The organism is Gilliamella sp. LMG 34361 (genome assembly GCF_984569075.1).
Map to the genome: position 1 here is coordinate 1,148,993 of NZ_OZ474903.1, position 922,746 is coordinate 2,071,738.

The following is a 922,746-nucleotide window of genomic DNA, read 5'->3' on the forward strand; positions in this document are numbered from 1 at the left end:
ATTTTCGTACATAAAGAGTTGAGAGGATGGTTAATGCTTCGATGTTTAGATGGAGCATGGATCCAATTTTGGTTAAATCTTGAGTGCTTACACTGCCATAATGCCCAAAACCGGCATTATTGATCCAAGTTTCGATAAAGTAATTTCTTAATTCATTAAATAATGTGGTGATGAGTTCTATATTGGTTAAATCACAAACTTTGATAATAACTTCAATGTTTGGATTGATGGTCTCTATTTCTTGTTTTAATGATTCTAGGTTTTCTTTTCTTCTTGCGATAACGATAAGGTCTTTGTTTCTTTTGGCAAAGGCAATTGCTGTTGCGTAACCAATTCCTGAGCTGGCACCAGTAATGACCGTATATCTTTTTTCTGTATTGATAATTTCGCCTTCAGTTCCTCTTTCTGTTTCAGGTTTAATTTCCTTTTCCATTTTGCATCCTTTTATTTATCTTCTTATTAATAATGTTAGTCGCTTGTCTAAGATTGTAGAACAAAAGTCCGTTGATATGATACCAATTTTTATGAAGAGTTTTTCTTTTTTTAATTAACGATGTGTATTATATTTATTGATAAAATGATAATAAATAGTGTGATAATTTATATATTAACAACTGAGGGTTGATAATGTGGATTTAGTTAAGTGTATGGAAGCTTTCGTTGTAACGGTCAAAACGGGATCGTTCGCTCAAACATCTATTTCTTTAAATACTTCACCTCAAATGGTAGCAAAATATATCCTTTTTTTAGAGAATTATTTAGGGCTTAAATTGCTTAACAGAACGACAAGATCGCAAAATTTGACCGAGTTTGGTAAACAATATTATGAGCGATGCTTATTTATATTAAGTGAGATTAACAATACTAAAACGTTAGCACAAAAATATAGTAAGGAACCGAAAGGTCGTTTAAGGATTAGTGCTCCTGTTAGTTATGGTCAATTTAATTTGATTCCGGTTATCCGTGATTTTATGAAATGTTATCCGAAGGTGAATATCGATATTCAATTGAGCGATCGTTTTATTGATTTAGTTAAAGATGATTTTGATGTGGTGTTTCGTGTTGGTTCTTTAACTGATTCGGGTTTAATTGCGCGTAAACTTAATGATTTGCAACTTATTTTTGCTGCATCGCCAAGTTATTTAGCCTGTTATGGTATGCCATCGGAACCCGATGATTTGAAGAATCATCAGTGCTTAGTTTATCAATATGTCAATCCAGCTAAGAAAGATAATTTATGGCCTTTTAGGATAAATGGTGAGTTAGTTAATGTTCCTATTGCTGGAGCATTTAAATGTAATAATACCTCAGCATTGGCTGCGGCAGCAGTTGAAGGGTTGGGGATTACGATGTTACCAGATTCGGTACTGAGTGAATCAATTAAACAAAGTAAACTAATTCCAGTGTTGCAAAATTTTTTACCACCTGCCAGAGAGGTTCATCTGTTATATACTGCCGATAAACAGCGATTACCAAAACTTAACATTTTTATTGAGTTTATTGTTAATGCAATGACTTAATAATTTTGTAATATGCATATAAAAAAAGCGAGCTGACGATCGCTTTTTATTTATCTTTTATTCGATTATTTTATCGTTGCAAGTGTACTTACTTCTTTACCCAGCATGTTATTTAGATAAACTAAATCACTTGCAGTTAAGGTACCAACCGCATATTTTAACTGTAATAAACTTGTTAAATAGTTGTATTTAGCGTCAGATAAGTTTCGTTTTGAACTATATAGTTGTGTTGTTGCATTAAGTACGTCAACGATAGTACGAGTTCCTACTTGGTAACCAGAAGACGTTGCTTCTAACGAACTTTGTGCCGAAACTACAGCTTGTTGATATGCTTTAATCGCACTAATCGATGAAGAGATGTTGTTGTAAGATGATCGGATTTGGTTTATCACGCTACGATTAGTACTTTCAAGCTTCTCACTAAAACTAACAAAGTTGTGTTGTGCTTGTTGTACTTGTGATACTGTTGCGCCACCTGAAAACAGTGGTAAATTCACGCTGACGCCAATTCTGTTATCACCTGTGTATTTTTTGCCCGCAGTATGACGTTCGTAATTGGTGTTACCATAACTGTCGGTTTTATTTAAGTTGGTTGATGCATCTAAACTAGCTGTCGGCATGTAACCTGATTGCGCCATTTTGATTTGATCGCGAGCAATCTCTTGATTTAACTTCATTGTTAATAAATTGAGGTTTGTGGTTTCAGATTGTTTTAATAATGCGTTGATTTGCGTTGGTTGTTCAGTTCTGAAGGTTTTGGTGTCAACACTAGCAAGTTTAGAATAGAAACGTCCACTAACTTGGCGTAATGCTTCAAGTGCATTATTTAAGTCATTTAACGCGTTAACTTGTTGTGCCACAGTTAAATCGTAATTTGCTTGGGCATTTTGTACGTCAGTAATTGCAACTAAACCAACTTTGTGTTGTTGACGAGTTTGATCTAACTGGCGACCAATTGCTTTTTTCTGAGCATCAATGAAGCTTAATGCATCAAGTGCTTTTAGTACGTTAAAGTAGGCTACTGATGTATTTAATATTAATGTTTGGCCTTGATATTGATAAGAGATATCAGCAATGGTGGCTTGTTTTTTTGTGATATCTAGAGCTTTCCAATTGGAGAAGTTAAAGATACTTTGTGATACAGCTACTTGGTATAAGCTACCACTTTTAGTTTTAACTCCGCTATTGTCTCGACGTCCATGTGCTACACCATAAGAAGCACTAAGGCCAACTTGCGGAAGTAAGCTTGCACGAGAACCTGAAATCGCTGAGTAAGCTTTATCTTTTTCAGCTAATGAACTGCGCAGATCTGGGTTGGTTTCTTTTGCTTGCTCGTAAACCTGAACTAAGTTATCAGCAAATGCAGATTGACTTAATGCTAAGCCAATTAAAAAGGTTAAAGTTTTTTTCATCAATCTTCTCTTTAAAAGCAATAAAATAGAATAATATTTCCAATTGCATAATTTTAACAGATAATTAGCACATAGACATTATCCTTATTCGTGATTCGCACTTTTTATTAAAATTTAGCCTAAAATAGAGAACTTGATATGAAAAATAAACTTACCCCAATGCTTTTTAACAAGAAAGACGTTTTTAATTTAACTAAACGAATTTTATATAAAGGCTTTTTTTCGTTATTAGAATATCGCTTTCAATACCGTAAATTCGATGGTTCTGTCAGTGAAATGGTGACTCGTGAAATTTTGGAACGAGGTCATGCGGTGGTGCTTTTAGCTTATGATGATAAGCGTGATGAAGTGGTGCTTATTGAGCAAATTAGGATAGCTGCGATTGATACGCAAGATAGTCCTTGGATGTTAGAGTTGATAGCGGGAATGATGGATCATGAGAATGAATCGACCGAAGAAGTGGCAAGACGAGAAGCGAAGGAAGAAGCGGGTATTGTTGTTGGGCAATGTAAGCCGATTATTAGCTATCTTGCATCACCGGGTGGTTTAACCGAGCAATTGCACGTGTTGGTCGGCCAAGTTGATTCTTCGACCGCAAAAGGTGTACACGGTTTAGCCGAAGAAAACGAGGATATTAAGGTTCATGTGGTTAGTCGTGAGCAAGCATATAAGTGGGTTGAAGAAGGTGTAATCAATAATGCGGCATCAATTATTGCGTTGCAATGGTTACAACTCAATCATCTGACACTAAAAAATGAATGGAAATAAGCGATTTTTGTTAATTTAATAAAATTATTGCTTCCCAAACAATAGATTTTATTTTACAATTTAATATAACATCATGATTTAAAAATAAAAAATTGTGATGTTGATCACAATATCAATTCTATTGCTGACATGATTTCGTATATATAATAATTGAGGTAGATTTTGGAGTCACTTTTAACGCTTCAAATACTAAATCAGTATTGTGCAAAAATTCTGCATATTACTGATACACATCTATTTGAGAATGAGAATGGCGCTTTATTAGGCGTTAAGTCGAATGCAAGTTTTTTATCAGTTATTAATGAAATTAAGCGTAGTAATAAGAAGTATGATTTGATTGTCGCAACCGGCGATTTTGTGCAAGATGGGTCGAAGAAATCCTATGCACGATTTGCTGAGCAAATTAAGCAATTTAACACCCCTTGTGTTTGGTTGGCTGGTAATCATGACAATTTTAGTTATATGCAGGAAGTGTTTTCGAGTTATCAACTTGCTAAAAATAAGGTGGTAATGCTTGGTGATAATTGGTTGATCGTGCTTTTAAATAGTCAAGTTGTCGGTCAGGCTTATGGTTTGTTACCTGAATCTGAATTACAATTTCTTGAAAAGGCGTTGTTAGCTCATACCGATAAAAATGCGATGGTTTTTTTACATCATCATCCTATTGATTCAGGTTGTCATTGGTTAGATGAGCATATTTTGAAAAATAGGGATGAGCTTGAGAAGATCGTCCAAAAATTTCCTTCAATAAAAGGTCTTGGTTGGGGACATATTCATCAACAACAAGATCATGTTTGGCATAATTGTCAGGCCTTTTCAACACCGTCTACCTGTTTTCAATTCAAACCAAATTGTTATGATTTTCAGTTAGCTAATGATGATGCGCCCGGCTGGCGAGAAATTATTCTTAATGAAAATGGTTCAATAGTATCTAGCGTGTTTCGTATTGCAGATAATCAATTTTTACCAGATGTTTCGCAAAAAGGTTATTAACGTTTCTATTTTCAGTATTTGCTCAAATTTAATTGTCAATTCTGATTTTTGATTGATTAGAGTAGTGGTGCAAAGAAGTAAAACAGCCGTTCTACGATTCGTTGCCAGATTGGTCGTTTTTTCCAAGTTTCTGTGTCAACTTTATCCGATTGAGATAGGTATTGCGCTAGTAATATTGATAGTGATTTTGCAAACTGGGCATCATCAATTACAGTTGTGATTTCAAAATTGAGCCATAAACTTCGCATATCTAAGTTAACGGTGCCCACTAAACTCAGTTGGTTGTCGATTAATACGCTTTTGGTATGTAGTAAGTTGTCATTAAATTGATAAAGCTTAACGCCACCGTTTAATAATTCAGTAAAGAAGGCACGACTTGCCCATTTTACCATCAGCGAATCATTCTTTTTAGGTACGATGATGATTACTTCAACCCCTCGCTGTGCAGCAGTACATACTGCATGTAAAATATCGTCACTCGGTACTAAATAGGGTGTGGTGAATATAATCTGTTTTTGAGCTGAGTAGATGGCGGTTAATAGTACCTGATGTATCATGTTTTCGGTGTAACCGGGGCCAGATGCAATAAGTTGCATGATATGTTTCTTTTCTTCTGGCGGTTCAGCAAAATCGGTAATTTGAGGAAGGGATAGATATTTTCCTGTTTCTAGTTCCCAGTCACTGGCATATATCGCGCCCATAAGTGTGGTTACAGGGCCACACATTCTAATCATAATATCAACCCATTCACCAACATGTTTATTTTGTTTGAAGAATCGTGGATCAACAATGTTCATGCTGCCGGTATATGAGATGTAGTTGTCAATAATGGCGACTTTGCGATGTTGTCGAAGATCAAGTCGCCTGAACATAAATCTAAGTAGATTAACTTGTAATGCTTCGATAATGGTAATGCCAGCATCTCGCATTCTTTGGCTAGCTTTGGATCGAATAAAATGTCGGCTGCCAGCCGAGTCAATCATTAATCGACAAGTGACGCCTCGCTTCGTGGCTTGTATCAGTGCTTGTTCAACTTCATTAGCTTTACCACCTTCGTTCCAGATGTAAAAGACCATTTCGATGTTTGATTTGGCTTGGTTTATATCTTCAATCAATCGTTCAAAAATGGCATCGGTAGTGCTTAATAGTTCAATGTGATTACCTCTGATCCCATCGAGGCCTGTTTGATGTTTGCAGAGTTGAAAAATAGGTTTGCTAACTTGACTAACTTTAGTGGTAAATATGTCAGGAAAAGTACTTAGTTGATTAATAAATTTGGTAATAGTTGGGCGCATTTTTTGCGCACGCTTTGCTCTTTGTTGACCAAGGTGGGCTTCACCAAGTGCAAAATAGAGGATGACGCCAATAATAGGCAATATGTAGATGACTAACATCCATGCAATGACGTAAGTAGTTGGTCGCCTTTTAAAGACAATACGTAAAGTGGTCGATACAATGAGCAACCAGTAAACAAGAAATATTAATGAACTTACTAATGCATGAAATGAAGTAAATTGCATATTTATCAGCTATAACTTAAGTTTAGTTTACTAATAGGGTCTTTACTACAATCGAAATTTTGAAATATTTCTGGCAACGGTTTCGGGTTGTTGTGTTTATCAACCGATACATAAGTAAATGTGGCATCAGTAATACAAAAGCGTTCGGTTGCATTGTCAGTATCGGTTAGTTTTTTAATCCAAACTTCAATACCAATAGTAATCGATGTTTTACCGGTTTTTATACAATGTGCATAACAGCAAACCACATCCCCAACCATTGCTGGTTTGTAAAAGGTGATACTACTTGCATTAACGGTTACGACTCTTCTTTTGGCAATTTCTTTAGCCAATATGCCGCCCGCTAAGTCCATTTGTGACATTATCCATCCACCAAAGATATGACCATGAGGATTGGTGTCTGCTGGCATGGCTAAAGTTCGTAATACTAATTGTCCTTTTGGGTTATTTTCGTTTTGTGTCATGTTGAAAGTACTCCTAATTATATTATTTTATCCGTTATCAATAGTTTTATTCATATGTCGATAAATATAAATGCCCGAAATCAAAGACATGACTAATGATGCGCCGGGTAATATAAATACCTTAAAGATCCAGAAGAAATTATCTGCTACATAATATGTTGCAATTAGACTGAAAGTTCCACAGACAATAAAAAATACAATCCATATCACATTCAACTTATTCCAAGCCGTTATATCAAGCTGTATCTCTTTACCTAACATTTTTTGTAGTAGATTTTTTTTGAAACCAAATTGGCTGATAGATAACGCAGCAGCGAATAAGAAGTTTATGATGGTGACTTTCCATTTAATGATATTTTTATCTTGTGTATAAAGTGTTATTCCACCGAAAATCATGATCATCATATAAGATATGAGCTCAACTTTATCAATTTTTTTATACATAACAAGAATAATTAAAAAAGAGATAGTTGCCGAAACCATTAGTGCTTGTACGCCGACAAAAATATCGTAAATTGTTAAAAATATAAAAAAGACGATAAGCGGAATAAAATTTAAAAGCTGCTTCATTTATTTGTTAACCTGATAGATAAAATTAAGTGTTTTCGATAAGTAAAAAAGCCTATATAAATAGGCTTATTTTTTGGTATGAAGTTCTGGATGCGCTTTACAATTGCCTGATTTGCAATGACCATAAAGATATAAACTATGAAAGGTTAGTGTAACCCCGTATTGCTCTGCGATTTCTTTTTGGCGTTTGTTGATGATTTCGTCTCGAAATTCAAAAACCTCACCACAATCTAAACAGATTAGATGGTCATGATGTTTTTGGGAAGCAAGTTCAAAAACCGCTCTTCCTCCTTCAAAATTATGACGTGTCACAATACCCGCGTCATCAAATTGATTTAATACGCGATAAACTGTAGCAAGACCAATTTCTTCGCCCATATCAAGTAGCTTTTTATAAAGATCTTCGACAGTAATGTGCTGGCATGAAGGATCTCGCAATAATTCTAAAATTTTTAATCGCGGTAACGTAACCTTTAAGCCTGCACTTTTGAGTGCTGCATTATTATCTTTATCATGATTAGTCATATTACATTCCAATTTAGTTAATTAATTAGGCATATTATAAAAATATGAACGGAAAATAAAATAAATCACTTTAATAGATCAAATATTCATTTCGGCTTTTACTTGGTTTACCCAATTATTAATTCGTTCTTCTGTTAATTCTGGTTGACGATCTTCATCAATAGCTAAACCGACAAAATGGTTGTCGTCCACAAGGCTTTTAGATGCTTCAAAGCTGTAGCCTTCTGTAGACCAGTTACCAACAATTTTAGCGCCTTTTGGTTCAATAATATCGCGGATAGTTCCCATTGCATCACAAAAGTATTCAGCATAATCTTCTTGGTCACCACAGCCGAAAATTGCCACTGTTTTACCATTAAAATTAACTTGTTCTAAATTAGGAAAGAAATCATCCCAATCAGCTTGAGATTCACCATAATACCAAGTTGGAATACCAAAAAATAACAAGTCATATTTTTCGATATGTTCTTTTGTTGTTTTTGCGATGTCAAAAAGATCTGCTTTATCTGTACCTAAGATTTGTTGGATTTGTTTAGCTACATTTTCTGTATTACCGGTGTCACTACCAAAAAAAATTCCAACTTGTGCCATATTTTTACCTTTTTTGTTTTTGCTAAATATATCTTTTGAGTATATCACTGTCAGTAGTTATCAGCAATAATTCTCAATTACTATAAACATAAGTAATTATTTACTACACATTTTTTTTAACTTGCATTAAAATTAGCCACTATTTTATGGCAATCGACGTTTCGGAATTTATTTATGAACCTGCATGAGTATCAATCAAAACACCTTTTTAAACAATATAATTTGCCAGTACCTGAAGGTTACGTGTGTAATTCAATTGATGAAATCCAAGATATATTGGCTGAACTTTCTTCTCAAACTAATGCTTGGGTGGCAAAGTGCCAAGTACATGCGGGCGGTCGTGGTAAATCAGGTGGCGTAATTTGTACTAAAGATTTTAATGAAATTAAACTGTTTGCCGAAAAATGGTTAGGTCAATATTTAGTTACTTATCAAACAACTTCTAAAGGGCAACCCGTTAATAAGATTTTAATTGAAAAGGCCTCTCATATCGAAAAAGAGTTCTATTTAGGTGCCGTCGTTGATCGAAGCACAAAACGTATTGTGATCATGGCATCAACCGAAGGTGGTGTTGAAATTGAGAAGGTTGCTGAGCAATCACCACACTTAATTCATAAAATATCGCTTGATCCTTTAACTGGACCATGCGGCTATCAAGGTCGCCAGCTAGCTTTTAAACTTGGATTAACTGGTAAATTAGTCAATCAATTTGCTAAATTATTTGTTAATTTTGCTAATCTTTTTATAGAAAAAGATGCTTCATTGGCAGAAGTTAACCCTTTAGTTGTTACTGATACACAAGAACTTATCTGTTTAGATGCCAAGGTTGTGTTAGATGACAATGCTATGTTCAGACATCCTGATTTAGTTGTATTAAGAGATACGACACAGGAAGACGAACGCGAATCAATTGCCGCAAAACAAGGTATTAGTTATGTTTCTCTAGACGGTAATATTGGTTGTATGGTTAATGGGGCAGGCCTTGCTATGGCTACCATGGATATGATTAAACTATACGGTGGTGAACCAGCGAATTTCTTAGATGTTGGTGGTGGTACGACTAAAGAACGTGTTGCCGAAGCCTTCAAATTGATTCTTTCAGATAAAAATGTAAAAGCAATATTAGTCAATATTTTTGGTGGTATTGTTCGCTGCGATCTTATTGCTAATGGAATTATTGATGCAATTAAAGAAATAGGCCTGACTGTTCCTGTTGTTGTACGTCTTGAAGGTAATAATGCAGAACTAGCAAGAGACATTTTAGCTAAAAGCAAACTAAATGTTATTACCGCAAAAAATTTAGTCGATGCGGCACAGCAGATCGTTAATGTTGCACAATAATAGAATGGGTGGAGAATAATTACTATGTCAATTTTGATTAATAAAGATACGAAAGTGATTTGTCAGGGCTTTACTGGTAGCCAAGGTACATTCCATTCTGAACAAGCACTTGCTTATGGTACCAAATTAGTCGGTGGTGTGACGCCAGGCAAAGGTGATACGACCCATTTAGGTTTACCTGTTTTTAATACTGTTAAAGAAGCAGTTGATGCAACCGGTGCAACGGCAACTGTTATTTATGTTCCGGCTGCATTTGGTAAAGATTCAATTTTAGAAGCTATTGATGCGGGCATCAAACTGATCGTTTGTATTACAGAAGGCATTCCAACATTGGATATGCTTATTGTAAAAGAAAAACTAATCCAACATGATGTTGTTATGATTGGGCCAAATTGCCCGGGAATTATTGTGCCTGATGAATGTAAAATTGGTATCATGCCAGGACATATTCATTTAGCTGGTAAAATTGGTATTGTTTCTCGTTCTGGTACATTAACTTACGAAGCCGTTAAGCAGACAACTGATATTGGATTAGGTCAATCTGTTTGCGTCGGAATAGGTGGCGACCCTATTCCCGGTAGTGATTTCATTTCTATCTTAAAATTATTCCAGCAAGACCCCAAAACCGAAGCAATTGTTATGATTGGTGAAATTGGTGGTAGCGCAGAAGAGGAAGCAGCCAACTATATTAAAGATAATGTTACCAAACCTGTTGTTGCCTATATAGCTGGTGTTTCAGCACCAACAGGTAAACGTATGGGGCATGCAGGTGCTATCATTTCTGGTAATAAAGGTACTGCTGCAGAAAAAACTAAAGCATTACAAGCTGCAGGTATTACTGTGGTGAGTAGCTTAGCTCAAATTGGTGAAGCAATAAAAAAACACTTTTAAGTTTTATTTTTTTGACATTAATCAATTTTTATTCTTTAAATTATGTTGTACAATAACGATAAATAACGTTACAAAATTTGTGGGCATTTAAGGATAAGGGAGCGCTTTATGTTAGATATTGTAGAACTGTCACGCCTTCAGTTTGCACTCACAGCGATGTATCATTTTATTTTTGTACCATTAACGCTGGGTATGGCGTTTATGCTTGCAATTATGGAAACTGTGTACGTTGTTAGTGGTAAGCAAATCTGGAAAGATATGACTAAATTCTGGGGTAAACTATTCGGTATCAACTTCGCGGTTGGTGTTGCAACTGGTTTAACCATGGAATTTCAGTTTGGTACCAATTGGTCTTATTATTCGCATTATGTAGGTGATATTTTCGGTGCACCACTGGCAATAGAAGGATTAATGGCTTTTTTCTTAGAATCAACTATGGTCGGTTTATTCTTTTTTGGATGGGATAGATTAAGCCGTGGTAAGCACTTGATGGTCACTTGGTGTGTCGCTTTCGGTTCTAATCTCTCAGCGCTTTGGATTTTAGTTGCTAATGGATGGATGCAGTTCCCGGTCGGTTCTGACTTTAACCCGATTAACTCAAGAATGGAAATGCAAAGTTTTTTTGAGTTAATTACCAATACGGTCGCTCAATATAAATTTGTCCACACTGTAGCAGCGGGTTATCTAACTGGCGCTATTTTTGTGTTAAGCATTAGTTCATATTATTTACTTAAAAAACGTGATTTACCATTTGCTAAACGCTCTTTTGCAGTAGCTTCTGTATTTGGTTTTATTATGTCAATTGTTGTCGCTATTATGGGGGATGAAGCAGGTCACGAAATTACAACGGTACAACCTGTTAAATTAGCGGCAATTGAAGCTGAATGGGAGACTCAGCCAGCACCAGCATCATTCAATGTTATTGCATTTCCATCACAAAAGAAAAAAGAGAACTTGTTTGCCATTGAAATTCCTTATGTGATGGGAATTATGACAACGCGTTCATTTGATACTCAAGTAACTGGATTGAAAGATATTTTAGCTACTAATGAGACTCGAATTCGTAATGGTATTTTAGCTTATACTAACTTAGATAAAATTCAAAAAGGTGATAAAGATCCTGCGGTTTTAAAAGCATTTGAAGATAATAAAGTTGATTTAGGCTATGGTTATTTAGTTAAACGTTTTACTGATAAAGATAATCTAACTATTCCAGAAGCCACTGAAGAACATATCAAAGCCGCAACTGAAGATTCAATCCCATCTGTATGGCCTTTGTTTTGGGCTTTTAGAGGAATGGTTGGCTTTGGCTTATTAATGATCTTAGGTACTGGTCTTGCTTTATGGTCAACATACAAAAATAAAATTGGTGAAAAACGTTGGTTATGTCGTCTACTTCTTTTATCGTTACCATTCCCATGGCTTGCATGTGAGTGTGGTTGGTTTGTTGCCGAGTATGGTCGCCAACCATGGGCAATTCAAGATATTTTACCAACAGGCGTAGCTAATTCATCGTTACCTCCAGGTGAAGTCTTATTCACTATGGTTCTTATTTGTGGGCTTTATACAATGTTCTTAGTTGCTGAAATGTTCTTAATGTTTAAGTTTGCTCGATTAGGGCCAAGTTCTTTAGGTACTGGCAACTATCATTACGAAAAAACACAATCGATATCAGAATAAGGCATAGGGAGTATATACAATGATTGATTATGAAATTGTACGAGCCATCTGGTGGTTGCTGATTGGCGTTGTGTTAGTTGGCTTTGTTATCACCGATGGTTTTGATATGGGTGTTGGTATTTTATTACCATTTATTGGTAAAACTGATACTGAACGTCGTATTATGATAAATGCAATAGCGCCACACTGGGATGGCAATCAAGTTTGGTTAATTACTGGTGGTGCAGGTATTTTCGCTGCTTGGCCGATGGCTTATGCGGTCTCTTTTTCTGGCTTTTATTTCGCGATGATTTTAGTATTATGTGCGCTATTTTTTAGACCGATTGGTTTTGATTATCGTAGCAAATTAGAAAACTCTAAATGGCGTAATATGTGGGATATCGCAATCTTTTTAGGTAGCTTTGTTCCAGCGCTTGTTTTCGGTGTCGCATTTGGAAACTTGTTAGAAGGTGTTCCATTTAGATTTGATAATGGTTATCGTGCTTTTTATGATGGTTCATTCTTTGGTTTACTTAACCCATTTGCAATATTAACTGGTATTGTGAGCCTAATGTTAATCGTTGCTCATGGTGGTGCTTGGTTGCAAATGAAAACTGCTGGTGAACTTTATTTAAGAGCAAGAAAAGCAACTCAAGTAGCAAGTTTAATCATGTTAATTGCTTTTGTATTAGCTGGAGTTTGGGTTGCATTTGGTATTCATGGTTATGAAGTGACTAGCGCTATTGATACTAATGGTGTTTCAAATCCATTAAGTAAAACGGTATCGACTGATGTTTCATGGTTAAAAAATTATATGAACCATCCAATATTATGGATTGTACCGGTATTAGGTATATTATTACCTTTACTAACTATCTTACTTTCTAGTTTAAATAGAAATGGATTAGTGTTTTTATCTTCTACGCTAACCATTGCTTGTGTATTATTTACCTATGGTATTGCGACATTCCCATTTATTATTCCTTCAAGCATTATGCCAAATGCAAGTTTGACAATTTGGGACGCATCTTCTAGCCAATTAACACTTAATATTATGTTGGGTGTAGTAGTCATCTTTTTACCAATCATTCTGTTCTATACTATATGGAGTTACGTTAAAATGTTTGGTCGTTTAGATAAAAATCATATTGAAAATAATAAACATTCACTTTATTAAGGATTTAATATGTATTACTTTTTATGGTTTTTCGGATTAATTGCAATTTGTATGCTTGCTGTTGTTACAGGACTTTGGGTTGAAAGTAACGATAAAGAAACTAATCAATAGCTGCATCAAAATAAATAAAGGGGTGGCAATTTGTCACCTTTTTAATCTTAAATTTACATATTAGATAAATAATTCACAAATGATAATTGTTTTCATTTAACTATTTTTATATCATAGTGCAGCGAATTTTATAATCATATATAATGATGCAAATTTTTTGTGCAAATTATGAAATATGAAACAATTTAATTGGAATGCAAGAGTCTATTATGAAGACACAGATGCTGGTGGGGTAGTTTACCATGCTAGGTATCTTGCTTTTTTTGAACGCGCTAGAACAGAAATGCTAAGACAACTTGATATTAGTCAACAAAAGTTACTACAAGAAGGTATTGCATTTGTTGTTAAAAAGATGGATATTAGCTACAATTTTCCAGCACGTTTAGATGACATGCTAACTATCAGCACTAAAGTTGAGCAAATTCGCAAGGCGTCTATTATTTTTAAACAGACAATTTTAAACCAGAATAAGCAAATTATCAGCAACGCTGATGTAGTGATTGCTTGTGTCAATATGACTAAAATGAAGCCTTGTGCGCTTCCAAAGTCATTATTTTTGGAGTTTATTTAAGTGAATATTATTGATCTATTTTTACAAGCAGGATTTTTGGTACAAGGCGTTATGCTATTGTTACTTATATTTTCTGTTATGTCTTGGGCTTTTATTTTTCAACGTAGCAGCATTTTAAGCAAAGCTAAAAAACAAGTTGATCAATTTGACAATAGTTTTTGGTCTGCTGATGACTTAAATGTGCTTTTTGATAAAGCGAAATTCAATAAAGAAGAGATCTGTGGTACAGAACATATTTTCTATTCGGGATTCAAAGAGTTTTCTCGTTTATACCAAATCAATCCAAATATGCCAGAAGCAGCATTAGATGGGGCATCTCGTTCAATGCGTTTAGCGATGAATCGTGAATTAGATAATTTAGAATTGCATATACCTTTTTTAGGTACGGTAGGATCAATTAGCCCTTATATTGGATTATTTGGTACGGTTTGGGGAATTATGCATGCTTTTATTTCCCTTGGAGAAGTAAAGCAAGCAACACTGCAAATGGTTGCACCAGGTATTGCTGAAGCGTTAATTGCGACCGCAATTGGTTTATTTGCGGCGATTCCTGCTGTTCTGGCTTATAATCGATTATCATTGAGAGTAAGTAGAATGGAACAAAGTTATTTGAATTTTATTGATGAGTTTTCTTCAATTTTACAACGTCAAGCAGTAGCGGTTAGGAAATAATTATGAGCAGACGTTCACGTTATTCAACCAAATCAGAGATCAATATTGTACCTTTGTTAGATGTATTATTGGTATTAGTATTGATTTTTATGGCTACAGCACCAATAATAAGCCAGAGTGTTGAAGTTGATCTTCCAGAAGCAACAGAATCAAAAACTGTTTCCCCTTCTGAAAATAAGCCGATAATTATTGAAGTATCTGGTGTAGGGGTTTATGCAATTATCATTGATCAGACTCGACAATCGAATATACCTCAAGAGCAAATTGTTGCAGAAGTTAAGCAGCAAATGTCACTTAATGATAAAGCTGTTTTTTTAGTTGGTGGTGCGAAACAAGTTCCTTATGAAGAGATTATAAAGGCTCTAAATTTGCTTCAATCAGCAGGAGTTAAATCTGTTGGTTTGATGACTCAACCAATTTAAATAAATAATTATTAAAAATGTCAGCAATGTCTAATAAGTTAAACTCAAAATTAAGTTTACCAATCATCATTTCCATTATTTTACATGGCATGTTAATTATTGCCTTGGGATATAAGTTTGTAAGTGATACTGGTGAAAACTACGGCAGTATCAACGGTAACTCTATTGATGCCATCATGATTGATCCATCAGTTATGACAGAACAATATCAAAGACAATTGCAGGCACAAGCTAAGCAACAAGAAGCAGATCAAAAGCGCCAAGAGCAGCTAGACAAGCAAGTTAAAGAACTTGCTAAAAAAGCGGAAGCAGAAAAGGCCGCTGCTGAGAAGGCTGCCGCCGAAAAAGCCGCAGCAGAAAAAGCAGAAGCAGAAAGGTTAGCTGCCGAGAAGGCTACGACAGAGAAAGCCGCCGCGGAGAAAGCAGAAGCAGAGAGATTAGCTGCCGAGAAAGCGGCAGCAGAAAAGGCTGCTGCTGAAAAAGCCGCTGCCGAAAAAAAAGCAAAGCAGAAGGCTGAACAAGCTAAAAAAGATAAAGCCCTCAATGATCTTTTGGGTGGTCTTACCTCAGGTTCTCCAAGTTCGGGTGGTACAGCTAGCCGTAAAGGTGTATCCAATGGTGAGTTAGATAAATATAAATCATTAGTACAAAATGCAATAAGTAATAAATTTATCAATCCACCAAATGCTTATCGAGGTAAAACTTGTGAATTACAAATTCAGATAGCACCTGATGGATTATTGCTTAATGTTATCTCAAAAGGTGGTAATGCTGAATTATGTCGAGAAGCACTTGCTGCTACTAAATTGGCAGTTATACCTAAACCAGATAGTAATTTATATAATGAAGTAAAAACGATGAATATCGAATTCCAGCCAAAATAGATTATAACAATCTGATTTTATTATTTAATTTATTTTGTGTCGTTAATTAATAAATAAATATACCTCATCTTAATAATTGAATGTTGAAAATTTACTTATCATCCCAATATATTCTCTATTCATTCCGAATTAAGTTTTTATGTAAGAGAAGGAGCAGAATATGACAACAATTGTCAGTGTCCGTCGTGAAGGTCAAGTCGTTATTGGTGGCGATGGGCAAGTTACATTAGGTGAACGTATTATTATGAAGGGTAATGCTCGAAAAGTTCGCCGTCTGTACAACAATAAAGTAATAGCTGGATTTGCTGGCGGTACAGCAGATGCTTTCACACTATTTGAATTATTTGAACGGAAATTAGAAATGCATCAAGGTCATTTAACTAAAGCGGCAGTTGAACTAGCCAAAGATTGGCGAACTGATAGAATGCTGCGTAAGTTAGAGGCGTTACTTGCTGTTGCTGATGAAACCGCTTCATTGATTATTACTGGTACTGGTGATGTTATCCAACCAGAAGATGACCTGATTGCGATTGGATCTGGTGGACCTTATGCTCAGGCTGCTGCAAGAGCTTTATTAGATAATACTTCATTATCTGCACATGATATTGTACAAAAATCGCTTTCAATAGCTGGTGACATTTGTGTTTACACCAATAACTTCCAAACTATTGAAGAGCTAAATTACTAATTGAAACTGATTTAAGAGAAATACTATTATGTCTGAAATGACTCCTCGCGAAATTGTAAGCGAATTAAACCAACATATTATTGGACAAGATAAAGCAAAACGCTCTGTTGCTATTGCTTTACGTAATCGCTGGCGTCGTATGCAACTTGATGAAGCATTACGTCATGAAGTTACGCCAAAAAATATTCTTATGATCGGACCAACAGGGGTTGGTAAGACTGAAATCGCAAGACGATTAGCCAAATTGGCTCACGCTCCATTTATTAAAGTCGAAGCCACAAAATTTACTGAAGTTGGTTATGTAGGTAAAGAAGTTGATTCTATCATTCGAGATCTTACCGACTCTGCGGTTAAGATGATTCGCCAAGAAGCTATGGAAAAAAATCGTAATAGAGCGGAAGAATTAGCTGAAGAACGTATTTTAGATGTGCTTGTTCCTCCTGCAAAAGATGGTTGGGGACAAGTTGAAAACAATAATGATTCAACTGCTAGACAAGCATTTAGAAAAAAATTACGTGAAGGTGCACTTGACGATAAAGAAATTGAAATTGAAATAGCTGGCGTGAATATCGGTGTTGAAATTATGGCTCCACCGGGTATGGAAGAGATGACCAACCAATTACAGTCGATGTTTCAAAATTTAGGTGGTCAAAAAACTAAAGCACGTAAAATGAAGATCAAAGATGCCTTTAAACAGCTAATTGAAGAAGAAGCGGCTAAATTGGTTAATCCTGATGATCTTAAACACGAAGCCATCGAAGCGGTTGAACAAAATGGTATTGTGTTTATCGATGAGATAGACAAAGTGTGTAAACGTGGTAACTCCTCTGGACCCGATGTTTCACGTGAAGGTGTTCAGCGTGATTTATTACCACTTGTTGAAGGTTGTACCGTCTCAACTAAACATGGTTCAGTAAAAACTGATCATATCTTGTTTATTGCATCAGGTGCATTCCAAACCGCTAATCCATCAGATTTGATTCCTGAGTTGCAAGGACGTTTACCAATTCGAGTTGAATTACAAGCGTTAACTAGCGAAGATTTTGAACGAATTTTAACGGAACCTAATGCGTCATTAACCGTGCAATATAAAGCGTTAATGGCAACAGAAGGGGTTAATATCGACTTTACACCTGATGGAATTCGTAAAATTGCTGAATCAGCTTGGCAAGTTAATGAACAAAATGAGAATATTGGTGCTCGTCGTTTGCATACTGTACTTGAACGTTTAATGGAAGATGTCTCTTTCGAGGCTAGTGAATTAGGTGGTCAAACTATTACAATTGATGCTAAATACGTTAGCGATCATCTCGATAAACTTGTTGCAGATGAAGATTTGAGCAAGTTCATTTTATAATCAAATATACTATTTAAATAAAAAGGTGAGTTATTTAACTCACCTTTTTTATATCAATGAATTATTTTATTCGTGACTATTTTTTAAGAAATCCACCTAAAATATCAGCGGCTTTATGTTTACGCTTTGATTTATCTTTATCTTTATCTTTATCTTTATCTTTGGAATCATGATCTTCAAATTTATCACGTAGTTTGTCTAAACGCTGATGTATTTTATCACTAAATACATCAGAAATTATTTTAGCGATATCTAATTGATAATGTAAATTAGAAAATTGACCATATATGCGTAATGGTATGGTAACTTTTTGTAATTTCGCAATAGTTTCACTTTTACTATTCCAACCACCCAGTATTTTTATGTTTAAATTAACATCTAAATCGCGGCCAACCATCCCCACTCTTCCTGAACTATCTATAACATCTAAGGTTTCAGAATTTGCATTAAGTGAGTTAAGTTGAATATTACCTTGGTTTAAATAAGCATTGGTCGTAATCTTATGAAACTCAGTATATTTTTTATGATTTTCAGAATTTGCATCTTTATCGCCATACTTAGCTGCAGCATTTTCGATAATACTTTGGATGTTGATATTATTTAATTTCGCATTGGTAATGATGATATTTGCATTACCTTTTACGTTTTCTAATAATTTAGTTGTTGATAACGTATTGGTTTCTAATACTCCAGAAGCATTGAATATACCATCAAGATCATAAGCCATATCCATTTGGGTGAAAAATGAATTCAAATTGATATTGCTTATTTTGGTGTTTAGCTTAACTTGAGGCGCTTTTTGTTTACCATTTGCGGTACCTGTTGCTGTTATCTGTCCATTAGCAAAATTAAAACTAAGGTCTTTTAAAGTTGCAATGCCATCTTGGTTATCAACATCAATATTTAGATTACCAAGTGTGATTTTATCTGCTTTAACTTCTTTAATATTTATTTTTGCTTTTCCATCAAATGAATTAAGAGCACTTAATTCATTATTATTTGGTGCAACATTAGAAACAACCGGTGGAGTTTGTTGCGTGCTTGTGTTTTTATTTGATTTTTCATTTTTTTGAAGGAAAGGCGTTAAATCAAATTTATTCGAATCTAATTGCAAATTGACTGTAGGCTTGTTATCGAAGCGGGCATTAATTTTACTGGTAAAATCGTTATTATTAATTGAAAAAACCAAATTTTGACTATTTAACTCCATTGGTGTTTTTTGGTAATTAAATACACCAGTTGCACTACCTTTTATCTCTTTTTTTACATTAGCTATGCCGTTATAGGTGTAATCTAATTTTTTTAGATCAATCGTTGCTTTTTCAGGAAATTGCGTTAAATCGATATTGGCATTTAATGAGTAAAATAGGTCTTGTTGGTTTTTATTGATGTCTCCGTTTAATTCAATAGAAAGGTTTTTATCGTTATTTTTTTCTAATAACAGATTAATATTTCTGAAATTTATCAAATCATGATTATGCTGAAATGCGATAGTACTGTCAGCTATTTCAAATTTATTTAAACTGAATTTCCAATTAGATGGATTTTTTTTATCTTCCGTTGGTTTTTGCTCAGAAGTGTCTGTTATTGCTTGAGAATTATTTTTAGCATTTTCACCTTTACTTTCATCAGTAATGCTAATTATTGCTGATTTAATAAACACATTTTTAATGGCTAAATTTTTTGAAAATAGAGGCAGAAGCTCAACATCAAGCCTCATGTTGTCAGCAGTTAATAAAGGGGTTGTTGCACCTGTATCCGATAATTTAACTGAATCAGTTAATATACTAACTTGAGGCCAAATATGCCAACGCAGATCGCCCTCTATAGTTAGCTCGTAACCTGTTTTGTCTTTTATTGTTTGTGAGATGTAACTGCGAAAATTATTAGGATCAACAAATACAATAAGTGAAACGATACTGATGACAATGACCAAAATTAAGATAAATAGAGCAACCAATATTTTTTTTATCATATTAATGTCCTGTATTAAGGTTATGAACTAGTCTTTATCAATACGACTGGCGACAGCGCCATGTTGGTCTTTATACTTTGCATCTTGTCTTCTGTTATATGGTCTAGCTGCTGGGCCACTAAGTGTTTCAAAACTTAGTGCTCCAATGGTCATGCCAGGTCTAAGTGCTACTGGTATTTTTCCTGAATTGAAAAACTCTAAAACAATTTGTCCGTGCCAGCCTGGATCGATACGATGAGCAGTAACATGTACCATAAGTCCTAAGCGAGCTAATGATGAGCGGCCATCTAACCAACCGACCAAATCATCAGGGATAGTAACCGATTCAAGTGTTACCGCTAAAGCAAGTTCGCCAGGATGCAAATAAAAAGCATCACCCTCAGCTAATATCATCTCTTCACTCATAACGCGTTCAAGAACGGCTGCAACTTCTTCTTTTGGTCCACTTAAATCAATATAAGGAGTAGTATGCTCTCTAAAAGTACGAAATTGATTACCTAATCGAACATCAACTGTTGCTCCATTGATACAACTTAATGCAGGTTGTGGCGTGATTTTTAATTTACCACTATTTAAATATGCTTCAATATCACGATCACATAATCTCATAAGTTATCCTTCGTTCCGCTTTTTATCTTATTCTAACAGGTTCTTTTGTTGGCGTCGATGCTGGTAGATTAAGGTTTGATCACCCAAGCTCGACCATAGTGATTGTAATAACCCGCTTGTTTACCGGCTTTGTCGCCAATACCCAAATAAAGGTCAAAGTGATGGCCTTTAATTGCCCCGCCAACATCAAGTGCAACCATTAATCTCACTTCTCGTCTACCACGATATTGACCATCTTTATCAAGAAGTGGTACATCAACTAATATAACCGATCCGGTCGGAATTAATGACTTATCTGATGCAACTGATGCATTGGCTATTAATGGTACCGCCGCAGCGCCTTTTACTTCGGCATTGTATTGCGGTTTGAAAAACACAAATGATCGGTTTTGAATTAGTAGTTCTTTAACCTTATTTTCGCTTTTATTTTTAGCCCAATTTCTTATGGCTTGAATGGACATATCTTCCTTGTTTATTTCACCTTGTTCAACTAATAGACGCCCGATGCTGGAGTAACCATGACCATTTTTACCACCATAACAGAAAAAAACTAACGGATTGCCATCTTCAAAATCAATATAAGCACTACCTTGAACTTCCATGATAAAGTTATCCATTAATGAATTACTATAAGCGATTTCTAATCCTTTTCCTGCTAATGCACCGTTATAGATCTGTTCACGATTTGGCATACGACCTTTAGATTGGGTTGGCATTTTATAAATTGGATATTTAAATTTACCAGTTGGCCGGTGCCTTGCTTTAATGACAGGGGTGTAATAACCGGTTAAATGTACATTGCCATATCCATCTTTACCTGCCATTTCATAGCTTTTTAGTCCCACTTTGTGAAATTCTGCCGAGCTTAATGAACGATTAATCCAAGCGTCAACCGCTTTATAAATATGTTCATTTTTACGATACAAAGAAGGGGATGTGGTTTTTAATTTTTCAATCTGAACCGTATAATCTGAAATATTTACAGGAACAGTTAAACTTGGACGACTAATATTAAGGTCATACGGTAGTTTGCCATCTTTAAATTGTTTACTTTGTGAATTTGAATCATTCTGGCAGCCGGTAAGGAGTGACAGAATAAGTGCAAATGATAATAGATAAATACGAATTTGAAGTTTGTTTTCTTTCATAATTTATTGTAATTAGTTAGGTAATATGATTGGTTATGCTACACAATTCTATTATAAGAAACTACCAATAATTATTATATTGTCATAAAAAGTTTTCATGCAATTGAGCTTGCGATTTAAGACTATAGACTTTATAGTCCTTCATACCTTATAAAAAATCGAAAATTGTAAAAACGACAGGTAATCGACACGATGAACAGTACGTCTTCAAATAGTGATCTTAAGCGAAATCTCTCCAGTAGACATATTCAATTAATAGCAATTAGTGGTGCTATTGGTACGGGGTTATTTATGGGCTCAGGTAAGACAATCAGTCTTGCTGGACCATCTATTCTTTTTGTGTACATGATTATTGGGTTTGTTTTATTTTTTGTTATGCGAGCGATGGGCGAAATTTTATTGTCTAACTTGAATTATAAATCCTTCAGTGATTTTGCTAACGATTTATTAGGTCCTTGGGCAGGTTTTTTTACAGGTTGGACCTATTGGTTTTGTTGGGTTATTACAGGAATAGCTGATGTTGTGGCTATCGCCGGATATGCACAGCACTGGTTTCCTGAGTTGCAAGCGTGGATCCCGATGTTGCTTACGGTTATCGTTCTATTAACCTTGAATTTGTTGACGGTAAAAATGTTTGGTGAAACCGAGTTTTGGTTCTCGATGATTAAAATTGTCGCTATTTTAGCTTTAATTGCTATTGGCCTTGTTTTAGTTGTTACCGCCTATCATTCGGAACAAACCAATACTACGGCTGCTTTTTCTAATCTTTGGCAATATGGCGGTTTCTTCCCTCATGGCACTATGGGCTTTTTTGCAGGCTTCCAAATCGCAATTTTTGCCTTTGTTGGAATTGAGCTTGTTGGTACGACCGCTGCTGAAACATTAGATCCAAACAAAAATTTACCGCGGGCAATCAATTCAGTACCAGCACGGATTATCTTTTTCTATGTTTTTGCCTTGATTATTATCATGAGCGTAACACCATGGCAGTTTATTTCACCAACTAAAAGTCCATTTGTTGAACTCTTTACACTAATTGGTTTACCTGCTGCTGCAAGTATAATCAATTTTGTGGTATTGACGTCGGCCGCTTCTTCAGCAAATAGTGGTATTTATTCAACCAGTAGAATGTTGTTTGGTCTTGCTAAAAAACAAGATGCACCTGAACCATTTGGTAAATTATCAAGACGCTCCGTTCCTGCTAATGGCTTATTATTTTCGTGTACTTGCCTATTTGGTGGAGTAGTACTGATTTATTTAGTGCCTAATGTAATGGAAGCATTTACTATTGTTACGACTATTTCGGCTATTTTATTTATGTTTATTTGGTCGATGATTTTGATTTCTTACATCGCTTATCGTCGTAAAAAAGTTAAATTACATCAAGATTCGCAATTCAAAATGCCAGGTGGAGTTTTTATGTGTTATGTTTGTCTAGCTTTTTTTGCTTTTGTAATTGTACTATTAACGTTTGAAACCGATACATGCCAAGCGCTGATTGCAACGCCGCTATGGTTTGTTATTTTAGGTATTAGTTATTATATTCGTGCCTCAAAACGCCAATAACATCCATATTCAATCGGCAGGAGGATTTCCTGCCGGTTATCAACTCAAATATTCTTTCCCTGATATTTTATTTGACCAAATAAAACTCGCTACAATCCCCAAAGATAAAATGCCTAACACTACATAAAGGCTAACTGTTGGGCTAACACCATAACCAAATAGATGATAACTAGCATTCAAGGCCAATTTTGCTGCAATAAAAAGTAAGCTAATGACAGCTTTATTTAAGTGAACAAGATATTGTTGTATCGCTTCTAAAACAAAATACATGGTTCGTAGTCCCAAAATAGCAAAAATCATGGCACTATTGACAATCAATGGTTCTTGGCTAACGGCAATGACTGCAGGAACAGAATCAAAGGCAAACATCACTCAATACAATCACCATAGCACATAAAAATAGAGGCGTTGCATATCAGACACTTTTAGGCATTTTTATTAATCAGATCACTATTTTCTGGCTTAGCTAACTCAACGTTTAGTTGTGTTTGGGTTAATAAGAAGTGACGACCGACTATTTTACAGTAAAAAGGGAAAATACGTTTGGCGAGACGATAAGCAAAATATTCTGAATAATCTTTAATCTTTTCATCATAATCTTGATTTTTCAGCATCATAAATCCAGTTAAGGCAACTACAACAGAAAAAATCAGTTCCATCCAAGGTCCTAATGATAATAAACTTGTACCTATTACAACAAAAATAGCGCGGAAAATAATTGCACCAATCACACCCCAATAAAATAAGTGATGCCGATAATTGTTGGGAATGGCAAACCAAGAAAACAGTGCTATAATGGCAAATAAATTATCTACAGGCAGTACTTTTTCAAGTACATAATCTGTGATAAATAAACTCGCTCTTTCACCGCCATAATGAATATAGAGATAAAGTGCAGAACCCAAAGCAACAATAATCCAAAATAATGTCTATATTATTGCGCTATTTAAGCTAATGGGCTTATCGTCATGATGAGCGTATAAATCAATTATAATTACAGCTAAAGCCAGAATGATGAATCATAGCTTTGTTACCTATATTTAGTTATTTCTAGGAATAAATTAAAAAATATTACAATTAATAACAGACTGAACATAATTTTAAAAGTGGTTGAGTATATATTGATAGGCTTATCAAAAAAAGATATATTTGTTACCTTTATTTCACTAATATTATTTAATAATCATTTGAGCATATATTCATGACAAATATAAGGGTGTCTTTTTTATTCATTACTGCTTTTTTTTCAAGTTTATTGCAAGCACAATCAGTTGAACCATATATTTCATCTTTACCTAAGGGTAGTGATTTATCAATTTTGGTGCAAACTGTTGATGGCAGTCCTAAAACATTAGCCAAATATAAAAGCGATCAATTTAAACAACCAGCCAGCACGCAAAAGGTAATCACCGCATTAGCTGCACAGCTTGGACTGGGTAGTGATTTTCAGTTTGTTACTGGCATGTACGCTAATGGTTCAGTTAGTAACAAACAACTCAATGGCGATCTTGTTATTAAATTGAGCGGTGATCCTACTTTCAGCCGTGACAGATTAAAAAATATGGTTAGCGCCCTTCGGCAAAAAGGGGTAGAAAAGATTTCTGGTAATGTTATTTTAGACACTTCTATTTTTGCTAGTCATGATAAAGCAGAAGGATGGTCGTGGAATAATTTGACGGCTTGTTATAATGCGCCGGCATCGGCCGCGACAATCGATGATAACTGTTTTTACGCAACAATCTCACCTGGTAAGGTAGGGGGTAAAGCCTCTATTTCGGTTTCATCTAATATCCCTGTTATGGTTTCAGGCGATGTCAGAACTATTTCAGCGAGTAGTAAAGATGCAAATGACAAATATTGTGAGCTTGATGTTAGTGCTGATAAAAATCGTTACTATTTATCTGGATGTATTGCCTCTAACGCTGGCAAAATGCCATTAAAGTTTGCGGTGATGGATCCAACTGCGTACTTCTCAACCGCTTTAAAAAATGAACTCAAACAGCAAAAAGTAACTTATGGTGGACGGATTTTTGAAAGAAAACAAAAATCAACAGGTTCATTAACCTTACTTACCTCAAGTCAATCAGCACCGCTTTCTGAGTTATTAACAGTTATGCTTAAAAAATCAAATAACCTGTATGCAGATACCATTTTTAGAACATTAGGTGCTCGTTATTATAGTACTTCAGGTACATGGCGTAATGGTGGTGATGCGGTTAAACAAATCCTCCGTAAAAAAGCCAATATTGACTTAGAAAATTTAGTGATTGCTGATGGTTCGGGTTTATCACGTCTTAACCTAGTTAGTGCCAACAAACTAATGGAAATATTGCAATATATTTCAGCGCATAATAACCAACTTGCTTTCATTGAAAAATTACCGATTGCCGGTGTAGATGGTACGTTGCAAAATCGTAAAAGCTTTAGTCAAGCCCCTTTTAAAGAAGCAGTTAAAGCAAAAACTGGCTATATTCAAGGTAGCTACAATTTAGCTGGATTTATTCAAAAATCAGACGGACGTTATGTTGCCTTTGTACAATTATTATCAGGATACCGAGCTGATAGTACAGGCGAGCCTAAAAATGGGGCAATTATGAAGTTCGAATCTGAATTTTATAAGAATTTTATTAATTAGATTTTGCTAATTAATCCGTTGAGATTTTAGGGCGATGTTATTTATTATCATCGCCCTTAATTTTACGTTAGAAATTTTCAGCTAAAAAACCACCACTTTGATGCTTCCAAAGTTGAGCATAAAGCCCATCTTTACTAAGCAACTCTTGGTGAGTTCCTTGTTCAATAATTTTTCCTTGGTCTAACACAATTAATCTATCCATTGCTGCAATCGTCGATAATCGATGGGCGATAGCAATAACGGTTTTACCTTCCATTAAGGTATACAAGCTTTCTTGGATGGCCTGCTCTATTTCAGAATCAAGCGCGCTCGTCGCTTCATCTAATAACAGAATTGGGGCATTTTTTAGAATGACCCGAGCAATGGCAATACGTTGACGTTGTCCACCTGATAATTTTACCCCACGCTCACCAACAAAAGCATCATAGCCAGTTCTTCCATTTGCATCGACTAGGGTTTCAATAAAATTATCGGCATGGGCTTTTTTAGCGGCGATTATCATCTCTTGTTCAGTGGCATGATTGTTACCGTATAAAAGGTTATCTTTTACTGAACGGTGTAATAATGAGGTATCTTGGGTTACCATACCAATTTGAGCACGTAAGCTCTCTTGATTGACTTTGGTAATATCTTGACCATCAATAATAATCTGTCCATTTTGTAAATCATAAAAACGTAATAATAGATTGATTAAAGTTGATTTTCCTGCGCCAGATCTGCCGACTAAACCAATCTTTTCACCCGGTTTAATGGTCAAATTTAAGTTATCAATAATGGCATTTTTTAATTGCGCATCATAACTGAAATTTATCTGTTTAAACTCGATTTTGCCGTCGGTCACTTTAAGTGCTGGTGCATCAGGTTTATCAACCACGGTTTTAGCGACACAGAAGGTGTTAATACCATCTTTAACCACACCAATATTTTCAAATAGCGCTGCCATTTCCCACATAATCCAGTGTGAAAAACCATTTAATCTAAGCGCAACAGCGGTTGTGGTGGCAATAGCTCCAACACCAATTAAATTATTAGTCCATAACCATAACGATAAACCTGTTGTTCCAAGTACCAGAAAAATAGACAGTAAGTGATTAACAATTTCAAAACTACTGACTAAACGCATTTGCTTATTAACGGTAACCAAAAATTCATCCATCGATTCTTGTGCATATTTTGCTTCATTACCCGCATGAGAAAACAGTTTAACTGTCATGATATTTGTGTAAGCATCAGTTACTCGGCCTGTCATGGTTGAACGCGCATCAGCTTGCATACTTGCCACTTTACTTAATCGTGGAATAAAGTAATACATTGCAATACCATAAACAAAACACCAGATCATAAACGGAACTAAAAGCCGAAGATCTAACTGACCAATGATCGTAGCCATAGTGATAAACGAAATCAAAACATAGATAAAAATATCAGCAACTAAAAAGCAGGTATCTCTGATAGCAAGTGCAGTTTGCATGACTTTTGCCGATATTCTGCCGGCGAACTCATCTTGAAAAAAGCGCATGCTCTGATTTAGCACTAATCGATGCAGATTCCAACGCAGTCGCATTGGGAAGTTTCCAGCCAAACATTGATGTTTAATGATGGTTTGAAGCGCAATAATAATCGTACTAGCTAATATAATAACCGTAAATGCGATTAAGGTTGATTTTTCCTGTTGCCAAAATTGACTTGGTGAAACAGCCGCCAGCCAATCAACAACTTTACCCAGTGCTGCATATAAAAAGGCTTCAAAAGCACCAGCTAATGAGCTTAGTATGATTAATAATAGTAAGAAAGAGCGTGTGCCTTTCGTAGATTGCCAAATAAAGCTAAAAAAGCCTTTGGCCATTGGTTGTGGTTCATCTTTTGGATAAGGTGATACCAATTTTTCAAAAAATCGATACATAATAAACCTATTAGTTATAAGGTTACTCATTGATTTATCAAAGATATAAAAAAGTGAGTGTTATAAACGCTGAGTGCTATAAGCAAAATATGATATTTTTAAATTAAAAAAGACATCACTTCAATACCTATTAAATCAACATTGTGAAAAGTTAAAAAAGTTGAGGAAAGGGGTTTTTGAGCTTTCCTCAAGACAAATTATATATTCAATAGTATTCAATTACTAATAATTGTATTAAAAAACGTCTTTAATAATTTGTACTACTCGCCCAACAACATTATATTTTTCAAAATGGGTTTTAGGGACTTCAATTGTTGGGTATTGCTCATTATTACAGATCAAAATCCAATTCCCCAGTGATAGGCGTATTTTTCTTAATAGCGTAGAATTTTCGTATTCTAATAGGTAAATTGCACCATCAATTATTTCTTTTGTATCAGTGTTAATAATTAATCCATTATTATTTTCGATATCCGGTGCCATTAAATCACCTTTCGCCCAATAAATAATGAGTTTTTTGATATCTAGACCACGATGAGAAGCCCAACCTTCAACAATAGGGTAATTCATGACTGGTGGTGTTTCACGTACATAACGTTGATTTTGTGCTTCTTCCTTAGTTGGTAATTGTTTTTTATAAACCGGAATACGATAGATATTTTCATTATAAACTTCATTATTATCATCGTCTTTAGGATCTAACACTTCTAATTTATAACCAGTTGCTAGCCAATTAAATGACACATTGCATTTTTCGGCAATCACTTCTAATCGTGTTAGTGAAGGATAGGTTTTTCCCGATAAATAATCTCGAATTACCGTTTCAGACATATCACATTTTTTTGCAAAGGCTGAAACCGATAAGCCTTGCATTGACGTATGTAGCCTATCTTTAAAAGTTTTGACATTTTTATTTTTAATCATATTCATTTATGTCTCGTTTTTATTTTTTCATCCGTTTGATAATTATAGTGTATTTTTTATGAGTTTTATATATGAGTTTAAATGAATATTCCTAATTTTATTAACTTTTAATATGATTTTTTGCTAAAAATCGTTTTATTACAAGAAAAAATATTCTGTTTTCGTGTAAAAACAAAAACAAATGAGGGTTGTTAATAAAAATAATTGCTGTTTTTTCTGTTTTGTTTTCTGTTTTTTTCTGCGAAAATTGCGAGTAAATTTATAAATTATAAATTTTTTTTAATGTTAGTTTGATATTAATTAAATATCAATTATTCCATTTTGTGCACATATATTATATTTAATATATTGATTTATATTATTTAATGGGTGTTTTAAGGAGATTTTTCTATATTTACTAAAATACAAATAAAAACGTTGACTAAAACGAAAAAAAGTGGATAATAAGCAGCGTAAGGATTTTTCATTGTTTTCTTTCCTTATATTCCTTATATTTCATGTTGGCCCGTATATTTTATGCGGGTCTTTTTTTATCTAAAATTAACTTGTCATGAAATCCCACCATAAAAAGGGTATAATCAATCCCATTATTTAATAATCTATCTGTTCAATTAACTTGTTCAAATAGCGTTACATCATTAAATGAGGTTTTAATTATGTCATTTAGCATTCCACATCTTTTAGTTTTTCTTGCCGTAGTGGTTCTCATTTTCGGAACAAAAAAATTACGTAATCTAGGTTCCGATCTTGGTTCAGCGCTTAAAGGTTTTAAAAAAGCGATGAATGATGATGAAGTTGAAAATGATAATAAGCTTGATAAGCAATAATCCTATTTATTAATATGAAAACGCAATTTGATGTCGCTATTGTTGGGGGCGGATTAGTTGGTCTAGCAACCGCATGTGCACTTAGCCAATACAATTTAACAGTAGCAATTGTAGATACTAAGGTTAATGATTACCAAAATTTTGCTTTTGACAAAATAGCAATAAGAGCTTCTGCGATTAATAGTGCAAGTCAGCAATATTTTTCTCAAATTGGTATTTGGAACGATTTGTACGCCAGCAAACGCGTTCGCGCATTTAGTGAGATCGATGTTTGGGAAAAAAACGGTTTAGCTCATCTTACCGCACATGCTAAAGATTATGGTTATCCAAATCTTGGTTATATTATCGAAAATAATCTCATCTCTTACTATCTTTATCAACATGCCCAAACAAATCCTAATATCACTATTTTCAACTTAGCCGCTATAGATAATAATTGTAATCAAGATGATGCCTTTTTAACTTTAGCGGATAATACTCGGTTACAAGTCAAACTGATCATTGGAGCTGATGGTGCCCACTCTTGGCTGCGTAGGCATGAAAAAATTTCTCTGCTTGAACGTAATTACCTTCATCATGCGGTGATTACTACAGTTGAAACACAATATCCTCATGGGGCCTGTGCCAGACAGATTTTTTACCCCAACGGCATTGTTGCGTTTTTACCACTTTGGCAAACCAATAAAAGTTGTTTGGTCTGGTCGACTAAACCAGAACAAGCTGCAATTTTAACCTCGTTGACTGAATCTGAATTTTGCCAAGAATTGTTTAAATTAACGGGTGATAAGGTGGGGCAATGTAAATTAGTTAATCCAAGAATGGTGTTTCCATTAAAAGCGCGGTTTGCCAAACAATTTATCAAACATCGATTAGCACTAATTGGTGATGCTGCTCATACTATTCATCCATTAGCTGGACAAGGTGTTAATTTAGGTTTTCAAGATTCTGCATTGTTGGTAGCAACAATTAAAAATGTTTTTGATAAACAGAAAGATATCGGTTTGGTTGAAAATTTGAAATCATTTCAATTTACTCGTCGTAAAGATGCTTTAGTCATGTTGACTGCAATGCGGACTATTCAAGATATGTTTAATGGTGATAACGCCCTTAAAAAGATGGTAAGAACGGTTGGCATGAATACTATTAATAACTTTTCACCATTAAAGAAACACTTAATCAAATACGCCATGCAGATTTAATTTGTGGATTAATCCTGTAGCTTTCGCTACAGGTTAATTATTTAATCATCAACTTATTTAAACGCGACTTGATAAGATGTAGGTATATATGGAGATGATGGGATTCGTAATGGCCAATAAGGATCTTCCAATAAACCACGACCAATCGCGACTAAATCGGCATCACCTGTGCTTAGTACATAATCAGCAACATAAGGATCTTCTAGCATACCAACGGCGATGATCGGCAAATTAGTAACTTGTCTAATTGCTCGTGCTAAATAAACTTGGTACCCAGCATGGAATTGTGGCGAATGGTTTGGATCTAACAAACCATCACCACCGCCACTGACATCTAAAATATCGGCACCAGCTTGCGCAAAACGTTTGGCAATTTGGCAGCCATAATTAACATCATAACCATTAGCGCCATATTCTTGGGCGGAAAAACGAACAATCAGTGGCATATCATTTGGCATAACTGATTTTGCAGCTTTAATAACTTGTTCAGCGAATAATAATTTATCTTGACCATATTCATCGGTTCTTAAATTCGTTTTTGGTGAACAGAATTGGTGAATCAAATAACCATGAGCACCATGTAATTCAATGGCATCAAAACCGGCTTCCACGGCACGTTTGGTTGATTGTCTGAATTTTTCGATGATATCGATAATTTCATCTTTGGTTAATTCTCTTGGCATTTGGTATTGCCATTTTGGATTAGCTTCGACGTTGCCATCATAACGAATAGCGGAACAGGAAACGACATCAGGTTCACCTAACGCTTTTCGACCTGCATGGGCAATTTGAATTGCGATTTTACCATTTTGTTCGTGAACCGCATCGACAATACGTTTTAGCTTATCGCGTTGTTCATCATTCCATAATCCCAAACAATTTGGTGATATTCGCCCATTTGGTGCAACATTGGTCATTTCTAAAATAATCAAGCCTACCCCACCAACCGCGCGTGAAACATAATGAACAAAATGCCAATCATTAGCCAAACCGTCTTTTGCTTGATATTGACACATAGGCGGCATCACAATGCGGTTTTTGAGTGATAGATTTTTTACTTTAAATGGCGTATTAAGATAGGATATTTTTGCCATGAGTGACTCCTGTTTTCAATGATAGTGCAAATATTGATGGTGCAAATATTAACTGATAAATGATATATGGTGTTTAAAATCGGAAAATTAAATGGATAACCGTTAAAAAACCCCGTTCCTCAACTTTTTTGGTAATTAAGCTGTTTTAGTGTGGTGAGCTGATTTTAGATAATGTAACCAGCATAACAAACCTAATAATCCTAAGACTGTTCCAGAAATAATTATCGCGATCCAACCGTAGTTGCTATATAAATAAGTCGAAGCGATAGATCCCAACATGCCACCAATAAAATAACTTACCATATAACCAGTATTTATACGACTACGTGCTTCTGGGCGAATTTGATAAATGGCATTCATATTTGATACATGGGTAACTTGCACCGCAAAATCTAATAAAATCACCCCTAAAATTAAGGCTAAAAGTGAATACTCGGCAAGTGAAAGCGGTAGCCAAGAGGCTAGGAGTAAGATTAAGCCAATGGTGGTTGCTAAATAGCCTTTTCCTTGGTCTGATAATCTGCCAACTATAGGTGAACCTAGTGCACCAGCTGCGCCAGCCAAGCCGAATAATCCGATTATAAAATCGGAATAATGATAAGGCGTATTGCTTAATAAAAAAGCAAGTGGTGTCCATAGCAACGAAAATAGCGCAAAGGAGATAATTGCCAACAATGATCGAATACGTAGAACAGCTTCTTGTTTATATAACGAACCAATCGATAATAAAAGTTGGAAATAATTGATATTAATTGTGTTTTTATAAGTAGGTAGTGATAACCAAAGCAACAAAGTGACAATGGTCATAATCGTCGAGGCAATCCAATACACATAGTGCCAATCAGTCATAGACGAAACAAAACCAGCAAACGCTCGTCCTAATAAAATTCCAAGCAACATTCCACTCATTAACGTGCCGACAATTTTGCCTCGATGCTCGGGATTTGATAGTGTTGCCGCAAATGGAATGAGTACTTGGGCAACAGTTGAAAATAGACCTGTCATAGCCGTACCTAGCATCAGCATCCACAAACTTTGTGATATTGCGCTAATAATCAGACCACAAGTTGATAATATCATCAAGGTTAGTATTAATCGTTTCCTTTCGATTTTATCCCCCAGTGGAGTGATAAATAATAAACCTACAGCGTAACTAAATTGCGCAGCCATGATGATAAAACCAGCATGTTTAACCGCAATGTGTAAATCATCAGTTATTGAGTGCAATAGTGGTTGAGCATAATAATTACTTGCAACGGTTACCCCAATTGCAAATGCCATTAGGAATACTAACCATGCCGATAAACCTTGTGCCTGTTTGCTATTCATAATAAACAAGTTAGCTAATAAATGATGGGTAATTATATATCAAACGGTTATTAGATACTGATAAATTGTCATGATTAACGTAATTGATTTAATAAATTATATACAGGCGTGGCTAAGCCGATTTTCGCATTCTCTGAATTGAGCTTATACCAATAACCGTTTGACTCATCCAAGCACTTTGTGTTATTTGTTATCTTACAGTAAATGGGCACAATATCTAAATGAAAATGGCTAAAGGTATGTCGAAATGCAACTAATTGTCTGAGTTTACTGGTTTTAATACCATGGTTATCTAGCCAATCTGTTAAGGCGTGCTCGCTGGTAAATTGCGGTAAGCAGTATAATCCACCCCAAATACCAACTGGGGGCCTTTTTTCAAGCCAAATCATATTATCCTGTTCAAGCATTAGAAAATAAGCGGTTTTTTCAGGAATCGTTTTTTTCGGTTTTTTCGTTGGATATTGTTGCCAACTGTCAGTTTTATATGCTACACATAATTGATGCAAAGGACATAGACTACATTTAGGCTTAGAGCGAGTACAAACCATCGCGCCAATATCCATCATGGCTTGATTAAATTTTGCAATCTCATGTTTAGGTGTAACTTGCTCACTTAATTGCCAAAGTTGGTTCTCAACATTTTTATTGCCCGGCCATCCTTCGATAGCAAAAGAGCGGGTTAACACCCGCTTTACATTACCATCTAATATTGGATAATGTTGATTTTGCGACAGAGATAAAATGGCCCCAGCAGTTGAACGGCCAACTCCCGGTAAGGCAATAACATCATCAAATTTGGTGGGGAAGTTACCATTGAATTTATCGGCGATAACTTGTGCAGCTTTATGTAGATTGCGAGCTCGCGCATAATAACCAAGCCCTGTCCAAAGATGCAAAATATCATCAATTGGCGCTTTAGCTAAATCGGTAATTTTCGGAAACTGCTTAATAAAGCGCTTAAAGTATGGAATAACAGTCGTGACCTGTGTTTGCTGTAACATGACTTCTGATAACCAAACATGGTAAGAGCTTTTTTCAATTTGCCATGGTAGGGATTTTCTGCCGTACTGTTCATACCAGTTTAGTACGGCATTTGAAAAACGAATGCTAGCCATTACATAATAGCTGTAATTGAATCACTTGGATAACAGCCAAGCACTTTAGTGTATAAAGTGATTGTAGCTAATTCTTTAAGTGCGATTTGCATTTCGTAATCGTGAATATTGCCTTGTAAATCAATATAAAACATCTCTTCCCAAGGTGTGCCATGGATAGGCCGTGATTCAAGTTTGGTCATGACAATATTGTGATTACGTAAGACCGATAACGCATCAACCAAAGCACCAGCTTGCTGGCCAGTTTTCATTAATATTGTGGTTTTAGCTCGAATTTGATCAGACACTTCAATAGGTTCACGCGCTAACACAATAAAGCGGGTGATATTCTCTTTTTGATTAGCAAAATTGTGCTCAAGAACTTGTAAACCATATAATTCACCGCCATCTTTATTTCCCATAGCGGCAATATTAGGTTGATTTAATTTGGCAACAGTTTCCATGGCTGATGAAGTGCTATCACAGTAAACGATTTTCCAATGAGGATAATTTTCTAAGAAATTACTACATTGTTGGAATGGTTGTGGGTGACTATAAATAGTATCTATTTGCTCAAGTTTAGCGTTAGCAATAGCTAAAACGCAGTGATCAATCGGTAAGGATAGCTCGCCAATAATATGTAAATTGGTTTTTTGTAATAAATCATATACTTCATTGATAGATCCTGAACTAGAGTTCTCTATCGGTAACATCCCATAATCAACAACTTGCGATTCAACTTTTTCAAAAACATCTTTAAAGGTATTACAACTAGATTCTGTCAGCTGGTCAAAATGAGTACTAGCGTAACGACGAGCCGCTGAATGTGAATACGATCCTTTTGGTCCTAGAAAAGCTATTTTAGCTGAAGCGATAGCTCCTTGATTAAGTTTTTCTTGTAAAAACTTCTGTTGTAGTAGGACTGAATCTTCAATAATAATTTGATATAAGCGTCTAATTAATAGGTCATCAAGATGATATTGTTTACCTTGCTCGATTAATGCCTTTATCAAAGCGCGTTCACGCGCTAAATCGCGCAAAGGGATGTTTGCATTTATTTTAGCTTGAATAACTTCGGTTGAAATTTGGCGTCTTTCCGCGATGATTTCAATCAATTTATGATCGAGCTGGTTAATTTTGTCACGTAAAGGCAATAATGGATTGGTTGTCATACTTATTACTAGATTAAAAAAAGATGGGCCATATTATAGCAAGCAAAAAAATAAAGGCACTATCAAAGTGCCCTTTTATGAAATTATCAATTAATATTCTTCTTCAATGACTGCACTTTTTATACTGTCAAATGCACGGCGTGATTCGCCTTTATGTTGAAGTTTATTAAGTTGTTTTTCGAGTTTACCAACTAAATCATTAATTGCAGCATACATGTCACTGTGTTTAGCGGAAGCAACGAGTGGTGAGCCTTTGGTTGCAATGGTTGCATCAATAATAAATCCATCTGGCTCTTTAGATAAAATAAAGTGAGGGTTGATTAGTAGCGCTCTCCATTTATCTAATTTCGAAAACTTATCTTCAAGATAGCTACGAATTGCAGGGGTAATATCCATTTGTTTACTGGTAATACTTAAAGTCATAATTGACCTCCACTATGTTTACTTACAAATTGAGCTAATACAATTACTTTATTGATTACATTGACAAATTTTTTGCTTTTCGTCAATAGGTTATTTCATTTTGATTAAACTTTTTGTGACTTTTATCTAAAATAATTTATCACTATTAGTTATTAGGTGGTACAAAGCTGCTTTTAAACTATTTTTTATTATATACTGTGGTTTATTGAAGTTGGTTTAAAGTATAAGTTTAGTTATTTAATGAGGAAGATGTGAGTTATTTAGATAATGTTAAGATTGTTTTAGTCGAAACTTCTCATACTGGTAATATGGGGTCGGCAGCTCGGGCAATGAAAACCATGGGATTAACCAATCTCTGCTTAGTCAATCCAGTAATAAAACCAGATTCCCAATCGATTTCACTGGCAGCTGGCGCGAGTGATATTATTAAACAAGCACAAATTTTTTCTTCTCTGGAAGAGGCGGTTGCTGATTGTTCTTTGGTTATAGGTACCAGTGCGCGTCCTCGTAGTTTACAATGGCCCAATTTAACGCCGAAAGAGTGCGGTGATAAAATTATTGCTGAAGCTGCTTGCCATGCTCAAGTTGCTTTGGTTTTTGGTCGTGAACGAGTCGGATTAACTAACGATGAGTTACAAAAATGCCACTTCCATGTTGGTATTCCAGCTAATCCTGACTATAGTTCTTTAAATTTAGCGATGTCAGTTCAGGTTCTTAGTTACGAAATTCGCATGTCTATGTTGTCAACCCAAAACTCATCATTAAAGCTAGATCATCAAGATGTAATTGAGTATCCTAAAGATGAAGATATTGAGCGTTTTTATCAACATTTAGAGCAAACGTTATTACAGACGGGTTTTATTAACCCTAACCATCCAGGGCAAATTATGGGGCGATTACGAAGATTATTTACTCGGGCTCGTATTGAGCAACAAGAACTCAATATTTTACGGGGAATTTTAACGTCAGTCGACAAAAGGCAGTAAAAGTTATCCCCCTAGCTTATTGCTAATCTAGGGGATTGATACTTCTTGAATTAACTCTTTTTACGCCAAGTTGTGCCGTTAGCACTATCTTCTAAGATAATATTCATTTGGTTGAGTTTATCTCGAGCTTCATCAGCTAAAGCCCAATTTTTACTTGCGCGTGCATCATTGCGTTGTTTAATCAACGCTTCAATCAGCAGGGTATCCTCATCATCTTGATTGTTACCTTGTAAGAATTTAACGGGATCTTGTTCAAGTAAGCCAAGCACGGAAGACAAATATCGTAACTCAGCCGCAAGTTCATTAGCTAATGGCATATCATTTTCTGCTTTAGCTTTATTGATCTCTCTAGCCAAGTCAAATAAGGTTGAATAGGCTTCTGGTGTATTGAAATCATCATCCATCGCCTGACAAAATTGTCGATGATAATCACTATCTGGCGTGTTATGTGGATAGTTAGCATCGGTATCTCTCAAAGCGGTATAAAGTCTTTCTAACGCGGTACGAGCTTGTTTGAGGTTCTCTTCACTATAGTTAAGTTGACTACGATAATGACCTGACAATAAAAAGTAGCGCACGGTTTCGGCATCATAATGTTTTAATACGTCACGAATAGTGAAAAAATTATTTAGTGATTTGGACATTTTTTCTTGATCAATCATCACCATGCCTGAATGCATCCAATAATTTACATATTGACCATCATGCGCGCAAGTTGATTGGGCAATTTCATTTTCATGATGGGGGAACATTAAGTCAGAGCCACCACCGTGAATATCAAAATGATTACCTAATTGATGGCTATTCATTGCAGAGCATTCAATATGCCAACCAGGTCGGCCTTTACCCCATGGTGAATCCCAACTTGGTTCATTCGGTTTTGACATTTTCCAAAGCACAAAATCCATTGGATTACGTTTTACATCAACGATATCAACTCGAGCACCCGCTTGCAGCTGTTCTAAATTTTGGCGAGATAAAATACCGTAATTAGGATCACTATCTACCGAAAACATTACATCACCATTATCAGCAATATAAGCATGCTCTTTTTTTATCAATTCTTCTACTAACCCGATAATTTGTGACATATGATGTGTGGCACGTGGTTCAACATCAGGGCGTTTGATATTAAGTGCATCAAAATCGGCATACATCTCTTTTAACATGCGATCAGTTAATTCATCACAAGTTTCACCATTTTCAAGTGCACGTTTAATGATCTTGTCATCGACATCGGTGATGTTACGAACATAAGTAAGATTGTAACCTAAAAAACGTAAATAACGCGTAACGACATCAAATGCAACAAAAGTACGTCCATGACCAATGTGGCAAAGATCATAAATAGTAACACCACAAACATATAGTCCAACTTTATTGGGTGTAATTGGTTGAAATATTTCTTTTTCTCGAGTTAGTGTATTAAATATTTTTAGCATTATTATTAGTTGCTCATGTCAGATTGCAATTAGCGCTTAATATAACAAAAATCTGAGTATGGCGGAATGACTTATTCTAATCTTCAAGATTAAAAACAGTGCAAATGGCAATTTGATTTAGATGAATGGTGAATTAAATATAATTAACTATCAATATGAAAAGGTGAAATTTGATACAAAAAAATGACGAGTTATAAACTCGTCATTTTATTACGAAATGAATTTATTTGATTAGTCGGTAAAGGTAAATAAGTAAAATAGAACCAAGCACAGAAATAAACAAACTTGGAAAGTTAAAACCTGTCACACTACCCCAACCGAAGAAAGTACTGATATAACCACCAACTAATGCGCCAGCTACACCAAGTAGGATTGTTTTGATCACTCCAACTCGTCCTAATGGCATAAAAAACTTGGCGATCCATCCAGCAATTAATCCTAGAATAATCCAGCTTAAAATACCCATAATAATTTCCTTCGTATAATTAAGTTAAAAGTTACTTTACTTGTATAGCTTAAAATAACAATGTTGAATAGATATTAATAAAACGTAAAATTTACAACTTTAAAAAAATTGTTATCTAAATATGAAGAAAATGATTGTTGTTATGAACTGTGTGAAGCGATAGATGTATGATTTACAACTTCATACAAATACTAAGCGTAGTTTACAATTATTTTTTCAAATATTCTAGGGATTTTGTTTAATTGTAGATGTTGATGATAAATTAACAGGGCGATAATGCAATCGCCCCTAATATCTAACTATTCGAAAATCGTTTTATGTAAAATTTTTATCACATCTTCAGCGTCGTTACTTCTTGCTAGCAGACAAAGATTGTGGGTGCTGGCACCGTAACAACAAAGTCGAATAATAAAGTCATCTAATGCGCCAAACACTTCTTTAGCGATGCCTTTTGTTGTGGTTAGATTGTTACCGATTATGGCAATCAATGCTAAATCTTCTTCAACTTCAACATGACAAACCGTTGATAATTCGTCGAATAACGCTTTAGTTAGTAAGCTATTACCATTAGTACTTGTGCCAGTGGTATCAATGGTTAAAGCAATACTCACTTCTGATGTAGTAACTAAATCAACAGAAATATTGTGTTTAGCCAATATAGTAAATACGTTAGCCAAAAAACCTTGTGCATGTAGCATATTTAAACTAGTTAAGGTTAATAATGTCTGTTTACGACGAAGAGCTAACGCTCTAAAAGAAGGTAATGCAGATTTAATGCTATGTGCATTATAAACAATGGTTCCACCTTCTTGTGGTGCTTTACTTGAACCGACAAATACTGGAATATTGCTACGCACAGCTGGAACAAGTGTTGCAGGATGTAGAACTTTAGCTCCAAAGGTAGCCATTTCTGCTGCTTCAGCAAAAGATATTTCGTCAATACGTTTCGCACCAGAAGTGATGCGTGGGTCGGTAGTATAAATACCGGCAACATCGGTCCAGATGTCGATTTGTGTGGCGTTTAATGCTTCACCAAGTAAGGCTGCGGTATAATCACTACCACCGCGACCTAAAGTTGTGGTTTTGCCTGAACTTTCACTGCCAATAAATCCTTGAGTAACGACAATAGTTTTTGGATTTAATGATTTTAAATGTGCACAACAAAGTTGCTTAATTTCGTCAATTTTGGGAACTGCTTTACCAAATTTATCATCGGTTCGCATTACTTTTCGTACATCAAACCAAATGGCATTTTTTTGTTTTTCTTTTAATATTTCGACAAATAGTTTTGATGACATGATTTCGCCATGACTGACTAATTCATCGGTCAGAGCAGGAGATGTAGCTAAGCTTGCTGCTTCCGACAATGAAGCAATATTGGCAATTATTTGTTCAATTTCAGCGCGTAATGTTGGATTTTCAGGTAGATTTTCTAAAATGCTGTATTGAATGGATTGAATTTTAGCGATATGTTTAGCTCTAACATTGGCATCACGGCCTTCGGCTAAGGCTACCAGTAAATTTGTTATACCAGCAGAAGCAGATAATACAACGACTTTAACGTTAGGATTAGCTATAACAATATTGGCACTGTTAACCATTGCGGGATAATCAGCAACGCTAGTACCGCCAAATTTAGCAATTATAAATGATGTTTCCATGGATTCCTCATATTAAAAATTTTTATTTTTAACAGAGATAGAGCGGGCATGTCCTAATACAGCTAAAAATACATACCGTGAAGCGCTCCACCTGTTAGGGTGACAACCCAAGGGATTCAGCCCTTGCAGCCGATTCAATTGCTTTCTGGAATAACAATCGAACCTCGGCATTACACCCCCTTAATCATCTTTTTACGGCTCCAGCGCCTAAAATGATCTACCTGAGTAATGCGCCTCTTCTTTTTTTGTAATAACAAAATCAGTGTCATATAGGATTAACGATTTTGCTAAGTGTGTCAATAGGTTAATTATTAAAAAATTATTGGTTTGGTTTTAAATAAACTCTTTTTTATAAGCTTCGTTCGAATAATTCTATAATAGTTTGATATAGTTTTTTAACCGAACAATCTTTAGTTGGTGTGCTAAAAATCGTATCATCGCCAGCAATCGAACCTAAAATCCCTTCTGACTTACCGATTGAATCTAATAATCTCGCAATAAGTTGAGCCGCTCCGGGGCTGGTGCGAATAACGACCATTGAATTATTGTAATCAATATCTAATACCAAATTTTTTAATGGGCTACTCGTTGTGGGAACGCTCATTTCAGCAGGTAAACAATAAACCATTTCAGATTTTGCGTTGCGAGTTCTTACTGCGCCAAATTTGGTTAGCATTCTGGAAACTTTAGATTGATTGATATTATCAAATCCCAGTTCTTGTAAGGCCTGTACGATACCTATCTGAGAACTAAACTTTTCTTGTAAAAGCATTTCTTTAAAAGTTTTAGTGAGATCATTTTGTTTCATACTGTTCCTTTAAATTTAATTTATGACTAATGAAGCCGATTGAATGAATCAGTCATATTAATGGGTTAACTAAAATTGCATGATTTCAGTTAGCAATCTTGCAATTATTGGTAATTAGAGTGGTTCGCCTATCAATCTTACCATTTAAATAGTGAATACAATCTACATAATTATGCATGAAATTTGCATAAAATTAAAGATTAGATTTGCTGGTATTTTTAGGACGAAAAGCTTTGACGATGTGATCATGTGTTTCGACATAGGGGCCTTCTAACAAATCAATACAATATGGAATGCTTGCAAATATGCCAGTAATAAGTGTATTACCTTCGCTATCCTTAATTCCTTCAAGGGTTTCTTTAATTGATTTTGGTCGACCGGGTAAATTCAAAATTAAACACTGCTTACGAATAACTCCTACTTGTCTGGACAAAATTGCAGTAGGAACAAAATGTAAACTAATTTGCCGCATTTGTTCGCCAAAACCAGGCATTAGTCGATCTGCAATAGCTAAAGTTGCATCCGGTGTTACATCTCTTATTGCAGGACCCGTTCCGCCTGTAGTTAAAATTAGATTACATTGCAAATCATCAACCAATTGGCATAGCGTTTTTTCAATGATCGGTTGTTCATCTGGGATGATACGTTGTTCAGTAGTAAATGCTGTCTTCAATGCGGTTTGTAACCATGACAATAAAGCTGGAATACCTTCATCTTGATAAACGCCTTGTGATGCTCTATCTGACACTGAAACTAATCCAATTTTGATCATAACATTTATTCCTTAATTTATATTCATCTAAAATTCATAGTGTTAATAATTGGGTAAATAGTGAAATCATATATCCGACAGGCTAAACATGATATCATATTATATAAATAGTAAATTATGGAATTAGGATTCATTTATGTCATCAACGCCCGCACTAGAACTTATAGCGCTCAAGAAAAAATATAAAAATGGTGTAGAAGCATTAAAAGGAATTAACTTAACCGTACAAGCAGGGGATTTTTATGCTTTGCTTGGACCTAATGGAGCAGGTAAATCAACCACCATTGGTATTATTAGCTCTTTAGTTACTAAAACCTCAGGTCAAGTTAAAATCTTTGGATATGATTTAGACACTGATACGGTTAATGCGAAAAGACAATTAGGGCTTGTCCCTCAAGAGTTTAACTTTAATCAATTTGAAGAAGTAATTCAAATCGTTACTAATCAAGGTGGTTACTATGGATTACCACGCAAATTGGCCTTGCAACGAGCTGAAAAGTACCTGCGTATTTTAGATTTGTGGGATAAAAGGCATAGTCGAGCTAATATGTTATCAGGCGGAATGAAAAGACGGTTAATGATAGCGCGAGCACTTGTTCATGAACCAAAATTATTAATTCTGGATGAACCTACAGCAGGGGTTGATATAGAGTTACGTCGTTCCATGTGGGATTTTTTACGAGAAATTAATAAACAAGGCATTACCATTATATTAACGACGCATTATTTGGAAGAAGCTGAAATGCTCTGCCGTCACATCGGTATCATCCAGCATGGAGAATTAATCGCTAACTCATCAATGCGTGATCTGCTAGCAAAAAGTCAATCCGAAACAATCATTATTGATTATGTCCCAACAGCAACCCCAATTTCTCTTCAAGGTTATCATTATACCGATGTCGAATCGGGCATGTTAGAAGTCAGTGTTGATAAACAACATGGTTTAAATCAGTTATTTGAACAACTTAATCAACAAAACATAAAAGTAATTAGTGTTCGTAATAAAGCTAATCGATTAGAAGAATTATTTGTAGATTTGTTGCGCAATGATACCAAAGGAGCTATTGATGAATAATTTATATTGGATTGCCTTAAAAAGTATTTGGCGTAAGGAAGTTACTCGCTTTCTAAGAATTTGGATCCAAACATTGATTCCTCCGGTCATTACGATGTCACTATATTTTATTATTTTTGGTAATTTAATCGGCTCTCGAGTTGGTGATATGGAGGGCTTTAGTTATATGGCATTTATTGTACCAGGTTTAATTATGATGTCGGTCATTACCAATTCATATACTAATGTCTGTTCTTCATTTTTCAGCGCTAAATTTCAACGTAATATTGAAGAAATACTTGTTGCTCCGGTTCCGACTCATATTATTATTTGGGGATATGTTGGAGGAGGAGTCATGCGCGGTTTATTAACAGGTGTGTTGGTGACCGTTGTATCGTTATTTTTTGTAAGATACCAAGTTCATTCATGGCCTTTTGTCATTTTTACCTTATTACTAACATCTATTTTGTTTTCATTAGCAGGCTTATTAAATGCAGTTTTTGCAAAATCATTTGATGATATAAGTATTATTCCCACCTTTGTATTAACACCATTAACTTATTTAGGTGGTGTTTTTTATTCAATCACTATGTTACCTACTTTTTGGCAATGGGTTTCTAAACTTAATCCAATTGTTTACATGATTAATGGATTTCGTTATGGATTTTTAGGAATCAGTGATGTCTCTTTAGTGATTACTTTTTCAATGCTGTTACTATTTGTCAGCATCTTATATTTTATGGCATGGAGAGTAATTGAAAGTGGAAGAGGGCTTAGAAGTTAAACAAATAAAACTAAACCGCCGACAAATGTCGGCGGTAACGTAAGACTTATTTTGCACCAGCAACGGCTTCTTTTGCCATTTCAGTGATTTTAGCAAAATCACCTTTAGCAATTGCATCAGTAGGGATAAACCAAGTTCCACCTACGCAAAGTACATTATCAAGCGCTAAATAGTCACGATAGTTTTTCGGATTTACCCCACCAGTTGGGCAGAATTTCATATAACCACAAGGACCAGCAAACGCTTTTAACGCAGCAACACCACCATTAATTTCAGCCGGGAAGAATTTTAATGCAGTTAAGCCATATTCTTGTGCAGTTAATAATTCTGAAATAGTTGCAATACCCGGAATAACTGGTACAGGACCTTCAACTGCTGCTTTCAAAATAGAATCGGTAATACCTGGAGTGATGATAAATTCTACACCAGCTTCAGTTACTTGTTTAAGTTGTTCAACGGTAGTTACAGTGCCTGCACCGACCACAGCTTCAGGAACTTCTTTAATAATTTTCTTAATTGCGTCAAGTGCACAAGCTGTTCTTAAAGTCACTTCAAGCACTTTTACACCGCCAGCAATTAGTGCTTTAGCCAAAGGGACCGCATCTTCTAAACGCTCAATAACAATAACTGGTACTACTGGACCTAATGTTAAAATTTCTTCAGCGCTTTTTTTCCAATTTTTCATATGTCTTACCTATACTTTATTTACTACTATAGAGCAATAAGCCCTCAAATTATTGAGGGCTTTTTTTACTCATAAATACCTAATTTCTTCTCTAAATAGTGAATATTGGTGCCACCTTTTATGAAGCCTTTATCATTCAAGATTTCTAAATGAAGTTCGATGTTGGTTTTTATTCCATCAATTACCAGTTCTGCCAACGCATTCTTCATGCGAGCAATGGCGACTTCACGAGTTTCACCATAGGCGATTAATTTACCTATCATTGAATCATAATATGGTGGTACAGTGTAGCCAGCATATATATGTGATTCCCAACGAATACCAAATCCTCCCGGAGCATGGAAGCGAGTTATTTTGCCCGGAGAAGGCATAAAGGTTTTTGGATCTTCGGCATTAATTCGGCATTCAATTGCATGACCTTTAATCTTAATATCATTTTGATTAATTGATAAAGGTTGTCCTGCTGCAATCAGAATTTGTTCACGAATAAGATCAACACCGGTAACCATTTCAGTAACAGGGTGTTCTACTTGAATACGAGTATTCATTTCGATGAAATAGAATTCGCCATTTTCAAATAAAAATTCAAAAGTACCTGCACCACGATATCCGATTTCGATACATGCATTAACACAACGTTCGCCGATGAATTTACGCATTTTTGGTGTAATACCGACAGCTGGCGCTTCTTCAAGTACTTTTTGGTGACGTCTTTGCATTGAACAATCACGTTCACCCAAATAAACGGCGTGACCTTGCCCATCAGATAAAACCTGAATTTCGATATGACGTGGATTTTCAAGAAATTTTTCCATGTAAACCATGTCATTATTAAACGCGGTTTTTGCTTCAAGCTTAGTCATTTTGATTGATTGCTCAAGGTCTTTTTCTTCTCGAACAATACGCATTCCGCGACCACCGCCGCCGCCAGACGCTTTAATGATAACTGGATAACCAATTTTTTTCGCAATTTGCTTATTGGTGTCCATGTCGCTGCCAAGTGGACCATCCGAACCTGGAACACAAGGCACACCTGCTTTTTTCATCGCTTCAATGGCTGACACTTTGTCACCCATTAAGCGAATAGTATCTGGTTTTGGACCGATAAATATAAAGCCTGAACGTTCAACTTGTTCAGCAAAATCTGCATTTTCTGATAAAAATCCATATCCAGGATGAATAGCTGCAGCGCCGGTTACTTCGGCGGCAGAGATTAATGCAGGGATATTAAGATAACTTTTGGCAGAAGCTGCTGGACCTATACAAACGGTTTCATCTGCAAGTAAAACATGTTTGAGATCTTTATCTGCCGAAGAGTGAACAGCGACAGTTTTAATTCCAAGTTCTTTACATGCTCGCAAGATGCGAAGAGCGATTTCTCCGCGGTTAGCAATAAGAATTTTATCAAGCATATTCAATCTCTTAATCGTTTAAGTTAACAAATAATTCTGATTATTCAATAATGAATAGCGGTTGATCGAATTCAACTGGTTGACCATTTTCAACTAAAATAGCTTTAATAGTCCCTGCTTTTTCTGATTCAATTTGGTTCATCATTTTCATCGCTTCAACAATGCAAAGCACATCACCAACATTTACAGACTGACCGACTTCAACAAACGCTTTTGATTCAGGGCTTGGTGTGCGATAAAATGTACCAACCATTGGAGATTTTATTGTTGTACCACTATTGGTGTCTGAGATGACTTCTGCTTCAACTGTAGGAGTAACAACTACTGGAGTAGGCGTAGAAGTTGGTTGAGGGATTTGAATATTTTGCACAGGAGCTGAATAGGCAGGTGTCGACCGACTAATTCGAACCGATTCTTCACCTTCAGAAATTTCAAGTTCAGAAATACCTGATTCTTCAACTAATTCAATTAACTTTTTAATTTTGCGTATATCCATGAATTACACCGTGTTTATTTGATATAAATTGTTTTAATGTACCTTTAATATCTTAAAAGCAAGCTTTTAATTCGATACTAAATATTCGATACTAAAAATATAGTAACTCAACATTAACGCGGAAGGATACACTGTAATTCTTAATTTGTCATTATATATCTCCTTTCCAAACACATGCTATACTATTTTCTAGGTATTATTTTTAAATTGCGATACAATAATAAGCCTTAATTATTATTGAGGCTAGCTGTGGTTTTTATCCGCGAAATAATCTATTATTTGTCGGATAAAATTAAAATATATATTTTGTAGATGCCTAAGTTCGCTTCTAAATATTCAAATATATTTAAACAAGATTAATCCTAGGAAGAGTTTTTATTATGTTCAAAAAAGTTCGCGGCTTGTTTTCAAATGATTTATCGATTGATTTAGGTACAGCCAACACGCTTATTTATGTTAAAGGGCAAGGCATTGTGCTTAACGAACCTTCAGTTGTTGCCATTCGTCAAGATCGCTCAGGAACACCTAAAAGTGTTGCTGCAGTTGGCCATGCTGCGAAACAGATGCTAGGACGTACACCTGGTAATATTGCAGCGATTAGACCGATGAAAGATGGTGTGATTGCAGACTTTTCCGTTACTGAAAAAATGTTACAGTATTTTATTCGACAAGTTCATAGCCATAGTTTTTTAAGACCAAGTCCACGTGTATTGGTTTGTGTTCCAGTTGGCGCAACGCAAGTTGAACGTCGAGCTATTCGTGAGTCAGCATTAGGTGCCGGTGCCCGTGAAGTTTATTTAATTGAAGAACCGATGGCGGCGGCAATTGGTGCTGATTTACCTGTTTCTGCGCCAACCGGCTCAATGGTTGTTGATATTGGTGGTGGTACGACAGAAGTTGCCGTTATTTCGTTAAATGGTGTGGTATATTCTGCTTCTGCACGCATTGGTGGAGACCGTTTTGATGAAGCAATTATCAATTATGTTCGTCGAAATTACGGCGCATTAATTGGTGAAGCAACCTCGGAAAAAATTAAACACTTTATTGGTAGTGCTTATCCTGGTGATGAAGTTCTTGAAATTGAAGTGCGTGGTCGTAATTTAGCTGAAGGTGTACCGCGTAGCTTTACATTAAATTCAAATGAAATCTTAGAAGCATTACAAGAGCCATTAAGTGGTATTGTTAGTGCAGTTAAAGTTGCTCTTGAGCAATGCCCTCCAGAACTTGCTTCTGATATTTCGGAACATGGTATGGTATTAACTGGTGGTGGTGCGTTATTGCGTAATATTGATAAACTAATAGCTGCTGAGACAGGTATTCATGTCGTTGTTGCTGAAGACCCGCTTACTTGTGTAGCTCGTGGTGGTGGTAAAGCACTTGATATGGTAGATATGCATGGTGGTGATCTCTTTAGTGAAGAGTAACATGCGCAATATTTATGTACAATATTACTAATAAGTAACAAATATTCCATTTTTCCCGCCGACGTTGTCGGCGGAGTCATATCTTAAAATAGTTAAATTCTAGGTATATAACAGGTAAATATTGAACAATGAAATTAATTTTTTCTAAACGTTCGCCTCTGAGTGTTCAATTATTTATATCACTAGCACTCGCCTTGACGTTAATAGTGCTAGACATTAATTATCGTCCTTTTAAAGAAATTCGTTATTATTTAGATACTATAATTTCACCACTTTATTATGTTTCAAATGTACCAAAATCATCATTTGATTCACTCTATGAGATGTCGAAATCGCAAGAAGCATTAATTAAAGAAAATACAAAACTGCAAGAAAAATTAATGCAACAAAAAAATGATTTACTATTACTTGAATATTTAAAACATGAAAACTCACGCTTGAGAGGGTTATTAGATTCACCTTTAAGACACGATGAACATAAAATGGCTGCACAAGTATTATTAGCTGATACCGATCCTTATGTTTACCAAGTGGTAATTAATAAAGGTAAAAATGATGGAGTATATGTTGGTCAGCCAGTAGTAGATGAAAAAGGGATTGTTGGGCAAATTTATCAAACCGCTCAAGCGACCAGTCGAGCGATATTAGTTTGCGATTATCAGCATGCAATCCCTGTACAAGTACTAAGAAATGATATTTCCATGGTGGCTGTGGGTAATGGATGCAGTAACGATTTAACGCTTGATTTTTTACCTAATAATGTTGATATCAAAGTTGGTGATGTTTTAGTCACCTCTGGACTTGATGGCCGTTTCCCAGAAGGGTATCCAGTGGCTGTTGTAAGCTCAGTTAAACTTGATATTAGCGATTCCACTCCTATTATTTCTGCCACACCAACTGCAGATTTGAAACGATTACGTTATTTATTGTTATTATGGGGCGATCAAGGAGTAAAACATGAGGGGGAGTAATCGAATTAGTGTACTGGTTATTTGGTTAACATTGCTAATTGGCTTATGTGTACAAATCATACCTTGGTCGCCTGAATATAATATATTTAAGCCACATTTATTAATGTTAATTATGGCTTATTGGTTAATTGCGCTGCCGCACCGAATTGGTATGGGGGTGGCATTTTTATTAGGCATCGTTCTAGACCTATTTTCAGGATCGCTTTTAGGCATTCACGCTTTTATATTCTCATGCGTGGCTTATTTGCTAATATTTAAATTTCAATTGATTCGCAATTTAGCTTTATGGCAACAATCAATTATCATTTTTGCCGTTTCACTTTGTTATAATTTATTAGTATTTTTATTTCAAGTTAGCATTTATCATACCATAACGATTTCACCTTTAATTTTAGTATCTAGTTTAATTGATGGGTTATTATGGATAGTGATTTATTTATCCTTACGACTAATAAGACGGAACTTAGCTGTCAATTAATAAGGAATCATTATGTCTGTTGAATTATTAATGAATGTTACGCCATCTGAAACGCGGGTGGCATATATTGAAGATGGAATATTACAAGAAATCCACGTAGACCGCGAATCACGCCGTGGAATTGTGGGTAATATCTACAAAGGTAAAGTGATTCGAATCTTACCGGGTATGCAGGCGGCATTTGTAGACATCGGTCTTGAAAAAGCTGCGTTTTTGCACGCCTCGGACATCATGCCGCATACTGAGTGTGTATCAGATACCGAACAAGAACAGTTCCAAGTTAAAGACATTTCTGAATTAGTCCGCCAAGGTCAAGATTTAATGGTGCAAGTCGTCAAAGATCCTTTAGGGACTAAAGGTGCCAGACTGACTACAGATATAACATTACCATCACGCTATTTAGTATTAATGCCCGGCCCAAATTCTGCTCATGTTGCAACTTCCCAACGAATTGAATCGGAGGAAGAGCGTGAACGACTTAAAAGAATCGTTGAACAATATGTCACCGATGAAAGTGGTTTTATTGTCAGAACCGCAGCCGAAGGCGCAAATGCTCATGAACTTGAGCAAGATGCTAACTTTTTAAAACGGTTATGGGCAAAAATTCAAGAACGCATGGCGCGTCCTATTAGCAAATATTTAATTTATGGTGAACTTGCTTTATCTCAGCGTGTATTACGAGATTTTGTTGGTGACCCTATCGAACGGATTTTAGTTGACTCCAAACTTACTTATGATTTATTGATCGAGTTTACGCAGGAGTTTATGCCGGAAGTTACTAACAAACTATCCCATTATCGCGGTAATATCCCAATTTTCGATTTGTATGATATTGAAAACGAAATTCAACGCGCACTAGATCGTAAAGTTAAATTAAAATCGGGTGGCTATTTAATTATCGATCAAACCGAAGCCATGACAACCATTGATATTAATACTGGTGCATTTGTTGGTCATCGTAACTTAGAAGAAACTATTTTCAACACTAATATAGAAGCAACCATTGCAATTGCTCGCCAATTACGATTACGTAATTTAGGTGGCATTATCATTATCGATTTTATCGATATGCAAGAAGATATCCATCGCGAACGTGTATTGCAATCATTACAAGATTTTGTAGCTAAAGACCGAGCACGAACATCAGTGAATAATTTCTCTGGCTTAGGATTAGTTGAAATGACACGTAAGCGTACTCGTGAAAGTATTGGTCATATTCTTTGTGAAGAATGTCCATCTTGTAAAGGTCGTGGAATTGTTAAATCGGTTGAAACAGTTTGTAACGAAATACTCCGTGAAATCGTACGTATATACAAAGCTCATCGCTCAGAATACTTCTTGGTTTATGCCTCAGCGGCAGTGGCTAATGCATTAACTATTGACGAATCTCATGCCTTAGCTGAAGTTGAAGTGTTTGTTGGTAAACGTGTCGAAGTTAAAGTTGAACCGCTTTATATACAAGAACAATATGATGTAGTACTTATGTAATAAAAACTAATTAATTAAAAATAATAACTCTTTTTATATTTATCATCATTAGATTAAGGAATTTATGAACGTAGCTCAAGTAGGTGAACGGTTACTCAATCCAAATAACTTAAATCAACAAGATATAGCAAATTTGCTTGATATGCTTAGTTCAAGGCAAATTGATTTTGGTGATTTATACTTTTTATCAGGTTATTACGAAAGCTGGTCACTTGAAGATAGTATCATTAAAAATGCCTCTTTTCATCGTGATCAAGGTGTTGGCGTAAGGGCAATTATTGGTGAAAAAACTGGATTTGCCTATACCGACCAGCTTTCATTGGCTAGATTAGAACAAAGTGTACTTGCCGCAAACTCAATCACTAAACAGCAAACACCAGTTGCAGTTACGCCATTTAAATCGGCTAACAATATCATGATGTATCCTTCAATTAACCCGATAAACAGTTTTGCGCAGGACCAAAAAATTGCCTTATTACATCAAGTCGATAAGTTAGCACGCTCAATTGATCCAAGAGTGATTGAAGTATCAGCAAGTTTAACTGGTAGTTATGAAGATATTCTAATCGCAGGGACTGATGGCACCTTATGTGCTGATGTTCGACCTTTGGTTCGCTTATCGGTATCCGTCCTTGTTGAACAAGATGGTAAACGAGAACGAGGTGGCAGTGGTGGCGGTGGTCGTTTTGGTTATGATTACTTTTTAATGACGAATTCCAAAACAGGGGAAAGTCATGTAGATAGTTATACTCGAGATGCAGTGCGTCAAGCGTTAGTCTTACTCTCAGCTAAAGCAGCTCCAGCCGGCACCATGCCAGTTGTTCTAGGCGCAGGTTGGCCGGGAGTACTGCTGCATGAAGCAGTGGGGCATGGATTAGAAGGGGACTTCAATCGTAAAAATAGTTCAGTATTTTCAGGAAAAATTGGCGAACAAGTTACTTCAGAACTATGTACTATTGTTGATGATGGAACAATTGAAAATCGTCGTGGTTCACTCTCTATTGACGATGAAGGTACGCCAAGTCAAAAAACGGTATTAATTGAAAACGGCATTTTAAAAGGCTATATGTTTGACAAGCTTAATGCAAAATTAATGAATTGCCATTCGACTGGCAATGGTCGTCGTGAAGGATATGCTTGTTTACCAATGCCTAGGATGACTAATACCTATATGCTAGCGGGAACATCGACATTTGATGAGATCATTCAAAGTGTAGATTACGGGCTATATGCCCCTAACTTTGCCGGTGGGCAAGTTGATATAACTTCAGGTAAATTTGTCTTTTCAACCTCTGAAGCTTATTTAATTGAAAAAGGTAAAATTACTACACCGGTTAAAGGTGCAACACTCATTGGCTCGGGCATTGAAACCATGCAACAGATTTCAATGGTAGGGAATGATTTAGAATTAGATTCAGGTGTTGGCGTTTGTGGTAAAGCAGGGCAAAGCATCCCTGTTGGTGTTGGACAACCGACTTTAAAAGTGAATAATTTAACGGTAGGTGGTACTATTAGCCACTAATAATACATTAATGGGAAAGCTAAATGGATACAATCATTACACTTTATCAAGCATTTGTTCATATGGATATTGATACACTCTCGAACCCGAATGTGTTATGGATACTATATGGAATGCTATTTGTTATCATCTTATTAGAAAATGGAGTTTTACCTGCTGCCTTCTTACCAGGGGATAGTTTACTATTTCTAACAGGGGTATTAATTAGTCTTGATGTTTTTCATTTTGGTCTTATTAACTTAATTCTTATAGCTGGTGCGGCATTCGGTACTTGGCTTGGTTATGCCCAAGGTCGCTGGCTTGGTAATACCAAAATTGTGCAAAATTGGATGGCACATTTACCCGAAAAATATCATCGTAAATCAGAAGTGCTATTCCACAAATATGGCTTACAAGCGCTATTTATTGGTCGATTTATTGCATTTGTTCGCACATTATTACCAATGATGGCCGGATTATCCGGTTTACATAACCGTAAGTTCCATATCTATAATTGGATCAGCGCAACATTATGGATATTCTTAATCGTCACATTAGGTTATTTATTTGGATTATCACCGATCTTTAAAACCTATGAAAAACAGATCATGTCGTTATTGATGTTAATACCGGTATTTTTATTGGTGTTGGGTTTAATCTTTTCGATTTGGCTAGCGATAAAACGTTGGTTAAGTAATAAAAAGCAAGCAAAGTGAGTCTGTAAAAAAGTAAAAAGGTGAAATTAACCGATAAGCCGGGTTCTGTCGTGGACAATCATTCCTCTAGGCTAATGCTCACGCATTAGCTCAAGCAGTCTACCCGGATTCAACGCGGGCCGCGCCAATGAATCCCTATTTGACCTTGCTCCGAGTGGAGTTTACCGTGCCACAACTGTTACCAGTTGCGCGGTGCGCTCTTACCGCACCCTTTCACCCTTACCTGATCTTATTACTAAGCCATCGGCGGTATACTCTCTGTTGCACTAGTCGTGAATCTCAGCTCGCGCCAAAATCCCCCAGGCGTTACCTGGCACTCTGCCCTATGGAGCCCGGACTTTCCTCCCCTCTGTTTGTCTCCCTTTTGCAAAGGACTACAACAAAGCAGCGATTGTCTGGTTAATTTCGGCATAGAGTATAACCTAATCGTTATTTTTGTCTAGAACAGAATAGGATATATGGATGGAATCTGAACAAAAATAAACCATCTAAGTATAGATGGTTTAACGAGAAGAAATGCCATTAACCAAATAAATAAAATAGCACATCTAATTGATGTGCTTAAAAAATTAACTGCCGATCACCACTTCTTTTGTTTATTGTTTTGGGAATAGTTAAACCAAGTCACAACACCTTGTTTGATTACCACTTCTAAAGTACCTTCGACAATATCGTATTGCGTTTCGCCAAATATTGTGTTATTCGTTGAACTCTTTCTCAAATAGGTATAAGTCCATTTTGATTCATTTGCATTGAGAACGACCTTACTTGCGGGTTCACCAAAAATATGCAAAAGTTGGACTTCAGTAGTTGAACCTTCAACAATTTTATCTACCTTCTCATGACTAAGTGGTGTACCTTGCTCTAAAAAATTTTTTTGTGAACATGCAGATAATGCTAATATAGAAAACAAAAGCACCAAAATTTTACTAAGATTTTTCATGTGTTATTGCCTGTTAAATTATGAATAATATCAAGAGATGTCTAATCATAGCATAGGATCAACATTGATGAAAATAAACAAATCAAGCAAATAAAAAATGAACCAAATTAATAATAAAGATAAAAATAAAGGGAATATATAGAAACAAAACCAAAAGTTTCTATATGTTTCCATATGTTTGTTAATAGCATTGGCTCGATTATTATCATTCAACAATTTGTTGATGTAGTGTCTGAATTTTTTCGCAAAACGCGCTTAATTGGCTGTCTTGTTACTGAATTAATATAACGACTTGGCCAAATTTGCGAAGGTTTTAAATTAAGCGCCTCAGCGATAATTGATTCTCCTTTTGTCCAAGGTCTAACAAGTGCGTTACTAAGTGTAGAGGAACTTAGTCCAGATTGGCGAGATAATTCAGCAAGAGTGGTTCCTTTCTTTTTTAATGCGGCAATAATATCTGCTTTATGCCAGTCATTAGATTTAATATCCATTTTTTTCTTCCTTCTTAGTTTATAACCTTAAATATCTATGTTATGCTTCCTAGTTATCTAAACTAGTAAGTTAATAATTTAACTTTAAATACGAATGGTAAGCAGTTTCTTATTATTGTATCAAAGTTTCTTTAATTTCTATAACTTTTTTCTTGTTTCTTAAAAATAGGACTATTAGAATGAAAGAGTGGTTCTCACCAAAAGAACTATTAAACATTGCAGGGATGCCATCAACAACACAAGGTATAAATCGTAAAGCGAGATTAGAAAACTGGACTTCTCGTAAGCGTTCTGGTGTTCGTGGTAAAGCAATTGAATATCATATAAGTAGCTTATCAATAGATGTTAAAAAAGCGTTGTACCTAGAGGAAGAAAGTGCTACTTATGTTGTTTCGCCAATCGATCCACTGCAACTATGGATGACTGCATTTGAACAATTATCTACGGAAGAACAAGCAATTGTTAGTTCATGGTTGATGCGAAACGGTATCAAGGATTTTATTTCTTTTATTCAGAAAAAAGATAATTAGTGTTATTGTACAAGCTGATATATACTTTATCGTCAGAAAATTTTAGTAGCAATGGATTAATCAATGGAAAATCAGTTTCAATTAACAAATACTAAAGAGATTATTAATTTTTTAGCCCAACAATTTCCGAATTGTTTCACTATTGAAGGGGAGGCTAAGCCTTTAAAAATTGGTATCTTTCAAGATATTATTTCCCGCCTTGATAATAGTGAGTTATTGAGCAAAACCAAACTTCGTATCGCGCTTAGGGCCTATACTATGGGGTGGCGTTACCTATATTCCATAAAAGAGGGTGCAAATCGTGTCGACTTAGACGGTAACGCAACTGAGGTAATCACCAAAGAGCAGATGGAACATGCTCAGCAACAATTAAAAGAAAGTAAAGAACAAGCTAAACAAAGAGCTAAACTCAAACGTAAGGCGGCCTCTAAACCTTTTCGAAAACCTCGAGCTTTGAAAATAGGTGATTTTGTTAGAGTCATTGTAGGTAAAAGACCAGTAAAAGGACAAATTATCACAATCGAAAAAGAACAAATCAAAGTTAAAGTGGGAACAGGAATGGAACTAACGGTCAAACCTGAGCATATTATTAATCGATAGAGAATTTATATGAATAAGTTACTGAAAGGTTTTATTAAACTCGGTCTCCTTTTATGTATTGTTAGTACAACGGCTCAGGCTAAAGCACCGGTAACAGAACAAATTCCAGTTTTAAAACAAGATGAAGTCCATCAAGTTGTTGCTAAACGCGTAACTAACTTTTTTACTCAATCACATTATCGTGATTTTTCCTTAGATGGTGCATTCTCGGCTAAAATTTTTGATCGCTATTTCAAATTATTAGATGGTAGTAAAACCATCTTTCTACAAGATGATGTAAACAAATTTCGTATTCATCAAGAACAATTAGGTCAAGAACTAAGTGATGGTGATTTAAAAACAGCTTACGATATTTACAACCTGTTTCTCCAAAAACGTTATAACCGATATCAATATGCACTTGAAGTATTACAGCGTCCAATGGATTTTACGGCTAAAGATGAAATCAACTTCAAACGTGAAGATTTAGCATGGCCAACTACCGAAAAACAGCTTGATGATTATTGGGATAAACGGGTTAAATATGATGAACTAAATTTAGCATTAACTGGTAAAAACGAAAGTCAAATTCGTGAAGTGTTAACCAAACGTTATAAACGCGTCTTAAAAACAATTGTACAATCAAATAACGAAGATTGTTTCCAAGTCTTTATGAACGCATTTGCTCGCGAAATTGACCCGCATACAAGCTATTTAGCGCCACGTAAAAAACGCGATTTCGATTCTGAAATGAGTCTATCTTTTGAAGGAATAGGAGCCACACTTAGCCAACAAGATGACTATACTGTGATCATGTCATTTGTAACGGGTGGCCCAGCTGAAAAAAGCAAATTATTAGCAGTCGGCGATAAAATCATTGGGGTAGGGCAAAGCAATTCTCCTATTGAAGATGTAATTGGCTGGCGATTAGACGACATTGTTGACAAAATCCGCGGTCCTAAAAATACTGTAGTAAAATTAGAGATTTTACCCGCCGGTAACAACAGCAAACCAAAAGTTATTGAACTCAAACGTGACAAAATTCATTTTGAAGATCGTGAAGCAAAATTAAAAGTTATCAACAATAGCCGTGGTAAAGTTGGTATTATTGAAATACCAAGCTTTTATATAGGTTTAAGCAAAAAAGTTCAATCATTACTAGTAGAAGCCAACAGCGAAAAATTACAAGGTTTAGTTATTGATTTGCGCGATAATGGTGGTGGTTCATTAGCTGAAGTTATTGAGTTAACCGGATTATTTATTGACAATGGTCCAGTGGTACAAGTACGTGATAACCTTCAAAAAATCACTACCTATGACGACAAAAATAAAGGCATTGATTATACAGGCCCAATTGTTGTGATGATAAATCGTTATAGTGCTTCGGCATCAGAAATCTTCTCGGCAGCGATGCAAGATTATGGCCGCGCAGTAATAGTTGGTGAAACCACCTACGGTAAAGGAACTGTACAAACATCACGCGGTATCTCATATCCAGTTGATGCACGCTTACACCCAAGCTGGCCTGAACTTGGTGGTGCTCAATACACTGTCCAAAAATTCTATCGTATCAATGGTGGTAGTACCCAATTAAAAGGTGTTGATCCTGATATTGAAATGACCAAAAGCCAATATATTGATGAAACTGGTGAACGATTCTTAGATAATGCTATGCCGTGGGACAAAATTCGCTCGGCGGATTATTTAACTGTTGCCAACATCAAACCATTATTAGCCAACTTAAAATCGCAACATGAAGCGCGGATTGCTAACAATCCTGAATTCAATTATATCGAAGAAGATATCAAAGAATTTAATAGTAAAAAAGTTGATAAATATACTGTCTCATTAAACAAAAAAGCGCGTGAAACCGAACAAAAAACTAACGATGAACGTGATCTAAAACGTATGAACGAACGCTTAAGTCGTGCTGGTTTAGCGCCAATTGCAAATATAAAAGATCTACCTAAAGATTATAAACTGCCAGACCCATTTTTAGATGAATCGGTAGAAATCCTACTTGACTTAATACCAAATTATCCAAGTATTGAAGCAAGCAAAACTCTAAACGGATTTCTTTCTTTAGATAAACCAATAGAATAACAATAAAATCACAAGTAAGGAGTAAAAACTATGTGTACTGACTTAAAATATGCTTTAGTTGCAACTGTTCTAATCTTATCTGTATTTGTTACGTTTGGTACTATCGTTTTTATGAATTAAGACTTGATTAATTAAGTCCAGATAATTATAGTATGCACCCTGCTTTCAAAAAGCAGGGCTAAATTAAGGTGAGGTGTCCGAGTGGTTGAAGGAGCACGCCTGGAAAGTGTGTATACGGCAACGTATCAAGGGTTCGAATCCCTTCCTCACCGCCATAAATATTTATTCAGTCATCGAAGGAAAGAGCCATTAGGTTCTTTAGCATTGCCAACAAAATCTATTAATATGGTCTTGGCATTTACCTCAGCTTTAATGACCTGACGTGACGATTAATCTCTTCCTCTCCACGATCTTTCGGAGTTACTATGGAAAACTTACGCACTGTTCAGGATTATATACGCTGGACCACTTCACAACTTAGTCAATCGGATATCTTTTTAGGCCATGGCACCGATAACCCTATCGATGAAGCTAAACAACTTATTTTAGCTACCCTAGGCTTATCACTATTTATTCCTCCAGAGTTTTATGCTGCAAATCTGACTAGTGATGAAAAACAACAATTAAATGAGATCATTAACAAACGTATTAATGATCGCTTACCTACACCTTACCTAACTAATCAAGCTTGGTTCTGTGGTCATAGTTTTTACGTTGATGAACGGGTCTTAATCCCACGTTCTCCTATTGGTGAACTGATTAATAATCAGTTTAAAGATATAATTAGTCGTGAACCAAAAAATATTTTAGATCTCTGTACTGGTAGTGGGTGTATTGGTATTGCTTGTGCTTATGCATTTCCTGATGCTCAAGTTGATATTACCGATATTTCATTAGAAGCGTTAGATGTCGCTCAAACTAATATTGAATTGCATGATATGCAATATCAAGTTACACCAATTTTATCCGATCTATTTAATCAATTAGAGAATAAAAAATATGACCTAATTGTGACTAATCCTCCATATGTCGATGATGAAGATATGAATGATCTTCCCGACGAGTTTTTATATGAGCCAAAATTAGCACTTGAAGCAGGATTTGATGGATTAGACTTAGCAAAAAGAATTTTACACGATGCTTGTGACTATCTAACACCTGATGGTGTATTAGTCTGTGAAGTTGGTAATAGCTGGGTGTCTTTACAACAACAATATCCAGATGTACCCTTTAACTGGATCAGTTTTGAGCATGGTGGATTTGGCGTATTTGCAATTACGCAGGCTGACTTGAAGACTTATCAGCACTATTTTAAATAAATTAACTATAAAATAAAAAATTGGAATAAGAACTATGGCAGGAAATTCAATCGGTAAATTATTTAAAGTCACAACCTTTGGTGAATCACATGGTACTGCATTAGGTTGCATTGTTGATGGCGTGCCACCAGGGATGAATTTAAGCGAATCCGATATGCAACACGATCTTGATCGCCGTCGTCCTGGTTCATCTCGTTACACTACGCAACGTCGAGAAGCTGATCAAGTAAAAATCCTCTCCGGGGTATTTGAAGGTGTGACTACTGGTACTAGTATTGGATTATTAATTGAAAACACCGACCAACGTTCACAAGATTACAGCAAAATAAAAGATATTTTTAGACCGAGTCACGCCGATTATACCTATCAAAAAAAATATGGTATTCGGGATTATCGCGGTGGTGGTCGCTCATCGGCACGCGAAACAGCCATGCGTGTTGCGGCAGGTGCTATTGCTAAAAAATATTTACATGAAAAGTTAGGTATTACCATTCGTGGTTATTTAGCACAAATGGGTGATATCCAGTGCCAATTAAATGATTGGCAACAAGTTGATCAAAATCCTTTTTTCTGTCCAGATGAAAGTAAACTAGAGGCTCTTGATCAACTATTAAGACAGCTCAAAAAAGAGGGTGATTCAGTTGGCGCTAAAGTCTGCATTGTGGCTGAAAATGTTCCAGTAGGTTTAGGTGAGCCCGTTTTTGATAAGTTAGATGCTGATCTTGCCCATGCATTAATGAGCATTAATGCAGTAAAAGGGGTTGAAATTGGTGATGGTTTTGCTGCGGTTAATAAACGTGGTAGTGAAAATCGTGACGAAATAACCCCACAAGGATTTTTATCAAATCATGCTGGTGGTATTTTGGGGGGAATTAGCTCGGGTCAAACTATCATTAGCAGCATAGCATTAAAACCAACCCCAAGTATTGAAATTGCTGGACAATCAATTAATATTAATGGCGAAAGTGTCGAAGTTTCAACCCATGGTAGACATGATCCTTGTGTCGGTATTCGAGCAGTGCCTATTGCTGAAGCAATGGTCGCTATCGTATTAATGGATCATTATCTTCGCTATCGGGCCCAATGTAGTGATGTAAAATAATCATGAGTTACGAATTACTGGCTTTACTTTTTTTAATTGCGACGTTAGCAGGCTTTATTGATTCAATTGCTGGTGGCGGTGGACTATTAACGGTACCGGCACTACTGGCTGTAGGATTACCACCAGCTAGTGCGTTAGCTACTAATAAATTACAAAGTTGTGGCGGTTCTTTTTCTGCTAGTTTCTATTTTATTCGCCAGCGTATGGTTGATTTAAAACAGCAAAAATGGGCGATTGCTTGTGCATTCATTGGGTCCGCTCTTGGCACATTATCAGTCATGCATATACAAGCGGATTTCTTAAAATTATTATTACCAATATTAACCATCAGCGTAGGACTTTATTTTCTACTATCACCAACAATCGGAGATAGTGATCGTAATAGTCGGCTTTCGATTTTACAGTTTGCTTTGATTCCTGCGCTGGTTATCGGTTTTTATGATGGATTTTTTGGCCCCGGCGCCGGATCATTCTATGCGCTCGCATATATTACTCTGGCTGGATTTAATTTAACTAAAGCAACCGCCCATACCAAGGTACTTAACTTTACCTCTAATCTAGCAGGATTAATCTTCTTTATTGCTGGTGGCGAAGTGGTATGGTCAATTGGTTTAGTTATGTTAGTTGGCCAATTTATCGGCGCAAGATTAGGTGCAAAAATGGTTATAGCTAAAGGACGAAAATTAATAAGACCAATGTTAATCACCGTTTCAACCATTATGAGCATCAAATTAATCTATGAAAACTTCTTTTAATCATCGCTAATAAAATTTATAACCAGTTTTAGTAAAATCAATAAGCTAACAACCAAGAATTCATTAGCCAATTAAAAATCCCGTTCCCCAGAATTTTGAGGAACGGGGTTTTTGCATTTCCCAAATTCTATATTTTAAATCAATAATAAACCCTTTTTTTACGCAAAAAAATAATTTCATAAAAATCAATTAGTTGAAATTAACCGTAAAAAAAGGGTTTTTATATTAAAATTGTCATTTACCTTTATCTGAACTATGATTATATTATATTGGTTTCTAGTTTAACGCCGTATAGGTGGTTTAGAAAATTAACGAGCCGCAAACAATCACCTAATAACTGTTTAACGCCGTATAGGTGGTTTAGAAAAACACCCTAAAACGCCCTAAAACGCCCTAGAAGTTTAACGCCGTATAGGTGGTTTAGAAAACACTGTGACCGGGGCGCCGCCGATTTGTTGAGTTTAACGCCGTATAGGTGGTTTAGAAATAACGGGTTACAAAGAACTTATTTTGGTGGTTGTTTAACGCCGTATAGGTGGTTTAGAAACAGCAGGACAAAGTATTGTAGTTGATACGCATGTTTAACGCCGTATAGGTGGTTTAGAAAGATTGCTTTACCTACCCCGCCGAAAGCTTTACGTTTAACGCCGTATAGGTGGTTTAGAAATCTCATTTTTCTTGCTAGGTCGTCATCTTTTTGTTTAACGCCGTATAGGTGGTTTAGAAAACAGCTCGTTGAGCTTCAAATCTTGCTGCATTGTTTAACGCCGTATAGGTGGTTTAGAAATCTAAAATCACTCGCAAAGATAAAGGATTTTAGTTTAACGCCGTATAGGTGGTTTAGAAACCAGCTTAGGTTGGGGTTTACCTTATCAAGTCGTTTAACGCCGTATAGGTGGTTTAGAAAGTGAAATATGGGCGATGATTGCTCCAGAGTGGGTTTAACGCCGTATAGGTGGTTTAGAAATCCGTCAGTCCACCATATTTTTTAAAATTTGTGTTTAACGCCGTATAGGTGGTTTAGAAACACATCCACCAATTTTATTTTTAGTAATGACCGTTTAACGCCGTATAGGTGGTTTAGAAATACCAAAAATCTTATAGTCAATCGGTAATTTAGTTTAACGCCGTATAGGTGGTTTAGAAACGATGGCAGAGGATATTTCGAAAGACCTGCAAGTTTAACGCCGTATAGGTGGTTTAGAAAACAGATACACGCAATTTATTGAATAATTAACGGTTTAACGCCGTATAGGTGGTTTAGAAAAACTCAAAATATTTATCGTCTTTTTCAATTCCGTTTAACGCCGTATAGGTGGTTTAGAAAAAGTGCATTTAATATTGCAGTTCGCCCAGTTAGTTTAACGCCGCATAGACGATAAAACCATTTATTAAATCTCTTAAATAATTATTTAAAAAACTCGCTTTTTACCTGAAACAGTGTTAGTTTGTCATAATCTAAAAAATTGAATTTATTTTCTCATAATCATGGATTTGATTCATTCGTCTGATCTTAAAACGATTCTACATTCCAAGCGTGCAAATATCTATTATTTGGAGCATTGTCGAGTTTTAGTCAATGGTGGTCGAGTTGAATATGTGACCGATCAAGGGCAGCAGTCATTATATTGGAATATTCCTATAGCTAATACTAGCTGTATTTTACTTGGTACAGGTACTTCATTAACTCAAGCTGCGGTGCGTGAACTTTCTCGAGCAGGAGTTATGATTGGTTTTTGTGGGGGAGGGGGAGCGCCTCTATTTTCCTCGACAGAATCGGAATTTGCCTGCCAATTCTTTTCACCGCAAAGTGAATATCGTGCAACCGAATATCTGCAAAGTTGGTGTCAATTCTGGTTTGACGATAATCTCCGCCTACAAGCTGCGAAAAACCTTCAACAACAGCGACTCAAAATCATTCAGCAATGTTGGCCGAAATTTGATTGGCAAGTTGACGATAAGCAACTCACTACGCTATTAAACGATGCTAAAAAACAGTTCAATGATGCTACAACAAGTCAAGCATTGTTAGCTGCTGAAGGGCGCATCAGCAAACGCCTTTATGGCATGGCAAATCAACTTACTTTACAAGATGATAATTTTAAACGTGAGCAAGGTACACGTGGCAAACATTATGATCCTGCTAACCAATTTCTAGATCATGGTAATTATTTAGCTTATGGATTAGGTGCAACAGCTTGTTGGGTATTAGGCTTACCACATGGTTTGGCTATATTACATGGCAAAACCAGACGTGGGGGGTTAGTATTTGATGCTGCTGATATTATTAAAGATGGCATTGTGTTACCACAAGCTTTTATATCAGCTAAACAAGGTGATAGTGAAAAAGAGTTCCGACAGGCATGTATTTCTCAATTTGCACAGTTAGGTGCACTGGATATGATTATTGATACATTGAAGCAGATAGCAGATAGAACATGAATATTTTACTGGTTAGCCAATGCAAGAAAAATGCATTAACTCAGACACGTCGTATTATCGATCAGTTTGCTGAACGTTGTGGTGAACGAACTTGGCAAACGCCTATGACTGCCGATGGTTTACAGACACTGTATAAATTATTACGTAAAACAGCACGAAAAAATACTGCTTTTGCTTGTTACTGGATGCATGGAAAAAATCTAACCGATCTACTCTGGATTGTTGGCGATAAAAGTCAATTTAATCAACAAGGCCGAGTGCCAACTAATCGTACTAAGCGCAATATATTACGCAATGATAGTGAAAATAGTTGGCAATATGCCACATCTATCCAACTTATCGCAACCATTGCTGCGCTATTGCATGATTTGGGCAAAGCGACAGTCGGTTTTCAAGATAAATTACGTAAAAGTCGACCAGCAGGTGATCCGTATCGTCATGAGTGGATTTCATTACAGTTATTCTTATTGATGATTCGTGATTGTACCACTAATCAAGAGGTTTTAACCCGTTTAGCTAATTTTGCCGATTATCAACAACTTAAACCAGATTGGCATCATGATCTTACTAGCACAGAGAATAATGACCTCTCTCAATTACCATTATTAGCCCAATGGATTGGCTGGTTAATTGTGTCACACCATCGTATGCCGTTTTTAAAAACTTCGTTAGGTGGTGATAAAGATAAGAAGCTACTGAGAGATATGTTTCTATCTGGTCTAAAACTAAAAAGTTTTTTTAGCACTTTTACTGCTGTTGAAAACTGGGTTAGAAATAGTAATATTGAAGACAGCGCCGATTTTTGGCAACTTAAAAGTGATATAACCCTAAGCCAATCTTGGCTTAAAAAATTAAGTCGCTATGCAAGCAGGGCAATTCATCACACTCCTTTAATGCAACTAACCAGTGTTGATTCATTGTTATTACATCTATCACGATTAAGCCTTATGGTTGCTGACCATAACTATTCCAGAATATCAATCAATGATGAAGAAGCAGAAGAAGTTAAAGATATTCTTATCGCCAATACCAATAAAAGCCAGCACGCCAATCAACGATTAGATGATCATCTATTAGGTGTTGCTAATTTTGCCGCTCGTTTTGCTCGCTTGCTACCTAAAATCAACACTGAATTACCAGCAATTAATCAGCATAAACCATTTACGCAACGCACTACCATTAAACGCTTTCAATGGCAAAACCATGCTTTTGATTTAGCTAAAAGTTATCAACAATTAAGTGATGATAATGGCTTTTTTGGCGTCAATATGGCATCGACCGGCTGTGGTAAAACCTTAGCTAATGGGCGAATTATGTATGCATTATCAAATCCACAGCGTGGGGTACGATTTACGATTGCTTTAGGATTACGAGTATTAACCTTACAAACTGGTAAAGCATTACGAGAAAGATTGCATTTGACCGATGAACATTTGGCTATTTTGGTTGGTGGTCGGGCAACAAAGACCCTATTTGAGTTAGAAAATCAAGCGGAAATTGATAAAAATGAAAATGATAAAGATAAAGATAAAGATAAAGATAAAGAGATTAATCCCGAAACTCTTGGTTGTGAATCGACAGAATCATTAGTCGATGAATATATTGATGTGGCAGAGAGTGGTATTGCTGACTGTGAACTCGGTACCATTATCGAAAACAGTAAGGCCCGTCAGTTGATCTATGCGCCAATTGTGACATGTACTGTTGATCACTTAATGCAAGCTAGCGAATGTCTCAGAGGTGGCAAATATATTGCCCCTACCTTAAGGTTGCTTACCGCTGATTTAATCTTAGATGAACCGGATGATTTTGATCAGCGAGATTTACCAGCTTTGGCAAGGTTAGTTCATTTAGCCGGGCTTTATGGCAGTAAAGTGTTACTCTCATCAGCCACCTTAACGCCAGACCTTATTTCTGGTTTATTTGATGCTTATCAAGCCGGTCGCAAAATTTGGAATCAGAATACAGGAAGATCTAATCAGGGGATTATTTGTGGATGGTTTGATGAATATCAGCAGTCAGTCGAACAAATAGCTGATACTGTTAATTTTAAACATCATCATACGAAGTTTATCGAAAAAAGAATAGCGAAGTTGCAACAAGGGACAATTCGTCGTCGAGGACAAATTTTAGAATTATTAAATTACCCATTACAAAAAAAAGAAAATTCAGATCTAGGCTATGCTCTATTGGCGCAACAGTTATTAGATCAAGCTTATCATTTTCATTTACAGCACCATCAACAAGATCCGCAAACCAACAAAAAAATTAGTCTCGGTTTAATGCGCTTTGCGCACATTGATGATGTGATGACGCTCACTAAGCAAATCTACCAGCAAACTGAGTTACCGGCAAATGTTCAATTTCATCTGGTGGTTTATCATGCCAGACAACTGCTACTATTGCGCAGTCAATTAGAAGAGAAACTGGATAGAATTTTAAACCGTGGTGATGCTAATAAATTATTTGAACAACCTGAAATACGTGCAGCAATAAAAGACAGTGATAAACAACATCACATATTTATTGTCATCGGCACACCGGTTACTGAAGTTGGACGTGACCATGATTATGATTGGGCAATTGTTGAGCCATCTTCAATGCGTTCAATTATTCAGTTAGTGGGACGCGTTTGGCGGCATAGACCGGAAAAAATAGCCGAAAGTGCCAATGTGGCGATTCTAGGCAGTAATTTAGAAGCGATGAAAAACGGCAACAATTTAGGTGTTAATAGCGCTTGCTTTACTAAACCGGGGTTTGAACAAGAACCATTATTTTTGTTAAAAACACATAAGACTGAGCAACTGATAACGTCAGAACAATTAAAAAATATTAATGCAATTCCTCGTATTATAACTGATTCGCAAGCAGGCTTAACATTAGCAGAACTAGAACATAAGGTTATGGCAAATTTATTTCCAATCAATGCGCGCAAAAGTAATTATGTTACCAGTTATTGGCAAACTGATTTGGCACATCACCATTGTGTCCATCTACAGTTAATCTCGCCTTTCAGGCTGCAAGAGCAACCACAAGAGGAGTATATCTGCCAACTTGATGACAATGGCGAATACCGATTTAGTTATGCCGAAATCGCTTGGCAAACGCCAAATGAACTTTGTGGTGATCCACAAAACGAAAATTTTAAATATGATAATTGGCAATTTACCAATCCATTGATACAGCCATGGCTTACTAATACAGTTGAACAAGCGATTACTCAAATAGCGGAATATTTTCCAGATAAAAATCATTATCGGCTAGCTAATGAATTTTGTACTATTAATCTGAATAGCAAAACACGCTGGTGCTTTCATCCCTATTTTGGTTTTTATAAAGATAGAGGTTAAGAAGGTAGGAAATTATCAATGCTGAAATAAATTGTATACTTAATATTAGGTGTTTTTTTAACTATATTTATAGAAAATAATCAGCTGAGTTATGCGTGCTAGTAATGTTAGAGTAATTACTCTATACTTAACCGCACTGCCGAGAAGGTAGTTTAGAAATGTTAAATTTTAGTACAAAGCTATTATTTATATAACCGCCGAATAGGCGGTTTTCTTTTAATAAAAAAATAAATAAAAACAATTTGTTATTAATTTATTGCTCCTGTTACATTTTTTTAGTTAAAAATCTTTGTTGACACTTTTTTATTTTATGTCTATAGTTTGTTTATGTAATGAAATTTACATAAAAAAACCTTAGTTGGGCCAACAACTAAGGTTCGTAATTTTAACCACCGATATCGAAAGGAGATCAAAATAATGTTCGATAATAATTCTTTAAAATTAAGATGTCAAATTTCAATTGACAAATTTGAGTTAAATAAATTGCAAAAAATTGTAATTGACAATCAAGCTGCAAATGATGAACTTATTCTAAATTTAGCATCAAATTCTAATTATTCAATAAAAGATATTATGAAAATACTTAATATCTCAACTAGAAAAGAAGTTGAATTATTAATTAAAAATTTGCAGTTAAATAAAGAAAAATATCGTCATTTAAGCGCTAATAATGAGTTGAAATATAATAATGACGCACTTAATATTTTAAAGTTATATTTGATTTATAAAGTAGCATAAAAAAAAAGGCTTATACTAAAAAGTATAAGCCTTTTTTTGTTTCATTTTTACAAATATAAGGAGGGCCAATGAATAATATTTCTTGGCAAGATATAAGAAAGGTTATTGTCGACTTTCTTCAGCAACGGCTTGCTAATAACAGCAGTTATAAAAGTGAACTGACCAAATTAGAAAAAGCTACACAAGCAGGCGATCAAAAGGCTGTAAATGAATCTCAACAGAAGATATTAGAACTGAGTAAAAGATTTGATTTTGAAAATTGGATGGAAGATGCTGCAACGCGTAGATTGTTTTGGATATCCATTTGTCACCACTCTTCTAAAGCCATTCATTCTTCAAGTTTAGGTGATAACGTTAACAATTTTACAATTGTCAAACCAAATGAACAGCAATATGTATCTTCATCAACACCAACACATTTAGTAGCTGATAGTTCAGGAAATGCTGCCGGTCTAGATATATTTTCTCTATTGAATCAATGTATTAATGGCGATAAAACATTATTAGAATTAATTATTGACGATCATCCAGCTATATTAAAAGCGCTATCTGATGATGAGCAGAAAGCAGCAATCTATTTAGCCAATTTTAAAAAAGTTATCTTTAATGATTTTGAAAAACCAAAAGCTGACGAACTTAATAAGCAATTTTATTGGCCGAATAGTGAAGAGAGTTATTTGTCACAACAAGAAGATAATTATCGTTTGCTTGTTCCTCTGCATCCCACATCTTTGTGTAATGTAGTCTATCAAAAAGTACAAACCCGCTTTTCCGAAGAAAATAAAAAAGCTCGTGAACAACGGCGTTTGAAAGGAGTAGAACATCAACCTTATTTTACTTTCCATCACTTAGCAGTGGTAAAACTTGGGGGTAGTAATCCACAAGGGGTAAGTCAATTAACCAGTAATCAAGGCGGTCGTAATTTTTTATTACCTTCAATGCCACCTAAATTCGAGCGCTCTCAATTTCCGTCAATTGGTCAAAAAAAAGAAAGTGTATTTGACAATTCCTTACAGTATTTCTGCCGATTTGGTTTTCGTCTACTGTTCGATATGGTTGCTGCACCCAAAAATGTAGTTGAAGAGCGGGATAATCGAAAAGATGCCTTTGCGGTTATTTTAACTTTATTGCTTAAATTTGCTCGGAATATACAAACTTCCATGCCGGCAGGTTGGAGTCGTGATTATTCGTTGCTGATGTCACAAAAACTTTGGCTTGATCCTAATCGGGCCGAACTTGAAGATGAAGAAAACTTTAAACATCAGTATGAGCAAGGTAATTGGGTTGTTGAATTAGAAAAGGATTTTGCTTTTTGGATTAAAAATGCCTTAATAGAAAAATTCGACAATACTAAAAAACAATTCTCTGATGCTGAATCTCAAGAGTGGCGTCGCGAATTTCGCGAAGCAGTAAAAGCCAGTCAACGTAGGAAGGAGGGGATCTTCTAATGGCAGATTTAACATTCTATCTCTTTTTTGATCATGTCAAAATTCATAATGCCAATGCTATTTCTAGTCCATTAACTTATGGTTTTCCGGCTATCTCGGGCTTTTTAGGGGCGATTCATGCTTTAAATCGAAAAATTGAGTCGGATCATCCTATCTATCTGGATGGTGTATTAATCGCTTGTCATGATTGTGATGTACAAGTTTATCGACCTAATAATTATGCGGATTATACATTTCGTCTTACCCGCAATCCGTTAGCTAAAAATGGTGATACTCGTTCAATTATTGAAGAAGGTCGAGTTCATCTTGATGTCTCATTGCTAGTAGAGGTGAAAATAGACGATATGGAAACCTTATACAATACTGAGCAACAACAATCATTTATTAAGCAGATGAAGCAAAAACTTTATCAGCAACGTATTGCTGGTGGTCAGGTTATATCAATTGAAAATGTCTCATTACTTTCTTCAGATGAGTCAGATAAATCCTTATCAAAACTTTTATTACCAGCCTTTGTTTTAGTAGAAGCACAGCAAGAGTTACAGGAAATCACCGCCGAGCTACAACAAAAAGATCCGAATGCTACTGCACTTGACGCGTTAGTTGAAACTGCCATGTTGCATCATCATCCGCAAGAAAAAGAGCATTGGCAAACCACATCGGTCAAGCAGGGACGAGGTTGGTTAGTGCCGATACCTCTTGGTTATCAAGCTATTTCACCACTGTTTGAAGCAGGAACGGTTGAAAATGCCCGTAGTAATGAGCATCCAACACAATTTGTCGAATGTATTTATGGATTAGGCAAGTGGGTATTTCCACTAAGATTACAAGACAATTTATCACAAGCATTTTGGCGTTATAAATGCAGCGAACTGCAATCGAATGACGCAGATATTTATATTATTAATCAAGATTAATTAAACAAGTTTAGCATTGAAAAAAGGAATGAATTATGAGTAAAGATAAAATCACTACCGCATCAGTATTAGCCTTTGAACGTAGTTTTGATATTTCTGATGCCATTTTTGCCCAGCAAAAGAGCCATGATGATCAAAAATTAACACCAGTTTTATTATCTGAAAAATCTGTTCGCGGTACCATTTCGAATCGGCTTAAAAATGCTTTAGCAAATGATCCGGCTAAATTAGACGCTGAAATTCAAAAAGCTAATTTACAAACAGTGGATGTCGCAGCGCTTGATGCCGATAAAGATACCTTAGTGGTTAAATGGAGCTGTAAAGTGCTACCTTTTTTAGGTTCACCTTCAGTTTGTAATAATGTTGAATATCAAGAAGAGTTAACCAAAACAACTCAAAGCTATATCAAATCAGAAGGGTTACAAGCTCTTGCTAAACGTTATGCAATTAATATATTAAATGGTCGTTGGTTATGGCGTAATCGTATGGCTGCTGAACAAATCAGTATTGCCATTAGTCGTAAAAAAGATGACAAAATAGCAACGATTGAAGTGAGTGATGTTAAGCAATATCAATTAAATTCATTTGATTATGACGACAAATCGGTAAATGACCTTGCTGCTCTGATTGAAGCAGGATTATTAGGCAAAGAGTTCGTTATCTTTAATATTCAAGCTAAGTTAAAAATGGGATTGGGGCAAGAGGTCTATCCATCACAAGAATTGATTTTGGATACTGGCAAAGAAAAAAGTAAAGTCCTGTATGAAAAAAATGGTCAAGCAGCAATGCACTCGCAAAAAATCAGCAATGCCATTCGAACTATTGATACTTGGTATGCTGAAAAAGCCGAATTTCCGATTGCCATTGAACCTTATGGTGCAGTTACTACTATGGGACATGCTTTTAGACAACCTAAACAAAAAAAGGATTTTTATACCTTATTTGATAATTGGATACTCAAAGGGGAAAAACCAACGCTTGAACAACAACATTATGTTATCGCAGTTCTGATTCGTGGTGGTGTATTTGGTGCTAGTGCTAGTGGTAAGGAGTAATATTATGCTTACTCACTATTTTGAACTACGGGCAATTCCGCAACTGGAGATAACTGAAACAGAAGTGATTAATCAAGTTATGCAATCACTGCATCAGGTGTTAGTTAATCATCAAGGCAATATTGCAGTTAGCTTCCCTTGTTATAATGTACATCGTACCTTAGGTGGTATTATTCGGATATTTGGCGATGAAACGCATTTACAACCGTTTAAAGCTGCCTTGCAAGCAGTGGTTAGCGACTACACAATTGCCCTGCCAACTACCCCTATACCGACAAGCGTTAAAGGTTATTTACGCTTAATTCGCGTTAATCCTAAAGGACAAAGCGCTTTAAGGCGAGCCGAAAAACGTTTAACCGTACAGGGTAAATGGTCAACTGAAGTAAAAAATAAGATGCTTGAAAAATGGGGTAGCGTTCATTTGAACTATCCACACCTTCATTTTGCTAGCAAAAGCACTGGGCAACATTTTATTATGTGGCTGAAACAACAAAAATGTGCAACGGCTGTTGAAGGAACATTTAATAGTTACGGACTTAGCAAAACAGCTACCGTTCCTGATTTTTAATTGGAAATTAAGGGTATTATCACAATACCCTTAACTATTCCAGCTATTTAGCAATATAAACTATCAAAATTTTTGAGGAGCGCACTTTTTGAAGCTCAAAATCCTTCCTAAAAAACAATCTTTAGGTTTCTAAGTAAAAAAGTTGAGGAACGGGGTTTTTGAAACCTAAAAATCATGAAATTATAAGCTTTACGGCGATTAATAATAGGAAAGTACCAAAGTAATTAATCAGTTTATTTATTGTTAACCGTTGTGCAATTTGCACTCCAACTTTCGCCATAGGTATACTCGCTAGCATAATTGATATGACTGCTGGTAAGTAAATAAAACCCAAGCTATATTGTGGTAACGCTTTAATATTCCATCCTGCAATGATATAGCCAATACTACCGCCGAGCGCAACTGGTAAGGTAAATGCTGCAGACGTGCCAATAGCTTTTCGCATATCTACACCGCATTTTTTTAAGAAGGGAACCACTAACACACCTCCCCCCACCCCCACCAAGGCAGCAAATATGCCAATTAGCCCACCAATAATGATATAAACTACATTATGTAATGATGTGGTGTTTTTGGTGACATTTTCTGTTTTAAGAATGAATTTGCTACCTGTGTAGATAAGGAAAGCGATAAAAATCCATTTTAGCCAAACACCGGGAATATAAGGTGTCATATACGATCCGCCAATGGTTCCGATAATGCATCCTAATACCATTTTCCTTAAAATAGACCACTCAATATTATGATTTTTATTATGAACCCAACTGGAAGATAAGCTCGTACCAATAATGGTCGCGAGTGATGAGGCGACAGCGATATGGTTTATCCATTGCCCACCATGACCAAAGTGATCAAGTATCATTATTAATGCTGGCACAATTAAAGCTCCACCACCTATACCAAATATACCTGCTAGCAATCCAGCAAATGCGCCTACACTCAATAAGATTATAAATTCGACAATCATAGGGCTTCCTTGTGCTTTTAAATTTAGTACCAATCAATTTGTTTAAGCGGTTTGCATATCATAACCGTTTTTTTTAAGTGCGTAATCATCCATTTTAATAATGATACAAATATCAATAATTTTTTATAATGCCTATTTTCATTTTTTAGGATTTTAGGTTAAATGCTGACCGAAATTTTACGTGGAGCGATGATCTCAGCGAGTTTAATCATTGCTATTGGGGCACAAAATTTGTTTGTGCTCAAACAAGGATTATTGAAAAACCATATCTTTTTTGTGGCGGCCATCTGTTTCATTTGTGATTTTAGTTTGATGACAATTGGTATTTGGGGGGTAGGTTCTTTTATTGAACGTAATCCTTTAATTACCGACACCCTTGCTATTTTCGGTGCACTGTTTTTGCTTTGGTATGGGTTTAATGCATTTAAAAGTGCAGTGCGGGGCAATAGTAGTATGCAAGTGGATTCGGCAAAGCAGCAAAATAACTCCTTAGCTAAAGTGGTGTTATCGACGCTAGCGGTGACTTTACTTAATCCTCATGTTTATTTCGATACGGTGGTAATTGTTGGCGGAATTGCGGGTACACTATCGGTTGAGCAAAAATGGGCATTTTTAATCGGTGCAGTTTGTGTGTCGTTTATTTGGTTTTTTAGTATTGGTTATGGAGCTAGATTGCTTACACCACTATTTAAACAAAAACGAATGTGGATCATATTGGATTCAGTTGTTGGACTGGTGATGTTTTATATTGCTTACCGACTTATTTTTTATGTAATTTATGGTTAATAAATATGAGGTTTTTGGCGTCACATTTTTTTATTAATCTACTTTGTTTTTCTTCATTAACCATTCACATAATGTGATATCCATCACAATTATTAAACTTCTATGTTATACGATATTTAAATTGGTGCTAATTTATCAGTAATAATTTGGATTGTTACTGTAAACGGCGTATTTATAGCTGGCTAATCAGGCAAAACCTAAGCATTTTTTAGTAAAGTGTTTAGGTTTTTTTGTTTTAAATTTGCCGAAAATAAATTACGGCGGAATTGGTTTATCGCTTGTTAAAAGTTGATTGGATATGATTAGATAAGGAGTTCATATGACAAATAAGATCGTTAAATTGGCATTATTAATTAGTGCAACATTGGCTGCGGGTCAGGCGCTGGCTATTAAGCAAGCGGAGCTTAAAAGCTATCAATTAAAGAATATTGTGGTTGATAATCTGAAATTTAAGGACTTTGATCGGGATGGCAAATTATCTCCTTTTGAAGATTGGCGTTTGTCTCCTGAAGTGCGCGCCCAAGATTTACTGACAAAGTTGTCTTTAGAAGAAAAAGCCGGATTGATGATGCATGGTAATGCCAAAAGTATAGGTGATGAGCTTGGTCATGGTGATAAATATAATCTAGATGAAATTAAACAGCTAGTACTTGATGATAAGGTAAATAGTTTAATTACTCGTTTAGAAGTAAATCCTAAGAATTTCGCTGAGCAAAATAATCAATTACAACAAATTGCTGAGTCATCACGTTTGGGGATTCCTTTAACGATAAGTGTTGATCCTAGAAATACCTTCTTTTATGGCAATAAAGTGACAAGTAAAGCAGGTTTTAGCCAATGGCCCGGTACTCTAGGTATGGCCGCGATTGGTAATGAGCTTGCGATTAACGAGTATGGTAATATTATTCGACAAGAGTATCGTTCATTAGGCGTTACCCAAGCGTTATCTCCAATGGCTGATTTAGGAACTGAGCCACGTTGGTCTCGTTTTGAAGGAACATTTGGCGAAGATCCAATGTTAAGTAAAAAAATGGTTCGCGGTTATATATCAGGCGTACAAAATGGTAAGCTTGGTTTAAGCTCACAAAGTGTGGCTGCGGTAGTTAAGCATTGGGTGGGTTATGGTGCGGCCGAAAATGGGTTTGATAGCCATAGTTCTTATGGTAAATATGCACTTTATACGCAAAAAGACAGTTTAGAACAGCATATTATTCCATTTACTGGTGCATTCGAAGTTAATGTAGCAGCTGTTATGCCGACTTATTCCATTTTAAAAAATGCTGAGTTAAATGGTCACAAAATCGAGCAGGTTGGTGGTGGCTTTAATAGCTATTTATTGAAAGATTTGCTACGCGATACGTATAAATTTAATGGTGTGATTATTAGTGATTGGAATATCACTAAAGACTGTAATGAGATGTGTATCAATGGTAATCCGCCAGATGTGCCACTTAAAGCTGAAGGAATGTCTTGGGGGGTAGAAGATCTGACTGTTGAGCAACGCTTTATCAAAGCAATCCAAGCTGGGGTTCAACAATTTGGTGGTGTGAGTGATAGTTCGGTTATCGTGTCAGCCGTAAAAAATAATAAATTGGACGAAAAAGCAATTGATAGTGCTGTTTTAGCTATTTTGACGCAAAAATTTGCCTTAGGTCAATTTGAAAATCCTTATGCCGATCCAAATCAAGCCAGTCGTTTTGTAGGCAATAAGGATTTCCAGAAACTTGCCGATGAAGCACAATTTAACTCACTAGTATTGTTAGAAAATAAAGATAAAGTTCTACCATTGAAAACGAAAAGTAAAGTCTATTTATATGGTTTTGCTGATGACGCTAAAAATGCCCTTAAAGGCAAAGTCACCATTGTTGAAAAACTAGAACAAGCTGATGTGGTTGTCGCTCGTGTAAATGCGCCTTATGAACAAAATCATAAAAACTACTTTTTTGGCGCAAGATATCATGAAGGTTCTCTAGATTTTGCGGCAGATGATAAAGACATCAAATTCATCAATGAAACGAGCAAAAAGCATCCTGTTATTGTAACTGTCTATCTCGATAGACCAGCCGTTTTAACACAAGTTAAACAAAATGCTAATGCCCTGATTGCTAATTTTGGTGTTAAAGATGACGTACTTTTTAAACGATTATTCGATAGCAAACCTTACAAAGCTAAATTACCATTTGCATTACCAGACTCAATGGATAGTGTCTTAAAACAATCTTCTGATTTACCAAATGACATGAAAGCGCTTTATCCGTTAGGTTATGGTTTGACTCTTTAACGCTGTATTTGTTTTATTCAATGCTATTGCCTTAGGGCAATAGTAGCGAGTTGTAATCAACTCAATTTTTCCTATCAACTACACCCGCAATCAACCGTACCTTAAAAGAACAAAAATTTGGGAGAGGTTTAAATACTCAATATCCACCAGAATATTCTCCCGATGAAGAAATACTGGCAACCGAAGTGTTAAAGAAAAATAAAATTGTTATTGAAACCCAAGAGCATTCCGTCATGGAAGATCGCTATCGTTATACACTTCACTATAAAAATAAAGGGTGGCGAATCGACAAAAAAGAAGTCTATAGACGCAGAAACGATAAATGGGAAAAATATCCATTATAGTGGATTTAAATTAAGGCTTAATGATTTTAATTTGCAGTAAGTGCAGTATGTTTTTAAGTAGTAGTTTTAAATATAGTTCACTCTTAATATGCATCGACTCGATCATCCTTTATGATTTTACATAAAAATAGTAAACTTGACTACATGACTTATATGCCTAATAATCAAGTACATAAAAAATGAGTTATATTTATAATTAAAAAGGATGATATATGAAATTCTTTAAAAATTTATTTAGAAAAAATCAAGAGGTTGTTCGAACTGGAGAACGTCAAGAAAAACATTCATTTGAAGCACTTACCGAACAATATGTTGGACTTGCTTTTGAAAAACAAATGGATTTAGATGGTGTTATTGACAATAAGCCTTGGCAAATTGATATGGACAAACAGCAACTTATTTTTGGCAATGATGTATATTGTTCTTTTCAGCTATTAGGAACCTTTTCGCATTCGACTAAGACTTGGCTTTGGGCTTGGGCAAATGAACAATCGGATCTTCCTAAAGATGTCATTGAGCAGTCTCTTGAGCTTAAAAAATGTGGTGAACAGAACAATATTGATTTATTTAAATTTCCTAAATTTGATGCCACCCAAGACGATCTACATCTATTTGGAATTATCGCTAGTGGTATGTTTAATTCAAGTGGTTATTATGTTGCTGATTATGGTCAAGGCACACTTGTGTTAACTTTTAATAATGAACGTATTGACCAAATTCATCAAGAGAACAATACTCATTACCGCGTTGCTAGCGTAATCTCGCAATATATTGCCAATTTTGAAGTGAATCACTATGCTGCGATAAAATACTATTTGCTGGCTAAAGATTATCAAATAACGTTTGATGATGGTTTAAAGCTGATCGCAACCAAAGGTGAAAACCAAATTAGCGCAGAATTTGACGACTCATTGCGCTTACGTAAGCTTAATGCGTCATGTGATGATTCAGATTTTATCAAAACCAAAGAAGAAAACTAAATCAGTGCAGAATTTGGTGATTTATCGTGCATAATTAAACCAATGGCCAAAAGGAATTATTAGTAATAACACAGGTAAAACTCTATTAACAGGATATTAATCGGACATGAAATATAGAAAACGCTAGTTAAATTACATAAATGACTGATTAGATAAAAAAGAGAAAGTAGCCGAATATTTTATATTACACCATCAAAATACTCTTATAGGTATATATGTTCTGAGCAGTAATCGCCGGATACCCATCCGGCTCTTTCTAATATTAATCGTTAGCTGCATAACCGTATTCCCCCACTGTTTTTAGTATCCAGTCAAACATTTCATTGATCAAATCAGGTAGACCATTATTTCCTGCATTCATTTCCAACTTATCCTAACCGCAGCAACCGATGTGCCTAATAAACTAAGTAAGCATTATAATAAGTTTGATATCTTATAAAGCGAAAATTAAACCAGATTTAATAACGGAAACCCATCAATAGGTAACGATAGTAGATTTTATCTATCTTCATCTCTATGATTTTGAATAAAAAAAGTTAACTTGACTGTACAACTTACTTGCTTAATAATTGAGCGCATAAAGTGGGAAATGAATTATAATAAAAAGGGGTTAGGTTATTTCTCCTACTTAAACGCTGAAATAACAGGTAGCAAATTGACAACATCCTCTTAAAAATTTCACTGGATGAATTTATAAAAATTAAATTATTAAAAATATTGAGTAATATTTAAATCTAAAAATAAGGACGATATATGAAATTCTGGAAAGTATTATTATCAAAAAGCAAAGAACTTGACCAATTTGTTACTTCGCAAGCGAAACAAGAGCCCAATATTCAAAAATACTTAACTGATACTACAATTCGCAAAGTAATTTGTGTACCAGGAAAGTTATTAAATCTAGTTGTAAGTTAATATTGTTGGATAATTGAAATATAGGCGGTAATACCAATGAAAAACTATTTAGCTTTAGTGATGTTATTGACAATATCACTAACTGGTTATGGCGCTCATTTGCAGCATGAAGCAGAAGTTCCAGCTCAATTTAAAACACCCTTTTATATTAATAGCGATCCTTATGGCCGTTTGACTAGAGACATTAAAGCGTTACAACACGACAATAGCGTAATTCTACCTAATCTTAATGCTAAACAACATCAAGAAAAACATCCATTACAATCACTTATTGAACAATATGGAGGGATTGGTTTTGAAAAGCAAATTGATTTAGAAGATGTCATTGTCGATAAGCCTTGGGAAATTGACATGGATGAACTGAAACTTGTTTTTGGTGATGATTTACACTGTTCTTTTCAGCTATTAGGAACCTTTTCGCATTCGACCAAGACTTGGCTTTGGGCTTGGGCAAATGAACAATCGGATCTTCCTGAAGATGTTATTGAGCAGTCTCTTGAGCTTAAAAAATATGGTGAAGAAAATAATATTGATTTATTTAAAACGCCTAAATTTGATGCCACCGAAGACGATCCACATCTATTTGGACTTATTGCTAGTGGTATGTTTAAATCAAGTGGTTATTATATTGCTGATTTTGGTCAAGGTACACTTGTGTTAACTTTTAATAATGATTATATTGACCAAATTCATAAAGAGAACGACACCCATTACCGCGTTGCTAGCGTAATTCCACAATTAATTGCCGATTATGAAGTGAATCACTATGCTGCGATAAAACACTATTTGCTGGCTAAAGATTATCAAATAATATTTGATGATGGTTTAAAGCTAATCGCAACTAAAGGTGGAAAACAAATCACCGCGGAATTTGATAATTCATCGCGCATAATTGGACTAAAAAGCTAAAAGGGATTATTAGTGATAACACAGGTTAAACTCTATTTATCTATTGAGTATAAACTAAAAAAATTCTGTTTTTTAAATTATATAAATGACTGATTAGATAAAAAAAATAGCTGACCTATTACTATTTCTTATTAATTGGTCAGTTATATTATTTTAACGTCAACCGAAGAAACTATAGTATGTTTTGTTTGCAGTGGTTGATCGGAAATATCAAATTAACTTTAAAGTAATATTAAATTTAGCACCCAAGTGCTAGTATTGAATTTTAGACCTAAAAACTAATCAGAGAAAAAAATAAGGGTAACAATGATTGAAAGTATTATAAGCAGTATTGAGTTGATTACAGATCCCGGTATTTCGAGCGAAATAGATGCTTTTTTTCGAGATAAGAAAAGTGTTTTAGGTTATAAACTTTCAATAAAAGATAGTAAATATTTTTTAGAAGTTGAATTAAATCAACTTTCGAGATCAATGGCGAACGAGTTATTTATGTCTCTAATATCTTTTATTCAATATCATCGTTTTACTTATTATCAACGGAATTTATTAGATAACAGTATCATATATGAGTTAGTTACAGCAATTGATGATAGGAAGGGATTTTATTGTAAAGTTATATTTAAATAATAAATAGATATTGATTTTTATTACAGTAAATATCTGCCAGCTAGGGTATGCTATTTTACTGTTATTATCGTTGAGATGGGGCTGTTGCCCGATGAGAATATTGACAATCAGTTATTCAATGAGTTTTGCGATGATAAGCAGTAATCAGAAAAATGGAAAATTACCGTTGCTATAGGTATATTTAGAAGCTAGGTGTAGATAATTTTAGTTCATTGACATCATTTAGTTATCAAGACACGCCGATTAGATTTATCACTTATAATTTAAGTGCGTATATTGGTTGGAAAAGCTTGAAATTCGTCATAAAATAAACATAAAACCTCATAAATTCATGACTATATATTTTAAAACAATATTAATCGAAACCTCAACTTATTAATTATCACGCCTGTAACTCTCCCAATTGGTTAATTACTTCTCTGATAAGCTCGACCTTGGTTTAGTTTATTGCGATTAGTCTGTAAAAATAATTGAGGAGTCTATACCGTCTCGCTAATTTACCCGTGCATGGCGTCATAAGACGCAATATTAGTGCAATGAAGATGGACAGTGTATTGCGATTATCTACCCGGATGGTACTTAACCCAAGCCAACTGCTAACAGCATCATACGGAAAAAGTAGAGCTGTTTAGTTATGATACCACCGGCAATAAAATCAGTGAGAAACAATCTTTAGCACAGCTTGAAGCAAAAGTGAACCGTGGCAATCGGCTACTGTTTTTAGTGATAAACATTTTGAGTATGACCGTTTTGGTAATTTAATTGCCGAAAAGCGCGGTAAAAACCAAAGGACGCATTATGAGTATGATTGCCGACATCGTCTAATCAAGGTGATTAAACAAAGTGGTCAAACCATTACCTACAGCTATGACCCGTTTAACTGCCGTACCAGTAAATGGTAAAACCACGGAATTTATCTGGCAAGGTCATAAACTGATTGCCGAAGCCGATAATGACAAACACTGGCAAAGTTACTTCTATGAGCCGGACTCCTACCGTTCACTGGCCTTGGAACATTATTATAAACCACCACAAGAATATATAGATTCTGTGATGGCATTAGATTTAACGCTCAAGATTTTTTTGAATTTGTTAAAGAATCGAATCAAGTCAAGTTAAGATGAAAACTCAACCAAGTATAGTTCTAAGATTATAGTAAACAATAGAATTAAAGCTTAACTTTACATTTTGCTAAAATTTCAAAGGTAAAATAATGCAGTCTATAAAAATTGGAGGTTTTAGCTTTAAATCTATTTTTGTAGATGAAGTTATCGATAAAAAACGATGTTAATATGCTGTTCTTTTTAATTATTAGGCCATGAGTTGGTAATTAATTGGAATAAAACAAAAAAGAGAGCATATGCTATTTCATGCCGATTAAGTGATAAAAGATGTCTTTACGATATTGCGATAGCTACAACTAAAGCTACAACTAAATTTAGAATAATCAAAATGTAATCTGTAAAAAATATTGTCAACTACGGCAACGTTTTTTTATACGCATGTTAATATAATAATAAAAGGTTATTCTAAGCGTTAGATTATTTAACGCCGATTACTCTAAATAAAACTTATCCCTCAAGATATGCTATATGTGAGAAGTAGACATTTCAATTTTAGATTTTTGAAATAAAAAAATGGTGGGTCGTGAGCGATTCGAACGCTCGACAAACGGATTAAAAGTCCGCTGCTCTACCGACTGAGCTAACAACCCATAGAATAAAAAGTAAGTGGTGGGTGATACCGGGTTCGAACCAGTGACCCCCTCCTTGTAAGGGAGGTGCTCTCCCAACTGAGCTAATCACCCCAAGTATTTCTTTCGAAAACTTCACGGTAAGAATTGGTGGGTGATACCGGGTTCGAACCAGTGACCCCCTCCTTGTAAGGGAGGTGCTCTCCCAACTGAGCTAATCACCCTTACCGTGTGGATGTGCATTATAAGGCGTGTCTTATTTCAGTCAACCTTTTTTTTCACTTTTCCCAAAAATTAGCCTTATTCGGTGTAATTTTAGTCATTTTTTGGATGATGCTTCGCAAAAATAGATTTTATCGGTTTATTTCTTAATATTTGTGTTTAAGATTTCGCGATATTGTTTATCAACCTATGTAAATAGAATATGAAGGTTTTTAATAAAAGTCGGGTGGTAATTTATGTTGAGCCAACGCAATTGCGCTATCAAATAATAGAAACTAAAACGTATGGAGATGAGAATAAAGAGTTTATTGAGCTTGTTTACCAAGATTGGACTGATATTGACCGTTTTATTCAAAACTTAAAACAGCAAGCTCCTAGATTAACTGCGATTGAATTGAATTTAGGTGATGATTATATACAGTATCAGAAAATTGCGTATCCTGAGGTAAAATTAACGCCAACCGAATTAGTCACATATGTTGAAGCATCTTTATATAAACTCTTTCAACAGTTGGGCGATCAGCTTTTTTTTGATTTTGTGTCCATTTCACCTAAAACGTTGATGATTGCTGTCTGTGAGCGAGATACGGTTAATAATTGGTTAGAATTGCTCCAAAAATATGGTTTTAGTTTGTTGTTTGTGGGTAGTCATTTTGAAAGTAATTTATTTAACTTCTTACCATGGCGCAAGCAAAAAACAAAACAACACCAATTCCAGTTGCTTCTTTTTGCTGTTAGTTTGATTGGAGTGATGACTTGTTATTTTTTTTATCTTCTGATCAGTGCCCAGTCAGACTTAGATCAATATTCCCAACTATTATCCGATCAGCAAGCATCACAACAGCGGTTGATAGCTGAATTGTCAGGTTATATACCCCATCCGTCATTAAGCCAAAAACAGATCCAACAATCGCTACAGATGTTTTCAGAAAAACTACCGACAACGATTTGGTTGAATCTGTATGAATATGAATCTCAAAAAATAAAAATTACCGGTCGAAGTGTTAATTATGTAGATATTATCAATTTTAACCAGCAAGTTTCTTCGAATCATGATGTGAAGAACAGCCAAGTAAAAAATATCGAAAATAGTGATGATAGTTTGTTGTTTCAAATGGATATTGAGTTAAATGAATAATGATTTTTTAGAGAGACCAATTTGGCAACAATACTTAATTTGCATTTTGTTACCGTCAACACTGTTTTTTATTGGTTATCAATGTTTTATCAAAGATTTAAAGCTGCAGATTGATCAGCAAATGACTTTATATAAAGAAAAGCGAATTGAAACAGAATCCCTTCAAGCAAGAATTGAACGTTATCAAGCCGCTCAAAATAGTTCGCTAACGTTGATAACTGAGCATGAACTTGCTAAAGCCATTGAGCGTAATCATTTAAGCTTAACGTTGTTCAAATATGATCAAAATGATTCGGGAATTTATTGGGATGTCGAATTATATGGGCAGTTTGCTGATTTTATGCAATTTATTAGTGATTTTAATGACGATTTTTACTATTTGAATTTTCAAAACCTTTCTATTAGTAAGCAAGATGGTTATTTGCAAATTAGATTTAGTTTGTTGTTTAAAGAGGATTCACCATGAGACACCATTTATTCGCATGTGCATTGATGAGCTACTGTTTTACAATTTATGCTGATGATAGACGAGATCCATTTTTGCAAACAATTGAGCTTGGTTGTCAAGAACAAACCGATCTTTTGAATAAACAGATCCAAGCTTGGCAGTTTAGAGGGTCTATTCAACATGCTAATTATCAGCAAGTATGGCTTTTGCTCGATAGTGATTGGCTAGCGATTACCAATAATAATGTGCCGCATATTTTGTTTCCGTGGACGATTCAAGCAGTAATGAGCGATAAAATTCTATGGCAAGCAAATTTACCTGAGTATTGCAACCATAAGGTGTTATGGACAATGCCGTTAACTAAATAAGATAAGATTTTTATTTGAGGTTGTAATTAATGAATCAAACTAATCAACCTAATCAACCATTTCGTCAATTAGTTAGCCAATTGGCAAAAAATTCAAGGCAGCTATGTTTAATAATTTTGCTAATGATTTTTGTGATGTCATGTTTGGCAGATCCTATAGCTTTGGAAAAGAGTGAATCAGGAGAGCTTATTTCAATAAACTTTCATCAAACAGATATCGCGATTATTTTACAGGCATTGGCTGATAATAAGCAGATGAATTTGGTAATGATGGATGATATATCAGCTAAGCAAACCATTAAACTTCACAATGTCGATTGGCAAAAAGCATTAGAAGTTGTGTTAAATTCAGCAAATTTACAGGTCAAAATTGAAGACAATATTTTGTTTGTCTCTAAATCCATTGAGCCGGATGTGTTAGCGCAAAGAGAGTTGTTAGAGCAGAAAGGGCAGGAGTTAAACCAGCCGTTAAATTTATTAACAATTGCGATTAATCATGCCGATCCTAATAATTTAGTTGAAACCATTCAACAGCAAGGGTTGTTATCTGAGCGCGGAAAGGTGATGGTGGATAAGCGAACCAATTCCATACTTATTACCGACGTGACGAAACAATTTGCTGATATTAAAAAATTAATTAAAATCTTGGATCAACCTATTCCACAAGTTCATATTTCTGCCCATATTGTGACGATGAGTGATGAGAGTATGGAAGAGTTAGGGATTAAATGGGGATATTCAGGCAAATCTTCACAATTTTTTAATCAGCTAGATATTGACTTAGGTGTGACTCATCCGTCGTCTTCTGTCGGTTTTAATTTAGCTAAACTGTCGGGTGGTTTGTTAAATTTGGAGCTTTCCGCATTAGAATCGGAAAATCAGCTAGAAATTATTGCTAGCCCAAATTTGTTAACTGCAAATCAAAATATGGCGTCAATTAAGCAAGGAACGGAAATTCCTTACGAGGTGTCGAATGGTGGTAATAATTCGACATCCATTGAATTTAAACAAGCAGTGCTAGGTTTAGAAGTCACTCCGAAAATTGTTGCTGAAAATCAAATGATATTGGATCTATATATCACCCAAAACACTACCGGTCGATCAATCAAACGCCGTGATGGGGGGGAAGCATTAGCTATTGAAACACAAGAAATTAAAACTCAAGTAAAAGTTAAAAGTGGTGAAACTGTGGTATTGGGTGGAATTTTTCAGCAAGTAAATAGTAAAGGTAAGAAGAAAGTACCAGCTATTGCAGATGTGCCAATTATTGGTAATGCGTTTAAATATAATGATAAAAAATATCAAAAACGTGAACTAGTGATTTTTATTACTCCACAATTAGTTGAGTAAATATCGATGGAGTTGTATCATACGCTATCATATTTTATGGCTTTGTATTGAGCTAATTGACTCTTTGCAAACTATATCCACTTAAATCAAAAATTATTATTAAAGTTGAGAATATCATGTTTCATTTTGTCGCGTCTGATCTAGATGGTACTTTGTTAAATACTGAACATAGCTTATCACCATTCACTAAAAAAATTCTTCAAGCATTACGTGAAATGGGTATCCATTTTGCTTTTGCGACTGGTCGACATCATATCGATGTTACTCAAATGCGCGAAAATATGGAAATTGATGCTTTTATGATTACTTCAAATGGCGCAAGAATTCACGATAGTCGAGGTAATTTAGTGTTTAGTCGTAGTTTTGCGCCTAATACGGCTAGTGAGTTGGCGCAAATTTGTAAAGATAGTCCATATATTTATACGCATGTGTATCGTGGTGATGATTGGTTAATTAATAAACCAGATGCTTATTCGTTAAGCTTTTTCGTTGATACACAATTTAAATATCAATTTTTCGATCCGAGTAACTTTGAAACAAATGACATTGCGAAAATTTATTTTACAACCTCTGATGTTGGACACAATCATTATTTAGTGGAATTGAAACATAAAATTGAAAAGCAATTTGGTAATCGTGTTAGTATCGCGTTTTCAACACCAAATTGCCTTGAAGTTATGGCCGAAAATGTGACTAAAGGAAGTGCATTAAAATTAGTTGTTGAAAGCTTGGGGTATCAACTTAAAGACAGTATTGCTTTCGGCGATGGTATGAATGATTATGAGATGTTAAAAATGGCAGGTAAGGGTTGTATTATGAAAGAAGCAAGCCCTGAACTTAAGGCATTGCTTCCTGAGCTGGAAGTTATTGGTTCTAATGCTGATGATGCAGTATCCCACTATTTAGCTAATCTTCTACTTTAATTATTTTATTAATTATGATTGTTGATAAAGAATTAAATACGTTAGGTTTACGTTGCCCTGAGCCGATTATGCTTGTTCGTAAAGAAATTAGGGAATTATCTATTGGTCAAATATTACACGTTATTGCTGATGATTTGGCCACAACTCGTGATATTCCTAGCTTTTGTCGGCATATGGACCACGAATTAGTTAACTCACGGATTGAATCCATACCATTTGAGTATTGGATTAAAAAATCGCATTCATAAAGATGTATTTGGTCATCTTTAATTCTTATATAGGTAAGTCAATATTTTTAAAATGGTAACGAAGCGTGCGCCAATCATTAGGCGCAAGGTTATCGATCATTAAAAATAATACTCTTCGTTTACCATTTCGCCGTGATCTTAAATTGATAATCATTATATAACGTAAAAGTAGCGGTTTTCGCATTAAATACCAACGTTGTTTGTGCCAATAAATTTGGTATATGTTTTCAAATAGCGCAAATTCACCCTGAATGGTTTTGAAATAACAAATACTCCGCCACCATTCAATTATCAATATTAAAATTAAAATAAAGGTATAACTATTCAACTCGGTATGAGCTAATTGAACTAAGCAAGCAATAATCAAAATAACATAAAAGCAGGTCGCACTTAAATATTGTAATAACGAAGGGGTCAGTTTTGTGCTCCACATAGCAATATCATTCAAATTGTATAAATCACAATTATTTATTCGCTTCATCAGTTATATTTAGAAATATAAAAATATTGTGAGATAATGCACAAAATTATTTGAGAATTTACTGACTTTGAAAAACTGTCAATCAAACGTTTAACCTTTATTAAACTAATGTGGTATTTATTTTATAACTTATTCATCAAGTTTTGTGCAAAAGCTAAGATATAAAATAATTAGTAATGGGATATGAAAGTATAAGTGATATAAAAAGTAAATCTACTTTAAATTTAAGAGGTTAATAATTGTTTGATGGATTTTAATAATTTTAAAAAAATAGATTAAAGCCGCTTTTTATTTTGAGTCTTTTCGAGTAAGTAGTATACTCATCGGCTAAAAATGGATTGGAATCAATATATACAGTTTTATTATCTTACTTTGATTTAAAATCAATTGGATAGGAATGATTTGTGATAATATTAAAAATATTAAAATTTTGTCTTAAACTTTTCATCGGTTTAGTACTTATGGGTTTAGTGATTGGGATCGCCGGTTACAGCCATTATTCTAAAGATTTGCCAGATGTTGCGACACTAAAAGATGTTCGTTTACAAACACCAATGCAAGTATTAAGTAGAGAGGGTGAATTAATTGCTGTTTTTGGTGAACGTCACCGAATTCCACTAAAATATGATGAAATTCCACCAATTATTGTCAATGCGGTTATCGCTACCGAAGATGCACGTTTCCATGAACATTTCGGTATCGATCCAATTGGTATTGTGCGTGCTATGTATATCGGGTTGAAGGACAAAAACTTTTCACAAGGTGGTAGTACGATCACCCAGCAAGTGGCAAAAAACTTCTTCTTAACGCCAGAAAAGAGTATTTCTCGTAAAGTAAAAGAGATGATTATTGCAATCCGTATGGAGCGAGAATTATCTAAAGACGAGATAATGGCGTTATATCTAAATATGATTAACTTTGGTTCGCGTGCTTATGGCGTGGCTGCCGCGTCATATACTTTTTTTGGTAAAACGCCAGATCAGTTAACCATTGATGAAGCCGCATTACTTGCCGGTTTACCAAATGCGCCATCTGCCTATAATCCAATGTCGCATCCAGAAAAAGCGTTAACAAGACGTAATTGGGTTTTAGGACGTATGTTAGATCAAAATTATATTACTCAAGCTGAGTATAATGAAGCGATTAAAAAACCGCTAAACGCAAGTTATCATACGCCAAAAATTGAATTTTCGGCACCATATGTTGCTGAGATGGCAAGACAGTTTATGTACGATAAATTTGGTGAAAACGCCTATACCGATGGTTATAAAGTTTATACTACAATCTCTAAAACGGATCAGGTGGCAGCAACCGAAGCTGTACAAAAACATATTATTGATTATGATATGCGACACGGCTATCGTGGCCCTGAAAAAGTATTATGGCAACATAATGAGCCGCCATTGAGTGAGGAACAAATTCAAGAAGCTTTACATAAATATATTTGCTATAGCGGTATGTGTCCTGCTGTGGTTATAGAATCTTCAGATAAAAAAGCAAAAGCAGTATTATCCGATAAAAGTAATATTACCATTGCCTTTCAAGACATGAAATGGGCAAGAAAATTTATTACTGATAATCAACAAGGGGCTTCACCAAGAAAGGTAAATGATACTTTAAAACCAGGTCAGCTGATTTGGGTTAAAAAATCTGGTGAAAATTGGGCTTTAGCGCAGATTCCAGCCGTTAATGCTGCACTAGTTTCTCTTGATTCTAATAACGGAGCCATTAAAGCGATTGTTGGTGGTTATGATTTCAATTTAAGTAAATTTAATCGCGCAACACAAGCTTTACGTCAATTAGGTTCAAATATTAAACCATTTGTTTATACGGCGACTTTAGAGAAAGGTCTAACTATGGCAACACTACTTAATGATGCACCGATTGTGCGCACCACAGGTAGTGTAACTTGGCGTCCAAAAAATTCCCCACCGACTTACGCTGGTCCATTAAGAATGCGAATCGGTTTAGGGATGTCTAAAAACGTGATGATGGTGCGGGCACTACGTGCAATTGGTATTGACTATGCAGCTACTTATTTAGAGCGTTTTGGATTCCCAAAAGAGAATATCTCACACAATGAATCACTTGCTTTAGGTTCGGCTTCATTCACACCATTGCAGGTGGCCCGTGCTTATTCGGTGATTGTTAATGGTGGTTATTTAATTACTCCATATTTAATTGAAAAAATCGAATATGACAATGATAGTGGCGTAATTTATCAACACCAACCATTGGTTGCTTGTCAAAACTGTAAAGGTGAAGTAGTGAAATTTGATTCTGTTTCAGTCTCGTTAGATAACGTTGAGAACGAGTCGAATGAGACTGGTAATGAAGAGCCGGAAGCGGCGAATCTTAAATCAGAAGATAACTTAATTTTACCTGATATTGATAAAGACAGCAAAACTACTGATCTAACACCTAAATATGCACCACATACTGTTGATAGCGGTATTGCCTTTATTATGAAAGATGGATTACGTAGTATTGTCTTTGGTGGTTCGGATTGGCAAGGTACTGCTTGGCGTGTAAAAGCACTAGGTCGAAAAGACGTGGGAGGTAAAACCGGTACGACTAACCAATCGAAAGACGTTTGGTTTTCAGGATTCGGTGGTAATATTGTGACCTCGGTCTGGATGGGCTTTGATGACCATCGTCGCGCTCTAGGACGAGCTTTCCGTGCCGAAGCAGGGGCAGTTACAGCTAATCCTGTTTGGGTTGACTATATGAAAGTTGCTCTTAAAGATGTACCAGAGAAACAAGATGTAAAACCAGATAATGTTATTTCTGTCACTATCGATCAGCGAACCGGTATGTTACCAGGCTCAGGCGCGAGAACTATGTCGGAATACTTTATTAAAGGAACAGAGCCAACTACATATGGATCGCAAGAAGTTGGTACCAGCGTGACGGATTCACAAGGTAACACACAAGAACTATTCTAACTAAGGTTTTTTATATGAATGGTTCTATAAGAATTATTGGTGGTAAATGGCGCGGACGAAAGTTATCAGTACTCGACAAACAAGGTTTGCGTCCAACTACAGATAGAGTAAAGGAGACTCTATATAACTGGTTAATGCCAGTTATCCAAAGTAGTGTTTGTCTAGATTGTTTTTCTGGTAGTGGATCATTAGGTTTTGAAGCCGCATCACGCGGTGCTCAAAATGTCACATTATTAGAGAAAGACAAACAAGTTGCTAACCAGCTAAAGAAAAATAAGCAATTAATTGCATGCGATAATGTCGAAATTTATTCAACAGATACTTTTCAATGGCTTGATAAACCTGCCCAAAAGCAATTTGATATTGTGTTTATCGATCCGCCTTTTCATCATTCATTAGTCGAAAAGACGGTAAAACTTCTTGAAAATAACCATTGGTTAAGTTCATCAGCTTATGTTTATATTGAATCTGAGTTGGGACATGATTTATGCAGTTATATTCCATCAAATTGGTATTTACATCGAGAAAAAACAGCAGGGCAAGTTCATAGCTACCTATTTATAAGAGAAGAGAGATAATGTTCATATTTTTAGGTAAATTAATTTATTCATTCATCTGGTTATTTTTATTATTTAACCTTGTTCATCCTTTCCCTAAACCAGCAAACATTGTCGCTTACGTTGGATTAGCTGCTTTTGTCCTTACTCACGGATTACAAGCATGGATGCTACAATCAACGATGACCAACCAAGAAAAAGAGCAGGATAAATTTAAAGCACTTAGACTTTTTATTTTTGGTGTTTTTGAAACACTTAGCTGGAAGAACAAAAAATAACGGTTAAAAATGGTTGCCATAGACTAATATTTTTGTATAATGCTCTCCACTTCTTTCGAAGCAATCAATATGCGGGAATAGCTCAGTTGGTAGAGCGCAACCTTGCCAAGGTTGAGGTCGCGAGTTCGAACCTCGTTTCCCGCTCCATTTCTTATAAATGTTTCTAATAAAGCTTATATTTCTTTCAAATAAAGGAACTAATCAGCTAGTTAACTCTAATAATGACTATTAAAATCAATTTAAAGCATGTACTGGAATGTCTATACTTTTTCATACGATAAAATTAAAGGGTAACGGTTTATTAAATGTCATCGGTGTAAAATAATCTAATAATATCGAGATAGTTTATTTGCAATATCGACTCGTTCACTGACTGTTATTTGATATCGATGTTTTCCTATTTGTTTAATCTTTAAGTGAGCTTCTTTCATTAAACATCTGACCCTAAAATGACCAATAGCAATCTACTTCTGTTGACTCGTTGATGTAATGTGACTCGCGTCTTGTTAATAGGCTTATCCCTCATCTCATAGAATGATGAAATGGAAATAATAAATAACGTACAAACTAGTTGTAACGGGTATTGCTTACTTTATTGGTTTGTTAGCACATATCTTGGTATTCGTCCGAGATTAAGAGAGCTGTAGCTTTTTTTAGGGTCTTCTTTTCAAGTTCGAGTCGTTTAATCTTTTTTCCAACTCTGGTATCTGTAATTTTTCTGACATGATCGCTTTTGCTTTTAGAGTTACACCACTCAATTCACTATAAAGTTGTTTTACCGGACATTGGAAATGTGGTTTCATCAATACCCATGGCTACACAGACATCTGAAAAAGAAGCACTTGCTCCCACCTTTTTGAATTTGGGCATAGCGATGGTAGGCGACGGTATGTTGAAAGGGTTTATAGTTTGTAAAACAAATTGAATTGCAATTAAACTATTTTTAATAAATTATATATCTTATACTGATAACAATTTTAAATAAGAAGTATAATAAATCTAAACTAAAATTAGGTAGGATATATATGAAGTATCAGTTAATAATATTAGGGGCTCCAAATAAGTTCGAACAAGCTATTTTAGATTTACTCTTCAAGCAAATTGATGAGCTTGGCATGGATCGTAACATGTTACATATCCTTAAACGTGAAAAATTTAAGAATGAATATCATGCCAATTACCCTGCATATTGTTTATACATGGGTGATACTAATCAAAGAACAGATTTAGATATCCTAACTATATTAAAAAAAGATGCTACCTTAATCCTACCTATTGTTTCAAGTTTAACAAAGTTTGATGAAAGCATTCCTGAAATATTAAAAAATCAAAATGGTTTTCAGCTATCAAATGAACGAGGGATTCCAAGTTTGGTTAGTTGTATTTTGGAAGGGTTTAGCTTAATTAGAACCAGTCGAAGAGTTTTCATTAGTTATAAACGTTTAGAATCCAGCCATATTGCAATTCAACTTTATGAAGCTTTAGAGAAATCAGGATTTGACGTTTTTTTAGATACGCATAGTATTCGTCCAGGAGAGCCTTTTCAAGAAGAATTGTGGCATAGAATGACTGACTCCGATATTATTGTTTTATTAAATACTGATAACTTTTTAAAAAGTAACTGGACTAAACAAGAACTGGCTAAAGCCAATTCATTAAGTATTGGTATTATTCAAATTATTTGGCCTAATGCAAAATTAATACCAGAAGCACATATTTGTAAACCGATTAAATTGAAAGATAAGGACTTTGACGATTATATCCACAAGAAATTAGTAGACAGTGTAGTGGAAAACATTATATATTCTACTGAAGTTCTTAGAGCGAGAACTCTTGCTGCTCGTCAGGATAATTTAACGTCAGAATTTATTTCTTTTGCAATTCAAAGTAATGTTAAAGTAACACTCCATCCTGATAAATTTATTTCTATATATAAAAATAATGAAGAATATATAATTATCCCTACAATAGGTGTACCTCAGTCATTGAACTGCAATAATGCAGAAGATTTAATTTTAAGGATTAAACAAGAGAAGCCTAAAGGTATTTATTTACTTTATGATCATGTGAATATCAGAGATAAATGGTTATGTCATTTAGAATGGCTAAACCAATATTTACCTGTACAATCTCTTAGGTTATCTGAATCTTTGACAATTTTAGGAGGTAATGGTGAATAAAATTTTCCTTTCTGCCAGTATCCCTTTACCTGATAGAGACCCTAAATATATTGGAACCGCAGATATATCAGCAATAAGAGATGCTGTAAATGCATTGGCAAAAGTTGTTATTCCTAATGCAATTTTAGTTTGGGGAGGGCATCCTTCTATTACACCACTTATTCGAGTGATTTTGGAAAAACTTAAAACAGATGTTTCAAAGCATGTTGTTTTATATCAATCTGAATTTTTTAGCAAAATATTTCCTTCAGATAATGAACATATTGAATGTATAAAATTGATAAATGAAATTAAAGATAATAAAGATGAAAGTTTAGCACTAATGCGTAAAGAAATGATTGGGGGTAATGATTTCACTGCGGGAATTTTTATTGGGGGTATGGAAGGAGTTGAAGATGAGTTTAATCTTTTCAAACAATATCACCCTGATGCTTTACTTTTACCAGTGGCAACAACAGGAGCCGCTTCTTTATCAATTTATCAAGCATCGCCTGAAAACTATATGGAAGAGCTTAATACAGATTACGCATATATGGCATTATTTACGAAATTATTAAAAGGAAGAATTTAAATGGGTAAGAAAATTTTTATTTCTTATAAATATGGAGATACACAAGTAGCAAGACTTAATAACCAAAAAACAAAAGTAAGAGATTACGTTGATCTCCTACAAAAGCAATTAGAAAAACAAGGAGATCATATAAATAAAGGTGAAAATGATGATGAAAGTTTAGCTCATTTTAAAGATAAAACTATTCAGTCTGAGTTATCAGATAAAATTTATGATAGTACGGTAACGATAGTCCTGGTTTCTAAGGGAATGAACGAGCTGCGGTGTTCAGAAAAAGACCAATGGATACCTTGGGAAATTGCGTATTCTTTAAGATCTAAAACTCGTTCTGATAGAACTAGTAAAACTAATGCTATTCTTGCTATAAAGTTACCAGATGAAAATAATAGCTACGATTATGATCCTAAATTGTTTAATATCATCAAAAAAAACATGAATAACCTTGAGTATTCATATTTATTAGATAAACCTTATTTACCAGAATCTTATATTCTTTTTGCCGAATGGGGCTCTTTTTTTAAAAATATAAACTATTATATTGATGTATCTTTAGAAATTTGGCGAAATCGTGATAAATATCATATTAGTAAATCAATATAAGAACTAGATTATCAATATCACTACTTATAATATATTATTATAAGTAGTGATAAGTCTTAATTAAATCCAAATACAACCCATTTCATAATAAAAATAAGTATAGATAAAGCTAAATAGAATATACTAATAGAAGGTGAAATGCTACATTTCATTAATAAGCATAAACCTTTATTTACAGGCATAACTGCATATAAATCTTGAGCCGTTAGAGTATTTGTATGTAATTTAGAAATAAATTGATTATAGGAGTTTTGAAATGCTTTTTCTAACCCTAAATAATAAATATCTAATACAGCAAAGGTGACGATTAGAAATAAAGCCAGATATATATTCTACTTTACCTTTATCTGCAATCATCACTAAAACGGCTGATATATGCGTAATACACCATGTTTTACAAGCGGCACTATTTTAAGCCATTTTCTGTATAACATTTTGTATAATTGACAAATGTGCCTGCACAGAAACTGACTCTGATTCTATTTTGATAGAGGTATCTGTATTAACCATTTTATGATCTTCTTGGTGCCATAGCCATATTTACCCAATTTTCTAGCTTTCTTGAAATATCACCATAGGCATCATCTGAAAGAGGATCATAACACGGAACATGCTTCGACAATCTATCCCCATTGTCGAGTACGATTGTATCGAATGGGTTGTTCCCTTTTCTACAAGTACCAGTTCTTGGACATTTTATGTTATGAATATAAATACCAAAGATAGGTTTTCCTTTATTCCATGCTTTTTTTATTTCGTAATTCACCCAAGGTATTGTTGATGTATCTGAACCGACCAAAACAATAACACATTGTTTGTATTTCATGTTTTCATCAATCCATCGCTTAATTGACTTTTCACCACCTCGCTTTACCTTTTCCCAATCATTCGCATTAACTGGAGTATTACCCTCAAGCACACCTATATTTCTTATTTGTTGAACTCTCATCACATCATTATCGTAGTGAAAACTATAAAAAACAGGTTTTTTAGCCATATTTGCTCTCCATTACATATGTAAAAATATTATTAACTTTTTTGTAGCCATATTTTTAGTGGTACAAATGTATTATTATCTGTATAATGGACATAATATTCTTTTGGATTATATTCAGAGGTTATATAAGGATAGATATTTAAATACTCAGGACTTGTATAATTACTGTTATCTTTTTGTACAACTAATAATGCAATATTATCTCTATATTTTGCCGCATCACCTAGTCCTAACTCCCAGTTACACCATTTAGAATTAATTGCTTCTTCAGTTGCTAATAAGATAAATTTATCATTTTTCAGGATTTTTTCTTTAATTTTTTTAGCTGTTTCACCCGATGTAATTTTTGGCATTTCTTCATCTAACCAATCCACATACACTTCTACGCCAAACCCTTTAAGAAAGTTTATTGCTGCTAATAAATTTACTTTTAATTCATCGTGTTTATGGGATAAGAATATCGTAGTTTGAATAGCTTTAGTTTCTTCTCTGTAAAATCCAAGTATTCTTTTCGAAAATTTTACGCTATATTGAGTTTTGCTAAAACTTCTTAACTCACTTTCAGTTATTAATGTCATGCCATAATTCCCTTATACACTTTATTTATATCAAATAATTTTCTTATTAATAATTTTTTCAACCTTTTGTGGTGGAATATCCATAACTTTAGCAATGCTTTCAATTGCGACGCCTTTATCAAGAAGTAAAGCAACCATTGTTATTTCAAGTTTTTCTCGTCGCTCTTTCTCTAAATCTAATTTTTGTTTAGCAATCTTCTGCTCTTCTTTCCTAATCTGCTCAATCACCTGATAAGTAGGAACATATTTAAGGCTTTTTTCCAACTCATCCATTAAACCAATCGACCTAAAACTAGTATAAGACAAAGGGGAGATTATCAAATGGTCTACAAATTCTATATTTAAGATTTGTCCCACTTGGATTAATCGATCTGTGATATCTTTATCAGTTACGGAGGGTGACAATCTTCCTGATGGATGATTATGTACAGCAATCACTCGTGAAGCATTTTTCATGACAGCTACACGAAACACATTCATTGGCTCAACATCTACCGATTTATAAGACCCTAAGGCAATGAGTTCAATATATAGAATGTAACCCGCTAGATTCATACCAACAATCCAGAAATGTTCTTTTTCTTGGTCTATTTTGTTGTCACGTAATAGCACATTCTTCATGATATTATAGACATCATCCGTGCCTTCTATATAACGTTTATCGTTTTTAGCGAGTTTTATATCCATTATGAGGTACACTGTGTAAGAATGAGTTTGTTAATGTTATCAATATAACATAATTCCATAGAATAAAAAGTCATTGATAGTATAGCAATAACGGCTAATTATTAGCCTTATAGCCCCTAATTTGTAATACACGCTACCTTAATAAACGCCGAGCTAATAATGCTTGCATATCACGTCTGCCATCGGTAATTAAAAAAATAACGACCTGTTGGTCGATGATTTTGTAGATAAGCCGGTAGGATTTAAACAAGGTTTGACGATAATCACGATTGCCTAAATCTAGTAACTCTTTAGGAATACTGCCTTTTTCATTAAAATGGCTTAAACTCTCAGCAATTTTTAGCAGTTCATCCAATACGTAATCGGCATTTTCAGGGCAGTCATACTCTACTATATAGTCATAAATGGCTGCTAAGTTTGCCTATGCATCTTGCGTTAGGACGACTTTATACGTAAGCATTAAGCTATTTTCCTTTTATTTTTTAGACGGTTAATCACCTCATTTACATCGGTAATTTGTCCTGCCTCTACCTGTTTTTGACCTAATGCCAGAATTTTAAGTAATGCTAGTGTTTCTTGCGTTTCTTCATAGGAGGCAATATCTTGAATGACTGCTTTGGCCTCGCCATTTTGAGTGATAATTAATGGCTCTCTTGATCTAGTTAAATTGTTCATTACCCCGGCGGCGTTAGCTTTTAAGTAACTGATTGGTTTAATCTGCTGAGAATAGCGCATGTAAACCTCACATTATTAAGACTAAATAAAGTCTAAAAAAGGACTTAATCTAGTCTAAGTAGTTAAATAAAAAAAGCAATCTGAGTCTAAAAACAGCTACTAAAAACTATTGCATAACACCCAAAACAAGGACATAATTAAGGACAGAAAACATCAATGTACAGTTATGATATGTGTGTTTCCAATAGGTTAGCTCTTTTATTTGAGATATCTTTCCCGCTCCAAGTCTCCTTCTAAAGGTTTTGATTATAATTGATAATTTCTTGAAATTACAATGTTAATTGTATACTTACCTTTGTTAAAAACCATTATCGTGCGTTTCCTTATTCTCATTCATTTTTTGACATGAAAAAAATTTGAACAACAAACAAGAGAATATAGTGTGATGGAATGTCTACGCTTTTTTATACTTAACGGCTTATTAAAAGCTATCGGTGCCAAATATGATGAATGTAGCTGATTATTCTTATACCAATATGTATAAGCAGAAGAACGTTAGTATGAAAAAGTATGGACATTGCATTTAATTAAAGGGAATAAAATTATTAAATTATAAAAATAATTTTTATGAAATCAAATATAAAAAATATAAGATAATTAAAAAATAGCTTTACTGTTCTGCTATTGATGCTTGTATTTCTGATTAATAAAACGAATCACAAACTGATACGATAAAACCTATAAAATTAAAGTTGCATTTACTTGAGGGAGTGCCGTATGAACGTACCTATAAAATAGGTTTTAACGTTATTACCTTTCAAAGTAAAAGCGTTTTGGGAAGGTTATTTAAAAGATGAATTGGTCTTTAGTATTCCATTAAAGCCAGCTGATTGTAATGAATAATTATAATGTAACTAGATTTAATAATGAAACAGGGCATTTAACCCTGTTTTTTATATCGCTATTGTAACGCTTTGCCTTTGGTTTCTGGAATTAAGAATATAAAGGCTGCTGCGGATAATAGGTAAGCCCCTGACAATAATGCTAATGCATAACTGATTGAGTAGATCGTTGCTAAATAGGCAATAAGTACTTGCGATAAGCCTGCAATGCCACGACCGACGTTAAAGATGATGTTTTCAGCACTTGAGCGTGCATCGGTGGTGTAGTGTTCTGCTAGTAGTGCACCATACCCACCCATCATGCCGTTAACGAAAAAGCCAATCACTGAGCCAAAGATGATTAATATTGCGACTTCTTTTTGTTGAAAATAGAACCATATTGATATGGCTGATACTAATAAAAATACAATATAAGAAGGACGTCGACCGAATTTGTCACATAACCAACCAAATATTAATATGCCTAATGACATGCCGATAGTGGTTGATATAGTCCAAAGCATAGTGTTTTTGAAAGGTAGATGATATTCAGATGCAATCATATTTGGCATCCAAACCATTATTCCATAAAAGCCAAAGTTTTGGACTGCACAGGCAATAGTTAAGCCGATGGTGGTTGCGGTAATTCTTGGGTTTTTAAAGAGTTTGCTGATGGCAATTTTGTTTTTGTTTTGGTCTTTTAGATTTTGCCAAATTTCGGGTTCTTTTAGTCCTTTACGTGTCCATGCGACAAATAATGCGGGTAATACACCCATGGCAAATGCCCAACGCCATCCATGAACTTCGCCAATAAAATTAACGGTTAATGCAGCAAGAATGATACCGACTTGGAAACCAAGTGCCACAATTGAGGTTGCTCTTGAACGTTTATGTTTTGGCCAGCTTTCAGATACTAACGTCATGCCAATGCCAAATTCACCACCAAGACCTAATCCACTTAGAAAACGAAAAATAAGGAAGCATTCATAATTCGGTGATATCGCACAAAGCCCAGTAAATAACGAGAAGATTAAGATTGTCCATGAAAATACTCTAACTCGCCCATATTTGTCGGCAAGGATACCAAAAAAGATTCCGCCTAATACTGCCCCTAATAATGTGGCTGAGGTTAAAGTACCAAGATCGGCTTTGGTTAGGTTGAAACTAGTGGCAATTAGGCTGAAACAGACGCCTAAAATCATCATATCTAAGCCATCTAATGCATAACCTACGGTAGATGCAAATAGGGTGCGCTTTTGATAGGGTGTGGTTTGTTCACTTTGCACGTCAATGTTCATGTTTACCTCAAGTCATTTATAGTGGATCGGTATTTTTTATTTAACATATTTTTTATAAAACGAGGGAGGGGATTAAAGCGGGGGCAAGTATATACTTAAAAGTGAGAAAAATCCAAATGAAAAGGCGAAATTAGCGAGTTTTATTTTATTTTTTGTCGATTTGGCAAAATTATTCGACTAATCTTGATAAATATCTCATTTTTGAGACAAATTAGCCGACAATTTCGCCATTTCGCAGCTGTTTGTGACAGAGTTTTTTTAATCAATATACCAATAACCAAGATTAACGAATTCTAACAGGACATTTAGAGTTTGTTCGTCTTTTAATTGTTCGTAGTAAAGTACTTCCGATTCACATAACATGTCGATGGTTTCCATTGGTAATGGTATTTTTTTACCGTTGATGTAAGCCGTATCGGCTATTTTTACAATGCGAATACTTGGCACGCGTTTGAGTTCTTCGCCGTATTCTAAAGCTTCTTTAAGTTCATCTAAGTCGTAAAGGCAATCAGGGTCAATGGGAACGATGTTGGGTTCATGCATCGGTATGGTTATGTGTTTACCAAACCAATCATTGAATAGAGCGGGGTTTTTAATGAGGTCGATCATTTGTCCTTTTAACTTTTCAAGTTCATATGGTTGGATTCGATACGGATCGCTAGGTAACTTTAAGTCAGGGTCTTGATAGAAAATGCCATTAGGTAAGTTATCAATTACATAATCAGCAAAGCTACTAAGTAGTTCTTGTGATGTTTGGGTTCTAAAGCCAACAGAATAACTAAGCGATTCACCAATGGATACCCCATTATGTGGAAAGCCGATTGGAATATATAAAATATCACCAGCGGTGATTTCTTCATCGATAATCGGCCGATAGTCTTCTACATGCAGTAACGCTTTATGAGCACTAAATTGTTTGTAATTAGGATTACGATCGCCAACTTGCCAACGTCGGCAACCTTTGCCCTGAATAATGAATACATCGTAATTATCAATATGCGGCCCAACACCTGCACCACGAGTAGCGTAAGAGATCATAAGATCTTCAAATTGCCATAAGGGAAGGCATTTAAATGGTTCCACTAAGGTTGCAGCTTGTTCATGCCAATGGTCCACTGCTTGTACAAGAAGAGTCCAATTTTCCTCACCTAGATGGCTGAAATCAGTAAAAGGTCCGTAATTAGCATCCCATATCCCATTTTTGTTGGTAACGATTCGGCTTTCGAATATTTCTTCCATGGCAAGACCAGCCAGTTTTTCTGGGGAGATAGGGTCGATAAAGTTGCTAAAAGCATTACGTAAGATGACGGGTTTTTTTTGCCAATAATTGGCTAAAAAATCATCCCAATCGATGGATAATTTATTATTCATTGAACTCTCCTTGTAAATTAAATAATTGACAAAAGTTGGTTGTTGTTTGCTTTGCAATGGTGTCTAAAGAGACGCCTTTTAATGCGGCTAAGTAATTAGCTACTTCGCGAACATAAGCTGGTTGGTTTTCTTTTCCGCGATAAGGTACCGGTGCTAAATAAGGTGAGTCAGTTTCAATCAGCATGCGATCTAAAGGTATATATTTTGCTACTTCTCGTAAAGATTCGGCATTTTTAAATGTAATAATGCCGGAAAATGAGATATAAAAACCGATATCTAATAATGCTTTAGCAGTATCAATATCTTCAGTGAAGCAGTGCAATACACCACAATAGGCTTGCTGTTCTTTTAATAGTTTTAATGTGTCTTCTTTCGCATTGCGGGTGTGTACAATGATCGGTTTTTTTAATTGTTTGCCTAATTTTATGTGCTCGATAAAGTTGGCTTGTTGTAATTCAATGTTGTCTTTTTGATAGTAATAATCAAGTCCTGTTTCACCTAGGGCAATAACGTTGTCTTCTTGAGCAAGGCGAGCAAACCGGTCGGCATCATAGGGTTCATCATCCAAATTGAGTGGATGAATTCCACAAGAAAATGAGCATTGTTTTTGGTATGGCATTAACATGTTTTTCATAGATTCATAGCCAGAGAGTGTGGTTGCTACGCTTAAGCAATGTTTTACCTCGTTGTTTAATGCTTCTTGCAATACGATATCAAGCGATTTGTTAGTATAGTCCAAGCTGTCTAAATGACAGTGCGAATCAATTAGAAACATATTTTTCTCTTTTTAATTATCTCAATGATGTTCAAAATCACGAACTGGTTTTATGGTTGACCATGAGCGACAGCCTGGGCACAACCAGTAGAGGGTATTAACTGTAAATCCACATTTTTGGCAGCGGTAATTAGGAACGGATTTTATTTGTTCACCAACCATATTGCGAAGTAGTAATAAGCTCTCTTTGGCTTTTCCTTGTTCGGCATCAGCAACATGGTAATCCATTAAGCGATAGAATCCTTTTAGATTTGGGTGTTTTAGTAATTCACGATAAAGGTAATATTGCGCTGCATCAAGTCCATTGTCTTTTTCAATAATATCAGCAAGCATAAGTTCAGCAACATTTCCAGTGTCTTGTTTGACACAAATTTCAAGGAATTGTTTAAATAGTTGCGGTTGGTTGAGTTTTGCGTAACATGTTTTTAATAATGGTAACACCTCACCAATAAAGGCTTTGTCCTGATTTAATATTTGTTGTAAAGATTCAATTGCTTGTTCGGTTTTGTTTTGTGCAATAAATACTCGTCCAAGCATTAACGATGTGCGGGCGCAATTAACATCAGCAGCCGCTGATTTTTTTAATAAGTTGTAAGCTTGATCTAAATCATTATTAGCAATAGCGATGGTAGCTAGTTCACAATAAAATTGGGCAATTTCAATTTTAAATTTTACATTGCCGAGCTTGACCAATTTTGTGGCGGCGTTAATCGCATTGTTCCATTCGCTAGTTGATTGATAAATGATTAGTAATTGTTGTAAAGCATGTTGTTGAAACTCTTCTTCGTCGATTAACTGTAAAAACATCTCTTCTGCACGATCGTAAAAACCGGCTACCATGTAATCTCGCCCAAGCTGTTGAATGGCTAATAGACGTTGTTCAAAGGTTAAAGATGAACTTTCCATCAATGCTTGGTGAATACGTATTGCGCGGTCTACCTCGCCTCGTGAACGGAATAAGTTGCCCAAAGTAAGATGGGCTTCTAGCGTGCCGTCATCTTCTTTTAACATGTCAAGGAAGAGATCAACCGCTTTATCTTTTTGATTGGACAAAAGGAAGTTTAGACCATCAACATATTCCCGAGATAGTCGGTTAGATTCATTTAAATATTTTTGCCTGGCATTTCTATTACCCATATACCAGCCATATCCGGCGGCTATTGGAAGTAATAGAAATAACAATTCAAACATAATGACCTATTTTTTTAATTGGTTAAATTTTGACGATTATCTACATTATATTTTTTCTGCAATTTGTTTAGTTTACGTTTTGTCGATGAGTGTTGGAATTTAGATTTTAGGAAGTATATCCCTGTTAATATCCAACCAATTAAAAAACCAGAACCAAATAAAATAGCAAGCAGTACCGATAACCTAATTTCGATTTTAGCAATTAAATAGTTAAATGTGACTAATTGATTATTAGCTGAACCTATTGTTATCGATATGGCGAAAATGAGAATTATCAATAAAATTGATATTACTAATTTCATAATTTTAACCTTTTTATTTTATTAAAAATCTCTAATTAACTATAATTTTTTTACAAAACTTGTTATTTATAAAATCATCTGACTACTATATGCCATTTTCTAGCATAAAAACAGCAGATTAATGTAATTAACCAAGCAAGCATAATACCTAATAATAGATCATAAGCAGAATGCATGCCTAGTAATAATCGGCTTGTTTCAATTAGTGATGACCAAATCACAATGGCGGTAACAATTAAAAAATGTCGCCTAAAGCTGAGTAATGCTATCGCAAAAAATGCCCAAGTTGCTGCAAATAATGTATGTCCAGAAGGAAAAGCATAGCCGGTTTCATGTTGCCAATGCTTACTTAACCAAGATGGTATAGCCGTTGAATTAGCAAGTAGTTGTTCTATGTTGGCTTTTCGTTCTGCTCTTGTTTGTGAATAAAATTGTTTGTCGCTAAATTGATATTCTTTTGCTAACCATAATACGTATGGTCTAGATTCAGCTGTTTGTTGTTTGATAAGGCCTTTAATGATTTGCCCGCCTAACATTGCACTAATAAATATTAGCAATAATATTGAGATTGTTTTTTTGGTTTTATTGGCTAATAGTAAACAAAATAATAGAAACATCAGCCCCGATGTAATTATTGCCCAAGGAAAACTTGCTGTTTCAGTTAACCAAAAAAAATATTTAGATGTATTATTTATTGACGATGGTTGCCACTGCCAATTTACGACTATTACAGATAACGGTATAATTAGAAATAAAACTAATACCGCTATTGTTTTTTTTATTACTAACCCCATTTAAAAACTCAATTAAGCATAAAATTTGACTTATTTTAACATGGATGCATGATTAAAAAAATCTTATCTATGTTGTTATTAAACTTGGAGATAATAATGCAATTAAAACATGTTGCACAAGCCAAACTGCCAACACCATGGGGATGTTTTACCATTGTTGGTTTTGAAGAAATTGCAACAGGTAAGGATCATGTGGCATTAGTGTTTGGTGATATCAATAATCAAACCCCCATTTTGACACGTGTTCATTCAGAGTGTTTAACCGGCGATGCGTTATTTAGTTTGCGTTGTGATTGTGGTTTTCAGTTGGAAGCTGCGTTAAGGCAAATCGCTAAAGAAGGTAAAGGGATTTTAATTTATCATCGCCAAGAGGGGCGTAATATTGGGTTGTTAAATAAAATTAGAGCTTATGCCCTTCAAGATCAGGGTTTAGACACGGTTGAAGCAAATGAGCAATTAGGTTTTGCGCCAGATGAGCGTGATTTCACTTTATGTGCTGATATGTTGACGTTGTTGGGAGTGTCACAAATTCGTTTGTTAACCAATAACCCAGAGAAGATTAAAGTGCTTGAGCAAGCCGGGATTAAGGTAACCGAGCGCGTTCCTTTAGAAGTAGGGGAAAATCCAAATAATGAGTATTATTTAGCGACTAAGGCGAATAAATTAGGACATTTATTGCATTTGCATCATTGTAATCGCTAATTTTTTAAACTTGAATGGTTTAACTTAGCCAACCTCAGTAGTTTATATTGAGGTTGATTTTTATGTGTTAATTAAATTAATCTTTATCGCAACGAAGTACGCCACCATTGGCAATTTGGTCTTTAGAGACTTCGTGCATGATAATTTGTACGGCCTCTGGTTTGCAGTTGAGTGTTTGGACAATTGCATCGGTTACTCGTTTAGCCATTTCGCGTTTTTGTTCAATGGTTCGTCCTTCTAAAAAGTCTATAACTACATTGGGCATAAATATCTCCTAGTGATTAATAGTGGCAAGTTGTGCATCCGTTAGTGCAATGTCTTGATTATGACAAATTCCAATACCAGATTGGATGATTTTTTCAGCAATCACTTTGGCTTCTTCTAATGAGTGCATAGTATAGGTTCCGCATTGGTATTTGTTTAGTTCAGGAATTTCAGATTGTGATTTTACATTTAGTACATCATGCATAGATTTTAACCAAGCGTCAACCGCTAACGACTCATTAGGTTTACCAATTAAGCTCATATAAAATCCAGTACGGCATCCCATTGGTGAAATATCTATAATTTCAACTTTATTACTGTTTAAGTGATCACGCATAAAGCCGGCAAATAGATGTTCTAATGTATGAATACCTTTTTCAGGTAAAAGTGCTTTATTAGGGATGGTAAAGCGAAGATCAAATACGGTAATGTCATCCCCCTTAGGGGTTTTCATGATTTTAGCTATTCGCACAAAAGGTGCGTTCATTTTAGTATGATCGACTTTAAAACTGTCTAATAAAGGCATAGTATTCTCCTTAGTTTGTGATCAAGCTATTTTGATAAATTAGCTTGATTTATTCCACTATTTTTTATTCATTGATTTAATAACTCTATCATTTCTTGTTCGTCAATGATTTTTATTCCGAGTTCTTCTGCTTTGGTTAGCTTTGAACCTGGTGATTCACCGGCTATTACTAAGTCAGTTTTTTTAGAAACGCTACCAGTGACTTTAGCACCAAGTTTTTTTAATTTATCTTTTGCTTCGTCACGGGTTAATTGTGATAATGTTCCGGTTAAAACTACGGTTTTACCGCTAAATGGCGAGTCAATCGTTAATGGTTTTACTTCGACATCTGGCCAGTGTATACCGATTTCAGCACTGGTTAGTTGCTCAATGACATCGCGATTATGTGGTTCTTTAAAAAAGTCGGTAATACTTTCAGCAATCACCTCACCAACATCATTTACGGTTTGTAGCTGTTCTAATGAGGCATTTTCAATGGCTGATAAATTACCTAATTGATTAACGAGACTTTCGGCGGTAACTTCGCCAACATTTGGTATGCCAAGCGCAAAAATAAAGCGATTTAAGCTGGTGTTTTTTGATTCTTTCAAAGCATTAATTAAATTATTCGCTAATTTTTCGCCAACTTTGTCCAATGAGCATAGCATTGGTAACGTGAGTTTATAGAGATCAGCCGGCGTTTTGACATAATCTTTATCAACTAGTTGTTCAATTAGTTTATCACCTAAGCCATCAACATTCATTGCCCGGCGAGATACAAAGTGTTTTAAGGCTTCCTTGCGCTGGGCAGGACAAATCAAACCGCCGGCGCAACGGGAGATTGCTTCACCTTCATCACGAACAATCAGAGAACCACAAATAGGGCAATGAGTTGGGAAGATGATTTCTTTGCTGTCGGCTGGCCGTCGATTTTGAATAACCGCAACAATTTGTGGTATTACATCACCTGCACGCCGTACTGTTACATAATCACCTTCACGAATGCCTAAGCGTACAATTTCATCGCTGTTGTGTAAAGTCGCATTGCTAACAATAACACCAGCTACGGATACTGGCTCCAATCTTGCTACAGGTGTTATGGCTCCAGTTCGTCCAACTTGGAAATCGACTTTTTTAAGTTGTGTTATTTCCTCTTGTGCTGGGAATTTAAATGCGGTTGCCCAGCGAGGTGCACGGGCAACAAAACCAAGTTCATCTTGTTGAGCGATGCTGTTAACTTTGATAACGACACCATCAATATCAAAATCGAGTGACATTCGTTGCTCACCAATTTCATGAAAGTAGGTAAGCGCTTCTTGGACTCCTTGGCGAATTTGTACTTTGTCACTAACTGGCAAACCCCATGCTTTAAATTGCATTAAACGGTCATAGTGGTTATCTGGTAAAGTTGTGCCTTCATAAATACCCATGCCATAACAGAAAAAAGAGAGTGGTCTTTTGGCGGTAATTTTAGGATCTAATTGTCTTAATGAACCCGCTGCGGCATTACGGGGGTTAGCGAAAGTTCTTTCGTTGCGTTTTTCCGATTCAGCATTCAATTTGGCAAAACCTTTATGAGTCATAATGACTTCGCCTCGCACTTCTAATCGAGTAGGGATATTTTCACCTTGTAAAACTAAAGGAATAGTTTTTATCGTTCTAACGTTTGAGGTGATATCTTCACCTGTGGTACCATCACCACGAGTCGCGGCTCGAATAAATTGCCCATTTTCATATAATAAACTTACCGCTAATCCATCAAGTTTTAACTCGCAGCAGTATTCAACGGATTGACTGTTGCTAAGATGTAAGCGATCTTTTACTCTTTTATTAAAGGCGTTAAAACTCACTTCATCAAAAACATTATCAAGTGATAGCATTGGTAATTCATGTTTGACCGAGGCAAATTGTGATAATGCTACACCACCTACACGTTGTGTTGGTGAGTCGGGTGTAATTAGTTCAGGGTGATCGTGTTCTAAGCTGTTTAGTTGTTTTATTAACTTATCATATTCTACGTCAGGAATTTCTGGTGCATCAAGCACATAATAACAATATTCATGATGTCTTATAAGATTGCGTAGAGCCGTGATTTGTTCTTCTACATCTTGTTGAGATTCAGGTTGGTTTGCTAAGCGTTTATTTGGCATGATTTTTAACTCTTAATTAAAACAAAAGTTACAGAATTAGCAATAACATAGTACTTAACTAGATTTTGTACAATAGGTATTGTTAAAATTGTTTATAAAACGGTATAAGCTTGCTATTCCACTAACTTTAATTAGTAGAATAGTCTTTAAAAAAAAGAGTTATTAGGATTAAATTTCGTTACAAGCTTTCTTAATACGTTCTTTATAGCTATCAATTTTTTGTGGTGTCATCATGTGGTGTTCATCATCTAGTACTACACCATGCACATCATCAGCAATACGTTGTGCAGTTTGCAACATAAGTTTGAAGTTTTGTTGGTTATTACCATGAGTAGGTGCCACCATGAATATTGATATACCCGGGGTGGTAAATTCGTGCATGGTTTCAGGATCTAAGTAACCCGGACTGATCATGTTTGCTAGGCTAAAAAGTATTGGGCCATTGCCCGCAGGGTCAACATGACGGTGAAAAATTTGCATATCACCAAATTGGAATCCTGATTGGATGATGCTAGCTAAAAGTACATCACCTTGTAATGATTTGCCATTTATACCGGTTACATTTAAAACAATGATTTCAGTTTGACTGTTTTCACTGATATCAAATTTTTGATTGCTTTGACCTTTCGATTCTGATGGCGTTGTTTTTGAAGCCTTTTTTTGCGGCTCATCAGCAAAAATATCGTCTTGTAAATTAATAATTGGCTCTTTAGCCACTTCATTGTCAATTTCTTTTCTATCTTCATGTAGAAATAGATCTTTTTGAAGAGGTAAATGCTGTTCTTCTTTATCTTCTTCAATGACAATAGCTTCAACCGGATTATTACTCTCTTCTTGCTTATTTTTAGGTTTAAGTAAAATCACATCATCTTCTACATTGTAGATGTTTTTATCTTGCTGAGTATTTAATGTTGATTTATTTTTTTTGCCTGACTTGAATAAAGCAGAACGTTCCTTTTTATTGATCCAAAGCCCATGAATCAATAATGCAATAATGACTAAGGATGCAACAACAATTAGAACAATACGTAAATTATCCATGATACCCATCTCAGAATTAAATTAAATATAGAGTTAAATATAGAATTAAATATAGATTTAAAGTATTCAATAATATAATTGAAAAAAAAAGGATTAATAAATACTAGAATTAAATTTCTTTACTTTTTATTTGCAAACTAAGTCTTATATACTTACTTATTACACTACTAAAAATCAATTTACATATATTACTTTATTTCTGCGAATAATCATAATTATCAATCTATTTTTTTTATGATTCTCGTTTTGACTCCGATAACTTAGCAATTTTTTAGAACTCTGTGCTATTAAGGTGTTAAGATACTTACAATCTATGCATATTTTTTGTAAAATCACCGATCACTTTGAATAATATTCGTTGTTTTTTATTAAAAAAAATAATTATTAAGTTACCGAGGTCTTTTTCTATGAGATTTAATAAGCTATTACTTACGCTACCAATGGCATTATCTGGTCTATTGTTGTTAACAAGTTGTGATAATAATCAATCACAAAATGGTAAAGACCAATTACCGAAGGTAACTGTTTTTAAGGTCAAGCCTTTAGATTACACATTAAAAATAAGTTTGCCAGGGCGGGTTGTTGCCTCACAAATAGCAGAAATAAGGCCACAAGTTAGTGGAATTATTTTGAATCGTGAATTTGAAGAAAGTTCAAATGTTAAAGCGGGCCAATCACTTTATCAGATCGATCCTGCTATTTATCAAGCTAATTATGATAGTGCGGTAGCGAGTGTAGCAAGCGCAAAAGCGAATGCTAATATTGCGCAACTTACATTAAAGCGTTATGCAGGTTTATTAAACACTAAATCCATCAGTCAACAAGAATACGATAAAGCAGCCGCCGATGCTAAACAAGCTGAGGCAAGCGTTTTAGTTGCTCAAGCAGCAGAACATACAGCTAAAGTTAACTTAGATTATACAAAGGTATATTCGCCAATTGATGGTTATATTGGTAAATCAAGCGTGACGGAAGGTGCATTAGTATCAGCAGGGCAAGCTGCGCCACTTGCTTTAGTTCAACAACTTGATCCGATTTATGTTGATATGACTGAAGCAGCTACACGCTATAACAAATACCTTCAAGATGAAAATATTATTTATGAACCCGCTAAAGGTGATAATGTTGAACTCTTTTTTAATGACGGTTCCAAATATGCGCTACCTGGTAGTATTAAGTTTTCTGATATGACGGTTAATGAGACTACGGGTACTGTGACGTTACGTTCTCAATTTTCAAATAGTGAAGGTAAAATTTTACCGGGTATGTTTGTTAAACCTCAAATGACATTAGGTACGATTAAAAATGCGGTGTTAGTTCCGCAACAAGGCATTACTAGTAACCAAAAAGGTCAATATACAGCTAAAATTTTAAAATCAGATGGTACAGTTGAATATCGTCAAGATATTAAAGTTTATACGGGCGTAAGTGGTTATTGGGTTGTTACCAGTGGTATTGATATTGGCGAACAAGTGATTACTACAGGTTTACTTAATTTAACCGCAGTAGAAAGGGGGCAACAAGTGAAGGCGGAAGTGGTTGATAAGCCAGCTACTCTTTCTCAAGAGCAATTAGACAATATTATCAAAAGCAGCGTGAAATAAAACAGGGGTAGGTTTAATTATGGCTAAGTTTTTTATTGATAGACCTGTTTTTGCATGGGTAATTGCTATCATGATGATGCTGGGGGGAGCTTTATGTATTAAGCTACTTGCCGTAGAACAGTATCCTGATATAGCACCGCCTGCTGTGACTGTTTCTGCTGTTTACCCAGGTGCTGATGCGCAAACCATTGAAAACACTGTTACGCAATTAATTGAGCAAAACTTAACAGGTTTAGATAATTTGATTTATATGAAGTCAACCAGTAGTGCTCAGGGTGTGGTACAAACAACATTGACTTTTGCACCGGGTACAAGCCCAGATTTTGCTCAAGTACAAGTATTAAATAAAGTCGAAAGTATCAAATCACGTCTACCTGAAAGTGTGCAAAAAAATGGTGTGTCGGTTGCTAAAAATAATACCAACTTCCTAAAAGTTATTGGTTTCTATTCTACCAATCCTCAAAAAACACAAGCAGATATTGCTGATTTTATTTATTCAACGGTACAAGATCAGATACGACGTGTACAAGGGGTAGGTGATACTCAGTTATTTGGTTCTGAATATGCAATGCGTATTTGGTTAGATCCAAACAAACTTAATTATTTTAATCTATCTATTGAAGAAATTATTGCTGCCATTCAGGCACAAAATGCGCAGGTAACTGCTGGGCAACTTGGTGCTTTACCAGCAACTGAAGGACAAGAGCTTAATGCAACCATTACAGCTCAATCACGGTTAAAAACACCTGAGCAATTTCAGAATATTTTAGTTCGAGTTAACACAGATGGTTCAAACATCTTATTAAAAGATGTCGCCAAGGTTGAAATTGGCGCGGCTGATTATAACTTTCTTTCACGTTATGACGGTAAACCATCAGCTGGTTTAGGTATTTATTTGGCGACAGGGGCAAACCAACTTGATACATCAGCAAAAGTTGACCAAAAAATTCAAGAGTTATCACAGATTTTTCCTGAGGATATCAAATTTGCCTATCCTTATGATACAACTCCGTTCGTTAAATTATCGATTAATAACGTGGTACATACTTTAATTGAAGCAATCATTTTGGTTGTTATTGTTATGTATGTATTTTTACAAAATCTACGCTCTACACTTATTCCAACCATTACCGTACCAGTAGTATTGTTAGGAACGTTTGCGGTTTTATATATCTGTGGATTTACCATTAATACGCTATCAATGTTTGCAATGGTACTTGCTATCGGTCTTCTGGTCGATGATGCCATTGTAGTAATTGAGAACGTTGAACGTATTATGCATGATGAAGGGTTATCCCCGTATGATGCAACCGTTAAATCGATGGAACAAATCACTTCTGCATTAGTTGGTATTGCCGTAGTGCTTTCAGCGGTATTTGTACCAATGGCATTTTATGGCGGTGCAGCAGGGGGGATTTATCGTCAATTTTCAATCACAATTGTAACGTCGATGGGTTTATCCGTATTGATGGCAATTGTGTTAACGCCGGCACTTTGTGCGCAAATTTTAAAAGCACCATCGAAAAATAAGATCAAGAAAACTACAATTGGTGAAAAGTTAGAAAGTGTACCACCATTTAGTTGGCTTTCAGCTGGGACTAAGTGGTTCTTTAATAAGTTTAATAACTTATATAACAAAAGTTTGCATGCCTATGAAAAAGGTGTGATTAAATTTATTCGTTATCCAGTTATTTCATTTGTTTGCTATGTCTTGATTGTTGTTGGCTTAATCTTTGGCTTTAATCGCTTACCGACTGGTTTCTTACCAAATGAAGATCAGGGGGTATTGATTGTAATGGTTGAGTTACCTCCCGGCGCGACATTAGAACAAACCATGGGTGTATTGAACAAAACCTCCCAATTTTATATGAATGAAAAAGCTGATTCAGTGAAGGAGATCTTCACTGTTGCTGGTTTCAGTATGGTTGGTCGTGGACAAAACATGGGGCTTGGCTTTATTCGATTAAAAGATTGGGATGAACGTAAACGCCCAGATCAAAAAGTTGATGCATTAGTTGGTAGTGGTTGGGGATTTGCTTCAACTATCACTGAAGGTCGTGTCATTATTACCAATGTGCCAGCAGTACCGTCACTTGGTATGGCTAATGGTTTCTCTTATATGTTAAAAGATACCGCTGGTCTTGGACATGATGCCTTAATGGGAGCTTTTTTCCAACTATTGGGCCAAGCTGCACAAAATCCTAGCTTACAACAAGTTCGCCCAGGTAGTATGTTAGATGTTCCACAATATAAGATTAATGTGGATTTCGAAACTGCTCAAGCACTTGGTGTTGCAGTAAGTAGTGTTAATACTGTACTTTCAACCGCATTAGGTTCAGCTTATATCGATGACTTTGTTTATAACAACCGTGTTAAAAAGGTCTATTTACAATCTGATGCAGCTTATCGAATGTTACCTGATGATTTTAGTTTCTGGCATGTAAAAAATCAAAAAGGTGAAATGGTTCCTTATGATGCATTCGCTACCACGACGAAAAGTTATGGTTCACCATCATTAGTTCGTTATGATGGTGTAGCAGCGATGGGTATCAGTGGTTCAGCGGCACCTGGTATGAGTTCTGGTCAAGCTATGGCAATAATGGAAGAACTCTCTAAAAACTTACCAAAAGGATTCTCGTATGACTGGACAGATATTTCTTATCAAGAACGTCAAACAGGTTCGCAGACAACAACACTTTATATTATCTCCCTTATCGTTGTGTTCTTGTCATTAGCTGCATTATATGAAAGCTGGACTGTACCTATTTCGATCTTGTTTGTGATCCCGTTAGGTATTATTGGTACCGTATATGCAACTATGTTTAGAGGTCTTGATAACGATATTTACTTTATCGTTGGTCTATTAACCACGATGGGGCTATCGGCTAAGAATGCAATTTTGATCGTAGAATTTGCTAAAGATGCACTAGAAAAAGAAGGTAAATCATTAATTGATGCAACATTAGAAGCTTGTCGTTTACGTTTACGTCCAATCTTAATGACATCATTCGCCTTTATTCTAGGTGTGTATCCACTAGCGACAAGTAGTGGTGCAGGTTCTGTAAGTCAAAATGCGGTAGGTACTGGTGTAATCGGCGGTATGTTAACTGCAACATTCTTGGCAATATTTTATGTTCCATTATTTTTCTTGTTTATAACTAAATTATTTACTAAACATAAAAATAAAGTAGTATTGCCAACTAACTACACTGGCAAAACTGAAAAATAGTCGATGAATTGTTAATTGATATGAATTAAAAGCACCAATAATCTTGGTGCTTTTTTTTATGTAATTTTTAATAGAGTATTGTAGTGATAACTTAGTTTATACTTAGTTAAATTTTGAGTTGAGGAACGGGGTTTTTAAACTATATAAACAAGGTATAAAGAGATTATATTTCGATTATATTGGAATTTATCGACTTGATTTGATCAATTGTTGACTCACATGGGCATGCGTAATTGCTATGGCTAACGCATCAGCCGCATCTGCTTGTGGACTAGCAGGTAGTTTGAGTAATAACTTAACCATGTGTTGAACTTGCTTTTTGTCAGCTGCGCCTGTTCCAACTACACTTTGCTTTACTAAGCGCGCTGCATATTCAAAAACCGGTAAATCGTTATTTACCGCAGCCACAATAGCTGAACCACGTGCTTGACCTAATTTTAGTGCTGAATCGGCATTACGAGCCATAAAGACTTGTTCAATAGCAAACATATCGGGTTGAAATTGAAGAATGATTTCGCTAACGCCAGCATAGACACGTTTCAAACGCGTTGGCAAGTCATCGACTACAGTGCGAATACAACCACTGCCAAGATAGGTGAGTTGTCGTCCCGTTTGACGAATTACGCCGTAACCTGTCAAACGAGAGCCTGGGTCAATACCCAGAATAATAGTCATTAAAGTGCTGCTGCAACTTCGTCTGACACTTCTGCGTTATGATAAACTTCTTGAACATCATCACAATCTTCAAGCATATCAATAAGACGTAGTAGTTTTGGTGCAGACTCAATATCCAAATCGACTTTAGTTGCTGGAATCATTGAAACTTCTGCTGATTCAGCGGTTAAACCTGCCGCATCTAGTGCATCTTTAACTTCACCAAATGATTCTGGTGTTGTAAACACATCAATAGCGCCATCATCATAAGTCACAACATCATCAGCACCAGCTTCAAGAGCTGCATCCATGACTTGGTCTTCGTCAGTTCCAGTAGGATATGAGATCACCCCTTTTTTGGTGAATAAATAAGAAACTGAACCATCAGTACCTAGGTTTCCACCAGTTTTAGTAAAAGCGTGGCGAACTTCTGATACTGTACGGTTACGATTATCACTTAAGCATTCTACCATTACCGCAGTACCAGCTGGACCATAACCTTCATAGATGATAGTTTCCATGTTAGTATCATCTTCACCACCAACACCACGAGCAATTGCTCTGTTCATGGTATCTCGAGTCATGTTGTTAGATAATGCTTTGTCCATAGCAGCACGTAGACGAGGGTTAGACGCTGGATCGCCACCACCAAGTTTTGCTGCGGTTACAAGTTCGCGAATAATTTTGGTAAAGATTTTACCGCGCTTAGCATCTTGAGCTGCTTTGCGATGTTTGGTATTGGCCCATTTACTATGACCTGCCATAAAATTCTCCAGATTAAATAATTTAAAAATCGAGCTATTTTAACAAACTTTTAGCTAAAGTTCATTATCAATCTCTTTATTCCTTTTTTGTTGTTAATAATAAGGTTTTTATTATGATAATTTCAATAAACACTAATTAAGTTGATCGAGATCACAAGTTTATATTTTATCCATTGCAACAAATATATTTTCAATAGATTATATCGTTATCGAAACGTTTCGATGAAAAATTTCGTTATTATTCTGAGGATCAAATTATGTATAAAAGTAGGTTGTTCAACTCTGAAATAATTCAAATTTTATCCAAAATGGGACATACCGATCAAATCGCTATAGGTGATGCTGGTTTGCCAATCCCTGAAAATGTTAAAAGAATAGATCTGGCGCTTACTTTTGGTTTGCCATCATTTTTACAAGTTTTTGAATCTGTATCTGAATCTATGCAAATTGAAAAAGTCATTTTGGCCAAAGAGATCTTTGAGTATAATCCTGAAATACACAAAAAAATATTAGAACAAATTCAACAAATAGAGAAATTTCAAAAAAATAAAATTGATATCACCTATATCACTCATGAAATGCTAAAAATTCAAACCAACAAATGTAAAGCGGTAATTAGAACCGGTGAATGTTCACCATACGCGAATATTGTTCTACAGTCTGGTGTAATTTTTTAAAAATTAATTTAAAACAATGAGATGGTTATGAGCGATACTTTATTACAGCTTACTAATATACATAAATCCTTTCCTGGTGTTAAAGCACTTTCAGGGGCTAATCTGACTGTTAAAGCTGGTCAAGTGATGGCCTTGATTGGCGAAAATGGTGCGGGTAAATCGACGTTAATGAAGGTACTCACTGGGATATATAAGAAAGATGCTGGTGAAATTATTTATCTTGGCAATAAAGTTAATTTTAATGGGCCAAAATCTTCACAAATGGCGGGTATTGGCATTATTCATCAAGAATTGAATTTAATTCCGCAATTAACTATCGCTGAAAATATATTTTTAGGTCGGGAATTTAGTAATAAATTTGGCTGTATAAATTGGAAAAAGACTTATGCTGAAGCTGATAAATTATTAGCACAACTACATTTGGATTATAACAGTCGAAGATTGATTAGTGATTTGTCGATAGGTGAGCAGCAAATGGTCGAAATTGCCAAAGTACTTAGCTTTAACTCTAAAGTTATCATTATGGATGAACCAACCGATGCCCTTACCGATACCGAAACTGCCTCGTTATTTGAAGTCATTAACAAACTTAAAAAACAAAACTGTGGCATTGTCTATATTTCTCATCGTTTAAAAGAGATCTTTGAAATTTGCGATGAAGTAACGGTATTACGTGATGGTCAATTTGTCGGTGAAAAGAAAATTTCGGAACTAAGTGAAGATAGTTTAATCGAAATGATGGTAGGTCGTAAGCTTGACGAACAATATCCGCGCATAGAGATGGAACGAGGAAATGTCACTTTACAGGTTAATAACCTTATGGGTAATGGCGTAAACGATATTAGTTTTTCCCTTCATGCAGGTGAAATATTAGGTATCTCTGGCCTAATGGGCGCAGGAAGAACCGAACTGATGAAGATGATTTATGGAGCAAATCCCGCTAAATCAGGAACTATAATTTTAAATGGTAAACCGATTAAAACGCGTTCGCCAAAAGATGGATTAAAAAGCGGCATTGTTTATATCTCTGAAGATCGTAAAAGAGATGGATTAATTTTAGGTATGTCGGTTAAAGATAATATGACACTCAATGCACTTGGTTATTTTGTTAATCAATTTAACTATTTGAAATTAAAAGATGAACGAAAAGAAGTTGATGACTTTGTTAGATTATTCAATATTAAAACCCCAACAATTAATCAAACAATAGGCTTATTATCTGGTGGTAATCAGCAAAAAGTCGCTATAGCTAAAGGATTAATGACTCGTCCAAGCGTATTAATTCTTGATGAACCGACCCGGGGTGTTGATGTCGGTGCTAAGAAAGAGATTTATCAACTCATCAATCAATTTAAACAACAAGGATTAAGTGTCATCTTGGTATCATCGGACATGCCCGAAGTTCTTGGCATGAGTGATCGCATTTTGGTTATTTATGAGGGAAGAGTAACCGGAGATTTTACTATTAATGAAGCAACACAAGAAAAACTTATGGCTGCTGCCGTAGGAAAAAATACAGGAGAAATCTAATGCTGCAAAACAAAACGCTCAAACATGTATTAGTTGAGCAAAAGTCATTAATAACATTACTTGTATTAATCTTAATCGTTTCATGTTTAAGTGATAACTTCTTTACGTTAAATAACATTTTCAATATTTTGCAGCAAACTTCAATCAATGCAATTATCGCAGTTGGAATGACCTTAGTGATTTTGACTTCTGGTATAGATCTGGCTGTTGGCTCAATATTTGCATTAGCAGGAGCAATTACGGCATCGATGATTGGCGCGGATATTTCACCGTTTATTGCTATATGCGCTGCTTTAATTTTAAGTGCATTATTAGGTGCTTTTTCAGGTGTCATTATTGCGAAAGGTAAGCTTCAAGCTTTTATTGCAACATTAGTAATGATGTTAATCCTACGTGGTGCAACACAGGTATATACCAAAGGAAGTCCAATTTCTACAGGAACTAACGATAATTCGGAAATGTTTGAATGGATCGCATTTGGTCGAGTATTCGGTATTCCTGTGCCAATTATTATTATGATTATTGTGTTTGCCGCGGCTTGGTATTTGTTGAAATATACGCGTTTAGGTCGATATATTTATGCACTTGGTGGTAATGAATCAGCAACACAACTATCAGGTATCAATGTCGATAAGGTTAAAATTATTGTTTATGCGATGAGTGGTTTACTGTGTGCAGTTGCAAGTACAATTGAAGTTTCAAGATTGTCCTCAGCTCAGCCCACAGCTGGAACAGGTTATGAGATGGATGCAATTGCTGCTGTTGTTCTTGGTGGCACGAGCATGTCAGGTGGGCGCGGTAAAATTATCGGAACCCTTATTGGTGCATTAATTCTAGGTTTTTTGAATAATGGTTTAAATATGTTAGGGGTCGATGCTTATTATCAAATGATTGTCAAAGGTGGAGTTATATTACTTGCGGTTTTAGTTGATAAAAAAACTAATAAGTAATTTTTTCAATAAAAAGTAACTAGGAGAAGGTTATGAGATTAAATAAGTACATTGTTATATTAATAAGTTTTTTATTTGTGTTTCAAGCTTCGGCAAAAGAGAATATTGCTTTAGTAATATCAACTCTAAACAATCCATTTTTTGTTACTTTAAAAGAAGGGGCCGTAAAAAAAGCTAATGAACTCGGTTACGATTTAGTAGTGTTAGATTCACAAAATAATCCTGCCAAAGAATTGGCAAATGTTGAAGATACAATTGTTAAAGGTACTAAGATTATTTTAATTAATCCTACGGATTCAGAAGCTGTTGGTAACGCTGTTTTAGCAGCTAACAAAGCAAATATTCCTGTTATAACACTTGACCGTGGTTCTGTTAAAGGTGAGGTAGTTAGCCACATTGCATCGGATAATGTCGCTGGTGGTAAAATGGCAGGTGATTTCATTGTTAGTAAGCTAGGAAATCAAGCTAAAGTTATTCAATTACAAGGAATTATCGGTACTTCAGCTTCACGTGAAAGAGGTGAGGGATTTAATAAATCACAACAAGAAAATAATTTTACTATTTTAACTGCACAACCTGCCGATTTTGATAGAGCTAAAGGTATGAATGTTATGCAAAACCTATTGACTGCTTATCCTGCTGTTCAGGCTGTTTTTGCTGAAAATGATGAAATGGCATTAGGTGCAATGCGAGCGATTCAAACGTCTGGTCGTACTGACGTTATCGTTGTTGGGTTTGATGGCACCGATGATGGTATTAAATCTGTGGAACGTGGTAAATTAGCCGCAACCGTTGCTCAACAACCCGATAAAATTGGTGCAATTGGGATTGAAATTGCTGATAAAGTCATAAAAGGTGAAAAAGTCAGTACTAATATCCCTGTAGAGTTAAAATTAATTAGCAAATAGATTATTTTAGGACGCATAAAGCGTCCTATTTAATTAGGAATTAAATAAATGAAACGCAAAAAATTGATTGTATTAGGTAGTGTTAATGTTGATCATATTTTAACTGTTCCAATGTTCCCTAAACCCGGTGAAACATTATCAGGATCTAGCTATAAAATTTCTTTTGGTGGTAAGGGCGCAAATCAGGCTGTTGCAGCTGGTCGATTAGGCGCGAATATTCAGTTTATTGCAGCTGTAGGAAATGATGAACTAGGTAAAAAAATTAAACAGCAGCTTAAAAATGATAATATTAATACCTGTTCAGTAACTTGTATTGATGGTCAAAATACTGGAGTAGCTTTGATTTTAGTTAATGCTCAAGGTGAAAACCAAATTGCTATTCATGCTGGAGCAAATGCCCAAGTTACGTCAGAGTATTTACTTAAATTTAAAGACGATATTATCAATGCAGATGCCATTTTAATGCAACTTGAAACACCTTTGGCAACAATTGAGCAAGCTGCAAAATTAGCTAAACAAAATAATACTCTGGTAATATTAAATCCAGCACCCGCTCAAAAATTATCAGATGATCTACTTAAACATATTGATATTATTACTCCTAATGAAACTGAAGCTGAGTACCTAACTGGTATTAAAGTCTTAACTGAAAAAGATGCTGAGCAAGCGGCGATGATGTTGCATAAAAAGGGTATCGAAACCGTTATTATTACTTTAGGGAGCAAAGGTGCATGGGTAAGTTCTTCGCAGCGAGGTTCAATCATCGCTGGGTTTAAAGTTAAAGCCATCGATACTATTGGCGCTGGTGATACCTTTAATGGCATGCTTGTTACCGCATTATTAGAAGGTAAAACATTGGAACAAGCGGTTAAATATGCCCATGCAGCTGGAGCATTGTCGGTCACTAAATCGGGAGCTCAAACTGCAGTACCGTTTAGAAATGAAGTAGACGCGTTTGTTAATCAATAAATTGAAGGTAGATTTAACTTGGCAACTATGAAGGATATCGCTAATTTTGCGAAGGTATCAACATCAACGGTATCGCATGTTATTAATAATGATCGTTATGTTAGTCCTACGGTTCGTGAAAAAGTGGAATTAGCTATTGAACAACTAAATTATACGCCATCAGCAATTGCTCGGAGTTTGAAAAGTAATAGAACATTTACTATTGGTATGATAGTAACAACGAGTAATAATCCTTTTTTTTCTGAAGTTGTACTCGGCGTTGAACGTAGCTGCTATGAACTTGGTTATAATTTAATATTGTGCCATACCGAAGGGGACCATCAACGAATGTTAGATAATATAGAACATTTATTACAAAAACGTGTTGATGGTTTACTAGCAATGTGTACTGAAACTCAGTCAATTCCACAACAAATTTTCGCTAAGTACCCTAAACTTGCCATGGTCATGATGGACTGGACACCATTTAGTGGTATATGTGACACCATAAAGGATAATTCTTTGTATGGGGCGACCTTAGCGACAAATTATCTGATCGAACAAAATTATAAAAGGATTGCTTGTATTACTGGACCATCAAACAATACACAAGCTCAATTACGTTTACAAGGCTATAGAAATGCTTTGCAAGCGGCTAATATAGCTATTCTTGCTGGTTATGAAGCACATGGAGATTTTCAGTTTTCATCAGGGGGTGTTGCCATGCAGCAATTATTAGACTTACCTATACCTCCACAAGCGGTATTTTGTTTTAATGATGCCATGGCGATTGGTGCTTATCAGAGGTTATATCAAAATGGCCTTGAAGCAGGGAAGGATATAGCTATTATTGGTTATGATGATATTGAAATCGCGCAATACATGACGCCTTCGTTAACAACTATTCATCAACCTAAGGAAGAATTAGGACAACTAGCGGTTAAAACGTTATTAAATCGTATTCAAAATCCAACAGAGTTACCGCATATGCTAACGTTGACTCCTACATTAGTTAAACGATTTTCAGCTTAAATCAATTTAATAAAAAGGTAAAAAAGCGCCCTCTTAAAACTAAAATTGGCGCTTTGAAATTATACAGAAATATAGTTTTAGGCTAAGACTAACTCATTCCATATTGTTTTAATTTTTTGCGAAGAGTACCACGGTTGATACCAAGCATATTTGCTGCTCGAGTTTGATTGCCGCGAGTATATTGCATAACCATATCAAGGAATGGGTGTTCAACTTCAGCTAACACTAATTCGTATAGATCTGTCGGATCTTCACCATTTAATTGTGATAAATAGTTTTTTAAAGCTTGCTTTACTGAATCTCGCAAAGGCTTTTGTGTTATTTGGTCTTGAGAGTTTACAGTTGTAAATTTAAGTGCTGCAGCTGTAACGCGTTGTTCTGACATAGTATTTTTAACTCTTTTATTTGTTTCTAATTTGACTAAAAAATGCTTTTAGTGTTTTTACTTGCTCACTTGTATTGCTAAGTACACTAAATAAGCGCCTGAATTGATCACTATCAGCATAATTCTTGGTATACCAATTTACATGCTTTCTGGCAATCCGTAATCCTTTATATTCTCCATAAAATTGATAAAGATCTTCAAGGTGGGTTAACACTATTTGTTCGACTTCATCAACTGTTTTATTTTTTTTTAACTGTCCGTGTGCTAAATAGAATGCAATTTCTTCAAATATCCAAGGTCGCCCTTGTGCCGCTCGGCCGATCATTATACCATCAGCTTGCGTATATTTGAAAACATCTTTTGCTTGTTCTGGGGTACAAATATCACCATTGGCAATAACAGGAATAGTTACCTTTTCCTTCACTGCTTTAATGGAATCATATTCGACTTTTCCATTGAATAAGCATGCACGACTTCGCCCATGAATAGTAATAGCCTTTATGCCACAATCCTGCGCAATTTGTGCGATTTCAATGCAATTTCTATTATTTTTATCCCATCCAGTCCGAGTTTTTAGTGTTACTGGCACATCAACTGAACCAACAACTTTTTGCAAAATAGTTTTTATCAAATCTGGATACTGCATTAATGCAGAACCAGCTAATTTTTTATTCACTTTTTTAGCAGGGCATCCCATATTAATATCAATTAATTGAGCACCATGTTTAACATTAAATTCAGCTGCTCTAGCCATTTCATCTGGATCTGAGCCAACAATTTGAACTGCACGTATACCAACATCATTAGTTGAAATCATTCTTAACGTTGATTTATCTGTATGCCATACATCACAATTCGCTAAAAACATTTCAGAAACAGTCATGCCTGCGCCGAAGCGATGACATAAATTTCTAAATGGCTTATCGCTTATTCCTGCCATCGGCGCAGCAATTAAATTGTTTTTTAATGTAACTTTGCCGATGCTAAGCAAATTAAGGTCGGCTATATTACGCATTTTTCCTCGAAGTTAAAAGGGGGTAATGTTAAATTTTTATTTTTTTTTACCAGTGATCCGGCACCACTCTTCTTGTTCAATAACAGGATCAAGTTCAAATTGAGCTTGATATGCTTTGCATACACTTTGAGATTGATTAGCTAAAATACCAGATAATCCTAATTTTCCGTCAGTTTTAACTAATTTACTAATCTGAGGAGCAAGATCCTTTAAAGGGCCGGCTAATATGTTAGCGACTACAACATCAGCTTGTAAATTATCAGGAAGATCTTTTGCTAAATATAATTCAATTTTCTCACTAACATTATTTCGTTCAGCATTGTCGAGGCTTGCTTGGATCGCTTGAGGATCAATGTCGATGCCAATTACTCGCATAGCCCCTAATTTTAATGCTGCGATGGCTAAAATACCTGAACCACAACCATAGTCAATAACAATCTTATTGTTTAGATCAAGGCCATCGAGCCATGTTAAGCATAACGCTGTAGTAGGGTGCGTTCCAGTTCCAAATGCTAGGCCTGGATCTAACATCACGTTGACCGCATTAGGATCCGGAATGTCTCGCCAACTAGGACATATCCACAATCTTTTACCAAATTGCATTGGATGAAAGTTATCCATCCATTCTCTTTCCCAATCTTTATCCTCTAACTGTTCTATTTTATGAGAATATTGATCAAGATGTAATATTGCTTTTAATTCATCAACATCTATTTGAGCATCATAAAGCCCTACAACGTCAGTATTTCCCCAAAGTTTGGTTTCACCCGGCAGAGGTTCAAACACAGGGGTGTCATAAGTGTCTTGAAAAGTGACCGATACCGCACCTGATTCTTCTAGCTGTTCGCTGATTTGTTCGGCTAAATCATTGGTCGTGTTAATTCTGAGTTGAATCCAAGGCATAGTTTTTTCCTGTTTGGCCAAATAGATTGGCAATGATAAATACAACTAATCCGATCAGTAAAGACGGTATGATTGGATGCAAAGAATAGATTTTAATGTTATAAATTGCAAGAGTTGTATAACTTATTGCCCCAGTAAACATTGAACAAAGTGCTCCTGTAGCATTCGCTTTTTTCCAATATAACCCTAGTACTAATGGCCATAAAAATACTGCTTCAAGCCCACCAAATGCTAATAGGTTAAGCCATATAATCATTTCGGGTGGCTTCCATGCGGCTAAAATTAATAATCCACCGAAGAAATAGGTAATGGTAACCGATAATCGCGTTAGCATTTTATCGCTAAATTTGCTATTTGGTCTCATCGTTAGGAATAGATCTTTAATAATAACGGATGATACTTGGAGTAATTGGGCATTGATCGTTGACATTATTGCTGAGAGAGGTGCAGCCAAAAAGATCCCAGCAGCTAAAGGCGGCATAACTTTTATAATTAATGTCGGTACAATTTGATCTGGAATAGTTAAATCGCTGACTATGGCGCGGCCAAGCGCACCAGATAAATGCATGGTCAACATAATGATTGTCACAACTGCAGTTCCAATAAAAATCCCTTGGTGCACGGCTTTACTGTCTTTATACGCCATACAACGAACAGCTGTATGTGGTAAACCAACAACGCCAAAGCAGACTAAAACCCAGAATGAAGCCATAAAGGGGAAGTCCATAAAGTTGTTAGGACCTTGTGGTGTCAATAAGGCCGGATCAATTGTATATAAACGATCAATTATATTTGTAATCCCGCCACCAGCGTAAATAATGGCAACTAAAAGTAAAATAGCGCCTATAATCATAACTAAGCCTTGGAAGGCATCATTTAAAATACTAGCTCGAAATCCACCAAAAGCCGTATATATAACAGTACCAAATCCAAAGATAATCAATCCATCGTCATAGGGAATACCGACAGACGACTCTAATAAACGGGCTCCACCTACAAATTGTACTGTCATCGCACCGATAAAAGCAGTAATTAGAGCAATACTTGCAAACCATACAATCATTTTACTTTTATAGTGAGAATAGAGCATATCACTTAGCGTAATAGCATTATATTTACGCGCTAAAATAGCGAATTTTTTTCCTAAAATACCAAGTGAAAGTAGTACAGTAGGAACTTGGATCATGGATAAAAGCACCCAACCGAGGCCATATTTATAAGCGGCACCCGGCCCGCCAATAAATGAACTGGCACTAATATAAGTCGCAGCTAAAGTCATCGCCAATAAAAAACCGCCCATGGTACGATTACCAATAAAATAGTCAGTAAATTGGTTTACTTTTTTTCTTTTTGTATATGCATAAATCGATAACGCAAATACAAACATAAGATAAATAATAAGCGGAAGAATAATATCTAGTTGCACGTTTTAGAGACCTATTCTAATGGAATATTTTTGAATTGTTTTTTTACCACAATATAACATAACAAGATAAAACCAAACGGCACCATTATACATGAGAGTTCAAACCATAATGGTAAACCCATAAATCCAGTTTGATCTTTTACGGTATAAGCACTGATTACCCATGCAGCGAAGTAGATGAGAGTGAGTAATAATGATAGCTTTGCTTCTTTATTAGCCTGCTTGTAACGAGTATCCATATTAAATAAATGGTTAATTAATTTGGGGTGGCTTAGAGTAAAAGAAAGTGTTTAACTTAGCAAGTATATTGCAATTTATGCAATATAGTATTTTATATATATCAATTTTCGCAATTATAATTTTACGTTATAGTGCTAAAAACTTGATTATTTATAATTCAACTCATGGAGAGAATAATGTCCAACTATTTTAATACACTAAATTTACGCGAAAAATTAGAACAGCTAGGCCAGTGTCGTTTTATGGCGCGTGATGAATTTGCATCAGAAGCTAATTTTTTAAAAGGCAAAAAAATTGTCATCGTAGGTTGTGGTGCTCAAGGCCTTAACCAAGGGTTAAATATGCGTGATTCTGGTTTAGATATTGCTTACGCACTACGTAAAGAAGCTATTGTAGAAAAAAGAGCATCATGGAAAAAAGCTACTGAAAACGGTTTTAAAGTAGGGACTTATGAAGAATTAATTCCTACCGCTGATTTGGTTATCAACCTTACACCTGATAAACAACATTCTGCTGTAGTACAAGCTGTACAACCATTAATGAAAAAAGGTGCGGCATTAGGTTATTCACATGGTTTTAATATCGTTGAAGTTGGTGAAAAAATCCGTCCAGATATTACTGTTGTTATGGTTGCGCCAAAATGCCCAGGAACAGAAGTTCGTGAAGAATATAAACGTGGATTTGGTGTACCAACTTTGATTGCCGTCCATCCTGAAAATGATCCTAAAGGTGAAGGTTTAGCTATCGCTAAAGCATGGGCAGCTGCAACAGGTGGTCATCGAGCTGGCGTTTTACAATCTTCTTTTGTTGCTGAAGTTAAATCTGATCTTATGGGTGAACAAACAATACTATGTGGTATGTTACAAACCGGATCATTACTTTGCTTTGATAAACTTGTTGCTGATGGCGTTGATCCTGCATATGCATGTAAACTATTACAATTCGGTTGGGAAACGATCACTGAAGCATTAAAACAAGGTGGTATTACTCTAATGATGGATCGTTTATCAAATCCAGCTAAATTACGCGCTAACGCATTAGCGAAGGAATTGAAAGTGATCATGACCGATCTTTATCGTAAACATATGGATGATATCATTTCTGGCGAATTTTCATCAACTATGATGAAAGATTGGGCTAACGACGATGTTAATTTATTAAAATGGCGTAAAGAGACAGGGGAGACAGCATTCGAAAAAGCGGCTGAATATCAAGGTAAAATCGACGAACAAGCTTATTTTGATCAAGGTGTTGTTATGGTAGCAATGGTTAAAGCTGGTGTTGAACTTGCCTTTGAAACTATGCTTGAATCTGGCATTCTACCTGAATCAGCTTATTATGAATCATTACATGAGTTACCACTTATTGCAAATACCATTGCTCGTAAACGTTTGTATGAAATGAACGTGGTTATTTCTGATACTGCTGAATATGGTAACTATTTATTTGCTAATGCTGCTGTACCATTATTAAAAGAGAAATTTATGCCAATGTTACAAGCAGGTGATTTAGGCAAAGCAATCCCTGAAGGAAGTGTTGATAATGCGCAATTACGTGATGTTAATGAAGCTATTCGTCATCATCCAATTGAGATCGTTGGACGCAAACTTCGGAGTTATATGACTGATATGAAAAGAATCAATGTTGCAAGTTAATTGATCATAGGTTGTGAAAAAGGTGCTAATAGGCACCTTTTTTATGCCTAAAAATACCTTACCAACAAGCTTCATGATTATTAAATATTACATCGAAATTTGAATAGTATCTAAAAGGATTTGCGATTAAAAAATTGTCTATTTTAGAACAATCGAAATCGGCATAAATTCCCGTAAAATCTTTAAAAATTAAATAATTAAAATATAGTTATATTAACCTTTATTTATTTTGTATATTATTTATGATATATTTTATTTAATTTTAATTACAATTTGTAAGGATAAAATATCAATGAAAATGGCTTTTCGACCAGCTGATAGCTGGCGTTGGTATTTTGATGATGAATATGATAGCTTAATGCTTGAAATTTCACCAGAAATGTTATTTCGTTGTAATTATGCAAGCAAAATATTAATACCAGATGTATTTAATGAGTTTTCGTTCTCTGTGGATGACGCAACGGCTTACTATCTATTTTTTGAAAGTTGTCAATCTTTAGCTTTGAGTGACTGGCAAAAAATTGAATTATCAATTAATGCAATTGTAGCTTCAAATTTTTTAAAACCACAAATGCCTAAGAGCTGGTATTTTACTCAGCAACCTATGCTTTATAATCCAAAAGTTGCTGATATTGTGGAAGTGAACTTACAAGAAACAGGACAAAGAGTTTATTTATTGGTAGTAGAAGCTGGTGAAAACGCCTCGCTTTGCATTGTTGCCCAACCAACATTCGTTGCTATGAACAAAACCTTCTATTTTTCAGAAGCGATTAAAGTGATGAATGATAGATTAGCGTTAGCTAAACAATTTATAAAAACAGAAAAAAAGATGACTTTAGATGATAAACATACAGAATTAAAGGCTATTTCTTAATATTTATTTAAATTTAATCAGAAAAGAACTTGAAAAAATGCCGTATTACTCGTTTGATTTAAGATGTCAAATCCACAATTAATACAGTTAGCAGCCATGTTTTATCTTAACAATCAAATCGTAATTTCTAGAATAGGTATTGTTTAATGAGCTTAAAACTAGAAAAGGTTTTGTTGATGATGAGCCATCTAATATTCACTTTTTCAGCATTATATTAGCCTACCATCGGTTATTAAACTTAAGTTTTCGATTATAAAATTTGACAATAAAATGGCTGATTCAAATTGAAAATATGCATTTACCATAATGAATACTATTCAAATTAATAAGAGTTACCAGTAGTGTAATATCGTAAATCTCCGCTGTTATTAATTGTGTTGTTTTTTTACGCTTCTTTTACCGCATTTGTTATCCCATTAGCTCATCAATCGTTTAATCAGCGGCTTGAAAAGAGTATAGCTATATGGCTTTTACTCATTTTTGACAACCTGTTTTATAACTCATTAGTTTTTTAATCAAAATTTATTTTGATGGTATAGACTCCTCAATTATTTTCACAAAAAATTGAATAAACTTAACTCAGTTTTGAATACAATTTAGAATTAGCATGAATAAAAACAAAAAAGTGTTGATTTGAGGCGCGATATAAAAAGCCAATAATCCGCTTAAATAGTTTTTTATAAATCAAAAGCGTTCAATATGTAAAAAATTGAACGAATCATAGATATCTCACAAATTCATAATTCCAAAACTGAAAAAAGTTTTAATTTTTAAAGTTAATGAAGTTATTTTAATTGTTTATTTTGCCAATTCGATAGTGATATCACCTTTTGGGATACAACTACAGGTAAGAATATGTCTATCTTGACTAACCGCTGATTGAGTTAATGGTGTTACATTGCCTTTTTTTAATAACACCGCACAACGGCCACATACGCCAGCCCGACAGGAATTAGGAAGTGAGATATGATGTTGTTCAAGCTGTTCTAAAATCGTTTTCTGATTATTGCCGACGATTTCTTTATCTTCGAATGTAATTGTACAAGGTTGATAGCCTTTTATTGTTTCTTTAGGAAAGTTCGTTAAGTAATTTTTAGCTGGTTGGCGTTCAAGTACCTCAATTTTATCTCCAATAGACACATTGCCATGATTTCGAGCAATCATATTCATACCAAAATCGATTTTACCATCTAGATCAGACCTAAAATAACCTAAAGTTCTTAACGGTTCATTATTGGGTAATGCTATGGCTGAGTTGACATTGAATGTGGTTAATACACAACGAGTACAAGGTTTAATAATATCAAAAATAACGTTGCCTATTTTGATGGATTTCCAGCCATCTTCAGCAAAAGGAAGCGCACCCTCAATAATAATATTGCCACGGAATTGTTGAATATCTAATTTTTCTGGACATCGCTGTTCAAGGTAATTGAATGAAGCTAGATTTAATAATAAATAAGGATAACCATCTGCAAAGCTAACTGGTACATTAGGATGGCGTTTAGTTCTTCGATTCAGTTGTTTACCGATCCATCGTAGTTGTACGTCTTTTTGCAAAAATTGGCTAAAAAATTGATTAACTTTAATTGGTGCAATATGTGACGTAAAGTGATTTCCCCAAACTTCGGTTGCTTCGTTACTCAATGAGAACTCATCAAGATTAATCATTATTGATTCATTAATAGGTAACGAAACCTGAATTTGATTATCAATTATTGCTGTTTTGAGTTTTAAAAGGTCTGGATATTGCCTTGCTGTAATAAATGTTCCATCAGGTTCACTTATCATTAAAATACGGTCATATTCAAAACCACCATCAATACTCTTGGCATGCATCAAAGCAATTCCCTGCATTGATTTAATTGGGTAGATTAGGAGTTGTTTAACGGCAATCATATAGGCAAATATTGAATGAGTTTGACAAAATTATATATTTAATTATTCATAATTTATATATTTAAGCGTAACAAATTCACTAATGGGCAACGTTATAATCGTCGCTCAATAATATTTTGTATAGGATGGTATTCTGCTTTTATAAAAGAAGTATTATGTTCACAAGGGGTATCATCCTCAAGATAAGTGACTTCTTCAAGTTTTAGTAGTGCCTTGTTTTTTAATATCTTTAATGACTCTTCAATCTTTTCATCATCGACATTTACTGCCATAATGTTTTGGATGCGTTTTTTTACTTTTTTGCCAGTGATCTCTTCAATATAACCAAATTTTGATATCTCTAATTGACTAAATTCAAACTGATTAAATAAATGAGTCGGTATTAACGTAAATTCGATTGATACTGGAATATTATCAAAGAACATTAATCTAACAATTTTATAAACGAAATCTCTTCGCTTTAATTTAAGTAAATTGGCCACCTCTTCACTCGGAACAGGCACTATACTTGCTGAAAGTACTTTTCTATATCCTTTATAACCTTGTTTTTTAGCTTGATAATCGAAATGAGAAATAACATTAAATTTACCCGTTAAATTAATGTTTCGTTCGAATGAACCAACATGTAATCCCGAGTTTCTTACGCGGTAAACTAATCCTTCTTCTAATAAATGTCTTGTAGCTTCCCTGACGGTAGTACGAGTTACATCTAAAATCTTGGCAATATTAACTTCGGTATCAATTTTTTCACCGGTAGATAGGTTATTTTCTTCTATTAGTTTAGTAATGTAATTGATAACTTTTAATTGTTTAGTTGTTATGTTGCCACTCATTTTAATTCCTCAATTTTCTTCTTACACACCATTTTCATTCAAATAACCACAGATAGCAATATGTTGACTTTAAATTAAACATCATAGTAAGTTTGTTAAAAATATGTATATTCATAAAAAACTTATAAATTAAAGTGTGATTAACTTAACATTTTGAATATAAATATATATACATTATTTTTTAATAAAATATCATTTGTTTTTGTATTTATATGACTAGTCATATTTAATATGTGTATGTATTTTAAATTATAAGGAATTTTACTATGGATAAGAAAATATCATTTAGAGCTAAAATTCAAAGTTTTGGTGGATTTCTCACGGCTATGGTTATACCAAATATTGGCGCTTTCATGGCTTGGGGATTTATTACCGCTCTTTTTATTCCAGCTGGTTGGTTGCCCAACGAACAACTAGGCAGTTTAGTTAGCCCTATGATTACTTATATGTTACCCATGCTGGTAGGTTATACGGGTGGTGACATGGTTGGCGGAAAACGCGGCGCAATAATTGGTACTGTCGGTACCATGGGGATTGTAGTCGGTTCAGATATACCTATGTTATTAGGCGCAATGGCAATGGGACCTTTGGGCGGCTATTGCAGTAAGCAGCTTGATAAATTATTAGAAAATCGTTTACCTAATGGCTTTGAGAACATCATTCAGAATTTTGCATTAGGTTTTTTAGGAATGGGATTAGCTATTTTAGGCTATTACCTTATTGGCCCATTCATGTTATCTATCACCAATATTATTGCCGCAGCAATAGATGGATTATTGCAAACTGGCTACTTAGCTTCTCTCGCCTTACTAATTGAACCGACTAGGGTACTTTTCCTCAATAATGCTATTGATCAGGCAATATTTTATCAGTTAGGAATGAAAGATGCTTTAGTTAACGGATCATCAGTTTACTTTATGGTATTTGCAAGCCCTGGTCCAGGATTAGGTCTACTATTAGCTTTCTGTTTTTTTGGTAAAGGTATGAGTAAAAAATCTGCACCAGCAGCTACTATTATTCATTTCTTTGGTGGCATTCATGAAATGTATTTCCCATACGTTTATATGCGTCCACTGATGATTTTCCCGCTTATGCTGGGTTCAGCGGCAGGGATAATTGTTTTTTCACTTATGAATGCTGGATTAGTTGCAGGTGCGACACCAGGATCAATTTTTGCTTTTTTAGCACTCACACCGCCTGGCAAACACCTAGCAACAATATGTGGTATAGCTGCTGCGGCGATAGTTTCATTTATCGGCTGTAGTTTGTTACTTAAAATTAGTCCCATCACTGAAAAAGACGAAGATTTTTCTAATTCAAAACAAGAGGTCATTGATACTAAATTGGAAGGTAGCAACAAAGCTTATTTAAAAGCTAAAGCTGACATTCAATTATCAAAGCAATCTTATGGACAAGAACTTGATCTAAAAAATATTAAATTCATTGCTTTTGCTTGTGATGCCGGTGCTGGCTCAAGCGCTCTAGGTGCATCAAGATTTAAAAAACTACTTAAAGAAAATGGTGTTGATAAAGACATTATTGTTAAGCATTTTTCTATCGAAAATGTACCACAAGAAGCTGATCTTGTTGTTATTCAAGAACGTTTAGTTGAAAGAGCAAATAATAAGGTAAAGCAACCAATAATAAGCATTAAAAATTACATTGGTGATCCTAAATTAGACGAATTAATCAGCAAGATAAAAGAAGCGCTATCTTAATATTGCACGGTTTAATTGAAATAAGAATTTTATAACTTTCTTAACAAAGAGACAAAACATGAAAGCAGTAAAAATAACTGATATAAAAAAAACAGACATCATTGAACTTCCTGAACCTTCACTTAATGATGGGAACGCTGTCGTTAAAATTGAATATGGTGGTATCTGTGGTTCAGATACTCATTTCTATCTGGGAATGCACCCTTCATTGAAGCCGCCAACAAACTTTATTCAAGGTCATGAGGCGGTTGGAGTTATTACCAAAGTAAGCCCTAATAGTAAAGGATTTTCAATGGGTGATCATGTGGCAATTAATCCACTTTTTGGCTGTGGGGAATGTGTTAACTGTGTTAATGGACATCCTAATATCTGTCGTGTAAATCGCCGAGTAATGGGATTTAGATTAGATGGAACCTTAGCTCAATACATAACTATAGATCTTGATCATTTAGTCAAATTAGACAATAACATCGATCTTAAAATAGCCGCAACATTTGAACCTTTAGCGGTTGGTTACCATGCAGTTAAACTTCTAGAAAATATAAATTTAAATAATTATCCGGTCATCATTACTGGTGGTGGCACAATTGGTGTAGTGACTGGCTTGGTTTTAAAACATGTTCATAATCTAAAACCAATTATCATTGAAACAAATCAGACCCGAATTAAATTACTTAATGAACTTGGTTTCTCGGTAAAAAATAGTATCAGTGAAGTCGATATTTTAAATTCAAAAATTAGACCAATCATTTTTGAATGCTCAGGGGTTCGAAATGTTCTTGATGAAATTATTGAATCACAAAGAAAACCAGAATATTTAGTGCTAATTGCGCAATATGCTAAAGGAAATAGCGTAAATCTTCATGGATTACAATCATCAGAAATAACGATTATTTCCAGTCATATGTATACACCGCAAGACCTTATTAATACGGCAAAATTATTAAGTCGAAAAGAAATTCAAACCGACTTATCCCAAATTATTTATGAAAAAGTATTTCCATTAGAAGATGCCGATAAAGCCTTTCAACAGGCTATATCGGGAAATCTTGATGGCAAACTTAAAGTGCTTATCAAATGTTGAGCTTGATTATCGAATAAAACAAGTGAGGAAATAATGAATATTGAACAGTTAAAAATATCAGCTAAGCAAGCAAGACGTGATGTTGTCTCTATGATATACCGTTCTGGAGCAGGTCACCCAGGTGGGGCATTATCCATAACTGATATTATGACCTATCTTTATCAAAATGAAATTAATTTCAACCAAAGCCCTAGAGCTCGTCTTGTTATGAGTAAAGGGCATGCAGTAGCCATTCAGTACGCATTACTTAATCAATTAGGCTTTATCAAAGATGAAGAAATGAGTACTTTTCGTAATTTAAATTCTCGTCTGCAAGGGCATCCTAATATCAAAACTGTCCCACAACTTGACGCAAATACAGGTTTATTAGGCCAAGGTTTGTCAATTGCATTGGGAATGGCTGCCGCCAAAAAACTCAATAATGATGATAATAAAGTCTATGCAATCATTGGTGATGGTGAAATGCATGAAGGACAAATTTGGGAAGCACTACAACAAGCAGCTCATATGCAAATGGATAATTTAATTGCGGTTATTGATTACAACAAATTATCGTCTCATGACGAGGTGAATTCAGTATGTAGATTAGAGCCATTGGCTGACAAATTACGAGTTTTTGGTTGGCACGTAATTGAATTAACTGACGGTAATGATATGCAACAAGTTGTTGATGGTTTTGCTTTGACTCGTCATTATAAAGGAAAACCAATTGCTATTTTAGCGCACACTATTAAAGGGAAAGGAGTTAGTTTTATGGAAAATAATGGTGATTGGCATTCTAAAACACCGACTGATGCCGAATTTAAACAAGCTATGGAGGATTTACAATGACAGAAATGAAAGCACCTCGAGATGCAATTGGTAAAGCGTTAATTCAATTAGCAAAAAACAACTTCCCGATTACTGTTATTGATTGTGATTTAGCTAGTTCAACTCGTGCAGATCAGTTTGCAAAAAATTACCCAGAACGTTTTTTTGAAATGGGTATTGCTGAGGCTTCATCATTAAGTTTTGCCGCAGGGCAATCATTCGAAGGATTAATTCCGTTCTTTATCGATTTTGCTATTTTTGCAACCGGAACGGTATGGACACAGCTGCGACAATCTTGTTACGCAAATGCCAATATTAAAATAGTTGGAACTCACCCAGGTGTTGATGGTGGATTTGATGGCGCTTCTCATCATGCATTAGAAGATATTGCCTTAACAAGAGTTTTACCTAATCTAACCGTTTTATCGCCTGCTGATGCGGATGAAGTTTACCAAGCTTTTGAACAAGCGGCTAAAATCAAAGGTCCTGTTTACATTAGAGTTGCACGTGAACCAATGCCAGTTCGGGATAAAACAATCGTTCCTCGAGTCAATGATATTGAAGCAGTTATTGATGAAGGAAATGATTTTGCCATCATCTTCGAAGGGGCAAGTTATGAACAAGCTAATGACGGTTATCAAAAATTAACCTCACTTGGTCATAAAGGTAAGCTTGTGCATTTAGCGTGTATTAAACCATTTAATCAAGAAAAATTTAAATCCTTATGTCAACATGCTAATGTTCTCATAACAGTTGAAAATCATAGCATTAATGGCGGAGTTGGTGGATTAATTGCCGAGCAAAGTATGCAAAATGGTATTTTAAAACCGCTAATAAGAATTGGTGTATCTGATACGTTTACCGAATCAGGAAAAAGTAGTCAATTAAAAGATAAATATGGCATTAGTGGTCAAAATATTTGTGACCAATTTTTGCAGGCTATATCTTAAAATGAATAATGGTTACAAGTGAAAGCTTGTAACCATAATCAATAAAGTTAAGAAATTATTAATAAGTAATACAAGAATAAAGGTTAAAATATGTCTAAACAGTTACATCCTATTTTTGAGCAACATTGGCAGTTTAATAAAGAAAATTTGGATTGGAAAAGTGCGATTCAAATAGTTGGAAATTCATTAATCGAAAACAATATTATTGAACAAAGATATATCACATCCATAATTGATAATGTTAATGAAATCGGTGCTTACTTTATTATTGCAGATGGGTTTGCTTTACCTCATGCTCGTTGTGAAAATGGTGTGATTTGTGATGACACAAAATTTTCTTTACTAAAATGCACTCATCCGGTTGTTTTTCCTGACGGCGAAAAAATATCATTGCTGATTATGTTGGCGGCATCAGACAATAATAAGCATATTGATGCGATGTCTAAGCTTATCGAATGGCTAGATGAAGACGATCGACTTGATAATTTAATCAATGTTGATAATGTAGACGATTTTGAATGTTTATTATTTAAATAATCATAAAAAAACATCTAAATAGGTTCTTGGTAACTAATATCAACTATATAATAAAACGTTTTACCGTTTGGCGTGATAACTGATATTTCATCATCAATCTTATGACCGATCAAAGCTCTGGCAACAGGGCTATTGATGGATATCCAATTTTTCTTCGGATCGAATTCATCAGTACCGACGATTCGATAAATATGCAATTTTCCTGAATCATCTTCTAATTTAACCCAAGCGCCAAAAAACACTTTGCCTTCTTGACGCGGATCAGGATCGACAATTTTTAAGATCTCTAAGCGTTTAGTCAAGAATCGTACACGTCTATCAATTTCTCGTAGTCGTCTTTTTCCATAGATATATTCGGCATTCTCACTACGATCGCCAAGTGCGGCCGCATCAGAAACCGCTTGGGTTACTCTTGGTCTTTCTTCTTTCCATAAATATTTCAGTTCACGATCGAGTGCCAAGTAGCCTTCTCTTGTTATATAATTAGCTTTTTGCATGATGAATTTAAATTCCGTTAATCGACAAGATATACAGAGATACCATGATAAATAATCAAATTAGCCATATTATAGCGGGTGAATTAACCGTAAAACCAGAACAAGTTTTAGCTGCCATACAATTATTAGATGATGGTAGTACTGTCCCCTTTATTGCTCGCTATCGTAAAGAGGTAACCGGCGGATTGGATGATACCCAATTACGTACCTTAGATAGCCGTTTAAGTTATCTGCGAGAACTAGAGGATCGAAAACAGACGATTTTAAAATCAATTGAAGAACAAGGAAAATTAACTTCCGAATTAAGTCAAAAAATCACTCAAACACTTAGTAAAACCGAATTAGAAGATCTCTATCTCCCTTATAAACCAAAACGTCGTACACGCGGACAAATTGCAATCGAAGCGGGTCTTGAACCACTTGCTGATGATTTATGGCAACGCTCAGAACTCAATCCAGAAGCAGAAGCGGAAAAATATGTTAATCCAGAGAAAGGCATTTCTGATACTAAATCAGCATTAGATGGTGCGCGTTATATTCTAATGGAGCGTTTTGCCCAAGACGCCGCTTTACTGGCTAAAGTTCGTCATTACCTTTGGAACAATGCCCACCTTGTTTCTCAAGTTATTACCGGTAAAGAGGAAGAAGGGGCTAAATTTAGAGATTATTTTGCCCAAAGTGAACTTATTTCCAAAGTCCCATCACATCGAGCTTTAGCGATGTTCCGTGGTCGAAATGAAGGATTTTTACAACTATCATTAAATGCTGATCCACAGTTTGAAGAAGCACCTAAAGAGAGTTATTGCGAGCAGATTATTACTGAACATTTAGGCGTGCACTTTAACGATCAGCCAGCTGATAAGTGGCGAAAAGCAGTGATCAACTGGACATGGCGCATTAAAATCCTAATGCACATGGAAACTGAACTAATGACCACATTGCGAGAACGAGCCGAAGAAGAAGCTATTAATGTTTTTGCCGCTAATCTACACGATATGTTAATGGCGGCACCAGCCGGAATGAAGGTCACCATGGGTATGGATCCTGGTTTGCGAACTGGTGTTAAAATTGCCGTTGTAGATGCAACAGGAAAATTAGTCGCGACAGAAACTATCTATCCTCATACTGGTCAGGCGGATAAAGCCGCAATGGTTGTTGCAGCACTTTGTATAAAATATCAAGTGGAACTTGTTGCGATCGGTAATGGTACAGCTTCACGTGAGACTGAACGTTTTTATCTTGATGTCCAGAAAAAATACCCTGAAGTAAAAGGACAAAAAGTGATCGTTAGTGAAGCCGGGGCGTCAGTTTATTCTGCCTCAGAACTTGCGGCACAAGAATTTCCAGATCTAGATGTATCAATCCGTGGAGCGGTTTCTATTGCGCGTCGTTTACAAGACCCATTAGCTGAATTAGTTAAAATTGATCCAAAATCGATAGGTGTAGGTCAATATCAACATGATGTAAGTCAAACTCAACTCGCAAAAAAACTTGATGCTGTAGTTGAAGATGGGGTAAATGCGGTAGGGGTTAACTTAAATACTGCTTCTATGATGTTACTTGCTCGCATTGCTGGACTTAATAAAGTGATTGCCCAAAATATTGTCGATTGGCGTAACGAAAATGGTAAATTTGCTGATAGAAAACAATTATTAAAAGTACCACGATTAGGACCTAAAGCCTTTGAACAATGTGCCGGTTTTTTAAGAATTATGGAAGGTACTAACCCACTTGATGCATCGGCTGTTCATCCAGAAGCATATCCAGTTGTTGAACGAATTTTAACTAAAAATCATAAATCCTTAAAAGATATTCTAGGCGATTCAAATTATCTAAAATCCTTAAAAGCGATTGATTACGTTGATGATCATTTTGGTGTCCCGACTGTAACGGATATTATCAAAGAACTGGATAAACCAGGACGTGATCCAAGGCCCGAATTTAAAACCGCCCAATTTGCCGATAATATTGAAACAATGGAAGATTTAAAAATTGGCATGATCATGGAAGGTGTAGTAACCAATGTAACTAATTTTGGCGCTTTTGTGGATATTGGTGTACATCAAGATGGTTTAGTTCATATTTCAGCATTGTCCAATAAATTTGTTGATGACCCAAGAACTGTAGTAAAAGCTGGCGACATTGTGAAAGTGAAAGTGATAGAAGTTGATATTGCTCGAAAACGTATCGCTTTATCAATGCGTTTAGATGACTCGACCTTGGCAAAAGTGGATAATAAATCCGCAAATATGTCCTCTAATAATAAACATCAGCTAGCTACAACAAAAGCTAATAGTGCGATGGGTAACGCATTTGCCGCAGCATTTAAAAAAAATAAATAAATTAATATTTATACGAAAGGGGGGTTTTACCCCTTTTTTTAATAAAAAAGCGTAAATTGCAAAATTAAGACCAATATTGTCGATTGGCTATTCCTATTATTAAAATAAAAAATAATATCCTTTTTAAGTTTCCTTCTTAAGGATAATTAATATATAATTAAACTAATATGGATTGTAAATCAATTTGTATTTAGTATTTTTAGTCTTATCTTTTTAACTTTTCAAAATATTTATCTGATGTTCTTATTTTAATGTTTTTAGAATTTAGGATGTTACGATTTAAGTCTCAAGTAATTCTGTTCAAACTGTACCTTGGATGATTTTCAGTACTACGAATTTTTGTCGTCTTTGCACTGATGTTAACGGGTAGCAATTTTTTATTTTTTTATGAAAATTGTTAATTCAACAATGCTTCAAATCAATAATCTTATTCGAATTGGCGGAGAAGTTTATGTATAGAGGAGTAGCGATGAACAATTGTGAAGGTGTTACTAAAAGATTGTCTTTAATACTAATATTAAAACAGGTTTTATTCTTATCAGTGTTATTGTTTTCTTCAAATAACACGTTAGCAATTTTGTCATTATCCGTGACCACTCAAATGTATATTCATGGAAATGCTCCTGAAATACAGATGTCAGGAGAGTCAAAAGTACTAAATGGCATTCAATTAAAATTAAACGTCCCCAATAGTGATCCGCTCATTATTAATCCTGGAACATCTAATGAACTTTCTGTTGCATTTGATACTTCACCAAGTATGTTTTCATTTGATGTTGATTTTTCAGCTATGAATAATGATGATATTATTGATGTTGATGGTGATTATTTGGGAAGTAGCAATAATTTTAAAGTGGAGAGTGTAACCGCTGAATGGCGTGATAAAAATAATAATTTAATTGCTCCTGATTCAACAGCATCATTAGGTGGTAATATTTGTAAATCAGAAGGCTATAAAGGTGATTCAACACTAAAGCTTACTTTTAGTATTTCTGCTAAAACTCAGTATGGTACTCCCGCTGAATCTCAGCCTAAAGAAGTTTCAAAAACATTTACCGTAAAAGCTAACGATGGTATTTGTTATATTAGACCAGGGGTATTAGCCATACTTGCAAAAGGTGGTTGGAGCGAAACGGATAATTGGTTGTCGGGCGGTGCAGATACTATCAATCGTACAGATGCTTACAATCCAGATCAATTTGTTTTACATTCAGGATTTATAGCTTCAGCTACTGATTCAACTGGTCATCATTTCCCTTCTACTGCATTTCCTGAAGCTAGATTTAGAATTGTACCCGTCAATGCAATATCTAATTATACTTATACATTAGTTAAAAATCCTAATGGTGCTTTAATAAGTACTGCAAGGAGTTCAAATCCAGATTCAAAAAGTGAATTTAAATTTACTGACAATGCTCCTGCAAAAGATGATCAATTTATAATATTGGTAACGAATAATCAGACTAACGCTCAGTTTTATTATCGTTTTTCATTAAATCATTGGATGTATATATACCAACAACAGTTAAATTGGGTAGATTATAATACCGCTGAAAGGTTGTGCACTGCTAATAAAGACCGACTACCATCTAGAGCCGAATTAACCAATTCATTTTTAGCTACCGGTGTAACAAATAATGAAAATTGGTATATACCTCAAAACGGTTATAAAAGAGCAATTGGTGAAGGATTAATATCCGAGTGGGGAAAACTGTATCCATATGCGCCTAATGGTATCGATAATTCAGGAAAAGATATGATGGCAGATATAACGGATTCTTTAAAACACTTTGTTGCTTATGACTTTTATTTCACTTACGAATTGTCGCAATTAAAAGATAACAATGGTTGGACAAGGCGTTATAGTGTTGGTTCTGTTGAAGGTAATGTTATTGTAGAGCCAGATTCTGCTTATACTATGTGTGTTAGGTACTAATAATTTTGCGATATTTTATGTTTCATTACAAAATTGCTAATATTTTGTAATGAAACTTCTTTATGATCAGTTTTACTCAAATAAAATTATTACGTTAATATATTATTAATATTATAGATAAATGAAAAACATCATTTTTTTAAGCTAATAGATCTTTTAAGCTAGGTAATCATTGCCACTAGTCGCTTTGTTTATGATCTTTTTTCAAAATATTATAAATATACATTTGGTAAGGTAATATTCTGTAACCCGTAATATCGTAATTCAGCAGAAAATGTTTCAATTTGCGTTTGTGTTGCCGATGGCCATGTTTTGGCTATGCCATGTACACCGTGATTGTGGAAGGCATTGATTCTGACTTTAATTTGAGGATCGAGTGTTATTAAAAAATCTGCGAGTTGTTTAGCGTTATTTTGCAAGTCAGTGTGCTTAGGAATTACTAAAAACCGGACTTCATGCAGTTTTTCTATTTGGGCAAGATATTCAATGGTCTGTTTGACGCGATCATTATCCCGACCAGTAAGTTTTTTATGCACTTGAGTATCCCAAGCTTTCAGATCGATCATCGCACCATCCATTACTCTTTCAACTTTTTGCCAGCCAGTTTTTGCTAAGTAACCATTACTATCAATAAAACAAGTCAGGTGTTTTAAATCATCTGCTTGTTTTATTGCTTGAAATAATTTTTCAATAAAAGGTAATTGTAATGTTGCCTCACCACCGCTAATTGTAATGCCATTTAGAAAAGGTAAGTATTTACGAATTTCGAGTAGAATATCTTCAACATTGTAGTTATAGGTCATTGGTGTGGATTGATAACTACAGGTATTAATACAGGTATCACATTGCTGGCAATTTGAAGATCGCCAAATCACTTTGTTATTGATAAATGTTAACGCTTGATGTGGACAGGTAGTAACGCAATCACCACAATCCTTACAGTGTGAAATAGTGTAAGGATTATGGCAATTTAAGCATTTAAAATTACAGCCTTGTAAAAAAATGACTAACCGGTTTCCCGGTCCATCAACACAAGAAAAGGGTAACAGTTTATTAACGATTGCCCATGACTTGTTCATGACTAATTACTCGAGGCGTTCGGCAAAGGTAACTGTTATTTTCAGTATCTTCAGCCGCTTCACTACCTAAACATGTGGTATTAATTCGCGATCCTTGTTGTTTATATTTTTTGATATCTGATAATCTCACCATATAGCCGGTTACACGTACCAGATCATTGCCACTGATATTAGCGGTAAATTCACGGAAACCAAATTTAAAGGCTGCTTTGCAAATTTGTACTAAGGCTAATGGGTTATTTTTAATCGTTTCATCAATGGTTAAAATATCACTAATGCCAGAAGTATAATATTTATGGTGTTTGAATAATGCCATAATATGGGTTACTGGATCGGGTTCATGTCCATAAGGGATGCGTAAACCTGGGGTTGCGCCTCTATCAGAGCTAATACCTGATTGAGCATGTAACATTGCTTTACCTTTCCAAGCATGCTTAATTTTATGGTTATCAATAAAGTCGGCTAATTGTTGAGAAATAGTGGTGGCCAGTTGATTAGCATCTTCATCGACGCCATAACGCCCGGCTAAGTTGGATTTTTCTTGTAGAATATTGACTGCTTCAGCCATGGCATAAATACCGAACATTGGCGCGAATCGGGTTGCGTCAATTAATCCCTCTTTAACTAAAAAGCTATTTGCAAAGAAATTCGATTTTTCATAAAGAAATTCTGATCTTGCTTTGATTAAATTCAATTGCAATTGGCAATAATAAGGCAAGGTATTTTGTAAAAAATCGGTAATGTTGTTACTTTTTAATGCAACTTCTTTTAAATTGATTCTTGATAAAGTGCTACCACCACCAGCAACAGGAAGAGAGTTATAACAACTCACAACACCATAACCTTTTTCATCAAAATCTTTTTTAATCATCATATTATTAGCAATATGTGGTTTTGCTGTTTCACAAATATTTTCAATTGCGGTATTTAGTAAAGATTCAGGTGTGATATCTTCATCATAAATAAAAGTTAAATTAGGGGCAACCTGTTTAAGTTCGCGATCAACACGTAAAATAACCCGACAGATCACATTATCGGTAGGCCCAATATTGGCATGCATAAATGCATCAGGAAGATTGCGATCGAGCATAATCCAAAAACGTTTTAATCGTGGATAAAGTTCTTCTTCTGTCAAATCTCCAACATAAGGAAGTAACACTTGATCTAAACAGCCTAAATAAACTGGCATACCAGTGACCGAAGGTACGTGATGATAAGCAATGGTGAGCATATTTAGTGCATCATCAAAGGTTTTTGCTGGTTCAAGTTCTAAGTATTCAGATCCTTGTTTAAGAAATTTTGCATAATCAGGTAATACATAACGAGGTTTATACGGCGCATGTCCTTCGTACATATCACAGATTATCCGTTCATTGAGCGCATTTTGCGTTTCACTATCTAAATCAACATAGGGTAAATTATTTTCTGCGGCTAATGCGAGAAGGTTCGCTTTTTGTTTGGGTGACAAATTGGCATCGGTCACTATATCGTAACAATTTTTTTGAAATTCTGTCATGTTCATAAATACCTCTATATTACCTATATGCTGAAAGCAAAGATTAAATCTTTATGACTAATCATCTAGTTATTAGCACTGAGAATTATGATTATCAGTGCCATTAGTTTTTATATTTCTGTTTTAAAACGTGAAATTATTTTTCTAAAATAAAATTAGACGGTTGATAATCGGCTGCATTAATTGGTGAATGCGCTTCAAAATATTGTTTTACTGCGTCCGCATCTCGATAACCTGTATCGACATAAGTTGGTGAGTTGTTGACGATAGGGTAACCATCTCCACCAGCTGCTAAAAAGTCTAATGTTGCAATTCGATATGATTTTTGTAAATCAATTGGCGCATTATTAATTCTAATGTCGCTGATAGTATCGCCAGTTTTAGTTAGGCTAATATTTTTTAAATGAGTATAACCACCCGAACCCGGTTTTTTACCTAATGCAACCTTAAGATAATCAATTAATTCTCTGCCGGTTAATTCAAAGTAAACAACACTATTACCAAATGGTTCAACTTTCAAAATATCTCGATAAGTAATATCGCCTTCTATAAGTGAGTCACGAATCATACCACCAGACATAATACCAATATCGGCATTCGTCTTTTCAATAAAGGCACTAAGTAATAATTGCCCCATATTACTTTGTTGATATCTAACTACGTTACGGTCGCCCTCTAAACGGCCGGTTAACTCACCACTTTTAATGAGTAATTGTTGTTTACCTTGTTCTTGATAAGGTTTTAGTGTTTCCAACAGTTTTTTATCCTGTTCGATTTCACTGGTGTAATATTCAAGACGCTTGGTATCGTTACCGTTATCAACTTCTTTTTTCAAATTAATTGGAATTAACTGATAATTTTTGAGGGTAATTTTACCGTTTAAGAATACGAAGTCAGCACGACCAACATATTTTCCCCATTCATGAGCTTGAACAATCCACGTACCATTTTGTTGATCTGGAGCACAAGGTGTTCCCGGGACATATTCGGTAATACGTTTGTTAGGGCTAGCCATACATACTGGATTTTGAGAGTGACCACCCACAATCATATTCAACTCGCCTGGTTTTAATCCACGCGCTAGTGCAACATCACCTGGCGCCATTGAACCATGCTCACCATTTTCATAATGCCCCATATGCGTTACAGCAATAATCATATCTGGCCGTTCATTGCTTTTAATTTGACTAATGACTTTTTCAGCTTCAGGTAGCGTTTTACGAAATTCAACTCCATCAGTATTTTTAGGTGAAGCAAGGAAAATAGTATCATCAGTAGTTAAACCAAAAACAGCTACCTTAATGCCATTTAAATCAAATATTTTATAGGCATCAAAAACACGATTATCGGTATTTTTGAAGTAAGTATTTGCTGATAAAAATGGGAAATGAGCCCATTTTTGTTGTTCACGAATAATTGCTAACGGATGATCAAATTCGTGGTTACCTACTGCCATTGCATCATAGCCAATCTCGTTCATACCGACAAAATCGGGCTTTGCTTGTAACACATCGGATTCAGGAACACCAGTATTAATGTCACCGCCAGAAAGCAGAAGTAATTTTCCGCCTTTTTCTGCTACTTCTTTTCTTATTTGGTCAACAACTGTTTTTTGTGCGGCTAACCCATATTCACCAATATCATTTTGCCAAAAACGGCCATGATGATCGTTTGTATGTAAAATAGTAAAAGAGTAGGATTTATTTTTTTCCCAACTAGGTGCAGTAGACTGCTTGGTTGCAACTGCTGCAAATGAATTGACTGAAAACAGACCTAAAGCAATAAGTAGTGACAGTTTTAATTTAACTCGATACATGGCGTCTCCTAAATCCTTATTTATTATAGTTATTCCGTAATAACTTTGAAAATCAATTGTGGTTGTTTAGCACTATCACTAATTGTAATATTGTCATACAATTTTTGTTTAATTGCATCAATCTGATCACTATTTGCGTGAATAGTTAATAACGCTTCGCCCTCATCAACTTTATCACCTACTTTTTTATGTAAAACAATACCAACAGCAGGATCAATAACATCTTCTTTAGTTGCTCGTCCTGCTCCTAATTGCATCGCGGCAATACCAATTTGGTCAGCAATAATACGTGAGACATAACCTGATTTTTTTGCAGGTAGGTCGATTTGATAAGGGGCATTGGCTAATTTTTCAGGGTGATCAACCACTGAACTATCGCCACCTTGAGCTTCAATTAACGTTTTGAATTTATCAATTGCTTTACCATTTTTAATCACTTCTTGTAGTTTTTCTCTGGCTTCATCTAATGTCTTAGCTTTATTGGCTAACACTACCATTTGACTACCAAGCGTTAAAACGAGTTCGGTTAAGTCAGCAGGGCCATGACCATTTAATGTATCAATGGCTTCTTTAACTTCTAAGGCATTACCAATGGCATAACCTAACGGTTGTGACATGTCTGAGATAATCGCCATGGTTCGTCGGCCAATTTGGTTACCAATATTTACCATTTCATGCGCTAATTTTTCTGAGTCTTCCATGCTTTTCATTAAAGCGCCATCACCGGTTTTAACATCCAACACAATAGCATCAGCGCCAGCAGCCAGTTTTTTACTCATAATTGAGCTAGCAATAAGTGGAATAGAGTTAACCGTACCGGTTACATCACGTAATGAATACAGTTTTTTATCAGCAGGGGTTAAGTTGCCTGATTGACCAATAACCGCAACACCTTTTTGGTTAACTTGATCGATAAATTCTTGCTTACCTAATTCGATTTTAAAGCCCGGAACAGTTTCAAATTTATCTGTTGTTCCGCCAGTATGGCCTAATCCTCGACCTGACATTTTAGCAACTGGAACATCTAAAGCTGCAACTAATGGTGCTAGCACTAAAGTCGTTGTATCACCCACCCCACCGGTTGAATGTTTATCGACTTTAATACCTTTAATTGATGAAAGATCAACGGTATCGCCTGAATACATCATCGCACTAGTTAAATCAGCACACTCTTTTGACGTCATACCTTGATAATAAATTGCCATAAGCAAAGCACTGACTTGATAGTCAGGAATCGTACCATTAGTATAATTGGTAATAAAAAATTGAATTTCTTCGGTAGTTAATGCATGCCCATCACGTTTTTTTTCAATAATATCTACAAATCTCATTACACATCTCTCTTAATATCAATAAATCAAATTAGGATTATATTCTTCTCATCCAGAATTTGGATTGATGATGATCATAGTTAATTTTATCATCAATCGCTTTATTATTTTTTGTCTATGTTCTAAATAGTTGAAATTGTATTGCTCACAATTAATCTAAATCGCTTGGCGAAAATGACCATGGTAGCAATTCACCCACGGTAGTTTCTTGAATTTTGCCGTGCATGTTGGTTAAAATAACTGGCATATCTTTAGCACAAAACTCACTAATAACTTGACGACAAGCGCCACAAGGTGAGATAGGTCCCTCGGTATCACCAATTACAACTAATTTTTTGAATTTCGTTTTACCTTCTGATACCGCCTTAAAAATTGCAGTTCGTTCAGCACAGTTAGCAAGACCATAAGAGGCATTTTCAATATTGCACCCTAAAATGGCTTCATCATCTTCGGTGATTAATACCGCACCTACTTGAAATTTAGAATAGGGCACATAAGCCTTTGAGCGTGCTGTTTTAGCGAGTTCAATTAGTTTTTCAATTTTCATAATGATAATCCTTGTTGCGATCAATATATTATTGATTTTGTGAATTTGTAGGTGCTTGTAAATTTAGTTGATACACACCAAAACCTAACTTATCTTTTTCAACAAACTTAGTTCGGTATAATGAATGTGTTTCAATATAGGTTTTAGCTTCATCAGTTGGTGAAGATTCAAAACGAATATCCAAATTAGTTTGGCTGGTAATTGGCGCAATTCGCCAGTTATTATCAACAGTTACATTAACTTGTCCATGCTTTTTAGTGTGATTAGTTATGTAAGCTGAAAGAATAACTCTTAAATCATCAGGTGAATTAAATTTAACATTTTTACCACCGGTACCAGGAAATGCGCCGGTATAAGCACGATAGTTATTGGTAGCAATTAAAAATGCTTGATTTGGATCAATTGGTTTTTGTTGATAGGTTAAATTTACAATACGTTCTGATTCAGGGTTAATTAATTGACAACTACCATCGTATCGTGCTGGCTTAGTGATATCAATTTGATAATTTACTCCATCAATAGTATCGAAATTATAAGTCCTAAATTGATCCCAATTAATCAAATATTGTGGTTGTGCCGAATTGATATCAATTTGATTATAAACACCAGCCGAACATTCAAGCCACTCTTTGACCTCTTTTCCGGTAATCTTAACGGCAGATAAAATGTTAGGATAAAGATAGATATCAGCTGCATTTCTAAAGGTTAAATCACCTTTTTTCACATCCACATATGCAGTAGGATCATTTTTACGACCGCCAGCTTTAAATGGTGCAATCGCTGACAAAATGGGTAATCCATCTAGATCAGGATCACCTTGAACAAACTGTTTTACATAATCAATTTGGGCATCGCTAATAATCTGTAAAGCGGAGGTATCTTCGACTAAGGCTAAATAACTATTGATATCGGTTGATACCTTACCAATTGGTTTACCGACAAACTCGCGCGTACCTTCATGATCATCTTTTAACACTTTAACAATGTTTTGATCGGCATCAACCAACGCTTTTTTGTTTTTTACATCAAAGATAGGGCGAGCTTCTGATTTACCTGACACGACTTGCCAATTAGTCTTATTACCTTCAACAACTAAATCGACCACGCCTAAATGGCTACCCCATTGCCCAGGCATTACTGCTGGCACATGGTTAATATTTCCGGTATTAATATCGGTATTAGGCAATGATTTAAAATCCTCACTTGGGAATACGCCATGTGAATGACCAAACATAATCGCATTGATATCTTTAACTTGGCTTAAATAATAAACCGAATTTTCGGCTAACGCCTTATAAGGTTCGGCAGAAACACCGGAATGTGGAATTGCAACAATGATATTTGCCCCTTGTTTTTTCATTTCAGGAACTAATTTTTTGGCAGTCTCAGTAATATCTTTAACGATCACTTTACCTTCCAAATTAAGCTTATCCCATTGCATAATTTGTGGTGGTACAAAACCAATATAACCGATTTTGATAGTATGCGACTTACCGTCTCTATCTATTACCTGTTTATCTAAAATGATATATTGCCTAAAGAAAGGCTTATTGGTTTTCGCATCATAAACGTTGGCATTAACATAAGGAAAATTTGCCCCAGCCTGACTTTTTTGTAAAAAATCTAAGCCAAAATTAAATTCATGATTACCAATATTACCAACAACATAATCGAGCGTATTAAGCGCTTTATAAACCGGATGAATATCACCTTTGTTTAAACCTTTATTTAGTGCATAATCAGCCATTGGACTACCTTGAATTAAATCACCATTATCAACTAATACGCTATTTTTAACTTCTTTTCGTGCTTGATGAATTAAGTTGGCTGTTTTAGCTAAACCAAAGGTGTCAATTGATTTATCTTTAAAATAATCATAATTCATCATATTACCATGCAAATCGGTAGTTTCAATAATCCTTAAATCTACCGTTGCTGCTTGAAGTGTTCCAGAAATTAATAGGGTCAGCAGGCTTAATGTTAATCGGGTTTTATTCATATCAATCTCCTATTTTTCTGATACAGTTAATCATTAACATGTTGTGATAATAAAATTTGGTAGTGTTTTAATCGTTCAATAATAGCTGGGTGATACAGCTCATCGTTGATTGCTTGTTGCAAACATTGCCTATCATCGATGGTAAAAAAAGCCAAAACATGGTTTAATAAACGTGATTTTTCCTTGGGTTCAATAAATGCAGCATCAATGCCACAAAGTGTAATATCAAATAATTCTAATCGTGAAAAATGAAAAGCTTGCTTGGCTAGCTGATACTCTTTTTCAATATCGGTTCCAAAAATCCCAGCATCATCGGTATTAAGGGTGATTCTTATCCCTTTATCATAAAGTTGTCGAATTGGGTGATTATGAATATCGCCATGTAAATTAGTGACTAAAATACGGTTACTTGTAAGTGCAATTTCTAAAGTGATTTTGTTATCAACTAATTGATTAATCAACTTATCATCTTCAATCGCAGCTATACCATGTCCAATTCGATTAGCGCCATGCTTAAGCGCTTGAATAATACTATCTGAGCAATCAATTTCACCAGCATGGTAAGATTTTTTTAGGTTTAATTTAGATGCGAGTTGATGAGCCTTTTCAAAATCATCAAAATGCCCCGCTTTTTCATTACCAGCAATATTAAATCCGGTGATAAATGGGTGAGGGTTATTCTCAATAAATCGAAGTGTATCATATACCACATCAGCGCCAAGATGGCGTACGCCAATGACATGGTATCTTACTGTAATATCATGTTCTTTCTGAATATCAATAATCGCTTTATCCATTTGCGCAAGCGTTTGTTGAAATCGATTTTGATCCCAATTAATTTTACCTTTTTTTTCGGTTGCGCAAATATGATAAGGCGACAGGAACAGCTCACAGTAAATCAACCCTTGTTTAGCATTTCTGCTTAAAAAATCGTAGGTAATTAGGTAATAATCGTCAGGCTGTTTAACAAAATTAGAGACAGTATCATAAGTTTGGATAAATGAAACAAAATCGGATTCATCATAGTTATATCGACCATTTTTATACTCGGTCGCATCATATTCACCTAGTCGATAGCATAATGAATCAGGAAAAGTTAAATGATTTTTATCAGCTAGCTTTTTCGCCATAAAGGGAGTAATACTGCCTTCTATATGCTCATGAAGTATAACTTTTGGAATCATTTGCTTATTCATCGAGTTCTAATTTGTTTAAATATATGCTTATAGGGTACTTGTAAAGTATTCATCAATTAGCAAGACTATTGAAACAAATTTTACAAGCATTTTATTCTACCTTGATAAGACACTTATTTTCCATACATTTTGTGTGACTTATCGATTAGATTGATTGGCAATAATTAAGTAACAACTTAGCTGTTACTTGATTATTGCCTAATTAGTTAATTTGGTTTATCTACGCCATATTAACATAATGGTTAAGTTTCAAAAATATGGCTAGACCTTTAACTTGCCTCAAGTGAGGTATTAACTTTTTTAGCTTTATCACTGAGAGAATCATTCTGGAAAATTAAAACAAAAATAATCGCAAGCACTAATGAATAACCTGCAAAAATTAACCAAATTGTGCGCCAGTCGATAACATCATTGACGGTGTAATAATCCACAACAATACCACTGATGGTTGAGCCTAAATAAGCCCCTAAACCGTTCGTCATAATCATGAATAAACCTTGTGCACTGTTGCGGATATCAGGTGAAACTGTTTTATCAACATACATAGAACCCGAAATATTATAGAAGTCAAACGCACAACCATAAACGATCATGGATAGAAGAAGTAGTATGAAACCTACAGGTGATGGATCGCCAAAAGCAAATAGTCCAAAACGAGCAACCCAAGCCAGCATACTGATTAGCATGACATATTTAATACCAAATCTTTTCATAAAAAATGGTACAAATAAAATAAATACAACTTCTGACATTTGTGAAATAGAGAGTAACACAGAAGGGTATTGCACAACTAAACTGTCAGCGTACTCTGGAATATTTTTAAATGAGAGTAAAAATGGATTACCAAAGGTATTGGTAATTTGCAAAATACCACCAAGGAATACTGCAAAGATAAAAAAGATAGCAATTCTTGGCTGTTTAAATAATACGAATGCATCTAAACCTAAAGAGCTCGCAAGAGATTTTCTTTTTGACTCATCTTTAGCTATCACAATTAATGGTAATGTTAACGAGTATAGACTGAGTAAAATTGAACCGCCAGCCGCAATATAAAGTTGTACATTGCTTAATCCAACTTTTAAGAAGCTAACTAGCCACATAGCAACAATAAAACCGATAGTGCCAAAAATTCTGATACCAGGGAATTGTGATATAACTTCAAGCCCTTCTGATTCTAAACAGGAGTAAGAAATTGAGTTAGAAATTGCGATAGTCGGCATGAATGCTAGACAATGAAGCAAAATTATCACAATCATCATAAATGGTGTTGTAACAGATGCAGCAATAAATAGCGTTATAGCTCCAAATAAGTGACAAAGCATAAATAATCGATTAGCAGGAATCCATCTATCTGCCACAACACCTAGTAAGCCAGGCATAAATAAAGAAGCTATCCCCATAGTCCCATAAACTGAACCTACAGTCATGCCACTAAAATGCAAGGTCTCCATCATGTAAGAGCCTAAAGTTATAAGCCAGCTACCCCAGATAAAAAATTGCAAGAAAAATATAACTTTAAGTTTAAACTTAATATTCATTTCGATTCCTTATTAAATGAGCTCTTTTTTAACCTATTAGATAAAAATTAATGAATAAATAAAAATGCTATGACTATCAAAACGCTAGTTATAACGATAAACATATTCACTGTTAAAGTAGTTTAATAACAGCCAATGTGGAATTTTATAGTTTTTTAACCAAAAAAAATGGCAGAAATTCTGCCATTAATTTAATTCGAATTAAGTAATACCGACTCTAAAGCAACAGTAATCATCTCTTTAAAGCCAAGCTGACGCTCCTTAGAAGACATCGCTTCACCTTTTCGAATATGATCTGATACTGTACAAATCGCCAACGCTTTCGCGCCATATTCAGCAGCCACACCATAAATACCAGCGGCTTCCATTTCGACACCTAGAATATTGTATTTTTCCATAATATCGAAAAGATCAGGCTCGACGCTATAAAATAGATCAGCAGAAAAAAGATTACCCACTTTAACATTCACATTTAATTGTTTCGCTGCATTAACAGCATTACAAATTAAACCGAAATCAGCAATGGCGGCAAAATCATGATCTTTAAAACGTAACCGATTGACTTTTGAATCAGTGCAGGCACCCATGCCAATAACCACATCACCAAGATTGACATCGGGGCTGATGGCGCCACATGAACCGATACGAATGATGTTTTTAACACCATAAAATTTAATCAGTTCGGTTGTGTATATAGAACAAGATGGAATGCCCATACCATGCCCCATAACAGATATTTTCTTTCCTTTATAGTCACCGGTAAAACCTAGCATTCCTCTAACATTAGTTACTTCTTTAGCATTATCTAAAAAAGTTTCGGCAATAAACTTAGCTCGTAATGGATCGCCGGGCATCAAAACGGTTTGAGCAAAAGCATCATCGGTGGCATTAATATGTGGGGTAGACATTTAAATCTCCTGATTTATAACTAAAAAAATGTACTAAAATCACTATTTGCGAATAAATGATTCGCCATAATCCATAGGTGACAAATCAAAATAATCGGCAACACTTTGCCCAATATCAGCAAATGTTTTACGATGGCCTAATGATCCAGCTGGAACGCTATCGCCATAAACTAAAACTGGAATATGCTCACGAGTATGATCTGTACCAGACCAAGTTGGATCACAGCCATGATCGGCGCTGATAATTAAAAGATCACCTGGTTTAATAAGGGCTAACATCTCAGGCAAGCGACTATCAAAATATTCTAAAGCAGCAGCGTAACCAGCAACGTCACGTCGATGACCATATGATGAATCAAAATCTACAAAATTAGTAAAAACAATAGTATTATCTTTCGCTTGTTTGATTTCTTCTAATGAGGCATTGAATAACGCCTCAATACCTGTTGCTTTAACTTTTTTAGTAATACCTACTTGGGCGTAAATATCGGCAATTTTACCAATTGACACAACGCTACCGTGTTTTTCATCAACCAGTTTTTTAATCATTGTTGGTGCAGGTGGCTCAACAGCTAAATCATGACGGTTACCAGTACGGACAAATTCACCCGGTTTATTACCTAAAAATGGACGAGCAATAACGCGACCGATATTATAATCACCTTTATTAAGCTCATCACGCGCGATTTCGCAAACTTCATACAGCTTATCTAGACCGAAAGTCTCTTCATGGCAGGCAATTTGAAAAACAGAATCAGCAGAGGTATAAAAAATAGGTTTACCGCTCGACATATGCTCAAGGCCAAGTTCATCAAGAATCACGGTACCCGATGAATGGCAATTACCCAAATAGCCCGGTAAATTAGCACGTTTAACAATCTTATCTAATAATTCTTGAGGAAAGCTGTTAGTAGTATTGGTAAAGTAACCCCAATCGAATAATACCGGTACGCCGGCGATTTCCCAGTGACCAGATGGGGTATCTTTACCTGATGAAATCTCACTGGCATAACCATAAGCGCCAATAACTTCACCTTCGGTAGCCATTTCTTTAGGATATGAACCAGTAGATTCATAAGCGGCTTCGATCAAACCTAACTTTCCTAAATTAGGTAATTTCAATGGTCCTTGACGTCCATGATTTGCTTTACCTAAAGCGCAAGCCTCGGCAATATGACCTAAGGTATCCGAACCTTCATCGCCATATTTTTTTGCATCTTCAGCACCGCCGATCCCAAAGGAATCGAGGATCATAATAAAAACTCTTTTCATAATTTCCTCTAAATCTCAACTAAGTACAGCTAAAATCATAAATCATAAAGTTATTTAAAACCGTGATCGATAACTTATTTTTCGAATTTTATAAAATAATAATAACGTCTATCATAAGCTTGAGTAAAATAGATTATAACTAAATTTATAAAAAAGATCGCAGCTATAATACATGATAAAAAAAAACAAAAAAGAGATAGTACTTTATTTGTAGACTATTTGCCTAAACTTTTGACATTTTTATTAACAAATAAATAGTGACGATTAGTAAAAAATAATTTAATGCATAAAAGATCGTTTTGCATTGTGCTAATATAGCAAATTAATAAGCGACAATTGAATAAAGTGCCTTATCAAAAATTGATAAGGCTATTAATTTGCTACTTTTAAATGCGCTCGAAAAAACGCCAGTAAGATCGATTTAATTGAATTTAAAAGTAGTTTTATAAAAGGTAGTCATTAATGAACCAAAAAATTCCTAATACATTTGCTTTAGATGTTTACGCTAACCGAGTCGAAACAGTCGAAACCGTTGAACAACTAATGCAAGTTTGGAAAAACTACTCTAATAATCTTATGATTATTGGACAAGGCAGTAACACGCTATTTACCGAAAATTTTGCTGGCACAATTATCGTTAACCGAATTAAAGGGTTAACTATAACTGAAACCCCAACACACTGGCATTTAAAAGTGGGGGCGGGTGAATATTGGCATGATCTAGTTGCCAACACCATCAATCAAAATATTCCAGGTCTTGAAAACTTGGCTTTAATCCCCGGTTGTGTTGGTTCTGCGCCAATCCAAAATATTGGCGCATATGGGGTTGAATTTCAAAAAGTGGCAGATTATGTCGAATTACTGGAATTTGCAACCGGTAAAATTGTCAGCGTTACTGACGGCCAATATGGCTATCGTGAAAGCATCTTCAAACAAAAATATGCTGATGGTTATGCCGTTGTTTATGTTGGTCTCAAATTACCAAAACAGTGGGATCCAGTGCTAACTTATGGTGAATTACGAAATTTTGATCCAAAAACCGTTACGCCGAAAATGATCTTCGATAAAGTATGCGAAATCCGTCGAAGTAAACTGCCTGATCCTAGCGTTTTAGGCAATGGTGGAAGCTTTTTCAAAAATCCAGTAGTTGATAAAAAACTTGCTGATAAACTACTTGAAAAATACCCAACAATGCCTATATATCCACAAAGGGATGATCAAATAAAATTAGCTGCCGGTTGGTTAATTGATCAGTGTGGTCTAAAAGGTTATCAAATTGGTGGTGCAGCAGTGCATCAACAACAAGCTCTGGTTTTAGTCAATAAAGATAATGCGACAGCGCAAGATGTCGTTGCATTAGCGCGTTATATCATCAATGCAGTATTGCAAAAGTTCTCGGTGCACCTATCGCCTGAAATTCGATTTATGGGAGCGACAGGTGAAATTGACGTAGATAAATTTCTATAAATACGTTTTATATACAACAAAATTACATACAAACTTATGAAACATTCGTATTCATTTCCTATTTTATTAACGAGTTTATTATTTGTTACCATTGCCTTATCGGCACTTAATACTCAAGTGCCACTTTGGCTAGTTCGTGAAGAGTTTTCGCTTGGGCAAATAGGCTTAGTTGGCTCGAGCTACTTTACTGGTAACTTAGTAGGTACCATCATGGCAAATTGGTTTATTAGCCGGTTTAACGCCAGATTTACTTACACCTACAGTTGTATTATTTTTGCGATTGCGACTATTGGTTTAAGTTTCTCAATGGATTTTTACAGTTGGGCGATATGGCGATTTTTCATTGGAATAGCCTGTGCGGTTACTTGGGTTGTGATTGAAAGTTGCATCTTAGTTACTGGTACAGTGCGCACTCGCGGCAAAATGTTGGCGGTCTATCTCACTACCTACTACTTAGGCACCGTGTTAGGGCAAGCTCTGCTCCAGTATTTTCCGCAAAATGTACTCTATTTTGGCTTAGTGATTGCAATACTGATGGGGCTTGCCATCCTATTTATATTGCTAACTCATTACAAATTGCCGAAGAAGAAAAAAAGTAGTTTCAACATTATGCCAATGATAATGTATAAACCTTCTCGAGTCGGTTTAATTGGTTGTGCGATAGCAGGTATGTTAATTGGTTCACTGTATTCGTTAATGCCAGCCTACTATTCACATCTAGGCTACAACGATAACCAAGTCGCCAATTGGATGGTATTACTGATCCTCTCTGGTGTGATTGCCCAAATGCCGGCAAACTGGTGTGCAGATAGGTTTGGTCGTCGTATTGTATTGCTTGTTGAATCAATCTTCATGATGATTGCCTGTGGCTTGCTGATATTTAACGTCTATGGTGTATTAGCCATTATGTTGCTCGGCGCGACCATTTATACCATCTATCCCATCTCCATGGCGTGGGCTTGTTCGTGTGTTCGCAAACAAGAAATTGTATCGATGAATCAAGCCATGTTATTAACCAATACACTCGGTAGTTTAGTTGCTCCAGCGGTGATAGCCCTTATAATGGATACATTAAGTAATAGTTATTTATTTATCAGTTTTGCTATAATTTCACTCTATTTTGTTGTTTTATTATTGTTCAAAAAATGAGGGTTGAATGCGCAGTAACCAAAATCCATTGAAATTAATTAATATATTAGCTGATGGACAGTTCCACTCAGGTGAAGAACTTGCCAATCAATTTGGTATTACCCGAGCTGGTATCAACAAATATATCAAAGTACTACGAAATTGGGGTATCACCTTATCCTCTGTACAAGGTAAAGGTTATTGCTTAGCATCACCAATAGACTTACTCGATAAGGCCAAAATCGACAACGATTATGGTGCCGATAGTCATGTAGAAGTGCTGCCGATCATTGACTCAACTAACCAATATCTATTAGATAATATTGAAACATTACAAACTGGTGACAGTTGTGTTGCCGAGTTTCAATCAAAAGCGCGAGGTAGACGAGGGCGACAATGGTTTTCGCCATTTGGTAGTAACCTGTACTTTTCCATGTATTGGCGACTTGATCAAGGTATTGCGGCGGCAATGGGATTAAGCTTAGTTGTGGGTATTGTCATAGCCGATACATTACGACAAATTTCGGGTCAAGACATCAAAGTGAAATGGCCAAATGACCTCTATCTTAATGACCAAAAGCTTGCGGGTATATTGGTCGAACTCGCTGGTAAGACTGGTGACTGTGCGCATGTTGTTATTGGTGTGGGTATCAACTTAATGATGAGCAATCCCGATCCCAATATCGTCAATCAAAAATGGGCTAATTTGGGTAAAGTTGACCGCAATTTGCTGGTGGCAAAAGTGGCAAAAAACCTAAAAAACAAACTTCGTGACTTCGAAAAACATGGACTTACCCCATTTCTTAGTGACTGGCAACGACTCGACAATTTTGTTAATCGTCCAGTTAAATTATTAATTGGTGATACTGTCATCCGAGGAATTGCTAAAGGCATTAATGAGCAGGGTGGATTACTTTTAGAACAAAATGGCAAAATAAACGCATATATCGGCGGTGAAATTTCATTAAGAAGTGATGAATAAATGCTGATTGTCATAATTGACCCCATTTTAGCATAAATGGGGTCAGAATGAATAATTGCTTAATTCTTAATTCTTAATAACCTTAACGCATTAGCAGTAACAATTGCCGTGGTTCCTGAATCAGCCAACACTGCTAACCAAAGCCCTGTCACGCCAAATAAACTAGTGATTAAAAATATCAACTTAATTCCCAAGGCAATCGTAATATTTTGCTTAATATTTCGATTAGCAAAGCGAGTTAAGCGAATCAACATTGGTAAACTTAATAAGCTATTTTTAGTCAGCGCAGCATCCGCTGTTTCTAATGCGACATCCGTTCCACTGCCCATTGCAATCCCGACGGTGGCGGCTTTCATGGCAGGCGAATCATTAATTCCATCACCAACCATCGCAATAGAAGTATGACGACCAATCTCCTCGATTTTAGCTAACTTATCTACTGGTAACAACTCAGCACGGTAATCAATATCTAATTGCCCAGCAATTGCTTTTGCGGCGCGTTGATTATCGCCAGTTAACATTAAGGTTTGCAAACCAAGTTGCTTAAGTTCAGTGATAGCCGGTAAAGCATCACTACGCAGTACATCTTGCAAAGCAATAATCCCTAGCAACTGTTGACTGGTGGTAACGACTACAACCGTCTTACCACTATCTTCAAGCTGAGTAATCGTATGAGCATCCTCGGCATTAAGCGCAGTTGACACTGTCTCGATCTTATTTGGTGACACAACAAAATAGGTTTGCTGATTTAATTCACCTTGTATCCCAACACCAGCAATTGCTTTACGATTATTTGCTTCGGCAAACTCGATCGGCTGTTGCTTAACATAATCGACTAATGCTTTAGCTAAAGGATGGTGAGATCCGCTTTCAACCGCCGCAACAATAGCTAGTAGCTCCTCGTTTGAACAATGTCGATTAATCACGTCAGTTACTTGAGGTTTACCTTCGGTTAACGTTCCTGTCTTATCAAACGCTACCATCTTAATCGAGCCAATATGCTCAAGTGCCGCACCGCCCTTAATTAATACCCCATATTTAGCCGCGCTAGACAAAGCTGAGGTAATCACCGCTGGTGTTGATATCACTAACGCACAAGGACAACCAATTAACAACAACGTCAACCCTCGATATATCCAAGTATACCAATCAGCGCCGGTCAACAATGGTGGAATTAGGATCACTAAAAACGCAAATAATGTAATCGCCGGCGTATAATAACGGCTAAACTTATCGATAAACCGCTCTATTGGCGCTTTACGATCCTCGGCATCTTCAATCAGCTGTAAAATACGATCGACAGCATTTTGCCCCGATTCTGAAATCACCTTAAGTTGAATGGTATTATCGACTACTAACGACCCGGCTAAAATTTTATCGCCACTTAAGTAATTAACCGGAATGGACTCACCGGTTAGCGCACTTTCATCAATGCTAGCTTGTTCGCTAACCAAAATAACATCAGCCGGTAATCTCCCTCCGGATGAAATTTCGATAATATCATCTGGTTTTAAGGTATGACTGGCAACCGTCTTCCTTTTACCATCAATAATAATCACCGTCTCATCGGGCATTAACTCTGCCAGTGATGAAATACCTTTTTTCGCCTTACTGGTCGCAAAGCCTTCCAGCATCTCACCTATCATAAACAGAAAGATCACCATGGTCGCTTCCTCGGCTGCGCCAATAAACAGTGCACCCATTGCCGAAATACTCATTAGTGTTTCAATCGCAAACGGCGTACCACTACGGGTTAAAACAATGGCCTCTTTCAAAATTGGGATAATCCCAACTACAGCTGTCACAATAAACGCATATTCACCTGCGGTTTTATTCACCAACAAAATGAGATAACTAATCACAATCAATGCACCTAAAACCGCTAATGGAATAAATGCCTTTTTATCAAAACTATGCGAATGTTCATGGTGATGAGCCGGGCTCGACTCAAAAATCGGCGTATAGCCTAATTCAGTAACCTTATCTTCAATCATTTTGATTACTGCATCATCATGCTTAGGAACAAAAACGATTAACTTTTCGGTTGAAAATATGATTTTGGTTTGATTAATATTAGGTAGTGTCTTAACACCATTTTCGATTTTGTTTGCGCAATGGGCGCAATCCATACCTTGAATTTTCCAAGTTAACTTAACGCCTTGGCTACTCCGCTCTGGGTCTTCGGGGGGATCTTCAGTTTCACATTTTTGTGATGAACCGTGATCATGCCCATCACAACAAGCAGTCTGACTTGTTTCATTAGAATGATGTGTATTGTTTGTATGGTTATGAGCAATATTATGACAATCGCCATGACAATGTTCGTGATTATCGTGGTGAGTTTGTGTGGATTTGTTATTATATAACATAACGTTACCTATTTTTGTGGATGATTTTGATTGTACGCTCAAAAAAATAAAAAGAAATCTTTTTTAAACAAATTTTCAAAAAAGTTGAGGAACGAGGTTTTTCAAGCCAATATCATCCTAATGCCAACCGTTTTTTTAACTAAAAATAAAATCACTAAGAATCAAGTAGATATAAATTAATTAAAAAAGGTTTTTTAAGTAAAAAATGCACACCATGCCAAAGATCGATTAGATCTGGTTTACTGCCTTGTGGGTGGTTATTAAACAGTAAATTATAATTATATAATCGTTCGGGTTGTTTATTGTCGAGTGGATGGATAGTTATCAAATTCATGCAAAGTGCTTAATGGCGGTTTTTTATTGCAAAAATTCTATAAGTAACATACCATTGCAGGAAAATATAAAGATTAAGGAAATGATATGAAGAAAATTATGTTTTGCTTATTGTTTGTCCCCTTTTTTGTTTTTTGTAATTCAGTGAAAATTGGTGACTGGATAGTTGATACTGAAGAAGATCCTATTACTGATGAGAAATCAGCTAGAATATTCATACTTGATAGGACAAAATCGGATAGTGATAGTGCTGCGTTAGTATTTAATTGCAAATCAGTTAGTCTCACATCATTTGTTGTAGATGATTTACCAAAAGAAAGTGAGAGAGGCGATTCAACAAAAGTCATATTAAGAGTGGATAAAAATCCTCCCATGGAAATGAATTGGACTAAGGAAGAGCTAGGATATGAATTTTCTGATATTAATGAAGTTAGCAATTTGATAAAAAACGGGAAAAAGTTAATCATTAGAGCTAATTATAAAAAAACTAAGGATTTTATTTTCTCTCTAGCTGGTTTTGCAAAATCTTATAAAAAATTGCAAAAAAGTTGCCCTGCAAAATAATTAAAGCAAATTTCTATAATCAATTGAGCAAACCGCCTTAATGCGGTTTTTTATTGCCAAATTCTATAAATAACATATCATTATCAAAAAAGGAGATGGTATTAATAAGATATTAATAAGCTTGGGCTGTCTATTATTATTTGGCTGTGGTGATGATAAGGTGACAAAAGAATATCTTGTTGGTGACTGGAGATGTAATTGGCAGTCTTTCGAAAGGATGGATAGCGGACGAGAAGAAAGCTCTGGGAACGTTATAGATAAAAACGAATATATTACGACTTTTAACATAGTTGACGATAAGTTATATACAGTTTTGAATAATGGGAAATTACGATTATATGATATAGATAAAATATACGATAACCCTACGCATGAGTTTTTAAAAGAAGATGGGACATTTAGTGTCATAAAAAAGATTAGTGTAATAAAAAGTAGGAAAAAATTAGTAATGATAAATATCAATTTATGATAGCTTCAGATTTTACAACGCATTCAAATAAAACTAATCTAATAGATATTAAAAAGAAAGAGATTATTGTTTTCCCAAGGATAAAATAATTTTTATTAAATTAATTTAATTTAATCCTTAACTTAGACCCTGATTAGAGAACTTTTATAATGTTCCCCGTGTGTACAGGGATATATTGGGGGATTTATTTCATGACAAAAATTCAAAAGTGAGTTCCCTGCATACACAGGGATAAACCGGAAATCGGTTTCCAAGCAATGTTAATTGTGTATATAGTGTTCTAGTTTACTGCCGAGTATGTACTTTAGAAACCCCGCTTCCTCTACCTTGTTAACGATCAAAACGTTTACTGCCAAGTAGGCAGTCATTTCCAGCAAAAAAGTTGAGGAACGGGGTTTTTAACGTAATAGGGTAGCGGGTTTTTTAAGTCCCAAAAAATAGGCTGTAAATGAGCCTTGCTCCCAAGCCTATTTTAAATAAATTAATATTCTAAAGTTCGCGTAGTAGTTGATATTCTCTTATTGTTTTGATTAGTGCAATAGGATTCAGTCCAGTCGCCATTTTGGTTATATTTTGAATAAAAACAAGTTTCTACATCTTCGCCAAAAGTGAAGTTAGTTTTAGTAAGCAAAAGATGGCTTTTAATTTTAGATTGTGTCAACTGATTTTGATCGTTATAAAAAAAATAGTGTTCTGATGTAGTTCCTTGAGGTTCTGTTTCATTGAATGATCGTTCCGAGTAAAATTCTAATTTATTATCATCTCTATAGCTGAACTGTTGAATCAGTCTAAAGTTGGATTCATTATCGTCTAAGTTTGTCATTCTGCCATCGTCATCGAATTTAGCATTCGTGATCATTTCATTTTGATCATTCAATATCTCTATAATATTGTTATTTTCATCAAATTTTAATCGTCCATTTTCAATTGTTTTTTTATCATTGTTTGACTTATAATTAGCATTAGTATAGTCAACTTCTTTATTGATTTCATCTTCATCAATATATACTTTTGTAACAAAACCATCTGAATTAGCTTCTATAGTTATATTTGCTTTTAGATTATTTATATTATCACTGTAGATTATTTTTTGCTTTTTAATTGGGATGCTGTTAGGGATTATCTCAGGCCATAATAGGATGTTGTAGTTGTTAGAAAGTGCTATTAGCTTTTTTTCTTGTTCTTCTTCTTTTTGATCTTTACAAGAAAATAAAGCTAAACAAGCTGTGATAAGAACTAGTGTTTTTTTCATCGTTTCATCTCCTTTATTAAATATCATAAAGGATACTTTGCTTATTTTCAATGTCACTTTTGTTACCCTATTAGAGTAAGTATATCCTCCATAACCCTATGAGCAAGTGATCTTAATTCATTTAAGAGACTATACCTATAATTTTTAATATGTACTGAGATTTAGAACATAATGATTTGAAGCTTTGAGGCAAATTAGAATTAGTTAAACAACAAATCTCTGCAATGCCTGCTGACATTCAAGAAGAGCGTTATAAATAAGCAACAGAAATATTAAAAAACTTTGAAGTGACATTATCAGCTAACAAATCATGATTTGTTTAAAAGCTATTTTTTGTTGCGATAACGAAAATCCCAAGGAGCTATAGGATGTTTATCTTTCCATAATCCTTTTTTGTTTTGTTTAGCTTTTGATTCAAGTTTGACCATGTTTTTATTATTTGCAACACCTTTATAGCGATAAGCCCAAGCAAAGCCGCTTTCAACCATTTTAGCATTAATATTGATTTGATTTAGAAAAATTGTACCTAATGTACGTTGATAAATATCTTTTTTATTTTCTTTAACAAAAACATTTTTACCGGCTATTAACGATGCTAAGTATTTTCTTGCAGCATTACCATATGCTTGTCGACTTTCTGGTGCATCAATATCTAACAAGCGAACGCGAACTTTTTGTTTTTTCGGTGTTAAAATATCAACGGTATCGCCATCAATGACTTTAACAACCTTACCATTAAAGTCAGCTTGAACTTGGCTAATTACAATAAAAAAAAGAACAATTGCTAGAAAAAAATTTTTAAAAAAACGCATTATGGATGATTCTTAAAATAGTAAAATAAAAAATAAAAAATAAAAAATAAAAAATAAAAAATAAATACCCCCTGCTAAATCATCAGTCATTAACTGATATTAAGCAAGGGGGTTAAGAGATTAATGAATTAAAATTCAGAAGTGTCTTTAAATAAACCAACTTTAAGATCAGTTGCTTCGTAAATTAACTTACCATCTACATAAACTTCACCATCACCGATCCCCATGATTAGTTTACGATTAATAACACGTTTGAAATTAATTTTATAAGTAACTTTTTTATTATTTGGTAATATTTGACCCTTTAATTTTAATTCTCCAACCCCGAGTGCTCGACCTTTACCCTTCCCGCCGATCCAGCCTAAATAAAATCCAACTAACTGCCATAACGCATCTAGGCCAAGACAACCTGGCATTACTGGATCGTTTTTGAAATGACATTTAAAAAACCATAAATCAGGATTAATATCTAATTCAGCTTCAACATAGCCTTTACCAAAATTACCGCCGTCTTCATTCATTTCGATCACGCGGTCCATCATAAGCATCAAATCAGACGGTAATGGTGGCCCATCGTGACCAAATAATTCACTGTTACCTGATTTGATCAGATCTGCTTTATCATACGAAGATTTACGTTCAAATGTCATAAAAAAACCTTTTATTTTGTTGTCATTACATAATTGCTTATAAAATAATTATTATAAGCTCTGACGTTTTAAATAATTATTTTATAAATTGCATTAATGAAATTTTGGACTCAAGTTTATTGTGTATTGTTACTTTTTGCAATTTTTTTCCAGCGACTGAGCCAACCATCTGGTTTTCTATCTTGGATTAACATTGATTGCATTCGGGCATGAATTAATTTATAAAGACTAATATTATTTTCATCTTTATAAGCAATTCCGGTTAATAAATAGAGTGCATCGGCGACATGTTCAACAGTCCAAATCGAGAATTTATCATCGTTAATAGCATCAATGACTTCATCGCTTAGGCTCAGATGACGTTGATTGCTAGCAGGAATAATGACACCTTGTTGACCAGTTAAACCTTGGTGTTGGCAAACAGCAAAAAAGCCTTCAATTTTCTCATTTACGCCGCCAATAGATTGAACATGACCAAATTGGTCGACGGAACCTGTAACAGCTAATTGTTGATCAATAGGTTGATTAGATAAAGCACTAATTAGCGCACAAAGCCCGGCTAATGAAGCGCTATCGCCATCAATTTCACTATAAGATTGTTCAAATACTAAAGAGGTGGAAAATGGCAGTTGATGGTTAATTGCAAATTCCGACATTATAAATGCTTGCATAATCATCATTCCTTTAGAATGAATATTACCGGCAAGATCGGTTTTACGTTCAATATCAATTAATTCACCATCTCCAAAATGGACAAGACAGCTTAATCGTGTTGGCTCACCAATCGCCTTTGGATAGCCAGGGTACTCAATAACCGATAAGCCATTTATCTGTCCAACAACTTGCGACTTGGTATCAATCAAAATTTGATTGGTAAAAAACTCATCATGAAACCGTTCGGTTAAATAATTTTCTCGCCATGCTTTTTGTTCTAACGCTTTGCCAACCGCCAATGCATCAATATTCTCATTTTGTAGAAAATATGATGAATTTAACAGTAACGATTGTACCCACTCAATGCTAAGTGGTAAATAATACTGATCACCAGTATATCTTGTTGCATATTTATAGATTTTAGCAAAAGCAGAATGATCGATTTGGGGTAAAGCCATTCGCTTACTAATAAATTGTAAATAATTCATCCAATCATTGATTCGCGAAGATTCGGTTATATGCATTTCATTTTCAAATTCAGCGTAAATAGAGGATGAATAAAACTCAGGCTCAAAATCCTGTAGTTCAGCTAAAGATTGTCTGTCACCTACCAAAATGATGCGTAAATCTAATGGTATGCTTGGAATGGATAATGGTAACGGATGTGAATCATCAGCCGAAAACCATTCAAAGGTTCTTGACAAAACCATCTGTTTTAACTTAGCCCAAATTATAGGTTGAGCAAGTAGCGAGCGTAATCCTAAAATTAAAACACCACCATTGGCATGATGAACTAAACCTGCTTGTAACTTAATTGAGCTATTTTCAGGCTGTCTAACACAACCAAATAGTTTTTCCATGTCTACTATTGTTGCCGATAAACAACTATCTTGAACTGCAAAATTGTCTTGTTTGCTTTTAGCTTTGGTTAATGTGATTTTATTGTCGCTAAAATAATAGCTATAACCTAAATCGGAACTTGCCAGATTTATTTTTACAGACTGCTGCAATAAGTCGAAAAAAAGCTCACTTTCTGAGCCTTTTAACAGCATAAAGCGAGAACGATAATGCGCATTGTTATCTTTGCATAACAATGACACCGCAGCAGCAACGCGCGGTTGCCACGATAGTAAATTGGTTAATCCATCACTGTATAAATTTGTTTTAATGTCACTATTATTTACAATGTAATTTACGTCAGGTTGGACTTCTTGAGAGTTGAGTTGTTTGATTGCCAAAGTTAATATCTTTTCTATTAGCTATATTATTGGATTAAATTATAACAAGTATCGATTACAACGCCAACAAATAACCTAAATCTAAGTGCTAACAAATAAAAAAATTACAGAAAGAATTTTAAAAATCAGTTAAACTGTAAGGTAAATTTTAGTTAATTTTCTCTAGGTTATTACGACTAACAACAATTAAATATGCTCAAACTTAAAAATAATCATATTAAAGACGATAAAACCTCGCAGATAATTAGTTGGGGTCATTGGTTTACACTTTTTAATGTTTTAGTTGTTATTGTACTTGGAAGTCAATATTTGCTTATTGCTGACTGGCCCCAAACATTCATGGGGCGCTTTTATGCGATTATTAGTGGGATTGGGCATTTCAGCTTTCTCACATTCATTGTTTACTTGATTGTACTTTTCCCGTTGAGCTTTTTTATTCACTCTTCACGTTGGCAAAGGATCATTGCAACAATTGTTGCAACAGTTGGCATTAGCTTACTACTTATTGATGTTGAAGTGTTTTCGCATTTTAGAATGCATCTTAATTTATCCATATGGCAACTATTTACTGGGGATAAAACCTCTTTTTTAAATAGTGCATATATTTTAATTCCATTTATTCTTTTAATTGAGATATTGTTCGCTATTTGGAGCTGGAAAAAACTACGCAGCTTAAGTAAACGTAAACATTTTGCAAGGCCAGTAGTAATTGCTTTTATTCTATGTTTTGTCTCATCGCATTTAATTCATATTTGGGCTGATGCGAACTTCTATCGTCCAATTACTATGCAAAGGTCAAGTTTACCGCTTTCATATCCGTTAACTGCACGTCATTTTCTTGAGCGTTATGGCTTTATTGAAGAGAATGGTTACCGTAATCGAGCCATTCAAGAGGGTAATCCATTTGCGATTGCAATAGAATACCCACTCGATCGAATTTCATTCAATGAAAAGCCAGATAAACCCAATATTTTAATTATTGATATTGACGGTTGGAATAATCAATTATTAGTTAATCAAATGCCTTGGCTTAAAGGATTTGCTGGTCAGAATATACAGTTTACTAACCACTATGGCGCGAGTAATCAAGCCTACTTAAATAACTTCTCGTTATTTTATGGACTTGATCCTAATTATTATAATAGTATTCTTGCAGGGCATAAACCATCGGTATTATTTGAAACCGTAACTAAACAGCATTATAACGTTGGTCTATTTTCTGCTGATGGTTTTTCTCAGCCGCTTTATCGCTATGCATTACTGTCTAATTTCACCACACCTGATGGTAAAAAACAGTCCAATAAACAAACAACTGATAATTGGGTAGCATGGCATGATGAACAAAATAAACTCGAAAACCATGCTCCGTTATTCTCTGTTATCCAATATTCGCTTGGGACTAAAAACAAAAAAATGCCAATAGCTGAATTAGAGGCAGAAGCAAAAAAACTTGATCAATATTTAGAGTCTTTAATTGCTTACTTAATATTATCTAATGTTTATGAAAACACCATAATCATTATTACCGGTTCTAACGATTTAAAAATTGATGAAGCCAAAAAAGTCGCCTTACGAAATGATGAAGTCAGTTTTAATCGAGATGCCTTAAAAGTGCCATTAATTATTTCATGGCCGGGTAAAGAAGCCAAACAAATTAATAATATAACTTCACAAACAGACATTTTAAGAACATTAATGCAATATGCATTCAATGTCACTACCCCTGCAAAACAGTATAGCCAAGGTCAGAATTTATTTGACCAACAAGGTCGCGAATGGATTCTAGCGGGTAGTGAAAATCAGGTAGCGGCACTTTATGGTGATAAAACGGTTGTGATTGATGCATATGGACGATCTAAAATTTATGATTTAAATGGTAAACAATTAAAAGACGAAAAAATTAGCTTACCTATCTTTTTACAAATTGTTACTGAAAATCGTCGCTTTATCGTGGTAGATAATTAAACATTGCGTTAAAAAGGTGAAGATTACTTCACCTCTTTTCCCATCGCTTGTAGATCGGCATGATAAGATGAACGCACAAATGGCCCACAAGCAGCGTGGGTAAACCCCATTGCCAAAGCAGTCTGCTTTAGCTCATCAAATTCTTTTGGCGAAACATAACGCTCTACTGGTAAATGATACTTACTTGGCTGTAAATACTGACCTAAAGTTAACATAGTTACGCCATGACTACGCAAATCTCTCAAAACCTGAATAAGTTCTTCATTGGTTTCACCTAATCCGACCATTAATCCGGATTTTGTTGGAATTTCTGGGTGTTTTTGTTTAAATGCCTCAAGCAATCTTAACGATCCCTTATAACTCGCTCCAGGGCGTATTTTTTTATACAAACGAGGAATATTTTCTAAATTATGATTAAATACATCTGGTGGATTTTCACTTAAAACCGCAACGGCTTCATCAATACATCCCCGAAAATCGGGGGTTAAAGTTTCAACTTTGATATTTGGGCTCAATGATCGAATCTCTTGGGTACACGAGGCAAAATGACTGGCTCCGCCATCTTTCAAATCATCGCGATCAACAGAGGTGATCACAACATAACGCAACTTCATCTCTTGAATGGTTTGCGCAAGTTTATTAGGTTCAGCACGGTCTGGCGGTAAAGGGCGGCCGTGGGCAACATCACAGAAAGGGCATCGACGCGTACAGATATCACCTAATATCATAAAAGTTGCAGTACCATGATTAAAACACTCAGCCAAGTTAGGACATGACGCTTCTTCACAAACCGAATGTAAACCATGTTTACGTATAGTATTTTTGATATGTGCAATATTATCAGTATTTGCCGACAACTTGATTCTCATCCATTCTGGTTTTTTTAATGGTGCACTATCTTCTAAGGTAATAGAAGGAATAAGACGTGTTTTGTCTGCATCACGATATTTTGAACTGCGGGTTAGGTTTTGAGTATTTTGCATAGTTAACATTTTAATAGTTTGGTAACTGATTAATAAAATGGTCAGTTAATAATTGGTTAATCTCTTGGCGATCAATTTCTGCAATATAATGTTTCATTTGCGTCATTTGTAACCCAGCATAGCCACAAGGATTGATATAATTAAAAGGTGTCAGATCCATATCAATATTAAGGGCTAATCCATGTAAGGTGCAGCCATGCTTAATATGTAATCCAAGAGAGCAGATCTTTTGTTGATTAATATAAACGCCAGGGGCGTCTTGCTTTGAATATGCAGTAATTTCGTAGTGTTTCAATGTTTGAATAACACTATTTTCTAAATAATTGACGACATCACGAATACTCATTTTACGCCTTTTTAAATCAAATAAGATATACATAATTTGCTGTCCGGGCGCATGATAAGTAATTTGTCCACCTCTATCAGTTTGCACAACAGGGATATCAGTTTTAATGAGCAAATGTTCTGGTTTACCAACTTTGCCTTGGGTAAAAACCGGTGAGTGTTCAACTAACCAAATCTCATCAAGCGTTTGGTTATTACGCTGCTTAGTAAAATCATGCATAGCTTGATAAACTTGCAAATAAGGCATGGTTCTCAATTGTTTAATAATTACGTTTTTATTTGGCATGTACTTATCAGTGTTAATTTATCAACAAATTAACAACTATATAGCAGATTTTACTATAACTTGACAATCGCTAAGTATTCAAGGTATAACTCATAAGGTAATATTCTTTCCAATCTCACGAACTAAATTTGACTTATATCAAATAATTATCTTTATATTTAAATTAATAATTGAAATAGTTGATTAATTTAATAGGAATTAACATTCTTTTCCAGACAGTGGTTTGCTTTACTTTTTAATGGAAAATGGCAGACTGATATCAATAAAGCATCCGTAATGCAAAAGTTGGAGCTTGTAATTTTAGTTATGGCGTCTGTTATAGCTAAGGATAGCAAAAACTGCATTTTTTAAATAAAAAAGAGGTTTTTATATGTCGGACATGCAAATGAATGATATCGATCCAGTCGAAACGAAAGATTGGCTGGAAAGTTTAGATTCTATTATTCGAGAGGAAGGCGTCGAACGTGCGCAGTATATAATTGAGCAAATTGTTAATAAAGCCCGCGATGGCGGTGTTCCTTTACTTTTTGGTTCTTCAACCAGTAATTATATAAACACTATCCCAGTTGACGAACAACCTGCTTATCCTGGTAATTGGGAAATTGAAAGACGAATCCGTTCTATTGTTCGCTGGAATGCAATTATGATGGTGCTACGCGCTTCTAAAAAAGATTTAGAACTTGGCGGTCACATGGCATCATTTCAATCGGCAGCGACATTTTATGAAGTTTGTTTCAATCATTTTTTTCGTGCTCGCAATGAAAAAGATGGCGGTGATTTAATCTACTTCCAAGGTCATATTTCACCGGGTATTTACTCTCGTGCTTTTATTGAAGGTCGCTTAACCGAAGAACAACTTGATAACTTTAGACAAGAAGTTCATGGTAAAGGCTTATCATCTTATCCTCATCCTAAATTAATGCCGGAATTTTGGCAATTCCCAACCGTTTCAATGGGATTAGGTCCTATCAGCGCTATCTTCCAAGCTCGCTTTTTAAAATATTTGAACCATCGTGGTTTGAAAGATACTAGCGAACAAACCGTTTATGCTTTCTTAGGTGATGGTGAAATGGATGAGCCAGAAGCAAAAGGTGCAATCACCGTTGCAACACGTGAAAAACTTGATAATTTAGTCTTTGTTATCAACTGTAATTTACAACGCCTTGATGGCCCGGTAACCGGTAATGGCAAAATAGTTAATGAACTTGAAGGGGTATTTGCCGGTGCTGGTTGGAATGTAATAAAAGTGCTCTGGGGGGATCGCTGGGATCATTTATTGCAAAAAGATAAATCGGGTAAATTAATTCGTTTAATGAATGAAACCCTTGATGGCGATTATCAAACCTTCAAATCCAAAGACGGTGCTTATGTTCGTGAACATTTCTTCGGTAAATATCCGGAAACCGCTGAATTAGTCAAAGATATGTCTGATGCTGAAATTTTTAGACTTAATCGTGGTGGTCAAGACCCTGAAAAAATGTTTGCTGCCTTTGCCAGAGCAAAAGAGACCAAAGGTCGACCAACTGTTATTTTAGCTCACACCATTAAAGGTTATGGTATGGGTGAAGCTGCTGAAGCGAAAAACATAGCGCACCAAGTCAAAAAAATGAATATCGATGGTGTTCGTCATGTTCGTGACTTCTTTAATATTCCGGTGACTGATGAAGCACTTGAAAAATTGCCTTACATCAAATTTGAAGAACATACACCAGAATATAAATATATTCATGAACGTCGCCAAGCGTTACATGGTTATGTACCTTCAAGATTAACCAAATTCTCAGGAACGGTTTCGATTCCTCCGTTAAGCGAATTTGCCCCATTGCTTGAAGCCCAATCCAAAGAAATTTCAACCACTATCGCTTTTGTGCGGGCGCTTAACATCATGTTAAAGGATAAGGATTTAGCGCCACGATTAGTGCCAATTCTGGCTGATGAAGCGCGTACTTTTGGTATGGAAGGTCTATTTCGCCAAATTGGTATTTATAACCCACATGGTCAACAGTATACTCCACAAGATAAAGAACAGGTTGCTTACTATCGTGAAGACGAGAAAGGACAAATTCTGCAAGAAGGTATCAACGAATGTGGTGCAACGGCATCATGGCTAGCGGTGGCGACATCCTACAGTAATAATGATTTCCCTATGATTCCTTTCTACATTTATTACTCCATGTTTGGCTTCCAACGTGTTGGTGATTTAATGTGGGCGGCGGGCGATCAGCAAGCACGAGGCTTTATGATTGGAGGAACATCAGGCCGGACGACGTTAAATGGTGAAGGTTTACAACATCAAGATGGCCATAGCCATATTCAAGCGTTAACCATTCCTAACTGCTTATCATACGATCCAGCTTATGCTTATGAGGTGGCGGTTATTATGCAAGATGGCTTACGTCGTATGTATGGTGAACAAGAAAATGTTTACTATTACATTACAACACTTAATGAAAACTATGCCCAACCTGCAATGCCAGAAGGTGCGCAAGAGGGGATTTGTCGTGGTATCTATAAACTTGATACCGTAGAGGGGCAACAAGGGAAACCAACTGTACAATTATTAGGCTCGGGTTCAATGCTACGACATGTTCGTGAAGCGGCGGATATTTTGGCTAAAAACTATGGTGTCAGTTCAGACGTTTATAGTGTCACTTCATTTACTTTGCTTGCTCGAGATGGTCAAGATTGTGAACGTTACAACATGTTACATCCAAGCGAACCTGCTAAAGTGCCTTATGTTGCTCAAATAATGAATAACAACCCTGCTGTTGCTTCAACTGATTATATGAAACTTTATGCCGAACAAATTCGTGGATTTGTACCAGCAGAAAGCTACCGGGTGCTAGGCACTGATGGATTTGGTCGTAGTGATAGTCGGGAAAATTTACGTCATCATTTTGAAGTCGATGCATCTTATGTGGTGATTGCCGCATTAGGAGAACTAGCTAAACGTGGTGATATTCAAGCAAGTATTGTTGAAGACGCGATTAAAAAGTTCGAAATCAATGCAGACAAACTTAATCCACGTATTGCATAAGAGGTAAAAATAATGAGTATTGAAATAAAATTACCCGATATCGGAAGTGATGAAGTTGAAGTAACTGAAATTCTGGTTAAAGTCGGCGACAAAGTGGATGTAGATCAATCGTTATTGACCGTCGAAGGTGATAAAGCGTCGATGGAAATACCCGCACCACAAGCTGGGATTGTAAAGTCGATCATCGTAAAAATTGGCGATAAAGTGACAACCGGTGTGAGTATTATGCAATTTGACGAGATCGGTTCAAGTGCGTCAACAGATCAAACACCAACTGCTTCAACGCCAGTTCCTCCTCCAGTTTCTGCATCCGCGTCGAACAGTGGACAAATTGTCGATGTTAATGTCCCAGACATAGGTGGTGATGAAGTCGAAGTGACCGAAATTTTAGTTAAAGTCGGTGATTCAGTTTCGGTTAATGATTCACTTATTACGGTTGAAGGTGACAAAGCCTCGATGGAAGTACCGGCAACGATCGCCGGTACGGTAAAAAACATTGTTGTAAAAATTGGCGACAAAGTCAAAACTGGATCTAAAATAATGGAGTTTGAGACAGCGGCTAGCAGTGCGCCGACGAAAGCCGATTCAGCTCCTATGGTGGCTGAAAAAACGGTTGCTCCGGCTCCGATAGCCAATAATAATAGCAACAATAGTAACGCTTCGACACCAGTGTCAGCTACTAATGAATTTGTAGAAAATGATGCTTATGCCCATGCCACACCTTCAATCCGTCGATTAGCGCGCGAGTTTGGCATTAATCTTGCCAAAGTACAACCAACTGGCCCTAAACATCGTGTATTACGTGAAGATATCCAAAATTACGTAAAAAATGCGGTAAAACAATCCGAAAATGGTGGAACTGGTGGAGCATTACCAGGTTTATTACCTTGGCCGAAAGTCGATTTTAGTAAGTTTGGTGAAGTTGAATCCTTACCATTAACCAAGATCCAAAAAGTATCTGGTGCCAACTTACATCGTAACTGGGTAATGATTCCACATGTTACTGAGTTTGATGAGACTGATATCACTGAACTAGAAGCTTTTCGTAAGCAGCAAAATGCTGAGGCAGAAAAGAAAAAACTCGATCTCAAAATTACTCCGCTAGTGTTTATTATGAAGGCCGTAGCTAGTGCGTTAACTGCTTATCCGCGTTTTAATAGCTCGCTATCAGAAGATGCACAAACCCTTATCGTCAAAAAATATATCAACATTGGCGTAGCAGTTGACACGCCAAATGGCTTAGTTGTGCCAGTATTTAAAGATGTGAATAAAAAAGGAATTGTTGAACTTTCGCAAGAATTAGCGACAATCTCCAAAAAAGCGCGTGACGGTAAACTCACCGGTAGTGATATGCAAGGTGGTTGTTTCACTATTTCGAGCCTTGGAGGTATCGGCACAACTTCATTTACACCAATTGTTAATGCACCAGAAGTGGGTATTCTCGGTGTGTCTCGTTCAAGTATGAAGCCAGTTTGGAATGGTAAAGAATTTACACCGCGCTTAATGCTACCTTTGTCATTATCCTTTGATCATCGTGTGATTGATGGTGCAGATGGTGCACGCTTTTTAAGCCATATTGTTAATGTTCTATCCGACTTACGTCGACTAGTGATGTAGTGGAGGAAATTGATTATGAGTCAAGAAGTTAAAACACAACTCGTTGTATTAGGTGCCGGCCCTGCGGGATATTCCGCTGCCTTTCGCGCTGCCGATCTTGGGTTAGAGGTAACATTAGTCGAAAGGTATTCTACCTTAGGCGGTGTTTGCCTCAATGTGGGGTGCATTCCCTCTAAGGCATTACTTCATGTGGCTAAAGTGATGGATGAAGCAAAATCTCTCACTGAGCATGGGATCCATTTTGGTACACCAAAACTGGAACTCGACAAAGTTCGTGATTGGAAAGAAAAGGTAATCAACCAGCTTACCAACGGGCTTGCTGGCATGGCTAAAATGCGTAAAGTCAATGTGATACAAGGTGAAGCGCAATTTACTGGAAGTCACACAATGGAGGTGACATCGGCAAAAGGCATAACCAAAATTATCTTTGATAATGCGATAATTGCAGCTGGTTCAAGGCCAATAACCTTACCATTTATTCCTCATGACGATCCGCGTATATGGGATTCGACAGATGCGCTAGCATTAACTACTATCCCTAAAAAACTACTGTTAATGGGGGGCGGTATTATCGGCCTCGAAATGGGGACGGTATATCACGCATTGGGTTCACAAGTGGATGTCGTTGAAATGCTAGATCAGGTGATCCCCGCTGCCGATAAAGATGTGGTAAAAGTCTTTAGCAAACAAATCCAACAAAAGTTCACTTTACGTTTAGAAACTAAAGTGAGTAGTGTTGAAGCTAAACATGATGCCATCTACGTCACCATGGAAAAGAAAGATGGAACTATCGAAACGTATACTTACGATGCAGTGCTGGTGGCAATAGGGCGAGCCCCAAATGGCAAACTTATCAGCGCTGAAAAAGCGGGGGTTAATGTGACCGACCGCGGTTTTATTGAAGTAGATAAGCAAATGCGAACTAATGTACCTCATATTTATGCCATTGGCGATATTGTCGGGCAACCTATGCTGGCTCATAAAGGAGTACATGAAGGTCATGTTGCCGCCGAAGTGATAGCTGGTAAAAACCATTACTTCGATCCGAAAACCATACCATCAATAGCTTATACCGAACCGGAAGTTGCCTGGGTAGGGTTGACTGAAAAAGAAGCCAAGGCAAAAGGTATCGATTATGAGGTAGCTATATTCCCATGGGCGGCATCAGGTCGAGCAATTGCATCTGATTGTTCACAAGGGATGACTAAACTCATCTTCAATAAATCTGACAATCGTCTTCTTGGTGGGGCTGTAGTTGGAGCCAATGGTGGTGAACTACTTGGTGAAATTACTCTTGCCGTTGAAATGGGTTGTGATGCAGAAGATATTGCATTAACTATCCATGCTCATCCAACCTTACATGAATCAATTGGACTTGCCTCAGAAATTTATGAAGGCACGGTAACCGATTTGCCTAATCCAAAGGCAATTAAGAAGTAAGTATTATCTTGTTTAATCTTTATTTTCAACTTAATGCCGTTAGTTAACTAGTGGCATTTTTTTATAATTATTAAGAGTAACAAACCATCTAAAATGGTAATCAATAAAATTGCTATCTGTCAACCAGACTATCAAAATACTGGAGAAGTCTATAACCATCAGGGGCTATATATTGAGGGTAAATAAAGCATTATTGAGTAAAAATTTGCCATAGCAATACATCTTTTTAACGCCGTTACAAATAATAAGCGGTTATCCAATAAGGTCATGGCTTAATCATCTGACCATAAAAGTCTTATTTATTTTTGTAAAAATAATTGAGAAGTCTATACCGTCTGTGGATGTTTATTGAGGATAAATAGTGCATTATTGAATTGAAATTTAGTCTAAGAATATATTTTTTTACGCCAATGCAAATAATAAGGCGTTATCTTGCACTGCCATCTTTTCATCATCCAATTATATAAAGCTCATCCGGTTTTTTGTAAAAATAATTGAGAAGTCTATACCCTCTGCGGATGTTAATTAAGGATAAAGTAAGTATTGATTTAGACAAACAAAAAATCGTATTGCTTTTTATCGCTCATAATTTAGCAGCATAGTAGCGATATTGTTGAATCAATATTAATTATTAGAACTATTATTAACCAGTCATCAATCAATGTTATTTAATACATTGTCCAAATTGTCATACCAAAATTTGATAATTACCCTTCATTAAAAATAATTAATTTATGATTTAGCCATTTATTTTTTAATTTGGTATGCCAATAAATGATATTTATCACATTTTTAGAAATTAATGGGATTCCAATTTGACAGGTTGTGAGAGTGATCACAGATTCCCTTACTTTTAAGTATTATTTTTTGATTGTCAGTGAATCTCATCCATCCCTCTAATTGGAGATTGTAAATATGTCTAGAGTAAATCAAATTATTGATAAACTAGGTAAATTTGCCAATAAATTTAATAGTTTAAGATATATAATGGCAATTAAAGCAGCATTTATTACTTTAATGCCTGTGATAATCGTCGGCGCTTTTGCTGTGCTAATGTCGAATATTGTTTTTGATAAACAAAACGGATTAGCTTATTTTGATTATTTATCTTTTTTAGCGGTACTAAAGCCCATTGCTGGCAATTTAAATTATGCAACATTGAATTTTTTAACCATTGGCGCTGTGTTTTTAATCGCGATTGAATTAGGACGCATAAATGGTAATAAAACTTTGTTTCCTGGATTGTTGGCTATTATATGTTTTATTTCAGTACAACCAACATTTACAGAAGTTGTAGTTGAAGGCCAAAAATTTCAAGTAACTAATGTATTAGCACGGCAGTTTACTGATACTAAAAGCCTTTTTCTTGGTATGTTTATCGCTATTCTATCGGTAGAGATATACTCTAAATTATTGAAAGTAGATAAGCTAAGAGTAAAAATGCCAGATAGTGTTCCATCAAATGTCTCTGCTTCATTTTCAGCGCTTATTCCAGCAATAATTACTACTTCAGTGGTAGCCGCTTTTGGTTTTGTATTTTACAAATTAACCGGAATGTATTTGTATGATGCTATCTATATGGTTGTGCAACAGCCGCTTGAATCTATCATGCAAAGTCTGCCAGGATTATTGGTATTAATGTTTGTCGCACAAATATTTTGGGTTATAGGGATTCATGGTAATCAAATGATAAAACCAATTCGCGAACCCTTACTACTCGGTGCAATCATGGTTAACATGAGTGATTTCGAACAAGGTATTGAGCCAACCAATATTATTACTATGCCGTTTTGGGATGTTTACATGAGTATAGGTGGTTCAGGTTGTACGATTGGATTGTTGATTGCTATTTTTATTGCAATAAAACGCAAAGAAATGAGAGAAATAGCGAAATTATCATTAGGTCCTGGTATCTTCAATATCAATGAACCTGTAATTTTTGGTTTACCAATAATGTTAAATCCGATTTTAGCTATTCCATTTATTATTACACCGTTAATTACTGGCACAATAGGTTATATTGCAACAAGTATTGGTTTTGCAGGTAAAGCAGTAGTTATGGTGCCGTGGACTACGCCACCAATAATTAGTGCTTACTTATCAACAGCCGGATCCTTAGGTGCTGTCGTTACACAGATATTTTGTATTATTGTTGCTATTTTCATCTATTTACCTTTCCTAAAAATAGCGGCTAAACGTTCTGAAATTCAATCCTAAATTGAATCAATATTCAAGGAGTACAATAATGAGTAAATTAACAATGGATATCCCTAAAAACTTTATTTTAGGCGCTTCAACATCGGCATGGCAAACTGAAGGTTGGTGTGGTAAGAAGGAGAATCAAGATTCATATTTAGATATTTGGTATAAAAATGATCGTGATGTATGGCATGAAGGTTATGGTCCTGCAATTGCTACTGATTTAATTAATCGTTATCAAGAAGAAGTAGATCTAATGAAAACGATAGGACTTACACACTATCGAACATCAATTAACTGGTCGCGCTTTTTAACTGACTATGAAAATGCAATTGTTGATGAAGATTATGCTAAATATTATGACGATTTTTTAACAAAAATAGTCGAAAACGGTATTGTTCCAATGATCTGTTTAGAACATTACGAAGTTCCTGCCGAACTATTTAATAAATACGGTGGTTGGAATTCGAAACATGTAGTTGAACTATTTGTTAAATTCGCAGAAAAAGTTTTTGAACGTTATCACTCCATTGTTAAACGGTGGTTTGTCTTTAATGAACCAATTGTTATTCAAACACGAGTCTATCTTGATGCTGAACGCTGGCCTTATGAACAAAATACCAATAAATGGATGCAGTGGAACCACCATAAAAATTTAGCTACAGCCAAAGTTGTTGAGCTATTTCGTCGCAAACATTATCAAGGAAGCATTGGCACTATCTTAAATCCAGAAGTGACATATCCACGCTCTTCCTCTAAAGAAGATAAGCAAGCAGCAAAAATGTATGATCTTTTTTATAATCGCGTTTTTCTTGACCCGGCTTTTAATGGTCAATATCCTCAAGAACTTATTGATTTATTGGCTAAACATCAAGTTCAATGGGATTATACCGAACAAGAACTTGAAATCATTAAAAAATTTACAGTTGATGAAGTCGCTATTAATTTATATTTTCCTCATCGAGTCAAAGCTCCTACAACACAATGGCACAAAGATGCACCATTTCATCCCGCTTTTTATTACGAATCCTTTGCATTACCTGGAAGAAAAATGAATAAATCAAGAGGTTGGGAAATTTATCCTAAAATTGTTTATGATTTCGCAATGCGAGTGAAACAACAATATGACAATAAATCATGGTTTATCTGTGAAAATGGCATGGGTATTGAAGATGAAAAGCGATTTAAAAATAATCAAGGAATAATTCAAGACGATTATCGAATTGATTTTATTTCGAAGCATATCTATTGGACACTTAAAGCCATCAATGATGGGGCTAATTGTGGTGGTTATATGTTATGGGCATTTACAGATAATGTTTCACCAATGAATGCCTTCAAAAATCGTTATGGATTAATAGAAATTGATCTTGAACAAAATAGAAACAGAAGGTTGAAGAAATCAGCGTTATGGTTCAAAGAGTTAGTTAAAACAAGACAACTAACGGTAAATCTAGATGATGAAGATAAATAAGGAGTAAGAGATGAAACAAGTTATTTTTGCCTGTGCAGGTGGTATGTCAACCTCATTATTAGTCAATAAAATAAGAAAAGAAGCACTCGAACGCTCGTTAAATTTTGATTTTATAGCAATAAGTGAGCAACTATTATATCAACATCTTAACAGTGATAGTGATAAAATTATCGCGGTATTATTAGGACCTCAAATGAGATTTGCCTTAGATGAGAACAAAAAACAAACGGAAAAATATGGTATACCAATTGACATTATTGATCCAGTTGCTTATGGTACAATGAATGCAGGTAAAGTTTTAGATCAAATTTTACAAATGACCGAAGTATAATAATATTAATTAATACAAACATTAAAATATTAAAATTTAATGTTTGTATTTTAGTAGGAACGGGTGAATGTTAACGGACAATAATATATCGAATCAATACTCTAAAAAACAATATCAAGAAATTGCAGAACTATTATTGGATAAAATTAGAATGGATGAATATCCATTAGGCTCTAAATTACCACCAGAAAGAACTATTGCCGATGCCTGTGGAGTAAGTCGTACTATTGTTCGTGAAGCGTTAATCGCATTAGAAGTAAAAGGTTTTGTTTCGATTAAGCAAAGTTCTGGTATTTATGTTATTAATAAACCTGATTCAAATTATAGTCGAATACTCGGTCCTTTCGAACTACTACAGGCTAGTCAACTTATCGAGACTAATATTGCTTCTTTTGCTTCTCAGATGATAACCATAGCTAATATAGAAAGCCTAAAGAAAATTTTAGAGCAAGAATTGCATGCGACCATGAATAATGAATTCAATAACAATAATGATTTCAACTTCCATCTCAATATCGCTCAAGCAACCCAAAATCAGATGTTAGTCAATTCGCTTAATAATTTATGGGAACACAAACAGAACTCATTTAATTGGCAGCAACTTACTGAACATACTAATACTAAAGGCTATCGTCTAAAATGGTATGCTGATCATCAGCAAATCTTAGCTGCATTATGTCGTCGTGACAGTGTGGGGGCTTATAAAGCCATGTGGCAACATATTGAAAACGAAAAAAATATTTTAATGAATTTATCTGATAAAACATCTATTGATTTTGATGGCTATATTTTTTCATCAATCAATTTGCTTGAAAACTTTATCTAGAATTTTAATTAAAATTTCAAAATTGACAATCCAATTAAATCAATCCCTATAATAATGAAAAATATTATCGAGATTGTTTTAGAATATATCAAGCCTTAATTATCTCTATTTTGTTACCAAGGAATTAATTAAATGCTTTAGCTAATACACCTCTACCTTGATAATGATAAATCTTAGTTTGATAAGAGATAAAAGCGGATTCTCCTTTTTGTAAAGTTAATGACTGTGATTTAGTTGATAAACTAATTTTTCCATCAAGACATAACAGAATTTGTGCACTATCTACTCTTTCATTATGCAGGTTTTCATCACTTTTTATAATTTCAAACTTAAAGTCATTGACTGGTATCGGAAAATCAATTTTATTACCATTCACAATAGGTTTAGTTAATAGTTGATTCAAAGGTATGCTGTCAAAATCAGTATTGTTAATTAATTCTATACTATCAATATATTTATTTGTAAGGCCAGCTCTTAAAACATTGTCAGAATTCGCCATAATTTCAAGCCCAGTGCCAGACAGATAAGCATGTGGAGTTCGGGCGCATAAAAACATAGCTTGCCCTGGTTTGAGTTCAATGACATTTAAAAGCAACGGCATAAATAAACCAATATCATCAGGATAATCGTTAGCTAGTGTTTTAATGGTTAAATAGGGTTCTTCATTAAATGTACAAATTTTCATTAGTAGCTGTTTAACTAACGATGTTTTTGTTGGAAGAGATAATAAGTATTCAAAAAAATGTTTTAATAGTTCAGAATGACGATTATTTTTTAATTGTGATATTGGGTAAATTAAATCAGGAATCGCTATCTGATCAAAAAGCGTGATAATTTCATCAATTGAGCGAAATGAACGCATGGCTTTGAATGACGTTAATGCATAAATAAGTTCGGGTTTATGATTAGGATCTTTATAATTTCGATTTGGTGCATCAATCGCTATACCCAATTGGTTCTCTTTTTCAAAACCAACTTTTGCGTTTTCAATAGTCGGATGAACTTGAATAGATAAGGCTTTTTTAGCGGAAAGAATTTTAAATAAAAAAGGAAGTGAACCAAAATTTTGACAGGTTTTATTGCCTAACATTTGCAGTGGATTATCTTGGATTAACTTATCTAGTCTAACTTTACCATGTTTATTGTCAATCGCTATAGAACATCCCATTGGATGCGTTCCCATCCAAATTTCGGCCATTGGCTCTGGTGTAGGGTTTGGAATACCAAATAAATTAGTTATACCATCAATACTACCCCAATCATAGTGTTTAGTAGTATTGTCTAGTTTCCATATAGTTTGGCTCATATTTGCATCCTTCAAAAATTATTAGTAATATTTCCTGAGTATAATAATATAAAACTCATCGAAATGATAACTTACCATTCTTGATAAAAACAGCCAATTTAAGATATACATATTAAACTGGCTTAATCAGTAAATTATTTAAACTAATTAAAAGAAGTATTTAAACCTTACACGAGCACCATAACGGTCATCGGTGTTATCACCGTGTGATTTATTTCTATCAAGTAATGACCAATAAGTACCTAGGTAGATGTTAAAATTATCCATATCCATAACATTATCAATTAGATATGATGCATTAACCGTATGAATTTTATATTTACCTTTACTGTTTATATGACCATCTTTAACTCGATTATCGGGATTAAATTTTTTGATATCGTTATTAGCAAAATAGTAGCCTAAGCCCATTTTTTCCCAAACCATATCGGCACCAATTGTCATATCTTTTTCATCTTTAGCATTCATATAAGCAAAGCTGGTATTGACTCTTAGTCCTTTATTGGCTGCGTCCCAATCACCCTCACTGTTCCATGAAAAAGTTGCACCATAACCGGTTCTTTGCGACTGATCGTGGAACTTACCGTTAGCGTCATGATAGCCATAAGCGTTCTTTACTACATTTGTTTCGGCAGCAATAGCGGTTGAAACGCTTTCATTTTTCCAAGATAACACTGGACGTAAATAAACAACATTTTTCTTCTTATCAATTTCATAACCATGATAAGTCGATTTATTAAACATTTTTTCGCCATTATTGATTAACGTATTTAACTCAAAATTAGTATTATTAAATAGGGGTTTATTTAGTTGGATGCTACCACCATTTTTACTACGACCTCGGCCTTCTTTCATCATATAAATATAGCCAAAGCCATCTTAATACAAATCATTAGCCGTATTACCTGAATATTCAATAAAGGTATCTTGTCCAAGCGGGAACATATCATAAGCTTCATAACGCCCAATTTTAATATTCCACTCTTTTTTCTGGCCAAAATAAAATGCTGCATCATCAAGATTCATGTCACCACCTAAATCAGCTAATGGTTGCACGACAAATCCAGCAAAATTTTTGTCGTTAATTTCACGATAGCCGTCTAAACCAAGTAATATACGCCCATTTATATCCCAACGATCTTTGTCAGAAGGTTTATTTTTTTTATCAGCAGTCTCTCTTAATGAACTAAGTTGCTGTTTACTACTAGCGGCATCCACATTAAATTCGACATCTCCGTATAATTTTAACTGTCCTTGTGGAGTATCCCACTCAATGGCTGCATTCGCCATTGAACTTAACCCAATCAGACTACATATAAACATCTTCTTCATAAAATTAACTCCTAGAATAATATTTAACAACAGTTTTTATGTATGCGATAACAATATATAAAGTAAATATGGTGGTACAGTTTTAATGAAAGAGTTGTAGATTCGTGATGACATCGTTTATACGCGATGTTATATGCAGTTGCAGGATTTTAAAACGACTATAATCAAAATTTGTGACATATGTAACATTTTTTGTTGAATCGATTAATCATTTATCACCCATATGTTGTTATTAACTATTTTATTTTGCTTCATTATAGGTAAGTAGAAACTGTATTTTAAAGGCAATTGAGTATATAATGCCGAGCAAATTCATTTAATCATTTTCAAGTATATAGAGTTATGAAACCTTCGATTATCAGTAAATTGGAAACGTTGCAAGAGCGTTATGAAGAGGTTCAAGCATTACTATCTGATGCAGCGGTTATTGCCGATCAAAACCGATTTCGTGCCCTTTCAAAAGAATATGCACAGTTAACCGATGTGGTTAAGTGCTTTGCTAATTGGCAGCAAACACAAGAAGATATTGAAACTGCCAAAATGATGCTTGCTGATCCTGAAATGAGTGAAATGGCTCAAGAAGAATTAAATCAAGCATTGAGTCAAGTTGAACAGCAAGAAAAACAGTTACAGGTTCTTTTATTACCAAAAGATCCAAATGATGACTACAACTGTTTTGTTGAGGTTCGTGCTGGAACAGGTGGTGATGAGGCGGCCATCTTTGCCGGTGATTTAGCCAGAATGTATACTCGCTATGCTGAATCTCGTAATTGGCGTGTCGAAATCATGAGTTCAAATGATGGAGAACATGGCGGATACAAAGAAGTTATCATGCTAGTGAGTGGTGATGGTGTATATGGACAGTTAAAATTTGAATCTGGTGGCCACCGAGTTCAGCGTGTACCAGAGACTGAATCACAAGGACGAATTCACACATCGGCCTGTACTGTTGCTGTTTTACCAGAAATTCCAGAAGCTGAAATGCCAGAAATCAATCCTGCAGATTTGAAAATTGATACTTATCGATCATCAGGGGCAGGTGGTCAGCATGTTAATACTACTGATTCAGCAATTCGTATTACCCATCTTCCAACTGGAATTGTAGTTGAATGTCAGGATGAACGTTCACAGCACAAAAATAAAGCTAAGGCGATGTCGGTATTGGCTGCCCGTATTCAAGACGCAGAAATGCGTAAACGCCAACAAGAGGAAGCGTCAACCAGACGTAACTTATTAGGTTCAGGTGATCGTTCAGACCGTATCCGAACTTATAACTATCCACAAGGGCGAGTGACTGATCATCGTATCAATCTTACTATTTATCGCTTAGATGAAGTGATGGAAGGTAAATTAGATATGTTAATCGAACCAATTGTACAAGAATACCAAGCAGATCAGCTTGCAGCCTTATCGGAACAGGATGAATGACTTATTTAGAATGGCTTAAATTTGCATCGCAGACCTTAACCGAAAGCGAAAGCCCAAAGCGTGACGCCGAAATTTTATTAAGTTTCGTCACGCATAAAACGCGTACCTTTTTAATGGCTTTTAGTGAAACATTATTAACTGATGATGAACTCATTGCTCTAGATAGCAATTTAAAAAGACGTCGAGAAGGTGAGCCAATTGCCTATATTACAGGTGAAAAAGAATTTTGGTCATTAAAATTTAATGTCTCCAATTCGACTTTGATACCACGACCTGATACCGAAAAACTTGTCGAGCTTGGTTTAGAATATTTGCCTAAAGTACCTTGTGAAGTATTAGATTTGGGTACAGGAACGGGGGCGATTGCGATAGCCATGGCAACTGAGCGTCCGGATTGCTTATTTACGGCAATTGAAAAGAATAAAGATGCCTTGATATTAGCCCAACAAAACGCCAATCAAATCGGCGTCAATAACGTTTACTTCTTACAAGGTGATTGGTATAAACCGATTAAAAATCGGAAATTTTCAATGATTACCAGTAACCCGCCTTATATCGATCCAACTGATATTCATCTATCACAAGGTGACGTTCGTTATGAACCGCGCAGCGCTTTAGTTGCTGAAGATAATGGTCTTGCCGATATTAAAGTTATTGTCCAAGGTGCAACCAAACATTTAAACCAATATGGCTGGTTGCTTATCGAACACGGTTGGAAACAAGGCTTAGCAGTCCAAACGATTTTTAAACAACACGGATTTCAATTAGTCGAAACCATCACCGATTATAGTGGCAATGATAGAGTCACCCTTGGTCGTTGGTTTAAACCTTAACTAGGAATAAGTTTATGATTAAACAAAAAAAAGTAAAAGTCGGTAATATCACAGTTGCTAATGATTTACCGTTTGTCTTATTTGGTGGCATGAACGTGCTTGAATCACGTGATTTAGCTATGAAGATTTGTGAACATTATGTCACGGTTACCGATAAACTAAATATTCCTTATATTTTTAAAGCGTCTTTTGACAAAGCTAATCGTTCATCGGTTCACTCTTATCGCGGACCGGGTTTAGAGGAAGGAATGAAAATCTTCCAAGAATTAAAGCAACAGTTCGGTATAAAAATCATCACTGACGTGCATACCGAAGCGCAGTGCCAACCAGTTGCTGATGTGGTTGATGTTATTCAATTACCAGCTTTTTTAGCAAGACAAACTGATTTAGTTGTAGCAATGGCGAAAACTGGCGCAGTAATCAATGTCAAAAAACCACAATTTGTAAGCCCAGGTCAAATGGGGAATATTGTTGAAAAATTCGAAGAGGCAGGTAATGACCAAGTCATTCTTTGTGATCGTGGTAGCTGCTTTGGTTATGACAACCTAGTGGTTGATATGCTTGGCTTTAACGTAATGAAAAAAGTCAGCAATGGCTCACCAGTGATTTTTGATGTAACTCACGCATTACAATGTCGCGATCCTATGGGAGCTGCTTCAGGCGGTCGTCGTGGTCAAGTTACTGAATTAGCACGTTCAGGTATGGCGGTTGGTATTGCTGGATTATTTTTAGAATCACATCCTGAACCAAGTCATGCAAAATGTGATGGTCCATCCGCATTGCCATTAGCTAAACTTGAACCATTCTTAAAACAGATGAAAGCCATCGATGAACTCGTCAAAAGCTTTGAAGAGCTTGATACTGAAAACTAATTTTAGTTTAACTTATTAATTATTAAGAGAAATGTAATCCATTTCTCTTTTTTATTGTCTTTTTTATTCTGTGCTTTTTACATTATTATCTTCTTGCTAATTCCTTCCTAAATTTCATCATTCAAAAATTAAAAAATAGCTATCAATTAATTTGTTTAGTAAAAAAAGTGCGCTGAATTTCACAAAAAAAAACTAAATTTTCACTTTTTTGGTGATTTAGATCACGAATTTAGATTATTTAATTTGCGAACTAAAATATGTTTATGCATTATAAAAATGCATATTTATCCTCTTTCCACCTTAAATATGTTCCGTAAATGTTATTTAGATAGCAATCCAAAGTAGTAAATTCAGTTTGGATTATAAAAATCAATTAGATTTTAGGCAATTTAACGGTTATTTACACTGCCTAATCTTAGGGAAGCAACTATGAATCATAAAAAATTATTACCCTTTCGTTTAAGTCTTTTTAGCAAACTTTTTTTATCTATAACTGTTTTAACCAGTATATGCCCAGCACAAGCTGAGTATGTCAGTAATTTTGTCGATGATGCATCATTAACTGGAAACATATTTTTCTGGAATCGTGATCGGGAAAGAAAAAACCTTGACGAACATAAATACCAAAAAAACCTCAGACATTCATCATTTAATACCAATTTAGACTTTAGGTCAGGTTATATTGCCGATCGACTTGGTATTGAATTAGGTGGTTATGGCGCTTGGGAAGTCAGTAATGGCGGTAACGGGCATCCAAATGAGATTGGTTTTAGTGGTGCTAATACTCGTTGGAATGAAGATTGGAAAAAAGATGTCAGTGGATTGAGTTTTTATAAAGCTCAACTTAACTTTAAAATTGATGAACTCTTTTGGATCAAGGCTGGGTATATACAACCGTCTGGTCAAACATTATTAGCACCACATTGGAGTTTATTACCAGGTACTTATCGTGGAGCAGAAGTTGGCACCGTACTTGATTTTGATGCTGCTGGTGCTTTATCCATGTCCTATATGTGGACAGATAAATACAAAGCGCCTTGGTATAAACGCCTCTATGAATTCAAACGCTGGGGAAAAGGCAAAAAAATCGATTTTTTACACTCAGCCGGTATGAAATATGATTTTAAGAATGATCTTGTATTCGAAAGCGCCTTTGGCCAAGCTCAGAATTATATGAATCAATTTTTTGCGAAAGCTTCTTATAAAACAGACGTGTTAAATAATTCATTAACAATGAGTTATCAGTTTTATGGCGCTAAAGACCAATCTCATAAAGGTGCCAATGTTTATGATGGTTTAGCGTGGTTGCAAGCAGCGACTTTAGGTTACCAAGTTGGTCCTGTTGGTTTACGACTTGAAGGTGTGTCTGTAAAAGCAGAAGGTGAACAAGGGTTTTTCTTACAACGTATGACGCCTGATTATGCATCATCTAATGGACGATTAGATGTTTGGTGGAATTCTCGTTCTGACTTTAATGCCAATGGCGAAAAAGCCGCATTTTTTGAGGTGACATATGATTTAGGCCATCTAAATCATTATTTGACTGGTTGGAAAACCGGTGCATCTTATGCTTATGGTTGGGATGCCAAACCAGATTCAAAAGCAAAAAATCAAAAAAATCGTTTAGTAGAATCGGCTTATAATTTTGATTTAGGTTATACAATTCAAGATACATGGGCTAAAGATACTTCATTCCAATTACACTACACTAAATATAACAACCATGAAAATCATATCAACAGCTGGGGTGGTGGATATGGCAACATTTTTCAAGATGAACGTGATATTAAATTTATTGTCACAATTCCATTCACTGTATTTAATGCTAAACAAAAATAGGTAACCGATATGAAAAAGTTTAAATCAGCTATACTTGCTACTTCGATCACATCATTATTAACTCTAGGAGCCAGTCAATCAGTTAATGCTTCACAACAAATAGTTGATACGATGAGTTCACAACTGCGTTTAAATTATCAAATAGTCGATAATAATGCCGTTAATGATGGGGTAGATTGTGCAGCATTGGGCGCAGATTGGGCTTCTTGTAACAAAGTGACCCTAACGCTTAAAAACAACGGTCCAGCAATAACCAGTAAAGATTGGGCTATTTACTTCCATAATATTCGTATGATTTTAGCGGTAAATAATGATCAGTATAAAATTACTCATGTAACCGGTGATCTACATAAACTTGAACCAACCGACAAATTTACTAATATTCCCGCTAATTCTGCTGTTACGATTCCCATAATTGGTGAATATTGGCAAATTAGTGAGAGTGATGTTATGCCTCGCTGGTATGTGACTTCAACGGCAGCTAAACCAAAAGTCATTGAAAATACAAATACTGATTCTGATAATTTATCATCTTTTGTTGCACCATTAGGCGATCAATGGAAGATATCTCCAAACGATCATAATATTTTAATGACACCTAAAAGCCGTTATCAACGTAATAATGACATTAAAAAAATTGATGCTGATTTATTAAAAGGTCAAATTTTACCAACACCAGTTAAATTAACGGTTGGTAAAGAATCTATTACCCTAAATAAAAGTGGTGTTAATCTCATACTTAATGGCTTAGCAAAAACAAGCCAATTAGTGTTAGAAAATCACTTCAAACAATTAAATATTGCTGTGACAAAGCAAGGGTTTAAAGTCAATGCATCAATTGATAAAACTGCATTTGAAAAAGGTGTAAATGGCAGTTATAAGCTAGATATAACCCCACAAGGTGCAACTATCGTGGCATTTGATGAAAGTGGAATTTTTTATGCTGTAGAATCGATATTATCGTCAATAACAGTTAGTAAACCGCAAATTATTAACACGCTTTCAGTTGAAGATGCCCCTCGTTTTGATTATCGAGGTATGATGCTAGATACCGGTCGAAATTTCAAAAGCAAAAAAGCGGTATTACAGTTACTTGATATGATGTCGAAATATAAAATGAATAAATTTCATTTTCATTTAAGTGATGATGAAGGTTGGCGAATTGAGATCCCCGGCTTACCAGAACTCACTGATTTTGGTAGTAAACGTTGTCATGATTTAACTGAAAAACAGTGTCTATTACCACAACTTGGATCTGGGCCAAATAGTGATAATAATGGCAGTGGTTACTTTACTCGCGCAGATTATATCGAAATCGTTAAATATGCCAATGCGCGATTTATTGAAGTTATTCCAGAAATCGACATGCCAGCCCATGCCAGAGCTGCTATCATGTCAATGGAAGTGAGATATCAACGCTTAATGAAGCAAGGAAAAACCGAAGCTGCGAATGAATATCGATTACTTGATCCTACTGATACTTCGAATACTACTACGGTGCAATTCTACAATCGCCAAAGTTATCTAAATCCATGTTTAGATTCTTCGAAAAAATTTGCTGATAAAGTAATTAGCGAAATAGCCAAAATGCACGTTGAAGCTGGACAACCGATTTCAACATGGCATTTTGGTGGTGATGAGGCTAAAAATATTCACTTCGGCAACGGTTACCAAGATATTCATGCCGCGCAAAAAGAGGCGGGTAAAGGTTTAATCGATCAAAGTGTCGAAGATCATCCATGGGCAAAATCACAAGCGTGCCAAACTTTTGTTAGTAAAGGTGTTGTAGAAAATATCGAGCATTTGCCAAGTTATTTTGCTATTGAAGTAAGTAAAATCATCAAAAATAATGGTATTAATCGCATGCAAGCTTGGCAAGATGGCGTAAAATTTGCTTCCAACGCCAAAGCTTTTGCTACCGATGAAGTGGTGGTCAATTTTTGGGATAACTTATATTGGGGAGGATACGATTCAGTCAATGAGTTTGCCAATAAAGGCTACAAAGTGATAGTTTCAAATCCTGATTATGTCTATTTAGATATGCCTTATGAAGTTAATCCAAAAGAAAGTGGTTACTATTGGGCTTCACGCTTTAATGATGAACGCAAAATATTCAGTTTTGCACCGGATAATTTGCCACAAAATGCGGAAACCTCATTCGATCGTAATGGTGATGCATTTGCGGCTAAAGGTACTATGAATTGGCCGGGCGCCTATGGTTTATCAGCACAGATCTGGACGGAAAATATTCGCACCGACGATAAATTGGCCTACATGGCTTATCCTCGACTATTGAGTGTTGCCGAGCGTGCATGGCATAAAGCTGATTGGGAAACTAATTATCAAAAAGATCGCGAATTTGAAAAAGGTAAAACACAATATGTTGATCAGCAAAAACTGCTAAATGATTGGAATCAATTTGCTAATTTAATTGGCCAACGAGAATTAGCTAAATTAGATCTTGCTTCAATTAACTATCGCCTTCCTGTTCCTGGAGCGAAGATTGAAGATGGCAAATTAATTGCTAATGTTGTTTTTCCTGGCTTAACTATCGAATATTCAACCGATAAAGGCGAAAATTGGCAGGCTTACAATGGCCCGGTAGCGATAAATAACAACGCTTCGGTTTCGCTTCGTACAGTAACGGCTGATCATAAACGAACTAGTCGTGTTGAACAATTAAATTAAATGTTAACACTATTCTTATCCGTCTGGTGGCGGATAAGAATAGTCATAATTAACCGCTGATAATTTATTAATGAATGGTCTCGCTAACGTCATCTTCATCGAATTGGTCATCACTACCATCTTCAAAATAGGTTCCCCAGCCATCATAATTAACACCAAATTGGTTTGCTAGAGTTATAATTTCGGCAACTTGAGCATTAATTAACTCAGCATTTAATGGACTTTCAGTGATAATATCAAAACCAATAACAACATTGCCAGTATCATCAAAGACCTCATCAGGATCGGTTCCTTCGTAACCTAATTTATAGGCTTCAACTGCCATTTTTTCTGATTTATCAAAGTCTTGTGATGAAATATGATGTTCAATAATATATAGCGCATGAGGATCACTTCCATCTTCTAAAAGTTCTTGAATAATAGCTAGTGTGTCTTGCTGAGCAAGCTCAATTTGATCTTTCATAATATACCTTTTAGTTGTCGTGCAAATTGTGTGGTATATTACACGTTTAAAAATAATTTTCGAGAAAAAAGTGATCGTTGACTTACATTCGCACACAACTGCATCAGATGGAATTTTAACGCCAAGTGAACTGGTCAAAAGAGCTGTTGATAATCAAATCAATATGCTAGCGATTACCGATCACGATACTATCAAGGGCTTGCTAGAAGCGAAAGCGACCATAGAACGAGATAATTTGTCAGTTAAATTAATCTATGGTGTTGAAGTGTCAACAATGTGGAAGAATAATGAAATTCATATTGTTGGTTTGAATATCGACATTGAAAATTCTCACTTGCTTGAATTATTAACTGCACAAGAACAAAGTCGTATTGATAGAGCAATCAGTATTAGTGAAAAATTAGCTAAAGTGAGTATAGACAATGCTTATGAGCAAGCCCAACAATTTTCTAAAGGTGATATTGTATCTCGAGCTCATTTTGCCCGCTTTTTAGTCGCTAATAATTATGTTAAAGATATTAAACGTGCATTTAAAAAATATCTGGGTAAAAGTGGTTATGCCTACGTTCCTGCCAAATGGTGTAGTATTGCTGATGCGGTTAATGCGATACATGCAGCAGGTGGACAAGCGGTTTTAGCACACCCGACACGCTATGATTTGACCTTAACTAAACTAAAATTATTAATTAGTGAATTTAAATCATATGGTGGTGATGGTATTGAAGTTTCTCAGAGCCGCCAAACTCAAGATGATTTACAACGATTAGCAAAATTGGCTAATGAATTTGAATTACTTGCATCACAAGGTTCGGATTTCCACGATTTGCTTAATTACCTTGATCTTGGTAAAACTACGCCATTGCCTGGTAGTGTTACACCTATTTGGCATAACTGGATATAATAAATATATTAAACTAAAATAGTATCAATTAGCGCTATAAACCGTGATGAAAAAGCCCTTTCCTCACATTTTTTTAACCTGCTATCAATAAAGAAGAATATTATGAGCCAAACTTTTTATATTCATCCTGATAACCCACAAACAAGGTTATTAGATCAAGTCGTCAAAATATTAAATGATGGTGGCGTCATTGCATTTCCTACTGATTCAGGTTATTCGCTAGGTTGTTTACTTGATAATAAATATGGTTTGGATCGTATTTGTCAAATCCGTAATCTGGATAAACACCATAACTTTACCTTAATGTGCCGTGATTTATCTGAGCTTTCTTCTTATGCTTTTGTTGATAACACTACTTTTCGATTATTAAAAAATAATACCCCAGGTAAATATGTTTTTATCTTACAAGCGAGCAAGGAAGTACCACGACGTTTGATGAATGAAAAACGCAAAACGATTGGACTGCGTATTCCTGATAATAAAATTGATTTAGCGCTTCTTGAATTATTAGGACAACCTTTAATGACAACTACGCTTATTTTACCTAATGAAAATGAAGCTCAGTCTGATCCCGAAGAAATTGAAGATAAAATTGGTCACCAACTAGATGCTATCGTTCATGGTGGTTATATTAGTGAACAGCCAACAACAGTAATTGATTTAACTAACGATTATCCAGATATTATTCGTCAAGGTAGTGGTGATATCAGACCATTCGAGTAAACAAATTAATAATATATCAATGAGTTATTGAGTTAATAAATGATACCTGAGAAGGTAACAGTGAGGATTATATGAAACAAAATAGATCTGCATTTTCCAAAAAACAACGTGGAGCAGATAAACTAATTGAGCAAGAAAGTGATATCGCTCGTAAAAAAAATACCAAATTAACCCAGAATCGTAAAAGTTCACAACCAGATAATACTGAAAAATTACAAAAAGTATTAGCCAATTTAGGTAATGGTTCACGTCGTGAAATTGAAGCTATGATAGTGGCCGGAAAAATTAGTGTTGATGGCAAAATCGCGACTTTAGGTGATCGCGTAGATGTCAATGCTAGTCCAAAAATTCGTATCAATGGTCATTTAGTTCAGTTAAGAAGTAAAGAAAAAGAGGTTTGTCGTGTTCTAGCTTATTATAAACCTGAAGGCGAAATCTGTTCTCGAAATGATCCGCAAGGGCGAGCAACAGTGTTTGAGCGATTACCTCGCTTAAAAAATGCCCGCTGGATCAACATTGGTCGACTTGATATAAATACATCGGGTTTATTGCTATTCACAACGGATGGCGAACTAGCCAATCGCCTTATGCATCCAAGGCATGAAATTGAACGTGAGTATGCAGTTCGAGTATTTGGTAATATTACCGATCAACAACTTAACCAACTTCGCAAAGGCGTTCAGCTTGAAGATGGTCCCGCTGCATTTAACTCCATAAAACCACAAGGTGGTGATGGACTAAATCAATGGTTTAATGTCGTTATTACTGAAGGTCGCAATCGAGAAGTCCGTCGGATGTGGGAAGCAATTGATGTTCAAGTTAGCCGCTTGCTACGTATTCGTTACGGTAATATTACTTTACCGAAAGGCTTATCTCGTGGCACATGGATGGAATTAGGTATTGATTCTGTTAATTACCTACGTGAGTTAGTTGGCTTACCAGCTGAAATGAAAAGTTTTACAACAAAATCATCGTTTGACAAACGTATTGTTAGACCAAAGCGTATTAAACTCAATCAGTCTAGTCGAACTACTCGTCAAAAAGCGAATAAAAAACCAACACGAATATAAAATTTTGTTAACCCTTAAATAAAAATGATTATTTTATTTAAGGGTAACATCATCCCGCCAATTAATTTTAAACATTTACCAAAACCACTAATAGCATTTATTGTTAATAATTAATAACAAAACGTAAAAAAAGTAGCAATAAAAGTTAATAATTAGCTAAAAGTTTAGCATAAACTCAATCAACAGTTTTTTAATAAACTGATAAAAATAGCCATTTTTATATAAACATATCAAAAAAATGGATATGAAATACTTGAAATAACTAGTAGAAAAAAAGAAGTAAAGAAAGGAAGTTTATGCGCACGATTATTGCTATTTTTTGTATATTTTTATTAACGGCATGCCATACGCGAACAGCCGAAGATGCATTTAAGGAAGGTCGCTATATAGAAAGTATCAATCTTTTAGCTGCCAGTTTGGATGAAAAAGGGCCAGCAAAGTTTGATCAACAGGACGCTAAGCGCCTACAAACTATTGTTAGTAGTGTAATGCAGTTTTACGAAAAAGATCTAAATTACTTCCATCAATATGATTATCCACAAAAAATAGATGCATATAAGCATTTATTAACTATGAAAGAGATATTAAGTCATCGCTTTTATTCTGAGCACATCAGTTTTTTCAATGACAAATATGACACTAGGCAATTAAAGCAAACTCTTGCTAAAGAGTATTATGATTATGGTAATTACATCACTGGCACTGACAGTGAAAGTTATCGAACAAAAGCCGAATTATATAAAAATAGTTTGTCATACGACAATTATAAAAATGCCGCCACTTTATATAAAAATGCCAATACTAAATATATGCAAATGGCAGCCAAAAATTACTATGACCAAGGTAAACAATTCGAACAACAGGGAAATTATAAAGCTGCTGCTCAAGCCTTTAGTCAGGCTTCATCGATATACAAACCACTAGGTAAATATAAAGATAGTGACAAACTTGCGAAAGATAATGACAAAAAATATGCTACCCAGCAGGCTCAAGAGGCTTATCAACAAGCTAAACAACTGGCAATGAATGCGACAAAGCGTTATGAATATCGAGAAGTTGCCAAGTATTATGCGCAAGCAGCATCTATATATCGGCCATATGGGCAATATTTTGACGCGAGTTCATTAGCTGATACTTATGCTAAAAAAGGCATAATTAAAGTTTATTACTATGGTTCAAGTTTCACCGATGAAATAAGAGATAAATTAAGTGCAAATTATATTCAATTTGCCAATTACTCGAGTGGTGCAGAGATAGATATCCGAATTGACTTTAAAAGTGATTTTGTCGATCTAGATAAATCAGTAACCAATGAAACTAAGACTGAGCAAGTCTTTGATAAATATATTGAAGCAAAAGATAAAAACGGTCAGACAACTCAAATCAAAACTTACAAAGAGCAACGATATAATTTACAAACAGTAACTCATAGTAACAAATTAACCCTAACGGCTAGCATTGAGGTTCACGGTATCTATAGTTATAGCAAATCATTTAAAATTGAAGAAACCTCAGTTAAACATGACTATATTTATAGTGGTAATGTACCTGCCAAATTTCATAATCACAGTGATGGTCGCTTAAAATCGAAAGATGATTTATATACTCAAGCCAAAAGAGATTTATTATCCGAGCTAAACTCAAGATTAGACGATATTGCCAAAGATCTTTCTTACCTATAATGGACAATTTTTAATGATGCTGATAGTTATCATAAAAAAGCTGAGTTATTTAGAAAAACAGAAAGAATACAAAGTTGCGGCTGAGACATTTAGTCAAGCACCATCAGTATATCAACCACGAGGTAAATATAAAGACAGTGATAAACGCGCTTATGATAATGGTAAAAATACGCTACTTTAATGGCCGAAGCGGCCTATCAAGAGGTAAAAATGCTGGTAAAAAGCGCTAGCAAACGCATAGATTTTCGTATAGTTGGCAAAAATTATAGGCAAGCTGCAAACGTATATAGTTATTTTGGACGTTATAAAGATGCTGCTTCTTTATCGAACACCTATAAAGACAAAGGGGTAATATCAGTTTATTGCGATGCCTACGAATTATTGTCCTGATATAAGATCGACTTTTTCTGCTTATTATATCATCTTTGTTGGTTCTCCAAATTATGCCGATATCAACCTGATAAATGTAGAGATAAACGAGCGATTGAAAATGACGAAAAATATCGCACGAAACAATCTGCAGCTGCTTATCAACAAGCTCAATACATTTTAGAAAATGCCACCAAGCGATATGAATTTCTAGAAGTAGCGGAATACTTTATCAAAGCAGCAAATGTTTACCAACCATATGGCAAATATCGCGATGCTAGAGCATTAGCTGAAACTTACCAAAAAAGGAAATTGTTAAAGTTTACTATGATTCATCTTCACCTAAAACCAGTTAACCATATCAAACAAATAGTTAAAAATAAAATCTCTTCAATTTACTGTTTTAATTCTTCTGATTTAATAATATTCATTATAAATAATCTAATGACAATCTAAAGCAAAAATGCCAAATGAATTTCTGATTAGCAAATATTATTGTAGCCAATAATAAACAACATCCTTCAAAAAATATCTAGAGTCTTTTGCCAATAAGAAGGCTGCATAATGGAAAAAAATTTGAGAAAAATCTGATCTAAATTTAACTTCAATATTGTTTCTTATTTAAAGTTAATGCAATAAATTGTTAATCGCTGTTAAAGATATTTTTGTAAAGAAACAAAATATCTGATTAAAAAACTATCAAATTAAGCTAAAATAGCTTCCCATACATTACGTTAAGTAAAATAAAAATATGGATAGAGCAACTTATGGCAAATGATATAATTCTAAATCTAACAACCAATGAATATCTAGATTCTTTTACAAACGAGGAACTTTGGCAGCAAGCAGCCAAAGCAAAACTGGTAGAAATGTTAATAAAAACCAGTGATGAAGCTAAAGCTTATAAACAAAATCGTATTAAAAATAAAGGTAAAAACGCAATTTATGCTGCACATAACGCAATCTGCATCAGTGGTGAACGTGGGGCTGGTAAAACCGTATTTTTACGTAATGTAGAAAATTTTTGGCAAAAAAGATATGACAATAGAGAAATAGACGATATTTTCTTTTTAGAAATTATCGATCCCACCTTACTTTGCAATCATGATGAGTTTGCTAATGTTATTGTTGCTCAATTATATAATGCGGTCGAAAAAAGATTACAATCATATTCAACGGATCAATGCCAACGTAATGATTTTTATTCCTCTCTGCAAGAACTTGCCAATGCTCTAGGAAAAACAAAAGAATTTAATGATTACACCGGAATAGATAAAATACTTAAGTATAGCTCTGGTGTACAAATTCAACATAGCTTTCATAATTTTGTCGAAAAATGTATTGAGATATTACATTGTAAAGCAATTGTGATTCCAATCGATGATGTGGATATGTCTTTAGATAAAGCTTTTGAAGTATTGGATGACGTCCGTCGATTACTTAGCTGTCCTTATATTATCACTATTATCAGTGGTTCTCTTCACTTATATTCTCATATGATGAATGTCCATTTTCAGAAATTAGCTGCACCCAAAGAATTTATTGACACTGATACATTAAAACATGGACGTGAAACAGCTCAATCATTAGCTGAGGCTTATCTAACCAAAGTGTTCCCAAATCACCAACGGTTACCTTTACTACCTATTGATGATCTTTTACCTAAATTAAAAATTATTGAAAGAGTACAGGATAGTGGCATAACATTTTTTAAATACGAGAAAAATCTTCAGGGTTATTTCTACTATCTATGTAATGGGGAAGCTAGCAGTACAAAATGGCCCAAGCCACAAAATGCTCGAGAAGTCTCTCAGCTTATAAGATCATTACCACCTTCTATATTTAAAGATAAATCAGAGGAGTATTTATGGTCTACTTTTCAATCTTGGGCGGAACAAAAACAAGATGGTGTTGCTTATAGTAACTCTGTTAGTTATCAACAGGTAATAAATCACAATGTTGTAGGAGTATTTAGAATTGAACAATTATTAGCTTTTAGCCCAAAGCAACAGATTGACATAAAATTTTCCGGCAATAAAAAGAACTTTTTTAATGAACAGTCAGAGGCGATTAAAGAGCTATCTGGCAAAGGAGAAGAAAATAATAAAATTTTGAACAGCGTATTTAACGAAAATAGTTTAGTTATGCGAAGCATGCCTCCTTTAGAGTTTTTGGTTGGAAATCTTTTTTTAAACAATAAAACCATAGAAACTGACGAAAATAATATTTTAAAATTAATTTATACACATTGTGATTATTATGGAAAATTGAGTCAGCAAATTCATAATATCTATTTTAGCCGTGCTTTTGAAATATTGATTTTATCTATATTGCATGTTACTTCTATATTAGATGTTAATTTTGATAAGAAAGAAATCTACTGGGATAACAAATTGAAGGTTATCCTAAATTCTCCTCCTTTTTATTCAATTCATGCCATGAACCCAACTAAATTTGTAGATGATGAGGATATGTCTGATGGAGAAGACTTAAGAACAAACGGAAAGACTAGTAATGAAAATAATAATAACAACAGCAATAGCATTAATGAATTTGCTAATCAGATAGTCCATTGGTGTGAAGAGTATGAAGAAAAGTTAAAAGAATTACAAAATAAGAATTTGATTCCCTTATTGCATGCAGTATTTAATAAGGTTTTTACTCAATTACATATCATACGTAAAAAAAATTTCAAATTAAATGAAGATGAACATCTTTCCGATATTGTAAAACGTTTTGAATATTTAGTGATTAATGCTTTCGCAAGTTTTATGCAAGATGGAATAATTATTCATGCTAACCCTGCATTAAATGCCGCGGTAAATACGATTAGAGATAAATCAAAATTTAAAAGTTCTGACCGAATATTAACAAAAAATATAAAAGGGATAGTTGATTTCGATACTAAACAACCTGAAGAAAAAGGCGGCATTAGAGCACTACTATTATCAGCTATATGGAATCATCCTCTTTTTGGCAAAAATGAAGATAAAGACAAAAACACAATTAATCCGAAATTTAAAATAAGTAACGCAAATAAAATAATCAAAAGAAATAAATCTAATAGCAAAACAAGCAAATCAGATTCAAACCCAACTCCGTTTAAAAGTATCAAACAAACAATCCTTTCTGTTCAAAATTCTAAGACCTTTAACGACTCAAATATAAATATATGGATTGAAAAACAAGATATCAAGGAGTTGGAAAAATATCTTATTGAATTACAATCAGATGAGCAGTATGAACCTTATAAAGAAAACGAAGAAAGGATTTTAAATGAAAAATCGACAAAAGGATTTGTACGGCTTTTTAAATTAATTTATAACAAAATTCAATCTGAAAAAAATAAAAGAAATAACTAATGTTCACTTTTGATTTAAAATGGATTGTACCTGCTGTAATTTTAACTTCGGATCGGTTATTAAATTCAGAAATAAATTTACAACAAGGTGAAAAATTAAACGAAAAACTGCATACAATTTTAAAGCAGGCAATACATGATTATCAGCCTTATTATCGTCATCGCTTGCGTTCTGATGATATCGATTATGCTATTGAGGAGTGGCTTAACCATGATAAAGCTATAGATCCTATAAGTTGTTTGGATAAATTGGCAGACTATTTTCTAGAGTGGACAGGTGTCAGTTTTGAAGTAAAAAAACCGCTATTGGATTTGTGGTTAGCACTAGTGTCATTAATTGATCCTAATTGGATAATTGCTTCAGCTTATAAAAAACGTATAGAAAATAGAATATTGCAACCGAACCATGCCATTGCCAATATTTTATCAGATCAATGTCCGATTGCATTGGTAAAACCCCTCGGCAATAAAGTTTATGCAGATAATCATGTCCATTTAAATGGGCATGGAACCTCATCACTTTCAATGCAAAGTTTTGCGCTTTATTTAGAAAAAGAGCCTGAATATATTAAGTGGCCTAGTCGCGCTGAGTTTACTTTATATGAAAGTAATACATTAAATAAACAACATTTACCATTGTTAGTGAGAGCATGCAGTATATTATTGTTACGACAGATATTTTTTAATACTGGAATAAAAAATTCCAAGAGTAAAAAGGAATTCGTCAATTTTAACATAATAAATTTAAAAACTATTATATCTGAAAAAGCTTCAGTTATTAGTTTTTACAATAATACCCATGTTACATCTATACAAGAAATTATTGTGATAGCAAATGACCCAAAGCAATGTTCGAAAAATGGTTGGTTATTATTATGCCTAGGTTTTTTAATTCATGCTGATAATAACCAAAATAGCGATTATAGAAAAATTTTATCGATTTTTATTAAAAGTAGTCATATTTTAAGAAACTATATGACAGTATCGGGAGTTGGACTTAGTCAGTTTGTGAGTTTTTTTGGATTTTCGCTAAGAAAACCTGAAAAAATCTATAAAGGTGGTTATAAATTTGAGGATTTCGCGGTAAGTCATGACACAGCAAGTAATATTAAAAGAGAGTATAGAATATCCCCTAATGCTTTAATAAAAAAAGAAGGTGATAAACTCAGTTTATCGCTTGAATACTTAAAAAGACTTTCAAATCATTTCTTCCAATTGAGCAAACCTGAAAATCATCATTTTGTGGTTCATTTTACGCGTGGTTTTCCTGACAAAAAAAATACTAAAGATAGGTTATTAAAGGATTTTCGTGATAAATTGAATTTACAGGTAAATAAACTACATGATCTGATGAATTCAGTTGAATATCAAAAAGCAGAAATTAATATTGAAACTGGACTTTCCCCTAAAAAAGCCAAAGTTGATTTTAGAAAGTTAATCCGTGGATATGATATTGCAGGTAATGAAAATCAATTACCAATTGAGATATTTGCGCCAACTCTTCGAGTACTACGATCAGCATGTTATCAAGTAAATAGTCCTTTATATTTACCTTTCAAAAAACCATTTTTAACTGTTCATGCCGGCGAAGACTTTAGTCATGTTCTATCAGGTTTAAGAGCTATTGATGAGGCGGTTAATTTTTGTCAGTTTGATGAAGGGGATCGTATTGGACATGCTTTAGCTTTAGGAATAGATATTGAGCAATGGGCAAAGCAACAAAAACGAGCCTATTTGACGGTTGGTGAACATCTAGATAATTTAGTTTGGTGTTACTATCAAGCACAAAAACTTTGTGGAATCCTACCTGAAATTCAATCATCTTTCCCGATTCTGGAATACAAAATTAAGCATTGGTCTAACTACTTATATAATGATGAACACTATTCAATTAATGAGTTATACCAAGCTTGGCTACTTCGTCGAAATTGCCCTCGTCGATTAAATAATAATCAAGGTATAAGTGAAATTAAGCGAAAAGCACGTTTACCTGATTATGAATTTTTAATGAATCATCCTGAGAGTAAAGCTAAAAAATTATGGTTAAACTATCTTTATTCAAACTATCCATCAGACAACAAAAGACGGTTTAAAACTATTTCAGTTGATTTACAAATAGACAGCAATATAACTCCTCAATTTATTAATGAACCGCTAATAGATTCAATCTCGAAAGAAGAACTAAAACTCTATACAGCAATTCAAGATTTATTGATTGAACAGTACAGTAAGCAAGGAATTATCCTTGAAGCTTGTCCGACATCCAATCTTTATATTGGTCGAATCAGCCATTATCATGAACATCCTTTATTTCGTTGGCACCCACCAAATGGTAAATGGCTGCAAAATGGTGAAAGGTTTAATCTGTTTGGTATCAGAACGGGGCCTATCTCGGTGTGTATCAATACGGATGATTGTGCATTGATGCCTACAACCATTGCTAATGAACACGATGTGATGATGAAAACCGCAATCAAACATTTTGATATTGGTCAATGCCAAGCAGAAGAGTGGATTGAACGAATTCGTCAAAAAGGTGTAGATATTTTTGATTCAAATCATATTGATTGGAATAACATATTTGACCAATATTAAGTATCGTTAATATAGCGCATAATTTTAAATTAAGTTGATATGGCAACAAAAGACTCTAAATTAATTGACATATCGGTATAAACGAAGTTGGAGTTAATTCAAATTTCTTCTTCGTTATATAATCGCCAGAGTTTTTCTGCTCGTTGGATTATTTCGTAACGGACGTGTTCTGGCTCTAAGCACAGGCATTTATGTCCAAAACTCATTAATATACCGTAACTATAATCATCCTCAATAAAATCAAAGTTGACTAGGTATTTATTATCATTAAATGAATTTATATCTTTCTCATCACAATAATCTAAAATACGTTCTAAGATAGAGCCATCAATTAATAATTTTATTTTAAAGACCTTTTTTTTCATATCTCGTTTAAATAAAGAAACCATGTCGGGATACGATCTTTTAGTAAAATTAATGTCTGTTTTATGGACGTTAGACATTTTAGATAATTTGAATATGCGAAAATCATTTCTATTTAAACAATAACCTTTTAAGTACCACTCTTTTTCTTTAAATAGTAGTTGGTAAGGCTCAATTAATCGAGAAATCGTATCATTTTTAATTTTTACATAATCAAACGATAAAAGTAATTGTTGACTCAACGCCACTTTAATAATGGTTATTTTATTATTATTGTTTTGTTTTAAAAACCAAGGAGATAAATCCACAGCAAGTTGGCTTAGATCATTACCTAAATCATTAAGTTCTTGCTGAGATAAAAAACTTTTAATTTTTTCGTGAGTAAGGGATTTTTCATTGTCACTTAAAATTGGAGAAGATAATAAGTTCAGACCTTTTAAAAGAACAGTCACATCGTTTTTAGTAAATAGCCCTTTACTGATTTTATAATCTTTTAAAATACTGATCCCGCCCTGACTTCCTGCATATGTGATGATCGGAATTCCCGCACGTTCAATAACTTGTATATCTCGATAAATGGTTCGCAATGATACATCTAATTTTTCCGATAAAACTTTAGCGCTTATTCTATCTTTTTGAAGTAGTATCATAATAATTGTAATTATACGGTTAATTTTCATATTTTAATTTTTGAAATAATTGATTTTAAATTTTTAATATGACATACAGTTGTCAGGGTTACCTCATCATAATATAGATAATATAAGTTAAATATATTAATTTTTTAATATCTACTACAAAAAGGTGACCAAAATGTTTAAACCAAATAGCTTTATTATTTATGTTAAAAACATCAATATTAGTACCGATTTTTACACAAAAATACTTGAACAAAATCCTATTGAAACCTATCCAGGATTTGCCGTTTTTTTATTGAAAGACGATTTTATTTTAGGATTACAACAAGCCGATCAAATCACTCCTACAGCACCGAATTATTATGGCGGTTTTGAGCTCTCTTTTAGTGATGTAACAAAAGATAAGGTAGACGAAATTTATTCATTATGGAAAAAGTTGAACGTCAAAATAGAACTTGAACCTCAAATGCTTGATTTTGGATATACATGTGTTGGCAATGATCCAGACGGTCATCGCCTTAGAGTTTGTGCAACTGATACTTCAAAGTTTGAATAGAAGTGATTAAAGAAAATTATAAAAGCAATGATTATCTTTTTTCATGAAGGTTTACATTTAAACTAATTTTGGTGAAAGTAAGAATAGGAGCGATGGAACTTGCTCCTATATAAATATAATATTCTAAATTAAATACTATTAGCTATTTCATCTTGTTCTTCAAACCACATTTCAATGAAATCATCCTCCTTTGAAGACGTTTGATAAAGGGTACTTACAGTAATTACCGCAATGATAAAAAGTCCTGCTATAAAAGATAAAACGCCTATTTGCATCAATAATTCAGAATCGATTTTTTCAATTGGAAACATCATTGTTAAACAGATGCAAAACAAGAGTAATAAGCAACTTAAACAAGTTATGGTTGGATAGTAACCTTTTATGTTATCTTCTTTTATCGGTATATATGCCGTTTCATCGGATAATTGCATAATATTAATTGAATCTTTATTTTGCGTAGCAATAATTTGCCCTTTTTGCTCTTTTACTATACCTTCTGCAGCGAGTGATAATGCAAGCCATGCATGACTATAATCTAACTTACCTAAATTTATCTCCAATTGATAAAATTTACTCGGTTCAAGTTTTATTCCGCCATTTGGATCAAATAATGTAGCTTTAAAACTGTTTAAAGCAGGAGATGGTAAATGTAATGTCCATGCTTGGTTGATCTTTTCTCTTGGCACTTGTTCTGAAGCCAAAATATACTCTAAATCTCTATTGAAATTAGTTAAATTTGTATTAAGGGAGCGGAATAAATTTATTTTCAAAGAAGATTGACTTAATACTTTTTCGTCATTTGAAAACAATAGTGCACAACAATATTCAGTCACCTGTAATTGAGTTTCAGTATCAAATAATAGATTAATTAATAGTATATTTTGTGTTGAATTATCATCAATCCAATCATTAATCTTATCTATGGAGGGTATTATGTTGGAAAAGGTAATATTAGAATGATGAATATTTAGTTCATTGAGTTGGCTATAACTCATTAACGCATTGTTTATAACTTCTTGGTTTTGGTTAGTGTTTAAAAGAATGGTCACACTTGGAAGAATATCTAATTTAGATTTCATTGGTAATAAAATCTTATCAAACAAATAGAATAATGGAGAACTGTCATCTTCTCTTATAATTGAAATGGGTATTACTTTATCTGGATTTGTTGGAGAGTGTCCCTCAAATCTCATTATTTTTAAAGAGACATTATCAATACCTGTAATATAATGGTAATCAATTAAATTAATTGAATTTTGACACCAAATTTGCCAATTTATGCGCATATTTTTTAGACAACGATTAAATATTAACGCATCAACTTTTTCATAAAAAAAGAAGCTGTATAAAAAGCCCATCACACACAATCCAAATAATATTGACATAATAATAAAAAAAATGATGATTAGATTAAATTGAGAAAATACGGCATAGTTATCATTATGAACAATAAAAATAAAACAGATATAAGATAAAAAACTAATCACAAAAATCAATAAATAAATCCATTTTGAAAAATTATTCGGTATGGTTTTTTCTTCAATATTTGGTAACTGCCATTTCATTAGTCACACCCCACTTGTGTTAGTGTTGATATTAATACACAGCCACATGCGGCTTGACATCCTTCGATTACAACTTGGCGTTCATGCATTAGCCAAGTCGGATGTCCTTCAATAATGGGATTTATACCATGTCCTTTTTTCGGGCAAGATACACTATCACCCACTAAAGCAACAGGTTTACCATCAAAATCGGCTCCAGAAGCACTAATAACATTTCCACCATGCGAATGTGGATCACCTAATCGTATTACACCTTTCATAAATAAATTCCTTACTTATATTTTATTTACTTTCTTTAGCCCTAATTTTATGACGAATTTGCCTCAATCTTGATATAGTGCAAGTTTGAGATTACGTGAACTAGTTATTCACTCTATTCTTGCTATTACATCAACAATAGTTAACCTGCCACTTTTATCGGTTTGTTAATATTAAAATTATTTTTCAGCGCCAATTTCACAACGAATTTTGTCCCAACCTTGATATGGTTCCAGTTTAATATGGCGTGCATTAGTTATCCGCTCTATATAAGCGGGTTTATAATAAATTTCCCAGTATCGCCCAAATAGTTGGACCTCTGCTAGGTGTTCACCATCAAGGTATAAATTAATATTTGTTTTGGTGTTTATAACACCATTTAATGAATGAAAAGTTTGTTGAGTGTATCTAAACATTTGCCAAAAAACAGTATCGCCAAATACTACATTATCTTTTAGAATAAAATAGCCAGTATTGCCAGAAACGGTAATAGTATTAATAAACCCTCTCATATATTCATCAACATCCTTAAATTGCAGGGTTAATGGGCTCTGATCTACGCCAATAAAACGCTCTACTTGCTCACTGGGATAAGCTGCGAAATCGGTCACCTTGCCAACATAAAAAGTTTTACCACCATCAATTGAAAACGGCACCGCAGACATATCATCGGTTGGAATGGCAATATAGTCCTTACCCGGGTTGTAATAGTTAAATTTTGGTAGCCTATCGTGAGTAAAAAAGACTTTATTGATACGCGTATGAATATCTTTGGCTTGGTCATGGTACCAAATCAATCCTTCACAGTTTTCCCCTTGCAGCTCTAAATAACGCTCTGCATCAAAACGGTAAATAACCTGACGTTTTTCACTTAAATAGTAAAACGAAGCTGTATAATTAGGATTACTTGTTTTAATAGCATCTGGATAAATAATTTCGTAACCTTGCCTTGGTTCTGGCATGGGAATATCCAGCCCCGTTATTTCTTCATATTTTTCCGGTAAATTTGCCCCAAACTTGATAATAAAAGCCCATAAACCAGCAGGAATGATAATGCAACAGATGAGCAGTTTAATTAGTTTCTTGTACATGCGTTGCCTCCTCTGAAACGCCTAATAGCTGGCGTAGTTGGGTTTGTAATTTAATCAGTGGCGCATAACGGTTATAGACGGTTATCGGTTGTTTTAAACTAGGATCACACTGCCATCGCTGCCAGCCAGAATAATTGGCCGGCATAGCCGGCATAGTTTTAGGTTGATCCGCCCAGCGAAGTCCCATATATCTTATACTGTCTTCAAAAAGTTTCTCGCTGGTAGCTGAAATTACGACAGGACGTGTACCGTAAGGTTTGGGTGACCGGTAAATACCTCGGCTGTTATCTTTTAAGAAAAATTGATTATTCATAACCACAATGTTTTCTACGGTATGATAAGTAGGTCGATAACTTCCCATACCCTCATACGTCTCAATATGAATGGTACGGAAAGAGCGTCCGCCATCTAGGGAAACATCTATAGCAGAATAATCACTTAAAGGGACAAAGATATAATCTTCCGGCATATGGGCAAAGGGTTCGGTTAATACTTCTCCAGAGTGCCGAGCCAATTCATAATAGATCTGCTTTTGCTCATCAACAAAGTACATTCGCCCTTGGCAACCATAGCCAGTAAGTTGGATAAAGCGGTGGTCATCAAAACGAAATACAACTTGGGTAGGGGCAGTATATTTTACTTTATCTTCACCCGGTAAAGGAATAATTGCCAAAAAACAGAGCAAAAAAACGCTGTAACTTAACCAACAAAAAAGATGCCAACGTTTAACAAAAGCAAATAGAAATAATAGTAAACTCAGTAGTAAGTAACTAATCAACATCAGTAACTCCTTTTAAGTCAGGATCAGGCAACATCCATTGTGGTTTTTCGGTTAATTTTTGGTATTTTTCTTTAGCCAGCTCTAACTCTTTAGCTTGTTTAACTGCTTCATCGATCAATGCATCGTGGTAAAAATGATTCACTACCATACCGTCACCTGTTAACCTGCCACTTTTGTCGGTTTGTTAATATTAAAATTATTTTTCAGCACCAATTTCACAACGAATTTTGTCCCAACCTTGATATGGTTCCAGTTTAATATGGCGTGCATTAGTTAGGCGCTCTATATAAGCGGGTTTATAATAAATTTCCCAATATCGCCCAAATAGTTGGACTTCTTCTAGGTGTTCACCATCAAGGTATACATTAATATTTGCTTTGGTGTTTATAACACCATTTAATGAATGAAAAGTCTGTTGAGGGTATTTAAACATTTGCCAAAAGACAGTATCGCCAAACACTACATCATTTTTTAGAATAAAATAGCCGGTATTGCCAGAAATGGTAATGGTATTAATAAATCCTCTCATATATTCATCAACATCATTAAATTGCAGAGTTAATGGGCTATCATCTACGCCAATAAAACGCTCTACTTGCTCACTGGGATAAGCTGCAAAATCGGTCACCTTGCCAATATAAAAAGTTCTACCACCATCGATTGAAAACGGTACCGCCGACATATCATCGGTTGGAATGGCAATATAGTCCTTACCCGGGTTGTAATAGTTAAATTTTGGTAGCTTATCGTGAGTAAAGAAGACTTTATTGATACGCGTATGTATATTTTTGGCTTGGTCGTGGTACCAGATCAATCCTTCACAGTTTTCCCCTTGTAGCTCTAAATAACGCTCTGCATCAAAACGATAGATAACTTGACGTTTTTCACTTAAATAGTAAAATGAGCCTGTATCATGGCGGTCATTAGTTCGAATCACATCAGGGTAAATAATTTCATAACCCTGCCTTGGCTCTGGCATGGGAATATCTAGCCCGGTTGTTTCTTGATATCTTTCCGGTAAATCTGCCCCAAACTTGATAATAAAAGCCCATAAACCAGCAGGAATAAGTATGCAACAGATCAGCAGTTTAATTAGTTTCTTGTACATGCGTTGCCTCCTCTGAAACGCCTAATAGCTGGCGTAGTTGGGTTTGTAATTTAATCAGCGGCGCATAACGGTTATAGACGGTTATCGGTTGTTTTAAACTAGGATCACACTGCCATCGTTGCCAGCCAGAATAATTAGCCGGCATAGCCGGCATAGTTTTAGGTTGATCCGCCCAGCGAAGTCCCATATATCTTATACTGTCTTCAAAAAGTTTCTCGCTGGTAGCTGAAATTACGACCGGACGTGTACCGTAAGGTTTGGGTGACCGATAAATACCTCGGCTGTTATCTTTTAAGAAAAATTGATTATTCATAACCACAATGTTTTCTACGGTATGATAAGTAGGTCGATAACTTCCCATACCCTCATACGTCTCAATATGAATGGTACGGAAAGAGCGTCCGCCATCTAGGGAAACATCTATAGCAGAATAATCACTTAAAGGGACAAAGATATAATCTTCCGGCATATGGGCAAAGGGTTCGGTTAATACTTCTCCAGAGTGCCGAGCCAATTCATAATAGATCTGCTTTTGCTCATCAACAAAGTACATTCGCCCTTGGCAACCATAGCCAGTAAGTTGGATAAAGCGGTGGTCATCAAAACGAAATACAACTTGGGTAGGGGCAGTATATTTTACTTTATCTTCACCCGGTAAAGGAATAATTGCCAAAAAACAGAGCAAAAAAACGCTGTAACTTAACCAACAAAAAAGATGCCAACGTTTAACAAAAGTAAATAGAAATAATAGTAAACTCAGTAGTAAGTAACTAATCAACATCAGTAACTCCTTTTAAGTCAGGATCAGGCAACACCCATTGTGGTTTTTCGGTTAATTTTTGGTATTTTTCTTTAGCCAGCTTTAACTCTTTAGCTTTTTGAACTGCTTCATCGATCAATGCATCGTGGTAAAAATCATTCACTACCATACCATCACCTGTTAACCTGCCACTTTTGTCGGTTTGTTAATATTAAAATTATTTTTCAGCACCAATTTCACAACGAATTTTGTCCCAACCTTGATATGGTTCCAGTTTAATATGGCGGGCATTAGTTATCCGCTCTATATAAGCGGGTTTATAATAAATTTCCCAATATCGCCCAAATCGTTGAACTCCTTTCATGTTTTTACCTTTAAGGTATAAATTAATATTTGCTTTGGTGTTGATAACACCACTTAATGAATGAAAAGTCTGTTGAGGATATTTAAACATTGACCAAAAGACAGTATCGCCAAACACTACATTATCTTTTAGAATAAAATAGCCGGTATTGCCAGAAACAGTAATAGAATTAATAAAGCCTTCCATTGTCGATTTTTTAACATCGGTAAATTGCAGGGTTAATGGGCTATCATCTACGCCAATAAAACGCTCCACTTGCTCACTGGGATAAGCTGCGAAATCCGTTACATCGCCAATATAAAAAGTTTTACCGCCATCGATTGAAAACGGTACCGCAGACATATCATCGGTTGGAATGCCAATATAGTCCTTACCCGGGTTGTAATAGTTAAATTTTGGTAGTTTATCGTGAGTAAAAAAGACTTTATTGATGCGCGTATGAATATTTTTAGCTTGGTCATGGTACCAGATCAAGCCTTCACAGTTTTCTCCTTGTAGCTCTAAATAACGCTCTGCATCAAAACGGTAAATAACCTGACGTTTTTCACTTAAATAGTAAAACGAGCCTGTATCATAGGGGTCATTAGTCCGAATCGCATCAGGATAAATAATTTCGTAACCTTGCCTTGGCTCTGGCATGGGAATATCTAGCCCCGTTATTTTTTCATATCTTTCCGGTAAATTTGCCCCAAACTTGATAATAAAAGCCCATAAACCAGCAGGAATGATAATGCAACAGATGAGCAGTTTAATTAGTTTCTTGTACATGCGTTGCCTCCTCTGAAACGCCGAATAGCTGGCGTAGTTGGGTTTGTAATTTAATCAGCGGCGCATAACGGTTATAGACGGTTATCGGTTGTTTTAAACTAGGATCACACTGCCATCGCTGCCAGCCAGAATAATTGGCCGGCATGACTGGCATAGTTTTAGGTTGATCCGCCCAGCGAAGTCCCATATATCTTATACTGTCTTCAAAAAGTTTCTCGCTGATAGCTGAAATTACGACCGGACGCGTACCGTAAGGTTTGGGTGAACGGTAAATACCTCGGCTGTTATCTTTTAAGAAAAATTGATTATTCATAACCACAATGTTTTCTACGGTATGATAAGTAGGTTGATAACTTCCCATACCCTCATACGTCTCAATATGAATGGTACTGAAAGAGCGTCCGCCATCTAAGGAAACATCTATAGCCGAATAGTCACTTAAAGGGACAAAGATATAATCTTCTGGCATATGAGCAAAGGGTTCGGTTAATACATCTCCAGAGTGCCGAGCCAGTTCGTAATAGATCTGCTTTTGCTCATCAATATAGTACATTCGTCCTTGGCAACCATAGCCAGTAAGTTGGATAAAGCGGTGGTCATCAAAACGAAATACAACTTGGGTAGGGGCGGTATATTTAACTTTATCTTCACCCGGTAAAGGAATAATTGCAAAAAAACAGAGCAAAAAAACGCTGTAACTTAACCAACAAAAAAGATGCCAACGTTTAACAAAAGTAAATAGAAATAATAGTAAACTAACTAGTAAGTAACTAATCAACATCAGTGACTCCTTTTAAGTCAGGATCAGGAAGCATCCATTGAGGTGGTTCGGTTAATTTTTGGTATTTAGGTTTTTCTAATTCTTCTTCTATGTGTTTGTCTTTCTTATTTGGCTTGCTGTGATAAAAATTATTGACAACTAATTTTTCATCTTTTGGCATATGTTTATTTGGGTAGTTCATGGCTTTTTTTAAATCTTTAGGCAGGATGCCTTTATGAACATATTGAAAGTTTTCGGGATCGGTATTTTCAGGGTGGCGCCAGTCAGCCAACACCCGCCAACGGTTTAATAATGTTTGCTGTGTGGCACTGATATTTTCAACCGCGCCAATTGCTAAATCATAAGCCATGATTTTAGCAGGTGCTTCCAAACTATTGGTTATTCCCGAATGGTGAGAACTGGTATCCTCATCTTCGTCGACTATTTTACCTATATCGACCTCAATTTGTTGTTGTGGGTTACGATACATCACGAATATTTTATCTTTTTGAATAACATCGTATTTTGCGAATCCTATTCCTCTATCCCATTCAGGATGCTCGTCGAGCAATTTTATAATCAACAATCAATATTCCTTCTATAGCAAATGACGTAATATTGTCATTTTGTTGCAGTCCAATTCAGTTAATCTAGCCAATACATCACCTGTTAACCTGCCACTTTTGTCGGTTTGTTAATTTTAAAATTATTTTTCAGCACCAATTTCACAACGAATTTTGTCCCAACCTTGATATGGTTCCGGTTTAATATGGCGTGCATTAGTTATGCGCTCTATATAAGCGGGGTTATAATAAATTTGCCAATATGAACCAAATCGTTGGATTTCGATCATATTTTTACCTTTAAGGTATAAATTAATATTTGCTTTGGTGTTGATAACACCACTTAATGAATGAAAAGTCTGTTGAGGATATTTAAACATTGGCCAAAAGACAGTATCGCCAAACACTACATCATTTTTTAGGATAAAATAACCGGTATTGCCAGAGATAGTAATTTCATTTTTAAAATAACCTAAGCCTTTTTTAATATCTGAATCTAAAAACTCAAGAGTAAGTGGACTATCATCTACCCCAATAAAACGCTCAACTTGCTCGCTTGGATAAGCTGCAAAATCGGTCACCTTGCCAATATAAAAAGTTTTACCACCATCGATTGAAAACGGTACCGCCGACATATCATCGGTTGGAATGGCAATATAGTCCTTACCCGGGTTGTAATAGTTAAATTTTGGTAACTTATCGTGGGTAAAAAAGACTTTATTGATGCGCGTATGAATATTTTTGGCTTGGTCATGGTACCAAATCAATCCTTCACAGTTTTCCCCTTGTAGCTCTAAATAACGCTCTGCATCAAAACGATAGATAACCTGACGTTTTTCACTTAAATAGTAAAATGAGCCTGTATCATGGCGGTCATTAGTCCGAATCACATCAGGGTAAATAATTTCGTAACCCTGCCTTGGCTCTGGCATGGGAATATCTAGCCCGGTTGTTTCTTGATATCTTTCCGGTAAATCTGCCCCAAACTTGATAATAAAAGCCCATAAACCAGCAGGAATAAGAATGCAACAGATCAGCAGTTTAATTAGTTTCTTGTACATGCGTTGCCTCCTCTAAAACGCCTAATAGCTGGCGTAGTTGGGTTTGTAATTTAATCAGCGGCGCATAACGGTTATAGACGGTTATCGGTTGTTTTAAACTAGGATCACACTGCCATCGTTGCCAGCCAGAATAATTAGCCGGCATAGCCGGCATAGTTTTAGGTAGATCCGCCCAGCGAAGTCCTATATATCTTGTATTGCCTTCAAAAAATTTCTCACTAGTAGCTGAAATTACGACCGGACGTGTACCGTAAGGTTTGGGTGACCGGTAAATACCTCGGCTGTTATCTTTTAAGAAAAATTGATTATTCCTAACCACAATGTTTTCTACGGTATGATAAGTAGGTCGATAACTTCCCATACCCTCAATCGTCTCAATATGAATGGTACGGAAAGAGCGTCCGCCATCTAGGGAAACATCTATAGCAGAATAATCACTTAAAGGGACAAAGATATAATCTTCCGGCATATGGGCAAAGGGTTCGGTTAAAACTTTTGCAGAGTGCCGCGCCAATTCGTAATAGATCTGCTTTTGCTCATCAACATAGTACATTCGCCCTTGGCAACCATAGCCAGTAAGTTGGATAAAGCGGTGGTCATCAAAACGAAATACAACTTGGGTAGGGGCGGTATATTTTATTTTATCTTCACCCGGTAAAGGAATAATTGCCAAAAAACAGAGTAAAAAAACGCTGTAACTTATCCAACAAAAAAGATGCCAACGTTTAACAAAAGTAAATAGAAATAATAGTAAACTAACTAGTAAGTAACTAATCAGCATCAGTAACTCCTTTTAAGTCAGGATCAGGGAATACCCATTGTGGTTTTTCGGTTAATTTTTGGTATTTTTCTTTAGCCAGCTCTAACTCTTTAGCTTGTTTAACTGCTTCATCGATCAATGCATCGTGGTAAAAATGATTCACTACCATACCGTCACCTGTTAACCTGCCACTTTTGTCGGTTTGTTAATATTAAAATTATTTTTCAGCACCAATTTCACAACGAATTTTGTCCCAACCTTGATATGGTTCCAGCTTAATATGGCGCGCATTAATTATCCGCTCTATATAAGCGGGTTTATAATAAATTTCCCAATATCGCCCAAATCGTTGAACTCCTTTCATGTTTTTACCTTTAAGGTATAAATTAATATTTGCTTTGGTGTTGATAACACCACTTAATGAATGAAAAGTCTGTTGAGGATATTTAAACATTGGCCAAAAGACAGTATCGCCAAACACTACATCATTTTTTAGAATAAAATAGCCGGTATTGCCAGAAACGCTAATAGTATTAATAAACCCTCTCATATATTCATCAACATCCTTAAATTGCAGGGTTAATTGATTATCATCTACGCCAATAAAACGCTCAACTTGCTCACTGGGATAAGCTGCGAAATCTGTTACATCGCCAATATAAAAAGTCTTACCACCATCAATTGAAAACGGTACCGCCGACATATCATCGGTTGGAATGCCAATATAGTCCTTACCCGGGTTGTAATAGTTAAATTTTGGTAGTTTATCGTAGGTAAAAAAGACTTTATTGATACGTGTATGGATATTTTGGGCTTGGTCGTGGTACCAAATCAAGCCTTCACAGTTTTCCCCTTGCAACTCTAAATAACGCTCTGCATCAAAACGATAGATAATCTGACGTTTTTCACTTAAATAGTAAAATGAGCCTGTATCATGGCGGTCATTAGTCCGAATCACATCAGGGTAAATAATTTCGTAACCCTGCCTTGGCTCTGGCATGGGAATATCCAGCCCCGTTATTTCTTCATATTTTTCCGGTAAATTTGCACCAAACTTGATAATAAAAACCCACAAACCAGCAGGAATAAGAATGCAACAGATCAGCAGTTTAATTAGTTTCTTGTACATGCGTTGCCTCCTCTGAAACGCCTAATAGCTGGCGTAGTTGGGTTTGTAATTTAATCAGCGGCGCATAACGGTTATAGACGGTTATCGGTTGTTTTAAGCTAGGATCACACTGCCATCGCTGCCAGCCAGAATAATTGGCCGGCATGACCGGCATAGTTTTAGGTAGATCCGCCCAGCGAAGTCCCATATATCTTATACTGTCTTCAAAAAGTTTCTCACTGATAGCTGAAATTACGACTGGACGTGTACCGTAAGGTTTGGGTGAACGGTAAATACCTCGGCTGTTATCTTTTAAGAAAAATTGATTATTCATAACCACAATGTTTTCTACGGTATGATAAGTAGGTCGATAACTTCCCATACCCTCATACGTCTCAATATCAATGGTACGGAAAGAGCGTCCGCCATCTAGGGAAACATCTATAGCAGAATAATCACTTAAAGGGACAAAGATATAATCTTCTGGCATATGGGCAAAGGGTTCGGTTAATACTTCTGCAGAGTGCCGAGCCAATTCATAATAGATCTGCTTTTGCTCATCAACATAGTACATTCGCCCTCGGCAACCATAGCCAGTAAGTTGGATAAAGCGGTGGTCATCAAAACGAAATACAACTTGGGTAGGGGCGGTATATTTTACTTTATCTTCACCCGGTAAAGGAATAATTGCCCAAAAACAGAGCAAAAAAACGCTGTAACTTAACCAACAAAAAAGATGCCAACGTTTAACAAAAGTAAATAGAAATAATAGTAAACTCATTAGTAAGTAACTAATCAACATCAGTAACTCCTTTTAAGTCAGGATCAGGCAACATCCATTGTGGTTTTTCGGTTAATTTTTGGTATTTTTCTTTAGCCAGCTCTAACTCTTTAACTTTTTGAACAGATTGATCGGTCAATGCATCGTGGTAAAAATCATTCACTACCATACCATCATCTTTCGGCATATGTTTGCTAGGGTAGTTCATGGCTTTTTTTAACTTCTCAGGCAGTATACCCTTATGAACATATTGAAAAGTTTCAGGATCGGTATTTTCAGGGTGGCGCCAGTCAGCCAGCACCCGCCAACTGTTTAATAAGGTTTGCTGTGTGGCACTGATATTTTCAATCGCCCCAATTGCTAAATCATAAGCCATGATTTTAGCCGGCGCTTCCAAACTATTGGTTATTCCCGAATGGTGAGAACTGGTATCCTCTTTTTCGTCTACTTCTTTACCCACTTCGGCCTCAATTTGTTGTTGCGGTTTACGGTACTCAACGAATATTTTATCTTTCTCACCAACTTCGTATCTTGCGTACACTATTCCTCTATCCCATTCAGGATGCTCATCGAGCAATTTTATAATCAACAATCAATATTCCTTCTATAGCAAATGACGTAATATTGTCATTTTGTTGCAGTCCAATTCAGTTAATCTAGCCAATACATCACCTGTTAACCTGCCACTTTTGTCGCTTTGTTAATTTTAAAATTATTTTTCAGCGCCAATTTCACAACGAATTTTGTCCCAACCTTGATATGGTTCCAGTTTAATATGGCGTGCATTAGTTATCCGCTCTATATAAGCGGGTTTATAATAAATTTCCCAGTATCGCCCAAATAGTTGGACCTCTGCTAGGTGTTCACCATCAAGGTATAAATTAATATTTGTTTTGGTGTTTATAACACCATTTAATGAATGAAAAGTTTGTTGAGTGTATCTAAACATTTGCCAAAAAACAGTATCGCCAAATACTACATTATCTTTTAGAATAAAATAGCCAGTATTGCCAGAAACGGTAATAGTATTAATAAACCCTCTCATATATTCATCAACATCCTTAAATTGCAGGGTTAATGGGCTCTGATCTACGCCAATAAAACGCTCTACTTGCTCACTGGGATAAGCTGCGAAATCGGTCACCTTGCCAACATAAAAAGTTTTACCACCATCAATTGAAAACGGCACCGCAGACATATCATCGGTTGGAATGGCAATATAGTCCTTACCCGGGTTGTAATAGTTAAATTTTGGTAGCCTATCGTGAGTAAAAAAGACTTTATTGATACGCGTATGAATATCTTTGGCTTGGTCATGGTACCAAATCAATCCTTCACAGTTTTCCCCTTGCAGCTCTAAATAACGCTCTGCATCAAAACGGTAAATAACCTGACGTTTTTCACTTAAATAGTAAAACGAAGCTGTATAATTAGGATTACTTGTTTTAATAGCATCTGGATAAATAATTTCGTAACCTTCTCTTGGTTCTGGCATGGGAATATCCAGCCCCGTTATTTCTTCATATTTTTCCGGTAAATTTGCCCCAAACTTGATAATAAAAGCCCATAAACCAGCAGGAATGATAATGCAACAGATGAGCAGTTTAATTAGTTTCTTGTACATGCGTTGCCTCCTCTGAAACGCCTAATAGCTGGCGTAGTTGGGTTTGTAATTTAATCAGTGGCGCATAACGGTTATAGACGGTTATCGGTTGTTTTAAACTAGGATCACACTGCCATCGCTGCCAGCCAGAATAATTGGCCGGCATGACTGGCATAGTTTTAGGTTGATCCGCCCAGCGAAGTCCCATATATCTTATACTGTCTTCAAAAAGTTTCTCGCTGGTAGCTGAAATTACGACCGGACGCGTACCGTAAGGTTTGGGTGACCGGTAAATACCTCGATTTTTATCTTTTAAGAAAAATTGATTATTTATAACCACAATGTTTTCTACGGTATGATAAGTAGGTTGATAACTTCCCATACCCTCATACGTCTCAATATGAATGTTACTGAAAGAGCGTCCACCATCTAGGGAAAAATATATAGCAGAATAGTCATTTAAAGGGACAAAGATATAATCTTCCGGTATATGGGCAAAGGGTTCGGTTAATACTTCTGCAGAGTGCCGAGCTAATTCATAATAGATATGCTTTTGCTCATCAATATAGTACATTCGCCCTCGGCAACCATAGCCAGTAAGTTGGATAAAGCGGTGGTCATCAAAACGAAATACAACTTGGGTAGGGGCGGTATATTTTACTTTATCTTCACCCGGTAAAGGAATAATTGCCAAAAAACAGAGTAAAAAAATGCTGTAACTTAACCAACAAAAAAGATGCCAACGTTTAACAAAAGTAAATAGAAATAATAGTAAACTCAGTAGTAAGTAACTAATCAACATCAGTGACTCCTTTTAAGTCAGGATCAGGCAACATCCATTGAGGTGGTTTGGTTAATTTTTGGTATTTAGGTTTTTCTAATTCTTCTTCTATGTGTTTGTCTTTCTTATTTGGCTTGCTGTGATAAAAATTATTGACAACTAATTTTTCACCTTCTGGCATAAATTTGTATGGGTAGTTCATGGCACTTTTTATCTCTTTAGGCAGTATACCCTTATGAACATATTGAAAGGTTTCGGGATCGGTATTTTCAGGGTGGCGCCAGTCAGCCAACACCCGCCAACGGTTTAATAATGTTTGCTGTGTGGCACTGATATTTTCAACCGCGCCAATTGCTAAATCATAAGCCATGATTTTAGCAGGTGCTTCCAAACTATTGGTTATTCCCGAATGGTGGGAACTGGTATCCTCTTCTTCATCTACTTTTTTACCTACTTCGGTCTCAACTTCTTGTTGCGGTTTACGGTACATCACGAATATTTTATCTTCCTTACCAACTACGTAACTTGCGTACTCAATTCCTCTATCCCATTCAGGATGCTCGTCGAGCAATTTTTGTAATTGGAGCTCATCAGTGATAAAAGTCGATGAAGTATCGTTTTCATCTAATTTCTTTATTTTTTTTTCAGGAATATAATCAGGCCGATCAATGATTTCGGGACGTGATTGTATTTCTAATTTTTCAATAAATTGGTTATCCCTATTATAAATATCATTATAATGGATAGCTCGGCTTAACTTTGTTTTGCCACCAGGTTTATCTACTGTGTAGATCATGGTTTCCGGAACCGGTTCACCATTAATCAATCTGGTGGTCAATATATAAGGTGCAGTTCTTATGTCACCGGTTGCTAATGTATTACATTCTCTCAATGCTTGATTGTTAAAAATAGATATTGGTAGTTCTGGATATTCCTTTGAATATTTATCTATTTGATAATTTTCACAATCTGACTCTAATTGAGCCGAACTAATGTTTTGATAAATAAGTTCTGGATAATCACGTTTAATTTCTGCGTTAGATGGGATATAACGTACATAGATTGATTGACCTTCACTAACATAATAACCATAACTAAAAACTCCATCACGCCCTTTAAATAAAGGTTCCTGTATTAATTTGGTTAACTGTTCGGGAAGTAGCACAACCGTTAATTCAATTTCTTCTCCTTCATACTCTTCAGTTTCAACCCGTTGTTGATAATCCGTCACACTAATATAACTTGGGTAATCTTTTTCTTGTACTTCAATAAGAATCATTGGAATTTCTACTTTTTTATTTTTAGTGTTATTACCAACAATATGGCCATGACTAAAAATTCGTTGTTTAAGGTTTTGATGTTTACACTGTTTAAAAATATTATCCGGAATACCTTGCCACCCCATACCCTGAACATTCCATAACGACACCACATGATCATTGGGACTAAAGTATTGATAGACTTTGCCAAAATTATCGCGATAAAACAGCTCATAATCTTTGCCAAGCCTATCATACTGTTTTTGAGTTCCATCAGCTTGGGTATAAACTTCATTATCATCAACTACAGTATTAATTACACCGGTTTCAATTAATTTATCAAAATCAAAAAATTTTCGCCTTCGATCACCCTGTAAATTATATATTTGCTCAACAAAATTAATAAATGTCTGCTCACGCCCATATTGTGATTGAACACCCATAGCGAGATTTTTGGAGAGTATTTCCGCATAGGTTGGTTCAAAAGCATAGGGGGAGTGTGCCAAAATCACGCAATCAGCCGGTAGTGGTTCTTCATTATCATTGGCTAACATCAAATTGGCTAACATGGTAATAATGGTTCCTTGACTATGGGCAACTATATTAATTGGAATATCTTGCTTTTCGGTATCTTTTCTAATTTTTTTGATTAACTTCGCTAAACGATAAGCGGCAAAAACATAATAGATCCGATGTGGATTTTTATAGCTTCTTGCGCCATTTGGTGTAACTGCCTCACCGGCAATGCCTAAAAAACCCGCCATCCCTGGGCCATACATATCCGGTATGCAGGTGGTTGCATTGGCAAAAGGCCCTCCATTACGTCGATACAGGTAATCGATCCAGTTACCAAATTTGTCGCAATTGAGTTTATTAAGCTCTATATTTTCGGTTTTTAGGTGGTAGTCACGATCCATCCAATAGCTATCGTACGGTAATTCAGGATCTTTAATATTGTTATCCTGCAATCTTTTATAGTAGTCGAGTTGTTCTTGTTTATAGGTCTCTTCATCAACTGGTCTGTATCCCCAAGTAAAGGGAATAATAGGTGAATAACTTTTATGTTTAACTGTTTTCGGTTTTAACGGTGGTTTTATTTGCCCACCGATTTCTTGCCATTCTGACAACATCTGTATTCGTGGTGAAAAATCATCAGCACTTGTTTGCGCCCATTGCCACTTGTTAGGCTTTAAATCTTTACGCCCTAAGCGACGATTTAAACCTTCGCAAATCATTTTATCTTGATTTTCAAAAGCTTCGCCAACATCATTTACGCCATGGATTAATATGACAATACAGGGGAGTGGGCGTGATGCTTCTATATTACTTGTTAGCATGGCTCCCGATTCAGAAGGCAGTCCTATAGTACTAGCCGAGATATTGTTTCCTTTTAAGCTATCAAAATCAGGCATAACTTATTCCTTTTTTAATATTTCTATTTTTATCTGTTCTAATTCTGTCATTGGAATGATCTCTGTTTCGCCATTCTCATCGGTTATACCATCTTGTGAGCTTCCGTCATTAAAGTGGATACGATATGGTTGATTTTTTAGCACCTGTGAGGGTGAATCATTAAAGTGTAATTTGAATTTTCGAGCAAGGCTGCCTTTGTCAAATGATGGTACCGCTTCTTTTATACTTTCAGGGCCAGTGTAAGATAATACTGCCGTTTTTTGTAATATGCTGGTTGGTGCTATCATTTCGATAGTGCCATTTTTGATACGAATTCCGCCGCCACCACTAAGCAGCAGTAGTTCATTTTGGGCGTTAATGGTAATTTTACCGGCACAGCTAGTGATAAACATATTTTTTTGGGCAGTTAATTCCATTTCATCGGATTGGGCTTGAATTTGAATTCGTCCTGAAGCAGCAATAAGTTTTATTCCTAACTTATGAGCAAAAAGAGATATCATTTCCCCTGCTGCCATAGAGAGTTTTTTAAAAATATTGATGCTGGCATTGTTACCTGCGGTAGCAATAATATTTTCATTTGCAGCATGTTGAATGCTTCTGGGAGAAATTTGCGAAATTCCTTGCTCACCATGAATAACAACGGTTGATTCCTGTAATTGATTACTGGCATCGAATAATGCTTGCTGTTCGGTTATTTCGGCTAGTTCAGCGCCACTCACTTTGCCGCAACCGATCAAAGCTTGAGATATATCAATAGATTTTTCAATCTGTTTAATGGTACCTTCCATATCAAGCTGTTCACCAGTCGCTTTTTCTTGGCTTATTGTCGTAAGATAGACACCTTTACTGGCTCTTATTGCTCCAAACTCGTCTGTTCTTAGTTCAAACCCTTTGCCACGCCGTTGCTTTTTATTATTTACTAAATGCCCAATGTTAAGCTGAGTTTTACCGTATTCGGTGGCTAATTTAATGTGTTCTTGCTCACGCTTATCATCCATGCGCAGCTTATTATTAGCAGGTGTTCGGATAACATTACGGTGTTTGTTTTTGGTCGAAACGTGATCAGGATTGCTACTGTCATGCATTGCATGAGCAATGTAAGGTCTATCTGGATTGCCCGCAGTAAAACCGATCGCTACTTCCGTACCATCTATAAGCGGGAAGTGGAACCCATACGTATTACCAGCATAAGGTTTAGCGAGTCTAACCCATAAGCTTTCTTCACCTTTCTTCCATTCGGTTAAATCAAAATCGAATTTAACTCGATAACGTCCTTGGGTGTCAATATAACCATAGGTATCATTATCTGGACTGGTCACTCTAGCTGGCAAGGTGCCACTCACTTTTGGCCAAGCAATAGGAGCAGGGCGATAAGGTTTTAATTCTTCAAATGGTATCGCGGTAAAATGGGTTTTGTAAGATTCACTGCGGTCTGCATAACTCTGGGCCGATAGGATTATAATTCCTTTTTGAATATGACTAATAGGACTTTCATCAATGGTAATTATTTGTCCTGGCATTAATTGATAATCATTACACTCACCACGGATAATGATTTTATCACTGATGTAATATTCATGACGGATTTGCGCATACCAATCGCCACTTTCTATTGCGTTTCGACTCCCTTTTTGCTTATAGTGTTCACCATAGCGGTAATCATTGCCATAAGTAGTGGTGTCCTTAATTTGCGTATTGATATGAGATTTTAGATTACTTTTTGCGGTGCGATAATTATAATCATTAACTGAAACTTGTTGTGGTTTGGTTTTACTGCTAAATTGGATATTCCAAATACTGTTTTCTTGAACATCATTCATGCCACTTGGCGGTTTGAAAGGCAAATGCCCGGTATTATCAAATCCTTGTTCATAATCACTAATAACCATGACATCACAAGCGTGTTGTTGATGTGTTTCAAAACGAAACCATATCCCAACATCAGCCAAAATCCGCTGAATAAAAGCAAGGTCACTCTCTTGCCATTGAGTAATAAATTCACGAGCAGGATAGGCATTTTTCAGTTCCAAGCGATATCCAATACCGGTAAATCCATGGGAACGTAAAACCTCTTCGACAACATCAGTCACGCTTTTATTTTGATAGATAGCACATCGATGTTCATTGGCTAGTAGTGCTAAGCGTGAATTTAATATGACTTGATAACGAGCTTCGTCTTTACTAACTGATATTAAGCTAAATTCAGTAATAACCCCATATATTGTTCTATTTTGTGCCAGAGGGGTCAATGAACTGAGGTGAACAAGTTGTTTTATGGGATTTGGTGCATGAAAGGTAAGTGAGGCGGGTTGATTAAGTATTGAGTTAATATCGATTTGTTTATTGGTACTGGTGAATGTTATTTCGTAATGCCAGGGTTCATTCAATGACTCTTTGCCAATAATGGAGTAAATTGAGAGAGTGGTAAGTTCATCAAGATGATCAATTGACAGGCTATATTGATTAAGTTGGCTACTATTTGCTAATGAAGCAATTCCATTTATTAAGGAGTTTATCCTATCCATACTTGCCTCTTATGTTTACTTTTTACATAAAACCATGTGCATTTTTATAACTAAGATACGTTAAAACAGGCTGTTGTCAATGAGTTGACCGAATAAATCTGATTAATTTCTGTAAAAAAAATGGTTAATAATTGATAAAGCTTAGCTTTTTTTTTATCCATATTCTTATCCAGAGCATAAAAACATAGCTATAGGTCGCATTGTTAGAAAAAATCGGATCGATAAAAGTTTAGTTTTAAAAATTATTGCAATGTAAAATTGATTTTAATTTAGGATAATTACGGTTGTGTTGTGATGCCAAATATTAAATCGAAAAAAAAACGGGCATATTAATATATGTTTTAGCGAACAGTTAATAATGAAAAATCCCATCGTTTGATAACCAGCATACTGGTTACTTAAAAATAGAGAAAGATGCTTTTGCAAATGAGATAGTTTTGCGAAAAATCTCACCATGTTTTTATTATTTTGGGTGAGATTTTTATTTATAAAAGACGATTTATTTTTCCAGTCCTAATACCATTCGTCCATTTTTGGTTGCAACATTTACTACATTATCTAGATCCGTATAACGACAGCCAGTCACCAATAATTTAAGTTCTTCCCACATATTACCGGTTGAAAAAGGTAACATATAATCACTGACGTTATCAGTCCCAATTGCTACAGGTATCCCGGCGGCAGCAAGTTCATCGACTGGCGTTAATGAATTGCGGGTTGGGCCATGTTCTTCACGGCGTGGACTATCGATCCAAGCAAATGGGCAAGCAATTACCATCATTTTAGCTTCTTTCATTTTTTGGTAGAGTTTTTGACGATATTCCAAACTATGAGCGGTAATTGAAATACTATGAATAGCCACCACGCGACCATGCATTCCATGCTCAATAGTTTTATCGGTTAGCTGTTCAGTTTCAATCTCGTCAGATGAATTAAATTGATCAACGTGAACATGCACCATCTTGTCTAATGATTTACCGGTTTGCATTAATACATCTAAATGTTTAAGCCCCATTCCTTCACCATGGTCACGTTCATCACGACGAGGCAAACCACCAATAATATCGACTAAATCTGCACCTTTATCAAACCAATAACGTGCTTCGTTATCAATTACCCCTTTGAGGGTTTGGTTGACTAATTTAATGATAATATCACTTTTATAGGTTTCACGCGCTCGCAGCGCTCCTCGAATTGCTCGCTCTTCAGCAATCGGGTCGATATCGACAAACGACCCCATGGCAGTTACACCTTGTTCAATCATACGCTCAACCGCCATGCTAAAATGCCGGTAATAATCATCTTCCGTCATTGCTGCTTTCACTTTATCAAGCGTATCCCATTTTTCAATTAATGTCTGTTTTTGATAGACATCAAAGCTATCAACAGTGATTGTAAAAGCACGATCGGCATGCATATGTGAATTAACCCAACCACCGTTTTGCTTAATTTTATTCAATAAATATGCTTTTAAGCTTTGATCTCGACTGGTTGATAACATGGTTTTATTATCGGTCATAATGTGCCTCTACAATTTAGTTACTATTAAGATTTAAATCGACAAAAAAAATCCCCCAAATAGGAGGATCAATATAATTTACACTCATTATTGTTTAGGATTACAAAATTACAATTTGTCATAGAATATTTAACTTTAAGTTTCAATAAATTGCTGAGAATTCTAATGATTTTACTAATAAGATCAAGCACTTTAATTTAAAAAATATTTAAACAAATGAAATAGTTAAAGTATTATTTTTGAGATTTTTAGCCATAAAACTCATCGCAAATAGCCAACTTTTTTTAATGAGATAACTTAAACCTAGCTAACTAGTTATTTAATAATAACTAACCAGAGTCGCAAAAATGAGATTAAAAATCACCTGTAAAAATAATTGAGGAGTCTATACCACTTCAATATTTTGTTTGTTTTAAATTCATTTTTTTGCCAATTATGCTGAATTAAAACTAATAAATGTGTGAATTTCATAGTTGAAAAAACGGGATTGGCAGCAACTTCATTTTTTAATGAAAGGATAGAGGGGGGGCTTAGGATGATATTGAAGGATTTAAAGCAAGTTTATTCAAAGAACAACTTTTCAACCCTTTTATCTAATAAAGATACACCACCAATACTCAATAATATCGGTGGTGTATTATATTACATCTTCTCAACGGTTTTAATGCCAAGCATATCTAAGCCCGTTTTAAGGGTTTTCGCGGTTAAAGAGGCTAGTTTTAAACGACTAAGTTTCAACTCCTCATTTTCAGCCGCTAAAATAGGACAGTGCTCATAGAAGCTGGAAAATAAGGTCGCAATATCATACAAATATGCACAAAGTATATGTGGCGTCCCTTCAGCGGCAACGTTTGAAATCGTTTCATCAAATTGAATTAATCGTATCGCTAATGCTCGTTCTTTATCCGTTTCGAGATAGATATTACCACTTAAGCTATCTTCACTAATATTTGACTTTCTAAATACAGAAAGCACGCGAGTATAGGCATATTGCAAATAAGGCGCCGTATTGCCCTCAAATGACAACATATTATCCCAATCAAAAACATAATCGGTAGTACGATTTTTGGATAAATCGGCATATTTCACAGCGCCAATTGCCACTGCATCAACCACTTGCGCCAATTCTTGAGCTGAAAGATCAGGATTCTTACTTTTAATTAACGCCTCTGCACGCTCTGTTGCTTCATCCAGCAGATCATTTAATTTTACCGTATCGCCTGAACGTGTCTTAAATGGTTTACCATCTTTACCTAACATCATACCAAACATATGGTGCTCAAGCTTTAATGATTCTGGCACATATTTCGCTTTATGGACAATCGCCCAAACTTGTTCTAAATGTTGGTGTTGGCGTGAATCGGTATAATATAAAATACGCTCAGCATGTAAGGTCTCGTAACGATATTTGACACAGGCAATATCAGTTGTTGCATAGAGATAGCCGCCATCACGTTTTTGGATGATAACGCCCATAGGTTCGCCTTCTTTATTTTTATACTCATCCAAAAACACCACAATTGCACCGTCACTCTCAACAGCTAACTTTTTCTGTTTTAGATCGGCAACAATTCCTGGTAGCATGCTGTTATAAATGCTTTCACCCATAGTATCTTCAAGCGATAATGTCACATTAAGGCGTTTATAGGTGGCAATATTTTGTGTCATGGTTATATCAACTAATTTTCGCCACATATCGCGGCAATACTCATCACCACCTTGAAGTTTAACCACATAATTACGGGCTTTTTCGGCAAAGACTTCATCTTCATCGTAATGTTTTTTAGCGGCACGATAGAACGATTCTAAATCTGACAGTTCCATATCGTTGGCATGTTCATTTTGCATTTTTTCAAGATAAGCAATTAACATTCCAAATTGAGTACCCCAATCGCCAACATGGTTAGCTCGAACAACATTATGACCAAGGAAGCTTAATACTCGTACACTCGCATCTCCAATGATGGTAGAGCGTAAATGGCCAACGTGCATCTCTTTTGCAACGTTCGGCGCAGAATAATCAACCACAATAGTTTGTGGTTTGGCGGGTAAAGTGATATTCAATTTATCGTTACTTAACGCCACTTCGTTCTGTTCGGCAATCCAACTATCTTTTAAAAAGATATTGATAAAACCGGGGCCAGCAATTTCCACTTTATCGGCAATGTCATCAATATCCAGATGTTGCAAAACCTTTTCAGCTAATGCTCGTGGCGGCATAGCCAATTTTTTAGCGGTAGACATGATGCCATTAGCTTGGTAGTCACCAAATTGAACCTTAGCTGATTGCTTGATTAAAGCGTCACAGTTTTTATCGGCACCGGCCATAATCATTGCTTGTGAAACACGTTGCGTTAATAATTGTTGAATATTCACACTATACCTAATCGATAAGAAATAAATGGGGCATATCATACCGACAAACGCAACAATTGTCACTGATCGGCTGATATCTACATCGCACAATTATCTCGCTATCAACAGATCGACTGTTTACAATTCTACTCGCCCACTCTAAACTACCTATTGTTCTCAACGGGGTGCCCTAAAGGGCTGAGAGTGTCAGACTGACATAACTCGTCGAACCTGAACTGGATAATGCCAGCGGAGGGATTTGAGTTAATATATCTGCTCAAACCTTTTGTCTTTTACTTATAACTTTGGAGGCAAAATGTTTCGTAAAAACCTTTTACTATCTATTATTATTTCTTTTTCACTATTTAGCCAATTAGTTAGCGCCGAACTACCCACCTTAACGGTATATAGCTATAACTCATTTATGTCACAATGGGGGCCTGGAGAAGCTATTAAAAAAGGGTTTGAAGCGCAGTGTAACTGCCAGCTTGAAGTTGTCACATTAGGTGATGGCGTATCAGTTTTAAACCGTATTCGTCTTGAAGGTGACAAAACTAATGCTGATGTTATTTTAGGACTAGATAACAACTTATTAGAACAAGCAAAACAAGCAAATATCCTTATTCCACATCAAATCGCTAAACCAGACAACCTCAATACCAACTGGTGGGACGATAGTTTTATGCCTTATGATTTTGGTTATTTTGCCTTTATCTACAACAAAGACAAAGTCAAAAATCCTCCGCACTCATTACATGAACTGGTAGATAATCAAGCCGATTGGAAAATCATCTATCAAGATCCAAGAACCAGCACACCAGGACTTGGTTTACTATTTTGGATGAAAAAAGTGTATGGTGACAAAGCAGCAGATGCTTGGCAACAAATTGCTAAAAACACTGTGACTGTCACTAAAGGTTGGAGCGAAGCTTATGGTATGTTCTTAAAGGGTGAGGCCGATTTTGTGCTTAGCTACAGCACTTCACCTGTGGCGCATATTATTAATGAAAACAATCACCATTACGAAGCAGCTATTTTTGATGAAGGTCACTATCGCCAAGTTGAAGTGGCTGGCATCATCAAATACAGCCAAGAAATTGACCTAGCTCACCAATTCTTACGTTACTTACTCACACCAGAAGTGCAACGTCAATTTGCTGAAAAAAACGTAATGTATCCAATTATCAAAACTGATTTACCTAATGCTTTTGCGCAAATCAATTCAGTAAACAAATCGTTAGAATTTAAGCCAGAAGAGATCGAAAAACATCAAAAAGCATGGATTCGTGAATGGCAAACGGCAATCAGCAAATAGGCCAGTATCGCCAATGTTAAAATTCAAATCGTTTTTACCAGGAATCAGTGCTGCCAGCTTAATACTCATTGTATTAAGCTCGGCACTTATCGCTATTTGGCGATTTGCCTTACAATCAGGAAATGTTACGATCTATCTTGATAGCTACGTTCTGCATATTGTTTGGATCACCTTTTATCAAGCTATATTATCGACAATACTCTCACTTTTATCAGCCATTTTAATGGCTAAAGCGCTATCCTTAATTGATTTTAAAGGTAAACGATTATTAATAAAAATGATGCCGATGACCTTTATTTTGCCTGCCTTGGTGGTAGTGACAGGATTATTATCAGTATATGGCCAACAAGGTTTACTAGCATATGTTTGTCAACTACTACATATCCCGTTCCCATTTCATATTTATGGATTGCAAGGTATTTTATTGGCGCATATATTCTTGAATTTTCCTTATGCTTGTGCATTATTTTACAAAACACTAAACAGCGTTCCTATTGAACAAAAACAGCTAGCTGCGCAACTTAACTTCTCAACATTCACGTATTTCAAATTACTCGAATGGCCATTACTTCGTAGACAAATACTACCCATGACTGCACTTATTTTTATGCTCTGTTTTTCGAGTTTTGCCATTGTGCTTGCTCTCGGTGGTGGTCCAAAATATACCACGCTTGAAGTTGCAATATATCAAGCTGTGCGGGATTTTGATCTTCTACAAGCAGCATTACTTGCGTGTTTACAGTTGGTTTGCTGTGTGACTTTTATCGGTTTAATGCAAAAAATAAACAAAACGCAAAGCACGCTCAGTGTCAAATTTAGTCACGCCAACTATCGATTACCGACAGTAAATTGGCTAAAAGTTATTAGTGTAATAATTATCGTAATAGGGGAGTTATTTATACTCTTACCGCTGTTTTGTATACTCTTTCAAGGCATCTATTTTTTTAGAATTTCATTGCTAACATCAATGTTGCAACAAGCCTTACTTTCTTCAATCATTATTGCCACTGGTTCGGCTATGATTGCCATGTTACTAGGCTTATTATTGCTATGGACAAATAGTCGACTACTAATAAATCGACAACGACAATTAAGTAATCGACTTATGCTAATTGCTTCACTTATCTTGGCTATACCGAGCATGGTATTGGCGTCAGGATTATTTCTATTACTTTTTGGTTATAGTAACAATACGGCTTTCATCTGTTTATTAATCATGTTATGCAATGGATTAATGGCATTGCCTTTCATCCTCAAAAATCTAGCCATGCCAATGTATGACATCACAGCGCGCTATTGGCAACTAAGCCAATCTCTCAATATAAATGGGTTGATGCATTTTTATTTGGTTGATTTCAAGGGGTTAAAGAACCTTATGTTAATGAGTTTTGCTTTTGCCGCCATATTATCATTGGGTGATTTTGGGGTAATAGCATTATTTGGTGGGCAATCAGTTATCACCTTACCTTATTATTTATATCAACAGATATCGCATTATCATTATCAAGAAAGCGTAGTGACAGCTGCGATTTTATTACTTTTATCCTTTAGTTTATTGGTTGTGATGGATTATGATCGAACTTCAAAAAATTGAATATCAATATGACAACTTCAATATGCACTTTGCGTTAAATATTGCCGCTAAAGAGCGGGTTATTATTGTTGGTCCAAGTGGTGCAGGCAAAAGCACTTTACTGAGCTTAATTGCAGGATTTATCTTTCCTAACTCAGGACAAATCATCCTAAATCATCAAAACGTCACCACAACCTTACCGGGCAAACGCCCAGTATCAATGCTATTTCAACACAACAACCTTTTTAGCCATCTCACGGTTGAACAAAATATTGCCTTAGGCATAAAACCTGCATTAAAACTCAGTCAAACCGAACAAACCACCATTGGTGACATGCTTGTTCGTGTTGGGCTTGAAGGCTTTAACCAGCGCTATCCCGAACAACTATCAGGCGGGCAACGCCAACGAGTGGCATTAGCACGCTGCCTTATACAACATCGCCCAATATTATTATTAGACGAGCCTTTTTCCGCGCTAGATCAAGCATTACGTTTTGAAATGCTAGCACTTGTCAACCAAATCTGTACTGAATTTAATCTCACGCTAATGATGGTATCGCACTACTTAGATAACTCACTCAACCATTTTTCACGTTGCCTTGTTATCGAAAATGGCAACATCATCTTTAACGCAGCACCAAAACAACTTACTGAAAACAAGAGAATAACAAATTTATTGGGAATTAAAAGCTAGAATATTGACTTAAAAAAGTTGAGGAACGAGGTTTTTGAAGTGCAAAATCTCTTCTAAAAACGATCACAAAATTGTCAAAATCAAAAGTCTAATCTCTAAATTTCTAACGTTGAAAATGGTGATTTTTTATAGGTAAGGTAAAGGTGTCATTTTTTTATAAACAACAAATAACCGATCCTGTTTTCCATCTATCAGTATTCCTTAACAAAAGTTAACAATTAACCGTGAAAAAAGTGTTGCATCGTGTTTTTTCAGTCATTATACTTTTGCGCTGTTTAGTGTATATAAATAACGGCTAAACAGTTAATATAAAAATCAAATAAATCAAAAATTTAATCGACAAGGTAGTCAAAATGTATTGTAATTTTAAACAAGAAATTTGGCTAACCTATAATTTAGCTTCGCCAAAATTAAGTGCTTACCGTTCATTTTTCACGAACGTTTGTTTTTTATCGAGATTGCGTGAAATCCCAAGAATCTTATCGCGATCCTTATATCGATCCTTTTTATCTCGACAGATCATCGTTTTAGTGTTAATGGCTTTTTTGACAATTCCTTTTTCCAGCCATGCATTAACATCAAAAACGGTGAATGTTATCAATGGTAATGCGCCCTATTTTACCTTCGATGGAGGTCGCACCCGTATAACAGATGGTGACGATTTACTCGTGATAACTTTATCTAATGGGGATAAATATACTTCCGCAACAAATACTTCAAGTGAGACAAATCCGATCATTTTACCAAATGTGGGTCAGAGTTTTGCCGATATTGGTATGTTGATGCCAATTGATACTGATGATATCTTATTAGATTATCTTGTTCGTGCACCTTATCATTATTGGAATGATGATGATGGTGATGGTGATGGCCAAGATCCTGATCGAATCAGATCTTCAGGCAATTTGCACTTATCCATCGTTGATAAAAATGAACAATTTGTTGGGCGTAATGAAGTACTTAACATCTGTAAAGCGCCTTATGAATTAACCTTATCAGCTTCTACTGGAGGCGATTTAACAACATTTTATGGTGTGCCTAATTTAAGTCGTTTTAGACCGGGTCATGTCACTTATTATATTAGTCCTAAGATATCCTCACCAGTGATTTGTTTTGCTAAAGTTCACCCTGAACGTGATGAAGATTTTGCCGGTCCTTCTTCAATGTGGGACATGTTTGATGGGTTTCTTCCGCAGTCATTTAGTCCATCAGATTATGAGAAAAATTTCCCAACTACTGGTGCTAATAATATGTATTTTGATTTACAGATAGCCGGTGTTGCTGAGCCTTTAGAGTGGGAGGTAGTTTCACCTAATGCTGGTATTAAGGTGACGATGACCAACTCAACAAATAAAAGTGTTCATGTCACGCTAACAGGTCCTGCTGTTGAAGACCCTTCGCAACAGATTTCTGATAATCCAACTCGTTTAGATAAGCTATCTCTGCCTCAGGTATTTGAGTTAGTTGGTAAAGGTAAAGATAGTGACAATAATGATATCGAGTTAAAATATGGTTTTGTGTTAAAGCAATGGTTTGTCAACCGTGGTACTAGTGAATACTCTTATTCAAGTACATCATCATGGTGTACAAAAATTGGATATCGTATGCCTGCGGTTATGGATTTAACTAATGCGAATTGTCAGCATTCTAATCGTCCGGACTGTCGAGGTGCTGTCAGTGCGAAACCTCTGTCATCTAATCATTATTTTCAGCGTCACATTGGGGCAGGGTTCTTTACGGAATGGGGGGAAATGATCAAATACAATGAGGCCGGCTTTCGCAGACCGGGGAGTGGTCTTACTGGTTGGCATGAATATTGGACGGGTGATGTATTTAATCGTAATCATCAGTTTATAGTCGATTCGATTATTGGTTATCCGTCCTACAGCACTAGTTCTAGCTACCTCGGGCTTTGCGTCTATCCTTAGTACTTATTTCTTAGTCCTAGGGCTGTAGAGATAGGCATATGAAAAATAACGTTACGATGTTAAGGAATAAATGCTTTGCTAAGACAATGGCGCTAATGAAGTTGGCGTTAAAAAACGTATTTGTGGCGAGAACTAGTATTCCTTAACAAAAGTTAACAATTAACCGTGAAAAAAGTGTTGCATCGTGTTTTTTCAGTCATTATACTTTTGCGCTGTTTAGTGTATATAAATAACGGCTAAACAGTTAATATAAAAATCAAATAAATCAAAAATTTAACTGACAAGGTAGTCAAAATGTATTGTAATTTTAAACAAGAAATTTGGCTAACCTATAATTTAGCTTCGCCAAAATTAAGTGCTTACCGTTCATTTTTCACGAACGTTTGTTTTTTATCGAGATTGCGTGAAATCCCAAGAATCTTATCGCGATCCTTATATCGATCCTTTTTATCTCGACAGATCATCGTTTTAGTGTTAATGGCTTTTTTGACAATTCCTTTTTCCAGCCATGCATTAACATCAAAAACGGTGAATGTTATCAATGGTAATGCGCCCTATTTTACCTTCGATGGAGGTCGCACCCGTATAACAGATGGTGACGATTTACTCGTGATAACTTTATCTAATGGGGATAAATATACTTCCGCAACAAATACTTCAAGTGAGACAAATCCGATCATTTTACCAAATGTGGGTCAGAGTTTTGCTGATATTGGTATGTTGATGCCAATTGATACTGATGATATCATATTAAATCATCTTGTTCGCGCACCTTATCATTATTGGAATGATGATGATGGTGATGGTGATGGTCAAGATCCTGATCGAATCAGATCTTCAGGCAATTTGCACTTATCCATCATTGATAAAAATGAACAATTTGTTGGGCGTAATGAAGTACTTAATATCTGTAAAGCGCCTTATGAATTAACCTTATCAAGTGTTCATGGAGGCTATTTAACAACATTTTATGGTGTGCCTAATATAAGTCGTTTTAGATCGGGTCATGTCACTTATTATATTAGTCCTAAGATATCCTCACCAGTGATTTGTTTTGCTAAAGTTCACCCTGAACGTGATGAAGATTTTGCCGGTCCTTCTTCAATGTGGGACATGTTTGATGGGTTTCTTCCGCAGTCATTTAGTCCATTAGATTATGAGAAAAATTTCCCAACTACTGGTGCTAATAATATGTATTTTGATTTACAGATAGCCGGTGTTGCTGAGCCTTTAGAGTGGGAGGTAGTTTCACCTAATGCTGGTATTAAGGTGACGATGACCAACTCAACAAATAAAAGTGTTCATGTCACGCTAACAGGTCCTGCTGTTGAAGACCCTTCGCAACAGATTTCTGATAATCCAACTCGTTTAGATAAGCTATCTTTGCCTCAGGTATTTGAGTTAGTTGGTAAAGGTAAAGATAGTGACAATAATGATATCGAGTTAAAATATGGTTTTGTGTTAAAGCAATGGTTTGTCAACCGTGGTACTAGTGAATACTCTTATTCAAGTACATCATCATGGTGTACAAAAATTGGATATCGTATGCCTGCGGTTATGGATTTAACTAATGCGAATTGTCAGCATGCTAATCGTCCGAACTGTCGAGGTGCTGTCAGTGCGAAACCTCTGTCATCTAATCATTATTTTCAGCGTCACATTGGGGCAGGGTTCTTTACGGAATGGGGACATATGGTCAAATACAATGAGGCCGGCTTTCGCAGACCGGGGAGTGGTCATACTGGTTGGCCTGAATATTGGACGGGTGATGTATTTAATCGTAATCAGTTTATAGTCGATTCGATTATTGGTTATCCGTCCTACAGCACTAGTTCTAGCCACCTCGGGCTTTGCGTCTATCCTTAGTACTTATTTCTTAGTCCTAGGGCTGTAGAGATAGGCATATGAAAAATAACGCTACGATGTTAAGGAATAAATGCTTTGCTAAAGCAATGGCACTAATGAAGTTGGCGTTAAAAAGCGTATTTGTAACATATGAACTAGGCGCGCAAATTAAGGGTAGATTTATTTTTTGAGGAGCGTGGTTTTTGAAAAACAATTCTCCAAAATGTCAATTACTCTTAAATCGCACTGTTATTTTTGGGCACAAAAAAATCTCGCATATCAACTTGCTCATGTTCTAGCAACCAGATCTTTTTGTCAATCCCTCCCGCATAACCGGTTAAGTTACCATTTGCGCCTACTACACGATGACAAGGAATAATGATAGATAGTGGATTATGCCCTACAGCTCCACCCACTGCTTGGCTGGACATGTGGGGTTTATTTATTTTAGTACCGATTTGTTTGGCTATATCACCATAGGTGATCACTTTACCATAAGGAATTTTTACCAATATGTCCCAAACCATTAGCCTAAATTCGCTTCCTTGTGGCGCTAATGCGAGTTGTGTGATGGTAGGTTTCTTGCCAATAAAGTAATCATCTAACCATTTTTTAGTTTGGTTAAAAATCGCTAAATTGGCCATTTCTTTTTTGTTGGCGCCTAGCATTTGGCCAAAATATTTTTGACCTTCAATCCAGACACCAATTAACTTATTATGCTCACTTGCAAGCGTGATTTGCCCCATTGGTGAGGAATAGTGGCTGATATAAAACATGAAAAAATCCTTATTCCGGCGGTTATCGACAGCTTTATTATAATGGGTTTTTATACGGTGAATATGGGTATATTTAGACAAAAAGACTCACCTAAGTGAGTCTTTTTTGGTGTTATTTGGCAGCCTTACCTTTTTCAACATAACTCATGTCACCTAATGATTCAACAATGAATTTACCATCATCAGTGTAACGAATTTTAGTGACGCTTGCGTTACCAAGCCCGCCGGTGATTGGTTTGTCCATCATTTCTTCCACCATTGCCATAATTGCCATACCGTGAGAAACAACTAATACATTACCACCACCTTGTTCTTGAGCTGATTTTGCAATTGCTTTTAATGATGCTTGCATACGGGTTTTAACGGCGTTATAGTCTTCAGCCTCACCTGATTTTTCTACCGCTTTGATGGCATCCATCATTTTTTTAAGAGTGACTTTACCTTTAGCTAAATCTGCCATTAGAGCTTTGTCAGATTCATAACCTAGGTGTTGTGCTGCAGGGTTCCACATGTTTGGATCTAGATCACCTTCAAAATCACCAAAACAGGTTTCACGCAATCCTTCCATTTCGTTGATGTTTAATTTTGTGTCGCCTTTAGATTCAAGAACGATTCGAGCAGTTTGTCTTGCACGACCTGAATCACTTGAGTATACCGAAATAAAATCGATACCTTTTAAGCCACGACCAAGTTGTTCAGCAACTTCAATACCAGGTTTAGTTAGCGGGGTGTCTGACCATCCTTGAGCCCGATGTACGTTATTGAACATGGTTTTACCGTGACGAGTAAAATAAATATTTACATCGGCTGCAAATGATTGAGCAATTGAAGCAGCAAGAATAGCGGTTAAGCCAATAAGTTTAATGAGTTTTTTCATAGTTTCGTCCTTTTATAACAAGTTGAATCGATAATCAATAACGGTTTCTGCTGATAATGTTGGTGAACGTTGAGCTTTACCGTCTCTTAATTTAGGGGTAATGTCTTTACTGCTTATGGTTTTATAAGACCAACCATAACCAAATTTTGACAAAATTGAAAGATTTTTAAATGTGCCACTAGTTGGTTTAAAAATGTTAAATACGTTAATTTCACCATTTTTTAACGTTTCATGTTTATAGTTAAATTCACCGTAGTTTAGATATAAGCCAGAAGTGTTATCTTTAAAGAAATCATAACTCAATACGCTTGATAATACGATTTCGCCATCACGCATGTAGTCAGCACCGGCTGCGGCCATACCGTTATAACGGCCACGGTTATTTTTACCTAAATGCCGACCATAAAAACCGATAGCGTCTTTGCGATTAGCATCTGTATAGGCGATACCAAATTTGGCACTCCAATTGGTCTCTTTCCATTCGACGTCAGTTGCGTAATGCCATGCTGAATCATCAAAATCACGCACGTTAGCTTTCATTTTGTCATGATTTTTAAGGGCAGTACTACCGTAAATTTGTGAGCCGAAGGTGAGTTTATCCATCGGTTTATAAGCGAATTCGATAGCATGACGTTTGATGTAGTCCTTAGCCACGCCGTAAGAGTAATCGAGTTTTAGTGCTTTATCGTTATAAGCAATACCTGCAGTTTTGATATTATCGATTTCGTGCTTTCTATCTATGCTGTAAAAGTGTACTTTTTGCGATGATTCTCGTGGTAAGGCGCTGTCGATATAGGCTAATGATAACGCAAAGTTTGCGTATTTTAATACGCCACTATACCCTAAATAACTATAGCGAGTTAAATGTTGTGACGAACTCATGACACCCATATCTTTTAAACTATGCCAACCGACTTTACCATTAAAGTTGAGGTCTTTAGAATTGCCGAGTTTGACTTTAGCATAACGTTGGGTAAATTTGTTAAATCCATGGGCATTATGTTTATTTGGTTTTTTACCTGTGTTATAAAGTAAGTTACGTGTTGCAAAGTAGTCACTGGCTCCAAGTTTAATAACGTTGTCGTAAGTGAAATCGAATCCGAGGGTATCTAACAAATAACCAGATTTATAATTAAACGTAAATGCTTGACCCCATGCACTATGAACCTCTTTAGGCTGAGATGCATTTTCTTTTAAATACTTCCAATGATTTCGTGTTGAAAATTCAAATTTAGTGTTTTTGAAAAAGGTATTATCAAAAAAGCCATTTTCATTATTCACTGAATTTGATTCAGCCGCAACAGCGGAAAAGCACATGATATTGAGTAGTGCTAACGAGAGGTACTTTGTTTTCATTATTATTTCCTATCTTTTTAAAATTTCTTCCAAAAAAAACCTAAATACCACTCAAGCCATATCCGCTTGAACTAGTATTTAGGTTTTGCCTGCAAAAGCAGTAACAATCCTATTTGACTAATTCTATTGTCAATTATGTTTATTAATGTTTTATATTTATTATTTATTTAGTGATAGTTTTCCTTGATTTACATAGTCCATATTGCCAATTTCAACCACGCTATATTTACCGTTTTGGTAAACAATTTTGACCACAGTGGCATTGGATAATGGTTTATTTTTATTAGGATTATCAGTTAAATCAGAAATCATCGCTTGCATTGACATGCCCGATGAGATCGCCAATATATTTTTTTGGTGCTTATCTTGTGCAGTTTTTACTATGGTGTTTAGTGCATTTTGAGTGCGCTCTTTGACTTGCGTAAAATTCTCCGCTTCGTGTTTAAGGTCACTTTTCGCAATAGCATTAGTTAGGTTCGCCACAGGGATTTGCCCTTGTACATAACTTTTATAGAAGGTATCAACTGATTTGTAGCCAAGTAACTTCATTGAAGCGGTTACCATTTTCGCATTGGTTCCACCTTCAAATCCGCCATAAAAGACTTCACGTAAACCTTTTAGCTCTTGGATTTTGTAATCTTTAACGCCTTTTTGTTCTAACAATACTTGCATGGTTTCGCGTTGACGACCAGCATCACTGGTGTAATAAGCATCAAATTGAATGTGCTTATCTTTAAATCCTTCGCCTAAATAACGCGCAACTTCGATCCCTTTGTCGGTTAATGGGGAATCTGCCCAGCCTTGTACTAGATCATAGGTATTAAATAAGGTTTTACCGTGTCTAGCAAAATAAATAGTGATTGCATCATCACTATCATAAGTATTGTTTGGCTGATTGCTACATCCTGTTGATAGTATTACCAGTAGACTGGTGGTTAGTGCTGCTTTGATTGTTTTATTTTTCATCTTTAGCCTCGTATGGCGTTATTGTTATGACAAATACAGCCGCAGGTAAGGTAGGGTAAACCTTACCTACATCATCATGATTATTTTAATGTTGCCCCTTTGGATGAAATAACAGACTGATACCAATAGTAGCTTTTCTTTTTATAACGTTTTAATGTACCTGAACCGTCTTGGTTTAAATCCACATAGATGAAACCATAACGTTTAGTAACTTCCGCTTTTGAGGCACTAATGAGGTCAATTGGTCCCCAGCTGGTGTATCCCATCACTTCAACACCATCATTAATCGCTTCACGAATTTGTACTAGATGATCGTTCATATAATTAATACGATAATCATCATTAATGGTGCCATCAGCTTCGAGTTTATCTTTGGCACCTAAGCCGTTTTCAACAATAAACAGTGGTTTTTGAAAACGTTCATAAAGTAGATTTAATAGGTAACGAATGCCAATTGGATCGATCTGCCAGCCCCATTCAGACGCTTTTAGATGAGGATTTGGTACCATATCAAGAATATTCCCTTTTTGACGAAGTGAATCATCAGCCGTTCCACAACAACTCATATAGTAACTAAACGAGATAAAGTCGATGGTTTCTTTTAGATCTTCACGGTCTTGATCGGTTATCGTTAACTCGATGTTGTTCTCTTTAAAATAACGATTCATGTAGGTTGGATAGTAACCTCGAGCTTGTACATCACCAAAGAATAACCAACCATGATTTTCGCAATGTGTTGCCCAAACATCTTCTGGTTTAGGGGTAAGCGGGTAGGCGATAGCACCGAGTAACATGTTACCAATTTTGGCATTAGGAATAATTTGATGACACAATTTTACCGCGCGACTACTTGCGACTAATTGATGGTGAATCGCTTGGTAAATATCCGCTTTATTGCTGTTACGATCTAAACCAACACCGGTGAAAGGTTCGTGCAGTGACATATTAATTTCATTAAAGGTTAACCAATATTTCACTTTGTTTTTGTAGCGTTCAAATACGGTTTTAGCATAACGGGTAAAAAATTCGATGACTTTACGATTTCCCCAGCCGCCGTATTGGGTGACAAGGTAGTAGGGCATTTCGTAATGTGATAAGGTGACAAGTGGCGTAATGTTGTGTTTTAACATTTCGTCGAATAGTTTGTCATAAAAAGCGAGTCCTTTTTCATTTGGTTGTTCTTCATCTCCATTTGGGAAGATTCGAGTCCAAGCAATAGATGTTCTTAAACAGGTGAATCCCATTTCTGCAAACAGGGCAACATCTTCTGGGTAGCGGTGATAAAAGTCGATAGCTCGATCTTTAATGCCAGTAATGTCGACTTTATTACGATCGACGATGTCACCAAATAGACCATTAGGCGTGCAGTCAGATGTCGATAGGCCTTTGCCATCTTCACGATACGCACCTTCAACTTGGTTGGCGGCAATAGCGCCACCCCATAAAAAATCAGTTGGAAAAGTATTTGCCATGTTTTACTCCTTATTTGCATTTAACGCTAATAATAGTGCGTCACCTTGTTGAACATCATCTTGTTTAAATATGCACTCCACATCAAGATAGTCATCACTGTTAGTAATAATAATTGGGGTGCTGACTTCAAAACCTGCTTGTTTAATGGCTTCAATATCAAAGCTAACAAGTCGATCGCCTTTTTTCACTTTTTGACCAGCTTCAACATGGGCTTCAAAATGTTGACCATCTAATTTAACAGTGTCGATACCGATGTGGATGAGGATTTCTGCGCCCGACTCAGTTTGGAATCCAATAGCATGTTTGGTTCTAAATAGTGATACAACTTCACCATCTTCTGGTGCAACGGCTTCGCCAATGGTAGGTATAATTGCCGCACCTTTACCCATTAAGCCGCTAGCAAAAGTTGCGTCATTCACTTCTTTTAAATCAATGAGTTTACCGGTCATTGGGCTTGAAATAGTGATTGTTTTTAGTTGTTCGCTAATATTTGTTTGATTGTTGTTTGAGTCACAATTCTCAGTTTTGTTTTCATTAGTTTGTTTTTTGTCTTTTGGAATACCAAATAGATAAGTCACTAATGTAGCTACTATAAATGAAATAAGCGAACCAAATACTACTGCATAAAATTTCTCATTAATGCCTGTAGGTGGGATTAGTTGTAAAAATGAGAAGATACTAATAAAGCTGAATGAATAGATAACCGAATGGTAATAACCAACAATACCGCCACCAATCATTGCGGAAATACAGCCGATAATAAATGGCCGTTTCAATGGTAAGTTAATACCATAAATAGCTGGTTCAGTTACTCCAAAAATTCCTGATAATACTGATGAACTTGCTAATGTTTTAACTTGCGCATCTTTACTGCGTAACATAACCGCCAATACTGCGCCTACTTGAGCAAATACTGCTGGGAATAAAATTGGTATCATAAAATCTTCTTGATAAACTGAGATATTATTCATTGCAAATGGTACTAATCCCCAATGGATACCAAACACCACCATGACTTGCCAAAGAGCAGCTAAAATCATAGAAGCAATGACAGAATTAAGTTGATAAACATAGATGATACCGCTAGCAACAGTATCACTTAGGAATGATACAAGAGGACCAATGACAGCAAAGGTTAATGGAACGGTAATTATCAGACCAAATAAAGGTGCAATAAACTTTTTGAACGAGTCATGCATAATCTTGTTAAAGTTGCGTTCTAATAATGAATAAAACCATGCAGCTAAAATTATCGGAAAAACCGAAGAAGGGTAAGGGATTAATTTAATTGGAATGCTGAAAAATTCCGTCTGTAATTCAAAAGCATTGCCTAGCATACCAACTACACTAGGATGAACTAATGCGCCACCTAATGCCATACCTACATAAGGGTTACCACCGAATTTTTTAACCGCTGAAAAGCCTAAAATAATAGGTAAATAATAAAATGGTGCGTCAGCAATCGCATTTAAGAAATTAAATGTTGGTGAGCCGGCTTGAACAAGTTCCATGACTTGTAATATTGCCACTACTCCTTTAAAAATACCGCCAGCAACAAGTACCACCAGTGCAGGGATAAAGATACTTGAAACTAAATCAATCAGTTTTGAAACTATCCCTTTAGGTGTCGCAGGAGGAGCATCGTTTGTCGATTTTTCATTAAGATTAGTAATATCCATAATCGCATTAAATACGTCAGCAACGCTATTACCTATCACCACTTGAAATTGTCCACCACTTTGAACAACAGTGATGACACCTGTTTGTTTTTTTATTGTTTCTGCGTCTGCTTTTGATTCATCTTTTAATACAAATCGTAGTCTAGTAGCGCAGTGCACTAGACTATTGATGTTATTTTTACCACCTACGTGCTCAATTATTGATTCGGCAAGTTGTTTATTTTTCATAGCTTATCCTTATTTAAGCGCAAAAAAAAACCTAAATCCCAATAGATTCGGGATTTAGGTTTTGCTTGCATCGTTATAATTAACAAATGCAATAACAATCCAAAGATTCGGTATTAAATTAACATAAAATAAATTAACTTGTTGACTATTTGTTAGTTAATTTGTGACATATATCACATAATTATTTTTTTAATTCAGCTCTTAGTCTTTCAATATGAATTGTCAGATATAAACTTTCATCGTCAGATAATGGGTGTTGATACTGCTGAATTAAATGTAAATCTATCTGTTTAGTGCAAAGATAGGCTTGTTGATACTTTTCACGGATGATTTCGTACAAGGTGGTATCTTGTTGCACGGGTTTACCTTGACTTAAAATGCGATGAGCAAAAAACTTCAAATGTGTAACAAATCTTTGATAAGAAAGGCTGTTTTCGTCATATTCAAATCGAAAATGATATTTTACGATATTTAAAATTTCGCGCATGATTTTGGTCATATTGACGATATTGGGCATGGTGTCGTTAAGTTCAGCATTTACAATATGAAATGTAATAAAGCCAGCTTCATCTTCATGAAGCTGGACACCTAGGCGTTTTTTTATCACTTCTAAGGCATATAGACCGATTTCGTACTCTTTAGGATAGAATTTTTTTATCTCCCAAATGAAGTTATTGGGAATATCAAATCCTTGCTTATGCCTTTCAATGGCAAAATAGATATGATCAGTCAATGAAATATAGATACTATCTTGCAATTTACTGCCTAAATATTGTTTGGCATGATTGATAATAATATCGGATGTGGTATGAACTTCAATCGGGATCTCAGAAAGTAGTTCAGCAAATTTTGGTAGTATTTCTTGATTATGCAAAGAAAACTGTTTTTCGATAAGTTTAGGATCGACTTTGTCACCTTCCCGTTTTTTAAAGCCTATTCCACGGCCGGTAACAATCAATTCCTTCCCTTTGGCATCTAAAGTCACTACAACATTATTATTTAATATTTTATGAACTTTCATTAGATTCTGTCTAGATTTTAAGATTAAGTTATTATCTATCGCCAAATGAAAATGGAAAGCAGCAATATAAAGAAGTGTGACTAACTTCATAATTTTGAAAAAAATAAACTGATCATTTTCAAAAACACCTGTCAAAAAACAAACAAAAACCCGATAGGCAAGCCATATCGGGTTTGATTGAATAACTTAATTTATTATTGCGCAAGCAGTTTATTCATAGTTTGAATAAATTTGCTTGGATCAGTTAATGAACCTTTTTCAGCCAATAATGCTTGATCTAATAGTAACTCAACCCAATCACCAAATGCGGCTTCGTCTTGAGTGTCAGCTACACGTTTTACCAGTTGATGATCAGGATTAATTTCAAACGTATATTTGATTTCTGGCGCTTTTTGTCCCGCTGCGGCAAATAATTTTGCCATTTGAGTCGACATTTCATCAGCAGCAGTGGTTACTATCGCCGGCGTATCAGTTAAGCGATGGGTTAACTTAACTTCTTTAACTTTATCACCTAGTACTTTTTTAACACGTTCGATAAATGGTTCAAGTTCTTTTTCAACTTGTTTTTGCTCATCACTATTTTGATCAGCTAACTTCTCGATTGATTCATCAGATTTGCTGATAGATTGGAACTGTTTACCTTCAAATTCAGTTAGATTGCTCATCATCCACTCGTCAATACGATCAGAAAGCAATAATACCTCAATACCTTTTTTGCGGAATAACTCAAGGTGAGGGCTATTTTTCGCGGCGCCGTAGCTATCAGCTGTGATGTAGTAGATCTTCTCCTGACCTTCTTGCATTCGGCTTATGTAATCGTCTAACGATACCGTTTGTGCATCACTATCGCCTTGTGTGGTTGTAAAGCGTAATAATTTCATAATCGCTTCGCGATTAGCATAGTCTTCGCCAGTACCTTCTTTTAAAACTAAACCAAATTCACTCCAAAATTGTTGATATTGTTCTTTATCATCTTTAGCAAGTTTATCTAGCATTTGTAAAACACGTTTGGTACATGCGTTACGAAGGTTTTGCGTGACTTTGTTATCTTGTAAAATTTCGCGCGATACATTTAATGGTAAATCATTTGAATCAATTAAACCTTTGACAAAACGTAAATAATTAGGCATAAATTGTTCAGCATCGTCCATAATAAACACACGTTGTACATAGAGTTTTAAACCGTGTTTATTGTCACGATTCCACATATCCCATGGTGCTTTAGATGGGATATATAGCAAGCTGGTGTACTCTTGTTTGCCTTCTACACGGTTGTGACTCCAGCTTAGTGGATCGGCAAAATCGTGTGAAATATGTTTATAGAACTCTTTATATTCATCGTCACTTACCTCCGACTTGCTACGTGTCCAAAGTGCTTGTGCTTTGTTGACTTTTTCCCACTTAACTTCTTTGCTTTCTTCGTCAGTAGTTTGAACTTCAACTGGTAATGAGATGTGATCTGAATATTTGCTAATAATTGAACGTAAACGCCAATCATCTAAAAACTCTTTTTCATCTTCTTTTAAATGCAAGGTGATTTCAGTACCGCGCGTTTCTTTTTCCGCATCCGAAATAGTGTATTCACCTTCACCAGCTGATTCCCACATCACGGCTTCATCGGCATTAGCTGTCGCAGCACGAGTTTTGACTGTTACTTTATCGGCAACGATAAAAGCAGAATAGAATCCAACCCCAAATTGACCAATTAGCTGACTATCTTTAGCCTGATCACTACCAATTGATTCTAAAAAGGCTTTAGTACCTGATTTGGCAATCGTACCTAGATTTTCAATGACTTCGTCACGCGTCATTCCAATGCCATTATCAGCGATGGTTAATGTGCCAGCTTCTTTGTTGGTTGAAATACGAACACCAAGTTCAGCGTCACCCGCATATAAATTTGCGTTTTCAAGTGCTTTGAAACGAAGTTTGTCGGCCGCATCAGAAGCATTTGAAATCAGCTCTCTTAGAAAGATCTCTTTATTAGAATATAAAGAGTGAATCATTAAATGTAGAATTTGTTTAACTTCGGATTGAAATCCACGAGTTTCAGTACCTTGCTTACTCATTTACTAGTTCCTCTACTATATTTAGCAATTGAAAATAAAACCATGATCAAGTGCTGTACGTTTTAATTGATTACATAATGTTTTGATTGTATATGGGAATAAAAAAAAGAATTTCAAGAGAGGAGATGATGATAAACAATTGATTGTTGATTTTTTAGTTCATCATGTAAAAAAGCCCTGAAAGTTATCAGGGCTATCGATGGTTATTAAATTATCGAGTTTCTGGTAAGAATCCACAAACTAAAATTAGAATAACAGCAACTGGAATAACAACGCGAGTTAACACCGTCCACACGCCAAACCAGAATTTGCTTAAGTTAAGCTCTTTACGAATAACTTTTTGATTCATCATCCAAGCACCAAAGATAACTGTACCTAATCCTGTCACAGGTAACATTATCTTACTGGTTAGATAATCAAGTAGATCAAAAATACCTTTATCGAATAGTTTAACATCAGCCCATTCATTGAATGATAAAATACAAGCGATACCTAAAGCCCAAATTAATACACTACTGACAACAGTTGCGGTTTTACGACCCATGGGAGTTTTTTCTTCTAAAAGCTCTACAGTTGGCTCAAGTAGCGAAATTGACGAGGTTAACGCTGCAAAAGTTAGGAAGATAAAGAATAAACAACCTAAAATTGAGCCAGCAGCCATATTACCAAAGGCGATCGGTAACGTAACAAAGATAAGACCAGGTCCTGACCCTGCTTCTAATCCATTAGCAAATACTAATGGGAAGATCGCCATACCTGATAACATCGCAACGATTACGTCTAAAATAACCACCGTACGAGCAGTAGACAGTAAGTTCACATCTTTACCAAGGTAAGAACCATAAGCCATCATAATTCCCATACCTAATGACAAGCTAAAGAACGCATGGCCTAAAGCTGCTAAAATTGCCGTACCATTTAATGCAGACCAGTTTGGTGTAAATAAGAAATCAAACGCTTTGCCAAATGATGAACCACTTACGATCGCCGCATAAGCGACTAAGACTAATAATAAAACACCTAAACCAGGCATCATTACTTTACAAGCACGCTCTAAACCAGCACCTACGCCCATTGCAACGATGATGGTATTTGCTGCCATAAATACGGTATGCCAAATCAATAAGCTGGTTGTATTGCCAAGGAAGCTACTGAAGATTTGCCCAGTGGCTTCGCCATCAACACCATTAAATGTACCATTGATAGCTAAAAAGATATAATCTGTCGCCCAGCCACCAATTACACTATAAAATGAGAGAATTAAAAACGAGCCAAGTACGCCGATGATACCAACCCAGCGCCATGATTTTGAACGACCTTCTGATGCCGCAACATCTTCCATGGTATGTATTGGGTTTTTTTGTCCGCGACGGCCGATTAACCATTCTAAAACTAAAATTGGCAAGCCAATGACAAACATAAATAGTAAATAGGTCAGAACAAATGCTGAACCACCCATTTCACCAGCCATATATGGAAATTTCCATATATTACCTAAACCCACAGCAGAACCAGCAGCTGCAAGCATAAATCCCATGCGTGAGCTCCACTGTGAGTGACTTTTCTTCATAGTACCTGTACTCATGAATATATTTTCCCTAGAGTTTTTTGATTAAATATTTAATTTTTAGCATCAGCCGGAGCTGAACTATTTTTTATTAGATAAATAAAGCGCTAAATCATGCCATGAAATAAGTCTATAAACAAGAAGACATTATCATTAATAACGATAGCCAATAAAAAAATTAAATCGTTAAAGTTAGGTTTAATCGTGTTTTGAAGTGATTTACTGTAAAAAAAGAGCTATAAAAAAATTGAGGAACGGGGTTTTTAAAGCCAAAATCCTGCCAATAAATCGCTAACGTTAGTTATAACATCAGCTAGTTCCAATAATAAAAGTTTATTTTGGCAAATAAGTTTGGTGTATTTAATTTAGCGACATTCGCAACGTGCTGACAACAGAGTGAGGTTAGCATGACAAACAGGGATGTTTGGCAAGGCTGTGTTTTGTCAGGAATAAATCACAGCCGGTGCGTTAAGACCGAACGCAGGCGGAAGGCAGTCACGTAGTGACCAGTTGCGTGGTCGCCGCGGGAGATTGTAAAGAGGGTTCGCGCCAACCCTCTTAACTTGGACGTATTCACCGTATAGAAATAACCACAAAACAGCAAACGTCCGAAACTCAAAGAACTAAAAAAATTTGCGGAACGGGGTTTTTGAAACCTAAAAATCGCTCCAATAAATCGCTAACGTTAGTTATAACATCAGCTAGTTCCAATAATAAAAGTTTATTTTGGCAAATAAGTTTGGTGTATTTAATTTAGCGACATTAGCAACGTGCTGACAACTGAGAGAGGTTAGCATGGCAAACAGGGATGTTTGCCAAGGTTGTGCTTTGTCAGGAACAAATCACAACCGGTGCGTTAAAAGCGAACGAAGGCGGAAGGCAGTCACGCAGTGACCACTTGCGTGGTCGCCGCGGGAGATTGTAAAGAGGGTTCGTGCCAACCCTCTTAACTTGGACGTTATCGCCGTATAGAATTAGCCACCAAACAACAAAACGTCCGAAACTAAAACAACCAAAAATTTGAGGAACGGGGTTTTTGAAACTTAAATTTCTACTTATTGCTAACCCTTTTTTTAACTTAAAATAAAATGATTGAAAATCAATATATTAAAAAATCACTTAAAAAAAGGGTTTTTAATAGTAAAATTGCGCTTTGTCTTTTTGCCAACTGCATTTATAGTATATTGGATTCTAGGTTCACTGCCGTGTAGGTAGTTTAGAAATTTTGCGCCCTCTGTTTTTGGTACAATATGAAGTTCACTGCCGTGTAGGTAGTTTAGAAATAGACTGAGGAAAAAATCATCTAAACCAGTGAATTCACTGCCGTGTAGGTAGTTTAGAAACATCCAAGCTCGTCGCGCCCGTGCTTAACACAGTTCACTGCCGTATAGGTAGCTAAATAAAAATTCACACAAACCGCGTAATGGTTTTTTTATTGCTCAAATTTCTTTAATAACATACCATTATAAAAAAATTAAAAGAGATAGTATGAAAAGGATAATTTCAATTTTTTTAGTCGGAGTAGCTTTATTTGGCTGTAGCGAGAAGAAAGTCACAGAAGATATGCTTGTAGGGTCTTGGGAATGTACGTTAATCCAACAAGAAGCAGATTGGAAAAATGGTTTATTTCAGGATTATTCGACACCAGTTAATAGAGGAAAATCGTTAGTTGTATATATAAAGGAAAACGATACTCTATTTGTAGAGATGCCAGATGGTGAAACAAAAATGAAATTGAATTTCAAAAAATTAAATGGAAATTTTAGTAGTATATTAAATGTCATGAAAATAACTGGTTATAACAAACTCGAATATATAAGACGATGAGTTTAAATTTACTACGGAGACATCAAAGACGTTTGCTGACCCGAAAAATAATGTAAAGGAAAAAATGTTAACGCACTGTACAAAACTAGACTAATTCGGTATTCAACAATTTAATTTCTAAATCAAAACCTCTAATGAGGTTTTTTATTGTATGGCGAGTATGATGGAGTTCATTTATGATCAGTTATTCATCATTGAAAAATTTAATTCAAAAAATTAAAACATTGACAGATTTCTCATACTACTAACTATATTCCTTAACCGATATTTGCTCAAATAGTCTAAAAAAATATAATCAAAAAACCGATTCGCTTAAATTAGAAACTATAGCAGGTAGACATTATGTTATCGGTATAGCCACAGAAGATCTTGACGCAATCGTCGATATGAATTTCGAATTAGCTGATGACGTCGCTACTAATGATAAACTATAAGCCCGCATTGCGAGTTAAAATCGTTTAATATTGCTAATCATCAGCTCATCGCATATATTACATAAAATATTTACGTCTCTAAAAAGAATAGTCATGACACAAAATATCGATTTGAACGAAATAGATAAGTTTGCAAAACTTGCTTCGCAATGGTGGGATCCCAATGGTCAATGCAAACCATTGCATATTATTAATCCATTACGCGTGGATTATATAAAACAACAGTCTGGTGATCTAAATGGAAAACATGTATTAGATGTTGGCTGTGGCGGGGGGATTTTGGCAGAGAGTCTTGCTAAACTCGCGGCTAATGTAACTGCAATTGATCTTGCTGAAGAATCATTAGCAGTGGCAAAATTACATGCCGAGCAAAATGGTTTAAAAATAAACTACCAGAATCAAACCGTAGAGCAGCATGCTGATCAATTCCCAGCGCACTATGATGTTATTACCTGTATGGAAATGTTAGAACATGTTCCCGATCCGTTTTCAATTATTCATGCTTGTGCAAAATTACTTAAGCCTAATGGACAACTCTATTTATCGACCATTAACCGCAATCATAAAGCAAAATTAATGTTGATTTATGGTGCGGAATATATTGCACGCTTAGTGCCGAAAGGTACGCATGATTTTAATCGTTTTATTCGTCCTTCTGAATTAATGACTTGGGTTGAACAGGCTAATTTGGATGTCAAAGGGATAATTGGTATGGAGTATCATTTGCTCGGTAATCAATTTCGCTTAGGTAAAAACGTTGATGTCAATTACATCTTAATGGCACAAAAAAGCGATGGCGAGTAACAGAGATTAGTTTGCGCTATGTTTATCTGCTGAAATATAAATATAAAATTCTACTGGTCTTTTATATCGAATGTGAGTAGAATACATCGGCAATATTTTATCAACAATCCAACTCAATGGTGAATATTGTCATGTCTCGTATAGTTAAAGAAGCCCTCACGTTTGATGATGTTTTATTAGTTCCAGCCCATTCAACTGTTTTACCAAATACTGCTGATATTACAACTCAACTTACACAGACCATCAAATTAAACATTCCAATGCTATCTGCTGCAATGGATACCGTTACTGAAGCCGAGCTTGCTATTGCTTTAGCTCAAGAAGGTGGGATTGGTTTTATCCACAAAAATATGCCAATTGAAGTTCAAGCTGAGCATGTAAAACGCGTTAAAAAACACGAAAGTGGTATTGTGCAAGATCCAGTATCAGTTTTACCAACAGCGACTATAAAGCAAGTAATTGAACTTGCTAAAGAATATGGCTTTGCAGGATTCCCAGTTGTGACGCAATCACAAGAATTAGTCGGAATTATCACCGCTCGTGATGTCCGATTTGCAACTGATTTATCGCTTTCAGTGACAGCGGTAATGACACCGAAAGAACGTTTAGTCACCGTTAAAGAAGGTGAATCACGAGAAAGTGTGCTTAAAAAAATGCATGAACATCGTGTTGAAAAGGTTTTAGTGGTTGATGATAGATTCCACCTCAAAGGCATGATAACCGTTAAAGATTATAATAAAGCGGAACAAAAACCGAATGCATGTAAAGATGAAAAAGGCCGTTTACGTGTTGGTGCAGCAGTGGGTGCAGGTGCTGGTAACGAAGAGCGTATTGCAGCCTTGGTTGAAGCAGGGGTAGATGTTTTACTTATCGATTCATCACACGGCCATTCCGAAGGCGTACTTGAACGTATTCGTCAAGCAAGACAAGCTTACCCGAACCTACAAATTATTGGTGGTAATGTTGCCACCGGCGAAGGTGCTAAAGCACTAATCGATGCAGGTGTAAATGCGGTAAAAGTAGGTATAGGACCGGGCTCTATTTGTACTACTCGCATTGTAACAGGAGTAGGGGTACCACAAATTAGTGCAATTATGGATGCTGTTGAAGTGGCTGAACAACACAATATTCCTGTTATTGCTGATGGTGGGATTCGTTTCTCTGGCGATATTGCTAAAGCTATCGCGGCGGGAGCATCTTGCGTCATGGTTGGCTCAATGTTCGCAGGAACAGAAGAAGCACCGGGCGAAATCGAATTATTCCAAGGTCGTGCCTATAAATCTTATCGTGGTATGGGATCGTTAGGGGCAATGGCAAAAGGATCATCTGATCGCTACTTTCAAACTGATAATGCTGCTGATAAACTGGTACCAGAAGGGATTGAAGGTCGAATTGCATATAAAGGCTTATTAAAAGAAATTATCCATCAACAAATGGGTGGCTTACGTTCATGTATGGGATTAACCGGCTGTGGAACTATCGATGAACTTCGCACTAAATCGAAGTTTTATCGTATAACTGGTGCGGGTATGAAAGAGAGTCATGTTCATGATGTTCTTATCACCAAAGAGCCACCTAACTATCGAGCAGGTTAATAAATAGAAGTTTAAAAGGGATTAAATATAATCCCTTTTTTTAATTTTAGAAATTTCGCCAAAAAAATTAAGAAACCGGATTTTTGGAACATAAATTTCACTTATTTCCCCCCTTTTTGAACAACAAATAAAACCATTAAAAATCAAAACACTAAAAAATCTCTTAAAATTTTGAGTAGTACTTTTTTATTTAAATAGGTATTTATTAAAATTCTGTATTAATTTAATTGGTTAATGTTTGTTGTCGTTTTGCTTGCTTCAGCTCTTCTAACTTTTTTAGAACAGCATTTTCTGCTCGTAAATAAGCAATTTCTTCTTTTAATGCTTCAATTGTTTTTTCATCATCACTGGTTCAATACGGGTTTGCTTCATACAGGGTCTTCCTCTGGAACGATATTCAAGCCCTCGGAAGCCTTTTTTATGATATCTATCAAGCCAAACAAATAGAAGCCCGGGGGAACTTAAATTAAGCATAGCACTAGTGTGCCCGAGAGACCAATTATTTGTCCACATTAATTTTAGTGCTTGTAATCTTGCTTCGGCATCACGTAAATGGGTTGAAAGGCGTTACCACCATGAATCGCAACCACTTGGGACCAATATCGAATCTGACGAGCAGATATCGCCTATTTTTTAGATAGAATTTCCGATGATTCTCCTGATAAGAATTCATTAGCTATGATAATTTTTAAATCTCGATTATATTTTGACATAAAAAGACCCCCAGTAATTGGTTGTCCAACTATTGGGGGTCACTTCATCGTCAAGGTTTTTATTAATATTTTATATTATTGAAATAACATTAACTGCGCCATTTGTAATCTTTTTTATTACATATCTATTCATTAACTCACTTTTTTATTTTGTGTCATTATCTTTCGCGAGCCATTCTATGAAAGGCAAATTCAGTGCACTGCACTGAATAAAATTCGCACAAACTAAGCATTACAACAATTAACCTTTTCAATTACCTTATTGGTGATTTGAAATTTTATTTTAAGGATGAGTATATGAGTGAAAATTTAACTAATCATCAGAGTACGGCCAGTTCTGAAACTAATGCGAAATCACCTACTGATACAACGAAAGTAAGCGCTGACAATACAAAAAAGTGGACGTCAACTATTACTGGTAATAACGTATCGAATAACCCTCAAAGCGTGAAGCATTATGGCGAAGAAAATCAAAGCATTAGAAATGTTGGGTATCCGATAAGTCCAAAGGATGCTACTAATAAAGATTATGTTTTAATTAATGACATTGTTTCTGATCTAAGTTTAGATTCTAGAAATGTTTGCTATTCACAAAGTAAAAAAATCTTTGTGCCTAAAGGTATTTCAGTAAGATGCAATTTATTACCAACGGATGATGTAAGGAAATTTGTAGGGCAAGGAAATTTATTAACTAAAGATCCTTGGGGTTATGAACACGTTTTTAATATTGATAAAGCAATAAATGGCTCAAATTTTGGTGTTAAAAATATTATTCATCAAGCGGCTAGTAGAAAAGGCGTATCACCATGTTCGGTAGGCGTGGTTGGGGATTCAATATCTGACGGCGCTTGGGGTAAACAATCGTGGAGAGAAAATCCGAATTCTGGGGCTCCAGATTACAATTTATCTTCAACTAACTACAATCATTCGTATGCCGGTGGTAGTCATAGCTGGGCTGCTCATTTTGAACAATCGGCTAAATATATTGCCTCCAGATGGTCACCTTATGCATTTTTAAATCTATTCAATATTTCGTTAAATAGTATGAAACTAATCGATGGTTGGGCTTATAGAAATTTTGATTATGGTTTTTTTCAAAATTCAGCATACGGAAATACAGCGCCTGACTGCTTGCTTATCGCAATGGGATGGAATGATGTACCTAAGGATTTTAATCAATATTTAGATTCATTCGATGCGCTTATAAGGAAAGCATGGGGGTATGGTTGCGCGGTAGGTTGTGTGACAGTAAATCAAAATAATGAGCTAAGAAGCGCTTTCGAACAATCCCTTAAATCTACGATTTTTGAAAACTATCCTAAAGTTGAATATTACGATTTATCTGAATATTTATTTAAAAAAGCATCAAAAAGCATTACAGATAATAGCTTGTTTTATATAAAATCGGATGGTTCTTTTGATACGACACATCCTCAAGAATTTGGGCAAGCCGTAATGGGTGATGCGTTCTCTTATGAAATATTTAAAAATTCATATATACCTTCATTTTGCCCAGGAGAAAAATTGTTATCAAGCACTGCTCCAAAATTTTGGGATTGCGTAACGTTATCAAATAAACATATTCAATTTAACTTTGTAAAATCCTCAGGAAGTATTGGATTAAATCAATTTGGTTATGATGCTGTTGCATCGATTGGCGCCGGCTCTAATGTAACCCTCAACGTATTAGTTTTTTGTGAAAAAGCTAATACTACACTTACAGTGTTGGAAAGTGGTACTTTTAAATTTACAAACAAAAATAGATATCACAATATTTCAGTGTTTTCAAATACAGGAAAGAGTTTTGGTGATTCAACACGTGACAATTTAAGATATTTGTGTAAAAGAAAAAGGCTTGCCTCTGGTGTATTAAACGTAAGCAAGCCACTTACCACATATGTGTGTAAACTTGAATATGGGTTAAACCGGATTGAAATTATTTACGACGGTTCACCATCAGAAATAACATGCCCAATTTTGATTTTTGGCGATTATTCAACCCATGGAATTAAATTTGATAATATTCGTTTAGCAAAAAAAACATCCAGTCATGCTCCGTTTGTTGATAATGAAAATATCAATACGATAGGTAGTAACGTTTTTGATGGTTTTCCTTTTTCTAAATTACCTAATTGGTTTGCAGATAGTAGATTGTATGCAGGGTATATTTCTGTTAACGAACCGTTAAGTGATAAAACAGGTATTTTATTAAATTACGATTCTGTATTTAATGATGCGATTTGTATTTATCGCGATGGGGACATATTGAAAGTTGGTACAATGATTAATGAATCTTTAACACTTGAAAATACTCAACTTAAGGGCGCTGAAACGTTTAACATTTATTCTTATCAATCCGGATCAGAAACTCAAATAGTCATTAATTCTGGAAATGAAACAGTAATAAAAAAATATCCTATAAATGGAGGAGTAATTGGTGTTATTAATGATAATAGCTATAATAGGTTTTTTAATTTATCAGCACAATATCAGAAGCTGTAATTTACTATCTATTTGTAATTATATTTCACATACAGAAACATAATATAATTATAAATAGATTCTTGATTTATTATCGCTTTTTGCATCAATCAATGGTATTTTTTACGGTATTTGTTTTTCTAACTTTTTTCATTTTGTCTAATAATTGCTTTATTAATTGTTATAACTTAATCCTGCAAGGAAATTTAATGTGTTAATCAATTCAATATAATTATTAATATTGAAGCAATTATTAGACATTTTTGGTAATATAAATTCTCATTAAATTTCTTTTTTACCCGTCCATATTCTGCTTTTTGATCATTTTGAGTATTTTTGGTTAATTATTTTTGCTAATTATATAATCAGCTCTCGAAATTAAAGGTTTCTTTTTTATTCATATTATTTAAAGGGGAAATTCATTCTAATATGAACCGGTGTATTTTATCATGAGATTAAAAATAGTTAGTTTTATATATCATAAACTAAAATATTTTTATGTGAATTTGTGATATTAATATTGTGAAGTGGATCGCAAAAATTAGATATTTTGATATTAAAAATACAAACTTATTGCCGGAGGCCTTACCCCAACAGTTTTTTTAAGAAAATTGCAATTTCTTGTAAGGCTTGTAGAATAAGATTTTAAATTGGTACGCCCGGGTGGACTCGAACCACTGACCCCCACCATGTCAAGGTGATGCTCTAACCAACTGAGCTACGGGCGTATATTTTGAAAACACGCAAATATTAGCGGGCAAATAGTTTTGTTTCAAGTAAAATAATTAAAAATAGCTGTTTTTTTAATCTGTCGAGCTGAATTGATGATAAAATAAACAAAATCATTATTGAAAATTCGAATATTAGTCACATTTTTATAATTCTATTTTCACTAATTCATGTGTTTATTAGAGCTGGATTCTATTTTTATTATAATTTGTAAGTAGATGTAAATTCACTGTGGTTTGTTAGTTTTAAATTAGCTATACTCCACGTTTTCGTTAAGTTATTACTGGTTCAGGGTATTATGTCATTTAAAGATCAGATTGAAGATGTTCTGCATAATGTTTTTGGCTATAAATCATTTAGGAATCAACAAAAAGAAATTATTGAATCAGTGATTGACGGGCGTGATGTTTTAACTATTATTCCGACCGGTGGTGGTAAGTCCCTCTGTTACCAAATTCCGGCGGTAGTTTTGCCTGGTACGGCTTTGGTGATTTCTCCTCTTATTTCTTTAATGAAAGATCAGGTCGATCAGTTATTAGTGAATGGTATTCCTGCTGCGTTTTTAAATGCGACTCAAACAGGAATTGAACAGAAAAATGTTATTGAACAGTATTTAAGCCACTCGATTAAGTTGTTGTATATTTCACCTGAGCGGTTAGCATTGTCATCGTTTGGAGCTCTGCTTGAACAGCATCCCCCATCTTTAATTGCAATTGATGAAGCGCATTGTATTTCACAATGGGGGCATGATTTTAGACCTGATTATCGTCAATTGAATCAATTATCAAGGCGCTTTTCCAAAGTACCAATCATCGCTCTTACCGCCACTGCCGATAAGATGACGCAACAAGATATTCTTAACCAGCTTAATTTAGTCAATCCGTTGGTTGTCGTTCGCAGTTTTGACCGGCCGAATATTCGTTATACTGTGGTGGAAAAATTTAATCTTACTGAACAAGTAGTATCATTTATTGAGACGCAAAAAGGTAATAGTGGTATTGTTTATTGTTCTAGCCGCTCTAAAGTTGAAGATATGACAACAAGGCTTGTTGCACGAGGTTTTTCGGCTATTGCTTATCATGCCGGATTGTCTACAAATGAGCGGCAAAGCGCCCAGGAGAGTTTTTTAAAGGATAATACCCAAATTATTGTGGCAACAGTTGCTTTTGGTATGGGGATCAATAAGCCTAATGTGCGGTTTGTTGTTCATGCTGATTGCCCGCGTTCAATTGAAGCCTATTATCAAGAAACCGGTCGTGCTGGTCGTGATGGTGTACCCGCAGAAGCTATGTTGTTATTTAACAGCAAAGATTTAAATTGGTATCAACGTCAGATCGCCGAAAAGTATGATAATGATCAGAAGCAAGTAGAACTTCATAAAATTCAAGCCATGGAATCGTTTGCGCAATGTTTGACTTGTCGGCGCATTGTGTTGTTAAATTATTTTGGTGAACAACGTATGGAGCCTTGTAATAACTGCGATATTTGTCTTTATCCACCTGAGCAATATGATGCATTGATTGATGCGCAAAAGATTTTGTCTTGTGTATATCGAGTTGAGCAGCGTTATGGTGCTCAATATATTATCGATATTCTACGTGGTTCAGGGCGTTCGCAAATTAAAGATAATGGTCATGATAAATTGTCGGTCTATGGGATTGGTAAACAGCACTCTTCTGATTACTGGCATAGTGTGATTAGACAGTTAGTTTTTTTAGGGTATTTGCGACAAAATATTTCTACGTTTACTACTTTGCAGTTGACTGAAAATGCACGAGCAATATTAAAAGGCACGATGAAGTTAAAATTAACAAAACCACGATTAGAAATTGTTAAAAAGAGCCGCTTAAATCGTTATGCTCGGGCAATTAATTTAACCACTATTTTATCCTACGAAGAACGGATCTTATTTAATAATCTTAAGCGATTACGTAAACAGATTGCCGATATGGACGATATCCCTCCTTATATTGTATTTAGTGATGCTACTTTGCTTGAAATGGTGCAAACCATGCCAGAAAGTAAGAATCAACTGATTAATGTATCGGGTGTCGGTAAAATTAAATTGGAGAAATACGGTGATCTATTTTTAGATGAAATTAATAATTTTATGATTAAAGACATATAAGGCCGTGAGTTATGATTTTTTAATCGGTTTATTAATTAAAAAAGTTGAGGAACGGGGTTTTTGAACGAAAAATCCCAAGTTGATGAAGTTAATTATCACATGGTTTGTCAAACTCGTGTTTTTTTATAATAAGAGTTGTTTTTCAAAATATTTTTAATTAACAAGATGTTGTTTATTATTAACTCGATTATTGGCATCTTAAAGACTAATTTAACTGTTTATGGTATCATTAGTAAAACTTAATAGTAATAAGTAATGGTGATTATGAGTTATCAAGTTTTAGCGCGTAAATGGCGACCAAAATCATTTTGTGAGGTGGTGGGGCAACAACATGTTTTGAAGATTTTATCTAATGCCCTATCTCTTGGTCGAGTGCATCATGCTTATCTATTTTCTGGTACTCGAGGTGTAGGAAAGACGTCAATCGCTCGTTTGTTAGCTAAAGGCTTAAACTGTGATAGTGGTATTACGGCAACACCTTGTGGTGTTTGTGATAATTGTCGCGATATTGAGCAAGGTCGTTTCGTTGATTTGTTAGAAATCGATGCTGCTTCACGGACTAAAGTCGAAGACACACGTGAAATTCTAGATAATATTCAATATTTGCCAACCAAAGGGCGTTTTAAGGTTTATTTGATTGATGAAGTGCATATGTTGTCTCGTAACAGTTTTAATGCATTATTAAAAACCTTAGAAGAGCCACCGGAACACGTTAAATTTTTGTTGGCGACCACCGATCCTCAAAAATTACCTATCACTATTTTGTCTCGATGTTTACATTTGCATTTGAATGTGCTTGATAGGTCATTAATTGGTGGTCAGTTAAATCATATTTTGCAATTAGAGCAAATTGAGGGTGAGCCAAAAGCCATTCAGTTGTTAGCAAAAGCCGCTAATGGTAGTATGCGAGATGCATTAAGTTTGACCGATCAGGCTATTGCACTTGGTAATGGTAAAGTTGATACGGTTTCAGTCGCATCTATGCTTGGCACCCTAGATAAGGCAATCCCTTTTGCATTAGTTAACGCACTCTATCAAGGGGATGGTAATTCATTAATGCAACAAATTGAAGCGGCGGCAATGCAAGGAGCTGATTGGGATAACTTATTAGCGGAAAGTATCGCGTTGTTACACCAAATTGCATTATTGCAGGTGGTACCAACCGCTTTAGGCGATTATACAGATAGTGAGGAGCAGTTGCGTTTTTTAGCACAATATATGGCTCCAAATGATGTGCAATTATTCTATCAAATTTTATTAATGGGTCGCAAAGAACTTGCGTTTGTGCCGGATAAAAAGATGGGCGTTGAGATGAGCTTTTTACGTGCGTTAGCTTTTATGCCTAAAGATGAATATTTGACTACTGCTTCTACAGTTAAAGCGCCTGCAGGGGGGAAACCGACTGCCCCAAAGTCTAGTCCGTCAAAAGTTAAGTCTACACCAGCATTAGAAGCCTCTGCGATAACGTCGCCGATTTCTGCAATAAAAGACGCAACTTGTTCGTCAGTTGAATCAGCGACTCTACCACAATTATCAGTCAATAATAATGTTAATAAACAAGTCGATCAAAATAATAATGATGTACCACCTGTATCTAATCCTACCATGTCGCTGCCTGATGATGCTTCATCCATCACTAAAAATATCCTAGAGATGCGAATGCAGTTAATGAAAGGGGAACAAAATCCAAAAAAGCCTGAACAGGTTGGTATCAATCAACCATCAAGCAATATTGTTAACTCGATATTAAACAAGCAGGTTGCCAAATCAGAGGTTAATGCAGTAGCGGTTGATGCGGTCGAAGATGAAAAGGAAATTACTGCAGAAAATTATCAATGGCAGTCGACAGGGCTGATTGAATCTAAAAATGAGACAGTCATTGATGCTAAGTCAGTTAGGGAGTCCCTTAAAGTTGATAAAACGCCAGAGATGACCAAAAAATTGATTGAAGAAATGGTTGAAAAAGATGCTTGGAGTGCTGAAATTGAAAAATTGGAAATTGCGCCGTTAATTAAACAAATTGCGATTAATTCGTATCCTGAAATAGTTGATGATAATCGGGTTGTTTTGCATACCCGTTCGGCTGTTAGGCATCTAACTAAATCATCCGAAAATTGTACTAAGCTGCAAACCGCGATGTCGACTTATCGTCGAAAGCCACTTAAATTAGAGATTGAAATTGATGATAGTAACAATATTAGAACACCTTTAGAATTGCGAGAAGATTTATATCAACAAAAGCTTGAGCAAGCTAAACAGACAATTTATGAAGATCCTAAAGTTGACACGATTTGTCAATATTTTGATGCTAAGATTGATGAATTGAGTATTCGTCCTGTATAATTACAGACTAATTGTTTTTAAAGAGGAATTATTATGTTTCCAGGTGGAAAAGGTGGTTTGGGCAATTTGATGAAACAAGCTCAACAAATGCAAGCGAAAATGCAGCAAGCTCAGGAAGAGATTGCTAAATTAGAGGTTACCGGTGAGTCTGGCGCGGGCATCGTTAAGGTTACAGTTAATGGTGCACATAGTTGTAAACGAGTCGAAATAGATCCCTCTTTATTGACCGAAGATGATAAAGAGATGTTAGAAGATTTGATCGCTGCTGCTTACAATGATGCCACTCGTCGTTTGGAAGAAGCTCAAAAAGAGCGTATGGCTCAAGTTACTGGAGGCATGCAGTTACCACCCGGTTTTAAAATGCCATTCTAATATGAATAATTAACTCTACATTTTCAGATTCGCATTGCCGACTTGTGTCGGCACGTTTTTTATTAATTGCCTGTCTATTTATACAGTTTATCTTTATTAATTTTCTCCTATCAGGTAAACTACAGTTGTTTATTAATTCCCATTAATTTATTAAGGATATATTGTGATAGGTCGTTTACGTGGAATCATTATTGAAAAACAACCTCCAAAAGTATTGATTGAAGTTGGTGGTGTTGGCTATGAAGTTTTTATGCCAATGACCTGTTTTTATGAGTTACCTGATAATGGTAAAGAAGTGATTGTGTTAACTCATTTTGCCGTCCGAGAAGATGCTCAAGTATTATATGGTTTTAATCATGAACAAGAGCGAGAGTTGTTTCGTGAGTTAATTAAAGTTAATGGTGTTGGGCCAAAATTAGCGTTAGCGATTTTATCTGGAATGTCCGCTGGTCAATTTATTAGTGCGGTTGAACAAAGTGAGATTAAAACCCTAGTTAAATTACCAGGCGTTGGTACCAAAACGGCTGAACGATTGATTGTTGAGATGAAAGATCGTGTCAAAAGATTCAATGAAGAGTTAGTAAATGTGAACGCAACTCTAGAGACCGGCAGCGTTAAAAAATCAACAAATCAAATTGAAGGTGAAGCGGTTTCTGCACTTATTGCTCTTGGTTATAAACCACAAGAAGCGAGTCGTATTATTAGTAAAGTTATGAAGCCAGACATGGATTGTGAAATGCTAATACGTGAAGCATTAAAGTCAGCATTATAAAGAAAGTAAGGATCGATGATGATTGAAGCGGATCGTTTAATTGCACCACAGGCTCAAAAAGAAGAAGAGTCGCTAGATCGAGCTATTCGTCCTAAATATTTGGATGAATATATTGGTCAACCTCAAGTGCGTGAGCAGATGAAAATATTTATTCAAGCAGCTAAGCAACGCAGTGATGCACTTGATCATGTTCTAATTTTTGGTCCACCAGGCTTAGGTAAAACAACATTGGCCAATATTGTCGCTAATGAAATGAATGTAAATTTGCGCACAACTTCTGGTCCGGTGTTAGAAAAAGCAGGTGATTTGGCGGCAATGTTAACCAATTTAGAGCCAAATGATGTATTGTTTATTGATGAAATCCATCGTTTATCCCCCGTTGTTGAAGAAATCTTGTATCCTGCCATGGAAGATTATCAGCTAGATATTATGATTGGTGAAGGTCCTGCTGCACGCTCAATCAAAATCGATTTACCACCGTTTACGCTCATTGGCGCAACCACACGAGCTGGTTCATTAACATCGCCATTACGTGATCGTTTTGGAATTGTGCAACGCCTTGAGTTTTATCGGGTTGAGGATTTGGAATATATCGTAAGTCGTAGTGCAAAATTTTTAGGAATGGATCTTTCTAAAGAAGGAGCTTACTTAATTGCTAAACGTTCTCGAGGTACCCCTCGAATTGCTAATCGTTTATTACGACGGGTTAGAGATTATGCTGATGTGAAATCTAAAGGCGTTATTGATGAACGTATTGCCACTCAAGCTTTAGATATGTTAGATGTTGATAATGCGGGCTTTGATTATATGGATCGTAAGTTACTACTAGCTATTATCGAAAAATTTATGGGGGGGCCAGTTGGATTGGATAATATTGCAGCTGCAATAGGCGAAGAACGTGAAACTATTGAAGATGTGTTGGAGCCTTTTTTGATTCAACAGGGCTATATTCAAAGAACGCCAAGGGGACGAATTGCAACACCGCATGCTTATCGACACTTTGGTATTGTTCAAGATGATTAACTGCACTAATTGACATTCAGTTTTAATGACAGAATATTTAATAAAACACCGCCGATTGGCGGTGTTTTGCTTGTGTAGTATAAATTAACCAAGTTCTTTTTCAGTAAAAATACCACTAAATAAATCAGTACTAAGATAACGTTCACCTGAAGATGGTAAGATAACCACGATGGTTTTATTGGCATTTTCTGGTAATCGCGCTAAGCGATCTGCGGCAAATACTGCCGCACCGGATGAAATTCCCGCTAAAATGCCTTCTTTTTCCATTATTATACGTGCGGTTTCGATGGCTTCTTCGTTAGAGACTCTTTCGACCAAATCAATCAAGCTTAAATCCAAGTTATCAGGAATAAATCCGGCTCCAATACCTTGTATTTTATGTGGTCCTGGTTTGATAGGTTCACCGGACAGTGCCTGAGTGATAACAGGAGAAGTAGATGGTTCAACCGCGACAGCAGTAATGTTTTTACCTTGAGTATTTTTGATGTATTTTGTTACGCCAGTAAATGTTCCACCGGTCCCTACGCCAGCAACGAAGATGTCGACTTGCCCATCAGTATCAAGCCAGATTTCTGGTCCTGTGGTTTTTTCGTGTATTTCCGGATTGGCGGGATTACTGAATTGTTGAAGCATGATATTGTGTTTTGGATTGCTGGCGACGATCTCCTCAGCTTTTTCGATTGCGCCTTTCATCCCTTTGGCCGTTTCAGTTAATACTAGGTTAGCACCTAACGCTTTTAGAAGTTTGCGACGTTCAATACTCATGCTCTCAGGCATGGTTAAGGTTAATTTGTAACCACGAGCAGCAGCCACAGCAGCTAATGCAATACCCGTATTACCACTGGTTGGTTCAATAAGTTCAACATCAGAGGTGAGCAAACCTCTTTTTTCGGCATCCCAAATCATATTTGATGCAATACGACATTTTATGCTGAAGCTAGGATTACGAGATTCGACTTTGGCTAATATGTTACCTTTACCAAAATGTTTTAATCGAACTAGAGGTGTGTGGCCAATAGTTTGTGAATTATCATCAAATATCTTACTCATGCTTGGATCCTTTTATTGCTTAATGACAAATAGCATCATTTTGTTAGTGCTAATAAGTAATATCAATTATAAATGTAACGATGAAAGATGGAACTAATTAATAATTATAACAATATGCAATTTGGTAATAAGCAAAAAAATAATGAGAAAAATTACTGATATCAATGGTGATACATAGCTAATTTGAAAAACTTGCGAGTTGATAAATTCTATTTTCCAGTAATAATAAATCAAGGTTTTTCATTTAATATGGATTTCTTATTAAGTAAATTGGTCATATTTAAAAATTTGAATTTACACCGTCTCATGTTATGTCTTTTAATGACCATTAGGTTAATATAGATAACCCATAATTTATGACGAGAATATAAATATTTGTATTATTTTATTATGCTTCTATTACAACATAGGTAATTTTGAAGCGATAATCAAATTAAAATCGATTACTTATCTATCTGATTGAATAATTGAAACTAATAATTAGCGTTATGGTAACGTTTTAAGTTAATCAAGTATACAATTTTCTATGTCTAACTCAATCTTTTTTATAGCTTGTTCACAGCGGGATATGCGATTATCTAAGGTGGCTATTTTAGTGTGATCTATCGATTCTGTTGAAAGTTCAAATTCGTATTTCATTTCTTGTAGTCGTCGCAGATAATCTAAATGTCTAGAGTGTTTTTCAGCTAATGTTTCGTGAATAATATGCTCAGTGGTACGTTTACGTAAATGCCGAGTAGCAAGTTCACGAGTAAGTGCAGTGATTTGGTCAATTAACTTTTCAGACAAAAATTCGATTTGTGAGTGTTTATATGAGAGCGCTGCATCATTAAGCGCTCGGTAGGTTTGTTTTATTTTGTCAAGATAGAATTGATTGTTGGTTTCAATTTTGCTGGTGTAAAATAGATGCTCATCAAAATAATGTTCTTGATAAAATTGTTGATCAGATAGGCTGATTTGCTGTTCAAGTTCATTGATTTGATTTTTTAATTTTTCCAAAAATTTTTGCATGGATATATCAGTTGTTGTCATCTTGTCCAAAGTAATTATCTAAATGAATTTTAGATAAGTTTAAAAGTTTCATTAACGATTCAAAGGTTAATTTTTCATTAGGATTCCTATTTGGACTTAATACCTTCTTTTCAATTAGTTGTGATTTGATACGATTATAACTATCAACTAAGTTGAGAGGTAATGGTGATTGAGAGCGATAGCCTAACCATAAGATCCCTTGAATAGGTAAGCTTAAGGCAAATAAAATAGTAATGAGTGTAACCGCTAATTGTGCAGGTAAATAATATTGCCAAAGAATTAAGCCGATGATGATGGGCGGTAAAATTTTTTTTGTCATTTTGATGTAGTTAATCACTTTTAATTCCGGAAATGAATAGTATAGCGCCCTGTCTTTTGGGCAAATATCTATATATCTTTGTCCTGCCTTAAAAATTTTAACTAAGTTCATCTGGTTTGGATTCCTCGACATTCACATTTTATTGTCTTAAAATAGTACTATTCAAATTGGGGGCTCTCTTTATTTTATATCAAAATTCAAGATATCAGAAGTCGCCTTGTATAACACATTGATTATTTAATTATGTGTAGAGTTACCAAGTTTGATTGGTATAAATCTTTTTATTTAATTTATAGGAATTACTATGTCATCAAGTAATAATGCTCTTGTTCTGAATTGTGGAAGTTCATCTTTAAAATTCGCTATCATAAACCCTGAAAATGGCGATGAATTTTTATCTGGCTTAGCTGAATGTTTTCACCTTCCTGATGCCCGTATCAAATGGAAATTAGATGGTGAAAAGCAAGAAGCTTCTTTGGGTCCTGGCGCTGCGCATAGCGAAGCGATTAGATTTATCGTTAATAGTATTTTTCCACAAAAACCAGAATTATTAGACAGTATTAAATCAATTGGGCACCGTATTGTTCATGGCGGTGAAAAGTATACCCAATCAGTTGTGATTGATGATTCAGTTTTAAAAGGTATTGAAGAAGCATCAGCTTTTGCTCCTTTACATAATCCAGCTCATTTAATTGGTATTCGTGAGGCTTTTGCTGCATTTCCAAATTTAAAAAATAAAAATGTTGCCGTGTTTGATACCGCTTTCCATACTACAATGCCAAAAGAAGCCTATTTATATGCAATTCCTAACGAATTATATACTAAACACGGCGTTCGTCGTTATGGTGCTCATGGTACTAGCCATTATTATGTAAGTCGTGAAGCAGCAAAATTATTAAATAAACCTGTTGATCAAACCAATGTGATCACCTGTCATTTGGGTAATGGAGCTTCAATTACTGCTGTGAAGAACGGTAAATGCGTTGAAACTTCTATGGGCTTAACGCCACTTGAAGGCCTTGTTATGGGCACTCGTAGTGGTGATATCGATCCAGCTATTATGTTCTTCTTACATGACAATTTAAATATGTCAGTTGCTGATATTAATAATCTATTAAATAAAAAATCAGGTTTATTAGGCTTAACCGGTGTAAGTAGCGATTGTCGTTATGTAACAGATAATGCAGATAAAGATGAAAATGCGAAAAATGCTTTAGAAGTATTTGTTCATCGTTTAGTAAAATACATCGGTGGTTATGCAATGTTATTAGATGGCCGTTTAGATGCTATCGTGTTTACTGGTGGTATTGGTGAAAATGCTGAAGTAATTCGTCGCAAAACTTTAGAAAAATTAAGCATACTTGGTTTTGAGCTTGATCAAGAACGCAATTTAGCGGCACGTTTTGGTAACGGCGGTGTCATCACTAAAGATGGTTCAGCTATCGCAATGGTTATTCCAACTAACGAAGAACTTGTCATTGCACAAGATGCTGCACGCTTAACAGCTTAAGGATTTTGAAACCGCCGATAAGGCGGTTTGTTTTTGGATTTAACAAAGAATTAAGAGGAAACTTATTATGTCTCGTACCATTATGCTTATTCCAACTGGTACCAATGTTGGATTAACAGGTGTAAGTCTTGGTGTTATTCGAGCAATGGAACGTCAAGGTATTAACTTGAATGTATTTAAACCAGTTGCTCAACCAAGATCAGGAGGGGATGCACCTGATAATACAACGACTTTAGTTAGTAATAATACATCGATTCCTACTTTAAAACCTTTAAAAATGAGTCATGTTGAAAACTTATTAGGTTTAAATCAACAAGATGTGTTGATGGAAGAAATCGTTGCGCTTTACGCAGAAAATACTAAAGGTGCTGATGTTGTTTTAGTTGAAGGGATCGTACCGACCATTGATTATCCATTTGCTAATGAATTAAATAATAATATCGCGAAAACCTTAGGTGCAGAAATTATTTTTGTTGTCAATATGGGTAAAGATAACCCAGAACAGTTAAAAGATCGTATTGAAATTGCTCGTTCTAATTTTGGTGGCATCAAAAATGATAAAATTATTGGTGTAATTGTTAATAAAGTGAACGCACCAGTTGAAGAGCAAAATCTTGCACGTCCAGATGTGGTTGAAATTTATCATACGCCTAAATTTGATGGTAAGAAAATTACAATTAAGGATTTAAGTGAGCATAGTCCATTACCGGTACTTGGCTGCATTCCTTGGAATATCGATTTAAGTGCTTGTCGAACTTTTGACATTGCTAACCATTTAGAAGCTAAAATTATTAATGAAGGTGGCATCAAAAATCGTCGAATCAAACATGTTTCTTTCTGCTCTCGTAGCGTTCCCAATATCATTAATCACCTTCAACCAAACGCGTTATTAGTGACCTCTGCCGATCGTGCTGATGTTTTAGTCACTATTTGTTTAGCTGCAATGAATGGTGTTGCTATTGGTGGTGTTCTATTAACGGGTGGTTATGATATTGATGAAAAAATCTATAAATTATGTCAACCAGCTTTTGATACCGGTTTACCTGTATTTACTGTTAAAACTAATACCTTCCAAACTTCAATTAACTTACAACAATTCAATTTAGAAATTCCGGTCGATGATAAAGAGAGAATGGATAATACCCAAAACTTTGTTGCCGATCATATTGATGCGAATTGGATAAAATCATTGAACGAAGTAGTTAGTTCAGCTCGTCGCTTATCACCACCAGCATTCCGTTATCAATTAACTGAACTTGCACGTAATGCGAAAAAAGTAGTGGTGTTACCTGAAGGTGATGAACCTAGAACAATTAAAGCTGCTGCGATTTGTGCCGATCGTCAAATTGCTAAATGTGTGTTAATTGGAAATCCAGATGAAGTACGCAAAGTAGCGGCTTCTCAAGGTGTTACTTTAGGTGCGGGTGTTGAAATTGTCGATCCAGATCGCATTCGTGATAAATATGTACCGCGTTTAGTTGAATTACGTAAAAATAAAGGTATGACCGAAGTTATTGCGCGCGAACAATTAGCGGATAATGTGGTACTTGGTACAATGATGCTAGAAGCAAATGAAGTTGATGGTTTAGTCTCTGGTGCAGTCCATACCACGGCTAATACTATTCGTCCTCCACTACAATTAATCAAAACAGCACCAGGCAGTTCACTTGTGTCATCAGTGTTCTTTATGTTGATGCCAGACCAAGTTTATATCTATGGTGACTGTGCAATTAATCCAGATCCGAACGCCCAAGAACTTGCTGAAATCGCAATTCAATCAGCAGATACAGCTATTGCCTTTGGAATTGAACCACGTGTTGCGATGATCTCTTATTCAACAGGCAGTTCAGGTCAAGGCGCGGATGTTGAAAAAGTGAAAGAAGCAACTCGCATTGCTCAAGAAAAACGCCCAGATTTAATGATTGATGGACCGTTACAATATGATGCAGCAGTTATGCCTGATGTGGCTAAATCTAAAGCACCAAATTCTAAAGTTGCAGGTAAAGCGACAGTATTTATTTTCCCGGATTTAAATACTGGTAATACTACTTACAAAGCCGTACAACGTTCAGCTGATCTTGTTTCAATTGGGCCTATGTTACAAGGTATGCGTAAGCCTGTTAACGATCTATCTCGCGGCGCTTTAGTTGACGATATTGTTTATACTATTGCATTAACCGCTATTCAATCCGCACAAGAACAAAATACTGGTAAATAGTTAATTTATCTTCTAATTTATGAGAGGTTTTTTGATAACCTCTCATTTATATCTGTTCAACAAATCTTATCATTTATAAGTGGCGAAATCAGTTAAGGATGATGTAAGTTAAATATCTTTTAGCGCTGTTTCTTATTCAAATCCTATCTATGGTAAATTAATCTATTTTAACAAAAGCATCAAAATGGCTATGCCAATAATTAAAATATAAGGTAAATCAACTAATGAATTGGCTTAATGTCTATTCTATTTGAAAAGTGATATTAACACTATACACCTACAGATAGTTTTCATTACTAATGTTTGGTAAAATGTATGGGGAAAACATGAACGCAAATTAATTAATAAACTAAAAGTATTGGTGATTTTATTTAATTCAATAAATCATCAAGCTATTATCATTATCAATTTTGTATAATGTAAAAATATTTTTTTATCACAGCCCCTTTTTCTTCTTCTACTTAAAAAATCCACTACGTTTAAGCTAAATGTAGCTTGCGAAGTATTGTACCTTTGCATATGCTGACAACTGAGATCATACTTTATATATTTGGTAAAGCTATTTTTTTATGTTTAACAAATAATAGGCGATAAGTTAAAGTTGAACTATGGAAAAAGAAAGTCTCGTACTGATTACTGTGAGGAGAGACAAATAAATTTTTCTAAAAAATTGAACATTTGAGCAAAACGGGATGGCCATAAGGGGCCAAGTATCTGAACTGATAGAGTAATTGTTAAAGGTATCGTTAATACCTCTAACTCAGAAATTGCCTTCGAAATGAAAAAAACACCCAAGAATTAAATGTCCTAAACGGCGCGGAGCTAAAAATTATGCATTAAAAAAAGTTGAGGAACGGGGTTTTTGAATAAACACTTAGTTTCTAATATGCTTTGTTCAATGAGTTTATTTAATTCGATTTTTAATTTATAATATTCTGATAATATTATGTATTTTTATAAGAACGACAATTAAAAATTGCCGATATTAATTATCAATTATTACACCTCTTTTGTTTAGATTTTGAAAAAAATAATCTGATTTAAGTTTCTCTGATTTTGCGTCAAAATAATAATCAACCATTTTATCATCTGGACTAAATATATACATAAAATACCTGTCGTTAGATTCACCTTCTTGATAGCCAACAGCAATAAAATGATCTTCATCTAGCCAAAAAATGGCTTCTAAAAATTGGCTTATACCAAAAAAAGCACGATTCTTTTAGTTTTATTTTTATGATCGATTAAATAGATTTCTTGGCAATCCTCGTTGCCATAAAAAATATATTTATCAGATTGCGTTTCATGATAAATAGCTAAAAAACTGATATATTTTTGTTTATTTGGTGAATAGTCATACATTTGCGGTATGTAAACATCATCACTAGCATAATCAAACCTTTGGGTATAAATGCCCTGATCATTTTTATCAAATGGCCAAGAACTTGTATTTCCAGTATAAAAATTTGCTATATCTAAATGATAATAATCGAGCCAATTTTTAATTAAGGGTTTAATCTTCTCAATTGTGGTATTAGATATTTTTGTTTGATTTCTAAACGGATCTGATGCTTGATTTTGTTGCTGCAGATTAATCGATTTGAGTTTATCGGAAGCCATAGTTGATGATAAAGAGCTACTTAACCAAACAAAGACAGTTAAAAAAATAATAGATTTCATGTGGTAAACCGATCTTTTTTTGAATACGTAATTAATAATTATGTAATCTAATGTTAATTATTTAATTTAAGAAATCATAACTTTAAAATTATACTGTAGTTAAAATAACTTATATTTCGCTAATAATCGGTTGGATGTCGATTTTAAGTTATGCAACTCTATGTTATCCTAAACTCAACATTCGATCACAGGACGCTCCATATGATAAAAGATCCATTTTACGATCGTGAGGCGCAAAAGTATGACTCGCCGATCGCAAGCCGTGAACTGATTTTGGATTATCTAACCCAAGAAGCAAAACCAGCCAGCTTAGAGAAAATAGCTAATGCCGTATCAATCAAATCTGATGAGCAGAAAGAGGCTTTACATCGCAGATTGCGGGCAATGGAACGTGATGGTCAGGTAGTGTATACCCGGCGTAAATGCTATGCCTTGCCAGAAAAATTCGATATGGTTAAGGGTAGTGTGATTGCTCATCGTGATGGCTATGGTTTTCTGCGAGTTGAAGGTAAGCCGGAAGACTATTTCTTGTCACATGAGCAGATGAAAAAGGTTTTACAGGGCGATGTTATATTAGCACAACCAATTGGTAGCCAATACCGAGGTAAGACCGAAGCGCGCGTGGTGCGGATTTTAGAACCCCGCACTAATCAAATTGTTGGTCGTTATTTTATTGAGCAAGGCGTTGGCTTTGTGGTGCCGGATGACAGTCGATTGAACTTTGATATTTTAATCGCAGGTAAACCAAATCGCACCGTAAGAATGGGGTCGGTTGTGGTAGTTGAATTACAACAACGTCCTGAGCGACATCAAAAAGCGGTCGGCGTGATTAAGGAAGTACTTGGCGAAATTATGGGAACCAATTTAGCTATCGATATTTCATTACGTAATCATGAAATCCCTTATGAATTTCCTAAAGTGGTTGAAAAAGAGGCCAGCAAATTTAGTGAGCAAGTACCAGAAAGCGCCAAAAAAGGCCGTAAAGATCTACGCGAGTTGCCGCTAGTCACCATTGATGGTGAAGATGCGCGAGACTTTGATGATGCGGTCTATTGCCAAAAGAATCGCGGCGGTGGTTACCGTTTATGGGTGGCGATAGCTGATGTGAGTTATTATGTGCGACCAACTAAAGGGTTAGATAAAGAGGCTTGTTTGCGAGGGACTTCCGTTTATTTCCCATCGCGGGTGATCCCGATGTTGCCGGAAGTGTTATCCAATGGTCTTTGCTCACTCAATCCGCAAGTGGATCGTCTGTGTTTGGTGTGTGAAATGACGGTATCGAATAAAGGGCGTTTGACCGGTTATCAATTTTATGAAGCGGTTATGAATTCACATGCCCGATTAACTTATACCAAAGTAGCCAAAATTTTGGAGGGCGATAAAGAGCTGCGTGAACATTATCGTGAGTTGGTTCCCCATCTTGAAAATCTTTATGGGCTTTACAAAGTGTTAGATAATGCCCGAGTTGCTCGTGGCGCAATTGGTTTTGAGTCAGAAGAGCCAAAATTCATTTTTAATGCAGATAAACGTATTGAGAGTATTGAATTAGTGCAGCGTAATGAAGCACATAAAATTATTGAAGAGTGTATGATTTTAGCCAATGTTGCAGCAGCAAAATTGGTGATTAATGCTGAGATTCCGTCTTTATTTCGCGTGCATGATAGACCGGATGAAGATCGCATGAACAATTTACGCAGTATTTTAAGTGAACTCGGTTTATCACTTGGCGGTGGTGCAAATCCAACACCTAAAGATATTGCCAAATTAATGGTTGATGTTGAAGCAAGACCCGATCATGAGATGTTACAGACTGTAATTTTACGCTCAATGAAGCAAGCAATTTATGATCCCGAAAATCGTGGTCATTTTGGCCTAGCGCTTGACGAATATGCCCATTTTACCTCGCCAATTCGTCGTTATCCGGATTTGTTATTACATCGTGCCATTAAATGGGTACTGGCTAATGAACAACATAAAACCAGTAAAACTGGTGGACATCGTTATACCACTAGCGAAATGCTTTATTTTGGTGAACACTGCTCAATGACTGAACGTCGTGCGGATGAAGCCGTGCGTGATGTGGTTGATTGGCTAAAATGTGACTATATGCAAGATCATGTTGGTGAGGTATTCAATGGTACTATTTCGAGTGTGGTTAATTTCGGCTTTTTTGTCCGGTTAGATGATCTGTTTATTGATGGTTTAGTGCATGTTTCGTCGCTAGAAAATGATTATTATATTTATGACGCATCCCGTAATCGTCTAATTGGTGAGAATACTCGCTTTAGTTATCGTTTAGGTGATAAAGTTCAAGTAAAAGTCGATAATGTTAACCCAGAAGAGCGTAAAATTGATTTTTCTTTGGTCGGCAGTAATAATAAGCCACAACGCCAAGGTAAGACGGCAAGAGATAAAGCTAATAAAGCTGATATAAGTTTTGCTGCTGATTTACCAGTAAAACGCAAAGCTAAAATTCAAACAGATAGCAAAAAGAAAAAAGCGAACGCTAAAGTAGCAAATAAAGCAGAAGCTAAAGTAAAAAGTAAAAAGCGCACAAAAGCTAAAGCAAAATCTAAAGCGGCATCTAAGACTAAATCTAAATCAGCATCGACATCAATATCAAGTAATAAGAGAAAAAAGAGTAATTTATAGATGAGTGAAACAGTATACGGTATCCACGCCATTGAAGCATTGTTAACGCGTGCGCCAGAAAGAATTATTGAAGTTTTTATCGCTAAAGGTCGAGAAGATAAACGCTTGACAGCACTTGTTCAAGAATTAGAACAGTTAGGTTTAACAGTGAAAGTAACCAATAGACAATATCTAGATGAAAAATCAAAAAATGGTGTTCATCAAGGTATATTAGCGATGGTGAAACCAAGCCGTGGTTATCAAGAAAATGATATACCATTATTGATGGAACAACATCCCAATCCGGTTATCTTAATTTTAGATGGTGTGACCGACCCACATAATTTAGGTGCCTGCATTCGTACCGCTGATGCTGCTGGTGTCAATTTTATTATTGTGCCAAAGGATCGCTCTGCACCACTTAATTCGACAGCGCAGAAAGTCGCATGTGGTGCCGCTGAGAGTGTGCCAGTAGTTAGGGTAACCAATCTTGCTCGTACTATGCGAATGTTGCAAGATGAATATCAAGTCTGGATTGTGGGTACCGCTGGTGAAGCGACAAATACACTTTATCAAACCGATTTTTATAAAAGTTCGAAACCATTACCACTGGCTTTGGTGATGGGCGCAGAAGGTGAAGGTATGCGTCGATTAACCAAAGAGCATTGCGATGAGTTGGTGAGTATACCGATGGCAGGAATTGTCTCTTCGCTTAATGTGTCGGTTGCCACTGGTGTTTGCTTATTTGAAATTGTTAGACAAAGAAATAGATAGTTAGAGCTATAGCATGTTAGGATTTTTGAAAAAATTATTATCAAATACGAAAGAACAGAGAGCCCCAGCGCTTTCAGAGCGAGATTTGAATGGTCGTAATCATGTCGGTTACCCGACTATGCAATTATCTCGTGAGATTGATAGCTTAGTTAAATCGAAATATGCTCCACTTAAACGGATTATTAAAGTATATAAAGATACACTATTTTTTAAATGGGGACCAAGTATTATCAATAATACGTTGTCTGATGAACAGTTGGCTAATTTGTCAGGTCGCAACGTTCAAATGGTCTATTTATTGTTGTTCCGCGATATGTTAAGGCATATTTCAGGTTTTGCTAAGTTAAAACATTTTACCGAAGATTGGCCAGAACAATTTGCCCAAGAGCTATTAGTTAATTGTAAAATGCTTGGCGATAGTGATGATGTTGATGTGGCCAAAAAAGAGGCTTTATTTGCCAATACTGAGTTATTTGATGTTGATAATCCCATCGATCCTAAACATCCAGAAAACACAGAAATTCCCGATTGGACAACCCCTTTGGCTGAGTTGATTATGCTCAAACCTGAGATGATTTATCATTGCCATCGCCCGTTGATGGCGGCGATTTTGAAAAAGAAAAAATCAGCTCGCTAATAACTTTTATTAAAGTTAATTTAACTGTAAATGAGTCATTTTTATGATTCATTTACAGAGAATAATTCGCCACTTTTAATTTTTATCCCGCCTGAATAGTTCCCTCATTTTTCTATAATAAAACGGTACCTCGTATTTAATTACTTAATCAATAATTAATTTTTGCAATGATTTTTTGCAAAAATACCAACTAGGTCTGTCACTATCACTCACTTATACTGAATTTATGAAGTAAAAAGGTGAATGGTTATATGCGAACACGAACAATTGAAGTATTTAAAAAATTCATATCGGTTGATTATCCATTAACTATTGATGCATTGTCGGAAGAGTTTCAAATAAGTGCTCGTACAATGAGAAATGAAATTCAAGAAATTAACGATTTTCTTGAAAAAAAACAGTTGCCGCTTATTTCCTCAATTCGTAATAAAGGTTTTGTCATCAATGGCACTAATGAGCAAAAACAGTTAGTTCAAACTGCTTTACAAGCATTACCGGTTTCCCCCATTTTAAGTAAAGAAGAACGTCAATTTGATTTACTATTGTCGATTGCTTTTTCAGTTATACCAACCATTTTAAGCCATAAAGAGAATATCTATTACGTTTCTAAAAGTGTGTTAGACGAAGATATTCGTAAGCTTAAATTACGTTTAAAAAAATATGATATTGAATTGGTTAGTCAGCCTAAGTTAGGTATGCAATTAGTTGGATTAGAACGTTCAATTCGTTTAATGATGTATGAGGTGATTAACCAATATGCAAGTAATCTTGATTATAAAAAACCGTTAAATGAGCTAAGTTTAATTCAACAGCTGTTATTTAATTATATTCCGCAAACGTTGATTAATAAATTGTTTGAACTGGCAGATCAAACAATGAGTCAAGTTCATGATGAAATTTATAAACAGCAAATTGTTATTTTTACTGCAATTTGGGTCATCCGTAATCAACAACATCACCATCTCACTAAGATTCGATCCGATTTTAATCATAATGATACTGGCAATATTACCAAATTTATTCGGTTGGTTTGTCAACATGCTTCTTTACAAATTAGTCGTCAAGAACAGCAATATATTATTTATATGTTAGAAACCTTTAATACGAAGGATATTAATAATTCTATCGATTGGTTAAATGCGCAATTGTTAGCGATTAAATTGGTCAATTATGTTGAGGAAAAGACTCATATACCGTTTTCCATCAAGCAAGAGCAGTTATATGAAAATTTATGTAAGCATTTAGCAGGTTTAATTGCCCGGGTGAGCAATAATATCCACATTATTAATCCGTTATTGGATAATATTAAACAGAATTATGGTGCTATTTATTCGGCTATTTCACTATTTATACAAAATCTTGAGACTACCCTAAGTAATAAGGTGTCTGAAGATGAAGTCGCTTTTTTAACTATTCATTTTTCAGCTTTTGCCAGCGAGATTAATCAAGAGCGAAGTTACTATTTTAAAGCGGTGGTCATTTGCGATCATGGTATTGCGACGTCTAATCTTTTAGCCCAATCACTTAAAGAATTTTTTAATATTGAGATTTTAGCTATTTTGGGTCGTAACGATCAGCATTTATTGAAGCAACTTGATTTTGATTTGATTTTTTCGACTTTTCCATTATCACATTTTGAACATCCTGTTTTAGTGTTAGAACCAATATTAAAAGAAAAAAATCACCCTATTATTACTGACTTTTTAGCTAAACATCGTGATCACCAACGTATTGTTAATCACTGCACTAACGCCACTGATCTATTTTATTCCTTAGTTAATTTAATTGAAGAGAGCGGCGGTTTGGTATCGGCGCCCATTTATAACCAGTTGGAGAAGTGTTTGGCTATTAATAATCTTAAAATCAATAAAAGGAAAATCCAGCCTATGTTGAAAGATATTCTTACCGATGATGACATTATATTGCAACAAGCTTGCTCTAATTGGCAACAAGCTATCACTTTTGTTGCTCAACCTCTTTTGCATAAAAACTATATTTCAAAAAATTATGTCGATGCCATGATTAGTTCGCTTGAACAATATGGACCGTATATCGTTATCGGGAAAAATTTGGCTTTGGCGCATGCGCGTCCTGAAGATGGTGTCAATCAACTAGGACTTAGCGTGATGACCATGCGTGATCCTGTCGATTTTGGTAATCAAGATATGGGGCCAGTTAAGATCATATTTTGTTTGGCGGCTATCGATTCCTTTTCTCACCTCAATATTATGCGAAGTTTAATCGAACTGATTAATGATGAATGTAAGCTTGAACGCTTATTAATGTGTAATTGTGTTTCGCAATTTAAAGCGATTTTATTTAATGAACCAACCCCAGCTTTAACACAATAAGCTATAGGAGGATCCCCAATGAGTCAGTTATCTATTTTATTTGTTTGTGGTGCAGGTCTTGGTAGTAGTTTTGCAGCCCAAATGGCAACTGAAGATGTGCTAAAAGCTAAAGGTATTGATGCAAAATTAGATCATACTGATATTTCTTCTGCTGCGTCGATGAATGCCGATATTATTATTACCGCAGAAAATTTTCGCTCACAATTTGCCAAATTTAATATCAGTGACAATACCTCGATTGTATATCTCAAAAATATCGTTTCGAAGTCTGAAATAGATGAAAAGCTAAGTCCTGTCTTACAAAAGAAAGGGTTGCTTTAATAAGCAAATAGGAGAGCATTATGAATGTAATTAACTTCATTATTGATAATATTTTAACCCAAGCATCTATCACGATTAGCTTGATTGCAATGCTTGGACTTATTCTGCAAAAAAAATCGGTAGGGCAAACTATATCAGGAACACTTAAAACCTTACTTGGTTTTCAGGTACTTAATGCAGGTTCAAGTATTATCGTTGGTAGTTTGACCTATTTTGGCCAAATTTTTACTGCTGGTTTTGATATGCAAGGGATTATTCCTTCCATTGAAGCTATCAATGGTCAAGCTATGAATCAATTAGGTTTGGGTAGAGATATTGCCTTAACCTTTTTGATGATATTTATTTTTAATATTTTAATTGCCCGTTTTACTCGCTTTAAGTATATCTTTTTAACTGGTCAGGCGATTCTTTGGATGGCAACTATGACAACCGTGTTCGGTAATTTTGCTGGTCTTTCGGGGGTGAGCTTGATTTTAGTAGGTGGATTTATTGGCGCACTTTTCGCGGTCTTTATGCCCGCTATCGCACAACCTATTATTCGTAAAGTTACTGGTTCAAATGATATTGCACTTGGGCATTTTTGTACTATTGGTTATTTGTTTGAGGCGGGTGTTGCTTATGTTGTTGGTGAAAAAGGAGAAAATAAACGCTCAATCGAAGATATGAAATTACCAAAATCGTTTGAGTTTTTACAAGATACTTATTTGTCAGTTATGGTGGTGATGATTCCTTTATATATCATCACCGTACTTTTTGCTGGTGAAGAATATGCTTCGACACTATCTGGCGGTCAAAACTATCTCATTTATGCATTTACTCAAGCAATCATATTTGTGGTTGGCATTTATGTGTTATTAGCTGGGGTTAGGTTATTACTGGGTGAAATCGTGCCAGCTTTTAGAGGGATCGCCATGAAGATTGTTCCTAATGCGATACCTGCACTTGATTGCCCTGTGTTTTTCCCCTATAGCCCTAATGCCGTTATTCTTGGTTTTATTACCACAACTATTGGTACGGTTATTGCGATGTTAACTTTACCTTTCTTTGGCTTAGCAATGATTCTTCCTGGTATGCTGACTAACTTTTTTGCAGGTGGTACTGCTGGGATCTTTGGTAATGCTGTGGGTGGACGTCGCGGAGCTTTAATTGGTGGAATTGCCCATGGGATATTTATCACGCTATTACCCGCGTTGTTAGTAACTATCTTTAATCAAATGGGATTTGTTAATGCTACGGCAACTGATGTGGATACCGTTACGGTGGCCTTGCTTTATGCTTGGATTTTGAGCCCATTATTGAAGAATTTTTAATTAAGAGGTGACCATGTTTAACTTTTTTAAAAAGAATAAACCATCTGTTCAAATAGAAGCATCAACTCCAAGAGAGCTTACAGCTGATGAGATTGCTCAAATTGAACATCAGATTAATGAACTCAAACAACAGCTTACCCATACCGATGATGTTCAATTATTGGCCAGTTGTAATGAACAAATAGGAATACTGTATAACCAGTTAAGGCGTGTTGATTTGGCTATAGAGTATTTAGAAACCAGCATGCAACAAAAGAGATCAATTGGTGAAGGATATAAAATCCTAATGAGTTTGTATAACCATAAACGTGCCAAGGCAGCTAAATCAGGCTCTATTGCCGATATCGATTTTTGGATGAATAAAATGGATGAAATGCGCAATATTGCCAAATTAGCAACTATTGAACGAAATTAGAGGAAAACGTTATGTACACTACACTTAAATCGGTAACCGAATTAGCGACTAAACTTAATTTTACTGTTGGCGCATTTAATACACATAATTTAGAAATGCTACCCGATATGCTTCGAGCGGCGAAAGAGGTTGGCGCACCGATTATTATCCAAACAAGTGTTGATACCGCTCGTTATATTGGTTTTAAAGTCTTGGTCAATACCATAAAAGCCATCGCTGATGAAGAAATTGTCGATGCGGTTTTGCACCTTGATCATGCTAAAAATTTTGATGATATCAAACAGGCGATTGATAGTGGATTTACCTCGGTTATGTTTGACGGCTCATCCTTACCGTTTAAAGAGAATATACTAAAAACTCGATCTGTGGTTGAATATGCCCATGCTCGAGGTGTGTCGGTAGAAGGCGAGCTTGGTACTATAGGTGGCACCGAGGAGGGCATTCACGTTGAAGTTAACGATAAAGTTTACACTAGACCTAGTGATGCTTTGGTCTTTGTACAGGCCACAGGAATTGATGCTTTAGCGGTAGCAATCGGGACTAATCACGGTCAGTTTAAATCGAAAACTGAAGTCAACATTCCGTTACTTAAAGAAATTCATGCAATGGTTGATATTCCATTGGTTATTCATGGTGGTACCGGTGTGAAGGAGGAAGATTACCCTGAGCTGATTAACAACGGCATTCGTAAATTCAATGTCGGTACAGAGTTATTAGTTAATTGGACACAAGTTGCTAAAGATCAGTTTGCTCAAACAGAAGTTAATCAGTCACTAAGGCATAATGTGATTCCAGCAAATCAAGCTGTTAAGAATATTGTTAAACATAAAATGAGTTTGTTTCTTAATGTGAATAATCGTATTGGTGATCTTATATGAAAAAATATCTGATTTTACTTGCTGGTTGTCCTTGTACGGGAAAGACTTATCTGATCAATTTATTACAGCAACAATTCACTAATAGTTTGCTGTTAACACCTGACGAAGCAAAAGAGATGTATGCTGATTCAGTAGGTTTTAATTCTCTCGCTGAGAAAAATTCTCTTGAGCAAAAAGTTTGGCATTTTTATTATAGTGTATTGCAGCTGTACATGGATGCTGGCAAGAAGATCATTATTTCTGAATATCCATTTAGTAATAAGCAAAAAAATCAATTAAATGATTTTGCTAATCGCTACCACTATCAGATAATAACGATTCGTTTAGTAGCTAATTTTGATATTTTGTGGCAGCGCCGATATAAGCGTGATCGCTCTTTAGACCGTCATTTGTCGCATATTATGACGCACTATCATTATGGTGATCAATTAACCGATCGTAATGTAGCCGATGATTTGATAACTAAACAACAGTTTTATCAAATTTGCCATGATAGACAATATGATAAGTTTGCCTTAGGAATTTTGTTTGAAGTGAATGTAGATGACTTTGGCAAAGTGAACTATGCCGATTTATTGGATAAATTGAAAAGGATTATTGTCTAATGAAATAAGGTGTATAGATTAATTTTATTCATTAAGCGTAAATAATTTCAGGTAACTTGATGTCCCAAGGTTGGTTGTCTAACTTTAGGACTTTTTGGCAAGCAAAGGCTAATCCAATCGGTAAAATTTGCTGCTTTTGGTAGTGAGCTAATGTTCGATCATAATAGCCTCCGCCCATTCCAATTCGATAACCGCGTTCATCAAAAGCTACCAGTGGGGTGAAGATGATATCAAGTTGTTCTATCGCTATGCTATTAGTTTCATCTATTGCAGGTTCTAAAATGCCAAATTTATTTTTTATTAGTGGTATATTTGATGTGTAATTTAAAAAGAGTAGTTGGTGTTCACCAATTGGTACAGGTAAATAGACGGATTTGTTTTGTTGCCATAGATATTCAATAATTGGTTTAGTGTCGACTTCACCATCAAATGATAAGAATATTGCAATATGCTGTGCTTGGTTTACAGCTGGGTGGTTTTTGATTTTTTGATAGATGATAGCTTGCGCATTATTGCGTTGTGTTTGTGATAATTCACGTCTTTTTTGACGTATTATTTGCCGAATATCCATTAGTTTTGTTTTGAAAATGATAGGGAAGAAAGACTCCAAGATGCCGTTACGGGCGTAACCCTTGAACCCGAGGTTCAAGGTGAATAGCATGTTTTAATTTTTAGGTTTCCTAAATTAATTAGGCATACTCACCAATTAAAAATCACACCATTCTAAATTAAAGATTATCGGCTCAGGGGACTAACCCATATCGCGAACATCTCAGAGATAAATAATATAATACAAAATTTAAAAAATCATACAATAGTCTTTGTTGTTTATTTACATTTTATCTGACTAATTGTTGGTATTTAAGGCGGAATCAAGTAACTGCTGTAGCATTTTTAATCTATTTGCAAATTCGTCGCTTTTTTCTTTTTCTTTCGTTAGCTCGTAAGAGATATTTAGTGCGGCCGTCATGATCAATTGATCAGTACCAACCTGAGGTGATTTTTCGCGTAAATTTGTTAAGCGAGCATCTAAATCTTTTGCCGCATTTGTAAGTGCGTCAACTTCCTCGACTGGGCAATTAAACTTTAACGTTCGCCCAAAAATCTGAATAGTGACAGCTTGAGTTTCCATATTTAACCTACAGTTTTATAAATTTGTTAATTTTATCAATTATGTGTTTAGCGTTTAATCCAACCTCATCGCGCATTTCTTGCTGTGAGCCTTGAGGGATAAACATATCTGGCAATCCGATATTTAAAATATCACATTTTATTTTTTTCGATAACAAAAATTCATTGACGGCGCTTCCTGCTCCACCTTTGACGCTATTTTCTTCGATGGTGACAAGTATATTATGGCTTTGGCTAATGTGCAAAAGGACTTTTTCATCGAGCGGTTTTACAAAACGCATGTCAATCACTGTAGCATTTATTTGCTCAGCTACTTGTAAAGATTCAGGCAATAATGTGCCAAAATTAAGTAAAACAATATTTTTACCTTCACGACAGAGTTTGGACTGTCCTAGTGGTATGGCTTTTAGTGGCGTTAAGTGTGCGCCACAGCCTTCACCTCGAGGATAGCGAACTGCTATTGGTCCGTTATGTAAATAACCGGTATAGAGCATTTGACGGCATTCGTTTTCGTCACTTGGGGTCATGATAACTAAGTTTGGAATACAGCGTAAGAAGCTTAAATCGAACGCACCTTGGTGGGTTTCCCCGTCTGCCCCGACAATGCCTGCACGGTCGATAGCAAATAGAACCGGTAAGTTTTGGATAGCTATATCATGAATTACCTGATCATACGCACGTTGTAAGAAAGTCGAGTAGATGGCAACCACCGGTTTTAATTCGCTAATAGCAAAGCCTGCGGCTAATGTAACCGCATGCTGTTCAGCAATGGCGACATCAAAAAATTGGTCAGGAAATCGGTGAGCAAATTCGGTCATACCAGAACCTTCACTCATGGCTGGCGTGATTGCCATTAGGCGTTTGTCGTGCTCAGCTATTTCACACAACCAATCACCAAATATTTGGGAATAAGTTGGAGCGATTTTATTTGTGCTTGGTAATATTCCTTCATTGGGATTAAATTTAGGTACGCCATGCCATAAGGTTGGGTTTTGCTCAGCTGGAGCGTAACCTTTTCCTTTTTGGGTGATGACATGCAGTAATTGTGGCCCTTTTAGTTGTCGAACTTTTTGTAGAGTAGTAACTAATGTTTCAACATCATGTCCATCAATTGGACCTATGTAGTTGAAGCCTAATTCTTCGAATAAAATAGCTGGGGTGACAAGTCCCTTAAGATGCTCTTCAGTTTTTTTGAATAACTCTTTTAACGGTGGAATATTTGAAAGCACTTTTTTGCCACTTTCACGAAGTGAGGTATAGGCTTTACTTGATAATATTTGTGCTAGATGTTGATTAAGCGCACCAGTGTTTTCAGAAATGGACATATCGTTGTCATTTACGATAACCAACATATCAGGCTTAATGTGCCCGGCATGGTTCATTGCTTCAAAGGCCATGCCTGCGGTTAATGCGCCATCACCAATGATGGCGGCGACCTTTTGACCTGATTGTCTTTTTTGTTCAGCAAGGGCTATGCCAAGCGCAGCGCTGATTGAGGTTGATGAGTGTCCAGTGGTTAAGACGTCATATTCGCTTTCATTACGGTGAGGAAAAGGGTGTAATCCCCCTTTTTGGCGAATAGTTAGCATCTGATCGCGTCGACCAGTTAGAATTTTATGTGGGTAAGCTTGGTGACCTACGTCCCATATAATTTTGTCCAATGGTGTTTGATAGACGTAATGTAACGCTACCGTTAATTCGACTACCCCAAGGCCAGACGCTAAATGACCGCTAGATTGACTGACACTGTCTAATAAAAAATGGCGTAATTCCCGACTAATTGCTGGCAATTGCGCGAGCGGGTAGCGCCTAAGATCTGCAGGTGAATTGATTTGCTTTAATAGGGGAAATTTGTCTAAATTCATTTTTATCATCTAGTTATTTAGTTAACTATTTCGATTAATAATAAAACCAGCAAGGTCTTGTAATGGTTGGCTATTATAAGGTATTTGCATCAGACTATCGATAGCTTGTTGAGATAACTTGTGCGTCATCTCAATTGCATTTTGTAATCCAATCAATGCTGGATAAGTGCTTTTTTCCAGCGCAATATCGGAACCTTTTGGTTTACCCATCAGTTCTTGTTCACCAGTGACATCTAAAATATCATCTTGGATCTGAAATGCTAGTCCAATCGCTTGGGCATAGTTGTCTAATAGTTGATAATAAGGTTTAGCCTTGTCACCACTGGCATAGGCACCGAGTCGAACAGCAGCTAGAATTAAGGCACCAGTTTTATAGTTATGGATATTTTGTAAATGTTTAAGCGTAACTTTTTGGTGTTCTGCTTGTAAGTCAAGTGATTGGCCCAAACACATTCCAGCAAGGCCACTTGCACTTGCCAGTTCGGTAATCATATTGATTTTACTTTGGTTATCAATATGTTTATTTTCGCATAACAAGCTAAAAGCTAATGATTGTAAGGCATCACCAGCGAGGATAGCTTCTGCTTGGCCAAATCGTATATGGCAGGTTGGTTTTCCGCGTCTAAGGTTGTCATTATCCATTGCTGGTAAATCATCATGAATTAATGAATAGGTATGCATTGATTCGATGGCTGCGGCAATTGAATCAAGCTTAGTTAAAGAACAGTTGAACATTTGTCCGGTTAAATAGACCAGAATAGGGCGTATCCGCTTGCCACCAGCAAGCAGGCTGTAACTCATCGCCTGCTGCAAAGTAGAAGGTGCAAACTGCGAAATATATGTTGTTAAATAGTTATCGATGCGTTCTTGTAATGGTTTTAGGCTATTCATTATTATCAATAGAAAATTCAGATAATTGTGCATCACTATTCTCAGACAACAAAATTTGGATGCGTTGTTCAGCTTCATTGAGTTGTTTTTGACCAGAACGAGCTAATTTGATACCTTTTTCGAATTCATTTAGCGCTTCATCTAATGGCAAATCACCATTTTCAAGTTGAGTGACAATTGCTTCAAGTTGTTTGAGGGTTTCTTCGAAACTGACTTCATTATTTTTTGACATATCATACTCCTTCTTGTGTTAAATGAGTATACACGTATTTTTTATGATGGTGAATTAACGATTACTAATTTTAATAGCAGCAGGTTTTTGTTCGCCTTTTTCATTTTCACTTTCAAGTTCATCAACTGATAGTTGTGCGATATCAGGGTTAATCGGTTTTTTTACTTCAACCCCTAATTCTCTAAATCGTTCTATTTGACTAATGACGTTACCACGCCCTTTCGAAAGTTTGTTCATTGAGTTTTGATAAGTTTGTTGAGCTTTGTTCAAACAGTTACCTAGATTTTCCATATCTTCGACAAAACCGCGTACTTTATCATATAGTTTGCTGGCTCTATCAGCGATAAGTTCGGCATTACGATTTTGGTATTCAATACGCCATAAATTATGTATGGTTCGTAAGGCAACTTGTAATGTGGTTGGACTAACAATCATGATGTTACTTTTTAATGCATCATTAATTAATGACGGGTCTTGATCGATGGCGGATAAAAATGCTGGTTCGACAGGAATAAACATTAAAACGTAATCTAATGACCGAATGCCATTTAGTTTATGGTAGTCTTTTTGACTAAGTTGCTTTAAGTGATTACGCACTGCAATTAGATGGTCTGAAATGGCTCTGCTTTTGGTCTCTTCATTATCACTATTAAAATAACGTTCATAAGCAACTAAGGTAACTTTAGAGTCGATGACCACATCTCTACTTTGTGGTAAGTGAACAATAACATCGGGTTGCAAACGGCGATTATCTTCATTAGTGAGATTGACTTGGCTGTGATATTCATAACCTTGACGTAATCCGGAATTATCCAAAATTTGACTAAGAATGAACTCACCCCAATTACCTTGTATTTTGTTATTGCCTTTTAAGGCATTGGTTAAATTGGTGGCTTCTTTTGTCATTAGCTCGTTGAGCTGTTGTAAGTTGCGAATTTCGTGGGTTAGGGTATGGCGTTCTTTGGCTTCTTGTCCAAAGCTGTCTTGAACTTGCTTTTTAAAGCCTTCTAATTGTTGTTTAAGAGGTGAAAGTAAAAATTCTAAACTCAGTTTATTTCGTTGCTCAATTTTTTTGCCACTGTGTTCAAAAATTCGATTAGCTAAATTTTCAAACTGGGTGGTTAATCGTTGCTCGCTTTGTTCTAGAACGGTCTGTTTTTCATGAGCGGCATTGATGGTTTCTTCTAAACGAGTTTTTAGTTCACTAATTTTGATACTTTGGGCAACATTTTGTTGTTGGTATTGATTTAATTCTTGTTCTAACTGGGTAATTTGTGCTATTAAAGTCCGATTTTCTTGTCTTTTTTGATTGAGTTGTAAATCAAACAAGGTATGCATGTTATTTGCTTTAAATTGTACTTTTAGTAAGGCAATTAATAAAACAAAAGCGATAGTGGCAATAATTATAGCTGACCATTCACTTAAGCCTAGACTTCCTAACATCATTAAGCCCTATCAAAAGTAAATGAAATCACATCATCTAAATTCATGGCATCAAGTGCTAACATGATTAGACGATCAAGTCCAACGGCAACACCCGCACAATCAGGCAAACCAGATTCCATTGCTGCGATTAGCTCTATATCGATATTTTGTGGAGGCAAGTTTTGATTTGCGCGATCGATATTATTCTGTTCAAAACGCATCTTTTGTTCTTGTGGATTGGTTAGCTCTTTAAATCCATTAGCTAGCTCTACACCTTTGTAATAAAATTCAAAACGGCTTGCTACACGATGATCTTCAGAACTAATCGCCGCTAAAGCCGCTTGTGAGGCAGGAAAGTTATAAACAGCAATGGGTCTTTCTTGCCCAATATGTGGTTCGACTCCAAAACTAAATAGGCATTGTAATAAGGTGTCGCGATCATAATCGTCGGTATTAAGTTCGATATTAAGTTGTTTGATCGCCTCAACTAAGGTTGCATGATCAGCTTCTAATGGGTCAATGTTAAGATGACGTTGAAACGCCTTTTGGTAAGAGATACGTTCTACTGGTTCACAATCTAAGATGTTTTGCAGTAAATCATCAACTTCGTTGATCATTTGCATCATATCGAATTGGATACGATACCATTCAAGCATTGTAAATTCTGGGTTATGATAACGGCTCACTTCTTCATGATTACGAAAGCACTTACAGATCTGGTAAATAGGACCACTACCAGCAGCTAATAAACGCTTCATATGATATTCAGGACTGGTAATGATTGACATTTTTTGCCCCTGATGCTCATCAGTTTCACCAGGTTTTAAAAATAAAGTATGAAATGAACTAAGATGCACATCTGTTACTGCATATTGGCTTAAGGTTGGCGTTTCGACTTCTAATATACAGCGATCAGCGAAAAACTGTCTTACTTGAGAAATAATTTTAGCGCGTTTAAGTAAATTATTAATAGATGCAGTAGGTTGCCAAGTCATAAAAATATCCATGGATTTCGATTAATTACTAAAAGAAGAAATAGGGCATTAAGCCCTATTTCTTATTGCTGACGTCCATTTTGCCACAATGTGAACAAATTGTCGTACTTTTCTTGCTGATTCCAGATGTGACGATGAAGTGCAGAAAGAATAATTGGATCTTCTAAGATCGCTAATTGTTGTTCTTTACTGATTTTTTCTAGATCTACTTGTCGATAATGCTCAATAAGTTGCTTGCGCAATTGCTGATTTTTTGAGTTAGGTAAATGACGCGAAGTCGATAATGCACACGCTAATGCATTATAAATAGGATCGACAAGTGCCATCACAAAACCATGTTCAACAAAAGCTGCTTCGGTTCGAACTAAATAGTCGCCCGTTAGTTTTACTGCGCGTGACGGATGGGTTTCTTCAGGTGTTAAAAATAATCCCGCTTTTTTGGCTTTCATACCAATGCTTGATAAGCCAGAGACACGAATGACTAGCGGTGAAATTGTTAATGGGATTAATATTGCTATATACCAATAGGTGAATTGTGGATTTAACCAAATAATCACACACAACCAGACAATACCTAATAGCGATAATGGCCAACAGAAGTAAAATGATTCACCCCAAGTTAAAGCATCATCATTTCTTGCTGGTGACTTCCATTGAATTTTACTGCCAAGCCACGCTTTAACCACAAATTTGCTGTGGAAGATCATTCGGATTGGTGCAAGAATCATTGACCATACCATTTCGATCAGAATTGATAAAGTCAATTTGAATATTCCACCCACATCTTTTGCACCAGTTCGAGCGATAATAATGCCGTAACTAAATAGTTTAGGAGCAAAAAGTAATACCATTGTGGTTGATAGTAATTGAATAGCTAATTGTTCGTCCCACCTTGGCCATGTTGGATAGAATTGGTTAGGTTGGAAGAAGTATTGTGGCTCAGAAATATTGAACACCAATAATAAGAGTGTTGAGAAGACCAAGAAGATCAACCACAATAATGATGAAATGTAAGCCATTCCACTGGTTAAAAACATCACGCGGTGAGTTAAGGTAATTCCGCTTTTAAAGATTAATCGAAGATTAATCAAATTACCCATACACCAGCGATTATCACGTTTAAGATCTTCGATCATATTTCCTGGTAGCTCTTCATAACTACCATTCATATCATACGCAATCCATACGCCATAACCAGCACGACGCATTAAGGTTGCTTCAACCAAATCGTGTGAGAGTATATGAATGGGACCTTTACGTTTTTGTAAAGGAGATAAAATACAATGCTTGATAAATGGTTTTAAGCGAATCATAGCATTGTGGCCCCAATATTGAGCTTCACTTAATTGCCAGAAGTGAGTACCTGAACAAAAAATATCGCTGTATATTTGATTGGCAAATTGTTGGATACGACCATATAAAGTTGTCATTCTGACTGATTTAGGTGGTGATTGTAAAATCCCCGCTTTTGGATTCGTCTCCATCATGGCAATCATTTTTAAGATACAATCACCTGTCATAATACTATCGGCATCAAGGATCATCATGTATTCATATTGATGTCCCCAACGACGGCAAAAGTCATCAATATTACCGCTTTTACGTTTTACTCGGCGTTTACGGTGGCGGTAAAAGATATTACAACCGTTATCGGCTTTTTTCGCGTTAAATTCAGCCCACGCTTTTAATTCATTGACATAAAGATCAGGTTCGTTAGTATCACTAAGAATATAAAAATCACAATACTGTGCATGCCCTGTTTCAACTAGCGATTCGTAGGTTGCTTCTAATCCTGCAAATACGCGAGAAACATCTTCATTACAAATTGGCATGACTAATGCCGTGCGGTGTTTGGCGTCAATATGGTTAGCTGGATCATTCGGGATAGTAATTGTGTAGCGATCCTTTTTGAGCACGGCCAAAATTAGTCCCATAACGGCGGTCCAAAATCCAATTGAGATCCAACAAAATAAGATAGCAAATAAGACAATGATAAAGCCTTGTATAATATAAGGAATAATACTATAAATGGCAAGTTGCGGATTAATATTCCAATTTGCCATAAAATTAATTTTTTGCCAGCTTTGATAAGGTAATAATGTTGATAAGTAAGTCGTTCCATAATAAGTTTGTACGGCAATAAGTACAAACATAATTAAACGACGAAGTAGTGCGATGATATTAAGACCGTGCTTGGATTCGGGACTATAGCGTTCATTCCAAATTTGTGGTTGAACCGAAACACGCTCAACTTTAGGGTAAGTTGGTTGTTGTTTTCTTTCATCATTAAAATGATCAGTTTTACCAATTTGATTGAGTCGATATTTTAAAAATTCGACATCATCGCTCGGCATATCTTCCGATTCCTGACGCCAATTTTCGACGTCAGACAGGTTTTCGAAATAATCTTTTTTCATATTATTTGCTCATTATAATCATTGAGCAGGAAATTGTCCGCTCCAAGTTTCCGACAAGATCTCACCTGTGGTTGCTGATGCTAATTGAAGACGAATGTCAGTAGGTTTTTTATTATCTTCAACATTGAATCGCACAATCACTCGCCAACCTTTTGTTACTGAATTGTATTGTGAATCACAGCTAACAATGGAACCGTTGTTAATACTTGAAATAATTTTAACTGGTTTTTGCTCAGATAAGTTTGGACCAACAAAATCAATTACATATGCATTAGAACCATCAAGTTTACGAATCAAGTTGGCTTGTTTGATATCACCTAACGATAAGCGTGTGGTTTCAGCTCTTGCTTCATTTTTTGGGTAGCGTTGTTGTTCGTTGAGTGAATAATGTAATCGATATTTAACATCTAATACATCACCGGCTTTATATTGTTTTTCTGGCACCCAAAAGGTAACGATATTATCGTTGGTTTCGTCCGCTGTCGGGATTTCAACCAGTTCTACCCGGCCTTTGTGCCAATCATTCAATATTTCAACCCATACACTTGGACGTAATTCGTAATGATCGTCGAGATCTTGATAGTCATCAAAACCTTTATCTCGTTGTATTAAGCCAAATGCTTTAGGACTTTCCATGCTGTATGATGAAAAAGATAAGCGTTTAGGGTTGTTTAGAGGGCGCCAAATCCACTCATTTTTTGTCACGATAGACAGTCCATTTGAATCATGCATTGCTGGACGATAGTTTAACAATGGCGAAGGCTGGTTAGGGCCATATAAGAACATACTAGTAAGTGGAGCGACGCCCAGTTTTTTGACTGAATCACGGAAGAATACCTTCGCTTCCACAGTTACGGTAGTATCAATACTTGGGACCAATGTAATTTTATAAGCCCCAGTTACACTTTTAGAGTCAAGTAGCGCATAAATCACTAAGTGTTTTTGATTAGGTTCAGGGCGTTCAATCCAATACTCTTTAAATCGTGGAAACTCTTCGCCAGACATTTCGCCCGTATCAATCGCAAGTCCACGTGCGGAAAGACCATAACGCTGATCTTTGCCAACCGCGCGGAAGTAGCTACCACCTAGTGCGGTAAATATTTCGTCATCGGTTTTAGTTGGGTTATTAATTGGATAATGTACTTTGAATCCAGCAAAGCCAAGTTTTTTAGTATCTAAGTTTTCTAAGTGAACTGGACTTAAATCGAAGTAATCTGGATTAAATTTGATTTCATTAACTTGATTATTGACAATTTCATTAATTTTGACTGGTACGTCGAAATACATGCCTTCATGATAAAATTCAAGTTTGAAACGGCTTTTGCGATCATTCCAATATGCTTTGTCATGTTTAAAATAAATTTTTTGATAATCGGCAAATTGTAGTGATGACAATTCGCTAGGAATATTTTTTGATGGTTGGACGTAAGCTTTTTTTGATAGTTTTTCTGCTTTTGTTACGACATCGTTAAAGGTAAAAGCCCATGAAGAAAAACTCAAACAAGATAGCGATGCAATGCACACAATTTTGCAAGTTAATGTTTTACTAAATCGACTAATAGGAAATAAATTGGACATAAAAAGACTCACTTGAGTATTATCTAAAAATATTGATGTAATTGATAATATTGTCTTTAGGGCTGCTTAAACATTTTTCCATAAAGTCAGTTCTCATTTCTTGAAGGATACTTGGATTTTCATCAATCAAAAAGTGAGAGTAATTATCTTTAAGGATTTTTGCTTTTAAAGTGGCCAAATCTTGCACTGACATCTTAAACAAAGGCTGATATCGTATAGTTATATTATCGATATCATTAGTGTAAACGGCTTCAACAAAATCTGCTGACCATTGACAGTAGTTTTTAACATTACCTTCAGTCGGGTTAATTTTTTTCAACTCAATTTTATGTTCGGCTTGATTTTCCTCGATAACTTTTTTGAGTTGAATATCATATTTTAACTTGTAGTATTCGTTAAGATAAAAATTTAACACACAGGAAGACTGATTGCTGTCATCTTTACAGTTTAAGATACCGTGTTTAGTTATATAGCTGTCGAAGTGATTGTCTCCAACAAGTTGGAGTAATTGTTTTTTGGCATTTACAACAAATTGGTTATTTTGTTCCGATTGTTGTTTTAAAATCGTTAACTGATCGACTTCAATTTTGCCATCAGTTGAAGACATATTGTTTTTTACACAGCCTGCGGCAAGAATAGAGACAATGGCGCATGTAAGGATATTACTTATTTTCATATATCAAATTCCATGAACATATTCTTGAGTTGTAATTTCAGGATGAGCAACTTAACACTTTTTAGTGAAGTCATAGCGCGAAATTATATACTCTTATTCTTTTAAAAACACTAGATGATTACATTTATTTAATAAAAAACGCATTAATTATTCTTTTGTACGTTTATATTAATGTCGACATATTTTTCGAACATCGACAGTAAATTGTGAACCATCAGCTAAAGCAGGCTTAAATTTTCCTTTTGCCTTTAAAAAGGCAATAAGCTGCTCGGCATTCATATTGGAGTTAGAGCAAGTATGAAATCGGGCCTCTATACCAAATTTTTTATGGATAGCATCAAGTAAAGATGATTCGGTGTAATCATTTCCATCCATCATATCAAGTACTTCATGGCCGTGAATTGATATCATTTTTCCTCTCCAAGTAGCGGTTTAAACTAACTTTGTTTTTTATTTTTTTAAGCGGTGAAAGATAGCAGATATTATCAATAAAAAAAAGGGTTTAAATGTTAAAAATATCATTAATTTTTTTAACCCTGCTGATGATCAGGGTTAAAAATTGACAGTTATAAATTGATTAAACTGGCTAAAGAGTTTATGCGTTAGATGCAATCAATTTTACTATTATCGATTGGTTTTCCATTCTAACGTTATGAATTGCTATAGTGATGAGATCAGCAAGTTTGTATGCAGTTTCATCTTTGATTTTAATTATTCCTTCTTCCGGATCAGGAGCTATTTCATCACGGACGGAATGAATCATTGATAGCGGTAAAAAGCCAAGTGCACCAATATCAGTTAAACGCACTCGTGCACCACCACGATTGATATCCACTATTTCAGCAGTAAATGTTTGTCCTATTTTATCTAATAAATATTGGCTATAAAGGTTGTCAGCAATATCGCGCTCGGCCAAACGTAACTTTTTGCGTCTATCTGCCATGCCATCTAATTGCTCGTTGGCTGGCGGCGTTAATACTTGCGCCTTAAGCGAGGCTTTAAGTAAACGATGGTTTATCATGTCACCATATTTACGAATTGGTGATGTCCATGTTGCATAAGCTTTGAACCCTAAGCCAAAATGAGGTTCTGGCGTTAATGAAAAATCAGCAGGCGTTTGGAATTTTCGTAATCTTGTAGATAAAAAGTCATTATCCTCGATTAATCGACGTAATTTGATATATCCTTCAAATGAGATAAGTGATTCTTTATCAAAATCGGTGATGCCATTATCGGCTAATATTTTTAAGATTTGTTCAATGTATTTAGTGTCAAATCCTGAATGGATATTAAACACACCAGTACCTACTTTTTCTTTCAAATACATGGTTAGTGCTAAATTAGCAATAATCATCACTTCTTCAACGATGTTATTAGCGATACCGCGTGATTCTTTAATGATTGTTTTTACTTGGCGATTATCATCAAGAATGAATCGATAATCATTATTTGCTTTGAATACTAACGCATTTTTTTGTCGCCAATTTATACGTGCTTTTGCCAATTCTGATAGCAATTTAAGCTGTTCTTTAATCGTTGCATTATTGTTATTTAAGTCACTTCGACCAGCTAAGAAATCAGAAACATTGTTGTAAGAAAGTTTAGCTTTTGATTCAATCCACGCAGGTATAAAACTAATATCATCATTAGCAAATTGACCGTTATTATCAATGTTAATTTTACAAACGATGGTTGGTCTTTTTTGATTGGCTTTTAATGAACACAGATCTTCCGCCAACTGTTTAGGTAACATTGGAATATTAAAGTCTGGTAGATAGGTGGTAAAGTTACGAATTTTAGCAATATTGTCGATTTCACTATCTTGCCCAATATATGCAGTAGGATCGGCAATGGCGATCATTAGGTTATAGTTACCCATTTCATTTTGTGAAATGGTGATCGCATCGTCCATATCTTCAGTATTTTCACTATCAATCGTAAAAAATTGAACATTAGTTAAATCTTCTCGATTTTCTTGTTCATTTACTGAAATTATGAAGGATTCAGCTTGAGGTGCTTCATCTTCTAAATCATAACGAGCTAAGGTTTTAAGCCATAGTTGGTAATTCGAGTCAGAACTGGCGATAAATTTTGTTACCTCAGCAGAAAAATGATTCTTATCTTTTTCTAATGGATGTGATTGCAAAGTAGCAACAACCCAATCACCTTCTTTTAATTTTTGCTCAACTTGCGGATTAACTTTACAACGTATAGCAAAATTTGTCGGCATATTTTCCGGATAAATAGCCATCGCACGATCTAAGAAGCCGATTTTACCAATAAATTTACGTAAGCTACTTTCAATTAATATTTCTGGTTCAAATGACTCTTTATCATTGTTAGTTATGATAGTTCCAGAAACTTTATCACCATGACAAAGCTGTTTCATTTTAGAAATAGAAATAAAATAATTGGTCTTATTATCAACATCTAAAAAACCAAAACCTTTTTCATGAGCTCGGACGATACCTTCAACACGGGGTTTTTGTTCGTTTAATTCTTGTTTTAGTTTGGCGAGTAATGGGTTATTTTGAAACATAGTTCTTAATATTAATTGAAAAATTTGTTCTAAATTCTATCATAGTTATGCAATTTAGAGTTATTGAATTGTGTAAGAATGATGATGCAACAGTCTAAATGACAATAGATTATAGAGTGGCATAATGAAATTAAATTATAAAATACAGGGTGATAATCAACCAATTTTACTGATACATGGCCTATTTGGTAGCTTAGATAATTTAAATATGCTAGCGAAAGATCTGTCTAATAATTATCAAACAATTCAGGTTGATTTGCGTAACCATGGTCAATCACCATGGTCAAACGTGATGAATTATCAAGTGATGGCCGAGGATGTTGCCGAGTTATGTCATGATTTACAATTAAAAAATATCGTCTTGATTGGCCATTCAATGGGTGGAAAAGTTGCGTTGCAATTAAGCCAACTGATCCCTGTTTCTAAAATCTGTGCTATTGATATCGCGCCAGTTAAGTATAATGAAACAATGAATATACCAGTTATTAAAGCGTTAGCGCAATGTATCAATCAAAAATTAATTGATAAAAAACAGATTGTAGATGTTATGCAAGAACATGGCTTAACTACCCCAACTATTTTATTTTTGCTTAAATCATTTAAACATGGACATTGGCTGTTTAATGCCGATGTGATTATCAATCAATATGACCATATTTGTGATTGGCACACCATTTCACCTTGTGACATAGCGACTTTATTTATTCGTGGTGGAAATTCTAACTATATAAATGATAAAGATTATCCAGCTATATTTAGCCAATTCCCAAATACTCAAATAGATGTAATAGAAGGCGCTAGTCATAATGTTCATGCTGAAAGGACGCAACAAGTTTTACAACTTTTGTATACATGGTTAATCAATTGAACATTAGTAACCTTAAGGTTTAATCGATTTGTAATAGTGATTTTTGTTGGTTATTTAAAATGAATTGATACTTATCATTAAATAAAATAACATCTTCAATTACGACTTTAACTTTAGAAAATCAGCCATCGCTATTTTGTGTCATAATGGATAAGTTAAGTATCGGCGATGCAATAGCCCTTGCTTTAAGCGCCTAAATTATGCTACTTATTAAATCTTCAAATACTAACGTTACAACGATTGGTAATATAAAACGTTTTATGCCAAACAGATAAGGTGTCGCTATGGATATTAATCACATAATAAACGTTGCTGTTTAATCGTTTTATGATGAGGTGGGGTAATGCTGATAAAAACCATCTGACACGATGTATTATAAGATTGGCTATGAATTTGATATTGCCAATCATTTGGTATGATTTGATGTACAAAGTGAGGATAACTATCAAGTAAAGCAAACGCGATTTGCTCCGCTTTGAATTGTTTTTGGAAATAGTGGTGCTGACTAATAATTGCGGTTAAATAACCAATAAAACTCAGCATAATGATGGCAAACATCAAGCAAGACAACATAACTTCAACTAGACTAAAACCAGCTATATTTTCACTATTTACAACTTTATTATTCACAATCTACTATCTTTTTTTCAGGACAATAATCTAACCAATGACCCTTTTCAACGCTGAGTTGGTTATTTTCAAAATGGGTTAACATATAAAGATAATACTCATCAGTTTGTGTGCGTACTAGGGTATAGTTATCTACTTTTAATCGTGATTTTTTTATACACGCTTTTAATTGATATTTAGCATCAGATAAGCATTGCCACTCATCAGTCGGTAGTTGCCAAATTTGCTTGGTTGCCCAATTTAAACTTGAGCTTGCTTGATTAAACTGGCGGTAGTGTTGGATTTCAATCAAATAACTCTTTTTTAACGAATCAATCGTCGCCTGAAAACCAGTTAATAATGTTAGTCCGACGATAGTTAAGATGATTACCATCAACAGAGTGCTAAAGCCAGCGTTCGGTTTTCTAGTTTCATTAGAATGGATTTTCATTTTTGATAATGGTTACCGTTTGATATTTGATTTTTTTGTTTTTCTTTAATTGAGCACTAATGTCTATTTCAAAATGGTTATTTTGTTTTTTAATTGAAAATTGGGTTATTTTAATATCATGAGGATCGAATATCTTTTCCCAATTGCTACCTTCACAATTGATTGTTCCGACCTTATATTCCAAATTATTGTTATAAAATCGATAAACGAAGATATCGGATTTAGTTGGATTGAATCGATCATAAACCCAATCATTACGGATCTCACTATCATAACGGAATATATAGCAGTTTTTTGCTGGGTTGATTTCAATAGGTTGTTGATTCATTTTTTCTGGTTTATTCGCGATAAATCCAGCGCGTTTTAAATCTTTAGCGATACTAACAACTCCTTGATGAATATTCTTCTGTAAATGAATATTAAGGTTTTGCTCGAGCAAGATAGATTGTAATTTACTGTAAAATACCGTGATGCCAATAAAAATTAAGCTAGAAAAGGTAATGCTTAACAGCATTTCAAATAGCGAAAAGCCATTTTGTTTCAACATCGTGGTAATCCTGGCAAATAACTATTTTTTTTACAAAATCGAATTCGTCCACGATATGAAATGATAATTTGCGTGGTGCCAATGGCGTTATGTAATTCAAATGTCCCCGTTTGTGCCATGTTTTTTCTGCCCCAAAAGGAGATAACCTTTTTATTTGCTAAATCACTTAACTCAACGGAATTATTGGGTTTAATAAAATACGACGAGCCTTCTTGACAGGTGGGTGGTTTTTCGTCTTTACTAATGCTTAGACACCAAGGTGACAAAAAATAATATACGTGAATGTTCTCGTTGGCGTTATAAGCTTTGGTTTGAACTTCTTCCAAGAAGTAGGCTAATTGTTTAGTGGTGGCGGTGAGTTCATTACGTAGTTGTAACTCTTGCCAATGTTGAACGCCGATTGAAGCCAAAATAGCACCAATACAGATAACAAATAAAAGTTCTATCAAAGAAAACCCACTGTTTTGCATTATTTTTTGCTGTGAAATTTAATGAGGGTTTAACTTTATCTTCAAATAAAATAACTTTATTAAATTTTGTTCAGATTTTGTGAAAGATATTCCAAATTATTTATCTTTTTTGAAAATTTCAATGATACGATAAACCACTTAAAAATAACTGCATATTATATTATACTGTTTGCCTTATTAAATTTGCTAACGGACTTAAAGTTAAAGGAAACGAGAAATGCAACAATTACAAACTATTATTGAGGCAGCATTTGAACGTCGTGCTGAAATTACTCCTTCAAATGTTGATACAGTAACACGTGATGCAATTAATCAATGTATCGCTTTATTAGATAGCGGTAAAATGCGTGTCGCGGAAAAGATTAATGGTGATTGGGTGACTCATCAATGGTTAAAAAAAGCGGTGTTGCTCTCTTTCCGGATTAATGAAAACCAGCTTATTGATGGTGGCGCGACTAATTATTATGACAAAGTACCATTAAAATTTGCCGATTATGATCAAGCACGCTTCCAACAAGAGGGCTTCCGTGTTGTTCCATCTGCGATTGCGCGCAAAGGCGCTTACGTCGCTCGTAATACAGTGTTAATGCCATCTTACGTGAATATCGGTGCTTATGTTGATGAAGGTACGATGGTTGACACTTGGGTAACCGTTGGTTCATGTGCACAAATTGGTAAAAATGTTCATTTATCTGGTGGCGTTGGTATCGGAGGTGTTTTAGAACCATTACAAGCAAACCCAACTATTATTGAGGATAACTGCTTTATTGGTGCGCGTAGTGAAATCGTTGAAGGTGTGATTGTCGAAGAAGGTAGTGTGATCTCAATGGGTGTATTTATTGGTCAAAGTACTAAAATTTATGATCGTGCAACCGGTGAAGTTCATTACGGTCGTGTGCCTGCAGGTTCGGTTGTGGTGTCAGGTAACTTACCAACTAAAGATGGTAAATATAGCCTTTATTGTGCAGTAATTGTTAAAAAGGTAGATGCGAAAACTTTAGGTAAAGTTGGCATTAACGAATTACTTCGTACTATCGATTAATCTTAATTATAAAGCCGCCGTAGATATTATGGTGGCAACTTAAAAAGTTGTATAGAATAAGTCATATTTATAACGATTCGAAGAGGAAAATTTATGCCTTCTTTTGATATTGTATCAGAGATTCAAATGCCAGAGGTTAAAAACGGTGTCGACAATGCGACTCGTGAACTGGCAACTCGTTGGGACTTCAAAAATGTCGAAGCATCTTTTGAGCTCAATGAAAAAAATGAAACCATCAAAGCAACTAGCCAATCTGATTTCCAAGTCCAGCAGCTATTGGATATTTTACGTGATAAGCTTGCTAAACGTGGTATTGATGGTGGTGCGCTAGAAATTCCAGAAGAAATGGAACATAGCGGTAAGTTTTATAGTATTACTGTCAAACTAAAGCAAGGCATCGATAAAGAGTTAGCTAAAAAAATAGTTAAGCTTGTTAAAGACAGTAAAATCAAAGTGCAAGCTCAAGTACAAGGTGAGCAGGTTCGCGTTACTGGTAAGTCGCGTGATGATTTACAAGCGACCATGGCATTAGTGAAAAACGGTGAATTAGGGCAACCCTTCCAATTTACTAATTTTCGCGACTAACCATTTTCAATTCATTATTTTTGCCGACATGGTTTTAAAGACATTGGTCGGCATTTTTTTATCTATCTTGCCAAAAATCTGAAAAAAGTTGAGGAACGCACTTTTTGAGGTCTATTTTTTAAGAATAAATGCTTTTGTCTTTATATTTTGAGGTGTTATTTCTAAATAACGGGATTTTTTTAATTAAATACGTTATGCTATCCACTTGTCTATCCTCTTAAATATAAAAATAGTTATTATGATGAAAAAATTGGTTTTATTTTTCGTTTTTTTTATTTTTTCATGTCCTTCATTTGCACAAAATCCCAATAAAGAAGAAAAGAAAGCGTTTATTGATAATTTGATGTCAAAAATGTCGATTGAAGAAAAAGTGGGACAACTGCGATTAATTAGTGTGGGTGGTGATCTAACATTAGATAAAGTTCTTGATCAAATTGAAGCGGGCGAAATCGGTGGTATTTTTAATACCGTAGTTGAGCCAGATCTTTCAAGGATGCAGGAAAGAGCACTAAAGTCAGCAAATAAAATTCCTGTTTATTTTGGTTTTGATATTGTTCACGGTCATCGCACGGTATTTCCTATTAATTTAGGCATTGCTGCAACATGGGATCGTGATGCGATTGGTAAAGTAGCTGATGTCTCGTCTGATGAAGCAACTTCCGATGGACTCAATGTGACATGGGCGCCAATGGTCGATATTACTCGTGATCCAAGATGGGGACGAGTATCGGAAGGCTTTGGTGAAGATCCTTATTTAACATCGGAAGCAGGGCGGATTTTTGTTGAAAAGATGCAAAAACAGTCCCTTGAAGATAAAAAATCATTAGTGACAACCGTTAAGCACTTTGCGCTTTATGGTGCGGTTGAAGCGGGTCGTGAATATAACAGCACTGATATGAGTGAACGAAAAATGTTCCAAGAATATCTATTGCCGTATAAAGCAGCCGTTGATGCCGGTAGCCGAGCTGTTATGGTTGCACTTGTTAGTGTAAATGGTATTCCAGCTACTGCTAACCATTGGTTATTAACTGAGGTATTGCGTGACCAATGGCATTTTGATGGTGTAGTTGTGAGTGATCACGGTGCTATTCGTGAGTTGATTAATCATGGCGTAGCAAAAGATGCTAAAGATGCAGTTCGAATTGCAATCCAAGCTGGTATTGATATTAGTATGAACGATGAGTACTTTTTGCAATTTTTACCAGAATTAGTCAATGAAGGTGCAATTTCAGAAGATCAACTTAATCAAGCTTGTCGCCGAGTGTTAGAGCTTAAATATGATATGGGATTATTTAAAAACCCTCATCGTAATTTAGATCCTAATTTTGATATTGAAACCATGTTCGCCAACGATCGCTTACATCGAGCCGAAGCAAGAGATGTCGCTCGTCGTAGTATTGTATTGTTAAAAAATAAAAATAATATTTTACCATTAAGTAAAAATAAAAAAATTGCCGTGATCGGACCACTAGCTGATTCAAAACGCGATATTTTAGGTAGTTGGTCGGGTGCTGGCCGTGCTAATTTAGCAGTAACACCGTTAGAAGGAATTAAAAATGCGGTAAATAATCCAAAACTAGTTAGCTACGCTTGGGGAGCAAATATCTCGGATGATCCTAATCTTTATAAATTCTTAAATTTATATAAGGAGATCACTAAATTTGATAAAAGACCTCCTGAAAAGATGATTGCCGAAGCCGTTGCTCAAGCTAAAAAATCGGATGTTGTTGTCCTATTTGTGGGTGAAGCAGAAGGTATGGCACATGAATCATCAAGTCGAACCGATCTTAATTTGCAAGTTAGCCAAAAACGGTTAATTAAGGCATTAAAAGCCACCGGCAAACCACTGATTATCGCATTAATGAATGGGCGTCCACTTACAGTAAAAGAAGAATATCAACAAGCTGATGCTATGCTTGAAACTTGGTTCTTAGGTACTGAGGGTGGTAATGCTGTTGCTGATGTTCTATTTGGTGATTATAATCCATCAGGTAAATTACCGATGTCTTTCCCTGATAATGTAGGTCAAATTCCAGTTTATTATGGTCATTTAAATACAGGGCGACCTCATGGCACGATCAATATGGGTAAATATACCACCTCTTATTTTGACAGCCCGAACGAACCGTTATTTCCATTCGGTTATGGTTTGAGTTATACCAATTTTGCAATTGATTTTTCATTATCAAAAACCGAAATGTCACCAAATGGCGAAATTGAAGTTATTGCCAATGTGGAAAATATTGGCGACAAAGAAGGGACACAAGTTGTTCAGTTATATTTGCAAGACGTCACTGCCTCAATTAGTCGTCCAGTAAAAGAGTTAGTTGGATTTGAAACAATCTCACTCAAACCGCACGAAAAAGGCCAAGTAAAATTTGTTATCAAATATGACATGTTAAAATTCTGGAACGACAAAATGCAATATGTTGCCGAGCCTGGTAAGTTTAATGTGTTTGTCGGCGCCGACTCTACAACCAAAGAAAAACAAACATTTACTTTACTTGATAAATAAATATTCACCGTCGACTTTAGTCGACGGTTTTGTTATTTTTAATCCATATTACTCATATAACCAGAAGATTTGGTTATCATTTTTTGCTTATTTATCAACTATCATATTTATACCTTCCGTTTATTATTAAAAATTATTGATTTTACTGCGAAAAATTGAATCTTGTTTATAATCATAATTAAATTATAAAAGCAAGATTGTTTTAATATTAGAATATTACTTTAAACAATGGTGATAGGGGATAGAGATGTTGATAATCAGAAAAGGAATTTTATTTAGTGGTTTGTTCATGTTAGCTAGTGTATTTCAAACGCAGGCTAAAGAAGTTGAGGTCTCGATCTTGGCAACATCTGATGTGCATGGTCGAATGTTACCTTGGAATTATGGGACTGATAAGGAAGATTTGTCAGGATCTTATGCTCAAATATCTTCATTCTTAAAGGAGTATCGATCACAACATACCAACGTAATTATGGTTGATGCAGGCGATATTATTCAAGATAATCAAATTGAAAGATTCCATAATGAGACAAATCATCCTGCCATTGCAGCACTAAATGTTATGAATTACGACATTATGGTTTTAGGTAATCATGAATTTAATTTTGGTATGTCAATTGTGGATAAAATTACGTCCGAATTCAAAGGAAAATCCTTGGCGGCTAATATATTTTATAAAAAATCAGGTAAGCCTTATCTACCAGCCACAACGATTATTGAAAAGGAGGGCGTAAAAATAGGCTTTATTGGTGCGACTACGCCATTTGTTCCTGAATATGAGAGTAAGACCGGCTATGTAAATCAAATGGAATTTACGCAGCCAATACCTGAAATTAGAAAACAGATCGCAAATCTTAAACAGCAATCTGTTGATGCTATCATATTAGTTACCCACATGGGGCTAGATAATGAAAATAATAAAGCGGGTACCGGCGTTGCTGATGTTGCAAATCAATTACCTGAACTAGACGCAATTATCGCAGGGCATAATCATCAAAATATTAGTGAAAAAGTAATTAATAACGTTGTTATTACTGAACCGCATCGCTATGGTACGGTTGTATCTGTAGTCGATCTTAAATTTGATGTTGAAGGTGATAAAAGGAGATTAAAATTTAAAAAGTCTCAAACGCTACCAGTAAAAGATTATCGAGCTGATCCTGAAATCGTAAAAATCTATTCTCCTTATCATCAGCAACTTAGGGAAATTGCTAATCAAGTTATTGGTGAAACTGATAGCGATCTTGTTCCACAACAGATAATTAATGGTATACCGGCGGTTTATTTGGAAGAAAGTGGTTTAACAAATTTACTCAATACGGTGCAGCTTTATTATAGTGGTGCCGATGTGACTTCAGTTTTAGTTGATAATAAAAAAGCCATCTTAAATAAAGGGGCAATAGCTCGCAAAGATATTGCCAACAACTATCAATATACCGCAGGTGAGACTTCAATTTTTGAGGTAACAGGAAAGGATCTCAAAGATTATATGGAGTGGTCTGCTGCTTATTTTGCTCAAGTTAAATCGACTGACAAAACTTATCAATATGACTCTGTGCGCGGTGCATCTAAATATATGACTTATGATATGTTTGGAGGTGTCAAATATGTTATTGACCTTAGCGAACCAGTTGAGCACCGTATCAAAAACTTAACATTATTAAATGGTAAAGCAATTACTGATGATATGAAAATTAAACTTGGTATGAATGCTTATCGTTATGAAATGCTGGTAAAAAAAGGAGGTCCATTAGAAGGACGAAGAGTAGAGCCAATTTGGAATTCTCGGACTGTATTAGGTGATGAAGAAGGTACAATTCGTAACATGACCATTAAATACATTACTGACGTGAAGAAAGGTAAAATTACCGATGAGTCAAATCATAATTGGAAAGTGATCGGTATCCGCTCTAATCCATAGTAAGGAGTTATATGGCTTAATTTTACTATCGTTTTATTGAATGATATTTATATAACTATTTTATGATGAACAAAAAAATACGAGTCAATGACTCGTATTTAATTTATCTATTGAATTATTTGTTGAGTGCTTTTACTTTGAGAACTAGGCCCTCAACAGCAATGACTTCAACATGTTGCCCAGCTTCTAAATCTTGGTTACATTTTGCTGACCATGTGCCATCTTTGATTTTTATGCGACCAGAACCATTAACAATAGCATCGGTAACGATGGTTTTAATACCGATTAATTCTTGTTGAGGTTGATTTATTTCACCTTTACCTGTTTTGTCTTTACCATGTTTTTTTAACCATACCCACCAAAGGTAAGCAGATATTAAAGTAAAAATAGCAAACAAAATCCATAAAATAGGCCAAGATAAAGGTACAACCCAAGCAATTAAACCAACAATAATCGCTGCAATTCCACTCCAAAGCCCATATCCACCGGTTCCTAATAGCTCAATAATCAGCAAAATGCCGCCTAAAGCAATAAAAACCCAGTGAGGATTGTCATAAATAACCGTTAAAAAATCAGTCATTGGTTGTTACCTATTATTTATTAAAATATTTTATCTTTCTAACTAATTTAGGTAGGAAGATTTGATTCATTTAAACAGTTTACTTAGAATTTTTAATTAATTCAGTAATACCACCAATGCTACCCATTAGGCTAGAAGCATCAAGAGGCATCATCACGACTTTACTGTTATCTGAAGCACCGATTTGTTGTAACGCTTCAGTATATTTTTGAGCAACAAAGTAGTTGATCGCATTAATATTACCAGCTGCAATAGCGTCCGAAACCATTTGTGTTGCTTTAGCTTCCGCTTCGGCAGCACGTTCACGCGCTTCTGCTTGTAAAAATGCTGCTTGTTTTTCACCTTCTGCTTTTAATATTTCTGACTGTTTTTCACCTTCAGAACGTAAAATAGCGGCTTGACGAATACCTTCCGCTTCAAGAATTTCAGCACGTTTATTACGTTCAGCTTTCATCTGCGCATTCATGGCTGCGATCAGTTCTGCTGGCGGACGAACGTCACGAATTTCGATACGGGTAATTTTAATTCCCCAAGGACTAGTCGCATCATCAACAATGCTAAGCAGTTTAGAGTTGATATGATCACGTTGTGATAGCATCTCATCAAGCTCCATACTACCAAGTACTGTACGGATGTTTGTCATCATAAGATTAATTACGGCTCGTTCAAGTTGATTAACTTGGTAAGCCGCTCTTGCTGCTTCTTGTACTTGAATAAAGCAAACCGCATCAATTTGTACATTTGCGTTATCTTTAGAAATAACTTCTTGAGATGGGATATCAAGAACTTGTTCCATCATATTAATTTTACGACCAACACCATCCATAAAAGGAATAATAATGTTCAAACCAGGCTCAAGCGTATGAGTGTATTTACCAAAACGCTCGATGGTATATTGGTATCCTTGCGGAACAATGGTGATAGCTTTAAAAACAGTTACAACAGCCAGTAAAACAATTACAATGATTAAAATATAAAATATTGGCATAAATCAAAATCTCTAATTTTTATTAACAGTTTTAAGGTGTGGGCTATTTTAGTCGGTATTAGGTTATTTGACAAACTATAATTTTTTTAACTATATGAAATTAAAATAACTTTTTGTTATTCCTCTGTTTAAGTGCATAAAAAATAAGATCCTAATGGAATCGTTTGAATTATATAAATTAGGTAAAAATACAGCTAGATTTTATTTATCGAACATAAAATATTCACTTGACAACACACTAATGAACTAGTTTAATAGTACAACATGTTTTTTAAGCAGATATAATAATGATAAATCAGCAACCTTTATTAACTTATTGTCAACAAACTACCGTTTTGGGTTGGTGGCACGTCACTTTTTGCGGGTGATGTGATGATGTCTTATGTTCATAATACCCGCTCAGAGCGGGTTTTTTAGTTTAAAAAAGATAAAAAATAATTTATAAAAAGAGAGTCAACAATGAATAAGCCTACATTAACACAGATAATCAAAACCATTGGTTATTATCAGGATCCGACTCAGGTATTTTATCAACTTTGTGATAACAAAACGGCAACATTGTTGCTTGAATCGGCCGAAATTGATAATAAACAGGGCATAAAAAGCGTGATGATCGTTGATAGTGCTTTGACGATTTCGGCACTGAATAACGAAGTGATTTTTCAAGCGTTAACAAGTAACGGTCAAAAATTACTCCCTTTATTGCAACAAGCTTTTCCCGATAACGTTAGCAAAATCCAATTAGATGAAAATAATCTCAAATTAGTTTTTCCACCGATTGACAGTTTGCAAGATGAAGATTCTCGCTTAAAGTCCCTATCGATATTTGATGCCTTAAGAACCTTATTAAATATCGTCAATATTCCTCAAGATGCCAGTACTGATGCTGTTTTTGTTGGTGGATTATTTGCCTATGATTTGGTGACGGGTTTTGAGCATTTACCGATTTTACCAACCGAACAACGTTGTCAAGATTTTCGATTTTATCTGGCCGAAACGTTATTGGAAATTAATCACAAAGATCGCGTCTCATTATTAAAAGCAACCGCGTTTACTTCTTGTCCTGATGAAGTTAATCGTTTAAATCGGAGATTGGCTGAATTACAAAATAAGCTCAATCAACCATTGAACCCAATTAAAACGCAATCATTGGCTAATATAAATGTCTCTTGTAACAAGAGTGATGATGATTTCAATACCATGGTTAAGAAAATGCAAGATGCGATTCAACAAGGTGAGATCTTTCAAGCTGTTCCATCAAGACGTTTTTCATTACCTTGTCCAGCGCCATTATCCGCTTATCAAGTATTAAAAAATAACAATCCAAGCCCTTATATGTTTTATATGCAAGATGTAGATTTTGTTCTGTTTGGTGCTTCCCCCGAAAGTGCACTTAAATATAACAAAGCCAATAATCAAGTGGAAATTTATCCGATTGCAGGTACTCGTCCTCGTGGTTTAAGTGCCAATGGCGAAATTGATTATGATTTAGATAGTAGATTAGAGCTAGAAATGCGTACCGATAAAAAAGAACTAGCAGAACATTTAATGCTGGTTGATTTAGCCCGCAATGATTTAGCTCGAATTTGTCAGCCGGGAAGCCGATACACTAAAGAGTTATTAAAAGTGGATCGTTATTCCTATGTTATGCATTTGGTTTCGCGAATTGTTGGTCAGCTAAGGCAGGATCTTGATGCCTTGCATGCTTATCAAGCTACCATGAATATGGGGACATTAACTGGTGCGCCAAAAGTTAGAGCAATGCAGTTAATTGCTGAATCGGAAAAGATAAAACGAGGTAGTTATGGTGGGGCTGTTGGGTATTTTACTGCTAATGGTGATCTTGATACCTGTATTGTCATCCGCAGTGCCTATGTGGAAGATGGTATAGCAACCGTACAAGCTGGATGTGGGGTGGTTTTAGATTCAGAACCTCAAGCAGAATCGGACGAATCACGTAACAAAGCACGTGCTGTTGTTCGCGCGATTATGGCAGCACATAATGTAGAAGGTGTATTCTAATGGCTAATATCTTATTTATTGATAATGTTGATTCGTTTACTTATAACTTGGTTGATCAGTTACGGCATAATCAACATAATGTGACAATTTATCGCAACACTATTCCAGCCGATGTGATCATTGAAAAATTATCACAAATGCAAAATCCTATTTTAATGTTATCCCCAGGACCGGGAGCACCAAGTGAAGCAGGTTCAATGCCGGAACTACTCAAACGTTTAAAAGGAAAATTACCGATCATTGGTATCTGTCTTGGACATCAAGCGATTGTCGAATCTTATGGCGGTATGATTGTGCCGGCTGGTGATATCTTGCATGGTAAAGCCTCATTAATTGAACATGATTGTCAAGCGATGTTTAAAGGTTTACCAAATCCATTACCGGTAGCACGCTATCATTCATTAAAAGCTGAAAATATACCAAACACACTTACCGTTAATGCTATGTGTAATAATATCGTTATGGCGGTACGTAATGATGAAGATCGGGTTTGTGGTTTTCAATTTCATCCTGAATCGATTTTAACCATTCAAGGGGTAAAATTATTAGAGCAAACCATTGAATGGGCACTTAATCCAGTTCAAAAACAACCGCAAGCAAAACAAGAGGCAATTGTTGATAAGCAAGAATATAATATCCAACCGATTTTAAATAAATTGTATCTAGGACAAGTATTATCCCAAGAAGAGAGTAAAATACTGTTTAATCTCATAATTCAAGGTAAAATTGAACCAACAGTTCTGGCAACTGCAATTATTAGTATGAAAGTTCGTGGTGAAAAACCTGATGAAATTGCTGGTGCGGCGCAAGCCTTACTTGAAAATGCCGATGCTTTTGAAGTGCCTGATTATGATTTTACCGACATTGTCGGTACCGGTGGTGATGGTACTAACAGTATCAATATCTCAACAGCCAGTGCCTTTGTTACTGCGGCCTTAGGATATAAAGTGGCTAAACATGGTAATCGTGGTGTATCAAGCAAATCAGGATCATCAGATGTGTTATCCGCGTTAGGTATTAAACTAAATATGTCAGCGGAAGCATCGAGAAAAGCGCTTGATGAATTAGGGGTGTGCTTCTTGTTCGCTCAGCAGTATCATTCAGGCTTCCGTCATGCTGCACCAGTTCGTCAACAATTAAAAACACGAACAATTTTTAATGTTCTTGGGCCATTGATTAATCCATCTCGACCAAAACGTATTTTACTCGGTGTTTATCACCCTGATTTGATAAAACCGATTGCAGAAACATTAAAAATGTTGAACTATACCCATGCTTATGTGGTACATGGTGCAGGCATGGATGAAGTCGCGATTCATGGCGAAACCCAAGTTGCTGAAGTGAAAAATGGCGAAATTCGTTATTTCACCCTGACACCACAAGATTTTGGTTTACAACAATACACCTTAAAAGATATTGAAGGTGGTACGCCGGAAATGAATCGCGATTTATTGCTAGCGATTTTACAAGGACAGGGTAAACCCGCCCATGAAGCAGCGATTGCCGCAAATGTGGCGATGTTGATCAGTCTATTTGGTGAGTCAGATTTAAAACTAAATGCCCAACGCGCAATTGAATTGATGCATAGTGGCAAAGCCTATGAGCTATTACAGAAGTTAGCAGCAAGATAATAAGTGGAGAATAAAATGGCAATTGCAGCATTAACCGAAAATGTTGAAATGGCAACAGTGTTAAAAAAGATTATTGCAGATAAACAACTATGGCTGGCTGAACAGCAAGCTAAAAATCCACTGGCTAACTTTAAAAGCAAAGTTGTACCGAGTGATCGTGATTTTTACCAAGCGTTAACACAACCGAAGACGGTATTTATCTTAGAGTGTAAAAAAGCATCGCCATCAAAAGGTTTAATTCGTGAAGATTTTGATCCGGCAACGATTGCTAAAGTTTATAAAGATTATGCCTCGGCAATTTCAGTTTTAACCGATGAAAAATATTTTCAAGGTCGGTTTGAATTTTTACCAATGGTGCGTAATGAAGTTACTCAACCGGTACTTTGCAAAGATTTTATTATCGATGAATATCAAATTTACTTAGCGCGATATTATCAGGCAGATGCTATCTTATTAATGTTATCGGTGGTAAATGATAATGAGTATCGCCATCTTAGCCAAATTGCTCATCAACTTAATATGGGGGTTTTGACTGAAGCCAGTACGGAACAAGAAGTTGAGCGAGCCATTCATCTTGGCGCCAAAGTTATTGGTATTAATAATCGTAATCTTCGTGACCTGTCAGTAGATTTAAATCGAGTAAAAACATTATCTAAATCTATCCCTGCTGATCGAATTATTATCAGTGAATCGGGTATTTACACTCATAATCAAGTTAAAGATCTTAGCCATTATGCTAACGGTTTTTTGATTGGTAGCGCGTTAATGTCTGAGTCAAATCTAAATCTAGCTATTCGTAAGGTGATGCTAGGAGAAAATAAAGTCTGTGGTTTAACCAGAGCACAGGATGCTATCACCGTTTATCAAGCGGGAGCGGTTTATGGTGGATTAATTTTTGTGGCAAATTCACCAAGATATATCACAGCAACTAAGGCACGTAGTGTTATCGCAGCAGCTCCGCTCAATTGGGTCGGTGTATTTAAAAATAGTGATATTGAGGATGTTTGTGATATAGCTAAACAACTCTCACTTTATGCGGTGCAGTTGCATGGTCATGAGGATGATAATTATATTCAAACACTTCGCCAACAATTGCCAGCAGCCTGTCAAATCTGGAAAGCATTAAGTATCGGCGATAGTATTCCGAACCATGATAATCCATTAGTCTCTCGTTATATATTTGATAATGGCGCCGGTGGAACAGGTAAAAGTTTTAATTGGTCGCTATTACGTGGCAAAGATTTAAGTAACGTCATTTTAGCTGGTGGTATCAATCCGCAAAATGTTAGTGAAGCACTCGCTATCGATGTCATAGGTGTTGACATTAACTCGGGCGTTGAAGTTTCACCCGGAATTAAAGATAAACAAAAAATTACAGCAGTATTTGAACAAATTTAACTAATTATATTGAAGGAATGGTTATGTCTAAATTAAATCCTTATTTTGGCAAATTTGGCGGTCAATATGTACCGCAAATTTTAATGCCAGTGCTTGAACAACTTGAGGATGCTTTTATATCGGCGATACACGACCCGAGTTTCCAAAAAGAGTTTAATGATCTTTTGGTTAACTACGCAGGTCGTCCAACAGCCTTAACCCTATGTAAAAATCTCACTGCTGGTACCAAAACCAAACTTTATTTAAAACGAGAAGATTTAGTTCACGGCGGTGCGCATAAAACAAACCAAGTATTAGGCCAAGCGCTACTGGCTAAAAGAATGGGTAAAACCGAAATTATTGCCGAAACCGGTGCCGGTCAGCACGGTGTTGCTTCGGCGTTAGCTTGTGCATTATTAGGTTTAAAATGCCGCATCTATATGGGAGCAAAAGATGTTCAACGCCAAGCACCAAATGTATTTAGAATGCGACTTATGGGTGCTACTGTTATCCCAGTTGAAACGGGGTCAGCAACGTTAAAAGATGCTTGTAACGAAGCATTGCGCGATTGGTCTGGTAGTTATGAAACCGCGCATTATATGTTAGGAACAGCTGCTGGTCCGCACCCATTTCCGACTATAGTGCGTGAATTCCAACAAATGATTAGCCGTGAAGCAAAACAACAAATCATGGAAAAAGAAGGACGATTACCTGATGCCGTCATCGCCTGTGTTGGCGGTGGTTCAAACGCAATTGGTATGTTTGCTAATTTTATAGAGGATAAATCAGTCAGATTAATTGGTGTTGAGCCAGGTGGGCATGGCATTGAAAGTGGTGAACATGGTGCATCACTTAAACATGGTAAACTAGGCATTTACTTTGGTATGAAAACACCAATGATGCAAACCGATGAGGGGCAAATTGAAGAATCTTATTCGATTTCAGCTGGCCTTGACTTTCCAGCAGTTGGCCCACAACATGCTTATTTAGATAGTATTGGTCGAGCAGAATATGTCTCAGTAACTGATGACGAAGCCCTTGAAGCATTTCAAGCTTTATCACGTCATGAAGGGATCATCCCAGCTTTAGAATCATCACATGCATTAGCATATGCACTGAAAATGATTAAAGAAAATCCAAACAAAGAACAACTATTAATTGTCAATCTATCTGGTCGTGGTGATAAAGATATCTTTACGGTTTATGATGTATTAAAAGCAAAAGGAGAAATAGAATGAGTCGTTATCAAAAACTGTTTGACCGTTTAACAGTCGAAAAACGTGGTGCATTTGTTCCTTTTGTTCCAGTTGGCGATCCTAATCCTCAGCTTTCATACCAAATTATTCAAACGATGATCGACGCTGGGGCTGATGCGTTAGAATTAGGCATTCCTTTTTCTGACCCAATGGCGGATGGTCCAACAATTCAAAATGCTAATATTCGTGCTTTTAATGGTGGTATAACCGTTGAGAAATGCTTCGAAATCTTAACTAACATTCGAACTAGTAATCCAGATATTCCTATTGGATTATTAATCTATGCCAATTTAGTATTTAAAAATGGTATTGATAACTTTTATGATAAATGCGCCAAAGCTGGAGTGGATTCAGTGTTAATTGCCGATTTACCTGTTGAGTATGCGGAAGAATTTACCGGTGCTGCCGAACAACATGGTATTGCGCCAATATTCATCTGCCCACCTAATGCTGACGATGATGTGATCAAAAATATTGCTAAACATGGTGAGGGTTATACTTACTTAGTATCGCGAGCGGGGGTAACTGGTATAGAAAATCGAGCTAATAAACCGCTCACACATTTACTCGAAAAATTAACTGAATTTAAGGCTCCACCAGCAATTCAAGGATTTGGTATTTCAGAACCGGCTCAGGTCAGTGAAGCGATTAAATCGGGTGCCGCTGGCGCAATTGCCGGTTCAGCAACGGTCAAAATTATTGAAAATAACCTTAATAATCCAACCAAAATGTTGAGCGAACTAGCGAGTTTCGTTAAAACGATGAAAGCTGCAACGCAAAAATAATAACAGTAAAACTATCCGCTGATTATTCAGCGGAATTTATTACTTGAAAAAACAATAATTGTACTTATATTAATCATAACTTGAGATTAATTGTAATTAGTTGCGACACACAATTATAGCTGCTTAGTTTTCAATGACTTTAAACGATTTTGATAAATCTAGTAGGATTTTGAGTTGCATATTTTACAAAACATAGTATAATCTTCAGCCATCTATCGCGGGGTGGAGCAGCTTGGTAGCTCGTCGGGCTCATAACCCGAAGGTCGTTGGTTCAAATCCAGCCCCCGCAACCACTTAAATTTTCATTCATATTAATCTATCCCATTTTTATTGTCTGAAAGTTCAAATCAAGTGGCTTCATTATATTATGTTTTAAATGTAGCCTCGCTTGTCGGGGTTTTTTTATACATTATTATTTAAACGTGAGTTTAAAAGAAATGTTGGGCTTTATGCCCTTTTTTATTTTCTGCAGTGGAGGTTTGTTTGGCTAATTTAGAACAGCAATTAACCAATATCATCCAAGAGCCTGTTAATGCACTTGGTTTTGAGCTAGTTGGGATTGAATACATTCGAGGTCGTTACCCAGTTTTGCGCGTATATATTGATAGTGAAAATGGTATTACCGTTGATGATTGTGCTGATGTTAGTCGACAAATTAGTGCGGTACTTGATGTAGAAGACCCTATTAAAGATGCTTACAATCTTGAGGTTTCGTCACCGGGTATGGATCGGCCGTTGTTTACGCTTGAACATTATCAACGTTTTGTTGGTGAAGAAGTCACAATCAGTTTGCGTATTCCTCTTGCCAATCGTCGCAAGTGGAAAGGACAGATTAAAGCCATCGATAATGAAATGATTACTTTAATCGTCGATGGTAGTGATGAAGTGTTTGCCCTTAGCAATATCCAAAAGGCAAACATTGTACCTAATTTTAACCTTAAATAGAGTACGGGTGTAAAAGGATGAATAAAGAAATTTTAGCTGTTGTTGAAGCAGTATCTAATGAAAAAGCACTGACACGTGACAAAATTTTCGAAGCACTAGAAACTGCGTTAGCAACGGCCACTAAAAAGAAACATACTGTTGATATTGATGTTGTCGTAAAAATTGACCACAAAACAGGTGATTATGATACGTTTCGTCGTTGGTTAGTGGTTAATGAAGTGACTCAACCTACTAAAGAAATCACACTGGAAGCAGCACAGTTTGAAGATCCAGATGTAAAAGTTGGTGACTATGTTGAAGAACAAATTGAGTCAGTCGCTTTTGATCGCATCACAACGCAAACCGCTAAACAAGTTATCGTCCAAAAAGTACGCGAAGCTGAGCGTGCTATGGTGATTGACATGTTTAGAAACCGAATTGGTGATATCGTAACGGGTATTATTAAAAAGACCAATCGTGATAGTGTTATTCTTGATTTAGGTAATAATGCTGATGCGATGATGTCTCGCCATGATATGTTACCACGAGAAAACTTCCGTATTGGTGACCGTGTACGTGGCATTTTATATCTTGTTGAACAAGATAATAAACCAGCACAACTCTGTGTTAGCCGTTCAAATCCTGAAATGATGGAAGAACTATTTCGCATTGAAGTGCCAGAAATCGGTGAAGAGATGATCGATATCAAGGGTGTTGCTCGTGATCCGGGTTCTCGTGCTAAAATTGCCGTTAGCAGTAACGATCGCCGTATCGACCCAGTTGGCGCGTGTGTTGGTATGCGTGGCGCTCGCGTTCAAGCGGTTTCCAATGAGTTTGGCGGTGAACGTATTGATATTGTTTTATGGGACGATAACCCGGCGCAATATGTTATTAATGCCATGGCACCAGCTGATGTAGTATCTATTGTGGTTGATGAAGATAAACACACAATGGATGTTGCTGTTAATGCAGAAACCCTACCGCAAGCTATCGGTCGTAATGGCCAAAATATCCGCTTAGCATCGCAACTTACTGGTTGGACGTTAAACGTAATGAGTACTGAAGATTTACAAGAAAAACATCAAGCAGAATCTTTTGCAGCAATCAATAACCTAATGAAACATTTAGACATTGAAGAAGATCTTGCCCAGCTTTTAGTTGAAGAAGGCTTTACTTCATTAGAAGAGCTTGCGTATGTACCCGTTGATGAGTTACTTGAAGTTGAAGAGCTTGATGAAGAACTGGTAAATGCATTAAGAAATCGAGCAAAAGATGCATTAACAACTATTGCTCTTGCTCATAGCGGTGATAAACGACCTGCACAAGATCTGTTAGATCTACCAGGTATGACACAAGAATTAGCCTATCAATTAGCACAACAAGATATCGTCACTTTAGAAGATTTAGCTGAACAAGGTACAGATGATCTTGCAGATATTGAAGGTTTAACAAGCACACAAGCTGGCGATTTTATTATGGCTGCCCGTAATATTTGTTGGTTTGCAAATGAATAAATTGAGGGAAAGTAATACATGACCAAAGTATCAATCGAAACACTGGCTCAAGAAATAAAGACACCAGTGCAAACACTTTTGCAACAGTTTGCTGATGCGGGTATGAAAAAAAACGCATCTGACACTGTGACACAAAAGGAAAAAGAAGCTTTGCTTGCGCATTTAAAACCTCAGCAAGGTCCAACAAAATTAACTTTGCAACGTAAAACACATTCAACACTAAATGTGTCTAGCGGTGGTGGTAAAAGTAAAGAAATTAAAGTTGAAGTTCGTAAAAAACGTACTATCGTTAAGCAAGATCCAGCTGAATTAGAAAAAGCGCGTCTTGAAGCGGAACAAAAAGCGAGAGAAGAAGCTGAATTAAAAGCACGTAAAGAGGCCGAAGAAAAAGCTAAACAAGAGGCCCTAGAGCAAAAGAAACGCGAAGAAGCCGAAGCTGAAAAACGCAATCAAGAACAAAAGGCTAAAGTTGCTCAAGAGCAAACTGTTGATCCAAAAGTGAAAAAAGCACAAGAAGAAAAAGCACGCTTAGAAGCTGAAGCTAACGAAATCAAGCGTAAAGCGGAAGAAGAAAACCGTCGTAAACTTGAAGAAGAAGCTAAACGTATGGCGGAAGAAGCGCGTAAACTTGCAGAGCAATATAGTGACAGCGAAGAGACAGATAACAGTGACGATGACGATTATCACGTCACTACTTCTAAATACGCGCGTGCTGCTGAAGATGATACCGATCGTGAAGTGGAAGGCGGTCGTGGTCGTGGACGCGGTAATAAACAAACTAAACAGAAGAAATCAAGTAAGTTATCAGAAGGTAAAGCAGAGCGTGAGGAAGCACGAGCCGTTACTCGTGGTAATCACAAGAAGAAAGGCAAAAGTTCTTTACAACAAAGCTTCACTAAACCAGTTCAAGCTATCAATCGCGATGTGGTTATTGGTGAAACCATCACGGTTGCTGAACTAGCTAACAAAATGGCAGTAAAAGGTTCAGAAGTAATTAAAACCATGATGAAAATGGGGGCCATGGCAACCATCAATCAGGTTATCGATCAAGAAACAGCGCAACTTGTTGCTGAAGAAATGGGACACAAAGTGGTACTTCGTCGTGAAAACGAACTTGAAGAATCATTAATGAGCGACCGTGATACCGGTGCGGAAAAAGTATCTCGTGCGCCAGTTGTGACTATCATGGGACACGTTGACCATGGTAAAACCTCATTACTTGACTATATTCGTAAAGCAAAAGTGGCGTCAGGCGAAGCAGGTGGTATTACTCAACATATCGGTGCTTACCACGTTAAAACTGCTAGCGGTGAAATCACTTTCTTAGATACTCCGGGGCATGCCGCGTTTACCTCAATGCGTGCTCGTGGTGCTAAAGCCACCGATATCGTGGTATTAGTGGTTGCTGCTGATGATGGGGTGATGCCACAAACTATCGAAGCGATTCAACATGCGAAAGCCGCAAATGTGCCAATTGTTGTTGCGGTAAACAAAATTGATAAACCAGAAGCCGATCCAGAACGTGTTAAAGGTGAACTTGCTCAATATGGCGTAATGTCAGAAGATTGGGGTGGTGATACTCAGTTTGTTCATGTTTCAGCTAAAGCGGGTACCGGGATTGACCAACTACTTGAAGCAATTCTATTACAAGCTGAAGTCCTTGAACTTACTGCTTATGAATCAGGTATGGCGAGTGGAGTAGTTATCGAATCCTTCCTTGATAAAGGTCGTGGTCCTATTGCGACTGTACTGGTTCAATCAGGTACCTTACGTAAAGGTGATATCGTACTGTGTGGATTTGAATATGGCCGTATTCGTGCTATGCGTAACGAATTAGGTAAAGAAGTGACCGAAGCTGGTCCTTCAATTCCTGTTGAGATTTTAGGTCTTTCTGGCGTACCGTCAGCAGGTGATGAGGCCACTGTTGTTCGCGATGAAAAGAAAGCCCGTGAGGTTGCTTTATATCGTCAAGGTAAATTCCGTGATGTTAAACTTGCCCGTCAACAAAAAGCGAAACTGGAAAACATGTTTACTAACATGACGGAAGGTGACGTATCTGAACTTAATATCGTTCTTAAAGCTGACGTACAAGGTTCGGTTGAAGCGATTTGTGATTCATTACTTAAACTATCAACAGATGAAGTTAAAGTTAAAATCATTGGTTCAGGTGTTGGTGGTATTACTGAAACCGATGCTTCACTTGCAGCCGCATCTAACGCAATCATTTTAGGTTTTAACGTTCGTGCCGATGCGTCAGCGCGTAAAGTTGTCGAAACAGAAAACTTAGATCTCCGTTACTATTCGGTTATTTATGACCTAATTGATGAAGTAAAACAGGCCATGAGTGGTATGCTTGCTCCAGAATACAAGCAAGAAATTATTGGTCTTGCTGAAGTGCGTGATGTATTTAAATCACCTAAATTTGGTGCAATCGCTGGGTGTATGGTAACCGAAGGCGTGGTTAAACGTCATAACCCAATTCGTGTATTACGTGATAACGTGGTTATCTATGAAGGTGAACTTGAATCATTACGTCGCTTCAAAGATGACGTTAACGAAGTTCGTAACGGCATGGAGTGTGGTATTGGTGTTCGTAACTACAATGATGTTCGCGTTGGCGACTCTATCGAAGTTTTTGAAACTGTCGAAATCAAGCGTACTATTTAATTAATTCGTTAATTAATAAGTTAACATGTTATAAGCAAGGTTTTTTAAGCCTTGCTTAAGCATATTTTAAGGAAAATAGATATGGCAAAAGCATTTAATCGATCATCTCGCGTCGGGCATGAGTTACAAAAAGAGATTGCGATTATTTTACAGCGCGAAATCAAAGATCCACGTTTAGGCATGGTAACCGTTTCGGGTGTAGATATCTCTCGTGATCTCTCTTACGCAAAAGTGTTTGTAACATTTTTAAATGATGATGATCCGCAAGTTATCGAGCAAGGATTGAATGTCTTAAATGATGCAAAAGGGTATATTCGTACACTAATTGGTAAAGCAATGCGTTTGCGAATTATTCCTGAAATTAAATTCTTTTATGATGAATCGCTTGTCAAAGGTATGCAGATGTCTAGTTTAGTCTCTGATGTGATTAAACAAGACAACGAACGTCATAAAGATTAATAATTAAAAGCACTCAATTTTTGTAAAAAATATTGAGAAGTGTGATCCGTTTCAGATTAAATATTGATGATGAATATAAAAAAAACTCGCCGTGATGTTCACGGCGTTTTGTTATTAGACAAACCTCAAGGCATGACATCAAATGATGCCTTACAAAAAGTGAAAAGATTGTTTAACGCCAAAAAAGCAGGTCATACTGGTGCGCTCGATCCATTAGCAACCGGAATGTTGCCTATTTGTTTTGGTGAAGCAACCAAGTTTTCACAGTACTTATTAGATTCTGACAAACGTTATCGCGTGATCGCTAAATTGGGTCAACGAACTGATACATCTGATGCTGATGGTCAAGTAATTTGCACTAAACCTGTCAATATCACTCAGTCACAAATCGATGAGGTCTTAACTCATTTTCGAGGTGATATTTTACAAGTGCCAACTATGTTTTCAGCTTTAAAATATCAAGGTAAACCACTTTATGAATATGCCCGCCAAGGCATTGTTATAGAGCGCGAAGCAAGACCGATTACCGTTTATGAAAATCAGTTTATCCAATACGATTTAGCTAAGCATGAATTAACTTTAGAGGTCCATTGCTCAAAGGGAACCTATATCCGTACTATCATTGATGATTTAGGTGAATTACTTGGCTGTGGTGCACATGTGATCTATTTAAGGCGCTTGCAAGTATCAAATTATCCCATCGATAAAATGATTAGCCTAGATGAGTTACAAAATATCGGCGAAAAAGAACCATTACTTATGCCTGTTGATAGCCCATTACAAGCGAACGGAAAAGTGGTATTGAGTGAAAGCCAAGGCAAAGATATCTTATTAGGTAGAACCGTTACTGTCGAAAGCAATGTGACCGTTGAAACCTTAGTGAGAATTTATAAAGAGCAACAATTTATAGGTGCAGGTACTCAAATTTTTAATAAATTATCGCCAAAAAGATTGATTTCAGTCTCCTAACTAATAGGTTATCTAATATAAAAATAAGCGGTTAGTTAATAAAAAAAGTTTCGGTATCGATAATATGACATTGTGGTAATGATGCTATATCTTGTTTAAGAATATCACATAACAACTGTGCTGATTTACAACCCATTTGGTATAAAGGTTTATTGACTCTACTAAGCCGATCTAACTCATTATATTGAAGTTCATTACAATGGCTTATATAAGTAATCGAAAGTGGATGTAATTGTTGTGATTGGCTCTCTTTTGCTTGGTTTAATGCACCAAAAAGTGAGCGATAGTTTGATAAATAATTTTGTGCATGATTGCTGTTTGAATCAAAACAAGAGAGGCTACTCAAATCCTCAAAAATAATTGCTGTTGGTGGTTTGTTGCTTTGCAGTAATGTCTTAACGGCATCTCGTCCATGTTCATAGGTTAGGCAACCTTGAATAACATAATCAACATCAACGGGCATATTAATTCGTTGCAAAGCTAGTTGATAGCCCTGTAAAAAAAGTGAGGAGCTGGTATTTTTATCGCTATTAATAAAAATGGCGATCTTATTATGCCCCTTATCAATCAGATATTGAGTGGTTTGAAAACCGATTGTCAGATGATCGAAATGAACACATGAAAAGTTATTTTTAAAATGATTAACAAATACTATAGGTGGTAATGATTTTTTATAATTATACAACTGGCTTAAATAGGGCGCTTGATTGATAATAATAATGCCAATAAAACAATTTTGCTTAATATATTGGATTAAATAATAAATATCGTTGTTAACATGATAAGGAAATTGCCAATAAAATAATTCCAATCCAGCTTCATGTAAAACTTGCTCAATACCAAAATTGATTAGGCTTTTAGAGATAAGCTGATTATCAATAATTAATATTTTATTGCTTTTATGAACGGGTTGATAGTCTTTTAGATTTTTCGACATATCAACATTTAAAGCCTTGATAGCTTGATAAACAAGAAACTGAGTTTGTGGTGAAGTTAAGTTTGGCGTTCTTAATACTCTAGATACTGAAGCGATTGACACCTTCGCTTTTTTAGCAATGATTGATAATGAAGTTTTTGTCATAATCATAAATATAATTGAAAAATCAATAAAGTTACTTTAGCGAGGATTATTGAGGTTGTAATTAACAAAAATTCAATTTTTCGAGCAAAATTCCAAATTTTAGAAAATATCTTTTTTCCAAAATCTTTAATAATAAAGTGGTATAATTGCCACTAAATTTTTTAATTCGGGTTTATCATATGTCTACATGGAATATCGCCATTGTTGGTGCGACAGGACAAGTGGGTTCTGCGTTAATTGAGTTATTAAATAACTCAAAAACTATTGAAATTGAAAATCTCTATTTAGTCGGTAGCGACAATAGCGCTGGCGAAGTTGTGCGCTTTGCGGGTAAAAATTTGACTGTGATTGATAGTGAGCAAATGGACTGGAGTCAATGCCATTATGCCTTTTTTGTTGCCGACAGTAAAATCAGCGAAAAATATGCTCAAACAGCCGCACAAGCAGGTTGTATAGTTATCGATGCTAGTGGCTTTTTTGCTGATCAAGATCATATTCCATTAATTGTGCCTAGAGTAAATAATAGTGTATTGACTGAATATCGCAATGAAAACATCATTGCAGTCGCCAGTCCAACTGTATCTCAACTTTTGCGCTGTGTTGCGTCATTAACCGATATTCAGTTACTGACTAATCTACATGTGAGCAGCTTTATTCCTTCATCACTATATGGCAAACCAGGGGTTGATGAGCTTGCCGGTCAAAGTGCTCGGTTACTTAATGGTATGCCAGTTGATAACGAACTGTTTGACAATCAACTTGCTTTCAACTTATTACCGATTTCCCACGAGTCTAACCATCAAAGTTTAGGTGAACATTCTCAAATTAACCAAATTCGTAAAGTGTTAAGTAATTATGATTTACCAATCTCTATTGAATCAGTTATTGTGCCGGTATTTTATGGATTGGCTCAAGCGGTGAATGTTTCTAGTAGCTTACCTATTGAATTAGACATGGCTCGTTTTAGTGAATTTGGGGTAGAAGTAAAAAGTGAAGATTTACCAACCCCAGTTACTGAAGTAAACTCTGAAAATAACTTAACCATTAAGCTGGCTAATTTACGACACAGCTATGGCAACTATGAGCAAATTCAATTTTGGTCAGTGGCGGATAATATCCGTTATTTAGGAGGACTAATGTTAATCGAGACGCTTGAGATCCTGATTAATGACTACCTCTAAGATTGCGTTAGGTATCGAGTATGATGGCAGTGGCTATTTTGGTTGGCAACGACAACAGCTCGTTGACTCAATCCAACAAAGATTAGAGTCCGCTTTATCAGTTATCGCCAATGAAACCATAACGGTTTTTTGCGCCGGAAGAACCGATGCCGGCGTCCATGCTACTGGGCAAGTAATTCATTTCGAAACCACAGCTCAGCGCGCTCAAGGCGCGTGGACAATGGGAGTGAACTCGCATCTACCTGACAATATTGCTGTACGCTGGTCGAAAAGTGTGGATGACAGTTTTCATGCTAGATTTAGTGCAACAGCTCGGCGTTATCGATATGTGATTTATAACCATCGTTTTCGTCCGGCGATTTTAGCTAAAGGGGTATCACACTATTATCTACCATTGAATGAAATACTCATGCATCAAGCGGCACAATATTTATTAGGTGAAAATGATTTTTCATCGTTTAGAGCAGCGCAGTGTCAATCACGGACACCTTGGCGTAATATTCATCATATTGCCGTTACAAGACAGGGCGAATATGTTATTGTCGATATTAAAGCCAATGCCTTTGTTCACCATATGGTGCGTAATATTGTCGGGAGTTTGCTAGAGGTTGGTGCTGGCAATCAACCTCCGCAGTGGATCGATGAGCTATTAAAAGCTAAAGATCGTACTCAAGCAGCCGCAACGGCAAAACCAGAAGGTTTATATTTAGTTCAGGTGGACTATCCATTAGAATATCAAATCCCTAGTTGTGCTCTAGGACCATTATTTATACAGTAAGCCAATTAGCTAACGATTAAATTAATTTAAATAAAAAGATGAATGCAATGAATACTGATGATTCAAATAAAGAACTGAAAAATCAAGACGCAAAAAAGTCAAAAGTACAAAATATCAAATTGCCGCCTCACTCTATTGAGGCCGAGCAAGCTGTACTTGGCAGTTTAATGTTAGATAATCAGCGTTGGGATGTTGTTGCCGAAATGATTACTGACCGTGATTTTTATTCTCGTCATCATCAACTTATCTTTTCAGAAATGCATACTCTTGTCAGTCGTAGTACCCCGATTGATTTGATCACACTTTCCGAAAGCTTAGAAAGTAAAGACCTACTAGTTGATGTGGGCGGATTTGCTTATTTAGCTGAGCTATCAAAAAACACCCCTAGTGCAATTAACGTAGTGGCCTATACCGACATTATTCGCCAACAGGCGATATTGCGAGAACTGATTAGTGCTTCAAATGAAATAGCTGACAACTGTTACTCAACCGAAGGCCGAGATAGTACTGAAATTTTAGACTTAGCCGAAAGTAAAATCTTCCAAATTGCCGAAAGTCGAACTAAGCAAGGTGAAGGGCCTAAAAATATTACCGACGTGCTTGAAGCTACAGTAGCAAAAATTGAAGAACTATTCCAGCGCCCACATGATGGGGTGACTGGCGTATCGACAGGCTTCCTTGACCTAGACAAGAAAACAGCAGGTTTACAACGTTCAGATTTAATTATCATTGCGGCTCGTCCATCAATGGGTAAAACCACCTTTGCGATGAATCTCTGCGAAAACGCCGCCATGATGCAAGAAAAACCAGTTCTTATTTTTAGTCTAGAGATGCCATCTGAACAGATTATGATGCGTATGTTAGCGTCGTTGTCTCGCGTTGACCAAACTCGTATTCGTACTGGTCAATTACAAGATGATGATTGGGCTAGAATATCGAGCACTATGGGCTTACTGCTTGAGAAAAAAAATATCTATATCGATGACTCATCTGGATTAACACCTATGGAGCTACGTTCACGGGCAAGACGTATCTACCGTGAACATAAAGGTTTAAGTATGATCATGGTCGATTACTTACAGCTAATGCGTGTGCCAAATATATCAGAGAATCGAACACTTGAGATTGCGGAAATTTCACGTTCATTAAAAGCCTTAGCAAAAGAGTTACAAATTCCAGTCGTTGCCCTATCGCAGCTTAACCGTAGCTTAGAGCAACGTGCCGATAAACGGCCGGTTAACTCAGACTTACGTGAATCAGGATCTATTGAACAAGATGCTGACGTGATTATGTTTATCTATCGTGATGAAGTTTATAACGAAGCGTCGGAACATAAAGGTATTGCCGAAATCATTTTAGGTAAACAGCGTAATGGTCCAATAGGAAAAGTACGCTTAAAATTCCAAGGCCACTTCTCAAGGTTTGATAATTACGCTGATGCAGGTAAATATTTGGATGATGAATAATTAAGTCATAATAACTAGTGTAAATGTAGAATAACGCACAACATTTACACTAGCGCAATTAATGTCTTACTTTATGATTAATATAGACTCGATAAAACTGAGCCATAACAAAGATAAATGCCTGCAATATTACAATACAAGCACTAGTTGAGGCATCTAAATGAAAACTAATTAATGTACCGGTTACCGTCGAAAATGCTGATACAATCACCGCAATCATTAACATCTTCTCAAAACGTTTGGTTAATAAAAATGCAGTAATACCTGGGGCGATAAGCATTGCAATAACCAAGATAACACCCGCAGCTTTTAGTGAGCCAACAATGGTTAATGCTAAAATACCCAATAAGCCATAATGTAATAATTTAACTGGTAAACCAACAACTTTCGCTTGCACAGCATCAAAACAGTACAACATCATATCGCGGCGTTTAATAATAACTAAAATCGAAACAATGCTCGCAATGGCGATGATTTGTATTAATTCTTGATAACTTGTTCCTAATACGCTACCAAATAAAATATGATTCAAATGCTGCGATGTTTCAACTTTAGAAAATAGTACCAAACCAAAGGCAAACATCCCAGAAAAGACAATTCCCATTACGGTATCCTCTTTTATTCGACTATTTTCCTTAATGTATCCGGTAGCGACGGAACAAAATAATCCGGAAGTAAACGCACCTATTATCAGTGGGATACCTGCCAAATAAGCGAGTACAATTCCTGGTAATACGGCGTGAGAAATAGCATCACCCATCAATGACCAGCCTTTCAATACTAAAAAGCACGACAGTAGTGCACAAACAATCCCGGTAGCTAAAGCGGCCAAAATAGCCCGTTGAACAAAAGGAATGGTTAAGGGATGATAGATAAGTTCCCATAATACGGTCATACTGCTCCCCCTTGTTTTGCTTGTCTAATTCGGCGCCGGTTCGAAAGCAAACCTTGTTTAGGTGCAAATAAGAAAGCGGTTAAAAAGACTAATGTTTGTAGTGTCACTATCACGCCACCGGTTTCGCCATTTAAAAAGTAACTGATCCAAGCGCCAATGGCACTGGTTAGCGCGCCAATGATTACCGAAATAATTAACAACCGTGAAAACCTATCGGTAAGTAGGTAAGCGGTTGCGCCTGGGGTTACCACCATCGCAATAACTAAGATTGCCCCGACGGTTTGTAATGCTGCCACAGTACAGGCACTTAGAATGGTAAAAAATAGGATCTTTAACGCTAGTGGTCTTAAGCCGATGGAGCGTGCATGGGTTTCATCAAAAAATACCACTAACAGATCTTTCCAGAAAAAGAGAAGCAAAATAAACGAAACCAAAATAATGATTTGCACTTGCCACATATCACTATCATCAATTCCCAAAATGTTACCGAAAATAATGGTTTGAGCATTAATGGAGGTTGGGTTTAGGGAAATAATTAAAAGTCCAATAGCAAAAAAGGTTGAAAAGATAAACCCAATAATGGCATCTTCTTTTAAGCGAGTAAAAGCTCGTACAATCGTTATTGACAAGGCAGCTAACAATCCAGTAAAAAAAGCGCCGACCGAATAAGGCAAACCAAGTGCATAAGCGCCAGCCACACCCGGCACGACAGAGTGCGAAAGGGCATCGCCCATTAGTGACCAACCTTTTAACATTAAAAATGCCGATAAAAATGCACATGCGGCACCAACAATACTACTTACCCAAATGGCTTTTAACATAAAGCCATAGGTAAATGGTTCAAGAAGTAGTTCCATTAGTGTTGCCCTTTAGTTTCAATAACCGTTGGTTCGACAAGTAAATCCTGATGAGCAGAATTATCACTGCCTTCACCATAAAATACTGCGGCACGCTCATCATCGGTTAAAATTGACATCTTGCGAGGATCTTCATCTTGGTGCAATTGTTCGCCAGATAAACTTAAATAACGTAGTGCACCACCAAACGTTGTCATTAGATTTTGTGGTGTAAAGGTGGTTTGGGTTTCGCCAAAAGCTAACACTGTTTGGTTAATTAATACCACTTGATCACAAAATTCAGGCACACTACCTAAATTATGGGTGGAAACTAAAATCAAATGACCTTCATCTCGTAGATCTTTAAGCAGATCGATAATGGCATTTTCTGTTTTAACATCGACGCCGGTAAATGGCTCATCTAACAACAAAACCTTACCTTGTTGAGCCAAAGCTCGTGCTAAAAATACACGCTTTTTTTGACCGCCAGAAAGTTGACCAATCTGGCGGTGTTTAAAATCCAACATATTGACCCGTTCTAGCGCCAAATCGACTTGTCTTTTGTCCTCTTTGCTTGGTATTCGCAAAAAAGACATATGACCATAGCGTCCCATCATCACCACATCCGATACCAAAACCGGAAAATCCCAATCGACTTCCTCAGTTTGTGGAACATAGGCAATAATATTTTGCTTCAATGCCTGTTTTACCGAAATATTATTAAATGTCACCTGACCTTTAGTTGGTTTTATCATTCCCATAATGCTTTTAAATAGTGTCGATTTTCCACTACCATTAACGCCAACTAGTGCACAAATTGTGCCACCATTTAACCGAAAACTAGCATCATGAATCGCAGTGTGACCATTATTATAAGTCACAGTAATATCATCAACATTTAAGCAAATTTGCGTCATTATTTTTCGAATCCTTTAGCGATTGTTTCAACCGTTACTTTTAGTAAATCGATATAAGTTGGAACAGGGCCATCTTTGGTAGAGAGTGAATCGACATAAAGTACACCACCATATTTAGCACCAGTTTCTTTACTAACTTGCTTTGCGGGTTTATCAGAAATGGTACTCTCACTAAATAACACAGGGATATTATTAGTTCGGACTAAATCAATAAGATTTTTAACTTGCTTAGGTGTACCTTGTTGCTCGGCATTAATTGGCCATAGATATGCTTCTTTAAGATTATAATCACGGGCTAAATAACTAAATGCCCCCTCACTAGTGACTAACCAACGTTGTGATTCGGGGATCTTCGCTAAACGCTCACGTAGTGGAGCATCAAGTGCTTTAATTTTCGCCACATATTGTGCGGCATTCTTATTATAAATCTCAGCATTTTTCGGATCATATTTAACCAAAGCGGCACGAATATTTTCAACATAAGTCAAAGCAAGGGTTGGTGACATCCATGCATGTGGATTGGGATTACCTTTATAACTACCTTCTTGAATTGGCATTGGATCAATTCCTTCTGTGACTACAACTGAAGGGACATCCTTAATATCCTCAAAAAAACGTTTAAACCAAAGTTCCAAGTTTAAACCATTCCAAAGCACTAAATCAGCAGAAAGAGCTTTAGTAATATCTTGTGGAGTAGGATCGTACTCATGAATTTCAGCGCCTACTTTAGTAATTGATTCAACAACTGCTGCATCACCAGCTACATTTTGAGCAATATCTTGAATAACAGTAAATGTGGTAACCACTTTAAATTTTTTCTCATCAGCCGATGCTGAATTAGCTAACCCGGTCAAAATCAATAGCGAAGTTAAAATCGCATTTAATAACGTTTTACGGCTTTTAAAAAAATTGAATTTCATTGATGGATCCTTATTGTATACTATCTGCCTGAACTTAATCGGGAACAGAAAATAAACCATAGTTAAAACGATCAGAAATGATGAAATCCCTTTCTAGATCACTCCACAGTAATTAAAAATTTAAAATTACATTTTAAATGTTAATGAGAATTATTATCATTTAATTAATGAAAGTCAAATTATTTTTTATAACTAATTCTATTAATGTTAATAAAGATACAAAAAAGCGTAGATAGATAAATCTATTAGAATGATAGTTAATGTAGTGTTAAACTTAATGATAATTGAAAAAGTCACACGCTTAATTAATAGCGTGTGATTGAAATAACAGATTTAAATAAACTCATGTATTAGAAAGAATAGCGGTAGCCACCATTAACCTGTAATAAATCAAATTTATTACCCGGAGAACTTTCTAAATCCAAATAGATATTATGTTTTTGGTTGAAATTAGCATTTATGCCAACACCATTATTCCACCAATTACCTTTGAATGAGTGGCTTTCTTTATGGTTATTTAGTTTATAGTAGGTATCGCCATCAAACTCTCTAACGATACCGGTTTTAGCATAAATATTGATACTATTTTGATCTGAATTAAATTCATAGCCCAAAAGTGCTGATGCTCGGCCAATTAGTGAATTGTAATTACCTAATTTAACTTTAAGTCCATTCGATGCATTAATTGAATTACCATTTTGATGACTGTAAGAGAATTGTGTTTGTGGTTCGACATAAAAATCATTAATTTTGAATTTTTGACCTAATTCCATTGATAAGCCAAGCCCATTAGAATGCCCTGTACCTTGAATGCGATTATTAGCGGTATCTTTAACTTTAAAGTTATTTTTTTGCCGATCATATTTGACTACACTGTCAATATAAAAACCACTGTTATCTAAATAAGTTGCATATATCCCGGTGTTAAATGAACGTAATGAACCATCACCATTACGATAATCCGGATTGCCATAAGTTTGCCCGACAAAAGCCCCAATAACAAATGGTGAGCTTTCAGATAGTTGTTTATCTGCCCCAAATTGAAAACCATGGTAACTCATATCAAATTTGCTTAATTTACCGCCAGAAAACGAATCTAATTTACCAGTAAAACCTCGTAACCAAACATCCCCAAACTTACCACTAGTGCGCATATCACCTAAACGTTTTAAAAGGGTTTGAGTTTCAACATAATTCATTAAATAATTAGCATTAAGAAAACCAGCACTAGCCATAGCAGATGTAGTAATCGGCTTAGCAGTTAGCACATAATCTTTCCCATCTTTATTTAAACTATATTGATAACCACCAAGCTCAACATCATGATTAGTTTTAAATTCAGCGGTATTTGTTGCACTGTCATCGACTTCAACTAAAGTTAACTTTTCATTACCAGTAGTTTGTGCAGAACCATTATTGATTAAGTTTATCGTATGGGTGCCTTCAGCTGAGACAGTTCGATTAGTGTCAGATGATTTTGAGATAATAATTTTATCACTTTGTTGGGTGGCAATATCGGTGCGTAAATTAAACGTCGAAGCACCTTTTAAATTCTCAATTACTAGCTCACCAAAGTTATTACTTCTTGTAAAACTAGTGAAGGTTATATTTCCTTGACCTGATAGTTCAGTTAAATAAGAATCGTAACCCTCAAGTTCCCAAGAAGAACCTTTGGCGAGATTCATTTTTATAATTCCGGTGGTATCTTGACCAGGGTAGTCGGGATCATCTGGATCACCAAATGCTGAAACCTCACCGACAATTTTAGAGCCAGCAGCTAAATCTAGAATTACCTTACCACCATACTCAGTCCATATATCGCCTTTTATAATGGATTTATTTTTGATTTCTAATAATGCACCGCTATTAATAATAAGATTACCATTGATATAAGATTCACCATTTAATATCACATTTGAACCAGTTCCTGATAGAAGAATAGCATCAATATCACTATCTATATGTGTTTCATCATTAAATGTGATACTACTTCCTCCCATAATAAAAATAGTCTCATCGTCTTCGCTACTTTTAGATTTTAAATTTGCTTTTCCATTAACAGTCAAGTTGACATTTGTATCTAATAAAGAAATAGCATTCATTTTCTCGCCGTTCATTTTAATGTTAAGATCTCCATTAAATACAACAAATGATTCTCCTATTGGAGACCACGGTGAAAATGCGATAATACCTGAAATGTTTAAATTATCATCAAGATTACGTAAATCATCTCTGGACATAATTATGCTAACATCTTTTTCAAAAACAGTATTACTTCCAGAAGTTATATTTATTCCCGATGTAACATGATCTCTAAAAATCTCGAAATTATGTGTTTCCGGAATATTGACTTCATCAGTAAAAGTTTGTGTGCCTTGTAATTTTAAAGCGTTAACCGTTAATGGCATTGCTAGTGATAATAATGTAATTAATTTCTTCTTTTTCATCTCTTTCCTTTTCCTTTTCTATTTCCTTTTTTATATACTCTAAAACAGCCTAGCATATTGAAAGGTGTCACTAATATTAGTAATTATGGTTGCTGAATAATTATTAAAAAAATTTTTATGTTAATTTTTTAAATCATATTAGATTAAAAGTCACTTGAGTATTTAATTTACTGATTATTGAAAAATCACACGCTTAATTAATATGCGTGTGATTGATATAATAGATTTAAATAAAATCATAAATTAGAAAGAATAGCGGTAGCCACCATTAACCTGTAATAAATCAAATTTATTACCCGGAGAACTTTCTAAATCCAAATAGATATTATGTTTTTGGTTGAAATTAGCATTTATGCCAACACCATTATTCCACCAATTACCTTTAAATGAGTGGCTTTCTTTATGGTTATTTAGTTTATAGTAGGTATCGCCATCAAACTCTCTAACGATACCGGTTTTAGCATAGAAATTAATGCTATTTTTATCTAATTTATATTCATAGCCAAATAGAGCAGATGCTCGACCAAGTAATGAATTGTAGTTGCCTAATTTAACATTAAGCCCATTAGATGCATTAATCGTGTTACCATTTTGATGACTATATGATAACTGTGTTTGTGGTTCGACATAAAAATCATTAATTTTGAATTTTTGACCTAATTCCATTGATAAGCCAAGCCCATTAGAATGCCCTGTACCTTGAATGCGATTATTAGCGGTATCTTTAACTTTAAAGTGATTTTTTTGCCGATCATATTTGACTACACTGTCAATATAAAAACCATTGTTATCTAAATAAGTTGCATATATCCCGGTGTTAAATGAACGTAATGAACCATCACCATTACGATAATCCGGATTACCATAAGTTTGCCCGACAAAAGCCCCAATAACAAATGGTGAGCTTTCAGATAGTTGTTTATCTGCACCAAATTGAAAACCATGGTAACTCATATCAAATTTGCTTAATTTACCGCCAGAAAATGAATCTAATTTACCAGTAAAACCTCGCAACCAAACATCCCCAAACTTACCACTAGTGCGCATATCACCTAAACGTTTTAAAAGGGTTTGAGTTTCAACATAATTCATTAAATAATTAGCATTAAGAAAACCAGCACTAGCCATAGCAGATGAAGTAATCGGCTTAGCAGTTAGCACATAATCTTTCCCATCTTTATTTAAACTATATTGATAACCACCAAGCTCAACATCATGATTAGTTTTAAATTCAGCGGTGTTTGTCGCACTGTCATCGATTTCAACTAGAGTTAACTTTTCATTACCAGTAGTTTGTGCAGAACCATTATTGATTAAGTTTATCGTATGGGTGCCTTCAGCTGAGACAGTTCGATTAGTGTCAGATGATTTTGAGATAATAATTTTATCACTTTGTTGGGTGGCAATATCGGTGCGTAAATTAAACGTCGAAGCACCTTTTAAATTCTCAATTACTAGCTCACCAAAGTTATTACTTCTTGTAAAACTAGTGAAGGTTATATTTCCTTGACCTGATAGTTCAGTTAAATAAGAATCGTAACCCTCAAGTTCCCAAGAAGAACCTTTGGCGAGATTCATTTTTATAATTCCGGTGGTATCTTGACCAGGGTAGTCGGGATCATCTGGATCACCAAATGCTGAAACCTCACCGACAATTTTAGAACCATCAGCTAGGTCTAATATAACTGTACCACCAAATTCTGTGAATATATCGCCTTTTATTATCGATTTATTATTTATTTTTAAGGTTCCATTATTAGTAACAAAAATATCGCCACTAATATTTGATTCACCATTTAATGTTAAGTTTGATCCTAATATGGTAATTGCTCCACTTTCGTTATGAGCATCAACGGTTAAGGTTGTTTTTCCGTTAATAATAACCGTTGCATTAGCATCGTGTAAACCAATAGCATCAAAATACTCCCCTTTCATGTTAATATTGAGATCGCCATTAAAAACAGTAGATGAAGAAACCCCATTGGTCATAAAAGCTCGAAGACCATCAATTGTTATTCCATCATTGACTGATGAAAAACCATCTCTTGACATGTTTATTGTGACATTTTTTTCAAATACTGTATTACTCCCTGGTTCGATTTCTATATTTGAATATACAGAATCTCCATTTTTTTCTATATCATGCGTTACAGGAATATTTACTTCTTCAGTAAAAATTTGTGTGCCTTGTAATTTTAAAGCGTTAACCGTTAATGGCATTGCTAGGGATAATAATATAATTAATTTCTTTTTTTTCATCTCTTTTCCTTTTTCTTTTCTATTTCCTTTTTTATACTTTAAAACAGCCTAGCATATTGAAAGGTGTCACTAATATTAGTAATTATGATTGCTGAATAATAATTATTAAAAAAATTTTATGTTAATTTTTTAAATCATATTAGATTAAAAGTCACTTGAGTGTTTAATTTACTGATTACTGAAAAATCACACGCTTAATTAATATGCGTGTGATTGATATAATAGATTTAAATAAAATCATAAATTAGAAAGAATAGCGGTAGCCACCATTAACCTGTAATAAATCAAATTTATTACCCGGAGAACTTTCTAAATCCAAATAGATATTATGTTTTTGGTTGAAATTAGCATTTATGCCAACACCATTATTCCACCAATTACCTTTGAATGAGTAGCTTTCTTTATGGTTATTTAGTTTATAGTAGGTATCGCCATCAAACTCTCTAACGATACCGGTTTTAGCATAGAAATTAATGCTATTTTTATCTAATTTATATTCATAGCCAAATAGAGCAGATGCTCGACCAAGTAATGAATTGTAGTTGCCTAATTTAACATTAAGCCCATTAGATGCATTAATCGTGTTACCATTTTGATGACTATATGATAACTGTGTTTGTGGTTCGACATAAAAATCATTAATTTTAAATTTTTGACCTAATTCCATTGATAAGCCAAGCCCATTAGAATGCCCTGTACCTTGAATGCGATTATTAGCGGTATCTTTAACTTTAAAGTTATTTTTTTGCCGATCATATTTGACTACACTGTCAATATAAAAACCACTGTTATCTAAATAAGTTGCATATATCCCAGTGTTAAATGAACGTAATGACCCATCACCATTTTTATAATCAGGATTGCCATAAGTTTGCCCGACAAAAGCCCCAATAACAAATGGTGAGCTTTCAGATAGTTGTTTATCAGCCCCAAATTGAAAACCATGGTAACTCATATCAAATTTGCTTAATTTACCGCCAGAAAACGAATCTAATTTACCAGTAAAACCTCGTAACCAAACATCCCCAAATTTACCACTAGTGCGCATATCACCTAAGCGTTTTAAAAGGGTTTGAGTTTCAACATAATTCATTAAATAATTAGCATTAAGAAAACCAGCACTAGCCATAGCAGATGAAGTAATCGGCTTAGCAGTTAGCACATAATCTTTCCCATCTTTATTTAAACTATATTGATAACCACCAAGCTCAACATCATGATTAGTTTTAAATTCAGCGGTGTTTGTCGCACTGTCATCGATTTCAACTAGAGTTAACTTTTCATTACCAGTAGTTTGTGCAGAACCATTATTGATTAAGTTTATCGTATGGGTGCCTTCAGCTGAGACAGTTCGATTAGTGTCAGATGATTTTGAGATAATAATTTTATCACTTTGTTGAGTGGCAATATCGGTGCGTAAATTAAACGTCGAAGCACCTTTTAAATTCTCAATTACTAGCTCACCAAAGTTATTACTTCTTGTAAAACTAGTGAAGGTTATATTTCCTTGACCTGATAGTTCAGTTAAATAAGAATCGTAACCCTCAAGTTCCCAAGAAGAGCCTTTGGCGAGATTCATTTTTATAATTCCGGTGGTATCTTGACCAGGGTAGTCGGGATCATCAGGATCACCAAATGCTGAAACCTCACCGATAATTTTAGAGCCAGCAGCTAGGTCTAAAATAACTGTACCACCAAAATTTGTGAATATATCACCATTTATTATCGATTTATTATTTATTTTAACTGTTCCATTATCAATAGAATAAATATCACCGTTAATAAATGACTCACCATTTAATATTAAATTTCCTTTTGATACCACAATAGCCTCGGAATCATCAGGATCATCAACAGTTAAGGTTGTTCTCCCATTAATAACAACTGTTGAATTTTTATCGAATAAAGCAATAGCATCAATGTTTTCCCCTTTTACACTAATGTTGAGGTCACCATCAAAAACGGTAGATGACTGAGGACCTATATCATTCAAAGATCGAATACCATCAATGTTTACACCACTTTCGATATTATGAATATCGTCTCTTGATATATTTATTGTGACATTTTTTTTGAAAATGGTGTTACTGCCAGGAGTTATACTTATACCAGATATAACTTCAGTTCCAGAGCGTTCAAAATCATGAGTAATTGGAATATTGACTTCATCAGTAAAAGTTTGTGTGCCTTGTAATTTTAAAGCGTTAACCGTTAATGGCATTGCTAGTGATAATAATGTAATTAATTTCTTCTTTTTCATCTCTTTCCTTTTCCTTTTCTATTTCCTTTTTTATATACTCTAAAACAGCCTAGCATATTGAAAGGTGTCACTAATATTAGTAATTATGGTTGCTGAATAATTATTAAAAAAATTTTTATGTTAATTTTTTAAATCATATTAGATTAAAAGTCACTTGAGTATTTAATTTACTGATTATTGAAAAATCACACGCTTAATTAATATGCGTGTGATTGATATAATAGATTTAAATAAAATCATAAATTAGAAAGAATAGCGGTAGCCACCATTAACCTGTAATAAATCAAATTTATTACCCGGAGAACTTTCTAAATCCAAATAGATATTATGTTTTTGGTTGAAATTAGCATTTATGCCAACACCATTATTCCACCAATTACCTTTGAATGAGTGGCTTTCTTTATGGTTATTTAGTTTATAGTAGGTATCGCCATCAAACTCTCTAACGATACCGGTTTTAGCATAAATATTGATACTATTTTGATCTGAATTAAATTCATAGCCCAAAAGTGCTGATGCTCGGCCAATTAGTGAATTGTAGTTGCCTAATTTAACATTAAGCCCATTAGATGCATTAATCGTGTTACCATTTTGATGACTATATGATAACTGTGTTTGTGGTTCAACATAAAAATCATTAATTTTGAATTTTTGACCTAATTCCATTGATAAGCCAAGTCCATTAGAGTGTCCTGTACCTTGAATGCGATTATTAGCGGTATCTTTAACTTTAAAGTGATTTTTTTGCCGATCATATTTGACTACACTGTCAATATAAAAACCACTGTTATCTAAATAAGTTGCATATATCCCGGTGTTAAATGAACGTAATGACCCATCACCATTTTTATAATCAGGATTGCCATAAGTTTGCCCGACAAAAGCCCCAATAACCAAAGGTGAATTTTCAGATAGCTGTTTATCTGCACCAAATTGGAAACCATGGTAACTCATATCAAATTTGCTTAATTTACCGCCAGAAAACGAATCTAACTTACCAGTAAAACCTCGTAACCAAACATCCCCAAATTCACCACTAGTGCGCATATCACCTAAACGTTTTAAAAGGGTTTGAGTTTCAACATAGTTCATTAAATAATTGGCATTTAGAAATCCAGCACTGGCCATAGCTGATGAAGTAATTGGCTTAGCAGTTAGCACATAATCTTTCCCATCTTTATTTAAACTATATTGATAACCACCAAGCTCAACATCATGATTAGTTTTAAATTCAGCGGTGTTTGTTGCACTGTCATCGACTTCAACTAAAGTTAACTTTTCATTACCAGTAGTTTGTGCAGAACCATTATTGATTAAGTTTATCGTATGGATGCCTTCTGCTGAGACAGTTCGATTAGTGTCAGATGATTTTGAGATAATAATTTTATCACTTTGTTGGGTGGCAATATCAGTGCGTAAATTAAACGTCGAAGCCCCTTTTAAATTCTCAATTACTAGCTCACCAAAGTTATTACTTCTTGTAAAACTAGTGAAGGTTATATTTCCTTGACCTGATAGTTCAGTAATATAAGAGTAATCGCCTATAATTTCCCAAGAAGAGCCTTTGGCCAGATTCATCTTTATGATTCCTGTGGTATCTTGATTAGAATAATCAATATCATCAGAGGGATCAAATGCTATGGCATTGCCAACAATTTTAGATCCGGCAGCTAAATCAAGAATTATCTTTCCACCAAAATCAGCCCATATATCGCCTTTTATTATGGATTTATTTTTGATTTCTAATAATGCATCTCCATAAGATTCAATGTTACCATTTATGTATGAGTCACCATTAAATATTATATTTGTTCCTTCTCCAGCTAAGTAGATAGCATCAAAATTATTATCTATATGCGTTTCACCATTAAATACAAGTTTTCCGCCCGTTACGAAAATAGTCTCATCATCATCAGAATATCTACTATCAACGCTCAAGTTTGCTTTCCCATTAATTATTACGGTACTATTTTTATCAGCTAAATATATTGCGTACACATCTTCACCTTTCATCTTGATATTGAGATCTTGTTCAAAGATGGTAGTTGATGGTGCCGTTATAGTCGGTGATATTGATCCTTTAATTCCGCTAATAAGAAAATTATCATCTTCCGATAATTGATCTCTAGAGAGGTTAAGTGATACGTTTTTTTCAAAAATAGTATTACTTCCAGAAGTTATATTTATGCCAGATGTAATCTTATTCTCAAAAGTTTCAAAACTATGTGTTGTTGGAATATTGATTTCATCAGTGAAAGTTTGGCTGCCTTGTAAATTCAGAGCATTAACTGCTAGGGGGGTAGCTAGGGATAGTCCTATAAGTACTCTTTTCTTCATTGATTTGTTCCTTCTTTCCTTAATTAATAAAAAAGTCTAACATATAAACACTAACCGCTCAAAAAGTATTCGCCAACATTATTATAATTAATGATTGTTAGAAAATTTATATAGATACTTATATGAACAGTTAGGCAATTGTTATTTACGTTGGATAAAGGTATATGATGAGAGATAATCAATGACATTGTTAGAAATATCTATAATTTGACAACTTAAATAGGTAGGATTAATTATGAAACTACGTAAAGTGATGGTTATTGGGGTAGGTAATGTTGGTTCAACTACAGCTTATACATTGGTAAATCGTGGTTTTTGTGAAGAGATCGCATTAGTCGACCTTAATAAAGATCTAGCTTATGGTCATGCGCAAGATTTACTTGATGCCGCAGCCTATCGACAAAACATGATAAAGGTTAGCTTGCGCGAATCAACGGACTGTGCTGATATTGATATTGCTATTATTACTGTTACTTCGGGACTAGCGCAAAAAAGTAGGGCCGAAGAACTAGCTGGTACCTCTAAGATCATGGCTAGTATTGTTCCTAGCATGATGAACAATGGATTTAAAGGAATATTCCTGATTGCCACAAACCCATGTGATGCCATCACATATCAAGTCTGGAAATTATCTGGTTTACCTCGTCATCGGGTCATTGGCACTGGCGTTTGGCTCGATACTGTTCGCCTGCGTCGATTATTAGGTGAACAAATGGACATTGGCCCACAAAGTATTGATGCATTTATTGTTGGCGAGCATGGTGATTCGCAATTCCCAGTTTGGTCTCACTCATCAGTTTATGGTATCAACCTCAACGATTTAGAAAATAAAAGAATTGATTTTAATGACATCGGACTAAAAGCCAAAAACAAAGGCTTTGAAATTGCCAAATACAAACACTGCACTGAATACGGCATTGCCAGCACCATTACTGAAATATGCCAGCATATCTTCACAAATAGCCACCGAGCATTAGCATTGAGCTGTGTATTAGATGGTGAATATGGTTATAGGAATGTTGCCATTGGTGTCCCAGCGATCCTCGATCAACATGGTATTAAAAAAGTCATTGAACTTGATTTTAGTGATAACGAAAAAGAATTATTTACTAACAGTGTTAATATTGTGAAAGGGTATATTGAACATATTAATTTATAAACGTTTTAGAAAACGCAAAAAAATTGAGGAAAGGGGTTTTTTTAAGCTCCTTTCTCATACTTTGTCACTGTTAATCTTGTTTAATGGTTTTAAGTACATTATTCAATTTTTTAAATTCATACGAACTTAAAAAGTTGCGATGAGAGTTTTCAAGATAAGATGCTAATTTTTTATAAATCTTTAGATTTTCAAAAATAGGGTAACAAGTTAAATAATCGTCAAATGCGACAATATCTTCAGCATAGGCAAATTGTTGTTTAGTGAGTTTAGCTAAATAGCCGTTTAGATTAAATTCTGTACAATTAGGGTGTTGTTGCTTGCGTTGAAATTGGTTATCACTAAATTGATAAGTTATATTTGCGTTGGATTCTGCATGGTAAACATTATCGACCACATCAATCATATAAATTAGCGCATAATGATCTGCGATATGCACATTAAATAAATTGTCGAAAACTAAAGTAGAATAGTCAAATATATGATCTTCATGACCGGTATGTGCCGAAAGTATCAGTTCGTCTAAATACTCACCATCTTGATTAAATGCATTAAGTATATATAAATCCTCAAGAAAGCCTTCGCCTTCACTATCAAAAGTAAAATGATAAAGAACAAACCGAGTGTTATCTATTTCAAAACGACCAACAGCGGTTAAATCCTGCAAAGTAAAATAAAATTGTTCGTTATTGGATGGCTTGTCATAGTAACGATAGTCACCCTTATCAAAGTGAAAAAATTTGCTATCAACATATTGTCCTTTATCAAGATTATGGGTGTCAAAAGGTATAGTTAAAAGAGGCAAACTCTGATAAAAATCGTTAAAGTTCTCGAAATGCTGACGCTGATCATATTGCACCGGGTTGCCATTGGGCTCAGCATAGGAATAAAAACTGAATAACAGGCTGACGCTTAAAAGTAGTGTAAATTTTTTCATCTCATTTTTCCTTAAAAATCATCAGCGAGATATTGTACGCCGATTTGCTTCCTTATTTCAGTTAACATGTATCACGAGATTAAAGTATGCTCTAAACCTTTATTATCAATTTTTTGTTGTTGATAAAGCTTAGCAAACTCAAGCGCCTGGTAATACATCTGATTGTGTTTTATATTAATAAATTGTTTCTCACCTTGGCAAGGGTAATAGATGACTTGCTCACAAACAGAAAGATGATCGATTACCAATGCGCCATTTTCGCCTTGAATTTCGCTGGGAATGTAAGAATTTGATACCTTTGAATGCCAAATGATCATATCAAAATCTCTATATTTACATAACACGCTACCATGCGCATCCACACCCTATTCTAATAAACTTGATGTAGCATAAAACTGATTTGGTTTTCCCCACAACCTCAGTCCAAAATTAAGTGGGTATACCGCAATATCCATTAAAGAGTTATTTGAAAACTCAGGATTAAGGGTATTATACTGCAACTAGTTGATATTGGTTGGACTTCAATGTGGCATCGATAAACTTTTCAGTTATCCAATTAGTACCATTTATTGCAAGTTTAATCATTGTTCACCTTTGCTGATAAACTTTGAAAAACAAATTTATTAATTGCATCAAAAAAAAATGGTTATTTTCCTTTTTGATTATGTCTATTTTCGTGTAAAGTATTATAAATTAATATCTAATTATATTTAATTAAAGGAAGTAATACATGAAAAAAGTACTCATCTCTTTAATCTCACTTGCTTTACTATCCGGTTGTAAAGTTGAACTTGCTCCGACCATTAATTTAAGTGATGTCAACAGCGAAACTGCGAAAACTGTTCAATCAAAATTGATTGTTGAAGTTACTGCATGTAATTCTTATGGAGATTCAAGAAAAGAGTCATCCGATGTAGAAGAAGCTAAAGAAGCTATTGCTAATATGTTCCCTGAATCAAAATATATTGAATGTTATAAAGAAAAAATGGACTCAAAAGCATTATTTGAGATTCCTATCACCGTTGGTGGTAGAAGTTCAAGCGGTGATATTCAGATAAGAAATGGTGAATTTGGTGGAGGAATGATTATATCAGTTTCGGAAAACTTAAGAGATAAAATCAAGCAACAAGAAAAGAGTTCTTTTTCAACTTTCAAACCATCTATTAGCATCAATATCAAAAATGATTTAGATAAAAATCAGGATATAGTTGTACATGGCGTTTTAGCTGATGATAAGAATTATCTACCTTATTCATGGTATCAACTTATTGCAGGTCAATCACAAACATTCAAACTTTCAGATGTTTCAGTTTCGGCAGCTACAAAACATGGAAGTACATTAGTTTATGAAGATTTCGATAAACGATTTGAAATAAAGAAAGATTAAACGATGATTTAAAAACCCTTGAACGAGGGTTTTTACTTTACTAATGTTTATTAAAATTAATATGTAATGATGTTATTCAAATAATGAAGCAGTTAAATAGATATTCAGTCAGCTTTAGATCTTCGGATAAACTGACTTTAACAAAAACAGTTAAAAATTTCGTTTCTTAAATATCCTAAATAATAATCGGTCTCAAAAAGGTAATATCTCTCCTACACCGTCACAAGTTAAAAAGCAGATGGTTTATAACTTACCATGGATAAATATATTTTGGATTTTCATTATTTTAAAGATTTTCATTATTTTAAAAATATGCTGAATATTTAAGATGGCGTCATTAATTATTAAGCACAATATTTATTAGCTTTGAAACTAAATAGGTTAAGTTCATAAACATTAGGATGATATTCAAAAGTTGGTTAATAAATAATTAATTATTCTTTGTTAATTGGCGTAGTTAATGTTTTATAACAAATAGAATAATCAATAGATATTTATTTCAAAAAATTGAAGAAAAGGGTTTTTGAAGGTAATATTTCCCAATAAATAATCGAAGAAAGCCATAAAAATAAGCAAACTATGTAAAGGATCAAAAAAATTTATAAAGGAATAATTTCTGAAATCTCGAACAAATTATATGTTAATTAGAAATATATCTAATTTTTATAAATTCGATAATTTTCGCTTATTTTAGATGTTTTTTGCGATTTGTTCGCAGTTAGTTACTAAAAATGCGAATGATTATCTTTTAAAATGTCGCCATTTGTTGAAATACAACTGTATTTGATTGGAAGTATGATGTCTATATTTACGCTAGATCACCTTTCTTTGCGACGTGAGGCTGTTGTTAAACGTTTGTTACCTGACTCGTTACCTTTTCGTCGTAAGCTTTTAGCCATGGGGTTGACGCCCGGATGTAAGTTAACTGTTATGCGAATCGCACCACTGGGTGATCCAATTGAAATAAACCTTCGTGGTTTTTTGCTTTGTTTGCGCCGTCATGAGGCTGCTGCCATTGAAGTCGAGGTAGCTGCATGAAAATTGCCTTAATTGGTAACCCCAACTGTGGTAAAACCACCTTATTTAATTTATTAACGGGTTCAAAACAGCGTGTTGGTAATTGGCCAGGGGTGACGGTAGAGCACAAGTCTGGTACGTTTGATTATCAAAATCAACATTATGATATTGTGGATTTGCCGGGGACTTATTCGATCGAGCCAGATCCCACAGGCGTCGCACAAGATGAATTTATTACACGTCAGTTTTTGTTAACTGATAAGAATAGCCTGATAGTTAATGTTATTGATGCCACTAATTTGCAACGTAGTTTGTATTTAACTTTTCAGTTAATTGATATGCAAGTACCGATGATAATTGTGCTTAATATGGTTGACGCATTGCAAGCTATGGGTGAGAAGTTAAATATTACCAGATTAGCTAAAGTATTAGGTTGTCCGGTTGTGGCGATTTCATCGACACAAAAGATGGGATTAACTCAGTTTTATCAGCAAATCGAAATTAGCACTCAGGATTTAAAAGCCGCTACACCAACAATTGATACCTTAAGTTGGGATTCACAAGCCATTTTTAATCGTTACTTAACTGAGTTACCTGCGACAAGTGCGATTCATCAATTCAATCGTTGGCAATTGATAGAAGCATTGCTTAATGGTGCTGATTCTTCATTAGATTTAGTCGAAAACGAAAAGCTAGATACTTGTCGTCGTTTGTTATCGATCAATTTCGATAATCAAATAGATGTCGCTCTTGCTAGTGCGCGTTACGATACGATTGACGTTGTTTGCAAAATGGTGATCGATAAACCGCGAGAGGCGAGTATTAATATCACTGAGAAATTAGATAAATTGGCTTTAGGACGAATAACCGGTATTCCATTATTTTTATTGGCAATGTATGCCATGTTTTTAGTTGCGATTAATTTTGGTACGGTTTTTGTTGATTTTTTTGATGGCATATTTAGCACCATTTTTGTTGATGGTTTTGCTTATCTTTTAAATATGTTACATGCACCGACATGGTTGACGGTCATTTTAGCTGACGGACTAGGGAATGGTATCACGACAGTGTCGACATTTATTCCTGTGATTGCGGCGATGTTTTTTGTTTTGTCTTTTTTGGAAGATTCTGGTTATTTAGCTCGTGCAGCAATGATTGTTGATCGCTTTATGCGATGTATCGGCCTACCCGGTAAAGCTTTTGTGCCAATGTTAATGGGATTTGGGTGTGGTGTACCTGCAATTATGGGAACAAGAACATTAGATTGTCCACGTGATCGCATTTTATCTATTTGTTTAATTCCTTTTATGTCATGCAGTGCACGTTTACCGGTTTATGCGTTATTTGCTGTGATATTTTTTCCTAATTATGCTTCAGCTGTCGTTTTCATGTTGTATTTGCTAGGTATTTTTGTTGCGATGTTGACTGGATTTGTTCTGAAAAATACTTTACTAAAAGGCGAGTTAACACCATTTATTATGGAAATGCCAATCTATCGTATTCCCACTTTACGTAGTATGTTGCGAATAACTAGTCAACGTTTGAAGAGCTTTGTTTTACGAGCAGGGAAGGCAATTGTAGTGATGGTGACAGTACTGAGTGTATTAAACTCATGGAGTGTTGAAGGTTCTTTTAGTCATGAAAATTCCAATGATTCGGTGTTGTCAATTATCGGTAAGAAAGTTACTCCTGCATTTACTCCAATGGGAATCGATAAACAAAATTGGCCTGCGACTGTTGGTATATTTACTGGCATTTTTGCTAAAGAATCCGTTGTTGCAACGTTAAATTCGCTCTATTCGATGGATTATCATGAGAAGGAAAATTTTTCATTTTATGACGGGATTAAGTCAGCATTTGCCACTATTCCTGATCATCTTATTGATTTAGTCAGCTCAATTGGTGATCCTCTTGGATTATCTAGCGTCAATCAAGATGCAAAATGTGAGCAAAATGAATCGTCCGTTGATTTAAGTACGATATCTAAAATAAGCAGTTCATTTGTTACTCCAACTTCTGCTATTGCTTATCTTATTTTTATTTTGCTCTATACTCCTTGCGCAGCAGCATTAGGCACAATTTATCGTGAAGCAGGCCTAAAATGGATGATGTTTGTGGCAGTTTGGACATTTATTATGGGTTGGTTATGTGCAACAGTTTATTATCAATTTAGTCTATTAGGTCAATCGCCATCTGCACCATTTTGGTTAACAGGTATAGGACTATTTGTTATTCTGATGTTTATTGTTTTACGTAAACTAGGACGTTTGCCATGCTTTAATCAATATCATCTTCCTAAACCTAAGTCATATAATCAATCAGCTTGTTGTGAGTAGTGAGATACCTTAATTAATATGTTAATAACGTCAATTCGTGATTATGTTCAGTTAAAAGGGCGAGCCAATTTACAAGATGTGGGTCGTCACTTTCGTTTAGCTGAAAGCGCTGCTGAACCGATGCTTAATTTTTGGGTGAATAAAGGTGTGATTAAAGTAGTTGATAGTGATTTATTAACTTGTGCCGGTAAGCAGTGTTCGGCATGTATTTGTTGCAATTTACCTGCTTATCCGAATTACGTTTGGATTCAGTAATTTATCTTTTTTATCGTCTTAAATAATAAGTTGGCTGGGTTAAATTACTTTAGGGTATCAAATGTATTTATGTTTAACCTTTGATAAAACTCCGTCGCTTTTTATCAAATTTCTTGCCACCGTTTCTGCCTAGTTTACTTTTTTAAACAGTAAAAAGTTCAATATATTTTTTCATTGACTATTTTTTTCGAGATCTATGTCACAAAAATGAATTTATTTATACCCGAAAAATAACAAATGATATTAATATGAACTTATGTTCACTTGTGGGAGATGATGAAGGAGAAAATATGAAACCTATAGCAATTGGTGCAGATGATGCTGCATTTGAATTTAGAGATAGTATTGTGGCATATTTAAAACAACAAGGTATTGAAACGTTTGATTATAGTAGTGATAAGCAAGCGGTTAATTCGTTATATCCTGATGTGGCAAATGCAGTTGCTTATGCGATTAAAGATAAAAAACATGATAGGGGTATCTTAGTTTGCGGTACGGGTATTGGTATGGCAATCGCCGCAAATAAGGTACCTGGCATACGTGCAGCGCAATGCCATGATGTATTTTCAGCAGAACGAGCAAGAAAAAGTAATGATGCTCACATTATGACGATGGGCGCAAGAGTCATTGGTGTTGAATTGGCTAAAAAACTGGTTCAAGCGTGGCTGGAATCAGAATTTGAAGGTGGTCGATCTACCGAAAAAGTAGATCGTATTAATTATTACGATAATTTATATAGTAAGTAATGGGTGATCTATGTTTTACTTTCAAATTTAGCTTGTTTAAGTTTGCTGATCGTTAATTTAACTTTGTTTTTATGCTATTTTTGCTAAATATAACCTTAATTGAAACGACTTTATCCTGTCGTTTTATTGTTTAATAAATGTTATTATAACTGTGTTTGAAAAACATGTAGTAGAGGAATTAGAAGTATGAGTCAATTAGATGAATTTAAAAAATTAACTGTTGTGGTTGCCGATACTGGTGATATCGATTCGATTAAACAGTTTTCCCCAGAAGATGCAACAACTAATCCATCCCTTGTTTTAAAAGCTGCTCAACTTCCTCAATATCGTAATTTAATTGATTCAGCTGTTGAAACTGCGAAGAAACTTGGTGGCAGTAAAGAACAACAATTAGTTAATGCCTGTGATCAAGTTGCAGTGAATATCGGTGCTGAAATTCTAAAAACCGTTCCTGGTCGTATTTCAACCGAAGTCGATGCTAGATTGTCATTTGATATACAAGGTTGTATTGAAAAAGCGCGTAGAATTATTGAACTATATAAACAAAAAGGAATTGATAAATCGCGCATTTTAATTAAAATCGCTTCAACTTGGGAAGGAATTAAAGCCGCAGAGGTATTAGAGAAAGAAGGTATTAACTGTAATTTAACTTTATTGTTTTCATTTGCTCAAGCGCGAGCATGTGCTGAAGTAAATGCGTTTCTCATTTCGCCATTTGTTGGTCGTATTTATGATTGGTATCAGGCCAAGAAACCAATTGAACCGTATGTGGCAGATCAAGATCCGGGAGTAGTTTCAGTTCGTAATATTTATAACTATTATAAGCAGCATGGTTATAAAACCATTGTGATGGGCGCAAGTTTCCGTAAGGTTGACCAAATTTTAGCGTTGTCTGGTTGTGACCGTTTAACTATTTCACCTAATCTATTAGCACAAATGCAACAATCAAATTCGTCAGTTGAACGTAAATTAAATCCAAACCAATCTGTGGTTGAGCGTCCAGCATTGATGACGGAAGCTGAGTTTAGATGGCAACACAATAGTGATGCAATGGCAGTAGAAAAACTAGCCGAAGGTATTCGAGCCTTTGCAGTCGATCAGGGCAAACTTGAAGATATGATTGGCGCATTGCTTTAAATTATCAATAAAAGGGGAGATGGTTCCCCTTTTTAATTTGACCTGTTTTTATTCGTCTGCTAATTGCAGACTATCAATGAATTATTAATTTATTTTTTGGAGATTATTATCATGAATGCAACCACACTATCCCACCGCGAACTAGCAAATGCAATAAGAGCATTGAGTATGGATGGCGTGCAAAAAGCGAAATCAGGCCATCCAGGTGCGCCGATGGGGATGGCAGATATGGCTGAGGTGCTTTGGCGTGGATTTTTAAAACATAACCCGACCAATCCAAATTGGGCTGATCGCGATCGATTTATTTTATCTAATGGTCATGCATCAATGTTAATTTATAGCTTGTTACATTTGACTGGCTATAACGTGACGATTGATGACTTAAAGAATTTTCGTCAATTAAATTCTAAAACCGCAGGTCACCCTGAATTCGGTCATCTTCCTGGTATTGAAACTACCACAGGCCCACTTGGCCAAGGTATTGCTAATGCAGTCGGTATGGCAATTGCCGAAAGAACTTTAGCTGCTCAATTTAATAAATCCGGCCATACTATTGTTGATCACCATACTTACGTATTTATGGGTGATGGTTGTATGATGGAAGGCATTTCTCATGAAGTTTGTTCATTAGCCGGTACCCTTAAATTAGGCAAACTGATTGCTTTTTATGATGATAATGGTATTTCAATTGATGGTGAAGTCGAAGGTTGGTTTACCGATGATACTGCTAAACGTTTTGAAGCATATGGTTGGCATGTGATTCGTGGTATTGATGGACACGATGCGAAAGCATTAGCTCAAGCGGTTGAACAAGCACAAGCAGTGACTGATAAACCATCATTATTAATGTGTAAAACAGTTATCGGCTTTGGTTCTCCAAACAAAGCAGGAAGTCATGATTGCCATGGTGCGCCACTTGGTGATGCTGAAATTGAAGCAACTCGTAAAGCATTAGATTGGTCTTATCCTGCGTTTGACATTCCAAAAGAGTATTATGACGCGTGGGATGCAAGAGCTAAAGGTAAACAACGTGAAGACGAATGGAATGCTCGTTTTGATGCGTATGCTAAAGCTTATCCAGATTTAGCCAAAGAATTTAAACGCCGTATTAATGGTGATCTACCAAGCAATTGGCAACAAACAGCTAAAGATTTTGTTAATAAATTACAAGCTAATCCGGCAACTATTGCTACTCGTAAAGCCTCACAAAACGCGATTGAAGCTTTTGCGCCAGTGTTAACTGAATTCTTAGGTGGTTCTGCTGACTTAGCACCAAGTAATTTAACCATGTGGTCAGGCTCTAAAGAAATTTTAGCAAATCCAGCTGGTAACTATATCCACTATGGTGTACGTGAGTTTGGTATGTCAGCTATTATGAATGGTATTGCTCTACATGGTGGCTTTATTCCTTATGGCGCCACTTTCTTGATGTTTATGGAATATGCGCGTAATGCAGTCCGTATGGCAGCGTTAATGAAGATTCGTTCTTTATTTGTCTATACCCATGACTCAATTGGTTTAGGTGAAGATGGCCCAACGCATCAACCAGTAGAACAAATGGCAAGCTTACGTGTGACACCAAATGTAAGTACGTGGCGTCCTTGTGACCAAGTTGAATCAGCTATTGCTTGGCAATACGCGGTTGAACGTAAAGATGGTCCTACCGCACTTATCTTCTCAAGACAAAATCTTAAACAACAAGAACGTACTGAACAGCAATTAGCCAATGTTTATCGTGGTGGTTATATCTTAAATGATTGTAGTGGTACACCTGAACTTATCCTTATTGCTACCGGTTCAGAAGTTGAACTTGCCGTTGCTGCATATCATGAACTAACTGCAGCAGGTAGAAAAGTGAGAGTGGTTTCAATGCCATCAACCGATGCATTTGATAAACAAGATCAAGCCTATAAAGAATCAGTATTACCATCATCAGTAACGGCTCGTTTAGCTATTGAAGCAGGCATTAGTGACTTCTGGTATAAATATGTTGGTCTAAACGGTAAAATTATCGGTATGACAAGCTTCGGTGAATCAGGCCCAGCAGAACAACTGTTTGCTAAGTTTGGCTTTACTGTTAAGAATGTTGTGGAACAGGCGAAAAGTTTGTTGAAATAAACATCGACTTATATATAAAAAGCCACTTTTTTATTTGTGGCTTTTTTAAACATCATTTTACTATCCTCAAAGCATTAATATTAATTCATTGATAAACAATTATGTGCATCACATTTTCCTTCATAATTATTAAATATCATTGTGTTATTCTTAATAATGTCAGTAATTATCAATTAACCTAACATTTGGATTTTCTCGATTTATGTTACTATGGGTAAAACATTTGTTATATTGATTAACTATTGTTAATTACAAAAAATCGGCAGGAGTGATTTATGAGATGGGAAGAAAAGCGAGATTTAGTCAAAATTGCGACTTGGTATTACCAGTATGGTTGGACTCAAGCTCAAATAGCTCAAAAGATAGGTATTTCAAGGTCAATAATTTCTAAAAAATTACAGGATGCTAAAGATTTAGGTATTGTTGAGATTTTTATTAAAGATGAAACTGCATATACCGTTGAATTAGAGCAAAAACTTGAATCTAAATTTAAACTCGAAGAAGCGATTGTTGTTGCAACCCATGATCTGTCTTATGAAGAATCCTCTAATTGGTTAGCCAAAAAGGCTGCTTATGCACTGAATAAACGAATTTTGAAAGTTAATAAATTAGGTATTTCATGGGGAAAAACAATTAGAAAATTTGTTAATGAATTTCCTTATATTACGCATAAAGAGCTAGTTATTGTCCCCTTAATTGGTGGTATGGGGACAGAAGAAGTTGACTTGCACTCTAATCAAATTTGTTATGATCTTAAGAAAAAAATGCAGTGTACCTGTAAATATCTTTATGCACCGGCGTTAGTGGAAGATCAAACCATGAAATTAGATTTATCTAAAAATAAATATATAAATGAAGTTCTTAATGAAGGTAAAACTGTTGATATGGCCATCGTCGGTATTGCTAATCCTTATCATAACAGTACTATGCAAGAGATTGGCTATATTAATAGCAAAGATCTTGAGGAGTTTCGTTATTACGATGTCGTCGGCGATTGTAATTCACGCTTTTATACTTCTGACGGCGAAGAAGCTAACAGCCCGATGAATCAGAGAATTATAGGTTTAAGTTTAACTGATTTACGTGAAATTCCAACCGTGGTTGCCATCGTATCAGGTGAAAATAAAGAAAAAGCGGTGGTGGCGGCTTTAAATTCTAACATTATTGATATTGTCGTGATGACTGACAAAATGGCTGAATATATTTTAAATACCACTCTTTAACGAATTTAATATTTAAATTTTAGTTAGTAAGCCTCTTTATTTTTATAAAGAGGCTTTTTTATAGCCAAAATTTAAACGTAACAGACAAATGTTATTTAATGTGACAAAAGTCACATAATGATATTTTATTAATTGTGGTTAAAGTTTGTTATGTTATCTTTATGATAAATAGATATTAAATCTATTTAATATTGATTTTCATAAGGAGAAAACAAAAATTACCATCTATAAACAATTGTTACAAAGGGAAAAAAATGACAACCCAATTAGAGTAGGGGTTATCGGTGCCGGTCAAATGGGAACAGGAATGATAGCGCAAATAGCCACCATTCCGGGAATGTGTGTAACAGGAATTAGTGATATCAATTTAACAGCTGCACAGCAAGCCGCAAAAGACTATAAAGCGAGTGCAAATAAAAAAAATGATATTTTGGTTTCTAAAAACTTTAAAGAAGTTATTCAAGCAAAAGCGGTTGAAATTATCGTCGATGCTACAGGAGTACCGGAAGTAGGGGCAAAAATTGCCTTAGAAACATTATTAGCCAAAAAGCATCTAGTTCTGCTTAATGTTGAAATTGATATCACAATAGGTCCTTTGATGCACAAACTATTTAGTGCTGCCGATCTAATCTATAGCGGTTCCGATGGCGATGAGCCAGCAGCAACACTTGAGATGTATGAATTTGCTAAATCAATGGGCATGGAAGTTTTAGTCGTTGGTAAAGGTAAAAATAATAAATTAAAAATCGAAGCAAACCCTGATACAGCTCAAGCTGAAGCTGATTCAAAGCATATGTCATCTCACATGTTAGCCGCATTCCAAGATGGTACAAAAACAATGGCAGAAATGAATTTACTTTCTAATGCTATGGGATTTATCCCAGATGTCGTGGGCATGCATGGTGTTAAAGGTGACTTGGATTCGGTCCTTCAAGATTTAAACCTTAAAGAAAATGGCGGCGTTCTTAATAAATTTGGCGTGGTTGAATATGTTGATGGTTTAGCGCCGGGTATTTTTGTCATTGTTAAAGGACAAAATCCTAATGTGAGTAATGAATTAAATTACTTAATGAAAAAAGGTGATAGAGATCATCATATTTTATATCGTCCTTTCCACTTAGCTAGTCTTGAAACACCGCTAATCATTGCTAAGGCCATTTTAAATCACGATACCGCTATTGTTCCTTGCGGAGCTCCTGTCTCTGAAACGGTTGCTGTTGCTAAAAAGAATATTAAGTGTGGTGAAAAACTCGATGGCATCGGTGGTTTTTGTGTTCGAGGGGTAATTGAAACTCATGCGGATATGCGGAAAAACCAAAATATTCCTATTGGGCTTATCAGCGGTAATGTCGTTGCTAAACGAGATATACCAAATGGTAAGTTTTTAACTGAAGATGATGTTGTTTTAGATGAAACAACCACAGTTTGGCAATTACGCAAACTTCAAGATGAAGTCTTCGGTTAAAAATATAACCACTGCTGAATGATAGGAGTCAGCAGTGGTTAACGCAATGAGTTAAATTGTTGTTATCGGAGGTAAAAACATGAATATTGTCATTATCGCCAGTGTTATTTTGGTCTCGCAGTCTATATTGAGTTTAATGCAAATTAACTATTATCAGAGATATATGTACAACATCACACAACAATATTTGCATTCTAAACATCATCGACTTTATTCATCTATTGAGCGTAAATGGTTAGGCGCAACTGCGATTGTAGTTATGGTAATCGATGAAAACCAAATGGTTAAAGAATGCCAACTTTTGAAAGGAAAATCAGTCTTTGCCAAATTTAAACCGTTACCAAGATTCTATGGACATCATCTGTCACAAATTTTGATTAACTTAAAGGAAGAAAGTCAAACGAGAAAACTCTCGCTGGAAGAAAGAGCAATGATAAAAATGGCAAACCAAATTTCTGGGTGATTTAACTTATCAACACATTAAAAACTAATTCAAAGGAGATAATAATGGACTATATTGAGTGGTTTGGAACCCATTTTATTGGGTTATTTCAGGCTGGCGGACAAGTTTTTGTCGGATTTATGACTGGCATCGTGCCGCTATTGATTGTGTTATTAACATTTACTTATTCTTTAATCGCTTTTATTGGTGAACAACGAGTCACCAAAGCTATCCAATTTTCTGCTAAAAATAGGTTACTGCGTTACAGTTTAATGCCAATACTATCTGTTTTAATGTTGACTAACCCAATGGCTTATACTTTTGGTCGTTTTGTTAAAGAAGAACAAAAACCGGCTTTTTATGATTCGGTAGTCTCATTTTTGCACCCTGTTACCGGTTTGTTCCCTTATGCCAATGCCGGTGAGTTATTTGTATTTCTAGGAATTGCCAATGGTGTGATGGATGCTGGTTATAACATTTCAAGTCTTTCAGTACGCTACTTTTTGGCGGGCATTATCATTATTTTAATGCGTGGTGTTATCACTGAAATGATCACCAGATTCTTGATACGTAAAGAAAAACTGTAGGAGAGTGATGTTATGTATAAAACAATTTTTATCGAGAGAGGCCAAGGTGGCTGGGGAGCAGGTTTTTCTTTAACCCCAACGGCAGAAAAACATAAGATACTGTCTGTGACTGGCGGTGGTATTCATCCAGTTGCGCAAAAAATTGCTGAACTCTCCGGCGGTGAAGCGGTAGATGGTTTTAAAAATGCCATTCCCGAAAATGAAATTCTGTGCGCAATTATTGATTGTGGTGGAACAGCTAGAATTGGTGTTTATCCAATGAAAAAAATTCCTACTATTGATGTTATTCCATCAGCACCAACGGGTCCTTTAGCAAAACATATTACTGAATATGTTTTTGTTTCAGGCGTTAAACCGCAAAACATAAAACTATTAGAAGATCATAATGAACAATCAACAGCATCTGCGCAGAATGAACAACAGCAAACACAAACGGCTGAAGATCCAGTTTTGGATCGCGAAAAATTCAAAGAAAAATACGCACAAATAAAGAGTGAATATCGTCAAAATCAAAAAGAAGGCTTATTGATTAAATTATCCCGAGGTATTGGTAAAGCAATGGGAATCTTTTATCAAGCTGGTCGTGATTCGACGGATATGTTAATTAAAAATATTATTCCTTTTATGGCATTTATCAGCATGCTTATAGGTATTATTAATTACACCGGTATCGGTCATATTATCGCTACCACCTTGTCACCTTTAGCTGGTTCAATATGGGGGATGATGGTAATTGCGTTCATTTGTAGCTTACCATTTCTATCCCCAATCCTTGGACCAGGAGCGGTTATTGCTCAAGTTATTGGGGTCTTGATTGGTTCACAAATTGCAATTGGTGCAATACCTGTTGCTTATGCACTACCTGCGTTATTTGCGATTAATGCGCAGGCTGGATGTGACTTTATTCCGGTTGGCTTGTCTTTAGGAGAAGCCAAACCTAAAACCGTTCAGTTTGGCGTACCAGCAGTACTATATAGCCGTATGCTAACCGGAATATTAGCTGTGGTTGTTGCATGGGTAATGAGTTTTGGAATGTATTAAATATTAAAAGGATTAATTATGGCAAAGAGTACCATTACTGAAATTGGTTCTATTGTTTCAGAATTCAAAGAAGAAAAAGTGATTATTTTATTTGGTCCAATGGCAACACCTGATTTACGTGAAATTTGTGTGATACATGAATTTTGTAAAAAACCTAATCAAACATTGGTTGAGGGTAAAGAATTTATGTTAGGTAAACATAAATATATCATTAAACAAGTTGGTAGCGAAGCAAATAAAAACTTTGAAGAATTAGGGCATATTTCTATCTATTTTAAACAAAATGATGATGGCATTTTGCCTGGTGCAATAGAAGTTGAACCAGCTGCTTTTCCCGAATTAAATGTTGGTGATGATATTTGTTTTGAATTGTAATTATTAGAGATATTTAACATTTATAATTTTAATTATATTAAAAAATATAAGTTAAATATTAATGTTTCTTAAATAAGATAATCGCCAAACTTATAATGCCAATAAGTTTGGCGAAGCCTTTTGACCTTTTATTATCTTGAGGCTATTTTTAATATCATATCTTGCGGTAGTTTTTGAATGTAGACCATTCTAGTAATAAGTAAGAAGGCGGCTACAGCTAGTCCTAATATAATTCCTATCCAAAAACCAGCTGCGCCAATTGGCTTCATAACAAGATCGGTTAATCCTAAGATATATCCAACCGGTAATCCCACTCCCCAATAAGAAATTAGGGTAATAAAAAAGATGCTTTTAGTATCTTTATAACCACGTAATACATTACTTGCTACGACTTGCAAATAATCTGATGCTTGATAGATGGCAAGTAAAATAATAAGTTGTAGGCAAATAGCTATAACATCAATCTCATGGGTAAAGATGGTAATAATTGGTGATCTGAAAATGACCAAAGTTAATGCGATTACGACGGCTATCATAAACGATATTGCTAAGCTTATATAAGCAGTTTGTTTGGCTAATATCGGCTCATTTTTACCTAATAAGTAACCGACACGGATACTGGTTGCAACACCTAACGATAATGGTATGGCAAAAGTTAAACTGCTAATTGTAAAGATAATTTGGTGTGCAGCGACGGTTATTTGGCCAAGTGGCGCAATAAGTAACGCGACCACTGCAAACAAGCTCATTTCAAAAAAATAGGCTAATGCAAGAGGGGTACCTAGCACAACTATTTTCTTGATGATAGCGAAATCAATGAGTTTTGTTACTGGTGTTTTACGAATATCGCGCTGACTAGCTGCAGTTAAAGTATATATTCGGATTAAGCCAAACATCAGCCAGAAAATTATTGCTGCGGTTATACCACATCCCACACCACCAAAAGCTGGCAATCCTAATTTGCCATAAATTAGCACATAGTTAATCGGAATATTGGCTAGTAATGCAATGAATATAATAACCATAGCCGGTTTGGTATTAGATAAACCTTCGCATTGATTACGATAAACCAAAAATAATAAGAAGGCAGGTACTCCCCACATAATTGCGCGTAAGAATGAAACGGCTACATCAACCATTTCTGGATCGATAGGATGATCAGTTGAGCTTCTTAGACTAATTATTTTGTCGGAATTGTACAAAACTAGCATCATAATGATGGATAAAATTAATGCAATCACCACCCCTTGACGAGTCTGTTCGGCTACTTGTTCACGTTTGGCCGCACCATTTAAGTTAGAGATTATAGGGGTTAAAACCGTTAATAATCCTTGACCAAACAAAACAGTAGGCAACCAAATTGATACAGCAATGGCTACCCCCGAAAGAGCAGTTTTGCTGTAATTACCCGCCATAATGGTATCGACAAACGTGATTGCTGTTTGTGATATTTGGGCAATCATGACCGGTATAGCTAACGTGATTAGGTTTTTTATTTCATATCGATAATGTAGCTTCATTGGAAATATTTACTGTATTACAGTACCCCATAAATCATATTCATCTGAATGTTCAATGTTGACTTGAACAATATCGCCGACTTTAACATTTTCCTCTTCATTCAAGTAGACAACACCATCTATTTCTGGCGCGTCGGCCATGCTTCGTCCGATAGCACCTTCTTTATCCACTTCATCAATCAAAACAGATAATGTTTTACCAATTTTATTTTGTAGTTTTTGGGTCGAAATCGTTTGTTGTAATTGCATAAAACGATGGAAGCGTTCTTGTTTTATCGCTTCTGGTATCTGATCTGCTAATTGATTTGCCGCTGCACCTTCAATAGGACTATAAGGGAAGCAACCTACGCGATCTAATTGCGCTTTTTCTAAAAAGTCGAGTAATAACTCAAAATCTTGCTCAGTTTCGCCCGGATAACCAACAATAAAGGTTGAACGCAAAGTAATTTCCGGGCAAATTTCACGCCAATGATGAATTCGTTCCAAAGTTCTTTCAATTGAACCAGGACGTTTCATTGATTTTAAAACGGTAGGGCTGGCATGCTGTAATGGAACATCTAAATAAGGTAAGATTTTTCCATCAGCCATTAATGGAATCAAATTGTCGACACTAGGATAAGGATACATATAATGTAGTCGTACCCATATTCCAAGAGTAGATAACTGTTCACAAAGGGTATGAATATCAGTTTTTAACGGCATACCATTCCAAAAGTTGGTGCGATTGTTTATATCTATACCATAAGCAGAAGTATCTTGAGCAATAACCAAAAGCTCTTTCACACCACTATCAACCAAACGTTTTGCCTCATCAAGTACATTACCGATAGGGCGACTAACCATTTCTCCTCGTAAAGAAGGGATGATACAAAATGTACAACTGTGGTTACAACCTTCAGATATTTTTAAATAAGCATAATGTTTCGGGGTTAATTTAACCCCTTGTTGTGGCACTAGGCTAGTAAATGGATTATAGTTAGGTTTAGGTGCATATTTATTAACATGTTCAAGTACTACTTCGTAACTATGTGGTCCTGATATCTCAAGGACTTTAGGATGAACATTTCGAATTTGATCCTTTTTCGCACCAAGACAACCGGTCACAATCACTTTACCATTTTCGGTTAGCGCTTCACCGATGGCTTCTAATGATTCTTGCACCGCACTATCAATAAAGCCACAAGTATTAACAATAACTAAATCAGCATTGTCATAATTCGGTACAACTTGATAACCTTGAGTACGCAGTTCAGTTAAAATTCGCTCAGAGTCAACTAGATTTTTAGGACAACCAAGGCTCACAAATCCAATAGTAGGGAATGACATATTCATAGTAATTTTAGTAATTTCAAAATTTATTGAGGTATTTATCGAGAATCTAACGGTCTATCAATTTAGATTAAGACAATGGATGAGCATTTTAACACATTTAAATTGATCGAAATAAAAATTTTTAGTCAGTTGTAGTTAATATCGATTTAATCAAATTAAAGAAGCCTTTATATGAATAAAGGCTTGAATTTAATAGGAAGTTAATTTAGGATAAAAGAGGTTATTTTAATGCATTTATTACTTCATCTATTTGTCTATCTAGACTTTCAGCGCCGCCACCTGATAAATACCAAAGATCTGGTGTTAAATAGATAACTTCAGTTTTGCTTTTAGCTAACAATGTTGGATTAAAGTAACTATTTTTCATTGCTGATTGACCGATGGCTTTACTTCTATCAACTACATAAATAATATCTGGTTTAACTCTACTGATATAACTGTTATCAATAAAGGTTGGTTTCGGTTTACCATTTGTGGGTTTTGGGGCTAATGGTACAGCACGTTTTACTTTTAACACATCATGAATTAATGCTGCGCTTGAACTTCCATTAATTAGAATCATTTTACCGTCATTATGAATAGCTACAATTGCTTTTTTATGACTTGCTTTAGCAACAGCTTGAGCATTAGTAACTTTTACATCAAGTGATTGAATTAAATTTCTAGCTTTTTCTTCTGTACCTGTAATATTTGCTAAAACATTGATATGGTTTTTGGTTGATTCAAGGTAATTTTTTGCATCAACACTTAAATTAATTACCGGTGCAATTTTAGATAATTGTTCAGTTCGACTCGCTTGACGACCATCAATGATGATAAGTTGTGGCTTAGCTTGTTTGATTGCATCAATGTTTGGTTCTTTCATGTTACCTGTATCGGTGATTCTTGTACTCTTGTATTGTTCAAGATAAGAAGGAAGAACAGAAAGAGGTGTTCCTATAACAATCGAACCTTTACCTAATGCATCTAAAGTATCTAAAGCACCATAATTCATCACCACAATTTTATTAGGTGATTTTGGCACAACAACTGATTGTTTATTGTCTGGATTTACTGTAATTGATGATTGACAACCAGTCAAACCTAACATTAATGCTGCTAAAGTACTCAATAATAGTTTTTTTTTGGTATTCATAATTAGTTCCTATATGTTTGATGCAAATGATAACTATTATTGTTTAAGGTATTATAATTGTCTAGTAATAAATAATTTTCAGTAAAGATATTGATAATTATTCTCATATGATATATTGTTGCCTGCGGGTTGCTTTGCAAAATATCAATATAATTAATAGGGTTATATCAATGAGTACAAAGTTTAAGTTGGTTACACATGTCTTAAATACAAGTATTTTATTATCATTATCTGGTTTAGCCATGGCAGCTGATGATAAAAATACTGATACTATGGTGGTGACAGCATCAGGATTTTCTCAACAAATTAAGGAAGCTCCAGCAACAATTTCGGTGATCACGCCGGAAGAAATTAGCAAAAAACCTTATCGTGATGTTACCGATGCTCTGAAAGACATTCCTGGTGTCACAATAACTGGTGGCGGCGATTCGACCGATATTAGTATTCGTGGTATGGATGCTAAATATACATTATTATTAATTGATGGAAAAAAAGTTAGTACTCGTGAAACTAGACCAAATAGTGATAATTCTGGTTTCGAGCAAGGCTGGTTACCTCCATTAACCATTATTGAGCGTATAGAGGTTGTCCGTGGACCTATGTCTTCTCTATATGGTTCAGATGCTATGGGTGGGGTAGTTAATATCATTACTAAAAAAGTGTCCAACAAATGGCACGGTGGTTTAAGGGTTGAATCAATTGTGCCTTATCGTTCTGATGAGAAAAATACCTATGTAGGTAGTTTTTCAACGATGGGACCAATTATTGACGATATTCTCGGTATTCAATTATATGGCCAATACACAAATCGTCATGAAGATGAGTTTTTAAATGGTCATTCTGGACAGAAATTACGCAGCTTGAATGGTAAATTATCACTTAATGCTACAGATACTCAGACATTTGATCTTGATTTTGGCCGCTCTTTACAAAACAGTAATGCTTCAGGTGGTAAAACAAGACCAGTTAATCGCGGTGATTTCAATAGAGATAACCGCCGCAACTCTTTTGCTTTAACGCATAATGGTTTATTTGGCGATGTATCAACGACATCCTTTATTTCTCATGAAGGTAATAATAATCCAGAAAGAAAAATGAAAATTCGTAATACTAACGTTGACTCACGTATGACAATTCCTTTCTCGATTAATATGTTAACTGCTGGTGGAGCATATACTTATCAAGAACTTCATGATAAAGGTAATCAGTTAAACAAAACTCTAACAAAAATTGATCGTTGGAGTTATGCATTATTTGCTGAGGATGAAATAAGTATTTTTGATAACTGGAGTATAACGGCTGGTTTGCGTTATAACAAAGATGAAAATTATGGTAGAAACTGGAATCCAAGAGTTTATAGTGTCTGGAATATTGATGAGAACTTTACTTTAAAAGGTGGTTATTCAACTGGATTTGCTACACCGCAACTACGTCAAGTTGTCTCAGATTGGGGACAAGTTACAGGTGGATCTGGAACTGGTAATAAGGGAATGATAATGGGTAATCCTGATCTAAAACCTGAAAAAACGAATTCATTTGAAATTGGTGTTGGTTATACTAATGAATATGGTATTGATGCTTCTGCAACAGCTTTTTATACCAAATATAAGGATAAAATCCAATCTTATTATATTTGCCGTGGCAGTGCTGGATCAAGAAATTGCCAAATCAATGGTTATCGAGAAAAATTTGACTTTGTTCAAGGTCGTGAAAATGTAGATAAAGCTGATCTTAAAGGTTTAGAGCTATCATTTAAAACCCCATTATTTACTGATTTCTTGCTAAGCTCTAACTATTCTTGGACTAAGACAGAACAAAAAACTGGTAAAAATAAAGGTAAACCTTTAAATCGTACACCTAAGCAAAAATTCAATACCCAGCTTGATTGGAATCTAACCCAACAATTGGATTTATGGACTAAAGTTGCCTATTACGGCGTGGAAACAACTACGGATCGTAGTGGCAAAAAAATTGAATATCCAGGTTATACTTTCTGGGATGTGGGTGCATCTTTCCAAATAAATCAAAATGCTAAAATTTATGGTGGCGTTTATAACTTATTTGATAGAGATGTTTCTAACGATGACTTCGGTAAAACATTAGAAGGTCGTCGTTACTTTGTTGGTACAGAAATTAATTTCTAATATTTAAAACTCATCAGGTATCTTGTATTTTAGCTACTTGATGAGACTATAGCTTACAAAGCTATTTTTCAAAATTATTATTAACAATAATAAATATGATTCTTATAAAATTGTATGATAAATCAGAATCTATTTTATTTGAACCTTTCTAAAACACAATTTTTATCTTTGAATATTTCCAAATTAAAAAAATTTACAGCTTTATTTAGAAAATATAATTTTAAATAACAAGATATATATCACATCCAGTTAATTGTTTAGACGTTTAAAATATAATAACTGATCACATATCCATATAATTTTTATAGAAATTATATGATATTTATCCTGAAAGATTAATTAATCAGTTTCAAATTTTTTTATTATGCAAAAAAATTGAGGAACGGGGTTTTTGAGACTCAAAAATTAAGAAATTCTAATTTAATAACAGTATGATTTGTACAACTGTTTAATCTTTTGTTTTTTTGTTGTTCTTATGATCATTGCATACTCTTTTTAAATCCGCTTATTCATTTATATTTTTCTATTGTTATTTCAATTAATCAATTTTCTTATACTTATATAACATTTTATTCATCCCGACTTGATCAAAACAAAATAAGTATTCAACGATAAATATTTAGATCTTAGTCACAAAATTATCATAAAACCATTTTCGGAGTAAATTTATTGACTATAATTGAACAAAAGATAAATAATGAAACATTTGTTCGGAGGTTTTATGATCAGTATTATATTAGTGTCTCATAGCAAGAAGATAACCGATGGGTTAAAAGAGATGATTGAGGAAATGGTTGATTCAACAGGGGATGTGAAAATCTTTTCAGCTGGAGGTACACAAGATGGTCGTTTAGGAACAGACTCTGTCGCGATTTATAACATTATCAAAAAATCAAACCAACATAAAAATATTCTTATTTTTGCAGATATTGGTAGTGCAATTTTAAGTACAGAAACCGCAATTGATCTTATTGAAGATGAAGAATTAAAAAGTAAAGTCACATTAGTGGATGCACCATTAGTTGAAGGTGCTTTTGTTGCATCAATTCAAGCTATGGTTGATAACGATGTAGAAGGTATTTTAGCTGAGTTACAAAATATTTAGAGAGAGAATGGATATGAAATTTTTTCGAAGTTTTGTTGGTTATTGTATCGCGGGCATGATAGTAATGGCTGTTTGGTCACAATTAGGCACTTATGGCATTTTTGGTGGTTATCTTGCGGCGGTAATCATTATTGGGCCAATGTGGTATATGAATCATTACATTAATTTAACCGGTAACGAAGATGATGCTGCTTTCGTTGATATGGGATTAGCGATTGCTGTCTGCGGAATTATGAGAGATACCTTTATTCAGGGAGGTGATGCTTTTTCAACCTCTTTACCGACAATTTTATTAGTTGGTTGTGGCGCTGCTTTAGGTGGAATCACTGCAGCATTTATTGAAAAAGACATGGCCAAGAAAAAAGAGTTTGTTAATGAAAATCCTAGAGAGCCAGGACTTAGACGTTCTGATTTTGAAAAATTAAAAGAAGCCAAAGAGAAAATTTTACGCGCTAAAAGAATTAAAATTTTTCAAAAAAAGAGTTCAATCTAGGATTAAGGAGTGAATGATTATGACAATACAATTAGCTATTGCAACGTTAATCGGTGGTTTTATTTTCCCATTTGTTATTCGAATGGCTTGGGGACGAATGGTTGATAATTGGGGGCCAATCGGTGGGTGGATGGCCGCGGCATTTATTGTCGGTACAGTATGGTGTATCAATCATGGTATAGCAACACCTATGATTACTCAAAGTGGTACTGTTTGGGTAGATCAGGGGTTAGCCGCAGGTGTTGGTGTTTGGGTTGCTTCAGCATTAACCGGTGGCAGTAAGCGTAAATCAGTTAAAAATATCGTTGCTGCGGTTAGCGCAGGTATTGTAGGTGGATATGTTTTGTCACTTTTTCTTGTTTCTTAAGTAAAAGATAAAGATTTGAAGGATAGTAAGGAGTAACACAATGAAAAGATTAATTAATGATGGTTATGATGTGGTTGAAGAGCTGTTAGAAGGTTACTGTTTAGCACACAGTGATTATGTGGAGCTCAATAAAGATTGTAATCGAGTAATTGTGAGTAAAAAAATGAGCTCAGAACCAAGAGTAAGAATTATCGTTGGTGGTGGCTCAGGTCATGAACCAGCTTTTTTAGGCTATGTTGGTAAAGATTTTGCTGATGCTGCGGCCGTAGGGAATGTAAATACCTCGCCATCACCAGAATATTGTTATGAAGCCGTAAAAGCAGTCGATGCGGGTAAGGGATGCCTTTTTGTTTATGGAAATTATGCAGGCGATGTAATGAACTTTGATATGGGCGCAGAACTTGCTGCTGAAGATGGTATTCGCGTTGAAACAGTAACTACAACAGATGATATTTATTCATCAGAAAATATTAAAGATCGCCGCGGTGTTGCTGGAAATGTATTTGTTTTTAAAGTTGCCGGTAGTGCCGCTGCGAAAGGTTATGATTTAGATAAAGTGAAGGCACTTACCCAAAAAGCCAATACTAATACCTATTCAATAGGGGTGGCATTATCTTCATCAACACTTCCGGTTACAGGAGAACCAATTTTTGAAATGCATGATGGTGATATGGAAGTTGGTATGGGTATTCATGGCGAACCAGGGATCGAAAGAACTAAACTAGAAAAGGCAGATATTGTGGTTAGCCAATTAATCGATCATATTTTAGCTGATTCTAAACTAACATCGGGTGATGAAATTGAGTTGCTCATCAATGGACTCGGTGGTCTAGCGTTGATGGATCAATATATTTGTTATCGAAAAGCTCATCTTTTATTAGCAGAAAAAGGCATCAAAATTTATAAATCATTAGTTGGTAATTATGTTACGTCAATGGATATGGTTGGTATGTCTATTTCAGTTATAAAACTGGATGAAGAGCTTAAACAACTGTTGGATCATCCTTGTGATGCCCCTTATTTTAAAGTTGATTATTAAATACAAGGAGAATTGAGATGCGTGCCCTGATGCTAAATAAATCATATTTTATTGAGACTTTAAAAAAATTGGCTGCAATGGCTGAAGAAAATCGTGACCACTTAAGTAAGTTGGACTCAGATATCGGCGATGGTGATCATGGAATCAATTTGACCATCGGTTTTCGTGAGGTTGAAAAACAGTTACCTCAACTCTCTGAATCAGTAACTGATATAGCCGAATTAATGAAAAAAGTAGGTATGATTCTCTTAAGTAAAGTTGGAGGAGCATCAGGGCCATTATATGGAAGTTTTTTCATGAAAATGGCGACGCATATAATTGGAAAACAAGAAGTGACATTTAAAGAATTTTGTCAAATGTACCAAGATGGCGTTGAAGCTGTTCAAATGAGAGGAAAAGCTGAATTAAATGATAAAACGATGCTCGATGCTTTAATTCCTGGTCTTGCAATATTAAAAGATTATCAAGAAGGTGATGATCCTATAAATACTTTAGAAAATTGTGTAAATGAAATGAAGTTAGGTTCAGATAAAACTATTCCGCTAATGGCCAAAAAAGGTCGAGCGTTACGCTTAGGTGAACGTGCAGTTGGTCATCGAGATCCCGGCTCTGAATCGGCTTGGATGATTATGAATGTATTTTTAAAACAACTCAAAACGATATCCTAATTAATCGCTTTGCTATTTATTTAAATTAACGAGTTTTAAATAATATTTAGTTGATAATAGAAGGTTGAATATGAAAAAAATCTATATTGGTACAAGTTGGAAGATGAATAAAACTTTAGCTGAAGCGTTACTTTTTTGTGAACAGTTTAATACCTTTTATCCGAAAAATCTGAAAAGTCACATTCAACCATTTGTTATTCCTCCATTTACTTGTGTACGGGAAGTCACTGATTATATCAATAATCACAAGATTAACTGTTTAACTGGTGTGCAAAATATGCATTATTCTCAATCGGGGCCTTTCACTGGTGAAATTTCACCCAATATGGTTGCCGATACTGGTGCCACCATAGTTGAAATAGGGCATTCCGAACGGCGAGAATATTTTGCGGAGACAGATAGTTCTGTGAATAAAAAAGTCCATGCTGCTTTAAACTATAATTTAACCCCATTAATTTGTATAGGTGATAGTGCTCAAGAAAAATCCTGGGGTGTATCTGTCGAAACTGTGGTTAAACAAATGAAGATTGCTTTATCGGGTATTGATAAAAATCAGGTGATTAAGACAATTATTGCTTATGAACCAATATGGGCAATTGGTGAACAAGGGGTACCAGCAACCCCTGATGAAGCTGAGTATATCCATGCTAAATTACGTTCAGCATTGATTGAAATTTATGATATAGATACTGCTAATCAAGTAATTTTACTTTATGGGGGTAGTGTAAATCTAGAAAATTCAACATTATTAATTAACAAACCGAACATTGATGGATTATTTATTGGTCGTAGTGCATGGCAAGCTAAAGGTTTTTGTAATATATTATCTGTTATTAATCAGAAAATTTAAGGTAATAATAAAAGGCAAGCCTAATGGATATATTTGAAGATAAACAAGAGTCAGAACTACTTACTGAAATTGCCGTTGCATACTATGAATATGAACAAACTCAAGAAGAGATTGCCCAACGATTTGGTATTTCACGTATTAAAGTAGGTCGCCTGCTAAAAAAAGCGAGAGCAGAAGGCATTGTTGAAATTAATGTCAAATATCATCCAGTTTTTAGTTCGCGTATTGAACAGCAATTTGTTAATAATTTTGGTATCAAACGTGCATTGATTGCTTTAGATCATCAAGATGAAGATGAGCAACGACGACAAGTTGCTGCATTGGTATCTAACTATTTATCAAGCACCTTAAAAAATGGTATGACAGTAGCGGTTGGGCAAGGACGTAATGTCGCCGCTATTGCTAGCCATGTCGGTGTTTTTCCTGAAAAACAGTGCAAATTTATTTGTGGTATTGGCGGTACTCAGCGAGTCGGAGAAATCATTGACGCCGATCATATTAGTCGAAGTCTAGCACGAAAATTCAGTGCAAGTAGTGAAACTTTATATGCACCAGCTTATGTTGAAAATCGAGAACTAAAACGTGCGTTTATGCAAAATAGAGTTATTAAAGATACGATAGAACGCGCTTCAAAAGCTGATATTGCTTTAGTGGGTATTGGCGATATGAATGAAAACTGTTACATGGTGCAGTTAGGCTGGTTTACGCCACAGGAAGTTACTTTTGCAACTTTGAATCAAGGTGTAGTTGGTGATATAGCGGGGTATGGTTTCTTTGATATTAATGGCAATCCTGTTGACACAACCATGAATGATCGGGTAATTGGTTTAAGTATTGATGAATTACGTAATATTCCTTGTGTTATTGCCATTGCATCTGAAAATACTAAGGCGACAGCAATTTTAGGTGCGCTTCGTTCTGGTGTAATTGATATTATTGCTACCAGTGCTTCAAATGCCAGAACAGTGCTTAGCTTACAACAAAATAAAATTTAATTAAAATATAAGCTATTTGTGAACCCATTACAAATAGCTTATTTATTTGTGTTTTAAACTGATTATTACAATAAACGTTTAATAATCCTATCAACCCGAATTCGGCTTAAACGTTTAATTAATTTATGTACTTGTTTTGGATAGAATTGGCTAGCTTGAATTTGTTGGAAATGCGTGACTAAGGTCGTTTTTTCACGGATTGTAACAAGTTCTTGGTTAATCTGTTTTTGCAATTTATGTTTTGGATCGTGGACTAATATCGCATTTTCCAGATCTAGACGCCAAGCTCGAGGATTAAGGTTATTACCAGTAATCATCATCCATTCATCATCGACCCAAATCCCTTTTAAGTGATAGGTTTGATCCCCATCTTTCCATAATCGAATGATTAACTGTTCTTTATCTATATAAGTTTGTAGCCGTTCCACAAAACGTCTTAAGTTGATTTCATACAAATAAGGTAATCCACCCGAGATATTAAAAGGTTGATCTTCAGGAATATAAAAGTCGTTAGCAACTTTATCACCAATAATAATTTCAACTTGTTTATCTTTTCTTAGTAGGCGAATAATATCACGCACTAATATATTTGGTAGATTAAAATAAGGTGTACAAAATGTGATTTTTTGTTCAGTAATATTTATTAAATGGTGGATAATCTTATTGAGTTGATTATTACGCCCAAGCCCTACTATTGGTGATACGGATAGTGTATCGTTGTCAGTTTCTGCTCTATACTGGTAATTGGCATCGGTAAGATGTTGACGTAATGTTTTAATTTCTGGTTTGATTTGTTTACGTGTTTTATGTTCTTTAACATCTAAACGTTGCACGCCTTCAAGTGTCAAAAAGTTATTATTTACGTAACTAACCATGGTGTCGGATAGCGCTTTATTGGTTATAAAGTGATATCTGTCATAACGGTATTTATCAAGTTTGTGTAAATATACGTTGTTTATACTTGCACCACTATAAATTACGGTATCATCAATAATTAAGCCTTTTAAATGTAGTACACCGAGTACTTCTCGGCGATTGACTGGTACACCATAAATAGGTATATCAATATTTGGATGTTGTTGTTTTAGATCATAGTAATATCTTGCGTTCGTTTGAGTTTTATCTTCACCAATTCGTCCACGTTGAGCGCGATGCCAATCAACAAAAATCTTGATATCTAAATTTGGTCGTTCTGTTTTTGCTTGATAAAGCGCGTCAAGTACTTCACGGCCTGCTTCATCTTTTTCTAAATAAAGTGCAACAATATAGATGCGCTGTTGAGCTTTTTTGATATGTTCAAACAATGCAATTCTATAAGATTTTGGATCGTATACAATTTGGTATTGTTCAGCTTTTTGCTGAAGTTTTGCTATTTCATTTAGATGTTTTTGATGGTTATATTTTATAAATGGTATTCGCATGATTTAAATATCATTAAAACTGACACAAAGTGTAGAATATCATAAATTATGTCAGAAAATAACACTCCTGATTATCATCGGTTTGTCTATAGTCAAATCAATCTGTTTTTATTCAAATTATTGATGCTATTTTTAAGATTGTTCATTAACCCAAGTTTGAATAATTTTATAGCTTAATGCCAGTACAACCGGACCAATAAATAATCCCATAATACCAAAAGCCAGAATACCTCCAATTACTCCAAATAGAATAAGTAAGAAAGGTAGATCTGCACCTTTTTTAATTAAATATGCTCGCATTACGCTATCTAGTGTTGTTAATATGATGGCAACTACAATTAATACAATACCCGAAACCATATGCCCATCCCAAAATTGCCAAATGATACAGCCAATCATTACTATAACCGGTCCAATTTGTGCAACACAACAGATGAATAAAACTAAAGTTAGTATGCCAGGAAAAGGCATTTTAGTTATGATAAAGCTTAATCCACCAATTAAAGCTAATGTAATAGCAGTGACAACTACTCCTAATGCAACCGCACGTATTGATTGACCTGCTAAGGTAACAGTAGTTGTTCCGTATTGTTTAGATAAACGATTAGCTAAAAGATAGACATATTTAGTGATGCTTTCACCTTTAAGGAACAGTAGTAGGCTAAAAATAATCATGACACCAGCGTGAAAAATGAAAACACCAATATTAGTTACTTGTTCTAAAAGCCAGCCAATCATTATACCAATATAGGGTTGAATATCTGATATTAATTCTGAACCATCAGTTTTGATAATTTCAAGCCATTTTTGATGAAGTTCTTCACCAAACATTGGAATATTTATTAGCCAGTCAAAGGTAGGTAATTCTCTATGAGACAGTGTTCTAACCCATTCGATAAGGTAATGCCCATTTTGAGCCACACTACTAATGATAAGAATAAAAGGAATAACACAAACAAATGCTAGGATTAATGCCATCACTAAGAGTGACAACCAACGTTTATTAAAAAGTTTTTGTTGGATTTTTATCATTAACGGCCAAGTTGCAATAACGACCATCACAGCCCAAAAAAAGCCAAACAAAAATACTTCAATCACCCGATAAGTTACTATTATCAGTAAACCTATCAATAATAGGTTTAGAATCAACTTTAGTAAGTCATCAGTTTTTTTTTCTGCTGGCATTTTTACCTCATATTTTTTAATCTAGATAATGTTATTATACGCATTATGTTTTAAAAAGCATACGATGTCGTATCAAATAGACAATTTTCTTGGAGACATAAAATGAAAAAATTAATGCTATTAGCCTTGATGGGGATTGCGTTATCTGCTTGCGCAAATACGCAAAAAACACCACAAGTCGTGCAAAAATTAAATCAAATCGCGCCATATCCTGATGCTAAAATAGGCGCTACTCGTTATGTGATTCATCTTCCAACTTTAAAAGATGAAACTAATGCTAAAGTAGAAATATTTGTTGGTAAAAATATGAACGTTGATTGTAATGTGAATCATTTAGCAGGAGTAATTAAAGAAAAGGAACTTAAAGGTTGGGGATATTCTTATTACGAAGTTGATGAAGTCAAAGGTAATATTTCAACTATGATGGCTTGCCCTGACAGTGCCAGCAAAAATCAATTTGTGACCATCAATCATAATTTAGGTTTATTAAATTATAACAGTCAATTGCCATTGGTATTTTATGTACCAAATGATGTGACCGTTAAATATCGAATTTGGCAACCTGATTTAAAAGTTCTGCAAGCCAACGCCGAATAAAAAAAGTAAATTAATTGTTAATAACTAGCTAACTATGGGTTGATTGATTAAAATCTATTCACTCAACCCTTAATCTTAGAATATTTGATTTTTTAAGTAGACATCTGAAAAAAAAAAGGTATTTTATCCCTCGTAATGCAAGGTTAGCTCTACATGTTCATTAATTATATTAATGACTTGTGATTGCCTGATTACCTCGGTTTCACCATATTATTAGATTCAATAATAATGGTAAAATTTGGGGGTCCGTTGTATTTAACAATGGGCTTGTGTCTAACATGTAATATCCCTAACTAGAGGAGAAGTGGTGAGCATGTTTACTCAACGTAAAACAATTCTTTCAATCATCGCTGGTGTATCACTAGCATTATCTCAAACTGCTGTAGCTAAAGACCGTGTTGTGCATTTTTACAACTGGGCAGGTCAAATTGGTAATAGTACAATCTCTGATTTTGAAAAATCAACTGGTATCAAACTAGTTTATGATGTGTATGATTCCAATGAAGCGCTTGAAGGTAAACTAATGGCCGGTCATTCAGGTTTCGATGTGGTTTCTCCTTCAGACAGTTTTTTAGCTAGACAGATCAAAGCTGATATCTATCTACCATTAGATAAAAGTAAATTACCTAATTGGAACAACCTTGATCCTAATTTAATGAAGTTAATGGCTAACCATGATCCCGATAATAAGTATGCAATCCCATATGTATGGATGACTACAGGTATTGGTTATAACATTGATAAAGTTAAAGAACGTCTTGGTGAAAATGCCCCAGTTGATAGTTGGGATTTAGTTTTTAAACCTGAAAATATGGAAAAACTTAAAGATTGTGGTGTGGCATTCTTAGATGCTCCAACTGAAATCTTTGCTAGTGCTCTTCAATATTTAGGTAAAGATCCAAACAGCACTGATGCTAAAGATTATACAGAAGCTGCTTATGGTGTGTTGGCAAACGTCAGACCAAATATTCGTTATTTCCATTCATCTCAATATATTACTGACTTAGCAAATGGCGATATTTGTGTAATTTTAGGTTGGGCAGGCGATATTTTACAAGCTCGCGACAGAGCTAACGAAGCTAATAATGGTGTTCATATTAATTACAACATCCCGAAAGAAGGTGCACTGGTTTTCTTTGATACCCTTGCAATTCCAAAAGATGCAGCTAATCCTGATGAAGCACACGAGTTTTTAAACTTTATTTTGAAACCAGAAATTGCCGCTCAGGTGACCAATGATGTTAACTTTGCTAGTCCAAATAAAGTTGCTAACGATAAGTTTGTGAAACCTGAAGTGAGAAATGATCCAGCGGTTTATCCAAAACCAGAAGTGATGGAAAAATTATTCACTTTAACGGTGAAAGAACCCAAACTTGAGCGAGTGATCACTCGTACATGGACAAAATTGAAAACGGGTAAATAACCGTTTGAAAATGTCAACTAATTGACTTATACATTCTAGACGGGAGGGTTTTAAATCTTTCCGTCTCGTTTTTTTTGGCTTGTTGTTATGAGGAAAAAAGCGTGAACGATAAAACAACAAATCAGGTACAGCCTAAAAAAAAGATGATAACTCCATTATTGGAGATCAAAAATTTAACTAAAGTTTTTAATGATGATTATTATGCCGTTGATGATGTCAATTTAACCATTTATACCGGAGAGATTTTTGCCTTATTAGGCGCTTCGGGTAGTGGTAAATCAACATTATTGCGGATGCTTGCCGGTTTTGAACAACCGACTTCTGGACAAATTATTTTAGATGGTAAAGATTTATCACAAGTACCACCTTACAATCGTCCTATTAATATGATGTTTCAATCGTATGCTCTTTTTCCTCACATGACGGTTGAGCAAAATATTGCTTTTGGGTTAAAACAAGATAAATTAGATAAAAATGAAATTAAACACCGTGTTGAAGAGATGTTGGCGCTTGTGCATATGGAACAGTTTGGCAAACGTAAACCTCATCAACTATCAGGTGGTCAAAGACAACGCGTTGCTTTAGCTCGAAGTTTAGCGAAAAGACCAAAATTACTACTGTTAGATGAACCAATGGGCGCATTGGATAAACAACTTCGTGATCGAATGCAACTTGAAGTCGTCAGCATCTTAGAACAAGTTGGTGCAACCTGTGTAATGGTTACCCATGATCAGGAAGAAGCGATGACTATGGCAGGCCGTATTGCGATTATGAATAAAGGTCAGTTTGTGCAGATAGGTGAGCCTGAAGAGATCTATGAACATCCAAATAGCCGTTATAGTGCAGAGTTTATTGGTTCTGTAAATGTTTTTGACGGTATTTTACAAGAGACCTTAGAAGATGGATTAATTATCAGTTGTCCGATGATTAAACACCCATTAAAAGTCGATTACGATTCACCGGCGGTTGAAGGTGTGCCAATTCAAGTCGCATTAAGACCGGAAAAAATTAAACTTTGTGATGAAATTCCAGCCGATGGCTATAATGTTGCAACGGGTGAAGTGGTTGAAATTGCTTATTTAGGTGATCTGTCGATTTACCATGTTAAATTACAAAGTGGACAGATTATTATTGCTCAACTACAAAACGAACACCGTTATCGTAAAGGAATGCCAACTTGGGGGGATATTGTCAACTTAAGTTGGGAAATTGATAGCTGCGTTGTGCTAACCGAATAAACACAAGAGGATATATTGATGCGATCCATTTTATGGGGTTTGTTGTTAAATGCCTTAGTGTTACTTGGTGTTTATTTACGTTTTGTAACCATCAATGCATTTGACAATCTGTTTTTAGATGCGTTATTTACGTCAATGGTATTAAGTTTATTAGTATCATGTGTTGGCGCATATTTGGCACATTATAAACCATCTAAATTTGCTTATCGGTTGATTATAGCCGGCAGTATTTTATATATACCTGCTGGATTAGGTTTAGTGGCGATCTATTATGCTTATCGCAAGATGCGACTACAACGTGATGATTCTGATTTGATGACACTCTATGGCCGTCTATTAGTAATAGCTATTCCATATTGTTGGATGTTGTTGCTATTTTTATTACCGTTTTTGATTGTATTTCGAATCAGTTTTTCCGAAGTGGCGATAGCCGTACCACCTTATACTGAACTGCTAAGTTATGAAGATGGCCTAGTTAATATTGTTTTAAACTTTGGTAATTATTTTAATTTACTCGAAGATACTATTTATCTAGACTCGTATTTACAATCATTAAAAGTTGCTGCAATTTCCACATTGCTATGTATTTTGATCGGTTACCCTTTGGCTTGGGCTATTTCACAATGTAAACCGTCAACCAGAAATATTTTATTGTTATTAATCATTTTGCCATCATGGACTTCGTTTCTAATTCGGGTTTATGCTTGGATTGGAATTTTAAATCCTAATGGTCTATTAAATAATTTCTTAATGTGGTTAGGGGTTATAGATCAGCCATTAATCATAATGAAAACCTATCTGGCGGTTTATATCGGTATTGTCTATTCTTATTTACCATTTGTGGTATTACCAATTTATACCTCATTAAGTAAAGTAGACACAACGTTGATTGAAGCGGCGTTAGATCTTGGTTGTAAACCAATTAAAACCTTCTTCAAGATTATTGTACCGTTAACCAAAAATGGCGTTATTGCCGGAGGAATGTTGGTATTCATTCCGGCGGTAGGTGAATATGTTATCCCAGAATTATTAGGACCATCCGATGGTCTAATGATTGGTACACAGTTATGGACTGAATTCTTCAATAATCACGATTGGCCAGCCGCGTCAGCAGTGGCAACAGTAATGTTATTGATATTAATTGTGCCTATCTACTACTTTAATAAGTTCCAGAACCGAGAAATGGGAGGTAAATAAATGAATAATTTACCATTAGTCATGCGATCAGCATTGATTGTTTTTATTGCTGCATTATTCGGTTCAATAGTGCTATCGGTTTTGATCTCTGCATCAGGATTTGCGCTATTATCTAGTGCTAGCTTGTATGTCGGATGCTTGCTATTTAGCCTTATCTTAACAACCATTGTAACAATCGCGTTATTAGTGAGATGTTTAAAAGGATTGATTCTCTTAGTAGTATTTTCTTTTTTATATATCCCTATGATTATTCTGATTGTTTATTCGTTCAATAGTTCAAGGCTGGTAACAGTTTGGGCAGAATTTTCAACCAAATGGTATGTTGAGTTAATACATAATGACACTTTACTCAAAGCAGTAGGATTGAGTTTGACTATCGCGGCAGGTGCAGCCTCATTAGCGATTGTACTGGGTACTTTAGCTGCTTTTACTATCATTCGGTTTAGACGATTCCGTGGCTCTAACCTGTTCTCGTTTATGACTACTGCACCGTTAGTTATGCCTGATGTCATTACTGGTTTAGCCTTATTATTGCTATTTGTCGGAATGGGACAAGTGCTTGGTTGGCCAAAAGAACGCGGTGCAATGACTATTTGGATGGCGCATGCAACATTCTGTACCGCTTATGTAACGGTTGTTATTAGCGCAAGATTACGAGAGTTAGACAAGTCAATCGAAGAAGCGGCTTTAGATCTCGGTGCTAATCCATTAAAGGTATTTTTCATAATTACTTTACCAATGATTGCACCAGCACTGGTTTCTGGTTGGTTATTGGCATTTACTTTATCACTTGATGATGTGGTTATTGCTAATTTTGTTACCGGACCGGGGGCAATGACATTACCAAAACTGGTATTTTCTAAAGTTCGTTTAGGTGTCGATCCACAAGTTAATGCCTTAGCGACCATTATTTTACTAATTGTTGGTATTATCGGCTTTATTTCATGGCTTTGGATGCGTAACGCCGAAAAACGGCATTTAAGAGAGATTCGCATGCGATAATCTATATCTATTAATTATTGCCGCTTGTTGCGGCAATTTTTTTATCCTTATAAAATATACGTGTTTTTTTAGCCGTTTTATATTATAGTGTGCGCAGTCAGGTTACTGACAAAATTCTCAGGGCGGGGCGTAATTCCCCACCGGTGGTATAGCCCACGAGCGCTTAGTAAAATTCTATTTTATTAAGGACAGCAGATTTGGTGAGATTCCAAAGCCGACAGTTAAAGTCTGGATGAAAGAGAGTAGCTTATCTTTTCTATATTTGCGCTATAGCAAAATCACTATGGTCAAGCACTTGCCCTGATTCTGGTATTTAATATATTTAATGCTTAATAAATCTAATTTAGTTAATTAAAAATAAATATATTTAGTTTAATAAAACAGGATAGGTATCTACCATGAATCAGTTTAATTTAAATGAATTCGGAACCCCAATTGAGCGAGTAAACAAAGCAATCGCGTCAATCAAAGCTGGATCTGGGGTGTTAGTTTTGGATGATGAAGATCGTGAAAACGAAGGGGATATTATTTGGGCAGCCGAAACAATCACAACCGAGCAAATGGCACTAACTATTCGATATGGTAGTGGTATCGTTTGTTTATGTATGCCGCAATCCTATTGTGATAAATTGGAACTACCAATGATGGTTGCCAATAACACGAGTAAAAACCATACCGCTTTTACCATTACTATTGAAGCAGCAAAAGGTGTTACCACCGGTGTGTCAGCGGCGGATAGGGTCACTACAGTAAAAGCTGCGGTCGCCGACAACGCTAAACCAAGTGATTTGCATCATCCTGGACATGTCTTTCCATTAATTGCCAAAGAGGGTGGGGTATTAAACCGTCGGGGACACACCGAAGCCTCTGTGGATTTAGTGGCATTAGCGGGTTATAAACCAGCAGCAGTGATTTGTGAATTAACGAATGATGATGGATCAATGGCAAGAGCGCCACAAGTTGTTGCGTTTGCAAAACAGCATCAGCTACCGGTAGTCACCATTGAAGATATAGTGGCTTATCTTAAATCAAAATAATTCAAACCGACTATTAGCTGTCGGATTAATTATTCGACAGTAATTTCAGTTTTATTTAGTTTATTATTGGTAAATTGCTCTTATTTAGCATATCTTATACTTCTTTGATAATCGAGATTCTGGCGTATTTTATGTTACGACTAAGCTTTTTGTATATTCTAATGATTTTTGTCCTAACTGGTTGTCAGTCAAAATCTAACCTGTCAGAAAATGTGATTGTTCCAAACACCAAAACTGAAATATTTCATTCAAAATCAAATGGCGATTATAAAGTAACGATTTATACCCCTAATAAACCGACTCCTGACGGTGGTTGGCCAATTATTTATTTACTTGATGGTGACAGCTACTTTTTAACAACTAATGAGATAATTACCAATCAGGCTTGTGAACGTTGTGTTATTCAAGAAGGTATAATTGTCGCCATTGATTATTTTAATCAAACCCGTCGTGATCTTGATTTTCTCCCCAAACCTGAGAATTATGTTTTTGAAGTTTTACCTAATAGGCAAATTAATTTATCAGGTAGCTATGGTGGTGCTGACGCCTTTTATGATTTTTTAACCCAAGAGCTTAAACCGGAAATAGAAAAGCGCTATGTTATTAATCCTAACCAGCAAGCCATTTTTGGCCATTCCTATGGTGGATTATTTAATTTATACATTTTTTTAACTAAACCAGTGGTTTTTAATACTTATGTGATATCCAGCCCTTCTCTGTGGTTTAGTGATGGTTATATGTTTAGTGTATTAGCAAATTATTTAATTAATCAGCGACATGCTCTAAATAAACCCATTAATTTGTTGATCTCTGTGGGCGGTGCCGAACAATCTTTACTGCCTGTTGAGCAGACATTACCCGAACAGCAGCGAAAACTGCTATTAAAACACCGCCAGAATCGAAAAATGGTCGATTATGCAAAACAGTTATTTACTCGATTAAAACAAGCTAAACTTAATCAGCTCACCATAAGTTATAAAGTCTATCCTGAACAATCGCACAAAACAGCGGCTATTATTGCGCTACAAGATAGCATTCAATTAAATTTCAAAGTTAAATAAAAATTTATTTAATCCCAAATATCCCTAATTAACTTGAATATAAATGAATTTCATTTATATTACTTCGACTTAATTAATAATGATAATCATTATTAATAAAATATCAGGGATAATATATGAATACCAAATATAAATCGACTTACTTATTAGCAACACTCATCAGTTTTATTTGTCACAATACCTATGCAGATAATGGTGATTCATCAGTTCATAATGATAACGATGCCGATGAGGTTATGGTCGTCACCGCCTCTGAGCAGAGCAAACAAGCTTTAGGTGTTTCAATGATTACCCAAAAAGAATTAAGTAAAATGCCACCTAAAAATGATATTTCAGAAATCATTCGCACCATGCCTGGTGTCAGTTTGACCGGTAACTCTACTAGTGGTCAACGAGGTAATAATCGACAAATCGATATTCGCGGAATGGGACCAGAAAACACCTTAATTTTAGTTGATGGACGACCAGTAAAAAGCCGTATGTCAGTTCGCTATGGCTGGCGGGGTGAAAGAGATACTCGCGGTGATACCAATTGGGTACCTGCTGAAATTATCGAAAGGATTGATGTTTTGCGTGGTCCAGCCGCCGCTCGTTATGGTGATGGTGCTGCTGGTGGTGTCGTGAATATTATCACAAAACAGCCGACTAAAGAGTGGCATATTTCGTGGAATAGCTATTTAAATCTACCTTCACATAGAGAAGAAGGGGCAACCAAAAGGACCAATTTTTTATTAACTGGTGGCTTAACGGATAATTTAAGTATGCGTTTATATGGTAATCTCAACAAAACTGAGGCTGACGATTGGGATATCAACAAAAAACATCAAATTAATCCATCTTCGGTTAGTGCCGGGCGTGAAGGGGTGCGTAATAAAGATATCAATGGCATACTTCGTTGGGATATCACTGATAAACAGTCACTAGAATTTGAAACAAGTGTTAGTCGACAAGGTAATATTTACGCTGGGGATACCCAAAATAATAATCCTGATAAATTGGTTAGTCGATTTTATAATGACGAAACTAATAGAATGAATCGTCAAAATTACTCAGTTACTCATCGTGGTTATTGGGACAATGGCGTGAATACCATGTCTTATATCCAACTTGAAAAAACACATAATAGTCGTTTGAATGAAGGTTTAGCTGGCGGTACTGAAGGCCGCTTTAAAGATGATAATTTTTCAACGATTACATACAATAATTTTACTTTACATAATGAAACTAGTTTTCCGTTAACCATTGTGGTTCCACAAACCATGACTATTGGTGGTGAATATAATCATCAAAAGATGAAAGATCCCACTTCCAATACACAAACTATTACAGAAGGTGGCAGTATACCATGGATTAAAAATAAAGATCGCAGTGAAAACGCTTCAGCTAATCTTTGGGGCGTGTTTGTTGAGGATAACATCGAACTCACCCAAACTACCATGTTGACGCCAACGATACGCTATAATCATCAAAGCGAGTCAGGTAGTAACTGGAGTCCAGGGTTAAATTTATTTCAGGAAATAGGTGACTATTTTAGTTTAAAACTGGGTATTGCTAGAGCCTATAAAGCACCTAATTTATATCAAACTAACCCTAATTATCTGCTTTATAGTCGTGGACAGGGCTGTTATGGCGCGGGTGGTAGTTGTTACTTAATAGGTAACAAAAACTTAAAAGCTGAAACAAGTATAAATAAAGAAATTGGTTTAGAGTTTCATAATAATGCAGGTTTAATTGCAGGCTTAACTTATTTCCGTAATGATTATCATAATAAAATCGATTCTGGTACTAGCCCTATTGGGCAAGCAGAAGGTGGCCAAAATAAGTTTAAAAATTCGAATATTTTTCAGTGGCAAAATGTACCTAAATCGGTAATTGAAGGATTCGAAGGTAGTATAACTATTCCTGTTACATCAACCGTTAATTTTCGTAATAACTTAACTTGGATGTTGCAGTCAAAAAATAAAAAAAACGGTGATTATTTGTCAATCATCCCGAAATATACCTTAAACTCCTCAATAGATTGGCAAGCAACCGACAAATTTTCATTATTAACTGCTGTTACTTGGTATGGCAAACAACGACCGAGAAAATATGATTATTTGGGCGAAAAACTTACAGATAGTTCAACCAATCAACTCAGTCCTTATGCGCTTTTAAATTTAAGTGGGCAATATCAATTTAACAAGAATTTTACGTTCACAGTTGGTGTTGATAATTTATTTGATAAACGTCTGTTCAGAAAGGGTAACTCTTCTTCTTTAAAAAATCCTCAAAACGGTGTAATCAGTGTTCGAGGTGCTGGTGCTGCAACATATAACGAATCAGGTAGAACGCTATTTATTAATACTAACATCTCATTTTAAAGTATTATTTACAATGATCCACCGAAGTAATCGGCGGATTTATTCGCTTAACCTAAAACCTTTAAAGCACAAGTTTTAGTAATTTTTACACCATTTTCTAATGCTGATGTATCAAAAGTCATATCAGGATGATGAAGACCGGGTGTTAAATCGACACCTAATCCCCAAAAACCAGATTTTACATCTCTTTCACGTGGATAATTAAAGAAGTCTTCGCCACCTGGTGTGAAAATTGGTTCTTTCAATCCCTCTTTGCCAAGTACATCGATAATAGATTCAGCAATAATTTGCGTAACTTCATCATCAATTTCTGCAGCAGGGATTTCCTTCGATACTTTGATATCAGCTTTAGCACCGATAGATGCTACACTTAATTCAATCGCTTTAAGCGTTTTGGCTTTTAATTCATCCATAGCTAGGTTGGTGGGTGCGCGTAAATCCCAACAAACATAAGCCTCGGACGGAATAGCATTGGTTACGCCTGCATCACATATACAACGTGTTGCTTTGACGCTATATGTTAAACTAGGAGCTAGATGAATGGTATTTACTGCTTGAATCGCCATAGTTGCCGCATCTAAAGCGTTAACGCCTAAATGAGGTCTTGCCCCATGAGCTGGTATACCATGAATATTTACTTCAATTGTGGTTGAAGCGGAATAGAACATAGCGGCAGAAGCAAAACCTTTAGGGCATTCATCTTTAGGACGAACATGTAAACCGATGATCATATCAACATCATCAATTGCACCGCCCCCAATCATAGCTAATGCACCAGAACCTAACTCTTCAGCAGGTTGGAAGATCAACTTTAGTTTGCCTTTTTTGATATTCCCTTCTTTAATAAGCTCTTGGGCTGCGGTCAATAACATTGATGAATGGCCATCGTGACCACAGGTGTGTCTGGCACAATGTTGACCATCAATAATATGTCCTAAAGCGTCCATATCAGCGCGTAATGCCAGTACGGGGCCTGATTTACCACTATCATATTCAGCCACAATTCCGGTGGTATTATTAATATTACGCGTGACGTTATAACCGGCTTCTTCTAGTTTAGTGGCTATATAGTTTGATGTTTTAACTTCTTCAAACCCAAGTTCAGGAATTTGATGCAAATAGTGGTAGTGTTCAAGTACGTTCGACATAGATATCTCCTTTATCACACAATAAATCGCATAATGATCATAGCTATTAACGCATTAACAATACTATTAACCATTAATAGTGGCCAATATTTTTTAGGCACATCAGCAACTCCTAGTAGGCGCCCCATATATTGTAATTGTGAACCCATTAAGAAAATAGCTGGTGCTAAAATTGTGATATCCGTACCACTAAGAGTGCCAGTACTAATTAAATTTACTGCAACCCCAGTTCCAGCCGAGGCTGATAACCAAGCTGTCAATAAAACGGTAATTGCTTCACCCGGTAAACCAAATAGTCCCATGATCGGTGCAAATTTTTCACCAATTAATTGCATTAAGCCAAGTCTTTTTAATATTTCGGTAATAACAAATGCCATAATGATGTTAGGCATTAAATTGTTAATGGCAATATTAAAGCCCTTACGTGCACCAATGACAAAAATATCTAAAGGGTTGTTAGTCTGTTTTTGATTGCTTGAATTACTCATTGATAAAATCCTTTTTGTAAACTGAATTTAATACAAGGCGGACTAAAATTGCACCGACAAATTTCAATACGATCATAATGACAAGTGGCGTAAATATTGCGACAGACATTGAAGCGAATAGTGCTGAACCAATCGAAAAATAGTTATTTATTAACCCAGCACCTGAGTATTGCCATGCACTAATGATTACTAGATCTTTTTTAGTGATCTGTTTCTCATCATATAGTTCCTTGGTTAATACTGCTCCAGCATCGGTACTTTGTAAATCAGTAATTAATGCTAAACCCGTTTTACCCGGAACGCCTAGGATAGGTTTAAGTAGTGGAGTTAATAATTTATGAGCAGCACGGATGGTACCATAATGGGTAAAGATTTCTAAGACTCCTAATGCAAGCATAACAGTTGGGATTAATGACAGAGCGAAAATAAAGCCGGCTCTGGCGCTAACTCCACCCTCACCAACGAAGGTATTTTTCTCTGGATGGAGCATTGTGCCAAACTTACCACTTAAACTGGTAAAATCAAATGCCCCTAACCAAGCTTTTCCATCTACATTAAAAAATAGTCCGGAAAAAAACAGTATGGCCACAATAAGTGATACATAAGCTTTTATGCCGACTTTAAATTCATCGTCCGATTTTTTTGACATTGTCTATTCCTTTTGATTTATCTGACTTATTCTTTAATAAAAGTATTAAATAAGTTGTGTTTAAAGTACTTGAATTATTTTGCTTTCGAAAAGAATTAAAGCACTAAGCGAAGTATTCTATATTGATTTAATTGAAAAAAAACCCCTTTCAGCAAATTTTTTACAATTCAAATTGTCTATATTTATTAATTCATATTAATAATAAAGCTAAACTATCGTTGGTATTAAAGGCAGAATCAACCCAATAAAAGCTGATCATGTTGGGTAAGAAATATGAGTTAAAAGTACTATATTTATTTCTATTTTTAATGATTTTTTGAGAAAGTTATTTAAAAGCATGCAATTATCATCAACTCGGGCTTGCCATTTTTTAGTTGTCATTATAAAATTATTAATATATGGAAAGAAATATTAATGAAATATTAATGAAATATTATTAAGATAATTTAGAAATTATCGATATTTTATATAAGGTTGAATTGTTTCTCTGCATAAATATCATAATCTTTTGGTGGCAAACAAGCTAGTTTGCGAACCGTCTTTTGTTTTCATTAAGCAGATTAATGAAAAGACAAAATTAAGCAATAGAAATTGAAAATAAAAAAGTAATGAGGTCATTATGGACAGCAGGAATAAAGAGTGGGCATTTGTTGTTCTCACCTGCTTTTTTGAATTGTGTTGGGTATTTGGTTTTACTACTGCAAATCAATGGTGGCATTGGATTATTGTTATCCTTGTGATTGTTATTGATTTTACGTTTTTAACTAATGCATGTAAGACAATTCCTACTGGCACTGTGTATGCAATATTTTCTGGTGTTGGAGCGATTGGTTCATTAGTTATTGATATGGTTATATTTGGTAAAGAAATCAAACTTATTGAAATATTTTTTGTTGCATTAATTATTATTGGTGTTGTGCAACTTAAACGAGCCGATAGTTAATTAACTAAAATTTGGATCAAGATATGGGATGGTTATTTATTTTAACAGCTGCAATTTTCGAAGTTGTTGGTGCTATTGGTCTTAAGCTTTATTCGCAGCAAAAAAGCTGGTTTCGATTGATGTTATATTGGGGTGGTTTTTTGGTTTCGTTCACACTGTTTTATTTTTCACTCCAATATCTGGATTTAAGTATTGTTTACCCTGTCTGGGTAGGACTTGGAACTTCTGGCGCAGTATTGACTAATATGTTTATTTTTAAAGAACCGAAAAATTTTACTCGAATATTTGGTTTAAGTGTTATTGTTATTGGTATCATCGGGTTGCATGTTACTATGTAGAAAGAAAAGTGTGTTGAATTTAGTTATTATATTAATTTCAAACAAGAAGATGTTGCATTAGTCTATAAAGTTATATAAAATAATGCCACTTTCAAATGGGTTGTTAGCTCAGTCGGTAGAGCAGTTGACTCTTAATCAATTGGTCGCGGGTTCGATCCCCTCACAACCCACCATTCCTCAATTCATCAAAATTCAATAACGTTCAAAAAACCTTTATATAACAAGTTTTTTAACTAATTTACTGTTTATCTAAGTTCAAGTAGATTTAGTGAAATTCAAACTTTTATGTTATATATTATGTTATACGCTCAAATATAACTTAAATTCGTATAACATGGCCAAGATTATAAAACCTCTAAATGATACTCAAATCAAGTCAGTCAAGCCAAGGGAATGAGTCTTTATCAGGGAGTAATGCTTTAAAAACGGTTAATGGTTAGTTTTGCCATAAATACATATTTAAAACAGTCAACTAGACTGTTTTTTTATTGACTATTATTTAATAAATACTTTATATATATTTTGATAACACTAACAATACTAATAATAATTATATAATTTATTTATATGTATTTTTAAAGTGTTATTAAAAGAAAGTAATAACATAGAATTATGCTAGCAGGTCGGATTTCAAATCCGTGCTGATTTCCCAATGAGATCCTTTCCTTTGGCTGGCTAAATCCAAAAATGTGGTTATTCGAATAATAGCTTTTTATACGGTAATGGTATAATGAAAAGATTACGCTTAGGCTGATCCCCGAATATCCGTAACGCTAACGGACTGGCGTAATCATTTCATAAGTGATTGTTTAGGGGAACAATGGCATTACCAGAAAGACAACATTATTCATTAGATAAAGCAGTTAAGAAAATTAATTCCTATATTCCAGATAAAGAACATATTGATCTAGATGACTAGCTTCATTATGCTTTAATCGGTGAAATTGGGCTTTTTTATCCTGTATCGCATCCAATTGATTTAGGTAAGCAAGAAGTAATTGGGTTGTTCTTTTGTTACTGAAGAATATGATTTTGATTCAACGAATTAAATAGCTGAATGGATAAAAGATAAACTCAATAAAGAAATAGCAATAACTTTACTAACTATAGTGAAATTGATATCTACAATATTAGATTCATTAAAATGGAAAATGAAAATTTTCAAAGAATTGACTTATTATTGGAATTTATCAGTAGTTATTTAAGAATATCTTATGGTGATATTGATAAGTTAAAAAATGGACAAACAGTAAAAACTAATATTTTTCTAATGCCTCAAACAATAGAATAGAAAATGATAGTTTTCCAAATAATTTTGAGAAGGTTTTACCTCGTGTTCTCTTACCTGTTCAATTTGAATTTTCTATAAATGATGTCGTTATAACTAAAGAAGAATTGGATATATTCACCCAACAAATACAAGATGATAGTTTTACTATTGAAAATATTTCAAAATATTCTTTTTTTATTAAAAGAACTTTTATGCTCTAAAGCTCGTCAATGGAAGCAAGAGACAATTAGTCAAGAATTAGATAATACATTAAAAGGTATGAGTAAAAAGACGCCTAGAATCAATGTGGTCAATGTTAAACAAAAAATATAAATCATGATATAGCATTCTATTTTACTAAGGCTGAGTCTCAATAATGAGTGAATTATTGAAAATTGCCCCCCTTTCTTGATAACTTGTCTAGCATAATATATATTTATGTAGAGGATTTTTCCTCTTAAACTTTAAGGAGAACTATATGGCTCTTAAACCAGGTCCAAAACGAATTGTTCCATCAACAGGTAAACCAGATCAACGTCAACGAGATAACAAGGATACACCAGGAAATAGACCAGACGTAAAACCTAGTAAACCTAAAGGTAAATAAAAAGTTAGCTAACTAAATCAATAAAATTTGTTCCGCAAGCCAAACTATGATTCCGCGTGCGGAGCATTTCCGATAAAAATCTCAATAATTACCTCTTTAGTTAAACACAAACAAACTTATTGAGGTAAACAATGCAATTAAACACTCCAAAATACTATTTTCTTGACGAACTGGCGTTAATCTTAGGCTGTGCTAAGAATACATTACGCTATTATCCAAACTTTCCAAAAGGTTTGAAAGTAGGTAAACGTCGCGTCGTTTACGATATGGCTGAGGTTAAAACCTACTTAGAAAGCAACCGAGTACAGTAGGAGGCTTTCAATGTCATATTCAATCACACCTGAACAACACAAAGTCATTAGGGATAAATATGGTATCCAATATGATCGCCTTGTTCGTGAAAATGAGAGATACAAAATTACTAGTATCGCCCGTTCAACAGCATGGCAACTTGAGAAAGAGGGTAAATATCCATTAAGAAAATCTTTAGGTGCTAATTCATGCGGTTGGTCATTAGTGGAATAACTTCACTGGATCGATAATCCGCCAGTAGTTGAAAGGATAAATCAACCGATTAAACGCCGAGGGTTTGCTAATGGGAGCTACTAAGATAATAGTTAAACAAGATGAAGTAAGCATCATAAAATTTGATGGTATCAAAGTACGAATTATTACTTATTTGGGTGAACCTTGGTTTATAGCTTTTGATATTGCAAAATCATTGGAAATTACAAACTCAAGAAAAGCATTAATGTCATTAAATGAGTATGAACGCAATACTGTAACTTTAAGTTACGGAAATAGAGATAATCCAAATTATACCATAGTTTCAGAATCAGGATTTTATAAACTCATTTCACGAAGTAGAAAAGCGACTCAACAAGGAACATTTGCTTATCGATTTAGTAACTGGGTATTTGGTGAAGTTATTCCAACAATTCGCAAAACTGGTACTTATGGTGTGCCTTGGGCTTTCTTGAATGATCATGCTAAACGTGAAAAAGAATATCTTATTGAATCAAGCAAAAGAGGACGTAATTTAGAAGCTTGTAAAAAATGGAAAGCTAATTTGATAGCAGAAGAGCAAGCACTATGGAAAAAATATCAACCAGAATTGATTTAATAAAAAAGGCAACTTGTAACAGTTCCCCATATTCAATCACTAAAATCAATTAATTAAGGTAATATCAATGTCAATAGAACTAATCAAAAGCATTGAACTTTTGCCAAAGCGTAACGCGTTTAAAGCACGTTCTTATAATAACGCAGGGTTAAAAACATGGGTAGATTTGGAAGCGTTTGAAAGAATTTTAGTTATGCTTTTGGAGTGATTCCTCTTGATTGCAATTCTTTTCTTAAAACTCTCTTTATCCAAGTTGCTAAATTTGTATCGCCATCTTTTGCAGCTTCTTCTTCTAGTTGTTGCCTGAATTCTTCAGTTAACCGCATTTGGTATTGTGGTGATCTTTTTTCTTTTGGTGTTGACATGGTACTTACCCTATATTATTATAATTACATGGTAACGACCATTATAATGGTAACGACCAAAAAATCAATCCCTCAAAGTGGTGGAACACTATCGAGGGATCTAACCACAATAACATTAATCGAGGTAATGATTATGGCTAATAGTAATGATACCCTATGCCCTAAAAAAGGGCAATATGACCTACCTAACCTTTTATCCGTCTTGAATTTATATCAGGCTGATATCCAACCACAAAACTTATTACACGCAAAAGCACACTTAGAGGAACTTAGACAATCAATTTTATGGGGAATCGGTGCTATTGGTAATTTGTTATTTTGGGCTTCTGAATGTGAAGAATATGAGGAACAACAATTTAAAGACGATATACGCGATATTGGTTACTTGTTAGCACAATTAAAAAACGTTGCTTGCTTTGCTTCCAATCAAATTAATTTACTTGACGATAAACTTAATGATTAAGGAAGTTAACGATAATGAATAATAATCAAAAAATAACCGCAATTCACCATATCATCGTTGATTCAACTATGGCGATAGTAGCAGGTTTGTTTTTAATTGAGCAGATTAACAAAAATGATAGTCAGGTATTTATTCATGAGGGTATCAAGATTGATATTAATAAAGATTTAATAGTCTTAGGTTTAAATATCAATCTTAAGCAATGCTTAATTGAGGATTTTGGTGAAAGTAAGGGATTAAATCGCACTTATGGAATGTTAAAAGACATGTACACAGAAAGCGCAGATAAACCTATTTCATTAACTCTATTCGGGCAAGAATTGCTTTCATCATTGTTTATTGATTTAGCTGAAGATATCAAAGCTGAATCTAACGCGACAGTCCATTAAGGTGAAAGTAATGAAAATAAACGAAATTACAGCCGAAGCGATAGGCAAATGGGAATCAATCTTTAGTTAATTAGGTATTGAGGTGGGTAATGGTAAACATTACCCTAGCTCTATCTTTACCACCAAAGATAGATTCTGGTTTGATAATAAAAATGGTTACGGTACTTATTCCTGCAATCTATGTGGTAGCGGTGACGGTTTAGAACTTATCAAAACTATTATCATTATTTTTGTTGAACTGAATTTTTGCTATAAGTCACCACTAAATTTAACTAAAGAACTGGTTATTCAAGTTTTTGAATTTATTTCGCCAATGAAGCTCTCTATTAAACAAATACCGTTTCAACCTACAAACTTAATCACAGAAAGTGTTTATAATTTAATTGTTTTACCATGTTCATTATCATCTAGCTCATCAGGTGTTTAGTACATTTTTAATTAATGATATGTTGCGTTACACCTCAACACCATCTTAATAGATGTAATATAAACAATAACTGCATGCTTAATAATCTGTTGCAGTGGCACTTGATAGTAAGTAATAGATTTTATCGTAGTGGAAATATTCTGATTATAATCCAATGATTCTGGGTAGATGATAGCCAGCGTATGTTGGCTAAAACTTGTCGAAATGTCATCAGTCGCTATGTTTTTATCTAGGATAATAATATAGTGTATCTATTAAATTAATTGTGTTTTTGTCAGTGGTATTTTAATGAAAACATTATCGAGCTATATTAAATCATCAGATACTATTAGCATTTATCTGCTTGCTGAAGCGTTAGGTTGTGATAGATCTACTCTAGATGGCTGGATAAAAGATGAAACTCTTTCATTTCCTAAACCTACTTAACTAGGTAGAAACGAAATACATTTTATCTGTCAAGAGATTCAGTATTGGTTAAGTAAAAGACCGACATTCAACTGTTCTTATGACGGAAATGCAGTTAATTTTATCATAAACCATAATCAAATTGTTTCAGCAAATTCTGATGCAGATACCTTGATTAATAAACAACTAACCTTGAATGAAATACAAGTCCAGGTTAAATCAGACAAAGAAAATATTTTTTTAATCAATACTAATATTGTTATGCCATGTATTTCAATTGATGGTGTTGATTTGTTTTTTTCTAACAAGCTTTCAAGATATTTTTCTTCTGGTGAAAAATATTTTATTCTGCATTATTTTAATGATAAAGAACCGATATCTATATAAAAAAGACAATAAAATCCAGCTTAGCAAAAGCTAAAGTCCTACACGTTATAACTGTTTTAGACATTTTAAACTTTGTTTACTATATCATTTTTAGTTACTGCAAAAAATCAATTGTTATAATATTAACCAGTTCACTAAAAGCTCCTATTAGAGTTGACGAGAAGATATCTTTCATTATAGTTGCTGTTGATAAATCACTTGTTGATTTTTTTAATGTTCCTTTTTTACTATGTCCAAATATTAAAAACGTTTACCTTAATAAGAAATGATCGAGTTACGATATTATGAATTTTAACAATAAGTACAGCGTTATCTATAGATTTAATCTTGGACAGTTATATAACTAATCAATGAAATATTAGGGATTTTTAAGAAATGTTATAAATTATAACCATAACTACACTAGCACTATATGAAAGATTTTATTACTTTTTAGCAATTTATATTATTTGATATTAAAATAGATGAACATTAAAATTAATAGAGTATTCAAATTTGATAAAGCTGCTGTCGAAAAAAACAGCTAATTTGTTGATGTTAATCACCCAACATTAATAAAAGAGACTGCAAATTACTTATTTTTAGGTATAATAAACAGCAATAGCCGATGTTGGTTATATTTTATATATGGGCATTTAAACTAATCATTTATTAGTTGGTACCTTAACCACCATTAACCGTTGTAATATTCCATAAATCATAATCTATTTAACGCATTTTAATATCGCAATACTCTATAAAAATGTACCACAACGAGTCTATATCCTATTGATTAAAATTTTAACTTATTAAAGAGTAATCATATGAACGCATATCTACTACTTTTGGGGGCAATTATCTGTGAGGTCATTGCAACATCTTCCTTAAAACTATCTAATGGTTTTACCAACTTGGTTTTTTCGATTATCACCATAATCGGTTATAGTGCCTCTTTCTATATTTTATCGCTAGCCTTGAAAACTATACCAGTTGGTATAGCTTATGCAATTTGGTCAGGAATAGGGATTATTATCATAAGTCTAATCGCATGGGTTTTTTTAAAGCAGTCATTAGATCTTGCTGCATTAATTGGCATGGGATTTATTATTTTTGGAGTTGTAATAATCAATCTTTTCTCTAATGTTTCTGGTCATTAAAGGTCTAACTAACTAAATTTTCATTTATATAAATCAGTTAGGTAGTTTTTAAATAAAAAACCGGAGACGAGCTCCGGTTAAAGTCAGAAGAAAGATAAGTAAAAAATACCATTATCAAAAAATGGCTATATTTCGTTTGCATGTTGTTTTAAGTAGCTAGCAACACCATTTGGGTTTGCTTGCATACCTTGCTTTCCTTTTGTCCATTGTGCTGGACAAACTTCACCGTGTTCCTCATGGAATTGGAAGGCATCAACGATGCGAAGCATTTCATCAATATTACGGCCAATAGGTAAATCATTAATGGTTTCATGACGAACCACACCTGATTTATCAATAAAGAAAGAAGCACGCAGCGCGACGCCTGCTTCAGGATGCTCAACACCGTAATCTTGCATAATACTGTGTTTAATATCAGCTACGATTGGGAATTTTACTTCACCAATACCGCCTTTATCTTGTGGAGTATTACGCCATGCATTGTGAACATATTCAGAATCCATAGAGACACCAATTACTTCGACACCGCGTTTTTTGAACTCTTCTAGGCGGTGATCAAATGCAATAATTTCAGATGGACATACAAATGTAAAGTCCATAGGCCAGAAAAATATTACAGCATATTTACCTTTGATATGCTCAGCTAAATTAAAATTATTTACAATTTCACCAGAACCCAGCACCGCTGCTGAAGTAAAATCTGGTGCTTTACGAGTTACTAATGTCATAAAATGTCTCCTTGTATAACTTGTATTAATGCTTTAATAAATTACATTATAGCAATCTGTGACAATACGCCAAGTTGTTATCAGCGATTGATTTCATAAGTTTAATCTATCATAATTAAACTATTATTCGGTTTTAATTATCGTTTTATTGGGTTTTCCTTTATTTTTAGTATCACGATAACGTTGTTTTACTTTTTTCTTTTTGGTCTCTTCTCGTTTTTTAGCTACATTTTTTAGCTTAGCTTTTTGTGAAGGTTTCTTTTTAGTCACCGGTTTTGGTGCTTTGGTTTTTGGACGAAGTTCATCAATGGTTCTTAATTTGATTGGTTCACGAATATAACGTTCAATTTTCTGTAACAACTCATTATCGTGAGCTTCAACGAGCATAATGGCGGTGCCTTTTTTTCCTGCTCTGGCGGTGCGCCCAATTCGGTGTAAATATACATCGGCGGTTTTAGGCGCATCAAAATTAATGACATGGGTAATATCATCAATATCAATTCCTCTAGCAGCAACATCAGTGGCGACCAGTACGTTAACGCTGTTATTATTCATTCGTTTAATGGCTTCATTACGTTTGGCTTGAACCATTTCACCTTCTAAATAACAACTATGAATGCCAGCTTGATGGAGTAAAGATACCAATTCATGCACACGTTCACGTTTACGCACAAAGACAATGGCTTTTTTTACTTCTCCTTGTTTCAACAAGTGAGCTAATAATGCGACTTTGTGGTCCAGATCATCGGCACGATAATAAAATTGTAAAATCTTCTTTCGTTCTTTTCGGGAAGGGTCGGCATTAATTTCAACCGGTTCGTTAAGAATGCGGTTTGCAAAATTGTGTAAACCTTCACCTTCTAAAGTTGCTGAAAACAGTAAAGTTTGTTTTCGCCAACGAGTTTCAGCAGAAATGGTTTCAACATCTTGAGCAAATCCCATATCTAACATGCGATCTGCTTCATCTAAAATTAGCATTTCAACAGCACGACAATCGAAGTTTTCTTCTTTTATGTATTGTAACAAACGACCGGTCGTCGCAATGACGATATCTTGATTTTTACTGAAAACTTCGGCATGATTCATGTAAGCAACACCTCCTGTGATCGTTGCTATGTTTAGGTGTGTTGACTCGGTAAGTAATTTTGCTTGTTCTGCTACTTGCATAGCTAATTCACGAGTGGGTGTTAAGATTAAAATTCTTGGTGGCCCTGGTTTTCGACGCGGAAAATCAAGTAAATGCTGAACGGCAGGAATGAGAAATGCTAACGTTTTACCGGTTCCGGTCGGGGCTGAGCCTAAAACATCTTTGCCGTCTAATGCTACCGGGATAGTTTGTGCTTGTATTGCTGTAGGTTCATGAATGTCTTGCGCTTGCAGATTTACAATTAAAATATCATCTAAATCAGTAAAAGTTTGCGTTGTCATAGTGCTCTTCTAATCTATTATTTTGCTCCACATTATAACGGCAATCGCTATAACTACAATCTATATCCTAACTCAACTGATCTAGAATTCAACAAAAATAAAAATCGTTGTGAGGGTAAACGTTTATTCAATAAACCGCTTATTATGTTCAAGCTTATCATAGGTTATGGATTGTGGTAGAATTAAGTCTTTTATAAAATAGCGAATACTGCTCACTTTTTATATAAAGTGATGATCGAATTATAAATATGACAGAATCTTTTTCTAACGATAAATACCAGCAACAATTAAATAAAAAAATAATCAATCTAAAAACTATACTATCGGAATTTGCCTTGCCTGAATTAGTGACTTACCCTTCACCAATTAGTCATTATCGAATGCGTGTTGAATTTAGAATTTGGCATCATGGTGATGAGCTTTATCATATCATGTATGATAAAAGAACGAAGAAAAGAGTAAGAATTGATAGTTTTCCCATTGCTTCAAAATTAATTAATAGTGCAATGCAGGCAATTTTACCGTTAATACAATATAACGATAAATTACGTCATCAACTTTTTCAAATTGATTATTTATCAACGCTTAGTGGGCAGTTATTAATTACACTTTTGTATCATAAAAAATTAGATGAACAATGGATAATTGAAGCTCAGAAATTAAAGCAACAATTAGCTGAATTAGGTATTAAAACAAATTTGGTTGGTCGAGCTAGTAATCAAAAAATAGCTGTCAATGTTGATTATGTTGATGAGACTTTACCAATATTCGATAAGATTTTTAATTATCGACAAATAGAAAACAGTTTTACACAGCCTAATGCGGCTATTAATATAAAAATGTTGGAATGGGCTATTTCAGTCACTAAAAAGTCCGAGGGTGATTTGCTAGAATTTTATTGTGGAAACGGCAATTTTTCAATTGCGTTGGCTCAAAACTTTAGAAAGGTCTTAGCGACAGAAATTGCAAAAGCATCTGTATATTCAGCACAACATAATATCAAAATCAATAATATTGATAACCTGATCATTGTACGATTATCTGCTGAGGAGTTTACCAGCGCAATTAAGAAAGAGCGTGAATTTAATCGATTAAAGGGTATCAATTTAGATGATTATCATTGTCGAACAGTGTTAGTTGATCCACCTCGAGCGGGATTAGATGATAATACGATTAATATCATTCAAAGTTATGAGCGAATTGTCTATATTTCATGTAATCCACACACTTTAAAAGATAATTTGCAACAATTGACTAAAACGCATTATATTGAACATTTTGCAATGTTTGACCAATTTCCTTATACAGATCATGTTGAAACTGGTGTTGTTCTCTGTAAAAAATAATATCAATACTCAACAACGGTTAATTTTGCTAAAATAAAACCAGTTTTAAACTTAATTAACCGTTTTATCCAAATTATTTCATATTTTATTGTTTAAAAGGCAAAAAAAAACCCTAGATGGACTAGGGCTGCATTAAATTGCAAGGAATGGATGAAAGGAAATAAAACAATGAAACAATACTGTCTAGCCTCATGAATCATTGTGGTGCTACTATAACAAACCTAAACAGACGGATTAATGACTATGAAATTACAAAATGGTCACTGATGTGTCATGATGTCATTTGACTTTCTAATATATCCTATAACTGCATTATGCAATTTCGATAACCTGATAAAACATTAAGGAATATTCAATATGAAATTGTTAGTTGTTGAAGATGAACAAAAAACAGGTGAATATCTTCGCCAAGGTTTAGTTGAATCAGGATTTATTGTAGATCTTACTGATAATGGTCTCGATGGTTATCACCGGGCAATGACTGAAGAGTATGATTTAATTATTCTTGATGTAATGTTACCAGATATTGTTGGTTGGAAGATTGTCCAGTCTTTGCGTGAAGCAGGTAAAGATACTCAAATTATTTTGCTTACTGCAATGGGAAGTGTTGAAGATAAAGTGAAAGGACTTAATTTAGGTGCTGATGATTATATCGTCAAACCTTTTTCTTTTGCTGAATTGTTAGCAAGAATTAAATCCTTATTAAGACGAAATGTTCCACAAGTTAATAATTATCAATTAAGCATTGCCGATTTAGTTATGGATTTACCTAAACGAACAGTAATGCGAGGTGATAAAAGAATTGATTTAACTAATAAAGAGTTCTTATTACTTGAATATTTTTTACGTTATCCCGGCGAAGTATTACCAAGATCACTTATTGCTTCACAAGTATGGGATATGAATTTTGACAGCGATACTAATGTTATTGATGTGGCAATTAGGCGATTGAGGAACAAGATTGATGCTGATTTTGAGCCGAAATTGATTCATACAGTCCGAGGAATGGGATATAAATTAGATGTATTGGATGAAGCAGAGTAACATCATATCGTTTCGTATACCACTTATTGTATGCCTGCTAACCTGCGGGCTACTTTATTGTTTTAGCTATCTTATTGAACATACGTTTGAAAAAATTTCAATTCAACAAAATGTTTCGGAATTGAATTCTGTTATTACCTCAATTGAACGTGAACTTACTTATTATTCACCCGATGAAAATCGAGATGAATTTTTTCAAAACCTTTTACTTATTCTCACAGGTCATCATCATCTATTTGTTTATATTATTGATGATAAAGGAAAAATAGTGTATCGCACCCGCGGTCCTAATTTATCTATTGCGTTATCTCAAGAAGATTTTGAACGATTAATTACCGAAAATAGTACAGCAATTTGGAATATTGATAAGTCATCTTATCGTATCGGTGCATCTAGAGTTTTGTTGGATGAAAATCGTCAATATACTACGATTGTTGCTGTCGCGCGCGATTTGCAACTTGAGTTTATCAATCGATTAAGAAATGGTTTAGGATTACTTATTGCTATTTCCTGTGTGTTAGCATTGATCGGATCGTTAATCTCCATTTATTATACACAAAAGCCAATTAATCGATTAATTAAAAAAATTGAACGAATTAATATGAAAAGTTTAAATTATCGCATTTCAACAGCTTCTGTTCCTGTAAAATATGTGAGTTTAGTTAAAGCTTTTAATAATATGCTCCATCGAATGGAAGATGTCTTTGAGCGACAACGTAATTTTACCGCAGATATTGCTCATGAAATGCGAACGCCAATCACTAACTTAACAACACAAACCCAAATTGTGTTAAATAATGCCCGTTCTACAGAAGAGTATCGAGAAATCCTTTACTCTAATTTAGAAGAGTATGAAAAGATGTCACAAATGATTTCGGATATGCTTTTTTTAGCGCAGGCTGATAATCATCAACTTGTTCCAAATCTAATTGATATTGATCTACACTCAATGATTGGTTTTATGTGCGAATATTTCGAACCTTTAACTGATGAGAAAAATATTACCTTTGAGCTTGAAGGTAATTGTTCTCATATTCAGGGCGATAAAATGATGTTAGGTCGGGCAATAAGCAATATAATATCCAATGCGATTCGTTATACACCCGAAAATCAGTCAATTAAAATTAAATTGAGTCAATTAACACAAAAACGAATTCAGATTATTATATCTAATCCTGGTAATAAGATAGAAAGTCGTCATTTACCTCATCTTTTTGACCGTTTTTATCGAGTTGATGAATCGCGTCATCGAAATAATAAAGATAGTTCAGGGACAGGAATTGGTTTAGCTATTGTAAAATCGATTATCGATACACATAAAGGTCAGATTTATGTTGAATCAGATGATATCTCAACTCGATTTATTATTAATCTTCCGACAGCTATTTAATGTCATAATCACTTATTAAGAGATTAGCTGCCGCATATGCAGCTTTTTCTCTTAAATCCAGCGGTACTTGCTGATTTCCAACAATTTCGTTAAGCACTGTCATTACGGCGCCTAACGCATCATCAATATATCCTAAATCATTACTGCCAATTTGTGCATATCGTTCACGTATTAGCTCATTATATTTGTTCATTTTTTTATCCTATTGATTATTATTAAAACTTAGATGCAATTTTAAATAAATTCAGCTAATTGTTGATAAACTTCATTAGCAGATATTGATTGCATCATTTTATCTGTTGACATAATGCTATGCTGATTTTTACCATATCCACCGATTAGTTTTGGATCAGTTTTTCCAAATAAAGTAATATTAGGTCTATCTAATGCTGCTGTTAAATGGCTTAATCCAGTATCGACGGATACTACAGCTTTGGCACCGGCAATAACCGTTGCAATTTCATTAAGAGATAATTTAGGTAATACTTCAACATGTTTGAACCCTTGAGCTAAACGTAATGCACGTTCTTGTTCATGTGGAGCTCCCCATGGAAGTTTAACTTTTAGACCAGTAGGTTCAATTAGCTCAATCAAATTACGCCATGCCGATTCAGTCCAATGTTTTTCATCACGGGTAGTTGCATGTAGGAAAATTAAATATTTTTGGTTATCAGGTGGTAATGATGTTAAAAAATGATCAGCAATAGCATAGTCACCAATCGAATCTGGTTGTGAGTAGCTAAGGCTTTTAGCAAATAACATACGGACACGTTCAATGGCATGCATCTGTTTAGGAACATGATGTTTTACGTCATAAAACCAACTTGCAATTGGTTCTTTTATGCTTTGGCGATCCAAACCATGTTTGATACCTTTCGCTTTACGAGTGATTAAAAATGCACTTTTAATTAGCCCTTGAGCATCAATAATGCAATCATACTGTTGACGCTGTAAGTGTTCTATAAATTGATGGCGTTCTTGACGGATATTCTTAGCGAACCAGTTTTTTCGCCAACGTCTAATTGCAACCGGAATGACGTCATTTACTGCAAAATGCCAACTGGGAATTTGACAAAAGTTTTCTTCAACAACCCAATCAAATGTTATATCAGGTATGCAGTTAGCTGCATCAGTTAAAGCAGGTAAAGTATGCAATACATCACCCATAGATGAAGTTTTAACAATTAACACGCGCATAATTAACGGCTCTTTTCGCAGCGAACAATAAGTTTCATTAATGTTTCAAATACTAAATCTGGTTTTATATCAATAAGGCTTTGATGATATCCTTGTTCTGCATCACCTTTACGAACGCGATGATAGCCAGTGATTAAACGGATCACTTCAGCTTTATCGGATAGTGGCGGGGTAAAATCAGGACTACTTGGCCCATAAAGTGCCACTAAAGGTTTATCAAGCGCTGCTGCAACATGCATTAACCCAGAATCATTTGTGACTATGGCCTTACATGCAGAAATCACATTGATTGCCTGGTCTAATTTTGTTTTACCAGCCAGAATGATACATTGATCACCATGTACCATGTTGGCAATAATTTGTTCGCCAACCGGCTTATCTTTTTCTGAACCAAAGATAATAATTTTAGCATGCTGTTTTACGATTAAATCAGCTAACGCGGCATAGTGATAATCAGGCCAACGTTTGGCTGGACCAAATTCAGCACCAGGACAGAAACCGATTAAAGGCACGTCACTAGGAATATTAAACGTTGTTAATGCTTGATCTACTTCATCTTTTTCAACACTAAGCTTTGGCCACAAAATTGGTTGAGGCAGATCTTTAGCTGAATGAATATCTTGTTTAGGGTAGGCGAGAGCGACATAGCGTTCTACCATTAATGGAAAGGCTTGTTTATCCAGCACTCGTAAATCATTTAGTAAGCCATAACGCATCTCACCTTTCCAACCTGTACGTTTAGCAATTTTAGCAAAAAAAGGAATAAGTGCCGATTTAAATGAGTTAGGTAAGATGATTGCTTGGTCGTATTGATTATTGCGTAATTCCTTTCCTAACTGATAACGTTTGCTTAAAGCAAACTCACCATGACTAATAGGCATAGCAATTGATTGATTTACTTCAGGCATTTTATCTAATAAAGCACGGCACCAAGTTGGTGCCATCACATCAATTTCAATAGATGGATCTAACTGTTTTAATGTGCGATATAAGCTTTGTGACATCATCATGTCACCAACCCATGAAGGACCAATAATCAACGTTTTCATTGCGGTTCCTTTATTGTCGGTTTAACCATTGCATATATTCAGTTGTTCCTTGAGACACTGTTTTAAACTCAATTGGACAACCTGTTTTTCTGAATTTAGTCAGATCAGCTTGAGTAAAGCTTTGATAGCGTCCTTTTAAGTGTTCAGGGAATGGAATATAATCGATTTCGCCTTTGTGATGATAGTCTAATACTGCATCAGCGACCGATTGGAATGATTCAGCACGACCAGTTCCACAATTAAAAATGCCAGAAACTTTGTTTTTCCAGAACCATAAATTAACTTCAACCACATCGCCAACGTAAATGAAATCACGTTTAAAATTATCACTGCCAGCAAATAATTTAGGCTTTTCTCCTTTAATTATTTGTTCATTCAAGTGGTAAGCAACGCTAGCCATGCTACCTTTATGGTTTTCACGAGGTCCATAGACATTGAAATAACGAAAACCACAAATTTGTGAACTTGCATTAGGTAAAATTTCTCGTACGTACTGGTCGAATAAAAATTTTGAATAACCATATACATTCAAAGGTTTTTCATAAACTCTATCTTCAATAAAATTGTCACTACGTCCTCCATAAGTTGCGGCGGAAGAAGCGTATAAAAAAGGAATATCAAAATCTAAACAATAATGCAGCAAATCTTTTGAATAGTTGTAATTATTTTCCATCATAAATTTGCCATCCCATTCAGTAGTAGACGAACAAGCTCCTTGATGAAAAATAACTTCAATGTCGAGATTTTCACCGGAGACTATTGCTGAAATAAACTCATCTTTATCCATATAATCAGCAATATCTAAATCTGCTAAGTTGGCAAATTTAGTACCATCGGTTAAATCGTCTACTACTAAAATATCTTTTCGGCCTAAATCATTTAAATTTTTTACAATATTACTTCCAATAAAACCTGCACCGCCAGTAACAACTATCATAATGACACCTTTAACTAATAAAATTAATGGCACTATAATAACGATTTATTGGCAAATTTTCGAGTGCTCTTTTAGTTATCTTAATTTTGTTTGTTGTTACTTGATGATCATCAAATTTGATTTAGTGATATATATCTGTGATATGAATCATGCCAATAAATTGTTTTTTATTACCAATCACAGGTAAAACGGTTATTGGTCTAGGTTTATGTTGTTCCATTTTATGTAAAGCCTCAGATACATATTGGCTATGTTCAATAGTTATTGGTGTGGTTATCATTAACTCAGAAACTTGAATATCTAACAGATTAGAGTGATATTGTAATTGTCTACGAATATCCCCATCGGTAATTATGCCAAGTAATACATTGTTGTTATCAACTATCGCAACAGCTCCTATCCCCGAATTCGTCATAGCAAAAATAGCGTCAGAAATAGATTTTTCTGCAGTAATAGCAACATTTCTACTATGTTTTTCAACTAACTGTTGCACTGTCATTAAACGTATTTGGCCTAGATTTCCGCCTGGATGATAAAAAGCAAAATCTTGTGAGCTAAATTTCTTTGCATGCATCACTGATATTGCTAGTGCATCACTTAAGGCTAATTCAACCGTTGTACTTATTGTTGGTGCTAAATTGAGAGGGCATGCTTCTTGGTCTACATGGGCATCTAAATTGTAGGTGGCAAAGAGAGCTAAGGTTGATAATGGATTACCACAAATTGAGATTAACGGAATATTAATTTGTTTTATTGTCGGTAAAATATTCACAATTTCGGCTGTTTCTCCACTGTTTGAGAGGGCAATAATGGTGTCATCTTTAGTAATGCAACCTAAATCACCGTGAATAGCTTCGGCTGGATGTAGATAAAAAGATGGAGTACCTGTGCTCATAAATGTAGCTGAAAGTTTACGAGCAATATAACCAGGTTTTCCCATTCCTGTCACGATAACTCTTCCTTTGGTATGCAAAATTAATTCTACAGCATGGAAAAAAGTTTCATTAATTGAGTTAACAATTTCTTCTATTGCTGTAGCCTCTTGTTTTAGAACTTGTTTGGCTAGTTGTAACGTTTCATTTTTGCAAACTTGAAAACCTTCTGATTTTGTTGCCATATCCAAATTATCCTTATTTATAAATTAAATTAACTCTGATGGAGCTTGCATTAGTAGATATAGAAATTGTATGCATAAAACTGAAGATAATTTTATTGATTCACAAAAAACTAACTAAGAAAAAGTGAAAGTTTGATTCAGATCACATTTGTTAAACCTGGTTGTGAAAGTGTTAAAAGATTAACATTTTGTTGATTATTTTATTACTACAATGACGCCAACTTAATTGGGAAACTCGCTATGAAACAAGAACTACCAAGATATAAAAGAATTTTAGAGTACTTAGATGAATATGATGTTGCCAACATCAATTTACTATCTAATTTATTTTCCGTTTCTCATATGAGCATCAGACGGGACTTAAAACTTTTACAAGAAAAAGGATTAATAAAAGTATCGTATGGAGGTGAAATAAAAAGAAGTTTTTTAAATGGTACCCCCCTTTATGACATCAAACAGAATCGATTTTCTGAAGGGAAGAAAAGAGTAGGGAAAATAGCGGTAAGTTTATTACAACCAGGGATGGTAATTTTTATTGATGCAGGAACGACGATGCGTGAATTTGCCTTGAATATCAATGTTCCAATTACAGTAATTACTTTAGATTTACATGTGGCCTTGGAGTTATCTTCTCGGCCAGAAGTGAATACGATTATTTGTCCTGGTGAAATACAAACTACAAATGCCTCAGCTTATAACACTCAAGCCATGAAGTATCTTTCAGAACAGGTTATTGATTTAGCTTTTATTGGCGCAGATGGTTTTAATCTAGAAGATGGTGCATTGACTACAACACAGATTAAAGCTGACTGTAAATGGATGGCATTATCCAGATCTATTCAATCCGTCCTTTTGGTTGATAGCAGTAAATTGGGGCTTAGATGTCGTTTTAAAATCTGTGATTTAAATCGATTTAATTATCTTATAACTGAAAAGCAATTTCCTAGTAATTTTGAAAAACAATTAATAAAACAGGACATTAAATATATTTATTAACTGATGTAACTAATAGCTAGTTAATTTTGGTAGATGTATAAAAAGTTCATTTAGTGAGCTTAATTTTTGAGAGGAAGCAAAAATATGAAAGTTGCCGTTGTAGCTGATGATTTGACAGGTGCTAATGCTACCTGTGCTTTATTAAGCAAAAAAGGGTTTAATGCAATTACATGTTTAGAAAAATTTAATGAAGATCTTTCTAAATTTGATGTGATTTCGTTTGCAACTGATTCACGTTCAATACCTTATAAAGAAGCGTATTCACGGGTTGTCGATTGCATAAGCCAGTTTAGTAAATATCAACCTTTAATTAGTAAACGTATAGACTCAACGTTGCGAGGTAATCTAGGAGCAGAAGTTGATGCGGTTATTGACAATGATCCTAATCTAATGGCTTTAGTTGTTCCTGTGTATCCGTCTAGTGATCGAATTTGTGTTGGCGGATCTTTATTAGTTAATGGTGTGCCATTACAGAATACAGCAATGCGTAATGATCCTAAAAATCCGATGACGGAGTCTTCAATTTTAGAATTATTTCGTTGCCAATCTCGATATCCAGTCTCACATATTGCTCTTAAGGATGTTTTAGAAGGTAAAGATAGAATTGAGCAGCGTTTAAAACAAATATATCAACAAGGTGGTCGTATTGTCATATTTGATGCTACTACGGATACTGACATTAGTGTGATAGCGCAAGCAGCGAATAATGTTAATTTGCCTGTTTTTTGTGTTGATCCGGGGCCATTTACTGCCCAGTTTGCTGATCTACGTTATTCATCAGAACGAAAGATGGCCAACAAAGTGTTTGTCGCAATAGGCAGTGTGTCTGATCTTACTCAAAGACAAATAAGAAAATTGAAATATGACCGAAAAGTTTGGTTAGAAACGATATTGGTTGATGAATTGATAGAAATTTCTAAAGACATCAAGAAAGCTAAACCAATTGTAGATAAATTACTGGAAAAGGTTGATCAATTTGATGTGATCGGCATTGATACCGTTGAAATGCCAGAGCATGTTTGTGATTTAGCTAAGTTAGCTACTAACAATAATATGAGTATGAGTGAAATTAGTAATACCTTGAATCAAGCTATTGCCGAAATAACTGCTCAAGTCTTATTCCACCCTGAATCTATTATTAGAGGTATTTATACCAGTGGTGGAGATGTCACGGTAAATGTTGTAAATCGATTAGGAAGTAGTGGTTTCTTACTTAAAGATGAAGTTGAACCATTAACGGTTTATGGACACCTTGTCGGTGGGAAATGTGATGGTTATTCGATAGTAACGAAAGGTGGATTTGTCGGTAACGATAATACGTTAGTCCATTGTATCGATTATTTGAGTACCAAGATTTCATCACATGAAAGTTTGAAGCATTAATACCTTATAACTAGTTCAACTTAGATAAAACAACATAAGTTGAGCAAATTTTGAGTAATTTTAAAGGAGTAATAAATGAAACGTCGTTGTTTAATCGGAGTCCCTATGGGAGATCCTGCTGGTATAGGTCCTGAAATTGTCGTGAAAAGTATTGCAGCACCAGAAACCTATGAATATGGATGTGTACTGGTAACTGGCGATAAAAAGGTGTTAGCTGATGCGTGTAAGTTTTCAAAAGTAAACTTACAAATTAATGAAATTACCGATCTAACTCAAATACAAGATAAACCTAATGTATTGAATCTTATTCAGTGTGGCGAATTAAATTATGAAACGTTTAAAATTGGCCAAATTGAAGGACAATGTGGTCAAGCGGCATTCAATTATATTAAAGTTATCACTGAGCTTGCTATGGAAAAAAAACTTGATGCCATTGCAACAACACCTATCAATAAAGAATCCCTTAAAGCTGGTAATGTTAACTATATTGGTCATACCGAGATATTAGCAGATCTTACCGGTAGTCAAGACCCGCTTACTATGTTTCAAGTTCGAGATTTGAGGGTGTTTTTCTTAACTCGTCATTTAGCACTAGTCAAAGCCATTGAATCATTAACGCCAGAAAGAGTCTGTGATTATGCTATTCGTTGTAATGATGCATTGGTTAAATTGGGGATCAATAAACCTAGAATGACGGTTGCCGGTATTAATCCACATTGCGGAGAGCATGGCCTTTTTGGTCATGAGGATGATGATGTTCTATTACCCGGTATTGAAATGGCCCGTAAACAAGGGATTGAAATTAATGGTCCTAAACCGGCTGATAGTGTTTTCCATTTTGCTATGGGTGGCGGCTATGATGCTGTTTTATCTCCGTATCATGACCAAGGTCATATTGCAACGAAAATGGTGGATTTTCATCGTACCATTTCTATCACTAATGGAATGCCGATTCTTCGTACATCTGTTGACCATGGGACAGCAAATGATATTGCCGGAAAAGGAATCGCTAATCCAGTGAGTTTGATTGAGGCTATACGTTTAGCTGCGCTATACGCACCGAATTTCAAACGTTAATAAGTAGCTATTATTACTTATAACAATTTATTTTTCGGTAATGATTATGTCATTATCGAAGGAGGGTTTGCATATGTCTAAAAAAGAAAATAATAATAAATCACTTTATCCTTATGTCTTATTAAATGGCATTATTTTAGTGGTTGTCGGATTAATTGTTTTTTATCTAGGAAGTTTACATAGTATTGAGAAGAGCAGCTGGCGAATGGTTGCCGGCTTACTCGTTGCAATTACTTTGTTACTATTTATGATTTTAAAGACAAGAATTCAGGCATTTCCTGCATTGATTATATCCGCTTTAATTACTGGCTCACTGGGCGGTATGCCTGGTGAATTTATGATCGCAACGATTAGTAAAGGCTTTGGTAATACGCTCGGTAACATAGGGATCGTTATTGGTTTTGGCGTTATGATGGGGTCAGTTTTGCAGATGAGTGGTGCAGCACAAAAAATGGCTCAAGTTTTTATTAACCTTTTAGGAAAAGGCAGGGAAGAGTTAGCATTAGTCATTATCGGTTTATTAGTGAGTTTAGCTGTATTTTGTGATTCAGCATTTATCGTTCTATTACCATTAGTGAAAGCAATTTCACGTAGTACAGGTAAATCTGTGGTCGGACTTGGTTCAACATTGGCTATGGGGCTTGTTATTAGCCACAGTATGATTCCACCAGCGGTAGGACCATTTGGTGTAGTTTCACAATTTGGTATTGGCCTTGGTGAATATATGCTATGGGCAATGGTTGTGGCTATACCTATTACTATTGCTGGATTTATTTATACTCGCCATGTTGGTCGTAGTATTTATCAAATTCCAACTGAGGATGGTGAGAACTTTACCCGTGAACGTTTGACTGTTACTTCGCAAAATTTAGAGGATGATCAAAACTTACCAAGTGCATTAGCATCGTTTGCACCAATTGTGACTCCGATTATTTTGATATTAACCGCCACTTTAGTAAATGAAATGAAATGGGATAATTCTATTGCCATTATGTTAAAAACAATTGGACACCCAATTGTAGCTGTAGGCATTGGATTATTAATTGCAATCATGGCATTAACTAACTCATTTCCTAGAAAAGATGTTGTGCATCAAATGGAAAATTCAATTCGCTCTGCTGGTATTATATTGCTTGTTATTGGCGGTGGTGGCGCTTTAGGAATGGTGTTACGTGACTCAGGAACAGGTCAAATTATTGCTGAATATATTGTTAAAATTGGTGTGCCTGGTATTTTGTTACCATTGACGATTTCAACTTTGATTCGCTTAATTCAAGGTTCTGGTGTAGTTGCTATGATTACCGCAGCGAGTATTACTGCACCAATGATTGGCACCTTAGGTGTAAATCCAATTATGGCCGGGTTAGGGTGCTCAATTGGTTCTTTTATGTTTTCTCACTTCAATGATGCTTATTTTTGGGTAGTTAATCGTTCATTAGGGGTAACAGAAGTTAAAGAACAAATTAAAGTTTGGAGTATTACTTCAACGGTATTATGGGCCGCAGGAACAGTGACATTATTAATTGTTAATGCCATTTTCTTCTAAGAAAATAGGGGTAGTGTAAAGGAATATGCTTCCCCTAATCTTTTCTATAAATTAGTTATTATTAATTTTTGCGGTAACTAAAATATACCTTGCCAAACTGAGATAGGGTTCAGTTTGGCAAAACTGTTTTTCAATTTCTAATAATTGTTCAAAATGTGTTTCGGCTTTTGACTTATTGGTTAAATAGTCATGGAATATCCTAATTCCTGTTTTATTGGTGATCTCAAAATTTTGTTGGTTCAACCATTGATATACTTGATTTGGATCACGAGGATAATCGGGAGATAAGGTTTTCTTTTTACGTTTATTAAGACCGGCTTGAGTATATCCAAAATTACCTAAAGTCACTGTTTTAAATAATAGGCCGTGATAATTATAGAACATTAATGACAAATAACCATCTTGCTTAAGGTATTGTCTTAGCGACTGTATTATTTGGATTGGATCAGCTACCCATTCTAAAACGGCATGACAAATCACAATATCAAATTGTGTTTCAATAAATTGATTCAGATCTTGAATAGGGCAATGAATAAAATTTAAGCTTAGATTTTCTTGATCGGCTTGCTTTTTTGCTAATTCGAGCATTTGCTCAGAAATATCACAAACAGTAATATTATGACCTAATTTTGCTAATCGACAAGCAATCTGACCTTGTCCACCGCCTGCATCTAAAATAGTTAATGGTTTATTTGTTGGATAGCTAGCTAATATATTTTCTAGCTCTTGCCAAACGATAGCTTCGCGAATCTTGCCTTTGTTTGTGCCATAAATATTTTTAGCGAATTTATGGCTGATATCATCAAAATTACGATCGATTTTAGTCATAGTAGATAATTATTATTTTAATAATTTTTTATTTAATTTAGTCGCTTCTAAATTAATTTGGGCAATTTTTTCTGACATCAGTTGATAGCACTCTTCCATTAATGTTCTAGCATCTTCTTTACGTAGATTCTTAGTTTCAATTGGCGGAAGCATTTCAACGATCATATGGCCATTATTAAGGCGGTTAAGTTTTATATTATTGGTATCTGATACGCAAATCGGCACAATAGGAACGCCAGCGGCAATAGCAGCTTTAAAAGCACCAGTTTTAAATGGTAATAATCCTCGCCCACGACTTCGGGTACCTTCGGGGAACATCCATATTGATATTCCACGTTTTTTTATTTCGTTAACAACTAGGTTAATGGTATCTCGAGCTTTTGATTTATTATTACGATCAATCAAAATATTGCCAGTGAGGTAATAAAGTTGTCCAAAAAAGGGAATAAAAGCAAGGCTTTTTTTACCCACCGTAACGGTTTTTGGTTGTACAATATCAGCAGCTACCACCATATCATAATTGTTTTGGTGATTGGCGATAAATACACAGCTACCTAACTCTTCAATTCCAGGATATTTACGAGTATCAACTTTTACCCCTAATAATGGTTTAAAGAAAAAACTAAAAAGATGAGCAAATCTAGCCACATTTTTGGGATTGCGAGGATTGAATAAGCAAAATATAACCCCTAGTACACAAGTTATAATGCCAATAAATAACACAAAGATTAAACGAAAAAGAAAAACCATAATTTACCTCACAAGTTAACTTAGCGTATTATATACGTAATCTATATGAATATACAGTTTGTTAAATATCGCTTTAAAGGATGTTTATGCACGAATCAACTATCATTTGGAATGATAATCAAATTCCAATTTCCCGTTACTTTGATGATGTTTATTTTAATACTGACGGTGCAGTAGATGAAACTCGTTATGTTTTTATTGAAGGGAATTGTTTATATGATAGATTTTTACAACATCAGCAAGAGACGTTTACTATTGGTGAAACTGGTTTTGGTTCAGGTTTAAGTTTTTTAATTACTTGGCAAACGTTTAAACAATTTAGACAAAAAAATCCAAATAGTAATTTGAAAAAATTAAATTTTTTTAGTGTTGAAAAATATCCTCTATCTGCCAGCGAGATGTCAAAAATTCATAATAAAGTCATTAATCACAATGATGCATTATGGCCTCTAGCTAAGCAATTACAAGACTCTTTAAAAAGATCTGATGTTGATAGCTTAGAAGAAGCGAATTTGTTGATATGCTATGACGATATAAGCTGCTTTGCCGATTTCTTAGTTCAACAAAATAGTTTTATTGATGCATGGTTTTTTGATGGTTTTTCGCCAGCCAAAAATCCAGATATGTGGTCAGAATCATTATTTAAACAGTGCTATGATTTAACCAGTAAAGGCGGTTCTTTTGCTACGTTTACAGCGGCAGGTTTTGTTCGACGTAATTTAATTAATGCTGGTTTCAATATTAAAAAGCGTAAAGGATTTGGGTTAAAACGAGAAATGCTTATTGGCAGTAAATCTTAATTTAGTCCGCCAATATGGCGAACTAAATCGTATATCAAAATTAATTAAATTCAAATTGATAAATAAGATCTAATGTTTGAGCTAAACCAGAGGCTGCTTCCACATATAAATTAGGTAACAATCTATATCGCAAGGTAAAGGTTGCTAATGAGTCGAAAATGCCAACACCATATTTTAATTGTAGATTCGGCAAAATATAACCACTCACTACTACTTTTGAATTATTGCCTGCACCTTGAGTATCTAAAGTGAGGTTCTTAATTCCAAAAGCATCGCCGATATCACCAATATATTTTCCGGTTTTTGCTGTTCCAACTCCAATTAAAAACGCGGTCATCATATCATTATCACTCTGGTCGGAACTATCAAGCCCTTGTCCACGAATCAAATAAGAAAGGGCTTCTTGCTGCGACATGGCTGGATCAGAGAAAATTTCAATCTTCGGATCTTGTGTTGATCCTTTGACGCGAATTCCGGCGGTTATATTGCTATTATCCATAGAATCAGGATTTCGTATTGCTTCAATGTCTAATATGGCTTGATCGGTTGGACCTGAGAAAGTGATAACGCCTTTATTGATGATTAAGTCTTGGCCATAGGCATGGAATCGACCATTAGGAATTAGAATTTCACCATGTAAATCTAATCCTTTATTAGTTTGTGTTGCGATTAATTTTCCTTTTAATGATGCGTTTAAACCAAATGCATCTACTGTTACTTTATCACCAATATTAATTTCAATGTGACTATTAATTTTCATACCAAATTTTTGCACTTGAATTTGTTTATAATTCCTATCCAACATTACTTCATCTGGTGAAACATCAATACTTGAAGAAGGAAGTGAATCAACGGTAATTTTTCCTTTTGGAATCGAAACTTTACCAAGTACGGTTAGTTCATCTTGAGTTGCTTCTATCTTAATATCTGGAATAACTGACATGACAATCATTGGAGGTACAGTAACCTCCATAGCTGCACCATTGACATTTATATTAGCTTGCCACTTTTCAAAGTTATTCCAACTCGCTTGGCCATTAATATTAATATTTCCTGATTTAGTAGCTAATACGCCTTTTAAGGTTGATGATTTGCCATTAAATTTTATATCGACCATCGCAGATTTCAGATCAATTGGTAGTTGATAAGTTTTAATATCACTGTGTCTTAAATTAATAGCACCATTCAAGATGGGGTCCATTAATGAACCAGAAAATTTAATATTACCATTGATGGCTCCCTTGGCGTACTCGTCTTTATTTAATAATGGATTAATGATTGCTAATGCTAAGTTATCAATGTTGAGTTGACCACTTAACTCTTTTTTCGCGGTAGGATCTTTAATTAATACATCACCAGTTATTTTACCTAATTTATTTAAACTAAAACGCCAATCTAACTTAGCTTGTTGTTCATTAAATTCTGCATTGATATTAAATAAATCAAACGGAATTGGTAAGGTTTGATTAGTGATCATCTGTTTTACATAAACTTTATTGCTAGTTATATTTGCTTTAATGTATGGAATTTTGCTAGTGTCATTAAATTTAATAGTTGCTTTACCATTTATAAAACCATCAATTTTAGTTTCACCATCATTTGGAATGGATAACCTAGCTAGATCAATATCTTTTAAGGTAATTGATGTTTCGTTATTCGGTGCAATAGAGAATGATTTATCTAAACAAATACTTGAATTATTATTACGCCAACAATGAGCTCCAATAGTTGGGATTACGTTACTTATTTCATAAGAAAGACTGATAGGTTTTGCTAACTGCCAACGCGTATGATCACCTAACGTTAGTAAACTACGCGGTATACTTGCGGTCCATTTAGTATGTTCTTTATCAAGTTCTCCTGTTAATGACGTTACCATGGAAATAGGATCTCCATCAAAGTTGACGGTTAAATTGTGATGAGCTTCATTACCGGAAAGTTCGATATTTGCTTTTTTTATACTTTGAGTTGCAATATCAATATTTTGACCGACTAACTTTATTTGTCCACTGAGTTGATTGTTATATTGAACCTTACCAGAAAGGTTGGCTTTGGCTACCGAAATAGTTTCATAATTTAATCCATTAATATCTAAATTTGTATCAATAATCGGTGAAGTGCTATTTCCTGTCATTTTAATATTACCTATGACAGCACCATTGAGGTTATCTAATAATAATGATAGAGCATTTAAATTAAATTTGGCATTTAAATTGCCTTTATCCGTAGAGCCATTAATATCAATCTGGTTTTTGCCCCAAACAATTGCAAGATTATTGGCTGACAGAGCATGGTTAGAATCGATAAATAGATTGCCATTCGCTGAAAAGTTTGCCTGTTTAATATTGCCTTTTAATTGCATATCTGGAATATTCACTAGCCATGAATCATCATCGATTGTTCCAGTAGTTTTTAATTGTCCTGTTAAACGAATAGGATGGTTAGGTAACTCTTTGGTGAGATCAACCTTATTGAGTTTAACACTAGTATCCCATTTAAGTGCTTTTTGCCAATCTAATTGGCCAGAAATATTAATTTCACCCTGAGGTAAATTGATATTTGCATGCTTAAAGGATGCTGATTGGTTAGTTCCATCACCAATAATGTCAAGGCTCGTATCAGGTAAACTTTCACCTTTAATAGTCCCTTTGGCTGACATATTGTATTTTTCAACGCTTCCATCTAAAGTGATATCGAAATTATCAAATTGATATTGTGGTTTTCCTTCAATTGGCCATTGAATATGTTTTCCATCCACTTTTACCATTAATGGTAAATATTTTTCAATCAAATTAATGTGTCCATCAACATTAATTTGATTTAATCCGTTAATATTTGTATAAGTTGAGAGCTGGCCTAGTAATTTACCTGAAAACTGTCCGTTAAGATGATTATTTTCAGTATCCGCTTTTACTAGAGCAAAAATAGGCCAATCATCCCCTAAGGTAATCAGACCTGATACTGAAGCATGGCCACTGCCGTAGGGTGTTATAGTATCAGTTTCAACTTGTTTTACTATAATATGATTATTAATCATATCTGTTTTGATACTGATCTGATTAAAGTGATAATCTTGCCCACCAATATGTAATAACCAATTGTTTCCTGTCAAACTAGTAACATCAAAATCTAACGGAATACTAACTTGTGGTAGTGACTTAATTAATGGTTGATTAAATATTTGGTTAATTTTTTGATTTAACGCTATACCATCATTTGATGAAGTAGATTTATTCGTATTGTTATTATAATCAGCAAATATTGCATGGAGATCCATTGCAACCGACGGATATACATAAATCTTTTCATTAACCCATCTAGCTTTACCTTTGAAATCTGACATGCTAAATTGCATATCATTGACTTTTACGGTGACATTAGTAATATGGGTTTTCTTGAGATCAATTGGTAGTGGTGACTTGATTGTATTTCGTTTTTCAGGAATTGTTTTTTCGGTAGAACGTTTAAGTTGATCGGTATTAATGATAACGCTTACACCATCGGCATTAAATTGTTTAACACAAACTTTAGTCTGGATTAAACATGAACCAGTCAATTTAAATTTTGCATCTTTTACTTTAACATTGACGCCAGGTAGTTCAAGTGAAAGCCCTTGAACATGTAAATTATGAAAAGTACCATCTACTTGTTCTATTTTCAATTCGGGTAAAAATTTGTTGAGTACATAAGTTGTTAGTTTTACACCCAGGCTGGTATAGATCATCAAAATAATAAATGTAATAAGAAAAACAAAAATAGATAACACAGCAATGCTACGTTTTTTCCATTTTCGTATTCGCTTAATTTTTTTAGCCTTTTTTACACTATTTGGATTTTTTGCCATATTATAATTCGCTTCCCAAACCAATATATAGATGTATAGAGCCTTTATCTTTTCGGTCAAGAGGTGTTGCTAGATCGAATTTAATTGGACCAACTGGTGAAGCCCAACGAATACCTAAACCGGCACCAGTATAAAATTTAGTCTTATCGACTTTATCTATCGCTTCACCGGTATCAATAAATGCTGCTCCCCACCAAGAACCAGTAACATTATATTGATATTCAGCCGAACCAGTTATCAGCTTTGAAGCCCCTTTTAATTTGCCTTTTTTATCTTTTGGCGATATAGATTGATAGCTATATCCTCGAATACTGCGATCACCACCAGCAAAAAATCTAAAAGAGGGCGGAACCCGTTCAAAATTACTTGCTTGAATAATGCCGAAAGTACCTCGAGCTATAAAACGATGTGAATGGCTAATTGAACGAATCCAAGTTTGTTGAGTTTGAAAACGCACTAAATTAATATCTGATCCTAAAGCTCGAGCCGCGCCTTCAACCGAATAACGTTGAGAATCACCCCACATAGGTAATAAGTTACCGTCATTACGTATACGGGTGATACTAAGTGAAGGATAATATAAGAAAGTTTTGAAACTGTCGTCACCTTGCGTAAAGTCATCGCGTAATACATTAAAACCTAGCGCGGTTTGCCAACCGTCAAAGTTATCCCAATTACGAAGTACACCTAAAGTATAGGACCGTGAATCAGTATCGTTGTTATCGATTTTTTTATAACCGCTTTGGATGGTGTAATACTGTTCAATAGGAGCTTTTTTTAATGGTATTTTATAACTCATGGTAATAATTTGTTCCGGCGATGAGAGAGAAAGACTACTTTGAAAACTCTGGCCGCGACTATTAATCCAAGGTTTGCTCCAGCCAATTTTACCATGCACCCCATTATCGGTAGAAAACCCCAAACCTAAGTCCATAGCGTTTTTTTTACGAGGCGTTGTTACGACTTCGATGGGTAATGCTTTATCCTCTGTAAGATGAGGAAAATCTGGGGTAACCACTACAGAATTAAACCAATTGGTTGAACTAAGACGTCGGTTTAATAATGATAAATCTTCAGCGGAATATTTGTCACCTTCTTTAAACGGCACAATATTTTGGAGATAATCCTGACGGATTTTTGCATTTGGAAATTTCACTACACTAAACTTATAACGTTTACCTGTATCAAAGTCAATATTCCAAAAAGCTTGATGCTCAAATTGAGCAACGGCCAATTGATGTGTAGGCATATCTGCGTCAAAATACCCTTTTTTTAACGCTATATTTTGTAAACCTTTTTTAAAATTCTCATAAGTACCATGATTTAGCACATCGTCAATTTTGGGTAGCTGTGTTATTAATAGTTCTTGAAAATCTTTATCCTGTTTACCCTCACCATAAAGATTGATATTTAATTGTTTGATTTTAACAGGTTGACCAGGTAAGATCTTTACAACTAAAACTTTAGGATCGGTTTGATCATATTCAAAAGTAGGTGAGTAATAGCCTAAAGCACGAAGTGCTTTTTGGGTTTCACTTTCAAAATAATGTTTAAAGTTTGGGGTAGTATTAATTTTATCTGGCGAAATCAAAGAAAGGCGAGCGTCGACATTTTCTGCAAGTTCTCCTGATAACCCTTTTATTGATAACTTCATATTTGCATAAGTCGATGCAGCTGTTACCATTAAAAGTAAGCATAATGAGCGAGAAAATCGTGACACATACACCTCGATAATGTTTAAGATTCAAGTAATTTTACATGTCCAATATAAGGTAAATGGCGGTAATGTTGTGCGTAATCAATTCCATAGCCAACCACAAACTCATCAGGAATAGAAAATCCGATATATTTAACTGGTACTATTACTTCACGACGCGATGGTTTATCTAATAATGTACAAATTTCAATACTACGAGGATGACGTAATTTTAATATCGCCATCACTTTACTAAGTGTATTACCTGTATCAATAATATCTTCGACTATTAACACATCTTTATCACGGATATCTTCATCTAAATCTTTTAATATTTTGACATCTCGATTACTTACCACTGCGTTACCATAACTTGACGCTGTCATAAAATCGACTTCATGACCGACGGTAATTGCGCGGCTTAAATCAGCCATAAAAATAAACGAACCTCTTAATAAACCAATTAATATAAGTTCATTTTGACTATGTGCATAATCTTGGCTAATTTGTTGACCTAATTTATTTACTCGTGTTTGGATATCTTCTGCCGATATCATGGTTTCTAAAGTGTGTTTTTTCATTAATAATGCTCAGTGTACTTTTAAAAAAATCAGACAAGATTTTAGCAATTTTCACAGGTAAAAAGAATAACAAAACTAACTTTTTATTAATTAAATAAGAAATGATTTAAAGCATTGTATTTAAATATTAAATTGATCTTTAATTGTTTTAAGAATAGTTTGTTTTTTCTGCTTTTTTTGTTGACGACGTTTCTGAAAAAAAGTGCTTAACATTAAACTACACTCATCAGCCAACACAGCACTGGTGATTTGGGCATAATGATTGATTCCTGGTCTTGTAAGAATGTCAATATAAGAACCGGCAGCACCGGTTTTATAATCCCTTGCACCATAGACAACGCGTTGGATGCGGCTATGAATTATTGCACCGGCACACATAATGCAAGGTTCAAGGGTAACATACAAAGTTGTATTAACTAATCGGTAATTTTGTATGAATTGACCGGCTTGTTCAATTGCCATAATTTCCGCATGAGCAGTTGGATTATGATTAATTATTGATTGATTAAAACCTTCGCCAATGATTCGGTTATTTTCATCAACAATGACTGCTCCAACAGGGATCTCACCTAGTGACTCTGCGTGTTTGGCCAATTTTAATGCATGACGCATCCAAATTTCATCCGACATAGTCAATACTATAGGTTGTTCAAATTTAGCACATCACGCATATCATAAAGTCCTACTGGTTGCTTGGCAAGCCATAATGCTGCCCGCACTGCTCCATTTGCAAATGTCATTCGGCTAGAAGCTTTATGGCTGATTTCGACTCTTTCGCCAATGTCAGCAAATACAGCGGTATGATCACCAACGATATCACCAGCACGAATGGTTGCAAACCCAATAGCTCCTTTTGGCCTTTCACCTGTATGTCCTTCCCGACAATAAACAGCGCGATCATTTAAATTACAACCTAGAGTATCGGCAATCGCTTCACCCATAGCTAGTGCAGTTCCAGAAGGTGCATCAACTTTATGACGATGATGGGCTTCTATAATTTCGATATCGGTGTAATTACCCATAATTTTAGTCGCTTTTTCAAGTAACTTAAGTACTAAATTCACGCCAACACTAAAATTTGCGGCAAATACGATACCAATTTGCTTAGCGGCAGTTGCAATAGTTTGTTTGCCGGTTTCATCAAAACCGGTAGTACCGATAATCATCATTTTTTTATTTTCAATGCAAAAATTTAAATGAGCAAAAGTGCCTTCTGGACGAGTAAAATCGATTAGGACATCAAAATTGTCTTTCGCCTGTTGTAAATCATCAGCCACTTTTACTCCACAGGCTCCAATTCCAGCAAGTTCACCAGCATCACTACCAATTAATGATGATCCTTCTCTTTCAAAAGCAGCACCTAAAGTAACACCTTCAATTTGCGATACGGATTGAATGAGTTGTCTCCCCATTTTTCCACCAGCTCCAGCAATAGCGATACGAATCATATTTGTAGACATATAACTTTCCTTAACTTTCCATTGGATATTTATTAATAATTATTATAGCGGAAATCTTTTAAGTTATATACTTAAACAAAGTGATATACTTTTCAAATTGTTTATATTAAGGCTAATAGGAAATTAAAGTGCATAGTCGATGGTTTTTTGGTTGGAATATTGTAATTGCCGCGGCAGTTTTAACCTTACTTTCTAGTGGGCTGCGCATGAGTATGGGCGTGTTTTTTCTACCTATTGCTAATGATCTACATTTTAGTCGAAGTGCTTTATCAAGTATTATTGCTATAGGTATGCTTTTTTCTGGTATAGCCATGCCGATAGCGGGATATTTAGTGAGTAAATATAGTACACGATTTGTATTACTATTAGGTTCAATTATTATTATTATCTCAACTGTTTGGTCTGCTAATGTAAAAGACTATTGGAACTTTTTCTTTTCTTTTGGAATAGCTTTATCTTTTGGCACCTCATTTGTCGGTTCAGTCAGTTTTACCCCTATTGTTGTTCGTTGGTTTACCAAACATAGAGGCCTTGCACTATTTATTCTTTCTAGCGGGAGTATGGCTGGCATTGCAGTAATGTTACCTGTATTTGCTTATTTTATTCCGCTATATGGCTGGCAATTTACTTTAGTCGGATTTTCTCTGTTTTTTATGCTCTTAGCATTACCTATAGCTATTTTTATCATGAAGGATAATCATATTGAGGTAACTAAACCAGACGGTCGTCAAAATTTTAAAAACGATATAACCTTAAATCAGGTGTTAAAAACACGTCCTTTCTGGTTGCTTAGTTTTGGATTATTTACTTGTGGGTTTAGCATGAATTTACTTGGTACACATGGTGTACCTATGTTAGTCGATCACGGTTTTGATTCCATTACTAGTTCTTCTGGAATAGGTTTAATCGGATTAGTGGCAATTTTCAGTACATTGGTGCTAGGTTTTATTTCGGATATGGTACAACGAAAATTAGTATTAGCAATGATCTATTTAGTTCGAGGACTTGGTTTTATCGCATTAGTAATTGTCTCAACTAGGTGGCAACTCTATACCATCGCATTACTTGGCGGATTAGTTTGGGCTGGGGCTTTATCATTATCAAGTGCTATTAGTGCTGATATTTATGGTGTTAAAATTGTAGGGTTGCTTTCTGGATTAACATATCTTGGACATCAAATTGGGGCGATGATTGGTTCGTGGTTAGGTGGATGGGCATATGACAATTGGCATACTCATTATATTGCCTTTGGTGCAGCTAGTGTCCTACTCTTAATGGCAGCTTTTTGCTCTTGTTTTTTACCGAAAATAAATAATCATTGAATGAAATAAAAATGGACGCTAATGCGTCCATGTATACTTATAGAACTTTTAATAATTCCACATCGAAAATCAGTGCGCTATAAGGCGGGATAGACGCTCCAGCTCCTTGTGAACCATAGGCTAATTCTTGAGGAATATATAAACGCCACTTTGAACCTTCAGGCATTAATTGCAATGCTTCGACCCAACCACGAATCACACCATTAACAGGGAATTCAGCTGGTTGCCCACGTTCAACAGAACTATCGAACACCGTACCATCAATTAACTGTCCAGTATAATGAACTTGAACACGGTCGGTTGCCTTAGGAAGTACACCGTTACCTTGTTTAATGACTTCATATTGCAAACCAGATTCTGTCGATTTAATGCCATTTTTTTTGAGATTCTCAGCTAAAAAGTCTTTACCGGTTTGGGCAATTTTTTCAGCTTGTTTTGCTTTTTCTTTAGCCGCTTCTTCATGAACATGGCGAAGTGCATCATGTAGTTCCTGTAAAGGTAAAGCCGGTTGATTACCATTTAATACATCTTCCATAGCGAGTTTTAATGCATTTAGCTCTAAATTACGTAAGCCTGATTCTTTTAATTGTTGGCCAATTTGAAGACCAATTGCATAACTTGCTTTTTGCTCTATCGTATCTAATTTCATTTTTTACCTGTCATTTGTTGAGAATAGCTTTTCATTATAGAGCATTAACATTAGAGATAAGTAGTAAAATATTAATAGCTGTTAATTCTCATCAATATAATTATACTTTTTATCACATGATTCTCAATATTTTTGCTACTTTATCTAGCGCTTAGTTGAAATATCAGCGATAATAAGCATTATTATATATTTGAATGGATTAATTTAGATGCCGTTTCGTAAACTTATTCTGCTTGCAATTATGACTAGTATATCGCTGACTGGTTGTTCTCTTGCTGACCGCTTAGTTTATAGACCTGATATTAATCAAGGTAACTATGTATCGCCAGAAGCAATAGAATTATTACAAGTTGGTCAAACCAAAGATCAGGTTGTATTTATCATGGGTTCGCCAATGTTAACTTCCGCTTTTGGTGGTAATGTTTGGTACTATGTTTTCCGTCAACAGCCACAACATGGCAAAGTAAGCCAAATTAATTATGCTATTTATTTTAACGAAATGGGTGTTGTTACTGATATCAAGACTTCATCTTTAGAAGGCTCATTATCACTAGAAGAGATGAACCAACAAGGTATTTCAGATCCAATCAATATCAAATCTGATGATAGCGAATCAATTAATTCACAACCATCTAAAACACCTGAAGAGTCGCAATCAGAATAAAATCCTCAAAAAGACCTCGCAATTTTGCGAGGTCTTTCTTCTTTATCATTTAAGTCAATGTTTAAAACTAGGTCGACTGTCGTAACCTACATAAGGGATGATTACCAATGTAATTAAAATGCATAATAAGAAAAAAGAACTATTTATATAAAACCAATTAATATATATTTTCAATATTCAACAAATTTTTAATAGATTGAATAAAGTCTTTTTATCACAAAGACCGCAACTAAACTAAATGCATATTCTGCCTTATATTATAAACTGTTGTACAATAAAAAAATGGAAGTTAAAATAGCGCTTTATTTATCTATACCGAGGTAAGCTTGTATAAAAAATCCACATTAAACCGCTTTTCTATTGCTCCCATGCTCGATTGGACTGACAAACATTGTCGTTATTTTCATCGTATATTGACCAAACAAACCTTACTCTATACCGAAATGGTCACTACCGGCGCAATTTTGTATGGTAAAGGCGATTATCTTGCTTTTAATAGTCAGGAACAGCCGTTGAGTTTACAATTAGGTGGCAGTGATCCCATCGCATTGGCTAAATGCGCAAATTTAGCTGAGCAGCGAGGATATGCTGAGATTAATCTTAATGTGGGGTGTCCGTCGGATCGTGTTCAAAATGGTATGTTTGGTGCTTGTTTAATGGCTAAAGCTGATTTAGTGGCAAATTGTGTTGAAGCTATGCGACAAGAGGTCAATATACCTGTGACGGTAAAAACTCGCATTGGTATTGACAACCAAGATAGTTATGCATTTTTATGTGAATTTATTGAAAAAGTTATGCCATATACCACAACATTTATTGTGCATGCTCGCAAAGCATGGCTTTCCGGACTCAGTCCCAAAGAGAATCGAGAAGTGCCACCTCTTGATTATGAACGAGTTTATCAACTAAAGCATGATTATCCGCAGTTAACTATTGCCATAAATGGTGGCATTAAAACCATTGAAGAGATCAAACAGCATTTAAATTATGTTGATGGAGTGATGGTAGGGCGAGAAGCTTACCAAAATCCGATGCTCTTAACCCAAATTGATCAGCAAATCTTTGGCGATGATACGCCAATTATTGATTCGATTGCGGCAATACAAGCACTTTATCCTTATATTGAAACGCAACTTAGTCAAGGCGGACAGCTTAATCATATTATGCGACATACCCTAGGCATTTTTAATGGTAGAAAAGGGGCAAAACAGTGGCGACGTTACCTTAGTGAAAATGCACATAAATCAGGGGCAGGAATTGAAGTTGTTGAACAAGCGTTGACTTTCATTCAATAAAGATCGAGTTTTTATTTTTAATGCTCATAGCTCTGATTGAACATGATGGATAAATCAGTATATACTAGCGAACAATTTTACTTAGGGTTCATTTTCTGTGCGTTTAAATTCAAGCCAACAACAAGCAGTGGAGTATGTTTCGGGGCCTTGTCTGGTATTGGCTGGTGCGGGTTCGGGCAAAACTCGGGTAATCATTAATAAAATTGCTTACCTCATTCGAGTTAAAGAGTATTTACCTCGTCATATTGTTGCCGTGACTTTTACTAATAAAGCTGCGCGAGAAATGAAAGAACGTATTGCCCATTCGTTAAGCAAACAAGAGGCCAGAGGGCTGAAAATTTCAACTTTTCATACGTTAGGTTTAGACATTGTTCGTCGCGAATATAAACATCTGGGAATAAAATCTAATTTTTCACTATTTGATGATCATGATCAATTTGCTCTGCTTAAGGAACTCACTCAACAATGGTTTGAAGGTGACAAAGACCTTATTAATCAATTACGCGCTACCATATCAAATTGGAAGAATGATATTATTGATTCAACCATAGCGATGGCTCAAGCACAAACCAATAAAGAAAAATTATTTGCTCACTGTTATCAACTTTACGAAAAACAACTTAAAGCTTGTAGTATTTTAGATTTTGATGATCTGATTTTATTACCCACCTTGTTATTAAAAACCAATGAAGAAGTTAGAGAAAAATGGCAAAACCGTATTCGCTATCTACTCGTGGATGAATATCAAGATACCAATACCAGTCAATATGAATTTATTAAATTGTTGGTGGGAAGCCGAGCTAAATTTACGGTGGTTGGTGATGATGATCAGTCAATTTACTCCTGGCGAGGTGCCCGTCCCCAAAATTTAATCTTACTAAAACAGGACTTTCCGAAACTAGAAGTGATTAAACTGGAACAAAATTATCGTTCATCAGGAAGAATACTAAAAGTTGCCAATATTTTAATTGAAAACAACCCGCATATCTTTGAAAAAAAATTGTTTTCAGAGTTGGATTATGGTGAACATTTAAAAGTGATCTCTGCCGATAACGAAGAGCACGAAGCTGAAAAGGTGGTTAACGACCTAATCGGCCACCGCTTTGCCAATAATAGCCAATATGGTCAATATGCTATTTTATATCGCGGAAATCACCAATCTCGCTTAATTGAAAAACTGCTTATGCAATATCGAATTCCTTATCGAATTTCCGGAGGAACATCATTTTTTGCGCGCATTGAAATTAAAGATCTAATAGCCTATCTCCGTTTATTAACCAATCCAGATGATGATAACGCGTTCATCCGCATTATCAATACACCAAAACGTGAAATAGGGCCGGCAACTATCCAAAAATTAGGTGAATGGGCAAATCAGCGTGGAGTGAGCCTATATCATGCAAGCCATGATATAGGGTTAACGGAGTTACTCTCTGGCAAACGTTTAGAAACATTGCATACTTTTATTCACTGGTTCGATTCTCTTATTAAAAAATCACACACTGAACCAATCGACACTATACATGAACTACTACATGGTATGCACTATGAAAGTTGGATCTATGAAACGTCAACATCACCCACCGCGGGGCAGATGCGAATGCGAAACGTTGAACAATTAGTAACTTGGTTACAAGAAATGTTACAGGGTGATGAAATCGATGAAGCATTGACGCTAGAACAGGCTGTAGCCAGATTTACGTTACGTGATATGTTAGAACGAAATAAAACAGAAGAAGAGCTCGATCAGGTGCAACTAATGACCTTACATGCTTCAAAAGGTCTTGAATTTCCGTATGTTTATCTGGTTGGCATGTCGGAGGGGTTATTGCCGCATCAAACAAGTATCGATGAAGATAACATTGAAGAGGAGCGACGACTTGCTTATGTCGGTATCACTCGGGCTCAACAAGAGTTAACCTTTTCATTTAGCCGCCAAAGGAAACAATTTGGTGAAACCGTTTATGTTGAACCAAGTCGCTTTTTACTCGAACTACCACAAGATGATTTAGCTTGGCAAGATCAACGTAATGAATTATCACCCGAGAAAAAAATGCAACAAGGCCAAAGCCGCTTAGCTATGCTAAAAGCGCAAATCGCTAACGCCAAATAACTTATCGGCATATCAAAAACCATCAAGTGGTGATTAAATTACAAGACTAATCCATAATTCAAAAAAATTGAGGAACGGGGTTTTTGAGGTGATGAAAAGAATTAAATTTATCCTAAAAAAAGACTATCAAAGATATAAATATCAAATTCATTCTAATTTTTATTATTTCACCTAAATCCAATTTAATCCAATTTAATCCAAAATTCAAAAAAATTGAGGAACGGGGTTTTTGAGGTGATAAAAAGAATTAAATTTATCCTAAAAAAAGACTATCAAAGATATAAATATCAAATTCATTCTAATTTTTATTATTTCACCTAAATCCAATTTAATCCAAAATTCAAAAAAGTTGAAGAATAGGGTTTTTGTGAGGTAAAAAAAATAATTTCACATTTTATTAATTAATGTTGCATTTAAGTTTATGAACTTTTATCTCAACTTGATTATCTTGTTAAATTGACGATATTTTATCTATATAGATGAATAAACCATTAAAAAGCATTGACGGATCAAAATAGCTTTATATAATACACAACGTTTATTTAATAAATCCAATCTTTGTCTCCTTAGCTCAGCTGGATAGAGCAACGGCCTTCTAAGCCGTAGGTCACAGGTTCGAATCCTGTAGGGGACGCCATTAACAAGCTCAAGAAAATTAAAAAAAGTTCAAAAAACCTAGTGAATACTAGCCTAATCCTTAATTTACAGCTTATCTAAATTCAAACTTTTATGTTATATGCTCACATATAACTTAAAAACGTATAACATGGGAAAGACAGTAAAACCACTTAATGATACTCTAATCAAATCTTCCAAGCCTAAAGAAGATGATTACACGCTATCCGACGGTAATGGATTATATTTATTGATTAATAAGTTGATAAGGCGTTATCATCTGCATGTTTAAAATCATGAGTATAGGTTCGTCTTTCTCGTCGTTTTATCTTGATTGTATTTTCCTTTTTAGAGTAGTTTATCTTATCCTTTAAAAAAAATTACACGAATTAGTGTAATCTTATCCACATATTTCAAAAAAAACGTTAAATCACCATTTTTCACAAAAAAGCACTCAACAAGTGCTTTTTCTGTTTTCTCCCTAGGATAAAAAATGCGTTGATGCATTTTTAATTTGGTTCAAAATAGCCATTCTATTAATGATTTTTTCGGAAAAACTCGTTATAGTTTTCTTAGATTTTTTATAAAAATCCTATTAATAATTTTGTATAAATTTTATAAATATATTGATAGTTAGTATTCCTAAAATAGTATTTAAAATGTATAAATAAATCTTCGTTATTAATATAAATATAATATAAGGAAAATCATGAAAAAAGGATTATTAGTCATATTATCACTCTTATTTTCTTTTGCTGGGTATGCAAATCAATGCAGTAAATATTGGCATAAGGAAAATTATAAAAAAGCCTTTACTCCCTGTAAAAAAGTGGCTGAACAAGGTAATGCTGAAGCCCAATATTATTTAGCGTATATGTATGATGAAGGTTACGGTACAAAGCAGGATAAACAAAAAGCGTTTTATTGGTATACAAAATCGGCAGAACAAGATGATGCAGTCGCCCAAACCAGTTTAGGGTTTATGTATGATAATGGTGATGGCATAGAACAAGATAAGCAAAAAGCAATATATTGGTATACAAAAGCCGCAGAGCAAGGTAACTCCATTGCACAAAACAATTTAGGCGTTATGTATGATAAAGGAGAAGGCATAGAGTTAGATAAGCAAAAAGCGTTTTATTGGTGTACAAAATCGGCAGAACAAGGATTTGCTGAAGCACAACATAATTTAGCGGTTATGTATTATAAAGGAGCAGGTACAGAGCAGGATAAACAAAAGGCGTTTTATTGGTTAACAAAATCGGCAGAACAAGGTGATGCTAGCGACCAAAACAATTTAGGAAATATGTATGGTGAAGGAGAAGGCATAGAACAAGATAAGCAAAAGGCGTTTTATTGGTATACAAAATCGGCTGAACAAGGATTTGCCGAGGGACAACATAATTTAGCGGTTATGTATGATAAAGGTTATGGTACAAAACAGGATAAACAAAAAGCGTTTTATTGGTATACAAAATCGGCAGAACAAGGATTTGCTAACGCCCAATACAATTTAGCGATTATGTATTATAAAGGAGCAGGTATAGAGCAGGATAAACAAAAGACGTTTTATTGGTATACAAAATCGGCAGAACAAGGATTTGCTGATGCACAACATAATTTAGCGGTTATGTATTATTTAGGAGAAAGCACAGATCTAGATAACCAAAAGGCGTTTTATTGGTATACAAAAGCGGCAGAACAAGGATTAGCGAACGCTCAATATACTTTAGCGATTATGTATTATGAAGGAACACGTATAGAGCAGGATAACCAAAAGGCGTTTTATTGGTTTACAAAATCGGCAGAACAAGGTGATGCTGTTGCCCAATATTATTTAGGGAATATGTATTATAAAGGAGAAGGCATAGAGCTAGATAAGCGAAAGGCGTTTTATTGGTATACAAAAGCCACAGAACAAGGATTAGCTGAGGCACAACACAATTTAGCGGTTATGTATTATTTAGGAGAAGGCACAGAGCTAGATAACCAAAAGGCGTTTTATTGGTATACAAAATCGGCAGAACAAGGATTTGCTGATGCCCAATACAATTTAGCGTTTATGTATTATGAAGGTGAAGGTACACAGAGGGATAAAATTAAAGCTGCATATTGGTATACAAAATCGGCGGAACAAGGTGATGCTCAAGCACAATATCGTTTAGCGGTTATGCATGATAAAGGTGATGGTATTGAGCAAAATAGATCCTTAGCTAAAAAGTATTACCAACTAGCTTGTGAAGGGCATCTTGAAAAGGCTTGTAGTAAATTAAAGCAACTAACAGAATAATTAAATTATTCCAAAAAACACCTTAAATCACCATTTTTAACAACAAGCACTCAATGAGTGCTTTTTCTTTTTTTCCCACAGAACAATAATGCGTTGATGCATTTTTAATTTGGCTCAAAATAGCCATTCTATTAATGATTTTTTCTGAAAAACTCGTTATAGTTTCCTTGGATTTTTTATAAAAATTCTATTAATAATTCTGTATAAATTTTATAAATACATCGATAGTTAATATCCCTAAACTAACATTTAAAAATTATAAGTAAGTTTTCGTTGTTAATATTAATATAATATAAGGAAAATCATGAAAAAAGTATTATTAAACATATTATTTACTTCTTGTAAGGAAAAAGCAGAACAAGGTGATTCAGAAGCACAACACAATTTAGGGGTTATGTATAATAAAGGTGATGGCATAGAGCAAGATAAGCAAAAAGCGTTTTATTGGTTTACAAAAGCCGCGGAGCAGGGTTATGCTGAAACTCAATATAATTTAGGGATTATGTATGATGAAGGTGATGGCATAGAACAAGATAAGCAAAAAGCGTTTTATTGGTTTTCAAAAGCAGCAAAACAAGGATTATCTAAAGCCCAATATAATTTAGCAATTATGTATTATCAAGGTGAAGGCACAGCGCAAGATAAAGATAAAGCAGTATATTGGTTTACAAAATCGGCAGAACAAGATATTGCTATGGCCCAATATAATTTAGCGATTATATATGGTAAAGGTGATGACATAGAACAAGATAAAGTTAAAGCAGTATATTGGTGTACAAAAGCTGCTGAGCAAGGTTACCCCTATGCACAATATAATTTAGCAGTTATGTATGATAAAGGTGACGGCATAAAACAAGATAAGCAAAAGGCATTTTATTGGTATACAAAAGCGGCAGAACAAGATATTGCTATCGCCCAAAATAATTTAGCGTTTATGTATTATGAAGGTAATGGCTTAGAACAAGATAAGCAAAAGGCGGTATATTGGTTTACAAAAGCGGCGGAGCATGGTGATCCTGACGCCCAATACAATTTAGCGCTTATGTATGATAAAGGCGATGGTGTTAAGCAAAATAAATCTTTAGCTAAAAAGTATTACCAACTAGCTTATGAAGGGCATCATAAAGTGTTTGTAGTCAATTAAAGCAGCTAACAGAATAATTAAATTATTTCAAAAAACACCTTAAATCACCGTTTTTCACAACAAGCACTCGATGAGTGCTTTTTATGTTTCATCCAAGATTAAAAATGTGTTGATGCATTTTTAATTTGGATCAAAATAGCCTTCTATTCAACATCGCCTTCTTAAGTTGATTGTGTCGGTGTTTAGCTATATCAAGGCATTCAGTACAAAACATGTTGTAAAATCAAGGTATAACCGTATTGCGTCGTGCTATGGCACAAGTCATGAGATCATTATTATGAAAGCAAAATATACCGTAAACGGAATAAAAACCGTTCTAAAGAAGTTAATTCCGTTGCGATTACCATGTTTTACAGTGAAATTTTACTGTCGGTGTAAAAGCGAATGTTATTGTCGCTGATTTGACTTGTATAAAAGTGAGGTAAAAATAGAATTATCAGTGTGTATTATTACTAGAACTCTCGGCATGAAAAATAGTCGGATTTAGTAAGGCAACATAAAACAGCTTAGCTTGTTATGCCAGCTAAGCCAAATTAAAGCACCATTATCCTAAATCGTACTATTTCATTCAGATCGAGGAAAAATTTTTTATAATCAATTGGTTGCTGATTGAGCCATAAAGAATATCCTTACAATAATGCAGTTGTTTAAGCGACATTTAAGACAATTAAAACTTAATTTATCAAAAATGAGATATTCACCTGTATAAGTCAATTGAGCGACGTTTTTCAACTTAGGTTATTTATAATACCGATGACAGTGAATAAACAGGTATCTTTAATTTTATTGTATGAAAAAGTGTAGACCTTTTAATTTGATATCACAGGTTTATTATTTTATAAAGTTTTTGTCGTTTATTTCCCTAGCAATTTCCTCAACACAATGAGTAAAAACATTCAAAATCAAACCTAAAATTATATTTATAACCTATATAAAGACACTGATTAATCGCCCTCTACTGTAATTTCAACGCTTGCACACTTTGCACTAAATCGGCAAGTTGGGTGACAATTTGCGAGCCGGTATTCGCATCATCGCCACCTAAACTTTTATTGCGCATAAAGTCACTTTTTATTTGTTGCCAGCGTTTAGTCTCATCTTCCGTCATTACTCCACGAATTTCAGCCAGTTTCAGTAAGTTCTCTTCTGCACCATTGGTGAGTAGTTGTGCCTCACCGAGGTAGTGATCATCAATAATTTGATTGAGCTCTGCATCATTCATGACGGATGACACTTTCTCAGCAAGTTTATTCATATTTCGATAGCTTCCTTGTAGTCTAAACGCAGGTTCAGTTCGATATTTGTCGGATTGAGCTGCGCTTGCAATATATTGCTGATTAACGCTAAATACCACTTCACGAATTTTTAATAAATGACGAATTACTGCGACAATTTCACTTATTTCCGCTTGGCTATAGCTATAACTCATCTCATTGGTATTAAGTGGTTTGCCTTGCGCATGATCAATAAATTGATAGAGATCATTTAAATCACGTAAGGCTAGTGGTGATAATGTTGCATTAGAGGTTAAGCAGTTTTCAATATAACTGGTTGCAAATACTTCATCCATACCGCCGAGTACTTCACCTAAATTATAGATATCAGCCCGGTTGGCTAGCATGTCAGGTATTTTGAACACTTCACCAGATTCTGTGTAAGGGTTACCGGCCATTATTACACAGAATTTTTTACCTCTAAGGTCATAGGTTTTGGTTTTACCTTTCCAAACCCCTTCAATACGGCGAGAACCATCACATAATGAGATGAATTTCTGTAAAAATTCTGGATTGGTATGTTGAATATCATCAATGTAGAGCATAACGTTATTGCTCATTTCCAGTGCTAAATTGAGTTTTTCTAACTCCTGACGAGCGGTTGCATTTGGTGCTTGTTCAGGATCAAACGACAATACACTGTGACCTAATGCCGGCCCGTTAATTTTCATAAAAATTAAACCTAAACGATTAGCAACATATTCCATTAATGTGGTTTTACCATAGCCAGGTGGTGAAATGAGGAGTAATAATCCCATTAAATCACTGCGACGCGTTTCTCCTACACTACCAATTTGTTTGGCTAGATTGTCACCAATGATTGGTAAATAAACTTGATTTATCAGTTTATTACGAACAAATGAGCTGAGTGGTTTAGCTTTGAATTCATCAAGATGGAGTGCTTCACGTTGGTTTACTAATATTTCTTGACGTAAACTTTGGTAGTGTTGGAATTGTGGAATGACCACTTTATATTGATGACGCATACGGCTAAAGAAGTCATCTAAATTAATATTTAACACGCCTTGATTAATTGTTGGGTGTTCACCGAGTAAATCGGTAATCGATACTTCAAGCTCAACTTCACTGATTGTTAGGCTATCTGCATTATCCAATATATTTAAAATTATTGCTTCAGCAATATAATTGTTTAGTTTCCTATATTGAGGTAATGTACAAAGCCCTTTAAGCCAACTTTCGATTAGATTCCAACGTTCTGCTAATCTTTCATTAAGATTATTTTGCGATTGATAAAAATCACCCCACATATTAGATTGTTCAAGTTGATTTTTTAATCCATCAAATAATTGTTTGCTATATTTACTGAAAATAAATTGTTGTGGTATTTGAGCCAATACATAGCAAAGATATTCAGACGCTTGTTTAATATGGAATGGCTGATGAGCAATTGGATTAATATTGAAAAATTCCGTCAATTCGTGAGTGATTTCTGCTCGAAGATTAATCACACCTTCATCATGACCGAATAGCTTTTGGATATCCATACAAGTTTTCGCGCGTTCTGGCCAAAATTTGGCAATATCATTTTTTTGGTTATAGTGCCAATAAATAATGGCTAAGCTTCGTGCTAACGGATTGTAGCGTAGTAAACCAGCTGTTTCACCAAGAGGAATCAATTTTGTTAGAATTTTTGCCGCATCGTGGTCATGAATCCCTTTTTCATAACCTTCACGATAGCGCATTGTGGCAAAATCACGCACTGTTTTATTAAGCACTTCAGGTTGATTTAACTGATTAGCTAAATCGACATAAGTTAATCCACCCTCTTTTTGTAAAGCAGCAGTAATGATCGAATAGGCGAGATACTCTGCACGGTATACCGATGGCGATTCTGATTCTAAAGAAATCGTCCAAAAAGGCTTATAGGCTTCTAATTGCTCATCGATAATTTTTTCTTGAAACTCAGTTCCGGTTAATTGCATAAACAGATGCTGATCTTTAGGTACTATGGTTAAATCAAGCTCTTGGGTATTAACACTAAATTTATGTCGTGGACCTAGTTTAATGACATTTCCACCAGATTCAAATATTTCCGATTTATCTCGTAAGGATCGTATGGCTTGATCTTGGGCACTTTTAAATTTGGACTCAATATCATCGGCTTTAACATTATCAAAAAGTGCTCTTAATTTTTCGACAATTTCACGGATTTTTTGCGCCAATGGGTCAGCAACAAAGAAAGCGTTAAGTTCATTTTGATCGGCAAATTTAGCGGTTCTTCTTGGGATGCTGTCTAAAATACGTTGTGCAGCGGTTAGTAGGGCATCCGTCCGTCTGGTTCTATCCTCTAATAACGCTTGTTTATGTGTTTCGAATGATTCTAGAATTTCTTCACGTTTAGTTAGAATATCATTAAGAAATTCCTCACTTTCACTAAATTGGTTCTCAAGCTCTTCTAGTTGTAGTAAAAGACGAGATAGCTCATCATCACATTTTTCTGGCGTGGTTGCCATACTTAGGGCATTGGCAATGCTTTGACCAAATAATTTAAATTGGGCGCCAAATTGTGCAACCATTTCAACATTGGCTAAATTTTTTCGTTTTTGTTGGATCTTAGCCTTTGTTTGGTTGAGTTTTGCATAGACTTCGGCAATGGATTCGATGATTCTGGTTTGTAAAGTAACATCATCAAATTTTAGGGTTGCGATTAATTGTGAAAGCATATCCAAATCAGCAGACATGGTTTCTGTAATTTCTACCGAGTTGAGTAATTTCGCTACCGTATCTGCTTTGCTAAGCTGCTGCTCAATATTGTCAATTTTAACAATGAATGGTTCTAGCGCTTTATCACTTCCTAAAAATTCAGCCGTGGCTAATGAAACCTCACTCTGTCTAGTTTTTAGTTCATTTTCCATTTTATCGATTTGATCTAAATCGATATAACGATAAGTTCTTAACGTGACTAAACTGCCTAGTTGCATTTTTATTGCATTTAATGCATCAACAAATTCTTGGGTTTCTTGCCAACTATCAGGATAAAGTTTGGTTAATAAATCTTTCTGATTAGAGAGCGCCTCACGCATCGCGCTTTCAGATTGACGACGAATATTTTCGACCTTTTCATATTCATCAATAACCAATTCACTAGTTTGAATAATATTACGCAGAATAGGGGAGAAGGCTAAATGTTTATCGTCATTGAGCCAAAAGTAATTATCGAAAAGTCGTTTGGTATCTTCACTAAGTTTGCTATATAGCTGTGAAGAGACAGTTTGGTTATCGATTTCACGCGAAATAAAGTAAAGATCTGAAATTCCGCGAACCAGTTCAGCATTACCTATTTTGCCAAGGAAGCTGTTATTAGTTGGTTGCTGTGCGGCAAATTCATCACTATAAAAAGGTGTTTGCCAAACCTGCATTGGATGTACCCGAGTCGGTTCATCATTTTCACCTTCAAAGACCACCATTCGACCATCTTCAAAAACCGCATATCCATGTCCTAATATCGGATTATCCAGTTTTCGTTCGATCATATTATAATTAAATAATGCTAATCGACCATTAGTCGGATCATAGAAAATATATAACACATCTTCGCCATTTGGTGAACGGCGAATACGTCGAAAACGCATGCCTGACATCGAATGGTCAAAAGTTTTATAATCACCATTTTGCAAGTAATATCCACCAGGAAATATAATCCCGTGATCTTCAGGAAGTTGAATACATGCCTGTCCAATAAAGTCTATACGATGGACTTGTTGAGTTAAGGTGTTATAAACAAGATAACGCCAATTATCTTCACGGTAAGGTAGGACTTTTAATAGGATTAATGACCCTACTTTAGCATATTCTATTTTCGCATCATTAATTGATTGATTCTGATCAACAACTTCCTCTCGATAAATGCCTAAGCCATCATTGGTGTTATTTTCACATTTTATGGTTAAATCACCACCAATGGTTTCAACAAATACCGTATCAAGAACATTAACATGTGGAAATCGACCATTAACAATATTTTCACGGCTTGTTTCGATCCATTCAAAATCATAAGGAGGTGGTAATGCGATATCTCGTTCACCTCGGTTATCGATATATTCAATGGTTTTTTTGTCACTTGATATGGACCATCTAAAAACTCGGATATCACTGATTCGCTCACCAATTTGAAAACTAGCCAGTAGTTTTCCATCACGTTCAACAAGCTGGAGTAGTTGAGCATTTTTATAATAAGTATACAGCTCATTAAAATCTTGGATAAATCGATCTATATTTAAGAAAGTATTAGACAAATCAACTAGATCAGCCTCATAAGAGCCATCACGTTCTACTAATTGATAAAGGGAAAATACGTCCTCTATTTTGGTTCCTTTTTTTAATCCTAAATAGACCTTATAACCAAATAATAACCAGTCACCAAAACGAACAATATCCCGTGCGACACAATTATTTTCAGTTCTAATCCGAATACGACTAATGATGGACATGTCACTTTTACCAAACTCAGATAGCCTTTCTTGATTCAGTGCTTCCGTCTTTTGATTCAGTTCTTGTCCTAAAGAGGTTAAACGTTTATGAAGAATTTCATAAGCTCCGCCTTCCGCGACGGCTTTATCAATTGATGTTTGTTGCTGGTCTTGGATTTCTGACATGTTTTACTCGTTGAAATGATACTCAAATACTTAATGTTTTAGGTAGGTATTTAATCCCACCTAAAACCGATTGGCCGATGAATAAAGAACTATCGAGATAGTAACTTACTCATTCTCATTATTGGATGACAAAAATTGTTGTGCTAACGCTTTTAAATCAGTGTTTTGCAAAGTCTCTTTTATATTGATTTTTTTGTCTCCCGATAAGCGAGCTAGTACTGATTGTAATGCTGATTGCAGTACTGGACTTTGGTTAACGGTTCCTTCAATCGCTTTACCAACGCTGATAGCTTTCGAGAAGCTATTGAAGAAGTTATCATTACCACCGACAATTTCAATATTTGCCTTACTGAATGCCGCAGCAAGAACATCAGCTTGTTCTCTAGCGATTTCTTTGTTAGCCGCAATCGCAGCCATAGCTTGTTCAAAGCCTTTTTCAAGTGCTAAGCGGAACTCTTCATGATTTTGTGATTGTTCATTCATGCTACCCATTGCTTGGAACTTCTCAACTAACCCATTAGCTTCGGCAGTTAATTTTTCACGAATGACTAATGCTTCAGCAAGGCCTTGCTCTTTGGTTGACGTTGCTTTAGCAAAGGCAATTCGTTCATCACCACGAGCTTGAGCAGAAAGTTTTTCTTCCAGTACTTTTGCTTCAGTTAAACCTTGTTTTTCAATAGCATTGGCTTTGGCTTCAATTACTTTGGCTTCTGCAAAACCTTTTTCTTGATTACCTCTTGCTTCTGCTAATAATGTTTCAGCGGTAATATTGGCTTTAACTAAACCTTCTTTTTCAATAGCAATGGCTTTAGCTTCAATTACTTTGGCTTCTGCTAAACCTATTTCTTGATTACCTTTGGCTTCAGCTAATAATGTTTCAGCGGTAATATTGGCCTTAACTAAACCTTCTTTTTCTTCTGCTTCAGCAGCTGCTTTACGAACTTTGGCTTCAGCAAGACCAACTGCTGCTTCTTCGGCTTCGATACCTTGTGCCAGTTGTTTTTTCGCTTCGGCTTGTTTTGCCGCGGCTTCTAGTTCAGCTTGTGCCATAGTGCTAATTTCAATTGCACGGTGCTTTGATGATTGTTCATCTGCTTCAGCTTGTTTTACTTGTTTAACTAGCTCTTGTTCTGCTCTAGCTTCTGCTTCAATAATCGTAGTCTGTTTTTCTCGATCGGCTTTGGAAACTTCACGTACTTCTTTAATGTGTTCTTCTTCAACTGCAACTGTTTTTTCAACCGCTATACGTTCACGAATAACATTGGCTATCTGCTTCTTTTCTTCTTCTAGCACTTTGTCTTTTTCAATTCGTTGTAGCTCTACTTCACGTTCACGCGCTACAATTTCAAGTGAACGAGCGCGAGTTACCCGTTCTTCTTCAATCGCGATTGCTCTTAGGCGATTATTTTGGGCAACCTCAACTTCACGTAAGCGATTTTCCTCTCTTACTTCAATTTCTTGTTGAGTTTGAATTCTAGCTTGTTCCGCTTTTAAACGTTCTTCTTCTTGGACTTTCAATGTTTCAGCTGCTTCTCTAGCTCGAATTGTTTCAATTTCACGTTTTTGACGAGCTTCAGCGTCAGCTTGTTGTCTTTCAAGTTCAAGTTTGGCTTCGATTGTTTCCGTATCTTTTTTTTTAAGTGCCAACTCTAAGTCACGTTCACGTTTATTAGTTTCATCTTTATGGACAGCAGTGATGGCTGTAATTTTGTTGATACCTTCAGCATCAAAAATATTATCCGGATCAAGCGATTTAATTGGGGTTTGTTCTAAATAATCGATAGCAACATCTTCAAGAGCATAACCGTTAAGGTCTTTGCCAATTACATCAATGATTCGTTCACGGAAATTCAATCGATCTTCAAATAGTTTTGCCAGTTCAAATTGCTTTCCTACGGTTTTTAATGCTTCTGAAAATTTAGCACTAAATAATGTACTAACTGCTTGCTGATCTGATGCGCGATCAACACCGATTGATTTGGCAACTTTAAGAACATCTTCGGTAGTTTCATTAACGCGCAAATAGAAAGCGACACAAATATCAGCACGAAGGTTGTCTTGACAAATTAAACCATCTTTACCTCTTCGTTCAACATCAAAAGTGATCAACGAAATTTTCATGAACTCTTTTTTGTAGATGATTGGATAAACTAGCGCACCAGTAAAATGGACTTTAGGTTTTGACGTCATGTCATTAACGATAAGCGCTGTACCTTGGGGAACTTTTATGTAAAACGCTTTAAATAATACGAAGAATCCAACAATTAATAGGAATAAACTTCCAACAATTACCAAAAAGTATATTATAGTATCATTGTTTGTAAACATATTTTTTTCTTCTCCAAATTAACTTTTATTGTCCATTAAAATCTTTTAGGCTAATTATCTCATAACAATTAGTGTTTTCATCATAGTTGAGGATGACAGCTTTATCACCGCGATTAAATTGATAAGATTCATCACATCTTACTTCCAAAATAAGACCAGCACCGCCATCTTCACAGATAGCTTGTCCCTTAGTTTTGGTTACGGTACTTGAACGGATTTCGATAACTTCTCCTAATAATGATTTATGATTATGGGTAATCAACATCTTTTTAAATAGTGGTCGAATTGGTTTAATAATAAAGGCAGTCAAGTAGACGGCTAAGATGAATGCGATGATTAATAGTACTATGCCAGCTAAATAATAAAATAAGGTATGATCATACAATGGTAGGATTAATAGACGAAATGCGAAATAAGAAATTGACCATCCAATTAAAGAAATTAATGTAATAATGAGTGTCATTGGTACTTCATTGAAGCCAAATTTCATTAATAAACCACCGAATCCAGTCGGTGGAATATCACTATAGGTATCACTGAAACTAATATCAAAATCCAGACAGTCAATACTTAATAACCCTAATGCAGTAACAAACCAATATAAGATACAGATTGTTAACAATGCACTAAAGATAATCACGGGAAAAGAAAAAAATATTCCCAAAAATAGTTCCATTATATTCCCTTCATCTCGACAACGATGTTTTAACTAATTAATTATTTTATACTTGTTTTTTGATATTTTAACTTAAAAATATCAAAAAGCGAAAAAATTAATTTGTCTGTTTTTCTTTTAATCTAGCTAAAATTGAAGCCGCATTTTGGCTGCCAACTTTAATACCTGCCGCTTCTAATTTGCTATCAAGTGAGTCAGCATTTTCAGTTCCTGCTAATTCTTTTTTTGCTTCAAAAGTAGCTGCTGTTTTCTCTTGGCGTTTTTTGATCCTGTCTAATGAATCAAGTGCGGTATGTAATTTAGCTGTTGAACCACCATATCGATGTGCGACAGCGGATTGCGCTTTTTGGACACTTTCCGTCGCTTTAACGATATCAACTTGTTGCTTTAAATTGCGAATATTAATTTCAGATTGTGAGATAGTTTGTCGCAAATTTTTAACACTATCGGTAAAATAATCAGCCTGTTTTTTATTATTAGCATGTTGATTTTCAAGGACTGAAAGTTTTTCAGCAACTTCCAAAGCTAATTCTTCATTGTTATTTTCCAGTGCTTTAATTGCATATGCTTCATATTCAGTTATTTGAGCTTGTGTTGATGCAACTTGTTTTTCAGCTAATTTTTGTTCTGCTAAGATACTGGCCAATGATTCTTTCGCTTGTTTTAATTCTTCATCAGCATCTCGAATTTCTTGATCTAATATGCGTAATGCTTGAGAATCAACGATTGATTCACCAACTTCATTTATTCCACCGCGTAATGCTGTTACCAATTTTTTGAAGATAACCATAATTAACTCCTTTTAGGATTTTTACTTTATTTATTCAATATTGAAAAAATGTTCATAAGCTTCAGTCGCTTTGATCACATTGTCAGATAAAGTTTCAAGCTCATAAACAATATTGTTTAAGGTTGATGATGAACTCAGGGCACCATACATAATGTAATTAACTTCACCATCGCCAGTTTTTTCAATTGCTATAGTTGATAAAGCAAATAGTTTTCTAGCACATAAAATTTCTTCATTAAATGATGAAGGATTTTTAATTAGTGAAACTGGCCAAAGGAGTGCTTCAACGATTATTTGTTGATTTGAAACACTTAAAAAAAGTGGTAAATCGCCATAATCATGCATAATGATATGTAAACAGGCATCAATACCATCGATCATTTCAACGCTAGCGAAACCTTGTTTGACTAACTCTGTTTGATTTAATTCTTGGAAAAGATCATTAATTTTCCAGACATCTCTATTTTTCATTTCATTGTTTTCCTTCACATGGTAAAAAAAAGATTTATTCGCTATAGCTGGTTGGCGAAATACTTTTTCAATTTCAAGTAACTGATCAGTATTTTTAGGTAAAATCCAAACTTCTTTTTTTATCAAGCCTTGTTCTCTCAAGCGTTGTCGGTATTGCTGTTGATAAAATGCTGAACTTTTCGTTTCTTTACTTTTTTTCATGAAAATTTAGTTATTTTTTAAATTATTATGGAACTTATATTAACATGTTTTTATTACATGTTAATATCACATGTAATATTTTTTGTTAAAAATTTCTGATGATAAATTTACTTAATATTTAATAATAATTTAAATATTTTAAAAGTTATTTGTAGAAAGAGATAAAAAATAAATAACCCGCAAAATGAAGTGACCCCATAAAGTTGGACACTTTGATTAAGCGGCTCGTAAGGCCTGATTTCGATATTCAACCGGAGTCAGGCCTTTTAATTTGGCCTTAATCCGTATGGTGTTGTAATATTCTATATATTCTTCTATTTTTTCAATCAATTCATCTGCATCTTCAAAGCATTGTCCATGATACATTTCTGATTTTAATAGACCAAAAAAGTTTTCAGCTACCGCATTATCTAAACAATTTCCTTTTCTGGACATATGATGCCATTATTAGCTAGTAGCTTCTGATAATGGCAATTTCTATATTGCCAGCCTTGGTCACTATGTAGTAACGGTTTTTCATACTGTTTTAATCGTGATATCCCTTTTTGAAGCATATCTGTCACCAAGGTCAAACGTGCATTTTTAGCTACTTTATAAGCTATTACTTCTTGATTATATAAATCAATAATGGGGGATAGGTAAATTTTCTGTTCATTTACCTTAAATTCTGTGACATCCGTTACCCATTTTTCATTCGGTCTCGATGATTCAAAATCTCTTTTAAGATAATTAGCGGCTGTTTTACCTGCCTCTCCACGATAAGAACGATATTTTTTAGGTCTAACTGTCGATTTGAGATTAAGTTGACCCATTAATCGTTGTACTGTTTTATGATTGAGCTTAATTCCTTCATTTATCAACGCTAAATGAATTCGGCGATAACCATAACGCCCTTTATGTTCATGGTAAATCGATTCAATACGTTTTAACTCATTTTCATAAGCAGACGGGGTTTTCAACCTATTTAATAAAAAACACTTTTTGCCAGTGCTGATAGCAAATGTTTTAAAGAATACTGATATTTAAGAACTAAAACAACTAACGTTTTTTTGTTGACGTTTTGCTTGCTTCAGCTCTTCTAACTTTTTTAGAACAGCATTTTCTGCTCGTAGATAAGCAATTTCCTCTTTTAATGCTTCAATTGTTTTTTCATCATCACTGGTTCAATACGGGTTTGCTTCATACATGGTCTTCCTCTGGAACGATATTCAAGCCCTCGGAAGCCTTTTTTATGATATCTATCAAGCCAAACAAATAGAAGCCCGGGGGAACTTAAATTAAGCATAGCACTAGTGTGCCCGAGAGACCAATTATTTGTCCACATTAATTTTAGTGCTTGTAATCTTGCTTCGGCATGACGTAAATGAGGTGTTGGTTGAAAGGCGTTACCCCCATGAATCGCAACCACTTGGGACCAATATCGAATCTGACGAGCAGATATCGCATATTTTTTTGAAAGAATTTCCGATGATTCTCCTGATAAGAATTCATTAGCTATGATAATTTTTAAATCTCGATTATATTTTGACATAAAAAGCCCCCCAGTAATTGGTTGTCCAACTATTGGGGGTCACTTCAATTTGGGGTTTTAATAAAGGTTTTTTGTATTATCTTTAATGCTTTATTATTATTTATTTTCTTTTGGCGAATTAGCTATTTTGATATTAATTTAGAGTAAGACAATTATAATTTTCGATCTGTTTTATATAGTGATTTATTTGCAATATCTATTTTGAATATGCTTTTAAATTTTCCTAACAATGATAGAATCTATGACATACAGAGATAAAACAATTTAAAAAGGAATTAAATATGGCGTTAAATGGATGGGGAGTGTTTTTACTTACTTTGATTATTTATTGGTGGGTTTATTTCGCTGTTTTAGTTGTTGGTATATTTCTTTTATTCTCATCTCATAAATTTTTAAGAATTACTGGGATATTTTTTATAATTGTTCCTATATGTTGTTATCTCTTCATGTTTCTCTTCTTTATTTTTGCATCTAGATTTTCAGTTGGATAAAAAAGAGCATAACATAACCAAGATTATAATAATTAAATGGTTTATTGTTGATTAAAATTAAAGCATAGTTAAAAAGATTAAACTGATTTTGCTATATTCTCCTATTATTCAAAAAAATAAAATTAATCAATCGTCATGTAAGTTATGATAAACCATGATAAACAAATAACCCGCTAAAAAGCGGGTTATTTGTTTATTGCCATTATTTGATTTTAAAAATCAATATCTAAACCTAGTTGGAATATACGGCCAGGTGCAGTAAACATATCTAGGTATTTATGATCTGATGTACAATATAATTTATTATTACTTAGATAATCCCAATATTTTTGATCAGTAAGATTGTAGATCCCACCATTTAATTTTACATTTTTAGTAATATTGATATAACCAGTTAAATCAACAATACCATGACCAGCAATTCTAAAATAATCGTCTTTAGAATCTGGAATTGGATTACCTTCGTTGTTATAAGTTTCACGAGATGTCGCTTCGGTTTTTTTGCCTTTTTGTAGTGTTGTAGTAATAGCTACGCCATAAACTCTATTTGGATCATCCCATGCTAAACCTACAGTAGTTTTCATCGGCGCGATCGAATCCATTTCCACATATTTATCACCTAAATAGCTTGACTTAGATTTACCTTGGTTATAACCAATTGCAAATCTAGCGCTTAAGCCGTTAGCTGATTCAACCCAATTACCAATATTGAATTCACTGCTTAATTCAGCACCATAGATGTAGGCTTTGTCGCGGTTTTCAGATTGATAAACTAAACGATTACCAATTCCAACAAAATTTTTCCTATAGCGGGTATAGGCAATAAAGTTTTTATATTTGTTGTAAAACGCTGAAGATGAGAGGGTCACACCAGAAACCGGGTGGCCTTTTAAACCTAATTCAAAATTATCACTTGTTTCAGTTTTTAGATTCGAATCCCCAACTAATACATACATGTTGTTGTGTGCTAAGTAAGAACCATATAGTTGGTTCTGATTAGGCATCTGAGCTCCACGCTTATATTGTAAATAAGCGGTGAAGTCAGGGTTTATATCATACATAAATGACATTGAAGGTAACACTTTAAAATCGCTATTACCTTTATACTGTTTATCTAATTGATCGCTACTTAGTTTGGTTAATGACATATTTTCGAGGTTACGAGGTTTAGTATTTTGATAAACTGCTCTAACACCGGGAACTAAATAAAAATTATGACTATCATTAAAATTAAGGCTTATACGATCTTCAAAAAATCCGCCTAGCTGATAACTACGGCTATCGGCTTGTGGTTTACTATAGTCACCATCAGGAAATACTATGGCATGTTGTGACTTAGCTGATGAGAAGAATGGCGATTCATCTTCACTCCATTTACCATTTAAACCAGCACTAAATCTTTGGTTTTCATAATTTTTTACTAAAGTAGTAATAAAGTTATAAGCTTTAGTATTGTAATTAGTTTGGGTATTAAAATTGCCTCTAGTAGTATGACGAAGATCAGTATCGTCAAATACATTGGTACGTTGATAGTTTAACTGAGTTGTTAAGCTATCTATCCAACTGATATTAGTCGGTTTCCATTGATCTTTGAATGCCAAATTGAAACGATTATTTTTGCTTCTTTGATGATCATATGATTCGATTTTTTTACCGTATCTATCCCATGAATCATAGTGAGAATTTTTGGTTTTACTATTGTAATCGACAGTAGTATTGATTAAATGTTCGTCTGTCATTTGCCAACCAAAACCAGCTAAAATTGAGTTGGAGTGCCAATTTTCTGGGTAACTATTAATAGAATCAGCATGATTACGTGTTTGTTGTCCATCTCGGCGACTTAACACCACAATCCCATTTAGATAATCATCACCTCCAGCCATGGTCAAACCTTGATGATAACTTCTGTCTGAACTATCATAGTTATTTTGGAAACCAAAGTAGGTTGTTTTACCTGGATAAAGGTAGTAGCTAGCGGTTTTAGTTTGGAAGGAAACCGAACCACCTAAAGCATTATTGGCATTACTTACTGAGGTTGCACCAGATTCGATATCCACTTTATTGTACATATAAGTATCAATATAATCGCGACCAATTCCATAAGATCCAAATCCAGCACGACCAACCGAGTTAACCCGACCTTGAGCGATAGGTAAAGGCATACCATCAATGTCGATAGATACACGGTTCGCATCTAAACCACGAATATTGTAACCAGTAAAGCCACTACGGTCCCAACTACTTTTGCCACTTCCTGAGCCAGAAATATTACCGGGTGCCGAAATTAATGTTTGATAACGCATAATGCTACCAAAATTAGTCCCACCATCACGACGAATATCTTGCTCGGAAATTTCGGTATTCATTCCCGGTTTTTTGGTGGCTTCATGAGCGGTTACTGTAATAGTGTCAATATCTTTTTCATCATTATGCTTATCAGTAGCGAGAGCGGGTAACGCTAATGTTAAGCCTATTGCTAATGAACTTGTCTTTTTTAATTTTTTAAAATTCACCTTTAGGTCCTTTCATACTTATATTGCTTAATAACAAATCTATGCATTTATTGCTTCAATAAATAAAAATATTATTAAAATTATTCGACTACATTAGTCTGGGTAAAAGCTTTGGAATAGCAATTTTGTTGCTTCATCAACTCGTGGACCAATTCCAAATAAGTAACTATCATCAATAATAGTGATACGATTATTTTTAAATGCACTTGTTTCAGTAATACCTGGAATAGTATTAATTTTGTCTAATCCACCAAGTTGATCAATCGAATATTTATTTAGGATGATAACTTCTGGGTTAATAGCAATGATTGATTCAGCAGTATAGCTTTTGAAACTATTATGTTTTGCTAGATTCTCACCGCCAGCAATAGCAATTAGTGCATCAATGGTGGTGTTTTTGCCGGCTACCGAATTGGTGCCACCCATACTCATTAGTGATAGAACTTTCGTTTTTTGCGGGTGAGTTGCGATTTTAGTTTGAATATCGGCAAGATTGGTTTTAATTCTATTGATTAATAATTCACCTTCTTTTTGTTTATTCAATTTAGAGGCAATTTTACCAATATTTTCATATAACAGTTCAATAGTACCAGGCACACGCTGTAAGGCTAATACATCTACTTTAGATTCAGACACTTTTTCGATAACATTATCAGGCTCTACATCATTTAAAGTTATAAATAAGGTTGGTTTAAGTGATAATACGCCTTCAATATTTAATAATTTCCAATAGCCGATCTGTGGCAATTGCTTAACTTTTTCAGGGTAACTACTGGTTTTATCAACGCCGACAACATCATCACCAGCGCCTAATGCAAAGACAATTTCAGTCAAAGATCCACCAGCAATAACAATTCGTTGGTTTGCTGAACTAAGGTTGATAAGACTATTGATACTAAAAATTAGCAAAAATAGGCTAATCTTTTTTACAAACTTCTTCATGAGTTAATTTACCTACCATGGTTTTCCATTTAGATTGCGTAATATAGTGAAAATGAGAACCATTATCAACATAAAATACAGGTTTATTTGATAATAATTTGATGCAATCTAGATAAATATAAGAAGCTAAAGAAACTTTTTTTCAAATAAATAATAAATTTATAATCAATATATTGGCAAAATAATATACAGTTATTTTATAAAAATAGTCGCAATTTATATCTCAATAATTAGCTTTATGGTTAACATTAGGGATTAATCTATTAAATGATGGCTATTTATAACGAATCTTAAATCCTTTTTTAACTCGAAAAATAAACTTTAAACAAACACCTCCAAAGTTGGAGATGTTATTGTTGGTGTTTTGAATTAATAATCTATATCCAAACCTAACTGGAATGTTCGACCCGGCGCGGTAAACATGTTTAGATAGTTATGATCGGCGGTACTATACAATTTATTATTACTGAGATAATCCCAATATTTTTGATCAGTAAGATTATAGATTCCTCCACTTAATTTCATATTGTTGCTGATATTGATATAACCGGTTAAATCAACAATGCCATGGCCAGCTATTCGAAAATAATCGTCTTTGGAATTAGGGATTGGTTTACCTTGATTGCTATAAGTTTCGCGAGAAGTTGCTTTGGCTTTTTTTCCTTTTTGCAGTGTGGCAGTAAGCGCTACCCCATAAAATTTATTTGCATCATCCCATGCTATACCAACAACACTCTTCATAGGAGCAATGGAATCCATTTCAACGTATTTATCAGCTAAGTAGCTTGATTTTGATTTACCTTGGTTATAACCGATTGCCAATCTAGCACTCAAGCCGTTAGCCTGTTCAATCCATTTACCAATATTGAATTCACTGCTTAATTCTGCACCATAAATATATGCTTTATCCCGGTTTTCAGCTTGATAAACAATTCGGTTACCCATGCCAAAAAAATCTTTTTTATAACGAGTATAAGCAATGAAATTTTTATATTTATTGTAAAAAGCTGAAGATGAAAGAGTGACACCAGCAATTGGCTGTCCTTTCAAACCTAATTCAAAATTATCACTGGTTTCGGTTTTAAGGTTTGCGTCACCAACAAGTAAAGCTATACTACTATGGGCTAAATAAGAACCATATAGTTGATTCTGATTAGGCATCTGGGCCGCACGTTTGTACTGTAAATAAGCTGTAAAATCAGGATTGATATCATACATAAATGCCAGTGAAGGTAATATTTTGAAATCACTATTACTTTTATATTGTTTAGCTAATCGATGACTATCAATATTGGTTACTGACATATTATCAAGGTTACGGGGCTTAGTGTTTTGGTAGACGGCTCTTACTCCTGGCACTAAATAGAAATTATTACTATCATTAATACTAAAGCTGAAGCGATCTTCCAAGAAACCGCCTAATTGATAACTTTTGCTATCGGCTTGTGGTTTACTATATGGACCATCAGGCAGAATATTAATATCTTCTGATTCAACTGAGGTAAAAAATGGGGCTTCATCCTCACTCCACTTGCCATTTAAACCTGCACTAAATCTTTGGTTTTCATAGTTTTTCACTAAAGTAGTGATAAAGTTATAAGTTTTAGTATTATAGTTAGTTTGAGTGTTAAAATTACCTCTAGTTTTGTGGCGAAGGTCAGTACTATCATATACATTGGTTCGTTGATAATTTATTTGGGTGGTTAAACTGTCCATCCAACTGATATTAGTCGGTTTCCATTGATCTTTGAATGCCAGATTGAAGCGATTGTTTTTGCTTCTTTGCTGATCAAATGACTCAATTTTTTTACCATATTTATCCCAAGTATCATAATGTGAATTTTTGGTTTTATTATGGTAATCGACGGTGGTATTGATTAAATGTTCTTCGGTCATTTGCCAGCCAAAGCCAGCTAAAATCGAGTTAGAGTGCCAATTTTCAGGATAAGTATTTAATGAATCTCCATGATTACGAGTCTGTTGACCATCACGACGACTTAAAACCACAATACCATTTAGATAATCATCACCTGCCGCCATCGTTATACCTTGGTGATAACTTCTGTCTGAACTATCATAGTTATTTTGGAAACCAAAATAATTTGTTTTGCCTGGATAGAGGTAATAATTTGCGGTTTTAGTTTGGAATGAAACTGAGCCACCTAAAGCATTATTGGCGTTGCTTACGGGTGTGGCTCCCGATTGGATATCAACTTTATTATACATGTAGGTATCAATATAATCTCGGCCGATTCCATAAGAGCCAAAACCAGCACGACCAACACCATTAACTCTGCCCTGAGCAATAGGTAAGGGCATACCGTTAATATCAATTGATACTCGGTTGGCATTTAAACCACGAATGTTGTAACCAGTAAATCCACCTCGGTCCCAACTACTTTTTCCGCTACCCGAACCAGAAATACTCCCTGATGCGGAAATGAGCGGTTGGTAACGCATAATGCTACCAAAATTATCACCACCATCACGACGAATATCTTGCTCGGAAATTTCAGTCATTGTTCCTGGCTTTTTGTTGGTTTCCTGAGCTAATACTGTCATAGTATCAACATTTTTTTCATCCTTAGTTTGGTCAGTAGCGAGCGCGGGTAACGCTAATGCTAAGCCTATTATTAATGAGCTAGTTTTTTTTAAATAGTTAAAATTTATCATGTTAGTCCTTTTAAACATAATTTATTAAAAAATGCTCATCTCTTGCTTCAATTGATAAAAATATTATTAAAATAGAGAAATTACTTAATGAAGTTTTATTCAGGGTAAAAGCCGTTAAACAGTTTACTTACTACCTCAAAAACTCTCGGTCCAATTCCAAATAAATAGCTATCATCGATAATGACAATGCCATGGTTTTTATATGCATCTGTTTCGGTAATACCTGGAATGGTATTGATTTTGTCAAAGCCACCTAGCTCTTCGATTGAATGGGTAGTTAAAATAATAACTTCAGGATTTATAGCAATTAGTGATTCAGTAGTATAAGTTCTAACACTATTATGTGTCGCCAGATTCTCACCACCGGCGATGGTAATTAATGTATCGATAGTGGTGTTTTTTCCTGCTATGAAAATGTTTCCTCCCATATTCATGATGCATAAAACTTTGGTTTTTTGCCGACGAGTAGCAATTCTGTTTTGAATTTGCGAAAGATTAGTTTGGATTCGCTTAATCAATTCTTGTCCTTCCTTTGGTCTATTTAATTTAGCGGCAATTTTACTGATATTTTCATACAGCAAATCTACTGTACTTGGTACACGTTTCAGTGTTAAAACGTCGACTTTTGCTTGGGAAATTTGTTTCAGCACGTTAGCGATTTCCGCATCATCAAAACTAATAACTAAGGAGGGCGTAAGGGATAAAACCGATTCAATATTTAATAATTTTAAATTACCAATTTGTGGTAATTGGGTAACTTGTTTTGGAAATCGACTGGTACTATCCACCCCTACGATATCTTCTCCAGCACCAAGGGCAAAAACGATTTCTGTCAAAGCACCACCTGCAACAACAATTCTTTCATTTGCTGAGCTCAAATTGATTAGGCTATTTAGGCTAAAGAGCAACAAAAATAACCGCATTTTGTTTATGAAATTTTTATTTATCACTTGATTTATCGACCACAATTTTAAATCAGATAGAATAATATAATGAAAATGATTATCATTATCAATCATAAAAAGTAGAGTTATTGAATAATATTTATCATAAAACACACACAAGTTTAGGATGGAAATTGAACAGTTATTAAATAAATATTTAGTTCAAGATAAATAAACAGCAAAAAAATTAAAAAAATATTGATAAATGATAATAATTATTATTTAATTCACCGAGATTATTTTTATGAATGGATGTTATGAAATCATTTGATGTAAGTGCGTTTTACGCTTCAAATTCAGTTTTACCTTTTAAAGATCGTTGGGCAGTGATGCCATTACAAGCAAGCCTACCAGTACCACCGCAAGAACTAGAGCAGCAATGGAGTATCCTGCAAAATTCAGATTTGTCTGGAAAAAAACGACTGATCTACATACATATTCCTTTTTGTGATATTCATTGTCAATTTTGTGGATTTTATCAAAACCCATTAAAAAAATTTGATACCAAAACTTATATTGATTACTTATTACAAGAAATATCCCTCGAAATCAATAATAAGGCTATGCAATCGGCACCAATTCACGCTATTTATTTTGGTGGTGGAACACCTTCTGCATTGGCGTCTGGACAATTAGCACGAGTAATTAGTTATTTTAAACAACATGCCCCTTTAGCGCCTGATTGTGAGATTACCGTAGAAGGGCGAATTTCTGATTTTGATGATGAAAAAATTGATAGCTATATTGAGTCAGGGGCTAATCGTTTTTCGATAGGTATACAAACATTTAATACTCAAATAAGACAAAAATTAGGACGTCAGTCATCAGAAAAAGAGATTATTCAACGTTTCGAAAATATTGCTTCTCGAGATAGTGTTGCTCTAGTTTGTGATTTGATGTTTGGCTTACCTAACCAGACACCGGCTACTTGGCAAAGAGATTTAGAAATTGCTGATCAATTGCCACTTGATGGGGTTGATCTTTATTCTTTAAATCTCTTGCCGACAACCCCATTAGCTAAAGGGGTGGAGAATAATCGAATCGCGATCCCATCGGTTACTGATAAGTGCAATTTTTACCATCAAGGTGCTGAATATTTAGCTAAACAAGGTTGGACCCATTTAACTAATGCTCATTGGGCAAAAACGAGTCGCGAACGAAATTTATATAATTTTTTGATAAAACAAGGCTCACACTTTTTTGGATTTGGTTCTTGCGCCGGTGGAAAGCTAAACGGACAATCATATATGATCCATCGTGATCTGAATCAATATTATGCCTTATTAGATAAAGGTAAAAAACCGTTAATGATGTTAACCGGAAAACCGTTATTGGGTGACTGGTTGCATAAATTACAAACCGGTATAGAAAAAGGGCGAATAGATTTAACGCAACTAACCAATCAAGCTGAACTCTTTGATCCACTTATCAAACAATGGCATCAAGTCGGTTTACTGCAAAATGAAGATCGTTGTTTACGATTAACTTTATCAGGGCGTTTTTGGTCAAGTAATATTGTACAAGCATTGCAACAATTATTATTGCAACTTAATAATCCAGAACATATTGAATTACAACAGAAGATGTCTCAAGCTAGACAAGCTATGCAACAAGGTAATGGTATGCCTAAATCTCATCCACATATGCAAAACACCCAAGTAAAAACAAAAAATTAAAGGAAATTATTATGGCAGATAAACAAACCCTTTTAGATAACCTAGCAGCTTATATGCAATCTAATCCAGAAGAACTGTTAGAAAAAATCGCTCAAGATCATAAAGTTACACTAACACAAGTAATCCAAGCAATACCAGATGCTAAAATTGTTGATGGCAGCCATTTTGATGAAATTTGGCAAGAAGTAACCACTTGGGGAGATGTGTTATTTTTAGTTCATACTGGTGACGTTATTGCTGAAATTTCAGGTGAATTACCACCGGGAACGCATAGCCAAAAATACTTTAATTTACGTCACCAAAAAGGGTTAAGCGGTCATATCAAAGCAGAACATTGTCAATATATTGCATTTATCGAAAGAAAATTTATGAAAATGTCGACTGCTTCAATGATTTTCCTCAACCATTTAGGTCAGTCCATGTTTAAAATTTTCGTTGGCCGTGATGAAAAACATCAATTAAAAGCCGATCAGCTAGAAAAATTTAGAGCGTTAGCAAAAAAAATTAATTAATTTGATGAATAATAACATGAAAACAGTAATCATTTTTGGTGTTAGCGCCAAGTTAGGAACTGGTTATCAACTATCGCAATTAATCAAACAATGCCACCCAAAGTGGCGTTGTATTGCTTTAGTCCGCGATGCTGATTTTGCTAAACAATTAGCTCAACAAAATATTGAAACCTATGTAGGTGATGCAACCGACGTTGAATTAGTAAAGGAAATTGGTAAGCAAGCTGGTTGTGAAGCAACCATTATTTCAACTTTGGGTGGCGAAACCGGCAATTATATTGCGCAACGTAATATCATTGATTGTGCAGAACAAGTAGGAATCAAACAAATGGTATTGGTGACCTCACTTGGTTGTGGTGATTCATGGTCAACCTTATCCTTACGAGCTAAACAAGCATTTGGTAATGCGGTGCGCGAAAAATCTTTGGCTGAAGTTTGGTTACAAACGAGTACCTTGAATTATGTGATCTTAAGACCCGGCGGTTTACGCGATGGCGAACTAACCAATAACGGTCAATGCTATTTTGCTCAAGAAGTTCACGGTTTCGTATATCGTAAAGAATTAGCCAAAATAATCATGGATAAAATTGCAAATCAACAATTTGATAATCGTGCATATAGCGTTGTTGACCCAAGCCTTACGGTAAATTATTAATTAAATTTATGAGGTTAATCGGTGCGCAAATCTAGTCCACAAATATTGTTATTGGGATTATTCGCTTTATTGTTAATCTTAATAATCTATTCAGCAAACTCGGGAGCATTAAAATTATCCTTTACTCAATTAATGAGTATGTCATTTGATGATCCTCTATGGAATATTTGGTGCAATATCCGATTACCTAGAATTATACTCGCGGTAGTGGTTGGCATGGCATTAGCGAGTGCTGGCGCCGTTATGCAGGGATTATTCAGAAATCCTTTAGCCGATCCTGGTTTATTAGGTATTAGCAGTGGCGCAAGCCTTATGGTGGGTATAACAATCTTATTTCCTGCTGTTTTTCCGCCGATTATGATGCTTTATGGCAAAATGGTAGCGGCATTTGCCGGTAGTTTATTTATTTGTGTTTTGATCTATCTTTATAGTCTTAATGAGCAATGCAACCTTGCGAAAATGATTCTGTTAGGCGTGGCGATTAATGCCATCATTGGCGCAGTAATGGGCGGACTTAGTTACATCAGTGATGAGTCACAATTACGTCAACTTTCGTTATGGTCAATGGGGCACTTAGGTAAAGGTTCTTGGGATCTGGTATTCGTATCTATTTCTTTAATTTTTCCTGCACTATTTGGCGTCATCAAACTGGCTCATCAGCTCAACATATTACAACTTGGCGATGAAGATGCCCATTACTTAGGTATCAATGTTGAACGTATTAAACGTTATCTCTTATTACTTTGTGCCGTGTTAATTGGTACCTCAGTGGCGGTGAGTGGCATTATTGCTTTTGTTGGTTTAGTTGTTCCTCATATGATTCGTTTACAAATCGGTGCTAATCATAAATGGTTAATACCTGGTTCGGCACTTGGTGGCGCATGTTTGCTCTTATTAGCGGATACTTTAGCGAGAACATTGGTCGCGCCAACGGAAATCCCTGTTGGCCTTTTAACCAGTTTAATTGGTGGCCCGTATTTTCTTTGGCTTATTCTGAGACATAAATAACGCATGGAGATTTATTGTGTTAACCGCTAAAAATTTAACCTTTGGTTATGGCAGTCGCATGCTCATTAATGATGTATCTTTATCAATAAATGCCGGCGAAATTGTTATTATCATCGGTCCTAATGGCGCTGGTAAGTCGACCTTATTACGTCTATTAACTGGTTATCAAAAACCGCTATCAGGTGAGTGTTATTTACAAGGTCGTCCAGTATCACAGTGGCCACAAAAGCAATTGGCAAAAATAAGAACCGTAATGCTGCAACAAAGCCAACTTACTTTTCCATTTAAAGTAAAAGAAGTGATTGCAATGGGGCGAGCACCTTATGGGAAAATACATTTTGATCAATCAATTCATGAAGTGATGGTTCAAACCGATTGTTTGCAATTTGCCGACCGAGATTATCGAGGTTTATCCGGTGGCGAACAGCAAAGAGTTCAATTGGCTAGAGTTTTAGCCCAATTATGGCAGCCTGAACCGAATGAAAAATTACTGTTTTTAGATGAACCTACCTCAGCGCTTGATCTCTACCATCAACAACATACTTTACGCTTATTAAAGCAATTAGCAGTTAAGCAGCAATTGGCTGTGTGTTGTATATTACATGATCTGAATTTAGCTGCTTTATATGCTGACAAAATAATTCTGGTTAACCAAGGAAAAATTGTTGAACAAGGGTCGCCAACCGAGGTACTAACGGTTGAAAATATCCATCGATGGTATGGTGTTGAAATCGGTATTTTTAATCATCCACATCATACATCGATACCGCAAATTTATTTGAACCCTTAAAGATTAAAACAAGAAAATCATTGATGCGCTGCATTTTTGCTCAAAATCAGTATATAATTAAACAAACTTAACCAATGGGGCTGATGATGAGTAATGAAAATAGCAATAATTCTATTTTGGTTTCAGAGCTACTTGCAGCACAACCTGTTTTTAGTTGTCAATTGGATGGCAAAGGTAAAGCTAATCCTTTGAGTGAACAAACGGAAGTTTCAGTCAAACAACCTTATTGGATACATCTTGATTTTGCCAACAGTGAAACCATTAATTGGATTAATCAAACCAATCTTATTCCAGATCTTGTCAAAAATGAGTTAATCAAACCGAATCAATTTCCCAAAGAAATTCGTTGTGATTCCGGTATTTTAGTGGTGCTTAAAGGGGTTAACTTTACACCAAATGAGTTACCGGATCCGATTGTCACTTTCCGTTTTTATATTACGGATAATTTCATTATTTCGACTAGACACCAAAAAATTGATGCTATCATCAAACTAAAAGAAAATTTAGAAAAAGGAATTGGTCCGGTAGATGTCGCTGATTGGCTAATTCAACTCTCAGAATTAATTTGTGATCAGGTCAATTTATCTTTTGACAGTGTGCATAATAAAATTATTAAGTTGGAAGATTTATTACTCAATCAACGAATTTTTTCACATAAAGAAATCGGTCGAGTTCGTAAACAACTCTTCATATTAAGGCGTTTACTATCACCGCAACGTGATATTTTTGTCAAAATATCGACGGAAAGAATATCTTGGATTGATGAAAATGATCGTCAGCGATTACATGATATTTCAAATCAACAAAATCACTATGTCTCTGAAATTGATAGCTGCTTAATTAGGATCGGTTCAGTTATGGAACAAATTAATAGTATTCTGGCTGAATCCACTAATAAACGAATTTATTTAATGTCACTGTTCACCATTATCTTTACTCCAATAACTTTTATTACTAGCTTACTTGGTGTTAATTTAGCAGGTATTCCTTTCAATGAAAAAGAATGGTCTTTTGTTGGTTTAATATTACTATTGATTGTGATTAGTATAATTTCAGTAGTCTGGCTTAAGCTAAAGAAATGGTGGTAATAGAGTGATTTATTTTTCTAGATTGTTAAGGATTATTAATGAATAATTTATACATTTATTGATAAACAGAAGATTAACTCATTATATTATTGTAATATTCGCATTTTTTAATCAATAACTACCATGCAACTTAATCATTCATATCGTTTATTTATTGCCGAAAAACCTAGCTTAGCTAGAGCTATTGCTGATGTATTGCCGAAACCTCATCACAAAGGAAATGGGTTTATCAAAGCCAGTAACGGTGACGTCGTTAGTTGGTGTATTGGGCATTTATTAGAACAAGCAACACCAGAAGTATATGATGAACGTTATAAAAAATGGATTTTAAATGATTTACCTATTGTGCCTGAAAAATGGATAATAATACCTAAAAAAAGTACTGAAAAACAATTTAATACTTTAGTGGAATTAATTAAATCGGCTGCTCAAATTGTACATGCAGGTGACCCTGATAGAGAAGGTCAATTGTTGGTTGATGAAGTACTAAATTACTGTCAATTATCATCAGAAAAACGCAAAGCTATTCAACGTTGTTTAATTAGCGATTTGAATGCCAGCGCAGTTGAAAAATCATTGGAACAATTACGAAGTAATCAAGATTTTATCCCTTTATCCACATCAGCTCTGGCTAGAGCTCGAGCTGATTGGCTATATGGAATGAATATGAGCCGTGTTTGTACGCTTATGGGGCAACGTAGTGGTTATCGTGGTGTACTCTCAATTGGACGGGTACAAACCCCCATTTTGGGCCTAGTTGTTAGGCGTGATTTAGAGATAGCAAAATTTGTTCCTAAACCATTTTATGAAGTGTATGCTATTTTGCACACTAAAGATAACGAAACTTTTAAAGCAAAATGGCAACCAAGCGAAGCATGTGCACCTTATCAGGACGAAGAGGGCCGAGTATTAGTTAAAGGCTTAGCGGAAAATGTTTGTCGACGCATTAAAGATCAGACAGGTATCATTGATAAAGTTAGTAACAAAAAGAAAGAACTAGCGCCACCCATGCCATTTAATTTATCTGCGTTGCAAATAGAAATGGCTAAAAGAAATGGTTTAAGTGCGCAAGAGGTGCTTGATATTTGCCAATCGTTATATGAAAAACATAAGCTAATTACTTATCCCCGTTCTGATTGTCGTTTTCTGCCTAAAGATCATTTAAAACAAATTAATGGTGTAAAATCTGCTATTGAAAACAATTGTCCCGAGCTGCAAACTGCAATTAATAATGCTGATTTTGCTTTACGTTCTAAAGTTTGGAATGATAAAAAAGTAGAAGCGCATCACGCTATTATTCCAACTTTGCGTAAAGTGAAAACGGAAAGTTTATCCAATAACGAGCAAGCTGTATATCAGGTGATTGCTACCCAATATTTAGCACAATTTTATCCAGCTTATAAGTATGCTGAATTACAAATTGATGTTGATATCAGTGGCGGTAAATTTATTTCAAAAACTAATCAAATGCTGGATGAAGGTTGGAAGGTTCTATTCAGAAGTAAAAATTATCAAATAGAAAACGATGTTGATAATAGTGAGAATAATGGTTTATTAACTAAGTTAGTAAAAAAAGGCGAATTTGTTCAATGTATTGATACCGAGTTATTTAGCAAAGAAACTCAGCCTCCCAAGTATTTTACTGATGCGTCCTTATTGTCGGCTATGACCGGTATAGCAAGATTTGTTAAAGATCCTAACATAAAAAAAATATTACGCGAAACAGATGGATTAGGTACCGAGGCAACTAGAGCGGGTATCATTGAACTGTTATTTAAACGGCAATTCTTGATTCGACAAGGTAAATCAATTCGTTCAACAAAGATTGGTCAAAATTTGATATTATCATTACCAGAAAGTGTTTCAATGCCGGATATGACTGCTCATTGGGAGTTACAACTTGAGGAAATTAGTAAAAAGCAATTTAGTTACCAACAATTTATGTATCAATTAAATTCATCTTTATTTTTATTGGTTGATCAGTTAAAAAATTCAAGATTGAAAATTCAATCATAATCCTAATATACTTTATAGTGCAATAAATAGTAGATTGATTATTTATTGCCCTCTCTAAAAATAGATTATAAATTATAAATAGTTATTTTTTCTTATCATTATAATCTTCACTATCAATTTCTTGTGAGGTTGCATCTATTTCTCTATTTTCATCAAGTATTTTGGCAAATACCATATTTGCTCTAACTAAAAAAAGTCTATCCTTTAAAATTAAGCGATAAGTATTTAATCGTTTCAATGGTCCCTTAGCGAATTGAGTGCCAATGATAACTAGAATAAAAATTGTCAAAATAGAGATAATAACATTAACGATCCATGCTGATTTAAAAATAGTATGAAGATTATTCATTACCATAATAAAGGTAAATAGCCCCGCAGCAGCTGTTAGAATCACTTCTTTAATTAAGAAGGGTTTAAGTAAAATAATACTATTTTTTTTAATGCCAAAATATTGGGTTAATTGATCTAATTGAGTTAATTCAATAATATTATGAATATCAGCATTAACCACTGAAATAGCAATTTTTTCTTTATTCACATTACCTGTCTTATAAAAGCAGATTTTGTCCCAAATAAGCTTTTTTTTGATATTGTTTAAATAATCTTTTTGGTAACTTGGTTGTGCGATTTTTTCTAAAATATCGGTATATTTAATAATATTATCAAAGTAATTATTTGGTATATTTTTTTTATAAATAAAGCCAATAATTGAAAGAGTAAAGATAATAAATAAATTAAACCAATTATCTTGCAAAAGTTGTGAAATATTCATTCTAATTAACCAGTGTTTTTAACAATTAAATAATTGTAACTGATATTATGTAAAACGGGTATTAATTCTACAAAAAGTTATACTGGTAGTGGCGTTTTTAAGCAATTGCAATACTATTTTTAAGTAATCAGTTGACTTCTTAAGGTCAAAGGGGTATAACGTGCTCGCCTTTGAGCTTTTCTTATTTTTTTAACGATAAAAGGTGTTAAAAATGAGGGTTAAGAAAAGTTGAAATACAAAGTGATGAGTTCAATTTACAGGAGAAATATGGACACTCAATCGGGTCACCCCAAAATGTGGGGAGATAAATTCAAACACATCATTATCGGTTAATGAACCTGTCTAAATAGTAATTTTTTCAGTTCACGAGCCGAAATTGATAAAAACGGTAACGGTGAACGATATGCAATTTTCTACACGCTATCACACAAACTCAAAACATCATTGTGCTCATAAAGTACTTTTACGAGTATTGTATCTTACTGATAAACATTTAGAGCCACCTAGTTGTATCTAATTCTTAATTAAATTTATTTTTCAATAATTTTATTTCGTGCCAAGCATTAGCTTTAATGGCTAGTTATTGCTTTGCATTTAAATTTTGGTCAATTAAAACTTATTAATGCCTTGTTATGTTTAACTAAGGAATAGGTTTCTTTTGTCTAAAAAATATAGATAGGTACCAACTATGATTAAAAACAAATTTAAAGTAAAGACAGAAAATACTTTAACTATAAAAGCACTTGAGGAAGCTCAAAACAGTCTAGATAACATTTTATCTAAATTTCAATCAAGCCTTTCTGGTTTAACCCAAGAAAATGCCAAATCAAGATTGGAACAATATGGTAAAAATGAAGTAGCTCGGGAAAAAGTTCCTTCGGCTTTTGTTCAGTTGTTACTAGCATTCAAAAATCCATTTATTTTTGTCTTGTTGACATTAGCTATAGTTAGTTTTGTGACTGACTATTGGTTACCACTACAAAGTGGTGAAGAGACTGATCTAACAGGCATTATTATCATTTTAACCATGGTAACATTAAGTGGCTTACTCCGTTTTTGGCAGGAGTTTCGCTCAAATAGAGCTGCTGAGGCACTCAAATCGATGATTCGAACCACAGCTACAGTTCTACGTCGGCCAAATAAAAATATGCCAGCTGAACATATCGAAGTGCCTCTAAGTGATATTGTCCCCGGTGATATTGTATTGTTATCTGCTGGCGATATGATTCCAGCGGATATTCGTTTAATCGAATCAAGAGATCTATTTGTTAGCCAAGCAGTATTAACCGGTGAATCAATTCCAGTTGAGAAATACGATACTTTAGGTGCGGTATCGCAAAAAACAACTGAAGAGATCAATCCGGCCGATATTGATAAAGATAATGTTCTTGATGTAAATAACATCTGTTTTATGGGTACCAATGTAGTCAGTGGAACGGCAAAAGCGATTGTTGTAGCAACTGGTGCAGATACACATTTTGGTTCGTTAGCAAAATCCATTGTGGGCTCCAGAGCTGAAACCTCCTTTGATCGCGGCGTAAATAGCGTGAGTTGGTTATTGATTCGCTTCATGTTAGTAATGGTTCCGATTGTATTACTAATAAATGGTTTTACTAAAGGTGATTGGGGCGAAGCTGTTTTATTTGCATTAGCTGTAGCGGTTGGTTTAACGCCTGAAATGTTACCAATGATTGTTAGTGCCAACCTTGCAAAAGGTGCGGTAGGAATGGCAAAACGCAAAGTGGTGGTTAAACGGTTAAATGCGATACAAAATTTTGGTGCAATGGATATTTTATGTACTGATAAAACCGGTACCTTAACCCAAGATAAAATTATTTTAGAACATCACTTAGACATTAACGGCCAAGTTGATCCAGCTGTGTTACAACTAGCGTGGCTCAATAGTTACTATCAAAGCGGAATGAAAAACTTGATGGATAAAGCAATCATCCGTTTTGCTGAAGAAAAAACCAGTGTTAAAAAAGTCGGCGTTGGTCTTTATCGTAAGATAGATGAATTACCGTTTGATTTTGTTCGTCGTCGTTTATCTGTAGTTGTGCAAGGCAATGATGATAATCACTTAATGATCTGTAAAGGTGCAGTTGAAGAAATGCTATCTATTTCGGATTTCGTTTATGAAAATGGTGAATATTTACCGTTGGATGAAAATCGCAAACAAGCATTAATTGAACTGGCTCATAATTATAATAAAGACGGTTTTAGAGTATTAGCTGTTGGTGTCAAAGAGATTTCAGCAGAACAAACTAAAACGCAATACAATGTCCAAGATGAGAAAGCGTTGGCTATTCGTGGTTTCTTAACCTTCTTAGATCCACCAAAAGAGAGTGCTTATGAGGCTATTTCAGCATTAAGTGAACATGGTGTTGCGGTTAAAGTTTTAACTGGTGACAACGAAATTATCACTATTAAAGTGTGTCGTGAAGTTGGCTTAGAGCCTGATATTCCTTTATTAGGTACTGAAATTGAAACAATGGATGATGCAGAGCTAAAAGTAGAAATTGAACAACGTACTATTTTTGCTAAGTTAACTCCGTTACAAAAATCTCGCATAATTCGATTATTACAAGATAACGGTCATACAGTTGGTTTTTTAGGCGATGGTATTAATGATGCTCCAGCGTTACGCGATGCCGATGTTGGTATTTCGGTGGATACCGCAACGGATATTGCTAAAGAATCAGCCGATATTATTTTGCTGGAAAAAAGCTTAATGGTATTAGAAGAGGGGGTAATATGTGGTCGTGAAACCTTTGGTAATATCATGAAATACCTTAATATGACGGCAAGTTCTAATTTCGGTAATATCTTCTCTGTATTAGTGGCAAGCGCGTTTTTACCGTTTTTACCAATGCTTGCGATTCATCTGCTTATCCAAAATTTATTATATGATATTTCACAACTATCATTACCTTGGGATAAAATGGATGAAGAGTTTTTACAAAAACCACGTAAATGGGATGCACCAAATATTGGACGCTTTATGATCTGGATCGGCCCAACCTCTTCCATTTTTGACATAACAACTTATGCATTAATGTGGTTTGTCTTTGGCGCTAATAGTGTAGCAGCTGAATCGCTGTTCCATTCAGGTTGGTTTATCGAAGGATTGTTATCCCAAACCTTAGTGGTACATATGCTAAGAACACAAAAAATTCCATTTATTCAAAGCACAGCAGCATTCCCAGTGATTGTTATGACAATGCTAATAATGGCGGTAGGAATTTATATTCCATTCTCACCAATTGGCAGCTTAATTGGTCTTCAACCTTTACCTTGGTCCTATTTCCCATGGTTGGTTGCAACATTATTGAGTTACTGTGTTGTTGCCCAAATAATGAAAAAGATTTACATCAAACGCTTTGGACAATGGTTCTAAAATAATAAACTTGATGTAAGTAATGCTTACATCATTAACTAAAAGAATATAAATATTTAACTAATGTGTTATAGTGTTTAATTAAACATTATTGAAAACATCACGGATGATAATATTTATATAGCAACAAAACGCTTTAAATATCAATTTAAGGCGCATTTATATAACAACAAGAGGAGTAAAAAATGAAAACCCCACATAAAAATTTAATTACACTAATCAAAAACCGTAAGTTGAAAAAAGCACAAGAAAAAGTGAATAAATAACGATTTGCCTAATGATTTGTGTAAAATTGTAATAAAATTAAACCCCATAACTTGGGGTTTTTTCTCATATAATCAAGATCGACAACGCTTAATTTGATAAATTACGCCGAAGCTTTTTTCAAAATCTCATAAAGTTGATCTTTTAATTTTAGTTTTTGTTTTTTTAGATTCTCAATACTTTCTGAGGTATCAACAGCAATACCCGATTCGATGTTTTTAATTTTTTGATCAAGATCATTATGTTCATCAAATAATTTTTGGAAACGCAAATCTGATTTTTTAAATTTAGAAATTAAGTCACGATATTCTGGAAACATACAGCCCCCTTACAAGATTAGTTAAAATAATAGCAGTTATTGCTAATTCAGCTTACAATATTCTTAATTGTTTTAATAGCAATTTTTGAATAGGAGATGTCTATGAGTGAAAAGATTGTTATTGCAAAAAGTGAAGGTAATGATTTATACGTCCTTGCATCGTTGGCTAATCGCCATGGTTTAATTACCGGTGCAACTGGCACTGGTAAAACCGTAACCCTACAAAAGATGGCGGAAAAATTTTCACAAATTGGTGTACCAGTATTTCTTGCTGATGTAAAAGGTGATCTAACCGGCCTTGGCGAAAAAGGAGTATTATCGGAAAAATTACAATCACGATTAGAAAATATTGGGGTAACCGATTGGTTGTCTACGTCATCACCTTTGGCATTATGGGATGTGTTTGGCGAAAAAGGTATTCCAATTCGCAGTACTGTTTCCGATATTGGTCCGATATTATTAGGAAGACTATTAAATCTAAATGACATTCAATCAGGCGTTCTACAGTTAGTTTTTAAAATTGCTGATGATAATGGATTATTATTACTTGATTTTAAAGATTTAAGAACTTTTATTCAATTTATTGGGGATAATGCTAAAAAATTTACTACTCAATATGGCAACATCAGTTCATCAACCATAGGGGCTATTCAACGAGGATTACTTACTTTAGAACAGCAAGGCGCTGAGCTTTTTTTAGGTGAACCAATGTTTGATATCCATGATTTGATGCAAATTAATGCAGAAGGTCGTGGGGTTATCAACATTTTATCCGCTAATAAATTATATAATTCACCAAAATTATATTCAGTATTTTTATTATGGTTATTATCTGAATTATTTGAACATTTACCAGAAGTAGGTGATCTTGATAAACCTAAGCTCGTATTCTTTTTTGACGAAGCACATTTACTTTTTAATGATATCTCTCCTGCTTTGTTAGCTAAAATTGAGCAAGTTGTTCGTCTTATTCGTTCTAAAGGGATAGGTATCTATTTTGCTACCCAAAGTCCTACCGATATACCTGAAACCATCCTAGGACAATTAGGTAATCGCGTACAACATGCGTTACGTGCATTTACGCCTAAAGATCAAAAAGCGGTTAAAGTTGCTGCCCAAACTATGCGAGCTAACCCAAATTTTGATACTGAAAAAGCTATCATGGAACTTGGCGTTGGTGAGGCACTCATTTCATTTTTAGATGAGAAAGGGCGACCAAACATTGTTCAGCGCGGAATGATTATTGCACCAGGATCTAAAATGGGACCAATGGATATCGAAAAACAGTTAACTCTCATTCATCAATCTCGCTTTTATGATAAATATTCAAAAACCATTGATCGTGAATCAGCGTACGAAAAACTTAAACAAGGTTTTACTATCAATACAGAAAATAATCAAAGTTCAACAGAAGCTAATTCAGAACAAAATCAGTCTAATAAAGAAGAACATGGTGGTATTATGGACTTTTTAAGTTCACTTTTTTTTGGTAAAGCACTTTCAAAAGGTGGCCAAAATGACGGTATAGTTCAAACTATTGCTAAAAGTGCAACCAGACAGGTAGTTAATCAAATTGGAAGACAAATTACCCGAGGGATTTTGGGCGGTTTAAAAAAATAAGCTAGATTAGAAACAAATAAACTACAAAAAGGAGTTATAGATGTTAAAATTGTTTATTGAATGGTACAAAAAACGCTTTAGTGATCCACATGTGGTATCGCTAATGATTGTTATCATAGTCCTGTTTTTTATCATCTATTTCTTCAACAAAATTTTGCTGCCCATCTTAATTGCCATTGTTTTATCATACCTGCTTGATAGACCGGTCAATTATTTACAACGAAAAAAAGTTCCTCACACATTAGCTGTTGTTATCGTATTACTGCTGTTTATGTTTGTTGGTTTAACTGGAATTATGATTTTGTTACCTTTGATTTGGCAACAGGGTGTTAGCTTAATAACCAATATTCCAAATATGTTGAATTTTGTTAATAAATTTATAATGTCTTTACCAGAACATTATCCTGAGCTGATTGATGTTGGTTTATTTGATTCAATGCTTCAAGGTATAACTAGTAAAGTTATGCAAACAGGTAACTCATTATTGCAGTTTTCAATTAGCTCACTATTTAGTATAGTTTCTGTTGCGATAAACACGGTATTAGTCCCAATTATTATGTTTTTTTTATTGAAAGATAAATCGAAAATATGGGGATATTGCTCAAAGGTATTACCAAAAAATAGAACAATATTAAATAAAGTTGCTACAGAAATGGATCAACAAATATCTAATTACATAGTAGGTAATGTTGTGCATATTATTATTTTAACTGTTTGTGTATATATTCCTTTTTGGTATTTTGGCTTAGATTATGGACTTTTATTAGCGGTATTAGTTGGTCTTTCAGTACTTATTCCTTATATCGGCATTATTATTTCAAGTATACCTATAATATTAATTGCACTTTTTCAATGGGGTTTTACTGCTCAATTTGGGTATCTAATGTTCTTTTATATTCTTATTCAGGCATTAGATGGTAACCTATTGGTTCCTTATCTTTTCTCTGAAAAACTCAATCTCCATCCATTAGTTATTATTGTTGCTGTGATCATTTTTGGCGGATTATGGGGATTTTGGGGTGTGTTTTTTGCTATTCCTCTAGCAACATTAGTGAAAGCGATTATTAATGCTTGGCCGAATCTTGAAGAGATAAATAGTATAAAAAATGAAAAAAAAGCAGATTAGTTCAATAATCTGCTTTAATTAAGGGATTAACTATGGGTTTTAAGATATTCTAAAACCATAGTGTGATGATTGGTGGTTTTAAAATCATCAAAGACTTTTTCGATTTTACCATCTTTACCAATCAGAAAACTTATACGATGAATACCGTCATAAGTTTTTCCCATAAACTCTTTTTCACCCCAAACACCAAAAGCATCAGAGGTTTTATGGTCTTCATCTGAAAGCAGGGTAAAATTTAGCAATTCTTTATCGACGAAACGTGATAATTTTTCAGGTTTATCCGTACTAATACCAATAACAACTACATTATATTTCTCAAAATCATCAGCACTGTCACGTAAATTGCAAGCTTGTACTGTGCAACCAGGTGTCATCGCTTTAGGATAGAAATAGAGCAAAATTCGCTGACCTTCAAAATCTTTTGAACTAATTTGTTCGCCATCTTGGTCAGGTAGAGAAAATTGAGGTGCTTTTTCACCTTCTTTTAGTGGATTAACCATAAATTTATTACCTATGTTAATAGTTAAAATTTTAATTGCTATGGGTTTAATTTACTATATTTTACCAATTTAACTTATGTTTTTAAAAAAACGACTTGCTGCATCAATTGTATGATTGATTTCTTTATCTGTGTGCATAAGTGACATGAAACCTGCTTCGAAAGCTGAAGGTGCGAAGTAAATCCCCTCGGCTAACATATGATGATAGAATTTTTTGAATAATTCAATATCACAATTCATTACATCCTTATAACTGCTCACTTCTAGAGCAGTTGTAAAGAAGAATCCAAACATTCCACCAGCATGATTAACTACAAAAGGAACATTAAATCGCTTTGCCTCTGAAAATAGGCCATTAACTAATGTGACGGTTTTTTCTTCTAATTCTTGGTAAATACCAACATCTGTCAATTTTGTCAATGCAGCATAACCAGCTGCCATAGCAACAGGATTACCAGAAAGCGTTCCTGCTTGATAAATTGGTCCAATTGGTGCTAATTGTTGCATGATTTCTGCTCGACCACCAAAAGCTCCGACCGGCATACCACCGCCGATAATCTTACCTAAACAAGTCAAATCTGGAATAATATCATAATACTCTTGAGCTCCGCCTAACGCGACCCTAAAGCCAGTCATTACCTCATCAATAATTAATAAAGCACCATAATTATCACATAAACTTCTTAATCCTTGTAAGAATGACTTTTTAGCGGGAACACAATTCATATTGCCTGCGACGGGCTCAATAATAATCGCGGCTATCTCATCGGGAAACTGCTCAAATTGTTTTTTTACCGATTCTAAATCGTTATAATCACAGACTAAGGTATGTTTAACAAAATCTTGCGGTACCCCAGGAGAAGTCGGGTGACCAAAAGTAAGTGCTCCAGAACCCGCTTTAACTAATAAATAATCCGCATGTCCATGATAACAGCCTTCAAATTTGATTATTTTGTCACGACCGGTATAGCCGCGGGCAAGGCGTATTGCACTCATGGTTGCCTCAGTACCTGAATTTACCATGCGTAACATCTCTATAGATGGCATCAATTGGGTAACGAGGTTAGCCATTTTGGTTTCAATTTCGGTTGGTGCTCCATAGCTTAAACCTTTACGAACAGCATTAATCACAGCCTCTGCTACATCAGGGTCATTATGTCCTAAAATCATTGGTCCCCAAGAACCAACATAATCAATGTATGCTTTTTCATCAACATCATAGATATATGCACCATCAGCTTTCTCAATAAATAACGGCGTACCACCAACGCCATTAAAAGCTCGTACGGGAGAATTAACCCCTCCGGGCATAAAAGTTAATGCTTCGCGGTAAAGCTTTTTTGATTTAAATGTTTTAAGCATAGTTATCATCTTTTTAAAGAAATAGTTGTCGTATTTATTCATAAAATTAACTTAAATTCAAGCAAGCCATTACAAATTTAACTAATTAATGTTTTCATTTTGTATTTTCTTTTTTCAAGAGTATATAATATAAAAGTACTTATAGTAGGAGAATAAAATGAGCGATGCGTTACCAATTAACTTTACTGATGCTGCTGCAAATAAAGTAAAAAACCTAATAACGGAAGAAGAAAATCCAAATCTAAAATTAAGAGTCTATATAACAGGCGGTGGTTGTAGTGGATTCCAGTATGGTTTCACATTTGACGAAAAAGTAAATGAAGATGACCTTGAGATCGAAAAAAATGGTGTTTCACTTCTTATAGACCCGATGAGCCTACAGTATCTTGTAGGGGGCACAATAGATTATGTTGAAGGATTACAAGGTTCACGCTTCGTAGTTGATAACCCTAATGCAACAACGACCTGTGGTTGTGGATCATCTTTCAGCATCTAATAAATTCTAAGTCATCAATCTAAATTTTCATTATTATTCATATCAAAACCGAATTTTAAGGGAATTAATTAAAAATTCCCTTAAATGTGACAAACATTGAGCAATTAGACAATTATTTTAAATTTTCTATTGACGTAAAAATTAAGATCGGTAAAATGCACAGCATCCAAAACGCAGTTACCTTTCGGAACTAAGTTTTGAGCCCGGGTGGTGAAATCGGTAGACACAAGGGATTTAAAATCCCTCGGCCTTTTTGGCCGTGCGAGTTCAAGTCTCGCCCCGGGCACCATTTAAAACACTTCTCATGCGGGAATAGCTCAGTTGGTAGAGCGCAACCTTGCCAAGGTTGAGGTCGCGAGTTCGAACCTCGTTTCCCGCTCCAAATTTATATATTTTAAGACTTAATTTTTTATATATCCGTTTTATCAAACGATGACCATCAGGCTTATTGATGACGAATATATAACCAAAGTCAAACATTTGCGGTTAAGCTAAATTTTCAAGTTAAGCTTTTTTCATTGGTTCTTAAAATCCTAATACAAAGTCATCATTCGAAAAAACTGCAAATCTGGGATAAGTTTCTATAGGAGTATCTATAGGATCTTGTCCGAATAGTCTTGACTTTAAATTAGTACTGATATTGACGTTTTTAACATAAATAATAACACTATTTTGTTTAAACATTTTGATAATCAGTTTGCTAAAGCTATACACGTCTTCATCTAATTTTATAAAATAATTCGTCAATATAAATAGAGTCATCATAATGTTTAGACGTCTAAATTTGTTCGGAATAAATTTTTGAAAAATTAATATATCAATCTTGGTGTTTTAATATGTGAAAGAAATACCTTTTTTATCACGATAAATTCGATATAGCTAAATGTAAAATGATAATAAAGCCAAATATCTATTCTCAACTATATAATTATAAATAAGAATGCCGCCTTGAAAGTATAACTCATTTGCTTAATAATTGATCCCATATAACTGTAAATCGACCATGATACAAAGAATTTTGGCTCTTTTACTTATTTAATCTCTGAATTCGAAATTGACAACTTCTCTTAAAAAATTTTACAGATGAATTTATGAAAATAAAGTCTATGAAAAACTGTTACATTTTAATTTGAAAAGGATGATATATGAAATTTCTGAAAAAATTATTTGAGAAAAAATTAGACAAGATGAAGAACACAAACCACTACATCCACTTCAAGCACTTATTGAACAATTTGGTGGAGTTGCTTTTGAAAAGCAAATTGTTTTAGACGATATTGTTGACAATAAACCTTGGCAAATTGACATGGAAAAACAACAGATCGTTTTTGGAGATGATTTATATTTATCTTTTCAGTTATTAGGAACGTATTCGTATTCGACTAAAACTTGGCTTTGAGCATGGGCTAATGATAAATCAGATTTGCCTGAAAGCATTATTCAACAGGCTCTCGAACTAAAAAAATATGGTGAAGATAACGGTATTGAATTATTTACACATTGTAATCTTAACGCCGGCCAAGGAGATTTACATATAATGGGGCTCATTGCTAGTGGTATATTTAATGCTAGTGATTATTATATCGCTGACTATGGTGAAGGCTCACTTATGTTAACCTTTTCTGATGAACATATTGAGCAAACTTATCAAAAAAACAGCACTCATTTGCAAATTCTTTCTGTTTTTCAACAATTCATTTCAACTTATGAAATGAATCATTATTTTGGATTAAAACATTATTTACTAGCAAAAGATTATCAAGTGACTTTTGATGATGGTTTAAAGCTGATTGCGACAAAAGATCAATGTCAAATTAGCGCTGAATTCGATAATTTATTGCGCTTAATTGAACTCAATGGTTAAAAAAGAAAATAACTGAATCTATTATTATGACTAACAAATTAGTTATGTGATTTTAACGTCATTTGTAAAACCAATAATATATTCTGTTTTTACTACTCAGTAGTCGTTAATTAGTGATGTCAATTTAATATTTTAAAATTATATTAAAATCAAGCTTCAATTTTAGATTTCAGATCCAACTAGGGCGGTTAAACCCCGCTCTTTAAATATTCGTTCAGTTATAATTTAAAGGATTTTAACTAAGTAAAAATATTATACGCAATGAAACAATCCTATCTGTTTTCAACACTAAATTATATCTGCACTTTTTAGTTTTTTCCCTAAGTCTTAGTTGTCATTTTTCAGAACTATGGTTAACGTATTGTCAAATCGTATATGGTTAATTTAAAAAAATAATATTTCGAATGATTTGATATAGCTTTTAAGCTTATCAATTGCCTCTATAATTGACGTTTGTTCTCATCATTTTTAGTAAATTTAATTACTGCTTTATTGATTCTTTTCTCTCATAAGAAATACCTTAATCGTTTGAACATCAACTTGTTAAACAGGCAAGCAATTCAATTTAAGAAAATCTTGAAACTTTCCATTTTAGTGTTAACCATCTTATAATATAAACAAATCATTGATTAGAGTAATGCATTCATGAATATAAAACAACTTAAATACTTTCAGATACTCGCTAAAAATCAACACTATACTTACACTTCCGAATATTTTTCTATTAGTCAACCAAGTCTTAGTCATGCTATTGCTGAATTAGAGAAAGAGGTTGGTATTAAGTTATTTCAGAAGAAGGGGCGTAATGTAGAGTTGACCAAAGAAGGGGAACAGTATCTGCTCTATGTTAACCAAGCATTACAATCGTTAAATGAAGGTGAACAATTTATAAAAGAATTAACTAGCATATCGCATGGGCATATCCGATTAGCTTTTGTATATTCATTATGTATGGGATATGTACCAAAAATCATTAAAGCGTTTACAGGATTACCGGAATATAAAAATATTTCATTTTCTTTTTATGAAGATTTAAGTGCTAACATTGTGCAAGAACTTAAAAGTAAACGTTATGATATCGGGTTATGTTCCTATTTGTATGATGATCCAGAAATAGAATTCACTCGTTTAGCTAAACAAGAAATTGTCTTTATTATCTCAAATGACCACCCATTATCAAAACGCAAAAAACTGGATTTAAAAGATATAGCTAATGAACCGGTGATTTTATACACCGAACGCAGTGGAATGAAAGGTTATTTAGATAATATCATTAGTGAGTCAGGGGTTAAGTTGACCAATGTGATTAGTCATGTTGAAAGTGAAAATGCAATGATTGGTTTAGTCTCCATTAATTATGGTATAGGGATGATGATTAAAGTGCCTGTTCCAGAGCAAGCTAACGTCTCTTTAATACCAATGAATAAAAATCGCCAAAAACGTGAAATTTATGTGGCAACGGTTAAAAATAGACCACTGATGCCGGTAGCGCAAAAATTTTATCGATTTTTAACCCAATATTGTGGTGATAGTTTTTTTAATAATTAATTTTGTGCTATTATCTATTTGATTACTTGATAAATATGGTTTTTTATATAGATAAATTAAATATATCTTGTTTAGAAATTATTTAATTCCTATAGCCAGAATAACTTAATGAGAAAAAAATGACATCTTCAATTAATAAAATTAGTTTAAGCAATTCAGTATCAATTGAACAACTAGGTTTTGGTACTTTTAAAATTGCTTCTCAGCAAGAAGCTAATAAAGCTATTATGACTGCCTTAAACGATGGTTATCGTTCATTTGATACCGCGCAGCTATATAATAACGAAAAAATACTTGGCGAAGCTTTTGCTAATTCAGGTGTTGAAAGAAAAGAACTATTTTTAACGACTAAAGTAAGTAATCTCAATCAAGGTTATGAGCAAACGTTGCAATCTGTTGAACAATCTTTAAAAGATTTACGAACAGACTATCTAGACCTGTTCTTAGTCCATTGGCCATTAAAAAATCATTTTTTCGATACTTGGAAAGCGCTAGAAAAAATTTATGAAACAAAAATGGCTCGGGCAATTGGTGTTTGTAACTTTCATCAATCTCATTTTGAATTGTTAAAAACTCAAGCAAATATCAAGCCAATGATTAACCAAATTGAGATTCATCCTTATTTAGTACAAAAAGAGTTAATCGAATACTTAAATAAAGAACAAATTGCGATCGAGGCTTGGAGTCCGCTAGCTCGAGGTCGTGTTGTTGAAGATCCATTATTGATAGATATTGGCCAAAAATATCAAAAATCATCTTCACAAGTAACTTTACGTTGGCATGTTCAAAAAGATCTCATTGTCATTCCTAAATCGGTTAATCCTTTACGTATCGCTGAAAATATGCAAATTTTTGATTTTGAATTAACCGACAACGAAATGCAGCAAATTGATAGTTTAAATGAAGATTTTAGAACTGGGCCAAATCCTGATAATGTTTATCAGAAAAATGGTTTTTAAAATTTTAGATGTGTAATCTATAAAGAATTATTTTTTAGAATAATATTAATAGTGATATTCTATTTATTAATAATAGATTACATATTCTTTTCTCTCTTATTACTAAAATATCCTATCCTATAAATCATTTCTTATAACTAAATAACTAGTTAATCTAGTTAATTTCTTTTTTTTAGATATTGAAAGCTAAGATTACTTTTTATTTCAAATGTATCGTAAACAATAATTAATAATACCGCTTTTAATGTAAAAAAATATTTACACATATTTAATGCTTAACTTTTTGATATATTTATGATTTATAAAAGTTTTTAATTATGTGTAAATATCTGTTGCAATTGTGTATATTATGAATAACATATAAGTGTATTATGTTATTGATGTGAGATTATAAAAATGAATAAAACAATCTTTCTTGTTGGAGCGCGAGCGTCAGGAAAAACAACAATGGGGCGTTTACTTGCTGAAAAATTAAATTACTCATTTATTGATACTGATGTTTACTTATATGAAACCACCAAAAGGACAGTTGCTGAAATAGTTGAAAAAGAAGGATGGGAAGGTTTTAGAAAACAAGAAAGCCAAGTTTTAATAGATGTCACACAGCCGTGTCGAGTTATTGCAACAGGTGGTGGAATGATTCTAGCTGACCAAAATCGCTTACATATGCAAAAAATGGGTATTGTATTCTTCTTATCTGCTCCAGCAAAGATTCTTGCTGAACGATTAATGAAAGATCCCAATATGGCACAACGCCCTTCATTAACAGGATTATCAATTGTTGATGAGATGGAAAAAATACTTGAAGAGCGTCATCATCTTTATATGGATTGTGCAAGTCATGTAATAAATGTAGATTGTCTGGAGATGCAAATATTAGGGCAGTTTTTAGAAGTGCTCAATATCGACTAAAAAATTTGTGATTTTAATATTATTTGTTTATCGCCATTAAGATATTCTTCTCTATTTGCTTAATTCAAATATTATTATTTATTACAATCCATTATATATAAAAAATAATTAATAATACAATTTCTATTTTTCCTTTCCTTAAAACTCGTTTACGGCTAATATTAACTTAATTAGATTTATAAATTTTTTAAATTAATAATGGAGTATTAACTAATGAATAACTATAAGAGCAACTCCTGTTCGATAGCAGGGTCTATCTATGCTAATTACATTATTCAAAGTATCGCTTTAATCGTAATTATGCAATTTTCTGTCGAAATTTCAGCGCAACTTAACACTGATATAGTTGGTGTAGGTTATGTTGCTTCAGGAATAGGTGTAGGTAAAATATTGTTAATGTTTATTGGTGGAATACTCTCTGACAAATTTGGACGTAAACCATTTATCCTTATGGGTATGTGTTGTTACATAATCTTTTTTATTGGGATGCTTTTTTGTCATAATATAGATGTTGCATTCTTTTTGGCTATGTTTATTGGGGCAGGGAACTCATTTTTAGATACAGGTTCAATGCCAGCATTAACCGAATGCTTTCCGCGTTCCGCAGGTACAGCGAGTGTTTTAATTAAAGCATTTATCTCAATGGGTACATTAGTCTTACCATTTATTGTTACTCTATTCCATGCTTATGATTTATGGTATGGTTATGCTTTCCTTGGTTTTGTCGCTTGTATTGTTATAAATTTCTTATTTTTAACACCAAGAAAATTTCCTTCTAAAAATACGGTTATCTGTGGCAATGAAGGTCATAGTGACTATTTTATTGGCAAGCCAAATATTTTGTTTGAAGGATTTTTATTAATTATTATGGGCTTTACCACTACAGCTACTTTTATCATCATTTTACAGTGGTTACCAGCGATTGCCGAAAAAGGTATTGGAATGGATCCAATCGCCTCTAAACAATTGATTAGCTATTATAGTATTGCATCAATAATTTCCGTGTTTACTACTGCTTATATTGTTAAAAAATTCATAAAACCAATTTATTGTATTATTATTCTGCCATTACTATCAGCATTAATTTTATTAATGTTCCTCTTTAATCTTAATCCTACAATGAGCTTAATAGCGGCAATTGGCATGGGGTTGACAGCAGCCGGAGGCGTATTACAACTTACCTTGGTTGTTATGCAACAATTATTTCCTAATAATAAAGGGTTAGCAGTTGGAACCATGTATACTCTAAGTGGCTTATCATTTATTGTTATCCCGTTAGTAGTACCCGAATTAGCAGTAACAAATGTTAGTTACGCCATCTTAGTTGATTTTGTCATCGCATCAACAAGTGTAATATTAGGTTTAATTGTTTATTCACGTTTCAAAAAAGTTATTGATATGAAGAAAATTTAATAGCTATTTGCGTCGTAATTTTAAAAAGCATCTTATGTACAATAAGGTGCTTTACCATTCATAATAGTGTTACTGCAAATTAATCGGCATCAGCATTATTAACTTTATGGTTATTACCAAAACAAAATCAAGTTGGATTTTAATAGGTAGCTATCTTGTTTTGTCAGTAATCCTTGCGATAATTATTGATTTTATCTATCCTAATTTCAGCCATATTTATGGTTCACATGCGAAAATTGGTTCCTATTTTTTTATGCCTATCTTGTGGATAATATATGGGATATATATATACTTTCTAGGACTTAAACTAAATTATAAAAAAAGAATTTATTGCACCTTCTATAATTTCTAGTGGTACTAATTACATCAAAGTGAAAGATACTAAACACACTTTTTTGCCATTCCGATCCAATACGTTGGTTTATTATCTTTGATATTTGGTATTGTTATGCTATCGATACAAATCGTTTATCGATACCTATATTTATAATATTTTATTAAGAGATTACCTACGGAAGGGTGTTGAATGATTAACCACAAGTCTGATTGAGCATACTTGTGGCTTTTTGTTAGTTAATGATTGTTGCTTGTAATTAATAACACAATCTTATCTACGATTCGGTAGTTCAAAAATTTTATGATATCTAGCAATAATTACCAATGCTAAAACTGACCCTAATACAGCAATAAATGCATCTAATAAAATGATATTAGCGATACTGGTTTTTGAAATAATTCCAGTTATAACAGGTATAGAGAAAGTTGCTAAACTAGACGAGGTGAAGAAAATACCAAGAACTTTACCTTTACCTTCCGGATAAAATTCTGACATTGTTGTTAAAGCTAATTGAAGAACACCACCAGCAGCTGTAAATCCTAAGATAAAACCACCCGCCATACATAACATTGGTGAAGGGAATAAGAATAAAACGAACAGCATAATTGCTGATAAACAAGGATAAACAAACACAACATAAACAGGACGAATCCAGCTTTTAACTAATATTGAGGTTAAAATAACACTGGCTAATGTCCCAATAGCATAATAACTAATAGTTTGAGCTGATGCAGAAGGACTCATCATTGCAACCGATTCAGAGAATTTAGGTAACCATATTGATACTAAATAAAATGTCGCGGTTGATGTATAACCAATAATGATAAAACAAACACCTTCAATCCAAAAGTTAGCTTTTTGTTTTAATTCTGGTAATGGTTTTGTCTCTTGTTCTACGGATTCTTTTGCAATTTCTTCAGCTAGCGGTTGTTTATGATTTGGGAAAGGCATTTTTAATACAGCTAAAGCATTAAGGGCTAAAATAGCAACGCAGAAAAGGAATGACCAACCATAATAAGCATTAGAAACGATAATCATCGTCATCACAATCGGTAATACAAATTGTCCACCAGCAATAGCCGCTTTGGTTAAAATTGAAGCTGTACCTGTTGCCTTAGGAAATGATTCCATTAATGCAGGATAAGTACCAGCATCCAGTGTTGAGTTAGCAATACCACCTAAAACAGCAAATATAAATGCAACTTCTAGATTTGGACTAACCAAAATGCCAAGCAAAAATCCTATATAAAATAGACCTCCTAAAAATACGAAAGGTTTACGACCAAATTTATCAGATAATGCCCCCATAACAAACAAAACTATTAAGCGTCCAATTCCCAAACCTGAGATTACATAAGCAATCCCCTCACTATCAGTATTGAATTGATTAGCCAAATAATTCATATTTTGGGCGAGAATGATTGCCCCCATACCATGAACAAAATAGTTCATGTATAAGCATATGGAAGTAGGGATATATTTATTTTTCATAGTGCATCCTTTGTTAAATAATTTAATTTTGTATTTCCAATTATTAAAATCGGCTAATTTTCTTGATCACATTTTTTAGGTTACTGATAATTTACTTTTTAGTTAAACAATTAATAATTCATCTATATTTGGTTATTTTTAATTATAAATCATAATAATATATTTATTTTTGTTGCTTATTTTAATAATCATTACTAAATAATTTTAGTGACTATTTTATGTATTATGAATAAATTTATTAAAAAAATAAATTAAAATCACAAAATCTATAGATAAAATTATTTTATTGTTTTACATTATTAGTAACTTATTTTTATAATTTCAGATAATATTTTTAAAATTTCAGGAGAATTGTATGGCAATTGAACGTCCTATTGGGCTTGCTGCCTTGACGGTATTAGATGTATCTCCAGCAAACCAAGTCATTGTGGCAGCTGAAGCTGGTTATACCCATGTTGGTTTAAGACTTATTCCAGCTACACCTACTGAGCCTGTTTACGCAACTGTTGGTGACACTCCATTAATCAGAGAAGTAGAGAGGCGATTAAAAGAGACTGGTATCAAAGTTTTAGATATTGAAATTTTCCGACTTAAACCAGATACACGTGTCATCAATTTTTTACCTGTATTAGAAACGGGAGCCCGTTTAGGTGCTAGTCAAGTATTACTAGCAGGTAATGATCCTGATAAAAATCGTTTAGCCGATAATTTTGCGCGGTTATGTGAAATTGCGGCACCATTAGGTATCGCAATCAATATTGAACCGATGCCTTGGACTGATATTCCTACCGTCAATTCTGGTGTAGAACTACTTAAAGCCGCGAACCAAAATAACCAAGGTATGATTATTGATCCACTACATTTTGATCGAGGCGCTAATACACTGGAAGACTTGAAAAATGTACCTAAGGATTGCTGGCGTTATATGCAATTATGCGATGGAACTAAAGAAAAACCTAAAGATACCGAAGGATTACTTTACCAAGCAAGAAATTATCGATTATCACCGGGACGTGGTGGAATTGATTTAGTTTCATTATTGAAAGCTTTACCAGAAATGCCAATTTCAATTGAATGTTGTAATGATCAGTTTGCATTGAGTCATTCTCCAATTGAACGAGCAAAAATGTATTTAGAAGATACAAAACAATTACTTAAACAAGTAGCTGAACTTAATGATTAAAAATTGGAGAGAAGTATGAGAGCAAATATTGATGGTCACTTTTTGTTAATTGGATTAATGGCATATCCAATTCGACATAGCTTATCACCGAAAATGCAAAATATTATCTATTCTAAACTAGACGTTCCTTATGTCTATTTAGCTTTTGAAGTGACACAAGAAAAATTACCTGATGCTATAAAAGGTTTACGAGCACTAGGTTTACGTGGTAGTGCAGTATCAATGCCAAATAAGCAACTTGTATGTCAATATTTAGATAAATTAACGCCAGCTGTTGAGCTTATTGGCGCTTGTAACACCATTTCTAATGATGATGGTGTACTTACAGGGTATAACACCGATGGTATGGGATACATGCGTTCATTAAAAGAAGCGGATGTTGATATTATTGGAAAAAAAATGACATTACTTGGTGGTGGTGGCGCTGCAAGTGCTATTGCCGTACAAGCCGCTCTAGATGGTGTTAAAGAGATTTCTATTTTCAATCAACAAGACGAATGCTTTGATAAAATTGTAGAAATAGCTAAACGAATCAATGATAAAACAAATTGTAAAGCAACAGTCTATGACCTAGCAGATAAAGCCAAATTGCGTCAAGAAATCACTGAAAGTACAGTATTATGTAATGCAACAGGTGTTGGTATGAAGCCTTTAGAAGGACAAAGTTTAATCACCGATCCTAGTATGTTAAGAAAAGATCTTGTTGTAACCGATTGTATTTACAGTCCGCGTAAAACTAAATTACTTGAAATAGCTGAAGCACAAGGTTGTAAAATATTAAACGGTATTGGAATGATGTTATGGCAAGGTCATGCACAAATTAAAATTTGGACAGGACAAGATGCCCCAATTGATTATGTTAAAGAAAAAATGGGTTTTAATGACTAAAAAACTTAGTTAACTTATTAAAATTGCTATAAATAATAATATCAGCGTAAATTATCCTTTTAATAATTTTGATTAAGAGGATGAAAAGAAAATAAATTGGTGATCAGATGACAAAGATTACAGTAAAAGGTTTAGATATTGGTGTTGGAGCGCCTAAAATTATCGTTCCAATTGTAGGTAAAACAGAACAAGAATTAATAAATGAAGCTGAATTTTTAACTCAAATTGACTTTGATATAGTCGAATGGCGAGTAGATCATTTTCAAAATGTTGATGATTTCGAAAAAGTAAAACAAACAGCAAATAAAATACATTCAATCATTGGTCACAAACCAATTTTATTCACATTTCGTACGGCTAATGAAGGTGGTGTTTATCCAGCTTCGGTCGAGTTTTATATCAACCTCAATAAACAGATGCTTCAAAGTGGATTGATTGACCTTGTCGATATTGAAGTTTTCACTGGCGATAAATATGTTAAAGAAATTGTTGAGTTAGCTCATCAAAATAATATTTTAGTTATTGCTTCAAATCATGATTTTAACAAAACTCCGCCAAAAGATGAAATTGTCACAAGATTACGCAAAATGCAAGATCTTGGTGTAGATATTCCAAAAATTGCCGTAATGCCACGTTCAAGTGAGGATGTCATTAATTTACTTGCTGCAACTGCTGAAATGAAAGATAAATATGCACATAAACCCCTAATCACTATGTCAATGGCAGGAAAAGGGGCAATTAGTCGAGTTGCAGGGGAAACTTTTGGTTCTGACCTCACATTCGGTGCAGCAAAAAATGCATCTGCACCAGGTCAGCTTGATGTAAAAGAGCTAAGAAACATTTTAGAGATATTGCATCGAAGTTTAGCTTAAAAATTATGACTTTCTAATAAATAACTCAATTTAAATAAAGTTAAATTTAAGAAAGTCTAATATTTAAGCCGTTAAGTTGAAATGATTAATCGTTTTAATCGACGGTTAATATAAAGATAATATTAGGAGTTTATATGAATAACAATTGGTTAGGTTTAGAAGGTGATATTTGCGTTATCACGGGGGCGGTTGGTGGCATGGGCGCTGAAATTTGCCGAGAATTTGCTAAACAAAAAGCAAATTTGGTACTAATTGATCTTGATGGAAATAAATGCCAAGATTATGCTACTGAATTAGCTAAACAATACGGTATTAAAGCGATTGGCCTAGCTTGTAATACGACTGATGAAAATAGTGTCGATGATGCTGTTACCTTGGTTAAAAAACAATTCGGTCGCTGTGATGTATTGGTTAATACTGCGGCAATTTTAAAATTCTGTCCATTAGAAGATTTACCCCTTGATGAATGGCAACTGACCATTGATGTCAATATGACAGGTTACTTCCTAATGTCTCAACGTTTTGGTCGTATGATGATCGAACAAAAATCAGGTCGAATAGTACATATCTCAACTGTTGCTTCGCATACACCAGAAACTTACAGCGGTGCATATAGCCCAACAAAAGCTGCTATTTCAATGCTGTCAAAGCAAATTGCCGCTGAATGGGGACAATTTGGTATACGTAGTAACGCTGTTTGCCCTTGTTTTGTTAAAACACCATTATCGAAAAAATTCTATGAAGATAAAGAAGTAGAAGAAGGGCGTACGCGAATGATTGCAAGTCGTCGTATTGGTGAAACAATTGATATCGCTAATGCTGTTTTATATTTAGCCAGTAAACGTTCAGATTATTCTAATGGTACTGAATTAGTTGTTGACGGTGGTTATGAGATTATGTTGGGTGACTTAGTTCCAAGACCAGGCGGACGTCGTCAGTTTGCAATTAATTCACGTAAAACAAATAAAAGCTAAAATCGATCAATAAGTCTGTTTCTAGATTAAAATCAGATCGCACTTCAACCAAAATACCACTTAGATGTGGTATTTTTTATTTAAAAAATGAATTGAAAATATAATAAACATTCAAAATTTAAATAATAAATAAATGATAATTCCATTTAAAATCAATTTAATAATTAATTTATTGATAGTTATTATTTTTCGAATTTAAAATTTAATTATTTATAATAAAGTAATAAATAAAGCTAATTTAATACTGTATTTATATTGTTAAATTTATTTAATATATTGATTTATAATATTTATAAATTAAATCTAAAAAATAAAAATTTATAGAAAAAATAAATGAATAAATAAGAAAATAAAAAATATATTTATTGATAAATTGTGTATAATAGAGTTAATCGAATATCAATTTAAAATTAAAAGTAAGCACAACTTTATAGTTGTGTGATGATATGAGGGAGTAACATGAGCGATTTCTCTTCAATTTTTCAACCAATCACAATTAAACGAACCACGATTAAAAATCGAATTGTAATGCCGCCGATTGGTACTAACTTTGCAACCCTAAGTGGTGAATTTGTTGATGACCATATACAGTATTATGAACAACGAGCTAAGGGTGGTACTGGATTAATTATTCTTGAAAACGTGTGTATTGATTATCCATATGGCACTAATGGTACGACACAACTGCGCATTGATAATGATCAGTATATACCGGGATTGTTTCGATTTACTGAACGGATGCATAAACACGGAGCAACCGTTGCAGTACAAATTAATCATGCTGGTGCATCTGCTTATTTTGGTCGACTAAATGGTTTGCAGCCTATTTCAGCATCAAATATTCCATCTAAAACTGGGGGTAATGCCCCTAGGCCAATGTCAGTGGATGAAATATACTACGTCGTAAAACAATATGGTTTAGCAGCATCAAGAGTACAACGAGCTGGTTTTGATGCTGTAGAAATTCATGCAGGGCATTCCTACTTATTGAGTCAATTCTTATCGCCATTATTTAACAAACGTACTGATGAATTTGGTGGTAGCATAGAAAATCGTGCCAGAATTGTTCGTATGGTCATTGATGAAATTCGTAAACATGTTGGTCCAAATTTTCTAATCATGTTACGTTTTAGTGCTGATGACTTTATTGACGGTGGTAATACCCTAGAAGATACGCTAGAAATTTTAGAATACTTAAATGAAGGTGTTGATATTTTTGACGTATCAGCGGCTCAAAACGATACCTTATTTATGCAAATTGACCAAATGAACTTACCTGATGGTTGGCGATCATACATGGCTAAAGCGGTAAAAGACAAATTCAACAAACCAACCATTGCTTCAGGAAATTTCCGTGATCCAAAAATTATTGCTGATACCATAGCAAACGGCGTTGCCGATTTTGTTGTAATGGGACGAGGTTTAATTGCCGAACCTTATTGGGTTGAAAAAGTTAAAAATAACGAAATTGATACCTTAAGACGTTGTATTTCATGTAATATCGGATGTGCTGATCATCGAATTGCCAAATCTAAACCAATACGCTGTACAGTAAATCCTGATATTATCAGTTATGAAGATTATAAACGTTATCAAATAACCGCACCACTTAATGTTGTGGTTATAGGGGGCGGGACTGCTGGGCTTGAAGCTGCTGCCACCGCAGCTGAAGTTGGTTGTAACGTAACCCTATATGAAGAAAAATCATTTCTTGGTGGCTTATCATCCATTATTTCTCGTTTTCCTTATAAACGTCGTATAGCGGATCTTCCAAAATTTTTGATCAACCGTATTAACAAATTAGATAATGTCACAATCCATTTAAATACCAAAGCAACGCCAGAAATGGTGGCTAGTCATCACCCTGATCTGGTTGTTGCAGCCACAGGTGCTAAGGCTCTATTGCCTCCTATCAAAGGATTACATGAACAATTAGCAAAAGAGAAACGCAACGTCTTCTCAATTTTTGATCTTATGGACAATTTTGAATACTTTACTGATATTCCTGATAAAAAAATTGTCGTCATCGGAGGAGGGGCTGTTGGTTTAGATGTGGTTGAATATTTCTCTGAAAATAAAGCCAAAAGTACCACTATTGTTGAAATGCAGACGGCATTAGCAAAAGACTTAGATATGATTGGCCGTTTATCAATGATGAGAATGATTGATGATAATCACGTCAACGTAATGTTAGAAACTACATTACAAGAAGTTAAAGAAGACCGCTTTATTGTTTCTCGAAATGGTCAAATTGAAGAACTCGATTTCGACTATGGATTTGTCTGCTTAGGTTTAACCCCTGTGTCAGAATTTACTGAACAATTCCGACAACATGCCGATAAAAACCATTATCAATTCCAACAAATTGGTGATTGCAAACAAGCAAGAAAATTAATTGATGGAATGCGAGAAGGTCGTGATGTTATCGCTGCTATTCAATCTATAGAAAGAAGTCGAGCACATAATATTCGTGGTGTAGATGTTAACTATGCTATCTAGTTAAGTTATCTAACTATATTATCTAAGTAAGCTATGTGACTATAAAAGCTTCTAGCTTATTTATTCTTCAATAGAATAATCATTAAAAGGGAACCAGTAATGAGTTCCCTCCTATGTAATCTAATAGTAAACCTCACTCAAATTTTGATGTATCAGTGGCATAAACTCTTAGACGCGGACCATCAGGATCATTATTAATAAACGTATAACCTAAATCGAGTGTTTGATACTCAAATAAAATTTTTGATTTACATATTTTCAATATAATCAATAATCGAAAAAAAATAATAAAAAATTCTAAACTATTATTTATAATATACTTAAGTTAAATAGCTTTGAAGTTGAAATAAAAAAATTAAGGTAAAAAAATAACATTTTTGCTTCTAATTGCATTGTTATTATACAAGGTCTAATTAATATATATTTTAGCTACAAATAACCTATAAAACATTTGAATTAAATCATGATTAGTTATTAAAAGTGTTAATACATAAATAATCTAATTAATAATAAGGTTTACAGTAAAATGAAAAAAGTTATATCTATGTTTTTATTTTTAATAATTTTGCCTTTTGAAATTAGCATTGCCGAACAAAATAAATTATTACCAACAGAACCAAAATTCATTTTAGATAAAGATATGGTCATTTTGATTAGTCCAAGCGAAAACACTATAGAACATTTAAAAAATTCCATGGGAGACGGAGACGATTTTTATGTTATGGCCGATGATGTCAATTATTATAGATCGTTAATTTACGATTATTTATCAGACATACATCAACCCTATTTAATTAAGCATGATGATACAACTTTTTTTTATAAACAAAAAAATGGTGAAATACGACAAATACAAAATAACAATTCGAATTCGTTTTGGTGGGCGTTGTTATATAATCATGAAAATAGAAAATACAGAATTGTTGATCTTATTGATTTTAAAGAAGAGTATGAAAAATTTATAATTAACAATTAATTACAATTAGTTTATTAAATATAAACAACTTTTATAGCGATAAATTAGTATATAGCTTTACTTTAAATTAAGTAATATTTTGAGGTTATTTGTATTTTATTTAAATATTAAATTATAGATAATTATACACGACTTTCTAAGTCGTCTAGATTTTTTACAAATCAAAATCGATAGTTGTTCATCAAATCATTTTGTCACTCATTATTTTTAGTATTAAGATTAAAAAAGTTACAAACTTTAACTAAGATATTCAAAATGTTATGTTGGGAACATTAAAGAATGTGCTATTGGTATTTAACTAGAAGGATAAAACTGAAACGGATGACTTATATTAATTTATTAAAAATATTTATATTATCAATTGCAATTGTATTCTCATCTATTGTAGTTGCCAATATTGGTCGTGATGTTGAGAAAGAAAATAAAAAGAAAATATTAAAAGAAATTGTTACAACAGGTTTTGAAAAAATAAATCCAAATTATGAAGATTGGAACATTAAGCATTATATTGAAGTCGATGAGTATTTACAGTTTATAACTCCATTTGAGCAAGGAAATAAGTTGGCTAACTACTCTTTTCGCCAAGAACAAGTAATGCAATTATTAAAAAAGGCATTGGCTAAAACTGATGTACATTTAAAGCTCGAATTTGAGGGCTCTAGGCGATTAAAACCAGTACTAATTGGAATTCTCGGAACAGAACCAGAAGTAATTGAAAACCGAAATGATGCTATTATTCACCATTATAAGATTATTTTAACTGATGATAATAATAACATACTGGGAGAAACCGAAATATTTGTTACGATAAATGAGTCGAAAAATATAAAACAAGCCTATTTACGAACAGAACAAGAACTACTTGAGTATCTCGAATCTCGTAGTTCATTTCCCATGCCTTTGTTTGAAAAGATGGATAATCTTGGAACCTTTTCGGCTAAATCTACATATTTGAGCGGAAATTTTGTGTGGATTTATAAAAATGTGATGATAGTGGTGGAGATGTCGATGATGGAAGGAATTTCATTACAAATTGCTCATGCTTTTCAGCAAGAGCTTGAAAATCAAGTAGAATCAGAAATAAACTAATATTGTTCAATAATTATGGATATGCTATGCGTTTTTAGATTTTTAGGATATCTAATTTGAATTATTGCTAATTTTTTTACTAAATCTTATTTTTTTGATTACGATAATCTTTTTATCAATTTAAAGCTGAAAAATATAAATTTGAAATAACGACACTCAGTTCATCAAAAACGTTTTAGGATTTTATCAATACTAATTTATAAAAACAGATTATTTCATATGATTTGACTTAATTTTTGATATTATTTCAGCAAATTCTGGTTCATTATCCATATTTATTATTAATAGATATCCATGACAACCTACTTATTAAATTGAAAGCAGATTAGTAATCAAGGCAAAGCTATCTTTGATCATTTTATCATAGAGTGTTTTATCATCTTTATAGACAACACTGATATTAAGTAATCCTTCTAATATAACCATTAGTTGGTTAGTTATATGTTGTGGTTTTTGCGCTAATTGTTCACTGATGAGTTTTCGAATAAATTCCTTATGTTCAATCACTAACTGTTGTATTGCCTGATCACCTTGAATTTCCTCTTTTGCTCTAACAAATAAACATCCATTAAAGTCTTCTTGATTAAACCAAGCTAAATGCCATTTGAATATTTGAATAATTGCATCAGAATGATCGAGGTCTTTAATTGCAGTGATGAGTTCTTGTTGAAAACGTAAATTCCTTATCTTCAAAACCTCAAAAATTAAGTTATCTTTATTACCAAAATGTTTATATAGCGTTGTTTTAGAGCAACCTGATTGGTCTCGTATCTCATCAACTCCGACATTAGCAAACCCTTTTTGATAAAAGAGTTGTTCGGCGGTATCCGCTATTAATTTAGGTGTTTTTTTCATTTTTGATCCAAAGAGCTTGATATATGAACAGATCTGTACTAACATGAATGTGTACAGAGTTGTTCATTTTTGGTGTTGTACATATATTTTACTCATTTAATAGGATAAAAGAATAATGAAATCATTTTTTTTCAGCAAGGAAAAGTTACCGATAAAGCCTAAAAATATTGAATTATTGCAAAGCTTGATAGGCGGTTTTGTTAGTATATTGTTTCTTATTGGCCTAACTCAGTTTACTCGATACACTTATATCATGGCGCCATTTGGGGCTAGTTGTGTGATATTGTTTGCTGTATCTCAGTCTCCATTAGCGCAACCAAGAAATGTTATCTTTGGTCATTTGATATCAGCCTTTATTGGGCTAGTTTTTCTTAAACTATTCGGTAACGATATGATTGTTGCTGCGTCAGCCGTGGGGGTTGCAATTGTCACAATGCAATATTTTCGTTCTGTGCATCCACCAGCGGGGGCTAACCCATTAGTTATTTTACTAACAGCGGATAAAATAGATTATGATTTTACTTTTCTTTTATTTCCGGTGTTGTCTGGCGCAGTAATATTAGTTGCTATTGCTTATATAATTAATAATCTTTTCAACAAAACTCATTGGCCAATTTATTGGTTGGCACTGTTCAGTAGTAAAAAAGAGTCTTAATCTATTGTTAGTCAAGAGAAGGCTACTCAAATTTAAACAACTTAGTTTGTTGATCTAAGTAGGTAAGTAAATCTGGCATGCGATGTTTGCCTGCCATAGATTTAATGTCCTGTGCGGCTTTAGTTAACTCTATTCCTAATGACGTGACATATAACGGCTTATTACTTTGACCGCGTGTCACTTCTATCACATATTGGCTATTATCAGCAAAGGACTTTTTAGCAACACCAATAATCGGTATCTTTTTATCAAGGGCTTGATATAGATGACCACCTAAACCAAGCTTACCGTCATTTAAATGGACATAACCGTCAACAATAATCGCATCAATTGTATTGAGATTGACCTGAGACAATAACGCTAATATACAAGGTAATTCACGTTGATAGAACTGGCCTGATTGATATGGGGCAACATTTGATTGGTAATCAGTGATAACGGATTTTATCTCCTTAATACTATCAGTAAATTGCTCAAACAAAATACCGACCGTTTTCGCTTTATCATCTAAATAGTAAACATCTATTGCAAGTATCATTTTTTTAAATTCCTTTTTAGAGTAGAATAGCACTGCTCTCACATATATCTCTCTATTAAAAAACAATTAGTCGTTAATTTCAAATAAATAAAAATTTAGTTCCTGACACATCTTGTTAACTATTATTTATCCAATTACGCCAAAAACATTGGTCGTTTAAATTGGATTGACACTTGGAGGTAGGAATGTATTTACTCGAAATGGCACCAAAATTTTTAGTTGCACTTATTATTTTACTTATTTATGTCAAATTATCTGGTAAAAGCCAAATAGCGCCGATGTCGCAATTAGATCAAGTTGGTAGTATGGTTATTGGTGCGTTGGTAGGGGGAACGTTACTCAATGCTAATGTTTCAGCGTGGGAATCAGCTGGAGCCGTAGCGATTTGGGCGGGACTGCTTATTTTAGTTCGATTCATCAAATCTAAAAACTCAAAATTACGCGATGCCATCGACGGTGAACCGATACAACTGGTTAAAAATGGTCATCTACTCTCTGAAAATTTTATTAAAGCGAATCTACCGGTTAGAGATTTCGAAACATTGGTTAATATTCAAGGTATTTGTGCATTTAGTGAATTAAAACAAGTTTGGTACGAATTAAATGGCTCTTTAACCATTATCAAAAAAGGCGACAAAGATATCGCGGTATTGGTGATTGAAAATGGGGCAATTAGTCAGGATAATCTTGAACAATTACATAAAAGTGAAACTTGGCTTAAGCATGAAATTAAAAAACAAGGTTATAAAGATATCAACGAGATCTTTTGTGCTGAATGGTTTGACGATAAATTATTGGTTTACCCTTACGATGACGTTCGGAAGTCAAAATCCGAGAGTAAAAAATAATAACTAAAAATGCAACATAAAAGGAGAGGGGCGAAACTCTGTGCCCCTCTTATTGGAAACTTATTATCGAAGTTGGCTATCTTTACTGCCTCGTCGATTATATAACATGGCGGATTTTGTCAATTGCTTATCCACCTCTTGCTGACACGCCAAACAGTATTGGACGCCCGGTAGAGCAAGTTGTCTTGCTTTTGCAATAGCATCACCACATTCAACACAAAACTCGGCACTGGGCTTATCGTGTTTTAGTTGGCGTCTGGCAAGTTCAATAGCATCAATAATTGTGCTTTCAATTTGTTGGTTAACTGCATCATCAGATGCCCAGCCACTAGCCATTATTTCACCTCCTAAACAATTATATTCGATTAATAATATGGTGATTATTTGACCAGTTTCAAGTAATATAACCGCATAGCTAGCAAGCAAAAGTAAGTGTTGTGTTTTAAAATAAAGATCATTTCTATTAAAATCATTTAATTGGAGGTTTTTATGCAACAATATGAACAAGCAACATTTGCCGGTGGTTGTTTTTGGTGTATGGTAAAACCTTTCGACAAATATGAAGGAGTGATTAGTGTGATTTCTGGGTATACGGGAGGCCACACGGTAAATCCCACTTATCAACAAGTTTGCCAAGGCAACACTGGCCACACTGAAGCGGTGCAAATTACCTTTGATCCAACAGTGATCAGCTTTAAAAAATTACTCGATATTTTTTGGCAGCAGATTGATCCGACTGATTCTCAAGGACAATTTGCTGATCGGGGAGATTCTTATCGACCTGTGATTTTTTATCATAATAAATTTCAACAGCAGCAAGCAATCGCATCTAAACAAGCATTAGAAGAAAGTAAACGATTTAATCATCCCATTAATGTTGCTATAGAGCCAGCAACAACGTTCTATCCGGCAGAAGATTATCATCAAGATTACTATAAAAAACAACCCGAACATTATAACCGTTATTATCGCTTATCTGGACGAGCCAATTTTATTGCTGACAATTGGCAAGATAAGCCAGCAACAAAAAGTGAGTAAGTAATGCAAAGTTATCCGCAGTATAGCAGTAAACAAAAATGGATCCATTGGTCATCCACCTTGTTAATCGTGATTGTCACTTTACTGCTTTTAGCTAAAGTGACAATGTCGAATATTTTAGGCGGTATGCCAATTGTTTATTTATTGCATAAATCTTTGGGCGTTGTTGTTTTGCTATTAATGATATGGCGAATAATAGTAATTCGAGACCAAGGTGTACCAGATGTTTTACCTAAAGAGCAAAAACTGCAACGGATATTGTCAAAATCTACTCAAGGATTTATCTATCTGTTACTATTTATTGTGCCTTTATCGGGGTATTTAATGAGTGGGAGAGATCTTAATGTTTTTGGGTTAATATCGATTCCTGCTATTGATATGTCAAATAACCTACATCAAATGTTTCATTCAATGCATCTAATCAGTGCTTACGCTTTAGCAATAATGGTTATTATTCATATATTAGGAGCGTTGTATCATTATTTTTGGCTTAAAGATAAAGTACTGCAATCAATGTTGGGCAGTAACGATTAACATAAATTTAAAATTACTAATATTAATAGCATCTATAACGTAACGTGAGGCAGATAAATCATGAATAAATCACTGAAAGATAAGGCTATAGCAGCATTAACACCTATGCAATATCATGTTACTCAACAAAATGGCACTGAGCCCCCATTTGACAACCAATACAATGCCAACCATCGGGAAGGTATCTATGTCGATATCGTCTCAGGGGAACCTCTATTCACGTCATTAGATAAGTTTGATTCTGGCTGTGGTTGGCCCAGTTTTTCTAAACCGATTAATCAGCAACAAATTATAAAAAAAGAAGATAACAGTCACGGCATGAACCGGATAGAAGTGCGTTCATCAGAGGCTGACTCCCATCTTGGTCATGTATTCACTGATGGCCCTGCAGCGTTAGGTGGATTACGTTATTGTATTAATTCTGCTGCGCTAAAATTTATACCCAAAGAAGAACTTGAAGCAAAAGGCTATAGCGAATATTTAAAACTATTTGAGTAATTTGAACCTTCGCATCCTTTAATTAAAGGATGCGAACTAGCAAGATCTATAATTGAGCCTAAACGGAAATTTAGATTAAAATAGAGGATATATTGGCATATATATGCCAATATTTTACGTGGAACTTGAAACTATTGCTGATAATCTAGTTTTTTCTTTTAAATAAAATATAACTGATTAGCAAAAACACCATGCTAGTTAACATAGATCCTACAATAGGGTAAATGCCCATCACAATACTGGCTTGCGCAAAAAGATTGTCAGCAATGTAAAAAATGAAACCAAAACTAATACCGATAATCACCCTAACACCCATGGACACGCTACGTAATGGGCCAAAAATGAAAGACAAAGCTAACAATAGCATTACGGCAACCGAAATAGGTTTAATCAACTTCTTCCAAAATAATAAATCATAATATTTGGTATCTTGGCCTGAATTTTTCAGGTATTGTGAATATTGATAAAGTCCTGACGCTGACAAAGACTCGGGATCAAAAGCCACAATACTCAACTTATCCGGTGTAATATTAGTCTTCCACTGCATGGTAAGCGAATTTGTGCCAGTTACTTGTTGAGGATTGGTCAAATCATTCATCTCGATTTGTGACAACGTCCAAGCTCCGTTTTCAAACACGCCACTATTGGCATGTGTAATTGATAGCAACTTATTTTTATCGACACTGTAAATATTAATATTTGAGATAGAACTATCGTTATTAACATGATCAATATAAATATAATCATTACCATCTTTCGCCCACAAACTACCTTGCTGAGCTAATAAGGAATTGCCGTAAAGTTTCTCAGAACGCATATTGCGAGCGGTTTGTTCGCTGATTGGCGCGACCCATTCACCAATTGCCATTGTGATAAGCACTAACGGTAAAGCGGTTTTCATCACGGCTAAAGCGATTTTAAAACGGCTAAAGCCTGACGTTTCCATCACGATAAGTTCACTACGTGAAGCCAAAATTCCCAAACCGATTAAACCACCTAAAAGTGCCGCCATAGGGAAGAATACCTCTAAATCTTTAGGAACCATCAACAAGGAATAAAAACCAACTGACAGTGCATCATAATCAACTTTTATTTTTCTAAGTTGGTCGATGAACCGAATGATTCCTGACAAACTAATTAATAAAAATAAGCAAATGCCAATGGTATTTAAAATAGTCTTACCAATATAACGATCTAAAATCGAAAACATCGTTCTCCCCTTAAGACGCAATAAATTTTAAACGGAGTTTACGCATAAATAAGTTATCCCAACAGTTCAATATCAAAGCCAGCGCTAAATAACCCATATTAATCAGATAAAACCATAAAGCCGGATCTAATCGACCTTTACCAGCATTGGCTTTAACTGAACTTGAAAGTAAAAAATAGACCAAATAAAGCAGCAATGCTGGCAAAATTTGTGCAAGCCGACCTTGTCTTGGGTTAGAAACACTCAATGGAATCACTAAGAAAGCCATTAAAGGAACCGAAATAATCAACGTCAAGCGCCAGTAAAACTCAGCTTTAGCCTTAGCGCTTGGGTTTTCGTAGAGCTCAAGTAATCCTAATTGCTGAACATCAACTTTATCATCATCAACATTGGTATCTAACTCTTTCGGCTTAATAATACCTAAATAATTATGGAAATTGGAAATTCGAAAATCTTTCAATTGCGCCGTACCTTCATAACGGTTTGCATCTTCAAGCGTGATGATTTGGTTACCGTCTTTATCTTCTTCGGTTTTCCCTTTATTGGCAATGATGATAGAAGGGCGCTGAGTGTTTTTAGAATTGATCTGCGCGATGAATACACTATCCAACTTATTATGTTCTACATTACCAATATAAATTACCGAATTGCCATCGGGAGTTTGTTGAAATTGTCCGGCTAATAAGCCAGCTAAACTTGGATTAATCTTGGCATTTTCAACTAATTGATCTTGTTTTACGCTGGACCAAGGTCCAAACCAGAGGCAATTTAGAGCGGTTAATATACAGGTTATCAAACAAAGAAACACAACCACCTGATAATTAATTCTTCTTTTAACCCCACAAGCATGCATTGCCACCATTTCACTGTCCGAATAAAGTCGACCGAATGTAACAAGCACGCCTAAAAACAGACTTAATGGCAAAATAAGATCAGCCATATTCGATACACCCAACACCAAAAGCGGCATAATCAAATCACGAGGAATACTGCCATCAATTGCGTTGGATAAAATTCTGATTAATTTCTGAGAAAAGAAAATCAGCAATAAAATAAACAGTATTGCGCCTTGTGTTTTCATTGTCTCTTTAATTAAATATCGGCGAATTATCACTTTTTTACCTATCTATTCGTCTTATCAAATCGCACTATTATAATCTGATTTGCGTTGTTTCGTTATCTTTTTGTTGCTATCGTTTAATGAACCGATAAAATGTTACTATTCACATTCAATATCTTACAAGAGAACTCTATGCAATACGCAATCAAAAATAGCCTTGTTATAACTAAACAAAAAGAAGAATGTTTAGTTATTACTGTCCAATCAGGCAAAACACAATCTAATTTAATCAAAGAGATAGATAACGTAAATAATGGTTTGATTAGCCAATTGATAAAATCAGGTGATATTAGTGGTGAGTTAGGTAAAACCACATTTTTATATTCGTCGGCAAATTCTACCAAACAAAAAATATTAGTTGTAGGATGTGGTGAAGCGAAAAGTTTTGATATAAATGCCGCTAAAAAAGTGATTCAAGCTACAATTAAAGAGCTTGCTAGCAAAAAAGTTAACCACATATGTTGGGATCTTTTGACCTTAAATTCAGCAATAAGTGGTGAAATAGCTAAGCAATTACCACAAATTGTTAGTGAATTAACTTATTGTTTTGATGAGTTCAAATCAACAAAATCGGAACAACCGAGCCTACAAAAATTGACACTACTTTATGGCGACAAAAAGACAGTCAGTCAAGTTGAAGGCCAATTATCGCAAGGGCAAATTATTGCCAAAGCTATTAGTAGCACGAAAAATATAGCTAACATGCCATCGAATGTCTGTAATGCTAAATACTTAGCTGAACAGGGTAAAAGTTTAGGTCAACAACATACTAATTTAAAAGTCACCTGTTTTGGCGAAAAAGAATTAGCAAAACTCAACATGAATGCTTATTTAGCTGTAGGGCGAGGATCTGCTAATGAATCAATTATGACGGTGATTGAATACCATGGCGCTAAAGATAAAAAGGCCCAGCCTTATGTCTTAGTTGGTAAAGGATTAACCTTTGATTCAGGCGGTATATCTATTAAACCTTCTGCTGGTATGGACGAAATGAAGTATGATATGTGTGGTGCAGCAACCGTGTTTGGCGTAATGCAAGCAGTAGCCGAGCTCAAATTACCAATCAATGTCGTCGGTGTAATGGCTGGCTGTGAAAATATGCCTGATGGTAATGCTTATCGCCCAGGTGATATTTTAACGACCATGTCAGGTATTACTGTTGAAGTAATTAACACTGATGCTGAAGGCCGTTTAGTATTATGTGATACCTTAACCTATGTTGAACGCTTTAAACCAAAAACTGTCATTGATATTGCGACATTAACCGGCGCTTGTATTGTGGCTCTTGGTCATCATTACACAGGTGTAATGGGTAACAATCCACAATTGGTGGAACAACTTGTTAACTCATCAAATAAAGCCGGTGATAAAGCATGGTCTTTACCAATAGATAGTGATTTCCAAGAACAAATCAAATCGACTTGCGCTGATATTGTTAATGCTGGTGGTCGAGATGGCGGTACAATTACTGCTGCTTGTTTCTTATCACGCTTTACTGAAAAATATCAATGGGCACATCTTGATATAGCTGGTACAGCTTGGAAATCAGGTGCCAACAAAGGTGCAACTGGCCGACCAGTTGCGATGTTAATTCAATACTTACTTGATCAAAAATAAGTAGATAAACATCATGAAAAAAGTGATTTTCTATTTACTAGAAAACTCAACCCCAGCTAATGATGCTGGGGTATTATTTCAAGAAAAATTAGCCTGCGAAAAAATTGTCGAAGCATGGCACAGCAAACAGCGTGTGCTGGTTGCTTGCCAAGATCAAGCGCAAGCTGAGCGAATTGATGAATATTTATGGCAACTTGATACCGATGATTTTGTTCCACATAACCTTGCTGGTGAAGGATTAAAAGGTGGATCGCCAGTTGAAATCTGCTGGCCACAAAAGCGCAGTAGTGGTGCACGACATTTATTAATTAACCTACAACAACAATTTCCCGAATTTGCCGGTGTTTATCGTGATATTATCGATTTTGTTCCTGTCGACGAACAACAAAAATCGTTAGCAAGGGAAAGATATAAAGCTTATAAAGAAGCAGGTTTTAATCTCAAAACTATTCCAATTACATGTCGATGACCCAAGTATCAAAAATTGACTTTAACCAATTAGTTTATCGAAATATGATAAAGCTAGTTTTTAAAGTAAATTCAGGATAAATACTGCGATTATTTTCAAAATTACCTATTACGGCATTACCATTCTGTTTTTAATAAAAACTCAATTAAATAAGTTTTTTGCAATCTAGAAAGAAGAGGCCTGCCAACCCTCTTAACTCGGACGTAATCGCCGTATAGAAACAACCACAAAACAACAAAACGTCCGAAACTCAAAGAACTAAAAAATAAAGAACTAAAAAATTTTGAGGAAAGGGGTTTTTAAAGCCAAAATCCATCCAATAAATCGCTAACGTTAGTTATAACATCAGCTAGTTCCAATAATTAAAGTATATTTTTATCAATCAGTTTGATGCTTCTCATTTAGCGACATTGGCAATGTGCTGACAACTGAGTGAGGTTAGCATGGCAAACAGGGATGTTTGGCAAGGCTGTGTTTTGTCAGGAACAAATCACAGCCGGTGCGTTAAAAGCGAACGAAGGCAGAAGGCAGTCACATCGTGACCACTTGCGTGGTCGCCGCGGGAGATTGTAAAGAGGGTTCGCGCCAACCCTCTTAACTCGGACGTAATCACCGTATAGAAACAACCACAAAACAACAAAACGTCCGAAACTCAAACAACCAAAAAAATTTGAGGAACGGGTTTTTTGAAACTTAAATTCCTACTTATTGCTGACCCTTTTTTTTAACTTAAAATAAAGTATTTAAAAATCAATATGTTGAAAAATGGCTCAAAAAAAGGGTTTTTATTGGTAAAAATGGACTTTGCCTTTTTGCCAACAACATTTATAGTATATTGGATTCTAGTTCACTACCGTGTAGGTAGTTTAGAAAATAAATCAGATATCAGACGGTAAATTGATTGAGTTCACTACCGTGTAGGTAGTTTAGAAATGCCGATTGTCATAGTTATTAATAGAATGAGAGTTCACTACCGTGTAGGTAGTTTAGAAAAATCCGATGGATCGGGTTATTCGGGTTATATTGTTCACTACCGTGTAGGTAGTTTAGAAACCTGCTCTTCTTTTAAAAATGAGTGTTAAATGGTTCACTACCGTGTAGGTAGTTTAGAAAGTTGATTGGTTAAATGACTATTTCGAGATTGGGTTCACTACCGTGTAGGTAGTTTAGAAAAACTTGGAAAGTTTAAAAACACAAGTTCGTAAGTTCACTACCGTGTAGGTAGTTTAGAAAGTTATAGTGTTACCTTGACGTTGCGCAGCAGTGTTCACTACCGTGTAGGTAGTTTAGAAAATGCCGCTTTTTACCGTCACTACCCTTATCTCGTTCACTACCGTGTAGGTAGTTTAGAAACTTTGTGTCAGATATTAAGAGTAAATTTACAAGTTCACTACCGTGTAGGTAGTTTAGAAATACACGGCAGTGAACTGCCAGCAGTCCTGAAAGTTCACTACCGTGTAGGTAGTTTAGAAAAACAAAGCAAGTCAAAATTTTTTTGCAGTTTTGTTCACTACCGTGTAGGTAGTTTAGAAATACCAAGATATAGGTCAGGTTTTGGAAATTTAGTTCACTACCGTGTAGGTAGTTTAGAAAAAGAGACCGATTTAATATTTCAAAACATCATCGTTCACTACCGTGTAGGTAGTTTAGAAATAATTCATTTTGTAGTAAATTGATAAATGAAGGTTCACTACCGTGTAGGTAGTTAAAAACTCATACAAACCGCCTAGAGGCGGTTTTTTATTGCCCTTAATCCTTAAATAACATACCATTACCTAAAAAAGGAGATGGTATGAAAAATTTGTTCGCTATTTTAATAGTTTTTATAACTAGCATTAATTTTGCAAATGCAAAGATTCAAAATTACAACCCAGACGGCAAAGAAGAATATATTTTTGATGAAAACAATGCTAATGCAATTGTAAATAATGGTTATATGGAATTAAATAAAAGCCCAAAACAAAAAACATCAGTTAAATTACCTTATGATAAATATAAAGGAATGCGTTGTTACATTCAAAAAGAAATAAAAGGGGACTATCAAACCTATTACAAATTAGTTTTACAGAATGGAGAATCTTTTTATGCTTGGCGATACTCTAGTGAGGACAAAAATGCGGAGCATTCTTTAAATAAATTTATAACAAAATATGAAGTATATAAAAATCTTAAAGGCAAAATTTCAGAAATTTCTAATATAAAATTATCTAATACAATAAAAGTTGATAAGGTTCAAACTGAAGGAGATAAAATATTTAGCGTAACTCTATCTAATGGTGCTAAATATTTTGGAAATGGTTTAAAAGATGTACAGACGTTATTATTAAAAATTACAGATCAAAATGATAAAGATGAATTTTTGAATATATTAAATAAAGGCGATATATTGCTATCATATGATAAAATCGAAAACACATTTTTCTTAACAATGGATGTAAATTCACCACCTATTTCTATGTTTGTAAAAATCATAGATGGAAAAGAATTACTTTTAATAACACGGGTTTTGTACACAGGAGATGATTGGCTTTTTTCTAATAAATTTGTAATTTATCAAAATGATAAAAAATTCATAAAAAGTAATATTGATTTTAAACATGAAGTTAACTATGAAGTAAAAGAATATTATAATTTTATATCAGATAATAATTATGCGGATTATATAAAAAACCTTACTGATACAGATGACACTTTAATACGATTTTATGGTGAAAATAAAAATAGCGATAAGGCTATAGATTCCCAAAAGATTAATAGAATGAAAAAAGTTATTCGGTTGTATGAGATTTTAGAAAAATACTATGGGAATAATTAAGCTTATTAAGTTAAGGTTTTAGTTTTTCTATAAGCAATTCAGTATTCCCATACACACCAGAATAAAATACAAAACTATCACAAACCGCCACGAGGCGGTTTTTTATTGTTTGGAGAAAAGATGAAAATTATCCGCTCCCACAAAAAACGGTGCAACTTAGCACCTATTCTCGCCAACCGCCCGCCCAATTTACTACAGTTGAAAGCAGAAGCGGAAAAATATATTTTAAAAAAGTCGTACAAAATTAATCAACGACTAACAGTATTAGCTTTACTTTTTCTTCTAAATTTGAAGCGCAAATATTCATGAATTGGTTTGCTAATGTTCTGAAGAACAGATTTTTACCGTTTGACATTAAATTAGCGACTGAGTAGGAAACTTCTCAAACTATACGATGTCGATTTCTTCCAGAATCATTGCTCAATGTTAGTCGTCCCAATAGTTTACAATGGAACTACACTACAACGCATTCACTACCACAATGGTAGTTTAGAAATATATAAGTGGCGGAATAGGTAAAATCATGAAGTACACTACTTATATAGCGGTTTAAAATTGATTGCCTAGTGATAAATAAACTGACAACAAATTAAATTCTTCTATTTAAAAAATCCTTAAAGCAAATTACTCCCTCAAAAATTGAGAAGAGGAGAGAATTGCTTTTAATCCTATATAGCTTAGTCTTTCTGGTTAAAAATTGAATCTATATCAAATTAGGCTATAATGCCACTTTACTTAAATTTTGTTATTAATGATGAATATTGGTTTTATCGGTGCAGGTAAAGTGGGTTGTACTTTGGCTAAATATTTCAGCCAATGTGGTTTGCCAGTCGTTGGTTTTTATAGCCGTGATGCACATCAAGCACAAGCAGCAAGTGATTTTACGAATAGCAAAGCATATTTAACTTTATCTAGCTTAGTTGAGGTTTGTGATTGTCTATTTTTGACTGTGCCGGATAGTCAAATTAGCTCAGTTTGGCAAGTGGTTAGTCGATTGCCGATTGAGAATAAATTAATTGGTCATTGCAGTGGTTTGCTGACATCACAGTTATTTACTATCGACCATATTGTTCATCCTTTGGCCTTTTCGCTACATCCTTTATCGGCAATTTATGATCGTTTTACCTGCTACAAGGAGATGGCTAAGATATCATTCACTTTAGAAGCCAATAATCCCCTAACATTAGCTAAATTACAACCGATGTTGTCACCTTTGGTAAATGCGATAGCAATATTATCGGCAGAACATAAAGCGCTTTATCATGCTGCTTGTGTTATGCTAAGTAATCATGTCATCGCCTTAGCGCAAGTTGGCAGTGATATGTTGGCACAGTGTGGTTTAGATCCCCATTTTTGCCAACAAGCGTGGCATGATCTATTTTTAGCGAATGCCAAAAATATTTGTAATGTTGGTACTATAAATGCATTAACAGGTCCGGTTGAACGCAATGATGCAAATACTATAAAACAACATTTACTCAACTTACCTGCTGATATAAAACCTTTATACCAACAATTATCGACAATATTAGTTAATCTTAGTCGGCAAAAACATCCTAATAGGGACTATCATCAATTAGAACTGGAGCTGTTACCTTGAAAAATACAATTCTAACTTTACAACAACGCAAACAAAATCAACAAAAGATCACCATGTTAACTGCTTATGACTACACAACGGCAAAACTGATGGACGATAGCGGTGTAGATTGTTTATTAGTTGGTGATTCATTAGGAATGGTGATGCTAGGCTATGAAAGCACGGTTTCTGTCACCATGGAAGATATGATCCATCACTCTAAAGCAGTGGCAAAGGGCGCTAAAAACGCATTAGTTGTGACAGATTTACCGTTTATGTCTTACCATGCTTCTGTTTATGATGCTGTACATAATGCTGGTCGCTTGATTCAAGAAGGCAATGCACAGGTTGTAAAACTAGAAGGTGGGCGAGCATTTTGTGAACATATTAAGATGATCACTCAAGCATCAATTCCGGTTATTGCCCATATTGGTTTGATGCCACAATCAGTATTAGCATTAGGCGGTTACAAAGTACAAGGTAGAGATTACCAAGCGGCTAAAGATATAATTTTGGATGCATTAGCGGTTGAACAAGCTGGTGCTGCAGCTATTTTACTCGAATGTGTACCTGCTGATTTAGCTAAATTTATCACTGAACTTGTTAGCATACCAACGATCGGTATTGGTGCTGGTCATGGTTGTGATGGTCAAGTGTTAGTTTATCAAGATATGTTGTCAATGTATGATGGCGTATCATCTAAATTTGTTAAATCTTTTGCGCCAATCGGTGATCAAATGAAGCAAGCATTTGCCGATTATTGCCAAGAGGTAAAACAGCAACAATACCCAGCATCAATGCATGAGTTTGCCATTGACGGTGAGATTATGACTCAACTCAAATCTGAATTTTCAAAATAGCCAGAAAGGATAATAATTGTGAAAGTTGTAACAACAATTGATGAAGTTCGTCAGCAAGTTAAATCGTGGCGTAAAAACGGTGCAACCATTGGATTAGTGCCAACCATGGGGTATCTGCATGAAGGTCATCAGAGCTTAATGGCTGCGGCTAAACAAGATAATCAAAAAGTGATTGTTACCATTTTTGTCAATCCAATGCAGTTTGGCCCGAAAGAAGACTTAGCCAGTTATCCACGTGACTTAGAGCGCGACAAAAACGCCTGCCAACAAATGGGTGTTGATCTGATTTTTTGTCCATCAGCCAGTGAAATGTATGATGCCAATTTTAATAGCTATGTGAATGTTAATGGCCTAACTGATGCTCTTTGCGGCAAAAAGCGCCCCGGTCATTTTAAAGGCGTTTGTACTGTGGTTACTAAGTTATTTAATATCACGCAACCAGATCGAGCCTATTTTGGTCAAAAAGACGCTCAACAACTAGCGGTTATTCAACGTATGGTAAGCGATCTTAATGTTGACATCGAAATTATCGGTTGCCCAATTGTGCGTGAAAGTGATGGACTAGCTAAAAGTTCTCGCAATAGCTATTTATCGCAACAAGAACGCTTAGCTGCTATCTGTTTGTATCAATCAATCGAGTGTGCCCAGCAACTGATTCAAGCCGGTGAAAAATCAGTACAAACCATCTTAACCGCGATGCAGAATATTATAAATGCACAGCCGTTAGCTAAAATTGATTATATTGAATTTGTTGATTATGCAACATTAACTGCGGTTGATCGTTTAAATCAAGATAGTTTATGTGCTTTGGCGGTTTATATTGGTAAAACCAGATTGATTGATAACTTTATCTATCATCATTAGTCTTTACCATTCTAATCGTTCATAACGTTAAGACCACTTGCCAACAAGTGGTTTTTTTATACTAATTTTATTGTTATCTGATTTAAATTTGATTTGATCAAACACTTTATTCGTCTAACAATTTATTGTTATATCATTTTACGGTAGAATAACCACATTTTTATGCCTTGAATTAGGATTGATGCCTTTATTATGAAAAATACGACTTATAATCCACAAGAAATCGAACAACCTATCTATCAACATTGGGAAGAAAGTGGTTACTTTAAGCCTAATGGTGACAAATCTCAACCAAGTTATTGTATTGCTATTCCACCACCAAATGTAACTGGTAGTTTGCATATGGGACATGCTTTCCAACAAACTATTATGGATGCGCTAATTCGTTATCATCGTATGCAAGGTAATAACACGCTTTGGCAATCAGGTAGTGACCATGCCGGTATTGCAACGCAAATGGTGGTAGAACGTAAAATTGCTGCTGAAGAAAACAAAACTCGCCATGATTATGGTCGTGAGGCGTTTATTGAAAAAATTTGGCAATGGAAAGCTGAATCAGGTGGTAGCATCACTAAACAGATGCGACGTTTAGGTGATTCGGTTGATTGGGATCGCGAACGCTTTACTATGGATGAAGGTCTTTCAAATGCGGTTAAAGAAGTTTTTGTAAGACTTTATCAAGAAGACTTAATTTATCGTGGTAAACGCTTAGTTAACTGGGATCCAAAATTACGTACCGCAATTTCTGATCTTGAAGTAGAGAATCGTGAAGTAAAAGGTTCAATGTGGCATTTACGCTATCCATTAGCAGATGGTGTTAAAACTGCAGAAGGCAAAGATTATCTAGTTGTCGCAACAACTCGCCCTGAAACACTATTTGGTGATACCGGTGTGGCCGTTAATCCAGAAGATCCTCGTTATAAAGATCTAATCGGTAAATTTGTCATATTACCATTTGTTAATCGTCGAATTCCGATTGTTGGCGATGAACATGCGGATATGACAAAAGGTACTGGCTGTGTAAAAATTACTCCTGCGCATGACTTTAATGATTATGAAGTAGGACGTCGTCATCAATTACCAATGATTAACATCTTAACTTTTGATGGTGATATTCGTGCACAAGCAGAAGTGTTTGATACTAATGGTGAGCCAAGTACTGCACACGCAACCGATATTCCGGCACAATTCCAAAATTTAGAACGCTTTGCGGCGCGTAAATTAGTTGTTGCGCAGTGTGAAGCTCAAGGTATTTTAGAAAAAATCGAACCGCATGACTTAACTATCCCTTATGGCGATCGTGGTGGTGTGGTAATCGAACCTATGTTAACCGATCAATGGTATGTAAGAGCTAAAGTATTAGCGGAACCAGCTATTGCGGCGGTAAAAAATGGTGATATCCAATTCGTGCCTAAACAGTATGAAAATATGTATTTTTCATGGATGAATGATATTCAAGATTGGTGTATTTCGCGACAATTATGGTGGGGACACCGAATTCCAGCTTGGTATGATAATCAAGGCAACGTCTATGTTGGTCGTGATGAGGCTGAAGTTCGCCGTGATAATAATCTGGCAGCAGACATCGAATTGTCTCAAGATGACGATGTTCTTGATACATGGTTCTCATCAGCATTATGGACATTTTCAACTTTAGGTTGGCCAGAAAACACTGATGATTTAGCTACTTTCCATCCAACAAATGTGCTAGTGACTGGTTTTGATATTATCTTCTTCTGGGTTGCTCGAATGATTATGATGACCATGCATTTCATTAAAGATGAACATGGTAAACCACAAGTACCATTTAAAACGGTATATGTGACCGGGCTAATTCGCGATGAAGAAGGGCAAAAAATGTCGAAATCTAAAGGTAATGTTATCGATCCTTTAGATATGATTGATGGTATTTCACTTGCCGATTTATTAGAAAAACGTACTGGTAATATGATGCAGCCACAATTAGCGGAAAAGATTGCCAAACGTACCGAAAAACAGTTCCCAAATGGTATTGAAGCGCATGGTACTGATGCCTTACGTTTTACTTTAGCGGCGCTGGCATCAACTGGTCGTGATATCAATTGGGATTTAAAACGCTTAGAAGGTTATCGTAACTTCTGTAATAAACTATGGAATGCTAGCCGTTATGTATTGATGAATACCCAAGATCACGATTGTGGTTTTAAAGGTGGGGAGTTAGATTATTCATTAGCGGATAAATGGATCTTAGCGGAATTTAACCAAACTGTGAAAACCTATCGAGAAGCATTCGATACTTACCGTTTTGATTTAGCTGCTAATATCTTATATGAATTCACTTGGAATCAGTTCTGTGACTGGTATTTAGAGTTAACTAAATCAGTATTGGCAAATGGTGAACAGAATCAGCAACGTGCTGCTCGTCATACCTTAGTCACGGTACTTGAAGCCTTATTACGTTTGGCGCATCCAATCATTCCATTTATTACTGAAGCTATTTGGCAAAGTGTCAAACCATTAATGGCAATCAAAGCGGATACCATTATGTTACAACCAATGCCAGCATTTGATAGCCAATTAGTTGATGATAAAGCAGTTGCCGATATCAATTGGATTAAAGACGCTGTCATTGCGGTTCGTAATATCCGTGCTGAAATGAATATCGCACCAAGCAAACCATTACAGTTATTGATTAGAAAAGCATCACCAGCGGTTCATCGCGTAATTAGTGACAATGTCACCTTTATCGAATCATTAGCAAGATTATCAGAAATAGTCTTGTTAGATGAAGGTGAAGCAGGGCCATTATCAGTCACTAAATTGGTTGATGGCGCTGAACTTCTTATCCCAATGGCTGGGCTTATTAATAAAGAAGATGAGCTAGCTAGACTAGAAAAAGAGATCGCTCGCATTGATGGCGAAATTGCGCGTATTGATAATAAATTATCTAATGCTAGCTTTGTCGATAAAGCTCCCGCAGCAGTCGTTGCCAAAGAGAAAGAAAAACAACAAGGCTATATTGCTGATAAAGCCAAGTTGCAAGAGCAGTATGCAGCCATAAAAAGTCTTTAAAGATCATAATAAAAAGGCCTGACGCCGGTTGAATATCAAAATCAGGCCTTATAAGCCGCTTAATAAAAGTGTCCAACTTTATGGGGGCACTTCATTGAGAGGTTTTTTGAATGATTAAAACTTGTAACCGACACCTAACATTACTACCCATGGATCAAGATCATATTTTGCCGTAACTTTAGTATTACCTAAATGCGTTCTAGCTTTAGTTTGAATATCGATATAACCGATTTGCGCATTAATTAACCAATTTTCATCTATTGAATAATCAGTTCCCACTTGCGCTGCCCAGCCCCAAGAACTGTCCAAATCAAAACCATGAAAACCTGTTTTTTTAGCTTTACCACTCACTTTTTCATCAAAAAAGAAGGTGTAATTTATGCCAAGTCCAACATAAGGTTGAAACTCACAACTACTATCAAATGGATACCAAAGTGCACTCAATGTTGGTGGTAAATGTTTAATCTTGCCTAAATGAGCACCAGCTAATCCAGTAGCGTTGCCCCCACTAAGTTTCACTTGATGGCTAAAAGGTGTTGCACCTAATAATTCAACAGCGAGATTATCGGTAATCATATATTGAAAATTAAGTCCAAGCTGCGTGTCATTATCAGCTTTGGCTTTAAGATCACTTTTTGCGCCGCCAATTTTGACATGATTACTTTTATCTTGAGGATGAACATAAGCAGGACCGCCGCGGATAATAATTTGGTTGGCACTATGTGCCAAAGCGGCAGAGCTAGTTAATCCAAAGGTGAGTAGCATAACAATTGATGATACTCTCATTTTTGTCTCCTTATTATACTTATATAAACTGTTTGCAACATGTGCGGTTAATTAACATGCCGTTTTTAATATGAAGCAATAAAGGAATGAGGTACTAAAAGATATCGAGGATATTCTAGCACCATAATATTAGCAATGATACGGTGTTGTAAGGATTTACAGATGTAATAATTATAGGTTTATTGAGCAATTGATTAAGAGTCCATTAATCAATTTAACTCAAATTCGCTTTTGATGACGCCATAGCCATTTACCGCTAATAAGTCGATGATAAAAGAAGAAGCTTCGAACGATCCAATCTAAGAACATACCAAACCAAACTCCAATTACCCCATAGCCAAAATAGACTCCGAAAATATAACCAACCACAATACGACACATCCACATACTCCCTATGGCGACCCACATGGTATAACTGGCATCTTTAGCGCCTTTAAAGCCATATGGTAAAACAAAGGATGAAGCCCAAAAAGGGGTAAACAACGCATTAAACCAAAGCAAATGTTTGGAAATCTCGATAACTTCATGATCATTGGTATAAAGTGAACTTAAGAGCCCTGCAAACGGAATCGATACAAACGCTAAAAAGCAGAGTAATAAGCTAGTTAAATGAAAGATAAACTTAAGTTGCCTAGTTGGTTGATAGATTTGACCCATACCAATACGCTTACCAACTATAATTGTCGAGGTTGCGCCGAGGGTACCACCGGGTAAATTAAGTAACCCAGCAATTGAAAATGCAATAAAATTCGCGGCAATCGTTGATGTTCCCATACCTGCAACAAAGGTTTGCGTTAGTAATTTTCCGATATTAAACATTACCGATTCCACACTAGCAGGGATTCCGATACTTAAAATATCAATCAAAATTTTACCATTAAACGAATGAAAATAACTACGGAGAGGAATAAATAACGCTCGACTTGGCTTAATGGTTAATACCAATAAAATAAAAAACATCCCACAGTAACGAGATGTTGTTAAGCCAATGCCGGCCCCAATAAATCCAAAACCATGCCAACCAAAAGCGCCATAAATTAGCACATAACTAATCGACAGGTTCAAAATATTCATAATGATGTTTAAATACATCGGTAACTTAGTATTGCCAGCGCCACGCAGGGCACCACAGCCAACTAGAATAAACGCAAGGGCTGGGTAACCTAAAACGGTTAATCTTAGAAAGGTGAGAGTTAGTTCCTTAACTTCAAGATCAGCTTTACCAGCAATAATTTCGACAATCCAATATCCGGAAAACTCGACAAACAAAAACAGTAAAATCGAAATTATCACTAATAACGTAATGGACTGTCTTGCTGCCACTACGGCTTTTTTACGATTATGTCGCCCCAAACTAAATGCCACAACGACCGACGTTCCTAGCGCAACGGCCATAAAAAATGACATTACAATCATATTGAAGCTTTCCGCTAAACCAACTGCCGCCATTTCGGCCTTACCAATCCAACTTACTAAAAACGTACTAAAAATACCCATTAAAATGACTGACAAATTCTCAATCAAAATTGGCATTGCTAAAGGATATATTTCGCGCCAAAACAGCACATTATTAGAACGTCGCTTTTTATAAAGTTGAAGATTCTTCAATCGACTTAAAAAATCCAATTTATGACCTAAATTTTCATATAAAAATTGGGGTTATTATAGCGCTTTTATCTGACAAAAATGAAATTATGTTTTAAAAAAGCGAATAAAAAAATAAGTTAAAAAAAGTTGAGGAAAGGGGTTTTTTTGCTTCAAATTCATTTTTCATGGGTAAAATAACAGATTTTATAATTGTAGTGCAGATTTTTGTCGATATCGACATGTCATTAACACCAATATTTGCTTAAATCAGTTAAGTTTATTTACATGACAAATTTATAATTTTTTGAGTCTATATGATGGAAATAATGATTAATGTCTCTAGTAACCTTGGTTGAACCATTTTTCAAAAATGGTTCAGATTGCATTTTGTAATAATCTACTAACAGTTTCTAATTAATTTTAAATGTTTACATTAACTAGTATAAATTAAATAGAAACGATATTTATAATGCTCTTAATATCAGTAATTTTATTGCTAGAAATGCAATTATTATATCAATCTTAGATCTGTACTCTCTCTTTGCTACTAGTACTATATGGCTTAAAATATGGGTAATTAAACTGGTTAATTTTTGATCTAACATGGGGATTTTTTAACTTATGTTGTAACTCAATCACTATCTGATTGAAACTTTACCACAACAAGTACTTATAATTGATATCTTTATCCAGATACAAAAGGTCGTAATATACCTTTATCTTGGGGGGGGAAGTATTCAATAATAATATCTCCTCGAATGACCTAAGCTTCTTTTAATAAAACTTTTATAGTTAAATCATCTGTCTTGTTACTTTTACTTCATAATTGAGTTCAATTAATCAAGGTAATAGTTAGTCCATCGTTACAGCAATCATTTGAGTTACAAGCAGCTATTTTTTATAACTGGAAAATATGAAAAAATACTGATTTGCTATTTAAGCATAATGATTAGATGATACAATAGTTTCCAATTTTTATATTAGCCCACATTTTAGGAATTAAAATTGATGAATAAAGACATCCACCAGCAGCGAATATTAATTTTGGATTTTGGTTCACAAGTAACGCAATTAATTGCTCGAAGAGTTCGTGAAATCGGTGTGTATTGTGAACTGTGGCCGTGGGATGTTTCGGAAGAGAAAATTAAACAGTTTAATCCTAAAGGTATTATTCTTTCAGGTGGTCCGGAAAGTACTACCGAGCAAAATAGTCCTAGAGCACCTGAATATGTATTTAAAGCTGGCGTGCCTGTGTTAGGTATCTGCTACGGTATGCAAACTATGGCAATCCAAATAGGTCAAGGCGGGCAAGTTACTGCATCTAATCAACGTGAGTTTGGTTATGCTAAAGTTGATATTGTTGCAAAATCCAAATTAACTGAAGGTATTTTAGATAGCACAAATGATGCTGGTGTTAATCAACTCGATGTTTGGATGAGTCATGGTGACAAAGTCACTTCACTACCAGACTCGTTTACCGTAATAGGCCAAACAGAAACATGTCCATTTGCCATTATGGCAAATGATGAAAAACAGTTTTATGGTGTACAGTTTCATCCAGAGGTAACGCATACTATTAAAGGATTAGAGTTACTAAAACGTTTTGTAATTGATATTTGTCGGTGTGAAAAATTATGGACACCTTCTTCAATTATTACTGATGCAGTGGCACGTATTAAAGAGAAAGTTGGTCAAGATAAAGTATTGTTAGGTCTATCTGGTGGTGTTGATTCTTCGGTTACTGCACTATTATTACATCAAGCCATCGGCGATCAGCTAACCTGCGTTTTTGTGGATCATGGTTTATTACGTTTAAATGAAGCACAGCAAGTGATGGAGATGTTTGGTGATAAATTTGGATTAAATATTATCGCAGTTAATGCTGAAGATCGTTTTATGACCGCACTAGAAGGCGAAGCCGATCCAGAAGCTAAACGTAAAATCATTGGTCGTGAATTTGTTGCAGTTTTCGATGAAGAAGCCGCAAAACTGAAAGATGTAAAATGGCTTGCTCAAGGGACTATTTATCCCGATGTTATTGAATCCGCGGCCGCTGATACAGGTAAAGCACATGTCATTAAATCACATCACAATGTGGGTGGATTACCTGAAGATATGGAAATGGGCTTAGTTGAACCATTACGGGAGTTATTTAAAGACGAAGTGCGTAAAGTTGGTTTGGAACTTGGTTTACCTTACGATATGCTTTATCGTCATCCATTCCCTGGACCTGGTTTAGGTGTACGCGTATTAGGTGAAGTGAAAAAAGAGTACTGTGATTTATTAAGACAAGCCGATGCGATTTTTATCGAAGAACTCTACAAAGCTGATTTGTATCACAAAGTTAGCCAAGCATTTACCGTATTTTTACCAGTACGCTCGGTTGGCGTCATGGGTGATGGACGCCGCTATGATTGGGTTGTCTCACTGCGTGCCGTAGAAACCATCGACTTTATGACTGCCCACTGGGCGCATCTTCCATACGACTTTTTAGGAAGAGTATCAAACCGTATCATCAACGAAGTAAATGGCATATCACGAGTGGTTTATGATATCAGCGGAAAACCGCCAGCGACTATTGAGTGGGAGTAAAGCTCCCTTTCTATTATTAATATAAATCAATAATTAAAAAGTTGGTAATACTAATTGTATTACTAGCTTTTTTGTTTCTTTCAATCCTTAATCTCCCAGTAGAATCATTGAATTTTTTATAGTAAAGAATAATGGTAAAAATGAATTAGTTTTTAGGTGTAGATCAACTGTAACTATCACCTAAAATAGTACATAAAAAAGTAGGACATTCTCTATAATATTTTTAAAGTGGAATCATTAAGAGCAAATTGCATCATTTAGGTGCATTCATTTTAATAATAGATAAAGCATGCCCTTGTTATATTTACTTCGTATTTTAATAATTCAAATTATTTATTGAGATATTTTTAGCGACAATTTAATTTTATTTAAATTGGTCTGGATTTTGCATGGTAAATAAAAGGATATTTATTTACTATCTATAAGGAAAAAAGATGAAATATAAAATAATACTTTTCACAACTCTATTCTTAATGAGTACATTTTGTTTTGGCGAGACAAAACTTCCTCATGTTGTTATTTTGGCAACCGGTGGAACAATAGCCGGTTCTGCTGCAAGCAATACCGATACTGTTAGTTATAAAGCCGGGGAATTAGGTGTTCAAACATTAATTGATGCTGTTCCTGAATTAAAAGATATCGCTCAGATCGATGGTGAGCAAGTAGCTAATATCGGTAGCAACGATATGACCAGCGATATTATTTTAAAATTATCAAAACGTGTAAATGAATTATTAGCAAAAGATGATGTCGATGGTGTTGTAATTACCCATGGTACAGACACGCTTGAAGAAACAGCCTATTTTCTTCATTTAACGGTAAAAAGTAATAAACCCGTTGTATTGACTGCTGCTATGCGTCCCGCGACCGCTATCAGTGCCGATGGGCCAATGAATCTATTAGAAGCTGTGACATTGGCATCTACTCGAGAAGCTAAAGGGCGAGGTGTTATGGTTGTACTTAATGATAGAATAGGCTCAGCCCGATTTATAACAAAGACTAATGGCACAACTACAGATACCTTTAAAGCCGCAGAACAGGGATATTTAGGCGTTTTCATAGCTGCAAAACCACATTTTGAAACAAAGATTGATAAACTTCATACATTAAATTCTATTTTTGATCTTAGCGCTGTTAAAGAGTTACCCAAAGTGATTATTTTATATGGTTATCAGGATGATCCAGAGTATTTGTTTGATGCTGCGATCGAAAATCATGTTGATGGCATTGTATATGCTGGATCAGGTGCAGGCTCCACATCGGTTAGAAGTGAAAAAGGAATAAAAAAAGCCGAAGATGCTGGTATTATCGTTGTGCGTTCATCACGAACAGGTAGTGGTATAGTTCCTGTAAATAAACAACTACCTGGATTGGTTTCAGATTCTCTTAATACAGAAAAGGCCCGAATTTTACTCATGACAGCATTAACTAAAACTAAAGATCCTGAGTTAATTCAGCAATATTTTCATACTTATTAGTTAGAATAATTTTTGCCAATTCAAAGAGTTGCAAGTATCTATCTTGCAGCTTAATCCTGAACAAAAGCAATTAAAAATGTGCTTGAAGTTATTTTGTTTGCACAATATCAGTAATAGTAATTTTTAAAAATATAGATATCAATTTCACCATACCTAAATTACTTTTTTAACAATATTAAACTAAACTAAATCCTTAAAAAAACATTATTATTAAACAATTCTCCAACAGATTAACAGGGAAGTTTAATGATATTTTCAAGGATTAGATGTATTAAACGTTATTAAATATTTGCTTAAAGATTCTGTATTGATCGGTCTCTTCTTCATATTCTATTTTAGTATGGACATAACATAATTATGTAGTTTTATAAAATCGCCACTTGTTGATGTTTTATTTGCTATAGCGGTTACTGTTGAAATTATTTTCTTTCTCTCTCTCAATGCTGATAAAACAATTTGTTGTTAAAAGTCCACATTTGTTAACCCCTTATTTAGGATTAATTTTGGGGGTTAACATTTTCTTTTGTTTGGCTATTTATTTTATATGTTTATTTCGACCAATATAATAGTGGGGGATGGGATGGTTTAGGGTTTCTCGTTTGGGCTTTTTTGCCTGCGATTGATAGTTTTATGTGTTATATTATTTTAATAGTTATCAGAATGTTATATTTTTTATGTTGTTTTTTATTTGTTGAAAGGTCTAAATAACATTTTTCCTTGATTAACTGTCGTTTCTAGATAGTGCTTAAGTATATTATTTAGCAACCTAAAGCAAGATGAATAATTGATTATAAAGAAGTTAAATATTAATTTTATTAGCGTGTAATCATATTTAATTGGATGAGATTTTTATCGGTTAACAGCGACGTTAACTTAAATTTGTAAGGATTAATTATGCCAAAAATTATTAAATATTTATCTAAGGATAAATTATGGATCTCTCTTTTTTGGATTACTTATTTGGCATTTATAATTACTTATAATATTTTTTCATTAAAAAGCAAATTCTATATTAGTCATGTAGCTGCATATGCCCTTCAGATAATATTTTGTATAACAATACTTTTTGAAATTATTTTTTTCCTAATACAATTAATAAAATTATTTATTATCCCTCAGACTCATGTATTAACTTCTTTTTTAGGATTATTTTGTGGATTAGTTTTTTCTTTTGGCTGGTTTGGTATTTTAAATTTTTATATTAGATATTTTAATTATGGTTACAATGATTTAGGATTCATCCTTGCGACGTTTATTCCTACGCTCGGTTGCTTTTTAGGTTACATTATTTTAGTTTTGATTAAAATTTTAAGATGTTTATGTTGTTTTTTTCTTGTTAAACAATCCAATGATTCTTACTCATAAAGTAAAATATATTAAGAAAGCCTTTTAAAAAATTAGCTGCATTTTATTAAGTGTTCGTCAGTTATTTTAAGATGATTGAGTACTTTTTCTTATTTGTTATTTGTTAATTGCTTTTAATACGTCATTATTATCAATTTGAGATAAGACAGAATTACGTTGCTCATTTTATCGAGTATTTAAATTTAAAAATCTAAATTTTTTATATTTTAAAGCTCTTTTAGCGAAGATACTGAGAGTTTATTCAATCTTGACTTGATTTTTGTTTCAATCAGCGTTTATATATAACTGTAATAAGCAAATCGGCTTATTATTTTTAACATTTTACTGGAGGAGCTTATAATGGTACAAAAATTTGCTGCATACGGTAGTGATGTTTCAGCTGGCACTTATAAATGTGCTGATTGTGGCTATGTATATTCAAACCAAAGTAAAAAATCGTTACCCCCTTGTCCTGATCATAATAAAAAACCGCATAGTAAGAATGGTTGGTATGTGGTGAGTGGTCAAGGTGATTCAGTTAAAGATCCTCATCATACTAAAAAATAGTACTAGTTTTATGTTGTAACTTTGAAAGGTAACACTTAGTGTTACCTTTTTGCTAATTAGGAACCATCATTAAATTCTATTTTCGAATTTTTTGGATTTTGCCAATAAGTTTATTTTAAAATTGTGATCTTTATCATATCGAAAAATAAAAACAATATTTCATCCATTGCTAACACTACCTTTCGTTATTACCTATGGCTAATTGAGAAACAACTTGATTTATGGTAACAAAAAATTAGAGGTAATTAATTTTAGCCAAATATATATCTTTCACTACAAAGCAAATTTAGTCATTTTTTGGCAATTTAGCCATTCGAATAAACTGCCAAGAAGATCACAATTTCATTACTATTTGATGCCTATACTAAGTCTAATATGTACTTATGGAAATAAAATTGTTTATCCTTTAGGAGGTAATAATGAAAAAAAACATGAAAAAATTGGTTGTGTTAGGCATATTATCAGCATTGTGTTTACCAACAGGCGCAGCTTGGGCCAAAGATTATCAATTATCAGGAAAAAATGCTCAAGTTAAATTAGCTAAGGATGACAGTCAAAATAGTATTACATCACTAAATATTATCAATCCAGTGACTAATGATTCGGTAAAAATTGAAACGTTGTTTGAAATTGTTTTGGCATCCGGAGATAAGTTAACCGATAAAGATTTTTCACTGGATAAAGTGCAACAACAAGATACAGGCATGACATTAAATTACACTGGTCATGATATGTCGATTGAAACTGTCGTTAATCTAAATGATGATAAACATTTTGCGAGTTATGAATTAAGAATCACGCCTAAAAATAAAGCACTTTCAATGTCATCAGTATCATTAATGCCATTCCGTTCACAGGCACCATTTGTGTATGGTTCAGTGGTAAGTTCACCGATTATTAGTGATACTTTTTTTATCATTCCAGAAAATCCATTAACCAATACGGTTGCTTATGAAGGTGGTGTATCACAAAAAATTCCACAAGCTATTCCATTACAAGCTGAACATACTTTAAGTTATAAAACTTACATTGGTACTTATGAAAAAGGTCAGTTAAGACGTAACATTAACCAGTTCATTGATAGTGTTCGTCAACGTCCATATAGTCCTTATTTACACTATAATTCATGGCTTGATATAGGATTTTTTAATCCTTATACAGAAAAAGAAGCTTTATTGAGAATTGATCAATATGGTGAAGAGTTGGTAAAAAAACGTCAGGTAAAATTGGATGGATATTTATTTGACGATGGTTGGGATAATCTAAAAGGGAACTGGGGATTTAGTGCCAATTTCCCTAATGAATTTAATAATTTGAAAACAGCTTCTGATAAATATCAAACGGCACTCGGTATTTGGTTATCACCATGGGGCGGTTATAATAAACCACGTGATAAACGTGTTGCTAATGCGCCTGAATTTGGTTATGAAACTATGGACGGTAAATTAGCCTTGTCAGGGCCAAATTATTATACTAACTTCCATAAACGAATCCTCGAATTGATTAATAATCAAAACATAACCATGTTTAAACTTGATGGAACGGGTAATGCTGATAAGGTTATTGCTGGTAGTCAATTTACTAGTGATTTTGATGCTGCTATTCATTTAATTGAAGATATGCGCAGTGCTAACCCAAATCTCTACATCAATTTAACCACCGGTACTCAAGCAACGCCATCATGGTTATTCTATGCCGATTCAATATGGCGAGGAGGGGATGATGTTAACTACTATGGACCTGGTAGCAAAGTGCAACAGTGGTTAACTTATCGTGATGCCGAAACTTATCGTTCTATTGTTTTAAAAGGCCCGCTATTCCCGCTTAACTCCTTAATGTTGCATGGTATTGTCTATGCAAAACAGGCGAAAAATCTTGATAAAGAAAGTGAAACAGATTTTGCCGATCAGGTATGGAGCTACTTTGCAACAGGTACTCAATTGCAAGAGATGTATATTACACCTGAATTATTAACGACCCAAAATTGGGATACGCTAGCTACAGCCGCAAAATGGGCAAGAACTAATAAAGATGTTTTATTCGATAGCCATTGGATAGGTAAAGATCCGACAAAATTAGGTGTATATGGTTGGGCCGGTTGGAGTAAAGATAAAGCAATCATCACTTTACGTAATCCATCTGATAAACAGCAAGTTTACTATCTAGATTTACAAAATGATTTAGAATTACCAAATAATGCAACTGATCGTTTTCAAATTAAAATTGATTATGCTAGTAAGTTACATGCAAAGAAACCAACAACTATTTCGAAAACAGCAATGTTAACGCTTGAACCTTTTGAAACAGTTATCATGTCATTAACCCCACAATAACCTATAAAGTGCCTTACCATGACAAGGTAAAGCACTTAATTTTCAAGATTTTATTTGCAATTATGTTTACTATCAATAGATAAATTTAGTAAATAAATTTTGTCAAAAAATTCAACTTATCCTATATAACCTATATATTTAGGAATCTCAAAATTAAAGCTTAAAAATCCCCATATCTAGTTAAATTTTGGTTTAAAGATTATTAAATTCAGGAAAAATTTTTGCTGAGTAATTGGCATTAGTGATAAAAATAGTCAAAGTTGAAATGATTAATATTTGTTTAATTTCATTTAAATTTTTACAATAAATTGTTAAGTTGGCTTTTTTTATCAGAAATATTGTGTAAGATAGCAGATATTTTTATTAATCATTATTATTTAGACCATTAAATAAATTAAAATATTTAAGATAACAATAAAAATATAATTATTTATCAATAGTTTTGATTAGAAATAGAGTTATAAGGTATAGAGTAAGGAAAAATGATGAAAAAAGTTATTAAATTGACAGTGTTACTTTCAAGCCTTTTTATGTTTACGACCGTAAATGCAGCTACAGCCGATAAAAATACGGGAGTAAAGGTTACTAAAGCATTAGCAGATAGTGCAAAACGCTCATTGTTAGGAGAAAAAGGTAAATTTCCTATTCAAGTCGAGGCCGGTTATGAAGTTACCAATATTACCGCGAATATTAATAATGTGGTTTTCGAATATAAAATGCCTTCAGATAGCCAAAATACTCCTTTGAATGATTTTATGGAGAATATTAGATTAGGGCTTAATAGTCAATTTTGTGATAAACCTGATGTCGTAAATGTATTAAAAACTTATGACATTCGTTTTATTTTCCGTTTTCAATTTTCTGATGATCGTAATATTCCTACCACTTTATCAATCAAAGAAATCTGTGAGTTAGATTAGGTAAATATTAGTTTATTCGCTATTAGGTGAATTTTAGTAATGAATCGAAACATTGAGGTATTAATTTTGATTCATTACTAAGTTAACGACTTAATTAAATTTTTCTTCTTATTTTTTTCCATCCAAAACTGCTAGATTGATTAGGTTATAATTTATTAAGAATTACTTGCCGTTAGTTGAGCAGCGTTATCTAGTTGAAGTTTGTTTCTTAATAATATTTTTTCCAAAATAGACGTATATAATGGCATTCCACCCAACGCTTGCGCTATGAGTGTCGCACCTAAACAGGTAATAATCATCGGTAAAATAAGCTGATAATTATCAGACATTTCCATCACTAAAACGATACCCGTTAGCGGTGCCCTTACAGTAGCGGCAAATAAACCACCCATACCAATAATAGCGCAAGCACCAAGTTCAATATGATAATTTGGGTAAATTTGTTGCGCAATCACCCCAAAAGCGATCCCAACCGTTGTCCCTAAGGCTAAGGTAGGGGCAAATATGCCCCCTGGCGCACCGGAACTAAAGCATAAAACGGTAGTGATAAAGCGTAAACATAAAATAATCATCAATGTATTGATAGCGTAATTGCCAGAAACGGCATCGGGAATAAAATCAAAACCACTACCAGTTATTTCAGGGAGGATGAAGCTTATAACTCCAAATAACCCTGCCAAACAAAATCCAGTGATAACAAAGTAGTATTGATTAAATTGATAAAATTGTTTGAATCGCTCTTGTAAGGTCAATATGCACTTATTTGATAAAACACCAATAACGCCAAAAAAAGTCCCTAACAAGAGATAGAGCCATAAAGATTCAATAGGAACAGCATTAAAGTGGCCGATCTGAAAGACTGATTCCTGATTATATAAAAATTGATACATGATACTGGCCATAATCACGCCAACAAAAATGGCTTTTATTGAGGTCAAATTGTAGCGAAACTGTGGGCGCATCTCTTCAATAATAAACAGTATGCCTGCTAAAGGCGCATTGAATGCTGCAGTAATGCCTGCGGCGGCTCCGGTTGCTAAAAAAGTATGCCGATAAGCTTTATTTTTAACTTTGAGCAGATCGGATACCATGGCACCAATATTACCACCAAGTTGAACAGTAGGGCCTTCACGACCTAGCACCATACCAGAGCCCAAAGCACCGATACCACCAATAAATTTAACCGGTAGGACAGATCGCCAACGAACAGGGCGTAAATCAAGTAATGCACCTTCAATTTCTGGTATACCTGAACCGCCAGATTCAGGAGCAAAACGTTTGACTAAATAGTAAGCTAACCCGCCCATTGTTCCTGTGATAGCAAAGATTAACAGATAATTAATTATTTCATTGTCGATTAGATCAAATAATAATGTTTTACGCAGTGAGATAACCCAATTCACTGCATATTGAAATAATACGCCAACAATACCTGTGATAGTGCCGATAACACCGGCAACTATTAGTACGATTAGAGGGGCTTTATCCTGAAAACTACGTATTTTATGATAAAGTTGAATTCTTTTTTTGATAGCAGAATAACTAGGCACAATATTGACTGTAATTAGAACAATGAAGGCAAATTTTACGCCTGTTTAATCGAAAAAGATAGTTTCAAATTTGTACTAAAATACTTGCTACTAGGGCGATTATCTGATTAAAAACCTGCGATAATGCGCCATTAAGCAGTAATATAGCTGCGCGATTTTTTAATCCAAATAACTAAAAATATTGTTCGGCCAAAACTAAATAAACTGTAAGCCAGCCATAATCCATGATTTCCCCAAACTGGCACTGCAAAATATTGTGCTATCAACCAAAGCAATAACGCTAATAACATTGAATCACGGATGGATGAAGTGTAACTAATACCGGAAAAAACACCATAATAGATCAATCCACCCGCGGAAACGATAGGGAATATAATTAACCATGATTGATATTGCAGAGTTAGATTTATAATTTCCGTTTGATTAGTAAGTAGCTTGATAATTGAGGTGTCAAACGCCAACCAAATAGCAATTATTATAATTGGGCAAATAAAACAGGCTTGCAATGACCAGCGTAGAGTTTGGTTATAGAGATCCATATTTTGATTACCCTTCGCGCGACCACTAAATACACTTGATGCATTAGCAAAACCATCAAACAGATATGCCATCATATAATGGATCTGAAATAAGACGGCATTAGCGGCTAATACTTCGGTATCGAATGTTGAGCCAATCGAAATAAAATGATTGGTGACGATTAATAAACAGATAGTCCTTATCATTAGATTGGTATTGACTAAAATGACCCCTTTTAATGATTGCCATGACAAAATAGCTTTTAAGTCGGTTTTTTGATGCGTTTTCGGTAGATATCGATAGATGAACAAAATCCCGATTAAAGAACAACTTATTTGGGCGATTAACGTTGCGAATGCGACTCCTTTGATGTCCCAACGAAACCACCAGACAAAAAGCATCGCCATTATGATATTAAGTACATTGATGAAAACTTGCAAAAATAATACTGCTTTCACTTTAGAGATACCCATTAACCAACCAACTAACACATAATTGATAAGCACAAAAGGAGCTCCCCAAATTAATACGGAAAAATAGCTATCAGCATAGTGTTGAACTTCTTGATTAGGATTAATGATCTGCATTGAAGCAGAAAAAATGAACTTTTGAAAAATAATAAATACCAAACCTAAAAAAATCGCAATAAATAGGGGGCGAATAAGCGAAGATTTTAGTAATAATGCGTTATCCAAGGCTTGAGCTGCGAAACCTGTGGTACTGACTCTTAAAAAGCCAAATAACCAGTAAATGGTATTGAATATTACTGTTCCTATGGCAATGCCAGCAATAAAAGCAGGATTAGGTAAATGACCAACTAAAGCAGTATCAACTACGCCAAGCAGGGGAGTGGTGATAGTTGACAGTACAAAGGGAATCACTAATTTAAGATAATCAATAAACTGATACTGTTGATTTGATATTGATGCGTTTGCCATTTTTTAAAAACCTAAAACTGATTCGAGAAGTTGGATAGAGTAAGGGTTTTTGACTTGATTAAGTTTGTCTATACTATCAATATATTCAATGATCTCACCTTTATAAAAAAATGCCACTTTGTTACAAAGATAAGTAATGGTCGTTAGGTCATGGGTGATAAAAATACTGGTAAGATTTAATTGCTTTTGTAAATCGGCAAGTAGTGACAATATTTGGGTTTGTACTGAGATATCTAATGAACTCACAGCTTCATCAAATAAGATAAATTGCGTAGAACAGGCAATTGCTCTGGCAATGCAAACACGCTGTAATTGACCACCACTCATTTGGTGAGCAAAACGATTATAAAAAGAGCTGTCTAAACCGACTTGTTCTAATAAAGCGTTAATACGCAGCTTACGGTCATTTTTGGCTAGTTTTTCATAGATGTCAATCGGTTCAGCAATAATCTGGGCGGCAGTAAAATACGGATTGACTGAGGCATTATAATCTTGAAATACCGCACTGATATCTTTACGCATTGCTGACTTTTTCCAAGCCCGTTTAGCTATATCCTGACCATTAAAATAGATGTTACCACTATCAGGTTTTTCTAAACCTAAAATCAGTTTACCTAATGTGCTTTTACCACTACCACTTTCGCCAATAATGCCAAGACATTCACCTTGTTTTAGTTCGAATGAAACGCCATTGATGACGGTATTCTTATTTCGGCTAAACAGATTTTGATTCGGTTGTAAAAAAGATTTTTTTACATTTTCAACTTGTAATAACGGTGGCATTAAGTTGTCTCCGTGATCAAATTTGGATTATTGAAACCAATAATAGCATTGAACTTATTTAATAACTGTTTACGTGTGTCTATCAAGTAACGAGTATAGTCATGTTGAGGATGGTAAAAAATTTGTTCACGACTACCTGATTCCACAATCTTCCCTTTATTCATCACAATAATATCATCAGCAATATGATGAATCACACCTAAATCATGAGAGATAAAAATCACGGTTGTTTTCGAGTTCTGTTTTATTTCGGTAAACATTTTTAAAATATGAAATTGGCTAATTGAATCAAGTGCTGTAGTGGGTTCATCAGCAATGATGAGTTCTGGTTCAAGCATTAATGCCAAACCAATCATTATTCTCTGTAACATGCCACCACTTAATTGATGAGGATATTTTTTATAGATCTCTTGTGGATTATTAAGGCCAATATTTTCAATCATTTCTAACGCTTTTGTCATGGCTTGCTTTTTGTTAATATCTTGATGTGCTTGCAGTGTTTCAACTACTTGCTTGCCAATACAATATAGCGGATCGAAGGCACTCATAGGATGTTGTAATATTATCGAAATTACCTTACCACGTATCTGCTTTAAGGTCTGTTTATTCTGTTGTAATAGATCACCATTATTAGCTAAGGTTAGTTTAGCTTGGTGTGGCCTAAATAATATTTGACCTGACACATTAAAATAGGGCTCTAACAATCCGATAATGGCTTTACATGTTAAACTTTTGCCACTGCCACTTTCACCAACAATACCTAAACATGAATGACGATTAATTGTAAATGAGACATCATCTAATAGCTTGTTACCATTGTCGAGAGTAACCGTAAGTTTATTGACTTCTAATAGCGAGCTACTCATGCTTTTGGTCCTTAGGATCTAAAATATCTCTTAAACAATCACCTAACATATTAAATGCTGCAACGACAATTAAAATTGCAATACCAGGAAAGACCATCTGCATCGGATGTTGAGTCATGACATTTTTCGCTTCACTTAACATTAACCCCCACTCGGCAGTAGGTGCTTGAACACCTAATCCAATAAAGGATAGTGCTGAGATATTTAAGATCACCCAACCGGTATCTAAGGTTGCTAATATTACCAGCTCTGAAATAACATTAGGTAATAAATGACGGCAAATAATAAACGAATGTGGTGCGCCAATTGCACGTGAAAAAAGGATATAATTTTTTCGGCTATATTTTATGACTGAACTACGAATCATACGGCTATACCATGCCCATTTAACCACAATATTGGCGATAATGACGTTTTCAATACCTACACCTAACACACCAACAATCGCTAAAATCATAACTTGACTAGGAAATGACAGCATAATGTCACAAAGGCGCATGATGCATTCATCAAGTTTGCCTCGTTGATAACCTGAGATAAGGCCAATCAGACTACCAACTACGATAGTGATGATCATGGTAAGTAAGGATAAAAACAGCGTAGAACGGATACCATAAAGCAAACGCGATAAAATATCGCGACCAAGATGATCACAACCAAGCCAATGTTGACTAGACATGGCGGCATATTTACGCACAATACGAACTTTATTGGGATCATACGGTGCGATATAAGGTGCTAAAATACCTAATATAACAATTGTTGTGATGATGATTAAACAGATTAAAGCTGTTTTATTGTTAATTAGTTGTTTAGTTATATTCATACGGCACCACCATTATCTCGTAATCGTGGATCTAACCATTGATGAATGATATCAACAATAAAATTACAAACTACAAATAGAATAGCCATGATAAGAATATAAGCTTGAATGACCGGATAATCACGGTTCATGATAGCTGCTATACATAAACGCCCAAGTCCTGGCCACGAAAAGATATATTCGACGACAAAAGATCCAGCTATTAATTGCGGAATAGTCATACCTAAAGCCGTGATAGTAGTATGTAGAGAATTAACTAACACATGTTTAACAATTATCGTTGTTTCTTTTAAACCACGGCTACGAGCATAAAACACCGAATAATTATGCATATTTTCCAACATATTATTACGGATAAAACGAATATAAGTTGAGATATAGACAAATGATAAGGTTAAGGTAGGTAAAATGAGATTTTGCCATGTTCCGTAACCGTTGGTTGGCAGTAAATCTAAATAATTGGCAAATAGCCAAATAAAGAGTAAACCTAACCAATAACTAGGCATTGCAGTACCCAAGAAGATAATAATTCGAACAATATGATCAAACGCTGAGTTGGCAAAGATGGCACATAAAACACCTAAAATTAAACTGATGATAAGTGTTAATGTAAATGCCGACATCGCTAAAATTAATGTTGGAATTAAACTGCGGATCATCTCATCCCAAACGAGTCTATCTCGATGAATAAATGAACGACCAAAATCAAGATGTAAAACATCATATAGCCAAATAAAATAGCGTTCTAAAAAAGGTTTATTCAATCCCAATTCTTGACGCATACTTTCAATAGCATCTGGTGTTGGCATGATTTCGTTTAAGCGTAATGCAACTTCTGCAGGATCGGATGGAGCTAAATTAATAAGAAAAAAAGCGATAAAAGAGATACCGAATAATATCGGTATCATCATGGTTAAACGTTTAATAATATAATTTAACATTATTGGTCAATAATATTAGTTTATTAAAAATGCATTTTCTCAAATGGAATATCAAATTGAGAAGGGGCGAACTCAATTCCTTTTAGAGATTTAACCGCAATCGCACGATTACGCTCATAAGTCAGCGGAATATAAACCGCTTCATTATGCAAGGTTTCTAGCACATAACGGAATAGATCTTGTCGCTCTTTTTCATCAGTTGAAATTAATGCTTTACTAATACTCGCATCAATTTGTGGTTTTTCTTTCAAGCCTTGTTGCGCCATATAATCACCATAAACCGGTAATTTCATTCCTGACAAAAATGATTGCGGATCATATGGTGTTCCCCAAGAAATATCGAATACCATATCAAAATCACCCGCTTTTTGGCGATCACGATAACCTTGCTCTTCTTCACCATGAATATTAAGCTTTAATCCCACTTGCTCAAATTCGTCTTGCATATATTGTGCAATAGTTTTTTGAGAGGCAGTATTACTATCATAATAAAGAGTGATCTCAAACGTTTTACCATCTTTTTGGCGATAATCTTCACCTTTAACTTTTTGCCAGCCAGCTTTATCCAGTAGTGTTTCAGCTAATTTTGTATCGTATACATATGGTTTTAAACCAATGTTGGCATAAGGAATATTGGTTGCCATCAACGTATCCGCTGGAGCTTCGCTATTATTGAATATACCTTCTGAGATATCTTTCTTACTGATAATATGTTCAATAGCTTGGCGGACATTAACATCACTCAATTGGCTTCTCGTCGTATTCATTAAAACAATTCGACTGGAAACCGGTTTTGACATTAAGGTTTGAAACTTATCCATGCTAGAAAAACGCTCAAATGAATCCGCATCAACCATATTTTTACCATAAATCAGATCGATTTCACCTTTTTCAAGAGCCATTAGTCGACTTTGATTATCTGCGATTACTTTCATAGTCACTTTTTTCAGTAACGGTTTAGTACCCCAATAAGTTGGATTGGCATTAAATACTGCATACTGATCTTTCTTATGATCACCTAAAACATATGGGCCGGTACCAATATAAGATTTCACGCCATTTTTAGTTTCACCATCAATCATAGAATTTGGGGAAATAAATCGCATAGGGCGAGTGACGGCAATTTCAATCATGAACGGGTAGTAAGGCTCAGAAAGATTAACCTCAAGAGTATAATCATCTACCGCTTTGACTTCAGTTATTAAACGCACCATTTCTAACCAAGTATGACGAACTTTGTTAGATAACACGGCATCCCAATTCAGTTTGGCACTGTGCGCATCAAATTTTGCTCCATCACTGAATGTGACATCTTTTCTTAATTTGAAGGTGTAAGTTTTACCTTCGTTAGTGATAGTCCAGCTTTCTGCCAGCCATGGAGAAAAAGTTCCATCTTCATTATAGTGAACTAATGATTCATACAACATATTTTGTGCCCACATTTCACCTGAATATAAATGTGGATTTAAATCACGAATATCACGAAAATTTGCGAAAGTAATATCATCTTTGGCTAAACAATTAAGGCTAAAGCAACTTAAGACCAAGACGATAAGTAATTTTTTTAAATGAGGAAAGTTAAAAGACATACCTATTCCATAAAATAATTATATTTTGGGGTAGCAACAATACAATAAATGATAATGATAATCAATATTGACTACGCAAATCGCTTAAAATATAAGCAAAACACTATGAATAAATTTTAAGCGATGAATAACTCTAAACTTTATAGGGTTATTTACTAAAATGGTAGCATATATTAAATAACTAGCAATGAAAAGATAAAATAATCAGACAATTATTATCAAATTGCTTTATAATGTTTACGATTATTCATTTTTTCGATTATTTAGGAATCATTACATGTCATTTGACTCTCTTGGCTTAGATGCCAAGATTTTAAAAGCTATTGAAGAACAACACTATACCGATCCCACTCCTATCCAACAACAAGCTATTCCCGTAATACTGTCAGGTAAAGATTTAATGGCTAGTGCCCAAACCGGTACCGGTAAAACTGCTGGTTTTGGTTTACCCATATTGCAAAAATTGCATCAAATGCAATTAAAAAATTCAGCTAACTCAGAACCAAGGAAAGGTAAACGCCCTTTATATGCCTTAATTTTAGCACCAACACGTGAGCTAGCAGCGCAAATCGGTGAAAATATTCGTGATTATAGCCGTTATTTATCTATTCGTTCATTAGTAGTATTTGGTGGTGTTAGTATTAATTCTCAAATGATGAAACTTCGCGGTGGGGTGGATATTTTAATTGCCACTCCAGGACGATTATTAGATTTAGTGCACCAAAATGCTGTCGATCTTTCGCCGGTAAAAATTTTAGTTCTAGATGAGGCCGATCGTATGTTAGATATGGGCTTTATCCATGATATCCGCCGCGTGATTGCTAAATTACCGAAAAAACGCCAAAATTTACTTTTTTCTGCCACCTTTTCTGACGAGATAAAAGGATTAGCTAATACCATCTTAAATTCGCCTGAATCGATTGCTGTGGCGAAAACCAATAGTGCATCTGAGCAAATTACCCAATATGTGCATCGGGTGGATAAGCGCCGTAAGCGTGAATTGCTCTCTTATTTAATTGGCAAAAATCAATGGCAACAGGTGTTAATTTTTACTCGAACCAAGTATGGCGCTAATCACTTAGCAGAACAATTAACAAAAGATGGCATTAAAGCGTCGGCAATTCATGGTAATAAGAGTCAGGGCGCCAGAACGAAAGCGTTAGCTGATTTTAAGTCGGGACAAATACGAGCATTAGTTGCTACAGATATTGCCGCCAGAGGATTGGATATTGAGTTATTACCTTATGTTATTAATTATGAGCTGCCACAAGTAGCAGAAGATTATGTTCATCGAATTGGTCGAACAGGGCGAGCGCAAAATCAAGGTCAAGCTATATCGCTGGTTTGTATTGATGAACTTCCTCAATTAAAATCAATTGAGAAATTACTTAGAAAGCCGATTCCAGAAATTTTTACTCAAGGATTTGAAGTCGATCCTCGAATTAAAGCGGAGCCAGTCAAAAAAGCGCCAGCCAGACGAGCTCCGACAAAAAGAAGAAGTGCTGATAAATCTCGAACTTCTAAAAATCATCAGAATAGTATGAAGCAATCAAGCCATCATACACATTCTAAAACTAACTAAATTATTAAAAAGTAGAAGGATATTATTATGGCTAAGGTTAATCGCAGTCGTCGTTTAAGAAAAAAATTACATATTGAAGAATTTAAAGAGTTAGGTTTTACTGTAAGCTGGTCATTTGCCGAAGGTACCAATGAAGAAACTATCGATAACGTTGTCGATCAATTTATCGTTGAAGCAATACAAGCTAATGGTTTGGCCTACGAAGGAAGTGGTTATTTGACTTGGAAGGGGATTATTTGTACCCAAAAATTAGGTAACTGTACTGAAGAGGATCGTGACAATGTCACTAAATGGCTTGAGAGTCATGGTTTAAAAAATGTTAAAACCAGCGCTTTAATCGATATTTGGTGGGATGAATTAGATTTTTAATTTTTTATAACCAGCCAATAAAAAAATGGCCACTTATGTGGCTATTTTTATTGCTTTTTATGCACCTTTATTCGATGCCTTGACTTCGCAAGTAATCTTCATAGTTTCCGGTATAATCAATCACTTTTTCTGGCGTGATTTCAATAATACGGCTAGCCAGTGAGCTGACAAATTCGCGGTCATGCGATACAAAAAATAACGTTCCTTGATAAAGCTCTAATGCCATATTTAATGATTCGATCGATTCCATATCAAGGTGATTGGTAGGTTCATCCATGACAATGATATTTGGTCGTTGCATCATCAATTTGCCAAACAGCATACGGCCTTTTTCACCACCAGATAGAACTTTAACTTGCTTTTTAATATCATCTTGTGAGAACAATAATCGACCTAAAATACTTCGTACCGCTTGTTCATCATCATTAGGTTGTTTCCATTGACTCATCCATTCAAATACAGTTAAGTCCTGTTCAAACTCATATTCATGATCTTGCGCATAATAACCAATATTGGCATTTTCTGACCATTTAATATCACCTTGTTCTGGTGTTAATTCATTCATCAAGGTTTTAAGTAGGGTAGTTTTACCGATACCGTTAGTCCCTAAAATTGCTACTTTTTCGCCAACTTCGACCATGAGATTAAGATTTTTAAATAAAGGACCATTATCGAAACCTTTAGTGAGATTTTCCACCACTAGTGCATTACGAAACAGTTTTTTATCTTGCTCAAAGCGAATAAATGGATTTTGTCGGCTGGATGCTTTGACTTCTTCCAATTTTATTTTTTCAATTTGTCTCGCTCGTGACGTTGCTTGTTTTGATTTAGCAGCATTAGCACTAAAGCGACTGACGAAGGATTGTAATTCACTTATTTGAGCTTTCTTTTTTGCATTATCAGCTAATAAACGTTCTCTTGCTTGAGTAGCAGCAGTCATATAATCATCATAATTGCCAGGATAAATACGAAGTTCACCATAATCCATATCGGCCATATGGGTACAGACCATATTAAGGAAATGGCGATCATGCGAAATGATGATCATCGTGCTTTCACGTTCATTTAAGGTATCTTCCAACCAACGGATAGTATCAATATCTAAGTTATTGGTTGGTTCGTCGAGTAATAAAATATCCGGATTTGAAAATAGCGCTTGGGCTAATAATACCCGTAGTTTCCAACCTGGAGCAATTTCGCTCATTAGGCCATAATGTTGTTCAATAGGAATACCAACTCCAAGCAATAATTCACCAGCTCTGGCCTCCGCACTATAACCATCCATTTCGGCATATTGGGTCTCTAAATCAGCGACTTTAAAACCGTCTTCCTCACTCATTTCTGCTAACGAGTAAATGCGATCACGTTCTTGCTTGATTTGCCATAATTCTGTATGTCCCATAATTACAGTATCGAGAACAGTAAACTCCTCGAAAGCAAATTGATCTTGGCGTAATTTACCCAATCTTTCATGTGGATCAAGCGATACATTGCCTGAAGTTGGCACTAAATCGCCACCAATAATTTTCATAAAAGTTGATTTACCACTCCCATTGGCGCCAATTAATCCATAACGATTACCATTACCAAATTTGACGGAAATATTTTCAAATAGTGGCTTACTGCCGAATTGCATTGTGATATTGCTTGTTGTTAACACTAATAATTACTCTCGAATTGATTTGCAACTAAACCATAAAGCTCTTTATGAGATTTAAAGTAACTGGCAAAAATGTGATTTAGCTCACATTATGCCATAATAATGACCTTTTTAGCAGTTTAGTTGTTAATTTTGTACTTAAAAAGGTTTGTTCGGCAAAATTTTTTACCATTGGTAAACATTTGGTTTTAATTATTGTTTACATTGTTAAAACGAATTGTTACCATGCCTGACTTTTTATTTTCGGTACAAATTTGCGATGTATTACCTTATTTTTGTCACCATTGTTTGGTCGTTTTCATTTAGTTTTATTGCGGTTTATTTAAGTGGTCAAGTTGATACTTGGTTTGCGGTTGTCATGCGCGTTTTGTTGGCTTTTATTACCTTTATCCCTTTTTTACGTTTTAAAAATGTCTCTGTAAAGCAGATGTTGCTTTTGATGGGAGTAGGTGCATGCCAATTAGGAATTATGTACTTCTTTTATTACAACTCATTCCAATATATTTCGGTACCAGAGGTTTTATTATTTACCATTTCAACACCAATTTATGTCACTATTATTTATGATTTACTACAAGGGCATCGACTAAGACTTAATTATTTATTAACGGCCATTATAGCGGTAATTGGTGCGGCAATTATCCGTTATGACCACATCAGTCGTGATTTTATCATTGGCTTTTTATTAATTCAGGGTGCCAATGTCGTCTTTGCTTTAGGACAAGTCGGTTATAAACGTATTATGGAACTCTATCCATTACCGCAACATCAAGCTTTTGCCTGGGTCTATTTTGGGGCAATAGTTGTAGCAACTATTGGTTGGTTATTATTTGGTAATGCTGACAAACTGCCTACCACTCAATTACAGTGGGGGATTATTATTTGGTTAGGTATTGTGGCTTCAGGATTATGTTATTTCTTATGGAATTTAGGCGCGACTAAAGTCGATTCTGGTACATTGGCAATTATGAATAATTTGGTTATTCCGGCTGGTATTTTAGTTAATGTTGTTATTTGGCACCAATCAATAGATTGGGGTCGATTCACTATTGGTAGTGCAGTTATTGTTTTTGCCTTGATTTTACACCACAAATTCAAAAATTTTGCGGTGAAATAAGTTAATCTTAAGCAAAAGGTAACTGTAACATTATTGATAGAATTAACGGTGTTGTTATCGATGACAACGCCGTTGATATCAATAAGCTAGATGCGATAGGTCCTTGTAAAACCTCAAACTGTCTTGCCATCATATAGCAATTTATCGCAATCGATACGGAACTTAATAATACGATAACTTGTAGTTCTAAAAGAGGTAATCCTAACAATTTACCTAAAATATAAGTCGCAATTGGTAACACAAATAGCTTGATAATACAGATTGCTATAGTAATATGGAGATCATTACGAATTTTATATTCAGCCAGCCCCATACCTAATACGATTAATGATAGCGGTGCGGTCATATCACTGACCATTTTGGTCGATTTTTCGATAAATATAGGTAAAGGTATACCGATGTAATTAACCGCTATACCGACAAATATGCCGATGATGATTGGATTTTTCGATACATTTTTAAAGGCTTTAATAAACCCTTTGCTTGATAGTTTACCCATTTGCACAAATTCAATGGATACTGTTGCTAAAGTCCATAAAATTAAAGCATTAAATATTACTATAATGGCGACTATGGGAATCGCTTTTTCACCCAATAACATATTGATAATTGGAATACCAACAAATACCGTATTTGTGTAAATTCCACCCATAGCAAACATGGTACTTTCAGAACCATTAAGTTTAAAAAATTTAACCGCAATAAAGCAACTCAAGGCAAAAACAATAAATGAGCCACCAAAAAATACTAATAATAGATTAATATCGATTTCTGAATGTTCAGAAAAGTGGCTCATAATTTGAAAGAGCATAATAGGGAAAGCAATATAAAAAGTGAATTTAGTTACACTATCGGTTACCGTTTTTTGCCAACGGCCCATTTTTACAGCAATATAACCTAACAAAATTAAGATAAATAAAGGTAAGGTCGTTAAAAACTGCTGCCATAATGTGATTAAAAATTCCATCTTAATATATCTTTCTATACATGTTTTCTGGTGAAGTACCATTCTAATTCAGTTGAGCGATTAGAATCAAATTGATAGCCATCTAAATTAAAACTTTTAATATCATTACAATTATTAATGCTATTTTTTATAATAAATCGGCTCATTAATCCGCGCGCTTTTTTGGCGTAAAAGCTGATCACTTTATAGTCATCTTTGGTTTTATCTAAAAATATCGGTTGAATAATTTTGCCATTTAGGTGTTTAACTTGTATCGCTTTAAAGTATTCATTAGAGGCTAAATTAATTAAAGTTGGTTGAGATGATTTTGCTAACTCTTCATTGAGTTTATCGGTTAAGCTTTCTCCCCAAAATTGGTAAAGATTAGTATTGTCACCATTTTTTAACCGGATACCCATTTCTAAACGGTAAGGTTGAATTAAATCAAGTGGCCTTAATAATCCATACAATCCAGACAGAATACGTAAATGCGATTGCGCAAATTGCAAGTCACTAGCAGTAAAATCTTCAACATGTAGACCTTCGTATACATCGCCTTTAAACGCTAGGATCGCTTGTCTGGCATTTTGTAAATTAAAATCAGGATGCCAATTTTGAAATCTTTCATAATTGACTGCCGCAAGTTTGGGGCTGATAGACATTAATTTAGCTAAATCATCGCTAGTTAGCTTTTTACAAACAGTAATAAGTTGTTTTGTTGCCTCTAAACATTCGGGTAGGGTATGGGTTGTAGAGATTAATGGACTTTGATAGTCAAGGGTTTTGGCTGGAGAGATGATAGTTAGCATAAAGAGTGTTACCTATTGTGTTTTGTGCGAATAGGGTTTATTTTACCTGTAATCTTAGCAAATAAGGAGAATAAATATGAATAGTACCAAAAAAGAAATACATGATATTCGATCTTGGGCAAATATTCGTGAAACCTCTATTGAAATTGCCGAGGCTATTTTTGAACTCGCTAATGATGATGAAAAATTAGCAGAACAAATTTGGGAAGAGGGTAGCGATGAAGTCTTAAAACTTGCCTTTTCCAAAACTAAAGCAGACAAGCTCTTTTGGGGTGAACAAACCATTGAGCGCAAAAACGTATAATTTTTTATGAAACTAACATTTTTAGGAACGAGTGCTGGGTCACCAACAGCTGAACGCAATGTAAGTAGTATTATGCTTGATCTTCGGCAAGAAAGAGGGCGGTTATGGCTTTTTGATTGCGGTGAAGCGACTCAAATGCAAATGCAAAAGGCTAAATTTAGTCTGGCTAAATTGGAGATGATATTTTTGACGCATTTACATGGTGATCATCTGTTTGGTTTACCCGGTGTGTTGACTACCCGTTCTTTAATGCAAAAGCAATCGGCATTAACGTTAGTTGGACCTAAAGGTATTAAACAATTTATTCAAACAGTGATTGAAATTAGTTCTTCATGGCTTACTTACCCTTTAAATATTATTGAACTTGAACAAGATAGCTTAGTGTTTGAAGATAATAAATTTCGCGTCGACGCCAAATTATTACAACATCGAGTCCCTTGTTTTGGTTATCGTATTGTTGAAAAGGATCTTCCTGCAACGCTGGATATTGATAAATTAAAAAAAGATAACATCCAAATAGGTTCACATTATGCTCATTTAAAAGAAGGTTTAACCGTTACTTTAGAAGATGGAAGAACGATTAATGGTAAGGATTATAAGGGCGATATTAAACGAGGCAAAAAAGTAGCTATTTTGGGTGATACCATCCCTTGTCAAGCATCCATTGATTTAGCTGAAAACGTCGATTTATTAGTGCATGAGGCCACTCAAGAGCAAGCTCTTGAGGCAAAAGCCATTGAACGTGGGCACTCAACGACAATACACGCTGCCAATATAGCTAAGCAAGCTAATGCTAAAAGGTTAATCATAACGCATATTAGCCCTAGATATAGTATTCAAGATAATCAAAAACTGGTTAATGAAGCCAGGAGCATCTTTGCTAATACTGAAATTGCTACTGATTTTGCCACTTTTCAAGTTTAATCAATTACGCCGACATTGTCGGCTATTACTAGTCTAATCAAAGCTAAAACTATAACTAAAACATGACTTTTCTTGTATATTTTCACTAAAACAAGATGACCATATTTGTAAAAAATATTGAGGAGTCTATACCGTCTTAAAATGAAAATGATTCATTAATATCATTTAGTATCACTATTTACAGAAAATTTTTATTTATGATTGTAGTGGTTAGATAACTTTATAAATAAATTTTATTAAGTGATAAATGTAGGATGAAAAAGTAAGTTTTTGTAAAAAATATTGAGAAGTCTATACCGTCTTAATATAAAAATAATGAATTATTGTGCTTTAATAGCATTAAGCTGATTCGCCGACATTGCCGGCGAATGAACTTTTTATAAACAAAAATCTTTAATTAAATTTTCAATGGTTAATTTGGTCGGTTTTAAAAAATCCATTGAAATAAATTCATCAGGTTGATGAGCTTGCTCAATAGAGCCTGGTCCTAAAACGATGGTTGGGGCGATTTGATTTAAATATGGTGCTTCAGTACTGTAGTTAACGGTTTGCGCGGTGTGACCAACCAGTTTTTCGATATGATTTAATGCTGGATGATCTTTTTTACATTCATAGCCCGGTATTGGTGATACCTCATATTCGATGGAAACTCGATTAGGATATTGATCCATAACGGGTTGTAATGCTTCACAAAGGGCATTATAAAGTGAGTCAATATCGTTATCTGGTAAAACCCGAATATCAATAATCAATTCACAACAGCCACAAATACGATTAGCTGCATCACCACCATGAATAACACCAAGATTCATGGTTGGATAAGGTACGCTAAAGCCATCATTATGATATTGTTCTTTGAATTTTTGTTTCAAAATAAGTAATCTTTCAATCACTAAATGCATGATTTCGATAGCATTAATACCTTTGTCTGGATCACTTGAATGGCCTGACTTACCAATAACTTTAATTGAATTAGATATAAATCCTTTATGAGCACGAATAGGAATCAATGAGGTAGGTTCGCCGATAATCGTGCAGTCTGGTTGTAGTTGCGTTTGTTGGGCAAAAAATGAAGCGCCAGCCATTGATGTCTCTTCGTCTGCGGTCGCTAATACATAAATTGGTTTGGTTAATGTTTTAAGATCGATATCACGCAATGCATCTAATATAAATGCAAAAAATCCTTTCATATCTGCAGTGCCTAGCCCATAGAGCTTATTATTTTCTTCAGTTAACTTGAATGGATCTTTTGTCCATTGCCCATCATCAAATGGCACTGTATCACTATGACCACTTAATAATAGGCCGCCTTGAGTTTTATTGTCACTATTGGAATAGGTGGCTAACATGTTAAATTTATTACGAGTATTTGGTACAGGTTGAATGTCAATTGTAAAGCCTAAATCAGCAAACCATTGCGCTAATTTATCAATTAGTGGTTTATTGGAATAATCTAATTTTTCATTGGTTACATTACTGATAGTTGGCGTGGATATTAATTCATTATAAATTGTCAAAAAAGAAGGAAGAGCCATAAAATCACCTTTATTAAATAAGTCCGCTGGGAAAAATATATTTAATTACTATATTTCCTTACAGCACAGCTAGCAATAGTTTGTTGCTATTTTGTTAGACGGTTATTGATTAGCAACTAATTGTTTTATCTTTGAATATTTCGCTACTATTATAGTTAAAGATAGGCTAAATATTATTTGTCATTATTGATATAATAACTTATTTTAAAGCTACTCAAAGTAAAAAATTATTATCAATCACTAATAAGGAAATAGACAGTGAAGATTAAATCATTATGTTTTATTGGTTTACTCATGCCATTTTTCGCAAATGCCCAAAATCCATCATTTGATGATGATTTTAGTCATTTATTAAAAAGCTTTACCCAATGTGATAAGACTTTTTTTTCGGATTTAAATAAAAAAATATATCGTAATTATTTTCCAATCGTAAATTTACCAAATGGTTATAGCAAATTTGTCACTAAATCAAATAATAATCCTAAAAAAAGTAGACTTACATTTGATCCACCCATTATCTTTAATGGTTTAAAAATCGAAAGTTTTGATCAGTCCCAATATATTTACAATGAACATCTGAAGTACTATTTTTGGGGATTTAACACCGATAATACCTTTGAAGAGATTAAAAGTGCGTTACCATGGGTTGATTGGCAAATATCGGCTGATGGTACGCTTGATGTTGCCAATGCGTTATTTTATAAAGATGGTGTTTGGTCTGACAATAAACATGTATTAACCAATGACTCTCCAGTAAGAGGCACTGCTGAAAATTTATTGTTTCTTGAATATGATAGGTTTAGTGGCAAAGTCATGATTCAATGTTCAGTTCAAGGTGATATTCCATTAAAAGAATTAAGACGGTTTAGACCGGATTTATGATCTTTTTCAAAATAATCGTTTAACATTTATAAAATAGCTCCAAATTAATTTTATGTTGATTTGAAGTTTGATTTTTTCTATTAGCGCCATTCTATTTATTAAATCAATAAGATATATTAAATTAATAAGTTATTTATCTTAATCATTCATTATACACACTAGGCATATTTAATATTATAAATTACATTTTTTAGCTTTTACTGCGTTTGTATTGCGAGCTGATGTTATTTATAAAAGACATTTGTTATGATGATCATATTGAAAATAAATCGATTTCAACGGTTAAATTTTTCGTTAAGGTTTATTATAGATTTGTCACTTTAGAATAAGGTGTTATTCATGAAACAGATAAACAAAAAATGGATTGTTATTGCAGTTGTGGTTGTTGTTATTGGTTTTATTTTGTGGCAGCAATTTAAACCTGATGGCTATGGTGCCGATTTTACTAGTGGCAACGGACGTATTGAAGCGACTGAAATCAATATCTCTACCAAATTAGCCGGTAGAATTGAAAAGATTAATGTTGAAGAGGGCGATTTTGTCACTGCAGGCCAACCGCTAGTCATTATGCAAACTGATACGTTACAAGCGCAATTAAATGAAGCCCAAGCTCAACATCGACAAGCTATGAGTAATGAAGCGACATCAAAAGCACAAGTAGCTTTAAAAATGAGTGATAAAGTTGCTGCTTTAGCTGGTGTTACACAAAGAGAAAGTGACTTAGATATAGCCAATAAGCATTTACAACGTACTGCTGCACTTTATCAAAAAGGGGCGATTTCAGTACAACAATTTGATGATGATACGGCTAAAGTAAATAGTGCCAAAGCCGCATTAGATTCAGCTAAATCACAAGTTACCGCTGCTGATGCAGCGATTGAAGCTGCTCAAGCTGGCGTAGAAAGTGCTAAATCAGCGATAAATGTAGCGTTAGCGAATATTAATCAAATTCAAGCTGATATTAATGATAGTACCTTAACCGCTCCTGTTGATGGCCGTATTCAATATCGTATAGCCCAACCAGGTGAAGTGTTACCTTCTGGTGGTAAAGTGTTAAATCTGGTTAATCTGTCAGATGTTTATTTGACTTTCTTTTTACCAGAGACAGTTGCCGGCAAGGTTGGGATTGGCGATGAAGTTAGATTAGTGTTGGATGCTTTACCAAATAAAGCTATTTCAGCCAAAATTTCGTTTGTATCAAGTGTGGCACAATTTACGCCTAAAACAGTTGAAACCAAAGATGAACGTCAAAAGTTGATGTTTAGAGTTAAAGCACAATTAAGTCCAGAATTGTTAAGATGTTATATTACTTATGTTAAAACCGGTCTCCCTGGCGTTGCATGGGTTAGACTTGATCCTAATACGGAGTGGCCTTCAGGTTTATCTGATGTTGCAAAATGCCAAACAAAATAATTGGAGATAGCATATGTCAGAATCGGATGTAAAGGATTTGACGTTACTTGCTGAAGGTAAAACCATTGAAGATGCAGTTGTCAATGTCAGTAATGTAACATTACATTATAAAAAAACTTGTGCACTCAATGATGTCAGTATTGCCATCCCACCAAGATGTATGGTGGGATTGATCGGTCCCGATGGGGTGGGTAAATCGAGCCTATTGTCTTTGATCGCCGGCGCGCATGTTATCCAAGAGGGATTAGTTTACGTTTTAGATGGGGATATGAAAGATAAATCACATCGTCAAAACGTATGTACCCGTATTGCTTATATGCCACAAGGATTAGGTAAAAACCTTTATCCTACACTGTCAGTCGAAGAAAATTTACAATTTTTTGCCCGTCTATTTGGTAATGATGCCGCCGAAAGACGGCGACGTATTGATGAGTTAACTAAAAGCACTGGTTTATATCCTTTTCTATCTCGGCCTGCGGGTCGTCTTTCTGGCGGAATGAAACAAAAGGTAAGTTTATGTTCGGCTTTAATTCATGACCCCGATTTACTGATTCTTGATGAACCAACAACCGGCGTTGATCCGCTCTCTCGTGCACAATTTTGGCAACTCATTAATAAAATCCGTGAGCAACGTCCACAAATGAGTGTCATTGTTGCTACCGCGTATATGGATGAGGCACAAAACTTTGATTGGTTAGTGGCAATGTATGGCGGTAAGATCCTTGAAACTGGTACACCACAAGCACTGTTAACCAAAACAGCGAAAGATAATTTAGATGATGCTTTTATTCAATTAATGCCTGAAGATGCTAGAGAAGGTTATCAGGCCGTTGAAATCCCACCATTAGATTTAAATCAAGATTTAAAAGTAGCAATCGAAGCCAAAGGATTAACTAAGCAATTTGGCGATTTTATTGCGGTTGATCATGTTAATTTCTCTATAAAGCAAGGCGAGATTTTTGGCTTTTTAGGATCAAATGGTTGCGGTAAATCAACCACCATGAAGATGTTAACCGGTCTATTACCTATTTCATCAGGTGAAGCGTGGTTATTTGGTAAACCAGTTGATGCCAGTGATATTAATGTAAGACGCCATTTAGGTTATATGTCGCAGGCGTTCTCACTTTATAGTGAATTGACGGTTGAGCAAAACCTTGTGTTACATGCTCGTTTATTTGGTATTGAAGAAAGTAAAATACCGGCAAGAGTTGAGGAGTTAGTTAAGCGTTTTGGTCTGGAAAATGAATTGAAAAGTTTGCCAGATAGTCTACCGTTAGGCGTTAAGCAAAGACTTTCGTTATCGGTCGCTGTGGTTCACAACCCTGAAATACTTATTCTTGATGAACCTACTTCCGGTGTCGATCCGATTGCTCGTGATGACTTTTGGCGTTTAATTATTGAACTATCACGAAAAGATAAAGTTACCGTATTTATCACCACCCATTTTATGAATGAAGCGGCACGTTGTGATAGGATTTCGTTAATGCATGCTGGTAAGGTTTTAGCCAGCGATACGCCAGATAATATTATTCATTCTAAAGATGCGAAAACCCTTGAAGAGGCTTTTATTCGATATTTAGTTGATGCTGGTGCTGATGATACAAACAATGATGAAAAAGCTAGCGAAATGCCTAAAGCCGTAACTAATGATAATGAGCAAGTTAAAGTCAATGCACATCATCTACAAGGGTTCAGTCTAACTCGTTTGATTGGTTGTTTGTGGCGTGAAACACTTGAGTTATCCCGCGATCCATTGCGCGCTTTATTGGCACTGTTAGGTTCAGCGATATTAATGTTGGTGATGGGCTATGGTATCACGATGGATGTTGAGGATTTAAATTTTGCAGTTTTAGATCGTGATCAAACGATCACCAGTCAAAACTATATTACTAATCTATCTGGCTCCAAGCGTTATTTTATCGAGAAACCGCCAATCACAGATTATGATGATATGGATCATAGGATGAGAAGTAATGAGATAGCGTTGGCGATTGAAATTCCCCCTAATTTTGGCCGTGATATTCAACGTGGTGATCCAGTTAATATCGGTATCTGGATTGATGGCGCCATGCCATTACGTGCCGACACGATTAAAGGATATGTACAAGGTATGCACCTTGCGTGGTTAAGTGACAAAATCAAAACCACTACCGGCACCGCATCTAGCTCATTGGCAAATATTGAAACCCGCTATCGTTATAATCCGGATATTAAAAGTTTGCAAGCGATGGTGCCAGCGGTCATTCCTATTTTACTCTTAATGATTCCGTCAATGTTAGCCGCATTATCCGTAGTGCGTGAAAAAGAGATGGGATCAATAATTAACTTATATGTAACGCCTGTTACTCGAACTGAGTTTTTATTAGGTAAACAGGTTCCTTATATTGTTATTTCGATGCTTAGCTTTTTATTGCTGCTACTTATGGCGGTTACGATATTTGGTGTACCGATAAAAGGCAGTTTGCTAACTTTATGTTTAGCCGGATTAGCTTATTGTATTATTGCTACTGGTTTTGGTTTACTTGCATCGACAGTAACACGTAGCCAAATTGCGGTTATCTTTTTAACCTGTGTTGGTACTATGTTACCGGCGATACAATTTTCGGGGTTACTCAATCCTGTAGCATCATTAGAAGGGAGTGGGCGATATATTGGTGAAGTTTATCCAACAACCCATATGCTTATTATTGCCCGTGGTGTTTTCAATAAGGCATTAGGATTTTTTGATTTACATAACTCAATATTTACCTTACTGATTACTATTCCGATTATACTTGGCGCAAGTATATTCCTCCTCAAAAAACAAGAAGGATAGATATTATGCAAAGTTTTATTAATATTTATCGCTTAGGTATTAAAGAGTTATGGGGATTGATTCGTGATCCAATCATGTTATTGTTAATCGCCTACTGCTTTACGCTGGATATTTATACCGCCGCTACCGCAACTTCAGATTCACTTCATCATGCTTCAATTGCAGTGGTTGATGAAGATGATTCGCCTTTATCAAGGCAAATTATCGCAGCGCTTTATCCACCAATGTTTAATAAGCCAGTTAAATTAAATTCAATGGATGAAGTTGATCGCGGAATGGATACTGATAGTTATACTTTTGCATTAAATATACCACCTAATTTTCAACGTGATGTGTTAAATAACCAAAGTCCAGAAATTCAACTGAATATTGATGCAACCCGAATGGGGCAGGCTTTTGTAGGTAATGGTTATATTACGCAAATTGTCACCAGCGAAATAACTAAATACTTTAATCAAATTGATAAACCAACCAGTTTGCCAGTTAATATTGAGGTTCATGCGGCCTTTAACCCTAATTTAACCCGTTCTTGGTTTGGTTCTGTCATGGAGATTATCAATATTGTTACCACGTTGTCGATTATTTTAACCGGTGCGGCGTTAATGAAAGAGCGTGAGCATGGTACTATTGATCACTTGCTGTCAATGCCTGTGACACCATTTCAAATCATGATTTCTAAAGTTTGGTCTATGGGGCTGGTGGTACTTGTTTCGACTTGGGGTGCACTGTTAGTCGTTGTTCATGGTTGGTTAAATGTGCCAATTGAGGGCTCGATTACCTTATTTTTAATTGGTGCTGCTTTGCATTTATTCGTGACAACGTCACTCGGTATCTTTATGGCGACGGTGGCTAAATCAACCGCACAATTTGCGATGCTATTTATTTTGATTCTTCTACCGTTACAGATGCTTTCTGGTGGTAGTACGCCAAGAGAAAGTATGCCTGAAGTGGTGCAAAATATTATGTTATTTGCACCTACCACCCATTTTGTCGAATTAGGGCAAGCAATTTTATATCGAGGGGCTGGTTTAAGTGTGGTTTGGACCTCGTATGCGTGGTTATTAGGAATCGGTAGTGTGTTTTTCCTTATTGCACTGAAACGCTTTCGTAGCTCAATTGTTAATATGGGTTCTTAATTTTATGAATAATAAAAGTGCAAAAATTAACTTTATTTGTACTTAAAAATTTGAATTATTGAGGTTTTTTATGAAAAAAATTCGTTTATTAAAATATATCATTGCAATTTTAACTGTTATTACTATTCCTTTTGCACAGGCTCATGTTGTGATTTACAATGAAATTGATAATAAGGCGGCTGAATTTATAGCCACCTATAATCAAGAACATCATACTAATTTACATACAATTGAAGTAAGTAGAAAATATTACGCACCTAGATGCCTTTTACCATTAAAGGTAAAGTGGCATAAAATACACTTAGGCTTAAAAAATCTTCCTCACAGATATGGGCTTTCAATTTCTTGTGAAAAATCTATTTCTAGTAATCATAGAAAATGGAAAGTATATGTTGATGTAAGAAATGAACAAGGTAATTCAATTCAATCAATTGATTAAATTATTATCTTAGCGGTTAATCCGTTATCTATTTTACCAAAGGTAACTCATCCCAACGAGTCGTATATCGTTGGCTAAGTCGCTCTCGCTTGATTTGCCATGCTGCAGTTTGTCTGATACCACCTAAGTGAATAGTGTTTTTTCCCATTTTCTGATTAATGTAATCCATGGTTTTCATTAATTGTTCACTTTTGTGTTTTTCACTTGCTGATGTTTCAGCAGTAAATAAATCCGATTGACAATAATTATCTTTAGTTTTTAAATCAAGTAACATCACACCTGATTTCATAAATAAAAAACCCGGTTTATAAATGGATCGTAATCCTTTTTGGGCCGCATGAATAATAACTCTTGAATCATCGCTCGCCGATAATAATGGCACCACAACTGACGGATTATATTGAGGTAATTCTGGTCGAAATCGGTTGGTTTTTAAAAAGATCAATACGGCATTGACAACTGATTTTTGCTTTCTCAGTTTCTCTGCACCACGACTTGCATGTACTCGAATTGCTTCTTGTATATCAAATAGATCATTGGTTAAATGACCAAAACTACGTGATGTCATAATATTTTTTTTAGCGGTATGTAGATCATCTAATTCAATACAATTTATACCACGTAGCTCAAGTACGGTACGCTCAAGGACAACTGAAAAAGACTGTCTAATTTGTTTTAAATTTGTTTGGTGTAAATCCCAAGCGGTATGAATACCTAGTTCTTTTAATCTTTGCGCAATTCGCCAACCAACGCCCCATATATCTGCAACTGAGAATTGCTTTAAGATAGTTATTTTTTCTTCCTGAGCCGTCGGAAAACAATAAACACCTTGATGAATAGGGTGTTTTTTGGCGATATGATTAGCTAATTTTGCTAGGGTGCGAGTTGCGGCAATCCCGATACTGACAGGGATACCTGTATCACGTTTTACTATTACTTTTAAATTTTGACAATGATTTAAAGCATGGCTAAATCCGTTTAGATGAATGAAAGCTTCATCGATCGAATAGAGTTCGATATCCGCAGTATAATGGCGAACAGTATCAAATACTCGCTGACTCATATCACCATAAAGTTCATAATTAGAGCTTAATAAGGTAATTTTTTTTTGAATATGAGGGGGAATTTGGTAGGCCGGCATGCCCATAGCAACTAACGGTTTGAGTTCATTAGAGCGTGCTATTACACAACCATCATTATTTGAAAGAATACCAATTGGTTTTCCTTCTAATTTTGGATTAAATACCCGCTCACAAGATGCGTAAAAATTATTACAATCAATTAAGCCAATCATCAGAGTCCTCGCTTACGTAGGGAATGAATGGTATGTATTACCACTCCCCAAATATGCACGTCTTTGCCAGCTAATGAAATTGGTGGGTAAAGTTTATTGCCAGACAATAAATGATGTTCACCATTAATAAAACTTAAACATTTACAGGTTAATTCACCGTCCACAGCAGCAACAACAATATCATCTATTTTCGGTTGTAAAGAACGGTCGACAACAAGGAGATCACCACTATAAATGCCATAATCAATCATCGAGTCACCAATCGCTTTAATATAGTAAGTTGCACTAGGATGCTTCACTAAATGACTAGTTAGATCCAGTTTTGTTTCTAAATAATCATCAGCAGGAGATGGAAATCCAGCTCTTACTGGTGTATCAACTAAAGGTAAATAAGCAGTGAGCGAACTATTAGCTTGCCCAAGGACAACACAATATTTATTCAAGAAAAGACTCCGAAAAATTAATAAAAACGAATCGTGCCGGGTGATTCGTATTAAAAAAATTATATGTATAAATATACAGTATAAAATACTTAATTCAATAAAAACGAGTGTAAAAAAATAAAAATAGATGATTAAAAAAAGATAATTTGTTACTTTACAACTGACTAAAATTTAATTAGCATACGCGCCATTATAAATAGCAAAGGAGATTTTATTATGATTTGTTTAACAAACCGTTGCAGGCTGATCCGCCAATAATTAAGTAACTTTTTCTATCCTTACTTCAATTCACTTAGCTGATCTTACCCTGCCAATTAATTTATACCCATTGTTTAAAGATAACTTGATACCGTTCAAGTAAAACCAATTTTTGATAAATCGTATTGATAGTGATCATATTGTCACTGGATAAAATTAAACATTTCTTAACGATTAATGTTAAGTTGCGTATGCGTTTTATTTAATCGGTTCATTTAAAAATTTGTCTTTAAACAGTATTGAAAAAAATAATATTTATTTAAATGGATTGATATATGGACAATTCTATACAGGTGCTATCAGATAAAACGTGGTTAATAGCATCTAAAAATACCTGGATCGAAGGTTTAGCAATACAACAATTACTGACAACAGCTAATTTACCTAATATGGTTAAAGTAATGGGGATGCCCGATCTTCATCCCGGCAAAGGCTACCCAATAGGCGCAGCATATTTAAGTCGTGAAATAATTTATCCGGCATTAATTGGTAGCGATATCGGCTGTGGCATGGGATTTTGGCAAACTGACATTAACCTTGCCAAATTGAGTATTGATAAGCTAGAAAAGCAAATAGGGAATATTGATTTGCCTGATACTCGTCACAAATATAATTTAGGTACTATTGGTGGCGGTAATCATTTTGCTGAAATTCAAAAAGTCAGTAAGATTTTTGATGCAACATTATTTAATCAATACCAACTTAATGCCAAAAAACTGTTTTTATTAGTGCATAGTGGCTCAAGAGGTTTAGGACATGCTATTTTGCAAAATCAATTATCACGCTTTGGTTATCAAGGCTTAGCAGATGATAGTGATGATGCATTAAGTTATATTGAAAAACATGATAATGCGGTTGCTTTTGCAAGATTAAATCGTCAAGTTGTGGCGGAAAGATTAATGACAAATTTGAATACTCAAGGCCATGAAGTACTTAATGTTTGTCACAATTTTTTACAAAAAGTCACCATAGATAAACAGAGCTATTGGTTACACCGAAAAGGTGCATCGTCGGCAATGGATGAACTGGTGATTGTGCCTGGTTCACGAGGCGATTACAGCTATCTTGTCAAACCGATTCAACGAGATGATCTACTTATGTCATTAGCACATGGTGCTGGGCGTAAATGGCGTCGAGCTGACTGTAAAGGTAAGTTGGATAATCGCTATTCAATGCAAGAACTCAAACGGACTAAACTAGGTAGTCGTGTTATTTGTGAAGATAGTAGCCTTATTTTTGAAGAAGCGCCGCAAGCTTATAAATCAATTGATAGTGTAATTGAATCAATGCAGCGAGCTAATATTGTTACTGTCATTGCACAATTGACCCCAATATTGAACTATAAAACACAAGGAGGTCACTAGTGGCTTTGTTGTTTTTCTCTTCTGCTAGAGGGCCCGATGAGTGTAGTTTAGCAGTTGCTAAAGCGGTAACGCAATTTTTAAAAGAAGCTGAGCAACAGTCACTAATCACTGAAATTATCGAAAGCGTATTGGGTGATAAACCCAATACTTTTCGATCAGTATTACTATCGATCGAAGGTGTTGAATGTGACCAATTAATTCAACGTTGGTTAGGTACAATACAATGGATCTGTCAAAGTCCTTATCGCCCAAACCATAAGCGAAAAAATTGGTTTTTGGGCGTAACTTGTTTAGCAAACCCTATGGAGTTAAATGACAATACCATTGAATTTACCACTATGAAATCATCTGGAGCAGGTGGTCAACATGTTAATAAAACTGAATCAGCGGTACGAGCGACACATTTAGCAACAGGAATTAGTGTTAAAGTACAAACCGAACGTAGTCAACATGCAAATAAACGGTTAGCTAAATTGTTATTGGCACATAAATTAGCTCAATATGCAGCTGAACAAACTCAGCAGCAAAAAAATATCCGTCAACAATTTCACTATTCTATATTGAGAGGCAACAGCCAATTGGTCTTTTACGGTGAAAAGTTTCAGCAGAGAAAAGACTGAAAAAATAAATCCGTCGGTTCTATAACGGCGGATAATTTTGTTTAATTATTGTTTTAATTTAAGTTAATGCCTATAAATAATCTTAGGTATTAAATTACTATCGATAAGTGATATTCACTAATAAAAATAATCATGATTAATGTTGTTATTTATACGGCTAATGACTAATATTAATGATAACTAATTTTATAAATTATATTTTTTGAGGATAGGAATGAGGATATGATGAAATACAGTTTATTGTTTTTATCGGTGTTAAGTTGTTTAGCATCTTCTGCTTATGCGACTTCCGCGAAAGCTAATGTCGAAGAGCGTTGTCACGCATTGGCAAATTTGAAATTAGAGAATGCTAAAGTAGTAAGTAGCGAATTAATTGCCGATCGTTTTTCACCAAGTTCTAAATTGGCTGATACTTTAAGAGGCGCTAAAGCTAAAGAAATTGTCGATTTACCGCAGATTTGTCGCGTCGAATTATCCATTGAACCGGCTATTAATGTCGAAGTTTGGTTGCCGACTAATTGGAATCAACGATTACAAGCAATAGGTGGCGGTGGATATGCAGGATTTATACCATTTGATAAATTAGCCGTAGCTGCTAAAAATGGTTATGTTGCAGCTGCTACAGATACTGGACATACCGGTAATTTAGTTGAAGGCAAATTTGTCTTTAAAGATGGCAAATTACAGGCCGATTCGGTAACTGATTTTGCTTATCGCAGTGTACATGAGATGACTGTAAAAACCAAACAAGTCATCGCCTCATATTATGGTCAAGCTGCTAATTATGCATATTGGAATGGTTGTTCAACTGGTGGAAGACAAGGGCTAATGGAAGCACAAAGGTATCCGGCTGATTATGATGGTTTGTATATTGCAGCACCAGCAATCCATTGGGATAAATTTGTACCAGCAGAAATATGGCCTCAAATTGTTATGCAACAAGAGCTAGGTAAACCGATCGATAGTGATAAACTGGAAAAAGTTAGAAAAGCGATTATTGAACTGGCTGATGAAAAAGATGGTATTAAAGATGGCCTAGTTAGTGATCCAGCAGCAGTAGAAATCAGTGATGAATTGCTAAATAAAGCAGGACTTGATCAGGACGAAGTTCGCACATTAAGAAAAATTTGGCAAGGACCAACAGATCAAAATGGCAAATCTTTATGGTTTAGCATTGAACCGACTGCACCACTTGATGTTTTAGCTAGTAATAAAGGGCCTTTTCCTATTCCAGAGGATTATTTAAAGTATTGGATTAAACAAGATCCTAATTTTGACTGGAAAACATTAGGTTACAGCGGTTTTGATAACTATTTTAATGAATCAGTAGAGTTATTCCGTCCAATAATGGGAACTGATAATGCCGATTTGAGCCAATTTAAAAAATTGGGTGGCAAAATGATTATTTGGCATGGTTTGAATGATCGCCTGATCGCACCGAAAGGAACAATTCAATATTATAATAATGTATTGAAGATTATGGGCGGTAAAGATTCAGTCGATGATTTTGCAAAACTCTACCTCGCTCCTGGTGTTGACCATTGTAATGGTGGCGATGGCCCAGATAAAATTAATGGTTTTGAGTCGCTCGTTAATTGGGTTGAGAAAAAACAAGCGCCAAACAGATTAATTGCCCAAAAAGTTGAAAATGGCCAAGTCACCCTACAACGTCCTTTATGCCAATATCCACAAAAAACGATTTATCAAGGTAAAGGGGATACTAATAATCCTGAAAACTTTGTTTGTCAGTAATTTAATCACTAGCTAACCAATATATTTGGTTAGCTTTGTTTTTATCTTTTCAAAAATAACTATTCTAATAATGACTAATTTTGCCGTTTTCTCGCTCGACAAATCGCTTGATGATTCTCATCGGCCCACTGTATTAATGTATTCATTGGTTTAAGAAATGATATACCAAGTTCAGCTAGAGCGTACTCTACACGAGCTGGGACTTGTGCATAAACGGTTCGAGTGATATAACCATCTTTTTCTAGTCTTTTTAATGTCCGTGACAGCATTTGTCGTGATATATCGCCAATTTCTCTATGTAAAGAATTAAATCGCATCGCATTATGTTCTAATGATTTTAGAATTAACAGACTCCATTGATCGCCAATTCTATCGAGAACATCACGAATAGGACATGGATGGTCAAATTCAAATAGTTCACTTTTTGTCGTTTTAGTCATTGTCATAATTATCGTTATCTCGTTTGCCTAAACAGATTAAGTCACATTGAGCTGACCTAGTCATATTTATGTTACTTATTGTTTTATTTGATTTTTATTGTTACTATTCAAGCAGTCTATATTATAGACTAATAACGCATTATAGATAGAGTTTATCTAAATTAAAATAGAAATTGGAGTTGGTATGAATGTAATTAAAAAAAGCTTTGTTATTGGTATTTGTTTGTTGAGTTTTACTGGTATTGCCGTTGCAAAAGATCTAAAGCAAAGAAATCTCGCTCAAGAGGAAGAAAATCGTACACTGGTTATCAATTTTTATAATAACTTCTTTAATAAGCATCAAGTGGCTGAGGCAACTAAAACGCTGGCTGAAGATTATAAACAACATAATCCCTATGTCGCTAATGGTAGAGCTCCTGCGATTAAGTATTTCGAAGGCTTCTTTAAACAAAATCCGCAATCAAGTGCTACTATAATCCGTTCATCAGTAGAAGGCGATATTGTATGGTTACATGTCCATTCTAAAATCAATAATGATGATCTTGGTAAAGCGGTAGTTGATATATTCCGAGTTAAAGATGGAAAAATAGTGGAACATTGGGATGTGATCCAAAATGTACCAGAGCAGGCAGAAAATAATAATACGATGTTTTAATGATTGATTCGATAACTTATAAGCGCCTTAATGGCGCTTTTTTCGTTCTTTTTAATTTTTTTAACTTCAAATATTAAGTAAAAATTTATTTGTCATTTCTATTTACGATCCAGCTATTTGTATTTTATATAAAAATCGCTGTTTTTTTGTGCTTTTGATGGTGTCTTTTTTGAACTAGATCACAAAAATAAGCGTCTTAACATTGAATAATTCAATTTATCACTTTTCTATTAGTTTAAATGAATTTTTGATTTATTTAAAATAATCATGGTGTTAATCTTTTATATTGTCCTTTCAGCAACTTATTTTTGCTTCGATTTTATTATTATTTTGTGACTTGAATCACTCGCCGTATCAAACAGTGTGATATGTATCACGAATCGGTAAATTTTCATTATTTAATATAAAAATCAGCAAATAGCTTAATAAATAAGAAATTTGTAAGAAATTTATATTTTAGTTTTTTAGTAAAAACTCAATGTTAGGCAAAAATCGAAAAAAGGAGATTAGCAATGTTAAAAATTCGGACAGTATGTGGAAATGGTATTGGTAGTTCATTAATGGCGGCTAATCACGTAAAGAATATCTGTGCTACTTTGAATATCAAGGCTGATGTGGCGTCAATAGATTTTGCTAATGCCGAAGGTGAAAAAGCAGATCTATATGTGACCATTAAAGATTTAGCTAAACAATTTTCTGATCAATCAAAAGTTGTCATTATTCGTAGTTATGTCAATAAAAAGCAAATTGAGGAAGACATTAGTGAAAAATTACAGCAATTAGCTGAAATTTGATGTTTTTTCAAAGGAGATATTCTTATGCAATTATTACTTTCATTTTTAACGGAGATTTTTAGTCAACCAGCTTTTTTAATGGGAATTATTGCTTTTGTAGGACTAGTTTGTTTGCGCTCTCCATTAAATAAACTTTTGACAGGAACTTTAAAACCAATTTTAGGTTACTTAATGTTAAGTGCTGGTGCAGGTGTAATTATTAGCAACTTAAATCCATTGGGTAGCATTATTGAAGCTGGATTTGGTATTCGTGGTGTTATTCCTAATAATGAAGCAATAGTATCGGTAGCACAAAAAGTTTTAGGCGTTGAAACCATGAGTATTTTGTTGCTGGGCTTTATTATAAATTTAATTATTGCTCGGTTTACTAAATATAAATATATATTTTTAACTGGTCACCATTCATTCTTTCTTGCCTGCTTATTTTCAGCCGTTCTACGCGCAGCTAAATTTGATGGTTGGGAACTCATTATTATTGGTGGTTTTTTATTAGGTTCATGGTCAGCGATTTCACCTGCAATTGGTCAAAATTACACAAAACAAGTTACAGATGATGGCGGGATTGCCATGGGGCATTTTGGTTCGATTGGTTATTATTTATCTGCGTTTATTGCTAAAAGAGTCGGAGATAAAAATAATTCCTTTGCCGATACCGAAATATCTGAAAAATGGGGGTTTTTACGAGATACAACTGTAACAACGGGTATCGTAATGGTAATCATATATATGTTTTGTAGCTTAGTTGCCGGAAGTGAATATATGGCTACTATTACCGAACAAAGCCCAATCATCTTTTCTATTCTGAGTGGTTTACAATTCGCGGTTGGTGTGGCCATTGTTTATAACGGTGTTAGATTAATTCTTGGTGATCTTGTTCCTGCCTTCCAAGGTATAAGTCAAAAACTAATTCCTAATTCAATACCGGCAGTTGATTGTGCTGTATTTTTTACCTTTAGTCCTACCGCTGTTGTCGTTGGTTTTATTTGTTCATTTATCGGTGGATTAATTGGTATGTTTATTTTAGGTGGAATGGGGATGGCATTAATTATTCCAGGTATGGTGCCTCATTTCTTCTGTGGTGGTACCTCAGGTGTATTTGCGGATAAATTAGGTGGCAAACGAGGTTGTATTATCGCATCTTTTATTGGTGGAATATTATTAGCGTTCTTGCCTGCATTATTATTACCTACATTAGGCGATTTAGGTTTCCAAAACTCAACTTTTGCTGATTTTGATTTTGCAGTTTGGGGGATCATCATTGGTAAACTATTTAATATTTTCGGTCAAACTGCGATTTATGTTATCTGCTTAATTTTAATCATAGTTCTTTGTGCGCCATTCTTCTTCAAATCTATCAAAGTTGTTGGTGATTCCAGAAATGTAGACCAAGCATAATTTGAAACTTCATGGTCGAGTAATTTTATTCTCAACCATGAGTTACTCATTATTTGCAATTAATGAATCTTAGTAAAAACAATTTTTATAGTTAAATGAATAATTAAGGATTAATTATGGCAATACTGACAATTGGACTAGCTTGTTATGATCAGTTCTATTTTACAACTAGTTATCCAAAAGAGAACAGTAAATCATTTGCTTATGATTTTATTGAAAGCGGTGGTGGTCCGTGTGCAAATGCGGCTTATTTATTGGGGCTATGGGGAGAAGATATTTACCACTTAGGACATTTGCATGATGATATATACGGTAACAAAATTGTCTCTGAATTTAAACAAATTGGCGTGAAAACTGACCAAATTATTTTTTCAGATGAGATGATTACGCCACTTGCTGCTATTACCGTCAATAAAGAAAATGGCTCGCGAACTATTATTACGCGAAAATTAAATACTCCACCATCAATAACGACTACCGAAAAAAATAAATTAAATCAGTTTATTCGATATTTACAAGAAAATAAGCGTGATTTAGTTATTCTCATCGATGGTCATGAACCAGAATTAAGTGAATATGTCATTAAACAATTACCTAATGTCAAAGTTGTCATGGATGCTGGATCGTTACGAGATAGTAATCTCTATTTAGCCAAATATACGGATTATCTAGTTGCAAGTGAAAATTTTGCACTTGCTTATGCTCATGTAGATGAATTTACAAATAAAAAGTCATTAGAGAGTGCATTGAAAAAACTAACATCAATAGCTAGAGGTTCGGCTTTTATAACATTAGGCGAAAAGGGATGTGCTTATATGGAAGATAAAAAAGTTAAAGTTAGCCCAAGCTTTCTTTGTCAATCAATTGATACGACAGGTGCTGGAGACATATTTCATGGGGCATTTTCCTATGGGGTAAGTTATGGTTGGAACATTGAAGAGATTATTTCATTTGCAAGTTTAACCGCAGCAATTTCGATTGAACGTAAAGGTGTTCGTAAAGCAATGCCTAATTTATCTGAAGTCAATAAAGCGCAACGTAGATTTGAAAGAAATTTGACTGAATATTTTAAATAACTAATTAATAAATAAAGGATTAAGAGGTGGGTTATGTTAGTTTCAATGAAAGATATGCTAAATAATGCTTATCATGAACATTATGCTGTAGGACAATTTAATATCAATAATTTGGAATGGGTAGCTACAGTTTTAAAAACAGCAAAAGCGAATCGATCGCCAGCAATTCTTGGTGTATCAGGCGGTACAATTAAGCATATGTTGGGCTTTAATACTATCCATGCTATTGTCAAAAATGCAATGGATTATCTAGATATTGATGTACCTATTGCTTTACATTTGGATCATGGCCAAAGTTATGAATCTTGTTTTGCCGCAATTAATGCAGGATTCAGTTCAGTCATGTTTGATGGTTCGCATTTACCATTTGAAGAAAATCTCGAAATTACCAAACGTATAGTAGATTATGCGCACAAAAGAGGGGTTTCGGTAGAAGCTGAATTAGGGACTATTGCAGGAAGTGAAGATGGAATAGTTAATTCTCAAGTAATTTATGCAGATCCACATCAATGTTTAACCATGGTAAAAGAAACTAATGTTGATTGTTTAGCTGCAGCATTGGGCTCTACTCACGGTCTATATAAAGGAAAAGCTAAATTAGGATTTAATGAAATGCAGCATATTTCTAATTTAATAAAAATACCATTAGTGCTTCATGGTGGAACAGGAATTTGTGATGAAGATATGTTACATGCGATTTCTTTAGGGACAGCAAAAATTAATGTTAATACTGAAAATATGTATACGTGGTGTGTTGCTGTTGGAAAATTATTTGCTGAACAAAAAGATCATGACATTAATGACCCTCGTAAAGTGATTAATCATGGATTAAGTCCGGTAGCAGAAAAAATAACAGAACGAATGAAATTATTTGGATCAGTTAATCGATATTAATCGTTCCTTTTATTTAACGAAAAATAAAGCCATCTATCATGATGGCTTTTTTTATTAAAAATAATATTGGAAATTAAATAAATTTTATATTTTGCTGTTTATTTTTTGTTAAACCCAATATACTTGCCATCCCTCTCATATGGTAATGATAATCATTATCATTATTATTTGTGTGGTTAATTCAATTTAAAAATGTATTTTATAAAGGAATGAAATATGGATTATAAGAAGGTGAGTACCATAATGCTCTTTATAAGTTTTTCTCTTCAAGCTGCACCACAGTCTGAAGAGAATAAATTGTCTAACAATATAACAGCGCAACAAAAAAATAATAAAAGCAAAACGGTTAATGAAGATATTGATGATATCATGACCGTTATTGCTCGTTCCCCATCGCAAGATGAATTAAAAAAAATCAATAGTGTGATTGCTGGTCGTTCTACACTTTCTTCAGGCTTAATTGAACAAAAGCAAGCAGATAATGTCGCCGAATTACTTAATACCTTACCAGGTGTAAGTTCTGCTGGTTCGGTAAGGCCGGGTGGACAAACATTAAATATTTGGGGATTTGGTAAAGTTGAAGATGTCAAAATAATCGTTGATGGTGCTCAAAAAGGTTTCCAAAAATATCAACAAGGTTCGGTTTTTGTGGAACCAGAATTATTGAAACAAGTTGAAGTTAATAAAGGTCCACATGATGTCAAATTTGGCAATGGTGGATTTGGTGGTGTGGTTAAAATGGAAACGAAAGATGCCATTGATTTACTTGATCCAGATAAATATGTGGGAGGATTGCTTAAATATAGTTTTCATTCCAATAATCATCAAAATATGGAAACAGGCGCTGTCTATGGTCGTACTAAGAATAATTTCTTTGATGGTTTAGTTTACTATACCAAGCGAAATAGCGGTAATTTTAAACGGCCAGATGGATCAAGGTTTGTTTTTTCTGAGGATGATATGGATAGCTACATGGGTAAGTTGAATATTAGACCTAATGAAGAGCACACTTTTACGTTATCTGGTATTCACTCTAAACGTGATTCCTGGCAACCGTGGGCGGCAAAATATGTCGAAAAAATGACTCCACCTACAGCAGCACAGATAAAAAAATATGGTTATAAAGCAGCATGGTTAAGAAAATTGGTAAAAAGATACCAAACAGATGATTCAGCCCAATTTAAATGGAATTACCAACCAACTTATAATCCGCTCATTGATTTAACACTACATACTACCTACTCTAAAACTAAACAACATGATAAGCGTCCAGCTAAATATAATCCGGTTTCTTCGTTAGGAACCATGGGTAATGAAAGTTGGGTCAGTTATACCGATAAAACGATTGAATTGGAAAATGTAAGTTTAATTAATATTGGTGATGTGAAGAACGCATTAAAAATTGGCACACAAGCTCATTTACATGATCGTAATACATTAATGTATTATAAGGGTTATGAAAAAAAAACAAACTATCATCATGGTTATTTTCAACCAGCATATATGCCATCTGGTAAACAACAAACTTACAGTTTTTATGTACAAGATGAAATTTCGGTTAGCAATTTTGTTTTAACGCCTAGCCTACGATATGATTATGTAAGAAATCATGGCACAAAAAATTATGCATCCGCTTATAATGATCCTGATCCACGTTTTGGGCATGATTATTCTCCGGTGACATATAGTGGTTGGACGCCACGATTTGGTACTTATTGGCAAACAACCAATAATATTGGCTTTTTTGGTGACATCAGTTACGCATGGCAAGCACCAACCATAGATCAAACTTATGAAGTGCAATTTACGCCTAAAAATGGCGGAAGTGGTAAGATTAGTGCGACGAGCCGTAATTTAGATAAAGAACGCGATTTATCAATTCGAATTGGTAATATTTTAGATTTTAATAATTTAATATTGGAAAACGATAAAATACAGGTTCGTAGTACGCTATTTAGGCAACGTGTCACTAATGAAATATTTGTTACTCGTGGCTTTAATGGATCGATTTGTGGGCCAAATAAACCATGTCCTTTAGGCCAATCTAATTATCGAAATCTTCCGGGTAAATTAATTGTGAAAGGCTTTGAACTTGAAGCATATTATGATAGTAAATATTGGTTTTCAAGTGCGACATATTCTATACAGAAAGGGGAACGAGATACCGCACCTCAAGCACCTTGGATGCATAACAAAACCTATGTAGCGACTATTGCTCCTCGTACAGCCACGTTAACTGCCGGATTTAAAATACCAGAATGGAATATAAGAGCCGGATGGAATGCTCAATTTGTCAGAAAACAGGATCGAACCGGGCATGAAGATAGAAATCATGATGGTTTACCGGATCTTGGTGCTTATTCATTAGGACCTTCATCAGGGTATTCATTACATAACTTATTTGCTAGTTGGCAACCAACCTTTTTACCAAAAGCAGAAGTTAAAATATCTGTAGATAATTTATTTAACAAGGATTACAGACTCTATCTAGGTGAAAATACTTATGGTATGGCACGTAATGTTAAAGCCAGTTTTTCTTATCGATTCTGATAATTAAGATATCGTTGTTTGCGATATTGATTAATTGTTTTTTTATTCAAGACTCATAAAAGCCCTTATAAAGAAGGGCTTTGTTTTATATGTTTTATTATTCGTTAAGATAATTTTCAATAAAATCGAATTTACGAGCTACATAAATCATATCTTGAAATTGTTGTTGGGCTGGTTGATCCGTTTTTTCGATCCATGCCTTAACTATAGGGTTATCTTTAAACGTTGGGTCAGATGCGTAGGCATATAAATAGGTTTCAATGACCTTAATTTCTGTAAATTTTAAATCAACTAAATAATGATAAGCCGCCAATAATCGCTGAAATAATTGCGTTGAGTTTTCATTAGGTAATGAAATATGCTCACTTTGCATATTGGTAATTAATTCATTGATATAACTATTTTCATCAACATGATAAATTGTTCTGTTTAAAAATAGTACTTCGGCTAATTTATCAGCGGCATCTTGAGTTATTTTTGCCTTTTGTTCTGCCGTTAATCTTGAGTTGCTTTTAATTGTTTGCGGCCCATTTTTAATCGCTTTCTTGGCTTCAATTTCACTTCGTGATAGATTGACATCAGGGTCATATTTTATTACAGCTATAATCGCCGCTGTGTTAACTAGAATTTTAGTTGCATCTAACAAAGTAGATTTATTGTTTATCATTTCAACCATTTTAATTCTCAAATTTTTATATTAATGTTATAGATTATAAATCGTTTTTCATAGGTAAAAGATCTGCTTCACGCAATTTCAATTCCACATTATTCATAGTTTTAATATCATCATTAATATTTTGTCTATTAGGAAAATGATCAAATAAAACAATGACAGTACCAACATGGTTATTCTCTTTTATAATTGGTATTAATTGATCTTCTGGATAATCTTTATGTTGTAATGGACTAGGTATGTAAGCCATTAAAGATAAGTTTATACGTGGCGGAAAGATATAAATTGAACTAGGAATTTCTCTACTATTCATAGTAATAAAGTTATGGCTAAATTTTTGTGCTAATCCAGTTATAAACGATGCCATTTTATCAATAATTTGTTTACTTTCAGGTAAATCAAAAGAGAAACCAACGGAAGATTTACCCGCCTGAAAACCTCCGATAGCTTTGTTTCCGGAATAGGACATCAGATTACAATTAGATAATTTTTGACTATCGGCAAAAAGAAATAAAACACTGCCTCTTGTGTCGATTTGTTTACAAGCACGTGATAGTTTTTTTAATCCATATTCGGTAAATCCTTCAGGACTATAAATTAAAGCTTTGGGCTTACCTTTGGCTGTACTTCGATCTGGATACCAATGGGCATTGTCATCTATACAGTGTTGATAAATATTTAATATGTCATGTAGTTGTTGATTAAGATCGGTAAATACAATTTGCTGCTTTCTGGGAAGATGAATTTTAATATCAAATTGCGTCATGTTTATTTCCATGTAAACAACCTTATTTTTTATCTTTGATTTTTACAAATTAATCATAACATTATTTATCTTTAAAAATGAAAGTAGTTTTACTTATTATTTTTTTATCCAAATAAACTAAGTTTTGACGATTAAATCGGTCTAACTAGGTTAATTTGTCTGTTTCGAATTGAGTTTGTCGTAGTCAATATTGATGTTGCTAGCTTACTTTGAAATCTTCTACAAATAATAATTAACTTTTTAAATGAAAATATAATTCGATATTTTTGCTTTTATTTTGAAAATTTGAGAGCTTCGTCACAATAAAATTTGTTTCAAAAACTATACTAATAATACGTAGCGTAAAGTTACGAATATTGCAGTAAATAGAGAAAAATTATGGTTTCAAATCTTTTTAAGAATATTTTTCTTTGTATTGTATTTTGATAGTTGCATGATTTTTAGGAATAAAAAATTGGATGATTTATTCTTTCCTATAAAGTTAATTATCATGCTTAAAATTAAGGAGCTCTTTCTATGAAAAAAATATCTAAACTCTTTTTTGTGTGTTTTCTATTTTTTTTCACTTTCGGCGCACATGCTAAGCAATTTCATATAGGTGTTTCATTATTAACCCAACAACATCCTTTTTATATCTCATTAGCAGATGCTATAAAACAAAAAGCTCAACAGGAAAATGTTGATTTATCACTATCCATTGCTAGCCAAGATCTTAATAAGCAAATTTCAGACATTGAAGATTTTATTATTAAAAAAGTGGATTTAATTATTTTATCACCGGTTGATTCAAAAGGTGTACAAGCTGCGATTATGAAAGCTGAAAAGGCGAATATTCCAGTTATTACCGTTGATGTTCCTGCCGTTGGCGTCAAAGTAGTTAGTCATATTGCGACCAACAATTATGCTGGTGGTGTTACTGCCGGTGAGTTAATGGGGAAATTATTAAACGGTAAAGGAACGGTTGGTGTTATTGATTATCCTATGGTGCAATCAGTTGTTGATCGTGTTAATGGATTTAAAGAAGGATTGTCTAAAACTCCAGACGTCAAGATAGTGTCTATTCAAACCGGAATTACCCGTGCAGAAGCGCTTGTTGTTGCACAAAATATGTTACAAGCATACCCAGACTTAAATGGAATTTTTGGTTTCGGTGATGATGCTGCATTATCAGCGGTTATCGCGGCGAAATCTGTTAAAAATAATGATATAAAAATCATTGGCTTTGATGGTATGGATGAAGCAAGAAAAGCTGTAGATAAAGAAAAGACATTCGTAGCTGTAATTCAACAATATCCAAATAAATTAGGAGAAATCGCTGTAGCTACTGCAATTGACTATTTAAATGGTAAAAAAGTCGATGAAGTAATCCCAGTCACCCCTGGTGTATACACAGGAAAAGAATAATTCACAATAAGGGATAGGGTAATATCTATCCCTTCCACAAGGAATCAACTAATGAATAATATCATTTTATCTGTGGATTCTATTGCCAAAAATTTTGGTCCGATTCAAGCTTTGAAAAATGTTAGTTTAGACATCTACCAAGGTAGAGTTCATACGCTATTGGGCGAAAATGGCGCAGGAAAATCTACATTAATGAAAATTCTCGCCGGAATTTATCCGCCAAGTAGTGGAACAATTACCTATCAAGGCAATGTTATTACTATAAAGAATCCAACAGAATCAAGAAAGATAGGGATTGCTATTGTTTTCCAAGAATTGAGTTTAAGTAATAACCTAACGATTGCTCAGAATATTTATGCCAATAATGAACCAAATAAATACGGCATTATCTCTGATAATCAAATGATTAAAAATTGTAATGCATTATTTGCTGAGTATGGTATCAAATTGAATCCAGCACAAATCGTTGGAACCATGTCTATGGCGCAACGGCAATTGGTTGAAATTGCTAAAGCACTTAGTTATGACGCAAAAGTATTAATCATGGATGAACCGACTTCATCATTAAGTGATAATGAAGCAGAACTACTCTTCAATATAATAGAGAAGCTTAAACAGAAAGGTGTTGCAATTATATATATTTCGCACCGGATGGATGAGATCATGCGTATCTCTGATGATATTTCTGTTATGCGTGATGGCGAGTATATTGCCACCCATCAAAAAAACGAAACCACCATCGATGAGTTGATTGCTGAAATGGTTGGTCGTGAAGTACAAAATATTTATCCACCAAAATTACCCCATCAAATTCAAGATGATCCACCTTTATTAGAAGTTAGAAACTTAGATCATTCTAGAGAATTCAAGAATATTAGCTTTAAGGTGCATTCTGGTGAAGTAGTTGGCTTTTTTGGTTTAGTTGGTGCCGGTAGGTCAGAAGTGATGAAAGCGTTGTTTGGGGTAACTAAATACCAAGGTGAGATTTTTATTTCAGGTAAAAAAGTCAATATTAATTCACCAACTCAAGCCATTGAACATGGCCTTGCTTTCGTTACCGAAAATCGTAAAGAAGAAGGCTTGGTTTTGATGCATGATGTTCATTCAAATATTAATCATATTGCCTTTCAATATGAGCCATCTTTTATCATCAATAATAGAAAAGAATTATTAAATTCGACTAAATATATAAAAAAGATGGCTATTAAAACCAATAATCCATTCCAAGTAACCGGTAGTTTAAGTGGTGGTAACCAACAAAAAATCGTTATTGCCAAATGGTTAGTGAAGCCACCTAAAATTTTGATTTTAGACGAACCAACTCGGGGAATAGATATTGGTGCCAAATTGGAAATTTATAAATTAATAAGAGAACTATCATCAAAAGGTACTGCAATCATTATGATCTCATCAGAACTACCCGAGGTGATGTCTATCAGTGATCGTCTATTTGTTATGCGTAATAAAAAAATTGTAAAGGAATTTAATACTGAAGGGTTAACTCAACCAGAAGTAATGAATATAGCAACAGGAGCATCTGCATGAATACTAAAGAAAATACCTCGATGAATAATAGTAATTTTAAAGAATCTTTTTTTAAAGTATTCCGTCAATATGGGGGAATTGTTATCGGGCTAATTGCTTTATTCATTCTGTTTTCATTTATGAATAGTAACTTTTTAACGAGTACCAACATTATGAATATCGTCTTGCAAGTATCAATTATTGCGATTACTGCATTTGGTATGACATATGTATTGTTACTTGGTGATATCGATTTATCAGTTGGTTCAACTATAGCGTTAACAGGTACATTAGCGGCACTTGCTTTACTTTGGGGATTACCATTTTATCTTGCTATATCTATAGCCTTGCTACTTTCAATTGCTGTTGGTTTTATAAATGGTAGTTTAACGGCTCTTGCTGGTATTCCTTCGTTTATTGTTACTGTGGCAACCATGGGAATTTTCCGCGGAATTGCTTATATCATTACCGATGGTAAACCCGAGATGATTATGGATGATGTATTTCTTGAATTAGGTAATGGTGATATTTTTTCAATACCTAATCCAATATGGGTGCTATTAATATTGTTATTAGTCAATCATTTTATCTTATCTAAAACAACATTTGGTCGAAAAATTTATATTACTGGTGGCAACAAAGAAGCTGCCGTTTATTCAGGAATTAATGTTAAAAAATTAAAAATACAAGTATTCATGATAACTGCATTAATGGCAGGGATCAGTGGGTTATTGTTAGCATCAAGACTCTATTCAGGTCAACCAAGTACCGCGCAAGGATATGAATTAGATGCTATTGCTTCAGCTGTTTTAGGTGGAACAAGCTTAAATGGCGGTCACGGCACAATTATTGGAACAATGATAGGCGCTCTAATCATCGGTGTTATTAATAACGGCATGAACTTGATGAACATTCCTTATTTTTATCAACTAGTTGTTAAAGGATTAGTCATTCTATTAGCTGTATATATTGATGTTCGTAATAAGAAAAACAGAGTTTAAGTGGAGTTGAATTAATATGAAAAAAGTATTTACACTAGGTGAAATTGTTGTCGAAATTATGGCTAACCAAAAAGGGCAATTATTTACTCATGATGGACTATGGAAGGGCCCATTTGCCAGTGGTGCTCCAGCAATTTTTATCGATCAAGTGGCTAAATTAGATGAACCAGCAGCGATGATAAGTTGTGTTGGTAATGATGGCTTTGGTGAGTTAAACATAAAAAAACTTGCTGATGATGGTGTTGATATCTCTAATATTAAAGTTATGGATGACCAAACTACCGGAAGCGCATTTGTAACTTATCATGAGGATGGTAGTCGAGATTTTATTTTTAATATAAAAAATGCTGCTTGTGCTCTGATTAATGAAGACATGGTTAGTCAAAAGATTTTACAAGATTGTGATCATCTTCATATAATGGGATCTTCATTGTTTTCTAAACAAATTCTTGATACCGCTAAAAAGGCTATAGCAATAGTTAAACAAAATAAGGGTATTATTTCCTTTGATCCTAATATCCGCAAGGAAATGTTAAATCTGCCTGGCGTGAAAGAGGCGCTGTTAGCAATATTACAACAAACCGATATTTACCTACCAAGCGAAAGTGAAGTCACATTATTAGCCGATACGGATAATGAGAAACAAGCAATCGATTATTTTTTAAATAATGGTATATCGTCTATTGTTATAAAAAAAGGTGATAAAGGAGCGAGTTATTATTCAGCAAGTGAATCTTTTGATGTGCAACCTCATTTAGTTACCGAAATAGATCCGACTGGAGCCGGGGATTGCTTTGGTGGCGCATATGTTGCTTTAATTCATAAAGGTTTTACAGCCAAAAAAGCCTTAACTTATGCTAATGCTTGCGGTGCATTGGCGGTGACAAAACAAGGACCAATGCAAGGTACGTCAACATTAGAGCAGCTTGAAAAATTCCTACAAAAATAGTTTATTTCAATCATGATTAAGCCCCTAATAAGGGGCTTTTTAATTAACTTTTCAATAGAAAACAGTATATTATATTAATAATAATCAATAATTTTTATATATTGTTTTACGCCTTCAGCAATCAATAATATTGAAAGTAGCTATCAAAATTCCCATTTATTTAAGTGACATTGTCACTAATTTTAGGGCGAATCTTAACTAAAATTAGCTTACAATACCAAATAAAAAAATCTAACTAAATAATAGTTTATATCAAAGTATTCAAGGTATTACTGTTTCTAAGAAATCAATAATAAACTCCTTGTATTAATGATATTTTTAGTAAATATATTATTGAAATAAATTACTTAACTACTACTAACGCTCAGCTAGTCAAATAAGCATAACTGATATCATATTTATTTGCAGGAATTCTAAATTAATTTTAGTTTTTCATTGAGTTTTGATAGATAACGCTATCTTTATTAACACTAGATTGTTTAAATGAACAATTAGTTATCTGCTGATGATATTCTGCCATTGTTGAGTTAGAAAGAATGATTACATCAATTTGTTGAAGTGAAGCGAATCCAAAAGTATCATTTTCTTCAATTCGACTGGGGAGAAGCGCGATGCGACAATTAGCGTTGTTTAATAATAATTGATATCCTTCCATCAATTGACCATTAGATATGGCAATTTCATCATCGATTTTGATTGCCTCTATTTCAAATATAACAGTAGATAATTCATATTTAGTTAAGATCGTTTGCACATCTTTTTTATCAAAATTGGTATATTTTTGATTAAAAACTCCTCCAATTAATACTATTTCTCCTTGAATATAATCTTTTGCTAACATAGCAAAACTTAAATCATTTACAAACAAAGTGAGATTTTTCTTATTATATAAATATGGTATGAGTTTGCTAGTTATCCTGCCATTTAATAAACATATTGTATCACCATCATTAATGAATGATAAACATCGCATAATCAAACTAATATCTGAGTAAGAGTTATTGGCTTCATTGTTTGATTCTTGATGAGATTTATCAAAACTATCTTTTGGCTGTAAATATATAGCACCGCCGAAGGATCGCTTAAGATAACCTTGTTGTTCTAAATAATTTAAATCTTGTCGTATTGTGACAGCCGATACATTTAATAATTCAGATAATTCATCAACTTTAACTTCACCTTGTTTTCTAACTATTTCGGCAATATCCAATCGTCTTTTTAACAGTGAAGTATTTACTTTAGCCAATTTATTTACCTCTTTAAAAAATTATGTATTAATAATTTCTGCAAAAGCAGATGATGAAATACTTTTTCTAATAAAACTTAAATTTATGATCTATTGCTCATTACTAAATCAGCGATAATCCTTATTGTTAGCATTATAATCAATTGTTTATAATGATGTTTCTATAAAATAATATAAAACAGATTATCTTACTTATCTTACTTATCTTACTTATATTATTATGATATTAAATATATATTTAGCTTTATTATCTGCATTATTATTTTTTTATAAATGTTGAACTAATGTTAGTTAGGGGCAAATAAAAGTAGCTGCTTTATGATTAAAAAATTAACCAATATACAAATCCATAACAATACAATCATTATTGATGGCCATGACAGTAAAGTTCATATAGATGGAACTTGCTTAGAGGCAGCTCTGTTAACAGCTGATAATAATATTTTGTTATTTGTTACTTTTGATTGTCCATTTGAAGAAATTTTAGCTATTTATTTATTCGATTTACAACAAAATCGAATAATTGATAAAGCAATGATATACCAAAAGTATTATACAGGTTTTTTTCAGTGATTTAGTGATTGTTTCAGAAAAAAGGCTTTCTTTTGAATTTATGATCGAAGGCGGTTGGACCTTAGCGTTATTTGATAAACCCAAAAAATCGCTAAGTCATTTATTACCCATGTCAGTGGTGAAGCGTCCTTTTTCATTAACAAGATACTTTAGTCTAAAAAGAAATGTTTAATCCTAAACTAAAATTGTTAGCCTCCAGTTCTATGCCTATTTATAAATAAAAATCATGCTCTAATCTAATTTGTCTATTAACCATTTCGATGAGGACATCGAAATTATCCATTAGCATAAAATATATAATCTTTTAATAATATTGCTACGCTTTAAAAGATGATAGTACTTATTTGGTTAGGTTAATAAATTCAGTTAAGTTGATAATGGAGAGGATTAAATGCCAAGTATTACAATTTATACTTCAGAAAACCATAAGATTGAAAATGAAGCTTTTTCTGAATTTTCAATTTGTTTAAAACAGTTAACCCAAAAAGTGTTGAAAGCCAAAGATGATAATATACTCATAGCTTATTTAACAACTGATATCGGTTATGGAAGACCGATCTATTTTGAAGCCAAATTAAGAAAAGAAATTTTTCGTAGTGAAGAGGTGATGAAAACCTATTTACATCAGGTTGATTTATTAATTGAAGAAAAAATGGCTGTTAAAGCCAGAATTCGTTGTTTTATGTATGACGTCGACTATATATTTGCTAAAAATTAAAGGTTACTAACTATGAATAACGAATTTTCAAACAAAGAACTAGGAAATATTTTAGTTACAGCAATTAGTGATGGTTATTTGGAGGTTAACTTTGATTTACTGGTAAATATTGATGTTGCAGAATGTGAAAGAATCCAGCGAAATGCTCATCAAAAAAAACTAAATGCCGTGCATATCAATACATTTTTAGTTCAAAAACAAGGAATGAATATTCTAATTGATGCTGGTGCTGGTGGAGTAAAAGGGTGGGGAGGAGAATTAGTTAATAATTTAACTAAACTAGGTCTTAAAGCTACAGATATCGATGCTATCCTATTAACTCATGCTCATCCAGATCATATTGGCGGTTTGCTTACTTCAAATGGGGAGGTTGTTTTTCGAAATGCTAATTTATTGATTAGTGAAGATGAGTATAATTATTTGCAAGATGAAAAATCTTTTATAGCTGCTTCAGAACGTGTAAAAAATAATATTATTTTAGCTCGCAATGTTTGCAAACAGTATCAAGATAGATTGAGTTTCATTAATAAAAATCAGGTATTTCCTAATATATTTGCTATTCCTCTACCAGGCCATACACCAGGACATACGGGTTATAAAATTGTTGGTAGTAAGCAAAGTTTATTAATTTGGGGGGATATTGTCCATTTCCCATATATTCAATTATTAAAACCAAATGTCTCTATTGCTTTTGATTATGATCCGAAATTAGCAACAGAAACACGTTCCCAAGTGCTAAAAATGGTTTGTCGCGATAACATGCTTGTTGGTGGTATGCATTTTGGATCCAAAGGTTTCGGTTATATCAAAAAAAATCGAACAGGATATGAAATAGTTATAGATGATTGATTAAGTATGGTTATTTATCAAAAATGATTTTTTCATTGAATTAATAGGTTAAGTACTTTTATATTAACTGTAATGTGAATTAGCGTTATTTTATAAATTCATATCCATTGCAAGTTATATCTTTATCATATTTCTTAAACAAAAGTTATTATCAATAGCCTATATAGCTTAATCGAGGATCTTGAAAAACTGAAGTAATCATATTAATCAATTTGTTGATGTCAAAATAAGAATAGTTTGTGTGATGGACCAATTCGATTTTGAACTCATTAAATTGTTTGTCTAGCTTATGTAGTTTAATTTTGTTTTTTATCTCATTACTAATTGAACAACGTAATACTAATGCGATTCCTTTTCCTAATGCTATATTTGAAAAAAGTACAGGATAAGATCCACATTCAATTACTCGTTCTGGTTTAATATTACAGGCATTAAATAACATTTCGAAGTTTCGTTTTGATGTTGCGCATTGTTTACTACTGACCAAAAAAGTTTTGCCATCAAGATTAGCAATATTGGTAATTGTTGGGTGACTTTTATCTGTTGCTATAACGAGTTCAGATGCAAGTAGTATTTTAGTTGTATGTTTTTCGTTTGAAAAGCCAGAACCAATAATTACAACATCAAATTCATTTTTATCATAAGCATTGAGTAAACTCAGAGTATTGCCGATTGTAATATTAATATTTAATCCGAGTTCTTGCCCTAAATTAATTAAGGACGTAATGATATAAGGTGGTAGGCATTCAATTATTCCAACATTTATATTTGCATAATTTTCTTTGCTATTGGCGATATTTTTTTTGCAATCGTCCGCTAACTTTAAAATTTTGAGTGCATATTCATACAATATCAATCCTTGTTTAGTTGGAATGCATCCTCCAGTTTTTCTGTCCAACAAAAGGGTATCAAGATTGTTTTCAAGACTTTGTATTCTATGAGAAATACTCGATTGGACACGATTCAAACGCTCAGCAGCTAAGGTTATATTACCTGTTTCTACAACTGTTACGAACGCTTGAAGTTCACTTATTTTCATTTAACACCTTATGTTATAAATCAATTTGATATAGGGACTAATAGATAGTTTTTGGATTTGTGAATAATTTTCAAATAATTATATTTAAATAACAATGTTCGATTTAAGAATCATATTGTAGTCAAACTAATATGTACTGCATTTTCAGTTTAGAGCCAACACTATTACCGAATCAATTATCTAAAATTGGATATGATTAAGGCATCTATCTTTTCGATAAGGTATTCGGTTTTATTCATTGGTTTTCTTGTATTGTAATAAATATAATTTTTAGCAATAAATTCATTTAATTACTTTATAGCAAAATGGTTACACAATCAAATGACTGAACATGATTTTAGATCTTCTAAACAACGCATATCGTTTGTTAATGTTGTGTATCCAAATAGGCTAGTGATAATACGGCAATTCAATATAAATACTTATTAAAAAGATAAATTAATATGATAAACAACCATACACAAGAATTTGGTAGTTCAAGACGTTATTTTGCTACAGCAGCAATTTTAATCGGCGTCGGGATGTCGGCACTAGATGGTTCAATTGTGAATATTGCATTACCTTCTATTGTTAATGTATTAGATATTGAGGTGTCATCAAGTATTTGGATTGTTAATAGTTATCAGATCGCTAGTGCTGCAACTATGCTAATTTGTGCATCATTATCTTCAAGGGTTGGAGAAAAACTTTTTTTTAAATTAGGCATGTTGTTGTTTACGCTCTCATCTTTGGGTTGTGGTCTTTCGCCCAACTTCTCAATTCTTGTTGTTATGCGGATGATGCAAGGAATAAGTTATGCAATGATGATAAGTGTTGGGTTAGGTTTGTATCGAACTATTTTACCGGCAAATATGTTAGGAACAATATTAGGATTAAATGCAATGGTCTTTGCAGTAGGTACCGCCATTGGGCCTGCATTGGGAGGCTTTATTATTTCATATTTAACTTGGCCTTGGCTCTTTTATATCAACATTCCGCTAGGTATCCTCGCTATAACACTTTCTTTTGTTTTTTTAGGCAAAGATAGCGAAAAAGAAAAAGGATTTGATTGGTTAGGCGCTATAAGCTCGGCAACTGCATTAGGGTTAACCGTAATTGCGGTTGATCAAATAGGACATTGGGATAATAAAACCCTTATATCTTGTATTTTTGTTGCGATAATTTTATTTATCATATTCATTAAAGCTCAACAGCATACAAAATATCCATTATTGCCTTTAGATATATTTCATTCGAGGATATACAGTTTTGCTGTAATTTCTTCAATTTTAATTTTTATCGCTCAAGGGATAGCATTGGTCAGTTTACCATTTATATTACAACATACTTATGGTTACTCAGTACTTGAATCCGCATTTATGTTTACTCCATGGCCTGTAGCTGTAGCCTGCTGTGCACCACTAGCTGGAATACTTTCTAATCGTTTTAATCCAACTAAAATATCTTCAATTGGTGCAGTGCTTTTTTGTTTTGGGTTAAGTTCATTAGCTTTTTTATCTGAAACTGTATCTACAATTAATATACTATGGCGAGTCGCTATTTGTGGAGTTGGCTACGGTCTGTTTATTCCGCCAAATAATAGAGAAATGTTTATTAATGTTAAACATAATCGAACTGTTATTGCCTCAGGAATGTTGTCTACAGCCAGAACAACTGGTCAGTCAATTGGTGCTGCTATTGTTATGGTAATAATAATTTCATTAGAAGGTGATAAAGGAATAGATTTTAAACGATTTGTTTTTTATGCTTTTAGTTGTGCCAGTTTTATTGCCTTATTTTCATTTATTGCTAGTATTTCACGCATCCACAAAATAAAGTAATCAAACAATGAACACTATTATTTATTTCTAATCATTAGGTTAATAACAATAATACTTATTAGAGCCAATAAAAAGGCAATTAAATAATTAAAATAATCTGCAATTGTCATTGAAATTGAAGAACCGATTATTTCAGAGAATAATAAGCTGCTCTGAAAAATAGCATAATCTGTAGCGGTTTGTTTTCCTTGCTTGGCAAAAATCATCGTGATGGTATAAATACTAACATTAATCGTTCCTATACCAATACCTAAAATAGTCATCATAATGGTAGTCGTCATAGGATTAATATAATCAGGCATATAGTAAAGTAAACACCAAAACAGAATTAGGAAAAATAATAAACAAAAACCAAGTTTAAGCGTTTGATAAGGGTGTTTAGTTTTTAATAAATAGGCTGCAATGGCACAACCTAAAAGCATAGTTAAATAACCACCAATACCGGTATAGATACCAACATCACTCACAGAGAACCCATGATCCAGTAAAATAAATTTAGTTGTGGTTAAAATTACCGAACCAGCAAAAGGTATCATGATCGCAAGCAATAGCATATGGTAAGCATTTTTTCGTTTAAAAAAATTGTGGATTCTTGCTCGTGAATTGGATTGTGAATTGTGGGCTAAATTAGGCTCTGTCCATATAGTGAGTTGTATAATCGATACAAAAATAATCACAACCAACAGTAAGATACTATAGGTTTTTCCTAAATAATCATAACAAACTGTTACTCCAGCCCCACCAATAAGCATACCAGTTATATTGCCCATAACTTGAATACTATTTATCTGGCTAATCGTATTGTTTTGTGATAAATCAGCTGCCAGCCCATCAGTTGCAATATCGAGTGTTGCAGAAACGATACAAGATAAAATAATAACTAAAAGAAGATAAGTGGTCGTTTCTGATGTAAAAGGGGTGAAGGCGATGATGGTTATAAGTATTGCTAATAAACATTGCATTGGCAGTAACCAGCTTTTCCGATAGCCAATTTTAGCTATCCAGTGATTTTCAACAATAGGGGCCCATAAAAATTTAACGACCCATGGTAAACCAGCTAGCGGAATCATTGCTATAACAGCTAATGAAACACCTGAATCACGTAAGAGGATAGGGTAGGCGTCAAAAGCTAATCCGACGGGAATTCCTTGTACAATATAGAGCTGTGCAATAATAAATAAAAAATAGTTTTTTTGTTTATCTGCGGAGATGGTTTTATATTCCATGAGGTGTTTTATAAGCTTCTATAAATAAATATATTATAGATTCTATGCTCCAAAGAGTATTAGCTGATAAATGGTAGCTTTATTTTGTTGTAAACGCAAATGATATTTGTTATCGTTTATTTGTTTGGAGGATATATGCATTTGGATAAATTACCCAATAATAAAAAAAACAGTTCATTCATTGAGTTACAACATGGTTTAGCGGTATGTGTGAATAGTGCCGATGATCTAAATGCCATCGATATCAGTAAAGCATTTCCTAGTAGTGATAAATGTTTATGTTTTAATTGTCAGTTACAAGGTAAGTTGAGTTTGCAAGTTAAAGATAGGAAACTTGTTACCCATAAAGGGGATTTGACTTTCGGCTTTGCTGATGGTGAGACTTTTCATTTACAACATTCCAAGGATTTTTGCAATATTGAGGTTATGATAATGCCCGAATTACTGGATGTTTTGATTGGAGATATGGATTTTCAATTTTCTTATTTAAATGAAAAAGTTAATTTCTTTTTGCAGCATTATCAGATACAACAAAACAAAAATGTACTATCTTGTGCTCGACAACTATTTTATTTAATGCAAAACACTGATTGTAAAATCACCAATCGTCTATTGTTATATGCTCACGTATTAAAATACTTAAATTGGTATTTTAAGTCTTTTGATAATTATTTAGGGCATCAAGAATTTACCCAATGGGAGTATAAACAATTTAATGATGCTCGTAACTATTTAGTAAGTGATTTAACCAATCCTCCCACTATTAGTTGGTTAGCTAAACAAGTAGGTCTTAATCAGAGTAAGTTAAAAAAAGGTTTCAAGCAGATTTTTGGGAAAAGTATTTATGCTTATTTTTTGACAGAACGGATGTATAAAGCTAAACAGTTATTAACCGAATATAGTATTACTGAAACGGCAATTATGATGGGTTATAGCAATATTAGTCATTTTAGTTCAGCATTTAGAAAACAGTTTGGGGTATTACCTAAAGAGATACGCCGCCAATATTCTTCTAATCTTCTTGAATAGTGACGACATTGTTTATGGTTAAGCTATTATCTAACTTATTTAAAGTCTATTCTCTTCAAATAAATTATTGTTAATAGTTATAAATAAATCCAACACCTAAAGTTCGACCTCTACCCGGTGAACCAATTGTTGCATCTGGACCATCATGAGACAGCGCCGGAATATGATATCCCCATAAATCATAAGATTTATTTAATAGATTATCACCCCATACATAAAATTCAGCATTTTCAGTTTTAACGGCAATACGAGCGTCAAGTTTGTTATAAGCTTTTAAGCCAAATTTATTTTGCACATCAGCTTGGCGAGAACCAATATAGCGATCGGTGATTTGCGTTTCCAATGATATTCCTGACGCTAGATTAAGCGGTATAGAGTGCAGAATGGTTAAGTTAGCATTCCAATGAGAGGTATCCGGTACTTGGTTATGTTTTTTCACATGAGCTAAACTTTTGTTAGGCGTACCGACTATTTTTGCATTAGTGTAACCTATGCCGCCGATAAAGTCTAAGTTCCCTGGCGCTTTCCAAAAACCATCTAGTTCCACACCATAACTTTGAATATCATAATTTTCAACCACAGAGACAAATGTTGCTGGATTGTAAGCCATTAAATGTTCACGTTTAGTATCGTTATAAAATAATGCCGTATTTAATCCTACAGTATTATTTTCAGTCTTTAATCCAATTTCATAAGCGTTTACATACGCTGATTTATAAGCTTGATCCGAATGACCTGAAGTAGCGAAATCGGTACCTTCATCATTAAAACCACCAGTTTTATATCCTCGTGAATAAAGACCATATAAGGTTGCATAATCATTAAGTAAAAAGTTCAAACCTAGTCGGCCAGTGGTAAAATTATCGGTTATTTTTTGCTTATCAAAAGCCAAGGTTGGTTTATTTTTATTATTTTCAGCATAAATTGAGTTAGCTAGCCATTTTGCATGATAATTCTTCTTTTCGTAAGATTGACGAAGACCGGCTGTTAATTTGAGTTTTTCTGTAATAGGGTAGGTGACTTCACCGAACACACCGACATTATCTGTTTCAAATTGTCTTCTAATGTTAGCATTCAATGCATTACTTGGATAAAACACATCCATAACATCATAAGTATTTCTATGACGATCATTGGTATAGTAGTTTATACCTGCTACCCAAAATATTGGTGCTTCAGGTTTAGATGAAACTCTAAATTCTTGATTGAAAAGATTTTCTTTGGTTAAATAAGACCAATTAGATGGTGGTGACATACCGCTCAAATGGTGGTACAACCTACCTTCATAAATTGGTGATCTTTTGTCATTTTTACTATACGAATAACCGGTAATAGAACTCAATAAGCTATTATCCAACTCATGTTCCACTTTAAAATTGAAACGATAAATATTTTTATCATTCTTATCGCTGCTATTAGGAATGTTAATTTTTGGATGGTGACCGTAAGGACGCATAACATACATATCATCCATACCCATTGCATCTTCTAATTCAGTAATAAATGAGATAGATGTGAGTTCTGAAGCTTCCCATAACAATGAACCTCTAGCGATTTTATTTCTAAGAATACTCACTGGTTTATGATCATTAACATTTTCTAAAATACTATCTGCTTCATCATAACGCACAGCAAAACGGCCACTTAACTGATCGGTTAAAGGACCGCTGATGACACCTTCTGTTAATATTTGATGGTCTTGTCCAAATTCGGTTCTAAAAGTTGATTCAAAATAACGAGTTGGTTTTTTTGAAATAACATTGATGGCGCCAGCCTCACTATTTCTACCAAATAGTGTTCCTTGTGGACCTTTTAGTACTTCGACACGCTGAACATCAAGTAAATTTAAGGTCGTATTACTTCTTGACTGTGGCATCCCATCGACGTTAATACTAACCGAACTGTCATCGCCACTCATTGGTAATACCGAACCTACGCCACGCATCCGTATCGATTTCGCCGCTCCCATATTACTAATTACTTGCACACCAACGGTATCGTTTAAAGCTTTTTCTAAAGTTGTTTCCCGTCGGTCAACCAGTTTTTTATCGTCAACAATATTAACCGTAAACGGAATATCCTTGGCAGACTCTTTTACATGCCTAGCGGTAACTATTAATTGTTCTACTTGATCACTATCGTCTTTTTTTTCAACTGTATCTGCCATAGCATTGAACGATAAACAGAAAATACCGGCCATTAACCACGGTGAATTAATAATAATTTTTTTCGAAGATATGGGGAGATTAGTTACTCTATCAATAAAAGCTAATTTGTATCTCATATATTTTTTCCTAAAACTACATATAAAAAGCATTCTGATATGCTCTATAAAGGTATAAACACTCTTTGACATTCCATTTAATTCATAACAATAGATAAATTTAAATAAGAATAATTATCATTTATAAAGTAAAGGTTTTACTAAAAAAGTTCTCCCCAGATCAGGTTAAAAAAACCGTATCGGTTTTAAATTTGTTTAAATTTTATTTTTTTTTATTTAATAAATTAATTTTTAAGGAAAATATATTTGATACTCATTAAATATTTAATGATATTCAGAATATTATTTAATTAATTCGTATTAGGTAATATTGTTAAATAAGTGATTTTTATTCACTATAAATGGCGGCTAGTGAATAATTTTGCTAATTAAATTTGCAATCAAATTGGTCGGGGAATAATTTAGTTTGAGTTCTTGTGTTTTATCTGTCTATTTTTATGGAAATTAGAATATGGCCCGTCATTATTTTTAATTTTCTTGCAAATGAAGATAATTGTTAATATTTTGGCTTGATAAAAAAAGATGAAAATTCTAACTATAGGTAGCAAGAATATAATTTAATTAATCCATAATATATTCAATAAATTAGATATTGATATTTAGGTAGAATAGGAAAAATAGGCGATTAAAGACTAAAAAGAAAATAAACAAACTGTAATTAACTGAAAAGATTTATTGATAATAATAGTTTTTTTAAGTTATTTCTTTATTAATATAATTATCCATTATGATTAAAAGAGAACTATACTATATTGAAATCTCTAAATTTGTTAGATTTTTAAATTGATTTTTTCATAACACAAAATAGAAGGAAAAATTATGAACAAAGTAACAGCGGGAAGAGATGTACTTGGCGAATTTGCACCTAAGTTTGCTGAGCTTAATGATGATGTATTATTTGGTGAAGTTTGGTCTCGAGAAAAAGAGCTTTCAGCAAGAGACAGAAGTTTAGTCACAGTTACGGCATTACTTGCCAGTGGTATCTTAGATAGTTCTTTACAATTTCATTTACAGACCGCAAAAAATAACGGCATCACGAAGCAAGAAATAGCAGAAGTTTTAACTCATGTAGCATTTTACGTTGGTTGGCCTAAAGCTTGGGCTGCGTTTCGTTTAGCCAAAGATATTTGGAAAAATTAGTTTTAAGCAGTTTTTTATTAAAAATAATAAACCAAAAATAAATTCAAATAATACACACAAACTCACTTTTTTAGAAAAAATAGTACAGATTGGTATGTAATGAATACTATTCACATTTACACTATTGTTAACTTATAAAGTTAAAATAAGTGTTTATAATAGTTGAAAATCTTTACTATAAAATGACTTATTATCATTATATCAATTTACTTGCTTTTACATATATTACTAAGTAAGTAAATTGATTGACTGCTTAACTTTTAGAATTCATTAGATGTTCTTAAGGGACTTTTAAGGATTTCTACTAATTCGATGTATTCAGAATGTTTTTTCCTAGCCTTTGACTAATTATTCTTCGTAGTACCTTTATTCTTTATATAATATATTTAATATCTGCATCTATATTTGATTACTGACCTCTGATATGCCAGCCTCATGATAAACGTCTTGCATCAACTGATTTAAATATGGCTATGAAATATGTAAATAAGTGATCAAAATCAAAATATTTAATATTTCAATTAATAATCTAAATTTGCACAAAAAAACATCTTATTAACCTTTGGTAATAAAGGTTAAGCATATTGTTTAAAAAATGGCTCAATACAAATGTTATTTTCCTTAATTCATTTAATATCAATAAATTAAATGAATTTCTCATGATGAAAAAACAAATGTTTGATAGGTTTGACAATAAGTTTTCAATATGATAAAAGATCACTGTTGATAATGATTATCAATATCATTAATGGTCAGTTTTATCTGTATACAGATAAATAAAATTTTAAAAAAAGTAAAAAAATGGCTATTTAACAGAATATTATTGAATAAAAAGCGACAAATCAAACCTTTGAGGATGCTGTTTGGGAAGTTGGTGATAATTTAGAATTGACTAAAATACTTCAGCAAGCGTTTCACACTTATTTTCGACTGATTGGAATATACGGTTGTTTTGTTTTACTCAATAAAACGAACACACTAACAAACCAAAAATCGAAATTTTGGATTTGATACTAGCTGGTCATTAATATGCGCAATATGTGAATAACATTGTAACAGGGTTTGTATATGAAAAGTTTTAAGTCTAAATTAAGTTTATTTAGTTTGTGCATGATTAGTGGCTACAGTGCAGTTAGTATGGCAAATGAGATCAGCAATAAGACAGAAACACTACAACCTGAAGATATAATCATTGTCGTCGGCGAAAGAGTTGACCGCAGCGAGGTTGAAACCGGTTCAAGTGTTAACATTATTACCAGTAAAGAACTAGAGCGTCGTCCAGATCTTTACTCTTTAAATCAGGTATTAAAGGAAACACCTAATATCATAGATACAGGACTAGGAAACGAATTACCCACAATCCGCGGTATTGAAGGTTCGAACTCGCCTGGTTCTATGGCATTTTTCACCGGTGCGCGCCCTCGCTTTAACGTTTCAATCGATGGTCGTACTTCAAACTATAATGAATTGGCTTATGGTAATAAATCATTATGGGATATGAAGCAGATTGAAGTGTATCGCGGTCCGCAAAGCTATGCGCAGGGGCGTAATGCTATTGCCGGATCGGTGGTTATGCAAAGTAACGACCCGGTCAATGAATACGAAAGTGCAGTAAAGTTTGATTATGGTAATCAAAACCGTCGCCAGTACGCAGCGATGCTTTCTGGGCCTGTAGTTAAAGATGAATTATTATTACGCCTGAGTATGGATCGACAAGAGCGACAGTCATCTGAGCATCTTGCTGATTATTATCCGGCAGGTAACTCGCGTAAATTTAAAGCAACTACAGTTAGAGCAAAGCTTTATTGGTTACCATCAACTCTCCCTGATTTTTATAGTCGTTATACGTTTTCCCATATCGATTCACGAGCGCCACAGGGCGAGTTCAAGCCACGTAATAAGTCTGAAACTTACCGGGCAGTATTCCAAGTACGTTCAGCGAGTAATATTTGGGATATTGGTTATCAAATAAATGATGCTTTAGAATTTGAAAATAAAGTTATTTATTCAAACTATATTCAGGATCGTTATGCGCTTTCCTCCGGAGGACCAGCTCGGGTTGAAGGTCATGAAGTTCAGGTTGAGCCAATATTGAGATTCAATTCTGGAGATTATCGCGGTTTAGTCGGTTTGTTTTACTACAACTCTCCTCAAGATGAATCGGTGTTATTAATTAAGAAAAACAATTATCACGATAAAACTGAAACGAAGGCGATATATGGCGAAGTAACGTTTAACCCTCTAGCATATATTGAAGTAAATATGTCTGCTCGCTATGAACAAGAGGATCATAAACGTAACGGAGGAAAACTCTTTGTTGTGAACTACAAAAGTAAAGAAAAGGAATTCCTGCCTAAACTTGACGTAGCCTATCTTTTTAATGACGCTCATCGCATAGGTGTCAAGGTAGCACGCGGTTATAACCCAGGAGGTGCCGGAATCTCATTTATTCCACCTTTTGCAACATATGAATACGATACTGAATATGTGTGGAGTTATGAGTTGTATCATCGTTGGATTTCACCAAACAAGCGACTAAAACTTAGTACCAATCTATTTTATAATGACTATAAAAATTTACAGCTTCCTTATTATAATATTTTTGGTAGCCCAGTAATTGATAATGCCGATAAAGCAGTGACTTATGGTGTAGAGTTTAATCTTAATTGGCAAGCAACAAATGATTTAAATCTTTTTGCGGGCGTAGGGTTGCTGAAAACTAAAATTAAAGAATTTTCAGGGAATCCAAATTATAAAAATAATAAACTCAGCCGTTCTCCCGGTTATACATTCAATATAGGTAGTTATTATACATTGCCTGCGGGCTTTGAAATTGGAGCTAACTTAAATTACACCGACTCTTATTACTCATCCGTATCGAATAGTAAAGATTCAAAAACTAACGGATACTCACAGGCAAACGCGTATATAACCTATAACTTCAAACATGGCAATATAAAGCTCTATACCGAAAATGCATTTAACTCTGATAAAAAAACTAAAATTATTGATGGTGGGTATACAACTTATCAACAGCCACGTATGGTGGGGATTTCTACAGAGCTGAGATTTTAACAACGATAGTCGCTGTATAATTATCAATGTGATTTAAGGTTAAATTATATGAACAACTCAAATAATACTGGATTTCTCCTGTATTGATATAACTGACTAGATTCTATTAATGGGACCGTTATGCCTACTTTGCCAGTATAGTTCGCTTAGCAAAGCAAAAAACTTAAGCAAAGAAAAAATTTTCAGTAGTAAAAAGGTTAACTTATTGCAAGAGAAAGCAAAGGCATTCGAGGTTAATATGTTTAGTTGCGATAACCTAGAGATTGTTTCTTATTACATGATAGATATAGGCTAAGGATACACTTAATTATGAATCACACGGATATATTTCTGCCAGTAAAGAATAAAGTATCTCATTCAATATTTTTGGCATCAATTGCTCAGGTGCTTAAACTGAGTATCTGGTTAACGTTGATCTGGGTTTTACACCAATTGATGTTGGATGCTAGCGTCTTCCCGGGATTGCCGATTGTCTCTCTACTTGTTCTGAGTATTCTTTTTTATACGCTGAGAACTTATGCTCACGATAAGTCTCACTATGCGGCATTTGAACTAGAAAAAATATTACGAACCAGGCTTATCAAAAAGATCAATCAATTACCTATTGAAACGGTTAGAAACATGGGCAACGGAAATCTTGTCAAAACATTAATTGATGATATTAAAGAATTACATGCTTTTGTGGCTGATGCTCCGCCCTTAAAAGCCGAGGCATTCGTTACACCAATTTTTACCTTACTGGTTTTATTTATCTTTAATTGGGTCTTTGCAAGCATTGTATTTGCCATCACTTTAGTTACTTTTCTACTGCTGAGTTTTATCATGAAAAAAGCTAAGCTTTTAAAGGAAAGCTATAATAATGCAACTATTCAAATCAACAGTAAAATCATTGAATATATTCAGGGAATGAGTGCGGTAAGAACATTTGATGCCGGGGAGGGAGCATTCGGTCAATATCAAAAAGCACTGGAAAACTATAGCCAGGTGGTCTTTCATTGGTTGCAATCTATGCGATTGTCTACAAAAATTGCTCGCAGCCTTTTCTCCGCTATGCCGATGAGTATCATATTAGTTGTTGGATTGAGTTTAGCCCAACTAAATGACCAAATCTCATTTATCACGACGTTCTGTTTTTTATTGTTGGCGATCGGTATTGCAGAAAGTGTTCATCCAGTGATGAGTCTATTTCAGATATTACAAAAGTCAAAGGCAGCAATAGAAAGGATATTTGAAGTTGAAAATCTACCAATTTTAGCGGCGCCTTCCAACCCGCTATTACCTGATAATAATGAGATAATTTTCAAAAACGTTGGGTTTTCTTACCAGAATTCTGACACTGTTTTATCCAATATCAATATTAAAATTCCTGAAAATTCATTTACTGCTCTTATTGGTACATCTGGTTCTGGCAAGACGACGCTAACCAATCTCATTCCACGCTTTCTTGATGCAACCTCTGGAACGATAACTTTAGGTGGAGTTAATATAAAAGAGATTGAATACGCTGAACTTATGTCGAGAATCTCATTTGTTTTTCAGGATAACTTTTTATTCTCATGTTCGATCGCAGATAACATACGCTATGGGTTAGACGATATCTCTGATGAAGATGTTATTGAAGCCGCCAAAAAAGCTGAAATTCACGACTTCATTTTGACACTTCCTCAACAATATAACACTCTGGCAGGAGAAAGAGGGCAGTTATTATCCGGTGGTCAAAAACAGAGGATCACCATTGCCCGAGTTTTTTTACAAAATCGACCGATCGTTATTTTAGATGAACCGACGGCTTTTTCTGATGCCCGAAATGAGGCCTTGTTGTTAAAAGCCTTTAACCGTTTAATTGATAGAAATAAAACTGTCATTATGGTAACCCATCGCTTATCGACGATTGTCAATGCCGACCAAATAATATTATTGGATAAAGGGATGATTAAAACTCATGGGACACATAATGATTTAATCGAAAATTCTAGTGATTATAAATTGTTATGGCAAGAGTATAACAAAGCAAAAGATTGGTCGATTCCAGTCATTAATTTGGCTGATGGAGAAAAGTGATGAAAGAGTATATTAATACAGACACACGCACAACAAAATCATTGCTGAAAACGTATATTGGCTTAATCAATGCGGCTGGTAAGCAAAAGAAAATATTGATCCGCAGTCTGATTTATACTGTGATCTCCTCATGTCTGTTTGGCGTTTCGTTGGTTTTACTATATCCCTTATTTGCAGCACTAGAAGCCAAAAGTGTTACTGCAACAGTTACTCATTTAATTATTGTCGTTGTTCTATTGATAGGTAGTTTTATTTTTAAGGTGCTTTGTGAACGCTATGATGCGGATGGTTATTCGACGTTGGCAGTTACCGAGCTAAGGGAAAAATTAGGTAACAAGCTAAGACATATTTCCTTAGATTATTTAAGTCAGTTTAGATCTGGGGAAATAAATTACCTTATGATGCAAAGTGTCAATGAAGCGGCAGTATTTACATTTATGCTACTCAATATCATCATTACCGGCGTGGTTATACCACTATCAGCTGCAATAGCCTTGTTATTTTACAGTTGGCAACTTTCTTTGATGATGCTTTTGGTCTTTCCAATGGCAATTCCACTCTACCTGTGGCGTAGGAAGGCCTATCGCAGAGGTTTTAGCATTCTGGCAGAAGCTAATGCCAAATTAAAAGGGGAAGCTGTCGAGTTTGTACAAGGACTTGATGTATTGAAATCGACAGGCCAAACCGAAGAGAAGATGACAGAATTTATTAAGGTAACAACAGATGTGGCAAATATACTGCGTATTGGCACGAAAAAAGGCGAAAAACCTAACTTAATTATCACCATTGTAATTCAAGTTGGTTTGATCCTTATCATCTCGTTAGGTGCGTATTTGGTGAATGCTGCAACCATTTCTTACCTCTTATTAGCCAGCGTGTTATTAATCGTTGCTCGTTCCACGGATGTATTAAACTATTTTGTACAAATGTCATCAATGCTTGAATCATTAGTTATAGGGTACGAAAAATTGCAGGAACTGTTGAATGCACCGTCATTACCTGAAAAAAGGGTAGAGATTATGCCTGAGAACTATAATATTGAATTTGAACGAGTTAACTTTTCGTACCGAGGGCAAGACAAATATGTTCTTAAAGATATATCCATTCAGATCCCAGAAAAAGCATTAACCGCTTTGGTTGGTGCCAGTGGTTGCGGTAAGACTACAATAACCAAGCTTATTCTTCGGTTTGCTGATGTTAAGTCAGGCAGTATTAAAATCGGTGGTATTGATATTCGAGATATGTCTCAGAGTCAGTTAATGAGTCTAGTCTCTGTAGTATTTCAGGATGTTTATTTGTTCCAAGACACCATAATTAATAATATTAGAATGGCAAAATTATCCGCTAGTGACGAGGAGGTCATCGAAGTTTGTAAACAGGCAAATTGCCACGAATTTATCCAGAATTTCCGCGACGGTTATCAAACACAACTCAATGATATTGGCAAAAGTCTCTCTGGTGGGGAGAGGCAGCGTATCTCTATTGCCAGAGCCATTTTGAAAAATGCACCTATTCTTATCCTCGATGAGCCAACTGCCGCTCTCGATACTGAGAATGAACTGGCAGTGCAAAAGGTGATTAATAAGCTAGTGCAAGGGAAAACAGTATTAGTTATCGCTCATCGACTTTCTACTATCATCGGTGCTGAGCAAATTGTAGTAATTGATAAAGGCGAAATTGTGGAAAGTGGTACTCACCAGCAGTTATTGCAACAAGATGGAATTTATAAAGAGTTTTGGCATCTTCAGCAAAATTAAACTCATCTGTGGCATTAATGTGCTGTTACCCATAGCGAGTTACGAAGTGTAAACAGTCTGGAGCTCATAAAACGGTACATAACCGGTAAGTTGTTATGGGGAGCATGTTGGGGCATGGTCAGTAAGTACAACAATCATATTGTACATACTCTCTTCATTGCTCACCAACTCAGGTACCCGAAACGTCCCTAAGTGAGCCTTTAGAGAAATATCAACGGAATATTGTTACCCTTTTAGTATCTATATTAAAGTGTTTGAATAGGATTTTTTTCTTTTTCGATTAGTGCGTAAAGTACATGCTTAATCTGCTCACCAGGATTGCTAGCATTTTGTAAGATGAGTCCCTCCGTGAGGGCTATAAATATTTGAGCCAAAGATTCATTGGGTAAAGAGGGTTGTACTCCTTCTGATTTGAAAACAGAACATATGATTTCACCTAGCGATTCATTGTTTTCTCGTTGCAGTTGGTCGTAGTACTGTTTGAAGTTTTGATCTCTGCTAGCAATAAGCTGCATTTCTATGTCTAAAATAACACAAATAGTATTGTTTTTTATTTGATCAACATAGCTGTTTAATCCATTTATCGAGATGGTGTTATTTTCATTATTAATAGCAAGCGCTGATTTTAAGTTGAATCTTTCTTCTGATTTAAGTTTGTCTGTGAGTTGTAGTAACAAATCGTATTTATTTTTAAAATTTGAGAAGAAAGCACCTTTTGAGAAACCTGCTCCTTCACTTATCGAGTTGATACTTGTTTTGTCAAAACCAAATTTCATAATTTGTTCTATTGCAGCTGCAAATAACATTTCTTTGGTTTCTTGCTGTTGTTGTGTTCTCGTTTTCCTTTGCATACTTTATGTACTTAGTTACTTCACAGATTCCAAATATTTACGTATTTTAAAAAACGTTTTAAAAACGATAAATTTATGACTAAAAAATATTGCCAATTATAAAAGTTGAGAATAACATATGTTTGTTGAAATACCAAAAGGTATCCAAATACCGTACGGTATTTTATGCCAAAATAGGGCTATTTAATGGAGGATTTTAGCAATGAACGTAGTGTTTGTAACAGGTGCAACAGGATTATTAGGCAGTAGTATTGTAAGAATTTTGATTGATCGCAACATTAAAGTAAAAGTGTTGGCAAGGTCGGTAGAAAAAGCTAAAAAGCAATTTCATAGTCCTTTGGTTGAGATAATTGAGGGCGATATATTAAATATAAAAGGCTTCAGTTCGCATTTAAAAGGATGTGATGCATTATTTCATTGTGCGGCTTTTTTTAGAGATAATTATAATGGTGGTAAGCATTGGGATGAACTTATTAATACGAACGTAAAGGGTACAGAACAAATATTAAAAGCTGCCTATGCAGCAGGAATCCGTAAGGCAGTATATACCTCATCCATTGCAACTTTATGTGGTAAAAAAGGGGAATTAATTAATGAAACCATGCGACGCCCTATAGAAGGTAGTGATAATTATTATAAAAGCAAAATTTTAGCAGAAGAAAAAGTTAAAGAGTTTTTAAGTAATCATCCTGATATGTTTATAACCATTGTATTACCTGGTTGGATGTACGGTCCTTTTGATATGGGCCCAACTTCATCTGGGCAATTAGTATTAGATTATGTTGCTGGAAAAATGCCAGGTATATTACCTGCAAGTTTTTCAGTCGTTGATGCTAGGGATGTTGCAGAACATCATATTGCTTCTTTAGAAAAAGGTAGAAGTGGTGAAAAGTACCTTGCAGCAGGGCGTTATATGGAAATGAAGGATATTTTTAAATTACTTGAAAAAAGCACTGGTGTAAAAATGCCAACTAAGCGTATCCCTTTATGGTTATTAAAGGGTATTGCAATGGGGCAGGAAATTTATCACGTATTTACACGTAAACCTATTTTATTAAGTTATTCGTCCGTGAAGTTGATCGGAAATGAATACAAGCGCACACATTTTAGTCATGAAAAGAGCGCAAAGGAATTAGGCTGTAAATTTAGACCGTTAGATGAAACGTTTAGAGATGTTGTCACTTGGTACAAAGAAAATAATTACATTTCCTAATAATCATTAGGTACCGTTATGACGGATATCATTTCAGGTGGTTAATCTATGGTCTATTACCCATTTTGGGATTGTATTAGGATCAGTTTGTACATACCGTATGTATTACTTCACGGTTAATCTACCCTTACCAAATAGCGATGGGTACTTTTTTATTTTTTAGTTTATATTGCACGCAGTTTATTGGCATAAGTTTTTTGTCTGTTGCTTTGATTTTTATTTTACGCAATAACAGAACTGAGTTGGATAAATTAAGCCTTAATTCACTCATGCTTTTGCCAATTTCCTTTAAGATTTTATGGGTGCCGTTTATTGATAAATATTTAAAACTATCTTCAGTTCATTATCGAAACAGGCTATTGATTGAGTAGTTTATGGTTAAGATGGAAACTTGCGAAGATTAATAGAGCTAGAGTAGAGTGTCAGTTGCTAAAATTATCACTTCTATTTACTCTAACAACGATTTTTAAGCTGATGTTAATCAGGATTTTAGTATAACATCGAGGATTTTTTTAACGGTTTTACTAATTAATATTTATTGCAAGTTTCCTATTTATCAATTAATAAGAAATTTAAATTTTTTCTTCCTTTTGAGGTAATTGTTAATTCACGTTTATTATCTTCTTGTTTAAACCATCCTTGTTGTAGCATTGATTGCAGTATTAAAGTCCCTAAGGTGCCACCAATATGATCCCGATGTTCAGTAAAATCTATACAGCGCTTGCCAACACAAGTTGTAATCATAAATTCATACAGATGTACGTTTAATTAAATTTAACCCCTCAGCTTCAACAAGAAATAATAAAAAAGCTATAGTGCCGACCTTCGTGAGAGTTGGGCACAAGCACTATAGTCACAATACAGTATAACAATTAAAATGAGTTGCACTATTGTGAATTTAAGTTGCTGTGCTTACTACTTAAATCGGCAGATGACGGTATGATTATTTCGTTACTTAAGTCAGACAGATTAGTCCAATACCATGGTTATCCATTAAAAATACGGGTTGATAATGGTGCGGAATTTACCTCAAATAGATTAACAAGCTGGGCAAAATCACATGGAATAACCCTAGATTATATTAAACCTGGTAATTCTTATCAAAACGGCTATATAGAACGATTTAACCGGACATATTGAAAGGAGGTGTTAGATTTGTATTTATTTGAAAATTTGGAATAAGTAAGAAAAATAACCAAAGAGGAGTTAGAGATATATAACACATAAAGACCGTATGAAGCATTAAATAATATGACATCAATTGAATATAGAAATATGAAACAAATAGCATGATTTTCTTTTTGGTTTATCTACACTAACAATAGGGTATTCACAATTGATAATCCAAAAGCGTTTAAATTGTATTATTATGGTACCCAGAAATTGATTTCCGCTTTGGTTATTATTTGAGTGATGAGAACAGAGAAATCCTGTAATATTATTAGTATCAAATCTATTAAAGGAATCTTGCTCAATGGCTTTAATAAGTAACAGTTCTCAAAACCACAATTGATTGATAAATATTGTTTCGTCGATAAAAATAATATTATATAGAATTGTTTGAATGATGAATATTAAAAAAATATTATTTACATAGTGAATTTTAAAATAAATAAGCTATGCAAATATTTAACCAGAAAAATTGATAAATACCTTAATTAAAGTCAAAAATAATAATGAAATTAATATTAACTACTTTTTTGATGATTTTTTTTAGAAATTCATACGCTGAGAAAAAGACATTTAATATCTATTATAATGTCACTAACCACGCCAAATTTTATTCTGAAAATTAAAGAGATATTATTGAACTTTATCAAAATAATAAATTAATCACAAAAATTCCAACTTCTGATGAGGATGGTGGAGATCGTTTCGAGATAATATTAAGCCGCTATGATGATGATAATATTATTAGGATAATTACCATGTAAAGAGTTCAAAGATATTTCTGAGTTATTTAACTCTATAAAAGTATTATTGTAGGTAAAAATCTAGATGGATTAGTGAAAAGAAGAGAAGATGAAGCTAAATTTTTCGAAAAGGGGTTATAGTAATGAAAAAGTTCTTTAATTGTATATTCAAAATATTTGTTATTTTATTGTTTAATTTTAATTATTTACATGCTTTACCTAAAGAAGGAAGTTGGACTGAAGAAATCTATACAGATAGTAATGAAACACCCTATAGTATTTTCTTAATAGAGTTAAAATTTGAGGATAATGACAAAGTTAATGGCGAAGTATGTTCAATTATCCAATATGGTAAAAAAATTGATTGTCCTATTCTTTTTTCTTCTACCTTAAGTGACAATAAAATTGAAGTTCATTTTAATAGTACTTTTGGCGGTATAAATGGTTTAGCGGTTATAACAATTCAAGGTAATAATTTAAGCTGGGATTTAATTAATGCTCCTGAAGGTGAATATTATCTTGTTAAAAAAGCATTATTACTTCCAGAAAAAAGTAATATTAGAAAAGTTTTTTAGACTAAATCGCTAAGGAGATTTTCACTAATTGTTTCCATTTTGATATCAAAAGTATTTACAAAGTTAATAGTATTAATTGCTAACAAATTGGATTAACAGTTATATTATATAGTACAAATTTGATATCGATATCGTAAATAACAGATTGTTTATTATGATTATTTTTAATAAAAGCTATTATTTAAGTTAAATAATAATCTATTGATTATGTTTTATAAAATGGTTACCTATCCATCCGTCAGCTGACTAATCATCTCAGTGTGGATAAATGCATTCTCGATAAATGGACATGAACGGGTATCAAATAAAATTAGCTATTTAAAGTTAGTAATTTAATACCGCCAGATGATAGTTGTATCCCAAAATATTAAAATATTTTATAAGGAAGATTATAAGGATATTACATAAGGAAAAGAATAATTTTTTTATCGCTCATTCCACTATTTCTGGTTAATAATGTTGTTGCCAATAATAAAAAAGAACATATTGATATTAATGCGGTATGGTCAGCCGCTAATCATAGTGGTCCTTTTTGTTACTCTTTACGCTTTATTTATTATCCTAATGGGCAAATAAAACAACAAGGTTGCCAAGGGCATTATAATGCGACAGGTATTTCTGTAGATAATTGGTATGAATATAATTTATTGGGTATGACTGTTCGCACGAATTATTATCATCCTGATGAGTTTGGCAAAAATTATAAGATTATTACAACTTATGATAAGAATGGTAGGGTGTTAACTTGCATTTTGTGTGCAATAAATTTTGTAAAGGCTGATATCGATAACGAAAATAATTTAATTATTAAAGCAGAAAATGGAGATAAGGTTGCTCAGTATTATTTAGCAAATTTGTTGTTATCGAAAAACGTTGATGAAAAATAAAGATCTTTCGATTCACTATGTAGCTGGTTTAGGAACTGATCCTTTTAGTCAAGAGATGCTTGATAGTTGGCAAAAAGAGCATATTTCAACTGATTTAGTACAACGAATGTCTGATAAAATGCCAAGTCTTTATTCGATTGTGACTGATGATCAATGTGAACGTTCTTTTTATTATTGGCGTAATAATGCGGCAGCTAAATTTTGGTTAAAAACAACTGAAACAGTCCAAGTTACTGAGCAAATTGCTAAATGTTATTATGTCTATTTAAGTGGCATTAGTATCGCGATTTTAGATGCAGAAAGTATTATTAAATTATTAGATTTATTAAAACAAGTTAAAGCCAATGGCGGTAAAGTGATTTTTGATAATAACTTCCGTCCACTTTTATGGAGTAGCTTAGATTTAGGACGTAGCGTCTATTCTGACATTTTATCTTTTACTGATATTGCATTTTTAACTCTTGATGATGAAGACTTATTATGGGGTAAATTACTTTATGAACAAATTATTGAGCGCACTAAGAAATTTGGTGTTAACAAAATTGTGATTAAACGTGGCAGGGACAGTTGCATTATTGACTCTTTGGATGGACGTTATGATGTACCCGTTAACAAAATTGCCAAAGAATATGTCATTGATATTACTGCGGCAGGAGATTCATTTAGTGCCGGTTATTTAGTTGCGCGTTTAAGTGATCAGAATCCTTCACAATCAGCAAGCCAAGGTCACTTAGTTGCTGGTACCGTGATTCAGTATATGGCATATCACGAGTAGTATACGACATAAACGGAAAACCACCTGCGGCGACTATAGAGTGAGAGTAAAGATATTATAGTTATTAATTTCTGTTAATCTATATAAAAGCCATTCATTTCAGAATGGCTTTTTTACTTAGAATAAAATTATTAGAATTTAAAATGATAACAATGAATTATAGTAAAGCATGTGCATTTAAATAATCGTTCGTTCTGTTGCATACCAGATTAGCGATTGTGAGTGATCGACAAACTGATTTTCATCTTCTAATAATAATTGGATGGCTCTTTTGGCTTCAGGTGAAGTTCTGATACTTAGCATTTTTTCTTTACTTTGCCAGTAAATTTCAGCCATTCCATCAAAATCAAAAATAGGTGCACCTCTGCTATTACGCATAGCATTTCCCGGTTTTTTATCTTGTAATGGTACACTTTGGACATAATGAAGAATTCCTAGCGCTTCTTTTTGTGAATTAACCAAAGTTGCATGATGGTTACGCCAATAGTCATCAAATTCTTGATAACTTAATGTCTTTTTGCGTTTAACTAACGTAATTAATTTGATCATTTAATATCTCCTTTAATAAATAAAACTATATGGTAAAGTATGACAGTGCTGTTAGAGTCAATAGGAGGTGTTATGAAAATTGGTGAATTATCCAAAATTAGTCAGATTAGTATAAGGATGCTTAGATATTATGAAGAGGCAGGATTGTTGTCTCCAAAACGTACTGTTTCAGGTTATCGTCAGTTTGAAATAGATGACATAGAGCGAGTTAAGTTAATTTATAAGTTAAGTAGTGTCGGATTAACATTAAAAGTGATTCGCAAGATCCTTCCTTGTTGGCAATATCAAAGTAACAAATTTTCTCCTTGTAAAGAGTTTAAAAAAGGCTTGAATGAAACACTTTTAAAACTTGATGAACAAATTGAACTTTTACAGCAAAGTCGTAGTCATTTAATAACTTTGTTAAAGGAAAATAATTAAAATAAGTAAAATTAAGATTGTTTAAATAGGCTTTCAATCGTCAAATGCTAAAATTAAAGTGGGAATATAACCTAAACTTAATAGATATTGGGGAAGCTAATCCTTCGCAGAGTAGGGGTATTGTTTATCATTTTAATTACAACGATATTGATAAAAATTATGGGTAGTTTTCTTTTAATAATCCCATTATATCACTAGACAGTGGTTATCTTTATTTATTTTTGTAGATTAAAGATTTTCCAAATAATGAAGTAAATAGAATGATATAAGCCAATAAGCATTGAAGTAAAATTAATTAGGATTTAACATTATTTTTGTTATTATAAAATCTATTATTTGGTTAATTATTAAGGTAACAATATGTTTAATTTAAAAAAATATTTAGTTGGTTTATTGGCATTGTTTAGTGCTTCTTGTTTTGCTCTCGACCACGTTGTTACTTTTGTTTGTACTGGTAACACCGGCCGTAGCCCTATGGCCGAAGCATTAGCTAAGGATTATGTCAACAAACATAATCTCAATATTGAGGTTCAATCACGAGGTGTTAATGTTGAACCAAATGAATTAACTCCAGAAGAAGGTACAGTTAAAGTATTAAAAGATAGAAATATTGATATATCGTCACATAAAGCAACACAATTAGTTAAAGAAGATATCGATAAATCAGAATATTTACTGACAATGACGCAAAAACATAAAGATAAAATTTTAGGTTTATTCCCAGAATCGAAAGATAAAGTATTTACATTATCTGAATTTGCCACAGGTAAAAATGAAGATCTTTCTGACCCATACAAATTACCATTATCTGCTTATATTAAAGTAGAAAAACAATTAGATGAATTTTTACCATTGGCATTGGATAAAATTGCTAAAGAGAAATAATTTGATCTATTTTTTTATTAATTATTAATCTAAAAATCTTAACCCGCCTAGCGGGTTTTTCATTGAAGAAATTTAATCAACATAATATTTAGTTTTTTCGAATTTCTTTAATATTATTTTCCAAAGCAAGTAAAATATTAGTCTTTTTTTGACATCTTTTTTAAAGATAGCTTTTCTGTATTTTGAACGTTGTTTAATTAATAAAGCTCTATCAGCATCAATCGAAGAGTTTAAATTATAATCTTTAGTTACCTCGATCAAATGGGGTATTAAACCGTATATCTTTATGCCGGCACATAATCTAAATACTTTAAAAATATCTGCTTCATATCGAATAGGATATAAAAAGTTGATTAATTTTCTTGCTGCGTCATTTGTGATTATATATCCATTTGCTCTCACTGCTTTAGTGATTTCATATAATTCAAAATCGCCAATCTTAACTTTTTTATTCATCAGATAATAAAAATCAGCAGTAAGTAGATAAATTCCGTGTTTGAAATTTTTCTCTTCAAAACTTTTCAAAAATTTGGGTACTTCTGTTTTTAATACAGAATCATCTTCTAGAATTAAGGCATATGGCAGGTTATTATCGATAATTTCTTTATAAACACTTATATGACTTAGTGCACAGCCAATTTCACCTTTAGTTAGATAATTGTTAGGATAATCGCTGGAAATGCTCCGAATGTAATCATCAGATAATTGATAACCATCAATAGCTTTAATAAATTGGTAATCTAGATCTAAACTTTGACATATTTTTTCAATATTAGCTTTTTTTAATGGTTGTCTTTCTAAATTTATAATAAATGTTTTCATTTGTTCCTTTTCCTTATTCTTCTAATTATAACATGTCAAAAAAGTCATAAAAAGTAGCAATAGTTATTAACAAATGATCTACAAAAAAATATCGCTTGAGTATATACTCTTGCCTAAAGATTTTATGCTTCCAAAGTTATAGATAGAAGAGTATAAAAATAGTTATTGCATCAATTTATCTGTTAAGGACCGTTAAGTATGATTTTAGGTAATATTAATCATTTGGATTTAATTCCATATTTGCCTACCAAGATTAAACAATCAATTGAATATGTAAAAGACAACGTTAATAGCAATACACCAGCTAGTCGCTATGATATTGATGGCGATAATATGTTCTTTGTCGTGTCGGATAATTCATTAAGATATATTCATGAAGCCAATCCTGAGTATCATAAGAAGTATATCGATGTACAGATTGTTTTAGATGGTCAAGAAGGGATGGCTATTTCTACTCTGCCTCCGCATACGCAGGTTTTAGATGATAAAATAGCAGAAAATGATATTGCTTTTATCAAAACACCTAACGAAGAAACTATGTTAGTTTTACAGAAAGACGATTTTATTGTATTTTTACCGAATGAAGTACACAAACCGCTTTGTGCTGTTGACAATAAGATTGCAACAGTTCGGAAAGTTGTGGTAAAAATCGCATTAGATTATTTATAAATAGAAGTAAGGATTTTAGGTAGCACTATGACAACAAAAATCGCTGTTATTGGCGAATGTATGATTGAACTTTCGATAAAACAAGATTCAACAACTCGTAGCTTTGGAGGGGATACTCTAAATACGTCAGTTTATTTATCTCGTTTATTAAAAAATAAAGATTTTTCGATTCACTATGTAACTGGTTTAGGAACTGATCCTTTTAGTCAAGAGATGCTTGATAGCTGGCAAAAAGAGCATGTTTCAACTGATTTAGTACAAAGAATGTCTAATAAAATGCCAGGGCTTTACTCGATTGTGACTGATGATCAAGGTGAGCGCTCTTTTTATTATTGGCGTAATGATGCGGCAGCTAAATTTTGGTTAAAAACAGCTGAAACAGCCCAAGTTACTGAGCAAATCGCTAGATGTGATTATGTTTATTTAAGCGGTATTAGTATCGCAATTTTAGATGCAGAAAGTATCGTTAAATTATTAGCGTTATTAAAACAAGTTAAGGCGAATGGTGGTAAAGTTATTTTTGATAATAATTTCCGTCCTCGTTTATGGAGTAGCTTAGATTTAGCTCGTAGCGTTTATTCTGATATTTTGTCATACACTGATATTGCCTTTTTAACTTTAGATGATGAAGATCTATTATGGGGTAAATTACCTTATGAACAAGTTATCGAGCGTACTAAAAACTTTGGTGTTTCAGAAATTGTAATAAAACGTGGTAGTGATAGTTGTATCATTGATTCATTGGAAGGTCGTTTTGACGTTCCAGCTAACAAAATTGCTAAAGAAGATGTTATCGATACAACAGCTGCCGGTGATTCATTTAGTGCTGGTTATTTAGCTGCTCGTTTAAGCGGTAAAACTCCTTCACAATCAGCCAGTCAAGGTCATTTAGTTGCCGGAACTGTGATTCAGTATCGTGGTGCTATAATCCCTTTGGACGCTACACCGAAATTAATTGAGAATTAATAAATAAAACGGTCATGATGACCGTTTTTTATTGCAAATCAATATTTGCCGAAACATTATCCCTTAATATCTAACCAAAATAGATAGTAGGGCATGATGAATAGATTAAGGTAATATTGCAAAAGAACGAACCGGAAAACCAGATGCATTATTAGGTTTGGCTACAATATTAAAGATAACCGCTCCTTTAGCAGGCAGTTGATCTAAATTGGTCATTAACTCAACTTGATAAGTATCTTGCTCTAAAACATAGTATTCGCCTTTTAAAGCATTATTTTCTCTATATGCTTTGGCCGAATCAGTATCAAAAGTTTCATGACCAATAGCTTTAATTTTTCGTTCCTCAAATAAAAATTTCAGTGCATCAAGTCCCCATCCCGGAATTTGATTATTCCCATCAGCATCTTTGTTTTCCATTGCCGTTTGTGATGGCCATTTTTTACTCCAATCTGTTCGTAATGCAACAAAGCTACCCGCTTCAATTTGTCCATGTTGCTTTTCAAAGCTTAATACGTCTGCTACTGAAAAAGAGAAATTAGGATCTTGTTGTGCTCGTTGCGATTGGTCGATAACAATTAACGGTAATACTAGTTCTTGTAATTGTAATTCATGCAAATAGCGAGTGTTAGGCACAAAATGAATAGGCGCATCTAAGTGAGTGCCATATTGCCCAGCAAAACTAAAGTTTTGTGCCAAAAAGCCATCATTATGATCAAACAGCGTTTTGATTTCGGCTGGATTAAACATAAAAAAATGTGGTGAATTGTGATCAAATGTATGGGTTAAATCAATCCATTTTTTTGATTTTAATAAATTTAAAGCTTGTAATACATCATTATTCAAAACTAATCCTCACACTTTAAAACACGATTATTTTTTTATTGTAAAATAGCTATATTTTGTAAACAAATAATTTTAAGTTATAGGAATATATTTTTTAGTACTAAGATCTATTTAGAAAAATTTTGAGGAACGGGGTTTTTGAATGAGTAAAAAATGCTTTATTTTTATTATTTAATGAACAAATTTGGTTTATATTATTGAAATTCTAATAACCGACCCTATTGAGCTATATAGTTGTATATTTAATCACTCCATACTGGTATAATATACAGTTAATTTTTTGTCAATTTATCTAAACACTCATATAAGAAGAGATCTATGTCAATTAAAGATATCGATATTCGTGGTGCAAGAACACACAACTTAAAAAATATCAATGTAGTTATCCCAAGAGATAAATTGGTGGTAATTACAGGTCTGTCTGGTTCTGGTAAATCATCACTAGCGTTTGATACCTTATATGCTGAAGGTCAAAGACGATATGTTGAGTCGTTATCAGCTTATGCTCGTCAATTTTTATCACTAATGGAAAAACCTGATGTTGATCATATTGAAGGCTTATCGCCAGCTATTTCAATTGAGCAAAAATCAACATCACATAATCCGCGATCAACAGTCGGCACAATCACCGAAATTTATGACTATTTACGTCTGTTATTTGCTCGAATTGGTGAGCCACGTTGTCCAAATCATAATTTACCATTAGCTGCGCAAACGGTTTCGCAAATGGTTGACAGTATTATGGCATTACCTTCAGAAAATCGTTATATGTTACTTGCGCCGGTGGTTACTGAGCGTAAGGGTGAGTTTGTGAAATTATTCGAACAACTTGCTGCTAGCGGTTATATTCGCGTTCGGGTTGATGGTGATGTTTATGATCTTTCCGATCCTCCGACACTTGAACTACAGAAAAAACATACTATTGAAGTGGTGGTGGATCGTTTTCGTATTCGTGATGATTTGAAACTACGCTTAGCTGAATCAATTGAAACGGTACTTTCAATTACCAATGGTATTGTTAAAGTCGCGAATTTGGATGATCCCAAAGCCGAAGAACATCTATTCTCTGCCAATTTTGCTTGTCCAATATGTGGCTATAGTATTTCTGAACTTGAACCAAGATTGTTTTCATTTAACAATCCTGCTGGTGCTTGTCCTGAATGTGATGGTTTAGGGGTACAACAATATTTTGATCCAAAACGTGTTGTACAAATGCCAGAAGTTTCTTTAGCTGCAGGCGCGATTAAAGGTTGGGATAGACGTAATTTCTATTACTTTCAGATGTTAAAATCGTTAGCTGAACACTATAAATTTGATATCGATCAACCATATCAAAAATTACCTGAAAAAGTAAAAAATATTTTATTAAATGGTTCAGGTGGTGACGAAATACAATTTGTTTACACTAATGATCGTGGTGATGTTGTAAAGCGTAAACATGCTTTTGAAGGTATTATCAATAATCTTTCTCGTCGCTATAAAGAAACCGATTCGCAAACTATTCGTGAAGAGTTAGCTAAATATATTAGCCATCGACCTTGCCCATGTTGTGAAGGCTCAAGGTTATGTAAAACAGCTCGACATGTATTTATTAACGATACTAATTTACCAACTATTAGTAATTTAAGTACCCAACAAGCGAAGGACTTTTTTGATAAGTTAACATTGACCGGACAACGGGCGCAAATAGCTGAAAAGATTTTAAAAGAAATTAATGATCGGCTGCAATTTTTGATTAATGTCGGTTTAAATTATTTAACTTTATCTCGTTCTGCTGAAACCTTATCGGGTGGTGAAGCGCAACGTATCCGGCTGGCTAGCCAAATTGGTGCAGGGCTTGTTGGTGTGATGTATGTTCTTGACGAACCGTCGATTGGTTTACATCAACGTGATAATAGTCGCTTAATTGATACATTGACTCACTTACGCGATTTAGGTAATACCGTTATTGTCGTTGAACATGATGAAGAAGCGATTATGGCTGCTGATTATGTTATTGATATCGGTCCTGGCGCAGGTGTTCATGGTGGTGAAGTTGTTGCACAAGGTACGCCACAACAGATTATGCAATGTAAAAATTCATTAACGGGTAAATACCTTTCTGGTGAAGAAAAAATTGAAATTCCTGATGAGCGAACCAAAATCGATAAGAAAAAAATGTTATCAGTAATTGGTGCGACGGGAAATAATCTTAAAAATGTTACTTTGAATATCCCAGTTGGCTTATTTACCTGTATTACTGGTGTCTCTGGTTCGGGTAAATCAACTTTGATTAATGATACTTTGTATCCTTTAGCCCAAAATGAACTTAATGGTGCGGAAAAAAGTGACATTGCGCCTTATGAAGCAATCAAAGGATTAAATTATTTTGATAAAGTTATCGCAATTGATCAGAGCCCTATAGGTCGAACACCACGTTCAAACCCTGCTACATACACAGGCTTTTTTACTTCGATTCGTGAACTTTATGCCGGTGTGCCAGAAGCTAGAGCACGAGGTTATAATCCAGGAAGGTTTAGTTTTAATGTCAAAGGTGGACGCTGTGAAGCTTGTCAAGGTGATGGTTTAATAAAAGTCGAAATGCACTTTTTACCCGATATCTATGTACCTTGTGATCAGTGTCATGGTGCAAGATATAATCGTGAAACATTAGAGATTAAATATAAAGGTAAATCGATTAATGAAATCTTAAATATGACGGTTGAAGAAGGGCGAGAGTTCTTTGATGCAGTACCTATGATTTCACGTAAATTACAGACTTTAATTGATGTTGGTCTTGCTTATATTACCATTGGTCAGTCAGCAACTACTTTATCTGGTGGTGAAGCACAACGGGTAAAACTTGCAAAAGAATTATCTAAGCGCGATACTGGTAGCACACTTTATATACTTGATGAACCAACTACAGGTTTACATTTTGCCGATGTAAAACAATTACTTGCTCAATTACACTCTTTAAGAGACAAGGGCAATACTATCGTAGTGATTGAACACAATTTAGATGTTGTCAAAACTGCTGATTGGATTGTCGATCTAGGTCCTGAAGGTGGTAATGGTGGTGGTGAAATCATTGCAGAAGGTACACCTGAAGATGTTGCAAAATCGAAAAAATCCTATACTGGACAATATTTAAAACCATTATTGGAAAAATAATAAATACTTGTATCATAAACAAATTAACCATAGGAGAGGCATTTTGACATTACAAATTATATTAATGATCATTATTGCTTATCTCTGTGGTTCACTTTCAGGTGCTATGATTATTTGCCATTTGATGAAGCTACACAATCCTTCTTTATGTGGTTCACATAATCCTGGCGCAACTAATGTATTAAGGATTAATGGGCGATTACCCGCTGTTTTTGTTTTAATCTTTGATATGTTAAAAGGTGTTATTCCTGTCTATATCGCATATCGGCTTGGAATATCACCTTTCTTTTTAGGTATTATTGGTATTTCGGCTTGTCTTGGGCACATTTTTCCGTGTTTTTTTCATTTTCGCGGCGGAAAAGGTGTAGCAACTGCGTTAGGCATGATGGCACCTATTGGGCTTGATTTTACTGCTTGTTTTCTTTTGACGTGGTTTTTAGTGTTAATTATAACGGGTTATTCTTCCGTTGCAGCAATAGTAGGTTTTCTTTTTGCGCCTTTATATGTATGGTTATTTAAACCAGAATTGACATTACCTGTGACAATGCTTTCATGCCTAATTATTGTTCGTCATAGTAGTAATATTATGCGATTGGTGAAAGGTGACGAGCCAAAAAGTTTTTGTCGTCGCAGTAAAAAAACAAACTAATTAAATATTCATCTTGATATATTTTAATATTTCAATCATTAATAATTGCAATGATTAAAATTAAAAAATTATAATAATCAAGTTTAAATTGAGGTTATAGCGTTTTTTTGTTTTATAGACAAATGAAACAAGGTATTATTATTATTTAATCATTTTAACTATGTGGTTAATTCATGCAAATCAGTCCGTTACTAGATTCACTTATTAGTGCACTTCGCTGTTTACCAGGGGTTGGTCCAAAGTCAGCACAACGAATGGCTTATCATCTATTACAACGCAATCGTCAAGCTGGTCTCCATTTAGCTCAACAATTAAATGAGGCTATGAATCACATTGGTCATTGTAGAGCGTGTCGAACTTTTACTGAACAAACTATCTGCAATATTTGTGCAAATGTTCGTCGACAAAGTAGTGACCAACTTTGTGTGGTTGAATCGCCAGCAGATATTTTTGCTATTGAACAAACTGGGCAGTATAGTGGTCGTTATTTCGTTTTACTTGGTCATCTATCACCACTTGATGGTATTGGTCCGAGTGATATTGGGTTGGATTTATTAAAAAACAGACTAGAGTCAGAATCAATTAGTGAAGTTATTTTAGCAACCAATCCCACTGTTGAAGGTGATGCCACTGCTAATTATATTGCTCAAATTTGCAATGAATTTAATATTGTTGCAACTCGTATAGCACACGGTGTACCTGTGGGGGGAGAGCTTGAAATGGTTGATGGTACAACTTTGTCGCATTCATTTGTTGGTCGCCAAAAGATAGATTTTTAGTTTTGATTGTTAGCTAATAATTCAAAACAATTTATTTATTAAATATTAGTATGCATTGATAAGAAATAGAAAGAGAGAACTTATGAAATATAAAGCAGTTGCATTTGATATGGATGGTACATTACTTACTAGTAATCGTTTAGTCCTTCCTGAAACAGTCGATATGATAAAAAAAATTAGAGATAAAGGAATAAAAGTGATTTTGGTTTCAGGTCGTCATCATACCGCTATTTATCCGTACTACCATCAATTAAAGTTATCAACCCCTGCAATTTGTTGTAACGGAACTTATCTATACGATTTTGAAAAGCAGCAGAACTTTGCTGCAAAACCAATGACCAAGCAACAAGCAAGAGCACTGTTGGATTTAGTCAACCAATATGGCATTCATACCTTAATTTATACTGATCAGTTTATGACGTATGAAGTTCTTGATGATCATTTAGACGGTTTTTTTCAATGGGTAAAATCATTACCTGAATTTTTACAACCAGAAGTTAAAAAAGTCGATGATTTCAAAAAACTTATAGAACGGGCTAATATAATTTTTAAATTTGCGACTAGTAGTCATGATATTTCTGCATTAAAGCAATTTTCAAATGCCGTTGATGCGTTAGGCGAGTTTTCTTGTGAATGGTCATGGTCAAATCGTGCTGATGTGGCAGTAAAAGGTAATACTAAAGGGAATGGATTAAAACATTGGGCTAACTATGAACACATCAAGTTAAGCGAAATCGTTGCGTTTGGTGATAGTTATAATGATATCAGTATGTTAACTCTTGCTGGATTAGGTATCGCAATGGGTAATGCGGAAGAGCAAGTCAAAGAGAAGGCGAATTATGCAATTGGTGATAATAACAGCCCGAGTATTGCCACTGAACTTGAAAAAATATTTTTATAATTAGAGATAATAATTTTAAGATGGTTTTTGAAGTTCTCTATAAAGACAATGATTTAGTTGCAGTCAACAAGCCAGAAGGGTGGTTAGTCCATCGCAGTTGGCTAGATAAAAATGAAACTGTCGTTGTAATGCAAACGTTGCGTGATCAAATTGGACAACATGTTTATCCTATCCACCGTTTAGATCGACCAACCTCTGGTGTATTAGTTTTTGCCTTATCTAGCGATATTGCTCGTTTATTGTCACAACAGTTTGCGGAAAAACAGATCGAAAAAACTTATCATGCTATTGTGCGAGGTTATATTGATGGTGAAGCTACCATTGACTATCCATTAGTTGAAGAGTTAGATAAAATTGCTGATAAATTTGCCAACAAAGATAAACCTGCTCAAGAAGCAATAACCTTTTATAAAGGCATTAGTAAAATAGAATTACCTATTGCCGTAGGCAAATATCAAACAGCTAGGTACAGTTTTGTTGAGTTAAAACCGCAGACCGGTCGAAAACATCAATTACGTCGCCATTTAAAACATATTTTCCATCCAATTATTGGTGATAGTAAACATGGTGATCTCCATCAAAATCGTGCTTTTAATCATTATTTCGATATTAAACGTCTTATGTTACATGCTAGCACTATCAAAATGATGCACCCAGTCACCCATGAACCATTAACTATCCATGCAAATTTAAGCGAAGAGTGGTTAACAGTATTAAAAAATTTTAGATAAAGTTAATGACTTTATTGATAATTAATTTAAATTTATTAGTGGTATTTGATTTTTTATGTGCAAAACAAATTTTATTGCATTATTGATTTAGTTACTATAACCTTAAGCCGCATATCTAAATATTAAACAATATCTGCAGAGTACTTATCACCATACTTTCAAAATATTGTTAACATTTTCAAGTATTAATAATAGTTAAATTTAGTAAATTATTTAGGAAAAACAATGAAACGATTAACTCAGTATGTAAGTATCATCTTTTTAACTTTATTCGCTATCGCATGTTCATCAGGTGAAAGTTCACCAGAAAAAGTCGCAGAAAAGTATGTATCAGTCATGTATAGTGGTGATGCTGATGCAATAATAAAAATGATTTATATTCCAGATGAAGGAAAATCTTCGGATGCGAGCACGATGATTAAGGGTAAATTGCAAGATGCAACAATAAGAGCCAAAGCTTATGCTGAGCAACACGGTGGTATTGCTAAAGTTGAATATCAACCAACTAAATATCTAAATGATGATAAAAGTCGTGCTATTATTGATATAAATGTAATCTTCAAAGATAATACCAATAAAAATGAAGATCTTAAATTAACCAAAGTTGATGGAAATTGGTTTATTGAAGTAGGTTTTTAGTTTTAAATATAATATATTACTAGTCGTCTAAATATAAAAAAGGGTAAAGTCGCTTTTACTCTTTTTTGTTGTTCAATCAGCATACCAATTTATTGGATAAAAAATCAAAAAAGGAAATAAAATATGAAATTATTAGTTAAATTTTTAAGTGTGTTTTTATTAGCATTAGTTGTTACAGCCTGTTCTTCAGATGATAATACACCTGAAGTGGTTGCAGAGAAATTTATTAAAGATTCTTATAGTGGCGATATTGATGGTATTCTTGATGCTTTATATATTCCTGATGATTTAAAAACTAATGGTGTAGATATTAAAGTATTAATGAAAAGTAAAATGAAAGTTGCTATCGATCAAGCTATTGCCACGGCAAAACAAAATGGCGGTTTTGATCGAGTCGAATTATCTTCGCCTGAATATAATAATGATAAAACTCAAGCTACTATCAAGACAACCGTTATTTTTAAAGATGGAACTAAGAATAATTCAGCATTATCATTAATCAAAGTTGATGGTAAATGGTTAATTAATATAAAATAATTCTTATAATTATTTGATAACCTAAAGAGGTGATTCTATCCTTTTTAGGTTATAGATCACCAATTTAAATTTTATGAAATTTTCCTTTTATATTTTTATTTTTTTCCTCTTTATCAAAAATCCAGTTTATGCTCAAGAATTAGCAAATTCAGATAATTCCCATATGGAAAAGACTTCATTAATTAATGTTGGTGATTGGATTTTTCGTAGTGGTGTTCAGACAGATAGTTTTATCGTTAAAAAACTTGATGGTGGTATATTTTCTCATATAGGCATGGTTGTCGCGATTGAACCGGAAATAAAAGTTATTCATGCCACGACAACTGATGATGAGAATATTCCAAATCAAGTTATTATTTCAAGTTTGGCTGATTTTACTGCTCCAGAGTTGGCTGAGAAATATGCCATAGCGCGACCAAACTTTTTAACAGATGAGCAAAAGTTACAAATTATTGCCGAGTTGTTAACTAAACAAGGAGAAGAGTTTAAACTTGCTTCTCGTGAGGAAGATCATCTATATTGCACAACGTTATTGTATGACGTTATTATCAAATATAAATCTGATTTTAACCCAGAATGGAAATATGCTAATTTTCCTTTATTGCGTGGTCATTATCTATTTCCGAGCGCTTTTGCCAATTATTCAGATGTTACTTGGATATATAGTTATCCGGAAAACTAACTAAGTAATTGCTGGAAGGTTTATAACAAAATCAAGATTAATTAATCACGATTCAGTGCATTTATGATTAAAAATTTGCCTTTGGCTAAAGACTAAAGTGGTTCTAAAAAAAGCGTAATGGGTCATTACGCTTTTTGATTAAGGGTATTAAGTTAGGATTCTAAATAAATAGCCCGCATTTTTTCGAAATCTTGAACGGTGAAACCAAGTTCTTGTTTAATGTAATTGCTTGGTGTTCCAGCAACTTTTTTCATCGTATTGAGTATTTCTAATACGAAACTTTCACGAGTATCAATTAGACTTAGCAGATACCCTAAAACATCCTCATTATCAGTTATTTTTCGATAAGCTTCCATTTTGATTTTATTGCGCTCTAAACGGTTATCATGAGTTAGCATATAATCATAAATAATATCTGACTCAGATACACCTAACATTATCTGAATAAGTAATACGCCATAGCCAGTCCTATCTTTACCACCACGACAGTGTTGAATACTTGGACTATTGTGGCCATCTAATACCACTCTTAGCATTTGTCGATAAGCATTTTTTGACTTTTCACTCAAGACAAAGTTACGATATTGTTCAAGAACTTGGGTGCCTTCGCCATTGACTAATTCTTTCGGAATATCTCTTAACACACTCTCAATTAAAGCTTGATCTTCATTGCTTGGCTCGGCTGCAAATTGAGCTGCAAGTTCTGCTGTTTGTGCTGAAGCATCAAAATTAAAGGTTTGCTTTTCACCAATTGAAGAATTTGGACTAGTTTTAATTTCATTTTCACAACGATAATCTATAATTGTTTGGATGTTTAATGTTTTAATATATTGTTGTGCATCTGGTTTTAAACCATGAAGATGATTAGAACGGTATAATAATCCCCATTTTACCCGTTTCCCATTTGCACCAATATAACCACCAAAATCACGGAAATTATTTAGACCTGTAATTGGTAAAGTTCGTTCAGCAACTAAATATGAGAAATCATTACCAATTTGTAAAATCAGATAAATACGACGTTTCGCTTGTAAAGGATCTTCAAAACTAAACGGCGATTTTATATCTTCACTGATTAATGTTTTATTTGTTGTATTAACATTTGCTTCTTCTGTCCAGTATAAATCTACACGATGATTCGAATTGTTTTCAAATGAGACAGTTAATTGACCTTGCTTATTTCGATTTAATGAAGCTGTTTTAATTTTAACTACCATATTTATTCCTTACTTTAAAATACCATACATTGAAAATATTACGCCAATCACCATTACCGCCAGTATTAAGCTAACTGTGTATTTTCCTTGAAACTTCCTAACGATGAAGAATGTGGCTAATGCAAAAAGTAAGGTTAAAAAATTTGGCATGACTTTATCGAACATTTCTTGAACTTTAATTGATTGTTCGCCAACATTTATTGTTAGTGGTGTAGCAACTTTGACCGTTGATGCAATGAGCGAACCCAAGACCATCACACCAACAACATTAGCCAAGTTACTTATTCTTTGAATAATGTTTGAATTTTTTGATTGCTCAATTAAATCTACACCCTTGTTATAACCATAATGAATAAAGAAATATTTGCTTAACACATTAACAAGGTTATAAATTAAAAACATTAATATAGGGCCAATGATATTTCCTTGCAACGCAAATGCTGCGCCAATACTGCCGCAAATCGGCATCCAAGTGAATTTAAGTAAACTATCACCTAAACCTGCAAAAGGTCCCATTAAGCCAGCTTTAACAGAGACTACCGCATCTTTTTCTTCTTCACTGGTTTTCTCTTCCATTGCGGCGGTGACGCCCAAAATTAAAGCGCCAGCATTAATTTGTGTATTGAAAAACTCTAAATGGCGTTTCATTGCTCGGATACGAGTTTCTTTATCTGCATCTTTATAAAGCCGATCTAATACAGGGGTCATACAATGAGCAAATCCTATCATTTGCATTTTTTCATAGTTATATGAAAATGACATTGTTTGTAAGTTCCAAAAGATACGATTCAGATCTTTTTTGGTAATTTTATGTAGAGTACTCATAGATCATATTCCTCTTCAGTGTTGCTACTCATTGATGTTTGGTTGTCGGATGATTCATTATTATTATCGTTTCTGCTATTAGTTGACGCCATGTCATATAGGACAGCGAAAGCTAGAGCGATAAATGTCACAGGTATAATTGGTAATTTTAAATAGGTAGTTAGCATGAAACCTAATAGGAAAAAGAACCACATTCTGCCCTTGAGTAACATCAGTAATAAAATACAAATACCTACTGCTGGAATTAATTTGGAAGCAACGCCCATACCATCAATGATGCTTTTTGGAATCGCATCTAAAATAGTTTTAACTAAATCACTACCAAAATAAATTGCAATAAAACAAGGGACTGCACGAATTAAAAACCAAACTGGTGTTGAGAAAAAGTGAACTTTAGCCAGCGCTTTATAATTACCATTTAAAACAGAACGTTCTGCCCAAGGATTTAAAAAACATGCGAATGAACGCCATATAATGAGTAATTGTTGACATAACAATGACACAGGCACGCCTAACGCAATACCAGTAGCAATACCTCCGCCAGTGGTGATACCTAGTGAAACCCCGATAATGGCACCGGCAACAATGTCTGGTGCTGAATATGCCCCTACATTACCAATACCCATCCACATTAATTCAAGTGTTGCACTAATTGCTAACCCTTGAACCATATCGCCCATAATAATACCTGCAATGGTACCTGTTAATAATGGGCGACGTAACATCTGCGGACCAACATCATCCAAAGAACAAATTCCCGCCCAAATGGCGACAAGAATAGCTTGTGTTAACATATGTTAACCTCCAAATTAAAAATAAATATTTCGAAAGATTATTTAGTTAAGTAGTGATTTCAGATCGACTATTGGATCTTTAGGAACCATCTGCACCTCAACTGGAATATTCTTAGCAATAAGATTTTTGAATGCTTGTTCCTCTTCTGGTGTTACCGAAACCGCTCTTGATAATTGATGTCGGCCATCTTGCATTCGCATGCCGCCTACATTCACTTTTTCTAGCGATAGTCCACCTTCAACTAAAGCATTCACATCAATACTATTCGTGAAAAGTAACATGGTTCTTTTTTTGATAGGGGTCTTTTTTAGAATTTCGATAAATTGTTGTACCCCAAATACTAAAACTTTTAGACCAGGCGGTGCCGACATAGTGAGTACCGATTGCTGAACTTTATCACCAGCCACTTTATCATTAATAACTAATACTTGTTCTATGTCATAGTTTTTTACCCAAGTAGTAATAACTTGTCCATGAATCAAGCGATCATCAATTCTTGCTACATTTATTGGCATTTTGTCTTCTCCTTACAACTCATTAGATTGTTCTTGTTGAACATTTAGAATCTGCCGAACATCTTTACAGCTTTCGGGAAAAGTTTCCTCAATAGCCAATTTGGCATCATTTAATGTCCCTTCACGATTATTTAAAACTTCAAGTAATACTGGAATATTAAAACCACAAAATAACAATACATCGTCATGTGATATGAGTAGTTCGGTGGCTAGATTGCAGGGCGTTCCCCCCATAATATCCACCAATATAATTACGCCATTACCTTGATTTAGTTTTTTGTAACTACTTTGCATTTCTTGACGTAGATTATCGATATTACTATCAATTAAAACTGATATAACATGAACATTGTCTTGTTCTCCCATAAGCATTTGTGCACACTCTAAAGCGCCTTGAGCAAATGGGCCATGACTAGCTAGAATGATGGGTAGAGGTTGTGGCATAGAAATTTCCTTGTTTTGTAATTTTATTACTAAATTTTTTTATTTATTTAGTAACAAAGTTACATCTACGGAGGCAAATAGTCATCTATTTTTTAAGAAATTTTTATGATTTTGTGAACGAGATCAAATTTATGCAAAGAAAGATGATGGTTATAACTAATGAGTTAGAGCTAGAGTACTTGTGTTTTCCTTTTTTGTGTTTATTTTGTTGTTTTGGCTGGATATTTACGTTTTTCTCTATTTTGGATTTGGAATAGTAAACGTTCATCATATTGGCGAATAAATAAGTTAGTTAATAGCATATTTACTACAGATATTTGAGAGATTTTAGATCGTATTGGTATTAATCTTGAAGCATGTTCCATAGATGTAGTATGTAACACAAGGGTGGCTAAGGATGAAACCTGACTTTGTCCCATTTTAGTGATAGCAAGAGAAGGAACCAAAGAGTGACCAGCTAGTTTTAATAATTCAATACAATCAGGTGTTTCTCCAGAATGTGAAATAATAATGACAAGATCATTCTTATCTAATGTGCTAATAAGACTACGAGTAACGTGAGCATCAAAGTGACAATTGACATCTTTTTTTATTTTGATAAGTTGATATTCCAGTTCTTTACCAACTAAACCACTACTGCCTACACCAAATATAACTATTTTTTGACAATTAATAATTAAATCAATGGCACTATTTAATGCATGAATATTAACGATAGAGTGGGTTTCATCGATTGAAGATTTTTCCATAGCTTGTACTTTATTATTAACATCTTCAAGAGGATCATTTAAATTAATATCATCCTGAAGAATTTCAGTATTAAGCTTTTGAGGAATTGATCCGATAAGATCGACTTTAAAATCACTGAAGCCTTTATAACCCAACTTGTTACATAATCGCAGGATAGTACTTGTACTAACATGATTGATTCTTGCTAGAGTTTGTATACTCATATTTTTTAGTGCTTGAGTATTTGCAATAATATACTCCGATACTTTAAACTCTTTAGTTGATAAATCTTTTTTTATTTCTCTGAGTTTTAATTCAATCATTGAAAACCTCAAAATACTATTTTTAACGAAACAAGTATATAAAATTTGTGCAAGAAATTAAAAAAATTTTATAATATCTGTTATTAATTAAGTTAATTATTCATAATAAATGATTTTCATTGTTAATAATGGTGAATATCAATGAGACGAAGAATAAATATGAGGATAAAAAAGATAAAATATAATTGGACTTTTTGATAGAAAACCCGCTAAAGCGGGCTCTTTATCAAATTAAATAAAATTATTTATTAAATTCACTGATGATTTCATGCGCTGTTTTCCCATCAAGCTTGTGTTTAAGTTCAGCAAACACTTTATCATCGTCTCCACCATTTGCTTCATTCGAATTAGCTGCCATATTAACATTATACATTGCACGACCAAAAGCAACTTTATCAGCATCATTCAATTTTTCACCTACTTTTGAAATAGATTCTACGTAAGCTTCTTTAGATGAAAAATCTAGTTTAGTATCATTGTTACCACAACCAATCAAAACAAAACTAAATAACGAAATAGCTAGTAATTTTTTGAACATTTTTCCTTTCCTTGAATATACATTATTTAAAACTTGGCTATTTTCATACAAAATATGACTATTTATCAAGAAATATATTTAATTTTTAACAAAAAAAGATTTTATTACCTTCTCTGGATGTTATTGCAGAAAATAACGGTGCAAGAAGACGTTTATGAACGTACCGGGCTTTATGAAATTAGGCGAAAAAACTCTTTTTTCCGCTTCTTTGTTTGGTTTTCGGCACATAATAAGAATGCAGTTCAGTCCACACAGTCCTGGTTCAGGATCCATGATGAGACAGTTCTGAGTGCCCCGGGTGAATATGCGTAGTTTCCAAAAAGGCCACTGAGAGGAAAGCTGATAATCAAACCATTCGCTGCGTGAAAATCCGTGAGTTGTTCCCGGCAATTTCCTGATACAGCGTGGTGTACTATTACCTACACCAAGTTTATCCTATGAAAAAACAACAATTCCTTGTGAGACAAGGAATTTAACCAATGGAATATATCCACCTTCTGACCAACGGTTCTTAGGTCTGTCTCCATGAACTAAAAGCACAAATGCAGGAGATACCTCATCGGGAGGCAGAATCAATGTTCCCACCCGAACATCGTTATTATGCTTAAAAGATACAGTATGTTTTTTCCGTACCCAGAAAGATCGAAATCAGATAATCGGGTAAGTAAAAAAATAATGAAAACGACAATCATAATTGAAAATGAACATATATATTTAATCATGTATGACTTTTTGTAATTTATAAAAATTAAATACGAGCTGACTCATTTAATACTTTGTAAACGATTGAGCGTGCAATATTGGTTTGCTTTCACTCCTGCGTCTTTGAGCGCTCTGACCTGAAGATCAAGAGATTGCTGACTGGTTGAAACACGAGCGTAACCAAAAAGTCACATAAAAATGTACCTTAAATCGAATATCGGACAACTTGTGTCTATTATTACAAATTTGCGATTTAATAGACATATAAATGTAGCCGTTTTACGATGTCCGATAATTTATTGCATTTCGAACGGTTAAGGGATTGTTAATAAATAACCGTTAGGCAGGAAGGCTCATATGCCCATTGATTTTCTGACCAGAGAGTAGGATCAGAATTACGGACACTATGCGGCTGAACCCAACGACGTCCAGCTAGCACGCTATTTTCATCTTGATGAGCGGGCTCTTACTTTCATCAATCAGCGACGCGTGAAGCATAATCGGCTGGGTATAGCGCTTTAGCTCACTTCAGCTCGTTTTCTGGAAACCTTTTTAACAAATTTAACCCGGGTTCTGCCGGGCATTCAGCAGTTTGTCGCTACACAACTTAATATCTGTCATCCGGAAGTCTTCCCCGCTATGTCGAACGGGTCACCACCTTCAGAGAGCATACTGCGTTAATTAAGGAATTTTACGGCTAGCATGAATTTTTCATTTTTCCATAATCTTTCCGCATGGAGCGCCTGCAGTACACCCGGGCATGGCTTAGTAACGAGCGCCCGGTCTGATGTTTAATTTTGCCACCTGCTGAAAAGCTCACGCCCATCAGGGCTGGCACAAGCGATCATGTAAGTTGGACGCGTCAACAAGAGGCCGTACCTTCTTAATTATATTGATGATGAAGATTATCGTAGACGGATCCTGACATAGCACAACCGGGGGAAAGCCGCCATGCTGTGGCGCGAGCGAACGGGCAGCGAGGTGAGATCAGAAAGCGCTATCGTGAAGGGTAGGAAGATCAACTCGATGGTCTGCTTGATTACTAAGCAATGGTGCTGTGGAACACGCTTTATATGCAGGAAGCACTGAGCTTGATACGCAGTAAGGGAGAAGAAACCGGGGAAGAGGATATCACTCGGTTATCCCCACTGATGCATGGGCATATCAATATGCTGGGCCATTATACGTTCGCGCTATCGGAGGATATTATGAACGGCGAACTAAGAACTTTAAATTTAAACAATTAATTATCTCCTTAACGTACGTTTTCGTTTCATTGGCCCTCAAACCCCTAAATAGGATATTCCAAATTATTTGTATGGAGGATTTAGTTATAATTTATAAAAGAGAAGAATAACAAAGAGGAAAAAATTGATTTTTAGATAAAAACTTCTTTCATCAATTTTTTGTAATAATTGATTTTTATATGCACGATTTTAACTGTTTTATTAATGTTCTAAATTTAGAATAATTGAAATAATCTTTACGACTGCTGTGTTTATAACCTATTTAACCTTGACGATACGGTAAGTCAATGTTAATATTTGCAACCTATTCAGATAGACCACTGGCGCGTTGGCAGAGTGGCCATGCTGCGGATTGCAAATCCGTCTACCTCGGTTCGACTCCGGGACGCGCCTCCATCAAACTTAATAAGTTATCTATATTGTTTCCTAGATAAAAATTTTGGTTGTCGATGATATGGCAGCAGAAATATCAGCTTTAGTTTAGAGTTTTTCCTAAACTATCGTTAAATACATAGCATACAATGATCCTTTATCATTTTTACATTAATTTCTTTTTTTGCTTTATTAGTTGGAATTTTAATTAAAATTACCGATCATCATTTAACAATAGAATTAATTGAATTTTAACTTTTTATAATTTTTTTCTAATAATTAGGATAATATGAATAATGAAATACTTTAATTATCATGCTAAAGCCAAAAATTTGATAAAAGAGGGATTTCTTGTTCGATATGAATTTGTAGATAATTGGAACGGTATAAAGCCTGCGTTAGTTTTATATTTTGAGAATGCTAACCCAATGCCAATAAGAGAATATCGATGGCAAGAGTATTTGCTGTTAATTGGGCAAGATGATGAGCGTCTAAATTAGTTTATTAATATTTGTTATAATTTAAAATTGAAAAATTCATTTTATATTTTTCTGGTCATGCTATATTTTTTGCTGTTTTTCATTGCCGCGACATTTAATTTGCCAATCCTATAGCTAAAGCGTAAAATGCCCACCTATTTTGCTTAACCTATTACCTTATAAGGTAATACTGACTTGAAATCAGAGGCATTTTTTAATGACAATGTTATATCCAAAACCAGAATTACTTTCACCAGCTGGTTCACTTAAAAATATGCGTTACGCGTTTGCTTATGGTGCTGATGCAGTTTATGCAGGGCAACCACGCTACAGTTTGCGAGTGCGCAATAATGAATTTAATCATGAAAATCTCGCTATTGGCATCAACGAAGCCCATGCTCAAGGTAAAAAGTTTTATGTGGTAGTTAATATTGCCCCACATAATTCAAAATTGAAAACCTTTATTCGTGATTTAGAACCAATTGTTAACATGAAACCAGATGCATTTATCATGTCTGATCCGGGTTTAATCATGTTGGTTCGTGAACATTTTCCGGAAATGGAAATTCACTTATCTGTGCAATCCAACGCGGTTAACTGGGCGACGGTAAAATTTTGGCATAAGATGGGATTAACGCGTGTTGTGTTGTCACGAGAGTTATCCATCGATGAAATCAAAGAAATTCGAGAAAAAGTGCCGGAAATGGAACTTGAAGTTTTTATTCATGGTGCGCTTTGTATGGCTTATTCGGGGCGTTGTTTATTATCGGGTTATATTAATAAACGTGACTCAAATCAAGGTACTTGTACTAATGCTTGTCGTTGGGAATATAAAGTATATGAGGGCAAAGAGGACGAAGTAGGGCAGATAGTCCATAAATGCGAGCCGATTCCTGTACAACAAATTGAACCGACATTAGGTATTGGCTCAACAACCAATCAGGTCTTTATGTTAGAAGAGTCTGGTCGTCCTGGCGAATATATGCAAGCTTTTGAAGATGAACATGGTACTTATATCATGAATTCAAAAGATTTAAGAGCAGTTGAATTAGTCGAAGATCTGACAAAGATTGGCGTACATTCATTAAAAATTGAAGGTCGAACCAAATCGTTTTATTACTGTGCTCGAACTGCACAAGTCTATCGTCAAGCTATTGATGCCGCCAATGAAGGTAAACCATTTGATCCACGCTTATTGGCTGAACTTGATTCTTTGGCTCATCGAGGATATACCGAAGGCTTTTTACGTCGCCATAAACATGAAGATATGCAAAATTATGTGCACAGTCATTCTGTATCTGATAGACAACAATTTGTTGGTGAGTTTAGTGGTCAACGTCTAAATGGCTTAGCTGAAATTATTGTCAAAAATAAATTTTCAGTAGGGGATAGTGTTGAAATGATGACCCCTAAAGGTAATATGACCTTTATTATTGAACGAATGGAAAATAAAAAAGGTCAACCGGTTCCGGCAGGACTTGGTGATGGTCACATTGTTTATATTCCAATCGCCGAAGATATTGATTTAAATTATGCGCTTTTAATGCGTAATTTTGATTAATCTATTTAACTTATATAACTAATAACTATATAACTAACTGTTCAGGGTTATGAACAGTTAGTTGTTATCATTACTGACGAATTAAATCTTCGCCATAACCAATCCATTTATACGTTGTTAAGGCTTCAAGGCCCATTGGTCCTCTAGCATGTAATTTTTGCGTACTAACTGCAACTTCAGCACCTAAACCGAATTGTGCACCATCGGTGAATCGGGTCGATGCATTAACATAAACTGCAGCAGCATCGACTAAGTTAACGAATTGTTCTGCATTTATAAGGCTTCGCGTTAAAATGGCTTCTGAATGACCACTACCATATTCGCGAATATGTTCCACCGCCAATTCCAATGAATCAACAATGACAATATTCAGATCTCTGGAAAGCCACTCTTGTCTTAGTTCATCATCCTCAACGGCAAAAACATTTGCCACCCCAGCATTCAAAATCTTATAAGCATCGGGATCGGCATGCAATATCACCTGATTATCGGCCATGATTTGACTAAGTTTTGGTAAAAAAGTATTGGCAATTTCAGTATGAACAAGTAATGTTTCAACAGTATTACAGGTACTTGGTCGCTGAGTTTTTGCATTAAGTATTATTGATAGCGCTTTATCAAAATCAGCACTTTCATCGACAAAAATATGGCAAACACCAATACCACCAGTAATAACAGGTATGGTTGAATGTTCTCGACAAAGTTTGTGTAATGCTGCGCCACCTCGAGGAATAATCATATCAACATAGTTATCAAGCTTGAGTAATTCAGTTATATATTTGCGATCAGGATTATTGATGGATTGAATTGCAGTTTCAGGTAAACCGACTTGTTTTAAAGCTTGTTGAATGATAGCTATAATAGCGGCATTGGTATTAACCGTCTCTTTACCACCACGCAGTATCGCTGCATTGCCGGTTTTTAAGCAAAGAGCCGCAATATCAATAGTCACATTCGGACGAGCTTCATAGATAACGCCAATCACCCCCAAAGGGACTCTGCGACGTTGTAGCTTCAATCCACTAGCTAAAGTTGAACCATCGATAACTTGGCCAATCGGATCTTTCAAAGAGACAATATTTCGAACATCATTGGCAATAGATGATAATCGTTCAGATGTTAATAGCAGACGATCCAGTATTGCATCACTTAAGCCTTGATCTTTTGCTATAGCCATATCTTTCTGATTTGCCTTAAGAATTTTATTAGCGTTCAGTTCTAATAAATCAGCAATATTAATTAAAGCTTGATTTTTGATACGGGTGGGGGATTGTGCTAATTGATATGATGCAAACTTTGCATCTTTTCCCATTTGTTGCAACATCGTTGTTATCTCTAAATTGTATTTTGAAAAATTCTAATTAATAAATATATTATTCATTTCCTTTAAAATTATTAATTTATAGAGTTTTATCTTTCAAAACTGTTTTTAAAATATCTAAAAGTTCTTTTTTAGAGTCAGCCTCTAAGATTTCTAAAGATATTTTTAAAGTTAATTCCTTGCTACTTTTCTCATTAATGTAGTTTATAAAAATTTTTTTTGGTTCATATTTTATCGATTTTATTAAATCAAATGGTATGGTTATATCACTATTTATCATTCTTGGCCTGCATATAATAAAATTTTCACCTATTGTGACATATGCCATAAAATACCTAACAATCAATATGATTATTACAATAAAAAAAACAATAAAATTAAACCACAATTCTGGAGCAATTTCATAAAGAAAGATTGTCATAGCAATTAAAAAAATGAGACGGAATATCACGAAACGGCGAGCATATATTATTTTTGGTGTTTGTAATTTCATTTTTTATCCTTATTATCCTTAATTTATTATTTAATAATCATATCATTTCGATGTACAGCAACAGCTCCATATTCATAACCAATAATTTGACTAATTTGTTGTGAATGATGGCCGGCAATTTGTTTTAATGCATCACTATTATAACGACTTACACCTCGTGCAATTCGTCGTCCAGACTTATCACAAATATCAATTACTTCTCCACGTGAGAAATCTTTTTCAACCGCGACAATTCCTTTTGGCAAAAGCGAACTACCATTATTTAAAATAGCATTAATAGCGCCATCATCAAGGATAATTTTTCCGGCATTTGGTGCACCATATAGCCAATGTTTGCGATGCTCTAAAGGTGTTTTTTGTGGTAAAAAACGAGTGCCCACAGATTGATTATTGACGGCATCAATAATCACATTTTCTTTGCTCCCGGCAGCAATTATTACTTCTATACCTGCGCTACCCGCTACTTCAGCTGCTTGAATTTTGGTACTCATACCACCTGTTCCCAGACCAGATATACTATCACCAGCAATGCTACGTAAACTATCATCAATTTGAGAAACTTCTTCTATCAATTTTGCATCGTGATCGGTTCTTGGATCGGCTGTATATAATCCTTCTATATCGGTTAGTAGTAAGAGTTTATCGGCTTCAGCTAAAATCGCGGCAAGTGCTGATAGATTGTCATTATCACCAACTTTAATTTCCGCAGTGGCAACTGCATCATTTTCATTGATAATAGGAATAATATTATTATCTAACATCGCTTTTAGGACATCTTGTGCATTTAAAAAACGTTCACGATCTTCTAAATCTGCCCGTGTTAATAACATTTGACCGATATAAATTTTATATATAGAGAATAACTGTTCCCAAAGTTGGATAAGTTTGCTTTGACCAACCGAGGCAAGTAACTGTTTTGATGCAACGGTATTAGGAAGGTTAGGGAAGTTTAGATATTCTCGGCCGGCAGCGATAGCGCCCGATGTAACGATAATAATTTTGTGACCATTTTGATGTAGATAAGAGCATTGTCGAATCAGCTCTACTATTCGAGCACGATCTAACTGTTTAGTACCACCGGTTAAAACGCTAGTACCTAGCTTAACAACGACCGTTAGTTGTTTTTTATTCTTCATAGCAATACTCTTATTTAAATCATTTATTACAAAATAGATTCCATCCATTTAACTGATTGCGTTAAAGCGTTTTGTAAGCTTTTTTGTAACGGTGTTTTAGCAATAGTCACAATTTTACTTTGTTTTGAAGATTGAATTAATTTCGCTTCAGTTATATTACTCAATTTATCATTTTCAAAGATAATATTCATAATAGGTACAGGGCAGGAACGAGTTAATAATCCCTGATTTTTAAGCGAAAAATAATTCAACTCTGCCGCTAATTGTTGATTTGATACAGATGTTAAACCCAATCGACAAGCCAACATGTCTTTATAACAGCTAGGTAAATTTTGTTGTAAAGTTTTATCCACAAATATTTGATGTACAAAGGGAGTGAAGTTGAAAAGTCCCTTTATTTTATTGGGCATTAAATAGGCAAGGCGAGTTGCAATATGCGAACCGAAACGAAATCCCGCAACTATCAAGCGATTACTATCTACCCATGGTACTGTTGCTAATTGTTCGATAATGGCTTGATGAATTTGGCTACTATTTTGGCTTAATACAAAATTTCGACTAAATCCGACCGTTGGTAAATCGACAGTTAACATAGCAAAACCATGTGGAGCAAGATACTCATTAAAATAACGATAATAATCGATTTGTAGATTACCTAATGCATTACACACTAAGACGACTGGGCATACGCCATCACAATTTTGGGGTAGATGTAAGATAGTTTTGACACTACGATTTTCAACTTTAAATTCAATTTGTTTTGTCGTATAAGGTGAATACTCAAGTGCTTTCATATAAGCTTGATATGCACAAGTTTGTGCGTACATGGCAAGTTCATCATTTTTAAAATGAGGATAACTCGCGATACTAGCGTATTCACTCGCAATTAAATAATTTTTGTGTAAGTTATTTTTTGATTCTTCAGATAAGTTAGATTGGTCTATAGCATCGGCTTTAGCTTGCCACATTGCAGCTTGATTTAAAAACTCATATATCCAGTTGCCAGATTGATAACCAATAACTGAATCCAACCATTTATCATTAGTATGGCGCTTAGTTGAAATAGCGATTCTTGATAAAACCGCTTCGATTTCTAACTTAGGAAGACCGCGCCAGTACCATAAAATAGGGTTAATGATTCGGTACCATTTTGAATCAACTTCACCATCAAATGGACTAATACTGCTACCATCACTACTATCTAATCGATTAATTAGCGATGATGTTTCAGGATAATCATATTGTGGTTTGAATATCTTTTCGGAAAGGTTTTCAGTCATAGCAACCTTGTTAAATTGAATAATTATTAATGATCACTAAGTGGTTTAACAAACATTACACCAGTATCCCACGGTTGTTCAATCCAAGTGTCTTGAGCAATATCGACAACATAATCATCAACTAATGGTTTGCCAGCGGGTTTAGCGAAAATAGTCACAAAATGAGCCTTTGGATACATTTCACGAATTGTGTGCGCGGTGCTTCCGGTATCGACTAAATCGTCAACAACAATAAAGCCTTCCCCATCACCTTTTGCTTCTTTTAAGATTAGTTTTTCACGTTGATGATCGTGGTCATAGCTTGAAATACAGACAGTATCAACATAACGGATGCTAAGTTCACGAGCTAAAATAGCTGCTGGTACTAAGCCACCACGACTAACTGCAATGATGCCTTTCCATTGATTGGCGGGTAATAATCTTTCAGAGAGTTGACGACCATAAGCTTGCAGCATTTCCCAAGTAACGTTAAATTTCTTCTTTTCAGCGATGATCTCTGCTTTATGCTGTTTTTTGGCTTTGATTTCTTCTTCTGTTAAAGTTTGTTCTATTGACATGTGTAACCTGCAATTTTAATCGAATAAACGAATTTAATAAATTAATATTAATGGACTTAAAATAGATGTAAAATTGCACCTTATTATAGAGTGAACAAATAAAAAAAACCACTCATTAATTTATTACCTACCTAATATTGAGGATAAAATATGCTATCGACCTTAAATCCAAAATTTGTTTGGCAGATTTTTAATGATATTTGTAAAATTCCCCATCCTTCTCATCATGAACAAATGATAACTAAATATATAGTCGATTTTGCTGCAACTCATCATATCAATTATCAGCTTGATAAAGCTGGAAATATATTATTAAGCAAAGCCGCAACTAAAGGTATGGAAAATTGTCCATCTATCGTTTTACAAGCACACATGGATATGGTTCCTCAAAAAAATGAAGGTACCCAACATGATTTTCTAACCGATCCTATTGAAGCATATGTGGACGGTGAATGGGTTAAAGCAAAAGGAACAACATTAGGCGCTGATAACGGAGTTGGTCTTGCATCTGCACTGGCAGCATTAATCGATCCGTCCGTGGAACACGGTCCTCTTGAGGTATTAGTCACTACTTCGGAAGAAACAGGTATGCATGGTGCTTTTGGTCTTCAACCAAACTGGTTAAAAAGCCAATATCTTATCAATACTGACTCTGAAGATGAAGGCGAAATATTTACCGGTTGTGCAGGCGGCATAGACTTCTCAATTAATTTTGCAATTAGTTACGCGGTAATGCCTGAAATTCACGATTGTTATATTGAGCTTGCTTTAAAAGGTCTGAAAGGTGGACATTCTGGTTGTGATATTCATCTTGGTCGTGGTAATGCTATAAAATTAATGGCAAGGTTGCTAGCTCAATATGCACAAGATCTCTCATTTAGATTAGCTGATATTAGAGGTGGTTCATTACGGAATGCAATTCCAAGAGAAGCCTTCGCTGAATTAACATTAAGTAAACAAGATTTGCCAAAGTTAGAAGAGATTGTTAAACAATATCAAACTGTATTACAAAATGAGTTTGGACAGGTCGAACCCGATATCGAATTAACTTTGAAAGAAGTTAAAACAGATAAAGTTAAACGGGTTATCGCCATTGAACAACAAAATAGAATCATCAATATGTTAAATACTGCACCTAATGGTGTGGTAAGTATGAGCACTCAGATTCACGGTGTGGTAGAAACATCTTTAAATTTAGGTATTGTCACTATTAGTGACAACCAATTAAGCGTGAATTTTTTAATCCGTTCACAAGTTGATAGTGCAAAAGATGCTGTTGTTTCAACCTTAATATCGTTAAGTCAATTAGTGAGTGCCAATTATGAAATTAGCGGTGGTTATTCAGGTTGGGAACCAAATTTAAACTCTCGCTTATTACAATTGGCTAAAGACAAGTATCAAGAAATTTTCTCAAAACAGGCTAAGATCATGGTGATCCATGCTGGTTTAGAATGTGGATTATTCAAGCAGGCTTATCCAAATATGGATATGATTTCAATTGGTCCAACAATTGTGTCACCGCATTCACCTGATGAAAAGGTCAATATTCAAAGTGTGTACCGTTATTGGGAATTATTGATTGCCATTTTAAAATCTGCTAGTTGTTTGAAGTAATCATTATTATTCCTCCTACTAAATCAATTCTTAGGAGGAATAACCCCGCCAACACTTAATCATTTATTGGTGCTCACCTTTTTTATTGAAAAATAATTCATAAAAAGTGAATAAAAATGCAATTTTTGCTTGCTTTTTTTTTTAGATAGCCTAGTATACATCCTAAAAAAAATCTGGATGATAGAAAAGGAAAGGTATGTTAAAAGCAATAATTGTTGGAGCGAGTGGTTATGCAGGTGCAAAACTAGCGTATTATTTAACAAAGCATCCTAATATTGAATTAGTGGCATTAACGGTTTCAGAAAATAGTTTGGATGGTGGAAAACTGCTTTCGGATTATGATTTATATCCGCAATTAAAAGGCGTGGTTGATTTACCACTAATTGCGACCGCAAATTATTCATCTCTCGTTAATAATATTGATATTGTTTTTTTAGCAACAGAACACTCTGTTAGTCACGATATCGCACCTTATTTCTTAGAAAAAGGTTGTACAGTATTTGACTTGTCAGGTGCGTTCCGGGTTAATTCCTCATCTTTTTATCCTCAATTTTACGGTTTTGAACATCAACACAAAAAATGGCTTGATAAAGCAGTATATGGATTAGCTGAATGGAATTTCGCGGCAATAAAACAAGCAGAATTGGTTGCTGTTCCTGGCTGTTACCCAACAGCATCACAACTGCCTTTAAAACCATTAATTGAAGAAGATTTACTAGACCAAAGGCAATGGCCTGTCATCAATGCAGTCAGTGGTGTAAGTGGTGCAGGCCGGAAACCTTCAATCAATAATATATTTTGTGAAGTCAGTTTGCATGCTTATGGATTGTTTACTCATCGTCATCAACCTGAAATTGCAACACATTTAGGGCAAGAAGTTATCTTTACGCCTCATCTAGGTTGTTTTAAGCAAGGTATTCATGCCACTATTACTTGCTTGGTGAAAGAAGGCGTAACATCGGATGATATTCTTAACGCATTAAACAAATATTATCAAGATAAGCCGTTAATAAGAATTTATCAAAGGGATTGGCCTGCTTTAAAATCAGTAATTGGTCTACCTTATTGTGATATTGGTTTTGTGCTTAAAGGGCAACATTTAATCTTAATTTCGGTCGAAGATAATTTATTAAAAGGCGCAGCAGCGCAAGCGGTACAGTGTATGAATATTCGATTTGGCTTTGATGAAACTACAGCCTTATTATAAACAACTAATTTTATTAAAGATGACATATCGTTAAGTGAATAGGAAATAAAAATGAAACCTTTGATTATTAAGTTTGGCGGTGTATTACTCGATAATAAAGATGCGTTAAGTAAATTATTCATAGTTATTAGCGAATTTAAAAAGAATTTTGAACGCCCTTTAATTATTGTTCATGGTGGTGGTAGTGTTGTTGACGCATTAATGGATCGACTTTCATTACCGGTGGTTCGACGTAATGGTTTACGAGTTACCCCGGCAGATCAAATTGATGTTATTGTTGGTAGTCTTGCGGGAAGTGCTAACACTACAATATTATCGGAAGCGAAAAAACTAGAAATTTCAAGTATCGGCCTTTGTTTAGCTGATGGTGATAGTGTCAAAGTTAAGCAAATCTCTGAAGAGTTAGGCTATGTGGGAGAAGCTGAAGTAGGTGATCCAACTTTAATCAATTTGCTACTTAATAATGGTTATTTACCTATTGTTAGTTCAATTGGTATAACTGATGAAGGCAAGATGATGAATGTTAATGCCGATCATGCTGCTGTTGCACTGGCAAAAACGTTAAATGCTGATTTAATTTTGTTGTCTGATGTTTCGGGAGTTTTAGATGCAAATAAACAACGAATTGAATCATTAACACAAGCTGAGGCTGATCATCTCATTGCCGAAGGTATTATCACTGATGGCATGATAGTCAAAGTCAATTCGGCATTTGAAGCAGCAAAAACGCTCGGAAGACCAATAGATATAGCTAGTTGGAAACAATCAGATAAACTCATTGAATTATTTAATGGAAAATCAGGAACAACAGGTACAAGAATCATTGCTTAAATATAAATCAGTGAGTATATTAAGTGAGTGTATTTGTTATTAAATATACTTAATTTAATCTTTAAATCATTTATTTTTTTCGTCAGTAAATTAAGAAAGGGTATAACATGAAAAAAAGTGCAACAAAAAAGGTGGTTTTAGCCTATTCGGGTGGATTAGATACATCAGCTATTATTCCTTGGTTAAAAGAGAATTATGGAGGTTGTGAAGTTTATGCACTAGTTGCTAATGTTGGTCAAGATCCGAAAGAACTAAAAGATGTCGAGAAAAAAGCCAAAGCATCTGGCGCAGTAGCGTGTAAAGTTGTCGATTTACGAGAAGAATTTGTTAAAGATTATGTTTACCCTGTTTTAAAAACTGGTGCGTTATATGAAGGAACTTACTATCTTGGAACTTCAATGGCTCGCCCAATTATTGCGAAAGCGCAAGTTGAATATGCATTAGAAGTTGGCGCCGATACCCTTTGCCACGGTGCAACAGGTAAAGGTAATGACCAAGTTCGTTTTGAAACAACCTATACCGCTCTAGCTCCGCAACTTAAAGTTATTGCACCTTGGCGTGAATGGGATTTACGTTCACGTGAAGCTTTAATTGATTACTTAAAAGTACGAAAAATTCCAACGACTGCAACAGTTGAGAAAATCTATAGCCGTGATGAAAATGCCTGGCATATTTCTACCGAAGGTGGTGTGCTTGAAAGTACTTGGAATCAGGCTAATGCAGATTGCTGGGCATGGACTGTGTCACCCGAAGATGCACCAAATAAACCAGAGTTTGTTACTATTGGTATAGAAAAAGGTGAAGTTGTTTCTGTTAATGGTAAAAAACTATCTCCATATAATTGTGTAGCAACACTCAATAAAATTGGTGCTAAACACGGTGTAGGTCGAGTAGATATTATTGAAAACCGTTTAGTCGGCATTAAATCTCGTGGTTGTTACGAAACCCCTGGTGGAACTATCATGATGACAGCGTTACGTGGTTTAGAACAACTGATCTTAGATCGTGATAGCTTCAAATGGCGTGAACAACTTGGTTTAGAAATGGCTTATGTTGTTTATGATGGTCGCTGGTTTGCACCATATCGCCGTTCTCTTCAAGCCGCTGCAGAAGTGTTAGCAGAAGATATGACAGGTGAAGTTGTAGTTAAACTTTATAAAGGTAATGCAACTGCAGTACAGAAGAAATCACCAAATAGCTTATATAGCGAAGAGTTTGCAACGTTTGGTGAAGATGAGGTTTACGATCACAGTCATGCCGGTGGTTTTATTCGTCTATTCTCTCTATCTTCACGTATTCGAGCATTAAATGAAGGTAAGCAGAAACAACCAGCTAAAAAAACTAGTAAAACAGTTAAAAAAGTAGCAAAAGCTGATGCTAAAGAAAAAGTAGCGACCAAAGTTGCTACAAAGGCAAAAGCTAAAAAGTAAGTTCTAATTACTTTTTAACTTAAGAAAAACACAATATATACAGACTTTGGTCTGTATATATTTTTTAAAGTAATATAGTAGTTTAATCTATCATTAATAATATTAAAAACACGACAAAGTTGAAATAACTTATAATTGATTAATAAAAAAGTTTGAGGTAATTATGGCATTATGGGGTGGGCGTTTTAGCCAAGCAGCGGATCAACGATTTAAGCATTTTAATGATTCTTTGCGCTTTGACTATCGGCTTGCAGAGCAAGATATCATTGGTTCAATAGCATGGTCTAAAGCATTGGTTACCGTTGACGTTTTATCTTATGATGAACAAAAAAAACTAGAAAAAGCCTTAAACCAATTATTAGATTCAGTACGACAAGCCCCGCAGCAAATTTTACAAAGTAATGCGGAAGATATTCACAGTTGGGTAGAACAAAAGCTCATCGAAAAAATTGGCGATTTAGGTAAAAAATTACACACTGGTCGTAGTCGTAATGACCAATCAACCACCGATCTTAAATTATGGTGTAAAATTGAAATCGCTCATCTTATTTCCGCCATCGATCAATTAAGAAAACGCTTAGTGCTTACCGCAGAGCATTATCAAGATGTGGTTATGCCAGGCTATACACATTTACAACGAGCACAACCGGTCACTTTTGCGCATTGGTGCTTGGCATATTATGAAATGTTAACGCGTGATGAAAGTCGTTTGCAAGATACGCTTAAACGCTTGAATGTCAGTCCTTTAGGGTGTGGCGCCTTAGCCGGCACAGCTTATCCAATGGATCGCGATCAACTAGCTAACTGGTTAGGTTTTTCAAAAGCAACAAATAATAGTTTAGATTCTGTGTCTGACAGAGATCATGTGCTTGAGTTACTCAATAATGCCTCTATAGGTATGGTTCATTTATCTCGGTTTGCTGAGGATTTAATTATCTTTAATAGCGGCGAAGCAGATTTCGTTGAACTCTCCGACCGAGTTACATCGGGATCATCATTAATGCCACAGAAAAAGAACCCAGATGCATTAGAACTTATTCGAGGTAAAGTAGGGCGAGTAGTCGGAGCGTTAACTGGTGCCATGATAACCTTTAAAGGTTTACCGCTTGCCTACAATAAGGATCTACAAGAAGATAAAGAACACCTATTTGATGCACTTGATACTTGGCATGAGTGTTTAGATATAGCTACTTTAGTGCTTGAAGATATTAAAATCAATTACCAAAATTGCCAAGATGCCGCTAAACAAGGTTATTCAAACGCAACAGAACTTGCTGACTATCTGGTTGCTAAAGGTATTCCGTTTAGGCAAGCTCATCACATTGTTGGTGAAGCTGTGGTTGGTGCGATGGCTAAGCATAAAGCGTTAGAAGAGCTAACACTTGAAGAATTAAAAATATTTAGTGATGTTATTGAGGATGATGTTTATCCAATTTTATCACTTGAATCTTGCTTAGCTAAACGATCTGCAAAAGGTGGGGTATCACCTATCCAAGTCAAATCTGCAATTGAAAACGCCAAACAACAACTTTCTCTATAATTAATCCTACTTTTCATTCTAAATGCCGATTTTTGTCGGCATTTTTATGCTTCAAAAACCCCGCTCCTCAACTTTTTTTGATAAAAAATTTGATTGTATATCGGTGAATAGAGTGTAAAAATAGATTTTCTTTTTTTGATGGATGAAAGTGAATTGCAATGAATAAAAGTTATAACTTTAGTGCAGGTCCTGCCAAACTTCCTGCTGATGTTTTAAAACAAGTACAAGCTGAATTATTAAATTGGCACAACACAGGTGCATCAGTGATGGAATTAAGTCATCGTGGTATAGACTTTGATGCATGTGCGATTGAAGCAACTAACGATCTTCGAGATATTTTAAATGTTCCAGAGAATTATAAGATATTATTTTGCCAAGGTGGGGCTAGGGCACAATTTGCAGCAGTACCATTAAATATACTAGGCAATAAAATAAATGCTGATTACATTAACAGTGGCTATTGGAGTCAATGTGCAGCTAACGAAGCATCCAAATACTGTAATGTAATAGAGCAAAATGTGGTTGTTAAAAATGAAGGAATTACCTCAATCAAACCAATGTCTGAATGGCAATTGGGTGATAAAAGTGCTTATGTCCATTATTGTCCTAATGAAACTATCGATGGAATAGAAATATATGAACAACCAAACTTTGGGGACAAGATAGTTGTAGCTGATCTATCTTCTTGTATTTTGTCTCAACCGATTGATGTTAGTCGTTATGGCATTATTTATGCAGGTGCACAGAAAAATATTGGTCCGTCAGGAATCACAATTGTTATCGTTCGAGAGGATCTAATTGGCCATGCTCAAAAAGTATTACCGTCAGTATTAGACTATAAAATATTACTGGATCACGACTCAATGTTTAATACACCGCCTACCTTTGCTTGGTACATGTCAGGCTTAGTCTTTAAATGGATTAAAAACTTGGGTGGATTAACTGCCATGCAACAACGAAATCTAGACAAAGCTCAATTACTTTACCAATTTATTGATCAATCCAATTTTTATCGTAATACTGTGGCGATTTCTAATCGTTCAATTATGAACGTCACCTTCTTGTCACCAAACGAAGAACTTGATAAAAAGTTCGTTAGTGAGGCAACTCAAGCAAATATTATTGGTATCAAAGGTCATCGAATAGCTGGCGGAATGAGGGCATCTATTTACAATGCGATGGATATTGATGGCGTAAAATACTTAATTGAATTTATGAAACAATTTGAAAAACAAAATAGCTAATAATATTGGCAAATTTTAATAAAAAAGGGATAGTATCCCTTTTTTATTTGCTAATTTCTTATTTACAACTATAAACTTCACCAGTCATTACGGCATCGGTCGGAGCAATGTCTGAAACATACTGTAAAGATGCATCTTGTGCGTTATAAATCACATTCCCACCCATTGCTGCAGCTTTATTCATCAGATCTGTTGCCGCATCACGAATCAACTCACTATGGGTCCTTAAACCAGAAAAGAAAGTACCACGACGACCTTCAGCTTTACCAATAAATTGGCAAGTAGATGCAGGTTTGGTATCAATAAACTGAACTTGTCGACCAGCTGAAGTGGCTTGATAATTAGAGCTACTACAACCATTTAAAAACAGCGCAGTTGATAAAGCTGCACTAATAACAAGAATTTTGATAGACATAATATTTCCCCAACCAATATAAGGTGCATTTGTAATAATTGTTAACAGCATTGTATCAGGTTAATCAATTAAAAAATATCGCTTATTAAAAATGATGATATTTTGATAGATGTTAGCTTAATAATTAATCAAATCAACCTATTTAGTTAATTAATTGTAGCAAATTAAATTTAACTCTATTATAATCGCAAGCCTACTAAGTCAGTAGCACATCAAAACATGGCCCCTTAGCTCAGTTGGTCAGAGCAGTCGACTCATAATCGATTGGTCACTGGTTCAAGTCCAGTAGGGGCCACCACCGAACATCTTTAAATTCAATCAGTTATCTATCTTAATAATGTTTTCTTTTATGTGTTATTTTTGGTTGTGGCGATAAAATGGCGGTTGATTTTTTTCGGTTTAACTTTTTAATCTTGATAGTTAATAGTTAATAGTTAATAGTTAATAGTTAATAGTTAATAGTTAATAGTTAATAGTTAATAGTTAATAGTATGATGGTTAAGTATTTCCGTTTAGTAAATTAGGTTGTTCCTCTGCAATCACGGGCGGTTGCCACCATGAAGGCTATCTGTTTATGATAATAGTCGTTGTGTCGTTAGTAGATGTTTTGATTGGGAGAGGGCACCAGATTGCTGTTTGGTGCAATCTGGTGATGGTTTAGGCTTTTTTGGCGTGTCGGCTGTAGGGCGATATTGGGATGTTGACTTTTGGGTCTGGGATTGCGCTTGGTACAATCGTTTCAGCGATTGATTGCATTGCAGTAAAAGTATGTCCACAATATATGTTGGAACATTGGTAATACTGTTTGCGAGTTAAATTGCTAATTTCTTCACTAGATCGAATAAATGTTTTGTTTCGGCAATGTGGACATTTCATGTGACTAACCCCTTTGAATTAAACTTTAGTTAATTTTACATTAATTTAAGTTTAAGTCTAGTGTTTTTCTATTTTTATTTTTTTGCCATGTCTTTTGTTAATTGGTGATGAAGTTTAGCTAAGCGATAACTTGGTTATCTATTGATTTTATCTGTTTTTTTGGGGTTTAATGGATGACTCTTGGTAAGAGTCATCATTTGCTAAGTATTTAAAACAAAATTAAACTTAACTTAAGTTGGTTTGCTGTGCTTTGTGGGCACTATTTTAAGATATTTTCGTAACTTTCTTCTTCAGGTTTTATTTGTAATTCTAATTCAGTAGTAAATCCACTACTTTTACTTAATGAATGTGTACATGATGCGATAGTCCAATTTGTTGAGTTTATTTCTGGTTTAAATCCATCTACTTCAACCGGCATTTCACTAAATAGGTCGGGACGGCCTAAAGCAAGTTTGAGTTTAAATTGTGCTATTCCTTGTTGAATTTTTTTCAATTCACTTTTTGCTGCTGCTGTTGCACTCTCTTCATTGGCATAAACATATTTGAGTTCTTTGATTTCTTTTTCGTTGAGGTTCTTTGGTTTTGACTTTGCAATGTGAACTTTACTTTTTTCAATTTGTTGTTTACAAATAATTTTGTATGGTTTTTTTGTTGGCTTTTTGTAATTATACCAATAGGCTTTTACACCTAAATATGGAGTATCAATGAATGTGAAGCTGTGCTTGTCTCCAGATGCTCTTTTGATTTTAGCCGTTGGGATTTTTTTGCCATTTACGGTCATCCCTTGACCTTTATTAAACACGATTAACATATCATTTTTAATCGTTACGCCCCCTCCATAGTCATTAATTAATCGAGTAAGAAATGAGCTATCTGATTCATTTGTTTGGTCAATATGTGGTATGAAGTTAGAACCTATCAATTTATCATAGCGATAAGGTAACTTGTTGCGTATAGCAATCTCGGTGATTATCTCACCTAGGGTGAGGTTGTGATAAGATTTTTCCTGAGGTTCTAGGGCGGTTCCGTCTTTTAGATTGGTACTTGAACCTTGCAGAGTAATGATATCTGGTGTACCAGAATGGGTAACTTGCGTAATGGTAAATACATTTTTTATATTTGCTTCAAAGATTTTCGCTTCTTGAGCGTCAATCGTGGTTTTTGGCTTATCTGCTTTCCAACCAAGGGTAATTTCCAATTTAGCCCCTCGATTGGGTAAATTGACTTTCTGATCGGAATCGTCAATGACTATAGTGATTGTGTCTGCTTGAAATCCATTTTTATCGACCAGTGTCATTGATATAAGACGATTATCAAATTTTTCGGTAATATCTTCTCGCTGCTCATCATCTAATAAGATAATTTTAAAATATGGTTTTGCCATGTTATACCTATATAATAATATCAATAATATCAATAATATCTTTGATTATACCCTCATCAAAGAAGTCTGAAATGTCAACTTTAGTTAGTTTTATGGTGAAGTTGATTTTTCGTGGAGCCCCGTGACGATCGAGCTCGGTGTATTTTCTTTCGACACCATTTAATACAAAAAAGCCAAGCGGTACTCCATCGCCTTGAATAAGCGGCAGTGGTACAGATAAATAAGCCATACGTTCTAAGACTTCAAGGCTGACTCTACCATGGGTTAATTCGCTGAATACTGAACCCGATAAGGTAATGGTTTCGTTATTTGGGCCGGTAAACTGTAGTGCTGAGCGTTTGTTGACCCTATTATTGCTTGCCCAGTTCCAACTTTTGTTTAATGTCATTTCTTGGTAGGGTAATGTTTTTAAGCTGAAAACAAAAAAGCCGTAACACATCATCATTTTAGTAGATATCCCTTAAGCTGCTTCTAATTTGAAATAATTGTTGTTGTTCTCGACGATCGAGTTCTTGAGTGATGACTCTAGCGATTTCTTCTTCATTCATACCTGGTGCGGCATTGATGGTAATGTAATATTGTGATGTTCCACCTTGAATAGTGTTAATCGCTGAATTGCTATTAGTATTTGGTTTATTATTCGCGATATTGGTTGGAATCTGCGGCGCATTGGTACTAACTTTATCAGCAAATTTACTCATTGAGTCTAAAGCGGTATCTTGCGTTTCATCAACCCCAATTTGATAGCCTTCAATGGTGTTAACGCCAAATTCTTTAAAGACTGTCGATGGTGAGTTAATGCCAAGTTTTGATTTGAACCAACTGCAAATGTTACTACCAAGATTAGATATACTTTCCTTTAAACTGTTCCAAGCATTATTGATACCGTTTATTATTCCGTCGATAATATCTGCGCCTATTTTTAAAAACTTATTGAATAATCCATTTTCACCAGTGAAAATTTGTCCTATTTTGTCAGGTAGATCTTTTATTTTGTCAGGTAATGACATAATAAGATCCCAGGTTTCACCGACTATTTTTGAAAGACTTTCAAATAGTCTGATTGGTGCCATAAGGATACTACCCACAACAGAACCAAAAGAGGTTCCGGCCGATTTACAGCTTTCAAACTGTTCATCTGTGAGTTTCATTGGTGATAATAATTCACTAAACCAGTTGATTACTCCGCCTATTGCATCACCTATAGCGGTAAATATCGGACCTAAGAATGAGAAAGCATCAATAACTGGCTGTATTTCATTGGTGAGCCCTTGCCAGAAACCCGTGAAGAATGCGCTAATTGGTTCCCAGAATTTGCGAATTAGCAGTGCGGAAGCAGCGATGGCCATAACAACGAGGCCGATAGTGCTAAGTGAAAATGCTTGACTAACTGTTGTGATAACCGTGCCTAAACTTTTAAATGCATTGATTAAGTCTCTAATAGGAATGTCGCCTAATGTACCTAATGCTGTACTTGCCATGGAGCAGATTGAAATTATTTCCATAAAGGTAGCAACAAAAGTAGGGTGGTTATTTACCCATTGCTGAGTACTTGCTGTTAGCTCGGTTAACCATGGCATTGCACTAGCTATTGGTCCTTGCATGGATCCACCCATAGAACTTGAGATATTAGTTAGTGTGGCTTTTAATATTTCAAATTGTGACGCAAAACTTTTACTGTCAATATTTGCTTTTATTTGTAAAGAACCCATGGCATTGGGGTTATTAATTACTGATTGTTGTTGGGTGAGTAAAGGCAAATTATTGGTAAGTTTGCCGGTGTTTTGGGCTTGCTCACTTCCAAATAACTGACTAAGGATTTCTGTTTGTTGGGTAGTATTCTGTTGTTTAATGGTTGTTAGTACTTTTTGTATTGTGTCAATGGCATCGATTGACATATTTTTTTCTATTTGTGTGGCATCAAATCCAAGTGATTGTAATGTTTGTTGGAATTGCTCCGATTGCGTTGTCGCTTTTGATAAACTGTTGACAATAGCATTGGTGGCGGCAATCGCACCATCTGGTTTTATATTTAGGTTTAAGAATGCCGAATTTAATGCCATAACTTGTTTGAAATCGAGTTTATCAGCAATATCATCCATACTTTTTAGTGAACTTATGATATCTGCTACATTAGCATCGGTGTTATCACTTAGATAATTAATAGTGTCGGCTAAGTTTTCAATATTTTCTATTGGAATATTAAATAATTTGGCAATTTCACTCAGATCTGAGGCTAACTCATTTGCTGGTAAGCCAAAGGCATTGGCTGAAATTGCTGAGATTTTAGTAAAGTTTAGTAGTTGTTTGTGTTGTTCGCTTAGCGGGTCACTTTGTTTGGTTAGACCTAATTTGGCATTGGATTCTACCTGTTCAGCAATATCTAATGCTCCTTTGGCAGTTGGTATTTGTTGACTTAGTGATTGAATTTGTTCTTTCATACTGTCAAATAGTTCAGTTGGTTTGCCTTGTAGGTCATATAGCCCTTTAACTTGCCTAGCGACTTTATTCATAGCCTGTTCAAGTTCAATAAAGGAGCCAACCGAACTCAATATTGGTTTACCAAGATTTGTGCCAAACTCTTTTAGTTTTTCACTTTGCGAGCTTGTTTTTTCTTCATCTTCTGAATTGTTGTTATTTTCGTTGGCCATAATTAATAAACTTTTATTTTCTGATTTTGATTAATGATGTTTATGTTGGGCGCATTGATTGAGTACTAATTTGTTTTCTTAAATTATTTAACAATCAATGGCGTCAAACGGTACCTTTTATTTTTAATAATTCACTCCCTGATTATTGTTGATTATTGGTACCGTTTCTAACGCGTGCATGCTCTCGCCACTCCATAAGTTCAGATAAGTTTAATTCATCCATGGCAGATGGTTGCCAATGAAAGATTAGCGCAATATCTGCCATTGCCTCTTCTACTCGGTTGGGGATTCCTTGTTGGCATCGTTCGAGTTCGGGGACAAAAAATTGATTACCTCTTTGGTGATTTCCGACAAGTCAATTAAATCTAAAGTATATACTTCATGTTCAGCAATTGATGGTGTGGTAATGCGTGGTAATACTTTTGCTAATGAGTCGATATCTAAATCAATAAATTCGAGTAATTTAACACCACGTAAATCACCAGTTACTGGTTTGCGAATAGTAAATTCAGTTATGGTGGTTTTACCGGATTTAATTCCATTTTTTAAAGTGATTTTTTTGCTGCTGGTCATTTGTTTCCCCTCGTAAGAAGCCCTTGCGGGCTTTTTTATTTAAATGATTAATTAGGATTAAATTAATTGTTATAATCCAATTGCATTACGTGCTTTTGATAGACGATCTTCTCCGTTTACTTTGTCGATCATGTTAATTAGGTCGATTTCAGTAATTTCTTCGTTGTTGATGATCTCTTTATAGTAAGTACATTGCGTAGTAATTTTGGTTGTGTTGCTTTCACCTTGTTTGAGTTCACCACGATCTTGTTCTTTATGGCGTCCGTTAACGATGATTTCGACTTTAATAAAATCTTCACTATCATCTTTTTGGTAAGCACCAGCAAAACGTAATGTAACACCATTGAGTAAGCCGCCATGCTGTTTTAGCACTTCGTGAGCTAAGCCACCGATTGTCCATTCAACATTTAATGCGTCATCTTCATATCCCATGTCGATTGGCACACTGCCAGGCATACCGGCACCGCGATAGTTTTCAAATTTTCGGGTTAGTTTTGGTGGTGTGAATGATTCAACTTCACCAGCAAAAGAGGTTCCGTTAACGTAGACGTTGAAGTATTTGAGTTTTTTAGGTAGAGCCATTTAATTGTTCTCCTTAGTTAGTGGCGACTGAATTAGCCAGCTCAACCAAATATTTATCGGTAATGCGTTGGCGTAACATAAGATTTTCAAGTGGCGGGACAGGTGTGTAATCATAATCAATATATAATTTACCTGCTTTTAGAATGTCTGGGGTATTAGCTTCAGGATCAAACCATGCTTTACCATCAACAATGTAGCCGTTAGATTTTAATTCACGGAATTTGTTATTGATTGATTCAATTAAGTCTTTAATTAATGAGGCATGCATTGGTGCATCAACTAATTGGAATTGAGCTTCAGCTATAGTGTCAGCTAATACTTGAGCGGTACGTGTGTAGTTTTCAAATGCAAATAATGTATCCGCTGAGCAAGTGCGAGATCCCCAGAAGCGATAACCTTGATTGCAAATTAAGGTAGTTACATCGTGTTCGTTTAAGTAATTTGAATCTGAGCTTTCTTCTTGCAAATCCCAAAATACGTCGCTTGAAATGCCGGTGACGCCATTGACAGGGACATTTGATAATGTCTTATGCCAGCCAACTTTTTGGTCGATTTGGGCACGTAGGCCTAACGCTCTAGCCGTTGCAGCTAAAGTGACATTTTGTTTTTGTGTAGCGTCGAAACCGACAAAATCAGGCCAAATTACCATTGCTTCACGCGCACCTAATTTATCGCGATAAAGTACTGCTTGTTCTTTGGTTTTAGCGCCGTAAGCAGATACATAACAAAAGGCACGTAATTTTTGTGCTAATGAAACTAGCGCTGTTGCAACAGGTAATGAGTCATAACCAGGCACACCTAAAATACGTGGTTTTACTTTCAATTGCGTTTGTGCTGAAAGTAGTGCTTTCATACCAGTATATTTGCCGTCTTCAGTTGTGGTACCAATAATATTTGCTTCTGTTTCTGCAACAGTTGCACCTGTTTCAACACGAACAGCAACAATAACTGGTGAACACTGATCGGCAATTGCTTCTAGCGTTGGTTTTAGTGTACCTGTTGAACCAGCTTTACCGATTGCGCTATTGACATTGGTAATTAAAACAGGGGTGTTAAGAGGAAAATGCGTCGCATCGGCATCATCGCCAGTACAAACAATACCAATAACAGCAGTTGATACTGTTCTGATAGAGCGTGAACCTTCATTGATTTCGATGACTCGGACGCCGTGATGATAATCGTTAGCCATAAGTTCTCCGTTGTGGTTTACATATTGTAAAGTTAAAGTACATGGCAATATTTGCATATTTAATACAAAGTGGTTAGTGATTGGATTTGTAGCGAAATTTGTTACAATTTATAGCGAAAATGTTTGTCAGATTAGATTGATATAACAGGCAAAAAACTGTCATTTATTATTGGAAATCAGCTAAGTAAATGACAGTCATTAATATTGAAATTAGCTATTTGGCATATCTGGCCAATCAATATTTGGCGCTTGTTGTACATCAATACGATTTAATAGCACGCGGAATTTCTTCCATTCAGCGAGTAATTGAATTTCTTGTTCGCTGGCGATTTGCGAATCAACAGCATCTTGTAAATAATTGATTTGTGATGTTGCTTCCGCGATAAGTTGATTTTTTTCGGTTGTCGCTTGGTTGACTTGCGATTGGTGCTGTTTATTTTTATCTAATTGCCATTTTTTGCCATCCCACTTGTCAAATTCACTGCCTGGTTTTAAGGTGGTATAACCTTCAGGAATGTCACCAACCTCTTGCATAGTCGTTTCGACTCCAGTTTCGGTAGAGTAGATCGTAGTGCCGCGTAAATCTTTAGGGTAGGTCCATTGTTGGCCATTGTGGATGATGGCTTGATTGTCCTGCACGTTTTTCGGGACTTCTAAGTAAGCGTTAGCCGGCAAACCCACGCCAACAGGTAAATATTGATAGGTAGCTTGTGAAAACTCACCTTTGGCGTCAACATTATAAATAATTGCCCAACCGGCTGAGATGGTTAAACCATTTTTATCTAATACGGCTGATGCTGGTTGTAATTCATATTTCATTATTTTTTCTCCTGTTTATTCTGCTTTAACAATATACATATATGCGACGTTACGGGGACGGGTTTCGTTAGCTGTAGGGACAACTCGTGACGCATCGAATGTGACACCACCAACACTGCCGACATCGATATGTATCGGTGTATTATTTGTGTGTTTTTCAAAATATCTAAATGCGCCGGTGGCTATTGGATTTGTACCAAAGGACTCGGAGATTGGAGATATTTCACCGTAAATATTTCTAATTGCATCATCTTGATAACTCAAAATACCTCGATTCGGATCTAATCCAGAGCCGCTATCCAGTCCTCGTATAAATACACCCCGTAAATCGGGTAGTATTCCAGATGGATACGCGGCAGCGAGTTTCGGAAATTGATTTTTATTAAACATTGAACCATTGCATTCGAACCAACCAGCAGGAAGTTGAGTATTTGGCCATGGCAAAGGCACACCGATAGGAATATAATTAGAAACATTGGCTGTGGTGATAAATTCATTCCAACTATAATCGCCAGTATAATATGGGTTTTGTTCATAAGTTATAACACCTCTGTATTTAACTCGCTTACTTAAAACGTCAATGGCAATATCACCAAATGAATCGCCAACAAATGATCGCATTACATGGCTATAATCGAATGGTTTACACCCTTGTGATTGTTGTTGAGTGAATAAAAAACCACTATAGTGGTTCTTTGGTTCATCTATGGATTCATTGCCTAAAACATGTGAAAAGCCAATTCCATAAGAATATTTAGTTAATACGGGGTGACCTTTTATTTTCAGCTCACCAGTTATATCATCGCCTGAACGTTTAACTGCCGCCATAGCTATATCATTCACTATGTTGACTCTCTCATCCACTTTTGTGACTTTCTCATCCACTCTTTTGACAGCTTCATTTACTTTTTTGACTGCCAATGGGGTTGCTGCTTGGTTTTCAATGGTTGAATCAGTGGCGGAATTTAATTGCACAAATCCTTTCGATGAAGTGGTCGCAGTTGGATGGTTGGTTGATCTTTCATGAGCCGTCATTCTAGCGGTAATTAAATTATCAACATATTGACGAGTGGCTAATATTACTGCTGGGTCAATTTTCAAGGCAATGGCATCAGTGTTATCAACGATGATAATGATACGAATGACTTGCATTCGCCCACTACCTTCGGATAATTGTGGTTTGTAGGTAGCCGGGCAATTACCCACCGCAACTAAGGTGTTATTCTCATCATATAAGCCAATTTCATGAATAAACCATCCTCCTTGATTTTCCGGAATGATTAATTCGGCAATAATTTGATTTGTATTATTTTCATCAATGGTTAATGAGTTAATGGGTGCTTGATAGACTTCATGAACTAATCTGTTTTGACTGGCATTTGGTGTAGTTGCTTTACCATTACCATCGCCAACTCCCATCTTAGTTAATTTGAGCGGCATACCAGATGCGGTCGCATTTGCCAGTAATGCGGCGCCTTGTTGGGTAATTAGAGTATAGTATTTTTGACTCATATTTTCATTCCTATAAATAAAAATTCGAATCGCCATTAAGGCGATCGAATGAGCTACTTGTTTGGTTTTAAGAAGCCAGTTTATGAATCCTTTATCCAGTCCTAGGACTTTTATTTATAAAGTGGCTTGCTAACGATAGTGACATAATCTAAGGAAGTGAGTTAATAAATGGATATGTAATAAAAAAAATTACAAGTAGGGTAGGAGAGGTTTTTTGAACAGTGAAACTATTAATGAAAAACCTTGGTGGTTAAACCAAGGTCTTTTATCAGTTAACGTTATTTAGGCTGTTTTGGCCAGTCGATATTTGGTGCTTGTTGTACATCAATGCGATTTAATAATACGCGGTATTTTTTCCATTCAGCGAGTAATTGAATTTCTGGTTCGCTGGCGATTTGCGAATCAACTGCATCTTGTAAATAATTGATTTGTGATGTTGCTTCCGCGATAAGTTGATTTTTTTCGGTTGTCGCTTGGTTGACTTGCGATTGGTGCTGTTTATTTTTATCTAATTGCCATTTTTTGCCATCCCATTTGTCAAATTCACTATTTGGTTTTAAGGTGGTATAACCTTCAGGAATGTCACCAACCTCTTGCATAGTCGTTTCCGCGCCAGTTTCGGTAGAGTAGATCGTAGTGCCACGTAAGTCTTTAGGGTAGGTCCATTGTTGGCCATTGTGGATGATGGCTTGATTGTCTTGCACGTTTTTCGGGGCTTCTAAGTAGGCATTGGCCGGCAAACCCACGCCAACAGGTAAATATTGATAGGTAGCTTGTGAAAATTCACCTTTGGCGTCAACATTATAAATAATTGCCCAACCGGCTGAGATGGTTAATCCATTTTTATCTAATACGGCTGATGCTGGTTGTAATTCGTATTTCATTATTTGTTCTCCTAATTATTCTGCTTTGACTATGTATATAAATGCAACGTTGCGCGGATGGTTGTCATGTGAAACAGGGACTACACGCGATGCATCAAAACTAAATCCACCAGCAGGACCCCAATCTACTTTTGTTGGCGTTCCGTTTGCACGTACATCAAAAAAACTAAATGCTCCATCACCGGTTCCACCATTTTGACCAAATGTTTCTGAAATAGGCCAAACGTTGCCCCATATATTTCTAATTGCATCATCTTGATAACTTAAAATGCCTCGATTAGGGTCTAATCCTCGACCGTTATCTTTCCCTCGGATAAATAACCCGCGCAAATCCGGTAAAGTTCCCCATGGATAGACGGCTGCTAATTTAGGAAAACGATTAACATTAAATGGTGAACCATTACATTCAAACCAACCGGCAGGGAGATGATCACTAGGCCAAGGCTGTGGAATTCCGACTGGTAAAAGACGCTCTTTAACAAATTCATCTAATCCACCAATTCTATCTGCTGTAATATAACCATCTATCCAGCCATCATGATTGATATACCAAGAAAAGCCGTTTTTCACTAAACTATACATGCCTACAAGTCCGTCATCGCGAACAAGATGGTAAAATCGCTTATCTTGGGAATACGTTCGTGTTTCAAATCCGGAAGGTTGAAACTTATCTACAATCGGATCAATTCGATTATGCGCGGCGCTTGCATGGTCATAGGCAGACTGCGCTTTTTGGTCAGTAAATCGAACATATTCAAAAGTATCATGAACCGCTTTTGGGGTGGCCGCTTGGCTTTCAATTGTTGAATTGGTCGCCGAGTTTAGTTGTACAAAACCTTTTGAAGAAGTGGTTGCATTGGGGTGATTGGTTGATTTTTCATGGATTGCTAGTTTGTTAATAATTAGATTATCCACATATTGACGCGAGGCTAATACAACAGCCGGATCAATTTTTAGTTCAACAACACTCGCATTATCTACGGCGACAATCATGCGGATGACTTGTGTACGGCCACAGCCTTCAGGCAATTGAGGTTTATAGGTAGCAGGGCAGTTACCGACCGCAACTAAAGTATTGTTCTCATCATATAAGCCGATTTCATTAATAAACCATCCCCCATGATGTTCCGGAATGATTAATTCAGCAATAATTTGATTTGGATTATTTGCATCTGTAGTTAACGTATTGATTTGTGCTTTAAAGACTTCATGAATAAGGCGGGTTTGAGTAGCATTTGGCGTGGTTGCATCACTATTGCCATCACCAACCCCCATTTTAGTTAATTTGAGCGGAACACCTAAAGCAGTAGCATTTGCCAGTAAGGCGGCACCATGCTCGGTTATTAATGTACAAAATTTTTGACTCATATTTGTATCCTATAAATAAAAATTCGAATCGCTCATAAGGCAATTGAATGCGTTATTAGTGTCGGTTGTCATGTCTAGTTTTTGAATATTTTATAAACTGCATAAGATTTGCATTTCATAAAATGGTTTACTTGCGATAGTGACATAATCTAAAGAAGTGAGGTAATAAATGGATATGTAATAAACTAGGTTACAAGTGGCGTAGGTGAGGTTTGACGAAATGATAGATTATTAAAAAAACCTTGGTGACAAGACCAAGGTTTTTGTTTATCAATTAACGCTATTTAGGCTGTTTTGGCCAGTCGATATTTGGTGCTTGTTGTACGTCAATGCGATTGACTAACACGCGGTATTTTTTCCATTCAGCAAGTAATTGAATTTCTTGTTCGCTGGCGATTTGCGAATCAACAGCATCTTGTAAATAATTGATTTGTGATGTTGCTTCTGAAATGAGTTGATTTTTTTGAGTTGTCGCTTGGTTGATTTGCGATTGGTGCTGTTTATTTTTATCTAATTGCCATTTTTTACCATCCCATTTGTCAAATTCACTATTTGGTTTTAATGTGGTATAACCTTCTGGAATGTCACCAACCTCTTGCATAGTCGTTTCCGCGCCTGTTTCGGTAGAGTAGATCGTAGTGCCACGTAAGTCTTTAGGGTAGGTCCATTGTTGGCCATTGTGGATGATGGCTTGATTGTCTTGCACGTTTTTCGGGGCTTCTAAGTAGGCATTGGCCGGCAAACCCACGCCAACAGGTAAATATTGATAGGTAGCTTGTGAAAATTCACCTTTGGCGTCAACATTATAAATAATTGCCCAACCGGCGGTGATGGCTTGGCCATTTTTATCTAATACAGCTGATGCTGGTTGTAATTGGTATTTCATTTTTCTCTTTCCTTTATTATTCTGCTTTAACGATATACATAAATGCGATATTGCGGGGGCGAGTTTCTCTACCACCAGTTAGTGCTGTTGTGAATAAATAGTTTCCTTCATGTCTTTTACTATTACCTGATCCCCATGGATTGCCTACACCATCTTCATGATAATATCCGATCTCTGTTGAATGGTTGTGGCTTTGTATCATACAACCCTGCCAGTCTAATATTACGCGGTACGGGTCGGCTCCTCTTGCGTTATCCCATCCTCGAATAAATTCCCCTCTTAAATCTGGTAGTTTCCCCGAGGGGTATGCAGCGGCTAGCTTTGGATATTTATTTTTATCGAACGTTGAGCCGTTACATTCAAAATATCCAGCTGGCGGATGAACTTGAGGCCATGGCATCGGTACACCTACAGGTGGGGTTCTGTCTCTAACGAATTGATCTAACCCACCAATTCTATCTGATGTAATATAACCATCCATCCAGCCGTCGTGATTCACATACCAAACAAATGCATTTTTTACGCGACTGTACATACCCATTACACCATCATTTCTGACCAACATGTAAACACGTTTATCGGCAGAATAAACTCTTGATTCAAAGTCGTTTAATGCAAACTTATCTGATAGATTTGAGACTTTATTATTGGTATCGCTAATCCTATTGTGAGCATTACTGGCATGATCATAGGCAGATTGCGCTTTTTGGTCAGAAAATCGTGCATATTCATAAGCATCATGAACCGCTTTGGGGGTGGCCGCTTGGCTTTCAGTTGTTGAATTAGTGGCTGAATTTAATTGCACAAAACCTTTTGATTTTGTGGTGGCATTTGGGTGATTAGTTGTTTTTTCATGAGCTGTCATTTTAGCAGTAATTAGTCCATCCACATATTGCCGTGTAGCTAAGACGACAGCCGGGTCGATTTTTAATTCGACAGATTGTGTGTTGTCGACAATAATGACCATTCTAATTACTTGCGTTCGGCCACTGCCTTCAACTAATTTAGGCTTGTATGTAGCAGGACAGTTACCTACGGCGATTAGATTACCTTTGTCATCAAATAAGCCAATCTCATGAATAAACCAACCACCATCGGTTTCTGATATGACCTGTTCGGCAATAATTTGATTCGGGTTTTCTTGATCAACGAATAAAGTGTTGACAGCAGCACGTCTGACTTCGTGAACTAATTGAGTTTGGCTTGCATTTGGTTTCGGTATCTTACCGTTGCCATCACCGACTGCCATTTGCGTTATTTTAAGTGGAATGCCAAGTGCCGTGGCATTGGCTAATAATGCCGCTCCTTGTTTAGTTATAATTGTATAGTAGGTTTGATTCATGGTGTTATGCTCATTGTATCGATTAAATGAATAGTTGCGCCTAAATGGCTTTCAGATTGAGTAGGGATGGTTTCAGCAATATAAGGGTAGATATCTAAAGTATTGCCATCATAGCTACTGGCTCCCATGGTTAATGAACCTTTAGATACGAGCTGAATAGCCAATCTGGTTAGTTGACGTGATACGGGTTTGACATCATCAATGATGCGGCTTAGTTCGTTATAAGACTCTTCGGTAATGCCTTTATCTAATACCCCAATTTCCAGCCCAAAAGAGCCAGGCGTTTGATTGTTTTGCCACCACTCGATAATCTTGATTAAGAAACCAAATGGTTCGACTGCTCGGCGAATTGCCTCTTTGGTGCCTTTGAGTTTATGGATTTCAAAGGCTTCGGCGATGACTTTACGTTTGATCTCCTCAGACCAGTTTTCATCCCAACGGTCTACACTATATTGCCATGCCAGATAGGGAAGTAATTCGTAAGGACAAGTTTGTGGATCCCAAAGTGAGCGTAGTGGTATTGGTGGCTCACAAACAATCGCTTGTGAAAGGTTTTTCTCCAGTTTGGTAGCCGTCGGGGGGAGTAGCGTTTTATTCGCCATAACCTGCTACCTCAATTTGATAGTTTGAACAATAACTCGCTTGCTCTCGGTTGATGATAATATCTTGTGCCGGTTCTTGAAGTTCGACTCGTTGTACGCCAACCACATGTAACGCTGAGATGATAGCACTTCGGCTGATCCTTCGGCCAATTCGATGTTTTTCGCTAATGTAAGCTTGTAAATTATCCATGGCGGTTTTTTTTATCGGTTCTGATTCGGGACCTGGATATAAGTAAAGTTTCGCTTTAATTTGATAGTCAATTAATTCGACTGATTTAACGGTCACCCTGTCAGCAATCGGCCGACGATCATCTTGATTGACCGCTTTTTTGACAATTTCAATCAATTCATTCGAGGCAACACCATTATTATCCCGTGCTAAAATTGCGAGAGTGACGCAGGCGGGGGAAGGGCTTTCTGCTGCGGCGTCTAATACTCGTCCATCAGCACTACGAGCAAAAAACTCATACGCCGCGCGCGGGCCTGCAACCGATAACCCTTCAAAGGCTGATTGAATTCGTAGTCTAAAGTCACTATCAGCTTCTTTAATTTCTTTGATAGCCGGAACGACACTATTGTCGGCAGCTTGAACAGTTAGACGATAAACATTAAAGTTGGCGCCTAAATTATCTAAATCCTGATCTTTAGCATGGGCAATCATTAATGCTTGTGAGGCTTCGTTGATTCGTTGCCGTAAAATCAGTTCATAATAGCTGCTCTCTTGTAACAGTTTGACAATCGGCTCACTTTCAAATTGTAATGTTTTGGCAACTTCTTCCTGTTCTTGTTCACTGTAGAGTGAAATGAATTTAGCTTTGCGACGATTGAAGATCTCTTCAAAATCCAAGGATTCAATTACATTTGGGGAGGGTAATTTTGAAAGGTCGGTTAATGCTGCCATGTTGCTACCTCGATTTCGCTATTAAAGGTTTGGTTCGGCTTGTCTATCCGTGAACCGGTTATTTGTAAGGTTAATTTTTCTTTATCAGGGAACACATCGACCGTATCAAGTTTTATTCGTGGTTCCCATTGAGTAAGCGCTAATACCGTAGCCGAAATCACACGTAGTTTGGTTGCTTCTGTATTCGGGTTATCTAAAAGTAAAAACAATAACGAACCGTAATTACGTCGCTCAATTCTCGAACCAATGGGTGTGGTGAGAATATCTTTAATGGACTGATTGATATGGTCCATATCGGTAATTGTTCGTCCTGATTTGCTGTTCATGCCAATGTAACTCATTGCGGTTTTCCTGTTGAATCACCACCAGCTTTAACGCCGCTGTGGGTGTGAGAATCTAATACAATACCGTTTGATGATAATTGCCCTTGAGTGTGAATAACATTACCGGTTAATGTGCCGGTACTACCTTTGGCGCCGCCACCGCTAGCACTGAATGATTTGAATGTTACATGATCGCTACATTCAACTAATGGAGTATCAAGCTGAATTTTGCTACCAGCTTTAGCCGTAATTTGTTCACTGGCTTCAATGACGGCGGTTTTGATCCCTTTAATGGTTAATTGACTGGTTTCTGGTTCATATTCAAATGAGGCACCGTCAGGAAATGTCACCAAATAACCATCTTCAGATTTAGCGGGAGCGGGATTGGCATCACTGAATATACTCGGTAATACACAACCTAACGTTAAGTTACCACCAGGGCTTAAAATGAATACCTGCTCACCAACTGATGGTCGCCACCAGGTACGACTTTTACCAGCACGATGAGTGAACCAAGGTAACCACGCGGTAATTAATTCACCGGTACGGACTTTCACCCGGTCGCCATTGGTTTGATAAATAACGCCAGGGCGAATCAGGTTTTCAATTTTTCGTAAAATGTCGACTAAGTCGGCGGGATGATAATTTTTCATAACGACTATAATGAAATTTTATCAAGTTAAAATAAAGTAAGCTTGGTTGTAGTGGTTGAGGTTACAAAATTTCAAAGAGTTAAGGAGGATTTTTGGTTTGTTTAAAGTAACGTGATCATTACTATCTGGCTAACCCTTTTTTTTAGCTAATATAAAATGGTAGTAAAATCAATATATTAATTCAGTTCTCTAAAAAAGGGTTTTTAAAAGCCATATAGCACTTTGCCTTTTTGCTAACAGAGTTTATAGTATATATTGTTCTAGTTCACTGCCGTGTAGGTAGTTTAGAAATTTATTTTCGGTATTCTTTCCGAGGTTATCAAGTTCACTGCCGTGTAGGTAGTTTAGAAAATTCAATTTTAATAAATTATACTAAACTATACGTTCACTGCCGTGTAGGTAGTTTAGAAACCCACAGAGCGAATACAGAATAGTCATTCTGCGTTCACTGCCGTGTAGGTAGTTTAGAAATCAAAATAATCTGTTAGCCATAATTGGAAACTGTTCACTGCCGTGTAGGTAGTTTAGAAAGGTCGCAACATTGGAATTAACGGGACTTGCACGTTCACTGCCGTGTAGGTAGTTTAGAAAATTCGCAATACCCGATATCCACCGGATAATCAGTTCACTGCCGTGTAGGTAGTTTAGAAAGAGTTTGAAAATCTACAGCGGATTGACATTGCGTTCACTGCCGTGTAGGTAGTTTAGAAAATTTATTAATTAGTTTATTTGTTGCGAAAAACGTTCACTGCCGTGTAGGTAGTTTAGAAATGGTATAGACTTCTCAATATTTTTTACAGATAGTTCACTGCCGTGTAGGTAGTTTGGAAAATTCAGGATAAATGGAAACGAAACATGAAAAAAATAATTGCCTTAACTATATTAACTTTAGCTAGTTTTAACTCATTTGCTAATGATAATGCAAAAAGACTCATTGAGATGATAATAAAAAAAGATATAGCAGTTTTTAGAGATGGTGGAAAATCAAATATTCGTCACGTGATACCTAGAGTAAATGCATCTCAATTAATTAGTGAATATAGCAATAATCAATACGAATATGAAAAAAAATATAATAATCAAATCATTAATATCAAAACTGTAGCATCTAGCGTAAAAAACGATTTAAGTGGTGACGCATTTGTCAAGGCAAACGGTGAAAATCAATTTGAATATGTATCGTTAGAATTGAAAAATAAAGATAACGCAATGAATATTAATAAGGGCAGTAAACTTGATTTAATATGTGTTGGCACTAAAGATAACGTCATGTTTCCAATTTTGAAAAATTGCGTAACGTTCGATAGTTATTTTCAGAGTTTTTTAGAAAAAACGATGAATAATATAAACGAGTTAAATGAAGAAGATGCTCCCAAAAACTTTTATGAGGCACTCTATCTTGGGCTGTGGGAGCTAGATATTAAAAACCCTAATAAATTAGATAAATACGATGAAGTAGATGAATTCGGGAAAAGTGGTAGGCAGGATTTTGAAAAGGCTGTCAAAATAGCAAAAACAAAAGCCGTTACAGAAGAATCTAAAACTATTACAATGCCAAAACCATGATTATAGTCTCTACCGAGTAGGTAGTTTAGAAAATAAGCGACAAAATCGCACCAGCAACCAATTTGTTTACTACCGGGTAAGTAGATTAGAAAATAGTTTGATAAGTCAAGCATTTAATTAAACAGTTTACTACCGAGTAGGTGGTTTTGAAATCAAGGTATCCAAACCGTGTTAATTTGGGCGAATAAAGATAAATCAAAAAGAGGAGCAACAGCGGCGGGTATTTTATTTGCAAGGTTGTAATTAGAAGGTGTGTATATTCTCACTCCAAATGATCCTATACCGCCAAGGGCAAAAGCAATAGATTGGAATGATGTTTTACTCGATATAATCGTTTAGAAGACGACCACAAAGTTAATTTTAAGTAAAAATTGATTGTAAACAATGCGGATATTTTCGCCATTATCAGAATCTGATGCTGAAGAAGATGTTTAATAACCCGTAGAAGGGAGAACTGTCCCCCTTTTACGGGGGATATGTTCTCCTATAATTTGTGTTGCAGAACATTTTATTAATTTTAATAAAAAAATTCTGAGGCACTTAATGAAGTTATTAAACTTTTGGGACAACCTTAAAGTTCAAATGAATATCTAGATGACCTACACCAGAGAGTTGGTGTTCATATGGATAAGTACGTTAATTATAACGCAGCTGAGGTTTTAGTATTTATATACCCAATGGTTGAACGACTAAAATCTAAAATTAAAACACTTTATTTATTAGATAAATTTGATTTTTTTGTTTATCAATTTTTTTATGATAATAACCAAGATATTATTGATCATATTAGAAAATATGAACTTTTATATTAGATTTGTGAAAAAGTTGAATTTAATCTCCATTTCTCACAACTTGAGTCCTAGCTTATGAAAATGTGGGAAGAAGGTGATATTGATACTTTTTATGAGAAAATTGCCAATCGTTTTAACTTAAACTATTCGAAAATGTTGAGATAGAACATTATTGAGCAATGCTTCTTTGTTTGTTTCTTGAAGCAAATCCAAACAATGGGGTATAACGGTAGTTTTTATTTTATATCTGAGGCTATATTGAATGTAGAGGGAGCTATCTTTGATGCAGTAGATCGGCTATATGAACTTCGGAAGTAAGAATATTTTGATTTATTTTGTAAGTCATTTGGGAAGATAAATAACTCTAAATCTGTCATCTAAATACAAATTATGACCATATAATAAAAACGTCTTATTGCATAAGGCGTTTTTTTACTAAATTGAGACATTTACTTTAGATTTAGGCTCATTTTTTATTAAATGACTTGAGTGGTAAAAATAATTGTGTGGAGTTGGCTTCCAAATATAAAAAGCCATATTTTAGGTAAAAAGGAACTACGTTCATATTAAGAGCATCAACTATCATTGCATAAATCCCAATCTGGTCAATAGTTTTAACTCGTTTTATTGCATCCACCAACAATAATTCTCCTATTCCATTTTTTTGAATAGATTGGCTTACTGCTAATCTGCCTAATAAAACTGCAGGTATGGGATATCGGGGTAATTTCTTCGCAATGTCAGGAGGCAGTTTTTTACACGCAATTGATAGTGAAGAGAGTGAGTAATAGCCTAATATATCAGAAGAGTCGAGCCCATTCGTGGCAACATATACTTTACATAGGTTTCGCTTAACATCTTGGCTAGCATGTTTTTGTATATAATTATCGAGAGACGATTCTCCCGATTTGAATGATGATTTATTATGGTGTGATTGGAGTTTTTGTATAGATAATTTTGGATCATTATTCATTGGCTAAAACCCGTTCAGAATGCCTTTTAAAAGCGGCAGATAATTTATCGTTTAATTTAGTTGGATTTTCGAGAGCTGCAATAAAATTAATTGCATCTTGTTCACTCAACATTTTTATTTTATTATTTGAAATAATTTCTTCAGCATGAGCTGTAACGCAAGTTAATATAAAATTACTAACTGTTTTCCCTTGAAAACGAGCCGCTTGTTCTATCTTCTCCTTTACATTTGATGCCATACGAAGATTTAACCGCTCTTTTTTTATTTCTACTGCTGTATTCATGATGAATTCCTCTATTTGTGCAATATTTAGATTGTACGTCAAAACGGTGCCTTTCGTCAATAACCAACAGGTTCTTATGTTGTTATGCTAGAATAATTTGAGGGAACTGTTCACTGCCGTGTAGGTAGTTTAAAAATGATCAATTGTGCTATGGTTTAATAAATAATTTGCTAAGATGTAATATTATAAATCTAGATATTGTTAAATATATACCAACTATTAATTTTTTTTATTATTTACCTTATGGTATTTATAATCCAACTAAAGTTAACATTCAAAGTGATTGTTGACTTTTTTATATTAATTCATGAGGTGAAAATTATGGGTCACGCACAAATAAAGGAAGAACGTCTGTACATTCCTCCACGTGACAGGCAAGTAGAGGTTGAAGCAAAGCCAGCATTGGGTAAAGATTGTGCTCATGGCGATCAAATTTTAAATGCTTTTTCTATTAGATTTTCGCACTATAAAGAAACCATGAAAGAACTATCAAAGGTTTAGATAATGTCTTTATCGCAAATTGGAGAAATTATTGACGAGATCAATTATCTCCCCATGGACGATTTAATCTTAATAAATTCGTTATTGATAAAGTTACAAACACCTAAAGAGCCTATTCGAGTAATTCATCTATATTGTTCCAGATTTCAAGATTTTTATTAAAAATTTTAGATTGATCTGCAATAGCAGCTATTTTTGTTAAATAGATAATTGAGAATGTCACACTTTTGGTATTTCTTGGTTAACATTGTTTCTCGCCAATAAAATTTAATACTGTACAGTTCTCCTGATAACAATGGTAAGGGAATTTTACGGAAAACTTGAAAATTTATAAGCATTGGGAATAATTTATGTGCAATGTCGAATCGAGAATGATGATTTGAAGCTAGGGCGTGAAATGCATCTTGACACTTAAGTTTTAGATTATTTATTTGTTCAACTATTGCTACTATATTATTTCGAGCATCAGGTGGTAATACGACTAAACCAGGATATTTTTTGTTATTTTAGTTGACACATCATCTACTTGATCTGTGTAAAAATTACCAAACGACTTTTTTAATAAAGTTGAAATATTTGATTTATCAACTTTCATATGATTTATAGATATCTTCTCTGGAGTATTTTTTTCATCAGATTTATAGAGGGTTTCGACTTCAGACAAAATAAACCATGTCGGTGAATAAGAATGAATTTCTTCACACAGGGTTTCAATGGCATCTTCAACTAAAGTAACATGGAGTTTAAAATTGCTTTCTTTAGACATTGCACCTCTTGTTAAAATTTAAAAAATAATTTTGATAATTTAATCTTATTGTAACTTCTTAGGAGTTGTTTTCTTTTTTATTTTATTGTTTTGTAAATGTCCGCAATACCCACCCAAAAGAAGAATTGAACCTATAAATAATAAAAAGAAAGTTAATAATGCCATTTTTTAGCTCCTTCTTTATTTGTTCTCTATTAATAATAACTATTATTTACAGAATAGCAATTTAAAAGTTTGGTTTTTCTTTTATTTATAAAAATGTAAAAGCCTGCTAGAAAGCAGGCTTTACAAAGTTTATTGTTGGATGGAATTATATTTTCAATTTTATAATAAAAGAAAAGGCAATGAAGCCCTTTCTTTTTAATGCAGATAATTCAAGCGTGTTTTACTTGAAACCGTCTGTTCTTTTTTTTTAATTTGCGTCTTTGAGCTAATTTATTATTTTGAATACCTCCAGCATATCCAGTCACATAAAAAATAAATGCAAGAAGAAGCAATAAAACAATTAGAGGAATATTCATAATAGTCACCAAATATCAGCAAAGGCTATAAAAAACTGTACAAATGATAGCCAAAATAAAAAATAACTTACCTAAAAAAATCATAAATGAACAAATAAAACTATTCAATTGATGTCTTATTCTTTTAGACTTTGTTTCTGAAATAATTTTTATTAATAAGGATAAAATGTAAATTATTACCCCTCCACTAATATTTAAACGTGACCGGTATTGTTTAATTAGCAGATAACTTACCGTTAATCAAAAGGATAAATAAAAATGATGAAATTAAACACAATAATAAAGCAAAATGATGATAATTCTGCCTATGTTGCATGGTGGACTGGACAATCAAAATACGGTGTAATTTTAGTTAAATGTGATCCTATAATTGATGTAAAAATTCAATCTGAATTATTAGCAATAAAATATCTTTTATTTATAAAAAGAGTATTTAATAGAGATATTGTTGGTGGTAACGGCTATCAATTAAATGTATCTAGCGGAGCCATAAAAAAACTTGTTAATAAAAAATCAACAAAGAAAGAATTAATCCCTTATGCCAGATTTCTTAGTGTCGAAATGGCCGGTGTCAATATAAATATAGTGAAAAGTCATCCAAACCTACCCGAACCGCTGATTGGGCTTGATTTCAGTTCTATAGATGATTCTGAATTTGAAGTTATTTCGAGTGACATTGATGAAAGTAATGCAATTGAAAATAGCACGATAAAGACTAAGTTTGGCGATGTAATTTTGACTAAACATGCATTAGAGCAATATAAAAAAAGAAATATTTTCGGAGAAGCCAAAAATCCTGTTAAATCATTAATTACACAATTACAGCATACAGAACTACAACAATTTGATATAACTCCTTTTTCTAATTTCTTAAAAAAACTTAAATATAAAACAAGTGATACTGAAATATGGGGACATCCTTCATCACTATTAAAATTTATAGTAGTAAAAAATAACCATAGTGATCAAAAAGTTCTTGTAACTGTATATCTTAAAAAATTAAATAATTATTTGTAACATTATAACTTTGTTTTTATTTCGGATAATGAGTGTAGCCTATCCAAACAACGCAATTCTTTTCATACTATTCTCCTTTTTTTGGTAATGGTATGTTATTTAAGGATTCGGAGCAATAAAAAACCGCCAGATGGCGGTTTGTGATGAAATACTTATACTTTTCTTTAAATATCTTATATTTCTTATATAATGCTTATATAGAAATCAACTAACACGAATATATGAATAAAGTTATTTACCAAATAAAAGCATTAAAACAATTAAGAAAAATTCCAAATAACGCTTTGATTCGTAATAAAATTGATGAACTATCAAACATGCCGAATTGCATTAATGTAAAATCTCTGACTAATTACAAATATCAGTACAGATTAAGAGTTGGAAATTATCGAGTGTTTTTTAATTTTGATGGCATTATTCATATTGTTTCTATCGAAGAGGTGAAAAAACGAGATGAACGCACTTACTAATAACATACAGTTTATTAATAATGAACAAGGGCAACCACAGTTTGTGGTTATACCATACGCTCAATATTTAGAATTATCGAACACTAAACAAATTAACACTGATACAGGTGTACCTAGTGAGGTTGTTAATCTGGTTTTTGATAATAACTATTCACCAGCTCAAGCGTGGCGTGAATATTTAAAACTATCTCAAATTGAAGTTTCCCAAAAAATAGGGATAACTCAATCTGCATATTCTCAATATGAAAAAAGTCAAACTTTAAGAAAAGCAACACGAATTAAAATTGCTAGCGCATTAGGTATTAATCCTGATTTGCTGGATTTTTAATTTATACAATATCATTTAATCAGGTGGTTGTATGTCTATAAATCCATATATAAAAAGTATAAAAAATGTTGAGAGAGATATTCTTTATATTGGAATGTCTACTGAAATATATTTTAATTAGTTGAAATTATTTTTTATTAATTGGTTAAGATTAAATATATCAAAAATTCATTACATAAATTACTCAGCAAAAAAAGCCCCGAAGGGCTTTTTTATTTATATGCTTTATAGCTTAAGTATTTCTTGAAAGAAACTCTCGTAGGTATGAAGCTCAGGGAAAACCAGCGCGTCCATGTTTGAGTAAAACATCGTTCCAATCTATTCCTTTTGCCTTTGGCGGTATAGGATCGTTTGGAGTGAGAATATACGTACGCACACCTTCTGATTGCAACCTTGCTGATAAAATACCCGCCGCTATTGCTCCTCTTTTTGATTTATCTTTATCCGCCCAAATTAACACGGTATGGATTGGCTCGATCTGAATATCTTGAGGGACAATAAATGATTCCATGGTCCCTGTATTCACAGTAGACCATGTCCGGATTTCTGTTGCATGAAATGCTGACAATGCTGTTTCAACTCCTTCAGCAACACCTAGAACCCCATTTTTAGGTACACCTAAACGAATTGAAGCTCCAGAAATGGTTTTTCCTTCAGGAACTTCCATCATTTTTCTAGTTTTCATCAGATTTATAGAGAGTTTCGACTTCAGACAAAATAAACCATGTCGGTGAATAAGAATGAATTTCTTCACACAGGGTTTTAATGGCATCTTCAACTAAAGTAACATGGAGTTTAAAATTGCTTTCTTTAGACATTGCACCTCTTGTTAAAATTTAAAAAATAATTTTGATAAATTAATCTTATTAATGCAGATAATTCAAGCGTGTTTTACTTGAAACCGTCTGTTCTTTTTTTTAATTTGCGTCTTTGAGCTAATTTATTATTTTGAATACGTCCAGCATATCCAATTACATAAAAAATAAATGCAAGAAGAAGCAATAAAACAATTAGAAGAATATTCATAATAGTCACCAAATATCAGCAAAGGCTATAAAAAACTGTACAAATGATAGCCAAAATAAAAAATAACTTACTTAAAAAAATCATAAATGAACAGATAAAACTATTCAATTGATGTCTTATTCTTTTAGACTTTGTTTCTGAAATAATTTTTATTAATAAGGATAAAATGTAAATTATTACCCCTCCACTAATCATCGATAAAGCTTCAAAGACAATTATTTTATCGCCTGTCACCACTAAGCCAACCGCGCCGGCAGGAATAAAGACTAATGCAATTTTTCGAACATTATCTGCAATATTCTCTAAAGGTAAGCGCATTAAGCAAAGCCGGATCACTCTTTTTAAAAGACGAAGTCTTTTCATTATAAGTGCCTCCAAAAAATGTAGAGGCACCACCCCAAATAGAGGGATAGTTACCTCTACGGGTTAATTAAAATTGTCACACAATGACATATTATTATGCTAATTATTGAAATAGGCTAGCTACCTATATAGATGCAATAATTTTCATTTAATCATCTATTATCATCTGATTAATGAACAGATTTATCAAGATAATTAAGTAAGCAAAACGCTAAAGTCTTAAAAGTTTCGTGCGAAATTTTTAAAATATAAATTTTCATTGCTGTCGATAGGTAAAAAGCTGTCGATAGGTTAAAATTTTTAGATTTCAATATCAAAATTCTGCATAGGTCCCTTATCATATTCAAGTTTTTGAATATAACGTATAACCATTTCTGGTTTTTTCCATGTTCCCTCATGCATTATTTGTGTTAGCCCTGTATCTCGTTCAGCTAAATCTATGGCAGCACCAATTCTAGCGCTGTGTGCAGACCAAGTTCGATATCTTCCACCTTCAGTATGTATGGGACTATATAGTTGTTTGTACGCTGAATTAAATATTCTACGTATCGTTTCTGTTGTTAATTTAGTTTTTGGACTTTGAATGTTATTTGATTTTCGCGATAAGAACTTACTAGCTTCCTCTCAAGCAAGACCCAGCCAATATAGATATCTTGCTCAAACAGAAAATGTTTTTAAGCTGACAGCATTGCTAATTGAAAGTCTAATAAAAAATCATCATTTTGCTAATGCAAATAAAAGAACGGGTATGTTGTCAGGCTATTTATTTTTGCTATTAAATGGACAAAAACTAATTGCACCTCAAGATCAAATGATTGAAATGGGTGTAGGAATTTCGTTAGGAAAGTATGATCTCTTTGATATAGATAGCGGGTTATTTCATCACTTAATAGAGTTTGATTCTCGCCTAATTTGTGTGAAAAATGACAATCCAATCGAAATCAATAAATTAATTTAAAGTTAAGGATAAGCTTCTTAAACTGCTCTTTATATGCGCAGGAATATTTACTGGTGAATAAGAAGTTTAGAAAGACTTATAAAGCGCGCACTTATTGGAAATATAGATCACTTGCTCTAAATAAGGGTTTTATATAATTCGAGTTATATTCAGGTGAATGTTCCCTTAAGGTGAGAGATGTTAACTGCGTTTGGGCTGAATAAAAAACTCCCACGTTCTATTTTTAATGTCTTATTATGGCTATTTAGTTTTGCAAATTCTAAAGGCTGGTTTTGTATTAGTAAAATGGATTAGTTAAATTGAATCTTATCCATTTGAAATCAGATGTTAATAAAAACCTCAATAAGCGGTTTTGAACAGATAATAGCTTGTCTATTTTGAACTTTTCGTTTTATTTGAATATTACCTAGGTCAATTATTTAAGCAGAAATTTACAACAATAGTCATAATCTTCAATCATCAACTAAACAATTATTGGTTTAAAGATCTTCAGTAAAAATTTTGAGGAGAGCACTTTTTGACATCAAAAAAAGTTGAGGAACGGGGTTTTTTAACCCCTAAAAACAGCTATTATTCATTAAATTTAACACGTTCTGACAAATATCAGCATTTTTATTTGGTAGCAAAGTTGAAGTTATTAACAGCCATACTTTTCTAATGGTTCTTGCAATATTATGTGATCTGTTAATGAATCAAATTCCAGTTTATCTTGTTTTTTTGTCGCTTTGATCCGTTCTGATAATTTTAATTCAACGGTTAAATCACATTGATTGTCAGCGATATTTTCAACATTGAACTTAATTGCTTGTTGGCATGATTGACTACTAATTAACGCATCTGGTTGATTATCCTGCATCCAATTGACTATGCTGGCCATTAAATTATTAAAAGGGTAGCAATAACCAGCTAAATTTATTGTCAAGGTGAAATGATATTGAAATCCTGAATTGTCAATTGCAAAAGGCTCAACAATGCCATTTTTGATGATAAATTGATTTTCTGTCGCTAAATTAGCGTTTAGCAGATCTTTGGCAAACAGATATTGTTTTAGTTGATTAATTTTTTTCATACAGATCCTTTAATATTGTGAATGTTCATTACTATTTTCTCTTTTTACCTGATTTTGGTTTTTGGCAAAGCGTACCGATATTTCCTTTGCTTTTTAACAAACAGAGTAATAATGTTAAATTCATCACAATCTGTGCTAGGTAAGCACGATGTAACAAATTGAAAAATGAAAATAAGCAAACCGCTACACTCGAGACAATCATTAACCATGCCAACCAACTGTATTTAACTTTGTAACGGCAATTAGTGCGGTCGAAGGTAAATAATCGCACCGCAATCATTAAACAAAAAATAGCATTGATAGTCGTTATCATGGCTTTTTGTCCTTGAAGATATTGAATAATTCAGTTGGATTATCAAATTTTTTAATCAACCAAAGTAACAATTTAACACTTATTGCTGAGGAAACTAAAGCGCCTAAACCAAGCGGTATTTTGCTTTGTATGCTAAGTGGAAAAATGGGTATTAATAAATAGAGTGTCATTTCAGCTAAGAGTAATCCCATAGCAAATGAGATAAAAAATAAGATGATGCGTCGCAGAACGCAAAGGCGTTCTTCACTAATGACTAATAAAATCGAACCACAAAGTGCACCTAAAATAATGCCGTTTTCAATGTTGGGATAAATCATTGAAACTGAAAAAGCACTAAAAACAGCGGTAAAAGTTAAACTGGTGGGTTCTGTCATTAAATTAGTCCCATAAGTTGATGGAATTTTTATTTTTTTCGGCTACCGTTTCAGGGACATTTACTTCAGTTCCCATCGGTAATATTGCCGGGAATTCACATAATTTTGGATTATTTTGATAAATTAATTCCACAATGCCTGCCGTTTTACCAAACACTCGATAGGCTAATGCATCAATGGTTTCATTTTGCATAGTATAAACAATCATTTTTCAATTACTCCAAAGTTGATTATTGACTTATTGTTAACCGCGACATCGCCGATTTATCAATAAAATAGGGCTCGGCGGTAGACAAAGTTGTCGATCTGAAAACCTTTGAACCGCCGAGATGTGGGGGTCACTCTTTATAAACAATTAGTTACGATTATGGTCGTTGTTAAATCGTTTTTAAGCAATCAAGCAAAATTGTGGAAAATTGGGATACAATACGAAAAGGTATTGTCAATCAGTTAATCCAAAATTAATTGCTTTCGGCGTTATTAATCTCGCGAATAGTTTTTTTATCCGCATTACATTTTTCAATGACATTCAATAAATGTTCATTGTATTTTAAGCTATCACCAAAAGTCATTGGTTTAGGCGGTAAATTTGGCTGACAATTATTGAGTAAATTAGCGGGTATTGGTTGACTCACGAAGATTTTTCGCTCGGTTGTACAAGCTACCAGAAATAGGCATAGGCACCAACTGGTTAGCGCAATAATTCTCTTTGAGTTGATCACTAATCTGCTCCTGATTTTGTAATGACTGGTTCTCCATCAACTGTTTTTTTTGCTCATTGTCAGCAATAAGTTGATTGTTCCTAATAATTGATTGTTCCAATTGACCTAATTTTTGCGACAATTGAAGTACCTCATTTTGTGCTAATTTTTTATCATGCAGTAAATCGCAGATGATATAAATAAGTAATATAAATGCAAAAGCAATTGTAAAGTTGGTTTTATTCATACTAATCCTGGTAAGTAAATAGTTTTGCCATTTTGTTTAACTGCTGTTAGGACTTGTTGGCGATGACAGGTAGGGCTAAATTGTATATGAACCCATTGATTATACTCTTGAATAAGTTTGTCAAATTCAACGCCGCTAGCGATTAAACGTTGACAAATTTGTTTAGGGGTTCCATAAGCACAGTGAAAATCAACCGCCAAACCTTTGGTATGGGCGCTAGTTTGCGAACCGCCTACCTGAGAATTTAGAGCTGGGCATCGATAGCCTGATGTGATGATAATTGGATGGGCTAAGGCTGCTCTGGCTAATTCGAGTTTTTGGGCCGTAAATTGAATATTTGCCATCAAGTGATCGGGAATTTTATTCTCTATTTTTAACCGTTTTGCGGTGGTTGAACAGGTAAATTCCTCTAATGAGAAATGTTCGGTTAATTTCATTGTTGTTTATCTCCTTTAGTATGTTTAATTAATTTTTCTTCCAAGGTTTTAATTAATGTTGCGCCAGACCAACCTGCTAGGCCAGCAATTCCTGCTGCTAATTCAAATCGCCAATCAAAATAACTTGCGGCTAAAATCGCCAGCGCCCCAGCAAAAGCTGAAATTAACATCTGGGCGATTAGGATACCAATACGAAATTTATTGCCTTTTAAAACGTTATAAAAGTAATTGGCTAGTGAACCGAGCGCGGTGATGATGAACAAATAAATGACCGCATACCAGTTTACATTATCAGGATCTTTAATTGGCATAATTGATTCTCAAAATAGACATGGCCACTAAGATATGGTTTAAATTTTTGCCAGCTTGATAGCCATTTGGGTTAGTGAATTAAGCCGTTATTCATAAAAATGTTTAAACTGTGTAGGCAAACTAGCTATATTCTCAATTGATAGGTAAGCCGAACCAAATTCATTACCTAGGTATGCATCAGTTCTTAATGGATAAATTTCGTTGTTTATTGAAAAAATAGCGTATTCAATCTCTTCGTTGTCTGCTCTTTTAACAATGTTGAAAATAATATTTCTTTTTTCTTGGTAGGATGCCGGTTTTATCTTAAATCCTTCATGAAGGTGTAATAGAGAAGATGGCTCAACTTTATTCCCGTAAGCTTCATATAGACAATGAGTTATATTTTGAGGAAAATATTTTGTTTTTTCACATGCTAAATAGGAATTAAAGCGTACAAAAATTTGATATTGTTTGCCAATTGATATGAGTTGCTCAGTAGAAAAAGATTTATAACAAGGGAAAATGATATTAAATGGTCTTTTATAGGCTATCATGTCCTCTTCAAAACGCCCACTGCCTAATATAAAATAGCATGGTAAGCAAAGCAGCCTTTCCTTATCAATTTTTAAAGTGTTATTAGGATCGTTATATAAAGCAATGTTTTGGGCTGACAGTAAATCGCCATCTTTAATTTCACTAAAATAGATGCGATCAGTACTATCCCAATTTTCTACAATAGGTTTTCTTATTACCATGTTTTTGTCCTTTTTTCTTAAGATTTTGTTGAATTAATCGGACTTTTCACTGTGTAATTATACAGTGCCATGCTTGGTAAACCTAATTATTAGGCCTTAAATACCTAAAAAACAACCTTAAAAAACCAATAATAATCATTATGTTACAATTATTTTATAATGATAATTTGTCGTTTGCCGTTCGACAATGAATACCGTTGATTTATTATGGATTTAAAACGTTAACTCACTTTAAAAAGTGGATAGCAATAATGCGAATGGAAAGTTAATTAGCGGCAGTGACTACATGACCAGGCAATTATTGGGTAATGATTTAAAGAAGGGTTATTTGGCGGTTGAAAATCCTTATCCTCAAAATCCTTAGACGGTTGAGAAGAAAAATAGAGGAGGGATAGTTGATGATTGTTGTTAAGCGGGGATGAACTATCTTCAACTATCCGAATTGATTATGAATCATTTGGTTTATCAGTCTGTTTTGTGACCATTTGTTCTTTTAATGGCTCAAGTAAATCTCGAAACCAAAACAGTATGATATCCTTATCATTTTCCCGTAAATGAACATGTTCAGTTATGATTCGTGAAAGTAACTCAGCCCGTTCAATTGTTTTAATTCTCTCTAATTCATCCATTTTAGTCGCCTCTAATACTGTAATTATATTCAGTATATAATAATTAGTTTTTCGATCAAGTCTTTTTTCAAAACTTAAAAAAAATTATAGATTAATTCATATTATTGATATTTATAAATTTTTATTTACGTTTCTTTACTTTTTGAACCATAAAAATACTGTATATCATCTATTTTTCTATACTAAAATTCATGGTTATAAATTCGTTTTGGCGGTCTCTTTTGGGGCTCAATACAATGGTTAGTAACGATTAGATGAGGGCCGTTTAGGGCGTCAGTTAATAGAAGATGCTGACGGGCATTTAGCTTGATACTTTGCCTTAAGTAAAGGCGATTCACATTTAAATCATTATCTGGTAAGCCAATAATTTTCAGTTGTTGTTTGATGATCTGTCGTTGCTGCTTAGAATTATTTATGTGAGTACAGTTATTGACAGAACTCCAAGGCGTGCGTTCCGCCCGCAATAATGATGCATCTTTAGTTTTCAAACTGTTATTTTTGGAAACTAATTTCCATTTAATTAATCTCGTGCAAATAAAAGAAGCGAGTCCATGGATTGGTGCATAAACCCCTTTTATTTTTTTGATGATCTCTTCGTATTGATTTATTTTATCCTCATAAGCAAGGCGGACTTTGATGTCTTTGCGTTTGACAAAAGGTCCGCCTTGATGAGCGGTATAAGCCGCCCAATCACCAATATCGGCTGAAGCTAATACTGGATCGATAATAGCATCGGTTACTTTTTTACTTTTCAACCGACGCAGCTCTCGCCATACGCTGACTGGAGCACCACCTAACTGTTGAAATTGGCGAATCTTCCAGCGGCTAGCCCAAGCGGTGATGGCTTTAGATGACTGTTGCAATTTTTCACCTGTTTGGGTATCAATTTCGTTTTCAAGCGCATATCCATCAATATTTTTGGCAATATATTTGGCGATATAACCTGTTGCCGATCCTTTTTGTTTATCAATATCTTTAAACTCAAAGCGATTGATCGCTGCCCCTTTTTCATCACCATCTTCATCCATGGCATATATCCACATGGTATAAAAAGCTCTTTGGATATCTTCTTTGCGCATAAAGACTAAAATATGCCAATGAGGAGTCCCGTCATGATGAGGTTCGGCAACTCGAAAACCAAAAAATTGAATATTCTCACGATTTAATTTAGCCCGAATTCGTGCCCATACTTTGCATAAATAGGCTTGTGTTTCTCGTGGAGTATTGCCTTGCCAGTTTTCAACAAAACCGCCTTTCGCATGCACACTGTGATATTTTGCTGGTGCAGTCAAAGTGATAAAAGCGCCTTGATAACCTAGCTGATCTGCTAAATCTTCAAAGCCACGCATGCGCGTCATCAGTTCCACCCGTCTTATTGCTGGGTTAGCAATGGATTTATAAACTTGCAAATCGAGAGGAATTTGTTCGCCAGTGTCTTGATTTTCAATCATCATTTTTTCAAGGTATTTTTGATTGCGACGTTTTTGCTCTTTCCACTCCATTTGACAGCTATGACTAGCATAAGGCGATGCCTTTTTTTGTACTTGACCGACCGCAATGGCTAAATGTTCATGTTCAAAATCTCGACGAGTCTTTAATTTGCGTTGCCACCATTCATAATTAGTTATTTTCGCTAATGCTTTAACACAATTATCATTGGCTAATTTGTGATTTTTAAAATCATTAAAATAGGGTGGAGCAATGTTAATACCACTTAATTCCTTTAACACAGTACGATAGAGCTTTTGCTCCAAGCTATTATTTTCAATTTGATTAGCGGTCAAGCAAAAGTCCTGATCCGCAAGGCAGGTTTGGATGTGTTTATTGAGATAATTGGCTATTTCAACACTTAATTTTGCTAACTTTTTTGTACCTAGTGTAGCTAATTGGATAAATTCATTAGCAAAATTAATTGCTAAGGCACTAGGACTAGCAGCTTGATAACGTGCTTTAACTTGCGATAATCGTGCTTGAATATTGCCGCCTAAGGTTTGCCGTAAAAAGCTGTTGGCAGCTTTTCGTCCTTCAGCTTGGAACAGATTGATATATTTATCAGCAAAATAACCAGCTAAAAAATCAGGTAAATCAGTGAAGTATTGCGCACGAAATGGATGATCTTCTTGATCAACTTGCCACAATTTCATTTCATTATAGCTGATAGATTGTGGCATTTTTTTACTACAATCAAATCTAGTAATTGGCGTTCTTACTATTTTTTTAGTAGGTAAATATTGCCCTGTATTTTCATAGTAATCACGCATAGCTAATAATAAAGAGTGTTTATTTTTAGCAGGAATAATAGGCAAGGATAAAGTTAGGCTGGTCATAGATTCTCAGTAGCAATTATCGTTTGGCAAACTGTTCTTTTATACTTTGACAATTGACACATAGTTGACAACCTTTTAGCAATTGTCGACGTTTTTCAGGGATTGGCTCACCACACTCTATACAGTCTTTTGCTGATTCACCGGCAAAGGTTTGTCGATTAGCTAATAGATTATCCAGTTCAAGTTGAGCCAAATCATTCGCTTGGTCTACAATATCTCGCATTAGGCATCCGTCTCATAGCTTTGATAGCGGAGTTTTTCAGCTTCTTGATTAAGCAGCTCATTTACTTCACTAGCGGTTAAATCCTGATCTAAAATATGACCGCCTATTTGCATTAAGCGATTTATATAAAGATCACAAAGTCGTTGTTCGGTTTCATGTTTAATTTGTCCCGATATATCTTGAAATTTCGATTGAGTGATATTGCTTGAGTTCATAGAGTTTTCCTCATATATATTATTGTTTGCTAAAATCTTGTGTTTCACAGTGGGCAAAAACATCAACGATTGCTTGCAACCGGCGAAGTCCTATCTCTAAATTATCTATTTCATTATCGTTGAGCTGATCAAAGTTCAGATTACGTTCTAAATACGCTAAACTTGTGCTTAATGGTGTTATGCCTGCTGCAGCTAATAACAGTCTTTTTTGTCCAGACTTTAGCCGATTAAAATTGCTACGTACTAAGCTGCGATGTCCATGAATTAATTGATATAAATGTCTTATATGTTCAAGTTGACGAGCTCGTTCAATATTATTCATCGGTGCTCCTTGCATGACTGTAGTTAGAATCAAAAAAGAGCCATGTCTTTCGAAAAAGACAAAGGCGTTATCAATTGGTTTTAGTTAGTTTTAGCGATGTTTAACTGGCCATAATTTAACGGTTTTACCATTACTTTTTTCAATCCATCCACTTGGATTATGTTTATTTGTTTGAATAAAAATGACTAACGGTTGCGTCGTTGATTTTTGACTTAAATAGATAGCTTGAGTCATATCATTGCTCCTTCAAATTTAGTTCTGGATTAAATGCCTTCGCACCTTCAAGCGTAAGGGCGGTCATATTAATTAATGTTGTCGAACGGTCATGCTTGCCTGTGACCCTTTTCTTTCTCGTTGGCAGCAATCCTTCGTGTACATATTTTTTAACGGTACGTGGATTCATGCCCGAAACTCGAGCAAATTCGTCAACAGTGACATAAGGAGAAGAAATAGTGATTGAAATTGTTGTCATCATGGTGCATTATTCCTAACATAAATATGCTTATGTGTAATTATGTGTATTTATATGTAAAATTAAACTAAATATAATTTATCATTAAGCTAAGCTTAATGTCAATCATATTTTTATTTTTTAATTAACTTAGGCTTAATTTAAGATGAGTATTAATTTTAATTCTGGTGGTGCCAAAGTATTAGATAGAATCATTAAGGCTTATGGATTTAAATCCAAAGTAGAGTACAGCAATTATTTAGGTACTTCTGCAGCAAGCTTATCGATCCGTTATCGACGTGATCTCTTTCCTTCCGATCTGGTTGTTAAATGTATGGATGAAACAGGTGCATCATTACAATGGTTAGCAACGGGTGAAGGGCAATTTAAGCATGATGAACAATCTAAAGAAACGGTTATTTCTGATGAAACTCTTATTAAACTTGAGCGATTGGCAAGCCTAAAAGATAAGGGAGCTATTACTGAACAAGAGTTTAGTGAATTAAAAGGACAGTTGATTTAATTTAGAATTAATAGTATTTATGTCAGTAAGAAAACAACCCAATGGAAAATGGTTATTTGAAAAATACCTCCCTGGTGGACGTCGAATCCGTAAAAACTTCGCCACCAAAGGGGAGGCGCTGGCATATGAAAATTATCTTGAAGAGCAAACTAACCAAAAACCATGGATCAATGAAAAAATAGATAAACGCCGTTTATCGGAATTGATCCAAAGCTGGTACGCGTTGCATGGTCAAACCTTAAAAGATGGTCAAACTCGATTAAAAGCCATGCTATTTGCCTGTGAATGTATGGATAACCCATTAGCAACAAACTTCACTGCCAAACAATTTACCAACTATCGCCAAAAACGAATTGAAGGTGAGATATATCGCACCGACCGCATTAAAACCGTTGCGCCCAGAACAATGAACCTTGAATTAACCTATTTCAAAGCGATGTTTAACGAGTTGATTCGATTGGGGGAGTGGCAACATAAAAATCCTTTAGAACTGGTTCGTTCATTCAAAACGGATGAACAAGAGATGGCTTATCTAACCAAAGAACAAATTCAAGCTTTACTTAACTCTTGTCAGCAGAGTAGTGCGTCCGATTTAACCATTATTGTTAAAATTTGTTTAGCAACCGGCGCCAGATGGAGCGAAGCTGAAAGCTTAAAAAGCACACAAGTCAAAGATGGTAAGATCACCTATATTAATACTAAAGGTAAACGTAATCGAACCATTCCTATCAGTGAAGAACTATTTAAACAAATTCCCAATAAACATGGCCAGCTTTTTACCGCCTGCTATTCAGCCTTTCGCTCGGCACTAGATAGAACCAGCATCGAACTACCTGATCGCCAACTAACCCATGTATTACGCCACACCTTTGCCAGCCACTTCATGATGAATGGTGGCAACATATTAGTCCTACAAAAAATCTTAGGCCACACCGACATCAAAATGACCATGCGCTACGCCCACTTTGCCCCCGATCATTTTGAAGATGCAGTAAGGTTGAATCCACTAGAACATGATTAATTAAAAAAACTGATTCATATTATTCAAAATAAAATAACACCAAATTAAATAAAAAATGGCGGTAAATTGGCGATCGAAAATGATTTTATAGCGCTTAATATGTTTTTATATGTATAGCTAACCTATTGATTAATAACTAAGTTATTGATTTAAAACCCCACCCCAAAAAACTCATAATCGATTGGTCACTGGTTCAAGTCCAGTAGGGGCCACCATTAACAGATTGATATGAATAAATTTTTAATCGTTACTTGCTTTCGATAATGTGCCACTCAATGGCTTTAGTACCGCAAATGTGACATTATTAACAAAACTGAGCATATGATCGGCATCTAAATGGGTGTATTTATACACTATTTCTAAAGTCTCCCATCCGCCAAGATATTTGAGAATATAAAGAGGTGTACCCGCTTGAACATGCCAACTAGTCCAAGTGTGAAGCTAATCATGGACAAGTGAAAATTTTCTATTTTTGATAACGTACAAATCCGTTCAAAATCTCTTCTATAGATATCGTAAAGTCGTTTATTTGTTGAACAAAAAACATATTCGCAATTATTTTTAAATCGTAATTTTCTCAATAATTTGATAGCATCATTGTTTAATAATAAAGCTCTCGCTTTCCCTGATTTTGCATTTTCGTTAGTTACGGTCGCTATTGGATTAACAAAATCAACATTGTGCCACGTTAATGTGAATATCTTGCTTATACAAGCACTTGCGGAAGGACAAAAAAACCAACGTCTTTCATCCAATTTAATTTAAGATTTTGAATTAAGATGCTTGCTTTTTCTTTTGTAATCCATTTCACACTGACCTTAGGCTTACCACAACTAGGAATATACTGCACAGCATCGAACCAGATCGTTTTATGGGGCAAACTTACTATTAATCTAAGTATAATTACCAAGTCAGAATTTGAGTTGATCACTAATTAAATGAAATACGTTATTAGCATTCCTACAACCCATTTTTTTCATGCTTTTAGTTATTTTATAATGATGATTTTTATTGAGTTTAACTTAAGTAAATAATTTAATTTTTTAATTTTAAATCCCTACCTTTTCGCCAGTTCAATTGCTTCTTTTGCAAAAGAATCTGTATACCACATGATCAACACACTATTATAATTTGCTAGTGATTTTATGTTTAGTGATTTAAAGTCTTGTATTGAAAAGATGAGTTTACTGCCGAATAGGTGTTGTTCAAAAATTAGGTACAAGGGTAAACTGCTAAAGCAGAATGTTGTCTGAAAAAATAAAAAATACACAAAAGGATTGTAACTATCACCTAAATAGTACATAAAAAAGTAGAAAATTCTCTATAATATTTTTAAGGAAAATTTCAATATGAAAAAATTATCAGAGTACCAAATTGTCTCAATATTAAAAGCTGAGAGGTTAAACTTAATTCAGTATACATCTGTTTAAGTTTACGATTTTCAGCTTCCCTTTGTTTTAACCGCTTAATATCCGATGATTCCTTAGCACCATATCTATCTCGCCATTTATAAAAAGTAGACACTACCATACCATATTGACGACAAAGCTCTTTGACAGGGACACCTATTTCAGCCTATTTTAATATGGATAAAACTTTGCTATACATGTAGTTTTTCACTAAATTAAAGGTATTAAAGCAAGCCAAGGAAATGAAATAAAGATGTCAGAATTTGAAAAACAACGTCGCCAAAAATTATTGGATGAAGATTTTTATCCATTTGTTCAAGAAAGATTTGAATGGGAGATAAACAAATTTAAAAAAAAGGCACAAGCTTCTGAAGATCCTTTACTAGCATCATTGATAGATCTCTATTATCAACAATTATGTCTTGATTATACAGCAGGTAGACCGATTGCTGATTTATTGCCGACGATGGAGAAAGTAATAAATTATACTGAAAATTCAATTGATTGTATTGAGCGATATAATCACGCTCATCCTGATGAAAGGGAATATATTTCAATTTTAACCGAGTACTTTGAAGCAGAAATGTTATCAAATTTATTAGGTTTATGTATTTTATTTGGACGGCAAGACTGGTTAGAAACGATTGTTAAAGCGGTCGATTTAGATTATGAAAATCGAGAAAAAGCGTTAGATAGTTTGATTGCCATGAAAATTTCTAACTATCCGATTACTGAAGAAAAAACACCGCGATCACTCAGCTTTCGTAATCCTCTTTATAAAGCGATTCATGCAGAAAAACCTAAAGATACTTTAAAATTCTTAGATGAATACTTGCGTCGTTGGTACGATGGGCTACGTAAAGCAGGAAATGTTTATATTGATATTCACTTATTGCAACAAGGAGACTCCAGAGATTGTTGTTCTTTCCATGGCTACTGGTGTTTTGAAGCAGCAGCCGTTGCATATTTAAAAAATATTGATGATAGTACATTACATCGTTTTATGTATTACCCAAAAGATATGGTTGAATATGCTCGTCAGCAATCTTCATAAGCGATTGAAGCGCATTGCCTACTGATATAAAACCACCTAAGCCCATCAGACTATGAAACGGTATAAGTATCATGGTACTAATGTTGGGCAGGTGCTTTTTTGTTTGCTGTTTGTTACTCCTATGCGTGTTAGCAATAATTAACTTTTTATAGTAATTCTCCGTCATATCCTTTATTTGAACAGTAGGGATGCAGTTAATCCAAACACAACTAAGACCTGTTGCATTTATAAATGGAGTTAATGAAAAATGTATAATCCAAATTCCCCATAGAGCCCGCACTGCGCTATTATGAATCAATTAATTTAAATTCATTAAGTTCCTGAACAATAAAATCAATAACTGCTCTTATATTTTTTGATGAGCGTAATTCCGCATAAGATACTATCCAAAGATCATCTGCAAAAACATCTTCTTTTATAGCAATCAGCTTTTTATCATGTGCAGTCAATAAATTCGGCAATACAGCAATACCTAACCCAGCTTTTACTGAAGCTAACTGAGTAGCGATACTGGTTGTTGCAAGAATTGATTGAGCATTCGGGATATGTTTGGCTAACCAGCGGGCACTAGGTAGATGAGAATAAACACTATCCCAAGTTATAAACTGATACTGATCTATATGCTTGGTGTAAGGTTTCTTAAAATTAGCCAGATATTTTGTATGCGCAAAAAGGCTATATGACATTTTTCCAACACGTCTGACTAATAAATTATCTTGTTCTGGTCGCACAGAGCGCAGAGCAATATCAACTTCATGCTTTAGAAAACCGACAGTATTGGGACTAGTCACTATTTCTAAGCGTAAATTAGGATATTTTTGATATAGTTTTGGTAATGCTGGAATAATCACCTCAATCGCCATGTTCTCTGCTGTCGCTAATTTCACGGTACCTGCCACATCATCTTTTACTGAATCGACAGCAGATTCAAATCCCATTATCTTAGCTTCTACAGCCAGCGCATATTGAAAAATACCTTTTGCTTGATCAGTTAAAAAATATCCAGTTTGATGGCGAGTAAATAGTGTAATTTTTATATCTTTTTCTAGACCACTAATTCTTCGAGCAATGGTAGACTGACTGACTTTTAACTCCAGTGCCGATTGCGTTAAATTATTTGTTCTCGCAATATGTAAAAAATACCGTAAATCATCCCAATTTAATTGATTCTTCATTATCTTAATTACGCATGTTTTCTATTTTTGCAAAGTAGTCTGGCATTATTTTGCATTTTCATCTTTATTGCAATGGCATAGCATAGATTTATCAAGTTTCTGACAAATCGTTAGATTCACTGATCTTAATGGAGATGCATTTAATGACAAATAAACAAAAATCATTACCCACCAAAGATATTATACAAAGCTATTTTAAAGCCATTGCACAAGGAGATATCGATAAAGCACTTTCATTACTGACGGAAGATGTGGTCTGGCATGTAGATGGCGATGCTAATATTTTTAGTATTGGTCTTGCTTCAGGTAAGCAACAAATTACCAACTGGATGAGAGCTTTTCCAAAGCAATTAAATCCTATTGCAGTCAATATTAACAATACATTAATTGACGGAAATGAAGCGATTGTATTGGGTGATTTTCGTTATTCAGTAAATAAAACTGGCCATTTTATTAGCAGCGATATGGCTATCCATTTTACTTTACGTGACGGAAAAATTGCTAGATACCATATTTTCGAAGATTCATTACTATTATCACGGAGTTTTAACTTTACTAACGATTTTACTAAAAAAGAAATTAAACTTAACGGCACACGATATGCTTATTCTGACCTAGGAAACGGTCCTACATTAATCTTTATGCATGGATTATTTGCCGATAGAGCTATTTTCGAGTCTCTGGTTACACAACTAGAAAAGAATTATCGTTGTATCACGTTTGATTTACCCGGACACGGTCACAGTGATTATCCTAAACAAGGTTGGACGCTGGAGGAATTGGCTCAAGATATTGCTTTATTTATTAGTGAATTAAAACTATCTCCCGTTACATTGATAGGGCAAAGTCAGGGAGGGATGATTGCGATTTTACTTGCTGCTTTAGATTCATCACTCGTCGCTAATCTGATAGTAATAGGCACCTCTGCACGCAAAGAATATAGTGAAAGGTTACCAAGATGGCAAGAAATAAAACATATTATTGCTAAAGGTTCATTTGACGAGAAAGAGCAACTTTTTATACGAATACAATCACTTGCCAACTCATCTGAATGGATAAATAGTAATACAGAGCAGGCTGCTAATGAAAGACGGCTAATGCACACTTATAATGAAGTCGGTCTGTGTTTAGCTATTGATGCAGCAACAATTAAACGACAAGATATTCGATCTTATTTACCAGAAATTCGAGTACCAACCCTTGTTATTTGTGGTGATAAAGATCAAGCTACCCCTATTGAAGTCAATAAAGAAATCAGTGATAACGTAGCTAATGGTAGACTTATTGTATTGGAAGGCGTCGCTCATCATCCGCCAACAGAAGCACCTGATGAAGTTTTAAAGCACATAAAATTGTTCCTACAATAAGATAGTCATACGATTTAATTCATTAATTATAGCTATCCTATATTTGATATAAAGAATGCCCTTTGCTAATGGGTACGCTAAGAATTAGCATGATTGGGTATTTATTTGGATAAATAATTAACATTTAGAACAATAACGGTATAGACTCCTGAATATTTTTTACAAGATAAAACTGTTTTGTATTTAAAAATGCACACAATCTAAAAGTTTTTGAGATAATTTAAGTGGTTGTATTATTCACTATAGGAAAGCGACGCATTTGATGAAATATATTCAACGGATTATTGGTTAGATTCAGTGCTATATTTTTTGACCAAATATAAAACGAGCTTATCATCAAACAGTTTTAAACCTCCTATTTATCAATTAATAATAGATTTAAGTTTTTTTCTACCTTTTGACGTAATTGTTAATTCGCGATTATTATCATTTTGTACGAACCATTCTTGTTGTAGCATTGATTGCAGCAATAAAGTCCCTAATGGTCCGCCAATATGATCTCTATGTTCAGAAAAATCTATACAGCGCTTTCCAATAGAAGCCGTATTTAACATATTAACTAATAACTTATGTTCATTAAAAAAATTTTTACCATTCTCAGTAACCACAAAAAAATTATTTTGTATAACAATAAATTTATTATCAATAAATGACTGGGTAAGTGCAACAGACCATGAACCCGCTAAATGTTTATAGCATGTTCTTGCTTCTTTAAACTTCTCTTTAGTATTAGCATTGGTTAAAAATAAATCCTCTTTAGGTGGGATAACTTTAAAAGTTGATTCAATAAACATCGCTGTATCTTGATTTTTTATTTCATAGTAGCGATGTTTACCACATGCCCTGTGGTGGATAAGTTCAACATCTTCTAATTTTTTTAAATGAAAACGAGTAGCTTGTGGTGACAAATTTAATCGATTTGCTAGCCATGAGGCTGAAAGAGCTCTGCCATTCATCAATTCCGTAATAATTAACACTCTATTGAAGTCAGACATTGCATCCGAAAATCGTATTAGATCCTCACAATATAATTTATTCACTCTTAATATTCTCCCTGAAAGATCAATGATGTTGTTAATTATTATTCAATTCAAAATAACTTAAACAGAGCATATTAATACATACTTTAGATAAATTGTTTAAATTTATTTTTAAACATAACCCTTAAAAAGTAAATAAACTGATCCGATATTTTCACCAACAAAAAATAAGAGAGAAAGACATGAAAAAATATGAAAAAAATAGAATTTTTTATCGTACTTTTGATATTGACCAAGAGTTTTATTGGGAAAGAGTCAATCGTAGTTTAGGTTGGTTAGGTAATACAGAAGAAGAGCAAAAACAAACCCAGCAAAAACTTAGTAATATTACAGTCGGTTTAGCAGGGTGTGGAGGAATTGGCGGTATGGTAGCTAGCCGTTTGGGTCGGTTAGGTATAAAAAAATAAAATTGGCAGATCCTGACTCTTTCGATGTATCGAATATCAATAGACAGATAGGTGCTTCTCCTGCGAATTTGAAGAGGAACAAAGCAGAAGTTGTTGCTGAATTAGTAAATGACGTAACGCCTGATGTTGATATTGATGTTTTCACGGATGGTATTCTTCCTCAAAATGCCGAAGAATTTGTTGAAGGATGCGACTATATTCTAGATCAAATGGATTTTTATGAAGTAAAAAATAGATATGCTTTACATCGTGCTTTTAGAAAATCACCTAAATTTAAATTTGCTCTAAAAGTCCCGACAGTTGCCCATGGGACTTATATATTTAAATATACTAAAGAATCAATGCATATAGAAGACGTTTACGGTATTGATGAAAATACCACATTAACGCCAGAGGCTATTTTAAGGCTTATGGAGAGAATTATGCCTCAAATTCCAGATTACCCATCAAGAGAGATGTTGAAACATTGGTTTATTGATTTAAAACGCATGCCTATATTTGCCGCTTGCCCCCCATTAGCTGAAGGAGTGCTGCTAGAAAGGCTTACTATAGAAATGGCTGGTTTAGGAGAAAAAATTCCCAATTATAAATCATTGCCAGAACAACCAGGATATGCATTTTTTGACACCGCTTCATGGGAAGCCCGTCTTTTTAATGGTAAATGGTGGGATAACGATAACATTGTTAGATAAAAACAAAGGATTGAATTATGAAGGTAATATTATTTACAGAAAAAAACTCTCCCTATGGAATAGAGTTTTTAAAAAGAATTCACGAACATGAAAAAGTATCATCTGTAATGTTAGTGACCCGAGAAAGTTTAATGCCATTTAATTATTACCAATATGATAATCAACTTTATGATATAAAAGAAATAGTTAAAGAACTCAATGTTGAACATATTGAGCAGGATGATTTAAAAAATCAGGACTTTCTAAAGGTTATTAAACAATTTGATCCTGATTTAATTGTGATTGGCAATTTTCAGAAAAAGTTAAATTCTGAGCTATGCAACTTAGCAAAGAAAGGGGCGCTAAATTTTCATCCAAGTCCTTTACCACGTTATGCAGGATTGGCTCCCTTTTTCTGGATGGCTATGAATAGTGAACGATTAGGTGGTGTCTCCTGTTGCAGAGTTGCAGATATTATTGATGGCGGTGATATCATCGATCAATATGCAATAGCGCTAAATGGTAATGAAAATTCTTATCAAATTAGAGAATGCCATTTTCAAAAAGCTTATCAATTATTAGATAAAATTCTTTATGATGCTTTTGACGATTGTTTGGTTCCTACAACACAAACATCTGAAAATAGAACCTATTATAGTGCTCCTACTGAAGATCTTTTGCAGATTAACTGGTCTGATACTACACAGCATATATTGCAAATAATCCGAGCTGCATCTCCTTTACCTGGTGCTATGGTCACATTAGGAAACAATAAAACTATCCGGATTACTGATGCCGATGAGTTTTTCTTAATACAAGAAATCGCTTCACCCGGAACAATTAAATACCATAATGAATATCCAATTATTGCAACTTCTGACGGTTGGTTACGGGTAAAATCACTTTCTTCTGTAGGAAGTCAGCTAATAGTTTAATTATATTGAGATGAGGCCTATAAATGACAAAAGTAGCAGATAGTTCTAAACCTATATTTTCTATTTATATTATATGTTGCTTAGGATTGTTTTTATCAACCCTAGATACCGGTATTATTAACTTAGCACTCAATGCATTTTCTATCAATTTTGACGTTTCTTTGGAATATATCGGATTATCTGTTACTTTATATTTATTATTTTTAATTATTTTTCTCATTCCTAGCGGTTGGCTTGGTGACTTTTGGGGGCAAAAAAAGGCCTTAATACTGGGTTTCTTGTTTCTTGGGATAACCTCATTAATTGCTGGGCTTTCTGAATCTGCAAATCAGCTTATTTTATCAAGGTGTGGTCAAGGAATAGGTGCCGCATTATTGCAAGCAAATTGTTTGGGATTGGCTGGTTTACAATCAAGTGAACAGAAAATAAGATTAAATTCTTTCATAATGTTGGCGATAAGTTTAGGACCAATTTTAGGACCTTCTTTTGGCGGTATTATTTTAAAATTATGGGGGTGGCAATTCTTGTTTCTAATTAATGTTCCCTTGTGTATTGTGGGTTGTTTTTTTTGTTTAAAAATAAATAATGCAGTAAAAAGACTAATGAGAAAGACTTTCGATTTAAACGGAATGATACTATTTTTCATAATGTTAGTCGGTTGTGTTTCTCTTATTTATTCTAACAATATAAATCTGTCGCTGATTGAAACAAGTTTCATTGGTATTTCTACTTTAATCATATTTATATTTTTTTGGAGGATAGAGTCAAAATGCTCCAATCCTTTTTTCCCTGTTAAATTATTATTAACCTCGTCAATTAGATACATTTCAATTAGTAGTTTGATATTTGGATTGACAGCGGGCATTATTTTTTCAGCATCACCTATCATATTTATTAGAGAAACTAGTTATACTATTGATTATATAGGATTAATTTGTACTGCTTCACCCATTGGCGTTATTTTAAGTGTGTTTGTAAAAAAAGTAATGAATTCAAATTATGATAAAATTATACTAATTTATGCTTTACCGCTTATGTTGTTTGCTTTTGCTTTATTTTTCTTGGTTAGTTTTAATATTTCAGTCTTTAATTATGTTATAGCTGCTTTGTGCTACGGACTAGGTGGCGGACTGTTTCAAAGTTCATTAATTCAGATAGCAATGGATCAAAAAGAAGATAAACAATCAATGATTGGTGGCTTGTTAAGGCTTTTTCAAAATGGAGGAATTATTATTGGAGCAGCATGTTCTTTAGCGTTGTTAGAAATAGATATTTCTCCTTTAAAGTACATTTCCACCTATCAAAAATTATGGGGTATCACTTTCATCGTACTTACTATCATGTTTGTTTATTCATATGTGTCTTTATTTAGGATGAAAAATAAATAAAATCTCATTGGCTAGCAATCCAATGACGACCGCTGATTCCGTATTTACCATATTTTTCATAAAAATCTTCATAAAAAAATAACAGCGCAACCATTCAACCGTAAAAACAAAATCCACATAACCAAAAAAAGATCATTTTTATTTTAATTTATCCTTAAAAAGGAGAGTTAATAATCATCAAAGTTACCAAATTCACACAATAAGATGATTAGATTGTTTGGTGGCAATAAATTACCGTTTATCTAGGTTTTTATAAGGAATAATGATCGTTGTTAGGTAAAATAATAAAAAATACGCATAGAACTACAAAATTACTTTAATTTAATCAAAACAGTTTATATTTGCGTTATAAACAGCTAATTGAAAATAAAATTAACATTGATATGATAATTGATCGATTAGCCTATATTTTAGGCAATGTTCTTCACGTTTAGATTTTAAAAGGAGTTTTTATGAGTATCGAGCAAATGTGTCATTATCAAGCAAAATTATCTTTTGAATTGGATTCAGCAGATTTATATACGTCCATTATAAAGCAAGAAAATATAACCATCATTGATGCTCGATCTCCTCAAGCATATAAAAAGGAACATATACCAGGAGCCGTAAATTTATGGCATAAAGATATGTCATTTCATACAACCGACCATTTAGATAAAAATAAAACTTATATTTGTTATTGTGACGGTATTGGCTGTAATGCCTCAACTAAAGCTGCGCTTAAACTTTTAACGCTAGGATTTAAAGTAAAAGAATTAATAGGCGGTCTTGATTGGTGGAAACGAGATGGTTATGCAACAGAAGGGGACGAATCTCAAAGCGGTCTTGAAGTCGATTGTGGCTGTTAAATGTAAATTTACACAGTGGATATAATTATAGCAAAATATCTAAATTTTATTATTGTTGAAGCAACGATTGTGGGTTGCTTCTGTTGCTATTATGGTAAAAAGTGGTGTTTAAGTTACATTAATGGAACTATCTGAATTTGAGATTAAACTATTCAAACATATATCATAACCAGTAAGGGTATTATAAGGAACATAAGATGGCTTTAGAAGCAGGTGGCTATGCTGAAAAATTAGGTAATAGATATGAAGCTAATTGGGTTGCCCGCCAATTACTCCATCTACTTGAAGAAAAGATCACATGGATTGTCGTCGAACCTATTGGTGATGATGAAGTTGGTGTTGATGTAATAATTGGAATCGATCAAGATCATACAGAGCATCATCAATGTAAGGTTGGTGTAGGTAATAATGAGTATTGGACATTATCTCAACTCAATGAATCCAAAATTTTTCGCAATGCGCTATTTCAAATTGAACGAAATATTGAAAAACAGATAGTTACCGAGTTTCATCTTGTATCCCCCTTATCCAGTAAAAAAATGAGTGATCTCAGCGATAGTGCACTTTATAGCAACATGAACCCTAATGATTTTATGGAATACCAAATTAAGGTTAGCCAACAACGCGAAAAAGATTTTACTGCTATTTGTAATTATTTAGGATTAAATATTGCTGACCCATCAGATATAAAAAGAGCCATTTACTTTCTTCAAAAATTCAAAGTTACCCCCTATATTATTAATCGTTATACCCAAAGTGAGCTTGAAGATAAGGCTTCTGCATTATTTTCAGATGAGCCAGTAAAACTATTAAGTTTCCTTAAAAATTATCCAGTAGAGTTTAAGAAACTAAGGAAGAAAATAACATTATCAGAGTTATTGACCGATTTAAAAACAAGCGGTTTTGAACAAAGAATTGTACCCGATGACCACAGAATATCGACTGTACTAGATAAGCTTTCCACAGAGTTTGAAGAGTCAATTAAACCGTTTCTCATTTCCAATACATTAATTCGGCGGAATGAACTAAACGCTATTATTAATTCAATTCAAGATAACGCAGTAACCTTAATTAAAGCCGAGGCAGGAACAGGAAAAAGTGCTTTACTTTTGGAGTTGCATAACCATTTAAAAGCCAACAATATAATTTCGGTTCCTATTAGATTAGATAGAAGACATCCTCAAGATAATTCAAAAGAATTTGGAAGGTCTTTAGGGTTTCCTTATTCTCCTGTACATAGTTTAGTTAAATTTACATCACAACAAAAAGTCGTATTTATTCTTGATCAACTCGATGCCATAAGATGGACTGCATCACATTCAAGTAATGCATTAGATATTTGCAGAGAAATAGTTCGGCAAATTATTAGGTTAAAAAAAGAAGGGAAAGATATCTGTATTGTTCTCGCATCAAGAGAATTTGACTTAAATGAAGATATTGCCTTATCCAGTTGGCTACAAAGCATTAACGATGATCGTTTAGATATCACACTATCTTCTTTAGATGAAAACACAATAATCCCTTTAGTTTCACCATATGAAGCTTATTCTTCTTTAGCAAAGGAAAAAAAAGAGATACTTAAAATTCCTTTATGGTTAGGTATCTACTTATCTATTGCACAACGTACCCAAACAGCTCCTCAATTTAATAATAAATTAGAACTAGTAAGGACGTTCTGGGAAGATAGACTAAAACAAATTACCGATTGTAAGGTAACAGAGCAAGAGGCAACCGTTTTTATTGATCACATTGTGACATTGATGATTAATCACTCACAATTATCAATTTCTGAAAGTGCACTACAAATAGGGACCAAAAAACAGCTAGAGGCACTAATTTCTGTTGGGGTACTCAGTAAACAAAACCAAAGAATCAGCTTTCGGCATCAAGCTTTATTTGATTATATAGTGGGCACCAAACTTTTTAAAGCAGGAAGTGAATCCCCAGAAAGACTCTTATTTGAAATTGGTCCTTATGAAACACAAACCTTAGCCAAAAGAGAGCATCTTAAATATGCGCTAAATATACTATTGGATTCGGGGCAAGATCTCTTTTGTAACTGCGTTGAGGCAATCTTATTCAATGATAATATTAGATTCCATCTAAAATACTTAGTTTTAAACTCAATTAAAGAAATCAAAGATATTAAAAAACCAGCAAAATCACTCATTGATAAAATCATTGAGTCTCCGGCGCTTTGTAAAAAGTTCTTAATGATAAGTTGTTACTCAAATAGTGCTATTATCCATTACTTAACTGAAAATCAGTATATTTCAAAATGGCTACACAGTAGCGATGATAACCTAATTAATCTAGCTATTAGATTACTCAGATCCATAGTGACAAATGAATCAGAATTAATTATCAAAGAGCTATCTCACTTCGTTGGTCAATCAGAACAATGGAATCAAAGGGTATATTCTGCACTACCTAGGGAAATTGAAGATGATACAGATGATATTTTTGAACTTCGAAAGAGATTACTCAATTTAGGTGGTACGGCAGATTATATCAATTGGGGGGCACTTAGCAAAACCCATCCATTACGAGCACTATCTTTAATTGAATTAATATTAGAGCACTATAGAAACGTTATCTGTGAATCTCCATACTCATCAAGTAAAAAAAACATTAACCAGATAACTAGTCGTGATGGTTGGACTGATGATGAACTCAAACAAATTACACAATTAACAATAGCGATACCCACAGAAACTATTAAGCTTTTGTTAAAATATATAGACAGTGTTTTTAACTCTGAACAAGATAAATACGCTACTCATGAATGGTTTTATCGATATCGGCATAGCAACTATCATGATGTAAGTAGTATTCGAAATGGGCTATTTACCCTCATTGAGTTGGCAGGCCAACAGCTAGAAGCCGATCCAGACATATTGTTAAGCATGATTGCACCTTATATGAAAAAATCAAATGCCGTAATAACTCATTTGGTTGCAACACTTTTATTAAATTTATCAAATCAACATGCCGATCAGGTTATTAACTGGCTATTGGCTGCTCCTAAAACACGTTTAGCCTGTGGCAATAAGTATATTGAACCTGCTTGGATTTTATCAGGAAAACTCATTACTAAATTCTCCCCACATTGTTCAGATGCATTATTTTGGCAACTGGAGAAAATAATTTATTTTTTCCCATCCTCAATAGATATCGAACAAATAAAGATAGAATTAAAAGCGAGAAGAGTTAACTTATATTATAGTTATTGGGGGGAACTCCAATATTTTTTATTGCCGACCTTGGATCAGCAGCGCATATCGTGTAAATCAAAAAATTTAATTCCAGTACTAGAGCGCAAATTTAGTTCATATTCTAACTCTGATTTCTATCAGGCGGATAACAGTTTTGGAGGGTTTGTCGTCTCGCCCTTACGTGGAAAAAATAAACTCTCTAATAAAGCATGGCGCAAGTTAATATTAACACCAGCATCTGCATTTACCCCCCATAAGTTAACTCAAATAGATAATGATACTGTTTCCGAAGCAGATATTAAGCAATTTGCTCGTGATTTGCAGTTGCGTGTAAAAAACGAGCCAATTCGTTTTGCTCAATTAGCGCTTTCACTCCCTCAGAACATTCATACAGAATATATTGATGCTTTCTTCTATGGCTTAGCAGAATCTAATGACATCCCAGCTAGTGATAATTATAAGGAGCAAAGGGAAACTTGTCCTACGGAATTAATAGAGCAAGTGATTCTTCATTTTAATAATGAGGCTTGCGAATATTCGTTAGCTAGCTTATTAGCAAGCAGAGCTGATAGCTGGTCTAAGCAGATCATTGATAGATTAATAAACCTCGCAAAATATTCAACTAATCCTGAATCAAATCAATTAACTGTTTGGGACCCCCAAAAGGGGAAGTCAACAGATTGTGCAGATGCTCAATCATTGCTAGATACAACGATTAATAGTATTCGAGGCAAAGCTTATCGAGGCATTTCTAACATTTTTTGGCGTAACCAGACATTTGCATTGGAAAACCTTGAACTAGTCGATTGTGCAATTAATGATGAACACCCTTCCGTTAAAATGGCTGCCTTTTTTCTTTTAACACCACTACTTAATTATCAAAATGATTATGCGCATGAAAAATTTATTGAATTGTGTCATAAAGATTTACGTATGACGTGTGGAAATAATACTTATCATTTTTTTAATCAAGGTTTTGAAGGAAAACATCAACAGCAATATATAGCTTTAACCCTATCAATGCTAGCGTCAACCAACGATGAAATAAAAAAACAAGCCGCAATACAAATATACGCACGTTGGTTTTTTAATGGTTTATTTGAGGAACAACTTAACGCGGTGCTTCAAGGTGATAATATTCTAAAAGAGGGGTGCGTATCTGTTATTAGTCAGTTTCTTCGTGAGGATAAATATAACGATAAGATAGATAAAATAGAACATGCCTATCAGTTATTAATCAATGATGATAATGATGAAATACTAAGAAAACTAGCAATATGTCTTAGACACGAAAACTATTGGTTAAAACCTAACGCGGATAAATTATTCAGCCTATTTATCACGTCAAAGGCGGCTTTGCAATGTTTAAACATGCTATTTGGTTCATTGAAAGAATATCCTGGAAATTTATCCAATTTTAGTGTTCCTATTTTACAATTAGTAGAAAATATTACGGGTAATTACAATAAAAATAATCAACCATCAGGAATAGATCTTGAAGAATCAAGTCTGCTTGCTGTTCTTCAAAGACTTTATGATGAAGCCACAGAGGATATGGATAAAGAGGCTATCAATACCTGCTTAGATATATGGGATAAATTACTACAATCTGATATTTATTCAGCTATGATAGCAATAGATCAATTAGATGGCGGTCTACTTAGTTAAAGGTGAATCAATCCTATTTATGAGTTGATTATATCCACCTTTATGAAGCAGTTCTTCTTCAAAGTCACATGATGCTACTATTTGATATTGTTCAGTCCACAAGTATGTTAATAATTGTTCAATGAATGCCTTATATTGCAATTCTTTTGCTTCATCAATAAGATCTAGCTCAATAAAATAGGGATAGAATAAAAATCCATCAGGAAAATCTTGAGCATTGGTTTCATTAAATTCTTTATTGTATTGTATATCAATAGTAAAAATATCATTTTCAGCAGATAAAAATTTGTCAAAACTAATATTCCCAAAAGAACTAATTTTTTGCGATAGCGCCTCAATTGTAATAGGAGCATTGAGAAATATTTTACAATAATAATTATTCATAATATGTATTCGCTTATTTTATTGGTATATAGGGAGGATTATTGAATTCCCCTCCATTTAATATGATGGAAATGTCAACATCCATATCTAGCATATTTTGTATTTCTTTACGCATACCACTTAATTTTGCCTCACCTGCCTGAATTTTACCAGTTTCACTAGCATGTAACATTGTTGTTTTTTTGCTGAACCTGGATTTAGCTTTCCAAAATACTGTTTAATTAATTCATCAAATTTATCTTTGTTCACTCTAATATCAATGTCAGAGCTCGACTTTGCTGTTCCTCCCGCTCGACTTGCTTGAATAAAAATATCATCGCTTATATGATTTAATCTACTCTTTAATAAATTGCTGAGATCTGTAAATTGTTTCTTTGTTAGTCCTTGTGGGATCTTTAGTCCTTTTGTCGCTTTAGGAATGATCACATGCCTCTGCTTTTGAGTATTATTAGACAGTTTATCAATATAGATTTTGATATCTCTCATTAACGAAGGTTTTTGCCCTGCTGGGGTGAGATATTTAATCGAGACAATATTGCGTGTAGCTGACGGTAATTTACTTAGGAACAGCGTTTTACTACCTAGTGCAAAATCAACCAATCCATAAGTAATGCCTTCATAGCCTTTAGGCACCAATCCAGACCAAGCAATCACATCTTCCCCGAGCTTTGTGACTTCTTTATCGGTTAACATTCGACTTATGCCCGCTTCAATATTATCACTACCAATAAATCCTAAGGCAATGGCAACATCAGTACCTGCCCCGAACGTTCCCCATTCAATGGTGCCAGCAACGCCTAAGGTTAATATGCCTCCCGCAACTTGCGCAGCACCTAAAATCTGATTTTTATATTTTATAAAGGTCGATTTAATTTCATCACCGTAAAGATAACCCGATATGCCACCAATTAGCATACCCGTTAGACCTGAGTGGCAGCCTGTCGTTATACCTTGAATGGCGTTGCTGAGATGATGTTGTTCAATATCACTAAAGTATTCATCAATAAATGCCACATCAACTCAAATTATTCGAAAAATACATGATCTAGATAGCATATTTTTTAGGCTAAATTTTATTGGGTGACTCAGGTTTATTTTGTTTTATATAGGAAAGTAGAACTGTCTAATTTTTTGTAAAACAAATTTTTTCCGAACTTTTACTTATGTTATTGGATGTTAAATTGGAGTTGGAAACGAGACTCGATTATATATATAACTTGCTGTTATTAATGAATATTATTTATGCTATATAATTTGGTGTACTAGCAAGCGTACGAAATTTATAACGCTGTGAAACAATAACAGATACAAAGTAAAAAACAATATCTCAGTTAAGTCTATCTTTTAAGATTTTCAAATTAATACCATAAAGTAACTATTGTTATAATCTTTAAAACAGGTAGAATTTAAACAAATTAGCTATTTTAGCTAGATGTGGAGAGATTAAATGTCAACTAAAATTCTAACTGCTTATGAGGTGAAAAACCGATTTGGTGAGGCTTTGCTTAGCGTATAAGCTGCATCCATTAGGGCGATTGTCGATATGATGAAGAAGGTAATTTTGAATGATTAGGTTTTCTAAATTGAATAAATATTATGGCGGTTTGATGGTTGGAGTTTTGGCATTGACCGTATTGAGTAGTTGTCAGGCATTTAACAAGGATATTCGAAGGATTACATTACCATCAAAAGAGCAGCAGTCGGTGACTTCGTTAATTTCAAACTCCCCCACACGCTGTATTGGTACTTATTTAATCGAACTGCCCGTTGAATTTAAAGCTTATAAAGAGGGGATCTTTTATTACAAAAGTAGTGGTGATATTACCATTACTACCAAACAGCAGTATTTACCACCGTTTAAACAGATGATTGCCCTGCGCAAGCAGGATCTAGAAAATACTAAGCCTCTTGACCAAATCTATGGCAAATATCTAAAACAGGTATATAAAGTACAGACAAATAATCCTGATAAAATGCAAGGTATTATTTTTGAACGAATGATAGATCCAGATCTGAATGATGTTCTTAGAGTTTTAGAAGGTTATCGTTGGCAAGATGACGTGACTTTACAAATTGAGATGAAAGCACGTAATGGCTCTGGGGAATTATATGCTAAAGATAGGATAAAAGATCCAGAATCTTATGCGAATAATGTCTCTCAAAAATTAATTGAGCTACGTAAACTTTTTGACCGGATTAAGCCGCGCGATGATTTGACTATCCCAACCACGCCAGGTTTTTGTATGTTTAACAGTTTTATGCAGGGGGAGGATCGCGAATGGAAAGATATGAATTATGGTTATCGGCACGATAATAGTAATGACTATTTTTCATTCTATTTTGAATTTAATGATTTTGCCGATGACTATGCATTACTTGATAAACCCGAAGCTTATTTTACACAAGGTAGCGGACATACCATCTATAAAGGAACCCGTGAAAGCCATGGTTTGAAATTGGAAGAGTGGGTTGTCAAAGGTAAGTATTTTGAAGAGCCCCAAGGCGTTAATAATAATTATACAGACTATATATTTACTTTAGGTATTCATATTACCAATCCAACCTATAAAACGCCACGATTACGCATAGAAATGACCTATAGAATTCCTGAAGACAAAACACAAGGATATACTGAAGAGCAATTGATGGTCATTTGGCGTGAAATCACCAACAGTATTCGAATACGCGAAAGTGCTTTTGAATCGAAGTAAACGTATTATTTGGAAAATAGCCTTAATTTATTAAGGCGTTTTCTAGTAAAACTTGTTTGCGTGGTTCAAGATAATGATATATTCACTTCCTTTGCTGTGCTAACGGACAATATATTAATAAAAAAATTAAGGTGTATATTTAGTACAGCTTTATACATTATGAATTGGAGCGGGAAAAGATGGTCAATGTAATTCTTGGCTGTGCTTAAAATGTCATTATTAAACATCAAAACTTATCAATTTATGGGTTATAGAGCCATCAACCGAACTAAACTTTACAGCACATGAAGTTTTCAATTAAAATCAAAATAGTAAAAATAAACCGATAAATAAAAATAAGTCAAGTAAATGGAATAAATATGTCTGAATTTGAACAGAAACGCCGCCAAAAATTATTGGATGAAGATTTTTATCCATTTGTTCAAGAAAGATTTGAATGGGAGATAACGGAGTTTAAAAAAACAATACAAGCTATTGAAGATCCTTATCTGGAACCAATGATAGATCTGTATTATCAACAATTATGCCTTGATTATACAGCAGGTAAACCGATTACTGATTTATTACCAACGATGGAGAAAATAATAAATTATACCGAGAATACAGTTGATCACGTTAAACGATATAATCTCGCTCATCCAGGTGATAGGGCTGACATTACAATTTTAACCGAGTACTTTCAGACTGAAAAATTATCAAATTTATTAGGTTTATGTATTTTATTTGGACGGCAAGACTGGTTGGAAACGATTGTTAAAGCGGTCGATTTAGATTATGAAAATCGAGAAAAAGCATTAGATAGTCTGATTGCTATGAAAATTCCTAATTACCCGATTACTGAAGAAAAAACTCCGCGATCACTCAGCTTTCGAAATCCTCTTTATAAAGCGATTCATGCAGAAAAACCTAAAGATACCTTAAAATTCTTAGATGAATATTTACGCCGTTGGTACGATGGATTACGTAAAGCAGGTAATGTTTACATTGATAGCCATTTAATACAACAAGGTGATTCACGAGAATGTTGTACATTTCATGGTTACTGGTGTTTTGAAGCGGCAGCCGTTACATATTTAAAAAATATTGATGATAGTACATTACATCGTTTTATGTATTATCCAAAAGATATGGTTGAATATGCACGGCAGCAATCTTCATGAGCGATTAAAACGTATAGTCTAAACGGATATAAGACTACCTAAGCCCATCAGACTATGAAACTGGATACGTATCATGGTACTGGTGTTGGACAGAAATTTTTTTGATGCAGGAGGTAATTCTGAATGATTAGGTTTACTAAATTGAATACACTTCATGGCGGTTTGATGGTTGGAGTTTTGGCATTGACCGTATTGAGTAGTTGTCAGGCATTTAACAAGGATATTCGAAGGATTACATTACCATCAAAAGAGCAGCAGTCGGTGACTTCGTTAATTTCAAACTCCCCCACACGCTGTATTGGTACTTATTTAATCGAACTGCCCGTTGAATTTAAAGCTTATAAAGAGGGGATCTTTTATTACAAAAGTAGTGGTGATATTACCATTACTACCAAACAGCAGTATTTAGCACCATTTAAACAGATGATTGCCCTGCGCAAGCAGGATCTTGGAAATACTAAGCCTCTTGACCAAATCTATGGCAAATATCTAAAACAGGTATATAAAGTACAGACAAATAATCCAGATAAAATGCAAGGTATTATTTTTGAACGAATGGTAAAACCAGGAATGCGTGATGTACTTAGAGTTTTAGAAGGTTATCGCTGGCAAGATGAAGTGACCTTACAAATTGAGATGAAAGCACGTAATGGCTCAGGGGAGTTATATGCTAAAGATAGGATAAAAGATCCAGAATCTTATGCGAATAATGTCCCTCAAAAATTAATTGAGCTACGTAAACTTTTTGACCGGATTAAGCCGCGCGATGACTTGACTATCCCAACCACACCAGGTTTTTGTATGTTTAACAGTTTTATGCAGGGGGAGGATCGCGAATGGAAAGATATGAATTATGGTTATCGGCACGATAATAGTAATGACTATTTTTCATTCTATTTTGAATTTAATGATTTTGCCGATGACTATGCATTACTTGATAAACCCGAAGCTTATTTTACACAAGGTAGTGGACATACCATCTATAAAGGAACCCGTGAAAGCCATGGTTTGAAATTGGAAGAGTGGGTTGTCAAAGGCAAATATTTTGAAGAGCCCCAAGGCGTTGATAATAATTATACAGACTATATATTTACTTTAGGTATTCATATTACCGATCCAACCTATAAAACGCCACGATTACGCGTAGAAATGACCTATAGAGTTCCCGAAGACAAAACACAAGGATATACTGAAGAGCAATTGATGGTCATTTGGCGTGAAATCACCAACACTATTCGAATACGCGAGAGTGCTTTTGAATCGAAGTAAACGTATTATTTGGAAAATAGCCTTAATTTATTAAGGCGTTTTCTAATAAAACTTGTTTGCGTGGTTCAAGATAATGATATATTCACTTCCTTTGCTGTGCTAACGGACATATATTAATAAAAAATATTAAGATGTATATTTAGTACAGTTTTATACATTATGAATTGGAGCGGGAAACGAGGTTCGAACTCGCGACCTCAACCTTGGCAAGGTTGCGCTCTACCAACTGAGCTATTCCCGCATGATAAGTGTTTTAAATGGTGCCCGGGGCGAGACTTGAACTCGCACGGCCAAAAAGGCCGAGGGATTTTAAATCCCTTGTGTCTACCGATTTCACCACCCGGGCTAAAAACTGAGTTCCGAAAGGTAACTGCGTTTTGGATGCTGTGCATTTTACCGATCTTATCATTTCAGTCAATAAAAATTTCAAATTAATCGTCTGATTGCTCAATGTTTGACTGATTAGTCGTTAAATTAGGCTATTTTGTCTATTCTTACAAAATTATTTAGCTAACTTGATTATTAAGAGATTACACGGATAATATCTGCGATATTTCATAAATATGTTTAATCTTCGTCTAATAAATCACTTTGCGCGATCCAAAGATATTGCAACATAGATAATAAAGTTAAGACAGTTGCAATAAGTAGGGCAGCCAGACCTGCATATATAACCAGATTGCAAGGACGCCAAAGTAACCAAGTTAACGCTGTCATTTGGGCAATGGTTTTAATTTTACCAATTGAAGATACCGCAACATTATTGCGTTTGCCGATTTCAGCCATCCACTCTCTTAATGCAGAAATAATGATTTCTCGAGAAACGATGATGATAGCCGGAATAGAAATCCACCACGCTTGATAATACTGAGTGATGAGTACCAATGCGATCGTCACCATTATTTTATCGGCGACAGGATCTAAAAAGGCGCCAAATTTGGTGGTTTGACCTAATCGACGGGCGAGGTAACCATCAAAAACATCTGTAACTGCGGCAATTAAGAATAATAATGCCGAAAAAAAGCCAGACCATTCATGAGGAAATAAATAGAATGCCAACACAAAAAAAGGAATAAGTATTACTCGAAATAATGTTAAGAATGTAGGTAAATTAATTTTCATGTGACATTGGCTCATATTGTTTTATTAATCAAATGGTTAGCGATAATTAAAAAAACAGGGTTTTCTTATTGTTTATGTTGCCTGAAAAATGTTAATTTTTCAATGTGTTATTGCTTTAAATTTAGATAAATTTTTTCAGCTAAAGATTTTGAAATACCTTGTACTTGGGCTATTTCATCTATACTAGCATTTTTTAACTCTCTAAGCCCACCAAAATGCTTAAGTAATGCTTGTCGTCTTTTGCCACCTACGCCTTCAATATGCTCTAAAGCGCTGTCAGTTAACTGTTTAACACCTTTTTTACGTTGGCCTACTATTGCATGATCGTGTGATGCATTACGGATCTGTTGAATTAGTAGTAGAGCAGGGGAGTGATAATCTAAATAATAACCTTTACCATGTGCTTCAAAAAAGAGCGTTTCTAATCCTTCCTTACGTTCAGCACCTTTGGCGACGCCAATTAAAATAGGGTGATTTTTATCCCAGTTTACTTTTAAATTATCAAAAACCTTTAATGCTTGATTAAGCTGGCCTTTGCCTCCATCAATAAAGATAATATCAGGCACTTTATCCTCAGAAAGATCTTTCTTACTATAACGGCGAGTTAGAACCTGTTCCATTGCTGCATAATCATCACCCGGTGTAATACCTGTAATATTATAGCGACGAAACTCAGATTTAACAGGGCCTTTATCATCAAAAACTACACAAGAGGCAATGGTGTTTTTTCCCATAAAATGGCTGATGTCAAAACATTCCATTCTATTGATTTTATCAATACCTAAAAAGGCTTTTAATGCATCATATCTTTGTTTAATGGTTGAGTTTTGGAGTAATTTATTTTTAACTTCAGTTTGCGCATTAACTGTCGCGATATTTAGCAATTTTAGATTATCACCTTTAGGCTCATCGACTAACTTAACTTGATGCTCAGCAACAATTGATAAAGTGTCTTCCATTGCTTGTTTATCGGACAACGAAAAATTCAGAAGAATTTTCTTTGGGATATTCCTATTTTGATTACCTTGTAGATAAAATTGTCCTAAAAATGTCTCAATAACTTCTTCAAGTTCAGTATTAGATGGCACTTTCGGGAAATAAGAACGATGCCCGAATGTTTGACCATTTCGAATAAAGAGCACATAAATGCAAGCTAAACCAAGTTCATAGTGGAAGCCGATCACATCTAAATTATCATTATTATTGTAAATCGCCTGTTTTTCATTAATATGTTTAATTGCTTGTAACTGATCACGTAGTGCAGCCGCTTTTTCAAAATTAAGTTCACTACTGGCTTTTTGCATATCTGTAGTAATTTTTTGCAAAATCTGGTCTGATTGTCCTGAAAGAAACAACCTAACGTAATTAACTTGTTCATTATAATCTTCATCACTGACTAAACCCGGTACACAAGGACCTAAACAGCGTTTAATTTGGTACTGCAAACAAGGACGTGTTCGATTACGATAAGTACTATTAAGACATTGCCTTATCGGAAAGGTTTTTTGTAATAATGCAAGAATTTGTTTAACTGCATAGCCACTCGGGTAAGGGCCAAAAAACTCATCTTTTTTACGATTAACTGCTCCGCGGTATAAAGATAATTGTGGATGGCGTTCTTTACTTAATTTAATAAACGGATAGCTTTTGTCATCTTTAAGTAAAACATTATATCGTGGTTGATATTTTTTGATATAAGTCTGTTCAAGCAAAAGAGCTTCGGTTTCGGTATTGGTGATGGTAAATTCTACTCGATGAATATGACTCACCAATCGATCGGTTTTGATGGTTTTTTTACTACTATTAAAGTAACTTTTTAAACGATTATTGAGATCTTTCGCTTTTCCCACATAAATGATGGTATCTTTATCATTAAACATTTGATAGATACCTGGTTTATGTGGGACGGTTTTTAAGAAAGATACAGAATCAAATTGGTTCATATTAATTTTCAAAGGTGAGGGCTTTTTTCTCTATTATCCTCATAATGGTGCTTAAAATACCATTTATCAAGAGGTAGATGAGCCCAGCAACAACAAAAATTGAGAAATCATAGTATTCACCATTTAGTGTATTACTATATCCCATGAGATCCATAACAGGAATCATTGATGCTAGTGCGGTTCCCTTAACCACGAAGACAACTTCATTAGAGTAAGTAGATAGTGCACGTTTTAATGCATATGGCATTACAATTTTGAGTGTTTGTCTTTTATTCATGCCTAATGCACTACATGCTTGCCATTGTCCTTGTGGAACAGCTTTTAAAGCACCATAGAAAATTTGAGTAGTGTAAGCTGCACTATTAAGCGTTAATGCTAAATAAGCGCAAAACCATGGCGATGAAATAAATTCATAAAAAGCGGGTACTTTACTTAAAATTTCGCCAAATTGTGAAGGTCCATAATAGATTAAAAAAAGTTGTACCAATAAAGGTGAACCAGTAAAAATAACAATATAACCACGTATCGTTTTAGTTAAAAACTTTGAATTTAAAGATAAAAGGCAAGAAAAAACGATAGCTAAAAAACCAGCTGATAATATGCCAGCGATACTTAAACTTAAAGTATCAGGTAGACCTTGAAGAATGATTTTTAGATAGTAAATAAAATTATCAGACATAAAATGACCTTACTGACTATTAGCTGATGGTTCAAATTTGGTAGAGCGTTTTTCAATACGAGAAATAACTCGTTGACTTAAAACTGATATCACTAAATAAACAAGCATAGCAATAAAATACCATAAGAAAGGTTGGTTGGTTCTTGCAACAATTGTTTTGGTTTGCATCATTAAATCATCAATCGCTATTGCAGATACAAGGGCGGTATCTTTTAATAAAATTAACCATTGATTACTCAAACCAGGTAATGCATGGCGCCACATTTGCGGCATTATTATGCGGAAAAAAGTACGAGATTTACTAAGACCTAATACTTGAGCTGCTTGTTTTTGCCCACTTGGTATCGCTTTAAATGCTCCACGTAAGGTTTGTGATGCATAAACGGCATAAAGTAAGGATAAAGCAAAAACACCGCATAAAAATGGATCTGGTTGAGTATTTTCAATATTCATTTTTACGGTAAATGATGTAAAGCCAAATGGAATGGTAAAACCATCATCTAATGCCATCAATAACAGCGGTAAACCGGTATAGATTGCCACCACAATTAATAATTCGGGTAAAGCTCGAATAGTTAAATTAAATAGTGACATTAACCATGCAACAGGTTTGAAAGGTACTGATTCTAAAATAGTAAAAATGAACGCAAAAAACATGCCGACAATTAACGATACAAAAGCTAATGATAACGTTATTGCGGTTGCTTTAGTTAGCGGCAAAATATACCCATCCATAGAAGAGAGTAACCAGTCGATACCGTGTACAAAAAAGTCTGACATAAAAAAACCGTAATTAAATTAAAAAAATAAACTCGCCGCAGAGTATGCGGCGAGATCTCAATATACAGATTTTAGTAAATAATATTATTTACTAAACCATTTTTTATAAATAATATCTAATTCACCATTTGCTTTTAATTTATCAATTGCTTGGTTGAATTGTTCAAGTAATTGATCATTGCCTTGACGTAAAGCGATACCTAAGCCTTCACCGAAGAATTCATGATCGGTAATTTTGTCACCCAAAGCAACAATCTCAGCATCCTTACCTAACCATTCTCCAGCAACAAATGAGCTTGAAACAATGGCATCAATACGTTTTGCTTTTAAATCTAGAAAAGCGAATTGATAGCTGTCATAACTTACTGCTTTGACATCAGGGTACTTTTCATTTAAGTATTTTGAATACGTTGTACCTTTTTGAATACCAACTTTTTTACCTTTCAATTGATCGAGACTGGTTAATGAGTCTTTCAAAGTAATAAATTGAATTGAGCTGTCATCATAGTAGATTTTAGTAAACGCAACTTGTTTTTGACGCTCTGGAGTAACATCAATACCTGCAATTGCCGCATCAATTCGACGAGTTTTAAGGCTAGGAATTAAACCATCAAATGATTGATTAACAATTTTGCAAGATACTTTCATTTCTTCACAAAGCTTATTCATAACGTCAATATCAAAACCAACAATTTCATTTTTATCGTTAGTAAATTCGAAAGGCGCATAAGTTGCTTCGGTACCAATAGTTAATGTTTCTGCTGCTTGAGCTGCAAAAGCAGAGCCTGCAAGTAAAATAGCTAGTAATGTTTTTTTCATATTTCCACCCAATCTGGTTTTAATTAATGTTAGTGTGATAGATAAGCTTTAAACTCTTCGGTTTTTGGATGAGCAAAACACTCAAGTTGTCCCTGCTCAATAATCTTACCTTGTTCCATGTAAATCACTTGTGAAGCAACTTTACGTGCAAAATCGACTTCATGAGTAACAATAATTTGTGTAATTCCGGTTTGTGACAGTTCATTAATAATCTCGGCAATTTGTGATGTAATTGCTGGATCTAATGCCGCTGTTGGTTCATCAAATAGCAAAATTTTCGGCTCCATCATTAATGCTCTAGCAATCGCAACACGTTGCTGTTGGCCTCCAGAAAGATGGAGAGGGTAGCGATGAGCCATTTCATCAATTTGTAGACGAATTAAAATTGATATCGCTTTATCACTTGCTTCTTTTTTTGATAGCTTTAGAACTTGGCAAGGCGCTTCAATTAGGTTCTCTAAAACGGTTAAATGTGGCCATAAATTGTAATTTTGGAAAACCATGCCAACATTTTTGCGTAATGTTTGAATAGTTGATTCACTTATTTTTTGTGAAAAATCGAAATGGGAATCAGCAATTGTCATTTCGCCTGAAGCTGGGATTTCAAGTAAATTAAATACTTTCAACAAAGAACTTTTACCCGCACCGCTTTGACCAAGTAAAACAATTGTTTCACCTAAAGGGTAACATAAAGAGACATCATTTAATGCCTGATGTTTACCATAGAAACAATTAATATGGCTTAATTCAATATTCATTAGTTTTAGATAAATTGTTTAAATTTTAATTGACTAAATATTACTTTTTTTTGCATAAAAATGCAATCTAAATTATTAGACAACTGTATTTTAGACCGATTTTTATGCTCAAAAACCCCGTTCCTCAATTTTTTTTAAAACATTACTTAATTTTTATTAATTTTCGTTATTAATAATTGGAATGGAAGGACCAAGAAATTTAGGTTCTTTTTTAAGAATGTAGAGATCGATAAAAGCACTAACTCGTGCGAACATTTCTCTCACTCGGACTAATTTCATACTTTTCGGTGCAGGAACTGCAAAACATTGAGCTTGGATCCCTTGAGCTAATGCAATAAAAATTGCTCGTTCACAGTGAAATTTTTGAGTAATAATAGTAAATTTATCAGCATTAAACACCTTATTGGCACGAACAACAGAATCAAATGTTCGAAATCCAGCGTAATCTAATACAATCGACTCCTTTGGAATACCAGCCTTAATCAAATCCTTTTGCATCATGATTGGTTCATTATAATTTAATTTAGCATTATCACCACTTAGTAATAGATAATCGACTTTACCTTGCCAATAAAGATCAATAGCACCATCTATTCGGTTGCGATAAAAGCCATTGATTCCACCATTTTTTACATATTTCGATGTACCTAATACAACACCAATGGTTCGATAGGGAAGTTTGTTTTCGTCATGGTAAATATAAGGTGCTGTTTTGTAGCTTATCCAATAGTCAAGACTAATCACTAAAGTGAATAATAATAAAAAAAAGGCAATAAAATAAGCAATAAGCTTTTTTAACGTCATGCTAAAACCAATCAAAAATAACTATCATTAATGGGAATAAAAAAGGTGCTGTCAATGAAGTCATAATACCACATAATACGAGTGAGAGGGAGCTGTAAGCACCTTCATTATAATCAATTTCAATACAACGCGCAGTACCAACAGCATGTGATACCGCACCGATTGATAATCCTCTTGCTGAAGCCGTTTTTATTTTAGCAAAGTTTAATAATTGATGACCAAAAATGCCACCTAATGTTCCAACAAGTATTACACATAATGCAGCGATAGATTGAACACCACCTTCATTACCGGCAATAGTGACTGCAATGGCGGTGGTGACAGATTTAGGTAATACTGATGCCGCAATTTCTTTGCTACCGCCTAACCATAATGCAATACATACACCTGTCACCATAGAAGCGATAGAGGCAGTAAAGGTAATCATCATAATGGATTTCCAACGAGCCTTTATTTGTGGAATAAGTTCATATAAAGGATAAGCCAAAGCTACGACAGAATAAGGAAGTAAATCGTTAATAATCTTTACATTGTTAACATATTCAATGTAGCTCGTTTTAGTTATTAATAAAATAGGAATTAAGACAATTACCGAAATAACTAATGGATTAAATAGTGGGTTTTTTACTTTAAATGAGATTCTTCGAATGATTAGAAAAACCACAATAGTTAATGGTAGCATCCATATCATGATTGTTTTTCCTTATTGTCAGACGCTTTAGCTACTGGCCTGTGTAAATGCTCAGTTAAATAAGCTGTTAAATATAGGACAATAATCGAACCACCAACACTAGCAAAGATAATCGGTATCCAATTAGCTAAAAGTAACGAATAATTATCCATGATACCCATTGCCGCTGGAATAAAGAGTATAGTCATGTATCGCATGAAAAGATTACAGCTATTTTTTATCCAACAGGTTGGTATTAATTGAAAAGCTAATAAAAAAAACAAAATCAATAAACCAATAATGCTGCCAGGGATCATGATCGGCAATATTGCAGAAACAATATTACCTGCCCATAAACAGAGAGTTAAAATAATTAAGCCTCGACCATAACTAAATAGTGTGTAATATAAAGAATAGAGTCGATGCTTTATTGTTGCATGTTTGGCTAAAAAGTGTTTCATAAGTTAAATGCTAGATGTTTTAAGCTAAAATTTTGGCTGTTTGTTATTGATTGAAAAATGACACAGAACTCCGAACAGAATTATATGATACGCTCCTCAGATTCAATTATCCAACTAAATAATGACAATATTGGTATAGCTGCTTTAATAAGCTCAACTTTTCAGGCTGTTGTATATAAATTTCTGCAAATTGTTCAAGGGTTTGTAAGTAATCTTGAATCTTATGCGGATTTAGTATGTCGCGACAATGATCTTGCCAAATACGCAACTCGTGTTCAGTTAATGTTTGTGGGTAGTTTCTTGCTTTATATCGAAAAAATAATTTTGCTAATCGTCGATCGTCAAAATTTAGAGATAAGCTGTCTAATAAATGGGGGGGAGTAGATCGTATTGTCTCACATTTCAACAGATCTTGACCATTTAAAAAGTTCGCATAGATTTGCGCATCAACATCAATATTATTGTTAGAATATTCATTGTTCACACTAAATAGTTCATACATTTTACTTTGTAGTAGATTTTGGTTTTCTAACAATTTTTGTTGGTTGATTAGGCATTTTGGTTTATCAAGATTGAAACGTTTAGCATTATCAGGTAGAAGAGTGCTCAATGGTGCGACTATTGGGCATTTATTAATATGAATTAATTTCAATGGAATCCGCTGTTCATCAATTTCAAGATCTTCGGTTTTGGTGTAGAGTTTCTCCCGAATAGTTTCAACTGGTAGCGTTATAAGCGAATCAATATCACCGCTGAGATCACAAACAATCACAGCATTTTTTTGCATCGGGTGCCAAGCAATAGGGCTAACCAATGCCATGTTACCACGATGACTACCTAACATGCCTGAAATATGAATGATTGGTGTCATATTGGCAATATCAATAAGTTCGACAACTCTATTTTTATTGCGTAGAGTAAAAAAATAATTGAGTAATTTGGGTTGTGCTTGTTTAATTAACTTTGCCATGGCAATAGTGGCATAGACATCTGACATAGCATCGTGCGCATGTTCATGTGTTATATTGTTGGCTTTAGTGAGGTCTTCTAAGCGAAAACTAGGTAAACCAGAATCATTTGTTGGCCAATTAATTCCTTCCGGTCTCAAAGCATAACAAGCACGTACGACATCAAGTAGATCCCATCTCGAATTACCATTGCGCCAACTATAGGCATAAGGGTCATAAAAGTTGCGATATAAGATGTTGCGAGTAACTTCATCATCAAAACGAATATTGTTGTAGCCTAAGATACAGGTATTTGGTCGGTTAAATTCTTGATGGATTAATTTGGTGAATTCAGCTTCGCAAATACCACTTTGATTCGTTTTTTGGGGTGTTATTCCCGTAATTAGCACGGCTTCAGGATCAGGTAAATAATCTTGAGCTATTTGACAATAAATGATTAAAGGTTCTTCAATAATATTAAAATCACTGTCAGTTCGAATACCAGCAAATTGAGCGGGACGATCTAAAGCAGGATTTATGCCAAATGTTTCATAATCGTGAAAGTAAAAAGTAGGTTGATTTGTGCTGTTTTCCATTATTGTTTTCTGATCTCATCTGTTTATTTATTATTCATCAATTAGATATTGATTTTCTAATTTCAATCTTTTTAGTTTAAATATTTTCTTATTTTTTCACTTGCAACGGTGTACATAATTTTGTTTTTAGTTGTTTCCAGAAGATAAAAAACTAAAATAGCACTTAACGAAAAACTCTTAACATTGTTAGTAAGATTACCAGAGAGTATAGACGATAATTTTAAGTTTAAGGATATCATAAAAAGAGAATATTTAATTCCAATTTCGTTTTAGATGTAAGGGAAATAGCCAATAATTAACAATAGGGATATATTGATCTTTTAATTTAAGCAACGCAAGATTGTTAATATTATAGATAAAGGTTGATTTTTCCTTTAGATATCGGGATATTAACCGTCATGTAGCTAGTAATTAAACTCATCATCAAAATCCATGCAACTCGTAATGCATTTTTTATTGCCCAGATTTTTTAAATAACTTACCATTATTTAAAAATTCCGAGATTAATATGAAAAGAATAATTTTAGTTGGCTTGATTGGCTTTGCGTTATCTGGTTGTGGAGATAGTGAAGATACAAATAATATTGATAATTCAGATAAGTACCAAAAAGATATTGCTAATAAAAATGAACATGTATATTTGAAAATAAAATCAGAAGGTTATTGTACCAGAATAGAATAACGGTAAAAGGAATTAAGTCTAAATTAACCCCCTTAAGGTATTTTTGGGGTTTCCTAAATGAAAAAATAATTACAAAAAAATGGACAACTTTTTGGGGGAGAGGATAAAAAATATTCTCTTCTCCCTTTTATATTTACTTATGCGATTAACTTAATAATAAACCTCAAGTTCTTTTTGAAATATTTTTAACTCTTCTATCCATAATTTAGCATTCATTGTAGTGCTATGACCACTGGTTTTGTTACTTGCTGGAATCAGATAATATTTTGCTGCAACGATATCCTTTAACGCCTTTTCCATTAAACCTGTATTTGGGGGATTTCTTTCATCATCTTCTGAGTTAATAACTAAAATAAAAGCCTTTATCTTAGTTAATCCTTGAGTTGGATCAAAGTTTCTTGCTGCATCCCATTGATATAAAAAATCATTGGCATCTATATTAATACGTTCTTTTAACTTATTTGACAATATTTCTTCTGTTTTTGCTGTATTGTAGGCTCTATTTTGCCAAGCAATATCGCCACCATTAGTTGCTATATCGTAATAATTATAAATAGTTTGGAACTTTTCTGGTTGTTGGCTATAAAAACCATTGTTCCAATCAGGATCATCTTTAATTGAATTAATGATCATCTTTCTCATTATCCAATTTCGACTAGACATTGGCGCAGGGGTTGCAGCCATCGGAACGGCTGCTGTCATGTAATTAGGATACATAGTCAACCATTGCCAAGTATTCATGCCTCCCATTGAATTTCCAATAATAAGTTCAAGATGATCTATGTTTAATCCTTTTTTAAGAAGTTGGTATTGAGCATTAACCATGTCTGAATAATCATAATGAGGAAAGTTGCCTTTCATTCCATCTGAAGGTTTTGATGATTTACCTGTTCCAATTGCGTCAGGTAATATAATAAAATATTTTTCAGCATCTAATGGCATACCTTTATCAAATAAAACATGACCAAAACTGTCATTAAGCATAGAAGTTCCATTGCCATTTGTGCCATGTAAAATTAATACTGGTTTTCCTTTGGGATTGCCGATTGTGATATAATGAATTTTTAAGTTTTTTATAGTGCTACCATCATTAAATTTAAAATTATCAATAATATAATCACCTTCATTTCGGTTGTAGAATTCGTTACAAAATCCTGGGGTAGCGAAGGTTAGAAAAATAAAAAATAGTAGTACTTCTTTTATATTATTCATAAGTGACTCTCTCCATTATAATTATGTTATAAAACATTTGCGCAAGAGATAGGGTAGGAAGGTAAGATTAACGTTGTAGTTTTTTTATAACGTTAGTAAGTATAATAGTTTATTAAATGACAGTTATCCAATAAAAAATCTGTTCATTTATTTTAAATAAACAAAGCTGAAAATGAATAACTATAAAAGAGAATGTATCATTCCCTTTTAATAATGTTTCAACATAGTTGTTTAGTCTTTTGGTGCGCTTTCGATAATATCAGCTAATTTTTCAAGTGTTAGCCTTAAGAACCTTGGCATAGCTTCTATTTCAATTGAATCCATTAAATTTTTTACGTAAAGGCCTAATTCTGTATCACCTTCAACAATTAGTCGACGTTGAAAGAATAAGGTATCAGGATCTTGTCGTCTTGTTGCTATCATGATTAAGTCATTTGCATTACCGATGAAGCTTACATCAGGTATTTCTTCGCGACTAACTACTAGTTTGTTATCAATTAAACTAACAAACCAGATTAATTGAAGGTCAGTAACTTGAATTTTGAGCCAACGATTCTCTAAAAAATCTAGATCTCCATCTTCAAGTGAGTGTTTGAATTGTAATTGTAATAATTGTTCGATAGTTCGTTTTTTTAAGTTGAAGGGGATACATCGTAATGTCATCCCCAACATTTTTGGCGCTTTCTCGACAAATTGTGAATGAATTGTGCTAAGAAATTGATGTTTGTTGCCAATCATTTAGGCATCTCCAGAGATCATTTTCTCATAAATATCTAAATCGGTATTTAGATGCTCAAAAATTTCTTCACTAACTTCATCACGGACTTTCATTTGCAGTAATGCTGTGCGTTCTGCGCCAATCGCGACCAAACGCATGCGCCTTTCAAGGTTTTCGGCTTCAAGTGCTTTTTGTTCCAAATCTTTAAGTCCAGTTCGACGTCTTAACGAACCAATAACGCGGGAACCTACTTCGTGAATGATTTCTTGATCTAATCCTTCTTCAGACGTTTCTTGTAATAAGCTTGCCTGCATTTTTTCAAGACTAATAATCGCTTCTTCTGCCATTTGCCCTTTTACAGTTAATATTTCGTTGTCTTGTTCGGAATTATCTAAAATTACGCTACCTCGTAATAAGATAGGTAACATAATGATAGCGGATATTAATGATATCAATATGATACCTGCGGCTATAAATACGAGTTGATATCGGCCCGCAATAGTTATTGGAATAGACAATACACCAGCAAGTGTAATTGCTCCGCGAACACCAGCGAAAGTTGAAATCCATAAATCACGTGTTGAATATGAACTAAATGCAAGTGGACGTTTTGTGCCAAATGACATTGCCGGCATTTTTTTCATAGCCCAAAGCCAAACAAATCTTGTCCCCATTAATACGACAAAAACGAATAATACAATTAGACATAATTGCCATAATTCAATTGATGTATCAGTTCGGTTTTCAGCAAATGTATTATTTAAAATACTTGGTAGTTGGATACCTAATAGTACAAAAACAAATCCATTGAATACAAAAGTTAACATAGACCATGCACTATCAGATTGTAATCGCGTTGTTAAAGGAGCGTTGCGCATCATTCCAGAGTGGTTAACTGTCATACCTGCACTTACCGCGGCTAAAATACCTGAACAATGACATTCTTCAGCAATTATATAAGCTGCAAATGGTAGTAAGAATAATAATACAATCTGTATTGCCGGGTCATTATTGGTTAACTGGTTTATTTTACGTAATATACGAGCGTATAACCAAGTGAATATAACTCCAACAGCTAAACCACCGATAGCAACTACAAAGAAAGATATACTGATTTGTAATAAGTTGAATTCAAAGACTCCAGCTGCAATTGCGAGTGCAAATTTTAAAGAAACAAGACCAGAGGCATCATTCATTAAAGCTTCACCTTCAATGATTTCCATCTTTTCTTTTTCAATACGTCCTTTACCAACAATACCACTTAAAGCGACGGCATCGGTAGGTGATAATACTGCCGCTAAGGCAAACACAGCTGGCATTGAAATATCTGGTAGCATCCAATGAAGTAAATAGCCTAAAGCAACAATAGATATTACAACAAGAACAAGTGCTAATCCTACAATTTCTCGTACATTATGTACAAAGTCTTTTACTGAGGTTTTACGACCATCGGCAAATAGTAAAGGAGGAATAAATAAAACAAGGAATAAATCTGAATTAAACTCTAAATAAACGCCTAAAGCAGCAAGAATACTGCCAAGTAATATTTGCATCAAAGGTAATGGGATTTGAATTGGTAACATTTTTATAATGACACCGGAAAGTGATACAATTAATACGATTAATAATATTGTTGAAAATAATTCCATAACGACTCTTTTAGTTATCCCATATATAGTTATCTATTATATAGGATTTTTAAAAAATTTCAGGTTAAAATTGTATAAAATTACTTAAATTTTAAACAGTCTCTGCTATTAATCAAAAAAAGTGGCAATTTTATTTACAGGTGTGTTAGATGGAAAATTGGCGAAGAGCATTTGTACTGCATACCAGAACATATAGTGAAAGTAGTTTATTAGTCGATTTATTCGTTGAAGATGTTGGTAAAGTATCCCTTTTAGCTAAAGGGGCTAGGCGTAAACGATCAGCATTAAAAGGGGTTTTACAACCTTTTACTCCATTAATTGTTCAATATTCAGGTCAAGGTGAAATAAAAACCTTACGTCAGGTAGAAGCGATATCGCTTACCTTGCCGCTCGTTTCTGTTTTTCTATATAGTGCCTTTTATTTAAATGAACTATTACATCGAGTATTAGTTGCTGAAACCGAAATCACTACATTATTTGATGACTATTTAACAAGTATACAACAATTAGCTCAACAAGTCCCTGCTGAAAACGTTCTGCGAGCATTTGAGTTGGCTTTACTTGAAAATTTGGGTTATAACGTTGACTTTTTTCACTGTAGTGCAACCGGTGACGATATTGTTGAATCAATGTATTATCAGTATTTATCTGAAAAAGGTTTTATTAGTAGTTTGCTACAAAATAGTACCAGTTTCACTGGTGAACAAGTTTTGGCTTTGGGTAATAGGCAATTTCATAATGCCGATACACTTAAAGCAGCAAAACGGTTTACCAGAATGGCTCTGAAACCTTATGTTGGTTCTAAACCATTTAAAAGTAGGGAGTTATTTTTGAAAATTTAGTATGTTAATCAAATAATTTGATTAACATACTATTATGCCGTTTATTTATAGTGACAGTGTAACTTTTAATTAGTAAAAGTATTACCATATTTTTTTATTTGCTGAAATTTACATTAAATACTCTTAAGATCAAAATCAAGTTTCACTTGATGCGCGAATAACTAACTCTCCATTTACATAAATAGTACGAGTGGGTAATGATATGTTATTGACACGCTGAATTAAGGTTTCAACCGCGGTAAGGGCTATACTAGCCAAAGGTTGCTTATATGTCGAAAGCGGTGTTGAAAGATGACCTGCATAATCAGCATCATCAAAGCTAATCGTAAATAATTTTTGGTTTGGATTTATTCTTTGATTCAATGAGATTAATTGCATTGCCGTAAAGTCATTACCACAAACTACATGTTTAATGTTCAATTTTGCCAATTGATTAATTACTTTTTCATCAATTTGTGGCACTTGAATTATCCAATCATCAATTTTTGTAATACCTGCGTCATATAATGCTTGTTTATACCCAATTATTCTTAAAGCAACGGTATTAGCTGAATCACTTTTTGATACAAATGCTATTTGAGTATTTTTCTTTTCAATAAAATAATTTGTGACAACGTAACCTGCAGCAATGTTATCAATACTAACTAAGTCAGCTTTACCTCGAGAAGGGAAAACACAATAGTCTCTCTCTAACAATATACAAGGAATATTGTAGAGTGCCAGATAATCCATTATTCTTTTATTTATGATATTCGCGTAAGGGTGAAACTCTAAAGGTGTGAAAAATATGCCGTTAATATTATTTTTTGTATAATTAATGATGACTCTTTCTACGTCATTTAAAATAGATTGTATATCCTGACTTTTGGTCAGCATCCCTGCCCATAAAAGAGAAAACTGGCAATTATTGGCTAAACTTGCTATCTCAGAATATAAGCTATCAAGAATCATTCTACTTTCATCTTGTTCTAAACGAGGAGCCAATATTCCAAAAATATATTTGCTTACTTGTTGATCTTTAGGTTGTCTAACATAAAACTTACCACCTTGTTTACCTTCAATGTAACCTTCCGTTTTTAATCTTGAAAATACTTTACTTATTGTTGGCCGGGAAGTCTTATATATTGAACTTAAATCAGATGAAGAGGGAAGGGCACTATTACAATCTAGAATTCCACTTTTGATCTGCAATAATATTTCCTGATAAATCTGCTCACATTTATTTGCCATTATATTACCTATATAACTTTAATTGAATATAACTAGTATGACATAACCATTAAACTTGATAAATTAAATTTTACAAGTTCTTAAAAAAAGTGACTTTGATATCATAAATAATAAAAAGAAATAGATTAATATTGTTAATCTTGTTGCAGATAATTAGACTGAATTTACTCAAAATATATTGTGAAATATTTTTGAGTTTTAGTATTTAAGGAAATTATTATTATAAATCATTTGATTATCCGAGGTGGGTTTATGAAAAAATTCATAGCATCGTTTTTAACAATTACATTCTTTCTTTTTACAAGTTGTTTTCAACTTGTAAATGCTGATGATAAAAAACCTATAAAGTTTGCTTTTATCACTTCAACTTTAAACAATTCATTTTTTACAGCAATATCTGATACATTTTCTGAAATCGCCAAACAAAATGGCGATCAATACATTCTTGTCGATCCTCAATATGATCAAGCTAAGCAAATTTCAATGATGGAAGATGTCATTAATCAAAAAGTTGATATTATTTACTTAATCGCCGTTGATTCTGAAGGTATCCGCCAAGGATTATTGGCTGCAAAACAAAAACAGATCCCGGTAGTGGTGATTGATAATCCTATTAGTGATGATGATTTAGTTGTTAGCACTGTGGCTTCAGATAATTTCTTGGCCGGTAAAATTAATGGTGAACAAATGGCTAAAGATTATCCTAATGGCGCTAAAATTGCTGTTATTGATTGTCCTTTCAACCGTGCTAGCGTTTTAAGAGCTGATGGCTTTTATGCCGGATTAGGCGAAAACAGAAGTAAATTTGAAGTCCTTTCTCAACAAAATGGCAAATGTGCTTTAGAGGTCACCATGCCAATTGCCGAAGATATTATTCAAGCTCATCCTGATTTACAAGCATTTTTTGCCGTAAATGATCCTTCTGCTTTAGGTGTTGTTGTTGCATTAAAAGCATCAAATAAACTTAAAAATGTTAAAGTCTATACTGTTGATGGTTCTCCTGACGGTAAAAAAGCATTTAGCGATGGAGATATAACGTTAACAGTTGCCCAAGCACCAATTCAATTAGCTAAAGAAACCTATAAAGTTGGTAAAAAGGTTTTAGCTGGTGAAAGCGTTGCTAAAGAAATATTAGTACCAACTTTTCCAATTACCAAAGAAATGATTGATCAATATGGAGTAAAAGTCTGGCAGTAATCATTGACTTTAATCAAGTTATATCTATTGAAATCAATAAGGTGATATTTATATGGAACAAGTTGCATTACAACTATCTCATATAGAAAAAAAATTTGCTGGTGTCCATGCGTTAAAAGATATGCACTTTAACCTTAAACAATGTGAAGTTCATGGATTGTTGGGCGAAAATGGCGCTGGCAAATCAACCTTAATCAAAATTATTGGCGGCATCTATAAACCAGATGCCGGTGAAATTAAGATTAATGGTAAAACTGAGATAATTAATGGTATTAAAGATGCACAAGCAAGAGGAATTAATGTTATTCATCAGGAGATTGTCTTAGTTCCTTATATTAGTGTATATGAAAATATTTTCTTAGGCCGAGAACCAAGAACACGCATGGGTTTTAAAGATCATCGTCAAATGATCACCAAAGCCAAAATAATGATGGAAAGCATGGGATTATCGATTGATGTGTTGCGTCCTGTACATGAGTTAACCATTGCACAACAACAACTTATCGAAATCGTCAAAGCTATTTCATTTAACGTTCGTATCTTGATCATGGATGAGCCAACGTCTTCTTTAACTGATAAAGAAGTTGAGCAGCTTTTTATTATGATTAAAAAACTAACCGAACATAACGTAAGTATCATTTATATTTCTCATCGTATGGATGAGTTATTTACTATCACTGACAGAATAACTGTAATTAGGGATGGTAGTTATATAGATACCGTCAATACTAAACAAACCAATATTGATGAATTAGTCAAATTGATGGTTGGGCGTAATTTAAATAATTATTATCAACGTCACTATCAACAAAATGGAGAACGATTATTAGAAGTTAAAAATCTTTCGAAAAAAGGAGTATTTAATAACGTTAATTTTCATTTAAAAAAAGGAGAGATTTTAGGTTTCGCCGGCCTTATGGGGGCTGGTAGGAGTGAAATCATGCAAGCAGTTTTTGGCGCAGATCAATATGATAGTGGTGAAATTTATTTTGACAATCAGCTTGTTAAGCTCAAATCGCCGCAAGATGCTATTGATATAGGAATAGCTTTAGTTCCTGAAGATAGAAAAAAACAAGGTCTTATTTTAGGTAATAGTATCGCATTCAATTTAACATTAACAGTATTGAAACAATTTATGCATGGTTGTTTTGTTAATCAACAAAAACAGAAAGATATCATTCAATACTATATTAATAAGCTCAATATAAAAACCCCAGATGCTGACAAAATTGTTGGTCAGCTTAGTGGCGGAAATCAACAAAAAGTTGTGATAGCTAAGTGGCTAGCAACTAAACCGAAAATCATCATTTTAGATGAACCTACTCGAGGAATTGATATTGGTGCTAAAGCCGAAATTTATCAAATCATTGATGAACTTTGTGCAAGTGGCATGGCTATTATTATGATTTCCTCAGAATTACCAGAAATTATCAATATGTGTGATCGTGTTTGTGTTGTTGCGAATGGACAAATTCAAGGTGAATTATCGCAATCAGAATTAACACAGGAAAAAATTATGAAATTAGCAACAGGGAGAGCTTAAAATGGCTAGCCAATCTATGAAACAATCAGATGATATGAGCTATCATCACTCTACAATAACCAATAATATCATTATTAGAAGTTTCAAAAATTTTATTACTAATAATATAGGGATTTTAATTGCACTTCTATTAATTAGTATCATTTTAAGTTTTGCTAGTCCGGTATTTCTTTCCCAAGAAAATATGCTCTCAGTGTTAAGACAAGTATCCACTAATATGTGTTTAGCGTTAGGAATGACATTAATTATCATATTGGGAGGAATTGATTTATCTGTTGGATCGATTGTCGCTATGGCGGGGACACTCACAGTTGGATTTATTTCAATTGGTGAAATGGGCATTGTTCCAGCTATTCTGTTAGGTTTGTTTATCGGTACTTTATGCGGTGCGGCAAATGGTGTTGCTATTGCTTATACCGGTATTCCACCATTCATCGTTACATTAGCTATGATGATGATCGCTCGTGGCGTAGGTTATATTTATAGTGGCGGCCAATCAATTCGTATTTTTGATGAGAGTTTTACCAGCATAGGTACTGGTTACTTAGGCATGATTCCATATCCAGTTATATATATGTTGGTATTTATTGTTGTTATGTTGGTAGTTGTTAATCGAACTCGTTTAGGTACCTATATTTATGCTCTCGGAGGTAACCGTGAGGCTGCAAGGTTATCAGGTATAGCCATTAAACGTGTTGAAATCATTGTATATACCATTGCTGGTTTTTTAGCTGCTTTCGCAGGAATAGTGCTTGCAGCAAGAATGTATTCAGGACAACCATCAGTTGCACAAGGTTATGAAATGGATGCCATAGCTGCTTGTGTGCTTGGAGGTATTTCGATGTCAGGTGGAATAGGTCGCATTAGTGGCACTATTTTAGGCGTGATTGTTATCGGCATTATTAATAATGGTTTGAATTTATTAGGTGTTAATTCATTTTGGCAATTAGTTGCAAAAGGCGTAATCATCTTTTTAGCCGTCTATGTCGATATGTTAAAACGCAAGAAAGCAAACTAATTTAGGCTAATTTGTTTTTTAATATATGAATAATAACCAATTTAATTAATAGGATAATAGAATGAAAAAATGTACTTTGATGTTAAATAACCCAGATGGTATTACTCGATATAATGAACCGGTAATCGCGCGTCTTTTTTTCAAAGAACAGCCAATAGATCCGTCTAAATTAAAACTAGTTAATGAGCAAGGAAAAGTTATACCACATCAATTGTTTGATATCGTTTATGATGATACTAATACATTAATCTCTGCTTGCTCAATCGCCTTTATAGTAACCAATTTAGAGCAGTTAGTTGAAAATTATACTTTGTTTCTTGATGAAAAAACGTCAATAAGCAATGTAAGTGGCATAAAACAACTAGAGCCAACTTTAAATGATGGTGTAAAACGACTTGATACAGGGCATTATATTTTAGAATTATGTCGTGGTACTGCAGACGGGACATCATATGGGAAATGGGGTATTCGTTACTTTTCTGCTAAAGCAGAAGGTCGTAATTTGATTAAAGATTGCTCTAATGCTATAGGTGGTTTTTATGGACCCTTTTTTACTCCTGCCAATGGATTAATTAATCCGCCTGAGCATACCATCGTAGAGTGTGAAACAGAAGTTGAAGGTCCAATTTATTGTCGTTATCGTTTTAATGGTAAAATCCCTAATGGCTTAGATCCAGCTTTGCATGATAAATCATTTTCAATTGTTTGGGAGTTTTTCTATCAATCACCATGGTTTAGGCGTACTTATTATGTTGATGATTTTGAAACTTCTGTTGATGGTATGCCGGTCATAAATAAGATCACCGTTGGTGATGAGTATGAAAGTGGTAAAAATAATGTGGTATTTTCTCGTTTTGCTAGCTATGGCGGTACATTTTATCGTCAAGGTGATCTTTATGCCAATATTCTAGCTGATGAAGTTAATCGAATTTTATCGCAACCACTAGATCAACTTCCACCAAATGCAAGACTCTATCGAGAGTCCATTGGTGATAATATTAATGCAGTTTCTTGGGATTTCTTCTGGCGCCTATTTTGTGTTAAAGAAGGTATTTTAAGTGATGAAGAAATAAAATCACACGTTAAAACTATTCTGCGTAAAGCTCATCATGTTGTGCATAATAGCGCTCGAAACAAAGAAGTATTATTTGCTAAAGATGTAGATGTTAATAGTGTGCCAGAACAAACGATTTTTCCACTTGCTGCAAATAAAACGGCTGAAATAAATCCCGAATCAGGTTATGCTATGGTTTGGTATACGAGTAATATTGTCGGACGTTATCAAATTGTTCAACGTAAAGATTCCGGTTGGGTTAATTGGGGTACTAATGGTGAAAATGAGTATCCAGAATTACCTACCGGTTCAACGATTTATACTGCATATGGTCAATTTGATGATTGGCAGAAGCAAGCCGATAGTATGGAAAAAAATATTGATGTCAAACAAGGGTTAATCGAAGATGAATGACATAAAGATTGTTGCAATAGGTGAATTTTTATGGGATTGTTTACCTAATGGGAAAAAGATTGGCGGAGCTGCCGCCAACTTTTGTTATCATGCTAAATCAGCTGGAGCAAATGCAATATTAGTTTCAGCAATTGGCGATGACGACAATGGTAGAGAATTACGTGAACAGATTGAAAAACTGCAAATCCCACAACAAATTCAAATATCTGCAAATTATCCAACTGGAACGGTATTAGTTAAATTAGATTCAGCCGGTAAACCCACTTATGATATTGTTAATCCTGTTGCTTGGGATGATATTCAATTAACAGATCAATTATTAGAACTTATTCAGCAAGATGATTTAGATGCAATCTATTTCGGCAGTTTAATTCAACGCAATATACATAATCACGAATTATTGCAAAAGATTGTTAATCATCGATCACAACGAAGCAAAATTATTGTTGATATTAATTTACGTCAAAATCATTATAATCATGCAACTTTACTTCTTTGCATCGAACATGCCAATATTTTGAAGTTAAATGATGAAGAATTACCAATTGTTGCTGATTTTTTGAAGATAAAAGCTGATCCGCAAGCGCTTTTCAATTATCTAAATCAACATTATCAACTTGAGTTATTAATTTATACCTGTGGTAGTGAAGGTAGTCATCTTATTACCCAAAATGAACAGAATCATTGTCCTGCTGAAAAAATCACCCCAATTGATACTGTTGGTGCTGGTGATTCATTTATGGCAATAAGCAGCGTGCTATATTTAAAAGGCAAACAATTACAAGAAATCAATAGTAAAGCCAATCACATCGCTGCATATGTTTGTACTCAAAGCGGCCCGATGCCTATTATACCGCAAACATATTTAACCGAATTATAATCTGTTTTGAGACCTAGCTTTTTAATTAGTGAATAATAGCTAGGTCATAACTATTATTTTCATATTCGATTACAACATCGTTTTATTGATTCCTAATCAAAAATAATCACTAAAAAGGCTATTAATAATTAAAAATAGGCTAATGTCTGTTTTTATTCGTTATGAAATCAGGATGTATTTAATCACTAGAGATAAATCTATTTTTAAATCAAGTTCAAGCCTATTTAAAATCCTCATGATAAGTGATAGTATACTCCGTCTATTTATTTATGTACGCATGTGCGCTTTCGTGTGGCGCACCACTGTTATAAGGATTTATTATGCCAATTATTACTCTTCCTGATGGTAGTCAACGTCAATTTGATAAACCTGTTACTGTATTAGAAGTTGCACAAAGTATTGGTGCAGGGCTTGCTAAAGCCTGTATCGCAGGCCGTGTTAATGGTGAACGTAAAGATGCGTGTGATGTTATTGAGCATGACGCAACCTTATCTATTATTACCGCTAAAGATGAAGATGGACTTGAAATTATCCGTCATTCTTGTGCACATTTATTAGGACATGCCATCAAACAATTATGGCCTAATACTCAAATGGCTATCGGGCCTACCATTGATAATGGCTTTTATTATGATGTCGATTTAGATCACTCTTTAACTCAGGAAGATCTTGATGCTTTAGAAAAACGCATGCATGAATTGGCCAAAAAAGATTACCCAGTTAAAAAAGAAGTAGTGAGTTGGGAACGTGCAAGAGAAGTCTTTTGGGAACGTCACGAACCTTATAAAATTGCTATTTTAGATGAAAACATTCCTAAAGATTCTACTCCGGCACTTTATCATCATGAAGAATATATTGATATGTGTCGTGGACCACATGTTCCTAATATGCGTTTTTGTCACCATTTCAAATTACAAAAAGTTGCTGGCGCTTATTGGCGTGGTAATAGTGATAACAAAATGTTACAACGCATCTATGGAACTGCATGGGGAGATAAAAAACAACTCGACAGTTATTTACAATTTTTAGAAGAAGCGGCGAAACGCGATCATCGTAAAATTGGTAAACAACTTGATCTTTATCATATGCAAGAAGAAGCACCAGGTATGGTATTTTGGCATAATGATGGTTGGATTATCTTCCGTGAATTGGAAGTTTTTGTTCGTACCAAACTGAAAGAATATGATTATCAAGAAGTAAAAGGTCCATTTATGATGGATCGTGTACTTTGGGAAAAAACAGGGCATTGGGGTAACTATAAAGAATTAATGTTTGTTACTTCATCAGAAAATCGTGAATACTGCATTAAACCAATGAACTGTCCAGGCCATGTACAGATTTTTAATCAAGGTCTTAAATCTTATCGCGATTTACCATTACGTATGGCGGAGTTTGGTAGTTGTCATCGAAATGAACCTTCAGGTTCTTTGCACGGTTTAATGCGTGTACGTGGTTTTACACAAGATGATGCGCATATTTTTTGTACTGAAGGGCAAATTCGAAGTGAAGTAAATAGTTGTATCAAAATGGTCTATGATACTTATAGTACATTTGGCTTTAAAGATATCACGGTTAAATTATCGACTCGTCCTGAAAAACGTATTGGTAAGGATGAAACTTGGGATTTAGCAGAAAAAGATTTAGCTGAATGTTTGCAAGAAAATGGCATTGAATTTGAATATTTACCTGGTGAAGGGGCATTCTATGGTCCAAAAATTGAGTTTACTTTACATGATTGCTTAGGTCGAGCATGGCAATGTGGTACAGTTCAACTTGACTTTATGTTACCAGAACGATTAGATGCAACTTACGTTGGTGAAGATAATGAACGCCATGTTCCTGTTATGATTCACCGAGCTATACTTGGTTCAATGGAACGCTTCATGGGTATATTGACCGAAGATTGTGCTGGATTCTTCCCAACTTGGTTAGCACCATTACAAGTAGCGGTTATTAATATCACTGATAATCAAGCCGAATATGCCAAACAATTAACCGAGCAATTACAAAAAGTTGGCATTAGAGCAAAAGCGGACTTGAGAAATGAGAAAATAGGGTTTAAAATTCGTGAGCATACTCTAAAACGTGTTCCTTATATGTTTGTTTGTGGAGACAAAGAGATGGAATCAGGAACAATTTCAGTTCGAACTCGCCAAGGTAAAGATCTTGGTAGCTTTGAAGTGAAACATGTTATAGAATTATTGCTTAATGAAATTCATAGTCGTTCATTAGAACAAATGAATTAATGATAAATTAATTTGGAGGAATGAGATATTAAAGTCAGTAAACGAATTCAGTCAACACGCGCGCACAAAATCAATGATGAGATTACCGCTCGCGAGGTGAGGTTAACCGGCGTCGATGGTGAACAGCTCGGCATTGTTAGCTTAGACGAAGCTTTAAAACAAGCTGAGGAAGCAACATTAGATTTAGTTGAAATAAGTCCTAATGCAGAGCCACCTGTTTGTCGAATTATGGATTATGGCAAGTTCCTCTATGAAAAGAGTAAAGCAACAAAAGAACAGAAGAAGAAGCAAAAGGTTGTTCAGGTTAAGGAAATTAAATTCCGACCTGGTACAGACGAAGGCGACTATCAGGTAAAACTCCGCAGCCTGATACGCTTTCTTGAAGATGGCGATAAAGCTAAAGTTACGTTGCGTTTTCGTGGACGTGAAATGGCTCACCAACAGTTAGGTACTGAAATGCTTGATCGCATTAAAGAAGACTTGGCTGATTTGGCTATCATTGAATCTTATCCAACTAAGATTGAAGGTCGTCAAATGATAATGGTGTTAGCGCCGAAGAAGAAATAATGGTTCAACAAGCTAATTTTTAGTTTGCTAAAAATTACACCATTATTTTATTTTTATTAACAATGCGAAGTGGAAATTTATAAAATGCCTAAAATTAAAACTGTAAAAGGCGCAGCAAAGCGCTTTAAAAAAACAGCATCTGGTGGCTTTAAGCATAAGCAAGCTAACAAGAGCCATATCCTAACTAAAAAATCAACTAAACGTAAACGTCATTTACGTGGTTTAACTACTGTGTCAAAAGGCGATTTAGGTTTAGTAGTGGCGTGTGTTCCATACGCTTAATTTATTGATTAATTATTTAGAGGATATAGTTTATGGCTCGTGTTAAACGTGGTGTTATTGCTCGTGCACGTCACAAGAAAATTTTAAAACAAGCAAAAGGGTATTATGGTGCTCGTTCACGCGTATATCGTGTTGCTTTCCAAGCAGTAATTAAAGCTGGACAATATGCGTATCGTGACCGTCGTCAACGTAAACGTCAATTCCGTCAATTATGGATTGTTCGTATCAATGCTGCTGCTCGTCAATGTGGTTTATCTTACAGCCGTTTTATCAATGGTTTAAAGAAAGCTTCAATTGAAATCGATCGTAAGATCCTTGCAGATATCGCAGTATTCGATAAAAATGCATTCGCTGCATTAGTTGAAAAAGCAAAAGCTGCACTTTAATAGCTTTATAAGAGCCGGGTTATCTCGGCTTTTATTGTTTTAACGATATTTAAGAGTTGATTAATTATGAATTTAGTTGTTTTTCGTTTCTTTTTTAGCTTCGATAAGTTTATTCGTTTGTGAGGCAAATGAGAAACGAAAAATAATTATAAAAGCCTCAGGAGAGGCTTTTTTTATGTAATAAACAATAAGCAGGAGAACTGTATGTCTCAATTAGTTGAACTGGTAAGCAATGCCAAATCCGCTATTGAAAGTGCTAATGATATTAATACTATCGAACAGATTCGAGTGGAATATTTTGGTAAAAAGGGCTATTTTACCATGCAAATGGCGTCTTTACGTGATGTTCCAGCTGATCAACGGCCAGCCGTAGGTCAGAAAATTAATGATGCAAAGCAAGAAGTTGTTGAGTTATTAAATCAAAAACGTCACTTTTTAGAGCGTCAGGCTCTTAATGCAAAATTAGCAAATGAAACCATTGATATTACTCTTCCTGGTAAATCACTTGAATTAGGTGGATTGCATCCAGTAACTAAAACTATTAACCGTTTGGTTGAGTTTTTTGGGGAATTAGGCTTTGCTGTTGAAACAGGACCCGAAATAGAAGATGATTATCATAACTTCGATGCTTTAAATATTCCTGCACATCATCCTGCTCGTGCTGATCATGATACATTCTGGTTTGATGCAAAACGTTTATTACGAACCCAAACTTCTACTGTTCAAATTCGAACTATGGAAAATCAAAAACCACCAATTCGAATTATTGCTCCAGGTAGAACCTACCGAAACGATTATGATCAAACCCATACTCCGATGTTCCATCAAATGGAAGGGTTGTTGGTAGATAAAGATATTAGTTTTACGCATTTAAAAGGTTTATTGCATGATTTTCTTCACTGCTTCTTTGAAGATAATATGGAAATAAGATTTAGACCTGCATATTTTCCATTTACCGAACCTTCAGCAGAAGTTGATATTAAAGCTAAAAATGGTAAATGGCTAGAAGTGTTAGGCTGTGGTATGGTTCATCCAAATGTGTTACGTAACGTAGGTATTGATCCTGAAGAGTATTGTGGTTTTGCATTTGGAATGGGAATCGAAAGATTAACCATGTTACGTTACGGTGTCACAGATTTGCGTTCTTTCTTTGAAAATGATTTACGTTTTTTAAAGCAATTTAATTAGTTCTGGAGATCAAAACATGAAATTTAGTGAAAGTTGGCTACGTGAATGGATCAATCCAGAAATAAGTAGCGATAAATTATCAGATCAGTTAACTATGGCTGGTTTAGAAGTAGATGATATTGAAAAAGTTGCTGGTGATTTTACCGGTGTAGTGGTGGGTAAAGTTGTTGAATGTAAACAACATCCTAATGCTGACAAATTACGAGTAACCAAAGTAGATATTGGTAAACCTGAATTATTGGATATTGTTTGCGGTGCACCTAATTGTCGTCAAGGTTTAACCGTAGCTTGTGCCACAATTGGCGCTGTATTACCAGGTGATTTTAAAATCAAAGCAGCAAAACTTCGCGGTGAACCATCGGAAGGGATGTTGTGTTCTTATTCTGAGTTAGGCATTTCTGACGACCATAATGGAATTATTGAATTACCAGAGGACGCCCCTTTAGGACAAGATATAAGACAATACTTAAATTTAGATGATGTAATGATTGATATTAGTGTTACACCAAATCGTGCCGATTGTTTTGGTATTATTGGTGTTGCGAGAGATATTTCTGCTGTAAACAATATCCCAATGAAAGAACTAAAAGTTGAAAATATCACTCATACAATAAATGATACTTTACCTATTCAGGTTGATGCAGCTAAAGCAGCCCCTCGTTATTTAGGTCGCATTATCAAAAATGTTAAAGTTGATGCTTCAACTCCACTATGGATGAAAGAGAAGTTACGTAGAGGCGGTATTCGTTCTGTTGATGCCATTGTCGATGTTACTAACTATGTTTTATTAGAACTCGGTCATCCAATGCACGCTTTTGACTTAGCTGAGATTGACAAAGGCATTGTTGTGCGTTATGCCAATAAAGATGAAAAGCTTGTCTTACTTAATGGCAACGAGGTTAAGCTTGATGAAAAAACATTAGTCATAGCTGATCAGCAAAAAGTATTAGCAATCGCGGGTATTATGGGCGGTGAAAAATCAGGTGTAACTGCATCAACGAAAGATATTTTTCTTGAATCAGCGTTCTTTTCTCCATTAGCTATAACTGGTAAAGCTCGTGAATACGGTTTACATACAGAAGCTTCTCATCGTTATGAAAGAGGTGTTGATCCTTATTTACAATCAGCTGCAATCGAAAGAGCAACTCAATTGATTGTTGATATCTGTGGCGGTGAAGTAGGGCCTATTACTGAAGTTGTGAATGAAAATGAGCTTCCTGCTCAAGCAAAAATTAAATTACGTCGAAACAGAATTGATCGCATTATTGGCTATCATATTGAAACTCAAAAGATTACCGATATTCTAGTAAGATTAGGTTGTGAAGTTGCCTATAATGATGATAGTTGGACTGTTAAATCACCTAGCTGGCGATTTGATTTACAACTTGAAGAAGATCTAGTTGAAGAAGTTGCCCGGATTTATGGCTATAATAATATTCCTAATGTGAATATGAAAATTGAATCGGTGATGAAACCAAAACCGGAAAATAAAATTTCCTTATCTAGAGTAAAAAATCTACTAGTGGACAAAGGCTATCAAGAAGCCGTAACTTATAGTTTTGTTGACCCTAAAATTCAGCAAACATTACATCCGCAACAACCACAAATTACATTACCAAACCCAATTTCGAGTGAAATGTCGGTTATGCGTTTGTCTTTATGGTCTGGCTTATTAGATGCAGTGTTATACAACCAAAATCGCCAACAATCTCGCATGCGATTATTTGAGACTGGATTACGATTTATACCAGATGAAAGCTGTGAGTTTGGTGTTCGCCAAGAATTAATGTTATCTGGTGTTGTTACTGGAAGTTTATATGAAGAACATTGGACATTACCTAAACAAAATATCGATTTTTATGATGTAAAAGGGGATTTAGAACAGTTATTTATTCTTTTAGGCTGTTTTGATGATATTGAATATAAACGTTCGGAACTTGATGCATTACATCCAGGGCAAAGCGCTGCAATCCTGTTGAATGGCGAAGTTATCGGCAATTTTGGTGTTTTACACCCTGAAATTGAAAAAAAATTATCTTTAAATAGTAAAACGCTTGTTTTTGAAATAAATTTAGATAAAATTAATGGCAAAAGAGTTCCCGTTGCTCATGAGTTATCTAAATATCCGTCTAACAAACGTGATATAGCTGTAGTAGTGTCAAATACAATACCAGCAGCAGATATTATTACTGAGTGTAAGCGTGCTGGTGGTAAACAGCTTATAAGAGTTAATTTATTTGATGTCTATCAAGGCGAAAATATCGAAAAAAACCAGAAAAGCCTTGCTATCAGTTTGATTTTACAAGACAAATCACGTACACTTGAAGAAGAAGATATAACAAACATTGTAAGCAAATGTATTATTGCTTTACAAAATCGTTTTAATGCCCAATTAAGAGAATAATAATTATGACATTAACTAAAGCTGATATTGCAGATCGTCTTGCCGATAAATTTGATATTGATCGTCAAGAAGCTAAAGTCCTAGTTGAACTTTTTTTCGAAGAAATTCGAGTTGCTTTAGAAAAAGGTGAACCAGTTAAACTTTCTGGATTTGGCAATTTTACTGTTCGTGATAAAAATTCACGACCAGGCCGTAATCCAAAAACAGGTGAAAGTGTTGATATCTCTGCTCGTCGAGTTGTCACATTTAGACCAGGTATTAAATTTAGAGAACGAATTGAGAAAAATTTAACACTATAGTTAAACTGTTTTTTAATTTCGCTTTGTATGTATAGCCTTTCTGTTGTTATTACAAGACAGAAAGGTTAATTTTTTATAAAAAAATATTGTAATAAATTGCTAATTAAAGCATAATACTACCCTCTTCAACGGAGGCTCTATGGGTCCTCTTGCAACATCTTTTTGCTCATCAGGTCAGGTCTGGAAGGAAGCAGCCAAAGTAAAAAGTATGTGTGTGGGATGTGGCTGATAGGGTCTCCTCCAAAGAACTAAAACTTAAATCCTACATCAGTTTACTGCCTCCAATTATAGAGTCGATTATTCAATAGCCAGTTAAATTATCCTTTCAAAATTTCATATCAAAGAGGTTGTAGTAATGAAACATTTTTGCGATCATATTTTAAATTTTATTTATCTTGTTAAGTAAAATTATTTATTTTAGAAAAAATAGTAATGAGGAATTATTTATGATGCGAGTTGGATTATTTATCCTAACTAACTTAGCTGTTATGTTTGTATTTGGTATAATTTTAAGTATCTTTGGCGTCAATGCTCATAGTACATTAGGATTACTCATATTTGCAGCAATTTTTGGTTTTGGTGGCTCTTTTATTTCTCTTCTTTTGTCTAAAAGAATGGCTCTAAGTTCTGTAGGTGGGAAAATAATCACAAATCCTCGCAACGCCCAAGAACAATGGTTAGTGGATATTGTTAGTCGCCAAGCAAATGAACTTAAAATAAAAACACCGGAAGTTGCTATTTATCAAGCAGAAGATATTAATGCATTTGCAACCGGTGCGACTAAAAATAATTCTTTAGTAGCTGTTAGTTCAGGTTTATTGGCCGCCATGACTCAAGACGAAGCAGAAGCTGTAATTGGACATGAAATGAGTCATGTAGCTAATGGTGATATGGTGACAATGACACTTTTACAAGGTGTTCTTAATACTTTTGTTATTTTCATTTCACGAATTTTTGCTTCAATCATAACAAAAGCATTAGAAGACAAAAGTGAAGGATTATCAACTTTCGCATATTATTTTATCGCAATGATTTTTGAGACTGTATTTGGTATTTTGGCAAGTTTAATTGCCATGTGGTTTTCTCGTTATCGAGAATTTCATGCCGATGCAGGATCCGCTAAATTAGTAGGTTCTACTAAAATGATTGCAGCATTAGAAAAGTTAAAATTAAGTCATGAACCAAATGAAGAAGCATCAATTTTAGCGTTTTGTATTAATGGTGAAAAGAAAGCTAGGTTGTCTCAACTATTCTTATCACATCCTCCTTTAGAAAAACGTATTGAAGCATTACGTGATCAATCTTATATTGCTTAAAAAACAGTAATTTAAAAAAATCTACGGCAAATATTAACAGTATTTGCCCCTTTAATTGAAATTATAATACCATCCTATTCTATTTTTAGAGAACTACTACTAGGGGAAAAACATTATTGATTAGATGCTGTGCAGTGCATCTCAAAAAAATAATATTTTTATGTCATTTAGTCTGACATTCAATCCGAATATAACAATAAATTGTTATAGTAATGTCGATGAAATTTAAAATAATAAAAAAATGTGTAGGAGTGTTCTAATGAAATGGCTGTACACGACAGTGCAAGGTGATACATGGCATGATATCTAACGTAGTGAAAAATTGATGCATATATTGATTGCTGCTAATCCTATACATGCTAATACACTCGTTTTTAAAGCTGGTATTTAGCTAGTTATACCCGAAACACCAAAGGTAAAAACGAATGCAATAAGGGCGCCATGGGATGATTGATTTAAAAGATATGTTAAATACTGCATTAAATTTTTTATCTAGTGACTCATGACGAACTGGATTAGTTTTAACATATAATGACAAAGATATTACTGCTGATATATCTAACTATATTGAGTCATTTTCATTTACTGAACGTGCGAGAAATGGTGAGTCAGATGATTTAAATATTACCGTCGAAAATACGACGAGGATTTGGTTAAATGAATGGTTTCCAGAGCGAGGAGCGACATTAACCGCACAAATTATCACGGAAAATTTGAATCAACCAAAACTAGTTAATAAAATGGCAGAACGTCACGGATTTGATGTTTTTTTTGATATTGATTATGATCCAGTTATCGATAGATTTGACCAAAAAATGAATCTGACCACGAATTTTTAATCAAAATTGCCGAATACATTGGCGTCAATGTTCATCTATCTCACAATAAAATTATTGTCTATCAAGAGCGACTATATGATGCGCAAGAAGTTTAACTGATACTATACCAAAAAATGAAGACAAATTTATTAATCATTCGTTTCGCGTATCGAGCGCAGATATTTATGCTGCGTGTCAGGTAAAATTTTTGGATAGCAAATCGGAGAAATTGGTTACATATCAATACACGCCAGACGGTAGGTCAGGCGTAATGGGTAAAAACGATTCGAAGAGTGGCGGCGGTATCAAAATTGACCCCTGGGTAGTTGGAGAAGTTAATCACTCATGGTTTGTATCTAGATGGCGGTGAGATTGTTTCAGTTATAAAGACAATACTGCCCGAGTTCAATTTTCAGATATAGATAATATGTGTCATATGATTTGCGAATTTTAGTTAACAACGCAAATAAAAACAAATATCAAGATCTTTCAGATATTGGTTGTAATGCGTTGTTCATCATGATGCCAACCGGAAACAGTAACGGTTTTATTATTGTCTCATTTTATAACGAAAAAAATCTAACCTTCATTGGTTCACTGGATCAAGTTATGCATTGGGCATTCGAAGACTGCACTATTCTTGACTATGCAAATCAACTAGCACGTTAAAAGAGGACGTAAAAGGGTACGTTGATGTAAAAAAAGACATCAACGGGCTTATGTTGAAGCTGCAAAAAATGCAATGATCAAATGCCTTAAAATTGATTTAATCGGTGATGTAACTATTACTGCAGGTGGCACAGTTGTTGCTGAAATTTCATCACAAAACATGAAAATCATGGGAAAATATCATCAATTAGTGATATTAGTACTAGTGCAAATACAGCCAAAGGTGGGTGTTGGGGTCTAATATATGACGTTTCCAATTTAATAGTCTTGGCATTTGATTCTGTATCGGTTCATTTGGTAGTGTTATTTTTAATTTGTTGATTTATCCGAGACGTTAATTGAGTACATTGATTCATTTCCAAATAATGCCAAAACTGCACAACGAGAAGATGAAGCTATGCTTGGTGAGACTGGAAAAGGAGACCCTGGGCGATTACCAAAATCACCACCTGCATCAAAAGACCGAATAATGACGCCATCACATACACCAGATGGCATAGAATCAGAAGATAATGATGGATAGTTTTATTATTTCAAGCGAACAAAATGCACCAGGTATTACTATTGGTTCAAAAGGAGTTAATGAAATTATTCAAAACGTTCGAATGATTCTATCAATAATTAAGGGTTCACTATATTTAGATCGCGATTTTGGTTTAAATCCTGATTTAATCGACATGCCGCAACTGCATGCAGGCTGCATTTAAATATCGTGAGGAAATTACTAATGAGATAGAACGTTATAAGCCACGAGTAAACGTGCTAGAAATTAATTTCACAACAGATAAAAACGATTTAATGAATGGAACATTGTTACCGGTTGTGAAACTTGAGATTAAAAACGGAGTTTTATTATGACAGCATATGATGAATTAAATCGTTTAGATGATGTAAGTTTTACTGATATGGACGCACAATCGATAGAACGACGTATCATTGATAATTATCAAAATCATATATTTGATACTGATGGTTATGACTTAAAGCATCTAGCCAAAGACGATATAAAAAGCCCCAGCGGTAATTTATATAAATATAAATTAAATGGTATATCTGATTATATGATAGTAAACGCACTATCACAGAACGACGCTGACGAGAGGTTCAAAAAAGCACACCACCCCGTGGTCGATATTGTGATTGTTAGCTATTGACCTGCAGTAGATGTCACATCGAGAACATACGCATCATTACATCGAAAATTACTGCAGCAATATTTCAACGATTGTGGAATTGATTTAGAAACAGGTCAAGGCGAAGTGACGGCCGAATCAATGCAAATAGTAATGGATAATTTAGTTAGATCTGGCCGTATACAAATGTTTAATAATGTAAACCGATTTGGTGGATATGCTGGTACCAAAAACAAACCAAAACGCGCTGATACAGTTTTTAATGCTGTTTTGCAAGGCTTAGGTTATAAAGTTGATAAACGAAGATTAACGCGCTCTCAGGGGGCGAGGATATGTATGGTTTATAGATAATGACTCGTGGCGGTTTATATCAAATATAACTGAACAACGTAAAAAAGCAGGAAAAGAGACTCAAGCCAAACGATTGGAAATGATAAAAGAGAATCTACAAGAGCTCTCAGATATAAAATCGAAGATCATCAAGATCGCACTATGTGGAATGATTTAGTCATAACTGTAGACGGGTTACCAATCGATATAAATTGGGTGGGCTATAGACGTATTGCGTGACGACGAACGGGAGTGGTTTGTTAATGAACATCTACCAAATACAGGTGCTAACAAAAACGTTGATAGGTATTTATATAACTGAATATTTAGGATCAATAACACCAAGTGATCTGGGTATATTAAAAAACAGGATCAAATCTGTGTGATGATTGATTATATAAATAGATAATGTAATGGAATATGAATAAGTGGGGTCATGCCCCCACCAGTGATTATTTATGCTCTTTCCATGCTTTATTTATTGCATCACCCATGTTATTTGCGCTTCCAGTCCAAACACAAGCTTTACCTCGATATATGTACTGGACTAACCATGATTTATCTATGAGTTGTTGAGCTGTGAATTGTGGTTGTTCTTCGACGTCTTGAACCTCTTTTACATTTTGAACTATTTCAGTTTTGACCATATCTTTCTCATCAACAACAGGAATATTCGTTTTATCAGTAACTACGATCTCTATGTTATCATTTCTTTTTTTTAGCCGGTCACTATCAGGGTCTTTTTTTAATCCGAGAGCCTCGGCAGCATGATTTAGATATTTTGCGACAGTTGTCGGTTTTGTAGTCAACGCTTTTCTTATGCTATATGTTGTTATAGTTGCGTCAGAGTTTGCAGCAACTTGTTCTTTAACCCAGTTGTGAATTTTTACTGCAGAATCGAATCGTGCTAACCCAGGCATATCATTATCCAATCCCTTTAGAGCTATTAAACGCAGGTTTTCCTGCTCGGCTGGTACATATTCTGAATCAAAACTATCTAATTTAAATTGTTTGTAATGTAATTGTGTTTCATCATCATCATGTCCGAGAATTTCAGCAAAAAACACATCTTCATCAACATTAGACCATCGAGAATCTGATTTAAAATATTTCTCGTAAACTATTCGCGTATATAATGATCGAGTGTCCTTAAATACTCTGCGCTCATCATTAAAAAAATCTTTTGTGAACTGATTTAGATGTCGTGAAAAAACTGAATTTATGACTATTTTATCATTGCGAATTAATCGACCATCTACAACATTATCAGAAATCAATTCATTTATATTTTGTAATGCTGGTAATGAGCGTAACAGTTTTATTTTTTGTATAAATAAATTACTATCAATTAATGTATAGATTTCACGTTCGAAATTTTCATTTTCTGTTCGTTTTTTAACTTGGCCAGAAAACATCACTTTATATTTACCTGTTCTCTTGAATTGCCCTGTTAATATTATTTCTATCATTCGTCTACCAGAGACAGCAGCTAATGCAAATACTAGAGGTGATATTGTTTTACGTTGAACATCATTAAACGTAGTGTCGGAACGCGATAAAATACCATAGATTGCATTTAGATATTTTTGATAATTAATGGTCACAGTGTTTCGTTTTTTATTTTTCAGACTATTATCAGCTTTTATTTTTATGGTAGCTCGTTCATTCTGATCCATGGTTAGATGGTACATTATTTCGTGATTGACTTTAATTTTACTTAAATCATTTAATAAATCTTCACCAATTTTTACATCATCGATTAATGTTCCATTTTTTATTGATTTAGACCATTCTGGATATAATTTTATTAACGTAGTATTTTTTGAATTTGGTTTATATTTATCTATTAAAATCATTCCATTTTTAAACTTTTTTTGCAGTTCTAATAACTGTATTCTAATCTGAGATGGTTCCTCATCTAGCCATTTTTTAAATAGTTCAGCGTATTCATAATTGGCATATTTTTTTACTAATTTATTAAGTTCACTTGTAAAACTATGATGTATTTTGTTATCAAATAGTTTTCGTGTTCGAGATAAATAATTGCTATATGTTTTTAATGTAATGCGATTATTTAATCCTTTTCCTCTAAATTTTCTGCGGTCATTGAATAGAGCATTTTTAAATTTGGTTGCGAGAGCTTTGTATTTTGCCGTTTTCTGACCTTGTGGGATATCTGATTTTTCGAAGGAATCAACATCGTTAATTAATTGATTTATTAATTTATGTAAATGCAATTTTTGATTTTTTTTATTCATAAAAGTATACCTTATATGGGAACATATTTACATCATATCGATAATAAAACAACAAATCAATAAAAAGGGCACATATTTATAAAATGTTTTTATTTTAAAATTCACTTTAAGTATAAATATATTTCCTTAACTGTAATTAAACATGCCCATAAGGTAACATAAATAATAATAAAACGCGCGTTTTATTATTATTTATGTTACCTTATGGGCATGTTTAATTACAGTTAAGGAAATATATTTATACTTAAAGTGAATTTTAAAATAAAAACATTTTATAAATATGTGCCCTTTTTATTGATTTGTTGTTTTATTATCGATATGATGTAAATATGTTCCCATATAAGGTATACTTTTATGAATAAAAAAAATCAAAAATTGCATTTACATAAATTAATAAATCAATTAATTAACGATGTTGATTCCTTCGAAAAATCAGATATCCCACAAGGTCAGAAAACGGCAAAATACAAAGCTCTCGCAACCAAATTTAAAAATGCTCTATTCAATGACCGCAGAAAATTTAGAGGAAAAGGATTAAATAATCGCATTACATTAAAAACATATAGCAATTATTTATCTCGAACACGAAAACTATTTGATAACAAAATACATCATAGTTTTACAAGTGAACTTAATAAATTAGTAAAAAAATATGCCAATTATGAATACGCTGAACTATTTAAAAAATGGCTAGATGAGGAACCATCTCAGATTAGAATACAGTTATTAGAACTGCAAAAAAAGTTTAAAAATGGAATGATTTTAATAGATAAATATAAACCAAATTCAAAAAATACTACGTTAATAAAATTATATCCAGAATGGTCTAAATCAATAAAAAATGGAACATTAATCGATGATGTAAAAATTGGTGAAGATTTATTAAATGATTTAAGTAAAATTAAAGTCAATCACGAAATAATGTACCATCTAACCATGGATCAGAATGAACGAGCTACCATAAAAATAAAAGCTGATAATAGTCTGAAAAATAAAAAACGAAACACTGTGACCATTAATTATCAAAAATATCTAAATGCAATCTATGGTATTTTATCGCGTTCCGACACTACGTTTAATGATGTTCAACGTAAAACAATATCACCTCTAGTATTTGCATTAGCTGCTGTCTCTGGTAGACGAATGATAGAAATAATATTAACAGGGCAATTCAAGAGAACAGGTAAATATAAAGTGATGTTTTCTGGCCAAGTTAAAAAACGAACAGAAAATGAAAATTTCGAACGTGAAATCTATACATTAATTGATAGTAATTTATTTATACAAAAAATAAAACTGTTACGCTCATTACCAGCATTACAAAATATAAATGAATTGATTTCTGATAATGTTGTAGATGGTCGATTAATTCGCAATGATAAAATAGTCATAAATTCAGTTTTTTCACGACATCTAAATCAGTTCACAAAAGATTTTTTTAATGATGAGCGCAGAGTATTTAAGGACACTCGATCATTATATACGCGAATAGTTTACGAGAAATATTTTAAATCAGATTCTCGATGGTCTAATGTTGATGAAGATGTGTTTTTTGCTGAAATTCTCGGACATGATGATGATGAAACACAATTACATTACAAACAATTTAAATTAGATAGTTTTGATTCAGAATATGTACCAGCCGAGCAGGAAAACCTGCGTTTAATAGCTCTAAAGGGATTGGATAATGATATGCCTGGGTTAGCACGATTCGATTCTGCAGTAAAAATTCACAACTGGGTTAAAGAACAAGTTGCTGCAAACTCTGACGCAACTATAACAACATATAGCATAAGAAAAGCGTTGACTACAAAACCGACAACTGTCGCAAAATATCTAAATCATGCTGCCGAGGCTCTCGGATTAAAAAAAGACCCTGATAGTGGCCGGCTAAAAAAAAGAAATGATAACATAGAGATCGTAGTTACTGATAAAACGAATATTCCTGTTGTTGATGAGAAAGATATGGTCAAAACTGAAATAGTTCAAAATGTAAAAGAGGTTCAAGACGTCGAAGAACAACCACAATTCACAGCTCAACAACTCATAGATAAATCATGGTTAGTCCAGTACATATATCGAGGTAAAGCTTGTGTTTGGACTGGAAGCGCAAATAACATGGGTGATGCAATAAATAAAGCATGGAAAGAGCATAAATAATCACTGGTGGGGGCATGACCCCACTTATTCATATTCCATTACATTATCTATTTATATAATCAATCATCACACAGATTTGATCCTGTTTTTTAATATACCCAGATCACTTGGTGTTATTGATCCTAAATATTCAGTTATATAAATACCTATCAACGTTTTTGTTAGCACCTGTATTTGGTAGATGTTCATTAACAAACCACTCCCGTTCGTCGTCACGCAATACGTCTATAGCCCACCCAATTTATATCGATTGGTAACCCGTCTACAGTTATGACTAAATCATTCCACATAGTGCGATCTTGATGATCTTCGATTTTATATCTGAGAGCTCTTGTAGATTCTCTTTTATCATTTCCAATCGTTTGGCTTGAGTCTCTTTTCCTGCTTTTTTACGTTGTTCAGTTATATTTGATATAAACCGCCACGAGTCATTATCTATAAACCATACATATCCTCGCCCCCTGAGAGCGCGTTAATCTTCGTTTATCAACTTTATAACCTAAGCCTTGCAAAACAGCATTAAAAACTGTATCAGCGCGTTTTGGTTTGTTTTTGGTACCAGCATATCCACCAAATCGGTTTACATTATTAAACATTTGTATACGGCCAGATCTAACTAAATTATCCATTACTATTTGCATTGATTCGGCCGTCACTTCGCCTTGACCTGTTTCTAAATCAATTCCACAATCGTTGAAATATTGCTGCAGTAATTTTCGATGTAATGATGCGTATGTTCTCGATGTGACATCTACTGCAGGTCAATAGCTAACAATCACAATATCGACCACGGGGTGGTGTGCTTTTTTGAACCTCTCGTCAGCGTCGTTCTGTGATAGTGCGTTTACTATCATATAATCAGATATACCATTTAATTTATATTTATATAAATTACCGCTGGGGCTTTTTATATCGTCTTTGGCTAGATGCTTTAAGTCATAACCATCAGTATCAAATATATGATTTTGATAATTATCAATGATACGTCGTTCTATCGATTGTGCGTCCATATCAGTAAAACTTACATCATCTAAACGATTTAATTCATCATATGCTGTCATAATAAAACTCCGTTTTTAATCTCAAGTTTCACAACCGGTAACAATGTTCCATTCATTAAATCGTTTTTATCTGTTGTAAAATTAATTTCTAGCACGTTTACTCGTGGCTTATAACGTTCTATCTCATTAGTAATTTCCTCACGATATTTAAATGCAGCCTGCAGTTGCGGCATGTCGATTAAATCAGGATTTAAACCAAAATCGCGATCAAAATATAGTGAACCCTTAATTATTGATAGAATCATTCGGTCGTTTTGAATAATTTCATTAACTTCTATTGAACCAATAGTAATACCTAGTGCTTTTTGTTCGCTTGAAATAATAAAACTATCCATCATTATCTTCTGATTCTATGCCATCTGGTGTATGTGATGGCGTCATTATTCGGTCTTTTGATGCAGGTGGTGATTATGGTAATCGCCCAGGGTCTCCTTTTCCAGTCTCACCACGCATAGCTTCATCTTCTCGTTGTACAGTTTTGGCATTATTTGGAAATGAATCAATGTATTCAATTAACGTCACGGATAAATCAACAAATTAAAAATAACACTACCAAATGAACCGATGCCGAATCAAATGCCAAGACTATTAAATTAGAAACGTCATATATTAGACCCCGACACCCACCTTTGGCTGTATTTGCACTAGTACTAATATCACTAATTGATGATATTTTCCCCATGATTTTCATGTTTTGTGATGAAATTTCAGCAACAACTGTGCCACCTGCAATAATAGTTACATCACAGATTAAATCAATTTTAAGACATTTGATCATTGCATTTTTTGCAGCTTCAACATAAGCCCGTTGATGTCTTTTTTTACATCAACGGGCCCTTTTACGTCCTCTTTTAACGTGCTAGTTGATTTGCATAGTCAAGAATAGTGCAGTCTTCGAATGCACAATGCATAACTTGATCCAGTGAACCAATGAAGGTTAGATTTATTTGCGTTGTTAACTAAAATTCGCAAATCATATGACACATATTATCTATATCTGAAAATTGAACTCGGGCAGTATTGTCTTTATAACTGAAACAATCTCACCGCCATCTAGATACAAACCATGAGTGATTAACTTCTCCAACTACCCTGGGGTCAATTTTGATACCGCCGCCACTCTTCGAATCGTTTTTACCCATTACGCCTGACCTACCGTCTGGCGTGTATTGATATGTAACCAATTTCTCCGATTTGCTACCCAAAAATTTTACCTGACACGCAGCATAAATATCTGCGCTCGATACGCGAAACGAATGATTAATAAATTCGTCTTCATTTTTTGGTATAGTATCAGTTAAACTTCTTGCGCATCATATAGTCGCTCTTGATAGACAATAATTTTATTGTGAGATAGATGAACATTGACGCCAATGTATTCGGCAATTTTGATTAAAAATTCGTGGTCAGATTCATTTTTTGGTCAAATCTATCGATAACTGGATCATAATCACTATCAAAAAAAACATCAAATCCGTGACGTTCTGCCATTTTATTAACTAGTTTTGGTTGATTCAAATTTTCCGTGATAATTTGTGCGGTTAATGTCGCTCCTCGCTCTGGAAACCATTCATTTAACCAAATCCTCGTCGTATTTTCGACGGTAATATTTAAATCATCTGACTCACCATTTCTCGCACGTTCAGTAAATGAAAATGACTCAATATAGTTAGATATATCAGCAGTAATATCTTTGTCATTATATGTTAAAACTAATCCAGTTCGTCATGAGTCACTAGATAAAAAATTTAATGCAGTATTTAACATATCTTTTAAATCAATCATCCCATGGCGCCCTTATTGCATTCGTTTTTACCTTTGGTATTTCGGGTGTAACTAGCTAGATACCAGCTTTAAAAACGAGTGTATTAGCATGTATAGGATTAGCAGCAATCAATATATGCATCAATTTTTCACTACGTTAGATATCATGCCATGTATCACCTTGCACTGTCGTGTACAGCCATTTCATTAGATATGCATTAAATACGTTTTATTAAATTCAGCAGGTCCAACATTGATTTTTGATAAATAATATTGGCATAGTTACTAAATATAGTAATTTTAAAATTTAAAATATATTTTCTTTTTATTATAAGAAAAAAGAAATGGTCAATTTTTGTTTTATCGCAAAATATGGTAACCTTATCGCCTCAAATCAATAGCATTATTATTTAGGATATTATGCATAGTATTTACAAGACATTACGCTCCAATAGTTATTCTGTTCCATGTCAATTATGCAGTATCGGCGGACTCTGTATTCCGATGTTACTCAACAATACATTAGGTAGTGTTTTAGAACGCAAAAGATCTTATCCAAAAGACGAAATAATAATTAAAGCAAAAACACCTTTTAAAAAATTCTTTATTGTTCACTCTGGTGCACTTAAAACATTTGTAACTACCCCTGAAAATAATGAACAAATAAATGGTTTTTATTTACCTGGAGATATTGTTGGTTTAGATGCAATTTCAACAAAAGTTTATAATAATAATATCCAAGCATTGAGTAACACATTAATATGTGAACTTTATTATGATGAATTAATGACGTTAATTGATACTAATAAAGATGTTAGAGATTTAGTTTTTAAATTATTAAGTGCTGATATTTATAATTATCAAAAACTCGTTCTTTGTTATTCTCAAAAAAAATCCGACGAACGTCTTGCCACCTTTATTTATTCTCTTTACCTTCGATATCAACAAAGAGGGCATTCTTCCTTAAATATAAAACTAGCAATGAGCCGAGCCGAAATAGCTAATTATTTAGGATTAACAATTGAAACCGTCAGCCGTAATTTGTCAAAATTGCAAGAGCAAAATATTTTAGTAGCTAAAGGTAAATATATATATATTAATAATTTAGAAGCTTTAATAGATTTAGGAAATTAAATTTATTTGTGCTAAAATAACTAAAAATTTATTATAAGGTTTTTTTTATGACAAGTTTAAAGAAAACAATTATCGCTACAACTGTTGCGTTTATCCCCTTTTGTTCTTTTGCTGCTCAGCAATTAACTGAAGAACAAGCAAACAGCATGCAATCTTTCAAAAGTATCACAATTCGTGGTGCTTTTTATACCGATAGCGATTACCTTATGGCTATGTCTAAAGCTGCTGATAATGAAGGTGCGGCTTCTTTCTATATTACTACTACCAATATTAGTCCATCTAATGATACTTTACGAATTGTTTATGCTAAATTGTATAAATCAGATGCACCTAAAGCTGTAGAACAAGCCGAAAGTTTACGTAAGTTTGAAGGGGTTTATGAGTATCCAAAATCAAAAGCTATTCGTTTAGAACCATTTAATATTGTTCGTATTCGTGGTTACTTCCCAACCGATTATGACATCAATCAAGCAATTGCTAAAGAAGCTTCAGCTAAAGGGGCTTATGGGTTCTATATTGATTCACGTTCAGAAATAGGTAGTAATTTACAAATTGCAGCTTATTTATTCAAAAAAGATGCACCAGAACGAAAATTACAACCTGAAGATGCTATACCTTATGATTCTGAAGCGGGTCAATTAGCTTTAGCTAAAGGTGGCGATGCGGCAATGCAGGTTGAGAAACCGGGTTATTATTCTCCTTCAGCATTTAATGAAAAATATTATGCCGATAAGTTTAATAATAAAGTTATAGATAAAACGGCTACAACTTCCACGACTACTACTGCAGGTAAAGTTGCAACATCATCAAATACTGAAACAACAAGTACTGTTGCTACAGAACCTCAAAGAGTAACTCGTTACACCGTAACATTACCTGACGGTAGAAAAATACAAGAACTCAATGATGCTACAGCAGCTAAAATGGTTGCGTTTGATACATTAAAATTCAGAGGCTATTATGTCACTGATCAAGAAATTTCTTATCAAGCAGGTAAACGTGCGATTGAAGCTGGCGCAAAATATTATCATATTGCTCGTGTAGCACATGATACTAAAGGCCCAAATATTACGGTATTTGTTGATCTTTATCGATAATCAAAAATGGGCGCCTAAGCGCCCTTCTTTTTATTCTCATAACTTATCAGATTATAGATTCTAAAATTATAACTCTGTCGATTTAGTCTCTATTTGTTGTCTTATGCGTTTTGCTGAAATTGGATAAGGTGTTCCTAATTGTTGTGCAAAAAGATTAACTCTTAGTTCTTCAATCATCCATTTAATGTTAATCACTTTGCTTAATGATTTTTGATTTTCTGGCAAACTATTTAGCCAAGTTTGATATTCATTCTTAACTTCTTCTATTATATTCATTGCTTGTCTATCTTTAGCCATATTCGAACCAAGCTTCTCTAAGCGTTTTTCAATCGCAGATAAATAGCGATAAATATCAGGAAGTTTATCATAACCGGTTTGTGCAACAAACCCTTTATAGACTAATTCACTGACTTGCAGTTTTATATCAGATAAAGCAAAAGCAAGGGATAGATCTACTCGACCTTTTAATTTTTTATTAATATTAAAGTGTAACGTTAATATTGATTCTACTTGTTTAGCAATATCAACAACAGTTTCATTGATATGGCTTTTAGTGTAAGTTAGAAGTTGTTGATATTGTTGTTGATTATCAATAATTTGGTTGTTTTTTTCTATTAAATGATCAACGCCACAAGCAATGCAATCATCAATAAGATTGAGTACTGTTCCAAACGAATTGAAATATAAACCTAGCTTAGATTTGTTTGGCAGTTTCTCATGTAAATATTTTATCGGTGATGGAATATTGAGGATTAATAATCGGCGAATACCTAACTTACTTAATCGCTTTTGTTCTTCCAAAGAATCAACAAGTTTAATACTAACTGAATGTTGATTATCAATAATCGCTGGATAAGCTTTAATTGTGTAATTGTTTTGTTTTTCTTCATAGATTGCTGGTAAAGAACCAAAATCCCAATCAGTAATATTATTCTTTTCTATTTTAATCGATTTTTTTAGTGTTAAGGATGATAAAGCTTGTTGAACTTCTGTTTTAAGTTGTTCTTGAAGTTTAACTAAATCTTTGCCGAAAGCAATTTCACGATTATGATCAACAATACTGAAATTCATCTTTAAGTAACTAGGTACTTGATCAAGTTGCCAATCTGTTGGCTCAATCCTAATACCGGTCATTTTTCTAAATTCATTTTGCAACGTTTCAAGTAACGATGATGTTGTTGAATTGACTCTACTCAAAAAAGCTTCAGCATAGTTAGGTGCGGGTACCAAACTTTTACGTAATGATTTAGGTAATGACTTGATTAATGAGATAATTAAATCATAGCGAAAACCAGGAACTTGCCAATCAAAACCACTATTTTTTATCTGATTAAGGATATTTAGTGGAATAGTGATTGTGACGCCGTCACGTTCATTACCAAGGTCAAACTGATAACTTAAAGGTAGCTTTAAGTTGTCTTGATACCAAAAATCTGGATAATCATTCACTTTCACCGGTTGTGCTGACTGTTTGATCAACATATTTTTTTCAACATTAAGAAATTCTGGATCAACTTTTTGTTTTGTTTTCCACCATGTATCAAAATGCTTTGCAGAAATTACTGATTTATCAATTCGTTGGTCATAAAAATTATATAGGTCATCATCATCAATCAAAATATCTTGACGTCGAGACTTATGTTCAAGATCCTCAACTTCATTGATTAATTTTTGATTTTGCTTATAAAAACTGTGGTTAGTTTGCCAATCACCTTCCACTAACGCATGGCGAATAAATAAAGAACGACTTAATATTGGATCAATTTTACTGTAATTAACTGTGCGACTAGCAACAATAGGTAATCCATATAAAGTGACTTTTTCATTAGCAATGGTTGTTCCTTGTTTTTTAGACCATCTCGGTTCACTGTAACTGTATTTAACTAAATGTTTAGCTATTGACTCGATCCACTCAGCTTCAATTTTGGCAGCCGTTCTGCCCCATAATCGACTGGTTTCAACCAATTCACTAGCTATACACCATTTCGGTTGATTTTTAAAAATCGCGGAATTAGGGAAAATTGCAAATTTGATATTACGAGCACCAATATATTCATGTTTTTCGATTTCTTTCATCCCAACATGCGATAATAAACCACTTAATAGTGCAATGTGTAATGAACGATAATCCGCTAATTGACTATTAATCGGAAATGCTAGTTGTTTAACAGTTTGCCTAATTTGCGTATAAACATCTTGCCATTCGCGAATACGCAGATAATTGAGGTATTCTTTTTGACATAAACGTCTAAATTGGTTACCCGATAATTCTGTTTGTTGGTTAGCAATATAATTCCATAAATTAATGAGAGAAATAAAGTCTGATTCTTTATCGGCAAATCGTCGATGTTTTTCATCAGAAGCTTGCTGTTTATCAAATGGACGCTCTCTAGGATCTTGTATTGATAGTGCTGCAGTAATAATCATCACTTCTTTTATACAACCTAATTGTCTTGCTTCAACTAACATTCTCGCTAAACGGGGATCTATAGGTAATTGAGATAAAATTCGACCTATATCAGTTAAGTGATAATGATGATGTTTAGTGTAAATGGCTCCGAGTTCTTCTAATAACCGTATACCATCACGAATATACCTAGAATCAGGTGATTCCACAAACGGAAAAGCAGCAATATCACCTAATCCTAATGATGTCATTTGTAATATAACTGAAGCTAAATTTGTTCGTAATATTTCTGGTTCAGTAAATTCAGGTCTTGATAAAAAATCTTGCTCATCATAAAGTCGAATACAAATACCATCTGATGTTCTACCACAACGCCCTTTTCTTTGATTTGCCGATGCTTGAGAAATTGGTTCAATTGGTAATCGTTGTACTTTAGTACGATAGCTATAACGACTAATTCTGGCTAAGCCGGGGTCAATAACATATTTAATGCCTGGAACAGTTAACGACGTTTCAGCAACATTAGTTGCTAATACAATCCTTCGTCCATTATGTGATTGAAAAATGCGATTTTGTTCTGAAGCCGATAGTCTTGCGTACAGAGGTAGAATTTCAGTATGTTTCAATTCTAATTTTCTTAATGTATCGGCAAGATCACGTATTTCACGTTCTCCGGTTAGAAAAATGAGTATATCACCAGTACTTTCCAATGAAAGCTCATCGATAGCATTAATGATTGGTTGAAAATCATTGTTTTTATCACTTTCAGAATCCTCACTAAAAATCACTGGCCGATACCTAACTTCAACCGGATAGGTTCTACCTGATACTTCAATTATCGGAGCATGATTAAAATGATTAGAGAAACGTTCAACATCTATTGTTGCCGAAGTGATAATAACTTTTAAATCAGGACGTTTAGGTAATAGTTGTTTTAAATAACCTAAAATAAAATCAATATTTAAACTACGTTCATGAGCTTCATCTATAATGATAGTATCATATTGCAGCAATAGCTTATCTTGTTGAATTTCTGTTAATAAAATGCCATCAGTCATCAATTTAACCAATGTACTATCACTAACATGATCTGAAAATCTAACTTTGTAGCCGACTAATTGCCCTATTTCCGTTTTCAATTCTTCAGCAATACGGTTGGCTACCGAACGAGCGGCTAATCTTCTAGGTTGAGTATGACCAATATAGCCTTTAACACCTAGCCCTAATTCTAGACATATTTTGGGAATTTGTGTCGTCTTACCTGAGCCGGTTTCGCCAGCAATTATGACCACTTTATGATGTTTAATTGCTTCATAAATAGCCTGTTTTTTTTCAACTACAGGTAAATTACTAGGAAAATCAATATGATCAGGTAAAGATTGTAATCGAACATTATAATGTTCAACAGCTAAATCAATTGCTGATTCAATTTCAGCAATATTTTGTTTTTTATTAATAAGCTTTCTTATTTTCAGTTGATCTAAGAAAGTCATTGACGACAATTTGTTTAATTGTTGAGATACCATAAGGCGTTGAGTATATTATTCACAATTATTATTGTTATAAATTATAGCAAATATTCCTTATTTATAGGAGATTAAATGAAGAAATCACTATTACTATTATTATCTGCTTCGCTAATATTTAACTCAACTGGATGCGCTTTTTCACATAGCATCAATGAACAGGATCTTATGCATCACCATTATATCCTGATGGAAAATAATGGTTTGAGTTTACCTATTTTCAAAAATGTTGATTTAGAATTTGGCGAAAATATGATTATGATTGGAAAAATATGTAGTGAATTTTCAGCTCAAGTTAAACTTGAAAATAATATGATCAAAGGCCAGATAATTAATATGACCAACAATAAATGTCAGAACAAACAATTAGATTTACTCGATAATGTGATTAAAAAACTGATTATTGATGGGGCAAATATTCAATTAATTGACACTAAATTAGTACTAAAAAATAACCAAGACACACTTATCTTTCAATTAAAGGATTATATGTAACTAAAAAACCCCTTTCCTCAAAATTTTTATAAAATCTATCGTTATTATCCAATTTGTTATCTTATACTAATTGTATAAACTTAAAACAGATTTAGTGATAAAAAACTTTATTTAAAATAGAGTTAAGTCTATAATGAAGCCAGTTTTTTGAGGATCTAAATTTTAATGAAAATAGTCAATTTTTCAGACACTGAAATAAAATTAAGTAACTATTTTTCAGTTGCTAGATCCTTCTTATATCCCTTTCAATCCAATGTAAATACTTTGCATTTAGACATATACCCAGTTATATATGAAATTTAAACATTAACCTTAACAAGTAGTGATAATATTATGAAAAAGACAAAAATTGTTTGTACCATAGGACCAAAATCAGAATCAAAAGAGATGTTAACCAAGTTATTAAATGCTGGCATGAATGTAATGCGTTTAAACTTCTCTCATGGTGATTATGAAGAACATGGTAATCGAATCAAAAATTTACGTGAAGTAATGCAAGAAACTGGCTTAAAAGCGGCAATTATGTTGGATACTAAAGGTCCAGAAATCCGAACTATTAAGCTAGAAGGTGGTAATGATGTATCCCTTGTTGCTGGTCAAACATTTACTTTTACTACTGATGAGAACGTAGTTGGTAATTCAGAACGTGTTGCAGTTACTTATAAAGGTTTTGCTCAAGATCTTAAACCTGGCAATCGTGTTTTAGTTGATGATGGTTTAATCGCTATGGACGTTGTTGAAATCAAAGGTAACGAAGTTGTCTGTAAAGTACTAAATAATGGTGATTTAGGTGAAAACAAAGGTATTAACTTACCTGGCGTTTCAATTAAATTACCTGCACTTGCTGAAAAAGATAAAAATGATTTAATTTTTGGTTGCGAGCAAGGTGTTGACTTTATTGCAGCATCATTTATCCGTAAACGTTATGACGTAGAAGATATCCGTGCTCATCTTAAAGCTCACGGCGGTGAAGAAATTAAAATCATCTCTAAAATCGAAAACCAAGAAGGTTTAGATAATTTTGATGAAATTTTAGAAGCATCTGACGGTATCATGGTTGCTCGTGGTGACTTAGGTGTAGAAATCGCGGTTGAAGAAGTTATTTTTGCTCAAAAAATGATGATCAAAAAATGTAACAAAGCATCAAAACCAGTTATTACTGCAACGCAAATGTTAGATTCAATGATCAAAAATCCACGCCCTACTCGTGCTGAAGCGGGTGACGTTGCTAATGCTATCATTGATGGTACAGATGCAGTTATGTTATCAGGTGAAAGTGCTAAAGGTAAATATCCATTTGAAGCAGTAAATGTGATGGCTACTATCTGTAAACGTACTGATGGTACTATTCCAGCTAAACTTGAGTTAACAACCAAAGAAGAAACATTACGTATTACTGCAGCAGTTTGTTGTGGTGCAGTTGAAATTGCTGAACGTTTAAATGTGCCATTAATTGTTGTTGCTACTCGTAGTGGTAAATCTGCTCGTGAACTTCGTCATTACTTCCCGACAGCTCGTATTTTAGCATTATCTTCAAGTCAAAAAACAGTTAATCAATTAGCATTATCTAAAGGTGTTGAACCAATTTTAATTGATGCGATTAACTCAACTGACGATTTCTACCGTTTAGGTAAAGAAATGGCAGTAAAAATTTGTAATGTTAAACAAGGTGATACGATTGTTATGGTATCAGGTGCATTGGTTCCAAGTGGTACTACTAATACAACTTCGGTACACCGTATCTAATCATTTTAAAATTGTTTAAATGAATAATAAAAAGCTAGCGATGTGCTAGCTTTTTTTTTAACATGCGTTATGCTGTTAGATATTCAATTTGTGGACTGGACCAAATAAGACATGATTATAGAAAAAGTATATTTACCCAAAGAACTCAGTTGGTTATCCTTTAATCAACGTGTACTACAAGAGGCGGCTGATGAAAGTAATCCTCTTATAGAACGAATCCGTTTTTTAGGTATTTACTCCAGTAATCTAGACGAATTTTATAAAGTTCAATTTGCAAACTTAAAAAAATATGTTCTTATTGAGCAAGAACAATCTCAATCCACCTCAAATGCGAAACATTTATTAAGACAAGTTAACCAAAAAGTTATTCAACTTGAATTACAATTTGATCAGCTCTATAACGAACTATTATTAGAAATGGCTAGAAACCAGATTTTTCTAATAAATGAAAGGCAACTTACTAGTTATCAAGAAAATTGGATAAAAAATTACTATAAGCAAAATCTAAGACAATATATCACCCCTATTCTTCTTGATAGCCATACTGAATTGATCCAATTTCTCAAAGATGATCATGCTTATTTGGCAGTGGAAATTATTTGTAAAGACAATATTAGTTATGCCTTATTGGAGCTGCCTACCGACAATGCTCCTCGTTTTGTTTTATTACCATCGGAAGTTTCAACCAAAAACAAATCAATTATCTTTTTAGATAATATTTTACGTTACTGTTTAGACGATATTTTTAAAGTCTTTTTTGATGCTGTTGAATTAAATGCTTATTCAATCAATATTAATCGTGATGCGGAATATGAATTAAATAGTGAACTAGATAGTTTACTAGAATTAATGTCACAAGGATTAAAACAACGTTTAACCGCACAACCGGTACGCTTTACCTATCAAAAAGATATGCCTAAAGCATTATTTGAATTATTGATTAATAAGTTAAAATTAACAGAACAAGATGCAATGCCAGGCGGACGTTATCCTAATTTTAAAGATTTAGTTAACTTTCCTGATTTAGGCGTTAAAAATTTACTTAATAAACGTTTACCTAGCCTTGCTTATAATCGATTCAAAAAATTTAGGAATGCCTTTGCGACAATTAAGGATCGAGATGTATTGCTCTACTATCCTTATTATTCATTTGGTCATGTACTTGAGATCATGCGTCAAGCCTCTTTCGATCCAGCTGTGACCCATATTCGCATGAATATTTATCGGGTGGCGAAAGATTCCCGATTTATACACGCAGCAATTAATGCCGCCAATAATGGTAAAAAAGTTACTGTCGTGGTTGAACTACAGGCTCGTTTTGATGAAGAGGCAAATATAAAATGGGCTAAAAGATTAATTCGTAGTGGTATTAAAGTTATCTATTCACAACCAAAACTCAAGATCCATGCTAAATTGTTTTTAATTGATCGACGAGAAGAAGATAGAATTGTCCGCTATGCACATATCGGCTCAGGTAACTTTAATGAAAAAACAGCACGAGTCTACACTGATTTTTCACTATTAACTTCTGATCCAGCCATTACCGATGAAGTTATTAAAGTATTTAATTTCATTGAAAATCCATTTAAACCTGTTTCATTTAATCACTTACTGGTATCGCCACAAAATACTCGTCAACGTTTTTATGAGTTTATTGAACGTGAAATTAATAATGCCAAAGCAGGGAAACCTTCTGGTATTTATTTAAAATTGAATGCGATCACCGATAAAGAGATGATTGACCAACTTTATCGAGCTTCATGTGCAGGTGTAAATATTAGAATGATTGTTAGGGGGACTTGTGTGTTAGTTCCTCAAATCCCTAATTTAAGTGAAAACATCTATGTAACGAGTATTGTCGATCAATATTTAGAGCACGCTCGGGTATATATTTTTGAAAACGATGGTAAAAAAGACACTTATATTTCATCAGCAGACTGGATGCCTCGTAACTTAGATAATCGAATTGAAGTAGGTGTTAAAATTTTTGATCCAGTTTTAAAATCTACTATACATGATATCTTTAACTTGCAATGCAATGATAATGTCAAAGCTAGGATCATCGACAAAGATAATATGAACAATTATGTACAACGAGGCAATAAGAAAAAAATAAGAGCACAACATGCCATTTATGACTATTTAAAACACATGGAATCATCGGTATAAGGGTTTTAACGTGAATAAATTTAATGAATATGCTGTCGTCGATTTAGGCTCTAATAGTTTTCATATGATTATAGCTCGTAATGTAGATGGAGCTAGGCAAATTATATATAAACATAAAAAGAATATTCATCTTGCTACTGGATTAAATGAATATAATGAATTAAGTGAATCAAGTATTAATCGTGGCATTGAATGTCTAGCGTTATTTGCTGAACGATTAAATGGTTTTCCAGCCGAAAATGTAAGAATTGTCGCTACTTATACTTTACGAATTGCAAAAAATAGACTTAAATTTTTAAACGAAGCAGCCAAAGTATTACCTTACCCTATTGAAATCATTTCTGGTCAAGAAGAAGCCAGACTTATTTATCTCGGTACAATGACAGCAGAGTCCACCAATGAAAACGATAGCAAATTCGTGGTTGATATTGGTGGTGGCTCTACTGAAATTGCCATTGGTAAAGGTAATAATCTAAAACCTATACTGGTAGCTAGCAGACCAATGGGATGCGTCACTTACACTAAACAGTTTTTTCCGCAAAAGAAAATTGATTATCAATCATTTCAACAAGCAAAATTAGCTGCCGAGCAACAAATTGAAAATTTAGTCAACCTAATAAAAAAACAAAATATTAGTGCTGCTTTCGGTACATCCGGTACCATTAAAAGCATTTATAAAATTTTACTCGATATTGGGGTTAGCGACGGAATTATTACCCCTAAACGTTTGGATGATTTAATCAGTTATGTATTAGAATTTAATTATTTTCATGAAATTGATTTTCCTTCTCTATCCGAGGAAAGAAAAAATGTTTTTGTCAGTGGATTAGCTATCTTCAGTGGTGTCTTTAATGCTTTAGGTTTAAAAGAACTACAGTTTAGCCCAAGTGCTTTACGTGAAGGTGTTCTTTACGAACTTATTGATGGACCTAATTACCGAGATATCAGACAAACAACAGCTGAATCGCTATCGCAGCACTATAATATTGATGAACGCCATGCTAAACAAATTGTGAAAACGGCAAAATACCTTTTTTCTCAATGGAAAGCGCAATCTTTAATGATCATACCACCAAGTGTTGAATCCATTTTATATTGGGCAGCACAATTGCATGAGGTGGGGTTAAAAATTAACTTTTCTTCGATCCATAAACACTCTAGTTATATTCTAAAAAATAGTAATTTACCGGGGTTTAATGAAGAACAACAGTTATTGTTATCTACTTTGGTTCGTTACCATCGAAAATCGATTAATATAGAAGAATTTCCTTATTTTAGCTTGTTTGAATTTAAGCATATTATTGCCATGTTACAAATTCTCAGATTATCGATACTCATAAACAATCAACGTAGTCCCGATCTAGATCTCAATGCTTTTAAGTTAATTTTGTCGCAAGAAAAATCTACCAAAATGACACTGGCGATAGATAAGCTGTTTGTTGAAAATAATAGGTTGATTCTATTAGATTTGGAACAAGAGAAAAAATATTGGAAAGCGGTAAATAACTGGAAATTATCGATTGACACTTTTTAAGCTTTTTAATTTATTAAGGTAAAAAACCGCCATTTGAAGTGACCCCATAAAGTTGGACACTTTTATTAAGCGGTTTTTATTTGTCGATAATAGTAAATTATAGATGTTTTAACCTAATCCAATAATTTTCCACCATAAAATACCAACGGTGAAAACAATAATTAGATTAACTACACTACAAATAAAGCCTACTTTCCACCAAGTTTTTACTGGTACAAATCCTTCAGCAAATAATAATGGATTTCGAGCATTTGCAAACTGAGTAAGAGAACCAAAATAATTGGTACAAATAACTAAAGCAAAAATAGCAATTAATTGCGGTACTCCTAAGGCAATAGCAACAGATAAAAATACTGGGAATAAAGCCGCAATATGTGCATTACCACTGGCAAAGAAATAGTGTAAATAAACATAAGCTACGCATAAAATAATGATAACAAAAATCCAACTGCTATCACCTAAATGGCCTTTTACTGCTGCACCAATGGTATCACCTAACCATTTAGTTACACCAAGTTTATTAACTTGACCAGCCATCATTAATAACGCAGCAAACCAGATTAATGTATCCCATGCCGCTTTTTCACCTTTGATATCATCCCAACTTAATACACCAGTTAAAATTAAAATAGTTAAACCAATAAATGCGGTTGTAGTTGAATCGATACCAATATTTTTACCAAAAATCCAAAGCGCTAATAATAAAACGACTGTAGAACCCATAATGATTTCTTTTAAGGTAATTGAACCCATTTTCTTAAGTTCTTCAGCAGCTAATTTTGGTGCTTCAGGTGTTTTTTTCAATTCTGGATTAGTTAAAAAATAAATAACTAAAGGAATAACAACAAATGACACTAAACAAGGAACAATTGCAGCAATAAACCATTGTCCCCAACCCAAAGTGATACCAAGTGATGAAGTCACTAATTTTGCCGCTAATAAATTACCAGTAAAAGCTGTTAAAAACATTGCCGAAGTAATGTCGTTAACGTGACTTATGGTTAGCATTAAAAAAGTACCAATACGATTTCTTGATTCATCTTTAGGATTTGAATTAAAGTTGATCGCTAATGCCTCAGCAATTGGATAGATTACCCCACCAGCTCGAGCCGTAGTACTTGGAATTGCCGGCGCTAAAGCAACATCGGTTACTGATAATCCATAAGCTAAACCTAAGGTATTTTTACCTAAAATTTTAACTAAAAAATAAGCAATACGTTTACTTAAACCAGTTTTAATAAACCCTCTAGCAATCATAAACGCGATAACAATCAACCAAATTAAACTACTGTTTAATTCACTTAATGATATTTTGACTGATTCGGCAGCGGTTGTCGCTCCTGATGGTCTAAGAACAGCAAATACCGTAATAGCTAATAAACCAATTGCGCCTATAGGCATGATTTCTGCAACAATACAGGCGATAGTTGCCACAAATATAATACTTGTTCGCCACCCTTCTACACTAATACCTTCTGGTGGAGATATAAAAAGCCATAATATTGCCGATATTCCTGCAATAATAATAAGAGGAAGCCATTTAACTGGCGGTTTTTTTACTGTACTCATAATATTTCCTTTTAAATTAAATATCAATTTAATCAAATTGATAATGAAATGATATAATTTGTAAAATCTTTATTTTATTCGCAATATCTAGCTTATTTGATATTCTTGGTCGAGCAGTTGAAAAGCAAAATTATCAGGATTGACTATCTTTATTGTTTTATCCTTCAATAAAAATATAGCAGATAAATTTTGCTGATTTTTCAATAATTGTTTAGTCTTTTCAGTACCAAATCCATATAAGATTGTTGAATAAATATCTCCCTCAAGGGATGTATTCGAAATAATGGTTATACTTTCTAATTCATTGTCTAAAGGATAACCCGTTTTAGAATCCAGAATGTGATGATAAACATGTTGATTTTCAATAAAGTAACGTTCGTAAATTCCTGATGTAACTACGGATTTATTTTTTACTTTAATAAGACCCACTAACTCATTTTCGATTGAGGAAAAGGGTTTTTTTAACCCAATATGCCAATAACCTTCTGCATCAATGGGTGAATCACCAGTAGTTAGCACATTACCACCTAAGTTTATTATGGCCTGATAAACATTGTGTTGTTGCAAAACAAGTTTAATCACATCGGCAATATAACCTTTGGCTATTGCCCCCAAATCAATCTCCATGTCTGCTTTTTTTAAAAATACCGAACAAAATTTAGGATTTAATTCAATATCATTAGGATCAATCAAAGATCTTTTTTCAACAATTTGCTTGGGATCGGGGACCTGATGCCCAGAAAAACCGATCTTCCAAAGTTTAACTAATGGGCCAATAGCAACATTAAAGCAACTATCTGGCATTAAACTGACTTTCCAAGCTTGCTCAATAAGCGAATAAACGGCATGACTAACTCTAACCGGATGTTTTCCTGCCGCATTATTGATTGACATAACTTCCGATACCGGTCTATTAACCGTTAATTTATTTTCAAGCTGATTAATGGTATTAAAAACATGTTGCACAACGGTTTCATTAGGTTCAAAAAGCATTAATGATACCGTTGTTCCCATCATAGCTTGAGTATATTCATAGCGTGAATGATGCATTCAAAAATTGCTATTCAGTTATTGATGAATATAATCTGTCGCTTGTTTTCCTGCTTGCATACCAAAAATGATAATATCGGCTACGGCATTACCTCCGATACGATTGGCGCCATGTACACCACCAACAACTTCACCAGCAGCAAATACCCCACTGATGACATTTTTCTCGGTATCAAGAACCTGAGTTTCAGTATTAATTGTTACCCCACCCATAGTATGATGAATACCTGGAGCAATTTTGATTGCATAAAAAGGAGCTTTATCAATTGGATGACGTAAACCAGTAGTTCGACCAAAATCTTCATCTTGTTTGTTATTAACAAAATGATTATATCGTTCAATGGTTTTATGTAAGGTATTCGCATCAATTGACAGTTTTTGCGCTAACTCATCGATTGAATTAGCTTGCACAGTTAGATCTTGCGATACATATTCCTCAACAGACTTATTTTCATCACGAATTTGTTGATCAAATAAAATATATGAATAATGTTCAGGCAACTTAATGATTTCGGCAGATACTTTGTCACGTGTATTTAATTCATTAACAAAACGTTCACCTTTTTGTGATACTAAAATAGCACCACCACCACGAATTGATTCAGAAATTAAGTAAGATGTAGTCTGCTCAACAGTCGGATGAATTTGAATTTCTTTCATATCCACTGTTCCGGCACCTAATTTTTCTAAAATCATAATACCAGAGCCAGTTGCACCTTTGTGATTGGTGGTGACAAATCCTTTAAGATCTGGACGATATTTTTCAACCATTTCATGATTAGCACTAAAACCGCCGGTAGCAATTATAACTGCTTTAGCTTTTATGGTTTGTATTGAACCGTCTTCTTCAGTCACCTTAACACCAACAACTTTATTATTTTCAGTAATAATTTCAGTTACATTACAATCAAGCATTACTTCAATACCACGTCGGTTAATGTTTTTAACTAAACCACTAATCAAAAAACCGCCGACTGCAGCACCACTCGCTGGACGATGAGTCCGATCAATACTCATGCCACCTGTAGTTGTAATACCGCTGAGTTCAATACCGTTATTATCTAACCAATCAATAGCATCAGGGGCATTCTCAACAAAATAGCGTAATAGTTCTGGATTATTTTTGTTTTTTCCGCCAATCATGGTTTCTTGATAAAACAGATCTTTACTATCAACAATACCTTTGAGTCTTTGGAATTTGGTTTCCGCAGCATTCATACCTGCTGAAGCTTTATTAGTATTACCGCCAATAACTGACATTTTTTCAATCACAACAACACTAGCACCTAGGTCATGGGCTTGAATCGCTGCAGCAAGACCGGCACCACCACTACCGACAACAACAACATCATAGGCTTTAGCATTTGGATCGCCACCTTCAGCAATAATCGCTTCTTTGTTTGATTGAGCCATTGCCTTAGTAACTGCTTTTTTGAAGGCTTCACTTTGTGATGTAGCTCCAGAAATCGCATCTACATGAGGGCTATTTGATTCAATAATGCGATGCTTAATTTCTGAAAAATTATTTAATACCTCATGATCAAAATTATTGGCATTAACTAATTGCATATCTTTGATGAAATCTTTACCAAGCTCAACATTAATCACAAATTCATAAGACTCATCATTAACTTTTTCTTGATAATTTCCTGGTTTAAACTTTTTAACATTCAAGTTCACATCACGAATTAAACTTTCGACAAGTGAAAAATGCCACAAAGGCTCTGGGATATTGAGTTCTTCTCGTTTGTCACTATTGATGAATAATTCTAATTTTTCACCTTTCATGATGCGATCAGTCCAATCTGGATATGCAATACACGCTCGGCCAACTGCGACAAAGTCAAATCCATTATCTAATGCGGCTCTAACATCACTTTCATTAACAACGTTGCCCACCCCAACAACAGGGATTTTAGCTAAAGTTTCTGAACGCATTGCTATATATTTATTAATTAATGGTGTTGGATCTTGAGTATCAACTATCGAAGGCCTTAAAATTGCCCCCATGGAAAAATGAATATAATCCAAGCCTTTCTCAGCAAGCTTTTCAAGTAAATACATTGAATCATCAAAACGAATTCCCGGCTCTTCTATTTCTTCTGGTGAGAAACGGTAACCAACAATAAAGTCTGAATTTGCATACTGTTTGACCATATTATAGGTAATATCTAGAACCGCTAATGGGAATCGAGCTCGATTGTCACGACTACCTCCCCATTTATCATTTCGTTGATTTGAATTTGGTGAATAAAATTGTTGAATCAAATAAGTATTAGCACCATGAATTTCCACGCCATCAAAACCAGCTTGAATAGCTCGACGTACTGCTTGACCAAACTTATCAACCATTTGATCAACTTCATCGGCAGTTAATTCTATCGGTGTAGCTGCTCCCGGTCTTGGTGCAGCAATAGCACTTGGACCAACTGGAGTTTGACCGCCAATAAGTTTAGGTTCAACCATTCTACCGCCATGATAAACTTGAATAATCGCTTTTGAACCTTTTTCTTTAATAGCTTGAGCTATTTTTGCCAGACCTTCAATTTTATCATCGCTATCAAGACCGATTGCACCAGGGAAAGCTAATCCTTTATTATCGACAAAACCACATTCAACAATAATTGAGCCTATTTCTCCAGCTCTTGCTCGATAATATTCAATTAAATCACTTGTAACCGAGCCTTCATAAAACCCTGAGCAAGTGGTCATAGGTGCCATCATAATGCGATTTTTTAATGCCACTCCATTGGGTAAGGTTACTGATTTGAAAATATCTTTTTTCATCTATTTATACCTAATATTTAATATTAAAATTAAAATTTTGGCGTGCATAATACCATCTCAAATTTCTCTTCTCCACTTACATAAGTTTCATTAGTCAAAAAATATCATTTTTTCGACAGGAAAATATCAAATGTTTTTAGTGGTTTAATTACAAAAATTACAAAATCAAATCAAATGACTACTCATTTCTTATCGAATTTGTTGGCTTATACAACTATTTTAGGTCAGACAGTCTAAAAAAAAACACTATAACTATTTCATTTACTTATATATTTTTATCAATATAGCACTTGAACTTTATTTATATTCAGCTAGAATGCTTAGCAATTTTAGAAAAGAGAATTTGATTATGATTGTGGTTCAAACACACAGACCAATAACAAAATTGAATTGTCTTTTTCTTTTAAATATTGATCCTCCTTTATGGAGGATTTTTTATGTCTACAACTTTAACTTTTCAAGTTTATACCAAATTTTAAATCAAAACCACATTAAGAATAGCCATAAACAGGAGATAGCATGAAACCTTTGATCCCTTTTTATAATCCAAGTATAAGTTATGAAGATAACTATGCTCAAGGCCCTTTTGGACTTTTTGCTGAATTAGATAAGGCTGAACAGGTCGCAACTAAACCAACAAAATTTTTAAATGTCGATGTTAACCTACCATTTGGTCAGCCAGCAGGTCCGTTACTAAATGCTAATTATATTAAAGCTGCTTTTGCTTATGGATTTGACTTATGTGTTTATAAAACGGTTAGAACCAAGTTTCACAAATGTCATCCATTACCGAATGTTTTATCTGTTCATCCTAATGGCAAGTTATCACCTAACTTAGACACAGTATTGGCTGATACAAATTATAATCAACCTTTATCAATTACCAACTCCTTCGGTGTACCATCTTGTGCACCTGATATTTGGCAACCGGATATGGCTGATGCGGTAAATGCAGCTGGCGCTGGACAATGTGTTATTGGTAGTTTCCAAGGAACCCAAGGTAATGGTGAGATAGAAAAAGATTATGCTTTAGCTGCTAAGTTAGTAAGAGAAACTAATGCACCAATATTAGAAGCTAATTTGAGTTGTCCAAACGAAGGTGCAAGTAAACTACTTTGTTTTGATGTCGATAAAGTAGAACGAATTGTGAATGAAATTAAGAATGCGGTACCAGATCGCCCTCTTATTTTAAAATTAGCTTATTTCCCTGATGATGAACGTATTATATCTCTATTAACTCGAGTCGGAAAAATCATTGACGGATTAAGTACTATTAATACCCTTTCAGCCAAACCGGTAGATGCAAGTGGACATCCGGCATTAGGCGAAAACCGTAAGGAAGGTGGTATATGTGGTGATGCAATCCGTTGGGCTGGTTTAGATATGGTTAGTCGACTTAATAAATATCGTAAACAAATGGATTTAAAATTTGCCATTATTGGTGTTGGTGGTGTTAGTAATAGTGAACATTATCATCAATTTATTCAAAATGGCGCTGATGCGGTAATGAGTGCTACAGGAGCAATGTGGAACCCATTATTAGCTATTGAGATTAAAAAAAGTCTTAAATAGTTATCAGTTAACTCACTTTATAACTGATTAATTGTTACAGGGTAACTTATTTGCCCTGTAATTTTATTCTTACCAAAAACTATATCATCACTTCTTGAGAAAATAATAACCGCCAAAAATAACATGTGCAAAGAAGACTATCGCTAAAATAATCCTAACATGCAAAGAATCAAATAAAATAAATGGAATTAATAAAATGATAAATACCATGGTTAACATTTTTACTAATCCTGTTTTTGAAATCTTTTTCTCAATAAGCATTTTTTGCACATAAGTTTGATAATAACGAGTTTGAGTAAAATAGTTATACAGGCGATCAGAACTATTTAACCATAGATATGCAGTAAGCAGATAAAAAGGTACTGTTGGCAAAAGAGGAACAAAAATGCCCACAGTTCCTAATACAAAGAAAACCCCACCTAGAAAAATAAATAGCGATTTTTTTAACATATCTAAATCAATTCGAATAACTTTAACTTATGCAAATAATTATTGAAGATAACATAAATAGAGAAAGTTACAACTTTAGGTTCTCGTCGTGATATCACCTATATTTAAAATTAAAATTGTAACAAAAAGAATATAACAAAATTAATTTATTGTTACGAAAATTATTCTGTATTTTTAACAATAAATTGTATTGAATTATAGTTAAGATTAATTAAGAAATATTATAAGTTTTATATAGATGGTTTTATGTGAGTGATTTTGAATTAAACTTAAATTAAGTATAACTTTTAAGAATTGGCGGAACGGACGGGGCTCGAACCCGCGACCCCCTGCGTGACAGGCAGGTATTCTAACCAACTGAACTACCGCTCCGCTTTTTAGATTCTTTAATGCAGAAGATTAAAGTAGGCGTGATATTAAAGATTATTATTATTTTCGTCAATATAAATTTCAAAAATTATGTTCAATTGAATAGAAAACAATCATTAATGCTCTTTCCAAAGCGCGCTACCACTTTTTTTATCAATTTTTTCTATAATTGAATCATGCGCAGATAATTCCGCTTCATTAGCTTTAATTACTGTAAGTGGAATCCCATTACGTTCAATTTTTTTTACAGCATTATTCGTCATTGATGAAGATAAATTATCGTCCGAACTAAATGCCAAAGTAGTTTGCCCCCCGGTCATTGCTAAATAAACTTCAGCAAGTATTTCAGCATCCAGTAAGGCTCCATGTAAAGTACGATGAGAATTATCAATTTGATAACGTTCGCACAATGCATCTAAGTTATTACGTTTACCCGGGAAAAGACGTCGAGCCATTGCTAATGTATCGGTAACAATACAGTGATCGGCGGTTTTATAGTCTAACCCACAAAGGCGAAATTCATAGTCCATAAAGCCAACATCAAACGAGGCGTTATGAATAACTAATTCAGCACCATCTATAAATTTAATAAAATCATGTGCTATATTTTTAAAAATCGGTTTGTCTTTAACAAATTCATCACTGATACCATGAACTTTAAAGGCTTCTTCATCAATTAAACGTTCTGGATTGATGTAAACATGAAAATGATTGCCAGTTAATCGTCGATTTAATACCTCAACTGCACCAATCTCAATAATCTTATGACCTTCATAATGATTATTACCGTCTTGATTCATACCTGTAGTTTCTGTATCTAATACAATTTGGCGGGTTGAATGTGTTATCACAATATACTCTTCTTTATCTATAATTGGGAATTTTACAAATTAATGGTATAGTCTAACACCAAAACGTACTGATGTTGATACCTCCACTGTTTTAATCAATGATTGATACAACATTAATAATGGCTTATTAATATTTATATTAAGCTAAAATTTCTTGAAAAATAATCACGTAATAAGTTTATAACTATGTCAAATATGCAAAAAAATATTGAAATATTCACTGATGGATCTTGTTTGGGTAACCCTGGACCTGGTGGTTATGCAGCTATTTTAAAATACAAAGAAAATGAAAAAGTATTAGCTCAAGGTTATTTTAACACCACGAATAATCGCATGGAATTGCTTGCTGCCATTGTGGCGTTAGAATTACTGAAAGAACCCTGTCAAATTAAGCTTTATTCTGACAGCCAATATTTGCGTAATGGCATTTCGAATTGGATTTATGGTTGGAAAAAAAACGGCTGGAAAACCGCAAAAAAACAACCAGTAAAAAATGTTGATTTATGGCAACGTTTAGATGTATTAGCTAAGTTACATACCATTGAATGGATATGGGTAAAAGGTCATGCGGGCCATATTGAGAACGAACGCTGTGATGAAATTGCCAAAACGCAAGCTGAATCGCCCACCTTACATGATACTATTTTTGAAGCATCATTAACCGATTAATCAGATAAAATAGAAGGTATAATTACCATGTATCAGTTACATGTTATTCCTGCTCTAAAAGATAATTATATTTGGTTACTTGAAAATGCTAATAAACAGGTGGTTATTATAGATCCGGGTGAGGCTGCTCCAGTGCTAAGTTATATGAAAAAATATCACTTATCACCCCTTGCAATTTTACTCACTCATCACCATATCGATCACACTGGTGGGGTAACTGAGCTAAAAGCAGCTTATCCCGATATTGAAGCTTATGGGCCAAGTGAAATTAATTTGCAGATTAATCATCTCGAAAACATCAATGAATTATTGATTGGTGATTTTCGATATGAGGTTATTTCAGTACCGGGACATACATTAGGACATTTAGCTTATTATTGTCAGCCATATTTATTTTGTGGAGATACATTGTTTTCCGCTGGTTGTGGTAGAATTTTTGAAGGTGATTATAAGCAAATGCTAAGTTCGCTGAATAAATTAAAGCAGTTACCTGATGATACCCTTATTTGTGCAGGACATGAATATACCTTAACTAATTTAGATTTTGCTCAAATGCTGGTTCCTGAGGATCAAGTTATCCATGAGTATTATGATTTTATTTGCAAAAAGAAAATTACTTTGCCTTCCATTTTAACCAAAGAAAAACAGATCAACTTATTTTTACGTTGTGAGGAAAAAAATTTACAAAATAAATTTAATTGTAACAATGAGTTAGAGATGTTTACTTTTTTTAGGAGCCAAAAGGACATTTTTTAGGTATAATACTCAGCTTAAATTAATGTCCTAACTTATAATCTAATGAAAAAATTATTAATATTTACAGTGTTATGTGCTTTTTTAGTCGGGTGTCAGAATCAAGGTTCTCGATACAACGCTGGCTCAAAAACATACAATTCTAAATCAATAGTTAATTCTAGCGTTAAAAGTGGTGGTATTAATTACGCTTCAGTCACGCAAAATCCTTGGCATTACATGTTAACTCAAATTAACGTAAATGTACCGAATAACAGCCGAGTTAGTGCCGAAAGAGAACGTTTATTACGTAATCCACAAGGATTTGAAAACATAGCCTTACGCTCTGAACCGTACGTATATTACATCATTAATCAGTTACGTAAAAATAAGCTACCGGTTGAATTAGCTCTAATTCCATTAATTGAGAGTGCCTACGATCCTTTAGCCACCTCTCCTGCGCAAGCGGCAGGTTTATGGCAATTTGTGCCAATCACGGCTAAAGAATATGGTTTAAAAAGTAGCAATAACTTCGATGGGCGTCGTGATTTGATTGCTTCAACCAGTTCTGCAATATCACTTTTACAGAATCTGAATAACCGTTTTAATGGAGACTGGTTAGTAACATTAGCAGCCTATAATGCTGGTGAAGGACGAATTCAACGAGCGATTGATAAAAATAAATCTAAAGGATTACCAATCGATTACTGGTCGTTAGATCTACCATCAGAAACAATGCATTATGTGCCTAAAATATTAGCCATTATTGATATTGTTAAGAACAATAAACGTTATGGAATAAAGTTGCCGGATTGTAATTATAAAAATTCTTTAGTTAAAATTGATATGTCTAAAAATATTTCATTGGCTAAGATAGCACAATATACAGGATTATCTTTAAATGATTTAATGACATATAATGCTGGTTATGTGAAACAAACTGTAAATGGCCCTTTCCATCTATTAGTTCCCTATTCTCATGCTGACAACCTATTCAAAAAGTTAAAAAGTCAAAATCTAGTTACTAATCAAGTAACTGAACTTTTAGAAGACGTGCCACATAACAATATGCCGTTTGAAATTAAATCAACGACAGTTCAATATAATAGGGTAAATGCTAAAGATACTAAATCAATTTTAAGTAATGGCAAAAAACAAATTACTTACCAAGTTAAAGCCGGTGATAATCTTTATTCCATTGCAAGAAATTACAGAGTAAAAATTACAGATCTTTTACAATGGAATAAATTAAAAAATCGACGTGTAAAAGAAGGTGATGTATTAACTATCAATTTAGCTAATTCAAATTCATACTAAAATTCACAAATAAAGGATTATGATCCGATGCGGCTGTGCTAATTATCTTGGCCGCATCAAGTTGCAACCCTCGATAAAAAACAAAATCCAACGGCCTACCTAAAAACGTCTTCCTAATATCAATAGCAAAATTTACTGGTTTAAGATTAATCGAACGAGTTAAATGATAAAGTAAATTCAATCGTTGTTGGCTCCAAGCATTAAAATCACCCGCTAAAATTACTGGTCCATAATGTTGCTTAATATAATTTAATAACATATAGATTTGTTGGCGGTAAACTTTCACCCCTAGACTAAAATTAATGGCATGAATATTAGCAACTAATAGTTGTAGCGTTGAATTTTTAATTGGATAAAGAGTGATTAATGCTGATTTTGGTACACGGATGAATGGTTCTCTTTCTCTAAAGGAGAAAATTTGCGTTGGTTTTATGTCTGTTATTGTCATAACTCCAGCATAAATATCATTTAAACTATAGGCTGGAACATGATCGGCAATTTTGTTATGCCGAGCAATAAAATTTAATAATTGGGACGTAGTTTGAGCTTCTTGTAATAATATCAACTTAGTTTGATCAGCATATTGCTCAAGGATATTAATACAATCTGTTCTTTTCTGTTTAAAAATATTCCAAACCAAAACCGAAAAAGACTGTTGGTCGATTAACGGTTTGTCATGCATAATTTTATGGTTTGGTAATATTAATTCAACATCACTTTTTCCTTGATATCGTAATGTATAATCGCGATATTTAAACATTTTAGCTGTTCATTTTTTCTTTTAGATATTCATCAAATGACATAGTGTCATTTTGTTCTATTTTCTTTTGTTTTTCAATTGATAACATTCGTTGTTGATTAAAATCATCTTCAGTTAGAACTGATAAAGGTTCTGAACTTAGTTGTTTTTTATATTGAGTAGCTAAAGCTAAACCAAATTTGGCTGTGCCCAAATCACTAATCGCGGCTAACGTTCTCGCCGATAATGTCAATTCCGGTTGATCAAACATCAGATCAAGCCGTTCACAAACTTTTCGATATTGTTGTTTGTGGTCTTGATGATCAAGTACATCGGCGACTCGAAGTAAATCTTTGAAAAGTTCATGCCCTACTTTAGCTAACGGTTGTCGATAGCTATCACAGCCTAATCCAATTTCTAATCCTGGTTTACGGCCTTCAATAATCACTCTATTCCAATTTAATTTTGCACATTCAAGCTCTGCACTACTCATTTCAGGAGCAGGGGCTAAAGCACACCAGATTAAAAATAGGTCAATAAATCGAATTTGTTCCTCGGTAATACCAATTGGTGAAAATGGATTAACATCAAGAGCTCGAACTTCTATATATTCTATGCCACCACGTAGTAAAGCATCGGATGGCGATTCCCCTGATCTTGGAACTCGTTTTGGCCGAATTGGTGCGTAAAATTCATTTTCAATTTGTAATACATTATCATTCAACTGTCGATAATGACCATCAACCTTAATGCCTAATTTGCTAAATTCGGCTGATTTTGTCTTGGTAGCCCGTTTTAAACCCTCAACATAGGTATCTAGATGATTAAAGGTGATCCCTAATTGTTTCTGGGCATTATTGGTATAACCAATATCACTCATTCTTAGTGAGGTAGCATAAGGTAAATAACAGTTACCATTAGTTTGTTCGATGAACGCTTTTGCTTTTTCTGGATCTTGAATAAATGACGAGCACATTGATGGCGATGCACCAAACAAATAAGGAATAACCCAACCAAAACGGTAATAGTTACGAATTAAGGTAAAATAACCTTCTGAGATAATCGCTTTCCCTTCTTCACTGTTCTTCACGCCATCCCTTGCTTGCCAAAATGCCATTGGCAATGAAAAATTATAATGAACGCCAGAAATAGTTTGCATCATAGCGCCATAACGGTTTTTCAAACCTTCACGATAAACAGTTTTAAAACGTCCTTCGTTAGATGTTCCATACTGAGCTAAGATAATATCGTCTTCTTTAGCAACAAAACATGGCATACTTAATGGCCACATTAATTCATCAGCAATATTCACACTAGAATAACGATGTAAATCACGTAAAAAAGTTAACATATAATCGATATTGGTATTAACTGGTGTGATGAACTCCAATAAGGACTCGGCAAAATCGGTAGTGATCCATGGGTGGGTTAATGCAGCCCCAATTTTTTGAGGAAAAGGGGTTTTAGATAGTGATCCATCAGGCAAAATACGTAATGTTTCACGCTCAAGACCACGTTGAATACCTTGTAAAATAGTGTAGTGCTTTTCTAACCAACTGAGTGCTTTAGAAACATCAGGAATCATAATTTTATATTTCCTAAATTCAGTTCAAATTGGTCCAATTTTAGCATAGTTTAATGGTTTAGATAGCCCGTTTTCTAACTAATAGAAAGAAAAAAGTAAGCTATTTATATACAAAATAATTATTATTAGTAGAAAATTATAAGTAATAAAACCATTATCTATTTAATAAATAATGGTTAATTTATAAATTCTGCTTTTACGAGTAAATTATATTATTTATTAACTTGCTCCCTTTTCTGATTAGCTACATAGTCTTCATCAACTGAGGTAATTATAAAAATTGAATAGAATCAGGATAAGAAATCTTTATACGCTAAAAATAAAAGGTAAGAACAAAAAGATTCACAAAATTGGTTAGGCTAGATTTATTAGTATTCATAATAAAAACTAGCCTATATTGGTGTAATGATTTATCAGATTTTTTCTAACAAAACTAACACTTCCATATGAGATGTATGAGGGAACATATCAAACAATTGCACTTTGATCATTTGGTAATGAGTCAAAAATTGTAGATCTTGTGCTAATGATGACAAATTACAACTTGAATATAAAATATACTTAGGTTGTATATTTTCAAGATATTCGATCAGTACTCTACCTGCCCCTCGCCTTGGTGGATTAAGTAAGACTAAATCAGGTATCTGGTTTTGATGTGTTGCATATTTAGTAGCATCTAATGATTCAAAATTAAGTTTGTCATAACCTAGCTGTTTAGCAGATTTTGATGCGCATTCAATAGCATCAGCACTAATTTCAATTCCTGTTAATTGAATATTATCGTTATTGGCATGACGAACACAATGCAAACCAAATCCTCCCACACCACAAAAGAGATCCCAAATAGAATTTACATCTAAATTCGCCACCCAATCACTAGCCGTTTTATATAATTTTTCAGCAATATAGCTATTTGTTTGAAAGAAGCTTTTTGATTTTATATAAAGTGGTATGTGATTTAACCTAAATTCTAGAAAAGGATTATCCGTTAAAATTAACTCTTCGTTACCCTCTAATATGGCGGCATGATTAGGTTGAATATTAATCGATACGACTTGTAGATTATTTATCTTATCGATTAAATTGTGCAAACTATTGCTTATCTTCTCGAAAAATTTATGTGATTTTAATACAAACCGTAGCATAAAGTGGCTTTTATCATCGATAACACTTTCGGTAATAATGACAAATTTTAACTCCCCTTTTCGCTTATTAATATTATAAGGAACCAGTCCCTGTTTACGAATATAGGTACGAACCATTTTTAGGATACTTTGCATATTAACGCTATAAAGCGGACAATCACACAGATCAATGATCTGATTATCATTTTGTATACCTAATATGGGTTTTTCAACCGTGCCTAGCACCGCCATTTTAGCTTTATTGCGAAAACCTTGCTCAGGGCTAGCAAATGGATCTTTAACTTCTTTAGGATTAAACTTTGCTAAAGTTTCAATTAATTGGTTTTGCTTTTCATTTAGTTGAGATTTATATGGTTGATTTATTTTATGACAAGACAAACATTTATTTTCTTGATAATAACTACATTGCATTTTATGAAAACCTTTTTTTATAATACATTATTATATAATTAAATGGTTTTAAGCTGTATTAGTTTTCTTTTTTTATGTCCAAAAACCCCTTTCCTCAAAATTTTTTAACAAAAATCTAAAATTTAATCATTATACTTGATTTATCAATAGCTATGATTTGACGAAATAGCGGTATATGATAGGATATTGCCATACAAATTATAGGAACCCATTAATGTCTATTAAGTTAAAAACCCCCGCTGAAATCGAAAAAATGCGTATTGCTGGTAAATTAGCAGCAGAAGTTTTAGAAATGATTGAACCTTATGTAAAACCTGGTATTAGCACTGGTGAACTGGATCAGATCTGTTATGAACACATTGTTAATGTGCAAAAGGCTATTCCTGCCAACATTGGTTATCATGGTTTTCAGCATACCAGCTGCATTTCAATTAATGATGTAGTATGTCATGGTATTCCAAGTTTTGATAAAAAGTTAAAAGATGGTGATATTCTTAATATTGATGTGACCGTAATTAAAGATGGTTTTCATGGTGATACCTCAAAAATGTACATTGCAGGAAAACCAACTGTTGCCGGAGAAAAACTATGTCAAGTCACACAAGAGAGTTTATACGAAGCCATTAAAATCATTAAACCGGGGATCAGATTAAAAGAAATCGGTAAAGCAATTCAAAAATATGTTGATAAATTTGGCTTTTCTTCTGTTCGTGAATATTGTGGTCATGGTATAGGTGAAGTATATCATGATGAGCCACAAGTTTTACATTATGATGCTGATGATGGCGGTGTGATCCTGAAACCAGGTATGACTTTTACTATTGAACCGATGGTAAATACTGGAGATTGGCGTACTCGTACCATGAAAGATGGTTGGACAGTTAAAACCAAAGATCATGGATTGTCAGCCCAATATGAACACACGATCTTAGTTACAGATAATGGTGTGGAAGTTCTAACCCTTCGTAGTAATGAAAACTTTCCTCGCGTTATCGAACACTAAATAAAAAAGATTCAACAATGCTCTATTGTTGAATCTCTTCATTTTATATAACTTAATCTAACTATCTAGAATTCAAATTTGCCGCGATTTTTTGATTCATTAACTTTACTGTGATATATATTCCTAGGTTGTTATACCCGTTCATCTAGTGAATCATAAAAAAGCGTCCAAAATTCTTTAAGCTTTCTTGGTTTTAGCCATTTTAATATAATAGCGTATAAAGCTTACGGCGATAGCTACTAGCAAGTGCGTTATTGGTTCCTAAAGCTGCTAATAGATCTAGTAAAGTTTTCTTCACCTGCCCTTCACCAGCATTCAGATCTTTTGTTAAAGGTTTAAACAACAGTTCTAATGCTTCTTCGTGCCGACCAACTTGCATTAGTTGCGATGAAAGTTGAATCATTAACTCAACATTATCTGGCTGTTTAGCTAATTCAGCTTGTAATTGCTGTAATTCAGGTGAATTTGCTGCTTGTTCGAGTAACTCAATTTCGGCTTGTAAACCGTGGTAAGCTGAATCCTGATCTTGTAATGGAATAGTTGCCAAAACATCCTTAGCTTCTGCTAGTTGTTTTTGTTCAATTTGGCTTTTCGCTAACATTAACGCAATATCTGATCTTGGTTTACCTAAATGATCTTTAAGTACAGTCCAAGCTTGTTTTAATAAAGGTAATGCTTGCGCATATTGGCCTTCATTAAAAAATTGTTGCGCTTCAATAAGTTTCAATTCATCTTCATTAGGTAAAATTTTATCTAAAAAGGTTTTGATGGTTTCTTCATTTTGTGGGCCTTGAAAACCATCAACAGGTTGACCATTTTGAAACATATAAACGGTTGGAATTGCTCTAAGCCCAAATTGTGCTGCTAACATTTGTTGTTCATCACAATTTACGCTAGCAAGAATGAATTGTCCTTGATGTTGTGTTGCTAATTTGGTTAACGTATCTGTCATTTCTTGATAGTTAGGACTTCTTGGTGACCAAAAATAGAATAACACAGGGCTACTAGTTGATTTTTCAATAATTTCTTGAATATTCTGTTCATTAACATCAAAAATAAATTGATTTGACATAATCTATCCTATAAATAAGTTTAACTGATTATTTATTTTGTAAAATTTTATCCATTAATCTATCTGGAAGCAAACGTTTAGCTATTGCCGCCAATTTAGTTACTTTTGTTACCCTGTAACGTATTTTCGGTTTGTTATGCTCTAATGCATGATACAGATATGGTAATATCGCTTCAGGAGCTAACGTAAAGCGTTTAGCAATGGGTGGATTTTTTACTATTTTTTCTTTTTCGGTCTGATTTACATTATTTGAAAAATAGGTTTTCAATGGACCAGGTTCGATTAAACAAACTTTAATATTGGTGTTAGCTAACTCTAAACGCAGTACATCAGACCATGCTTCTAAAGCGTATTTGCTGGCAGAATATGCGCCTCTACCCGGTGTTGCGACTATGCCAACAATTGAGCTAGTTTGAATTATTCTACCTTCATTTTGTTCAATCATTGCCGGTAATAATAATTGGGTTAATTGATGAACACCAAAAAAGTTAGTAGAAAACTGTGATTCTAATTGTGATCGACTGATGGTGTTTAAACGGCCATAGACGCCAAATCCAGCATTGTTAAATAACGCATATAATTTACCTTCACACAAGGTTAATACTTGTTGCGCAGCTTGATTAATTGAATCGGCATCGTCTAAGTCTAATAAAACGGTTTCAAAACCTTGCTCAATTAATTTTTGTTGGTCTGCTATTTTGCGGCATGATGCAATGACACGATAACCTCGTTTTTTCAGAGCGATAGCTGAAATCAATCCTATACCGCTTGAACACCCCGTTATAAAAATCGTACGCAAATTTTATCTCCGTTATATTCATTTATTGTCAAGTTAACTTACAGCAATTATGATAGCACATTTAAAATAAATATACGGCTAATAAGCCAAGAGGACCATATGAAAATTGCTATTATCGCTGCTATGGAAGAAGAAGTAGCCATACTAAAGAGTAAAATTACCGATTATCAATTAGAGCGTCATTTAGGATGTGATTTTCATATTGGTAAAATAGCAAATTGTGAAATTGTATTATTACAATCAGGCATAGGTAAAGTTGCTGCAGCATCAGGAACAACATTATTATTAAATAATTATCAAGTTGATGCAGTCATTAATACCGGTTCAGCGGGTGGGCTGTCAACGGAACTGAATATCGGTGATATTATTGTATCAAAAGATGTATTTTATCATGATGTTGATTTAACCGCCTTTGGATATAAACCAGGTCAAATGTCAGGTTGCCCTGTTTCATTTGCTGCTGATGTTAATTATCAATCATTAGCTAAACAATGTATAAAGAAACATGGGGTCAATGCTGTTGATGGCTCAATTGGCAGTGGTGATGCCTTTATCAATGGTAAAAGCAATTTAGAACGGATCAAGCAAACTTTTCCTGATGCAATCGCCGTTGAAATGGAAGCTGCCGCTATTGGCCATGTTTGTTGGTTATTTAAAGTACCTTTTGTGGTGGTGAGAGCAATTTCTGATAATGGAGATGATGAATCGGCAGTTGATTTTCAATCATTTTTAAAACTTGCTGCAGCCCAATCATCAAAAATTGTTGAATCGATGCTAAGTGAACTAGCTTAATATAGAGATTGGTGTCAATGTAATTTGACACCATTTAACTAAAATTTTGTCATTCTTCCATTATGATTTAATCAATTAGGCAGGTCATATTGTTCAAATAATGGTTTACGCCATCCTGACAGAATTTCTGGAATTTCACCTTTCCTATCATTTTGCCATTTTACATACTGATTGATTAATCGTCTTGAAAGTATTAATTCGCTGTTAAGCCCTGTTTGTGATGCTATTTTTTCAGCGATTTGTTTCAATAAATCAGCAATGTTTTTATAATTTGGATAACTATTAATACGTTGAATTGTCGGAATAATAGGTATAGGTTGAAGCAATATATCCAAAATTGTTTGACCATATGCACGAATATCTTTACCTTTCATACCCAATTTATCAAGTTCTGCTAAGGAGGTTGGTTGATAACGCGCAATTTTCCATAAAATCTCTTCGTGCACTACAAAATTCAACGCTATGTCGTGATTTTTAGCAAATTGATAGCGCCAGCAAGCAAGTTTAGCTAATTGCCCTAAACTATCCCCTTTCAATTGCCAGCTATTTTTAATATTTAAGTAAGCCTTTTGAGGATCAAATATTTCACATTTACGCGCAATTGCATTTCGACATTCTTGATAAGCAGCCGCTAAATAATCAATCGATGTAAGCTGAGATTTTAAATTATCCATTAATGGAAACAGATATAAAACATCATTAATAGCATAATCACACTGTTTTTCAGTCAAAGGACGTTTTAACCAATCAGTCCGTGTTTCACTTTTATCTAACTCAACGCCAAGATATTTATTGACTAAACTTGCATAACCACTACTGATGGGATTATCCAAAAAAGAAGCTAAAATTTGGCTATCTATTACTGGAGAAGGAACACAATTAAATGCATGAAGAAACACTTCAATATCTTCGCTACAGGAATGAAAATATTTTTCAATATTAGGATTGGTTAAAATCGCTAAGAATTCCTGCCAATCGTTAATATTAAGCGGATCAATTAGCGCAGCATGTTGACCATCAAAAACCTGTAACAGCCCTAAATGAGGATAAAATGTCCTAGTTCGTACAAATTCAGTATCCAATGCTATAGCACTACTATTCTTGATCTTTTGACAATAATTGGATAATTCATCATTACTAATAATAAATTGATAATTCAAAATACGCTTCCTATTTAAGATAATCTATTGAATGGTAGTTTTGTTGACAAAAGATACATCGATTACAACAATTTCAGAGCGAGTCATTAATCGAATTGGTGGGCCACCAAATCCGTAACCGCTATTGACTATACTGGTGAAATGATGATCAGCATCGTGATAAATACCATTAGCATTTTTGTACATCATCGCCACCAATATATTGATAGGAAAGATTTGACCACCATGAGTATGTCCAGATAACATTAAATCTACTTGTTGTTCTGCAACATCTTTAATATCTCGAGGTTGGTGATCTAATAAAATTATTGGTCTATCCGTATCAGAAAACATAATTAAATCGGATAATGAGGCGCGCTTAACATCGTACTTATATGATGAAAAGTCATCACGCCCTATCAATGTGATGCCAACCTCATCAAGATAAACAATATCATCTTTCAATACTTTTAAATTCGCTCGTTTAAATGCATTAATAATATCTTCTTCACGATTATTATTATCATGGGTACCTAAATATTCATGATTGCCAAAAATAATATAATTACCGTATTTGGACTTTAATTGCTGGAACTGTTCAATAAATCCATTTTCAACGAAAGGTTTTAATCGTTTATCTAATGTATCGCCAGTTATCACGATAAAATCAGCCTTTAAGCTATTTACCTTGTCAATCATGTTTTGAATCATACTTGCAGAGGTATGCTCATTAATATGAATGTCAGAAAGTTGCACAATTCTTAGATGATCAACATTGGCTGATTTATTAATTACAACCTGATAATCAACTATTTTAGGATTTATCGCCATTTCATGGCCAAAACAAAACAAAGCCACAACCGCAATAATAAAACTGATTTTATGCCAAAGATTAGGCTTAATTTGCTTTTTGCTAACCCGATAAACAATTTCAAAAATGAGTGTTATAAAAACGCTACAGATCATCAAACCGGCAATCGTTAACAGGAACAAATGTAATCCCGAGGTTAAAATATCATTTAATACTCTAGCAAGGATTAATGATGCACCGGCCAAACCAATAGTCAGCCAATAAATAATTCGACCATAACCGGTTAAGTGAAGGTTAAACCAAAACTGCCAGCGTTTACCTAATAAAAAAGTAACCGAAATACTGATAATAATCGTTGCGAAAATGGCTGTAAAATCAACAAAAGTCATAATTACTCGAACAATCGAACGCAAAAAATGGTATGATAACAGAATTAGATTCTATAGTACCAATAACTTTTATGGATACCAAAAAAGACCAGCTATTTGCAACCCCGATCGATAAATTAGGTGATTGGACTTTTGACGAAAAAGTTGCCGAAGTTTTCCCAGATATGGTACAACGATCGGTACCCGGTTATTCGAATATAATATCAATGATTGGTATGCTGGCTGACCGATTTGTACAACCTAACTCTATGATTTATGATTTAGGCTGCTCGTTGGGTGCTGCCACGCTCGCTATTCGTCGTAATATCAAACACGAAAATTGTCACATTATTGCTATTGATAATTCATTACCTATGGTAGAACGATGTAAAAAGCATATTGATGCCTATAAATCAAATACACCTGTCGATGTAATATGTGAAGATATTTGTAATATAAATATGCAAAATGCATCAATGGTAGTTCTTAATTTTACCTTGCAATTTTTAACTCCAGAAAATCGACAACGGGTTTTAAGTAATATTTATCAAGCTTTGCGACCAAATGGCATATTAGTCTTATCGGAAAAGTTTAGTTTTAGTGATGAGACTGTCGACGAATTATTATTTAATATGCATCATGATTTCAAAAGAGCCAATGGCTATAGTGAACTGGAAATAAGCCAAAAACGTAATATGCTAGAAAATGTTATGCTTACAGACACCGTTGCTACCCATAAACAACGTCTGATGACAGCAGGATTTGAGCATGTTGATACTTGGTTTCAATGTTTTAATTTTGGCTCGATTATTGCTATCAAATAACCTCTAGATTTAATTCAATTATAAAGGAAAACAGAATGATTGATTTTGGTGATTTTTACCAAATTATCGCAAAAAGTAAGCTTAAAAATTGGCTTGAAGTTTTACCAGCACAATTGGCTAATTGGCAAAAACAAAATTTAGATAACCGTTTTAGTCAATGGATAAATAGTATAAAACACTTGCCTGCAATTAGCCCTTTTCAAGTTGATCTATTACATAGCGTAACCGCAAAAACAGAGCAACCATTATCTTCTGGCGAACAGCAACGTATCACACAATTATTAAAAACCATGATGCCATGGCGTAAAGGCCCTTTTCATCTTTATGGCGTTGATATTGATACTGAATGGCGTTCCGACTGGAAATGGCAAAGATTGATTAATCATATCGATAATTTAGAAGGTAAAATAGTTCTCGATGTTGGCTGCAATAGCGGTTATCATTTATGGCGTATGATTGGTGCAGGAGCTAAACTTGCTGTTGGTATTGACCCTATGGCGCTTTATCTATGCCAATTTGAAGCAATAAGAAAACTATTAGGCAATGACCAGCGAGCTCACTTACTTCCATTAGGCATTGAGGAATTACCAAAATTGAACGCATTTGATACGGTTTTTTCAATGGGAGTGTTATATCATCGTCGCTCACCGCTTGATCATCTTTATCAATTGAAAGATCAATTAGTTGATGGTGGTGAATTAGTACTCGAAACATTGGTTATTGAGGGAACCGAACATCAAGCATTAATGCCTGGTGAACGTTATGCTCAAATGCGAAATGTCTATTTTATTCCATCAGTACCAACCATGATAAATTGGTTACATAAATGTGGTTTTAAAGATATAAAAATGGTTGATATATCCAAAACCAGTTTGGATGAACAACGCAAAACAGAATGGATGGAATCCGATTCATTAGCGGAATTTTTAGATCCTAACGATTTATCCAAAACAGTAGAAGGTTATCCTGCGCCAATGCGAGCAGTATTTGTTGCAAGAAAATAATTTTTTAATCTCGTTTGGATTAAAAGTAACGGTTATTTTTCTCCCCTTTTAAAATAGATAAACACAATAAAAAAACGGGCTTTTGCCCGTTTAATCTATCAATATCTTTTATATAAATAAGTTCGATTAATATTAATCATTCTTTATGATCATCTGGACAGGATAATGATCGGAATATTTATCCGTAAAATCATCTTTTATTACTTGAACATCAATGACATTATTTTTAAGTGGTGGTGAAACATAGATATAATCATAGCGTAATGGAACTGATGCTTGATCATAAAATAATTTAGTTGGTGCAGTTGCCACAAATTCTTTATGTTTAATTTTTAATGCATCAATAAAACCAGCATCCAGAAGATTTTGTTGTACAGTATAACTTAGTTTACCATCAACCAGATTTTCTAAAATTGGTCTTTTCTTTTGCTTTTCTTTAATATCCTCTAAAAGGGTACTTTTATCATAGTCAGATTTATCTGCTGGCGAAAATGAGTTCAAATCCCCGGCAATTATCCATTTTCCTTTAGGATCACGACTATATTTGATTGAATCGATAATTAAATTAATCTCATCAATTCGTTTAGCAGTCCAAAATGGATTCATATGTGTAACGACAAAATGATAATTTCCGATATCTGCATAGAGTGCCCCATGCCACAAATTATCAACTACTTTATTAACATTAACTATTGGATATTTAGAGGTAATAGCTACAGGGAAAAAAGCAGCATCTTCCGGTGATTCTTTTAAAAGTACCGCATATTTATGTCCATAACTAGCGGCAAATTTTTCAAGTTTTTCACGAGTAAAAAAATTCATCTCTTGCCAAGCAATAATATCGGCATCTTGTGCTTTTGCCCAATCAATATATTTCTGTTTACCTTCACTCTCATCTAACTTCATACCATTATAAACATTATAACTAATGATTTTTAGTTGTTTAGCATCATCAAGTGAGGCTAAAGCGCTAGATGTACTAAGGATAATCCCACTAATCAATGCGACAATTTTCAACTTAGTTTTATTCATAAGATATTCCTTTCTATTATTAATATCAGATTAATACTATATCGTTTCATACTTAACCAAAAGTTTTTTTCTATTTTATGTGAGATATATCAATAAAATCATTCGAAAATTATGCTCTGTCAACTCGGAAAGTTTTTATCTAAGAATATTTTTTACTCATCAAAAAAGCACCTAATTGTTCAATTAGGTGCCTCATATAATATATTATTTATCAATCAATATATGATCAGTTATTCATTAATAAACAGATTTACTTGTTCGACATCTCTAAATGCTAAGTCAACTTCTCTAATCGCTAACCTATAAGTATGATTTGGGTCGTTTTCTTCAGTGCATTTGTTATCACTATTATTTCTTTTTTTGTAAGTATCCGTGGAGATTATTTGATTATGTAATTTAGTAAACTCTTCTCCCTTTAAGGTAAAAAGGTTGTTCCAATCAGCTAGATGTTGTTTCACAAATTCTCGTCCCTCATCACATTTAATATCAGCTATATTGATATTGGGAACAATATGTTTTGTTAAATCAGCATATTTTTTTGGTTGATTTGGAAATTGTAATGTTTTGAGTTCTTCGTCAGTTTTAGCTAGATATTCAATGAAATCAGCTTCACGAAATAATTTATACCTTATTGGAGCTGAAGAAGTACTTTTTTCAAAGCTTATTTGTTCTGGCAATTTATCATTTATACCATAACTCCATGCTACACCATATTTACCATAATATCTTTCAATAAATACATCATTAATAATTTTAACTGGAAGTTCTATATCCCACGGCTCGCCATTGATAGTCACTTGGAAAGTCTTAACGTTTTTGATCATTTCGTTTTTTCTTGTTTGACCCTTAGTAGAATAATAGGCTTCATACATATAATAGTTAGATTGGGTCGGATTGATAAACCCATCATTATATGATTTCGTAGGTTTAACTATGAAGTTTAATGATTGACCATTATAAGTTAACTGATGTTTACCATATTCAAAGGTATGATTGACGCTTGATTTGGCCGGAATAACTAACTCATTACCATCAATTGATATTTTTATTTCCTTGTCGGTTGGATTATCTATCTGACGACTTATAGTATCTTCATGGGTGCTTGATTCGAAACAACCAACCAAAGAAATACTACAGACTAATAGCATAGAATATTTAAATCTTTTCATCACATTCATTTATTCAATATATATTAAAGTGTATAAATTCTATCATAAGAAATGGATATAGTTAAAGTAGAAGGCATAAATTTAATTATTAGAATTTATGCCTTTTATTATATTTTGTTCCTTTGAAGAGAAGATTTTTACATTTATTTAATGATGTAAAAATGGATATTTACCTTTAATTAGATTTATTGAACAGTTTAGAGCTATTGATTTTATATTGATAGTTTTATGTAGATTTATAAAATATACATAAAATATCCCAATAGATATTGAGATATTTGTAGAATGTTGAAATTATTGTTGAGGCCAAATGAAACGCCCTTTAGCTTCAGGATCTTCATTGATGAATTTTCTAAGTTCATCTGATTGATAAAGTTGTTTAACTTCGTGCGCCCATTTAGTATTTAAATTTTCATTCTTAACTACAACCATCAATTCAAGGTTTGGAGTTAACTTTTCTTGAACTAAAACATCATCAGCAGGAATATTACTTAACCATGCTATTCCACCAGGCATGATGGCATAATCAATTTCATCAAGTGCTCTGGGGATTAGTTCAGATAATATTGATTTAAACTTTAAATTATATTTATTTTCGGCGATATCATTTATATCTAAAGTACCAGCTTGGCTTTCAGGTTTTAAGGTGATCCAATTTAAACTTTGTAATAATTGTAATGAACGGGCCTTGTTTGAGGGATCATTTGGAATAAGGATTGTCTGACCATTAGCGATCTCGTTTATTGAGTGATGTTTTTGAGAAAAAAGCGCAGCAGAAATAGAAGGAATGTGGACTAAAGATACAAGATCACTTTTAGTTTCTTTATTATATACATCAAGATAAGCTTGATGCTGTGCTGCATTAAGATCGATACTTCCTTCTACTAAAGCGGTATTTGAATCTCTAAGAGAACTGAAATTTACCAATTTAACTTTATAACCTTTTTGTTCTAAAGCGGGCTTAACAACTTTTTCCATCATTATATTGTGCATACTTGGTGGCAAACCAACTACAATCTCTTTTTTATCTTGTTGACTTTTTTGGGCTGATTCTGATTTATTGTCACAACCAATTAAAGTCAAACCCAACAGCATAATTATGCAAATATATTTTTTCATTATCACTCCCTATTTCAATCAGTAAATTAATCTAATTGAACAACTGATTCTATTATTTAGAGATAACATTATAGATAGTGATTAACTATTAGGATAATACGAAAAAATTATATCTATATTCATATTAGATATATACAATTAATCTTTAGTTTTAACTAAATTTTAGATAACACTTTCAACCGACTGCTCAGCCAAATTTTCTTTTAACCATCTTACAAAAGCTTTAACTTTTGGATTTCTTCCCTTGGAAGCAGAAACAACATAGTAACGTTGTTTGCATGTTAACGTCATATTTGGAAAGGGAGTAACTAACTCCTTTGATTCAACATATTTATTGATAATATGTTTTCTTCCCATGGCAATACCTGAATGATTAATCGCCGCGAGGATAGCTAAATCAGATCGATCAAATAACATTGTAGGTAAAGCTTCAAAATCTAGATCAATATTAAAATGCTTCACCCAAGATTGCCATTCGTCGAAGTTGGTATCATATCCCCAAGCTTGATTATCATGTATTATTAAGCAATTTTTTAGATTTTCAATATTTTCAGTAAGTTGATGATATTCCGCATATTGAGGGCTACACACAGGTACAATCGTTTCATTCATTAAATGATAAACATCCAAGTCGTTATACTCTAAATCATCAAAATAAATGGCTAAATCAATACGATGACGATCAAAATTGATTATTTCATTACCTGTTAATATATTCAAGATAATATAAGGATGTTTCTTGTTAAATTCTGATATTCTTGGAACAAGCCAGCCTTGCGCAAAGGAAGGACGAGAATAAATGGTCAACGGCCCGATTAATTCCTGACTCTTTATTTCAAGGATTTCTTTATTTAATATCGACAAAGACTTTTTTAAAATATTAAATAAATTTTCACCATCAGGGGTCAACTCAATACGGCGATGAAACCGGTTAAATAACTTAAAATTTAATTCTTCTTCAAGCTTATTAATTTGATGGCTAACGGCACTTGGAGTAATACATAACTCTTCCGCTGCGCGCATAAAGGAATTATATCGTGCAACTGCTTCAAAAGTGTGGAATTTAGCTAATTGATATCCTGATATCAATCGGTTAGTGGTAATAAAACGATCATCATCAAACATTGTACATCCTTCCTTACCTATTTTCTTAACATTTAACTAAAAATGTTAAATCAAATACAATTAATTAAATTAATGATTGTTACTTTCTTACAGCCTGACACTTATTCAACCGAATCTTATTCATGTGAACATGATTTATAATCATTTGTCAGTTATCTCTCCATAAAATCTAATACAAGATAATTTTTACTTTAATTATAATAGGAAAACATTATGGATTCACAGATTTGGGTTTTAGGTGTTTTAATAACGAGTATTTTATTAATTGTAATAAGTATTATCAAATTTAAACTTCATCCATTTTTAGCCTTATTATTATCCAGTTTTTACGTAGGTGCATTAATGGGAATGAAGCCATTGGCAATGATTTCCTCAATCGAAGATGGTATTGGTGGTACACTTGGCTTTTTAGCAGCAGTAATTGGTTTAGGTACCATTCTAGGAAAAATGATGGAAATATCAGGTGCAGCTGAACGCATCGGTATTACCTTACAAAAATGCCGCTTTTTATCACCAGATGTTATTATGGTATTGATTGGTATGATTTGTGGTATAACGTTATTTGTTGAGGTCGGCGTTGTACTTTTAATACCATTAGCATTTTCAATTGCTAAAAAAACCAAAACTTCGTTATTAATGTTAGCGATTCCATTATGTACAGCATTAATGGCCGTTCATTGTATTGTTCCTCCTCATCCAGCTGCATTATATGTCACTAATGCTTTAGGTGCTGATATTGGTAGCGTTATTTTATATGGATTAATTATTGGAATAATCGCATCATTATCTGGAGGTCCTATTTTTTTAAGAATTATCAAAAATAGAATTCCATTTAAAGCTGTACCGGAACAATTTTCAGATCTAAAAGTAAGAACGGAAGAAGAACTGCCTTCATTAGGTGCAACATTGTTTACAGTATTATTACCGATTTTTCTCATGCTGATAAAAACAACTGCTGAGTTGAACATGGATAAAAACACTTCAATTTATACTGTTTTAGAATTTATCGGCAATCCTATTACCGCTATGTTTATAGCAGCATTTGTTGCCTATTATATGCTAGGTCTAAGACGTGATATGAAAATGTCTGACCTACTCAATAAAACTGAAGATTGCTTTTCATCAATTGCCAATATTTTATTAATTATCGGTGCTGGCGGTGCATTTAATGGTATTTTAAAAGCGAGTGGCTTGAGCGATAGTTTAGCAAGTATTTTATCCCATTTAGATATGCATCCAATTTTATTGGCGTGGTTAGTAGCAATAATTTTGCATGCTGCAGTAGGTTCAGCGACAGTTGCAATGATGGGCGCCACAGCAATCGTATCACCGATGCTAGCTCTTTATCCTAATATCAGTCCTGAAATCATTACATTGGCTATAGGTTCGGGTGCTATTGGTTGTACAATAGTTACCGATTCATTATTTTGGCTTGTTAAGCAATATTGTGGAGCGACAATGAGTGAAATTTTGAAATACTATACCACCGCAACATTCATTGCTTCAGTAGTTGCATTAATGGGTACTTTTTTATTATCTAATTTTATTTAGATATCTTTCAAGGAGCGAATATGAATCAAATAGAGATAAAAACACTTATTGCCGATAAACCGTTAGTAGAAAATTTAATTAAACTTCAACCAAGCTGTTGGTTTAACCCTAATACCACTACTTTAGCAATCGGTCTTCCTTACGTTGGACTAGATCAAACGGATATAAAAAAAGCGAGTGAACGATTAAAACGTTTCGCACCATATTTATCATTAGCTTTCCCTGAAACAGCTATAACCAAGGGTTTTATTGAATCACAGTTAGTTGAAATTACTAATATGAAAAATGCCCTTGACGCCAGATATAATGTTGATATCGCAGGTAAGCTTTATTTGAAAAAAGATAGTCATTTACCAATTTCTGGCTCAATTAAAGCTCGAGGTGGTATTTATGAAGTCTTAACTCACGCTGAAAAACTAGCCATTGAAAATGGACTATTATCAGAACAAGATGATTACAGCAAATTATATTCTGATAAATTTAAACAGTTTTTTAGTCAGTATAGTATTGCTGTAGGTTCAACAGGTAACCTTGGTTTATCAATTGGCATAATGAGTGCTAAACTCGGATTTAAAGTTAGCGTACATATGTCTGCTGATGCTCGAGAATGGAAAAAACAGAAATTACGTGATCATGGTGTTAATGTTGTTGAGTATGAGCAAGATTATGGTGTTGCGGTTCAACAAGGCCGTAAAGCGGCAGAGTCTGATCCAAAATGTTTCTTTATCGATGATGAAAATTCTACTACCCTATTTTTAGGATATTCAGTCGCCGGTGAACGCTTAAAGCAACAATTCAATGAACAAGGAATTAAAGTTGATAAAGATCATCCACTTTTTGTCTATTTACCATGTGGTGTAGGTGGTGGACCTGGCGGTGTTGCTTTTGGTTTAAAAATGGCATTCGGTGATAATGTACACTGCATTTTTGCAGAACCAACACATTCACCGTGTATGTTACTAGGGGTTTATACTGGTCTACACGACAAAATTTCGGTACAAGACATCGGAATTGATAATATTACCGCCGCAGATGGATTGGCTGTTGGTCGTGCTTCTGGATTTGTTGGACGAGCTATGGAACGCCTGTTAGATGGATATTATACCTTGTCGGATCAGGAAATGTATGATTTGTTAGTACTACTGGATAAAACTGAGCACATTCAACTTGAACCGTCTGCCCTTGCCGGTATGCAAGGTCCGGTAGTTGTAACTAACAACTCGGAATATTTAGAACGTATGCAATTCACTCCTCAGCAATTACAAAATGCAACTCATTTAGTATGGGCAACTGGCGGTGGAATGGTACCGAAAGAAGAGATGCAAAAATATTTAAATTCAGGAAAAATTTAGTGACTGTTACTGACAAATATCTCAATGATATTTGTCAGTAAATTTAATCTTATACTTTGTGCCTAATTAAAGTGCGCCGACAATACGATGAGGCAAGTAAAGTTCTTCAAGATAAGCAATATCATCCTTAGTTAATGAAAGCTTTAATGCGCCTACCGCATCATCCAAATATTGCGTTTTGGTTGCCCCAATGATCGGCGAAGCTACACCTTTGGCAAATTGCCATGCCAGAGCAACTTGCGTCATGGTTACTGCATATTTTTGCGCAATTTCATTAACCCTTTTCACTATATTCATGTCGATTTGTTGCGTACTATCGTATTTAGCAACTGCAGTTTTATCAGTCTTACTACGTAGAGTATTGGTCTGCCATTCTAATCGGGAAAGTCTACCTGCAGCTAAAGGGCTATAAGGAGTTAATGAAACATTGAATTGCTTACAGACAGGAATCAATTCTCTTTCATCTTCACGATATAATAAATTATAGTGATTCTGCATCGAAACAAACGGCGTCCAACCATTTTGTTTAGCGACTAATTGCATATTATAAAATTGATAACCATACATCGCAGAAGCACCTAATGCTCGTACTTTACCACTCTGAACTAAATGGTGTAACGCAGCCATGGTTTCCTCAATCGGTGTACTGTAATCGAAACGATGGATAATATATAAATCAACATAATCGGTACCTAATCGTCTCAGGGATCCTTCAATTTCTCGTTCAATTGCTGTTTTAGATAAATGCCCTTCATTAAAATAGACTTTAGTAGCCAGTATTACTTTGTCTCGAGCTATATTTCGTTTAATCGCTCTTCCTACATATTCTTCACTAGTACCACTAGAGTATGTATTTGCTGTATCAATAAAGTTAATTCCTAGATCTAAGGCATGTTTAATGATTGTTTCACTTTGTTCTGGATTAAGTGTCCAATCATGCATTTTACTGGCAGGATCGCCAAAACTCATACACCCTAAACAAAATCGTGAGACTTCAATATCAGAATTACCTAATTTTATATAATCCATACTCTCTCTCCTAACTAGCTAATAATAGATTGATTAAATTAATAAATTGTTAAAAATTCAATCTTAGTTATGAGTATTTTATCGTTAACTTTTATTGAGATAAACGTGTTGTTCATTTATAGTATCATGAATTAAATTCATTAATTGTCTATTTATATCCTATGTATAACTATAATGAACTAAGTTATTTTATTACTATAGCTAAAGCAAAAAGCTTTGTTGGTGCAGCCAAATCTTTAGGTGTTTCGTCATCTGCACTAAGTCATAGCATGCGAAACTTAGAAACACGTTTGAGTTTACGGCTATTTAATCGTACGACTAGAAGCCTTTCATTAACAGAGGCAGGAGAACAACTTTATAAACAAATATCCCCTTTATACCGACAAATCAATGAAGAAGTTGCCGCTCTTGGTGATTACCTTGATACTCCATCGGGTACCATTAGAATTAATGCATCGAATATTGCTATTGAAAATTTTATATACCCTAAATTAAGCCAATTTTCACTACGCTACCCACAAATTAAAATTGAAATTCAATGTGACAATAACTTAGTTGATATTGTTAAACAAGGTTTCGATATGGGTTGTCGAATTGGTAATGATTTGGCGAAAGAGATGATAGCAGTAAAAATATCAGACCCTTTGCGTATGACTTTAGTGGCTAGTCCGAATTATTTGCATCAGAGAACAAAACCAAAACAGATTAATGATTTAGATCAACATTTATTAATTGGCAAAAAAGTTTCAACCCAATATGGAATGGAATCGATATGGGAGTTTTCCGATAAAGGAAATATTATACAATATCACCCTGTTTCTCACTTCACAATCAATAATCATTTAAGAAAACAAGCGACTCTTGATGGTTTAGGTATTAGTTGGATTGGTTATCCAGATGTAAAAAATGAATTAGCTTCAGGACAACTTATAGAATTATTACCTGAATATTCAATTACATATGAACCTTTTTATATTTATTATCCAAGTCGCAAGGGGCATTCAAATGTATTTAGACTAGTATTAGAAGCATTAAAAAACTAGTTTATTTTCAAATGGTTGATAAAAATGACAGGAAAATTAATATTAAAATATACAAACAATTTTTTGTTTAATATTCGTTATATAGTACATTAAAATGAAGCTCACATAAGTTTAAAAATAAAATCTTTTAATATTAAACAATGTATTGAACTTTATTGATATTATCTAATATCAGCTTAAATAATTAGTTATTTAACAAAAAATAACTAATTATCTTGCTACTATGTCATTGAACGGTTTGAATATGGTAGCGTTTCAATAACATATTACTGAATTTATTGTGTGGATCTAAAAGAGCTTTAAGTTTAAAAAATTGCTCAGCTTGTGGATATGCTCTTTGAAATTGTTCTGTTATTGCATGTAGTTGATAAGGTAGATAGTAGCTGCCGTGATTTTCCAGAACTGCATCTATTAATTCTCTTGTCCAATTACCAACATGTTGTTTGCTCAGTTCATCAGTATCTTGCTGATAATAGATCACGAAAGCAAATACTTCCGATTTTGCCCAAGCCAGTAATGAACCACTATCTTGATTGGCATGACGAATAGAAATATTAATAACATTAACTTTATTTTTTTTCAAAATAGTGACTAATTTTGGATAAAAGTGATCAAATTGTTCAACCGGTATAAAATATTCTTGCAAAACAAAGCTTTTATTTTTAGTCGCTATCGGTTGTAAATACGAGACATCATAACTAGCCTCATAATTACGCCACATTACTGGTTTTTTTATATAATAAAAATCATCAAATAATTTTCGTAAATTTTTACCAATAGACGATGAGGATACAATTTTGATTGGTTTTTCCAAATTTTGGTTCTTTTTATCATCAGATCTCAATCGTTCTAAAATCGTTAATGGTTCTTCAGTCTGTTTATAAGTGACCGATCTCACTCTTTTATAATCTGGTGGATAAATTACAGCGTTATGGAAGATTGATTTGCTATCAGAACGTATATTCTGTTTGAAATATTCATAATAGTTTGCTATTGGCATAGCTTTACTAAAACGTTTGACTTTAACATTATCTGCAAGTTGTAAAGTCACTTCGGTGATTATACCTAAGCCACCATAACCACCAATAGCACCATAGAATATATCTTGATTTTGCTCAGGACTAGCTATTACTACTTTGCCATCAGCTAACACAATTTTGAATTGTTTTACCGAAAGAATTATAGGTCCTTCACCTATATAACGGCCATGAACATTAACACTTAATGATCCACCAATACTAAAATTAGCATAACTTTGCATTATTTTTACAGATAAATCATAAGGGTCTATAAGCTCTTGAACTTGATGCCATGTGGCACCGGTCTCGATAGTTAGCAACTTTTGTTCAGGTTTAAAATCAATGACATGATTTAATTTGCGAGTATCAATTTGCACCGCCCCCTGGATTGCTGTTTGTCCTCCCATACTATATTTACCACCAGCGATACTAATTGGTCCGGTAGCCTTTTTAACTATATCAACAACTTGTTGAGTAGATTCTGGTTGCACAACTGCAGCAACTTGAACTGGTGTCATTCCAGTTACATCATTGACTTCTACTGCCATGACTGTCAATGGCAATAAAAAACCAAGTACAGATATCAATAAATTTATTTTTTACATTTTAAATACTAATCGCAAATCAAATATAGCTAGAATGATTGTCTTACCTAGTATAAATTAATAGTTCCATTATTTTATTGAAAAATATAGAGTTAGATAACTTTTAAAATTCGTAATAGCTCTCCCCTAAGCCCATTATAAACTAGATTCTTTATACACTCAGGGGAGATAGACTACTTATTTTAATAAACTATATTGTTGATTAACTTCTTCGGTAGCTTTGCGAAGGTCTTCTTGAAATTTTGCAATAGTTTGTAATTTTGAGTATTCTACAGCACCGACTATACGACCAGCGTTAACATCTGTCTGCCAATGAGCACCACAAATAACTCTACTTTGACCAAACTCATAACCACGTTTTATTATTGCTTCGGCATGTGAAGGAGCAATTTGAGCTAAAACTAATGCTAATGTCCAACCATAAGCGGTATGACCTGATGGGAAAGATCCATTTTGACGTAATCGATCTTCTTCATCAATCGGTTGACAAGAATGATTACCAAAATAGACAAATGGACGTTTTCTCATATAAAATTCTTTGGCAGTTTTAGTAGCATTATCTGCTGAATCGACTAATAGATCGCCAAACATTTTATACAAAGTAGGCGTAGTCTCTGGCGAAATTGTGATACCGAGCGGTTGAGAAAAAATTTTAGCCACATTTGCAATATGTAAATCAGCATCCTGTATCGCTTGTTGCCAACGCTCTGTACCTTTAAGGTTATAACCATGTAAATAAGCTATTTTATCTGCTTCAAATTCAGGTGTCCCTTCTTCTGGATAAACAGGTAAATACTCTTTACTACTCACCGCTTGCTCGGACGTATGATAAGTAATCCCCACTTCATGGCCTAAAAAATCCTCTGTTGAACCTTTTTGGAAAGCAAATAACGATGAAGAAAACAAAGAGCAATATAGTGTAAAAACTAAAAGTGTGTGTTTTTTAGTCTTTTTATTTTTAGCCATTATTTACTCCTATTATCTGATTAATGATTAAACGAGTTAACTTTGGAGAACTTAGAAAAATTTAACTAATAAAAAAGTGACTATTTTAAAAAGATACAAAACTATAAATAGTTTATGGGAACTGTAGAAATATTATAAAAATTAGTACTATTTATTACTACAGATAATAGTATTTTATTTATTTTTGTTTAAAACAATTTTAAGTGGTTATTAATATTTTTCAATTAAGAATTAACCTAACCCCCTTCGTGCTATATATTCGAATCGATATTGAAATCCTCTTAAATACTGAATACTATATTCAAAAGTTTCACTAGTTTTTAACTCACTAATTGAACGAAGGCGTAATATTGGATGATTTGTATCTATATTTAAATGTTTAGCAACAATAGCTGTTGCTAAGACTGGTTTAACATCTTGCCTGCTATGAGAAATTTGATATCCTTTCTGTTGCTCAACATAATGATATTTTGATGACTCCATGACCTTAACACTTAGATCAGGGAAAAGTGAGAGCGGCATATAACTTTGCTCTAAAATTTCGGGTTCATTATCAATAGTTCTAATTCTTACTATTGAAAATATTGATGTTCCAACGTCTATTTTCAATTGTTTCGCAATAGTTGGTAAGGCTTGTTCTAACTGAAAATGTATTACTTTTGTACCCGCAATTCGTCCTAATGCCGTAATATTCTCGTCAAATCCTTGTAATTTAATAGCATCATGTTTAGCAGAGTGATATTTTACATAAGTTCCACTACCTTTAATCCTTTCAACTAATCCTTGATTTTCCAATTGCTCAAGCGCTTTACGTATAGTGACACGACTTACTTTATACAATTCTTGTAAAGCTTGTTCTGTAGGTAAAACATCTTCTAAATCTAATTCCCCAGAATAAATTTTTTGTTCAAAAGTCTCAGCTATTTGTCGGTAGAGTGGTTTCGCCATTTAATATCTCAGCAGAATAAATTTGTATCATCTTATCATCTAATTTGTGAAATATCATCAGATGATGAATTTCTTGTTAAATTACATAAAAACATAAAGTTCCTAATGATGTTAACTTTATTAATCTTAACAATGTCAAAAATATTTTGTGATCTTTTTCACATTTGTATTAAATAAGTATTATTTTATTTAATACTTATTGATAACATATTTACCGTCACTTATATTTTTATTCAACACTACCATTAGGAAATAATATGAAAAAGATTAATTTAACCGTTGTTGGAGCTGGTAGCACTTATACTTTAGGTATTATGAGAAGCCTCGTTACCGAAAAAAACAACTTTCCTTTGAGACGAGTTGTTTTTTATGATATTGACGCACCACGTCAAGAATTAAATGCTAAAGCAACTGAAATAATGTTTAAGGAACTTTATCCGGAAATTGAAGAATTTATCTATACCACAGACAGAAAAGTAGCCTTTGAAAATTCAGATTTCTTTTTTATGCAAATTCGAACCGGTGGTTTGAAAATGCGGGAACGTGATGAGCAAATCCCCCTTTCGCATCAATGTGTCGGTCAAGAGACCTGTGGCGCAGGTGGTATGGCTTATGGTTTACGATCTATTGGAGATATGATAGATCTTATTCGTGATATTCGATGCTATCAAAAAGAGGCTTGGATCTTAAATTACACTAACCCTGCTGCTATCGTTGCCGAAGCTTTAAATCGGGAATTTCCGGATGACAAGCGAATTTTAAATATTTGTGATATGCCAGCAGCCATCATGGTAAGTTATGCAAAATTACTTGGCTGTGAAATTTGGGATTTTGTACCGGAATATTTTGGTCTTAATCACTATGGTTGGTTTACCAAAATAAAAAATAAACAAGGTGAAGATCTTACTCAAAAGATAAAAGATATTATCTTAAAAGATGGAATTACCGCAGTTGATTCGGTTATTGCCAATGATCCTTCTTGGCAAGCGACCTTTAAAAATATGGAAATTATGTTAAGGGATAATCCAGAATTCCTACCAAATACCTATCTACAATATTATCTCTACCCGGAAAAAATGGTTAGCAAAGAGGATATCAATAATACTCGTGCTCGTCAGGTGATTAATGGCCGAGAAAAACAGGTATTTGCAATGTGCCGTCGCATCATCGAAAACAATTCAATTAAAGGTGAAGATCTTCATGCTGATATTCATGGTCGTTATATGATCCGCGTAGCTGCATCCTTAGCCTACAACAAAGGCGATATTTATCTGGTCATTGTGCCTAATAATGGAGCCATTAATAATATTCAAGATGACGCCATGGTTGAAATTCCTTGTATGCTCACTTCCGATGGTCCTAAAGCATTTACCATCGGGAATATTCCAACCTTCCAAAAAGCCATGATTGAAATTCAATTAGGCTATGAAAAACTGGTCGTTGACGCTTGGTTTGAAGGTTCGAAACAAAAACTTATCAATGCATTAACCCTTAACAGAACCGTGGTTAATGTCCCTAAAGCAAAAATAATCGTTGAAGAGATATTAAACGAAAATAAGCAATATCTACCGCAATTTTTTAAATAATTAATTTAACTGCAACCTACCGCACTAGGGTTGGTAACCAACCTTAGTGTTAGCATAAGTTGTTAGCAAATTAAAGTGAATATTAATCAACATTTTAAAGGATTAATGTCTATATGAGAAATACAATTCAACGCTTTGGCGCAGCAATGTTTGTTCCGGTTTTATTATTCCCTGCTGCCGGTATTTTATTGGGTTTAACGGTTGTGTTACTTAATCCCCATTTATTTCCTTTCGCTACCGAAGGTTCATATTATGTAAAAATTCTTGGTATACTGCAAAAAGCATCAATGGTTGTATTCCAAAATATGCCAATGTTATTCGCTCTAGGTTTACCAATTGCTTTAGCCAAAAAGGCATCTGGTCGAGCAGTGTTAGCTGCTTTTATTTCCTATTTAACATTTAACTATTTTATTGGCGGAATTATTGACGTATGGAGTGAAGAACTAGGAATAAATTATCAGGTCGGTCAAGCTGGATTGATTGAAATTTGTGGTGTACTTACTCTAGATACCTCAATTGTTGGCTCAATTTTAACTGCTAGTTTTACTGTATGGCTACACAATCGCTATTTTGATTTACGTTTACCAGATTGGGCTAATGTATTTACCGGCACACCGATTATTGTCATTCTTTGTTTTCCTTTGATGTTGATCTTAGCTATTTTGACTGTTCTTGTTTGGCCACCAATCCAAAGCGGAATACAAAGTCTACAAGTAATTATCTTAAATTCTGGTCCTATTGGAGTTTGGCTATTTACATTTCTAGAACGCATTCTAATCCCAACTGGATTACATCACTTTGTCTACGGTCCAATTTACTTTGGTCCAATCGTTACTGATGGAGGTACTGTCAATTATTGGATATCACACATTTCAGAATTTGCAGATAGTACGAAACCATTAACTGAACTCTTTCCGCAAGGTGGATTTATGCTTATCGGTATGGGCAAAGTATTTGGTTGTACAGGCATATCCATGGCTATCTATTCAACAGCCAAACCTGAGAATAAAAAAATGACCTTTGGTCTATTAATTGGAGCAACTGTCACGGCTATTTTGACCGGTATTACTGAGCCGATTGAGTTTACTTTTTTATTTATTGCACCAATGCTGTTTCTTGTTCATGCCCTATTAGCAGCCACAATGGCAACTGTGATGTATCTCTTTGGGGTATCAGGAAATTTCTATTTAGGTATTATCGATTTTATCTTCCAAAATTGGTTACCATTAGGAGCTAACCATTGGGCAACTTATGTTATTCAAATAGTGATTGGTTTAATTTTCACAGCAATTTACTTCTTGGTATTTAAATTTCTTATTCTCAGATTTAATCTAATGACACCAGGACGTTCGGATAACAATATCAAATTATTTAGCAAAGCAGATTACAAAAACAGTAAATCTGAAACATCCAATCATATAAATAACGATGAAGAGAGAGCGCTTAGTGAAGATAAAGATGAAAATGATGTTATTAAGCTAAAAGCGATAGCTTTTCTCAAAGGATTAGGAGGAAGAGATAATATTACCCATTTGACTAATTGTGCAACTCGTCTTCGCGTGCAAGTCGCAAATCCTGAATTAGTCAATAATGTTGAATATTTTCAAAATTGTGGAGCTATTAATGTCGTTAACAAAGGTCAATCAATACAAATTATTGTCGGTTTAACTGTTCCACTTGTTAGAGAAGAAATTAACGCATTGATAAAATCAGATGTTTGATAATATGCTAGAGGCAGTATAAATATATTCTGATTTTATATTGCCCTTATCTCAAATATCAAATTAGGAATTAATAATTCTTATTGACTACCATTTTAATCATACATCAGAAAAATTGTTTTAATTGATATCGGTGTTTTTACACAAAAAATCTAACCATTTTCGGATATCGATTTTCTCTCCATTTTCAAATTCAACTTTAGATTTAATACTCAATAGGAAGAAATGTATATTTTTGTTGTGAAACACTTTTTATTAGCAATTCTTGATGATTATTATGATAAATACAATATTTCTCAATTTGAAATAATTCTGTTTTATTACCGAGTGAAATCAACACTTTTGGTGGAGGAGTAAATGTAAAGTTATACTTTTTAATGAGAGATAATTGTTTTCGAACATGATCTGCAAACTTAACTAATTTATTTAATTCCAGTTTTAGAATATCTTTACATAGGGATTTAAAATTATAATTTGTGCCATTAATAGTAATTTTAATTTTTGAAGTACATTCATTAAATGACAGTTGTTCTTTCTTCACTCCATTTACAACAGAAAGATTAAAAACACCATCATCTTTTAATATTTATTGTTTAATATAACCTGTAAGTTTTTGGCTATTATCTTCAAAATAGGCAAAAACTGCATCACTTTCCCCATATGGTAGCAATGCCCTGATTCATTTTATAATTTAAATATCCATAATTTTCTTTATTATTAACTGTTTTTACTACCTCAGGTTTAACCATATTGTTTAGTAGTCCTTTATCGTGAAATATCTTTTGGATAAGTAATAAAGTCAGTCTAATAAAAAAACCGAACACTATTTTGTCGCCACTCAGCGTTTATTAATATTTGACGTAAAAATATATGGGGTGGTCGGACTTGAAAAGCACTATTTAAATCTTTTTTCATAAAGCATTGTGTTTGTTTCTTTTGTTTGTCGTACCCCCAAAATAAAAAGTGCCCCCAAAAATTAGGTATTTCAATCTTGCCGAATTGAAAGGTTAAAAATTGGTTTTAGAATTTTGACGGTGTAAAAATTTATCTAGGTGAGCGGTATCCGTTAATTATGTTTTAGATTTTTTATACCCTCCCATAAAAATAAAATTTAATAAAAAAGTATGCACGGTGTTCACTACTTACTTGGAATGTCCACACTTTTTCATACAACAAAATTAAGGGGTAACTGTTTATTAAATGCCTTCGGCATCAAATAACCTAATGATGAATGCAGCCGACTGTTGTTGTACCAATATGCATAAGCAGAGATACGTTGTCGTAGTTCATTGGTATTGGTGAATATCTCATTTTTGACAAATTCCGTTTTAATTGTCTTAAATGTCGCTTCAGCAACGGCATTATCGTAAGGACATCCTTTATGGCTCAATGAGCGAGTGATACCAAATACCTCAAAACAACTATCGAGTAATTGATTATCAAACTCTTTTCCTCGGTCTGAATGAAATAGTGCGATTGAGGATAATGGTGCTTTAATTTGGCTTAGTGCTTGCATAACAAGCTCGGCTGTTTTGTGTTGTCCAATCCGGCTATCTTTCGTGCTGAGAGTTCGAGTAATACACACAGATAATTCCATTTTTGTCCAACTTTTATATAAGTCAAATCAGCGACTATAACATTTGCTTTTACACCTACAGTAAAATTTCGCTGTAATACGTTGGCAATCGCAACGGAATTAACTTCTTTAGAACGGTTTTTATACCGTTTTACGGTATATTTTGATTTCAATGATAATGCTTTCATGACTTTAGCCACATAACGACGCGATACGATTATACCTTGATTTGACAACGCTTTTCGTATCCGTCTCGTACCATAAGATTGATAACTACGATTAAAAATAGCTTGAATCTCTTGTGCATACTTTAAAACTTTTTTTTCAAGGCGCGTTTTGCACTGATAATAAAAGTAATGCCTTGATACACCTAAACATCGACACCAATGAATGGCGATGTCGATTTGATTGTATCACTGCGATTTTCGTGCCATTATCAGTGCGGCTTGCTTTAGGATATCGTTTTCCATCAATAATCGTTTATTCTCCTTGCGCAGGGCGAGTAACTCATTATCTTCAGTACTTCGATTATCTTTAGTTTTGAATGAACCTGTTGTGGAGTATTGTGTTATCCATCTATCTAATGCTAATGGCGTTAACTCATACTGTAAAACTAATTCACTGCGAGTTTTACCTTGTTGATAGAGCGTTACCATCTGCTGTTTAAAATCATCTGTATAGGTTCGTCTTTCTCGTCGTTTTATTTTCATCGTAATTTCCTTTTTTAGAGTAGTTTATCTTATCCCTTAAAAAAATTGTACGAATTAGTGTAGCCTATCCAACTTGAAGCCTTATTCTAAAAGGGTTTGAGTGGTGTATACTTAAATATTTACTATTCATAAGTGTACACTTAAAGTGTTCACTTATTTCATTTATAATCATATTAGCAATATTAATCATAAAAATACCTAATAAATGAAAATGAGGTTAACATGAGTATCTATTTTTTTAACAAAAAAAATATTTCTTCTTTAAAAAAGGAGCAATTTATTAATCTGATGGAGTAGGCGAATAAGATTGTGAATCAAAACTCATGTTTTTTTTCAAAGAATGAAGCCTTATATGATTTGATAAAAATAGTAATGAAACCAATTCAAGCAGAACACATTAGAAATGCTTATTTAACGCATGAACATCATGCAATAAAAGAGATTGATTTATACCAGGATTTCCTTTGTTCACATAGCATAGTATGCGAAATCTTAGCTAATTCTACACAACATTCAAATTCAGCAAGTCATCACTCACTTAAACTAGCCTCTGATATTATTTTACCTACAGGTTGGCATCCTACTAGCTTAGTTTGTAATCTTGGTTCAATTGGAAAGGAAAATCGCAAATGTGGAAAATTTAAACAAGATATTAATCATGATGTAACACTTGTCTTGCCAATGAGAATTGGTTTTGTAAAAGGAGGAAACCACTCTATTATTCAAGGAGTACTTTCTGGTAATGGAGAAATATACCCAAAGACAGTAGTAGACCTTTCAAACAAATTAAATGAGGTCTATTTCAATGGAACGCATTGGATTGACACAACTTCCGAGCAAGTTATCGGAGAACCTCGATATCCTGAATTTGGTTGGGTATGGGAAATATCAAAATTATTAACAAATAACATTGAGTAAATCACAAATTAAGTATAGTTTATAATAAACCATGATATTTAACTTGGATCTTCAGCTCTTGGTAGCCAACCTTTGTCAGGATTTGTGTGCAAGTGTACACTACAATTTAACTGAATAGCTCTTTTTTAAAGATGTTTACTATTTGGTCCTCAACATCTTCAAAACCTTTATTTAAAAAGTCCTTTTTAGCGGTAGAGCGCTTAAACTTCATAGGATGGTTTGGGTCAGCAACATACGCGGCATAAGCGGCAGTATAGCCAACTCGCCCATAGAGTTAGAAAGACGAATATATAACTTTGATGATTCTTCAATTGTACGACCATTTCGGTCAGAAGTTGCCAAAAGTTGATCTAAAATATCTTTAGTTTTTGATGCTGTAGCGCCAGTATTCTGTATACGGTCTTCTAGCTCGTTCCAGCTTTGAACATACGCAATGATCTGGCTAGAAACTAAAACAGCTTATACAGCTTTAGCAACAGTGGTAAGTTTACCAAGCGCTCCGCCTGCGCTTTTTGCTGATGATTCTAGTTTGTCTATGCCTTTTGATGCTTTCGCTCCACTATCACTTAATTCCTTGAGTTCTTTTTTTACTTTGTCGGCTGCTTCTAATAAATCTTTTAGCTCTACGTTGCAAGTAATAGTAAAATTCTTATCTGGTGATAAGTATGCTGCCATATAATGACCTCCTAATGATAAACGCGTGTTGGGGTTTGTAATAATGATTGTTCGGTATATATTTTTATAGCTCTATACCCCCAGTCGGTTATATGCCAAGGTTTACTATAAAAATTAATCATATCTTCGATAAAATGAAATGGGTCAGATTTTCTACCGTTTTCTGTACAAAATAACGCTAATTCAACTAACCCCGATGATAAGTGTTCTTTTGTGATAGTTCATGTGTAAGTGTCGGCATCGTTAACAAAGGTAAATACGGTATTACCTTGTTTAACTGGTATGTCCACACTTTTTAGTACCAAAAAGATAAGGTCATCGATTTCTTTTGTATTCAATCGGTGACTGATAATTTAATGTTGAATGAAGTCGATTGCAGTTAAACCAATCGACATAATGATTAAATTCCAACCTAAGCTGCTCCAGTGAATCAAAAATAGTATTCGATACAAACTCTGTTTTCACCGCTTTAAATGTTGCTTCCGCAACTGCATTATCATACGGGCAGCCTTTACGGCTTAATGAACGTTTAATGCTAAACTCGGTTAAACACTCATCAATCAGATGATTATCGAACTCTTTTCCTCTATCTGAGTGAAAAAACTCAATAGACTGTAAATTCATTGGAATTTGACTGATTGCTTGCATAACTAACCCTGCTGTTTTATGCTTGCCAGCACTTCGTCCTCTCGATTACTGACATCAACAATCACACAAAGGTAGTGCCACCGCTCTTTAACCCTCACATAAGTTAAATCAGTCACCAATATTTTTCGTGGTTGACCTATCTCAAATTCTCGATTAAGTTCATTCCCCACACTCGATTCATTACTTTTTCCAACGTGAATACGATATTTTTTACAGGTGTATTTTGAAACCCAGCCATTTTTTGCCATAATTCGACCAATTCGTCGTCGAGATAAAATCATGCCTTGCTTTCTCTGTTCTGCCTGCAGGCGCCTTGTACCATAAGCGCGGTAATTATCATTAAAGACTCTACCAACTCTTTCACTGAGCACAACATCTTGCGGTTGTTGGGGCAATTGCCGTTGATATTTGATCGAGAAACTCAGGCAAATTATCTTCAATAATTTCAATATCACATCGTTTTTCTAAATCAAAAAAATAATCATATAGTTCTTCATAATTCTTAATTGAATCAACTACTTTTTCAGGTACCGCGGTTGTACCACCTGAAGTAAAGTGTGCTAGATTGCCATTATAAAATGCAGCAAACCAGTCAAGATCGGTAGTGCTTATAAACTCATCAGTCATTCTCATTATTTTTCAACTCCAAATACGTTTGTACAATTTTCACAACGAGGCACGGGTTTCCCATTACGAGGACGTACAGCTTGAGTAAATTGAATATCCTTTAATTTAATATTAGGATTATTTAATAACAACTCGTTAGCTGCTCTAAATTCAGCACAACGACCTAATCTATTTCCACATGAAGTCTTAATACCTAATCGCCCTAATTTCAGCATAGGCTTGTAATTAAGGGGGGCTATCTTAGCAGGAACAACCCCATTTGATACAGTAACTATCTTACCTTTTAATGGATCAACTGCCCCCAATAGAACTGGAGCTAAAACTTATCTCCTTCCGCTAATTTTGAGTTGCTTTATTGAGTTTGGTTTTGTAAAAATTATTGAGGAGTCTATACCGTCTGATTGATATTTGAACTTTATGATGGAAAAGGTGAACATTTGATAGAGAATCTTTCTATATAGATATTTTAAAATTTTTTAGCTCAAATTAATAAAACATACTTCATGTTTTATGATTTTATGATATCCCCTCTCCACAATTCACCATAAAATGCAACTGGATAAACAAACTTAAATTCACCACAGGACAATCCATCACCATTAACACTAAAAAAGGTAAGTTAATTGTCCAACTTGCGAACTAGATTGCTGAGTATATAAATAGTCAGTTCAGTTCTGCGACTGTGTCACAGAACTGGATGACAGATAAATAAACTAAAGATCATCTGTAAAAATGACATCAATTGCACCACAAGCTTTAAATAGCCATTTCAATGCACCTGATGCGAAAGGGTCATCTAATGCGGTAACCTCAATTAAAAAATATGTATTTTCAATTTCACCATCAAATTTATGAGCATTCCACCAAAACCACTCTCTAGCATCAGGCTCTAACCATGCTAACCAACTAGATAAAGACCAGGCTTCATCTTTTTTGGCATTTTCTATTTTTTGCTCATAAGTTAAGCTATCCCAATATATTTTTTGATTTTTAACTTCTTCTTCAGTTAATTCTCTAGCACAGTGATTAACAAATGTATCAGGTAATATTTTTGACCATTCTTCAAAAGAAGGCCAAACTAACTCTGAATTATAGTTAACTATCACTAAAACTCGTTTAGCTAAGTTTAACACTTCATCAGCATTATTATTACAATGAATAATAAACCTAGCTATACCAACCTCTGTAGCTTTAACAGTATGATCTGGTGGACTGTCAAATCTCTCTCTTTCTAATAATAGTTGTTTTATATATTCACTATTTACTACCACCTTTACCACTTCTTGGGATAATAGAATTTATTAATTCATCAAATTGATATAGTTTTATCAATTAGCGACAACGACTAAATGCTAATCTTAGCCCTGCACCAATTTTTTTCTGGTGAACTATTGCTAGGCAAAACTACATTATCACTTTTAGGCAAACCACTTCCCCAACTTTCTAGCTTTTCGTGAATAGAAGGAGAAATAGTTAAAACGCCATCTCTAATTTCAATTGCGCATTGCATCATCTTTTTAAATAACGCTCATTTGGTTTTATAACCATAATAGTCATGTTTTTAAACTATTTAATCTGGTTGATAACGGTTATCATGAATAATATAAGGCTCAACTATTTCAGTCCATACTATTTGAGCCATTTTTTGCCACTCTGTTGGATTTTTCTGTTTTGCTATGTAGTCCCTAATTAATCTTACTGACTGGTTGAATTGTTCTTTATTCAATTCAATGAATGAATAAAATTTTAAGTATTCACCTTCTTCTGATTTTATGATTTCATGTAATTAAGGATAATTAGGTAAAAATACGGCATCAGAAAACTTATCTAATTACTTAATTATTTTATTATAATCATCAGGAAGCAATTCCTTATATTGGATTTTACCAAAAAATTCTTCATATTCTTCTTTGAACATTAATAATTTTTGAATTTGACTCTGACATAATTGAGTATTACTACCGCCAGAACAAGCATCTTTAAAAGCTTCGTCATCTAATCTATCAAGATCTTCAATTTTATCTAACCTATCTTGCCAATAAGCTTTTTCCTCTTCAGTCAACACCGGGGTCAAACCACCTTGAAGCTCGAAACGTAGTTTTATACCCTTTTTTTCCAATACCTCTTTCTTTTGTAAAGCATTATTCTCAACCGCATTTTTACTACTACTAATAGCCGCACTAGCATCGCCAATATTACCACGGCCGGCAGCTACCGTAAGGCCTGATGCTAGTTGAGATAGTGCGCTGATAGTTTGTTTTAATGGTACGTTCGAGCTCTTTAACCTGTTCTCCTAACTCTTTTAAGCTAGTGACAATGTTTAATCTGGTCTGCTCATCCTCTTTATTAAAGATTGGTTTGAGTTTGCTATGGGCATTTTCAGTATCATGACTGAGTTCATTGATAGTTTGCTTATCTGGGTCTCGAATGATTAACTCACCGTCACTAGTTGCCGCGTGGGTAATATTCGAAGCTTCATCGTTGTGGTCATAAATGGTTGGTTGGCTACTGGTTGGTGATAGAACATTACTACCAACAACTACTCTAATAGATTGATTATTTTTTTAGATAATGGTTATTTTGATTTGGTTTATTGAGATGTATTCATAAAATAATCGAGGAGCGTATACCATTTTATTGATATTTGAATATCCGTAGGCTATTAATAAAGCAATAATAAGTCGCTGAAGATAATTTTAGACATCAGGATTTTGACATACTAAACGAACTCAATAAAACAACATTAATGTGAAATTAAAATCAGTAATAATATCTATCCCCCCTTTCCTTAAAATTTTGAGGGAAAGGGGATTAGAGGTAAGCTAAAAAGTAACTACGTTGTGGTTTTAGGAATTTTGCCTGTCCACCAAATTGGTTTTTCGTCAGGTTGTAAATTATCGAAAACAGATAAAGGGATCATACTATAGCTTACACAATAAGGGATGGTAGAAATTGTTATCATTACAGGTTCATATTCATAATTAGAATTGGATTTGAACCATTCATAATTTACTATGGCAGATTCAATACACTCATAAAATGCTTCAAAATATCTAACAAAAATTTCGAATAAAGTTGATTTGCTTCTGTCTAAATTACTTTTAACTTGACCTGATAATATTTTAGTCCAATCAAATGCTTCTCTATCCAACTGTTTAAACTCTTTTTCTACTAATTTCATTAATGCTACGGTGGCATCTAACTCTTCTAATTTTAAATAACGTCGATATAAGCGGTCAGTAATCAGTGACCAATTTTGATTGGAATATTTAGGTGGAACATAATATGAAATACAGTCAAAAAATAGCTTCATATCACTATCTGTACCCAATTCAACTATGCGTGCGCCACCTGTAAAACCAATTTTTATTGACATCATTTACTTACCTTATCATTTAAAAAAATTCAATATTCTATTAAATATATTGTACTTATGCTGAACCATTCCAATTTAGTTTATCTTTCTGTTCGTTAGGTACGAGTTTACATAACTATTTTCTTTTCGATACCGCCTTAGTATTAATAAGCAAAGTGTTGTTGCCAATACTTTACAAGATAATAATTGATTTGTATAAAAAGTTTCACCTGTTTTGTTATAAATTTCTATTTAATACTCTTGCTTCATTGCTATGGTCATAAAAAATTGGTTGCGCTCTGGTCAGTAAAAAAACTGTCATTACTAGTAACAGTTCTAATTGATGATTATATTTTTCAGGTAATGGTTATTTTGATTTAGTTTATTGAGGTTTATTTGTAAAAATAATTGAGGAGTCTATACCGTCTTATTAATATTAGAATATGAATGAAGTGGTAATAATTTGGGTGAATTATGCGTAAAAGAGTTAACTATGACAAAGGATGTTACTCTTCACTGATTATCTTTAAAACCCTCTAGTTGGGTAAATTCTGATCCAACACAGACCATTCACCGTTACCACTTAAAAAGACGAGTTAATTGTTCAATTTGTGAACTAGATCACTGAGTGGATAAATAGTTAGTTCAGTTCTGCGACTAGTCTCGCAGAACTTGATGACAGATGCATAAACTAAAGATCATCTGTACATACGACATCAATTGCACCACAAGCTCTAAATAACCATTTCAATGCACCTGATGAAAAAGGATCATCTAAAGCTGTAACCTCGATTAAAAAATGTGTATTTTCAATTTCACCATCAAATTTATGAGCATTCCACCAAAACCACTCTCTACAATCGGGCTCTAACCATGCTAACCAATTAGATAAAGTCCATGCTTTATCTTTTTTAGCTTCTTCTATTTTTTGCTCATAACTTAAGCTATCCCAATATATTTGTTGATTTTTAACTTCTTCTTCAGTTAATTCTTTAGCACAATGATTAATAAATATATCAGGTAGTATTTTTTTCCATAATTCAAAAGAAGGCCAAACTAACTCTGAATTATAGTTTACTATCACTAACACTCGTTTAGCTAAGTTTAACACTTCATCAGCATTATTATTACAACGAATAATAAACCTAGCTATACCAACCCCTGTAGCTTTAACAGTATGATCTGGAGGATTTTCAAATCTTTCCCTTTCTAATAATAACTGTTTACTAAATTCACTATTTATTACCATCTTTACCATCTCTTGGGATAATAGAATTTATTAATTCATCAAATTGATAGAGTTTTATTATTTAGTTTGGTTAGAATGCTTACATCAGGTCCATTCTTATACTCCATCATTGTTAACCAATTTTGCTTAAGCAGAGTCTGCGTTAGAGCGCCCATAATAGGATCAAAAAAAATCACCAATTTTCTTTTGCCTCTAAAATTGTTTCTTTAAAAAAAATACCGAAATCTTTTGCGAGTTATGTACTCATAATATACCTATTTTTTAAATTCATTCGCTCTATTTTTCTAGTATTCAGGGTGCCATTTCTTAAACTGATATAGATCTATCCCTGGTGGAATAAAACTATCATTAACATGGATTAAAATATAAACTGCGCTCTCATTATATACCTTTTTAAATTCTTATTGAGTCATTTTATAACTAGTGCTTTTCCAAGGATAATGAATTAAAACATTACTAACTTTATCTGTTCCTTTAACAACTCTCCTAGTGACCAACCTTATTACCTTGATCCCATATCATTGCACTTCATAATCCTGTTTGATTTACTATTTCGAAAGTACCCTCACCCAAATAGCCACTTTTCCAATCAATCCCCCCTTTTTACTGAGATCATTGGCTAACCGGTTAGCATCTTTAATTATAATGATCTTTATCTGCTAACTATTGATAGATTTATTAAATGAATATTGATATGAGAAATTAAATATGATTGATGAATTTAAGGTTGGTTAAAAATTTTCAAAAGAAAAATCACTAACCATTTTACCGTCATTCAAAATTTTTTGATATTTGACTTACAAAAGAATGACAATTAACTAATTGATTTTGTTGGTGCAGTGGTCGGACTTGAAATAGTCTTGTTAAAGCCTTTTCAATAAAGGTTTTTGATTTTTATTTATTGAAGAAATAGTCCCAAACATAGTCCCAAAATAAAAACTGACCCCCAATATTAGGTATTTTAATCTTGCCAAATTGAAAGGTTAAAAATTGGTTTTAGAATTTTGACGGTGTAAAAATTTATCTAGGTGAGCGGTATCCGTTAATTATGTTTTAGATTTTTTATACCTCCCCCCATAAAAATAAAATTTTATAAAAAAGTATGCACGGTGTTCACTACCTGATTGAAGCCTTATTCTAAAAGGGTTTGAGTGGTGTATACTTGAATGTTTACTATTCACAAGTATACACTTTAGGTATTCACTCAATAAAAAACCGCCAATTAGGACGGCCTTATTTTAGTGGTTCAATTTGAGCTACTAGTTAGGATCTTCGGCTTTAGGTAGCCAATCTTTACACATATCTGGGTTTATTTCTAAATTAGTTTTTACCCCTATATTAGTTCGTTTTTTAATGTACGCCTTTCTATTTTCTTTTATGGCGTAATTTAATGATAAACCGAACCCACTCAAGGACAATGGATTATTAAGCCCTGTATTTCGCACATACTCAATATAAGCATGATATAAATATTTTTTAGGGTTAAATGGTATTATGCCTAAATTACCCATAAGCATACCATTGGGATGATCCAGCACATCAAGATAACTACAAAAATCTACCAAGTGGTCAGATTCGCGTTTAATCGCCGTCGCTTCGTCTGATTGTTGTTGCTGGTGTAGTCTTTCTTTGGCTTCTGCTGGACTGGTAAACTCATTTAATAGCAACCTCACAATTGAGGGGAGCTCTTGCTCTATTTTGCTAACCAAGTTTAAATCTCGCTCTTTTTCAGGGATGACCTCGCCAAAGTGAAAGATAACTCTACGTCGTGATATACCGCCATTTCGTTCGTTAAATCTCATTGCCTCGTTATTGATAACCAAGACTACCGCAGGGATTTTACAAGAATAGGGTTGTTTGTGTTTTGGGTCTATTGCGACTTCATCACCGCCAGTAATTGCTTTTAATCCTGCGCCACTGCCCATATAACGCGGTTGGTCGGGTAAAATGATAAGAGAGTAACCAACTACTAAAGCCCTATCTCTTGCCTTTTCCAGTGATTCCATTGTACCTATGACAGTATTATTCTTGCCTGATAACATCGTCGCAATCTCAGCAAAAACACTTTTACCGCTACCGCCTGCGCCTGTAACCTCTAAGAATAATTGCCAGTCATGGCGATTGGCCAATATCATATATAGCGCAGCTAAGATATTTTTAGCCTTATCTTGATTGCCTGATGCTCTTTTTAGCCATTTAGCGAAGTTGGGCGCGTGAGTATCAAAAGATTCATTTTCTTTGGCAGGGTAGTAATCAATATCATTACTGACTAATAGCCAATCTTGCTTATTGTGAGGTCTAAAGGTTTGGCTTTTTAGCGCATATACGCCATTTTTAAAGCAGATTAAATCTTTCTGAGGTGTTCCCATTATCGGCAGTGATAACCTGAGCGATTCAACCGCTGAGCTAATTCGCATAGGGTTAAAAGGTTCGCCTGATTGAGTGAATAAATCGGCTAGTGTTCGCATTAATAGTTTATCGCTTATAGGTTGCCATGCGTTATCTTGATAGTGATAAATTTCATCAGTAGTTAAATTAATGGCGAGGTTATTGTGATAATGCTCATTTAACAATTCGGCCCGTTGGCTTGATGCCATTTGCGATAGGTTCATGCTTGATAACTCGTTTTGCATGTTATGTTTTGTCATGGTGGATAACTCTGGTTTTATGAGGTTTTTATTAAAATGAGCCAAAGCGTTATCGCTTCCAAATTGTTGCCTATAATCATCCCAATCACATTTATAATCTGTATCAGGAACGGAGTAATAACCATTTACCGCTTGAGCTGCTTCTATTGCTTTAGCTAAGCCCGTATTAGGGCTTTGACCAATATCGTTATCACCTGCGATAATGATTTTAGCGGTAGGATTTAACTCACGAATGTCTTTAGCTACATGAATAAGATTGCCTGCGTCAATAGCGGATATAACAATAGACTGCTGGCGGAATTCCGCTATCGATATCCCTGTAGCCAAACCCTCACAGATAATAATTTCATTATGTGCGAGCAAATTTGCACACACCTCGGCAGGTCTACTCAAAATTGAGGTAGCTAAAATAAAAGCCCCTTTTTTGCTCGAGCTTTTCATTAAGTGCTTGCTGCCGTCTAGCTCAATAAATTGACCGCCTGCGTATTCATTATGAAAATTCAGCATGGGCACAAAAATGCGCCCGTTATCTAACAAGGGTAAATCAAAGGTTAACCCTTTCTTGGTCAGGTATTGAGATTGCCCTAATGTTGCTTTAGATAGCAAATACTCGACCTTTTTACATACGGGATTATCTGGTATGTTATCGTTATATAATTGTTTGGGATCTATTTTTCTAAATACGAGATTTTCCCGTATTTGGTTATTTTGATTAGACAGATTTAAACATTCCGCTACTTTATTTGATGCTTCTTTAGCGTCACATTGACAATAGTTTTTGATAAGCTCTAAGCCATCACCACTACCGCACTGGTTACAGATGTAAGTACCTCTACCATTTTGGTTATCAAATCTAAATCTATCTTTACCACCACAGACAGGACAAGGGCAATGTTTGCCATTACCCACTTCAATACCTAATGATTGAAAGATATAATCCCATTTACCTACCGCTTGGGTGGTAATTTCATTTATTTTCATTACCGCTCCCTTAATGGATTGTCCCGTTAGATTCAGCTTTGATATCTTCGACTAAATCAATAAACAATGTTGAAAGTAATTCTTGCCCGAATTGCGTTAGTGCCATAGGTTTATCGTCACTTTCGGCGTACATCTTTTTTAATAGCCCATAGGTGCGGTTTAACCCCTCACTTTCGCCAAAGTCTTCAATCAAACATTCTTCAAGGCTAACTTTTAACCCTAAAACAATTAAATCTTTGTCAATATCAATCTTGATACCCTCATGAATAAACACCTTGGCACCGTTTTTATTAATTTGCTCAATTAAAAATAAACCTGCGATAATCGCCATGGTAGAATCAACGATACTATGATGAATTGCTGTTACTTCTTGCTGATTATCCATGATTTACCCCCTTAATTTGTGTCATGTATCGCCTAACTTCGGGCGGTAGTCGCTTGGTGACATCGGCGAGTAAGTTAGGGATTTCATCCTTGTCAAAAGAAAATAGTGCTACATATTTGCCATTTTTAAGCCTTAATGCGGTAATAGTGCCGTCATCGTTATGGACAAAATCAAACTCTTTCATTCTTTGCCTCCTTGCGCTCGGTTTCGCTTCTAAATAGCTTTTTAGAATCGTTAATTAAGTCTGATACAGCATCAAGGGCATAGGAGCGTAATTCTTCGTTAATTGGCGTGTTTGAATCACAATCAGCCATTAAAAGCGTTGTTATCGCGCCTGCCTGACCGAGTTTTGAGTTAATAGTATTAATCGCATCTAAAGAGATATTAGCCATTGTTTTTATCTCCTTTGATATCAATTTTTAATAACTCCTTATACGCATCTTCGATTAAGTCCCCTGCTGTCCAAAGTAAATTACTTATATCGCAATGTTCAATAAAAGGTTCATTCAGCCCCTCGTCTTTATAATTATGGTTATCCAGAATCACCTTAATCATGCTTTGGGCTTGTGCTAGTTTGGTTTCAATATTATTTATCAATCGATGATTATTGCGCATTGTCTTTACCCCCTAATAAGTGGTATTCCTGTAGGTCATCAAAGGCTTGCTCTGCTAAATCGACTATAGCCCACAACAAATTACTCATATCTGATTGGTCAATAAAAGGCTCTTCATATCCTGATAATTTGTAATTTGCGTTATCTAGCGCGATTTTTGCCATACTTTTAACTTGAAGAAGTGTGCCTTCAACTTTACAAACTAATTGATGGTTATTCATGGCTGTAGCCTCCCCAAGTTCTAGCTCGTTCAATGATTGGGGTTATTCGAATTCTGGCGATAAAGATAAGCGATTGCTTGCCTAAGCTCTTACGTGCTTCTCGTTCAGTTGTAGCTGTAGTTTGGATAACTTGAGCGGTTAATAGGTCATAGAATTTATATAGTTTTTGCGTGGATACAATAGGGTTAGGGGTAGTAGTCATAATGACAGCCTCCAAGTAATGATTTACATAATCACCGCTAGAGGTTCCAATCTCGTTGGCGGTGACGTTAGCAGGGTTGGAACTACTGGTTACTTGGTGACCCAGCCATCCTTTCGGATGCCCCACTAACGCCACCATAGAAGAAATATTGATAAATAGGTGTGCGCAAGCATTGACACAAAAAAAGACGCTTTGGGCGTCATGTGTCGCCAAGTAACTGTTCAGGGTTCCAATCCTGACACTAGATTTTGCTAGTGCAAAATTAATATAGCTCAAATCCTTAAATTCATGCAAGCGATTTTTATCAATAATTGATAGGTCGTAAAATTTGAATAGTTTAGATTGTTCAGCGCGTAGGTGTGCGCTATCATAGCGGTTAGCCATAGCATTACTCCATTTAATGTTTGTGGTTAGATAGCTCATTGAGGTGTGAACTCTTTGGGCTATTGTTTTTTGGGGCGCGACCATTATAATGGTCTTTACCGTGTAATTATAATAATATTGGGTAATTACCATGTCAACACCAAAAGAAAAAAGATCACCACAATACCAAATGCGATTAACCGAAGAATTTCGGCAACAGTTAGAAGAAGAAGCTATGAAAGATGGCGATACTAGCTTAGCTACTTGGATTAAAAGAGTTTTAAGAAAAGAATTACAATCACGAGGAATCATACCTAAAGCATAATAATTAAGTTTCTTGTGGCTCCTTTTTATGGACTCAATAAACCTACTTTTAAAATTCAACCCCATGCAATAAGTTTTCCGACTCATACGCGCGCGCGTAGTGATATCAATAAAATCTTTCCTAACGTGTCGGAAAATTGCGCCGTAGCGATTCATTGGGCGATTATTTAAGGTTTGGGGATACATCTGTATTGCTAGGTTGTTATATAAGCTTGTAGTCATGATTTAGCCCTCTAACGTGTCCTTAAATTATTAATCGTTTTATTAGTGGCGATTAAATCAGACAATGCATTAATTCTTCGTCCAACTTCCCTTATCGCTTCGGTAGGGTTATCTATTTCATTAAATACCGCTGATTCAATTTGCTGTAAAATAATTAGTGCACCTAATTGTTGTTCGTTAGCGGTTTGTCTCTCTCCTGAATATAACCCTGTAAATCTGTTTTCAGCTTTGGCGAGATTAATATAATGGTACTTTTTGACACCTTGCATCATTGATAAAGCGTCACGGCTCTGGTGATAGAAAGGTAAGTATTCGCGTTTTACCTTTTCGCGCTCTCTGCTATTAGCAAAGGCTTTGGTTACTCGCACCTTAAAATCAATAATTTGTTTATGATTTTTACCTCTTGCAATTCGACTAATTAAATCAAATTGGTTCTCATTGAGTAGTACATAAGTAATTGTTACAGCACCAACGCCTCTTTTTCTCGATGCCTTTTGAAAAGGCAGTGAACCAAATTCTTTTAAATCATTCTTATTCGAACGAATTAAATTCATTAAACTTTTATGAGTAATCCCCATTTCTTTAGCCACTAGACGGCTATCAATTCGTGGCTCTTTGGATTGCACCAATTCAATATCATTATTTTTAATACTTAAATCCTTCATTTTTCATCTCTCCTAACGTGTCGAAAAATTCCCCTTTTAGCTGAATTTAGGCAAGGGGAGACCGTAACGAATTTTTTCGCTTTGCTTTAAAATCAATTAGTTATTTAGTGTTTTTAGCTAGACACTTAACGCGAGATTGGCTATCATTGGAAGCGTCATTATTCCAGTGTTAGCCCTTTATCATTTCGCGATATAAAGGGTTTTGCTTTATCACCATTAAGCCACCTCTCGACGTTCTACTCTACGAGATTCAAGCCAAGAGTAAATTTCATCAGCACGATACCCGACTCGACGCAAGCCTATTCTGATTTTTTGGGGAAAGGTTTCATCTTTCCGTTCTAGCGTATAAAGGCTAGTGTCAGATTTGAAGTGAAGTAAGGCTTTTACTTCTTTTTTGGATAGGATTTGACTGGTCATTAGTTATATTCTCCTGATGTTTAAAGACAGGTAAAGGATATAACTGTTAATAAAATATATCATTGCACACAAAATTAAATTTTTGCATGCAAAATATTAGTAGCCTATTTTATTGAATTATCTAATAATTTATTACATTGAGAAAAGAAAGAATCAATTTTCCTTTTTCCTAATCCCTTGAATTGTGATTGTTCTGAAATCAAATCAGATAACTCCCCTTGAGTCCATTTTTTAGGGCTAGATTCTTTCAAAATTTTCAATATTGAAGCAAGTAATAATTGTGAATATTTATAGTCAATACTATCATCATTTCCCATTAAAGACTGTTCAAACTCTAATAAATGCTTGGTCGTAATAACCAACTCATGATCCTCTGGTAAATTATCTGCAGGATAATCTTCTGGGCTATTCTCAAACCGCTCTCTAAGACTTAAAATATTTCCATCTTCATCGAGAAGAAAGCTACCATCAATCCCAAATCGTTCAACTACAGTATGCTGTTTTAATGAAGAAATAAGATTTTCAATCCAAGCTCTTTCTGTTCCTACCAAAGGAAAATCATAAATATCCTTATCTAAATAAAATGATTTACCAATAGTTCCTTTTGTAACTAAAACTAGCTCTTCCATATAAAAATCAAATGTGAATTTGTCTTTATATTTTAAATATTCTTGATATATATCTGGCTGTTCATTTTCATATTTTTCTTGTAGATTAGAAAGCAGATGTTTATATCGATCCTTTAAATATTCCATCTCTAATTTTTTATATTCTTCTGTATTTCTTGAATGTTCATTTCTAAGCTCTTTGGGAGCATGAAACATTCCAAATATCATTCTATCGAAATCACTTTGTAGCTGCCTATGCTCCCCGTATTTACAAGCAATTACTTTTACTCCATAAGGAAATTTAACCGATAAAACTATTTTCTTATCTAAAACCCACTCTAAAATATCAATAACTGTAACTGATTCCCCAAATAATCTAGTTAATCGTTCAGCAGCCTCTGATAAGGTCACATATCTTTTTAATGTCAGTAATTTAGAATGATTCATACGCCCCTCACGCCCCTAATAGATATTTGCGCCAGTTCGCTAGGGTTGCGAATGTTCGGGGATCAGCCTAGACGCAAATAATACATTAACATACAGTTAGGTACATTATAGCACTGTATCTATATACATGAAAATAATCATGGTAAAATTGGAGGGGTAAATAATTTTTAGGAAAGAATAATGACCTTTCAATCTATATTAAATAAATCATCAAATAACTTTGGGTTAATTATCAGTGATAATTTCACATTTAATCTTGATATCAACACTGTAGAGCAACACACATCAAAGTTAAGAGTAACAGAAAACCCGATAGAGAACGGCGCTAATATTGCAGATCATGCAGTGTTAGATCCTAAAGAGGTTACTGTTAATGGCATTGTTGTTAGTTATGAAACCAAGCAGAATTCAATAACGGATTCAATAACGGCTTCAATTGATAAACTGCTCGGAGTTGGTGATTCTGAATATCCGTTACCAATGAAAATCAGAACTATAACGGAACAGGCGGAGAAAAAACTGCGACAGTATTATGAATCACATTATCAGACTATCGAAAAAACAGTTAATAATGCCGTTGCTGATTTTATCCCCGAATTTCAAACACCAAGTTTCAATAATCTGTCATCAGACCGCATCAGTGATGCCCATGAAAAACTGTTAGCAATACAACGTAGCGGTGAGCCGGTTACGTTACAGACAAATTCACGGCAATATAAAAATATGGTCATAACCTCAGTAGGACTGACTCAAAAACAAAATACAGCCGGCGAGTTTATTATAACATTTCGTGAAATATTTATCGTCGAAACTCAAATTGCAAATGGTTTTAAAATGCAAAAGCCGAAAGTTCGCAATCTGGGCAGAGTCCAGCCACAGGAGGTCACGGGTGAGGCTAAGCGCGCGGTTCTTGATAGATTACGAAGCATTATTTAAATAGGAATATATAAATGCATACTATACAAACAACATCAGATGACGTGTTAGAGCAAACAGTATCATTATTCGATATGAATTTAAGGATAACCCTGCGCTATAACTCTATTTTGCGAGGCTATCAATTTGATTTATTCGACATTGATAAAAATAAATTTATTACGAAAAATAAAGGGTTATCGGTTGGTAGCCCGTCCCTAATAGAGTTTAACTTGCCTTTTGTGTTAGTTTTGATTGATAAATCTGGGCGCGGCGTTAACTCAATATCTAAAGAGGATTTTAACAATAGGATGCAGATCGTGATAATGTCTAAGGATGAATGGCGTGAGTCACTTAGAAAGTTTTAAAATAAACGTAAAAAGTAGGCAAATTTTGAGCCATCGCGCTACATCAAAGCATCAGGCTCGCACGGTAGCAAGATAGTTGTAAGTTCTTTGATGGGTTTTTTAAATTCAACCCCATGAAAGCGATTTATAAGTTATCTTCATTATGAAAATAACTGCCTTTTATGATTAAATTGGTATCCATTTATTAAATACCTTTTTACTGGATACTTGTTTGGATATCTATTTTTATTGTCAATAAATCAGCTACGACACAAATAATAAAGTTATATGCTTTTAGATATGTTATAGCACTGTGTTTATATGCATTAAATTGTTTTAGGTATGAAATTATTGAGGCTACTAATCAGGAATTTTTATACACATAGTGATAAGATGATCACCATCTTCTTTGGTAGGCAATATTTTAAATCCGCATTTTTTATATAGTGCTATCAATGAGGGATTATTATTACATTCTAATATAGCAAATCTACCGCCAGCCATAGCGCGGATTTGTTTAATTATTGTGAAAGTTTCTTGTAATATTAACCCAAGATTTATAGGATTATTTTCAACTGCGAAATTTTTACCAATTTGACCAATCAAATGAACTTTTATTTCTGTAGCGTGCTTATTAAAGCCATCCATACTAGATACTAATGTTTTAGATATTTCAAAATCACTTGATTGTATTGATGTAAATGCTAAAGAAAAATAGGCGAGAATATCAAGATTATCTTCGTTGATAATAAGATAGGTTTTTGATACGTTCCTTTTGCTAAATTCTATTGCTGAATTGCATAAAAAATCTTGTAAATCCTTATTTCTAGGGCAGGAAAAACAACAAAGGAGGCTTTTTATTTCCCCCTCGTCATATTCATTAATAAGTTCATCTAGATTAACCGTGAGCATTTTTTCGGGTTAAAACTTTAGAAAATAATTTTACTGCTTTTTGGGATTCTGCTTTATCGTCTCTATCGCGAGTTTTTATCGTACTTTGTGCTTTCTCTAGTTCCCGAAATACATTAATATCACGAGGCTCAGCCAAAACAAACGTTTTGCTAAATGATGATGTAGCCATGTAATTGCCTCCTCATAATAAAGAACGATAAAATATCGGGGGGGTGCAGATTATACTATATCAAAATGCACTTAACAATATATAACTGAATATATATGAACACAACTTAATTATGTTAAAATTACAGAATTAAAATAACATTTTAGGGTAAATAAATGAGAGCATTTGCAAAAAATAGCAATAAATATTTAAGCCGTCGCGCTACTTCAAAGCATAAAGCACGTTTATCAGCAAAATAATAATACCCTATCCTATCGGGCTTTTTTAAATTCAACTCCATAAAAAAGACTATAATTATAAGATGTTTTCATAATAAAGATAACTGTCTCCATTTTCTGTGGAAGCAAGCATTAGCAATTATTACCGCTTTTGCTTAGATTAGTATCCATTAATTTAAAGTAGTTTCACTGGATACCTGAATGGATACCTATATAAGTACTAGGGATTATATATTAAATGGATTTTCGGATATTTAAATTCTATAGGAAGTGGCTCAATTTGAGCATCTAAAACTTGAGCAGGCAACAAGTTTATGCTCTTTGCTTGTCAGGCGGTTAAATCCTTTGGTGGTGGCGATACTAGTTCTATGCGCATTGGTTTAGATTTGGCTATAATGCTACTTCCCATAGATTGATGATCTAATGTCTGCTTTTCAGAATAACCATGATTAGCAAGCATCAATTTGGCAATACTTGCGTTAAACTCACCTTTTAAACCTTTATTAATCAACTCCACTTCTTGGCGCGCTTTGATAAGTTCTAGCAGGTCCTTAAATTCTTCGCTTGAACTCGCATAATTATATAAACTCGACCTTGAACAGTTAGCATATAAAGCCAGTCCAGCCATAGAGGGAATGATTTCGCCATTTTTAATATAGCCCTGTTTATGCAAATACTCTTGCCCTAGTTTTAACGTGTCCTTTATCTTCGATTTTCGTCCTGCCATATTGCCACCTAACTTACTAATAATAAAGCTATTATAATCCAATAAGGCGAATTATTAGATTGTTTTCTAACGTGTCCAAAAATTCACTAAGCCAACCAAGAGGAGGGGGTAATAAATCTCTACAGCTTTAAGCCCTAAAAACCGCCCACCCTCATTCATTTTAACGCTAACCCGATTTTTTTAGTTTTTTTTAATGTTACCTTTTCCATAATCTCCCTGTATGGTGGAAATCACCATAGAGCATTTATTCTTTTCCTCTAATAATATCTCTGGATCAACCTTAAAATCATCCTAACTTAACATTATGATTAATAATTATTTTATTTTAATGAGAAAATAACGCTATATAAATATATTTATATTTCAATTGGTTAATTACAGGATCAAGATTGTTTTAATATGTGTATAGTAGTGAACAGTAGTGAATACTAGTGAACACCAAAAAATATATATAATAAGTATATAATATATTGATATATATAAATTAATATTAGGTTAGTGAATAGTAGTGAACACTTTATATTAAAAGTTTAAGATTATGGGGAGGTAAGCATAAAAACAGCCTAATGACTGGGTAAGTAAAGGGTGACATTTGAAAAAGCACCCCTCAGATATGAGGAGTGATTATTATGGAGAATTGAAGTTTGTAACCCAAATATGGGGCACGGTATGAATAGCGTGATATGGTTAATGATTAACTAACTTTAAATTGCGGTTACCTGATAGTGAGACATTTCCTTGGCTTGCTTGCTCAACAAAGTCACCCCACCAGTCAAGCATAATACGCTTTTGATGTTCATATTCTGCTTTGTTGTAGGCTCGCCTTACTGCGTTTTTATCTACATGCGATAACGCGCTTTCAATGACATCATAATTAAAGCCTTGTTCGTTTAAAGCGGTACTAGCTAAAGCTCTTAAGCCATGCGCAACAAGCTTATCTTTATATCCCATGCGCTTTATTGCCATGTTAGCGGTTTGGCTACTCATTGGCTTGTTATAAGGCGGTCTTGCTGTTGGGAAAACAAACTCACTTTTATGATTAATAGATTTCATTATCTCAAGTATTTTTATTGCTTGCGGTGATAAGGGTATATTGTGAGGTCTATCCATTTTCATGCGTTCGGCAGGAATACTCCATAATTTTTTATCTAGATTAATTTCTTCCCACTTAGCCCCTACGGCTTCACTTGGTCGCGTTAATGTTAATAACTGCCATTCAATCACGCATCTAGTTTGCAATTCAATCTTTGCCATAGCTAAAGCTTGCATGAACTGTGGTAACTCAGTAGGGGGAATAGTTGGCTGATTTTTTACTTTCGGGCTATTAAATACGTCGGTGATTTTGGCTAGAGGGTTATTATCGATAATTCCCATATTGACAGCATAATACATTATTTCATTAATTCGCCGGCAAACTCTTTTTACTGTTTCGTATTTATTATTGTTATTTAATGGCTGTAATGCGTTAATCGCTTTGATAGCTGTTACTTGGTTTATTGGAATATCTTTTATATAAGGGAAAACATGATTTTCTAATGAACGCCAAGCCTTTTTGAGCGTTTGTTCTTCTAAACCTTGTTCTGTTTTGAATTTGAACCATTTCTCAGCCATAGCGTAAAAGGTATTATTACAAGCTTCTTGCTTACGTTGTTCTTGTTCCGCTTTGTGATGTTGTGGATCTATCCCTTGTTTAATTAATTCGCGTGCTTCATCTCGTTGTTTTCGTGCCTGCTGTAGCGAAACTTCTGGATAACTTCCGAAGCTTACAGTAGTCCTATTATTAGTTATAGGGCGGTAATATCTGAATTGCCATATTTTTGCTCCTGTTGACTTAATAAGTAAAAGCAAACCATTTCCATCATAAATAGGATAATCCTTACTTTGTGGCTTGGCATTCTTTATTTGTGTATCCGTCATTGGAGTTACTTTTTTAGGCATACTTTTCTCTTATGGGACTATGAAATTATTTTAATATGTTTGCATAGTCCTTAATATAGTCCTAAAAATTTTGGTTGTAAATGTACCTTACTGATACTTAATGGGCAATAAAATAGACTTTAAGGCTTGTTATTACTGGGTTGGGTGTGCTTTGTTGGATTTAAAAGAATGTTACTGATTATTGAATTGGTGCCAGTGGTCGGACTCGAACCGACACGCTTTTAAGGGCGGCGGATTTTGAATCCGCTGCGTCTACCAATTTCGCCACACTGGCATTAGAAGTGTAAAAAAGTAAACGTTGGCAATTATACTAAGCTTTGCAATATCTGCAACAGATATTATTCTAAATGCAGTTGGTTGCCTAAAAATTCTACTACCATCTGCGTTTCCAGGCTGGTAATTTTTTTAAAATTGTATAAGCGGTCTCTTTGGCAACAGAATAATCAATATTATGATTATTGGCATACTTAAGTGTTACCTCGTGCCATTTTTCGTCAAATGATTTCATTGTTCCATCATTATGAGCACAATGTTTACAGTAGTTTTTTGACATATCATGCAGAGGATAATCAGCAATAGCCGTCATGGGCATACCACATGCAATACACATTTTCATATTTTCTATCCCCATTAATTAGCTAAGGTAATTAATACAAAACCAGAATAATATGCTTAAAAATGCTACTCCGAGTTGAGCTGAATTACAAGTTATGAAAAAAATAGATGTTTAAATATCAAAAATTAAAATCGATTTGAGAAGAGGTAATTTGGTTATTTTGTTGTCGTTGCTGTTGTAAAAATTGATAATAACGTCTTATGGCCCGTTGTTTACATAACCGCAAAACTTCTTGTTTTTGATGATTAGAATAATTTCGCCAATTAAATCTTTCGTCTCGAGAACGATAGCATTTTATACAATACCCTTGCCTATCCATTTGACATACTCTTTGGCAAGGATTTGGTATGTCAAAAAATTCAATTTGGTCCAATAACTACATCATCCTTTGTAGATTCAATCAAATATTAATTATCTTCTAAGCCTAATCCTTTACTTAAGACTTTAAAACAATCATCACAATCATGTGTTGCTGCATCAAGCAGTGTTTGAGTCGGTGCGTGGATTAGTTTATTGGTTAATTTATGCGAAAATTCAAAAATAACATCGTCAATATTGGCGCCTTGTTTGATCGCATTTAATGCTTTTAATTCTAATTGACGTTTGATAGTTTGAGCGTTATTACGGTACTGTTTAACATACTCTACCGCATGGCGTGTTTTTAACCAATCAATATATTGCTCTGCTTGTTCTTGAATTATGTACTTGGCTTCATTGGCTGCGATTACACGTTGCTCAAGATTATTTTGTACCGTTTGTTGTAGATCATCGACAGTAAATAGATGCACATCTTCCAATTGGCTAATTTCTGATTCAACATCTCGAGGTACAGCTAAATCAATAAATAACATCTTTTTATTATTTCGCTCATGCATAGTGCGCTCTACCATCCCCTTACCAATGATAGGTAATGGGCTAGCAGTTGAGCTAATAACAATATCAACATCTTTCAGCCGATTAGCTATATCCGGTAATGAAATGATTTCAGCCTCAATAGATGAAGCTAATTTTAATGCTTTGTCTCGAGTTCGATTGGCAACAATGACATGTTTAAAACCATGAGGTTTGAGATAACGTGAAATTAGTTCAATTGTTTCACCAGCTCCAACTAACATCACACTTAATGCAGACGTATCAGTAAAAACATCACGCGCCACTAGGCAAGCAGCATAAGCAACCGATGCAGTATTGGCGCCAATATTCGTTTCAGTACGAACAATTTTAGCTACATGAAAAATGGATTGAAAAAGTTTTTCCAATTCCGTTGATAAACAATTGTTTTGTTGTGAAAAACTATATGCTTGTTTAACTTGACCTAAAATTTGCGGTTCACCAATAATTAATGAATCAATGCCACAAGCTACCGACATAAGATGTTCAACTGCTTGCCGACCATCATAACAGTAAAGAGATGACTTAAATAAAGCCAAATCAATACTATGATATTGTGCTAACCAATTTTCAACCGATTGCCTTACCCGCAGAAAATCACTTTCATGATCATAACTTAAGTATATTTCGGTTCGATTACAGGTTGATAGGATGGCACAACCAGCAATTAAAGGGTGCTGATATAAACTATATAATGCTTTATCAATAACCTCAGTAGAAAAAGCCAGTTTTTCTCTTAAAGAAACGGGAGCTGTTTTGTGATTGACACCTAATACAGTAATAGACATTGCATTGATTCTTTTATAATAGTTTGTAAAGTTTTTATTAAGAACTCATTATACCTAAAAAAAATAATAAAGGTTAATTTCAGTTACCTTTTCTTATTCAACCAATTATCAGCTATAATACGCCTTACTTTTGACCATACACAACTAAAGAGTTAATTTATGTCTAAAATTAAATATTTGTTCGTATTCATTCTGCCGTTTATACTTAGTGCGTGCCAAACAACTAAATATCAAACAAATGTATCTGTAGAACAGCAATGGCAAAACCATAAACAAGTTCTTGCACAAATTAATTCATTTCAAGTTAATGGTAGTATTGCTCATATAGGAACGAAAACTAAAAGTTATGGTCGTTTTCTTATTACACAGCAGTCTGAAAATTATTATGACGTAAAATTAACTACGCCAGTTGGCACAAATATTTTAACCTTAAAAGCCGAACCTAATTACGCCGAATTAATTGATAACAATGGCGCTCGCTACCAGGATATTAATGTGGAGCTATTAATGAAGAAAATATCCAATGTTAATATCCCACTTAATTCTTTACATAATTGGTTGAAAGGTTTTTCTGATGATAGTCAAGCTGATAAAATTGACAGCTCAGGCAGATTATCTTCCACCTCATTTATGCAAAATAACAATAAATGGTCACTAAAGATTAGCAGCTACTCTACTTATAACTATAAAAATAAAAAAATTGATTTACCTGCTATCATTGAACTTTCTCATGATGATGAATTAATTCGTTTGAAAATTAGCAATTGGATCTTACGATAACGGATAATAATGATGAATCAATGGTTATCACCAGCTAAATTAAATCTATTTTTATACATAACTGGGCGACGCCCAGACAATTATCATGATTTACAAACTTTGTTTCAATTTATTGATATTTGCGACAAATTGACCCTTACGACTCGTGATGATGGGCAAATTAATCTATTAACCCAATTTGATAATATTCCTGAAGATAAAAATCTAATTATTATAGCCGCTAAGCGTTTAAAATCTTATGTGAATAATAATAAGCTTGGTGCAGATATTGCCATAGATAAAATGATCCCCATGGGTGGAGGACTCGGTGGCGCTTCGTCAAATGCAGCGACAGTGCTGGTTGCGTTAAATCAATTATGGGATTTACATCTGTCGCAAACTACTTTGATGGAAATAGGTAGCACAATTGGTGCCGATGTACCTATTTTTATTTATGGGCATGCTGCTTTTGCAGAAGGTATTGGTGATCAGTTGCAACAAGTTGATATTCCCCAATATTGGTATTTAGTCAGCTCCCCTAATATAGAAATTTCAACGGTCACGGTGTTTAATGATCCAAATTTGCCACGAAATACACCTAAGCGTAGCATTGAACAACTGATGTCAATTTCTATTGATGATTTTAGTAATGATTGTGAAGCGGTAGTGCGTCAGCGTTTCCCAGAAATTGATAACCTTATTCAGCAATTATCGCGATATGCTCCAACCAGATTAACTGGCACCGGTGCTTGTGTTTTTACACGTTGTGAGTCAAAGCAACATGCGTTGTCAATACAGAACGAACTTAAATCCTGCTCCGTAAAAAGCTTTATTGCTAAATCATTAAACTCATCACCACTGTACACTAATTAAATAATTTTCTTAAAGCAATAATCATTGACCATATAAGTGATTTAAATTTATATGGTCTGTGATTAGCTATAAAAACATAAACTCATTTTACTTCATCATTAGGTATTACAAAAAGTCGATGATCATAATATTCCACACAATAAAGACCTTCAAAACTCTTATAACCTTGTTTTGCTAAGTTTGATTTTAACCATTTTTCATCTTTACCAGAACGAAGGAATGACTATTTAATAATAAAAACCGTTAGTGATAACAAGTGATGTATCAATATTAGATTGATAATAATCATTTTAGCAATTTATTTTTATTAAACAACTAAAAAACTTAGTAAGAAAGTGAATAAAAATAGTTGTCAATTTTTCGGTTGCACAACGTATAGCATTTTTAATAAGCTTAGGTCATAAATTTTCGAAATTACTAGACAAGACAGAATTAAATGCTAATAACTAACCCTAATCAAAAAGAGACTTATTACCAAGCTTTACTTGAAAGAGATCATAGCTATATTGGGATCTTTTATGTCGGTGTCAAAACCACTTCGGTATTTTGTATTGCAACTTGCCGAGCAAGAAAACCGAAATTTGCCAATGTTGAATTTTTCTCTTCATTCAAATCTGCGCTTGATGCAGGTTATCAACCTTGCAAAATATGCAAACCAACCGAAAATGCTAATCAAGCGCCCGAAGAGATAATTAAAGCCATCGCAATGATTAATAATCATCCCAAAGAAAAGATCACCGATTATCAATTAAAGCAAAATAACTTAAGTCCTGAAACTATTCACCGTTGGTTTAAAAAACATTACGGAATTACTTTCCATGCTTATCAACGAATGTATCGAATTAACCATGCTTTTCAAGAATTAAAATCAGGAAAAAATGTTATTAACACTGCGTTGGATACTGGTTACAATTCTTTAAGCGGATTTGGGTATACCTATAAAAAAATCATGAAAAAATCACCTTCATCAGACGATAAGCAAGACGTGATCTTAATCGACAGATTAACAACCCCTTTAGGTCCAATGTTTATCTGTGCTACAAACCAAGGAATTTGTCTATTAGAGTTTGTAGATCGAAGAATGCTCGAAACCGAATTTGAACAACTACAACGCCTACTTAAAATGAAAATTATTTTTGGCGAAAATAAACATATCAAACAAGCTAAGGTTGAAATTGCCGAATATTTTGCAGGAACAAGAACAAGCTTTACCATTGCCTTACATACACCAGGTACCCTGTTTCAACAAACCGTTTGGGATTGCTTGAAACACATTCCCTATGGAGAATTGACCACTTATAAACAGCAAGCCCAAAGAATTAATAATCCACAGGCAATTCGAGCTGTAGCCAATGCTAATGGTTGTAATCGAGTTGCAATTATTGTTCCTTGTCATCGAGTAATAGGATCGAATGGAGAGCTAATTGGTTACGGCGGTGGGTTGGAACGAAAAAAATGGTTAATTGAACATGAAAATAAAAATCGTAAAAACTGATAATTATTCAAAAAATAATTATGAGTCAATCAATATGCTCAGTTAGATGATATTGTAAAAACTATAGAAGAAAATTGCTTTATACAACGTCATCTCTTTTTCAGAAATTACTTAAAATTCTGAAAAACTCCGTTCAATAGAGTGTATGGCAAATTTAATGTCTATAACCAATTCCATGTACTGTTTTTATTAAAGTTGGTATGCTTGGGTTAATTTCTATTTGTTTTCTTAATTTTGAAATATGTTGATCAAGAGTTCGACTATTAGGTAAATAATTATATCCCCACACGTAATCAAAAAGCATATCTCGAGTAACAACTTGATTTTTATTTTGGTATAAACATTCTAAAATTTTAACTTCTCGTAAAGTTAATTCAATAATCTGATCATTTCTTTTGGCGTACAATTCAGTAGGATAAACATTTAAATCACCAAATTGAAAATAATCCTCTTGGGAAGTATTAGAGTTTTTTAATTTTAAATAACGTTTAGCAATAGCCTTAATTCTCGCTCTAAGTTCATGAATACCAAAAGGCTTATTCATATAATCATCAGCACCAAGTTCTAAACCAACTACCCGATCAATCTCTTCATCTTTAGCGGATAAGAATAAAATTGGTACATCTTCATTTAATTTACGGATTGTACGGCAGACTGAATAGCCATCAAGTTCGGGCATCATAATGTCTAAAATAACAAAATCAGGGTGGTATTTTTCAAATAACTCTAGAGCGACTTTACCATTACCGGCTTTAATAATAATATAACCCTCTTTTTCTAACAGATCTGACATACCATTAAGAATATGCTTGTCATTTTCTGCAATTAAGATTTTCATTTTACTACTCCATTAATATAAGTGAAAATACCATCCCTGGATTTTGATTGATAACTTTAATTTCACCTTGGATCTGATTAGCCAACTGCTTGGCAATCGTCAAACCTATTCCTGTACCCGAAACTCCTTCGGTTATCGATGAATTGACTCGATAAAATGGCTCAAAAATCTGTTTCAACAGATGATTAGCAATACCGTCACCATAATCACGAACCGTAATTGTCACCTGTTTTTCTTTTCTGGTTAAAGATAAATCAATCTGCTTACCATTAAAAGCATATTTCTCGGCATTACTCAAAAAATTATTGAGAATTTGCATTACACAATCTTCATCAGTATTGACAATACAATCATTTTCAAGAGTAATGATGTTCAGTTGTAATGATTTAGCATCTAAAATAGGTTTAAAGGTTAGATATATCTGTCTAATTAGTATGGTTAAATTTACTGGTTTTATATTTAGACGACTTGGCTTATTAAAAGTTAAAACATTTTGCACCAATCGAGTTAGTCGTTTACTTTCAGCACTGATTATATGTAGATAATCAGGAATTGGCGCTGGTTCATCTTCTAAATACTCGGATAACATCTCAGAATATAGCGTGATATTGGTCAAAGGAGTTTTAAATTCATGTGAAACTTGTCCAACAAAACTCACCTGCTGTTTTGCTAAACGCAAAGTTCGACTATATTCTCGATAGGCATAGCAAATAAGTCCAAGCAGAACGATAAGGAATAAACCAATAACACCTGCACCTAGCAGATATAAATTAACTAAGTTTGGCGAGAGATAATAATAAGTTAAATGCCAATTTTGTAAGGGATAATCAAGGACAATCGAAATTTCATTATCAAAAATTTCCCCATTGCTATAAATCTGTTTATCACCGTCGGATAATCTAAAATTATCCTCAAAAGCTTGTTTATCTAATAAACTGATAACATCAAATGAAAATTTTATATTGGAAAGTTCAAAACCAATAATATTATCCGACTTAATTGACCAATAAATTAAGTGGTTATACATTTGATACCAACCAGAACTTGGTTCAAATTGTTCAGAATGATCTTGTTGATGGAGCAAAACAGAATTATCTAAAGCAATTGATTCAACTAATTTATGCCATTGAGAATCATCAAAATCACTTAAAAATAAAATCCTATTTTTGTTGATGATAAAAATATTTTTAATATCAGCTTCTGTACCTAATAAATATTCAGCTTTAGCATAGTTGTTATCAATTTGTAATGCCAAACTATTAAGATAAGAAATACGCTGATTTAACAACGATTCAATCGATAATTTGATATTATTTATACGGCTTTTCACGAGTAAGGTTTGATTATTTTCACGCAACAAAACTTCATGCTCGACACTTCGCCAACCTAAATAGCTGATGAATGCCATTAATACCAATAAAGATAAAATCGTTGTTAATTTTTTCATAACTATTTTTTAATTACATTACTTTTGGATTGAAATTGTTGCTCAGTCATTATTTTACGGGAAACATTGCTATCCTGATTTTTAACTGCATCAACCATAATATTATTTTTCTCAATTTGACTATTTATTCTTGCTTTTGATGAAGGTGATATCATCATGTTTGAAAATGATGCTAGTCTACTACTATTTTGCATAAGCATTTCTTCTGCTTCCGCATGCATTCCTTTATCGTAAAGCGACAAAGCTTCTTCATTCGCAAGAGTCACTTTCTGTATTTCTGACTCAGCTAAAACATCTTGAATTATAGAATCTTGAACTAATTTTTTATTGTCAGTATAAGCAATGCTAACCAATTGAGTTTCATGTTCTGCTTTATTGACCAATAAATTATCATATTTTAAATCAATTTCAGCTAATGTCTTACTTTGACCTACTTTTCCTTCCTCCGGAAGCACCTCTAGCAATACATATTTTTCTTGATTTGAAAACAGTTGATTCATTTTAACCGTGACTTGATTCCCTTTAATCACCCCATCGCGACCAAGTAGACGCACCGGTTTAACACCCTCTTTCAATTGAATAGTAATGACAACGTCTTGAGCAACTGTGGACATTACATCAGTAAACTCGTGAACAAACACATTTTCAAGCTCTGATGAGTTATTGACAAATACATGATTACCATCACTATAACTGGCGATCGATGACATTAATAATTCATTATAACCTGAGCCAATCCCCATGGTGGTGATCGCAATATTCTTTTTCGCTGCAATAATTGCCAACTCAGATAGCTCATTGACAGAACTTGGTCCAACATTAGCTTGACCATCAGAGAGCAAAATAATACGATTAACTTTATCTTTGGTAAGCTGATTTTCAACTTGCTTAATTCCTTTACTCAAACCGGCAAATAAGGCCGTTCCACCACCAGCAATAACTTTCTTATTAATAAGTTGAATGATTTTTTGTTTATCTTTTACTTTGCTTGCTGGAACAATCACTTCTGCTTCGTTATCATAGGCAACAATAGATAATGTATCCTCTTCATTCAACAAATTGACCGCAAAAATAGCTGCTTCTCTCGCTTTTTCAATGCAATCGCCACCCATTGAACCTGATCTATCAATAACAATAGCTAAATTGAGCGGTACCCGTTTGTTGGTATCAACTTTTTGACCAGTTAACGAGATTTTTAAGTAATTTGCTTCTGGATTACCTTCTAGAATAATTGGTGAAGACAATTCTGAACGAACTTGAATTTGTTTAATTGGTTGCGCATGGCTAAATAAGCTACACACTGAAAAGCTTAGCATGGCAAATATTTTAATAAATTTCATAGTGTTTTCCTTCTTGTATAAAGTTTATTCAATTATTCACTAATTGCAAACTAAACTGTCTAATTAATGTATTTAATTGTAAAAATTTGTAAAAACACAAAATTAAAATAAGATAAATAATTACTAAAAAATATCCCTATTCGTACTTAAACTAATCAATCTCTAGATTTTACGGTGCATTAACCGTTTGTTTATTGCCAGCCAAAAGCGCATCGGTATATAATAAAAAATTATTCGTTCTTAAAGAGAATAGTTAGAGAACATTTACAATGACTCAATCAAAACTTGAACTTATTAAAAATAGTATTATCACCATCCCCAACTACCCTAAGCAAGGTATTTTGTTTCGTGATATCACCAGTTTACTTGAGAACCCAATCGCTTTTCGAACCGCTGTCGATCTTTTAATTGAACATTATAAAGATAAAAAAATCGATAAAGTTGTAGGTACTGAAGCGCGTGGTTTTATCTTTGCCGCCCCCCTTGCTTTAGCCTTAGGTGTTGGTTTTGTACCAGTAAGAAAACCGAATAAGTTACCGCGTAACGTATTTAGAGAAGAGTATCAACTCGAATATGGTACTGATACATTAGAAATGCATTGCGATGCGATCAAACCTAACGAAAGAGTTTTAATTATTGATGATTTACTTGCAACCGGAGGCACTGTTGCCGCTACTGCAAAATTAATCCAAAAAGCAGGTGGTATTGCTGAGGATGCCGCATTTGTCATTAATTTACCTGATTTACATGGTAAAGCTAAATTAACCGAAATGGGCATTGATTGTTATACCTTAGTCGATTTCGCCGGTGAATAACACTTATTTTTTAGGGCGAGCTGTCGCCCTAAAAAATTAAACACCAATCCCCTTTTACGCTAACATCACTCATATTCCTCGATTTGTTTATAAATAAATTTATTAAATCTCTAGTTATATAGCTATTATTTGCTACTATAAATAGGAGTAAGTCTTATCCCTCAAATGAGTATTGCTTGGGTGAATGTTATGATAATTTTAAAAAAGTTTAATAATAACGCAGTTGTCGTTGATAAAAATGGACATGAAGTTGTAGTAATGGGAAATGGTTTAGGCTTTGGAGTAAGCAAAGGTGATGTTGTTGATGAAAACAAAATTGAAAAAACCTTTGTACTTACTGAAAGCAACCAAAATATACTAATTAATACCCTCTCCGACGTACCCTCAGAATATCTAGAACTTACCCAAGAAATTATCGCATTTGTAGAGCATGATCTAGGCTATAAGTTCAATGAATATTTTCTACTATCCTTATCTGATCACCTTTATCATGCCATATTAAGAAATAATCGCGGAGAAAATGTTAAAAACCCATTAAAAAATGAAATTAAAAAAATTTACCCTAAAGAGTATTCAACTTCCAAAAAAATTGTCAATTTAATCTTTGAAAAGAAAAATATTATTTTTGACGATGATGAAGCAACTTTTATTACTTTACATTTGGTTAATGGTCAACAAAATCTATTATCATCCAAATTTGAAGTACAAACTGTTCCACGAATGGTAAAAGACATTTTAAAGATTGTCGAATTTCATTTTTCAGTTGAACTTAATAAAAATAATGTCTACTATGATAGATTCTTATCGCATTTAAAAACATTTATTGAAAGAATTCTCAACGAAAATCAATATAATGAACGGGAAAATGATTCAATTTTTTTTGATGATTTAAAACAGAAAGATCATCAATGTTATGAATGCGTAAAAAAAATTGTCAGCTATATTAAGAATAAACAGAATATTAATATATCTGAAGATGAAAGGTTTTATCTTTTCGTTTATTTATATAGAATAACCAATCAATAGGATTGTGACCATAGATAAATATGGGCGATACCTACAAATAATTTAATATAAGGATTGTTACTACATAAAAATGTAGGCGATACCTAAAGTGGACATATCAATGTTATGTCGTGCTTTAGGTATTTTTTTGGACTCAATATTTAAGCTCAACAACAACTATTTTTGTTGGATGAACTTAAGCATGATAAGAGTTTAGCAACACAAAAATTAAACTAATCAACTTAACGGATTGTTACTTGAAACTAATATAGGCGATACCTAAAGTGGATGCAATTGTGCATTGTGCTTTAGGTATTTTTTTTGTTCGAATTTAAGGAGTTGAACTATGAATAACACATTATTTCCCAATGATTTTCTATGGGGCGGCGCAATAGCTGCAAATCAAATTGAAGGAGCATGGAACGTAGATGGTAAAGGTATCGGTTTATCAGATTTATTTATATACAATCCAGATAAAGATAACTCAAAATTACATTCGAGCGATATGACATCCAAACAAGTTGAATTTGCCAAACTTGATAAAGAAGGTTATTACCCAAAACGACATGGCATCGATTTTTATCATACTTATAAAGACGATCTTAAATACTTAAAAGAGATGGGATTTAAGACATTGCGAATATCAATTAATTGGGCAAGAATTTACCCTACAATTGATACCTCACATCCTAATGATCTAGGTCTAAAATTTTATGATGATTTAATAGATGAAATTATTAAAAATGGCATAGAACCAATAATAACTATTTTACATTATGAAATTCCATTATATATCACAGAAGAACTTGGAGGATGGCAAAATAAAAAAACTATTGAACTTTATGAAATATTTGGAAAAACCTTATTAGATAGATATCATGCAAAAGTAAAATATTGGATCCCGATCAATCAAATTAATCTTGTGCATATTGAACCATTTTTATCTGTTGGTACCTGTATTGATAAAACAGATAATTATGAATTATCTAAATTTCAAGGTGTACATAATCAAATGGTTGCAAGTGCATTACTGAAAAAATATGCAACAAAACAAAAATACAATGTAAAAATTGGTTCTATGTTAGCTGACTTAACAGCTTATCCAGAAAATGCCAATCCTGATAATGTATTATTAGCGTTAAAACATAATCGCTTAAATTATTATCACACTGATGTGCAATTTAGAGGTAAATATCCTGGTTATATTCGACGTTATTTTGAAGAGAATAATTTAGCCGTCGAAATACTAGAATCGGAAGAAACCCTATTACAAAATAACGTTTTAGATTTCTTAGCAATATCTTATTATTTCTCACAAATGGTATCAGTTGACCAATCTAAAGAGTTTTCTACCTCGTACGCTTCTTCAAAGAAAAACCCATTTATTGATGCAACCCCATGGGGTTGGGCTATAGATCCTAAAGGGTTGTATAACTGTTTATCATGTTATTGGGATAGATATCAAAAACCAATATTAATTGCTGAAAATGGACTAGGAATGCATGATAAATTAATTAATGAGACAGTTAATGATGACTACAGAATAGCCTATTTACAAGCACATTTAATAGCAGTGAATGAGTGCTTAAAAGATGGCATGGAGATCTTTGGATTTTGTGCATGGGGACCAATCGATCTGGTAAGCGCTTCTACGCAAGAGATGGAAAAACGTTATGGTTTTGTATTTGTTGATATTGATAATAAAGGAAATGGCAGCCAGAAACGTTATAGAAAACAATCTTTCTACTGGTATAAAAATGTAATAGCGACCAATGGTGCATGCTTGGGAGAATAAACCTATGGATAATCTTGAACTAGCCCAAAAAATTATTGATTATGTAGGTGGTAAAAATAATATTTTACGCGTATGGAATTGTATGACTCGGATTCGATTCAATTTGAGAGACAGTTCTTTAATTCAGAAAGATAAATTAACAAGTTTATTGGCAGTAATTAATATCCAACAAACTCCATCTCAGTTCCAAATCATAATCGGCAAAAATGTTGATGTTATAACAAAAGAAATAAGCAATCTCTTAAAAGATAATCTTGAAAAGCCACTTGATGAATTAAGTTTGTCAAATTATGAAAAATCCCAAATAACGGTTAAAAGCATTATCAATAACGTTATTGAAACCATTACCTCCATCTTTTCGCCAATTCTTCCCGCTATTATTGGGGCTGGAATGATGAAAGTGGTGCTTGCAATCATTACAACTTGCCAATTATTTCCTGAAACAAGTGGTATTTTTCTAGTATTTAAATGGATCGGAGATTCAGCATTTTACTTTTTACCATTCCTATTAGCTGTGTCGAGTGCCAAAAAATTCAGTGTTAATGAATATGTGGCACTTTGTTTGTCTGGTGTCTTAATGGCTCCAGCTCTGATTTCTGGCTCATTAAACAAGTTAGCGCCTCTTAATTTCATGAGTTTAGAATTACCATATATGGATTACAGTTCATCAATTATACCTATTATACTTGCTATATTTCTAATGCGATATATTGATAAATTTGTGGCTAAAATACTCCCCAAATTATTGGTTCCTATATTTCAATCACTATTAGTTTTAATTATCACTGTACCAATAATGTTAATTATATTGGCTCCTTTAGGTTTTTATATAGGAGAACTTTTATCAACAGGATTAATTAGTTTATTTTCAGTTTCAGGACCGATAGCTGGTGGATTGTTAGCTGGTTTTAACCCATTAATAGTCATGACCGGTATGCATTATGCATTTATGCCTGCTGCAATTCAAAGTATTGAAACAAATGGATTCGATAATTTCTGGCTCCCTTTTGCACTAATCAGCAATCTTGCACAAACTGGAGCATTACTTGCTGTTTTCTTTAAATACAAAACCAAAAAAAATAAATCCATTGCGCTATCCACCGGAATATCTGCCTTTTTTGGTATATCTGAACCAGGATTATATGGAGTAACGTTAAAACTCAAGAAACCTTTATATGCAGCAATGATCGGCGGTGCAATTGGAGGGATTATTGTGAGTTTATTAAAAGTGAAGACTTTTGCATTCACTGCACCAAATATATTTGCTCTTCCTACCTATATTTCTGCACAAGGTGATAAAAATAGTTTATATGCAATTATCATTGGAGGGATGGTGAGTTTAATAAGCAGTTTTATTTTGTGTTTAGCTTTTAAATACGATCTGCAAGAATCCCAGAAAACTGATGATCAAATAGATAAAGAATCCGAAAATGCTAAAATAATCACAATTTGTTCCCCTCTTTGTGGAAAGGTAGTTTCAATAAATAAAGTACCTGATCCTACCTTTTCGCAAGAAATTATAGGTAAAGGCGTGGCTATAGAACCTGAGGATAATGTTGTCTATGCACCATTTGATGGACAAGTTAGCGTATTATTTCATACTAAGCATGCCATCGGTTTAACATCCAATACGGGGGTGGAATTAATTATCCATATCGGTTTGGAAACTGTCGAATTGGAAGGTAAATATTTCACGTCTTTAGTTAATAGTGGAGATAAAGTGTGTAAAGGTGATAAATTGATTCAATTCGATCTCAATCGTTTAAAAAGTGAGGGATATAACCTCTTAACGCCTATCGTGATAACTAATTATCAACAATTTGAGAAAATAGATATAACTGATTCAGCACAAGTATCTTATAAAGATAAATTAATGCAATTGATTTAATGATATTTAAAACTATCTTTTATCAATAACAACACGATTCACTTTAAGGGTTAGTAGATTTTACAAACCCTTCTTATAGCAAAAAAACATAACCAAATAACATTTCATTAAATACTTTAAAAAAACAAATAGTCTTAATATCTGAATAACTTTCTCAAATCCTTAGCAAACTATTATCAATGACAAATAAACTTGCATTTATATGCATAAAGCATCTATTTTAAGCTTGATTTTGTTTTTAAAGTGAATTATTATTCAAAAATAATGCATAATTATTTTAAAGGATTTAATAATGAAAAAATTTAGCCATATTATTGCAAGAACACCAGCAAAATCGTTAATTAATGGTCTAACTTCGGCTAATTTAGGTAAACCGGATTATCAAAAAGCATTAGATCAACATAACAACTATATCCGTGCTTTACAGCAGTGTGATGTAGATATCACCATTCTGCCTGCCAGTGAAGAATTTCCTGATTCTGTTTTTGTCGAAGATGTTGCGCTTTGCACACCGCATTGTGCCATTATTACTAGACCTGGCGCTGAAACTCGCCGAGCCGAAACAACACTCATTACTGAGGCAATTAATCGCTTTTATCCGAATAAAGTTGAATATATACAAGCTCCCGGCACCGTCGAAGCTGGTGACATTATGATGGTCGACAAGCACTTTTACATTGGTTTATCAGCACGAACCAACCAAGAAGGTGCTAAACAAATGATAGCTATCTTAGAAAAATATGGATTATCAGGTTCTGTAGTAACTTTAGAGAAAGTATTACACCTAAAAACTGGCCTCGCCTATTTGGAACATAATAATCTATTAGCCGCTGGGGAATTTATTACTAAACCTGAGTTTCAACATCTCAATATTATTGAAATACCTGAAGAAGAGAGCTACGCGGCTAACTGTATCTGGGTTAATGAACGCGTCATCATACCGGCTGGTTATCCAACAACTAAAGCAAAAATTGCCGCTCTAGGCTATCAAGTGATCGAAGTTGATACTTCGGAATACCGTAAAATTGATGGCGGTGTAAGTTGTATGTCATTGCGATTTTAACCAAACAAATAAAATTTAATCCATTAGAAGAAAAAAAATGATATGAATACACCAGTAAGAAAAAAGCTTGGTATACTTCCTCTCACTTTACTGGTAGTAGGAAGTATTGTTGGTAGTGGTATTTTTAGTCTGCCACAAAATATGGCCGAAGGATCTGGTGCTGGAGCGATTTTAATTGCTTGGGTGATAACCTTATTCGGCATGTTCTTGCTTACCCGAATCTTTCAATATCTTTCAATCCGATTTTACAAAATCAATGAAGGGTTATATGGTTATGTGCGTGAAGGATTCGGTGATTATATCGGTTTTAATGCGGCTTGGGGATATTGGATCTCCGCTTGGATGTCATGTACAAGCTATTTAGTCATTCTATTTAGTGCCTTAGGATCATTTGACTGTCTTGATTTCTTTGGTAACGGTACAACTATTCCAGCCGTCATTGCCGGACTTATCTTTCTATGGATTATCCATTTTTTTGTTATAAAAGGTATCTATCAAGCTTTTTTACTTAATTGTTTAGTGACATTAGCTAAAATAGTCCCTATCTGTTTATTTATTGTTTGTGTCGTGTTAGCGTTTAAAGTGGATACATTTAAGATGGACTTTTGGGGGACACCACAATTAGGGTCAATCCTTGACCAAATAAAAAATACCATGCTTTACACCGTATGGGTCTATTTAGGGATTGAAAGTGCAACCGTCTATGCCGCACGTGCTAAAAACATAATCACTATAAGTCGAGCCACCTTTTTTGGTTTTGCCATTACCAGTCTATTATTAGTCTGTGTTTCGGTGTTATCTTTAGGTATTGTCTCTCAACAGGAACTTGCCGAAATGAAAAACCCTTCAATGGCATTAGTGATCGAGCATGTAGTCGGGAGTTGGGGAGCGAAATGTATTAATATCGGTTTGATTGTTTCGGTCTGTGGTGGCTTATTATCTTGGTTAATGTTAGCGGCTGAAATGCTATTTCTTGCCGGCCAAGGTAATCAACACACCGTGCCTAGTTGTTTTGGCAAACTGAATAAAAACAGCACACCAGCCAATGCATTATGGTTAACTACCGGTTTAATTAGTATATTGATAATTCTGGCGCATTTTTATCAATCGGGTTACAACACCCTAATTCAATTATCAACCTCAATGGTGCTTATCCCTTACCTACTATCGGCACTGTTTGTATTTAAACTAGCTATCAGACAACAAAAAAAATATCTACTGTTTATTGGTGGATTGGGTTCAATTTATGGATTTTGGTTGATCTATGCTGGTGGTGTATCTTATTTGTTACTTTCAATGATCTTATATAGCGTTGGCTTGCTGTTCTACCTTTATGCCAGAAAGCAACGACACCTTTCCTCTTTTAGCTATCTGCATGACAAAATTTATGCCGTTGCTATCGTTATACTTGCTATTATAGCGATAATTTACTTCTACATTATTCCGCAATAATGCATAAAGGTGTTATTTACGAAACAAATAAAAATCAGCTAACCATTGACTTAATTGTTGAGAATAACGCCCATCGTCATCCCGCATACATAATGATTAACGTTGAAAATTATCATTTTGATTGAATGAAAATGCAATCAACGATAATCAGAAATCTTTATCCGCGGTATATTTTACTACCATTTCTGAATGTAAATATAACTGATTTAACTCACATAATAGTTTGAATTGATTAGCAAAATGATAAGACGTTATTTACGAAACAAATAGAAATCAGCTAACCACTGCCTGAATTGTTGAGAATAACGCCCATCGTCATCCCGCATACATAATGATTGACATTGAAAATTATCATTTTGATTGAATGAAAATGCCATCAACGATAATGAAAAATCTTTATCCGCGGTATATTTTACTAGCATTTCTGAATGTAAATATAACTGATTTAACTCACATAATTGTTTAAATTGATCAGCAAAATGATAAGGTAATACTAAACAAAATAGTCCACTTGGTTTTAATAAACGCCTCACCACATCTATAAGCTGTTGATAATTCAAACTCTCGGTATAACGTGCCAATTGACGTTCGGTATTTCGGCATTCAACGGCTGATTGAAAATAAGGCGGATTAGAAACAATTAAATCATAACAGCTGTGGTCATCTGTTCTAAATTGATTAACATCGATATTTAATGCCCGAATCGTTAGAAAATTGGCATTTAAACTATTTTGCTGACATTGAGCTACCGCTTTGGGATCAATATCGATTGCATCGATTTGACATAAACGGTTCTCTAAACGTTGTGCTAACATCAAGGCAATAACACCACAACCGGTACCAATATCCAAAACATTTTGTACATCAAGATTAATGGGTGTCCATGCCCCTAGCAAACAACTATCCGTTGTCACCTTCATTGGACTTTTATCATGGGCAACAAAAAAACGTTTAAAGGTAAATCCACCTTGTTTTAACGGTAATTGATTATTTGGCATGATTAAACTTTCTAAATAGTGGTTTATTTGAGGCAATTGCATCAGCCCAGCGAGTTGGTTCTGGTAATCGATAACCTCGTAAACATTGTTTTACCCAATGTAATGCGCTAGTTTGGCTAATTTTGTGTCCTGCGGAAATAAATAACGGATTACAGTTATTTTTACTTTGCAATACCCAACCTATCTGCTCTTGTTTATCGAGTAAAGGCGTTACCTTTCCAGCAAGTTTAGGTTGCACTTCATACTGCCCACATAACTTGCTTTTTGCAACGCCAATCGTTGGCATATCTAACAATAGCCCTAGATGGCTAGCGATACCTAATCGTCTTGGATGTGCAACTCCCTGCCCATCAACCAATAATAAATCGGGCTTTTGCTTTAACTGTTGCCATGCATTGAGCAAGGCAGGATATTCACGAAAAGACAAATAACCCGGAATATAAGGAAAACTAGTTTCTAATCGAGCGATATGATACTCAACCACGACAAAATCAGGATAAGTCAACGTCACTATCGCTGCACGTGTTACCGTACCATCTTGTTCAAAACCAACATCTGTACCACCAATTAGTTTTATTGTTGGATTAAAATTATCCACCAAGCTTACCTGCTCGGCTAATTGTTGTTGTGAAAGTTTTAATTGTGCTAAATTAATAGACATTTCAATTTTGCTCAGTATTATGAGTTGCAATAAAACGATTTTACCAGAATAAGTATGCCTTATACATTAGCAAATCCTAGCCAATTAACCGAAGAGATAAAAAAAAGCCGCTTTATCGTCAACGCGGCACCCATTATTAATGCTCAACAAGCTGCTGAATTTATCGATAATATCAGTGACCCCAATGCCACTCACAACTGTTGGGCATGGAAAATCGGCCAACAATATCGTTTCAACGACGATGGCGAACCAACCAGCACCGCTGGCCGCCCTATTCTATCTGCCATTGAAGGCCAAGATTGTGATCAGGTGGTGGTGGTGGTTACCCGCTACTTTGGTGGTATCAAATTAGGTACCGGCGGATTAATCCGCGCTTATGGGGGTTCAGCTAGCCACTGCTTACAACAAGCAGAATTGATCGAACTTATTGCCAGAATATCATTACAATTTCACTGTTATTATAATGAATGGCCAATTATTGAAAACCGTTTGAAAGATCTCAATGCAATTATTGAACAGCAAGATTTTGATGCTGAAGGTGTCAAAGCGACTATTGCTATCACACAAGACAATTTACCAACCCTTAAAAAGAGTATTAGCGATATCACCCGCGGAAGAGTGGTGATTGAAATTTAAAAACATCAAAATAATAAAAGAAACCAAAAATCGGTAAAATGTAAAGTAACTATTTTATAGATAAAACAGTTTGTTACAATCAAGTACTACTGTTTTTACTTTTACCTTTATTTTTAATATCTATTTTTAATATCCATTTTATTCAAACTTTTATAAAAGGTTTTTCTATATTTAAAATCAGTTAAAGAATTAGATGAATAATCAAGCAAAATTAATCGCCATTGAAGCAAATTGGAATTGTCTAATCTATTATGACGAGTTTCATAATTATGCGAATTCACTATTGCGGCAAAACAAAATGCAAAATATTAAAACTAATTTATTAATTAGTTTTAATATTTATAAATACTATAAAATGAGCTATCGATAAGCGTCAGCAATTTTTCACAAAAAAGATTTATCTGCTAGTGAAACATTTTTATCAATTATTCCATTGAATTTTAGTGAATTTTGAAATTTTATAATACATCCCATCATTTTATATATCTGTAAAGGCGACATAAATATGCTGCCACAAAAATGCTGATGTTTTCACAAGTTAAATAGATTTCTTGATCAAATTATAAGAACTGATTTTAAAGAAAAAATGCTTCACACTTATTATTATGAATATATTTTTTCTTTTATTTTTTAGCCAATTCTTTTTCAATTCGAATTAGTTCTTGTTTAAGCCCTTCTATCTCACACGAATAAAGATCATTAAAGTATGAGAAGGGACCGCCTTTAATATAATCAAATCTAGGCATTGTTAAACATGACCTATCTAACTTTTTCTTAAATAATGAAAAAGCGTTTTTAGAAGCTTTGGATTTTTTAACCAGCAATGTTGTGTTCTTTTTTACTTCATTAAAATAATATTTATAGGTATTTTGGTTATTACACTCAGTATTAAATTCTTGTTTACACCGTTGAACTGAGTTTTTATCGTAATTTGAATTGGCAAATACAATCAAATTATCAGGAAAATTCATTTGTTCACTTTCTGTTTTAACCTTTATTGCCTCAAATTTCAAATTTTTGAGGTCTATTTTATAATGTGCCCATAACCCCAACCAATCACCTAAGTCAGTAACACCATGATTTATAATAAAAATATTAAATTTTTTATCAATATAAAAACTCAATCCATCTGTAAAACCACTATCTCCTATTTCGAACCAACTAACAGTTAAATGATCAACGATTTGATTGTCTTTCTCCAGAAATAAAATATATCTGGAAATTTTATCATAAGCATCATAACTAGTAGGATCTGAAATAGGTTCTCCTCTTAAGTTAAGGGAAAATTCTTCTAAAAATAGGGAAAATTGCTCTGATTGATAAAGATATATTTTTTTCTCTGACACAGATTCTTCTTTTTCTATATTTTCAGGTGTATCTGAGTCAGAAGTAGAATCAGAAGATGTTAGAGGGCAGTTTTTTATAGAATTTTCAATATCTAAATCTGTATAATCAAGCGAATAATCAAAATAACATTTTTTATTTATAGCTTTAATATTGGACATATCTTTTATTTTTGACCAGCCAAATGGTAATAAAGATTTTGAGGGTTTAGAGAATGCAGTTGGCATGAGTACAATCAATAAATATAATCCAACAAATAATTTACTTTTAATAAATTTTATTATTGCCATTTTGAAAAATTCCATATATTTCATCCCAATATAAAAAGATATATTTTATTTATAAAATATGCCGAAATCCTAATGATATGAACTTTTTTTAATAATTAACAAATAACAAGAATAATCATTGTTGTTCATTTTTTCTTCATGATACTTATTGGGCTAGATAATGTAAATGACTAGTTTCTTAATTAATTTAACATTTATAAATACTATAAAATGAGCTATCGATAAGTGTCAGCAATTTTTCACAAAAAAGATTTATCTGTTAGTGAAAATTTTTTATTGATTATTTCTTTGAATTTTGGTGAATTTTTAAATTTTATAATAGATCCCATCATTTTATATATCTGTAAAAGCGACATAAATATGCTGCACAAAAATGCTGATGTTTTCACAAGTTAAATATATTTCCTCATTAAATTATAAGAGCTGATTTTAAATAAAAAATGCTTCACTCTTATTATTATGAATATATTTCTTTTTATTATTTACCCAATTCTTTTTCAATACGAATCAATTCTTGTTTAAGTCCTTCTATCTCACACGAATAAAGGTCATTAAAGTATGGTAAGGAACCTTCTTTATTATCATCAAATCTAGGCATTGTTAAACATGACCTATCTAACTTTTTCTTAAATAATGAAAAAGCGTTTTTAGGAGCTTTGGATTTTTTAACCAGCAAAGCTGTATTTTTTTTTGCTTCATTAAGGTAATAGATATAAGAATATTGATCATTACAATCATATTTTTCTGAACACGGTCCAACTGAGCTTTTTTCAAAATATGGATTGGGTAATGTAATCAAATTATCTGGAAAATTTATTTGTTCACTGTCTGTTTTAACCGTTATTGCCTCAAATTTCAATTTTTTGGGGTCTATTTTATAATGTGCCCATAAAGTTAACAAATAACCTTCATCAGCAACACCATGATTTATAATAAAAACATTGAATTTTTTATCAATATAGTAGCTCAGTTCATTTGTAAAACCAAATTCACCAGTATGATTCCAACTAACCGTTAATTCATCGACAACTTGACCATCTTTTTCAAGAAATAAAATAGTCTTAGGAGTTTCATAATATGGATTAAAATCAGGATCTGTTATAGGTTTTTCTTTCAAAAAAAGAGTAAACTTATCTGATTGATAAAGGTATATTCTTTCAACTTCAGAATAGTCTATTTCTATTTTTTTAGGTTCTGCAACATCAGATAAAGATTCAAAAGGACAGTTTTTTTCAAAATATTTTGTTTCTTGTGGTGTATGATCGACAAAAACATCATATTTACAATATTTATTTATTGCTTGCATATTGGACATATCTTTTATTTTTGACCATCCATATGGTAATGAATAGCTTAAGGACTTAGAAAACGCAGTTGGTGTGAGTAAAATCAATAAAAATAATCCAACAAATAATTTACTTTTAATAACTTTTATTATTGCCATTTTGAAAAATTTCATTTGCTTAACTCAAAAATAGATATACTTAATTAAGTATATAGTCAATAAAACCTTAATGATATAAATTATTTAGAAATAAACAGATAAACTAAACTTTATCTCTTTCCTTTATTTTTTATTGAGTTAACTATTTAAGTTCAGTTACATCATTTTATATTACATAAAATAATGAACTCGTTGGTAATTTTGAATTTATAATCCAAACTAATAATGATTCCAACCATAATTTTCAATAATTTATCTTCTTTATGAATATAAATATTATCTATTGTTAAAATAAAAAAATTCCATTGTAAAAATCCACAATTCATTTCACTTTATTGCTTTATTACATAAAATCATTAATAATTGTTGATTTAAATCTTGAAACTAATAATTAACTACATTTATATATAAAATCCAGATCATCGGCTCTCTAATATTTGATCGATTTTTCTAATTTCTTTCTTTAATCGTCTGGTTAAACATTTTGCTATGTTATAAGTAAATTTTTCTGCTTCAAAATGATCATTTGGCTCAGATATTGATAAACACATTTTATTAATTTGCATATCGATTATTTCTATCGATTGTTTATTATTTATATTTTTTTCTTTTAACGTCTCAATTTTTTGAGACAAAAGATTATGGTAAAAACGATAGGAATCAATACTACAACGTGTCGAATATTTTTTTTGATAGCATGTTTTTAATTTGTCAACTTCATAATTTGATTTTTCTAATGAATCTTCAAGAATTTTAAAATGATCTGGATAAATGATTTCATATTTATATCCATCATCGATCAACAGATCTAAAAGTTTAAAATGTAGATTTTCATTGTTTATTTGATAATGTTTCCAAAATATAGGCTTCACATTACCTTCTATATCCTTGACTGATAATGTATAAATATCGCCGCTATCACTAATATAATAATATTGATTGATTAACCAATAATAATCTTCTACATCATAATAACTCTTCGATAAAGTAATTTTATCCATAAAATTTGTTTTATTAAAAATGGATAAATTGAGCGCTTTAATGGGGTATTTTAAATTGTTAATTATTTTGGCAGAGGTAGTTTTCTCAATAATAAGATCTAGCTTCTCAGAACTATAAATATTTTTTTTATTGTTAATTGTTTCATATAAATTTTCAAAGTAGAAAGCGATTTGATTAATTGGACAATTTTCTCTTATCCTTTCTCGTTCAGAATTTGTCATCTGCCAAAAATCAATTGTTTTACGGCAATCTTTTTCTAATTGAATTATATCTATTGAGGGAATATTAGATTTACCTTTATAATCATCCGCCACATCAAATTGCTCAGCATAGCTATTAAAAATAAGCAAATTCATTATCACTGCTATATATATTGATTTTTTCATAAACTACCCCTTTGTTGGATTAAAAATACCAGAAGGAGTCATTTGAAATTCTACAATTTTGGTATCGATTTGGTTATTTTCTGGATTTATTATAAATTTATTTGGATTTTCATCGGATTCAATAAGGTTGTCTTGCTGATATTGGGTTATCAAAATTTTTCCATTTGGATTGATGATAAAGTCATTCCAGTATGATATTTCACCACTCTCAACTTTATAAAGTAATATTGCATCAATAACCCTCCCCTGATTATCATAGCTATATAATTGAAAAGTAAAAACTTTTCCATCATTTTCACCTGTCGCCATCTGTATAATACCTTTATATAAAATATTTTTATAATAAAAATAACAATGAGGAAAATAAAATGTCGTTTTAGCGAGATAATCAAATAATTTAGGTTTATATGAAAATTCCTTGTTAGAGAACCTGAGGGGAAACGGCATATCAGGAGACAAATACAATCCATATTTTCCCCAATAAAAGTATTTTTTTAATTCATTAGAGGAATAAGGTAAGTTTATTTTTTTATAATGTTTGAGTTCATTTTTAAAAGTATCTGCAATTGAAATATTAATATTTGCTAACACAACTAAGCAAATAATAATGGGATAAGTTAACTGTTTCATCCTTTGATTTCCTTAACTTTCTTCATATCATAATATTCAACATGTAAATGATGATCGTGATCTGTAGTTTCTTTTGGAATATGGTTCAAAAAGTATTTTTTTCCTTTTAAGGTATAACTCCAACCCAACATATGTGTCCAGCCAAATTTATACAAAGCATCAATCCACTGATTTTGTCTATCAACATCAAGTTCTTCAGGATGAAATTTGATATTAAGACTTTTGCCTGCACCTTTATATAGTATCTTGTCTTTTCTTAAATATTTGAAGTCACCATGATAACCATTCTTATGACTTTTACTCACACCTGATTCGCCTTTTTTAGTACTGAAACCGTTACAACTGATATCAGTAAAATTTACTTCAAGCATTGCGCCAAAAAAACTTGCCAAGGTATCTCGATTCATAAAATAACGTTCTTGGTTTGAGTCAACATTAAAACGATATTTTAATCCATGTTTTTCGTATTCTTGACATACTTTTCTTAAATCAATAAGATGAATATATTCGGTATTGCCATATCTTTTATCTGATCTTGATAAATAATTATTTTTTATTTCAACATATTCAAATGTTCCTAACTTATGAAGATTATTGTTTATATCATGATAGATGTATTGGTATTTTACTTTATCATATTCTATTAAGTTGATAGGGATATGTCTTTCGATTTTACCATTATGATAAACATGATAAGTTATTAGTCCTGATGGCATTGTAAAGTAATTAATCAATGCGATTGGATGAATAAACCACGCTTTTCCATTAGGGTTTAGCGTTGCTAGTTGAGTAATCATTTTAGAGGTTGAATCTTTATTGGTAGTATTGACTTGATTTGACTGGTTCTGTATAGCTAAACCTTTAACCACATCCTCCCACCATAATAGCTTTTTAATCTTCTCTTTTTCTTTTTCCCAAACTATTACATCAAGTTCTAAGTCTTTTAAATTTTTATAACTGGTTAGTTGTTCTTTATTGAGCTTTAACTCTGGTTCATCTTCATAATCAATAGGAAAGCTACTAATGGTTGCTCTTTCTTTTTTGTATTTATTGGCTTCAATCGAAGAATCTTTTGATTGTTTAATTTGATTTAAATAAACATTTAATTTTGTTTCATCACCCGATTGTAAATAATCTAATAAATTTTTATTACTTTCGTTCATTTCACTGTTTAATGTTTCCCATTTCGGCATTTTACCATCTGCATCTATCTCACTATACCATTCACTTTCATAGTGAATTAAAAACCGTGAAAGCGCCGAAAATAATTGTGGTTTTTCGATAATACCATTAAAACTTTCTACTTCTATTTTTGCATATTTTTTTTGATCTATATGATATTGTTTATCTAAAATCGTTAAAGTTTCTTTTACGATCGGTTTATAAGATTCAAGAGATGCATCATTTCTGGATAAGGAATTTTTTATATCTAAATAGATTTCTTTTAATGTTGCTGTTTCTTTAATTTGTTTAAAATCAAACCATTCCCAGCAACTGGTTTTTTTTATATTATCACCTTGTACTAATAACCAACCATGGATAGATGCATTGTTATTATCCAAAGCTTTGTCAATAAAAAACCATAAATTACCCTGCTCATCAATTGCACGTTTATATCTAGTTTCGAATTTATTATCACCATTGATATTTAATAATAATGGGGTATCAATAATATCACTGTTATTTGCCAAATCATTTATCTGTAATGGATGCTTGCTCCAAGCTTCATTTTTTTCATCCAATTTTGTTAAAATGCTACTAGGTCTGATTTCTTCTACTTTCTTAGCTATATTGTCATTATCATTTTTTATCCATACCATCTTCTTTTCTATTTCAGATGTTTGAATTTCTACTTGTAACCAATTGACATAGATATCGTTACTTATTACTTTGATCTCAGTACCATTTCGCTTGGTTCCAACAACGGTATCTGGTTCCATCCATGATTTGAGTAGTTTTTCCGTTTTAGATATACCTAATAATGTTTTATCTTCGTCAGCTTGATTGCTGGCCTCTGCTTGAGTTTGCGCAATAAAGTTAGGCAAGTCATCACAGGTAAAACATTCAAGATGAAAATTTGGTCTAAATTGGATTATCATCATTTTTAATCTGAAGATCTTTCTCACATAGTGAAAAACGAATCTCCTTCAATCCATTTAACTATTTTTCCGTTTTTTTCACTGTTATAACTTATTTTATACCAATCAACAAAACCATTGCTCTTATTCAAAATCTCATCCAAAATTGTGACGGAATCGTGTTGTACTAGGTACATATCTGTTGCTGAGCGATTACTTGGTTTATTGTAGAGTTTTGTTTTTTCACTATATTGTATATAAGATGTTATGTTCCTTTTTATTGTCGATTTATTTAATAATGTCAATAAGGCCTTTTTATTATAAAACTTGATATTTCCTTTGGAATCGACAATATCCAAACCAATAAAGGCTTGTGAACCGGAACGGTCAACTATTCGTTGATAAACTTCATCTTCTGGCTTAAATTGATATTCTTTTTCCTTATTTACTATAACAATCGTATATTTATTCAACTCATAATCTTTTATCGATGAATAGCGGCGGTAAAAACTGATACCATCGATTTTACCAATAAAAACATCAAACTTTTTGTATTGTAGACTCTCCTTATTCTTAGCAAAATCTGAAAAATAGTATATTAGTTCTAAATAAAAATCACGAATTAGCTTGTCAAATCCCACTTCAACGTCTCCAAAGCCATCTTCGACAATTTGCAAATCACCACAATAAGAATAATTAAATTTCATTGAATTTTTGAAACTTTTATTCATATATATACAATTAACCATTACATTATTATCTTTAATAATTATTGGCATATAACCTTCGGTATCATATTCTGATGAGCTGATAGCATAATAGAATACTGGTTTATGTTTATCATTCCATTGCGTAAACATGCTAGCTCTATAACCTGCCATTCCAATAACATTTTTAAATGTTTTATTAAAATTTTTGCCATGTATTTCTAAAATTCCGGGTGTAAGAAAAACGTCATCATCTTCATCTTTATCTTCACATAAGTAAGAAGTGAATTTATAAGATTGAGAGTTAATATTAAATTGATAATTTTCCACAAAGGTTTTATTAGTACAAGGCTCCTTGGCGTGACAAACCGTGCTGATGGTTATCAATAACAGTAATAAAAGAATTTTTTTCATATTAAAACGCCTCAATCAAATTTGATGTTTGCCTAAGTATTGCCTCAAAGCATTTAGCATTAGCTGCGATCTCATTAGCATAATTTTGGCCATTAATGACATATCTTGCGAGTTTATAATCAATCTTATCTTCATTAATGTACTTTGATAATTTCCTTTTAGAAAAAATGCCATTTATTGAGCCCCAGATTAAAATTGGTACAGCATAATCAAGCTCAGCAGCTTTATCTGGTTGATTGATAAAATCAACATTCAAATATTCACTCGCTTCTTTGTAATTGGGTTTCCAAGTCATCTGTGCCAAACCTCTACCACGATATTTAAAACCATCGCCCTCTTCTGTATTACCATTACTCTTTGCCGTTTTTTTCTGTTCTTCCGTACTTGCTAATACTGGATCATACTCATGACCATTATTACGCTCTACAAATGAATCAAACTCCTTAGCATAGTTAGTTTCCCAATGACCCGTTGCTAACATATAAGATAGATAATAAAGGTTGGGGGGATATTCGGCGTTTTTTCGAAAGAATAGATTTATTCGTTTAAGTATTTCTCGCAATATCTCTATTGATTCTTGATCATATGTAGGCTCCTTTATTATATCTTTTTTAGTTTTAGTATCTTTGGAGGCTTTTATAAGTTTATGATGCTCTAATTTATACATAGCAATAAAATTTTCGACATCAATCAAATCATTAGATATAACTATCTCTAACATTGCCATCGGATGGATAGACCATACTTTGCCATCTCGATTTAGTTTGGCTTGACTTTTAACAACCTCACTCCACCATAATAGTTTTTTAATCTTCTCTTTTTCTTTTACCCATTTCATTACATCATTTTCTAGTTTGATTAAATTTTTATTACTTTCCTTTTGCTTGTCATTAAGCTTTTTATTTGGATTGTCTTTATAATCAGCAGGAAATGTACTAATAGTTTCTCTGTCTTTTTTGTGTTTATTCGCCTCAAATAAATCTGTTGATTTACCAGTTTTATCTAAATAAGCATTTAATTTTGTCTCATCACCCGTTTGTAAATAACCCAATAAATTTTTATTATTTTCATTCATTTCACTGTTTAATTCTTCCCATTTTGGCATTTTACCCTCTGCATCTATCTCACTATACCATTCACTTTCATAGTGAATAAGTAATCGCGTAAGCGCTGAGGATAAATGCGGTTTAATAACGAGTCCATTAAAGCTTTCGGTATCAATCTTTGCATATTTTTTTTGATCCGGATGAAATTGCTTATCTAATATCACTAAAGTCTCTTTTAAAATCGGTTTGTACGATTCAAGGGCAGCATTATCTCGCGCTAAGGATTTTTCTATCTCTAAATAGATTTCTTTTAGAGATGCCGTTTCTTTAATCTGCTTAAAGTCAAACCAATCCCAACTACTGTACTTTTTCACCTTTTGGTTATCTATGGCAACCCAACCTTTGATTGCTGCTCGCCCTTTTTTTGACTTCTCAATCCTGTACCAAGCCTTACCTTGTTCGTCTTCGGCTTGATTGTCTCTTGATTGAAATTGTTTATCACTCAATTTTAATAATAAAGGTATAGCAACACTACTGGTGCTACTCGACAAGTCGCTTAATTGCAGAGGGTGACTAGTCCAAGCCTCTGTTTTTTCATCTAAGCTTATTTCACTTTCTGACATTATATCTTTGTTGTTTTCAATCCATAATGTCTTTTTTTCCGTTTCGGAGGTGGTGATTTCGATTTGTAACCATTTAATATTTCGTCTTTTACTTAGGATTTTTAGTTTTGTATCATTATAAGGTTTGCCTACGTTAGTATCTGCTTTTTTGGCTGCCACCAACAATTTTGCTTGCTCCGATATGGCTAACAAGGTTTTATCTTTATCAGCTATCTTACTGGCTTCGGCTTGAGTTTGTGCAATAAAGTTAGGCAAGTCATCACAGGTAAAACATTCAAGATGAAAATTTGGTCTAAATTCTGTTTCTTTCAAAGGACGAGTGAGTGGTAATAAATCTATATCGATAGGTTTTTCAGTATCCTTATCAATTTCTTTAGTAATTGCAGTATTATATAAATTGATATGCCCAACATGCCCAATCAAATCGCCAGCTTTTATTGGGAAAGGTTTATCTAATATCACAACTTCATTATATTTTTGGGGGCGGACATGTTTTTTTAGTCCATCAAATAAAACTTTATTTTTCCCTTCTGGCAAGGGTATTGTTGGTTTCCCATTTCCAATAATTTCAATTAATTCAACTAAACTACCATTTTGGGTATCACCTGAAATTTTAATATCGGTGCCAACCGGTAGCATTGAGATGATTTTGTCATTTTCATCCTTTACCTGTAATCCTTTAGATTTTACGAGTAAAGTATCACCACTCTCTTTAACCTCAAATATTGGGTCATCTACCTTGTCGCCTGTATTAACCCATCCTAAAATATCCACAGTCTTTGTTTCATGTTGATACGGTATAGGCTCTAGTTGAGGTATCGTTGAATAGCCCTCCACTAAACTCGAAACTGCATACCACATTTTGCCACTTTTTCCTTCTCGATTAATATCAAGATTTAATTTAAGCTTTGTTCCAGTTTGTAATACAGCTAATCTATTTAGATTGTTTTGAGGGTCGGGTTCTTTTCGACAATTTAACCCTTTAATATATTGTAGATATTTATCCTTCACTTGATAAATATCTTGCTGCCAAAATGCTGGTACCGGCTCTTTAGAATTTTTTTCATAAAAAGCCTTATCTGCCAGATGCATATAAAGGCTATAAAAATAGAGACGATGTGGTGGCTGTTTTTGTTTTTCAGTTTTAGTTGAATTTGTCTCTTCTTCAACTCGCTCCATTTCAAGTAAGTGACGCACCAGAACAAAGCCTGTTGAGAAAAATCCTACTTTATCACCATAGTCTAGTTTTTGATAAATATCGTTAGAACGATAAGCAATCACTTCACCATCTGCGATACAATATATTTTACTATTCGCATCATGGGCATCAGAAGCAATTGCTGCATTTTGTAGCGCTTTGGCTATCGATAACGCATTTTCCAGCTGGGCAATGGCACCTTGCATATCTAGTTGTTTGCCCTCTGCCTTAGGCTCGGTCTGACTGGTTAGGTATAAGCCTTTATTAGCAGCAATCGCTCCCCACTCATCAGTGTGCAATTCAAATCCTTCACCGCGCTGCTCTTTGTTTTGGTCAACTAAATGCCCAATATTAAGCTGGGTTTTACCGTATTCGGTGGCTAACTTAATGTGCTCTTGCCCACGTTTATCATCCATCCGCAGTTTGTTGTTAGCTGGAGTACGAATTACATTACGATGTTTGTTGATGGTGGTCACATGGTCAGGGTGGGTGCTGTCATGTAGTGCGTGCGCTATATATGGTCTATCCGGATTACCTTCGCTAAAAGCAATAGCAACACCTGTGCCATCAATTAACGGAAAATGAAAACCATAAGTACTGCCCGCATACGGTTTAGCCAACCTTACCCATAAGCTCTCTTCGCCGTTTTTCCATGTCTTGAGGTCAAAATCAAACTTAACTCGGTAACGACCCATTGTATCAATATACCCATAGGTATCATTATCTGGACTGGTGACTCTCGCCGGTAAGGTACCTGTAACTTGTGGCCATGGTAATGGCATTGGTCGATATGGCTTTAACACATCGTACGGGATAGCGGTAAAGTGACATTGGTAAGCATCACTGCGGTCTGCGTAACTCTGGGTCGAGAGAATGATAATCCCTTCATTAATACCCGCTATTCCACTATTATCAATAATAATTCGTTGACCCGGCAGTAAGTGGTAGTCATTACATTCTCCCTGAATAATCATCTTTTGACTGAGATGTGCTTCATGACGTATGTTCGCATACCACTGCCCGCTTTCAATTTGGCTATTATCGCCTTTGCTTTTGTAGTGTTCGCCGTAGCGGTATTCTGTGCCTTGAGTGGTGCTATCTTTGGAATCGGCATTAACAAGGGAATATTGATTACTATCTGCAGTGCGGTAGTTGTAATCTTGTGTGATAATTTCTTTTGCCTTGGTATAGCTACTAAACTGTAAGTCCCATACACTGTTTTTTCTGCCATCAACCATACCACTCGGCGCTTTCAGGATAATATGTCCCGCATTCTCATAGCCTGCTTCATAGTCACTAAGGACTAAAACATCACAGTGGTGGTCACTGTGGCTTTCAAAGCGAAACCAAATACCAACATCTGCCAGCAAACGCTGAATAAATGCTAAGTCACTCTCTTGCCATTGCGTAATAAACTCACGTGCTGGGTAGCTATCTTTTAGCTCAAGCCGATAATCAATCCCCGTAAAACCATGTCGCCTGAGCACCTCTTCAACCACGCTTACTACACTTTGGTTTTGGTAAATTGCACTAAAATGGTCATTTGCAAATAAAGCCAAACGTGGTTGTAAGGTGACCCGATAACGGACTTCATCTTTACTGACAGAGACCAAACTAAACTCAGTAATTACGCCATATAATGTGTGTGGTAAGGTCGGTTTTTCAAGGGAGCTGATTTGAGCAATTTGTGAAATAAGACTCGGGGCTTCAAAGGTGAGTGATGCGGCTTGACTGAGTACGGCATCAATAGCCATTTGTTTATTAGATGTTGTAAAGGTAATATCGTAACGCCAAGGCTGATTTAATGATGCTTGTCCTTCAATTGATAATACGGATAATCCAGCGCCAGCATCAATTCCATCAATTATTAATGTGTATTGATTTTTGGGACTGCCACTCGCAACAGAGGTTAGCATATCTGTCACTTTTTCTATCGTAAACATGTTAATTCCTTATTATTTGCACCCATATTTATTATTATTTAATCCTTAAGTGACTTTATGAACAAATAACGATAAGCGGTTTCATTATTCTAAAATAGTTGATCTTTTAGGTCAGATCAATATTCTTTACATTTAGGTTATTAAGATCGTGTGTGGTTTATATTGTCGGTAATTTTTAGAAAAGGATTATTATATAAAACAACTGTTTCGCGTGTTTTGTAACCTTTTTAAAAAATTATTGGAATCTAATTTAGACAGATAACTTACTCATATCATTAATTAAAAATAATTATAGTAAATTATAAATTACGCTGTAAAAATATTTAGGAGTGTATGCCGTTTTATTTTATATTAATATCTGTATTTAGTTTTAAGTGTCGATAGGTTTATAAAAATTTGCGAGATTCATATTTTATAGTTCTGTCTTAGCCTCATATTTATCATTTCAATACCGCTTTTTATTGGTTTGTTTTGGAAACATATTAAATAACATTAGTTTTTTTATGATGATTACATATTTCAAGTAGAAAATCTTGATATTGTATACTTCTTTGTAATTATGATATCTGATCTTCACCAACATATTAGGCAATAAATTGAACGAGAAAGCTAAAAAAAGCTCCGATTATGTTTACGCCATTGAGTTAAATAATAATAAGCCTTTAATCACACCTTACTAACAATTTTTGCGTATAAAATTATCAAAATAAAAAGCAATAGAGGAATTACCACATAATGAGCTTAACGATTCCTGATTTATTTAGATCTATGAAAAGATTATGAGAAAGAAAAAGCTAGATGGATTAATGAAAAGAAGAGATGATGAAGCTAAATTTTTCGCAAATGGATTATAGTAATGAAGAAAGTTCTACTATTTATATTTATATTTATATTAATATTTATAAGTAACAATGTTTTTAGTGATGTTAGCACAATAGATAAAATGTTCAGATAAGGGTAACAAAGGCGAAAATGTTGATAATGTAATAAAAAAATCAATTTGGTGACTAATTCTTATGCCGAATGACGAACAAATTTTGAGAAAATAAATAAAGCAAAAGCATTTAATTCGGTTTCTTTCAAATAAGGTGATGCAATGAAATATAAAATAGTACTGTTTATGTTATTAAGTTTAATTTTTACCATGTCAAATGCTTATTCAGATGAATATTTTGAATTAGATAGCATTCCAGAAGAATATCGATTCCCTAAATATAATAATATTGCCCATCCTCCAATTAATGTTGAATATAAAGGCCATAAAGGAACAGCGATGTTTCTTAGTAATACTTTTGAAGACAGAAGGCGTAATTTAGAGGTGTATTTTTTAACAAATAATAATAAAGAATTGAATAAAGCGTACGAACTTTATACATATCAATATGGTAATCAGGAGCTAGTAAGCGCTTTTGAATATGCTGATAAAAAAACAGGTGACAAATATATTTATATGTTGCTTAAAGATACTATAACACCAAACAAATTGTACAGTTATCGCATTAATGAATTACCTTTATATATAGAAGAAGATGGTATATTGAGGGCGTTATTTTTTATAGGGGATGATAACAGTTTATCAAAAATTACTTGTATTGATAATTTTGAAACCGATGAACGTTGTGAATTTTCGACGAAAGAGGGATTGATAAAATATCTTGATAGAGAGAAAAAATGGTAAAAAGTATTGAAGTAATAATATTATTAAGCGATGAGGTACCATTCATTACATCAATTAGCTAATTAATAATATAACATAATGTTTAAGATATTAATGAATGCCAGATAATAAGAATATTTCATCTGTTAACCATTAATCCTTTCCTTATTTTTGAAAAAGTTGCGTGTAAAAATCACAACTTTTTCTCTGTAATCATCTAACTTTTTTATGTTATTCTTCCAACTCCAACTTACTGGCTAGTGAGCGAGTTGTTTTTCAATATTGGTTATTTCTTGTTTATAATTTTGAATTAAACAAAACATAACGTTAGATAAATAATGGGCGGTTTCTCCTTTATTACCAGAAACTGGAGGTGGTAATTCTAAGCAATCTGAAGCCATTTTTTGCTGTAATTTTGAATAAGATTTTTTGTGAACTTTTATGAATATGAACGAGTTATATTTTATTTTTATCGGTATATGCGTTGTTATTGTGTCAACAATCGTCAGATTCAGTAGATTAAATAATAAAGATAATAATAATGGTGTTATAATTTTTGGTTCAATACTTTTATTATTCCTCACTTTAGCATTGCTAAGCACGTTACCCAAATAAAGAATGTACCAAACTTATAAAGTCGTATCTTTAATCTGCTCATAACCTAATATGAGCTTTGAATTAAATCTATAAGTAATAGCCTCAAACTTAAGTCTAAAATTTATAACTATTTAAATATAATTTTACTCATAAAGAATTTTTAACTTTTGATCCTCGCCAAAATATTGGGCAGTGTTGGTCTCTATAATGTTGTTTAGTTAACACGGCTCTTCATATTGCTGTGGCAAAACCTTACCATTGGCTGAATGACTTCAATCTCTATTTTCAATTTCTTTTTAAATTTTATAAAAGATTTTTATGTTCATAGATTAATCAAGTTTAATTTATTTTTTATTAACTACTTTAATTTTAGGCTAATTACGAAACACATCTCCACCATCATCTCGACGTAATAATTGCCAAGTTACATCGCTATATACTTGATGAGTATCACTGTCAATAAATGGTTCAACTTTATAACCTTGGGTTAATTCCCGATACTCGATCTTGCCATTGATATTGGCAGAATAGAGACCAGTATGTGGGCATAATTGACCCGTTTTTATGCTAATTCGAACCTTTGATTCAATATTAATAATCTGCGCTAATTGTTGTTCATGACTTACTGTAATATCCGTTGCTTCTACATTATCAAACCGACTTTGCCACTCCTTTGATGTTCGATTGTTAAAACGAATTTCACCGTTTATTGAACCAAAACCTAATGAGGCAATTTCTGGCGCTCGTGCCGGTTTTAATAAGGCATTAACATTGACATAATGTTTAGGATAAGGGTTAGTTGCTACATCACCCAGCTCAGGCACTTCACCTGCCCGAACAACCACACCTCCGGCGTAAGGATAAAAACGGATCTCGTTATCACTATTCCGCTCTTTTAACGCCTCAAGACTGCCTAATTTATCGGCTATAAGTTGGTCACTTAGTATGGTTAACCAGTTGATACATTTAAAACCTTCTCTAAGGCGCTTATCAGCTTGAACATTAGAAATGTCTAAACCCAAAAATTGATGTGCCAGTTCATACTCTAAATATTGATAATCGTAATACTCATGACTATGCTGGATACCTAATCCAAAAAATCCATGCATTGGCTGCAATATTTCGCAGATCTGTTGATTTAACGCTATTAATTGCTCGACACCAAACTCTTTAAGTTCCGATATAGGTAAATAAATTTGAACATAACTTATTTCTTGATGTACCTTCTCATACCATTCTGCTCTTGAATAGGCATTGCATAAATATTCTGGAACAAACTCTAAATTATCAACATTACTCCAATAAAAACAAATATTATCTGTTCCTGCTAGATTAATTTGATTAATTTTTTCATGTAATGTTGTTTGTGTATAAGAAATTAGATTATTTGGTTCACCGTCAATATATCCAAACTTTAGCTTATCACCCCAATATTTATCATATAGTGCCAAAACCTGACCTATTGCTTGGCGCTTTTCGGGTAGATAACCTTGGTCTAAATAATAACACCCCACCAAGCCGGTTTTTATGGCATCCTCGATATTATTGGGATCTAAATAATGACCATAGGTAAATCTGTTATAGTTTTCCTGATATTCATCTAATAACTTTTGTAATTTATCTTGCATGGTATATCCTATAATTCATTGTGCTTAATGTGGTTATCAACTGCCTTCAAAATCTGTCGGTTCATCACCGGGAGTAAAATAGTAATAAAACTGTTGTCGATAAGGATAGTAATGAATTTCACGATGGTATTCGTCAATTCGAATTCTATCTCTATTTTCCTTAGTAACGTCTGAATCATCTACAATATTAATAATATTGATTCCTTTTTTATCAAACCTTGAATTCTGCTGGTAGCGATAATCAATTTCAATGAGGCGATCGTCTTGATATTTAAGCTTTTCTTGTTCATTGAATTCTGGATAATAGGTAAGCTGCCCATTGCGTTCAAACACATAATTATTAGTTGTTATTTGTTTCGCTGCTATTGGTAAAGATGCTGCTCCAACGGTTGCTATAAAGCGCAGTTTGAGATTCAAATGTAATAGAACGTTCAAATAAAAAATGAGCCTCATTAGGATTAAAAGCATAATAAAGCTCTTTAATTCTTACTTTCATTTACATTCTTAAATAGTATTTTAATTGTTTTTAGCTCAAGAATTATACAAAATAATGAACTTTTGAAAATATTCATTAATCTATATGCTAGATAATGTAAATAACTGTAATAAGTGGGTTAAAATTTAAATCTTAAAAAACCCCATTCCTCAAATTTTTTTATTAACTCACTCAGTTTTCAATAAAACGGATTACCAGAGCTACCAGTCTTTAATTTTCATTAAATTTATGGACACTACCATCACCCCATGTTCCAATATAATAATGGTTATTGTGATAAGTTAATGCGACCGCACCAGATAAATTTTCAACTAAAGTAGATACCTTTTTGGTTGTTACATCAACTTTACGAACCATTCCCGCGCCATTATCAATTACTGCCACCACATTTGATGCAACTAAAGCAATACCAACACCGGGGCGATTAAACTCTGCGCCTAACTCTGTCTTATCACCATTTGGCCTAATCATCGTTAAACGACCACTGTATTGTGAAACAACTAAACTATTATCAGCTAATTGAGTAACCCCAACTGGTGTGGTTAATCCACGAGCAATAATATTTTTTTGTTTTGTTTTAAGATCAAGAGAAACTATTTCACCAGTTGAGCGATTGGTTATGAGTAATTGACCCTGGTTAGAAAAAGCAATACCAGTAGGAGTATGATAACCATCTGATATTTTTTCTGACTTACCATTACTGTTGATTTTTAAAATATAATCATCACTATATGATGAAACATACACATTATCTTCTGCATCAATAACGATGCCAGCTGGTGAAGATATCCCTAAATAAAAAGTCTCTTTGTCACCATTAGGTTTGACTTTGGTGATTGAATTACCCGACCAATTGGTTACATACATTACTCCCTTACTATCAAAGGCTATACCGGTTGGTGCACTAAAACTCGAGGAAATCTTAGTTAAATCTGCCATACAAAAAGCTCCATAAAAACAGCAAAATATGAATATCGATATACGCAATAAACCTTTTTTCATTGTTAATTCTCCTTATTTATAACTTATTGAACTATCTATTTTTTTCTTTACTTTTAATGAATAAAATACCAACCAAAGCTAGGATAACATTCACCACGGCGCCTAAAATACAGACAATTATTGCCCCATCCCAATCTTTATTTTGATAAACGATACCGAGTAAATATGTGCCAATACTGCCACCAGCCAAACAAGCGAGTAAATATAAAGACGAAATAGCACCTCGAGAATGAATTGGCACAATTTTATTAAGCATGGCAATAACTAATGGTTGAATACCAAAAACAAATAGAAACAAACAAAAAATACCTATTCCAATAACATACAAAGACGAACTAAATCCGATAATGACAACCGACGTACATACCGCTAACAAACAAATAATTAAAAGATTTTTTTCATTGATAACTTGCGATAACTTACCGGTAATGACAGTACCAATAACCGCACTAAGACCAGCAAAATTAAGCCATCCTAAAACGGTCGAAGAAAGGTAAAAAGGTGCTCCTTTTAAATAGAAAGTGAGTAAAGAAGATAACCCCAAATAAACAAAAAATAGTAAAAATCCAACTATTAAAAAAATAACGGCTATTTTATCTAATAATAATTTAATTGCAGCCAAATAAGTGCCAAGTACACTGGTAGTTGAATTTGGATTTGCAGATTGTTTTATACCGAAAGGAACAAAGAGACAGGTTACGATTATCAAGCCAGCATAAATGATAAATGCAACTTGCCAAGACCAAAAATCGGTCAACATCGCGACCATACTGCGGCTAAAAATAATGCCAACAATCGAAGCTGAAATCATAATCCCCATTGCTTGGGGTAATTTATGATTAGGTGTATTTTTAGCCGTATAAGCGAATAATGCTGCAGGAACGGCAGCTGCAAAAAAGCCGATTAATGACATGATGGCTAAATACAAATTGAAATTATCAATAATCACCGATAAAAGTAGACAACATACCGCCCCAATACTACCGATTAGAACTAATAGTTTTGTTGAGACTTTATCCGATAGCGGTCCATAAATGAAAAACGAAATAGCATAAAAAAAGCAGGATAAACTAAACACATTTCTGGCTGCTAAAATATCAATATGATAACTTTGTGATATTTCTTGAAAGATAAGTTGGCTGATATAAACCGAGCCGACTAGTAACACGATTAATAGCGCTGATAAAATGAGAGTCGACTTGGTCTGTATAAATTCTTCTTTAGACATTGCTTCAAGAGTATTGATTGATTAATTTGCAATGAGATTAACTAATAAAACGCTTATTTAGAAATACATATTTTGTTATACGAAAATCGTATTGCAGAAAAATCATGATAAACCAATGCAAAAAATAACAATCTCATTCATAATATCCTAATAATCATTGTGGTTTATAAATTACAAAGCGGCTAGACCTCTGTCCAAAAGGCGATTAGGAACATTAAAAATTATGGGTATCTATAGCAAAAGATTACCAACAATTAAGCAATTACAATATTTTGTTGCAGTTTGTGACGAGCTCAGTTTTACTGGTGCAGCTAAAAAACTTGGTATTAGCCAACCTCCTCTTTCAACACAAATTAAAAATTTGGAAGAAACCCTGCAAAGCTCACTATTTTTAAGAAATACGCATAACATTGTATTAACCAACGAAGGTGAAATGTTTAAACTAAAAGCAAAACAATTATTAAATGATCTTTGTTCTATAGTTAAATCAACCAACAATGATGAAAAGGTGCTTATAGGCACAACTAAAACCTTAAGTTTTGATTATATTCCTTATTTTAAAACGTTTTTAACTGAGTTTGGTGATGAAACTGAAGTATATAAACACAACTACACATCTAAAGAGTTGCAGCTTGAATTACAAAAAGGCAATATCGATTTTGCAATTGTTTCCGACGCTAGAGATTTTACCGAAAACTCACTGCTAATCTACCAAGAACCATTAACCTTGGTTTTACCCGTTAATCATCCATGCAGCAAACAAGACAAAGTAAACCTAAATGATGTACTTGATTTACCACTATTTTGGTTTAAACAACACTCAAATCCACTTTTTTACGACCAATGTGAACAGGTTTTTAATAGCTTAAACCATCCATTACAACGTCGTACTGAACTCGCGGATAATTTATCGATGCTACTCGAAGTTGCATTAGGGAATGCAATGATGCTTTTACCACAATCTATGGCACAAGCAAAAGTCGATGGCGTGACCTATAAAAAATTGATTAGTAATCAAGATAAAAAATTAAAAATAAATATCTATCTTATATGGCGTAAAAACTTAAAAATGACGGCGATTAACCAGGCAATAATTAATTATTTCCATCAAAACTAAAACATAAAGAACAGAAGCATAAAAAACAGAAACATAAAAAATAAAAGTATAAAAAATTAAAATCAAATCGGCAAAACCGCTTTCTTCCATTTTCGGGGAAAATTCAAATTAAAAGCAGGCGTGGTATAAAAGATCATCCTGCTTTTACTTAAATATCATTCATCATAAAAAATATTACTTTTCGGCTGTAACTATCCCCTTGTTCCGTTTTCAAATCGAATTGCCAATGGTCAATTTTCGTTTGCGGGTAGATCCTATCAACTGGCGAAAAATTTTGCTGATCATCCTCACACAATTCATGGCATAGCATGGCAAAAACCTTGGGAACTCATTGAACATTTGCAAGATAAAATTATTTTAGGTTATCAACATCGCCCCGATATTGACGGGATTAAAGGTTGGCCATTTTCACTTTCAGTTATGCAAACAGTAGAGATTTTTGAAAATAGCTTACTAGTCAAGATGGATATAACCAACAATGACAGTAGTGATATACCAGTGGGATTTGGTTGGCATCCATTTTTTTCCTCGACATAATGATGTATTATTGCAATTTGATGCAGAACAAGTGGTTATCAATAATGATAATATGTTACCAGAAAATATCATCGATATACCTGATGATTGGAATTACCATAAACTGAAACAATTAGGTGATCCAAATCTGGATAATTGCTTCGTTAATTGGAACAGAAAAGCAATAATACAATGGCCGACTAAAAAATTATCGTTAACATTAACTGCTACAACACCATTAGCCTACTTAGTTGTCATGACCCCTTCTGCACCAATGAATACCTTTTTTGCTGTTGAACCGGTGAGCCATATTAATAACGCCATCAACAGTAATACACCATTGCATAAAGGAATCCAAGTGCTAGCAAGTAATCAAACCCTAACGGGTGAGATGCAAATGCAACTTGATGAAATAAATTGATTATTTAAATAGAACTTAAATCATAAAAAGTTAGTTCCCGCCAAAAACTTCGTTCCTTACTTTTTTAGGCAGATTATTTATTTAAATGATTGAACAAAAAATATTAAGGAATGTTTTTTGGGAAACAATTATTGCAGTGATTATGTGCTTTTAGGTTATCAAATCGCCTTTAACAAATATTGCTTGCCAGTGGTAAAATCATTACAATGAAAGCCTATTAACCACTTTTTTTTATCGTTATGATTACCTATACAGATGCGACCTTAGATGATTTACCTTTTATCGTGGAGGTTTATAATTCGACTATTGCCAGTCGTCAGGTAACGGCAGACTTGCAGCCGGTGTCGGTTGAAAGCCGTTTTGCATGGTTTGAACAGCATAATCCGCAGAAGCGTCCGCTTTGGTTAATCAAATATCAAAATCAACCTTGTGGCTGGGTTAGTTTGTCATCTTTTTATGGTCGTCCAGCTTACGATAAAACAGTTGAGATAAGTCTGTACCTTCATCAAGATTTTAGAGGCAAAAAAATCGGCCAAACTGCCGTGCGAGAAATTGAGTCATTTGCCAAACAAGCGGGTATTGATGCTATATTGAGCTATGTTTTTGGCCATAATATTCCAAGCATTAAGCTATTCGAAAAAATGCATTATCAACAATGGGCATTACTGCCTAAAATTGCTGAACTTGATGGTGTTAAACGTGACTTGATTATTTTAGGTAAGCGATTTGATTAAACTAATCATCTAATTTAATGTCAGTTTTTCAAAAGGAAACCATAATATATGTCTATCCTAAAAAATGTTCAGTCGATCTATAATCAAGCAAAAATTACCAGTATTTTGATATTGATTAATATTGCCTGTTTTTTTATTTCTCGACTACTTGATGAGCAGGGATTCTCAACATTCAGTCAAAATAGATTCCTGATTGATTGGGGTGCTGATGTTGCTCAATTAACTTTTTCTGGGCAATATTGGCGCTTATTTACTAGTATTTTCATGCATGTTAGCTTAACCCATCTTGCCATGAATATGTTAGCATTATGGAGTATTGGCACTATTCTAGAACGCTTGCTACCACCATTAGCATTTATTGGCATTTATCTATTATCAGGATTATTTGGTAGTTTAGCCAGTGATGTTGCCACTATTAATTATAATGTCATTAGTTGTGGCGCATCAGGTGCAATTTTAGGGATTATTACCGCATTACTTGCTTATAGCTTAATTAATCATACTGACTTACAAGAGATGCCTATCAAATCAATCGTAGTCAGTTTATTACTGACCTTTGGTTTAGGGTTGCTACCTTCTATTGATAATATGGCGCATATTGGTGGAGCAATCACAGGGCTTATTTTAGGCGGATTAATTAGCTTTTGTTTAGAAATATTCCGCAATCAAAAACAGATCTGCACAATATTAATTATCACGATATTAATAGTTTCATCTTTACTTTTATATTGGGAATATCAGCATTATCAATTGATAAGTGGCTATCAATATTATTAATAAAAATAAGGCGCAAATCAAATATTGCGCCTTGTTTATATTCTGTTTAATTGTAAATTAATAACTACTTAACACTCTGGCCGGATCGATTTTACAAGCTCTTTGTGCTGGATAATAACTGGCAATCAAACTTAGCAGCATGGCCGTAATAAATACCATGATGACATCCAAAAGATGAATTTCTGATGGTAAAAAATCAACAAAATAGATATTGCTATTTAAAAATTTATGCCCCATCATTGATTCGACCGCTGCCATAATATTAGAAAGTTGCCATGCCAAAATGGATCCAAGCAATACACCAATCACACTACCAATTAATCCAGAAAGCACACCATACCAAATAAAAATGCGTTTTATTAGACGATTAGTCGCCCCGAGTGTTTTTAGAATAGCAATATCACGTTGTTTATCTTTTACCGCAATAACCAGCGTCGACACAATATTAAAACAAGCCACACCAATAACCACAATCATCGCTAAATACATAATTTGTCTAATCATTTGAATATCACGATACATGAAGCCAAAGGTATGTTCCCAACTGTTGAAATTGAGATTTTCTTCCAGAGTTAACGTGGCCTGAGCGATAATGTTACTTGCTTGATAGACGTTATCCACATTAATCATTAGCCCTGTGACGCTGTCACCAATGTTTAGTAGTTTTTGTGAATCTGCTAATGGTATTAACGCAACATTGTTACTTAACGAACCACTTAAATCTAAAATACCGTGTACTTGCAAACGAACACGACGAGGAGGCTTAAGTTGCTCTGGATTGTTTGATACAGGAATAAGTAAGGTAACCCACTGCCCTTCATTAACGGCTAACGATTTAGCTAATCCTGCTCCTAAAATGATCTGCTGACTATCAGCTTTAAAATCTTGCCATCTATTATTAAGTACATAATTAGGTAGTGCACTGATCTTCTTTTCTTGCTCAGGATCAAGCCCTTGCACTTCAACTGCACCAAGTTTACTGCCGTTTTCAATCAATCCTGTAAAACTAACAAAAGGTATAGCTGACAAAATACGTTCATTCTCTTGTAATTCAGTTTGAACATGCTGCCAATTATCCAAATTGCCCATGTGAGAATAAATTTGACCATGTGGCACCACCGATAAGACACGACCATTTAATTCTCGCTCAAAACCATTCATAGCACTTAAGCCAATAATTAGTGCAGCAATACCAATAGCGATACTCAGAGTTGAAATGATTGATATCAACGAAACCATACCGCTTTTACGGCGCCCTTTACGGAACTTTATGGCTGTGATTAATGATAAACTCATAGTTAATTATCCATTTACCTTCAATTCACCGAATTATTATGAGATAACTTACCATCACTCATAATCAATTGTTTATCGAGTTTTTTTGCTAAAGCAAGATCATGTGTTACTACTAAAAATGCCGTACCGTGCTCACGATTGAGTTTTAATAATAAATCAAAAATTGAATCGGCTGTTGATTTATCTAAGTTACCCGTAGGTTCATCAGCCATTACTAAAGCAGGATTATTAATCAAAGCTCGACCAATGGCGACACGTTGACGTTCACCACCTGATAATTCAGCAGGACGATGATTGGCGCGTTTAACCAGATTCACCGACTCTAACATTTCCATTGCACGTTTTTTGGCATCACTTGATGAAACGCCACCAATTAACAAAGGCATCGCTATATTTTCAAGGGCAGTAAAATCAGGTAATAAATGGTGAAATTGATAAACAAAACCTATTTCTTGATTACGTAAACGTGCTTTTTCTTGCTCAGATAAGCGATTAAGTTGTTGAGATTTGAACATGATTTCGCCTGAAGTCGGTTTATCTAAACCACCTAGCAGGTGTAATAAAGTACTTTTACCAGAGCCTGAACTACCGATAATTGCAAGCAGTGATTTTGGATAGATATCAAACGACACGTCTTTTAATACCTCGGTCACCATTTTGCCTTCTTTATAGGTTTTATAAAGATTTTTAGCTGAAAGAAGTGGCTGTGAATTATTCATAACGTAAAGCCTCGGCTGGTTGGATATTGGCTGCACGATATGCAGGATAAATAGTTGAAATTAGCGATAACATAAGTAATCCGAAAATAATAAATACAATTTGTGAAGTCTCAACCAAACTAGGTAATTCAATGCCCGCAAAGGATAGACCTAGTACCGACATCAATTCGTTTAAATATGTGGCAAGTAACAAGCCAATGGCGCTACCTAATAAAGTACCAATAACACCAGAACTAGCACCTTGAATAATAAAAATTAGCATAATCTTAAAACGCGACAAGCCTTGCGTTTTTAAAATGGCTACCTCGCCTTGTTTTTCCATGACTAATAAGCTAAGTGAAGTAATAATATTAAAAGCAGCAACAATCACGATTAAACTAATCAATAATCCCATGACATTTTTTTCCATCTTAATAGCTTGGAACAGCTCTCCTCGTTTGGCGCGCCAATCGGTAAATACTAATCCATCAGGTAAAGGTTTTTTTGTTACTGATGATATTTCAAGCGGATGGGCTAAAAACAATCGCCAGCCACTAATATTATTTACTGGATAACGTAATAAATTTTTAGCATCGATTTGATTGATATAAATTAACGCTTGATTGATATCATGATTAACTGAAAACAATCCGCTCACAGTAAACAAACGTTGCGAAGGAATACGCCCTACTGGGGTTATCTGACTGGCATCGGTCACCATCAAACGAATCTTATCGCCAACTATCACGCCAAGCTGATCGGCTAACGTTTGCCCTAAAATTACATTATAGCTGCCCGCTTGTAAGTTATTGATGGAACCCGTATAAACATAATCTTCAATCGGATCGTGATCTTCAGCAGTGATCCCCATTAAGGTACTAACAGTTATACTTTGTTGGCTTTGTAAAACCACATCACCAGTAATAATCGGAGTAATACGCTCTACACCTTGGATATTTTCAAATTGTGAAGAAGTAATAATAGTAGAATCAATTTTACCTATTTTCGAAGTAATTTGAGCTTGTGGAAAAAACTTTAAGATACTATTTTGCATCTGATCTTCCAGCCCATTCATTACCGATAACACCACAATTAAACCGATGGAACCAAGCATGATACCAATCATAGATAGCCACGAAACAAAGCGACCAAAACCATCGTTTTTTTGCCCGTATACATAACGTAACCCTATATAAAACACTAATGGACGAAATATCTTTGACATAATAGTAATAAAGTACCTGAAGTTTACAATCAAGTTTTTAAATTTTAGCTGCTTATCATACAGGATTAAACAGTTATAGAAAACAACCATATAATTACGTTATAATCTTAGGCTAACTTTGTCGCAATTATCTATTATTCTAACATGTCAAAAAAATACAATATTTCTAACATCATTCCTAAAAAATCAGGTGAAGTAAAACAAGTCGGTCAACTTGTTGGTTCTTCCCTATCCCAATTTTGTGCACAGGCTATTGCTGCGCACGATGGTTTAGTGGTGATTGTTACCGATGACATGCAACAAACAACTCGTCTTCATGAAGAGTTGAAACAATTTTCAACTTTCCCATCGATTTTTTTCCCCGATTGGGAAACACTACCTTATGATAGTTTTTCACCGCATCAAGATATTGTTTCCGAGCGGCTATCATGTCTTTATCAGCTAGGTCATTTGACTAAGGGTGCCTTAATCCTTCCAATTAATACTCTTATGCAAAAAGTGTGTCCACAAAACTACTTAGGTGGGCATGTATTTATGATGAAGAACGGCTTAGCCATAAGTCGTGAGAATCTGCGGTTACAACTTGAAAATGCCGGTTATCGTTCAGTAAGTCAAGTCATGGAACATGGCGAATATGCAACTCGAGGTGCACTATTTGATATCTTTCCAATGGGCAGTGAAAAACCATATCGTATCGACTTTTTTGATGACGAAATAGATAGTATTCGCACTTTTGATGTTGAAAGCCAGCGAACACTCGATGAAATTAATGAAATTCAACTTCTTCCAGCCCATGAGTTTCCATTTGATAAAGCATCCATCGAACTGTTTCGTAGTCAATGGCGAGAACAATTTGAGGTAAGACTTGATCCTGAAAGTATCTATCAACAAGTCAGTAAAAATATTTTACCTACAGGTATCGAATATTGGCAGGCACTATTTTTTAACGAACCACTCACGCCACTATTTTCTTACTTTTTACCGAATACGTTGATCATTAACACAGCAAATATTGAACAATTTGCTAATAAATATTGGCAAGATATCACGCAACGTTATGAGAGTCGCAAAGTCGATCCGATGCGACCATTGTTAACGCCAGCGGTAATCTGGTCAAAAACCGATGAGATCTTTGCCCATTTTAAACAATACCCTCGAATCACAATATCACATACTGAAATTAGTGATTCGAACAAAAGTGTTAATTTACCTTTTAGTTTATTGCCAGAGATTGCGATCCAAATTCAGCAAAAACAACCTTATTTACATTTTCAGCAATTTACCCAAGATTTCCAAGGCAAAATTATCTTTTCTGTTGAATCGGAAGGCCGTAAAGATGCCTTACAAGAGATCTTAGGCCGAATGCGAATACATCCGACATCCATCTCGCAACTTGATCAATTAGCCAATATCGAAAATCGCTACTTTTTAATGATCGGTGCCAGCGAACAAGGTTTTATCGATCAGCAACAAAATTTCGCCTTTATCACTGAAAACGAACTATTAGGTCGTCGGGTTATTCGTCGAAAAAAAGAGAGCAAACAGGCAATCAATACCGATAGTTTAATTCGTAGCTTAGCCGAATTAACACCTGGCAAACCAGTGGTACATTTAGAGCATGGTGTTGGTCGTTATGCAGGTTTAACGACATTAGAAACCGGTGGTATAACAGCCGAATATCTTATCTTGCTCTATGCGAATGAAACTAAACTCTATGTACCGGTTTCATCACTAAATTTAATTAGCCGTTATTCTGGCGGTGATGAAGATAATGCCCCACTGAACAAGTTGGGTACGGATACCTGGAGTAAGGCAAGACAAAAGGCAGCCGAAAAAGTACGAGATGTTGCCGCTGAATTACTTGATATTTATGCTGAACGAGAAAGTAAACCCGGCTTTGAATTTAAACAAGATCGTGAACAATATGAACTGTTTTGCCAAGCTTTCCCGTATCAAGAAACTGACGACCAACAAAATGCCATTGGTGCAGTTATTGGTGATATGTGTTCACCTTACGCAATGGATCGATTAGTCTGTGGTGATGTTGGTTTTGGTAAAACCGAAGTGGCTATTCGTGCCGCATTTTTAGCTGTGATTAACCATAAACAGACCGCCGTATTAGTTCCGACCACATTACTGGCTCAGCAACATTATGAGAGTTTTTGTGATAGATTTGCCAATTGGCCAATCCGTATCGAAAGTTTGTCTCGATTTAAAACCGCTAAACAGCAGCAAGCCATTATTCAAGAACTTGCTGAAGGTAAAATCGATATTGTCATCGGTACCCATAAATTATTACAAGAAGATGTAAAATGGCAAGATTTAGGCTTATTAATTGTTGATGAAGAACATCGCTTTGGTGTTCGTCAAAAAGAACGAATCAAAGCAATGCGCGCCAATATCGATATACTCACTTTGACCGCCACCCCTATTCCGCGTACCCTAAATATGGCAATGAGTGGTATGCGTGATTTATCAATTATTGCCACACCACCTGCACGTCGATTAGCTGTAAAAACCTTTGTTCGAGAATCTGATGATTTAGTCATTCGTGAAGCCATTCTACGGGAAATTCTCCGTGGTGGTCAGATTTATTATCTACACAATGATGTGTCGGACATTGAAAAAGTGGCAGAAAAACTAACGGAATTGGTACCTGAAGCTCGTGTTGCTATAGGCCATGGTCAGATGCATGAACGTGATCTTGAGCGAGTTATGAATGATTTTCATCACCAACGATTCAATTTATTAGTATGTACAACTATTGTCGAAACAGGAATCGATATTCCTAATGCCAATACGATTATTATCGATCGTGCTGATAAATTTGGTCTTGCACAATTACATCAATTGCGAGGTCGAGTTGGGCGTTCGTATCATCAAGCCTATGCTTATTTATTGACACCACATCCAAAATTATTAACTAAAGATGCTAAAAAACGTCTTGACGCTATTGCTACTTTAGAAGATTTAGGTGCTGGATTTGCCTTAGCCACCCATGATCTTGAAATACGAGGTGCCGGTGAGTTACTTGGTAGTGATCAAAGTGGTCAAATTGAAACAATAGGTTTTAATTTATACATTGAATTACTTGATGATGCGGTTAAATCACTTAAAGAAGGCAAAGAGCCTACCCTCGAATCACTACTTAATAATCAACAAACTGAAGTTGAATTACGGTTACCAACACTGATTCCAGATGATTTTATTCCTGATGTTAATACCCGATTATCACTATATAAACGAATTGCGAGTATTGAAAACCTAGATGAACTTACCGATATACAAGTTGAAATGCGTGATCGTTTTGGTCAATTACCCGATCCAGTGCTATTTTTATTAGAAACGACTAAAATCCGCTATCAAGCAAGTAAATTGGGCATTACAAAAATCGAATATGGTGAAAAAGGCGGCTTTATAGAATTTGGCTCTAACAACAAAATTGCGATAGATTATTTAATCGAAACGATTCAAAAATCGCCAAAAAATTATCGCCTAGAAGGAACAAATCGATTAAAATTGCTTAAATCTGATTTACAGCGAGTTGATCGCATTGATTATATTAAAAATTTATTAGCTGATTTTGCCGAGCATCAAGAAAAATAGCTAAAAATATAACAGAATATAAAGAGTAAAAATGAAAAAGACGACACTGGCTGTTGGCGTTATCGCTATATTAGGTTTAAGTTATGTCGGTATTGCCTGGCATACAGGAAACCTAATTGAAAGCAATATTGATAAATCATTAATGCAAGTTGCTGAGCAATTTAACAATAGTCAAAATGTGTTTAAAATCAACATCAGCCATTCTAATGATGAAAAACAGCTATTTTCAACCAAAACTCATATTAATATGACCCTATCTTCCAAAGATGGCAGTTTTGCTGATGTTTTAACGCTAGCTGATAAAGATTTCACAATCCATCATGGTCCATTACCAATCGCAGCCTTAAAACAAGGCATATTTTCACCGCAAATGGCTTGGGTGGAATATGAAACTAGCGAAGAATCTAATCCATTATTATGGAAGACTAATGGTAATCGCCCCTTTATTACTGGTTATATTAGTTTAGATTATAGTAATAATATAATTATAAAACTTTTCAGCAGGAAAATAATTCATCATAGAGAAACAGATAATCATATTAAATTCGAATCCGAATTAGGCAATGGTAACTTCACATTTATTAGTAATATTGATTCGGCTATCCCTTCGATAACACTAAATTTAGATAGATTTCATACTAAAAAATCAGTTCAATATATTACATTAGATAAGCTTCACATTGATCTTGATGGCGAAAAACAGTCAAATATGATTCGTTATAATTTGAATTTAGATTCTTTAAAAACAAATTTAAAAGATATTTACTTCAATTATGAATATGACTATGACAAACCTGATAACAATACCTTTTTAATTGAAAATTTAAAAGCAAATGGGATTATTGATTACGTTAATCAAAATATAACTTTAAATACTAATCTTGATAAATTCAGCTTAATGGCTGAATCAGATGAACAACTACCCTCTACTAAATTAGACAAACTATCTATTAAGCAAAAAATCGATTTAAGTGATACTCGCGTTCTGAATGGCTCGTTCACTTGCAGTGTTGACTCAATCTTATATGGACAACAGAACTTAGGTAATGCAAATATAGATATAGATTATCAAGGTATAGATAAAGCACTGTTTGGTGATGGATTCATAAATGGAGATGCTACAGATAATCAACCTATTCACAGTAAAATTGAACTTAAACAACTAAATTGGCACAATCTTGATGGTGATATCAATATTAGTGGCATAACGACTATCAACAATTTTGATAACACCATGTTAGACGATGACAATTTAAATAGAATCAATAGTTTTAAATTAAATATTGATGCCCCACTTAAAGTCTTAGCCCGTAGCTATGCTCAATTTCATCATCCAGAAAATAATGAACTAACTGAACAAAAGCTTAACGAATCGAAACAAATCGTTAAAAATCTATACCAACAGATATTAAATAATTCACCACTATTCAAATATAATAAAGGTGAGGAACAAGGAATATTTACTAATATTGATATCCCTAACAACAGTGGCCAAGCTAACGTTAATGGTGATATTTTTAACAAAGATGATATGCTTAGTCTATTTTAAACTAGCTTAGTCATAATTTAACTAAATAACTAAATCATATTTTAATGAAATATATTTTATAAATAATTTAAAGAAAATAGAAGGTAAGAGAGTAAACATGAAGAAAAGTACACTGGCAATTGGCGTTATTGCAATATTAGGTATTAGTTATGTTGGTATAGCTTGGTATACTGGCAATGTAATTGAAGATGAGTTAGATAACTCATTAAAAAACTTAACTAAAAAAGTTAATAGTTTACAAAATGAATTTGACATAAAAATCACTCATTCTAATGATGAAAAAGGTATTTTCTCAACTAAAACACATATAAAAATCATCGCTGAATCTGCAAGTGCATCCTCTTCTATCACGTTATACGATGATGATATCATTATTCATCATGGCCCATTCCCACTAGCAGCCTTAAAACAAGGTACTTTTTCACCACAAATGGCTTGGATCGAGTATCAAAGTACACAACAATCTAACCCAAGCTTATGGAAACTTGCTGGTAACAAACCATTTGCAAAGGGGCATATCAATCTGTCTTATTCTAATAATCTAACCATTAATATGACCACCCAACCTATTGTTTTGAATGATGAAGAGCCTAATTACCAATTTATTGAAGGTAACCTTGAATTAGGCCGAATCGATTATGAGGTGTCTGGTAAGTTAGGTTCTGAAATACCTTCTTTTTCAATTATTATTGATAATTTAAATTATAAGAGACACGATGGCAATGAGATTAAAATAAACAATTTAAAAAATAGTAATAAAATTGATTATCAAAATGGCTTTATAGAAGCACAAAATAGTGTTGATGATTTATTTGTTAACTTAAAAGCTGGTATCGACATCGACACACCAACAATTGAGCTTAAAAATTTTGTAATGGGTTATAAACTTGCCGACAAAACAATAGGCATTGAAGGTAATATGGATATAGCAATTGATGCTTTAACTTTCGGCAAACAACAAATGGGGAATGGCTCTTTTGAACTCAATGTTCAAGGATTAGATAAATCATTTTTAGACAATATTCCCCAATTCTCTTGGTTACTAGATACAACTAATCAGCCAAATGTCACTAATACTAAAATCAACGTCAATAAAGTTCATTGGCACAATGCTTCAGGTGATTTTAATTTTAATGCATTAATTGATATAGACAATCTCAATCAAATGACATTGTTTGATAAAAATATTGACAAAGTTAACCAATTTTCTATGAACCTTGAAGCTCCATTTGCTGTACTGGCAAGATTTGCGTCGCAAATGGAACATCATGAGTCTGAACAAATAACCGATAATCAACTGCAAAAAGCGAGTAATAATTTACAATTATTTACACAAATGGCACTAAGCCGTTCGCCATTAGTTACCTTTAAAAAAGGTAATACCTCTGGCATATTTAGCGAACTTGATTACTTAAAATCAAAAGATCAAGTAACTATCAATGGCAACAAAATTAGCAAACAAGAATTTCTTAACAATTTAAACTTCTAATCTAAAAAATTCCGCCTATCATCAGGCGGAATATCATTTAAAAACAATTTAATGAGTCAATATTTATATGAACACTAACTCTTCTGCTGTGCCTGAAAATCAATTTAAACGATCAATGAAGACTCGCCACTTAATCATGTTATCACTAGGTGGTGTTATTGGAACTGGATTATTTTTTAATACTGGTTATATCATTGCTACTGCTGGTGCTATCGGTGCTATTATTGCTTATTTAATTGGTGCAATTGTTGTCTATTTAGTTATGCTTTGCCTGGGTGAGCTGGCTGTCGCGATGCCTGAAACGGGCGCATTTCATACTTATGCATCAAAATTTATTAGTCCTGCAACGGGCTATACGGTTGCTTGGCTCTATTGGTTAACCTGGACTGTAGCATTAGGATCAAGTTTTACTGCTGCCGGTTTATGTATGCAATACTGGTTTCCTCAAGTATCAGTTTGGATTTGGTGCTTAGTTTTTTGTCTCGTCATTTTCTTGTTAAATATTATTACCGCACAATTTTTTGCTGAAAGTGAATTTTGGTTTTCCATTATTAAAGTGATTACCATTATTGTATTTATCATCGCTGGTAGTGCGGCTATCTTTGGTTTTATTCCAATGAAAAATAACTTACCTGCGCCATTTTTGCATAATATTACTGAACATGGCTGGTTTCCTAATGGTATTATTCCGATTGTTATGACCATGGTATCAGTGAATTTTGCATTTTCAGGAACAGAACTTATCGGTATAGCCGCTGGCGAAACCCATCAACCAGAAAGAACCATTCCCTTAGCGATTAAAACCACTATTCTACGATTGATTATCTTTTTTGTTGGTACCATTTTTGTGTTAGCTGCCCTACTACCAATGGAACAAGCAGGAGTTATTAAAAGTCCATTTGTCGAAGTATTCGAAAGTATCGGTATACCTTATGCTGCTGACATTATGAATTTTGTTATCTTAACTGCCATTTTATCCGCAGCTAACTCTGGATTATATGCATCTGGTCGCATGTTATGGTCGCTATCTAATCAAGGTACATTGCCAAAATGCTTTGGTAAATTAAATCCAAAAGGTATTCCAACTACCGCTATTGCCGTTAGTATGATTGGTGGTTTATTAGCACTGTTTTCCAGTGTTATTGCGCCAGATACTGTGTTTGTAGGCTTAACGGCAATTTCAGGATTTGCCGTTGTTGCTGTTTGGTTAAGTATTTGTGCTTCACATTACTTTTTTAGAAAACAACTCTCAACCTCTGAAATACGCTCACTAAAATATAAAGCCCCACTTTATCCATTAGTGCCAATTTTAGGGTTTATATTATGTTTAATTGCTTGTATTGGACTGGCTTTCGATCCTGAACAACGGATTGCCCTTTATTGTGGTATTCCATTTGTAGTGGTTTGCTATATCGCCTATCATATTACCCGAGCTTATCAACAACGAGTAAATCGATAATGTCAAAAGAAAATCCTATATCGCAGTTATTAAACCAAAATAACTACGTAATTATTGACGGTGCTTTAGCAAGTGAGCTACAGCGCCGTGGTTGTGATCTTAATGATAGCTTATGGTCAGCTAAAGTATTAATTGAACAACCCGATCTTATTAGACAAGTTCATTTTGATTATTTTAACGCAGGGGCAGATTGTGCTATTACCGCTAGTTATCAAGCGACACCATTAGGTTTTGCCCAAAAAGATATATCACTTGCCGAATCAATAAATTTGATTAAACAAAGTGTAACATTAGCTCAACAAGCCAAACAACAATATCTAGATCAAATTAAGTCAGATAAGTTATTAGTTATCGCTGGTTCGGTGGGGCCTTATGGAGCCTATTTGGCAGACGGTTCAGAATATACAGGCAATTATCAACTCAGTGAAAATGAATTTATCGATTTTCATCAGGCCAGAATGCAAGCACTTATAGATGCAAAAGTTGATATTTTAGCTTGTGAAACCCTACCCAATTTTGTTGAAATAACAGCGTTAGCTAAATTGCTACAACATTATCCCACAATGACAGCATGGTTTTCGTTAACGTTAAAAGATGCCAATCACCTTAGTGATGGAACTCCACTTGTCGAAGTGATTGATTATCTAAATCAGATTGATCAGGTAGTTAGTATCGGTATTAATTGCATTGCTTTAGAAAAGGTCTCTCTGGCATTAACCAAATTACAAGCACTAACAGCGAAACCCTTAATTGTTTATCCTAATTCGGGCGAGCAATATGATCCAACCACTAAACAATGGCACCAAGATCATCAACATAATTGTACCTTTGATAATCAATTGCCCGTTTGGGTCAAGTTAGGGGCAAAATTGATTGGTGGCTGCTGTCAAACGACTCCAAATGATATTGCACAAATTGCTCACTATTTAAAAACAGCTAATTAAGTATAATCGATAGATTAAATTTATAGCCATAGACAAATAAATCAGCACCGTTAATTAAATCGCTAAGATTGATTAACGGTGTTTTTTATAAAATTAGGAATTTTATAACCTAAAAAACCCCTCTCCTCAAATTTTTTGCTTCAAAAAAGTGCTTTCCTCAAAATTTTTTCACCCACATTTAATAACATAATATTCATCGGTCCCATCGAGCATCGTAACTACTGTAATAAGTAGAATTTTATCTCAAGGATGTAAGTTTAGTTTGTATTCTATTCGATATTAGCATGACGGTTTTTCATTATTTCTGGCGTCTGTTGCAATTCGGTCATTAGACTGTAAATAATGCTGTCATAAGTGAGTAATGATAGTTGTTCAAACGTACTGCCCATCGGTTGATTTAGTTCAAGCACTTTTATTGGAATTGCCAAAATATTATCCGCTAACTTAGCTAAGCTAGAGTTACCATTGGTAGTAAATAATATTATTTTAACGCCAAGTGCTTTTGCTTGATTAGCATAAGCAATTAAGCTTTTGGTTTCACCGGAACTCGATCCTAAAATTAATAAATCACCGACATTTGCTTTTGGTTTACTAATTTCAGTTATCAAACTAACATTCAAGCCCAAATGCATTAATCGATTAGCAAATGCCCCAATCATTAATCCAGAGCGGCCTGTCCCAGCAAGAAAGATATGTTGTGCAGCAATAATGGCATTTTTAAATTGTCTGAGTTGTTCCTCATTGATAGAGCTTACTTGTGCTGATATTTCAGTTAATATTTTTGATAATACATCTTTAGTATCCATTATTATTTCCCTATTTGATTGCCGCTTTTAATCTTTCTATATTGCTTTCGAGCGGATTATTGTTAAAGATAAAGCCACCCGATACGATACTGTTGGCGCCAGCTGTAACACATAAAGATATGTTTTGATCGTTAATATTGCCATCAACCTGAATATCGTAATGGTAATTACCGATTTGCTTTAAACTTTTTAATTGTTCTATTTTTTGTAGCGTAAAAGGTAAAAAACTTTCATTTTTTTGGCCTGGATTGACGGTCATAACTAAAACCTGATCGACCTGAGGTAATAACAGTTTTAGGTTTTCAACTGGAGTACAAGGGTTTATGGCTATACCGACTTTAATATTACTATTTTTGATTTTATTAATAATATATGAATGATGCGCCGTTGCTTCATAATGAAAGGTAATAATATCAGCTTTTGCATCAATAAAATCAACTATGGCTAATTCGGGTCTTTCAACCATTAGATGGCAATCTAAAATAAAATCAGTATGCGCTTTTAGATTTTTAACAAAGCTAGCATTAAAGCCTAGATTGGGTACATAATGATTATCCATTACATCAATATGTAGTTGGCGAATACCTAAAGTTTGCAGATTTACAAGAGTTTCTTTGATCTGATAAAGATCAGAATTAAATAGCGATGGAGACAGTATCATAATTATCTCCTTTTATTAACGACCCATCAGCATAAAATTCACATTACGTTTCCTTTCACGTAGTGCATCCCAATCGACAAAATAAATTCGTCCTAACTGCCCTAATAATGGCTGACTATCTTTGATAATTAATACTATTGAAAAATGACCAAACAGTGATGATTTGATATGAGCATCGGTATTGAACATAACCCATTTTTCAGCTGGATAATTAGGATCACTAAGACTTAAACCAAATTCAACATGCTTTGGACCTGGTGAATTATATTGATTTTCGCTGGTCATCCGTGGAGCAATTTTTTCTAATGTATTGTTGATATCCACTTGCAGAAATTCATCACCAAAAAAATTAGTATCGTGCATGCATTCTTCAAAAAAAAGCGAACATGTTGTATGACTAGTAGCTGTAGTTAATTGACCATTTTGGATATTGGATTGCTTTACGAACTGTTTTAATTGCTCGGTAATATCGTGGTATGAATGCCTACCTGCAACCGTGTTGATTTCAATGGCGTGATGAATAATATTCATAATAGTTTATTCCTTGTTATAGCCCCATCTAATTTGTAGTTAAGCTTTACAAAATAAATGAGGCGATCATTATCAATACTTAAGATTAATTTGGATTAAATAGCTAAACGCTTTTTCAATTCAGCAAAAAATTCATTTAATCCAACACCAGTAAGTAGTGGTAATCCATTAATTACTTTCGCTTTAATTGAATCAGGTACAATAGTTGTGCTTACAACTACATCATAAGAGTCAATCTTATTAAGTTCATCAGCAATCTTAGATTGATAGATTTTTACCTGATCTGTTAATTTTTCATCACTAAGCCATTTATTCACTTTGCTTACTGCGATAGTTGAAGTTGCATGCCCTGCACCACACATGATAAGTAAATTCTTCATATGATTATTTCCTTTTAATACATTTCAATTTTTTTGATTTTGTTGATATAGATAAGTAAGCAAAGAATAACTAGCGCTAAACCAATTAAACCAATAAAACCAAGATGGGTTAACAATAGTACGAATAAGGTTACTGGCCATAATCCACATAAAATCACAGTAACAATACCAGCTGTACCCACATCGTAATTAGCCAAATGGAATACATCAGTAATAACTGGAGCAAGCCATGTTGCCATATATAAGCAGACGACCAAATAGATGGTGCCACCTAAAATTGAACGAATAATATTACCTTTGAAAAACGGTACCATTAAACAGATGCCAAAGGCATAGAAAGCTAAATCACCAAAAGGTAGCACTTTATTACCCGGTAAAATTAAGGCTAATAATAATGAAACTGGCACCATAATTAACGCAGTTGCCATTACCGCAGGATGACCAACAGTTAACGCAGCATCCATACCGATGTTAACTTGTTTGCCGTTGAGTTTTTTACTGGTAAATTCACGAGCAGCATCAGCAACTGTGGTTAAGATCTCTTCTTTGGTTTTTGCCTCAATGTTAAATAGGCATAAATGTTGATCAAAGTACATTCTTGATTCCTCTTTGATTATCCAAAAATTGTTTAAGTTGTTTAAAATTTATAAGATTTTTTAAGGATGAAATTGCTTGTTTATTTGAAACAATTTCATAAATTTCGGTAAAAACGTCATTAATGCTATTGATATTATCTTCGGAAAGACTAACCATAATAATAATACTGACATCAATCATGCCCCATTTTATTGGTCGTTTTAAGGTCATAATTGAGATACTCGATTTAATGACAAACATTGGCGAGCCATGCGGTAAAGCAATGCCGTTTTCGATTGAAGTGTCGCCGATTTCTTCTCGATATAAAACTGAATCACGATAGTTTTTAGTCACTAAGCCTTTATCTTCTAACTTACTTATCAGCAAATTAAGGCAGTCACTTTTATGCTGAATATCAACATTTAATTCAATCAAATCCGCATTGACAAATTTGGCGGTAGATGGGTAATAATTACCTTTATCTGAAAAATCGGATTGTTTATTTAGCACATAGTTTGCATAAACTTGAATAATATTCTGATAATCTTGTTTATTTAATAGTGACGATATTTTGACAATCGGTTTATTAATATTGTTAATATTTAGGGTAGTGATAATCAAATCAACATTATTTAGCATTGTCGGGTTTAATTTCGTAAGAGAATATACCTCGATATTGTCCTTGGATGGTAAAAGTTTGCGGACTTTATTTAAGACTAAATTTGATGATGAACATCCATATTGGCAAATAATAACAATGTTATTGGCGTTAGCGGCTTTATCTAAGGCTATTTGGAAATGAATCAATAAAAATGAGATTTCATGATCATTTAAATGAATATCAAATTTACGTTCTAAGTCTGAAAGTGCATACCATAACACACTAAATAACTTTGAATATTCTTGTTTTATTTCATCCAAGAGTGGATTAATGATACGAATCTGCTTTTGTAACCGAGTTATCATTGCAGGAAAGTGCGACAATAATGAGTGAAACAACTTGCTATCAGCCGATAAATCGACACTCTCAATATCACCTATTTTTTTGATGATCCTACGAATAATTTCCTCATAAAAACTATCATCAACAATGGCATTTTCATCAATAATTCGATGAGCAAAAAATAATTTGCTTAGATATTTAATATCATTGGTCGAAAACCCGACTTGAAAATTGGCTTCTAATGTTTTAGCTAATTCCGAGGCAATCAAATAGGATTGCATATATCGGATATGATTAAATAAAAAATCATCTTCTTCAGGAATTGAAAAGCCTAAACGCAATCTTTTAAGTTGTATGGCAATAGAAATCAGTAAAGAAGATAAATAATGTTCAGAAGATTGAGCAACTACCGATTCAAATCGGTCTAATAATAATTGAGTTATTTGTTCATATGAGTCATCGCCAATAAAAGATTTCATTAATTGCTTTAAATAATGGTCATCTTGTTTGTGGATATACAAAGATAAAAAGTGTTTAATCGCGCGTTGAATTTGGTTTTCATTACCGTCAATATAAATTCCCTTATGAGTAACATTTAATAGGATATTTTCTTGTTCAAGAGTACGATTAATAAATTCGATGTCTTTGTGTAACGATGTTTTACTGACTAAATAGTCATCGGATAACTGTTCAAGTGATAACGTTTCGCTTTTAAGCAAACAGCGTTTGATGATATCTAAGCGACGGTATTCAGGACTTAACCGTCGTGATTTTTTATTGAAATAACTATGACTATTTTGCTGTTCTAAATAGCTAATAATCGGTGCAATATCGTTTTTTTCACCTATTAGCATCACTCCTTTACGAGGTAACTTTTCAATTTGAATATCCGTATTCGGGACAGTAGTTAGCTGCTCATTTAATTTTGCAATATCGTCATAGACAGTTTTAGTTGAAATTGATAATTTTGAACTAAAAAAAACAGCTGGTTTAAATTCCGATTGGCTAAAAAGCAGTTTAAGTAATTTGATCTGTCTTTCCATTACTCAACTCCTTGTAGATCTGTTGTTGCAATAAATTCATAACTTAATGATTAAAAGTATAAATAGTTAAATAAATAAGACGATTACATTTTTTTCCAGATTAATCTGGAAAAAATGTGACCTTTTCTTGGTAGAAATCAAACAAAACATAGTGATAGGTTTTTAAACTAAACAACCAATGGTAGAAAAAACATGAGAAAAGTATTAATTTATCCAGTGCATTAGCTAAGGCTAACCAATTCACTTTGAGTAATTTTGCAGTCAGAATTTTGTCAAATAGCAATCCTAAACTACCCGGCTAATATGGATTCTACTTATGAATATTTTTATTATATTGATAAAAAACGTCTAATAGATATAAGATACTGTTTTATAACGACTAAAACTAAATCAAACTTGAATACACTAACATTGAATTTATCAACTTCGGTGTATAGTTTTTTAGTGAAAATTTGTATTAACATTTTTGAATTATATGAGGAAATAAACGTTCCTTAACCAAATCATCTCAATTATACCTATTAAAATTGAAAAATGTTTTTAGTCACTTTAATAAAATATTACTTTTAAAAGATAACCATATCAGGGAAGAAAAAATGATTATTTTCTGCATATATTTAAGAGTTATAATTCAAAATATAAAAAATAGTATCGGTATCAGGCCGATGTTTGCTGATGTCGGATCTTCAATTTTCAAAACAGTCACCACCTCTTTGCTGTTAGTGATATTACCGACAGTGATATCATATCTGTCTTTAACGATGAAATTTTCTGATTAGTTGCAAGCGTTTATAAATAATTGATACTTTGATTTGATTTAGAGGCTTAGTTTTATAAAAAAATTGAGGAGTCTATATCGGGTTATTGATAATTGATTATTAGTAAACCGTTTTTCATTAAGGTGAAAATGGATAAAAACGTTAATTTGAATAGGCTAAATCACAGTCGAAACGTAAATCAGGTACCGGCTAATCTCAGGCTCGGAAGTCTATTAAACGATTAGGTACCACTGGTTACAACCCTAAAATACAAACAGATCCAAAGTATAAAAGCCAATCTTAACCAACTGCTTCGTTCCCATAACTAATAAGTTAGTACATATCATTTCAAATCTTTTTCATAACTAAAGCCATCGGTCCAATAATCTTTATCAATGATATACTCATCAATATAAAAGTCATTTGGATAATCAATAAAACCCGGTTTATCTTTTATTCTGTTTATGGCTTCTTCTGCTAATTGATAACTATGATAAGTACCAATTGCTTTATCATCTTCATCTTATGTACCTCTATCTCTAGTATGATGTAAATAATAGACTTTTTTCATATTTATCCTTAACTGAAAAAATCAATTAATAACCAGTAACAAATCCGTCCACCCAACTATCTCGACCTAGGACATCGTCATGAATTTGGAAATCATCAGGAAAATCTATAAATCCTGGTTTCTTCATCATTCTTTTTATAGCTACTTTAGCTTGCCTACGTGAACTATAAATACCAATTATTTTAACATCTTCATCGTCAGTATCTTCATAACGAACATGGTACAAATAATATACTTTTCGCATTTTTAAATTCTTATATCTACAAATAAAACTATTAAAAAATTGAGCAACTAAATGACATTAAAAAAATTTTAATCACTAAAACCATCAGTCCAATAATCTTTATCGATGATATACTCATCAATGTAAAAGTCATTTGGATAATCAATAAAACCCGGTTTATCTTTTATTCTGTTTATAGTATCTTTAGCCAATTGATAACTATCATAGGTACCAATTTTTTTATCATTTTCATCCGCTGTTTCTTTATCTCTAGTATGATGTAACTCATAAACTTTTTGCATTTTCATCTCCATGGTTATCTAAAGTATTTAATCTATTAGATATTAACAAGTCACAAAACCTTCTAACCATTCCGCTCGATTAAGTACACTAGGAATAATCTGAATGTAACTATCCCCTAAAATAGTACATAAAAAAGTAGAAAATTCTCTATAATATTTTTAAGTAGAATTTTAAGGAGAATTTCAATATGAAAAAATTATCGGAACACCAAATTGTCTCCATTTTGAAAGAAGCTGAAGTTGGTATTCCTATTAAAGAGCTTTGCCGTAAATATGGTATGGCCGTTTCTACTTTTTATAAATGGCGAGATAAATATGGCGGTATGCAATCATCAGACATTAAGCGGTTAAAACAGCTGGAAGCTGAAAATCGTAAACTTAAGCAGATGTATGCTGAGTTAAGTTTAACTTCTCAGCTCCAGCAAGAAATAATAAAAAAGCTATAGTGCCGACGCCAGTTCGTAAGAGTTGGGCACAAACACTACAGTCACAATACGGTATAACAATTAAAATGAGTTGCACTATTGTGAATTTAAGTCGCTGTGCTTACTACTATCAACCTAAATCGGCAGATGACACTATGATTATACTTAAGTCAATAACAGACAAGCATTTACGTTGGGGATTTCCTAAGTGTTTTCATCGAATCAGGAAACTGGGATATACGTGGAATCATAAACGGGTTTATCGAGTTTATTGTCAATTAAAACTCAATATTCGTTCTAAACGCAATAAACGATTGCCCGAACGTTATCCAGAGCCATTATTAGTACCAAGTCGTTTGGGAGAATGTTGGTCAATGGATTTTATGAGTGATAGTTCTCAAAACCACCGCCGATTTAGAACCTTTAATGTTATTGATGACTTTAATCGAGAGGCATTAGGCATTGATATTGCGGTCAGTTTATCGGCAGGTAGAATTACCCGTTATTTAGACAGACTGGCTCAATATCACGGTTATCCATTAAAAATACGCGTTGATAATGGCGCAGAATTTACCTCAAACAGATTTACAAGCTGGGCAAAATCACATGGAATAACCCTAGATTATATTAAACCAGGTAGTCCTTATCAAAACGGCTATATAGAACGATTTAATCGAACATATCGAACGGAGGTATTAGATTTGTATATATTTAAAAATCTGGAACAAGTAAGAAAAATAACCGAAGAGTGGTTAGAAATGTATAACACAGAAAGACCGCATGAAGCATTAAATAATATGACACACATTGAATATAGAAACATGAAACAAATAGCATAATTTTCTACTTGGTTTGTGTGCTAACAATGGGGTATTTACATGAAATCCATTAGGAAAATCGATAAATCCCGGTTTTTTTTTCATTCGTTCTATAGCTAATTTAGCCTGTTTACGTGAACTATAAATACTGATTATCCTAAAATCTTCATCATCAGTATCTTCATAACGAACATGATATAAATAATATATCTTCTGCATTTTTATATCTTTATAGGTTAATTGGGATTTATAAATGATCTATCATCCTATTATCGGATTTTACTAAGCTATAACTTCATTATTTGGTATGTTCTACCATCAACTTGTTTCAAGTTGGTATTTGCATAATTTTAAATATTAGCCTCTAATTTTGATTCGCTATTTGTTACAACAATTATAATCATTCACTTTACGTCATCGAGAAAAGATTCAAAACTAATACAATATTAATTTTTGATCTGATATTGATTAAGATTTATTTTTTCTAACATTTTATCTAAAAATAGTGTTTCTAATTGAGCTCTTATCACATGTTCATCATAGATATCTCCTGTCTGCGATTGCCAGAATTGTAGTAATCGCCAAGCATCAACTATTTTGTAGGCAAAAGGAAAAACATGAGGATGGATAATTATACGAGGTAAAGGAGCTATGCGTATAAACCTAAACCATGTTTAACAAAACTCCATTCTTCACTATTTAAACAAAATTTTCTTTTTTTGGAAAATCTAATAAATAGCTGAAATCTAAACAATTTGCATTTAATCTTTTAAATTCAGTTGTTATTTTTTTCTGTAACTCAACATATTCAAGTATTTTTTCATACATTTGTATTACCTATTTTAGTTTTTATAATTCAAATAAAAGGTTGAGCTACATCTTCTCTATTTGTGGCTTGATCAAAATTACAGACATATTTTATATCCTAACTAATTTTGCCTTAGTAGATCCATGATGTCTATTAATAATAATCGTTTGCCAATAACAATAACTTCGTTTATAGATTGGGTTTTACCAAGTCACTTTCTTTAATATCTTTAATATCTTTAACAAAACCTTTAAAAGATTCTCCTGATACTTATTATCCCTGATAATTAAATGATTAATTTAGATATTCTATAATAGTAATCACTCTTATAAAGGTTATATTGGTACAAGACTTTCAGCGTGACAAACAGTGCCGATTGTTATCAATAACATTAATAAAAAAATTTTTTCATATTAAAACACTTCAATCAAATTTGATGTTTGCGTAAGTATTGCTTCAAAACATCTAGCAATTTGAGCTATCACATCAGCATAAACTTGAGCATTTATTGCATATCTAGCGAGTTTATAATCAATCTTGTCTTCATTAATGTACTTTATTAATTTCTTTTTAGAAAAAAAGTTATTTATTGAACCCCAAATCAAAATTGGTAGAGCATAATCAAGCTCTGCTGCTCTTTCTGGTTGATTGATAAAATCAACATTTAAATATTCACTCGCTTCTTTGTGATTTTTTTCAAGTCAAATACACTAAACATCTACCAGAATATTTTAAACCATTGCCCTCTACTGTATTAACAATATCCTTTTCCATTTTTTTGTTCTTCTTTACTCGCTAAAACAGGATCATATTGATTAAAATAGGATTTATTACCGCGCTCTACAGATGAATCAAACTCCTTACTATATGTAGTTTCCCAATACCGGTTGCTAACATATAAGATAGATAATAAAGATTGGGGAGATATTGTGCGTTTTTTCGAAATAATAGATTTACTTGTTTAAGTATACCTCGCAATATTTCTATTGATTCTTGATCATATTTAGGCTCTTCTATTATATCTTTTCCAGTGCTAGCATCTTTGGAAGCTTTTATAAGTTTATGATGCTCTAATTTATACATAGCAATAAAATTTTCGACATCAATCAAATCATTAGATATAACAATCCCTAACATTGCCAGCGGATGGATAGACCATACTTTGCCATCTGGATTTAGTTTGGCTTGACTTTTAACAACATCACTCCACCATAATAGTTTTACAATCTTCTCTTTTTATATAGCAATATTTTACAACTGACAGTTTTTGATCCAGCATTATCATTATATTGATTTTTAATTATATCAATAAAAAAATTTAGGATTTTCACTATTTCGCTTTATTTGTTTTTTAGATATCGCCATGCTATTTTCTTATTGGCAATAAATCTGCCTCGCGTAAACGAATATCTAAACGATTAATAATTTTAATATCCTCTACATTGTCGCGATTCGGGATGTGATCGAGTGAAATAATAAGCGTCCCCACTTGCTTATCATCCCGATTAATTGGGATAATTCTATGAGCTTCAGGATAATCATCAGCATTTAATGGACTAGGAATATAAACAATCATTGATGTGCCAATACGTTTAGGAAATAGTGCATTTTGTTTGGGTGTAAATACCCCAAACCTAGTACAAGATTCAAGTAGAAAATCATGCTGCTTGTTTTAGTGTTTTGTACTCAATCGGTGTCATGTTATTTAATGCCTCATGCGGTCTTTCGGTATTATAAATCGTTAACCATTCTTCGGTTATTCTCCTTGCTTGTGCTAAGTTGTTAAAAAGATATAAATCGAGTACTTCAGTACGATAGGTACGATTAAATCGTTCAATATAGCCATTTTTGATAAGGACTACCGGGCTGGATATAATCAATGGCTATATCATGGGATTTAGCCCAGTTTATAAAGGTTTTTTCTGTAAATTCTGGCCCATTATCGACTCGTATTTTTAATGGATACCCATGATATTCAACCAATTTATCTAAGTAACTCTCCCTGCTGGTAAGCTTACAGCTATATCAATGCCTAGCGCCTCACGATTAAAGTCATCGATGACATTGAATGTCCTAAAGTGACGTTGATTACAACTACTGTCACTCATAAAATCCATTGACCAACATTCACCTTGTTTATTGGCTGCTGATAGCCTTTCTGGGGTTCGTGGAGGAATGCGTTTTTTACGCTTTACCCTGAGATTAAGCTTTAATTCACAATACACCCGATATACTCGTTTATGATTCCATTTATAGCCGAGCTTTCTGATACGATTAAAGCATTTAGGAAAGCCCCAGCGTAAATGCCGGTCTGTGATAGCATTCAACACCGAAACAATCACCGAATCATCCAGTAACTTAGGTTGATAATAGTAAGCACAACGGCTTAAGCCAACAATGGCACAACTCATAGCAATACTAATAGAATGATTTTGTTGTAGTTGCTGTGCCCACGTTTTACGTGCTTTTGTGGGCACTAAAGCTTTTTTATAATTTCTTCCTGAAGCTGGGATTTTAAGCTCAGTTCGGCAAACATCTGCTTAAGCTTACGGTTTTCAGCCTCAAGCTCCTTTAAGCGTTTGATATCCGATGTTTCCATTCCGCCATATTTTTCCCGCCATTTATAGAAAGTTGAATTACCCATGCCATATTTACGACAGAGCTCTTTGACAGGAATACCCGCTTCAGCTTCTTTTAAAATAGCTACTATTTGATGTTCAGTCATTTTTTTCATAATTAAATCCCCTTTACTTTTATCATAGAGAATTTTCTACTTTTTTGCTGTACTATTTTAGGAGATAGTTACATGGGAAAAGTATCCTTCAGATTAATTTCAATATAGCAATCACTAATTACTTTTGCTAATTCGGTAACAAATTGAATAATTTTATTATAAATTCCTGCTTTTTTGTGGGTAAATAAAAATTTAATTTGAGATGTGAGGAATGGGCTATTTCCATATCTTGAGGCCATGTAAAATAATGCTTGTCCTTCGATCGCTGGATCTTTATCAATGTCTATAAAAGAGAGTATAAGATCCCCATCATTTCCAACTCTATTAAATCCGAATGTTAGTTTTTTCAAAACTAACTCAGTCAAACCCTCTTTATTGTAGGCCAATAATTTAGGATCAGCTTTGATTGAATTACGAAAATAATACCAGTTAGCATCCGAATTAAAGTTATTTTGATAAATTTTAAATGCTTCATTTAACTGATTTCGTATCTCTAGAATATTATTTTTCAATACGTTGGGGAAAAAACTTCAATAGTGTAATCAATAAAATCTAATCGCATTTGTACTGGCATAATTAATTCCTTATTCATTATTTAAGTAAAGTAGCTGGTACATACACTGTAGTTATAGTAGGTAACATTTTAAATGCTAATCTAGCTGTAAATGCATCATATAACAATGGTGTCATAAATATCCAACAATATCGCTCAGGGGGATGCGCCGAACACACAGTATTATGTCGCTCAGCTTGTTTTAGTAATGTATCCAATTTTTTTCCCCTATTGTTTTTAATTTAGGGATTCCTAAAGAGTCAATTTGTGTTTTACTAAACATTAATGAATCGTAATTTTCTCATATAATCTAAACCAATCCTGATACTATTGCTCAACTTTAATGGTATAAACTCTATCATAGCGTTTTCCCACACATGTATTTGTTCCGTAAGTAGTTCCAAAAAGTTCTATTGTGATTGTTCCGGCAACTTTAGCGGTTCCTTTTACTTCAAGATCATTGTAGGATACACGTTCTGTTCCTAAACCTTTAGGAGATAATTCAAGGCCTGATTTTTCTGGTTGGATATCATAGTAAAAGTCATGGCGATTAGCGTGACCACCAGCAACTTTGATTTTAGCGTAATAGGGATTACCCAATGTGGCATTGGGTAACGTTTTTGGTCGAACTTCTACTTTATCACAAATACAACCGGTTAGAACAGTAGTCAAAAAAAATCCAATGATTAACATTAAGTGATATCGTAATTTTTTCATAAAATCTAAACCAATCCTGATACTATTGCTCAACTTTAATGGTATAAACTCTCTTATAGGGTTTTCCCACACATGTATTTGTTCCGTAAGTATTTCCATAAAGTTTTATTGTGATTGTTCCGGCAACTTTAGGGGTTCCTTTTACTTCAAGATGATTGTAGGATACACGTTCTGTTCCTAAACCTCTAGGAGATAATTCAAGGCCTGATTTTTCTGGTTGGATATCATAGTAAAAGTTATCCTGATCAGTGTAGCCACCGAAAACTTCAATTTTAGCATAATAGGGAGTACCTAATATGGCATTGGGTAACGTTTTTGGTCGAACTTCTGGTTTATAACACAAACAACCGGTAAGAACAGTAGTCAAAAAAAATCCAATGATTAACATTAAGTGATATCGTAATTTTTTCATAAAATCTAAACCAATCCTGATACTATTGCTCAACTTTAATGGTATAAACTTTATTATAGCGTTTTCCCACACATGTATTTGTTCCGTAAGTAGTTCCATAAAGTTTTATTGTGATTGTTCCGGCAACTTTAGGGGTTCCTTTTAGTTCAAGATGATTATAGGTAACATATTCTGTTCCTAAACCTCTAGGAGATAATTCAAGGCCTGATTTTTCTGGTTGGATAATATAGCCAAAGCGACTATCTATAGCCACGCCACCAAAAACTTCCAGTTTAGCAAAATAGGGATTACCCAATGTGGCATTGGGTAACGTTTTTGGTCGAACTTCTGGTTTATAACACAAACAACCGGTAAGAAAAGTAGTCAAAAAAAATCCAATGATTAACATTAAATGATATCGTATTTTTTCATAAAATCTAAACCAATCCTGATACTATTCTTCAACTTTAATGGTATAAACTCTATCATAGCGTTTTCCCACACATGTATTTGTTCCGTAAGTAGTTCCAAAAAGTTCTATTGTGATTGTTCCGGCAACTTTAGGGGTTCCTTTTAGTTCAAGATGATTGTAGGATACACGTTCTGTTCCTAAACCTTTAGGAGATAATTCAAGGCCTGATTTTTCTGGTTGGATAATATAGTTAAAGTGATGACGATTAGCGTGACCACCAAAAACTTCCAGTTTAGCAAAATAGGGATTACCCAATGTGGCATTGGGTAACGTTTTTGGTCGAACTTCTGGTTTAAAACACAAACAACCGGTAAGAACAGTAGTCAAAAAAAATCCAATGATTAACATTAAGTGATATCGTAATTTTTTCATATAATTTATTTAGTTTAATTAAATTTGTGGTTAATAAGTGTTTTTTAAACACTTGCCTATTTGTATCAATAACATTTACTTTTTCGTTTATGGTATTTTACTTATCACCAAAGCCGCATAAGAGTATTTCATAACATCAGCTAAAGTTGTATTTTTCGCTTAATTCTTTACTAATTGATAAACTCCCCATTGCTTGTTTTGCTTATCAATAAGTGAATCGCAATTTTTTCTTCTTTTTTTGTATAAAATCTTTCTGTATTTTATAATCTTTAACCGGTTCGCCATTAATCTTACAAAACCATCTGGGGCTGCAATTTCATAAGTCCCTACAGGTAATGATGTTCTTCCACTTCCAGGAGTCCAATCCGAATTTAATGTCACTCGTACGGATATCTCCTTAATTCTTCCTATTGATAACATTTATCTATAATAAATTTTTTATCAACTGATTTTTCAGGATTATTAAATAAATCATGTAAAATATCACCTAAACACTGGATTCGTTGTTTACTAATAGATAACATGTTTTTTTCTTCTGTTTCTAATTTTCCTTTCTTTTCTAACATGTAAGATAAAATTTTATATTGTTGAAGAACAAATCTGAAATCTGTATACTCGAGCGATGCAGGATCGTCAAAACTCACTTTTGTAGTATCATCTTTATTTGCCTTAGCAACTTTTTCACTTATTTGTAATTTGGTAAACAAGACGGTTGATGTTGGATAATCATTAAAAAGATAAGCAAGGTCTTCAGGTACACCCCATAACAATTTATTATCTATAATTTTTTTAAACTGATTTTCAAAATTTTGCTTTTGTGTTACCGTTAACGATGAAATTTTCTTTTCATATAAATCCGTACACTCTTTTATAGGATGATCTGTTATAAAATTGAAATCACAATCATGAATATTTTTAGCCATAGCTTGACTGGCAATACAATTAAAGATAAATATTAAAAAAAATTTATTTAATAACTTGTAAAATTGCGACAATAGTATCTCCATTTTTTCCTTTTCCTCTATGTTTAACTAAATAATCATGTATTTGCGGGTATTTATCATAATCAATAATCGATATGCAACCATGAGATACATGACCAACATGAATATAACGTTCTGAAGACAAAGGTAAAATAGGAAACCAAATTTTATAATTTTTAACCGGTTCGCCATTAACCATATAAAAATTAGTATTTTTTGGAGGATGAAAACCATCCGGGGCTGCAATTTCATAAGTCCCTATAGGTAATGGTGTTCTTCCACTTCCAGGAGTCCAATCCGAATTTAATGTTACTTGTACGGATATCTCCTTAATTCTTCCTATTGATAACATTTATCTATAATAAATTTTTTATCAACTGATTTTTCAGGGTTGTTACTTAAATCATCTAAAATATCACCTAAACATTGACTGCGTTGCCTACTTACTTGCAGCATATTTTGTTCACTTAATGTTGGATTGCTATTTTTCTCTAACATGATAATAATAATTTTATATATTTGAAAATTTCTTTTATATTCATTAAATACTAAAGACCCAACCTCATCTGAAGAAATCTTCGTTTTATTATATTCCTTTTTTTTATCATCTTCCTCACTCAATTGAATGTCAGTAAACAAAACTTCAGGAGTTGGATAATTACGTAATAAAGGAATAAAAAACTCAGGGTAAGGGTAATCCTTTTTTATTTTCTCAAAATCCTTTTGAAAAGACTGTTTTTGTTCTAACGAAAGTGATGATATTTTTTTTTCAAAAAAATTTGCACATTCTTCAATATCGTAACTAACAACCAAATTCAGATTGCAATAAGAATGAGTGTTTGCAAATGATTGGTTATTAATAAAAACAAACAATAAGGGTATTAAGATTTTATTTAGTAACTTGCAAAGTTGCGACAATATTATTTCCATTCTTTCCTTTTCCTCTGTGTTTAATTAAATAATCATGTATTTCCGGATATTTATGATAATCAATAATCGTTACACAACCATGAGATACATGACCTATATGGAGATAGCGCTGTTCAGATAAGGGATAAATAGGAAACCAGACGGTATGATATTTAACAGTTTTACCACCTACCAATGTACCATTTTGATTAGGCTTTCCCCCAACTTTGTACGCTTGCGTATATTTTTGAGGATGAGGGAAATCTGGTAGTGCTATTTCATAAGTGCCCACATCTAGTGGTTTTCTTCTTCCAGAATTCCATTCTGTATTTAATGTTACTTCTACAGAAATATTGCCAATAGTTAAAGTAGCAAGTTGTTGATCATAGATTAATGGCATTCCTGTATTTAGATTTGTTCTAATATTAGATTGCCAATTTTTTTTCGCTTACCATATTTGAGAGTTATTTTTGCTGCTGCATTAATAATAGGTGCTGTATCACTTAAATGCTCTTTAACACCACCTTCAATTCTCATTGATCCGTATTTGCCTTTAAATGCTCCTTCTTCAATTCTAAATATTACTCTATCACCATCCTTATTAAGCTTCAATAAAGTTAATTTTGTGTATTTATAAATTGGTTTATATTCTCCTTCAACTATTATTGTAACCCATCCATCTTCCCCAACTTTATTAACATAAGCAGTCATAGCTACCCCTATTGAAGTGGTATTATTATCTCCTTGTGATGTTGTTGTTGTTTTTCGCTCTTTTTGCTTATTAATCCAATTTATCACTGCTGCCGACATTATTTTCTCCTAATCTATCTATATCTATTTCCACATGTAATGGTATTGCTGTTTCAGAATAAACCGTACTGGTATAACCATTTGAATCTGTTGTTCCAGTAGCATAAACACTTTCGCCATACAAAATCTTATAGGGTGTAAATACCATGGGATTATCATCATTATCAGTCAGTAAAAACTTCATATTATATTGACCAGTTCTGATAAAATTAAAAATATTAGGTAAAATAATTTCAGATTTATTCTTCGAGGAAAGAGAGTTAAGTGCCTTAAGTCCTTTATTAGCAAAACCACTTAAATTGTTGGGAATAGCCGGGTTAAAAATTAAATGGGCATTTTGATTAAGAAATGACGCAACAGACAGATGTTTATTCAAGCAAGTGAAGGTAATGGTATAGTGCCAAGGTTGGTTAAGTTGCTCATTACCCTCAACCTGCAAGACTGAAACCTCAGCCAATAAACCATCAATATTTAACGTATAACGATTGTGACCTGCTCCACCAACTACACCTTGCTTTAAGCCACGATTTAAACCTTTGTCCAACTGACTAATCAAATTGGTTAATCCTTTATCCATGTTATCCTCAATATATTTTATGTATATAGCAAATACAATTTTGTTTTATTGAACTATTTTAAGATTATTAATAATTATTTAGTGTAATTCTTCACTAAGGATTTATTGTTATAAGTAAAACGATTTAATGAATTTACATTAAAAAAATAATCTAAATATGAATATAAAATACACTGTTGTGCGTATTTTTCAATATGCTTTACATTTCTTTAAATTTCAATCAAATGGATAACTTACTAATATTGTTAATAAATAAAATGGCATGAAAAATTTGTCATCTAAACATAAACAAGCAAGGATTAACAAAATTTTGCTTGTTTAGATTTTTTTTGAGTATTTTACTCGGAATTTTTATGTACTATTTTTGTGAATAGTTATAACAGCGAAATGAAATTAATAAGAATAAATAGACTCATCCTATCGAACACAGCATAGAGAAAAAATAATATTGGAACAATATTATCACTGATTTCTCATGTAGATTTTAAATCGAGGTAAAAATGGTTAATCATTGCCGGTTCGATAATAAAGATAGTAAAAAGAATAAATAGAACAATTATAGCTTTTTTTATGATATTTTTTTATTTAACTCTTAAACATTTGTCATTGATTAACTTTACTTTTTCGCTGCTAATACCCTTTCAACCGTATCAACAATAGCTTGCGTTTGTGAATCAATTTCAATATTTACCTCATCACCAATCTTTTTACAATCTAAAGTGGTAATCGCTAATGTTTCTGGAATTAGATGAATGTTAAATTGATTATCTTTAACTTCTCCCACCGTTAAACTTGCGCCATCTATACCAATAAAACCTTTGTATAAAACATATTTCATAAATTTTTCTGGCATGGCTAACGTCATTTGACAGTTAGTTGCTGTTTTCTGGATGTCAATAATGGTGGCTCGGCATGAGACATGCCCAGACATTACATGACCACCAATTTCATCGCCGTATTTAGCACTTCGTTCAATATTTACCAAATCATTTAACTTTTTACTGCCGAGAGTTGTTAAAGCTAATGTTTCTTGCATAATATCAAAAGTTACACAATCATTTTCAATCCCTGTTACGGTTAAGCAACAGCCATCATTCGCTATTGATGCACCAATTTCAATATTATTGATTAAATGATGTGGCAGTTTGACTTGATAAGTTCGTAATTTATCTTGATCGATGATATCAATAATTTTACCTACACCCTGAACAATACCTGTAAACATACTTTATTCCTTAAATTAAACGAATATAAGCTTCTATTTTACTTAATCATTAGGTAATTATCTATCATTAAGCAAATTTACCTAACCCTGATATCAACTTAAATAACAGATTCAAATAAGCGTTCTGTTTAAAATAAACAAAGTTGTACTATCATCATTAAACACAATTGTATAACTATTGTTTTGGCAGGAAATCACACCAGAAATAAGCAATTTTTCTTTAGCTAATACGATATTTTCATTAGTAAGTAAATTATTAAATTTGCCAGCTTGCTGTTGTTGGAATGCTTCTATCACTTTATTGTTCCGCAAGGTTATCCAGCCGTTTCCCCTTTCTGTGGTAAAATAAATCACAAATATTTCATTGGCAATTTTTACCGGTTCCCATACTGAATATATACAACAATTTATATCAAATAACTTATCTCGTATCGCCTCACCTTGTGAGGTAATAGTAATTAGATAAAAAATTCCATCTTCGCCATAACTTACAACATATGATGATTCTTCAAAACTTAAGTTTAAAATACAAGAGGGATAATGATCACAGGTTATATCAATACTCCTTGATTGTAATACTTTACCTTTTTCATCGATTTTACGATGTAGCCAATAGTTTTCTTCATCTTGCGCAATGATATGAATTTGTTGATTGTCATTATTTATACTAAATACATTATATTTTGGTAAAGGAATTTTTGAAGTATAGGTTTTTTTTAACTCACCGTCTTTAAATTCAACCGCAACCAATTTATCCAACTGTTTGGTTGAAAAAACATTAACATACTTAAACATGGCAAAATTATGGAAAATACCAATATAATCAACAGGTAGCATTTTTTTAGGTTTTGGATAAGTAATATTATCGCGCTCAAAACAAGGAAGCATGATGATTAAATCGTCTTTATCAGGATGATAAACCTCAATAGAAGTATACAATTTTCCATCTGGGTTAATAAAAAATGTTGGCAATATACCATCATTTTCTATATAGAATGTATAATCTTGTAAATCACTGTCAAACATAATATAACTCACTTTATAACTATAACCATCAGAATCGGTATAGTAGTTGCAAGAAATGATTGGTTTATTTTGATAACTAATGGCATCCGAAAAAGAAATACCATAAGGTGATTTTAAAATAATCATTGGCCCTAAAGCAGTTTGCTGATATTGCGTGTTAAAAGGTATATCCGTTTTTGGTAGCATAATTATGATTTTTCCTGTTATTGTTTTCTCAATTAAAATTATTAAGTCATACTGACTTTAATCATTTTATCCTATTTTAGCTTAACCCCAATTTTTAATTTTATATTTCATTCATGTCAATTATTTCATCAATTATATAAATTACCTCATTAATATCTATAATATAAAAAATAATCAACTTATAAAACGTCGCTGCATAAAATTATGTTCCTAAAGTTTTATATAATGTATTGCTATTTTCTTTGATTAATTATCTGCCTTAAAGTTAAAAAAAATTGGACATAAGCTATCGATTTTTTAAATCCAAAATGATGCAGCAACGAAAGATATGCATTTTCTTATTATCTCGGTTATAGTTATCATTCGTTGCCTTCAACCATAAAAAATAATTTTTTAATAAAAATGCGCCCAATTTTTAAGGATTTAATATGTTAAAACTTATTTTAGCTATTTCGGTCGGCTCAGTTGCTGGTGGTTTGTTGCGCTGGTTTTTATCGTTAAAGTTAAATGTGATTGCTTTTGCAATTCCTTTAGGTACGTTATTATCCAATTTATTCGCTGGTTTTATTATTGGTTTTGCGATTGCCTTTTTTAATCATACAAACCTTTCTCCTGAATGGCGATTGCTGATAATTACAGGTTTTTGTGGTGGGCTATCAACTTTTTCAACATTTTCTGCTGAAATTGTTAGCTTTTTACAAGAAGGTCGTATTGGTTGGGGTTTAGCAACCATTGCTATTCATGTCATCGGCTCAGTTCTAATGACGTTTTTAGGGATGCTAACCTACCAATATTTTCGGTCGTGAAGATATATTTATCTCAAATTACATAAAAAATGATCATAAATAGTATTTACAACCGCAAACTACTGTATTAATATACACTGTATAAGTAAACAGTATTGAGGTTATTATGCTTATTGAACATTCTTCTCCACAACTTATGGTTATCAATTTTGAAACACCTTTTCAACAAATATTACAACAACAGCAACTTTTATTACGTTCATTTAATAAAGAAAAAAAATGGCAGTTATGGTTATCAGATCGCCCGATGCTAAAACGTTCATGGGTAAATACCGCAGGACTTGATAAACAAAAAGTTGTTCATTTAGCTAATTTAAATAATGAAAATTTAGTTTCGACTATTGAAAAAGCATTACAAAGTAAAACCTGTAGTTATGTAGTTGCTTGTATTAACGATCTTAATGAGCAAGATAAACAACGTTTACAACAAGCCCTATTAACCAGCGATACCTGTTTGTTCTTAGTTCACGATGAACCAAATACAATTCAATATCATTAAGGCAATTGTTATCATTATAAGTTAATTATTTTATTAACTTCAAGTAAAGACACTTTCTTACATTGTAGTGTCTTTTTTAGTTAATTATTTCTTATTAATAAAATTAACTAAAATAATAAACTATCTAAAAAAGAGTCAATTAATCATTCTCATTTTTTGTTGTTGCGTTCTTATAACCATAGCTTTTTATTTGAAATTATATAAATTTTTTTAGTAAATAAAACGAATATTGATGTTATGACGCTTTAATAGGTTTTAGAAAATCTAGAAAATAAATTTTTCATCACAAGGAAATTTCCGAATAAAGATAATTGTACTAAATCAATCATACTAACTTAAAGAGGTATTGATAAACTCAATCTTCCTTTTATTTGAGAAAATTGATAAACAGTTTTCAATAGTTCGTAAAGATTGTCTTATTTTTTAATAGAATACTATTCAAAAAATAGCTGAGAATTTTGTTCATTTTATTTATTTAGAACTAGTTTAATCGATAAGTTGTTTTAATTTTTTTCTGTCTACTTTACCGATACTTGTTATTGGAAATTCGTCAACAATATATATTTTTTTAGGCATTTGAAAACGGGCAACTTTAGGTCTTAACCAAGCAAGAATTGTTGATTCAGTTTGAACGGAATTTGATTTTAAAACAACAATAGCAATAAATCGTTGGCCAAATTCTTCATCATCTAAACTCATAATCATTACATCTCTAATGTCTTCGTGTTTTAATAGATGATTTTCGATTTCAAAAGGATAAACATTTTCGCCACCTGAAACTATCATATCATCAACACGACCTTTTAAATAATAATAACCTTGATTATCTTTTTCAGCTAAATCTCCTGTTGCTATCCAATTTTTTCCAGCAATTGACCATGCACATTTTATAAAAAGTTCGCTTGGTTCATGAATTGTATTATTTTTTGAAATTAACTTAATACTCAATCCTTTTAATGGTTTGCCAATTGTTGTCGGATATTTACTTAAATCATCGGGTGTAGCAATCATACATATTCCAGCTTCAGACGTGCCATATAAATTAAATAACACTTTGCCTAATTGACTTAAGACTTTGTTAACTAAGGTTACAGTGATCGGTGCGCCACCGGTAATGATACAATGTAAGCTATTAAGTTGATGTCCAGAATAATTTAGTATTCGAGAAAGCATCAACGGTACTAGTGTAACAACCTGAATTTGATATTTAGCAATTATATTACAGGCAATTTGCGTTAGAAAACGCTTGGTGATAAACATCGTTGCGCCCAATAAAGTTGAGATACATAACGTTACCAGCCCAAAGCCATAATATATTGGCGTTGCTATATACACTTTGTTGTATTGGCTAAGTTTAAGTTTAATTAATAATTGATAAAAAGGACTGATAAAATTTTGCGCTTGGCTTTTGCGCGTTGCTAATTTAAAGTGTTGTGTAGTACCGCTCGTTAGTACTGTAATTTTCGAAAAGTGAGTCACTTTAAGTTTCACTGTTTGATTAAGCAAAGGACAATCTAATAGTGAACTGATGCAAACTTCTTTGTCATGCAATGTCGCTATCTTTCTGATTTCGAGTAAAGAGATAATTTCTGATAGTTCTGGATCATAAATTATTAAATCAATAATCGACATTATTATGGATATTTTTAAGTTGTTCCTTTGATAGTTCAGTATTAATTAGATAAACATCTGCCCCCAATCTTGCCAACGCAAAAAGCGCTTTAATCATAATAGAATGATTGTTTGCCATTACAGCAATTTTTTGACCTGGATGGATATCGCTGTAAATCGCTAATTGTTTAGCTAGATGTTGGGATTGATTATAGAACGTCAAATAATCAACTTCGATACCATTTTCATTAATAGCAATTTGTTGTGGAGATAATTTATGACGAACATAAAGTAATGCCATTAAATTCATACCAACGGTAGGTATACTTTTTAATAAAAACCATAATCCTTTAAAGGTTAATAATTTGGTTTTAACGAGTGCTAGAATAATATTAATCATTACTTATACTTCATATAGTAGGTTGTTAACTTAAGCCAAATTCCATAAAACAAAACCGATACTATTTGTCCGATAATCATCCACCATGGTTTATACTGTCGTTTCTTAGTTTGCAATAAACGACAAATAATGGTTGCGGCTTGAATAGGTGTTAATGCCGGAAAATATTGGTAGGCTTTCGTTGGCAAAATCATACGAGTTTTAACTAATGGTAAATAGGCTGTTGAAACATTGATATGCTGATTTTTAAGTTCTGGTGATGCACATTTTAACCACTGATCAAACGCTGTTTTCGAAGCTTGATAAGCTGCCCAATTTACCGTTGGTGCTAACAAAACATTTATTGCCGAAATGTTGATAATTTGTCCGTGCGATTGTGCCAATTTAGGTATCAATGCTAAACATAAGATAACTGGCGCTAAATAATTTAGTTTGATCGTTCTTTCAAAATCATGTCTACGATCAAGTGATTGCATAATTGATCGACAAATCGATATCCCGGCATTATTAACAAAAATATCAATGTGATAGGATTGAATAAAATCTAAAAATTCATTTAATTGTTTTACATCACGCAGATCAACTGCATATAATTCAATTGTTGCTTTTTGGTTAGATAAGGATATTTTAATCTCTTCTAATTTATCTTTTGTTCTGGCAACTAAGATAAGATGGCAATCAATATTAGCAATAAGTTTGCAGAGTGATTCACCAATTCCATAGCTTGCTCCTGTAATAATAATCGTTTTTTTATATAACTGTTCTTCAAGTTTTTGAAATTTAGGTTTAATTATAGGAAAAAGAATTTTATTAAGTAAATTAGCTAACAAAGTCATTTATTGTGCAATTAAAGATAAATATTTGACTAGTATAAAACAATTATAAAAAAACAACATGATTAGCATAATCAATTGTGTTATATATTTTATTTGAAATTAACTATTTTTAATTACTTTATCGCAACGTTCTGATTGAGCATCTATTTTGGCTTGGTTAATAATGGCTTTAGCTATCCATTGTGAAAGTGTGATTACTTGTTCATTATCAAAGTTCCAAATATCCTTCAACACCATTAAAATTTCTGAACCGTATATAATAGAGATTGAATATATAACTTTATCGTATAACTCTTGAGATAATTCTCCTTTAAGTGGCAATAGTAAGTTATATAAAATCTCCTTACGATTACCACGAACAAGTTTCTCTGATTGTTCGGAAATTTTTGAACGTTCAGTTGCCCACTGTTGTAAAGAAAGTCTTAATGCAGCTCGCAAGGCGCCCTCGTGCTTTAACATTTGTGGAAATGCAAATGCTAAAAAGTCATTTACACGTTCTTCTACTTTTTCTTTATCTGATTTCCAAAAAAAAATAGGGCCTAGTGATTGTTCAACCACAGCTGATACCAAATCACTTTTAGTAGGAAAATAACGATACGCAGTTGCTCTTGAAATACCACATTTATTTGATAATTCGGTAATAGATATATCATTACCTTGTTCTAAAGCCTCTATTGCAATTTGGATAAGATGCTCATAAGTACGTTTTTTAATACCGATATACTTATTCAATTTCAATGAACTATCTATTTTCATATTATTATTTTTAATGTATGTAAACGTTTGTATATTATACAACTTTATTTAATTAACTAAAAATTATTAAAAAAATTTAAAAAAAATGAGACTTAGGTCTCATTTTTAGCATATAATTAACAAAGTAGTAATCGCTAGTTAAGTAAGAGTATCGAGTTCTATTTTATCTGTTAAGGAGAAATGAATGGCATCGCATAACATGATTTACTTGGTCGCGACACTAGACACAAAAGGAGAGGAAGTTGTTTACATCAAACATTTATTGGATAAAAGAAATCTTGACAGTAAAATAGTCGATATCTCCACCAAACAACCCCACAATTTTAGTCATATAGCAGACATCAGCGCCAGTAATATAGCAAATTATCATCCTAAAGGTGAAAAAGCAGTTTTTGAAGCAGATAGAGGTAACGCCATCGTAGCAATGGCTGAGGCATTTAAGCAATTTTTAATAGCTCAAAATGATGTTGAAGCTATATTAGGTTTAGGTGGCTCAGGTGGAACCGCTTTAATTACGCCTGCAATGCAAACTTTACCAGTGGGCATACCAAAATTAATGGTTTCAACAATGGCATCAGGTGATATCTCCGGTTATATTGGCGCTAGCGACATTGCCATGCTTTATTCAGTCACCGATATTGCGGGCGTAAATGTTATATCAAGGAAAGTGCTAGCTAATGCAGCTAACTTTATTTCTGGAGCCGTATTATTTAAAACACAAGAACAAGTAGAAGACAAACCTGCTGTAGGATTAACTATGTTCGGCGTTACCACTACTTGCGTACAATCACTTTCAGCTAAACTAAATAATATATATGATTGTCTTGTCTTTCATGCTACAGGAAGTGGAGGCAAAGCAATGGAAAAATTAGCAGACAGTCATTTATTAAAAGGCGTACTCGATATCACTACCACTGAAGTTTGTGATCATCTATTTGACGGTGTACTAGCTTGTGATGATAATCGTTTTGAAGCTATTGCTAGAAGTCAGGTTCCTTACATTGGTTCATGTGGTGCACTTGATATGGTTAATTTTGGCAGTCCTGATACCATTCCAGAAAAATACCGTGAACGTTTATTTTATCCACATAATCCACAAGTTACTTTGATGCGAACAACACCAGAAGAAAATAAAATTATGGCTAAATGGATCGCTGCAAAACTAAATAAATGTCAAGGTGATGTTGTTTTTATTATTCCTGAAGGTGGATTTTCTGCACTTGATATTGAAAATGGTGATTTTTGGTCACCAGAAGCAGATAAAGCATTTATTGACGAATTCGAGAAATATTTTATTCAAACCGAAAAACGAAGATTAATAAAAACTCCTTATCATATTAATTCACCAGAGTTTTGCAACCTCGTGATCAACGAATTTAATAAGATAATGAAATAAGATAATGGAGAATATTATGAGTAGCAAGCGAGCTAAATTGCTTAAAAAATTCCATGATATGATTGCGAATGCACAACCTATTATCGGTGGTGGTGCAGGAACAGGATTGTCAGCTAAATGTGAAGAAGCTGGTGGAATCGATTTAATTGTTATCTATAATTCAGGTCGTTATCGCATGGCAGGAAGAGGTTCTCTTGCGGGCTTATTAGCTTATGGCAATGCAAACGAAATTGTTATGGATATGGCAAAAGAAGTTTTACCGGTTGTAAAACATACCCCTGTGTTAGCTGGTGTTAATGGCACCGACCCTTTTTGCCAATTTGATCAGTTTTTAGATCAAATTAAAGCTACCGGATTTGCAGGTGTACAAAACTTCCCTACTGTTGGTTTAATTGATGGTAACTTTAGAGCTAATCTAGAAGAAACTGGCATGGGTTATGCATTAGAAGTTGAGATGATTCGTAAAGCGAATGAAAAAGATCTTTTAACTACCCCATATGTATTTAGTGAACAAGATGCCATTGATATGACCAAAGCTGGAGCTGATATTTTAGTTCCACATATGGGCTTAACCACTGGTGGCAGCATTGGCGCTCAAACCGCATTAAAACTTGCTGATTGTGTTCCTTTAATTAATCAATGGGCTAAAGCTGCTAAAGCTATTCGTCCAGATATCATTATACTTTGCCATGGAGGACCTATTTCATCCCCTGAAGATGCAGAATATATATTACAAAATTGTCCTGATTGTAATGGTTTTTACGGCGCAAGTTCAATGGAACGTTTGCCGACAGAAACAGCATTAATGCAGACGACGCAAAGATTTAAGTCTATTCGACACCAACAATAAGTAAGCAATAACGGTGCGACAACTTGTCGCACTGCTATTTATTCTATTCTTAGATAAATAATTAATCTATATCAAAAAACATCTTAAATTTCAGTTATAAAAATTGATGATAGTTGTCTAATACTTTACTATTGATTGTTAACTGTGAGACAATCTCTATTGCTCTATCCTATGTTTAAAAAAGGTAATAACGTTTTTTAAGAAATCTTCATGAGTTTCATTATTGTTATTTTGCTAACTTAATATAGGAAACACAAAATGAAAGAATATCAAACTGATGTAGCTGCATTTATATTACGAATTGCTTTAGGTATGATGTTTTTGGCCCATGGTTTTACCAAACTACTTGTTCTAACTCCAGAAGGTACCGCAGAGTATTTTCATACTCTTGGATTTCCCGGTTTTTTTTCTTATATCGTTATCATTTTTGAAATTGGTGGTGGTGCACTATTGTTACTCGGTATTTTAACCCGTGCAGTAGCGCTAATAGCTTTCTTTCAACTAGCAATAATAACTATTGTACATTGGAGTAATGGTTGGTCATTTACTAATCCAGGTGGTGGTTGGGAGTATCCAGCTTTTATGTCATTAACGGCTTTTAGTTTGGCATTATTAGGAACTGGTCGATTTAGTGTTTTAGCAGGTAAAAAATATCCACAAATAACTCAACAATAAGATGCTAAGTATTTAGGAAAGGTAGCGCCAATTATTTATTACCTTTCCTAAAAATTGAATAGTTAAAATTAATTATTAATTTCAATTACTAAAAGATCATCTTGATCTTTTAAGAAATATTCATCATCTTGAGGCGCGCGTAATGACATCATACGATTATCACCCATTTCCATGGTATCGCCAGGATTCATTGTCGCTTGACTTTGTCGCAAATAATTTAAAATGTTACTGAACATGTCAAAATAATACTCACTTTCCTCATAACTATTGGCTAATGCTGCAAAATTAGGTAAACCAAATTTATTAGCACCATAAGTGCGCATCCAAATCCCTTTAATATTTTCTATTTCATATTTAACAAAACCACAAAACAATAAAGGTAAACATTCCCCTAAAGTGTTTAAACCATCTTTTTCCAAAGCTAGTGAACTAATAAAGTTAACTGGTAATGAAGTATGCGCATCCTCATTAATTACTGCGAGAGCATTAAATTGTTCAAAGCCTGCCGCTAAACAAGTTAAAGCTAAGTACTGCTCTAATACATCTTGTTCATAGCCAACATAATATAATAATAAATGACTATCACTTTCATAAACTTGTTGTTTTATTTCTTGACTATAACTAGCAGGAGTAACACATGCTTCTAATACAGCTTTAGGATAAGGCGCATTGAGACCAACTATTCTAATAACGTGTTTACCCCAACTCACTAAAATACACATATCTTCTTCAAGTTGTCCGAACGGTATTTCATATCGAATATCTTTTATGGTCGGATTAATCGATTTAAGTTTTGCTAATAATTCATCGTTATTAATATTAAGCTCACCGCTAAATACAATACTTAAGCTAACGGCATTTTCAATATCAGGATTTGGGACAATCGATTTATCCATCTGTTTTGATTCTGTTTTTTTACCAAAAAAGCGAGAAAATATACCCATTTTATATTCCTTATGACAACTATTTTAAATTAAATCCAATTTTGTGCATTTTATAGTAATTGACGCTATAAAACTTAAACAATAATATCTACATGTCTATATTAAGTAAATATTTTATTTATCATTTTTCACCATTGTAAATTTTTAAATTCAATAATCAAAAAAATCAATCAAACATCGAGTTCTAAGTAGTAATAATTTGCGACTTGGGTAAATGGCATAAATATTTAAATCCTATTAATTAATAAAATATTATAATATCTATATTTCAATCAAATGTTAATAATGGTTTATTGTTTCTATAGGGTTGCCGATAAGTTTTTATCGCTTCTTGCCAATCATTAAATTTAAATAAACTTACTACATTTAAATCAGTTACATCTAATATAGGCCATATATCATCGAACATCTTTAGCCATTGATGTTGACTTATTTGGTTTAAATAGTAACGAATATGAAACCAATGAACTTTAGGTAATCGCTTTTTAGGCTGAAAAAAAGCACCAGAAAGCAGACCATAAGAGACAAATTCACTTGAATCAGGCATATGCGCCAAAATTGTTTCCGCAAGCTCACCACCAACAGCATCAAAAACAATATCAGTTTGTCTGGCAAAATATTCGATAGTTTGCTTATCATCTTGCTTTATATGTTTGATTGCATATTTATTATAATATTGCGCATCATTATCAGAACGACAGATAACTGTAACAGATAAAGCTGCAAATTTTATTGCCAATTTGCATAGCAATTTTGCACAATCACTACCTGCCGCTGTAACAAGAATATGTTTTCCTTTGGGTAAAAACTGTTTAATCATCAGCCATGCTGCAACAGGGTTAATATATGCTCGTGCTGCAATCTTACTTTCAATATAATCGGGAACGGGAATAGCATACTCAGCTGGTGAATCAACCAAAGATTGCCAAGTACCCTCGCCTCTTAGCGGTAAAACGCGTTTTCCAATCAGATGTTGATAAGATAGTGGAGCTTCTATAACTTTACCTACTCCTTCATAACCAGCAATCTGTGGCAGTATGATACGATGCTGATAAGCGCCAGTAATTGGAATAAGATCGGAAGCATTGATGGGTGCATATAACATTTGAACTCTAACGCAATTTTCTTTTAAGGATGATTTATCTGCATATTCAAGCGTCAATACTTGTTCAGGTAGTCCAAATTTTCTATAAAATAATGCTCGATTCAATTAGCTATATCCATATTCAAGGTCGTTTTTCATTGAAGTTTTTATCATTTAGTCATTCTATTTTGCTCATTTCAAGGACAAAAAAATGACTTTTTAAAATTTTACTTATATTTGATGTATATTTCATGAGTTGACATAATATTCATTATTAACCAACAAACTCCTATATAAGCCAAACTTAAATCATATGATAAATATTCCTTGCCATTAAAAATGGCATAATTTTAATCTTAAAAAATCCAATAATTAGAAAACTGATTAGTTTTAATCAGCATTTATTATACGTTTGATTGAATCCGGTAAAGGATAAATTTTTTCAATAGGCAGCATTTCGCTTGCTTTTTCTATTTGATTATTAAGAATAAATTGATGAATTGACTTTACATAGTCAGTAATGTCGTCAATTTGAATAATCCAATCTTCAACATACTTTTTAACCGCTTCATTTTTTAAACCAATTTGTATAGATTTGAAATCCAAATTTTCAAGTCGAATATTTTTTTCTGGGTCCCATTGTACACGTACAGGAGTTTTGCTTAATTGTTCTTGCCAAATTGAATGATTGGAGTAAACAGAATTGTTGAAAGTGGATAAACATGCCTGTTTTAAAGCCCATTCAAAACCTTCGCGTTTTAATTTAATAGCTAAAATATGTTCTTGCCCCTCTTTTTGTGCCCATCCTGATCGATACATCATCCAAAGAAAAGAAGGTTTAATCCATGTCATTCTCTCTATTTTAAATGGCGGCACAAATGTTTGAGCTTTTATCGCTGATAAAGCTATCTCTTTTCTGTATGCTTGATAAACTGTTATTGTTTCTTCATCAAATACTGCTCTTATTTCTCTCTCTTTCATGCAATTCCTCGCAAATATTTCCATCACCCTACTTCTTTATGACCTGCAACAGGCAAACGTAGCAAACGGTCGAGATAGATCCCCATAATCTGTATAGAAGCAAAGCTATGAATTGATACCTAAAATATTCGAACGCTAATATAAGTCTCTTTTTAAAAAGATTTGATTGAATATTTAAGAGTCAATACTCGTTCCAATATACCAAATTTTCTATAATCTATAATCGCGCTCCGTTCAATTTTACTTATTACCATTTTTCATATTAATGATGACTAAAAAGTATAATATTAATTCATTTCACACTAAGAGCTTCAATAAAATCTTCTACTATTTGATGAGCTTTTTGCGCACCTTCTAAATTCATATCAATGAAAGTTTGATCATAAACTGGCATATTATTATCGTCATATTCATTTTCGATACTATCTCCAATATTGAATATATAGAAAACGGATACATTCCAATCTTGATTATACTCATAATTATAAGTACACCTTAAAACACTTTTACGGTAGCAATTAATTTCTAAAGCTTCTGTTTGCGGTGGCAACCAATCTACTTGAGGAATGATTAGTGTGTTTTCATGTTTATAAAATCTATGTAATTCTATGCCATTATTGAATTGTTTTGTCTCAAGCCAATCTCCATACCAATCTTCTGAATTTCTATTTCTCTTTATCTCCTTTATATTTTCTAATCTTTTCTGAAATGATTTAAGCCGAATACCACTAACTTCATCTTTATTTTTTTTCACAAATTCGATGTCTAAACTATCCAATTTTAAAAGTTCATTTTTTATATTACTGCAATAAGCGATTATTGCTTTAGATGTTGGATGAATGCATAAATTCCCTGAATTAATTCTAATTTCACTGATTTTGTCAATTTGATAGGCTTGAGTATGGGAAAACTGCTCACAAAAATCTTTTTCAGAAATATTTACAGAAGTAGAATCATGTAATTTTTTAATCCAAAATGGTGAATATTTGGAATTAGGATAAACTCGCAGAATAGTATCTTTAGACAATTCAACTAAACGTCCATTTTCTCTACATTCACTACTGGGTCTACTTTCTACAAATTCTACAACTATAGGAGCTATTAAATAGGCTGGCCAAAAGAAAGTACAAAATAATGGTAATAATACATAACTAAATATTGAAGCGAATTTACGTTTTATACCATAAGATTTTTTTGCTTGTAATTGGCATAGTCGAAGTATTATTGGAAAAACCATACCTGTTAATGTAAATAGAAAAATAATAAGATTGGTATGCATAAAGCAAAATATTAACCAAACAACCATTGGAATTGTAAAAATTGCTTTGATAATCCAATGCATCCGGACAAAAACAAATATTAACGAAAACGTATAAATACCATAAAAAAATGGTATCATGAAAAACCAAACAAAAATGTAACTATCGATATGATTAGCAGGATGATCCATATAAAATCCAATTTATAAAACTAGCTATAACAAAATTCCTTTCAGTTATGATTATCACGGATAAATATTTATGTCAAAAAATGAGGATTTTTTATTAATCCTCAAAAATTAAGAAAAAGTATTTTAACTTATTAATTTGTTTCAATGAATGATTCAATATCCATTACTGTTGCAAATCGCATCAATGCCGACATAAAGCTATTATGAACATCTGACGATGAAATAATATTACCGTTAAATTCAAGATCACGGAATGAATTAAGACAAAACAGATAATTAAAAAATTTGAATTTTTTATATTTTTTTAATAAATCGACAAAATTAAGTTGCTAGTTAGTCATTTATATTATATTTTGTACAACAGTTAAATTTAAAGGTTTTATTTTTTATGAATTGTTTTTGTGTTTTCGTTACTAAACATCATCATCACCATCATTCCTGAATAGTCTTCGGGCGATTGGTGCTGGAAGACAAAAGGTCTTCCGGTGATATCACGAAAGCATTTAGAGAACCCTCGGAAGATCAGTCTTCCGAGGGTTTTTTATTTGTGGTTTATAAATTTATTTAAACAAGTTGGAGAATAATATGTTGGATAATTCACGTTTACGTATAGCAATGCAAAAGTCGGGACGTTTAAGCGATGAGTCGAAAAAATTATTGGCACAATGTGGTATAAAAATCAATTTGCAAGAACAACGCTTAATTGCTTTTGCTGAAAATATGCCAATTGATATTTTACGAGTTCGAGATGACGATATTCCAGGACTCGTTATTGATGGAGTTGTCGATATAGGTATAGTCGGTGAGAATGTGTTAGAAGAAGAAGTTCTTGATAGACAAGCCGAAGGTGAAAACCCACAATATAAAACCTTACGTCGCCTTGATTTTGGTGGCTGTCGCTTATCAATTGCTGCTCCTCGTGATTTTGTTTATAGCGGACCAGAATGTTTAAATAATTTACGCATTGCAACCACATATCCTCACCTACTCCGCCGTTACCTTTCACAATACAATGTCAATTTTAAAACCTGTCTACTTAATGGTTCTGTAGAAGTTGCACCACGAGCTGGCCTTGCTGATGTAATTTGTGATTTAGTCTCTAGTGGAGCCACATTAGAAGCTAATGGTCTACAAGAAATTGAAGTTATTTATAAATCGAAAGCTTGTTTAATTCAACGAGAAGGTGAAATGTCGCCGATGAAACAAGCATTAATCGACAAAGTGATGACCCGTATTCAAGGGGTAATTCAAGCTCGTGAATCCAAATACATTATGCTGCACGCTCCAACAGCCGTTTTAGATCAAGTCGTATCATTATTACCAGGTGCAGAAAATCCAACCATTTTACCATTAACTGGCGAAAAAAATCGGGTAGCACTACATATGGTGAGTACTGAATCATTATTCTGGGAAACCATGGAAAAACTAAAAGCATTAGGTGCAAGTTCAATCCTTGTATTACCAATTGAAAAAATGATGGAGTAATCAAATGAAACTATCATATTGGCAACAATGTTCTAAAGAAAAACAAGCAGAATTACTAACTCGTCCTGCTATAGCTGCTTCTGATACTATTAGCCAAGCGGTTAAAGATATTTTGACGCAAGTAAAACAAAATGGCGATGAAGCTCTAAAAGAATTAAGTAATAAATTTGATAAAGTACAAATTAAGCAAATCAAATTAACTAAAGACGAGATAAAAACAGCAACTAGCCGTGTTAAACCAGAATTAAAACAGGCGATGCAATTAGCGGTAAGTAATATTAAAAAATTTCACCAAGCACAAGTTAGACAAACTATAACAGTGGAAACGATGCCTGGCATCAAATGTCAGTCAGTTACTAGACCAATTGATTCGGTAGGTCTGTATATACCGGGTGGTTCGGCTCCGTTGCTATCAACCGTATTAATGTTAGCCATTCCAGCTAAAATTGCCGGTTGTCGTAAAGTGATTTTATGTTCACCTCCACCAATTGCTGACGAGATTTTATATGCGGCTGAGCTTTGTGGTGTAACTGAAATTTATCAATTGGGGGGCGCACAAGCGATTGCGGCAATGGCATTAGGAACTCAATCAGTTCCTAAAGTCGATAAAATATTTGGTCCCGGTAATGCCTATGTTACCGAGGCGAAACGCCAAGTTAGCCAACGATTGGATGGCGCAGCAATAGATATGCCAGCCGGCCCGTCAGAAGTCTTGGTCATTGCCGATAGTTCCGCTAATCCGGCGTTTATTGCGGCTGATTTACTTTCTCAAGCTGAACATGGCCCCGATTCACAGGTTGTACTACTTACACCAGATGAGAAGATCGCCCAAGCAGTCTCAATCGAAGTTGATAAGCAACTTGCTCAACTTTCACGTCAAGGAATTGCTGAAAAAGCGTTACAAGAGAGCCGACTTATTGTTACTAAAGATTTAGAAGAATGTGTGAATATCAGTAATCGCTATGGACCGGAGCATTTAATTATTCAAACACAAAATGCTGATGAATTAGTTGATAAAATTAATAGTGCTGGTTCGATATTCTTAGGGAATTGGTCACCAGAATCTGCTGGAGATTATGCCTCTGGTACTAATCACGTATTACCTACTTATGGTTATACCGCTACTTACTCGAGCCTTGGTTTAGCCGATTTTCAAAAACGTATGACAGTACAAAAATTGACTGCTGAAGGGTTAAAAGCAATCGGTAATGCTGTTGAGCTAATGGCTCAAGCTGAGCAACTTACCGCCCACAAAAATGCCGTAACTATTCGTTTAGCTAAACTTAACTCAGATTCTGAAAAATAGGTGAATAAAATGGACATTAATCAATTAGTCAGAAAGAACGTACAAAAATTGACGCCTTATCAATCAGCTAGACGTATAGGCGGTAATGGTGATGTATGGCTAAATGCCAATGAATACCCTGTTGCACCCAACTTTCAGTTAACTGAACAAAACTTAAACCGCTATCCTGAAGCACAACCCGAACAAGTAATTAATCGTTATGCGCAATATGCTGGTGTTACCCCAGAGCAAGTGATTGTTAGTCGGGGTGCCGATGAAGCAATAGAGCTATTAATGCGTGCTTTTTGTGAGCCAGAAACCGATACTGTGCTTTATTGCCCACCAACTTATGGTATGTATCAAGTCAGTGCCGAAACACTAGGTATAAAAACCAAAACCGTACCAAGTAAATCTAATTGGCAACTTGATTTAGACCGAATTAAACAAAATCTAGACAATGTTAAATTGATCTATGTATGTTCACCTAATAATCCAACTGGTAATTTAATAGACCAAGATGATATTAAAACTTTACTTAAACTAGCCGAAAATCGCGCTTTAGTGATTATTGATGAAGCTTATATTGAGTTTTCTCCAAATTCAACAGTTGTGAGCTGGCTTGCAAATTATCCTCACCTAGTTATTTTACGAACTTTATCGAAAGCTTTTGCGCTAGCAGGACTACGTTGTGGCTTCACTTTAGCAAATAAACCAGTAATTGATGCTTTACAAAAAGTGATCGCTCCATACCCTCTCGCTACCCCAGTAGCGGACATTGCCACTCAGGCATTGAGTAAAGAAGGTATCGAAACGATGAAATTGCATGTCATCAATCTAAATAATCAAAAAGAGAAGTTTGCTAAACAACTTACTGCTTTACCAATTGTCGAAAAAGTTTATCCTAGTGAATCAAATTATTTATGCGTGAAATTTCAAAGTAATAAAGAGGTATTTAGCAAATTATGGAATGAAGGCATTATTTTGCGTGATCAAAGCAAATCAATTGGCCAAGATGGTTTTGTGCGAATTTCGATTGGTACACAAGCAGAATGTGAAGCAGTAATAACTGCACTCAAAGCGATATAATAGGAGCAAGTATGTTACAAAAATATTTATTTATCGATCGTGATGGAACATTGATAGTTGAACCCCCTATTGATTATCAAGTTGATAGTTTTGAAAAACTTGCATTTGAACCTAATGTGATCCCAGCACTACTAAAACTACAAGCAGCTGGTTACAAATTAGTTATGGTTACCAATCAAGATGGATTAGGAACCAGTAGTTATCCGCAAGCTGATTTTGATGGACCGCATAATTTAATGATGCAAATATTCGAATCACAAGGTGTTAACTTTGAAGATGTACTGATCTGCCCTCATTTTCCTCAAGATAATTGTGAATGTCGTAAGCCGAAAATCACTTTAGTTCTACCTTATTTAACCAGTGGTAAGTTAGATAAACAAAATAGTTACGTCATCGGTGACAGGGTCACAGATATGCAACTTTCTGAAAATATGCAAATAAAAGGATTACAATATAATCCAGAATCACTTAATTGGGATGAAATAGCCCAACGTTTAACCACAGCAGATCGTTATGCTAAAGTTGAACGAAATACCAAAGAAACCAAAATTTTAGTTGAAGTTTGGTTAGATAGACAAGGTGGCAGTCAAATTAATACCGGCATTGGTTTTTTTGATCACATGCTTGACCAAATCGCCACTCATGGCGGTATCAAATTAAACATTCAAGTAGAAGGCGATTTACATATAGATGATCACCACACTATTGAAGATACTGGTCTTGCCTTAGGCGAAGCACTAAAAAAAGCACTTGGCGATAAACGAGGTATCACTCGTTATGCATCAGTTATTCCAATGGATGAGTGTTTAGCAAAATGTGCAATGGATATTTCAGGTCGACCTTACCTCAAGTTTTCGGCGCAATTCAGTGATCCGAAAGTTGGCGATATGAGCACACAAATGGTTGAACATTTCTTCTATTCTCTAAGTTATACTATGGCAATTACCTTGCACATTGAAACAACCGGTGATAATGACCACCATCGTATCGAAAGCTTATTTAAAGCCTTTGCTAGAACACTCAAACAAGCGATTAAAATTGAAAGTGACAGATTACCTAGCTCAAAAGGAGTGTTATAGATGAAAATTGTCATTCTAGATACTGGCTGTGCTAATCTTTCCTCAGTCAAATATGCAATACAGAGATTAGGCTATAATCCGATTATTAGTCTTGATCCTGATACGGTACTCGAATCTGACAAACTATTTTTACCAGGGGTTGGTTCAGCTTCTGCTGCAATGCAAAAATTAAAAGAACGTAATTTAATTGAGCTTATCAAAGTCTGTACTCAACCAGTATTAGGTATCTGCCTCGGTATGCAACTTTTAGCTGATTATAGTAATGAAGGTCATGTCGATACCTTAGGTATTATTCACGAAAAAGTAGTACAAATTCCTGATTGTGGATTACCACTACCACATATGGGCTGGAATCAAGTCAACCCAAAAGCCGGACATCATCTATTTAGAGATATTCCTGATGGTGCTTACTTTTACTTTGTACATGGATACGCCTTACCATTATGCTCATCAACTATCGCAGAAACCAATTACGGCGAAAGCTTTACCGCTGCCGTGCAAAAAGACAACTTTTACGGTGTGCAATTTCATCCCGAGCGTTCTGGCTCAGCCGGTGCAAAATTGCTCAAGAACTTTTTGGAGATGTAACTATGGCAGTTTATCCTATTATCATTCCCGCGCTTGATTTAATTGATGGTACTGTTGTGCGGTTACATCAAGGTGATTATGACCAAAAACGAGATTATGGTAATGATCCTTTAGCTCGTCTACAAGATTATCAAAAGCAAGGTGCGAAACTATTACATCTAGTTGATTTAACTGGCGCTAAAGATCCGCAAGCTCGACAAATCTCATTGATAAAATCCCTGATTAATGGTGTACAAGTTCCAGTACAAATTGGTGGTGGAATTCGGACAGAAGAAGATGTTAAAGCATTATTATCAGCAGGTGCCACCCGCGTAGTTATTGGTTCAACAGCCATTAAACAGCCTGATTTGGTAAAAAAATGGTTTGATACTTATGGCCCTGAATCTTTGGTGTTAGCCTTAGATGTTCGTATTGACCAACAAGGTAACAAAAACGTCGCTATTCATGGTTGGCAAGAAGATTCTAAACAAACCTTGGAACAAGTTATTGATGATTATCTACCCTATGGCTTGAAACATGTACTATGTACAGATATTTCCAAAGATGGAACGCTAAGTGGCTCTAATGTAAAACTATATCAAGAGATCAGCCAAAAATACCCAACTATTGCTTTTCAAGCTTCTGGCGGAATTGGACAATTGGACGATGTTAAAGCGTTACAAGAGAGCGGTGTTGCAGGTATCATCGTCGGTCGAGCATTACTCGAAGGCAAATTTACAGTTCAGGAGGCAATTGCATGTTGGCAAAAAGGATAATACCTTGTTTGGATGTCCGTGATGGACAAGTTGTAAAAGGAGTACAATTTCGTAATCATGAAATCATTGGTGATATTGTACCATTAGCCAAACGCTATGCCGAAGAAGGGGCCGACGAATTGGTATTCTATGATATTACGGCCTCATCCGACGGTCGAGTAGTTGACAAAAGTTGGGTGGCAAAAGTTGCTGAAGTAATAGATATCCCCTTTTGTGTCGCTGGCGGTATAAAAACGGTTGAAGATGCAGGACAAATCTTAACTTTTGGTGCGGATAAAATTTCAATCAACTCTCCTGCATTAGCTAATCCGAGTTTAATTACTGAATTAGCGGATTGTTATGGAGTGCAGTGTATCGTGGTGGGGATTGATACTTGGTATGATAAAGATTCCGATAGTTACCATGTTTATCAATTTACCGGCGATGAAAAACGCACAGTGGCAACCAAATGGAATACGCTTGATTGGGTGCAAGAAGTACAAAAACGAGGCGCAGGTGAAATAGTGCTAAACATGATGAATCAAGATGGTGTCCGTAATGGTTACGATCTAAAACAACTAAAAACAATTCGAGAAGTTTGCCAAGTACCACTGATTGCCTCTGGCGGCGCAGGTACGATGGAACACTTTTTACAAGCTTTTAAAGAGGCCAACGTTGATGGTGCTTTAGCCGCTTCCGTCTTTCACAAACAAATAATTAATATTGGTGAACTTAAACAATATTTAGCTCAACATGGAGTAGAAATCCGATTATGTTAACTCAACATTCCCAAATGCAAATAGACACTAAACAACTTGATTGGCAAAAAGTTGATAATTTAATGCCGGTTATCATACAACACTATGTTTCTGGTGAAGTGCTTATGCTTGGCTATATGAATCAAGAGGCATTAACTCAGACACAAACGAGTGGCAAAGTAACCTTCTATTCGCGTACCAAACAACGCTTATGGACCAAAGGTGAAACATCAGGTAACTTTTTAAATGTGGTAAGTATTTCGACCGATTGTGATAATGATACTCTACTGATTTTAGTTAATCCAATTGGCCCTACTTGCCATACTGGAACAAATAGCTGTTTTAACAATAACCAAACTGAATGGGGCTTTTTATACGATCTAGAACAATTACTTGGTGCTCGTAAAAATGCTGATCCTAAATCATCTTATACGGCAAAACTCTACCATGATGGTACCAAGCGTATTGCCCAAAAAGTAGGAGAAGAAGGTGTTGAAACGGCACTTGCAGCTACAGTACACGACAAAGAAGAGTTAAAAAATGAATCAGCCGATTTAATCTATCACTTATTGGTCTTACTACAAGATCAAAATCTGTCAATGCAAGATGTCATTGCTATTTTAAAAGCTAGACATAAATAACATTAGTCACCAAGCATAATCTGTTGTGCTTGGTGTTTAAAATTTATAAGCAAAATATTTTCCTACTACCGAACTGGTAACTTGATCCCATTAAACATAGCCTGTACTGCCACATTATTTTCACATAAGATAAGTCTATCAACTGTTTGCCTATTTAAATGTGCCGAAAACTGATTAATAAAATCATACATATAATTGCGTAGAAATAGCGAACGAGCAAAGGCAATATAAGTAGTACTATATGGAAATATATGCCCAGCATTAAGTACCACAAAATCACTATCAGATCTTTCGTTAACCGCCATTTTTGCGACAATGCCAACACCTACCCCTAACTTAACATAAGTCTTAATCAGCTCCGCATCAGTGGTACTAAAAACAATATTAGGAATTTGATTGGCTTTAATAAAAGCTTGATTCAAATCAGACCCATCATTAGAAAAGTCATAACTGACTAAAGGATATTTAGACAATTCGTCGATAGTAATTAAACTACTTTTAGCTAATGGATGATCTTTCATTACAATCACCGCTTGGTTCCAATGATAGCAAGGTATAGCAATCATATCATCGCTGAGTTCAGATAAATCAGTAACGATAGCAAAATCAGCCTGCCCTGTTTGCGCTTGTAAGAGACATTGCGGCGATGATCCTTGCTCCATATGAAGTGTTATACTAGGATACTGTTGCATGAATTGCTGAATAACAATTGGTAAAGTATAACGAGCTTGAGTATAGGTTGTTGTAATGGTTAATGAACCTTGATTAGGCTGGCTAAACTCTTTAGCTAAAATTTTAATATCTTGTGCTTTATTTAAAATCTCACGGGCTAAAGCAATAATTTGCTCACCAACTGGCGTAACTTCTGAAAGATGTTTACCTACACGGGTAAAGATTTGTACATTGAGCTCATCTTCCAATAATTTAATCTGCTTACTGATCCCAGGCTGAGAGGTATAGAGTTTTTCAGAGGTAAGTGACACATTTAGATCGTTATTGACGACCTCAACAATATAACGCAGTTGTTGCAACTTCATGACAAAGGCTCCTTTAACTGTATACCTTTCCCTCTTTTTAAAACTATTCAAAAAGTCAAAAAGAGGGAAATCGTAAGGTAATTCCTTTCACACTTTAGCACAAAACGGCTTTTTTATACTAAAACGGCTACTTAACCTGACCGATTCATTAATAAACGACCAGGTGTTCTTACCTATTTTTTACTATTAACCCATTTACCATGAACATATTGCATCACCCAACCGGTAGATTTGCCGTTCACTTCAGAAGTGACATATTGTTCCTTACTTTTACGACTAAAGCGAACAACACTCGGATTACCATTTGGATCATGACTTGGTGCTTCGGTTAGATAAATGAACTTTTCCGGTAAACGATATTTAAAGCGTTGTAACTCTTCAATTAAAGGTGCACGAGTTTCTCTAGATTTAGGAAAATTGTGCGCCGCTAAAAAGATACCTGAAGCGCCATCTCTAAGTACAAAATGCGCATCTGATTTAGTACATTTTAATTCAGGTAAATCAACTGGATCTTCTTTAGGCGGAGCTACATCACCATTTTTTAAGATTTTACGCGTGTTTTTACAATCTTGGTTAGTACACCCCATATAAAGCCCAAAACGGCCTGATTTGAGGTGCATTTCTGAACCACATTTTTCACATTCAATAATTGGACCATCATAACTTTTTACTTTAAATGTGCCCCTTTCAATTAATGAACCATCACAAATTGGGTTATTACCGCAAATGTGCAACTTACGCTCATTATCCAGCAAATAGCTGTCCATCGCTGTATGACATTTTGGACAACGTTTAAGTGCTCTTAATGCATTAGTTTCTGCTGTTTCCGCTTCTTCCAAAATGTTCAATGTTTCATGTTCAGGAATTAAGTTAATTGTCTGTTTACAACGCTCTTTAGGTGGCAGAGCATAACCAGAGCAAGCTAAAAACACCCCGGTTCCTGCAGTTTTAATTCCCATTTCACGCCCACAGTTAGGACATTTAATTTCCGGCGTTAAAACTAACGGATTTAATTGCATTCCACCATGTTCTGGATCTTGTTCTGCAATTTCAAGATGCTGACTAAAATCTTCAAAAAATTGATCTAAAACTTCGCGCCATTCTTGTTTTTTATTCGCAATCTCATCAAGCGCATGCTCCATACGTGCGGTAAAATCATAACTCATAAGATCATTAAAGTTTTCAGTTAGTCTATCAGTAACAATCTCTCCAATTTTTTCCGCATAAAAACGACGATTATCTAATCGAACATATCCACGGTCTTGAATGGTTGAAATGATCGTTGCATAAGTAGAAGGACGACCAATTTCTCGCTTTTCCAATTCTTTTACCAAAGAGGCTTCATTGTAACGGGCAGGAGGTTTAGTAAAGTGTTGATCAGGATTTAAACTGAGTAGTTCTAAAATATCTTCAACCGATACTACTGGTAACATCTTGTCTTCATTATTTTTACTTAACTGGGATTGTACTTTTGTCCAACCATCAAAACGTAAAGTGCGACCTTTCGCTTTTAAAGTAAAATCACCCGCTTTAACAGTTACTGTGATAGAGTTATATTCAGCTGAAGTCATTTGGCAGGCAACAAATTGACGCCAAATTAATTGATACAACTTAACAGCATCAACTTCTACATCACTTAGGTTTGTTGCTTGAATATTAACATCTGATGGACGAATAGCTTCATGTGCTTCTTGTGAATTTTTCTTACTTGTATAAACATTCGGTGATTTAGGTAAATATTTATCACCGTAGTTTTTGCCAATATAATCTCGAACCATGTTTAATGCATCTTGACTCAAATTTGTTGAGTCGGTACGCATATAAGTGATATATCCAGCTTCGTATAAGCGCTGCGCTAACATCATTGTCTTCTTCACTCCAAAGCCAAGACGGGTACTTGCCGCCTGTTGTAGAGTTGAAGTAATAAATGGTGCGGTTGGATTACTTTTCGTCGGTTTTTCTTCAATTTTGGTAACTTGATATTGCTTATTATTTAGCTCTGTCAACGCAATATCGATAGCCACTCGATCTTTTGGTTCGAACGCATCATCTTTATAATGCGTAACTTGCATAGTTAATTTTTCTTGATTAGCTGTTTTTAAATCAGCATAAAGCTCCCAATACTCTTCAGGAATAAAGGCATGAATTTCACGTTCTCGTTCAACGACTAATCGTACCGCAACTGATTGAACACGACCGGCAGACAAACCTCGTGCAACTTTTTTCCAAAGTAATGGCGACACCATAAAACCAACCACGCGATCCATAAATCGTCGGGCTTGCTGAGCATTAACTCGATCCATATCCAACATGGCAGGGTGTTTAAATGCATTTTGTATAGCAGTTTTAGTGATCTCATTAAACACAACGCGACGATACTTATCATCACTACCGCCAATAACATCTTTTAGATGCCACGCGATGGCTTCCCCTTCTCTATCCAAGTCGGTTGCGAGATAAATCATATCCGCATCTTTGGCTAACTTTTTAAGTTCATCAACTACCCGTTCTTTGCCTGGTAAAATTTCATAATGTGCTTCCCAACCATTATATGGGTCAACACTCATACGATCGACTAAAATCTGTTTTTCAGATCGTTTTACTTTCTTCTCAGCTTTATCTTTGCTGTTTTTTTCATTGCGGTGACTACTACCACTTACTGGCAGATCTCGAATATGCCCCACGCTTGATTTAACCACGAAATCTTTGCCAAGGTATTTATTAATCGTTTTTGCTTTTGCTGGTGATTCCACAATAACAAGGGATTTTCCCATAATTAAACCTATTTATCCTGTAGTTTAAGTTATTTACTGTCTAAATTATCGTCAAGTAATGACAGTAAATCATCTTTAATTGTCGACACTTTACTTGCATATTGCTCTTTTTGCTCTGCATCTTCAATTAATTGCGTAATTGTTTGTGACAACGTACATCCTCGGCGTTTAGCTAAATTAGCTAATCTTTGCCAGACTAGAAATTCCAAATCAATAGACTTTTTACGTGTATTTTGTTGCTCAGCATTAAAATGCCTTTTTCGCCTTGCCCGAATGGTTTGCTTCATGCGATTATCTAAATCGGGATTTAAATGCTGCTTAATCCAGTCAACGACAGCTGTCGGTTTGTGCTCTAATAATAGTAGTTCATTTACGGCTTGCTTGGCTGCACTCTTCTCAATATAACGAGTGATTGGTTCACCTTCTAAATGTCTTTTTACTAAATAGTGCCACTTCCAACCGCATTCAAGGTTTTCTAATTGTTGGTATTTCATAAGCTCACCTTGTGACGCTGTAACTAAATACATTAGTTGTAGCATAATCTTGGCACACAATAAAGAAAATTATTGCATTTGACAAATTTTTTATAAATCTGCTATCGTTCACGCTTCACTTTGAACTTCTATTTAAGGAATCAAAAATAATGGCAAAAGCCGATGTTATTTATATTAATGGTTACATATACACTGCTGACAAATACAATACAGTTTGTGAAGCGATTGCAATTCGAAACGGCTATATTATTGCAACAGGCACCACACAAGAGATAAATAACACTCAATATATTGATAATCGCACTATAATCAATGATCTACAAGGAAAAACCATGATGCCTGGCATTATTGACGCCCATTTACATACTTTTTGGGGCGGCATGCAATTATCATCATGTAACCTAAATTATCAGAGCTTAACGGTTGATGACACTTTAGCCATTATACAACAATATTTAGATAATGATTCCACTAAAAATAGTACCAATTGGCTACAAGTTCGAGGTTGGTTACGTCAAGAGGTATTACCAATTGGGACCGACATAACCCGCTTTGATCTTGACAAACTTAATACCAAGCGCCCAATTATTCTATTTTCGAATGATTGTCATACACTTGTTGCTAACAGCATTGCTTTAGATAAATTTGGACTAGACCGTAATACGCCAGAGCCTCCTGATGGCAAAATTGGACGTACTAAAGATGGCGAGTTAAATGGAATATTAGAAGATGCCCCTGCAATGCGTGCATTTGACAGTATTTCTAAACTTACCGATGAACAAGCCGTAAAGATTGCTAAATTATCACAAACTGAATTAAATAAGCAAGGGGTAACTTCAGTAATGGATGCTCGTATTACTGAAACCCAAGCCAATGCGTTTTTAAAATTACAACAACAAGATGAACTCTCAATACGGTTATTTGGTGCTCGTGAATTACCACCTGGTGATGTCGGTTCTATTGAAGACATACCTGCTGTAATTGAGCGTGTAAAGCAGTTTGCTAAGCGTTATAACGACAAAAACTGGCAACCAAAACCGGGAATTAAAGTATCGCATACCAAATTATTTGTCGATGGTGTGATGCAAGCGCCGTTAATGACAGCACGATTACTTGAACCTTATCAATTAGAAAATGAAAAAGATCGCCTTGGTGATCTCTATTATTCCACAGAAATGCTAGACGCTTTGATACTAGAATCCTCTAAAGCAGGATTTCATCCCCATATGCATACCGTTGGTGAAGGTGCGATTGAAGTGGTTCTCAACGCGATCGATAAGATGCGAAAAGCACTGCCAGATGCAGATATTCGCCCTAGTACTGCACATAATGAACTCAGTGCTAAGCATCAATTTGTCCGTTATAAACAATTAAAAGCCAGTGTGGTATTCTCATTCCAATGGGCTGGCTGTAGCTCGGCAATGGTTGAACAATACCAAACTCTGTTTGGTGCTGAACGTTATAATGGTTTAGAAGCCCACGGTCAATATATTGATGCCGGCGTAAACTGCGCCTTTGGTAGTGATTGGCCAATTGATCCACTTAACGAATGGTATGATTTCCAAATCGCAATGACTCGACAAATTGACGCTGAACATCCACGCTTGAATAGCGATCGCAATTTGACTGTTATTGAAGTCCTACGATGTGCAACAATTGGTGCGGCTTATATGTTAAAACAAGATGAGTATATCGGCTCTATCGAAAATGGGAAATTTGCTGATTTGATTATTTTAGACCGCAATCCATTTACCATTCCTGCAACGGATATACAAAACGTCAAAGTACTAACCACAATTGTTGGTGGCAAAACGGTTTATCAACAAACCTAATAAACCTTAAACAAATTCACTACCCCGCCAATAGATCGGGGTAGTTTTTTATTACTAGTCAGCATCAACAACAACATCACCTTCAACTGCTGGTTTTCGAGTAAAGTGTAAAATCGCAGCAATAATAAACGCTCCGATAAACATATCAATCACATACCACATTGCACCTTTGGTTACACCACCAAGTGCAACTAAACCACCAAATGCAACTAAAGAATCAATACCATTAATCATACCTAGCATACCCGCAACGGCAGTACCTACAACGATAGCAAGAATAACTCGTTTAGGATCTTTAGCAGCGAATGGTATCGCGCCTTCGGTAATACCAGCTAACGATAAAAAGAACGCAGTAATACCAAACTCTTTTTCTTCTTTGGTGTATTTAGAACGTGATACCAGTAAAGAAGATATTGCTAATCCTAAAGGAGGAATAGCACAGCACATACGAAACACACCATTAGGACCATAAACACCTTCCGCCATAGCAGCTAACGTAAAGGCTGTCGCCGCTTTACTACAAGGTCCCCCCATATCAAGCGCAGCTAGAACACCGATTCCAATACCTAAAAATGCAGCGTTAACTTCTGACATACCTTTTAAGGTTTCCACCATCGCTTTTACGAACCAATCAAGAGGATAAGACAGGCCATAAATATAGATAGGTGCCATGACCAATAATGTCACGGTTGGTATGATCATCACAGGCATAACCGAAGCAATAACCGGATGGACCTTAACAGTTTTGAACCATTTAACAAAATAGCCAATAAGGACACCAAAAATCATTGCACCAATAAAACCGGTAGATACTAATAACGAACAACTTATTTGAAAGAACATCACTAGTTAATTCAACAGGTAGAACGGGGATTGGTTCCATAATATATCCTCTTAATTAATCACTGTTTTCTCTATAATCTTTATACACGATTTTTAATTAAAAATATAATTGTTTATAAAATGGTTTATAATTTTAATAATCAGATCGCATAATTAATTTACCAATCAAAGCAAGTAATAATACTAACTGTCCGTCGCCATATATTTTTTTAATTCGAAAAAGCACACAGATCGTCCAAATTTATAATCTTTACTAAAAATTAGCTTGCATAATTATAATAATGTGGGAGAATTCCCTGCCGCTTTAAGCGGGTAAAAAGGCAAAACTATACTTAGTAGTTTTTTATTGTTTTTTGGGACAGAGGAGCAAATTAAATCATGTCCGCAATAAAAATGAAACGAGTTTTAACCACACCTGCATTGATTGCATTTGGTTTAGCTTATATGGTTCCTTTAGGGATCTTTACCACTTATGGGGAAGTTACCGTTGTCAGTAATGGACACTTACCTGTAGCCTATATCATCACCCTTGCCATGATCTTTTTCACAGCATTAAGTTATTGCCGAATGGCAAATAAACTACCTATTGCTGGTTCGGCTTATACCTATGTACAACGAACTTTTGGTGGAAAAGCTGGTTTCCTAGTTGGTTGGGCACAAATTCTTGATTACCTATTTTTACCAATATTAAATTACTTGGTTTTAGGGATCTATCTACATGAACTCTATGATAGTATTCCGGCTTATGTATATGTATTGGCATCGATTATAGGTGTAAGTGTATTAAATTACCTTGGAATCAAGTTAATTAATTGGGCCAATATTACTTTGAACTTCTTTCAAGCATTATTCATCGTATTGTTTATTATTTTAACATTGGCAAATGTTCATTTAACACCTGAAACAATGTTAAAACCAATATCAGTCACAACCGATGATTTTAGTGGTTTATTTTCTGGAGCTGCCATATTATGTCTTGCCTTCTTAGGTTTTGATGCCATAGCAACATTAGCAGAAGAATCCAATGATGCGAAAAAAACCTTACCAAGAGCAATTATCGGCACCGTATTGATTGCTGGTTGTATATTTTTAATTGTCTCATATTGTGCGCATTTAGCTTACCCACAATGGACAGATTTTATTGATAATAAAGATACCGCCAGTTTAGATGTAATGCGTAGAGTTGATAGCATAAGTCATCTAACCAATATACTTGGCAAATACGGAAATGATTTTATGTATAATTTCTTCCAAACCGCTTATTTGACAGGTGTATTTGCCTCTACAATGACCGCACAAACTAGTGTGTCACGAATCTTTTATGCGATGGGACGTGAAGGTGTGTTACCAAAACAGATCTTCTATAAAATTCATCCACGTTTTCGAACACCTTATTTATCAATTATTTTTGTTTCCTGTTTTTCCCTACTCTCTTTGGTACTTGATTTAAGCTTAGTCGTTTCGATGATCAGTTTTGGCGCCTTAGTAGCCTTTACCTTCGTTAACCTATGCGTAATCAAAAGTTACCTAAGTGGTACGAAAAAAACAGTACCAATGCTTTTAAAATATGGATTAATGCCAGCAATTGGTGTATCACTTTCGTTATGGCTATGGACCAGTCTTGAAGCGACAGCGATGACGGTAGGTTTAATTTGGTTAGTAATTGGATTCTGTTATTTACTTTATCTAACTCGATGTTTTACCAAATCACTACCTTCTATTGATCATACAGAATTGGATTCAATCATCAAAGATTAGTAATCTATTAGGTCTACTTAAAAGTATTTAGTTGATGCCCTTTTAAAACAATTCCGTCGACCTTGGTCGACGGAATTTTCATTTCTCAGTAAATAAAATAAGCTAAATTAAAATCGCTTAAAATTATTCACCAAAGCCTGTAGCAAATAATTCACGGATTTCATCCATTGCTGCTTGTTCATCTTCACCATCACAGATGATTTCAACAGTTGAACCACCTTTAACACCAGCACCAAGTAACCCCATCATGCTTTTTAATTTAATGGCTTTATCGTTATAAACAAGTTCGATTGATGATTTATAACGGCCAGCTAATTTAACCAAAGTCGTTACTGGGCGGGCATGTAAGCCAGTTGAATTTTTTACTACCATTTGCTCTTTTAACATATTATAGTCCTTACATATATCTAACGTTAATACAATGCATGTATTTATATCATAAATTCATTTTTTTTGCTCTTTTTTAGCATCAATTTTTGAAATTATTTGATTATATGATAGTTTTGCTAATATTTTTCATCACATTAAAAACTATATTAGCCAAAAATATCTTACGATATGAAAAAATATCGGCGCAGCAAAGCAAATAGAATCAAAACGATCAAGTATTCCACCGTGACCACCTATTAGTTTGCCCCAATCTTTTACCCCGCGATCACGTTTAATAGCAGACATAACTAGACCACCCATAAATCCTAACAAAGTGATCATTAAGGAAATAAGTCCTGATTGTACAAAAGTAAACGGAGTGATCCAACACATACAGGCACCAATAAAACTAGCAGATAAAACGCCACCAATAAAGCCTTCAATCGTCTTTGATGGTGATACATTTGGGCTAATTTTATGTTTACCAAACAATTTACCAAATACGTACTGCAACACGTCAGATAACTGAACGATTAAAACTAAATAAGCAATGAGTAATAGATTACGCCCTTGGTAATTTTCGATATCTAATACTAATAATGCCGGCACACACGAAATACTATATACCGTAATCATCAATCCCCATTGCACATCGGCTATTCTCGCCAAAAAATTAGTGGTTGAACCAGTTATTGTGGCAAATATCGCCAGAAACAAGAAAGCATAAACCGGAATAAAGATACTAAATAGACCATACCATGCTAAGGCAACCAAAATATATTGCACAGGTAAAGCAACTGCAAAAGCAAAGATTAGGGCAAAAAAGTCAGAGCGATTGATAGGAGTTAAAATAAGAAACTCTCGCAATGCTAAAGCAGAAATAACAAAAAACAAAAAAATTACTGCTAGTTGTCCAAACCAAAACGCTAAACCAATAATGGCAACCATTACCCACCACGCATTGATGCGAGTATTTAAATTATCGATAACACTATTAGGTGATGTAAGACGATATTTTAACAATTGACCAATAATTGTTGCCACTAACAAAAATAAGCCGATGCCCAAAAATAATAATAGCGTATCATGTTGGAAATGGGACATCTCAGCGCTCCTTATATTGCTGTAGTTCTAATCTATTAACTTGTGATAATAGCATTAATCACCATAAAAACGATTAAACAATTTTGTAATAAAAATAGAATTATCTGCTTTTTAAACAAGGATAAAATCCCTTTTTGCCGTTCAGCGACCGTTCTTGATGATTGGTGAGATTTGATTAATTGCAAATTGACTAATGCTTTATCCATAGCTAACAGCTCTTCTGGCAAATGATCAACATGCTCAGATAAATATACAAACAATTTTCTATCAAAATCTATCCTTATTGCATAATACTTACTCATTAAACCTAGAATAAAAATGATTAGGCAACAGATAGTTAATGATGTTAGCGAAACATGAATCAAAGCGACAATAGCAGCTAATATGGTTAATAGCATCGAAAAAATATCAATATGTTTACTTAACGATAAAAAACAACAAAACGTTACTAAATCTACTTTAGTTACACTATTTTGCGAAATATTATTACTACTCAACATATCACTGTCTCATCTTTAAAGTTAGCCAACCAATTGGATAAAATCAGTTGTTGCTGGCAAGAAATCACAATTGAATTCCGTTGTTCTTTTACTATTCCTATCGCCTGTTGCAGCGTGTTAGCTCTTTTAGTCCACAATAACCATGCAATAACTGCAGTTGCACTCCTCGAATAACCTAAAGCACAACAGACTAATAATTTACCCTGCTGCCGATAATATTCGATAGCTTGTGCAGCCTGCTGACACTCTTGTTGTGATAAGGGCGTCATATCTAAAACCGGAATAAGCTTATAGTTACCGTTAAAACATCCAATTGGCAACTCGGCACAAAGATCGACAACCGATATAAAATGATTTTGATTTAGCGATTTTGAGGATGGAATACGACCTAAATAGACTTCATCAATAATCAAATCATCAGTTGGATGTTTAATTGTCCATAACCGTGAATTGAGCCACATAATAGCAAAAAATGGCAAATAGAGCAGATAAACGGCTAACTTAAAATGACCATTTTGCTGTTTTTGCAAACCAGATGCGCCAAACAATAAATAATTAGCAGCAATCAATAACCAGGCACCAGCCAACCATAACAACCAGAGTGCCCAGCCAGAAAAGTAAATAGCTACAGTGAGTGACAGTAGGCATAAACAAAAATAGAACATCGCCCAAGTATAATTTTTAGTTAATGGTCGATGTTTTAATGGCGTCGTCATATTATCTGGCCATAGCCAAATAGAAAAACAGCCTACCCATAATCCAGTTGGAATATCGAAAAAATGATGTTGCCAAGTAGTTAAAACCGAAAGTGCAATCAAAAAACACCAAAAATGTAATAGATAACGCCCAATCCCCCGAAAATATTGCGCATAAAACTGCCACAAAATAACTAATAACGTGATATGTAATGAAGGAGCTTGATTAAACGGCTTATCAAATCCCATTAAAATATCAAACAGTAAACCAAAAAAGCCATCCAAAGCAGGCCGTTCAAAATAGAACTTAAGCGGAAAAACTAAGAAGCAAATAATACAAATCACTTGCGCGGTTAACAGTCGTAAACCAAGAGTTTTCAGGGATTGCCAAGAAGTTGGCAATAAAATAGCAAGACCATACATCAGATCGATAGACCAATAAGGAATTATCGTCCATGACCAAAGTGGAATAGAATATTCCCAACTAAAAAATAGACTTGGCACATCTTGACGTTGCGAAGTTAACCAGTTAGCAAAATTATAGCTAGCAAAAAAGAATACTGATAAACCGGCTAACCACAAACATTTATAAACATTTAGACGGTTAATTAGTTTTGGCATAATCAATGCGAATTTCTCTGAGCGACAGATACCGTAAAAATGCCCCACTGATCGACCAACATGGTTACTTTACTAAATCCTGCTTCGGCAACTAACTGATCCATCTCAAGTTGAGTTCGTCGTCGCATAATCCACGGTTGCCCTTGTCGATGTGAAGTTAACGCTCTAGCAATAAATTCTAATTGCGGATGCCAAGGTTGATTGGTGTAAAGTAAATAGCCACCTTGTGGTATTACATCAGCCAAGCCAGCTAAAGATTGCTGTAACAGTTGATTATCACCAAATAATTCATACAATCCTGATACTACCGCTAAATTAGGTTTAGGTGATAATTGTGAAAGTTCGTCACGACTAAAAGCATCGCCTTTTTCAAAACGAACGATATCGCTTAAACCTTGTTGCGCAATTAGTGCTTGGCCATCACGGATATTAATATCACTATAATCACGCAACAACACCGAATTAGGTTTATTAGCGATTTGATTAATGGTTTCTAAAATATATCGACCATGCCCTGCGGCTATATCAACAATATTTACTTCAGTAAATTGTTGTTGTAACTGTTCAATAGCTTGCTTTAAGAGTTGTTCAAGATGAATTTTTCGTTGCCGAATCCCTCGCCAACCAATAGATTGTAAATAGAGATAATCAAAAAAACGCCCAAGTTTAGAGGTTCCAGACGGTTCATTTCGATAGACATAATCAAGTGTACTACCGGAATCAAAACCGGTTTCAAACCCTAGTTTTATTCCATCCGACAGATTACTCGCATATTTCAAGGTCGCTTTAACTAACTTCCAATACCATGGTTTAAGCCAACCAGAAGGCGGTAAAGCTAACTTATCGGATTCAGATCGAGTATAACCAACCCGATCGGCATTAGTTAATTTTGGCACATTTGGTTGATTAGCAAAACAACCTTGAATAAATCGCCTTGCTCTATCAATTGCCATATAACGATCTTTCTCGCCAAAGGTATCATGATAAAATTTTGGGAGGATATGAAACTCTTTTTGATTGGTTCCTAAATTATCATAAAACGCCTGTTGTGGTTTTCGTCGCACCACAAAATCACAACCAGAAACTAACAACTGTGTAGGGACGGTGATAGCATTGGCATCTTTAACAATTCGATCCGCTACCGCATACAAATCAAGCAGTAATCTCACCGAAATAGGTTTAGTAATTAAAGGATCTTTATTAAAAGAATCTGCTCGACTGCCATCATGGGTTAGTAAATTTGGTTTAACATAACTATTTACAAAGAAATTGCCTTTCAAGTTATATAATAACTTAAGTCCCGGCACCGCTAATGGCACATATAATTTAACGCTAAAAGCTGGAGCACCTAAAACTAAAGCGCGAATATTCGGTACATAATCATGCACCCAACCAGCAGCAATTACTGCACCAACACTTTGAGCGATAATAGCAATATCTTGCATATCAATCGCATATTCTTTAATGATATGCTCTATAAAACAGTTGGCATCTTTTATCAGAGTAGCAAAATTTACCGCATCACCACGTTGACCATCAGATTGACCATTTCCTCGCGCATCCCAAGCAAAAATATGGAAATCAGGTAATTCCAGCTCTTCGGCTAAATGGGCAATTCGTCCAGAATGTTCATGCCCACGATGAAAAAGTACAATTGCTTTTGAAGCTGTTTTCGTATCACTATCGACTGCTGGCCAATAACGATAAAATAATTGACAGCCATCATGACTAATAAATGTGTTTTGCTGCTGTTCGCGCATTAATTATTCCTTATTATTTTTCGCTTCTTGCAATCCTTTTCTCACTCTATTAATCACAGTAATTAGTAACAAAAAGGTGATAAGCCACAATAGAACATTTAGCCATTCAAGCGGCAATAGATAGGTTGCAATGCCTAAACTAATTAGGCTAAAAGCTAAAGCTCGATCGCTTTTCCCCATAGGTCCATCATAACGTCGAGAACTACCAATCATCACACCGAGTACACCCGCGTATTCGGTTAGAAATGATAATAAGATCACTAATATCATTAAATTGGTATTAACTTGATTTATTTGAGTAAAGATTAACAGCAGAGCACAATCGGAAATCACATCACAAATCTCATTTAAATAGGCACCTAAATTGGATTTCTGACGAAATTCTCTGGCTAACATACCATCAATAGCATTAAGAGCCATCCGGATAAACATCCATATGGGTATTAACAAAAATAGCCATTGATGATCGGCAAAAAAGCCAACTAATAAAGCAATCAATATCGATCCAGCACAAGCAGCTAACGTGACTTGATTAGCAGTTATTCGTGAATTATAAAGCGAATTCACATAAGGACGAAGCAATGCTTGAAAGCGTGATTTTAATTGATAAATAGAAAACACAGATCGTCCCTTAATAGGTAATTATACAATTCGTTGTAGTTGAGCATACTTTAATGAACTTACCATAAAATGCAAACGGTTAAGTACATTGACCTCACCTGCACCATCATCAAAATCCAAATAGAGCAGATTCAGTTTTGGATTAAGATCGCGCATGCGTTTTTCCACTCCTTTAGACACAACATGATTAGCAATACAACCAAATGGCTGTAAACTAATAACGTTATTAATGCCATGCTCAGCAAAGGTCATAATACCCGCAGGAATCAACCAACCTTCACCATATTGATTGGCCAAATTCAAAATTTCCTTTGCTTTTTTTGCCATATCACGAATATTGTGGAATGGTTGATAATATTTAAAGCCAGACAATATTTGATTCGTTTTATTGATATACTTTAGGGCTACTGTCTCAAAAAAATAAAGCAAATAGGCAACATAACTTTTATTAACAACATTATTATCTACATTGGAATCATAGTTAACAAAAGTTTGGGCAAAAAATTCAATCATGGGTGGGATAACTGGTTCAATTCCCTGATCAATTAGCCACTCCACACTATGTTGATTACCGAAACTGTTGTATTTAACATAAATTTCACCAACAATCCCAATTTTCGGGCAATCTTTATTTAACGTCTCGATTTGATTAAAATGATCCACCGCCTCTTTTAACAACGCAAAGATCGCTTTTTTGCCTTTATGTTGATTGATGAGTTGTTGTAACTTTCTAATATAAAGCTCTTTCGCTTGGTTAGCTTGTTGTTTAAATTTGGTTCTAGGCGCAATCGAATAGAACATTTTCGAAATTGAATCTGTAAATAACATAGCAAAAAAAGTTGTTGGTAATGCTTTTAACCAATTAATTTTAAAACCAGGTTGTTCAATTTCTTTAATACTACCAAGACTAAGAGACACGATGGGAATATCTTCAAAACCATTACTAATCATTGCTTTCTTAATCAAAGAAAGATAACTACTCGCTCGGCACTGTCCACCCGTTTGAGTAATGCCTATAGCCACTTCATCACGTTGATATTTACCCGAATTAAGCGCTTTAATAATATCACCAACAATAATGGTCGCTGGATAGCATATCTCGTTATTACAATATTTAAGTCCCCATTCGACCGAACTTTTATCTGGTTTTGGCAAGGTTTCAAGTTTATAACCTGACAACGCAAAAATCGGCGGTAATAATGGTGAATAAAAATCGGAGATATAAGGTGCTAAAATAGTCCGACGCTGTTTATCTTGTTTAGCAAAAATAGCCATCTTTTTACGCTCAACAACTTTTAACGGTTGTTGGTGATTCATACGGATTGACTCAATAATCGAACGTAAACGCAACCGCACCGAACCAGTTGCCGTGATCTCATCGACTCGAATTATTGTACATGTCTTACCTTTTGACTCTAAAATCGCCTTACACTCATCGGTGACAATCGCATCAGGCCCACAACCAAACGAATTAAGTTGTACAAACTGAATATTTTTCGGTTGTTCAGCAACAAAACTAGCTGCTGCATATAAGCGATTTGGATAACTCCATTGTGAGCAAATTTGTAGTTCGGGCGATAATTGACTGATCGCACCTAACACTGAATCTTCGGTTATTACATCGCAACCAAGCGCATTTAAAATCTCTGGTGTTTTATGATTAATTAAACTATCACTATGATAAGGACGACCTGCCAAAATAAATACATAACGCCCCGTTTGTTTAGCATTATTTAGTACTTCAACCGCTTTGTTATACAGCGATTTCTTATATTCAGCTTGAGCAGCTAATGCATCAGAAAATGCTTGATTAGCTATCTTTTCTGCAATACCAAGCGAAGTTAAATAATTAATACAGCCCTTTTTCAACAATTTTTGATTACTAAAATTGATTACTGGATAATCCAGTGGCACGTCATATTTTTGACTAGGATTGATAGCACTATTCACCACCTCAGCATAGCTACTCACAATTGGACAGTTATAGCTATTAACTGCATTAGTAAACTGATCAGATTCAAACACCACCATCGGCATAAAAATACGATCAACCTTTTGCTCGATCAGCTCCATAATATGCCCATGTACCAGTTTAGCAGGAAAACAGATACTATCTGACATCACCGTCCCCGCCCCTTTCTCATAAATCTCATGGGTTGAATATGGCGAAAGTGTCACATTAATTCCACTACTTTTTAACAATGTATGCCAAAACGGAAAGTTTTCATATTGACCTAAAACACGAGGAATACCGACATTAAGTTTAGCTTGAGCATTATGAATATTGGTTCGTTCAAATAACAACGCATTTTTATAATCAAACATATTAAATGCATTTTTATCTTGATATTGATTATTACTTAAAAAGCGTTCACATTTATTACCAGAATAATAACGCTGACCATTAGCAAAGCGATAAATAATAATATCGCATTTATTCTCACAACCCTTACAGCGGGAAGGTTTCGCCTTATTATCTTCAGCTTTTTGTAGATTATTTAAACCAATAAATTGTGAAGGGGTTTGATTTTGCTGATAGTGATTTTTTGCCACTAACGCTGCACCATAAGCTCCCATTAATTCAGGAATATTGGAGCAAGCAATCTGAGCACCAGTTAACTGTTCTAAAGCACGAAACACCGCCGGATTCTTAAAAGTCCCGCCTTGCACCACAATATGATCGCCCAATTTACGCATATCATGTAATTTCAGCACTTTATGAATAGCATTTTTAATCACCGAAAAAGCCAATCCCGCTGAAATATCACCCATAGTGGCATTTTCACGCAGTGCTTGTTTTACTTTAGAGTTCATAAACACGGTACAGCGCGTCCCTAAATCACAAGGATTATTAGATTTACACGCGGCATCGGCAAAATCGATAGTATTGGAATTAAGGGATTTTGCGAAAGTCTCAATAAATGAACCACAACCCGATGAACATGCCTCATTCAACTCAATATGATTTACCACGCCATTAGCAATAAAAATAGCCTTCATATCTTGGCCGCCAATATCCATGATAAAACTCACTTTAGGATCGATATGTTTAGCCGCGGCAAAGTGTGCCATCGTCTCAACCAAACCATCATCAATCGCAAAAGCGGCTTTTAACAACTCCTCACCATAACCAGTGACACCACTGCGAGCAATCATAATCTCTTTACCGGATGCGGCAATCTCATCTTTAAGTACCGTTAAACCCTTAATTAGTGCTGTAATTGAGTGACCATTATTCGGTGCATAATAAGTAAAAAGTAGCTCATCATCCTCACTAACCAAGGTAATTTTAGTGGTGGTTGATCCACTGTCGATACCTAAAAAAGCATTCTGTTTTTGATAAGCGTTTAAAGTTAAGCGAGGTATTTCTATATACTTGCGTTTTTGTTTCCAATCATCAAAGGTCAACGACTGATTAAATAACGGTTTTAAGCGAAAAGACTGATTTACTTGAATCTTAGTTGACGTATTTAACCTCTCAATAAAATCTGTTAGCGAAAGCTCGCTACGCTCAATAGCATGAATTGCTGCGCCCCAAGCGGACAATAAGGTAGGATATTGAGTTGTGACAATCTGATCTTCGTTTAACTTTAAGGTATCTAATGCCGCTTGACCTAAAGTTGGAATAAATGAAAACGGCCCACCTATTAGCATCACCTTTGGCAAAATATCATAACCACGAGCCAAGGTATTAACCAATTGAATACAAACCGCATGTAAAACGGAATAAGCGATATTAGCTTTAGACACATTACGGCTAATTAAATTTTGCACATCAGTTTTGGCAAACACACCACAGCGCGAAGCAATAGGGTAGACTTTATCATGTTTAGTTGCCAACAGATCAAATTCTTGTACCGGCGTATTTAATAAGGTTGCCATCTGATCGATAAAAGCACCTGTCCCACCTGCACAGCTTCCATTCATCCGAATATCTGGTGGACGATCAGGAAAAAAGAAAATCATTTTACTATCTTCTCCACCGATATCGATTAAGGTGCGCACTTGAGGATATTTACGTTGCACAACCTCCGAAGCGGCAACCACTTCCTGAATAAAAGCAATATCTGCCTTCTCAGAAATTCCCATCCCAGCTGAACCTGTCACCTTAACCGACAGCATAGCATCATCACCAATATGCTGTTTAATTTCATCTAAAAGGGATAATACGGTAGGAACGATATGGGTGTTATGACGAACATAATTGGTATAAACAAAATTATCCTGCTCATCAAGCACGACACACTTAGCGGTTGTAGAACCAACATCCAATCCAAGCCTGTACATTTTTGGCATAAACAAACTCACATTTTGCAAATTTAGACTCAACCTATGAAAGGATCACAAAATCTATAAATAATTACTATACTTTTATGAAATTATTATAGCGAAATCTTTAAAATTTTTAATCAATTTGTTTGAAAAATGACATTTTTGGTTTTTTGACTAATAGAAAATGAATAAAAGAAATCAATTTGGCACTAGGCCTGATCTAAACCCTGCTTAGCAATAGTGATCACATTTTTCAAATCGACACCTTGAGCTTTTGCCGCAAAAATACAACCACAATAGCATTGACGATAAACATCATATTCCTTACAAAGCTCGATAGAACGCTTAAAACCATTATTCTTCTTAAAATCAGAAGGTAGATAATTAACAGAAAAAATCTCTTGAATTTCAAAGCCAAGTTGGTTGATTTTTTGACTATTCTTCTTAGGACTCAGCGTTAATGCACTTGCAAAATAATCAAATCCAAACTCTTGCGCCTTAATTGCCGCCAAATCTAAGCGCATCTTATAACAAAGATGGCATCTCTCACCACCTTCAGGCGCATCACGCAAATGTTCCACTTCTTTAATAAACTCAGCCGGTTGATAAGGGGCCTCTAAAAACTGCACATTATTACCTGTCTTTTGATTAAAGTCGGCAATAAACTTTTGCTGAACAACACTGCGATACTCATACTCCACACGAGGATGAATATTTGAATTAGCAAAATAAATCGTGATATCAGCATACTGCGCCAAATACTCAAGTACATAAGTACTACAAGGCGCACAGCAACTATGAATCAATAATTTAGGCCGCACCGACGCTAACTGCCAATCGGCAATCACCTCTTGCAAAATCGAATCATAATTCACTTTATTATGGGGATTTAATTTTTCGAGAATATCTTTGGCGTTGATTAACATTCGGGTTCTTTAACGTTTTGCTGCAAGATTAATGGAAATTAAGGCAGATATAATATAGTGAACTCAAAAAGCGTTCAAGTTTAAAGGAAAATATTGTTTCTTCGGATTAATTGAAAACGCCAACCCCCCCACTCCTCAACATTTAAGTAATAGGGTACTGTCTACACGGCATAAAACGCATTAGAGCCTTTAATGTCACTGTATATCAGTTTCTAAACTGCCTACACGGCATAAAACTTGGTAAAATAAAGTTTTCTGAATCCATCAATTTTCTAAACTGCCTACACGGCATAAAACAGCATAAGACATACTATAAACATTGTTGAGCAAAAGACAAAGAGCAATTTTCGTTTAAAAAACCCTTTTTTTATCCCATTTGCAATATTATGATTTTTAATGATTTAATTCTTGATCCCAAAAAAGGGGTAATAATGGTTAGATATTGCAGCTCAAAAACCGCGTTCTCACATTTTTTTGATGTTAAAAAGTGCCTTCCTCAAGATATAATATCCATAAAAATTTTTCCAATCTTTCATAAACCAATAAAACTTGTTTAAAGATCATCGTTTGATATGAAGAATAAAGATAAAATGACCAAATTTCAGTTTTATGATTGTTAAATAGAACTTAGATTATATGATTGCTACTCTGACTGAACAGTTTGCGGCGATGCAATATACAGCCACAGTAAAACCATTTGGTTATTTTACGGCGGTCAAAATGGGTCAAGGTTTTATGCTTTATATTAGCCATCATGAGATGTCCTATTAGCAGGTGAATTCTCATACTTCATTGATAGGTGGTATTGCTGAAGCTTATGAAGTTTTGGCATTCTGTTCTAAAATAAGTAGATGCCTACAGATTCAAATGATCACCGCCGATTAAATTAATCAAACCTCGACAGATGTAATAGCAAAAAAGCTGGTTGCTGTTATTTGATTGATATCACAATAATTTAGATTTAATTTGTAAATTAAAGCCAAAATAAATCTTCAAAAATCATTAAGTTGATCTGGAATAGAAGGTAGAATATGAAGTGTCAATAAATATGCTGATAAAACATCATACAAGAAAACTTAGTTATCGCGCCATACTTCTACCTTTAAAAATCTAATTTTATCGAATTTTTACATCATATAGCCGAAAGATTACACGGTATTATCATACGTAATTTAGAATGTCATTATGGCTTCAATACCTAGGCAATTAATGTCAATGAAGAAAATTATTTAATGCAAACACACGATCGTATCGTTTTTATATTTCCGACACATTGGTTTAACATCACCCTAAGGCTAAAGGCTTATTTAAATGGGGTTGGTATGGGGATGCCAGATATACGGAAAGGTAAAAAATATCAGTTATAACCACTGCCGCTCAATACAGTAAAATCTATAGTAAAAATGAACGACTGTTTGTAGAATTTTCAGATATCTATCTGCCAATGAAAACCACCGCCTTGTACTATGATATGACTTATTTACCTACATTAGTTTACCAAATGGTGAAACCCAAAGAATTATCAAACTATCAACAACATTTTATAAAACGATTAAGTTAATAAACAGTGAATGATTAAGTAGCAACATTGTGCTTTTTTAAAATAATGCTAAATAAAATATTAAATTAGTTGTTAATTGAAAAGTTTGGGTTTAAAAACCTCTTTTCTCAACTTTTTTATCTTTAGAAAAATGTTATTTTAAATCGCTTTAAAATCGTCTTTAAATTTTTGTTAAGATGTTTAATGGCCATTATTGGATGGTAAATCATCATTCTTGGGCCGCTATAGCGCATCACTTCTTTAATTCGTTGTTTATAGTCTTTTCGGTAGCAATGTTTTGGACAGAGTTCGCAGGTGGTTTTATATTCACCGAATCGGCAAATGGTTAAGCGTTGCATGGCGTATTGTAATAGATCATTACATTCATCACAGAGCTGGTTTTTATGGTGTTTTTGGTGACAAAAGAGCTGTATCATTACCTTTACTGTGGCTTTTTCTTGAGTTATTTTAGGGCCAGTGTTGTTTACAACCATAATCAAATATACATCGGTCAAAAAAATGTTAGAATAGTAAATTAATATGATCACAAGGATTTTGGTTAATGGCAAGAATTATCAATAAAGATACTATCGTTTGTATGTCTCTATCTGCAAGACCAAGTAATTTTGGTACTCGCTTTCATAATTTTTTATATGAAAAATTAGATTTAAATTATCTTTATAAAGCATTTACCACCAATAATTTAAAAGATGCGATTTATGGTATTAGAGCATTGTCGATTCGTGGTTGTGCAATTTCAATGCCTTATAAACAAGCTTGTATTGAATTTATTGATGAATTGGATGTTTCCGTACAATCCATTCAAGCAGTCAATACCATTGTTAATACTAACCATTATTTAAAAGCCTACAACACTGATTATATTGCTGTTGAGAAACTAATTAAGGCCAATCATATTGATAATAATACACCATTTGTTTTAAAAGGTAGTGGAGGTATGGCAAATGCGGTGATTGGCGCTTTTTATGATGCCGGTTTTAAACAGGGGATTGTTTGTGCACGAAATCAGCATAAAGGCGAAGCTCTAGCTGATCGTTATCATTATAAATGGGTTAAAGATGAATCAACTATCACCCCAGAACAAGCAAGATTAATTATAAACGTTACTCCCATTGGCATGCAAGGCGGAGTTGAGGCCGATCAGCTATCGTTCGGTGAAACACTAATTAACCAAGCAGATATCGTATTTGATGTAGTCGCCCTACCGGTTGAAACACCGCTGATAAAATATGCCAAAAAATTAAATAAAACCATCATTTCCGGTGCGGATGTTGCAGTGTTACAAGCAGTTGAACAGTTTGTTTTATACACTGGCATAACCCCTAGTGATGAACTAATCAAACAAGCAGGTGAATTTGCTAGACAAGGTTAATCCAAACTATAAATACCTAATTTACAAAAGGGTTATCACGAACGCTTTTTGATCGCGCGTCGTTTTATCATTAAAGATTAAAACGCTCTAATGAACTTAAAATACGTTTAATCCTAAAAAACTAGGAAAACAATTTTTTATTCAAAAAAAGTTGAGGAACGGGGTTTTTGGCGTTTTAAATCACTAAATTAAGAACGATTTACGCTATTAATTCCTTTTTTTAATTAAAAATACGGCGTAAAATTCTTAGTAACTGTTTTACTCGCCCGATTAATATCAACCAAGTTTGGCATTGCGCTTCGTCCTCTTTTTTGCTTATTTGCAGCACAAACCGATAAGTTAGCAAACAATAAGGTCTTCTCTAATGGCCAACCATAACTAATCCCATAAGCAAACGCACCTTGAAAAATATCATTTTCGGTCATCTTATCAACCGATTGGCTTTTAAAACTTGGAATAATAACGGCTTGCTGATGATCAAGAAATGCACTACCTTTTTCGTCCAAACGAATAATGATCTTACCGCTAGTTAAACTGCGTAATTTTTTGAGTGCGCTTTTAATCTCTTCTTTATGATTAAAGGATTTTAATTTCAAAAATGCACAAGCAAATTGTTCTGTCACAATCAAATAATCGGCATGTTGAACTAGATAAAGGCTCGAATCAGACAAATTATCCATGCTCATAATCACCTTTGTTTTAGGTAAATGGTCGATGATATATTCACTTAATTCAGCCTCATATCCATCCACTAAAATAACAATATCGTGTTTATAGCCACTGAGAGTTTGTATAAAGTGATTTAATTTATTTTTTTCAGCCTCGGTTAGCTTTGGCGGAGTGGTTAATCGGTGGGATATCACCGTCTGCGATCCGGTTTGCTTATCAATAGTGATAGCCTCTAATGGTGTGACCATTTTTTCAGAAAAGATAAACTGCCCGGTATTCACTCCAGCATCGGTAAGTTCACAAACAATCTGATTACCATAAGGATCGTTGTTTAAATGACTAATGTGATAAATAGTCTCTCCCCAAAGTGCAAGCAAATAGGCTGTATTAGCACACGAACCTCCTCCACTACGGACAATATTATCGGATGCAATAGGATCGTTTTGCTCCAAGTCAGTTGAAGTAAAACAGATTAAATCTAAACAAGCAAAACCTACGGTAAGAATTGTCATCATTTAGCCTCAATAAATAAATTAATTTAAAAAAACTAAAAATTGAAAATGAATAGCTATTTTTGACTTAACTTTGTTCTACTTGATTTAATTAATTATATTAGCGATGAAAATAGTAGAGAAAAATGGAAAGCAATAAGTAAACCTAGCTTATTGCTTTAAATTAAAAAACGATGCCTCAAAGGGCTTTATTATGCTTAAAACAATCTATAATTAGACGAACTAACTATAGAATAATCCAACTAAGGATTGGATTTATACTAAGTGAAATAGTTAAGTTTGGTAAGCACAAAATTAAAATTATGTGACAGATGTCCCAAATATAATCTTTTTATCACTAAATATCAAATCAAAATCAGCGTCAAATCATCAGTAATAACCATTTTAGCTTATTACTGATGATGAAAATCACGACTTAATACGATGATTTACTTTAACAAAAAACAACCTTTTTACATGGTTTGTTGTAATTTATAATAGACCGCTAAAAGTTTTTGATGCATAACAAATTGATCGATTGGATTTTTGCCATCATGCTCTGGGCTAATTAAATCAGTAAGACCAAAAAATTGTTTTTTGGCGGTGGCATATTGCCACATTTCGTCAACACAGTTTTTTCCGTACATTTTATTAAACGCCTGTTGGTAATTGCGATATTGGTTCTCCCCGCGTTCAATAATAAAATCAACTAAGGTTTGTAAACAACGATAGGCGTGATTGCGTTCGCTAGTAAAGATGGACTCATTCATCTCTACCGTCCAATCGATCCACAATTTTGCTTGCGGTAAATCACCGGCGGCTAACGCTAACATGGCTTTTAATTCACCAATTCTCAGGGTTAACCAAGCATTATCTTTACCCGTTGCAATACCTAACAATTCACGAACTCGAGCAAAATCGTCTAAACCTTCATCATCGAATTGTTCAATAACCGCCAGCAACTCTTTTGCAGTGCGTTTTTGATGAGGAAGGGTTAAGATTAGTTCGCGTAAATGAATTGCCATATTATTGTTGGCAATTAATAGATCTTCAGGCGGATAGATTTCTGACATACCGACCGCTAAAATGCGACACGCATAAACCCCAAGATGTTGGTAATCCATGATTAGAACTTCAGTCTGATGACGATCAAAAATAGCCATTAAGTTAGCAAACTCTTGTTCTGTCGTGCCCGAAAAATCCCAATCTACAAATTCATAATCTGATTTTTCATTAAACAAATCCCACGAAATTAGACCACTTGAATCAATAAAATGGGTTTCTAAATTACTCAAATCCGCCACATCATCATTATCAAAACTTGGCGGCGAAAATACGTTAAGATCTTTAAGACTTCGACCTTGTAACAGTTCGGTAACTGTTCGTTCGAGAGCCACGCCAAAGTTAGGATGTGCACCGAACGAGGCATAACAAGTACCATTTTGTGGATTAAATAACACGACACAAATAACAGGAAATTCACCGCTTAAAGATGCATCAAAACAGTAAATAGGAAAACCTTCTTTTTCAAGCGCATCAATTGCCGCTAACACAGTGGGATAGCGATTGAGTACTTGGTTAGGAATAGATGGCAAACTGGTTGCTTCGGCAATAATTTTATTTTTAGTATAACGCTCGAATATTTCAGACAAACCTTGTACTCGCGCTTCGTTTGCCGTGTTTCCAGCTGACATTCCGTTAGAAGCATATAAATTAGCAATTAAGTTAACAGGCACATAAATAGTTTTACCATCGGATTGTTGCACAAATGGTAGTGCACAAATTCCACGTTTGCCATTACTTGATTGTAAATCGATTAAATCGGTTGCAGTTAATTCGTGATCCGGATCGTAAAACTTCATTAACTTTGGCGATAATAGCCCTTTTGGTAAGCTGTTATCTTGCGGTATGGCAAACCATTTTTCAGATGGATAATGAACAAATTCACCATTGGCAGCTTTGTCACCTAAATAAAAATCGGAGAAAAAGTAATTGGTTGAAAGTCGTTCAAAATACTCGCCCAGCGCTGACGCTAGTGCCGCTTTTTTACTGGCTCCTTTACCATTAGCAAAACAAAGTGGACATTTAGTATTTTGAATGTGTACTGACCACACATTAGGTACAGGATTGAGCCACGAAGCTTCTTTAACGGCTAAATCGAATTTGTCTAATTGTTGTTGAAAATAGTTAATTGAATCTTCAAGTGCAGCATCTTTACCGGGAATAAATGTTTTCATTTAAAAAAACCTTTTTAATATAACTTAAATAATTTACTTATTATTGATATTAAGTTCACTTAATGGCCATCTTGGTTTAACTTCAATTGCCAGTTCAGCAAATTGCGATGCTTTAAGATGGATCATACCTGCATAAGCAATCATCGCACCATTATCAGTACAAAATTCCAATCGAGGATAATAAACTTGGCCTTTGCGGTCAGTCATCAGTTTGGCAAGCTTGTTACGTAAGGTTTTATTGGCGCTAACACCACCTGCAATAACTAAGCGATTAAAACCGGTTTGATCTAACGCACGACGAGATTTAATTAACAAAGTATCAACTAATGCATCTTCAAAAGCCCTTGCGATATCAGCTTTGGTTTGCTCATCAAGATCTTGTTCTTGCTGATGAATAGTATTTGCAGCAGCCGTTTTAAGGCCAGAAAAACTAAAATCTAAACCAGGCCTATCCGTCATTGGTCTTGGAAAATGAAAACGTGATGCAGCACCTTGTTCCGCGAGTTTTGACAATTTTGCTCCGCCAGGATAATCCAAGCCTAATAATTTTGCTGTCTTATCAAACGCTTCACCTGCAGCATCATCAATTGATTCGCCAAGTAAGGCATATTCACCAACATCAGTGACTTTAATTAATTGAGTATGACCACCTGACACCAATAAAGCTACAAATGGAAACTCAGGGGGATTATCTTCCAACATAGGAGCCAATAAATGGCCTTCCATATGGTGCACCGCAACCGCAGGAACATTCCAAGCATAAGCTAATGAACGCCCAACAGACGCCCCGACCATCAAGGCTCCAATTAACCCAGGTCCTGCTGTATAAGCCACGCCATCAATATCATTTGCCGTTAAATTCGCTTGTTTAAGTGCGGCCTTAATTAACGGCACAGTTTTACGAATATGATCGCGGGACGCCAGCTCAGGGACGACGCCACCATAATCAGCATGTAATTTAATTTGTGAATAGAGTTGATTAGCGATTAGACCTTGCTTATCATCATAAATAGCAACACCAGTCTCATCGCACGAGGTTTCAATACCTAAAATCTTCATTATTAATGTTTACTCATCAGATCAGAAATTTCGTCCTCACTCCAAAGATCTTGTTCAGTAAGTTCTTTATCAGCAATACGATGTTCTTCTGTTGCCCAATCACCTAAATCTATTAATTGACAACGTTTGCTACAAAATGGACGATATGGACTTTTTTCAGACCATTGAACCTCTTTTTGGCAGGTAGGGCATTTTACAACAGTATTTTTATTCATTAAACGCTCTTAAATTTTATTTGACTAACAACATGCAAGTTCAAATTCGATTTCATCAAAATTGCTATTATTGTCAGTATAAAGGGGTAAAAAACGAATATTATAACGAGATATATGACCAGAAACTTGAGGATATACATTTTTATCCAAAGCAACACGAATTCGAATCAAACTCACATCACCATTTGTTTCTTGGAAAAAGTTATTGGTACAAGCATAGCTATTAAATTCCCCTAATTGGCGAATAAACTGCAAACAAGTTTTTAAAGGTTCATCAAGCAAAGCAATATGTTGAAACCATTTATCAATCTGAATATCACGCTTTTCTTGCGATTGATTTAGCCATAAATGAAAAGAGGGCAAATCAAAACTACAACAACCTCCGGGGATCATTAAACGCTGACGAATTGTCGTAATAAAACGGTCATCTTTCAAAGCTTGACCTATGCGTAAACTTGAATTATATTTTATTAAAAAAAGATCATATTTTTCAAGCATGCCCTCAAGTAACTCTTTATCTACACCATCAAGCTCTATCCAAGATAAAATTTTTTGTTTTTGGCCTTCGATCTCTTTTATCAAATCGCCTTTAACATCATTACGCTCGAGGATTTCGAGTAATTCAGATAATGCATGAAAAAACAGTAAAGCATTTTTTTGTGTAAAATGACGATGCAAATGTAATTGCATAAGTAAGAACTCAATGCGTAACCAAGTACGCATTCTTTCATTCAATGGGTGTTCAAAAATTATTTTATTCATAGCTTTTTAACTTTTAAGTTATGTAGGTACTGCTTATGCAAGCAATCTACTTGAACTGTTAATGACGCTAAATCACCATCATTTATGATAATATCATCTGCAAAAGCCAAACGTTCGCTTAAAGAGGCCTGAGATGCGATCATTCTTTTTGCTAATGACTCATTAATTCCATCTCGATTTATCAAACGTTTTAATTGTAACGCTACCGAAACATCAATCATCAAAACACGATCAGCCTGTAAATGATTTTCGATTAATAAAGGCACTACCCAAATCACATAAGGAGCGGTCTGCTGGGCAAACTGTTTTTGTGTCTCTTGCGCAATAATTGGATGCAGTAAATTATTTAACCACAATCGTTCATGATCGTTATTGAAAATGATCTCTCTTAATTGACTACGATCTAACTCACCATTTTCTAACAAGATTTCTTGACTAAAATGTTTAACAATTTGCGCCAAAGCAGGAGTACCTACTTCAACCACTTGGCGGGCAATAATATCAGCATCAATAATTGGCACGCCTAATTGAGCAAATAGATGGGCAATAGTACTTTTGCCACTTGCAATACCACCACTAAGTGCAACAATATAAGACATAAAATCAAATTCCAACTAAATGACTATTTAGTAAAATTATACCATAGAACCGCACAACAAAATATAGAGCAATCTACCCCTAAAATAAATTTAACAATTCCCGAAAAAAGTTAATATTATAAATTTTAGTATTTTTTTATATAATTGCTCGAAATTTATTTTTATGAAAAAATGTTATCTCACTTGTGCGATTAAGCACGAGAATATCACTTTTTTGAGATTTTTATCATCTAATATCAAAAAATTAGATAAAACAGTTGTTTTGTTTGTATGGCTGTATATAATTACATATGTTTGTGTATAAAAACAGGAATAGACCATGAGACCTTTAACCGAACGTCAACAACAAATTTATAATTTAATTAAAAAAATCATTCAAACCACAGGAATGCCACCTACTCGGGCTGAAATTGCACAAAAATTAGGATTTCGATCTGCTAATGCCGCCGAAGAACATTTGAAAGCGTTAGCTAAAAAAGGGGCTATTGAAATGATTGCCGGATCATCGCGAGGAATTCGTTTATTACTTGAACAGCCAGAAGAAACATCCGAATTTGAAGGCATCCCACTTATTGGTAAAGTTGCTGCTGGCTCACCAATTTTGGCACAAGAACATATTGAAACTCATTATCAAATGTCACCAACATTATTTAAACCACATGCAGATTTCTTATTAAGAGTACAAGGCATGTCAATGAAGGATATTGGTATCTTAGATGGTGATCTACTGGCCGTACACAAAACCCAAAATGTAAAAAATGGCCAAGTAGTAGTTGCGCGCATTGATGATGAAGTGACTGTTAAACGATTATCACAAAAAGGTCGACATGTAAAACTTGTTGCTGAAAACCCTGAATTTGCGCCCATTGATATCGATTTAGAACAACAAAATTTTGCTATTGAAGGTATTGCAGTTGGTATTATTCGTAATGGTTCGTGGATGTAATCTTAAAGATAGTATAAAATAACCACTAATTGTTGATTAGGAGATAACAATATGTGGTTATTTTGGTTATATGAATTTTTAGGATTTCTCGGTGTTATATTATTAGTCTTCGTCTACTGCCGTATTCGTAAACAGGGTTTTTGGTCTTTTTTATGGCACAACTTAAAATGGATTTCTATTAGCATTGCTAGCGTTTGGCTATTAATTGCAATTATTTGTCGAAACGACTTATACAGCGCAGCAAAATGTTACTTCCGCGGTGAAAGTATGCACGCTAATACCAAATATTCTATCTTTTGGAGCGAGTGCCAAATCGAAACTTCTAATGGCAATTACTTACCAATTGACCGTACTCGAGCGCTACCTGGAGCGAAAGATCATGATAGTCATGATGGTGGCGTTCCCGTTGATGATTTAATCATCAACTGATTAGTATTAAAATGAAAAATAGACAATGTAACATTATTGTCTATTTTTTATTCAATTTGTTCTAATTAGCTTTTAATTAGGTAGCATTTGCTTCATTAACTCGGATGTAAGCTAAGCAACGTTTTTCAAGTTGTTTAAACCCCAAAATCAAAACAAAACTCACACACAAATAGATCATCGCCGCAATCCCGAAAGCATGAAAAGGTTGATAAGTTTCGGAATAAATATCACGCGCAACCTTCATTACATCTTGAACCGTCACCGTAAATGCTAACGCCGTAGAATGCAGCATAAAAATCACTTCATTACTATAAGCAGGCAACGCAATTCGAAAAGCTCTTGGCAAAATAATATAGCGATATAGTTGCCAACGATTAAAACCAAGTGCGCTAGCAGCCTCTATTTCACCACTTGGCACATTACGGATCGCTCCCGCAAAAACTTCAGTAGTATAAGCACAAGTATTGAGCGTAAAAGCTAAAATAGTACAATTTAATCCGCTTTGAAAAAAATTACTTAAATACTGATGTTCATTACTCAACAAAGTATAGATACCGGTATAAATAATCAATAACTGCACATACAGTGGTGTTCCCCGAAAAATATAAGTAAATAAGCAAATCGGCCACTTAATATAAATTTGGTTTGCATTGCGCCCAACTGCCAAAACTAATGCTAAAATTCCACCTAGTGACACTGACAGAATCAAGATCCAAAGTGTCATTGCCAGCCCAGTAATATGATAACCATCTGTCCATAACAATGCTTTCCAATAATCTTGAATAATTTCTAACATAATAAGGCTCAATTATAATTTTGTTTTAGTGATCGAATAATGCTTCTCAAGCCACCATAAAACCACATTTGATATAGAGGTAAAAAAAAGATAAAACGCACCAGCTAACAGTGCAAAAAACAGCGGTTGATAAGTCGCCTCACCAGCCGTTTTGGTTGCTTTAACCAGATCGAACAATCCTAATAAAGATACCAGAGCCGTAGCTTTTAAAATTACTAACCAGTTATTAGCCACGCCAGGAAGCGCAAAACGCATCATCAACGGAAATCGCACATAGATAAAAACTTGGTGTTTACTTAAGCCTAATGCAGTGGCGGCATCGATTAGCGTTTTGGGAACAGATTGAAAAGCACCGCGAAAGGTTTCGGTGAAATAGGCCCCATAAATAAAACCTAAGGTAATAATGCCAGCTACAAACGGATCGATTTCGATCATATCCACATCAAAAAAATCAGTAATACTATTTAACAAAAACTGCAAACCAAAAAAGATCAGCATCATCAAAACCAAATCAGGCACACCGCGAATAAATGAGGTATAAACCTGACAAAACAGTTGCAAAATTGGTTTTCGCGATAATTTGCCAAGAGCACAAATTACTCCTAAAATCATGGCAAGAACTAGTGAACTGATCGCCAACTCAATTGTGACCAGTGCACCTTTTAATATTAATGAACTATAACCTTGCATGACCTATTTTTTATTGCTATAAACGTTGAAATCAAAATATTTATCATTGATTTTTTTATAGGTACCGTCATTTAAAATTTCGATAAGAGCTTTATTGAACGCTTCGCGTAACTCATCATCCTTTTTACGGAATCCTAACCCAACGCCAACATCAAAATAACCTTTATCGTTAAGTATATCACCTGCAAATGCAAAACCTTTACCTTGTGGTTGTTTTAAAAAAGCATAACTACCAGTGACTTCATCTTGCAATGCTGCATCTAAGCGCCCTGCCACTAAATCGGAAAACACTTCTAGCTGATTTTGATATGGCACAATCACAACGCCATTTGGGCGCCATTTATCATTAACAAAATGTTCTTGCGAAGTTCCTTGCTCAACACCAACACGCTTACCTTTCAATGATTCAACAGTAGGTAATAATCCAGACCCCTCTTTAGCGATTAAGCGGGAGTTAGTGATAAAAATCTCGTCCGAAAAAGCAATTTGCTTTTTACGTTTTTCTGTCATCATTAATGAAGACGAAATCATATCGATTTTACGAGACAACAAAGAAGGAATCAGCGCATCAAAATCAGTAGTTTGAAATTCACACTTAATCTTAGCCTTTTCACAAAGTGCTTTCGTGATTTCAATATTAAAGCCCGTAATTTCACCATTTTTATCAATAAAATCAAATGGTGCATAAGAAGTATCCGAACCAATTTTAATCGACTCTGGCATTTTAGCCTGACTTGCCCAAGCACAACTCAACAACATAACAACCGTTGCAACTTTAATTAATCTCTTCATGTTTTAATCCCGTGATAATTTTCTAACGCATAATATAGCGTGTTCTTAACCAAATTTATAATAAAAAAAATTATCAATGTAAGGAAGATAATTTAGTGATGATTATAATTAACGATTTTAAAAACAGAATTATTAAACTTCAAAAACCCCATTCTTCACTATTTAGAAAGTGTTTTATATTATTGAATTTACTTTCGTTAATCATGACAATATAGTATGCTTTGCATTATTATGTTAACTCACTTCAAACACTAGAAAACGTGCATTCTTTTATCTTATCCTTACGCAAAGTTTTTTACAGCAGTAATTTGCTATTTAGTATTCGTATGCTAGTTAGTTTAACTGGCTCTACGCTTGTACCATGGTATTTTGGCTCGATTTCATTGGTGATACCTCTTACTTTAGGTGTAGTTGCTGCAGGATTAACCGAGATTGATACTCGATTATTAAGTCGCTGTATTAATATTTTGCTTACCTTAGTTTGTTTTGCGATTGCGACGTTCTCAGTCGAGTTGCTATTTGATTTCCCAATACTGTTTATTGTTGGACTGGTGAGTTCGACATTTATGTTTATTATGCTTGGTTCACTTGGGCAACGTTACGGCGTGATTGCTTTTGGTTCGTTACTGATTGCAGCTTATACCATGCTAGGACACAATCTGTTTGATGATAACTATACCCTGCCTTGTTTTTTGCTATTGGGTGCGCTTTGGTATAACCTTGTTTCGTTAATTGAGTCGATAATGCAACCAATTCGCACAACTCAACAAACGTTAACGAATTGTTTTCTAAAATTATCACTTTATCTTGATGCCAAAGCGGCCATGTTTGATCCTGATGAGACAGATGACTTTAAACGACAAACTCTTGAGCTTGCAGAATGCAACACTCAAGTGATTAATGTGTTTAACAGTGCCAAACGCTCACTGTTTAATCGTTTGAAGGGGTTTCGTGGACAAGCTTATATCAGAAAGATGTTAAGTTATTATTTTGTTGCTCAGGATATTCATGAGCGAGCAAGCTCGTCTCATGGTGATTATCAGGCGCTCAGTGAACATTTTAAGCATAGTGATCTGTTATTTCGTTTTGCGCGAATTTTAAATTTACAAGCTAAAGCCTGTGCCAAGTTAGCGGTGTCGATTAAATTAAATCAAACTTATCATCATAACCCGTTATTTGCTCGTTATTTTACTTATCTGGAAGAAGCAATAGCTCAGTACCAACGGCACTCTTATGCCAATTTGTTGTTAATTAAATCGCTACAAAATCTACATCAAAATTTGCTCGCCATTGATTTGTTGTTAGCCAATATTGATACTGAACAACATCTGTCTAAAACGCAAAAAGATAATCAATTAATCGATGAACAGCTAACTGGCCTCAATGATATATTTGCAAGACTTAAGCAAAATTTGACGCTTAAATCGTCACTATTTCGCCATGCTATTCGTATGAGTATAGTGTTGTTTATTGGATATATGATAATTTTCTTTTCCAATCTTTCACATGGTTATTGGATTATTCTAACCAGCCTATTTGTGTGCCAACCAAACTATTCAACCACCAAATATCGTTTAAAATTGCGAGTAATTGGTACTATATTAGGCATAATTGCTGGTATTCCTTTAACTTATTTGCTCCCAAGTATCGAAGCGCAATTAGTATTAATTATTATAACTGGTTGGTTATTTTTCCTGTTTAAAAACTCACAATATGCTTATGCCACTGCTTTTATTACCTTATTAGTATTTTTCAGTTTTAGTTTGATCGGTGAAAGTAGTATCTCCGTTGCCAATTCACGAATTATAGCTACCTTAATTGGCTGTTTTATTGCTTGGTTTGCTGTAAGTTTTATTTGGCCTGATTGGAAATTTAGAAATTTAACAAAACTACTCGATAGCGTTTGTTACGAAGGAAGCCACTATTTAGCAGTTATCGGTAGTCAATATGTCTCAGGAAAAACTAATGATCCCAAATACCGCGTTGCTCGGCGAGCAGCACATGATAGTAATGCCGATTTATCATCCTTAATCAGCTTAATGAGCAAAGAGCCACATGTTAAACAAGGCATGATTGAACAGGGTTTTAGATTATTAACCCTTAATCACACCTTGATTAGTTATTTATCCACTTTAGGGGCACATCGAGATAAACGTATTTCTCCACATACTCTGGAACTTTTTGATGATGTTTCAGTTTATATAATTACTATGTTAAGTGACCAAAAAATCAATTCTGAATATCAACCTTTGAAAAAGGTGGTTGCCAATTATATTGAATCAATATCAATCAATGATGATCAAAGCAATAATGATCTATTAGTCTTACAACAGTTGGCCTTAATCTTAGATATTTTGCCAGAAATAATTTCTCTTATTGGTGTATTGAATAATAAAACCGCTCAATAGGATTGTTTTAAATACCTTTAATAAAGACAACATTATATTTTTATCAAACAATTTAATAATGTGACAAATAATTTAAGGGATGTTAACTTTGTATTCGGCAAATTTTATGACCATATCTTGTCGCCAATCATCGTCGAAAATAAATTGAAAATCATACAAATTTGTTTTTAACTGGTGAAAATTCGCTGCTATCGTACCGGCAAATTGTTTAATTGTGCTCATATTTTCTATCTATATAATTAAAATACTCATATAAAAACTTAAATTTACCCTTTTATATTTATTATGAAATTATAATCAAAACCATAAATAGGATTAACTGTAGCTACTAAATAATAAACATAATGGTGCAAGATAATATGAATATTTCATAAATTATTCCTTAATCCTTAATTCTTAATCCTTTCCTTAATTTTTGAAAAGTAGCGTTTAAAAATCACAACTTTTTCTCGGTAATCATCTAATTTATTTGTCATTTTTATAATTCCATACTTCCAAATCCAACTTTCAGATTAGTGAGCGAGTTGTTTTTCAATATTGGTTATTTCTTGTTTATAATTTTGAATTAAACAAAACATAACCTTAGATAAATAAGGATCGGTCTTTCTCCTATTACCAGAAACTGGAGGTGGTAATTCTAAACAACTTGAAGCCATTTTTTTCTGTAATTTTAAATAAGATTTTTTTATTGTATTATTCTTTTTATTCAATAAGTTAATTTTTTGTTTTAATCTATTATTGTAATGGTTATAAACATCTATATAGCAATGATGATATTCATCTTTATTATAATTATCTTCACATGACTTAAGTTTTTGGGGATCGATTTTTGTAATCGGTTGATTCGAAATAACGTTAAATTGATTTGGATAAATAATTTGATACAGTTCCCCATCTTTAACATTGACTAGCATATCTTGAAGTACAAACTTCATTTTTTGATTATCAATTTTATAATGCTTCCATAACATTGGAAAAATACCCTCTTCTGTCTCTATCAAATATAATGTATATACTTCTCCCTCTGGTGATATAAAATAGCGTTGAAAACCAACCGCAAAGTTAAAAAGATAAATATAATTGTCAGCTAAAAAAATCTGATCTTTTACAATATTATTTTTAACTATTGATAGGAATATATTACCACCATAAATAGTAGCACCGGATTCAATATTATTATCTTGATTATCTTTAAACATACCTAAAGTCAGTTGAAAACCTTTTCCGTTATAGAGAATTACTGGCTTTTTATAAATAAATTTATATAATCCTCTAAAATCAAATTTGAGATTATTTAAAGGGCAAAGCTTCCGTATTTTTTCTTGTTTTGAGTCACTTAATTGCAAATAATTTGGAAGATAAGTACAATCTTTTTCTAATTTATTCATATCGATTTTTCTAAAAAATGGGGCGCCACGATACTTGTCTTCTATTTGATAGTGCTGACTGTAACAGTAAGTGCTAAATAATAAACATAATGATGCTAGATAATGTAAGTATTTCATCTGTTAACCGTTAATCCTTTCCTTATTTTTGCAAAAGTAGCGTTTAAAAATCATAACTTTTTCTCTGTAATAATCTAACTTACTGGCTAAAATATGATTTAATAAAACACTACTATAAAATTTCCTATTTTTATATTAGTACGATCTAGATTCTAATAATTTAAAATGTCCTGTAGTATCGATTTTATAATGCCTCCATTTTGTAACATGATGAATTGAATCATCCCCATAAAAATTCAATAACCAAACATTTTTGAATTCGTTATCAATATAGTCATACTGCAAGAGAGCGGCTGATTGTAAAATATTTTCCTTATAAATGGGTAAACGGTCTATTAGTTTATTATTCTTGTCAATATTCAAAAATATTTCGTATTCAAATTCTTTTATTTGATTTTTAGTAAAATAGAATTTATCTTTATTTTTTCAAAATTATATTCTTTTTCGTCTTCTAATTTGTTTATAACACTAGCAAAATTTATATGTAATTCTGTTAATGGACATTTGTTATAACTGTTATACTCATAAGTACCATCAGCAGGAAAATCACACTCTTTATTTATTTTAGGGGATAGTTACTTTATTTTTCCATTTTTATCAATGTAATAATAAGTTACTTTAGTTTGTTCCGATAATAATCTATCATTTTCTTCTATATCTAAGCATATTTCATTTTCAATAATTTCAAAATTTCTATTTTTATATAAACGAATTCTTTTATTAATTGAACATTCTGCTAAAGCCCCATCGACAACAATCATTTTGTCTATAAAATTATAATTTTTATCAAAAATCTGCATTTCGATTGTAAATAAATTTAAATATGAATCTTGATAATCTGGATCTAAATATGCAAAGAGCAAAATTTTTAAATTTTTATCCAGATGTATTTCTTTAAAAAATTTAGCTTCACCTGTATAACGCTTTCTATGATCAACCATACTATTCAATGGGGTATTGGGTTGAAAAAGTGAATTTAATGAATTATTTTCATCATAAACAACATGATTATCATTGAAAAAGTTTTTTAACGTGTATTCAGGGGATGAGACCTTTGACGAATATTCTTTAAACTCATAAAGAATTTTATTATTAAATTTATCTTGTGCATTAACTTGAAAGACTAATAAAATTACCACCGAAAAAATACAAAATTGTCTAATCTTGCTCATATTTTATACCTATATAATTAAAATACTCATATAAAAACTTATATTTAATTTCTTATATTTACTATTAAATCATGATTAAAACCACAAATAAGTAAATGATGGTGGTGCGCATATCCACCTTTACCCTCTTTGTGCATATGTTTGGTATAATTCAATAATGTATTTGATTTCTTTTTATAAGTAAAATATTCAGAATACATTAACGAAGTTCTTGCCCAACCAAATTTATATAATGCGTCATTAAATTCATTCTGTTTTTCAAAATCGAAATGTGAATCAGTTAAAAGTGTCGGTTCTCCTAGTTTGTAAATTGATAAATATCTCAAATAATCTTTTTCTAATTTATTCATATTGATTTTTCTAAAAAATGGGGCGCCACGATATTTATCCTCTATTTGATAGTGCTGACTGTAGGTGCTAATTAATAAATATAATGATGCTAGATAATATGAATATTTCATAAATTATTCCTTAATCTCTTCAATTTTGGTTAGTGAAAAGTCAGCATGAAAATGATGATCGTGTAAAGTACCACCATCAATAACATTTTCTAATTTCCTAAACTCAGCAAAATGGTTATGTTGACCAACTCGAATTTGCTTAAAAAATAACAGCATTGCTTTTAAAAAAGCGAGGTCATCTTTATATTGTTGAGAGGTAGGTGGGGGTAGTGATCTGTATATATATAAGATTTATATTTGAAATCAATGCTCATACCATTAATATGTAAAATACTTGGAAAACAACTCCCCCATTGAAATGCACTCCCTATGGTAGTAATGCTTTTATTATAAACCGCAATACTACCTAACATTGCAGCAAATAACCCAGGATTAGCATAACGACGTTTAGAATCTTTAAAATCATATTTGATATTAAAATTGTCAAATTGTTTATCTAAAGAATCGGGCATTTTAATTAATTCAGCATCATCGGTGGTTAATCTAAATAATCGCCAAAGGTTTTCAAGGTAACCAAAGTTAGATTGCAAAATCTAGATTTTTATAAATTCTGTAGTTCTCAATGATTAAATTTTATTTACATCCCCAACTTGTTGGAGAATCACTACTAGGGCTATCATATTTATAATTGCATTCTATAGATTCAATTAATTTAAAATGTTTATTTTCATCAATTTTATAGTGCTTCCAATAATCGACTTGATTGGTTTCAAAATATGTTCCTTTTTTTGTTAGGAGCGCATTTTCGGAACTAACTACGTCTAACAAAAACAGATTTTCTAGCTTTTCGTCAATATAATAATATTTGCTAGTTATTTCTGACTCATTTGAATTAAAGCCATAAATTATTAGGCTATCTATAATTTCACCTTTTTTTTCAATTAATAAATCTATACCATATGAATAAATTTCTTTATGGATATCTCTTAGAGTTATATTGTATTCATAATCATTTTTTCTATAGAGATTAATTTTACCATCTTCCATTTTTTCTAAAATACGACTATAAAAACTGGATAATTCTTCTACATTACATTCTCCATATTTTAAAGATTTATCTTCATCTGCAAAAAAATTACAGTTTTTATTTATCTGATTGATAATACTTTTATCCTTAATCATTGGATGTCCAAATAAACTGAGCGGGCGATGACGTCCTTTATATTCACTTGACAACTGCTTTTTATCAGCTTGTTTTGAAAAAAATATTAAATACCCCTCGTTTGTTATGTTCACTAAATAATCATCAAATTTAATTAATTTGTTAAAAATTTCTGAACATGATTTATTCGATTCAGAAAAGTTAATAACATCTATTTTTTCCTTCAATGGTATGCTTTCTTTGATGAAAAGATTTTTATATAAAGTGTTATTTTGACTTGATCCCCAATAATTTTTTGAACTAGTCGAATGAATAGAATATTCTGATAAACATTGATTATTAATTTTTAAATGACTATCTGTCAGCTCTATTATCATATCGGCAAACTGTTCAATTATATCTTCTCTCTTCTGCAATAATTTATCTCTAGTTTCATCTGTCTCACCATAAACAGTACTTTTTGAAACTTTATAAAAATACCATGTTTCGGGTGGTTCGGTTGCATAGGCGTAGCTTATTAACAGAGTTGACACAATAGTAATTTTTAAAATGATTTTTTTTAATTTCATAATTATTTTTTATTGTTAATAATCAATTATGTATATTTTGATAATTAAACTTAATTTATATGTATTTTTTCCATTATGCTTTGCATGTAAAGTAAAAATAGAATAGAGTTAATTATTAACTTATTTATTAGCTAACTCAAATTTTCCTGTTTCGGGATTGATTTTATATTTAATCCAACTTCCAGTTGTTGTGGATTCTAAATCATAAATAAAATACAATGTCCATAAATTATAATCTTCTAGATAGTACAGTTTTTCTACCGCCAAACTATCATTTGGATTATTTTTGTATTCATAACATATTATAGAGTCCACTTTTTTATTATTTTTATATGAAATTAATTCGATAGTTATTAAAAATTCGTTTTGAGTTTTTTCTTTTTTTAATTTTAATTCAATATTATTTTTAAGGTTCGATATAGTTATTTCATCATTGTTTAGGTCACGAAATTGCTGATAATAACTTTTTTTTATCTTCGAAAGAGTACATGTGTTATCATCTTCACAAGTTCTATTTACAGATTGTACAAATTGTTTACTTGATATTAATTTTTCTCCAGTAAACGAATTGGTTATTATAGTTTCATTACCTTTAGTCTTTGCCTCTACTATTTTAATATTACATTCAGCAAATACTGTTATTAATAGAATGATTGGGATATAAATAAAATTTTTCATATTTTTATTTCCTTTATAGAATCTAGTTTAAATTCTGAATGTGTAGATGAGTATTATGCAGTTCACCATCTTTTTCTTTTCTTGCATTATCAAATTTTTTCTTATCTTTTCCTGTTATTTGTTCATTAAAATTAAATTTATGCATGGCATTAATAAATTTTTGTTCATCTTTATCATTTAAATAAAGAGTATCAACGCTTTTTCCATTTACATGTTCAGAACTAGGAAAACAAGACCCTTCTACAAAACAACTACCAGTAGTTGTTAACTGCAAACCTGTTTCTGCTAAAACACAAATAAAACCGGCTAAAGCACTTGGTCCTGTATAACGTCTTTTCGTATTAGAAAAACTATACCTAACCTTAACATTACCTTTATTGTAATTGATTTCATCTGGCATCCTAACTATTTCGACATTTTTATTCAATGCTGTATATCGTCGCCAAATCAAGTCTTTTTCTGGATGCTTACCATATTCTGCAATATCTCCATTTTTAAATTTTACTCTTTTTTGGGTATTTCCTTCATTTAAATTTTCTTTATATTCAATAATATTTGGATCTTTTCTATTCGGCGCGCTTACTGTTACACCATTTGCTTTTTCCTTAGTAGTATGCCAATCACAAATACATATTTCATGTTCATTAGCGTTTTCATCATGATAAACATACTTATATTTTTGCTCGTAACCTTGCGATATTTCCTGTGGTATGTGTTTTTCAATTTTTCCATCGTGGTAAATATGATATGTCACTATACCTGAGTTTATCAATTCACCCAACATTGATACTGGATGAATAAACCATGCTTTACCATCAGCAGAAAGATTGCTTAGTATAGGTGTCTGTGGGGGGTTGGTTGTTTGATGATTGGGTTAATTGGGATTGTGCTACTTCTCGCCACCAAAGGGAGGGTTTAATACGTTGCTCTTTTTCCAACTGCCAAATTGAATTGGTTTTCTCATGCACGTCATCCACCCTGCTTAAGGCATAATCTCGCTTATAAGGTATCGTTATGTTATTTTCATCTAACTGTTTTTCAATTAAATTTTTTTGTTTCTGTTTTTCTTCCTCAAATAAATCATCTATTTCTTTCCATTTGGTTAGCGCTACGTCTGCATACCATTCACTCTCATATTTTATTATTAAGTGACCTATCATTTCGGCTGTCCAACTTGAGCATTAATCAATGTAATCAGATGGATAAACCATACTTCACCACTTACTGTTGCCAGTATAGTACTATCCTCCATAAATTTTGAATATATTTGATAAATATATCACTAACATTGATATATTTTAAAGATATATCAATCAATTTTCTACTTCATTATTACTTAACTATTCATTTACTTTAATGAACTTTCCTTTATCACTAATTTTATAGAAAGTTTTACTTAATAATTTGGGTGATTTATTATCTCGGTGTTCGACTTTATTTAATGTAATGAGATAATTTGCATCAATAGAATACTCTGTAACTATTCCACCATCCTCTAATTCATAAATTTCACCAATTTCCAATCGATCGATTACATCAAAATCATTTGAAAGGCTTATTAGTGATAGGTTACTCGATGAATTTTCATTATATGAAAAAAGTAATAACAATTTTATTTTTTTGTTAAATTTTATCTTTAAAAGCATTAAATCACTTTCTTCTAAAGTACCTTTAAAAAAGTAATTATATTCATCACTTATTGTAGTAAAAACTCCAAGTTCATTTTCGCTAGACCAATAACGATTATTTAATGGTATATGGGTTATATTCAGTTTACTATCAATATTTGCCAATTCATGCTGTATTTCTTGTTTGATTTTGAATGCTAAAACTATTTTATTATTAGTGAACAAAAATAGATAATTCGAAATAACGACTACCGACTGATTTAGATCATAGAGCGTTGGCAATGTTTTAATTGTATAATGTTGATAATCTTGTTGCTGATAAGTTAAATTTAATTTTTTCAAAATTTTCTTTAATAATAGCTGATTATTTGGCAATAAGTCATCTGGTGTCTGATAGATATTTACTGTATTAGTTTCATCAATGATTAATTTATCTTTTGAACTTTTAATTATTATATTTTTTATTTTTTTCAATTGATTATAAAATATTTCAGGTTCAATTGACTTATTAGAAAGATGGTCAATTGCAACTAATTGCCATTCTATAATATCTTTTTCTAAGAATTGAGTAGAATTATTCTTAATCTCGCTGGCATTTGTTATTAATGAATAAAAGAAGCATAAAAATATAAAAACAAACCTATTTATTACTTTTAACATATTAATTTCCTTTAAAATCATTTATAAGAGTTATTAATTTTTCTTTGTTTAAAGTGGTACTATTTGTACAAAAATATTCATCTAGTAGGTATTTTTTTTCAAATGATCTAACATCCATATGAATCCAACTAAATGTATGCTCTTTATCAATTATTGTATTGTCAGGGTTTAATCCTATTGGTTCAACACTAAAAAGATTTGCATCATCCCATTTATTTTGGGTTTTGAGATAAGTCTCAAAAAAATTATCACGAATATACTTTAATGGTTCTAGATGATTACTGGCTCTTTATAAATAAATTTATATAATCCTTCAAAATCAAATTTGAGATTAATTTTTTTAACAGGGCAAAGCTTATCAATTTCTTCTCGTTTTGAGCCGCTTAATTGCCAATAATTTAAAGGATAGGTGCAATCTTTTTCTAATTTATTCATGTCAATTTTTCTATACAAAGGATCGCCACGATATTTATCCTCTATCTTATAATACTGACTGTAACAGCAGCTGCTAAATAATAAACATAATGGTGCAAGATAATATAAATATTTCATAATTTTATTCCTTATTTTGGAAAAAGTTGCGGGTAAAAATCACAACTTTTTCTCGGTAATTATCTGACTTTTTTTATTATTTTTATAATTACATACTTACAAATCCAATATTCAGATTAGTGAGCGAGTTGTTTTTCAATATCGGTTATTTCTTGTTTATAATTTTGAATTAAACAAAACATAACTTTAGATAAATAAGGATCGGTCTCATCCCTATCACCAGAAACTGGAGGTGGTAATTCTAAACAACTTGAAGCCATTTTTTGCTGTAATTTTAAATAAGATTTTTTTATTGTATTGTTCTTTTTATTCAATAAGTTAATTTTTTGTTTTAATCTATTGTTGTAATGGTTATAAACATCTACATAGCAACGATGATATTCTTCTTTGTCATACTCATCTTCACATGCTTTAAGTTCTTGCGAATCGATTTTTTTGACTGGTTTATTCGAAATAATATTAAATTGATTTGAATAAATGATTTGATATTGTACTCCATCTGTAACATTGACTAACATATCTTGAAGTACAAACTTCATTTTTTGATTATCAATTTTATAGTGTTTCCAAAACATTGGAGAAATACCTTCTTCATCCTCTATCAAATATAATGTATTTACCTCTCCCTCTTGGGATATAAAATAATGTTGGTAACCTACCGCAAGAAAATCATAATCAGGAAAAGAAATATGATTATTAGCCAAATAAATCCTATCTTTTACAATATTATCTTTAACTATTGATAAAAATATATCACCTCCAAAAATAGTACTGTCAGATTCAATATTATTATTTTCTGACATACTTAATGTCAGTTGAAAATCCTGTCCGTTATAGATGATTACTGGCTCTTTATAAATAAATTTATATAACTCTTTTAAATCAAATTTAAGATTATTTTTACTAAAAGGACAAAACTTATATATTTCTTTTCGTTCTGATTCGTTTAATTGCCAATAATTTGGTGGATAAGTACAATCTTTTTCTAATTTATTCATGTCGATTTTTCTAAATAATGGATCGCCACGATATTTGTCTTCTATTTGATAGTGCTGACTGTAACAGTAGGAGCTGAATAGTAAACAAAGTGGTACTAGATAATGTGAGTATTTCATCTGTTAACCATTAATCCTTCCCTTATTTTTGAAAAAGTTGCGTTTAAAAATCACAACTTTTTCTATGTAATCATTTAACTTACTGGCTACAATATGATTTAATAAAAACACTACTAACCATTATGACATTTCACTATTCCTTTTCTATTACGATGTTCACATGATATAGATTCTAATAATTTAAAATGCCCTGTATTATCAATTTTATAATGTCTCCACTTTTCAACTCGTTGTGATATGTCACTTTCAACCATATTTAATAACCAAACATTTTTCAATTCGTTATCAATATAGTAATACTGCGCGAAAGCGGCCGATTCTAAAATATTTTCCTTATAGATGGGTAAACGGTCTATTAATTTATTATTTTTTTCAATATTCAAATATATTTCGTATTCAAATTCTTTTATTTGATTTCTAGTAAAATAGAATTTATCTTTATTTTTCTCAAAACTATATTCTTTTTCGGCGTCTAATTTATTTATTACACTAGCAAAATATATACCTAACTCTGTTAATGGACATTTGTTATAACTATCATACTCATAAGTACCATCAGCAGGATAATCACACTCTTTATTTATTTTTTTAACAATTTTTTTATCACTTAACATTGAGTGACCTAGCAAATTTAATGGTTGATTTAATCCTCTATACGTGGCTGATGATAATCTGTCTTTTTCTAAATTTTTTGAAAAAATAATTATATATCCTGGTTCGGTCATAAATACCATAAAGTTTCCTGTTTTTATTAAGGCGGTAAAATCCTGTTTAGAGCAGGGCGAACCTTTATCATTTAAGTCATTTTTTATTATGTGAATTTGGTTTTCGATTGGGATTTTTTCTTCTGAAAAAATTTTCTGGTACTTCTCTACTTGCTCTGGCGACTTCCAATACGATAATGGTGTAACGATTTCGTTCATTGCACCCTCTGGAATAGTGCAAGCTTTGTCGATTACTACCTCTTTGTCGGTTATTGTTAGTTTCGTTTGCCAATATCTATATATTAATCGCTCTCTTTCAAAAGTTGGCTCTCCGCCCAAGACAGTATTTTTTGAAACTTTATAAAAATACCATTTTTCGGGTGGTTCGGTTGCATAGACAATGTTGATTGGCAAAATAAAAAACAAAACTAAATTTAGCAAAAATTTTATTTTCATAATATCCCTCAATTTAATTTATCGACTTCTATACCAAAGTTAGTTATATTTTTATCAATTCAATAGGTAACTTTTTTTATTGAAGCAAAGTTAAACGCTTCTGAATGTAAATGAGAGTTATGTAACCCATAACCATCCTTTGTTCCATTAAGGTCTGCAAAATTTGATTTATACATTGAGCTCTGAGAGATCCCCTCATAATTTCCCCAAAGCGTAACCATGTGTGAATAAATTTTGAGCTAGTAGGGTTGCAGCCACGAGTAAGTCTTCCCTTGTTATTGTGTAGCCAGAATGCCGCAAAACTTCCATGCCTAAGCGAACTGTTGAGAGTACGTTTCGATTTCTGACTGTGTTAGCCTGGAAGTGCTTGTCCCAACCTTGTTTCTGAGCATGAACGCCCGCAAGCCAACATGTTAGTTGAAGCATCAGGGCGATTAGCAGCATGATATCAAAACGCTCTGAGCTGCTCGTTCGGCTATGGCGTAGGCCTAGTCCGTAGGCAGGACTTTTCAAGTCTCGGAAGGTTTCTTCAATCTGCATTCGCTTCGAATAGATATTAACAAGTTGTTTGGGTGTTCGAATTTCAACAGGTAAGTTAGTTGCTAGAACCCATGGCTCCTTTGCCGACGCTGAGTAGATTTTAGGTGACGGGTGGTGACAATGAGTCCGTGTCGAGCGCTGATTTTTTCGGCCTTTAGAGCGAGATTTATACAATAGAATTTGGCATGAGATTGGATTGCTTTTAGTCAGCCTCTTATAGCCTAAAGTCTTTGAGTGACTAGATGACATATCATGTAAGTTGCTGATAGGTTTCCAGTTTTCCGCTCCTAGGTCTGCATATTGTACTTTTCCTCTTACTCGACTTAACCAGTACCAACCCAGCTTCTCAACGGATTTATACCATGGCACTTTAAAGCCAGCATCACTGACAATGAGCGGTGTGGTGTTACTCGGTAGAATGCTCGCAAGGTCGGCTAGAAATTGGTCATGAGCTTTCTTTGAACATTGCTCTGAAAGCGGGAACGCTTTCTCATAAAGAGTAACAGAACGACCGTGTAGTGCGACTGAAGCTCGCAATACCATAAGTCGTTTTTGCTCACGAATATCAGACCAGTCAACAAGTACAATGGGCATCGTATTGCCCGAACAGATAAAGCTAGCATGCCAACGGTATACAGCGAGTCGCTCTTTGTGGAGGTGACGATTACCTAACAATCGGTCGATTCGTTTGATGTTATGTTTTGTTCTCGCTTTGGTTGGCAGGTTACGGCCAAGTTCGGTAAGAGTGAGAGTTTTACAGTCAAGTAATGCGTGGCAAGCCAACGTTAAGCTGTTGAGTCGTTTTAAGTGTAATTCGGGGCAGAATTGGTAAAGAGAGTCGTGTAAAATATCGAGTTCGCACATCTTGTTGTCTGATTATTGATTTTTCGCGAAACCATTTGATCATATGACAAGATGTGTATCCACCTTAACTTAATGATTTTTACCAAAATCATTAGGGGATTCATCAGCATTGAGCTACCAATTCTAAATATTGTAAAATGAAATTTATACAGAGCTTGTACAAATGCCCTGTCTTTATTCCAGTTTGATAAATTATTAACCTTTCGAATATATTTAGTATCAATACTTTGACCATTAATATGCAAAGCACTGGGAAAACAAGAACCTTGCTCGTAAGCACTACCTGTGACTAGAATATTTTCTTTAATCTCGGCTAGTGCGCCTATAAACCCCGCCATAATGTCAGGATTAGTATATTTTCGATAGGTTTCTGTTAGTTCACATTTTATAGTGACATCATCATTTTCATAATTTATAGTTTCAGGAATTCTGACTAATTGTGCTTCAGTCTTCAGTTTTGAATATAATCGCCAACAATCTCCGTCATCATCATGATGACCATATTCTGCAATATCACCATTAGCCATTGTAAGCCTCTGATAAATACTAATTTTATCTTCTTTAACTACCCATTCATGAATATCACCATTGGTGTATTTAGCTCTGGCAACCATATATCCGTCATTAACATCAGTTTTAGGCTCTGATACAGTATAATGATTTGGATATGAATAATTTCCTTTCGGATATTTCGTAAAGCTTCTTTTTTTAATAGTATGCCAATCACAAATACATATTTCATGTTCATTATTCTTTTCATCATGATAAACATACTTATATTTTTGCTCGTAGCCTTTCGATATTTCCTGTGGTATGTGTTTTTCAATTTTTCCATCGTGATAAATATGATATGTCACTATACCTGGATTTATCAATTCACCCAGCATTGATACTGGATGAATAAACCATGCTTTACCATCAGCAGAAAGATTGCTTAGTTCAGGTGTTTGTGGGGGTTGGTTGTTTGATGATTGGGCTTGTTGGGATTGTGCGACTTCTCGCCACCAAAGGGAGGGTTTAATACGTTGCTCTTTTTCCAACTGCCAAATTGAATTGGTTTTTTCATGCACGTCATCCACCATACTTAAGGCATAATCTCGCTTATAAGGTATCGTTATGTTATTTTCATCTAACTGTTTTTCAATTAAATTTTTTTGTTTTTCCTCCTCAATTAAATTATCTATTTCATTCCATTTGGTTAGCGCTTCGTCTGCATACCATTCACTTTCATATTTTATTATTAAGTGACCTATCATTTCAGCTGTCCAACTGTTGCGAAGACCGTCTTTCAGATATTCAACAGTAAAAGGCGGCAGTGCTTTTTTTCGCTGAACAGAATATAAAAGGGATTGAGTCAATATTTTATGCAGCTTCTTCATTGAATCGGTATAATCTTCAATATCTAATGTTGCTGCTCGGTTGTCGTTGACTTTAGTATAAAATTCTCCCACAGCAGCTTTTTCGATTACTGTCTCAAATCCTTGCCAATGCCAAATGCTTATTCAGATGAATATTTATAATGTTTAAGATATTAATGAATGCCAGATAATAAGAATATTTCATCTGTTAACCGTTAATCCTTTCCTTATTTTTGAAAAAGTTGCGTGTAAAAAACACAACTTTTTCTCTGTAATCATCTAACTTTTTTATGTTATTCTTCCAACTCCAACTTACTGACTAGTGAGCGAGTTGTTTTTCAATATCGGTTATTTCTTGTTTATAATTTTGGATCAAACAAAACATAACGTTAGATAAATAAGGATCGGTCTTTTTCCTATTACCAGAAACTGGAGGGGGTAATTCTAAACAACTTGAAGCTATTTTTTGCTGTAATTTTGAATAAGATTTTTTTATTGTATTGTTCTTTTTATTCAGTAAGTTGATTTTTTGTTTTAATCTATTGTTGTAATGGTTATAAACATCTATATAGCAACTATGATATTCTTCTTTGTTATACTCATCTTCACATGATTTAATTTCTTTGGGATCGATTTTTGTAATCGGTTTATTCGAAATAATATTGAATTGATTTGGATAAATAATTTGATATTG

Annotated in this window: 843 protein-coding genes, 17 tRNA genes, 3 other RNA genes, 17 pseudogenes, 3 CRISPR repeat arrays, 3 riboswitches and 1 other annotated feature (2 of these 887 only partly in view); of the genes and pseudogenes, 427 read left to right on the forward strand and 453 right to left on the reverse strand. The window is 34.3% G+C overall.

The annotated features are described in order from the left end of the window. On the reverse strand, nucleotides 1-433 hold the 5' portion of the coding sequence (locus AC5LXI_RS05575; protein ID WP_493443887.1) for an SDR family NAD(P)-dependent oxidoreductase. 401 nt of this gene lie to the left of the window's left edge; the window shows 433 of its 834 coding nt (coding positions 1-433); its start codon is at nucleotides 431-433; its stop codon lies off the left edge, out of view. Nucleotides 434-629: 196 nt separating this feature from the next. Here AC5LXI_RS05575 and AC5LXI_RS05580 point away from each other — a divergent pair, with 196 nt between their 5' ends. Beyond that, nucleotides 630-1,520 (forward strand): LysR family transcriptional regulator, encoded by an 891-nt coding sequence (locus tag AC5LXI_RS05580; RefSeq protein WP_493443888.1) that lies wholly within the window; start codon nucleotides 630-632, stop codon nucleotides 1,518-1,520. A 65-nt stretch (nucleotides 1,521-1,585) separates the two neighbouring features. Here the strand turns inward: AC5LXI_RS05580 and tolC are convergent, their stop codons facing one another. Then, a complete protein-coding gene (tolC, locus tag AC5LXI_RS05585) occupies nucleotides 1,586-2,932 on the reverse strand; it encodes an outer membrane channel protein TolC (RefSeq protein ID WP_493443889.1) in 1,347 nt (448 codons plus the stop codon). A 138-nt stretch (nucleotides 2,933-3,070) separates the two neighbouring features. Between tolC and nudF the strand changes: the two genes are divergently transcribed. Further along, on the forward strand, nucleotides 3,071-3,700 hold the full coding sequence (gene nudF, locus AC5LXI_RS05590; RefSeq protein ID WP_493443890.1) for an ADP-ribose diphosphatase: 630 nt from the start codon (nucleotides 3,071-3,073) through the stop codon (nucleotides 3,698-3,700). 162 nt (nucleotides 3,701-3,862) lie between these two features. Next, complete coding sequence (gene cpdA, locus AC5LXI_RS05595; RefSeq protein WP_493443891.1) at nucleotides 3,863-4,693, forward strand: 3',5'-cyclic-AMP phosphodiesterase; 831 nt, start codon at nucleotides 3,863-3,865, stop codon at nucleotides 4,691-4,693. A gap of 56 nt (nucleotides 4,694-4,749) precedes the next feature. Here cpdA and cls read toward each other — a convergent pair whose 3' ends face one another. The 5 genes from cls to fldA form a co-directional block, all read right to left on the reverse strand. Next, nucleotides 4,750-6,213: a cardiolipin synthase gene (gene cls / locus AC5LXI_RS05600; protein ID WP_493443892.1), complete on the reverse strand. Its 1,464-nt coding sequence runs from the start codon at nucleotides 6,211-6,213 to the stop codon at nucleotides 4,750-4,752. Nucleotides 6,214-6,218: 5 nt separating this feature from the next. Next, the gene (gene yciA, locus AC5LXI_RS05605) at nucleotides 6,219-6,677 is read right to left on the reverse strand and encodes an acyl-CoA thioester hydrolase YciA (protein ID WP_493443893.1); all 459 of its coding nucleotides are present in this window, start codon (nucleotides 6,675-6,677) and stop codon (nucleotides 6,219-6,221) included. 27 nt (nucleotides 6,678-6,704) lie between these two features. Continuing rightward, nucleotides 6,705-7,247 carry an inner membrane-spanning protein YciB gene (locus AC5LXI_RS05610; RefSeq protein ID WP_493443894.1) on the reverse strand — a complete coding sequence of 181 codons (543 nt, stop codon included), beginning with the start codon at nucleotides 7,245-7,247 and terminating at the stop codon, nucleotides 6,705-6,707. A 66-nt stretch (nucleotides 7,248-7,313) separates the two neighbouring features. After that, nucleotides 7,314-7,772: a ferric iron uptake transcriptional regulator gene (fur, locus tag AC5LXI_RS05615; protein ID WP_493443895.1), complete on the reverse strand. Its 459-nt coding sequence runs from the start codon at nucleotides 7,770-7,772 to the stop codon at nucleotides 7,314-7,316. A 78-nt stretch (nucleotides 7,773-7,850) separates the two neighbouring features. Continuing rightward, nucleotides 7,851-8,363, reverse strand: a complete 513-nt coding sequence (gene fldA, locus AC5LXI_RS05620) for a flavodoxin FldA (protein WP_493443896.1) — start codon at nucleotides 8,361-8,363, stop codon at nucleotides 7,851-7,853. Between the two features lie 174 nt (nucleotides 8,364-8,537). Here fldA and sucC point away from each other — a divergent pair, with 174 nt between their 5' ends. The 11 genes from sucC to hslU all read left to right on the forward strand — a co-directional run bounded on the left by sucC (nucleotide 8,538) and on the right by hslU (nucleotide 18,136). Next, nucleotides 8,538-9,704 carry an ADP-forming succinate--CoA ligase subunit beta gene (gene sucC, locus AC5LXI_RS05625; RefSeq protein ID WP_493443897.1) on the forward strand — a complete coding sequence of 389 codons (1,167 nt, stop codon included), beginning with the start codon at nucleotides 8,538-8,540 and terminating at the stop codon, nucleotides 9,702-9,704. Between the two features lie 24 nt (nucleotides 9,705-9,728). Further along, nucleotides 9,729-10,595: a succinate--CoA ligase subunit alpha gene (gene sucD / locus AC5LXI_RS05630; protein ID WP_493443898.1), complete on the forward strand. Its 867-nt coding sequence runs from the start codon at nucleotides 9,729-9,731 to the stop codon at nucleotides 10,593-10,595. Nucleotides 10,596-10,703: 108 nt separating this feature from the next. Further along, complete coding sequence (locus AC5LXI_RS05635) at nucleotides 10,704-12,275, forward strand: cytochrome ubiquinol oxidase subunit I (RefSeq protein WP_493443899.1); 1,572 nt, start codon at nucleotides 10,704-10,706, stop codon at nucleotides 12,273-12,275. A 19-nt stretch (nucleotides 12,276-12,294) separates the two neighbouring features. Continuing rightward, nucleotides 12,295-13,431 carry a cytochrome d ubiquinol oxidase subunit II gene (gene cydB, locus AC5LXI_RS05640; protein WP_493443900.1) on the forward strand — a complete coding sequence of 379 codons (1,137 nt, stop codon included), beginning with the start codon at nucleotides 12,295-12,297 and terminating at the stop codon, nucleotides 13,429-13,431. Between the two features lie 9 nt (nucleotides 13,432-13,440). After that, entirely contained in the window at nucleotides 13,441-13,542 is a 102-nt protein-coding gene (locus AC5LXI_RS05645; protein WP_493443901.1) for a cytochrome bd-II oxidase subunit CbdX, read from the forward strand. A 175-nt stretch (nucleotides 13,543-13,717) separates the two neighbouring features. Further along, nucleotides 13,718-14,113: a tol-pal system-associated acyl-CoA thioesterase gene (gene ybgC, locus AC5LXI_RS05650; RefSeq protein WP_493443902.1), complete on the forward strand. Its 396-nt coding sequence runs from the start codon at nucleotides 13,718-13,720 to the stop codon at nucleotides 14,111-14,113. Beyond that, complete coding sequence (gene tolQ, locus AC5LXI_RS05655) at nucleotides 14,114-14,785, forward strand: protein TolQ (RefSeq protein WP_493443903.1); 672 nt, start codon at nucleotides 14,114-14,116, stop codon at nucleotides 14,783-14,785. A 2-nt stretch (nucleotides 14,786-14,787) separates the two neighbouring features. Next, entirely contained in the window at nucleotides 14,788-15,207 is a 420-nt protein-coding gene (gene tolR, locus AC5LXI_RS05660; RefSeq protein WP_493443904.1) for a colicin uptake protein TolR, read from the forward strand. A 26-nt stretch (nucleotides 15,208-15,233) separates the two neighbouring features. After that, nucleotides 15,234-16,091, forward strand: coding sequence for a cell envelope integrity protein TolA (gene tolA, locus AC5LXI_RS05665; protein WP_493443905.1), 858 nt, complete (start codon nucleotides 15,234-15,236; stop codon nucleotides 16,089-16,091). 160 nt (nucleotides 16,092-16,251) lie between these two features. Next, nucleotides 16,252-16,779 carry an ATP-dependent protease subunit HslV gene (gene hslV, locus AC5LXI_RS05670; RefSeq protein WP_065562241.1) on the forward strand — a complete coding sequence of 176 codons (528 nt, stop codon included), beginning with the start codon at nucleotides 16,252-16,254 and terminating at the stop codon, nucleotides 16,777-16,779. A gap of 28 nt (nucleotides 16,780-16,807) precedes the next feature. Beyond that, nucleotides 16,808-18,136: an ATP-dependent protease ATPase subunit HslU gene (hslU, locus tag AC5LXI_RS05675; protein ID WP_493443906.1), complete on the forward strand. Its 1,329-nt coding sequence runs from the start codon at nucleotides 16,808-16,810 to the stop codon at nucleotides 18,134-18,136. 76 nt (nucleotides 18,137-18,212) lie between these two features. Here the strand turns inward: hslU and asmA are convergent, their stop codons facing one another. The 3 genes from asmA to mltA form a co-directional block, all read right to left on the reverse strand. Further along, nucleotides 18,213-20,111, reverse strand: a complete 1,899-nt coding sequence (asmA, locus tag AC5LXI_RS05680) for an outer membrane assembly protein AsmA (RefSeq protein WP_493443907.1) — start codon at nucleotides 20,109-20,111, stop codon at nucleotides 18,213-18,215. Between the two features lie 27 nt (nucleotides 20,112-20,138). Then, entirely contained in the window at nucleotides 20,139-20,720 is a 582-nt protein-coding gene (gene dcd / locus AC5LXI_RS05685; RefSeq protein WP_493443908.1) for a dCTP deaminase, read from the reverse strand. A 68-nt stretch (nucleotides 20,721-20,788) separates the two neighbouring features. After that, nucleotides 20,789-21,868, reverse strand: coding sequence for a murein transglycosylase A (mltA, locus tag AC5LXI_RS05690; RefSeq protein WP_493443909.1), 1,080 nt, complete (start codon nucleotides 21,866-21,868; stop codon nucleotides 20,789-20,791). 192 nt (nucleotides 21,869-22,060) lie between these two features. Here mltA and cycA point away from each other — a divergent pair, with 192 nt between their 5' ends. After that, the gene (gene cycA, locus AC5LXI_RS05695) at nucleotides 22,061-23,434 is read left to right on the forward strand and encodes a D-serine/D-alanine/glycine transporter (protein WP_493443910.1); all 1,374 of its coding nucleotides are present in this window, start codon (nucleotides 22,061-22,063) and stop codon (nucleotides 23,432-23,434) included. Between the two features lie 39 nt (nucleotides 23,435-23,473). Here cycA and AC5LXI_RS05700 read toward each other — a convergent pair. Beyond that, nucleotides 23,474-24,450 (reverse strand): annotated as a pseudogene (locus AC5LXI_RS05700) (TerC/Alx family metal homeostasis membrane protein). A 185-nt stretch (nucleotides 24,451-24,635) separates the two neighbouring features. Between AC5LXI_RS05700 and dacB the strand changes: the two are divergent. Next, entirely contained in the window at nucleotides 24,636-26,069 is a 1,434-nt protein-coding gene (dacB, locus tag AC5LXI_RS05705) for a serine-type D-Ala-D-Ala carboxypeptidase (protein WP_493443911.1), read from the forward strand. A 67-nt stretch (nucleotides 26,070-26,136) separates the two neighbouring features. On the opposite strand, the gene AC5LXI_RS05710 is transcribed toward dacB, so the two are convergent. Then, nucleotides 26,137-27,972, reverse strand: coding sequence for an ABC transporter ATP-binding protein (locus tag AC5LXI_RS05710; protein ID WP_493443912.1), 1,836 nt, complete (start codon nucleotides 27,970-27,972; stop codon nucleotides 26,137-26,139). Nucleotides 27,973-28,206: 234 nt separating this feature from the next. After that, nucleotides 28,207-28,902, reverse strand: a complete 696-nt coding sequence (locus AC5LXI_RS05715; protein WP_493443913.1) for a LexA family transcriptional regulator — start codon at nucleotides 28,900-28,902, stop codon at nucleotides 28,207-28,209. Nucleotides 28,903-29,552: 650 nt separating this feature from the next. Here AC5LXI_RS05715 and tatA point away from each other — a divergent pair. Continuing rightward, entirely contained in the window at nucleotides 29,553-29,723 is a 171-nt protein-coding gene (gene tatA / locus AC5LXI_RS05720; protein ID WP_375334964.1) for a Sec-independent protein translocase subunit TatA, read from the forward strand. A 14-nt stretch (nucleotides 29,724-29,737) separates the two neighbouring features. Further along, nucleotides 29,738-30,922, forward strand: a complete 1,185-nt coding sequence (locus AC5LXI_RS05725) for an FAD-dependent monooxygenase (protein ID WP_493443914.1) — start codon at nucleotides 29,738-29,740, stop codon at nucleotides 30,920-30,922. 53 nt (nucleotides 30,923-30,975) lie between these two features. On the opposite strand, the gene AC5LXI_RS05730 is transcribed toward AC5LXI_RS05725, so the two are convergent. The 5 genes from AC5LXI_RS05730 to raiA form a co-directional block, all read right to left on the reverse strand. Then, entirely contained in the window at nucleotides 30,976-32,016 is a 1,041-nt protein-coding gene (locus tag AC5LXI_RS05730; RefSeq protein ID WP_493443915.1) for an NADH:flavin oxidoreductase/NADH oxidase, read from the reverse strand. A 135-nt stretch (nucleotides 32,017-32,151) separates the two neighbouring features. Next, nucleotides 32,152-33,345 carry an MFS transporter gene (locus AC5LXI_RS05735; RefSeq protein ID WP_493443916.1) on the reverse strand — a complete coding sequence of 398 codons (1,194 nt, stop codon included), beginning with the start codon at nucleotides 33,343-33,345 and terminating at the stop codon, nucleotides 32,152-32,154. A 74-nt stretch (nucleotides 33,346-33,419) separates the two neighbouring features. Then, nucleotides 33,420-34,460, reverse strand: coding sequence for an A/G-specific adenine glycosylase (mutY, locus tag AC5LXI_RS05740; RefSeq protein WP_493443917.1), 1,041 nt, complete (start codon nucleotides 34,458-34,460; stop codon nucleotides 33,420-33,422). Further along, a complete protein-coding gene (pheA, locus tag AC5LXI_RS05745) occupies nucleotides 34,460-35,611 on the reverse strand; it encodes a bifunctional chorismate mutase/prephenate dehydratase (protein ID WP_493443918.1) in 1,152 nt (383 codons plus the stop codon). The genes mutY and pheA overlap by 1 nt, the downstream gene beginning before the upstream one ends. 90 nt (nucleotides 35,612-35,701) lie before the next feature. Further along, nucleotides 35,702-36,034 (reverse strand): ribosome-associated translation inhibitor RaiA, encoded by a 333-nt coding sequence (gene raiA / locus AC5LXI_RS05750; protein ID WP_493443919.1) that lies wholly within the window; start codon nucleotides 36,032-36,034, stop codon nucleotides 35,702-35,704. 251 nt (nucleotides 36,035-36,285) lie between these two features. Between raiA and trmJ the strand changes: the two genes are divergently transcribed. Continuing rightward, nucleotides 36,286-37,020: a tRNA (cytosine(32)/uridine(32)-2'-O)-methyltransferase TrmJ gene (gene trmJ, locus AC5LXI_RS05755; protein WP_493443920.1), complete on the forward strand. Its 735-nt coding sequence runs from the start codon at nucleotides 36,286-36,288 to the stop codon at nucleotides 37,018-37,020. A 50-nt stretch (nucleotides 37,021-37,070) separates the two neighbouring features. On the opposite strand, the gene cysS is transcribed toward trmJ, so the two are convergent. The 5 genes from cysS to mog all read right to left on the reverse strand — a co-directional run bounded on the left by cysS (nucleotide 37,071) and on the right by mog (nucleotide 42,169). Beyond that, a complete protein-coding gene (gene cysS, locus AC5LXI_RS05760; RefSeq protein WP_493443921.1) occupies nucleotides 37,071-38,462 on the reverse strand; it encodes a cysteine--tRNA ligase in 1,392 nt (463 codons plus the stop codon). A 223-nt stretch (nucleotides 38,463-38,685) separates the two neighbouring features. Then, nucleotides 38,686-38,928 carry a GlsB/YeaQ/YmgE family stress response membrane protein gene (locus AC5LXI_RS05765; RefSeq protein ID WP_493443922.1) on the reverse strand — a complete coding sequence of 81 codons (243 nt, stop codon included), beginning with the start codon at nucleotides 38,926-38,928 and terminating at the stop codon, nucleotides 38,686-38,688. A 299-nt stretch (nucleotides 38,929-39,227) separates the two neighbouring features. Then, a complete protein-coding gene (gene lysC, locus AC5LXI_RS05770; RefSeq protein ID WP_493443923.1) occupies nucleotides 39,228-40,589 on the reverse strand; it encodes a lysine-sensitive aspartokinase 3 in 1,362 nt (453 codons plus the stop codon). Between the two features lie 72 nt (nucleotides 40,590-40,661). Further along, nucleotides 40,662-40,836: riboswitch (Lysine riboswitch) on the reverse strand. Nucleotides 40,837-40,938: 102 nt separating this feature from the next. Continuing rightward, nucleotides 40,939-41,397: a transcriptional regulator ArgR gene (gene argR / locus AC5LXI_RS05775; protein ID WP_493443924.1), complete on the reverse strand. Its 459-nt coding sequence runs from the start codon at nucleotides 41,395-41,397 to the stop codon at nucleotides 40,939-40,941. 193 nt (nucleotides 41,398-41,590) lie between these two features. Continuing rightward, nucleotides 41,591-42,169 (reverse strand): molybdopterin adenylyltransferase, encoded by a 579-nt coding sequence (mog, locus tag AC5LXI_RS05780; RefSeq protein WP_493443925.1) that lies wholly within the window; start codon nucleotides 42,167-42,169, stop codon nucleotides 41,591-41,593. 136 nt (nucleotides 42,170-42,305) lie between these two features. Between mog and AC5LXI_RS05785 the strand changes: the two genes are divergently transcribed. Continuing rightward, entirely contained in the window at nucleotides 42,306-43,244 is a 939-nt protein-coding gene (locus AC5LXI_RS05785; protein ID WP_493443926.1) for an ABC transporter ATP-binding protein, read from the forward strand. Next, entirely contained in the window at nucleotides 43,237-44,007 is a 771-nt protein-coding gene (locus AC5LXI_RS05790) for an ABC transporter permease (protein ID WP_493443927.1), read from the forward strand. The genes AC5LXI_RS05785 and AC5LXI_RS05790 overlap by 8 nt, the downstream gene beginning before the upstream one ends. A 46-nt stretch (nucleotides 44,008-44,053) precedes the next feature. Here AC5LXI_RS05790 and AC5LXI_RS05795 read toward each other — a convergent pair whose 3' ends face one another. From AC5LXI_RS05795 to accB, 3 genes are all read right to left on the reverse strand, one after another. Next, nucleotides 44,054-44,692 (reverse strand): bifunctional 4-hydroxy-2-oxoglutarate aldolase/2-dehydro-3-deoxy-phosphogluconate aldolase, encoded by a 639-nt coding sequence (locus tag AC5LXI_RS05795; protein WP_493443928.1) that lies wholly within the window; start codon nucleotides 44,690-44,692, stop codon nucleotides 44,054-44,056. Between the two features lie 65 nt (nucleotides 44,693-44,757). Beyond that, nucleotides 44,758-46,104 carry an acetyl-CoA carboxylase biotin carboxylase subunit gene (gene accC, locus AC5LXI_RS05800; RefSeq protein WP_493443929.1) on the reverse strand — a complete coding sequence of 449 codons (1,347 nt, stop codon included), beginning with the start codon at nucleotides 46,102-46,104 and terminating at the stop codon, nucleotides 44,758-44,760. A gap of 40 nt (nucleotides 46,105-46,144) precedes the next feature. Beyond that, a complete protein-coding gene (accB, locus tag AC5LXI_RS05805) occupies nucleotides 46,145-46,600 on the reverse strand; it encodes an acetyl-CoA carboxylase biotin carboxyl carrier protein (protein ID WP_493443930.1) in 456 nt (151 codons plus the stop codon). 380 nt (nucleotides 46,601-46,980) lie between these two features. Here accB and AC5LXI_RS05810 point away from each other — a divergent pair, with 380 nt between their 5' ends. The 6 genes from AC5LXI_RS05810 to AC5LXI_RS05835 all read left to right on the forward strand — a co-directional run bounded on the left by AC5LXI_RS05810 (nucleotide 46,981) and on the right by AC5LXI_RS05835 (nucleotide 53,178). Continuing rightward, complete coding sequence (locus AC5LXI_RS05810; RefSeq protein WP_493443931.1) at nucleotides 46,981-48,024, forward strand: rod shape-determining protein; 1,044 nt, start codon at nucleotides 46,981-46,983, stop codon at nucleotides 48,022-48,024. A 128-nt stretch (nucleotides 48,025-48,152) separates the two neighbouring features. After that, a complete protein-coding gene (gene mreC / locus AC5LXI_RS05815) occupies nucleotides 48,153-48,995 on the forward strand; it encodes a rod shape-determining protein MreC (protein WP_493443932.1) in 843 nt (280 codons plus the stop codon). After that, a complete protein-coding gene (gene mreD / locus AC5LXI_RS05820; RefSeq protein ID WP_493443933.1) occupies nucleotides 48,982-49,473 on the forward strand; it encodes a rod shape-determining protein MreD in 492 nt (163 codons plus the stop codon). The genes mreC and mreD overlap by 14 nt, the downstream gene beginning before the upstream one ends. A gap of 12 nt (nucleotides 49,474-49,485) precedes the next feature. Then, a complete protein-coding gene (gene rng, locus AC5LXI_RS05825; RefSeq protein WP_493443934.1) occupies nucleotides 49,486-50,961 on the forward strand; it encodes a ribonuclease G in 1,476 nt (491 codons plus the stop codon). A 64-nt stretch (nucleotides 50,962-51,025) separates the two neighbouring features. Beyond that, entirely contained in the window at nucleotides 51,026-52,483 is a 1,458-nt protein-coding gene (gene tldD, locus AC5LXI_RS05830) for a metalloprotease TldD (RefSeq protein ID WP_493443935.1), read from the forward strand. Nucleotides 52,484-52,506: 23 nt separating this feature from the next. After that, entirely contained in the window at nucleotides 52,507-53,178 is a 672-nt protein-coding gene (locus tag AC5LXI_RS05835; RefSeq protein WP_493443936.1) for a DedA family protein, read from the forward strand. Nucleotides 53,179-53,196: 18 nt separating this feature from the next. Here the strand turns inward: AC5LXI_RS05835 and rnpB are convergent. The 3 genes from rnpB to AC5LXI_RS05850 all read right to left on the reverse strand — a co-directional run bounded on the left by rnpB (nucleotide 53,197) and on the right by AC5LXI_RS05850 (nucleotide 54,612). Next, an RNA gene (gene rnpB, locus AC5LXI_RS05840) (RNase P RNA component class A) lies at nucleotides 53,197-53,585 on the reverse strand. A gap of 173 nt (nucleotides 53,586-53,758) precedes the next feature. Further along, nucleotides 53,759-54,121, reverse strand: coding sequence for a hypothetical protein (locus AC5LXI_RS05845; protein ID WP_493443937.1), 363 nt, complete (start codon nucleotides 54,119-54,121; stop codon nucleotides 53,759-53,761). Between the two features lie 209 nt (nucleotides 54,122-54,330). Then, on the reverse strand, nucleotides 54,331-54,612 hold the full coding sequence (locus AC5LXI_RS05850) for a helix-turn-helix domain-containing protein (RefSeq protein ID WP_493443938.1): 282 nt from the start codon (nucleotides 54,610-54,612) through the stop codon (nucleotides 54,331-54,333). Nucleotides 54,613-54,791: 179 nt separating this feature from the next. Between AC5LXI_RS05850 and AC5LXI_RS05855 the strand changes: the two genes are divergently transcribed. The 15 genes from AC5LXI_RS05855 (at nucleotide 54,792) to cas6f (ending at nucleotide 71,518) form a co-directional block, all read left to right on the forward strand. Then, entirely contained in the window at nucleotides 54,792-55,142 is a 351-nt protein-coding gene (locus AC5LXI_RS05855; protein ID WP_493443939.1) for a DNA-binding protein, read from the forward strand. A gap of 63 nt (nucleotides 55,143-55,205) precedes the next feature. After that, entirely contained in the window at nucleotides 55,206-55,742 is a 537-nt protein-coding gene (gene proQ / locus AC5LXI_RS05860) for an RNA chaperone ProQ (protein WP_493443940.1), read from the forward strand. 9 nt (nucleotides 55,743-55,751) lie between these two features. Further along, entirely contained in the window at nucleotides 55,752-57,824 is a 2,073-nt protein-coding gene (prc, locus tag AC5LXI_RS05865; protein ID WP_493443941.1) for a carboxy terminal-processing peptidase, read from the forward strand. Between the two features lie 30 nt (nucleotides 57,825-57,854). Further along, entirely contained in the window at nucleotides 57,855-57,944 is a 90-nt protein-coding gene (gene cydH / locus AC5LXI_RS05870; protein ID WP_493443942.1) for a cytochrome bd-I oxidase subunit CydH, read from the forward strand. A gap of 67 nt (nucleotides 57,945-58,011) precedes the next feature. Next, nucleotides 58,012-58,099, forward strand: a tRNA-Ser gene (locus AC5LXI_RS05875). Nucleotides 58,100-58,249: 150 nt separating this feature from the next. Then, nucleotides 58,250-59,143: a 50S ribosomal protein L3 N(5)-glutamine methyltransferase gene (prmB, locus tag AC5LXI_RS05880; protein WP_493443943.1), complete on the forward strand. Its 894-nt coding sequence runs from the start codon at nucleotides 58,250-58,252 to the stop codon at nucleotides 59,141-59,143. Between the two features lie 34 nt (nucleotides 59,144-59,177). After that, nucleotides 59,178-60,245, forward strand: coding sequence for a chorismate synthase (gene aroC / locus AC5LXI_RS05885; RefSeq protein ID WP_086363025.1), 1,068 nt, complete (start codon nucleotides 59,178-59,180; stop codon nucleotides 60,243-60,245). Nucleotides 60,246-60,247: 2 nt separating this feature from the next. Next, nucleotides 60,248-61,000 carry a TSUP family transporter gene (locus AC5LXI_RS05890; protein WP_198214884.1) on the forward strand — a complete coding sequence of 251 codons (753 nt, stop codon included), beginning with the start codon at nucleotides 60,248-60,250 and terminating at the stop codon, nucleotides 60,998-61,000. Nucleotides 61,001-61,279: 279 nt separating this feature from the next. Continuing rightward, nucleotides 61,280-62,327: a CRISPR direct-repeat array (repeat unit 28 nt; unit sequence GTTTAACGCCGTATAGGTGGTTTAGAAA). A 161-nt stretch (nucleotides 62,328-62,488) separates the two neighbouring features. After that, a complete protein-coding gene (gene cas1f / locus AC5LXI_RS05895; RefSeq protein ID WP_493443944.1) occupies nucleotides 62,489-63,442 on the forward strand; it encodes a type I-F CRISPR-associated endonuclease Cas1f in 954 nt (317 codons plus the stop codon). Continuing rightward, on the forward strand, nucleotides 63,439-66,792 hold the full coding sequence (gene cas3f / locus AC5LXI_RS05900; RefSeq protein WP_493443945.1) for a type I-F CRISPR-associated helicase Cas3f: 3,354 nt from the start codon (nucleotides 63,439-63,441) through the stop codon (nucleotides 66,790-66,792). The genes cas1f and cas3f overlap by 4 nt, the downstream gene beginning before the upstream one ends. A gap of 417 nt (nucleotides 66,793-67,209) precedes the next feature. Then, entirely contained in the window at nucleotides 67,210-67,530 is a 321-nt protein-coding gene (locus tag AC5LXI_RS05905) for a hypothetical protein (RefSeq protein WP_493443946.1), read from the forward strand. A gap of 68 nt (nucleotides 67,531-67,598) precedes the next feature. Then, the gene (gene csy1 / locus AC5LXI_RS05910; RefSeq protein WP_493443947.1) at nucleotides 67,599-68,978 is read left to right on the forward strand and encodes a type I-F CRISPR-associated protein Csy1; all 1,380 of its coding nucleotides are present in this window, start codon (nucleotides 67,599-67,601) and stop codon (nucleotides 68,976-68,978) included. Continuing rightward, entirely contained in the window at nucleotides 68,978-69,895 is a 918-nt protein-coding gene (csy2, locus tag AC5LXI_RS05915) for a type I-F CRISPR-associated protein Csy2 (protein WP_493443948.1), read from the forward strand. Before csy1 ends, csy2 begins: the two co-directional genes overlap by 1 nt. Nucleotides 69,896-69,930: 35 nt before the next feature. Continuing rightward, complete coding sequence (gene csy3, locus AC5LXI_RS05920; protein ID WP_493443949.1) at nucleotides 69,931-70,950, forward strand: type I-F CRISPR-associated protein Csy3; 1,020 nt, start codon at nucleotides 69,931-69,933, stop codon at nucleotides 70,948-70,950. 4 nt (nucleotides 70,951-70,954) lie between these two features. After that, nucleotides 70,955-71,518 (forward strand): type I-F CRISPR-associated endoribonuclease Cas6/Csy4, encoded by a 564-nt coding sequence (gene cas6f / locus AC5LXI_RS05925; RefSeq protein ID WP_493443950.1) that lies wholly within the window; start codon nucleotides 70,955-70,957, stop codon nucleotides 71,516-71,518. 172 nt (nucleotides 71,519-71,690) lie between these two features. Here the strand turns inward: cas6f and AC5LXI_RS05930 are convergent, their stop codons facing one another. Then, entirely contained in the window at nucleotides 71,691-72,485 is a 795-nt protein-coding gene (locus tag AC5LXI_RS05930; RefSeq protein ID WP_493443951.1) for a sulfite exporter TauE/SafE family protein, read from the reverse strand. Between the two features lie 165 nt (nucleotides 72,486-72,650). Here AC5LXI_RS05930 and AC5LXI_RS05935 point away from each other — a divergent pair, with 165 nt between their 5' ends. From AC5LXI_RS05935 to AC5LXI_RS05975, 9 genes are all read left to right on the forward strand, one after another. Next, nucleotides 72,651-73,271: a LysE/ArgO family amino acid transporter gene (locus AC5LXI_RS05935; protein ID WP_493444261.1), complete on the forward strand. Its 621-nt coding sequence runs from the start codon at nucleotides 72,651-72,653 to the stop codon at nucleotides 73,269-73,271. Nucleotides 73,272-73,590: 319 nt separating this feature from the next. Continuing rightward, on the forward strand, nucleotides 73,591-75,552 hold the full coding sequence (locus tag AC5LXI_RS05940; protein WP_493443952.1) for a glycoside hydrolase family 3 protein: 1,962 nt from the start codon (nucleotides 73,591-73,593) through the stop codon (nucleotides 75,550-75,552). 89 nt (nucleotides 75,553-75,641) lie between these two features. Then, entirely contained in the window at nucleotides 75,642-75,896 is a 255-nt protein-coding gene (locus tag AC5LXI_RS05945) for an NTF2 fold immunity protein (RefSeq protein WP_493444262.1), read from the forward strand. 212 nt (nucleotides 75,897-76,108) lie between these two features. Further along, nucleotides 76,109-76,876 carry a DUF6882 domain-containing protein gene (locus AC5LXI_RS05950; RefSeq protein WP_493443953.1) on the forward strand — a complete coding sequence of 256 codons (768 nt, stop codon included), beginning with the start codon at nucleotides 76,109-76,111 and terminating at the stop codon, nucleotides 76,874-76,876. A 753-nt stretch (nucleotides 76,877-77,629) separates the two neighbouring features. Further along, entirely contained in the window at nucleotides 77,630-77,791 is a 162-nt protein-coding gene (locus tag AC5LXI_RS05955; RefSeq protein WP_493443954.1) for a hypothetical protein, read from the forward strand. 36 nt (nucleotides 77,792-77,827) lie between these two features. After that, the gene (locus AC5LXI_RS05960) at nucleotides 77,828-78,700 is read left to right on the forward strand and encodes a DUF6882 domain-containing protein (protein ID WP_493443955.1); all 873 of its coding nucleotides are present in this window, start codon (nucleotides 77,828-77,830) and stop codon (nucleotides 78,698-78,700) included. Nucleotides 78,701-79,006: 306 nt separating this feature from the next. Further along, complete coding sequence (locus AC5LXI_RS05965; RefSeq protein WP_493443956.1) at nucleotides 79,007-79,327, forward strand: hypothetical protein; 321 nt, start codon at nucleotides 79,007-79,009, stop codon at nucleotides 79,325-79,327. A 761-nt stretch (nucleotides 79,328-80,088) separates the two neighbouring features. Next, nucleotides 80,089-80,229: a hypothetical protein gene (locus AC5LXI_RS05970; RefSeq protein ID WP_493444263.1), complete on the forward strand. Its 141-nt coding sequence runs from the start codon at nucleotides 80,089-80,091 to the stop codon at nucleotides 80,227-80,229. After that, nucleotides 80,171-80,446, forward strand: coding sequence for a hypothetical protein (locus AC5LXI_RS05975; RefSeq protein WP_493443957.1), 276 nt, complete (start codon nucleotides 80,171-80,173; stop codon nucleotides 80,444-80,446). The genes AC5LXI_RS05970 and AC5LXI_RS05975 overlap by 59 nt, the downstream gene beginning before the upstream one ends. A gap of 519 nt (nucleotides 80,447-80,965) precedes the next feature. Here the strand turns inward: AC5LXI_RS05975 and AC5LXI_RS05980 are convergent. The 3 genes from AC5LXI_RS05980 to AC5LXI_RS05990 all read right to left on the reverse strand — a co-directional run bounded on the left by AC5LXI_RS05980 (nucleotide 80,966) and on the right by AC5LXI_RS05990 (nucleotide 81,244). Continuing rightward, nucleotides 80,966-81,041 (reverse strand) — tRNA-Lys (locus tag AC5LXI_RS05980). Nucleotides 81,042-81,058: 17 nt separating this feature from the next. Beyond that, nucleotides 81,059-81,134, reverse strand: a tRNA-Val gene (locus AC5LXI_RS05985). 34 nt (nucleotides 81,135-81,168) lie between these two features. Continuing rightward, nucleotides 81,169-81,244: transfer RNA gene (locus AC5LXI_RS05990), tRNA-Val, on the reverse strand. A gap of 200 nt (nucleotides 81,245-81,444) precedes the next feature. Here AC5LXI_RS05990 and AC5LXI_RS05995 point away from each other — a divergent pair. The 6 genes from AC5LXI_RS05995 to tusA all read left to right on the forward strand — a co-directional run bounded on the left by AC5LXI_RS05995 (nucleotide 81,445) and on the right by tusA (nucleotide 85,716). Next, entirely contained in the window at nucleotides 81,445-82,380 is a 936-nt protein-coding gene (locus AC5LXI_RS05995; protein ID WP_493443958.1) for a PilN domain-containing protein, read from the forward strand. Further along, complete coding sequence (locus AC5LXI_RS06000; protein WP_493443959.1) at nucleotides 82,373-82,846, forward strand: hypothetical protein; 474 nt, start codon at nucleotides 82,373-82,375, stop codon at nucleotides 82,844-82,846. The genes AC5LXI_RS05995 and AC5LXI_RS06000 overlap by 8 nt, the downstream gene beginning before the upstream one ends. Continuing rightward, entirely contained in the window at nucleotides 82,843-83,196 is a 354-nt protein-coding gene (locus AC5LXI_RS06005) for a hypothetical protein (RefSeq protein ID WP_493443960.1), read from the forward strand. The genes AC5LXI_RS06000 and AC5LXI_RS06005 overlap by 4 nt, the downstream gene beginning before the upstream one ends. Before the next feature lie 29 nt (nucleotides 83,197-83,225). Beyond that, entirely contained in the window at nucleotides 83,226-84,545 is a 1,320-nt protein-coding gene (pilQ, locus tag AC5LXI_RS06010; protein ID WP_493443961.1) for a type IV pilus secretin PilQ, read from the forward strand. Nucleotides 84,546-84,661: 116 nt separating this feature from the next. After that, entirely contained in the window at nucleotides 84,662-85,468 is an 807-nt protein-coding gene (locus AC5LXI_RS06015) for a Cof-type HAD-IIB family hydrolase (RefSeq protein WP_493443962.1), read from the forward strand. Between the two features lie 14 nt (nucleotides 85,469-85,482). Beyond that, nucleotides 85,483-85,716 (forward strand): sulfurtransferase TusA, encoded by a 234-nt coding sequence (gene tusA, locus AC5LXI_RS06020; RefSeq protein ID WP_493443963.1) that lies wholly within the window; start codon nucleotides 85,483-85,485, stop codon nucleotides 85,714-85,716. Nucleotides 85,717-85,741: 25 nt separating this feature from the next. Here tusA and AC5LXI_RS06025 read toward each other — a convergent pair whose 3' ends face one another. After that, nucleotides 85,742-86,149, reverse strand: a complete 408-nt coding sequence (locus AC5LXI_RS06025) for a protein YgfX (RefSeq protein WP_493443964.1) — start codon at nucleotides 86,147-86,149, stop codon at nucleotides 85,742-85,744. Nucleotides 86,150-86,658: 509 nt separating this feature from the next. Between AC5LXI_RS06025 and AC5LXI_RS06030 the strand changes: the two genes are divergently transcribed. The 7 genes from AC5LXI_RS06030 to AC5LXI_RS06060 all read left to right on the forward strand — a co-directional run bounded on the left by AC5LXI_RS06030 (nucleotide 86,659) and on the right by AC5LXI_RS06060 (nucleotide 93,328). After that, the gene (locus AC5LXI_RS06030; RefSeq protein ID WP_493444264.1) at nucleotides 86,659-89,142 is read left to right on the forward strand and encodes a penicillin-binding protein 1A; all 2,484 of its coding nucleotides are present in this window, start codon (nucleotides 86,659-86,661) and stop codon (nucleotides 89,140-89,142) included. A 14-nt stretch (nucleotides 89,143-89,156) separates the two neighbouring features. Further along, nucleotides 89,157-89,720: a 16S rRNA (guanine(966)-N(2))-methyltransferase RsmD gene (rsmD, locus tag AC5LXI_RS06035; RefSeq protein WP_493443965.1), complete on the forward strand. Its 564-nt coding sequence runs from the start codon at nucleotides 89,157-89,159 to the stop codon at nucleotides 89,718-89,720. Next, nucleotides 89,720-89,977, forward strand: a complete 258-nt coding sequence (locus AC5LXI_RS06040; RefSeq protein WP_493443966.1) for a DUF1145 domain-containing protein — start codon at nucleotides 89,720-89,722, stop codon at nucleotides 89,975-89,977. The genes rsmD and AC5LXI_RS06040 overlap by 1 nt, the downstream gene beginning before the upstream one ends. Nucleotides 89,978-90,048: 71 nt before the next feature. Next, nucleotides 90,049-90,124: transfer RNA gene (locus AC5LXI_RS06045), tRNA-Gly, on the forward strand. An 878-nt stretch (nucleotides 90,125-91,002) separates the two neighbouring features. Further along, complete coding sequence (gene thcB4 / locus AC5LXI_RS06050) at nucleotides 91,003-92,157, forward strand: Thoeris type III anti-phage system protein ThcB4 (protein ID WP_493443967.1); 1,155 nt, start codon at nucleotides 91,003-91,005, stop codon at nucleotides 92,155-92,157. After that, nucleotides 92,147-92,728: a Thoeris type III anti-phage system protein ThcA gene (thcA, locus tag AC5LXI_RS06055; RefSeq protein ID WP_493443968.1), complete on the forward strand. Its 582-nt coding sequence runs from the start codon at nucleotides 92,147-92,149 to the stop codon at nucleotides 92,726-92,728. Before thcB4 ends, thcA begins: the two co-directional genes overlap by 11 nt. Then, entirely contained in the window at nucleotides 92,729-93,328 is a 600-nt protein-coding gene (locus tag AC5LXI_RS06060; RefSeq protein WP_493443969.1) for a TIR domain-containing protein, read from the forward strand. 511 nt (nucleotides 93,329-93,839) lie between these two features. On the opposite strand, the gene AC5LXI_RS06065 is transcribed toward AC5LXI_RS06060, so the two are convergent. From AC5LXI_RS06065 to AC5LXI_RS06115, 11 genes are all read right to left on the reverse strand, one after another. Further along, nucleotides 93,840-94,325, reverse strand: coding sequence for a TIR domain-containing protein (locus AC5LXI_RS06065; RefSeq protein WP_493443970.1), 486 nt, complete (start codon nucleotides 94,323-94,325; stop codon nucleotides 93,840-93,842). Nucleotides 94,326-94,357: 32 nt separating this feature from the next. After that, nucleotides 94,358-94,903 carry a TIR domain-containing protein gene (locus AC5LXI_RS06070; RefSeq protein WP_493443971.1) on the reverse strand — a complete coding sequence of 182 codons (546 nt, stop codon included), beginning with the start codon at nucleotides 94,901-94,903 and terminating at the stop codon, nucleotides 94,358-94,360. 30 nt (nucleotides 94,904-94,933) lie between these two features. Continuing rightward, entirely contained in the window at nucleotides 94,934-95,590 is a 657-nt protein-coding gene (locus AC5LXI_RS06075) for a JAB domain-containing protein (protein WP_493443972.1), read from the reverse strand. A gap of 133 nt (nucleotides 95,591-95,723) precedes the next feature. Then, nucleotides 95,724-95,996 carry a type II toxin-antitoxin system RelE/ParE family toxin gene (locus AC5LXI_RS06080; protein ID WP_493444265.1) on the reverse strand — a complete coding sequence of 91 codons (273 nt, stop codon included), beginning with the start codon at nucleotides 95,994-95,996 and terminating at the stop codon, nucleotides 95,724-95,726. A gap of 53 nt (nucleotides 95,997-96,049) precedes the next feature. Further along, nucleotides 96,050-96,325 carry a type II toxin-antitoxin system Phd/YefM family antitoxin gene (locus tag AC5LXI_RS06085; protein WP_493443973.1) on the reverse strand — a complete coding sequence of 92 codons (276 nt, stop codon included), beginning with the start codon at nucleotides 96,323-96,325 and terminating at the stop codon, nucleotides 96,050-96,052. Between the two features lie 901 nt (nucleotides 96,326-97,226). Further along, a complete protein-coding gene (locus tag AC5LXI_RS06090) occupies nucleotides 97,227-98,444 on the reverse strand; it encodes an MFS transporter (protein ID WP_493443974.1) in 1,218 nt (405 codons plus the stop codon). A gap of 258 nt (nucleotides 98,445-98,702) precedes the next feature. Then, nucleotides 98,703-99,815, reverse strand: a complete 1,113-nt coding sequence (locus tag AC5LXI_RS06095; RefSeq protein WP_493443975.1) for a ribosomal protein uL16 3-hydroxylase — start codon at nucleotides 99,813-99,815, stop codon at nucleotides 98,703-98,705. Further along, nucleotides 99,808-100,590, reverse strand: a complete 783-nt coding sequence (locus AC5LXI_RS06100) for a YchF/TatD family DNA exonuclease (protein ID WP_493443976.1) — start codon at nucleotides 100,588-100,590, stop codon at nucleotides 99,808-99,810. Before AC5LXI_RS06100 ends, AC5LXI_RS06095 begins: the two co-directional genes overlap by 8 nt. A gap of 21 nt (nucleotides 100,591-100,611) precedes the next feature. Then, complete coding sequence (lapB, locus tag AC5LXI_RS06105) at nucleotides 100,612-101,781, reverse strand: lipopolysaccharide assembly protein LapB (protein WP_493443977.1); 1,170 nt, start codon at nucleotides 101,779-101,781, stop codon at nucleotides 100,612-100,614. Between the two features lie 14 nt (nucleotides 101,782-101,795). Next, complete coding sequence (locus AC5LXI_RS06110) at nucleotides 101,796-102,083, reverse strand: LapA family protein (protein WP_493443978.1); 288 nt, start codon at nucleotides 102,081-102,083, stop codon at nucleotides 101,796-101,798. A gap of 74 nt (nucleotides 102,084-102,157) precedes the next feature. After that, nucleotides 102,158-102,877 carry a phosphatase PAP2 family protein gene (locus tag AC5LXI_RS06115; RefSeq protein ID WP_493443979.1) on the reverse strand — a complete coding sequence of 240 codons (720 nt, stop codon included), beginning with the start codon at nucleotides 102,875-102,877 and terminating at the stop codon, nucleotides 102,158-102,160. A gap of 96 nt (nucleotides 102,878-102,973) precedes the next feature. Here AC5LXI_RS06115 and ribA point away from each other — a divergent pair, with 96 nt between their 5' ends. Beyond that, nucleotides 102,974-103,579: a GTP cyclohydrolase II gene (gene ribA, locus AC5LXI_RS06120; RefSeq protein ID WP_493443980.1), complete on the forward strand. Its 606-nt coding sequence runs from the start codon at nucleotides 102,974-102,976 to the stop codon at nucleotides 103,577-103,579. 76 nt (nucleotides 103,580-103,655) lie between these two features. Here ribA and thmT read toward each other — a convergent pair whose 3' ends face one another. From thmT to zipA, 4 genes are all read right to left on the reverse strand, one after another. Continuing rightward, complete coding sequence (thmT, locus tag AC5LXI_RS06125) at nucleotides 103,656-103,844, reverse strand: 2-hydroxymuconate tautomerase (protein ID WP_493443981.1); 189 nt, start codon at nucleotides 103,842-103,844, stop codon at nucleotides 103,656-103,658. A gap of 9 nt (nucleotides 103,845-103,853) precedes the next feature. Next, nucleotides 103,854-104,369, reverse strand: a complete 516-nt coding sequence (gene luxS / locus AC5LXI_RS06130) for an S-ribosylhomocysteine lyase (protein WP_493443982.1) — start codon at nucleotides 104,367-104,369, stop codon at nucleotides 103,854-103,856. Nucleotides 104,370-104,437: 68 nt separating this feature from the next. Continuing rightward, nucleotides 104,438-106,498, reverse strand: coding sequence for an NAD-dependent DNA ligase LigA (gene ligA / locus AC5LXI_RS06135; RefSeq protein ID WP_493443983.1), 2,061 nt, complete (start codon nucleotides 106,496-106,498; stop codon nucleotides 104,438-104,440). A 168-nt stretch (nucleotides 106,499-106,666) separates the two neighbouring features. Further along, nucleotides 106,667-107,542: a cell division protein ZipA gene (zipA, locus tag AC5LXI_RS06140; protein WP_493444266.1), complete on the reverse strand. Its 876-nt coding sequence runs from the start codon at nucleotides 107,540-107,542 to the stop codon at nucleotides 106,667-106,669. A 404-nt stretch (nucleotides 107,543-107,946) separates the two neighbouring features. Here zipA and AC5LXI_RS06145 point away from each other — a divergent pair, with 404 nt between their 5' ends. Then, nucleotides 107,947-109,143, forward strand: coding sequence for an efflux RND transporter periplasmic adaptor subunit (locus AC5LXI_RS06145; protein WP_493443984.1), 1,197 nt, complete (start codon nucleotides 107,947-107,949; stop codon nucleotides 109,141-109,143). A 19-nt stretch (nucleotides 109,144-109,162) separates the two neighbouring features. After that, nucleotides 109,163-112,372 (forward strand): efflux RND transporter permease subunit, encoded by a 3,210-nt coding sequence (locus AC5LXI_RS06150; protein WP_493443985.1) that lies wholly within the window; start codon nucleotides 109,163-109,165, stop codon nucleotides 112,370-112,372. Nucleotides 112,373-112,558: 186 nt separating this feature from the next. Here AC5LXI_RS06150 and ruvC read toward each other — a convergent pair whose 3' ends face one another. Together ruvC and AC5LXI_RS06160 are read right to left on the reverse strand one after the other, a co-directional pair. After that, entirely contained in the window at nucleotides 112,559-113,047 is a 489-nt protein-coding gene (gene ruvC / locus AC5LXI_RS06155; protein WP_493443986.1) for a crossover junction endodeoxyribonuclease RuvC, read from the reverse strand. Further along, the gene (locus AC5LXI_RS06160; protein WP_493443987.1) at nucleotides 113,047-113,790 is read right to left on the reverse strand and encodes a YebC/PmpR family DNA-binding transcriptional regulator; all 744 of its coding nucleotides are present in this window, start codon (nucleotides 113,788-113,790) and stop codon (nucleotides 113,047-113,049) included. Before AC5LXI_RS06160 ends, ruvC begins: the two co-directional genes overlap by 1 nt. Before the next feature lie 257 nt (nucleotides 113,791-114,047). Here AC5LXI_RS06160 and rbsD point away from each other — a divergent pair, with 257 nt between their 5' ends. From rbsD to AC5LXI_RS06190, 6 genes are read left to right on the forward strand one after another with little or no spacing between them, the layout of a single operon-like run. Next, nucleotides 114,048-114,467 (forward strand): D-ribose pyranase, encoded by a 420-nt coding sequence (gene rbsD / locus AC5LXI_RS06165; RefSeq protein WP_493443988.1) that lies wholly within the window; start codon nucleotides 114,048-114,050, stop codon nucleotides 114,465-114,467. 27 nt (nucleotides 114,468-114,494) lie between these two features. Then, nucleotides 114,495-115,997: a ribose ABC transporter ATP-binding protein RbsA gene (gene rbsA, locus AC5LXI_RS06170; protein ID WP_493443989.1), complete on the forward strand. Its 1,503-nt coding sequence runs from the start codon at nucleotides 114,495-114,497 to the stop codon at nucleotides 115,995-115,997. Continuing rightward, nucleotides 115,997-116,947 carry a ribose ABC transporter permease gene (rbsC, locus tag AC5LXI_RS06175; protein ID WP_493443990.1) on the forward strand — a complete coding sequence of 317 codons (951 nt, stop codon included), beginning with the start codon at nucleotides 115,997-115,999 and terminating at the stop codon, nucleotides 116,945-116,947. The genes rbsA and rbsC overlap by 1 nt, the downstream gene beginning before the upstream one ends. A gap of 32 nt (nucleotides 116,948-116,979) precedes the next feature. After that, nucleotides 116,980-117,855 carry a ribose ABC transporter substrate-binding protein RbsB gene (gene rbsB / locus AC5LXI_RS06180; RefSeq protein WP_493443991.1) on the forward strand — a complete coding sequence of 292 codons (876 nt, stop codon included), beginning with the start codon at nucleotides 116,980-116,982 and terminating at the stop codon, nucleotides 117,853-117,855. A gap of 48 nt (nucleotides 117,856-117,903) precedes the next feature. Continuing rightward, nucleotides 117,904-118,824 (forward strand): ribokinase, encoded by a 921-nt coding sequence (rbsK, locus tag AC5LXI_RS06185; protein WP_493443992.1) that lies wholly within the window; start codon nucleotides 117,904-117,906, stop codon nucleotides 118,822-118,824. Between the two features lie 18 nt (nucleotides 118,825-118,842). Next, nucleotides 118,843-119,835 carry a substrate-binding domain-containing protein gene (locus tag AC5LXI_RS06190; protein ID WP_493443993.1) on the forward strand — a complete coding sequence of 331 codons (993 nt, stop codon included), beginning with the start codon at nucleotides 118,843-118,845 and terminating at the stop codon, nucleotides 119,833-119,835. Nucleotides 119,836-119,923: 88 nt separating this feature from the next. Here the strand turns inward: AC5LXI_RS06190 and fis are convergent, their stop codons facing one another. The 5 genes from fis to AC5LXI_RS06215 are packed head-to-tail and all read right to left on the reverse strand — an operon-like array spanning nucleotide 119,924 to nucleotide 123,803. Beyond that, nucleotides 119,924-120,220, reverse strand: a complete 297-nt coding sequence (gene fis / locus AC5LXI_RS06195) for a DNA-binding transcriptional regulator Fis (RefSeq protein ID WP_034883623.1) — start codon at nucleotides 120,218-120,220, stop codon at nucleotides 119,924-119,926. A gap of 16 nt (nucleotides 120,221-120,236) precedes the next feature. Next, a complete protein-coding gene (dusB, locus tag AC5LXI_RS06200; protein ID WP_493443994.1) occupies nucleotides 120,237-121,235 on the reverse strand; it encodes a tRNA dihydrouridine synthase DusB in 999 nt (332 codons plus the stop codon). Between the two features lie 36 nt (nucleotides 121,236-121,271). Then, nucleotides 121,272-122,138 (reverse strand): 50S ribosomal protein L11 methyltransferase, encoded by an 867-nt coding sequence (gene prmA, locus AC5LXI_RS06205; protein ID WP_493443995.1) that lies wholly within the window; start codon nucleotides 122,136-122,138, stop codon nucleotides 121,272-121,274. Continuing rightward, nucleotides 122,113-123,564, reverse strand: a complete 1,452-nt coding sequence (gene panF, locus AC5LXI_RS06210; protein ID WP_493443996.1) for a sodium/pantothenate symporter — start codon at nucleotides 123,562-123,564, stop codon at nucleotides 122,113-122,115. The genes prmA and panF overlap by 26 nt, the downstream gene beginning before the upstream one ends. An 11-nt stretch (nucleotides 123,565-123,575) precedes the next feature. Continuing rightward, nucleotides 123,576-123,803, reverse strand: a complete 228-nt coding sequence (locus AC5LXI_RS06215) for a YhdT family protein (RefSeq protein ID WP_493443997.1) — start codon at nucleotides 123,801-123,803, stop codon at nucleotides 123,576-123,578. A 177-nt stretch (nucleotides 123,804-123,980) separates the two neighbouring features. Here AC5LXI_RS06215 and ilvC point away from each other — a divergent pair, with 177 nt between their 5' ends. Together ilvC and AC5LXI_RS06225 are read left to right on the forward strand one after the other, a co-directional pair. Then, nucleotides 123,981-125,459 (forward strand): ketol-acid reductoisomerase, encoded by a 1,479-nt coding sequence (gene ilvC, locus AC5LXI_RS06220; protein WP_493443998.1) that lies wholly within the window; start codon nucleotides 123,981-123,983, stop codon nucleotides 125,457-125,459. 292 nt (nucleotides 125,460-125,751) lie between these two features. After that, complete coding sequence (locus AC5LXI_RS06225; protein ID WP_493443999.1) at nucleotides 125,752-126,333, forward strand: cell division protein ZapC; 582 nt, start codon at nucleotides 125,752-125,754, stop codon at nucleotides 126,331-126,333. A gap of 798 nt (nucleotides 126,334-127,131) precedes the next feature. On the opposite strand, the gene AC5LXI_RS06230 is transcribed toward AC5LXI_RS06225, so the two are convergent. Both AC5LXI_RS06230 and AC5LXI_RS06235 read right to left on the reverse strand, forming a co-directional pair. Next, a complete protein-coding gene (locus AC5LXI_RS06230; RefSeq protein WP_493444000.1) occupies nucleotides 127,132-128,232 on the reverse strand; it encodes a YcbX family protein in 1,101 nt (366 codons plus the stop codon). Nucleotides 128,233-128,324: 92 nt separating this feature from the next. Continuing rightward, on the reverse strand, nucleotides 128,325-129,065 hold the full coding sequence (locus AC5LXI_RS06235) for a GntR family transcriptional regulator (protein ID WP_493444001.1): 741 nt from the start codon (nucleotides 129,063-129,065) through the stop codon (nucleotides 128,325-128,327). Nucleotides 129,066-129,331: 266 nt separating this feature from the next. On the opposite strand from AC5LXI_RS06235, the gene AC5LXI_RS06240 reads away from it, so the two are divergent. From AC5LXI_RS06240 to AC5LXI_RS06260, 5 genes are all read left to right on the forward strand, one after another. Continuing rightward, nucleotides 129,332-130,783, forward strand: a complete 1,452-nt coding sequence (locus AC5LXI_RS06240) for a PTS mannitol transporter subunit IIBC (protein WP_493444002.1) — start codon at nucleotides 129,332-129,334, stop codon at nucleotides 130,781-130,783. 58 nt (nucleotides 130,784-130,841) lie between these two features. Beyond that, the gene (locus AC5LXI_RS06245) at nucleotides 130,842-131,867 is read left to right on the forward strand and encodes a zinc-dependent alcohol dehydrogenase (RefSeq protein ID WP_493444003.1); all 1,026 of its coding nucleotides are present in this window, start codon (nucleotides 130,842-130,844) and stop codon (nucleotides 131,865-131,867) included. Between the two features lie 33 nt (nucleotides 131,868-131,900). Then, the gene (locus AC5LXI_RS06250; protein ID WP_493444004.1) at nucleotides 131,901-132,698 is read left to right on the forward strand and encodes a transketolase; all 798 of its coding nucleotides are present in this window, start codon (nucleotides 131,901-131,903) and stop codon (nucleotides 132,696-132,698) included. A gap of 5 nt (nucleotides 132,699-132,703) precedes the next feature. Beyond that, a complete protein-coding gene (locus AC5LXI_RS06255; protein ID WP_493444267.1) occupies nucleotides 132,704-133,627 on the forward strand; it encodes a transketolase family protein in 924 nt (307 codons plus the stop codon). A gap of 90 nt (nucleotides 133,628-133,717) precedes the next feature. Further along, the gene (locus tag AC5LXI_RS06260; RefSeq protein WP_493444005.1) at nucleotides 133,718-134,164 is read left to right on the forward strand and encodes a PTS sugar transporter subunit IIA; all 447 of its coding nucleotides are present in this window, start codon (nucleotides 133,718-133,720) and stop codon (nucleotides 134,162-134,164) included. A 14-nt stretch (nucleotides 134,165-134,178) separates the two neighbouring features. On the opposite strand, the gene greB is transcribed toward AC5LXI_RS06260, so the two are convergent. Beyond that, on the reverse strand, nucleotides 134,179-134,661 hold the full coding sequence (gene greB / locus AC5LXI_RS06265) for a transcription elongation factor GreB (RefSeq protein ID WP_493444006.1): 483 nt from the start codon (nucleotides 134,659-134,661) through the stop codon (nucleotides 134,179-134,181). Nucleotides 134,662-134,705: 44 nt separating this feature from the next. Between greB and AC5LXI_RS06270 the strand changes: the two are divergent. Further along, a pseudogene (locus tag AC5LXI_RS06270) lies at nucleotides 134,706-136,874 on the forward strand (Tex family protein); the annotation flags it as partial. A 598-nt stretch (nucleotides 136,875-137,472) separates the two neighbouring features. Next, nucleotides 137,473-138,939: a hypothetical protein gene (locus tag AC5LXI_RS06275; protein WP_493444007.1), complete on the forward strand. Its 1,467-nt coding sequence runs from the start codon at nucleotides 137,473-137,475 to the stop codon at nucleotides 138,937-138,939. 212 nt (nucleotides 138,940-139,151) lie between these two features. On the opposite strand, the gene AC5LXI_RS06280 is transcribed toward AC5LXI_RS06275, so the two are convergent. The 10 genes from AC5LXI_RS06280 to AC5LXI_RS06325 all read right to left on the reverse strand — a co-directional run bounded on the left by AC5LXI_RS06280 (nucleotide 139,152) and on the right by AC5LXI_RS06325 (nucleotide 152,141). Beyond that, entirely contained in the window at nucleotides 139,152-140,018 is an 867-nt protein-coding gene (locus AC5LXI_RS06280) for a YjjW family glycine radical enzyme activase (RefSeq protein ID WP_493444008.1), read from the reverse strand. Then, on the reverse strand, nucleotides 139,993-141,540 hold the full coding sequence (locus tag AC5LXI_RS06285) for a YjjI family glycine radical enzyme (protein WP_493444009.1): 1,548 nt from the start codon (nucleotides 141,538-141,540) through the stop codon (nucleotides 139,993-139,995). The genes AC5LXI_RS06280 and AC5LXI_RS06285 overlap by 26 nt, the downstream gene beginning before the upstream one ends. Nucleotides 141,541-141,670: 130 nt before the next feature. After that, nucleotides 141,671-143,350 (reverse strand): bifunctional UDP-sugar hydrolase/5'-nucleotidase UshA, encoded by a 1,680-nt coding sequence (ushA, locus tag AC5LXI_RS06290; RefSeq protein WP_493444010.1) that lies wholly within the window; start codon nucleotides 143,348-143,350, stop codon nucleotides 141,671-141,673. A gap of 29 nt (nucleotides 143,351-143,379) precedes the next feature. Beyond that, the gene (locus AC5LXI_RS06295; protein WP_493444011.1) at nucleotides 143,380-144,681 is read right to left on the reverse strand and encodes a pyrimidine-nucleoside phosphorylase; all 1,302 of its coding nucleotides are present in this window, start codon (nucleotides 144,679-144,681) and stop codon (nucleotides 143,380-143,382) included. Between the two features lie 151 nt (nucleotides 144,682-144,832). Then, a complete protein-coding gene (locus AC5LXI_RS06300) occupies nucleotides 144,833-145,228 on the reverse strand; it encodes a cytidine deaminase (RefSeq protein ID WP_493444012.1) in 396 nt (131 codons plus the stop codon). A gap of 28 nt (nucleotides 145,229-145,256) precedes the next feature. Further along, entirely contained in the window at nucleotides 145,257-147,227 is a 1,971-nt protein-coding gene (locus tag AC5LXI_RS06305; protein WP_493444013.1) for a bifunctional 2',3'-cyclic-nucleotide 2'-phosphodiesterase/3'-nucleotidase, read from the reverse strand. A 26-nt stretch (nucleotides 147,228-147,253) separates the two neighbouring features. After that, nucleotides 147,254-148,423 carry an adenosine deaminase gene (gene add / locus AC5LXI_RS06310; protein ID WP_493444014.1) on the reverse strand — a complete coding sequence of 390 codons (1,170 nt, stop codon included), beginning with the start codon at nucleotides 148,421-148,423 and terminating at the stop codon, nucleotides 147,254-147,256. Nucleotides 148,424-148,692: 269 nt separating this feature from the next. Further along, nucleotides 148,693-149,961 carry a nucleoside permease gene (locus AC5LXI_RS06315; protein ID WP_493444015.1) on the reverse strand — a complete coding sequence of 423 codons (1,269 nt, stop codon included), beginning with the start codon at nucleotides 149,959-149,961 and terminating at the stop codon, nucleotides 148,693-148,695. 191 nt (nucleotides 149,962-150,152) lie between these two features. Continuing rightward, nucleotides 150,153-150,869: a purine-nucleoside phosphorylase gene (gene deoD, locus AC5LXI_RS06320; RefSeq protein WP_493444016.1), complete on the reverse strand. Its 717-nt coding sequence runs from the start codon at nucleotides 150,867-150,869 to the stop codon at nucleotides 150,153-150,155. Nucleotides 150,870-150,911: 42 nt separating this feature from the next. Beyond that, nucleotides 150,912-152,141 carry a phosphopentomutase gene (locus AC5LXI_RS06325; protein WP_493444017.1) on the reverse strand — a complete coding sequence of 410 codons (1,230 nt, stop codon included), beginning with the start codon at nucleotides 152,139-152,141 and terminating at the stop codon, nucleotides 150,912-150,914. A 462-nt stretch (nucleotides 152,142-152,603) separates the two neighbouring features. Here AC5LXI_RS06325 and murB point away from each other — a divergent pair, with 462 nt between their 5' ends. The 3 genes from murB to birA are packed head-to-tail and all read left to right on the forward strand — an operon-like array spanning nucleotide 152,604 to nucleotide 155,718. Continuing rightward, the gene (gene murB, locus AC5LXI_RS06330) at nucleotides 152,604-153,608 is read left to right on the forward strand and encodes a UDP-N-acetylmuramate dehydrogenase (protein ID WP_493444018.1); all 1,005 of its coding nucleotides are present in this window, start codon (nucleotides 152,604-152,606) and stop codon (nucleotides 153,606-153,608) included. 36 nt (nucleotides 153,609-153,644) lie between these two features. Beyond that, the gene (locus AC5LXI_RS06335) at nucleotides 153,645-154,757 is read left to right on the forward strand and encodes an MFS transporter (RefSeq protein ID WP_493444019.1); all 1,113 of its coding nucleotides are present in this window, start codon (nucleotides 153,645-153,647) and stop codon (nucleotides 154,755-154,757) included. A 7-nt stretch (nucleotides 154,758-154,764) separates the two neighbouring features. Beyond that, a complete protein-coding gene (gene birA, locus AC5LXI_RS06340; RefSeq protein ID WP_493444020.1) occupies nucleotides 154,765-155,718 on the forward strand; it encodes a bifunctional biotin--[acetyl-CoA-carboxylase] ligase/biotin operon repressor BirA in 954 nt (317 codons plus the stop codon). Between the two features lie 59 nt (nucleotides 155,719-155,777). On the opposite strand, the gene AC5LXI_RS06345 is transcribed toward birA, so the two are convergent. Continuing rightward, nucleotides 155,778-158,087, reverse strand: a complete 2,310-nt coding sequence (locus tag AC5LXI_RS06345; RefSeq protein ID WP_493444021.1) for a zinc/cadmium/mercury/lead-transporting ATPase — start codon at nucleotides 158,085-158,087, stop codon at nucleotides 155,778-155,780. Between the two features lie 154 nt (nucleotides 158,088-158,241). Further along, the gene (locus AC5LXI_RS06350) at nucleotides 158,242-158,421 is read right to left on the reverse strand and encodes a hypothetical protein (RefSeq protein WP_493444022.1); all 180 of its coding nucleotides are present in this window, start codon (nucleotides 158,419-158,421) and stop codon (nucleotides 158,242-158,244) included. 86 nt (nucleotides 158,422-158,507) lie between these two features. Between AC5LXI_RS06350 and AC5LXI_RS06355 the strand changes: the two genes are divergently transcribed. Beyond that, on the forward strand, nucleotides 158,508-158,984 hold the full coding sequence (locus AC5LXI_RS06355) for a hypothetical protein (RefSeq protein ID WP_493444023.1): 477 nt from the start codon (nucleotides 158,508-158,510) through the stop codon (nucleotides 158,982-158,984). A 160-nt stretch (nucleotides 158,985-159,144) separates the two neighbouring features. Continuing rightward, the gene (locus AC5LXI_RS06360) at nucleotides 159,145-159,453 is read left to right on the forward strand and encodes a hypothetical protein (protein ID WP_493444024.1); all 309 of its coding nucleotides are present in this window, start codon (nucleotides 159,145-159,147) and stop codon (nucleotides 159,451-159,453) included. Between the two features lie 481 nt (nucleotides 159,454-159,934). On the opposite strand, the gene AC5LXI_RS06365 is transcribed toward AC5LXI_RS06360, so the two are convergent. From AC5LXI_RS06365 to AC5LXI_RS06380, 4 genes are all read right to left on the reverse strand, one after another. After that, nucleotides 159,935-160,705: a hypothetical protein gene (locus AC5LXI_RS06365; RefSeq protein ID WP_493444025.1), complete on the reverse strand. Its 771-nt coding sequence runs from the start codon at nucleotides 160,703-160,705 to the stop codon at nucleotides 159,935-159,937. Nucleotides 160,706-161,031: 326 nt separating this feature from the next. Beyond that, nucleotides 161,032-161,517: a thermonuclease family protein gene (locus AC5LXI_RS06370; protein WP_493444026.1), complete on the reverse strand. Its 486-nt coding sequence runs from the start codon at nucleotides 161,515-161,517 to the stop codon at nucleotides 161,032-161,034. Between the two features lie 128 nt (nucleotides 161,518-161,645). Continuing rightward, the gene (fabA, locus tag AC5LXI_RS06375) at nucleotides 161,646-162,167 is read right to left on the reverse strand and encodes a bifunctional 3-hydroxydecanoyl-ACP dehydratase/trans-2-decenoyl-ACP isomerase (RefSeq protein ID WP_493444027.1); all 522 of its coding nucleotides are present in this window, start codon (nucleotides 162,165-162,167) and stop codon (nucleotides 161,646-161,648) included. Nucleotides 162,168-162,283: 116 nt separating this feature from the next. After that, complete coding sequence (locus AC5LXI_RS06380; protein WP_493444028.1) at nucleotides 162,284-164,059, reverse strand: AAA family ATPase; 1,776 nt, start codon at nucleotides 164,057-164,059, stop codon at nucleotides 162,284-162,286. A 192-nt stretch (nucleotides 164,060-164,251) separates the two neighbouring features. On the opposite strand from AC5LXI_RS06380, the gene AC5LXI_RS06385 reads away from it, so the two are divergent. Beyond that, nucleotides 164,252-166,024 (forward strand): DUF3413 domain-containing protein, encoded by a 1,773-nt coding sequence (locus tag AC5LXI_RS06385; protein WP_493444029.1) that lies wholly within the window; start codon nucleotides 164,252-164,254, stop codon nucleotides 166,022-166,024. Nucleotides 166,025-166,047: 23 nt separating this feature from the next. Here the strand turns inward: AC5LXI_RS06385 and lipA are convergent, their stop codons facing one another. Further along, nucleotides 166,048-167,007, reverse strand: a complete 960-nt coding sequence (gene lipA / locus AC5LXI_RS06390; protein WP_493444030.1) for a lipoyl synthase — start codon at nucleotides 167,005-167,007, stop codon at nucleotides 166,048-166,050. 10 nt (nucleotides 167,008-167,017) lie between these two features. Continuing rightward, entirely contained in the window at nucleotides 167,018-167,638 is a 621-nt protein-coding gene (lipB, locus tag AC5LXI_RS06395) for a lipoyl(octanoyl) transferase LipB (RefSeq protein ID WP_493444031.1), read from the reverse strand. A 370-nt stretch (nucleotides 167,639-168,008) separates the two neighbouring features. Between lipB and aceE the strand changes: the two genes are divergently transcribed. The 7 genes from aceE to AC5LXI_RS06430 all read left to right on the forward strand — a co-directional run bounded on the left by aceE (nucleotide 168,009) and on the right by AC5LXI_RS06430 (nucleotide 178,562). Next, on the forward strand, nucleotides 168,009-170,675 hold the full coding sequence (gene aceE, locus AC5LXI_RS06400) for a pyruvate dehydrogenase (acetyl-transferring), homodimeric type (protein ID WP_493444032.1): 2,667 nt from the start codon (nucleotides 168,009-168,011) through the stop codon (nucleotides 170,673-170,675). Between the two features lie 12 nt (nucleotides 170,676-170,687). Next, a complete protein-coding gene (aceF, locus tag AC5LXI_RS06405) occupies nucleotides 170,688-172,292 on the forward strand; it encodes a pyruvate dehydrogenase complex dihydrolipoyllysine-residue acetyltransferase (protein WP_493444033.1) in 1,605 nt (534 codons plus the stop codon). A 15-nt stretch (nucleotides 172,293-172,307) separates the two neighbouring features. Further along, complete coding sequence (gene lpdA, locus AC5LXI_RS06410) at nucleotides 172,308-173,732, forward strand: dihydrolipoyl dehydrogenase (protein WP_493444034.1); 1,425 nt, start codon at nucleotides 172,308-172,310, stop codon at nucleotides 173,730-173,732. Nucleotides 173,733-174,647: 915 nt separating this feature from the next. Beyond that, complete coding sequence (locus tag AC5LXI_RS06415) at nucleotides 174,648-175,949, forward strand: PTS sugar transporter subunit IIC (protein ID WP_493444035.1); 1,302 nt, start codon at nucleotides 174,648-174,650, stop codon at nucleotides 175,947-175,949. Nucleotides 175,950-175,977: 28 nt separating this feature from the next. Then, entirely contained in the window at nucleotides 175,978-177,405 is a 1,428-nt protein-coding gene (locus tag AC5LXI_RS06420) for a glycoside hydrolase family 1 protein (protein WP_493444036.1), read from the forward strand. 10 nt (nucleotides 177,406-177,415) lie between these two features. Next, a complete protein-coding gene (locus AC5LXI_RS06425) occupies nucleotides 177,416-177,736 on the forward strand; it encodes a PTS sugar transporter subunit IIB (protein ID WP_493444037.1) in 321 nt (106 codons plus the stop codon). A 67-nt stretch (nucleotides 177,737-177,803) separates the two neighbouring features. Next, on the forward strand, nucleotides 177,804-178,562 hold the full coding sequence (locus AC5LXI_RS06430) for an FCD domain-containing protein (RefSeq protein WP_493444038.1): 759 nt from the start codon (nucleotides 177,804-177,806) through the stop codon (nucleotides 178,560-178,562). A 124-nt stretch (nucleotides 178,563-178,686) separates the two neighbouring features. Here the strand turns inward: AC5LXI_RS06430 and manA are convergent, their stop codons facing one another. Both manA and AC5LXI_RS06440 read right to left on the reverse strand, forming a co-directional pair. Further along, nucleotides 178,687-179,868, reverse strand: coding sequence for a mannose-6-phosphate isomerase, class I (gene manA, locus AC5LXI_RS06435; RefSeq protein WP_493444039.1), 1,182 nt, complete (start codon nucleotides 179,866-179,868; stop codon nucleotides 178,687-178,689). 147 nt (nucleotides 179,869-180,015) lie between these two features. Beyond that, nucleotides 180,016-181,200: pseudogene (locus tag AC5LXI_RS06440) on the reverse strand (carbohydrate porin). Nucleotides 181,201-181,542: 342 nt separating this feature from the next. Between AC5LXI_RS06440 and prfA the strand changes: the two are divergent. From prfA to AC5LXI_RS06465, 5 genes are all read left to right on the forward strand, one after another. Next, complete coding sequence (gene prfA, locus AC5LXI_RS06445; protein WP_493444040.1) at nucleotides 181,543-182,628, forward strand: peptide chain release factor 1; 1,086 nt, start codon at nucleotides 181,543-181,545, stop codon at nucleotides 182,626-182,628. After that, nucleotides 182,625-183,461, forward strand: a complete 837-nt coding sequence (prmC, locus tag AC5LXI_RS06450; protein ID WP_493444041.1) for a peptide chain release factor N(5)-glutamine methyltransferase — start codon at nucleotides 182,625-182,627, stop codon at nucleotides 183,459-183,461. Before prfA ends, prmC begins: the two co-directional genes overlap by 4 nt. A gap of 17 nt (nucleotides 183,462-183,478) precedes the next feature. Further along, the gene (gene kdsA / locus AC5LXI_RS06455) at nucleotides 183,479-184,333 is read left to right on the forward strand and encodes a 3-deoxy-8-phosphooctulonate synthase (RefSeq protein WP_493444268.1); all 855 of its coding nucleotides are present in this window, start codon (nucleotides 183,479-183,481) and stop codon (nucleotides 184,331-184,333) included. A 429-nt stretch (nucleotides 184,334-184,762) separates the two neighbouring features. Continuing rightward, nucleotides 184,763-186,172, forward strand: a complete 1,410-nt coding sequence (locus tag AC5LXI_RS06460; protein WP_493444042.1) for a ChiP family protein — start codon at nucleotides 184,763-184,765, stop codon at nucleotides 186,170-186,172. A gap of 9 nt (nucleotides 186,173-186,181) precedes the next feature. After that, nucleotides 186,182-188,860: a beta-N-acetylhexosaminidase gene (locus AC5LXI_RS06465; protein ID WP_493444043.1), complete on the forward strand. Its 2,679-nt coding sequence runs from the start codon at nucleotides 186,182-186,184 to the stop codon at nucleotides 188,858-188,860. A 67-nt stretch (nucleotides 188,861-188,927) separates the two neighbouring features. Here the strand turns inward: AC5LXI_RS06465 and rraB are convergent, their stop codons facing one another. Continuing rightward, the gene (gene rraB / locus AC5LXI_RS06470; protein WP_493444044.1) at nucleotides 188,928-189,323 is read right to left on the reverse strand and encodes a ribonuclease E inhibitor RraB; all 396 of its coding nucleotides are present in this window, start codon (nucleotides 189,321-189,323) and stop codon (nucleotides 188,928-188,930) included. Between the two features lie 28 nt (nucleotides 189,324-189,351). Between rraB and rnm the strand changes: the two genes are divergently transcribed. The 7 genes from rnm (at nucleotide 189,352) to rdrB (ending at nucleotide 200,024) form a co-directional block, all read left to right on the forward strand. After that, nucleotides 189,352-190,224 (forward strand): RNase RNM, encoded by an 873-nt coding sequence (gene rnm / locus AC5LXI_RS06475; protein ID WP_493444045.1) that lies wholly within the window; start codon nucleotides 189,352-189,354, stop codon nucleotides 190,222-190,224. A 102-nt stretch (nucleotides 190,225-190,326) separates the two neighbouring features. Beyond that, the gene (locus AC5LXI_RS06480; RefSeq protein WP_493444046.1) at nucleotides 190,327-190,947 is read left to right on the forward strand and encodes an L-threonylcarbamoyladenylate synthase; all 621 of its coding nucleotides are present in this window, start codon (nucleotides 190,327-190,329) and stop codon (nucleotides 190,945-190,947) included. A 71-nt stretch (nucleotides 190,948-191,018) separates the two neighbouring features. Then, entirely contained in the window at nucleotides 191,019-192,017 is a 999-nt protein-coding gene (rluB, locus tag AC5LXI_RS06485) for a 23S rRNA pseudouridine(2605) synthase RluB (protein ID WP_493444047.1), read from the forward strand. Nucleotides 192,018-192,313: 296 nt separating this feature from the next. Continuing rightward, nucleotides 192,314-193,699: a hypothetical protein gene (locus AC5LXI_RS06490; RefSeq protein WP_493444048.1), complete on the forward strand. Its 1,386-nt coding sequence runs from the start codon at nucleotides 192,314-192,316 to the stop codon at nucleotides 193,697-193,699. A 13-nt stretch (nucleotides 193,700-193,712) separates the two neighbouring features. Next, nucleotides 193,713-193,880, forward strand: a complete 168-nt coding sequence (locus tag AC5LXI_RS06495; protein WP_493444049.1) for a hypothetical protein — start codon at nucleotides 193,713-193,715, stop codon at nucleotides 193,878-193,880. Nucleotides 193,881-194,835: 955 nt separating this feature from the next. Then, nucleotides 194,836-197,430, forward strand: coding sequence for an antiviral RADAR system adenosine triphosphatase RdrA (gene rdrA, locus AC5LXI_RS06500; RefSeq protein ID WP_493444050.1), 2,595 nt, complete (start codon nucleotides 194,836-194,838; stop codon nucleotides 197,428-197,430). Further along, complete coding sequence (rdrB, locus tag AC5LXI_RS06505; protein ID WP_493444051.1) at nucleotides 197,430-200,024, forward strand: antiviral RADAR system adenosine deaminase RdrB; 2,595 nt, start codon at nucleotides 197,430-197,432, stop codon at nucleotides 200,022-200,024. Before rdrA ends, rdrB begins: the two co-directional genes overlap by 1 nt. Nucleotides 200,025-200,122: 98 nt before the next feature. On the opposite strand, the gene AC5LXI_RS06510 is transcribed toward rdrB, so the two are convergent. Further along, nucleotides 200,123-201,067 (reverse strand): helix-turn-helix transcriptional regulator, encoded by a 945-nt coding sequence (locus AC5LXI_RS06510; protein WP_493444052.1) that lies wholly within the window; start codon nucleotides 201,065-201,067, stop codon nucleotides 200,123-200,125. A 133-nt stretch (nucleotides 201,068-201,200) separates the two neighbouring features. Here AC5LXI_RS06510 and AC5LXI_RS06515 point away from each other — a divergent pair, with 133 nt between their 5' ends. After that, nucleotides 201,201-201,581: a VOC family protein gene (locus AC5LXI_RS06515; protein ID WP_493444053.1), complete on the forward strand. Its 381-nt coding sequence runs from the start codon at nucleotides 201,201-201,203 to the stop codon at nucleotides 201,579-201,581. Nucleotides 201,582-201,709: 128 nt separating this feature from the next. Here AC5LXI_RS06515 and AC5LXI_RS06520 read toward each other — a convergent pair whose 3' ends face one another. The 23 genes from AC5LXI_RS06520 to argS all read right to left on the reverse strand — a co-directional run bounded on the left by AC5LXI_RS06520 (nucleotide 201,710) and on the right by argS (nucleotide 224,785). Continuing rightward, nucleotides 201,710-203,146: a hypothetical protein gene (locus AC5LXI_RS06520; protein WP_493444054.1), complete on the reverse strand. Its 1,437-nt coding sequence runs from the start codon at nucleotides 203,144-203,146 to the stop codon at nucleotides 201,710-201,712. Beyond that, on the reverse strand, nucleotides 203,146-203,406 hold the full coding sequence (locus AC5LXI_RS06525) for a PAAR domain-containing protein (RefSeq protein ID WP_493444055.1): 261 nt from the start codon (nucleotides 203,404-203,406) through the stop codon (nucleotides 203,146-203,148). The genes AC5LXI_RS06520 and AC5LXI_RS06525 overlap by 1 nt, the downstream gene beginning before the upstream one ends. Before the next feature lie 177 nt (nucleotides 203,407-203,583). Beyond that, entirely contained in the window at nucleotides 203,584-204,495 is a 912-nt protein-coding gene (locus AC5LXI_RS06530) for a T6SS immunity protein Tli3 family protein (protein WP_493444056.1), read from the reverse strand. Then, nucleotides 204,476-205,276, reverse strand: coding sequence for a T6SS immunity protein Tli3 family protein (locus AC5LXI_RS06535; protein WP_493444057.1), 801 nt, complete (start codon nucleotides 205,274-205,276; stop codon nucleotides 204,476-204,478). The genes AC5LXI_RS06530 and AC5LXI_RS06535 overlap by 20 nt, the downstream gene beginning before the upstream one ends. Beyond that, nucleotides 205,266-205,424, reverse strand: a complete 159-nt coding sequence (locus AC5LXI_RS06540) for a hypothetical protein (protein ID WP_493444058.1) — start codon at nucleotides 205,422-205,424, stop codon at nucleotides 205,266-205,268. The genes AC5LXI_RS06535 and AC5LXI_RS06540 overlap by 11 nt, the downstream gene beginning before the upstream one ends. A gap of 48 nt (nucleotides 205,425-205,472) precedes the next feature. After that, a complete protein-coding gene (locus AC5LXI_RS06545; RefSeq protein WP_493444059.1) occupies nucleotides 205,473-206,384 on the reverse strand; it encodes a T6SS immunity protein Tli3 family protein in 912 nt (303 codons plus the stop codon). Beyond that, a complete protein-coding gene (locus tag AC5LXI_RS06550) occupies nucleotides 206,365-207,165 on the reverse strand; it encodes a T6SS immunity protein Tli3 family protein (RefSeq protein WP_493444060.1) in 801 nt (266 codons plus the stop codon). Before AC5LXI_RS06550 ends, AC5LXI_RS06545 begins: the two co-directional genes overlap by 20 nt. Then, complete coding sequence (locus AC5LXI_RS06555; protein ID WP_493444061.1) at nucleotides 207,155-207,313, reverse strand: hypothetical protein; 159 nt, start codon at nucleotides 207,311-207,313, stop codon at nucleotides 207,155-207,157. The genes AC5LXI_RS06550 and AC5LXI_RS06555 overlap by 11 nt, the downstream gene beginning before the upstream one ends. 48 nt (nucleotides 207,314-207,361) lie before the next feature. Further along, on the reverse strand, nucleotides 207,362-208,276 hold the full coding sequence (locus AC5LXI_RS06560; protein ID WP_493444062.1) for a T6SS immunity protein Tli3 family protein: 915 nt from the start codon (nucleotides 208,274-208,276) through the stop codon (nucleotides 207,362-207,364). Further along, the gene (locus AC5LXI_RS06565; RefSeq protein ID WP_493444063.1) at nucleotides 208,257-209,057 is read right to left on the reverse strand and encodes a T6SS immunity protein Tli3 family protein; all 801 of its coding nucleotides are present in this window, start codon (nucleotides 209,055-209,057) and stop codon (nucleotides 208,257-208,259) included. The genes AC5LXI_RS06560 and AC5LXI_RS06565 overlap by 20 nt, the downstream gene beginning before the upstream one ends. Next, entirely contained in the window at nucleotides 209,047-209,622 is a 576-nt protein-coding gene (locus tag AC5LXI_RS06570) for an effector protein Tle3 domain-containing protein (RefSeq protein ID WP_493444064.1), read from the reverse strand. The genes AC5LXI_RS06565 and AC5LXI_RS06570 overlap by 11 nt, the downstream gene beginning before the upstream one ends. Before the next feature lie 120 nt (nucleotides 209,623-209,742). Continuing rightward, nucleotides 209,743-210,660, reverse strand: a complete 918-nt coding sequence (locus AC5LXI_RS06575; RefSeq protein ID WP_493444065.1) for a T6SS immunity protein Tli3 family protein — start codon at nucleotides 210,658-210,660, stop codon at nucleotides 209,743-209,745. Then, nucleotides 210,641-211,441, reverse strand: a complete 801-nt coding sequence (locus tag AC5LXI_RS06580) for a T6SS immunity protein Tli3 family protein (RefSeq protein WP_493444066.1) — start codon at nucleotides 211,439-211,441, stop codon at nucleotides 210,641-210,643. The genes AC5LXI_RS06575 and AC5LXI_RS06580 overlap by 20 nt, the downstream gene beginning before the upstream one ends. Further along, entirely contained in the window at nucleotides 211,431-211,589 is a 159-nt protein-coding gene (locus AC5LXI_RS06585; RefSeq protein WP_493444067.1) for a hypothetical protein, read from the reverse strand. The genes AC5LXI_RS06580 and AC5LXI_RS06585 overlap by 11 nt, the downstream gene beginning before the upstream one ends. A gap of 48 nt (nucleotides 211,590-211,637) precedes the next feature. After that, on the reverse strand, nucleotides 211,638-212,549 hold the full coding sequence (locus AC5LXI_RS06590; protein ID WP_493444068.1) for a T6SS immunity protein Tli3 family protein: 912 nt from the start codon (nucleotides 212,547-212,549) through the stop codon (nucleotides 211,638-211,640). Then, nucleotides 212,530-213,330: a T6SS immunity protein Tli3 family protein gene (locus tag AC5LXI_RS06595; RefSeq protein ID WP_493444069.1), complete on the reverse strand. Its 801-nt coding sequence runs from the start codon at nucleotides 213,328-213,330 to the stop codon at nucleotides 212,530-212,532. Before AC5LXI_RS06595 ends, AC5LXI_RS06590 begins: the two co-directional genes overlap by 20 nt. Further along, nucleotides 213,320-213,901 carry an effector protein Tle3 domain-containing protein gene (locus tag AC5LXI_RS06600; RefSeq protein ID WP_493444070.1) on the reverse strand — a complete coding sequence of 194 codons (582 nt, stop codon included), beginning with the start codon at nucleotides 213,899-213,901 and terminating at the stop codon, nucleotides 213,320-213,322. Before AC5LXI_RS06600 ends, AC5LXI_RS06595 begins: the two co-directional genes overlap by 11 nt. A 120-nt stretch (nucleotides 213,902-214,021) precedes the next feature. Continuing rightward, nucleotides 214,022-214,933: a T6SS immunity protein Tli3 family protein gene (locus AC5LXI_RS06605; protein WP_493444071.1), complete on the reverse strand. Its 912-nt coding sequence runs from the start codon at nucleotides 214,931-214,933 to the stop codon at nucleotides 214,022-214,024. Then, nucleotides 214,914-215,714: a T6SS immunity protein Tli3 family protein gene (locus tag AC5LXI_RS06610; RefSeq protein WP_493444072.1), complete on the reverse strand. Its 801-nt coding sequence runs from the start codon at nucleotides 215,712-215,714 to the stop codon at nucleotides 214,914-214,916. The genes AC5LXI_RS06605 and AC5LXI_RS06610 overlap by 20 nt, the downstream gene beginning before the upstream one ends. Next, entirely contained in the window at nucleotides 215,704-218,364 is a 2,661-nt protein-coding gene (locus AC5LXI_RS06615; RefSeq protein ID WP_493444073.1) for a T6SS effector phospholipase Tle3 domain-containing protein, read from the reverse strand. The genes AC5LXI_RS06610 and AC5LXI_RS06615 overlap by 11 nt, the downstream gene beginning before the upstream one ends. A gap of 3 nt (nucleotides 218,365-218,367) precedes the next feature. Continuing rightward, nucleotides 218,368-220,890, reverse strand: coding sequence for a type VI secretion system Vgr family protein (locus AC5LXI_RS06620; RefSeq protein WP_493444074.1), 2,523 nt, complete (start codon nucleotides 220,888-220,890; stop codon nucleotides 218,368-218,370). A gap of 499 nt (nucleotides 220,891-221,389) precedes the next feature. Continuing rightward, nucleotides 221,390-222,409 carry an amidohydrolase family protein gene (locus AC5LXI_RS06625; RefSeq protein ID WP_493444075.1) on the reverse strand — a complete coding sequence of 340 codons (1,020 nt, stop codon included), beginning with the start codon at nucleotides 222,407-222,409 and terminating at the stop codon, nucleotides 221,390-221,392. Nucleotides 222,410-223,051: 642 nt separating this feature from the next. After that, a complete protein-coding gene (gene argS, locus AC5LXI_RS06630) occupies nucleotides 223,052-224,785 on the reverse strand; it encodes an arginine--tRNA ligase (RefSeq protein WP_493444076.1) in 1,734 nt (577 codons plus the stop codon). A gap of 150 nt (nucleotides 224,786-224,935) precedes the next feature. Beyond that, a riboswitch (TPP riboswitch) is annotated at nucleotides 224,936-225,040 on the forward strand. Nucleotides 225,041-225,080: 40 nt separating this feature from the next. On the opposite strand from argS, the gene thiB reads away from it, so the two are divergent. The 5 genes from thiB to AC5LXI_RS06655 all read left to right on the forward strand — a co-directional run bounded on the left by thiB (nucleotide 225,081) and on the right by AC5LXI_RS06655 (nucleotide 232,140). Then, entirely contained in the window at nucleotides 225,081-226,079 is a 999-nt protein-coding gene (gene thiB / locus AC5LXI_RS06635; protein WP_493444077.1) for a thiamine ABC transporter substrate binding subunit, read from the forward strand. After that, the gene (gene thiP / locus AC5LXI_RS06640; protein WP_493444078.1) at nucleotides 226,051-227,673 is read left to right on the forward strand and encodes a thiamine/thiamine pyrophosphate ABC transporter permease; all 1,623 of its coding nucleotides are present in this window, start codon (nucleotides 226,051-226,053) and stop codon (nucleotides 227,671-227,673) included. Before thiB ends, thiP begins: the two co-directional genes overlap by 29 nt. Further along, nucleotides 227,651-228,346, forward strand: a complete 696-nt coding sequence (gene thiQ / locus AC5LXI_RS06645; RefSeq protein ID WP_493444079.1) for a thiamine ABC transporter ATP-binding protein ThiQ — start codon at nucleotides 227,651-227,653, stop codon at nucleotides 228,344-228,346. Before thiP ends, thiQ begins: the two co-directional genes overlap by 23 nt. Before the next feature lie 353 nt (nucleotides 228,347-228,699). Then, nucleotides 228,700-230,274, forward strand: coding sequence for a hypothetical protein (locus AC5LXI_RS06650; RefSeq protein ID WP_493444080.1), 1,575 nt, complete (start codon nucleotides 228,700-228,702; stop codon nucleotides 230,272-230,274). A 294-nt stretch (nucleotides 230,275-230,568) separates the two neighbouring features. Further along, nucleotides 230,569-232,140 carry a hypothetical protein gene (locus AC5LXI_RS06655; RefSeq protein ID WP_493444081.1) on the forward strand — a complete coding sequence of 524 codons (1,572 nt, stop codon included), beginning with the start codon at nucleotides 230,569-230,571 and terminating at the stop codon, nucleotides 232,138-232,140. Nucleotides 232,141-232,355: 215 nt separating this feature from the next. Here the strand turns inward: AC5LXI_RS06655 and AC5LXI_RS06660 are convergent, their stop codons facing one another. The 9 genes from AC5LXI_RS06660 to AC5LXI_RS06700 all read right to left on the reverse strand — a co-directional run bounded on the left by AC5LXI_RS06660 (nucleotide 232,356) and on the right by AC5LXI_RS06700 (nucleotide 244,149). Further along, nucleotides 232,356-232,895, reverse strand: coding sequence for a methylated-DNA--[protein]-cysteine S-methyltransferase (locus AC5LXI_RS06660; RefSeq protein WP_493444082.1), 540 nt, complete (start codon nucleotides 232,893-232,895; stop codon nucleotides 232,356-232,358). Nucleotides 232,896-233,007: 112 nt separating this feature from the next. Next, nucleotides 233,008-233,772: a histidine phosphatase family protein gene (locus AC5LXI_RS06665; protein ID WP_493444083.1), complete on the reverse strand. Its 765-nt coding sequence runs from the start codon at nucleotides 233,770-233,772 to the stop codon at nucleotides 233,008-233,010. Nucleotides 233,773-233,784: 12 nt separating this feature from the next. After that, nucleotides 233,785-235,128, reverse strand: coding sequence for an OprD family outer membrane porin (locus AC5LXI_RS06670; RefSeq protein WP_493444084.1), 1,344 nt, complete (start codon nucleotides 235,126-235,128; stop codon nucleotides 233,785-233,787). A gap of 159 nt (nucleotides 235,129-235,287) precedes the next feature. Then, the gene (locus AC5LXI_RS06675; protein WP_493444085.1) at nucleotides 235,288-236,094 is read right to left on the reverse strand and encodes a histidine phosphatase family protein; all 807 of its coding nucleotides are present in this window, start codon (nucleotides 236,092-236,094) and stop codon (nucleotides 235,288-235,290) included. 80 nt (nucleotides 236,095-236,174) lie between these two features. Beyond that, the gene (locus AC5LXI_RS06680; protein ID WP_493444086.1) at nucleotides 236,175-237,566 is read right to left on the reverse strand and encodes a glycoside hydrolase family 1 protein; all 1,392 of its coding nucleotides are present in this window, start codon (nucleotides 237,564-237,566) and stop codon (nucleotides 236,175-236,177) included. Nucleotides 237,567-237,569: 3 nt separating this feature from the next. Beyond that, nucleotides 237,570-239,474, reverse strand: coding sequence for a beta-glucoside-specific PTS transporter subunit IIABC (locus AC5LXI_RS06685; RefSeq protein ID WP_493444087.1), 1,905 nt, complete (start codon nucleotides 239,472-239,474; stop codon nucleotides 237,570-237,572). A gap of 181 nt (nucleotides 239,475-239,655) precedes the next feature. Then, nucleotides 239,656-240,495 carry a BglG family transcription antiterminator LicT gene (licT, locus tag AC5LXI_RS06690; RefSeq protein ID WP_493444088.1) on the reverse strand — a complete coding sequence of 280 codons (840 nt, stop codon included), beginning with the start codon at nucleotides 240,493-240,495 and terminating at the stop codon, nucleotides 239,656-239,658. 194 nt (nucleotides 240,496-240,689) lie between these two features. Continuing rightward, on the reverse strand, nucleotides 240,690-242,564 hold the full coding sequence (gene htpG, locus AC5LXI_RS06695) for a molecular chaperone HtpG (protein WP_493444089.1): 1,875 nt from the start codon (nucleotides 242,562-242,564) through the stop codon (nucleotides 240,690-240,692). 211 nt (nucleotides 242,565-242,775) lie between these two features. Beyond that, on the reverse strand, nucleotides 242,776-244,149 hold the full coding sequence (locus AC5LXI_RS06700) for a sodium-dependent transporter (RefSeq protein WP_493444090.1): 1,374 nt from the start codon (nucleotides 244,147-244,149) through the stop codon (nucleotides 242,776-242,778). Nucleotides 244,150-245,619: 1,470 nt separating this feature from the next. Between AC5LXI_RS06700 and AC5LXI_RS06705 the strand changes: the two genes are divergently transcribed. The 3 genes from AC5LXI_RS06705 (at nucleotide 245,620) to guaB (ending at nucleotide 248,791) form a co-directional block, all read left to right on the forward strand. After that, on the forward strand, nucleotides 245,620-245,958 hold the full coding sequence (locus tag AC5LXI_RS06705; RefSeq protein ID WP_493444091.1) for a hypothetical protein: 339 nt from the start codon (nucleotides 245,620-245,622) through the stop codon (nucleotides 245,956-245,958). Nucleotides 245,959-246,446: 488 nt separating this feature from the next. Beyond that, complete coding sequence (gene ubiG / locus AC5LXI_RS06710) at nucleotides 246,447-247,196, forward strand: bifunctional 2-polyprenyl-6-hydroxyphenol methylase/3-demethylubiquinol 3-O-methyltransferase UbiG (RefSeq protein ID WP_493444269.1); 750 nt, start codon at nucleotides 246,447-246,449, stop codon at nucleotides 247,194-247,196. Between the two features lie 131 nt (nucleotides 247,197-247,327). Further along, nucleotides 247,328-248,791, forward strand: a complete 1,464-nt coding sequence (guaB, locus tag AC5LXI_RS06715) for an IMP dehydrogenase (RefSeq protein ID WP_493444092.1) — start codon at nucleotides 247,328-247,330, stop codon at nucleotides 248,789-248,791. 223 nt (nucleotides 248,792-249,014) lie between these two features. Here the strand turns inward: guaB and AC5LXI_RS06720 are convergent. After that, nucleotides 249,015-249,504: pseudogene (locus AC5LXI_RS06720) on the reverse strand (helix-turn-helix domain-containing protein). Nucleotides 249,505-249,801: 297 nt separating this feature from the next. On the opposite strand from AC5LXI_RS06720, the gene AC5LXI_RS06725 reads away from it, so the two are divergent. Then, the gene (locus tag AC5LXI_RS06725) at nucleotides 249,802-252,006 is read left to right on the forward strand and encodes a hypothetical protein (RefSeq protein ID WP_493444093.1); all 2,205 of its coding nucleotides are present in this window, start codon (nucleotides 249,802-249,804) and stop codon (nucleotides 252,004-252,006) included. 630 nt (nucleotides 252,007-252,636) lie between these two features. Here the strand turns inward: AC5LXI_RS06725 and AC5LXI_RS06730 are convergent. Next, a tRNA-Val gene (locus AC5LXI_RS06730) sits at nucleotides 252,637-252,713 on the reverse strand. A 299-nt stretch (nucleotides 252,714-253,012) separates the two neighbouring features. Between AC5LXI_RS06730 and recQ the strand changes: the two genes are divergently transcribed. From recQ to ruvB, 5 genes are all read left to right on the forward strand, one after another. Beyond that, nucleotides 253,013-254,842, forward strand: a complete 1,830-nt coding sequence (recQ, locus tag AC5LXI_RS06735; RefSeq protein ID WP_493444094.1) for a DNA helicase RecQ — start codon at nucleotides 253,013-253,015, stop codon at nucleotides 254,840-254,842. A 264-nt stretch (nucleotides 254,843-255,106) separates the two neighbouring features. Further along, nucleotides 255,107-257,185 (forward strand): DNA polymerase III subunit gamma/tau, encoded by a 2,079-nt coding sequence (gene dnaX / locus AC5LXI_RS06740; RefSeq protein ID WP_493444095.1) that lies wholly within the window; start codon nucleotides 255,107-255,109, stop codon nucleotides 257,183-257,185. Nucleotides 257,186-257,218: 33 nt separating this feature from the next. Then, nucleotides 257,219-257,557 (forward strand): YbaB/EbfC family nucleoid-associated protein, encoded by a 339-nt coding sequence (locus tag AC5LXI_RS06745; protein ID WP_065578932.1) that lies wholly within the window; start codon nucleotides 257,219-257,221, stop codon nucleotides 257,555-257,557. Between the two features lie 163 nt (nucleotides 257,558-257,720). Beyond that, the gene (ruvA, locus tag AC5LXI_RS06750) at nucleotides 257,721-258,329 is read left to right on the forward strand and encodes a Holliday junction branch migration protein RuvA (protein ID WP_493444096.1); all 609 of its coding nucleotides are present in this window, start codon (nucleotides 257,721-257,723) and stop codon (nucleotides 258,327-258,329) included. Between the two features lie 18 nt (nucleotides 258,330-258,347). Further along, nucleotides 258,348-259,352, forward strand: a complete 1,005-nt coding sequence (gene ruvB, locus AC5LXI_RS06755) for a Holliday junction branch migration DNA helicase RuvB (protein ID WP_493444097.1) — start codon at nucleotides 258,348-258,350, stop codon at nucleotides 259,350-259,352. An 84-nt stretch (nucleotides 259,353-259,436) separates the two neighbouring features. Here the strand turns inward: ruvB and cysK are convergent, their stop codons facing one another. The 3 genes from cysK to yfbV all read right to left on the reverse strand — a co-directional run bounded on the left by cysK (nucleotide 259,437) and on the right by yfbV (nucleotide 261,864). Continuing rightward, nucleotides 259,437-260,402, reverse strand: a complete 966-nt coding sequence (gene cysK, locus AC5LXI_RS06760) for a cysteine synthase A (RefSeq protein WP_493444098.1) — start codon at nucleotides 260,400-260,402, stop codon at nucleotides 259,437-259,439. A 504-nt stretch (nucleotides 260,403-260,906) separates the two neighbouring features. Next, nucleotides 260,907-261,434, reverse strand: coding sequence for a primosomal replication protein PriC (gene priC, locus AC5LXI_RS06765; protein ID WP_493444099.1), 528 nt, complete (start codon nucleotides 261,432-261,434; stop codon nucleotides 260,907-260,909). Next, on the reverse strand, nucleotides 261,421-261,864 hold the full coding sequence (gene yfbV, locus AC5LXI_RS06770) for a terminus macrodomain insulation protein YfbV (protein WP_493444100.1): 444 nt from the start codon (nucleotides 261,862-261,864) through the stop codon (nucleotides 261,421-261,423). The genes priC and yfbV overlap by 14 nt, the downstream gene beginning before the upstream one ends. Nucleotides 261,865-262,057: 193 nt before the next feature. Between yfbV and AC5LXI_RS06775 the strand changes: the two genes are divergently transcribed. Both AC5LXI_RS06775 and pta read left to right on the forward strand, forming a co-directional pair. After that, nucleotides 262,058-263,263: an acetate kinase gene (locus AC5LXI_RS06775; protein ID WP_493444101.1), complete on the forward strand. Its 1,206-nt coding sequence runs from the start codon at nucleotides 262,058-262,060 to the stop codon at nucleotides 263,261-263,263. A 67-nt stretch (nucleotides 263,264-263,330) separates the two neighbouring features. Then, nucleotides 263,331-265,481 carry a phosphate acetyltransferase gene (gene pta / locus AC5LXI_RS06780; RefSeq protein WP_493444102.1) on the forward strand — a complete coding sequence of 717 codons (2,151 nt, stop codon included), beginning with the start codon at nucleotides 263,331-263,333 and terminating at the stop codon, nucleotides 265,479-265,481. A 1,197-nt stretch (nucleotides 265,482-266,678) separates the two neighbouring features. Here the strand turns inward: pta and AC5LXI_RS06785 are convergent. After that, nucleotides 266,679-267,161, reverse strand: coding sequence for a hypothetical protein (locus AC5LXI_RS06785; RefSeq protein WP_493444103.1), 483 nt, complete (start codon nucleotides 267,159-267,161; stop codon nucleotides 266,679-266,681). A 201-nt stretch (nucleotides 267,162-267,362) separates the two neighbouring features. Here AC5LXI_RS06785 and rnr point away from each other — a divergent pair, with 201 nt between their 5' ends. The 9 genes from rnr (at nucleotide 267,363) to AC5LXI_RS06830 (ending at nucleotide 277,083) form a co-directional block, all read left to right on the forward strand. Continuing rightward, complete coding sequence (gene rnr / locus AC5LXI_RS06790; protein ID WP_493444104.1) at nucleotides 267,363-269,813, forward strand: ribonuclease R; 2,451 nt, start codon at nucleotides 267,363-267,365, stop codon at nucleotides 269,811-269,813. Beyond that, entirely contained in the window at nucleotides 269,814-270,566 is a 753-nt protein-coding gene (gene rlmB / locus AC5LXI_RS06795; protein ID WP_493444105.1) for a 23S rRNA (guanosine(2251)-2'-O)-methyltransferase RlmB, read from the forward strand. It begins immediately after the preceding gene. Nucleotides 270,567-270,591: 25 nt separating this feature from the next. Beyond that, the gene (locus tag AC5LXI_RS06800) at nucleotides 270,592-271,203 is read left to right on the forward strand and encodes a hypothetical protein (protein ID WP_493444106.1); all 612 of its coding nucleotides are present in this window, start codon (nucleotides 270,592-270,594) and stop codon (nucleotides 271,201-271,203) included. A 251-nt stretch (nucleotides 271,204-271,454) separates the two neighbouring features. Then, nucleotides 271,455-273,554: a BglG family transcription antiterminator gene (locus AC5LXI_RS06805; protein ID WP_493444107.1), complete on the forward strand. Its 2,100-nt coding sequence runs from the start codon at nucleotides 271,455-271,457 to the stop codon at nucleotides 273,552-273,554. 18 nt (nucleotides 273,555-273,572) lie between these two features. Then, nucleotides 273,573-273,875: a PTS sugar transporter subunit IIB gene (locus AC5LXI_RS06810; RefSeq protein WP_493444108.1), complete on the forward strand. Its 303-nt coding sequence runs from the start codon at nucleotides 273,573-273,575 to the stop codon at nucleotides 273,873-273,875. Nucleotides 273,876-273,895: 20 nt separating this feature from the next. Continuing rightward, complete coding sequence (locus tag AC5LXI_RS06815; RefSeq protein WP_493444109.1) at nucleotides 273,896-275,185, forward strand: PTS sugar transporter subunit IIC; 1,290 nt, start codon at nucleotides 273,896-273,898, stop codon at nucleotides 275,183-275,185. A gap of 13 nt (nucleotides 275,186-275,198) precedes the next feature. After that, on the forward strand, nucleotides 275,199-275,600 hold the full coding sequence (locus AC5LXI_RS06820; protein WP_493444110.1) for a tetratricopeptide repeat protein: 402 nt from the start codon (nucleotides 275,199-275,201) through the stop codon (nucleotides 275,598-275,600). Between the two features lie 11 nt (nucleotides 275,601-275,611). After that, nucleotides 275,612-276,478, forward strand: coding sequence for a class II fructose-bisphosphate aldolase (locus tag AC5LXI_RS06825; RefSeq protein ID WP_493444111.1), 867 nt, complete (start codon nucleotides 275,612-275,614; stop codon nucleotides 276,476-276,478). Continuing rightward, nucleotides 276,475-277,083 (forward strand): AAA family ATPase, encoded by a 609-nt coding sequence (locus tag AC5LXI_RS06830; RefSeq protein ID WP_493444112.1) that lies wholly within the window; start codon nucleotides 276,475-276,477, stop codon nucleotides 277,081-277,083. The genes AC5LXI_RS06825 and AC5LXI_RS06830 overlap by 4 nt, the downstream gene beginning before the upstream one ends. 31 nt (nucleotides 277,084-277,114) lie before the next feature. Here AC5LXI_RS06830 and AC5LXI_RS06835 read toward each other — a convergent pair whose 3' ends face one another. The 13 genes from AC5LXI_RS06835 to AC5LXI_RS06895 all read right to left on the reverse strand — a co-directional run bounded on the left by AC5LXI_RS06835 (nucleotide 277,115) and on the right by AC5LXI_RS06895 (nucleotide 290,832). Further along, a complete protein-coding gene (locus tag AC5LXI_RS06835; RefSeq protein WP_493444113.1) occupies nucleotides 277,115-277,654 on the reverse strand; it encodes a 5-formyltetrahydrofolate cyclo-ligase in 540 nt (179 codons plus the stop codon). 28 nt (nucleotides 277,655-277,682) lie between these two features. Beyond that, nucleotides 277,683-277,865, reverse strand: a non-coding RNA gene (ssrS, locus tag AC5LXI_RS06840) — 6S RNA. Nucleotides 277,866-277,930: 65 nt separating this feature from the next. Then, entirely contained in the window at nucleotides 277,931-278,215 is a 285-nt protein-coding gene (gene zapA, locus AC5LXI_RS06845) for a cell division protein ZapA (protein WP_493444114.1), read from the reverse strand. 7 nt (nucleotides 278,216-278,222) lie between these two features. Further along, entirely contained in the window at nucleotides 278,223-280,085 is a 1,863-nt protein-coding gene (gene dxs, locus AC5LXI_RS06850) for a 1-deoxy-D-xylulose-5-phosphate synthase (RefSeq protein WP_493444270.1), read from the reverse strand. Between the two features lie 15 nt (nucleotides 280,086-280,100). After that, nucleotides 280,101-280,970 carry a (2E,6E)-farnesyl diphosphate synthase gene (gene ispA / locus AC5LXI_RS06855; protein WP_493444115.1) on the reverse strand — a complete coding sequence of 290 codons (870 nt, stop codon included), beginning with the start codon at nucleotides 280,968-280,970 and terminating at the stop codon, nucleotides 280,101-280,103. Further along, nucleotides 280,963-281,202, reverse strand: a complete 240-nt coding sequence (xseB, locus tag AC5LXI_RS06860) for an exodeoxyribonuclease VII small subunit (RefSeq protein ID WP_493444116.1) — start codon at nucleotides 281,200-281,202, stop codon at nucleotides 280,963-280,965. Before xseB ends, ispA begins: the two co-directional genes overlap by 8 nt. Nucleotides 281,203-281,256: 54 nt before the next feature. Then, complete coding sequence (rmuC, locus tag AC5LXI_RS06865) at nucleotides 281,257-282,645, reverse strand: DNA recombination protein RmuC (protein ID WP_493444117.1); 1,389 nt, start codon at nucleotides 282,643-282,645, stop codon at nucleotides 281,257-281,259. A gap of 2 nt (nucleotides 282,646-282,647) precedes the next feature. Continuing rightward, nucleotides 282,648-283,622, reverse strand: a complete 975-nt coding sequence (gene epmA / locus AC5LXI_RS06870; protein WP_493444118.1) for an elongation factor P--(R)-beta-lysine ligase — start codon at nucleotides 283,620-283,622, stop codon at nucleotides 282,648-282,650. 62 nt (nucleotides 283,623-283,684) lie between these two features. Then, nucleotides 283,685-286,039, reverse strand: coding sequence for a glucans biosynthesis glucosyltransferase MdoH (mdoH, locus tag AC5LXI_RS06875; protein ID WP_493444119.1), 2,355 nt, complete (start codon nucleotides 286,037-286,039; stop codon nucleotides 283,685-283,687). An 18-nt stretch (nucleotides 286,040-286,057) separates the two neighbouring features. Continuing rightward, nucleotides 286,058-287,617 carry a glucan biosynthesis protein G gene (locus tag AC5LXI_RS06880; protein ID WP_493444120.1) on the reverse strand — a complete coding sequence of 520 codons (1,560 nt, stop codon included), beginning with the start codon at nucleotides 287,615-287,617 and terminating at the stop codon, nucleotides 286,058-286,060. Between the two features lie 19 nt (nucleotides 287,618-287,636). Then, complete coding sequence (locus AC5LXI_RS06885; protein ID WP_493444121.1) at nucleotides 287,637-288,293, reverse strand: hypothetical protein; 657 nt, start codon at nucleotides 288,291-288,293, stop codon at nucleotides 287,637-287,639. Between the two features lie 168 nt (nucleotides 288,294-288,461). Then, entirely contained in the window at nucleotides 288,462-288,704 is a 243-nt protein-coding gene (locus AC5LXI_RS06890; protein WP_493444122.1) for a YecH family metal-binding protein, read from the reverse strand. Between the two features lie 184 nt (nucleotides 288,705-288,888). Beyond that, nucleotides 288,889-290,832: an exoribonuclease II gene (locus AC5LXI_RS06895; RefSeq protein WP_493444123.1), complete on the reverse strand. Its 1,944-nt coding sequence runs from the start codon at nucleotides 290,830-290,832 to the stop codon at nucleotides 288,889-288,891. 124 nt (nucleotides 290,833-290,956) lie between these two features. Here AC5LXI_RS06895 and AC5LXI_RS06900 point away from each other — a divergent pair, with 124 nt between their 5' ends. Continuing rightward, a complete protein-coding gene (locus AC5LXI_RS06900; RefSeq protein ID WP_493444124.1) occupies nucleotides 290,957-291,700 on the forward strand; it encodes an alpha/beta fold hydrolase in 744 nt (247 codons plus the stop codon). 291 nt (nucleotides 291,701-291,991) lie between these two features. Here AC5LXI_RS06900 and AC5LXI_RS06905 read toward each other — a convergent pair whose 3' ends face one another. Genes AC5LXI_RS06905 through AC5LXI_RS06920 form a run of 4 tightly spaced genes read right to left on the reverse strand, consistent with a single transcriptional unit; the run spans nucleotide 291,992 to nucleotide 293,777 of the window. Further along, nucleotides 291,992-292,330, reverse strand: coding sequence for a type IV pilus modification PilV family protein (locus AC5LXI_RS06905; protein ID WP_493444125.1), 339 nt, complete (start codon nucleotides 292,328-292,330; stop codon nucleotides 291,992-291,994). Continuing rightward, the gene (locus AC5LXI_RS06910) at nucleotides 292,323-292,703 is read right to left on the reverse strand and encodes a DUF2509 family protein (RefSeq protein WP_493444126.1); all 381 of its coding nucleotides are present in this window, start codon (nucleotides 292,701-292,703) and stop codon (nucleotides 292,323-292,325) included. The genes AC5LXI_RS06905 and AC5LXI_RS06910 overlap by 8 nt, the downstream gene beginning before the upstream one ends. 40 nt (nucleotides 292,704-292,743) lie before the next feature. After that, nucleotides 292,744-293,307, reverse strand: coding sequence for a prepilin peptidase-dependent protein (locus tag AC5LXI_RS06915; protein ID WP_493444127.1), 564 nt, complete (start codon nucleotides 293,305-293,307; stop codon nucleotides 292,744-292,746). Continuing rightward, nucleotides 293,301-293,777, reverse strand: coding sequence for a prepilin-type N-terminal cleavage/methylation domain-containing protein (locus AC5LXI_RS06920; RefSeq protein WP_493444128.1), 477 nt, complete (start codon nucleotides 293,775-293,777; stop codon nucleotides 293,301-293,303). The genes AC5LXI_RS06915 and AC5LXI_RS06920 overlap by 7 nt, the downstream gene beginning before the upstream one ends. A gap of 217 nt (nucleotides 293,778-293,994) precedes the next feature. On the opposite strand from AC5LXI_RS06920, the gene dapD reads away from it, so the two are divergent. From dapD to AC5LXI_RS06940, 4 genes are all read left to right on the forward strand, one after another. Beyond that, complete coding sequence (dapD, locus tag AC5LXI_RS06925) at nucleotides 293,995-294,819, forward strand: 2,3,4,5-tetrahydropyridine-2,6-dicarboxylate N-succinyltransferase (protein ID WP_110434209.1); 825 nt, start codon at nucleotides 293,995-293,997, stop codon at nucleotides 294,817-294,819. A 93-nt stretch (nucleotides 294,820-294,912) separates the two neighbouring features. Continuing rightward, entirely contained in the window at nucleotides 294,913-295,404 is a 492-nt protein-coding gene (locus AC5LXI_RS06930; RefSeq protein WP_493444129.1) for a YajQ family cyclic di-GMP-binding protein, read from the forward strand. Between the two features lie 241 nt (nucleotides 295,405-295,645). Next, entirely contained in the window at nucleotides 295,646-297,919 is a 2,274-nt protein-coding gene (gene bglX / locus AC5LXI_RS06935) for a beta-glucosidase BglX (protein WP_493444271.1), read from the forward strand. A gap of 247 nt (nucleotides 297,920-298,166) precedes the next feature. After that, nucleotides 298,167-299,840, forward strand: a complete 1,674-nt coding sequence (locus AC5LXI_RS06940; RefSeq protein WP_493444130.1) for a bifunctional metallophosphatase/5'-nucleotidase — start codon at nucleotides 298,167-298,169, stop codon at nucleotides 299,838-299,840. A 115-nt stretch (nucleotides 299,841-299,955) separates the two neighbouring features. Here the strand turns inward: AC5LXI_RS06940 and AC5LXI_RS06945 are convergent, their stop codons facing one another. Both AC5LXI_RS06945 and AC5LXI_RS06950 read right to left on the reverse strand, forming a co-directional pair. Next, nucleotides 299,956-300,420: an NfeD family protein gene (locus tag AC5LXI_RS06945; protein WP_493444131.1), complete on the reverse strand. Its 465-nt coding sequence runs from the start codon at nucleotides 300,418-300,420 to the stop codon at nucleotides 299,956-299,958. A 79-nt stretch (nucleotides 300,421-300,499) separates the two neighbouring features. Next, a complete protein-coding gene (locus tag AC5LXI_RS06950) occupies nucleotides 300,500-301,408 on the reverse strand; it encodes an SPFH domain-containing protein (RefSeq protein ID WP_493444132.1) in 909 nt (302 codons plus the stop codon). Between the two features lie 459 nt (nucleotides 301,409-301,867). On the opposite strand from AC5LXI_RS06950, the gene AC5LXI_RS06955 reads away from it, so the two are divergent. The 11 genes from AC5LXI_RS06955 to truB all read left to right on the forward strand — a co-directional run bounded on the left by AC5LXI_RS06955 (nucleotide 301,868) and on the right by truB (nucleotide 315,012). Beyond that, nucleotides 301,868-303,430 carry an anthranilate synthase component 1 gene (locus AC5LXI_RS06955; protein ID WP_493444133.1) on the forward strand — a complete coding sequence of 521 codons (1,563 nt, stop codon included), beginning with the start codon at nucleotides 301,868-301,870 and terminating at the stop codon, nucleotides 303,428-303,430. Beyond that, nucleotides 303,430-305,061, forward strand: coding sequence for a bifunctional anthranilate synthase glutamate amidotransferase component TrpG/anthranilate phosphoribosyltransferase TrpD (gene trpD / locus AC5LXI_RS06960; RefSeq protein WP_493444134.1), 1,632 nt, complete (start codon nucleotides 303,430-303,432; stop codon nucleotides 305,059-305,061). The genes AC5LXI_RS06955 and trpD overlap by 1 nt, the downstream gene beginning before the upstream one ends. Before the next feature lie 15 nt (nucleotides 305,062-305,076). Beyond that, the gene (trpCF, locus tag AC5LXI_RS06965; protein ID WP_493444135.1) at nucleotides 305,077-306,459 is read left to right on the forward strand and encodes a bifunctional indole-3-glycerol-phosphate synthase TrpC/phosphoribosylanthranilate isomerase TrpF; all 1,383 of its coding nucleotides are present in this window, start codon (nucleotides 305,077-305,079) and stop codon (nucleotides 306,457-306,459) included. Nucleotides 306,460-306,482: 23 nt separating this feature from the next. Next, a complete protein-coding gene (trpB, locus tag AC5LXI_RS06970; RefSeq protein WP_493444136.1) occupies nucleotides 306,483-307,676 on the forward strand; it encodes a tryptophan synthase subunit beta in 1,194 nt (397 codons plus the stop codon). Continuing rightward, the gene (gene trpA, locus AC5LXI_RS06975) at nucleotides 307,673-308,479 is read left to right on the forward strand and encodes a tryptophan synthase subunit alpha (protein WP_493444137.1); all 807 of its coding nucleotides are present in this window, start codon (nucleotides 307,673-307,675) and stop codon (nucleotides 308,477-308,479) included. Before trpB ends, trpA begins: the two co-directional genes overlap by 4 nt. Nucleotides 308,480-308,695: 216 nt before the next feature. Then, nucleotides 308,696-308,772 (forward strand) — tRNA-Met (locus tag AC5LXI_RS06980). A gap of 190 nt (nucleotides 308,773-308,962) precedes the next feature. Continuing rightward, on the forward strand, nucleotides 308,963-309,424 hold the full coding sequence (gene rimP, locus AC5LXI_RS06985) for a ribosome maturation factor RimP (protein WP_493444138.1): 462 nt from the start codon (nucleotides 308,963-308,965) through the stop codon (nucleotides 309,422-309,424). Between the two features lie 17 nt (nucleotides 309,425-309,441). Then, nucleotides 309,442-310,917, forward strand: coding sequence for a transcription termination factor NusA (gene nusA / locus AC5LXI_RS06990; RefSeq protein WP_493444139.1), 1,476 nt, complete (start codon nucleotides 309,442-309,444; stop codon nucleotides 310,915-310,917). Between the two features lie 18 nt (nucleotides 310,918-310,935). Next, entirely contained in the window at nucleotides 310,936-313,584 is a 2,649-nt protein-coding gene (infB, locus tag AC5LXI_RS06995; protein ID WP_493444140.1) for a translation initiation factor IF-2, read from the forward strand. 81 nt (nucleotides 313,585-313,665) lie between these two features. Then, nucleotides 313,666-314,043 (forward strand): 30S ribosome-binding factor RbfA, encoded by a 378-nt coding sequence (gene rbfA, locus AC5LXI_RS07000; RefSeq protein ID WP_034882735.1) that lies wholly within the window; start codon nucleotides 313,666-313,668, stop codon nucleotides 314,041-314,043. Nucleotides 314,044-314,109: 66 nt separating this feature from the next. Further along, entirely contained in the window at nucleotides 314,110-315,012 is a 903-nt protein-coding gene (truB, locus tag AC5LXI_RS07005) for a tRNA pseudouridine(55) synthase TruB (RefSeq protein ID WP_493444141.1), read from the forward strand. A gap of 31 nt (nucleotides 315,013-315,043) precedes the next feature. On the opposite strand, the gene AC5LXI_RS07010 is transcribed toward truB, so the two are convergent. Then, the gene (locus tag AC5LXI_RS07010) at nucleotides 315,044-316,093 is read right to left on the reverse strand and encodes a LacI family DNA-binding transcriptional regulator (RefSeq protein WP_493444142.1); all 1,050 of its coding nucleotides are present in this window, start codon (nucleotides 316,091-316,093) and stop codon (nucleotides 315,044-315,046) included. A 179-nt stretch (nucleotides 316,094-316,272) separates the two neighbouring features. On the opposite strand from AC5LXI_RS07010, the gene AC5LXI_RS07015 reads away from it, so the two are divergent. Genes AC5LXI_RS07015 through dnaB form a run of 3 tightly spaced genes read left to right on the forward strand, consistent with a single transcriptional unit; the run spans nucleotide 316,273 to nucleotide 319,518 of the window. Continuing rightward, nucleotides 316,273-317,274 (forward strand): aspartate-semialdehyde dehydrogenase, encoded by a 1,002-nt coding sequence (locus AC5LXI_RS07015; protein WP_493444143.1) that lies wholly within the window; start codon nucleotides 316,273-316,275, stop codon nucleotides 317,272-317,274. Continuing rightward, a complete protein-coding gene (gene truA, locus AC5LXI_RS07020) occupies nucleotides 317,261-318,052 on the forward strand; it encodes a tRNA pseudouridine(38-40) synthase TruA (RefSeq protein ID WP_493444144.1) in 792 nt (263 codons plus the stop codon). The genes AC5LXI_RS07015 and truA overlap by 14 nt, the downstream gene beginning before the upstream one ends. 47 nt (nucleotides 318,053-318,099) lie before the next feature. Beyond that, entirely contained in the window at nucleotides 318,100-319,518 is a 1,419-nt protein-coding gene (gene dnaB, locus AC5LXI_RS07025; protein ID WP_493444145.1) for a replicative DNA helicase, read from the forward strand. 58 nt (nucleotides 319,519-319,576) lie between these two features. On the opposite strand, the gene AC5LXI_RS07030 is transcribed toward dnaB, so the two are convergent. The 8 genes from AC5LXI_RS07030 to AC5LXI_RS07065 form a co-directional block, all read right to left on the reverse strand. Further along, entirely contained in the window at nucleotides 319,577-320,413 is an 837-nt protein-coding gene (locus AC5LXI_RS07030) for a metal ABC transporter permease (protein ID WP_493444146.1), read from the reverse strand. Then, nucleotides 320,410-321,270, reverse strand: a complete 861-nt coding sequence (locus AC5LXI_RS07035; protein ID WP_493444147.1) for a metal ABC transporter permease — start codon at nucleotides 321,268-321,270, stop codon at nucleotides 320,410-320,412. The genes AC5LXI_RS07030 and AC5LXI_RS07035 overlap by 4 nt, the downstream gene beginning before the upstream one ends. Continuing rightward, nucleotides 321,270-322,166, reverse strand: coding sequence for a manganese/iron ABC transporter ATP-binding protein (locus AC5LXI_RS07040; protein WP_493444148.1), 897 nt, complete (start codon nucleotides 322,164-322,166; stop codon nucleotides 321,270-321,272). The genes AC5LXI_RS07035 and AC5LXI_RS07040 overlap by 1 nt, the downstream gene beginning before the upstream one ends. Then, nucleotides 322,166-323,086 (reverse strand): metal ABC transporter substrate-binding protein, encoded by a 921-nt coding sequence (locus AC5LXI_RS07045; RefSeq protein ID WP_493444149.1) that lies wholly within the window; start codon nucleotides 323,084-323,086, stop codon nucleotides 322,166-322,168. The genes AC5LXI_RS07040 and AC5LXI_RS07045 overlap by 1 nt, the downstream gene beginning before the upstream one ends. A gap of 350 nt (nucleotides 323,087-323,436) precedes the next feature. Further along, nucleotides 323,437-325,533 (reverse strand): autotransporter outer membrane beta-barrel domain-containing protein, encoded by a 2,097-nt coding sequence (locus AC5LXI_RS07050; protein WP_493444150.1) that lies wholly within the window; start codon nucleotides 325,531-325,533, stop codon nucleotides 323,437-323,439. Nucleotides 325,534-325,776: 243 nt separating this feature from the next. Beyond that, a complete protein-coding gene (locus AC5LXI_RS07055; protein WP_493444151.1) occupies nucleotides 325,777-327,792 on the reverse strand; it encodes an autotransporter outer membrane beta-barrel domain-containing protein in 2,016 nt (671 codons plus the stop codon). A 244-nt stretch (nucleotides 327,793-328,036) separates the two neighbouring features. Continuing rightward, nucleotides 328,037-330,052, reverse strand: a complete 2,016-nt coding sequence (locus AC5LXI_RS07060) for an autotransporter outer membrane beta-barrel domain-containing protein (RefSeq protein ID WP_493444152.1) — start codon at nucleotides 330,050-330,052, stop codon at nucleotides 328,037-328,039. Nucleotides 330,053-330,295: 243 nt separating this feature from the next. Then, a complete protein-coding gene (locus tag AC5LXI_RS07065; protein ID WP_493444153.1) occupies nucleotides 330,296-332,389 on the reverse strand; it encodes an autotransporter outer membrane beta-barrel domain-containing protein in 2,094 nt (697 codons plus the stop codon). A gap of 235 nt (nucleotides 332,390-332,624) precedes the next feature. On the opposite strand from AC5LXI_RS07065, the gene AC5LXI_RS07070 reads away from it, so the two are divergent. Beyond that, nucleotides 332,625-333,548, forward strand: a complete 924-nt coding sequence (locus AC5LXI_RS07070) for an L-lactate dehydrogenase (RefSeq protein ID WP_493444154.1) — start codon at nucleotides 332,625-332,627, stop codon at nucleotides 333,546-333,548. Between the two features lie 70 nt (nucleotides 333,549-333,618). Here the strand turns inward: AC5LXI_RS07070 and AC5LXI_RS07075 are convergent, their stop codons facing one another. Together AC5LXI_RS07075 and AC5LXI_RS07080 are read right to left on the reverse strand one after the other, a co-directional pair. After that, on the reverse strand, nucleotides 333,619-334,482 hold the full coding sequence (locus tag AC5LXI_RS07075; RefSeq protein WP_493444155.1) for a hypothetical protein: 864 nt from the start codon (nucleotides 334,480-334,482) through the stop codon (nucleotides 333,619-333,621). Between the two features lie 71 nt (nucleotides 334,483-334,553). Beyond that, entirely contained in the window at nucleotides 334,554-334,799 is a 246-nt protein-coding gene (locus AC5LXI_RS07080; protein ID WP_493444156.1) for a hypothetical protein, read from the reverse strand. Between the two features lie 413 nt (nucleotides 334,800-335,212). Here AC5LXI_RS07080 and AC5LXI_RS07085 point away from each other — a divergent pair, with 413 nt between their 5' ends. From AC5LXI_RS07085 to AC5LXI_RS07145, 13 genes are all read left to right on the forward strand, one after another. Beyond that, nucleotides 335,213-335,869: a DUF7424 family protein gene (locus AC5LXI_RS07085; RefSeq protein WP_493444157.1), complete on the forward strand. Its 657-nt coding sequence runs from the start codon at nucleotides 335,213-335,215 to the stop codon at nucleotides 335,867-335,869. A gap of 798 nt (nucleotides 335,870-336,667) precedes the next feature. Next, entirely contained in the window at nucleotides 336,668-336,907 is a 240-nt protein-coding gene (locus tag AC5LXI_RS07090) for a FeoA family protein (protein ID WP_493444158.1), read from the forward strand. Next, nucleotides 336,904-339,222, forward strand: coding sequence for a Fe(2+) transporter permease subunit FeoB (gene feoB / locus AC5LXI_RS07095; protein WP_493444159.1), 2,319 nt, complete (start codon nucleotides 336,904-336,906; stop codon nucleotides 339,220-339,222). Before AC5LXI_RS07090 ends, feoB begins: the two co-directional genes overlap by 4 nt. 18 nt (nucleotides 339,223-339,240) lie before the next feature. Beyond that, nucleotides 339,241-339,477, forward strand: a complete 237-nt coding sequence (locus AC5LXI_RS07100; RefSeq protein ID WP_493444160.1) for a FeoC-like transcriptional regulator — start codon at nucleotides 339,241-339,243, stop codon at nucleotides 339,475-339,477. A 290-nt stretch (nucleotides 339,478-339,767) separates the two neighbouring features. After that, entirely contained in the window at nucleotides 339,768-340,223 is a 456-nt protein-coding gene (gene rpiB / locus AC5LXI_RS07105) for a ribose 5-phosphate isomerase B (RefSeq protein WP_493444161.1), read from the forward strand. A 186-nt stretch (nucleotides 340,224-340,409) separates the two neighbouring features. Then, nucleotides 340,410-341,360, forward strand: coding sequence for a transaldolase (gene tal, locus AC5LXI_RS07110; RefSeq protein WP_493444162.1), 951 nt, complete (start codon nucleotides 340,410-340,412; stop codon nucleotides 341,358-341,360). A 111-nt stretch (nucleotides 341,361-341,471) separates the two neighbouring features. Then, nucleotides 341,472-343,478, forward strand: coding sequence for a transketolase (tkt, locus tag AC5LXI_RS07115; protein ID WP_493444163.1), 2,007 nt, complete (start codon nucleotides 341,472-341,474; stop codon nucleotides 343,476-343,478). Between the two features lie 275 nt (nucleotides 343,479-343,753). Next, nucleotides 343,754-344,701, forward strand: a complete 948-nt coding sequence (locus tag AC5LXI_RS07120; protein WP_493444164.1) for a sugar-binding transcriptional regulator — start codon at nucleotides 343,754-343,756, stop codon at nucleotides 344,699-344,701. A gap of 217 nt (nucleotides 344,702-344,918) precedes the next feature. Further along, nucleotides 344,919-346,166: an NAD(P)H-dependent oxidoreductase gene (locus AC5LXI_RS07125; protein ID WP_493444272.1), complete on the forward strand. Its 1,248-nt coding sequence runs from the start codon at nucleotides 344,919-344,921 to the stop codon at nucleotides 346,164-346,166. A gap of 79 nt (nucleotides 346,167-346,245) precedes the next feature. Beyond that, the gene (locus AC5LXI_RS07130) at nucleotides 346,246-346,629 is read left to right on the forward strand and encodes a transcriptional regulator GutM (protein WP_493444165.1); all 384 of its coding nucleotides are present in this window, start codon (nucleotides 346,246-346,248) and stop codon (nucleotides 346,627-346,629) included. 44 nt (nucleotides 346,630-346,673) lie between these two features. Further along, nucleotides 346,674-347,195: a PTS glucitol/sorbitol transporter subunit IIC gene (gene srlA / locus AC5LXI_RS07135; RefSeq protein ID WP_493444166.1), complete on the forward strand. Its 522-nt coding sequence runs from the start codon at nucleotides 346,674-346,676 to the stop codon at nucleotides 347,193-347,195. A gap of 12 nt (nucleotides 347,196-347,207) precedes the next feature. Continuing rightward, nucleotides 347,208-348,236, forward strand: a complete 1,029-nt coding sequence (gene srlE / locus AC5LXI_RS07140) for a PTS glucitol/sorbitol transporter subunit IIB (protein ID WP_493444167.1) — start codon at nucleotides 347,208-347,210, stop codon at nucleotides 348,234-348,236. An 18-nt stretch (nucleotides 348,237-348,254) separates the two neighbouring features. Continuing rightward, entirely contained in the window at nucleotides 348,255-348,611 is a 357-nt protein-coding gene (locus tag AC5LXI_RS07145) for a PTS glucitol/sorbitol transporter subunit IIA (RefSeq protein WP_493444168.1), read from the forward strand. Between the two features lie 131 nt (nucleotides 348,612-348,742). Here the strand turns inward: AC5LXI_RS07145 and AC5LXI_RS07150 are convergent, their stop codons facing one another. The 3 genes from AC5LXI_RS07150 to AC5LXI_RS07160 all read right to left on the reverse strand — a co-directional run bounded on the left by AC5LXI_RS07150 (nucleotide 348,743) and on the right by AC5LXI_RS07160 (nucleotide 352,598). Beyond that, entirely contained in the window at nucleotides 348,743-350,131 is a 1,389-nt protein-coding gene (locus tag AC5LXI_RS07150; protein WP_493444169.1) for an MATE family efflux transporter, read from the reverse strand. 9 nt (nucleotides 350,132-350,140) lie between these two features. Beyond that, nucleotides 350,141-351,457, reverse strand: coding sequence for a 30S ribosomal protein S12 methylthiotransferase RimO (gene rimO / locus AC5LXI_RS07155; RefSeq protein ID WP_493444273.1), 1,317 nt, complete (start codon nucleotides 351,455-351,457; stop codon nucleotides 350,141-350,143). A 226-nt stretch (nucleotides 351,458-351,683) separates the two neighbouring features. After that, nucleotides 351,684-352,598 (reverse strand): siderophore ABC transporter substrate-binding protein, encoded by a 915-nt coding sequence (locus AC5LXI_RS07160; protein WP_493444170.1) that lies wholly within the window; start codon nucleotides 352,596-352,598, stop codon nucleotides 351,684-351,686. Nucleotides 352,599-352,768: 170 nt separating this feature from the next. Here AC5LXI_RS07160 and AC5LXI_RS07165 point away from each other — a divergent pair, with 170 nt between their 5' ends. The 8 genes from AC5LXI_RS07165 to AC5LXI_RS07200 all read left to right on the forward strand — a co-directional run bounded on the left by AC5LXI_RS07165 (nucleotide 352,769) and on the right by AC5LXI_RS07200 (nucleotide 360,259). Then, the gene (locus tag AC5LXI_RS07165; protein WP_493444171.1) at nucleotides 352,769-354,742 is read left to right on the forward strand and encodes a TonB-dependent receptor domain-containing protein; all 1,974 of its coding nucleotides are present in this window, start codon (nucleotides 352,769-352,771) and stop codon (nucleotides 354,740-354,742) included. A gap of 721 nt (nucleotides 354,743-355,463) precedes the next feature. Beyond that, nucleotides 355,464-355,847, forward strand: a complete 384-nt coding sequence (gene dhaM / locus AC5LXI_RS07170; RefSeq protein ID WP_493444172.1) for a dihydroxyacetone kinase phosphoryl donor subunit DhaM — start codon at nucleotides 355,464-355,466, stop codon at nucleotides 355,845-355,847. A gap of 13 nt (nucleotides 355,848-355,860) precedes the next feature. Continuing rightward, nucleotides 355,861-356,340 (forward strand): Lin0368 family putative glycerol transporter subunit, encoded by a 480-nt coding sequence (locus AC5LXI_RS07175; RefSeq protein ID WP_493444173.1) that lies wholly within the window; start codon nucleotides 355,861-355,863, stop codon nucleotides 356,338-356,340. A gap of 19 nt (nucleotides 356,341-356,359) precedes the next feature. Then, nucleotides 356,360-356,707: a Lin0368 family putative glycerol transporter subunit gene (locus tag AC5LXI_RS07180; RefSeq protein ID WP_110423750.1), complete on the forward strand. Its 348-nt coding sequence runs from the start codon at nucleotides 356,360-356,362 to the stop codon at nucleotides 356,705-356,707. Nucleotides 356,708-356,747: 40 nt separating this feature from the next. Further along, complete coding sequence (locus AC5LXI_RS07185; protein ID WP_493444174.1) at nucleotides 356,748-357,746, forward strand: dihydroxyacetone kinase subunit DhaK; 999 nt, start codon at nucleotides 356,748-356,750, stop codon at nucleotides 357,744-357,746. 17 nt (nucleotides 357,747-357,763) lie between these two features. Beyond that, nucleotides 357,764-358,414: a dihydroxyacetone kinase subunit DhaL gene (dhaL, locus tag AC5LXI_RS07190; protein ID WP_493444175.1), complete on the forward strand. Its 651-nt coding sequence runs from the start codon at nucleotides 357,764-357,766 to the stop codon at nucleotides 358,412-358,414. Nucleotides 358,415-358,484: 70 nt separating this feature from the next. Continuing rightward, nucleotides 358,485-359,264, forward strand: a complete 780-nt coding sequence (locus AC5LXI_RS07195; protein ID WP_493444176.1) for a triose-phosphate isomerase — start codon at nucleotides 358,485-358,487, stop codon at nucleotides 359,262-359,264. A gap of 23 nt (nucleotides 359,265-359,287) precedes the next feature. Next, nucleotides 359,288-360,259: a sugar-binding transcriptional regulator gene (locus tag AC5LXI_RS07200; protein ID WP_493444177.1), complete on the forward strand. Its 972-nt coding sequence runs from the start codon at nucleotides 359,288-359,290 to the stop codon at nucleotides 360,257-360,259. A gap of 65 nt (nucleotides 360,260-360,324) precedes the next feature. Here the strand turns inward: AC5LXI_RS07200 and pssA are convergent, their stop codons facing one another. Next, complete coding sequence (gene pssA, locus AC5LXI_RS07205; RefSeq protein WP_493444178.1) at nucleotides 360,325-361,680, reverse strand: CDP-diacylglycerol--serine O-phosphatidyltransferase; 1,356 nt, start codon at nucleotides 361,678-361,680, stop codon at nucleotides 360,325-360,327. A 132-nt stretch (nucleotides 361,681-361,812) separates the two neighbouring features. Further along, a complete protein-coding gene (gene ydiK / locus AC5LXI_RS07210) occupies nucleotides 361,813-362,865 on the reverse strand; it encodes an AI-2E family transporter YdiK (RefSeq protein ID WP_493444179.1) in 1,053 nt (350 codons plus the stop codon). Between the two features lie 102 nt (nucleotides 362,866-362,967). Between ydiK and eco the strand changes: the two genes are divergently transcribed. The 8 genes and pseudogenes from eco (at nucleotide 362,968) to AC5LXI_RS07250 (ending at nucleotide 372,783) form a co-directional block, all read left to right on the forward strand. After that, on the forward strand, nucleotides 362,968-363,462 hold the full coding sequence (gene eco, locus AC5LXI_RS07215) for a serine protease inhibitor ecotin (protein WP_493444180.1): 495 nt from the start codon (nucleotides 362,968-362,970) through the stop codon (nucleotides 363,460-363,462). A 313-nt stretch (nucleotides 363,463-363,775) separates the two neighbouring features. Then, nucleotides 363,776-364,885, forward strand: a complete 1,110-nt coding sequence (locus AC5LXI_RS07220; RefSeq protein ID WP_065579179.1) for an extracellular solute-binding protein — start codon at nucleotides 363,776-363,778, stop codon at nucleotides 364,883-364,885. Between the two features lie 101 nt (nucleotides 364,886-364,986). Next, entirely contained in the window at nucleotides 364,987-366,123 is a 1,137-nt protein-coding gene (potG, locus tag AC5LXI_RS07225; RefSeq protein WP_034902514.1) for a putrescine ABC transporter ATP-binding subunit PotG, read from the forward strand. A gap of 321 nt (nucleotides 366,124-366,444) precedes the next feature. After that, nucleotides 366,445-367,320: pseudogene (gene potH, locus AC5LXI_RS07230) on the forward strand (putrescine ABC transporter permease PotH); the annotation flags it as partial. Nucleotides 367,321-367,563: 243 nt separating this feature from the next. Beyond that, a complete protein-coding gene (locus tag AC5LXI_RS07235) occupies nucleotides 367,564-368,322 on the forward strand; it encodes an ABC transporter permease subunit (RefSeq protein WP_493444274.1) in 759 nt (252 codons plus the stop codon). A 109-nt stretch (nucleotides 368,323-368,431) separates the two neighbouring features. Then, a riboswitch (FMN riboswitch) is annotated at nucleotides 368,432-368,570 on the forward strand. Between the two features lie 150 nt (nucleotides 368,571-368,720). After that, nucleotides 368,721-369,359, forward strand: a complete 639-nt coding sequence (gene ribB / locus AC5LXI_RS07240; protein WP_493444181.1) for a 3,4-dihydroxy-2-butanone-4-phosphate synthase — start codon at nucleotides 368,721-368,723, stop codon at nucleotides 369,357-369,359. Nucleotides 369,360-369,490: 131 nt separating this feature from the next. Next, the gene (locus AC5LXI_RS07245) at nucleotides 369,491-370,420 is read left to right on the forward strand and encodes an alpha/beta hydrolase (RefSeq protein WP_493444182.1); all 930 of its coding nucleotides are present in this window, start codon (nucleotides 369,491-369,493) and stop codon (nucleotides 370,418-370,420) included. Nucleotides 370,421-370,536: 116 nt separating this feature from the next. Continuing rightward, on the forward strand, nucleotides 370,537-372,783 hold the full coding sequence (locus tag AC5LXI_RS07250; protein WP_493444183.1) for a TonB-dependent siderophore receptor: 2,247 nt from the start codon (nucleotides 370,537-370,539) through the stop codon (nucleotides 372,781-372,783). A 47-nt stretch (nucleotides 372,784-372,830) separates the two neighbouring features. On the opposite strand, the gene AC5LXI_RS07255 is transcribed toward AC5LXI_RS07250, so the two are convergent. The 3 genes from AC5LXI_RS07255 to AC5LXI_RS07265 are packed head-to-tail and all read right to left on the reverse strand — an operon-like array spanning nucleotide 372,831 to nucleotide 375,068. Next, nucleotides 372,831-373,931: a M20 peptidase aminoacylase family protein gene (locus AC5LXI_RS07255; protein WP_493444184.1), complete on the reverse strand. Its 1,101-nt coding sequence runs from the start codon at nucleotides 373,929-373,931 to the stop codon at nucleotides 372,831-372,833. 14 nt (nucleotides 373,932-373,945) lie between these two features. Beyond that, on the reverse strand, nucleotides 373,946-374,419 hold the full coding sequence (locus AC5LXI_RS07260; protein WP_493444185.1) for a YjiG family protein: 474 nt from the start codon (nucleotides 374,417-374,419) through the stop codon (nucleotides 373,946-373,948). Further along, nucleotides 374,412-375,068 (reverse strand): nucleoside recognition domain-containing protein, encoded by a 657-nt coding sequence (locus AC5LXI_RS07265; RefSeq protein WP_493444186.1) that lies wholly within the window; start codon nucleotides 375,066-375,068, stop codon nucleotides 374,412-374,414. Before AC5LXI_RS07265 ends, AC5LXI_RS07260 begins: the two co-directional genes overlap by 8 nt. A 619-nt stretch (nucleotides 375,069-375,687) precedes the next feature. Between AC5LXI_RS07265 and AC5LXI_RS07270 the strand changes: the two genes are divergently transcribed. From AC5LXI_RS07270 to AC5LXI_RS07310, 9 genes are all read left to right on the forward strand, one after another. Then, nucleotides 375,688-376,011: a DMT family transporter gene (locus tag AC5LXI_RS07270; protein WP_493444187.1), complete on the forward strand. Its 324-nt coding sequence runs from the start codon at nucleotides 375,688-375,690 to the stop codon at nucleotides 376,009-376,011. Between the two features lie 23 nt (nucleotides 376,012-376,034). Further along, nucleotides 376,035-376,349: a DMT family transporter gene (locus AC5LXI_RS07275; RefSeq protein WP_493444188.1), complete on the forward strand. Its 315-nt coding sequence runs from the start codon at nucleotides 376,035-376,037 to the stop codon at nucleotides 376,347-376,349. A 97-nt stretch (nucleotides 376,350-376,446) separates the two neighbouring features. After that, nucleotides 376,447-376,522: transfer RNA gene (locus AC5LXI_RS07280), tRNA-Lys, on the forward strand. A gap of 1,250 nt (nucleotides 376,523-377,772) precedes the next feature. Continuing rightward, nucleotides 377,773-377,952 (forward strand): hypothetical protein, encoded by a 180-nt coding sequence (locus AC5LXI_RS07285; RefSeq protein WP_493444189.1) that lies wholly within the window; start codon nucleotides 377,773-377,775, stop codon nucleotides 377,950-377,952. 145 nt (nucleotides 377,953-378,097) lie between these two features. Further along, nucleotides 378,098-378,226, forward strand: a complete 129-nt coding sequence (locus tag AC5LXI_RS07290; protein WP_256363500.1) for a hypothetical protein — start codon at nucleotides 378,098-378,100, stop codon at nucleotides 378,224-378,226. 131 nt (nucleotides 378,227-378,357) lie between these two features. Further along, nucleotides 378,358-378,537: a helix-turn-helix transcriptional regulator gene (locus AC5LXI_RS07295; RefSeq protein ID WP_493444190.1), complete on the forward strand. Its 180-nt coding sequence runs from the start codon at nucleotides 378,358-378,360 to the stop codon at nucleotides 378,535-378,537. A 10-nt stretch (nucleotides 378,538-378,547) separates the two neighbouring features. Then, nucleotides 378,548-378,751, forward strand: coding sequence for an AlpA family phage regulatory protein (locus AC5LXI_RS07300; protein WP_493444191.1), 204 nt, complete (start codon nucleotides 378,548-378,550; stop codon nucleotides 378,749-378,751). Between the two features lie 70 nt (nucleotides 378,752-378,821). Next, nucleotides 378,822-379,349, forward strand: a complete 528-nt coding sequence (locus AC5LXI_RS07305; RefSeq protein WP_493444192.1) for a BRO-N domain-containing protein — start codon at nucleotides 378,822-378,824, stop codon at nucleotides 379,347-379,349. 67 nt (nucleotides 379,350-379,416) lie between these two features. Beyond that, nucleotides 379,417-379,557, forward strand: coding sequence for a hypothetical protein (locus AC5LXI_RS07310; protein ID WP_181415282.1), 141 nt, complete (start codon nucleotides 379,417-379,419; stop codon nucleotides 379,555-379,557). Here AC5LXI_RS07310 and AC5LXI_RS07315 read toward each other — a convergent pair. Further along, on the reverse strand, nucleotides 379,541-379,714 hold the full coding sequence (locus tag AC5LXI_RS07315) for a hypothetical protein (RefSeq protein WP_173795322.1): 174 nt from the start codon (nucleotides 379,712-379,714) through the stop codon (nucleotides 379,541-379,543). The genes AC5LXI_RS07310 and AC5LXI_RS07315 overlap by 17 nt on opposite strands. Nucleotides 379,715-379,847: 133 nt before the next feature. On the opposite strand from AC5LXI_RS07315, the gene AC5LXI_RS07320 reads away from it, so the two are divergent. From AC5LXI_RS07320 to AC5LXI_RS07340, 5 genes are all read left to right on the forward strand, one after another. After that, nucleotides 379,848-380,177: a hypothetical protein gene (locus tag AC5LXI_RS07320; RefSeq protein ID WP_493444193.1), complete on the forward strand. Its 330-nt coding sequence runs from the start codon at nucleotides 379,848-379,850 to the stop codon at nucleotides 380,175-380,177. 14 nt (nucleotides 380,178-380,191) lie between these two features. Continuing rightward, nucleotides 380,192-380,566 (forward strand): hypothetical protein, encoded by a 375-nt coding sequence (locus AC5LXI_RS07325; RefSeq protein WP_493444194.1) that lies wholly within the window; start codon nucleotides 380,192-380,194, stop codon nucleotides 380,564-380,566. Between the two features lie 82 nt (nucleotides 380,567-380,648). Next, a complete protein-coding gene (locus tag AC5LXI_RS07330) occupies nucleotides 380,649-380,993 on the forward strand; it encodes a primase-helicase zinc-binding domain-containing protein (protein ID WP_493444195.1) in 345 nt (114 codons plus the stop codon). A gap of 288 nt (nucleotides 380,994-381,281) precedes the next feature. Next, nucleotides 381,282-381,419 carry a hypothetical protein gene (locus AC5LXI_RS07335; protein WP_493444196.1) on the forward strand — a complete coding sequence of 46 codons (138 nt, stop codon included), beginning with the start codon at nucleotides 381,282-381,284 and terminating at the stop codon, nucleotides 381,417-381,419. 1,169 nt (nucleotides 381,420-382,588) lie between these two features. After that, nucleotides 382,589-382,921, forward strand: coding sequence for a DMT family transporter (locus tag AC5LXI_RS07340; RefSeq protein WP_493444197.1), 333 nt, complete (start codon nucleotides 382,589-382,591; stop codon nucleotides 382,919-382,921). Nucleotides 382,922-383,046: 125 nt separating this feature from the next. Here the strand turns inward: AC5LXI_RS07340 and AC5LXI_RS07345 are convergent, their stop codons facing one another. Both AC5LXI_RS07345 and srmB read right to left on the reverse strand, forming a co-directional pair. Beyond that, entirely contained in the window at nucleotides 383,047-383,649 is a 603-nt protein-coding gene (locus AC5LXI_RS07345) for a peroxiredoxin C (protein ID WP_493444198.1), read from the reverse strand. A gap of 123 nt (nucleotides 383,650-383,772) precedes the next feature. Continuing rightward, nucleotides 383,773-385,077 carry an ATP-dependent RNA helicase SrmB gene (srmB, locus tag AC5LXI_RS07350; protein ID WP_493444199.1) on the reverse strand — a complete coding sequence of 435 codons (1,305 nt, stop codon included), beginning with the start codon at nucleotides 385,075-385,077 and terminating at the stop codon, nucleotides 383,773-383,775. Between the two features lie 248 nt (nucleotides 385,078-385,325). On the opposite strand from srmB, the gene trmA reads away from it, so the two are divergent. The 3 genes from trmA to AC5LXI_RS07365 all read left to right on the forward strand — a co-directional run bounded on the left by trmA (nucleotide 385,326) and on the right by AC5LXI_RS07365 (nucleotide 388,857). Further along, complete coding sequence (gene trmA, locus AC5LXI_RS07355; RefSeq protein ID WP_493444200.1) at nucleotides 385,326-386,423, forward strand: tRNA (uridine(54)-C5)-methyltransferase TrmA; 1,098 nt, start codon at nucleotides 385,326-385,328, stop codon at nucleotides 386,421-386,423. A gap of 357 nt (nucleotides 386,424-386,780) precedes the next feature. After that, a complete protein-coding gene (locus AC5LXI_RS07360; RefSeq protein WP_493444201.1) occupies nucleotides 386,781-387,467 on the forward strand; it encodes a heavy metal response regulator transcription factor in 687 nt (228 codons plus the stop codon). Continuing rightward, complete coding sequence (locus AC5LXI_RS07365; protein ID WP_493444202.1) at nucleotides 387,445-388,857, forward strand: heavy metal sensor histidine kinase; 1,413 nt, start codon at nucleotides 387,445-387,447, stop codon at nucleotides 388,855-388,857. The genes AC5LXI_RS07360 and AC5LXI_RS07365 overlap by 23 nt, the downstream gene beginning before the upstream one ends. Here AC5LXI_RS07365 and AC5LXI_RS07370 read toward each other — a convergent pair. The 5 genes from AC5LXI_RS07370 to AC5LXI_RS07390 all read right to left on the reverse strand — a co-directional run bounded on the left by AC5LXI_RS07370 (nucleotide 388,850) and on the right by AC5LXI_RS07390 (nucleotide 393,157). Next, nucleotides 388,850-389,050, reverse strand: a complete 201-nt coding sequence (locus AC5LXI_RS07370) for a YaeP family protein (RefSeq protein ID WP_493444203.1) — start codon at nucleotides 389,048-389,050, stop codon at nucleotides 388,850-388,852. The two genes, AC5LXI_RS07365 and AC5LXI_RS07370, sit on opposite strands and share 8 nt — an antisense overlap. Before the next feature lie 41 nt (nucleotides 389,051-389,091). Next, the gene (rfaC, locus tag AC5LXI_RS07375) at nucleotides 389,092-390,054 is read right to left on the reverse strand and encodes a lipopolysaccharide heptosyltransferase RfaC (protein ID WP_493444204.1); all 963 of its coding nucleotides are present in this window, start codon (nucleotides 390,052-390,054) and stop codon (nucleotides 389,092-389,094) included. A gap of 2 nt (nucleotides 390,055-390,056) precedes the next feature. Further along, nucleotides 390,057-391,103, reverse strand: coding sequence for an ADP-heptose--LPS heptosyltransferase RfaF (gene rfaF, locus AC5LXI_RS07380; protein WP_493444205.1), 1,047 nt, complete (start codon nucleotides 391,101-391,103; stop codon nucleotides 390,057-390,059). A gap of 10 nt (nucleotides 391,104-391,113) precedes the next feature. After that, nucleotides 391,114-392,040 (reverse strand): ADP-glyceromanno-heptose 6-epimerase, encoded by a 927-nt coding sequence (gene rfaD / locus AC5LXI_RS07385; RefSeq protein WP_493444206.1) that lies wholly within the window; start codon nucleotides 392,038-392,040, stop codon nucleotides 391,114-391,116. A gap of 121 nt (nucleotides 392,041-392,161) precedes the next feature. Beyond that, nucleotides 392,162-393,157 carry a KpsF/GutQ family sugar-phosphate isomerase gene (locus tag AC5LXI_RS07390; RefSeq protein ID WP_493444207.1) on the reverse strand — a complete coding sequence of 332 codons (996 nt, stop codon included), beginning with the start codon at nucleotides 393,155-393,157 and terminating at the stop codon, nucleotides 392,162-392,164. A gap of 240 nt (nucleotides 393,158-393,397) precedes the next feature. Here AC5LXI_RS07390 and AC5LXI_RS07395 point away from each other — a divergent pair, with 240 nt between their 5' ends. The 4 genes from AC5LXI_RS07395 (at nucleotide 393,398) to AC5LXI_RS07410 (ending at nucleotide 398,159) form a co-directional block, all read left to right on the forward strand. Further along, entirely contained in the window at nucleotides 393,398-394,153 is a 756-nt protein-coding gene (locus AC5LXI_RS07395; RefSeq protein ID WP_065579162.1) for a DeoR/GlpR family DNA-binding transcription regulator, read from the forward strand. Nucleotides 394,154-394,237: 84 nt separating this feature from the next. After that, entirely contained in the window at nucleotides 394,238-395,536 is a 1,299-nt protein-coding gene (locus tag AC5LXI_RS07400) for a four-carbon acid sugar kinase family protein (RefSeq protein WP_493444208.1), read from the forward strand. A gap of 75 nt (nucleotides 395,537-395,611) precedes the next feature. Beyond that, on the forward strand, nucleotides 395,612-396,613 hold the full coding sequence (pdxA, locus tag AC5LXI_RS07405) for a 4-hydroxythreonine-4-phosphate dehydrogenase PdxA (RefSeq protein WP_493444209.1): 1,002 nt from the start codon (nucleotides 395,612-395,614) through the stop codon (nucleotides 396,611-396,613). A 205-nt stretch (nucleotides 396,614-396,818) separates the two neighbouring features. Beyond that, nucleotides 396,819-398,159: a GntP family permease gene (locus AC5LXI_RS07410; RefSeq protein WP_493444275.1), complete on the forward strand. Its 1,341-nt coding sequence runs from the start codon at nucleotides 396,819-396,821 to the stop codon at nucleotides 398,157-398,159. A gap of 51 nt (nucleotides 398,160-398,210) precedes the next feature. On the opposite strand, the gene cmoM is transcribed toward AC5LXI_RS07410, so the two are convergent. Both cmoM and AC5LXI_RS07420 read right to left on the reverse strand, forming a co-directional pair. After that, nucleotides 398,211-398,987 carry a tRNA uridine 5-oxyacetic acid(34) methyltransferase CmoM gene (gene cmoM, locus AC5LXI_RS07415; RefSeq protein ID WP_493444210.1) on the reverse strand — a complete coding sequence of 259 codons (777 nt, stop codon included), beginning with the start codon at nucleotides 398,985-398,987 and terminating at the stop codon, nucleotides 398,211-398,213. A gap of 12 nt (nucleotides 398,988-398,999) precedes the next feature. Beyond that, complete coding sequence (locus AC5LXI_RS07420; RefSeq protein WP_493444211.1) at nucleotides 399,000-399,737, reverse strand: 1-acylglycerol-3-phosphate O-acyltransferase; 738 nt, start codon at nucleotides 399,735-399,737, stop codon at nucleotides 399,000-399,002. A gap of 86 nt (nucleotides 399,738-399,823) precedes the next feature. Here AC5LXI_RS07420 and mnmC2 point away from each other — a divergent pair, with 86 nt between their 5' ends. Then, nucleotides 399,824-400,537 (forward strand): tRNA (5-methylaminomethyl-2-thiouridine)(34)-methyltransferase MnmC2, encoded by a 714-nt coding sequence (mnmC2, locus tag AC5LXI_RS07425; protein WP_493444212.1) that lies wholly within the window; start codon nucleotides 399,824-399,826, stop codon nucleotides 400,535-400,537. A 40-nt stretch (nucleotides 400,538-400,577) separates the two neighbouring features. On the opposite strand, the gene tamB is transcribed toward mnmC2, so the two are convergent. The 5 genes from tamB to dapB all read right to left on the reverse strand — a co-directional run bounded on the left by tamB (nucleotide 400,578) and on the right by dapB (nucleotide 408,118). Next, nucleotides 400,578-404,381, reverse strand: a complete 3,804-nt coding sequence (tamB, locus tag AC5LXI_RS07430) for an autotransporter assembly complex protein TamB (RefSeq protein WP_493444213.1) — start codon at nucleotides 404,379-404,381, stop codon at nucleotides 400,578-400,580. A gap of 1 nt (nucleotide 404,382) precedes the next feature. After that, nucleotides 404,383-406,065: an autotransporter assembly complex protein TamA gene (gene tamA, locus AC5LXI_RS07435; RefSeq protein WP_493444276.1), complete on the reverse strand. Its 1,683-nt coding sequence runs from the start codon at nucleotides 406,063-406,065 to the stop codon at nucleotides 404,383-404,385. 53 nt (nucleotides 406,066-406,118) lie between these two features. Next, nucleotides 406,119-406,658 (reverse strand): hypoxanthine phosphoribosyltransferase, encoded by a 540-nt coding sequence (gene hpt / locus AC5LXI_RS07440; protein ID WP_493444214.1) that lies wholly within the window; start codon nucleotides 406,656-406,658, stop codon nucleotides 406,119-406,121. A gap of 120 nt (nucleotides 406,659-406,778) precedes the next feature. Then, on the reverse strand, nucleotides 406,779-407,288 hold the full coding sequence (tadA, locus tag AC5LXI_RS07445; RefSeq protein WP_493444215.1) for a tRNA adenosine(34) deaminase TadA: 510 nt from the start codon (nucleotides 407,286-407,288) through the stop codon (nucleotides 406,779-406,781). 8 nt (nucleotides 407,289-407,296) lie between these two features. Then, nucleotides 407,297-408,118 carry a 4-hydroxy-tetrahydrodipicolinate reductase gene (dapB, locus tag AC5LXI_RS07450; RefSeq protein WP_493444216.1) on the reverse strand — a complete coding sequence of 274 codons (822 nt, stop codon included), beginning with the start codon at nucleotides 408,116-408,118 and terminating at the stop codon, nucleotides 407,297-407,299. A gap of 128 nt (nucleotides 408,119-408,246) precedes the next feature. Here dapB and AC5LXI_RS07455 point away from each other — a divergent pair, with 128 nt between their 5' ends. After that, on the forward strand, nucleotides 408,247-409,440 hold the full coding sequence (locus AC5LXI_RS07455) for an MFS transporter (protein WP_493444217.1): 1,194 nt from the start codon (nucleotides 408,247-408,249) through the stop codon (nucleotides 409,438-409,440). Between the two features lie 37 nt (nucleotides 409,441-409,477). Here AC5LXI_RS07455 and bamJ read toward each other — a convergent pair whose 3' ends face one another. Beyond that, nucleotides 409,478-410,089 carry a BamJ family beta-barrel-assembly machinery protein gene (gene bamJ / locus AC5LXI_RS07460; protein ID WP_493444218.1) on the reverse strand — a complete coding sequence of 204 codons (612 nt, stop codon included), beginning with the start codon at nucleotides 410,087-410,089 and terminating at the stop codon, nucleotides 409,478-409,480. Nucleotides 410,090-410,297: 208 nt separating this feature from the next. Between bamJ and bamE the strand changes: the two genes are divergently transcribed. The 7 genes and pseudogenes from bamE to AC5LXI_RS07495 all read left to right on the forward strand — a co-directional run bounded on the left by bamE (nucleotide 410,298) and on the right by AC5LXI_RS07495 (nucleotide 418,210). Further along, the gene (bamE, locus tag AC5LXI_RS07465; RefSeq protein WP_493444219.1) at nucleotides 410,298-410,753 is read left to right on the forward strand and encodes an outer membrane protein assembly factor BamE; all 456 of its coding nucleotides are present in this window, start codon (nucleotides 410,298-410,300) and stop codon (nucleotides 410,751-410,753) included. Between the two features lie 326 nt (nucleotides 410,754-411,079). Continuing rightward, nucleotides 411,080-412,048 carry a tRNA dihydrouridine(20/20a) synthase DusA gene (gene dusA / locus AC5LXI_RS07470; RefSeq protein ID WP_493444220.1) on the forward strand — a complete coding sequence of 323 codons (969 nt, stop codon included), beginning with the start codon at nucleotides 411,080-411,082 and terminating at the stop codon, nucleotides 412,046-412,048. A 97-nt stretch (nucleotides 412,049-412,145) separates the two neighbouring features. Further along, a complete protein-coding gene (gene rep / locus AC5LXI_RS07475) occupies nucleotides 412,146-414,161 on the forward strand; it encodes a DNA helicase Rep (RefSeq protein ID WP_493444221.1) in 2,016 nt (671 codons plus the stop codon). A 560-nt stretch (nucleotides 414,162-414,721) separates the two neighbouring features. Next, nucleotides 414,722-414,798, forward strand: a tRNA-Arg gene (locus tag AC5LXI_RS07480). A 129-nt stretch (nucleotides 414,799-414,927) separates the two neighbouring features. Further along, a pseudogene (locus AC5LXI_RS07485) lies at nucleotides 414,928-415,038 on the forward strand (integrase arm-type DNA-binding domain-containing protein); the annotation flags it as partial. A gap of 447 nt (nucleotides 415,039-415,485) precedes the next feature. After that, complete coding sequence (locus tag AC5LXI_RS07490) at nucleotides 415,486-417,066, forward strand: tetratricopeptide repeat protein (RefSeq protein WP_493444222.1); 1,581 nt, start codon at nucleotides 415,486-415,488, stop codon at nucleotides 417,064-417,066. Between the two features lie 304 nt (nucleotides 417,067-417,370). Beyond that, a complete protein-coding gene (locus AC5LXI_RS07495; protein WP_493444223.1) occupies nucleotides 417,371-418,210 on the forward strand; it encodes an SEL1-like repeat protein in 840 nt (279 codons plus the stop codon). Between the two features lie 955 nt (nucleotides 418,211-419,165). Here the strand turns inward: AC5LXI_RS07495 and AC5LXI_RS07500 are convergent. From AC5LXI_RS07500 to AC5LXI_RS07555, 12 genes and pseudogenes are all read right to left on the reverse strand, one after another. After that, on the reverse strand, nucleotides 419,166-424,100 hold the full coding sequence (locus AC5LXI_RS07500) for a DNA repair ATPase (RefSeq protein ID WP_493444224.1): 4,935 nt from the start codon (nucleotides 424,098-424,100) through the stop codon (nucleotides 419,166-419,168). Between the two features lie 105 nt (nucleotides 424,101-424,205). After that, a complete protein-coding gene (locus AC5LXI_RS07505) occupies nucleotides 424,206-426,428 on the reverse strand; it encodes a hypothetical protein (RefSeq protein WP_493444225.1) in 2,223 nt (740 codons plus the stop codon). A 25-nt stretch (nucleotides 426,429-426,453) separates the two neighbouring features. Next, nucleotides 426,454-427,104 carry a hypothetical protein gene (locus tag AC5LXI_RS07510; protein WP_493441783.1) on the reverse strand — a complete coding sequence of 217 codons (651 nt, stop codon included), beginning with the start codon at nucleotides 427,102-427,104 and terminating at the stop codon, nucleotides 426,454-426,456. Nucleotides 427,105-427,201: 97 nt separating this feature from the next. After that, entirely contained in the window at nucleotides 427,202-427,894 is a 693-nt protein-coding gene (locus tag AC5LXI_RS07515) for a PspA/IM30 family protein (RefSeq protein WP_493441784.1), read from the reverse strand. Nucleotides 427,895-427,924: 30 nt separating this feature from the next. Beyond that, a complete protein-coding gene (locus AC5LXI_RS07520) occupies nucleotides 427,925-428,566 on the reverse strand; it encodes a YjfI family protein (protein ID WP_493441785.1) in 642 nt (213 codons plus the stop codon). 216 nt (nucleotides 428,567-428,782) lie between these two features. Further along, on the reverse strand, nucleotides 428,783-429,001 hold the full coding sequence (locus AC5LXI_RS07525) for a transposase (protein WP_493441786.1): 219 nt from the start codon (nucleotides 428,999-429,001) through the stop codon (nucleotides 428,783-428,785). Beyond that, nucleotides 428,977-429,525: an IS3 family transposase gene (locus tag AC5LXI_RS07530; protein ID WP_493441787.1), complete on the reverse strand. Its 549-nt coding sequence runs from the start codon at nucleotides 429,523-429,525 to the stop codon at nucleotides 428,977-428,979. Before AC5LXI_RS07530 ends, AC5LXI_RS07525 begins: the two co-directional genes overlap by 25 nt. A gap of 63 nt (nucleotides 429,526-429,588) precedes the next feature. Then, nucleotides 429,589-430,097: pseudogene (locus tag AC5LXI_RS07535) on the reverse strand (helix-turn-helix domain-containing protein). Nucleotides 430,098-430,800: 703 nt separating this feature from the next. Continuing rightward, a complete protein-coding gene (locus AC5LXI_RS07540; RefSeq protein ID WP_493441788.1) occupies nucleotides 430,801-433,101 on the reverse strand; it encodes a TonB-dependent receptor domain-containing protein in 2,301 nt (766 codons plus the stop codon). Between the two features lie 93 nt (nucleotides 433,102-433,194). Then, a complete protein-coding gene (locus AC5LXI_RS07545) occupies nucleotides 433,195-434,043 on the reverse strand; it encodes a heme/hemin ABC transporter substrate-binding protein (RefSeq protein ID WP_493441789.1) in 849 nt (282 codons plus the stop codon). A gap of 369 nt (nucleotides 434,044-434,412) precedes the next feature. After that, entirely contained in the window at nucleotides 434,413-436,716 is a 2,304-nt protein-coding gene (locus tag AC5LXI_RS07550) for a TonB-dependent receptor domain-containing protein (protein ID WP_493441790.1), read from the reverse strand. Nucleotides 436,717-436,811: 95 nt separating this feature from the next. After that, the gene (locus tag AC5LXI_RS07555) at nucleotides 436,812-437,594 is read right to left on the reverse strand and encodes a heme/hemin ABC transporter substrate-binding protein (protein WP_493441791.1); all 783 of its coding nucleotides are present in this window, start codon (nucleotides 437,592-437,594) and stop codon (nucleotides 436,812-436,814) included. Between the two features lie 323 nt (nucleotides 437,595-437,917). On the opposite strand from AC5LXI_RS07555, the pseudogene hutW reads away from it, so the two are divergent. From hutW to AC5LXI_RS07590, 7 genes and pseudogenes are all read left to right on the forward strand, one after another. Next, nucleotides 437,918-439,222: pseudogene (hutW, locus tag AC5LXI_RS07560) on the forward strand (heme anaerobic degradation radical SAM methyltransferase ChuW/HutW); the annotation flags it as partial. A 125-nt stretch (nucleotides 439,223-439,347) separates the two neighbouring features. Then, nucleotides 439,348-439,848, forward strand: coding sequence for a heme utilization cystosolic carrier protein HutX (hutX, locus tag AC5LXI_RS07565; RefSeq protein WP_493441792.1), 501 nt, complete (start codon nucleotides 439,348-439,350; stop codon nucleotides 439,846-439,848). 16 nt (nucleotides 439,849-439,864) lie between these two features. Then, complete coding sequence (locus AC5LXI_RS07570; RefSeq protein WP_493441793.1) at nucleotides 439,865-440,503, forward strand: NAD(P)H-binding protein; 639 nt, start codon at nucleotides 439,865-439,867, stop codon at nucleotides 440,501-440,503. Between the two features lie 21 nt (nucleotides 440,504-440,524). Beyond that, nucleotides 440,525-441,511: a FecCD family ABC transporter permease gene (locus AC5LXI_RS07575; protein ID WP_086358060.1), complete on the forward strand. Its 987-nt coding sequence runs from the start codon at nucleotides 440,525-440,527 to the stop codon at nucleotides 441,509-441,511. 16 nt (nucleotides 441,512-441,527) lie between these two features. Further along, nucleotides 441,528-442,301, forward strand: coding sequence for a heme ABC transporter ATP-binding protein (locus AC5LXI_RS07580; RefSeq protein WP_493441794.1), 774 nt, complete (start codon nucleotides 441,528-441,530; stop codon nucleotides 442,299-442,301). 86 nt (nucleotides 442,302-442,387) lie between these two features. Beyond that, entirely contained in the window at nucleotides 442,388-443,389 is a 1,002-nt protein-coding gene (gene zntB, locus AC5LXI_RS07585) for a zinc transporter ZntB (RefSeq protein WP_493441795.1), read from the forward strand. A gap of 123 nt (nucleotides 443,390-443,512) precedes the next feature. Continuing rightward, nucleotides 443,513-445,405 (forward strand): DNA topoisomerase III, encoded by a 1,893-nt coding sequence (locus AC5LXI_RS07590; protein ID WP_493441796.1) that lies wholly within the window; start codon nucleotides 443,513-443,515, stop codon nucleotides 445,403-445,405. An 82-nt stretch (nucleotides 445,406-445,487) separates the two neighbouring features. On the opposite strand, the gene AC5LXI_RS07595 is transcribed toward AC5LXI_RS07590, so the two are convergent. Continuing rightward, a complete protein-coding gene (locus tag AC5LXI_RS07595; protein WP_493441797.1) occupies nucleotides 445,488-446,177 on the reverse strand; it encodes a hypothetical protein in 690 nt (229 codons plus the stop codon). A 688-nt stretch (nucleotides 446,178-446,865) separates the two neighbouring features. Here AC5LXI_RS07595 and mgtA point away from each other — a divergent pair. Beyond that, a complete protein-coding gene (gene mgtA, locus AC5LXI_RS07600; RefSeq protein ID WP_493441798.1) occupies nucleotides 446,866-449,574 on the forward strand; it encodes a magnesium-translocating P-type ATPase in 2,709 nt (902 codons plus the stop codon). Between the two features lie 367 nt (nucleotides 449,575-449,941). Here the strand turns inward: mgtA and AC5LXI_RS07605 are convergent, their stop codons facing one another. Continuing rightward, entirely contained in the window at nucleotides 449,942-450,157 is a 216-nt protein-coding gene (locus AC5LXI_RS07605) for an HP1242/YdcH family protein (protein WP_493441799.1), read from the reverse strand. Nucleotides 450,158-450,259: 102 nt separating this feature from the next. On the opposite strand from AC5LXI_RS07605, the gene AC5LXI_RS07610 reads away from it, so the two are divergent. Both AC5LXI_RS07610 and AC5LXI_RS07615 read left to right on the forward strand, forming a co-directional pair. Then, a complete protein-coding gene (locus AC5LXI_RS07610; protein WP_493441800.1) occupies nucleotides 450,260-451,777 on the forward strand; it encodes a helicase HerA-like domain-containing protein in 1,518 nt (505 codons plus the stop codon). Nucleotides 451,778-451,817: 40 nt separating this feature from the next. Beyond that, nucleotides 451,818-452,903 (forward strand): AI-2E family transporter, encoded by a 1,086-nt coding sequence (locus AC5LXI_RS07615; protein WP_493441801.1) that lies wholly within the window; start codon nucleotides 451,818-451,820, stop codon nucleotides 452,901-452,903. A 26-nt stretch (nucleotides 452,904-452,929) separates the two neighbouring features. Here the strand turns inward: AC5LXI_RS07615 and bcp are convergent, their stop codons facing one another. Both bcp and hemL read right to left on the reverse strand, forming a co-directional pair. Continuing rightward, complete coding sequence (gene bcp / locus AC5LXI_RS07620) at nucleotides 452,930-453,403, reverse strand: thioredoxin-dependent thiol peroxidase (RefSeq protein ID WP_493441802.1); 474 nt, start codon at nucleotides 453,401-453,403, stop codon at nucleotides 452,930-452,932. 69 nt (nucleotides 453,404-453,472) lie between these two features. Next, complete coding sequence (hemL, locus tag AC5LXI_RS07625) at nucleotides 453,473-454,765, reverse strand: glutamate-1-semialdehyde 2,1-aminomutase (protein WP_493441803.1); 1,293 nt, start codon at nucleotides 454,763-454,765, stop codon at nucleotides 453,473-453,475. A 157-nt stretch (nucleotides 454,766-454,922) separates the two neighbouring features. On the opposite strand from hemL, the gene erpA reads away from it, so the two are divergent. The 8 genes and pseudogenes from erpA (at nucleotide 454,923) to AC5LXI_RS07665 (ending at nucleotide 461,957) form a co-directional block, all read left to right on the forward strand. After that, entirely contained in the window at nucleotides 454,923-455,261 is a 339-nt protein-coding gene (gene erpA / locus AC5LXI_RS07630; RefSeq protein WP_493441804.1) for an iron-sulfur cluster insertion protein ErpA, read from the forward strand. A gap of 201 nt (nucleotides 455,262-455,462) precedes the next feature. Further along, nucleotides 455,463-455,550: transfer RNA gene (locus tag AC5LXI_RS07635), tRNA-Leu, on the forward strand. Between the two features lie 17 nt (nucleotides 455,551-455,567). Continuing rightward, nucleotides 455,568-455,643 (forward strand) — tRNA-Gly (locus AC5LXI_RS07640). An 843-nt stretch (nucleotides 455,644-456,486) separates the two neighbouring features. Then, nucleotides 456,487-457,125, forward strand: a pseudogene (locus AC5LXI_RS07645) (DUF6882 domain-containing protein). Between the two features lie 645 nt (nucleotides 457,126-457,770). Further along, on the forward strand, nucleotides 457,771-458,673 hold the full coding sequence (locus AC5LXI_RS07650) for a LysR family transcriptional regulator (RefSeq protein ID WP_493441805.1): 903 nt from the start codon (nucleotides 457,771-457,773) through the stop codon (nucleotides 458,671-458,673). 119 nt (nucleotides 458,674-458,792) lie between these two features. Then, nucleotides 458,793-459,632 carry an aldo/keto reductase gene (locus AC5LXI_RS07655; protein ID WP_493441806.1) on the forward strand — a complete coding sequence of 280 codons (840 nt, stop codon included), beginning with the start codon at nucleotides 458,793-458,795 and terminating at the stop codon, nucleotides 459,630-459,632. 396 nt (nucleotides 459,633-460,028) lie between these two features. Next, the gene (gene aroL, locus AC5LXI_RS07660) at nucleotides 460,029-460,544 is read left to right on the forward strand and encodes a shikimate kinase AroL (RefSeq protein ID WP_493441807.1); all 516 of its coding nucleotides are present in this window, start codon (nucleotides 460,029-460,031) and stop codon (nucleotides 460,542-460,544) included. 213 nt (nucleotides 460,545-460,757) lie between these two features. Then, nucleotides 460,758-461,957, forward strand: a complete 1,200-nt coding sequence (locus AC5LXI_RS07665) for an MFS transporter (RefSeq protein WP_493441808.1) — start codon at nucleotides 460,758-460,760, stop codon at nucleotides 461,955-461,957. A gap of 607 nt (nucleotides 461,958-462,564) precedes the next feature. Here AC5LXI_RS07665 and AC5LXI_RS07670 read toward each other — a convergent pair. Next, the gene (locus tag AC5LXI_RS07670; RefSeq protein WP_493441809.1) at nucleotides 462,565-463,785 is read right to left on the reverse strand and encodes an MFS transporter; all 1,221 of its coding nucleotides are present in this window, start codon (nucleotides 463,783-463,785) and stop codon (nucleotides 462,565-462,567) included. 355 nt (nucleotides 463,786-464,140) lie between these two features. Here AC5LXI_RS07670 and AC5LXI_RS07675 point away from each other — a divergent pair, with 355 nt between their 5' ends. The 7 genes from AC5LXI_RS07675 (at nucleotide 464,141) to AC5LXI_RS07705 (ending at nucleotide 472,266) form a co-directional block, all read left to right on the forward strand. Continuing rightward, nucleotides 464,141-464,968, forward strand: a complete 828-nt coding sequence (locus AC5LXI_RS07675; RefSeq protein WP_493441810.1) for a sugar phosphate isomerase/epimerase family protein — start codon at nucleotides 464,141-464,143, stop codon at nucleotides 464,966-464,968. Nucleotides 464,969-464,983: 15 nt separating this feature from the next. Then, nucleotides 464,984-465,856 carry a shikimate dehydrogenase gene (locus AC5LXI_RS07680; RefSeq protein ID WP_493441811.1) on the forward strand — a complete coding sequence of 291 codons (873 nt, stop codon included), beginning with the start codon at nucleotides 464,984-464,986 and terminating at the stop codon, nucleotides 465,854-465,856. Nucleotides 465,857-465,963: 107 nt separating this feature from the next. Continuing rightward, the gene (gene aroD, locus AC5LXI_RS07685; protein ID WP_493441812.1) at nucleotides 465,964-466,728 is read left to right on the forward strand and encodes a type I 3-dehydroquinate dehydratase; all 765 of its coding nucleotides are present in this window, start codon (nucleotides 465,964-465,966) and stop codon (nucleotides 466,726-466,728) included. 134 nt (nucleotides 466,729-466,862) lie between these two features. After that, entirely contained in the window at nucleotides 466,863-467,702 is an 840-nt protein-coding gene (locus AC5LXI_RS07690) for an SDR family NAD(P)-dependent oxidoreductase (RefSeq protein WP_493441813.1), read from the forward strand. Between the two features lie 459 nt (nucleotides 467,703-468,161). Further along, nucleotides 468,162-470,201, forward strand: coding sequence for an oxidoreductase (locus AC5LXI_RS07695; RefSeq protein WP_493441814.1), 2,040 nt, complete (start codon nucleotides 468,162-468,164; stop codon nucleotides 470,199-470,201). 526 nt (nucleotides 470,202-470,727) lie between these two features. After that, on the forward strand, nucleotides 470,728-471,177 hold the full coding sequence (locus tag AC5LXI_RS07700) for a hypothetical protein (RefSeq protein WP_493441815.1): 450 nt from the start codon (nucleotides 470,728-470,730) through the stop codon (nucleotides 471,175-471,177). 321 nt (nucleotides 471,178-471,498) lie between these two features. Continuing rightward, nucleotides 471,499-472,266 (forward strand): hypothetical protein, encoded by a 768-nt coding sequence (locus tag AC5LXI_RS07705; protein WP_411639318.1) that lies wholly within the window; start codon nucleotides 471,499-471,501, stop codon nucleotides 472,264-472,266. 309 nt (nucleotides 472,267-472,575) lie between these two features. Here AC5LXI_RS07705 and AC5LXI_RS07710 read toward each other — a convergent pair whose 3' ends face one another. Further along, complete coding sequence (locus AC5LXI_RS07710) at nucleotides 472,576-473,121, reverse strand: TetR/AcrR family transcriptional regulator (RefSeq protein WP_493441816.1); 546 nt, start codon at nucleotides 473,119-473,121, stop codon at nucleotides 472,576-472,578. Between the two features lie 115 nt (nucleotides 473,122-473,236). Here AC5LXI_RS07710 and AC5LXI_RS07715 point away from each other — a divergent pair, with 115 nt between their 5' ends. Beyond that, complete coding sequence (locus AC5LXI_RS07715) at nucleotides 473,237-473,776, forward strand: HPP family protein (protein WP_493441817.1); 540 nt, start codon at nucleotides 473,237-473,239, stop codon at nucleotides 473,774-473,776. A 22-nt stretch (nucleotides 473,777-473,798) separates the two neighbouring features. Here the strand turns inward: AC5LXI_RS07715 and AC5LXI_RS07720 are convergent, their stop codons facing one another. Further along, nucleotides 473,799-474,356 carry an endonuclease V gene (locus AC5LXI_RS07720; RefSeq protein ID WP_493441818.1) on the reverse strand — a complete coding sequence of 186 codons (558 nt, stop codon included), beginning with the start codon at nucleotides 474,354-474,356 and terminating at the stop codon, nucleotides 473,799-473,801. A 143-nt stretch (nucleotides 474,357-474,499) separates the two neighbouring features. Here AC5LXI_RS07720 and AC5LXI_RS07725 point away from each other — a divergent pair, with 143 nt between their 5' ends. Further along, nucleotides 474,500-475,162 carry a DUF421 domain-containing protein gene (locus tag AC5LXI_RS07725; protein WP_086360447.1) on the forward strand — a complete coding sequence of 221 codons (663 nt, stop codon included), beginning with the start codon at nucleotides 474,500-474,502 and terminating at the stop codon, nucleotides 475,160-475,162. A gap of 63 nt (nucleotides 475,163-475,225) precedes the next feature. Here AC5LXI_RS07725 and AC5LXI_RS07730 read toward each other — a convergent pair whose 3' ends face one another. Further along, nucleotides 475,226-475,498, reverse strand: coding sequence for a DksA/TraR family C4-type zinc finger protein (locus AC5LXI_RS07730; protein ID WP_493441819.1), 273 nt, complete (start codon nucleotides 475,496-475,498; stop codon nucleotides 475,226-475,228). Nucleotides 475,499-475,651: 153 nt separating this feature from the next. Between AC5LXI_RS07730 and msrA the strand changes: the two genes are divergently transcribed. From msrA to msrB, 3 genes are read left to right on the forward strand one after another with little or no spacing between them, the layout of a single operon-like run. Further along, on the forward strand, nucleotides 475,652-476,200 hold the full coding sequence (msrA, locus tag AC5LXI_RS07735) for a peptide-methionine (S)-S-oxide reductase MsrA (RefSeq protein WP_493441820.1): 549 nt from the start codon (nucleotides 475,652-475,654) through the stop codon (nucleotides 476,198-476,200). A gap of 3 nt (nucleotides 476,201-476,203) precedes the next feature. Further along, nucleotides 476,204-476,734: a cytochrome b gene (locus AC5LXI_RS07740; protein WP_493441821.1), complete on the forward strand. Its 531-nt coding sequence runs from the start codon at nucleotides 476,204-476,206 to the stop codon at nucleotides 476,732-476,734. 60 nt (nucleotides 476,735-476,794) lie between these two features. Continuing rightward, nucleotides 476,795-477,232 carry a peptide-methionine (R)-S-oxide reductase MsrB gene (gene msrB, locus AC5LXI_RS07745; RefSeq protein ID WP_493441822.1) on the forward strand — a complete coding sequence of 146 codons (438 nt, stop codon included), beginning with the start codon at nucleotides 476,795-476,797 and terminating at the stop codon, nucleotides 477,230-477,232. Between the two features lie 145 nt (nucleotides 477,233-477,377). Here msrB and lptG read toward each other — a convergent pair whose 3' ends face one another. Together lptG and lptF are read right to left on the reverse strand one after the other, a co-directional pair. Further along, complete coding sequence (gene lptG / locus AC5LXI_RS07750; protein WP_493441823.1) at nucleotides 477,378-478,442, reverse strand: LPS export ABC transporter permease LptG; 1,065 nt, start codon at nucleotides 478,440-478,442, stop codon at nucleotides 477,378-477,380. Between the two features lie 10 nt (nucleotides 478,443-478,452). Continuing rightward, a complete protein-coding gene (gene lptF / locus AC5LXI_RS07755) occupies nucleotides 478,453-479,556 on the reverse strand; it encodes an LPS export ABC transporter permease LptF (protein ID WP_493441824.1) in 1,104 nt (367 codons plus the stop codon). A 138-nt stretch (nucleotides 479,557-479,694) separates the two neighbouring features. On the opposite strand from lptF, the gene AC5LXI_RS07760 reads away from it, so the two are divergent. The 7 genes from AC5LXI_RS07760 (at nucleotide 479,695) to AC5LXI_RS07790 (ending at nucleotide 490,817) form a co-directional block, all read left to right on the forward strand. Next, nucleotides 479,695-481,179 carry a leucyl aminopeptidase gene (locus AC5LXI_RS07760; protein ID WP_493441825.1) on the forward strand — a complete coding sequence of 495 codons (1,485 nt, stop codon included), beginning with the start codon at nucleotides 479,695-479,697 and terminating at the stop codon, nucleotides 481,177-481,179. A gap of 13 nt (nucleotides 481,180-481,192) precedes the next feature. Continuing rightward, nucleotides 481,193-481,648, forward strand: coding sequence for a DNA polymerase III subunit chi (locus AC5LXI_RS07765; protein ID WP_493441826.1), 456 nt, complete (start codon nucleotides 481,193-481,195; stop codon nucleotides 481,646-481,648). Between the two features lie 845 nt (nucleotides 481,649-482,493). Next, a CRISPR array of direct repeats spans nucleotides 482,494-483,361; the repeat unit is 28 nt; unit sequence GTTCACTACCGTGTAGGTAGTTTAGAAA. 79 nt (nucleotides 483,362-483,440) lie between these two features. Then, nucleotides 483,441-484,463, forward strand: coding sequence for a hypothetical protein (locus AC5LXI_RS07770; protein ID WP_493441827.1), 1,023 nt, complete (start codon nucleotides 483,441-483,443; stop codon nucleotides 484,461-484,463). A 754-nt stretch (nucleotides 484,464-485,217) separates the two neighbouring features. Next, complete coding sequence (locus AC5LXI_RS07775) at nucleotides 485,218-486,063, forward strand: Rossmann-like and DUF2520 domain-containing protein (RefSeq protein ID WP_493441828.1); 846 nt, start codon at nucleotides 485,218-485,220, stop codon at nucleotides 486,061-486,063. Beyond that, complete coding sequence (gene panB / locus AC5LXI_RS07780; RefSeq protein ID WP_065613077.1) at nucleotides 486,060-486,902, forward strand: 3-methyl-2-oxobutanoate hydroxymethyltransferase; 843 nt, start codon at nucleotides 486,060-486,062, stop codon at nucleotides 486,900-486,902. Before AC5LXI_RS07775 ends, panB begins: the two co-directional genes overlap by 4 nt. A gap of 18 nt (nucleotides 486,903-486,920) precedes the next feature. Continuing rightward, nucleotides 486,921-487,766, forward strand: coding sequence for a pantoate--beta-alanine ligase (panC, locus tag AC5LXI_RS07785; RefSeq protein WP_464319844.1), 846 nt, complete (start codon nucleotides 486,921-486,923; stop codon nucleotides 487,764-487,766). Nucleotides 487,767-487,958: 192 nt separating this feature from the next. Beyond that, nucleotides 487,959-490,817 (forward strand): valine--tRNA ligase, encoded by a 2,859-nt coding sequence (locus AC5LXI_RS07790; protein ID WP_493441829.1) that lies wholly within the window; start codon nucleotides 487,959-487,961, stop codon nucleotides 490,815-490,817. A gap of 114 nt (nucleotides 490,818-490,931) precedes the next feature. On the opposite strand, the gene AC5LXI_RS07795 is transcribed toward AC5LXI_RS07790, so the two are convergent. Both AC5LXI_RS07795 and AC5LXI_RS07800 read right to left on the reverse strand, forming a co-directional pair. After that, complete coding sequence (locus AC5LXI_RS07795) at nucleotides 490,932-491,603, reverse strand: OmpW/AlkL family protein (RefSeq protein WP_493441830.1); 672 nt, start codon at nucleotides 491,601-491,603, stop codon at nucleotides 490,932-490,934. A 219-nt stretch (nucleotides 491,604-491,822) separates the two neighbouring features. Continuing rightward, on the reverse strand, nucleotides 491,823-493,211 hold the full coding sequence (locus AC5LXI_RS07800; protein ID WP_493441831.1) for an EmmdR/YeeO family multidrug/toxin efflux MATE transporter: 1,389 nt from the start codon (nucleotides 493,209-493,211) through the stop codon (nucleotides 491,823-491,825). Between the two features lie 987 nt (nucleotides 493,212-494,198). On the opposite strand from AC5LXI_RS07800, the gene guaA reads away from it, so the two are divergent. The 6 genes from guaA (at nucleotide 494,199) to AC5LXI_RS07830 (ending at nucleotide 502,424) form a co-directional block, all read left to right on the forward strand. Next, the gene (guaA, locus tag AC5LXI_RS07805) at nucleotides 494,199-495,782 is read left to right on the forward strand and encodes a glutamine-hydrolyzing GMP synthase (RefSeq protein WP_493441832.1); all 1,584 of its coding nucleotides are present in this window, start codon (nucleotides 494,199-494,201) and stop codon (nucleotides 495,780-495,782) included. 434 nt (nucleotides 495,783-496,216) lie between these two features. Further along, nucleotides 496,217-497,260: a type II asparaginase gene (locus AC5LXI_RS07810; protein WP_493441833.1), complete on the forward strand. Its 1,044-nt coding sequence runs from the start codon at nucleotides 496,217-496,219 to the stop codon at nucleotides 497,258-497,260. A gap of 894 nt (nucleotides 497,261-498,154) precedes the next feature. After that, on the forward strand, nucleotides 498,155-498,625 hold the full coding sequence (locus AC5LXI_RS07815; protein ID WP_493441834.1) for a hypothetical protein: 471 nt from the start codon (nucleotides 498,155-498,157) through the stop codon (nucleotides 498,623-498,625). Between the two features lie 339 nt (nucleotides 498,626-498,964). Further along, nucleotides 498,965-499,171, forward strand: coding sequence for a hypothetical protein (locus tag AC5LXI_RS07820; protein ID WP_065578823.1), 207 nt, complete (start codon nucleotides 498,965-498,967; stop codon nucleotides 499,169-499,171). Nucleotides 499,172-499,590: 419 nt separating this feature from the next. Beyond that, entirely contained in the window at nucleotides 499,591-501,504 is a 1,914-nt protein-coding gene (locus tag AC5LXI_RS07825) for an enterotoxin (protein ID WP_493441835.1), read from the forward strand. Nucleotides 501,505-501,989: 485 nt separating this feature from the next. Further along, nucleotides 501,990-502,424 carry a hypothetical protein gene (locus AC5LXI_RS07830; protein WP_086356932.1) on the forward strand — a complete coding sequence of 145 codons (435 nt, stop codon included), beginning with the start codon at nucleotides 501,990-501,992 and terminating at the stop codon, nucleotides 502,422-502,424. Nucleotides 502,425-502,579: 155 nt separating this feature from the next. Here AC5LXI_RS07830 and clcA read toward each other — a convergent pair whose 3' ends face one another. From clcA to nikA, 7 genes are all read right to left on the reverse strand, one after another. After that, complete coding sequence (gene clcA / locus AC5LXI_RS07835; protein ID WP_198215128.1) at nucleotides 502,580-503,974, reverse strand: H(+)/Cl(-) exchange transporter ClcA; 1,395 nt, start codon at nucleotides 503,972-503,974, stop codon at nucleotides 502,580-502,582. A gap of 131 nt (nucleotides 503,975-504,105) precedes the next feature. After that, nucleotides 504,106-505,431 carry an MATE family efflux transporter gene (locus AC5LXI_RS07840; RefSeq protein ID WP_493441836.1) on the reverse strand — a complete coding sequence of 442 codons (1,326 nt, stop codon included), beginning with the start codon at nucleotides 505,429-505,431 and terminating at the stop codon, nucleotides 504,106-504,108. Nucleotides 505,432-505,434: 3 nt separating this feature from the next. Continuing rightward, complete coding sequence (locus AC5LXI_RS07845; RefSeq protein WP_493441837.1) at nucleotides 505,435-506,214, reverse strand: ABC transporter ATP-binding protein; 780 nt, start codon at nucleotides 506,212-506,214, stop codon at nucleotides 505,435-505,437. Beyond that, nucleotides 506,214-507,080, reverse strand: coding sequence for an ABC transporter ATP-binding protein (locus AC5LXI_RS07850; RefSeq protein WP_493441838.1), 867 nt, complete (start codon nucleotides 507,078-507,080; stop codon nucleotides 506,214-506,216). Before AC5LXI_RS07850 ends, AC5LXI_RS07845 begins: the two co-directional genes overlap by 1 nt. Next, the gene (gene opp1C, locus AC5LXI_RS07855) at nucleotides 507,073-507,900 is read right to left on the reverse strand and encodes a nickel/cobalt ABC transporter permease (RefSeq protein ID WP_493444277.1); all 828 of its coding nucleotides are present in this window, start codon (nucleotides 507,898-507,900) and stop codon (nucleotides 507,073-507,075) included. The genes AC5LXI_RS07850 and opp1C overlap by 8 nt, the downstream gene beginning before the upstream one ends. A gap of 2 nt (nucleotides 507,901-507,902) precedes the next feature. Beyond that, nucleotides 507,903-508,847, reverse strand: coding sequence for a nickel/cobalt ABC transporter permease (gene opp1B / locus AC5LXI_RS07860; RefSeq protein ID WP_086356927.1), 945 nt, complete (start codon nucleotides 508,845-508,847; stop codon nucleotides 507,903-507,905). A 23-nt stretch (nucleotides 508,848-508,870) separates the two neighbouring features. Beyond that, nucleotides 508,871-510,436, reverse strand: a complete 1,566-nt coding sequence (nikA, locus tag AC5LXI_RS07865; protein WP_493441839.1) for a nickel ABC transporter substrate-binding protein — start codon at nucleotides 510,434-510,436, stop codon at nucleotides 508,871-508,873. Between the two features lie 277 nt (nucleotides 510,437-510,713). Here nikA and rhlE point away from each other — a divergent pair, with 277 nt between their 5' ends. Beyond that, the gene (gene rhlE / locus AC5LXI_RS07870; RefSeq protein WP_493441840.1) at nucleotides 510,714-512,018 is read left to right on the forward strand and encodes an ATP-dependent RNA helicase RhlE; all 1,305 of its coding nucleotides are present in this window, start codon (nucleotides 510,714-510,716) and stop codon (nucleotides 512,016-512,018) included. 27 nt (nucleotides 512,019-512,045) lie between these two features. After that, entirely contained in the window at nucleotides 512,046-512,387 is a 342-nt protein-coding gene (locus AC5LXI_RS07875) for a YggL family protein (RefSeq protein ID WP_086356924.1), read from the forward strand. Between the two features lie 67 nt (nucleotides 512,388-512,454). Here AC5LXI_RS07875 and AC5LXI_RS07880 read toward each other — a convergent pair whose 3' ends face one another. Beyond that, nucleotides 512,455-514,047 (reverse strand): ABC-F family ATPase, encoded by a 1,593-nt coding sequence (locus tag AC5LXI_RS07880; protein WP_065651174.1) that lies wholly within the window; start codon nucleotides 514,045-514,047, stop codon nucleotides 512,455-512,457. 259 nt (nucleotides 514,048-514,306) lie between these two features. Between AC5LXI_RS07880 and AC5LXI_RS07885 the strand changes: the two genes are divergently transcribed. Next, nucleotides 514,307-515,164 carry a carboxylate/amino acid/amine transporter gene (locus AC5LXI_RS07885; protein WP_493441841.1) on the forward strand — a complete coding sequence of 286 codons (858 nt, stop codon included), beginning with the start codon at nucleotides 514,307-514,309 and terminating at the stop codon, nucleotides 515,162-515,164. Between the two features lie 7 nt (nucleotides 515,165-515,171). Here AC5LXI_RS07885 and AC5LXI_RS07890 read toward each other — a convergent pair whose 3' ends face one another. Continuing rightward, nucleotides 515,172-516,131 carry an AEC family transporter gene (locus tag AC5LXI_RS07890; protein WP_165754914.1) on the reverse strand — a complete coding sequence of 320 codons (960 nt, stop codon included), beginning with the start codon at nucleotides 516,129-516,131 and terminating at the stop codon, nucleotides 515,172-515,174. A 14-nt stretch (nucleotides 516,132-516,145) separates the two neighbouring features. Continuing rightward, complete coding sequence (yaaA, locus tag AC5LXI_RS07895; RefSeq protein ID WP_493441842.1) at nucleotides 516,146-516,919, reverse strand: peroxide stress protein YaaA; 774 nt, start codon at nucleotides 516,917-516,919, stop codon at nucleotides 516,146-516,148. A 76-nt stretch (nucleotides 516,920-516,995) separates the two neighbouring features. On the opposite strand from yaaA, the gene AC5LXI_RS07900 reads away from it, so the two are divergent. Then, complete coding sequence (locus AC5LXI_RS07900; protein WP_086357582.1) at nucleotides 516,996-517,223, forward strand: YccJ family protein; 228 nt, start codon at nucleotides 516,996-516,998, stop codon at nucleotides 517,221-517,223. A 6-nt stretch (nucleotides 517,224-517,229) separates the two neighbouring features. Continuing rightward, nucleotides 517,230-518,147 (forward strand): ribonuclease Z, encoded by a 918-nt coding sequence (gene rnz / locus AC5LXI_RS07905; protein WP_493441843.1) that lies wholly within the window; start codon nucleotides 517,230-517,232, stop codon nucleotides 518,145-518,147. Between the two features lie 377 nt (nucleotides 518,148-518,524). Here the strand turns inward: rnz and argE are convergent, their stop codons facing one another. Continuing rightward, complete coding sequence (gene argE, locus AC5LXI_RS07910) at nucleotides 518,525-519,682, reverse strand: acetylornithine deacetylase (RefSeq protein ID WP_493441844.1); 1,158 nt, start codon at nucleotides 519,680-519,682, stop codon at nucleotides 518,525-518,527. 258 nt (nucleotides 519,683-519,940) lie between these two features. On the opposite strand from argE, the gene AC5LXI_RS07915 reads away from it, so the two are divergent. From AC5LXI_RS07915 to AC5LXI_RS07935, 5 genes are all read left to right on the forward strand, one after another. Then, nucleotides 519,941-520,564 carry a hypothetical protein gene (locus AC5LXI_RS07915; protein ID WP_493441845.1) on the forward strand — a complete coding sequence of 208 codons (624 nt, stop codon included), beginning with the start codon at nucleotides 519,941-519,943 and terminating at the stop codon, nucleotides 520,562-520,564. Between the two features lie 339 nt (nucleotides 520,565-520,903). After that, nucleotides 520,904-521,977 carry an HlyD family secretion protein gene (locus AC5LXI_RS07920; RefSeq protein WP_493441846.1) on the forward strand — a complete coding sequence of 358 codons (1,074 nt, stop codon included), beginning with the start codon at nucleotides 520,904-520,906 and terminating at the stop codon, nucleotides 521,975-521,977. A gap of 13 nt (nucleotides 521,978-521,990) precedes the next feature. Further along, complete coding sequence (gene rbbA, locus AC5LXI_RS07925; protein ID WP_493441847.1) at nucleotides 521,991-524,792, forward strand: ribosome-associated ATPase/putative transporter RbbA; 2,802 nt, start codon at nucleotides 521,991-521,993, stop codon at nucleotides 524,790-524,792. A gap of 5 nt (nucleotides 524,793-524,797) precedes the next feature. After that, nucleotides 524,798-525,928, forward strand: coding sequence for an ABC transporter permease (locus AC5LXI_RS07930; RefSeq protein ID WP_065651165.1), 1,131 nt, complete (start codon nucleotides 524,798-524,800; stop codon nucleotides 525,926-525,928). Nucleotides 525,929-525,998: 70 nt separating this feature from the next. Beyond that, entirely contained in the window at nucleotides 525,999-526,367 is a 369-nt protein-coding gene (locus AC5LXI_RS07935; protein ID WP_493441848.1) for a hypothetical protein, read from the forward strand. A gap of 28 nt (nucleotides 526,368-526,395) precedes the next feature. On the opposite strand, the gene AC5LXI_RS07940 is transcribed toward AC5LXI_RS07935, so the two are convergent. Both AC5LXI_RS07940 and AC5LXI_RS07945 read right to left on the reverse strand, forming a co-directional pair. Beyond that, nucleotides 526,396-527,661, reverse strand: a complete 1,266-nt coding sequence (locus AC5LXI_RS07940) for a Y-family DNA polymerase (protein WP_493441849.1) — start codon at nucleotides 527,659-527,661, stop codon at nucleotides 526,396-526,398. After that, nucleotides 527,661-528,104 carry a LexA family protein gene (locus AC5LXI_RS07945; RefSeq protein WP_493441850.1) on the reverse strand — a complete coding sequence of 148 codons (444 nt, stop codon included), beginning with the start codon at nucleotides 528,102-528,104 and terminating at the stop codon, nucleotides 527,661-527,663. The genes AC5LXI_RS07940 and AC5LXI_RS07945 overlap by 1 nt, the downstream gene beginning before the upstream one ends. 533 nt (nucleotides 528,105-528,637) lie before the next feature. Here AC5LXI_RS07945 and AC5LXI_RS07950 point away from each other — a divergent pair. From AC5LXI_RS07950 to AC5LXI_RS07960, 3 genes are all read left to right on the forward strand, one after another. Then, complete coding sequence (locus AC5LXI_RS07950; protein WP_493441851.1) at nucleotides 528,638-529,726, forward strand: RNA ligase RtcB family protein; 1,089 nt, start codon at nucleotides 528,638-528,640, stop codon at nucleotides 529,724-529,726. After that, nucleotides 529,726-530,346, forward strand: a complete 621-nt coding sequence (gene prfH / locus AC5LXI_RS07955; RefSeq protein WP_493441852.1) for a peptide chain release factor H — start codon at nucleotides 529,726-529,728, stop codon at nucleotides 530,344-530,346. Before AC5LXI_RS07950 ends, prfH begins: the two co-directional genes overlap by 1 nt. Nucleotides 530,347-530,568: 222 nt before the next feature. Then, nucleotides 530,569-532,098 (forward strand): tannase/feruloyl esterase family alpha/beta hydrolase, encoded by a 1,530-nt coding sequence (locus AC5LXI_RS07960; protein WP_493441853.1) that lies wholly within the window; start codon nucleotides 530,569-530,571, stop codon nucleotides 532,096-532,098. A gap of 74 nt (nucleotides 532,099-532,172) precedes the next feature. On the opposite strand, the gene AC5LXI_RS07965 is transcribed toward AC5LXI_RS07960, so the two are convergent. Next, a complete protein-coding gene (locus tag AC5LXI_RS07965; protein WP_493441854.1) occupies nucleotides 532,173-532,538 on the reverse strand; it encodes a winged helix-turn-helix transcriptional regulator in 366 nt (121 codons plus the stop codon). 184 nt (nucleotides 532,539-532,722) lie between these two features. On the opposite strand from AC5LXI_RS07965, the gene AC5LXI_RS07970 reads away from it, so the two are divergent. The 6 genes from AC5LXI_RS07970 to AC5LXI_RS07995 all read left to right on the forward strand — a co-directional run bounded on the left by AC5LXI_RS07970 (nucleotide 532,723) and on the right by AC5LXI_RS07995 (nucleotide 539,902). Next, nucleotides 532,723-533,193 (forward strand): nuclear transport factor 2 family protein, encoded by a 471-nt coding sequence (locus AC5LXI_RS07970; RefSeq protein WP_493441855.1) that lies wholly within the window; start codon nucleotides 532,723-532,725, stop codon nucleotides 533,191-533,193. Nucleotides 533,194-533,705: 512 nt separating this feature from the next. Then, nucleotides 533,706-533,987: a PTS sugar transporter subunit IIB gene (locus AC5LXI_RS07975; protein ID WP_086358909.1), complete on the forward strand. Its 282-nt coding sequence runs from the start codon at nucleotides 533,706-533,708 to the stop codon at nucleotides 533,985-533,987. A gap of 24 nt (nucleotides 533,988-534,011) precedes the next feature. Beyond that, nucleotides 534,012-535,382 (forward strand): PTS ascorbate transporter subunit IIC, encoded by a 1,371-nt coding sequence (gene ulaA / locus AC5LXI_RS07980; protein WP_493441856.1) that lies wholly within the window; start codon nucleotides 534,012-534,014, stop codon nucleotides 535,380-535,382. Between the two features lie 116 nt (nucleotides 535,383-535,498). Further along, a complete protein-coding gene (locus tag AC5LXI_RS07985) occupies nucleotides 535,499-536,458 on the forward strand; it encodes a carbohydrate kinase family protein (protein WP_493441857.1) in 960 nt (319 codons plus the stop codon). 33 nt (nucleotides 536,459-536,491) lie between these two features. Then, nucleotides 536,492-537,352, forward strand: a complete 861-nt coding sequence (gene fba / locus AC5LXI_RS07990; RefSeq protein ID WP_493441858.1) for a class II fructose-1,6-bisphosphate aldolase — start codon at nucleotides 536,492-536,494, stop codon at nucleotides 537,350-537,352. Nucleotides 537,353-537,568: 216 nt separating this feature from the next. Further along, entirely contained in the window at nucleotides 537,569-539,902 is a 2,334-nt protein-coding gene (locus AC5LXI_RS07995) for a TonB-dependent hemoglobin/transferrin/lactoferrin family receptor (RefSeq protein WP_493441859.1), read from the forward strand. Nucleotides 539,903-539,999: 97 nt separating this feature from the next. On the opposite strand, the gene AC5LXI_RS08000 is transcribed toward AC5LXI_RS07995, so the two are convergent. After that, nucleotides 540,000-540,578, reverse strand: coding sequence for a hypothetical protein (locus AC5LXI_RS08000; protein WP_493441860.1), 579 nt, complete (start codon nucleotides 540,576-540,578; stop codon nucleotides 540,000-540,002). A 34-nt stretch (nucleotides 540,579-540,612) separates the two neighbouring features. After that, nucleotides 540,613-541,353: a hypothetical protein gene (locus AC5LXI_RS08005; RefSeq protein ID WP_493441861.1), complete on the reverse strand. Its 741-nt coding sequence runs from the start codon at nucleotides 541,351-541,353 to the stop codon at nucleotides 540,613-540,615. Between the two features lie 504 nt (nucleotides 541,354-541,857). Between AC5LXI_RS08005 and AC5LXI_RS08010 the strand changes: the two genes are divergently transcribed. The 4 genes from AC5LXI_RS08010 to AC5LXI_RS08025 are packed head-to-tail and all read left to right on the forward strand — an operon-like array spanning nucleotide 541,858 to nucleotide 546,219. After that, complete coding sequence (locus AC5LXI_RS08010; protein WP_493441862.1) at nucleotides 541,858-542,745, forward strand: substrate-binding domain-containing protein; 888 nt, start codon at nucleotides 541,858-541,860, stop codon at nucleotides 542,743-542,745. A gap of 51 nt (nucleotides 542,746-542,796) precedes the next feature. After that, a complete protein-coding gene (locus tag AC5LXI_RS08015; RefSeq protein WP_065578794.1) occupies nucleotides 542,797-544,290 on the forward strand; it encodes a sugar ABC transporter ATP-binding protein in 1,494 nt (497 codons plus the stop codon). Next, nucleotides 544,287-545,270 carry an ABC transporter permease gene (locus tag AC5LXI_RS08020; protein WP_198192066.1) on the forward strand — a complete coding sequence of 328 codons (984 nt, stop codon included), beginning with the start codon at nucleotides 544,287-544,289 and terminating at the stop codon, nucleotides 545,268-545,270. The genes AC5LXI_RS08015 and AC5LXI_RS08020 overlap by 4 nt, the downstream gene beginning before the upstream one ends. A 16-nt stretch (nucleotides 545,271-545,286) precedes the next feature. After that, entirely contained in the window at nucleotides 545,287-546,219 is a 933-nt protein-coding gene (locus tag AC5LXI_RS08025; protein ID WP_493441863.1) for a sugar kinase, read from the forward strand. 424 nt (nucleotides 546,220-546,643) lie between these two features. Here the strand turns inward: AC5LXI_RS08025 and AC5LXI_RS08030 are convergent, their stop codons facing one another. Then, on the reverse strand, nucleotides 546,644-547,465 hold the full coding sequence (locus AC5LXI_RS08030) for a DeoR/GlpR family DNA-binding transcription regulator (RefSeq protein ID WP_493441864.1): 822 nt from the start codon (nucleotides 547,463-547,465) through the stop codon (nucleotides 546,644-546,646). Nucleotides 547,466-547,783: 318 nt separating this feature from the next. Here AC5LXI_RS08030 and AC5LXI_RS08035 point away from each other — a divergent pair, with 318 nt between their 5' ends. The 3 genes from AC5LXI_RS08035 to AC5LXI_RS08045 all read left to right on the forward strand — a co-directional run bounded on the left by AC5LXI_RS08035 (nucleotide 547,784) and on the right by AC5LXI_RS08045 (nucleotide 549,605). Beyond that, the gene (locus AC5LXI_RS08035) at nucleotides 547,784-548,038 is read left to right on the forward strand and encodes a hypothetical protein (RefSeq protein WP_493441865.1); all 255 of its coding nucleotides are present in this window, start codon (nucleotides 547,784-547,786) and stop codon (nucleotides 548,036-548,038) included. A 391-nt stretch (nucleotides 548,039-548,429) separates the two neighbouring features. Further along, the gene (locus AC5LXI_RS08040) at nucleotides 548,430-548,756 is read left to right on the forward strand and encodes a hypothetical protein (RefSeq protein ID WP_493441866.1); all 327 of its coding nucleotides are present in this window, start codon (nucleotides 548,430-548,432) and stop codon (nucleotides 548,754-548,756) included. Between the two features lie 12 nt (nucleotides 548,757-548,768). Further along, the gene (locus tag AC5LXI_RS08045) at nucleotides 548,769-549,605 is read left to right on the forward strand and encodes an MBL fold metallo-hydrolase (RefSeq protein WP_493441867.1); all 837 of its coding nucleotides are present in this window, start codon (nucleotides 548,769-548,771) and stop codon (nucleotides 549,603-549,605) included. Nucleotides 549,606-549,756: 151 nt separating this feature from the next. Here the strand turns inward: AC5LXI_RS08045 and AC5LXI_RS08050 are convergent, their stop codons facing one another. Next, complete coding sequence (locus tag AC5LXI_RS08050) at nucleotides 549,757-550,644, reverse strand: LysR family transcriptional regulator (protein ID WP_493441868.1); 888 nt, start codon at nucleotides 550,642-550,644, stop codon at nucleotides 549,757-549,759. Nucleotides 550,645-551,087: 443 nt separating this feature from the next. Between AC5LXI_RS08050 and AC5LXI_RS08055 the strand changes: the two genes are divergently transcribed. Beyond that, nucleotides 551,088-552,464 (forward strand): MFS transporter, encoded by a 1,377-nt coding sequence (locus AC5LXI_RS08055; RefSeq protein WP_493441869.1) that lies wholly within the window; start codon nucleotides 551,088-551,090, stop codon nucleotides 552,462-552,464. 17 nt (nucleotides 552,465-552,481) lie between these two features. Here AC5LXI_RS08055 and AC5LXI_RS08060 read toward each other — a convergent pair whose 3' ends face one another. Beyond that, nucleotides 552,482-553,690: an MFS transporter gene (locus AC5LXI_RS08060; RefSeq protein ID WP_493441870.1), complete on the reverse strand. Its 1,209-nt coding sequence runs from the start codon at nucleotides 553,688-553,690 to the stop codon at nucleotides 552,482-552,484. A gap of 135 nt (nucleotides 553,691-553,825) precedes the next feature. Here AC5LXI_RS08060 and AC5LXI_RS08065 point away from each other — a divergent pair, with 135 nt between their 5' ends. After that, complete coding sequence (locus AC5LXI_RS08065; RefSeq protein ID WP_493441871.1) at nucleotides 553,826-554,719, forward strand: helix-turn-helix transcriptional regulator; 894 nt, start codon at nucleotides 553,826-553,828, stop codon at nucleotides 554,717-554,719. A 70-nt stretch (nucleotides 554,720-554,789) separates the two neighbouring features. Here the strand turns inward: AC5LXI_RS08065 and AC5LXI_RS08070 are convergent, their stop codons facing one another. Further along, nucleotides 554,790-557,003 (reverse strand): TonB-dependent receptor, encoded by a 2,214-nt coding sequence (locus AC5LXI_RS08070; RefSeq protein WP_493441872.1) that lies wholly within the window; start codon nucleotides 557,001-557,003, stop codon nucleotides 554,790-554,792. Nucleotides 557,004-557,822: 819 nt separating this feature from the next. Between AC5LXI_RS08070 and AC5LXI_RS08075 the strand changes: the two genes are divergently transcribed. From AC5LXI_RS08075 to AC5LXI_RS08090, 4 genes are all read left to right on the forward strand, one after another. After that, nucleotides 557,823-558,143 (forward strand): carboxymuconolactone decarboxylase family protein, encoded by a 321-nt coding sequence (locus AC5LXI_RS08075; protein WP_086359956.1) that lies wholly within the window; start codon nucleotides 557,823-557,825, stop codon nucleotides 558,141-558,143. A gap of 1,068 nt (nucleotides 558,144-559,211) precedes the next feature. After that, the gene (locus AC5LXI_RS08080; protein WP_493441873.1) at nucleotides 559,212-561,218 is read left to right on the forward strand and encodes a TonB-dependent receptor; all 2,007 of its coding nucleotides are present in this window, start codon (nucleotides 559,212-559,214) and stop codon (nucleotides 561,216-561,218) included. A 309-nt stretch (nucleotides 561,219-561,527) separates the two neighbouring features. After that, the gene (locus AC5LXI_RS08085; protein WP_493441874.1) at nucleotides 561,528-563,279 is read left to right on the forward strand and encodes an ABC transporter ATP-binding protein; all 1,752 of its coding nucleotides are present in this window, start codon (nucleotides 561,528-561,530) and stop codon (nucleotides 563,277-563,279) included. Next, the gene (locus AC5LXI_RS08090; protein WP_493441875.1) at nucleotides 563,279-565,036 is read left to right on the forward strand and encodes an ABC transporter ATP-binding protein; all 1,758 of its coding nucleotides are present in this window, start codon (nucleotides 563,279-563,281) and stop codon (nucleotides 565,034-565,036) included. The genes AC5LXI_RS08085 and AC5LXI_RS08090 overlap by 1 nt, the downstream gene beginning before the upstream one ends. 245 nt (nucleotides 565,037-565,281) lie before the next feature. Here the strand turns inward: AC5LXI_RS08090 and AC5LXI_RS08095 are convergent, their stop codons facing one another. Continuing rightward, nucleotides 565,282-565,887, reverse strand: coding sequence for a TetR/AcrR family transcriptional regulator (locus AC5LXI_RS08095; RefSeq protein ID WP_493441876.1), 606 nt, complete (start codon nucleotides 565,885-565,887; stop codon nucleotides 565,282-565,284). A 202-nt stretch (nucleotides 565,888-566,089) separates the two neighbouring features. Here AC5LXI_RS08095 and AC5LXI_RS08100 point away from each other — a divergent pair, with 202 nt between their 5' ends. Both AC5LXI_RS08100 and AC5LXI_RS08105 read left to right on the forward strand, forming a co-directional pair. Continuing rightward, nucleotides 566,090-567,100, forward strand: coding sequence for an SDR family oxidoreductase (locus tag AC5LXI_RS08100; protein WP_493441877.1), 1,011 nt, complete (start codon nucleotides 566,090-566,092; stop codon nucleotides 567,098-567,100). Nucleotides 567,101-567,240: 140 nt separating this feature from the next. After that, entirely contained in the window at nucleotides 567,241-567,471 is a 231-nt protein-coding gene (locus tag AC5LXI_RS08105; RefSeq protein WP_493441878.1) for a hypothetical protein, read from the forward strand. 178 nt (nucleotides 567,472-567,649) lie between these two features. Here the strand turns inward: AC5LXI_RS08105 and AC5LXI_RS08110 are convergent, their stop codons facing one another. Further along, on the reverse strand, nucleotides 567,650-567,844 hold the full coding sequence (locus tag AC5LXI_RS08110; protein WP_493441879.1) for a hypothetical protein: 195 nt from the start codon (nucleotides 567,842-567,844) through the stop codon (nucleotides 567,650-567,652). Between the two features lie 195 nt (nucleotides 567,845-568,039). Here AC5LXI_RS08110 and AC5LXI_RS08115 point away from each other — a divergent pair, with 195 nt between their 5' ends. From AC5LXI_RS08115 to AC5LXI_RS08130, 4 genes are all read left to right on the forward strand, one after another. Continuing rightward, a complete protein-coding gene (locus AC5LXI_RS08115) occupies nucleotides 568,040-568,240 on the forward strand; it encodes a TnsB C-terminal domain-containing protein (protein WP_493441880.1) in 201 nt (66 codons plus the stop codon). Nucleotides 568,241-569,156: 916 nt separating this feature from the next. Further along, nucleotides 569,157-569,588, forward strand: coding sequence for a hypothetical protein (locus AC5LXI_RS08120; protein ID WP_493441881.1), 432 nt, complete (start codon nucleotides 569,157-569,159; stop codon nucleotides 569,586-569,588). Nucleotides 569,589-570,235: 647 nt separating this feature from the next. Continuing rightward, a complete protein-coding gene (locus AC5LXI_RS08125) occupies nucleotides 570,236-570,475 on the forward strand; it encodes a hypothetical protein (protein ID WP_493441882.1) in 240 nt (79 codons plus the stop codon). Beyond that, nucleotides 570,465-571,250 (forward strand): sugar kinase, encoded by a 786-nt coding sequence (locus tag AC5LXI_RS08130; protein ID WP_493441883.1) that lies wholly within the window; start codon nucleotides 570,465-570,467, stop codon nucleotides 571,248-571,250. Before AC5LXI_RS08125 ends, AC5LXI_RS08130 begins: the two co-directional genes overlap by 11 nt. A gap of 177 nt (nucleotides 571,251-571,427) precedes the next feature. Here the strand turns inward: AC5LXI_RS08130 and AC5LXI_RS08135 are convergent, their stop codons facing one another. Beyond that, nucleotides 571,428-571,799, reverse strand: a complete 372-nt coding sequence (locus AC5LXI_RS08135) for an EthD domain-containing protein (protein ID WP_493441884.1) — start codon at nucleotides 571,797-571,799, stop codon at nucleotides 571,428-571,430. Nucleotides 571,800-571,871: 72 nt separating this feature from the next. Here AC5LXI_RS08135 and AC5LXI_RS08140 point away from each other — a divergent pair, with 72 nt between their 5' ends. Both AC5LXI_RS08140 and AC5LXI_RS08145 read left to right on the forward strand, forming a co-directional pair. Further along, nucleotides 571,872-572,219, forward strand: a complete 348-nt coding sequence (locus AC5LXI_RS08140) for a MerR family transcriptional regulator (protein ID WP_493441885.1) — start codon at nucleotides 571,872-571,874, stop codon at nucleotides 572,217-572,219. A 360-nt stretch (nucleotides 572,220-572,579) separates the two neighbouring features. Continuing rightward, nucleotides 572,580-573,104, forward strand: coding sequence for a low molecular weight protein arginine phosphatase (locus AC5LXI_RS08145; protein WP_493441886.1), 525 nt, complete (start codon nucleotides 572,580-572,582; stop codon nucleotides 573,102-573,104). Nucleotides 573,105-573,176: 72 nt separating this feature from the next. Here AC5LXI_RS08145 and AC5LXI_RS08150 read toward each other — a convergent pair whose 3' ends face one another. Then, on the reverse strand, nucleotides 573,177-573,926 hold the full coding sequence (locus AC5LXI_RS08150; RefSeq protein ID WP_493441887.1) for a glycosyltransferase family 25 protein: 750 nt from the start codon (nucleotides 573,924-573,926) through the stop codon (nucleotides 573,177-573,179). Between the two features lie 198 nt (nucleotides 573,927-574,124). Between AC5LXI_RS08150 and AC5LXI_RS08155 the strand changes: the two genes are divergently transcribed. Together AC5LXI_RS08155 and kdgK are read left to right on the forward strand one after the other, a co-directional pair. After that, the gene (locus AC5LXI_RS08155) at nucleotides 574,125-574,595 is read left to right on the forward strand and encodes a NanQ anomerase/TabA/YiaL family protein (protein WP_493441888.1); all 471 of its coding nucleotides are present in this window, start codon (nucleotides 574,125-574,127) and stop codon (nucleotides 574,593-574,595) included. A 27-nt stretch (nucleotides 574,596-574,622) separates the two neighbouring features. Continuing rightward, nucleotides 574,623-575,561 carry a 2-dehydro-3-deoxygluconokinase gene (kdgK, locus tag AC5LXI_RS08160; protein WP_493441889.1) on the forward strand — a complete coding sequence of 313 codons (939 nt, stop codon included), beginning with the start codon at nucleotides 574,623-574,625 and terminating at the stop codon, nucleotides 575,559-575,561. Between the two features lie 105 nt (nucleotides 575,562-575,666). On the opposite strand, the gene AC5LXI_RS08165 is transcribed toward kdgK, so the two are convergent. Further along, nucleotides 575,667-576,404: a cyclase family protein gene (locus AC5LXI_RS08165; protein WP_493441890.1), complete on the reverse strand. Its 738-nt coding sequence runs from the start codon at nucleotides 576,402-576,404 to the stop codon at nucleotides 575,667-575,669. Nucleotides 576,405-576,728: 324 nt separating this feature from the next. Between AC5LXI_RS08165 and uvrA the strand changes: the two genes are divergently transcribed. The 8 genes from uvrA (at nucleotide 576,729) to AC5LXI_RS08205 (ending at nucleotide 584,475) form a co-directional block, all read left to right on the forward strand. Next, nucleotides 576,729-579,557: an excinuclease ABC subunit UvrA gene (gene uvrA, locus AC5LXI_RS08170; RefSeq protein ID WP_493444278.1), complete on the forward strand. Its 2,829-nt coding sequence runs from the start codon at nucleotides 576,729-576,731 to the stop codon at nucleotides 579,555-579,557. A 43-nt stretch (nucleotides 579,558-579,600) separates the two neighbouring features. Then, a complete protein-coding gene (gene plsY / locus AC5LXI_RS08175) occupies nucleotides 579,601-580,206 on the forward strand; it encodes a glycerol-3-phosphate 1-O-acyltransferase PlsY (protein WP_493441891.1) in 606 nt (201 codons plus the stop codon). Nucleotides 580,207-580,379: 173 nt separating this feature from the next. Continuing rightward, nucleotides 580,380-580,985: a recombination mediator RecR gene (gene recR, locus AC5LXI_RS08180; RefSeq protein WP_493441892.1), complete on the forward strand. Its 606-nt coding sequence runs from the start codon at nucleotides 580,380-580,382 to the stop codon at nucleotides 580,983-580,985. 82 nt (nucleotides 580,986-581,067) lie between these two features. After that, nucleotides 581,068-581,886: a pyridoxal phosphatase gene (locus tag AC5LXI_RS08185; RefSeq protein WP_493441893.1), complete on the forward strand. Its 819-nt coding sequence runs from the start codon at nucleotides 581,068-581,070 to the stop codon at nucleotides 581,884-581,886. Between the two features lie 20 nt (nucleotides 581,887-581,906). Next, on the forward strand, nucleotides 581,907-582,617 hold the full coding sequence (gene truC / locus AC5LXI_RS08190; RefSeq protein ID WP_493441894.1) for a tRNA pseudouridine(65) synthase TruC: 711 nt from the start codon (nucleotides 581,907-581,909) through the stop codon (nucleotides 582,615-582,617). A gap of 225 nt (nucleotides 582,618-582,842) precedes the next feature. After that, nucleotides 582,843-583,256 (forward strand): DUF4878 domain-containing protein, encoded by a 414-nt coding sequence (locus tag AC5LXI_RS08195; RefSeq protein ID WP_493441895.1) that lies wholly within the window; start codon nucleotides 582,843-582,845, stop codon nucleotides 583,254-583,256. Between the two features lie 123 nt (nucleotides 583,257-583,379). Then, nucleotides 583,380-583,793, forward strand: a complete 414-nt coding sequence (locus tag AC5LXI_RS08200) for a DUF4878 domain-containing protein (RefSeq protein WP_493441896.1) — start codon at nucleotides 583,380-583,382, stop codon at nucleotides 583,791-583,793. Between the two features lie 163 nt (nucleotides 583,794-583,956). After that, nucleotides 583,957-584,475: a C40 family peptidase gene (locus AC5LXI_RS08205; protein WP_165596300.1), complete on the forward strand. Its 519-nt coding sequence runs from the start codon at nucleotides 583,957-583,959 to the stop codon at nucleotides 584,473-584,475. Between the two features lie 152 nt (nucleotides 584,476-584,627). Here AC5LXI_RS08205 and AC5LXI_RS08210 read toward each other — a convergent pair whose 3' ends face one another. The 8 genes and pseudogenes from AC5LXI_RS08210 to AC5LXI_RS08245 all read right to left on the reverse strand — a co-directional run. Continuing rightward, a complete protein-coding gene (locus AC5LXI_RS08210) occupies nucleotides 584,628-585,692 on the reverse strand; it encodes a tyrosine-protein phosphatase (RefSeq protein WP_493441897.1) in 1,065 nt (354 codons plus the stop codon). A 9-nt stretch (nucleotides 585,693-585,701) separates the two neighbouring features. Next, nucleotides 585,702-586,517, reverse strand: a complete 816-nt coding sequence (locus tag AC5LXI_RS08215) for a PTS system mannose/fructose/sorbose family transporter subunit IID (protein WP_493441898.1) — start codon at nucleotides 586,515-586,517, stop codon at nucleotides 585,702-585,704. Then, nucleotides 586,514-587,311: a PTS mannose/fructose/sorbose/N-acetylgalactosamine transporter subunit IIC gene (locus AC5LXI_RS08220; protein ID WP_493441899.1), complete on the reverse strand. Its 798-nt coding sequence runs from the start codon at nucleotides 587,309-587,311 to the stop codon at nucleotides 586,514-586,516. Before AC5LXI_RS08220 ends, AC5LXI_RS08215 begins: the two co-directional genes overlap by 4 nt. 42 nt (nucleotides 587,312-587,353) lie before the next feature. Further along, a complete protein-coding gene (locus AC5LXI_RS08225; protein WP_086361179.1) occupies nucleotides 587,354-587,827 on the reverse strand; it encodes a PTS sugar transporter subunit IIB in 474 nt (157 codons plus the stop codon). Nucleotides 587,828-587,839: 12 nt separating this feature from the next. Then, nucleotides 587,840-588,271, reverse strand: coding sequence for a PTS sugar transporter subunit IIA (locus tag AC5LXI_RS08230; RefSeq protein ID WP_065612890.1), 432 nt, complete (start codon nucleotides 588,269-588,271; stop codon nucleotides 587,840-587,842). Between the two features lie 200 nt (nucleotides 588,272-588,471). After that, complete coding sequence (locus tag AC5LXI_RS08235; RefSeq protein ID WP_493441900.1) at nucleotides 588,472-589,323, reverse strand: MurR/RpiR family transcriptional regulator; 852 nt, start codon at nucleotides 589,321-589,323, stop codon at nucleotides 588,472-588,474. Nucleotides 589,324-589,564: 241 nt separating this feature from the next. After that, complete coding sequence (locus tag AC5LXI_RS08240) at nucleotides 589,565-589,861, reverse strand: DUF6694 family lipoprotein (protein ID WP_493441901.1); 297 nt, start codon at nucleotides 589,859-589,861, stop codon at nucleotides 589,565-589,567. Between the two features lie 791 nt (nucleotides 589,862-590,652). Then, nucleotides 590,653-590,751, reverse strand: a pseudogene (locus tag AC5LXI_RS08245) (recombinase family protein); the annotation flags it as partial. A gap of 169 nt (nucleotides 590,752-590,920) precedes the next feature. Here AC5LXI_RS08245 and AC5LXI_RS08250 point away from each other — a divergent pair. The 5 genes and pseudogenes from AC5LXI_RS08250 to trhP all read left to right on the forward strand — a co-directional run. Then, nucleotides 590,921-591,368, forward strand: a pseudogene (locus tag AC5LXI_RS08250) (DUF4158 domain-containing protein); the annotation flags it as partial. Then, nucleotides 591,368-591,810 (forward strand): annotated as a pseudogene (locus tag AC5LXI_RS08255) (Tn3 family transposase); the annotation flags it as partial. The pseudogenes AC5LXI_RS08250 and AC5LXI_RS08255, both read left to right, overlap by 1 nt. A gap of 322 nt (nucleotides 591,811-592,132) precedes the next feature. Continuing rightward, nucleotides 592,133-592,206: transfer RNA gene (locus AC5LXI_RS08260), tRNA-Cys, on the forward strand. Between the two features lie 272 nt (nucleotides 592,207-592,478). Further along, a complete protein-coding gene (locus AC5LXI_RS08265; RefSeq protein WP_493441902.1) occupies nucleotides 592,479-592,682 on the forward strand; it encodes a thermostable hemolysin delta-VPH in 204 nt (67 codons plus the stop codon). 202 nt (nucleotides 592,683-592,884) lie between these two features. Beyond that, nucleotides 592,885-594,222 (forward strand): prephenate-dependent tRNA uridine(34) hydroxylase TrhP, encoded by a 1,338-nt coding sequence (trhP, locus tag AC5LXI_RS08270; RefSeq protein WP_493444279.1) that lies wholly within the window; start codon nucleotides 592,885-592,887, stop codon nucleotides 594,220-594,222. A 70-nt stretch (nucleotides 594,223-594,292) separates the two neighbouring features. Here the strand turns inward: trhP and proA are convergent, their stop codons facing one another. The 5 genes from proA to gpt form a co-directional block, all read right to left on the reverse strand. Next, nucleotides 594,293-595,546, reverse strand: coding sequence for a glutamate-5-semialdehyde dehydrogenase (proA, locus tag AC5LXI_RS08275; protein ID WP_493441903.1), 1,254 nt, complete (start codon nucleotides 595,544-595,546; stop codon nucleotides 594,293-594,295). Nucleotides 595,547-595,622: 76 nt separating this feature from the next. Further along, nucleotides 595,623-596,036 (reverse strand): hypothetical protein, encoded by a 414-nt coding sequence (locus tag AC5LXI_RS08280; RefSeq protein WP_493441904.1) that lies wholly within the window; start codon nucleotides 596,034-596,036, stop codon nucleotides 595,623-595,625. A gap of 26 nt (nucleotides 596,037-596,062) precedes the next feature. Continuing rightward, nucleotides 596,063-597,172 (reverse strand): glutamate 5-kinase, encoded by a 1,110-nt coding sequence (gene proB, locus AC5LXI_RS08285; RefSeq protein WP_493441905.1) that lies wholly within the window; start codon nucleotides 597,170-597,172, stop codon nucleotides 596,063-596,065. Nucleotides 597,173-597,198: 26 nt separating this feature from the next. Next, nucleotides 597,199-598,452: an esterase FrsA gene (frsA, locus tag AC5LXI_RS08290; RefSeq protein ID WP_493441906.1), complete on the reverse strand. Its 1,254-nt coding sequence runs from the start codon at nucleotides 598,450-598,452 to the stop codon at nucleotides 597,199-597,201. Between the two features lie 26 nt (nucleotides 598,453-598,478). Then, nucleotides 598,479-599,009, reverse strand: a complete 531-nt coding sequence (gpt, locus tag AC5LXI_RS08295; RefSeq protein ID WP_493441907.1) for a xanthine phosphoribosyltransferase — start codon at nucleotides 599,007-599,009, stop codon at nucleotides 598,479-598,481. 150 nt (nucleotides 599,010-599,159) lie between these two features. Here gpt and AC5LXI_RS08300 point away from each other — a divergent pair, with 150 nt between their 5' ends. From AC5LXI_RS08300 to serC, 6 genes and pseudogenes are all read left to right on the forward strand, one after another. Then, entirely contained in the window at nucleotides 599,160-600,623 is a 1,464-nt protein-coding gene (locus AC5LXI_RS08300; protein ID WP_493441908.1) for an aminoacyl-histidine dipeptidase, read from the forward strand. Nucleotides 600,624-600,819: 196 nt separating this feature from the next. After that, nucleotides 600,820-601,830: an N-acetyl-gamma-glutamyl-phosphate reductase gene (gene argC, locus AC5LXI_RS08305; protein ID WP_493441909.1), complete on the forward strand. Its 1,011-nt coding sequence runs from the start codon at nucleotides 600,820-600,822 to the stop codon at nucleotides 601,828-601,830. A 51-nt stretch (nucleotides 601,831-601,881) separates the two neighbouring features. Continuing rightward, nucleotides 601,882-602,661: an acetylglutamate kinase gene (gene argB, locus AC5LXI_RS08310; protein ID WP_493441910.1), complete on the forward strand. Its 780-nt coding sequence runs from the start codon at nucleotides 601,882-601,884 to the stop codon at nucleotides 602,659-602,661. A gap of 107 nt (nucleotides 602,662-602,768) precedes the next feature. Then, nucleotides 602,769-603,986, forward strand: a pseudogene (locus tag AC5LXI_RS08315) (argininosuccinate synthase); the annotation flags it as partial. 268 nt (nucleotides 603,987-604,254) lie between these two features. Then, complete coding sequence (argH, locus tag AC5LXI_RS08320) at nucleotides 604,255-605,631, forward strand: argininosuccinate lyase (RefSeq protein ID WP_493441911.1); 1,377 nt, start codon at nucleotides 604,255-604,257, stop codon at nucleotides 605,629-605,631. Between the two features lie 158 nt (nucleotides 605,632-605,789). Beyond that, on the forward strand, nucleotides 605,790-606,875 hold the full coding sequence (serC, locus tag AC5LXI_RS08325) for a 3-phosphoserine/phosphohydroxythreonine transaminase (RefSeq protein ID WP_493441912.1): 1,086 nt from the start codon (nucleotides 605,790-605,792) through the stop codon (nucleotides 606,873-606,875). A 58-nt stretch (nucleotides 606,876-606,933) separates the two neighbouring features. On the opposite strand, the gene AC5LXI_RS08330 is transcribed toward serC, so the two are convergent. Beyond that, complete coding sequence (locus tag AC5LXI_RS08330) at nucleotides 606,934-607,290, reverse strand: DUF4156 domain-containing protein (protein ID WP_493441913.1); 357 nt, start codon at nucleotides 607,288-607,290, stop codon at nucleotides 606,934-606,936. Between the two features lie 221 nt (nucleotides 607,291-607,511). Between AC5LXI_RS08330 and AC5LXI_RS08335 the strand changes: the two genes are divergently transcribed. Further along, nucleotides 607,512-607,588, forward strand: a tRNA-Ile gene (locus AC5LXI_RS08335). 359 nt (nucleotides 607,589-607,947) lie between these two features. Here AC5LXI_RS08335 and AC5LXI_RS08340 read toward each other — a convergent pair. From AC5LXI_RS08340 to AC5LXI_RS08425, 18 genes are all read right to left on the reverse strand, one after another. Continuing rightward, on the reverse strand, nucleotides 607,948-608,166 hold the full coding sequence (locus AC5LXI_RS08340; RefSeq protein ID WP_493441914.1) for an Ogr/Delta-like zinc finger protein: 219 nt from the start codon (nucleotides 608,164-608,166) through the stop codon (nucleotides 607,948-607,950). Between the two features lie 259 nt (nucleotides 608,167-608,425). After that, nucleotides 608,426-609,550 (reverse strand): contractile injection system protein, VgrG/Pvc8 family, encoded by a 1,125-nt coding sequence (locus AC5LXI_RS08345; RefSeq protein ID WP_493441915.1) that lies wholly within the window; start codon nucleotides 609,548-609,550, stop codon nucleotides 608,426-608,428. Nucleotides 609,551-609,557: 7 nt separating this feature from the next. Then, nucleotides 609,558-609,995 (reverse strand): phage tail protein, encoded by a 438-nt coding sequence (locus AC5LXI_RS08350; RefSeq protein WP_493441916.1) that lies wholly within the window; start codon nucleotides 609,993-609,995, stop codon nucleotides 609,558-609,560. A gap of 1 nt (nucleotide 609,996) precedes the next feature. Beyond that, the gene (locus AC5LXI_RS08355; protein WP_493441917.1) at nucleotides 609,997-612,201 is read right to left on the reverse strand and encodes a phage tail tape measure protein; all 2,205 of its coding nucleotides are present in this window, start codon (nucleotides 612,199-612,201) and stop codon (nucleotides 609,997-609,999) included. Nucleotides 612,202-612,343: 142 nt separating this feature from the next. Next, nucleotides 612,344-612,466, reverse strand: a complete 123-nt coding sequence (locus AC5LXI_RS08360) for a GpE family phage tail protein (RefSeq protein WP_110423389.1) — start codon at nucleotides 612,464-612,466, stop codon at nucleotides 612,344-612,346. 8 nt (nucleotides 612,467-612,474) lie between these two features. Continuing rightward, nucleotides 612,475-612,774 carry a phage tail assembly protein gene (locus AC5LXI_RS08365; RefSeq protein WP_493441918.1) on the reverse strand — a complete coding sequence of 100 codons (300 nt, stop codon included), beginning with the start codon at nucleotides 612,772-612,774 and terminating at the stop codon, nucleotides 612,475-612,477. A gap of 69 nt (nucleotides 612,775-612,843) precedes the next feature. Continuing rightward, nucleotides 612,844-613,356 (reverse strand): phage major tail tube protein, encoded by a 513-nt coding sequence (locus AC5LXI_RS08370; RefSeq protein WP_493441919.1) that lies wholly within the window; start codon nucleotides 613,354-613,356, stop codon nucleotides 612,844-612,846. A gap of 13 nt (nucleotides 613,357-613,369) precedes the next feature. After that, nucleotides 613,370-614,545, reverse strand: a complete 1,176-nt coding sequence (locus tag AC5LXI_RS08375; protein WP_493441920.1) for a phage tail sheath protein — start codon at nucleotides 614,543-614,545, stop codon at nucleotides 613,370-613,372. A gap of 210 nt (nucleotides 614,546-614,755) precedes the next feature. Then, nucleotides 614,756-615,364, reverse strand: coding sequence for a tail fiber assembly protein (locus AC5LXI_RS08380; RefSeq protein WP_493441921.1), 609 nt, complete (start codon nucleotides 615,362-615,364; stop codon nucleotides 614,756-614,758). Nucleotides 615,365-615,379: 15 nt separating this feature from the next. After that, on the reverse strand, nucleotides 615,380-616,876 hold the full coding sequence (locus tag AC5LXI_RS08385; protein WP_493441922.1) for a phage tail-collar fiber domain-containing protein: 1,497 nt from the start codon (nucleotides 616,874-616,876) through the stop codon (nucleotides 615,380-615,382). Nucleotides 616,877-617,154: 278 nt separating this feature from the next. Then, complete coding sequence (locus tag AC5LXI_RS08390; protein ID WP_493441923.1) at nucleotides 617,155-617,760, reverse strand: tail fiber assembly protein; 606 nt, start codon at nucleotides 617,758-617,760, stop codon at nucleotides 617,155-617,157. 15 nt (nucleotides 617,761-617,775) lie between these two features. After that, nucleotides 617,776-619,128, reverse strand: a complete 1,353-nt coding sequence (locus AC5LXI_RS08395) for a phage tail-collar fiber domain-containing protein (RefSeq protein ID WP_493441924.1) — start codon at nucleotides 619,126-619,128, stop codon at nucleotides 617,776-617,778. A 280-nt stretch (nucleotides 619,129-619,408) separates the two neighbouring features. Then, a complete protein-coding gene (locus tag AC5LXI_RS08400; RefSeq protein WP_493441925.1) occupies nucleotides 619,409-620,014 on the reverse strand; it encodes a tail fiber assembly protein in 606 nt (201 codons plus the stop codon). Between the two features lie 16 nt (nucleotides 620,015-620,030). Further along, nucleotides 620,031-621,356 carry a phage tail-collar fiber domain-containing protein gene (locus tag AC5LXI_RS08405; protein WP_493441926.1) on the reverse strand — a complete coding sequence of 442 codons (1,326 nt, stop codon included), beginning with the start codon at nucleotides 621,354-621,356 and terminating at the stop codon, nucleotides 620,031-620,033. Beyond that, the gene (locus AC5LXI_RS08410) at nucleotides 621,353-621,958 is read right to left on the reverse strand and encodes a phage tail protein I (protein ID WP_493441927.1); all 606 of its coding nucleotides are present in this window, start codon (nucleotides 621,956-621,958) and stop codon (nucleotides 621,353-621,355) included. Before AC5LXI_RS08410 ends, AC5LXI_RS08405 begins: the two co-directional genes overlap by 4 nt. Then, nucleotides 621,948-622,859, reverse strand: a complete 912-nt coding sequence (locus tag AC5LXI_RS08415) for a baseplate J/gp47 family protein (protein WP_493441928.1) — start codon at nucleotides 622,857-622,859, stop codon at nucleotides 621,948-621,950. Before AC5LXI_RS08415 ends, AC5LXI_RS08410 begins: the two co-directional genes overlap by 11 nt. Next, on the reverse strand, nucleotides 622,847-623,200 hold the full coding sequence (locus AC5LXI_RS08420) for a GPW/gp25 family protein (protein ID WP_034882260.1): 354 nt from the start codon (nucleotides 623,198-623,200) through the stop codon (nucleotides 622,847-622,849). The genes AC5LXI_RS08415 and AC5LXI_RS08420 overlap by 13 nt, the downstream gene beginning before the upstream one ends. Then, on the reverse strand, nucleotides 623,197-623,835 hold the full coding sequence (locus tag AC5LXI_RS08425) for a phage baseplate assembly protein V (protein WP_493441929.1): 639 nt from the start codon (nucleotides 623,833-623,835) through the stop codon (nucleotides 623,197-623,199). Before AC5LXI_RS08425 ends, AC5LXI_RS08420 begins: the two co-directional genes overlap by 4 nt. A 263-nt stretch (nucleotides 623,836-624,098) precedes the next feature. Then, nucleotides 624,099-624,666: direct repeats of the CRISPR family, unit length 28 nt; unit sequence GTTCACTGCCGTGTAGGTAGTTTAGAAA. A 24-nt stretch (nucleotides 624,667-624,690) separates the two neighbouring features. On the opposite strand from AC5LXI_RS08425, the gene AC5LXI_RS08430 reads away from it, so the two are divergent. Further along, a complete protein-coding gene (locus tag AC5LXI_RS08430; protein ID WP_493441930.1) occupies nucleotides 624,691-625,401 on the forward strand; it encodes an OB-fold protein in 711 nt (236 codons plus the stop codon). Nucleotides 625,402-626,024: 623 nt separating this feature from the next. After that, nucleotides 626,025-626,213, forward strand: a complete 189-nt coding sequence (locus AC5LXI_RS08435) for a hypothetical protein (protein WP_493441931.1) — start codon at nucleotides 626,025-626,027, stop codon at nucleotides 626,211-626,213. Between the two features lie 445 nt (nucleotides 626,214-626,658). Here the strand turns inward: AC5LXI_RS08435 and AC5LXI_RS08440 are convergent, their stop codons facing one another. Together AC5LXI_RS08440 and AC5LXI_RS08445 are read right to left on the reverse strand one after the other, a co-directional pair. Beyond that, nucleotides 626,659-627,165, reverse strand: coding sequence for a GNAT family N-acetyltransferase (locus AC5LXI_RS08440; RefSeq protein ID WP_493441932.1), 507 nt, complete (start codon nucleotides 627,163-627,165; stop codon nucleotides 626,659-626,661). Further along, nucleotides 627,158-627,448, reverse strand: a complete 291-nt coding sequence (locus AC5LXI_RS08445) for a type II toxin-antitoxin system TacA family antitoxin (RefSeq protein WP_493441933.1) — start codon at nucleotides 627,446-627,448, stop codon at nucleotides 627,158-627,160. The genes AC5LXI_RS08440 and AC5LXI_RS08445 overlap by 8 nt, the downstream gene beginning before the upstream one ends. A 321-nt stretch (nucleotides 627,449-627,769) precedes the next feature. On the opposite strand from AC5LXI_RS08445, the gene AC5LXI_RS08450 reads away from it, so the two are divergent. After that, nucleotides 627,770-627,949: a hypothetical protein gene (locus AC5LXI_RS08450; protein ID WP_493441934.1), complete on the forward strand. Its 180-nt coding sequence runs from the start codon at nucleotides 627,770-627,772 to the stop codon at nucleotides 627,947-627,949. A 167-nt stretch (nucleotides 627,950-628,116) separates the two neighbouring features. Here AC5LXI_RS08450 and AC5LXI_RS08455 read toward each other — a convergent pair whose 3' ends face one another. Together AC5LXI_RS08455 and AC5LXI_RS08460 are read right to left on the reverse strand one after the other, a co-directional pair. Further along, entirely contained in the window at nucleotides 628,117-628,401 is a 285-nt protein-coding gene (locus AC5LXI_RS08455) for a DNA replication terminus site-binding protein (protein ID WP_493444280.1), read from the reverse strand. 29 nt (nucleotides 628,402-628,430) lie between these two features. Beyond that, nucleotides 628,431-628,715 (reverse strand): hypothetical protein, encoded by a 285-nt coding sequence (locus tag AC5LXI_RS08460; protein ID WP_493441935.1) that lies wholly within the window; start codon nucleotides 628,713-628,715, stop codon nucleotides 628,431-628,433. 779 nt (nucleotides 628,716-629,494) lie between these two features. Here AC5LXI_RS08460 and AC5LXI_RS08465 point away from each other — a divergent pair. From AC5LXI_RS08465 to AC5LXI_RS08475, 3 genes are all read left to right on the forward strand, one after another. Continuing rightward, entirely contained in the window at nucleotides 629,495-630,253 is a 759-nt protein-coding gene (locus AC5LXI_RS08465; protein WP_493441936.1) for a hypothetical protein, read from the forward strand. Between the two features lie 221 nt (nucleotides 630,254-630,474). Continuing rightward, complete coding sequence (locus AC5LXI_RS08470; RefSeq protein WP_493441937.1) at nucleotides 630,475-630,723, forward strand: type II toxin-antitoxin system RelE family toxin; 249 nt, start codon at nucleotides 630,475-630,477, stop codon at nucleotides 630,721-630,723. Then, a complete protein-coding gene (locus AC5LXI_RS08475) occupies nucleotides 630,707-631,051 on the forward strand; it encodes a helix-turn-helix domain-containing protein (RefSeq protein ID WP_493441938.1) in 345 nt (114 codons plus the stop codon). The genes AC5LXI_RS08470 and AC5LXI_RS08475 overlap by 17 nt, the downstream gene beginning before the upstream one ends. A gap of 271 nt (nucleotides 631,052-631,322) precedes the next feature. Here AC5LXI_RS08475 and AC5LXI_RS08480 read toward each other — a convergent pair whose 3' ends face one another. The 3 genes from AC5LXI_RS08480 to AC5LXI_RS08490 all read right to left on the reverse strand — a co-directional run bounded on the left by AC5LXI_RS08480 (nucleotide 631,323) and on the right by AC5LXI_RS08490 (nucleotide 632,440). Beyond that, nucleotides 631,323-631,721 carry a toprim domain-containing protein gene (locus AC5LXI_RS08480; protein WP_493441939.1) on the reverse strand — a complete coding sequence of 133 codons (399 nt, stop codon included), beginning with the start codon at nucleotides 631,719-631,721 and terminating at the stop codon, nucleotides 631,323-631,325. Nucleotides 631,722-631,725: 4 nt separating this feature from the next. Then, nucleotides 631,726-631,869, reverse strand: coding sequence for a hypothetical protein (locus AC5LXI_RS08485; RefSeq protein WP_493441940.1), 144 nt, complete (start codon nucleotides 631,867-631,869; stop codon nucleotides 631,726-631,728). 223 nt (nucleotides 631,870-632,092) lie between these two features. After that, a complete protein-coding gene (locus AC5LXI_RS08490) occupies nucleotides 632,093-632,440 on the reverse strand; it encodes a hypothetical protein (protein ID WP_493441941.1) in 348 nt (115 codons plus the stop codon). A gap of 439 nt (nucleotides 632,441-632,879) precedes the next feature. Here AC5LXI_RS08490 and AC5LXI_RS08495 point away from each other — a divergent pair, with 439 nt between their 5' ends. Next, the gene (locus AC5LXI_RS08495; protein ID WP_493441942.1) at nucleotides 632,880-633,023 is read left to right on the forward strand and encodes a hypothetical protein; all 144 of its coding nucleotides are present in this window, start codon (nucleotides 632,880-632,882) and stop codon (nucleotides 633,021-633,023) included. Further along, nucleotides 633,024-633,398: a type II toxin-antitoxin system death-on-curing family toxin gene (locus AC5LXI_RS08500; protein ID WP_493441943.1), complete on the forward strand. Its 375-nt coding sequence runs from the start codon at nucleotides 633,024-633,026 to the stop codon at nucleotides 633,396-633,398. A 637-nt stretch (nucleotides 633,399-634,035) separates the two neighbouring features. Here the strand turns inward: AC5LXI_RS08500 and AC5LXI_RS08505 are convergent. The 16 genes from AC5LXI_RS08505 to AC5LXI_RS08580 form a co-directional block, all read right to left on the reverse strand. Then, a complete protein-coding gene (locus AC5LXI_RS08505; protein ID WP_493441944.1) occupies nucleotides 634,036-634,467 on the reverse strand; it encodes a phage tail protein in 432 nt (143 codons plus the stop codon). A 31-nt stretch (nucleotides 634,468-634,498) separates the two neighbouring features. Then, a complete protein-coding gene (locus AC5LXI_RS08510) occupies nucleotides 634,499-634,780 on the reverse strand; it encodes a phage holin family protein (protein WP_493441945.1) in 282 nt (93 codons plus the stop codon). Then, nucleotides 634,777-635,154 carry a putative holin gene (locus AC5LXI_RS08515; protein WP_493441946.1) on the reverse strand — a complete coding sequence of 126 codons (378 nt, stop codon included), beginning with the start codon at nucleotides 635,152-635,154 and terminating at the stop codon, nucleotides 634,777-634,779. Before AC5LXI_RS08515 ends, AC5LXI_RS08510 begins: the two co-directional genes overlap by 4 nt. A 4-nt stretch (nucleotides 635,155-635,158) precedes the next feature. Beyond that, nucleotides 635,159-635,362, reverse strand: a complete 204-nt coding sequence (locus AC5LXI_RS08520; protein WP_493441947.1) for a tail protein X — start codon at nucleotides 635,360-635,362, stop codon at nucleotides 635,159-635,161. Nucleotides 635,363-635,615: 253 nt separating this feature from the next. Beyond that, the gene (gene lysC / locus AC5LXI_RS08525) at nucleotides 635,616-635,789 is read right to left on the reverse strand and encodes an Rz1-like lysis system protein LysC (protein WP_493441948.1); all 174 of its coding nucleotides are present in this window, start codon (nucleotides 635,787-635,789) and stop codon (nucleotides 635,616-635,618) included. Next, complete coding sequence (locus tag AC5LXI_RS08530) at nucleotides 635,767-636,102, reverse strand: DUF2570 family protein (protein ID WP_493441949.1); 336 nt, start codon at nucleotides 636,100-636,102, stop codon at nucleotides 635,767-635,769. The genes lysC (AC5LXI_RS08525) and AC5LXI_RS08530 overlap by 23 nt, the downstream gene beginning before the upstream one ends. Continuing rightward, a complete protein-coding gene (locus AC5LXI_RS08535) occupies nucleotides 636,099-636,539 on the reverse strand; it encodes a D-Ala-D-Ala carboxypeptidase family metallohydrolase (protein ID WP_493441950.1) in 441 nt (146 codons plus the stop codon). Before AC5LXI_RS08535 ends, AC5LXI_RS08530 begins: the two co-directional genes overlap by 4 nt. Then, nucleotides 636,536-636,850 carry a phage holin family protein gene (locus AC5LXI_RS08540; protein ID WP_493441951.1) on the reverse strand — a complete coding sequence of 105 codons (315 nt, stop codon included), beginning with the start codon at nucleotides 636,848-636,850 and terminating at the stop codon, nucleotides 636,536-636,538. The genes AC5LXI_RS08535 and AC5LXI_RS08540 overlap by 4 nt, the downstream gene beginning before the upstream one ends. An 87-nt stretch (nucleotides 636,851-636,937) precedes the next feature. After that, nucleotides 636,938-637,585 (reverse strand): hypothetical protein, encoded by a 648-nt coding sequence (locus tag AC5LXI_RS08545; protein ID WP_493441952.1) that lies wholly within the window; start codon nucleotides 637,583-637,585, stop codon nucleotides 636,938-636,940. A 446-nt stretch (nucleotides 637,586-638,031) separates the two neighbouring features. Further along, nucleotides 638,032-638,214 carry a hypothetical protein gene (locus AC5LXI_RS08550; RefSeq protein ID WP_493441953.1) on the reverse strand — a complete coding sequence of 61 codons (183 nt, stop codon included), beginning with the start codon at nucleotides 638,212-638,214 and terminating at the stop codon, nucleotides 638,032-638,034. 182 nt (nucleotides 638,215-638,396) lie between these two features. Beyond that, complete coding sequence (locus AC5LXI_RS08555) at nucleotides 638,397-640,541, reverse strand: replication endonuclease (RefSeq protein WP_493441954.1); 2,145 nt, start codon at nucleotides 640,539-640,541, stop codon at nucleotides 638,397-638,399. A 16-nt stretch (nucleotides 640,542-640,557) separates the two neighbouring features. Next, nucleotides 640,558-640,764, reverse strand: a complete 207-nt coding sequence (locus AC5LXI_RS08560) for a TraR/DksA family transcriptional regulator (protein WP_493441955.1) — start codon at nucleotides 640,762-640,764, stop codon at nucleotides 640,558-640,560. After that, nucleotides 640,764-640,979, reverse strand: coding sequence for a DUF2732 family protein (locus AC5LXI_RS08565; RefSeq protein ID WP_493441956.1), 216 nt, complete (start codon nucleotides 640,977-640,979; stop codon nucleotides 640,764-640,766). Before AC5LXI_RS08565 ends, AC5LXI_RS08560 begins: the two co-directional genes overlap by 1 nt. A 19-nt stretch (nucleotides 640,980-640,998) precedes the next feature. After that, on the reverse strand, nucleotides 640,999-641,301 hold the full coding sequence (locus tag AC5LXI_RS08570) for a hypothetical protein (protein WP_493441957.1): 303 nt from the start codon (nucleotides 641,299-641,301) through the stop codon (nucleotides 640,999-641,001). Between the two features lie 90 nt (nucleotides 641,302-641,391). Continuing rightward, complete coding sequence (locus AC5LXI_RS08575) at nucleotides 641,392-641,535, reverse strand: hypothetical protein (protein WP_493441958.1); 144 nt, start codon at nucleotides 641,533-641,535, stop codon at nucleotides 641,392-641,394. 1 nt (nucleotide 641,536) lies between these two features. Next, nucleotides 641,537-641,776, reverse strand: coding sequence for a MerR family transcriptional regulator (locus AC5LXI_RS08580; protein ID WP_493441959.1), 240 nt, complete (start codon nucleotides 641,774-641,776; stop codon nucleotides 641,537-641,539). 142 nt (nucleotides 641,777-641,918) lie between these two features. On the opposite strand from AC5LXI_RS08580, the gene AC5LXI_RS08585 reads away from it, so the two are divergent. Both AC5LXI_RS08585 and AC5LXI_RS08590 read left to right on the forward strand, forming a co-directional pair. Next, nucleotides 641,919-642,275, forward strand: a complete 357-nt coding sequence (locus AC5LXI_RS08585) for a helix-turn-helix domain-containing protein (protein WP_493441960.1) — start codon at nucleotides 641,919-641,921, stop codon at nucleotides 642,273-642,275. 19 nt (nucleotides 642,276-642,294) lie between these two features. Then, complete coding sequence (locus AC5LXI_RS08590; RefSeq protein ID WP_493441961.1) at nucleotides 642,295-643,296, forward strand: phage integrase; 1,002 nt, start codon at nucleotides 642,295-642,297, stop codon at nucleotides 643,294-643,296. Between the two features lie 359 nt (nucleotides 643,297-643,655). Here AC5LXI_RS08590 and AC5LXI_RS08595 read toward each other — a convergent pair whose 3' ends face one another. Continuing rightward, nucleotides 643,656-644,051, reverse strand: a complete 396-nt coding sequence (locus AC5LXI_RS08595; protein ID WP_493441962.1) for a tyrosine-type recombinase/integrase — start codon at nucleotides 644,049-644,051, stop codon at nucleotides 643,656-643,658. 589 nt (nucleotides 644,052-644,640) lie between these two features. Further along, nucleotides 644,641-644,865, reverse strand: coding sequence for a transposase (locus AC5LXI_RS08600; protein ID WP_493444281.1), 225 nt, complete (start codon nucleotides 644,863-644,865; stop codon nucleotides 644,641-644,643). A gap of 93 nt (nucleotides 644,866-644,958) precedes the next feature. On the opposite strand from AC5LXI_RS08600, the gene AC5LXI_RS08605 reads away from it, so the two are divergent. Beyond that, on the forward strand, nucleotides 644,959-645,759 hold the full coding sequence (locus AC5LXI_RS08605; RefSeq protein WP_493441963.1) for a PoNe immunity protein domain-containing protein: 801 nt from the start codon (nucleotides 644,959-644,961) through the stop codon (nucleotides 645,757-645,759). Between the two features lie 287 nt (nucleotides 645,760-646,046). On the opposite strand, the gene AC5LXI_RS08610 is transcribed toward AC5LXI_RS08605, so the two are convergent. Further along, nucleotides 646,047-646,934: a LysR family transcriptional regulator gene (locus AC5LXI_RS08610; protein WP_493441964.1), complete on the reverse strand. Its 888-nt coding sequence runs from the start codon at nucleotides 646,932-646,934 to the stop codon at nucleotides 646,047-646,049. A gap of 143 nt (nucleotides 646,935-647,077) precedes the next feature. Here AC5LXI_RS08610 and AC5LXI_RS08615 point away from each other — a divergent pair, with 143 nt between their 5' ends. Then, nucleotides 647,078-648,301 carry an alpha/beta fold hydrolase gene (locus AC5LXI_RS08615; protein ID WP_493441965.1) on the forward strand — a complete coding sequence of 408 codons (1,224 nt, stop codon included), beginning with the start codon at nucleotides 647,078-647,080 and terminating at the stop codon, nucleotides 648,299-648,301. Between the two features lie 362 nt (nucleotides 648,302-648,663). Here AC5LXI_RS08615 and AC5LXI_RS08620 read toward each other — a convergent pair whose 3' ends face one another. Continuing rightward, nucleotides 648,664-649,341: an ArsR/SmtB family transcription factor gene (locus AC5LXI_RS08620; RefSeq protein ID WP_493441966.1), complete on the reverse strand. Its 678-nt coding sequence runs from the start codon at nucleotides 649,339-649,341 to the stop codon at nucleotides 648,664-648,666. A gap of 182 nt (nucleotides 649,342-649,523) precedes the next feature. On the opposite strand from AC5LXI_RS08620, the pseudogene AC5LXI_RS08625 reads away from it, so the two are divergent. From AC5LXI_RS08625 to AC5LXI_RS08645, 5 genes and pseudogenes are all read left to right on the forward strand, one after another. After that, nucleotides 649,524-650,440 (forward strand): annotated as a pseudogene (locus tag AC5LXI_RS08625) (ThiF family adenylyltransferase). Nucleotides 650,441-650,457: 17 nt separating this feature from the next. Next, complete coding sequence (locus tag AC5LXI_RS08630; RefSeq protein ID WP_493441967.1) at nucleotides 650,458-651,354, forward strand: methionyl-tRNA formyltransferase; 897 nt, start codon at nucleotides 650,458-650,460, stop codon at nucleotides 651,352-651,354. 23 nt (nucleotides 651,355-651,377) lie between these two features. Then, the gene (locus AC5LXI_RS08635; RefSeq protein ID WP_493441968.1) at nucleotides 651,378-652,742 is read left to right on the forward strand and encodes an MFS transporter; all 1,365 of its coding nucleotides are present in this window, start codon (nucleotides 651,378-651,380) and stop codon (nucleotides 652,740-652,742) included. Nucleotides 652,743-653,194: 452 nt separating this feature from the next. Then, nucleotides 653,195-653,590, forward strand: a complete 396-nt coding sequence (locus AC5LXI_RS08640; protein WP_493441969.1) for a rhodanese-like domain-containing protein — start codon at nucleotides 653,195-653,197, stop codon at nucleotides 653,588-653,590. A 197-nt stretch (nucleotides 653,591-653,787) separates the two neighbouring features. Beyond that, on the forward strand, nucleotides 653,788-658,473 hold the full coding sequence (locus tag AC5LXI_RS08645; protein ID WP_493441970.1) for an NACHT domain-containing protein: 4,686 nt from the start codon (nucleotides 653,788-653,790) through the stop codon (nucleotides 658,471-658,473). Here the strand turns inward: AC5LXI_RS08645 and AC5LXI_RS08650 are convergent. Both AC5LXI_RS08650 and AC5LXI_RS08655 read right to left on the reverse strand, forming a co-directional pair. Continuing rightward, nucleotides 658,462-658,857, reverse strand: coding sequence for a hypothetical protein (locus tag AC5LXI_RS08650; RefSeq protein WP_493441971.1), 396 nt, complete (start codon nucleotides 658,855-658,857; stop codon nucleotides 658,462-658,464). The two genes, AC5LXI_RS08645 and AC5LXI_RS08650, sit on opposite strands and share 12 nt — an antisense overlap. A 120-nt stretch (nucleotides 658,858-658,977) precedes the next feature. Continuing rightward, nucleotides 658,978-659,871 (reverse strand): hypothetical protein, encoded by an 894-nt coding sequence (locus tag AC5LXI_RS08655; RefSeq protein WP_493441972.1) that lies wholly within the window; start codon nucleotides 659,869-659,871, stop codon nucleotides 658,978-658,980. Between the two features lie 551 nt (nucleotides 659,872-660,422). Here AC5LXI_RS08655 and AC5LXI_RS08660 point away from each other — a divergent pair. The 3 genes from AC5LXI_RS08660 to AC5LXI_RS08670 all read left to right on the forward strand — a co-directional run bounded on the left by AC5LXI_RS08660 (nucleotide 660,423) and on the right by AC5LXI_RS08670 (nucleotide 663,997). Next, nucleotides 660,423-661,568: a T6SS immunity protein Tli4 family protein gene (locus tag AC5LXI_RS08660; protein ID WP_493441973.1), complete on the forward strand. Its 1,146-nt coding sequence runs from the start codon at nucleotides 660,423-660,425 to the stop codon at nucleotides 661,566-661,568. Nucleotides 661,569-661,927: 359 nt separating this feature from the next. Beyond that, nucleotides 661,928-662,728, forward strand: coding sequence for a PoNe immunity protein domain-containing protein (locus AC5LXI_RS08665; RefSeq protein WP_493441974.1), 801 nt, complete (start codon nucleotides 661,928-661,930; stop codon nucleotides 662,726-662,728). 141 nt (nucleotides 662,729-662,869) lie between these two features. Next, complete coding sequence (locus AC5LXI_RS08670; RefSeq protein ID WP_493441975.1) at nucleotides 662,870-663,997, forward strand: T6SS immunity protein Tli4 family protein; 1,128 nt, start codon at nucleotides 662,870-662,872, stop codon at nucleotides 663,995-663,997. Nucleotides 663,998-664,162: 165 nt separating this feature from the next. Here the strand turns inward: AC5LXI_RS08670 and AC5LXI_RS08675 are convergent. The 12 genes from AC5LXI_RS08675 to sbcB all read right to left on the reverse strand — a co-directional run bounded on the left by AC5LXI_RS08675 (nucleotide 664,163) and on the right by sbcB (nucleotide 673,576). Then, nucleotides 664,163-664,238, reverse strand: a tRNA-Gly gene (locus AC5LXI_RS08675). Between the two features lie 17 nt (nucleotides 664,239-664,255). Continuing rightward, nucleotides 664,256-664,343 (reverse strand) — tRNA-Leu (locus tag AC5LXI_RS08680). Nucleotides 664,344-664,564: 221 nt separating this feature from the next. After that, complete coding sequence (gene pgsA, locus AC5LXI_RS08685; protein ID WP_493441976.1) at nucleotides 664,565-665,119, reverse strand: CDP-diacylglycerol--glycerol-3-phosphate 3-phosphatidyltransferase; 555 nt, start codon at nucleotides 665,117-665,119, stop codon at nucleotides 664,565-664,567. Nucleotides 665,120-665,226: 107 nt separating this feature from the next. After that, entirely contained in the window at nucleotides 665,227-667,062 is a 1,836-nt protein-coding gene (gene uvrC / locus AC5LXI_RS08690; protein ID WP_493441977.1) for an excinuclease ABC subunit UvrC, read from the reverse strand. Between the two features lies 1 nt (nucleotide 667,063). Then, nucleotides 667,064-667,741 (reverse strand): arginine ABC transporter permease ArtM, encoded by a 678-nt coding sequence (gene artM, locus AC5LXI_RS08695; RefSeq protein WP_086354161.1) that lies wholly within the window; start codon nucleotides 667,739-667,741, stop codon nucleotides 667,064-667,066. Between the two features lie 9 nt (nucleotides 667,742-667,750). Then, nucleotides 667,751-668,521 (reverse strand): arginine ABC transporter permease ArtQ, encoded by a 771-nt coding sequence (gene artQ / locus AC5LXI_RS08700; RefSeq protein WP_493441978.1) that lies wholly within the window; start codon nucleotides 668,519-668,521, stop codon nucleotides 667,751-667,753. Between the two features lie 84 nt (nucleotides 668,522-668,605). Beyond that, nucleotides 668,606-669,340, reverse strand: a complete 735-nt coding sequence (locus tag AC5LXI_RS08705; protein WP_065612946.1) for a transporter substrate-binding domain-containing protein — start codon at nucleotides 669,338-669,340, stop codon at nucleotides 668,606-668,608. Between the two features lie 29 nt (nucleotides 669,341-669,369). Beyond that, the gene (gene artP, locus AC5LXI_RS08710) at nucleotides 669,370-670,098 is read right to left on the reverse strand and encodes an arginine ABC transporter ATP-binding protein ArtP (RefSeq protein WP_493441979.1); all 729 of its coding nucleotides are present in this window, start codon (nucleotides 670,096-670,098) and stop codon (nucleotides 669,370-669,372) included. A gap of 156 nt (nucleotides 670,099-670,254) precedes the next feature. Beyond that, nucleotides 670,255-670,902 (reverse strand): ElyC/SanA/YdcF family protein, encoded by a 648-nt coding sequence (locus tag AC5LXI_RS08715; protein ID WP_493441980.1) that lies wholly within the window; start codon nucleotides 670,900-670,902, stop codon nucleotides 670,255-670,257. A 1-nt stretch (nucleotide 670,903) separates the two neighbouring features. Next, complete coding sequence (locus tag AC5LXI_RS08720; RefSeq protein ID WP_493441981.1) at nucleotides 670,904-671,593, reverse strand: CidB/LrgB family autolysis modulator; 690 nt, start codon at nucleotides 671,591-671,593, stop codon at nucleotides 670,904-670,906. Further along, nucleotides 671,590-672,033, reverse strand: coding sequence for a CidA/LrgA family protein (locus AC5LXI_RS08725; protein ID WP_493441982.1), 444 nt, complete (start codon nucleotides 672,031-672,033; stop codon nucleotides 671,590-671,592). The genes AC5LXI_RS08720 and AC5LXI_RS08725 overlap by 4 nt, the downstream gene beginning before the upstream one ends. A 106-nt stretch (nucleotides 672,034-672,139) precedes the next feature. Next, nucleotides 672,140-673,576 carry an exodeoxyribonuclease I gene (gene sbcB, locus AC5LXI_RS08730; RefSeq protein WP_493441983.1) on the reverse strand — a complete coding sequence of 479 codons (1,437 nt, stop codon included), beginning with the start codon at nucleotides 673,574-673,576 and terminating at the stop codon, nucleotides 672,140-672,142. Nucleotides 673,577-674,084: 508 nt separating this feature from the next. Here sbcB and AC5LXI_RS08735 point away from each other — a divergent pair. Further along, entirely contained in the window at nucleotides 674,085-674,258 is a 174-nt protein-coding gene (locus tag AC5LXI_RS08735; protein ID WP_493441984.1) for a hypothetical protein, read from the forward strand. A gap of 150 nt (nucleotides 674,259-674,408) precedes the next feature. Here AC5LXI_RS08735 and AC5LXI_RS08740 read toward each other — a convergent pair whose 3' ends face one another. The 3 genes from AC5LXI_RS08740 to AC5LXI_RS08750 form a co-directional block, all read right to left on the reverse strand. Beyond that, nucleotides 674,409-675,470 (reverse strand): alpha/beta fold hydrolase, encoded by a 1,062-nt coding sequence (locus AC5LXI_RS08740; RefSeq protein WP_493441985.1) that lies wholly within the window; start codon nucleotides 675,468-675,470, stop codon nucleotides 674,409-674,411. A 231-nt stretch (nucleotides 675,471-675,701) separates the two neighbouring features. Next, on the reverse strand, nucleotides 675,702-676,208 hold the full coding sequence (ubiT, locus tag AC5LXI_RS08745; protein WP_493441986.1) for a ubiquinone anaerobic biosynthesis accessory factor UbiT: 507 nt from the start codon (nucleotides 676,206-676,208) through the stop codon (nucleotides 675,702-675,704). Further along, a complete protein-coding gene (locus tag AC5LXI_RS08750; RefSeq protein WP_493441987.1) occupies nucleotides 676,209-677,837 on the reverse strand; it encodes a Na+/H+ antiporter in 1,629 nt (542 codons plus the stop codon). Between the two features lie 149 nt (nucleotides 677,838-677,986). Here AC5LXI_RS08750 and recO point away from each other — a divergent pair, with 149 nt between their 5' ends. Further along, on the forward strand, nucleotides 677,987-678,679 hold the full coding sequence (gene recO, locus AC5LXI_RS08755; protein ID WP_493441988.1) for a DNA repair protein RecO: 693 nt from the start codon (nucleotides 677,987-677,989) through the stop codon (nucleotides 678,677-678,679). 135 nt (nucleotides 678,680-678,814) lie between these two features. Here recO and AC5LXI_RS08760 read toward each other — a convergent pair whose 3' ends face one another. Next, complete coding sequence (locus AC5LXI_RS08760) at nucleotides 678,815-679,909, reverse strand: substrate-binding domain-containing protein (RefSeq protein WP_493441989.1); 1,095 nt, start codon at nucleotides 679,907-679,909, stop codon at nucleotides 678,815-678,817. A gap of 252 nt (nucleotides 679,910-680,161) precedes the next feature. On the opposite strand from AC5LXI_RS08760, the gene AC5LXI_RS08765 reads away from it, so the two are divergent. The 20 genes from AC5LXI_RS08765 to AC5LXI_RS08860 all read left to right on the forward strand — a co-directional run bounded on the left by AC5LXI_RS08765 (nucleotide 680,162) and on the right by AC5LXI_RS08860 (nucleotide 697,674). Next, on the forward strand, nucleotides 680,162-681,106 hold the full coding sequence (locus tag AC5LXI_RS08765) for a sugar ABC transporter substrate-binding protein (protein WP_065578758.1): 945 nt from the start codon (nucleotides 680,162-680,164) through the stop codon (nucleotides 681,104-681,106). 52 nt (nucleotides 681,107-681,158) lie between these two features. Next, nucleotides 681,159-682,649: a sugar ABC transporter ATP-binding protein gene (locus tag AC5LXI_RS08770; protein ID WP_493441990.1), complete on the forward strand. Its 1,491-nt coding sequence runs from the start codon at nucleotides 681,159-681,161 to the stop codon at nucleotides 682,647-682,649. Nucleotides 682,650-682,683: 34 nt separating this feature from the next. Further along, nucleotides 682,684-683,667, forward strand: coding sequence for an ABC transporter permease (locus tag AC5LXI_RS08775; RefSeq protein ID WP_370548254.1), 984 nt, complete (start codon nucleotides 682,684-682,686; stop codon nucleotides 683,665-683,667). A 61-nt stretch (nucleotides 683,668-683,728) separates the two neighbouring features. Next, nucleotides 683,729-685,135, forward strand: a complete 1,407-nt coding sequence (locus AC5LXI_RS08780; RefSeq protein ID WP_493441991.1) for a hypothetical protein — start codon at nucleotides 683,729-683,731, stop codon at nucleotides 685,133-685,135. Then, the gene (locus tag AC5LXI_RS08785; protein ID WP_493441992.1) at nucleotides 685,128-686,015 is read left to right on the forward strand and encodes a carbohydrate kinase family protein; all 888 of its coding nucleotides are present in this window, start codon (nucleotides 685,128-685,130) and stop codon (nucleotides 686,013-686,015) included. Before AC5LXI_RS08780 ends, AC5LXI_RS08785 begins: the two co-directional genes overlap by 8 nt. Before the next feature lie 320 nt (nucleotides 686,016-686,335). Continuing rightward, complete coding sequence (thrS, locus tag AC5LXI_RS08790) at nucleotides 686,336-688,261, forward strand: threonine--tRNA ligase (RefSeq protein ID WP_086364890.1); 1,926 nt, start codon at nucleotides 686,336-686,338, stop codon at nucleotides 688,259-688,261. Between the two features lie 27 nt (nucleotides 688,262-688,288). After that, nucleotides 688,289-688,828 (forward strand): translation initiation factor IF-3, encoded by a 540-nt coding sequence (gene infC, locus AC5LXI_RS08795; RefSeq protein WP_065612958.1) that lies wholly within the window; start codon nucleotides 688,289-688,291, stop codon nucleotides 688,826-688,828. An 84-nt stretch (nucleotides 688,829-688,912) separates the two neighbouring features. After that, a complete protein-coding gene (gene rpmI / locus AC5LXI_RS08800; RefSeq protein WP_065557738.1) occupies nucleotides 688,913-689,110 on the forward strand; it encodes a 50S ribosomal protein L35 in 198 nt (65 codons plus the stop codon). A gap of 32 nt (nucleotides 689,111-689,142) precedes the next feature. Then, nucleotides 689,143-689,496: a 50S ribosomal protein L20 gene (gene rplT, locus AC5LXI_RS08805; protein ID WP_024496189.1), complete on the forward strand. Its 354-nt coding sequence runs from the start codon at nucleotides 689,143-689,145 to the stop codon at nucleotides 689,494-689,496. 204 nt (nucleotides 689,497-689,700) lie between these two features. Then, nucleotides 689,701-690,684, forward strand: a complete 984-nt coding sequence (gene pheS / locus AC5LXI_RS08810; RefSeq protein ID WP_065578753.1) for a phenylalanine--tRNA ligase subunit alpha — start codon at nucleotides 689,701-689,703, stop codon at nucleotides 690,682-690,684. A 16-nt stretch (nucleotides 690,685-690,700) separates the two neighbouring features. After that, the gene (pheT, locus tag AC5LXI_RS08815) at nucleotides 690,701-693,088 is read left to right on the forward strand and encodes a phenylalanine--tRNA ligase subunit beta (protein WP_493441993.1); all 2,388 of its coding nucleotides are present in this window, start codon (nucleotides 690,701-690,703) and stop codon (nucleotides 693,086-693,088) included. Nucleotides 693,089-693,093: 5 nt separating this feature from the next. Continuing rightward, on the forward strand, nucleotides 693,094-693,387 hold the full coding sequence (locus tag AC5LXI_RS08820) for an integration host factor subunit alpha (protein ID WP_493441994.1): 294 nt from the start codon (nucleotides 693,094-693,096) through the stop codon (nucleotides 693,385-693,387). A 138-nt stretch (nucleotides 693,388-693,525) separates the two neighbouring features. Further along, an RNA gene (ffs, locus tag AC5LXI_RS08825) (signal recognition particle sRNA small type) lies at nucleotides 693,526-693,621 on the forward strand. Between the two features lie 212 nt (nucleotides 693,622-693,833). Beyond that, the gene (gene htpX / locus AC5LXI_RS08830) at nucleotides 693,834-694,703 is read left to right on the forward strand and encodes a protease HtpX (protein ID WP_493441995.1); all 870 of its coding nucleotides are present in this window, start codon (nucleotides 693,834-693,836) and stop codon (nucleotides 694,701-694,703) included. 1,247 nt (nucleotides 694,704-695,950) lie between these two features. Further along, entirely contained in the window at nucleotides 695,951-696,190 is a 240-nt protein-coding gene (locus AC5LXI_RS08835) for a hypothetical protein (protein ID WP_493441996.1), read from the forward strand. A gap of 73 nt (nucleotides 696,191-696,263) precedes the next feature. Further along, complete coding sequence (locus AC5LXI_RS08840; protein ID WP_493441997.1) at nucleotides 696,264-696,431, forward strand: hypothetical protein; 168 nt, start codon at nucleotides 696,264-696,266, stop codon at nucleotides 696,429-696,431. A gap of 156 nt (nucleotides 696,432-696,587) precedes the next feature. Beyond that, complete coding sequence (locus AC5LXI_RS08845; RefSeq protein WP_493441998.1) at nucleotides 696,588-696,713, forward strand: hypothetical protein; 126 nt, start codon at nucleotides 696,588-696,590, stop codon at nucleotides 696,711-696,713. Continuing rightward, a complete protein-coding gene (locus AC5LXI_RS08850) occupies nucleotides 696,706-696,897 on the forward strand; it encodes a GPW/gp25 family protein (protein ID WP_493441999.1) in 192 nt (63 codons plus the stop codon). Before AC5LXI_RS08845 ends, AC5LXI_RS08850 begins: the two co-directional genes overlap by 8 nt. 147 nt (nucleotides 696,898-697,044) lie before the next feature. Next, on the forward strand, nucleotides 697,045-697,344 hold the full coding sequence (locus AC5LXI_RS08855; RefSeq protein ID WP_493442000.1) for a hypothetical protein: 300 nt from the start codon (nucleotides 697,045-697,047) through the stop codon (nucleotides 697,342-697,344). A 120-nt stretch (nucleotides 697,345-697,464) separates the two neighbouring features. Next, nucleotides 697,465-697,674, forward strand: a complete 210-nt coding sequence (locus AC5LXI_RS08860) for a hypothetical protein (RefSeq protein WP_493442001.1) — start codon at nucleotides 697,465-697,467, stop codon at nucleotides 697,672-697,674. Between the two features lie 431 nt (nucleotides 697,675-698,105). Here the strand turns inward: AC5LXI_RS08860 and AC5LXI_RS08865 are convergent, their stop codons facing one another. Next, a complete protein-coding gene (locus AC5LXI_RS08865; RefSeq protein WP_493442002.1) occupies nucleotides 698,106-699,911 on the reverse strand; it encodes a protelomerase family protein in 1,806 nt (601 codons plus the stop codon). 354 nt (nucleotides 699,912-700,265) lie between these two features. Between AC5LXI_RS08865 and AC5LXI_RS08870 the strand changes: the two genes are divergently transcribed. Beyond that, nucleotides 700,266-702,071 (forward strand): protelomerase family protein, encoded by a 1,806-nt coding sequence (locus tag AC5LXI_RS08870; RefSeq protein WP_493442003.1) that lies wholly within the window; start codon nucleotides 700,266-700,268, stop codon nucleotides 702,069-702,071. A 431-nt stretch (nucleotides 702,072-702,502) separates the two neighbouring features. On the opposite strand, the gene AC5LXI_RS08875 is transcribed toward AC5LXI_RS08870, so the two are convergent. The 3 genes from AC5LXI_RS08875 to AC5LXI_RS08885 form a co-directional block, all read right to left on the reverse strand. Further along, nucleotides 702,503-702,712 carry a hypothetical protein gene (locus tag AC5LXI_RS08875; RefSeq protein ID WP_493442001.1) on the reverse strand — a complete coding sequence of 70 codons (210 nt, stop codon included), beginning with the start codon at nucleotides 702,710-702,712 and terminating at the stop codon, nucleotides 702,503-702,505. A gap of 120 nt (nucleotides 702,713-702,832) precedes the next feature. Beyond that, on the reverse strand, nucleotides 702,833-703,132 hold the full coding sequence (locus AC5LXI_RS08880; RefSeq protein ID WP_493442000.1) for a hypothetical protein: 300 nt from the start codon (nucleotides 703,130-703,132) through the stop codon (nucleotides 702,833-702,835). Continuing rightward, nucleotides 703,129-703,467, reverse strand: a complete 339-nt coding sequence (locus tag AC5LXI_RS08885) for a GPW/gp25 family protein (RefSeq protein WP_493442004.1) — start codon at nucleotides 703,465-703,467, stop codon at nucleotides 703,129-703,131. Before AC5LXI_RS08885 ends, AC5LXI_RS08880 begins: the two co-directional genes overlap by 4 nt. Nucleotides 703,468-703,484: 17 nt before the next feature. Here AC5LXI_RS08885 and AC5LXI_RS08890 point away from each other — a divergent pair, with 17 nt between their 5' ends. Further along, a complete protein-coding gene (locus tag AC5LXI_RS08890; protein ID WP_493442005.1) occupies nucleotides 703,485-703,673 on the forward strand; it encodes a hypothetical protein in 189 nt (62 codons plus the stop codon). On the opposite strand, the gene AC5LXI_RS08895 is transcribed toward AC5LXI_RS08890, so the two are convergent. Further along, entirely contained in the window at nucleotides 703,662-703,910 is a 249-nt protein-coding gene (locus AC5LXI_RS08895; RefSeq protein ID WP_493442006.1) for a hypothetical protein, read from the reverse strand. The two genes, AC5LXI_RS08890 and AC5LXI_RS08895, sit on opposite strands and share 12 nt — an antisense overlap. Before the next feature lie 1,406 nt (nucleotides 703,911-705,316). Between AC5LXI_RS08895 and AC5LXI_RS08900 the strand changes: the two genes are divergently transcribed. Together AC5LXI_RS08900 and AC5LXI_RS08905 are read left to right on the forward strand one after the other, a co-directional pair. Beyond that, nucleotides 705,317-706,030 carry a helix-turn-helix domain-containing protein gene (locus tag AC5LXI_RS08900; RefSeq protein ID WP_493442007.1) on the forward strand — a complete coding sequence of 238 codons (714 nt, stop codon included), beginning with the start codon at nucleotides 705,317-705,319 and terminating at the stop codon, nucleotides 706,028-706,030. A 47-nt stretch (nucleotides 706,031-706,077) separates the two neighbouring features. Next, entirely contained in the window at nucleotides 706,078-707,127 is a 1,050-nt protein-coding gene (locus tag AC5LXI_RS08905; protein WP_493442008.1) for a YdgH/BhsA/McbA-like domain containing protein, read from the forward strand. A gap of 66 nt (nucleotides 707,128-707,193) precedes the next feature. Here AC5LXI_RS08905 and hrpA read toward each other — a convergent pair whose 3' ends face one another. After that, a complete protein-coding gene (gene hrpA / locus AC5LXI_RS08910) occupies nucleotides 707,194-711,060 on the reverse strand; it encodes an ATP-dependent RNA helicase HrpA (protein WP_493442009.1) in 3,867 nt (1,288 codons plus the stop codon). Between the two features lie 75 nt (nucleotides 711,061-711,135). Here hrpA and AC5LXI_RS08915 point away from each other — a divergent pair, with 75 nt between their 5' ends. From AC5LXI_RS08915 to AC5LXI_RS08930, 4 genes are all read left to right on the forward strand, one after another. Further along, the gene (locus tag AC5LXI_RS08915; protein WP_493442010.1) at nucleotides 711,136-711,555 is read left to right on the forward strand and encodes an META domain-containing protein; all 420 of its coding nucleotides are present in this window, start codon (nucleotides 711,136-711,138) and stop codon (nucleotides 711,553-711,555) included. Nucleotides 711,556-711,888: 333 nt separating this feature from the next. Beyond that, nucleotides 711,889-713,301, forward strand: a complete 1,413-nt coding sequence (pykF, locus tag AC5LXI_RS08920; RefSeq protein WP_493442011.1) for a pyruvate kinase PykF — start codon at nucleotides 711,889-711,891, stop codon at nucleotides 713,299-713,301. 111 nt (nucleotides 713,302-713,412) lie between these two features. After that, nucleotides 713,413-715,470, forward strand: a complete 2,058-nt coding sequence (ppk1, locus tag AC5LXI_RS08925; protein WP_086361194.1) for a polyphosphate kinase 1 — start codon at nucleotides 713,413-713,415, stop codon at nucleotides 715,468-715,470. Nucleotides 715,471-715,480: 10 nt separating this feature from the next. Continuing rightward, the gene (locus AC5LXI_RS08930) at nucleotides 715,481-717,004 is read left to right on the forward strand and encodes a Ppx/GppA phosphatase family protein (protein ID WP_493442012.1); all 1,524 of its coding nucleotides are present in this window, start codon (nucleotides 715,481-715,483) and stop codon (nucleotides 717,002-717,004) included. A gap of 108 nt (nucleotides 717,005-717,112) precedes the next feature. Here AC5LXI_RS08930 and AC5LXI_RS08935 read toward each other — a convergent pair whose 3' ends face one another. The 3 genes from AC5LXI_RS08935 to AC5LXI_RS08945 all read right to left on the reverse strand — a co-directional run bounded on the left by AC5LXI_RS08935 (nucleotide 717,113) and on the right by AC5LXI_RS08945 (nucleotide 722,410). Further along, nucleotides 717,113-718,573 (reverse strand): DASS family sodium-coupled anion symporter, encoded by a 1,461-nt coding sequence (locus tag AC5LXI_RS08935; RefSeq protein ID WP_065578745.1) that lies wholly within the window; start codon nucleotides 718,571-718,573, stop codon nucleotides 717,113-717,115. 87 nt (nucleotides 718,574-718,660) lie between these two features. Continuing rightward, a complete protein-coding gene (locus tag AC5LXI_RS08940; RefSeq protein ID WP_493442013.1) occupies nucleotides 718,661-719,623 on the reverse strand; it encodes an FAD:protein FMN transferase in 963 nt (320 codons plus the stop codon). An 18-nt stretch (nucleotides 719,624-719,641) separates the two neighbouring features. Continuing rightward, nucleotides 719,642-722,410 carry a flavocytochrome c gene (locus tag AC5LXI_RS08945; protein WP_065651118.1) on the reverse strand — a complete coding sequence of 923 codons (2,769 nt, stop codon included), beginning with the start codon at nucleotides 722,408-722,410 and terminating at the stop codon, nucleotides 719,642-719,644. A 519-nt stretch (nucleotides 722,411-722,929) separates the two neighbouring features. On the opposite strand from AC5LXI_RS08945, the gene AC5LXI_RS08950 reads away from it, so the two are divergent. Then, complete coding sequence (locus AC5LXI_RS08950; protein ID WP_464319913.1) at nucleotides 722,930-723,982, forward strand: beta/alpha barrel domain-containing protein; 1,053 nt, start codon at nucleotides 722,930-722,932, stop codon at nucleotides 723,980-723,982. A gap of 87 nt (nucleotides 723,983-724,069) precedes the next feature. Here AC5LXI_RS08950 and AC5LXI_RS08955 read toward each other — a convergent pair whose 3' ends face one another. The 3 genes from AC5LXI_RS08955 to dnaQ form a co-directional block, all read right to left on the reverse strand. Beyond that, nucleotides 724,070-724,432: a YbaN family protein gene (locus tag AC5LXI_RS08955; RefSeq protein WP_086362033.1), complete on the reverse strand. Its 363-nt coding sequence runs from the start codon at nucleotides 724,430-724,432 to the stop codon at nucleotides 724,070-724,072. A gap of 295 nt (nucleotides 724,433-724,727) precedes the next feature. After that, nucleotides 724,728-724,804, reverse strand: a tRNA-Asp gene (locus AC5LXI_RS08960). 113 nt (nucleotides 724,805-724,917) lie between these two features. Continuing rightward, nucleotides 724,918-725,652, reverse strand: a complete 735-nt coding sequence (dnaQ, locus tag AC5LXI_RS08965; RefSeq protein WP_493442014.1) for a DNA polymerase III subunit epsilon — start codon at nucleotides 725,650-725,652, stop codon at nucleotides 724,918-724,920. Between the two features lie 195 nt (nucleotides 725,653-725,847). Here dnaQ and rnhA point away from each other — a divergent pair, with 195 nt between their 5' ends. Genes rnhA through AC5LXI_RS08980 form a run of 3 tightly spaced genes read left to right on the forward strand, consistent with a single transcriptional unit; the run spans nucleotide 725,848 to nucleotide 728,370 of the window. Then, nucleotides 725,848-726,321 carry a ribonuclease HI gene (gene rnhA, locus AC5LXI_RS08970; RefSeq protein WP_065651259.1) on the forward strand — a complete coding sequence of 158 codons (474 nt, stop codon included), beginning with the start codon at nucleotides 725,848-725,850 and terminating at the stop codon, nucleotides 726,319-726,321. 27 nt (nucleotides 726,322-726,348) lie between these two features. Then, entirely contained in the window at nucleotides 726,349-727,077 is a 729-nt protein-coding gene (gene gloB / locus AC5LXI_RS08975) for a hydroxyacylglutathione hydrolase (protein WP_493442015.1), read from the forward strand. Nucleotides 727,078-727,119: 42 nt separating this feature from the next. Next, on the forward strand, nucleotides 727,120-728,370 hold the full coding sequence (locus tag AC5LXI_RS08980) for a transglycosylase SLT domain-containing protein (RefSeq protein ID WP_493442016.1): 1,251 nt from the start codon (nucleotides 727,120-727,122) through the stop codon (nucleotides 728,368-728,370). On the opposite strand, the gene AC5LXI_RS08985 is transcribed toward AC5LXI_RS08980, so the two are convergent. The 3 genes from AC5LXI_RS08985 to rlmC all read right to left on the reverse strand — a co-directional run bounded on the left by AC5LXI_RS08985 (nucleotide 728,351) and on the right by rlmC (nucleotide 732,250). Beyond that, nucleotides 728,351-729,130 (reverse strand): endonuclease/exonuclease/phosphatase family protein, encoded by a 780-nt coding sequence (locus AC5LXI_RS08985; RefSeq protein ID WP_493442017.1) that lies wholly within the window; start codon nucleotides 729,128-729,130, stop codon nucleotides 728,351-728,353. The two genes, AC5LXI_RS08980 and AC5LXI_RS08985, sit on opposite strands and share 20 nt — an antisense overlap. Nucleotide 729,131: 1 nt before the next feature. Continuing rightward, nucleotides 729,132-730,694: a glutamate--cysteine ligase gene (gene gshA / locus AC5LXI_RS08990; RefSeq protein WP_493442018.1), complete on the reverse strand. Its 1,563-nt coding sequence runs from the start codon at nucleotides 730,692-730,694 to the stop codon at nucleotides 729,132-729,134. A gap of 413 nt (nucleotides 730,695-731,107) precedes the next feature. After that, the gene (gene rlmC, locus AC5LXI_RS08995; protein WP_493442019.1) at nucleotides 731,108-732,250 is read right to left on the reverse strand and encodes a 23S rRNA (uracil(747)-C(5))-methyltransferase RlmC; all 1,143 of its coding nucleotides are present in this window, start codon (nucleotides 732,248-732,250) and stop codon (nucleotides 731,108-731,110) included. A gap of 214 nt (nucleotides 732,251-732,464) precedes the next feature. On the opposite strand from rlmC, the gene map reads away from it, so the two are divergent. Beyond that, on the forward strand, nucleotides 732,465-733,253 hold the full coding sequence (gene map / locus AC5LXI_RS09000) for a type I methionyl aminopeptidase (RefSeq protein ID WP_065578734.1): 789 nt from the start codon (nucleotides 732,465-732,467) through the stop codon (nucleotides 733,251-733,253). 202 nt (nucleotides 733,254-733,455) lie between these two features. Here map and AC5LXI_RS09005 read toward each other — a convergent pair whose 3' ends face one another. Beyond that, nucleotides 733,456-734,325: a co-chaperone YbbN gene (locus tag AC5LXI_RS09005; RefSeq protein ID WP_065612978.1), complete on the reverse strand. Its 870-nt coding sequence runs from the start codon at nucleotides 734,323-734,325 to the stop codon at nucleotides 733,456-733,458. Between the two features lie 28 nt (nucleotides 734,326-734,353). Beyond that, nucleotides 734,354-735,124 carry an SDR family oxidoreductase gene (locus AC5LXI_RS09010; RefSeq protein WP_493442020.1) on the reverse strand — a complete coding sequence of 257 codons (771 nt, stop codon included), beginning with the start codon at nucleotides 735,122-735,124 and terminating at the stop codon, nucleotides 734,354-734,356. Between the two features lie 99 nt (nucleotides 735,125-735,223). Here AC5LXI_RS09010 and AC5LXI_RS09015 point away from each other — a divergent pair, with 99 nt between their 5' ends. Next, nucleotides 735,224-735,916: a 5'-methylthioadenosine/adenosylhomocysteine nucleosidase gene (locus AC5LXI_RS09015; RefSeq protein ID WP_086320290.1), complete on the forward strand. Its 693-nt coding sequence runs from the start codon at nucleotides 735,224-735,226 to the stop codon at nucleotides 735,914-735,916. Nucleotides 735,917-735,987: 71 nt separating this feature from the next. On the opposite strand, the gene rnd is transcribed toward AC5LXI_RS09015, so the two are convergent. Next, nucleotides 735,988-737,076, reverse strand: a complete 1,089-nt coding sequence (rnd, locus tag AC5LXI_RS09020; protein ID WP_086354301.1) for a ribonuclease D — start codon at nucleotides 737,074-737,076, stop codon at nucleotides 735,988-735,990. A 24-nt stretch (nucleotides 737,077-737,100) separates the two neighbouring features. Beyond that, a complete protein-coding gene (locus AC5LXI_RS09025) occupies nucleotides 737,101-738,255 on the reverse strand; it encodes a metallophosphoesterase (RefSeq protein ID WP_086362443.1) in 1,155 nt (384 codons plus the stop codon). A 32-nt stretch (nucleotides 738,256-738,287) separates the two neighbouring features. On the opposite strand from AC5LXI_RS09025, the gene cmoA reads away from it, so the two are divergent. Then, on the forward strand, nucleotides 738,288-739,058 hold the full coding sequence (cmoA, locus tag AC5LXI_RS09030) for a carboxy-S-adenosyl-L-methionine synthase CmoA (RefSeq protein WP_065578728.1): 771 nt from the start codon (nucleotides 738,288-738,290) through the stop codon (nucleotides 739,056-739,058). A gap of 35 nt (nucleotides 739,059-739,093) precedes the next feature. Continuing rightward, nucleotides 739,094-740,062: a tRNA 5-methoxyuridine(34)/uridine 5-oxyacetic acid(34) synthase CmoB gene (cmoB, locus tag AC5LXI_RS09035; RefSeq protein ID WP_493442021.1), complete on the forward strand. Its 969-nt coding sequence runs from the start codon at nucleotides 739,094-739,096 to the stop codon at nucleotides 740,060-740,062. 132 nt (nucleotides 740,063-740,194) lie between these two features. Here the strand turns inward: cmoB and AC5LXI_RS09040 are convergent, their stop codons facing one another. From AC5LXI_RS09040 to dsdC, 4 genes are all read right to left on the reverse strand, one after another. Further along, nucleotides 740,195-741,094 carry an endonuclease/exonuclease/phosphatase family protein gene (locus AC5LXI_RS09040; protein ID WP_493442022.1) on the reverse strand — a complete coding sequence of 300 codons (900 nt, stop codon included), beginning with the start codon at nucleotides 741,092-741,094 and terminating at the stop codon, nucleotides 740,195-740,197. A gap of 230 nt (nucleotides 741,095-741,324) precedes the next feature. Continuing rightward, on the reverse strand, nucleotides 741,325-742,263 hold the full coding sequence (locus AC5LXI_RS09045) for a hypothetical protein (protein WP_493442023.1): 939 nt from the start codon (nucleotides 742,261-742,263) through the stop codon (nucleotides 741,325-741,327). Between the two features lie 294 nt (nucleotides 742,264-742,557). After that, nucleotides 742,558-743,382: a MetQ/NlpA family ABC transporter substrate-binding protein gene (locus tag AC5LXI_RS09050; protein WP_493442024.1), complete on the reverse strand. Its 825-nt coding sequence runs from the start codon at nucleotides 743,380-743,382 to the stop codon at nucleotides 742,558-742,560. Between the two features lie 162 nt (nucleotides 743,383-743,544). Continuing rightward, entirely contained in the window at nucleotides 743,545-744,507 is a 963-nt protein-coding gene (gene dsdC, locus AC5LXI_RS09055; protein ID WP_493442025.1) for a DNA-binding transcriptional regulator DsdC, read from the reverse strand. Nucleotides 744,508-744,720: 213 nt separating this feature from the next. Between dsdC and dsdX the strand changes: the two genes are divergently transcribed. Then, nucleotides 744,721-746,058 (forward strand): D-serine transporter DsdX, encoded by a 1,338-nt coding sequence (gene dsdX, locus AC5LXI_RS09060; RefSeq protein ID WP_198195327.1) that lies wholly within the window; start codon nucleotides 744,721-744,723, stop codon nucleotides 746,056-746,058. A 20-nt stretch (nucleotides 746,059-746,078) separates the two neighbouring features. Further along, nucleotides 746,079-747,410 carry a D-serine ammonia-lyase gene (gene dsdA, locus AC5LXI_RS09065; RefSeq protein ID WP_493442026.1) on the forward strand — a complete coding sequence of 444 codons (1,332 nt, stop codon included), beginning with the start codon at nucleotides 746,079-746,081 and terminating at the stop codon, nucleotides 747,408-747,410. Nucleotides 747,411-747,476: 66 nt separating this feature from the next. Here the strand turns inward: dsdA and AC5LXI_RS09070 are convergent, their stop codons facing one another. Next, nucleotides 747,477-748,439, reverse strand: coding sequence for an aldo/keto reductase (locus tag AC5LXI_RS09070; RefSeq protein WP_493442027.1), 963 nt, complete (start codon nucleotides 748,437-748,439; stop codon nucleotides 747,477-747,479). Nucleotides 748,440-748,600: 161 nt separating this feature from the next. On the opposite strand from AC5LXI_RS09070, the gene AC5LXI_RS09075 reads away from it, so the two are divergent. Beyond that, nucleotides 748,601-749,482, forward strand: a complete 882-nt coding sequence (locus tag AC5LXI_RS09075; protein WP_493442028.1) for a LysR family transcriptional regulator — start codon at nucleotides 748,601-748,603, stop codon at nucleotides 749,480-749,482. 226 nt (nucleotides 749,483-749,708) lie between these two features. Here the strand turns inward: AC5LXI_RS09075 and AC5LXI_RS09080 are convergent, their stop codons facing one another. From AC5LXI_RS09080 to AC5LXI_RS09090, 3 genes are all read right to left on the reverse strand, one after another. Beyond that, nucleotides 749,709-751,064, reverse strand: coding sequence for an FAD-binding oxidoreductase (locus tag AC5LXI_RS09080; RefSeq protein WP_493442029.1), 1,356 nt, complete (start codon nucleotides 751,062-751,064; stop codon nucleotides 749,709-749,711). Between the two features lie 219 nt (nucleotides 751,065-751,283). After that, nucleotides 751,284-752,072 (reverse strand): acid phosphatase, encoded by a 789-nt coding sequence (locus AC5LXI_RS09085; protein ID WP_493442030.1) that lies wholly within the window; start codon nucleotides 752,070-752,072, stop codon nucleotides 751,284-751,286. Nucleotides 752,073-752,303: 231 nt separating this feature from the next. Next, the gene (locus AC5LXI_RS09090; RefSeq protein WP_493442031.1) at nucleotides 752,304-753,020 is read right to left on the reverse strand and encodes a GntR family transcriptional regulator; all 717 of its coding nucleotides are present in this window, start codon (nucleotides 753,018-753,020) and stop codon (nucleotides 752,304-752,306) included. Between the two features lie 257 nt (nucleotides 753,021-753,277). On the opposite strand from AC5LXI_RS09090, the gene AC5LXI_RS09095 reads away from it, so the two are divergent. Then, the gene (locus AC5LXI_RS09095; RefSeq protein ID WP_493442032.1) at nucleotides 753,278-754,606 is read left to right on the forward strand and encodes a 6-phospho-alpha-glucosidase; all 1,329 of its coding nucleotides are present in this window, start codon (nucleotides 753,278-753,280) and stop codon (nucleotides 754,604-754,606) included. Between the two features lie 113 nt (nucleotides 754,607-754,719). After that, nucleotides 754,720-756,327 (forward strand): alpha-glucoside-specific PTS transporter subunit IIBC, encoded by a 1,608-nt coding sequence (locus AC5LXI_RS09100; protein ID WP_493442033.1) that lies wholly within the window; start codon nucleotides 754,720-754,722, stop codon nucleotides 756,325-756,327. Nucleotides 756,328-756,532: 205 nt separating this feature from the next. On the opposite strand, the gene AC5LXI_RS09105 is transcribed toward AC5LXI_RS09100, so the two are convergent. The 4 genes from AC5LXI_RS09105 to AC5LXI_RS09120 all read right to left on the reverse strand — a co-directional run bounded on the left by AC5LXI_RS09105 (nucleotide 756,533) and on the right by AC5LXI_RS09120 (nucleotide 758,613). Continuing rightward, nucleotides 756,533-756,868, reverse strand: a complete 336-nt coding sequence (locus tag AC5LXI_RS09105) for a hypothetical protein (protein ID WP_493442034.1) — start codon at nucleotides 756,866-756,868, stop codon at nucleotides 756,533-756,535. A gap of 624 nt (nucleotides 756,869-757,492) precedes the next feature. Further along, nucleotides 757,493-757,924 (reverse strand): transposase, encoded by a 432-nt coding sequence (locus AC5LXI_RS09110; protein WP_493442035.1) that lies wholly within the window; start codon nucleotides 757,922-757,924, stop codon nucleotides 757,493-757,495. Then, nucleotides 757,831-758,307 (reverse strand): IS3 family transposase, encoded by a 477-nt coding sequence (locus tag AC5LXI_RS09115; RefSeq protein WP_493444282.1) that lies wholly within the window; start codon nucleotides 758,305-758,307, stop codon nucleotides 757,831-757,833. Before AC5LXI_RS09115 ends, AC5LXI_RS09110 begins: the two co-directional genes overlap by 94 nt. A 9-nt stretch (nucleotides 758,308-758,316) precedes the next feature. Next, entirely contained in the window at nucleotides 758,317-758,613 is a 297-nt protein-coding gene (locus AC5LXI_RS09120) for a transposase (RefSeq protein ID WP_493442036.1), read from the reverse strand. A gap of 309 nt (nucleotides 758,614-758,922) precedes the next feature. Here AC5LXI_RS09120 and AC5LXI_RS09125 point away from each other — a divergent pair, with 309 nt between their 5' ends. After that, nucleotides 758,923-759,531, forward strand: coding sequence for a DUF6710 family protein (locus AC5LXI_RS09125; RefSeq protein WP_493442037.1), 609 nt, complete (start codon nucleotides 758,923-758,925; stop codon nucleotides 759,529-759,531). A gap of 459 nt (nucleotides 759,532-759,990) precedes the next feature. Here AC5LXI_RS09125 and AC5LXI_RS09130 read toward each other — a convergent pair whose 3' ends face one another. From AC5LXI_RS09130 to AC5LXI_RS09215, 18 genes and pseudogenes are all read right to left on the reverse strand, one after another. Next, nucleotides 759,991-760,206, reverse strand: coding sequence for a hypothetical protein (locus AC5LXI_RS09130; protein ID WP_493442038.1), 216 nt, complete (start codon nucleotides 760,204-760,206; stop codon nucleotides 759,991-759,993). Between the two features lie 315 nt (nucleotides 760,207-760,521). Further along, a complete protein-coding gene (locus AC5LXI_RS09135; protein WP_493442039.1) occupies nucleotides 760,522-760,854 on the reverse strand; it encodes a transposase in 333 nt (110 codons plus the stop codon). Nucleotides 760,855-760,856: 2 nt separating this feature from the next. Further along, nucleotides 760,857-761,249, reverse strand: a complete 393-nt coding sequence (locus AC5LXI_RS09140; RefSeq protein ID WP_493442040.1) for an IS3 family transposase — start codon at nucleotides 761,247-761,249, stop codon at nucleotides 760,857-760,859. Then, complete coding sequence (locus tag AC5LXI_RS09145) at nucleotides 761,215-761,487, reverse strand: hypothetical protein (protein ID WP_493442041.1); 273 nt, start codon at nucleotides 761,485-761,487, stop codon at nucleotides 761,215-761,217. The genes AC5LXI_RS09140 and AC5LXI_RS09145 overlap by 35 nt, the downstream gene beginning before the upstream one ends. Next, nucleotides 761,487-761,786, reverse strand: a complete 300-nt coding sequence (locus AC5LXI_RS09150; protein WP_493442042.1) for a hypothetical protein — start codon at nucleotides 761,784-761,786, stop codon at nucleotides 761,487-761,489. The genes AC5LXI_RS09145 and AC5LXI_RS09150 overlap by 1 nt, the downstream gene beginning before the upstream one ends. A 408-nt stretch (nucleotides 761,787-762,194) precedes the next feature. After that, on the reverse strand, nucleotides 762,195-762,752 hold the full coding sequence (locus AC5LXI_RS09155; protein WP_493442043.1) for a hypothetical protein: 558 nt from the start codon (nucleotides 762,750-762,752) through the stop codon (nucleotides 762,195-762,197). A 74-nt stretch (nucleotides 762,753-762,826) separates the two neighbouring features. Further along, nucleotides 762,827-762,994 (reverse strand): contact-dependent growth inhibition system immunity protein, encoded by a 168-nt coding sequence (locus tag AC5LXI_RS09160; protein WP_493442044.1) that lies wholly within the window; start codon nucleotides 762,992-762,994, stop codon nucleotides 762,827-762,829. Nucleotides 762,995-763,312: 318 nt separating this feature from the next. Continuing rightward, nucleotides 763,313-763,600, reverse strand: coding sequence for a DUF6862 domain-containing protein (locus AC5LXI_RS09165; protein WP_493442045.1), 288 nt, complete (start codon nucleotides 763,598-763,600; stop codon nucleotides 763,313-763,315). 24 nt (nucleotides 763,601-763,624) lie between these two features. Further along, nucleotides 763,625-763,732, reverse strand: a pseudogene (locus AC5LXI_RS09170) (VENN motif pre-toxin domain-containing protein); the annotation flags it as partial. Between the two features lie 582 nt (nucleotides 763,733-764,314). Then, complete coding sequence (locus tag AC5LXI_RS09175) at nucleotides 764,315-764,860, reverse strand: hypothetical protein (RefSeq protein ID WP_493442046.1); 546 nt, start codon at nucleotides 764,858-764,860, stop codon at nucleotides 764,315-764,317. Nucleotides 764,861-765,527: 667 nt separating this feature from the next. Next, complete coding sequence (locus AC5LXI_RS09180) at nucleotides 765,528-766,085, reverse strand: hypothetical protein (protein WP_065651095.1); 558 nt, start codon at nucleotides 766,083-766,085, stop codon at nucleotides 765,528-765,530. A gap of 1,259 nt (nucleotides 766,086-767,344) precedes the next feature. Continuing rightward, nucleotides 767,345-769,714, reverse strand: coding sequence for a primase-helicase zinc-binding domain-containing protein (locus AC5LXI_RS09185; protein WP_493442047.1), 2,370 nt, complete (start codon nucleotides 769,712-769,714; stop codon nucleotides 767,345-767,347). A 10-nt stretch (nucleotides 769,715-769,724) separates the two neighbouring features. Further along, nucleotides 769,725-770,099 (reverse strand): hypothetical protein, encoded by a 375-nt coding sequence (locus tag AC5LXI_RS09190; RefSeq protein WP_493442048.1) that lies wholly within the window; start codon nucleotides 770,097-770,099, stop codon nucleotides 769,725-769,727. After that, nucleotides 770,092-770,283, reverse strand: coding sequence for a hypothetical protein (locus tag AC5LXI_RS09195; protein ID WP_493442049.1), 192 nt, complete (start codon nucleotides 770,281-770,283; stop codon nucleotides 770,092-770,094). The genes AC5LXI_RS09190 and AC5LXI_RS09195 overlap by 8 nt, the downstream gene beginning before the upstream one ends. Further along, complete coding sequence (locus AC5LXI_RS09200; RefSeq protein WP_493442050.1) at nucleotides 770,270-770,491, reverse strand: hypothetical protein; 222 nt, start codon at nucleotides 770,489-770,491, stop codon at nucleotides 770,270-770,272. The genes AC5LXI_RS09195 and AC5LXI_RS09200 overlap by 14 nt, the downstream gene beginning before the upstream one ends. Beyond that, a complete protein-coding gene (locus AC5LXI_RS09205; protein WP_493442051.1) occupies nucleotides 770,484-770,714 on the reverse strand; it encodes a hypothetical protein in 231 nt (76 codons plus the stop codon). Before AC5LXI_RS09205 ends, AC5LXI_RS09200 begins: the two co-directional genes overlap by 8 nt. Beyond that, nucleotides 770,704-770,934, reverse strand: a complete 231-nt coding sequence (locus tag AC5LXI_RS09210; protein WP_493442052.1) for a hypothetical protein — start codon at nucleotides 770,932-770,934, stop codon at nucleotides 770,704-770,706. The genes AC5LXI_RS09205 and AC5LXI_RS09210 overlap by 11 nt, the downstream gene beginning before the upstream one ends. Next, entirely contained in the window at nucleotides 770,927-771,652 is a 726-nt protein-coding gene (locus tag AC5LXI_RS09215) for a host cell division inhibitor Icd-like protein (protein ID WP_493442053.1), read from the reverse strand. Before AC5LXI_RS09215 ends, AC5LXI_RS09210 begins: the two co-directional genes overlap by 8 nt. Here AC5LXI_RS09215 and AC5LXI_RS09220 point away from each other — a divergent pair. After that, nucleotides 771,651-771,824, forward strand: coding sequence for a hypothetical protein (locus AC5LXI_RS09220; protein WP_176700243.1), 174 nt, complete (start codon nucleotides 771,651-771,653; stop codon nucleotides 771,822-771,824). The genes AC5LXI_RS09215 and AC5LXI_RS09220 overlap by 2 nt on opposite strands. Nucleotides 771,825-772,056: 232 nt before the next feature. On the opposite strand, the gene AC5LXI_RS09225 is transcribed toward AC5LXI_RS09220, so the two are convergent. From AC5LXI_RS09225 to AC5LXI_RS09235, 3 genes are all read right to left on the reverse strand, one after another. Next, the gene (locus AC5LXI_RS09225; RefSeq protein ID WP_493442054.1) at nucleotides 772,057-772,710 is read right to left on the reverse strand and encodes a Rha family transcriptional regulator; all 654 of its coding nucleotides are present in this window, start codon (nucleotides 772,708-772,710) and stop codon (nucleotides 772,057-772,059) included. 216 nt (nucleotides 772,711-772,926) lie between these two features. Continuing rightward, entirely contained in the window at nucleotides 772,927-773,127 is a 201-nt protein-coding gene (locus tag AC5LXI_RS09230) for a helix-turn-helix transcriptional regulator (protein WP_493442055.1), read from the reverse strand. Between the two features lie 104 nt (nucleotides 773,128-773,231). After that, nucleotides 773,232-774,182: a hypothetical protein gene (locus AC5LXI_RS09235; RefSeq protein WP_091125920.1), complete on the reverse strand. Its 951-nt coding sequence runs from the start codon at nucleotides 774,180-774,182 to the stop codon at nucleotides 773,232-773,234. Nucleotides 774,183-774,362: 180 nt separating this feature from the next. Here AC5LXI_RS09235 and AC5LXI_RS09240 point away from each other — a divergent pair, with 180 nt between their 5' ends. After that, a complete protein-coding gene (locus tag AC5LXI_RS09240) occupies nucleotides 774,363-775,118 on the forward strand; it encodes a phage baseplate protein (protein ID WP_493442056.1) in 756 nt (251 codons plus the stop codon). A 14-nt stretch (nucleotides 775,119-775,132) separates the two neighbouring features. Next, a complete protein-coding gene (locus AC5LXI_RS09245; protein WP_493442057.1) occupies nucleotides 775,133-775,465 on the forward strand; it encodes a phage baseplate plug family protein in 333 nt (110 codons plus the stop codon). Between the two features lie 339 nt (nucleotides 775,466-775,804). Here AC5LXI_RS09245 and AC5LXI_RS09250 read toward each other — a convergent pair whose 3' ends face one another. The 8 genes from AC5LXI_RS09250 to hemA all read right to left on the reverse strand — a co-directional run bounded on the left by AC5LXI_RS09250 (nucleotide 775,805) and on the right by hemA (nucleotide 781,703). Then, nucleotides 775,805-776,356: an acetyltransferase gene (locus AC5LXI_RS09250; protein ID WP_493442058.1), complete on the reverse strand. Its 552-nt coding sequence runs from the start codon at nucleotides 776,354-776,356 to the stop codon at nucleotides 775,805-775,807. After that, complete coding sequence (locus AC5LXI_RS09255; protein WP_493442059.1) at nucleotides 776,343-776,525, reverse strand: hypothetical protein; 183 nt, start codon at nucleotides 776,523-776,525, stop codon at nucleotides 776,343-776,345. The genes AC5LXI_RS09250 and AC5LXI_RS09255 overlap by 14 nt, the downstream gene beginning before the upstream one ends. Before the next feature lie 546 nt (nucleotides 776,526-777,071). Then, nucleotides 777,072-777,470, reverse strand: a complete 399-nt coding sequence (locus AC5LXI_RS09260; RefSeq protein WP_493442060.1) for a terminase small subunit — start codon at nucleotides 777,468-777,470, stop codon at nucleotides 777,072-777,074. 687 nt (nucleotides 777,471-778,157) lie between these two features. After that, the gene (locus tag AC5LXI_RS09265; RefSeq protein ID WP_085166039.1) at nucleotides 778,158-779,408 is read right to left on the reverse strand and encodes an integrase domain-containing protein; all 1,251 of its coding nucleotides are present in this window, start codon (nucleotides 779,406-779,408) and stop codon (nucleotides 778,158-778,160) included. Between the two features lie 187 nt (nucleotides 779,409-779,595). Continuing rightward, nucleotides 779,596-779,682: transfer RNA gene (locus AC5LXI_RS09270), tRNA-Leu, on the reverse strand. Nucleotides 779,683-779,781: 99 nt separating this feature from the next. Beyond that, nucleotides 779,782-780,024 carry a zinc ribbon domain-containing protein gene (locus tag AC5LXI_RS09275; RefSeq protein ID WP_034902590.1) on the reverse strand — a complete coding sequence of 81 codons (243 nt, stop codon included), beginning with the start codon at nucleotides 780,022-780,024 and terminating at the stop codon, nucleotides 779,782-779,784. 118 nt (nucleotides 780,025-780,142) lie between these two features. Beyond that, nucleotides 780,143-780,343, reverse strand: coding sequence for a DUF1289 domain-containing protein (locus AC5LXI_RS09280; RefSeq protein WP_493442061.1), 201 nt, complete (start codon nucleotides 780,341-780,343; stop codon nucleotides 780,143-780,145). An 88-nt stretch (nucleotides 780,344-780,431) separates the two neighbouring features. Then, on the reverse strand, nucleotides 780,432-781,703 hold the full coding sequence (gene hemA, locus AC5LXI_RS09285; protein WP_086362432.1) for a glutamyl-tRNA reductase: 1,272 nt from the start codon (nucleotides 781,701-781,703) through the stop codon (nucleotides 780,432-780,434). Between the two features lie 159 nt (nucleotides 781,704-781,862). Here hemA and lolB point away from each other — a divergent pair, with 159 nt between their 5' ends. The 3 genes from lolB (at nucleotide 781,863) to AC5LXI_RS09300 (ending at nucleotide 784,830) form a co-directional block, all read left to right on the forward strand. Beyond that, on the forward strand, nucleotides 781,863-782,483 hold the full coding sequence (gene lolB, locus AC5LXI_RS09290) for a lipoprotein insertase outer membrane protein LolB (RefSeq protein ID WP_034902600.1): 621 nt from the start codon (nucleotides 781,863-781,865) through the stop codon (nucleotides 782,481-782,483). Nucleotides 782,484-782,492: 9 nt separating this feature from the next. Further along, entirely contained in the window at nucleotides 782,493-783,335 is an 843-nt protein-coding gene (gene ispE, locus AC5LXI_RS09295) for a 4-(cytidine 5'-diphospho)-2-C-methyl-D-erythritol kinase (RefSeq protein WP_493442062.1), read from the forward strand. A gap of 436 nt (nucleotides 783,336-783,771) precedes the next feature. After that, entirely contained in the window at nucleotides 783,772-784,830 is a 1,059-nt protein-coding gene (locus tag AC5LXI_RS09300) for a bifunctional transcriptional activator/DNA repair enzyme AdaA (RefSeq protein ID WP_493442063.1), read from the forward strand. Nucleotides 784,831-784,984: 154 nt separating this feature from the next. On the opposite strand, the gene AC5LXI_RS09305 is transcribed toward AC5LXI_RS09300, so the two are convergent. Genes AC5LXI_RS09305 through AC5LXI_RS09315 form a run of 3 tightly spaced genes read right to left on the reverse strand, consistent with a single transcriptional unit; the run spans nucleotide 784,985 to nucleotide 788,455 of the window. Then, nucleotides 784,985-785,668 (reverse strand): response regulator transcription factor, encoded by a 684-nt coding sequence (locus AC5LXI_RS09305; RefSeq protein WP_493442064.1) that lies wholly within the window; start codon nucleotides 785,666-785,668, stop codon nucleotides 784,985-784,987. Nucleotides 785,669-785,672: 4 nt separating this feature from the next. After that, nucleotides 785,673-787,115, reverse strand: a complete 1,443-nt coding sequence (locus AC5LXI_RS09310; RefSeq protein WP_493442065.1) for a sensor histidine kinase — start codon at nucleotides 787,113-787,115, stop codon at nucleotides 785,673-785,675. 2 nt (nucleotides 787,116-787,117) lie between these two features. Continuing rightward, nucleotides 787,118-788,455, reverse strand: a complete 1,338-nt coding sequence (locus AC5LXI_RS09315) for a vWA domain-containing protein (protein WP_065578706.1) — start codon at nucleotides 788,453-788,455, stop codon at nucleotides 787,118-787,120. A gap of 269 nt (nucleotides 788,456-788,724) precedes the next feature. Between AC5LXI_RS09315 and apt the strand changes: the two genes are divergently transcribed. The 6 genes from apt to AC5LXI_RS09345 all read left to right on the forward strand — a co-directional run bounded on the left by apt (nucleotide 788,725) and on the right by AC5LXI_RS09345 (nucleotide 796,473). Then, nucleotides 788,725-789,270 (forward strand): adenine phosphoribosyltransferase, encoded by a 546-nt coding sequence (gene apt / locus AC5LXI_RS09320; protein ID WP_493442066.1) that lies wholly within the window; start codon nucleotides 788,725-788,727, stop codon nucleotides 789,268-789,270. 189 nt (nucleotides 789,271-789,459) lie between these two features. Continuing rightward, nucleotides 789,460-790,296, forward strand: a complete 837-nt coding sequence (locus tag AC5LXI_RS09325; protein ID WP_493442067.1) for a PRD domain-containing protein — start codon at nucleotides 789,460-789,462, stop codon at nucleotides 790,294-790,296. A gap of 325 nt (nucleotides 790,297-790,621) precedes the next feature. After that, nucleotides 790,622-792,070, forward strand: a complete 1,449-nt coding sequence (locus AC5LXI_RS09330) for a glycoside hydrolase family 1 protein (protein ID WP_493442068.1) — start codon at nucleotides 790,622-790,624, stop codon at nucleotides 792,068-792,070. A gap of 4 nt (nucleotides 792,071-792,074) precedes the next feature. After that, on the forward strand, nucleotides 792,075-793,958 hold the full coding sequence (locus AC5LXI_RS09335; protein WP_493442069.1) for a beta-glucoside-specific PTS transporter subunit IIABC: 1,884 nt from the start codon (nucleotides 792,075-792,077) through the stop codon (nucleotides 793,956-793,958). Between the two features lie 292 nt (nucleotides 793,959-794,250). After that, nucleotides 794,251-795,021, forward strand: a complete 771-nt coding sequence (ddaH, locus tag AC5LXI_RS09340; RefSeq protein ID WP_493442070.1) for a dimethylargininase — start codon at nucleotides 794,251-794,253, stop codon at nucleotides 795,019-795,021. 42 nt (nucleotides 795,022-795,063) lie between these two features. Next, nucleotides 795,064-796,473: a basic amino acid/polyamine antiporter gene (locus AC5LXI_RS09345; protein WP_493442071.1), complete on the forward strand. Its 1,410-nt coding sequence runs from the start codon at nucleotides 795,064-795,066 to the stop codon at nucleotides 796,471-796,473. A gap of 251 nt (nucleotides 796,474-796,724) precedes the next feature. On the opposite strand, the gene AC5LXI_RS09350 is transcribed toward AC5LXI_RS09345, so the two are convergent. Continuing rightward, nucleotides 796,725-797,471 (reverse strand): tRNA1(Val) (adenine(37)-N6)-methyltransferase, encoded by a 747-nt coding sequence (locus tag AC5LXI_RS09350; RefSeq protein WP_493442072.1) that lies wholly within the window; start codon nucleotides 797,469-797,471, stop codon nucleotides 796,725-796,727. Next, nucleotides 797,461-798,132, reverse strand: a complete 672-nt coding sequence (nfi, locus tag AC5LXI_RS09355) for a deoxyribonuclease V (RefSeq protein ID WP_493442073.1) — start codon at nucleotides 798,130-798,132, stop codon at nucleotides 797,461-797,463. The genes AC5LXI_RS09350 and nfi overlap by 11 nt, the downstream gene beginning before the upstream one ends. A 54-nt stretch (nucleotides 798,133-798,186) precedes the next feature. Between nfi and AC5LXI_RS09360 the strand changes: the two genes are divergently transcribed. Continuing rightward, the gene (locus AC5LXI_RS09360; protein ID WP_110423531.1) at nucleotides 798,187-798,768 is read left to right on the forward strand and encodes an IMPACT family protein; all 582 of its coding nucleotides are present in this window, start codon (nucleotides 798,187-798,189) and stop codon (nucleotides 798,766-798,768) included. A 623-nt stretch (nucleotides 798,769-799,391) separates the two neighbouring features. Here AC5LXI_RS09360 and AC5LXI_RS09365 read toward each other — a convergent pair. The 7 genes from AC5LXI_RS09365 to vgrG all read right to left on the reverse strand — a co-directional run bounded on the left by AC5LXI_RS09365 (nucleotide 799,392) and on the right by vgrG (nucleotide 811,873). Beyond that, nucleotides 799,392-800,402 carry a hypothetical protein gene (locus AC5LXI_RS09365; protein WP_493442074.1) on the reverse strand — a complete coding sequence of 337 codons (1,011 nt, stop codon included), beginning with the start codon at nucleotides 800,400-800,402 and terminating at the stop codon, nucleotides 799,392-799,394. A 478-nt stretch (nucleotides 800,403-800,880) separates the two neighbouring features. Then, nucleotides 800,881-801,846: a hypothetical protein gene (locus AC5LXI_RS09370; RefSeq protein ID WP_493442075.1), complete on the reverse strand. Its 966-nt coding sequence runs from the start codon at nucleotides 801,844-801,846 to the stop codon at nucleotides 800,881-800,883. Nucleotides 801,847-802,265: 419 nt separating this feature from the next. Next, nucleotides 802,266-803,234 carry a hypothetical protein gene (locus AC5LXI_RS09375; RefSeq protein ID WP_493442076.1) on the reverse strand — a complete coding sequence of 323 codons (969 nt, stop codon included), beginning with the start codon at nucleotides 803,232-803,234 and terminating at the stop codon, nucleotides 802,266-802,268. A 3-nt stretch (nucleotides 803,235-803,237) separates the two neighbouring features. Then, complete coding sequence (locus AC5LXI_RS09380; protein WP_493442077.1) at nucleotides 803,238-803,864, reverse strand: hypothetical protein; 627 nt, start codon at nucleotides 803,862-803,864, stop codon at nucleotides 803,238-803,240. Then, complete coding sequence (locus AC5LXI_RS09385) at nucleotides 803,861-805,966, reverse strand: hypothetical protein (RefSeq protein ID WP_493442078.1); 2,106 nt, start codon at nucleotides 805,964-805,966, stop codon at nucleotides 803,861-803,863. Before AC5LXI_RS09385 ends, AC5LXI_RS09380 begins: the two co-directional genes overlap by 4 nt. Nucleotides 805,967-805,986: 20 nt before the next feature. After that, the gene (locus AC5LXI_RS09390; protein WP_493442079.1) at nucleotides 805,987-807,063 is read right to left on the reverse strand and encodes a hypothetical protein; all 1,077 of its coding nucleotides are present in this window, start codon (nucleotides 807,061-807,063) and stop codon (nucleotides 805,987-805,989) included. A gap of 1 nt (nucleotide 807,064) precedes the next feature. Next, nucleotides 807,065-811,873, reverse strand: coding sequence for a type VI secretion system tip protein VgrG (gene vgrG / locus AC5LXI_RS09395; RefSeq protein WP_493442080.1), 4,809 nt, complete (start codon nucleotides 811,871-811,873; stop codon nucleotides 807,065-807,067). Between the two features lie 1,096 nt (nucleotides 811,874-812,969). Here vgrG and AC5LXI_RS09400 point away from each other — a divergent pair. After that, nucleotides 812,970-813,551 carry a hypothetical protein gene (locus tag AC5LXI_RS09400; RefSeq protein ID WP_493442081.1) on the forward strand — a complete coding sequence of 194 codons (582 nt, stop codon included), beginning with the start codon at nucleotides 812,970-812,972 and terminating at the stop codon, nucleotides 813,549-813,551. A gap of 236 nt (nucleotides 813,552-813,787) precedes the next feature. On the opposite strand, the gene AC5LXI_RS09405 is transcribed toward AC5LXI_RS09400, so the two are convergent. The 5 genes from AC5LXI_RS09405 to AC5LXI_RS09425 all read right to left on the reverse strand — a co-directional run bounded on the left by AC5LXI_RS09405 (nucleotide 813,788) and on the right by AC5LXI_RS09425 (nucleotide 818,481). After that, nucleotides 813,788-813,931, reverse strand: a complete 144-nt coding sequence (locus tag AC5LXI_RS09405; RefSeq protein ID WP_493442082.1) for a hypothetical protein — start codon at nucleotides 813,929-813,931, stop codon at nucleotides 813,788-813,790. Between the two features lie 570 nt (nucleotides 813,932-814,501). Then, nucleotides 814,502-815,755 carry a type VI immunity family protein gene (locus tag AC5LXI_RS09410; protein ID WP_493442083.1) on the reverse strand — a complete coding sequence of 418 codons (1,254 nt, stop codon included), beginning with the start codon at nucleotides 815,753-815,755 and terminating at the stop codon, nucleotides 814,502-814,504. Between the two features lie 36 nt (nucleotides 815,756-815,791). Then, nucleotides 815,792-816,223, reverse strand: a complete 432-nt coding sequence (locus AC5LXI_RS09415) for a hypothetical protein (RefSeq protein ID WP_493442084.1) — start codon at nucleotides 816,221-816,223, stop codon at nucleotides 815,792-815,794. 238 nt (nucleotides 816,224-816,461) lie between these two features. Next, a complete protein-coding gene (locus AC5LXI_RS09420; protein WP_493442085.1) occupies nucleotides 816,462-817,190 on the reverse strand; it encodes a Vgb family protein in 729 nt (242 codons plus the stop codon). A 94-nt stretch (nucleotides 817,191-817,284) separates the two neighbouring features. After that, the gene (locus tag AC5LXI_RS09425; RefSeq protein ID WP_493442086.1) at nucleotides 817,285-818,481 is read right to left on the reverse strand and encodes an MFS transporter; all 1,197 of its coding nucleotides are present in this window, start codon (nucleotides 818,479-818,481) and stop codon (nucleotides 817,285-817,287) included. A gap of 223 nt (nucleotides 818,482-818,704) precedes the next feature. On the opposite strand from AC5LXI_RS09425, the gene AC5LXI_RS09430 reads away from it, so the two are divergent. The 5 genes from AC5LXI_RS09430 to AC5LXI_RS09450 all read left to right on the forward strand — a co-directional run bounded on the left by AC5LXI_RS09430 (nucleotide 818,705) and on the right by AC5LXI_RS09450 (nucleotide 822,046). After that, a complete protein-coding gene (locus tag AC5LXI_RS09430; RefSeq protein ID WP_493442087.1) occupies nucleotides 818,705-819,598 on the forward strand; it encodes a LysR family transcriptional regulator in 894 nt (297 codons plus the stop codon). 219 nt (nucleotides 819,599-819,817) lie between these two features. Beyond that, entirely contained in the window at nucleotides 819,818-820,135 is a 318-nt protein-coding gene (locus tag AC5LXI_RS09435; RefSeq protein WP_493444283.1) for an aldose epimerase family protein, read from the forward strand. Then, nucleotides 820,077-820,535 (forward strand): aldose epimerase family protein, encoded by a 459-nt coding sequence (locus tag AC5LXI_RS09440; protein WP_493442088.1) that lies wholly within the window; start codon nucleotides 820,077-820,079, stop codon nucleotides 820,533-820,535. Before AC5LXI_RS09435 ends, AC5LXI_RS09440 begins: the two co-directional genes overlap by 59 nt. Nucleotides 820,536-820,774: 239 nt before the next feature. Continuing rightward, the gene (locus tag AC5LXI_RS09445; protein ID WP_493442089.1) at nucleotides 820,775-821,269 is read left to right on the forward strand and encodes a GNAT family N-acetyltransferase; all 495 of its coding nucleotides are present in this window, start codon (nucleotides 820,775-820,777) and stop codon (nucleotides 821,267-821,269) included. 48 nt (nucleotides 821,270-821,317) lie between these two features. After that, a complete protein-coding gene (locus AC5LXI_RS09450; protein ID WP_493442090.1) occupies nucleotides 821,318-822,046 on the forward strand; it encodes a rhomboid family intramembrane serine protease in 729 nt (242 codons plus the stop codon). Between the two features lie 57 nt (nucleotides 822,047-822,103). Here AC5LXI_RS09450 and lolE read toward each other — a convergent pair whose 3' ends face one another. The 3 genes from lolE to lolC are packed head-to-tail and all read right to left on the reverse strand — an operon-like array spanning nucleotide 822,104 to nucleotide 825,256. Then, nucleotides 822,104-823,342 carry a lipoprotein-releasing ABC transporter permease subunit LolE gene (gene lolE / locus AC5LXI_RS09455; protein ID WP_493442091.1) on the reverse strand — a complete coding sequence of 413 codons (1,239 nt, stop codon included), beginning with the start codon at nucleotides 823,340-823,342 and terminating at the stop codon, nucleotides 822,104-822,106. A 20-nt stretch (nucleotides 823,343-823,362) separates the two neighbouring features. After that, a complete protein-coding gene (gene lolD, locus AC5LXI_RS09460; protein ID WP_493442092.1) occupies nucleotides 823,363-824,061 on the reverse strand; it encodes a lipoprotein-releasing ABC transporter ATP-binding protein LolD in 699 nt (232 codons plus the stop codon). After that, complete coding sequence (gene lolC, locus AC5LXI_RS09465) at nucleotides 824,054-825,256, reverse strand: lipoprotein-releasing ABC transporter permease subunit LolC (protein ID WP_493444284.1); 1,203 nt, start codon at nucleotides 825,254-825,256, stop codon at nucleotides 824,054-824,056. The genes lolD and lolC overlap by 8 nt, the downstream gene beginning before the upstream one ends. A gap of 153 nt (nucleotides 825,257-825,409) precedes the next feature. Here lolC and mfd point away from each other — a divergent pair, with 153 nt between their 5' ends. The 5 genes from mfd to mmuM all read left to right on the forward strand — a co-directional run bounded on the left by mfd (nucleotide 825,410) and on the right by mmuM (nucleotide 834,312). Then, a complete protein-coding gene (gene mfd, locus AC5LXI_RS09470) occupies nucleotides 825,410-828,871 on the forward strand; it encodes a transcription-repair coupling factor (RefSeq protein WP_493442093.1) in 3,462 nt (1,153 codons plus the stop codon). Between the two features lie 31 nt (nucleotides 828,872-828,902). After that, nucleotides 828,903-830,420: a DUF945 family protein gene (locus AC5LXI_RS09475; RefSeq protein WP_493442094.1), complete on the forward strand. Its 1,518-nt coding sequence runs from the start codon at nucleotides 828,903-828,905 to the stop codon at nucleotides 830,418-830,420. Between the two features lie 97 nt (nucleotides 830,421-830,517). Beyond that, nucleotides 830,518-831,909 carry a DUF945 family protein gene (locus AC5LXI_RS09480; protein WP_493442095.1) on the forward strand — a complete coding sequence of 464 codons (1,392 nt, stop codon included), beginning with the start codon at nucleotides 830,518-830,520 and terminating at the stop codon, nucleotides 831,907-831,909. Between the two features lie 67 nt (nucleotides 831,910-831,976). Next, entirely contained in the window at nucleotides 831,977-833,368 is a 1,392-nt protein-coding gene (mmuP, locus tag AC5LXI_RS09485; protein WP_493442096.1) for an S-methylmethionine permease, read from the forward strand. Then, a complete protein-coding gene (mmuM, locus tag AC5LXI_RS09490; RefSeq protein WP_493442097.1) occupies nucleotides 833,368-834,312 on the forward strand; it encodes a homocysteine S-methyltransferase in 945 nt (314 codons plus the stop codon). The genes mmuP and mmuM overlap by 1 nt, the downstream gene beginning before the upstream one ends. Before the next feature lie 269 nt (nucleotides 834,313-834,581). Here mmuM and hxlB read toward each other — a convergent pair whose 3' ends face one another. The 8 genes and pseudogenes from hxlB to AC5LXI_RS09530 form a co-directional block, all read right to left on the reverse strand. Continuing rightward, nucleotides 834,582-835,118, reverse strand: a complete 537-nt coding sequence (hxlB, locus tag AC5LXI_RS09495) for a 6-phospho-3-hexuloisomerase (protein ID WP_493442098.1) — start codon at nucleotides 835,116-835,118, stop codon at nucleotides 834,582-834,584. 10 nt (nucleotides 835,119-835,128) lie between these two features. Beyond that, nucleotides 835,129-835,779 (reverse strand): ribulose-phosphate 3-epimerase, encoded by a 651-nt coding sequence (locus tag AC5LXI_RS09500; RefSeq protein WP_493442099.1) that lies wholly within the window; start codon nucleotides 835,777-835,779, stop codon nucleotides 835,129-835,131. A 15-nt stretch (nucleotides 835,780-835,794) separates the two neighbouring features. Continuing rightward, nucleotides 835,795-836,310: a YjbQ family protein gene (locus AC5LXI_RS09505; protein ID WP_493442100.1), complete on the reverse strand. Its 516-nt coding sequence runs from the start codon at nucleotides 836,308-836,310 to the stop codon at nucleotides 835,795-835,797. 95 nt (nucleotides 836,311-836,405) lie between these two features. Beyond that, the gene (locus AC5LXI_RS09510; protein WP_034901958.1) at nucleotides 836,406-836,690 is read right to left on the reverse strand and encodes a PTS sugar transporter subunit IIB; all 285 of its coding nucleotides are present in this window, start codon (nucleotides 836,688-836,690) and stop codon (nucleotides 836,406-836,408) included. 14 nt (nucleotides 836,691-836,704) lie between these two features. Continuing rightward, a pseudogene (locus AC5LXI_RS09515) lies at nucleotides 836,705-837,232 on the reverse strand (PTS transporter subunit IIC); the annotation flags it as partial. 43 nt (nucleotides 837,233-837,275) lie between these two features. Next, nucleotides 837,276-839,252, reverse strand: a complete 1,977-nt coding sequence (locus AC5LXI_RS09520; RefSeq protein WP_493442101.1) for a BglG family transcription antiterminator — start codon at nucleotides 839,250-839,252, stop codon at nucleotides 837,276-837,278. A 1,354-nt stretch (nucleotides 839,253-840,606) separates the two neighbouring features. Beyond that, nucleotides 840,607-840,825, reverse strand: coding sequence for a DUF7336 domain-containing protein (locus tag AC5LXI_RS09525; RefSeq protein WP_493442102.1), 219 nt, complete (start codon nucleotides 840,823-840,825; stop codon nucleotides 840,607-840,609). A gap of 68 nt (nucleotides 840,826-840,893) precedes the next feature. Next, the gene (locus AC5LXI_RS09530; protein ID WP_493442103.1) at nucleotides 840,894-841,106 is read right to left on the reverse strand and encodes a DUF7336 domain-containing protein; all 213 of its coding nucleotides are present in this window, start codon (nucleotides 841,104-841,106) and stop codon (nucleotides 840,894-840,896) included. A gap of 188 nt (nucleotides 841,107-841,294) precedes the next feature. Between AC5LXI_RS09530 and AC5LXI_RS09535 the strand changes: the two genes are divergently transcribed. Then, a protein-coding gene (locus AC5LXI_RS09535; protein WP_493442104.1) for an IS3 family transposase occupies nucleotides 841,295-842,370 on the forward strand; the annotation gives its coding sequence in 2 pieces (ribosomal slippage) (nucleotides 841,295-841,550 and nucleotides 841,550-842,370; 1,077 coding nt in all). Here the strand turns inward: AC5LXI_RS09535 and AC5LXI_RS09540 are convergent. The 19 genes and pseudogenes from AC5LXI_RS09540 to AC5LXI_RS09630 all read right to left on the reverse strand — a co-directional run bounded on the left by AC5LXI_RS09540 (nucleotide 842,320) and on the right by AC5LXI_RS09630 (nucleotide 854,112). After that, complete coding sequence (locus AC5LXI_RS09540; protein ID WP_493442105.1) at nucleotides 842,320-842,568, reverse strand: hypothetical protein; 249 nt, start codon at nucleotides 842,566-842,568, stop codon at nucleotides 842,320-842,322. The genes AC5LXI_RS09535 and AC5LXI_RS09540 overlap by 51 nt on opposite strands. 1,429 nt (nucleotides 842,569-843,997) lie before the next feature. Beyond that, on the reverse strand, nucleotides 843,998-844,294 hold the full coding sequence (locus AC5LXI_RS09545; RefSeq protein ID WP_493442106.1) for a hypothetical protein: 297 nt from the start codon (nucleotides 844,292-844,294) through the stop codon (nucleotides 843,998-844,000). Nucleotides 844,295-844,523: 229 nt separating this feature from the next. Beyond that, nucleotides 844,524-844,733, reverse strand: a complete 210-nt coding sequence (locus tag AC5LXI_RS09550; RefSeq protein ID WP_493442107.1) for a hypothetical protein — start codon at nucleotides 844,731-844,733, stop codon at nucleotides 844,524-844,526. Between the two features lie 82 nt (nucleotides 844,734-844,815). After that, a pseudogene (locus AC5LXI_RS09555) lies at nucleotides 844,816-845,891 on the reverse strand (IS3 family transposase). Between the two features lie 68 nt (nucleotides 845,892-845,959). Continuing rightward, the gene (locus tag AC5LXI_RS09560; RefSeq protein WP_493442108.1) at nucleotides 845,960-846,403 is read right to left on the reverse strand and encodes a hypothetical protein; all 444 of its coding nucleotides are present in this window, start codon (nucleotides 846,401-846,403) and stop codon (nucleotides 845,960-845,962) included. Nucleotides 846,404-846,482: 79 nt separating this feature from the next. Further along, nucleotides 846,483-846,662 carry a hypothetical protein gene (locus tag AC5LXI_RS09565; RefSeq protein WP_493442109.1) on the reverse strand — a complete coding sequence of 60 codons (180 nt, stop codon included), beginning with the start codon at nucleotides 846,660-846,662 and terminating at the stop codon, nucleotides 846,483-846,485. 109 nt (nucleotides 846,663-846,771) lie between these two features. Further along, nucleotides 846,772-847,161: a hypothetical protein gene (locus AC5LXI_RS09570; protein ID WP_493442110.1), complete on the reverse strand. Its 390-nt coding sequence runs from the start codon at nucleotides 847,159-847,161 to the stop codon at nucleotides 846,772-846,774. A gap of 22 nt (nucleotides 847,162-847,183) precedes the next feature. Then, nucleotides 847,184-847,573 carry a hypothetical protein gene (locus tag AC5LXI_RS09575; RefSeq protein WP_493442111.1) on the reverse strand — a complete coding sequence of 130 codons (390 nt, stop codon included), beginning with the start codon at nucleotides 847,571-847,573 and terminating at the stop codon, nucleotides 847,184-847,186. A gap of 22 nt (nucleotides 847,574-847,595) precedes the next feature. Beyond that, complete coding sequence (locus AC5LXI_RS09580) at nucleotides 847,596-847,940, reverse strand: hypothetical protein (RefSeq protein ID WP_493442112.1); 345 nt, start codon at nucleotides 847,938-847,940, stop codon at nucleotides 847,596-847,598. Between the two features lie 66 nt (nucleotides 847,941-848,006). Continuing rightward, nucleotides 848,007-848,351, reverse strand: a complete 345-nt coding sequence (locus AC5LXI_RS09585; protein ID WP_493442113.1) for a hypothetical protein — start codon at nucleotides 848,349-848,351, stop codon at nucleotides 848,007-848,009. A 204-nt stretch (nucleotides 848,352-848,555) separates the two neighbouring features. Continuing rightward, nucleotides 848,556-848,777, reverse strand: coding sequence for a hypothetical protein (locus AC5LXI_RS09590; protein ID WP_493442114.1), 222 nt, complete (start codon nucleotides 848,775-848,777; stop codon nucleotides 848,556-848,558). 26 nt (nucleotides 848,778-848,803) lie between these two features. Beyond that, nucleotides 848,804-849,403: a hypothetical protein gene (locus AC5LXI_RS09595; RefSeq protein WP_493442115.1), complete on the reverse strand. Its 600-nt coding sequence runs from the start codon at nucleotides 849,401-849,403 to the stop codon at nucleotides 848,804-848,806. Next, nucleotides 849,363-849,731, reverse strand: a complete 369-nt coding sequence (locus tag AC5LXI_RS09600) for a hypothetical protein (protein WP_493442116.1) — start codon at nucleotides 849,729-849,731, stop codon at nucleotides 849,363-849,365. Before AC5LXI_RS09600 ends, AC5LXI_RS09595 begins: the two co-directional genes overlap by 41 nt. Beyond that, entirely contained in the window at nucleotides 849,719-850,309 is a 591-nt protein-coding gene (locus AC5LXI_RS09605) for a hypothetical protein (protein WP_493442117.1), read from the reverse strand. Before AC5LXI_RS09605 ends, AC5LXI_RS09600 begins: the two co-directional genes overlap by 13 nt. After that, nucleotides 850,269-850,688, reverse strand: coding sequence for a hypothetical protein (locus tag AC5LXI_RS09610; RefSeq protein WP_493442118.1), 420 nt, complete (start codon nucleotides 850,686-850,688; stop codon nucleotides 850,269-850,271). The genes AC5LXI_RS09605 and AC5LXI_RS09610 overlap by 41 nt, the downstream gene beginning before the upstream one ends. 8 nt (nucleotides 850,689-850,696) lie before the next feature. Beyond that, entirely contained in the window at nucleotides 850,697-851,098 is a 402-nt protein-coding gene (locus AC5LXI_RS09615; RefSeq protein ID WP_493442119.1) for a hypothetical protein, read from the reverse strand. Beyond that, nucleotides 851,070-851,675: a hypothetical protein gene (locus tag AC5LXI_RS09620; RefSeq protein ID WP_493442120.1), complete on the reverse strand. Its 606-nt coding sequence runs from the start codon at nucleotides 851,673-851,675 to the stop codon at nucleotides 851,070-851,072. The genes AC5LXI_RS09615 and AC5LXI_RS09620 overlap by 29 nt, the downstream gene beginning before the upstream one ends. 616 nt (nucleotides 851,676-852,291) lie before the next feature. Then, nucleotides 852,292-852,900, reverse strand: a complete 609-nt coding sequence (locus AC5LXI_RS09625) for a riboflavin synthase subunit alpha (protein WP_110433629.1) — start codon at nucleotides 852,898-852,900, stop codon at nucleotides 852,292-852,294. Between the two features lie 111 nt (nucleotides 852,901-853,011). Continuing rightward, nucleotides 853,012-854,112 carry a hypothetical protein gene (locus tag AC5LXI_RS09630; protein ID WP_493442121.1) on the reverse strand — a complete coding sequence of 367 codons (1,101 nt, stop codon included), beginning with the start codon at nucleotides 854,110-854,112 and terminating at the stop codon, nucleotides 853,012-853,014. A gap of 428 nt (nucleotides 854,113-854,540) precedes the next feature. Here AC5LXI_RS09630 and crcB point away from each other — a divergent pair, with 428 nt between their 5' ends. Next, on the forward strand, nucleotides 854,541-854,918 hold the full coding sequence (gene crcB, locus AC5LXI_RS09635) for a fluoride efflux transporter CrcB (protein ID WP_493442122.1): 378 nt from the start codon (nucleotides 854,541-854,543) through the stop codon (nucleotides 854,916-854,918). 106 nt (nucleotides 854,919-855,024) lie between these two features. Further along, nucleotides 855,025-855,417: a cell division inhibitor SulA gene (locus AC5LXI_RS09640; RefSeq protein WP_493442123.1), complete on the forward strand. Its 393-nt coding sequence runs from the start codon at nucleotides 855,025-855,027 to the stop codon at nucleotides 855,415-855,417. Nucleotides 855,418-855,903: 486 nt separating this feature from the next. Here the strand turns inward: AC5LXI_RS09640 and AC5LXI_RS09645 are convergent, their stop codons facing one another. The 4 genes from AC5LXI_RS09645 to AC5LXI_RS09660 form a co-directional block, all read right to left on the reverse strand. Beyond that, nucleotides 855,904-857,049: a class I adenylate-forming enzyme family protein gene (locus tag AC5LXI_RS09645; protein WP_493442124.1), complete on the reverse strand. Its 1,146-nt coding sequence runs from the start codon at nucleotides 857,047-857,049 to the stop codon at nucleotides 855,904-855,906. Beyond that, nucleotides 857,036-857,428, reverse strand: a complete 393-nt coding sequence (locus AC5LXI_RS09650; RefSeq protein WP_493442125.1) for an AMP-binding protein — start codon at nucleotides 857,426-857,428, stop codon at nucleotides 857,036-857,038. Before AC5LXI_RS09650 ends, AC5LXI_RS09645 begins: the two co-directional genes overlap by 14 nt. Beyond that, entirely contained in the window at nucleotides 857,428-858,264 is an 837-nt protein-coding gene (locus AC5LXI_RS09655; protein ID WP_493442126.1) for an SDR family NAD(P)-dependent oxidoreductase, read from the reverse strand. The genes AC5LXI_RS09650 and AC5LXI_RS09655 overlap by 1 nt, the downstream gene beginning before the upstream one ends. Nucleotides 858,265-858,363: 99 nt before the next feature. Then, nucleotides 858,364-859,020, reverse strand: coding sequence for a TetR/AcrR family transcriptional regulator (locus AC5LXI_RS09660; protein ID WP_493442127.1), 657 nt, complete (start codon nucleotides 859,018-859,020; stop codon nucleotides 858,364-858,366). A gap of 184 nt (nucleotides 859,021-859,204) precedes the next feature. Here AC5LXI_RS09660 and AC5LXI_RS09665 point away from each other — a divergent pair, with 184 nt between their 5' ends. From AC5LXI_RS09665 to AC5LXI_RS09675, 3 genes are all read left to right on the forward strand, one after another. Then, on the forward strand, nucleotides 859,205-860,416 hold the full coding sequence (locus tag AC5LXI_RS09665) for a Tm-1-like ATP-binding domain-containing protein (protein WP_493442128.1): 1,212 nt from the start codon (nucleotides 859,205-859,207) through the stop codon (nucleotides 860,414-860,416). Nucleotides 860,417-860,432: 16 nt separating this feature from the next. After that, the gene (locus tag AC5LXI_RS09670; protein ID WP_493442129.1) at nucleotides 860,433-861,266 is read left to right on the forward strand and encodes a phosphoenolpyruvate hydrolase family protein; all 834 of its coding nucleotides are present in this window, start codon (nucleotides 860,433-860,435) and stop codon (nucleotides 861,264-861,266) included. A gap of 258 nt (nucleotides 861,267-861,524) precedes the next feature. After that, nucleotides 861,525-861,941 carry a DoxX family protein gene (locus AC5LXI_RS09675; protein WP_493442130.1) on the forward strand — a complete coding sequence of 139 codons (417 nt, stop codon included), beginning with the start codon at nucleotides 861,525-861,527 and terminating at the stop codon, nucleotides 861,939-861,941. 68 nt (nucleotides 861,942-862,009) lie between these two features. Here AC5LXI_RS09675 and AC5LXI_RS09680 read toward each other — a convergent pair whose 3' ends face one another. The 4 genes from AC5LXI_RS09680 to AC5LXI_RS09695 all read right to left on the reverse strand — a co-directional run bounded on the left by AC5LXI_RS09680 (nucleotide 862,010) and on the right by AC5LXI_RS09695 (nucleotide 866,400). Further along, on the reverse strand, nucleotides 862,010-862,885 hold the full coding sequence (locus AC5LXI_RS09680; protein ID WP_493442131.1) for a DUF4261 domain-containing protein: 876 nt from the start codon (nucleotides 862,883-862,885) through the stop codon (nucleotides 862,010-862,012). A gap of 268 nt (nucleotides 862,886-863,153) precedes the next feature. Continuing rightward, complete coding sequence (locus AC5LXI_RS09685; RefSeq protein ID WP_493442132.1) at nucleotides 863,154-864,095, reverse strand: zinc-dependent alcohol dehydrogenase family protein; 942 nt, start codon at nucleotides 864,093-864,095, stop codon at nucleotides 863,154-863,156. Between the two features lie 264 nt (nucleotides 864,096-864,359). Then, nucleotides 864,360-864,950: a DUF4291 domain-containing protein gene (locus AC5LXI_RS09690; protein WP_110453365.1), complete on the reverse strand. Its 591-nt coding sequence runs from the start codon at nucleotides 864,948-864,950 to the stop codon at nucleotides 864,360-864,362. Between the two features lie 292 nt (nucleotides 864,951-865,242). Further along, a complete protein-coding gene (locus AC5LXI_RS09695; protein WP_086361908.1) occupies nucleotides 865,243-866,400 on the reverse strand; it encodes a hypothetical protein in 1,158 nt (385 codons plus the stop codon). Between the two features lie 420 nt (nucleotides 866,401-866,820). Further along, nucleotides 866,821-866,946: a sequence feature (His leader region), on the forward strand. A 39-nt stretch (nucleotides 866,947-866,985) separates the two neighbouring features. Here AC5LXI_RS09695 and hisG point away from each other — a divergent pair. The 8 genes from hisG to hisIE are packed head-to-tail and all read left to right on the forward strand — an operon-like array spanning nucleotide 866,986 to nucleotide 874,056. Further along, a complete protein-coding gene (gene hisG, locus AC5LXI_RS09700) occupies nucleotides 866,986-867,885 on the forward strand; it encodes an ATP phosphoribosyltransferase (RefSeq protein ID WP_493442133.1) in 900 nt (299 codons plus the stop codon). 4 nt (nucleotides 867,886-867,889) lie between these two features. Beyond that, nucleotides 867,890-869,191 (forward strand): histidinol dehydrogenase, encoded by a 1,302-nt coding sequence (gene hisD, locus AC5LXI_RS09705; protein WP_493442134.1) that lies wholly within the window; start codon nucleotides 867,890-867,892, stop codon nucleotides 869,189-869,191. Nucleotides 869,192-869,200: 9 nt separating this feature from the next. Further along, nucleotides 869,201-870,256 (forward strand): histidinol-phosphate transaminase, encoded by a 1,056-nt coding sequence (hisC, locus tag AC5LXI_RS09710; RefSeq protein WP_493442135.1) that lies wholly within the window; start codon nucleotides 869,201-869,203, stop codon nucleotides 870,254-870,256. An 11-nt stretch (nucleotides 870,257-870,267) separates the two neighbouring features. Beyond that, entirely contained in the window at nucleotides 870,268-871,335 is a 1,068-nt protein-coding gene (gene hisB / locus AC5LXI_RS09715; protein WP_493442136.1) for a bifunctional histidinol-phosphatase/imidazoleglycerol-phosphate dehydratase HisB, read from the forward strand. Further along, entirely contained in the window at nucleotides 871,336-871,923 is a 588-nt protein-coding gene (hisH, locus tag AC5LXI_RS09720) for an imidazole glycerol phosphate synthase subunit HisH (RefSeq protein ID WP_065613039.1), read from the forward strand. Nucleotides 871,924-871,940: 17 nt separating this feature from the next. Further along, nucleotides 871,941-872,678: a 1-(5-phosphoribosyl)-5-[(5-phosphoribosylamino)methylideneamino]imidazole-4-carboxamide isomerase gene (gene hisA, locus AC5LXI_RS09725; protein WP_493444285.1), complete on the forward strand. Its 738-nt coding sequence runs from the start codon at nucleotides 871,941-871,943 to the stop codon at nucleotides 872,676-872,678. Then, a complete protein-coding gene (hisF, locus tag AC5LXI_RS09730; protein WP_493442137.1) occupies nucleotides 872,660-873,436 on the forward strand; it encodes an imidazole glycerol phosphate synthase subunit HisF in 777 nt (258 codons plus the stop codon). Before hisA ends, hisF begins: the two co-directional genes overlap by 19 nt. Before the next feature lie 20 nt (nucleotides 873,437-873,456). Next, on the forward strand, nucleotides 873,457-874,056 hold the full coding sequence (hisIE, locus tag AC5LXI_RS09735) for a bifunctional phosphoribosyl-AMP cyclohydrolase/phosphoribosyl-ATP diphosphatase HisIE (RefSeq protein ID WP_086320729.1): 600 nt from the start codon (nucleotides 873,457-873,459) through the stop codon (nucleotides 874,054-874,056). Between the two features lie 65 nt (nucleotides 874,057-874,121). Here hisIE and cysB read toward each other — a convergent pair whose 3' ends face one another. The 3 genes from cysB to matP form a co-directional block, all read right to left on the reverse strand. Next, nucleotides 874,122-875,093, reverse strand: a complete 972-nt coding sequence (gene cysB, locus AC5LXI_RS09740; RefSeq protein WP_065578664.1) for an HTH-type transcriptional regulator CysB — start codon at nucleotides 875,091-875,093, stop codon at nucleotides 874,122-874,124. A gap of 173 nt (nucleotides 875,094-875,266) precedes the next feature. Next, nucleotides 875,267-877,867, reverse strand: a complete 2,601-nt coding sequence (gene topA / locus AC5LXI_RS09745) for a type I DNA topoisomerase (protein WP_493442138.1) — start codon at nucleotides 877,865-877,867, stop codon at nucleotides 875,267-875,269. A gap of 29 nt (nucleotides 877,868-877,896) precedes the next feature. Then, nucleotides 877,897-878,361 (reverse strand): macrodomain Ter protein MatP, encoded by a 465-nt coding sequence (matP, locus tag AC5LXI_RS09750; protein ID WP_493442139.1) that lies wholly within the window; start codon nucleotides 878,359-878,361, stop codon nucleotides 877,897-877,899. A 149-nt stretch (nucleotides 878,362-878,510) separates the two neighbouring features. On the opposite strand from matP, the gene AC5LXI_RS09755 reads away from it, so the two are divergent. Next, a complete protein-coding gene (locus tag AC5LXI_RS09755; RefSeq protein WP_493442140.1) occupies nucleotides 878,511-880,193 on the forward strand; it encodes an amidohydrolase in 1,683 nt (560 codons plus the stop codon). Between the two features lie 54 nt (nucleotides 880,194-880,247). Here the strand turns inward: AC5LXI_RS09755 and AC5LXI_RS09760 are convergent, their stop codons facing one another. Continuing rightward, nucleotides 880,248-881,036, reverse strand: coding sequence for a fructose-specific PTS transporter subunit EIIC (locus AC5LXI_RS09760; RefSeq protein ID WP_493444286.1), 789 nt, complete (start codon nucleotides 881,034-881,036; stop codon nucleotides 880,248-880,250). A 378-nt stretch (nucleotides 881,037-881,414) separates the two neighbouring features. Here AC5LXI_RS09760 and AC5LXI_RS09765 point away from each other — a divergent pair, with 378 nt between their 5' ends. Continuing rightward, nucleotides 881,415-882,794: an APC family permease gene (locus tag AC5LXI_RS09765; RefSeq protein WP_493442141.1), complete on the forward strand. Its 1,380-nt coding sequence runs from the start codon at nucleotides 881,415-881,417 to the stop codon at nucleotides 882,792-882,794. Nucleotides 882,795-882,917: 123 nt separating this feature from the next. Here AC5LXI_RS09765 and AC5LXI_RS09770 read toward each other — a convergent pair whose 3' ends face one another. The 8 genes from AC5LXI_RS09770 to AC5LXI_RS09805 form a co-directional block, all read right to left on the reverse strand. After that, nucleotides 882,918-883,181, reverse strand: a complete 264-nt coding sequence (locus AC5LXI_RS09770) for an HPr family phosphocarrier protein (protein WP_034913021.1) — start codon at nucleotides 883,179-883,181, stop codon at nucleotides 882,918-882,920. Nucleotides 883,182-883,325: 144 nt separating this feature from the next. Continuing rightward, the gene (locus AC5LXI_RS09775) at nucleotides 883,326-884,267 is read right to left on the reverse strand and encodes a phosphatidate cytidylyltransferase (RefSeq protein ID WP_493442142.1); all 942 of its coding nucleotides are present in this window, start codon (nucleotides 884,265-884,267) and stop codon (nucleotides 883,326-883,328) included. 35 nt (nucleotides 884,268-884,302) lie between these two features. After that, nucleotides 884,303-884,767: a hypothetical protein gene (locus AC5LXI_RS09780; RefSeq protein ID WP_493442143.1), complete on the reverse strand. Its 465-nt coding sequence runs from the start codon at nucleotides 884,765-884,767 to the stop codon at nucleotides 884,303-884,305. Beyond that, nucleotides 884,761-886,083 (reverse strand): phosphatase PAP2/dual specificity phosphatase family protein, encoded by a 1,323-nt coding sequence (locus AC5LXI_RS09785; protein ID WP_493442144.1) that lies wholly within the window; start codon nucleotides 886,081-886,083, stop codon nucleotides 884,761-884,763. Before AC5LXI_RS09785 ends, AC5LXI_RS09780 begins: the two co-directional genes overlap by 7 nt. Before the next feature lie 2 nt (nucleotides 886,084-886,085). Further along, the gene (locus AC5LXI_RS09790) at nucleotides 886,086-887,843 is read right to left on the reverse strand and encodes a bifunctional alpha/beta hydrolase/class I SAM-dependent methyltransferase (protein WP_493442145.1); all 1,758 of its coding nucleotides are present in this window, start codon (nucleotides 887,841-887,843) and stop codon (nucleotides 886,086-886,088) included. A 3-nt stretch (nucleotides 887,844-887,846) separates the two neighbouring features. Then, the gene (locus tag AC5LXI_RS09795; protein ID WP_493442146.1) at nucleotides 887,847-888,464 is read right to left on the reverse strand and encodes a CDP-alcohol phosphatidyltransferase family protein; all 618 of its coding nucleotides are present in this window, start codon (nucleotides 888,462-888,464) and stop codon (nucleotides 887,847-887,849) included. 21 nt (nucleotides 888,465-888,485) lie between these two features. Beyond that, on the reverse strand, nucleotides 888,486-892,760 hold the full coding sequence (locus AC5LXI_RS09800; RefSeq protein WP_493442147.1) for an acyl-CoA dehydratase activase-related protein: 4,275 nt from the start codon (nucleotides 892,758-892,760) through the stop codon (nucleotides 888,486-888,488). A 185-nt stretch (nucleotides 892,761-892,945) separates the two neighbouring features. Then, nucleotides 892,946-893,662, reverse strand: a complete 717-nt coding sequence (locus AC5LXI_RS09805) for an epoxyqueuosine reductase QueH (RefSeq protein WP_493442148.1) — start codon at nucleotides 893,660-893,662, stop codon at nucleotides 892,946-892,948. Nucleotides 893,663-894,298: 636 nt separating this feature from the next. On the opposite strand from AC5LXI_RS09805, the gene AC5LXI_RS09810 reads away from it, so the two are divergent. After that, a complete protein-coding gene (locus tag AC5LXI_RS09810) occupies nucleotides 894,299-894,433 on the forward strand; it encodes a hypothetical protein (protein ID WP_493442149.1) in 135 nt (44 codons plus the stop codon). A gap of 434 nt (nucleotides 894,434-894,867) precedes the next feature. After that, a complete protein-coding gene (locus tag AC5LXI_RS09815) occupies nucleotides 894,868-895,029 on the forward strand; it encodes an NAD(P)H-dependent oxidoreductase (RefSeq protein ID WP_493444287.1) in 162 nt (53 codons plus the stop codon). 316 nt (nucleotides 895,030-895,345) lie between these two features. Here the strand turns inward: AC5LXI_RS09815 and AC5LXI_RS09820 are convergent, their stop codons facing one another. Further along, nucleotides 895,346-895,696 (reverse strand): nitrous oxide-stimulated promoter family protein, encoded by a 351-nt coding sequence (locus AC5LXI_RS09820; RefSeq protein ID WP_493442150.1) that lies wholly within the window; start codon nucleotides 895,694-895,696, stop codon nucleotides 895,346-895,348. A gap of 68 nt (nucleotides 895,697-895,764) precedes the next feature. On the opposite strand from AC5LXI_RS09820, the gene AC5LXI_RS09825 reads away from it, so the two are divergent. Further along, on the forward strand, nucleotides 895,765-896,595 hold the full coding sequence (locus AC5LXI_RS09825; protein ID WP_493442151.1) for a shikimate 5-dehydrogenase: 831 nt from the start codon (nucleotides 895,765-895,767) through the stop codon (nucleotides 896,593-896,595). Nucleotides 896,596-896,819: 224 nt separating this feature from the next. Here the strand turns inward: AC5LXI_RS09825 and AC5LXI_RS09830 are convergent, their stop codons facing one another. The 6 genes from AC5LXI_RS09830 to coaE all read right to left on the reverse strand — a co-directional run bounded on the left by AC5LXI_RS09830 (nucleotide 896,820) and on the right by coaE (nucleotide 902,627). Beyond that, on the reverse strand, nucleotides 896,820-897,776 hold the full coding sequence (locus AC5LXI_RS09830; protein ID WP_493442152.1) for a carbohydrate kinase family protein: 957 nt from the start codon (nucleotides 897,774-897,776) through the stop codon (nucleotides 896,820-896,822). A gap of 452 nt (nucleotides 897,777-898,228) precedes the next feature. Further along, nucleotides 898,229-899,992, reverse strand: a complete 1,764-nt coding sequence (ycaO, locus tag AC5LXI_RS09835; RefSeq protein ID WP_493442153.1) for a 30S ribosomal protein S12 methylthiotransferase accessory factor YcaO — start codon at nucleotides 899,990-899,992, stop codon at nucleotides 898,229-898,231. A gap of 33 nt (nucleotides 899,993-900,025) precedes the next feature. Next, nucleotides 900,026-901,051, reverse strand: a complete 1,026-nt coding sequence (gene tsaD / locus AC5LXI_RS09840; protein WP_493442154.1) for a tRNA (adenosine(37)-N6)-threonylcarbamoyltransferase complex transferase subunit TsaD — start codon at nucleotides 901,049-901,051, stop codon at nucleotides 900,026-900,028. 2 nt (nucleotides 901,052-901,053) lie between these two features. Further along, nucleotides 901,054-901,266 carry a DNA gyrase inhibitor YacG gene (gene yacG / locus AC5LXI_RS09845; protein ID WP_493442155.1) on the reverse strand — a complete coding sequence of 71 codons (213 nt, stop codon included), beginning with the start codon at nucleotides 901,264-901,266 and terminating at the stop codon, nucleotides 901,054-901,056. A gap of 24 nt (nucleotides 901,267-901,290) precedes the next feature. Next, nucleotides 901,291-902,028 (reverse strand): cell division protein ZapD, encoded by a 738-nt coding sequence (locus AC5LXI_RS09850; protein WP_493442156.1) that lies wholly within the window; start codon nucleotides 902,026-902,028, stop codon nucleotides 901,291-901,293. Next, nucleotides 902,025-902,627, reverse strand: a complete 603-nt coding sequence (coaE, locus tag AC5LXI_RS09855) for a dephospho-CoA kinase (protein WP_493442157.1) — start codon at nucleotides 902,625-902,627, stop codon at nucleotides 902,025-902,027. The genes AC5LXI_RS09850 and coaE overlap by 4 nt, the downstream gene beginning before the upstream one ends. Nucleotides 902,628-902,946: 319 nt before the next feature. Between coaE and lexA the strand changes: the two genes are divergently transcribed. Both lexA and AC5LXI_RS09865 read left to right on the forward strand, forming a co-directional pair. Then, on the forward strand, nucleotides 902,947-903,573 hold the full coding sequence (gene lexA, locus AC5LXI_RS09860) for a transcriptional repressor LexA (protein WP_493442158.1): 627 nt from the start codon (nucleotides 902,947-902,949) through the stop codon (nucleotides 903,571-903,573). A 51-nt stretch (nucleotides 903,574-903,624) separates the two neighbouring features. Then, nucleotides 903,625-904,002, forward strand: coding sequence for a hypothetical protein (locus AC5LXI_RS09865; protein WP_493442159.1), 378 nt, complete (start codon nucleotides 903,625-903,627; stop codon nucleotides 904,000-904,002). Between the two features lie 76 nt (nucleotides 904,003-904,078). Here the strand turns inward: AC5LXI_RS09865 and hisM are convergent, their stop codons facing one another. The 3 genes from hisM to AC5LXI_RS09880 are packed head-to-tail and all read right to left on the reverse strand — an operon-like array spanning nucleotide 904,079 to nucleotide 906,280. Then, nucleotides 904,079-904,798 carry a histidine ABC transporter permease HisM gene (hisM, locus tag AC5LXI_RS09870; protein ID WP_493442160.1) on the reverse strand — a complete coding sequence of 240 codons (720 nt, stop codon included), beginning with the start codon at nucleotides 904,796-904,798 and terminating at the stop codon, nucleotides 904,079-904,081. Between the two features lie 12 nt (nucleotides 904,799-904,810). Continuing rightward, the gene (locus AC5LXI_RS09875; RefSeq protein WP_493442161.1) at nucleotides 904,811-905,488 is read right to left on the reverse strand and encodes an ABC transporter permease; all 678 of its coding nucleotides are present in this window, start codon (nucleotides 905,486-905,488) and stop codon (nucleotides 904,811-904,813) included. 3 nt (nucleotides 905,489-905,491) lie between these two features. After that, nucleotides 905,492-906,280: a lysine/arginine/ornithine ABC transporter substrate-binding protein gene (locus AC5LXI_RS09880; RefSeq protein ID WP_493442162.1), complete on the reverse strand. Its 789-nt coding sequence runs from the start codon at nucleotides 906,278-906,280 to the stop codon at nucleotides 905,492-905,494. A 260-nt stretch (nucleotides 906,281-906,540) separates the two neighbouring features. Between AC5LXI_RS09880 and yccS the strand changes: the two genes are divergently transcribed. After that, nucleotides 906,541-908,688 carry a YccS family putative transporter gene (gene yccS / locus AC5LXI_RS09885; protein WP_493442163.1) on the forward strand — a complete coding sequence of 716 codons (2,148 nt, stop codon included), beginning with the start codon at nucleotides 906,541-906,543 and terminating at the stop codon, nucleotides 908,686-908,688. A gap of 72 nt (nucleotides 908,689-908,760) precedes the next feature. Here yccS and AC5LXI_RS09890 read toward each other — a convergent pair whose 3' ends face one another. The 17 genes from AC5LXI_RS09890 to AC5LXI_RS09970 all read right to left on the reverse strand — a co-directional run. Next, nucleotides 908,761-908,910 (reverse strand): hypothetical protein, encoded by a 150-nt coding sequence (locus AC5LXI_RS09890; RefSeq protein WP_493442164.1) that lies wholly within the window; start codon nucleotides 908,908-908,910, stop codon nucleotides 908,761-908,763. Nucleotides 908,911-909,200: 290 nt separating this feature from the next. Next, nucleotides 909,201-910,076, reverse strand: coding sequence for a hypothetical protein (locus AC5LXI_RS09895; RefSeq protein ID WP_493442165.1), 876 nt, complete (start codon nucleotides 910,074-910,076; stop codon nucleotides 909,201-909,203). A gap of 692 nt (nucleotides 910,077-910,768) precedes the next feature. Next, complete coding sequence (locus AC5LXI_RS09900; protein ID WP_493442166.1) at nucleotides 910,769-911,365, reverse strand: hypothetical protein; 597 nt, start codon at nucleotides 911,363-911,365, stop codon at nucleotides 910,769-910,771. A gap of 44 nt (nucleotides 911,366-911,409) precedes the next feature. Continuing rightward, nucleotides 911,410-911,826: a hypothetical protein gene (locus tag AC5LXI_RS09905; protein ID WP_493442167.1), complete on the reverse strand. Its 417-nt coding sequence runs from the start codon at nucleotides 911,824-911,826 to the stop codon at nucleotides 911,410-911,412. 3 nt (nucleotides 911,827-911,829) lie between these two features. After that, entirely contained in the window at nucleotides 911,830-911,982 is a 153-nt protein-coding gene (locus AC5LXI_RS09910) for a hypothetical protein (RefSeq protein ID WP_493442168.1), read from the reverse strand. Nucleotides 911,983-911,987: 5 nt separating this feature from the next. Next, nucleotides 911,988-912,356, reverse strand: a complete 369-nt coding sequence (locus tag AC5LXI_RS09915; protein WP_493442169.1) for a hypothetical protein — start codon at nucleotides 912,354-912,356, stop codon at nucleotides 911,988-911,990. A gap of 43 nt (nucleotides 912,357-912,399) precedes the next feature. Then, nucleotides 912,400-913,497 (reverse strand): hypothetical protein, encoded by a 1,098-nt coding sequence (locus AC5LXI_RS09920; RefSeq protein WP_493442170.1) that lies wholly within the window; start codon nucleotides 913,495-913,497, stop codon nucleotides 912,400-912,402. A gap of 120 nt (nucleotides 913,498-913,617) precedes the next feature. Further along, the gene (locus AC5LXI_RS09925; RefSeq protein ID WP_493442171.1) at nucleotides 913,618-914,175 is read right to left on the reverse strand and encodes a hypothetical protein; all 558 of its coding nucleotides are present in this window, start codon (nucleotides 914,173-914,175) and stop codon (nucleotides 913,618-913,620) included. 22 nt (nucleotides 914,176-914,197) lie between these two features. Then, nucleotides 914,198-914,959 carry a hypothetical protein gene (locus AC5LXI_RS09930; protein ID WP_493442172.1) on the reverse strand — a complete coding sequence of 254 codons (762 nt, stop codon included), beginning with the start codon at nucleotides 914,957-914,959 and terminating at the stop codon, nucleotides 914,198-914,200. Nucleotides 914,960-914,990: 31 nt separating this feature from the next. After that, nucleotides 914,991-915,335: a hypothetical protein gene (locus tag AC5LXI_RS09935; RefSeq protein ID WP_493442173.1), complete on the reverse strand. Its 345-nt coding sequence runs from the start codon at nucleotides 915,333-915,335 to the stop codon at nucleotides 914,991-914,993. A gap of 180 nt (nucleotides 915,336-915,515) precedes the next feature. Then, on the reverse strand, nucleotides 915,516-916,463 hold the full coding sequence (locus AC5LXI_RS09940) for a hypothetical protein (protein ID WP_493442174.1): 948 nt from the start codon (nucleotides 916,461-916,463) through the stop codon (nucleotides 915,516-915,518). Between the two features lie 270 nt (nucleotides 916,464-916,733). Next, the gene (locus AC5LXI_RS09945; RefSeq protein WP_493442175.1) at nucleotides 916,734-917,015 is read right to left on the reverse strand and encodes a hypothetical protein; all 282 of its coding nucleotides are present in this window, start codon (nucleotides 917,013-917,015) and stop codon (nucleotides 916,734-916,736) included. A gap of 116 nt (nucleotides 917,016-917,131) precedes the next feature. After that, nucleotides 917,132-918,130, reverse strand: coding sequence for a hypothetical protein (locus AC5LXI_RS09950; protein ID WP_493442176.1), 999 nt, complete (start codon nucleotides 918,128-918,130; stop codon nucleotides 917,132-917,134). Nucleotides 918,131-918,243: 113 nt separating this feature from the next. Beyond that, the gene (locus AC5LXI_RS09955) at nucleotides 918,244-919,290 is read right to left on the reverse strand and encodes a hypothetical protein (protein ID WP_493442177.1); all 1,047 of its coding nucleotides are present in this window, start codon (nucleotides 919,288-919,290) and stop codon (nucleotides 918,244-918,246) included. 195 nt (nucleotides 919,291-919,485) lie between these two features. Further along, entirely contained in the window at nucleotides 919,486-920,694 is a 1,209-nt protein-coding gene (locus AC5LXI_RS09960) for an IS4-like element ISVsa5 family transposase (RefSeq protein ID WP_001339197.1), read from the reverse strand. Next, nucleotides 920,634-922,145 carry a hypothetical protein gene (locus AC5LXI_RS09965; protein WP_493442178.1) on the reverse strand — a complete coding sequence of 504 codons (1,512 nt, stop codon included), beginning with the start codon at nucleotides 922,143-922,145 and terminating at the stop codon, nucleotides 920,634-920,636. Before AC5LXI_RS09965 ends, AC5LXI_RS09960 begins: the two co-directional genes overlap by 61 nt. A gap of 226 nt (nucleotides 922,146-922,371) precedes the next feature. Then, nucleotides 922,372-922,746, reverse strand: the 3' end of a protein-coding gene (locus AC5LXI_RS09970; protein WP_493442179.1) for a hypothetical protein. The gene runs 609 nt beyond the window's last position; the window shows 375 of its 984 coding nt (coding positions 610-984); its start codon lies off the right edge, out of view; it ends in the stop codon at nucleotides 922,372-922,374.

Bases quoted from the DNA above. Each gene is read 5' to 3' on its own strand.
- tolC (WP_493443889.1), bottom strand. From the start codon at position 2,932: ATGAAAAAAACTTTAACCTTTTTAATTGGCTTAGCATTAAGTCAATCT.
- nudF (WP_493443890.1), top strand. From the start codon at position 3,071: ATGAAAAATAAACTTACCCCAATGCTTTTTAACAAGAAAGACGTTTTT.
- cls (WP_493443892.1), bottom strand. From the start codon at position 6,213: ATGCAATTTACTTCATTTCATGCATTAGTAAGTTCATTAATATTTCTT.
- yciA (WP_493443893.1), bottom strand. From the start codon at position 6,677: ATGACACAAAACGAAAATAACCCAAAAGGACAATTAGTATTACGAACT.
- AC5LXI_RS05610 (WP_493443894.1), bottom strand. From the start codon at position 7,247: ATGAAGCAGCTTTTAAATTTTATTCCGCTTATCGTCTTTTTTATATTT.
- fur (WP_493443895.1), bottom strand. From the start codon at position 7,772: ATGACTAATCATGATAAAGATAATAATGCAGCACTCAAAAGTGCAGGC.
- fldA (WP_493443896.1), bottom strand. From the start codon at position 8,363: ATGGCACAAGTTGGAATTTTTTTTGGTAGTGACACCGGTAATACAGAA.
- sucC (WP_493443897.1), top strand. From the start codon at position 8,538: ATGAACCTGCATGAGTATCAATCAAAACACCTTTTTAAACAATATAAT.
- sucD (WP_493443898.1), top strand. From the start codon at position 9,729: ATGTCAATTTTGATTAATAAAGATACGAAAGTGATTTGTCAGGGCTTT.
- AC5LXI_RS05635 (WP_493443899.1), top strand. From the start codon at position 10,704: ATGTTAGATATTGTAGAACTGTCACGCCTTCAGTTTGCACTCACAGCG.
- cydB (WP_493443900.1), top strand. From the start codon at position 12,295: ATGATTGATTATGAAATTGTACGAGCCATCTGGTGGTTGCTGATTGGC.
- AC5LXI_RS05645 (WP_493443901.1), top strand. From the start codon at position 13,441: ATGTATTACTTTTTATGGTTTTTCGGATTAATTGCAATTTGTATGCTT.
- ybgC (WP_493443902.1), top strand. From the start codon at position 13,718: ATGAAACAATTTAATTGGAATGCAAGAGTCTATTATGAAGACACAGAT.
- tolR (WP_493443904.1), top strand. From the start codon at position 14,788: ATGAGCAGACGTTCACGTTATTCAACCAAATCAGAGATCAATATTGTA.
- tolA (WP_493443905.1), top strand. From the start codon at position 15,234: ATGTCTAATAAGTTAAACTCAAAATTAAGTTTACCAATCATCATTTCC.
- hslV (WP_065562241.1), top strand. From the start codon at position 16,252: ATGACAACAATTGTCAGTGTCCGTCGTGAAGGTCAAGTCGTTATTGGT.
- hslU (WP_493443906.1), top strand. From the start codon at position 16,808: ATGTCTGAAATGACTCCTCGCGAAATTGTAAGCGAATTAAACCAACAT.
- asmA (WP_493443907.1), bottom strand. From the start codon at position 20,111: ATGATAAAAAAAATATTGGTTGCTCTATTTATCTTAATTTTGGTCATT.
- dcd (WP_493443908.1), bottom strand. From the start codon at position 20,720: ATGAGATTATGTGATCGTGATATTGAAGCATATTTAAATAGTGGTAAA.
- mltA (WP_493443909.1), bottom strand. From the start codon at position 21,868: ATGAAAGAAAACAAACTTCAAATTCGTATTTATCTATTATCATTTGCA.
- cycA (WP_493443910.1), top strand. From the start codon at position 22,061: ATGAACAGTACGTCTTCAAATAGTGATCTTAAGCGAAATCTCTCCAGT.
- dacB (WP_493443911.1), top strand. From the start codon at position 24,636: ATGACAAATATAAGGGTGTCTTTTTTATTCATTACTGCTTTTTTTTCA.
- AC5LXI_RS05710 (WP_493443912.1), bottom strand. From the start codon at position 27,972: ATGTATCGATTTTTTGAAAAATTGGTATCACCTTATCCAAAAGATGAA.
- AC5LXI_RS05715 (WP_493443913.1), bottom strand. From the start codon at position 28,902: ATGAATATGATTAAAAATAAAAATGTCAAAACTTTTAAAGATAGGCTA.
- tatA (WP_375334964.1), top strand. From the start codon at position 29,553: ATGTCATTTAGCATTCCACATCTTTTAGTTTTTCTTGCCGTAGTGGTT.
- AC5LXI_RS05725 (WP_493443914.1), top strand. From the start codon at position 29,738: ATGAAAACGCAATTTGATGTCGCTATTGTTGGGGGCGGATTAGTTGGT.
- AC5LXI_RS05730 (WP_493443915.1), bottom strand. From the start codon at position 32,016: ATGGCAAAAATATCCTATCTTAATACGCCATTTAAAGTAAAAAATCTA.
- AC5LXI_RS05735 (WP_493443916.1), bottom strand. From the start codon at position 33,345: ATGAATAGCAAACAGGCACAAGGTTTATCGGCATGGTTAGTATTCCTA.
- mutY (WP_493443917.1), bottom strand. From the start codon at position 34,460: ATGGCTAGCATTCGTTTTTCAAATGCCGTACTAAACTGGTATGAACAG.
- pheA (WP_493443918.1), bottom strand. From the start codon at position 35,611: ATGACAACCAATCCATTATTGCCTTTACGTGACAAAATTAACCAGCTC.
- raiA (WP_493443919.1), bottom strand. From the start codon at position 36,034: ATGACTTTAAGTATTACCAGTAAACAAATGGATATTACCCCTGCAATT.
- cysS (WP_493443921.1), bottom strand. From the start codon at position 38,462: ATGCTAAAAATATTTAATACACTAACTCGAGAAAAAGAAATATTTCAA.
- AC5LXI_RS05765 (WP_493443922.1), bottom strand. From the start codon at position 38,928: ATGGGTATTTTAAGCTGGATTATTCTAGGATTAATTGCTGGATGGATC.
- lysC (WP_493443923.1), bottom strand. From the start codon at position 40,589: ATGGAAACATCATTTATAATTGCTAAATTTGGCGGTACTAGCGTTGCT.
- argR (WP_493443924.1), bottom strand. From the start codon at position 41,397: ATGAAACAAAATGATCTCACTAAAACTTTTAAAGAAATGCTTTTACAA.
- mog (WP_493443925.1), bottom strand. From the start codon at position 42,169: ATGATCAAAATTGGATTAGTTTCAGTGTCAGATAGAGCATCACAAGGC.
- AC5LXI_RS05785 (WP_493443926.1), top strand. From the start codon at position 42,306: ATGTCATCAACGCCCGCACTAGAACTTATAGCGCTCAAGAAAAAATAT.
- AC5LXI_RS05790 (WP_493443927.1), top strand. From the start codon at position 43,237: ATGAATAATTTATATTGGATTGCCTTAAAAAGTATTTGGCGTAAGGAA.
- AC5LXI_RS05795 (WP_493443928.1), bottom strand. From the start codon at position 44,692: ATGAAAAATTGGAAAAAAAGCGCTGAAGAAATTTTAACATTAGGTCCA.
- accC (WP_493443929.1), bottom strand. From the start codon at position 46,104: ATGCTTGATAAAATTCTTATTGCTAACCGCGGAGAAATCGCTCTTCGC.
- accB (WP_493443930.1), bottom strand. From the start codon at position 46,600: ATGGATATACGCAAAATTAAAAAGTTAATTGAATTAGTTGAAGAATCA.
- AC5LXI_RS05810 (WP_493443931.1), top strand. From the start codon at position 46,981: ATGTTCAAAAAAGTTCGCGGCTTGTTTTCAAATGATTTATCGATTGAT.
- mreC (WP_493443932.1), top strand. From the start codon at position 48,153: ATGAAATTAATTTTTTCTAAACGTTCGCCTCTGAGTGTTCAATTATTT.
- mreD (WP_493443933.1), top strand. From the start codon at position 48,982: ATGAGGGGGAGTAATCGAATTAGTGTACTGGTTATTTGGTTAACATTG.
- rng (WP_493443934.1), top strand. From the start codon at position 49,486: ATGTCTGTTGAATTATTAATGAATGTTACGCCATCTGAAACGCGGGTG.
- tldD (WP_493443935.1), top strand. From the start codon at position 51,026: ATGAACGTAGCTCAAGTAGGTGAACGGTTACTCAATCCAAATAACTTA.
- AC5LXI_RS05835 (WP_493443936.1), top strand. From the start codon at position 52,507: ATGGATACAATCATTACACTTTATCAAGCATTTGTTCATATGGATATT.
- AC5LXI_RS05845 (WP_493443937.1), bottom strand. From the start codon at position 54,121: ATGAAAAATCTTAGTAAAATTTTGGTGCTTTTGTTTTCTATATTAGCA.
- AC5LXI_RS05850 (WP_493443938.1), bottom strand. From the start codon at position 54,612: ATGGATATTAAATCTAATGACTGGCATAAAGCAGATATTATTGCCGCA.
- AC5LXI_RS05855 (WP_493443939.1), top strand. From the start codon at position 54,792: ATGAAAGAGTGGTTCTCACCAAAAGAACTATTAAACATTGCAGGGATG.
- proQ (WP_493443940.1), top strand. From the start codon at position 55,206: ATGGAAAATCAGTTTCAATTAACAAATACTAAAGAGATTATTAATTTT.
- prc (WP_493443941.1), top strand. From the start codon at position 55,752: ATGAATAAGTTACTGAAAGGTTTTATTAAACTCGGTCTCCTTTTATGT.
- cydH (WP_493443942.1), top strand. From the start codon at position 57,855: ATGTGTACTGACTTAAAATATGCTTTAGTTGCAACTGTTCTAATCTTA.
- prmB (WP_493443943.1), top strand. From the start codon at position 58,250: ATGGAAAACTTACGCACTGTTCAGGATTATATACGCTGGACCACTTCA.
- aroC (WP_086363025.1), top strand. From the start codon at position 59,178: ATGGCAGGAAATTCAATCGGTAAATTATTTAAAGTCACAACCTTTGGT.
- AC5LXI_RS05890 (WP_198214884.1), top strand. From the start codon at position 60,248: ATGAGTTACGAATTACTGGCTTTACTTTTTTTAATTGCGACGTTAGCA.
- cas1f (WP_493443944.1), top strand. From the start codon at position 62,489: ATGGATTTGATTCATTCGTCTGATCTTAAAACGATTCTACATTCCAAG.
- cas3f (WP_493443945.1), top strand. From the start codon at position 63,439: ATGAATATTTTACTGGTTAGCCAATGCAAGAAAAATGCATTAACTCAG.
- AC5LXI_RS05905 (WP_493443946.1), top strand. From the start codon at position 67,210: ATGTTCGATAATAATTCTTTAAAATTAAGATGTCAAATTTCAATTGAC.
- csy1 (WP_493443947.1), top strand. From the start codon at position 67,599: ATGAATAATATTTCTTGGCAAGATATAAGAAAGGTTATTGTCGACTTT.
- csy2 (WP_493443948.1), top strand. From the start codon at position 68,978: ATGGCAGATTTAACATTCTATCTCTTTTTTGATCATGTCAAAATTCAT.
- csy3 (WP_493443949.1), top strand. From the start codon at position 69,931: ATGAGTAAAGATAAAATCACTACCGCATCAGTATTAGCCTTTGAACGT.
- cas6f (WP_493443950.1), top strand. From the start codon at position 70,955: ATGCTTACTCACTATTTTGAACTACGGGCAATTCCGCAACTGGAGATA.
- AC5LXI_RS05930 (WP_493443951.1), bottom strand. From the start codon at position 72,485: ATGATTGTCGAATTTATAATCTTATTGAGTGTAGGCGCATTTGCTGGA.
- AC5LXI_RS05940 (WP_493443952.1), top strand. From the start codon at position 73,591: ATGACAAATAAGATCGTTAAATTGGCATTATTAATTAGTGCAACATTG.
- AC5LXI_RS05950 (WP_493443953.1), top strand. From the start codon at position 76,109: ATGAAATTCTTTAAAAATTTATTTAGAAAAAATCAAGAGGTTGTTCGA.
- AC5LXI_RS05955 (WP_493443954.1), top strand. From the start codon at position 77,630: ATGAAATTCTGGAAAGTATTATTATCAAAAAGCAAAGAACTTGACCAA.
- AC5LXI_RS05960 (WP_493443955.1), top strand. From the start codon at position 77,828: ATGAAAAACTATTTAGCTTTAGTGATGTTATTGACAATATCACTAACT.
- AC5LXI_RS05965 (WP_493443956.1), top strand. From the start codon at position 79,007: ATGATTGAAAGTATTATAAGCAGTATTGAGTTGATTACAGATCCCGGT.
- AC5LXI_RS05995 (WP_493443958.1), top strand. From the start codon at position 81,445: ATGAAGGTTTTTAATAAAAGTCGGGTGGTAATTTATGTTGAGCCAACG.
- AC5LXI_RS06000 (WP_493443959.1), top strand. From the start codon at position 82,373: ATGAATAATGATTTTTTAGAGAGACCAATTTGGCAACAATACTTAATT.
- AC5LXI_RS06005 (WP_493443960.1), top strand. From the start codon at position 82,843: ATGAGACACCATTTATTCGCATGTGCATTGATGAGCTACTGTTTTACA.
- pilQ (WP_493443961.1), top strand. From the start codon at position 83,226: ATGAATCAAACTAATCAACCTAATCAACCATTTCGTCAATTAGTTAGC.
- AC5LXI_RS06015 (WP_493443962.1), top strand. From the start codon at position 84,662: ATGTTTCATTTTGTCGCGTCTGATCTAGATGGTACTTTGTTAAATACT.
- tusA (WP_493443963.1), top strand. From the start codon at position 85,483: ATGATTGTTGATAAAGAATTAAATACGTTAGGTTTACGTTGCCCTGAG.
- AC5LXI_RS06025 (WP_493443964.1), bottom strand. From the start codon at position 86,149: ATGTGGAGCACAAAACTGACCCCTTCGTTATTACAATATTTAAGTGCG.
- AC5LXI_RS06030 (WP_493444264.1), top strand. From the start codon at position 86,659: ATGGGTTTAGTGATTGGGATCGCCGGTTACAGCCATTATTCTAAAGAT.
- rsmD (WP_493443965.1), top strand. From the start codon at position 89,157: ATGAATGGTTCTATAAGAATTATTGGTGGTAAATGGCGCGGACGAAAG.
- AC5LXI_RS06040 (WP_493443966.1), top strand. From the start codon at position 89,720: ATGTTCATATTTTTAGGTAAATTAATTTATTCATTCATCTGGTTATTT.
- thcB4 (WP_493443967.1), top strand. From the start codon at position 91,003: ATGAAGTATCAGTTAATAATATTAGGGGCTCCAAATAAGTTCGAACAA.
- thcA (WP_493443968.1), top strand. From the start codon at position 92,147: ATGGTGAATAAAATTTTCCTTTCTGCCAGTATCCCTTTACCTGATAGA.
- AC5LXI_RS06060 (WP_493443969.1), top strand. From the start codon at position 92,729: ATGGGTAAGAAAATTTTTATTTCTTATAAATATGGAGATACACAAGTA.
- AC5LXI_RS06065 (WP_493443970.1), bottom strand. From the start codon at position 94,325: ATGGCTAAAAAACCTGTTTTTTATAGTTTTCACTACGATAATGATGTG.
- AC5LXI_RS06070 (WP_493443971.1), bottom strand. From the start codon at position 94,903: ATGACATTAATAACTGAAAGTGAGTTAAGAAGTTTTAGCAAAACTCAA.
- AC5LXI_RS06075 (WP_493443972.1), bottom strand. From the start codon at position 95,590: ATGGATATAAAACTCGCTAAAAACGATAAACGTTATATAGAAGGCACG.
- AC5LXI_RS06085 (WP_493443973.1), bottom strand. From the start codon at position 96,325: ATGCGCTATTCTCAGCAGATTAAACCAATCAGTTACTTAAAAGCTAAC.
- AC5LXI_RS06090 (WP_493443974.1), bottom strand. From the start codon at position 98,444: ATGAACATTGACGTGCAAAGTGAACAAACCACACCCTATCAAAAGCGC.
- AC5LXI_RS06095 (WP_493443975.1), bottom strand. From the start codon at position 99,815: ATGAATAATAAATTATCCATCGATTGGGATGATTTTTTAGCCAATTAT.
- AC5LXI_RS06100 (WP_493443976.1), bottom strand. From the start codon at position 100,590: ATGTTTCTAATTGATTCGCACTGTCATTTAGACAGCTTGGACTATACT.
- lapB (WP_493443977.1), bottom strand. From the start codon at position 101,781: ATGTTTGAATTGTTATTTCTATTACTTCCAATAGCCGCCGGATATGGC.
- AC5LXI_RS06110 (WP_493443978.1), bottom strand. From the start codon at position 102,083: ATGAAATTAGTAATATCAATTTTATTGATAATTCTCATTTTCGCCATA.
- AC5LXI_RS06115 (WP_493443979.1), bottom strand. From the start codon at position 102,877: ATGGGGTTAGTAATAAAAAAAACAATAGCGGTATTAGTTTTATTTCTA.
- ribA (WP_493443980.1), top strand. From the start codon at position 102,974: ATGCAATTAAAACATGTTGCACAAGCCAAACTGCCAACACCATGGGGA.
- thmT (WP_493443981.1), bottom strand. From the start codon at position 103,844: ATGCCCAATGTAGTTATAGACTTTTTAGAAGGACGAACCATTGAACAA.
- luxS (WP_493443982.1), bottom strand. From the start codon at position 104,369: ATGCCTTTATTAGACAGTTTTAAAGTCGATCATACTAAAATGAACGCA.
- ligA (WP_493443983.1), bottom strand. From the start codon at position 106,498: ATGCCAAATAAACGCTTAGCAAACCAACCTGAATCTCAACAAGATGTA.
- AC5LXI_RS06145 (WP_493443984.1), top strand. From the start codon at position 107,947: ATGAGATTTAATAAGCTATTACTTACGCTACCAATGGCATTATCTGGT.
- AC5LXI_RS06150 (WP_493443985.1), top strand. From the start codon at position 109,163: ATGGCTAAGTTTTTTATTGATAGACCTGTTTTTGCATGGGTAATTGCT.
- ruvC (WP_493443986.1), bottom strand. From the start codon at position 113,047: ATGACTATTATTCTGGGTATTGACCCAGGCTCTCGTTTGACAGGTTAC.
- AC5LXI_RS06160 (WP_493443987.1), bottom strand. From the start codon at position 113,790: ATGGCAGGTCATAGTAAATGGGCCAATACCAAACATCGCAAAGCAGCT.
- rbsD (WP_493443988.1), top strand. From the start codon at position 114,048: ATGTATAAAAGTAGGTTGTTCAACTCTGAAATAATTCAAATTTTATCC.
- rbsA (WP_493443989.1), top strand. From the start codon at position 114,495: ATGAGCGATACTTTATTACAGCTTACTAATATACATAAATCCTTTCCT.
- rbsC (WP_493443990.1), top strand. From the start codon at position 115,997: ATGCTGCAAAACAAAACGCTCAAACATGTATTAGTTGAGCAAAAGTCA.
- rbsB (WP_493443991.1), top strand. From the start codon at position 116,980: ATGAGATTAAATAAGTACATTGTTATATTAATAAGTTTTTTATTTGTG.
- rbsK (WP_493443992.1), top strand. From the start codon at position 117,904: ATGAAACGCAAAAAATTGATTGTATTAGGTAGTGTTAATGTTGATCAT.
- fis (WP_034883623.1), bottom strand. From the start codon at position 120,220: ATGTCAGAACAACGCGTTACAGCTGCAGCACTTAAATTTACAACTGTA.
- dusB (WP_493443994.1), bottom strand. From the start codon at position 121,235: ATGCGTAATATAGCCGACCTTAATTTGCTTAGCATCGGCAAAGTTACA.
- prmA (WP_493443995.1), bottom strand. From the start codon at position 122,138: ATGCCTTGGATTCAACTCAGAATTAACACGACCAATGATTTAGCCGAA.
- AC5LXI_RS06215 (WP_493443997.1), bottom strand. From the start codon at position 123,803: ATGGATACTCGTTACAAGCAGGCTAATAAAGAAGCAAAGCTATCATTA.
- ilvC (WP_493443998.1), top strand. From the start codon at position 123,981: ATGTCCAACTATTTTAATACACTAAATTTACGCGAAAAATTAGAACAG.
- AC5LXI_RS06225 (WP_493443999.1), top strand. From the start codon at position 125,752: ATGAAAATGGCTTTTCGACCAGCTGATAGCTGGCGTTGGTATTTTGAT.
- AC5LXI_RS06230 (WP_493444000.1), bottom strand. From the start codon at position 128,232: ATGATTGCCGTTAAACAACTCCTAATCTACCCAATTAAATCAATGCAG.
- AC5LXI_RS06235 (WP_493444001.1), bottom strand. From the start codon at position 129,065: ATGAGTGGCAACATAACAACTAAACAATTAAAAGTTATCAATTACATT.
- AC5LXI_RS06240 (WP_493444002.1), top strand. From the start codon at position 129,332: ATGGATAAGAAAATATCATTTAGAGCTAAAATTCAAAGTTTTGGTGGA.
- AC5LXI_RS06245 (WP_493444003.1), top strand. From the start codon at position 130,842: ATGAAAGCAGTAAAAATAACTGATATAAAAAAAACAGACATCATTGAA.
- AC5LXI_RS06250 (WP_493444004.1), top strand. From the start codon at position 131,901: ATGAATATTGAACAGTTAAAAATATCAGCTAAGCAAGCAAGACGTGAT.
- AC5LXI_RS06255 (WP_493444267.1), top strand. From the start codon at position 132,704: ATGAAAGCACCTCGAGATGCAATTGGTAAAGCGTTAATTCAATTAGCA.
- AC5LXI_RS06260 (WP_493444005.1), top strand. From the start codon at position 133,718: ATGTCTAAACAGTTACATCCTATTTTTGAGCAACATTGGCAGTTTAAT.
- greB (WP_493444006.1), bottom strand. From the start codon at position 134,661: ATGCAAAAAGCTAATTATATAACAAGAGAAGGCTACTTGGCACTCGAT.
- AC5LXI_RS06275 (WP_493444007.1), top strand. From the start codon at position 137,473: ATGAACAATTGTGAAGGTGTTACTAAAAGATTGTCTTTAATACTAATA.
- AC5LXI_RS06280 (WP_493444008.1), bottom strand. From the start codon at position 140,018: ATGAACAAGTCATGGGCAATCGTTAATAAACTGTTACCCTTTTCTTGT.
- AC5LXI_RS06285 (WP_493444009.1), bottom strand. From the start codon at position 141,540: ATGAACATGACAGAATTTCAAAAAAATTGTTACGATATAGTGACCGAT.
- ushA (WP_493444010.1), bottom strand. From the start codon at position 143,350: ATGTATCGAGTTAAATTAAAACTGTCACTACTTATTGCTTTAGGTCTG.
- AC5LXI_RS06295 (WP_493444011.1), bottom strand. From the start codon at position 144,681: ATGAGATTTGTAGATATTATTGAAAAAAAACGTGATGGGCATGCATTA.
- AC5LXI_RS06300 (WP_493444012.1), bottom strand. From the start codon at position 145,228: ATGAAAATTGAAAAACTAATTGAACTCGCTAAAACAGCACGCTCAAAG.
- AC5LXI_RS06305 (WP_493444013.1), bottom strand. From the start codon at position 147,227: ATGAATAAAACCCGATTAACATTAAGCCTGCTGACCCTATTAATTTCT.
- add (WP_493444014.1), bottom strand. From the start codon at position 148,423: ATGAATAAGCAAATGATTCCAAAAGTTATACTTCATGAGCATATAGAA.
- AC5LXI_RS06315 (WP_493444015.1), bottom strand. From the start codon at position 149,961: ATGAATATTAAGTTTAAACTTAAAGTTATATTTTTCTTGCAATTTTTT.
- deoD (WP_493444016.1), bottom strand. From the start codon at position 150,869: ATGTCTACCCCACATATTAATGCCACCGATGATGCTTTTGCTCAAACC.
- AC5LXI_RS06325 (WP_493444017.1), bottom strand. From the start codon at position 152,141: ATGAAAAGAGTTTTTATTATGATCCTCGATTCCTTTGGGATCGGCGGT.
- murB (WP_493444018.1), top strand. From the start codon at position 152,604: ATGAACCAAAAAATTCCTAATACATTTGCTTTAGATGTTTACGCTAAC.
- AC5LXI_RS06335 (WP_493444019.1), top strand. From the start codon at position 153,645: ATGAAACATTCGTATTCATTTCCTATTTTATTAACGAGTTTATTATTT.
- birA (WP_493444020.1), top strand. From the start codon at position 154,765: ATGCGCAGTAACCAAAATCCATTGAAATTAATTAATATATTAGCTGAT.
- AC5LXI_RS06345 (WP_493444021.1), bottom strand. From the start codon at position 158,087: ATGTTATATAATAACAAATCCACACAAACTCACCACGATAATCACGAA.
- AC5LXI_RS06350 (WP_493444022.1), bottom strand. From the start codon at position 158,421: ATGAATTTGATAACTATCCATCCACTCGACAATAAACAACCCGAACGA.
- AC5LXI_RS06355 (WP_493444023.1), top strand. From the start codon at position 158,508: ATGAAGAAAATTATGTTTTGCTTATTGTTTGTCCCCTTTTTTGTTTTT.
- AC5LXI_RS06365 (WP_493444025.1), bottom strand. From the start codon at position 160,705: ATGAAAAAAACACTAGTTCTTATCACAGCTTGTTTAGCTTTATTTTCT.
- AC5LXI_RS06370 (WP_493444026.1), bottom strand. From the start codon at position 161,517: ATGCGTTTTTTTAAAAATTTTTTTCTAGCAATTGTTCTTTTTTTTATT.
- fabA (WP_493444027.1), bottom strand. From the start codon at position 162,167: ATGACATTTGAACGTAAATCTTCGTATGATAAAGCAGATCTGATCAAA.
- AC5LXI_RS06385 (WP_493444029.1), top strand. From the start codon at position 164,252: ATGCTCAAACTTAAAAATAATCATATTAAAGACGATAAAACCTCGCAG.
- lipA (WP_493444030.1), bottom strand. From the start codon at position 167,007: ATGCAAAATACTCAAAACCTAACCCGCAGTTCAAAATATCGTGATGCA.
- lipB (WP_493444031.1), bottom strand. From the start codon at position 167,638: ATGCCAAATAAAAACGTAATTATTAAACAATTGAGAACCATGCCTTAT.
- aceE (WP_493444032.1), top strand. From the start codon at position 168,009: ATGTCGGACATGCAAATGAATGATATCGATCCAGTCGAAACGAAAGAT.
- aceF (WP_493444033.1), top strand. From the start codon at position 170,688: ATGAGTATTGAAATAAAATTACCCGATATCGGAAGTGATGAAGTTGAA.
- lpdA (WP_493444034.1), top strand. From the start codon at position 172,308: ATGAGTCAAGAAGTTAAAACACAACTCGTTGTATTAGGTGCCGGCCCT.
- AC5LXI_RS06415 (WP_493444035.1), top strand. From the start codon at position 174,648: ATGTCTAGAGTAAATCAAATTATTGATAAACTAGGTAAATTTGCCAAT.
- AC5LXI_RS06420 (WP_493444036.1), top strand. From the start codon at position 175,978: ATGAGTAAATTAACAATGGATATCCCTAAAAACTTTATTTTAGGCGCT.
- AC5LXI_RS06425 (WP_493444037.1), top strand. From the start codon at position 177,416: ATGAAACAAGTTATTTTTGCCTGTGCAGGTGGTATGTCAACCTCATTA.
- AC5LXI_RS06430 (WP_493444038.1), top strand. From the start codon at position 177,804: ATGTTAACGGACAATAATATATCGAATCAATACTCTAAAAAACAATAT.
- manA (WP_493444039.1), bottom strand. From the start codon at position 179,868: ATGAGCCAAACTATATGGAAACTAGACAATACTACTAAACACTATGAT.
- prfA (WP_493444040.1), top strand. From the start codon at position 181,543: ATGAAACCTTCGATTATCAGTAAATTGGAAACGTTGCAAGAGCGTTAT.
- prmC (WP_493444041.1), top strand. From the start codon at position 182,625: ATGACTTATTTAGAATGGCTTAAATTTGCATCGCAGACCTTAACCGAA.
- AC5LXI_RS06460 (WP_493444042.1), top strand. From the start codon at position 184,763: ATGAATCATAAAAAATTATTACCCTTTCGTTTAAGTCTTTTTAGCAAA.
- AC5LXI_RS06465 (WP_493444043.1), top strand. From the start codon at position 186,182: ATGAAAAAGTTTAAATCAGCTATACTTGCTACTTCGATCACATCATTA.
- rraB (WP_493444044.1), bottom strand. From the start codon at position 189,323: ATGAAAGATCAAATTGAGCTTGCTCAGCAAGACACACTAGCTATTATT.
- AC5LXI_RS06480 (WP_493444046.1), top strand. From the start codon at position 190,327: ATGAGCCAAACTTTTTATATTCATCCTGATAACCCACAAACAAGGTTA.
- rluB (WP_493444047.1), top strand. From the start codon at position 191,019: ATGAAACAAAATAGATCTGCATTTTCCAAAAAACAACGTGGAGCAGAT.
- AC5LXI_RS06490 (WP_493444048.1), top strand. From the start codon at position 192,314: ATGCGCACGATTATTGCTATTTTTTGTATATTTTTATTAACGGCATGC.
- AC5LXI_RS06495 (WP_493444049.1), top strand. From the start codon at position 193,713: ATGATGCTGATAGTTATCATAAAAAAGCTGAGTTATTTAGAAAAACAG.
- rdrA (WP_493444050.1), top strand. From the start codon at position 194,836: ATGGCAAATGATATAATTCTAAATCTAACAACCAATGAATATCTAGAT.
- rdrB (WP_493444051.1), top strand. From the start codon at position 197,430: ATGTTCACTTTTGATTTAAAATGGATTGTACCTGCTGTAATTTTAACT.
- AC5LXI_RS06510 (WP_493444052.1), bottom strand. From the start codon at position 201,067: ATGAAAATTAACCGTATAATTACAATTATTATGATACTACTTCAAAAA.
- AC5LXI_RS06515 (WP_493444053.1), top strand. From the start codon at position 201,201: ATGTTTAAACCAAATAGCTTTATTATTTATGTTAAAAACATCAATATT.
- AC5LXI_RS06520 (WP_493444054.1), bottom strand. From the start codon at position 203,146: ATGAAATGGCAGTTACCAAATATTGAAGAAAAAACCATACCGAATAAT.
- AC5LXI_RS06525 (WP_493444055.1), bottom strand. From the start codon at position 203,406: ATGAAAGGTGTAATACGATTAGGTGATCCACATTCGCATGGTGGAAAT.
- AC5LXI_RS06530 (WP_493444056.1), bottom strand. From the start codon at position 204,495: ATGTACAAGAAACTAATTAAACTGCTCATCTGTTGCATTATCATTCCT.
- AC5LXI_RS06535 (WP_493444057.1), bottom strand. From the start codon at position 205,276: ATGTTGATTAGTTACTTACTACTGAGTTTACTATTATTTCTATTTGCT.
- AC5LXI_RS06540 (WP_493444058.1), bottom strand. From the start codon at position 205,424: ATGGTAGTGAATCATTTTTACCACGATGCATTGATCGATGAAGCAGTT.
- AC5LXI_RS06545 (WP_493444059.1), bottom strand. From the start codon at position 206,384: ATGTACAAGAAACTAATTAAACTGCTGATCTGTTGCATACTTATTCCT.
- AC5LXI_RS06550 (WP_493444060.1), bottom strand. From the start codon at position 207,165: ATGTTGATTAGTTACTTACTACTGAGTTTACTATTATTTCTATTTACT.
- AC5LXI_RS06555 (WP_493444061.1), bottom strand. From the start codon at position 207,313: ATGGTAGTGAATGATTTTTACCACGATGCATTGATCGATGAAGCAGTT.
- AC5LXI_RS06560 (WP_493444062.1), bottom strand. From the start codon at position 208,276: ATGTACAAGAAACTAATTAAACTGCTCATCTGTTGCATTATCATTCCT.
- AC5LXI_RS06565 (WP_493444063.1), bottom strand. From the start codon at position 209,057: ATGTTGATTAGTTACTTACTAGTTAGTTTACTATTATTTCTATTTACT.
- AC5LXI_RS06575 (WP_493444065.1), bottom strand. From the start codon at position 210,660: ATGTACAAGAAACTAATTAAACTGCTGATCTGTTGCATTCTTATTCCT.
- AC5LXI_RS06580 (WP_493444066.1), bottom strand. From the start codon at position 211,441: ATGCTGATTAGTTACTTACTAGTTAGTTTACTATTATTTCTATTTACT.
- AC5LXI_RS06585 (WP_493444067.1), bottom strand. From the start codon at position 211,589: ATGGTAGTGAATCATTTTTACCACGATGCATTGATCGATGAAGCAGTT.
- AC5LXI_RS06590 (WP_493444068.1), bottom strand. From the start codon at position 212,549: ATGTACAAGAAACTAATTAAACTGCTGATCTGTTGCATTCTTATTCCT.
- AC5LXI_RS06595 (WP_493444069.1), bottom strand. From the start codon at position 213,330: ATGTTGATTAGTTACTTACTAATGAGTTTACTATTATTTCTATTTACT.
- AC5LXI_RS06605 (WP_493444071.1), bottom strand. From the start codon at position 214,933: ATGTACAAGAAACTAATTAAACTGCTCATCTGTTGCATTATCATTCCT.
- AC5LXI_RS06610 (WP_493444072.1), bottom strand. From the start codon at position 215,714: ATGTTGATTAGTTACTTACTACTGAGTTTACTATTATTTCTATTTACT.
- AC5LXI_RS06615 (WP_493444073.1), bottom strand. From the start codon at position 218,364: ATGCCTGATTTTGATAGCTTAAAAGGAAACAATATCTCGGCTAGTACT.
- AC5LXI_RS06620 (WP_493444074.1), bottom strand. From the start codon at position 220,890: ATGGATAGGATAAACTCCTTAATAAATGGAATTGCTTCATTAGCAAAT.
- AC5LXI_RS06625 (WP_493444075.1), bottom strand. From the start codon at position 222,409: ATGACCGATAATAAAACCATGTTATCAACCAGTCGAGATCAAAGCTTA.
- thiB (WP_493444077.1), top strand. From the start codon at position 225,081: ATGTTTCGTAAAAACCTTTTACTATCTATTATTATTTCTTTTTCACTA.
- thiQ (WP_493444079.1), top strand. From the start codon at position 227,651: ATGATCGAACTTCAAAAAATTGAATATCAATATGACAACTTCAATATG.
- AC5LXI_RS06650 (WP_493444080.1), top strand. From the start codon at position 228,700: ATGTATTGTAATTTTAAACAAGAAATTTGGCTAACCTATAATTTAGCT.
- AC5LXI_RS06655 (WP_493444081.1), top strand. From the start codon at position 230,569: ATGTATTGTAATTTTAAACAAGAAATTTGGCTAACCTATAATTTAGCT.
- AC5LXI_RS06660 (WP_493444082.1), bottom strand. From the start codon at position 232,895: ATGTTTTATATCAGCCACTATTCCTCACCAATGGGGCAAATCACGCTT.
- AC5LXI_RS06665 (WP_493444083.1), bottom strand. From the start codon at position 233,772: ATGAAAAAACTCATTAAACTTATTGGCTTAACCGCTATTCTTGCTGCT.
- AC5LXI_RS06670 (WP_493444084.1), bottom strand. From the start codon at position 235,128: ATGAAAACAAAGTACCTCTCGTTAGCACTACTCAATATCATGTGCTTT.
- AC5LXI_RS06675 (WP_493444085.1), bottom strand. From the start codon at position 236,094: ATGAAAAATAAAACAATCAAAGCAGCACTAACCACCAGTCTACTGGTA.
- AC5LXI_RS06680 (WP_493444086.1), bottom strand. From the start codon at position 237,566: ATGGCAAATACTTTTCCAACTGATTTTTTATGGGGTGGCGCTATTGCC.
- AC5LXI_RS06685 (WP_493444087.1), bottom strand. From the start codon at position 239,474: ATGAAAAATAAACAACTTGCCGAATCAATAATTGAGCACGTAGGTGGT.
- licT (WP_493444088.1), bottom strand. From the start codon at position 240,495: ATGAAAGTTCATAAAATATTAAATAATAATGTTGTAGTGACTTTAGAT.
- htpG (WP_493444089.1), bottom strand. From the start codon at position 242,564: ATGAGTAAGCAAGGTACTGAAACTCGTGGATTTCAATCCGAAGTTAAA.
- AC5LXI_RS06700 (WP_493444090.1), bottom strand. From the start codon at position 244,149: ATGAGTACAGGTACTATGAAGAAAAGTCACTCACAGTGGAGCTCACGC.
- AC5LXI_RS06705 (WP_493444091.1), top strand. From the start codon at position 245,620: ATGAAAAGGATAATTTCAATTTTTTTAGTCGGAGTAGCTTTATTTGGC.
- guaB (WP_493444092.1), top strand. From the start codon at position 247,328: ATGTCTCGTATAGTTAAAGAAGCCCTCACGTTTGATGATGTTTTATTA.
- AC5LXI_RS06725 (WP_493444093.1), top strand. From the start codon at position 249,802: ATGAGTGAAAATTTAACTAATCATCAGAGTACGGCCAGTTCTGAAACT.
- recQ (WP_493444094.1), top strand. From the start codon at position 253,013: ATGTCATTTAAAGATCAGATTGAAGATGTTCTGCATAATGTTTTTGGC.
- dnaX (WP_493444095.1), top strand. From the start codon at position 255,107: ATGAGTTATCAAGTTTTAGCGCGTAAATGGCGACCAAAATCATTTTGT.
- AC5LXI_RS06745 (WP_065578932.1), top strand. From the start codon at position 257,219: ATGTTTCCAGGTGGAAAAGGTGGTTTGGGCAATTTGATGAAACAAGCT.
- ruvB (WP_493444097.1), top strand. From the start codon at position 258,348: ATGATTGAAGCGGATCGTTTAATTGCACCACAGGCTCAAAAAGAAGAA.
- cysK (WP_493444098.1), bottom strand. From the start codon at position 260,402: ATGAGTAAGATATTTGATGATAATTCACAAACTATTGGCCACACACCT.
- priC (WP_493444099.1), bottom strand. From the start codon at position 261,434: ATGACAACAACTGATATATCCATGCAAAAATTTTTGGAAAAATTAAAA.
- yfbV (WP_493444100.1), bottom strand. From the start codon at position 261,864: ATGAACTTAGTTAAAATTTTTAAGGCAGGACAAAGATATATAGATATT.
- AC5LXI_RS06775 (WP_493444101.1), top strand. From the start codon at position 262,058: ATGTCATCAAGTAATAATGCTCTTGTTCTGAATTGTGGAAGTTCATCT.
- pta (WP_493444102.1), top strand. From the start codon at position 263,331: ATGTCTCGTACCATTATGCTTATTCCAACTGGTACCAATGTTGGATTA.
- AC5LXI_RS06785 (WP_493444103.1), bottom strand. From the start codon at position 267,161: ATGAAATCTATTATTTTTTTAACTGTCTTTGTTTGGTTAAGTAGCTCT.
- rnr (WP_493444104.1), top strand. From the start codon at position 267,363: ATGATAAAAGATCCATTTTACGATCGTGAGGCGCAAAAGTATGACTCG.
- rlmB (WP_493444105.1), top strand. From the start codon at position 269,814: ATGAGTGAAACAGTATACGGTATCCACGCCATTGAAGCATTGTTAACG.
- AC5LXI_RS06805 (WP_493444107.1), top strand. From the start codon at position 271,455: ATGCGAACACGAACAATTGAAGTATTTAAAAAATTCATATCGGTTGAT.
- AC5LXI_RS06810 (WP_493444108.1), top strand. From the start codon at position 273,573: ATGAGTCAGTTATCTATTTTATTTGTTTGTGGTGCAGGTCTTGGTAGT.
- AC5LXI_RS06815 (WP_493444109.1), top strand. From the start codon at position 273,896: ATGAATGTAATTAACTTCATTATTGATAATATTTTAACCCAAGCATCT.
- AC5LXI_RS06820 (WP_493444110.1), top strand. From the start codon at position 275,199: ATGTTTAACTTTTTTAAAAAGAATAAACCATCTGTTCAAATAGAAGCA.
- AC5LXI_RS06825 (WP_493444111.1), top strand. From the start codon at position 275,612: ATGTACACTACACTTAAATCGGTAACCGAATTAGCGACTAAACTTAAT.
- AC5LXI_RS06830 (WP_493444112.1), top strand. From the start codon at position 276,475: ATGAAAAAATATCTGATTTTACTTGCTGGTTGTCCTTGTACGGGAAAG.
- AC5LXI_RS06835 (WP_493444113.1), bottom strand. From the start codon at position 277,654: ATGGATATTCGGCAAATAATACGTCAAAAAAGACGTGAATTATCACAA.
- zapA (WP_493444114.1), bottom strand. From the start codon at position 278,215: ATGGAAACTCAAGCTGTCACTATTCAGATTTTTGGGCGAACGTTAAAG.
- ispA (WP_493444115.1), bottom strand. From the start codon at position 280,970: ATGAATAGCCTAAAACCATTACAAGAACGCATCGATAACTATTTAACA.
- xseB (WP_493444116.1), bottom strand. From the start codon at position 281,202: ATGTCAAAAAATAATGAAGTCAGTTTCGAAGAAACCCTCAAACAACTT.
- rmuC (WP_493444117.1), bottom strand. From the start codon at position 282,645: ATGTTAGGAAGTCTAGGCTTAAGTGAATGGTCAGCTATAATTATTGCC.
- epmA (WP_493444118.1), bottom strand. From the start codon at position 283,622: ATGACTTGGCAACCTACTGCATCTATTAATAATTTACTTAAACGCGCT.
- mdoH (WP_493444119.1), bottom strand. From the start codon at position 286,039: ATGAAAAAAGATTATTTCGAAAACCTGTCTGACGTCGAAAATTGGCGT.
- AC5LXI_RS06880 (WP_493444120.1), bottom strand. From the start codon at position 287,617: ATGTCCAATTTATTTCCTATTAGTCGATTTAGTAAAACATTAACTTGC.
- AC5LXI_RS06885 (WP_493444121.1), bottom strand. From the start codon at position 288,293: ATGAAAATAAGTAATATCCTTACATGCGCCATTGTCTCTATTCTTGCC.
- AC5LXI_RS06890 (WP_493444122.1), bottom strand. From the start codon at position 288,704: ATGATATCAATTCACGGCCATGAAGTACTTGATATGATGGATGGAAAT.
- AC5LXI_RS06895 (WP_493444123.1), bottom strand. From the start codon at position 290,832: ATGTTTCAAAATAACCCATTACTCGCCAAACTAAAACAAGAATTAAAC.
- AC5LXI_RS06900 (WP_493444124.1), top strand. From the start codon at position 290,957: ATGAAATTAAATTATAAAATACAGGGTGATAATCAACCAATTTTACTG.
- AC5LXI_RS06910 (WP_493444126.1), bottom strand. From the start codon at position 292,703: ATGGTAATCATCTTAACTATCGTCGGACTAACATTATTAACTGGTTTT.
- AC5LXI_RS06915 (WP_493444127.1), bottom strand. From the start codon at position 293,307: ATGTTGAAACAAAATGGCTTTTCGCTATTTGAAATGCTGTTAAGCATT.
- AC5LXI_RS06920 (WP_493444128.1), bottom strand. From the start codon at position 293,777: ATGCAAAACAGTGGGTTTTCTTTGATAGAACTTTTATTTGTTATCTGT.
- dapD (WP_110434209.1), top strand. From the start codon at position 293,995: ATGCAACAATTACAAACTATTATTGAGGCAGCATTTGAACGTCGTGCT.
- AC5LXI_RS06930 (WP_493444129.1), top strand. From the start codon at position 294,913: ATGCCTTCTTTTGATATTGTATCAGAGATTCAAATGCCAGAGGTTAAA.
- bglX (WP_493444271.1), top strand. From the start codon at position 295,646: ATGAAAAAATTGGTTTTATTTTTCGTTTTTTTTATTTTTTCATGTCCT.
- AC5LXI_RS06940 (WP_493444130.1), top strand. From the start codon at position 298,167: ATGTTGATAATCAGAAAAGGAATTTTATTTAGTGGTTTGTTCATGTTA.
- AC5LXI_RS06945 (WP_493444131.1), bottom strand. From the start codon at position 300,420: ATGACTGATTTTTTAACGGTTATTTATGACAATCCTCACTGGGTTTTT.
- AC5LXI_RS06950 (WP_493444132.1), bottom strand. From the start codon at position 301,408: ATGCCAATATTTTATATTTTAATCATTGTAATTGTTTTACTGGCTGTT.
- AC5LXI_RS06955 (WP_493444133.1), top strand. From the start codon at position 301,868: ATGAATAAGCCTACATTAACACAGATAATCAAAACCATTGGTTATTAT.
- trpD (WP_493444134.1), top strand. From the start codon at position 303,430: ATGGCTAATATCTTATTTATTGATAATGTTGATTCGTTTACTTATAAC.
- trpCF (WP_493444135.1), top strand. From the start codon at position 305,077: ATGGCAATTGCAGCATTAACCGAAAATGTTGAAATGGCAACAGTGTTA.
- trpB (WP_493444136.1), top strand. From the start codon at position 306,483: ATGTCTAAATTAAATCCTTATTTTGGCAAATTTGGCGGTCAATATGTA.
- trpA (WP_493444137.1), top strand. From the start codon at position 307,673: ATGAGTCGTTATCAAAAACTGTTTGACCGTTTAACAGTCGAAAAACGT.
- nusA (WP_493444139.1), top strand. From the start codon at position 309,442: ATGAATAAAGAAATTTTAGCTGTTGTTGAAGCAGTATCTAATGAAAAA.
- infB (WP_493444140.1), top strand. From the start codon at position 310,936: ATGACCAAAGTATCAATCGAAACACTGGCTCAAGAAATAAAGACACCA.
- rbfA (WP_034882735.1), top strand. From the start codon at position 313,666: ATGGCAAAAGCATTTAATCGATCATCTCGCGTCGGGCATGAGTTACAA.
- truB (WP_493444141.1), top strand. From the start codon at position 314,110: ATGATGAATATAAAAAAAACTCGCCGTGATGTTCACGGCGTTTTGTTA.
- AC5LXI_RS07010 (WP_493444142.1), bottom strand. From the start codon at position 316,093: ATGACAAAAACTTCATTATCAATCATTGCTAAAAAAGCGAAGGTGTCA.
- AC5LXI_RS07015 (WP_493444143.1), top strand. From the start codon at position 316,273: ATGTCTACATGGAATATCGCCATTGTTGGTGCGACAGGACAAGTGGGT.
- truA (WP_493444144.1), top strand. From the start codon at position 317,261: ATGACTACCTCTAAGATTGCGTTAGGTATCGAGTATGATGGCAGTGGC.
- dnaB (WP_493444145.1), top strand. From the start codon at position 318,100: ATGAATACTGATGATTCAAATAAAGAACTGAAAAATCAAGACGCAAAA.
- AC5LXI_RS07030 (WP_493444146.1), bottom strand. From the start codon at position 320,413: ATGACCGTATTATGGGAACTTATCTATCATCCCTTAACCATTCCTTTT.
- AC5LXI_RS07035 (WP_493444147.1), bottom strand. From the start codon at position 321,270: ATGGAACTACTTCTTGAACCATTTACCTATGGCTTTATGTTAAAAGCC.
- AC5LXI_RS07040 (WP_493444148.1), bottom strand. From the start codon at position 322,166: ATGACGCAAATTTGCTTAAATGTTGATGATATTACTGTGACTTATAAT.
- AC5LXI_RS07045 (WP_493444149.1), bottom strand. From the start codon at position 323,086: ATGAAATTCAATTTTTTTAAAAGCCGTAAAACGTTATTAAATGCGATT.
- AC5LXI_RS07050 (WP_493444150.1), bottom strand. From the start codon at position 325,533: ATGAAAAAGAAGAAATTAATTACATTATTATCACTAGCAATGCCATTA.
- AC5LXI_RS07055 (WP_493444151.1), bottom strand. From the start codon at position 327,792: ATGAAAAAAAAGAAATTAATTATATTATTATCCCTAGCAATGCCATTA.
- AC5LXI_RS07060 (WP_493444152.1), bottom strand. From the start codon at position 330,052: ATGAAAAAGAAGAAATTAATTACATTATTATCACTAGCAATGCCATTA.
- AC5LXI_RS07065 (WP_493444153.1), bottom strand. From the start codon at position 332,389: ATGAAGAAAAGAGTACTTATAGGACTATCCCTAGCTACCCCCCTAGCA.
- AC5LXI_RS07070 (WP_493444154.1), top strand. From the start codon at position 332,625: ATGAAACTACGTAAAGTGATGGTTATTGGGGTAGGTAATGTTGGTTCA.
- AC5LXI_RS07075 (WP_493444155.1), bottom strand. From the start codon at position 334,482: ATGAAAAAATTTACACTACTTTTAAGCGTCAGCCTGTTATTCAGTTTT.
- AC5LXI_RS07080 (WP_493444156.1), bottom strand. From the start codon at position 334,799: ATGATCATTTGGCATTCAAAGGTATCAAATTCTTACATTCCCAGCGAA.
- AC5LXI_RS07085 (WP_493444157.1), top strand. From the start codon at position 335,213: ATGAAAAAAGTACTCATCTCTTTAATCTCACTTGCTTTACTATCCGGT.
- AC5LXI_RS07090 (WP_493444158.1), top strand. From the start codon at position 336,668: ATGTCTATATTTACGCTAGATCACCTTTCTTTGCGACGTGAGGCTGTT.
- feoB (WP_493444159.1), top strand. From the start codon at position 336,904: ATGAAAATTGCCTTAATTGGTAACCCCAACTGTGGTAAAACCACCTTA.
- AC5LXI_RS07100 (WP_493444160.1), top strand. From the start codon at position 339,241: ATGTTAATAACGTCAATTCGTGATTATGTTCAGTTAAAAGGGCGAGCC.
- rpiB (WP_493444161.1), top strand. From the start codon at position 339,768: ATGAAACCTATAGCAATTGGTGCAGATGATGCTGCATTTGAATTTAGA.
- tal (WP_493444162.1), top strand. From the start codon at position 340,410: ATGAGTCAATTAGATGAATTTAAAAAATTAACTGTTGTGGTTGCCGAT.
- tkt (WP_493444163.1), top strand. From the start codon at position 341,472: ATGAATGCAACCACACTATCCCACCGCGAACTAGCAAATGCAATAAGA.
- AC5LXI_RS07120 (WP_493444164.1), top strand. From the start codon at position 343,754: ATGAGATGGGAAGAAAAGCGAGATTTAGTCAAAATTGCGACTTGGTAT.
- AC5LXI_RS07130 (WP_493444165.1), top strand. From the start codon at position 346,246: ATGAATATTGTCATTATCGCCAGTGTTATTTTGGTCTCGCAGTCTATA.
- srlA (WP_493444166.1), top strand. From the start codon at position 346,674: ATGGACTATATTGAGTGGTTTGGAACCCATTTTATTGGGTTATTTCAG.
- srlE (WP_493444167.1), top strand. From the start codon at position 347,208: ATGTATAAAACAATTTTTATCGAGAGAGGCCAAGGTGGCTGGGGAGCA.
- AC5LXI_RS07145 (WP_493444168.1), top strand. From the start codon at position 348,255: ATGGCAAAGAGTACCATTACTGAAATTGGTTCTATTGTTTCAGAATTC.
- AC5LXI_RS07150 (WP_493444169.1), bottom strand. From the start codon at position 350,131: ATGAAGCTACATTATCGATATGAAATAAAAAACCTAATCACGTTAGCT.
- rimO (WP_493444273.1), bottom strand. From the start codon at position 351,457: ATGTCATTCCCTACTATTGGATTTGTGAGCCTTGGTTGTCCTAAAAAT.
- AC5LXI_RS07160 (WP_493444170.1), bottom strand. From the start codon at position 352,598: ATGAATACCAAAAAAAAACTATTATTGAGTACTTTAGCAGCATTAATG.
- AC5LXI_RS07165 (WP_493444171.1), top strand. From the start codon at position 352,769: ATGAGTACAAAGTTTAAGTTGGTTACACATGTCTTAAATACAAGTATT.
- dhaM (WP_493444172.1), top strand. From the start codon at position 355,464: ATGATCAGTATTATATTAGTGTCTCATAGCAAGAAGATAACCGATGGG.
- AC5LXI_RS07175 (WP_493444173.1), top strand. From the start codon at position 355,861: ATGAAATTTTTTCGAAGTTTTGTTGGTTATTGTATCGCGGGCATGATA.
- AC5LXI_RS07180 (WP_110423750.1), top strand. From the start codon at position 356,360: ATGACAATACAATTAGCTATTGCAACGTTAATCGGTGGTTTTATTTTC.
- AC5LXI_RS07185 (WP_493444174.1), top strand. From the start codon at position 356,748: ATGAAAAGATTAATTAATGATGGTTATGATGTGGTTGAAGAGCTGTTA.
- dhaL (WP_493444175.1), top strand. From the start codon at position 357,764: ATGCGTGCCCTGATGCTAAATAAATCATATTTTATTGAGACTTTAAAA.
- AC5LXI_RS07195 (WP_493444176.1), top strand. From the start codon at position 358,485: ATGAAAAAAATCTATATTGGTACAAGTTGGAAGATGAATAAAACTTTA.
- AC5LXI_RS07200 (WP_493444177.1), top strand. From the start codon at position 359,288: ATGGATATATTTGAAGATAAACAAGAGTCAGAACTACTTACTGAAATT.
- pssA (WP_493444178.1), bottom strand. From the start codon at position 361,680: ATGCGAATACCATTTATAAAATATAACCATCAAAAACATCTAAATGAA.
- ydiK (WP_493444179.1), bottom strand. From the start codon at position 362,865: ATGCCAGCAGAAAAAAAAACTGATGACTTACTAAAGTTGATTCTAAAC.
- eco (WP_493444180.1), top strand. From the start codon at position 362,968: ATGAAAAAATTAATGCTATTAGCCTTGATGGGGATTGCGTTATCTGCT.
- AC5LXI_RS07220 (WP_065579179.1), top strand. From the start codon at position 363,776: ATGTTTACTCAACGTAAAACAATTCTTTCAATCATCGCTGGTGTATCA.
- AC5LXI_RS07235 (WP_493444274.1), top strand. From the start codon at position 367,564: ATGATTATTCTGATTGTTTATTCGTTCAATAGTTCAAGGCTGGTAACA.
- ribB (WP_493444181.1), top strand. From the start codon at position 368,721: ATGAATCAGTTTAATTTAAATGAATTCGGAACCCCAATTGAGCGAGTA.
- AC5LXI_RS07245 (WP_493444182.1), top strand. From the start codon at position 369,491: ATGTTACGACTAAGCTTTTTGTATATTCTAATGATTTTTGTCCTAACT.
- AC5LXI_RS07250 (WP_493444183.1), top strand. From the start codon at position 370,537: ATGAATACCAAATATAAATCGACTTACTTATTAGCAACACTCATCAGT.
- AC5LXI_RS07255 (WP_493444184.1), bottom strand. From the start codon at position 373,931: ATGTCGAACGTACTTGAACACTACCACTATTTGCATCAAATTCCTGAA.
- AC5LXI_RS07260 (WP_493444185.1), bottom strand. From the start codon at position 374,419: ATGAGTAATTCAAGCAATCAAAAACAGACTAACAACCCTTTAGATATT.
- AC5LXI_RS07265 (WP_493444186.1), bottom strand. From the start codon at position 375,068: ATGTCAAAAAAATCGGACGATGAATTTAAAGTCGGCATAAAAGCTTAT.
- AC5LXI_RS07270 (WP_493444187.1), top strand. From the start codon at position 375,688: ATGGACAGCAGGAATAAAGAGTGGGCATTTGTTGTTCTCACCTGCTTT.
- AC5LXI_RS07275 (WP_493444188.1), top strand. From the start codon at position 376,035: ATGGGATGGTTATTTATTTTAACAGCTGCAATTTTCGAAGTTGTTGGT.
- AC5LXI_RS07285 (WP_493444189.1), top strand. From the start codon at position 377,773: ATGATAGTTTTACTATTGAAAATATTTCAAAATATTCTTTTTTTATTA.
- AC5LXI_RS07290 (WP_256363500.1), top strand. From the start codon at position 378,098: ATGGCTCTTAAACCAGGTCCAAAACGAATTGTTCCATCAACAGGTAAA.
- AC5LXI_RS07295 (WP_493444190.1), top strand. From the start codon at position 378,358: ATGCAATTAAACACTCCAAAATACTATTTTCTTGACGAACTGGCGTTA.
- AC5LXI_RS07300 (WP_493444191.1), top strand. From the start codon at position 378,548: ATGTCATATTCAATCACACCTGAACAACACAAAGTCATTAGGGATAAA.
- AC5LXI_RS07305 (WP_493444192.1), top strand. From the start codon at position 378,822: ATGGGAGCTACTAAGATAATAGTTAAACAAGATGAAGTAAGCATCATA.
- AC5LXI_RS07310 (WP_181415282.1), top strand. From the start codon at position 379,417: ATGTCAATAGAACTAATCAAAAGCATTGAACTTTTGCCAAAGCGTAAC.
- AC5LXI_RS07315 (WP_173795322.1), bottom strand. From the start codon at position 379,714: ATGTCAACACCAAAAGAAAAAAGATCACCACAATACCAAATGCGGTTA.
- AC5LXI_RS07320 (WP_493444193.1), top strand. From the start codon at position 379,848: ATGGCTAATAGTAATGATACCCTATGCCCTAAAAAAGGGCAATATGAC.
- AC5LXI_RS07325 (WP_493444194.1), top strand. From the start codon at position 380,192: ATGAATAATAATCAAAAAATAACCGCAATTCACCATATCATCGTTGAT.
- AC5LXI_RS07335 (WP_493444196.1), top strand. From the start codon at position 381,282: ATGAAAACATTATCGAGCTATATTAAATCATCAGATACTATTAGCATT.
- AC5LXI_RS07340 (WP_493444197.1), top strand. From the start codon at position 382,589: ATGAACGCATATCTACTACTTTTGGGGGCAATTATCTGTGAGGTCATT.
- AC5LXI_RS07345 (WP_493444198.1), bottom strand. From the start codon at position 383,649: ATGACATTAGTAACTCGTAAAGCACCAGATTTTACTTCAGCAGCGGTG.
- srmB (WP_493444199.1), bottom strand. From the start codon at position 385,077: ATGACAACGCAAACTTTTACTGATTTAGATGATATTTTAATTGTAAAT.
- trmA (WP_493444200.1), top strand. From the start codon at position 385,326: ATGACAGAATCTTTTTCTAACGATAAATACCAGCAACAATTAAATAAA.
- AC5LXI_RS07360 (WP_493444201.1), top strand. From the start codon at position 386,781: ATGAAATTGTTAGTTGTTGAAGATGAACAAAAAACAGGTGAATATCTT.
- AC5LXI_RS07365 (WP_493444202.1), top strand. From the start codon at position 387,445: ATGTATTGGATGAAGCAGAGTAACATCATATCGTTTCGTATACCACTT.
- AC5LXI_RS07370 (WP_493444203.1), bottom strand. From the start codon at position 389,050: ATGAACAAATATAATGAGCTAATACGTGAACGATATGCACAAATTGGC.
- rfaC (WP_493444204.1), bottom strand. From the start codon at position 390,054: ATGCGCGTGTTAATTGTTAAAACTTCATCTATGGGTGATGTATTGCAT.
- rfaF (WP_493444205.1), bottom strand. From the start codon at position 391,103: ATGAAAACGTTGATTATTGGTCCTTCATGGGTTGGTGACATGATGATG.
- rfaD (WP_493444206.1), bottom strand. From the start codon at position 392,040: ATGATAGTTGTTACTGGCGGTGCAGGTTTTATTGGAAGTAATATTGTA.
- AC5LXI_RS07390 (WP_493444207.1), bottom strand. From the start codon at position 393,157: ATGGCAACAAAATCAGAAGGTTTTCAAGTTTGCAAAAATGAAACGTTA.
- AC5LXI_RS07395 (WP_065579162.1), top strand. From the start codon at position 393,398: ATGAAACAAGAACTACCAAGATATAAAAGAATTTTAGAGTACTTAGAT.
- AC5LXI_RS07400 (WP_493444208.1), top strand. From the start codon at position 394,238: ATGAAAGTTGCCGTTGTAGCTGATGATTTGACAGGTGCTAATGCTACC.
- pdxA (WP_493444209.1), top strand. From the start codon at position 395,612: ATGAAACGTCGTTGTTTAATCGGAGTCCCTATGGGAGATCCTGCTGGT.
- AC5LXI_RS07410 (WP_493444275.1), top strand. From the start codon at position 396,819: ATGGTTGCCGGCTTACTCGTTGCAATTACTTTGTTACTATTTATGATT.
- cmoM (WP_493444210.1), bottom strand. From the start codon at position 398,987: ATGACTAAAATCGATCGTAATTTTGATGATATCAGCCATAAATTCGCT.
- AC5LXI_RS07420 (WP_493444211.1), bottom strand. From the start codon at position 399,737: ATGGTTTTTCTTTTTCGTTTAATCTTTGTGTTATTTATTGGCATTATA.
- mnmC2 (WP_493444212.1), top strand. From the start codon at position 399,824: ATGCACGAATCAACTATCATTTGGAATGATAATCAAATTCCAATTTCC.
- tamB (WP_493444213.1), bottom strand. From the start codon at position 404,381: ATGGCAAAAAATCCAAATAGTGTAAAAAAGGCTAAAAAAATTAAGCGA.
- tamA (WP_493444276.1), bottom strand. From the start codon at position 406,065: ATGGTAACAGCTGCATCGACTTATGCAAATATGAAGTTATCAATAAAA.
- hpt (WP_493444214.1), bottom strand. From the start codon at position 406,658: ATGAAAAAACACACTTTAGAAACCATGATATCGGCAGAAGATATCCAA.
- tadA (WP_493444215.1), bottom strand. From the start codon at position 407,288: ATGTCGGATGAAATTTGGATGCGTCATGCATTAAAATTGGCCAAACAC.
- dapB (WP_493444216.1), bottom strand. From the start codon at position 408,118: ATGTCTACAAATATGATTCGTATCGCTATTGCTGGAGCTGGTGGAAAA.
- bamJ (WP_493444218.1), bottom strand. From the start codon at position 410,089: ATGAAATTAGATACGATAGAGCAAAAAGCAAGTTATGCAATTGGTCTT.
- bamE (WP_493444219.1), top strand. From the start codon at position 410,298: ATGCCGTTTCGTAAACTTATTCTGCTTGCAATTATGACTAGTATATCG.
- AC5LXI_RS07490 (WP_493444222.1), top strand. From the start codon at position 415,486: ATGAAAAAAGGATTATTAGTCATATTATCACTCTTATTTTCTTTTGCT.
- AC5LXI_RS07495 (WP_493444223.1), top strand. From the start codon at position 417,371: ATGAAAAAAGTATTATTAAACATATTATTTACTTCTTGTAAGGAAAAA.
- AC5LXI_RS07500 (WP_493444224.1), bottom strand. From the start codon at position 424,100: ATGTCAGAAATCCAAGACCAGCAACAAACATCAATTGATAAAGCCGTC.
- AC5LXI_RS07505 (WP_493444225.1), bottom strand. From the start codon at position 426,428: ATGTTTACAAACAATGATACTATAATATACTTTTTGGTAATTGTTGGA.
- AC5LXI_RS07510 (WP_493441783.1), bottom strand. From the start codon at position 427,104: ATGGAACTATTTTTGGGAATATTTTTTTCTTTTCCCGTGATTATCTTT.
- AC5LXI_RS07515 (WP_493441784.1), bottom strand. From the start codon at position 427,894: ATGGTTATCTTCAAAAAATTGGTAACAGCATTACGCGGTGGAATAAAT.
- AC5LXI_RS07520 (WP_493441785.1), bottom strand. From the start codon at position 428,566: ATGAAAAAAAGTAAAGAAACGAAAAGTTCAGCATTTTATCAACAGCAA.
- AC5LXI_RS07525 (WP_493441786.1), bottom strand. From the start codon at position 429,001: ATGTCCAGAAAAGGAAATTGTTTAGATAATGCGGTAGCTGAAAACTTT.
- AC5LXI_RS07545 (WP_493441789.1), bottom strand. From the start codon at position 434,043: ATGAAGAAGTTTGTAAAAAAGATTAGCCTATTTTTGCTAATTTTTAGT.
- AC5LXI_RS07550 (WP_493441790.1), bottom strand. From the start codon at position 436,716: ATGATAAATTTTAACTATTTAAAAAAAACTAGCTCATTAATAATAGGC.
- hutX (WP_493441792.1), top strand. From the start codon at position 439,348: ATGGCAGATAAACAAACCCTTTTAGATAACCTAGCAGCTTATATGCAA.
- AC5LXI_RS07570 (WP_493441793.1), top strand. From the start codon at position 439,865: ATGAAAACAGTAATCATTTTTGGTGTTAGCGCCAAGTTAGGAACTGGT.
- zntB (WP_493441795.1), top strand. From the start codon at position 442,388: ATGAGTAATGAAAATAGCAATAATTCTATTTTGGTTTCAGAGCTACTT.
- AC5LXI_RS07590 (WP_493441796.1), top strand. From the start codon at position 443,513: ATGCAACTTAATCATTCATATCGTTTATTTATTGCCGAAAAACCTAGC.
- AC5LXI_RS07595 (WP_493441797.1), bottom strand. From the start codon at position 446,177: ATGAATATTTCACAACTTTTGCAAGATAATTGGTTTAATTTATTTATT.
- mgtA (WP_493441798.1), top strand. From the start codon at position 446,866: ATGATTAAAAACAAATTTAAAGTAAAGACAGAAAATACTTTAACTATA.
- AC5LXI_RS07605 (WP_493441799.1), bottom strand. From the start codon at position 450,157: ATGTTTCCAGAATATCGTGACTTAATTTCTAAATTTAAAAAATCAGAT.
- AC5LXI_RS07610 (WP_493441800.1), top strand. From the start codon at position 450,260: ATGAGTGAAAAGATTGTTATTGCAAAAAGTGAAGGTAATGATTTATAC.
- AC5LXI_RS07615 (WP_493441801.1), top strand. From the start codon at position 451,818: ATGTTAAAATTGTTTATTGAATGGTACAAAAAACGCTTTAGTGATCCA.
- bcp (WP_493441802.1), bottom strand. From the start codon at position 453,403: ATGGTTAATCCACTAAAAGAAGGTGAAAAAGCACCTCAATTTTCTCTA.
- hemL (WP_493441803.1), bottom strand. From the start codon at position 454,765: ATGCTTAAAACATTTAAATCAAAAAAGCTTTACCGCGAAGCATTAACT.
- erpA (WP_493441804.1), top strand. From the start codon at position 454,923: ATGAGCGATGCGTTACCAATTAACTTTACTGATGCTGCTGCAAATAAA.
- AC5LXI_RS07650 (WP_493441805.1), top strand. From the start codon at position 457,771: ATGAATATAAAACAACTTAAATACTTTCAGATACTCGCTAAAAATCAA.
- AC5LXI_RS07655 (WP_493441806.1), top strand. From the start codon at position 458,793: ATGACATCTTCAATTAATAAAATTAGTTTAAGCAATTCAGTATCAATT.
- aroL (WP_493441807.1), top strand. From the start codon at position 460,029: ATGAATAAAACAATCTTTCTTGTTGGAGCGCGAGCGTCAGGAAAAACA.
- AC5LXI_RS07665 (WP_493441808.1), top strand. From the start codon at position 460,758: ATGAATAACTATAAGAGCAACTCCTGTTCGATAGCAGGGTCTATCTAT.
- AC5LXI_RS07670 (WP_493441809.1), bottom strand. From the start codon at position 463,785: ATGAAAAATAAATATATCCCTACTTCCATATGCTTATACATGAACTAT.
- AC5LXI_RS07675 (WP_493441810.1), top strand. From the start codon at position 464,141: ATGGCAATTGAACGTCCTATTGGGCTTGCTGCCTTGACGGTATTAGAT.
- AC5LXI_RS07680 (WP_493441811.1), top strand. From the start codon at position 464,984: ATGAGAGCAAATATTGATGGTCACTTTTTGTTAATTGGATTAATGGCA.
- aroD (WP_493441812.1), top strand. From the start codon at position 465,964: ATGACAAAGATTACAGTAAAAGGTTTAGATATTGGTGTTGGAGCGCCT.
- AC5LXI_RS07690 (WP_493441813.1), top strand. From the start codon at position 466,863: ATGAATAACAATTGGTTAGGTTTAGAAGGTGATATTTGCGTTATCACG.
- AC5LXI_RS07695 (WP_493441814.1), top strand. From the start codon at position 468,162: ATGAGCGATTTCTCTTCAATTTTTCAACCAATCACAATTAAACGAACC.
- AC5LXI_RS07700 (WP_493441815.1), top strand. From the start codon at position 470,728: ATGAAAAAAGTTATATCTATGTTTTTATTTTTAATAATTTTGCCTTTT.
- AC5LXI_RS07705 (WP_411639318.1), top strand. From the start codon at position 471,499: ATGACTTATATTAATTTATTAAAAATATTTATATTATCAATTGCAATT.
- AC5LXI_RS07710 (WP_493441816.1), bottom strand. From the start codon at position 473,121: ATGAAAAAAACACCTAAATTAATAGCGGATACCGCCGAACAACTCTTT.
- AC5LXI_RS07715 (WP_493441817.1), top strand. From the start codon at position 473,237: ATGAAATCATTTTTTTTCAGCAAGGAAAAGTTACCGATAAAGCCTAAA.
- AC5LXI_RS07725 (WP_086360447.1), top strand. From the start codon at position 474,500: ATGTATTTACTCGAAATGGCACCAAAATTTTTAGTTGCACTTATTATT.
- AC5LXI_RS07730 (WP_493441819.1), bottom strand. From the start codon at position 475,498: ATGGCTAGTGGCTGGGCATCTGATGATGCAGTTAACCAACAAATTGAA.
- msrA (WP_493441820.1), top strand. From the start codon at position 475,652: ATGCAACAATATGAACAAGCAACATTTGCCGGTGGTTGTTTTTGGTGT.
- AC5LXI_RS07740 (WP_493441821.1), top strand. From the start codon at position 476,204: ATGCAAAGTTATCCGCAGTATAGCAGTAAACAAAAATGGATCCATTGG.
- msrB (WP_493441822.1), top strand. From the start codon at position 476,795: ATGAATAAATCACTGAAAGATAAGGCTATAGCAGCATTAACACCTATG.
- lptG (WP_493441823.1), bottom strand. From the start codon at position 478,442: ATGTTTTCGATTTTAGATCGTTATATTGGTAAGACTATTTTAAATACC.
- AC5LXI_RS07760 (WP_493441825.1), top strand. From the start codon at position 479,695: ATGCAATACGCAATCAAAAATAGCCTTGTTATAACTAAACAAAAAGAA.
- AC5LXI_RS07765 (WP_493441826.1), top strand. From the start codon at position 481,193: ATGAAAAAAGTGATTTTCTATTTACTAGAAAACTCAACCCCAGCTAAT.
- AC5LXI_RS07770 (WP_493441827.1), top strand. From the start codon at position 483,441: ATGAAAAATTTGTTCGCTATTTTAATAGTTTTTATAACTAGCATTAAT.
- AC5LXI_RS07775 (WP_493441828.1), top strand. From the start codon at position 485,218: ATGAATATTGGTTTTATCGGTGCAGGTAAAGTGGGTTGTACTTTGGCT.
- AC5LXI_RS07790 (WP_493441829.1), top strand. From the start codon at position 487,959: ATGAAAAATACGACTTATAATCCACAAGAAATCGAACAACCTATCTAT.
- AC5LXI_RS07795 (WP_493441830.1), bottom strand. From the start codon at position 491,603: ATGAGAGTATCATCAATTGTTATGCTACTCACCTTTGGATTAACTAGC.
- guaA (WP_493441832.1), top strand. From the start codon at position 494,199: ATGAATAAAGACATCCACCAGCAGCGAATATTAATTTTGGATTTTGGT.
- AC5LXI_RS07810 (WP_493441833.1), top strand. From the start codon at position 496,217: ATGAAATATAAAATAATACTTTTCACAACTCTATTCTTAATGAGTACA.
- AC5LXI_RS07815 (WP_493441834.1), top strand. From the start codon at position 498,155: ATGCCAAAAATTATTAAATATTTATCTAAGGATAAATTATGGATCTCT.
- AC5LXI_RS07820 (WP_065578823.1), top strand. From the start codon at position 498,965: ATGGTACAAAAATTTGCTGCATACGGTAGTGATGTTTCAGCTGGCACT.
- AC5LXI_RS07825 (WP_493441835.1), top strand. From the start codon at position 499,591: ATGAAAAAAAACATGAAAAAATTGGTTGTGTTAGGCATATTATCAGCA.
- AC5LXI_RS07830 (WP_086356932.1), top strand. From the start codon at position 501,990: ATGAAAAAAGTTATTAAATTGACAGTGTTACTTTCAAGCCTTTTTATG.
- AC5LXI_RS07840 (WP_493441836.1), bottom strand. From the start codon at position 505,431: ATGGCAAACGCATCAATATCAAATCAACAGTATCAGTTTATTGATTAT.
- AC5LXI_RS07845 (WP_493441837.1), bottom strand. From the start codon at position 506,214: ATGCCACCGTTATTACAAGTTGAAAATGTAAAAAAATCTTTTTTACAA.
- AC5LXI_RS07850 (WP_493441838.1), bottom strand. From the start codon at position 507,080: ATGAGTAGCTCGCTATTAGAAGTCAATAAACTTACGGTTACTCTCGAC.
- opp1B (WP_086356927.1), bottom strand. From the start codon at position 508,847: ATGTTAAATTATATTATTAAACGTTTAACCATGATGATACCGATATTA.
- nikA (WP_493441839.1), bottom strand. From the start codon at position 510,436: ATGTCTTTTAACTTTCCTCATTTAAAAAAATTACTTATCGTCTTGGTC.
- rhlE (WP_493441840.1), top strand. From the start codon at position 510,714: ATGTCATTTGACTCTCTTGGCTTAGATGCCAAGATTTTAAAAGCTATT.
- AC5LXI_RS07875 (WP_086356924.1), top strand. From the start codon at position 512,046: ATGGCTAAGGTTAATCGCAGTCGTCGTTTAAGAAAAAAATTACATATT.
- AC5LXI_RS07885 (WP_493441841.1), top strand. From the start codon at position 514,307: ATGTATTACCTTATTTTTGTCACCATTGTTTGGTCGTTTTCATTTAGT.
- AC5LXI_RS07890 (WP_165754914.1), bottom strand. From the start codon at position 516,131: ATGGAATTTTTAATCACATTATGGCAGCAGTTTTTAACGACCTTACCT.
- yaaA (WP_493441842.1), bottom strand. From the start codon at position 516,919: ATGCTAACTATCATCTCTCCAGCCAAAACCCTTGACTATCAAAGTCCA.
- AC5LXI_RS07900 (WP_086357582.1), top strand. From the start codon at position 516,996: ATGAATAGTACCAAAAAAGAAATACATGATATTCGATCTTGGGCAAAT.
- rnz (WP_493441843.1), top strand. From the start codon at position 517,230: ATGAAACTAACATTTTTAGGAACGAGTGCTGGGTCACCAACAGCTGAA.
- argE (WP_493441844.1), bottom strand. From the start codon at position 519,682: ATGGCTCTTCCTTCTTTTTTGACAATTTATAATGAATTAATATCCACG.
- AC5LXI_RS07920 (WP_493441846.1), top strand. From the start codon at position 520,904: ATGAAACAGATAAACAAAAAATGGATTGTTATTGCAGTTGTGGTTGTT.
- rbbA (WP_493441847.1), top strand. From the start codon at position 521,991: ATGTCAGAATCGGATGTAAAGGATTTGACGTTACTTGCTGAAGGTAAA.
- AC5LXI_RS07930 (WP_065651165.1), top strand. From the start codon at position 524,798: ATGCAAAGTTTTATTAATATTTATCGCTTAGGTATTAAAGAGTTATGG.
- AC5LXI_RS07935 (WP_493441848.1), top strand. From the start codon at position 525,999: ATGAAAAAAATTCGTTTATTAAAATATATCATTGCAATTTTAACTGTT.
- AC5LXI_RS07940 (WP_493441849.1), bottom strand. From the start codon at position 527,661: ATGATTGGCTTAATTGATTGTAATAATTTTTACGCATCTTGTGAGCGG.
- AC5LXI_RS07950 (WP_493441851.1), top strand. From the start codon at position 528,638: ATGGACAATTCTATACAGGTGCTATCAGATAAAACGTGGTTAATAGCA.
- AC5LXI_RS07960 (WP_493441853.1), top strand. From the start codon at position 530,569: ATGATGAAATACAGTTTATTGTTTTTATCGGTGTTAAGTTGTTTAGCA.
- AC5LXI_RS07965 (WP_493441854.1), bottom strand. From the start codon at position 532,538: ATGACTAAAACGACAAAAAGTGAACTATTTGAATTTGACCATCCATGT.
- AC5LXI_RS07970 (WP_493441855.1), top strand. From the start codon at position 532,723: ATGAATGTAATTAAAAAAAGCTTTGTTATTGGTATTTGTTTGTTGAGT.
- AC5LXI_RS07975 (WP_086358909.1), top strand. From the start codon at position 533,706: ATGTTAAAAATTCGGACAGTATGTGGAAATGGTATTGGTAGTTCATTA.
- ulaA (WP_493441856.1), top strand. From the start codon at position 534,012: ATGCAATTATTACTTTCATTTTTAACGGAGATTTTTAGTCAACCAGCT.
- AC5LXI_RS07985 (WP_493441857.1), top strand. From the start codon at position 535,499: ATGGCAATACTGACAATTGGACTAGCTTGTTATGATCAGTTCTATTTT.
- fba (WP_493441858.1), top strand. From the start codon at position 536,492: ATGTTAGTTTCAATGAAAGATATGCTAAATAATGCTTATCATGAACAT.
- AC5LXI_RS07995 (WP_493441859.1), top strand. From the start codon at position 537,569: ATGGATTATAAGAAGGTGAGTACCATAATGCTCTTTATAAGTTTTTCT.
- AC5LXI_RS08000 (WP_493441860.1), bottom strand. From the start codon at position 540,578: ATGGTTGAAATGATAAACAATAAATCTACTTTGTTAGATGCAACTAAA.
- AC5LXI_RS08005 (WP_493441861.1), bottom strand. From the start codon at position 541,353: ATGGAAATAAACATGACGCAATTTGATATTAAAATTCATCTTCCCAGA.
- AC5LXI_RS08010 (WP_493441862.1), top strand. From the start codon at position 541,858: ATGAAAAAAATATCTAAACTCTTTTTTGTGTGTTTTCTATTTTTTTTC.
- AC5LXI_RS08015 (WP_065578794.1), top strand. From the start codon at position 542,797: ATGAATAATATCATTTTATCTGTGGATTCTATTGCCAAAAATTTTGGT.
- AC5LXI_RS08020 (WP_198192066.1), top strand. From the start codon at position 544,287: ATGAATACTAAAGAAAATACCTCGATGAATAATAGTAATTTTAAAGAA.
- AC5LXI_RS08025 (WP_493441863.1), top strand. From the start codon at position 545,287: ATGAAAAAAGTATTTACACTAGGTGAAATTGTTGTCGAAATTATGGCT.
- AC5LXI_RS08035 (WP_493441865.1), top strand. From the start codon at position 547,784: ATGATTAAAAAATTAACCAATATACAAATCCATAACAATACAATCATT.
- AC5LXI_RS08040 (WP_493441866.1), top strand. From the start codon at position 548,430: ATGCCAAGTATTACAATTTATACTTCAGAAAACCATAAGATTGAAAAT.
- AC5LXI_RS08045 (WP_493441867.1), top strand. From the start codon at position 548,769: ATGAATAACGAATTTTCAAACAAAGAACTAGGAAATATTTTAGTTACA.
- AC5LXI_RS08050 (WP_493441868.1), bottom strand. From the start codon at position 550,644: ATGAAAATAAGTGAACTTCAAGCGTTCGTAACAGTTGTAGAAACAGGT.
- AC5LXI_RS08055 (WP_493441869.1), top strand. From the start codon at position 551,088: ATGATAAACAACCATACACAAGAATTTGGTAGTTCAAGACGTTATTTT.
- AC5LXI_RS08060 (WP_493441870.1), bottom strand. From the start codon at position 553,690: ATGGAATATAAAACCATCTCCGCAGATAAACAAAAAAACTATTTTTTA.
- AC5LXI_RS08065 (WP_493441871.1), top strand. From the start codon at position 553,826: ATGCATTTGGATAAATTACCCAATAATAAAAAAAACAGTTCATTCATT.
- AC5LXI_RS08070 (WP_493441872.1), bottom strand. From the start codon at position 557,003: ATGAGATACAAATTAGCTTTTATTGATAGAGTAACTAATCTCCCCATA.
- AC5LXI_RS08075 (WP_086359956.1), top strand. From the start codon at position 557,823: ATGAACAAAGTAACAGCGGGAAGAGATGTACTTGGCGAATTTGCACCT.
- AC5LXI_RS08080 (WP_493441873.1), top strand. From the start codon at position 559,212: ATGAAAAGTTTTAAGTCTAAATTAAGTTTATTTAGTTTGTGCATGATT.
- AC5LXI_RS08085 (WP_493441874.1), top strand. From the start codon at position 561,528: ATGAATCACACGGATATATTTCTGCCAGTAAAGAATAAAGTATCTCAT.
- AC5LXI_RS08090 (WP_493441875.1), top strand. From the start codon at position 563,279: ATGAAAGAGTATATTAATACAGACACACGCACAACAAAATCATTGCTG.
- AC5LXI_RS08095 (WP_493441876.1), bottom strand. From the start codon at position 565,887: ATGCAAAGGAAAACGAGAACACAACAACAGCAAGAAACCAAAGAAATG.
- AC5LXI_RS08100 (WP_493441877.1), top strand. From the start codon at position 566,090: ATGAACGTAGTGTTTGTAACAGGTGCAACAGGATTATTAGGCAGTAGT.
- AC5LXI_RS08105 (WP_493441878.1), top strand. From the start codon at position 567,241: ATGGGTACTTTTTTATTTTTTAGTTTATATTGCACGCAGTTTATTGGC.
- AC5LXI_RS08110 (WP_493441879.1), bottom strand. From the start codon at position 567,844: ATGATTACAACTTGTGTTGGCAAGCGCTGTATAGATTTTACTGAACAT.
- AC5LXI_RS08115 (WP_493441880.1), top strand. From the start codon at position 568,040: ATGATTATTTCGTTACTTAAGTCAGACAGATTAGTCCAATACCATGGT.
- AC5LXI_RS08120 (WP_493441881.1), top strand. From the start codon at position 569,157: ATGAAAAAGTTCTTTAATTGTATATTCAAAATATTTGTTATTTTATTG.
- AC5LXI_RS08130 (WP_493441883.1), top strand. From the start codon at position 570,465: ATGAAAAATAAAGATCTTTCGATTCACTATGTAGCTGGTTTAGGAACT.
- AC5LXI_RS08135 (WP_493441884.1), bottom strand. From the start codon at position 571,799: ATGATCAAATTAATTACGTTAGTTAAACGCAAAAAGACATTAAGTTAT.
- AC5LXI_RS08140 (WP_493441885.1), top strand. From the start codon at position 571,872: ATGAAAATTGGTGAATTATCCAAAATTAGTCAGATTAGTATAAGGATG.
- AC5LXI_RS08145 (WP_493441886.1), top strand. From the start codon at position 572,580: ATGTTTAATTTAAAAAAATATTTAGTTGGTTTATTGGCATTGTTTAGT.
- AC5LXI_RS08150 (WP_493441887.1), bottom strand. From the start codon at position 573,926: ATGAAAACATTTATTATAAATTTAGAAAGACAACCATTAAAAAAAGCT.
- AC5LXI_RS08155 (WP_493441888.1), top strand. From the start codon at position 574,125: ATGATTTTAGGTAATATTAATCATTTGGATTTAATTCCATATTTGCCT.
- kdgK (WP_493441889.1), top strand. From the start codon at position 574,623: ATGACAACAAAAATCGCTGTTATTGGCGAATGTATGATTGAACTTTCG.
- recR (WP_493441892.1), top strand. From the start codon at position 580,380: ATGCAAATCAGTCCGTTACTAGATTCACTTATTAGTGCACTTCGCTGT.
- AC5LXI_RS08185 (WP_493441893.1), top strand. From the start codon at position 581,068: ATGAAATATAAAGCAGTTGCATTTGATATGGATGGTACATTACTTACT.
- truC (WP_493441894.1), top strand. From the start codon at position 581,907: ATGGTTTTTGAAGTTCTCTATAAAGACAATGATTTAGTTGCAGTCAAC.
- AC5LXI_RS08195 (WP_493441895.1), top strand. From the start codon at position 582,843: ATGAAACGATTAACTCAGTATGTAAGTATCATCTTTTTAACTTTATTC.
- AC5LXI_RS08200 (WP_493441896.1), top strand. From the start codon at position 583,380: ATGAAATTATTAGTTAAATTTTTAAGTGTGTTTTTATTAGCATTAGTT.
- AC5LXI_RS08205 (WP_165596300.1), top strand. From the start codon at position 583,957: ATGGAAAAGACTTCATTAATTAATGTTGGTGATTGGATTTTTCGTAGT.
- AC5LXI_RS08210 (WP_493441897.1), bottom strand. From the start codon at position 585,692: ATGGTAGTTAAAATTAAAACAGCTTCATTAAATCGAAATAAGCAAGGT.
- AC5LXI_RS08215 (WP_493441898.1), bottom strand. From the start codon at position 586,517: ATGAGTACTCTACATAAAATTACCAAAAAAGATCTGAATCGTATCTTT.
- AC5LXI_RS08220 (WP_493441899.1), bottom strand. From the start codon at position 587,311: ATGTTAACACAAGCTATTCTTGTCGCCATTTGGGCGGGAATTTGTTCT.
- AC5LXI_RS08225 (WP_086361179.1), bottom strand. From the start codon at position 587,827: ATGCCAATAAATGTAGCAAGAATTGATGATCGCTTGATTCATGGACAA.
- AC5LXI_RS08230 (WP_065612890.1), bottom strand. From the start codon at position 588,271: ATGCCACAACCTCTACCCATCATTCTAGCTAGTCATGGCCCATTTGCT.
- AC5LXI_RS08235 (WP_493441900.1), bottom strand. From the start codon at position 589,323: ATGATTGAATTAAAACTCAGAGAAATAAAAAAAGATTTATCAACTAAA.
- AC5LXI_RS08240 (WP_493441901.1), bottom strand. From the start codon at position 589,861: ATGTTCAAAAAATTACTAGCTATTTCGTTATTTAGTTTTGTTTTGATT.
- AC5LXI_RS08265 (WP_493441902.1), top strand. From the start codon at position 592,479: ATGAAATACTTTAATTATCATGCTAAAGCCAAAAATTTGATAAAAGAG.
- trhP (WP_493444279.1), top strand. From the start codon at position 592,885: ATGTTATATCCAAAACCAGAATTACTTTCACCAGCTGGTTCACTTAAA.
- proA (WP_493441903.1), bottom strand. From the start codon at position 595,546: ATGTTGCAACAAATGGGAAAAGATGCAAAGTTTGCATCATATCAATTA.
- AC5LXI_RS08280 (WP_493441904.1), bottom strand. From the start codon at position 596,036: ATGAAATTACAAACACCAAAAATAATATATGCTCGCCGTTTCGTGATA.
- proB (WP_493441905.1), bottom strand. From the start codon at position 597,172: ATGAAGAATAAAAAACAACTAACGGTCGTTGTTAAGCTAGGTACTAGC.
- frsA (WP_493441906.1), bottom strand. From the start codon at position 598,452: ATGACTGAAAACCTTTCCGAAAAGATATTCAAACCACAATATGATTAT.
- gpt (WP_493441907.1), bottom strand. From the start codon at position 599,009: ATGTCAATAGAACAAACTTTAACAGAAGAAGAAATCAAAGCCAAAAAA.
- AC5LXI_RS08300 (WP_493441908.1), top strand. From the start codon at position 599,160: ATGCTATCGACCTTAAATCCAAAATTTGTTTGGCAGATTTTTAATGAT.
- argC (WP_493441909.1), top strand. From the start codon at position 600,820: ATGTTAAAAGCAATAATTGTTGGAGCGAGTGGTTATGCAGGTGCAAAA.
- argB (WP_493441910.1), top strand. From the start codon at position 601,882: ATGAAACCTTTGATTATTAAGTTTGGCGGTGTATTACTCGATAATAAA.
- argH (WP_493441911.1), top strand. From the start codon at position 604,255: ATGGCATTATGGGGTGGGCGTTTTAGCCAAGCAGCGGATCAACGATTT.
- serC (WP_493441912.1), top strand. From the start codon at position 605,790: ATGAATAAAAGTTATAACTTTAGTGCAGGTCCTGCCAAACTTCCTGCT.
- AC5LXI_RS08330 (WP_493441913.1), bottom strand. From the start codon at position 607,290: ATGTCTATCAAAATTCTTGTTATTAGTGCAGCTTTATCAACTGCGCTG.
- AC5LXI_RS08340 (WP_493441914.1), bottom strand. From the start codon at position 608,166: ATGAAATGTCCACATTGCCGAAACAAAACATTTATTCGATCTAGTGAA.
- AC5LXI_RS08345 (WP_493441915.1), bottom strand. From the start codon at position 609,550: ATGGCAAAACCATATTTTAAAATTATCTTATTAGATGATGAGCAGCGA.
- AC5LXI_RS08350 (WP_493441916.1), bottom strand. From the start codon at position 609,995: ATGATGATGTGTTACGGCTTTTTTGTTTTCAGCTTAAAAACATTACCC.
- AC5LXI_RS08355 (WP_493441917.1), bottom strand. From the start codon at position 612,201: ATGGCCAACGAAAATAACAACAATTCAGAAGATGAAGAAAAAACAAGC.
- AC5LXI_RS08360 (WP_110423389.1), bottom strand. From the start codon at position 612,466: ATGGCAGATATTGCGCTAATCTTTCATTGGCAACCATCTGCCATGGAT.
- AC5LXI_RS08365 (WP_493441918.1), bottom strand. From the start codon at position 612,774: ATGACCAGCAGCAAAAAAATCACTTTAAAAAATGGAATTAAATCCGGT.
- AC5LXI_RS08370 (WP_493441919.1), bottom strand. From the start codon at position 613,356: ATGGCTCTACCTAAAAAACTCAAATACTTCAACGTCTACGTTAACGGA.
- AC5LXI_RS08375 (WP_493441920.1), bottom strand. From the start codon at position 614,545: ATGGCTAACGATTATCATCACGGCGTCCGAGTCATCGAAATCAATGAA.
- AC5LXI_RS08380 (WP_493441921.1), bottom strand. From the start codon at position 615,364: ATGAAATATGAATTACAACCAGCATCAGCCGTATTAGATAAAAATGGT.
- AC5LXI_RS08385 (WP_493441922.1), bottom strand. From the start codon at position 616,876: ATGAGTCAAAAATACTATACTCTAATTACCCAACAAGGCGCCGCATTA.
- AC5LXI_RS08390 (WP_493441923.1), bottom strand. From the start codon at position 617,760: ATGAAATACGAATTACAACCAGCATCAGCCGTATTAGATAAAAATGGA.
- AC5LXI_RS08395 (WP_493441924.1), bottom strand. From the start codon at position 619,128: ATGAGTCAAAAATTTTGTACATTAATAACCGAGCATGGTGCCGCCTTA.
- AC5LXI_RS08400 (WP_493441925.1), bottom strand. From the start codon at position 620,014: ATGAAATACCAATTACAACCAGCATCAGCTGTATTAGATAAAAATGGC.
- AC5LXI_RS08405 (WP_493441926.1), bottom strand. From the start codon at position 621,356: ATGAATCAAACCTACTATACAATTATAACTAAACAAGGAGCGGCATTA.
- AC5LXI_RS08410 (WP_493441927.1), bottom strand. From the start codon at position 621,958: ATGGCGAATAAAACGCTACTCCCCCCGACGGCTACCAAACTGGAGAAA.
- AC5LXI_RS08415 (WP_493441928.1), bottom strand. From the start codon at position 622,859: ATGGCAGCATTAACCGACCTTTCAAAATTACCCTCCCCAAATGTAATT.
- AC5LXI_RS08420 (WP_034882260.1), bottom strand. From the start codon at position 623,200: ATGAGTTACATTGGCATGAACAGCAAATCAGGACGAACAATTACCGAT.
- AC5LXI_RS08425 (WP_493441929.1), bottom strand. From the start codon at position 623,835: ATGAAAAATTATCATCCCGCCGACTTAGTCGACATTTTACGAAAAATT.
- AC5LXI_RS08430 (WP_493441930.1), top strand. From the start codon at position 624,691: ATGAAAAAAATAATTGCCTTAACTATATTAACTTTAGCTAGTTTTAAC.
- AC5LXI_RS08435 (WP_493441931.1), top strand. From the start codon at position 626,025: ATGGATAAGTACGTTAATTATAACGCAGCTGAGGTTTTAGTATTTATA.
- AC5LXI_RS08440 (WP_493441932.1), bottom strand. From the start codon at position 627,165: ATGAATAATGATCCAAAATTATCTATACAAAAACTCCAATCACACCAT.
- AC5LXI_RS08445 (WP_493441933.1), bottom strand. From the start codon at position 627,448: ATGAATACAGCAGTAGAAATAAAAAAAGAGCGGTTAAATCTTCGTATG.
- AC5LXI_RS08450 (WP_493441934.1), top strand. From the start codon at position 627,770: ATGGGTCACGCACAAATAAAGGAAGAACGTCTGTACATTCCTCCACGT.
- AC5LXI_RS08460 (WP_493441935.1), bottom strand. From the start codon at position 628,715: ATGTCTAAAGAAAGCAATTTTAAACTCCATGTTACTTTAGTTGAAGAT.
- AC5LXI_RS08465 (WP_493441936.1), top strand. From the start codon at position 629,495: ATGATGAAATTAAACACAATAATAAAGCAAAATGATGATAATTCTGCC.
- AC5LXI_RS08470 (WP_493441937.1), top strand. From the start codon at position 630,475: ATGAATAAAGTTATTTACCAAATAAAAGCATTAAAACAATTAAGAAAA.
- AC5LXI_RS08475 (WP_493441938.1), top strand. From the start codon at position 630,707: ATGAACGCACTTACTAATAACATACAGTTTATTAATAATGAACAAGGG.
- AC5LXI_RS08480 (WP_493441939.1), bottom strand. From the start codon at position 631,721: ATGATGGAAGTTCCTGAAGGAAAAACCATTTCTGGAGCTTCAATTCGT.
- AC5LXI_RS08485 (WP_493441940.1), bottom strand. From the start codon at position 631,869: ATGTCTAAAGAAAGCAATTTTAAACTCCATGTTACTTTAGTTGAAGAT.
- AC5LXI_RS08490 (WP_493441941.1), bottom strand. From the start codon at position 632,440: ATGAAAAGACTTCGTCTTTTAAAAAGAGTGATCCGGCTTTGCTTAATG.
- AC5LXI_RS08495 (WP_493441942.1), top strand. From the start codon at position 632,880: ATGGCAGCACCAATTCTAGCGCTGTGTGCAGACCAAGTTCGATATCTT.
- AC5LXI_RS08500 (WP_493441943.1), top strand. From the start codon at position 633,024: ATGTTATTTGATTTTCGCGATAAGAACTTACTAGCTTCCTCTCAAGCA.
- AC5LXI_RS08505 (WP_493441944.1), bottom strand. From the start codon at position 634,467: ATGAAAAAAATTAATCAACTAAAACAATATCTGTTTGCCAAAGATCTG.
- AC5LXI_RS08510 (WP_493441945.1), bottom strand. From the start codon at position 634,780: ATGATAACGACTATCAATGCTATTTTTTGTTTAATGATTGCGGTGCGA.
- AC5LXI_RS08515 (WP_493441946.1), bottom strand. From the start codon at position 635,154: ATGACAGAACCCACCAGTTTAACTTTTACCGCTGTTTTTAGTGCTTTT.
- AC5LXI_RS08520 (WP_493441947.1), bottom strand. From the start codon at position 635,362: ATGATTGTTTATACTATGCAAAATGAAACCATTGATGCATTAGCCTAT.
- AC5LXI_RS08530 (WP_493441949.1), bottom strand. From the start codon at position 636,102: ATGAATAAAACCAACTTTACAATTGCTTTTGCATTTATATTACTTATT.
- AC5LXI_RS08535 (WP_493441950.1), bottom strand. From the start codon at position 636,539: ATGAAATTAACCGAACATTTCTCATTAGAGGAATTTACCTGTTCAACC.
- AC5LXI_RS08540 (WP_493441951.1), bottom strand. From the start codon at position 636,850: ATGCCAATTAAAGATCCTGATAATGTAAACTGGTATGCGGTCATTTAT.
- AC5LXI_RS08545 (WP_493441952.1), bottom strand. From the start codon at position 637,585: ATGGTAATAAGAAAACCTATTGTAGAAAATTGGGATAGTACTGATCGC.
- AC5LXI_RS08550 (WP_493441953.1), bottom strand. From the start codon at position 638,214: ATGGATGAATTAGAGAGAATTAAAACAATTGAACGGGCTGAGTTACTT.
- AC5LXI_RS08555 (WP_493441954.1), bottom strand. From the start codon at position 640,541: ATGACCAGCCTAACTTTATCCTTGCCTATTATTCCTGCTAAAAATAAA.
- AC5LXI_RS08560 (WP_493441955.1), bottom strand. From the start codon at position 640,764: ATGCGAGATATTGTAGACCAAGCGAATGATTTGGCTCAACTTGAACTG.
- AC5LXI_RS08565 (WP_493441956.1), bottom strand. From the start codon at position 640,979: ATGAACTCAAGCAATATCACTCAATCGAAATTTCAAGATATATCGGGA.
- AC5LXI_RS08570 (WP_493441957.1), bottom strand. From the start codon at position 641,301: ATGAATAATATTGAACGAGCTCGTCAACTTGAACATATAAGACATTTA.
- AC5LXI_RS08575 (WP_493441958.1), bottom strand. From the start codon at position 641,535: ATGACTCAAGCTATCTATTTAAGTCAAAAATCAACGACGCAACCGTTA.
- AC5LXI_RS08580 (WP_493441959.1), bottom strand. From the start codon at position 641,776: ATGATGACAACAATTTCAATCACTATTTCTTCTCCTTATGTCACTGTT.
- AC5LXI_RS08585 (WP_493441960.1), top strand. From the start codon at position 641,919: ATGAGTATTAATTTTAATTCTGGTGGTGCCAAAGTATTAGATAGAATC.
- AC5LXI_RS08590 (WP_493441961.1), top strand. From the start codon at position 642,295: ATGTCAGTAAGAAAACAACCCAATGGAAAATGGTTATTTGAAAAATAC.
- AC5LXI_RS08605 (WP_493441963.1), top strand. From the start codon at position 644,959: ATGTCAGAATTTGAAAAACAACGTCGCCAAAAATTATTGGATGAAGAT.
- AC5LXI_RS08610 (WP_493441964.1), bottom strand. From the start codon at position 646,934: ATGAAGAATCAATTAAATTGGGATGATTTACGGTATTTTTTACATATT.
- AC5LXI_RS08615 (WP_493441965.1), top strand. From the start codon at position 647,078: ATGACAAATAAACAAAAATCATTACCCACCAAAGATATTATACAAAGC.
- AC5LXI_RS08630 (WP_493441967.1), top strand. From the start codon at position 650,458: ATGAAGGTAATATTATTTACAGAAAAAAACTCTCCCTATGGAATAGAG.
- AC5LXI_RS08635 (WP_493441968.1), top strand. From the start codon at position 651,378: ATGACAAAAGTAGCAGATAGTTCTAAACCTATATTTTCTATTTATATT.
- AC5LXI_RS08640 (WP_493441969.1), top strand. From the start codon at position 653,195: ATGAGTATCGAGCAAATGTGTCATTATCAAGCAAAATTATCTTTTGAA.
- AC5LXI_RS08645 (WP_493441970.1), top strand. From the start codon at position 653,788: ATGGCTTTAGAAGCAGGTGGCTATGCTGAAAAATTAGGTAATAGATAT.
- AC5LXI_RS08650 (WP_493441971.1), bottom strand. From the start codon at position 658,857: ATGAATAATTATTATTGTAAAATATTTCTCAATGCTCCTATTACAATT.
- AC5LXI_RS08660 (WP_493441973.1), top strand. From the start codon at position 660,423: ATGATTAGGTTTTCTAAATTGAATAAATATTATGGCGGTTTGATGGTT.
- AC5LXI_RS08665 (WP_493441974.1), top strand. From the start codon at position 661,928: ATGTCTGAATTTGAACAGAAACGCCGCCAAAAATTATTGGATGAAGAT.
- pgsA (WP_493441976.1), bottom strand. From the start codon at position 665,119: ATGAAAATTAATTTACCTACATTCTTAACATTATTTCGAGTAATACTT.
- uvrC (WP_493441977.1), bottom strand. From the start codon at position 667,062: ATGAACCAATTTGATTCTGTATCTTTCTTAAAAACCGTCCCACATAAA.
- artM (WP_086354161.1), bottom strand. From the start codon at position 667,741: ATGTCTGATAATTTTATTTACTATCTAAAAATCATTCTTCAAGGTCTA.
- artQ (WP_493441978.1), bottom strand. From the start codon at position 668,521: ATGTCAGACTTTTTTGTACACGGTATCGACTGGTTACTCTCTTCTATG.
- AC5LXI_RS08705 (WP_065612946.1), bottom strand. From the start codon at position 669,340: ATGAAAAAAACATTACTAGCTATTTTACTTGCAGGCTCTGCTTTTGCA.
- artP (WP_493441979.1), bottom strand. From the start codon at position 670,098: ATGAATATTGAATTAAGCCATATTAATTGTTTCTATGGTAAACATCAG.
- AC5LXI_RS08715 (WP_493441980.1), bottom strand. From the start codon at position 670,902: ATGACGTTAAAAAAGCTTATTGCTTATTTTATTGCCTTTTTTTTATTA.
- AC5LXI_RS08720 (WP_493441981.1), bottom strand. From the start codon at position 671,593: ATGATATGGATGCTACCATTAACTATTGTGGTTTTTCTAATCATTCGA.
- AC5LXI_RS08725 (WP_493441982.1), bottom strand. From the start codon at position 672,033: ATGAAACACTTTTTAGCCAAACATGCAACAATAAAGCATCGACTCTAT.
- sbcB (WP_493441983.1), bottom strand. From the start codon at position 673,576: ATGGAAAACAGCACAAATCAACCTACTTTTTACTTTCACGATTATGAA.
- AC5LXI_RS08735 (WP_493441984.1), top strand. From the start codon at position 674,085: ATGAAAAGAATAATTTTAGTTGGCTTGATTGGCTTTGCGTTATCTGGT.
- AC5LXI_RS08740 (WP_493441985.1), bottom strand. From the start codon at position 675,470: ATGAATAATATAAAAGAAGTACTACTATTTTTTATTTTTCTAACCTTC.
- ubiT (WP_493441986.1), bottom strand. From the start codon at position 676,208: ATGATTGGCAACAAACATCAATTTCTTAGCACAATTCATTCACAATTT.
- AC5LXI_RS08750 (WP_493441987.1), bottom strand. From the start codon at position 677,837: ATGGAATTATTTTCAACAATATTATTAATCGTATTAATTGTATCACTT.
- recO (WP_493441988.1), top strand. From the start codon at position 677,987: ATGGAAAATTGGCGAAGAGCATTTGTACTGCATACCAGAACATATAGT.
- AC5LXI_RS08760 (WP_493441989.1), bottom strand. From the start codon at position 679,909: ATGGCAAATAAATGTGAGCAGATTTATCAGGAAATATTATTGCAGATC.
- AC5LXI_RS08765 (WP_065578758.1), top strand. From the start codon at position 680,162: ATGAAAAAATTCATAGCATCGTTTTTAACAATTACATTCTTTCTTTTT.
- AC5LXI_RS08770 (WP_493441990.1), top strand. From the start codon at position 681,159: ATGGAACAAGTTGCATTACAACTATCTCATATAGAAAAAAAATTTGCT.
- AC5LXI_RS08775 (WP_370548254.1), top strand. From the start codon at position 682,684: ATGAGCTATCATCACTCTACAATAACCAATAATATCATTATTAGAAGT.
- AC5LXI_RS08780 (WP_493441991.1), top strand. From the start codon at position 683,729: ATGAAAAAATGTACTTTGATGTTAAATAACCCAGATGGTATTACTCGA.
- AC5LXI_RS08785 (WP_493441992.1), top strand. From the start codon at position 685,128: ATGAATGACATAAAGATTGTTGCAATAGGTGAATTTTTATGGGATTGT.
- thrS (WP_086364890.1), top strand. From the start codon at position 686,336: ATGCCAATTATTACTCTTCCTGATGGTAGTCAACGTCAATTTGATAAA.
- rpmI (WP_065557738.1), top strand. From the start codon at position 688,913: ATGCCTAAAATTAAAACTGTAAAAGGCGCAGCAAAGCGCTTTAAAAAA.
- rplT (WP_024496189.1), top strand. From the start codon at position 689,143: ATGGCTCGTGTTAAACGTGGTGTTATTGCTCGTGCACGTCACAAGAAA.
- pheS (WP_065578753.1), top strand. From the start codon at position 689,701: ATGTCTCAATTAGTTGAACTGGTAAGCAATGCCAAATCCGCTATTGAA.
- pheT (WP_493441993.1), top strand. From the start codon at position 690,701: ATGAAATTTAGTGAAAGTTGGCTACGTGAATGGATCAATCCAGAAATA.
- AC5LXI_RS08820 (WP_493441994.1), top strand. From the start codon at position 693,094: ATGACATTAACTAAAGCTGATATTGCAGATCGTCTTGCCGATAAATTT.
- htpX (WP_493441995.1), top strand. From the start codon at position 693,834: ATGATGCGAGTTGGATTATTTATCCTAACTAACTTAGCTGTTATGTTT.
- AC5LXI_RS08840 (WP_493441997.1), top strand. From the start codon at position 696,264: ATGATCAAATGCCTTAAAATTGATTTAATCGGTGATGTAACTATTACT.
- AC5LXI_RS08845 (WP_493441998.1), top strand. From the start codon at position 696,588: ATGCTTGGTGAGACTGGAAAAGGAGACCCTGGGCGATTACCAAAATCA.
- AC5LXI_RS08850 (WP_493441999.1), top strand. From the start codon at position 696,706: ATGGATAGTTTTATTATTTCAAGCGAACAAAATGCACCAGGTATTACT.
- AC5LXI_RS08855 (WP_493442000.1), top strand. From the start codon at position 697,045: ATGACAGCATATGATGAATTAAATCGTTTAGATGATGTAAGTTTTACT.
- AC5LXI_RS08860 (WP_493442001.1), top strand. From the start codon at position 697,465: ATGCAAATAGTAATGGATAATTTAGTTAGATCTGGCCGTATACAAATG.
- AC5LXI_RS08865 (WP_493442002.1), bottom strand. From the start codon at position 699,911: ATGAATAAAAAAAATCAAAAATTGCATTTACATAAATTAATAAATCAA.
- AC5LXI_RS08870 (WP_493442003.1), top strand. From the start codon at position 700,266: ATGAATAAAAAAAATCAAAAATTGCATTTACATAAATTAATAAATCAA.
- AC5LXI_RS08875 (WP_493442001.1), bottom strand. From the start codon at position 702,712: ATGCAAATAGTAATGGATAATTTAGTTAGATCTGGCCGTATACAAATG.
- AC5LXI_RS08880 (WP_493442000.1), bottom strand. From the start codon at position 703,132: ATGACAGCATATGATGAATTAAATCGTTTAGATGATGTAAGTTTTACT.
- AC5LXI_RS08885 (WP_493442004.1), bottom strand. From the start codon at position 703,467: ATGGATAGTTTTATTATTTCAAGCGAACAAAAAGCACTAGGTATTACT.
- AC5LXI_RS08890 (WP_493442005.1), top strand. From the start codon at position 703,485: ATGCCATCTGGTGTATGTGATGGCGTCATTATTCGGTCTTTTGATGCA.
- AC5LXI_RS08895 (WP_493442006.1), bottom strand. From the start codon at position 703,910: ATGATCAAATGTCTTAAAATTGATTTAATCTGTGATGTAACTATTATT.
- AC5LXI_RS08900 (WP_493442007.1), top strand. From the start codon at position 705,317: ATGCATAGTATTTACAAGACATTACGCTCCAATAGTTATTCTGTTCCA.
- AC5LXI_RS08905 (WP_493442008.1), top strand. From the start codon at position 706,078: ATGACAAGTTTAAAGAAAACAATTATCGCTACAACTGTTGCGTTTATC.
- hrpA (WP_493442009.1), bottom strand. From the start codon at position 711,060: ATGGTATCTCAACAATTAAACAAATTGTCGTCAATGACTTTCTTAGAT.
- AC5LXI_RS08915 (WP_493442010.1), top strand. From the start codon at position 711,136: ATGAAGAAATCACTATTACTATTATTATCTGCTTCGCTAATATTTAAC.
- pykF (WP_493442011.1), top strand. From the start codon at position 711,889: ATGAAAAAGACAAAAATTGTTTGTACCATAGGACCAAAATCAGAATCA.
- ppk1 (WP_086361194.1), top strand. From the start codon at position 713,413: ATGATTATAGAAAAAGTATATTTACCCAAAGAACTCAGTTGGTTATCC.
- AC5LXI_RS08935 (WP_065578745.1), bottom strand. From the start codon at position 718,573: ATGAGTACAGTAAAAAAACCGCCAGTTAAATGGCTTCCTCTTATTATT.
- AC5LXI_RS08940 (WP_493442013.1), bottom strand. From the start codon at position 719,623: ATGCATCATTCACGCTATGAATATACTCAAGCTATGATGGGAACAACG.
- AC5LXI_RS08945 (WP_065651118.1), bottom strand. From the start codon at position 722,410: ATGAAAAAAGATATTTTCAAATCAGTAACCTTACCCAATGGAGTGGCA.
- AC5LXI_RS08950 (WP_464319913.1), top strand. From the start codon at position 722,930: ATGAAACCTTTGATCCCTTTTTATAATCCAAGTATAAGTTATGAAGAT.
- AC5LXI_RS08955 (WP_086362033.1), bottom strand. From the start codon at position 724,432: ATGTTAAAAAAATCGCTATTTATTTTTCTAGGTGGGGTTTTCTTTGTA.
- rnhA (WP_065651259.1), top strand. From the start codon at position 725,848: ATGCAAAAAAATATTGAAATATTCACTGATGGATCTTGTTTGGGTAAC.
- gloB (WP_493442015.1), top strand. From the start codon at position 726,349: ATGTATCAGTTACATGTTATTCCTGCTCTAAAAGATAATTATATTTGG.
- AC5LXI_RS08980 (WP_493442016.1), top strand. From the start codon at position 727,120: ATGAAAAAATTATTAATATTTACAGTGTTATGTGCTTTTTTAGTCGGG.
- AC5LXI_RS08985 (WP_493442017.1), bottom strand. From the start codon at position 729,130: ATGTTTAAATATCGCGATTATACATTACGATATCAAGGAAAAAGTGAT.
- gshA (WP_493442018.1), bottom strand. From the start codon at position 730,694: ATGATTCCTGATGTTTCTAAAGCACTCAGTTGGTTAGAAAAGCACTAC.
- rlmC (WP_493442019.1), bottom strand. From the start codon at position 732,250: ATGCAATGTAGTTATTATCAAGAAAATAAATGTTTGTCTTGTCATAAA.
- map (WP_065578734.1), top strand. From the start codon at position 732,465: ATGTCTATTAAGTTAAAAACCCCCGCTGAAATCGAAAAAATGCGTATT.
- AC5LXI_RS09005 (WP_065612978.1), bottom strand. From the start codon at position 734,325: ATGTCAAATCAATTTATTTTTGATGTTAATGAACAGAATATTCAAGAA.
- AC5LXI_RS09015 (WP_086320290.1), top strand. From the start codon at position 735,224: ATGAAAATTGCTATTATCGCTGCTATGGAAGAAGAAGTAGCCATACTA.
- AC5LXI_RS09025 (WP_086362443.1), bottom strand. From the start codon at position 738,255: ATGACTTTTGTTGATTTTACAGCCATTTTCGCAACGATTATTATCAGT.
- cmoA (WP_065578728.1), top strand. From the start codon at position 738,288: ATGATAACAGAATTAGATTCTATAGTACCAATAACTTTTATGGATACC.
- cmoB (WP_493442021.1), top strand. From the start codon at position 739,094: ATGATTGATTTTGGTGATTTTTACCAAATTATCGCAAAAAGTAAGCTT.
- AC5LXI_RS09040 (WP_493442022.1), bottom strand. From the start codon at position 741,094: ATGAATAAAACTAAGTTGAAAATTGTCGCATTGATTAGTGGGATTATC.
- AC5LXI_RS09045 (WP_493442023.1), bottom strand. From the start codon at position 742,263: ATGAAAAGATTTAAATATTCTATGCTATTAGTCTGTAGTATTTCTTTG.
- AC5LXI_RS09050 (WP_493442024.1), bottom strand. From the start codon at position 743,382: ATGAAAAAATATATTTGCATAATTATGCTGTTGGGTTTGACTTTAATT.
- dsdC (WP_493442025.1), bottom strand. From the start codon at position 744,507: ATGTTTGATGATGATCGTTTTATTACCACTAACCGATTGATATCAGGA.
- dsdX (WP_198195327.1), top strand. From the start codon at position 744,721: ATGGATTCACAGATTTGGGTTTTAGGTGTTTTAATAACGAGTATTTTA.
- dsdA (WP_493442026.1), top strand. From the start codon at position 746,079: ATGAATCAAATAGAGATAAAAACACTTATTGCCGATAAACCGTTAGTA.
- AC5LXI_RS09070 (WP_493442027.1), bottom strand. From the start codon at position 748,439: ATGGATTATATAAAATTAGGTAATTCTGATATTGAAGTCTCACGATTT.
- AC5LXI_RS09075 (WP_493442028.1), top strand. From the start codon at position 748,601: ATGTATAACTATAATGAACTAAGTTATTTTATTACTATAGCTAAAGCA.
- AC5LXI_RS09085 (WP_493442030.1), bottom strand. From the start codon at position 752,072: ATGGCTAAAAATAAAAAGACTAAAAAACACACACTTTTAGTTTTTACA.
- AC5LXI_RS09090 (WP_493442031.1), bottom strand. From the start codon at position 753,020: ATGGCGAAACCACTCTACCGACAAATAGCTGAGACTTTTGAACAAAAA.
- AC5LXI_RS09095 (WP_493442032.1), top strand. From the start codon at position 753,278: ATGAAAAAGATTAATTTAACCGTTGTTGGAGCTGGTAGCACTTATACT.
- AC5LXI_RS09100 (WP_493442033.1), top strand. From the start codon at position 754,720: ATGAGAAATACAATTCAACGCTTTGGCGCAGCAATGTTTGTTCCGGTT.
- AC5LXI_RS09110 (WP_493442035.1), bottom strand. From the start codon at position 757,924: ATGGAATTATCTGTGTGTATTACTCGAACTCTCAGCACGAAAGATAGC.
- AC5LXI_RS09120 (WP_493442036.1), bottom strand. From the start codon at position 758,613: ATGAAAATAAAACGACGAGAAAGACGAACCTATACAGATGATTTTAAA.
- AC5LXI_RS09130 (WP_493442038.1), bottom strand. From the start codon at position 760,206: ATGGCAGCATACTTATCACCAGATAAGAATTTTACTATTACTTGCAAC.
- AC5LXI_RS09135 (WP_493442039.1), bottom strand. From the start codon at position 760,854: ATGCAAGCAATCAGTCAAATTCCAATGAATTTACAGTCTATTGAGTTT.
- AC5LXI_RS09145 (WP_493442041.1), bottom strand. From the start codon at position 761,487: ATGAGAATGACTGATGAGTTTATAAGCACTACCGATCTTGACTGGTTT.
- AC5LXI_RS09160 (WP_493442044.1), bottom strand. From the start codon at position 762,994: ATGATGCAATGCGCAATTGAAATTAGAGATGGCGTTTTAACTATTTCT.
- AC5LXI_RS09175 (WP_493442046.1), bottom strand. From the start codon at position 764,860: ATGATGTCAATAAAAATTGGTTTTACAGGTGGCGCACGCATAGTTGAA.
- AC5LXI_RS09180 (WP_065651095.1), bottom strand. From the start codon at position 766,085: ATGGTAATAAATAGTGAATTTAGTAAACAGTTATTATTAGAAAGGGAA.
- AC5LXI_RS09185 (WP_493442047.1), bottom strand. From the start codon at position 769,714: ATGAAAATAAATGAAATTACCACCCAAGCGGTAGGTAAATGGGATTAT.
- AC5LXI_RS09190 (WP_493442048.1), bottom strand. From the start codon at position 770,099: ATGGATAATCAGCAAGAAGTAACAGCAATTCATCATAGTATCGTTGAT.
- AC5LXI_RS09195 (WP_493442049.1), bottom strand. From the start codon at position 770,283: ATGAAAGAGTTTGATTTTGTCCATAACGATGACGGCACTATTACCGCA.
- AC5LXI_RS09200 (WP_493442050.1), bottom strand. From the start codon at position 770,491: ATGGCTAATATCTCTTTAGATGCGATTAATACTATTAACTCAAAACTC.
- AC5LXI_RS09205 (WP_493442051.1), bottom strand. From the start codon at position 770,714: ATGCGCAATAATCATCGATTGATAAATAATATTGAAACCAAACTAGCA.
- AC5LXI_RS09210 (WP_493442052.1), bottom strand. From the start codon at position 770,934: ATGAATAACCATCAATTAGTTTGTAAAGTTGAAGGCACACTTCTTCAA.
- AC5LXI_RS09220 (WP_176700243.1), top strand. From the start codon at position 771,651: ATGTCAACACCAAAAGAAAAAAGATCACCACAATACCAAATGCGATTA.
- AC5LXI_RS09215 (WP_493442053.1), bottom strand. From the start codon at position 771,652: ATGGTAATTACCCAATATTATTATAATTACACGGTAAAGACCATTATA.
- AC5LXI_RS09225 (WP_493442054.1), bottom strand. From the start codon at position 772,710: ATGAAGGATTTAAGTATTAAAAATAATGATATTGAATTGGTGCAATCC.
- AC5LXI_RS09230 (WP_493442055.1), bottom strand. From the start codon at position 773,127: ATGACCAGTCAAATCCTATCCAAAAAAGAAGTAAAAGCCTTACTTCAC.
- AC5LXI_RS09235 (WP_091125920.1), bottom strand. From the start codon at position 774,182: ATGAATCATTCTAAATTACTGACATTAAAAAGATATGTGACCTTATCA.
- AC5LXI_RS09240 (WP_493442056.1), top strand. From the start codon at position 774,363: ATGACCTTTCAATCTATATTAAATAAATCATCAAATAACTTTGGGTTA.
- AC5LXI_RS09245 (WP_493442057.1), top strand. From the start codon at position 775,133: ATGCATACTATACAAACAACATCAGATGACGTGTTAGAGCAAACAGTA.
- AC5LXI_RS09250 (WP_493442058.1), bottom strand. From the start codon at position 776,356: ATGCTCACGGTTAATCTAGATGAACTTATTAATGAATATGACGAGGGG.
- AC5LXI_RS09255 (WP_493442059.1), bottom strand. From the start codon at position 776,525: ATGGCTACATCATCATTTAGCAAAACGTTTGTTTTGGCTGAGCCTCGT.
- AC5LXI_RS09260 (WP_493442060.1), bottom strand. From the start codon at position 777,470: ATGGCAGGACGAAAATCGAAGATAAAGGACACGTTAAAACTAGGGCAA.
- AC5LXI_RS09265 (WP_085166039.1), bottom strand. From the start codon at position 779,408: ATGCCTAAAAAAGTAACTCCAATGACGGATACACAAATAAAGAATGCC.
- AC5LXI_RS09275 (WP_034902590.1), bottom strand. From the start codon at position 780,024: ATGAAAATGTGTATTGCATGTGGTATGCCCATGACGGCTATTGCTGAT.
- AC5LXI_RS09280 (WP_493442061.1), bottom strand. From the start codon at position 780,343: ATGGATAGGCAAGGGTATTGTATAAAATGCTATCGTTCTCGAGACGAA.
- hemA (WP_086362432.1), bottom strand. From the start codon at position 781,703: ATGTCTATTACTGTATTAGGTGTCAATCACAAAACAGCTCCCGTTTCT.
- lolB (WP_034902600.1), top strand. From the start codon at position 781,863: ATGTCTAAAATTAAATATTTGTTCGTATTCATTCTGCCGTTTATACTT.
- ispE (WP_493442062.1), top strand. From the start codon at position 782,493: ATGATGAATCAATGGTTATCACCAGCTAAATTAAATCTATTTTTATAC.
- AC5LXI_RS09300 (WP_493442063.1), top strand. From the start codon at position 783,772: ATGCTAATAACTAACCCTAATCAAAAAGAGACTTATTACCAAGCTTTA.
- AC5LXI_RS09305 (WP_493442064.1), bottom strand. From the start codon at position 785,668: ATGAAAATCTTAATTGCAGAAAATGACAAGCATATTCTTAATGGTATG.
- AC5LXI_RS09310 (WP_493442065.1), bottom strand. From the start codon at position 787,115: ATGAAAAAATTAACAACGATTTTATCTTTATTGGTATTAATGGCATTC.
- AC5LXI_RS09315 (WP_065578706.1), bottom strand. From the start codon at position 788,455: ATGAAATTTATTAAAATATTTGCCATGCTAAGCTTTTCAGTGTGTAGC.
- apt (WP_493442066.1), top strand. From the start codon at position 788,725: ATGACTCAATCAAAACTTGAACTTATTAAAAATAGTATTATCACCATC.
- AC5LXI_RS09325 (WP_493442067.1), top strand. From the start codon at position 789,460: ATGATAATTTTAAAAAAGTTTAATAATAACGCAGTTGTCGTTGATAAA.
- AC5LXI_RS09330 (WP_493442068.1), top strand. From the start codon at position 790,622: ATGAATAACACATTATTTCCCAATGATTTTCTATGGGGCGGCGCAATA.
- AC5LXI_RS09335 (WP_493442069.1), top strand. From the start codon at position 792,075: ATGGATAATCTTGAACTAGCCCAAAAAATTATTGATTATGTAGGTGGT.
- ddaH (WP_493442070.1), top strand. From the start codon at position 794,251: ATGAAAAAATTTAGCCATATTATTGCAAGAACACCAGCAAAATCGTTA.
- AC5LXI_RS09345 (WP_493442071.1), top strand. From the start codon at position 795,064: ATGAATACACCAGTAAGAAAAAAGCTTGGTATACTTCCTCTCACTTTA.
- AC5LXI_RS09350 (WP_493442072.1), bottom strand. From the start codon at position 797,471: ATGCCAAATAATCAATTACCGTTAAAACAAGGTGGATTTACCTTTAAA.
- nfi (WP_493442073.1), bottom strand. From the start codon at position 798,132: ATGTCTATTAATTTAGCACAATTAAAACTTTCACAACAACAATTAGCC.
- AC5LXI_RS09360 (WP_110423531.1), top strand. From the start codon at position 798,187: ATGCCTTATACATTAGCAAATCCTAGCCAATTAACCGAAGAGATAAAA.
- AC5LXI_RS09365 (WP_493442074.1), bottom strand. From the start codon at position 800,402: ATGGCAATAATAAAATTTATTAAAAGTAAATTATTTGTTGGATTATAT.
- AC5LXI_RS09370 (WP_493442075.1), bottom strand. From the start codon at position 801,846: ATGGCAATAATAAAAGTTATTAAAAGTAAATTATTTGTTGGATTATTT.
- AC5LXI_RS09375 (WP_493442076.1), bottom strand. From the start codon at position 803,234: ATGAAAAAATCAATATATATAGCAGTGATAATGAATTTGCTTATTTTT.
- AC5LXI_RS09380 (WP_493442077.1), bottom strand. From the start codon at position 803,864: ATGAAACAGTTAACTTATCCCATTATTATTTGCTTAGTTGTGTTAGCA.
- AC5LXI_RS09385 (WP_493442078.1), bottom strand. From the start codon at position 805,966: ATGATGATAATCCAATTTAGACCAAATTTTCATCTTGAATGTTTTACC.
- AC5LXI_RS09390 (WP_493442079.1), bottom strand. From the start codon at position 807,063: ATGAAAAAAATTCTTTTATTACTGTTATTGATAACCATCAGCACGGTT.
- vgrG (WP_493442080.1), bottom strand. From the start codon at position 811,873: ATGTTTACGATAGAAAAAGTGACAGATATGCTAACCTCTGTTGCGAGT.
- AC5LXI_RS09400 (WP_493442081.1), top strand. From the start codon at position 812,970: ATGAAATATAAAATAGTACTGTTTATGTTATTAAGTTTAATTTTTACC.
- AC5LXI_RS09405 (WP_493442082.1), bottom strand. From the start codon at position 813,931: ATGGCTTCAGATTGCTTAGAATTACCACCTCCAGTTTCTGGTAATAAA.
- AC5LXI_RS09410 (WP_493442083.1), bottom strand. From the start codon at position 815,755: ATGCAAGATAAATTACAAAAGTTATTAGATGAATATCAGGAAAACTAT.
- AC5LXI_RS09415 (WP_493442084.1), bottom strand. From the start codon at position 816,223: ATGCTTTTAATCCTAATGAGGCTCATTTTTTATTTGAACGTTCTATTA.
- AC5LXI_RS09420 (WP_493442085.1), bottom strand. From the start codon at position 817,190: ATGGCAGATTTAACTAAGATTTCCTCGAGTTTTAGTGCACCAACCGGT.
- AC5LXI_RS09425 (WP_493442086.1), bottom strand. From the start codon at position 818,481: ATGTCTAAAGAAGAATTTATACAGACCAAGTCGACTCTCATTTTATCA.
- AC5LXI_RS09430 (WP_493442087.1), top strand. From the start codon at position 818,705: ATGGGTATCTATAGCAAAAGATTACCAACAATTAAGCAATTACAATAT.
- AC5LXI_RS09440 (WP_493442088.1), top strand. From the start codon at position 820,077: ATGACAGTAGTGATATACCAGTGGGATTTGGTTGGCATCCATTTTTTT.
- AC5LXI_RS09445 (WP_493442089.1), top strand. From the start codon at position 820,775: ATGATTACCTATACAGATGCGACCTTAGATGATTTACCTTTTATCGTG.
- AC5LXI_RS09450 (WP_493442090.1), top strand. From the start codon at position 821,318: ATGTCTATCCTAAAAAATGTTCAGTCGATCTATAATCAAGCAAAAATT.
- lolE (WP_493442091.1), bottom strand. From the start codon at position 823,342: ATGAGTTTATCATTAATCACAGCCATAAAGTTCCGTAAAGGGCGCCGT.
- lolD (WP_493442092.1), bottom strand. From the start codon at position 824,061: ATGAATAATTCACAGCCACTTCTTTCAGCTAAAAATCTTTATAAAACC.
- mfd (WP_493442093.1), top strand. From the start codon at position 825,410: ATGTCAAAAAAATACAATATTTCTAACATCATTCCTAAAAAATCAGGT.
- AC5LXI_RS09475 (WP_493442094.1), top strand. From the start codon at position 828,903: ATGAAAAAGACGACACTGGCTGTTGGCGTTATCGCTATATTAGGTTTA.
- AC5LXI_RS09480 (WP_493442095.1), top strand. From the start codon at position 830,518: ATGAAGAAAAGTACACTGGCAATTGGCGTTATTGCAATATTAGGTATT.
- mmuP (WP_493442096.1), top strand. From the start codon at position 831,977: ATGAACACTAACTCTTCTGCTGTGCCTGAAAATCAATTTAAACGATCA.
- mmuM (WP_493442097.1), top strand. From the start codon at position 833,368: ATGTCAAAAGAAAATCCTATATCGCAGTTATTAAACCAAAATAACTAC.
- hxlB (WP_493442098.1), bottom strand. From the start codon at position 835,118: ATGGATACTAAAGATGTATTATCAAAAATATTAACTGAAATATCAGCA.
- AC5LXI_RS09500 (WP_493442099.1), bottom strand. From the start codon at position 835,779: ATGATACTGTCTCCATCGCTATTTAATTCTGATCTTTATCAGATCAAA.
- AC5LXI_RS09505 (WP_493442100.1), bottom strand. From the start codon at position 836,310: ATGAATATTATTCATCACGCCATTGAAATCAACACGGTTGCAGGTAGG.
- AC5LXI_RS09510 (WP_034901958.1), bottom strand. From the start codon at position 836,690: ATGAAGAATTTACTTATCATGTGTGGTGCAGGGCATGCAACTTCAACT.
- AC5LXI_RS09520 (WP_493442101.1), bottom strand. From the start codon at position 839,252: ATGGAAAGACAGATCAAATTACTTAAACTGCTTTTTAGCCAATCGGAA.
- AC5LXI_RS09525 (WP_493442102.1), bottom strand. From the start codon at position 840,825: ATGCGAAAAGTATATTATTTGTACCATGTTCGTTATGAAGATACTGAC.
- AC5LXI_RS09530 (WP_493442103.1), bottom strand. From the start codon at position 841,106: ATGCAAAAAGTTTATGAGTTACATCATACTAGAGATAAAGAAACAGCG.
- AC5LXI_RS09540 (WP_493442105.1), bottom strand. From the start codon at position 842,568: ATGCAGAAGATATATTATTTATATCATGTTCGTTATGAAGATACTGAT.
- AC5LXI_RS09545 (WP_493442106.1), bottom strand. From the start codon at position 844,294: ATGTTAGGGATTGTTATATCTAATGATTTGATTGATGTCGAAAATTTT.
- AC5LXI_RS09550 (WP_493442107.1), bottom strand. From the start codon at position 844,733: ATGATTGTTTATATTCCTAGTCCATTAAATGCTGATGATTATCCTGAA.
- AC5LXI_RS09570 (WP_493442110.1), bottom strand. From the start codon at position 847,161: ATGAAAAAATTACGATATCACTTAATGTTAATCATTGGATTTTTTTTG.
- AC5LXI_RS09575 (WP_493442111.1), bottom strand. From the start codon at position 847,573: ATGAAAAAATTACGATATCACTTAATGTTAATCATTGGATTTTTTTTG.
- AC5LXI_RS09595 (WP_493442115.1), bottom strand. From the start codon at position 849,403: ATGGAGATACTATTGTCGCAATTTTACAAGTTATTAAATAAATTTTTT.
- AC5LXI_RS09600 (WP_493442116.1), bottom strand. From the start codon at position 849,731: ATGTTATCAATAGGAAGAATTAAGGAGATATCCGTACAAGTAACATTA.
- AC5LXI_RS09605 (WP_493442117.1), bottom strand. From the start codon at position 850,309: ATGGAAATAATATTGTCGCAACTTTGCAAGTTACTAAATAAAATCTTA.
- AC5LXI_RS09610 (WP_493442118.1), bottom strand. From the start codon at position 850,688: ATGCCATTAATCTATGATCAACAACTTGCTACTTTAACTATTGGCAAT.
- AC5LXI_RS09615 (WP_493442119.1), bottom strand. From the start codon at position 851,098: ATGTCGGCAGCAGTGATAAATTGGATTAATAAGCAAAAAGAGCGAAAA.
- AC5LXI_RS09620 (WP_493442120.1), bottom strand. From the start codon at position 851,675: ATGGATAAAGGATTAACCAATTTGATTAGTCAGTTGGACAAAGGTTTA.
- AC5LXI_RS09625 (WP_110433629.1), bottom strand. From the start codon at position 852,900: ATGTTTACAGGTATTGTTCAGGGTGTAGGTAAAATTATTGATATCATC.
- AC5LXI_RS09630 (WP_493442121.1), bottom strand. From the start codon at position 854,112: ATGCTACCAAAAACGGATATACCTTTTAACACGCAATATCAGCAAACT.
- crcB (WP_493442122.1), top strand. From the start codon at position 854,541: ATGTTAAAACTTATTTTAGCTATTTCGGTCGGCTCAGTTGCTGGTGGT.
- AC5LXI_RS09640 (WP_493442123.1), top strand. From the start codon at position 855,025: ATGCTTATTGAACATTCTTCTCCACAACTTATGGTTATCAATTTTGAA.
- AC5LXI_RS09645 (WP_493442124.1), bottom strand. From the start codon at position 857,049: ATGTCGATTATTGATTTAATAATTTATGATCCAGAACTATCAGAAATT.
- AC5LXI_RS09650 (WP_493442125.1), bottom strand. From the start codon at position 857,428: ATGATTAATATTATTCTAGCACTCGTTAAAACCAAATTATTAACCTTT.
- AC5LXI_RS09655 (WP_493442126.1), bottom strand. From the start codon at position 858,264: ATGACTTTGTTAGCTAATTTACTTAATAAAATTCTTTTTCCTATAATT.
- AC5LXI_RS09660 (WP_493442127.1), bottom strand. From the start codon at position 859,020: ATGAAAATAGATAGTTCATTGAAATTGAATAAGTATATCGGTATTAAA.
- AC5LXI_RS09665 (WP_493442128.1), top strand. From the start codon at position 859,205: ATGGCATCGCATAACATGATTTACTTGGTCGCGACACTAGACACAAAA.
- AC5LXI_RS09670 (WP_493442129.1), top strand. From the start codon at position 860,433: ATGAGTAGCAAGCGAGCTAAATTGCTTAAAAAATTCCATGATATGATT.
- AC5LXI_RS09675 (WP_493442130.1), top strand. From the start codon at position 861,525: ATGAAAGAATATCAAACTGATGTAGCTGCATTTATATTACGAATTGCT.
- AC5LXI_RS09680 (WP_493442131.1), bottom strand. From the start codon at position 862,885: ATGGGTATATTTTCTCGCTTTTTTGGTAAAAAAACAGAATCAAAACAG.
- AC5LXI_RS09690 (WP_110453365.1), bottom strand. From the start codon at position 864,950: ATGAAAGAGAGAGAAATAAGAGCAGTATTTGATGAAGAAACAATAACA.
- AC5LXI_RS09695 (WP_086361908.1), bottom strand. From the start codon at position 866,400: ATGGATCATCCTGCTAATCATATCGATAGTTACATTTTTGTTTGGTTT.
- hisG (WP_493442133.1), top strand. From the start codon at position 866,986: ATGTTGGATAATTCACGTTTACGTATAGCAATGCAAAAGTCGGGACGT.
- hisD (WP_493442134.1), top strand. From the start codon at position 867,890: ATGAAACTATCATATTGGCAACAATGTTCTAAAGAAAAACAAGCAGAA.
- hisC (WP_493442135.1), top strand. From the start codon at position 869,201: ATGGACATTAATCAATTAGTCAGAAAGAACGTACAAAAATTGACGCCT.
- hisB (WP_493442136.1), top strand. From the start codon at position 870,268: ATGTTACAAAAATATTTATTTATCGATCGTGATGGAACATTGATAGTT.
- hisH (WP_065613039.1), top strand. From the start codon at position 871,336: ATGAAAATTGTCATTCTAGATACTGGCTGTGCTAATCTTTCCTCAGTC.
- hisF (WP_493442137.1), top strand. From the start codon at position 872,660: ATGTTGGCAAAAAGGATAATACCTTGTTTGGATGTCCGTGATGGACAA.
- cysB (WP_065578664.1), bottom strand. From the start codon at position 875,093: ATGAAGTTGCAACAACTGCGTTATATTGTTGAGGTCGTCAATAACGAT.
- topA (WP_493442138.1), bottom strand. From the start codon at position 877,867: ATGGGAAAATCCCTTGTTATTGTGGAATCACCAGCAAAAGCAAAAACG.
- matP (WP_493442139.1), bottom strand. From the start codon at position 878,361: ATGAAATACCAACAATTAGAAAACCTTGAATGCGGTTGGAAGTGGCAC.
- AC5LXI_RS09755 (WP_493442140.1), top strand. From the start codon at position 878,511: ATGGCAAAAGCCGATGTTATTTATATTAATGGTTACATATACACTGCT.
- AC5LXI_RS09760 (WP_493444286.1), bottom strand. From the start codon at position 881,036: ATGTTCTTTCAAATAAGTTGTTCGTTATTAGTATCTACCGGTTTTATT.
- AC5LXI_RS09765 (WP_493442141.1), top strand. From the start codon at position 881,415: ATGTCCGCAATAAAAATGAAACGAGTTTTAACCACACCTGCATTGATT.
- AC5LXI_RS09770 (WP_034913021.1), bottom strand. From the start codon at position 883,181: ATGTTAAAAGAGCAAATGGTAGTAAAAAATTCAACTGGCTTACATGCC.
- AC5LXI_RS09775 (WP_493442142.1), bottom strand. From the start codon at position 884,267: ATGTCCCATTTCCAACATGATACGCTATTATTATTTTTGGGCATCGGC.
- AC5LXI_RS09780 (WP_493442143.1), bottom strand. From the start codon at position 884,767: ATGTTGAGTAGTAATAATATTTCGCAAAATAGTGTAACTAAAGTAGAT.
- AC5LXI_RS09785 (WP_493442144.1), bottom strand. From the start codon at position 886,083: ATGCCAAAACTAATTAACCGTCTAAATGTTTATAAATGTTTGTGGTTA.
- AC5LXI_RS09790 (WP_493442145.1), bottom strand. From the start codon at position 887,843: ATGCGCGAACAGCAGCAAAACACATTTATTAGTCATGATGGCTGTCAA.
- AC5LXI_RS09800 (WP_493442147.1), bottom strand. From the start codon at position 892,760: ATGCCAAAAATGTACAGGCTTGGATTGGATGTTGGTTCTACAACCGCT.
- AC5LXI_RS09805 (WP_493442148.1), bottom strand. From the start codon at position 893,662: ATGTTAATCAACGCCAAAGATATTCTCGAAAAATTAAATCCCCATAAT.
- AC5LXI_RS09810 (WP_493442149.1), top strand. From the start codon at position 894,299: ATGATTGCTACTCTGACTGAACAGTTTGCGGCGATGCAATATACAGCC.
- AC5LXI_RS09820 (WP_493442150.1), bottom strand. From the start codon at position 895,696: ATGGTTGTAAACAACACTGGCCCTAAAATAACTCAAGAAAAAGCCACA.
- AC5LXI_RS09825 (WP_493442151.1), top strand. From the start codon at position 895,765: ATGGCAAGAATTATCAATAAAGATACTATCGTTTGTATGTCTCTATCT.
- AC5LXI_RS09830 (WP_493442152.1), bottom strand. From the start codon at position 897,776: ATGACAATTCTTACCGTAGGTTTTGCTTGTTTAGATTTAATCTGTTTT.
- ycaO (WP_493442153.1), bottom strand. From the start codon at position 899,992: ATGAAAACATTTATTCCCGGTAAAGATGCTGCACTTGAAGATTCAATT.
- tsaD (WP_493442154.1), bottom strand. From the start codon at position 901,051: ATGAAGATTTTAGGTATTGAAACCTCGTGCGATGAGACTGGTGTTGCT.
- yacG (WP_493442155.1), bottom strand. From the start codon at position 901,266: ATGAATAAAAATACTGTTGTAAAATGCCCTACCTGCCAAAAAGAGGTT.
- AC5LXI_RS09850 (WP_493442156.1), bottom strand. From the start codon at position 902,028: ATGAATAAAATAATTTTTGAACACCCATTGAATGAAAGAATGCGTACT.
- coaE (WP_493442157.1), bottom strand. From the start codon at position 902,627: ATGTCTTATATTGTTGCACTTAGTGGTGGTATTGCAAGTGGCAAAAGT.
- lexA (WP_493442158.1), top strand. From the start codon at position 902,947: ATGAGACCTTTAACCGAACGTCAACAACAAATTTATAATTTAATTAAA.
- AC5LXI_RS09865 (WP_493442159.1), top strand. From the start codon at position 903,625: ATGTGGTTATTTTGGTTATATGAATTTTTAGGATTTCTCGGTGTTATA.
- hisM (WP_493442160.1), bottom strand. From the start codon at position 904,798: ATGTTAGAAATTATTCAAGATTATTGGAAAGCATTGTTATGGACAGAT.
- AC5LXI_RS09875 (WP_493442161.1), bottom strand. From the start codon at position 905,488: ATGCAAGGTTATAGTTCATTAATATTAAAAGGTGCACTGGTCACAATT.
- AC5LXI_RS09880 (WP_493442162.1), bottom strand. From the start codon at position 906,280: ATGAAGAGATTAATTAAAGTTGCAACGGTTGTTATGTTGTTGAGTTGT.
- AC5LXI_RS09890 (WP_493442164.1), bottom strand. From the start codon at position 908,910: ATGAGCACAATTAAACAATTTGCCGGTACGATAGCAGCGAATTTTCAC.
- AC5LXI_RS09895 (WP_493442165.1), bottom strand. From the start codon at position 910,076: ATGAATAAATTAGAAAAAGATTGTACTTATCTTCCAAATTATTTGCAA.
- AC5LXI_RS09900 (WP_493442166.1), bottom strand. From the start codon at position 911,365: ATGAGCAAGATTAGACAATTTTGTATTTTTTCGGTGGTAATTTTATTA.
- AC5LXI_RS09905 (WP_493442167.1), bottom strand. From the start codon at position 911,826: ATGAAATATTCATATTATCTAGCATCATTATATTTATTAATTAGCACC.
- AC5LXI_RS09910 (WP_493442168.1), bottom strand. From the start codon at position 911,982: ATGCTGTTATTTTTTAAGCAAATTCGAGTTGGTCAACATAACCATTTT.
- AC5LXI_RS09920 (WP_493442170.1), bottom strand. From the start codon at position 913,497: ATGAAATTAAAAAAAATCATTTTAAAAATTACTATTGTGTCAACTCTG.
- AC5LXI_RS09925 (WP_493442171.1), bottom strand. From the start codon at position 914,175: ATGAAAAATTTTATTTATATCCCAATCATTCTATTAATAACAGTATTT.
- AC5LXI_RS09930 (WP_493442172.1), bottom strand. From the start codon at position 914,959: ATGTTGGGTGAATTGATAAACTCAGGTATAGTGACATATCATATTTAC.
- AC5LXI_RS09935 (WP_493442173.1), bottom strand. From the start codon at position 915,335: ATGATAGGTCACTTAATAATAAAATATGAGAGTGAATGGTATGCAGAC.
- AC5LXI_RS09940 (WP_493442174.1), bottom strand. From the start codon at position 916,463: ATGTTAAAAGTAATAAATAGGTTTGTTTTTATATTTTTATGCTTCTTT.
- AC5LXI_RS09945 (WP_493442175.1), bottom strand. From the start codon at position 917,015: ATGAAATATTTATATTATCTTGCACCATTATGTTTATTATTTAGCAGC.
- AC5LXI_RS09950 (WP_493442176.1), bottom strand. From the start codon at position 918,130: ATGAAATACTCACATTATCTAGTACCACTTTGTTTACTATTCAGCTCC.
- AC5LXI_RS09955 (WP_493442177.1), bottom strand. From the start codon at position 919,290: ATGAAAATAAAATTTTTGCTAAATTTAGTTTTGTTTTTTATTTTGCCA.
- AC5LXI_RS09960 (WP_001339197.1), bottom strand. From the start codon at position 920,694: ATGTGCGAACTCGATATTTTACACGACTCTCTTTACCAATTCTGCCCC.